We start from the raw sequence: 904,748 nt of genomic DNA on the forward strand, positions 1-904,748 counted from the left end.
CCTCCACCACGTCGAACCCCTCGTACGGGTACAGGAACGTGCCCGAGTCGTACGGCGCGTGTGGATGAGCCGCCACGCACAACCCGCCGCCGCGATGGACTTCGTCGAGATGCCGGCCGACCGCCCCGTCCCGCACGCCGTACCGCCAGTCGACGACCTGCCCGGGCCGAACGCCCAGCGCGAGCCAGTGGCCGGTACGGGTGGTGACCTCCTGCCCCAGGATCACCAGCAGATCGTCACCGGCGTGCTGGCCCCAAGTGCCGTGCGTGTCCGCGTTGTTGTGCTCGGTCGCCGCCAGGAAGTCCAACCCCGCCGCACGGGCCTCGCCGGCAAGACGTTCCGGCATCAGCTCACCGCCGTGCGAGCACACCGAGTGCACGTGACAGTCGCCGCGGTACCAGCCGCTTTCACTACCGGACACTCGCTCCCGGTTCCTCACCGCCGCCCGGTCCGCCGTTGCCACGCTCTCCCCTCACAAACGCAAGCAGCCGCACCCGGGAGTAGCGGAACCAACGGAAGCCGATCCAGACGGCCAACACCGGACCCCCGATGGCGAAATCGAGACGCGCCCTTGGCGACCAGTCCGTCTGGAACCACCACATGTCCGCCGCCAGCGCCAGGTTGAGGAGGACGAAGAGCGGGCCGTAGACGAAGCAGGTCCAGTCCTCCCAGAAGGCCCAACTGTCCCGGCGCTTGCTGGAGAACGCGATGGTCCAGTCCGTCAGGACAAGAGCCATCAGCATGCCCGCGAGTATGTAGAAGGCCATGCGTGGAGTATGTCCGCCGGAGTGCCCGAAGATCCGTAAAGGTTCAGAACCGGCCGACGTAAACCCGCACCCTCCGGAAGCTGGGACCTTTTCTAACCAGTCACAGCCCATCGCAGTGGTTAGATTTAGCCCCGGCTTCCAGCAACCGCTCGTGTTCCCCGTCGCCACACCTCAGTCACCAACGGCACTCCCGGCCGATAGGCCAGGTGCACATGGCTGGGTGCGTCCAGCAGGATCAGGTCCGCGCGCGCGCCCACCGCAACCCGCCCTACGTCGTCCCGTCGCAACGCCGCCGCACCGCCTGCCGTGGCCGCCCACACCGCCTCGTCCGGCGTCATCCCCATGTCCCGTACCGCGAGCGCGATGCAGAAGGGGACGGAGGATGTGAAGGACGAACCCGGGTTGCAGTCGGTCGACAACGCGACCGTGACGCCCGCGTCCAACAGACGGCGCGCGTCCGGCCATTCCGCGCGTGTCGAGAACTCGGCGCCGGGGAGCAGAGTAGCGACCGTCGCGCCGCTCGCCAGGGCGTCCACGTCCGCGTCCGTGAGGTGCGTGCAGTGGTCGGCGCTCGCCGCGTCCAGTTCTACGGCGAGTTGGACGCCCGGGCCGTAGGAGAGCTGGTTGGCGTGGATGCGCGGGTGCAGGCCCTTCGCCCGCCCCGCCGTCAGGATCGCCCGCGCCTGGTCGCCGTCGAACGCACCCTTCTCGCAGAACACGTCGATCCAACGGGCGTGCGGGGCACAGGCGTTGAGCATCTCGCCGGTGACCAGGGACACGTACGCGGCGGGGTCGTCGGCGTAGTCCGGGGAGACGATGTGTGCGCCGAGGTACGTCACCTCGTCCGTGTGCGCGGCGGCGATACGGAGGGCGCGGGACTCGTCGGCGACCGTCAGGCCGTAGCCCGACTTCGTCTCGAAGGTGGTGGTGCCCTGGCGGAGGGCCTCGGTCAGGTAACGGGTGAGGTTCGCCTCCAGTTCCGCGTCGCTCGCCGCGCGCGTCGCCGCGACCGTCGTACGGATGCCGCCCGCGCTGTACGCCCGCCCGGACATGCGGGCGTTGAACTCCTGCGTGCGGTCACCCGCGAAGACGAGGTGCGAGTGGGAGTCCACGAAGCCGGGCAAGACCGCCCGCCCACCGGCGTCGACCCGATTGTCAGTGGCGGGTGCTTTGCTTGATTCACCGGTCCACGCGATGCGGTCGCCGTCGATGACGACGGCCGCGTCCTGGATCAGACCGAGGGGAGATCCGTCACCGAGGGAGGGGTCGTTGGTGACCAGCGTGGCGATGTTGGTGATGACAGTGGTGCTGGTGCTGCTCATCATGTCCTCGTGGGTGCGGGGAGTCGTGGCCTCGTGGGTGCGTGGGGTGGCGATCGGCTCTACGCGCGCAGGGCTTCGACAGCTGCGGCGAGCGCCTGCGGTACGTCCGGTACGAGCGCGTGCGCCCCGTCGCGTACGACGTGCCGGCCGCCCACGACGGTGTGCCGTACGTCCGCTGCCGTCGCCGCGAATACGGCCGTCTCGGCGCCGAGCCTGGGCACCGGCCCCGCTGTTCTGACCGAGTCGAGCGCGATCGTCGTGAAGTCGGCGAGCGCGCCCGGTTCGAGGGTGCCCGCTTCGTCCCAGCCCAGCGCCGCGTGGCCGTCGGCCGAGGCCGCGCGGAGCAGTGCCGCTGCCGTCCAGTGGCCTCGCGTGCGGGTGCGCAGGCGTTCGTTCAGCTCCATCGCGCGGGCCTCTTCGAGGAGGTCGATTACTGCGTGACTGTCCGAGCCCAGGGAGAGAGGGGAGCCCGCTCGTTGGAGGGCGACCGCCGGGCCGATGCCGTCGGCCAGGTCCCGTTCCGTCGTCGGGCACATGCAGGTGCCGGTGCCCGAGCGCCCCAGCAGCGCGATGTCCTCGTCGGTGAGGTGGGTGTTGTGGACGCCCGTAGTGCGCGGGCCCAACACCCCGTGGTCGGCGAGGAGCTGGGTCGGGGTGCAGTCGTGGGCCGTGCGGCAGGCGTCGTTCTCCGCCGTCTGCTCGGACAGGTGGACGTGGAGCGGGGCCCGGCGCTCCTCGGCCCAGCCGGCCACCGTCGCCAACTCCCGTGCGGGCACGGCCCGTACGGAGTGGATGGCGGCACCGATCCTCGCGTGATCCCGTTCCTTGAGAAGTGAACAGCGTTCGGCCCAGGCGTCCGCGCTTCCGTCGGAGAAGCGGAGCTGGTGACGGTTGGGGGGCTGTCCGAAGCCGGAGGAGAGGTAGGCGGTGTCGAGGAGGGTGATGCGGATGCCGGCTTCGGAGGCGGCGGCAATGAGGGCCTCGCCCATGGCGTTGGGGTCGGCGTACGGGGTGCCGCCGTGGGCGTGGTGCACGTAGTGGAACTCGCCGACCGCCGTGATCCCGGCCAGCGCCATCTCGGCGTACACCGCCCGGGCCAGTGCGTGGTAGGTGTCCGGGGTCAGCTGGTCGGCGAAGGAGTACATGAGCTCCCGCCAGGTCCAGAAGGTGCCCGAGCCCACCTGGACGGTGCCGCGCAGGGCGCGGTGGAAGGCGTGGCTGTGGGCGTTGGCGAGGCCGGGGAGGGTGAGGCCTCGGAGGATCTCGGCGCCCGGGGGTGGGGTGTCGACTCCCGTGCGGACGGCGGCGATCCGGCCGTCCCTCACCTCCAGGGCGACGCCCGGCTCGACGTTGGTGTCGAGCCAGGCGTGCTCCAGCCAGTACGTCCGCGTGGTGGGGTGCGTCACCTGCAGGCCAGCCCTTCCAGTACGTCGGCGAGTGCGGTCACCCCGGCCACGCAGTCGTCCTCGGCCGCGAACTCGGCCGGGGAGTGCGAGACGCCCGTGGGGTTGCGCACGAACAGCATGGCGGTCGGGATGCTCCCGGAGAGGATTCCGGCGTCGTGTCCGGCACCGGTGCCGAGGACGGGGACGGTCAGGTGCGTGCCCTCGCCGGTCTTCCCCAGGACCCGGGCGAGTTCGTCGCGCAGGGCGTGGTCGAACTCGACGACCGGGGTGAAGGACTCCCGGACGATGTCGAGGTCGATGCCGTGCGCCTCCGCGTACTCGCGGGCCGCCTTCTCCACGCCGGTGACCACGGTGTCGAGGGTCTGCTGGTCGGCGGCGCGGGAGTCGAGCCAGCCGCGTACCAGGGAGGGGATGGCGTTGACGCCGTTCGGTTCTACGGCGATCTTCCCGAACGTGGCCACCGCGCCCGCGAGTTGGGCCTCGCGGCGGGCGGCGAGCACGGTCTCGGCGTACGACAGCATCGGGTCGCGGCGGTCCACCAGGCGGGTGGTGCCGGCGTGGTTGGCCTCGCCCCGGAAGTCGAACCGCCACCGCCCGTGCGGCCAGATGGCGCTGGCGATGCCGACCCGGTCGCCGGAGAGGTCGAGGGCGCGGCCCTGCTCGACGTGGAGTTCCACGAAGGCGCCGATGCGGGCGAGCCGTTCGGGGTCGGGGCCGATGGCGTCGGCGTCGTAACCGGCCGCCGCCATGGCCTGCGGCAGCGTGACCCCGTCGCCGTCGGTCAGCCGGTGTGCCTGCTCGACGGTGAGCTGTCCGGCGGTCAGCCGTGAGCCGACACAGGCGAGCCCGAAGCGTGCGCCCTCCTCGTCGCCGAAGTTCACGATGGCGAGCGGCCTGGTGAACTCCGCTCCCCTGTCCCGCAGTTCGTCGAGCGCGGCGAAGGACGACACGACGCCGAGGGGCCCGTCGAAGGCCCCGCCATCGGGTACCGAGTCGAGATGCGACCCGGTGACGACGGCGTCCCCGGCGGCGGGGTCACCGAGCCAGGCCCACTGGTTGCCGTTGCGGTCGAGCTCGTAGGCCAGCCCGCGCGACTTGGCCTGCGCCTCGAACCAGGCCCGGCACTCGGTGTCGGCGCCGGTCCAGGCGTAGCGGCGGTAGCCGCCGGAGGCGGAGTTGCGGCCGATCGGCAGCAGCTCCGCCCACATGCTGTGGAAGGTCACGCGTCTCCACCCTCGCGCATCGGTACCCGCACGCCCCGCTCGTCCGCGACCCGCTCCGCGATGTCGTAGCCGGCGTCCACGTGCCGGATGACGCCCATGCCGGGGTCGTTGGTGAGGACGCGGCGGATCTTCTCGCCGGCGAGGGCCGTGCCGTCGGCGACCGTCACCTGGCCCGCGTGGATGGAGCGGCCCATGCCGACGCCGCCGCCGTGGTGGATGGAGACCCAGGATGCGCCGGAGGCGACGTTCACCATGGCGTTCAGCAGTGGCCAGTCCGCGATCGCGTCGGAGCCGTCGAGCATGGCCTCGGTCTCGCGGTACGGGGAGGCGACGGAACCGGAGTCCAGGTGGTCTCGGCCGATGACCAGCGGGGCGGCCAGCTCGCCGGAGGCCACCATGTCGTTGAAGCGCTCGCCGGCCTTGTCGCGCTCGCCGTAGCCGAGCCAGCAGATGCGGGCGGGCAGGCCCTGGAAGTGGACGCGTTCGCCCGCCATCTTGATCCAGCGGTGCAGGGACTCGTTCTCCGGGAAGAGGTCGAGGATCGCCTTGTCCGTCTTGTGGATGTCGGAGGCCTCGCCGGACAGGGCGGCCCAGCGGAAGGGGCCCTTGCCCTCGGAGAACAGGGGGCGGATGTAGGCGGGGACGAAGCCGGGGAAGGCGAACGCCCGCTCGTACCCGGCGAGTTGGGCCTCGCCGCGGATCGAGTTGCCGTAGTCGAAGACCTCGGCGCCGGCGTCCATGAAGCCGACCATCGCCTCGACGTGCTTGGCCATGGACTCGCGGGCGCGGGCGGTGAAGCCCGCCGGGTCCTTGGCGGCGGCGTCGGCCATGTCCTCGAAGGCGATGCCGATCGGCAGGTAGGCCAGCGGGTCGTGGGCCGAGGTCTGGTCGGTCACGATGTCGACGGGGGCGCCCTCGGCGAGCATCTGCGGGAACAGTTCGGCGGCGTTGCCGAGGAGGCCGATGGAGAGCGGGCGGCGGGCGTCGCGGGCCTCGACGGCGAGCTCCAACGCATGGCGCAGGTTGTCGGCCTTGACGTCGAGGTAGCGGTGCTCGATGCGGCGTTCGATGGCGCGCGGGTCGACGTCGATACAGATCGCGACGCCGTCGTTCATCGTGACCGCGAGGGGCTGGGCGCCGCCCATGCCGCCGAGGCCGGCGGTGAGGGTGATGGTTCCGGCGAGGGTGCCGTCGAACTTCTTCGCGGCGACGGCGGAGAAGGTCTCGTAGGTGCCCTGGAGGATGCCCTGGGTGCCGATGTAGATCCAGGAACCGGCGGTCATCTGGCCGTACATGGTCAGGCCGAGGGCCTCCAGGCGGCGGAACTCCTCCCAGTTCGCCCAGTCGCCGACGAGGTTGGAGTTGGCGATGAGGACGCGCGGTGCCCACTCGTGGGTCTGCATCACGCCGACCGGGCGGCCCGACTGGACGAGCATCGTCTCGTCCTGCTTCAGGGTGCGCAGCGTGCGGACCATGGCGTCGAAGGAGCGCCAGTCGCGGGCGGCCTTGCCGGTGCCGCCGTAGACGACGAGCTTGTCGGGGTGTTCGGCGACCTCGGGGTCCAGGTTGTTCTGCAGCATCCGCAGAGCGGCTTCCTGCTGCCATCCCAGGGCGCTCAGTTCCGTACCGCGGGGTGCTCGTACGGGGCGGGGTCCTGACATGGTCTGCCTCCTAGCGGACTGCTCTCAGCGGATTTCCTACTACAGCTATTCACATCCTGGCTTCGTGAATAGAACTAGTCAATACATCAGGGCGTCTCTGTGGGCAGGCTCTGAGTGTTTGGCCGGATGTACCGACCATGGGCGACGACATGACGGGGGCTCCAGTGAACGACGGAAACCAGGGTCACACGGACGGCACCGATCCCGGCATGGATCCCGGCACCGATCCCGGCGCCGAACGCACCGCCCGCCGGGACGACGCCGTCCGGGCCGCCGTCGAGCAGGGGCTGCTGGGGCCCGGCGCCCCCATCGCCGCCCTGCTGGACGTCACCGGTATCCGGGAGTCCGCGGCGGCGCTGCGGGCCGCGTTCGACGCGGTGACGGCGCCCGGGACTCCCGTGCTGCACGCGTTCGCCGTGAAGGCGGGTCCGCTCGTGCCGGTGCTGCGGCTGCTGCACGACGAGGGCATCGGCGCGGAGGTGGCGAGCCCGGGCGAGCTGGCCCTCGCACGGGCGGCGGGCGTACGGCCGGAGCGGACGGTGCTGGACGCGCCCGCGAAGACGCCGGCGGAGTTGCGGGAGGCGCTGGCGCTGGGGATCGCGGTGAACGCCGACAATCCGCAGGAGCTGGAGCGGATCGACGCGCTGATGCGGTCGGCGAGCAGCCGCTCCCCGCTCGGGATCCGGGTCAATCCGCAGATCGGCGGCGGGTCGATCGCCGCGCTGTCCACGGCTACGGCGACCTCGAAGTTCGGGGTGGCGCTGCGGGACGAGGGGGCGCGGGAGTGGGTGGTGCGGGCGTTCGCGGAGCGGCCGTGGCTGACCCGGCTGCACGCGCACACCGGGTCCCAGGGCATCCCGCTGTCGCTGCTGGCGCGGGGCGTGGCGGAGACGTACGAGCTGGCGGAGGAGATCAACGCGCGGCTCGGGCGGCCGCAGATCGACACCCTCGACATCGGCGGCGGCCTGGGGGTGAACTTCGGTTCGGACGCGACGACCCCGACGTACGCGCAGTACGCGCGGCTGCTGCGGGAGGCGGTGCCGGGGCTGTTCGACGGGCGGTACGGGCTGGTGACCGAGTTCGGGCGGTCGATGCTGGCCAAGCAGGGCACGGTGGTGGCCCGGGTCGAGTACGCGAAGAGCGCCGGCGGACGGCCGATCGCGATCACGCACGCGGGCGTGCAGGTGGCGACGCGGACGGTGTACGCGCCGCAGTCGTGGCCGCTGCGGATCGCCGCCTACGACGGGAAGGGGCGGCCCAAGTCGGGGGCGGACGTGGTGCAGGACGTCGCCGGGCCCGCGTGCTTCGCGGGGGATCTGCTCGCCGAGGGGCAGGCGCTGCCACTGCTGGAGCAGGGCGACTACGCGGCCGCGCTGGACACCGGGGCGTACTACTTCGCGGCGCACTACGCCTACAACTCCCTTGCCCGGCCGGGGATTTACGGCTTCGTGCGGGACGGTTCCGGGGGCGTGTCGTTCGCGACGGTGCGCAAGCCGCAGACGGTCGCGGAGATCGTGGCCGAATCCGGCGGGGCGCACGCCGCCGCGCTCACCACCCTGCGGGCGCCCGGGAGCCGTTGACGCACGCCCGTGCGAGCAGGGTTCAACTGACCCATGCAACTCGTGTGAAAACGGGGTCAGTTGACCCACCTTAGTCACTCGGGGGCATGTTCCACCGGAAAATGCCAGATCCCTCACCCCTCGGCCACACGGTGCGTAGCTTCGTCGTCACTCAGCCGAACCGCAGGCGGGAGGGGAGCCACGGTGCCCGGAATCGACGAGTGCTTACTTGAGGCCATGCGACTGCCCGGTGCCCGGGGCGCCGCGCTGGTCGACTGGACGAGCGGGCTGGCCCTGGGCGTCGTGGGGGAGTCCCCCGGCGGCGACCAGGAGGCCAGTGCCGCCGAGGCCGCCGAGCTGGCGCGGCTCGCGGCGGAACACCGGGCGTTCGCGTCCCTCGGGGAGGACGGTGAGACGGCCGACGATCCTCCGCTGGAGGATCTGATCGTCAGCAACCGGGACAGCTATCACGTGCTGCGGTTCGTGCGGACGTCGTTCGACAGCAGTGTGTTCCTGCACCTGTGGCTGGCCCGCGCGGAGGGCAACCTCGCGCTGGCCCGGATCCGGCTCGGCGAGATGGCCGGACGGCTGGTGCTGGGATGACCGCGGTCAAGGCCACGCCCACCACCCCGCCGCCGCGGCTGCCCGTACGGGCCAAGGCCGCGGCCGGCGACCGGGGTTGGGGCGGTGTCTCGCCGATGCTGACGCGGCTCGCCGCCGAGGAGGCCACCGGTGTCCTCGTCCGCGAGCGCGGCAGCCTGCACCTCGTCGACGGCCGGGTCGTGCACGCCGAGAGCCCGTCCGCCCCCGGCCTCGACCTCCTCCTCACCGCGCACGGCACCCTGCGCACCGAGGCCTGGGAGGCAGCGGCCGGAGCGGCCGACGACCGGCACGCCACGACCCGACTCCTGCTGGACGGCGGCCTGTTGAGCACCGGCGCGCTCGAACTGTGCCATCTCGGGGCGCTGTACGACGCCGCGTACTTCGTGCTCGCGCCGAGCAGCACCCCGGGCCGGTTCCGCTACGGCGTCACGCATCCGCTCGGTTCCGTGCGGCCAGTTCCGGTGGCCGCACTGGAGCGCGAGACGCTGCGCCGCCGCGATCTGCTGCACCGCGTGTGGCCGGACGCGGCGACGGACGGCGCGCCGCTGGTGCGGGCCGACCCCGTCGCGCCCCCGCCGGTCACCGCCCGGCAGGCGGCGGTACTGGCACGGGTGGACGGCGTCCGCACGGCGCCGGACATCGCGCGGGCGCTGGGGCGGCGGGCGTACCCCACGCTGCTGGACGTCCGGCGGCTGGTGTCGGCGGGGCTCGTGTCGCCCCGGCCGCCCGCGCCCGCCGCCGCTCCCCTGCCCGACGTCACCGATCCCGACATCACCTTGCTGAAGAGGCTCAGAGATGCGCTGGAGGCCCTTTGAGTGGCAGCGAGCACGCGCCGAGAGGAGAGAGCCGATGGCCTCCGAGGCAGAGATCCTCGACGAGCTGCGCCGGTTGAGAGCCCGCGTGCCCCAGCTGACCGGGGCGCTGGCGACGGGCGTCGACGGTCTCGTCCTGGCGCAGGACACCCCGGGCGTCGAGCCGGAACGGGTGGCCGCGCTCACCGTGACGGCGCTCGGCGTGGCCGTACGGATGGCGGACGCGACCGGGCAGGGCGACTTCCGCGAGCTGATCGTGCGCGGGGTCTACGGCTATGTCGCGACCTACGCGGCGGGCCGCGGCGCCGTGCTGACCGTGCTCGCCCAGGACCGCGTCCACGTCGGCCGGCTGCTGCTGGAGGGCCGCCGCGCGGGGGCCCGGATCGGCGAGCTGATCGACGCCGAGGCGGCGGCCGAGGCGGAGAAGGCAGAGGCCGAAGCCGCCGTGGCCAAGGAGCGGACCGACACGGCGCCGCCCGCCAAGGCGCCCCCGAAGACCACCACCGCACGAACGAGAACACCGCGCGCACCACGCACCACCACGAGCACCAACGCGCGGACCACCACGGAAAGCTGAACGGAACCAAAGGAGCACTGTCATGGCCAACACCGAAACCTCCCTCAAAGAGGCGCTGACCTCCATCGAGGGCGCGACCGGGGTCGCGCTCGTCGACTACACCAGCGGAATGGCGCTCGGCACGATGGGCGGCAGCAAGACCTTCGACCTCGGCGTCGCCGCCGCCGGGAACACCGACGTCGTGCGCTCCAAGCTGCGCACGATGGAACACCTCGGCCTGAAGGGCGAGATCGAGGACATCCTGATCACCCTGTCCAGCCAGTACCACCTGATCCGCCTGATCAAGGGACGCGGCGGCAACGGCCTGTTCCTCTACCTGGTCCTGGACTCCAGCCGCGCCAACCTGGCGATGGCCCGGCACCAGCTGAAGAAGATCGAGGCGGACCTGGAGGTCTAGGACCCGGCTCAGGCGAAGACGTCGCTACGGCGGCGCGCCCCGCCCGGGGTCGCGTCGCCCGCGGCGATGCCGGTGGAGCGGTAGCCCTTGACCGGCTTGCCGGCGGGGGCGCCGTCGCGTTTGTCCAGCCAGTCGACGCGGATCCACAGCAGGACGTCGTCGGCGCGCTCGCGGCGGCCCAGCCAGGCGGCTTTCAGGCGCAGCCCGGTACCGGCACCGGCGAGCAGCATCCCGCCCGCCGCGGGCACGGCGAACCCACTGGCCAGCGCGAGCGCGAAGGCGAGGACGAGCCACCAGCGGTGGGCGCGGCGCCAGTTCCGCGTGCTCACCGCGCGGTCCTGGAGCACGTCGTGCTTCCCGGCCCGGGCGGCACCGCGGGCCAGCGCGGTGTACCGCCTGCGGCGCGCGTACGACACCACGACCGCCGCGACGATGAACAGCGCGGCCCCGGCCATCACCCCGATCCGGCGCCCGGTGATACCGGGCAGCAACACCCCGACACCCGCCGCCAGCACCCCGAACCACCACATCGGGGCGGCTCCGGCCCGTACGACGACTGCCACTCGGGCCAGCCCCTGGACTCTGCGATCTCCGCGTGCCACGTCCCGCCTCCTGGTCGTGCCGGCACAGTTCTGTCCGGCCGGGAGACTAGTGAGCGAACGTGAGACGAGTCTGAGAACGGGCTTTTCCGCCCTGGCCCCGGTTCAGGAGAGACGGGTCAGGAGAGACGGGTCAGGAGGGACGAGTCAGGAAGGGCTGTCCAGGCGCTCGGTGAGCTCTTCGGCGGCCCAGCGGGCCCACTGCTCGGCGGTTTCGGAACCTCGCAGGCCGTATTCGAGCATGAGCCAGCCGCAGACCTGGACGGGGTCGCCCACCCACTCCGCGTTGTCGCGGATGGCCTCCATCGCCGTGAGCCGCGCGTGGTTGTGGTCGGCGAACTTCTCCAGGTACGCGGCGCCCTCGCCACGCTTCAGGGTCCACAGGAAGAAGACGCGGAGCAGTGCGGCACTGCGGAAGGCGAGGTCGAGGTCGGGTTCGGTGAGCCAGCGGCGCAGTTCGGCGCGTCCGGCGTCGGTGATGCCGTACTCGCGGCGCTGGCGGGCGCCGGTGCCGGTGATCTCGATCAGACCGTTCTCGTCGAGCTTGGCCAGCTCGCTGTAGACCTGGCTCTTCTGGGCGGGCCACACCGCCGACAGCCCCTCGTCGAACCGCTTGAGCAGGTCGTATCCGCTGGCGGGCTGCTCGGACAGGAGCCCGAGGAGGGCGTGGGGCAGGCTCATGGCCTCAGCCTACCGTCCGGACTTTCACTAATCATGGTTGGACGGTCGAGAGTTAGACAGTCATAATTCGACCGTCCAATATTGGACTCCCCGGTTTGGCTCTTTGACTCGTGGAGGAAAACACCGGTGAACTACGTCCGCGGTTTCGCACCCTGGCTGTGTTACGCGGCCCTGAGCCCGGTCGACTGGCGACTGGGCACAGGCGCCGCCGCACTGGCCGCGCTCTGGCTGCTCGCCGGACAGCTCCGCGCCCGCAGCGTCGACCTGTTAGGCGCTGCCACCTGCTCCTTCTTCGTGGTCATGGCCGTCGTCGCGCTCGCGGACCCGACGTCGGGGCTGCGGGACTGGATCTGCGCGCTGGCGAACGCCACCCTGGCGGCCACGGCCCTCGCCTCCCTCGCCGTGCGCCGCCCCTTCACCCTGGCCTTCGCCCGGGCCGAGGTGCCGCCGGAGTTCTGGCACGCACCCCGGTTCATCCGGGTCAACATGGTCCTGACGGCGATATGGGCAGCCGCGTTCACCCTCGGCGCGCTCGCCTGCGCCTTCGTAGTCCGCTTCGAGGACTCCGCGACCGCGCCACTGGTCACCGTCCAAGTCCTGGCGTTCGTCGTCCCGTTCACCCTCTCCGGCCGCTACGCCGCCCGAGCGAAGGCCTCGGCCGGACAGGCGATGGCATGAGCACGCACGACGGAACGACGGAGTCGGCCGAGCCGGCCGAGCCGGCCGAGAGGATCGAACCGGCGAGTCCGGAGCGGCTGATCTACTTCTCGGACGCGGTGGTGGCCATCGCCATCACACTGCTGGCCCTCGAACTGCCCGTCCCGGGCGCGGACGCGCACGGCGACGCGGGCGTGCAGCACTTCCTGCGCGAGCATCTGACGGAGTACTTCGCGTTCCTCGTCAGCTTCGCGGCCATCGCCATGCAGTGGATGCTCCACCAGCGCCTCTTCCGGTACGTGACCGGTCTGTCCGGCGGAGCCATCCGCTGGAACCTGCTCTGGCTGCTGCTGATCGTCGTCACGCCGTTCACGACGAAACTGCTGACCAGCGAGGCGGACGCGTTCCGGATCCAGTTCATCGTGTACGCGGCCGGCCAGGCCCTGACCAGCCTGTCCTTCAGGCTGGCCTTCGCCGACCTGCGCAGGTCGGGGATGCTGCGCCCGGACGCCCCGCGCGGGGTGATCACGGAGACCCTGGCATGGCTGGACGCGACGATCGTGACCTTCGCCGTCTCGATCCCCGTCGCCCTGGTCACGCACTGGGCGTCCCTGTGCTGGGCACTGCTGCCGTTGACGCAGAAGGTGACCCGGAAGGTCCTGCGCCGCGTCACCTGACGGGAAGGGGCCGCCCGGCAACCACCACAACCCGGGCGGCCCCTGCACGGAACCACCCGCGAACCGGCGGACCGGACGTCCCGTCACTCCACGAACAGCCCCCGCGCCGCCGCCCGCGCGTCGAACTGCTCCAGCCTGGCCTGCGCGTCCGGCAGGTCGTCGCACATCGCCTCCAGCAGCACCCGCCCGAGCAGCATCGGCGCGCACGCCGTGTCGAAGGCGAGCCCGGTGCCCACGGCGGCCGGGATCAGCAGGTCGGACACCTTGGCGACGGGCGCGAACGCCGAGTCCGCGACGGTGACGACGGTCAGGCCCGCCTCCCTCGCGTAGGCCAGCGTGTCCACGACCTCGCGCGGGTGCCGGGGCAGCGCGAAGCACAGGAGGGTGGTGGCGCCGGCCCGGACGGCCGCGTCGATCCGGTCGTGGATCATCGTGCCGCCCTCGTTGAGCAGCCGTACGTCCGGATGGACCTTGGCGGCGAAGTACGCGAAGCCGTAGGCCTGGGAGGCCGCCGCGCGCAGGCCGAGGACGGGCAGCGGGCGCGAGGCGGCGAGCAGGCGCCCCGCCTTGGCGACCGGGCGGGGGTCGGCCAGTATCTCGGCGAGGTGCTTGAGGTTCTCGATCTCGGCCTCTACGGCCTGCTGGTACTCGTTGTACGACGCCGTGTCCGGGGCCGACTCCGAGGGCGCGACCTCGCGGAGGTGTTTGCGCAGCGCCGGGTAGCCGTCGAAGCCGAGGGCGACCGCGAAGCGGGTCACGGAGGGCTGGCTGACGCCGGCGAGTTCGGCGAGTTCGACGCTGGAGAGGAACGGCACGTCGGCGGCGCGGCGCACCATGCTGTGCGCGATGCGCCGCTGGGTCGGCGTGAGCCGGTGCCCCTCGAAGAGCGCCTGCAGCCGGGCGGCCGGGCTGTCGGTCACCCCCACACTCCTGTCCACGGCCGAGTCCACGCTCGCATCCGCGCTCCCCTCCACGATCCCGTCCACACTCCTGTCCACGCTCATGACGTGCTCCCCCTCCAGATCTCCGTGAACCGGTCCAGCAGGCCCGCCGCCGCCGTCACATCGTCCGTGAGCGGCCGGTCCGCCGTCTCGTCGTCGAGCACCGATTCGGCCAGCTCCAGCGCGCGGCCGACCGGGAGTTCCGGGTCGGGCCGCAGACCGCGCTGGCGCAACGCCCGTACGGCGGCGACGAGTTCGCAGCCGACGACGAGACGGTACGCGCGGCAGGCGCGCAGTGTCTGACGTGCGGCGAGCGAGGCGAAGCTGGCCTGTTCCTCGACGCCCCGGGAGAGTACAGCGTGCCCGAGCGAGGCGGGAGCCGAGAACGCGCGCAGGTCGCCGAGGGCGGCCGCGGCGGCGTACTCCAGGATCATCACCCCGGAGGACGCGGCCTCGTTGTCGGCGAGGAACGGCTTGAGGCGGGTGAACGCGGGCTCGTTCAGCGAGGAGAGCCGGGACGTCGACAGCCGGGCGACCTGGGTGAGCGCGAGCCTGAAGTGGTCCAGGGCGAGGACGAGTTGGGCCTGGTAGAAGCCGCCGTGGTGGTAGGCGGTCATGTCCTCGGCGGAGATGAAGGGGTTCTCGGCGGCGGCATTGATCTCGATCGCCAGCACCGCCTCCAACGCGTCCGCCGCGTCGTGCGCGGGCCCATGGATCTGCGGCAGACACCGGAACCCGTACGGGTCCTGAATCCGCCCGAGCGGAGGAGTGGGCCGGTCCGCGGCCCCGATCAACTCCCGCATCCGCCGGGCGACTTCGGTCGACCCCCGGTGCGGCCGAGCGGCATGCACAGGCGCGGCATACGGCTCGTGCGACCCGTCGACAGCGAGCAACGAGAGCGCCCCGACGACCTGCGTGGCCCCGATCAGCCCCCGCAACTCGTGCAGGGCGAGGGCGGATTGGCCGAGGGTGAGCGCGTTGCTGCTGATCATCGCCAACGCGTCGTTGTTGTCGAGGGGTTGGGGCTCGGGGACGCCCACAAGACCGGGACCACCGAAGACGCTCCGCCAGGGATGCTCCCCCACCAACGCCAACCCCACCTGAGCCAGCGCCGCGATGTCCCCCGTCCCCACCGACCCGAACTCGTTGACGACCGGATACACCCCGTTCTCCAGCGCCTCGCACAGCGCCGTGACGACCGTGGGCCGTAGCCCCGCACCCCCCGCCAGCAACTGGTTCGCGCGGACCGCGAGCATCGCCCGCACCTCCCGGGCCGGAAGCTCGTCGCCGATCGCGCCCGCGTGGCTGCGCAACAACCTCAGCCCGTGCTCGGCGGCCGCCTCCGTGGGCACGTCCTCGTTCCGGTTGGCGCCGACGCCCGTCGAGCGGCCGTAGACGCGGCCCGTCGCGGCGATCTGGCGGGCCGCGTCCCAGGACTCGGTCGCGCGCTTCATCGCGTCGGTGCCGGGGACCGGGCGGGCGTCCCCGTCGGCGAGGCGTACGACGTCGGTGACCCCGAAGCCGACCCCGTCGAGGACGACCAGATCGGTGCCTCCGGACAGCGCCACATCAGAGGCGTCCACGATCTGAGACGACATAAGGCGACGAACTCCCCTCAATCAGGACACTCGATCTTGCCTGCCGGTCATCCGTTACCTCGGATTAACGCGGAGACATTGACAAACTATTCAGACACCGAGAACTCTGCATGACGTTATACAGCCGGGCAAGGGACAACTCATGATCCAGTTCGACGCGGTCCACAAACGCTTCCCCAACGGCACGACAGCAGTTCACGACCTCTCCCTGGAGATGCCGGAAGGCGGGGTCACCGTACTGGTCGGGTCCTCCGGTTGCGGCAAGACGACCACCCTTCGGATGATCAACCGGATGATCGACCCGACCTCGGGCGTCATCAAGGTCGGCGGCAAGGACGTCACCCAGCAGGACGCGGCCGAACTGCGCCGCTCCATCGGGTACGTCATCCAGCAGTCGGGCCTCTTCCCGCACCGCACGGTGCTGGACAACATCGCCACCGTGCCGCTGCTGCTGGGCCACGGCCGGAAGAAGGCCAGGGCCCGCGCGGCCGAGCTGCTGGAGACCGTCGGCCTCGCCGCCGACGCCGGCAAGCGCTACCCGCACCAGCTCTCCGGCGGCCAGCAGCAGCGCGTCGGCGTGGCCCGCGCGCTCGCCGCCGACCCGCCGGTGCTCCTGATGGACGAGCCGTTCGGCGCCGTGGACCCGGTGGTCCGCACCCAGCTCCAGGACGAACTGCTGCGCCTGCAGAAGGAGTTGAACAAGACCATCGTCTTCGTCACGCACGACATCGACGAGGCCGTACGGCTCGGCGACCGCATCGCGATCTTCCGCACCGGCGGTCACCTCGTCCAGTGCGCGGCCCCCGCCGAACTCCTCGCCCGCCCGGCCGACGACTTCGTCGCCGACTTCCTCGGCGCCGAGCGCGGCCTCAAGCTGCTCTCCCTGAAGACCCTCGCCGAGGTCCCGCAGGGCCCGGCCCCCGAGGGCGGCACCTGGACCCTGGTCGTGGACGAGGCCCGCAAGCCCCTCCACTGGGCGGCCAAAGCCACGGACGGCGCCGAGATCCCCGTACGACCGCTCCAGGACGGCGACTCCCTGCTCGCGGCCCTCAACGAGTCCGTCGCCTCCCCGAACGGCCTGATCGCCCGCGTCGACGCTAACGGCGTCCTCACCGGCGTCTCCTCCCGCGACGACATCCACACCCACGCGGGCCAGGCCCACGCGGAAGCGCGGGTAGCGGCGTGACCATCGACTGGTCGTGGATAGGCGACCACACCGACGACCTCACCAGCCTCACGCTCTCGCACCTCCAGGCCGCGATGAGCGCCGTCTTCTTCGGCCTGCTGATCTCGCTCCCGCTGGCGGTCGTGGCCCACCGGATCCGCCCGCTCCGAGGCTTCCTGCTCGGCCTGTCGAACGTCCTCTTCACGATCCCGTCGATCGCGATCTTCGTGCTCCTGCTCCCGATCAGCGGCCTGACCCGCACCACGACCGTGATCGGTCTGACGGTCTACACGCTGGTCGTGCTGCTGCGGAACACGGTCGAGGGTCTGGACTCCGTCCCCGCGAAGACGAAGGAGGCCGCGAAGGCGATGGGCACGCGCCCCCTGCGCACGCTCCTCACCGTCGAACTCCCCCTCGCGCTCCCGGTGATCATGGCCGGTGTCCGCATCGCCACGGTCATGTCGATCTCGCTCGTCTCGGTCGCGACCTACATCGGCGACGGCGGCCTCGGCCAGCTCTTCACCGACGGCTTCCAGCGCGACTTCCCCACGCCGGTGATCGTGGGCGTGGTCCTGACCCTGCTGCTGGCCGTGGTCGCGGACGCGGCCCTGGTCGCCCTCCAGTACGTACTCACCCCGTGGACGAGGCGGCGAGCCTGATGTTCGAACTCTTCAAGAACCTCGGCAAGTGGCTGACCAGCGGCTCCCAGTGGGCCGGTACGGACGGCATCGCGCACCGCCTCGCCGAGCACCTCCAGTACTCCCTGCTGGCGACCCTCATCGCGGCCGTGATCGGCCTCCCGCTCGGCCTGCTGATCGGCCACACCGGCAAGGGCGCGTTCCTCGCGATCAACCTCGCCTCCTTCGGCCGCGCGCTGCCGACCGTCGGCCTGGTCGTCCTCGTCTTCCTGGCCAGCGGCCTGTCGATGTGGCCGGTGTACATCGCGCTGGTCGCCCTCGCGGTCCCGTCGATCGTGACGAACACCTACGCCGGCATGACGGCCGTGGATCCGGACGTGAAGGACGCGGCGCGCGGGCAGGGCATGCGCGGCCACCAGGTGCTGTTCCAGGTCGAGTTGCCCCTCGCGCTCCCCCTGATCATGACCGGCCTGCGGCTCGCCCTCATCCAGGTGGTCTCCACGGCCACCGTCGCCGCGTACGTCTCCTTCGGCGGCCTGGGCCGCTTCGTCTTCGACGGACTCGCCCAGCGCGACCTCGTGCAGGTGCTCGGCGGGGCGGTGCTCGTCGCCGTCGTAGCCATCGTCCTGGACCTGGGTCTGTCCGCCCTCCAGCGCTTCCTCTTCCGCCACCGCACCGCCTAGGGAAACCGGGAACTCCGAAATGAACCGTCGCACCCTCCTCGGCGCCCTCGCCGGAACGGCCGTCGCCGTCCCCGTCCTGTCCTCCTGCGCGAGCGGCGTCACCTCGCTCGACGGCGGGGGCTCAAGCGGCGGCGGCAGCGCCTCCAGCAAGAACGGCGTCACCATCGGCACCGCCAACTTCACCGAGAACCAGGTCCTCGGCTACCTCTACGCCGCCGCCCTCGAAGCGGCCGGAGTGAAGGTCAAGGTCCGCCCCAACCTCGGCACCCGCGAGATCGTCTTCCCCGCCCTCAAGAGCGGCGACATCGACCTCCTCCCCGAGTACCAGGGCTCCCTGCTCACCTACCTCCAGCCCAAGCCCAAGGTCGCGGAGGCGGGCGAGATGCAGAACGCCCTCACCCTCGCCCTCCCCTCCGGCCTCCAGGTCCTGCCCTACGGCATCGCCGAGGACGCGGACTGCTTCGTCGTCACGCGGGCGACCGCCAAGAAGTACGGCCTGACCACGCTGGCCGACCTGGCGAAGCACAACGGCAAGCTGACCCTCGGCGCCTCCGCCGAGGTGAAGACCCGTCAGGTGGGCGTCGTAGGACTGAAGGACGTGTACGGCGTGGAGTTCAAGGAGTTCAAGTCCCTTGATTCCGACGGGCCGTTGGTGAAGGGCGCGCTGAAGAAGGGCGATGTGGACGTGGCGAACCTGTTCACCACCGACACCGACATCAAGGCCAACGGCTGGGTCGTCCTGACCGACCCCAAGACCCTGATCCCCAGCCAGCACATCGTCCCGCTGATCGCCGACCGCGTGGCCGACCCCACGGTCCGCAAGGCCCTCGCGCGCCTCGGCAACCTCCTCACCACGGCCCAGCTCACCGAGCTGAACCGCCAGGTGGACAAGGACAAGAAGGACCCGGAGGACGTGGCGAACACGTATGCCAAACAGCACGGCATCACGAAGTAATGACGTGTCGATGATCTGACGAGGAATCAGCCAAGTGTCACTAAACGGACACTTAGGGTGACTGATCGCATGCGTAGGGTGATTGAGCGCTACAAGCACCACGTGCTGGACAAGCACACCACCTGAGGAAACGCATGGCCTCGAACCGCAGGGCCTTTCTGACGGCCACCGCCGTCGGCGCGCTGGCCGCCGCCCCTACGACCGCCACCGCCGCCGCCGGCCCACCGCCCCACCCGACCACCGCCCCCGCCGCGCTCGCCGAACTCCTGGACGGCAACCGCCGCTACGCCACCGACCACTCCCGCCACCCGGACGAGAGCCGCCGACTCCGTCACCAACTGGCCACCGCACAGCACCCGTTCGCGGTGATCGTCGGCTGCATCGACTCCCGGGTCCCGCCGGAGCTGGTCTTCGACCAGGGCCTCGGCGACCTGTTGTGCATAAGGACGGCCGGCGAGGTCCTGGACGAGGCGGTGCTCGCGTCCATCCAGTACGGGGTGGAGGAACTGCGCATCCCCCTGGTGCTGGTGCTCGGCCACGAGCGCTGCGGCGCGGTGGCGGCGACCCTCGCGCATCTGGAGACCGGCGCCCCCGTCCCCGGCCATCTCGCCCTCCTGGTCGACGAGATCAGCCCGGCCGCGCGCCGCACCCGCGCCCTGCCCGGCGACTGGGCCGAGCACACGATGAGGGCCCACACGGCCTGGGTCAGGGACGCGATCCGCGCCGACCCCGCCTTCACCTCCGCGCACGTCGTCGCGGCCCGCTTCGACCTCGACACGGGGCTCGTGTCGCTGCTGCCGTAGCCCCGACTCCCCACGCCAATAAGCCTGTTAAGCACCCTCACTCCCCCACGCTCCTGACGCGAAGAAGCTCATGAACATGAACGGCGTGCTCTCCGTCCTGCCCTCCCCCGCCGACTTCCGCACCATGACCCGCGCCCCGCGCCGCGACCTCCTGTGCGGCCTCACGGTCGCCGTGGTCGCCCTCCCCCTGGCCCTCGGTTTCGGGGTCACGTCCGGTCTCGGCGCCGCCTCCGGCCTGATCACCGCGATCGTCGCGGGCTCGCTCGCCGCGCTGTTCGGCGGCTCCGCGCGCCAGGTCAGCGGGCCGACCGGCGCGATGACCGTGGTCCTCGTCCCGATCGTCCACGAGTACGGCGCGAACGGCGTCCTGACAGTCGGTCTGATCTCCGGCTTCATGCTCCTCGTGCTCGCCTTCGCCCGCGCGGGGGCGGCGATGGCGTACGTCCCCGCACCCGTGATCGCCGGTTTCACCATCGGTATCGCGTGTGTGATCGGGCTCCAGCAGGTGCCGTCGGCGCTGGGCGTGCCCACCCCGAGCGGTGACCAGGTCGCGGTGGTCGCGGCCCGGGCGGCGGAGGAGTTCGACGCGACCCCGCACTGGGCCGCGCTGCTGCTGGCCCTGGGCTCGGCGGCGCTGATGCTGGCCGGGGCACGCTGGAAGCCCACAGTTCCCTTCTCCCTGGCGGCAGTTGCCGTGGCGACGATCGTCTCGGAGGCACTGCACCTGCACGTCACCCGCCTCGGCACACTCCCGGCCTCGATCCCGGCCCCGTCCCTCGCCTTCCTGGACGTCTCCCGGGTCCCGTCCCTCCTCCTCCCCGCGGCGGCGGTAGCGGCGTTGGCCGCCCTGGAATCCCTCCTGTCGGCCTCCGTCGCGGACGCCATGCGCCCCGGCGAGCGCCACGACCCCGGCAAGGAGCTCTTCGGCCAGGGCATCGCCAACCTCGCGGCCCCCCTCTTCGGCGGCGTCCCGGCGACCGGCGCCATCGCCCGCACCGCGGTCAACGTCCGCACCGGCGCCACCTCCCGCCTGGCCGCCCTCGCGCACGCCGTGATCCTCGCCGGGATCGTCGCGGTCGCGGCGCCGCTGGTGGGCCGTATCCCGCTGGCCGCGCTGGCCGGAGTGCTGCTGGCGACGGCGATCCGCATGGTGGAGACGGACGCGGTCCGCGCGATGGCCCGCTCGACGCACGGCGACGCCCTCGTCCTGGTCCTCACGGCGGCCGGCACCCTCGCCCTCGACCTGGTGCGCGCGGTCCTCATCGGCCTCGGCGTCTCGGTCCTGCTCGCCCTGCGCGCGGCGATGCGCGGCACCCGCCTCACCCCCGCCACGACCGACGAACTCCCGGGCGCAGCAGGCACGGTGACCTACCGCTTCGACGGCCCGCTCCTCTTCGCCGCCGCCCACCGCTTCCGCCGCAGCCTCGCCGACGTCCAGGACGTGACGGCCGTGGACCTGCGGCTGTCGGGGCTGACGGCGGTCGACGCGACGGGTGCGCTCGCGCTGAAGGACGCGGTGGGCGAGCTGCGGGACCGGGGTATCGAGGTCAGCATCACGGGCGTCGAGCACGGTCATCGCCGGGTGCTGGAGTCGCTCGGGGTGCTCCCGGTGAACCCGACTTCCAACAGGGGGGCTATCCCCAGTGCGGCGGGCGCGGCGGCTCCCTAATCTGAGTCGCATGACGGGAATGGATGCGAACGACGTCGAACTCAAGAAGGAACTCAACGCCACCCTGCAGGCGCGCAGGGAACTCGGCGACGAGTACGAGTCGGCGCTGGTCGACTCGTTCCTGGAGAAGGTCGACCAGCGGATCGACGGCGCGGTGGAGCGCCGGGTGCGCCGGCAGATGGCCGAGCAGCAGATGGTGGTCGCCCGCGGCTCACGCGGACCGAAGCCCACCGACTCCTGGGGCGAACGCTTCGGCTTCGGCATCGTCTCGATGGTCCTGGCGATCCCGCTGTCCGCGATCGGCGGCGGCATCGCCCACCTCCCCGGCCTGCTGGTGGCCTGGGCCGGCATCGTCGGCGTCAACGCCGTCCAGGCCGCCCGCACCAACCCGGGACTCTTCGGCGGCCGACGCGCGAAGTCCTCCCAGGACAGCGAGTGGGAGGACTGACCGTCCCGGTCACGCCTGACGGGTCGGCAGCACCACGATCTGCCGCAGGTTGACGTGCCGGGCGCGGCTCGCCGCGTAGGCCACGACATCGGCGACCTCCTCGGGGGCCAGTCCGCCCAACGCCCCGAACAGCTGGTCCAGTTGGGCGGTCATCTCAGCGCTGTCGACGTGCGTCCCCAGCTCGGTGTCCGTCAGCCCCGGCTCGATGTTGGTGACCCGCACGTCACGCGGCCCGAACTCGGAGCGCAGCGACTGGGAGACGTAGGTGACGGCGGCCTTGGTGGCGCCGTAGACGGCGTAGCCGGGGAACGTGACGTGCGCGCCGATGGACGAGATGTTCACCAGGTCCGCGGTACGGCCCTCCCCGGCCGCGGCCACCAGGTCCCCGGTGAAGGCGCGGATGACGCGCAGGACGCCGGTGACGTTGGTGTCGAGCATCCGCCGCCACTCGTCGATCCGCCCGTCGTCGACGGGGTGCGGCAACATGACACCGGCGGCGTTGACGACCAGGTCGACGCTTCCGAACGTCTCGTGGACGCGCGCGGCGGCCGCCTCCACGGACGCGTCGTCGGTGACATCGGCGACGACGGCGAGGGCCTGTCCCCCGTCGGCCCGGATCTTCCCGGCGACCGCCTCCAGCCGCTCCCCGCGCCGGGCCAGCAGCGCCACCCGCGCCCCGTGCGCGGCGAGTTGAACGGCGACGGCCTGCCCGATCCCGCTGGCGGCCCCGGTGACGACGGCGGTACGTCCGGCCAGATTCTCGTACGACATGAGGTGCTCCTGTGGTGGGTGCCACCGGGGCGGTTCCCCGGCGGCAACCACCACACTGGTCCAGTGCGTCGGGGCTACCCAGGGATGCGTTTTTCCTGGGTCTGGCAGTACCAGGTTGGGAAGCGGGCGAGGGTGTGGTGGGGTGACCGCTCCTGGTTCACCACCGCTGTCCCTCCGTACCCCCGCTGCCCCCAGCCAGACCGCCATACGGCGACCAAAGCTCCAGGGCGGCCGATGAACAGTCCCTACACTTCCGCCATGGATCGGACAGACCGGCGGATCGTTCAATGCCTGCTGCGCGACGGGCGGGCGTCCTTCCGGCGTATCGCCGAGGTGGCCGAGGTCTCCGAGCAGACCGTGGCCCGCCGCTACCGCGCCCTGGTCGCCGACGGTGCCGTCCGCGTGCGCGCCCTGCCCCGCCACGCGCTGCTCGGCGACCGGACCTGGTTCGTCCGGGTCCGGTGCCGCCCCGACGCCACCGACGCCCTGGCGGACGCGCTGGCCGCCCGCGAGGACACCGCCTACGTCAGCGTCACCTCCGGCGGCTCCGAGATCGTGTGCCAGACCCACACCGGCCTCCGCGACCAGGGCGGATCGGTGCTGCAACGCCTGCCGCGCACCGCCCGGGTCCTGGGCTTCGACGCGTGTGCGGTCATGCACATGTACCTGGGCAGCGGTGCCAAATGGCTAGCTTTCGACGACCCTCTCACCGACGACCAGGCGGCTCTGCTCCACGCCTCCGACCCGCAGCAGCACGCCACCACCGGCGGAAACGGAGACGAAGGCGGAGGGGTCCAGGACGTCCGGAACGCGGGAGCACCGCGCGAGCAGGACGGTCCGCTGCTGGCCGAACTCGCCCGCGACGGACGCGCCGGAGTCGTCGAACTCGCCCGCGCCTGCGGCTGGTCGAAGTCCCGGGTCTCCGCACGGTTGGAGGAACTGCTCGCCGCGGGCGCCTTGCGCGTCGCCGTGGACCTGGCCTACCCGCGCTTCGGCTTCCACGCCCCCGCCTACCTGTGGCTCACCGTCGCCCCCGGCCGGCTGAACGCCACCGGCGAGGCCCTCTCCGCCCACCCCGAGACCACCTTCGCCGCGGCCGTCACCGGGTCCGCGAACCTCCTGGTGACGGTCACCTGCCGCACCATGGACGACCTCTACTCCTACGTCACCACCAAGGTCGGCGCCCTAGAAGCGGTCCACCAGGTCGACGTCGTCCCGGTCCTGCACCGCCTCAAACAGGCAGGCACCCGACTCCACGACGGCCGCCTGATCCCGACCTGATCCCGACCTGATGGGCATCGAGGCGTTGCACGATGCGCCGGTCCGGCCGATCCGTGACGGAAGTACAGGGCGCTGCGATCTACCCCATTGGAGGTTTGGTACGCCCTGGCCGTGATCGGCTGTCGGTTCCGTCATCGCGGCGGCAGTGTTGAGACCCACCCCCGAGTGAGTTCTCAGCAAGGAGTTCGCGATGAGCGACGTACTTCCCGGCGGCACCCTGCGCCTGTCCGAGACCCTGACCGTGACCCGCGTCGGCTACGGCGCCCTCCAACTCGCCGGGCCCATGGCCTACGGCCCGCCCCGCGACCGCGACGAGGCCCTGGCCGTCCTGCGCGCCGCGGTCGAGGCGGGCATCACCCACCTCGACACCAGCGACTACTACGGCCCGCACCTGGTGAACGGGCTGGTCCGCGAGGCCCTGCACCCCTATCGCGAGGGCCTGCGCATCGCCACCAAGGTCGGCGCGCGCCGCACGGCCGAGCGAGGGTGGCCCCCGGCGCTGTCGCGGCCGGAGCTGGTTCAGGCCGTCCACGACAACCTGGACCACCTGGGTCTGGAGGTGCTGGACCTGGTGAACCTGCGGATGACGGACACCCTGGCGGCGGACGACATCGTCGAGCCGTTCACGGTCCTGGCCGAACTGCGCGACCAGGGCCTGATCCGCGACCTCGGCGTCAGCAACGTCAGCGCGGAACAGGTCGAGGCCGCGCGGCGGATCGCACCGGTGGTCGCGGTGCAGAACCACTACAACGTCGCCTTCCGCCAGGACGACGCCCTGGTGGACCGGTGCGCCGAGCAGGGCATCGCGTTCGTACCGTTCTGGCCGCTGGGCGGGTTCCGCCCGCTGCAGGCCGAGGCACTGGAACAGGTCGCGGCCGAACTCGGCGTCACAGCACGGCAGATCGCCCTCGCGTGGCTGCTGCACCGCTCCCCCACGATGCTGCTGATCCCCGGCACCTCCACCCGCGCCCACCTCGCCGAGAACATCGCCGCCGCGACGATCGGCCTGTCCGCGGAGACGCTGCGCACCCTGGACGCCATCGCCGGCCCCGCCACCGCCTGAGCCCCCTCCCCTGGAGTTCGCTGTCATGCCGCAATCGCAGCCATCCGCCGCCCGTCACCGCACGCTGGTCCTGTCCGGAAGCCTGCGCGCCGGGGCCGTCACCACCCAGGTCGCCCACGCGGCCGTGGCGCAGGACCATCCCGGACACGAAGTCGTCCTGGCCACCAGCCTGGACCAACTCCCGCTGTTCAACGAAGACTTGGACACCGAACCCGCCCCGCCCGGCGTGGCCGCCCTGCGCGCCCAGGTCAGCTCGGCCGGCAGCCTGCTGGTCCTGAGCCCGGTCAACAACGCCAGCATCTCGGCGGCCCTGAAGAACGCCCTGGACTGGCTCTCCCGCCCCCGCGACGACTCGCCCCTCGCCGGAAAGCCCGCCACCGGCCTGGTCATCGGCTACCACTCCCACGGCGCGGAAGCCCACCTGGAGACGATCCTCCGCGCCACCGGCGCCCGCACCACCCCGGCCCCGACCCCCGTACTGAGCCCGCGCACCCTCAACGGGAACCAGGCCGCCCACGACCCGAAGGTCACCACCGCCGTGACCCAGGCCCTCGCCGCCCTCTCCCCGCCTCGAACGCGGCACTAGCATCGAACCCATGGACGGGGACATCGGAGACTTCCTGCGCTCACGCCGTGCTCGTATCCAGCCCGAGGAGGTGGGGCTGCCCTCGCACGGTCGCCGCCGCGTGCCCGGGCTGCGCCGCGAGGAGGTGGCGCAGCTGGCCGGGGTGAGCGTCGACTACTACATCCGCCTGGAACAGGGACGCGGGCCCAGCGTCTCGGACGCGGTGCTCGACGCCGTCGCCCGCGTCCTGCGCCTGGACGACACGGAACACGACTACTTGCGCACGGTGGCCCGCCCTCGGCGCGAGAAGAACAGGACGCCCGCGCCCCGGGTCCGCTCCGGTGTCCAGGTCCTGCTCGACGGCATGGAGCGGATGCCTGCGTTCGTGCTGGGACGCCGGATGGACGTGCTCGCGTGGAACGCGCTCGCCGACGCGCTGAGCGGCTTCAGCGCCATGCCCGCCGACGTCCGCAACATCCCGCGCCATGTGTTCCTCGACCCGGCCTCGCGCGACCTCTACCCCGACTGGGCCGCCGTCGCCGCCCAGGCCGTGGCGAACCTGCGGGTGGACTCGGGCCGGCACCAGGGAGACACCGAACTGTGCGCCCTGGTCGGCGAACTCTCCGTCAGGAGCGAGGACTTCCGCCGTCTGTGGGCCGACCACGAGGTCAAGGAGTGCGCCTACGGCGTGAAGCGCGTCCGGCACCCGGTCGCGGGCCTGCTGACCCTGCCGTACGAAACACTCGCGGTACCGGGGGAGTTGGACCAGACGATCGTGGTCTACACACCGGAGCCGGGTTCGGAGACGGCGGAGCGCCTTGCGCTGCTGGGGAGTTGGGCCACTACAGGGCCGTAGAAAAGCTATGCGCGGGGACCGCCGCACCCCCCGTTGCCGGGAGGGCGGGACGACGGCGGTCCCCGCGAGGGACGCGTGCCGGGTCAGGGCCGGGCGTGCGCGTCCTAGGCGTCGGTGGAGGTCCGGGAGCCGCTCCGGAGGTCCGTGACGCCGTTTTTGTGTCGGCGAGGCGGGGAGCCGCTCCCGCCCTGCCGACATCCACTAATGTGCCCGACGCTTGTTAAGCGGGTGCTGCGTGGACGTGACGCGCTCGTACCACTTCCGCGAAGTCCACCGTTTCGGTGGGCAACCGCAAAGTCGCCGTCGGCACGGCCCGTTCACCGGACGTTTCCTACTGCTTCCCGCCCTTGGCGAGGAAGGACAGCAGGTCCTGCCGGCTGATGACACCGGTCGGCTTGCCCTCGACCAGGACGATCGCCGCGTCGGCGCCGCCCAGCACGGTCATCAGGTCGCCCACCGGCTCACCGGAGCCGACCTGCGGCAGCGGGGCCGACATGTGCTTCTCCAGCGGGTCGGTCAGCGAGGCGCGCTGGGTGAACAGGGCGTCCAGCAGCTCCCGTTCGACGACCGAGCCGACGACCTCCGCCGCCATGACGTCGGGGTGACCGGCGCCCGGCTTCACGATCGGCATCTGCGAGACGCCGTACTCGCGCAGCACCTCGATGGCCTCGCCGACCGACTCCTCCGGGTGCATGTGCACGAGGGACGGGATGGCGCCGTGCACCTTGTCGTTGAGGACGTCGGCGACGCGGGCGCTGGGGCCCTCGTCCTCCAGGAAGCCGTAGTCGGCCATCCACTCGTCGTTGAAGATCTTCGAGAGGTACCCGCGCCCGCTGTCGGGCAGCAGTACGACCACGACGTCGTCGGGCCCGAGCCGCTCGGCGACCCGCAGCGCCGCCACGACGGCCATCCCGCAGGAGCCACCGACGAGCAGCCCCTCCTCCTTGGCCAGCCGGCGGGTCATCTGGAAGGAGTCCTTGTCGGACACGGCGACGATCTCGTCCGCGACGGTCCGGTCGTAGGCGGTCGGCCAGAAGTCCTCACCGACACCCTCGACGAGATACGGCCGCCCGGACCCGCCGGAGTACACGGACCCCTCGGGGTCGGCGCCGACGACCTGGACAGCCCCGTCACTGGCGTCCTTGAGGTAGCGCCCGGTGCCGGAGATGGTCCCACCGGTCCCCACACCGGCGACGAAGTGGGTGATCTTCCCCTCGGTCTGCTGCCAGAGCTCGGGGCCGGTCGAGTGGTAGTGGGAGAGCGGGTTGTTCGGGTTGGAGTACTGGTCCGGCTTCCAGGCGCCCGGCGTCTCGCGGACCAGGCGGTCGGAGACGTTGTAGTACGAGTCCGGGTGCTCGGGGTCCACCGCGGTCGGGCACACGACCACCTCGGCGCCGTACGCGCGCAGCACGTTGATCTTGTCGGTGGACACCTTGTCGGGGCACACGAAGATGCAGTGGTACCCCTTCTGCTGGGCGACGATGGCCAGGCCGACGCCGGTGTTGCCGCTGGTCGGCTCGACGATGGTGCCGCCGGGCTGAAGCTCCCCGCTCTTCTCGGCCGCCTCGATCATGCGCAGCGCGATGCGGTCCTTCACGGATCCGCCGGGGTTGAAGTACTCCACCTTGGCCAGAACGGTCGCCTGGATGCCCGCGGTCACGCTGTTGAGCCTCAGCAGCGGGGTGTTGCCGACGAGGCTGATCATCGAGTCGTGGAATTGCACCGTTGTCTCCGGTTGCTGCAAAGAAGTGTCGTGAATGGTCCTGTCAGCGTAAGGCCCGGAAATGACGTTCACCGCCCGTTGAGATTGGACGACGTGCTGTTCGGGGCAAGGAGTGGATGACGGCTTAGAGGAGGTGGCGGCGACGTATGACGAGGATGTCGAGGGCGCGGGTGGCCCGGCGGATCGCGGCCGGTGCGGCGTACGGCGGTGGCGGGGTCGGACTGGTGGGCGCGGCGGCGGTCGGGCTGGTGCTGGCCGAGGTCCGCTTCGTGAAGCGCCATGTGGGCAACGGCCATGGTCCGGGCAGCAACCATGTGCCGAGCGCGGACGGCCGGTACGGACATGTCTACGACACCCCGGGTGAACCCCCGATCCGGCTGACCATGCTCGGCGACTCCACGGCGGCGGGCCAGGGCGTCCACCGGGCGGCCCAGACCCCGGGCGCGCTGCTGGCGTCCGGGCTCGCGGCGGTCTCGGAACGCCCGGTCGAGCTGCACAACGTGGCCCTCCCCGGCGCCCAGTCCGACGACCTGGACCGCCAGGTGGCGCTCGCCCTCGCGGACACCACCCGGGTGCCCGACGTCTGCGTGATCATGATCGGCGCGAACGACGTCACCCACCGCATGCACCCGACCCGCTCGGTCCGCCACCTCTCGGCGACGGTACGACGGCTGCGCACGGCCGGCGCCGAGGTGGTCGTCGGCACCTGTCCCGACCTCGGGACGGTCGAACAGGTCCAGCAGCCGCTGCGCTGGCTGGCCCGCCGGGCGTCCAGACAGCTGGCGGCGGCCCAGACGATCGGCACGGTCGAGCAGGGCGGGCGCACGGTGTCGCTGGGCGACCTGCTGGGCCCCGAGTTCGCGGCGAACCCCCGCGAGCTGTTCGGCCCGGACAACTTCCACCCCTCGGCGGAGGGCTACGCGACGGCGGCGATGGCCATCCTCCCGACCGTCTGCGCCGCCCTGGGCCTCTGGCCGGCGGAAGAAGACCGCCCGGACGCGTCCCGCCGCGAGGGCTTCCTGCCGGTGGCCCGCGCCGCCGCGGAGGCGGCTTCGGAGGCGGGCACGGAGGTCACGGCGGCGATGCCTACGGGGCCGCGGGGGCCGTGGGCTCTGCTGAAGCGGCGGAAGCGGCGCCGGGTCCCGGAACCGGAGGCGGCACCCTCCAGCCCGTCCGGCGTTTGAGGACGAGGCCGTTCAGGCCGATGGGGGGTCTGGGGGCGCAGCCCCCAGGGACGCCCGCCCCCACCGCCCCGCCCGCTCGTCCGCCGGGGGCCCAAGCAAGCGCTTAGAAACTGCGGCCAGAGTCACACAGCGATCCCCGTGACCTGTGCCATACGTACGGGTAACTTCCCAAGAAGCCCCGCACATCACCGTACGTACGCCAATGGAGCCGTGATGCCCGAAGCCGTCATCGTGTCGACCGCCCGCTCACCCATCGGCCGCGCCTTCAAGGGCTCCCTCAAGGACCTGCGCCCCGACGACCTCACCGCCACGATCATCGAGGCCGCCCTGGCGAAGGTCCCCGAGCTGGACCCGAAGCTCATCGAGGACCTGATGCTCGGCTGCGGCCTCCCCGGCGGCGAGCAGGGCAGCAACCTCGGCCGGATCGTCGCCGTGCAGATGGGCATGGACCACCTGCCGGGCTGCACGATCACCCGTTACTGTTCCTCGTCCCTCCAGACCAGCCGCATGGCCCTGCACGCCATCAAGGCCGGCGAGGGCGACGTCTTCATCTCGGCCGGTGTCGAGATGGTGTCCCGGTTCGTCAAGGGCAACTCCGACAGCCTCCCGGACACGCGCAACCCGATCTTCGCCGAGGCCGAGGCCCGTACCGCCGAGGTCGCCGCGAGCGAGGGCGCGAGCTGGCACGACCCGCGCGAGGACGGCCTGCTCCCCGACCCGTACATCGCGATGGGCCAGACCGCGGAGAACCTCGCCCGGATCAAGGGCGTCACCCGCCAGGACATGGACGAGTTCGGCGTCCGCTCGCAGAACCTCGCCGAGGAAGCCATCAAGAACGGCTTCTGGGAGCGCGAGATCACCCCGGTCACGCTGCCCGACGGCACGGTCGTGTCGAAGGACGACGGCCCGCGCGCCGGCGTCACCCTGGAGGGCGTCTCCGGCCTGAAGCCGGTGTTCCGCCCCGACGGCCTGGTCACGGCCGGCAACTGCTGCCCGCTGAACGACGGCGCCGCGGCGGTCGTCATCATGAGCGACACGAAGGCCCGCGAGCTCGGCCTCACGCCCCTGGCCCGGATCGTGTCGACCGGCGTCTCCGGCCTCTCCCCCGAGATCATGGGCCTCGGCCCGGTCGAGGCGTCGAAGCAGGCGCTGGGCCGCGCCGGTCTCACCGTCGACGACATCGACCTGTTCGAGATCAACGAGGCGTTCGCCGCCCAGGTGATCCCGTCCTACCGCGACCTGAACATCCCGCTGGAGAAGCTGAACGTGAACGGCGGCGCGATCGCCGTCGGCCACCCCTTCGGCATGACCGGCGCCCGCATCACCGGCACGTTGATCAACTCCCTCCAGTTCCACGACAAGCAGTTCGGTCTGGAGACGATGTGCGTGGGCGGCGGCCAGGGCATGGCGATGGTCATCGAGCGCCTCAGCTGACCAACTCCCCGTAGCCGTACGGGAACTTTGCGTCACCTTTTGGCCCGGAACCCAGTAACCACCTGGGTTCTGGGCCGATTTGTGATCCAATCTCCCCCAGGATGTGACCTATCTCCCTTCGAAGAGGGATTTTCCCAGGTCAGGACCGTTTCACCGCCAAACACCGGGCCCAAAGTCCTGCCCGTTTCGTGACGTTACGCACTGACAGCTGGTTAGTCCGCCCTTCAAGCTGATGTAGGAAGTCGGGGGTCGACTTTGAACCGGGAGTACGTCAGTGAGCGCCATGCCGATCGCTTTGCTGCTCACCACGGCCGCCACAGGCGCCGTGGGCGTCGCCGTCCTGCGCACCCTCTTGGTGCTCCGTCGCCAGGTAGCGGCCCTGCACACCGAACTGGCCGAGGGCCGGGCCGCCGCCGTACGGGCGCTCGTGCCCGCCGCCCGCAGCCACACCGACGCGGATGAGATACGCGCCGCCGTGGCCGAGGCGCTGGCCGAGGAGCGGGAGCGGGAACTGGCCGAGGCACGGGCCTTCTGGGCCGCCCAGGAAGCCCGCGACACCGAGGTGCCGACCCTGCTGGGTCTGCCCGACAGCGAGCTGTTCCTGCCCCGCCAGAGCGACTTCGTGGGCCTCGAACCGCTGGAGCCGGTCACCGAGTTCTCCGCGGACGCCGACGAGTTCGCCGGCGAGTCCCCCGAACTGGCCGCGGCCCGCCGCCGCCACCCCTCCCACCCGGACTTCGTCCCGGCCCAGTCACCGGTCGCGAACGACCACGAACGCACGGTGGCGACACTGGAGGAGCTGGCCGAGTCCGCCGTGGAACTGGCCGACGTCCGCCCCGGCCCCCTCGGCACCCTCGACGTCTACGTCTTCGCCGACGGCACCACCCTCTGCATGACCCCGGGCCACCGCGAAACCGCCGAACGCCTCGCCGCAGCCCTCCACGCCGGCGAAACCCCGTTCCTGCTGGGCGGCTCGGGAGTATCGGGCGCCTACACGTTGACGTTCGCGTGCGGCGAGGAGAACGTGTACATCCTGGCGGACAGGGTCATAGCGTCGCTTTGAATCCGGGGCGTCACGGTGCTTCGTCGGGTGGGGGCGCGTGGGGGTTGCTCGCGCAGTTCCCCGCACCCCTAAAGGAACACGGCGAGCGTACGTTTTTAGGGGCGCGACCAGCCACGACGGACCGCAAGCCGCAAACGGCGGGCCAGCGGTTTTTTAGGGGCTCGGGGCCGTGTCAATGTGCGGCTCCGCCGCGCGGGCGCGACCAGCCACGACGCACCCGCAGCCGCCAACGAACCTCAGACGCCCGCCCTCTTCTGCGCCTCCGCGACCAACCCCACCGCCTGCTCGACCTCGGCGTCGTTCACCAGCACAACCGCCAAGTCATGGACAGCAACGGTGATTTGATCCGCCGCGGCGAACATCCCCGCGTCCGGCATCTCCCGAGGTACCCCCGAGGGATCCTCAACCCGCTGCGCCCACAGGGCAAACTCCCTGGCCAGCCCCAGAGCCTCGCCGGCGGCACCCCTCTGCAAACGACTCTGCGGCGCAGCCCTGAGCCGGTCCGCAAAGTGATCCACCGCTTGAGTCAACCGCGTCGTATCCACCACGCCGCGAGACTACGCGCCGTACCGGGACTGTTGCCAACGGGCGAACGCTCAGGCACGGTGACCTGAAGGACCGGCTTACACCCCATGCGTCCGGAGGCGCCGATGTCCCAAGTGTTCTCCCAGGAGACCCATCGCAACATGCTCGCCCGCATCCCCCATTGCACCGGTCGTGAAGTATCCGACTGGCTGCGCACCGTCGACGAAGGCCCCGCCCTCTTCCGCTTCGAGGAGAAGGTCAGCTGGCTCCGCGCCGAGCACGACCTCGCGTACGGCCACGCCAAGGCGATCATTCACGAGTACGACCTGAGGAGGGCCGCGCGCAAACTGCTCTAGGCGCGCACCACGGACATGACGAAGGGCCCCGGGAACGAACCCGGGGCCCTTCCGCGATCGTGAGGACCGCTAGTTGTTGCTGTTGAGGATCGAGATGAGCCGCAGGAACTCCATGTAGATCCACACCAGCGTCAGCGTGAGCCCGAAGGCCGCGAGCCAGGCCTCTTCCTTGGGCGCGCCGTAGGCGATCCCGTCCTCGACCTGCTTGAAGTCGAGGGCGAGGAAGCACGCGCCGAGGATGATGCCGACGACACCGAAGAAGATGCCGAGCGGGCCGCTGCGGAAGCCGAGGCCGTCACCGCCGCCGAACACCGCGAACAGCAGGTTCACGACCATCAGCAGCACGAAGCCGAGCGCGGCCGCCATCACGAAGCCGTAGAACCGGCGGTTCACGCGGATCCAGCCCGCGCGGTACGCGATGAGCACGCCGGCGAAGACCGCCATCGTGCCGATCACGGCCTGCATGGCCGCGCCGCTCGCGATGCGGTTGTCGACGACGCTGGAGACGACGCCGAGGAAGACGCCTTCCAGGGCGGCGTACGACAGGATCAGCGCCGGGACGGGCTTGCGCTTGAAGGACTGGACGAACGCCAGCACCATCGCGATCAGCGCGGCGCCGATCCCGATGCCGTACGAACGGCTGATGTTGGCGTCGTCGACCGGGAGCAGCGCCCAGGCGAGCGCGGCCGTCACGATCAGCGTGCCGAGGGTGGTGCCGGTGCGCAGGACCACGTCGTCCATGGTCATCCGGCCGGTGGTGGCCGGGGCCTGCGGTGGTGCACCCTGCTGAAGGTCCTGCTGGGCGTACGGGTTCTGCGCGTACGGGTTACCGCCCGCGTAGGGGTTGCCCTGCGTCCCTACGGCGGGGCCCCCGGCCTGCGGCGCGGTGTTGAAGCCCGCGTAGCCGTTGTCGCGGCTGAACCCCCGTCGCGAGAAGACCGGGTTTCTGCTCCTCATTTCACTCCTCCATGGCCGCCTCGCGCGGCCTTGGGCTCAAGAGTAATAGGTAGGCAAAGGATTGACCCTACCTCTTGGGGAGGATCTTCCCCTCGTCCTGCCAAGGTACGCGGTGGATCGCACGCCGTGCGAACACTGGTACCAAGCCGTGACGCCCCTCTTAGAGCCCCCTTATCCCTGTTCATCGAGAGGGAACCCGGTGTACGCCTCGGCAAGATCCGTCTCGGCCGCCCGCGAGGTCGCGATCCGCTCCAGCCGGGCCAGCTGGAGCCGCCCCTCGAAGGCCGTCGCGTCGGGCGCGCGGTGCAGGAGGCTCGTCATGTCGTAGGAGAACCGCTCGGCCTGCCACACCCGCCGCAGACAGGTGGCGGAGTACTCGTCGAGCCGCTCCTCGCTCCCCGTCTCCTTCTTGTACGTCAGCGCCCTCGCGAAGGTGACGACGTCGCCGACGGCGAGGTTGAGCCCCTTGGCCCCGGTCGGCGGCACGATGTGCGCGGCGTCACCGGCAAGGAAGAGCCGCCCGTACCGCATGGGCTCGTGGACGTACGACCGCATCGGGGTGACGGACTTCTGGGTGATGGGACCGCGCTCCAGCCGCCACCCGTCCTCGGTCTCGAACCGTCGCTCCAGTTCGCCCCAGATGTCGTCGTCGCTCCACTTCTCGGCGTCCGCACCCTCCTCCACCTGGAGGTAGAGACGGGAGACGGACGGGGAGCGCATGGAGAGGAGGGCGAAGCCGCGCTCGTGGCGGGCGTAGACGAGCTCGTCGTGGGAGGGCGCGACGTCGGCGAGGATGCCGAGCCAGGCGTAGGGGTACGACCGTTCGAAGACGCGGGTGAGCTCGGCGGGGATCGCGTTGCGGGCGACGCCCCAGAACCCGTCGCAGCCGACGACGTAGTCGCAGTCGAGGACGTCCTCGCGGCCCTGGTGCCGGAAGCGGACGCGGGGGTGGTCGGTGTCGGCCCCCTCCACCGCCAATGCCTCCGCCTCGAACAACAGCGGCCCGCCGTCCGCGAGTTGAAGGGCGATCAGGTCCTTGCACACCTCGGTCTGCGCGTAGACCGTGACGCTCCGGCCGCCGGTGAGGGCCGGGAAGTCCACCCGGTGTCGCTTCCGGTCGAACCGCAGCTCGATCCCGTCGTGCCGCAGCCCCTCCCGGTCCATCCGCTCACCGGCGCCCGCCGCGCGCAGCACGTCGACCGTGCCCTGCTCCAGGATCCCGGCCCGCTGCCGGTGCTCGACGTACTCCCGGTCCCGGCTCTCCAGCACGACCGAGTCGATCCCGGCGTTGTGCAGCAACCGGGCGAGGAGGAGCCCGGCGGGGCCGGCTCCGATGATGCCGACGGTGGTACGCATCGGGGGTTCCCTTCGAGCGTGGGCCGTTCTGATGTTCGCCTGGTGAAATTCTTTTCACCTTATTGGTACGCCTTAAGTCTCCGACCGCATGGGTCACCTGTCAACGGTCCGGGAGGGGGTGACGAGGGGTGTCGAGGGGGGCTACGGCAACTCACCGTTCCCGCCAGTCACGCCCAGTAACTGCGATGGTGCCCGGAGCCGGACTTGAACCGGCACGCCCGCGAAGGGGCAGCGAGGTTTAAGCTCGCCGTGTCTGCATTCCACCATCCGGGCAGGCCGTGGGCTCCGCATCGAGGTCACGAGCCTATCGGGACGCGCGTCCCCAACAGCGGGCAGGCGGACCGATGTTGTCTTATTTTATTGATGTCTGAGGGTGCATCAGACCACGGAATGCGCCATCAGCACTTGCCAACAGCCTTGCGTGCGTTCTGGGGCCTCGTATGCGGAATGACGGAATTTCACCGCCCGAACGAGGGTGCTCCACCGGTTCTTGACGGGATCGTTCACAGAGGCGGGCCCAGGGGCCGTCTCGGGGGCTGTCTCGGGACTTGTCTCAGGGGTGGTCCTCATCCCCAGGTATGACACCGCTGAGCGCAGTCCGACTGAAGGCTGCCCCCGGAACCGGAACAGCGGCTGACTACACGGCGCGATGGGGCCGAGAGGATGGGTGGCGTATCCAGCAATACCGTCGTCCCGACAGGAGCGCCCTCCGTGACCACCACCCCCATCGCCGACCGGACCACCTCCGTGGCCGCGCGTGCCACGGATCTTTCCAAGATCTACGGACAGGGCGAGACCCAGGTGGTCGCCCTCGACCGGGTCTCCATCGCCTTCCGGCAGGCCGAGTTCACCGCGATCATGGGCCCCTCGGGGTCCGGCAAGTCCACGCTGATGCACTGCGTGGCCGGCCTGGACACCTTCTCGTCCGGTTCCGTGACCATCGGTGACACCGAGCTGGGTTCCCTGAAGGACAAGCAGCTCACGAAGTTGCGCCGGGACAAGATCGGTTTCATCTTCCAGGCGTTCAACCTGCTGCCGACGCTGACGGCCCTGGAGAACATCACGCTCCCGATGGACATCGCGGGCCGCAAGCCGGACAAGCAGTGGCTGGACTCGGTGATCACGATGATCGGTCTCGCCGACCGCCTGAAGCACCGGCCGTCCGAACTCTCCGGCGGCCAGCAGCAACGCGTCGCCGTGGCACGGGCGTTGGCCTCCCGCCCCGACATCATCTTCGGCGACGAGCCGACCGGAAACCTGGACTCGCGCTCCGGCGCCGAGGTGCTGGGCTTCCTCCGCAACTCCGTACGGGAGCTGGGGCAGACGGTGGTCATGGTGACCCACGACCCGGTGGCGGCGGCGTACGCGGACCGGGTGGTGTTCCTCGCGGACGGCCGCATCGTCGACGAGGTCTACGAGCCGACCGCGGACTCGGTGCTCGACCGCATGAAGCAGTTCGACGCGAAGGGCCGCACCAGCTGACGTTCCGCCGACCGGGTGCCCAACTGACCCGGTGATCCTGCTGACGGTCCATCAACTCGCGGTGCGGGCAAACAACTTAGCCACTCGGACACCTGCCTTCACCACCCGGGCACCCGCCTTCGCCATCCCGGCCCCCGGCTCACCGCCGGGGTTTCGACTCCGCTGCCCGGAACCTCGACTTCGTCGCCCCGGTCCTCAACTCAGCCGCCCCATACCCGACTTCGCCGCCCCGGCACCCGGCTTCACCGCCGGCGCACCCAGCCTCACCGCCCGGGCAACTGACTTCGCAACCCCAGCACCCAACTCCACCGCCCTGGCCGCGATGTCAGAGCCCCGGCCGCCGACCTCACTGCCGAGGCCATCAACTCCGCCGCCCCGGCGCCGGCTTCACCGCCCCGGCCAGCCCCTCGTAGACCTGGACTGAGACAACCCATGTTCCGTACCGCCTTGCGCAACGTACTCGCGCACAAGGCCCGGCTCCTCATGACCGTGCTCGCCGTGATGCTCGGCGTCGCGTTCGTGTCGGGGACCCTGGTCTTCACCAACACCATCTCGAACGCCTTCCAGAACAGCTCGGCCAAGGGCTTCGACCAGGTCGACGTCGCCGTGAAGGCCAAGTACCAGGACGACAAGGGCGACACGGTCGGCAAGACGCCCGAGCTGACCCAGGCCATGCTCGACACCAGCGCCAAGGTGCCGGGGGCCGCGTCCGCGACCGGTGTCGTCAACGGCTTCACCGCCATCGCCGACAAGAAGGGCAAGCTCATCGGCGGCGGCTTCCAGTCGGAGGGCGGCAACTACTGGGGGGACAAGGACGCCCGCTACCCCCTCAAGTCCGGTGCCGCACCGCATGGTTCGGGTGAGGTCGCGATCGACTCGGAGACCGCGAAGCGCGCCGGGTACAAGGTCGGCGACACCGTGCGCATCTCGGTCGACGGCCCCGTCCTGACCCCGAAGATCACCGGCATCTTCACCACCGACGACGGCAACGTCGCCGCCGGCGGCAGCCTCGCCCTCTTCGACACCGCGACCGCGCAGAAGCTGTTCGGCAAGGCGGGCACGTACGACGAGATCGACGTGAAGGCCGCGGCCGGGACCAGTCAGGCCGCGCTGAAGACGCAACTGGACAGTGCCCTGCCGAAGGGCCTCACCGAGACCACCACCGCCAAGAAGCTCGCCGACGACCAGGCCGAGACGATCGCCTCCTCGATGAGCGGGCTGAAGTCGGGGCTGCTGGTCTTCGCGGGCATCGCGCTGTTCGTCGGCACGTTCATCATCGCCAACACCTTCACCATGCTGGTCGCCCAACGCACCAAGGAACTGGCCCTGTTGCGCGCCGTCGGCGCCTCGCGTCGGCAGGTCACGCGGTCGGTGCTGCTTGAGGCGTTCGTGGTCGGCGCGGTCGCCGCGGTGGCCGGTCTGCTCGCCGGCATCGGCATCGGCGCCGGGCTGCGCGCCCTGATGGGCACGATCGGCGCGACCGTCCCGGACGGCCCGCTCATCATCACCTCGGGCACGGTCCTCAGCGCCCTCGCGGTCGGCATCCTCATCACGATGCTCGCCGCCTGGCTGCCCGGCCGCCGCGCCGCGAAGATCCCGCCGGTCGCCGCGATGAGCAGCCTGTACGCGACGGCCACCACCAAGTCCCTGGTGCTGCGCAACACGCTCGGCGCGCTGTTCTCCGGCGCGGGCATCGCCGTCGTCATCGCGGCCACGACGATGAGCGGTTCGGACGGCCAGGCACCCATGGGCCTCGGCGCCGTACTCCTCATCATCGGTGTGTTCATCCTGACCCCTCTGCTGTCCCGCCCGCTGATCGCGGCCTCGGCACCGGTCCTGCGGATCTTCGGGATCTCCGGCAAGCTGGCCCGCCAGAACTCGGTGCGCAACCCGCGCCGTACGGCCGCCACCGCCTCCGCGCTGATGATCGGCCTCACCCTCATCACCGGCATGACGGTGATGGCGGGCAGCCTCCAGCAGGCGATCGACAAGATGGCCTCGTCCGCGATCAGCGCCGACTACATCGTCTCGATGGCGAACGGCAACTCGCTCTCCCCGGACGTCGACAAGACCCTCACCACCACCTCCGGCATCACCGCCTCCAGCCCGCTGCGCAACGCCCCCTCGCGCATCGACGGCAAGTCCGAGTTCCTGACGGGCGTCAACGGCTCCGCCATCGCCAAGCTCACCGACCTCAAGGTCGACAGCGGCACCTTCAAGGTCGCCGGCACGCAGGTCGTCGTGGACGACGACACGGCCAAGTCCTATGGCTGGAAGGCCGGTTCGACGTTCACCACGCACTACGAGGACGGCAAGGCGCAGCAGCTCACCGTCTCCGCGGTCTACGAGGGCAACGCACTCATCCGCGGCATCATGCTCGACAACGCGACGCTCGCCCCGCACCAGACCGACCCGGCCGACATGCAGATCCTCGTCAAGACCGCCGACGGCGCGTCGAGTTCGACGAAGGACAGGCTGGAGAAGGCCCTCGGCTCCAACCCGGCCGTCAAGGTCCAGGACAAGAAGGACCTCTCCGACAGCATCGCGCAGGTCTTCACCCTGATCCTCAACATGGTCTACGGCCTGCTCGCCATGGCGGTGATCGTCGCGGTCCTCGGGGTCATCAACACCCTGGCCATGTCGGTCTTCGAGCGCTCGCAGGAGATCGGGATGCTGCGCGCGATCGGCCTCGACCGCAAGGGCATCAAGCGGATGGTCCGCCTGGAGTCCCTGGTCATCTCGCTCTTCGGCGGGGTGCTCGGCATCGGGTTGGGCGTGTTCTTCGGCTGGGCGGCCGGTGAGCTGATCGGCTCGAAGATGGCGACGTACGAACTGGTCATCCCCTGGGCCCGGATGGCGCTCTTCCTGCTCCTCGCGGGCACGGTCGGCGTCCTGGCGGCACTGTGGCCGGCCCGGCGCGCGGCCAAGCTGAACATGCTGTCGGCCATCAAGTCCGAGTAGCGGTACATGAGTTGGGGCCCCGTTCCGGTAAGGATCGGGGCCCCTTTCTGCTCTCTGCCGAGCGTGCTCAGTTCCAGGTGCGGGCGCGCAACGGCATCCCGGAATCACCCTGTTCGGGAGTCCGGACCGCCAACACCTGGTTGACCCCTATGCGGTTGCGCTCGAACCCGAGCACGGAGGCCGCCATGTAGAGGCGCCACACGCGGGCCCGCCCGGCGCCGACGATCCCGACCGCGCGCCGCCACTCGGACTCCAGGTTGGCGACCCAGCGGCGCAGGGTGAGCGCGTAGTGCTCGCGGATCGCCTCGACGTCCCGCACCTCGAACCCGGCACTCTCCAGCTGGGTCACGGTGGTGCCGATCGGGGCGAGTTCACCGTCGGGGAAGACGTACGCGTCGATGAACTCGTCGATGTCGTACGCCGATTCGTCCTGCCACGGGCGGCGGGCGATCTGGTGGTTCAGCAGCCGCCCGCCCGGCTTGAGCAATGCGAAGAGGTCCCTGGCGTACTCCAAGTACCGCTCGGTACCCACGTGTTCGGCCATCCCGACGGAGGAGATGGCGTCGTAGGGCCCGTCGGTGACGTCACGGTAGTCCTGGACGCGGATCTCGACCTTGTCGGTGAGACCCTCCTCGGCGACGCGCTTACGGGCGTAGGCCGCCTGTTCCTGCGAGAGGGTCACGCCGACCACGCTCACGCCGTACTCGCGGGCCGCGTGGATCGCCATCGAACCCCAGCCGCAGCCGACGTCGAGGAGTCGCTGCCCCGGCGTCAGCTCCAGCTTGCGGCAGATGAGTTCGAGCTTGTCGCGCTGGGCGTCCTCCAACGTGCCGTCCGGGGAGTCCCAGTAGGCGCACGAGTAGACCATCGAGGGGCCGAGGACGATCTCGTAGAACTCGTTGCCGACGTCGTAGTGGTGGCTGATGGCGCGTTTGTCGGTGCGTTTGGTGTGGAGGTGGGCGCGGCTGCGGCGGACCTCCTCCGGGGGCGGGGCGGGCGGCAGCGGGAGCCCGCCGAGCTTCACCAGCCCGCGTACGGCGGACCGTACCTCGGGGTCGCGCAGGGCCTGGGCGAGGGTGCGGGCGTCCTCGCCGCGCTCCCACACGAGGGCGGACATCCGGTCGAGCCCGGCGTACAGGTCGCCCTCGATGTCCAGGTCGCCGGCGACCCAGGCGCGTGCCATGCCCAGTTCGCCGGGCTTCCACAGGAGTCGGCGCAGGGCACGGCGATTACGTACGACCAAGGTCGGCGCATCGGGCGGTCCTGCCTCGGAACCGTCCCAGGCGCGGATGCGCACCGGGATGGGGGTTCCCAGTAGCTGTTCGAAGAGGGATTTGAGCCGCAGCGCGGCATCAGCCATGGCGCACACCTCCGTGACGCGGATCCCGGAATTGTCCATCACTACGTAAACACCGGCCAGGCCCGACCGCAGTCCTGCTTGAGCGTTACGAGTAGGCAAAATAGGTGTAGCAGCCATGAAGGTGACACGTGCAGCACGCCGAAGGGGCCGCCCGCACCACGGATGGCGGACGGCCCCTTCGGGCGTAACAGGTACTACGGGTACTACGGGTCAGCGGTGACCGGAGGGGGTCAGGAGGCCTTGGCCTTCTCCTCGGTCTTCGCGGCGGCGGCCGGAGCCGGCGCCGGCTTGGCGGCCTCGTAGAACTCCTCGCGGGGGTTCTCCATGGCGCCGAGCGAGACGACCTCGCGCTTGAGGAACATCGCGAGCGTCCAGTCGGCGAAGACGCGGATCTTGCGGTTCCAGGTCGGCATGGCCAGACCGTGGTAGCCGCGGTGCATGTACCAGGCGAGACGGCCCTTGACCTTGATCTTCACCTTGCCCATGACGATCATCGCGACGCCCTTGTGCAGGCCGAGACCGGCGACCGCACCCTTGTTGGCGTGCGAGTACTCCTTCTGCGGGAAGCCCCGCATACCGGAGATCACGTTGTCGCCGAGGACCTTCGCCTGGCGCAGCGCGTGCTGGGCGTTCGGCGGGCACCAGGCGTTCTCGACGCCGGCCTTGCGGGAGGCGATGTCGGGCACCTGGGCGTTGTCGCCGGCGGCCCAGACGTAGTCGGTGCCCGTGACCTGGAGGGTCGGCTGGGCGTCGACGTGACCGCGCGGGCCGAGCGGGAGGCCGAAGCGGGAGAGAACGGGGTTCGGCTTGACGCCGGCCGTCCACACGATCGTGTTGGAGTCGACCTCAAGGCCGTTCTTCAGCACGACGTGACCGTCGACGCAGGAGTCCATCGAGGTCGAGAGGTAGATCTCGATCCCGCGGCTCTCCAGGTGCTCCTTGCCGTAGAGGCCGAGCTTGGGGCCGACCTCCGGGAGGATCTTGTCGGCGGCGTCGACGAGGACGAAGCGCATGTCCTCGCGGGAGACGTTGTTGTAGTACTTGGCCGCGTCCCGGGCCATGTCCTCGACCTCACCGATGGTCTCCGCACCGGCGAAACCGCCGCCGACGAAGACGAAGGTGAGCGCCTTGCGGCGGATCTCCTCGTCGGTGGTGGAGTCGGCCTTGTCGAGCTGCTCAAGGACGTGGTTGCGCAGGCCGATGGACTCCTCGATGCCCTTCATGCCGATGCCCTGCTCGGCGAGGCCGGGGATCGGGAAGGTGCGGGAGACCGCGCCCATCGCGATGACGAGGTAGTCGAAAGGCAGCTCGTACGCCTCGCCCACGAGGGGGGCGATCGTGGCGACCTTGCGGTCCTGGTCGATGGTGGTGACCCGGCCGGTGAGGACCTCCGCCTTCGGCAGCACGCGTCGCAACGGGACGACGACGTGCCGAGGGGAGATGCTGCCGGCGGCGGCTTCGGGGAGGAAGGGCTGGTAGGTCATGTACGACCGGGGGTCGACGACCGTGACGGTCGCCTCGCCGTAGCGCATCTTCTTGAGAATGCGCCGAGCTGCGTACAGGCCTACGTACCCACCGCCTACTACGAGGATCCTGGGACGCTCCGTGGTGCTCATGGCATCGAGTATCCACCTGCCCCAGGGGGGTCGCTCGTGCGCCCCTTCACAAGCTTGGGTGGGGGGTGTGTTATCCTCCGCGACTCGCATGATCCAAGTCACTCCGCGGGCGGGGAACCACCGGTCGGTTCGCCCCGTTGTCAAGGCCGCGTGAGCTGCCGCTCTACCCCTTCGGCCCTCCTGGACCACACCTCCACGACACCCTCCCGAAACTCCCCCGAATCACTCCCGCACCACCCCGCCGAGCATGCTCCCAGCCCTGCCGGGACCCCGTAAGGGCCAACCGGGGCAGTCTCGTCGTCCAACAGGACAGAATTCCTTGTGAAGAACTTCACGAACTTTCTTACGGACGTGTTCCGGAGGGGGTCCGCGAGCGCCCCTGCAACCGCTCATACGTTATATGGGCTGCTCAGGAGTTTAATACCGGCCGGTAATAATTCGGGGTTCCGAGGGTCCGGCCCACCCGCTTCTCCCCATACTGAGAAGCATGGCGGTCTACGACACGCTCGGCACGACGTATGCCAGGACCCGGCGCCCGGACACCCGCGTCGCCGCGCGGATCCACACCGCGCTCGGGGACGCCACGGACGTGATCAACGTGGGCGCGGGCACCGGCTCCTACGAACCACCGCACACGCTTCTCGCCGTAGAACCCAGCCGGACCATGCTCGCCCAGCGCCCGCCCGGTTCCGCGCCCGCCGTGTGCGCGGTCGCCGAGCGCCTCCCCCTCCGCGACAACGCGGCCGACGCCGTCATGGCACTGCTGACCGTCCACCACTGGACCGACCTCGCGGCAGGCCTCGCGGAACTCCGCCGGGTCGCCCGCCGCCGCGTCGTCGTCCTTACCTGGGACCAGCGGGTCTTCCGCGACCGGTTCTGGCTCGTGCGCGACTACCTCCCCCCGGCCGCCGCCTACGACGACACCCGCGCCGTCCCCACCGAACGGCTGGCCGCGCTGCTCGGCGGGGCGCGGGTGGAGACCGTCCCGGTCCCGCACGACTGCACGGACGGGTTCGGCGCGGCGTACTGGCGCCGCCCGCACGCCTACCTCGACCCCCAGGTGCGCGCCGGCATCTCGATGCTCGCCCAGACCGGGGAGGGCGCCCTCGCCCCCGGCCTGGCGATGCTCCGGGACGACCTCACGACCGGCCGCTGGCACGACCAGTACGCCGACCTGCTCGCCCGCGACACCGTCGACGTCGGCTACCGGCTCCTGGTGGCGGACTTCTGACCCCCGCGTACATCAACTGACCTACATGTGCGCCAACGGCCGTGGATCCGGGGCGAGTCGGGAATGAAGCCGCCGCGGCCGCACGTTGGCAGCCCCATGACGTCCTCGCCGAGCACCATGCGCGCCGTCCAGCTCTCCGGCCCCGGCCCCGTGGAGAACCTCCGGCTGACCACGCTCCCGCTGCCGCCCGAGCGGGACGGCTGGGTGCGTATCCGCGTCGAGGCGTTCGGCCTCAACCGGTCGGAGTTGAAGCTGCGGTTGGGGGTGAGCGAGGGTGTCAGCTTCCCCCGGGTGCCGGGCATCGAGGCCACCGGTACCGTCGACGCGGCCCCGGCCGGCAGTGGACTGACTCCCGGGCAGAAGGTCGTCGCGATGATGGGTGACATGGGGCGCACCTACGACGGCGGGTACGCCGAGTACACGTCGGTGCCGCTGTCCCAAGTCATCCCCGTCGACACCGAGTTGCCCTGGGAAGTGCTGGGAGCCCTGCCGGAGATGGTGCAGACCGCCTACGGCTCGCTCACCGTCGGCCTGGACCTGCGACCCGGCCAGACCCTGCTGATCCGCGGCGGCACGTCGTCGGTGGGCCTGGCGGCAGCCGCGCTGGCGACGTGGCGCGGAGCCACGGTGCTGTCCACCACCCGCCGCCCCGACCGCCTCGCCTCGCTGAAGGAGCGCGGTGTCGACCATCCCCTGCTCGACACCGGCGAAGTGGCGCCCGCCGTACGCGAGTTGTACCCGGCGGGCGTCGACGCCGCCCTCGACCTCGTCGGCACCCCGACCCTCCCCGACACCCTGCGCGCGGTACGCGTCCACGGCACGGCCTGCTTCGGCGGCAGCCTCTCCAACCAGTGGACGGTGCGGGACTTCTCCCCGAACGAGTACCTCCCGAGGGGAGTTCGCCTGGCGGGCTACTTCGGCGACGCCTCCGACCTGCCCCCGGCGGTCTTCCAGGAGATCCTCGACGCGGTCGCCGCCGACCAACTCGCCTTCCCTGTCGACCGGGTGTACGACGGCCTGGAGCAAGTACCGCGGGCCCACGAGGACATGGAGCACGACCGGGCGACCGGGAAGCTGGTGGTGCGCGTCCGGCACCAGCACGGCGGCCCCGAACGCGATGCCGAGGGTGCGCCCGCGTCCACCCTTGCCTAGCGAGTGGAGATGAGGGCGATCAGGGCGATGAACAGCCCGAGGATTCCGGCTGTCTCGGCAGCCACCGTCAGCATGGGACGTCGCCCCGCGTCACCGGCACGATGTCGAACGGCACCACTGCCATCATCCGCACCCCCCGTCGCACACGTGCTGCTCACCGACCACAGGTCCGTGAGTTCCCTGCACCGACTATGCCCGACGGGCGACGCGGGCAAGGGCCGAATCTCATCCAGCTTCGGCCCTCGGCATGAAGAGACCCCGACCCTTGGCCTGAGCCTGTTGCCTCAGCCGCCCTGCTTGCCCGCCTCGGCCTCTTCCGCCGCCTTGAACGCGATGCCGTCCAGGATGTCGTGTTCGCTCACCACGACCTCGCTCGCCCCGACCCGCTCCATGATCGAGAGGAGTACGAGGGCGCCCGCGCCGATGACGTCGACGCGGCCCGGGTGCATGGAGGGGATGGCGGCGCGTTCCGCGTGCGTGGAGCGGAGGAGGGACTCCGTGATCTCGCGGACGCGGTCGTAGGGGACGCGAGAGTGGTGGATGGCCTCCGGGTCGTAGTCCGGGAGGTTCTGGGCGATCGCCGAGACCGTGGTGACCGAGCCGGCCAGGCCGACCAGGGTGCGGGCCTCGCGGAGCGGGACCGTCTGTTCGGCGAGGTCGAGGGCGGCCTCGATGTCGGCACGCATCGCCGTGATCTGGTCCGGGGTGGGCGGGTCGGTGACCTTGCCGTCGCGGACCAGGTGACGCTCGGTCATGCGGACGCAGCCGATGTTCACGGAGCGCGCGGCGCGGACGGCGTCGTCGCCGACCACGAACTCCGTCGAGCCGCCGCCGATGTCCACCACCAGGTAGGGCTTGGCGAGGTCGTCGCGGCCGGTGAGTTCCTTCGTCGCGCCGGTGAAGGAGAGTTCCGCCTCCTCGTCGCCGGTGATGACCTCCGGTTCGACGCCGAGGATGTCCAGGACCCCGCGGACGAAGTCGTCGCGGTTCGAGGCGTCGCGCGAGGCCGACGTGGCCACGAAGCGGAGGCGTTCGGCGCCGAGTTCCTTGATGATCGCCGCGTAGTCGCGGCAGGCCGCGAACGTGCGCTCCAGCGCCTCGGGGGCCAGGCGGCCGGTCTTGTCCACGCCCTGGCCGAGCCGGACGATCGTCATCCGCCGGTCCAGGTCGACGAGTTGACCCGTCGCGGGGTCCACGTCGGCGACCAGGAGGCGGATCGAGTTCGTACCGCAGTCGACGGCGGCGACACGGGTCACTTCTCGTCCTCCTTCGGCACCGTCACGCACGGCCCCTTGGCCCACCACTCCGGCAGCATCGCGATCGCCTCGTCGCCGAGCGGGTTGACGCCCGGGCCCGCGGCCAGGGAGTGGCCCACCAGGACGTGCAGGCACTTCACGCGGTCCGGCATGCCGCCCGCGCTCGGGAAGCCCTCCAGGACCTCGATGGCGTCGCGACGCGCGATGTAGTCCTCGTGCGCCGCGCGGTACGCGGCGGCGAGTTCGGGATCGGACTCCAGCCTCGCCGTCATCTCCTTCATCACGCCGTTCGCCTCAAGGGTGCCGATCGCCGAGGCGGCGCGCGGGCACGTGAGGTAGTACGTCGTCGGGAAGGGAGTGCCGTCGGGGAGGCGGGGGGCCGTCTCCACCACGTCGGGCTGTCCGCACGGGCAACGGTGTGCGATCGCGCGCAGCCCGCGCGGCGGACGCCCGAGCTGCTGCTTGAAGGCCTCGACGTCCGCGTCGGTGGGCTCGGTGCGCGGAGTGGACGGCGGGGGCTTTTCCATGCCGGTACGAAAGTCTCTCTGTCAGTTCAATTCGGTTCAGCCACTGGGCAGTTCAGTCACTGGTCGGAGGCGTCGGACTTGTCCACGCCGTCCCAGACGTTCGAGTACCACGGGCGGTCGGCCGCCCCCAGTTCCGCGCGCGACTGCTTGGCCGCGTCCGGGTCGATCACGATGTAGCCCGTCTCCCCGGGCATCACGTAGTGCAGCCGCTGCCGGATCTGCTGCTCCGCGTACGAGTCGTCCTGCCAGCGTGCCTTGAGGTCGCGGAGCTGCTCGACGCGCTGCCGCGCCTGCTCCTGCTGCCGCTGGAGATCGGAGATCTCGGCGCGCTGGGAGACGTACTGCCTTATCGGGTACGCCAGCGCCACGATCAGCGAGCACAGCACCAGGGCGAGGAGGGCCGCCCGGCCGGTGAGCCGGGAACGGCGGGCCTGCCGCTTGGTCTGGGAGCGGTAGACACGGGCCGCCGTCTGCTCGCCGAGCAGCTTGAGCCTGGTCGCGGTGGAGAACCGGTCCCGGTCCTTCACGGCCATGTCCCGCCTCCCCTTCACACGTGCGTACGTCCCCGCACACGGTACGGGACCGGGTGCGGGGACGTACGTACGACTGGCTAAGGATTGACCCGGTGGAACCCCGGGGGACCTGGTGGGGTCAGCCCTTGAAACGCGGGAAGGCGCTGCGGCCCGCGTACTCGGCCGCGTCGTCGAGGATCTCCTCGATGCGGAGCAGCTGGTTGTACTTGGCGACGCGGTCCGAGCGGGCCGGGGCGCCGGTCTTGATCTGGCCGCAGTTCACCGCGACGGCGAGGTCGGCGATGGTGGTGTCCTCGGTCTCGCCGGAGCGGTGGGACATCATGCACTTGAAGCCGTTGCGCTGGGCCATCTCGACGGCGTCCAGGGTCTCGGTCAGCGAGCCGATCTGGTTCACCTTGACGAGCAGGGCGTTGGCCGTGCCCTCCTCGATGCCGCGGGCGAGGCGCTCCGGGTTGGTGACGAACAGGTCGTCGCCGACGATCTGGACCTTGTCGCCGATGCGGTCGGTGATGACCTTCCAGCCGGCCCAGTCGTCCTCGTACAGCGGGTCCTCGATGGAGACGAGCGGGTAGGCCGCCACGAGCTCCTCGTAGTACTCGGTCATCTCGGCGGCCGAGCGGGACTTGCCCTCGAACTCGTACTTGCCGTCCTTGTAGAACTCGGACGCGGCGACGTCGAGCGCGAGCCCGATCTGCTCGCCGGGGATGTAACCGGCCTGCTTGATGGCCTCGATGATGAGGTCGAGGGCGGCGCGGTTGGACTCCAGGTTCGGGGCGAAGCCGCCCTCGTCGCCGAGACCGGTGGACAGGCCCTTGGTCTTCAGCACCTTCTTGAGGGTGTGGTAGACCTCGGCGCCCCAGCGCAGCGCCTCGGAGAAGGACTCCGCGCCGATCGGGGCGATCATGAACTCCTGGATGTCCACGTTCGAGTCGGCGTGCGAGCCGCCGTTCAGGATGTTCATCATCGGAACGGGCAGCAGGTGCGCGTTCGGGCCGCCGAGGTAGCGGAAGAGGGGGAGGTCGCTGGCCTCGGACGCGGCGTGCGCGACGGCGAGGGAGACGCCGAGGATGGCGTTGGCGCCGAGCGAGCCCTTGTTGTCGGTGGCGTCCAGGTCGAACATCGCCTGGTCGATCAGGCGCTGCTCGGTGGCGTCGTAGCCGACGAGCTCCGGGCCGATCTGCTCGATGACGGCGAGGACGGCCTTCTCGACACCCTTGCCGCCGTAGCGGTTGGGGTCACCGTCACGCAGCTCGATGGCCTCGAAGGCACCCGTGGAGGCGCCGGACGGAACGGCGGCACGACCCGTGCTGCCGTCGTCGAGGCCGACCTCGACCTCGACCGTGGGGTTGCCTCGGGAGTCCAGGATTTCCCGGGCTACGACGACGTCGATGGACGGCACGAGCATCTCCTTCTTGGGATCTGACGCGGCTACGGCAACACCGCAGCGGCTCTGCGAGACGAGCCTAACCGGCCCGGGGCGATTGGCCATCCGGTCGGCCGCCTGATGGACAGAACCGAGAGTAAATTGTTTCCGAACGGAACAAAAAGTCCCGGCAAGCGGCAGGCGTGGGGACGGGGGCGGCAGGCCGGGGACACAAAAAAGCCCCGCCCCGGTGCGTACGGGGGAACACGCACCGGAGCGGGGAGCCCGTGGGGGACGGGGGTGACCCTCACGAGGTCTCCATGATGGACACCACGGATGTGAGGGCGCTGTGGTTCAGCTGAGAGACCTGTATGTCACTTCAGGTGGAGCTGCTGGCCCGGGAAGATGAAGTCGGCGTCGTCGACGATGTCCTTGTTCAGCTTGAACAGCTGCTGCCAGCCGCCCTTCACCTTGTGCTTCTCGGCGATGGAGCTGAGGGTGTCGCCCTTGACGACCTTGTACTCGCCGTCACCCTTCTTGACCTTCTTGCCGGTCGGGGTGGAGACGGTCTTCTTGGCGGCCGGGCGCTCGGCGGAGCGGGAGGCGGTGGTGTCGCTCGTGGAGCGGTCGGTGGTGCTCTTGGAGGAGCTGGAGCTGTTCGAGCTGCTCGACGAGCTGGAGCTGCCGCCGGAGTAGGAGGCGCTCGACAGGCCGGTGCCGCAGGTGGGCCAGGCGCCCTTGCCCTGGGCCGCGAGAACCTTCTCGGCCACGGCGATCTGCTGGGACTTGGAGGCCTGGTTCGCGGTGGAGGCGTAGGCGGTGCCGCCGTACGCGGCCCACGTCGAGGCGGAGAACTGCAGGCCGCCGTAGTAGCCGTTACCGGTGTTGATGGACCAGTTGCCGCCGGACTCGCAGCTGGCGACCGTGTCCCACTCGGACGCGGTGGCGGCGGAGGCGCTGCCGGTCGCCATGAGCGGGGCGGCTATCGCGACACCGGTGACGCCGGCGAGCGTGGCGACGCGGGTGGCCTTGGACGGACGGCGGTGCTTGCCCTTGCTGGAAAACAGCATGGAAAATCCCAATCCCCTCACCGACGCCTGCGAGGTGAGCTGTCGGGTTCGGGCCGTGTGAGTTGCCCGGCCGTGCTCGTACGTCTCGTACGAGCACGACTTAACCCCAAGCCGGTTCCGGTCGTCTCTCGACTCCCGGGCCCGGCGCTTACCTTGGGTCCCCCGCTCCTGCCTACGGCGCTTGACGCGACGAATGTTCCCGGAGGCCACTGGCAGGACTCGGCGTGTGCGGCAGCCGGGGCTCGTGGTGACGAGCGGCCTTGACCGTAGACACGGAATCGGCGGAATTCCAAAGACGATCAGGGCTTCTGAGACTCATCCCACACTTTGATCAAACCGGACATTCCAGAGCGAAGCGTGACGTGAACTCCCGCTGTTCTCTTGCTACTTTTCGTCCGCTTCCGTACCGACGTCCAAGGTCTGACCGGCGGCGATCTGGGTCGGATCGGCGCCTATCACCTTTTTGTTCTCGGCGTAGAGCGCACGCCATCCGCCGTCATAGCCAAGGGAGTCGGCGATGGACGCGAGGGAGTCGCCGGCGCGGACGGTGTAGGTCTGCGGCGACACGCTTTCCTCGGCGCTGGCCCCGCGATGCTTGCCGGCACTCTGCTGAGTGCTCTGCTGGTCGCCCTGCTGGTCGTCGGAAGCGCTGAGCGCGCCGGTGTCGACGAGGCTCCACTTGCCCACCGCCTGGGCCGAGTTGTCCGATTCGTCGATTTTCGGGGAGGCGGCGACCGAGCCGTTGCCGGTCGAAGGAGTGGTGGACTTGTCGGACTTGGCGGAGTTGTCCGTCGCGGTGGGCGAGGGGCTGACCGAGGAGTCGCTGCCGGAGTCGCCGGACGAAGTCGAGTCCGTGGTGCCGGAGTCGGACAACCCGGAGGAAGCGGACGAACCGGAGTCGGAGTCGGAACCGGAGTCGGAGGAGTCGGTCGGGGTGGCCGACGGGGAGTCACTCGCGAGGCCGGTGTCGACGTCCGTCGAACCCGAGGTGGTGGTGAGACCGGAGAGCAGCGCGCAGGTGGTCCACGCGGAGGTGCCCTTGTCGTCGAGGACCTTCTCGGCGACGGCTATCTGCTGGGAGCGGCTGGCCAGGTCGGCGCTCGGGGCGTAGGCGAGACCGCCGTACTTCTCCCATTCGTCCTGGGTCATCTGCAGGCCACCGTAGTAGCCGTTGCCGTCGTTCTCGCTCCAGGAGCCGCCGCTCTCGCAGTTGGCCACCTTGTCCCAGGTGGTGCCGTCGGCGGCGTTCGCGGAGGCGGCCCCGAGGAGCGGGATGGCGATGGCGGAGCCGGTCACCCCGGCCGCGATGAGGAGAGCCGGAGCCTGACGGGGGCGACGGTGACGACCGTTCCCGGAGAGCATGCGGAGGCCTTTCGCGTGACAGCGGGGGGACCGCGCGGCGGGTGGGGCGAGGGTGGTGCGGGGCGCCGCGCTGGTAGGTGAACGTATCCACAGTCGATCACTTGTCACAAGTTAATGCCACGGAGATCACGTGAAGATCACAGAGTTGAAGAACTGTCACTTTCGGGTTTAGGGGGCCGGATTGCCAGTTCAGCGGTGCTCCGGGGTGAACTCCACCGGGAGGGTGCGCAGTCCGCGCATGATGAGGCCGCCGCGCCAGCGCAAGTCGGCCGGATCTCCGGCGAGTTGCAGGTCGGGGAGGCGGGTGAGGAGGGTGGCGAGCGCGGTCTGGCCCTCCAGGCGGGCGAGCGGGGCGCCGAGGCAGTAGTGGATGCCGTGGCCGTAGCCGAGGTGTTGATTGTCACGGCGTCCGAGATCGAGGACGTCGGGATCGGCGAATCGTTCCGGGTCACGGTCTGCGGCCGCCAACACCACCAGTACGGGGTCGCCGGCCGCGATGTCCTGCCCGCCGAGGGTGAGGGGGCGGGTGGCGAAGCGCCAGGTGGCGAGCTCCACCGGACCGTCGTAGCGCAGGAGTTCCTCTACGCCGGTTTCGAGGAGGTCGTGCTCCCCCGCGGCCAGGGACTTCTCCAGGCGGGCGCGCTGCTCGGGGTGGGTGAGGAGGGCGTACATGCCGTTGCCGATGAGGTTGACGGTCGTCTCGAACCCGGCGAACAGCAGGATGAAGGCCATCGCCGCGGCCTCGTTCTCGGTGAGGTGCTCACCGTGGTCGGAGGCGCGGATGAGGCCGGAGAGGAGGTCTTCGCCGGGGCTGGGCGTGGGGGCGGGGGTTCCGGGGAGGTTCCCGCCGGGGTGCGGGGTGGGGGTGTCGGAGAGGGCCTCGCGCTTGCGGTGGATGAGGTCGGCGAGATAGGCGCGCATCTTCTTGACGGACCGTGCGACTCCGCCCCGCGGTCCTCCCCCGTGCCGGATCATCATGCCCGCCCAGTCCCGGAAGTCGTCCTGGTCCTCGCGGGGGACGCCGAGCAGGTCGCAGATGGCGTAGATGGGGAGCGGGAAGGCGAAGTCGTGGATGAGGTCGGCGGAGCCGTCGGCTGCGAACCGGTCGATCAGATCGTTCGTCAACTCCTGCACCCGGGGCGCGAATTCAGCCACCCGCCGGGGTGTGAACGCCTTGCTGACCAGTCGTCGCAGGCGGGTGTGGTCCGGCGGGTCGATGTTCAGCAGATGCGTCATCAACTCGGCCTTGCGCTCACCCGGGATCCCCGTCTTGCCCTTGGCGTGCGCCGGTTCGTCATGATGCGCGGGGTTCTTGGAGAGGCGGGGGTCGGCGAGGGCGTGCTTGGCATCGACGTAACGGGTGACCAGCCATGCCTCCACCCCGCTGGGGAGGCGGGTCTTGTGCACGGGGGCATGCTCGCGGAGCCAGGCGTAGGTGGGGTAGGGGTTGGTGGCGAATTCCCAGGTGAAGAGTTCGGGGGCCCGGTCCGGAGTGGGGGTCGCGGGGTTCGGCGGGGTGGGGTGGCTGGGCTGGTTGGTCACTCCTTGACGGTATCCGTCTGTTCGGGCGACGCCACGCGGTCCCAGTGGTCGGCACGGTTTCGGAGCAGACTGGCGAGGGCGAGAGCCGCAGCGTGAGAACCGTCCTGCGCGGCCATCTCCAGGTAGCGGACGGCTTCGGGGAGGAAGCCGTGCAGTCCCAGGTAGGTGCAGTAGAAGATGGAGCCCGCCGGATCGGCCTGCGCCAGCCGCTTGGCCCAGAGACAGGCTTCCTCTTGATCGTCGGCCTGGTTGGCCAAGTCCCACAAGGCCTCCATGACGATGGAGTCACCAGCCTCGCCACGCTCGCGCAGGTCTGCACGAGCGGCTGTGGCCAAGGCCGACCCAACGTCTTTCGAGGGCGCCGATCCAATGGCCACAGCCCACGCGGGCAGCGATATCGGTTCGGCATGGGGTGAGCGGGTGGTGTCCGCGACCAGCGTTCCGGCCGCCTGCCATATCCCTTCGCCCTCGTCGGGGGTCAGGAATCCGGTGACACCGAATCGACGATCACTCGCCCACTCCAAGGCGTCGTCGAGCGTTTCGCCCGAGTCCGCCGGACCAAATTCCTCGGCAAGGTAGTCCAAGACGTCATTGGGCAACCCTTCAGCGCCCCCGCAACGCACCACATCCACGGCCACCCGGACCAGCCAGTGCCCCAGCGGATGTGCCCCCGCCCGGCGTGCCCGCCGCCACTCGTCCCACAACTCCGGCCCCACGGCCAGGAACTGGGTCACTCCCAGCTCGCCTCGCCACTTCAACGCGTCGTCCAGTCGGGGGTCGTCGGGCCCTTCGGCGATCCGGGTGAACTCCGCCTCGCTCCACACGCACGTCAGCTCGATGACCACGGCCTGGCCCAGCGCTCGGGAGACGGGGCCTCCCCCGAAGCGTCTGGCGTCGTACGTCTCGTCGTTCATCGTCGCGACCACCAGCACCCGCAGGGCGGCGAGTTGGGCCAGCAGTCCCTGATCCAGTCCGCCGGGTGTGCCGAGATGGCCTTCCAGTTCGTCCAGCCACAGGACGTACGTGCCGTCACGACCGTGCAGAAGGGCGGGCAGGCCGCGCAGGTCCGTGCCCGGTGCGGGCGCGTAGACCCGGGCCGACGGCGGCGTCTGCGCGCACACCAGCTCCCACGCCGTACGGCTCTTGCCGGAGAGCGGTTCGCCGGTCACCACCGTGAAGTCGGCCAACGGGCGCTCGCTGTCCCGCCTTGCGTACGGCGGGAGTTGAGATTCTCCGGGGAAACGTCTCGTGCGATGCACGCCCAGGGCGATCGCGTCGGCGTTCCGCCGCTGGAGCCAGCTTTCCGGGTCCGGGATGCCCCCTCCGGCGGCTGCGGACGCGTGCTGCACGCCGATGACCGGGCCGTGAAAGGCGCTGTACCTGAAGTCGAAGCGGTCCGACGAGCCGGACGGGGGCCCCGCGCTCTCCTCCACGATCGCGCGCAGTTCGTCCGTCGCCGACTGCGGCGCGTCCACCAGGACGTCACGCAGTCGATCGCGCCAGTGCGCCTCGGCCGTGGCGCCATCGGCGTACTGCTTCGTGTCCTCGGTGAGGTCGGCGAGGTCGGTGAGGTTGTCGGCATCGGTCTTGCGGCCACGCTTCCCGAACCACTCCGCGAGACGAGGCCTCAGCTGCGCCCAAGCCTCCGTGCCTACCGTCCGCACCAGTACCTGAGCCGCCATGAACGCCAGCTCGTCCGCCATCCGTGCCCCCGTCACACCTTGCAGCGAAATCCGCTCCAACGGTACCGATGCGAAGGTGACCTGACGCCCCATTACGTCCTATCCGCTACACCGGGCCCTCGCTCTCCCGGCCCTCGGCCGCGCGGATCGCATCCCGATAAGCCCGCCCCGCGGCCCGCAACGCAGCCTCCGGATCCACCCCGTCCGCCTCCGCCCGCACAGCCAGCGCCAGCAACTCGTACCCGATGCCGTCGTCCCCCGTCGGCAACGGCACCTCAAGTCCCGCCGTCCGTACGCGTGATGCCAGCTTCGAGGCGAGGGCGAGGCCGGGCTGGCCCATGGGGATGCCCTCGGTGATGGAGGTGCGGCGCTTCTCCTCGGCCTTGGTGCGGAGCCAGTGCGCCTTGACCTCCTCGGGAGTCGACGCCGTCTCGTCGCCGAAGACATGGGGGTGCCGGTGGATCAGCTTGGTGATGATGCCCGCGGCCACGTCGTCGATGGAGAAGGGGGTGTCGGGGTCCTCCTCGGCGATGCGGGCGTGGAAGACGACCTGGAGGAGGACGTCGCCGAGTTCCTCGCGGAGTTCGTCGCGGTCGCCCTCCTCGATCGCCTCGACGAGTTCGTACGCCTCCTCGATGCCGTACTTCGCCAGGCCCTTGTGGGTCTGCTGGGAGGACCACGGGCACTCGGCGCGGATGCGGTCCATGACCTGGACGAGGTCGAGGAGGCGGGCGCCGGGTAGGTCGTAGGAGGCGGGGAGCAGTTCCAGGTCCGGCATCTGGACGCGGCCGGAGCCTGCCAAGCGGGCCAGGCCGTCGGTGAGGGTGGGGTCGCCCTCGCCCGTGGCCACGATCACCACCGTGGAGCCGTCCGCGCAGGCCGCGACCAGTTCCTCGCCGGTCGGGGAGGCCTCGTCCACCCGTATCCCCGCCTCGCGGAGATACGGCAGCTGCGGATGCGCGCCGTCCGCGCACAGCACCCGGTCGGCGTCGCGCAGCGCCTGCCAGGCGGGCCAGGACAGCAGGCCGGGGGCGACACGGTGGCTGGTGGTGAGCAGGACGACGCGGCCGGGGGTGGGGGCGGGGCTGCCCTCGGGGGCGGGGCTGGTTGCGTTCACCCACCGAACGTAACCCACGCCGCCGACAGCCCCGGAGTTATCCACAGGCCGACGAACACCGGGCTCCGCTGTTGTCCACAGGCGGACGAGCACCCTCGCTGTCCACAGGCCCGTCGGCACCCCTGCGGATGCCGTGCCCGCCGTACCGTTACGCCGACTGCTGAGTCTGCGTCGCGGTGACCTCCCGCACCCACGGCGTCTTCGCGTCCACCCGGCTGCTCTTGGCCACGTCCCACGTGCCGTAGCGCGGATTGAGGTCGACGTGGAGTTCCTTGGAGGCGGTGGAGAGGGCCTTCCAGAAGGCGGGCTGCGTGGTGTCGGTGCCGAGTTTCGCGGCCAGTTTGCGGCCCTCTACCTGGAGGCGGAGGTTCTCGTCGAGGCGCTGCGGGGGGACGCCGTACTGGGCGAGCCAGGTCGCCTCCAGGGCCTTGGCGCCGCCCGCCTGCTGGGCGAGGGCGGCCCGCATGTCCTGGATGTCCTTGCGGGTGACGGTGACCCCGGCGTCCTGCGCGGCGCGGTGGACGACCTGGTCGAAGACCATGCCGTAGAGCGTCTCGCGGGTGAGGCCGCCGGTGGTGGCGATGGCGCGCTCGTACTGTGCCTGGTTCTGGACGGCCGACCGCTGGGCCGTGCGCACCTCGTTGACCCGGCTCTGCAGCTGCGCGACGGTGATGCGCTGGCCGCCCACGACGGCCGCGGCGCCCGGATGCGCCTCGTTTCCGCAGGCGGTCAGGGCGGGGGCCGCGGCGGCGATCACGGCGGTGAGGACGAGCGCGGTGCGACGGCGGCGGTGCAAGGGAGCCTCCCGTTGGAGATTGTGCGACGGTGCACAAAGTCTTGCGGTGATCGATGTTAGGCAGTGGGTCGCCCGGGGCCAACCCATTCGACCAACGATTCACCAGGACTTCGGGCACCGGCACGCACGCGTGGGGCTCGGGCGTGGGGTTCAGCCGGTGATGGCGACCGGCGCGTCCCACGTGTCGCGGTCCACGGTGATCGTGTAACCGCCGCGGGTCTCCTTGCTGTTGACCAGGTACTGATGGGCGCGGCTGTGGTTGGTGTACTGGGTGGAGCCCCAGGGCCAGTCCGAGGTCGTGGTGTACGTCTTGTCCCACAGCGCGTACCAGAGGTTGCCCGGCAGGTCCGTCTTGTTGGTCGCGGTCGCGATCGCCTTGGCGCTGGAGCTGGAGAAGCCGTAGAGGCCGCTGCGGTAGATCTTGGCGTGCAGTTCCTTGTCGAAGGCGCGGACGTACGTCAACACGGCGTTGTTGCAGGCCGTGTTGGTGATGTCGTACGACTCCATGTCCAGGTAGACGGGGCTGCCGGCCTTGAAGCCGAGCGCGGCGGACTTGGCGACCGCGTCGTCCGCCTCGGACTTGCCGACGGCCGCGGCCGTGGAGGCGCTGATCTTCACCGAGCCGCCGGAGCCGCAGGACGGCTGCGAGCCGACGTAGAGCGGGATGAACTTCCAGCCGACCGTGCTGAGGGACTTGACCCAGGACGCGGTGAGGTTGGGCTGGCTGCAGCCGCGGTTCTTGCCGCCGATGTAGACGGCGGCGGCACCGTAGGCGCCGTCGGTGTGCCAGGCCTTCATCGCGGCGAGGGAGGGTGCGGCGCAGGTGTCGAAGGCGCGGCCTGTGTAGGTCTTCTGTGCGGGCCAGGTGGTGGCGGCCATCGAGTTCGTCGCGGCGATACCGCCGCCGGCGACGACGGCGGCACCGGCGACGCCCCAGGCAATGTATCTGCGCTTCTTCGACTGCCGGTGCTCGGACATGAAAGACCCCACCCCTGGTTGGTACGTGACCGGTGTTGCGTGTGGCTTGAATGTGCTCGGCAAAATGTAGCTGCCGGTCTCGCTAGCCGCGCACCTGCCCCAGCCACTGCAGCGTCCGCCGGATGTCCGCCGCGAGCGGGTGGCCGGGGCCGTGGCGGCGTTCGACGTCGACCAGGAGGCGGGCGAGGGTCTCGTGGGCCGCGCCCCGGTCGCCGAGGGCGAGCAGCAGGTGGCCCATGCGGCGGCGGACCTCGTGGGCGAGTTCGGGGTCGCCGGCCATGTACTGGTTCTCGTAGTACGGCAGCAGCGCGCGGTACTCCGCGAGGGCCGCCGCCGGGTCGCCGAGCGACTCCAGGCACTGGGCGGCCTCGTAGCGGTAGCGCAGGGACTGCGGGTCGGACGGGCCGGCCTCGGCGGCGCGTTCGTCTGCGAGGCGGCGCAGTTCGGGCAGCGCGCGCCGGTACTGGCCGTCATCCATGAGCGTGGCCGCGTACTGCTTGCGCAGGGTGCGGACGACCGGGGAGTGCACGCCGTGCTGCTCGGCGGCGGTGGGCAGGATCGCGCCGAGGATGTCGACGGCCTGCGTGATCCGGCCCTCGCCGAGCAGCCGCTTGACCTCGTCGACGGCCGCGGCGACATCGCGTTTCTCGGCGGCGGGCGGCGCGAGCGGGGCGGGCTGCGACGCGGGGGTGCGGGCGCGGTCCGGCCAGGGGGCGTGCGGGCGCAGGAACGGGCGCGTGGGGTCGAGCGGCGCCCCGGTGGGCATCCCGCGCGCGGGCAGGAGCAGCGCGAGGCGCTCGTAGACCTCCTGCGCGGAGCCGGGGCGGTGCTGCGGGTCCTTGGCGAGCAGGTGCAGGACGAGCGCTTCGAGCGGCTCGGGGACCTCGGGGCGGATGTGGCGGACGGGCACCGGCGGCTCGTACAGGTGCCGGTGCAGTACGCCGAGGGCTGTGGAGCCCGCGAACGGGACGTCGCCGCTGAGGAGTTCGTGCAGGACCACGCCGAGCGCGTACAGGTCGGTGTACGGGCCGACCGCGCCGCCCATCGCCTGCTCGGGCGCCATGTAGGCGGGCGATCCGATGGGTGTGCCGGTGTGCGTGAGGCGGGTCGTGTCGGCGTCCATGACGGAGGCGACGCCCAGGTCGAGGACGGTGACCGTGCCGTCCTGCTTCACCATCACGTTGCGCGGCTTCAGGTCGCGGTGGACGATCGGCACGGCGTGCACGGCGCTCAGCACGGCGCACAGCTGGGCCGCGACCGAGACAGCCCACTGCCACGGGTACGGGTCGTGCTCGGCGAGGTGGTCGGAGAGGTCGGCGCCGTCGATGTACTGCATGACGAGGAACAGCTCCTCGCCCTCGCTGCCCGCGTCGTGCACCGTGACAAGCCCGGGGTGGTCGACCTGCGCGGTCACCCGGCACTCGCGCACGAAGCGGCGGCGCAGTTCGTCGGCCTCCTGGCCCGCCACCTTGTCGGGGCGCAGCAGCTTCACCGCCACGCGCCGGTCGAGGCGCCGGTCGTACGCCGTCCAGACCTGGCCCATGCCGCCCTGCCCGATCAGCGTGGACAGTTCATAGCGGTCCGCGACGACCCGTCCTGCCGCCACGGTCACCTTCCGCCCTCGTCGTGCTTGCGCAGATAGTCACTCAACTCGTCCAGTTCGGCCCGCACCTGGTCGATACGGGCGGGCGCGGGGCGCTGTCCCGGAGGCGGGGTGGACGTCGGCGGCTGCGGCACGGGCGTGTGCGGCATGGGCGGCGGGGTGTGCTGCTGCGGTACGGGCGTGTGGGGTATCGGCGGTGGGGTGTGCTGCTGCGCGGTCGTCGCGGTGTACGGCGACGGGGTCGGCGTCGGCTGCGAGGACTGCGGATAGCCGTACGCCGGGGCCGAGGGCTGCTGCCCGCCGTAGCCGCCGCCGTAACGGAGTTGCTGGAAGTGGCGTATGTCCGCCGCCAGGTAGTACGCGATCGACGCCACCAGGGTGCCCAGGAGCAGGGTGATGCCCAGATAGCCGCCGGCGGTGTGGACATCCTCGCCGGGCTCGGAGCCGAGCAGCACGATGCTGAGGACGTCCGCCGCCAGCGCGGCCACGAACAGGCCCCAGTCCAGGGACTTGCGGGTCACGATGGCCAGCCGCAGCAGCATCGTCCAGGCCAGGAACCCGATGCAGAACACCGAGATCCCCACGAACAGCACGCGCACGAGGACCAGCGCCCCGGTGGGCGGCGGTGGCTTCGCCGGCTGCGGGTAGCCGTGGCCTTGCATGGCTGCTCCTGGTGCCTTCAGAGGGCGTACGGGTTCGCGGCCGGTGTGCTGCGGGATACGGGCAACACCGGTCGTCCGATTGTCGCTTCGAGCGTATAGGCCGACACCGACAAGCGGTCCCGGGTTGTACCGAACCGTTGTCGTGCCGATCACACAGTGCTCGCTCCCGTACGACGTCGCAGGTGCCGACGGGTGCGCACTCCTACGCAGACCCGCACACACTCCTACTCAAGTGGGTACGAACTCCTACTCAGGAGTGACCGTGCCGTCCGTCAGGCCGTCGTACATGCCGCGCACGAGCTGCTCGCCGAGCCGGCCCGCCTGCCGCAGCGCCCGCTCGAAGTCCTCCAGTGCGCGGAACCGGGCTCCGTAGCGCCGCTGTTCGTCCAGGGGGAGGCGCGGCAACTGGAGCCTGCGGACGTCGAGTCGGGTCGCCGTGGACGCATAGCTGCTGGCCTGGCGGTTGTTGGCGGTGCCGCGCAGGAAGCCGGCGAGGAACCACGGGTCCAGCGCGCCGGGATCGGGCCGCAGCAGGACGAGGCTGCGCCCCAGGGCGGCGCCCGCGGTCGTGTCGTCGATCACGCGCGCCATCGAACCGCCGCCGAGCACCGGGACGACGACATCGCCGGGCTCCGTGAGGACGGCGTCCTCGTCACTCTCGGGGAGGATCCCGGACGGGGCCGTTCCGGCGAGGACGTCGTGGTCGGTGAGAACGGGCACACGCGCGTGGCCGCCGTTTCCGCCGGTACGCATCACCAGGGCGCCCCCGCGCGCGAGTTCACCGATCGTGGTGAGCGGCCAGCGCGTGGGCCGCTCGGGGTCGGTGGAGTGCTCTACGGGTGGCGGAGTGAGGTCGGCGGTCAGCCGGAGCGTCTCGCCGAGCCGCTCGCGGACGGCCGTGAGCTCGTCGGCGCCGTCGGCCGCGGTCGCGGGCGGGAGATGGCGGGCGGGGGCCAGGTCGACGTCGTCGTCGAGGAGTTCGATGACCGGCACGGAACGCGCCAGCCCCGGCTCGTCGTCCAGCCGCCCCGCGCGGTCGAACGCCTTCCAGGCGTCGAGCACCGCGCCCCGCACGGCCTGCCAGTCCGGCCCGCCCCGCCCCTCGGTCGCGAACCGCCCGGTGTCCACCAGCAGCACCTCCGGCTGCGCGGCCGCCCGCTCCGGCCGCCGCAACACCCACAGGTGCAACGGGATGTTGTACGGCGGCGCCGCCCCGATCGGCAGCGCTACGACCGCCTTCAGCGCCCCGCGCCGCAGCAGGTCGGCGCGGATCCGGCGACCGGAACGCCGGGAGGCCGCGGCCGGCGGCATCAGCAGCACGGCCGTGCCGCCGTCCTTGAGCCGGGCCAGCGCGTGCTGGACCCAGGCCAGCTCGGACTCGTTGCGCGCCGGGAAGCCGTACTCCCAGCGGGGGTCGTAGGCGAGTTCGTCGTGGCCCCAGTTCCGCTCGTTGAACGGCGGATGGCACAGGACGACGTCGGCCCGCAGCGCCGGGTACGCGTCGGCGCGCAGCGTGTCGCCGGCCGTGCCGCGCACGGTGACCTGCGCGTGCAGGGCGAGCCGGAGCGCCGTGAGCGCGGCGAGGTCGGGGGCGTCGTCCTGGGCGTACAGCTCCTGACCGGGGCGCGGGGTGACGGCGCGCAGCAGGGCGCCGGTGCCGCAGGCCGGGTCGAGCGCGATGCCGGCCGGGCCCGCCACCTCGGCCAACTCGGCCATCAGGCGGGCGAGTTCGGTCGGGGTGAGCGTGTACTGGCGCGGGTTGGCGTCGAGATGCCGCCCGAGCAGGAACTCGAACGTCTGGCGTGCGCCCAGTTCGGCGGCGAGTTCGGCGGTGCCGCGGAGGAGGGGGGCGGAGGGGAGCAGTTGGGGGCCGGTGGGGGTGTGAACGGCCGGCCGCGTGTGAACGGCAGAGGCGCTGTTCGCGGCCGGGGCCGTGTTCACAGGAGGTGCGGTGTTCACAGGGGTCGGGGGTGTTGTTGGGTCGGCCGGGGTGTTCACAGCGTTGTGAGTGTTCGGGGCGTTTCGGGCGGCGTGGGTGTTCGGCGTGTTCACAGCCGCCGCAGCGCCCCCCTCTCGCCCCCTGTGAACTCCGCCGCCGCGCACCGCGCCGAAGCGCGGCACGATCACCTGCTCCAGCACGCCGGGCAGCATCGCGGCCATCCGCTCGTCCGAACCGGAGCTCACGTCCAGCCAGACGGTGGGGCGTTCATGGATGAGCAGGAGGGCGCAGCCCGCGTACACCAGGGCGGTGACCGGGCCCTCGGGGTGACCGACGAGTTGCTGCCAGACCCGTTCGCGCAGCGGGACTTCGGCGAGTTTCCCCTGCTTGCGCAGCCAGGACTCGATCTCGGCGAGGGCGAAGGCGGGGCTGGTCTCGGTACCGCCGACCGGCTTGGGGAAGTCCGCGTGACGGCGGCGCCAGTTGCTGACAGCGGCACGGCCGACACCGGCGAGCCGTGCGATACCGGCGGCGGTCACCTCTGTCGCGTTGTCCTGCACTCGCCCCACTCCCCTCGTCGCACCGGCCTCGTCACGTCCGCGCTGCCTCTGCACTGCGTCCGCGTTACGCCTGCCGCCTGCCTGTGACGCCGAGCATACCGACGCAGACAAGATCTACCCCTTCACGGCCGTGTACACACCGCATCACGTGAATCGTGTTGACTCGGTTCACAGCCTCTGCTCTTATTGACCCAGCGAACGAACGACCGCCCGAGGGAGGCGGTCGCCGCATCGGGGAGGGGACAGCCATGGGGATGAAGGGCAGGCTCACGCTGAGCGCTGTCGTGGGGGTCGTCGTCATCGGGGTCGTGTCGGCGAACGCCAACACCCGTGGCGGGGGTGGCGGTTCGGGCCGTGGTTCCGGCAGCGGCGCCAAGGGCTCCTCGGCGTCCGCGGAACACAGGACCGCCACCAAGAAGGACTCGGGCCCGACCGAGGCCGCCGCGAAGAAGAAGGCCGCGTTCGCCGGGGACGGCGACTTCCGGGTCGGCACGGACATCAGGCCCGGTACGTATCGCACCAGCGGCAACACCGACGGCATGTGCTACTGGGAGCGGACCAAGGACACCTCCGGCGACACGGACTCGCTGCTGGCCAACGACAATGTGAGCGGCGCCGGTTACGTCACCGTCAAGGCCACCGACAAGATCTTCCAGTCCAGCGGCTGCAAGGACTGGGAGGCCGTCGACGCGAAGGCGCAGGGCTCCCCCGCCACGAAGATGGCCGGCGACGGCGGCATGTTCAAGATCGGCACCGACATCACCCCCGGCACCTACAGGTCCACCGGCAACACGGACGACCTGTGCTACTGGGAGCGCGCGAAGGACGCCGAGCACGGACTGGACTCGATCCTCGCGAACGACAACGTGACCGGCACGGCCGTCGTCACGATCAGCACCAAGGACGCGTACTTCAAGACGACCGGCTGCAAGAACTGGACGAAGACGGCCTGACGTTCTGATCAGGTGGTCAGGCCGACGCTCGTCCGACTGCCACCCGCGTGCCCATCCCGCCGTAGGCCCATCTCTGCGCATCGGTCTGCCCGGCACCTCTCCGGACCTCGCTTCGGAGCACCCCTTTCATCTCGTCACCGCTCACCACTCCATCAAGGAACTGCCATGCGTCGTACCGCACTTGCCGCTCTCTGCCTCACCACCGTGGCCGCCGCGGGACTCACCGGGTGTCTGCCCGGTGAGGACAAGGCGGACAGCAAGCCGAAGGGGCCGTTCGCCGGGCTGACCGGTGGCGAGATCGCCGACCGGTCCATGACCGCCACCACCGGCGCCTCGTCGCTACGGCTGAAGGGCGACATACCCGACGACGAGAGCGGCGGCACGATCGTGATCGACATGGCGCTGAACAAGAAGGGCGAGTGCGCCGGCACGCTGAGCCTGCAGGGCAAGGGCAAGGCCGACATGATCAAGGTCGGCGACACCATCTACATGAAGTACGACGAGGCGTTCCTGCGCGGCCAGAGCGACGGCGAGTCCAAGGCGGACACCGATGCGGTCGTGGACATGATGGCCGGGAAGTGGACCAAGATGTCCGCGAAGGGCGCGGACGCCAAGGACATCGCGAGCTTCTGCGACCTGAACTCGATGCTCGGCGACGCCGCCGACGGCAACTCCGACGCGACGCGCGGCAAGACGACCACCCTCGACGGCACCCCGGCCATCACCCTGCACGAGAAGGACGGCAAGGACAGCTACACGCTGTACGTGGCGACCGAGGGCAAGCCGTATGTACTGCGCATCGACAGCGTCTCCGCGAAGGACCCGGGGACGCTCACGTTCGGCGAGTACGAGAAGCCCGTACCGGCGAAGAAGCCCACCGGCAAGATCCTGGACCTGGACAAGCTGGGCAGCTGAGCCACCGAGCCACCAAGTCTCCTGTGGCTACGGCACGTTCACGGGGCGTGCCGTAGCCACAGGTCGGGGTCGTCAAGTCGAGGCTGTGTCACCTCAGTTCGCGTGGAACCTCGCCGGCGCGTTCGTCGGGTTGCCCCCGGTCGGCAGGGCCTGCTTCGAGCAGGTGGAGAGGACCTTGACCATCGCGGCCTTCTCCGCCGAGGTGACCCACAGCCCGTACTTCTTCTTCACGGCGACCTGCGCGGCGACATACGTGCACCGGTACGCCTTGGGCGGCACCCAGGTCGCCGTGTCGCCATCGCCCTTGCTGCGGTTGGGGCTGGCGCCGACGGTGAGGAGGTTGAGCGGGTCGTTGGCGAGAGCTATGCGCTTGCTGGCGTCCCAGTACTTGGCGCCCTTCTGCCAGGCGTCGGAGAGGGCGACCAGGTGGTCGATGTCGACGAGGCTGGCGCCGCGCTTGTAGACGACTTCCTTGCCGGAGTACGGATCGGATTCGAGGACGCCGTACGACACCTTGCAGTCGCCGTCGGTGAACTTCACCTGCTTCAGGTCCCGTTTGAGGATGTCGTCCCTGGTGTCGCAGCTGTTGGAGTCCGTGTCGGCCCAGGCCGTGCCGAACCGTTCGCGGGAGTAACCGGTCTTCGGCGCACGCCCCTTCACGGTCAGGGACTCGGCGGCGGTCAGGGCCGCGCCCCCGCCGGAACCCGCGCCGGAACCTCCGCCGGCGGTCGCCTCGGGCCCGGAGTCGCCCGTTCCCGTGGTGTCCGTCTTGCATCCGGCGACCGACAACATGACCAAGGCGGCGATTGCCGCCCCACCCCTCAGACGCATCACGTGCGCCCCTCCCCTTGCTCACCCGGCCCCGCCCCTGAGAGGGCGGATATTGCCTGGTCCCACGGTAGCGGCGGACGCGTCACGGGCATACGGGACCTAAGCCCGTATGGCACGCAACTCGCCTGTATCGCAGCGGTGGAACAGGCCGAAGTACCGGCTTCCCTCACCCCCTCTCCTTACTCCCCTTACTCCGCCCCGGATTTCACGCGCCCTCAGACCCGCAGCCCATCAGCCCCCCGTCTCTCAGACCTTGCCGATGCCCAACGTCGACTCCGAGGGCAGCAGCCCGGACCCGAGCACGGCGACCCAGAACTCCCCCAGCAGGTCGGCGAGTCGGTCGGTGTCGGTCCGGCCGAGGAACTGCCAGGGTGCGGCGGCCAGTTGGTCGGTGCGGCGCTCGACCTCCTGGCGCAGATCGCGGCCCGCCCGCGTCGCCGTACCCATGTCGTCTATGACTCCTCGGCCGACCAGCCGTTCGCGGGCCGCCGTCCACTCCTCCCGGCTCCAGCCCCGGCTCTCGAAACGCTGGACGGAGGCGGCGCCGATCGCGGCGAAGGAGACCAGGGACTCGACCGGGTCGAGGTCGGCGACGAGGAGGGCGGCGAGGTGGCCGTCGCCCCGGTGTTCGCGCAGGATCGTCGCCGCCTGCCACAACTGGAGGTGGGGTTCCGAGGGCCACGCCAACTCGGCGTTGGCCGCGGCGAGGGGGCGGCCGGCGGTGTTCGCCGCCTCGGCGGCGCGGCGGGCGAGGGCGGCGGCCTCCGCCAGCTCGGGGCTGTCGACGCGGTCGCCGAATATCGCGCGGTAGGCCTGGTCCATGCCGCGCAGCCTCGCCTTCAGTACGGCGTCCGGGCTCGCGGTGCTCCACGCCGATTCCATGTGCTCGGCGACCATGCGGGGGCCGAAGCTGTAGAAGGCGGAGGTCACCCGCTCACTGCCGACCGGGCCCAACGGCGCGGCGCGCAGCGGGAAGTAGCCCGGCCAGCGCTCCTCGGTGCCGTATCCGAGCGCGGCCGCCTCCTCGAAGACCTCCGGCGCGTAGTACAGCACCGCGTGCAGGGGTTCGAGCAGATGCCAGAGCTGGCGCACGCGGCTCAGCTCCACGGTGGGGAGGCTTTTCGTGGTCTCCACTCCACGCACGCTTTCCGACATGGCGTAACTCCTCGTCGCGTCCCGGTCGTTCCACAACTTGACACTGACAAGATTGCCCCAGCCGCCCGAACTTGTCAATGCCTAGATTCGGCGTACGCTGCTGACCATGAGCACAGCCAAGCCCGCGAAGACGGACGAGACCGCCGAGAGCGCCAAGACATCCGAGGGCAACCGCCGCCCCTACCACCACGGCGATCTGCGCCGCGCCATCCTCACCGCCGCGCTCGACGTCATCGCCGCCGACGGCCCGTCCGCGCTGAGCCTGCGGGATCTCGCCCGCCGCGCCGGTGTCTCGCACGCGGCGCCGGCGCATCACTTCAAGGACCGCACGGGGCTGTTGACGGCGATCGCGGCGGAGGGGTTCGGGCTGCTGGCGGGCGCGATCGGGGAGGCGGCGGACCTGAAGGACGCGGGCGTCCGCTACGTGCGCTTCGCGCGCGAGCATCCGGCGCACTTCCAAGTGATGTTCGCGCCCGAGCTGTTGCGCGACGGCGACCTCGAACTCACCACGGCCCGCGCCCTCGCCACCGACGCCCTGCGCCACGCCGTCTCCGCCGTACCCCCCGAGGGCCGCGGCCCCGACGACCGCCTCGCCGGTGTCGCCGCGTGGTCCCTGGCACACGGCTTCGCGACGCTGCTCCTGGGTCACAACCTGGACGGGGCGGTGGGCGAGCGGGACCCGGAGGAGGTGTTCCGGGTGCTGGCGGGCATGCTGTTCCGCCCGGCCTCCGGCCTGACCCCGCCCCCCGTCTGACGCGACCGACCGGCAGGCGCCTCTACGCCCCCGGCCGACCGGTCCCCCTACAGCTCCTGGTAACTCTCCCTACGACTCCCTACGACCCCAGGATCGTCGCCAGGAACTCCCCCACCCACCCCAGCAACTGCCGCCCGACCAGCGGCTTCCCGCCCACCTTGGCCGTCTTCGGGCGGGGTACCAGCACCTGGTGGGCGGCCGGCTTGATGACGGTGCCCGGGTAGAGGCGCTTGAGGCGCAGCTCCTGGGACTCCCTCAACTCCACCGGTGCGAAGCGGATGTTGGTGCCCTGGAGGACGATGTCGCCGACGCCGCACGCGCGGGCGAGCATGCGCAGGCCTGCCACCAGCAGCAGGTTCTCCACCGGTTCGGGCAACTTGCCGTAGCGGTCGACGAGTTCCTCGCGTACGGCCTTGATGTCCTCCTCCGTGTTGGCGGAGGCGATGGACCGGTAGGCGGAGAGGCGCAGGCGCTCGCCGGGGGCGTAGTCGTGCGGGACGTGCGCGTCGACCGGGAGCTCGATCTTGACCTCCAGGGGCGGCTCCTCCTCGACACCGCCCTCCAGGGAGGCGCGGTAGTCCGCGACGGCCTCGCCGACCATGCGGACGTACAGGTCGAAGCCGACACCCGCGATGTGTCCGGACTGTTCGCCGCCCAACAGGTTTCCGGCGCCTCGGATTTCGAGGTCCTTCATCGCCACGTACATGCCCGCGCCCATCTCCGTGTGCTGGGCGATGGTCGCGAGGCGCTCGTGGGCCGTCTCCGTGAGGGGCTTCTCCGGGGGGTACAGGAAGTAGGCGTAACCCCGCTCGCGGCCACGGCCCACCCGGCCCCGGAGCTGGTGGAGTTGGGACAGACCGAAGTTGTCACCGCGCTCCACGATCAGCGTGTTCGCGTTGGAGATGTCGATGCCCGACTCGACGATCGTCGTCGACACCAGGACGTCGAACTTCTTCTCCCAGAAGTCGACGACCACCTGCTCCAGCGACTGCTCCGACATCTGGCCGTGGGCGGTCGCGATGCGCGCCTCCGGGACGATCTCGCGCAACCTCGCCGCCGCGCGGTCGATCGACTCGACGCGGTTGTGGATGTAGAAGACCTGGCCCTCGCGCAGGAGTTCGCGACGGATCGCGGCGCCGATCTGCTTCTCCTCGTAGGGGCCGACGAACGTCAACACCGGGTGACGCTCCTCCGGGGGCGTCGTGATCGTCGACATCTCGCGGATGCCGGTCACCGCCATCTCCAGGGTTCTGGGGATCGGGGTGGCGGACATCGTCAGGACGTCGACGTTCGCGCGCAGCTTCTTCAGCTGCTCCTTGTGCTCGACGCCGAAGCGCTGCTCCTCGTCGACGATGACCAGGCCGAGGTCCTTGAACTTGGTCTCGGAGGAGAACAGACGGTGGGTGCCGATGACGAGGTCCACGGAGCCCTCGCGCAGGCCCTCCAGGGTCGCCTTCGCCTCCGTGTCGCTCTGGAAGCGGCTCAACGCCCGCACGTTGACCGGGAATTGCGAGTACCGCTCGGTGAACGTCCCGAAGTGCTGCTGCACGAGCAGCGTCGTCGGGACGAGGACGGCGACCTGCTTGCCGTCCTGTACGGCCTTGAAGGCGGCCCGCACCGCGATCTCGGTCTTGCCGTAGCCGACGTCGCCGCAGACCAGCCGGTCCATCGGGATCGACTTCTCCATGTCGTCCTTGACCTCGGCGATGGTCGTCAACTGGTCGGGCGTCTCCGCGTACGGGAAGGCGTCCTCCAGCTCGCGCTGCCAGGGCGTGTCCGCGCCGAACGCGTACCCCGGGGCGGCCATCCGGGCCGAGTACAGCTTGATGAGGTCGGCCGCGATCTCCTTGACGGCCTTCTTGGCGCGCGCCTTGGTCTTCGTCCAGTCGGCGCCGCCCAGGCGGTGCATGGTCGGGGACTCGCCACCGACGTACTTGGTGATCTGCTCCAGCTGGTCGGTGGGGATGTAGAGCCGGTCGCCGGGCTGGCCGCGCTTGGCGGGGGCGTACTCGACGACCAGGTACTCGCGCGTGGCGGTCTGCACCGTGCGCTGCACCATCTCGATGTAGCGGCCCACACCGTGCTGCTCGTGGACGATGTAGTCGCCCGCCTCCAGGGTGAGCGGGTCGATGGTCTTGCGGCGGCGGGCCGGCATCCGCACGCCGTCCTTGCCGGCGGCCTTCTGCCCGGAGAGGTCGGTCTCGGTGAGGACGGCGAGCTTGAGCGCCGTATCGACGAAGCCGTAGTCGATCGAACCGGTCGCCACGTGCACTACGGAGGGGGCGATCTCCCCCAGCTCCGTCTCCAGGCGGGCCGCCACGCCCTCGCTGCCGAGGACCTCGACCGTGCGGGCCGCGGGACCGTGGGCCTCGGTCACGAAGACCGTGCGCCAGCCGTCGGCGAGCCAGCCCTTGGTGTCGGCGAGGGCCTTCGCGGTGTCGCCGCGGTAGGTCTCGGGGGCGTGCATCCCGAGCTTCAGGGTGTCCGCGTCGAGCTCTTCGTCGGCCGCGAAGGGCGACACCGACCACCACATCATGTCCAGCTCGCGCGCCCGGTCCCGTACGTCCGCGATGGCCCACAGGGAGGCCGCGCCGACGTCGATGGGCGCCTCGCCACCACCGGCGGTGGCCGCCCAGGAGGCCTGGAGGAACTCGTTCGAGGTGGCGACGAGATCGGCGGCACGCGTGCGTACCCGCTCCGGATCGCATACGACGGTCATCGCGCCCTTGGGCAGCACGTCGAGCAGCAGCTCCATGTCGTCGACGAGCACCGGGGCAAGGGACTCCATACCCTCTACGGCGATGCCCTCGGCGATCTTGTTGAGCAGCTCGCCCAGTTCGGGGTGCTGTTCGGCCAGGGCACGCGCACGCGTGCGGACGTCTTCCGTCAACAGGAGTTCACGGCACGGGGGTGCCCACAGGCCGTGTTCGGCGACCTCCAGGGAGCGCTGGTCGGCGACCTTGAAGTAGCGGATCTCCTCGACGTCGTCGCCCCAGAACTCGATGCGCAGAGGGTGTTCCTCGGTGGGCGGGAACACGTCCAGGATGCCGCCGCGCACCGCGAACTCGCCGCGCTTCTCGACGAGCTCCACGCGCGCGTACGCGGCGGCGCCGAGCGCGTCCACGATCGCGTTCAGGTCGGCGCTCTGGCCCGTCCTCAGGGCGACCGGCTCCAGGTCTCCGAGCCCCTTGACCTGCGGTTGCAGCACGGACCGCACGGGCGCCACGACGACGGAGACCGGGCCCGTCTCCGGGTCGTCCTCCCTCGGGTGGGCCAGGCGGCGCAGGACGGCGAGGCGGCGGCCCACGGTGTCGCTGCGCGGGCTGAGCCGCTCGTGCGGGAGGGTCTCCCAGGACGGGTAGTCCACGACGCCGTCCGGCGGGAGCAGCGAGCGCAGGGCTGCCGCCAGGTCCTCGGCCTCCCTGCCCGTCGCGGTCACCGCGAGGACGGTACGGCCGGTCTCCCTGGCCAGCGCTGCCACGGCGAAGGGGCGGGTCGCCGGAGGGCCCACCAGGTCGACGTGCATGCGGTTGCCGTCGGTCGCGGCGCGGGTGGCTTCCGCGAGGGCGGGGTCCTTGACTACGGCGTCGAGCAGACCGTGCAGGCTCATGGAGGGCTTTCCGTCTGGGGGTGGGCAACACGAAGGGCCCGACGCGAAGGGTGGGCCGGGGGTCTCCAGCGTACGTCGGTGCGGTGGCTGACGCCGGGGGCTGTGGATAACCCCTGCTTTCTCGGCACCCTGCACCACCGAAAAGGCCTTTCCCACCCACCCACCCGTTTACTGGCAACAGAGAAGTGGACCTCAAAGACGACAGACAAACGACAAGAAGAAACAAACCCGGCGCCAAGAAGTCCCCCGTGACTTCTCGGCGCCGGGCCTGCCCCCGTTGGACAGTGGCTCGGTTGGCTACTCCGTGGCGATCGCGTTGAGGACGTTCATCCGCCCCGCCCGGAACGCCGGGATCAAGGCCGCGAACAGTCCCACGAACGCCGACCCGATGAAGACCGCGATGATCGTGCCCCAGGGAATCTCCAGGACCTTCAGCCCCTCCAGGGCGAGCAGCTGCTGGGCCGTGGCCCCCCAGCCCATGCCCAGCCCCAGGCCGAGCAGCGCTCCGAAGAGGGCGATCACGACCGACTCCATGCGGATCATCCGGCGGAGCTGGCGGCGGGACATGCCGATCGCTCGCATGAGGCCGATCTCCCGGGTCCGCTCGACGACCGACAGGGCGAGGGTGTTCACGACACCCAGGACCGCCACGATGATCGCCAGAGCGAGCAGACCGTAGACCATGTTCAGGAGCTGGCCGATCTGGTCCTTGAGTTCCTGCTTGTAGTCGGTCTGGTCGCGCACCTGGTACTGCGGGTACGGAGCCATGGCCTTCTTCAGGGCCGCGTACGCCTGCTTCTCCTGGCCGTCCTTGGCCTTGGCGAACATGATCTCGTTCGGCGGGACCTTGTTCGCGGGGAGGTACTTCTGCATCGTGGCGATGCTGGTGTACCGCGCGCCCTGGTCGATGGCGACGTCGTCGTCCGTGATCGCCGCGACCTTCAGCTTCGCCGTCTCGCCGCCCTTGAAGGCGACGTTGATCGTGTCGCCGACGTGGACGCCGTGCTTCTTGGCGTACTTGGAGCCGACCGACATCGCGTTGGTGCCGTAGGCGGCGGACAGGTCGCCGGCCGTGGTGGCGCGGCGCAGGTCCTGGGCGTAGGACGGGTCGGCGGCGGTGATGCCGTCGGTGTCCTTCTGGCCGTCGGGCGAGGTGAGGGTGGCGTCGATGTCCTTGTAGCGGGTGACGTGGACGAGGTCCGGGGACTTCTCCATCGCCTTCTCCGCCTGCGGCACGATGCGCTGGTTGCCCTGGACGATGAAGTCGGCGCCGACGGACTTGTCCAGCTCGCTCGTCGCAGAGGCGACCATCGAGGAGCCGACCACCGAGAGGCAGGCGACCAGCGCGAGGCCGATCATCAGGGCCGCACCCGTAGCACCCGTACGCCTGGGGTTGCGGAGCGCGTTGCGTTCGGCCAGGCGCCCCACCGGTCCGAAGGCCCGCAGGAGTACGACGCTGATGACCCGTACGACCCCGTTGGCGAGCAGCGGGCCGATGATCACGAAGCCGATCAACGACAACACGACACCCGCGCCCAGGACGAGCGAACCGTCCGTCGCCTTCTTCGCCGTCGCCGCCGCGAACAGGGCCGCGACACCCGCGCCCGTCAGGACCAGGCCGATCAGACCCCGCACCCAGCCGGCCTTGCCGTCGGCTGGTGTACCGGCGTCGCGCAGCGCTGCCATCGGGGAGACCTTGCCGGCCCGGCGGGCCGGGAGGTAGGCGGCGAGGATGGTGACGATCACGCCGAGGAGCAGGCCGAGCACCGGGGTGGTCCACTTGACCGTCAGGTCCCGGGTCGACAGGTCCATGCCCGCCGCGCTCATCAGCTTCATCAGGCCTACGGCGATGCCGACACCGGCGCCGACCCCGAGGATCGAGCCGACGATCCCGAGCAGGGTCGCCTCGACCAGCACCGAGCGGTTGACCTGCCCGCGGGACGAGCCGACCGCCCTCATCAGGCCTATTTCGCGGGTCCGTTGGGCGACCAGCATCGAGAAGGTGTTGATGATGAGGAAGATGCCCACCAGGAACGCGATCCCGGCGAAGCCGAGCATGGCGTACTTGATGACGTTCATGAACTGGCCGACGCCCTTGCGGTTCTCGTCGGCGTTCTCCTTGGCCGTCTGGATCTTGAACGTCCCCGACGACGCGAGAGTTTGTCCCACGTTCTGCTTGAGCTCGGTGTCCGTCACACCGCTCGTGGCGGTGACGCCGAGCTGGGTGAACCGGCCGGTGGCGCCCAGGAGTTCGCGCTGTGCGGTGGCGGTGTCGAAGTAGACGACGGCCGCACCGGGGTTGGTCACCTTGAAGGTGGCGATGCCGACGATCCGCGCGGTGAAGTCACCGGTCTGCGAGATCGTGCGCAGCGATTCGCCCATCTTCAGGTGGTGCTTGTCGGCGGTGTCGGCGTCGACCATGACCTCGGTCGGGCCGCGCGGGGCGTGGCCGGAGGTGATCTCCATCGAACGCAGGTCGTTCTTCGTCCAGTTGCCCGCGATGGTGGGCGCGCCGGTCGAGGACCCCATGTTCTTGTTGGCGCTGTTCACGACGGTCACGTTCATCGAACTGACGCCGCCCTCGACGGACTTGACGCCCTGGGCCTTCGCCACCTGCGCGACCGTGGAGGCCGGCAGCGACTCGGGCAGTCCGTTCTGCGGGGTGCTGCCGTCGGCCTTGGCCGCCTTCGGCAGGACCGTCACGTCGGACGCGGTGGCCGCGAAGAGCTTGTCGAAGGTCGTGTTCATCGTGTCGGTGAACACCAGCGTGCCGCAGACGAACGCCACCGACAGCAGCACGGCTATCGCGGAGAGCGCCATCCGGCCTTTGTGCGCGAAGAAGTTGCGCATCGAGGTCTTCATGACGGTCATGACGTACGCCCCCGCGCGTCGAAGTCCTTCATGCGGTCGAGGACGGCGTCCGCGGTCGGCTTGAACATCTCGTCGACGATCCGGCCGTCCGCGAGGTACAGGACGCGGTCCGCGTACGAGGCGGCCACCGGGTCGTGGGTGACGATCACGATGGTCTGGCCCAGGTCGTCCACGGACCGGCGCAGGAAGCCCAACACCTCTGCTCCCGCACGGGAGTCGAGGTTTCCGGTCGGCTCGTCGCCGAAGATGATCTCGGGGCGGGCCGCCAACGCCCGTGCCACGGCGACGCGTTGCTGCTGTCCGCCGGAGAGCTGGTTGGGCCGGTGCTTGAGCCGGCTGGACAGGCCGACCGTGTCCACGACCTGCGCCAGCCAGCCCTTGTCGGGCTTGCGGCCGGCTATGTCCATGGGCAGCGTGATGTTCTCGATCGCGTTCAGCGTCGGCAGCAGGTTGTACGCCTGGAAGATGAACCCGATCCGGTCCCGGCGCAGTTGGGTGAGCTTCTTGTCCTTGAGGCCGGTGATCTCGGTCTCGTCCAGGTAGATCTGCCCGGACGTCACGGTGTCGAGCCCGGCGAGGCAGTGCATGAGCGTGGACTTGCCGGACCCCGAGGGGCCCATGATCGCGGTGAACTGGCCGCGGGCGATGTCCACGTCGACATGGTCGAGGGCGACGACGCGGGTCTCCCCGGCCCCGTACGCCTTGACGACCTGCCGCGCTCGCGCGGCAACGGCCGTACGCCCTCCAGTACCCCCGTGCCTGGGAATGGTCACAGCCGATGTCACGGTATGTCTCCTAAGTCGGTCGGCAGCAGAGCGTGCCGGTGCCCGGTCGATGCGGTTCAACTGGTTACGACGACGATTCTGGCGGCGGGAGGGGGTCCGGCGCGCTGGTGCTCAGCGCAGTCTTTCCCGGGGGAAAACCCCACCCTCCTGGGTTCGGCCTGCCGCCCCCCAGCGGCATAAAGCCAGGTTAAGGACGGCCCCTCCCCCTTCTCCTCCTCCGCCGGTACGAACCCTCCCCGGGTCGTAGTGGGGAGGGACCCCTAGGGGCTCTCCACCGCCGGGTGGAGTCGATCTCGGGGTCCGGTCCACCCACCGGCCCGCTCAGGTTCCGCCCTGCCGCTACGTGAGGGTCAAGTGGGAAGCTGGTGCGCGGCAGATAGATGCAAGGGGAAAGGAATCCTGTGGACCAGGGGGACCGGGACAGCGACACCGACGCCGACACCGATACCGAGATACGAACCGAGGCGGCCGGGCAGCCCGCGCCGGCCCCTCCCGACCGCCGCAAGCGCGCGGTCGTCGCGGCCCTCATGCTGGCGATGGCCCTGGCCGCCCTCGACTCCACCATCGTCTCGACCGCCGTCCCGCAGATCGTCGGCGACCTCGGCGGCTTCTCCGTCTTCTCCTGGCTGTTCTCCGGCTATCTGCTGGCCGTGACGGTCACCCTGCCCGTCTACGGCAAGCTCTCCGACACCTTCGGCCGCAAGCCGGTGCTGATCGTCGGGGCGGCGGTCTTCCTCGCCGGTTCGCTGCTGTGCGCGGTGTCCTGGAACATGGGCGCGCTGATCGCGTTCCGGGTCGTACAGGGCCTGGGCGGCGGGGCGTTGCAGGGCACGGTCCAGACGCTCGCCGCCGACCTGTACCCGCTGAAGGAACGCCCCAAGATCCAGTCGAAGCTGTCCACGGTGTGGGCGGTGTCGGCGGTCGCGGGCCCGGGGGTGGGCGGACTGCTCGCCGCGTACGCCGGCTGGCGGTGGATCTTCCTCGTCAACCTCCCTGTCGGAGCAGTGGCGTTGTGGCTGATCGTCCGCCACCTCCACGAACCGGAACGCGCCCGCACCTCCCGCCCCCGCATCGACTGGGCGGGCGCACTGGCCGTGTTCGCCTGCGGAGGCGTACTGATCACGGCGCTGGTGCAGGGCGGGGTCGCGTGGGACTGGCTCTCGGCACCCTCAATGGCCTTGTTCGGTACGGGACTTGCCCTGGCCGGACTGGTGGTCGCGATCGAACGGCGGGCGGCCGAGCCCATCATCCCGGGGTGGGTGTGGCGGCGCCGTACGATCGCGGCCGTCAACTTGGCCCTGGGCGCACTGGGGTTGCTGATGGTGGCGCCGAGCGTGTTCCTGCCGACGTACGCGCAGTCGGTGCTCGGGCTTGCACCCGTGGCGGCCGGATTCGTGCTGTCCGTCTGGACGTTGAGCTGGCCGGTGTCGGCCGCGCTGAGCCAGCACGTGTACCGGCGGATCGGTTTCCGCAACACGGCGATGCTCGGGATCGGGACGGCGACGCTGATCCTGTTCGCGTTCCCGTTCCTGCCGTATCCGGGCGCGGCCTGGCAGCCGATGGTGCTGATGCTGCTGCTCGGCGCGGCCCTCGGACTCTTCCAACTCCCGCTGATCGTCGGGGTGCAGTCGACCGTCGGATGGGAGGAGCGGGGTGTGACGACCGCGTCCGTCCTGTTCTGCCGCCAGACCGGCCAGACGATCGGCGCGTCCGTCTTCGGGGCGGTCGCCAACGGGGTGCTGGCGTCCCGGCTGGGCGGCGCGAGCGACCTGGACTCGGTGACGCGCGGCCTCGACGGGGGTGCGGTCCCCGAGGCCACCCGGCGGGCGATCGCGGACGCGGTGCACGCGGTGTACATCGGCGCGGGGTGCGCGGCGGCGGTGGCCTTCCTGGTGCTGCTGTTCCTGGCGCCCCGACGGTTCCCGGTCCTCAAGGAGCAGTGAGCGGGCCCGAGTTGGGCGATCCCGGCAACACCCGAGGTCAGTGGGTGTTGACGCGGCGGCGCCTACCGGCCGCCCAGTTCGGCGAAAACCACCCACATCCCCCAACCGGCGAGTAACGTGCGTGACCCCCGCCGCCCACTCCCTGCGGTCCGCCGCCACGGACCCGAGCCACGCAAGGAGCACGGGATGTCCTACGACCCGTACCCTCCGCATGATTCGTACCACCCGGATGATGTGCATTCGTCACCCGACCCGTACACCCCGTACGACCCGGACTCCGTCCCCTACACCCCGTACGACCACGCACCGCCCCCGTCTCCACCCCCGCCCACCGTCACCTACCCCTGGCAGCCACCCCCGCCTCCACCCGAGCGCCGCCGTCTCCCCCGTCGCCCCGCGCTCGGCAACCACAGCGATCTGCGCATCCTGCGCGGCGCGTACCGGCGTCAGCGGCGGGTGGCGACCCTCGCCGCGCTCGGCTACTTCTGCCTCTTCCTCGGGCTCTCCGCGTTCGCGCCCTCGTTGATGTCGAGCACCGGCACCGGCGGTGTGCCCACCGGACTGCTGCTCGCGCTGGTCCAACTGCCCGTCACCTGGCTCGCGACAGCGCTCTACGAACGCACGGCCCGGCGTCGCGTCGACCCCCTCGCGGACCGCTTCCGCAAGCAGGCCGAACTGGACGCCAGACGGGAGGCGGCACGATGACCGCAACGACCGCGATGACCGGTCTCAGGGACTCCTCGCAGACCATGTCGCTGGTGGCCTTCACCTCCGTCGCCACGATCACGCTGCTGCTGTGCGTGATGACGGGCCCCGACCGCGACGACCTCGACGAGTTCTACACGGGGTACGGCTCCCTCTCCCCGCTGCGCAACGGCCTTGCCATAGCGGGTGATTACATCTCCGCGGCGAGCGTGCTGGGCACGGGCGGGGTGATCGCCCTGTACGGCTACGACGGGGTGGTGCTGGCGCTGAGCACGGCTCTGTCGCTGATGCTGCTGATGTTCCTGCTGGCCGAACCGCTGCGCAACGCGGGCCGGTTCACGATGGGCGACGCCCTCGCCCGCCGGATGCCGGGACGTTCCGTACGGATCGTCGCGTGCACGGTGACGATCATCGCGCTGCTGCCCCTGATGCTGGTCCAACTCGCGGGCGCAGGGCAGCTGTTGGCGTTCATCCTCGGTTTCTCCAGCGACTTCCTGCAGACCGGCTGCATCATCGGCCTGGGCGCGCTGATGATCAGCTACGCGGCGATCGGCGGCATGAAGGGCACCGCGCTCATCCAGATCCTGAAGATCGTGATGCTGCTCGGGTCGGGAGCCGTGATCGCCGTACTCCTGCTGAACCGGTTCCACTGGGACCTGGGTTCGTTCTTCGACACGGCGGCGGGGCGCAGCGGCGCCGGACCGGCCTTCCTGCACTCGGGACTTCAGTTCGCGGGCGGGCCAAGTCCCCGGCTGGACATGATCAGTTCAGAGCTGACGGTCGTGATCGGCGGCGCCTGTCTGCCGCACATAACAATGCGCATGTACACCGCGTCGAGCGCGCGGCAGGTGCGGCGGTCGATGTCGTGGGCGGTGTCGAGCGTGGCGCTGTTCGTGGTGATCGTGACGGTCGTCGGGTTCGGCGCGACGGCGCTGCTCGGCCGGGCGGCGATCGCGCGGGCCGACCCGCAGGGCAACACGGCGTATCTCCTGGGCTCGCGGGCGGTGTTCGGGGCCACCATGTCGACGACGGAGACGCTCCTCTTCACCACCGTCACCACGGCCGTCTTCCTCACCCTGCTTGCCTCCGTCGCCGGGATGATCCTCGCCTGCGCCAACTCCCTCGCCCACGACGTCTTCGCGACCCGGGTCCAGGAGATGCCGGTCCGCCGCGAGATGACGCTGGCCCGCTACTCGGCGCTGGCGGTGGGCGTTCCGGCGATCGTGCTGGCGACGCTGATCCAGCACCGGGGCCTGCAACCTCTCGTCACCCTGTCCTTCTGTCTGGGTGCCTCGGCGATAGCGCCCGCCCTCGTCTACAGCCTCTTCTGGCGCCGCTACACCCGAACAGGCCTGCTCAGTACGCTTATCGGCGGCACCCTCTCCGTCCTGCTGCTGATGCCGGGCACCAACCTGGTCTCCGGCTCGCCCACCGCCGCCTTCCCGAACGCCGACTTCAACTGGTTCCCGTTCACCACGACGGGCCTGGTCACGATCCCGCTCGGCTTCGCCTGCGGCTGGCTGGGCACGGTCGCCTCGGGCCGCCGCGAGGAGGAGGAACAGCGCCGCCGGTACGACGCGATGGAGGGCTGGATCCTGGCGGGCGCGGTACGGAGAGACAGCGGCGGGACACACGGAGAGACACCGTATGACCGACGCAAAAGCACCGCATGACCGGTGTTGTAGCCGTGCATGACTCGTTCTTTGCCACACCACCACCCCGACTCCCGCTGTTCACCGCTCCTTTCCAGACTCTGCACGTCCGAGCGTGAAGGTCCCTGCATCAGCGGGAGTTGAACATGAGCCACGGCCACAGTCACGGCGATCACGGTCACCACCATCACCACCACGGGGACGGCGACACCTCGTCGCTGCCGCCCGCCCTCGACACGTCCGTACCGGACGCGGAGTTGACGCCCAGTCAGCTGTCCCGAAGAGGCATGCTGCGCCGAACGGGCCTGCTGGGAGCGGGACTTGCGGCGGGCGGCGTGCTCGCCGGCGCAGGGGAGGCAGCCGCGTCGGTGCAGGAGCAGACGGCCAAGTCGTCGAAGGGCAACGGCGGTTACCTGTGGCTGGCCGGCGACCACCACATCCACACGCAGTACAGCAGCGACGCGAAGTACCGGGTCATCGACCACGTACGCCAGGCGAACGCGCACGGCCTGGACTGGATGGTCATCACCGACCACGGCAGCGTCGCGCACGCCAAGATCGGTGTGGAGAAGGTCAATCCGGACATCGTCGACGCCCGTGAGAAGACCGACGACACCCTCGTCTTCCAGGGCCTGGAGTGGAACATCCCGGGCGCCGAGCACGGCACGGTCTTCGTGCACCCCGGCTCCAACGAGGTAGCTGTACTCAAGGAGTTCGAGAACTCCTTCGACGGCAGCGTGAAGAACGCGAGCGGCAACTCGCCCGCCAACGAGGCCCTCGCCATCGCGGGCGTCAACTTCCTCGCCGACCAGGTCCGCCGCCGCAAGGTCAAGGACGCGCTGTTCCTCGCCAACCACCCCGCCCGCAAGGGCATCGACTCCCCGCACGAGATCCGCGGCTGGCGCGACGCGCAGCCCTCGATCGCCGTCGGCATGGAGGGCGCCCCCGGCCACCAGGCGGGCGGCATCCCCAAGCCGAACGGCCCGGGCGGCGGGCGCGGCATCTACGACGGCAGCCCGAGCGCCGACTCCTTCGCCGGTTACCCGCTGGAGAGTTACCGCACCTGGGGCGGCTTCGACTGGATGACGGCCACGGTCGGCGGCTTGTGGGACAGCCTCCTCGCCGAGGGCAAGCCCTGGTGGATCACCGCCAACTCCGACTCCCACAACGTCTACGCGGACACCGCCGTACGCGGCCCGGGCGGCGACTTCAACGCCAACGGCCGCTACGAGGACCCCGTCTACGGCACCGGCATCAGCCTCACCGACACCGACTTCTGGCCCGGCCAGTACTCCCGCACCCACGTCGGCGCGACCTCCTTCGCCTACAAGGCGGTCATGGACGGCATCCGCGCGGGCCGCGTCTGGGTCGACCACGGCGGCCTGATCAGCGGCCTCGACGCCCGCCTGTCCTACGGCGGCCGCGAGGTCACCCTCGGCGGCGCACTCCACGTCCGCCGCGGCGCGCAGGTGGACCTGACCATCAGGATCAGCCTGGCGAACGGCCCCAACTGGGCCCAGTTCCAGCCCAAGTTGGCCCGTGTCGACGTCATCCAGGGCGATGTCACCGGCCCGGTCGCGGACAAGGACACGTTCGCCACCCCGAAGACGAAGGTCGTCAAGTCCTTCGAGGTCGACAGGTCCACCGGCACCGTCCGCCTCACGTACTCCCTCGGCCGCCTCGACAAGCCGGTCTACGTCCGCCTCCGCGGCACCGACGGCAACCGCTCCGCCGTAGGCGTCAACGGCCCGTCCGTAGACCCCGCAGGCCCCGCGATGGACGTCCTCGGCGACGCCGACCCGTGGAAGGACCTCTGGTTCTACTCCAACCCGATGTGGGTCCTCCCCGCATGACCACCCCCTACGACCCGTCCGGCGTCCACCCCGTCATCGGGGTGGACGCCGGCACGACCACGCTCCGCGAGGCGGACCACCTGATCCGCGACCTGACGACCACGCTCGGGCTTCCACCGGGGACGGTCGCGTGCACGCACCTGATCCGGACGGACACGCGCAGGGGGACGGCGGTGTCGCTCGCTCTGCCGGAGGCGGGTTCAGCGGAGGAGGTCTGGCAACGGCTCACGGCGACGGAGATGAGCGCGGCCCTGGACGACCGTAGACACGGCCCTTCCGGAGCCGCCGCCCTGGCCGCGGCCGAACACGCGGCGCGACGATCGGGCCGGGCGGTGCTCTACGCCGGCGTAGAACGCCTCACCGGAACAGTCACCGTGGCCGACCTGCTGGAGTCGACGGCGATCGACCAACTGACGGTGGTCGGCGCCCCGCTGAGCACCCCGGACCCCGCCACCCCGATCCTGACCCAGGACCACGTACGCCCCGAGTGGCGCGAGGGCCACCTGGTCCTGGCGCTGGTCCCGGCGGTGGGCAACACCCTGGCCCCGTTCGAGGTCCCCAAGCCGACCCCCTGCTGCGCGGATCACCCGTGACGGGGCCCACCCAGGGGCGCGGGGCTGTGTTCCATTTGCGGCCACCGCCGCGTGGGCGCGACCAGCCCCCACCGGCCCGCACATGACCAGAACAGAACCGCGCCCCCGTCACATCACTCCGCCGCGGCCCGCCCCGTAAGCGCGGTCAAACTGCTCCGCACATGATCCATGTGCGCCTGCACGTCATCCCAGGTCTCCCCATGCTCGCGCAGCACCCGCTCCGTGTCCCGGGCAACCCGCTCCGCCCGCACCCGAGCCTCCGCCACCACCTGAGCCGCGCGCGAGGCCGCCTCCTCCTGCCGCCGCCGATCCGACAACTCGGCCTCGGCAAAGGCCTGTTGCGCCTCCCCCAACGCAGTCTCCGCAAGAGCCACCCGCTCGGCATACTCCGTATCCAGAGCAGCCGCCCGCGACGACGCCTCCCGCTCAGCCAACGCCCACCGCTCGTCGTGCTCCTTGGCCTGCTCACCAAGCATCGCCGCGGTCCGCTGCCGTACCTCACGCAACGCGGACAGCGCCTCCGTGCGCCCTTCCTTCACCTCGCGCCGGGCGCCGATCCGGATGTCGTCGGCTTCGGCGCGGGCCGCGAGGAGCCGCTGCCGGGCCCGTTCCTCGACCTCCGCACGGAGCGCGTCGGCGTGTTCCCGCGCGGCTTGAAGCACACCCGCGGCGCGCGCCTCGGCCTCCGCGACCCGCTCCTCCGCCGCACGCCGCGCGGACTCCCGTAGCGCCGCGGCTTCCTCCACCCCCAACTGGAACAACCGCTGAGCCCGCTCACCCAGCGTCTCGTACGTCTGCGGAGCCAGCCGGGACACGGCGACCCGCATCCGCTCGGCCTCCGCCTCCATGTCCTTGGCGAGTACGGTCAGCCGCGCGGCCCGCTCCCACGCCACGTCCCGGTACCGCGAGATCGCCGCCGCGTACGCGTCGACCTGGTCGGGGCGGTAGCCGCGCCCCCGTACGGCCACGAAGCCACGTGGTGACACCGATGCGCTGCTCATCCTGGAACCCCTCTCCATCCGACGGACACGACATGATGATTTGCCGCATATCTTGATGGATCGGGCGTAAGTGTTCATAACGCGACACTCCGCAGACAGGTCACGGGCATCAGGCAACACAAAAGGGCCGGACCCGATCACACGACCGGGTCCGGCCCTTAAATACAGCTCAATACAGCCTGTTCAGCGGATCGGCGTCACAACAACCCGTCCCACATCTGCTCCAGCAACACCGACCACCAGCTCTCCGGCGAACCGAGCGCCGCCGGATCCAGCGAAGCGAGCTGCGCCTGGAAGTCGACGGTCCACCGGCCCGCCTGCTCCTGGTTCAGCCCGTACCGCAGTCGCCACATCCGGCCGAGCAGCGCCAGACAGCGCGCGAACTCGGGCAGCCCCGTGTTCACGAACTGCGGCGGTACGGGCGCGCCGCCCGGCCCCGCCTCCACGGGCACCGCGACGATGTTCGCCGTGCCGTACTGGACGCAGATCGCGCGGCCGAAGTCGCTGCCCATGACGAGGTACGAGCCCGCGTCGGCGGACGGCCGCACCCCGCGCTCCTGCGCGAGTTCGGCCAACGTCGGTACGGGGCGCCCCGGTTGGGCCTGCGCCCAGAAGAACGGGCCCATGTCCATCGGCAGCCCCGCCGCGACCAGCGTGTGCGCGACGACCGGCGGTACGCCCTGCCGGGACACCGCCGCCTGCTCGAACCGGAACACGCCCGGCCCGAACGCGCCCGCCAGTTCCTGCGCGATCGCCTCCGGCGGGATCGGCGGCGTCGGCTGCACCGGCGGCAACAGCGCCCGCACCGGGGCGAGTCGGGCCGGCCCGTCGGCGACCTGGTGCAACTCGCCCTGGTGGGCGAGGAGTTCGCGCATCCCCTGCTGCCGGCTCGCGTGATCCGTGCCGTACGGCGCGATGCTCGCGATGCGGGCCTGTGGCCACTGTTCGCGGATCATCCGCGCGCAGTACGCGCCCGGCAGTTCGCAGGACTCCAACTCCGTGTGCAGTTCGAGGACTTGGTCCGGCGGGATGTTCATGCCGCGCAGCTCGTGGAAGATCTGCCACTCCGGGTGCGGCGTCCCCGGCGCGGACCGCCGGATCAGCTGCTGCTCGGACCCGTCCGGCGCGCGGTACCGCAACACGGCCTGATAACCCGGTCCTACGGTCGGCTGCCCCTGCTGCGGATAGCCGTAGGCGGGCTGCTGCTGCCCGGGGAACGGCTGCCCCGGCGCGGGAGGCATGGGCTGACCGGGCAGCTGCTGCCCAGGGGGCGGCATCGGCTGCTGCTGCGGCGGAGCGCCCGGCGGCATACCGTGGGCGCCCAACGCACCGGGCGCGCCCGGGTATTGCGGCGGCGGGGGCACACCGGGCCCACCCATCGGCGGCCCGGCGAGCATGGTCTCCGCGTGATGCACAGCACCTTGGGCACCGCCCTGGGAACCGGGGTTGCCGGGAGCGCCGGGGGCGTTCGGCGGCTGGGGCGCGCCGGGAGAGCCGGGGGCACCATGGCCACCGGGAACTCCAGGAACTCCGGGCGGCTTTGGCGCACCAGGGGCACCCGGCGACTGCGGAGGCCTCGGCCCCGCGGCCCCAGGGCCACCCTGCCCCGGATCGGCAAGCATCGTCGCGGCATGGTGCGCCCCACCCGGAGGCGTACCACCGGGAGTGTTCGGAGCACCGGGCCCGCCAGGCGCACCCGGCGGCTGCGGAGCACCAGGCCCCTCCGGACCGAGCCCCGAAACCATCTGCGTCGCCACATACCCACCGCCCGGCGCCTGCGGAGGCGGCGGAGGCGATGCGGGCGCACCGCCCGGCCGCGCACCCGGCGTCCCCGGAGCACCCGGCGGAGGAGGCGTCTTGGAACCACCGCCCCGGCGCGGCGGAGGCGCCGCCTTGCTGGTCGCGGCGTCGGCGATGTCCCCGGCGTTGGGCGCGAGCGCCCGCCCCGGCACCCCGGGCCCACCAGGAGGCTGAGGCACGTTACCGGCCCCTTGGGGATACCCGTACGACGACGGAGCCGGCTGAGGCGCACCCTGCGGATACCCGTACGACGGCGGCGTGTTGCCCTGCGGCGCACCACCAGGTCCACCAGGCTCCTGCGAACCCCCGCCCCCACCACCGGAGTTGGAGTTGGAGCGGGACTCATCCAGCGCCGGAGACGTTGCCGTACGCGGGAGTTGGCTCCCCCCGGAGATCAGCGCGGTCTCGGCGTCGGGCGGGGTGTTGTCCTCGGGCTCCCTCAGCGGCGGTGCGAAAACGGTCGCGGGCAGCGGTACCGAACGGTCCTCGCCGGGATCCGCGTTGGTGTCGGTCCCCGCCCAGGGAGTCGCCCCGGCAGGCACGGCGGGCGCGTCGTCCGGCACCCCGGACCCCCCGGCGTCCGGCCACGCCGAAGCGGCGGGCACCCCGGCCTGCGTCTCCGGAAGCGCACGCCCCGCCGGACTCTGCGCCCCAACACCCGCCCCCGCAGCGGGAGTCGAGGCCGAGGCCGACTCCCCCCGGCGGTCCGGAATCCCCAGCTTGTCCGCCGCCTCCTGCAGCCACTCCGGCGGACTCAGCAGGAACGAGGTCTGATTGAGGTCCACCCGGGCGGGAGCCGCCGGTACCGCGTCGGCGATCTCGTCGGGGCGGCCGTACTCCTCCTCGTAGCGGCGGACGACCTCACCCACCGGGAGCGAGGGCCACAGCGTGGCCTCGCCACTGTCGCGGGCGAGCACCATCCGCTGTGCGCCGCCGTCCGAACGCGGTCCGTCGGCGCGGTCCTCGGCCCAGATCACGAAGCCGAGGTCGAACTCCCGCACCCGCACCTCGCGATGCTGGTACGACGGCACATCGCCGTTGATCCACTCCTCGGCGCGCTCCTGCGCCTGCGCGAAGGTCACCATCGGTCAGCTCACTCCCCCACCGCGGACGCCGAGGCCGCGGACGACACCGGAACCGACTGGGCGAACCCGCCGTCCACCATCAGATTGGCCACCGTCTCCAACTCCGGGGGATTTCCCGCGAGTCGGGCCAGGAACTGGTCGAAGTCGTCCCCGGCGCGCAGCAGCAGCCGCTCCACGCGGTCGGCCGGCGCCTGGGACGGGTCGACGTCGCGGGCGTCGTCGTAGGCGCAGAACCAGACCGAACCGATCGCCTGGCCCTTGACCTTGACCGCGAGCAGGCCGCCCTGGACGAAGCCGACGGCCAGGTAGTCCTTGGTGAGGTGGTCGCGCAGGCATTTGTTGATGTAGACGAGGTCGTTGACGGCCGCCTCGTCGCGGACCGTGAAGAAGGGCTGGTCGATCAGCAGCCCCAGATCGGCGTCCAGCGCGGTGCCGATGGGGGCGCAGCCGCCGGCCGCCTTGAGGAACGACCGGTAGGCGCCCGGGAGTCGGTAGCCGAGGTCCTCCTCGACGCCCTGCACCTGCGCCTCGGTCACCGCGACCGTCGACTTCGGCAGTCCGAAGTGCGCGGGGCGGGTCTCCTGGAGCGGGCGGGTGCCGCGCTTGTCGTGGGCGACGGCGGCCGTGGCGATCCCGCCGTGGTGGCGCAGCAGCGCCTTCACGTCGACGGGGACGAGTTCGAGGCGCCGGGTGCCGACCACGTGGTGCCAGGTCCAGCCGTGCGGGGTGGCCACCGCGGGCACGGTGTCCCACAGCTCGTGCCGGGTCGCGGCGAGCGCCGCGTTCGCCGACACGTAGTCCGTGAGGCGCAGTTCGTCGACGCCGAAGCCCTCCGGGGGCTCGGCGATCTCCGCGGCCGCGCGCGCGTACGGCGAGAAGTCGGGGTAGCCGTGCTCGTCCATCCGCACCCCTCTGGGGTGGCGGGCCGCCCGGACCGGGTCCGGGAAGTGCACGACCTGCCCGGCGTAGGCCGCGTTCGGTGGCGCGGCTCGCTGCCCGAGCCGACCTGTCGTCATGGCGGTTGCCCCCTGCGGCATTCAGTACGATTCACAGCGGCCGAATGTCCAACTCGCCCTACTGTGCCCCGTATCGACTGTCTCGTCTTCTTGACGTCTTCGTTCGCCTGTCTCCACGCGTCGACCGCGTGGAACGCGGTGCGGACAGCCTATGCGGTACGGCGACACCGGTCACCGGCAGCGGTCGGCCGCACCCCCTCGCCGCACCCCTCACGGAACGCACCGCACCCGTCACCGGATCTCCACTTCCGTGACCTGCCGTCACCCCGTCGTGACAGCCCGCCGAAGCCCTGGCGTGTCGCACCGCCCCAGCTACCGCACCAGCCACGGCATTTGGCACTCTGTGACGCGCCGGGGGATGCTCGGGAGGGGATGACGATCATGAACGCGACGCAGACGGGACCGCACACCGGGGCGCACACCGGGCCTTCAGGCGACCCCCGGGTCGGCTGGAGCGCCACCGAGGGACCGCACGTACCCGCCCTCAGCCACCGCCGTGACGGCATACTTCCGACCGTCGCCGCCGCCCTCTCCGTGCGCGGCGCCACCACCCTCACCGGGACCGCCGCCCGCGGCGACCAGGCACCCGCGCTGCACCCGCTCGTGCAGGACTTCCTCGACACCCTCGGCAGCGCGCAGCGCGACCGGTTCACCGGCCGCTGCGCCGAGGCGATCCTGATCTCCCGCCACATCGCCGCCGCCGACGCCGACCGCAGCAAACGCGCCGCGCGCAAGCCGATGACCAACGGCGAGGCCCGCAAGACCCTCAAGCAGGCCAAGCTCACCGCCCGCCGCATCCGCGAGGACGGCGACCCCCTGCACGGCAGCTTCGCGGCCCCCTGCCGGGCCTGCGCAGCCCTGAGCGCCCACTTCGGCGTCCGAGTCGTCGACCCCGCGACGGAAACCGGCTGACACCCACCCCCGTACCACCACAGGACCTCAGCACCTCAGCACGACCGCACCACCGTCCCTGACGCCGACGATCGAAGGGCAGATGCACGCCGACCGCCACTCCACCACGCGCTTCTCCGTACCCGTGGACGCCGCCCTGCGCGCCGCGGGCTGGCAGCCCGGCCGCTGGGACATAAAACAGGCCGAGATCTGGGCGGACACCCTGCGCGACCACACCTCGCCCGCGGGACACCAGCACGCCGTCTTCCCGGCGGCGGTGGAGGCCTGGGCCGAGTTCGGCGGCCTGCACATCACGCCCTCGGGCCCCGGCCGCCAGATCTCCCCGGTGGCGCTCCACCTGGACCCGCTGCACGGCCTCCACATGGCCCGCACCCTCGGCGACCTCGGCCGGGCCCTGGACACCGACGTCAGCCCGCTGGGCGAGGAACCGGACACCCAGTCCCTCCTGGCCATCGACTCCGAGGGCCGCGTCTACGCCCTCGACCACACCGGCGACTGGTACCTGGGCGGTGACATCGACCAGGCCCTCGCCACCCTGGTCTCGGGCATAGAGCCGGTACGGCTGACGGCGGGCTGACCCGGATCCACCCCGGTCACGTCGCCGGAATGACCGCCGACACCCGGAAACCGCCGGCATCCGTGGGCCCGGACACGAACACCCCGCCCAGCGCGAGCACCCGCTCCCGCATCCCCACCAGCCCGTTGCCCCCGGAGGGCAGCCGCGCCGCCGACGCGGAGGCGAGCTCGGGCGGCGGCTCGTTCTCGACCTGCATCGCGATCTCCGACACCCGGTGCGCGAGCCGTACGTGGGTCTTCGCGCCCGCCGCGTGCTTGTGGACGTTCGTCAACGCCTCCTGCACCACCCGGTACGCGGTCTGCTCGATCTCCGCCGCGTAGGACCGGGTCTCCCCCTCCACCGACAGGTCCACGGCCATCCCGGCCGCCGCGGACTGGCCGAGCAGCTCGTCCACGTCGGACAGACAGGGGCCGTCGCCCGCGCCCTCGTCGTCGACCGCCCGGGAAGCCGCTGCCGCCGCGGCCACGCCCACCGCGACCAGCGGTACGGCCGTCCGCTCGCGGGCGTCCCGGCTGTCGCCGCTCCTCAACACCCCGAGCATCTCCCGCAGTTCGGTGAGTGCCTGGCGTCCCATGTCCCCGACGAGCGCGGCGTTCTTGACGGCCTTCTCGGGGTCCTTGCGGGCCACCGCCTGGAGCGCGGCCGCGTGCACGACCATCAGGCTGACCCGGTGTGCGACGACGTCGTGCATCTCCCGTGCGATCCGGGTCCGTTCCTCGCCCCGGGCCCACTCGGCGCGCTCCTCGGCGCGCTCCGCGAGGAGCTGGAGTTCCCGCTCCAGGCTGTCCGCGCGCTCCCGGAGGCTCTCCATCAGCCGGCGCCGGGCGCCGACGTAGAGGCCGAGCAGGACGGGCGGCGCGGTCATCCCGACCGCGGTGGTGATGGAGGCGAACGGGACGAACCAGTCGCCGAGTTCCCAGGTCCCGCGCTGCATGTCCTGCCGTACCCGGACGAACATGACGATGAGCATGCCGAGGAACGACATCCCGGCCAGCGATCCGATGATCCGGCGCGGCAGTTCGGAAGCGGCCAGGGTGTACAGGCCGACGATGCCCATCAGGTAGCCCATCTGGGCCGGGGTGATGGCGATGGAGACGAGGACGACGGCGATCGGCCACTTCCGGCGGACGATCAGCGCCGAACCGGCCAGCACCCCGAAGACGACACCGACGGCGGCCGGGATCCCCGCGTCGTGCGCGAACCGGACCCCCTCCGCCCCGCACTCCGCGGCGGACCCCGCCGCGAGCCCCGTGTCCAGCACCGCACTGCGCCACCTGGTCCACCACCCCGGCCCTCCCCGGGCCGTGGCATGGTCTTCCCCCGTCGTGGTCATGCCTCCAGCCTACGGGCGTTCAGGCCCGCTTTTCCGGCGAGTTTCCGTGCACCGGCCTACACCACGGCCCGTAATCGAACAGCCACGAAACCGATCACCCGGGACAAGTCCCGTCGCACGGAGGGCATCACGTACGGCATAGTGTTCTGTGCCCACTCGGCGACCAGGCTAAATGTCCGGTTCTCACGAGTTTGATCCCCCGTGGTGTAATTGGCAGCACCGTGGCTTTTGGTGCCATTTGTCCGGGTTCGAGTCCTGGCGGGGGAGCAACAACCTCTTCCAGCAACCCTGTTCGGGCCCTGACAGCACTGTCAGGGCCCACTCTCATGTCCCCCATGAAACGCCCCGGTATCCTGCGAATGTCCACCCCCCAGCATTCCGAAGCCGAAGGGCAAACCCGTGAGCGCCATTCGCCCGGCAGCCGTCGTCGTCCTCGCAGCGGGTGAGGGCACCCGTATGAAGTCGGCCACACCGAAGGTCCTGCACGAGCTCTGCGGCCGGACCCTCGTCGGTCATGTGCTGGCCGCCGCCCGCGAGTTGGAGCCGGAGAACCTGGTCGTCGTCGTGGGCCACGCCCGCGAGCAGGTGACCGCGCACCTCGGTGAGACCGACCCCGGCGTACGGACCGCGGTCCAGGCCGAGCAGAACGGCACCGGGCACGCCGTACGCATGGCGCTCGAAGAGCTAGGCACCGTCGACGGGACCGTGGTCGTCGTCTGCGGCGACACCCCCCTCCTGCGCGGCGGGACCCTGCGCGCCCTCACCGCCAACCACTCCGCCGACGGCAACGCGGTGACCGTGCTGACCGCCGAGGTCCCGGACGCCACCGGCTACGGCCGGATCGTCCGCGACGGCGCCTCCGGCGCGGTGACCGCGATCGTCGAGCACAAGGACGCCTCCGACTCGCAGCGCGCGATCCGCGAGATCAACTCCGGAGTCTTCGCGTTCGACGGGCAGTTGCTCGCCGACGCCCTCGGCAAGGTGCGGACCGACAACAGCCAGGGCGAGGAGTACCTCACCGACGTCCTCGGCATCCTGCGCGAGGCCGGACACCGGGTCGGCGCCTCCGTCGCGGGCGACCACCGCGAGATCGCCGGCATCAACAACCGCGTCCAGCTGTCCGAGGCGCGCCGCATCCTCAACGACCGGCTGCTCACCGAGGCCATGCTCGGCGGGGTCACCGTCATCGACCCGGCGACGACCTGGATCGACGTCGCCGTCACCTTCGGCCAGGACGCGATCGTCCACCCCGGCACCCAGCTGCACGGCACCACCCACATCGGCGAGGGCGCCGAGGTCGGCCCCAACACCCGCCTGACGGACACCACCGTCGAGGCCGGCGCCCGCGTCGACAACACCGTCGCCGTCAGCTCGCACATCGGCCCGCAGGCGTCCGTCGGGCCGTACGCCTATCTCCGTCCCGGCACCCGCCTGGGCACCAAGGGCAAGATCGGCACGTACGTCGAGACGAAGAACGCGACGATCGGCGAGGGCACGAAGATCCCGCACCTCTCCTACGTCGGGGACGCGACGATCGGCGAGTACACCAACATCGGTGCCGCCAGCGTCTTCGTGAACTACGACGGCAAGGACAAACACCACACCACCGTGGGATCGCATTGCCGGACGGGTTCGGACAATATGTTTGTGGCACCCGTCACGGTCGGGGACGGCTCGTACACCGCCGCCGGCTCCGTGATCACGAAGGACGTACCGCCCGGTTCGCTGGCCGTGGCCCGTGGCCAGCAGCGGAATATCGAGGGCTGGGTGGCCCGCAAGCGTCCGGGCAGCGCGGCGGCGAAGGCCGCTGAAACGGCTTCCCGCCAGGGCGAGAGCGAGAACTGACCGGAAACGGGCGCGTCGAACACGGCGTACCGTGATAAACGCACACCCAGTTGAATGACCTCTGAGGAGACAGTGCTGTGACCGGGATCAAGACGACCGGCGAGAAGAAGATGATGTTCTTCTCCGGCCGCGCCCACCCCGAGCTTGCCAAGGAGGTCGCCCAGCAGCTGGGTGTCGGGGTAGTCCCGACGAAGGCCTTCGACTTCGCGAACGGCGAGATCTACGTCCGCTTCGAGGAGTCGGTGCGCGGTGCGGACTGTTTCGTGATCCAGAGCCACACGGCTCCCATCAACCAGTGGGTCATGGAGCAGCTCATCATGATCGACGCGCTCAAGCGCGCGTCGGCCCGCTCCATCACCGTCATCGTGCCGTTCTACGGCTACGCCCGGCAGGACAAGAAGCACCGCGGCCGTGAGCCGATCTCGGCCCGGCTCATCGCGGACCTGATGAAGACGGCGGGCGCTCACCGCATCCTCACCGTCGACCTGCACACCGACCAGATCCAGGGCTTCTTCGACGGCCCCGTGGATCATCTCTTCGCCCTCCCGCTCCTCGCGGACTACGTGGGCTCCAAGGTCGACCGCAGCAAGCTGACCGTCGTCTCCCCGGACGCCGGCCGCGTGCGCGTCGCCGACCGCTGGTGCGACCGCCTCGGCGCGCCCCTCGCGATCGTGCACAAGCGGCGCGACAAGGACGTGGCGAACCAGGTGACCGTCCACGAGGTCGTCGGCGAGGTCAAGGGCCGCGTCTGCGTCCTGGTCGACGACATGATCGACACCGGCGGCACGATCTGCGCCGCCGCCGACGCCCTGTTCGCGCACGGCGCGGAGGACGTCATCGTGACGGCCACCCACGGCGTGCTCTCCGGCCCCGCCGCGGACCGCCTGAAGAACTCCCGCGTCAGCGAGTTCGTCCTCACCGACACCCTCCCCACCCCGGGCGAGGTCGGCGCCGACCTCGACAAGATCACGGTCCTGTCGATCGCCCCGACCATCGCGAGCGCGGTCCGCGAGGTATTCGAGGACGGCTCGGTGACAAGCCTCTTCGACGAGCACTGAGACAGCCCGTCATAGATCGATTTCTGTTACGGCCTCCCCGCCGAGTAAGCTGTCACAGTTGCTCGGCGAGGGAGGCCGTACCGGTTTTCGGGTACGGCGGTCCGTTATCGACGCGCTCTTCGTAGCAGGCCGATGTTCGGCCGGGTGACCGCCTTCCCCGACTGTTCTACGAGGAGTGACCATGGCCGACGTCAAGCTCGCCGCCGAGACCCGCACCGAGTTCGGCAAGGGTGCCGCCCGCCGTATCCGCCGTGACAAGAAGGTCCCCGCCGTGGTCTACGGCCACGGTGTCGACCCGCTGCACATCACTCTGCCGGGCCACGAGCTGCAGCTCGCCCTGCGTACCCCGAACGTCCTGCTCACCCTGGACATCGAGGGCACGACCCAGCTCGCCATCCCGAAGGCCGTCCAGCGTGACGCCATCAAGGGCAACCTGGAGCACGTCGACCTGCTCACCGTGAAGAGCGGCGAGAAGGTCACCGTCGAGGTCTACGTGCACACCGAGGGCGAGCTGGCCCCGGGCTCGTTCCTGCTGGAGCACGTGCTGAGCACGATCACCGTCGAGGCCGAGGCCACGCACATCCCCGAGTCGGTCACCGTGTCCATCGCGGGCCTGGAGGCCGGTGCCTCCATCGCCGCCAAGGACATCCCGCTGCCCAAGGGCACCACGCTGGCGATCGACGAGGACGCGGTCGTCCTCCAGGTCCTGGCCGCTCAGGCGGAGGAGGCCTCCGCGGACGCCGACGCCGAGGCCACCGAGGCCTGATCCGCACCGCTCACCGTTTCGTCAGCCGCTGTTCCCACCGGGAGCAGCGGCTGGCTGCCAGAGGTCCGGGGGTGTCCCCCGAAAAGCACAGCAAGGAGACATGGACGTGACGACCGACGCCAATGCCCCCTGGCTGATCGTGGGACTCGGCAACCCCGGCCCCGAGTACGCGAACAACCGGCACAACGTGGGCTTCATGGTGGCCGACCTCCTCGCCGAGCGGATCGGCGGCAAGTTCAAGCGGGCCGGGAAGGCACAGGCGCAGGTCCTGGAGGGCCGGATCGGGGCGCCGGGTCCGGCGAGCCGCCGGGTCGTGCTGGTGAAGCCGACGTCGTTCATGAACCTGTCGGGCGGCCCGGTCAACGCGCTGCGTGACTTCTACAAGGTGCCGCTCGCGAACGTCCTCGCCGTGCACGACGAACTCGACATCGACTACGGCACCCTCCGCCTCAAGCTCGGCGGCGGCGACAACGGCCACAACGGCCTGAAGTCGATGACGAAGGCGATGGGCCCGGACTACCACCGGGTGCGGTTCGGCATCGGGCGTCCGCCGGGCCGTATGCAGGTCGCCGACTTCGTCCTGAAGGACTTCTCCTCCACGGAGCGCAAGGAGCTGGACTTCCTGGTGGACCGGGCGACCGACTCCGTGGAGTGTCTGGTGAGCGAGGGCCTGGAGCGGGCGCAGAGCGCGTACAACTCCTGAGCCGTCCGACTCGCCCGACTTGCCTGCCTTGACCGACTTAACCGGCTTAACCGGCTTGTCCCCTGCGGGAGTTGACCGCGCGTGCGGATATGGCCAATGATCCCCGCCATGTCACCCGCAGCCTCCGCTTCCCCCGGCGCCTTCGCCGCCCTGAACTTCGGACGGCTCGCGGCGATGGGCACGGTCACCGTGCTGATCCTGATCGCCGGGGTGTGGGGCTCGTGGCCGACCGCCCACAACGTGATGCTGACCAAGGGCCGCGAGACCGGCACGATCCAGGTCACCGCGTGCGGCGACGCCACCTGCACCGGCCCGTACACACCGGTCTCGACGGGGTCGAAGGCCCGCGCCGAGGTCGTCATCGACCACACGGTCGCGGTGAAGAAGGGCCAGACGTACACCGTCGTCGTGAAGCCCGGCACCGACGAGGTCATGCGCTCCGGCCCCGCCGGCATCCTCTACGCCTGGGTGCCCCTCGGCGGCGCCCTGTTGCTCGCCTCGGTGGTGGTCGCGGGCGGGCTGCGGCTGACCCGGGCCGCGTGGGTGCTGGCGGGGACGGGGATGGCCTTGCTGACGGCGGCGTTCCTGGCACTCTGACCAACGAAAAGGGTGCCCCCGAGCTTCTACGACAGCTCGGGGGCACCCTTCGTCCGTATCCGGTCAGCCGGTGTTGCGCAGGCCCGCCGCCACACCGTTGACGGTGAGGAGCAGGGCCCTGCTCAGCAGCGGGTCGGGGTCGGCGCCGGCCGCGGCCTCGTCGCGCTGGCGCTTCAGCAGTGTCACCTGGAGGTACGAGATCGGGTCGAGGTAGGCATCCCGGATGGTGAAGGTCTGCTTCAACACCGGGGTGGCGTCGAGGAGTTCGGCCTCGCCGGTGACGCGGAGCACCTCGGTGACGGTCAGTTCGTGCTCGGCCCGGATGGTGTCGAACACGTGCTTGAGGTTGTCGGGGACGAGGGTGTCGACGTAGTGCTGGGCGATCCGCAGGTCCGTCTTCGCGAGGGTCATCTCGACGTTGGAGATGAAGTTGCGGAAGAAGTGCCACTGCCCGTGCATCTCGTCGAGCACGGTGTCGAGGCCGGCCTCGCGCAGTGCCTTCAGGCCGGAGCCGACGCCGAACCAGCCGGGCACGATCTGCCGGGACTGGGTCCAGCCGAACACCCACGGGATGGCGCGCAGTCCGTCGAGCGAGACGCCCGAGCCGGGGCGGCGGGAGGGCCGCGAGCCCAGGTGCAGATCGGCGAGCTGGTCCACCGGCGTGGAGGCGAGGAAGTACGTCGGCAGGTCCGGGTCCTCGACCAGCCTGCGGTAGGCGTCGTGGGCCGCGTCCGAGACCAGGTCCATGGCCGCGTCCCAGCGGGCCAGCGCCTCGTCGGACTGGCGGGGCGAGGTGTGCAGGGCGGAGGCCTGGAGGGTTGCCGCGACGGTCAGTTCGAGGTTCTCGCGGGCCAGTGACGGCACCAGGTACTTGTCGGAGATGACCTCGCCCTGCTCGGTCACCTTGATCTCGCCCTCCAGGGTGCCCCAGGGCTGGGCGAGGATCGCGTCGTGGGACGGGCCGCCACCGCGGCCGACGGTTCCGCCGCGGCCGTGGAAGAGCCGGAGGCGGACGCCGTAGCGGTGGGCCACGTCACGTAGGCGGCGCTGCGCCCGGTGGATCTCCCACTGCGAGGTCGTGATGCCACCGAACTTCGACGAGTCGGAGTACCCGAGCATGACCTCCTGGACGTCCCCGCGCAGCGCCACGAGCCGCCGGTAGGACGGGTCGGAGAGCATGTCCTCAAGGATGGTGTCGGCGGCCTTCAGCTCGTCCGTGGTCTCCAGCAGCGGCACGATGCCGACCTTCGCCCACCCGGCGTGCAGGTCGATCAGGCCGGCCTCGCGGGCCAGGACGGCGGCGGCGAACACGTCGTCGGCGCCCTGGCACATCGAGATGATGTACGACTCGATGACCTCGGGCCCGAAGACGGCGAGCGCCTTCTTGACGGTCTCGAAGACACCGAGGGTCTTCTCACCGGCCGCGTCGACGGGCGCGGGGGTGGGAGCCAAAGGCCTCCGGGACCTGAGCTCCTTCGCGAGCAGCTTCGCGCGGTACTCGCGGGGCATGTCCGAGTAGCGCCAGGACTCCTCGCCGAGCCGGTCGAAGAGCTGGCCGAGCGCGTGGTGGTGGGCGTCCGCGTGCTCGCGTACGTCCATGGTCGCGAGCTGGAGGCCGAACGCGCCGAGCGTGCGGATCGTACGGTCCATGCGGCCGTCGGCGAAGAGGCCGCCGCGGTGGGCACGCAGGGAGGTCTGGATCAGGGTGAGGTCGTGCAGCAGCTCGGCGGTGCCGAGGTAGTCGCGGCCGTCCTCGTGCGGGGTGCCCTTGGCCAGGCGGGTCTTGGTGTTCTCCAGCTTCTGCCGGATGCAGGTGGCCTTGAGGCGGTACGGCTCCTCGGCGTTGAGGCGCTTGTAGCGGGGGCTGATCTCGGGCAGCCGCTCCAGGTCGGTCCGGAGGGAGGTGAGCAGCTCCTCCGTCGCGCCCGTGTAGCGGATGGAGTTGGAGAGGAAGCCGCGCAGCTCGTCGATCGTCTCCAGGGCGTCGTTGATGCCGTGCTCGTGCTGGAGGATCAGGACGTCCCAGGTGACCTGCGGGGTCACGTTCGGGTTGCCGTCGCGGTCGCCGCCGATCCAGGTGCCGAAGGTGAGCGGGCGGGTGTCGTCGGGCAGCTTGACGCCGACGCGCTCCAGCTCGGCGGTCAGGTCCTCCAGGACGTCACCTACGGCACCGGCGTGCAGCTCGTCCAGGTAGTAGATGGCGTTACGGGCCTCGTCGGCCGGTTCCGGGCGTACGACGCGCAGCTCGTCGGTCTGCCACACCAGGTCGATGTTCTCGGCCAGACGGGTGTCGTAGCGACGGCGGTCGGACGCGATGACCGGGGTCTCCAGAAGCGTGGCGATGCGCCGGAGCTTGTTGAGGACCGACCGGCGCGCGGCCTCGGTGGGGTGCGCGGTGAAGACCGGGCGGACGTTCAGGTTCTTGACCGTCTCGCGCAGGTGGTCGGGGTCGGCGTCCTTGAGGCGGTCGGCCGTACGGGCGAGGAGTCCGCCCTCGGCGGCACGGCGGGCGCGCAGCTCGCGGCCGCGGTGCACCTGCTCGGTGACGTTGGCGAGGTGGAAGTAGGTGGAGAAGGCGCGGACCAGCTTCGCGGCGGTCTCCAGCTCTATGCCGCGCAGCAGCTCGGCGGCGGCCTCGCCGTCCTCCCGGGTGAGGCGGCGGACCTTCTCGACCAGTTCGAGCAGCTCGGGGCCCTCCTGGCGGACGAGGGTCTCGCCCAGAAGATCGCCCAGGCGCCTGATGTCGGCGCGCAGCGCACTGCCGGTCGAGGTGGTGCTCGTGGTCAGGTCGTCGGCACTGCTCACAGGTGCGGCTCCTTGCAGTGTTTGAAGCTCGTCCGGAGGGAACCCGGACGGCGGTCCCGCTGCGGCTGCCGCATACGGGACGGATCTTCCGGGAAGAAAACAGAGCGGACCGCGCTGTCCGACCGACACCCAGGATAGGTGTCCACTCTGACGCGCGGTCTCACGGGCTTCGTCCGCCGGTCGACGCGCTGCCATACTTACGTCGCCGTAGGTTACGGAACCGTAGGGAAGTCCATGCTGAACTGTTGCTGCCCGGCTTCCGCCGTCCGACGCTCCGCCTCCACCTCCGAACCCCACAGGGGACGCCCATGACCACGAGCTCCGATGTGATCGACGACGCCCCGCGGGCGAACGACGACGGCACTCCGCTCCCCGCCGCCACGCGGGGCGGCGAGAAGAAGGGGTCGCTGGAACAACTCACTCTTCTCCTCTTCATCACCGTCCCGTTCCTGGCCCTGCTCGCGGCGGTGCCGCTGGCGTGGAGCTGGGGCGGGGTGAGCTGGCTGGACCTCGGCCTGCTGGTGTTCTTCTACTACCTCGGCTGCCACGGCGTGACGATCGGCTACCACCGGTACTTCACGCACGGCTCCTTCAAGGCCAAGCGCCCGCTGCGGATCGCCATCGCGATCGCCGGGTCGATGGCCGTCGAGGGGCCGCTGGTCCGCTGGGTCGCCGACCACCGCAAGCACCACAAGTTCTCCGACGCCGAGGGCGACCCGCATTCGCCGTGGCGCTACGGCGAGACCGTGCCCGCGCTGATCAAGGGCCTGTGGTGGGCGCACATCGCCTGGATGTTCGACGAGGAGCGCACCCCGCAGGAGAAGTACGCCCCGGACCTGATCAAGGACAAGGCGATCCGGGCGATCTCCCGCCAGTTCATCTTCTGGACGATGCTGTCGCTCGCGCTGCCGCCGCTGATCGGCGGACTGGCCACGATGTCCTGGTGGGGCGCGTTCACCGGCTTCTTCTGGGGCTCGCTCGTGCGGGTCGCGCTGCTGCACCACGTCACCTGGTCGATCAACTCGATCTGCCACGCGGTCGGCAAGCGCCCCTTCAAGTCCCGTGACCGTTCCGGCAACGTGTGGTGGCTGGCGATCCTGTCCTGCGGCGAGTCCTGGCACAACCTGCACCACGCCGACCCGACCTCCGCGCGGCACGGTGTGGAGCGCGGCCAGCTGGACTCCTCGGCGCGGATCATCCGCTGGTGCGAGCAGCTCGGCTGGGCCTATGACGTGCGCTGGCCGTCACGCTCGCGTATCGATTCGCGCCGTATCTCCGGTACGGACGGCTCTCAGCCCCGGAAGGAGTCGGCAGAGGCGGCATGATTGACGCCGTGGCGACCGATCCCAGCAGCACCCCGAGCAACGAGAAGCCCCGACGCGCGCGCCGCACCCGGATGACGGGAGCCGAGCGACGGGCCCAGCTGCTGGAAGTCGGCCGCACGCTCTTCGCGACGAAGGGCTTCGAGGCCACGTCGGTGGAGGAGATCGCGGCGAAGGCCGGGGTCTCCAAGCCGGTGGTCTACGAGCACTTCGGCGGCAAGGAGGGCCTGTACGCGGTGGTCGTGGACCGCGAGATGCGCCGCCTGCTGGACATGGTGACCAGCTCGCTCACGGCCGGCCACCCCCGCGAACTCTGCGAACAGGCGGCCTTCGCCCTCCTCGACTACATCGAGGAGTACACGGACGGCTTCCGCATCCTGGTCCGCGACTCCCCCATCCCCCAGTCGACGGGTTCCTTCGCGTCCCTGATCTCGGACATCGCGACGCAGGTCGAGGACATCCTGGGCCGCGAGTTCAAGAGCCGGGGCTTCGACGCCAAGCTCGCCCCCCTCTACGCCCAGGCCCTCGTCGGCATGGTCGCCCTCACCGGCCAGTGGTGGCTGGACGTCCGCCGCCCGAAGAAGGCCGAGGTCGCCGCCCATCTGGTGAACCTGGCGTGGCACGGGCTGGACGGGCTGGAGTCGAAGCCACATTTGATAGGGCGCCGAAAAAGCTGAACCCGTAGGTACGGAGAAAGTGGCGGGGCCCCTGCCTCTCAGCAGGGGCCCCGCCACAGCCGTCCACCGCCGGCGCGTCAGCGCTTGAAGGCGTCCTTGGCCTTCCCGTCCTTCACCACGGTTCATCACTCCCGGTCGGATCGGAACTCGGTGTACTCGGCGCCACGACCCGGGTAGCCGCGACAGCGAGGGACAAACACCGATCAGGCGTCCGGCTCCAGGAACTCCAGCCGGTTCCCCACCGGATCCTCCGAGTAGAAGCGCCGGTACCCCGGCAGGTCCTCGTCCCAAGTGACGGGCGCCCCAAGGGACTTCAGCCGGGCCGCGTACGCCTCGATGCCGGTCACGCGGAGCCCGGGGTGGGCCTTCTTCGCGGGTCGGAAGTCGACCTCCACACCCAGGTGGAGTTGCACAGCCCCCGCCCCGAACCAGCACCCGCCCCGCGCCGCCAGCACCGGCGGCTTGGGGATCTCGGTCATCCCGAGGACGTCGACGTAATACCGCCGCAGCGCGTCCTCCGAGCCCGCCGGGGCCGCCAACTGCACGTGATCCACGGCCGCGAGCACCCCTCACACCTCCTTGCGGGCCACCGCGAACAGGCGGCGGAACGGGAGCACCGTGCCGTAGTCGGCCGTCGGGTACGCCTCGCGGAGCAGGTCGCGGTACTCCGTCACGAACGCGTCCCGTGCCTCCGGGTCGTCCGCCAGGGCCGTCAGGGCTGGGCGCAGGCCCGTGCCCTTGACCCAGTCGAGGACGGGGTCCTCGCCGGGGAGGACGTGCTGGTACGTCGTCTGCCAGACGTCGGGGGCGCAGCCCAGGCGGGCCAGGTGGTCGAGGTAGACGCCCGGGGCGTGGACCGAGTCCTCGCGGCGCAGGACCTCGCCGAGGCGGCTCTTCCAGCGGGCGGTGGCGGCCAGTTCACGCATCAGGGCGTGCAGGGGCGCGTCGATGTTGTCCGGCACCTGGAAGGCGAAGGTGCCGCCGGGGGCCAGCGCGGCCACCCAGTCGCCGAACCGGTCCAGGTGACCCGGCACCCACTGCAGCGCCGCGTTCGACACGATCAGGTCGTACGTCTGGGTCGGCGTCCACTCCGTCGCGTCCGCGTGGGCGAAGTCGAGCCGGCCGCCGCCGGGGGTGGGACCGGCGTAGGGCTCGGTCTTGGCGAGCATCTCGGGCGAGTTGTCGTAGCCGGTGATGTGCGCGGTGGGCCAGCGGTCGGCGAGGACGGTGGTCACGTTGCCGGGGCCGCAGCCGAGGTCGGCGATCCGGGGCGCGGTACCGGGGAGGTCGGTGACGCGGGCGAGGAGGTCGGCGAACGGGCGGGCGCGGTGGCCGGCGTGGCGCAGGTACTGAGCGGGGTCCCAAGTCGTCATGGCTTCTACCTTCCCCGCCCACATATCTTGATGTCAAGAGACTCTGGGTCAAGAGGCTTGATATCAAGAGACTTCATGTCGACACAACCACTACACTGATCGTCATGGAGGACGAGGTCGATCGGCTTGTCGCAGCGTGGCGCCGGGAGCGCCCCGACCTCGACGTGGAGCCACTTGAGGTGCTCAGCCGGGTGAGCAGGCTGGCCCGGCATCTGGACCGGGCCCGTCGGCTGGCGTTCGCCGAGCACAGCCTGGAGCCCTGGGAGTTCGACGTGCTGACGGCGCTCAGGCGCGCGGGCAGCCCCTACCAGCTCTCCCCCGGCCAGCTGCTGACACAGACCCTGGTCACGTCCGGCACGATGACGAACCGTATCGACCGCCTGGCACAGAAGGGTCTGGTCGAGCGGCTCCCCGACCCCAGCGACCGCCGGGGCGTGCTGGTCCGCCTCACCGAGGAGGGCCAGGACCGCGCGGACCAGGCCCTGGCCGGCCTGCTGGCACAGGAGCGCGCGATCCTCGCGGAACTCTCCCGCGCCCAGCGGGGCGAACTGGCAGGCCTGCTACGCCAGTTGACCGCCCCGTTCGACAACATCCCCGGCTAGATCCACCGGCCCCACCCCCGCACGCCGGGCGAGAGCCACCGCCGCGAGGGTGGATCGGACGCCCAACCTGCCCGACACCTGCGGAACCCTCCCGCGCCCAGCGGGGCGAACCGGCAGACCTCCTACGCCAGTTGACCGCCCCGTTCGACAACATCCCCGGCCAGGTCGACGGGACCCACACCCGCGCGCCGGGCGAGTGCGACCGCGGCGAGGGTGGAGTGGACTCCCAACTTGCCGAGCACGTTTTGCATATGCGTCCGGACCGTGTGCGGGGAGAGGAAGAGCCGCTCGGCGACCGCTTTCCTCCCCAAGCCGGCCACCATGCAGCGCAGCACTTCCCGCTCCCTCGGAGTCAGCGACTCCACCAGGCGCTCGCTCTCGGTGCGGTGCTTGCGCGCGGCCGTCAACTCCCGCAGGACGCCGGTCAGCAGGGCGGGTGGCAGGTGCGTCTCATCGCGAAGCACCCCTCGGATGACGGTTAAAAGCCTGGACAGCGAGCAGTCCTTGGCGACCCAGCCGGAGGCCCCGGCCTGCAGGGCCAGCGCGGCCCGGCGCGGATCGTCCTTCTCGGCCAGCACGACCATCCGTACGCTCGGCTGCGCCGAACGGACCCCGGCGACCAGAGAGATCCCGTCCACCAGCCCGTCCTCGTTGCCCGCCTGTACGGGTACGGCGGGCCGGACGCCCGGCACGTTGCCGCCCAGATCGGCGTCCACGAGCAGGACGTCGAATCTGCGCCCCTCGGCGTTCGCGCGCTCCATGCAGCGCAGCGCGGCGGGACCACTGCCGGCCGCGGACACGTCGACATCGGGCTCGGCGGCCAGTGCCGCGGCGAGCGACTCGGCGAAGATGCGATGGTCGTCGACGACCAGGACTCGGATGCGAACCACGAAACCCCCTTCCCCAGGCTCCTCAGGGAGCAGGGGATACCTCATCGTCGGGAGACGAAGCGATGGTTGCGGGTACGACGCCCGGGAGCGGCCTGAGCCGCACGGCCGCCGCCGTGCAGACACTGCTACCCCCACATCGGGCGTCGTACCCGACTTGTCTCGCCCCCTGAACAGCACCGGCCCCCACCGGTGCTGCTCACAGCGTACGGCCGGGGCGCAGCAGCGGAACCCAATTTGCAGAACTGACTGTCCGGCGCGTTTATGGTGAGCCGCATGTTTCGTATTGAGACGGAAGTCGACAAGGAGCGACGCGATCTGCTCCGCGCCCGGTTGCTCGAAACCAACACGGCCGCCTCCCCGGTGCTGCGCGCCCTGCGCGGAACGCCTCGCGAACGTGAAGTTCCGCTCCAGGTGTGGGCGTTGGACGGGACGGGCGGGCTGGCCGGCGGGCTGGTCGGGCACAGCTGGGCGGACTGGCTGCATGTGACGTACCTGTGGGTGGACGGCCGGCATCGCGGTACGGGCCTCGGTTCCCGCCTCCTCGGCGAGGCGGAGCGCATCGCCCGCGACGAGCGCGGCTGCGGGGCGGCCCGCCTGGAGACGTGGGACTTCCAGGCGCCGGAGTTCTACAAGAAGCAGGGGTACGAGGTGGTGTGCGTGATCCCGGACTACCCGCCGGGGCTCACCGAGTACACCCTGACGAAGCGGCTGGGCCGGACGAACCTCGGGTGAACACATCTGGGGCGAACGAGACGCTCAGGCCAGTCTCATACTCTCCTCTTACCGTGCCGCCATGAGCATGCTGCGGAAGCTGAACTCCAAGCTCGCCGAGACCACCGGTTACCAGATACGCCGGGTGCCCCCGCCGCCCGGCGCGACGACCGCGGGCTCCCTCGGGGCGATCCCCGCGCCGCGCGGTTCCCGTCCCGCACGCCCCGACCCCGTACTGCCGCAGCCGCCGACGGTGGATCCGGCGGTCGACCGGTTGCTGGAGCGACCGGTGTTCATCCTGACCTCGGTGCGCTCCGGGTCGACGCTGCTGCGCATGATGCTGGGGGCGCACTCCCGGCTGCACTCCGCGCACGAACTCCATCTCACCGGTATCGAGGTCTACTTCAAGTCGGGCACCCCCACGGAACGTTCCCTGCGCACCCTGGGCCTGGGCCACGAGCAGTTGGAGGGCCTGCTCTGGGACCGCGCCCTGCACCGTGAACTGGTCAAGTCCGGCAAGCAGTTCATCGTGGAGAAGACCCCCGGCAACGCCTTCCAGTGGCAGCGCATCGCCGAGACCTGGCCCGACGCCCGCTTCGTCTTCCTGCGCAGACACCCGGGCGCGGTGGCCCGCTCCTGGCACGAGGCGGTCCCGGACCGCACCCGCGAGGAAGCGGCCGAACGCGTCCTGAAATACATGGAGTCCATGCAGGAGGCCCAGGCCGAACTGGGCGGCCACACCCTTCGCTACGAGGACCTCACCACCGACCCGACCACCGAACTCCGGTCCGTCTGCGCCTACTTGGGCCTCCCCTACGAACCCGGCATGACGAACTACGGCAGCAGCCTGGAGAACGCCGTCCTGGGCGCCGGCTTCGGCGACTGGACCGACAAGATCCGCACCGGCCAGGTCCAACCGGACCGCCCGGCACCGGAGTTGGAGGAGATCCCGGAGGTGCTGCGGCCGATGTGCCGGGCGTGGGGGTATCTCTAGGTGAAGTGGCCGGTTGTGGACCTACATTGACTCGGGTCCCTTAAAGTCCCTGGCCGTGACATCCACTTCAGCCACCACCGCCGAGAGTCCCGGAACATCATCACTGTGGCGTGAGCCGGCCTTCGTGCTGCTCGCGAGCGCGCGAACCGTGTCCGTGCTGGGCAACGGCTTCGCCGCCGTGGCCCTCGCCTTCGCGGTGCTCGCCCTGCCCGGAGCCGGTCCGGGCCGGCTGTCGCTCGTGCTGGCCTGTCAGGCGTTGCCTCAACTGATGTTCATCCTGGTGGGCGGGGTCATCGCGGACCGCATGTCACGCGCCCGCCTGATGGCGCTCGCGGAACTGATGGGTGCCGTGGCGTACACGGGTCTGGCCACGCTGGTGCTGACCGGGCACGCACCGCTGCCCGCGATGTGCGTGCTGGCGGTGGCGGCCGGTACGGCCTCGGCCCTGTTCATGCCGGCGATGGACGGCATCGTGCCGCTGATCGTCTCCACCGAACACCTCCAACGGGCCAACGGCACGCTGCGGGTGGGCACCAACAGCGCCCGGCTGCTGGGCCTGGCGCTGTCGGGTGTGACGGTGGCCCTGGTGGGTGCGGGCTGGGCACTGGCGTTGAACGCCGCGTCCTTCGTCGTCAGCGCGGTCCTCACGGCCCGCCTCCCGGTCGCCGTACGCCCGCCCAGGAAATCCTCCGGCTGGGCCGATCTCCGGGAAGGCTGGCGGGAGTTCGCGTCCCGCCAGTGGCTGTGGGCCGTGGTGGCCCAGTGGTCGATCGTGATCGCAGCGCTCAACGCGAACGTGGGAGTCCTCGGCCCGCTGACCGCCGACCGCTACCTCGGCGGTGCCCGCGCCTGGTCGGTCATCGTCGCCGCACAGGCCCTGGGCACGATCGCCGGCGCCGGCCTGGCCTCCCGCGTCCGGGTCCACCGCCCGATCCTGGTGGCCGTACTCGCCACCTTCCCGGCGGCCGTCCCGATCGCCCTCCTCGCCGTCCGGGCCCCTGTCTGGCTGATCGCCACCGCGATGTTCACCGCCGGGATCTCCAATGACGTCTTCGGCGTCCTGTGGGCCACGACGATCCACCGCGAGATCCCCGAGGAGTCCCTCTCCCGGGTCAGCTCCTACGACGGCTTCGGCTCCCTGGCCTTCGCCCCGCTGGGGTTGCTCATCGCGGGCCCGCTGGCAGCGACGGTGGGCCTGGGGCACACGCTCGCGGGGTGCGCGGGGCTGGTGGTCGTGGCCACGGCGGCGGCACTGTTGGCTCCTGGGGTACGGGGGCTGCGCAGCACCCCGTGACGGAGGAGGCCGGCGCCGTGGACATCTGGTCGGACTGCTCCGCGTGGAGCCGCCGCATCCTGACCGCCGCCGACCGGCTCTCCGGCTACCGTCACGTCCGGCAGCGGCGGTTCGAGGACTGGTGGGTGCACCCGGATTCGGCCGACGCGGTGGTGCGGACGCTGCTCGCGCTGGGCATCCATTCCCTCGTGCTGGACGCGATGGCCCAGGGGCGGCCGTACACACCGGCCAGGAGCTCACCCGATGAACGAGGCACCAAGCGCCGCCCAGCTCGCGCAGCAGGCTGGTTCAAGAGCAGCGGCTGACGCCTTTTCGGTGTTCGTCGACCGGATAACCAAGATGTGACACTCCATTCACTCCCCTCCCAAGGAGCTTCATGCCCTACCCGCCCATGACACCGGCCAAGTACCTACGGCGGTCGCTGCCGACCCTGGTGCTCCTGCTCGTGGCGCTGGTGACGGGCTGCGGCTCGGCGGATCAACAGGGTTCCGCGGGCGGGCCGTTGAACGGACCCGACTATGCCGACGCCGGATCGGGCAAGGAGTGCATTCCGGAAAAGGAGGGCGGCAGCGTCACGTTCGGCGAGGACGAGCTGCACAACTACGGCAGCAAGGCAGTCGTCATCGACAAGGTCACGCTGAAGAAGGCGAGCGGTCTGCACCTGGTCGAGGCGGTCATCGTGCCCACCTCGACAGCTTTCATCGGTTTGAGCACCGGGTATCCACCCGTCCCGGAGGCACGCAGCGGGCCCGGCATCCACTGGGCCCACCGCCGCGAGGCCCTGGGAGCGACGGTTGCCCCTCAACCGGACAACACGAAAGTCGCGAACAACCTGGTCCTGCATCTCCAGGTCACCGCCGCCTCCGGGGTGCACATGGCCGGAGTCCTGGTCCACTACCACGTCGGCGACTCCGACTACGTGTGGCACAACGTGCTGGGACTGACCGTGGAGACGAAGAAGAAGTCGTGCTGAACCGCCCATGCCCGTCGGGAAAACCGTCCGTCACAGCTCCTTGAGCGCGTCCAGGCTGATGTCGACGTCGATGTCGTACGGCACACCGAGCTTGAGTTGCTCACGGTGGGTGCCGGTCAGGGCGTAGGGCCTCGACAGCGGGTCAAGTTCGTAGGTGCGGACGACCGGGTGGTGGTTGGCACCGGTCAGAGCGAGATATCGGGCTCAGGGCCGTTGCGGCGGTCGAGCACGACGGTCATCTCGCGACGGACCTTGAACTCCCTGGGAACCGTCCGGCGCGGGCCGGTCACCAAGAAGTCGATCACTGTGCTGTGGAAATCCCGCCGCGGGCTCACGAAGACCAAGCTCCCGTCGATCAGCTCGGTGTGCGGCGGCAGGTCGGGCAACGTGAACAGATCGTCCACGGTGTGACCGTCCCGAGGCGGCACCGGCCGACGACCGCGGGGCTCGGCGGTCATGATTCCTCCCGTGGGCGGGATTCTCGGCCTGCCCGTCCGCGGTAACCGCCGGAATCCGCGAACGTCATCACAAAGGCCGACCGGCTCTGCCCGGCGTCCCTCGGTGTTGTCTCCCCGCCCTCCGACGAGCGGGGAGACAACGAGCCCGGGATCAGCTCACCCGCCGCGCCCCCGCCGAAGGCACCGCAGGGAACACGCGCGGAGCGGTGTAACCCGCCGCCGCGAACGCCTCCTCCACCGCCTTGGTCACCGTGTCCGCGTCCGAGGCTTCCACCAGGACGACCGCCGAGCCGCCGAAGCCGCCGCCCGTCATCCGGGCGCCGAGCGCACCCGCGCCGACCGCCGTGTCGACCACGAGGTCCAACTCCGGGCAGGAGATGCGGAGATCGTCGCGGAGGGAGGCGTGGCCCTCGGTCAGGACCGGGCCGATCGCGCGTACGTCTCCCGCGTCCAGCAGGTTGATGACCTGGTCGACGCGGTGGTCGTCCGACACCACGTGGCGGACGTAGCGCTGGATCCGTTCGTCCGACAGGCGGGCCAGGGACGATGACAGATCCTCGTACGCCACGTCCCGCAGGAACGGGACGCCCAACTGGCGCGCGCCCTCCTCGCAGCCCTCCCGGCGTTCCGCGTACGCGCCGTCGCCCAGCGCGTGCTTCACGCGGGAGTCGACGACCAGGAGCGAGAGGCCCTCGGACGCGAGGTCGAAGGGGATCTGGCGGATCGACAGGTCCCGGCAGTCGAGGTGGAGCGCGTGGCCCTCCTCGCAGCAGGCCGAGGCCGTCTGGTCCATGATGCCGCAGGGGACGCCGACGAAGTCGTTCTCCGCGCGCTGCGAGAAGCGGGCCAACTCCGGGGCGGACAGGCCGAGTTCGAAGAGGTCGTTCAGGGCCAGCGCCGTGACCACCTCAAGCGCCGCCGACGACGACAGGCCCGCGCCCGTCGGGACCGTGGACGACAGGTGGATGTCCGCGCCCGTCACCTCGTGACCCGCCTCGCGCAGCACCCACACCACGCCCGCCGGATACGCGGCCCAGCTCGTGTTCGTGCGCGGGGCCAGCTCGTCGACGTGCAGCTCTACGACCGGGCCCTCGATGTCCGCCGAGTGGAGGCGCAGGACGCCGTCCGTGCGGCGGGACACCGCCGCCACCGCCGTGTGCGGCAGGGCGAGCGGCATCACGAAGCCCTCGTTGAAGTCGGTGTACTCGCCGATCAGGTTGACCCGGCCCGGCGCGGCCCAGACGCCCTCGGGAGCGGTGCCGTACAGCTCCTCGAAGCCCTCAAGTACACCCACGTGTTGTCTCCTAACCCTTCGATACGTTCTGCGCGAACGCCCACGCGTCCGCGACGATGCCCGCGAGATCCGCGCGGGACGGGTTCCAGCCGAGGCGCTCCTTGGCCCGGGCCGCCGAGGCCACCAGGGTCGCCGGGTCGCCGCCGCGGCGCGGGGCCACGACCTCGGGGATCGGGTGCCCGGTGACCTGGCGCACGGTCTCGATGACCTGGCGGACGGAGAAGCCCTCGCCGTTGCCGAGGTTGCAGATCAGGTGCTCGCCCGGGGTCGCCGCCTTCAGCGCGAGCAGGTGCGCGTCGGCCAGGTCCGCCACGTGGATGTAGTCACGGACACACGTGCCGTCCGGCGTCGGGTAGTCGTCGCCGAAGACCGAGATCGCGTCGCGCTTGCCCTGGGCGACCTGGAGCACGAGCGGGATGAGGTGCGACTCGGGGGCGTGCCGCTCGCCGCAACTGCCGTACGCGCCCGCCACGTTGAAGTAGCGGAGGGAGACCGCGCCCAACCCATGGGCTGCCGCCTCGCTCGTGATCATGAAGTCGACCGACAGCTTCGACGCGCCGTAGGGGTTCGTCGGGGAGGTGCGGGTGGTCTCGACGATCGGGACCTCGTCCGGCTCGCCGTACGTGGCGGCCGTGGAGGAGAAGACGAGCTTGCGGACGCCGGCCTCGCGCATCGCGGCGAGGAGGGCCATCGAGCCGCCGACGTTGTTCTCCCAGTACTTCTCCGGCTTGACGACGGACTCGCCGACCTGGGAGAACGCGGCGAAGTGGAGGACGGCGTCGTACGAGGAGTCGAGCCACTTGGCCGCGTCCCGGATGTCGCCCTCCACGAACGTGGCACCCGCGGGCACGCCCTCGCGGAAACCCGTCGAGAGGTTGTCCAGGACGGTGACCTCGTGGCCCGCCTCCAGCAGGTGCTGGGCGACCACGCTGCCGACGTATCCCGCGCCGCCCGTGACCAGGTACTTACCGCTCATCAACTCGCTACCTCTCGCAGTCGCTCGGCCGCGAACTCCGGCGGCACGTCGTTGATGAACACGCTCATGCCGGACTCGGAACCCGCGAGGAACTTCAGCTTGCCGGACGTACGGCGAATGGTGAAAAGCTCAAGGTGGAGAGCGAAGTCGTCCCTGCTCACCCCGTCGAACTCCTCCAGCGTGCCGAACGGCGCCTGGTGCCAGGCGGAGATGTACGGCGTCGGAGGCTCGCCCTCACCGAAGATCCGGTCGAAGCGCCTCAAGAGTTCCAGATAGACCTTGGGGAACTCTGTGCGGGCCGCCTCGTCGAGGCCGAGCAGATCGGGCACCCGGCGCTTGGGATACAGGTGGACCTCGTAGGGCCAGTGCGCGGCGTACGGCACGAAGGCCGCCCAGTGTTCACCCTCAAGGACGACCCGCTCACCGGCGAGTTCGCGCTCCAGGACCGAGTCGAAGAGGTTCTCCCCGCCGGTCGCCTCCTTGTGCGCCGCGAGTGAACGCAGCATCAGGGCGGTGCGCGGGGTGGTGAAGGGGTAGGCGTAGATCTGGCCGTGGGGATGACCGAGGGTCACACCGATCTCTTCACCGCGGTTCTCGAAACAGAAGACCTGCTCGACGGAGGGAAGATGCGACAGCTCCGACGTCCGGTCCGTCCACGCGTCGAGGACGAGGGCCACCTGCTCCTCCGTCAGCGAGGCGAAGGACGCGTCGTGGTCGGAGGTGAAGCAGACCACCTCGCAGCGGCCGGAGTCCCCGGCCAGCGAGGGGAAACGGTTCTCGAACACGACGACGTCGTACGACGAGTCCGGGATCTCGCTGAGCCGGTCGCCCGTGGTCGGGCAGAGCGGGCACTGGTCGGCCGGCGGGTGGTAGGTGCGGCCCTGGCGGTGCGAGGCGATCGCCACCGAGTCGCCGAGCAGCACGTCCCGCCGTACCTCCGAAGTGGTGACCGTGCGCTCCAGCGGGCGTCGGTCCACCGCGTCGCGCACGGTGTCGTCCCGCAGGTCGTAGTAGATGAGCTCACGACCGTCGGCCAACCGGGTCGAGGTCTTCTTCACGCCGGGCTCTCCATCCGTACGTACATCCACGCCGCATCCGGGCTTCACACAGAACTAAACACATCAAACCACCAATCCCCCCAGTCGTCACCATCAAAATCAAACAAAGAACACCAACCAAAGACATCAACCAGACATCAACCAAGGTGAGCGCTTGATGCAGACTCTGCAGCCCCCCACCTCTCTCGCCGCCGAGCTCCGGCTCCCCACCAACGGGCTCGACTACACGATCCTGGCGATCTACTTCGTGGTCGTCCTCGGCATCGGGCTGGCCGCCCGCAGATCGGTGAAGACGAGCCTCGACTTCTTCCTCTCCGGGCGTTCGCTGCCCGCCTGGATCACCGGTCTCGCCTTCATCTCGGCCAACCTGGCCGCCACCGAGATCCTCGGCATGGCCGCCAACAGCGCGCAGTACGGCGCGTACACCGTGCACTGGTACTGGATCGGCGCCATCCCGGCCATGGTCTTCCTCGGCCTGGTGATGATGCCCTTCTACTACGGCTCGAAGGTCCGGTCGGTCCCCGAGTTCCTGCTGCTGCGCTTCGACAAGGCCGCACACCTGCTGAGTTCGATCCTGTTCGCCTTCGCCGCGATCCTGATCGCGGGCGTGAACCTGTACGCCCTCGCGATCGTCGTCGAGGCGCTGCTGGGCTGGCCGCAGTGGGTGGCGATCGTGGTCGCCGGCGCGTTCGTCCTCGCGTACATCACGCTCGGCGGGCTGTCGTCGGCGATCTACAACGAAGTGCTCCAGTTCTTCGTGATCCTCGCGGCCCTCATCCCGATCTCCTACCTCGGCCTGAAGAAGGTCGGCGGCTGGGACGGGCTGACCCACAAGCTGGACGCGGCCCACGGCCACAACTTCACCACCGCGTGGGGCGGCACCGGCATCGGCAGTGTGAACCCGCTCGGGGCGAACTGGCTGACCATCGTCCTCGGCCTCGGCTTCGTCCTCTCCTTCGGCTACTGGACGACCAACTTCGCGGAAGTCCAGCGCGCCCTCTCCGCGAAGAACCTGTCCGCGGCCCAGCGCACCCCGCTGATCGCCGCGTATCCGAAGGTCTTCATCGTGTTCCTGGTGATGATCCCGGGCCTGGTCGCCGCGGCGCTCGTCCCGAAGATCGGCACCAGCGGCTCGGACCTGCAGTACAACGACGCGATCCCGTACCTGATGCAGGAGTTGCTGCCCAACGGCGTCCTCGGCATCGCGGTGACGGGTCTGCTCGCCGCCTTCATGGCAGGCATGGCGGCCAACGTGTCGTCCTTCAACACGGTGTTCACCAACGACATCTGGGCCAAGTACGTGGTGACAGACCGCGAGGACGCGTACTACGTGCGCTTCGGCCGCCTGATCACGGTGATCGGCGTGGCGGCTTCCGTGGGCACAGCCTTCCTGGCCTCGTCCTTCTCCAACATCATGAGCTACCTCCAGACGCTCTTCTCCTTCTTCAACGTGCCGATGTTCGTCGTCTTCATCGTCGGCATGTTCTGGAAGAAGGCCACCCCGAAGTCCGGCTTCTGGGGCCTGCTCGCGGGCACGGTGACGGCGATGGTGAACTACTTCTGGATCTACAAGCAGGGGATCATCTCCATCCCCACCGACCAGGGCGCCAACTTCGTCTCCGCGATCGCCGGGTTCGTCGCGGGTGCGGTGGTCATGTTCGCGGTCTCCCTGTTCACCCAGCCCAAGTCCGCGGAACAGCTCCAGGGCCTGGTCTACGGCACGACGTCCCCCGGCATGACCGAGGCGCCGGCCGCGGGCGACGACGCGTGGTACCGCCGGCCGGCGCTGCTCGGCTGGGGCGCGGTGATCCTGGCCGCCCTCTGCTACATCCCGTTCTCGTTCTAGTCGCGGGAGGATTGAGAAACCATGTCTGAGAACTCAGGTCACTCCGAACACTCGGGGCACGACGTCCAGCGCGAGGTCAGCGAGCTGGAGACCAAGTCCACGACCGCGTCCCGCCTGTTCGATCTGCGGCTGATCATCGGGGGCTTGTTCGTCGTCTACGGCGTCATCGTCACGATCGCCGGCATCAGTCCGTCCCAGGCGACACTCGACAAGGCCGAGGGCGTCAACATCAACCTGTGGACCGGGATCGCGATGCTGCTGCTCGGAATCTTCTTCCTGGGCTGGCTGAAGCTGCGCCCGACGCCTCCGGTGGAAGTCGCGGAGGTACCGGAGAAGGAAGAGGGGGCTTAGGTCGTCTTAGGTCGTCTGCCGGGCGCGGGTGAGCTGTGGCTGGTCGCGCCCGCGCAGCGGAGCCGCCGAGGATTTCTCCTGCGCCCAGAAACTGACCGCGCGAGCCCGCACGGCTTGGCCCCAGCTGGCCGCTGGCGAAAGCATCAAGCTCATGCACCTGCACTACGGCGGCTCCGTTACCACCTGGGGCTTCGCCCTCTGCCTCCCCACACTGGGCATCTGACCAAAGCCACACGGCACCGGCTCCGGAGTCAACCCTCGAAGGACTTCCGAAGCCGACCGGTTAATTTTCCAGGCGGACAGGCATCAGCATCGAAAAGGTGCCCTCGCCGTCGGTCCGGCGGATCGCCAGGGGCGCCGTAGGGGCGCCGAACTCCAGAATCAGTTGGTCCCGGGCTCCGGCGGCGAGGGCATGCAGCAGGAACTCGCGATTGACGGCGATGTCGCCCTGGCCGTCGTCACCGTCTTCACAGACGCACACCGTGCCGTCGCCCGCCACCTTGAGCACGCTGAGGTCACAGGACACGCCGTCCTGCTCGCGCACCTCGCTGACGCGGACGGAGCCGGTTTCCACCGCCGCCCGGAAAGCCGGGACATCGACGAGGGCACGGTGCCCTGCCGGCAGGCGGACGAGGCGACGGTAATCAGGAAAGTCGTGATGGAGACGCTGCCCAGCGGCCTGACGGTCCCCTGCCTCCAAGGCCACGCGGTCACCGTCCACAGTGAGCTGGACGGATGCGTCGTCGCTCAGCAGCGCTCGCATCGCGTCGGCGAGTGGGGATGGCACGATGACCTGCACACGCGGCCCGCCATGCCCGGTGGTACCGGCTTGTGCAACTGCCATCCGGTACCGGTCGGTAGCCACGACATGGAGCGTCTCACCCTCGATGTCGAACAGGACACCGCCGAGCATCGGCAGCTCCGGGTCGGTACTGGCGGCGAAGCGGACCGCGTCCAACGCCGCGGCCAACTCAGGCGCGGAGACAGCCAACCGGACGGTGGCGGTGCGGAGCAAAGCCATGGGATTCTCCCTGCGTTCGAGTAGCGCTCGGACCGCGGAGAACTCAATGCGGGCATCGGACAGCCCCAGTTCAAGACGACACAGATGCGCCTGAAGCAGCTTCCGCACGAGGTCGGTGTTCTCACTGGACCAGCCGGCCAGCACCAGCCGAATGTCCGCCAAGGGCATACCAGCCCGGCGCAGCCGGGCCAGCAACCGGGCCTCTTCAAGCTGCTCGGGGCCGTACCAGCGGTAGCCGCTCACCGGATCCACCCAGGCCGGGACCAGCACGCCGGCACCGTCGTAGAACCGCAGGGCGCTCACGCTCAGTCCACTGTCCCGAGCCATCTCACCAATACTGCGCATCTCGCTCTCCACACCCGGAACTCTGAGCCCTCCACCAAGTCGAGGGTCAACCGACCAGCCAAGGGAGCTGCTCCTGCGGCCTCTGCGTCGCCACCCCAGCCATCTGACGAACGTCAGACACGGCACCGGCTCCGGCGTCAACCCCCGAAGGACTTCCGGAGCCGACCACTTAGTTGGTCAGGGACGAACTGGTCGCTACGCCACCCCCAGTTCGCACCACACGTACTTGCCGCGCTGCCCGTTCCTCGACAGCGGCTGCCAGCCCCAGAGGTCGGCGCAGGCCCGCACCAGCGCGAGCCCTCTGCCCGCCTCGGCATCCAACAGATCCGCCAACTGGCCTGGGGGCTCGGGAGGTTCGGGGTCCGCGTCCCACGCCCCGACGCGCAGCACCCCCGCCGACCACCGCACGCGGAGCATCACCGGCCCCTTGGTATGCAGTACGGCGTTGGCCACCAGCTCCGTCGCGAGGAGTTCGGCGGTGTCCACGACCCGGATGAGGCCGTGCGCGGTGAGGACGAGGCGGAGGGTGCGGCGGCAGACGGTGACGGCACGGCGATCGTGCGGCACGGAGAGGGAGTACTCCCAGGGTTCGGGCTCGTTTTCGGGCATGCGTGAACTCCGTTGATGGTGTGGGGAGTTGATGCGGTTCACGGGCGGTGGCTTGTCACGCCGTCATGGCAGGACGGGGTGGTGCGCTTCCGGGGGCCCGGGGTTCCGCACGGTGTGCGTCGCATCACTGACGGTAGGACCTTAATTTAGGACTCCGCAAGTCGTTGCCGTAATCTGCCTCCGAACGAGTCGCCGCCTCCCGGCAGTTGGGGGGGCAAGGAGGAAGCCATGCCACGCCGTAAACAACCCACCGCACGCCAGGTACGACTAGGCGTGGAGCTGCGGAAACTACGCGAAGCCGCAGGACTCAAGGCGCGTGAGGCCGCCACCTTGCTCGGAGCGGATTCTGTCCAGATGAGCCAGATCGAGTTCGGTATCGCAGGCGTGAGCGAGGCACGAGTACGGCGGCTCGCCGCACACTACGACTGCACAGACGACGAGTTGATCCAGGCGCTGGTGACGATGGCGACCGACCGGACCCGTGGCTGGTGGGAGGAATACCGAGGTTTGCTGCCCACGTCGTTCCTGGATCTTGCCGAGTTGGAGTACCACTCCACCTACCGACTCGACGTGGAGTTCCTGCACATCCCCGGGCTTTTCCAGACAGAGGACTACGCCCGCGCCGTCTTCTCGTACCGAGTCCCCGAACTCCCGGCCGACGACCTCGAACTGCGCGTGCGCCATCGTATGGATCGCAAGGCGATCATCGAGGGCACGACTCCAGCCCCGTACGAGGCAGTCATCCACGAGGCGGCGCTCCGCATCAAGGTCGGCGGTCGAACCTGCTCACGGGCTCAGCTCACCCGCGTTCTCGAATTTTCCGAAGCGGAACACATCACTGTGCGCGTCATCCCCTTCGCCCTGGACGACTTCGCCGGTGCCACGAACGCCATGATGTACGCGGGAGGCGCCGTACCGAAGCTCGATACCGCGGTACGCGACGCACCCCACGGCGCGGCCTTCATCGACTCCGAAGCCCAACTCGGCGCCTTTCGAACGCTCTTCCGTAAAGTGGAGGCGGTGTCACTCGACCCCGAGCAGTCGCGTGACGTCATCCATAGGCTGGCGAAGGAACTGTGAGGCGCGCCATGACCATCCCCGACAACTGGCAGAAGTCGTCCTTCTCCGGCAGCGGCGACGGCAACAACTGTATCGAACTCGCCAGCACCTGGCAGAAGTCGTCCTTCTCCGGCGGCGGCGACGGCAACAACTGCATCGAACTCGCCACCACCCCCACCACCCTCCACCTCCGCGAGAGCGAAACCCCCACCACGCACCTCACCACCACCCCCACAGCCCTCGCCGCCCTCCTCCACGGCATACGGTCCCGAACACTGACCGCCAGCCGTGTCGACCATCACGGCTGACCCGTTTCCGCGCCAAGGGACTCCAGGAACGGCAGATACCCCGCCTCGACCCGCCGGGCGTCGCGGCGAACGTACGTGCGGACATCGTTCCGCGGAGTGCCGTCGTAGATGTCGGTGAGGAAAGCCGTCGGCCGGACATCGAGGAAGGCGTCCTTCCAGGGGTAGCGCCTGCGGGCGCCGGGCGGCCCGATGACGGTCCAGGCCCAGTGCAGCGCCAGTAGTGCGGTGGCAGGGTCGCGTGGCAATTCGCCCTTGCGGACGGCCCGCACGACAGCCGCGTGTTCGTGCCTGCTCATGGCCTCCCACGCGACGCGGAATTCCTCCCGCACCCACCGCTGATCCACTACGCGTCCGGCCCCGCCGAATGGTTCACCGGCCCCGCCCTGTCGAGCAGCCCCGTCCGCGCCGCCAGTGCCGCCGCCTCCAGCCGCGACCCCACCCCCAGCTTCATCAGCACCCTCTGCACATGCGTGCGGGCCGTAGACGGGGCGATGCCCATGCCTGCTGCGATCAGGCGGGTGTCCTCGCCGTCCGCCACCCGGACCAGGACCTCGACCTCCCTCGGCGTCAGCATCTGCAACAACCGCTGGCCCTCGTCATCGGGTTGGGCTGCCGGGTTGAGCAGTTCGCTGAAGGCTCCCTGGAGCAGCTGCGGTGCTACCGCCGCCTCCCCCGCCCTCGCCTTCATGATCGCGCGCTCCACGCCCTCGATGCGCTCGTCGTGGCGGACGTAGCCGGACGCGCCTGCGGCGAAGGCCGCTGCTATGCCGCGTGGGCTCGGGACCGGGCCCAGGACCAGGACCGCCACCTGGGGGCGTTCGCGTTTGATTTTTATCACCGGGTCGAAGATGCCCGGTTCTGCCGGTGTCGCTGTGCCCAGTAGGCATACCTCGGGGGCGCGGGTGATCACCAGCTCGGCCGCGCCCGCCGCGGGTGCGGCCGCTGCCAGCACCCGGTGTCCCCGCAGCTTCAGTGCCGAGGCCAGTGCCTCGGCGAGCAATCGGTGGTCGTCGACCACCATCAGCCGCACTCCCATCGAGCAACCCCCCAGTCCCCCCAATGGATGCCCACTATGGATGCCCACCGGTCCCCAAGAACAGAGGGCCCCCAGCACCCCCGCTCTTCATGCCCCCGGAAGCTACACGCTTGTTCGACGTTGCGCTGCCCCTACTGGAGAGAAGTGCCCCAGATCGACGGACTTTTTCGCATTCCTGGCATTCGGGAGTGATGGGGGTGGTGGGGGTCCTGGGGGTCGTGGTGAGTCAGCTGGTTGTGCCGAAGGCGATCGCCAGGTCCTTGTCGCCCGTTGACGATGACGACGGCTTGTCCGCGTAGACCGCCGACATGTAGAGGTGGCCCTCCGCGTAGAGGATCTCCGCGTAGTCTGGGAGGAAGGTCGTCTCCGTCCCCCGTACCGTCTCCGTGCTCGGGTTCTCCAGCAGCTTGGTCTCCTTGAAGGAGGTGCCGTCGATGCTGACGATCTGGCCGCCCTTGTCGTACGGCGGGGACTTGTAGGCGATGACGTTGCTGCCGTCCATGCGCAGCGGGGTGATCGTGAAACCGTCGCCCGCGTCGGCGCGCTGGCCGGTCTGCTTGCCGGTGGCGAGGTCGAAGGCGACGATCTCGTTGGTCTGGCTGTAGGAGTCGCCGGAACCGTCGTGTTCTTCGGTGGGCACGTACAACCGGTCGTTGCCCACGGCCAGTTCGGTGCAGTACTCGACGCGCGTGATGCCGTCGCAGCGGGCCGCGTACTGCTTGCCCGGCGCCGGGATGTGCGCGCGCAGCGCACCCGTCTTGTTGTCGATGGAGAAGAAGTCCGAGATGCCGCTGCCGTCGCCCGCGCTGTCGCCGACGTCGGCCGCGACGACCAGCGGGTCGGTCGACACGATGCTCGCGTACTCGATGCCCTCGGCCATCTTGTAGTCCGAGAGCACCTTCCCGGAGACCGGGTCGATGGTCTGGATGTGGAGGGTGGGCGAGTCGTACGTTCCGCACCTGCGCACCGCGACCAGCTTGGTGCCGCCGCCGTAGCCGGCGTCGTAGCAGTCGGCGACCTTCGGGCTCCACAGGACCTTGCCGGTGGAGATGTCGAAGGCGGCGCCGCCGTCGGTGCTGCCGACGGCGACCGTGTTCGCGCTGACGGTGACGTTCTCGAAACTGATCGCCTGGTCACCGGAGTTGGCGGTCTTCGTCCACAGCTTGGTGCCCGAGTTGAGGTCGATCGCCGCGATCTGGCTGCAGCCGTGCGAGGGCTTGTCCTTGGTCGGCATGGCGGGCTCGTAGAGGATGGCCGTCTTGCCGTCGGTGGTGGTGTGCTTCGTGGCCTGGCAGACCGGGCCGGGGAGCTTGATCGTCCACTGCTTGGCGCCCGTGTCGCGGTTGTAGCCGACGACCTCGGCGCTGCCGCTCTTGGCGTACACCTTGTCGGTGAGCCAGGAGCCGGAGGTCACCATGGTGTCGCTGACCTTGGGCATCGGGACCTCGAAGAGGACCTTGGAGGCCGGGTCGGCCGGGACCTTCTCCTTGCCGCCCGAAGTCGTGCCGCCGGTGCCGCCCTTGCCGTTCGTGCCGCCCGTGGAGCCGCCGGCGGTCGCGGTCTTCTTCGTGTCGTCGTCCTTCTTGCCGGACGAGGACGCGTACCAGATCCCGCCGCCGACGATCAGCGCGATCGCCACGACCGCGGCGGTGATGATCACCGCCGGTGCCCCGAACTTCCGCCCGCCACCACCCGGTTGGCCCGGCTGCGGGTGCAGCGGCATGGTCGGCTGCCCCGGGTAGCCGTAACCCGGCTGCTGGCCATAGGGGTTGGGCTGCTGACCGTACGGCTGCTGCGGTTGCTGCTGCGGCTGGGCGTACGGGTTCGGCTGCTGGCCCGGGTAGCCGTAGCCGGGCGGCGGGGCCTGCGGGGGTCCCTGGGGCGGTTGGGGGGCTTGGGGCTGCTGGGGTGCCTGGGGGTAGCCGTAGACCGGCTGCTGGGCCGGAGGCGCCTGCGGGTGGCCGTAGCCCGGCGGGGGCTGTGGGGGCTGCTGCGGGGGCTGGTCCTGGGGTGGGCCGAAGCCGCCCTGCGGGGGCTGGTTCGGCGGGGGCGGTGGGGGCTGGGTCATGACGAGTACCTCGGGGAGGACGGCGGGACGGGAAGAAGTCGGGGTCTCACTTGCCGTACGCGAGCATCAACTTCTCCTTCGTGTCGTCATTGCCGTTCAGCCGGGTCGACGAGATGTAGAAGCGCCCGTCGACGTAGTCGATGTCCCGGGAGAAGAAGCTGGACTCGATCTGCGCGGTGCCGGCCGGCATCCGCAGCAGCTTCGTCGTCGTGTGCGAGGAGCCGGCCGTCGGGATGGACACGACCTGGCCGCCCGCGCCGTAGGACGCGTCGACGTAGGCGATGAGCTTGCCGCTCTCGACCTTGATCGGGACCATCGACTCGGACGCGGGTGACTTGACGCGCCACTTCTCCTTGCCGGTGGCCAGGTCGATCGCGACGATCTGGTTGGCGCCGGTCGTCGCGTCCGTCGGGAGGTACAGGGTGCTCGCGTCGACGGCGACGCCCTGGCAGCCCTGGAGGTCGCTGTCGACGAACGACGAACCGCAGGTGGGCGCGAACGTGGCCTTGGAGTCGACCTGTGAGCGGACCGAACCGTCGTTCTTCAACGTCGAGATGTTCCAGTGCTTGTCGTCCGAGTCGGTCATGTAGAGGACGACCGGGTCCACGGAGTAGACATGGCCGACCGTCCAGCCCTTGGGGATCGACTTGGTCCACTTGACCTTGCCGGTCGCCGGGTCCAGCTCCTGCACCTCGTCGTGCTCGGTGGAGGAGCCCGCCCCGCAGGACGCGACCGAGATCAGCTTGGCGCCGCCCGCGAACCCGCCCGGGAAGCAGGCCGCACCGTACTTCTTCTTCTCGAAGAGCTTCTTGCCGGTGTCGACGTCGTACGCGATCCCGGACTGCGAGCGGCCCACCATCAGGGTCCTGCCGGTGACGGACAGCCCGATGCTGAGCACGCTGTCGAAGAGGTCGCCGTCCGGGACGGTCGCGGTCCAGCCCTTCGCCCCGGTGTTCAGGTCGAGCTGCTGGAGCTGGTTGCACTTGGCGTTGTCGCTGACACCGCTCTCGTACGCCACGACGATCTTGCCGTCGGACGACTGCTGCGAGGTGACCGCGCAGATCTTCTGCGGGAAGGTGACCGTGGGCCAGGTCGGGTTGCCGTTGCCCACGTTGTAGGCGACGAGTTCCTTGTACGCCGCCTTCACCGCCGTCTTGCCGGTGATCCACATGCCGGGGGCGTCGGCGCCGGAACCGGGCGCGTCCGGCGCCTCCTTGTACCAGAGCACCTTCGCCTCACCGGACTTGCGGCCCTCGTTGAGGTCCTCGGCGTCCTTGCCGCCGTCGCCGCTGCCGTCACCGGGGTTGGCGGGGTCGTCGGCCGCGCTGCTGCCGGAGGGCGAGGGGCTGTCACTCCGCTCCGCCACCGGCTTCTTGTCGTCACCGCCGCTGGTGACCGCCCACACCGTGCCGCCGACGACCAACAGCCCCGCCACCGCGGCCGCGACCACCAGCGCGGGCCGCCCCTTGAAGGGGTTGCGGGAACCACCACCGGGGGGCGGCGGGGTGTACTGCGGCGAGGGCGGCGGGTATCCGTACCCGCCGTAGGGCGGCTGCTGGCCGTACGGCCCCGGCTGCTGCGGCTGACCGTAGGGGCCGGGCTGCTGCTGCGGCTGTTGCGGATAGCCGTAGGGGCCGGACTGTTGTGGTTGCTGCTGCGGATAGCCGTAGCCGGGCTGCGGCGGAACAGGAGCCCCGAAGCCGCCGGACGGTGGCTGTGGCGGTTGGTTCGGCGGCACTCCGTAACCGCCGGACGGCGGCTGTTCGGGCGGCTGAGTCATCAGCGGCTCCCCCTCGTTCACTGATTTTTAGCCACGCCCCGAGGTTCGCGAAGGATCCGGAGGCGCGTTCAAGCAGGTCTCAGACGGCTCTTTCTATCACTGAGCTGTCCATGAAGAACGGGCCGGTTCACCCCTGTTCCCAAGGGAGGACCGGCCCGTGATGACCCCGTTATGCGCCTTCACGCACCCTTCACGCGTCCTCGGCTAGTTCCAGCCACCGCATCTCCAGCTCGTCCCGCTCGCCGCTCAAGTCCCTTAGCTGGGCGTCCAGTTCGGCCACTTTCGCGAAGTCCGTGGCGTTGTCGGCGATCTGCGCGTGCAGCTTGGTCTCCTTCTCGGAGACCTTGTCCAACTGCCGCTCGATCTTCTGGAGTTCCTTCTTCGCGGCCCGCTGGTCGGCGGCGCTCACGGCGGGTGCGGACTTCTCCACGACGGGGACGGCGGCAGCGGCCACCTCCTCCATACGGTGGCGCCGCTCCAGGTACTCGTCGATGCCACGCGGCAGCATCCGCAGGGTCGCGTCGCCGAGGAGGGCGTACACCTTGTCGGTGGTGCGCTCGACGAAGAACCGGTCGTGGGAGATCACGATCATCGACCCGGGCCAGCCGTCGAGGACGTCCTCCAGCTGCGTCAGGGTCTCGATGTCGAGGTCGTTCGTGGGCTCGTCGAGGAAGAGGACGTTGGGCTCGTCCATGAGGAGCCGGAGGAGCTGGAGCCTGCGCCGCTCACCACCGGACAGGTCCCCGACCGGCGTCCACTGCTTCTCCTTGTTGAAGCCGAACGTCTCGCACAGCTGCCCGGCGGTCATCTCCCGCCCCTTGCCGAGATCGACCCGCTCCCGCACCTGCTGCACGGCCTCCAACACCCGCAGCGTGGGCTTGAGTTCGGCCACCTCCTGCGAGAGGTAGGCGAGCTTCACCGTCTTCCCCACGACGACCTTGCCGGCCGCGGGCTGCGTGTCGCCGTCACTGCGGGCGGCCTCGGCCATGGCGCGCAGCAGGGAGGTCTTGCCGGCGCCGTTGACCCCGACCAGGCCGACGCGGTCGCCGGGGCCGAGGTGCCAAGTGATGTGCTTCAGAAGGACTTTGGGCCCGGCCTGGACGGTCACGTCCTCCAGGTCGAAGACCGTACGGCCCAGGCGCGAGGAGGCGAACTTCATCAGCTCGCTGGTGTCGCGCGGCGGCGGCACGTCCGCGATCAGTTCGTTGGCGGCCTCGACGCGGAAGCGCGGCTTCGACGTACGGGCGGGGGCGCCCCGGCGCAGCCAGGCCAGCTCCTTGCGGACCAGGTTCTGCCGCTTGGTCTCCTCGGTGGCGGCGATGCGCTCACGCTCGGCGCGGGCGAAGACGTAGTCGGTGTAGCCGCCCTCGTACTCGAAGACGTCGCCCTTCTGCACGTCCCACATCTGCGTGCAGACCTGGTCCAGGAACCACCGGTCGTGGGTCACGCAGACGAGCGCGGAACGCCGCTCGCGCAGGTGCTGGGCGAGCCAGGCGATGCCCTCGACGTCGAGGTGGTTCGTCGGCTCGTCGAGGACGACCAGGTCCTGGTCCTCGATGAGCAGCTTGGCGAGCGCGATACGGCGGCGCTCGCCACCGGAGAGCGGGCCGATGACGGTGTCCAGGCCCTGCGGGAAGCCCGGCATGTCCAGTCCGCCGAACAGTCCGGTGAGTACGTCGCGGATCTTGGCGTTGCCCGCCCACTCGTGGTCGGCCATGTCCCGGATGACCTCGTGGCGGACGGTCGCCTCCGGGTCGAGGGAGTCGTGCTGTGTGAGGACACCGAGGCGGAGTCCGCCGGAGTGGGTGACACGTCCGGTGTCGGACTCCTCCAGCTTGGCGAGCATCCGGATCAGCGTGGTCTTGCCGTCACCGTTGCGGCCCACGACCCCGATCCGGTCCCCTTCGGAGACACCGAGCGAGACACCGTCGAGCAGGGCACGGGTGCCGTACACCTTGCTGACGTTCTCGACATTGACCAGGTTGACGGCCATTTCTCTCCTGACAGGGGGGACGGTCAGCCTCCCAGAGTAATGCGCGGCGGGAGGCTGACGATCCGTGCAGGTCAGTGAGCTGCCGCCGTCCTGACCTCGGCCAGGAGGTCGTACATCGTCTGGCCCGGGCAGTCCGTCTGGAGCCAGTCGCGGTGGCCGCTGATGGTCTCGTTGTCCTTCTTCACGCCGTTCACCGGGTTGGTGTAGGTGATCTTCGCCTGGGGGTCGAGGCCCTTGAAGCGGGTGATGACCTTGATGAGGCGGATCAGGGAGGCCTTCGCCGCGTCCGTCGGAGGCTGGGCCACGAGGTTGCCGATGAGGGCGATGCCGAGGTTGCCGGAGTTGAAGCCGGCGGTGTGGAAGGCGGTGACGAGGTTGCCGTCCTTGTCGAAGGCCGGGACGAGGTCGTCGCCGGAGTAGCGGCCCTCGTAGACGACGCCCGCCTCGTCGATGAGGAAGTGGTAGCCGATGTCGCCCCAGTCGAGGGTGACCGCGTGGTACTCGTAGATCCCGCGGACGGTCGCGGCCGGGTCCGGGTCGGCGTTCGGGGTGTCCGTGTGGTGGACCGTGATCGACTGCAACGGGTAGTACGCCTCAGGCGTGTTGACCTTGCCGTCCTTGTACCGCTTCGACTCGTCGGCGCCCCAGGCCGGGCGCGAGAGGTAGCGGACACCCCGGACACGGGTCGCCTCGGACGGCACGTGGAAGGTGCGGTCGGGGCCGCGGGTGCAGTCGATGGCGACCGTGCGTACGTCGGTCGCGCCTGCCGGTGCCTTCACCTCGTAGCGGGTGGCCTCGTCGGCGGCGACCAGGGCCGTACCGCCGCCGTCGACGGTCGCGCAACCGGTGCCGGTCCGCTGCCAGTCGCCGTCGGCGAGGCGGATGCCGGCGCCGTCCTGGGCGCCGGTCCAGCGCAGGCCGACGTAGGACGCGGCGAAGGCGGTGGTGGCCGGGGCGGTACCGGTGGCGGCGGCGGAACGGGTGGCCGGGAAGGTCTCCGGCCTGGTGCCGGCGGGGGCGGCATCGGTGCTCGTGGAGTCGGAGGCGGAGTCCGAGCCCGAGTCGGTGGCCGCGAAGACGACCGGGGTCAGGGCGGCCCCGGCGGCCACGGCTCCGGCGGCACCGATCGCGCCGCGACGCGAGAGGGAGCGCTTTCGGCGGTGGGACGGGGTGGGGGACGACGGTGTGGGGGCGTCGGACACGGAACGGACCTTTCCAGCAGTGCACTTGAAGTATCAAACGAACCTATCCGTCCCATCCGCCCCACCTGTACAGCGATTGCGGTACATCTGTGTGGAGATGGTGCGAAGAGAAGGGGACGGCGGGAAGAGTCCGGCCTCAGGCTCCGGCCCCGCGCAGCCGCTGCTGCGGGATCAGGGCCGACGCGGGCGCCAACCCCCGTCCGCCCACGGCCTGTTGCTCTCCCACCGGCATGTCGTCGCGCATCAGGGTCTCGGGGATGAGCACCGCGGCCGTGACCCCGCCGCTCGACGAGTGCCGTACCTCCACGCGCAGGCCCTGCCGCTCGCGCAGCCGGTTGACCACGAACAGGCCGATCTGCTTGGCGTCGAGGAGGTCGACCTTCTCGGACTGGATCTTGCGGTTGGCGTCCGCCATCGCGTCGTCCTTCATGCCGAAGCCGCTGTCCTCGACCTCGATGAGGACGCCCTCCCGCATCCGGGCCGCGCGCAGCTGCACCTGGGTGCTGGGCGGGGAGAACGCGGTCGCGTTCTCGACGAGTTCGGCGAGCAGATGGATCACGTCGGCGACGGAACCGCCGGTCAGCGACACCCTCGGTACGGCCCAGATCTGCACGCGGGCCGAGTTCTCGATCTCGGCGACGGCCGCGCGCAGGATGTCGGGCAGCGGGATCGGGTCCCGCCAGCCGCGGCCGGGCGCGATCCCGGACAGGATCAGCAGGCTCTCGGAGTGCCGGCGCATGCGCGTGGCCAGGTAGTCGACGCGGTACAGCTCCTGGAGTTCGGCCGGGTCGCGCTGTCTGCGCACCAACGCGTCGAGGAGGTCCAGCTGGCGGTGGAGCAGGACCTGGCTCCGGCGGGCCAGGCTGACGTAGACCCCGGAGATCCCGCTGAGGAGTTCGGCGCGTTCGGAGGCGGCCTTGAGGGCGGCGCGCTGGACGGCGGTGAGGGCGGTGCCGACCTGGGCCAGTTCGTCACCGGCGAGGCGGCGCATGGGGGCCTCGGCGTCGATGTCGACGCCCTGGCCCGCGTGCAGTCGGCGCATGGCCTGCGGGAGGCGGCGGCCGGCGACTTCGAGGGCGGAGTTGCGCAGGTCGAGGAGTTCGACGATGAGGCCGCGGCCGACGAGCACGGAGACGAGCAGCGACAGCAGTACGCCGACCAGTCCGAGCACGACGGCGACCCCGGAGGCGCCGAGCGTGTCCCAGCCGAACGGGTCGGCGGCGGCCGTGGCTCCCGTACCGGCCTTCGTCTCGGCCGTCCCGAGCCCCTTGAGGACTCCGCTCACGGTGGCGTCCCAGCCCTTGAGGAAGCCGGCGGACGCGGCCGAGGAGCCGGGGCCCGCGCTGCTCACCCGGTTCTCGATCGCCTGGAGTTGGCCGTAGCCGGTGCCGTCGAGGACCGTGCGGTACGCCGTCCGGTGCTCGGCCCTGAGGTCGGCGACCGCGGGGGCCAGCAGCTCGCGCCGGGTGGCGACGGCGCCGACGAACAGCGCGTACTGCTCCTTCGTCAGCGCGCCCCCGGTGCGGGCGGCGCCGAGCAGCGCCTGCTCGCGGGCGACGGCCTCGCGGGCCCGGGACAGTTCGAGCACCACGCGCGCCTCGGAGGCGTCGGCGGCGGTCTTGTCGCCGGTGAGCGCACCGGTGACGGAGAAACCGTGCTCGACGATCGCCGAGTAACCGCTGTACGTGGCCGTCGACTTGGCGCCCTTGGCGGTGGCCTGTACCCGCAGCGCCGCCAGGCCGTCGGCATCCGCCTCCAGCTTGTCGATACGGCCCGGCAGCGTGGAGTCGATGAGCGCCGCGTCGGAGCTGGACGCGTTGACACCGTCGAGCAGCGCGGCGGCGGCCCTGTCGGTCGCCTTCGTGGTGCTCGTGAAGGCGCCCGGTGCGTCCGCGTGCCGCAGGGCGGCGGTCCGTTCGGCCTGCACCGCGGTGACGAACTCGGCTACGGGGGTGAGGAGTTCGGAGTTGACGTCCTTGGCGGTCTCGGTGGCCGCGATGCTCGACGCGGTGGTGACCGCGGCGAAGCCCCACAGTGCCATCAGGGACACGACGGGCAGCATCAGCAGGGCGACGATCTTCGCGCGGACCGATCTGGGGCGCAGCCGGGCGGGCGTGCGGAGGACACGCATGGGGACCTCGTTCGGGGGAGTGCGGGGGTGCGGGGTGGGTGCGGAGGCGGTTCGTACGGCGGTCGCGGCCCGGGGTGCCGGGGGTCGCGGCCGTGTGGGAGTGCCGAAGTCGGCTCGGGTCGTGAGGAGTTCGGCATCGCGCGGCGGTTCGGCGCCTGGGTCCCGGGGAGTCGGGAGCCGGTGCCGCGGGGCGAGCGGAGACCCGAAGCCGGCCCGGACCGTGGTGAGTTCGGTGAGTTCGGCGCCCTGCCTCGACTCGGCTGTCTGGGCGCGCTGTTGCGGCAGAGGTCGTCGAAGTCGGTTCGGGCGGTAGCCGGTTCGGGCTCGCGGGGTGTGCGGCGCCGAACTCTCCCGTTGCGGCGGGTGTGTTCGCCGTAGGGCGGCCGAAGTCGGTTCAGACCGTGGCGAGTTCGACCTCGCGCAGCAGCTCCGCCGCGAAGGCCGACTCGTGGCGCTTGCCGGTCGGGGACAGGGCGACGTACGCGGAGGCCAGGAAGAGGAACGAGCCGAGCACGACCGCGAGCGGGAAGATGAACTCCGTGGCGGTGGCGCCGGACAGGGCCGCGCCGCTGGGCGCGAGGGCGACGCTCACGGCGTACATGCCGGTGTAGTGCATGCTGCTGACCGCGAGCCCCATGACGAGGGCGGCGAGGGTGGCCAGGACCGGGCCGCGGACGATCAGGGTGAGGGTGAGCGCGGCGGTCGCGGCGACGACGGCGATCGCGACGGAGGCGATGACGAGCCGGGGGTCGTAGTCGATCGTGCCGTGCAGGTCGAGCGCGGCCATGCCGGTGTAGTGCATGGCGGCGACGCCGAGGCCGGTGCCGATGCCGCCGAAGGCGACCGAGGTGACGCGGGAGCGGCCGTAGCCGGCGGTGAAGACGCCGGCGGCGACCACGCCGATGGACATCAGCAGGCTGAGGACGGTGAGCGGGACGTCGTAGCGGATGGGGGTGCCTTCGACGCTGAAGCCGAGCATCGCCACGAAGTGCATGGTCCAGATGCCGGAGCCGATGGCGACGGAGGCGAGGGTCAGCCAGTTCCGTTTGGAGGCGCCGTCCGCCTCAAGTGCCCTTACGGTGCAGCGTAGTCCGAGGGCGGCGCCGACGCAGGCCATCGCGTAGGAGAGGACCGGGGTGACCCAGCCCGCGCTGAAGTGATCCATGTGGCCCATGGGGAGGTTCCTCTCGGGCGTGGCGCGGCGAGACCGCGCGCGCAGGGAGTACCGCCGGTAACGAGGACCGGGGTTGGCTGATCATGCCAGCCGTACCTGCGGGACATACGCCACGAAAGGGATCTCGGGGTCGATTGGTGAACATTAAATCAATGTGGTTTGGATTACACCGAACACGCGTATTTTTGCAGGTCAGGCGGGTGTTCCGTGGACCTCGCGTGAAGATCGGTCGATCACGGTCGCCCCCGCCACCGGACCCGTCGCCGTACGGACCGTCCGGCAGGTCCCGGAGGCCGTCAGCGCCTCCGCCACCTTCGCCGCCGAACCGGAGTCACGGACGAGGAACGCCGTCGTCGGCCCCGAACCGGAGACGAGCGCGGCGAGGGCGCCCGCGGCGCGGCCCGCGGCGAGGGTGTCGGCGAGCTCCGGGAAGAGCGAAAGGGCGGCGGGCTGAAGGTCGTTGGAGACGGCGGCGGCGAGCGCGTCCGGGTCGCCCTTCGCGAGCGCGTCGAGGAGTGGCTGGGAGGCGACCGGCTCGGGGATGTCCGTCCCCTCCCCCAAGCGGTCGAACTCCCGGAAGACAGCGGGGGTGGACAGCCCGCGCCCGGCCATCGCGAACACCCAGTGGAAGGTGCCGCCGGTCTCCAGGACGGTCAGCTTCTCGCCGCGCCCGACACCGAGCGCCGCCCCGCCCACCAGACTGAACGGCACATCGCTGCCCAACTCCGCGCAGATGTCCAGCAGTTCGGCCCGCGAGGCACCGGTACCCCACAACGCGTCGCACGCCACCAGCGCGCCCGCACCGTCCGCACTGCCGCCCGCCATGCCACCGGCGACGGGGATGTCCTTGGCGATGTGGATGTGCACGGCGGGGCTACGGCCGTACCGCTCCGCGAGTGCTACGGCCGCCCGCGCCGCCAAGTTCGTACGGTCCAGGGGGACTTGGGCCGCGTCCGGGCCCGCGCAGGTGACCCGAAGTTCGTCGGCCGGAGTCACGGTGACCTCGTCGTGGAGGCCGACCGCGAGAAAGACGTTGGCCAGGTCATGGAACCCGTCGGCCCGCGCGGCACCCACCGCGAGCTGGACGTTGACCTTGGCGGGAACGCGGACGGTGACGCTCACTTGCCGGACTCCTTGTGCTGGACCTCTTCGGAGCCTGCCTTGTCCTCGCACGCCTTGTCCTCGCCCACCTTGTTCTCCGCGATGCGCGTGAACTCCTCCACGGTGAGCGACTCGCCGCGCGCCTGCGGGGACACCCCGGCGGCCACCAGTGCCACCTCCGCCGCCGCCGCCGACCCCGCCCACCCCGCGAGCGCCGCCCGCAGGGTCTTGCGGCGTTGCGCGAAGGCCGCGTCGACCACGGCGAAGACCTCGCGCCTGGAGGCTGTCGTCTTCAGCGGCTCGGGGCGGCGGGTCAGCGCAACCAGGCCGCTGTCCACGTTCGGGGCGGGCCAGAAGACCGTGCGGCCGATGGAGCCGGCGCGCTTGACCTCGGCGTACCAGTTCGCCTTTACCGACGGGACGCCGTACACCTTCGAACCGGGCGGGGCTGCCAGCCGGTCGGCGACCTCCGCCTGGACCATCACCAGGGTGCGTTCGATGGTCGGGAAGTGTTCCAGCATGTGGAGCAGGACCGGTACGGCCACGTTGTAAGGCAGATTGGCGACCAGCGCGGTCGGGGCCGGACCCGGCAGCTCGGTCACCTGCATGGCGTCCGAGTGCACCAGCGCGAAACGGTCCGCCCGGTCCGGCATCCTCGCCGCGATCGTCGCCGGGAGCGCGCTCGCCAGGGTGTCGTCGATCTCCACGGCGGTGACCCGGTCGGCCACCTCCAGCAGCGCCAGCGTGAGCGAGCCGAGTCCCGGGCCGACCTCCACCACCACGTCGTCGGGGCGGACGCCTGCGGTGCGGACGATACGGCGGACCGTGTTCGCGTCGATCACGAAGTTCTGGCCGCGTTGTTTTGTGGGGCGGACGTTCAGGGCGGCTGCCAGTTCGCGGATTTCGGCGGGGCCGAGGAGGGCGTCGGGGGCGGGGTTGCTGCTCACGTCACCTAGGTTACGGGGCCGATTTTGTCTGCCGCGCCGTCGTGGCTGGTCGCGCAGTTCCCCGCGCCCCTGGGGGGGCTGGCGCCCCCAAGCCCCCCAGCCCTCATCCCTCATCCCTCATCCCTCATCCCTCATCCCTCATCCCTCATCCCTCAGCCGTGCAGCCTCGTCCCGCAATGCGGCCACGGGCTCGAACCCCTGCGCACGTACAGCCTCTTCGCGCGAAACGTCTGTTCCTCCGCGCTCGCGTCCTGCGGGCGTCCGCTCCCGCCCAGGCTGTGCCAGGTGTGGGTGTCGAACTGATAGAGGCCGCCGTACGTCCCCGAAGGGTCCACCGCGCCGGGGCGGCCACCGGACTCGCAGGTCGCCAGGCCGTGCCAGTTGAGCTGGTCGGCGCCCTGGACCGAGGTGGGCATGGGCTTCGTGCCGACCTTCACCAGCTGCGAGCGAGGCTCCCGCACCAGCTCGTCGTCCACCCGCCGCGGCTTCTCCTTGACGCCGTTGACCGTGCGGAGGGTGTAGGTGACCCGGCGGAGGCCCGGCTGGCCGGCGCGTTCGACCACCTCTGTGCCCTTGAACAGGGTGGGGTCGTCGGTGCGTTCCACCTTGAAGGGGATCGCCTCCTCGCGGACCTCGCGCGTCCCCGTCACCCGCAGGACCGTGATCGTCTGGCCGTCGCGCGGGAAGCTGGCGGGCGGGACCGAGGTGGTGTCCTCGCCGTGGAGGCCGATGCCGGCCTCCTGGACCGCGTCGCCGACCGTCGCCGCGTTGGTGCGGATCGTACGGGCGCGGCCGTCGGCCATGATCGTGACGGTGCGTTCGGTGCGGACGTCGAGGGCGAGTCCGGCGCGGCCGATGGGCTGGGAGCGCGAGGTGGAGACGTACGCGCCCTCGGCCCGTACGCCGAGCTGTTCGAGGGCTCCGTCGACCGTGCGCGCCGTGGTCCACACCTCGCGCCGGTGGCCGTCGATGGTGAGCCGCACGGGGCGGCCGTAGCGCACCGCGACCTCGTCACCGCTGGCGAGGGGCGCGTCGCGGCCGGGGGCCACCACGTCGTGCGCGCCGACGTCGACGCCCTGCTGGGCGAGGAGTTCGGTGACGTCGTCGGCGAAGGTGTGCAGCGTGCGCGGCTTTCCGTCGACGTTCAGCTCGATCGCCTTGTCCTTGGCGACGAAGGCGGTGGTGCCGCCGGCGAGGAACGCGACGACCAGCGCCTGCGGCACCAGCCGGCGCATCGCGGAACCGGAGTCGGAGCGCTCGGCTCTTCGCCGCCGCCCGTGCCGTGCCGCCGGCTCGCTCTCCGGCTCCGCGGTGCCCGCCTGACGCGGGAACACCGGCTCGTACGTCTCGTAGGCGGGTCGGTACGTGTCCTCGTACACCTCGGTGGGTCCGTCGGTGTACGCGTCGGCGCGCACACCGCGGTCGTACGTCTCGTAGGTCTCGTAGTTGCTCACGCCGACACGCTCCAGAAGGCCACGGGGGTCCGGATCGGGCCAACAGAACCTAGCGGAGTGACCGTCACTCTCCAAAGCGACGCGACTACCCAGAGTTGTGTTCGATGAAGCCTTGAAGCGTCGTGAAGACTCTCAATAGCCGAACGCCCGCGCCGTGTTGGCCGCCAGCGCCGTCGCCAGCGCGTCCTCCTCGATGCCCCGCACGGCCGCCATCGCGCGCACTGTGACCGGAATGAGATAAGGCGCGTTGGGCCGTCCGCGGTACGGGGCCGGGGTCAGGAAGGGCGCGTCGGTCTCCACGAGGACCAGTTCGAGGGGGGCCACGGCGAGCGCGTCCCGGAGGTCCTGGGCGTTCTTGAAGGTGACGGTGCCGGCGAAGGACATGAAGTACCCGGCGCGGGCGCAGAGTTCGGCCATCTCGGCGTCGCCGGAGTAGCAGTGGAAGACCGTGCGCTCGGGGGCGCCTTCCTCCTTGAGGACGCGGAGAACGTCGGCGTGGGCGTCGCGGTCGTGGATGACGAGGGCCTTGCCGTGCCGCTTGGCGATCTCGATGTGGGCGCGGAAGGACTTCTCCTGGGCCGCCTTGCCCTCGGGGCCGGTGCGGAAGTAGTCGAGGCCGGTCTCGCCGACGCCCTTGACCTGCGGGAGTCCGGCCAGCTTGTCGATCTCCGCGAGGGCCTCGTCCAGGGCGGTCTCGCCGCCGGGGACCCGCGCGCCCTGCCGGGACCATCCGTCGGGGTCTCCGTGGACTATGCGCGGGGCCTCGTTCGGGTGCAGGGCGACCGTCGCGTGGACGGCGTCGTACCGGGCGGCCGTCTCGGCGGCCCAGCGGGAGCCCTTCAGGTCGCAGCCGACCTGCACGAGCGTCGTCACGCCGACCGACGCGGCCTTGGCGAGCGCCTCGTCCACCGTGCCGGACTGCATGTCGAGGTGGGTGTGGGAGTCGGCGACGGCCACCCGGAGGGGTTCCGGGAGCGGCGGCGCCGCGTTCTTCTCGCCGCCGCGTCCGCTGTCGCTGTCTCTGGAGGAAGGCATGCCCCGATCCTACGAAAGGGGCATGCCCGCCCGGTCGTCGGAGCCGGTCAGCTCGCCTTGCGGTGGAACGGGTGCAGGAGGTCGGACAGGTGCCAGTGGTGGTCCCTGTGCTCCGGCAGCGGGGTCACGGCGGCGTCATCGCCGTCCGCACTCTCCGCCGCTGCGGTGGCCGACCGGGGCCGCGGCGCCTGGTACTGCCGCTGCGCGGCCTCCCGTACCGACGACACCTGGCCCGCGCGCATGATGCGCACGACATGCCCGTCGCAGTTGAGGCAGGCGGGCCGGCTGAGCGGTGACGGCACGACCTGACCCTCCGCCACGTACATCACGAACTGGTGGCCGTCGGTGTCGACGTGGTGCTCTATCTCGTACGACTGCTCCCAGCCGTGCCCGCACCGCATGCAGGCGAAGGAGTACGACTCGTTGACCACGGCTGTGGCAGCGCCACGGACACCGGTCTGCCCTGCGATCTCACTCATGCCAGCTCCTGCTTGCTTTCCGCTGGACCAGGTCCTGTCGTTACATTCCCGTCGTCCGCCCGGAGGGCGGGCCCGGGGGCGTCAGGTGCGTGCATGGCGTCTCCGGGCAGACGGGAATGTGACGGCAGGGCCTAGGCGCCCCCGGCGAGGGGATTCCCCCCGGAATCCCGTTGGAGGCGAGGGACGGGTGCGTCCCTTCATCCAGTGGACGCCTCCAGCAGGGCGAACGCATCAGTCCTGTCGACTGTTGGAGGCGATTTGGACTTTCCTTGTCGAATCACCCCGTCAAGGCGGTCCGGGCTTTGCATTTCGTGACCGCGCTTTGCCCCACCATGGGGCGCGCGCTCAGGGGAGACGCGCCTCGCTCAGAGGAACGTTCGCCGCAGGTCAGACGGGTTTTCCGCGCGACCCCGGCGGGGTTCTCGCGCGAGGCTCGGCGAGACGGGGGTTCTCACACGAGGCCCTGCGAGGCGGGGGTTCTTGCGCGAAGCCCGGCGGGACAGCGGTTCCCGCACAAAGCCCGACAGAAGTTCGCGTGTACCGCCCCGCAGGAATCCCGCGTGCGCCCCGCGGGAATCTCCCGTACGCCCGCCGGGAGCCCGTGTGCCCTCACACGGGTTTTTGCGCGCTCTTCGCCGCCACCACCGCATCGAACACCTCGCGCTTGGGAACGCCTGCCTCGACGGCCACGGCGGCGATCGCCTCTTTACGCCGCTCGCCCGCCTCCTCGCGCACCCGGACCCGCCGTACCAGCTCGTCGGCACCGAGTTCCTCGGCCTTCTCGGGGGCGCCCTCGACGACGACGGTGATCTCCCCTCGCACACCCTCCGCGGCCCACTCGGCCAGCTCGCCGACCGGGCCGCGCTTGATCTCCTCGTACGTCTTCGTCAGCTCGCGGCAGACGGCGGCCCGCCGCTCGGCGCCGAAGACCTCGGCCATCGCGGCGAGGGTGTCGTCGAGCCGGTGCGGTGCCTCGAAGTAGACGAGGGTCCGCCGCTCACCGGCGACCTCCCGCAGCCGGGACAGCCGTTCGCCGGCCTTCCGCGGCAGGAACCCCTCGAAGCAGAACCGGTCCACCGGCAGCCCGGACAGCGCGAGCGCGGTGAGCACCGCGGACGGTCCCGGTACGGCGGTGACCTTGATGTCCTTCTCCACGGCGGCGGCGACCAGCCGGTACCCCGGGTCGGACACGGACGGCATCCCGGCATCGGTCACCAGCAGCACGCGCGAGCCGCCGAGCAACGCCTCGACCAACTCCGGTGTCCGCGCCGCCTCGTTGCCCTCGAAGTACGACACGACCCGCCCCTTGGGCTGCACCCCGAGCGCCTGGGTCAGCCGCCGCAGCCGCCGGGTGTCCTCGGCGGCGACCAAATCGGCACCCGCCAACTCCTCGGCGAGCCGCGGCGGGGCGTCCGCGATGTCGCCGATGGGGGTGCCGGCAAGGACCAGAGTTCCGGGAGCAACTGTCACGTTTCCATCCTCTCAGGGGAGAGAGGCGGGACTCACACAGACCTGTTCCCTACGATGGCGCGGTGACCAGTACCGCGTCCTCCACGGACACCCGGCAAGGGCAGGCCCCGCAAGACCAGCGGCCGTCGTGGCAGCAGCGGCTGCGCCGATTCGGCTACACGGCGGGGCCCAGAAACGACGTACGCGACCGGCTGGTGCCGCCGTACGCGGAGCCCAGCCCGCGGCTGTGGGCGGCGCTCGGCTTCTCGCCGGCGCTCGTCGACCGCATCAACCGCTGGTCGGGCTGGGGCGGTCCGCTGCTGGTCACGCTCATGGCGGGCGTGATGCGCTTCTACCACCTGGGCAGCCCGAAGGCGGTGATATTCGACGAGACGTACTACGCGAAGGACGCGTGGGCGCTGGTCCACCGCGGCTTCGAGGTCAACTGGGACAAGAACGCCAACGACCTGATCCTCCAGCACAACGGTCACATCCCCATCCCGACGGACGCGGCCTACGTCGTGCACCCGCCGGTCGGCAAGTACGTCATCGGCCTCGGCGAGCTGATCTTCGGCTTCAACCCCTTCGGCTGGCGCTTCATGACGGCGCTGCTCGGCACGCTCGCCATCCTGATGCTGTGCCGCATCGGCCGCCGCCTGTTCCGCTCCACGTTCCTGGGCTGCGTCGCGGGCGTCATGATGTCGCTCGACGGCCTGGCCTTCGTGATGGCCCGCACCTCGCTGCTCGACGGCATCCTGATGTTCTTCGTGGTGGCCGCGTTCGGCTGCCTGCTACTGGACCGTGACAGGGTCCGGGCGAAACTCGCGGCAGCGCTACCGGTCGACGCGGACGGCCGGGCCCGCCCCGACGCCCACATCGCGAACACCCTGTTCCTCGGCCTGCGCCCCTGGCGCTGGATGGCGTGCCTCCTGCTCGGACTCGCCATCGGCACCAAGTGGAACGGCCTCTACATCGCGGCGGCCTTCATGCTGCTGACGCTGCTGTGGGACGTCGGCTCCCGCAATGTCGCGGGCGCCAGCCGCCCGTACGTCGCGGCCCTGAGGTACGACCTGTTCCTCGTCGTGATCATGATCCCGGTCACGATCTCGGTGTACCTCCTCTCCTGGCTCGGCTGGATCCTCTCCCCGGCCAACGGCACCGGCGGCTACTTCCGCAACTGGGCCGCGACCGCCGGCAAGGGCGGCTTCTGGAGCCACTTCATGCCCGACTGGGCGCGCAGCCTGTGGCACTACGAGCACGAGGTCTACGAGTTCAACGTCGGCCTGCACTCCCCGCACACGTACATGTCCAACCCCTGGAGCTGGCTGGTCGACGGCCGCCCGGTCTCGTACTTCTACGAGTCCCCGTCCCCGGGCTCGGACGGCTGCCCGGCGAGCGCGGGCGAGAAGTGCGCCCGCGAGGTCCTCGCCATCGGCACCCCGCTCCTCTGGTGGGCGGCCTGCTTCGCGCTCCTGTACGTCCTGTGGCGCTGGGCGTTCCGCCGCGACTGGCGCGCGGGCGCGATCGCCTGCGGCGTAGCGGCCGGCTACCTCCCCTGGTTCCTGTACCAGGACCGCACGATCTTCTTCTTCTACTCCATCGTCTTCCTCCCGTTCCTCTGCCTCGCGGTCGCCATGCTGATCGGCGCGGTCATCGGCCCACCGGGTTCCAGCGACACCCGCCGGGTCGCGGGCGCCGTGGGGGCGGGCGTGCTGGTCCTCCTGGTCACGTGGAACTTCATCTACTTCTGGCCCCTGTACACGGGCACGGCGATCCCCATCGACCAGTGGCGGTCGCGGATGTGGCTGGACACCTGGGTGTAGAGCCCGCCCCTCACCCCCGCTGGACGGCGTTCGCGCCGGGCCCGTAGACCGTGTCGTCCCCGGGCCCGCCGTCGGCGTTGCGCGCGGAGCCGTTCACATGGATCGTGTCGTTGCCGTTGCCGCCGTAGCCGCTCCCGCCCGCGCCCACGGTGAGGGTGTCGTCGCCGTTGTCGCCGTAGGCGTCCCCTTCCGCGCTCGCCTTGAGGGTGAGGGTGTCGTCGCCGTTCCCGCCGTGGACGCGCCGGGCCTCGCGTCCGGTGCCGGTCCAGGTGTCGTCGCCGGAGCCCAGGTAGATCTCGTTGTAGCCGAGGGGGTTGCCGGAGGTGCGGTTGTGGATGACGGCGGTGTCGTCGCCGTCGCCGAGCCGCAGCGAGAGCGTGACGAGCGGGTCCGTCTCCATGTCGTTGATCCGGACCGTGCAGTAGACCCTGGTGCGGTCCTTGACCCTGGGGTGGCGGCAGCCGGTCCCCGCCTCGATCGGGACCACGTCGTCGATGTCGTAGTGAAGGGTGGTCCAGTCGGCCTCCGACGTCTCGGTGACGGTCACGTCGTTGGCCTGACCCGGGGCCGCCGCGTAGACGAGCTCGTAGCCGGACACGGCGATGGCCGGTGGCCCCTTGTAAGACGCGGGTCCCGAGGTCATCGCGACCCGCACCGCAACTCCCAGGGCCAGCACCAGAGTTGCCACCACCGCGACCCGCACCACCCGGTGCCCGCCAAGTCGGGAGAACATCGCACAGCCTCCATGGGCCGGTTGTCGGACCCGGCACCACGACCGACCCCCCACCCCCACCCCCGGTTGCCCGATATCCCCCACCGTTCGCCGTACGTTCACATACGTGGCTCGCCACGGGGTGTGATTCAGTCAGCTGATCTCTGTTAGGACAACAAAAGGCAACACCCCTCACAGCATTCCCCCACGCCACCTACAGTTCGAAGGACTGATAACGGGGAGGGACAGGGGCATGCGCAAGGGGGTAAAGGCCACCGTCATCGGCAGTGTGTTCGCCGTGATGGTGGGCGGGGCGGGGTACGGGGCGTTCAACGTGGTGTCCGCGTTGGGGGGTTCGGATGCGGTGGACGGGATCGGTGGGGGGTCGCCCAAGAAGACCGGGCCGCCCAGCAGCAGCGAGGTCACGGAGACGACGAAGAAGTTCTTCGCGGCCTGGGAGAGCGGGAACGCGGTGTCCGCCTCGTCGTACACGAACAACGACGCGGCCGCCGACCTCGTCCTGGAGTCGTACAGCGGGGCCGGTCACATCACGAAGGTGAAGATCACGCCCGGTGCCGCGAGCGGGGCCACCGTGCCGTTCAGTGTCAAGGCGACGGTGTCGTACAAGGGCATCTCCCAGCCGCTCAGTTACAAGAGTCGGCTGACCGTCGTACGCGGGAAGACGACCGGGCGGGCGCTCGTGGACTGGCAACCGACCGTCGTGCACCCGGAGTTGAAGACCGGCGACACGTTCGTCACCGGGGAGTCCGCGAGTCCGGCGATCGAGGCCGTGGACCGGGACGGGGTCGTGGTGACGAAGGAGAAGTACCCCTCGCTCGGGCCGATCCTGGACGAGCTGCGGGCCAAGTACGGTGACAAGGCGGGCGGTACGCCCGGTATCGAGCTGTCGATCAAGCACGACGTCGCGGACTCGGCCGACACCACGCTGCTGACCCTGGAGAAGGGCAAGCCCGGCAAGGTGCGCACGACGCTCAGCGCGAGCGTGCAGGCCGCCGCCGAGAAGGCCGTGACGAAGTACTCGGAGTCGTCCGTCGTGGCCCTGCAGCCGAGCACCGGGCAGGTGCTGGCGATCGCCAACAACCGCGACGACGGCTTCAACGCCGCGTTCCTGGGGAAGCTGGCGCCCGGCTCGACGATGAAGATCATCAGCGCCGCCACGTTCATCGACAACGACATCACGACGATGAACGGCCCGGCGCCCTGCACGCCCGACGCGGTGTGGCAGAGCCAGACCTTCCACAACCTGACCGGTCTCAAGCCGGACTTGAACGCCACGCTCGCCGACAGCTTCGCCCGTTCCTGCAACACGGCCTTCGTGAAGTACGCCGACTCGGTCAAGGTGGACTCGCTGACCAAGGAGGCCGAGGACCGCTTCGGGCTCGGCCGGGACAACTGGAAGACCGGCATCCCGTCCTTCGACGGCTCGGTCCCCGCGTCCGGCGGCCCCGACACCGCGGCCAACCTGATCGGCCAGGGCCAGGTGCAGATGAGCCCGCTGAACATGGCGTCGGTGACGGCGACCGCGAAGACGGGCACCTTCCGCCAGCCGATCCTCGTCGCGCAGAGCCTCGACGACCGCCAACTGGCCACCGCCCAGGGCCTGTCGGCGAGTACGACGGCCCAGCTGCGGGCGATGATGAACCGCACCGCGACCAGCGGCACCGCGGCCGGCATCATGTCCGGGCTCGGCGGCAGCATCGGCGCGAAGACGGGGTCCGCCGAGGTGGACGGGCAGTCCAAGTCCAACAGCTGGTTCACCGGCTACCGCGACGACGTGTCGGCGGCGGCCATGACCCAGGACGGCGGCCACGGCATCGACGCCGCGGGCCCGATCGTCCGGGCGGTACTGGCGGCGGGTGGCTGAACTCACCCCCGTGAGACGGGAACTCACCCGCACAGGACGGGACTCTAAGGTGTGCCCCGTCGTTGGGGCGTGTGAGGGCTGAGGGCCGATATCGACCGGGGCCCCAAGGGATTCGCGGAGGATCGGGAACTGTGGGCACGAGGGGCAAGAAGAAGGTCGTCGCCGAGCGGCGCAAGGCGAGACCCGCCATGGTCGGCGGGGTGATCGCCGTGGCCGTCGTCGGCGCGGGCGTCGGCGCCTACGCGCTCTACGACGGCGGGGCGTCGGCCGAGGCGCGCACGTCGACGACCGCCGACCACAAGGCGATCAAGACGGGCCCGTTGTCGGCGACCGAGGTGCAGACGACCGCGAAGCGGTTCCTGGCCGACTGGCAGCAGGGCAAGGTCGCCCAGGCCGCCGCCGCGACGGACAAGTCGACGGCGGCCGCCGCCCTGCTCACCGGGTACACGAAGAACGCCCACATGAAGGGCATCACCGTCACCGAGGGCGCCCGCACCGGCACCAAGGTCCCCTTCTCCGTGAAGTGCACGGTGTCGTACAAGGGCATCAACAAGCCGATGACGTACGCGAGTTCACTGAGCGTGGTGCGCAGCGCGAAGGACGGCAAGCCGTACGTCCAGTGGCACGCCTCCGTCGTCCACCCGGACCTCGCGGACGGCGACACCCTGGTGACGGGCGAGTCGGGCACCCCGCCGATCAAGGCCTACGACCGTGACGGCGGCGAGCTGACGGTGGCCAAGTACCCGTCGCTGGGGCCGGTGTTGGACGGGCTGCGGGAGAAGTTCGGCAAGAAGGCCGGCGGCAAGGCGGGCATCGAACTCCAGGTGATCCGGGGCAAGAAGTCCAAGCAGTCCGACAAGACGCTCGTCGAGCTGAGCAAGGGCACGCCCGGCAAGGTGAAGACGACGCTCAGCCCGACGCTCCAGGCGGCGGCCGAGACGCAGGTCAGCAAGCAGAAGAACTCCTCGGTCGTGATGATGCGCCCGTCGACCGGCGAGATCCTGGCCGTCGCGAACGCCTCGCACGGCTTCAACGTGGCCTTCCAGGGCTCCCTCGCCCCCGGTTCCACGATGAAGATCGTGACGTCGACGATGCTCTTCGAGAAGAACCTCATCACCCCGGACGCGTCCCACCCCTGCCCCAAGACGTACAAGCTGGCGGGCTGGACCTTCCACAACGACGACGACTCGGAGATCAAGAAGGGCACGTTCAAGATGGCCTTCGGGGCCTCCTGCAACAACGCCTTCATCAACTTCGCGCCCAAGCTGTCGAACAGCGACCTGACGACGGAGGCCCAGCAGGTCTACGGCCTCGGCATGAACAACTGGGCCATCGGCGTCCCCACCTTCGACGGCTCCGTCCCGGTGCAGAGCGGCGCGCAGATGGGCGCCTCGCTGATCGGCCAGGGCGGGGTCCGCATGAACCCGCTGAACATGGCGTCGGTCGCCGCGACCGTCGACACGGGCACCTTCCACCAGCCGTACCTGGTCTCCCCGACGGTCGACAACCGCACGATCGCGAAGGCCTCGCGCGCGATGTCGTCGACGACGCAGTCGGAGCTGAAGGAGGTCATGAAGTACACGGCGGACTACGGCACGGCGGCGCAGGCGATGTCCGGGCTCGGTCCGGACTACGGCGCGAAGACCGGCTCGGCGGAGGTCGACGGCCAGAAGAAGCCCAACGGCTGGTTCACCGCGTACAAGGGCGACCTCGTCGCCGCGGGCGTCGTCCAGGCGGGCGGCCACGGCGGCGACACGGCGGGCCCGATCGTGGCGGCCCTGCTCAAGCTGGGCAGCAGCCTCGGCGGCTGAATCCCGGCTTGAGCCCGCTGAGCCCCTGAACGTCTCCGGGGCTCAGCTGATCCTCTGTGCGGGTCAGCTCGCGACCGGCGTGGTGGCCGTATAGGTCCGCCGCAGGAACCGCATGATCGTCTTCGTCTCGAACTGGACGACGGAGACGCCCTGTTCGGAGTGGAACTCGACCACGGCCTGCACCCGCCCGCACGGCCACACGCGCACCTCGCCGCTGCCGGCCGGGGCGCGCAGCCCCTGCTCCAGCAGTTCGCGGTCGAAGGTCCATTCATGCGGTCCGGGCAGGCCGATACGGACGGCTCGGGGATCGGACTCGGGGTCGTACCGCAGGACGACGGGGACCGCGTCAGCATCCAGCCGGTCCACGTCCTCGTCGGTGACGATATGGGCTCGCGCGTACTGTTCGACTACGGACATCGGGCGGCCCCTTACGCTGAGTGACCTGTGTGAAAGCTATGCATCCGCTTCCACTACCCAAATGTCGCACATTTTCTCGGGAGCGCCCTCCGGGGCGACAGATCTCACATGTCGGCGCGAGACTGTCTGGCTCTTGCAAAGGACTCGCAACAAGCATCTAAAATCATCCCGTGCATGTGCCTGACGGATTCATAGACGCCCCCGTATCCGCCGCGACCGGAGTGGTCGCCGCGGCCGCCATCGCCGTGAGCCTGCGCGGTGCCCGCCGCGAACTCGACGAACGCACGGCGCCGCTGGCGGGCCTGGTCGCCGCGTTCATCTTCGCCGTGCAGATGCTCAACTTCCCGGTCGCGGCGGGCACCAGCGGCCACCTCCTGGGCGGTGCGCTGGCCGCGATCCTGGTCGGCCCCTACACGGGCGTGCTCTGCGTCTCGGTCGTCCTCCTCATGCAGGGCATCCTGTTCGCGGACGGCGGCCTGACCGCACTCGGCGTGAACATCACCGACATGGCGATCACGACGACGGTCGTGGCCTACGCCGTCTTCCGCGGCCTGGTGAAGGTGCTGCCCCGCACCCGCCGCTCGATCACCGCCGCGTCCTTCACCGCGGCCCTGCTCTCCGTCCCCGCAGCCGCCCTCGTCTTCACCCTCCTCTACTCGCTCGGCGGCACCACCGACGTCTCCCTCGGCAAGGTCGCCACCGCGATGATCGGCGTCCACGTCCTCATCGGCGTCGGCGAGGCCGCGATCACCGCGCTGACCGTCGGCGCCGTGATCGCCGTACGCCCGGATCTGGTCCACGGCGCACGCGGCCTGGAGCAGCGCCTCAAGCTGCGCGTGAACGGCGAACTGGTGGACGCGCCAAGGCAGTTGGAGCCGGTCGCAGCCCGTGGGACCTCGCGCCGCAGACTGTGGATCGGCGGCCTGGTCACGTCCCTCCTCCTCGCCGGTTTCGTGAGCTTCTATGCCTCCTCGAACCCCGACGGCCTGGAGAAGGTGGCCGCCGACCACGGCATCGACCAGCAGACCAAGGAGCACGCCTCGGCGGACTCACCGCTCGCCGACTACGGCGTGCGTGATGTCGACGACGCCCGGCTCTCCGGGGGCCTCGCGGGCGTGATCGGCGTGGGCGTGACGGTCGTGGCGGGCACGGGCGTCTTCTGGGCGGTCCGCAAGCGCCGTAGCACCTCGCAGGCGGCCTGACATGGGCGCGGGCCACGCCCACCGCCTCTACCGGCACGGCCACTCCCCCGTCCACGCACTGCCGCCGCACACCAAACTGGCCGCCGTCTTCGCCTTCGTGGTGGTCGTGGTGTCGACCCCGCGCGAGGCGATGTGGGCGTTCGGCGTCTACGCCGTGCTGCTGGGCCTGGTCGCGTACACGGCCCGCGTCCCCGCGGCCTTCCTCCTCCGCCGCCTGCTGATCGAGATCCCGTTCGTGGCGTTCGCCGTGCTGATGCCCTTCGTGGCGGAGGGCGATCAAGTCACCATCCTGGGCGTGCAGTTGAGCGTGAACGGCCTCTGGGGCGCGTGGAACGTCCTGGCGAAGGGCACGTTGGGCGTAGCCGCCTCGGTCCTCCTGGCCTCGACCACCGAACTCCGCGAACTCCTCCTGGGCCTCCAGCGGTTGAAGCTCCCGCCCCTCCTCGTCCAGATCGCGTCCTTCATGATCCGCTACGGCGATGTCATCACGGACGAGATGCGCCGGATGCGGATCGCCCGCGAGTCACGGGGTTTCGAGGCCCGGGGCATCCGCCACTGGGGCGTGCTCGCGAAGTCGGCGGGCGCGTTGTTCATCCGCTCCTACGAACGCGGGGAGCGGGTCCATCTCGCCATGGTGAGCCGGGGTTACGCGGGTTCGATGCCGGTGATCGACGAGGTGACCGCGGACCGGGCGCAGTGGTCGTACGCCCTCACCCTCCCCTGTGCCGCCCTTGTCGTATGCCTGTTGGGATGGACGCTGTGATGGACGACGCTGTGATCGATGACGCTGTGCCCCCTTCGCTCGAAGTGGCCGGGCTGGCCTTCGCCTACCCCGACGGCCAACAGGCCCTGTTCGGCGTCGACTTCACCGTCGCACGCGGCGAACGGGTCGCTCTGCTCGGCCCGAACGGCGCCGGCAAGACCACCCTCGTGCTGCACCTCAACGGCACCCTCACGGCCGGCGCCGGGACGGTGACGGTGGCCGGACTCCCGGTCGGCAAGCGGCACATGGCGGAGATCAGACGCCGGGTCGGGATCGTGTTCCAGGACCCCGACGACCAGCTCTTCATGCCGACGGTCCGCGAGGACGTGGCGTTCGGCCCGGCAGCGGCCGGGATGAAGGGTGCCGAGCTGGAGCAACGGGTGCGTACGGCACTGGAGTTGGTGGGAATGGCGGAGTTCGCGGACCGGCCCCCGCACCACCTGTCGTTCGGGCAGCGGCGGCGAGTCGCTGTGGCAACCGTCCTGGCGATGGAGCCGGAGATCCTCGTCCTGGACGAGCCCTCCTCCAACCTCGACCCGGCCTCGCGCCGCGAACTGGCCGACATCCTGAGGTCGTTGGACGTGACGGTGCTCATGGTCACGCACGACCTGCCGTACGCACTGGAGCTGTGCCCGCGCGCACTGATCCTCAGCGAGGGCGTGATCGCGGCGGACGGCAAGACCGGCGAACTCCTCTCCGACGACGCGTTGATGCGGGCGCATCGCCTGGAGTTGCCCTTCGGGTTCGACCCGCGGTCCGTGACAATGGGCGCGTGACGAACGAGGAGCACGAGGATCACACCGCCGCCGGGTCACTGCTCCTCGACGAGCAGTTGTGCTTCGCGCTGTACGCCGCCCAGCGGGCGCTGACGGCCGCGTACCGCCCCCTCCTGGAGGAGCTGGAGCTGACCTACCCGCAGTACCTCGTCCTCCTCGTCCTGTGGGAGCGCGGCGAGACCCCGATCAAGGACCTCGCGACGGCCCTGCGGCTCGACTACGGCACGGTGTCGCCGCTCCTGAAGCGCCTGGAGACGGCGGGCCTGGTCCGCCGGGAGCGATCGGCACACGACGAGCGCTCGGTGCTGGTCGCGTGCACGGAGCGCGGTACGGCCCTCAGGGAGCACGCGACCCGCGTACCTGGCGCCCTGCTCGCGGCGACGGAGCTGGAGATGCCGGAGGTCGTACGCCTGCGGGCGGAACTGTGGCGACTGGCGGAGCGCGCGGAGGCGGCGGCGGAACGGGCCCGCTGACCCGCTGACCTCGGGTTACCGAGGGTTCCCACCCCCTGGTAAGCGCGAGCGGGCTACCGGTCAGTATCTTGTGCACGATGTAGTTGCGCACTCTCGCGTTTCCGTCCCCGGGGGAGGTCCCGCCATGACCGACGACACCGTTGCCACCACCGCTACCGCTGCCACCACTGACACCGCTGTCGACACCCGCCCGACGAAGATCATGTACGTCGCCGAGGCCACCGCCCACGGCGGCCGGGACGGCTTCGTCAGCAGCCAGGACGGCCAGCTCGCCCTCCAGGTCGCGATGCCCCCGGCGCTGGGCGGCGACGGCAACGGCACCAACCCCGAGCAGCTCTTCGCGGCCGGCTACAGCTCCTGCTTCCACAACGCGCTGGTCCTGGTCGGCCGTAGGGCGGGCTTCGACCTGACCGGTTCCACGGTCGCCGCGAAGGTCGGCATCGGCCCCAACAAACAGCGCGGCTACGGCCTCGCGGTCGCCCTGAGCGTGTCCCTGCCGATCCTCGACCAGGACATCGCGGCGAAGCTGGTGGACGCGGCGCACGAGGTCTGCCCGTACTCGAACGCGACGCGCGGGAACATCGACGTGACGATCCTGCTTGGTTGAAAGAGGAGAGCGGTACGGCGGAACATCGGGACGAGGAGCGCGGGCGTGGACGTGAACGGCGTGGTGGCCGAGGGCTTCGAGCCGGTCAGGGACGCGTTCGAGGCGAACTTCGAAGCACGCGGGGACCGGGGCGCGGCAGTGACGGTGTACCGGCACGGGCACCGGGTCGTAGACCTCTGGGCGGGCACGAAGGACGTCGACGGCACCGCGCCCTGGGAACAGGGCACGGCCCAGATCGTCCGCTCGGCGACGAAGGGCGTGGCAGCCGCCGTACTCCTGCTGCTGGCGCAGCGCGGGGAGCTGGACCTGGACGCACCGGTGGGCGAGTACTGGCCGGAGTACAAGGCGGCGGGCAAGGAACGCACCCTGGTCTGGCACCTGCTGGCGCACCGCGCGGGCGTGCCGGTGCTGGACCGCCCGCTGACCCCGGAGCAGGCCGCCGACCCGGTGCTCAGTGCGACGGCGGTGGCGGCGCAGGCACCGGCGTGGGAACCGGGCACGGACCACGGGTATCACGCGCAGACGTACAGCTGGCTGACCGGTGAACTCGTCCGCCGGGTGACGGGCCGGTCGATCGGCGAGTGGATCGCGGACGAGATCGCGGGCCCGGTCGGGGCGGACCTGTGGGTGGGCCTGCCGGCGGACGAGGAGAGCCGGGTGGGCCGGGTGGCGCAGGCCGAGGCCGCCCCGGCGGACGCGAGCGCGCTCCGTGTGCGCCCCAAGCGCTCGGTCTCCGAGGCGTACGCGAACCCCGACTCCCTCACCCGGCGCGCGTTCGGGGCGATCACGCCGATGCCGGACGAGAACGACCCGGCGTACCGGGCGGCCGTACTCCCCGCGTCGAACGGCATCGCGACGGCGGACGGACTGGCCCGTGTCTACGCGTCGCTGATCGGTGAAGTGGACGGCGGGGTACGGCTGTTCACCCCCGAGACGGCCGAGCTGGCCCGCACGGAACGCTCCTCGGGCCCCGACCGCGTCCTCGTGATCAACACCCGTTTCGGCCTGGGCTACATGCTGCACGGCGGCGCGTCCCCGCTCCTCTCGGAGGGCTCCTTCGGCCACCCGGGCCGAGGCGGCGCGCTGGGGTTCGCCGACCCGGAATCGGGCATCGCGCTCGGGTATGTGACGAATTCGTTCCGCAAGAGCGTGACGGCTGATCCACGGGCGCAGGCGCTGGTCAGAGCGGTGCGCACCGCCCTGTCGTAGCGCACTGGTACGGCTACGGCCGTCGCCGCCACGGCCGGCGTTCACGACCCTGGGGCAACAATGGGGTATGCGCTGCTGCATCTCGGCTCCCCTCGCGGCCCTCGCCGCGCTCCCCACTCCGTACGACGTGCTGCGCTCCGGCGCTCTCCTCGCCCCGGCGCTGCTGCGTGCCGCCCACGGCGGTTCCCCGCGCGGCAAGTACCGCCAACTGGCCGCCGTACACCTGGAGTTGGTCACCCTCACCGAGGACAGCGCCATCATCACCTGGCACACCCGGATACCCGGCACCGACGACGGCTTCGGCCACCCGCTCCCGGCGCCCACCGAGGGCGAGGTCGTCTACGGCACCCACCCGGCCCACCTCAACCGCACCGCGGCCGAGGACCGGCCCACCGCGCACCACCAGGTGGAGCTGACCGGCCTGGAACCCGGGCAGACGTACTACTACCGGGCGCGCTCCCGGGGCGTGACCGCCGTACCGACGCCGTTGCAGCACGTGCGCGGGAACGCCGTCGGCACCTCGCGGCACGGCCTCGCCTCCCTGACCGGCACGTACTCCTTCACCACACCCCAGCCCCCGCCCGGCAGGCACCTGTTGTCCATCGCCCTCTGCAACGACCTGCACCTCGGCGAGACCACCGCGGGCCGCATGGCGGGCTTCCCCCTGCTGCGCGGGGTGTCGCAGGCGGCGGGCCTCGCCGCCTATCCGGAGATCATGACCCGGGCCCTGGTCGAGGAGGCCAAGCGGCGCGGGGCGGACGTCCTGCTCGCCGCCGGGGACATCTCGGCGGGCGGGTCGCCGCGGGACCTGGCCGAGGCCAGACGCATCCTGGACGGCTTCGGCACGCTCGGCCGGGACTACCTCGTCGTACGGGGCAACCACGACCGTGCGGGGAGCTCCGCGGACACGTTCCACGAGGGTTTCCGGGAGGGCTTCGGCGACGGGCCCGGCTACTTCGCCCACGATCTCGGCGGGCTGCGGATCATCGGCCTCGACACGTACGCCAAGGCCGGGAACGGTGGTGACGCGGGCGGGGTCGGCGAGGAGCAGTTGTCCTGGTTCCGGGGCCTGCTCAGGGCCGAACCGGACCGGCCGACCGTCGTCTTCGGTCACCATCCGCTGACGGTACGGGACTCCGTGTTCCCGGTGACCCGGGGGCAGCAGCTCGACCGCCGGCAGGCGCGGGCGATCGTCGACGCGTACGCCTCCGCGCCGGGGGTCTTTCTGCACCATGCGGGGCATACCCATCGCAACAAGCGGACCCTCCTGGTCCGCGCCCCGCACGTGGTCCAGCAGGAGGTCACCGCCGCGAAGGACTATCCCGGTGGTTTCCTGCTCCTGCGCGTGCACTCCGGGGGGTACGCCCTCAACCACTACAAGGCCGGTGGGATCGAGGCGCGTGAGTGGGGGGAGCGGTCTCGGCGGGTGGCTGGGGGGCTGTGGCCGCATCATGCGCTGGGGCGGGCGGCGACGGACCGGAACAGCGTCAGGGTGCATGACCTGTCCGGGGTGGGCTCGTTGCCGCATGTCGGTACAGCCCCGCGCCCCTAAAAGGAGGCCCTGCGGGCTCCTTTTAGGGGCGGCGTCTGTCAGCCGTCGTTCTCCGGGGACGGGAGGTACGCGCCCGGGACGTCATCCGGCGTGTAGATCTTCTTGTCGCCGGGGTAGGGCTTGGTCCAGTTGTGGGTCTGGTACCAGGTGTAGCGGTTCATCTGGGTGGGGTTGGCGTAGTCGGGCACGGCGTTCGGGCCGGTGAGGCGCTGGTGGGACGCCCAGGTCTTCCACTGGGCCGCGAGCGTCTTCTCGGCCGCAGGGACCGACACGGACGTCGGCGCGGGTGCCGCGGCGGTGTCCTGGGCCGCCGGGGTGTCCGAGCCGCAGGACGGCTGGGGGCTCACGCCGAGGGTCAGCGAGGTGCGGTTGGGGACCGCCGTGAACGGGGTGTCGTCGGCCTTCTTCGTGAACGCCCCGTACATCGGGGTGGCCGCGCTGTCGAGCTGGTTCATCGGGTGGATGCCGAGGATCTGCTCGACGGTGCGGACCATGGTGATCTGCGAGTAGTAGTGGTCGTCGACCGTGCCGTGGTTGGCGTAGGGGCTGATGACCTGGACCGGGGCGCGGTGGCCGTCGACGTGGTCGAGGCCGGCCTGGGAGTCGTCCTCGACGACGAAGATCGCCGAGTCCTTCCAGTACTTGCTGTGGGTGATCTTGTCGACCATCTTGCCGACCGCGAGGTCGTTGTCGGCGACCTCGGCGGCGGCGTTGGCCGGACCGCCGGTGTGGTCGTTGGAGAACCAGAACATGTTCAGGTTCGCCGGGCCGTTCTTCTCGAAGTCCTGCTGCCAGATCTGCTCTTTGTAGATGTCCGGGACGTCGAGGTCGAACAGCGGGAAGCCCTGCACCGACACGTCGTTGAGGGAGGGGATCGCCGAGCCCGTCTTGATGGGGTAGGCGGTCTGGGCCCCCGTCGCGGCCATGTTCTTGCTGTCGCAGTACAGGTTCTGCCAGGTCGCGGCGGCCGGCTTGGTCTCCAGCGACTGGAACTCGCCGAAGTCCTTGACGGACTTGCCGGCCGCCTGCGCGCCGGTCCAGATGAACCCGGTCTTCTGGTGGCCGAGGACGTCGTTCTCGGTGTCATAGCTGCGCGTGTACTCGCCGGCCGAGGACTCGGTGTACTCCGGGTTGTCCGACTGCATCAGCCAGTTGTGGCCCTCGGCGGAGTTGGTGCCGATGTCGTAGAAGTTGTCGTAGAGCCCGAACTGCTCCGCCAGCGCGTGCTGGTTGGGCGTCACGTTCTCGCCGAACTGGGTGAGCGAGGCGTTGCCGTTGCCCTGCGGGAGGTCGCCGAGGACCTGGTCGTAGGTGCGGTTCTCCTTGACGAGCAGGAAGACGTGCTTGATCGTCGAGGGGTCGCCGAGCCGCGCCGGGACCGGGACGGCCTTCGCGTGGCTCTTGCCCTTGGCCGTGGTGACCGAGCCGGGCGTCCAGCCGTTCTGCTTGAAGACCTTGGCCGTCTGTGACCTGATGGTGAGGTCGCTCGGCAGCGTGAACTGGGTCAGGCTCGATGTCGTGTCGTGCGTGTTGTGGCCGGCGGCGTCGGGGCGGAGCGCGTCGATGCCACGGGTGTTGGAGACGACGACCTGTTTGCCGACGGTGGTGATCTCCGAGGGGAAGTAGTCCGTGGGGAGCAGGCCTACGTAGCGGGCGGGCTGCTGCGGGGAGCTGTAGCGGTAGACGGCGACCGCGTTGGCGCGGCCGAGCGTCACCAGCAGCCGGCCGTCGTCGGTGAGCGTCACCGCGTTCGGCTCGTAGCCGACGGACGCCTCGGGCCACGGCTGGGTGGCGATCGTCTGGACGACCTTGCCCTTGCGGGTGTCGATGACCGAGACGCTGTTGTCGGCGGTGTTGGTGACGAACACCGCGCCCTTGCTCGCGTACACGGCGGTCGGGTGCAGTCCTACGGCGATGGTGCCGACGGCGGCGGACGGGTCCGCGGTGTCGATGACACTGACCGTGCCGGTGGTGCTGGCGCCCGTCTTCGGGTTGGCCAGCACGTCGGTGCCGTAGGAGTTGATGGTGGTGTCGCCGGCCTTCGCCGGGCGCCCGCCCTCGTTGCTGACGTACAACGTGCCGCCGACCAGGGCGATTCCGCGCGGGGCGGTGCCGACCACCCAGGTCTGCTTGATGGTTCCGGTCGCCGCGTCGATGGCGACCACCTTGTTCTGGCCGTTGACCGCCGAGTACACGGTGGAGCCGTCGGCGGAGAACACGGCCGCGCCCACCAGCGCCTGCTTGGCGCCGTCGGCCGGGATCGGGACGGCTGTGGGGCTCGCGAGGGTGCCGTCGGCGTTGACGGTGAACTTGGTGTAGCCGTTGGCCTGCCCCAGCCACAGCTGCTTGCCGTCGGGCGAGTAGGTCGGGCCCTCCTGGCCGACGGCGCCGCTGCTGATGCGCAGGTCGTCCGCCGTGCTGGTGCCGATCTTCTGCTTGATCTGACCGGTAGTCAGGTCCATGACCACCAGAGAGGCGTCGCCGTCCGCGATCGAGGCCGCGACACGGGTGCCGTCCGGGCTGACCGTCGACGACATGATCTTGCCGTCGTTGATGACGGTACGGGTGCCGTACGGCTTGATGTACTGGTCGCTGGAGATGACCTGGCCGTCGGCGGTGGTCTGGCCGACCTGCTGGGTGCCGAACCGGTAGGTCGAGGCGACCGCCGTGCCCGTGACGCCGAGGGCGACCGCGATACCGGCCGTCACGAGCAGTGCCCGGCGGCCGACATGTCTGCCGAAGAGGTTGACCTGCTTCTTCTCATGGATCCGACGCTGGCGGGTTACCTGCACGGAACTGTTCCCTTCAGTGGGTGTCGAGCAGCTCGACGTTGCCGTCGAACTGCCACAGCGGATTCGGGGCGTCACCGGTCGAAGTCCGCACCAGGAAGTAGCCGTTGACTTCCTTGGGACCGTCACCGTCCGCCACGAACCGCCCGTCCGAGGTGATGTCGAGCTGGTAGATCGCCGTCCCCGTGACCGCGACCCCGGGGAGATGCCAGCTCACGACGCAACGCCAGTCGTTGCCCGCCCCCTCCTGGGCGGCCTGGCCGTCGCTCTTGGTGCACGCCGCCGAGGTCCGCAACTGGGCCTCGGTGACGGCGGGCCGGTGCAACTGCCCGGTCTGCAGGCGGTACAGATGCGCGAACACGGTCGCGAGGGACTTCTGCACCTTGTCCTGCTCGATCCCGGAGCCCGTCGACGGCGTCGCCACGGCGACCGCCCCCACGGTGACGGCGGTCAGCGCGGCCAGCGGCAGCAGCCCGACGGTGATCGCGCGGCGCCCGGAACCGTCGTAGGCCGGGTTGGTGAAGTCGCGCCGTACGAACAGCACATAGGCCAGGGCGGTCGCGAGGACGGCCCACGCCAGGCTGACCGCGACACCGATCAGGAGCGGGGCGAGCTGCGCCGGATCGGTGAACAGGCCGTTCCAGGCGATGAAGGCGTAGCCGGGCAGCGCGAGGCGCACCGCGACGGGCAGCGGCAGCATCTGGGCGACCTGCATCGCGAGCGCGACCAGCACGGGCAGCAGCAGCCCCATCGAGGACCGCCCCAGCGCGACCGACCCGAGGAGTCCGATCGCGGCGAGAGCCAGGGTCGGGGCGAGGGCACAGAGCCAGGCGAGCAGGACCCGGCCGGCCGCGTCCCCCGGCGCCAGCAGATGGCCGTCGAGACCGACCAACGGCTGGTTGCCGACCGCCACGAGCCCACCGGCCGCACTGGACCCGGCCAGCCCGGCCACCAGAACCACCATGACGGTGAGGCTGGCCAGCGACTTAGCCACGAAGATCCGCGCGGGTGAGCGGACCGCCACCAGCAGATGCCGCCAGGTGCCGAGCCGGTCCTCGGCGGCGAACACGTCACCGGCGACGAGCGAGGTCAGCAGCGGCAGCGCCCAACTGCCCGCGAACCCCAGCATGACCAACGGCCCGGCCCACCCCGTGGCGTGCATCCAGCGGCCGAAGAGAGTGTCGGAGGGCAGCGTGCTCTGTCCGCTCACCCCGGCGACGAAGAGCGCCGGGGCGACCCAACAGGCGAGCACCAGCAGGCGGATCCGCCACTGCGAGACCAGCTTGACGAGCTCGAAACGGTAGCCACGCGCAACGGAGACGCGACGGGCAGGGACGACATGTTCGGCAACGACGGAAGCGCTCACCGCCCGACCTCCTGCTGTTGCTCCTGCTGCTCCTGCTGTTCTTTCTGCTCCTGCTGTTCCTTCTGCTCCTGCTCCTGCTCCTGCTCCGGCTCGGTGAGCGCGAGGAACGCGGCCTCCAACGGCGATACCACGGGGGCGAGTTCGCGCACCGCGATGCCCGACCGCACGAGCCCGGCCACGAGTTCGTCGAGGGCGGGTATCAGCGCGCGCACGACGAACACCTCGGCGTCCTGCCGTATCCCGGCGTCGTCGACGACCCGGACCCCACCTGTCTCGGCGGCAAGCACACGCGCGGCCCGCGCATCGGAAGTCCGCAACCGGTAGTCGAGTTCACGGCTCTCGGCGGCCAGCTTGCTCAACGGGCCGGAGAAGACGACCCGTCCGGTGGCGAGGATGGTGACCTCGGAGCACAGCGCCTCCAGATCGTCCATACGATGACTGGAGAGCACCACACTGGTTCCGTCGGCGGCGAGCCGGGTGAGGACTCGGTGCACATGTCTCTTGCCCGCCGGATCAAGTCCGTTGGACGGTTCGTCGAGTACGAGCAGCCGGGGTCTGGTGAGCAGCGCGGCGGCGAGCCCGAGCCGCTGGCGCATACCGAGCGAGAACCCACGGGCCCGGTCGTCGGCGACATCGGTGAGCCCGACCTGGTCCAGCACGTCGTCGATCCCCGCCGTCCGCGCGTCATGGCCGCGCAACGCGGCCAGCGCGGCGAGGTTCTGCCGGGCGGTGAGCGAGGGGTAGAGACCGGGCCCGTCCACGAACCCGGCGACACCGTCCGGGGCGGCGAACGCCCGCCCGACCCGCGTACCCAGGATCTCCAGGCGCCCGCCGTCGGCGACGGCAAGGCCCAGCAGCAGACCGAGCAGGGTGGTCTTGCCGGCCCCGTTCGGCCCGACCAGACCGTGGATCTGCCCCTGCGTCACATCCAGATCGACGCCGTCGAGCGCGACGACATCGCCGAAGCACTTACTGATCCCACTGGCCCGGACCGCGTGGCGTCTCTCCATGAGCCCCTTCTTCCGAATCCTCAGGGACCCTAGGGACACCACACATCCCACGCACAGACAGCCGTCTGAACGCGCGGAGAACGGATCGTCAAGTCGTCGGCAAGCCGGGTGAAAGAACGGTCAACCCGCCCGCAACATCAGCCCGATCCCGGCCACGAGCAGCACGGCGGCGGCGATACGCGGCGCCCCGAACCGCTCCTTGAAGAAGACTGCTCCGATGGCCGCGCCGACGATGATCGACGACTCGCGCAGGGCGGCGATGGGGGCGAGGGCCGCGCGGGTCTGGGCCCACAGGACGAGTCCGTACGCCAACACGGACAGGGCCGCGCCGAGGAACCCGACTCCGGCGAACGGCCGTAGGGCGGGGGCGAGTTGACGGCCACCCCGCAGATACACGGCGTACGCGGGGATCATCCATCCCTGGACGGCCATCAGCCAGGCGATGTAGCCGAGCGACGAGCCCGAGGCGCGTACGCCGAGGCCGTCGACCACGGTGTACGCGGCGATGGACAGGCCCGTCGCCAACGCGGCGCCGATCGCAGCCCAGTTGGGCCGGTGGCCGCGCATGCCCCACAGGGCGACGCCGGTGAGCCCCGCGCAGGACAGTGCGATACCGGCGGCGGCCCAGCCGTCGGGGACCTCGTGTGCGAAGACGGCGGCGAGGACGGTGACGACGAGGGGTGCGGTGCCACGCGCGATCGGATAGGCCTGCCCGAAGTCCCCGAGCCGGAAGGACTTCATCAGCAGGAGGTAGTACGCGAGATGGATGAGCGCGGAGGTCCCGAGATACGGCCACGCCCCGGCCGCCGGAAACGCCGTGAACGGCACGAGCGCCAGCCCGATGACCATCCCGCCGCCCGCGATGAGCGTGAACCCGACGAGCTTGTCCGTGATGCGGTGCGCGAGGGCGTTCCAGCAGGCGTGGGTAACAGCGGCGAGCAGAACAGCGGCGGCGACCTCCGGAGTCACGAGGACTGCTCGCGCACATCCACCAGAGTGGCACCGGCGTACGCGACAAGCTCCTTGGGCTCCATGGGGAACACGGCATGCGGATTACCGGCGGCGGCCCATACGACGTCATGCGCGAGCAGCGACCGATCGGCCAACACCCGTGTCTTCGTACGGTGTCCAAAGGGCGGCACGCCCCCGATGGCATACCCGGTCGTCTCCCGTACGACGTCCACCTTGGCCCGCGTGACCTTCTCGACCCCGAGCTCCCGCCGAACAAGCTCCACGTCCACCCGGGACGCCCCGTCCATGAGCACCAGTACCGGAACCCCGTCCGCCGCGAAGATCAACGACTTGCAGATCTCACTCAACTCGCACCCGATCGCGGCGGCGGCCTCGGCTGCGGTACGGGTGGCGTCCGGGAAGCGCCGAATACGACCGAGGAGATCCGCGAGCCCCAACTCCCGTAGCGCGTCGGCGAATCGGGGGTTGGCGCCGGTGTTGTCGTCTTCGGTGTTGTTCATGCTCATGGGGGCACGGTAGCGGTGGGTGTACTGGGCCTGCGACTGAGTTCCGACCGTTGGGCCGCCCGCTTCTTGGTCAGTGTCGGGATTGCGTGAGTCGAGTAAAGGGCGCTCCCTGCGGTCGCGTCGGCTGCGCCGATTGCGCTGCGCTCCACCCTTGACTCAACTCACGCAATCCCGTTTGAGAAGCGAGCGGGCGGCCCCGAGGGATGGGTGGCCCAGGTACGGATCCCCTTGCCTGTACTGCGTTCCGGTCCGGTGTGTGGGGGTGCGCTCGCGTTTCGCCTGTATGCCGGGTGGGCTTGGCGGCTACCGGTCGGTGGGGGGCGCGCTGCCGTCCCGCCTGCACGCCGCCTCGGCTCAGCGGCCGACGGTGGGTGGGTGGTTGCGGGAAGCCGGGGGTAAATCTAACCACCGTCGCAGGCTTTTACCGGTTAGAGATGACCCCGGCTTCCGGAGAGGGCCGGGTCGGGGGCGAGGGCAGCGCGTTGGCGTCTCGCCTTCGTGCTGGGCTGGCTTGGCTGCTACCGGCCGGTGGTGTGTGCGGGGGCCCACCTCGACCCCACAAGCAACGGGTCATGGGCAACAGGCAGTCAGGTAGTAGTGGGTGATAGGCAGTTCTGGGCCACAGGCATAGGGGAAGGCTCCGGGCCGGTACTGGGTGGCGGCCGGGGTGGTGGCCCCTATCTGCCGATTACGCCTCTCCAGGGTACCCGGTTCGCAGCGCTGTGACAGTCGAAGCGGAAGTGTCACACTTCTCCGGCCCACCCGCCCCGGCCCCCCGTCGTGGCCCTGACGCCTCTGGAGGCTGGGGTCATTTCTAACCGGTAAAAGGTTGTGACGGTGGTTAGTTTTACCCCCGGCTTCTGGCGACCACCCACCCACCGTTGGCCGCTGAGCCGAGGCGGCATGCAGGCGAGACGGCAGCGCGCCCCTCGCACCCTCGCACCCCACCGACCGGTAGCCGCTAAGACCATCTGGTGTGCAGGCAAGACGGCAGCGCACCCCTCCACACCGGTCGGCAGCACGGTTCAGGCAAGGGGGTCCCTACCTGGCCACCCGTCTTTTCGGGCCGCTCGCTCGCTTCTGAAACGGGCTGGAGCGGCCCTAGTCAAGGGTGGAGCGCAGCGGAATCGCCGAAGGCGACGCGACCGCAGGGAGCGCCCTTTACTCGGGCCGCGGAAGCCCGACACTGGCCAAGAAGCGAGTGGCCCTACGACCAGGTGACTTCTTTTGCCTGGGCTACAGCAGCCGTACGACCTGGCGCCTCGTGGTACTTCCAGTACAGGTTCGTGTGCGCGATGACCTGCTCCGGCGGCGGCGCACCCCAGCGGCTCAAGTCCGACGTGGTGTGGGCGTCGGCGACGAGCGTCACGTCGTAGCCGCGTACGAAGGCGCCGTGGATCGTGGAGCGGATGCAGGCGTCGGTGGATGCGCCGGCCACCACGAGGCGTCCGACTCCGGCCTCGGCCAGTACCTGTTCCAAGGACGTGCCCTCGAAGGAGTCGGGGTAGCTCTTGGGGACGAGAGGTTCCGGGTCGTGGCGGGTGAGTTCGGGGACGTACTGCCAGGCCTCGCTGCCCTGGGGCACGTTCTCGTCGAAGTGCTGGATCCAGACGACCGGCACGGATTCCTCGCGGGCCCTGTCGACGAGTCCGGCGATGTTGGCGACGACCGCGTCACGCGCGTACGCATCGGCAACGACGCCGACCTGTACGTCGATCACCAGCAGCGCGGTGTTGGGACGTTCGGACAGGGTGGTCATACCCCGGGAGGTTATCGAAGCCTCGCCGGAATCGACGTACGGGAGACGCAACATCATGAGTACGCCACCGCCCAGCGCTTCACGACCGGCCGTTCGGATCGGCGTGCTCGTTCCGCTGACTCGGCCCGGGTGGGCGGAGGCGGGGCAACACCTGCTCGCGGGGCTGGAGTTGGGGGCTCGGGAGGTCAATGAGGGGGGTGGGATCGCCGGGGCCCCTCTTGAGTTGGTGGTTCGGGACACGGCCGCTGATCCGAAGAGGGCCGTGGCGGCCGTAGACGAATTGGCCGGTCTGGGGGTGGTCGCGCTGGTCGGGGAGTATCACAGCGTTGTCGCTCGTGCTGTTGCCGCCAGGGCGGATGCGCTCGGGCTGCCGTTTCTGTGTTCGTCGGCTGTTCTTGACGCGTTGACCGATGAGCCTTCGGAGTGGGTCGCGCGGATTGCTCCTGCTCAGTCACATGGGTGGCGGGTCTACGCGGAGTTCCTGCTCGGTGCGGGGCATCGTCGGGTCGCCGTCGCCGCCGATCCGAGCGTGTACTGGGCGTCCGGGGCGCGGATTCTGCGCAACTGCCTTGTCCCGCACGGTGGTTCCGTCGTCGAGTTCGACATGCGTGCGCTCGGCACGGAGGCCGTGTGCGACGCACTCGTCGACAGTCGCGCGACCGCCCTGCTTCTCCTCGTCGGGTATCCGGAGCCGGCCGTCTCGATCGTGAAGTGCGTTCGGCGGGATCCGCGGCTCGGGGAGGTGTTGGTCGGCGCTCCGGCCGGGCAGCCCGAATTCGCCGAGTGGGGTGGGTTGTTGGGGGACGACGGCGCCTCGGTTCCGTTCCTGCGCTATCTGCCCGAACGGCTCGGGGCACTTGGTGTGCGTGTCGAGGCCGCGCTGCGGGGGCGGTTGGGCGGCGCGCCCTCGTTCGTTGCCTTTGAGGGGTACGACGCCGTTGTCGTTCTTGCCGATGTGCTGCGTTCCGCCGCGTCCTGGCCGCATGTCGCGGTCGAGGGTACGCGCGGGGCGATCTCGTTCTCCCGTGTGCCGGGGATCGGTGTGTGGCAGTGGGCCTGGGCGCCGGTCCAAGTTGTTGACCGGGATCCGGCGGAACCTGGTCGCTTTCGGGTGCTGCACACCGGGTGAACGGAAGACCCCGGCGCCGAATGAACGGGCCGGGGTCCACTGATGCCGTACCTGGAGGTCAGGCGCGTACCAGTTCGCGGTCCTCGTCGGGGTCGGAGTCCTTGGAGTCCAGCTCGCGCAGACCCTCGCCCTCGACGTCCACGTTCGGCAGTATCCGGTCCAGCCACTTCGGCAGCCACCACGCCCGCTTGCCGAGCAGCGCGAGCACCGCCGGGACGATCGCCATGCGGACCACGAACGCGTCGAAGAAGACGGCGACCGCCAGGCCGAAGCCGATCATCTTGACCATGGACTCGCTGGAGGTGATGAAGCCGGCGAAGACGGCCATCATGATGACCGCCGCGGCCGTGACGACCCGGGCACCGTGCCTGAACCCGGTGACGACGGCCTGGCTGGGCTTCTCGCCATGGACGTACGCCTCGCGCATCCGGGTCACGAGGAACACCTCGTAGTCCATCGCCAGGCCGAAGACCACGCCCACCAGGAAGATCGGCATCATCGACATGATCGGACCGGTCTCCTCCACGCCGATCAGGCCCGACAGCCAGCCCCACTGGAAGACGGCGACGACCGCGCCGAGCGAGGCGAGCACGCTGAGCAGGAAGCCGAGGGCCGCCTTCAGCGGGACCAGGATCGAGCGGAAGACGACGATCAGCAGCAGGAAGGCCAGGCCGACGACCAGGGCCAGGTACGGGATCAGGGCGTCGTTGAGCTTCTGCGAGAAGTCGATGTTCATCGCCGTGGTACCGGTGACCAGTACCTGTGCGTCCGTGTCGGCCTTGATGCCGGTGCCCTCGTCACGGATGGAGTGCACCAGGTCCTCGGTGGTGACCGACGACGGTTTGGAGTCGGGCACGACGGTGATCGTCGCGGTGTCGCCGGCCTTGTTGAACATGGCCGGGCTGACCGAGACCACGTCGTCGAGGGTCTTGATCTTGTCGGTCACCGTGGTGACGGCGGCCTTGGGCGCGTCGCTGTTCTTGGCGTCCACGACGATCATCAGCGGGCCGTTGAAGCCGGGGCCGAAGCCCTCCGCGAGGAGGTCGTAGGCCCGTCGCTGGGTGGTGGACGTCGGCTGTGAGCTGTCGTCGGGCAGACCCAGCTGCAGCTGGCTGGCCGGCAGCGCGATCGCACCGAGGCCGAGCACGCTGAGGATCAGGACGGCGGCGGGGCGCCGTACGACGAAGCTCGCCCAGCGGGTGCCCATGTTCGGCCTGGCCGCCTTGGCCGCTTCCTTGGCGCTGCCGCCGCCCAGCCACTTGGCCCTCTCGCCGGTGGGTTTGATCCTGCGGCCCGCGAAACCGAGCAGCGCCGGGATCATGGTCAGTGCGATGAACACCGCGACCACGACCGTGCCCGCCGCCGCGACACCCATCTTGGTCAGCATCGGCACGTTGACGACGGCGAGACCGGCCAGCGCGATGACGACCGTGAGACCGGCGAAGACCACCGCCGAACCCGCGGTGCCGACGGCCCGGCCGGCCGCGTCCTCGCGTTCGCGGCCCTCGGCCAGCTCGGCCCGGTAGCGGGACACGATGAACAGCGCGTAGTCGATGCCGACGGCGAGGCCGATCATCATCGCCAGCGTCGAGGTCGTCGATCCCAGGTCCAGCGTCTTCGCCAGGACCGTGATCGTCGAGACGCCGATCCCCACCCCGATGATCGCCGTCAGCAGCGGCAGGCCGGCCGAGACCAGCGAACCCAGGGTGATGAGGAGGACGACGGCGGCCAGGGCGATACCGATGATCTCGCCGACGCCCATCTCCGCGGCGGCCTGGAGCGCGTCACCGCCGACGTCGACGGTCAGCCCGGTGGCCCGGGCCTGGGCCGCGGTGTCCTCCAGGGCGTCCTTGCTGGAGTCCTTGAGTTCCATGCCGGCGACGTCGTACTTCACCGAGGTGTAGGCGACCGTCCCGTCCTTGCTCACGGCGTTCGTGGTGAACGGGTCGGAGACGGAGACGACTTCGGAGCCGTCGGCCAGCTCCTTCACCGTCTTCTCGACGGTCGCCTTGTTGCCTGCGTCGGTCATCTTCTCGCCGCTCGGCGCCTTGAAGACGACGCGCGCGGTGCCGCCGTCCGAACTGGAGCCGGGGAAGCGCTGGTCCAGCAGGTCGAAGGCCTTCTGGGCCTCGGTCCCGGGTATGGAGAAGGAGGTGGAGCCCGCTGCGGGCGCGCCGGCCGCACCGACTCCCGCGAGCGTCAGCAGCGCGATCCATAGAAGGGCGACGTAGTGCCGTCGCCTGAAGGCGAGCCGGCCGACTTTGTAGAGGAACGTGGCCACGAGGGCGTACTCCCGGTCAGGTCGTGGGGTTCTTCGGGGCAGGGGTGATCAACCGGTTGGGGACACGGGTGATCGGCCCGACGACGTGAGCGGTTACGTCAGGTGGGCGTGCTGTATCGGGTGGTGTGGGTCGGTCAGGTGGTGGGTGCGCCCAGTGCGGGGAGCACCACGGCGTCGATGTACGACAGCAGGAAGGCCTGGGTGGGCGGCTGCTCGTCGATCATGGTGCGGGCTGCGAACCCGCCGATCATCATGTGCACGATGTACTCGATCGCCGGGTTGTCGGCACGGATCTCACCCCGGTCGACGGCCCGCTGGAGCACGGTCTTGAACTCCGTCATCTCGGGTTCGACGAGGTGTTCCCGGAACGCCTTGAGGAGGTCCGGGCTGCCGTGCATCGCCATGGCCAGGCCCCGCATGAGCGCGGAGTTCTGCTCCATCTCGCAGTCGTCCGACCGCATCGTGAGGGCGTGGAAGTCGCCCCTGAGCGAGCCGGTGTTGACCTCGGCGGCCGATGCGCCGGGCTTGTTGTGCCGCACCGCTTTGGCCACCAGCTCGGCCTTGCCGCCCCACTGGCGGTAGAGCGTCGCCTTGCTGGACCGGGTGCGGGCGGCCACGGCGTCCATGGTGAGGGCGTCGTAGCCGACTTCCCGGAGCAGGTCGAGCACGGCCGCGTACAACTCGGCCTCTCGCTCGGGTGTGATGCGACTGCGACGCGCCGTTGCGACCTCAGTCATGCGACTCACCTTCCCAGCTCCGAACGACACGGTTTCGTACATGACGAATGTAGCGCACCTCTCTACGAAACGAAACCGTTTCGTACGTGTGTTGAGTCACGATACGGCCCGGGCCGCCGCCACGCCGGTGATTTTTCATAAGTTGCTCCGGTCCGTCCCGCGGAAAAGCATAGGGAGGTGAGCTATCTGCGCCTGCCGCACCTCAGTGGCGACCTCCTGAGCTTCGTGGCCGAGGACGACCTCTGGCTAGCCCCTCTCGACGGCAGGGGCCGCGCCTGGCGGCTCACCGTCGACCGCACGAAGGTCGGCCACCCCCGCTTCTCGCCCGACGGCCGCCACATCGCGTACACGACCTGGCGCAGCCTGGTCCCGGAGATCCATCTCGCGCCGGTCGAGGGCGGACCCGGCCGCCGGCTGACGTACTGGGGCAGCGCCGACACCCAGGTCTGCGGCTGGACCCCGGACGGCGACATCCTCGCGGTCGCCTCGCACGGCGAGCCGTTCTCGTACTTCACCTGGGCCCACAAGGTCCCCACCGACGGCGACCCCGGCGGCCGCCTCCCCTGGGGCCCGGTCTCCGACATCCAGCTCGCCGACGTCGACGGCGAACGCCAGACCCTGCTCCTCACCGGCACCCCGCCGCACGAACCGGCCGCCTGGAAGCGCTACCGCGGCGGCGCGATGGGCCGCCTCTGGCTGCACGGCCGCCGCCTGCTCGCGGACCTCGAAGGCCACCTGCACTCCCCCATGTTCGTCGACGGCCGCATCGCCTTCCTCTCCGACCACGAGGGCATCGGCAACCTCTACTCCTGTTCCTACGACGGCTCCGACCTGCGGCGCCACACCGATCACGACGCCTTCTACGCCCGGCACGCGGCGAGCGACGGCACCCGGGTCGTGTACCAGTGCGCCGGCGACCTGTGGATCGTCGACGACCTGTCGGCGGCCTCGGTCCCGCGCAAGCTGGACGTGCGGTTGAGCGGGCCGCGCGCGGGCCGCCGTACGTACCAAGTCCCCGCCGCCCAGCACGTCGACGGCATCTCGGTCGACGAGACGGGCCGCGCGAGCGCCGTCGTCGTACGCGGCAGCCTGTACTGGCTCACGCACCGCGACGGCCCCGCCCGCACCATCACCGACACCCCGGGCGTACGGGTCCGCCTCCCCGAGATGCTCGGCTCCGGCGGGCAGGTCGCCTACGTCACGGACGCGGACGGCGAGGACGCGATCGAGATCGCCTACCTCCCCCGCGCCTCCGGCGAACGCGAGCCCCGCCGACTCGCCTCCGGCGAGGTGGGCCGCGTACTGGAGCTGGTGTCGGACACGGCCGGCGAGCGATTGGCGATCGCGGCCCACGACGGTCGGCTGCTCCTGCTGGACGCCACCGAAGACTCCAACGGCGAGGTGACGGAGCTCATTTGCTCGATCAACGGGCCGGTACGGGACCTCGCCTTCTCCCCCGACGGCACCTGGCTGACCTGGTCCCACCCCGGCATCGGCCGCTCGCTCCGCCAGATCAAGATGGCACGGATAAAGGACCGTTTGATCGTCGACGTCACCAACGGCCGCTTCGAGGACGAGAATCCGGTCTTCACGCGGGACGGCCGCTACCTCGCCTTCCTCTCCTGGCGCGGCTTCGACCCGGTCTACGACGTCCACACCGGCGACCTGTCCTTCCCGCTCGGCTGCCGTCCGTACCTGGTACCGCTGTCCTCGGCGACCCCGTCCCCCTTCGCGCTGACCCCGGAGGGCCGGCCGGCCGCCGGGGGCCTGGACGCGGCGGAGGACGACGAGGGCGCGGACGGCGCGGTGACCGTGGAGGTGGAAGGACTGGAGAGCAGAGTCACCCCCTTCCCCGTCTCGGCCTCCAAGTACTCGGCGCTGTACCCGGTTTCGGGCGGCGGACTGGTCTGGCTGCGCTGGCCGATCTCGGGCGCGCTGGGCGAGACCTTCGCCAACCCGGACGACACGAGCGGCCGGCCGACCCTCGAATACTTCAACATCAGCAAGGCGAAGAAGTCCGAACTGGTCGACCACCTCGACTGGTTCGCGGTGAGCGGAGACGGCTCACGCCTGGTCGTCGTGGACGAGGACGAACTACGAGCGGTCCCCTCCACCGAGTCCGGCGACAGCGACTCGACGGTCTGGATCGACCTCCGCCGCATCCTCCACGAGGTGGACCCGCCCGCCGAGTGGCGCCAGTCGTACGAGGAGGCGGGCCGCCTGATCCGCGCGTACTACTGGGACCCGCAGATGTGCGGCATCGACTGGACCGGGGTGCTGGAGCAGTACCGCCCGCTGGTCGAACGGGTGGCTTCCCCGGACGACTTCGCGGACCTACTGCGGGAAGTCCTGGGCGAGTTGGGCACCTCGCACGCCTACGTCACCGCGTCCCGCCGCAACGAGGGCCCGCCCCACTACCAGCGCCGACAAGGCCTGCTGGGCGCCAACTTCGTACGCAGGGAGGGCGGTTGGACGGTCGCCCGCATCCTCCCCGGCGAGTCCTCGGACTCCAAGGCCCGCTCCCCCCTGGCCGGCACCGGCATCCGGGAGGGCGCGATCCTGACCCACGTGGACGGCCGCCCGGTGGACGAACTGACGGGCCCCTACCCCCTGTTGGCCGGCGCGGGCGGTACGACGGTCGAGCTGACCTTCACCCCGGCGGAGGGCGAGGGCAGGGCCCGCCGCGTAGCAGTGGTCCCCTTGATCGACGAGCGTCCCCTCCGCTACCAGGACTGGGTGGCCAAACGCCGGGCGGTGGTACGGGAGTTGAGCGGCGGCCACTGCGGCTACCTCCACATCCCCGACATGGGCGGCTCCGGCTGGGCCCAGTTCAACCGCGACCTGCGCCTTGAGGTGTCCCGCCCGGCCCTCATCGTCGACGTACGCGGCAACGCGGGCGGCCACATCAGCGAGCTGGTGGTCGAGAAACTGACCCGCACGATCCTGGGCTGGGACCTGACCCGCAACGCCCAGCCGGTGTCGTACGCCTCAAATGCCCCCAGGGGACCGGTAGTTGCCCTCGCCGACGAAGCGACATCCTCGGACGGCGACATGATCACGGCCGCCTTCAAACTCCTCAAACTCGGCCCGGTGGTGGGTCAACGAACCTGGGGCGGAGTGGTGGGCATGACCGGCCGCCACCAACTCGGCGACGGCACGGTGATCACGGTCCCCATGAACGCGGCCTGGTTCGACGCGTACGGCTGGTCGGTGGAGAACAGGGGCGTGACCCCGGACTTGGAGATCCTCCGCACGCCATTGGACTGGGCAGAGGGGCGCCATGCGCAGCTGGACGACGCGATCAAGCTGGCCCTGGACCTACTGGCCCTCCACCCGGCGGCGACCCCGCCCGACTACTCAGCCGTCCCGGACCGAAGCAGGCCGAAGTTGCCGCCACGTTCTTGAGAGGGGGCCGCCAAGTCCCTTCTTCAGGGGCCGCGGGCCTGTGTCATTTTGCGACACCGCCGCGTGGGCGTGCCTACGTGCGACTCCGCCACGCTCTTGAGACAGGCAAGGCCAACTCCCTTAGGGGCGCGGCACTGTGTCTCTTTGCGGCTCCGCCGCGCGGGCGCGCCCAGCCCCCACCGCCCCGCACCCAACAACGCAGCCGAAAACGCACCGGAAAACGCAAACGCGGGGCGCCCCAAAACACAGGGCACCCCACGCAAACCGGCTAAAGCCGAGCGCAGCGGCTACGCGTCGTAGTCCTGGTCCATCTCCTGGTCCATACGCTCCCGCGCACCCTGCCCCGTACGCTCAACGTCCTCGTCCCGCTGCTGACCGCGGTCCCGCGCCTGGTCCTTGCCCTGGTCCATACGGTCCTTGGCCTTGTCGGCGAGGTCCTTGGCCTTGTCCTGGAACTGGTCCTTCATACCCATGTGGGTTCACTCCCGTAGTGGGGGGATTGGCCCTTGGCCGGGCCTCGACCAGATTCACACGCCAGGACAAACCCCGCATTTCGATCAGTCACCCTCCGTGACACGCGCCGTAGCCCGGGCCGCTTCGTCCGCCGCCCCACCCGCCCCCACAAGCCCCGACCGCATCCCGTCCAACCGAGCCCCGAACCGCCGCATCTCCCGCTGCCCCACCGACCCGATGACCCCCGGCAGATACCCCCGCACCCCCTGCATCCCCCGCAACCACCACTGCCCGTACACATGACTCGACCGCCGCTCGATCCCGGCGACGATCCGATCGACCGCCGGCCCGAGCGGATACGTCTTGTTCGACGGCCAGGGCAACCGCTCCCTCAACTCCCGCATGACCGCGTCCTGATCAGCCCCCCGCACCATGTCCGTGTCGGTCCACGACAGATACCCGACCCCGACCCGTACGCCCTTGTAACCGACCTCGGCCCGCAGACTGTGCGCGTACGCCTCGACCCCCGACTTGGACGCGCAGTACGCGGTCATCATCGGCGCCGGCGTGATCGCGGCCAGCGAGGCGATCTGCAGCAGATACCCCCGGCTCTCCATCAGCACGGGCAGAAACGCCCGTGCGGTCACGGCGGACCCGATCAGATTCACCTCGATCACCCGCCGCCACGCGACCGGATCGGAGTCGAGGAAAGGCCCACCGTTCGCGACGCCCGCGTTGGCGACGACGATGTCGACCTTCCCGAACCGCTCCTTCACCTCGGCCGCGACCCGGGCCATCGCCTCGTGGTCCGTCACGTCGGCGTACCAGTGGTCGCTGTCGGTGTGCAGCCGCTCGGAGACCTGCTTCAGCGCATCGGGTTCCAGCCCGACCAGCGCCAACTTGGCTCCGCGCGCGGAGAGTTTGCGGGCGAGCAACTCACCGACACCCCGCGCGGCCCCGGTCACGACCGCGACCTGCCCTTCCAGGCTGACCCTGCTGCTCATGCGCCCTCCTTAACCTGATCGAACTCCACGTATATAGCGACCAGTTCACGAATCTTCGCGCTGACCAGCTCCGGCGCCTCGACGGGCGCCATATGACCGAGCCCGGGAAGTTCGGTGATCCCGATGCAGTTGGGCAGCGCGGCGACCAACGCCCGCGCATGCACCGGCGGCGTCAACCGGTCCGCCGTCCCGACGACGACAGCCGTCGGCACCGCCAACTCCCGTACGCCGTCGTCGAGATCGAGCGAATCAAGCACCCGCGACCACGCGTACCGCACCGCCCTCGGGCACGCGTGCACGATGCGCGCGCACGCCTCGACCATGTGCGGGGCCGAACCAGGGCCCATCGTCCCGTACTTGAGGATCCGCCGCGCGGTCGGCGTGACCGGCCCGAGCGGTGCCCGCGTCCCCAGTATCTTCCGGGTCAGCCGGGTCCGCATCCGCCCGGCCCGCATCGGCACCACCAGCGACTCGTCGACCAGCCGTGAACTCCCCGTACTGCACAGCAGAACGGCCACCGCGTGCTCCCGGAACCCCGCCCGCCCGGCCGCCGCCAGCACGGCCATCCCGCCCATGGAGTGCCCCGCGACCACGGCTTTCTCCCCGGGCGCGAGCGTCTCCTCCAGTACGGCTTCCAGGTCGTCGGCGAGCGCGTCGGTACTGTGCGCGACGGCCACCGGACTGCGCCCGTGACCCCGCTGGTCGTAGGCGATGACCCGGTGGTCGACCGCCAAGTCCCGTACCTGCGCGGCCCAGAAGGCCGTGGAACAGGTCCAGCCGTGCGCGAGGACGACGGCGGGCGCGTCCTCGGGACCGTGCACCTCGACATGCAGCCGGGAGCCGTCGGCCGAGGTGACGGCGAGTTCGCGGGCGGGGACGGGCGGGGCGTACGGCCCGGAGGCAACGTGCATGAGACGGCTCACGCGCTCGCCACCTCCGCCTGCTCGGTCTTTTTGTTGACCTGCGCTCGCGCGACCTCGTACTCCGTGAGGTCGACTCGCCTGGTGGCCTTGCGGAACTCGGCCGTGGTCCCGGGCCAGATGGTGGTGTTGCGGCCGGACGCGTCCATGTACCAGCTCGTGCAGCCGCCCGTGTTCCACACCGTGCGCTTCATACGGTCCTGCACGCGCCGGTTCCACGCGCTCACGGCGCTCGGCCGGGCGTCGAGGGCGACGCGGCCGCCCAGGACGTCCAACTGCCGTACGTAGTCGGCGAGATAGTTCAGCTGGGACTCGATCATCAGGATCATGGAGGACGTCCCGAGGCCGGTGTTGGGCCCGATGACGGTCATCCAGTTCGGGAACCCTGCCGCGGAGGCCCCTCGTAGCGCCTGCATTCCGCCCTGCCACGCCTCGGCGAGCGTGCGCCCGTCCGCGCCGACGACCCGGTCGGCGATCGGCATGTCCGTGACGTGGAAGCCCGTGCCGAAGACGATCGCGTCGACCTCGGCCGTGGTGCCGTCGGCCGCGACGACCGTCGAACCGCGGACCTCGCTCAACCCGCTTGCCACGACGTCCACATTGGGCTGGGCGAGGGCCGGGTAGTAGGCGCGGGAGAGCAGGATCCGCTTGCAGCCGATGCGGTAGTCGGGGGTGAGCTTGGCGCGCAGCGCCGGGTCCTTGATGGCGCGGGCCATGTTCTTCTTGGCCAACTGCTCCACCAGGACAAGCTCGTTGGGCCGCTTGGTGAAGGCCTGGGTCTGCAACTCCCGTATGCCCCACAGGAGTCCGCGCCGTAGCTGGGTGGTGAAGGGCAGTGCGCGGTGTACGGCGCGTTCGGCGGCGCTGATGGGGCGGTCGACGCGGGGCATCACCCAGGGCGGGGTGCGCTGGAAGAGGGTGAGGCGCTCCACGTCGGGCTGGATCGCCGGCACGATCTGGATCGCGGAGGCGCCGGTGCCGACCATCGCGACGCGCTTGCCGCGCAGGTCGTAGTCGTGGTCCCAGCGCGCGGAGTGGAAGACCTTGCCGGGGAAGGAGTCGAGCCCCGGGACGTCCGGGACCTTGGGGTCGGACAGCGGGCCGGTGGCGGAGACGACGAGGTCGGCGGAGTAGGAACCGCCGGTGGTCTCGATGTCCCACCGCAGCCGCTCCGCGTCCCAAGTCATCATCTTGACCTCGGAGTTGAAGCGGATGTGGGGCCGGAGCCGGAAGACGTCCGCGACGTTCTCCAGGTACGCACGGATGTGTTCCTGCCCGGAGAAGGTGCGCGGCCAGTCGGCGTTCGGCGCGAAGGAGAACGAGTACAGATGGGACGGTACGTCGCAGGCGCAGCCGGGATAGCTGTTGTCCCGCCAGGTGCCGCCCACGCTGTCGGCGCGCTCCAGGACGACGAAGTCGGTGACACCCTCGCGCCGCAACCGCACCGCGGCCCCCAGCCCGCCGAACCCTGACCCGATCACCGCCACCCGCACATGCTCGCGTTCGTACTCGTGCTCGTGTTCGGTCATCCCGCGCCCTCCATACGACCCACGCGACCGCGCCAGTGAACACTGGCGCAATCGGAGCGTAGGGCAGCTTCTTACTCATGGGTAGGGGTCGGGACAAGGAAAGTTACCGGGGGTACGACGTAGGGTGCGGGCGTGGCGGAGAAGGCGGAACGGGCGGAACAGGCGGAGAAGCGCGAGTACCGCATGGAGGAACTGGCCGAGGAGGCCGGCATCACGGTGCGCACCCTGCGCTTCTACCGCGAGCGCAAACTCATCCACCCGCCGCGCCGGGAGGGCCGTATCGCCTGGTACGACGAGACGCACCTGGCCCGCCTGCGCACGATCTCGGCGCTCCTGGAGCGCGGCCACACCCTCAACGGCATCGCGGAACTCGCCGAGGCCTTCGACCACGGCCGCAACGTGGGCGAGTTGCTCGGCCTCGGCGCTCCCACCGAGGAGACGCCGGTCCGGCTCACCCCGGAGGCCCTCGCCGACTACTTCGGCGACCAGGCGACCCCGGAGAACTTCGCCGCCTCGCTGGAACTGGGCTACCTCGGCACCGACGGCGGCGAGATCGTCCACATCAGCCGCCGCCTCCTCGACGTCACGGCCGCGCTGGTCCGCGAGGGCATCCCCCTCGCCGACGTCCTCAGCGCGGGCCGCCGCGTCCGCGCGCACACGGACGCCCTCGCCGAGCTCTTCACCGACCTGGTCATCTCCGAGGACCGCACGGCGGAGGACCTGCAACGCCTACGACCGCTGGCGAAGAGCGTCGTAGAGGCGGAACTCTCGATGGCGATGGACCGCCGACTCCAGGCCGGCGGCGACCAGGGACCTCAGAGGTCGTAGACCACCGTCACGGGCGCGTGGTCCGACCAGCGCTCGTCATGCGTGGCCGCGCGCTCGACATACCCCTTGACCGCCTTGGCGGCGAGCCCGGCCGTCGAGACGTGATAGTCGATCCGCCATCCGCTGTCGTTGTCGAACGCCCGCCCCCGGTAGGACCACCAGGAGTACGGCCCCTCCACGTCCGGATGCAGGGCGCGCACGACATCGACATACGCCCCGTCCTCCGCGTCGAAGACGCTGCTCAGCCACTCCCGCTCCTCCGGCAGGAAGCCGGAGCTCTTCTGGTTGGCGCGCCAGTTCTTGAGGTCGGCGGGCTGGTGGGCGATGTTCCAGTCGCCGCAGACGACGACCTCGCGCCCGTCGGCGGCGGCCCGCTCACGCAGCCCCTTCAGATAGGTGAGGAACTCACCCATGAAGCGCACCTTCTCGTCCTGCCGCTCGGTGCCGACCTCGCCGGAGGGCAGGTAGAGGCTGGCGACCGTGACACCGGGGAGGTCGGCCTCGACGTAACGACCGCTCCCGTCGAACTCGGCCGATCCGAAGCCGACCTGGACGCGGTCCGGCTCGCGGCGGGTGTAGAGGGAGACACCGGCGCGGCCCTTGGCGGCGGCCGGGGCGTGCACGACGTGCCAGCCCTCGGGGGTGCGGACGTGCTCCGGCAACTGCTCCGGCTCGGCCCGCACCTCCTGCAGACAGAGCACATCGGCGGAGGTCTCCGCGAGCCACTCCACGAAGCCCTTCTTCGCGGCGGCCCGCAGTCCGTTCACATTGGCAGAGGTCACAGTGAGCACTCGGGCACAATACCGGCACACTGGACGGAGTCCAGATCCGCCCCGAGCAGACCCTCACGGGCCCGCACAGAACTCCGCAGACCCTCCCTTCGCATAGAAGTACGATACTCGGCATGAATATACGCCCCGTCCCGTTCGACCACCCCGACGCCGTCAAGCTGAACGACCAGGTCCAGGCGGAGTACCACGACCGCTACGGCGACGGCGGCGACGCCACGGTCCTGGACCCGTCGGACTTCACCCCGCCGAACGGCGTGTACCTCATCGCGTACGACGAGCACGACGACCCCGTGGCCACCGGCGGCTGGCGCTCCCAGGACGCCAACGGCGAGGGCAACGAGGACGGCGACGCCGAGCTCAAGCGCATGTACGTGATCGAGCAGGCCCGCGGCCTGGGCCTCGCCCGCCGCATGCTGGCCGCCCTGGAGGAGGACGCCCGCACGGCCGGCCGCACCCGCATGGTCCTGGAGACCGGCACCAAGCAGCCGGAGGCCATCGCCCTCTACACGTCCAGCGACTACGAGCCCTGCGTGAAGTTCGGCCATTACCGCTTCCACGACGACAGCCGGTGCTTCGCGAAGGCGCTGTGAGCCCTTGCGACTCCCTCGGCGGTGTCGTTCAGGTCCCGTGATCCGCGGGGCGACTCATCGGGTTCGCCGATGGCCCGCTACGGGCTCGAGAGGGCTTCTCGGGGAGCGAGGCGGGCGGCGCGGACGGCGGGCCAGAGGCCGGCGAAGGCACCGATGGCGATCGTGGCGCCGACACCGACTGCCAAGGCCCACGGGGGTATGACGACCTGCCAGCCCTGATAGACGGCGTAGCCCGCCGAGGCTACGGCGCCCAGTGCGGCGCCGCTCGCTCCGCCGAGGGTGGACAGCAGTACGGACTCGGTCAGGAACTGGGTGCGGATCTGGGCGCGGGTGGCACCCAGGGAACGGCGCAGGCCGATCTCGCCGCGTCGTTCCAGGACGGCGATGACCATGGTGTTGGCCACGCCGACGCCGCCCACGAGCAGGGCGATGCCGCCGATGCCGACCAGCAGGCTGGTGAAGGCGTTGTTGGCGGCCTGTTTGGCGGTGAGCGCGTCGGAGGGTCGGGAGACGGTGACCTCGCTGGGGTTCTCGGGGTTGACGGTGGCCGCGAGGACGTCGCGGACCTGGCCGACCTTGCTGTCCGCGCTGCGGAGGTAGATCTGGGTGGGCCTGCCGTCGAAGCCGAGCAGGCGCTTCGCGGCGTCCCAGCCGACCAGGGCCGAGGTGTCCAGCTCCGGCGCGAGCGGCGCCTTGTGCAGGATGCCGGTGACGGTGAACCACTGGCCGCCGAGCCAGATCCGGTTGCCGGGGTGGGTGATGCCGAGGAGCTCGGCCGTGGTGGCGCCCAGCACGACGGTCGGGTAGCGGGCCTGCGCGGCGTTGAGCCAGGTGCCGGCCGCCAGGTGCAGACCGACTGTCGTGGGGAGGTCGAGCCCGGTGGCGAGGACGCCGATGCCGCCGCTGGCGTCCTGGGGGATGTGGTCGTTGCGGTAGACATGGGCGTCGTCGACGCTGCCGGTGGCCGAGGCGGAGTCGACGGGAGCGATGCGTTCGACCATGCCCACGGAGCTCTCGGGCAGCGGGGCCGGTTTCCCGAGGAAGTCCTTTCCGGGGGTCACGGTGAGCAGATTGGTGCCCACGGAGGCGAGCCGGGCGTTGAAGGCAGCCTGGCTGGAGGAGGAGATGGCGATCACCGCGACCATGGCGGCGATCCCGATCGCGATGCCGAGGGCGGAGAGCACCACTCGGGCCGGGCGGACCCGCAGGCCCGCGCTGCCGACGCGCACGGTGTCGGCGGGACCGAGGCGGTGGGGGACGAGTTGCCCGGAGCTCACGACCTCACCTCCTCGTCGACCCGGCCGTCGAGGACGCGGACCCGGCGCGGGAGCGAGGCGGCCAGCTCCTGGTCGTGGGTGATCAGGACGACGGTGGTGCCGGACGTGTTGAGCTCCCGCAGGAGTTCCAGCACCGATGCCCCCGAGGTGGTGTCCAGGGCGCCGGTCGGCTCGTCGGCGAGCAGCAGCGGTGGGTCTCCGACGACCGCGCGGGCGATGGCGACGCGCTGCTTCTCGCCCCCGGACAGTTCGTGCGGGCGGTGGTCCAGGCGGTGGCCGAGGCCGACCCTGCGCAGCGTCCGCTCGGCGCGTGCGCGGCGCTGCCCGCGGGCCACGCCGGCGTACAGGAGGCCGTCGGCGACGTTGTCCAGGGCGCTGATCGAAGGAGCGAGGAAGAACTGCTGGAAGACGAAACCGATGGCGCGGGCCCGCAGCGCGGAGACCTGGCGCTCCTTGAGAGTGGCGATGTCGTGGCCGGCGATGGTCACGGTGCCCGAAGTGGCCGTGTCCAGGGTGCCGATGAGGTTGAGCAGGGTGGATTTCCCGGAGCCGGACGGGCCGACGATCGCGAGGAGTTCCCCGTGCCGGACGCGCAGGGACACGTCGTGCAGCACTCTGGTTCCGCCGGGGTAGACGTGACCGACCTCGCGAAGTTCCACCAGGGGGCCGGTCATTGGGCGACCCCGATCTCGGTGCCGGCCGCCAGGCCCTGGCCGCTGACCTCCACCCTGCCGTCGGCGAACATGCCGAGGGTGACGGGGACGATGGTGGACCGTCCGCCCGAGCCGATGGCTTCGACGCCGTAGCCGCCCTCGCTGAGTGCCAGCAGCGCGGTGACCGGCACCGTGAGCACGTTCTTCTTCTCGGCGGTCCGCAGGCCGACGGTGACCGGCGCCTGGGTGTAGGCCCCGGCGTCAGCGCTGTCGAGCGCGATGTCGACGCCGATGGTGGACCTGTCCGAGCTGCCGTTGGTGCCCGGGGTCACCGTGACGACCGTACCGACCGAGGTGATCGTGCCCTGGACGGTCCTGCCGCCCGGGTGGGAGACGGTCACCTTTTCGTTCTTCCTCGCGAGCGACTGGTTCCCGACGTCGAGGTCGACGTGCACCTGCCTCTTGTCCGAGGTGGCGTCCAGTACCGGCGTTCCGGGTGCGGGACCGGAGCCGACCGGGGTCTTGTGTGCGCTGATCCGCAGTGCTCCGGACGCGAAGAAGATCCGGCCCAGCGCGACGGTTCCGGTCCGCTCGCCCGTCGGCAGCCCGAGGTCCTTCTGCCAGCGTTCGACGGCCCTCGCGGTGGCGGCGGTATAGGTGTCGTCGGCGGTGAAGCCGTCGTAGCCCAGCGCTTGGAGGTTGGCCTCCAACTGCCGTACGTCCTGGCCCTCGTCGCCGGGTCTCATCTCGCGGTAGGCCGGGCCGGAGCCGTACATCAGGACGACCGGGGTCTCGTCGACGCTGTACAGCGTGTGGCCTCGGGTGACGGTGCGGCCGAGGCCGGGCAGGCCGGTGACGATGCCCGGCAACTGGGCGCTGACGGTGGTGGAACCGGAGTAGCCGAGGGTCCCGTCGACCTGCTGGGAGTTGACCAGGGTCTGCCGGGTCACCGTGGTGGTGCTCTCCTTCGGCCTGTCGGTGGTGGCCGCGATCGTCCGGCCGGGGGCGGCCACCGCGTAGAGCGCGCCACTGCCGATCACCGCGATCGCGACCGCCGCGACGGCCCAGGTGGTCAGGCGCCTTCGGCGGCCGGGACGGCGGGTGGCGTCGTCCTGCGGCGGCGCCGCGGCCCTGTCGAGGGCGGTCACTGGCCGGCCCTTCCGGAAACCCCGCCCCCGCACGCCTTCATGGCGTCCTGAGTCTTCTGCGACTCGGCGTCGGGGATGTTCAACGGCTTGTCCGCGGAGGGGTCCGGCACGTCGATTCCCTTGCCGCGCAGGCACCGTGCCAGCTTCAGCGCCTGGGCGTCCGCCGAAGCGCTGTCGACGGGGCCCTTCCCATCGGCGCTGGGCATGTACTGCTTGCACTTCTCGACGGCGCTGCTGAACTTCGCGGGGTCGCTGGGCATGGTCAGCTTCGTCCCGTCGGCGCCGGGGTCCGCCATGTCGACGCCGTTGCTGCGCATGCAGGCCGCGAACTTCAGCCGGGCCTTCTGCGCGTCCTTGCTCTTCGCGGAGGCGCTGGAAGTGGGCGTCTTGCTGCCCTTGGCACTGGCGACGTCGTCGCCGGAGTCGTGCGCGCCGCACGCCGACAGGACCAGGACCAGCGACGCGGCGCCGGCCGCGAGGACGGCGCGGGTCCACGGAACAGTGGACAGGGTGGGCATCGGGAACCTCACAGGGATGGGTGGGAAGGCAATGTCCCCGTAGGACAACAGGGCGCCGTTTACAGGGAGATAAGGACCACGCAGGGTCGGGCCGGCTTCGTGCCGACGCTTATCCCCCTGCAATCGCGCTCCTGGTTGGATGACCGGGCAACCGCCTGATCCGCCTGCTTCCCTTACGTCGGTCACCGTTGCGCGCCCCCGCGAGAGAGCAAGGAACCAACGCGCCATGAGAGTTCTGATCGCCGAGGACCACCACGTCCTGGCCCGTACGATCGCCACCGGCCTGCGCCGTGAAGCCATGGCCGTCGACGTTGCCTCGTCGGGGGACATGGCCGAGCGGCAGTGCCTGCTCAACGACTACGACGTGATCATCCTCGACCGCGATCTGCCGGTGCTGAGCGGTGACGAGGTCTGCCGCCGGCTGGGCGAGCTCAGGGATCCTCCGCGCATCCTGATGCTGACAGCGGCCGGCTTACCGGAGGACAAGGTCTACGGCCTTGATCACCTCGGTGCGGACGACTACCTCACGAAGCCCTTCGAATTCTCCGAACTCGTGGCCCGGGTAAGGGCGTTGAGCCGACGGGTGACCGCTCTTCCGGTGGCGCCGCTGCGACACAAAGGGATCGAAATGGATCGAAGTTGCCACGAGGTGCTCGTTCACGGCCGCGCCGTCGAACTGACCGCCAAAGAATTCGCGGTGCTGGAGTTCCTGCTGGAGACCCGGGGCGAACCGGTCACCCACCGCGAACTCCTGGACCGGGTCTGGGACGAGAACCTCGACTCGCGTACCAGCGCGGTGCGAGCCACCGTCAGCCGACTGCGCACCAAGATCGGAGGAAGTGGCGTGATCTCCACCGACACGGGAACGGGTTACCGGCTGTGCTGACTCGCCCGCGGCCGCGCACCGTCCCGCGCGGCCGGCTGACCTTCCGCGCCAAGCTGGCCACCGCCTTCGCCTCGATCTGCTTCCTGGTGGGCGCCGCGGTGCTGGTCCTGGTCGCGCTGCTCGCGCGGCACGGAACCATGGCGGAGGCATCGGGGCTCAAGATAACGGATGGTGGGACCGGCGGCGACCACCTCGCCACCGACGGACACCTCGCAGCCGGCATCGGGGCGCACCTCATCGACCGGAGCGCATACCGGAGCAAACCCGGATATAGACCTCATGCACATGGAGGTCACCAAGAAACTCCAGGACGCGGCGCTGCGGCAGTTGATCCTGTGGCCTGCCGTCGGGCTGGTCCTCATGGCAGTCCTGTCCTGGACCACGGCCTGGTGGCTGGCGGGCCGTGCCCTGCGTCCTGTGCGCCAGGTGACCCGGGCCGCCCGCAGGATGAGCGGGGAGAACCTCCATGAGCGGCTGCGGCTCTCAGGACCTGACGACGAGTTGCGGGAACTCGCCGACACCTACGACGCCATGCTCGACCGGCTGGAGAAGTCCTTCGCCGGCCAGCGCCGTTTCGTCGCGAACGCCTCCCACGAACTACTCACCCCCCTGACCGTCCAGCGCACCAGCATCGAGGTGGGCCTCGCGGATCCGCTTCCGTACGGCCTCGCCGAGGTCCGCGAGGAACTGCTCACCGCCAACCGCTCCGCGGAGAGACTCGTCGCCGCGCTGCTGGTTCTCGCGCGCAGCGACCGCGGACTCGATCAGGTCCAGGACACCGACGTCTCCGTGCTGGTCGCCCAGGCCGTATCCGAACTGCGTTCACTCACGGACGAGAACGCCGTCAACGTCTCCACGCACATCGAGCCCCTGACCGTCAGCGGTGACCCGGCGCTGCTCAAGCAACTGGTCTCCAACCTCGTACGCAACGCCATCCAGTACAACCACCCCCAGGGCGACGTCACCGTCCACGCCGGAGAAGACCGGCTGACCGTGACCAACACCGGCCCACTCGTCGACCCCGACCGGGTCGATGCCCTCTTCGAGCCGTTCCGCAGGCTCGCCCCGGACCGCACCAGCATCGACGGACACGGCCTCGGCCTGTCCATCGTCCAGTCGATCGCCGACGCCCACGCAGCCACGGTTACGGCGACGCCCCGCGCAGTCGGTGGACTCACGATCGAAGTCCACTTCGCGCATGAACCTGCCCATCCGGGGCCGCCACTCCATGAATCGCCTCGCGTTCCGTCACCCGGCGCTCGGCGGACAGGCCGCCTGGCCAGAGGTGTGCGGGACCGGCGCCGTACAGGGGAGGCCACCACAAGGTCTCGGTGATCGGCACGGCCTCGAAGGGTGCGTACAACCCCCGGAAAACCAAAGATCCCGCCCGATCAACAGATCGGACGGGATCTCGTCAACTACCCCTGAGCCAGCTCAAGAACAGTCATTGCGGTGGACCTGTGGGGATTTGAACCCCAGACCCCCTCGATGCGAACGAGGTGCGCTACCAGACTGCGCCACAGGCCCTTGCAACGAGTGAAACTCTAGCATCCCCGTCAGGGTGCTTGGAAATCCGTTCCTTGCCTGGTCACTCGTTGGCTGCGCGGGGCCGTTCGCCGTCCTCGTACTGATCGAACAGGGGCGTGCGGCCCCGCTCGCGGGCGCGGCGGGCGGAGGCGGCGCGACGGGCGTCGGTGCGGCCGTCCGCCGTCGTTTTGTCCTCCGACAGGTCCTCCGCGTCCTCGTCCCGAGCGTCCCGGTCGTCCCGGGCATCGCGGTCGTCCCGCGCGGCGGACTGCGCCTCCTGCTCGGGCGCTACGGAACTGGAGCGGGCCGAGCTCCACGCGTCGGGCGCCCCGAGGTCCACGTCGGACGTGGCGCGCGGTGCGACCGGCGCGGTGACGTACGTCGGCAGCGGTACCGGTACCGGGTCCCAACTGTCGCCCTGGCCCGGCCGACGCTGCCGCTCGCGCTGCTGGTCGACCCACTCGGCGTGGTCGGTCTGCTCGACGAGGGCGCGACGGTCGGCGGCGAGCGCGGACAGCCCGGGGTCCGTCTCCGGTTCCGGGCCCTCCTCGGCGTCGTCGATCCCGGCGTCCACGGACGCGCGCCGACGCGGCTGACGTTCCCTCAGTCGCTGCGCGGCGACCTCGGCCCGGCGCCGGTCCATCTGGTAGGCGAAGCGGCGGCGTTCCTGGGCGCGCAGGTAGGCGATGTACCCGCTGAGCAGGATCGCCGGTACACCGGGCGCCCAGAGCAGGGCGAGCCCGCCGACCGCCGCGACGATCGCGCCGAGCGTGAAGGCGAGGAAGAGCATCACGGTGGTACGTCGACGGCGCGCGAGCACCTTCACCCGCCGGGCGCGCGCCGCCGCGGCCTCCTCGGCGGGGCTGCGCCGCGCGACCGGGACCCGCTTGCGCGCAGGCGCGGGTGCGGACTTGGGCGCCTGGGCCGGCGCGGAGGCTTGCTGGGGTACCGGCTTGGACGCCTGCTCACGCGCCGGTTCGCGGACCGGCTCACGCTCGGGTTCGCGCGCCGCTTCCGACCGCTCCTGGCTCTGCTGGCGGACGGGCGCGTGCACCTGGGGACGGGCCGGGGGCATGGCGAAGGCCCGGACGTCCACCGAGTCGGTGACGGCGTCCGGCACGACGGCGCCGGGCTCCTCCTCCTCGGTGGAGCGCGCCCGCAGGTCCTTGGCGTACCGGCGCTCCATTCCCGCCCGTCCGGACAGCAGCCGGATGGCGGTGCTGAAGCGTTCCGTCGGACGGGCCTCGTTCAGCTCGTCCTGCCTACGGAGCCACATCGGCACCAAGTAGGCGGCCCAGGCCCCGACAATGACTGCGTAGATGAGGCCGCTGCTGCTCACGCCTCACACGGTAGAGGGGTTTGCGTGAGGCCATCTGCCAATTGAGCCGGTGTGTCGCACGATCTGGCTGATATTTCGAGCTTTTTTTGTGACCGATGCGATCAACAGGCCGCGGAGTTGGCGAATTCGTTGCCCCAAGACGGTCATCCGTCGATCACTTTCGAACACTTATTCCATTTCCGGGCTTCCGGACTTCGCCGTCTCCACGCCTCCGGGTTATGCGGGGTTGTCGTGCGGGGTGCTCCGGGAGCGTGCCCGCTGCCAGCGGGCCAGCAACCCCTCGGGCACCTCTTCCGCGGTGAGCGCGAAGACGAGGTGGTCGCGCCAGGCGCCGTCGATGTGGAGATAGCGGGGCCTGAGGCCCTCCTCACGGAATCCGAGTTTCTCGACGACCCGGCGGCTGGGGCCGTTCTCCGGGCGAATGCAGACCTCGATGCGGTGCAGTCCCACGGCACGGAAACAGTGGTCGACGACGAGTGCCACGGACGTCGGCATCACTCCGCGCCCTGCCACCGATTCGTCCACCCAGTAGCCGATGTGACCCGAGCACATCGAGCCCCAGGTGATCCCGGCGACCGTCAACTGCCCGACCAGGCGCCCCTGGTATTCGATGACGAACGGCAGCATCCGGCCCGAGTTCGCCTCGGAGCGGAGATGCCGGACCATCTGCCGGTAGGTCGGCCGGTGCGCGATCGGCCCGCTGGGGGTGGGCGGCGGAATCGTCGCCTCCCAGGGGCGCAGCCAGTCCCGGTTGCGCCGGTTGACGTCGCGCCAGACGCGCTGGTCGCGGACTTTTATCGGCCTCAGGACGATGTCGCCGTCCACCAGCACGGCGGGCCAGGATGGGCTGTTCAGCTCGCACCCCCACTGGTGTCGGCGGGTCTGGTGTGATCGCCGCCTCGGATCTGGTCGACGGCGTGCGCCAGCAGGGGCTCCAGGACGGCGAGGCCGTCCTTCACCCCGCCGGTGGACCCCGGCAGGTTGACGATCAGTGTGCGCCCGGCGACTCCGGCCAGGCCACGGGAGAGGGCCGCGGTCGGCACCTTCTCCCGTCCGTACGCCCGGATGGCCTCGGCGATGCCCGGCACCTCGTAGTCGATCACCGCGCGGGTCGCCTCGGGGGTGCGGTCGGTGGGCGAGACGCCGGTGCCGCCGGTGGTGACGACGGCGTCGTAACCGGCGTCTACGGCGGCGCGCAGGGCGGCCTCTACCGGGCGGCCGTCGGAGACCACCTGCGGTCCCTCGACCGCGAACCCGAACTCCTTGAGTCCGGCGGCGATCAAGGGGCCGCCCTTGTCCTCGTAGACCCCGGCGGCGGCCCGGTTGGAAGCGGTGACCACCAGTGCCCGGTACCGCGCGGGCAGGGTGTCGTCGGGCGTCATGTCCGGCTCCAGTCGCCCGACTTGCCGCCCGTCTTCTCCTCCACGCGCACGTCCGTGATGACCGCTCCCTTGTCGACCGCCTTGACCATGTCGATCACGGTGAGCGCGGCGACGGAGACCGCGGTGAGGGCCTCCATCTCGACGCCCGTGCGGTCCGTCGTCTTCACGGTGGCCCGGATCCGTACGGCGTCGTCCGCGACCGACAGATCCAGTTTCACACCCGACACCGACAACGGGTGGCAGAGCGGGATGAGGTCCGGGGTGCGTTTGGCACCCATGATCCCCGCGATGCGGGCGGTGGCCAGGGCGTCGCCCTTGGGGACGCCCTCGCCGCGCAGCAGTTCGACCACGCGGGGCGAGACGAGGACGCGTCCGCTGGCAGTGGCGGTGCGCGCGGTCACGTCCTTCGCGGACACGTCGACCATCCGGGCGGCGCCCGCGTCGTCGATGTGCGTCAGTCGGTCGTGCGCAAGGGGTCCAGGGGTGTCCCCCTGGAAAGGCTCAGTCATGCTGTGTGGCGCTCCCGGTCCGGGCGTGTTGTGCGCGACACGGTACCGCCAACCAGGAGTACTCAGCCGAGCAGGACCACTTCGACCTCGGTGCCGGGTTCCACGGACTCGACGTCCTCGGGGACGACGATCAGCGCGTCGGCGAGCGCGAGGGCCGCGACCAGGTGCGATCCGGCGCCCCCTACGGGGGTGACTTCGCCGTCGGCGTACGTCCCGCGCAGGAACTGTCTGCGGCCCTTCGGGGAGGTCAGCGCCTTGTCCGTGGTGAGGGTGGCCCGGGTCGTCGGGCGGTGGACGTCGTCCAGGCCCATCAGGGCGCGGATCGCGGGGCGCACGAACAGCTCGAAGGAGACGTACGACGACACCGGGTTGCCGGGGAGCGCCAGCAGCGGGATGTGGTCGGGGCCGATGGAGCCGAAGCCCTGGGGTTTGCCGGGCTGCATGGCGAGCTTGCGGAAGTCGATCCCGGCGCCCTCCTCGTCCTCGTCGCCTACGGAGGACAGCGCTTCCTTGACGACGTCGTACGCCCCGACGCTGACGCCGCCGGTGGTGACCATGAGGTCGGCGCGGACGAGCTGGTCCTCGATGGTGTCGCGGAGGGTCTCGGCGTCGTCGGCGACGGCGCCGACCCGGTAGGCGATGGCTCCGGCGTCGCGGGCGGCGGCGGTGAGGGCGAAGCTGTTGGAGTCGTAGATCTGGCCGTCGCCCAACTGCTCGTCGGGCTGGACGAGTTCGCTGCCGGTGGACATGACGACCACGCGCGGGCGTGGACGTACGCGGACCGTGCCGCGGCCGATCGCGGCGAGCAGGGCGATCTGCGGCGGGCCGAGGACGGCGCCGGCGTCCAGGGCGCGGTCGCCCGCCTTCACGTCGCTGCCCTTCGCGCGTACGTGTGCGCGTGCCTCGGCCGAGCGGTACACGTGCACGTGCCCGCCGGCGCCCTCGGGGGACTGGCTGCGGGCCCGCATGCCGGTGACCGGACCGCCGCCCAGGCCTCCGTCGGTCCACTCCACGGGGACGACGGCCTCGGCGCCGGGCGGGAGCGGGGCACCGGTCATGATGCGGGCGGTCTCCCCCGGACCCACGTGCAGCGGCTCGGCCTGACCCGCCGCGACGTCGCCGATCACCGTCAGGACGGCCGGGAACTCCTCGCTCGCGCCCGCGACGTCCGTGACCCGCACCGCGTACCCGTCCATCGAGCTGTTGTCGAAGGGCGGGAGCGAGACCGGCACCGTGATGTCCTCGACCAGGACGCAGCCCTGGGCGTCGAGCAGTTGCAGCTCGATGGGTTCCAGGGGGCGGACGGTCGCGAGGATGTCCTCCAGGTGCTCGTCCACCGTCCAGAGGCGGTCGGGCCCTGCGGTGCGGGTCGCGGCGGTGCTCAACGTTGCTACATCTCCTCGGCTACGTAACTGCGAAGCCAGGCCCGGAAGTCCGGTCCCAGGTCTTCACGTTCGCACGCGAGTCTGACAATGGCACGCAGATAGTCGCCCCGGTCTCCGGTGTCATAGCGGCGGCCCTTGAAGACGACGCCGTGCACGGGGCCGCCGACCTTCTCGTCGGTGGCGAGCTGCTGGAGGGCGTCGGTGAGTTGGATCTCGCCGCCGCGGCCGGGCTCGGTCTTGCGCAGTATGTCGAAGATGTGGGGGTCGAGGACGTAGCGGCCGATGATCGCGTAGTTCGACGGGGCGTCGGCCGCGTCCGGCTTCTCGACCAGGCCGGTCACCTTGACGACGTCGTCGTCCGCGGTGGCCTCGACGGCCGCGCAGCCGTAGAGGTGGATCTGCTCGGGTGCGACCTCCATGAGGGCGACGACGCTGCCGCCGTGCTGCTCCTGGACCTGGACCATGCGTGCGAGCAGGGGGTCGCGGGGGTCGATGAGGTCATCCCCGAGGAGGACGGCGAAGGGCTCGTGGCCGACGTGCGGGGCGGCGCACAGGACGGCGTGGCCGAGGCCCTTGGGGTCGCCCTGGCGGACGTAGTGCATGGTCGCGAGGTCGCTGGACTCCTGGACCTTGGCGAGACGGCTCGCGTCACCCTTCTTCTGGAGGGCGGATTCGAGCTCGTAGTTGCGGTCGAAGTGGTCCTCAAGGGGGCGCTTGTTGCGTCCGGTGATCATGAGGACGTCGTCGAGCCCAGCCGACGCGGCCTCTTCGACCACGTACTGGATCGCGGGCTTGTCCACGACCGGCAGCATCTCCTTGGGAGTTGCCTTCGTGGCCGGCAGGAACCTGGTGCCGAGACCGGCTGCGGGGATGACAGCCTTGCTGATCCTGGGGTGCGACTGAGTCATGCCCGAACCTTATCCGGTGCCTTTGTGCAGAATCTGTGGCTCCGGTTAAAACGCTCTCATATGAGCACATTAGGAAGGATACGGGTGGGACCTGTGCGTCACCTAGGTCGTGAAACCGAGCCTGACAAGCGAATGTTGCGACGAGAGTTCCTCACGGTGAGGAACAGGTTGACGGCCGATGACGTGCGGGAGGCCGGCGTCGCGCTCGCCGATCGCGCCCTGGAACTGCCCGAGTTGGCGCACGCGCGCACGGTGGCGGCGTACGTCTCCGTCGGGAGCGAACCCGGAACGCTCGCACTCCTGGCCGCACTCCGCGCGCGGAACGTCGACGTCCTCCTCCCCGCGCTCCTCCCGGACAACGACCTGGACTGGGGCTCCTACGACGGCGAGGACTCGCTCGCGCGGGTCCGACACGGCGGAAAGATGGCCCTGTTGGAGCCGTCCGGCGAGCGGCTCGGCCCGGACGCCGTGACCGGCGCCGACGTCGTCCTGCTGCCTGGTCTGGCGGTCGACGGGCGCGGGATGCGCCTGGGGCGCGGCGGGGGGTCGTACGACCGCGTGCTGGCGCGGCTGGAGCGGGCGGGCGTACACCCCGCGCTGGTGGTGCTGCTGTACGACTCCGAGGTCGTCGAGCACGTACCCACGGAGGCGCACGACCGGCCGGTACGGGCGGTCGTGACGCCCTCGGGTGCGCGGCGGTTCGCGGGGAACTGAAATGGCCCTCCACGCGTGCGTGGAGGGCCATTTCGGGTTGTCCGGTTGTTCAACGAGTCACGGTTTCAGCACCAGAGTGTCGCTCGTGCTGCCGTCGACCGCCTTGGACGAGAACGACCAGGGCAGCAGCTCACCGTTGACCCACTTGCTGGTCTGGTCGGTGTAGTGCGCGCTGAAGGCGTGCCCGGAGGCTCCGGTGAGGTTGATCCACTTGGACTTGTCGAAGTCGTCGAGGTTGACCACCATGCGCATCGACGGCACCCAGACGACTCCGTAGCCGCCGGCCGCGTTCCAGCCGGTCGCGTTGACCGTGGCCTCGCCGCCGCTGAGCTTCCAGGGGCCGCGGTTGAGGACGTACTGGACGATGGATGGGCCCTCGACGCCCAGGGTCTGGTTCTTCAGGAACAGGCGGTGCAGCCGGCCCCAGCTCCAGGTGTCGATGTCCTTGCCGAGCTTGGCGGTCAGCTCCCAGCGGGCGTCGATCATGGCGCGCTTGAACAGCTGGTTCATGTTGCTCGCACCCGGGCGGTTGAACGACTTGGGGGTCTTCCACCAGTCGCTGGTGGGGTCGTCCATGAGCTTGCGGACGACCTCGAACCAGCGGTCGCCGCCGTCCGGTTGGGCCTCGTCGGCGTCACGCTCGCCGCACTCGCGCACCTTCTGGTTGTCCTCGTCGGCGGGACCGGTGGTGTCGACCGGCGAGACGAACAGGCACTGGCCCTCGACCCGCAGCTCCTTGGGCAGCTTGTTGCCGAACGCGAGCTTGAGGATGTTGCGCCACACCGAGTTGAAGTAGGCGGCCGCCGCCGAATCGGCGTCCTGGGTGTAGTCCCAGCCCTCCAGGAGCTTCTGCGCCTCGCGCACGTCCGGGTCGGGCTCGTCGATCTTCAGCAGCTTGGGCACGAGCAGCTTGGCGATCTCGCTGCTGTCGTCGAGCTGCATCTGCCGCATGTCGTCGGTGGAGATCTTGCCGCCGCCGTCGATCTTCGACTGGATCAGATCGGTGATGCGCTGGCTGCGGGTGCCGTAGCCCCAGTCCGTGGTGAGCGTGTACGGGTACTTGTCCTTGTCGACCACGGCCTGGTTGGCGGTGACGATGTAGCCGCGCTTCGGGTTGTACTCGTACGGCAGGGCGGCCTGCGGGATGTAGCCCGTCCAGTCGTACTTGGAGTCCCAGCCGGGCACCGGCAGCGAGCCGTCGCCCTTCCCGCGCGTGGGGATCTTGCCGGGCAGCGTGTAGCCGATGTTGTTCTTGGTGTCGGCGTAGACGAGGTTCTGCGAGGGCACGTCGAACTTCGCGGACGCGGAGCGGAACTCGCTCCAGTCGGACGCCTTGTCGATGGCGAAGACGGCGTCCATGGTGGTGCCTGGGTCCTCGGCGGTCCAGCGCAGGGCGATGCCGTAGCCGTCGCCTCTGTCGGGTGCCGCGGTGTCGACGGTGGCCTTCTTGCCGACCTTCACGAGTTCGTCGTCGCGGTCGGAGAGCAGCGGTCCGTTGGTGGTCTCCCGGACGACGATCTTCTTGGACGCGCCGCCGGCGACCTTGATGGTCTCCGTGCGGGTCGTGAAGGGCTTCGTGGTGCCGTCGTACAGGTAGCCGTCGCCGGAGAGCTTCTCCAGGTAGAGGTCGGTGACGTCGACCCCGGAATTGGTCATGCCCCACGCGATGTCCTGGTTGTGGCCGATGACGACGCCGGGCATGCCCGCGAAGGTGTAGCCGCTGACGTCGTACTGGCACTTGCTGGAGATCGCGCGGCAGTGCAGGCCCATCTGGTACCAGACGGACGGCAGGGAGGCTTCCAGGTGCGGGTCGTTGGCCAGGAGGGGCTTGCCGGTGATGGTGTTCTTCCCGGCGACGACCCAGGAGTTGGAGCCGATGCCCTGGCCGTTCACGCCGACGGCCGTCGGGAGGTCGTCCAGCACGTCCGAGAGGCCCGCCAGCTGGCTCGTGAGGGCCGAACCGGACGAGGACGACGTCGAGCCCGTCGTGCCGCTCGTGGACGTGCTGGAGGAGCTGTCACCGCCGTCGAAGGTCTTGGTGTACTCGTCGTACTCGCCCTCGGTGACGATCGGCTGGTTGCGGCTGTACGGATACTCCGGGTACAGGTCCGCGATCTGCTGGGGGCCGAGGCGGGTGGTCATCAGGGCGCGGTCGATCTCGTCCTTCATGTTGCCGCGCAGGTCCCAGGCCATCGCCTTGAGCCACGCGACCGAGTCGACCGGGGTCCACTTCTCGGGCTTGTAGTCGTTCTCGAAACCGAGTGCCGCGTACTCCAGGGAGATGTCCTTGCCGTCCTTGCCCTGGAGATAGGCGTTGACTCCCTTGGCGTACGCCTGGAGGTACTTCTTCGTGGAGGCCGACAGCGTGGTGTCGTACTCCTTCTGAGCCACCCGGTCCCAGCCCAGGGTGCGCAGGAACTCGTCGTCCTTGACCTGGCTCTTGCCGAACATCTCGGACAGCCGCCCGGCGGTCATGTGCCGCCGCACGTCCATCTCGTAGAACCGGTCCTGCGCCTGGACGTAGCCCTGCGCCATGAACAGGTCCGCGTCGGAGGACGCGTAGATCTGCGGGATGCCGTAGCTGTCGCGCTTGACGTCGACGGGCCCCGACAGGCCGTCGAGCGTGATCGAGCCCGTGGTCTGCGGAAGGGAGGCACGGACCGTGCTGATCGACCAGTACGCGCCGTAGGCGATGCCCCCGATGATGGCCATTACCAGAACAAGCACCAGTAGACGGGCTTTGCGCCCCTTTTTCCTGCCGGACTTGCCGGGCTTATGACCCGATGAGGCGGTGGTGTTGGGGGGCATCGCTGTCCTTGCTGTCCTAACGCGAGCGGCAGGGCGGGCTGTGCTTTTGACTGAGCGCTGGAGCAACCATAGGCGCAGGGTCCCGAGCGACTTGACGCGGAGTCGGGTACCGACGCGGACGGGCGTTCGATCTTGCCTCGCGAAGTGTCAAGAAAGCGTCAAGAGTTAGGTAAGGTAACGAAGTACTTGGATGCATGGCGCCGCAGCCTCGCGTCCCCTGTACATGCGCTGCCGCCCTGTACGCGCGTCAGCCGAGGAAGGGAAGGCCACTGACTGTCCACCACCTCGACCAGCTGCTGCTCGTCTGCTCGCTCGTCCTGCTCGTCGCCGTCGCGGCGGTCCGGATCTCCTCGCGCAGCGGGCTCCCCAGCCTGCTCGTGTACCTGGGGATCGGCGTCGCCATGGGCCAGGACGGCGTCGGCGACATCCACTTCGACAACGCCGAGCTGACCCAGGTCATCGGGTACGCGGCCCTGGTCGTGATCCTGGCCGAGGGCGGCCTCGGCACGAAGTGGAAGGAGGTCGGGCCCGTCCTGTCCTCCGCGGCCACACTGGCGCTGGCGGGGGTGGCGGTGAGCGTCGGCGTCACGGCGGCGGGCGCGCACTATCTGGTCGGCCTGGACTGGCGGCAGGCGTTCATCATCGGGGCGGTGGTGTCCTCGACGGACGCGGCGGCGGTCTTCTCCGTGCTGCGCCGGATCCCCCTCCCCGCGCGCGTGACGGGCACGTTGGAGGCCGAGTCGGGCTTCAACGACGCCCCGGTGGTCATCCTGGTCGTCGCCTTCTCCACGGCCGGCCCGGTCGAGCACTGGTACATGCTGGTGGCCGAGATAGCCCTGGAGCTGGCCATCGGCGCGGCCATGGGCATCGCGGTGGGCTGGCTCGGCTCCTGGGGCATGCGGCACGTGGCGCTGCCCGCCTCCGGCCTCTACCCGATCGCCGTCATGGCGATCGCGGTGACCGCGTACGCGGCGGGCGCCCTGGCGCACGGCAGCGGCTTCCTGGCGGTCTATCTCGCCTCGATGATGCTCGGCAACGCCAAGCTGCCCCACTGGCCCGCCACGCGCGGTTTCGCCGAGGGGCTCGGCTGGATCGCGCAGATCGGCATGTTCGTCCTGCTCGGCCTGCTCGTCACCCCGCACGAGCTGGGTGACGACGTCTGGCCCGCGCTCCTCATCGGCCTGGTGCTGACGATGGTCGCCCGGCCGCTCAGCGTGGTGGTGAGCCTCACGCCGTTCCGGGTGCCCTGGCAGGAGCAGACCCTCATGTCCTGGGCCGGGCTGCGCGGCGCCGTGCCCATCATCCTGGCGACGATCCCCATGGTGAACGGCGTCGAAGGCAGCCGCCGGATCTTCAACATCGTCTTCGTTCTGGTCGTCGTCTACACCCTCGTCCAGGGGCCGACACTGCCCTGGCTGGCCCGCAAGCTGAAGCTGGGCGAGGGGGCGGAGGCCGCCGACCTCGGCATCGAATCGGCGCCCCTGGAGCGGCTGCGCGGGCATCTGCTGTCCGTGGCGATCCCCGGGGAGTCGAAGATGCACGGCGTCGAGGTCAACGAACTGAGGCTGCCGGCCGGGGCCGCGGTCACCCTCGTCGTACGCGACGGAAAATCGTTTGTCCCGCTGCCCTCGACGGTCCTGCGGCGCGGCGACGAACTCCTCGTGGTCGCCACGGACCCCGTCCGCGACGCGGCGGAACAGCGGCTGCGCGCGGTGGGCCACGGCGGCAAGCTGGCGGGGTGGCTGGGCACGGACACCACCGGCGCCGGTCGTTAAGGGCATGTTTCATACGGTTCACATGTTCACCAATCATAGGTGAACGCGCGCGTGGTGCCCGTTTTCACAGGCTCACCAGCCTTCATCACCTGTACGATGAAGGCACATTCTGATCGAACCAACTCTGCCTGACGCAGTGCTGGCGCGACCGTATGGCGGCCGAATCCCTCCTCCGCAGTGGGCACCGGTATCTACCGCAGTTCCGCGCAAGAGGACAGTGCTCGGCTCCCCCCGCACGGGGCGCGCTACCAGGTGGCAGAAAGGCACGGGCCGTGGCATCCACGGTCACCTCCGGGACGGGATCCCGTCCCGGATACGGGCAGCTGCTGCGCACGCGCGGCGCTTGGACGTTCCTGCTCCCCGGCTTCGCGGCACGCCAGCCGTTCGCGATGCTCACCATCTCCATCGTGCTGCTCGTGCAGCACACCACCGGCTCCTACGGCGCGGCGGGCGCCGCCGCGGCCGTCACCGGCGTCTCCATGGCCCTGTTCGCGCCCTACAGCGGACGGCTGGCCGACCGCCACGGACAGCGGGCCGTCCTGCTCCCCGGCGTCCTGGTGCACACCCTGTCGGGCCTGACGTTCACGGCGCTCGCGCTCGGCCACGCGCCTCTGTGGGCGCTGTTCGTGGCGGCCGTGCCGACCGGCGCCTCGGTGCCGCAGATCGGCCCCATGGTGCGCGCCCGCTGGGGCGTGAAGCTCCAGGACTCCCCGCTGCAGAGCACCGCCGCGGCCTTCGAGTCCGTCACGGACGAGCTGACCTTCGTCTTCGGCCCCCTCCTGGCGACCGCCCTGTGCACCACCGTGAACCCGGCCGCGGGCCTGATCACGGAGGCAGGGCTCACCCTGATCGGCGGCCTGCTGTTCGCCGCCCGGAAGAGCACCCAGCCCAAGGTGGCGCTCGTCGGGCACGCACGCGTGGAGCACGTTTCCGCACTGGGCATCCCCGGGGTGCGCGTGCTGATCGTGACCTTCCTGGGCATCGGTTCCGTCTTCGGCGGCATGCAGGTCTCCCTGGCCGCCTACACCGAGTCGATCGGCGAACCCGGCCTGAACGGCGTCCTGTACGGCACGTTCGCCGCCGGCAACATGCTCTCCGGGATCGTCTGCGGTGCCGTCGCCTGGAAGGTCGCCCCGCAGCGCCGCCTCCTGGTCGGCTACGCGGCGCTCGCGCTGACCGCGTCAGCCCTGTGGACCGCCCACTCCGTACTGCTGCTGGCCGGCCTCGGTCTCCTGGTCGGCATGTGCATCGCGCCCGCCCTGATCACCGGCTACACGCTGGTCGAGGGGCTCGTCCCGGCCGGCGCCCGCACCGAGGCCTTCACCTGGCTGACCGGCGCGGTCGCCCTCGGCCAGGCCGCCGCCGTCACGGTCGCCGGACAGCTGGAGGACCGCCTGTGGGGCGGCGCCGGTTTCCTGGTCCCGATGGCCGGTACGGTGCTCGCCCTGGGGACCCTGGTGGCCCTCCGGTCGCACCTCGCGACCCGGCCCCGCAGCCGCACCGTGGCACGTGGCGTCGGTCACCGCGTACCGGTGGCAGTGGACTGATCCCCGGGAATACGTCAGTATGGACGCTCGTTAGCACTCATTGAGTGAGAGTGCCAGGAGGAAGACAACAGTGCCGACCTACCAGTATCAGTGCACCGAGTGCGGCGAGGGCCTTGAGGCGGTGCAGAAGTTCACCGACGACGCCCTGACCGAGTGCCCCAATTGCGGTGGCCGCCTGAAGAAGGTGTACTCCGCGGTCGGCATTGTCTTCAAGGGCTCCGGTTTCTACCGGAACGACAGCCGCGGCTCCTCGTCGAGCAGCTCGCCGGCCACCCCGAAGCCGTCGACGTCCTCGGACTCGAAGCCGTCCACCCCGTCGACCACTTCGTCGTCCTCGGACTCGAAGTCGAAGTCGTCGAGCTCGGGCTCCTCGTCCAGCAACAGCTCCGCCGCGTAAGCCTTTTCGTCGCGGGACCCTGTCGTCGTACGGCGACAGGGTTTTCGGCGTTTCCGGAGCCGGTTCCCGCGTTCGTCCCCGCGCCCGTTCCTGAGGCTTTTCGGCGGCTAGGGTGCTGGCCATGGCGAACGCAGAGATCGGCGTAATCGGTGGCTCCGGGTTCTACTCGTTCCTCGACGACGTGACCGAGATCCAGGTGGACACCCCCTACGGACCGCCCAGCGACTCCCTCTTCCTCGGCGAGATCGCCGGCCGGCGGGTCGCGTTCCTGCCCCGGCACGGGCGCGGCCACCATCTGCCGCCGCACCGCATCAACTACCGGGCCAACCTCTGGGCGTTGCGCTCCGTCGGCGTGCGCCAGGTCCTCGGCCCGTGCGCGGTGGGCGGGCTGCGCCCCGAGTACGGGCCGGGCACGCTGCTGGTGCCGGACCAGCTGGTGGACCGTACGAAGTCCCGGACGGGCACGTACTTCGACGGACTCCCGCTGCCCGGCGGCGCGGTGCCGAACGTGGTGCACGTGTCCCTGGCCGACCCCTACTGCCCCACCGGCCGGGCGGCCGCGCTGAAGGCGGCGCGCGGGCGGGACTGGGAACCGGTCGACGGCGGCACGCTCGTGGTGATCGAAGGCCCGCGCTTCTCGACCCGCGCCGAGTCGTTGTGGCACCAGGCGCAGGGCTGGTCGGTGGTCGGCATGACGGGCCACCCCGAGGCGGCGCTCGCGCGTGAACTGGAGCTCTGCTACTCGTCGTTGACCCTGGTCACCGATCTCGACGCGGGCGCCGAGACCGGCGAGGGCGTCTCCCACGACGAGGTGCTGCGGGTGTTCGCGGCCAACGTGGACCGGCTGCGGGGCGTGCTGTTCGACACGGTGGCCGCGCTGCCGGAGACCGGGGCGCGGGACTGCCTGTGCGCGAACGCGCTGGGCGGGATGGACCCGGGCTTCGAACTGCCCTAGCCGCCGCAGCCGCTGCGGCTGGGGATTCGGAGAGGGCCGGGGATGCGGAACTTCCCGTTCGGGTGAGGGAGTTGTCCACAACCGGCGGGTAGCACACGGGCTCCGGCAGGCCTCGGCGGATTGCCGCATCGTGGGGACCGCAAGCCGATCCCTCGTCGCAGGTGGTGGTCCCCATGTCCCTCGCCCCTCCCTCCCCGCTCTCCTTCACGGACCCGTCGGGTACGGATTCCTTTCCGCGCCCGTTGGGCACCGACGCTCCGCCCACGTGCGAGGTGCCGCATTTCGCACCGGTGCGGGTGCGCGGCGGTCGCTGTCAACTGCGCCGGTTGCTACGGCACCGGAGGCGGGCCGTGGCCGCCGGGCTGGCGCTGACCGCGGCCGCGCTCGTGGCGGCGGGCCCGCGTGATACGGCGGAGGCGCGGCACAGCGAACGACCTCGTGGGCATCCGGTGGTCGATCCGGTACGCAAGCGACCTGCGGTGGAGTGGGTGTCGGCGCCGGTGCGGATCGCCGACGCCGGTACGGTCCGGCTGCTGCGGGCCGGTGACCGGGTCGATGTGATCGCCGCAGAGGAGTCGGCGGCGGGCGGTGAGGCCCACGTGGTCGCGCGCGGGGCGCGGGTGACGAAGGTGCCCGAGCCGCTCGAAGTGGCGGACGGCGGCGGGGCGTTGGTGGTGTTGTCGGTGCCGCGCTCCACTGCGGCGCGGCTGGCCGGCGCGAGCGCCACGGCACGGTTGGCGGTGACGCTGTGGTGAACCGTGCGCTCCGTACCGTGATCCGGGCCTTCAGCCGCCTGTGCGAATTCGTGTCAAGTCCCTCGTTCGAGTTACTGAATTGGACAGGGCGGCCGGGCCTTGACGTAGGTTGCGGAGCTGTTGGTTCCACCCCCCGCGCGTGCGAGAAGAGGCTCCGAGTTGAGCGAGAAGAAGAAGGAATCGGGCGTCTGGCAGGGCTTCAAGGCCTTCCTGACGCGCGGGAACGTCGTCGATCTGGCAGTCGCGGTCGTCATCGGCGCCGCCTTCACGAACATCGTCAACTCGGTGGTGAAGGGCATCATCAACCCGCTCGTCGGGGCGATCGGCACACAGAACCTGGACACCTACAGCTCGTGCCTGAGCAGCAGTTGCTCGGGCGACAAGGGCATCCAGCTGATGTGGGGCTCCGTGCTGGGAGCCGCCCTCAGCTTCGTGATCACCGCGGCCGTCGTCTACTTCCTGATGGTCCTGCCGATGTCGAAGTACCTGGCCCGGGCGGAGGCCCAGCGCAAGGCCAAGGAGGGCACGCAGGAGGTCATCGAGATCACCGAGCTGGAGGTGCTCAAGGAGATCCGCGACGCGCTGGTCGCGCAGCGCGGCGAGGGGCACCGGGAGCCGTAGCCGACGGCGCCGAGGCGACCGGCGGCTCAAGCGCGGCCGACTGCTCAGATGTGGTGGGGCGGCTTCTCGTCGAGGAAGCGCTTCAGGTCGGCCGCGCTGTCGCCCTCGGGCCGCTCGCCCCACCCGCCATCCGTGTCGTCCGAGGACGGCCGGCTCAGCGGGTCGTCGAAGACCAGCGCGGGCTTGGGATCGCGCGGCTCGGGTGCGGGGGCGGTACTCATGCCTCCAGGGTACGGCCCCCGGCGGACGTTATCTGCTGTGCTTGGCCCCATGACGTCCGAGACCCACAGTCCCCAGCGCCCCCTACGACCCCTGCGCCCGCTCACCGCCCGCGGCCGGGACGAGCCGCACCGGGTCGCCTCGCCGCTGGAGCTCTTCTTCGACCTGTGTTTCGTCGTGGCCATCGCGCAGGCGGGCCTCCAACTGGCGCACGCCGTCGCGGAGGGGCATGCGGGCGAAGGCGTCCTGAACTACGCGATGCAGTTCTTCTCGATCTGGTGGGCCTGGATGAACTTCTCCTGGTTCGCCTCGGCCTACGACAACGACGACGTGCTGTACCGGGTCGTCACCCTGGTCCAGATCGCCGGCGTCCTGGTCCTCGCGGCCGGGGTCTCGCGGGCCTTCGACCAGCACGACTACGTGGTCGTCTGGCTCGGCTACCTGATCATGCGGCTGGCGATGGCCACGCAGTGGCTGCGGGCGGCACGGGCAGCCCGGGGCCCCGAGCGGACGATGGCGTTGCGGTACGCGGGTGGCGTACTCCTCTGCCTGGTCGGCTGGCTGGGGCTGGTGGTCCTGCCGGAACACGCGCGGGTGTGGGTGTTCCTGGTAATGGTGATCGCGGAGTTGTCCGTGCCGCTCTACGCGGAGAAGGACTACACGACGCACTGGCATCCACACCACATCTCCGAGCGGTACGGGCTGTTCACGATCATCGTGCTGGGCGAGACGATCGCGGCGGCGACGGTGGCCGTGAAGTCGGGGGTGGACGAGAACGACGCGCTGGGCGAGTTGCTGCCCATCGCGGCCGGCGGCCTGTTGATCGTGTTCGCCGCCTGGTGGATCTACTTCGTGGTGCCGATCCACGGACACCTCCGCTCCAACCAGCAGGCGTTCCTGTGGGGTTACGGCCACTACCTGATCTTCGCCTCGGCGGCCACGATCGGCTCGGGCCTGGAGGTGGCGGTCACACAGGCGGTCGGCAAGGCACACATCTCCACACTGGCGGCGTCCGCCGCGGTGACCCTGCCGACGGCGCTGTACCTGCTCACCGTCTGGGCGCTCCACGCCCGCCACTACAAGGTGGGCATCACCCAGCAACTGGTGCTTCCCGTAGCCGCGTTGCTGGTGATCTGCTGCACGTTCCTGGGGCAGTGGGCGGTGCTCGCGGCGGGACTGGTGTCGGCGCTGACAGTGGCGGTCGGGGTGACGCTCACGGCACGTATGGCTGCCGCCGGGGAGAGCGGGGCCGAGCCGACGGCGCCGGTGGACTGACGGCCACTGCATCGGCCGAGCACGCTGGACGGACCGGCACGGCAACGCGCACACCCGCTGGGCCGGCCGCCGCCCAAACCGCCGCGCGTGCTGAATCGGCCGCCACAGCAACAGCCACAGGCACTGAACGGACCGACACGGCAACAGCCGCACGCACTGGACCGCCCTCCCCCGCAATGCCCACACGCACTCGGCCGCCCGCCGTCGGATCAGCCAAGCGCACCGGCCCAACTGCCCCTGGACCAGCGGCGCGTCCTGAACCGGCCGTCCCCGGATCATCCGCGCCCGCTGGACCGACCAGCACGGCAATGCCCACACCCGCTGGGCCGACCGTCCCCCGACGCACCGTGTCCGGCGCGTCCGCCGGGCCGGCCGCCGCCGGAACAGTCGCCGAAGTTCAGCCGACCCGCACGGGAACAGTGGCCCAAGCCGGGCTGACGATCCGCGGATCACCAGGGCGCACCATGCCGACCGTCCCCGGATCGGCTGGGTGCTGGGCGAGACTGACCCGCATGACAGTTGACGCGTTGACGGATGTGGCCGGGGTGCGGGTGGGGCATGCGACGCGGTCGGGGGACGGTTGGCTCACCGGGACCACCGTCGTGCTCGCGCCGGAGGGCGGGGCGGTGGCCGCCGTGGATGTGCGGGGCGGCGGGCCCGGCACCAAGGAGACCGACGCGCTCGATCCGCGGAACCTGGTGCAGCGGGTCGACGCGATCGTGCTGACGGGCGGCAGCGCGTACGGGCTCGATGCCGCGTCCGGGGTGATGGCCTGGCTGGAGGAGCAGGGGCGCGGGGTGCGGGTCGGCGTGGATCCGGCGCACGTCGTGCCGGTGGTGCCCGCGGCCTGTGTCTTCGACCTGGGGCGGGGTGGTGCCTTCCGGGCCAGGCCGGACGCGGCCACCGGGCGGGCCGCCGTAGAGGCTGCCGCGATCAGCGGGCCCGGGGTGCGGGTGCGTGAGGGGTGTGTGGGCGCCGGTACGGGGGCGGCGGTCGGGCAGTTGAAGGGCGGGGTCGGGACCGCGAGCGTCGTGCTGGAGTCGGGGATCACGGTGGCGGCCCTCGTGGTGGCCAACGCGGCGGGGTCGGCGACGGACCCCGAAACGGGCGTGCTGTACGGGGAGTTGTTCCAGGGCCGGGTCGAGTATCCCGAGCCGCACGTCCACGAGGCCGCACGGCTGCGCCTCGCCGAGGTAGCCGCCAAGAACGCGCCTCCCCCACTGAACACCACGCTCGCGGTGGTAGCCACGGACGCCGAACTCACCAAGGCGCAGGCCCAGAAGCTGGCCGGCACGGCACACGACGGCATCGCGCGCGCCGTACGTCCCGTGCACCTGCTGAACGACGGAGACACGGTCTTCACACTCGCCACCGGCTCCCGCCCCCTGGACACCGAGAACCCCCTAGCCCTCAACGCCGTCCTGGCGGCCGGCGCAGACGTCGTGACCCGCGCAATCGTGCGCGCGCTACGCGCCGCCGAGCCGGTGGACGGACCGGGCGGGACATGGCCGTCGTACGAGGAGCTGTACGGAAGACGCTAAACACCCTGCAGCAGCAGGCATACCCCGCGCTCGTCCCCGCAGCTGCGGACGCAGGCACCCCGCACTCGCCCCGACCCTGCTCCGACCCCGCCACCTCTGGAAGCTGGGTTCTTTTCTAACCAGTCAAAGCCTGCGACGGTGGTTAGTTTTACCCCCGGCTTCCAGCAACCACCCACCCGCCGTTGGCCGCTGAGCCGAGGCGGTGTGGAGGCGAGACGCGAGCGCACCCCTCAGCACCGGCCCGCGACGCAGTACAGGTACGGGCCTCCCCACCTTGGCCACCCGTTCCTCCGGGCCGCTCGCTCGCTTCTGAAACGGGCTGGAGCGGCCCTAGTCAAGGGTGGCCCGCAGGGCCATCGCCGCAGGCGACGCGACCGCAGGGAGCGCCCTTTACTCGGGCCGCGGAAGCCCGACACTGGCCAAGAAGCGAGTGGCCCGCCCCAGCCCCCCGCCCCGTATATGTCCCGGTTCTGTCACCGGACGGCGTTCATGGAGAACGCAGGGAACCCGTGCAGGCGCGTGAACCCTCTTTGTCCACGCATCGCAGCGGATCACGCATCACGCATCACGTACATCACCACGAACCTGGAGCAGCCCGTGACAACGCCGGACATAGCAGCGCGGCGCGTACTGGGGGCCATCGCCGCCCTGGTGGTCGGCACCCTCACCCTCAGCGCGTGTGGTGGCAACGCCAGCGCGGACGCCAACACCGACAGCAAGGGCGGCAGCAACACGACCGCCAAGACGTCCACCGCGAAGATCGCCATCTCCGCCAAGGACGGCTCGACGAACGCGTCCATCAACTCCACCGGCGTGCAGGTCAGCGACGGCACGTTGACCGAGGTGAAGATGACGGTCGCCGGGTCGGGGCAGGCCGTGGACGGTGCGATATCCGCGAACGGGAGCACCTGGAAGCCCAAGGAGCAGTTGGAGCGCGGGACCAAGTACCAGATATCGGCCACCGCCAAGGACTCCAGCGGTAAGACCGCCGCCGCCAACTCCATCTTCACCACCGTCACTTCGAGCAACAGCTTCATCGGGACGTACACCCCGGACAACGGGACGACGGTCGGTGTCGGGATGCCCGTGTCGTTCACCTTCGACAAGGTGATCGGCGACAAGAAGGCCGTGCAGTCGCACATCACGGTGACGTCCAGCAGCGGGCAGCAGGTCGTGGGGCACTGGTTCGGCGCGCAGCGGCTCGACTTCCGGCCGCAGGACTACTGGAAGGCCGGTTCCAAGGTCACGATGAAGATCGACCTGGACGGCGTGCAGGGCGCGAACGGCGTCTACGGCGTGCAGAAGAAGACCGTGACGTTCAACGTCGGGCGGTCGCAGGTGTCCACGGTCGACGTCAACACGCAGACCATGACGGTCGTACGGGACGGCCAGACCCTCAAGTCGCTGCCGATCTCCTCCGGGAGCCCCGAACACACCACGTACAACGGGCAGATGGTGATCTCCGAGAAGTTCACCCAGACCCGGATGAACAGCCAGACGGTCGGCCTGGGCGGGGAGTACGACATCCCGGACGTGCCGCACGCGATGCGCCTGACCTCGTCGGGGACGTTCATCCACGGCAACTACTGGTACAATAAGTCCAATCCGCCCTTCGGCCAGACGGGCACCAGCCACGGCTGTGTCGGGCTCGCGGACGTACAGGGCGCGCAGGGTGCGACGAACGCAGCCTGGTTCTACGACAACTCGCTCATCGGGGACGTCGTGATCGTGAAGAACTCCCCCGACAAGACGGTCGCCCCGGACAACGGGCTCAACGGCTGGAACATGGCGTGGAGCGAGTGGACCGCCGGAAGTGCCGCCTGACCGGCGGGTTTTGACGGAACTTCGGGCCGCGCGGGAACATCTCGCGCGGCCCGCGCGTTTTCCCGGCATACGTTTTCTCGGTTCACAGGAATGATGTCCGACCGAGGGGCTACGGTATGCACCCACAAGGTGACATGCAGCAACGCCGGGAGAAGCCTTGAGCGTTCCGTACGACACGGCAGCGTACGAACAACCCGAGTCGCCCGAGTCTCCGGAGGAGCACCTCGCGCGGCTCCTCGCCCGTGCCCTGAACTCCTTCGAGTTGCCGGACGAGACCATACGGCGTCTCGACTGCGCGCTGGCGCACGACAGTTCGCTGTACTCCGCGCACCACAGCGCCGGCCTGCACCGGGAGACGTACCGGCACACCTGGCTGCTCGCCGACGGCTCCGCGCTCACCCTGTGGGAGCTCGTCCACAACACCGTGCTGGGCAGGGACACGCAGCACGAGGTGTACGTCGACGAGGAGGAGCTGCGTATCGCGACCGCGCGGCTGCCGCTGCCGCCGGACACACCGGAGACCTCGGACTTCGAACTGCCGGTGATGGTGCAGCTGGCGCCGTTCCCGGAGCCCCGGCACACGTATCTGGCGGACGACTCCGCGGACCACGCGCGCCGTTTACTGCGCCGGGCGGAGAACGTGGACCGGCCCGACGAGGAGACGGCCGCGCTGCTGGAGACGGCGTTCGCGCACCAGATCACGCAGGCCTTCGGCCGCCCGTTCCGAGCGGGCCGTGCGGCGCTGTGCTTCTCGCTCTACGAGCACGCGTTCCTGCTGCAGGACGGCGCGGAGATCTCCCTGTGGGAGGTCGAGCACACGGCGACGCCGGACGGCCGTCACATGTGCGAGGTGTACGCCAGCGAGGACGCGGCCCGCGACGCGATGGAGCGCCGGGCGGCGCAGGTCTCCTGACCGAGGTGAGCGGCGAAGGCTTCAACGCCCGTCGCTGAGCTGTCGTACCAGACCCGCGAAAGCGTCCCGCTCCGCCGGGGTCAGTTCGACGGACTCCACGTGCGGAGCGGTGCGGCGCTGGTTCGGGAGGCTGTGGAGCGGGTGGGCCGCGTGCCACGTGGTGGGCTCGACGAGGGAGCGGCGCAGGACGCGCGTCAGGCCGAACACCCAGGCGACGGTCGCCAGGGCGAGAACGGCCACACCGGTCAGCTGGAGGATCGAGACGTGCTCAGGCATGCGTTCCAGTAGACACCACGGTCCGGGACCGTGGTCCCGGACCGTGACGTATCTCGCAGTTGCCGTGAACACCTCACAGCGGCCCAAAAGAGGATCAACAGAGGCTGGATAGCCGCTAGACGGCGACCGGCTGCTTCGTGTCCGCCGTAGGGGCGGATATGTCCTCCGGTGCTCCGGGGACCGCGCTGCCGGCGGCCGGCTTGCGCATGCCCTTCAGTACGACAACCAGGGCCGCCGTGACGCACATGCCGACCGCGATGGCGATCAGGTAGAGGAACGCGTGGCCGATCAGCGGGACCACGAAGATGCCGCCGTGCGGGGCCCGCAGGGTCGCGCCGAACGCCATCGACAGGGAGCCGGTGATCGCGCCGCCCACCATCGCGGACGGGATGACCCGCAGCGGGTCGGCCGCCGCGAACGGGATCGCGCCCTCGGAGATGAAGGAGGCACCCAGGACCCAGGCGGCCTTGCCGTTCTCGCGCTCGGTCTCGGTGAAGAGCTTGCCGCGCACGGTCGTGGCCAGGGCCATCGCCAGCGGCGGGACCATGCCGGCCGCCATGACCGCGGCCATGATCTTCATCGCCGAGTCGCTCGGGCTGGAGACCGCGATGCCCGCCGTGGCGAAGGTGTACGCGACCTTGTTGACCGGGCCGCCGAGGTCGAAGCACATCATCAGGCCGAGCAGGGCGCCCAGCAGGATCGCGTTCGAGCCGCTGAGGCCGTTCAGCCAGTCGGTCATGCCCTTCTGCGCCGAGGCGATCGGTTTCCCGATGACCACGAACATCAGGAACCCGACGATCGCCGTGGAGATCAGCGGGATCACCACCACCGGCATGATCCCGCGCACCGCCTTCGGGATCTTCACCTTCTGGATCGCCAGCACCACACCACCGGCGATCAGACCGGCGGCGAGACCGCCGAGGAAGCCCGCGTTGATGGTGGAGGCGATCATGCCGCCGACGAAGCCGGGCACCAGACCGGGCCGGTCCGCCATGCCGTAGGCGATGTAACCGGCCAGCACCGGGACCAGGAAGCCGAAGGCGACGGCGCCGATCTGGAACATCAGCGCGGCCCAGCTGTCGGTCTGCGTCCACACGAAGTGCTGCATGACCGAGGGCGCCGACTTGATCTCGTAGCCGCCGATCGCGAAGCCGAGGGCGATCAGCAGGCCGCCCGCCGCGACGAACGGGACCATGTAACTGACGCCGGACATCAGCCACTTGCGCAGCATCGAGCCGTAGCCCTCGCCCGCCTCGCCGCCGCGCTCGACCGGCGTCGGCGCGGATCCACCGGTGACCTCGCCGCGCTCCGCCTTGCCGCGGACCTCGCTGATCAGCTCGGTGGGACGGTTGATGCCCGCCTTCACGCCGACGTCCACGGTCGGCTTGCCGGCGAAGCGCTCCTTCTCCCGTACGGGCACGTCGTGCGCGAAGATCACGGCGTCCGCCGCCGCGATCACCGCCGGGTCGAGCCGGGTGAAACCGGCCGAGCCCTGCGGCTCCACGACGAGGTCGACGCCCGCCGCGCGCCCGGCGTTCTCCAGCGCCTCGGCCGCCATGTAGGTGTGCGCGATACCGGTCGGGCAGGAGGTGACGGCGACGATACGGAACGGCTGCTCGACGGCGCCGGTGTCCGCAGCCGCCGTAGCAGCCGTGGAACCGTCGGTCGCTGAACTGCCCGCCGCGGCGCCGGCGGAGGCCGCCACCGGCGTCGCGGCGGAGTTTTCGGGGGTGCCCGGTGCGGGGGTGCTCGACGCCGGGGTCTCGTCGCCGCGGATCAGGGCCGCCGCGCTCTCCGCGTCGCCCACCGCGCGCAGGGCGGAGGTGAACTCGGCGTTCATGAGCTGGCGGGCCAGGGCGGAGAGGATCGTCAGGTGGGCGTCGTCGGCCCCGGCGGGCGCGGCGATCAGGAAGATCAGGTCGGCGGGGCCGTCCGGGGCGCCGAAGTCGACGCCCTCGGCGCTGCGGCCGAAGGCGAGCGACGGTTCGGTGACGTACTCGCTGCGGCAGTGCGGGATGCCGATGCCGCCGTCCAGGCCGGTCGGCATCTGTGCCTCGCGGGCGGCGACGTCGGCGAGGAAGCCGTCGAGGTCGGTGACCCGGCCCTGGGCGACCATGCGCTCGGCGAGGGCACGTGCCGCCGCCTCTTTGGTATCGGCGGACAGGTCGAGGTCGACCAGGTCCGCGGTGATCATCTCGCTCATCGCGGGCTCCTTCGCACGCGTATCGCCCGGGGACTGCCGTGGGCGGGGGTGGGGACGGGGGTACAGCGGGGTGTCGGGGTGGTGGTGGCCGCTAACGGGGAGCGGGGGCGGGCGGTCGTAGGAACCACGGGGACGGTCATGTCACCGGCTCCGTCAGTACGCGGTCCACCGGGACGTCCGCCGTGACCGTCACCGCGGCCGGGTCGAGGTCCGCCGGGGTGGGCATCACGCTGCCGGGGAGCTGGACGGCGGCGGCGCCGTGGGCGACCGCCGAGGCCAGGGCTTCGGGGCCGTGGCCGCCGGCGATGAGGAAGCCGGCCAGCGAGGAGTCCCCCGCACCGACGTTGCTGCGTACGACGTCGACGCGCGCGCTGCCGAACCAGGCACCGGAGCCGTCCACCAGCAGCTGCCCGTCCGCGCCGAGGCTGGCGAGGACCGCGCCGGCGCCCAACTCCCGTAGTTCTTCCGCCGCTTTGACCGCGTCGCCGACGGTGGCGAGCGGGCGGGAGACGGCCTCCGCGAGTTCCTCGGCGTTGGGCTTCACCACGTCCGGGCGTTCGCGCAGGGCCTCGATGAGCGCGGGGCCGGAGGTGTCGAGGGCGATACGGACGCCGACGGCGTGGGCGCGGGCGACCAACTCGGCGTACCAGGACGGCGCGAGGCCGCGCGGGAGGCTGCCGCAGCAGGCGATCCAGTCGGCGTCACGGGACTGCCGGCGGACCGTCTCCAGGAGCAACTCCTGTTCGGCTGCGGTCAGTTCGGGGCCGGGCGCGTTGATCTTCGTGAGGACGCCGTCCGCCTCGGCGAGGGCGATGTTCGAGCGGGTGGCCCCGGCGACCGGGACCGGCGCGACCTCGATGCCCTGCGCGTCGAGCAGGTCCGCGACCAGCGCGCCCGGCGCTCCGCCCAGCGGCAGGACGGCTACCGTACGGCGGCCCGCGGCGGCGACCGCGCGGGAGACGTTGACGCCCTTGCCGCCCGGGTCCATGCGCTCGCCGGTGGCCCGTATGACCTCGCCGCGGTCCAGCGAGGGGACCTCGTAGGTGCGGTCGAGGGACGGGTTCGGGGTGACGGTGAGGATCATGCGCGCACTACTTCCATGCCGCCGCGCTCCATGGCGGTGGCGTCTTCTGGGCTCAGCCCGCTGTCGGTGATCAGCAGGTCCACGTCGCTCAGGGCGCCGAAGCGGGCGAAGTGCTCCTGGCCGTGCTTGGCGGAGTCGGCGAGCAGCACCACGCGGCGGGCGGCGGACATCGCCGCGCGCTTGACGGCGGCCTCGGCGAGGTCGGGGGTGGTCAGCCCGTGCCCGGCGGAGAAGCCGTTGGCCGCGACGAACACGACGTCCGCGCGGATCTCGCCGTACGCCCGCAGCGCCCAGGCGTCGACAGCGGCGCGTGTACGGTGCCGCACGCGCCCTCCGACGAGGTGGAGCTGCATGCCCGGGTGGTCCGCGAGGCGGGCCGCGATGGGCAGCGAGTGGGTGACGACGGTGAGCTCGGCCTCCAGCGGGATGATGCCCGCGAGGCGGGCGATCGTCGTACCGGCGTCGAGGATCACCGTGCCCTGCGTCGGCAGCTCGGCGAGGGCCGCCTTGGCGATCCGGTCCTTCTCGTCGGCCGCCGTCGACTCGCGCTCGGCGAGGTCCGGCTCGAAGTCCAGCCGCCCGGCGGGTATGGCACCGCCGTGCACCCGGCGGACGAGTCCCGCGCGGTCGAGGGCCTTCAGATCCCGGCGGATCGTCTCCGCCGTGACCTGGAACTCCTCGGCCAGCGACACCACGTCCACCCGGCCGCCGTCACGGGCCAGCCGGAGGATCTCCTGCTGCCGCTCCGGTGCGTACATGTCCGTTCGCCTCCGACCTTTGCCCGAACTTGTGGTTTCGCTCGGAGGCTACGCCCGGATTTCCGGAAAGTAAACAGGTTCGGGCATTAGGTGGACATGAACGGGCAGAGGGATCTTTTTTGGGGGTGCCTGCGGTGTCTTTGCGGAGTGGCTGCGGTGTGCGGCCAGCCGTGCCGGTCAGCTGTGGCGCAGGTCCTTGATCTTCTTCTCGGCGGCGAGGATGGCGCGCACCAGTTCGCCCCGGGCGGCCTCTTGGCGCATGGCGAGGGTGAGCTGGGCACGGTGGTACGGGACGGTGATGCGCGTGACGGGGCCGGGCTCGGGCAGGGCGGTGGCGACATAGCCCTGCACGCACTCGACCACCTTCGCCAGTTCGAGGCGGACGGCCTCGGTGTGGTCGGTGATGCCCTCGATCATGTTGCCGATCGAGGAGATCTCCGCGAAGTCGTCGGCGACGCAGGGCTTCCGGGTGAGGCCGCACTGGGCCTTGTAGAGGTCGCCGAGCCATTCGGCCGGCTTGTCGAGGTCGGTGTTCGTCTCGTCCTTGCGGCGGATCTTCCGCATCCAGGCGAAGAGTTGTCTCTGGTGCCGGTGGGACAACCCGGCGAAGAGACCCATGACGAGGGCAGAGGTGGCGGTCAGGAGGAGGGTGCCGGCACTGGTGCCGATCGCCAGCGTGGTGGTGCTGGTCATCATGCGGTGGTCCGTTCGGGGGCGGAGCGTGAGCGGCGGAGGGGCCGGTGCGCCGGGGCGGGGGTCCGGCACGCCGGGCGGTGTCAGTTCCCGGTGGCGAGGTGACGCAGCGCGTCGACGTCGTGCACGACGAACCGGCGGTACCGGGCTTCGATGATGCCGTGGTAGCGCAGGGTCCGGATCGCGTTCTCCGTGGTGGAGACGGCGAGTTGGAGGGCCGCGGCGAGGTCCTTCTGGCCCGGACCGATGATGTTGACGGAGCTTGCCCTCGGGCCGGGGGAACCCACGGTGTCGGCGAGGTGCGCCAGAAGCCTGCTGACCCGCTCCAGGGGTGGCCGGGTAGCCATGGTGTAGACGAGTTCGTCGCTGCGGTTGCGGTCTTCGAGGCTGCGCAGAAGGGCGAGCCGGATGTCGGGCCACTTGCCCAGCAGGGCGTTGAAGTAGTGGGCGCGGCAGGGGATGGCCACGGTCTCGGCCAGGCACTTGGTGCGGACGGCGGAACGGGAGGTGACGAGCTTGGCCTCGCCGACCAGCTGTCCGCGGCCCCGGAACCGCGTGACGGTGGGGACATGCTCCCCCTCGCCGAGCGGGAAGCGGTCCTGGCGTACGACACCGTCCCAGATGATGTAGACGTTCCGGTCGTCCGGTCCGATCGGCAGGTGCTCGTCCCGCGCGAAGCTACGGCTGCACAGGCCGGCCTCCAGCAGGGCGCGCCAGTCCTCCCTGTCCAGACACCGCAGGAAGCTTCCCCGGGGCTTGTTCTCGTGTCCCTGGAGAAAGTCGATCGGCGGTGCGGTGTCGTCGGTCGCGAGTGTCCTCACTCCCCGGCTCCGAAGGCCGCGGCGGCGCGTGTCCCGGCGTACGCGCCGCGAGGCGCGTGATGGTGACGATGTGTCACGGTACGCATGGGGGTCTGGGTCCCTTTCTCTGTTCTGTTGAAGCTCTGCGACCCCGCCGGTCAGCGGGGTCACGGATGACGGGTCCGGCCTCCCTCTCCGGGAGGTACGGCAACGCCCGGGTGGTGAGGCCGGGGGAAACAGTTGAGCGAGACAGAACGGTACCGCTCGTTGCGAGAGAAGAGCCAGTCGCGATTCCAAAGGTACCGTGACGAATAATGATCATGGCTCGAAACCCCTCACAGCGGGGATTCACCGCAGAAGATCACGCGTAATCCGGACGGAAAAGTGACCACTAATTTCGCAATTACCAAACCGGTTACCATCGCAGTCCGCGCCCTCTCCGAGGTACGTCGGGACACTTCTCCGGTGAGCGACATATGACGCCCACACAAACCGGCGGCAAAGACGAGAGGCCCTGGGGCACCACCCCCAGGACCTCCCGGAAAGGCCCGGACCCGTCAGGGATCAGACCACTGCCCAGTAAACACCACGACCGGCCTTTGGGTCACTCCCCATCAGGCGACAAGGCTGCTCCACCACCGGATGGCCAGCGCCGACCGCCGCCCCGGGGCTGTCACCGACAGCACATCCTCCCGCACACGGCGTCGGGACATCCCACCCGACTGCACTCTTTATCCCTTTTGCAGACATGAAGGCGGGACCGCTCCCATCCCTTCAGCCGTGTGACAGCACCCTCAAATGACAGCCATCGATCAAGAACAAACAGATTCCGCCAACACGCCCCCACCGGACCGACGATCCGATCGACCGGCGGCGCACCACAAGAACTAATCCACCGACGCCTCGGCAATTCCCTTCCGCAAGGCAGTCCGATTCGAAAAGAAATACCGCGAATCAACACGGGGAACGGATTACCGCCGGGGAATCCAGGGTTCACCGCAGCACACAGCAAAATATCGACTAATGGATACAGGCATCACCGCTCGGGTCTGCCCCGCCCCACCCGTCCCATCACCATCTCTCACTCTGTCAATTTCCTTACGGGCCGGACGGGTTGGGCGCACGCGCCGCTGCCAAGCCGGAGCGTTCCCCCCGTAAGCGACCCCTTCACTACGCGGCGTGACATCTGACGCCGCCCACGCCGTCGGATCTGCCCGGCGTACGCCTCCCCCCGCGCACCGGCGTACGCCAACATCCGACCGGTTGCACCGAGCGCCCCGCCCCGGGTACGACCTCGGGGCGGGGCGCTCTCCTGCGTTGCCGAACCGGGTCAACTCCCGCCCGACTCAACATCCTTGGCCGCCTGCCCGGTCACCTGCTCCGCCGACCGCCCCGCAGCCCGCCCCGGCAGCGCGAACATCAGCAGGAAGATCACGCCCATCACCGCGGCCACCCAACCCAGCGCGTTCTGGAAGGCGTTGACGAACGCCGGGCCCACCTCGGCCGGGGTCAGCCGGTCGCCGATCGAGCCGAAGAAGACCACCGACACCAACCCCAGCCCCAGCGCATTGCCCATCTGCTGAACGGTGTTGATGAGTCCGGATGCCGAACCCGCGTGCTCGCGCGGCACCTCGGAGAGGATCGTGTCGGTCAGCGGGGCGAAGATCAGGCCCATGCCGGCGCCCATCACGACGAGCGGCAGCGCCATCTGCCAGGAGGCGATGGCCAGTTGGTACCGGTCCGCCTCCCAGAGGTAGAGCAGCACGCCCACGACCATCACCAGCGCGCCGGCCTGGAGGACGTTGCGTGCGCCGACGCGCGGCACCAGTTTCTGTACGGACATCCCGGCCGCCACCGAGACCGCGATCGAGAACGGTACGCCGGTAAGCCCCGCCCGCAGCGGGCTCCAGCCCAGCCCGATCTGCATGTACAGCGTCCAGACCAGGAAGAAGATACCGAGCCCGATACCGAAGACCATCTGTACGGCGATGCCCGCCGCGAAGCTCTTCACCTCGAACAGCGACAGCTCGACGAGCGGCGAACCGTCCCGCGCCGCCTTCCGCCGCTCGTACGCCACCAGCGCGGAGAAGACACCGATCGAGCCGGACATCGACACGAACCCCCAGGCGGGCCAGCCCAGTTCGTCGCCCCGGGTGAGCGGATAGAGCAGCATCAGCAGGCCGAGGGTGACCAGGGCGACGCCGACGAGGTCCAGCTTCAGGGCGCGTGGCGCCTTGGACTCGGTGATGAAGCGGCTGCCGAGGATCAGGCCGGCGATGCCGACCGGCAGGTTGATGAGGAAGATCGGGCGCCATTCGAGACCGAAGAGGTTCCACTCCGTCAACAGCGCGCCGAGCAGCGGGCCCGAGACCGCGCCCAGGCCGACGATCGCGCCGAACAGCCCGAACACCTTGCCCCGTTCGTGCGCCGGGAAGGTCGCGTGCACGATCGACAGCACCTGCGGCACCATCATCGCCGCCATCCCGCCCTGCAGGATCCGCGAGGCGACCAGCATCTCCGGGTTCGCGGCGAAGCCGCACAACGCCGACGCGAGCGTGAAGCCGCCGATCCCGACGAGGAACAGCCGCTTGCGGCCGTGGATGTCACCGAGCCGCCCGCCGGTGATCAGCCCGGCGGCGAAGGCGAGCGCGTAACCGGCCGTAATCCACTGGATCTGGCTGAACGAGGCGCCCGCGTCCCGCTGGATCGACGGGATCGCGACATTGACGATCGTGACGTCGACGAGGTCCATGAAGGCCGCGGTCATCACGATCGCGAGGGCGAACCAGCGACGCCGGTCACCGGTGCGTACCGGGTCCGCCAAGTCTGTCGGGCTGTCGACAAGGGTTTCGGTGGAGGTCATGGCTTGAAGCTATGACCCCACTAGGTCAGATCGTGTCCTAGTTCTACGGCATCCTCGAACTCATGACGACGACGGAGAGCTCATGACGACCGACACCCCGGCCCGGCTCCTCCAGCTCCTCTCCCTCCTCCAGACGCCCCGCGAGTGGCCCGGCGGCGAACTGGCCGACCGGCTCGGGGTCTCCCGGCGCACGGTCCGGCGGGACATCGACCGGCTCCGGGAACTCGGCTACCCCGTGCAGGCGACGCTCGGCTCCGACGGCGGTTACCGGCTCGTCGCGGGCAAGGCGATGCCCCCGCTGGTGCTGGACGACGACGAGGCGGTGGCGATCGCGGTCGGCCTGCGCGCGGGCGCCGGGCACGCGCTGGAAGGCGTGGACGAGGCCTCCGTACGGGCACTGGCGAAGCTGGAACAGGTACTGCCCTCGCGACTGCGGCACCGGGTCGCCACCCTCCAGGCCGCCACGACCCCGCTGACCAGTGGCGACGGCGCGAGTATCGCCCCCGAGACGCTGACCGTCATGGCCTCGACGGTGGCCGGCCGGGAGCGGCTGCGCTTCGCCTACCGCGCCAAGGACGGCACCGAGTCCCGCCGCGTGACGGAGCCGTACCGGCTCGTCTCGACCGGGCAGCGCTGGTATCTCGTCGCCTACGACCTCGACCGCGAGGACTGGCGGACGTTCCGGGTCGACCGGGTGAGCCAACCCTTCGCCACCGGGGCCCGGTTCACGCCGCGCGAGCTGCCGACCGGAAGCGCGGCGGAGTACCTACGGCAGTCGATGCACCGGCGTCAGGAGACGTACGAGTACGCCGTCACCTTCGCCGCCCCCGCCGACATCGTCGCGGCCCGCATCCCCGCGTGGCTCGGCACCCCGGAACCGCTCGACGACCACAGCTGCCGTGTGCGCGCCACGACCGGCGACGCGGTGGACTGGCTGGCCGTACGGCTGGCCATGCTGGGGTGCGAGTTCACGGTGCACGAGCCGGAGGAACTGGTGCGGCGTGTACGGGAGTTGGGGGAGCGGTTGAGCCGGGCGGGCAGTGGGGGCGAGCCGCCGGCGTGAGCCTCGACGGATACGGGAGCGGGGCTCACACCGTGCCCCGTTCCGTCCCCAACTCCCCCCAGGGAAAGTCCCGCAGCGCCCGCAGATTCCGCAGCGCCAGTTCCACCGGCCCCGCCACCGCACTCGCGCCCGCGCTCGCACCCCCTTGCGCCTCCCCGGACGCCCACCCCTCAACAGCCGTCCGTACGGCGGCACTTGCCACGGCCGCGGCGAAGCGCACCTCGGGGGACAGCACGGACGGAACCGGGTCGGCGTTGGTGAGGCGTTCCGCGAAGATCTCGCCCAGGCTGCGTTCCGAGGCCTGGTAGACCTCCGCCCACACCCGGCGCAGGGCGGGGCTGGATTCGGCCATGCCGATCAACGTGCGCACCCAGGTCCAGGAGTTGATGGAAACGCCCACCCCGGGGGTCAAGGTGTAACGGACCCCGTGTTCCAGGGCCTCCGGCACCGACAGTGCGGCCGGGGCCGCGCGGACCGCCTCCACCCAGCGCTGGGCGCCGGCCGCGTAGAGCGGGGCGACGGCCTCTTCCTTGGTGGCGAAGTAGCGGTAGAAGGTGCGGGGGGCGATGCCCGCGCTCTGGGCGATGTCCTCGGCCCGGGTGGCCCGCAGTCCGTGCCGTACGAAGAGTCCGGCAGCGGCCCGGGCGATCTCCATCCGGGTCTCGGCCTTGCGCCGCTCGGTCAGCGAGAGCGGTGCGGAGGGGCCAGAGGGGCCGAAGGGGGAAGTAGGGCCGGAATCCGGTGCTGGGGTGGGGCTGCTCACACCGGCAGGCTATGCCGCTGTGGCACAATCTGCCATTCGGCGGGCCACCCCGGGGTTCAGGTACGGGGTGCCCCGCCGTCCCAGCATGCCGACGCCCCGCCGACCCCGCATGCCCCCATAAAAGAACCGGGCCCCGACGCCTGGGGGGACAGGCGCCGAAGCCCGGTTCGGGAGAGTCCCGGCGCCGGGGGGGTGTTGCGTCGGGACTTGGCTCAGGGGTCTCGGGGCATGGCCCCGGACCCGAACTCCTGGGCCCTGAAGTCTTGTTCCCAGGGTCCAGCAGCTTGAAGCGGCGTTACACAGCCATGTTCGCGCGGCCTCCCGCCACCGGGCGTACGCGGTCCGGCGCGTACCTCGTTCGTACGCGCCCCCGCGTCCACCGGGCCGGAGGCCGGGGACTCACGCCCCCGGCACGCTCACGACCGCTCCCGCCACGCTCACGGCCGCTTACGCCGCCGCGTCGAAGCCGGTCTGGCTGGCCAGCTTCTTCAGTTCCAGCAGTGCGTGCTTCTCGATCTGGCGAATGCGCTCGCGCGTCAGGCCGTGCTCCTTGCCGACCTCGGTGAGCGTGCGCTCCCGGCCGTCCTCCATGCCGTACCGCATCTTGATGATGGAGGCCGTGCGCTGGTCGAGGCGGCCGATCAGGTCGTCCAGTTCCTCGCTGCGCAGCAGGGTCATGACGGACTGCTCGGGCGAGACCGCGGAGGTGTCCTCCAGGAGGTCACCGAACTGCGTGTCTCCGTCGTCGTCCACCGACATGTTCAGCGAGACCGGGTCACGGGCCCAGTCCAGGACGTTGGTCACGCGCTCCGGGGTCGACTCCAGCTCGGCGGCGATCTCCGCGTGCTCGGGCTCCCGCCCGTTCTTGCGGTTGAACTCGCGCTGCACCCGGCGGATCCGGCCCAGCTCCTCCACGAGGTGGACGGGCAGGCGGATGGTCCGGGACTGGTCGGCGATGGAGCGGGTGATGGCCTGACGGATCCACCAGGTCGCGTACGTCGAGAACTTGAAGCCCTTGCGGTAGTCGAACTTCTCGACCGCGCGCACCAGGCCCGCGTTGCCCTCCTGGATCAGGTCGAGGAGGGGCAGGCCGCTACGGGGGTAACGGCGGGCCACGGCCACGACCAGTCGGAGGTTGGAACGGATGAAGACGTCCTTGGCACGCTCCCCTTCGGCGACCAGGGCCTCCAGCTCGGCGCGGGAGGCGTCCGCCTGGGACTTCTCCTCGCCGTCGAGGACCTGGCGCGCGAACACGCCCGCTTCGATGGTCTGCGAAAGCTCGACTTCCTTGGCGGCGTCGAGCAGCGGTGTGCGCGCGATTTCGTCGAGATACATGCCGACCAGGTCGCGGTCGGCGATCTCGCCGCCATGGGCGCGAACACTGCGCGCCACGCCGGAGGTCTCGCCGGAGGCGGACTTACGACGGGCGACGGCACGGGTTGCCATGCGTGCTCCCTTGCGATGGTGGGTCAGCAGGTGTTCGTCCGATGCTGTGGCACTCGTCCGGTGACTCTTCTCGTGTGCCCTGCATCTGATGGAAACAACGACTGGAATCCGGACAGAATTCCCAACCCGCTCCCCTATTTTTCTGATCTTGCAGTACCCTGTCCGGCCACAAGGGGGTAACGATGTCGTCGGAACGTACAGAGGTGCAGGTCAGGCCAGGAGTCGAGAGTGACCTCGACGCCCTCACGGACATCTACAACCACTACGTACGCGAGACCCCGATCACCTTCGACACCGTCCCCTTCACACCGGAGGAGCGTCGCCCTTGGCTGCTCTCCCACCCTGAAGACGGGCCATACCGGCTGAAGGTTGCCATGGACGGGATCTTCCAAGGAAACTCACAGCGAATCCTCGGCTACGCCACATCCAGCCCTTACCGGGCGAAGCCCGCCTACTCGACCTCGGTAGAGGTCACGGTCTACCTCGCCCCCGACGCGGCCGGCCGGGGCATCGGCACACTGCTCTACAAGGCCCTGTTCGAGGCCCTGGCGGACGAGGACGTGCACCGGGCGTACGCGGGCATCGCACAGCCCAACGAAGCGTCCACGCGGCTGCATGAACGCTTCGGGTTCCGGTACATCGGCGTCCACCGGGAGGTGGGCCGCAAGTTCGGCCGCTACTGGGATGTCGCCTGGCACGAGAAGGAGTTGTAGACCCCGCTGCCCCAGCCCTCAGCCCTCAGCCTCCGTCCTCAGCCGAACTGCACCGACCGCTTCGCCATCCCCATCCAGAACCCGTCGATCACGGAGGGGTTGAAGGACTCCCGCGCGTCCAGGTCACCGCCGGCCTCCGCCGCGCCCATCGCCACGAACAGCGGGGCGAAGTGCTCGGTGCGCGGATGGGCGTAGCGCCCGGCCGGGGCCTTGTGGAGGAAGTCCAGCAGGCCGTCCCAGTCGCGGGACTCCAGTGCCCGCCTGCCCCAGTCGTCGAACTCGGAGGACCAGGTGGGCACTCCCCCGCCGGTGTGACGCAGCGCGGCGAGGTTGTGGGTGAAGAAGCCGGAGCCGACGATCAGGACGCCCTCGTCGCGCAGCGGGGCGAGCTTGCGGCCGATGTCCATCAGCTTCGCCGGGTCGAGGGTCGGCATGGAGACCTGGAGGACCGGGATGTCGGCGGCCGGGAACATCTCGACGAGCGGGACGTACGCCCCGTGGTCGAGGCCGCGGTCCGGGACGTCCTGCACGGGGATGCCCGGGGCGCGCAGCAACTTCCGTACGGACTCGGCGAGTTCGGGGGCGCCCGGGGCGTCGTAGCGGACCTGGTAGTAGTGCTCGGGGAAGCCCCAGAAGTCGTAGACGAGGGGGACCGGGTCGACCGCGCCGAGGGCGAGGGGTGCCTCCTCCCAGTGGGCGGAGACCATGAGGATCGCCTTGGGGCGGGGGAGGTCGGCGGACCAGGCGGCGAGTTCGCCGGGCCAGATCGGGTCGTCCGCGAGGGGCGGGGCGCCGTGGCTGAGATAGAGGGCGGGCATGCGCTCCGGTGCGGCGGTGGACATGACGGTCACTCCCCTGGGTCGAACCTTGATCGAACTCGATGCTTGAACTCTCAAACTTCCTGCGGCAGAGCTTACGCCCCATTTGTTTAACCTTCAAGGAGAGCTCTCGTACAGTGGAGTACATGAACACGGCACCCGCTTCCGCAGAACCCCACTGGCTCACCGCCGAGGAGCAGCGCGTCTGGCGTTTCTACATGCACGCCAGCACCCTCCTGGAGGACCACCTGGACCGCCAGCTCCAGCGCGACGCGGGCATGCCGCACATCTACTACGGCCTTCTCGTCCAGCTCGCCGAGGCCCCGCGCCGCCGGCTGCGGATGACCGAGCTGGCCATGAACGCGAAGATCACCCGCTCCCGTCTCTCGCACGCGATCGCGCGCCTGGAGAAGAACGGGTGGGTGCGCCGCGAGGACTGCCCCTCCGACAAGCGCGGCCAGTTCGCGGTGCTGACCGACGAGGGCTACGGCGTGCTCAGCCGGACCGCGCCGGGCCATGTGACCGCCGTACGGCAGGCGTTGTTCGAGCGGCTGACGCCGGAACAGCAGAAGTCCCTCGGCGAGATCATGGAGATCGTCGCCGAGGGACTTCAGCCGAACGAAGCGGGTGCGGACCTGCCCTGGCTCCGCTGAGCCGCTCAACTCAACGGAGAACCAGGGCAGTTCCTGGGAGTCGTACGCACGGGGCGTCCCCTTCCCCGTACGTACGGATGGTGCGAAGGGGGTACGACCGGGCCGGGCGTCGTCAGTGGGCGACGACCGGGATCTTGAACTCGTCCTCGACGTCGTCACCGGAGGCGACCGGGTCGGAACCCTGCTTGCCCGCGTTGACGAGGACCGAGACGATGACCGCAGCCGTCACCAGCATGCCGACGGCGAACCAGATGGCGTTGGTGTAGCCGTGCACCTGACCCTGCAGCGCGACGAGCTGCTGCTGGGTCTTGGAGGTGCCCGCACCGGCGATGTGGTCCTTGATGTACGCGGTCGTCGCGGACGCGGCGATCGTGTTCAGCAGGGCCGTACCGATGGCGCCGCCCACCTGCTGCGAGGTGTTGACCATCGCGGAGGCGACACCCGCGTCCCGGGGCTCGACGCCCAGGGTGGCCAGGGACATGGCCGGCATGAACGCCGTACCCATGCCGAGACCGAGCAGCAGCATCGCGGGCAGGATGATCGAGGCGTACGACGAGCCGATCTCCAGCTGCGTCATCAGGAGCATGCCGACCGCGGCGACCAGGAAGCCGGGGCCCATCAGCAGACGGGCCGGCAGGCGGGTCATCAGCCGGGTGCCGATCTGGGTCGAGCCGACCATCATGCCGACGATCATCGGCATGAAGGCGAAGCCGGTCTTGATGGGCGAGAAGCCCTTCACGACCTGCAGGTAGTAGGTGAGGAAGAGGAACGTGCCGAACATCGCGATGATGGCGATGCCGAGCGAGAGGTAGATACCGCCGCGGTTGCGGTCGGTGATCACGCGCAGCGGCAGCAGCGGGGCCTTGACCCTGGACTCGACGATCACGAACGAGACCAGCAGGACCGCGGAAGCGACGAAGAGCGCGATGGTGGAGGAGTCGCCCCAGCCGTCGGTCTCGGCGCGGGTGAAGCCGTAGACGAGCGAGACCAGGCCGAGGGTCGACAGGAGGACACCCGGGATGTCGAGCGGGTTGCGGTTGCGGCCGCCCTCCGGCTCGCGGATGACGAAGTACGCGCCGAGCGCGGCGACGATCGCGAACGGGATGTTCACGAAGAACGTCCAGCGCCAGTCCAGGTACTCGGTCAGCACACCGCCGAGGATGAAGCCGACGGCGCCGCCGCCACCGGCGATCGCGCCGTAGATGCCGAACGCCTTGGCGCGTTCCTTGGCGTCCGTGAACATCACGGCGAGCAGGGAGAGCGCGGCGGGCGCGAGCAGTGCGCCGAACGCGCCCTGGAGGGCACGGGCGCCGAACATCATGGCGCCGGTGGTGGCGACACCGCCGAGCGCGGACGCGGCGGCGAAGCCGGTCAGACCGACGACGAAGGCGCGCTTGCGGCCCCACAGGTCGGCTATGCGGCCGCCGAAGAGGAGGAGTCCGCCGAAGGCGAGGGCGTAGGCCGTCACGACCCACTGCCGGTTGCCGTCGGAGATGCCCAGGTCGGTCTGGGCGGACGGGAGGGCGATGTTCACGATGGTCGCGTCGAGCACGACCATCAGCTGGGCGAGCGCGATGAACGCGAGCGCCTTCCAGCGGTTGGAGTGAGCTTCGTGCTCGGCGGCCTCGGAGGCCTTGTCGAGAGCGCCTGGGGCGCTTCGAGCTGTTTCAGACATGGTGGTACCCACTTCGGGACTTCGTGACGGAAAAATACGGAAGAAGGACGTGGAAAAACGTTGGAAGGACGTGGTCGGGGACGGCTCGTCCACATCGACGAGAGCCGGAAGCTTGTTGTTGAGACTGGCGTGACGCTCTGAACTGATCGGTCAGGGCTGCCGGAGATCCTCCATCGTCGCGGCGGTGCCGGGCAGGACCGAGCGGGCCGGGGCCCGCAGTCCGTCCAGGAACAGCTGCAGGTGTCGGTGTACGAAGCGGTCGGCGCTGAGGCAACCGGTGCCGGCCGGCGGCCGGCTGAGCTGGGCCACGGCGACCATCAGATCGCCGACTCCCACGTCGGACCGGAGCTGCCCGGCCCTCCTGGCCCGTTCCATGACCTCGTCGATGAGCTCCTCGACCCGCTTGCGCGCGGCTTCCAGGTCCGGGTGGAACTGGTCGAAGGTGGTGGAGATCATCGGGCACAGTGCGCTGATCCGCTCGTCCGCGGAGACGTGCACGAAGCGCTCCAGAGCGGCGAAGGCGTCGCCGGTCTCGTTGAGCGCCTGCTCGGCGGCCTCCGCCGTACGGTCCATGACCGAGACCACGACCTCGCGAACGAGGGCGTCACGGTCCGGGAAGTTGCGGTAAAGCGTTGCGTTGCCGACGCCGGCCCGGCGGGCGATCTCGTCGAGCGGCACATCGGGGCCGAACTCGACGAACATCTCGCGGGCGGCGGTGACGATCCGCTCCCGGTTGCGCAAAGCGTCGGCGCGCGGCCGGGTCACCTTTCGCTGTACGGGGGTCGCGGTCGTCACGGCGTGCTCCTGAAGGTCTTGGACTGCTGGGGCGATCCGGGGAAGCACTCCCCGTTTCGCTCGGACACATGGCTAAACGGGGAAACGGTCCCCGGTTATTTCCCACTCACCGAGACATTTGATGTGACCTGGGTCACATCCCGTTTGGACCCTTCTCCGGCCCCCGCCGACCAGAACCACACGGTCGGTCTCCTCCAGCGCGCGCCCTCGCGGCACACGACACAGGGTGATCGAAAGGGTGCAGCCGGAGACCGGCGGCTGCCGTTGGCGCGAAGGGTCCCTGCATGCAGCCCAGCCGTCGGATACGCCCGCGCCGCGTGGCCGCCCTCGCGTCCGTGACCGTCCTGACCCTCGCGGTCAGCACCTCGGCCGGTACCGGACACCTCACCCCGGGCGCCACGACGGCGGCGGGCCCGGTCGCGCTCGCCCGCACCTCCACACTCGGCTCCTGCATGATCAACGGCCCCCTCGACATCCAGATGTCCGAGGGCATCCCCACCCCGGGCGGCTATTCCCGCTCCACCGGCACGGTCCACGCCCTGACCCTGATGGTCGACTTCTCCGACGCCCCCGGCGAGGGCACCGCGATGGACCGGTACCGCGAGTTCTTCCCCAAGACCCAGGAGTGGTTCGCCACCAGCTCCTACGGCCGCCTCGACTACCGCCCCGAGACCCCGGTCACCCACTGGCTCCGCATGCCCAAGTCCTTCAGGTCCTACGGCATAGAGCGCGGCGCGCCCTTCGACCCCGGGTACCGGCAGCTCGTCCAGGACATCGTGGCCGCCGCCGACCCGGCCGTGGACTTCCGCCAGTACGACCTCCTGAACGTCCTGGTCACCCCGAACGCGGGCCCCTCGGCCCTGGACACGGTCCTGTCGGTGACGTTCGCGGGTAACACGGAGGCCCCGGTCGCGGACGGCGTCCCGGTCTCCAACGCGTCCTTCGTCTACTCCCGGCAGGACGACGGCTCCGGCTCGTACTCCCAGACCGGCTACCGCGTCCTCCCCCACGAGAACGGCCACGTCTTCGGCCTGCCCGACCTCTACACCCAGGAGGGCGGGGGCGCGGTCGGCCACTGGGACATCATGAGCGAGGACTGGGGCGCCAACAACGACTTCCTCGGCTGGCACAAGTGGAAACTCGGCTGGCTGGACCCGTCCCAGGTCAACTGCGCGATGAGCAGAGGGACATCGGAGTACACCCTGACCCCGCTGGAACGCCCGGGCACCGACGGCACCCGGCTGGTCTTCGTCCCGCTCACCCGGCGGACGGGCTACGCCCTGGAACTGCGCACCCACGAGGGCAACGACGAGGCGGTGTGCCGGCCGGGCGTCCTCATCTACAAGGTGGAGGCGGACGTGGACACGGGCATGGGCCCGGTGAAGGTGTACGACGCGCACCGGGACAGCGGGGGCTGCACCCGGAGCCCCAACGTGCAGGCCGAGCTGTCGGACGCGCCGTTCACGGCGGGCGAGAGCTTCAACGACCCGGGGCGGGGGATCCGGGTGGCGGTCATGGGGGCGGATGCGGCGGGGGACTATCGGGTGACGGTCACCCGGACGCGGTAGGGGGCGCCTGCCGGAGCGGACGCCCCCCTGGCGGCTCACTCAGGACGAGCTGACCGGTGCCTCACCCGTCTTGTCCGCGACGCCGACTCCCAGCAGGGCGGCGTCGGTCGTCCCGAGGTAGACGAGGCTCGACGAGTCGAAGACCCAGGCATAGCCCTTCGGGGCGCCCTTGAACGTGAGGCCGACGCCCTCCCGCCCCGCGGCGTCCTTGACGTGGTCGACGACGCTCACACCCGGGAGCTCGGCGGTGGCACGGTAGATGGCGGCACTGAGGTCGGGGAGCAGGGTGGCCTCGTCGATGACGGCGCCGAGGTTCTCGACCACAACTTCCGTGCGGCGGGCCGCCGTTACGTTCCCGGCGTCGGCGGAGAACTTCTTCAGCAGCGCGTCGGGGTCGGTGGGCAGGGACTGGAGCTGCCGGAAGGTCAGGTATCCGGTTCCCTTCATGTCCATGGTCATCTTCTGGGAGGGGTCGGCGAGCGCCACACCCTTCCGCAGACCGTCCCGCCTGCCGTCCACGGAATTCCACTGCTCCTGCCGGACGGCACTCTTGTACGCCTTCGCCGTGAAGGTCCCCTTGTGCTTGGCGAGTTCCTCGGGACTGCTGAAGTCGACGCCCAACTCGGCGGCCGATCCCTGGGACTTGGTGTAGATGAACTGGTCGTCGCGGGCCGTGACCGCCGGGCGGTCGGCCGCCGCCAGGGCGATCCGGTCCAGCAGTCGCGTGGCCTTCTGACGGTCGGCGGCGGTGACGCCTGCGGCGGTCGTACCGTGCCTGCCGCCCTGCGCGCTGTCGACCGCCACCACGCCCAGACCCACGACGGCGGCCAGGGCCAGCGGCGCGGCGACGAGAACGAGGCGCCGGCGGGCCGGGGACGGAGGCGGGGTGGCGGTCGTAACGGACTGCTCGTGGATGGTCTCGTGCTCGCGGGTGATGTGCTCCATCAGGTGTTCCCTCAGTACGCGGTGGCGGTCCTGAGCGAGCACCGGACGGCCCGGCGCGGGCAGCGACTCGGCCAGCTCGTGGTGGTCGACCGGCTGATCGCGTCGTAGCGGGTTGGTGTTCATCGCTTCGTCTCCTGCGTGGACCGAGCCGCCTGGTGGCGGCTATCCGGTGACTGTCCGGCCGCGGCCGGGCGTTGCACTCCGCTGCTCAACGTGCCGCTCTCGCGCCGGAGTTCGAGTTCGGTGAGCTTGCGCAGACGTTTTCTCGCACGCGAGAGCCGGGCCCGTACGGTGCCGACGGCAACGCCCAGGGCCGCGGCGGCCGTGGCGGCGTCCAGGCCCTCCCACACGCAGAGCGTGAACACCTCGCGCTCCCCGCGCCGCATCGTGCTCAACGCCCGCTGCGCGGCGGCCAGTTCCTCGCTGTCGGCCAGGCGCCGGGTCACCTCGTCGGCGAAGTCCGGCACGGGATCGGGCGGCGGAATCCTGCTGAGCACGGCCTGGTGTCTGCGCGCCGCCCGCGCGGTGTTGCGCGTGACGTTCGTCGCGATCCCCAGCAGCCACGGGCGCAGGCTGTCGTCACCGGGAAGCACCCGCTCGCGCAGCCGCCACGCCTCCAGGAAGGTCAGCGACACGATGTCGTCGGCCGTGCCCCAGTTGCCGGTCATCCGGACGGCGTGCCGGTGGACCACCGAGGCGTGCTCGTCGAAGAGGTGCCTGAACGCGTCCGGATCCCCGGCTCGCACACGGGCACGCAGTGAGTTCTCCACACCCTTCCCTGTCCGCCGCCGGGACCACGCTGCGGTGACCCGCGTCACACCATGACCACACCTAGGATCGGGAGAGGTATGGCGCGGGTCACTCGAACTCCCCCTGTCCTGCGGACAGTTCCAGGCATGACGCACACTCCCACGACCGCCGGTCCACCGCGCCACGCGGCGCCGGACCGGTCCCCCGGCGGATCACCGCCGTACGGACCCGGCCGCCCCGGCCCTCCGCCGAAGCCGCCGCTCCGGCCCGACATCCAGGGGCTGCGCGGCCTGGCCGTCACGCTCGTCGTGCTGGCGCACGCCGGGGTCCCGTACGTCGCGGGCGGTTATGTCGGGGTCGACGTCTTCTTCGTGATCTCCGGGTTCCTCATCACCTCGGGCCTGCTCCGCGCCGCGGACCACGTGGCCGTCCTGCTCGACACCCCCTGGCCGGACGGTGACCCCGTCGAGTGCGCCGCGACCCACCCCCTCCGCCTGGCGAAATGCGAGCCGGACCAGCGCGACGCGATCAAGGACCCCACCCTCCGGGAGGCCAGCCGGCAGGGCGCCCGCCGCGCCGGTGCCACCGTGATCGACCCCGAGCCCTGGCTGTGCCCCCGCTCGGGCCGCTGCCCCGTGGTCGTCGACGACACGTTCGTCTACCGCGACGAGAGCCACATGGCGGAGACCTATGCCGGGGCGCTGGCTCCGGTGCTGGGCCAGGAGCTGGAGAAGCTGGGGTTCGTCGGACGGTGACCCATGGCCCGGCAGGCTCAGCTCCGTGGATGGAGCACGGCTCTCCTAAAGCCGGTGTCGCAGGTTCGACGGCGGCAAGGGCCACGGCCTCGGGCTTACCGTAGGGCTGCCGAGATTGCCGTACCGGAGAATCGATGCCCACTGACGCCGCTGACCTCACGCTGGTCGATCCTGCCGCCGCCGTGCCCGCCGAGGCGGTCGCGCCGTTGATCCGCGGGGTCGCGGTGGTGCGTCAACTCACCGAGGCGGGTGGGGTGTTGAGCCTCAGCGGACTCGAACGGGCCACCGGGCTTGCCCGTTCCACGGTCGACCGGATCACCGCGACGCTCGCCCGCATGGGATACGTCCGTCTCGACGGCCGGGACGCGGTTCTCACCCCTCGGGTCATGGAACTGGGCAACGCCTATCTCGCCGCCCTGCGTCTGCCCTCCGTGCTGGACGCCCGCGCGGACGCCCTCGCCGACGAGCTGGACGAGTCGGTGTCGCTCGCGGTCGCCGACCGGGACGGCATCCGTTTCATCCACCAGGCCACCCGCCGCCGCGCGATGTCCCTCAGCTTCCGCATCGGCGACCTGCTCCCGGCCGAACGCACCGCGCCAGGACCGCTGTTCGCGACGGAGTGGACGGAACTGGAGTGGCGGCGCTGGCGGGAGCGGCGGGCGGCGGACCCGAGGGACGAGGGCTTCCCGGCCGTTCCCGAACGGCCGTCGCCCGGACCGGACTTCGAGCGGTGGGCCGTACAAGTGCGCCAGGACGGCTGGGCGTTGGACGACCAGTTGATCGAACCGGGGCTGGTGGCGGTGTCCGTTCCGGTGCGGGATCCCCGTACCGGCACGATCGCGTGCGTGGCGAGCGTCGTGAGCCACACGAGCCGGCACACGGCGGAGGATCTGCGGAACTCCCTTCTGCCCAGGCTGCGTTCGACGGTGCGGACGATGGAGGAGGACCTGGCGGCGGACCTGCGCGAGGCTCCGCGGGGCGAGTCCGCCGCCGCCCCCTCCGGGCTCGCGACCTGGACGGGGGCGTCCAAGCAGGAGCTCGGCCGGGAGTTCGTCGAGTCCCTCGCCCGCGGGCTGACGGTCCTGACGGCGTTCGGCGAGGGCCGCGCCGAACTGACCCTCACGGAGGTCGCCCAGGCGACGGGCTTGGCACGGGCGACGGCTCGCAGGGCCCTGATCACGTACGAGCACCTGGGCCTGGTGACCCCGTCGGGGGACCGCCGTTTCGCCCTCACACCCCGGGTGCTGTCCCTCGGCTTCCCGCCCCTGTCCCGTACGACCCTCCCCGAGCTGGCGCTCCCCCACCTCACCGCCCTCGCCTCCCGCATCCACGAGTCGGCGTCCCTGGCGATCCTCGTCGGCGACGACATCCAGTACACGGCCCGGGTCGCCACGAGCCGGGTGATGAGCGTGAACATCGCGGTCGGGACGCGGCTGCCGGCGTACGCGACGGCGCTGGGCCGGGTGCTGCTGGCGGACAGGCCTCCGGAGGAACGCCCGGACCCGGGTGAGCTGCGCGCGCTGACCCCTCGCACGCTGACGGACCCGGTGGCGCTGGCGGCGGCGCTGGAGACGGTCCGTTCGCAGGGGTACGCCCTCGTCGACGAGGAGCTGGAGGCCGGGCTGCGCTCGATCGCCGTACCGATCCGCGACCGTACGGGCAGGGTGGTCGCGGCGCTGAACACACCGACCCACGTGGCCCGCCGTACGGTCGAGGAGTACGTCCGCGACCTCCTCCCCGAGCTGACCGCGACAGCGACCGCGATCGAGGCGGACGTGCGGGTGGCGGGCCGCTTCACCCGGGTGTCGGCGTCCTGAGCCCGGTGCCCGTCCCCGCCCCGCCCTCCCCCACCGAACCGTCTCCCCAAATCCGCTACCCTGTCCTGGACCGCCTTCCGGGGCGATCCGTCCCGCCTTCGTAGCTCAGGGGATAGAGCACGGCTCTCCTAAAGCCGGTGTCGCAGGTTCGAATCCTGCCGAGGGCACGACTGTGATGTACCAGGACATCGGATGGCCCCGAACCCAGGACAGGGTTCGGGGCCATCGTCGTCTGCTTGCCGGCACCCGGCCTGCCGCTAGGGAACCCTCGCCGTGTCCACGGCCTCCGCCGCCCCCTCGTCCTCCGCCAGCGCCCGGTTCCGGCGTACCGAGGACCAGAAGGACCAGCCGATCAGGATGACGCCGACCAGGCCGGTGATGACCTCGTTGATCTGGTACTGGATGGTGACCATCAGGATCACGGCCAGGGCGCCGATCGCGTAGTGCGCGCCGTGCTCCAGGTAGACGTAGTCGTCGAGCGTGCCCTGGCGGACCAGGTAGACCGTCAGGGAGCGGACGTACATCGCGCCGATGCCCAGGCCGAGGGCCATGAGGACGATGTCGTTGGTGATGGCGAACGCGCCGATCACGCCGTCGAAGGAGAAGGACGCGTCCAGGACTTCCAGGTACAGGAACATGAAGAACGCCGCCTGGCCTGCCAGGACGACCGCCGAGCGGTCGTTCTCGCGCTCCCGTTCCTCCTCCGCCTCCAACCGGTCCTCGAAGAAGCCCGAGAGGCCGCCGACGATCATGTAGGTGATCAGGCCGGCGATGCCGGAGATCAGGACCGTCTGGGCCTTGTCCGCGTGGGCGCCGCCGTGCTGGTGGGCGTGGGTCGCGAAGGTCATCGAGGTGATCAGGAGGACGATCAGGGCGATGCAGACCGACAGCATGTCGACCTTGCCGAGCTTGGCCAGGGGGCGTTCCAGCCAGCCCAGCCACTTGATGTCGCGGTCCTCGAAGATGAAGTCGAGGAAGATCATCAGCAGGAACATGCCGCCGAAGGCCGCGATCGCCGGGTGGGCGTCGGTGACCAGCTGTTCGTAGCGGTCCTTGTCGGTCAGGGCCAGGTTGACCGCCTCGAAGGGATTCTTCTTCGCCGTGACCGCGACGATCACGACCGGGAACGCCAGCCGCATGCCGAAGACCGCGATCAGGACGCCGACCGTGAGGAAGATCTTCTGCCAGAAGGCCGACATCTTCTTCAGGATCCCGGCGTTGACCACCGCGTTGTCGAAGGACAGCGAGATCTCCAGGACGGCCAGGATCGCGATGACGCCGAACGCCGTCCACCCGCCGTACCAGACTCCCAGGGCCAGGCCGAGCGCGGTGACCGCGAACGACCAGCGGAAGGTCTTCAGAAGCACGGGTTGCCCCTTCCTGTTGTCGCGCGGTCGCCCGCGGGCCGGGCATCAACAGCCCCGACCATCATCGGCGTTGTCTACCACGACCGCCTGTCGTACAGGTGACGGGGGCGGATCTCCTACGACCCGACCGGCCCGGAGCGCGAAAGGGGCCCCGACCTCTCGGTCCAGGGCCCCTCGCCGGTGGATCGTGCCGCATCGTCACTTCTCGGCGTTTCCGCAGGGTCACTTCTTCGGCGGCACCTTGCCCGTCGTGCGCAGCGTGCCCACCGTTTTGAGGAGGCGGTCGGCCGGGTCGCGCAGGGACTGGTGGGCCAGGACCGTGTTGCGCAGGCCGCGGACCGGGCGGCGCCACAGGCGATGGGCCGCCGCCACCGGGTGGGGGCGGGTGGCGAAGCCCTCGCCGACCCGCAGCTCGCGGGTCTTGAGCCAGTCCTTCCACTCCTTGTCGCCGCGCCCCAGGTCCATGAGGCGTACGCCGTGCCTACCCGCCTCCTCGGCCATCCTGAGGTGCATGATCAACCCCGGGGAGTAGTACCGGAGTTCGGGGTCGTACGCCGTGAACCAGGCCGCGAACAGCGTGCGGGAGGTCGGGCCGAAGTGGGCCGCCACGGGGCGGTCACCGGCGTAGAGGACCGACAGGATGCCGGTGAAGTGTTCCTCGCGGACGTGGAAGAGGTGGTCCACCAGGTCCACGATCCACGGGCGCGCGAAACGGTCCATGCGGCCGGTCCTGCGGTACTGGGCCGACTTCCAGCGCATCAGCGTGTGCAGCACCTCGGGGTCGCGTTCGTCGTAGACGAAGCGCATCTCGCCGAGGTCGCGGCCGAGGCGGCGTTCCTTCTTCAGGGTCGTCTTGGCGATGCCCGGGTACGCGCCGCGCAGCCACTCGGGGTAGGGGATCTCGCCGTCGCCGTCCTTCAGGTCGATCACCGGGGACGCGAAGGTGCCGGTGACGTGGCGGCCGAACGGCTGTTGTTCCTCGACGAGATGGTCGAACTCGAAGACCGACAGGCCGCAGGCCCGCAGGAGTTGCTGGACGTCCCAGGTGACACCGGGCCGGTGCACCAGGGCCTGGCAGTCGGAGAGGCCCAGGCCGATGGCCCGGCCGACACCGACGGGGTTGCGCTCGTACGGGAAGAAGCCGACCGGCTCCCCGCCCTCGTGCAGAACCGCCACCTGCGCGCCGCCGCGGTGGCGGCCGACGCCGTCCGCGAACTCCGGTGCCAGGAAAGGGTTCGCGTAGTCCGGCGACTCGTCCATCGCCTTGTGCCAGGCCTGGCGGAGCGTGGTGGTGAGCTCCTCCGGTCTGTGGATCGTGATGTCCGCCTTGCCGGCGGATCGCATGGATCGCATGGGCGACCGTCCCCCCACATTTCCCCCACGACGCGTCGTCCGCGCCCTGCCTACGTATCCCAAGGTACGACGAGACACGAACAGTTCGGCAGGGCTCAAACGTCGCGAAACAGTACGGACGCTGTCAAGGATGCCTGTGGTCACGGAAAAGCACGGATCACCCTCCCCCGGTACAGCCGCCCCGGGATGTCGGTGAACCGCAGGTCCAGGCCGACCCCGTCACGCTCCGCGTGCAGGTGGAGGTGCGGCTCGGTGGTGTTGCCGGAATTGCCTGTCTCTCCTATGAGTTGCCCCACGCGCACCGTGTCCCCCAGGCTCACCGTCAGTGAACCGGCCCGCAGATGGGCCAGTTTGACGATCTCCCGCCCGGTGTCGATGAACACGTGGTTCCCGTAGGCGGGTTGGTAGCGAGCGTGCCCGCCCGGCCGCGTGTCCTGGTCCTCGAACGCGTCCTGGGCGGAGACCACCAGCCCGTCGCACGGGGCCCGTACGGCCCGCCCGTAGGCGGCGAACGCGGTCAGCTCATGGTCCCGGCGCGTACGGGTCCCGTACCGACCCAGCCCCGCCAGGTCGACCGCGCCCCGCTGTTCGGGCACCCGGGTGTGGTGGTTGAGCGGCCGGCCACCGCCCTGCACGACGTACCACTCCCCCTCCAGCGGAAACCGCAGCGGCCGCGAGAGGGGCGCGCGCCAGGTGTGCGTCCGCGCGACGGCGACCAGCACGACGAGCGCCACCAGCAGTACGACCCCGCCCGCGAGCCCCAACACCCCGTCCCCCGACGGCAGTCCGGCCATCCGGGACGCGGAGACGAGGGCGGCTACGGCGACTCCCGCCTCGACCGTACGGCGCGGGAGGCGCGGCTGCTGGGCGGGGGCGCCGAGGCCTTCGGCGAGGACGTAGCAGGCGGCGAGGAACGCCAGGTCGGCGAGCCAGGCGGTGCGGTCCGGGGCCGTCCAGAGGGCGACGACGTTCCAGAGGCCGAGGAGGAGGATCAACAGGCCGTACGGCAGGCGGAGTCGGCGGCCGCGGGACGGGGTGTGGCGGGCGCCTTCGAGGTACAGGGCGGTCAGTTCACCGTCCGGTGCCGCACGGGCCCAGGCACGCACCTGGCCCTCCTCACCGGCCACCAGCAGGCCGACGGGGCTGTCCGTCACGGTGACGGGGCGGCCGGTGCGGGCCAGGGTCGCCCGGACGATGCGTTCCAGGGACTCGGCACCGACCGCGTCCGCCACGCGCGGGGCGAGGCGGGGCCGCTCCTCCGGGGCAGCCGTGAGGAACCTCAACAGGGCGTCGACTTCTGGGGGTTGTGGCGTCAACGGGGGCTCCCCTCGACAGGCGCGGCGATGCGCCGGCCGGCGCGGGGAAGCGGGGCGCCGCTCCGAGGCCGCCATGGCGACCCCGACAACGCGTCGGACTCGGGTTGCCGGGGCGACCACAGCTCGGGAATCAACGGGGCTCCCTCGGTAGACCTGGCGGCGCAACGGCCCACGCGGGGAGACCGAGGGCCACTCCCGGGCCGTCGCGGCGTCCCCAACGACGCGCGGGAAACGGGTGGTTGAGGCGACGACGAATCGGCCGTCAACGGGGCCACCTCGGTATGCCTGGCAGTGCGGCGGCCCGTGCAGGGAAACGAGGCCGCTTCTCCGGGACAGCAACAGGGCCCGTCAACACCGGCTCAGTTCCAGGCCGTTGAGGTGACAGCGGCTCGGGCATCAACGGGCGCTCCCTCGACATGCGTGACGATGCGATGACCAGGGGCGCGCCCCCGGGGCAGCCGCAGGGCCCAACAACGTGTCACACCCCGGCGATTGAGGTGGCGAAGGCTGTGGCGGCAACAGGTGCTCCCTCGGCGTGCGCGGCCCTGCGACCGGCGGTCGGCGTAGGGGAAGGGAAGACGACGGGGCGCCCGGCACGGTTCTTACCCCTCCCGCCCGGCGCTCCAACACCCTTGCGCCTTACGCCGTTTGTACCTCCGGGACCTCGCCCCGCACCTGCCGGCCGAGCACCGCCAGAGCCAGGGTCACCGCTACCGATGCCAGTGCCATCAGGGTCATCGCCGTTGCCGGTGTGGTGAGTTGGGCGACCGTGCCCGCGAGGGCCGCGCCCACGCCCTGCATGGTGAGCATGCCCGCGGAGCGCAAACCCAGGGCGTGGCCCGCGAGTTCGTCGGGGGTGAGTTCCATCAGACGTTCCTGGAGGACGAGGCTCGCGCCGTAGCCGATGGAGGACACGCAGACCGCCATGGCGGCCCAGGGCATGCCCGGGCGGAGGGCGAAGAACAGGTACGGGGTGGCGAGGAGGAGGCGGAGGGGGATGTCCAGGCGGGTGCGCAGGGTGCGCGGGACGAAGCGGCCCAGGGTCAGGTCGCCGACGAACATGCCCAGTGCCGCGCTCGCGAACAGCGCGCCCGCGGACCCGGAGTCGTAGGAGACGTAGAGGGATTCGCAGCCGACGATCAGGCCGTTGGGGATCCACATGCCGAGGTAAGTGAGGCGGCGGGGGCGGGAGGACCACAGGAGGGCGTTCGTGCGCCAGGTCGCGGCGACGGAAGGGCGGCCCGCCGCGCGGGGTGGGCGGGCGGTCAGGCCGAGGCGGATGGCCAGGGCCGTCGTCGCGTACAGCGCCGCCGCCAGGAGGAGACAGGCCCTTGGGGAGAGCAGGGCCAGGAGGGCTCCGCCCGCCGCGAAGCCCGTCACCTGCATCAGGCCCGACGCCATGTTGAAGACCGAACGGCCCAGCAGGTAGCCGTCCTTGGGCAGGATCTCGTTCAGCAGGCCGCCGCTCACCCCGCCGCCCAGGGAGGCGATCAGGCCCTGGAGGAACACGATGCCGAAGATCGCGCCGATCGGCAGACCGGGGAGTGCCAGCAGGGCCGTACAGACGGCGAAGGCGGTGTTGATGCCGGTCAGGGTGACCCTCGGGGGCAGGCGGTCGGCGCCCGAGAGGAAGAAGGTCGCGCCGAGCATCTGGGCGAGCTGCGGGCCGAACATGCTCACGGCCGACAGTAAGGGGGACTCCGTCGCCCTGTAGACGAGGGTGGCGAGCGCAAGGCCGCTGATCGTGAGGGCCGCGTTCTGGGCGGCGAAGGAGAAGAAGAACGGGGTGTACTCGGGGGTGCGGAAGAGCTCGCGGTAGCTGCGCATCCGGGGAGTCTGCGGGTGGTGCGGGTGGGGGTCCTATTCTTTCGCGCGGACGCGAAACACGGGGGTGGGCGGATGGGGTTGTGGCAGCTCAACGCGGACACCCTCGCGCGGAGCCGGTTCGTGCTGTCGTCGTTCGCCGAGACCTTCGCCGCGCTGAGACTGCTGCACGCCGGGGTGGGCGCGCACCCCGGTGAACAGGTGTGGCTGCGGGATCATCTGCCGGGCTACCAAGGGCTGTTGACGGCCGAACCGGTCACCGGAGCGCTGGTGCGGGCCGCGCTCGGGCGGGCCTGGATCGCCGACTTCTTCTGTCCGACGCAGACGGACCGGGAGTCGTTCGCCGAGACCGTCGCCCGGGTGCGGGAGACCCGGCCGCAGGACGCCCGGGACAACCTCCGCGTCTCGCTCGCCGGACCCCTCCCCGCCGCCCTGGAACGCGACGACCTGCCCGAGCGGGCGGCCCGGCTCCTGGAGTACGTCTGGGAGGAGACCGTACGGCCGCACTGGGCGCGGCGACGGCGGGTCCTGGAGGCCGATGTGGTCGCCCGGACCGCGCGGGTGAGCCAGGGCGGCTGGGCGGCCGTGCTGGACACGTTGTCGCCGGGGCGGACGCGGTGGCTCGGGGAGAGCCGGCTGCAGATCAACCTGCACGCGAATCCGCCGCGGGAGATCTCCGGCGCCGAGCTGCTCCTCATGCCCGTCACGCCGAAGGGCGGGTGGGTGTCGTGGGAGGCGCCGGACCGGTACGCCATCGTGTACCCGTGCGCGGGCGTCCTCGCCGACCACGGCGGGCGGCCCGTGCCCGAGAGCCTGGGGGCGCTGCTGGGCCCCGCACGGGCGGGCGTGCTGACGCTGCTCGGGTCACCGATGAGCACCAGCCAGCTGACCGCCGTGACCGGGCAGGCGCTCGGCTCGGTGGGGCGGCATCTGCGGGTGCTGCTGGACGCGGGGCTGGTGGAGCGGCGGCGGGCGGGGCGGTCGGTGCTGTACTCGCGGACGGCGGCGGGGGAGGTCGTGGTGAAGGCCGCCGGACTGTGAGCGGCTGCCGGACTGTAGACACAGAGGCTCATGACCCCGTGGGGAGAACGACATTTACCGGAGTTAGCATCCGGTTATGACGACTACAGAGAACACGGGTCCCCTCGGTGTCGAGATCGGGTCGCTCAAGGGCGGCTCGGCGGACCTCTCGCAGTACGCGGGCAAGGCCGTCCTCGTGGTGAACGTGGCCTCGAAGTGCGGGCTGACCCCCCAGTACACGGGCCTTGAGCGGCTCCAGGAGCGGTACGCGGCGCAGGGCTTCACCGTGCTGGGCGTGCCCTGCAACCAGTTCCTCGGGCAGGAGCCCGGCAGCGCCGAGGAGATCGCCGAGTTCTGCTCGGCGACGTACGGCGTGACCTTCCCGCTGACCGAGAAGGTCGAGGTCAACGGGGACGGCCGGCACGAGCTGTACGACCGCCTCGTCGGCTTCGCGGACGGCGAGGGTCACACCGGTGACATCCGCTGGAACTTCGAGAAGTTCCTGATCGGCCGCGACGGCACGGTCGTCGCCCGCTTCTCCCCGCAGACCGAGCCGGAGTCGGCGGAGGTCGTGGCGGCGGTGGAGACGGCCGTCGCCTAGGACGGTCGCAGGCAGCTGTTGACCTTGCCCCTGGGGCAGGGCTGAGCGTCCTTGTCGCCGGGCGGACAGAAACCGCCCGGTGACGGAGGATGGCTGAGGTGGACGACGAACTGCTGACCATCGGCGCGTTCGCGGCGCGGGCGCGGCTTTCGGCCAAGGCGCTGCGGCTGTACGACCGGCTGGGGCTGCTGGCCCCGGCTCACGTCGACGAGGTGAGCGGTTACCGCTACTACCGCGCCGACCAGGTCGAGCGGGCCCGACTCGTGGCGCTGCTACGGCAGTTGGACATGCCGTTGGCCCGGATCGCCTCGGTGGTGGAGGCCGACGGGACGGACGCCGCCGATCTCCTCGCCGCGTACTGGACTGACGTGGAGACCCGGTTCGCCGGGCAGCGCACGCTCGCCGAGTACCTCCGTGCACGCCTTTCGGGGAGGAGCTCCGAGATGTACGGAACGTTCGTGGTCGAGACGGTCGAGGTACCGGAACAGGTGCTGATCACCGAGACCCGGCACACCCTCGCGGACGAGTTGCCGGCCTGGATCGGCGCGTCCCTGGGGCGACTTGAGGTCGCGGCGAAGGAGTGCGGGGGCGTAAGCGCGGCGCCGTTCGTCGTCTACCACGCCGAAGTATCCATGGAGAGCGACGGCCCGGCCGAGGCCTGCGTACCGGTCGCGGACGAGGCGGCTGCGCGGGCGTGGGCGGCGCGGCAGGGGCGGGCCCGGCAGACGGCGGTCCGGGTGGAGCCCGCGCGGACGCTGGCGTACGCCCGGATCACCAAGGCACAGGTGGCGCATCCGCAGATCCTGGCCGCGTTCGAGGCGGTGGAGCAGTGGGTCGCCGGGCGGGGGCTGCGGTACGCCGGGCCGTGCCGCGAGGTGTACTTCGCGGACTGGGATGCGGCGGGGCCCGGGGATCCGGTGTGCGATGTGGCGTTCCCGGTGGAGTGAGGCACCGGCCGGCGTACGGCGCCGGGCACAAGCCGAGCCCCCTCGGCCAGGACGGCGGGCCAGTCGAGAGGGCTCTTCTTGAAATGCTTGTGCTGCTTATGGAGTTGTGAAAGGTGAACCAGCCGCATCAGTGAAGGTCGTGCGCCCCCCGCGCGACATCTGCCACGAAGGCGTTCCACGAGTCGGCGGGGAAGGCCAGCGTCGGACCCCCGTCGACCTTGGAGTCCCGTACGGCCATGGCCGCGAGAACCGGTGACTTGATCTCGACGCATGCGCCGTTCCCGGTGGAGTACGAGGACTTGGTCCACATGTCCGCGGCGCCCTGACGAATTGCCATTTTTGCTCCGGTTTTGCCAGTTGATGAGTTGCTGTCACCGCGCGTCACGTCCGACCACGAACACATCGGACGTACAACACGGTTTGCGCCAAAGCCTGTTGCTCGATGGCGTGATCGACGCTACTCGCCAACATCGGCGGGCGAAGCGGCCATTCACTCGACCGGGTGGCATATACCCCTGGTGTCTTCCATCCCGACCGGCGGAAGGTGTACTCTGCGGCACCTTCCGCCAACAGGGCCCCTCAGCGCGCGTATTCCTTCGCGATGTCCGCGATGAACTGACGGGACTGGTCCACGTTCAGGGCCTGCGCCCTCAAGTGCTCGTACATCACGCTGTACTTCTGGACGTCGTTCGCCTTCTCCAGGTACAGGTCGCTGGTGACGCCCTCGATGTAGACGACGCTGGAGTCCGCCGCGTCGGGGAACTCCAGGATCGCGTACTGCCCGTTGAGCCCCGGATGGGCGCCCATGTCGAACGGGATCACCTGCACGGTCACGTGCGGCAGCTGGGACTGCTCGACGAGATGCTCCAACTGGTCCCGCATCAAGGAGCGGTTGCCGACCACGCGGCGCACCGCGGACTCGTCCATCACGGTCCACAGCCGCAGCGGGTTCTCCGGCGCGGAGATCCGCTCCTGCCGGCGCAGCCGCACCTGGACCCGCTTCTCGACATCGGCCAGCGCGGTCTCGGGCAACGCCCCGGTGATGAGCGCCTCGGCGTACTGCCGGGTCTGCAACAGGCCGGGGACGACCTGCGGATCGTAGACGCGCAGGCTCGCCGCGTCCGTCTCCAGTCCGATGTAGACGCTGTACGGGATGTCGCCGAAGGAGTGCCACCAGCCTTGCTGGCGCGAGTCCTTGGCCATCTGCATGAGTGAGTCGACGATGCGGACGTCCTCGACCTCGTAGACCCCGCACAGGTCGCGGACGTCGCGCTGGCTGATGCTGCGCCGCCCGTTCTCCAGGCGGCTGATCTTCGACTGCGACACCAGCAACCGCTCGGCGACCTCTTCGGCCGTCATGCCCTTGAGCTCTCGGAGTCGACGCAACTCCTGGCCCAACCGGCGTCTCCTGACGGTGGGATTGACACTTGACGCCACGGGAACGTGCACCTCCGGCTGCATGCCTCTACTTGCCACTGCTTACTGCTGTGCTTACCGCTGCTTGCTGCTCACTGCTTGCCACTTGCTTGCCACTTTGCGTATCTGCTGTTGAGCAGACTGCCACCAAGGTGGTTTCTACCGCTGGGAAACGGTGGATATGCGGCAGGTACGAGCCAGGTTCGGATTGCCCGAGGCGTCCGCGAAGGCGTCCGTAGATGCGGCCGAGCGGGGTGGAGAGACGTTACGTCTACTCCACCCCGCTCGGACCAGCGGCTCCCGAACCGGGTCTTGGGGACTGCGGTGCGGCGTGTACTGCGGTCATGCGGTGGTGCGTCGGTGCCGGTCGTGCGGTGTGCCTCCGCGGTGCGGGCGTGTGCCGTGGGACTGCGGCTCAGTGAGCCACGGCGCGCGCCATGGTGCCGCGGTGCGGCTGCATCGGAACACCACGAGCCGGTTCCGGTGGCCTTGATCCGGGCGCGGCCTGACGGCCGGCCGGGGCCGGGCTACGGCGTGGCTGTGCCGCCACTCCGTTCTGGACGTCCATCACGGCGTGCGCCACGAGTCCGCCCATGGGGTCGTGCCTGATCAGGTCCCGCAGCCGGGAGCGGGACGAACGTCCCTCGTTACCCGGATACAGGTGTTTGCCGAGACCTACCGCGTGCGCCAGTGCGGCGAGCGCGGCTGTCCGCGGGTCCGGTGGCACACCGGTGCGGATCGCGGAATCGAGTCGGCCCCTGATCTCGCGGCTGATCTCGTTGTCCGTCGCTTGGTAGCGAGTCGTCGGCAGCACCCCGCACATCTGTCCCGCCACGGCATGCACCATGCCGCACCGCTCCAGATGCGAGAGGTAGGTCTGGCGAAGTCCCAGTCGGGGCCCGCCAATCCAGTTCACTGCACGTACCGGAGCGCCACGCCTTCGCAGCAACTCCAACGCGCAGTCCAAAGTCGGATCTCCGGTCGGCCGTGGTACCACCACGGCGATACGATCCCCGTCTGGGGCTATCCGTCCGGCCAGCGCCAGCTCCACTAGCTGTGCTCCGGCCAGACCGAGGTCGAGCGACTGCGGCTGTGCAGTGGTACCCGTGGCCGGGTCCAATGCCAGCAACAGAAGCTCTTCCGGAAGAGTTCTGCGGCTCCTGCCCATCCATGCCTCCCCGCGTGGATGAATGACAGGGTGACCCCTCTCACATTGGTCTGTCGAGGGTGCGTGACCGCTTCGTGATGGAACCGGCAGGTATGTCGTTCTCGTCTACCGCAGGGGTTAAGCCCGCACACAGGACACTGGTACATGGTTCGGACAACGGTGTTGATGCGTCGTCCGGACTGCGGGTAAGAGGTTTTCCAGCTGACATCCAGCTGGCTTCCAGCTGATTTTGTGGCTGTTTTTGTAGCTAACTCGGTTATCTCGGTCGGTTCGGTTGACGCACGCGGCGCGTGCGGCGCATGGAGGAGGCATCGGTGGCGGGCGAGTCCCCCGACAGGTCGAAGAAGCGCGAGTCGTCGGCAGAACCGACGCCGGGGAGCGCGAGTCCGGTTCCTGAGGCCAGGGGCGAGCGCGATCCCCGGTTGGCGGTGGCCCGCGAGGACGCGGCACCGTCCGCGTCCGCGGCTCAGCGCGGGGGTGTGGACACGGCGACGAAGATCTTCTCGATCCGGGAGTTGCGGGAGGAGACGGAGGCGCCTGAGGCGGAGCCGGGTGGGTCCGGCGACGCCGAGACCTCCGAGGACGCCGATACGCAGAACCCTTCCGCCAAGCGCGGGTCGGGCGGCTCGGGCAGCTCCGAGGGCGATGCGCGGTTGCGTGCGGCTGTGGCGGCCTGGGTGTCGTCGGGGTCGGACGGGGAGCGGCCGACCGGCACCGATGACCCCGAGGACGCGGAGAAGCCGGCCGGGGGCGAGACGGCTGACGTGACCGAGGGCTCGGAGGACGTGGACGTCGCTACGGCCGAGGGCCCCGAGGACGCGGAGACGCGCGCTGGAGGCCCGCAGACCCGGGACGCCGAGGACGCGGGGGAAACTTCCGTGGCCGACGCTTCCAGGGGCGCTGAGAGCGCCCAGGAGACCGACGCGGGCGAGCGGGGCGCGGATGCGGATGCCGGGGTGACTGGTGACCCCGGCAGCGCTGAGCCCGCCGGGGACGCCGAGGCGCGCGATTCGGCTGACGCCGACGAGAGCGAGTCCGACGGCGACGACGTGACGAAGGGCGAGCGGGTCGCTGACGCTGCCGCTGCGGGCGACGCCGGCGCGGACACCGCCTCGGAGGACGACTCCGAGACGGGCGGGGCTCCTGCGACCGCGGAAGCCGACGAGGTCGACGCGGATACGAGCGCACATCCGGAAACCACCGACAACGAGCCTGCCTCCACGACGGACAAGGCCCCCGCGTCCACGACGACCGGCAAGGCCGATACGGATACCGACGCACACCCGGAAACCGCCGACAGCGAGCCTGTCTCCACGACGGACAAGGCCCCCGTGGCCGCGGCGACCGGCGAGGCCGGTACGGATGCCGACGCACACCCGGAAACCACCGACAACGAGCCGGGCTCCAAGCCGGACAAGGCCCCCGCGTCCACGGCGACCCGCGAGGCCAGTACGGATGGCGACGCACACCCGGAAACCACCGACAACGAGCCTGTCTCCACGACGGACAAGGCCCCCGTGGCCGCGACCACCGGCGATTCCCACGCCGGTGCCGACGCGCACCCAGAGGCCACCGACACCGGCTTGGGCGATGCCCCCAAGGCGGGCAAGACCGCTGATGCCGGGTCCGCGGAAGCCGAGGTGGACGAGGCCGCGGCCGACACCGCCCCGGAACCCGCCGAAGGCAAGACGTCCGCCCAAGCGACCGGCGCGAAGCCTGACGGCCGGCCGGAGTCCGCCGAGGGCGACACGTCCTCCGACGCGAGCGGGCAGAAGGCCGATGAGAGCCCGGAGTCGGCCGAAGGCAAGGCGTCCACCGACGTGACCGGGCCGGAGACCGACAACCGTCCGGAGTCAGCCGACGGCAAGACACCCGCCGAGGCGACGGCCCCGAAGACCGACAGCCACCCGGAAGCCGCCGAAGGCGAACCCACCCCCACCGCAGACGCGGCCCCCGGTGCGGCAGCCGCCGAAGGCGACACGGCCGCGGACCCCCGGAGCACCGGCCCCGGCCCCGGCCCCGAAGACGCCATCCCCGCCACTGCCGACGCCGACGCCCCCTCCGACGCACGACCGAAGGCCGCCGCCGACGAGAAGGCCCCCCAGGGCCCACCCGCACGCGGCAACAAGACCCGTACGGGCGGTGCGGGTGGGAACACCAAGACGGCCGATGGCGGAGCCGAGGCCGTCGATCACCCGACCACCGTCTTCAAGGCCGTACGCCCGCCCAAGCCCGCGGTGGACCAGCCGACCACCATGCTCAAGGCCCCCACGGTCCCCACCTCTCCGAAGACCCCCGAGACCCCCGCCGAACGCACCAGCAGGTTCGTCGCCCTCAAGCCCCTCGACGAGCCCCGCAGGGAAACGCCCCCGAGGGACGCCACCCGCCCCGTCCCCCACGTCGGCCCCGAGCACACCACCCAGCAGCCGCTCCCCCCGAAGCCCCCGCTGGACCTCCTCGCCGAGCTGACCAACACCCCGCCGCCCCCGGAGACCCCGGTCCGCACGGCGATCCGCAGGGTCAAGATCTGGACCCCGCTGGTCATCCTCCTGGCGATCGTGTTTGCAGTAGTACAGGCCGTACGCCCGCTGCCGACCCCGTCCCTCACTCTCACCGCCGACGACTCGTACACCTTCGACGGCAGCAAGGTGAACCTCCCGTGGCCCAGCGAGGGCCAGGGCTGGATGGACGTCAACGGCATCGGCACGATGGGCAACTTCGGCAAGCAGACGCCGGTCGCGATCGGCTCCGTGGCGAAGGCGATGACCGCGTACATCGTCCTCAAGGACCACCCGCTGAAGGCCGGCGCGGAGGGCGAGAAGATCACCGTCGACGCGACCGCCGAGAAGGAGGGCGGCTACGACAAGGACGGCGAGTCCACGCTCAACACCGTGAAGGCCGGCGACGTCCTCACCGAGAAGCAGGCGCTCTCGGCGATCATGATCCCGTCGGCGAACAACATCGCGCGCCTGCTGGCCCGTTGGGACGCGGGCTCCGAGGCGGCGTTCATCAAGAAGATGAACGACACCGCGAAGTCACTGGGGATGACGAACACGACGTACACCGACGCGTCCGGCCTCAAGGAGACGACCGTCTCCTCCGCCGAGGACCAGGTGAAGCTGGGCAACCAACTGGTCAAGATCCAGGCGCTGATGGACATCACCAAGCTGCCGAGCTGGGTCGACCCGTCCGGCAAGAAGTGGACCAACTACAACCGCCTGGTGCCGTACAACAACTCGCTCGGCATCAAGACCGGCACCACCACCGCGGCCGGCGGCAACCTGCTCTTCGCCGCCACCAAGGAGGTCGGCGGTGAGACGGCCGTCGTCGTCGGCGCGATCCTCGGCCAGCACACCGCGCCGATCATCGACACGGTCAACGCGGTCAGCAAGACGGCGATGCTCGCAGCGCAGGACGCGATGACCTCGGCGAAGATCCTGAAGAAGGGGACCGTGGTCGGGTACGTCGACGACCAGCTCGGCGGTCACACGCCGGTCGTCGTCACCAAGGACGTCGCGGCCGTCGGCTGGGCGGGCCTGAAGGTGAAGCTGTCCTTCGCCCCCGACGCCGTACCGCACACCGCGAAGGCCGGCACCAAGGTGGGCACGCTCACCGTGGGCGACGGTTCGAGCGGTGCCGTCAAGGTGCCGGTCGCCCTCCAGAAGGACCTCGCGGAACCGGCCTTGACGTCCAAGCTGACCCGCCTCGGCTGACCCACGGGGCGACGCACGTCACCACGCACGTCACCGCGTCCCGTCGGCGGGCCCCCACCCGGGAGCCCGTCGGCGGGGTGCGTGCTAGCGTCGCGAATCGGGGCACGTCGCCGGTCGAGCGGGACGCGGCGTCGAACAGGCCGGGAACGGGACGGAACGCGGCCGGGAACAGAAGACGGGACACGGGGAGTGCCTTCAGGTGGCCACAGCGGAGCCGACACGCGCCGACGATGCCGATCCGGGCCCGGTGACCGGCCCGCGAATACGCGTGCCCGCGCACACCGCGCCAGACAAGGCGGATGACGCGGCCGCCGGCGCCCAGCACACGGACGACGCCGGAACCCGTGAGGTCGAAACCCGTGCGGGCGGCACACGCCTGACGCGGTTCGTCGACCGTCTCCGCGCCCCCTTCCTCCGCCACCCGGTGATCGGCTTCACGCTCCTCTCCGGCGTCCTTCACGTCGTCTGGTTCTTCACGTTCGCGAACAGTGGCGGCGACCTCGCCGCGCAGGACGCGTGGGCGGAGTTCGTCGGCCGCCACCCGGACTCGGCGTACAACCTCGCCTGGTACGGCGGCATGCACCCGGTGTCGTACAGCGTGGTCTCGCCGTATCTGATGTCGGTCCTCGGTGTCCGTACGACGATGATGATCGCCGGGACGATCTCGGCGGGCCTGCTCACCATGATCCTGATCCGCAGCCGCTCGGTGAAGAACCCGCTGTGGGCCTCGCTCGCGGGGGTCTTCGCGCTGCTGTGCAACGCGGCGTCGGGCCGAGTGACGTACGGCCTGGGCCTGGTGTTCGGGCTCGGCGCGGTGGCCGTGGTCTTCTGCTGGCCCTACCGCTGGCGCTACAAACGCTGGGCGAAGGCCCTGTGCGCCGCCCCGCTGGCCGCGCTCGCGACCATGTCGTCGCCGGTGGCCGGGCTGTTCGTGGGCCTGGTGGCTGTGGCCCTGTTCCTGCAGAAGCGACGTCCCGGCGCGTGGGCCCTCGGCCTCGCGCCCGCGGCCGTGGTGGCCGTATCCGCCTGGCTGTTCCCGTTCTCCGGTACGCAGCCGATGCTGTTCGGCTCGATGATCCTGCCGCTGGCGTCCGGGGTGATCGTCTACTTCCTGGTGCCGCGCGAGTGGACGACCGTACGGATCACGGCGGCCGTGTACAGCATCGGCGTCATCCTGGTCTGGCTGGTCAGCTCGCAGATCGGCTCGAACATCAGCCGCCTCGCGATGCTGTTCGCCGGGGTGGCCCTGATCGCCGCGCTGCCCTTCGCGGTGCCGCGCTCGCGCAAGTGGTACGCGATCGCGCTGGCCTTCGTCGGCTTCAACGGGTGGATCGGCTTCAAGTCGGTCGACGACGTCATCAACACCGCCCCGGCCGCGTCCTGGTCGCACGAACTCGCGCCGCTCGTCAACGAACTCCAGACCGTCGGCGCCGAGCGCGGCCGCGTCGAGGTCGTCCCGGCCGCGTCCCACATCGAGGCCTCCGCACTCGCGCCCTACGTCAACCTGGCCCGCGGCTGGAACCGCCAGGCCGACATGGAGCGCAACCCCCTCTTCTACGACGACACCCTCAACTCGGCGAACTACCACGAGTGGCTCCAGCGCTGGGCCGTCCACTACGTCGTGCTGCCGAAGGACAAGCTGGACGGCGACGGGGGCGAGCGCGAACGGGCCCTGGTCCAGCGCGGGATGCCGTATCTGAAGCAGGTCTGGGGCGACACGAACTGGCAGCTGTTCCAGGTCACCGACCCGACGCCGCTCGCCGAGCCGAACTCGGTCGTCGACCGGGCGGAGCAGGGCGAGTTGACCATCGAGGTGAAGAAGAAGGGGCGGATCCTGATCCGTATCCCGTACTCGCCGTGGCTGAGCATCGTCGACGCGAAGGGCAAGAGCCTCAAGGCCCCGCAGGAGACCGACGCGTCCAAGCACCGCGCCGAGGGCACGCCGAAGACCTTCGACAACCTCAACGGGTGTCTGATGGAGACGGAGGAGGACTCCAAGGGCGACAAGTGGACGATGTTGCTGGCGCCGAAGACGGGGACGTATCGGCTGGCGGCGCCCTACCAGTTGCCCCGCGGCACGCCCTGCCCCGATGAGCTGAAGTAGTCAGCGGAGCCGGTCCACGTACCTGTCCGTGCCCGGCACCGTGGGGATGAACGGTGCCACCAACTCCACCCGCCCCAGGCCCGATTCGGCCACCGGTGTCTCCAGGTCCGCGAAGTACTCCTCCCAGCAGTCCCGGGGATCCGCCTCCAGGAACCACAGCAACGTGAGCCGGGTGTCGACCCCCTCGACCTGCTTGACGTAGGTCATGCGGTCGCCCGGCAGCGGTGTCGGCCGGAAGACGGTCACCATCGCGGCCGGTGACCCGGCGAGCCGCTTGGGCAGCTGCCGGGAGCGGAGCCACTCCAGCAACTCGGCGCGCTGGTCCGCCGATTCACTGTCGACGACCTCCAACACCAGCCCGGCGTAAGGGTGGTCGAGGGCGTGGAAGTCCCGCGGGCCCGCCGCGCCGTCGCGGTAGACGGTCGCCTCGTGGTCCTGGAACGCGGTGAAGACGTGCGTACGGTCCTGGTACACCCGCCCATCCCGATTGAGCCGTTTGTTGATGCCGACGGTCCACTTCATGTGGTCGTCGTAGCGGCCCTCGGTGACCCAGTACGTGGAGAGGTAGCAGCCGGCGGTGACGGGCTCGGCGATGGCCGACTTCTCGGGCCGGCGCAGGAGTTGGAGGTCACGGGTGGCGACCCAGCGGCGGCCTGAGTACATCCAGGGCATGGCCATCGCGCCGGCGTAGTAGTGGTCGTCCTCGTACCAGCGGTTGTAGGCGTACTCGTGGCCGGGATGCGGTTCGACCATGGTGATCAGCGCATGCCCCGGCCGGACTCCGTACGGTCCTACGGCGGCCAGTTCGGCGTACACGTCGCTCCGGGTTTCCTCGCTCACGTCGCTCCCCTTCCGTCCTCCGCCGGTCGCCCATACTCTGACGCCCCGTCAGATAAACCGCCAGACCCCGGGAGGGATCGGATGTCGCTGCTCGCGGGCAAGACCGTCGTCGTCTCGGGGGTCGGGGCCGGACTCGGCCACCAGGTCGCCGCCGCCGTCGTACGGGACGGAGGGAACGCCGTGCTCGGTGCGCGCACGGAGGCGAACCTCGCCAAGTCGGCCGCCGAGATCGATCCGGACGGCGCGCACACGGCGTACCGGGCGACGGACATCACGGACGAGGGGCAGTGCGAGGCGCTGGTGGCGCTGGCGCGGGAGCGGTTCGGTCGGGTCGACGCGGTGGTCCAAGTGGCCGCGTGGGACAGCTACTTCGGCGGGGTCGAGGACGCGGACTTCGCGACCTGGCAGTCGGTGATCGACGTGAACCTGCTGGGGACGCTGAAGATGACACGGGCCTGCCTGCCTTCGCTGAAGGAGGCGGGCGGCGGTTCGGTCGTCTTCATCGGGACGCAGTCGGCCGTGGCCGCGCCCTCGCAGGTGCGGCAGGCGGCGTACGCGGCGTCGAAGGGGGCGCTGACGAGCGCGATGTACTCGCTGGCAAGGGAGTTGGGGCCGTACCGGATCCGGGTGAACACCGTGCTGCCGGGGTGGATGTGGGGGCCGCCGGTGGAGGCGTACGTGCAGTTCACCGCGCACACGGAGAAGGTGCCGGAGGCGGAGGTGCTGAAGCGGCTGGCCGACCGGATGGCGCTGCCCGAGCTGGCGACGGACGGGGATGTGGCGGACGCGGCGGTGTTCCTGGCGTCGGAACGGGCGCGGGCGATCACGGGTCAGTCGTTGCTGGTCAACGCCGGGGAGCTGATGCGGTGAGTTCATGTAGGTGAACGCGGAACATCAATCCGAACGATTTTACTCCCCCTTGACCGCACGCTTACTTGTCGTGCTCACGCGCGAACGCCCACGATGAGCCCCGGGCTGAACCGGCTCAATCGTGGGAGGGCGCATATGAACGGGCTCGACTGGGCCGTGCTCATCGGCTATTTCGGCGTGATGGTGGCGATCGGTGTGTGGTCGCACAAACGCGTCGACAACGTGAGCGACTTCTTCACGGCCGGCGGAAAGATGCCGTGGTGGCTGTCCGGCATCTCGCACCACATGTCGGGCTACAGCGCGGTGATGTTCACCGGCTACGCGGGCATCGCCTACACCTACGGCGTCACGTCCTTCATCACCTGGTCGTTCCCGATCGCGCTGGGCATCGCCATCGGCTCCAAGCTGTTCGCGCCCCGCATCAACCGGCTGCGCTCACGGCTCCACGTGGCGTCGCCTCTCGAATACCTGAAGAACCGCTACAACCTGAAGACCCAACAGGCGCTCGCCTGGTCCGGGATGCTGCTGAAGATCGTGGACGTGGCGGCCAAGTGGGCCGCGATCGCGACCCTGTTGTCGGTGTTCACAGGTGTGTCCCTGAACCAGGGCATCCTCATCACCGGCGCGATCACGGCGGTCTACTGCACGATCGGCGGCCTGTGGGCGGACGCGCTGACCGAACTCGGCCAGTTCATCATCCAGTTGCTCGCCGGCGTCTCCATGTTCGTGGCCGTCGTACTGAAGTTGCACGACAAGGGCATCGGCTTCCTCGGCGCCTGGGACGAACCGGCGCTCCAGGGCCACGGCAAACCGCTCGTCGGCCCCTACGGCACGGTGTTCCTCCTCGCGTTCCTCTTCATCAAGCTCTTCGAGTACAACGGCGGCATGCTCAACCAGGCCCAGCGCTACATGGCCACCAAGAGCCCCCACGAGGCCGAGCGTTCGGCCCGGCTGTCGGCGGCGCTGTGGCTGATCTGGCCGACGGTCCTGTTCTTCCCCATGTGGATGTCGCCGCTCCTGGTCCACGCGCAGAAGCCCGACGGCTCCGACTCCTACGGCCTGATGACCGAACAGCTCCTGCCACACGGCCTGTTGGGCCTGGTGGTCGTCGGCTTCTTCTCCCACACGATGGCGATGTGCTCCTCCGACGCCAACGCGATCGCGGCGGTCTTCACGCGGGACGTGGCGCCGGTCGTGTCCGCCAAGGCCCGGGCGTGGGACGACCGTTCGGGGCTCATCGCGGCCCGGGTGACGACGGTCGTCTTCCTCGGCCTGTCGATGTCGGTGGCGACACAGATCAACTCGCCCACGTTCAAGGACATCATCACGGTCGTCATCAAGTGGGTCGCCGGCCTGATGGGCCCGATCGCGATCCCGATGATGCTGGGCCTGCTGCGACCGTTCCGCAAGTCCGGTCCCACGGCGGCGCTGACGAGCTGGGCAGCCGGCCTGTTCGCCTTCTGGCTGGTCAACTACCCGATCAACTGGGAGGTGGACGGCGGGGTCCCGCTCCAGTACCAGGTGTCGATCCCGCTCGCGGTCTCCCTGGTCCTCTACATCCTCATCGGCTACGTGAAGCCCGAGGACACCCCGGAACGGGACGCGCTGATCGAGAAGATCAACGGGGGCGGGGACGACGACGGGGACGCGGCGGCTGTGGCGGTACCGGCGCAGGCGGGTACGCAGGCGGGTGCGGGGGACGACGTGGTGGGCAGCCAGTCGTAGCTACGGCTACGCGCCTCTGGGGTATCTGGCGATCCAGCCGGGAGCGGATCCGGCGGGCCCGTGCAACGCGGGCCCCTGGGTCATCTCCACCGCGAAGTCATCGGCAAGCACAAGCAACGTGGGACGGCCCTCCAGCTCGGCCAGCCAGGCCGGCGGGAGGGCCGTCTCGCCATGCAGGGCCCCGAGCAGCCCACCGGTGAGCGCCCCGGCAGTCCCGGAGGGCCCACCCTGGTTCACGGCCAGACACAGCCCGTGCCGTACGTCCTCGCCGACGAGCGCGCAGTAGACAGCCCCCGCGAGTGCCCCGTCCGCGTTCCCCTCCCCCACGAGTTCCTCGACCCGTGCGGAGGTGGGCATGCCCTGCCGTACGGCGCCGAGGGCGCGCTGGAGCCCGACGGAGACGGGCTGGTGCCCGGGTCTGACGGCCAGCAGGCCGAGCGCCCGTTGCACGGCGGCGTCGAGGCTCTCCCCGCGGGCGAGCCCGTGCACGATGACGGCGTAAGCACCGGCGGAGAGATACCCGATGGGATGCCCATGGGTCTGAGCGGCACACTCCACGGCGAGCTGCATCACCAGCTGAGGCTCCCACCCCACGAGCAACCCGAAAGGCGCGGAACGAGCGGCGGCCTCCCCGCCCACCTCGCCAGGATTCTTGGGCGCGTCAAGCGTCCCCATCCGCTCATCGCCAAACCCCAGCAAACAAGCCCGAGTTGGATCGCGCCGCGCATAAAGCCACTCCTCGCGCGCAAGCCATCCATCGTCCTTACGCCGCTCATCGGGCCCCCAGTCATGCTGGGTCGCGGCCCACCGCAAATAGGCCCGATGCAGATCGGTAGGCGGATGCCAGGCCCCGGTATCGCGCCGCACCTGCGCCCGAATCAACCCATCGACAGTGAAGAGACTGAGCTGAGTGAGATGAGTGACGGCCCCCCGCCGCCCGTACCCGAAGGCGAGATCTACGACGCCCTCCGCACCGTAGGCCTCCCGGATCTCGTCGATCGCCAGCAGGTCCACGGGTGCGCCGAGCGCGTCCCCCACGGCGGCCCCGAGCAGCGTTCCCCGCACCCGACTCCGAAAATCCTGCTGCTCGACCCGACCCCAGACGGCCGCGGTTGCCGTACTCACCAAGGCCTCCTCGGGCTCCGTCCGTACGTACGAGTCAGTTCAGCACTGTAATCGAACGGGGACGGTGGGTTGAGGGGGTGGATCGGTATACGCGGAGTCGGACCTACCGGTGTTGGAGACGTGACCGTTGGGCCACTCGCTTCTCGGCCAGTGTCGGGCTTCCACGGCCCGAGTAAAGGGCGCTCCCTACGGTCGCGTCGCCTTCGGCGATTCCGCTGCGCTCCACCCTTGACTAGGGCCGCTCCAGCCCGTTTCAGAAGCGAGCGAGCGGCCCGAAAAGACGGGTGGCCAGGTAGGGACCCCCTTGCCTGAACCGTGCTGCCGACCGGTGTGGAGGGGTGCGCTGCCGTCTTGCCTGCACACCAGATGGTCTTAGCGGCTACCGGTCGGTGGGGCGCGCGCTGCCGTCCCGCCTGCATGCCGCCTCGGCTCAGCGGCCAACAGTGGGTGGGTGGGTGGTTGCGGAAAGCCGGGGGTAAATCTAACCACCGTCACAACCTTTTACCGGTTAGGAAAGATCCCGGCTTTCAGAGATGCCGGGGCCAGGGCGGGAGGTCGGGGGTGGGTGGGTCGGAGAAGTGTGACACTTCTGCTTCGGCTGTCACATTGCTGCGAACCGGGTACCCCGGGGAGACGTAATCGGCAGATGGGGGCCACCACCCGGGCCGCCACCCGGCACCGGCCCGGAGTTCTTCCCCGCGCCTGTGGCCCAGAACTGCCTATCACCCACTACTACCTGACTACCTGTTGCCCATGACCCGTTGCTTGTGGGGTCGAGGTCGGTCCCCGCACACACCACCGGCCGGTAGCCGCCAAACCTGCCCGGCACGCAGGCGAGACGTGAGCGCGTTCCCCTCACACCCCCGGCCACGCCCCCGGCGCCCCTCCTTGCCCCTTGGCCCCTTGCCCCTCGGCCTGGTGGCGTCTTGCGCAGCAAGTCCCCACCGGCCGACAGCCGCTGAGCCGAGGTGGCGCGCGGGCGAGACGGCAACACGCCGCCCTCGCCCCGAGCCGGCCCTCTCCGGAAGCCGGGGTCATCTCTAACCGGTCAAAGCCTGCGACGGTGGTTAGATTTACCCCCGGCTTCCCGCAACCACCCACCCACCGTCGGCCGCTGAGCCCACCGGCATACAGGCGGGATGGCAGCGCCCCCACACCCGCCGTTGGCCGCTGAGCCCACCCGGCGTGCTGGCGAGACGTGAGCGCCCCCACGCACCGGCCCGGAACCCAGTACAGGCAAGGGGATTCCTGCCTGGCCACCCATCCCTCGGGGCCGCCCGCTCGCTTCTGAAACGGGATTGCGTGAGACGAGTCAAGGGTGAAGCGCAGCGCAATCGGCGCAGCCGACGCGACCGCAGGGAGCGCCCTTTACTCGACTCACGCAATCCCGACACTGACCAAGAAGCGGGCGGCCCAACGGTCACATCACAACCCAGGCCCACAGCAACTCCGGCGGTGCGCATGTCTCGTACCCGGGGAAGGAAACACTCATGACCACCCCCACCTCGCGCACCGCAACCACCCTCGCCGCCACCCTCCTCACCGCCACCGTCGCCCTCTACATCGCCCTCGTCGCCTTCGGGAACATCACCGACTTCGGGACCAACCAGCAGTTCGTGCGGCATGTGTTGGCCATGGACACGACGTTCAAGGACGACGATCTGATGTGGCGGGCGGTCAGCAGTAGAGGGCTGCAGGATGCCGTCTATGTCGTGATCATCGTGTGGGAGACGGTTGCCGCGCTCGTGCTCGGTTATGGGACCTGGCTGTGGGTTCGGCGTGATGACGAGCGGGCGCGGCGGTTCTCCACGTACGGGCTGCTCATGCTCATGGTGTTGTTCGGGGCCGGGTTCATCGCGGTCGGCGGTGAGTGGTTCTCGATGTGGCAGTCGAAGGACTGGAACGGGCTGGAGGCGGCGACGCGGGTGTTCCTGCTGAGCGGGGTCGTGCTGCTCGTCGTGCAACTCCCGACCAGGAGTTCCGCTACTTGACCACGACCACCTTCGTGCTCGTCGTCCCGAACGTCCACAGCGCCGCCCCGTCCGCCTTGCCCATGCGGACGCCGCCCGTCTCCTTGCCCGCCGCCGGCGGGGGCGAGGAGCCGTCCACCGCGTTGGAGAAGGCGATGTTGAGGCCGGACTTGGTGGCGAAGTAGACGATGTTCTCGATCTGGACGCCGTCGGAGCCCGTCGTGGCGTCCTTGCGGACCGACACGGTGTACTTGCCGGGGTCGGGGCTCACGGTGCCCGGCCAGACCGCGAACGTGCGGGCCGCCTTGTCGCTCGCGTCGACCAGCCAGACCCGTTTCTGGCCCACGGCGTAGACGATGCGCCGCCCGGTACCGGAGGAGGCCGGTACCGCGGCGGCCGTCACGTGCGGCTTCGGGGACGTGGACGCGTGCGCGGACGCCGAGGCGCTCGGGCGGGCGGCGGACGCCTTCGGGTGCGGGCCCTTGTTGGCCTGGACGGCCAGGACCGTGACCGCGGCGATCGCTCCCACCGTCAGACCGGTCACCCAGACCTTGGAGGCAGGCACGGGCACGCATCTCCTCAGCTACTCACAGCCCCCACATCCCGATCGAACAGGGGTCGGATCATCGTACCGGCCCCCCATCCCGACGCCTGACCTCTCCGCCCGCGTCCCCGCCCCTTGCCCGCCCTTGCCCGCCCTTGCCCGCCCCTCAGTCCAGCACCGGCAACAGCTCCGGCAGGTGTCCGTCCGACACCGCCGCCGTCCGCTGCCGTTCCTCCGGCACCTCGCCGTAGAGGGTGGTGCGCGGCCTCGCCGGGCGGCCCGCCAGCTCCGCCACGGCGACCAGGTCCCGTACCGACTTGTACGAGCCGTACGACGAACCCGCCATCCGCGAGATCGTCTCCTCCATCAGCGTGCCGCCGAGGTCGTTCGCCCCGGAGCGCAGCATCTCCGCCGCGCCCTCCGAGCCCAACTTCACCCAGCTCGTCTGGATGTTGGGGATGTGCGGGTGGAGCAACAACCTCGCCATCGCCACCACCGCCCTGTTGTCCCTCATCGTCGGGCCCGGCCTCGCGATCCCCGCCAAGTACACCGGTGCGTTGGTGTGGATGAACGGCAGTGTCACGAACTCCGTGAAGCCGCCCGTGCGTTGCTGGATGGAGGCCAGGGTCCGGAGGTGGCCCAGCCAGTGGCGCGGCTGGTCCACGTGGCCGTACATCATCGTCGAGCTCGACCTGATGCCCAACTCGTGGGCCGTGGTGACTACTTCGATCCAGGTCGCCGTCGGCAGCTTGCCCTTCGTCAGGACCCAGCGGACCTCGTCGTCGAGGATCTCCGCCGCCGTGCCGGGGATGGTGTCGAGGCCCGCCTCCTTCGCCGCCGTCAGCCACTCGCGGATGGAGAGGCCGGTGCGTGTCGCGCCGTTCACCACCTCCATGGGGGAGAACGCGTGGACGTGCATGCCGGGGACGCGTTCCTTGACCGCCTTCGCGATGTCGAAGTACGCCGTCCCGGGCAGGTCGGGGTGGATACCGCCCTGCATGCAGACCTCGACTGCCCCGACTTCCCAGGCCTGTTGGGCGCGGTCCGCCACCTGGTCGAGGGAGAGTGTGTACGCGTCCGCGTCCGTACGGCGTTGCGCGAAGGCGCAGAAACGGCAGCCCGTGTAGCAGACGTTGGTGAAGTTGATGTTGCGCGTGACGATGTACGTCACCTCGTCGCCGACCACCGACTTCCGCACGTCGTCCGCGATCCGCGTCAGCGCGTCCAGCGCCGGGCCGTCCGCGTGCAGCAGCGCGAGGGCCTCCGCGTCGGTGAGCTTCGTCGGGTCGTCGGCCGCCGTCGCCAGCGCCTGCCGTACGTCCGTGTCGATGCGCTCGGGAACCATGCCGGGCGCCGCAGCCTCGCGCAGGGCGCCCCAGTCGCCGTAGACCTCGTCGAAGTCGTCACGGCGGTCGGACGTACGGCCCTCCGTGTCGATCGTCGTGTGGAGGTCCGTGCGGCCGGACGACACGAAGGCCTCCTCCGGTTCCTGCCACGCGTGGCCCTCGACCACCGCGTCCTCACGGGCGAGTCCCGTCTCCGGGTCCGCCAGTGCCCGTACGTGCGGCAGCAGGCGCGGGTCCAGCCAGGGTTCGCCGCGGCCCACGAACTCCGGGTAGACACAGAGGCGTTCGCGCAGTTCGAAGCCCGCCTCCGCCGACTGTTCCCGCAGCAACTCGATCTGGGGCCACGGGCGTTCGGGGTTCACGTGGTCGATGGTGAGCGGGGAGACCCCGCCCCAGTCGTCGATGCCCGCGCCGATCAGGCGCTTGTACTCGGAGTCGACGAGGTTGGGCGGGGCCTGGATGCAGGCCGACGGGCCCATGATGTGCCGGGCCACCGCGACCGTCGCCACCAGCTCGTCCAGTTCCGCGTCCGGCATGCCGCGCATCGCCGTGTCCGGCTTGGCGCGGAAGTTCTGGATGATCAGTTCCTGGATGCCGTGGTAGGAGCGGGAGATCTTGCGGAGGGCGAACAGGGAGTCCGCGCGCTCCTCGTAGGTCTCGCCGATGCCGATCAGGATGCCGCTCGTGAAGGGGACCGAGGACCGGCCCGCGTCCTCCAGGACGCGCAGGCGTACGGCGGGCTCCTTGTCCGGGGAGCCGTAGTGCGGGCCGCCGGGCTCGGACCACAGGCGGGTCGCCGTCGTCTCCAGCATCATGCCCATGGACGGGGCCACCGGCTTGAGGCGCTGGAAGTCCGTCCAGGTCATCACCCCGGGGTTGAGGTGCGGGAGCAGGCCCGTCTCCTCCAGGATGCGGATGGAGATGGCGCGGACGTACGCGATCGTGTCGTCGTACCCGTGCGCGTCGAGCCACTCGCGCGCCTCCGGCCAACGGTCCTCGGGCTTGTCGCCGAGGGTGATCAGGGCTTCCTTGCAGCCGAGTTCGGCGCCACGGCGGGCGATGTCGAGGACCTCGTCGGGGGACATGAACATCCCGTGGCCGGCGCGGCGGAGCTTGCCGGGGACGGTGACGAAGGTGCAGTAGTGGCACTTGTCGCGGCAGAGGCGGGTGAGGGGGATGAAGACGCTCTTCGAGTACGTGATCACGCCCGGGCGGCCGGCCGTCGCCAGGCCCGCGTCGCGCACCCGGGCGGCGGACGCGGTGAGGTCGTCGAGGGCCTCGCCGCGCGCCTGGAGCAGCACCGCCGCCTCCGTGACGTCGAGGGCCACGCCGTCACGGGCGCGTTTGAGGGCGCGACGCATGGAGTTCTCGGTCGGGCCGGTTCCGGAGCTCGCGGGAGTCGTCATCCTTCGAGCATACGATCGGTGTGATCAGGCCAAAGGGGGCGCCCGATTCATCCCGCCGCGTAGATCGTTACAGGGTGTAACGGGCCGCGGCGACGCGTTCTCCTCCCGTATCCGCCGTCGTTCTCCGGACAGGTGTCGATTTCCTTCCCTTGCACGGGAGTTCACAGCCGACTACCAGAGTCGTAGCAGTCCTGCGAGTCACTCCTGCACGATCCCTGTCACTCACGACACCCCGGGAGCAGCGGCATGTGCGACGACGATCACGGAAACGGCGATCACGATTTCGGGATGAACAGACGCGCGCTGATCGTGACGGGCGCCACCGCCGCGCTTACGTTGGGAAGCGTGACCTTCGCGAGCGGTGCGACGACCCCGGCGAGCGGCGCCCAGGAGACGCGGACGGTACGGGGCACGATCCCGACCGGTTCGCCCGACTACGTGTACGTGCCCGTCGAGGTCCCCACGGGGGTCGCCGAGATCAAGGTGGCCTACACGTACGACAGGCCGTCCGTCCCGGCCGGCACCCAGGGCAACGCCCTCGACATCGGCATCTTCGACCAGCACGGCACGGACCTGGGCGGCAAGGGTTTCCGGGGCTGGTCGGGCGGGGCCCGCACGGAGTTCTTCATCCGCACGGACGACGCGACGCCCGGCTACCTCCCCGGCCCGGTGCGCGCCGGCACCTGGTACGTCGCCCTGGGCCCGTACACCGTCTCCCCGCAGGGCCTGTCGTACGAGCTCACGATCACGCTCACCTACGGCGACCCGGGCGTCGCCCCGCGGCCGGTGTACCCACCGGAGCGGGCGAAGGGGCGCGGGCGGGCCTGGTACCGGGGTGACTGCCACCTGCACTCCTGGTACTCCGACGGGCGCCGCACCCCCGCCGAGATCGCGGCGCTGGCGCGGGCGGCGGGCCTGGACTTCATCAACACGTCGGAGCACAACACCCCGTCCTCGCACCCCCATTGGGCCTCGGAGGCGGGCGACGACCTGCTGATCATGCTCGGTGAAGAAGTCACCACGCGTAACGGTCACGTCGTCGCCCTCGGCACCGAGCCCACCACCTTCATCGACTGGCGCTACCGGGCGCGCGACAACCGCTTCGGCAAGTACGCCCGCGAGATCCGGCGGGCCGGCGGCCTGGTCGTCCCCGCCCACCCGCACGCCACCTGCATCGGCTGCGCCTGGAAGTTCGGCTTCGGCGAGGCGGACGCCGTCGAGGTGTGGAACGGCCCCTACACGCCGGATGACGAGATCGCCCTGGCCTCCTGGGACGCGACGCTGGTGGCATCCGTACGGGCGAACCGGGAGTGGCTCCCGGCGATGGGCAACAGCGACGCCCACCGCGACCCCGACGCGATCGGTCTGCCCCAAACCGTCGTCCTGGCCGACGACTTGACGCGGGAAGCGATCCAGGACGGCCTCCGCGCGGGCCGTTCCTACGTCTCCGAGTCCAAGAACCTCTCCCTCACCTTCACCGCGACCGGCGGCCGCGCCCAACACGCGGGAATCGGCGAGCGGTTGAGGGTCGACGCGGACACCCCGGTCACGCTACGGCTGGAAGCCACCGGCGCCCCACGCTGCACCGTCCGCTTCGTGACCGACCAGGGGGTCCTGTTCACCAGCGATCCGCTGCCGGTGAGCGGGGCGGGGACCGTGGAGTGGCACACTACGGCGGCCTACGCGGCTTACGTACGGGCCGAGTTGAGGCACGAGACGGCGGCGGGAACGGTACCGGGGGCGCTGGCGGCGTTCACGAACCCGATCTTCCTGGGCGAAGCCAAGCGGTGAACCGATGAACTGCTGAACTAGGCGCTCAGGTCCACGACGACGGCCGCGTGGTCGGTCGGCCACACCCCGTCGACCGGCCCGTCCCCGGCCCGCCGTACGCCCCGCACATGCCCGAGCCCGCCCTTCCCGGTCGGTTCGACGAAGACGTAGTCGACGCGCACGCTCGGCCCGAACGTGCCCGCGATGTACGGATTGTTGAGGTCCCAGGTGGCCGAGGGCGCCCCCGGCTCGGCGAAGTCCCAGGCGTCCATGAGGACTTGACCGGGTACGGCCGGCGCCGTCCGGTACCCGCCGAACAGCCGGACCTCGTCCGAGTCGGGCCAGGCGTTGAAGTCGCCGGTGACGACGGCCGGGAAGGGCCCGTCGCCACGGCGGGCGGCGACGAACTCCGCGAGCGCGCTGACCTGTTGGCACCGTACGGCCGAGGCCTCGGTGGCGGAGGAGAGGTGGACGGTGAAGAAGGGGACGCGGTGCCCCGGCGCGTCCAGCCCCGCGTACAGCGCGAGCCGGCCGCCGTCACCGTCCCCGGGCGGCAGCGGCAGCACGGCCCGCTCGGCGACGGGCCAGCGGCTGAGGACGGCGTTGCCGATCCCGACGGTGGGATCGCCGAGTCGGCGCTGCCAGAACCCGGGGTCGTGGGAGGCTCCCCAGGTCCAGTGCATTCCGAGTTCCGAGGCGAGCCACCCGGCGAGGTTCACACCTTCGGCATCCCACACCTCCTGCAACCCGACGACATCGGGCTCAAGCTCCCGCAACACGGCCAGAATCGCCTTCTGCCGGGCCTCCCAGGGCCCGTACCGCCACCACAGGTTCCATGTCACCACGCGCACGGGATCATTGAAGTCCACGCCCCGTCCGAGCAACAGGAGATCCGAGAAAGATGCCGACACCGAACCCCGAGGCCAAGTACCGCACCATCAGCCGGATCCAACGCGTGCTGAACTCGGTCACCCGCCACCTCCCCACCCAGACCGTCCTGGAGACCACAGGCCGCGTCTCCGGCCGGCCGCGCCGCACCCCGCTCGGCGGCCGCCGCGTCGGCGACACGTTCTGGCTGGTGTCGGAGTTCGGCGAGCTCTCCCAGTACGTCCGCAACATCAAGGCGGACCCGAAGGTCCGGGTCCGCGTCATGGGCCGCTGGCACACCGGCACGGCCCACCTCCTCCCCGACGACGACCCCCAGGCCCGCCTGCGCACCCTGCCCCGCTTCAACAGCGCGGCGGTGAAGGCGATGGGGTCGAGCCTGCTGACGGTGCGGGTGGATCTGGACAAGTGACGGTGGGCGGGGGACGCGGCCCGGCGGGCGGGGGGCTCGGCGTCACCCCGGCCACACGATCGCCTGTACCTCGCTGTACGCATGCAGCGCGTACGAGCCGACGTCCCGGCCGACCCCGCTCTTCTTGAACCCCCCGAACGGCGCCTCCATGTTGCGCCCCACGGTGTTGACCCCGACCCCACCGGCCCGCAGCAGCCGGGCCACGCGGAACGCCCGGGCCACGTCCCCCGACCAGACGTAGTCGATGAGGCCGTAGTCGCTGTCGTTGGCGAGGGTGATTCCTTCCTCCTCGTCGTCGAAGGGGACGACCACGACGACCGGCCCGAAGATCTCCTCGCGGACGACCCTCATCTCGGCACCGCAGTCGGCGAGGACGGTGGGTGCGACGAGGAACCCCGGCCCGTCGGAGGGCCGTTCACCGCCCGCGACGACCACCGCGCCCTCCTTCCGGCCCAGTTCGACGTACGACTCGACGCGCTCCCGGTGTGCCGCCGAGATCACCGGACCGACCACCGTGTCCGGCGAGCGCGGATCGCCGACCTTCAACGCCCGCGCATATCCCGCCAGTTGCTCGACCAGCCGGTCGTACACCCCGCGCTGTGCCAGCACCCGTGTAGGCGCCGTACAGATCTGCCCGCTGTAGAAGGAGAACGTCGTACCGATCCCGGACACGGCAGCCGCCACATCCGCGTCGTCGAAGACGACCGCCGCGCCCTTCCCGCCCAGCTCCATCAACTGCCGCTTCATGCCCCGCCCGCACACCTCGGCGATCCGCTGCCCGACGGCCGTGGAACCGGTGAAGCTGACCATGTCGACGTCACCGGACTCGACCGCGGCCTCCCCCACCTCCACCGACTGCCCGTTGACGACGTTCACGACCCCGTGCGGCACCCCGGCCGCCTCCAGCGCCTCGGCCATCCGGTAGACGGACAGCGGGTCCTGCGGCGCCGGTTTCACGACGACCGTGTTGCCCATGGCGAGGGCGGGGGCGATCTTGCCGGCGGGGTTCGCCCAGGGGTTGTTGTACGACGTGATGCAGGTGACGACACCCACCGGCTGCCGCACGGCGAGCGCGCCCATGACAGCCGCCCGCCCGAACGGCCCCGCCTCGTTGACCTGCGGCGCGATCGCCCACTCGGCCGGCTCCACGGTCGCGTACCGCCGGAACCGGGCCGCGGCGACGCCCACTTGCATGCCCCGCGCGGTCCCGGTCGTGGCGCCGGTCTCCGCCTGGGCGAGTTCGGCGTACGGCACGAGCCCGCCACGGATGATGTCCGCGGCCCGCCCGAGAATCGCCGCACGCTCCTCGGCCGGCGTACGCGACCACGGCCCAAAGGCTTCCCGCGCCGCGGCGGCAGCGGCGAACACCTGCCCCCGAGAGGCCTCCGGCGCCCACCCCACGGTCTCCTCGGTGGCCGGATCGACCACGGCGTAGTACCCACCGTCAGGCTCGACCCACTCCCCACCGACGAACAACCGCTGCCCATCAGCCACTTGAGAAGCGACTGGTGAACCGCCCGGGGAACCGACTTGGGAACTCACTTCGTGCTCACCGTCCTGGTGTCCCGCCCCGACCGCAGCACCCGCCCCGGCACGTTCCCGCTCACCACGTCGTCCCGGATGGCCTCGACTCCGTTGACCCACACGGCCCGTATCCCGATCGCCTTGGAGTCGAGGCGCGGACTGTCGCCCGGCAGGTCGTGCACCAGGGTGGCCTTGCCGGCGTCGATCCGCTCCGGGTCGAAGAGCACCAGATCCGCATGCCACCCCTCCCGCAACTGCCCCCGCTCCCGCAGCCCGAACAACCGGGCCGGGTCATCGGTGAGCATCTTCACGGCCTGCTCCAGCCCCACCAGCTTCCGCCCCCGCACACAGTCCCCGATGAACCGGGTCGTGTACGGCGCCCCGCACATCCGGTCCAGATGCGCCCCGGCATCGGACCCGCCGAGCAGCACGTCCTCGTGCTGCCAGGTCTCGGCACGCAGCGCCCAGGAAGCGGGGTCGTTGTCGGAGGGCATCGGCCAGAGAACCGTACGGAGTTGATCAGCCGCACAGATCTCGACGAGACACTCAAAGGCCTCCTGACCACGCTCGGCGGCGATGTCCTTGACCACCCGCCCGGTGAGCCCCTCGTTGGCGTCGCTGTACGTATCCCCGATCACATACCGCCCGAAGTTGGCGAGCCGCCGGAAGACCCCCGCCTCCTTGCTGTTGGCGCTCCTCAGCATCTCTGCCCGTACGTCCGGCTCCCGCAGCTTGGCGATCCGCTCGGGCACGGGCAGGCTCAGGATCGGCCCCCACCCGGGTATCAGGTTCAGCGCGCAGAAGGTGCCGAGGGACATGTTCATCGGCGTGAGGATCGGCATGGTCAGGGCGACGACCCGCCCCCCGGCCTTCCGAGCCCGCTCACTGGCGAACAGCTGCCGGGGCACACGCTCAGGCACAGCGGCATCGATGGTCAGCACGTTCCAGTTCAACGGCCGCCCCGCCACCGCGCTCATCTCGACGAACAGATCGATCTCGGCATCACTGAACTGATCGAGACACCCGGCGACGATGGCTTCGATCTGCGTACCCTCGTGCTCCCCAACTGCCCTGGAAAGGGCGATCAGTTCAGCGGGCAGCGCGTGCCGGGAGGCGACCGGCTTCCCGTCACCGTCCGAGTGCGTGGAGGACTGGGTGGTGGAGAAACCCCAGGCACCCGCGTCCATCGCCTCGTGCAACAGCCCTACGATCTCGGCGAGTTGCTCCTCACTCGGCTGCCCGCCCACCGCATCCGGCCCCATCACATACCGGCGCAGCGCACAATGCCCCACCATGAAACCGGCGTTGACGGCGATCCGCCCTTCGAGCGCGTCCAGATACTCCCCGAACCCACGCCAGCTCCAGGGCGCCCCCTCCTCCAGCGCGACCAGCGACATCCCCTCGACCTTGGACATCATCCGGCGCGTGTAGTCGGCGTCCTCCGGCATCAGGGGCGCGAGCGTGAACCCACAGTTCCCGGCGGCGACGGTCGTCACCCCGTGGTTGAGGGAGGGCGTGGCATACGGATCCCAGAAGAGCTGGGCGTCGTAGTGGGTGTGGGGGTCGACGAACCCGGGCGCGAGGACGAGGCCGGCGGCGTCCTCCGACGTCCGGGACTCCTCAACCACCGTCCCGATGACGGCGATCCGCCCGTCCCGTATACCGACGTCGGCGACAAACCGGGCCGCCCCCGTCCCATCAACGACGGTGACACCTTTGATGACGTGATCAAGCACGAGGGCTACCTCCTCAGACTCCGGCCAGGGCTACCTGCTTAGGGGCGCGGGGCTGTGTCGATCGGCGGCTACCGCCGCGTGGGCGCGACCAGCCCCCACGCACCCGCACCCCGCAAGGAACCCTCAAGCCGATTGACGGAACCGCGTAGTCCGATGCACAGGATCCGTGTCGATCTTCGGAACGACGTGCTCCCCGATCAACCGGATCGTCTGCAACGTCTCCTCCTTCGGCACCCCCACCGGCAGCCCGAAGCTCAACTGATCCGCCCCGGCCTGCTCCCACCGCTTGCACTGCGTGAGCACCTCATCCGGATCGCCGCAGATCAACAGCTCCTCCTCCACGAGGAGTTCGACGAACTCCGGCGTGTACTCCGGCAGGGTCTCCGGCCACACCGGGAACCCCTCAGGCCGCGGGAACGTGTCGTGGTACCGGAACACCAGCGAGGGCAGGTAGTGCAGCCCCCCACTCGTGGCGATGCGGATCGCCTCGTCATGGGTCGGCGCGCAGATGGCCGTCGTGGTCACCATGACGTTGTCGTTGACGAACGCCCCGACCGGCTCGGCGTTCACGATCGCCGTCTTGTACTGCTCCAGCACCCACTCCATGTCGGACACCTTCTGGATGCTGAACCCGAGGACGCCAAGGCCCTTCCTCGCGGCCATGGCGTACGACGGAGGTGACCCGGCGGCGTACCACATCGCGGGGTGCGCCTTCCCGTACGGCTTGGGGAGGATCTTGCGCGGCGGCAGCTGCCAGTGCTTGCCCTGGAAGCCGACGTACTCGTCCTGGAGCCACATCTTGGGGAACTCGGCGATGGTCTCTTCCCAGATCTCCTTGGTGTAGTTCATGTCGGTCACCCCCGGTATGAACCCGAGGATCTCGTGCGACCCGGCCCCGCGCCCGCTGCCGAACTCGAAGCGGTTGTTGGAGAGATGGTCGAGCATGGCGACCTTCTCGGCGACCTTCACGGGGTGGTTGACCTGGGCGAGGGGGTTGAAGATGCCCGACCCGAGGTGGATGCGTTCGGTGGCGTGGGCGAGGTAGCCGAGGTAGACGTCGTTGGCCGAGAGGTGCGAGTACTCCTCCAGGAAGTGGTGCTCGGACGCCCAGGCGTACTTGAAGCCGGACTTGTCCGCCTGGATGACGTACTCGGTCTCCTCCATCAGCGCCTTGTGCTCGGCCAGCGGGTCCGTCTCGGCGCGCTTGCCCACGTATCCCTGTACAAAGAGCCCGAATTCCAAGGAGGTTCACCGTCCCAGTCCAGATGGTCCCTATGAGTGCTACGACTTTCTGACGTAGCGTCAGATTCGTCAATAGATGACGCCCCGTCAGATGACGTCAGTGCCGTCAGATGACACTGACCCCGGCCAGCCAGCCCCCGTCGATCACGAACGGCTGCCCGGTGATGTACGACGAGTCGTCCGACGTCAGGAACAGCGCCAGCCGCGCCACCTCGTCGGCCCGCCCGATCCGGCCCAGCGGCACGAGCTTGCGGTACAGCTCGTCCAGCGCCCGGGTCATCTCCTCCGGGTCCGCGTCCGGGTCGAGCCGCGCCGGGTTGGACATCGCGGTGTCCACGGCCCCGGGGCAGACGGCGTTGACCCGGATCCGCCGGCTCGCCAGCTCCAGCGCGGCCACCCGGGTGAGCCCGAGGATCGCGTGCTTGGTGGCGGTGTAGGTCCCGACGGCCGCCATCCCGGTGACCGCCGTGTACGAGGCCGTGTTGACGATCGTGCCGCCGTCCTCCATCGCCGACGCCACGGTCTTGATCCCCAGGAAGCAACCCACCTGGTTGACCCGCACGACCTGCATGAACTCCTCAAGCGGCGTGTCCACAAGGGAGTTGAACCGCAGGATCCCGGCATTGTTGACCAGCCCGTCGATCCGCCCGTACGCCTCCTTGGCGGCCCCGACGGCGGCACTCCAGTCCGCCTCCTCACCGACGTCGAGATGGACGTAGGACGCGGACGCGCCCAACTCCTTCGCCAGCGCCTCCCCTTGCTCGTCCAGCACATCCGCTACGACGACTTTCGCGCCCTCGGCCGCGAACAGCCGTGCCTCCTGCTCCCCCTGCCCGCGCGCCGCCCCGGTGACGATGACGACGCGCCCGTCCAGCTTGCCCATGCGGGCCTCCTCGGGATCGGTGGATGCGGGGCATCGTAGCGCCGTATCTGACGAAGCGTCAGATGGAGCGGGCGGACTCCTCGCACAAAAGAGAGGCCTTGCACAAGCACACTGCAAGTGCGCAAGCACACGTCAAGTGACCGTGGAGTAGGGACATTTGACCCTGTCCATACCTCGGCTTGACTCCAAGAATGCCGGGTATGGCAAAGCGGAGATTGCGCAACAGGAAAGTCAGGTATGTGGCGATCGGCGCGGCACTCGCCACCGCCGGGGCGGTCGTCGCCCTGCTGCCGTCGGCGAACGCGGCCGAGGCGAAGACGCCGGACCAGATCATGACCATGTGCGAGAGGTCCGCGGTGGTCAACGGCGAACAGCGGTCCGTGGAGGATTTCGGCGGCGCCTTCGCGGACGGTTTCCAGGCCGACAACTGCGATTTCGTCGAGACGAATTTCGAGACCTTCGACGGACCCACCGAAAAGGCGTCCATCGACTTCCCGAACTGCGAGCCGAACGCGACCGATCCGGCCAAGGTCTCCATCACCTGGTCGGCGACGGCCGCCCAGGGTCAGGGAAAGTACGTCTCCACCCAACAGGGCGGCGGCGGTGGCCTGTTCGGATTCCTGAGCGGGTCCTGGGTCAAGCACAAGGGCACCCTCGACATGACCGTGAAGTCGGCGACGGCCGGTGACACGGAGGCGCGGGACGTGCCGGTCGGCAAGGTGCTCCACATGGAGTTCACGCCCAAGTTGCAGCGTATGACCGGCGAATGGCGGGTGCGCATCGACGCCGATCCCGGCAGCTTCGCCGTGAACCCCTCCCCCGAACAGAACTTCGTGGCACCGGACGTCGTCGAAGGGCCCGTGATCCTGCCGGGCGCGGCCGGTGCTCCCGGTGTCGTGGACGGCACCTCCAAGGCGGTCCTGGAGGACTGCTGAGAAACCCGACGGTCGTCAAGCAACCCCAGTTCACAGCTACTTCAGCGCACCTCACCCCCACAGGAGACACCCATGACCCGGACCGGCCGCACCAGAAGCCACCGGAGCAAGAAGAAGCGCATCACCCTGGCCCTGGCCCCCGTCGCGGCGCTCGCGGTGATCGTCCCGCTGATGAACCAGGCGAACGCCGCCACCCCGTCCGAAGTGAGCGCCGACTGCTCCGCGGACTCCGACAAGTTGGCCAACTGCGAGTTCGTGGATGTGCAGTTCAAGGCGAACAGCCTCGGGCCCAATGAACGCGTCTCCCCGGTGTCCGACAACTGCGGTTCCACGAGCACCGCGACGAAGACCTTCAATGTGAGCACCTCGGTGACGAGGACTCTTCAGGTGGAGGAGGGATCCACCACCGACGCCGGCACGAAACTCGGCAGCTCGCTCTTCGAAGTCGGCCTGGAATTCAGCACGTCGACCATCAACATCACGCGCGACGACAAGACGACCACCCTCGCGTTCAGCCGGACGGACACCGTGCAGCCGGACAGCACCGCCTTCTACATGTGGTCCGCCAAGCGCACCGACGTGAGCGGATTCCTGAAGGCCACGTACAAAGAGGCACAGGACGGTCAGACGGTGTTCTTCGCGCCGAGCGAGGGAGCGGCGACCGTGCACGTCTTCTATCCGCAGATCCTGAACAACGGAACGCCCGACGGGCGCCTTTGGCTGCGGAATGTGACATGCGAGACGACCGCGGCCGACGCCGTCCCGAACTCCACGAAGGCCCTCCAGTCCGAAGAGGCAGGATTCGGCCAGGGCGGCGCCAATGTCACCGACGTGGAAATACCGCTGTCGGAGGTCCCGGCGCCCTGATCCCCGGAAAGGGAATCCGGCCGGTGTTCCCGGACGGTTCTCAGGTGCGAAGCACGGGCGTGGCTCCCAGCCACCGCAGGACCGCGTCCGTGCCGCTCCTGGCGTCCAACTTGGCATAGATGTTGCTGAGGTTGTTGCGCACGGTCTTCTCGCTCAGCCCTAAGCGCACCCCGATCTGCTGCGCGCCCAGCCCGGTCGACAGCAGCTCCATGATCTGCTGCTCACGCGGCGAGAGCAGCGCCCGCAGCCGCTCCATCGCGTCGTCGGTCGCGGCCATCCGCCGGGCCCCCTCGCGCAGGGCGTCGCACGCCGACGGAGAGAGGTAGGTGTGCCCGACGGTGGCCGCCACCATCGCCGAGGACATCATCTCGGGGCAGTGGTCGCCCTCGACCAGATAGCCCGCCCCGGCCCGGAACACCTCGACCACCGCTTCGGTGTCCCGGCGCGGACTGACCACGACCGCCGGGACACTCCGGGCGCGCAGAACCTCCAGCAGCCCCGGAAAGGACACGGCCGGATCCTCGCAGTGCAGCACCACGACGTCCGCCGTGGTCTCCGCCAACCCCTGGTAGGGCGGGGGGACATGCACCACACGGTCCACGTACGGATCGTCCGGGGGCGGCCAGTCCTCGTGCGGCCAGGTGACCCCCACGGAGGCCACGGCAACTACGAGTCGCTCGGAGGATCGCACTTCGGGGGTCCTTCCGCCGGAGCCATGACGTCCGTACGTCCGTACATACGCGGCGCGGCGTGACCGTGTTCAAACAGGTAGTGATCAGAGGCGTGTTCAGAGCAGCGGCCCCACCTCGGTCCCGAACTCGCTGATCTGGTCGGTGAGTTCGGTCCGGTCACGGCAGCGGAACCGCACCTGGATCTGGTCCACGCCCATCGCCCCGTAGGCGCGAAGGGACTCGGCGAGGGCCTCGGGCGCCCCGGTGAGCGTGCGGCGCCCGACCTCCCACCCGGGGGCGCCGACGTACAGCGGCTCGGTGATGGCCCCGAACACGAACGGACCTTCCACGGCGGCCTCTTCGCGCAGCCGCCGGATCCGCTCGATCTGCGCGGGCAGCTTGTCCCGCGGGTCGCCCTGCGGCAGCCAGCCGTCCGCCTTGAGCGCGGCCCGGCGTACGGCGGCGGGGGACGATCCGCCGACCCAGAGGGGGACGTGTTCCTGCGCGGGCCGGGGCCGCTGCCCGAGCCCCTCGAAGTCGTACAACTTGCCGTGGTGCTCGGGGAATTCGTCCGGCCCGAGCGCGGCACGCAACGCGTCGATCGACTCGTCGAGAACGGGTCCCCGGCGGTCGAAGTCGACCCCCAGCGCCTCGAACTCCTCCTGTACGTGCCCGGCGCCGACCCCGAGGATCAGCCGGCCCCCGCTCAAGTGGTCGAGGGTGGCGTACTGCTTGGCGGTGAGCAGCGGGTGCCGTAGGCCTACGACCGCGACATGGCTGAGGAGCCGGACGCGCTCCGTGACGCCCGCGAGGTAGGAGAGGGTGGCGACGGGGTCGTACCAGATCGTGCTCATGGCGGCGGCGAGGCGGCGCGGGACGCCGACGTGGTCGCAGCCCGCGATGTAGTCGAAGCCGGAACGGTCGGCGGCCCGGGCGATCTCGACGAGGTCGGCGGGCCCGGCGTCGGCCTCCCAGGGCTCGGCGTAGATGGTGCTCTGCGACTGGACGGGCAGCTGAATGCCGTAGGCGAGGCCGGTCACTTGGGGCCCTCCCACAGGCCGTCCGGGGTCAGGCCCAGCAGTTCGATCGCGTTGCCTCGGACGATCCGTTCGACCACGTCCGGTGCCAGGTGTCCCATCTGTGCCTCGCCGACCTCGCGGGACTTGGGCCAAGTGGAGTCGGAGTGGGGGTAGTCGGTCTCGTAGAGGACGTTCCCGACGCCGATCGAGTCGAGGTTCTTGAGGCCGAACGCGTCGTCGAAGAAGCAGCCGTAGACGTGCTCGGTGAAGAGTTCGGACGGCGGGCGGTGGACCTTGTCGGCGACGCCGCCCCAGGCGCGGTTCTCCTCCCAGACGACGTCGGCGCGCTCCAGGATGTAGGGGATCCAGCCGATCTGGCCCTCGGCGTACATGACCTTGAGGTCCGGGAAGCGTTCGAACTTGCCGCTCATCAGCCAATCCACCATGGAATAGCAGCAGTTGGCGAACGTGATCGTCGACCCGACGGCGGGCGGTGCGTCCGCCGAGGTGGAGGGCATCCGGCTGCTGGAGCCGATGTGCATGGCGATGACCGTGCCGGTCTCGGCGCAGGCGGCGAGGAACGGGTCCCAGTCGTCGGTGTGGATGGAGGGCAGGCCGAGGTGCGGGGGTATCTCGGAGAAGGCGACGGCGCGGGTGCCGCGGGCCGCGTTGCGGCGGACCTCCGCGGCGGCCAACTCCGGGTCCCACAACGGGATGAGAGGGAGTGGTATCAGGCGGCCGTTCGCGTCCGGGCCGCACCACTCCTCCACCATCCAGTCGTTGTAGGCGCGGACGCAGAGCAGGCCGAGTTCGCGGTCCGCGGCCTCGGTGAACGTCTGGCCGCAGAAACGGGGGAAGGTGGGGAAACACAGGGCGGACTGGACGTGGTTGACGTCCATGTCGGCGAGCCTGGACGGGACGTCGTACGACCCGGGACGCATCTGCTCGTAAGTGATGACTTCGAGCTTGATCTCGTCCCTGCTGTAGCCGACGGCGGTGTCGAGGCGGGTGAGGGGGCGGTGCAGATCCTCGTAGACCCACCAGTCGCCGATGGGTCCGTCGTCGCCGGGCTCGCCCATGACGGGCTTGAACCGGCCGCCGAGGAACGTCATTTCCTTCAGTGGCGCGCGGACTACGCGAGGGCCGGTGTCCAGGTACTTCTTGGGCAGCCGGTGCTGCCAGACGTCGGCGGGCTCCACGGTGTGGTCGTCGACGGAGATGATCAGAGGGAGGGTCGCCTGGTCGGTCTGCTGGGGGTTCTGGGTGTCCATGGCGCTCACGGTAGCGCCGATCTGACGACCCGTCAGCTAGCTGGATCCGGGTTCGGGGTGCTCGGTTCTGTGCGGACTTGTGCGCAGGCCGTGTGAGGGCCTTGTGATATCCCGCGTGGCCAGGTGTGAGCGGTGTCTCCGAGAGCTGACGCATCCGCCGCGGACAAGGCAAACTGTCGTAGTTAACAGGCTTGCCTAGGGGGAACGGCGATGGACGGTGGACCGCGAGTACCGGAGCAGCGGCGCCCCGGGTCCGGCTCGGAGGAGTCGACCGCGCTGCGCTTCAGCGTGCTCGGTCCGGTACGTGCCTGGCGGGGCCCCGTGTCGCTGCCCACGGGGTCGCCGCAGCAACGCGCCCTGCTGGCCGCGCTGTTGCTGCGCGAGGGCCGGACGGCGACCGCCGGTGAGCTGATCGACGCCCTGTGGGGTGACGACCCTCCGTCGCAGGCGCTGGCCGCGGTGCGGACGTACGCGTCCCGGCTGCGCAAGGCGCTGGACGCCGGGGTCCTGGTCAGCGAGTCGGGCGGGTACGCCGTACGGGGGCTGCCCGAGGGCGCGTTGGACGTGGCCGAGGTCCAGGACCTCGCGACCGAGGCGGAGAAGGCGAAGTCGACGGGTGACCTGTGCCGTGCGCGGGACCTGCTGGGCCGGGCGCTCGCGCTGTGGGACGGCGAGCCACTGGCCGGACTCCCGGGGCCCTACGCGGAGGCGCAGCGCGTCCGCCTGGAGGAGTGGCGGCTCCAACTCCTCGAATCCCGCCTCGACATGGACCTGGAGCAGGGCTGCCACGCGGAGGCGGTCAGCGAGCTGACGGCCCTCACCGCGGCCCACCCGCTCCGCGAACGCCTCCGCGAGCTGCTGATGCTCGCCCTGTACCGCTCCGGCCGCCAGGCGGAGGCCCTGGCCGTGTACGCGGACACCCGGCGCCTGCTCGCCGACGAGCTGGGCGTGGACCCGCGCCCCGGCCTGCGCGAACTCCAGAACCGCATCCTCCAGGCGGACCCGGGCCTCGCGGAACCCTCCGCACCGGCGGCGGAGACGGTGGCAGCCCCGGTCCGCCCCCACCAACTCCCGGCGACCGTCCCGGACTTCACCGGCCGCGTGTCCTTCGTGTCCGAACTGAGCGACGTCCTGGCCTCGGCCGAGGGCCGCGTGATGGCGGTGTCGGCACTGGCGGGAATCGGCGGCGTGGGGAAGACGACCCTCGCCGTCCACGTGGCCCACCAGGCCCGATCCGCCTTCCCCGACGGCCAGTTGTACGTCGACCTCCAGGGCGCGGGCTCCCGCTCCGCCGAACCGGAGACCGTACTGGGCGCGTTCCTGCGGGCGTTGGGCACCCCGGACTCCGCGATACCGGACTCCCTGGAGGAACGGTCCGCGCTGTACCGGTCGGTGCTGGACGGCCGCCGGGTGCTGGTCCTGCTGGACAACGCGCGGGACGCGGCCCAGGTACGCCCCCTCCTCCCCGGCATGGAGGGCTGCGCGGCCCTGGTGACGTCCCGCGTACGGATGGTGGACCTGGCCGGGGCTCATCTCATCGACCTGGATGTGATGTCCCCCGAGGAGGCGCTGCAACTCTTCACGAAGATCGTCGGCTCCGAACGCGTCGCCGCCGAACGGGAATCGGCCCTGGACGTGGTAGCCGCGTGCGGCTTCCTGCCACTCGCGATCCGCATCGCGGCATCCCGCCTCGCGGCCCGCCGCACGTGGACGGTCTCCGTCCTCGCCGCCAAACTCGCCGACGAACGCCGGAGGCTGGACGAACTCCAGGCCGGCGACCTCGCCGTGAAGGCCACCTTCGAGCTGGGCTACGGCCAGTTGGAGCGGGCGCAGGCACGAGCCTTCCGCCTCCTGGGCCTCGCGGACGGCCCGGACATCTCCCTCGCGGCGGCCGCGGCGATGCTGGACCTCCCGGTCGAGGACACGGAAGACGTGCTGGAATCCCTCGTAGACACGTCACTTGTCGAATCAGCGGCTCCCGGGCGCTACCGGTACCACGATCTGGTGCGGCTCTACGCGCGTGCGTGCGCGGAACGGGACGAGTCGTCGCCGACCGAGCGGGGGACGGCGCTCTCGCGGTTGCTGGACTTCTATCTGGCGACGGCGGCGGGGGTCTACGCGATCGAACGCCCCGGGGACCGGCTGGTGGACCACCTGGAGCCGACCGCCGTCGAGGGCCTGACCTTCGCGAACCGCCAAGCGGCGTGGGACTGGCTCTACTTGGAGGCCGTACCGCTGCTCGCCTGCGTACGGCAGTCCACCGAGAAGGGCACCCTGCGCCGCGCGATCGACCTCCTGTGGGCGTCGGTCGACCTCGCAGAGTCGGGCGCCAACACGAAGGAGTACGAGACGGCCGCGGCGGCCCTGCGCGATGCCGCGCGGGCCGAGAGCGACGTCCGCGCGGAGGGACGCGCGTCGGTCGTCCTGAGCAACGCGCGGCTCTTCTCCGGGCTCTTCGACATGGCGTACCGGGAGGCGCAGGAGGCGTTCCGGCTCGCGGAGACCACCGACGACCTGCTGCCGTCCTGCTGGGCGGCGAACATCCTCGGCGGCATCGCCTTCTACCAGAACCGGCACAAGGACGCCGAGGACCACTTCGGGCGGGCCATCACGAAGTTCCGGCACTGCGGCGACATGGCGGGAGCGGCGGCCGCGCTCTGCAACCTGTCCCGGCTCCACCTCGCGACGGGCCGCGCCGAATCGGCGGTCGAGCTCGCCCGGCAGGGAGTCGACATCTACGAGAACCTGGGCCACTCCCTGCGGGGGGCGAACGGGCACTACGCGCTCGGGATGGCCCTCGGCAAGACGGGCCAACACGCCAACGCGGCCGAGCAGTTGGAGGAGGCCCTGCGGGTCTTCCGCTCCAGCCGCCAGCGCCTGTGGGAGGGCATGACGCTCTGCCGGCTCGCGGAGGTCGACCTCGACGCCCGCAGGCAGGCCAGCGCCGCGAGCAATGCCGAGATGGCGCTCACCGTCCTCAGGGGAATCGGCGGCGAATGGCGTCGCGCCCATGTGCTCACCGTGCTGGGCAGGGCCCTGAACGGCATCGGGCACTCCGGGCGGGCCCAGGTCTGCTGGCGTGAGGCCCTGGAGATCTACGAGGGGCTGGACTCGCCGGAGGCCGCACAGGTGCGCTCGCTGCTCACCCCGGTCCCGGCTTCCTAGGGCTCTTCCTCAGGGGCTCCCCCGGCCCGGCCGGGGCCCCGGCGGCGTTCATCGTTCGTTTATCGCCGCCCGGCAGTCTCTTCCTAGTCGATCCGTCGCGTCGGGGGGCAGACGGACCGCCGGTGAAGTCGCCTTTTCCTGCATCTAGGGTGGGCGACCGAGTACCCGTCCGGTCATTCTCGGGGGAGTGACCGGACGGGTGTCTCACAGTTCCGACTTGCGCCAACAGGGGAGGCACCACCATGAGCGACACCGAGAACGACACGGTCACGCCGGACAACACGCACGTCACCGACGAACCCGCCGGTGAGGAGATCACGCCACTCAACACCCACGTGACCAGCAGCCCGATCAAGCCGCTGAACACCCACGTCACCGTCCTCGCGGACGACGTGACCGACACCCCGGACAACACCCACGTGACGTCCGAACCCAGCTAGACCATCTCCCCAGCACGGGGGATCGGCCGCGACGGCCCCGGGGGGAGCCGTCGCGGCCGAGGCATGTCCGGGGACGGGAGCGGGCGGGGCTGGCCGGGGCGGGCCGGGGTTGGGCCGGGGTTGGGCCGGGGCGGCAATTGGCAGAATTGGGCCAATCCGCCTCCCCCCAAACCCCTTCAGCGGGCACCCTCGCCGGCCCAAATCTGCCAATTGCTCCACCCTTTCGCCCTGGTGAGGGGCTTGCCCGAGGGTTGTCCACAGGGCTCGGCGGGATTTCCCTGGGCTTGGGATCTTTAAGGGGTGAACCGGGGGGAATTGCGGGAGCTGAGCTACGGGGGTGTGCTGCTCGCCTCCCGTGCCCTCGAATCCGGGTGGCCCCGGCGGAGCCTCGCCCGGGCTCTTCAGGCGGAGGGGTGGACCCGGCTCCGGGCCGGTGCCTGGGCCGAGCCCGGGCGGGAGTCGGAACTCCTCGTCCGGCTCCGGGCGGTGCAGCTCCTCACGCCGCGACTCGTCGTAAGTCACCGTTCCGCCGCCGCGCTCTGGCGGATCGAGACCCTCACCCGGGCCACGGAGACGCCCCTGGAGTTCACCGACCCCGAACTCACCCTCCGCCGGGAAGGCCAGGGCCTGCGCGTGCATCGCATGCCGCTCACCCCGGACGAGGTGGTGGAGCGGCAGGGCCTGCGGTTCACCGGGGCCGTCCGCACCCTCGCCGACCTGCTCCGGGCCGGGCCTCGGGACGACGCGCTGGTCGCCGTCGAGTCGGCCCTCACCCATCGCCGGATCGGCCACGTCCGCCGCGCACCGCTGACCGCCCTCACCGCTATCGGTACCGTTCTCGAAGCCCCGCTCCAGGGCGCGGCGAGGGCGCGCGACCGGCTGCGGCTGTGCGACCCGCGCGCCGGATCCCCGGCCGAGACCATCGCACGCCTGCGGATGTCCGACGCCGGTCTACGGCCGGACAGCCAGGCCGAGTTGATCACCCCGGAAGGTCGCCGCGTCGTTCTCGACTTCCTCTTCCGGAGGGAGAGACTCGCGGTCGAGATCGAGGGCTACGCCTATCACGGCACCCGTGAATCCCATCGCCGGGACGTCGCCCGCTTCAATCAGGTGATGCAGTGCCCGGAGGTGAACATCCTGCTCCGTTACACCGCCGAGGACGTCTTCCACCACCCCGACCGGATGGTCCAGGGCATCCGCGCAGGCCTGGTCGCCGCCGGGGCCTGAGCACCCCTCCCCGATCTCCTGAAAGGGCCCCTCACCTCCCCCGTAGCTCCCCCTTGACCACCTTCCCGCTCGCGTTCCGAGGCAGCTCCCCCACGAACTCCACCACCCGCGGCACCTTGTAGTTCGCCATCTCCCGTCGCGCCCAGGCGATCAGGTCGTCGCCGGTCAGCGTCACGTCCGGACGCCGTACGACATACGCCTTGCCGACCTCGCCGAGCCGTGCGTCCGGTACGCCGATCACCGCGACGTCCGCCACATCGGGATGGACGCCGAGGAGTTGCTCTATCTCCGCCGGGTACGCGTTGAAGCCGCCGACGATGAACATGTCCTTGATGCGGTCGGTGATCCGGAGGTTGCCCTCGTCGTCCAGGACACCGACGTCGCCGGTGCACAGCCAGCCGTCCTCCCCCAGCACCTCCGCCGTGGCCGCCGCGTCCTCGTAGTAGCCGCGCATGACGTTGAAGCCCCGGACCAGCACCTCGCCCGGGGTGCCGGGAGGCGCCTCCACCCGGACCTCCGTCCCCGGAATCGCCCGGCCCGACGTCGACGCGATGACCGACGGATCGTCCCCCCGCCGGCACATCGTCACGATGCCGCTGGCCTCCGAGAGGCCGTACGCCGTGAGGACGGTCCCCACGCCCAGCTCGCCCCGCAACCGTTCCACCAGGCGCAACGGCACCACCGCCGCGCCCGTGACCACGAGCCGCAGCGCCGAGAGGTCGTGCGTGTCGCGGGCGGGGTGGTCGAGGAGGGACTGGTGGAGGGTGGGCGGGCCGGGGAGGACCGACACCCGTTCCGCGGCGATGTTCGCGAGCACCGTGTCGACGTTGAACACCGGCTGCGGGATCATCGTCGCGCCCCGCATGAGGCAGGCGATGACGCCCGCCTTGTAGCCGAAGGTGTGGAAGAAGGGGTTCACGATCAGGTAGCGGTCGCCCTGGCGCAACCCCGCGAGGTCGCTCCAGATCTCGTATCCCCGCAGCGTCTGCGCGTGCGTGATCACCGCGCCCTTGGGGCGACCCGTAGTGCCGGACGTGAAGATGATGTCCGAGACCGAGGAACCGTCCAAGTCCCCTTCCCGTGACCGGACTTCCGCCGCGCCCACCCCCTCCCCGCCCGCGAGGAAGTCCTTCCAGGTACGGAAGTCGGCGGGCGCGTCGTCGGCCAGCACCACCACCTGCTCCAGCGCCGGGAGTCCGGGCAGCGGACCGTCCCCTGGCCCCTCTCCCGCCGCGCGCCGCAGCGACGCCACGTACGACGTCCCCAGGAACGTCCCGGTCACGAACAGCAGCCGCGCCCCGCTGCTGCGCAGCACATACGCGGCCTCGCTCCCCTTGAAGCGCGTGTTCAGCGGCACGAGCACCGCGCCCGCCGACACCGCGCCCAGGGCCGAGACGATCCAGTCCGTCGAGTTGGGCGCCCAGATGCCCACCCGGTCGCCGACTTCCACGCCACTCGCGATACAGGCGGCCGCCGCCCGCTCCACCCGGGCGCCCAGTTCGGCGTACGAGATCCGCGTCCGGCCCTCCACCACCGCCTCGGCGTCCGCGTACCGTTCCGCGGCCGAGCGCACCAGGCCCGGGACGGTGTCCCACTCCACGTTTCCGCGCATGAACGGCCTCCCCACACCCACTAGCTGACTACCCGTCAGATTAGCTGTAGCCTGACGCCCTGTCAGCAGCCCCGGTGTCACGCGGAGGTGCACAGAACATGGCCGGACAGCGCATGGCCGGACTGAAGGACGCGACCGCGATCGTCGGCATCGGACAGACCTCCTTCGCCAGGCAACTCTCCGAGGACGAGCGGACCTTGGCGTGTCGTGCCGTACTCGCCGCCCTCGACGACGCGGGCATCGCCCCGAGCGAGGTCGACGCCCTCGCCTCCTACACGATGGAGGAGACCGACGAGGTCGAGCTGGCGAAGGCGGTCGGCTTCGGGGACCTGACCTTCTTCAGCAAGGTGGGGTACGGGGGTGGTGGTTCATGTGCGACCGTCGCCCACCTCGCCACCGCCATCGCCGCCGGACAGGCGACGGTGGGTGTGGCCTGGCGGTCACGGAAGCGGGGCAGCGGGGCGAGACCGTGGACCGACACGACCCGCCAACTCCCCACCCCCGCCCAGTGGACCCGCCCCTTCGGGCTCCTCCGGCCGGCGGACGAGATAGCCATGCTCACGCGCCGCTACATGTACGAGTTCGGCGCCACCCGGGATCACCTGTTCAACGTCGCCCTCGCCTGCCGGAACAGGGCCAATCAGAATCCGGCGGCCATCATGTACGACCGTCCCCTCACCCGCGAGATGTACATGACCTCCCGCTGGATCAGCGAACCCCTCTGCCTCTTCGACAACTGCCTTGAGACGGACGGGGCGTTGGCCTGCGTGGTCGTCTCCCGCGAGCGCGCCCGCGACTGCCGGCGCACCCCCGTGTACGTCCACTCCGCCGCCCAGGGCCTCCCCGCCCAGCACCACGGCATGGTCAACTACTGGAACGACGACCCCCTCACCGGACCCGCCTGGACCGCCGCCCGACACCTGTGGAAACACGCCGACTTCACCCCGCAGGACGTCGATGTCGCCCAGATCTACGACGCGTTCACCGCCCTCGTCCCGCTCTCCCTGGAGGGCTACGGCTTCTGCGGACGGGGGGAAGGGGGTGCCTTCACCGAGGGGGGCGCTCTGGAGATCGGCGGCCAACTCCCCCTGAACACCGGCGGCGGCGGCCTCTCCGAGGCGTACGTCCACGGCTTCAACCTGATCAACGAGGGCGTACGGCAGTTGCGCGGCACCAGCACCGCCCAGGTCCCGGACGCCGCCACCTGCCTGGTGACGGCGGGCGAGGGCGTCCCCACCTCCGCCCTGCTGCTCACGAAGTGAAATGAGGAGTCGACCGCCATGCTCACTCCGCTCACCGACGCCGACGGCGCCCCCTTCTGGCAGTACGCCCGCGCCGGCGAACTCCGCGTCCAGACCTGCGCCGACTGCGACGAACCCCGCTTCCCGCCCCGCCCCTGCTGCCCCCACTGCCAGTCCTTCGCGAGCGAGTGGCGGCAGGTCAGCGGGCGGGGGCGGGTGTGGTCGTACGTCTTCCCGCATCCGCCGCTCCTCCCCGACTACGCCGCCGTCGCGCCCTACAACGTGATCGTCGTCGAGCTGGTCGACGCGCCGCGGATCCGGCTGGTCGGCAACCTCGTCAGCGAGGCCGGGGCTGCCCTCAACTCCCTTGCCCCCGGGCGGATTCGGATCGGGGCGCGCGTGCAGGTCGTGTTCGACGAGGGCGGGCTTCCGCAGTGGGTTCTGGAGCGGGCATGACTCTCAACGTCTCCGTCGACAAGGACACCGGCGTCGCCGTCGTCACCCTCGACCGGCCGCGCAAGCTCAACGCCATCGACCTCGCCACGGCCGCCGAACTCAGCGCCGTATGGAGGGAGTTGCGGTTCGACGACTCCGTGCGGGCCGTCGTCCTCACCGGGGCCGGGGAGCGTGCCTTCTGTACCGGGCTCGACCGGGACGCGGTGGTCCCGCAGCCCAACTCGCCCTACATGCAGGACGATCCGCTGCTCGGCATCGGCCCGAAGGCCAACGACCTCTGGAAGCCGGTGATCTCCGCCGTGCGCGGGATGGCCTGCGGCGGGGCGTTCTATCTGCTGGGCGAGAGCGAGTTCGTGGTCGCCGACCCGACCGCCGTGTTCTTCGACCCGCACACCACGTACGGCATGGTCAGCGCGTACGAGTCGGTGCTGATGGCGCACCGGATGCCGTACGGCGAGGTCGCGCGGATGATGCTCATGGGGACGGCCGAGCGGATCTCCGCGCGGCGGGCGTACGAGCTCGGGCTGGTCTCCGAACTCACCGAACCCGGGCGGGCGTTGGAGGCCGCCGTGGCCTGCGCGACCGTCATCGCCGGGTATCCGACCGAGGGTGTCCAGGGGACCGTGCGGGCGTTGTGGGCGGCGAAGGAGGCGGCGCGGGCGCAGGCGTATGCGCAGGCGCCGCCCCTCATCGCGCTCGGGAACCTGCCGACCGAGCGGCAGGCGGAGTTGTTCGCCGACCGGAAGAACGGCGGCTTCCGGACCCGGTGAGGGTCAACTCAGCGCGGTGGCAAGGCGGTCGACCTCGCAGTGATCGAGCCGGTCCAGGGCCCCCGTACTGGCGGCGGCCATCCGGAGGGTCGCCTTGCCGTTTGCCGGCACCGACACCTGGCTGCTGGCGTCGGCCATGGTGAACCCGGTCCTGTCCTTGTACGCGACCTTCACGGTGAAGAGCGCCTCGCGCCCGTTCGGGTTCCTGACCTCGACAGTCGTGTACGGGTCGGCAACGCTCGCGCACCGCTTGAGCACCGCGGTGCCGTCCTTCAGAGGCCGGGCGGTGGCGGACGAGGTCGCCGTGGGAGTAGAGCGGTAGTTGGGCCGGTGAGTGTACGAACTGCCCCCGGACGAACCGCCCGTCGAACCGCCCGATGATGTCGACGTGTCGTGGTCCTGGCTGGAGCTGCTGCACCCGCCCCCTCCCCCGCCGCTCCCGTGACCGTGACGGCTGCTGCTGTGGTGCCGTCCGGTGGAGAAGCCGGTGAGGGTGAGAACCGTCAGTGCCAGTACTGCCGTGAGTTTGAGCCTGCGCCCCCGCGTATGCATCCGATCATGGTACCCACCTGGGCCAACGGGCTCCGCTCACGCGGTTCTTGCGGTGCCCGTGCCCTTCTCCGCGTCGAGGGCGTACACGCAGCGGTCCTTGCTGCACGCGTACACGACGCCGTCCCTGACCACCGGTGCGCCGGTGATCTCGCCGCCAGTGGCGAGCTTCCAGCGGAGGCGGCCGTCGTCGGCCTTGAGGGTGTAGAGGAGGTGGTCGGTGGAGCCGAAGTGGATGCGGCCCTCGGCGACCGCGGGGGTGCCCACGATGTCGCCGCCGGCCTGGAAGCGCCACTTGGGTGTGCCGGTGACCGCGTCGAGCGTGTAGAGCCCTTTGCCGCTGCCGACGTGGACGTGGCCGGCGGCGACGAGGACCGGTTCGATCGACGCCCGGGACTCGGTCGCGATGCGCCAGCGGTCGCGGCCGTCGGCGGCGTCGAGGGCGTAGACCGTGCCGAGGTAGTCGGCGAGGTAGATGCCGCCGCCCGTGACCGCCGGGCCGGGGGCGAAGGTGGGCGGGCAGAGGAAGACGGCCGGGGCCTCGAAGTGCCACCGGACGCGGCCGCTCGCCGCCTCGACGGAGAGGACGCGGGTGCCGGCGGCGACGTAGACCTGACCGTCGGGTGCGGCGCTGATCCGTACGGGGACGCCTCCGCAGGAGGCCGCGTCGCCGATCGGGTAGGCCCAGCGCTCGTCGCCCGTCCGGGCGTCCAGGGCGCGGAGGCGGGCGTCCTGCCAGACGTAGACGGTGCCGTCGTGCAGCGCCGGGCCCGCCTCCGGGGACTCGAAGTCGGTCTGCGCGCCGGTCAGCTGCCACAGCTTCTGGCCGGTGGACGCCTCCCAGGCCTGCACTCCGCCGCCGCGCGTGCCGGTGACGACGGTGCCGCGCTCGGCCTTGAGCGAGTACACCCAGGCATCGGTGGACAGCCGCCACAGGTCGCCGCCCTCGCGGGCGTCCAGGGCGAAGAGGGTGGGGCCGTCCGAGGCGTGGATACGGCCGTCCGCGACCGCCATCGACCAGGCGACGTCCCGGGTCTTGAAGGAGCGGCGGCCGGTCTGCACGTCCAGAGCGTGCACCTCGAAGGAGGTGACGTAGACGAGGTCGCCGGCGACGGTCGGGGTGCCCCAGACGTCGTTCGACATGCGGAACCGCCAGGGGCGCCAGCCGGCGGCCGTTTCCGGGGGCAGCGCGGGGGGCGGGGGTACGGCGGCGGGGTCGGCGCCGTTGACGCCGGGGCGGGGCCGGGACCAGGAGGCGACCAGGCCGGCCTCCGGAGGGGGTGCCTTCACGGCGGCGGCGCGGGCGTCGGCGACACGGGGACCGGGGCCGATGGGGACCGGGGCGCCGGCCAGTCGTACGGGTCCGGTGTCGGGGGCGCCGACCGGGACGGGCACGACGGGGTCGTGGGAGGGCGGCGGCGGTACGGGAACGCGCCCGCCACCACCGCTGCGGCCGGCGGTGGGCGTCGGTTTCACGGGCGGGCGGCCGCCGCGGCGGGTCTCGATCAGGGTGACCGCGCGCTCGGGCAGCCAGGCCGAGGCCGTACCGCTGTCGTCGGAGCCGGAGCCGAAGAGGTGGGGGGCCAGCTGGGCCTGGAGGTCGGCCGGGTTGGGCCGGCCGGTGGCCTCCATCTGCATGCAGGACTCGATGAGGGGGCGCAGTTCGTCCGGGAGACCCTGGAGGTCGGGGCCCTCGCGCAGCAGCATGAAGACGGTCTCGACCGGGTTGGCGCCGTGGAACGGGGGGTGTCCGGTGGCGGCGAAGACGAGCATCGAGCCGAGCGAGAACACGTCGCTCGCGCCGGTGACGCTGCGGGAGTCCTTGGCCTGCTCGGGAGACATGTAGGCGGGCGTACCCACCGCCACATTGGTCATCGTCAAACGGGTGTTCGACACACCGGAGGCGATACCGAAGTCGATGACCCGGGGCCCGTCCTCGACGACGAGCACGTTGGACGGTTTGAGGTCACGGTGGACGAGACCCGCCCCGTGGATGGACTGCAGCGCCTCCGCGACCCCCGCCGCGAGCCAGCGCACCGCCTGGGCCGGCATCGGCCCGCACTCGTTCACTATCTCTTCGAGCGAGGGCGCGGGAACGTACGCGGTGGCCAGCCACGGCACGGCGGCACGCGGATCGGCGTCGACCACGGCGGCCGTGTAGAAACCGGAAACGGCCCGCGCGGCCTCGACCTCACGCGTGAAGCGGACCCGGAAGAGCTGGTCCTCGGCGAGTTCCGTCCGCACGGTCTTGATCGCCACGCGCCGGCCGGACGCCGAGCGCGCGAGATAGACCAGCCCCATGCCGCCCGCGCCCAGCCGTCCCAGCACCTCGAACGGCCCGATCCGCCGCGGATCGTGCTGCGTCAGCTGATCCACCACTTGCCTGCCACCTCCCCGTACGGGCCACGCCACCCACATATGTACGCGACCCCGTGCAGCGTCTCACCACCGCACCGCCATGGCGGCACGCACCCTGATTCTTCCTGGCCGGGCCACAGGTTGCGAACCCGGCGACTAATCGGGGTGTCTCGCCATATCTCCGGACAAACGTCCAGGTGTCAGCGTTGCAGCAGTGCGAACGACGCCCCTTGATTGTCCGTGACGACCGCCACTTTCCCGTACGACGTCTCGAAGAGCGGAACCTGCACCCGCCCCCCGAGCCGGTGCACGGCCCCCAGGACAGGCTCGATGTCCTCGACCCGGAAGTGAACGAGGAAATGCGGCGGCATCTCCACCGGGAAGACGTCGGAGACGGGAGCGCGCCCGAAATCGGGGGCGGCATCCGGTCCGAAGAGGGCGTCTGTGAAAAGTCCGCCGTAGAAATTGTTGGCCGCCTCCGTGTCGCGGGCGTACAGCTCGGCCCAGCCGAAGGTGCCGGGCTTGTGCCGGGTGCCGAAACCGGGGTGCCGGGCCGCCTGCCACAAGCCGAAGACGGCACCCTCCGGATCGGCGGCGAGGACGGCGGTGCCCAGCTCCCCCAAGGAAACCGGCGCCATCACGACCTGCCCACCGGCCTCCCGGATCCGCCCGCTCAGCCGCACCACGTCCGGCGTCGCGAAGTACACCGTCCACACGGTCGGCATCCGCCCGTCCGCCTTGTGGGCGAGCGCCGCGACGGCCTCCCCGTCCTTGCGGGCCCATACGGAGCCGCCGTACGCCTCCTCGAAGGTCCACCCGAAGAGCTCACCGTAGAACCGCCTGCCCGCGGCCAGGTCCGGCAGCTGCGCGTCCAGCCAGCAGGGGACGCCCTCTCCGTAGGTCTTTTCCTTCGCGGATGCCCTGTTTTCGGCCATACCGTCAAAGTAACGGCGACGCACGCACCCCGCAGACCAGGCACACCACCCTCTCGACCCCCGTGCACCCCATTTGCAGTCGGCCGAATCGCGCTCCGATCACCCCTCGGTAAGCTGACGGCATGACAGGACAAGTGCGTACCGTCGACGGCCGCGTGGCCGGCCGGCGTGGGCAGGCGACCCGGCAGAAGCTGCTCGACTGCCTAAGCGAGATGCTCAGCTCCTCCCCTTACCGGGACGTCAAAGTCATCGATGTCGCCCGGAAGGCGGGGACTTCACCCGCGACCTTCTACCAGTACTTCCCGGACGTCGAAGGCGCCGTCCTGGAGATCGCCGAGCAAATGGCCACGGAGGGCGGTCAGTTGACCGAACTGCTGGCCGGCCGGTCATGGGTCGGCAAGGCGGGTTGGCAGACCTCCCAGGAACTCGTGGACGGTTTCCTGGAGTTCTGGCGCAGGAACGACGCGATCCTCAGGGTCGTCGACCTCGGAGCCGCCGAGGGAGACAAACGGTTCTACAAGATCCGGATGAAGATCCTGAACTCCGTGAACAACTCCCTCTCGGACGCGGTCGCCGAGTTGCAGTCCAAGGGCAAGGTCGACAAGGACGTGAACCCGGCGGCGATCGCCGGTTCACTGGTCGCGATGCTCGCGGCCGTCGCCTCGCACCAGAAGGGTTTCCAGACGTGGGGCGTCAAGCAGGCTGAACTCAAGCCGAACCTGGCGCTGTTGGTCCACCTGGGCGTGACCGGCAAGAAGCCGACGAAGTAGGAGCAGTTCCTGCTTCCAGGTCCCAAGTCCTGTCTCGCGGGCGGTGGTTCACTCCGGTGGACCACCGCCTGCCCTGCATCCACGACGAGTTCACCGCCGCACGACCCGGAACAGCCGGATCTCCCGCTCCACCCGCTTCTGGTACGTGGCGTACGGCGGCCAGAAGGCGAGCGCGGTCTTCCACACCTCGGCCCGCTCCTCGCCCTCCAACAGCCGTGCGGTGACCGGGATCTCGGCACCCTTCCAGCTGATCTCGGCGTCGGGATGGGCGATGAGGTTGTGCGTCCAGGCGGGATGACCGGGACGTCCGAAGTTGGACCCGACGAGCACCCAGCCGCCCTCCTCCGGCATGCAGGCGAGGGGACTGTGCCGCGCCTGCCCGCTCCTCGCCCCGATCGAGGTCAGGATCACGCCCGGCAGCATCTGCGCGCTGAGCAGCACCTTCCCGCGCGTGAGCCGGTGCACGGCCCGGTCCATGGCGGGGATGACATGCGGGGCGATACGCGCGAACGCCCGGGTCGACGAAACCTTCTGCACCGCACGCACACCGATCACACCGTCACCTCGCGGTTCTCGAAAAGGTGCGCCCCTTCGGCGGCGTGTGCCCGCAGCCGGTGCACCGGCCCGAACAGCAACTCGTCCCCGGCGGCACGCTTGAAGTAGAGATGGGCGTCGTGCTCCCAGGTGAACCCGATCCCGCCGTGCAGCTGGATCCCCTCGGCGGCGGCGGTCCGCAAGGCCTCCAGCCCCTGCGCCAGGGCGAGCCCACCGGCCCGCTCCCCCTGACCGGTCGCCCAAGCGGCGTAATAGGCAGCCGACTTGGCGCCCTGCACCTGCACATACACATCGGCCAGCCGGTGCTTCACCGCCTGGAACGACCCGATGGCCCGCCCGAACTGCTCACGCTGCTTGACGTATTGGACGGTCCGCTCCAAGGCCCGGTCGGCGGCCCCGACGGCTTCGGCGGCGAGGACGGCGGCGACGGTGTCGCCGGCGGCGGAGAGTTCCCGCAGAGTCTGCTGACTGTCATCGGCGCCGAGCAACTCCCCTTCCACGTCCCGCAGTTCGAGCCGAGCCTGCGACCGGGTCGCGTCGAGGGAGGTCTGCCGTACGCGCACGAGCCCGGCGGCATCCCCCGCCACCAGGAACAGCAGCGTCCGCGACCGGGCGAAGCCCCCGGCATGGGCGGCGACGAGCAACAACTCGGCGCTGTGCCCGTCGAGAACCTGCGCGACCTGCCCGTACAACCGCCACCCGGAGTCTCCGACCTGCCGGGCCTGCACCCCGCCCGCGCGCCCGCCTCCCGCCCACTCGCCGCCGTTGGGGCCGGTGAGGGTGAGGGCGGTGGTGAGGGCGGTGCCGGGTACGGCGAGGGCGGCGGTCAGGGAACCGGCGGCGATGCGGGGCAGCAGCCGGGCGCGCTGGGTCTCGGTGCCGAGGGCGAGGACGAGGGGCGCGGCGAGCACGGCGGTGGCGAGGAGCGGGGAGGGGGCCAGGAAACGGCCCGTCTCCTCTGCCGCGAGGGCGAGTTCGGTCACCGAGCAGCCGACACCGCCGTAGGCCTCGGGGAGGGCGAGTCCGGGCAGGCCGAGTTGCCGGGCGAGAGCGGTCCAGAGGGCGGGGTCGTGTCCGGCGGGGGTGTCGACGGCGGCACGCAACTCGGCGGAACCGCACCGCTTTTGGAGCAGTTCGCGGAGGGTACGGCGGATCTCGTCCTGCTCGGCGGTGAAGCTGGCGTCCATGGCACTTCCCTCCAGATCTGACGGTCCGTCATATTAGGAGTCCGGGCACGATATGCACAGAGGGAGGAGGCCCCTCATGCCAGTGAGGAGCCGCAAGGTCGCCGTGGTGGGCGTCGCCCTGTCCGACTGCGGACGGGTCGACGACACGACCCCCTACGCCCTGCACGCCCAGGCGGCCCGCCGCGCACTGGCGGACGCGGGCCTGAACAGGGAGGTGGTGGACGGCTTCGCCTCGGCGGGCCTGGGCACGCTGGCCCCGGTCGAGGTGGCCGAATACCTGGGCCTGCGCCCGACGTGGGTCGACTCCACCTCCGTGGGCGGATCGACCTGGGAGGTCATGGCGGCCCACGCGGCGGACGCGATCGCCGCGGGCCACGCGAACGCAGTCCTCCTGGTCTACGGCTCGACGGCCCGAGCCGACATCAAGGCGGGCCGCCGCACCGGCAACCTCTCCTTCGGCGCGCGGGGCCCCCTCCAGTTCGAAGTCCCCTACGGCCACACGCTGATCGCGAAGTACGCGATGGCCGCGCGCCGCCACATGCTCGAATACGGCACGACGATCGAGCAGTTGGCGGAGGTGGCGGTACAGGCCCGCGCGAACGCCGCCCTCAACCCCGAGGCGATGTTCCGCGACCCGATCACCGTGGACGACGTGCTCGCCGGCCCGATGATCGCCGACCCGTTCACCAAGCTGCACTGCTGCATACGGTCGGACGGCGGGGCGGCGGTGCTGCTGGCCGCCGAGGAATACGTACGGGACTGCCGTACGGCACCGGTGTGGGTGCTCGGCACCGGGGAGCACGTCTCGCACGCCGCGATGTCCGAGTGGCCGGACTTCACGGTGTCACCGGCGGCGGTGAGCGGGCGACTGGCCTTCGAGCGGGCGGGAGTCGAGGCGTCGGAGATCGACTTCGCGGAGATCTACGACGCGTTCACCTACATGACGCTGGTGACGCTGGAGGATCTGGGTTTCTGCGCGAAGGGTGAGGGGGGTGCCTTCGTGGAGAAGGGGCGGTTGCGGGTGGCCGGTGGGGAGTTGCCGGTGAACACGGACGGGGGCGGGCTGTCGGCCCAACATCCCGGGATGCGGGGGCTGTTCCTGCTGGTGGAGGCGGTGCGGCAGCTGCGGGGGGAGGGTGGGGCTCGTCAAGTGACGGGCGCGGACGGCGACTTGCCGCGACTCGGAGTCGCCTCCGGGACGGGCGGCTGGTTCTGCTCTTCGGGGACGGTGGTGCTGGGGCGGGACTGAGCCATCAGGGACTTCCAGGACCGGTTCCGCTTGAAGGGCAGTTCGAAGATCCGGGAGAACAGCCAGGCCGCCAGCACCGAGACGGGCAGTCCCAGGAGAAGCGTGAAGCAGAACGTGGGCATCCCGGGCGCGACGAAATGCGGGGCCACTCGGCGGATGACGACCAGGACGATCGGAAGGTGGATCAGGTAGAGGCTGTAGGAGGCATCGCCGAGGCGCTGAAGGGGTCGCGTGGTCAACAGTCGTACGAGAAAAGCGGGTTGGCCGGTGGCGACCGCGGCGATCAGCATCGTCATGGCGGGGGCGATGGCGAGATCGATCCAGAAGTAGTGGCGCACCGTCCAGACGGAACCCTGGATGAAGCCGAGAGCCAGCACAGGCAGGGCGGCCAGGACGGCGAACCACCCCCACGGCAGGCGCCGGACCCGCTCCGACGCGACGACGATTCCCGCGCCCACCACTCCCGCGGCGAACACGGGGGCGAGATGCGGGGCGAGCCAGTTGTCGCCCTCGACCGGGTTCGCGTCGGCGGCCATGAGCCCGCGGACGATCACCGGGAGCGTCACGCAGGCGACCACGGCGGCCGCGCTGAACCGCCGCCGGACAAGAAGGATGAGGGGGAAGAGGAGATACAACTCCGCCTCCACTCCGATCGACCAGAACGCGCCGTTCGGGGTCGGGGCGAAGAACACGTCCTGAAGGACAAGGCCGTAGACGAGAATTGATGACCCATCAGGCGGCCCGTAGTGCGAAGCCGGGACCACGAACAGCGAGATGACGAGGCTCATGGCCAGCGCCGCCCAGTACGGCGGCAGGATGCGCCAGGCGCGTCGGCGCAGGAACTGGGCGACACCGCCGGACCGCCAGCCGTGCCGGGCCGGGGAGATGGCGAGGGAGAAGCCGGACAGGACCAGGAAGAAGACGACGGCGAGGCGGCCGAACATCAGCATGTCCAGCACTCGGGGCGCCGAACTGTTGGGGTACCCCGGGAAGGTGTACAGCCAGCAGTGGAACAGCACCACGTACAGCGCCGCCAGCCCGCGGAGGCCGTCCAGCCCCAGCACCTGCCGACGCACGGGTGCTGCGCTCGCTCTCACATCCACTGAGACTGAAATCGCTCGGCCCTTCCTTCGACGCCGCCCTCAGCGAGTGGTACGCGGCGTCCGGCCGAGCGGTTCAACGGTCGGGGTGGACCGTGATGACGGCCTTGTCGTTGCCCGGGTCCGGGTCGCGGTCGCCGACGTACCAGTCCTGGGCCGGTTTCTTGTCCTGGAGGGTCAGGGTGCCTTCGCCCGGGTCGCCGAGGCGCATCGTGAACGTGAAGGTCTGGGTCTTGCCGGGCTCCAGGGCCTTGATGCCACAGGTGTAGGCGTAGGCGCCGCGCTCGCAGTAAGGCTCGTAGGCGTCTTCGTCGTACTCCTCCATCGGCTGCTTCACCATCTCCATGCCGAGCGGCGGGCTGAACACGAGCTGCTCCGTGGCGCCGGCGTCGGCGGGGCCGTTGTTGCGGACGGCGAGTTTGAAGGTCCGCTTGGTGCCGGGGGCGCCGTACAGGTTCACGTCGGAGACCGAGTAGTCGGCGTGGGTGTCGAGCACCACGTTCGTCCAGCCGCCGCCCTTGGCGTAGGTGCCCTTCTTGGCGGCGGTGGCTTCAGGACGGAGGACCGGACCGTCACCGTGGTCCCCGTCGGCCATGACACCTCCGTACGCCGGCCCCATGTCCAGCGCCCGGGCCTCGCTGTTGAAGGAGGCGTACATCTTCGTCTTGGGCGCGCGGAGCCGGAGCGCGGGCTGGACGGTCACGGTCTGCCCGGGCGCGATGCGGAGATCCGGGAACTCGCAGACCGCGATGTGGCCCTTGTAGAAGCCCGGATAACGGCAGTTGGCGTACCGCTCCTCGAACTCGATCTGTTCAAGGCCGATTTGAAGCCCCAGTCCCCTGACCGGCACCTCACCGGTGTTCCGGACGACGATCGGCCGGCTCAGCTCGGCCCCGGGACGAACTCCGCCGAGTGACTTCGTTGTCAGCACCTCGACCACCGGTTCGCCTACGACGGCCTTCGTCCGCGCCGTGACCTTCTTGCCGCTCCGGTCCGTGTACGTGTACCGGACTTCCCCCGCGTCCCCCGGCTCGCTGCCCTTGGCCGCGACCAGGGAGACACCTCCGTCCGACCTGCTGTCGTACTCGGAACGCACCGCACACGTCATATGCGTGGGGCTGCCCGTACAGTTCCCGCCTTTGCGCAGCGCGACCGCGTTCTTCGCACCGGGCAACACGTCCACGGTGAGGGTGTGATCGGCGGATCCCCTGCCACCTGCGTGCGCCTTGCCGTCGTCCACGGAGAAGTGGAACGGGTCCTTGCCATGAGGGCCGGACTTGTCGCCGACGGGACGCAGGTAGAACATCTCGGGCGCGGTGATCGAGGGCGCCTTGTCGGTTGCCCCGCTGCCGCAGGATGTGACCGCCGCGAACAGGAGGGTTACGGCTGCTCCGACGCCGGCCGCGCGCTTCAACGGACGACGCCCGTTCACAGTCTCCCCGCCTCCCCTTCGATGAGCTGGAGATCAACGTACTCCCTGCCTGCGATTCGACGGAGTTGAGATCAAGGCGCTTTCCAGTGGACGTTGGGCCACTCGCTTCTTGGCCAGTGTCGGGCTTCCGCGGCCCGAGTAAAGGGCGCTCCCTGCGGTCGCGTCGCCTTCGGCGATTCCGCTGCGCTCCACCCTTGACTAGGGCCGCTCCAGCCCGTTTCAGAAGCGAGCGAGCGGCCCGAAAAGACGGGTGGCCAGGTAGGGACCCCCTTGCCTGAACCGTGCTGCCGACCGGTGTGGAGGGGTGCGCTGCCGTCTTGCCTGCACACCAGATGGTCTTAGCGGCTACCGGTCGGTGGGGTGCGAGGGTGCGAGGGGCGCGCTGCCGTCTCGCCTGCATGCCGCCTCGGCTCAGCGGCCAACGGTGGGTGGGTGGTCGCCAGAAGCCGGGGGTAAAACTAACCACCGTCACAACCTTTTACCGGTTAGAAATGACCCCAGCCTCCAGAGGCGTCAGGGCCACGACGGGGGGCCGGGGCGGGTGGGCCGGAGAAGTGTGACACTTCCGCTTCGACTGTCACAGCGCTGCGAACCGGGTACCCTGGAGAGGCGTAATCGGCAGATAGGGGCCACCACCCCGGCCGCCACCCAGTACCGGCCCGGAGCCTTCCCCTATGCCTGTGGCCCAGAACTGCCTATCACCCACTACTACCTGACTGCCTGTTGCCCATGACCCGTTGCTTGTGGGGTCGAGGTGGGCCCCCGCACACACCACCGGCCGGTAGCAGCCAAGCCAGCCCAGCACGAAGGCGAGACGCCAACGCGCTGCCCTCGCCCCCGACCCGGCCCTCTCCGGAAGCCGGGGTCATCTCTAACCGGTAAAAGCCTGCGACGGTGGTTAGATTTACCCCCGGCTTCCCGCAACCACCCACCCACCGTCGGCCGCTGAGCCGAGGCGGCGTGCAGGCGGGACGGCAGCGCGCCCCCCACCGACCGGTAGCCGCCAAGCCCACCCGGCATACAGGCGAAACGCGAGCGCACCCCCACACACCGGACCGGAACGCAGTACAGGCAAGGGGATCCGTACCTGGGCCACCCATCCCTCGGGGCCGCCCGCTCGCTTCTCAAACGGGATTGCGTGAGTTGAGTCAAGGGTGGAGCGCAGCGCAATCGGCGCAGCCGACGCGACCGCAGGGAGCGCCCTTTACTCGACTCACGCAATCCCGACACTGACCAAGAAGCGGGCGGCCCAACGGTCAGTACACAGCTCAGGGCCACAGCAACCCCTTCGTCCAGCCCCGCTCCGCCCGGACATAGCTCAGGCGCACGTGTCGTCGTAGTGCATCGCCCTGGAAGAACTCGACCTCGTCCGGGAACACGCGGTACAGGGTCCAGGACGGGGCAGGGGTTTCCGGTTCTCGTTGTGCCAGTTCCCAGGCCGCTTCCGATGCCTGTGCCAACTCGCCCAAGGACAACAAGGCTTCGCTCTGGTGGCCTGTCAGCGCTGCCGCCAACGCACCCGTCGAGTGCGCGTGCAGGTCGGCCTGGGATTCGGTCGGGGGCGCCGGGGTGACGGGGCCTCGTAGGCGGACCTGGCGGCCGAGGCGGGGCCAGTAGAAGGCTAGAGCCGCGTAGGCGAAGCCCTTCAGTTGGTGGCCTTTGCGGCTTGTGGCGTGGGTCGCGAAGGACCAGCCCTCCTCGTCCGCGCCGTGCAGCATCACCATCCGTACGTCGGGGAGGCCGCCGCCCTCTGTCGCCGGATCCCCGTCCCTCGTCGCCAGCGACATCACGTGCGGTTCGAGCTCGCCCGCCGCCACCGCCTCCGCGAACCAGGTGGTGAAGAGGGGGACAGGGGTGTCCGGGGTCGCGGACGGGTCCAGGGGTGGGAGCCTGGTCACCTCCGGGGCCCATACCCGTAGTGACTTCAGCAGTTCGTGGAGATCCGTTCCCGGTGCCGTTCCCATGGGGTGAGTATCACCTCGGGGCCGGGGCGGGGTGGAAGTCGTAGCCCGCGAAGTCCTCCACCGGGCGGTAGCCGATGCGCTGGTACAGGGCGTTGCTCGTGGGGTTGGCCAGGTCCGTGAACAGGAGTACCTCGTCCGCGCCCGCCGCCCTTGCCATTCTGCTGACCTCCGCTGTCACCGCGCCCGCGTAGCCCCGGCCCCTGAGGTCCGCCGGGGTGTAGACGGGGGCCACTCGGACCTGGCCGGCCACCTTCGGCGTGAGCCCGGCCATGGACACCGGCGTACCGTCCGGGGTTTCCCAGAGCGTGATCCCGCCGTACGCGATCCGGGAGTCGGCCCACTCGCCGGGGTTCTGCGAGGTGCCGCTCTCGCCGATCGCCTCGGCGAACTCGACGTACCAGCGCATGAGTTGTTCGCGGTCCTTTGCCGTCGCGACTCTCGGGCGGCCCGGTGGAGGGGGTTGCGGGATCGTCAAGTCGCCCAGGCGGTAGAGGCGTTGGCGTGCGTGGAGTTCACAGAGGGCGCCCGTTCGGCTTGCCCAGGCCTCCGCGAACGTCGATGCCGTGTCCAGTTCACCCATGACTCCCGGCAACTCGTCGCCACGCAAGGCCAATTGGGATACCAGCTCGATGGCCTCCTCCGCGGCGAGGGGCGTCAGCATCAGGCGGCCGGGAGGTGTGCGGAAGAAGGCGGCCCGCACTTCGCCGTCTCGTTCCAGTGCGCCGAACACCGGCTCGCCCTCGCCGTACATGCGCAGCCCTCGGCTGCGCAGCGCCGCCGTCACCGTCAGGTGAACCGTGTGCAGGGCGGGGCGCGAACGCAGGAACTCCCCTGCCCGGGTGAGGAATTGGTCCAGGTCCCCGGTGATGTCCCAGTCGCGGTCCATCACACCTTCACCTCCGGTTCCGGGTCCGTCGCCAGCCGGCCGTGCAGGTGGACGTCACGGAACGCGTCCCGTTGGCCCGCCTCGAACATCGCCCCGCGCAGCGTCCCCTCCGCCGGGAACCCGCAGTGCTCGGCGATACGGCAGGACGCGTCGTGGCCGAGGGCGTGGCCCAGTTCGAGCCGGTGCAGTCCCAGGTCGGTCAGGGCCCAGCGGGCGGCGAGGGTGAGGGCGCGGGTGGCGACGTTGCGGCCGCGGGCCTCGGGGAGGGTCCAGTAGCCGACGCGGGCGACGCGGATGACGTGGTCGATGTCGTTGACGCCGATGTGCCCCAGCGTCGTACCGCCGGCCGCGTCCGTGACGCAGAACGACGCGCTGACACCGTCCTCCGCGTTCTCGGCGCGGGAGCGCAGCGAGTTGCGGGCGCTGGTGAGGTCAGTGATCGGCCGCAGTGGGGTGTTCCAGCGCTGGAACTCGGGGTCGGACACCCCGCGCAGCCAGTCCGTCACATCGGTGTCGTCGTCGGCATCCCAGGGGCGCAGCCGCAGTCCGTGACCGTAGAGCTCGGGGAGGGGCTGCTGCAGAGACCGCTCGCGTATGTGGGCCATCGCGCCATTGAATCAAGCGTCGCGCGCACCGGATACGTCATTTTTCCCCGGGCTGAACACCGGCACCCCGTCCCGGAACGCCACCTCGACCGCCATCCCCGCGTGCAGTTCGGCGGGCCCGGCCTGCACCATTTCCGTCATCATCCGCGGGCCCTCCGCGAGATCGACGACGGCTGCGACGTACGGCACCCGTTCCCCGAAGGGCGGCAGGTCGTTCCGGTGGACGACGGACCAGGTGTAGAGGGTGGCGTGGCCGCTCGCGGGCTCCCAGGTGACGTTGTCGCTCCAGCAGTGGGGGCAGAACTCGCGGGGGTAGTGGTGGGCCCGGCCGCAGTCCGCGCAGCGGCGGAGGAGCAGGCGGCCCTGCGCCGCGGCCTCCCAGTAGGTGCGGGTGAACGCGTCCGCCTCGGGGAGGTCGTAGCGCGGGGAGGCACCCGTCGCACCCGTAGCACCCGTCGCACCCATCAGAACCACCCCAGTGCCGCGTCCACCGACCACACCTGCCAGGACATCGCGAACAGGGCCACCACCGAGATGAGCGCCATCATCGCGTTCTGCCCCTGCTCCGCCCAGTCGTGGATCATGAGCGTGAAGTAGAGGACGTTGAGGAGCAGGCCCCCGACGAGCGCGGCCGGGGTGAGGAAGCCCACGACCAGGCCGAGGCCGACCGCCAACTCGGCGTAGACGACGACGTACGCCATCGTGCGCGGGCGCGGCGCGACCATCACGTCGAAGCCCGAACGGACCGCCGTCCAGCGGTGTTTGGCGGCGACGTCGGCCGCCCAGGCGATGCCGGTGCCGCGCTCGAACCAGGCCTTCTTGTCCTTGTGCCGCCAGCACTCCAGCCACCAGAGCCCGAGTCCTATGCGGAGGACCGCGAGCCAGTCCGCTCCGCTGAGCCAGATCGCATCCATGAATCTGACGGTACGTCAGAAGCTGAGGAAAGCCGAGAGGCAGCCATGAAAATCCTGTGGTCCGGCCGCGCCGCTGTGGGTCCGCCATGAATCCCCGCAGATTGTTGACGATTTTGTTCAACGCCGATTACGTTCGCAAGCGCAAGGCCAAGGAGCGGTCAGGAAGACGCGGTCGGGAAGACGAGAGGCAGCACGGTGAAGCACAGGGCAGTGAAGCGCAGGACGGTAGTCATGGGCATCGGCGCGACCGCCGGTGTCGCGGCGGTCGGCGGCATCGCGCTCAGCGCGAACGCGTCGAGCGGCTCGAAGTCGTCCTCGTCCTCCTCGGACACCCTGGTCTTCGACCCGGACGCCTACACGAAGCTGACGAAGACCGTCACGGACACCGAAGGCACGGAGCACACGGTCGTCTACCACTTCTGGAAGGCGATCACGTACGTCGCCGACCCGGTGGACGCCACCTACCAGTCCCTGATCGTCAGCTCCCCGGTGTCGGTCGACGGCAAGGCGGTCGACGCGAGCAACGCCCCGATCCTGCTCGCCAACTCCATCGGCGGCTACCTTCCCGCCTCCGTGGCGACCGCCACCGAGGTCGGCGGCGGCGGTTCGGCGATGGGCGGCGGCGCGGCCCCGAGCGGTGCCCCCAGCTCTTCAGCCTCGGCCTCCACTTCCACTTCCGCAAGCGCCTCCGCCCCCGGCGCCAACGGCAACACCAACGCCACCGGCGGCGCCACCTCCAGCAACCAGCTCCTCGCGCTGGCCGCCGGCTACGTCGTCATCGAGCCCGGCGCCCGCGGCCGTACCCTCAAGAACTCCGGCGGCGCGTACTACGGCACCGCCCCGGCCGCGATCGTCGACCTCAAGGCGGCCGTCCGGTACGTGCGGTCCAACAAGGGGCGCATCCCCGGCGACGTCGAGCGCATCGTCTCCGCGGGGACCAGCGCGGGCGGCGCGCTGTCGTCCCTGCTGGGCGCGTCCGGCGACAGCCCGATCTACGACAAGTACCTGAAGGAGCTGGGCGCGGCCGACGCCTCCGACGCGATCTTCGCGACCGGCGCCTGGTGCCCGATCACCGACCTGGAGCACGCCGACGGCGCCTACGAGTGGAACTGGGGCGCCAACGACCTGAGCACCGGCAAGACGCTCGACCAGACGGTCTCCAAGGCGCTGCAGGCGCAGTTCGCCGAGTACCAGGCCGGCCTGAAGCTGCGCGGCCTCGGCGGCTTCGGTCCGCTGAACGCCCGCAACCTCGACGCGTACATGGTCGAGCAGTACCTGGAGCCCTCGGCGACCACGTACCTCGCAGCGCTCTCGGACTCCGCCCGCGCGACCTACCTGAAGGCCAACACCTTCATCACCTGGTCCGGCGGCAAGGCCACCTTCACCTGGGCCGACTTCCTCACCCACGTCGGCGCCCGCAAGAAGGACGCCCCCGCCTTCGACGCCTTCGACCTGTCGGCCGGCGAGAACAACGAGTTCGGCACGGGCACGACCCTGGCCCGCCACTTCACGGCGTACGGCGCGAAGAACGACTCAACAGGCCTGAGCAGCAAGCGGGTTCCGAGCGACGTCCCCGCGAAGCTCGACCTGATGAACCCGATGTACCACCTGGTCGAGAAGGTCAACCCGAACCGTTCGAAGCACTGGTGGATCCGCCTCGGCACCAAGGACTCGGACACCGCGCTGACGGTCGCCGCCAACCTCGCCGCCCGTCTCGACAACCTGGGCGACGACGTGAACCACATCTACTACTGGGACGAGGGCCACGGCGCCAACACCGACCCGGGCGACTTCATCACGTGGATCGCCCAGGTGACGGGCCACAAGGCCAAGCGCGGCAAGTAGACACCAAGGACGCGGTACCGGTTTCCCGTCATACATTCCGGTCGCCGCCAGCACGACGCCGAGCCCCTCCGCGCACGATGCGGGCTCGGCGTCGTGTGTTCTCCCGGCCGCGGCGCCTTCATCCGCACTCCACAACCAACGGCTCCACATCCCACAACCAGAGGCCCTACGCCACCGACCTCACCCACTCCTCCACACCCGTGATCGATCCGCAACCAATTCCGGGCTTGACCGAGACCCATCAACGTGGGATGTGATTACGCTCGCGCTCATGGCCGACTCCACAGCGTCCCCGAACCCCGCGGCGCAGAACCACGCAGACCGCCCCGTGTACGTCATCGGCGGCGGCCCCGGCGGTCTCGCCGCCGCGTACGCGCTGCGCGCGCAGGGCATCCGTGCCGTCGTACTGGAGAAGTCGGACCGGGTCGGAGCGTCCTGGCGGAGGCACTACGACCGCCTCCACCTGCACACCACCCGGCGGCTGTCGAGCCTGCCCGGGCTCACCATCCCGCGCCGGTTCGGCCGCTGGGTCTCGCGGGACGACGTGGTGCGCTATCTGGAGAAGTACGCCGAGGTCCACGAGCTGGAGATCGTCACCGGCGTCGAGGTCTCCCGCGTCGAGCGCTCGGCCGACGGCACCGGCTGGCTGCTGCACGCCACCGGCGGCCGCGAACTGACCGGCAGCGCGGTCGTCATCGCCACCGGCACCAACCACACCCCCCGCATCCCCGACTGGCCCGGCCGCGACGCCTACACCGGCCGGCTCCTGCACGCCGCCGACTACCGCGCCGCCCAGCCCTACGCCGGCCAGGACGTCCTGGTCGTCGGCATCGGCAACACGGGCGCGGAGATCGCCGTCGACCTGGTGGACGGCGGAGCATCCCGCGTCCGCCTCTCCGTCCGCACCGCCCCGCACATCCTGCGCCGCTCGACCGCGGGCTGGGCGGCCCAGTACACAGGCGTTCTCGTACGACGGCTGCCGGTCGGTCTGGTCGACCGGCTCGCGGGGCCGGTGTCCAAGGTCAGCGTGCCGGACCTGTCGGCGCAGGGGCTGCCGCGTCCCGAGACCGGGCTGTACAGCCGGGTCAAGGAGGGGTCGATCCCGGTGCAGGACGTCGGGCTGATCGACGCCGTGCGCAAGGGGCGGGTCGAGATCGTGCCGGCCGTGGAGAGCTTCGAGGACGGCAAGGTGGTCCTCGCCGGCGGCGACCGCATCGGGCCGGACGTCGTGATCGCGGCCACGGGTTACGTCCGCTCCCTGGAGCAACTCGTCGGCCACCTCGGTGTGTTGGACGCCCGCGGCAAGCCGGTCGTGAACGGCGCCCGCACCCCGAAGGACGCGCCCGGCCTGTACTTCACCGGCTTCACCAACCCCATCAGCGGCATGCTCCGCGAACTGGCCATCGACGCGGAGAAGATCGCGAAGGCGGTCGCCAAGGAGACCAGGAAGCTCTCGAAGAAGGGCTCGAAGGCAGCCTCGAAGGGGGTCCCGGCCGCGTCCTGACCCGGGGTCCGTCCGTGTCCGTCCGTTCTTTGCGTGCACGACAGTTCCTGACGGACTGTCAGTTCGTTAATCTGACACTGCGTCAGTTAATTGCGCTGGCATGACTGTCACGACTGTCACACAGGAGCGGGGCGGACCGATGCTTGGATCAACCCACGGCACCCTCACCACCGACTCCCGCCGGGCCCGGGTCATCGCCTGCGGTGAGCAACCCGGCCCCGCCGTCCACGGCAGGCCCGCGGACGTCGACGATCTCGACGTCAGCGGGCGGCCGTTGTACGCGGGCGTTCCCGACCTGGACCGTTTCTTCCGCCCCGAGTCGGTCGCCGTGATCGGCGCCTCGGACGCGGAGGGCCGCCCGAACACGGGCATCACCCGCCAACTCATGGCCTGGGCCGGCCGAGTTGGGGCCCGCCTGCACCCGGTGCACCCCACCCGTGCCACGGTCTTCGACGTCCCCTGCTTCCCCTCCATCGCCGACCTCCCCGAACAGGTCGACCTGGCCGTGGTGCTGGTGGCCGACCCGCTCCCCGTGATCGAGCAACTCGCCGAGGCGAAGGTGAAGTTCGCGGTCGCCTTCGCGTCGGGCTTCGCGGAGACCGGCGAGGAGGGGGCGCTGGCGCAGGCCCAACTAGCCGCCGCCGTAGGCCGATCCGGCCTCCGCCTCCTCGGCCCGAACACCAACCTCAACGCCTTCGAGAACTTCCGCGAGGACCTGGACGGCCCCGCGATAGCCCTCATCACTCAGTCCGGCCACCAGGGCCGCCCGGTCTTCGCCCTCCAGGAACTCGGCATCCGCCTCTCCCACTGGGCCCCCACCGGCAACGAAGCCGACCTGGAGACGGCCGACTTCATCTCCTACTTCGCCGAACGCCCCGAAGTGGGCGCCATCGCCTGCTACGTCGAGGGCCTCAAGGACGGCCGTTCCTTCCTCCTGGCCGCCGACCGCGCCGCCCGCCGCAAGGTCCCGGTGGTCGCGGTGAAGGTCGGCCGCACGGAGACTGGCGCCCGTACGGCCGCCTCCCACACCGGCAAACTCACCGGCGCGGACACGGTGGTGGACGCGGCGATGCGCCAGTACGGCGTGATCCGCGTCGACGGCCTGGACGAACTCCAGGACACGGCGGCCCTGTTGGCGCGGGCGAAGGCCCCGGTGGCCGAGGGGGTGGTCGTGTACTCGATCTCCGGCGGCACGGGCGCCCACTTCGCCGACCTGGCGAGCGAGGCGGGACTGCGGCTGCCGCAGCTGTCGGACGCGAAACAGTCCGAACTCCACGAGTGGATACCGCCGTACCTGAGTGTGGCGAACCCGGTGGACAACGGCGGTCACCCGGTGGGCGACTGGCGCGGCCGGAAGATCATCGACGCGATCCTGGACGACCCGGAGGTAGGGGTGCTGGTCTGCCCCATCACGGGCCCGTTCCCGCCGCTGAGCGACAAGCTCGTGGAGGACCTGGTGGCCGCGGCGGAGGAGACGGACAAGCTGGTGTGTGTGGTGTGGGGCTCACCGGTGGGCACCGAACCGGCGTACCGCGAGCGGCTGTTGGGCTCATCCCGGGTGGCGACCTTCCGCACGGTGGGCAACTGCATCACAGCCCTCCACGCCTACTTCTCCCACCACCGCTTCGTCCACGCCTACCGCTCCCCCTTCGACGAGGCCCCCCGCGCCGTCTCCCCCTCCTTCCGCAAGGCCGAGGCCCTGATGCGCCCGGGCCAGCAGCTGAGCGAACACGCGGCGAAACAACTCCTGCGGGCCTACGGGATCCGGGTCCCCCGCGAGCAGTTGGTGACCAGCGCGGCAGCGGCCGTACGGGCGGCGGGACTGGTGGGCTACCCGGTGGTGATGAAGGCGTCCGGCGCGCAGATAGCGCACAAGACGGAACTGGGCCTGGTGAAGGTGGGCCTGACCTCGGCGAGCCAAGTCCGGGACGCGTACCGCGAGTTGACGGACATCGCCCGCTACGAGGACGTGACCCTCGACGGTGTCCTCGTCTGCCAGATGGTCGAACGGGGCGTCGAGATGGTCGTGGGCGTCACCCAGGACGAGTTGTTCGGCCCGACGGTGACGGTGGGGCTGGGCGGGGTGCTGGTGGAGGTCCTGCGGGACGTGGCGGTACGGGTGCCGCCGTTCGGCGAGGAGGCGGCGCGCGACATGCTCGGCGAGTTGCGCGGGAGGCCGTTGCTGGACGGGGTACGGGGACGCCCCCCGGCGGACCTCGACGCCCTGGTCGAGGTGATCCTCCGGGTACAGCGCATGGCCCTCGAACTGGGCGATGTGCTCTCGGAGTTGGACATCAACCCGCTGATGGTGCTGCCCAGGGGGCAGGGCGCGGTGGCGTTGGACGCGTTGGCGGTGTGCCGATGACCGAGATCGTGTACACAGTCTCCGGCCAGGTCGCGTACGTCACGCTCAACCGCCCCGAGGCCCTGAACGCGATCACCCCGCCCCAACGGGACCGCCTGATAACCCTGTTGGGAGAGGCCTCGGCGGACCCCTCCGTACGGGCAGTGGTCCTCACCGGCACCGGCCGGGGCTTCTGCGCGGGCGCGGACCTGCGGGGCGGTGGAGCTTCAGCTGGTGACGAACGGGTGGCCGGTGACGTCGCCCGGGTGATCCGCCAGGGCGCGCAACGCCTGATCGCCGCCGTCCTGGACTGCGAGAAACCGGTGATCGCGGCGGTGAACGGCACGGCGGCCGGCCTCGGCGCCCACCTGGCCCTGGCCTGCGACCTCGTACTGGCCGCGGAATCGGCGAGGTTCATCGAGGTCTTCGTACGCCGCGGCCTGGTCCCGGACGGCGGCGGCGCGTATCTGCTCCCCCGCTTGATCGGCCCACAGCGCGCGAAGGAGCTGATGTTCTTCGGCGACGCGGTGAGCGCGACGGACGCGGAACGGCTCGGCCTGGTCAACAGGGTCGTACCGGATGAGGAGTTGGAGAAGACAGCCCGGGAATGGGCGGAACGCCTCGCCGCCGGCCCGACCCGCGCCCTCGCCCTCACCAAGCAGCTCGTCAACGCGTCCCTGGACAGCGACCGTACGACCGCCTTCGCGGCGGAGGCGGCGGCACAGGAGATCAACATGACGACGGAGGATGCGCGGGAGGGGGTGGCGAGCTTCGTGGAGCGGCGGAGTCCGGAGTACCGGGGGCGGTGACCCTCTGGCTTTACCTCGCTAAACGGTTCGCGTGTCCGGGGCGGTCACTTCTAACGTGCCTCAAGTGATGAGTGCCGACGAGGTGTTGTTCGTCCTGGAGCTGCTGCGCCGCGCGGAGGCCGACGTCTGGATCGGTGGCGGCTGGGGCGTCGACGCCCTGGTCGGCGAGCAGACCCGGGACCATCGCGACCTGGACCTGATGCACCGCCGGGAGCAGGAGGACGCGGTGCTGGCGGTGCTCTCCGTCGAGGGCTTCGTGGAGAGCCTGGACCGGCGGCCGGTCCGCTTCGTCGTGACGGCTCCGGACGGGCGCGAGATCGACCTGCACCCCCTGGTCTTCGCCGCCGACGGCTCAGCGACACAGGCGTCACCCGAACCGGAACACCCCTTCGCCTACCCGTCCTCGTGCTTCGTGACGGGCACGGTCAAGGGGACGCCGGTCCCGTGCCTGTCCGCGGAGCAGCAGGTCCACTTCCACCAGGGATACGAGCCGTCGGGACGCGACCGGCACGACATGGCACAACTCCGCCGTGTCTTCGGAATCGGCACGCACTTCTGACGCACGCTCGCCGTCCCGGTCGCGTCGCTAATCTGTTCGCGTGATGCCGAACGACGACCGCGAGTTCCCCGCGCCGCTTGCCGCCGCCATGGCGGTTCGGCTCGATCTCGTCGGTGAGGACGGTGTCGACTTCGAGCCCTTCGAAGCGTTCTTGCCCGCCGGTGAGACGACCGACTGGTTCCGGGCGTGGACCGGCAACGGTGAGGTGGACGGGGACGGCTTCCGGGTGTTCGGGCAGGACGGCACCGGTGGGTACGCCGCGTTCTGGCTGGTCCGCGCAGGTCGCGCGCTGGTTGAGCAACCCGTCGTCTTCCTCGGCTCCGAGGGGGAGACCGGTATCGTCGCCCGCGACCTGGGCGCCTTCCTGTGGGTGTTGGCCGATGGTTTCGGCCCATGGGAAGCAGCCGTCTCGTACGAGCCCGAACCCGACTGGATCCCCCGTCCCCACCGTGAACTGACCGCCGTCGCGGAACAGTTCGCACCGCACCGTCGCGCGACCGCGGCCGTCGTGATCGAGCAGGCCACGCGGGAGTTCCCCGACTTCGACGACATCATCATGAAGCTGGTTCGCTGAACTCCGCGCGGGCCCCCGGCAGTTGTGCGGGTCAGTCCAACAGGCCGTCGTAGTCCGGGAGTTTGTACGTCGTGTCGGCGTAGCCGCCCGAGAGGTCGGTCGTGTTGTTGCCGATGTCGGCGATGATGTCGTAGCCGTTCGCCTCGATCGCCTTGCGCTGGGAGGTCTTGAAGTCGGCGATGGACTCGGTCAGGAGCTGGGCGACCGTGCGGGCGTAGAGGCCGTCGACCGTGTAACCGACCGTCGTCAGGTTGGACTTGGTGACCGCGTTGAAGAGATTGCTGCGGGCGCTGACGAAGAACACGCTGATGCCCTTGGCGTGCGCGTCCTGGGCGAGGGCGAGGACCGGCGGGGTGGCGGGGACGGTGATGCCACCCTCGAAGTAGGTCTCCAGCGAGGTGTTGTCGACGTCGAGGACGATCGCCTGCTTGGCGCCCGAGGTGTTCGCGGCGGCACGGGAGTCGATGTAGGTCTGCGCGGGGCCGGTGACGGCGGCGACGTCGGTCAGCCACTGGGACTCGGTCACGGTCGAGTCGGCGGCCTGCGCGGGCAGGGCGGCGGCGAGCGTCAGGGCGAGGCCGGCGACGGCGGCCACGGCTCCGCCGCGTGCGGTGAGACGGTTCATCGTGTGGGTGCTCCTCAGGTCACGGCTGCCACCGGTGATGTGGTGGTGGCGGTCGTTCCGCAACACTGCTGGGGGTCGGCGTGCGGGAGGTGACCCGGGGAGGTCCATGGGGCGACGTAACACCCATGATCTGACCGGCAGTCTGTGAATTGGCCCAGCACAGAGCCGATTCGGGCCGGTCCGCGATACCGGATGCCAACAGGCCCGTACCCCTTCCTATCTGATGATCCGTCAGCTTCAATGGGTGATGTGATGGGACACGCAGGGGCGGCCGCGGCCGCCGTCCGGTACCTCAGGTCGGCCGCAAGCGCTCCGGCCGCGCAGCCTGTCGAGGCGCTGCCGCGGCCGGAGCTTCGGTGTGTCACGGACGACGAGCGGGCACCGGTCGACCAGGGTCAATTCCGGCGCGTACTGGGCACGTTCGCGACCGGCGTCACCGTGATCACCGCCCCCGCGGCCGAGGGCGAACCGGGTCCCGCCGGCTTCGCCTGCCAGTCCTTCTCCGCCCTCTCCCTCGACCCGCCCCTCGTCGTCTTCATGGTCGGCCGTACGTCGACGACCTGGCCGCGCATCGCCCGCGCCGGCGTCTTCTGCGTCAACGTACTCGCCGCCCACCAGGGCGAGTTGTGCCGCGGCTTCGCGGTACCCGGCACGGACAAGTTCGCGGACGTCCCCTACGACGCCTCCCCCGTCTCCGGTTCCCCCCGCCTCGCCGACGCCGCGGCCTGGATCGACTGCACGATCCACGCGGTGCACACCGGGGGCGACCACCTGATCGTGGTGGGACGGGTGGACGGGCTGGGGGCCGACGAGGGTGAGGGAACACCCCTGTTGTTCCACAAGGGCCGCTTCCTCTGACCATCACCAGGACATCCGGCCGTCACTAGGACAGGACCTGTCCTATCCCGCCCCTATCGTCACGCCCGAAACCCGGCAGCGACGAAGGGAACCCGACGATGCCCCAGCACACCACCTCCGCCCCGGAGGGCTACACCACCGTCTCCCCCTGGGTCGTCACCGACGACACGGGAGCCTTCCTCGACTTCGTCGCCGCGGCGTTCGGCGGGGCGGAACTCGGGCGGGTGGTGACCGAGGGCGGAGCGATCGGGCACGGTGAGATCCGGGTCGGCGACACGGTCGTGCTGGCCTTCGACCGGGCCCCGGACTGGCCCGTCATGCCGAGCCTGCTCCGCGTGTTCGTGCCCGACGCGGACGAGGCGTTCACCCGGGCCGTCGACGCCGGCGGCCGCGTCGTCACACACCTGGCGAACGACGCCTTCGGACAGCGCGGCGGGCGGATCAAGGACCCCTTCGGCAACATCTGGTGGGTGGTCGCCCACGTGGAGGACGTCCCCGAGGACGAGATGTGGGAGCGGCTACGGCAACCCGAGTACGCCGAGGTCATGCGCGTCGCCCAGGAGACGTTCGACGCCGAACTCAGCGGCCGGGGTCGCGGGCGCAGCAGCGCGCCCGTGCGGACGAGTGCTCCTGAGTAACCCGCACGCCGATCTGAGCCCACGTACTCATGAAGGTCCACCCCGCCTCCGGCAGCCTTGCTCCCAGACCGATTCGAGCATCTGACCGGGGGACCCCAACCATGAGCAAGCGCACGCGAGTCGCCGTTCTCACGTCCGTCCTGATATCCACCGCCGGGCTGCTGTCGGCCTGCTCGTTCTCCACGGCGGACGCCATGTGCGGCGGGGGCGAGTACCCGGTCCTGGCCGTGGGCAGCACCGCGGGCGGCGCCTGCGTGAAGAACGGCGACACCCCGCCGAGCGGCTATGCGCGGTACCCGAAGGGGAAGCTGCCGCAGCACGTCGACGACAAGTGGGACACGTACTGGCAGACCCACACCGTGGACGAGAAGGGGAACATCACCTCCGCCCCGTAGCCGTCACGCCACCGCGACCGCGACCGTCCCCACGACCGGCCGCCGCCGGATCACCAGCGCCATCAGTGCCGCCACCGCGCACAACGCCCCCGACACGTACCAGACCATGTCGTACGTCCCGAACGCGTCCCGGGCGACCCCGCCCAGGAAGGCGACGAGCGCCGCGCCGATCTGGTGGGAGGCGAGGACCCAGCCGAAGACGATCGCGCTGTCCTCGCCGTACTGCTCGCGGCACAGGGCGAGGGTCGGGGGGACCGTGGCGACCCAGTCGAGGCCGTAGAAGACGATGAAGAAGAGCATCGGCGGGTGGACCGTGGGGGCCAGGAGCATGGGGAGGAAGAGGAGGGAGATGCCGCGCAGGGCGTAGTAGACGGCGAGCAGGCGGCGGGGTTCGAAGCGGTCGGTGAACCAGCCGGAGGCGATCGTGCCGACCACGTCGAAGACGCCGATCACCGCGAGCAGCGAGGCCGCCGCCGTGATGGGCATGCCGTGGTCGTGGGCGGCGGGCACGAAGTGGGTCTGGATCAGGCCGTTCGTGGACGCGCCGCAGATCGCGAAGGTGCCGGCCAGCAGCCAGAACGGGCCCGTGCGGACCGCCTTGAACAGGACCGTGACCGTCCGGCGGGCCGCCCCCGTCACCGGTTCCGGCTTCGGCACGAACTCGGTCGCCCCGTACGGCTTCACGCCCACGTCCGCCGGATGGTCCCGCAGCAGCAGCCACACGAAGGGCACCACCGCGAGGGCCGCGAGGGACACCGTGACAGCGGCCGGGCGCCAGCTGTGCTCCTCGACTATCCAGGACAGCAGCGGCAGGAAGATCAGCTGGCCGGACGCCGAGGCCGCCGTCAGGATGCCGGTGACCAGGCCCTTGCGTGCGGTGAACCAGCGGTTGGTGACCGTCGCCGCGAACGCGAGCGCCATCGAACCGCTGCCAAGACCCACCAACAGGCCCCAGCACAGCAGCAGTTGCCACGGCGCCGTCATCCACACCGTCAGCCCGGACCCGAGTGCGATCACGGTCAGCGCGACCGCGACCACGCGCCGGATACCGAAGCGGTCCATCAGCGCCGCCGCGAAGGGGGCTGTCAGCCCGTACAACGCGAGGTTGATGGACGCCGCCGCCCCGATCGTGCCGCGCGACCACCCGAACTCCTGGTGCAGCGGATCGATCAGCAGCCCGGGCAGCGAACGGAACGCCGCCGCACCGATGATCGTCACGAACGTGACGGCGGCGACGAACCAGGCGCGGTTGACGCGGGTACGACGGCTACCGCTACGGCTGCGGCTACTGGGCTCGTGGCCGGGCTCCCCGGCGGTGCCGGGACCGGGCGTGGCATCGGTTGTCTGCGTCACGTCAATGAGCTTCCGGCATCCCACCCCTCCCGAGCCACTGGCCCGAAGGACAGCATTCGCTAGAATCGGGCCATGACCCCAGCCTCAGAAGCCTCAGACCCCGCCACCACCGCCTTCCGCCCGCACCGCGTCGTCGTCCTCGCCCTCGACGGCCTCCTCCCCTTCGAGCTGGGCATCCCGCACCGCATCTTCGGCCGGCCCCGGGACACCGAGGGGCGGCTGCTGTACGAGGTCGTCACCTGCTCGGTCCGCCCGCCCGGCCCGGTCGACACCGACGCCGACTTCGCCATCCACGTCGCGAACGGCCCGGAGGCCCTCGCCACCGCCGACACCGTGATCGTCCCGGCGTCGTACGAACTCGGCCCGGTCTTCGAGAAGGGAGTCCTCACCCCCGAACTCGCCGCCGCCCTCGCCCACATCCGCCCCGGCACCCGCCTCGCCTCCATCTGCACCGGCGTCTACGTCCTCGCCGCCGCCGGTCTCCTCGACGGCCGCCCCGCCACCACGCACTGGGCCGACGCCGAACGCTTCCAGGAACTGTTCCCGCAGATCGAGGTCGACGCGGACGTCCTGTTCATCGACGACGGCGACGTCCTCACCTCCGCCGGTGTCGCCGCCGGTATCGACCTGTGCCTGCACATGGTCCGCCGCGACCACGGCACCGCGGTCGCCAACGACGTCGCCCGCCGCACCGTCGTACCGCCCCACCGCGACGGCGGCCAGGCCCAGTACATCCACCGCCCGGTCCCGGACCCGCAGGTGGCGACCACGACCGCCGCCCGCACCTGGGCCCTGGCCCGCCTCCACGAACCCATTCAGCTCCGGGACATGGCCGAGCAGGAGGCGATGTCCGTCCGCACCTTCACCCGCCGCTTCCGCGAGGAGGTCGGCATCAGCCCCGGCCAGTGGCTCACCCAGCAACGCGTCGAACGAGCCCGCCACCTCCTGGAATCCACCGACCTCTCCATGGACCAGGTCGCCACGGACGCCGGCTTCGGCACGGCCCAGTCCATGCGCCAGCACCTCCAAACGGCCCTCGGAGTCACCCCCACCGGCTACCGCCGCACCTTCCGAACGGGAGCAACGGAATCAACGGCAGCGACGGCAGCGACAGGGTCCAACGGCGGCTCCGAGCCCGACCGCACCACCGCCGACTCCGATCGCCACGGCACGATCGGCGCCCTCAACTGACCTGGCACCACGGCTCACTTGGCCCCGCGAACCGGCCAAGCACTACGGCTCACTTGGCACCCTCAGCACCCGCCCCAGCCCCAACACCCCCTAGTTCTACGACACCCCCACCACTCCCCTCCGCACACTCGACCCGTCTCGCCCGCCGTACCTCTCCCCACCACCCCACGCCAGTCATCGCCACGGTCAGGCACACCCCCGCCAGAATCGCCGTCGACGGCGCAGCCACCTTCAACAACGCACCGGCCAACGACCCCGTAGCCGCATACCCCACCCCCGACGCCGCGTACATCACGGAGTACCCCGCAGCCAACGCACCCGGCGGCAACACCTCACGCAGCGAGAGATTCCGGGTGAGCATCGCCCCCGACTGAAGCATGCCGCCCATGACCAACGCGACCGCGATCCCCACCGTGGCCGGTATCACCGCGGCCAGCGCCACACACACCGAGGTGCCTGCCATCAGCACCACGCTCCGGGTGCGCAACAGCCCCGGCCAGCCGCGCAAGCCGTAGACGAAGGCGCCCAGCCCGCCCCCCACCGCCATCCCGGTCAGCAGCGGACCCGACCAGCCGACGCCGATGCCGCGCTGTTCGAGGAGAGCCGGGAGGACAAGCTCCGACAGCCCGAGCAGGGCAAGGCTGGCCGCGCCCACGACATACACCGGCCAGGCCCCGACCAGCACCCGAAGCAGCGGAGCACCAGCCCCACCCTCACCGCCGCTCTCCCCGTCCGCGTCACCCGCACCCCACCGGGCCGGCAGCAGCCACAACCCCGCGACCGACCACGCCATCAACCCGGCCGCGAGCAACAAAGGAACTCTCGGCGCGACACCGAGCGCCAGCCCGGCCACCGCCGCCGGAGACGCGGCCCACACGCCCGCCGTGAGTATCGACTCGACGGACAAGGCCTGCGCCACGGACCGCGCCGGCACCAACTCGCTGAGCAGCGTGCGCAGTCCACCGGTGGCGGCGGCCGGCGCGCCCCCGGCGACGAACGCGAACCCGGCGAGCACGACAGGATGCGCCCCCGGAAACACCCCGAGCCCCAGAAACCCCACCGTCCCGACCGCGAGCCCGACGGCCAGCTGAACCCGGGCCCGCTCCGGCCGCAACCGCATCCCGAGCACCGGCGCCCCGCCGATCTCCCCCAGGACATAGGCCGCCGCGAGTATCGCGCCCAGCGAGTAACCCCCCGGCCGCTCGCGCACCAGGAAGACCAGGGCCAGCGGCGCCATGGCCACCGGCATCCGGGCGCCCATGGCGGTGCAGGCCCAGGTCAGGACCTGGCGGGAGACCACATCGCGGTAAGTCATGCCAAAACGCTACGGGCCGGGACCGACAACGCCCCACGGATTTTCCCCGCCTGTGGATAACTCCAGCCATGCAACCGTCAAGCACGCCCGGCGCCGCCGTCAGAACGTGAGAACCCCGCGCGCCACCCGCCCCGCCTCCGCGTCCTCCGCCGCCTTCTCGAAGTCCTCGACGGGATACGTCTCGGTCACCAACTCGTCGAGCAGCAACCGCCCTTCGCGATACAGCTGGGCGTACAGGGCGATGTCCCGCTGCGGCCGGGACGACCCGTACCGGCACCCGAGAATCGACTTGTCCAAATACATGGACGAGACGAGGAAGGACGCCTCGGCGGTAGCCGGCGGCACCCCGAGCAACACCGCCTGCCCATGCCGATCCAGCAGATCCACGGCCTGCCGTATCAACTCCACCCGCCCCACGCACTCAAAGGCGTGATCGGCCCCGTTCGGCAGAATCTCCCGCACACCCTCGGTCGACGTGAGGAAGTGCGTGGCTCCGAACTGCCGCGCCACCCCCTCTTTCCCGGGGTTCGCGTCGACGGCGACGATCGTCAACGCCCCCGCGATCCGCGCCCCTTGAAGAACATTGAGCCCAATGCCACCCGTCCCGATGACGACGACACTGTCCCCGAGACCGACCCGCGCCCGATTGAGCACAGCACCGACCCCGGTCAACACCCCGCACCCGATGAGCGCGGCGGACGGCATGGGGATGTCCTCCGGAATCCGCACGGCCTGCACGGCCTTCACCACGGTCCGTTCGGCGAAGGCGGAGTTGGAAGCGAACTGGTACACCGGCTGCCCGCCCCGCGTGAACGGCTTCCCCGGCCGCCCGATGGCCTGCCGGCACATGGTCGGCCGCCCCCGGTCGCACTCGGCGCACGTACCGCAGTTGGCGAGCGTGGACAGGGCGACATGGTCCCCGGGCGCGACATGGGTGACGCCCACACCCACGGCCTCGACCACCCCGGCACCCTCATGCCCCAGCACCACAGGTACGGGGAAAGGTATGGTCCCGTCCACCACAGACAGATCGCTGTGGCACAACCCGGCCGCCGAGATGGCGACCAGCACCTCACCGGGCCCCGGTTCCCGGACCTCCAGATCGTCCACGACCTGGATCTGCTTGCCGTCGAAGACCACACCGCGCATCAGACGACCCCCTTGGGTTCCCTGGGCAGACCGAGCACCCGCTCGGCGATGATCGTGCGCTGAACCTGGTCCGAGCCGCCGTAGATCGTGTCGGCCCGCGAAAAGAGGAACAGGTGCTGGAGCAGGTCGAGTTCGTACGTCAGGGACGGCGTCCAGTCCACCGGCCCGACCGTCGCCGCGGCCCCCCGCACCTGCATCGCCAACTCCCCGAGCCGCTGATGCCACCCGCCCCACAACAGCTTGGCCACGCTGGGAGCCCCCGCGTCGCCGGCCCGCCCCAGGGTCCGCAGGGCGTTCCACCGCATGGCCTTCAACTCGGCCCACTGCCGCACGAGTCGATCGCGCAGGACGGGATCGCCAACGGCCCCCGAGGCAACGGCGGCCTCCACCACCCGCCCCAACTCACTTGCGAACCCGATCTGTTGGGCCAGGGTCGACACCCCCCGCTCGAACCCGAGCAGGCTCATGGCAACGGCCCACCCCTGGCCCTCCCCGCCCACAAGATGCTCGGCACGCACGCGTGCCCCGTCAAAAAACACCTCGTTGAACTCACTGGTCCCGGTCAACTGCCGTATGGGCCGCACCTCGACGCACCCCGGCTGGTCCATCGGCACCAGCAGAAAACTCAATCCCCGATGCCGCCGCGACCCCACCTCGGTCCGAGCCAACACAAAACACCAGTCGGCCTCATGGGCGAGTGAGGTCCAGATCTTCTGCCCGGTGACCCGGTATTCCCCACCGTCCCGCACAGCAACAGTCCGCACCCCGGCAAGATCAGACCCAGCCCCCGGCTCGCTGTACCCCTGACACCAGAGTTCGTCCCCCGCAGCGACAGCAGGCAGGAAACGGGACTTCTGCTCATCGGTCCCATGCGCGATGAGCGTAGGAGCCAGCAGATTCTCCCCAATATGCCCAGACCGAGGCGGCGCATCCGACCGCGCATACTCCTCGGCCCAGGCGACTTGTTGAGTAAGACTGACGCTGCGATTCCCGTACCCGGACTCGGGCCAACCCAGCCCTATCCACCCATTCTTACCGAGCGTCCGCTCCCACACCCGCCGATCCTGACCGGCCTCAGCATGCGCAAGAAGCCAAGCCCGAGCCTCAGCCCGAAACACTTCATCTTCGGCAGCGAATCCAAATTCCACAGGGGGCTCCCTAAGAACACCGTTCAGGTCAGTCACTTAAGGGGCGCGGGGAACTGCGCGACCAGCCACAAACAACCCGCACTCGCCCCACAACCGAACCGCCCACCCCACTAGGCGTTAGGCCGACTCCCCTCCCGCGCAGCCCTCTCCATCTCCTGCAACCGAGACAGCATCGGCATCGGATCCACCCCCACAGACCCCGGCAAAAACTCCGCGATCTTCTCAGCCGTCCACCCGCCGGAGGCATACGCAGCCCGCAGTTCCCGAGGCTGCGCCCACACCGCAATCTTCTCCCCGGCGACGGTATAAACCTGCCCGGTAATCCCAGCCTCCCGAGCCCGCTCGGACAACAAATAGACAACGAGCGCCGCCACATCCTCCGGCGACCCGATCTCCGCCAACTCCATAGGAACGTTGGCAGACATCCGCGTACGAGCAACAGGCGCCACCGCATTTGCGGTGACCCCATACTTGTTCAACCCCAGCGCGGCACTCCGCACCAGCGAGATAATCCCGCCCTTGGCCGCACTGTAATTGGCCTGAGAAACCGACCCTTGATGATTCCCGCTGGTGAACCCGATCAACGTCCCCGCCCGCTGCTTCCGCATGACAGCGGAAGCCGCCCGGAAAACGGTGAACGTCCCCTTCAGATGAGTGGCGAGAACGGGATCCCACTCCTCCTCGGACATATTGAAAAGCATCCGCTCCCGAAGAATCCCCGCAACGCACACCACCCCGTCGATCCGCCCGAACGAAGACACCGCGACATCAACAACCCGCTGCCCACCGGCCATCGTTGAGATGTCATCGGCAACGGCAACCGCCTCCCCACCCGCAGCCAAGATCTCCTTGACGACCCCCTCCGCGATCTCACTCGTGGGCGACGCCCCGTCCATAGAGACCCCGTAGTCGTTGACGACAACCCGTGCCCCCTCCGCCGCCGCCCCGAGCGCGACGGCTCGCCCGATCCCCCGCCCCGCGCCCGTCACGGCGATGACCTTGCCAGCCAAGAAGTTCCCCATGTCCGGCCCCTCCCGCGGTTTCTGACGGTCCGTTAGATTCGACTCAGATTCTACGACCCGTCAGATACCTGAGGACAAGCCCCGGGGAGGCCCCGATGTCACCGCAGACGTCACCGCCGTCACTTGGTCCGGAGTTCCACGACATCGCCAAGCGCGTGAACAACTGGGGCCGTTGGGGGTCGGACGACGAGATCGGCACGCTGAACCTGATCACCGACGAGGTGGTCCGAGCGGCCGCCGCCGAGATCCGGACCGGCCGCCGTATCCCGCTCGCCCTGCCCCTCCAACAGGACGGCGTCCAGACGGGGTTGATCCCCGGCCGGATCAACCCGCTGCACGCGATGGTGCAGATCAACCAGGAACTCTTCGGCCCGGGAACGGTCGCGTGCAGCGACGACGCCGTGACGATGGGGCTCCAGGCCGGCACCCACTGGGACGCGCTGACCCATGTCTCGCACTCCGGGAAGCTCTACAACGGCCGCCCGGCCGGCACCGTGACCCCGCACGGCGGCGCCGAGTTCAGCGGGATCGACAAGGCGCGGCACATCGTCTCGCGCGGGGTCCTGCTCGACGTGGCACGCGCGCGTGGCGTCGATCGGCTGGAGGGCGGGCACGCCGTCACCCCGGAAGACCTCGAAGCCGCCGAGGAGTTCGCCGGCACGCAGGTCCGCGCGGGCGACATCGTGCTCGTACGGACCGGGCAGGTGCAGGTGTATCTGGCCGGTGACAAGCACGGGTACGGCTATCCGTCACCCGGGCTGTCGGTCCGTACGCCGGAGTGGTTCCACGCGCGCGATGTCGCGGCGGTCGCCAACGACACCCTCACCTTTGAGATATTTCCGCCGGAAATAGACAACTTGTGGCTGCCGGTGCACGCACTCGACCTGGTCGAGATGGGGATGCTGCAGGGCCAGAACTGGAATCTCGAAGAGTTGTCCACAGCCTGTGGACAAGAGAACCGCCACACGTTCTTCCTGTCGGCGATGCCCGAACCTTTCGTGGGCGCGACGGGAACCCCGGTGGCCCCGATCGCCATCCTCTAGGACAGTCCGGTTTTGACGAGGGCCGGACTTACGGTCGGATGGCGGCGCGCTGCTGCCCGCCCCGAGCACGGCACCGCGTGCCGCCATCCGACTCCGGCGCCCCGTCCTGACCCCCGGCCCCGAGGGGGCCCACGCCGAACACGACCCACACTCGCCGAGGGCTCCCGTCACCGAAGCCCTCGCCGTCCCCTCGCGGCGAATCGCTGCCCACAAGCGTGACCACATGGTCACGTCGCGTCAACGCCCATCCGGGGATTTGTTCCGTAAGCCCCATTTATCGCAGGGCGCGCACGGAAGCACAGCCCGGCGCATCTCCGCCCGGCACTTGCAGGCAGCACCTACACGGCCTCGTACGCGAAGCCCTCGAACTCGAAGCCCTCGTACGCCGCGACACCGCCCCCGCACGCGGCCTCCCGGGGTTCACTGTCCCGGTCGATCTCGCACCAGATGCGCTTGCCGGTGCCCTCGGCGCTCCAGCCCCAGCGGTCGGCGAGGCCGTCCACGAGGGCCAGGCCGCGGCCGCCGGTCTCATCGCCGTCCGCGCAGCGCGGCACGGGCGCCTTGCAGCTGGTGTCGGCGACCTCCAGGCGCACGGTGGCCGACTCGGTCGCCACGTCCGGCAGGGAGAGCCGCAGCACGGCCGGACAGCCGGTGTGCACCACGGCGTTGGTGACCAGCTCGGAGACGAGCAGGATCAGCGTCTCCGCGAGCGGTTCGTCGGCCTCTATCCCGGACCCCGCGAGCCGGGAGCGCGCCCACCGTCGGGCCCGCCCCACCTCAGCGGGGTCGGGCCGGATCTCCAGCTGCACTTGAAGCACCTGCACCGCTCACACCATCCGAACCGGCGGACACTTAGCCTCGCGCCTCACGAGGGCCACGATCGTAGCCATTTCCTGCATGACCAGAACAACGGCCAGAACAAGGGTCACGGAACGTGAATCCCTTGCGAGACAGCATGATTGACGTTCAGTCACCCCAACAAGCGCTTCGGGCATATTCCAGCGCGAAGGAGTACGAGTGCGGGATACTGTGCGACGCTCGCCGCGGGGAGTCGAACAGGCAGGGGTGAAAGCCCGTTCTGCCGTGCGAGCGGCGGCGCGCACCGTCCGCTCCGGGGCCGCCTCGCAGGCAACTCCGGCATGGCTCGTACCTTGAACCACTCGCATCCCACACAAGGTACCGGAGCCCACAGACGACTCCAGGCCGTGACGAGTCACGCATAGGACACAACCCGATATCAACGCTCCGTGATTCCGCCGTGCCACGATCCGCGACACCGTTGTCGGGCCCGTCCCGGTCCCCGCAGGCAGGCGCCCCGCTAGGCCGCGCGGGCCAGCAGATCCGCCGCGAGCAGCTCCTCACTCTCCGTGTTACCACCACCACGCCGAGCGCGCACCCACGCCCGTTTCAGGTGCAGATGAACCTCGGACTCCCAGGTGAAGCCCATCCCGCCATGCACCTGCAGACAGTCCCGGGCCCCGCGCACAGCCGCTTCATCGGCGAGCAGCCGAGCCGCCGCGATGTCCACCGCATCCCCGGTCACAGCCGCCGCGTAAACGGCGGCCCGCGCCACCTCCACCCGCACCAACGACTGCGCACACAAATGCTTGACCGCCTGAAACGCCCCGATCGGCTGCCCGAACTGCTCACGCGTCCGGGCGTGTTGCACAGCAAGCCCGCACACACGCGCGGCGGTACCGAGCTGCTCGGCCGCAGTGAGAAGAACAGCAGCAGGGTCGGTACGCCCCGGAGCCGGCACCCGATGCAACGGCGTCAACGGATCCACCGACCGCAGCGCTACGGCCCCCTCGGCCCCCGGCAACACGACATCGGCCTCGTCCAGCCACTCCACGAGGCTCCCGTCGGCAGCGGCGACAACGGTCTCCCCACTGGCGGCCCCCGGCACCACCCCGGCAGCGAGATGCGTAGCCACCAAGGGCCCGGGCACCAACGCCCACCCAAGTTCCTCGAACGCCAACACAGCCTCGGGAAGCCCGAGTCCAGCCCCTCCATCAGCTTCGGCCAACCGCAGAGAGAACACCCCAAGGTCACCGAGGGCCCGCCACAAACCCCGGTCTATAAGGGGCGCGGGGCTGTGTTCATCAGCGGCTCCGCCGCGGGGCGCGACCAGCCACGACGAGCCGGCACCCGACCGACTACCGATCACGGCTCGCACCGCATCCCGCAACGCCCTTTGATCATCGGTGAGTTGAAACCGCACGTCAGCGCCCCTTCGGCAACCCAAGAATCCGCTCGGCCACGATGTTCTGCTGAATCTGCGAGGTGCCGGCCGCGATCGTGTACGACAGCGAGGACAGCCGATCCAGCACCCAAGCCCGTTCTAGATCAAGGGAGTCGGGCCCAAGGACATCCGCCGCCGCGTCGTAAAGCTCCTGCCGCGCGTGTGAGTACCTCAGTTTGAAAACCGAACCCCCGACACCAGGAACGCCCCCACTTGCCTCCGCCTCACTCACATTCCACTGCGTCAGCCGCCACAACGCCCGGAACTCCGCGTTCAGCCGCCCCAGTTGACGCCTGAGCCCCGGATCATCCCAACGCCCGTTCCGCCGCGCCTCCACCGCCAGCTCCCCCAACACTCGCCGACAGGCGACGACCTCCCCCACAAAAGCCGTACCGCGCTCGAACGACAGCGTCACCATCGTCACGCGCCAACCGTCGTTCTCGTCCCCCACCCGATTACCGACAGGCACCCGAACCTCGTCGAGAAACACCTCGGCGAACTCCGCGGACCCGGCCAGCGTCCGCAACGGCCGTACGGTGATCCCCGCCGCGTCCATGGGCATCGCGAGCCAGCTGATACCCCGGTGCTTCGGCGCCGCAGGATCCGTCCGGACCAACAGCTCGCACCAGTCGGCGACTTCGGCGTGCGAGGTCCAGATCTTGGAACCACTCACTACGTAGTCGTCGCCGTCCCGCCACGCGCGCGTGCGCAACGCCGCGAGGTCGGACCCGGCGTCCGGTTCGCTGAACCCCTGGCACCACACCTCGTCGCCGCGCAGCACCGGCGGCAGCCACCGCTCCCGCTGCTCGGGCGTACCCTCCGCCGCGATCGTCGGCCCGGCATGCAACAGCCCGACGAAATTGGCCCCTACGTAGGGCGCGCCCGCCTTTTCCGTCTCCTCCAGGAAGATCAGCCGGGTCGTCGGGGACGCGTCCCAGTGCACATGGCCGTACCCGGCGTCGTACAACATCCGCTGCCAGTCGAGGTCGTAGGCGCGACGGCCGGGCCAGTCGTCCGGCGACGGTTTCGGAGGCAGCGTCGGGAGCACCTTGCCCAGCCACTCCCTCAGCCGCGCCCGGAACTCGTCCTCCTCGGCCGTGTACGAGAGGTCCATTACCGGTCGAGGTCCAGGCCCAGCATGCGGATCGCGTTGCCCCGCATCAGCTTGTAGACCGTCTCGTCGTCGAGGCCCTTCACGTGGTCGAGGGCGACCTCCTTGGTGTGGGGGAAGGTCGAGTCGACGTGCGGGTAGTCGGTCTCGAACGTGGCGTTGTCCCGGCCCACCACGTCCAGCGAAGCGACCCCGTGCTTGTCGCGGAAGAAGCAGCAGAACATCTGCCGGTAGTAGTACGTCGACGGCGGCTCGGGGATCAGGTCGCGCACCCCGCCCCACGCGCGGTGCTCCTCCCACACGTCGTCGGCGCGTTCCAGGGCGTACGGGATCCAGCCCATCTGCCCTTCGGAATACGCGAGTTTGAGGGTCGGGAACTTCACCAGGACGCCGCTGAAGAGGAAGTCCATCATCGAGGCCATGGCGTTGTTGAAGGAGAGCGAGGCCTGTACGGCGGGGGGCGCGTCCGGGGAGGCGGCGGGCATCTGGGAGCTGCTGCCGATGTGCATGTTGACGACCGTCCCCGTCTCCTGGCAGACCGCGAAGAACGGGTCCCAGTAACCGGAGTGGATGGACGGCAGCCCGAGGTAGGTCGGGATCTCGGAGAACGTCATCGCCCGCACCCCGCGAGCCGCGTTGCGCCGGATCTCCGCGACCGCCAACTCCACGTCCCACAAAGGGATCAGGCACAGCGGGATGAGCCGGCCGCCGCTGTCGCCGCACCACTCCTCGACCATCCAGTCGTTGTAGGCGCGGACACAGGCGAGCGCGACCTCCTTGTCGTGCGCCTCGGCGAAGGTCTGGCCGCAGAAGCGCGGGAAGGTCGGGAAGCAGAGCGAGCCCTCGACGTGGTTGAGGTCCATGTCCTTGAGCCGCTCGGCCGGGTCCCAGCAGCCGGGGCGCATCTGCTCGCGGGTGATGCCCTCCAGGGTCATCTCGTCGCGGTCGAAGCCGACGGCGGCGATGTTGCGCTTGTACGGGAACTTGAGGTCCTCGTAGATCCACCAGTCGGTGGGCGGGCCGTCCGGGTCCATCGTGATCTGGTATTTGCCCGCCACGTAGGCGAGTTCGCCGATGCCGGCGGTGAGCGGCTGGGGGCCGCGGTCGCGGTACTTCTTCGGCAGCCAGGTCTCGAAGAGGTGCGCGGGTTCGATCACGTGGTCGTCGACGCTGATGATGCGGGGCAGTTCGGTGGTCATGGGTTCCCCTCCGCAGGGACGGCACTTATCTGATGACCCGTCAGATAGCATGTCACCTGACGAGTCGTCAGCCAAGGAGGGGACCATGAACGAGACGGCGTACTCCCTGAGTTCCTCCAGCACCCTGTGGGAACTGGTCGCCCGCCGCGCCGACTTGACCCCCGACCGCCCGGTCCTCCTCCAGGACGACCGGGCCCTGAGCTTCGGCGAGTTGCGCGACCGGTCGGAGCGCGTGGCGGCGGGCCTGTACGGCATGGGCGTGCGCCCCGGCACGGTCGTCGCCTGGCAGCTGCCCACCCGCATCGAGACGGCCCTGCTCTCCTTCGCGCTGGCCCGCCTGGGCGCCGTACAGACACCGGTGATCCCCTTCTACCGCGACCGCGAAGTCGGCTTCGCGCTACGGGAGTCGAAGGCCGAGTACTTCGCCGTGCCGGGCGTCTGGCGCGGCTTCGACTACGGGGAGATGGCCCGGCGGCTCGGCGCGAAGGGGATCTTCGAGGCGTACGACAGCACTCAACTCCCCGACGGGGACCCGGCCTTGCTGCCGCCCCCGCCCGCCGACGGCACCTCGGTCCGCTGGATCTACTGGACCTCCGGCACCACCTCCGACCCCAAGGGCGTGCTGCACACGGACCGTTCACTGATCGCGGGCGGCTCGTGCCTCGCGCACGCGCTGCGTCTGACGGCGGACGACGTGGGCTCGATGGCCTTCCCGTACGCGCACATCGCCGGGCCCGACTACACGGTGATGCTGCTGCTGTACGGCTTCCCGGCGGTGATGTTCGAGCAGTTCGCGCTGCCGGACGCGCTGGAGGGGTACCGCAAGCACGGCGTGACGGTGGCCGGCGGGTCAACTGCCTTCTATTCCATGTTCCTTGCCGAGCAGCGCAAGCAGCCAGGCCAGAAGGTGATTCCCTCGCTACGGCTGCTCGCGGGCGGCGGCGCTCCCAAGCCTCCGGAGGTCTACCACTCCGTCGTACGCGAGATGGGGGTCCAGCTCACCCACGGATACGGCATGACCGAGGTGCCGATGATCACGATGGGAGCGCCCGACGACACCGTAGAGAATCTGGCGACTACCGAGGGGCGGCCGCCGGACGGGATGGAGATACGGATCGCGGCGGGCGGGGAGGTGCGGTTGCGCGGGGAGGCCGTGTGTCAGGGGTACTTGGACCCGGCGCAGACGGCGGAGGCGTTCGACGCGGACGGGTTCCTGCGCACCGGGGACCTTGGGCTCCTGACAGACACCGGGCATCTGATTCTCACCGGGCGGCTGAAGGACGTGATCATCCGCAAGGGGGAGAACATCTCGGCGAAGGAGATCGAGGATCTGCTGGCCGCGCATCCGGGCGTCGGGGACGTGGCCGTCGTAGGGCTGCCGGACGCGGAGCGTGGGGAGCGGGTGTGTGCGGTGGTCGAACAGCCGCCGGGGGCCGGGGAGTTGACCCTTGCCGCCGTCACGGACTATCTGCGCGCGGAAGGGCTGTCCGTGCACAAGCTGCCGGAGCAGCTGGAGATCGTGGACGCCCTTCCGCGCAACGACGCCTTGCGGAAGGTGCTCAAGTACAAGCTGCGGGAGCGTTACTCGGGGACGGTGAAGTAGCGGGCGAAGGAGGAGATGATCTCCGCCTCGCCGACCTTGCCGTCGCTGTCCGTGTCGAGGGCGTCCGCGGCCATCGCGGCGATGTCGTCCGGTACGCCGAGGGCCTTGAGGACGCGCACGGTGTCCGCGATGGTGGCCGAGCCGTCGCCGTCCGGGTCCGCGACGTCGAGGGCCGCGTGCAGGAAGGGGCGGCCGATCTCGGCGAAGCGCTCCGGGTTGTCGCGCAGGCGCTTGACCGCGCCGTTCACGAACTCCTCGCGGCTGACGCGCTGGTCGCCGTCCCGGTCCGCGATGCCGGCCATGCCCTGCCAGAACGCCTCCGCGCCGATGTACAGGGCCTGGCCCTTGTCGGAGCGGGCCGCCGTACCGAACTCCGCGAGCAGCGCCTTGGCCGCCGAGTTGAAGTCCTCCCGGTCGATGAACCCGTTGCCGTCCTGGTCGAAGGTGGCGAAACGGGCCGCGATCCGTCGCTCGTACTCGGTGCTGACCATGTCTTTCGGGCCGCCTTACTCATGTGGGGAGCGCTTGGCACGGAGCGTACGACGCCCGGGGCGGGTCCGGGAGCCGAAAACGTCGCTTGTACCAAGATCGGGGAAATTCCGAAACAACGACGTCACGCCGGAAACCGACGCGTCACGCGGAGAGGGGTCCGTCTCATCTCACGCCGAGAGGGGGTCCGCTTCGTCCTCGGGCTCGTCCTCTGTGGCGGTCATCACATCGGGATAGACGTCGAAGAGGCGGCGCACCCCGAGGGCGCCGAGGACCCGGTTGACGTGCGAGCCGTCGACCGCGCCCTGCGCCGGCAGGACCACGCGCAGGTGGCCCTGGCAGGAGCGGATGAGGCGGCGGGCGGCGATCAGCACGCCGACGCCGCTGGAGTCGCAGAAGAGCACCTCGGAGAGGTCGAGGACCAGGCTGTGCTGCCCCTCGGCCACCACGTCGTGCACCCGCTGGCGCAGGACCGGCGAGGTCACCAGGTCCAGTTCGCCGGACACGAGGAGTACGGACCAGACGCCGCGCTCGCCGTCGTTCACTTTGAAGGCCACCATCGCGCCTCTCGCTAGCCGGAACTCCCGGAGACCGTCCGGAAACGGAAGCCGTACCTACGCTTCCTTGCAGCGCGGCTGCCCAGCCGCCGTTCCCTGAAACCCGGGGGCAGAAACGGAAACCGTCCGGAAGAGGCTTGTTTTAGTCGCCTTCGATCCTGTTCGATCAGATGTGGGTGGGGTAGGCGCAGATCCGTTACCACCCGCGCCGCTTCGGGGGCGTGCAATTGCAGAATGGGGGGTGCGCTGTCAGACGTGCCCACTACATTCGAAGAGACGGTGAGCGCACGCTTGACTCGGGCACAGGCACGGTGAGGGGGCCGCATGGCGACGAAGGACGCACCGCCCCGTTGGGACCGCAAGATGCAGCAGCGGCTGGCCCGCGGCGAGGCGGCGGCCCTCGGTGAGCTGTACGACCGCTTCGCCTCCCTCGTGCACTCCCTCGCCCACCGTGTCCTGGGCGACGAGCGCGCCGCCGACGGCATCACCCGCGAGGTCTTCGCCCACGTGTGGGAACACCCCGACGCCTACGACCCCAAGCAGGGCCCGCTGCGCTCCTGGGTGGCCGCGCTGACCCACCGCCTCGCCGTGCAGCGCCTGCGCGCCACCGAGACCGTCGCCCTCGCCCACGGCGGCGAGGGCTCCACGGAGGAGCTGGAGCGCAAGGTCCGCCGCGCCTCCGTCGCCGCCCGCGCGGACTACATCGTCACGTCCATGCCCGCCCCGCTGCGGGCCGCCCTGGAGCTGGCCTACTTCCAGCGCCGTGACTACCGCCAGACCGCCGTCGACCTCGGCGTCACCGAGGACGAGGCCCGCCGCCGCCTCCGCCTCGGCCTCCAGCTCCTCTCCACCGCCCACGACGCCGGCGCACCGCCGGGAGCGGGGGGTGGGGCGTGAGCGACGCGTGGCAGGAGGGTTTCGAGAGGTACGAGGGGTACGGCGAAGGGGCCGGGAAAGGTGAGGAGGTCGTGCCGGCGCAGGGTGGGGCGGGTGGGCCTGAGGACGGGCACCCTGTGAACGACGGCTCCGGGAACGGCGGTTCGGTGAACGACGACGGTGACGGCGACGGCATGCGGGGTGGGCCGGGCGGTCCTGGTGACGGTGCTTCCGGGAGCGGTGACGGCTCGTACGGTGGGCCGGGCAATCCCGATGGTGGCTCCGTGAGCGGTGCGGGGGAGCCGCCGCGGATTCCGATGCCGCGTGCCTCCGTGGAGGACACCGGTCGCCCGCTGCCCGAGCTCGGCGCCGCCGAGTCCCGGGCCGTGCCGCTGGTGCTGGAGCACCGGGTGCTGAAGGCGCTGCTCGGCGCGTGGGCGCTGGCCGCGTGCTCGGCGGCGGAGACGGCGGCCGTGGAGGAGCACCTCGGCGAGTGCGGGGCCTGCGCGGACGAGGCGCTGCGGCTGCGCGGCGCGGTCGGGCTGCTGCACCCCGTCGAACCCCTCGACCTCGACCCCGGCCTGCGCACCCGCGTCCTGACCAACTCCTTCGACCGCCGGCCGCCGCGTATCCCGGTGCCGGAGTGGGCGACGCCGTACGACGCCGAGACCGCCCGTCTGGACGCCCTGTTGCAGGACATAGGTGACGCCGAGTGGCACGCGCCCGTGCGGCTGCGGTGGTTCGAGGGCGACGAGCCGACGAGCCGTCGTACGACTGTCGCCGGGGTCATCGCGCATCTGCTGACCGTCGACGGCCTGGTCGCGGCGGCGCTCGGCCTCGACGACCCGCTGACCGGGGAGACCGCGAAGCCGTCGACGCCGGCCTCACGCACCGAGGCGTACTGGAAGTCGTCGCACTTCCCGCCTACCCGGTCCATCCGCTCGCCGTGGCGCGAGCAGAGCCACAACATCGTCCGCACGGTGTCGTTCACCGGCGGCACCACCGGCAAACTGGCCGTCTCCTACGGCGACTTCGAGCTTCCCCTGCACGATGCGATGCTCGACCGGGCCTTCGAGTGCTGGGTGCACGCGGGGGACATCGCCGAGGCGGTGGACTATCCGTACGATCCGCCGTCCCCGCGCTACCTGAACCGGATGATCGATCTCGCGGCGCGGATGTTGCCCGTTGTGCTCGCTGAACGGCGGCGGCACGGGTTGGCTTCGCCGGGGAGTGGGCGGCACCTCGTCGGTGTCGGGGAGCCCGGTCGTAGCCTGCGGCTGGAGATCGAGGGACACGGTGGGGGCGAGTGGCTGATCGCCCTTGACTCGCCCGGCGCGGTGGGGTCCGCGGAGCGGGAGGTCGCCCATATCGCCCTGGACGGCGTGGAGTTCTGCCACCTGGCCGCAGGGCATGTGTCACCGGAGGAAGCTGCCGCGGGGCAGCTCGGCGACCGGGAGGCGATCAGGGATGTGCTGTTCGCCACGGCGTCGTTGAGCCGGATGTAGGGGTGGGTTTCGGGATCGTCGGGGAGTGCGGGTGGGTGGGCAGCCGCCCCCGAACCAGCAACCCCCGCGCTGCTCCTAGGCGAACACGACCGTCCGGCGCCCGTTCAGCAGGATCCGGCGCTCCGCGTGCCACTTGACGGCCCGCGCCAGCGCCTGGCACTCCACGTCGCGCCCGATCGCCACGAGTTGGTCCGGCGTCACGTCATGCCCCACCCGCTCGACCTCCTGCTCGATGATCGGGCCCTCGTCGAGGTCGGCGGTGACGTAGTGCGCCGTCGCTCCGATCAGCTTCACGCCCCGCAGGTGAGCCTGGTGATACGGCTTCGCGCCCTTGAAGCTCGGCAGGAACGAGTGGTGGATGTTGATGATCCGCCCGCTGAGCGCCTTGCAGAGGTCGTCGGAGAGGACCTGCATGTACCGGGCCAGGACGACGAGTTCGACGTTCTCCTCGCGGACCAGGTCGAGGATCTGCGCCTCGGCCTCGGCCTTGTTGTCCTTCGTCACCGGGATGTGGTGGAAGGGGATGTGGTACGACTCCACCAGCTCCGCGAAGTCCGTGTGGTTGGACACCACCGCCGCGATCTCCACCGGCAGCGCCCCGATCCGGGCCCGGAAGAGCAGGTCGTTCAGGCAGTGCCCGAACTTGCTGACCATCAGCACGACCCGCATCCGGTCCGCGGCCCGGTTGACCTGCCAGTCCATGTGGAAGGCGTCACCGATCGCCGCGAAGCTCGCCCGCAGCTTCTCCACCGTCACCGGCGACTCCGCCGAGAAGTGGACGCGCATGAAGAACAGTCCCGTGTCGTGGTCGCCGAACTGCTGGCTGTCCTCGATGTTGCAGCCGGTCATGAAGAGGTAGCTCGACACGGCGTGCACGATGCCCTGCTTGTCGGGGCACGACAGGGTGAGGACGTACTGGTCGGCGAGTGCCGCGGCTCGGGTGGACTGCGCGTTCATGCAGGACAGGATCCCATATCCCCCTGAGCGGAGGCACCGCCGTCCGCCACCCGGACCGGTCCCACGCGGACCGGGGCCCGCACCCCTGCCGGCCCGCCTGGACCAGGCCCAACACCCCGGCCGGCCCCACGCGGACCGACCCCGCACGCGAGCCCGCCCTACCCGGACCAGCCCCGCCCGCGAACCCGCCCTACGCGGACCGCGTGATGATCTGCAGCACCTCAAGCGTCCGCGGCGCCGCGTCCGGGTCGTCCCCGTCGCTCACCGCCATCCGGACGTGCGCGTCCCGCGCCGCCCGTACCGCGTCCGGCCACGCCTCGTGGTCGACGTACACGGAGACGTGGGCGTCCGGGCCGACCTGGTGCATGATCCGCAGGACGCGCAGGACCGCGGTGTCCACGAGGGCCGCCTCCTGGGAGTCGCGGAAGATCGTGCCGACGTACTTCTCGGCGGACCAGTTGTCGAGCCAGGTGTCCTCGACGAGGCGGTAGACGGCGTCGGTGACGTCCCCGTACCCGTCGACACCGGCCAGCCAGACGTTCTGCTGGAACGCCGGATCGGAGAGCATGTGCAGCGCGGAACGCACGTTGCTGCGCCAGCGCCACCAGGGCATGTCGTTCAGTGGCATGCCGCCCATGGTGGAGGAGCGACGGGGGCGACGGGAAGAGTTCTCCGAACCTTGCACGGTCATCGATCGTACGTTCCTCGTCACACACACAGGAACGCCCCCCGTAATTCACCTCCGCGTCACCACTTGTTGACCACGAGTCACTCCCGGGTTAGTGGTGTGGCGGAAGCGTGTCTGTCCATGACAGGCAGGCGACGCAACCGCAGCACCTTCCTCCCCACCTTCACCCGGCCCGTCAGAGCGACCGTCCTCTCGGCGGCGGCTCTGGGGGCGTGTGCTTCGCTCGTGGCCGGCTGCGGGGTCATCCCCGGTACCGCCGCGGGCTCCGGCGACAGCTCGATCACCGTCATGACCTGGGCGCCCTGGGACACCAGCGCGACCAACAAGCCGGGCATGCCCGCCATGGCGACGGCGTACGCGAAGTGGATCAACAAGCACGGCGGTATCAACGGCCGCAAGCTCAAGGTCCTGACCTGCAACGACCACAACACGAACGTGGCCGCCGCGAAGTGCGCCCGGCTGGCCGTGCAGAAGGACGTCGTCGCGGTCGTCGGTTCCTACAGCGAGTTCAGCGACTCGTACTTCGCCCCGCTGGAGGGCGCCGGCATCCCGTACATAGGCGGCTACGGCGTCACGACCGAGGAGTTCACCCGCGCCCTGTCCTACCCCGTCAACGGCGGCCAGCCCGCGCTCCTGGCGGGCCTCGGCAAGGAACTCGCCTCGACCTGTGGCCCGGTCACCCTCGTACGGCCCGACTCCATCGCCGGCGACGACCTGCCCCCGCTCCTGAACGCCGGGCTCGCGGCAGGCGGCCACGCGGCGGCGACCGACCAGCTCGCGGCCGACGACGCCACCGAGTACTCCAGCCAGTCGACGCGCGCCCTGGAGAGCGCGAGCGGCGACTCGGACAAGGAGGGCTGTGTGGTGCCCTCGCTCGGGGACCGTACCGACACCTTCATGGACTCCTTCCGGCGCGACCGCCAGGACTATCCCGCGGTGCACGCCGCGACCGTGCTCGGCAGTGTCGACCAGACCGAGATCAACTCGACGGGCGGCCAGTCCGGACCGTACGAGGGGTCGTACATCACGGGCTGGTACCCGGTCGCGAGCGACGCGCGCTGGGACCCGATGAAGAACGCCGTCAACGAGGTGGCCTTCGGCGACAACCGCATCGACCCCGCGGACGCGGGGGTGCAGACCACCTGGATCGCGTACACCGCGTTCAAGACCGTCGTGAACTCGCTCGGCAACGGTGACATCACCGCCGACACCGTGCGCCGCGCCCTCGACGACGGCGTGAAGGTCAACACGGGCGGGCTCACGCCGACGCTGCAGTGGAGCCCCCGCGACGACAACCTCGCCTCGGTCGGCCTGGCCCGGCTGGTCAACGCGAACGTGACCCTTCAGGTCGTACGGAAGGGCGTTCTGGTGTCCGCGAAGAAGGGCTTCTTCGACATGACCAAGACGTTGAACAGCGCGAACCTCGACTGAGATCCGCGCTGTCGGGAGTGCCTGCCGGGAGTGCTCAGAGCTGGGTCGGCTGGCGCTGGGTCAGGCCGTAGGTCTTCGCGATCGTGTTCCAGAGGGCGGCGGCCTTCAGCTTCTGGTTGCTGGCGACGCCGCTCGCCGCGTTGCCCGCCGCGGTCTGGCCGGTGGTGCGGGCCTGGCCCTTCTTGCAGCCCTTCTTGCCGGCGGCCTGGTCGGCCCAGGTCGCGTAGTGGTTGTCGGCCGACGCGGACGCCTTCCACGCGTTGGTGAGGGCGGTCGTCAGCGCCGCGTTGTCCGGCAGCTTGTCCACCGTCAACTGCGAGAGCTTGGTGACCAGTTCGGCGCGCTGCTTGGCCGCGTTCCGCAGGTCGGAGGCGGAGTCGCCGAGCTTGTTGCAGGCCTTCACATTGCCCACGGCGTTGATCACCGAGGCACGGCTGCTGCCGCTGTCGGCGAGCAACTTGTCCAGGGCTACGGCCTGTTCCTTCGCGGCATCGGTGCCCGCCGACGAGGAACCGTCCGTCGCGGCCGACGTGGCGGCGACCGTCTTGTTGGCGTCGTCACCCTTGCTGCCGCCGCCGCTGAGCAGCGCACCGGCACCGACCCCGAGGATCGCGATACCGACCCCGACCCCGGCGATCAGCGGCACCCGCGAACGGCGCCCGCCCCGGCCACCGTCGTCGCCCTGCGCCCCGCGCCGGCCGCCGCCGTCCCCGGGCGGGGCGTACGAGGGCTGCGCGTACGACGGCTGCGCGTACGGCGGTTGGGCCTGGCCGTAACCCTGCTGCCCCTGCTGCTCGGCGCGCGGCGGCTGCTGGAAGCGGGGCATCTGCTGGGTGGACGCGGCGGGCTGCTCGCCCCCGGCGTCGCTGCGGAAGAGGTTGTCGAACTCGGCGGGCGGCTGCCGGTCGTCCGGCCCGCCCGGCCGCGCCCCGTACCCGGGAGCGGCACCCTGCGCGGGCACCGGCGGGAGGAACTGCGTGGGCTGCGCGTCGGGGTGCGCGGCCTGCGGCATCGGGCCCGCGGCCGCGGGCATCTCGGGCGGCAGCGCGCCGGGCCCGACGGGCGGGATGTACTGGGTCGCGCCCTCGTCCATGGGGGCGGCGGGCACCGGCGGCAGGAACTGGGTGGCACCCTCGTCGCCTGGCATGTTGACCACCGGCGGGATGTACTGCGTCGCGCCCTCGTCGGCGGGCGGCAGCGGGGCGCTCGGGAACGCGGGGGCCGCGGCCGGGAGGGGGGCGGCTCCGGACGGCTGCTGGTGCGCGTCGGAACCGGAAGTGCCGTATCCGTAGCCGTAGTTCTGCGCGGCGGCTTGGGGTATCGCGGGCGACTGGTCGGAGGCGTAGCCCGCGCCGACGTACCCGGCGGCGGGCTCCTGGGCGTAACCCGACGGGTACTCCTGGGCGTACGACTGCTGCTGTAGGCCGTAGGCCGCGTGCTGGGCGCTCTCCTGGGGCAGGGCGCCCGGCTGGCCGGGGATGCCGTCCTGGGTGCCCCACGGGGCCGGAGCGGGCTGCTCGGGCCCGGCGCCCCACTGCTGCGCCGGTTGCTGCTGTTGCTGGTCTCCCCAGCCCTGGCCCGGCGGCGGGGCCGGGCTCTGGTGCTGGTGGTGATGCTGCTGGTCGTGCTGCTGGTCGGGACCCCACGGCTGGCCCCAGGACTGGCCAGTGGTCGGGGGTGCTATCGACGGCTGTCCGCCCGGCTGCTGGTCACCGCGTCCGCCCGTCATACCCGGCAGGAGGGGTGCGCCTCCGTCGGAGGGCAGCACGATGCCTTCGCGCGCGGGCCGCGCCGAGGGCTCCTCGCCCTGTCCACTCTGCGTCACCGGGACTCCTACGAATGGGGGACCTTCGGGATCGTCGGCTCACGCTACCGGGTACCCCGAGCCCGGTGCCACGCAGCACCGGACTGGACCTGCCCTCTTGTGACGGCGGTAACAGTCCCGGGCCCGCGTCCGCTCCAAGTGCCGCTGTCCGCACTCCTTTCCGCACCGGAGCGGTGTTCACCTGCTGGTCCCCCCGCCGTTCACGCGGCGGCCTGCAACTCCATCCGTGCCCCGAACTCCCGCACCACCGGCTCGTCCCGGTACGGCTCCAGGCGCTGCTGGAAGTCGTCCAGGTACTCGGCGCCCCGGTTGGACCGCAGCGAACCGAGCAACTCCACTGCTTTCAGGCCCGTGTTGCAGGCCTGCTCGATCTCGCGCTGCTGCACCTGCGCGCTCGCGAGAAGGACGTATCCGATGGCCCGGCGGCGCGCCCGCGACTCCGGGTGCCCGTCCAGGGACTCCTGCGCGGACCGGGCCGCCGCCTCGGCCTGGCCCAGGTCGCGGTGGCAGTGCGCCAACTCGTCGGCGAGATACGCCTCGTCGAAGTGCGCGATCCACGCCGGGTCGTCCCCGGTCGACGGATCCGCCGCGTCCAGCGCGCTCACCGCGCGCCCCGACGCGAGCTGCGCGGACCGCGCGTCCCCCATCAGGGCGTGCCCGCGCGCCTCCGCCGCGTAGAACATCGCCTCGGCCCGCGGGGTCACGCGCCCACGCGCCCCCTCCTGCGCCGCCCGCGCCAACTGCGCGATCTCACGCGGGTTTCCGAGCTGCGCGGCGAGGTGACTCATGGACGCGGCCAGCACATAGCCGCCGTATCCCCGGTCCCCCGCCGCCTGGGCGAGGCGCAGGGCCTGGATGTAGTACCGCTGCGCCAGGCCGGGTTGACCGGTGTCGACGGCCATGTAGCCGGCGAGTTCCGTCAACCGGGCGACGGCGGCGAACAGTTCACGCCCCACGGCCTCCCGGTACGACCCCGCGAGCAGCCCGGAGACGACGCTGTTGAGGTAGTGCACGACGACCGGGCGCACATGCCCGCTGCCGTACTGGTGGTCCAGCTCGCTCAGCGCCTGGGTCATCGCGCGTACGGCCGCCACGTCGGACTGGCCCACCCTCGGCCCCGCCGCCCGGGCGACCTGTGAGTCCGGCGAGGAGATCAGCCAGTCACGGCTCGGCTCGACCAGCGCGGACGCGGCGACCGACGAACCCGACAGGAAGTCCCGGCGCCCCACGTCACTGCGCCACAGCTCACACACCTGCTCGATGGCCCCGAGGACGGTCGGCGAGAACTGCAGGCCCACACCCGACGCGAGGTTCTTGCCGTTGGCCATGCCGATCTCGTCGATCGTGACCGTACGGCCCAGCTTGCGGCCCAGCGCCTCGGCGATGATCGCCGGAGCCCGCCCGCGCGGCTGCTGCCCCCGCAGCCAACGGGCCACGGACGTCTTGTCGTAGCGCAGGTCGAGACCGTGCTCGGCGCCGCACATGTTGACCCGGCGGGCCAGCCCGGCGTTCGAGCACCCCGCCTCCTGGATGAGCGCCTGCAGCCGTTCGTTCGGCTGCCGCGCGACAAGTGGCCTTGCGGCCATGGCGTACCCCCTGGGAACAACCCCTGAAGCGAAAAGATCCGGCCGTGAAGATCAATGCCCAGCGAACATGGCGAAAATGCGAAGCATGCGAGGAATGCCGGGGTAAAAGCTGGTGCTCGCCCCTCCCCTGGCTACCCAACTCCCGCTGTCGTTCCTCCCGCGCGCCCCCGCACATGCATCCATGCGCCCCAGTTGCGGAATCGATGCCCCTCCCCCGCGCGCGCTACGCCCGTAACTCCAGGTGGGTGCGGGAGTTGTGTTGGGCGTGGAAGAGACGATCGCGGGCACCGAAGCCGCTCAGATTCCGAAGCAGCGCGGGGAATCGCTGCTGGAGACAGCCGTACGCTACGCCGAGGAGCGCCACTGGGACGTCTTCCCCGGCACCTGGCTGGAAGCCGTCGACGGGGTGCAGCACTGCTCCTGCGGCGACCCCGCGTGCGCCGCACCCGGCGCACACCCGGCGCGTGAGGACTGGGCGACGCAGGCGACGGGCAGTGCGACGGTCGCGCGGCGGATGTGGCAGAAGCAGCCGGCGTCTTCGATCCTGTTGCCCACGGGGCGGACGTTCGACGCGATCTCCGTCCCGGAGACCGCGGGGTTCCTCGCGCTGGCCCGGATGGAGCGCATGGAGTTGACGCTGGGGCCTGTGACGTTGACGCCTGCGCGGCGGATGGAGTTCTTCGTTCTGCCGGGGGCTTCGGTGAAGGTGCCGGATCTCGTGCGGAAGATCGGGTGGGCGCCTGCTTCCCTTGATCTTGTGGTGCTGGGTGAGGGTGGGTATGTGGCCGCGCCGCCCACTCGGTTCGGGTCCCGGGGGGCTGTGCAGTGGGCTTGTCGGCCTACCGCGGCCAACCGCTGGCTGCCGGACGCGGAGGAGTTGATCTCGCCGCTCGCCTACGCGTGTGGGCGGGATCGGTAGTTTCGCGGGTGCGGGTGGGGGGCGGCTGATCGCGCTCACGCGGCGGAGCCGCATATCGAATACAGCCCCGCGCCCCTAGGTTGGGGTGCATGACGTCGGCTGTGAGTGTGCGTGGGCTCTGGAAGCGGTTCGGGCAACAGGTTGCCGTTGCCGGGATCGATCTGGAGTTGCCCGCCGGGAAGTTCATCGGGCTGGTCGGGCCCAACGGGGCCGGGAAGACCACGACCCTCTCCATGGTGACCGGGTTGCTGCGCCCCGATCAGGGGAGCGTCTCGGTCGTCGGGCACGACGTGTGGGCGGACCCCGTGGCCGTGAAGGCGCGGATCGGGGTGTTGCCGGAAGGGCTGCGGCTCTTCGAGCGGCTCTCGGGGCGTGAACTCCTCGGGTACAGCGGGCGGTTGCGGGGGCTGCCCGGTGCCGAGGTCGACAAGCGGGCCACGCAGCTCCTCGACGTGCTCGACCTGGCCGGGGCGCAGCACAAGCTCGTCGTCGACTACTCGACCGGTATGCGCAAGAAGATCGGGCTCGCCGCCGCTCTCCTCCACAACCCCGAAGTCCTGTTCCTGGACGAGCCGTTCGAGGGCGTCGACCCGGTCTCCGCGCAGACCATCCGGGGCGTCCTGGAGCGCTACACCGCCTCCGGCGCCACCGTCGTCTTCTCCTCCCACGTCATGGAACTCGTCGAGTCGCTCTGCGACTGGGTGGCCGTGATGGCCGCCGGCCGCATCCGCGCCCAGGGCACCCTCGCCGAGGTCCGCGGCGAATCCCCCACCCTCCAGCAGGCGTTCCTGGAACTCGTCGGCGCGGGCGCCCGCGACCACAGTTCCGACCTCGACTGGCTGGGCGGCGGCACCCGATGAGCGACACCACGGCACCCGCCTCGATCACCCCTGTCGTCGTACGTCTGAAGCTGTCCCTGCTCCGCAACGGTCTACGGCAGTCCGGTGGCCGCCGGGCCGCGTACGTCGCGTCGGCGGTCGTGGCGCTCCTCATCGCCGCGCTCCAGCTGCTCGGGCTGATCACGCTGCGCGGGGACACGCACGCGGTCTCCGTGGTCGTCCTCCTGGTCGCGGTACTGGGGCTGGGCTGGGCGGTGATGCCGCTGTTCTTCCCGTCCGGCGACGAGACCCTCGACCCGACTCGCCTGGTGATGCTGCCACTTCGGCCCCAGCCCCTGGTACGGGCGCTGCTGGCGGCCTCGCTGGTCGGCATCGGCCCGCTGTTCACGCTGGTGCTGCTGCTGGGGTCCGTGATCGCCGTGGCGCACGGACCCGCCGCGTACGTCACGGCCGTTCTCGCCGTCGCCCTCGGGCTGCTGATCTGCGTGGCCCTCGCGCGGGCGGTCGCCGCGGCCAACATCCGCCTGCTGACCAGCCGTAGGGGCCGGGACCTGGCGGTGCTGAGCGGGCTGGTGATCGCGGTCGGCGCGCAGTTGGTCAACTTCGGTGTGCAGCGCCTGGGTTCGTCCGGGCTGTCCCAACTCGACCCGGCGGCGGAGGTGTTGCGGTGGGTGCCGCCCGCGTCGGCGGTCGGCGCGGTGGACTCGGTGAGCAAGGGCTCGTACGGCCTGGCGACCGCCCAACTGGCCCTGTCCGCAGGCGCTTTGGCAGCCTGCCTGGTCCTCTGGTCACGCAGCCTGACCAAGCTGATGACGGCACCGGACGGCTCGACGCTCCAGTCCGCGGAACCGGCGGCGAAGGACAGGGCATCCACCGGCGGCCCGGCCCGCTTCCTCCCGTCCGGGCGCACGGGGACGGTCATGGAACGCAGCCTGCGGTACATCTGGCGCGACCCCAAGACCAAGGCCGCGTGGGTGACTTCGCTGGCGATCGGTCTGATCGTGCCGGTGTTCAACGCGTTGCAGGGCACGGGCTCGGTGTACTTCGCGTGCTTCGCGGCCGGGATGCTCGGCATCCAGATGTACAACCAGTTCGGCCAGGACACGTCCGCGTTCTGGATGGTCGCGATGACGATCTCCACGACGAGGGACGCCTACGCCGAACTCCGGGCCCGCGCCCTGGCGTTGCTGGTGATCACCCTGCCGTACGCGGCCCTGGTGACCGTCCTGACGACAGCGCTGCTCGGCGACTGGTCCCGGCTCCCGGAGGTCCTCGGCCTCTCCTTCGCCCTCCTCGGCGCGATGCTCGCGACCGGCGCCTGGACCTCGGCCCGCTTCCCCTACTCGATCCCCCAGGGCACCCACAAGAACGTGGCCCCCGGCCAGGCCGGCCTCGCCTGGATCTCCATCTTCGGCGGCATGATCTCCGCGGCCCTCCTGTGCGCCCCCGTCATCGCCCTCACCATCTGGGCGAACGTCAGCGCGGACGGCGACCAGTGGAGCTGGGTGCTGCTGCCGGCGGGGGCGGGGTACGGGGCGGCGCTGACGTACGCGGGCCTACGGCTGGCGGCACCGGGGACGGCGAGGCGCCTGCCGGAGATCCTGGCGGCGGTCAGCAAGGGGTGAGGAAGGCTTTTGCTTAGGGCGCGGGGCCGTATCGATGTGCGGCTCCGCCGCGTGGGCGCGACCAGCCACAACGCACCCGCACCCGCCACACAACCGAACCCCCCACCCCCTAGGCGCCCAACTCACACCAGCACCCCGTCAAGAAACGGCTCGATAGCCGCCCGCCAGGCCTCGGGCTGGTCGTAGTGCACCAGATGCCCGGCGTCGGCGACTTCCGCGTACTCCCCCCGCGGCAGCACCCGCACCATCTCCTGCGCCTCGGCCCGCCCCAGCTCCCCGTCGAGCCCACGCACCACAAGAGAAGGACACTGCACCTGGGCCAACTCCTCCCAGTGCGCGTCGTACACCCACGTCTCCCGCGACTTCAGCATCTGCTCGGGCTCGAACACCGGCCGCCACCCGTCGGCGGACTCGTGCATGACCTCGGCGTAGAACTCTCCCCGGGAGGGATTCGGCCGCTCGACCCACGGGTCGTCCTCGCCGAACCACTTGCGGACATCCGCGAGCGTGGCGAAGGGAACGGGCCAGGACTTGAACCAGTCGGCCCACTCCCGCTGCGAGGCCGCGCCCAGCGCGGACGCGCGCATGTCGCAGATGATCAACCCCCGCACCAGATCGGGCCGTTTCGCCGCGAGCTGCCACGCGGTGAGCGCGCCCATCGCGTGCCCGATGAGGACGACCGGAGCGAGCCCCAGCTGCTCCAGCGCGGCCTCCGCGTCCTCGACGTAGGCCTCGCGGGTGAAGGCCGCCTGGGGCGGCTTGTCGCTCTGGCCGTGGCCGCGCTGGTCGAGGGCGACGGCGCGGTGCCGTTCGGAGAGCCAGCGGGCGGTGGACGCCCAGTGCGAGGCACGGCCCATCAGGCCGTGCAGTAACAGAACTCCGGGTGCCCGCTCGATCTCCCCCGACTTGGGCGGGTCCGCGAACTCCCATGCGGCCAGGCGTACGCCGCCTGCTCCAGTCACGTCGATGCGCCGCGCCATTGGTCCTGGCACCCCCCTAGCTCCGCACGGACCGCTCGCTCCCGCTTCGAGCCCATCGGTCCTGTGAACCACGCTCTGCCGCCTGTGCCGTTTCCTCTTGCTTCCGTCTCTTCTCTCGCTCGTCTCTTCCTACAGCTCATGCCCCGCGGGTTTCATCACCCGCAGGTTATCGAATACAGATTCGAAAATACCGTCTACGGCCGCAACACCCCTCGTTCGAGTGACCCGGCTCAGGGAATGATCGCCGCTGCCGAGGGGAGACCTTCAGCGGGAGGCGGACCGCTCGGGGAAACCGGTCCGAAGGGGATGACCTTGAGAGCTCGGGGCTCCGGGTCAGCACAGGGGAGGACAGGCCCCGGCGCCGTGCGGCGCCGGGGCCCTCTCCACGTCTACGGCACATCCTCCCGTCCCCCTCACGGTCATATGCCTTACGCGACAGCCTGGCACGCGCAGCGCCCGAGCGCTGCGATTCAGCGCACTGAATCTCGGATTCGCCGAGTTCGCCGACGGCTCCGCCGGGACGCCACAACTACCCCTCGCGCCCCGCGAGTTGGACGACCCGCAGCTCAGCGCGCGGCCCGCCCCCCGACCCCCGGCTCAGCGCTTGGCCACGAACACGTGCGAGGCGATCTCCGACTCCAGCTCGGCCGCCTCGCCGCCGCTGCCCACCAGCACCCCGCCCGCCGACTCCGTCACGCTCACCACCGAGCCGGGCTGCACGCCCGCGCGGCGCAGCGTGTACATCAGCTGCGCGTCCGTCTGGATGGGCTCGCCGATCCGCCGTACGACGACGGTCTTGCCGTCGACACCCGGGTCGAGGTCGGCCAGCGACACCATGCCCTCGTCCAGGAACGGGTCGGCCCCGTCCTTCTCGCCCAGCTCTTCGAGCCCGGGGATCGGATTGCCGTACGGCGACTCCGTGGGGTGGCGCAGCAGCTCAAGGACGCGGCGCTCCACGGCCTCGCTCATCACGTGCTCCCAGCGGCAGGCCTCGGCGTGCACCTGCTCCCACTCCAGGCCGATCACGTCGACGAGCAGACACTCGGCGAGCCGGTGCTTGCGCATCACGCGTGTGGCGAGCCGGCGGCCCTCGTCGGTCAGCTCCAGGTGGCGGTCGCTGGCCACGGCCACCAGGCCGTCGCGCTCCATGCGCGCCACCGTCTGGCTCACCGTGGGCCCGCTCTGGTCGAGCCGCTCGGCGATGCGGGCGCGCATGGGGACCACACCTTCCTCCTCAAGCTCAAGGATGGTGCGGAGATACATCTCCGTGGTGTCGATCAGTCCGGACATACGTGCCCCTCGATTACCTCTGCCCGAAGCTCGACGGCTCCGCGGCGCGTGCGCTGGCCCTGGACTCAATTCTGACGCATACCACTGACAACCGTGCCGCGCCGTTGAAACCAGCCGGTTACGGCGACCTGTGGGCCCCTGCGCGGCGGCCCGCCACCCGGGTTCCCCGGCCTTGCCCGCCGTATTGACAGCGCACTGGTCCAGACCGCACGGTGATCCGCGACACAGCCGCATGGCAACCGTACCGAAGGGGCTTACGCATGAGCGACCGTACGCCGGCCGGCCAGTTCTTCGACGCCGCGATCACCCTCCTCCAGCGGGTCCGCGACGAAGAGGCCGACTCCGTCCAGGCGGCCGGCACGCTCCTCGCGGACACCGTCGCCGACGGCGGGCGCCTCTTCGCCTTCGGTGCCGGGCACTCCTCCCTCGCGGCCCAGGACGTCGTCTACCGCGCGGGCGGGCTCGCCCTGATGAACCTGCTCACCGTCCCCGGAGTCGTCGGCGTCGACGTCATGCCGGCGACGCTGGGCTCCGCCCTGGAGCGCGTCGACGGCCTCGCGAGCGTCGTCCTGGAGACGTCACCGCTGCGCTCCGGAGACGCCCTGGTGATCATCTCGCTGTCCGGGCGCAACGCGCTCCCCGTGGAGATGGCCATGAAGGCCCGCTCCCTCGGCGTACGGGTCATCGGCGTGACGTCGGTGGCATACGCCTCGGAGACGACGTCACGGCACTCCTCGGGGACGTACCTGAAGGACCACTGCGACGTCGTCCTCGACTCGAAGATCGCGATCGGCGACGCGGAACTCACCCTCGACACCATCCCGGCCCCCTTCGCCCCCGCCTCCACGGCCGTCACCACGGCCCTCCTCCAGGCGGTCATGGCGACGGCGGCGGCGACCCTGGCCGACCGCGGCATCGAGCCGCCACTGCTGCGCTCCGGGAACGTGGACGGCGGCCACGAGTGGAACGGCCGGGTGTTCGAGGAGTACCGGGACCGGATCTTCTACCAGTACTGAGCGGCGGCCTAGTAGGGGCTCACGACTGGGCAGGGGCTCATTTCTCGCCCGCCGCCTCCGCCAGGTCCAGCGCCGCCGCGATCCGTACGGCCACGTCCTCGGCGTAGACCGAGTCGGACCGTTCGAACTGGCTGCGCCCTGCGCCACGTAGGAACGTCACGACGCCCAGGGTCCGCCCCCGGCTGCGCAGCACCGCGCACAGGGCATGCACGGCGTCCGTGGGCCACTGCCTGACCCGGGCCCACTCACGGGCCTGTTCGGGCGGGGCGGTGCCGATGCTGGCCCGCACGGAGCCGACGCGTTCGACGCACTGCAGGGCGGGATGCCCCTCTCCGTAGCGCACGGGCAGCCCGGCAGCGCCGGTGAGCAGGCTGGGGCCGGGTGCGCCCGTGGGCGTAGCGGCGACCCGGATGAGTCGTACGGCCGTAGCACGTACCCCGTCACCATCGTTCAACGATCCGCCCGCGACCCGGTCGATGAGGGCGTGGTCGGCGAAGCCTGCGAGGGCGAAGTCGAGGTGGACGGTCGCCGCGTCGCGCGGGTCCTCGCACTCGGCGGCGGCGCGGGCGGCGCGGTGCAGTTGCTGGGCGCGGAAGCGCAGCAGCGAGGCCTCCTGCTCCAGCTGCTTGGCCTCGGTGACGTCCTGGAAGAGCCAGCCGACGCCGAGCGGCACCGGTTCCTCGGTGAGTGGCGAGGCGAGCCGCAGGAAGCCACTCCGCCAGCAGCGCCGCAGGTTGCCCTCGGGCGTCCGTACGCTCACCCAGATCTCCGCGGGCGCCGGCGGCGCACCCTCGGCGAGCACGTGTGTGAGCGCGGCCTCCAACTCCTCGACCCCCTGGGCGAGCAACTCCCCAAGGGGCCGCCCGAGCACGGAGGTACGCCCGGTACCGAGCGCGCGAGCGGCATGGGAATTGACGACGGCGGGCCGCAGATCGGCATCAACAAGCACAACCCCCCAGGAGGCGTCCTCGAACAACGCCTCACTCAGGGCGATCGACCGCTCAAGGTCGATCTGGGCATGCACTTCACTGAAGGCGCAGTAGACCCCGGCGGGCTTCCCGTCGGGCCCGCGCACGGCGGCGGACTGGGTCCGCACAAGCACCCGCCCACCGTCCTTGGTCAGCAGGGCGAACTCATTCACCTGCCGCCCGGGCGCCTGCATGGCGGACATGAGCCGCCCCTCGACCTCCTCGGCGTCCGCACTCCGCACGGCCCACCCGGCGAGCCCCTGCCGCCCCACGGCCTCGGCCGCGGTCCAGCCCAGGATGCGCTCCGCCTCGCGGTTCCAGTGCGTCAGCACCCCGTCCGCGTCGAAGGCACACAGCGCCGCGTCCATCCCGTCCAGCAACGCGGCCAACAGGTCGGATCCGCCGACCCCTTCAGGCCCACCGTCCCGCTCGGGCTCGTCGGGACCCAACTCATCGGTGGTCCCACTACGCCGGGAAGCACTCACCTGGACCCCCTGCAGGCTGCGTCCGCGGACACGACGCGTCGATTCACTCACTCCCCCTCATTCAACTCGAACGTGACGCAGCACACACCGGGTTCCCGCAAGATTGAGAGAATCGTTGTACGACGCCGGTTCGCCCCCGGCACACTCGACCGATGCCCGCCCGCCTCCCGCTCGACGAACAACTCACCGCTCTACGGACGACGCCGGCTGGAACCTGACCACGGGGTGCCTCAACCGCAATGTGATCCACAAGTCGGTCTCACCGTCCAGCACATAGCGCTCGGTCTCGACGAAACCCTGGGCCTCGGCGAACCGGACCCCGTCCGTGTTGGCGGCCAGGACGACGGTCTCGATCGCGCCGGCGCCGAGCGCACGCGCGCGTGTGAGGCCGTTTTCGTAGAGGGCGACTCCGTAGCCGCGTCGGCGGAACTCGGGCAGCACGCGCGCGATGACGGTCGCCACCGCGTCCTCGCCCTGCGGCGGCCGCACGGTGGAGCAGCCCACGAGCACGTCCCCCAGGTACGCGTTCTCCAGCCGGTTCCGCCCGCTCCGCTCCCGCACCTCGTCGAGGGACATCGCGGCGGGCGGCACGATCAGGTTGTGGACGTGTTGCCAGTCCTGGAGTGCGTCCTCAGCCTCCGGATCCACCGGTTCCATACGCAGGTCGGTCATGGGGCGGAACCTAGGTGACCAGCGCATTCGCGTCCAGTGAGTTCAGGGTTCGTAAAAAGCGGTTGATCCGTCGGCGAGGGGTTCTTAGGGTGGCGAGTACTTCGGAAAGGAGGTGGTTCGGCAGATGTATGAATACCGGACGGAAGAGGTGACTGCGGGCTAGTGGCCCGCCGTCGTACTCGGTTCGGCGCCGGACCAGCGTGTGTGAGTTGCGCGCAACCGGCCTAACCCAACGCAGTCACCCGACCCGCGAGCTCGCCGGTACGTCCGGCCGGCTCCCCCGCTGTGAGGCGGAGGGACCTGAGCTCGCGGGTCGTCTGTGTTTCGGGTGCCCCGTGAGGTCAGGGGCTCAGGCGGTCCACTCGCCAGGTGCCTGCCGGTTCCGCGGTGTAGCGGAGGCGGTCGTGGAGGCGGTTTTCCCGGCCCTGCCAGAACTCGACCGACTGGGGGGCGATGCGGAAGCCGCCCCAGTGCGGGGGGACCGGGACCTGTTCGCCCTCGGGGTAGCGGGCGAGCAGGTCGGCGTACGACGACTCCAGTTCGGCTCGGGAGTGGATCACCGCGGACTGGGTGCTGGCCCACGCGCCGAGTTGGGAGCCGTGCGGGCGGGTGCGGAAGTACGCGGCGGTCTCGTCGCGGCCGGTGCGGCGGGCGGTGCCGGTGACCAGGACCTGGCGGGCCATCGGGTGCCAGGGGAAGAGCAGCGAGACGTACGGGTTGGCGCCGAGTTCGCGGGCCTTGCGCGAGTCGTAGTTCGTGTAGAAGACGAAGCCCTGGGCGTCGTAGTGCTTCAGGAGGACCGTGCGGGAGCTGGGGCGGCCGTCGGCGTCGGCGGTGGAGACGACCATGGCGTTCGGCTCGTAGACCAGGTCCTGGAGCGCCGCCTCCTCGAACCAGCGGCCGAACTGTGTCATGGGGTCGGCTGCGAGGTCCTTCTCGTCGAGGCCCTCCACGCGGTACTGCTTGCGCATCGCGGCGGGGTCGAGGCGGGGATCACGGTCTATGGGATCGCGGTCGGTCACACGATCATCCTGCCGTACGGCGCCGGGCGGGCGGGGGCGGATGCCTGCGGCGGCGTGCGGTCGCGAGTTCGGGTGGCACTCAGTGCCGTAGACCCTCCCCTTGTGTGGCACTCGGCGTTATGGTGCTGATGTCTCTATCTTCGGCCCGCGAGTCCTCCGTGACCGTGGAGCCACAGCATGAGGAGCCGCCTGATGTCCGACCTCGATCCCTCCTTTGTACCTGGACTCGAAGGAGTCGTCGCTTTCGAGACGGAGATCGCCGAACCGGACAAGGAAGGCGGCGCCCTGCGGTACAGGGGCGTCGACATCGAGGATCTGGTCGGTCACGTCTCGTTCGGCAACGTCTGGGGGCTGCTCGTCGACGGCGCCTTCAACCCCGGACTGCCGGCCGCCGAGCCGTTCCCGATCCCGGTGCACTCCGGGGACATCCGCGTCGACGTACAGTCCGCGCTGGCCATGCTCGCGCCCGTGTGGGGCCTCAAGCCGCTCCTCGACATCGACGAGGAGCAGGCCCGCGACGACCTCGCCCGGGCCGCCGTGATGGCCCTGTCGTACGTCGCCCAGTCCGCGCGGGGGCAGGGGCACGCGATGGTGCCGCAGAGCGAGATCGACAAGGCGCACTCGGTCGTCGAGCGGTTCATGATCCGGTGGCGGGGTGAGCCGGATCCCAAGCATGTCGCGGCCGTGGACGCGTATTGGACCTCTGCTGCCGAGCACGGCATGAACGCGTCTACCTTCACCGCTCGGGTTATCGCGTCCACCGGTGCCGATGTCGCCGCCGCGCTGTCCGGGGCCGTGGGCGCGATGTCCGGGCCTCTGCATGGGGGTGCGCCGTCCCGTGTGCTCGGGATGATCGAGGAGATCGAGCGGACCGGGGATGCCGAGGCGTACGTCCGGCAGGCGCTCGACAAGGGTGAACGCTTGATGGGGTTCGGGCACCGGGTGTACCGGGCCGAGGATCCTCGGGCTCGTGTACTGCGGCGTACCGCGCGGGAGTTGGGGGCGCCGCGGTTCGAGATCGCGGAGGCGTTGGAGAAGGCGGCGCTCGCGGAGTTGCATGCGCGGCGGCCTGATCGGGTGCTCGCGACCAACGTCGAGTTCTGGGCGGCGATCGTGCTGGACTTCGCCGAGGTGCCGGCGCACATGTTCACGTCGATGTTCACGTGTGCGCGTACGGCGGGATGGTCGGCGCACATTCTTGAGCAGAAGCGGACGGGGCGGCTTGTGCGGCCGTCCGCTCGGTATGTGGGGCCGGAGTCTCGTGGGCCTCAGTCGATCGAGGGGTTCTCGGACATCGCCCACTGACGAGGGGCCTGAGGAGCGGGTGCGGGTGCGGGTGCGGGTGCGTGGAGGCTGGTGTGTGTGGGCTGGTCGCGCCCACGTGGCGGAGCCGCACATCGGCACAGCCCCGCGCCACTAAGAACCTCACCCCAAGGCGTGCTCCAGTAGAGCCGCCCATTGGGCCACCACTCGCTCCCGGCGGCCCCTGTCGTCGGTGAGCAGGTTGGCCAGGCCCAGGCCTCTTGCCATGTCCAGGAGGCCCTGGACCGTTTCTCGTACCCCCGGCCGGGACTCGTCCGCGTCCAGCAACTCCACCGCTATGCGGTGGGTCTCGCGGCCCACCTTCGCCTCCAACTCGGTTACCCGTGGGCGGAGTTGGTCCTCGTTCGACGCGGCCACCCAGAGGTGGAGGGCCGCGCGGAACAAGGGGCCCGTGTAGAGGTCGACCAGTGCCTCGATCACGACTCGGCGGTCTGCGGCGCCCTGCGGGAAGAGGGAACGCAGCGCCGTGGAGCGTTCCTCGGCGACGTACTCGACCGCCGCCGTGAAAAGGTCCTCGCGGGTCGGGAAGTGGTGTTGGGCGGCGCCTCGGGAGACACCGGCTCGTTCGGCCACGACGGCGACCGTGGAGCCTGCCCAGCCGTGTTCGGCGAGGCAGGACACGGCGGCTTCCAGGAGGCGTTGCCGGGTGGCCCGGCTGCGGTCCTGCTTGGGTCTGCGGTCGACCGCGCCCGGCGCCGTCGTCGCGCTCACACCACCCATGCGGGATCCCGTCGTTCGAGGAATGCTGTCATCCCCTCGCGGGCCTGCGCGGAGCCGAACAGCCGTGCCGAGAGCGCGGTCAGGTCGGCCGCGTCCCGGTCGAAGGTTTCCAGCACCCTAGCCGTGAGCAGCCGTTTCGTCTCGGCCAGGGCCTCGGGAGCGGCTCGGCGCAGACCGTCGAGGATCGGTGCGAGGGCTTCGTCCACGTCCTCTCCCGTCAGCGTCAGCAGTCCTGCGCGGGTCGCCTCCGCCGCGTCGAAACGCTCGCCGGTGAGGTAGTAGCGGGCCAGTGCTCGCGGGTCCGTCCGGGGCAGGAGGGGGAGGGAGATGACCGCCGGGGCCACTCCGATCCGTACCTCTGTGAAGGCGAAGGTGGCGGACTCGGTCGCCGCTGCCGCTATGTCGCAGGCCGCGAGCAGGCCCAGGCCGCCTGCCCTTACGTGGCCCGTCACTCGCGCGACGACCGGCTTGGGGAGTTCGATGATCTGCCGGAGCAGGGCCACCAGCGACTCCGGGGGCGGGGGATCCCGTAGGTCCGCGCCCGCGCAGAACGTGTTGCCGGTGTGGGTGAGGACGACCGCCCGTACGTCGGCGTCCTTCGCGCACTCCGTCAGCGCGTCCGCCAACTCGCTTACCAGGGAGGCCGACAGCGCGTTCCGGGTGTCCGGTGAGTCCAGGCTCAGGGTCTCGATGCCACGCGCGCGTGCACGGCCGATCAGCGTCATGCGCGGCCTCGCAGTTCCCGGCGCAGGATCTTGCCGGAGGCGGCTCGGGGGACGGTGTCGATGAAGGTGACGATGCGGACGCGTTTGTACGGGGCGACGCGTTCGGCGACGTACATCAGGACCTCGCTCTGGGAGAGGTCCACGGCCGTCTGTTGGCGGACCACGTAGGCGTGCGGGACCTCGTTGTTGTCGTCGTTGTACTCGCCCACGACGGCCGCGTCGGCGATGCCGGGGTGGGTGAGCAGGAGGGCCTCCAGTTCGGCGGGGGCCACCTGGAAGCCCTTGTACTTGATGAGTTCCTTCACGCGGTCCACGACGAACGTCCAGCCGCCGTCGTCCACATAGCCGACGTCCCCGGTGCGCAGCCAGCCGTCCTCGTCGATCATCGCGGCGGTCTCGTCGGGGCGGCCCAGGTAGCCCTTCATCACCTGGGGGCCTCGGATGAGGAGTTCGCCCGCCTCGCCGATGCCGAGGTCCTTGTCGGGGTCGTCGAGGGAGACGATCCGCATCTCGGTGCCGGCGATGAGTTTGCCGACGGTTCCCGGGGGTGCGGTCGGCATGTCCCGTACGGGGACCACGTGGGTGCCCGGGGACAGTTCCGTCATGCCGTACGCCTGGCCTACGGGCGGGAGGCCCAGGCGCTGTGAGCAGGCGGCGGCGAGGTTCGCGTCGAGGGGGGCGGCGGCGCTGATGATGTATTTGAGGGACGAGAGGTCGTACTGCGCGACCGCGGGGTGCTTGGCGAGGGCCAGGACTATGGGCGGGGCCACGTAGAGGCCGGTGATGCGGTGGTTCTCGATGGCCGCGAGGAAGGTCTCCAGCTCGAAGCGCGGGAGGACCACGACCGCGGCGCCCTTCCTCAGGGGGGCGTTCATCAGGGCCGTCAGACCGTAGATGTGGAAGAAGGGCAGGACGGCGAGGATGCGGTCGCCGGGGCCGGTGGGGACCGCGGGCTCCAACTGGGCCAGGTTTGTTGCTATTTGGCGGTGGGTGAGCATCACGCCCTTGGGGCTGCCGGTCGTGCCCGAGGAGTACGGGAGGGCCGCCACGTCTGTCACGGGGTCGATGTCGACCGTCGGCTCAGGGGCCGTGGAGCCGAGCATGTCGGCGAGGGAGCGGTGGCCGGGCGCGCTGTCGCAGACGAATATCTCCTCGACGCCGCCCGCGAGTTCGGCGGCACGGCGTGCCGCGTCCAGCAGGGGTGACAGGGTGACGATCCAGCGGGCCTCGGAGTCGCGCAGCTGCTTGGCGAACTCCTCCGGGGTGGCGAGCGGGTGCACCGTCGTGACGGAGGCACCCGCGCGCGTGGCGGCGTAGAACGCCAGCGGAAAAGCGACCGTGTTGGGGCTGTGCAGGGCGAGCACGTCCCCCTTGCGCACGCCCGCGTCCGCGAGGCCGGCCGCGATCCGCCGGTGGAACGCGTCGAGTTGGGTGTACGTGAGGGTGGTGCCGTCCGTGCCGTCCACCAGCGCGGGTTCGTCGCCGAACTCGGCGGCCCGGGCCAACACCGCGTCGTGGATGGGGAGTTCGACGGCCGGTACGTCTGCGTACTCGCTGCGGAACATGGTTCCTCCTGGCGCGGACTGGCGCGGGGCCCCTCGGGCGGGCCTCGGGTCGCGGGCTTCGGGTGGGCTTCGAGCCTCGGGCCTCGGGTCAGTACGACTTGGGGAGGCCCAGGGTCTGGTGGGAGACGTAGTTGAGAATCATCTCCCGGCTCACCGGAGCAATACGAGCCACGCGCGCGGCGGTTATCAACGAAGCGAGCCCGAATTCCCGCGTGAGGCCGTTGCCGCCGAGGGTGTGCACGGACTGGTCCACGGCCCGCACGCACGCCTCGCCGGCCGCGTACTTGGCCATGTTGGCGGCCTCGCCCGCGCCCACGTCGTCACCGGCGTCGTACAGATACGCCGCCTTCTGCATCATCAGGCGGGCGAGTTCGAGGTCGATGTGCGCCTGGGCGAGGGGGTGTGCGATGGCCTGGTGGGCGCCGATGGGGGCGTCCCATACGGTGCGGTCGCGCGCGTACTCGACGGCTCGGGCCAGCGCGTAGCGGCCCATGCCGATCGCGAAGGCGGCGGTCATGATGCGCTCGGGGTTGAGACCGGCGAAGAGTTGGAGCAGACCGGCGTCCTCGTCTCCGACCAGTGCGTCGGCGGGGAGCCTCACGTCGTCCAGCGTCAGCTCGAACTGCTTCTCCACCGCCTGGAGTTCCATGTCTATCTGGCGGCGCGTGAAGCCCTCTGCGTCTCGCGGGACGATGAACAGGCAGGGCTTCAGGCGGCCTGTGCGGGAGTCCTCCGTGCGGCCGACTATGAGGGTCGCGTCGGCCAGGTCCACGCCGGAGATGAAGACCTTGCGGCCGGTGAGGAGCCAGTCCGTGCCGTCTCTGCGGGCCGTGGTGGTGATGCGGTGGCTGTTGGAACCGGCGTCCGGTTCCGTGATGCCGAAGGCCATGGTGCGGGTGCCGTCCGCCAGCGCGGGGAGCCAGGTTTGTTTTTGGGCTTCTGTGCCGAAGCGGGCGATCACTGTTCCGCAGATTGCCGGTGACACGACCATCATCAGGAGGGGGCAGCCCGCGGCTCCCAACTCCTCCAGGACGATGGAGAGTTCGGAGATGCCACCTCCGCCGCCGCCGTATTCCTCGGGGAGGTTGACGCCCAGGTAGCCGAGTTTTGCTGCCTCCGACCAGAGTTGCTCCCGGTCGTAGGTGCGGCCGTGGCGTTTGCCCAGGGCGGAGACGGCTGAACGTAGGGCCTTGTGTTCTTCGGTTTCGGTGGTGGGCATGTGGCTCCCTCGTCGTGGCTGGTCGCGCTCGCGCGGCGGTAGCCGCATATGGATACAGCCCCGCGCCTCTAAGTCGGCTTCACTACCGCCAGCAGAGAAGCGACCTGTATTTGCTGGCCCAGCTCGGCGTGCAGGGCCGTCAGCGTGCCGGTGGTGGGGGCTGTGATCTTGTGTTCCATCTTCATCGCCTCCAGCCACAACAGGGGCTCGCCTGCGGTTACTTGGGCTCCTACGACCAGGCCCTCCGCCATCCTCACCACCGTGCCCGGCATGGGAGCGAGCAGTGAGCCGGGGGCGAGTTGGGCGGCGGGGTCGGGGAAACGGGGCAGGGCCGTCAGGGTCGACGCGTTCACGTACACCTGGTCGCTGTCGCCGTAGCGCGCTACCTCGAACTTCCGTCGTACGCCGTCCACTTCGAGTACGACGAGGCCGGCGTCCGCGTGGATGACGCGCACCCCGTCCGCCGTCAGGCCCTCCCTCGTGTGGCGGTAGTGAACCTCGTGTTCCTCGCCGGCCATGGTGTAGCGCTTGGTCTGGGGCTGGGAGGGGAGATTGCGCCAGCCGCCGCCTCCGAAGCGGGAGCGGCCGTGGGTGTCGGCCAGGGCCGCCGCGAGGGGGGCGTGCGGGTCGGGGGCGGCCTCCGTGAGTTCCGGGAGGTGGCGGTCGTAGAAGCCCGTGTCCATGTGGGCCGTCGTGAACTCCTTGTGGCGCAGGGAGTTGACGAGGAGGGCGCGGTTGGTGATCGGGCCGTGGATCGTTGCCTGTTCGAGGGCTCCGGCGAGTTTGCGGAGGGCCTCGGCGCGGGTGGGGGCGTGGGCTACGACCTTGGCGAGCATCGGGTCGTAGTGGATGCCTATGTCGTCGCCGTCGGTGTAGCCGGTGTCGAGGCGGACGCCGGTCGGGACGGCTATGCGGTGCAGGGTTCCGGTCTGGGGGGTCCAGTCGTGGGACGGGTCCTCGGCGTAGAGGCGGGCCTCTATCGCGTGGCCACGCGCGCTCGGGGGGTCGCTTTCGAGGGGTTCGCCCTCCGCGATGCGCAGTTGCAGGGCTACCAGGTCGATGCCGAACACGGCCTCCGTGACGGGGTGTTCGACCTGGAGGCGGGTGTTCATCTCCAGGAAGTGCGCCTTGCCGTCGGGGGAGATCAGGAACTCGACCGTTCCGGCACCCTCGTAGGCGACCGCGCGGGCGGCACGTACAGCCAACTCGCTCAGTTCCTGCGCCAGTTGATCGGAGAGGCCGGGTGCCGGGGACTCCTCCATCACCTTCTGGTGGCGGCGTTGGAGAGAGCAGTCGCGGGTGCCGAGGGACCAGACCGTGCCGTGGGTGTCGGCGAGGATCTGTACCTCGACGTGTCGGCCGCCTTCCACGTAGGGCTCGACGAAGACCTCGCCGTCGCCGAAGGCGCTCAGCGCCTCGGCCCGTGCCGCCGTCAACTCGGATGGCAGGTCTGCGAGTTGGCGCACGACCCGCATGCCACGCCCGCCGCCGCCCGCCGCCGCCTTCACCAGGACCGGCAGGTCGGCCTCGGTGACGTGCTCCAAGGAGGCGATGCCCATCAGTTGCTTGGCGTGGGTCTTGGAGGCCATGGCCTCGATCGCCTCGGGCGGGGGGCCGATCCAGAGCAGGCCGGCGGCCTGGACGGCGCGGGCGAAGTCGGCGTTCTCGGAGAGGAAGCCGTAGCCGGGGTGGACGGCGTCCGCGCCCGCCGCGACGGCCGCCTTCACGATCGACTCCCCGCGCAGATAGGTCTCCGTGGGCGTCGAGCCGGGCAGTCGTACCGTCGCGTCGGCCACGCGTGCGTGGAGCGCGTTCTCGTCGGCGTCCGAGTGCACGGCGACCGTGCGGATGCCGAGCTCGCGGCAGGTGCGGAAGATCCGGCAGGCGATCTCGCCCCGGTTGGCGACAAGGACGGTCGAAATCACGTGGCCCCTCACATCGGTCATGGCCGTCACATCCGGAAGACGCCGAAGCCACCGCGCGCGCCCTCGTAGGGCGCGGTGTGGATGGCGGACAGGCACAGGCCGAGGACGGTGCGGGTGTCGCGCGGGTCGATGACACCGTCGTCGTACAGCCGCCCCGACAGGAACATCGGCAGGGACTCGGACTCGATCTGCTGCTCCACCATGGCGCGCAGCGCCGCGTCCGCGTCCTCGTCGTAGGGCTGCCCCTTCGCTACGGCCGACTGCCGGGCGACGATCGAGAGCACGCCGGCGAGCTGCTGGGGGCCCATGACGGCGGACTTGGCGCTGGGCCAGGCGAAGAGGAAGCGGGGGTCGTAGGCGCGGCCGCACATGCCGTAGTGGCCGGCGCCGTACGAGGCGCCCATGAGCACGGACAGATGCGGTACGCGGCTGTTGCTGACGGCGTTGATCATCATCGCGCCGTGCTTGATGATGCCGCCCTGTTCGTACTCCTTGCCGACCATGTAACCGGTGGTGTTGTGCAGGAAGAGGAGCGGGATGTCGCGCTGGTTGGCCAACTGGATGAACTGGGCGGCCTTTTGGGACTCCTGGCTGAAGAGGACCCCTTGGGCGTTCGCCAGGATGCCGACCGGATAGCCGTGCAGGGTGGCCCAACCCGTCACCAGGCTCGTGCCGTAGAGGGGCTTGAACTCGTCGAAGTCGGAGCCGTCGACGAGGCGGGCGACGACCTCGCGCGGGTCGAAGGGGGTCTTGAGGTCCCCCGGGACGATGCCGAGGAGTTCCTCCTCGTCGCACTTGGGAGGTGCCGCCGGGGCCGGATCGCCGTACGCCTTGCGGTGGTTGAGGCGGGCGACGACGCGGCGCGCCTGCCGCAGCGCGTCCTGCTCGTCGACGGCGAAGTGGTCCGCGAGGCCCGAGACGCGCGCGTGCATCTCGGCGCCGCCGAGCGACTCGTCGTCGCTCTCCTCGCCGGTCGCCATCTTCACGAGGGGCGGCCCGCCGAGGAACACCTTCGCGCGCTCCTTGACCATGATCACGTGGTCGGACATGCCGGGGATGTACGCGCCGCCGGCGGTCGAGTTGCCGAAGACGACGGCGATCGTCGGGATGCCGGCGGCGGAAAGCCGGGTCAGATCACGGAAGATGGCGCCGCCGGGGATGAAGATCTCCTTCTGGGAGGGGAGATCGGCGCCTCCGGACTCGACGAGGCTGATGCAGGGGAGGCGGTTGGCGAGGGCGATGTCGTTGGCGCGCAAGGCCTTCTTCAGCGACCAGGGATTACTGGCTCCGCCGCGCACGGTCGGGTCGTTGGCGGTGATCAGGCACTCCACGCCTTCCACCACCCCGATGCCGGTGACGAGCGAGGCGCCGACCGCGTAGTCGCTGCCCCAGGCGGCGAGCGGGGACAGTTCGAGGAAGGGGGTGTCGGGGTCGAGGAGCAGTTCGATGCGTTCGCGGGCGAGCAACTTGCCGCGTTTACGGTGCCGTTCGACGTATTTCGGCCCGCCACCGGCGAGAGCCTTCGCGTGCTCGGTGTCGAGTTCGCCGAGTCTGGCGAGCATGGCCTGGCGGTTGGCCGTGTAGTCGGGACCGTTGGTGTCCAGGGCGGTCGGGAGGACGGTCACAGGAGGACCTCCGGTATGTCCAGACGACGGGAACGCAGCCATTCACCCAGGGCCTTGGCCTGCGGATCGAAACGGTGCTGGGCGGCGACGCCCTCGCCGAGAATCCCCTCGACGACGAAGTTGAGGGCGCGCAGGTTGGGCAGGACGTGCCGCGTAACGCCCAACTCGGCGGTCTCCGGCAGGAGTTGCTTGAACTGCTCGACGGTCAGCGCATGGGCGAGCCAGCGCCACGCCTCATCCGTACGCGCCCACACCCCCACGTTGGCGTTCCCTCCCTTGTCACCGCTACGGGCCCCGGCGACCAGACCAAGGGGCGCCCGCGTCGTGGGCCCGTCCCCCAGAGGCTCGGGGAGGGCCGGCTGCGGAAGGTCTTCCAGTACGCGGGTGTGGTGGGCCGGGGCCACAGCAATCCGGCGCCCGTCGTGGAGGACGGCCACATGGTTGACGGCCCCATGGGGGACATACACATCATCGAAGACGCCATAGGGCGCTCCCTTTCCAGGTGGGGTCAGCACATGGAAGCCGGGGTAACTGGCCAGTGCGAGCTCGACGGCGGCGGCGCTCAACGCCCGCCCGACGACCTCCTGATCGGGATCCCGCACGACGAGCCGCAGCAGTGCGCTGGCGGTCTCCTCGGTGGAGGCGTCCGCATGGTCGGTACGGGCGAGATCCCAACGGAGTTCACCGGGGCGGGACTTGGCGTTCCCCTCGTCGAACGCGGCGTCCATCTGCTCCCGGACGAGCGTGGCCTTGCGCTCGATGTCGAGCCCGGTCAGCACGAAGGTGACCTCGTTGCGGAAGCCGCCCAGCCGGTTGAGCCCGACCTTGAGAGTCGGCGGCGGAGCTTCCCCTCGCACGCCCTCGATCCGCACCCGATCGCCCCCGTCCCCGTCCCCGTCCCCGTCCCCGGTCCCGGTCCCGTCCTCCCCGATCCGGATGGTGTCGAGGCGGGCGGTGACATCGGGTCCGGCATACCGGGCGCCGTGCGTCTCGTAGAGGAGCTGCGCGGTGACGGTACCGACGTCCACGACTCCGCCCGTGCCGGGGTGCTTGGTGATGACGCAGGACCCGTCGTCGTGAATCTCGGCGAGTGGAAAGCCGGGACGGCGGAGCTTCTCCGGCGCGTGCTCGGTGAAGAAGGCGTAGTTCCCGCCGGTCGCCTGGGTCCCGCACTCCAGCACATGCCCGGCGACCACGGCCCCCGCGAGCCGGTCGTGGTCGCCGGCCCCCCATCCGAAGTGAGCGACGGCAGGCCCGGTGACCAGGGCGGCATCGGTGACCCGCCCGGTGACCACGACATCGGCCCCCGCATCAAGACAGGCGGCGATCCCGAAGCCACCGAGATAGGCGTGCGCGGCAAGGGCATCCGGATACCGCCCGGCGAGATCGTCCCCCTCGACATGCGCGACCCGTACGGCAATCCCGAGCCGGTCGGCCAACTTCCGTACGGCGTCGGCGAGTCCGGCGGGATTGAGCCCCCCGGCGTTGGTGACGATCCGCACCCCCCGCTCCTGGGCGAGCCCGAGACTCTCCTCCAACTGCTTGAGGAAGGTACGGGCGTACCCGGCGCCGGGGTCCTTCAGCCGGTCCCGACCCAGGATGAGCATGGTCAACTCGGCGAGGTAGTCACCGGTGAGGACGTCCAGTTGGCCGCCGGTGAGCATCTCGCGCAGGGCGTCGAACCGGTCGCCGTAGAAGCCGGAGGCGTTGCCTATGCGGAGGGGGGCGACGGCGGACGTCACTGTCCGGCCCCCTTCGACTTCGGCGGGCGCCCGGCGCCGGGGGGTCCCGCGAAGGCCTGGGCGATGTCGAGCCACCGATCGGCATCTGCGCCGACCGCCTCCACCGCGAGGTCGGAGCGGTGGGCGCGCTGGGTGACGAGGAGGCAGAAGTCGAGGGCGGGGCCGGTGACGCGCTGCGGAGCGTCTTCGGGGCCGTAGACCCACAACTCACCCTCGCCGGAGGGAGCGTGGAGTTCCACCCGGAACTCCTCGCTCGGCGGGGTGAGCCCATGCGCACCAAAGGCGAAGTCACGTGCACGCACACCGATGCGCACCACATGCCGGAGCCGATCTGTAGGTGGCCGGACCACACCGACCGCGTCGGCGACGTCCTGCCCATGGGCCCAGGTCTCCATAAGCCGACCGGTGGCCATGGAGGCGGCCGACATGGGTGGCCCGTACCAGGGGAAGCGGGTTCCTGTGGGTGCGGCGTACAGGGCCGCCAGGAGTGCGGCCCGCCCGGCCCGCCAGTCGGCGAGAAGCTGGGCGGGCGTCTTCGCGGCCCCCTCCTGCGCCCCCTCGTCCACGAACGTCTCGGGAGTGGCGAGGGCCTTCTCGACCAGCGCCCGGAACGCTTCCTCGTCCGTCACGGCGAGCAGGGCGGAGTGGTCGGTCCAGGCCAGGTGGGCGATCTGGTGGGCGACGGTCCAGCGGGCAGCGGGCGTCTCGAAGGCCCAGCCCTCCGGCCTCAACTCGGCCACAAGCCGGTCGAGTTCCGCGCTCTCCTCACGCAGGTCGTCGAACACGCGCGTCGGATCGGACATGGGGGGAGCATGGCAGGGGGATCAGAAACAATCAAGCGTGCTTGCATTATTGGGTGAGCGGGGATGAGTGGGTGGAATGGGGAGTTGCTCTGGGCCTGGGTTGTGATGTGACCGTTGGGCCGCCCGCTTCTTGGTCAGTGTCGGGATTGCGTGAGTCGAGTAAAGGGCGCTCCCTGCGGTCGCGTCGGCTGCGCCGATTGCGCTGCGCTCCACCCTTGACTCAACTCACGCAATCCCGTTTGAGAAGCGAGCGGGCGGCCCCGAGGGATGGGTGGCCAGGGAGGGATCCCCTTGTCTGTACTGGGTTCCGGGCCGGTGCGTGGGGGCGCTCACGTCTCGCCAACACGCCGGTGGGCTCGGCGGCCGACGGTGGGTGGGTGGTTGCGGGAAGCCGGGGGTAAATCTAACCACTGTCGCAGGCTTTGACCGGTTAGAGATGACCCCGGCTTCCGGCAAGGGCGGGGTCGGGGGCGAGGGCGGCTCGTTGCCGTCTCGCCCGCACGCCACCTCGACTCAGCGGCTGTCGGCCGGTGGGGACTTGCTGCGCAAGACGCCACCAGGCCAAGGGACAAGGGGCAAGGAGGGGCGCCGGGGGCGTGGCCGGGGGTGAGGGGAACGCGCTCGCGTCTCGTCTGCGTGCCGGGCGGGTTTGGCGGCTACCGGCCGGTGGTGTGTGCGGGGACCGACCTCGACCCCACAAGCAACGGGTCATGGGCAACAGGTAGTCAGGTAGTAGTGGGTGATAGGCAGTTCTGGGCCACAGACACGGAGGAGAACTCCGGGCCGGTACTGGGCGGCAGCCCGGGTGGTGGCCCCCATCTGCCGATTACGCCTCTCCGGGGTACCCGGTTCGCAGCAATGTGACAGCCGAAGCAGAAGTGTCACACTTCTCCGACCCACCCACCCCGGCCTCCCGTCGTGGCCCCGGCATCTCTGGAGGCCGGGATCTTCTCTAACCGGTAAAAGGTCATGACGATGGTTAGATTTACCCCCGGCTTTCCGCAACCACCCACCCACCGTTGGCCGCTGAGCCGAGGCGGTGTGCGGGCGGGACGGCAGCGCGCGCCCCACCGACCGGTAGCCGCTGAGACCACCCGGTGTGCAGGCGAGACGCGAGCGCACCCCTCCACACCGGCCCGCCACGCAGTACAGGTACGGGCCTCCCCACCTTGGCCACCCGTTCCTCCGGGCCGCTCGCTCGCTTCTGAAACGGGCTGGAGCGGCCCTAGTCAAGGGTGGCCCGCAGGGCCATCGCCGCAGGCGACGCGACCGCAGGGAGCGCCCTTTACTCGGGCCGCGGAAGCCCGACACTGGCCAAGAAGCGAGTGGCCCAACGGCGACCTACGCCTCTACTTTCGCCTTCCCCCGGCCCACCTGTGTCCGCACCGCCCCCATACTCGCCGCGATGACCAGCGCGATGGCCATGGCCTCGGGAACGGACAGCGCCTGGTGGAGGATCAGGAAGCCCGCCGTAGCCGCCACGGCTGGTTCCAGGCTCATCAGGATGGCGAAGGTGGAGGAGGGGAGGCGGCGCAGGGCCAGGAGTTCGAGTGTGTAGGGGAGGACCGAGGACAGGACCGCCACCGCGGAACCCAGGGCGATCGTCGTCGGGTTCAGCAACCTTGTGCCTGACTCCGCGACGCCAAGCGGCAGAAACACCACCGCCGCCACGACCATCGCCAGCGCCAATCCATCAGCTTGTGGAAAGCGACGCCCTGTACGAGCGCTGAAGACTATGTACGTTGCCCACATGGCGCCGGCCCCCAGGGCGAAGGCCACACCTACAGGGTCCAAGCTGCTGAAGCCTCCGCCGCCGAGGAGGAAGACGCCTGCCAGGGCGAGTCCGGCCCATACCGCGTTCAGCGCGCGCCGGGATGTCAGGACGGAGAGGGCGAGTGGGCCCAGTACCTCAAGCGTCACCGCCGGGCCCAGGGGGATGCGGGCCAGCGACTGGTAGAAGAGGCCGTTCATCGCGGCCATGGTGATGCCGAAGACGACGACCGTGCTCCAGTCCGCCCGTGAGTGACCCCGCAGGCTCGGGCGACAGATGACGAGGAGAACCACCGCGGCCACCATCAGCCGCAGCGTCACCACACCCAGCGCCCCCACCCTGGGCATCAGCGTCACCGCCAGCGCGCCACCGAACTGCACCGAGATCCCCCCGGCCAGCACCAGCCCCACCGGCCCGAGCGAACCCATGCGGGACGGCGCCGCGGCCGAGTCGGCGGTCAGGTTGGCAGTCGGGTTGGCCACGGGGGTGGTGGTCGACGTACTGGGGATGCTCACGGGGGCTTCCAGGGCTCGGTTCAGCGCGCATTCGTCCATCACGATGCACTGCTCGGTCCATGGTAATGGACTTCGACAGGTGTGAGAACCCTTTATGCAGCTGTCACTGGGCCTAGTCCCGGAACAGGGGGCGGCCGTCGGGGAGGGTGGTGGGCATGGGCCCGAAGAGGGGATCGGAGTACAGGGGATCGGAGTACTCCGGGTACTCGGTCTGCGGGTAGGCCGGTTGATACGTCGGCTCGTACGTCTGCGGCGCCCAGCTCTCGACGAAGACCGGTGCCGAGGAGTACTCGTAACCCACGCCCGCCGCCGACACTCCCACCGGAACCCCCGCCTCGGCGAACGACGGCAGCCGCAGCTCCCCGGTGTCCATCACCGCGTTGTTCTGCGAGCGGTGCAGCCGCGAGTACGCCCCGCCCCGGGCCATCAGCTCCTCGTGCCGGCCCGTCTCCACGATCCGGCCCCGGTCCACGACCAGGATGCGATCGGCGTCGGGGGCGAGGTTGAGGTCGTGGGTGATCATGATGGTCGTACGGCCCGCCATCAGTCGGCGCAGAGGCTTCACGACCCGGCGGGCCGCCATCGAGTCCAGGCCGGTCGTCGGTTCGTCGAGGACCAGGACCGGGGCGTCGCGCAGGATCGCGCGGGCGATCGCCAGGCGCTGGAGCTGACCGCCGGACAGGCGGGCCGAGTTGGGGTCGACCTTCGTGTCGTAGCCGTCGGGGAGGCGGAGGATGAACTCGTGGGCGTCGGCCGCCATCGCCGCGTCCACGATCGCCTGCTCGCTCGCGCCGGGGCGGCCGCAGGCGATGTTCGCGCGGACGGTGTCGTGCAGGACCAGGGTCTCCTGGGGGAGCAGGGTCACGTACTCGCGCAGGCGGGCGAGGGGGAGGTCCCGCAGGGGGACGCCGTCGAGGAGGACGTCGCCGGCGTCGGGGTCGTAGAAGCGGAGCAGCATTTTGGAGACGGTGGACTTGCCGGCGCCGCTGGGGCCGGTGACGATCACCAGCTCGCCGGGGTTGACGGTGAAGGAGAGGCCCTCCAGCGCGATCCTGTCCGCGCCCGGGTAGCTGAAGGTGACGTCGCGGAGTTCGACCGTGCCGTCGGGGCGGCCTGTCTCGGAGTCGCGGGCGGGGTCGGCGACGGACGGGCGTACGTCGAGGATCTCGATGAGGCGTTCGGCGCCCGCGGTGGCGGCCGTGACGGTCAGGCCGAGTTGGGCCAGGCCGCGGACGGGCGGGTAGAGGTAGCCCAAGAAGGCGGAGAACGCGAGGAGTTGGCCCAGGGTCATGCGGCCGGTGGAGATCTCCCAGGCGCCGATGCCGATGACGGCGAGCACGCACACGGTCTCGATGACGGCGACGAGTTGCTCGTACGCCTCGTTCAGCCGCGTCGAGCGGACGGAGGCCCGGAACCAGGCTCCGGCCTCCTCGTTCAGGCGGCGGCGTTCGGCGTCGCGGCGGCCGTAGGCCTGGGTGAGGACGATGTTGCCGAGGGACTCCTCGACGACGGAGGTGATCGCGCCGTCGGCGACCCGGCCCTCGCGTGAGACGTCCTTGATGGAGCCGGAGAAGCGGCGGGCCGCGAGCCAGAAGAGGGGGGCGAGGACGAAGGTGGCGGCGGCCAGGTCCCAGCGCAGCCAGAACGCGGCGGCGGCGTAGAAGAGGGCGGAGAAGAGCGCGGACGCGGTGCCGATGACGCCGGACACGACGAGGGTCTCGATCGCCTCGACGTCGCCGGTCAGGCGGGACAACAGGTCGCCCTGGCGGTGCCGTTGGAAGAAGTGCGGCGGCAACTGCTGTACGTGGTCGAAGACATGCTCGCGCAGTCTCATCACGAAGCGTTCGGTGGCCCAGGCGGCAAGGGAGTTGCCGGCGTACGAGACGAACGCGCCGACGATCGCGACGCCCAGCCACTTCGCGGCGGGGCTCCAGAACGCGCTCAGTGAGCCCTTCGCGAGGGCTCGGTCGGTGAGGTCGGCGAAGAGGAGGATGGCCTCGGTCTCGGCGAGCGCGCCGATCACCGTGCACACCCAGACGAGGACCAGCCAGCGTCTGAGACCGCGGGTCAGCGGCCAGAAACGACGGAAAGCGGTGCGGGCGGGAATGGTGGGAGTTCCGTAGTCCTCGTCGTATTCGAGGTCTTCACCATCCGTATTCAGATCGGCATCCACGCCCATGATCCCCTTCGCTTTCCGTCATCAGAATTCTTTGGATTTTCGAATTCGGGAAAGAAAAGAGGGCCGACTGCGTGGGTCGGCCCTCTTCTACTGCCGGTTCAGCTGTCCTGGCCGGGCAGCGGCTTCGGCAGCGGCTTGGGCTGGTGCTTCTTGCGCGGCTTCGGGGGCGGCGTCGGGAGCTGCTTCGACTGGGGCTTCGGCGAAAGCGGGGCGAGCTTCTTGAGGCTCATTCCGTACTCCTTGGGTTGTGCAGTGGATTGTGCGTCAAAGTCGGGCGTTTTACCGCCCGGGGAATTCCCGACACGGATGAACTTACACGCGCCCGACGCCAAGGCGCGGCAAATTAGGCAAGCGAACGGCAAGCAGGTGCTGTGAATACCTTTGTGAATCCTGAGTTACGGCGGTGAACCTGAGAGTTCTCTGATAAAGCTGAGAGCAGCCTTAATGAACCTGTGCTTCCGCCCTCAGGCGAGGGCCTGTCTGAGGCCCTCCGCCCCTCAGCGGCGCGCCATGTAGAGGTCCAGCGCCTTGTGCAGCAACCGGTTGAGGGGGAAGTCCCACTCCCCCAGGTACTCGACGGCCTCTCCACCCGCGCCGGCCTTGAAACGCAGCAGCCCCAGCAGGTGGTTGGACTCCTCCAGGGTGTCGGTGATGCCCCTGAAGTCGTATACGGCCGCGCCGAGTTGGTGGGCGTCGGTCATCATGCGCCACTGCATCGCGTTGTTGGGCTGCACCTCGCGGCGGCGGCTGGTGGAGGCGCCGTAGGAGTACCAGACGTGCCGGCCGACCGTCAGCATCGTGGCCGCGGCGAGGATCTCGCCGTCGTGGTGGGCGAGGTAGAGGCGCATGCGGTCGGGGTGTTCGGCGGTGAGGGCGGTCCACATGCGCTGGAAGTAGGGCAGCGGGCGCGGGATGAAACGGTCGCGCTCGGCGGTCTCGGCGTACAGCTCGTAGAAGGCGGGGAGTTCGTCGTAACCGCCCTGGACCACCTTCACGCCGGCCTTCTCGGCCTTCTTGATGTTGCGCCGCCACTGCTGGTTGAGGCCGCGGTGGATCTCGTCCAACGGCCGCCCCGCGAACGGCACTTGGAACACGTACCGGGGCTGCCCGGCCGCGAAGCCGTCCTCTCCCCCGGGTTCCGTCTGCTGCCAGCCCGCGCGGCGCAGGCGGTCGGCGACCTCGTAGGCACGGGGTTCGTACGACGTGGGCGCGGCGTCCTTCAGCCGCCGCGCGTCCGGGTCGGCGATCGCGGCCTTCACCGCGTCCGCGCTCCAGCGGCGTACGACGACGGGCGGGCCCATCTTCACCGTGAACGCGCCCTGCGACTTGAGGTGCGCGAGCATCGGGTCGAGCCAGCGGTCGAGATCGGCGTCGTGCCAGTCGATCACCGGCCCCTCGGGCAGGTACGCGAGATACTTCTTGAGTTTGGGCACGGGCCGGTACAACACCAGCCCCACCCCGACCAGTTGCCCACTCGCCTCCTCGAACCACCCCAGACTCTCCGCCCGCCAGTCGGGCTTCACCGCACCCCACGACGGCACCTGCATATGGCTGGCGGAGGGGCGGGCGGCGATGAACGCGAGGTGTTCGGCGGAGGTGATGGGGCGGAGACGGAGGTTGGTCATACGCGGGCTCCCTGACGGATCGAAACCGTGATCGAACGGCCAGCCTAGGCAGTCACCCGCGTCCGTCCCGGGGTCCGAAGGTCTCCAGCGCCTCCGTGTCCGACGCCCGCGCGTTGAGGAAGTAGTCCGCCCACTCCGCGATCTCCGGGTAGCCGGACTCGCGGGTGAGGCGGGTGATCGCCGCCGGAATGTCGTACGGCGTCACACGGAGGTCCGTGCCGGGGCCGAGCAGGCACCAGTGGGCGCCGGTGCGGCCGTACGGCATGCCGACGCTGCCGGGGTTGACGATCAGGCGGCCGTGGGCGAGGCGGATGTACGGCATGTGGGTGTGGCCGCAGACGATCGTGCGGATGTCGTCGTCGAGGCCGGTGAGGACCTCCGTCCAGCGGGCGGGGCGGGAGTCGACCAGGACGACTTCCTCGTCGTCCCGGGGAGTCGCGTGGCAGAAGAGGACCCTGCCCAGGCCGCGGATCGGGAGGGTGAGTGTCTTGGGGAGGGTGGCCAGGAAGTCGACCTGGTCGGGGCGGAGGGCGGTCGCCGCGTACGGGGCGATCGGGTCGGGGATGTCGTCGCGTTCGCCCCTGCGGTACTCGACCAGTTCGCGGTCCGCGTTGCCCGAGATCCACAGCACTCGGTCGGCCTGCGCACGCAACAGGTCTACTACTTCCGCCGGTTGGGGGCCCGCCGTGATGTCTCCGGTGAGGACGATGCGGTCGGCGGCGGCCACCTCCGGTTCGGCGAGGACCGCTTCCAGGGCGGGGAGCACGCCGTGGATGTCGGAGAGGACGGCGACTCGGCCCAGTTCGTCGGTCACTTCCCTTCTCCGTCCAGCGCGTCCGCCAGTACCTCCGCGAGATGCCGGCCCCGTACCCCCGCCAGCTGCTCCAACTGTGTACGGCACGAGAAGCCGTCCGCCAGGATCACCGCGTCCTGCGGTGCCTGGCGTACCGCCGGGAGGAGTTGTTCCTCCGCGCATGTCGTCGACACCTCGTAGTGGCCCTTCTCGAAGCCGAAGTTGCCTGCCAACCCGCAGCAGCCGCCCGCCAGTTCGCCCGCCAGGCCGGCCGCCTCGCGCAGGCGGCGGTCGGGGGCGTCGCCCAGGACCGCGTGCTGGTGGCAGTGGGTCTGGCCGACCGTGGGGCGGTCGATGCGGGGTGGGGTCCAGCCGGGGGCGAGGCGTTCCAGGGCCTCGGCGAAGGTGAGGACCCTGGCGGCGAGGCGGGCCGCGCGGGGATCGTCGGGCAGCAGTTCGGGGAGGTCCGCGCGGAGGGCCGCCGCGCAGCTCGGCTCCAGGACGACGAAGTACGCCGGAACCTCGTCCATGTCGGGCAGGTCAGGGCTCAGGAACACATCCAGCAGGTCCAGCGTGTCGCGCAACACCGCGCGGGCGCGGTCGAGTTGGCCGGTCGACACGTAGGTCAGGCCGCAGCAGACGCGGACTCGGCGGGCCTTCCAGGGGCTGAAGGTGTACGCAGCGCCGTCGCCGTCCTCGTCCGGCAACTCCCTCGCGCCGAAGGTCTTCGTCGGCATGGGCACCACGAAGAGCCCGGCCGCCTCCAGTACGCGCACGGCCGCCATTCCCACCGACGGTGAGAGGTGCTCGGTGAAGGTGTCCGGCCAGACCATGACGGCGCCGCCCCGGGGACGCTCGGGTTCCCGGCCCGCCCGCCAGTCGGCACGCATCCCCCGCGTCTTCGCCCTGAACCATCGCTTCGACCACCGGGTGAACGTCACCCTCGCCACCCTCGGAATCCTCCGCTCCCCCGCGATCCCGCCCAACCTCTTCGCCAGCGCCGCCAACGGCCGTACAGAAGCAAGGGAGTTGACTAGCCACGCCGTACGCGTCCGCTCCACCAGCCGCAGCCAGCGCGGCAGCCACCCCATCGCGTAGTGGGCCGCGGGCCGTCGTCGCCCCTCGTAGTGGTGGTGCAGGAACTCCGCCTTGTACGTGGCCATGTCGACCCCGACCGGGCAGTCCGTGCGGCAGCCCTTGCAGGACAGGCACAGGTCCAGCGCGTCCCGGACCTCCGTCGACCGCCAGCCGTCGGTGACGAGTTCGCCCGCGAGCATCTCGTGGAGGAGTCGGGCACGCCCGCGCGTGGAGTGCGCCTCCTCGCCCGTCGCGCGGAACGACGGGCACATCACCGACGGTCCCGACACCTCTGTCGTACGGCACTTGGCCACCCCCACGCACCGCCGTACCGCCGCCGAGAAGTCCCCGCCGTCGGACGGGTAGCCGAACACCACGTCCACCGGCTCACGCGGGAGCACCGAGAAGCGGAGGTTCGTGTCGAGCGGGGCCGGCCTCACCAGCATCCCGGGGTTGAGGAGGTCGTCCGGGTCCCACACCCCCTTCGCGCGCTCGAACAGGGTCACCATCTCGGCGCCGTACATCTTCGGGAGGAGTTCCGCGCGCGCCTGTCCGTCCCCGTGTTCTCCGGAGAGCGAGCCACCGTGGGCCGCCACCAACTCCGCCAGCTCCTCCGAGAAGCCGCGGAAGCGGGCCACCCCCGCCTCCGTCAGCAGGTCGAAGTCGATGCGGACGTGGATGCAGCCGTCCCCGAAGTGGCCGTACGGCGTTCCCCGTAGGCCGTGTTCGACCAGCAACCCTCTGAAGTCCCGTAGGTACGCGCCCAGTCGGGCCGGCGGCACCGCGCAGTCCTCCCAGCCCGGCCACGCCTCCGAGCCGTCCGGCATCCTCGTCGCCGTACCGCTCGCGTCCTCGCGGATGCGCCACAACGCGCGCTGGCTCGACGGGTCGGTCACCACCAGGGAGTCGAGGACGTCGGCCGCGCGGACGATGGTCTCCGCACGCGCGCGTGCCTCCGCCTCCGTGTCGCCGCCGGTCTCGACGAACAGCCAGGCGCCGCCTCGGGGGAGGTCGGCCGTGGAGCGGACCAGGTCGGCCGCCATGCCCTCGACGGTGAGCGGCGCACAAGGCAGGAGCCCCGCCGCCGCCTCCGCCGCCGCGCTCTCGTCGGCGTAACCGAGTACCGCCAACGCACGCGCGCGGGGTGCCTCGACGAGTCGTACGACCGCCTCCGTGAGGATGCCCAGCGTGCCCTCGCTGCCGCAGAAGGAGCGGGCCACGTCCGCGCCGTTCTCGGGGAGGAGGGCGTCCAGGGCGTAGCCCGAGATGCGGCGGGGGAGGTCCGGGAAGCCGGTGCGCAGGCGGGCCAACTCGGCGTCCACGAGCGGCCGTAGGCCCTCCGGGGCGCCCGCCCAGTCGCGGCCGGGGTGCAGGAGATCCCCCCGCGCGGTGATCACGGACAGCTCGCTCACGCTGTCCGCCGTCGTGCCCCAGGCGACCGAGTGGGAGCCGCAGGAGTTGTTGCCGATCATGCCGCCGAGGGTGCAGCGGCTGTGGGTCGAGGGGTCGGGGCCGAAGCGCAAACCGTGCGGGGCGGCGGCCTGTTGGAGGCGGTCGAGGACCAGGCCGGGCTGGACGACCGCCGTACGGGAGGCGGGGTCCAGGGACACCAGTCCGTTCATGTGGCGGGTGAAGTCCAGGACCACGCCCGTGCCCGTCGCCTGGCCGGCGATGGACGTGCCGCCGCCGCGTGCCACCACCGGCAGGCCGCGAGCGTCGCCGCCACGTCGTCGGCGTCACGGGGCGCTACGACACCCAGGGGCACGCGTCGGTAGTTGGACGCGTCCATGGTCGTCAGCGCCCTGGACGTGACGTCGAAACCGACCTCGCCCCGGACGGTCCCGCGCAGCTGTGCCTGGACGGCCGCCAGTTCCGCCGCTCCCGCCGCTCCCGCCCGAAGGTCCACCTGAAGATCAGCCATGCCCCCAGCATGCACCCGACCACTGACAGTGACCGTCCGGCATCTGGCGAAACGTTCCGGGAAACTTCGCACCCACAGGGCACCGATTCTGTAAACGCATCCAGAACCTCCCCAGTTCGATCACTAACTCTCATATAGTGACAGCCAGTTGAGCACCCGGAGTCGCTTCTCGCCCAGGAACCCGACGAGCACCCCCCGAGGACACGACCGAGGACGACTGAGGACCACGACCAAAGACGCCCGAGGACCCGACCGAGGACCCCCTTCATGACCGCCCCCATACTTCCCGGCGAACGACCCACCTTCCGCACCGTCGCCCCCGTCCCCCTGTTCACCGCCGTACTGGCCGGGCTCGCGGTCGCCGGCGCGGTCTATGTGACCCCCGGCTCGAAGCGCCTCGCGGTCGCCTGCGGTGCCGGTGCCGGCGCGCTGCTGCTGTGCGCGGCCGTCGCGCTCGCCACGCACGCGTACCAGACGGCCCGGATCACCCGCCGCCGTCTTGAGGCCGTCACCCTGGACGCGGGGCGGCTGCTGCAGGAACGGGCCCGGCTGAGCACGGACTTCGACCGGGAGCGCGTGCAGCTGACCGAGGAGCTGACCCACGAGCGGGCCCGGCTGACCGCGGAACTCTCGCAGGAACGCTCCCGGTTGACCTCCGACTTCTCCCAGGAGCGCATGCGGCTCACCACCTCCTTCGCGGAGGAACGCAGCCGCCTCACGGACGAGAGCGAGCTGGAGCGCGCCCGGCTGAGCGCCGAGAACAAGCAGCTGGCCGAGCGGGCCCGCCGCGACTCCCACGAGCGTGCCGCCGCGCTCTCCGCGACCGCCAACGCGGCGGGCCGGATGCAGGCGCTGGCCACCGGCATGCTCGCCGACCTGCGCTCCATGGAGGAGCGGCACTCGGACGAGGACGTCCTCGCCGACCTGCTCCACCTCGACCACCGCACCGCGCAGGCGGGCCGTCTCGCCGACTCCGTCGCCGTCCTCACGGGCGCGCGCTCCGGCCGCCGTTGGGCCCGTCCCATCGCCATGGAGTCGATCCTGCGGGGCGCGATGGGCCGTATCAGCGGCTATCAACGCGTGCGCGTGCACTCCGCGAGCGACACCGCCGTCGCCGGGCACGCGGCCGAGGGCGTGATGCACGCGCTCGCCGAACTCCTCGACAACGCCGCGAACTTCTCGCCGCCGAGCGCCGAAGTGCATGTCTACGTAGAAGAAGTGCCCGCCGGGGTCATCCTCTCGGTGGAGGACAGCGGCCTGGTCATGGGCGACATCCAGCTGCGCCGCGCCGAGCGGGCCGTCTCCGGCGACTCCACCGAGCTGGGCGGTCTCACCGGCACCCGGCTGGGCCTCGCGGTCGTCGGGCGGCTGGCCCGCAAGTACGGCCTGAAGGTGTCGTACCGGCCTTCCGCGCGGGGTGGCACCGGCGTCCTGATGCTCGTACCGCAGGACATCCTGGTGCCCCAGGACGCGCCGACGCCGCAGGTGTCCCTCGACCTTCCCGAGCCGTCGTCGTCGACATCGACACCGGTGGATCCGGAGGCAGTTCCCGAGCCCGCGGCCTCCGTCCGGGACCATCCGTGGATGTCCTACGCCGCCGGGCGCACCGTCGCCGACCTGGACCCGGACCCGGTGCCCACGCACGAGTCGCCGGACCGCGGTGCCCCGGCCGATGCCGTGATGGACGTAGCGAACGCGTTGCCCGAAGGCCTGCCCAAGCGGCGCCGGGGTCAGGCACTCGCGGAGGCCGAGCGTGCACGCGCGCGTGCGGAGTCCCCGGTGCCCGAGACGACGCACCCCGCCCCCTCGGCCGACGACACCCTCGCCCGCACCGCCCGCTTCAACAGCTTCCGCCAGGCCGTACGCGAGGCGGCGACCGACCAGGGCACGCGCTCGTCCGGCACCGACGCGGACAGCCCCGTATCAGCAGAGCCCACCCCCTCCCTCTCCCACTCGGAAGGCAACCCCACCTCATGACCGGCACGACGACCGCCGACGAGAAGCTCACCTGGCTCATCGAGGGCCTCCTGGAGCGCACCCCGGGCGCGCGGCACGCGCTCGTGCTGTCCCGCGACGGCCTGAAGCTGTGCCGGACGCCCGAACTCTCCGTCGACCAGGCCGACCAGCTCGCGGCGATCGCCGCCGGGATCCAGTCGCTGTCGCACGGCGCGTCGGTGGAGTTCGGGGACGGCAGCGGGGGTGTGCGCTCCGCGATGACCGAGTTCTACGGCGGGGTGCTGTTCATCGTCGAGGCGGGCGAGGGCGCGCACCTGGCCCTCGTCACCACCGAGGACGCGGACGCGGGGCTGATCGGGCACAACATGAGCGAGCTGGTCGAACAGCTCGGCGAGCACCTCCGCGCGGAACCCCGTACGTGATGAGCCGCCCCGGCAGGGACGACTCACCCGACCGCCTCTACACGCTCACCGGAGGCCGCGCCCGTTCCGGCCCGGACAGCCCGTTCGACCTGGTGACCCTCGTGGTCGCCGAGTGCGATCCGGTGACCGGGATGCAGTCGGAGCACGCGGCGATCCTGCGGATCACCGAACACCCCACGGCCGTCGTCGAGTTGGCGGCCGAGCTGAGACTCCCGGTGAGCATCACCAAGATCCTCCTCTCCGACCTTCTCGCGGCCGGCCGGGTCAGCGCCCGCCATCCGCGCAAGGCCGATCTCGATCCCGACGTCCTGGAACAGGTGCTCGTTGGACTCCGCAACCTCTGACGCGCGCACCCCCTTGGGTGCCTCCGCCGACAACGGCCTGAAGATCGTGGTCGTCGGCGGCTTCGGCGTCGGCAAGACCACGCTGGTCCGCTCGGTCAGCGAGATACGTCCCCTCAACACCGAGGAGACGATGACGAAGGCCGGCGAGGCCGTCGACGACATCAGCGAGGTGCGCGGCAAGTCCGCGACCACCGTCGCCTTCGACTTCGGCCGCATCACGCTCGACGCCCGCAATGTGCTGTACCTGTTCGGCGCCCCCGGGCAGGAACGGTTCTGGTTCCTCTGGGACCGGCTGTTCTCCGGGACGCTCGGCGCGGTCGTCCTCGTCGACACCCGCCGGATCGGCGACTCCTGGTACGCGATCGACCGCCTCGAACACCACGGCACCCCCTTCATCGTGGCCTGCAACGACTTCGGCGGCCCGACCTACGCCCCGCAGCAGATCCGCGAGGCCCTCGACCTCGACCCGCACGTCCCCCTCCTGGACTGCGACGCCCGCTCCCGCGCGTCCGCGAAACAGGTGCTGATCACCCTGGTCGAGCACGTCAAGAACGAACACACCAGGGGCCGTTACGACGGCCAGGGCGCCGCCCGCCGCCAAGTCCCCTCCCCCCACCAGGAGTTGACCCTGTGACCGCGCCCGTACCGCTGAGTGGACCCAGGTTCCAGACCGAACCGGCGCAGCTGTACCGGGAGATGCGGCGTGAGCACGGCGCCGTGACCCCCGTGGTGCTCGACGGCGACATCCCGGCCTGGCTGGTGCTCGGCTACCGCGAGCTGCACCAAGTCACCGGCGATCCGGTCCTGTTCAGCCGTGACTCCGACCTGTGGAACCAGTGGGACGGCATCCCCGACGACTGGCCGCTGCTGCCGATGATCGGCCGTAAGCAGCCGTCGATCCTCTACACGGTCGGCGAGCGGCACCGCGAGCGCGTCGGCATGATCAGCGACGCGCTGGAGGCCGTGGACCCGTCCGAACTCCGGTCGTACACAGAGAAGTTCGCGGACGAGCTGATCGACGGGATCTGCGCCAAGGGCGAGACGGACATCGTCGGCGACTACGCGATGCTGCTGCCGGTACGGGTCCTGGCCCGGCTCTACGGCTTCCGGGACGAGCAGGGTCCCGGTCTGGTGACCGCGCTCAACGACATGATCGACGGACGCGAGCGGGCGATCGCCGGGCAGACCCATCTGGCCACGTCCATGGGGCAGTTGCTGGCCGACCGGAAGGAGAAGCCGGCGGACGACGTCGTGTCGCGGATGCTGACGCACGAGTCCGGCTTCAACGACGTCGAGATCGCCCAGGACTTGATGGTGATGATGGCGGCCGGTCACCAGCCGACCGCCGACTGGATCGGCAACTCGCTGCGGCTGATGCTGACCGACGACCGTTTCGCGGCCTCCCTCTTCGGCGGCCGCAACAGTGTCGCCGAGGCGATGAACGAGGTCCTGTGGGAGGACACCCCGACGCAGAACGTGGCCGGGCGCTGGGCCTCCCGCGACACCCAGCTCGGCGGTCGCCGCATCCGCGCCGGCGACCTGCTCCTCCTCGGCCTCCAGGGCGCCAACTCCGACCCCCAGGTCCGCACCGACGGCTCCGCCCTCACCGGCGGCAACAACGCGCACTTCTCCTTCGGGCACGGGGAGCACCGGTGTCCGTTCCCGGCGCAGGAGGTGGCCGAGGTGATCGCGCGGACGGGGATCGAGGTGGTGCTGGACCGGCTGCCGGACATCGACCTGGCGGTACCGGCCGAGTCCCTGACGCGGAGACCGTCGCCGTGGCTGCGGGGGCTGACGGAACTGCCGGTGCGGTTCACGCCCGTCGCCGCGCTCTGAGTTCCGCCCTTCGAGCCCCCCCTTTGATCCCAGCTCCCCCTTCGAGACCTGTCCCCCTTTGACCCCTGCTCTTTGAGCCCTGCCCTGGAGGCACTCCCGCATGAGCACCGGTACCGAAGAGACCCGTATCGTCCTCGACCCGTTCGTCGGCGACCTGGACGGCGAGAGCGCGAGGCTTCGCGAGGCCGGTCCGCTGGCCGCCGTAGAACTGCCCGGTGGCGTGCCCGTGTGGGCGGTGACGCGGCACGCCGAGGCGAAACAGCTGCTCACGGATCCGCGGCTGGTGAAGGACATCAACGTCTGGGGTGCCTGGCAGCGCGGCGAGATCCCCGCGGACTGGCCGCTGATCGGGCTCGCGAACCCGGGCCGTTCGATGCTGACCGTGGACGGCGCGGACCACCGCCGGATGCGCACGCTGGTCGCGCAGGCGCTCACCCCGCGCCGGGTGGAGCAGATGCGGGAGCGGATCGCCAAGCGGACGCAAGGCCTGCTCGACGGCCTGGACGGGGACGAGGTCGACCTGAAGGCGGCGTTCGCGTACCCGCTCCCCATGTACGTCATCGCCGACCTCATGGGCATAGCGGAGGACCAACTCCCGCGCCTGAAGGAGCTGTTCGAGAAGTTCTTCTCGACGCAGACGCCGCCGGCCGAGGTGATCGCCACCCTCACGGAACTCGCGGGCATCATGGCCGCGACGGTCGCGGCCAAGCGCGCCGAACCCGGCGACGACCTGACCTCCGCCCTGATCGCGGCGTCCGAGAACGGCGACCACCTCACCGACGAGGAGATCGTCTCCACGCTCCAGTTGATGGTCGCGGCCGGCCATGAGACGACGATCTCGCTGATCGTCAACACGGTCGTCAACCTGTCGAAGCACCCGGTCCAGCGCGCCCTGGTGCTGGCCGGCGAGGCCGACTGGTCCTCGGTGATCGAGGAGACCCTGCGCCACTCGACGCCCACCTCGCACGTCTTGATCCGCTTCGCCACGGAGGACGTCCAGGTCGGCGACAAGGTCCTCCCGGCCGGGGACGCGCTGATCGTGTCGTACGCCGCGATCGGCCGCGACGAGGAGGCCCACGGGCCGACGGCGGGCGAGTTCGACATCACCCGCACCAGCGAGAACCGCCACATCTCCTTCGGCCACGGCCCGCACGTCTGCCCCGGCGCGGCACTGTCCCGCCTGGAGGCGGACGTGGCGCTCCCGGCCCTCTACGAGCGCTTCCCGCACCTGGACGTGGCGGTCCCGGCGGCCGAGCTCCGCAACAAGCCGGTGGTGACGCAGAACGACATCTTCGAGCTGCCGGTAAAGCTGACACCGGGCGACTGATCCACTTGTCCACGGGCCGGACGGGTCGTCTCACCGGTGATCTCCTCGGTCGTCTCATCGAACGGACGCGTTTCCGTCCGGTTTCACCGAGGAGATACGCTCCGGCTCGTGGCTGATATCGAGATTCCCGCTGACATCAAGCCCGCCGACGGACGTTTCGGCGCTGGCCCCTCCAAGGTGCGGACGGAGGCGCTGGACGCGCTGGCCGCCACCGGTACGTCTCTGCTGGGTACGTCCCACCGCCAGGCCCCGGTCAAGAACCTGGTCGGCAAGGTGCGTGAGGGCGTCTCCGCGCTGTTCTCGCTGCCCGAGGGCTACGAGGTCGTCCTCGGCAACGGCGGTTCGACGGCCTTCTGGGACGTCGCGACCCACGGCCTGATCGACAGCAAGTCCCAGCACCTGACCTTCGGCGAGTTCAGCTCGAAGTTCGCGAAGGCGGCCAAGCTGGCGCCGTGGCTGGCCGAGCCGACGGTCATCTCCTCCGACCCGGGCACGCACCCGGAGCCGGCCGCCGAGGCGGGCGTGGACGTGTACGCGTACACGCACAACGAGACGTCGACGGGCGTCGCGGCCCCGATCAAGCGCGTCGCGGGCGCCGACGAAGGCGCCCTCGTCCTCGTCGACGCCACGTCGGGCGCGGGCGGCCTCCCGGTCGACATCGCCGAGACGGACGTCTACTACTTCGCCCCGCAGAAGTCCTTCGCCTCCGACGGCGGCCTGTGGATCGGCGTCTTCTCCCCCGCCGCGATCGAGCGCGCCGAGCGCATCCACGCGTCCGGCCGCCACGTACCCGAGTTCTTCTCGCTCCCGACGGCGATCGACAACTCCCGCAAGAACCAGACGTACAACACCCCTGCGCTGTCCACCCTGTTCCTCCTCAACGAGCAGCTGGAGTGGATCAACGGCCAGGGCGGCCTGGCCTGGTCGACGGCCCGCACGAAGGACTCGTCGAGCCGTCTGTACAGCTGGGCGGAGGAGTCGAAGTACGCGACCCCGTTCGTGTCCGACCCCACCAAGCGCTCGCAGGTCATCGGCACGATCGACTTCGCCGACGAGATCGACGCGGCGGCCGTGGCGAAGGTGCTCCGCGCGAACGGCATCGTCGACACCGAGCCGTACCGCAAGCTCGGCCGCAACCAGCTCCGCGTGGCGATGTTCCCGGCGATCGACCCGGCGGACGTCGAGGCGCTGACGAAGTGCGTCGACTACGTCATCGAGAAGCTGTAGTCGCCGTCCAGTAGCACTGTTCTACGACGCCGAAGGGCGCCCTGCGGATCGACCGCGGGGCGCCCTTCGGCGTCGTAGGGCAATGCGGGGCAGCCCGCGGCCGAAGTCCAGGTGAACCAGCAACCCGGACAAAACACCCCCACGCCACAGCCGAGTAACAGCGAACACACAGGAGACAACTCCCACCGCACCCCGCCGGTCGAACCCGTTGCGTCGCACACCTGCGGCGCAACTCCTCGATTCCCGACCGAAGTTGGAGTTGCCCCATGCCCAGGAAGTCCCTGCCGACGCGGCTCGCCGCCACCACCGCGCTGCTCCTCGCCGCGGGCGCCCTGTCCGCGCCGGCCGCCTCAGCGGACGCCGCGCCCGGCGACGCGTACGTGCTGACCGTGACGACGAACCCGGCCAGCACGAACTACGCCGAGCGCTACGTCGACGTCACCGGCACCGTCACCAAGGCCGACGGCACCCCGGCGCCGAACATCCCCGTCACCCTCCAGGAAGTCGTCCAGTTCACGACCTGGAACCCGTGGGGCGACCCGATCGACCCCAACTACTACGAGCCCCGCGACCTGGGCAAGCCGGTCACCGACGCCAACGGGAAGTTCACGATCCCGGACGTCGACATCGACCGCTCGGGCGGCAGCAGCCTGCTCAACGTCCAGCACGACGTGCACATCACCGCCCTCTACGACGAGGACGGCGACCTCAACACCCCGCAGGACGGCTACTTCGCGGAGACCACGGTCGCCGCCAAGACCAGGTCCAGCTCGGTGAGTTACTCGGTCAACAAGAAGAAGGTGAAGGCTGGCGACATCCTCACCGTCCAGGGCAAGGTCACCCTCCCCAAGGGCGTCGAGCCCCAGGGCACGGAGGTCTTCCTGCAGACGTACTGGGAGCAGGAGTCCCACGTGAAGGTGACCGCGGAGGACGACGGCTTCTTCGTCCTGTCGGTGCGTGTCTCGTCCTACGACGACACGTTCACGCTGCGCACGGCTCCGACGGACCTGTACGTGGCGGGGGCGGTCCAGAAGCTGCCGATCACGAACACGTCTTTGCCCCGCAAGTAGCCTCCCGACGTAGGCGTAGGCGTAGGCGCAGGGGGGTGGGGCGGGGGGGACCGGCATGTGCGTAGCAGAACTGCAGGAGAAAGCCCTGCCGGAACTCCCTTGCCCGACACGGACCTTGGGGAGGAAGTCCGGACGCCGGGCCCGTACGCATGGCGGCTCCCGCCGAAGCCCCAACAACCGCCCCCGCAAGCCGAGTACGACGTGGTGCGTCCCCACGTCCGTACGTCACACTCGCGTAAGGCAGCCATCGCCCACATCCCCGAACGTGTCTGTTAGCGTCCGCGCGACCCCTCGAAGATCCGCAACAGGAGACGCAGATGGATATCGCCCTCATCCTCGCGAGCGGCATCGCCTGGACGATCGTGTACATCGAGGCGATCCGGGTCGGGTTCCGCGAACGCACCTACGCCATGCCTGCCGTGGCGCTGGGCCTGAACTTCGCGTGGGAGTGGACGTACGCGGTGCACAACCTGGTCTTCGACCCGTCGGTGCAGGGCGGCATCAACCTGGTGTGGGGCATCGCCGACGCGGTCATCGTGTACACGTTCTTCCGGTACGGCCGCGCCGAGTTCCCGTCGTTCGTCACGCCACGGATGTTCGCCGGGCTGAGCGTGCTGCTGTTCGGGACGTCGTTCGCCGTGCAGTGGCTGTTCCTGGCGAAGTTCGGCGCGGAGGACGGGGCCGGCTACTCGGCGTTTCTCCAGAACCTGCTGATGTCCGCCCTGTTCGTCGCGATGTTCGTCGCACGGCGCGGACTGCGCGGACAGTCGGTGACGATCGCGGTGGCCAAGTGGCTCGGCACGCTCGCGCCCACGATCCTCTTCGGCGCCCTCCAGCACGACGGGTTCCTGCTCGGCCTCGGCATCATGTGCAGCGTGCTCGACCTGGTCTATGTGTGGTTGTGCGTGGGGGCGAAGCGGGACGGTGCGGTGTTCGGCTCGGCTGACTCGACCCTGGAGCGGCGCACCAGCATGGACGTGGGTACCGCCGGCGCACAAGGCGATGCGGACGCCGACGTTGCACTATGAGGTACCGCTTGCGGACAAGATGACGAAGTCCGCCCCGCACACCCAGCCCCCTGAGCCCTGAACTCATCGTCCTACGCCGGGACTTCTAGCCCTCCCCAGCGATATTGGTCAGCGCGTCCACGATCATGCGGGTGGCGAATTCGGGGTTGCCGGCGATGCGGTTGATGTGTTCCGCGAGCAGGAACGCCGTGGCCTCCAGCGGAATCATCTCCTCCTTGGTCCAGTCGCCGTACTGCTGACGCCCCAGGTGGGGGCTCAGTTCGGTACCCGCGGCGATCACCAGGCCGGCCATCATGGGGATGACCTCGGGGGGACAACTCCTGGGCATCATCCGCATCGTGGCCACGAGGGTGGGCACCACGTACTCGATGACGTCCTTGCCCTCGCTCTCGTGGGCCTTCCTCAGCCACGTCATGAACATATAGATGAGCGCGCACAGGCTTCCTCCTCCGCCGGCCGCACTGGGTAACTCGGCGCGTCCGCCGCGTAGTTGCCCGTCTGGACGCGGATCGGCGGCTTTGCCCCCTTTCGTGGCAACAGGACGAGGAGTTGCATCAACGGGCGTGCGGGCCACGGTTGTTCGAACCGCTTGGGCTGTTCCGCTGGTTGGATCTGTGCATGGACGACATGGCGTGGAACAGGCTGTCGGCGGAGGCGCAGGCAGAGGTGGACGGGCTCATCGCCGCCGGCCGCAGCATCCAGGCCATCATGGTGATGCTGGAACGCGCTGACCCGCCGCGGCCTGACCTGCGTGAGTGTGTTGATCTGCTGGCGTGGCGGCACAGGGCGCAGCGCGAATAGGCGGACGCCCGCCGGCGCCGTTGGCCCAAACGCTTCCACGCGGCCGACCACTATCCGCCCTTCCCACCCGGAGAAGCCATACGCGCTGTGCTCAGACATCAGATCCCCACGAACCCGGGTGATGATCCGCCTGGTCTCAGCGCCGCATCCTTCATGCTTTTTGTGGATCAAGTGCTCGGCGGTCGGATAGCGTGCGCAGGTCCATGGCCGACTGCTCAGGTCCATGGTCGACAGCTTTGGAGAGGTTGCCGTATGACGCCTTCAAGCTCCCACCCAGTACGGCCGGTTCAGCAGGGCGAGCCGGTTCAGAAGGAGACGTTCTCCTTCACCGGGGATGCCGTTCCCCCGCCGGCGGGCGCGTACTCGCATGCGACGAGGTGGGGCTCCACCGTGTTCCTCTCCGGGCAGTTGGCCACCGATCCCGTGACCGGTGAGCTGGTCGGCGGCGGCGACCTGGTGGTCGAGGCGGAGCAGGTGCGGCGCAACCTCGAAGGGGTACTGGGTCAGTTCGGGCTGACCCTCGACGACGTGCTGATGCTGCGCGTCTATCTCACCTCTTTCGACGAGTTCGACGGCTTCAACAAGGCGTACCGGACATGGTTCCGTGGACCACTGCCGAGCCGGACCACGGTTGGTGTCACCCAACTGGCCCTGGGCGCCGCGGTGGAGATCGACGTCATCGCCGGGATCCCTGAAGTCGCCCCCTGAACGAAGCCCAACCTCCCCTGCCCCCTGGACAGCTGAGCAACAGCCAGGAGGTCATGGGCGTCACCAGGAGACCATCGGCCTGGCCCCGACCCCGTCGACGTCGAGGACCGCGCTGTTGACGTAACCGGCCGCCGGTGACGCCAGGAAGGCGACCGTCTCGGCGATGTCCTGCGGTTCGCAGACGCGGCCCAGGGCCAGCATGTCCGCGAACCGCTGCCGCTGTTCCTCGTCGAAGATCTCCCGGACGCCTTCGGTGAGCACGAACCCGGGCCGTACGACGTTGCTGCGGATGCCGTCCGCGCCGTGCTGGGCGCCGATGTACAGGGAGAACGTCTCCAGCGCGGATTTGCAGGCGCCGTAGGCCGCCTTCGTCGCGGTGGGGTGACGCACGGCGCCGGACGAGATGTTGATGATCGAGCCGCCGCCGTCACTGGCCAACATCGCCGGGATCGCGTGCCGCGCGCCCCAGACCGCGGCCATGACGTTGAGGTCGAAGGTGCGCCGCCACGCCTCGTCGCCGGAGGTGGACGTGCCGGTGTCCTCGGGCACCTCGGCGGCGGCGTTGTTGTGGGTACGGAAGGAGGGCCGCCTCCCGCTGCCCACCCTCCTCGACGAGGCGATGAACGCCGTCCACCCACTGACGACACCCGCCGGACGGGCCGAGCCGTCGACCTGAGCGACAACCCGGCCCGGCCTCCTCAGCCCCTCACGTCGCCGTACAGCTCAGGCTCGGCGCGCTCCCACCCCCCGGAGCTCCCCCGAACCCGAAACTCGCCGAACCCCCCACCCCCACACTCCCGTTGTGATCCGCGTTCACCGCGGTCACACTCGCCCCGCTCTGGGTGTACGACGCGTTCCACATGCTCGTGACCTGCTGGGCGCCGGACCAAGTCCACTTCACCTGCCAGGACTTGAGGGCCGAGGTCCCGGAGTTCGTCACCGTCACGGCGGCGTTGAAGCCGCTCCCCCAGTCGCTGGTGACGGCGTAGGACGCCGTGCAAGCCGCGGTGCTCCCGCCGCCGTCACCGCCTCCACCCGTCCCCGTCCCCGTGCTCGGAAACCCCGCCGCCTTGACGCTCGCCAGATACCCGTCCTTCACCGTGTCCACGGTCACCCAGTCGTCCTTCAGGATTCCGCCCGTGTCACCGGAGTTGGGGTTCCACGACCAGAAGGTCCAGGAGAAGGTGTCGGCGCCGTACGTCGAGGTCGGGCGGAGGTAACTCACCAGTGCCGCAAGCCACTTCTGGTCCACCGTCGACGCCAGCGTCGTGCCGAACTCGCCCACCCACACCGGCGCGATGTTCTGCCGGAAGAGGTAACCCCAGTACTTGTCCCACACCCCGGGCATGTTCGCCGGGAAGGACGGGTCGCTGAACCACGGCTGCTGGGCCACGCTCGTCGCGTAGTCGTGGGCCGAGTACACGACCCGGTCGGGCACGGTCAGTTGGACCGGGTACTGGCCCGCGCCCATCAAGTTGCCGCCCCACCAGCCCGATACGCCGGCGTACGTCTGCACGCCCTCCACGAAGATCAGCAGGTCGGGGTTGACCGCCAGCACCGCGTTGCCCGCGCGCTCCGCCGCGAGGCGCCAGTCCGTCGCCACGTCGCCGCAGCCCCAACACGCCGGATCGTGCGGCTCGTTGTGGAGGTCGATGCCGATGACTGTCGACTGGCCCGCGTAACGGGCCGCCAGCGAGCGGAGGTTGGCGATCCAGGTCGACTCCGGTACCGCCGCCGTGTACCAGAGCGCCGACTGCGCCGACGCGTCCGGGCGGTGCCGGTCGAGGATGACCTTCAGGCCGTCCTGGCCGGCGTAGGCGACCAGTTTGTCCATGATCTGCAACGAACTCAGGCCCTGGAGGTCGGCGTTCTTGCCGCTGGAGAAGTCGATGCTGTTGGGGACCGTGCCGGGCTTGAGGATGTCGTCGCTGTAGGGGAGGCGGATGGTGTTGTAGCCCAGCGACTTCATCTGGTCGATCATGCTCTTGTAGTCGCGTGACCAGAGGCCGTGCACAACGTAGTTGGCGGTCTCGAAGCCGAACCAGTTGATCCCGGCGATACGGACCGGCTGCCCGGACGCGTCGAGGATCTGGCGGCCACTGGTGTGCCAGTATCCGGCCCCGGGTGCGTCGGCTGCCACGCCCTTCAGACCCGCCGTATCGGCCGCCTGTGCCGTGTGGACGCCGGCCAGCGGTAACAGGATCGCCGCGGCGGCAACCCCCAGCGCTCTTCTCACGTTGCGGAACATGTCGCTGCTTCCTCTCGGAGGCGCGGGTCCGGAACCGGTGGGAGCGCTCCCACCACCCTGCGCCTCCCATGGAAGCCACGTCACGTGAACACGTCAAGGCAACGGACGCCGACAATCGTCCACGGCTATCGGCTGAGCCTGCGGAACCTCCGTACCGCCAGCGGAAGGAACAGCAGCGTCAGCGCCGCCGGCCACGCCCCCGCGAGCAGCAGCGCATGCTGTTCCGGCCAGGACGTGCCCTGGCCCGTCGGGGCGCCGAAGAGCGCGCGGGTGGCGCCCGCCGTCGACGAGAGCGGGTTCCAGAGGGCGGCCTGGCCGAGCCAGTGGGGCATCTGGGTCGGGGAGACGTAGATGCTGGAGATCATCGTCAGGGGGAAGACGATGGCGAAGAGGCCGCCCACCTGCTCGGGGCCCGGGAGCAGCAACCCCAGCCACACGCCCACCCAGATCAGCGCGAAGCGGAGTGCCAGGAGCAGCGCCACCGCCTTCACGAAGTCCAGGCCGAGGCCGATGTCGACGCCGAGGCCCGCGCCGAGGTCGGGGCCCGCGCCGAACGCCGGGCGCCAGCCCATGCCGTACGCCGTGGCCATCATGATGCCCAACTCCGCGCAGGCGACGATGAGATCGGTCGCGCCGCGCCCCGCGACCACCGCCGACGGCGCCATCGGCATGGAGCGGAACCGGTCGATGACGCCCTTCTTCGCGTCGTTCACGAAGATCGTGGCCGTGGAGACAAACCCCATGGCCACCGTCATCACGAACATGCCCGGCATCAGGAACGCCTTGTAGTCGCCGCCGCCCGGCACCCGCATCGCCTTGCCGAAGACGTACCCGTACAGCAGCACGGACAGGATCGGGAAGCCCAACTGCCAGAGGATGCTGACCGGTTGGCGGCGGTAGTGGGTCAGGCCTCGGCGGACGACGTTCCAGCAGTCGGCGATCGTCCAGAAGACGCGGCCGTGCTGGGGGCGTCTGCGGTACGTGCGGCCGGTCCCCTCGGATGCGGACGCCGACGCCGGCGCTGTCGACGTGCCACCGCTCATGCCGCCGCTCCCTCGGTCTCCGGAGCCTCGAACTCCGGCTCCTGGGCGGTCGGTTCTTCTTCCGTACGGCGGCCCGTCAGGCGTAGGAACACGTCGTCCAGGCTCGGGCGGCGCAGGCCGATGTCCTCGACCGGGATGCCGTAGTGGTGGAGGTAGCGGGCGACCTCGGTCAGCGAGCCCACCCGGTCGGCCACCGGTGCGTGCACCCGCAACTCACCCATGTCGGCCTCCGGTTGGCCGCCGTGGGCGACCCTCGCGACCGCCTGCAACGCGTAGGGGATGTGGGCCGGTTCGCGCAGCACGACCTCGATACGGTCGCCGCCGACGCGGTTCTTGAGGCCGTCGAGGGTGTCGTCGGCGATGGCCCGGCCCTGGTCGATGACGGTGATGCGGGAGGCCAGCCGGTCGGCCTCCTCCAGGTACTGGGTGGTCAGGAGGACGGTGGTGCCCTCCGCCACCAACTGCCGTACCGCTTCCCAGACTTCGCCCCTGCTGCGCGGGTCCAGGCCGGTGGTCGGTTCGTCCAGGAAGAGGACGGCCGGGGCCAGGATCATCGACGCGGCCAGGTCCAGACGGCGGCGCATGCCGCCGCTGTAGCCGCCCGCGCCCTTGTCCGCCGCGGCCTCCAGGTCGAACTGGCGCAGGAGTTGGGCCGCCCTCAACTTGGCCCGCCTGCGGCCGAGATGGAAGAGGCGGCCGAACATCTCCAGGTTCTGCCGGCCGGTGAGGATCTCGTCGATCGCCGCGTACTGGCCGGTGAGTCCGATCCGGGTGCGCACCTGGCGCGGCTGGCGGGCCACGTCGAGACCGGCGACCGTCGCCCGGCCGCCGTCGAGCCGGACGAGTGTGGAGAGGATGCGGACGGCGGTGGTCTTGCCGGCGCCGTTCGGGCCGAGCAGACCGTGCACGGTGCCCTCGCGGACGGCCAGGTCGAAGCCGTCGAGGGCGTGTTTGTCGCCGTAGCGCTTCTCCAGCGCCTCGGCCTCCACCACGTACGTGTCACCACCCATGGGTCCTCTTCCCTCCCTCCTGCACCGGGCGTTCCGAACTGCGTGCACCGTATCCGATTGCGCGTACGGTGTACTCGGTTTTCGCCCGGCGACCTAGACTCCCCCACATGACGAGCAGGCCCCCCAACTCGATCTCGAACTCGACGGAGTCCAGCGGCAGCGGTGACATCGGCCGCACCCTCGAACTGCTGTGGGACACCGGCCCCCGCCCCACCCGCGGACCGAAGCCGGGCCTGTCCGTCGACCGGATCGTGGACGCGGCCATCCGCATCGCGGACGAGGAGGGACTGGACTCCGTGTCCATGCGGCGGGTCGCCACCGACCTCGGCACCGGCGCGATGTCCCTGTACCGCTACGTCCCCGGCAAGGCCGAACTCCTCGACCTGATGCTGGACCGCGTCCGCTTCCCGGACCGCCCCAACGACGGTGCGGGCAGCGGCAGTTGGCGGGCCGCGCTGGAGACCGCTGCCCGCGACGCCCTCGCCGTCCACCGCCGGCACCCGTGGCTGCTGCGCGTCAACCAGTCCCGCCCGCTGCTGGGCCCCCGCGCCCTCGCCACGCTGGAACACCTGCTCGGCCGTATCCGCCCGATGGGCCTGACCGACCCGGAACTCGTCTCGACCGTCGTCATGATCGACGGTTACGTCGTCGGCGCCGCCCGCACCCAGGTCCACCAGGAGGAGGCGGCCCGCAGCACCGGCCTGACCGACGCGGAGTTCTACGGCGCCCAGGTCCCGGCGCTGGAGAAGGCGATGGCGACCGGCGCGTACCCGACGCTCGCGTCCCTCTCCCCCGACACCTTCACCGCCGGCTTCGACCACTTCGAGTTCGGGCTCGGGCGCATCCTCGACGGGCTGGAGGTCGTGGTCCACCAGCGCGGCGAGGGCCAACAGCCCGGTGAGAGGGGCGAGTTCAGCTCCTACGACGCGTGAGGCGCCGTAGTCCGAACAGCGCCCCGCCGACGACCACGACGGCCACGGCACCGATCTTCACGTTGCTCCCCGAGCCGCCGTCGCTGTCACCGCTCGCGGAACTCCCGCCCCCGGAGGGCGACTTGGAGGAGTCCGAACTCCCGCCGGGAGCGTCCTCCGCCTGCACCGGACTGTCGGTGCCCTCGCTCCCGTACATCAGCTTGGTCCCGTCGGCGGAGTAGCTGACGGACTCCCCCTGTCCTTGCAACGGCACGTCGAGGCGGCCCTCGCGCTTGATCTTCCCACCGTTCCAGTCGTAGTAGATACCGCCCAAGTAGCCGCGTACGGCGAGCTGTTGGCCGTTGGGCGAGAAGGCGGCGTCGGTGGCCCAGAGGTCCACGGCGGCGATGGGCTTGAAGTAGTTGGTGCCGGAGGAGGAGAGCGTGGCCGGGCCCTCGAAGAGGTGGCCGCCGTCCTCCTTCTTGTCGATGATGTACACGCGCCCGGTCTTGGGGTGGACGATCAGCGACTCGGCGTTGCGGGCGCCGTCCGAGTACTTCACGACGTACTGCGTCGCCCGGATCGTCTGGTCCTTGAGCACCTTCGGCTCGGGCAGCTTGTAGATCCAGACGTACGGCCAGGTCCCGTCTAGGTTGTCGCCGATGTCGCCGACGTAGATCTCGTTGTGCGGGCCGATGGAGATCGCCTCGACGTCGCGCGGCTTGCCGACGCCGCTGAACGTGACCGTGGCGACCGTCTTGCCGGTGCTGCTGTCGACGGCGTAGATGTACGGGCCGTCGTTGCTGTCGTTGTGCGTCCAGTAGATGCCGGGGTGGAGGTGCGAGGCGGCGAGCCCGCTGGACTCGGTGATCCGGGAGTCGGTGATCGTGAACCCCTTGTCGCCCTTGCCGTCACCGTCGTCGGAGGGTGCTGCGGCTGCGGGCAGGGCGAGCGCGCCGACGAGGAAGCCGGCGCCGAGGAACGCGAGGAAGCGACGCATGCCCCAAGCCTGCCATCCCGCGCGGTGGGGCAGCGGTCGGGACAGTCGGGCGGCGGGCGTGGTGGGCCTCACACCCCGCCCGTTCCATCCCCCGCCGGTTGATCGTCCATCATGAGCGGATGCTCAGGTTCATGCCCGTAGGCGACTCCATGACGATCGGGAGCGCGGGCGAACACACATGGCGCTACCGGATGTGGCAGCACCTGCGCGCGACCTACGGCGGCCCGTTCGCCGTGGTCGGCCCGCGCGAGACGCTGTACGACAAGGCGACGGACACGCCCACGTCGTACGAGTACGCCGACCCCGACTTCCCGCACTTCCACCTCGCCGGCTGGGGTGAGGGCTGGCTGCACATGGCCCCGCTGATCGGCGAGGCGGTCCGCGCGCACCGGGCGGACGTGCTCCTCGTCTCCCTCGGCCTGATCGACCTGGGCTTCTACACGAACGCGGCGCAGACGGCCGACAACATGCGCGCCTTCGTGGCGCAGGCCCGCACCGCGAAGCCGTCCGTACGGATGGTGTTCCTGCCGGTGATCCCGAACGTCCGCGCCCGCACGGACGTCCCTTTCGCCACCGAGGTCGCCCTCTTCAACGAACTCCAGGCGAAGGCGGTCGCCGACCTGGACGACCCGCGCTCCCCGCTCCTCCTGGCCTCCCTCCCCGAGTCGTACGACGTCGACCACGACACGTACGACGGCACGCATCCGAACGCGGCCGGCGAGCACAAGATCACGGGGGCGTTCGCGGGGGCGATGCACCAGGCGTGGGGGGTGGGTGGGGAGTACGGCGACCTGGCCCCGATGCCCGGGACGAGCGGCAGCCCGGCGCAGTCCCACACCTCCGGCAGAAGGTCCTCCCACAGGTCCTCACGCCGCCCGAGGTGACCACGTCAGCCGAACCGGCTGAACCGGGCGATCCACTCCTCGTTGAGGCGGTCGGCCTGGCGGTGGTGACTGGGGGTGAGTTGCTGTCCGGCGGGGAGGGCGAGACCCAGGTCGTCGAGAACGCTGAGGGTGACGGCGGACGGATCGGCGGAGAGGTCCTCGTAGCGGACGCGGTACGGCTGGATGCCGTAGGCCTCGAACCAGCGCTCCCACCCGGCGTTGTGCTCCTCGACGGTCCGCATGATGCGGGTGATGGCGGCACGGTCGAAGTGAGGCCGCTCACCGGCGACTTGGCCTCCGCCTCCGCTGATCTCACCCCGCCCGCCGACGAACCAGACCCCGGTCTGCTCGGCGCGCAGCCAGGACACGGCTTGGGCGAGGATGTCGTCCCGCCGCAGATGCACGAACCGGACGGGCTGCCCGAACTCCCGCTCCAGCAGCCGTAGTTCATCCCCGGCGAGTTCAGGATGCAGGCCCGCCAACCTGCCGGTCAGCTCAGCATGCGTGCCCCACATGAGCTTGGCCCCGAAGACCCCGTTGCCTGTCCGCCCCTCCCGCAGCGCGGCCCGCACGAACTCGCCGTAGTCCAGGGCCCCTTGAGGTGTACGGCGGATCCCCCACCGCTCGGCCCACGCCCCCTCGTCCGGCGACCGGAAGTAGGCCTGCGGGTGCCCGGCGACCCCGGTGGAGCCGAGCAGACCGAGGAGGAGGGAGCTGCCGGTCCGGGGAGTGGCGCAGATGAAGTACGTGGCCGTGTCCGTCGGCTGGGTCACGGGAAACAGGGTCGGAGGTGAGGGGCGGGGCGGCAACCGAATAACGACGGTGACGATGGCGTGATCACTACGCATCCCGGTCACCGTGCGTATCGTTGTACCGCGTGGCTGCACTCGCATGGAGGTCGGCCGGGAGCGCCACGATGACCGTCCTTGAAGACAGGATCGCGATGGCCGAGAGCGACAACACGAGCACGCTGGACGAGATGTTCGAGCGGCTTGAGACGATGCCCGTCCCCGAGGGATACAAGGTCGAGATCGTCGAGGGGACCGTCTTCATGTCGCCGCAGAGGGACACCCACTGGGAGATCATCCTGGACATCGTCGAACAGCTGCGGACCAAGTACCCCCGGAAGCGCGTGAAGTCCGACGTCCGTATCGACTACCCGGGTCACCTCAACGGATTCGCGACCGACGTGACGGCGATGGCCGAGGGCGCCGAGAAGACGGAGAGCGGGCGCTGGCGCCACCAGGACGTCGAGTTCGTCGCCGAGGTCATCTCCAAGGGCACCGCCGCCAACGACTACGGCCCGAAGAAGGCCGCGTACGCCCTCGCCGAGGTCCCCGTCTACGTCATCGCCGACCCGTACCAGGGGCGTTGCCACGTCTACACCCACCCCAAGGGCGACGACTACGCGACGGAGACGAAGGTGACGTTCGGGGACGACATGGATCTCACCGGCACCGTGGTCGGTCTCACCCTCACCACCGCCGGCTTCCCCCGCGACTGACCCCCCTTGCATAGAGCGCACTCAAAGTCGTTGGCTAGGTACTCATGAAGTACACGCAGCTCGGACGCACAGGCCTCAAGGTCAGCCGACTGGTCCTCGGCACGATGAATTTCGGACCGCAGACGAATGAGCCGGACAGCCACGCGATCATGGACGCGGCGCTGGCCGCGGGCATCAACTACTTCGACACCGCCAATGTGTACGGGTGGGGCGAGAACAAGGGCCGCACCGAGGAGATCATCGGCAACTGGTTCGCGAAGAGCCCCGACCACCGCGACAAGACGGTCCTCGCCACCAAGGTCTACGGCAACATGGCCGCCGAGGGCGACGCCTGGCCCAACCACGACAAGCTCTCCGCGGTCAACATCCGGCGGGCCGTGGACGCCAGCCTCAAGCGGCTGCAGACCGACTACATCGACATCTACCAGTTCCACCACGTCGACCGTGCCACCCCCTTCGAGGAGATCTGGCAGGCGATCGACACCCTCATCCAGCAGGGCAAGATCCTCTACGTCGGTTCCTCGAACTTCCCCGGTTACAAGATCGCCCAGGCGAACGAGATCGCCGCCCGCCGCGGCGGCACCATCGGGCTCGTCAGCGAGCAGTGCCTCTACAACCTCGCCGAGCGCCGCGCCGAGATGGAGGTCATCCCGGCCGCGCAGGAGTACGGCCTCGGGGTCATCCCCTGGTCCCCGCTCCAGGGCGGACTCCTCGGCGGGGTCATCAAGAAGGAGGTCTCGGGCGGGCGCCGGGCGAGCGGCCGGGCCGCCGACACCCTCGCCAACCCGACCTCACGCGCCCAGATCCAGGCCTACGAGGACCTCCTCGACAAGCACGGCATCGAGCCCGGCGAGGCCGCCCTGGCCTGGCTCCTGACCCGCCCCGGCGTCACCGGCCCGATCGTGGGCCCGCGCACCGCCGAGCAACTGGAGTCCGCGCTGCGCGCCGTGGAGCTGGAACTGAGCGAGGAACTCCTCACCTCGCTGGACGAGATCTTCCCGGGCCCGGGCCCCTCTCCGGAGGCCTTCGCCTGGTAACACGCTGAGGGCAAGCGCCCCTTCGGGGGCGCGCCCTCACTTACCGAGCGCAGCCGCAAGCCCCACGACAACGAACAGCAGCACAAGCACACCGGCCATGATCCGGTTCCGGGTTTTCGGGTCCACGTACCCGAGCCTAACCGGCCGCTCCCAGACCCCAGCGGCCGACCGCCTCGTACCGCGGCTGTTCCCCCGCCGCCCCGGACCTCGGCAGGTTGCTGCGGACGAGGACCAGCTCGTCCACCGTCCACTCGCGGCCCGCAAAGTCGTCGAGCCGGTCGAGATACGGCCGTACGTCCATGGCCTCCCGGCTGCGCGCCACGGTGAGGTGGGCGCGGTACCGCCGGTGTTCCCGCGTCGCCGTGGCCTCCTCGCAGCGCTCCGCGAGGTGTCGTAGGGCCGTCACATCCCCCTCCACCCCCGCCCACAGCGCGCGCCCGTCCCCGAACTGCCCGCCTCCGCGCACCGCCAGCCCGAACGGTTCGGTCCGGCGCGCGGCCCGCGCCAGGCCGGCCGACAGTTCGGATACGACGTCCTCGTCGACCTCGCCGTAGAAGGCGAGCGTGAGGTGCCAACCCGGGCGGGCCGTCCAGCGGAGGCCGTCCGCACCCGGGAGGCCGCGCAACTCGTCGACGGCCGTGCCGAGTTGGGACAGTACGTCCTCGGGCGGCAGCAGCGCCGCGAAGAGTCTCATGGGGGCAGCCTTCCACTACCGCTCAACGTGTGTGCCCTGGACTAACCGGTCTGCTGGACTCAGACGGTTAGTCCAGCGCACAGCCTTTTCGGACCCCTAGCCTGCTGCCATGGAGACCGACACCAGCATCAGCATCAGAGACGGTGGGCCCGACGACATCCCCGCGATACTCGGCATGTTCGACAGTGCCGTGGCGTGGCTCGTCGCGCAGGAGCGCACCGGGCAGTGGGGCAGCACGCCGTGGTCGGAGAATCCGAGGGCCGTGGCGATGGTGGAGCGGTATGTGGCGACCGGTTCCCCCTTCATCGCCGAGGTCGACGGCGTCCCCGCCGGCACACTCACCCTCACCGACTCCCCCGGGTCGTACATCGACGCCGTGGACGAGCCGGAGCGGTACGTCCATCTCCTCGCCTCCGACCGCCGGTTCAAGGGCCACGGCGTCGGCAGCGCGCTGCTCGCGCACGCGGCGGAGGTGACGCGGCGGGCCGGGGTCTCCCTGCTGCGGGTGGACTGCTACGCGGGGGACGACCGCAAGCTCGTCGCCTACTACGAGAGCAACGGGTTCACGGCCACCGAGGCGTTCGTCGTCGGGGAGGACCAGTGGCCGGGACAGGTGCTGGCCCGGAGGGTGTGACACGCACGCCCTCCGGGCCAGTCACGCCGCACAACTCTCAGGCCGCCGTTGCCAGTTGCTCCCGCTCGCGCGGGACGAAGGCCACGCTCGGATGACCGTGGTTCCAGTCGAACGACAGGCGCAGGTCGCCGATGCGGGCCAGGATCACGCCGATCGTGGCCGCGGCGACGGCCGCGATGACGCCGCCCAGGGCGAAGCTCACCCGGGGGCCGTAGGCGTCGGTGATCCAGCCGACGATCGGTGCGCCCACCGGCGTACCGCCCATGAAGACCATCATGAACAGGGCCATGACGCGGCCGCGCATGGCCGGGTCGGTGCCCATCTGGACGGCGGTGTTGGCCGTGACGTTGACCGTCAGGCCGGCGATGCCGATCGGGATCATGAGGAGGGCGAACAGCCAGTAGGAGGGGGCGACCGCGGCCACCACCTCAAGGAGGCCGAAGGCCGCCGCCGCCGCGATCAGGACGCGGAGGCGGGTGGTGCCGCGGCGGGCGGCGAGCAGGGCGCCGATCAGGGAGCCGACCGCCATGAGGGTGTTGAAGAGGCTGTACGCGCCGGCGCCCGCGTGGAAGATGTCGTCCGCGTAGGCCGACAGCCACACCGGGAAGTTGAAGCCGAACGTGCCGATGAAGCCGACGAGGACGATCGGCCAGATCAGGTCGGGGCGGCCGGCGACATAGTGCAGGCCCTCGCGGAGCTGGCCCTTGCCGCGCGGGGCGCGCGTGACGGAGTGCAGGTCGCGGTTGCGCATGAGGAGCAGGCTCGCCAGCGGGGCCACGAACGACAGGCCGTTGAAGAGGAACGCCCAGCCCGTGCCGACGCCGGTGATCATGACGCCCGCGACGGCGGGGCCGACCAGGCGGGCGGACTGGAAGTTCGCCGAATTCAGGCTGACCGCGTTCTGCAGTTGCTCGGGGCCGACCATCTCGGAGACGAAGGACTGGCGGGCCGGGTTGTCGACGACCGTCGCGAGGCCCACGGCGAAGGCGGCGACGTAGACGTGCCAGACCTGGACGTGGCCGGAGAGCGTGAGGAAGGCGAGGGCGAGGCCGGTGAGGGCCATCGCGGACTGCGTGACGAGCAACGCGGGGCGCTTGGGCAGCCGGTCGACGAGGACACCGCCGTAGAGCCCGAAAAGCAGCATCGGCAGGAACTGGAGGGCGGTCGTGATGCCCACGGCGGCTGAGGAGCCGGTGAGGCTGAGGACCAGCCAGTCCTGGGCGATGCGCTGCATCCAGGTGCCGGTGTTGGAGACGACCTGGCCGATGAAGAACAGGCGGTAGTTCCGGATCTTCAGCGAGCTGAACATCGAGGACTTACCGGATGGGGTGGGCGGGGAGTCGGGGGTGGCTGGCGCGGGGGCGGAGTCTGCTCCGGGTCCCGAACTCAAAAGGTCGCCTCCTCTTTCTTTTGCTCGTTCGCCTACGGGGCGCTTTCTGCCGGTGTCGAGAGCCCGACCGTGCTCGACCTCTCGACACCGGCGCGCCCCTACGGCTCACTCGCGCATAGACAGCTTTACAGGTGTGCGAGTTTCTCCAGCACGGGGGCGGCGGCGACGATCTTCGCCCACTCGTCCTCGTCGAGGCCGTCGACCAGGCCGGCCAGGAACGCGTTGCGCTTGCGGCGGCTCTCTTCGAGCATCGCCTCGGCCTGGGGGGTCTTGGTGACGACCTTCTGGCGCCGGTCCTCGGGGTGCGGCTCCAGCTGGACCAGACCCTTCGCTTCGAGCAGCGCCACGATGCGGGTCATCGAGGGCGGCTGCACATGCTCCTTGCGAGCGAGCTCGCCAGGAGTCGCGCTGCCGCAGTTGGACAGGGTGCCGAGCACCGACATCTCGGTGGGGCTCAGTGACTCGTCGACCCGCTGGTGCTTGAGTCGACGGGACAACCGCATCACGGCTGATCGCAAGGAGTTCACAGCGGCAGCGTCGTCGCCATGGGTTAGGTCCGGCATGTTCTTTAGCGTAACTCATTACTCTCGCTAAAGACCAATGGCGACACGCCGAGATGCCCGTGACCCTGGCCACTGAACCCTTCCGTCACCCATATGAGTGATCCCGGCGCGGAACGTCACCCGCCGCCGGGAACCGCCCCGGACCCTCGTCTACATGGGGACCAGCGTGCTCAGCCTGCGGATAGACGGGGAGCTGCTCGAACGGCTCCGACACCATGCCTCGAAAAGGGGAATGAGCGTCCAGGACTATGTGGTCCAGACGCTCATCCGGGACGACTTCGACGAGCGGTTCCAGACCGCGGTCGAGGAGACGGAGAAGTTCTACGGGGTCACGTGACAGCCCGTGGAAACGCGGGTCACGTGAGACCCAGCGCCGGCATCAGGTAGTAGGACCCGAACACCGCCGCGACGACGTACATCGGCACCGGGACCTCCCGGCCCCGGCCCGCCACCAGCCGTAGCACCACGAAGGTGATGAAGCCCATGCCGATGCCGTTGGTGATCGAGTAGGTGAACGGCATCATCACCATCGTGATGAAGGCCGGGATGGCGATCGTGTAGTCGGCCCAGTCGATCTCCTTGACGGAGCCCGCCAGGATCAGGAAGCCCACCGCGAGCAGCGCGGGGGTGGCCGCCTGGGACGGGACCATCGTGGCGATCGGCGTGAGGAACAGCGCTACGGCGAAGAGCGCGCCCGTGACGACGTTCGCGAAGCCCGTACGGGCGCCCTCGCCGACACCCGCCGTGGACTCCACGAAGCAGGTGGTGGCGGACGAGGAGCTGACACCGCCCGCGGCGACCGCGATGCCGTCGACGAAGAGGACCTTGTTGATGCCGGGCATGTTGCCCTCGCCGTCGGTCAGCTTCGCCTCGTCGCTGATGCCCATGATCGTGCCCATCGCGTCGAAGAAGCACGACAGCAGGACCGTGAAGACGAAGAGGACGCCGGTCAGCACGCCGACCTTGGAGAAGCCGCCGAACAGGCTGAACTTGCCGATCAGGCCGAAGTCCGGGGTGGCGACCGGGTTTCCGGGCCACTTCGGGGTGGTCAGGCCCCAGGAGGGGATCGTCGCGACCGCGTTCACGATCACCGCGAGGACGGTCATCGTGACGATCGAGATCAGGATCGCGCCGGACACCTTGCGGACGATCAGCGCGAGGGTGAGCAGGACGCCCAGGATGAAGATCAGGACCGGCCAGCCGTTGAGGTGGCCGTCGGCGCCGAGCTGGAGCGGGACGGTGGTCTGGGCGGCGTCCGGGATGCGGGAGATGAACCCGGAGTCCACGAGCCCGATCAGCATGATGAACAGGCCGATACCGATCGAGATGGCCTTGCGCAGTCCGTACGGCACCGCGTTCATCACACGCTCGCGCAGCCCGGTGGCGACCAGCAGCATCACGATCAGACCGGCCAGCACGACCATGCCCATCGCGTCCGGCCACGTCATGCGCGGCGCGAGCTGGAGGGCGACGACGGAGTTCACGCCGAGTCCGGCGGCCAGCGCGATCGGTACGTTGCCGATGACACCCATGAGGAGGGTGGTGAACGCGGCCGTCACGGCCGTCGCGGTGACCAGCTGGCCGTTGTCCAGGTGGTGCCCGTACATGTCCTTCGCGCTGCCCAGGATGATCGGGTTCAGCACGATGATGTACGCCATCGCGAAGAAGGTGGCGAAGCCTCCCCGGATCTCGCGGGGTAGCGAGCTGCCACGCTCGGAGATCTTGAAGTAACGGTCGAGCGTGGTCGGCATTGGATGTTCCTACGAGCAGAAGTGGACAGACGGAAACCGTTTCAGTATGAACATATGAAGACGTCAGGCGCTATCTCCGCGCGTAGACACACGGAGATCTCTTTGTGTCGCGGTCGCCTCGTAAGCTGGGGGCATGGCGAAGTGGACACCGACACACGAGGCACCGGAGCCCCTTGAGGGCCCGATCGTCCCGACGATCATCGGCCTCACGATCCTCTGGTTCGTCCTCTTCCTGGTACAGCTCCCCTTCTACGGCTGGTTCGACGACCACGGCCATCTGTGGTGGGTGTGGACGTGCCTGGCCGGGGCCGGACTCGGGCTGATCGGTATCTGGTACGTCCGGGGGCGCGACGCGGCGCTCAAGCGGCTGGCGGCTGCTGCCTCCGATTCGGCCACTTCGGCCACGGAGACCCCCTCCTCTGCTGCGGAGTGATGAGGCTCCTCTCCACCCGGGGCATCAGCCCGCCCCGCCCGCCGTCCTCCCCTGGTCGGATCTTCCGGGCACTCGGCGGGTGAAGCCGTAAATCCGCACGTACCGTCGAATGCATGACGCACACCGACGCGGGCGCCGAACTCGATCCTGTGCACCCCGTGCCCATCCCTCCTGCGCGGGCACGCGGACTCACCGCCGCCGGGGTCGCCGAACGGGTGGCGCGCGGGGAGGTCAACGACGTCCCGGTGCGCAGCAGCCGTTCGCTCGGCGAGATCGTCCGCGCCAACGTCTTCACCCGGTTCAACGCGATCATCGGCGTGCTCTGGCTGGTCATGCTGTTCGTGGCGCCGGTCCAGGACAGCCTGTTCGGGTACGTGATCATCGCCAACACCGGGATCGGGGTCTTCCAGGAGTGGCGGGCGAAGAAGACCCTCGACTCCCTCGCGGTGATCGGCGAGTCGAAGCCGACGGTGCGGCGCGACGGGGCGGCCGTGGCGGTGAGCACCTCCGAGATCGTCCTCGGTGACCTCATCGAGATCGGGCCCGGTGACAAGGTCGTGGTCGACGGGGAGTGCGTCGAGGCGGACGGCCTTGAGATCGACGAGTCGTTGCTCACCGGTGAGGCGGACCCGGTCGTCAAGCGGCCGGGGGACGCGGTCATGTCCGGGAGTTTCGTGGTCGCCGGCGGTGGCGCGTTCGACGCGACGAAGGTGGGGCGGGAGGCGTACGCGGCCCAACTCGCCGAGGAGGCCTCCCGGTTCACGCTCGTCCACTCCGAGCTGCGGACCGGTATCTCCACGATCCTCAAGTACGTGACGTGGATGATGATCCCGACCGCGATCGGCCTGGTCATCAGCCAACTGGTCGTCAAACAGCACGGGTTCAAGGACTCGATCGCCCGGACGGTGGGCGGGATCGTCCCGATGGTCCCCGAAGGGCTCGTGCTCCTCACCTCGGTGGCCTTCGCGATCGGTGTCATCCGGCTTGGCCGGAAACAGTGCCTCGTCCAGGAGCTTCCGGCCATCGAGGGCCTGGCCCGCGTCGACACGGTCTGCCTCGACAAGACGGGCACGCTCACCGAGGGCGGCATGGACGTCACCGAGCTGCGGCCGCTCGGCGGGGCCGACGAAACGTACGTACGCAAAGTCCTGGGCGCGCTCGGGGAGTCGGACCCGCGGCCGAACGCGTCGCTCCAGGCGATCATCACCGCCTATCCGGACAGCGCGGGGTGGCGGTGTGTGGAGTCGCTGCCGTTCTCGTCCGCGCGGAAGTACAGCGGGGCGTCGTTCAGCGAGGGGAACGGGGAGTCGAGCACGTGGCTGCTCGGGGCGCCCGATGTGCTTCTGGGTGCGGATGACCCCGCGTTGGAGGAGACCGGGCGGCTCAACGAGCAAGGGCTACGGGTGCTGTTGCTGGCCCGGGTCGCTGGTGAGCTGGACGATCCCGGGGTCGCGCGGGAGGCCTCGGCGACGGCGCTGGTGGTGTTGGAGCAGCGGTTGCGGCCCGACGCGGCCGAGACGCTGGCCTATTTCGCCGAGCAGGATGTGCACGCGAAGGTCATCTCCGGGGACAACGCGGTGTCGGTCGGGGCGGTGGCCGGGAAGCTGGGGCTCAGCGGGCAGGTCGTGGACGCCCGTCAACTGCCGTCGGATCAGGGGGAGATGGCGAAGTCCCTGGACGAGGGCACGGTGTTCGGGCGGGTCACCCCGCAGCAGAAGCGGGACATGGTGGGGGCGTTGCAGTCCCGCGGGCACACCGTCGCGATGACCGGGGACGGGGTGAACGACGTCCTCGCCCTGAAGGATGCCGACATCGGGGTCTCGATGGGTTCGGGGTCCGAGGCGACCCGGGCGGTCGCGCAGATCGTGTTGCTCAACAACAGCTTCGCGACGTTGCCTTCGGTGGTCGCGGAGGGGCGTCGGGTCATCGGGAACATCACGCGGGTGGCGACGCTGTTCCTGGTGAAGACCGTGTACTCGGTGCTGTTGGCGGTGCTGGTGGTGTGCTGGCGGGTCGAATATCCCTTCCTGCCGCGGCACTTGACGCTGTTGTCCACGTTGACGATCGGGATTCCGGCGTTCTTTCTTGCGCTGGCGCCCAACAAGGAGCGGGCGAAACCGCACTTTGTGCGGCGGGTGATGCGGTACTCGATTCCGGGTGGGGTGATTGCCGGGGCGGCGACCTTCGTCACGTATCTGATCGCCCGTCACCACTACACGGGGAAGGGGTCGTTGGCGGCCGAGACGAGCGCGGCGACCTTGACCCTGTTCCTGATCTCGATGTGGGTGCTGGCGATCATCGCGCGGCCGTACACGTGGTGGCGGATCACCCTGGTCGCCTCGATGGGGGCGGCGTTCGTCGTCGTGCTGATCGTGCCGTGGCTTCAGCACTTCTTCGCGTTGAAGCTGGTGGGGGTGACGATGCCGTGGATCGCTGTGGGGATTGCGGGGGTGGCGGGGGTGGCGTTGGAGCTGGCGTGGAGGTTGGTCGATCGGCGGGGGGCGGCTTGAGCGGTCGTCCGGGTGCGCAGTTCGTCGGGTGCGGGCCGGGGGGGGCTGGTCGAGCCCGCGCGGCGGAGCCGCATATCGACCACAGCCCCGCTCCCCTAAAAGCAGCCCACCGCGCCCCTGTTCTTAGGCCCGCGCCCCTAAAAGCAGCTCGCCGCGCCCCTGTTTTCAGGGGCGCGGCGAGCTGGCTGTCTGTCTGTACTGCTACTTCACGTCGACGTAGTCGCCCGTCGCGTTGATCGGGGCCGTGGTGGGCGTGCCCGCGAAGCTGTAGCGGAAGTAGCCGTCGACCGTGGCCTTGACCGTGGTCTTCAGGGCTCCCGTGGAGCTGGTCTTGATGGTCTTGACCGTGGTGTAGGTGCTGGAGCTCTTCTTGCGGAACTGGAGCTTGACCGGCTGGGTGGAGTAGCCGGTGTAGTTGTTGGCGTCCCAGTTGGCGCGGGTCAGCTTGCCGGTGACCGTGATGGTCTTGCCCTTCTTGACGGGCTCCGGGGCGGCGTTGACCGTGAGCTTCGACAGGCGGGTCACGTTCGGGGAAGCGAAGCCGTCCTTGTCGGCGTATCCGACCTTGGTGATGTCGATGCTGGTGCTGGTCGGGTCCTGGCCGTTCCACGCGATGGCCTCGGCGCCGGCCTTCCAGGCACCGGCGTCGGTGTTCGACAGGTCGCCCTCGCCCGGGTAGATGTCGAGGGAGCCCTTGCAGGAGGCGACGGTCGTCGAGGTGGCCGTGCACTTGGCCAGGTCGTCGTCGAAGATCATGTTGGTCGGCTCGGTCGACGAGCCCTTGTACAGGTACAGGTCGGTCCAGAAGTCCGACGCGGTGATGTCGACCTCGGTGCCGTGCGTCAGCGTGTACGTCACCGGGACGGAGACGTGGGCGGAGGCACCGGCCACGATCGGCTTGCCGCTGTTCACCTTGATGTTGGAGAAGGTGACGTTCAGGGCGTACGGCTGGTCGTCGGCCGGGGTGGCGACGGTGGAGCCGGAGAGGGTGGCCTTGCCGGAGGCGGCGGCGTGGGCGGCCGCACGGATCTTCGCGACGTCCGAGCGGTACGAGCCGGCGTCGGAGCCCGCGGCCTGCGCGGCCGGTACGGCGAAGGCGGAGAGAACCAGGGCGCCGGAGACGGCGGCCACAGTGGCGCGTATGCGCATGCGTGTTCCCCAAGTGGAGAAAGGGGGCCCCGACGCGCTGGTCGTTCCGAACGGCTCGTCGTCGGCGCCGGGGCCCAAGTGATGGCGGAGCCTGTTGGCTCACGTGTTCTGATTCGCGACCAGTGGTGAGGGTTGTACTGCGAATCGAGACTTTGTGCGGGTATTGCGAACTGTTGGTGAAGCGCGGAGACTCCGCCGGTCGGCGGGGCCGCGTCAGGTCCTACTTCACGTCGATGAAGTCACCCGCGGCGTTGACGGCCGGGGTGGTCGAGGTGCCCGCGAAGCTGTAGCGGAAGTAGCCGTCGACGGTCGCCTTGACGGTGGTCGTCAGGTTGCCCGCCGAGTTCGTCTTGACGGTCTTCACCGTGGTGTAGGTGCTGGCGCTCTTCTTGCGGAACTGCAGCTTCACCGGCTGGGTCGAGTAACCGGAGTAGGTGGCGGCGTCCCAGTTCGCGCGGGTCAGCTTGCCGGTGACCGTGATGGTCTTGCCCTTCTTCACGGGCTCCGGGGCGGCGTTGACCGTGAGCTTCGACAGGCGCTGGACCTGGAAGGTCTTCACGTTGTCCTTCTGGACGTAGTCGCCGTCCTTGCCCCTGGCGACCGCCCAGACCTTCCAGCCGCCGGCCACGGAGTTGATCAGGTTGGTGCGCGGCTTCAGGTCGAAGGCCGACTTGCAGGTCGACGTCGTGGCGTTGACCTTGGTGCAGGTGGCGCGGCCGTCGCTGCTGTTGGCGACGGCGCCGCTGTCGGACGACTCGATGTCGGCGCCGTGGTACAGGATCGCCTCCGCCCAGTCGACGCCCGAGGCGTCCTTGACCGTGAAGCTGACGGTGATGGTCTTCTTCGCGGTCGCGCCCACGACGGCCGGCTTGCCGCCGTTCACCACGACGGTCGAGATCGTGGTGTCCCCCCGGCCCTCGTCGGCCTGCGCGGCAGGCACGGCGAGAGCGGAGAGGGCCAGGGCGCCGGTCAGGACGCCGAGGGTGGCACGCATGCGCATGGGTTCCCCAGATAGAGAAGTGATCGTGGAGCCTGTTGGCTCAGGTGATCAGATTCGCGACGAAAGGGAATGGTTGTACGACTCGTGAACTTTTTTCGGAACGGCTGTGAAGATCGCCGGCCCGCTCAGTCGAACCACCGGTCCCGGGCCAGTTCCGCCGTCCGGGACGGGTCTTCCAGCAGCGCCGCCACCTCGAAGCGGCGTGGCCACTGGCCGGCCGCCCAGGCCAGGCCGGCCGCTACGCCTTCCAGGGTCGAGGCGTGCAGCGCCCCGTCCCGCGTGCGGCGCCAGTCGATCTCTACGCCGTCCACGACGAGTTCGTCGTGTTCGACGTAGGTCGCGGGGGTGAGCGGGCCGAGGAGGGTCCGGACGGATTCCGGCACGTCGTGCTCGGTGCCCTCGGAGGTGACCTCGCCGGTGATCGACTCGCTCAGGCGCCGGACCTGGAAGAGTTCGGCCAACTCGGCGGCCCTGGAGGGGCGTACGGGGAGCAGGGGGACGCCGGCAGTGAAGGGCAGCAGGTCGGGTGAGTCGACGACCACGGCGTCCGCCGCGTCCACGACCGTCACCTCGCCGTCGACCACGGCGCGCAGGTCGTCCGGGAGGGTCACCTGTTCCGGGTCGAGGTCGGCCAACGCGCTGTACAGGGCGTGCAGTTGGGTGCCGGTGACCTCGCGGTCGGCGTCGGCGAGGCGGTCGAGGAGTTCGGCGGCGCCGCCGGGCTCGTCGAGGAGGGCGGCGACCGAGGTACGGACGCCGAGTGCCCGGAGTACCTGTTCGTCGTCGAAGCCGGTCGCGTCGGCCTCGTCGTAGAGGCCGCGGAGCAACGGGTCGCCGCCGGCGGCGAGCAGGCCGGCCGGGCGGCGGCCGTCGAGTACCGGGTGGCCGCGCAACCACCAGGCCGTGTAGGACCGTACGACCTCGTGGGTGCCGTCCGGCATGAGGACGCGGACCTGTTGGGTGATCGCGTCGCGGAGCGGGGGCCGGGCGAGGAGGGCGAGGGCCTGGGGCCAGCGGTCCTCGTCGACGAGGTCCAGGTCGCGTACGGCGACGAGTTCGGTGGCGACGGGGGGTACAGGGGTGTCGGGGAAGCGGTCGAGGACGTCCTCCGACCACACGTCCACGGAGTCCAGCAGGCCGGGGTCGTCGGGTTCCGCGAAGTCGCTGTCGCGGGGCTCCAGTTCGTCCGGGTCGAGGACGACGTCGGTGGCGCGGACGAGGGCGAAGGTGGCGAGGACTCCGCAGGCGGCGAGGGGCTGCTCACCCCAGCGGTCGGCCAAGTCAGCTTCTACGAAGGCCAGTTCGTCGTCCCGCATCACCTGGGCGAACAGGCTGCCGGGCAGGACCAGTTCGCCGGCGGGGGCGAGTTCGCCGTCCTCGTCGGGCAGGGCGAGGGCGCCGAGCCAGGGTTCGTCACCGGGTTCCAGGCCCGCGTCCCGCACGAGGGCGAGGACGGTCTCCGCCAACTCGTCGCTGTCGGGGGCGACTTCGTCCCACATGGCCCCGCCCTCCTCGTCGAGGGAGGCGGCTACGGCGGCCCGTACCTGGGGTGTCGTGAGGACCGCGCGGGGCGTCGCGGGCAGCGCGCCGAGCTTCTCCAGGAGGGGGTGCGCGGCGTCCGGGTGGGCGACCTTGAGGCCGAGGCGGGCGAGGACTTCGGGCTCGACCTGGGCGGAGTCGGGGATGGGGAGGAGGACTTGGCGTGGCCCGATCGTCGTCCTGCCGTCGGCGAGCGGTACGGGCAGCCCGGTGAGCCGGTCGGGGTCCACGCCCGCGAGGCTGTCGTAGAGGCGCCGCCACCAGTCGGGGTCCTTCTCCAGGCCGGCCAGGCGGTCGACGGCGTCGGTGAGGGGGACGCGGGCCACGCCCAACGTCCGTAGTTCCACGCGGCGTTCGAGGCCGGCGGGCAGGAGGGTGGGGAGTACTTCGGCGAGGACGCGCACGGTGTCGGCGCCGGCGCCCTCGACGACCTCGGCGTCCCGGGGCCGTAGCGACTCGGGCAGGTCGGAGTCGTCGTCGCCCTGGCCGTCGGGCTCGATGGCGGGCGGGAGGAAGGAGGTGCGCGGGAGGCGCTCCAGGATCGCCTGCCGCAGGGTGCCGTCCAACTCCCCCTTGCCCAGCGGGCCGGGGACGAGGTCGATGATGCCGGTGGTCACCGGGCGCCAGGCGGCGAGGAGTTCGACATACGCGTCCGCCGCGCGCTCCACGACGAAGTCGGTCAGCGGGCCGGGGGCCGCGTGCCGGCGGGTGGTGTCGAGGGGGAGGGAAGCGATCAACAGGGCGGGTACGCCCAGGGGTTCGTCACTGGGGGTGGGTGCGTGCACGACGGGGCTGGTGCGGGGCCGGGCCGGAGTGCCGTCCTCGTCGACGGGCACGGCCCAGGTGATGGACCAGTAGGGCCGCAGCCGCTCCTCGACGGGCCGGTCGGCGAGCAGCTCCTTGGCCAGCTCCCCGTGCGCGGCGACGGTACGCCAGCGGGTGGTTCCGTCCCTGCTGTCGTCCACGACGGTGTCGGCGCGGTCGGTGCGGCGGGTGAGGGTGCGGGGTGCCTGGTCCCCCACCTCGACCACGACTTCGGTCAGCCCCGGGAGGGCGAGGAGGAGCGCGTCGTCCACGGCGCCGAGGAGACGCTCGGCGAGGTCCTCGGCGGCGGTGTCGCGCAGCGGGAGGATGACGACCGTGTCGTAGGAGTCGGGGGCGGTGCCCTCGGCGGCGAACGGGAGGCGCAGCAGCGGGATGTGGCCGTCGCGGCGGCGGATCTCGGTGCCGAGGCCGGGGCTGTGGCGGGCGGTGTCGTCGGCGAGGGCGCGGGCCTCGGCGAGGGACCAGCGGACGCCGCCGTGCCGCCCGACGACGGCGGGTTCGTCGGTGACGGCGACGACGGCGGCGAAGCCCACACCGAACCGTCCGACGGCACTGTCACCGGCGTCGCGTTTCGCGGAGGCGCGGAGGGTGGAGAGGGACTCGACACCGGTCGCGTCGAGGGGGGCGCCGGTGTTGGCGGCGCAGAGGACGCCGTCGCGGAGGGTGAGCCGGAGCCGTCCGGCCACACCGGCGCGGGCGGCGGCGTCGGCGGCGTTCTGAGCGAGCTCGACGACGAGCCGGTCCCGGTACCCGCCGAGGACGAGGTCCTCCTCGGCGTTGGCGTCCTCCCGGAACCGGGCCGGGCTGGTCGCCCAGGCGTCGAGCACCCCACGCCGCAGACGGGCAGTCCCGAACGGGTCGGCACCCTCGGCAGCGGGCCGCACGAACTTACTCACGTACGTTCACTCTCCTCATCGACGTCGCGATGAAGGTACCGCGCGGAGAGGGGTCGGGTTGCCGGGGAGGGGGTCGCTGGAGGCTGGGGGTGGATCTAACCGGTGTGGGTCCCGGTGACGGGTTAGAAAAGACCCCAGCCTGCGGAAGGGTGTGGGGGCGGGGGGATGCGGTCGTGTACCTAAGCTCGGTTCATGGACATTCGCGGCATCGATCCCCGTGACACCGCGTGGGAGCAGGACCATGCCCGTTACCGCGTCTACTTCTGGGACCTGGCGGCGGTGACGGCGTACGAGTACGAGGTCCTGGGCGAGGTCGACGTCGACGAAGTCCTGCCCTGGGCGTCCCGGTACGCGGCCGAGCGGGACTGGACCTACACGGTCTACGCGGCGGTGACGCCCGACGGAGACGGCCCGGGACTCATCCGACTGGCCGGCGTCCTGGGCGACCCGTTCGCGGGTGCGTGACGAATTCCGTCCAGGTGGTGGGGGTGAGGGTGAGGCGGGGGCCGTCGGTGTGCTTGGAGTCGCGGACGTGGACCGTGCGGGGCGCTACCGCGATCTCGACGCACGACTCACCGTTGGTGCCGCCGCTGTAACTGCTTTTGAACCAGGTCAGTTCAGGTGACGTCATGCTTCTCCCAACCGGTCCACGAACCCCGTCCACGCGGCCGGAGTGACGGTGAACCGGGGGCCCTCCACGTTCTTGGAATCGCGAACGTGGACCGTGCGGGGCGCTACCGCGATTTCGACGCACGAATCGCCGTCGGGGCCGTCCTGCGCATCGAGGTCACCGACACCCGGGGTGACTGTCCGCCCCGCACCCAACACCCCACGCAGGACGAGGAGTCGGGCCGGGGCCTGTTGATCGTCGAGGCGCTCGCCGACCGCTGGGGCTGGGACCCGGGACCTCGCCCCCGAAAGACGGTCTGGGCGGAACTGGTACTGGCCCACGCACCGAAGCCCGGAAACCCGGACTCCGGTGCAAGGGGCGCCTTTTCCCAAGAACCACGACGGTGAAAGAACCCCCACCAAGCCCCACCCCACCCTCCCGGCAGCCGAGCCCGCCATTCACCCATCCGGGTGAACATCGCCAACTGGGCTGGATTCCGAGCGGGTTGCGTGATCTACGCTCAGCGCAACACCAACGCAGCACGTCAGAAACAACTTCAGACATACGACGGCCCTCGCCGGGACGGCAATCCCAAGGCGAGGGCCTGACCACCAAGGAAGAGAAGAGCTTCCCCGATGGATACGCACGACATTAGCGCGCCCTCGCGCGCCCAGTCCCGGCACACCGCCGACAAACATCCGGACCGGCGGCACCGCGCACCCGGCGGCGGCCTCACGCACGACAACGCCCGCCACACCGCCCGCTTCACGGTGATCGGCAACCATCTCGCCCAGCACCCGGAGTTGTCGGGGCTCGCGATCGGACTCGGCGTTCACATCCAGTCGCTCCCGGCGGGCGCCCGCGTCGACATCAAGACCCTCGCGGCCCGTTTCCCGGAGGGCACGACCCGAATCGCCGCCGCGCTACGGGAGTTGGAGACCCACGGCTACCTGCGTCGCGAACGGCACCGGGTTCCCGACGGCCGCATCGTCACCCGCACGATCTCGTGCAACCAGCCCGGCAGCGGCCGTAGGGACAGCCATGCCCCGCAGACCCCGAGTACGCCGAAGAACCACCCACCCCGCAAGGCGCTCCCGCCCGTACCGCGCCCGGCCCACCCCTCCCCCGCGCTCATCCAGCAGGCCACGGACCTCCTCACGGGCCTCCGCCGCCACGATCCCCGCCTGCTCCTGTCGGCCTGCGACACGACCCACCTCGCGCCGGGAGTAGCGGCCTGGCTGGAACGAGACGTGACCCCCACAGCCGTACGCCACGCACTGACCACGGACCTGCCGCCCGACCCCCTACGCCGCCCCGCAGCCCTCCTGGCCCACCGCCTGACGGCCCAACTCCCGCCCCCACCACCGTTCCGCGCCCCGGCCCCGCCACCAGCCGTACGGCACCCCCTCCAGAATCGACCCGGAGGGCAGCGACATCGTCGTCCCCGGCGGAATGTTCACGTACCAGGTTGTCGTGCGCAGCGAGCGGGTCTACGTCGTCCAGATCACGTATCTGGGCTTCTGAGCCACCCGCTCCGGCGAATCCCATGCGACGCCGGGGATGGGGAGCTTGCCGGTGCCGTACTTGTGGGTGTGGGCAGCGATGTAGCCCGTGCCGGTCGGCTGGGTGTGGAGGACCACTTCCCGCGCGTAGGGGTCCACGACCAGTTAGACGGGGATGCCGTAGCGGCCGTACTTCGCGGTGCAGTCGTCGTAGTCCTTGCGGGCCGACGACGTCGAGACGACCTCGGAGATCAGCAGGACTTCTTCGAAGCTGTAGCGCTTGCCCTTCCGGTGGGCGTCCTCGCGGAGGATGGCCAAGTCGGGGGCGGAGTTCTCGTCGGCGGGAACGTCGATGTACACGTCGGTGAGAGTCTTCGCCTGCCGCCCAAGGGACACGGCCGTGGCGTAGTGCATCACCTTGATGGTGCTGGAGTGCTCATAGCTCCGCGGGGTCAGGATGATCTTCCCGTCGATCCCGAAGAGAATTGCATGCCCCTCAGGGAACTCGGTCCGCACCACCAAGACCCCGCCTCCTCGACCCTACGAGTGCCCCAGCTCCGCCGATTCCTCGTCCGCCCCCACCGGCACCGACCCCGAGTCCGCGGCAGGTCGTAGCGGGAACGGGTCCACCATCGTCTCGTCGATCACCGGGGCCGGGGGCTGGGGCGGTTTGGGCATGACGGCTGCTTCCGAGTGGCCGCCGCAGCCGTAGGACAGGGACACGACGTGGCCGTCCGCCGGGGAGAACTCGTTCGCGCAGACTCCGAACGCCTGGCCCAGGGAGCCGCCGACCGCGACCAGGAAGCCGCAGCTGACGCAGGCCGCCGGGGCCGCCTGGGCCATCGGGGTCTTCGGGCCGAAGCCGTCCTCCCAGCGGTCGGCGGCGACGTGGAGGCCGTAGCGGGAGAGGACCCGGGCGCGGCGGATGCCCAGTTCCTCCGCCACCGCCGCGATCGAGCCTCGGGTGGGGGCGACAGGCAGAGCGGACGGCGCCCCGGCCGTCACCTCCGCGTCCTCCGACTCCACCAGCTCCGCCATCTCCTCGGAGACCGCGGAGTTCGGCGGGGGCTCGTCCTCGCCCGTGTAGCCGGGCTCCAGGCGGAGGTCCTCCGCGTCGGTGGGGAGCAGGTCGCCGGGGCCCATGTCGCCGGGGCGGAGGCGTTCGCTCCACGGGACCCATTCGGGGGCCAGGAGCGAGTCGGGGCCGGGGAGGAGGACGACCTCGTCCAGAGTCACCAGCTTCGCGCGGGACGCCCTCGCGACCGTCACCGCCCAGCGCCAGCCCCGGTAGCCGAACTCCTTGCATTCGAAGAAGTGCGTGACCACACGGTCGCCGTCGGATTCGAAGCCGGCGTGCTCGCCGACCACGCCGGGTGCGGCGGCCTCCTCGGCTGCGGCACGGGCGAGGTCGACGGCCTCGGCGCACAGGCGGTCGGGGGTGCGGCTTCGCGTGGTCGCTGCGCTCACAGGTATCGCTTCTCTCCTACGCCGTCTCACGGGTGCGCCTGGTGTGACGAAGGGAGCGGACGGAGCGGCTGAAAGACATGTACCAGGCCCTTGGGGGCACTGGTGGAGGGCCGCGTCGACGTCCGCGCCCGATCGCGCTCGGGCACGCCTACGCCATCCATTCTGCGGGATGGCCGAGAGGCGCGCGGCCGAGAACAATCGCCACGGCGCGCTACGCACGCTACCTTCTCCCGCGCCATGCGCCCACACCGACGGCCCCTCGGGCGCTGCGCGGCGGTCACCCGGAGACCCGCACGACGGTCGGCCGGAGACCTGTGGAACGGCCCAGAATCCACTTCCGTACGCCTCCATACGTGCGGTAACCGCACTACTCGCGCCGTTCTCGGGGCACTATGACGGGGTGGCAGCCGCGAGGTCGCCCCAAGGTGCCACCGGGATCGGTGGCACGAAGGGGAACATCCGAGGTGGCGGTTCGGGCCGGGTGAGCGGTTCCGTCCGCGCGATGGGTCGTGCCCTGCACTTCCCCGTCACCGGTACCGCCCGCGGCATCCGCAAGGCCACCCACGCCCACGGCGCGGGCGAGTCGGGCCTCGGCCGGCTCATCGAACTGCACGCGGTGAACGGCGCCGGCGACGTGATGATCACGGTCGCCCTCGCGTCGACCGTCTTCTTCTCCGTCCCGACCGACGAGGCCCGGGGGCGGGTCGCCCTGTATCTCGCGATCACTATGGCGCCTTTCACCGTTCTCGCGCCGGTGATCGGGCCCCTCCTCGACAAGCTCCCGCACGGGCGCCGCGCCGCCATGGCCGCCGCGATGCTGGCCCGCGCCCTCCTCGCGCTGATCATCTCCGGCGCGGTCGCCAGCGGCAGCCTGGAGCTGTATCCGGCGGCCCTGGGCGCCCTGGTCGCCTCGAAGGCGTACGGCGTCGTCAGAAGCGCCGTGGTGCCCCGGCTGCTGCCACCCCGCATCTCGCTGGTGAAGGCGAACTCCAGAGTCACCCTCGCCGGGCTCCTCGCCACCGGCGTCGCCGCCCCGATCGCGGGCGGCCTGCACGCCATCGGCGACCCCTGGCCGCTCTACGGCGCCTTCGTGATCTTCGTCGCGGGCACGGTCCTGTGTTTCTTCCTTGACCCCAAGGTCGACTCGGCCAAGGGCGAGGACACGGCGCTGCTCGCGGCGGACGAGGACCATCTGCACGGCCCGCATCCCAAGGAGGTCAAGCGTCCGGGGCTGCGCACGGTCGGCATCGCCGTCACCCACGCGCTGGGCGCCAACGCGGCCCTGCGCTGGCTCTCCGGCTTCCTGACCTTCTTCCTCGCGTTCCTGCTGCGCGAGCATCCGATGACCGGGCAGAGCGCGGCCGTGTCGCTGGGCATAGTCGCCGTCGCGGCGGGCGTCGGCAACGCGCTCGGTACGGCGGTCGGTTCCTGGCTGCGGCAGCGGGCGCCGGAACTCATCATCGTGACGGTGATGGCGGTCGTGCTGGGCGCGGCGATCACGGCGGCGATCTTCTTCGGCGCGGCCCTGGTGGCCTGTCTCGCCGCCGCGGCCGGGTTCTGCCAGGCGCTGGCCAAGCTGTCCCTGGACGCGCTGATCCAGCGGGACGTGCCCGAGCTGGTGCGCACCTCGGCGTTCGCGCGGTCCGAGACGATGCTCCAGATGGCCTGGGTGCTCGGCGGCGCGATCGGCATCGTCATGCCGCTGAACGGCGCCCTCGGCTTCACCCTCGCCGCCGGAGTCATCGCCCTGGGCTGGCTGACCACCCTGCGCGGGCTGCTCGCCTCGGCACGTCACGGGGCCGGCGGACGCCCGCGAGTGGCCTAACCCGCACCACCCGGCCCGGCACGCCGCACCCCACGTGGGGGGAGTACTGGACGGGCCCGATAACCTTCGCCCCATGACCATGCAATCCGCTGTGCGACGCCGCCGCGCCGTCGCCGCCGCCGGCGCCGTTTCCGCCGGACTGCTCGTCCTGTCGGCGTGCGACAAGCCGACGCCGATCTCGACGATCACCGTCGGGAGGAACTCGGTCCACACCGAGGCCACCTGCTACAACGACGGCGACGCGGTGAAGACCGCGGACCTGCCGAAGTGCCTGAAGGCCTCCACGTCGATCTCGGTGGACCCGGACGACACCGTGCGCTTCGGTGTCGACCCGAAGATCGCCGACAACGGCTGGACGATCCTGATGAACGGTCAGCCGCTGACCGACTCCAGCAAGAAGACGTACCGCACGATCCCCGGCAGCGTGTTCTTCAACACCCAGTACGGCGCGACCGGCAACTCGACCGTCGTCTCCATCAAGGAGGGCGACAAGACGGTCAAGGGCCTGTGGTCCTTCAAGTTCAAGAAGGACTCCTGACCACGTCCACGACCTCCGCGTCTTCTCTACGTGTCCTCGTCGCCACCGCCGTCCCCGCCGAACGGGACGCGGTGGCACGGGCGTTCACGAACGACAGCTGGGTTGATGTCATCGCCGCCGGGGTGGGTCCCGCCGCTGCCGCCGCCGTTACGGCCACCGCCCTCGCCGGCACCCCGTACGCCCTCGTCGTCTCCGCCGGGATCGCCGGCGGCTTCCAGCCCGAGGCGCCCGTCGGCTCCCTCGTGATCGCCGACGAGATCACCGCCGCCGACCTGGGCGCGGAAACCCCGGACGGCTTCGTCCCGGTCACCGAGCTCGGCTTCGGCACCGTCACCCACCGTCCGCCGAGTGCACTCGTACGAGATCTCGCGGCCGCGTCCGGCGCCCGCACCGGGGCCGTACTCACCGTCTCCACGGTGACCGGAACGGCCGCCCGCGCCGCGGAACTCCGCGCCCGCCACCCCCGGGCCCTCGCGGAGGCGATGGAGGGCTTCGGGGTCGCCGAGGCCGCCGCCGCCCACGGCATCCCCGTCCTGGAACTGCGCGCGGTCTCCAACCCCGTCGGCCCGCGCGACCGCGCCGCCTGGCGCATCGGCGACGCGCTCGCGGCCCTGACGGAGGGATTCGGGAAGTGCGCGCCCGTACTGGAGAGTTGGAACAGGCATGACCGCATCCACTGAATCCACTGCATCCACCGAGCCTCTGCAGATCGCCTACTCCCCCTGCCCGAACGACACGTTCGTCTTCGACGCGTGGGCGCACGGCCGGGTGCCGGGCGCGCCCGCGCTCGACGTGACCTTCGCGGACATCGACATCACCAACGGCATGGCCGAACGCGGTGAGTCGGATGTGCTGAAGGTGTCGTACGCCGTGCTGCCGTACGTGCTCGACGAGTACGCGCTGCTGCCGTGCGGGGGTGCGCTGGGGAGGGGCTGCGGGCCGCTCGTGCTCACCCGTGGGCCCGGGGACCTGACGGGGCGTACGGTCGCCGTGCCGAGTGAGCGGTCTACGGCGTATCTGCTCTTCCGGCTCTGGGCCGCTGACACGATTCCGGGCGGGGTCGGCGAGATCGTCGTCATGCCGTTCCACGAGATCATGCCGGCCGTGCGGGACGGGAAGGTCGACGCTGGGCTCGTCATCCACGAGGCGCGCTTCACGTACCAGAACTACGGCCTGCACAAGCTCGCGGACATGGGCGAGCACTGGGAGGCCACGACGGGGCTGCCGATCCCGCTGGGCGCGATCATCGCGAAGCGGTCGCTCGGCGCCGAGCGGCTGAACCTGCTCGCCGACTCCGTCCGCACCTCGGTCCGGGCCGCCTGGGACGACCCCGAGGCCTCCCGGCCGTACGTCATGGAACACGCGCAGGAGATGGACCCGGCCGTCGCCGACCAGCACATCGGGCTGTACGTCAACGAGTTCACGGCGGAGCTGGGGGACGACGGGTACGCGGCGATCCGGGGGCTGCTGACGCGGGCGGCGGCCGAGGGGCTGGTGCCGCCCCTCGGCCCGGACTCGCTCGAATTCCCCTAGATCTCCCGGACTTCTACACGTCCAACTGGTCGGCGACCGCTCGCAACAGGCCCGCGATCTTCGCGCCCGCGGGCTTGTCGGGATAGCGGCCGCGTTCCAGCATCGGCGTGATGTTTTCGAGGAGGGTCGTCAAGTCCTGGACGATGGAGGCCAGTTCGTCCGGCTTCTTGCGCTGGGCCGCCGCGACCGACGGGGTCGGGTCGAGCAGGGTCACCGAGAGGGCCTGGTCGCCGCGCTGACCGGCGACGACCCCGAACTCCACGCGCTGTCCGGGCTTCAGGGCATCAACTCCGGCGGGCAGAACCGAGGAATGGACGAAGACGTCACCGCCGTCGTCACGGGAGAGAAAGCCGAAGCCCTTCTCGCTGTTGAACCACTTGACCTTGCCGGTAGGCACGTCTGTCCTCGTCCTCGTACTCGTCGGAAAACTGCACTGGATAACACACCGGCGGGTCGTCGGGACCCGCCGGTACCAAGGCTAATGGTCTTCAGGCCGGTGACAAGACGTCGCCCGCTTGTTCCTTCGCGCTGGGAACTACCCTGGTCCGGTGCGTGACAAAACCCAAACGAATTCCGCCGCGGCCGGTGACCGACTGATCCGTGCCGGTGCCATCGTCTTTTTCATCGGCGCGGTGGCCACACTCGTCACCGTGGTACCGCTGTTGCTCCACACGACGCCTTTTCCGACGTACATGTACCTCTTGAGCATGCTCATGGGCGTCGGATTCCTGCTGGCCGCCGGAGGTGTGCTCCAGTCGGTCGCCGCGGGCCGCCGTCAGGCGCGCGCCGAAAGGTAGTCCGAAAGCCATCGCGGGAACTCGGTGAGGTCGCCGAGGACCACGTCCGCCCCGGCGGCGCGCAGTTCGTCCGCGTCGCACGGTCCGGTCGCCACCGCGACCGACAGGGCCTCGGCGGTACGGGCGCCGCGCACGTCGCCGACATGGTCGCCGACGTAGACGCTCGCGCCCTCCTCGCGCAGTGCCTCCGCCTTCTGCTCGGCCCACAGGTTGCCGATCACGGCGTCGGCGTCGATGCCGAGGTGGGCGAGGTGCAGCTTCGCGTTGGGCTCGTACTTCGCGGTGACGACGATGGCCCGTCCACCGGCCGCCCGCACGGCCGCGATCGCCTCGGGGGCGCCGGGCATCGCGGGGGTCGCGGCGACGGCGAACGACGGGTACATCTCGCGGTACAGGTCCGCCACGGCGGGCACCTCGTCCGCCGGGAACCAGTTGATCAACTCGTCCCCGAGCGGCGGCCCGAGCCGGGTGATGGCCAGATCGGCGTCGATGTACGTCCCCGTCCGCTCCGCCAGCGCCAGCATGGCGGCGTGGATCCCGGGCCGGGAGTCGATGAGGGTCATGTCGAGATCGAAGCCGACGGTCAGGGCGGGCGGGGTGGGCGGGGTGGTGGGCTGGTCACTGCTCTGAGCGTGCGAGGTCATATGGGCCATTGTGCCCAGTCGCTACGACAATCCCACCGGGCGCTCTGATCCCCTACTGCCCTACCTCTGCCGCTGCGACCGCCACACCAGGTACAGCGCCGACGCCACCGCCGCCCCCCGCACCACCCACGGCCAGGTCTCCGCGATCGCGTCGCTCATGTGACCCTGGGCGATGGGGGTGCCCCAACGGCCCTCGTTCCTGCCCCACAGCCAGACGATGCCGGCCGCGACGGCCGCCGTCGGCAGGCCGATCACCGCCGCCTTCGTCTCGGCGTCGGACAGCCGCCGGGACGCGTACGCGATGAGCCAACCGAGCAGCAGGGCGAACCAGTTGCCCAGTACGGCGCCTACGACAAGCAGCGCGGCGGCGATCAGCAGGAGGGGGTTGGACCAGCGCCCGGTCGGAAGGCGCGGGATCATGCGGCGCCGGCGGGCCGGGGTTTCCGCCGCCTGCTCGATCACCGGTGCGGCCACCGGATCCGGTGCCTTCGGCGTCTCCTTCGCGAGCTCCTTCGGGGGCTCCTTCGGCGGCGGGGGCTTGAGGAGTTCGGGGATCTCGACCCCGCCGGTGAACCCGGGCACGCTGTCGCCGAGCGCGAACCCGTTGCCGTTCTCCGGCCGCCACCAGTCGGGCTGCAGGACGCTCGCGCCGAGGTCGGACGCGCTCGCGAGGTGCGGTGCGGAGGCGGAGTTGTCGGGCTCGGGCTCAGGTGCGGGTGCGGCTTTGGTGAGGCGGGTGCGCGGCAGCGGTACGACCCGGCGCAGGCCCTTCGGCCGTAGATCGTCCTCGTGGTCGCGCTGTACGGGGACGGAGGTGGCGGGTGCCCGGGGGACGCCGGCGCCGGTGCCTGCCGCGGAGACGATCTCGTCCGGGGTGCCGAGGCCCTTGAGGATGCGCTGGACGGCGGCCGGTGTGTCGACGGTGGACCCGGCACGCCGCCGGTCGATCTCGTTGCGCAGCTCGGACACGAGCCGCATGCGCGTGACCGAGGGCAGCTGCCGTTGCTGCGCCACGTCACCGACGCGGCTCAGATACTCGTAGACGACCTGGTCGCTCTCGATACCCACGAAGTCCCCTCCGGGGCGGGTGCGTTGGATACCCCGCCGGAACGACCGTAGCGCAGGTCGGGACTCGTGTCGGCCCGCGCATCGGGGGTGCACGGTGGGGCCGGGGGAGGGCGGGCGCTGTACGGGGGCGGGGTGTCCGCGGGCCGGGCGGGATGCGATCGCGGTACGCGCACGGGCCCCGACCGGGGAGGGGGTGGCCGCCGTGGGCGAGCGGGACGGTCTCGGCGGGCGGGGAGGAGACGATCGCCGCCCCCGCGCAGGTGCCCTCGGACGCGGGTGTGGGGCGTTGTCGGGCGGGGGCTGTCGGGTGGGCGGCGGCGGTCCGGTCGCCGTACCCGCTACCGTGGGTCGGATGAGCACCCCGGCCACGCCGCCCCGTTCGCTCGCGGAGGCACTCCGAACCAGGGACGACGCGTCCCTGGCCGCGCTGCTGCGCAGCCGCCCCGACCTCATCACACCCGTGCCCACCGACCTCACCCAGCTCGCGACCCGGGCCGGTACGCGCGGGTCGGTCGTCCGGGCGCTGGAGCGGCTGGACCGTTTCGCGCTGCAGACGGCGGAGGCGCTGGCCGTGGCGGCGGACCCGGCGTCGTACGACGAGTTGCTCGGGCTGATGGCGGGCGACGCGCGCGACGCCGCCGTCGTGCACGCGCTGCCGCGCGCCCTCGGGACCCTGCGCGAGCAGGCGCTGGTGTGGGGTGCGGACGACCGGCTGCGGCTGGTGCGGACGGCGCGTAAGCTGCTGGCGCCGTCGCCGCAGCATCCGTCGCCGACCGGCCTCGGGCCTACGGTCGCGGAGGCCACGGCGGGGATGTCGCCGGGGCGTATTCAGGAGATCGTGACGGCCGCCGGGCTGCCCTCCACGCATGACTCCGTGTCTGCGGTGGCGGCACTGACCAAGCTGTTCACTGGTCGGCGGCGGATGAAGGCGCTGCTCGGGCGCGCTCCCGCGGAGTCCCTGGAGGTGCTGAACAGGTTGGTCTGGGGGCCGCCCTACGGGCAGGTGACCGCCGAGCCCGCAGCCCGGTTGCGCTGGCTCATCGACCGGGGGCTGTTGCTGCCTACCGCGCCCGGAACTGTCGTACTGCCGCGTGAAGTTGCCCTGCATCTGCGGGCCGGGCGCGCGCACCGCGAGACGGAGCCGGTGGCGCCGGCGGTCGAGGCCAAGGCGACGCACCGTCCACAGGTTGTGGACACGACGGCGGCCGGGCAGGCGTACACCGCGCTCGCGACGGTCGAGGAGCTGCTGAAGGACTGGGACGAGGGCGGGCCGACCGTCATGCGGGCGGGCGGGCTCAGCGTCCGTGATCTGAAGCGGACGGCGGTTGCGCTGGACGTGGCGGAGCCGGTCGCCGCGTTCTGGGTCGAACTCGCTTATGCGGCGGGCCTGTTGGCCTCCGACGGTGACGCCGACGAACGGTACGCGGCGACCCCGGCCCACGACGAGTGGCTGGAGCTGCCCGCCGCGCAGCGCTGGGCCCGGCTCGCGGAGGCGTGGCTCACGGCGACCCGGACGTCGGGACTGGTCGGGGGGCGGGACGCGAAGGAACGGACGTTGTCCGCGCTGGGGCCTGGGCTGGATCGGTCGGCGGCTCCGGAGGTACGGCACCGGGTACTGGGCCTGCTCGCCGGGTTGCCCGAGGGCGCCTCGCCGTCCGCCGAGTCCGTGCTGGCCCGGTTGCGGTGGGAGCGGCCGGTTCGGGGGGCGGGGGGTGCGCAACGGAGTACGGGGAGTGCAGGGAGCGCAGGGAGTACAGAGGGTGCGGGTGCCCAGGCGGGTGCGCAGGGGGGTGCTCAGGGGGATGACGATCTGCGCAGTCGCCTTGCTCGGTGGACGTTGAGCGAGGCGGAGATGTTGGGGGTGACGGGGCGGGGGGCCTTGTCGGCACAGGGGCGCGCGTTGTTGGGGCCTCGGGGTGCGGTGGCAGGTGGCAGTGGCAGAGGCGCGGAGGGCGAGGGCGGCGGGGTTGCAGCGGGCAGAGGCGGCAGGGGTGCAGCGGGCGGGGGCAGCAGGCTTGTGGCGGCAGGCTCCTCCGGTGCCTCCAGCCCCTCTGATCTCTCAACCCCCTCCGATCCCTACGCCCCCTCCAGCCCTTCCGGCCCTTCCGCCCTCTCCGGCCCTTCCGCACCCTCCAGCTCTTCCGGCTCTTCCGGCCCTGGTGACAAGCTCCCCGTCCATCACCACCACCGCCCGCCCGCTCCCCCGGAACCCCTCTCCCCCGCCGAGCAGGCCGCCGCAAGTGCCGCCGCCGCTCGGCTCCTCGCCCCGCTCCTCCCCGAGCCGTTGGACCACGTCCTCCTCCAGGCGGACCTGACGGCGGTGGCGCCGGGCCCGTTGGAACGGCCGTTGGCGGACATGCTGGACGTGCTCGCGGACGTGGAGTCGAAGGGCGGGGCGACGGTCTACCGCTTCACGCCGGGGTCGGTGCGCCGCGCGCTGGACGCGGGGCGGTCCGCCTCCGACCTGCACGACTTCCTCACCGCGCACTCCCGTACGCCGGTCCCGCAGCCCCTCGCCTACCTGATCGACGACGTGGCCCGCAGGCACGGGCACCTCCGGATCGGCGCGGCCTCGGCGTACGTACGCTGCGACGACGACGCGGTGCTCAGCGAGATCCTGGCCGACAAACGGTCGGCGGGCCTGCGTCTGCGCCGCCTCGCGCCGACCGTGCTGGCGGCCCAGGCCGACCCGGCCGCTCTCCTCGACGGGCTGCGCGCGATGGGCTTCGCGCCGGCCGCCGAGTCCGCGGAGGGCGATGTCGTCATCACCCGGGCCCACGCCCGCCGCACCCCGCCCCGCACAGCCCCGGAACCGGTACCGGACGGCCCGCCGACCCCGGACACGACCCTCCTGTCGGCGGCGATCCGCGCGATCAGGGCGGGCGACCGCGCCTCCACGACGCCCCTGAAGACGACCCCTTCGCCCACCGGTGACCTCCCCCGCACCAGTTCCGCCGAGACCCTCGCCACCGTGCAGGCCGCCGTCCTCACCGGCGACACCCTCTGGATCGGCTACGTCAACGCCGAGGGCGCCGCGAGCCAGCGCGTCATCGCCCCCATCCGCGTGGAGGGCGGCTTCGTCACGGCGTACGACCACACGGCGGACGAGGTACGGACGTATCCGCTGCACCGGGTGACGGGGGTGGCGGAGCTGGCCGAGGACTGAGGTCCCGGGTCAGGCAGCGGGTCGGGCGTCCCGGTTCAGGTAGCGGTCCAGCGCCTCGACCGCGTCCGCCACGAACGTCGGGCGCCGCGCCATCTCCCGCAGCTCGTCCTCCGTGACCCACGCGTGCCAGGCGATCTCGTCCGGGTCGGGGGTGATGTCCTCATCGACCACTGCTTCATGAATGCCTAGCCAGTACGGGCTGATCGCGCCCCGGCACAGGAACTTGAAGGCGAACAGGACCGGCACCCGCACCCCGAGTTCCTCGGTGAGTTCGCGGGCCGCCGCCTCCTCGTAGGACTCCCCGGCCTCCGCCGCGCCGCCGACCATGAAGTTGTACTGCCCCGGGAACCGGGACATGTCCGCCGCCCGCCGGTGCACCAGGACGCGGCCCTCCCCGTCCCGGCAGACGATCGTCGCGACGCGGTGCAGCCAGTGGTGCTTGATGGCCTCGCCCCGGTCCACCGGACCGAGTATCCGGTCCTGTTCGTCCACCCTGTCCACCAGTTCGCCCACGGCCCCCACCCTCAGCTCTCCGCCGGCCCCACCCTCACAGAGACCAGCCGTGATCATCGGACGGTAGTGCACACTGGACGTTTGGCCGTCCCGAGTCCTCCAGGCCCGGCGAGCCCCGCAGAAAGGCAGTCGCGCGTGAATGGCCCCCTCATCGTCCAGTCCGACAAGACCCTTCTCCTTGAGGTCGATCACGAGCGCGCAGACGAGTGCCGGCGCGCCATCGCGCCGTTCGCCGAGCTGGAGCGGGCACCCGAGCACATCCACACGTACCGGGTGACGCCGCTGGGGCTGTGGAACGCGCGGGCCGCCGGGCACGACGCCGAGCAGGTCGTGGACGCGCTCGTGGAGTACAGCCGGTATCCCGTGCCGCACGCGCTGCTCGTGGACATCGCCGAGACCATGGACCGCTACGGCCGGCTGACGCTGAGCAAGCACCCCGCTCACGGGCTCGTGCTCACCACCACCGACCGGCCCGTGCTGGAGGAGATCCTGCGGTCGAAGCGGGTCGCCCCGCTCGTCGGCAACCGGCTCGACCCCGACACGGTCGCCGTGCACCCCTCCGAGCGCGGGCAGATCAAGCAGGTGCTGCTGAAGCTGGGCTGGCCGGCCGAGGACCTCGCCGGGTACGTCGACGGCGAGGCGCACCCGATCGAGCTGGACGAGGACGGGTGGGCGCTGCGGCCGTATCAGAAGCAGGCCGTGGAGAACTTCTGGCACGGTGGCAGTGGTGTCGTCGTGCTGCCCTGTGGGGCGGGGAAGACTCTCGTCGGCGCGGGGGCCATGGCGCAGGCCAAGTCGACCACGCTGATCCTCGTCACCAACACCGTCTCCGCCCGGCAGTGGAAGCACGAGCTGATCAAGCGGACCTCGCTGACCGAGGAGGAGATCGGCGAGTACAGCGGGACGCGGAAGGAGATCCGGCCCGTCACCATCGCCACCTACCAGGTGCTGACCACGCGGCGGAAGGGGATCTACCCCCACCTGGAGCTCTTCGACTCCCGGGACTGGGGGCTCATCCTCTACGACGAGGTGCATCTGCTGCCCGCGCCCGTCTTCAAGTTCACGGCGGATCTGCAGGCGCGGCGGCGGCTCGGGCTCACCGCGACCCTCGTGCGGGAGGACGGCCGGGAGTCGGACGTGTTCTCCCTCATCGGGCCGAAGCGGTTCGACGCGCCGTGGAAGGAGATCGAGGCGCAGGGCTACATCGCGCCCGCCGACTGTGTCGAGGTGCGGGTCAATCTCACGGAGTCCGAGCGGCTCGCGTACGCCACCGCCGAGGCCGAGGAGAAGTACCGCTTCTGTGCGACCACCGCGACGAAGCGGAAGGTCACGGAGGCGATCGTGCGGCGCTTCGCGGGTCAGCAGATCCTCGTCATCGGGCAGTACATCGACCAACTCGACGAGCTGGGCGAGCACTTGAACGCGCCCGTGATCAAGGGCGAGACCTCCAACGCGCAGCGCGAGAAGCTCTTCGGGGCCTTCCGCGAGGGTGAGATCAGCGTCCTCGTCGTGTCCAAGGTCGCGAACTTCTCCATCGACCTGCCGGAGGCGACCGTCGCCATCCAGGTGTCCGGAACGTTCGGCTCCCGCCAGGAGGAAGCTCAGCGTCTGGGCCGCGTACTGCGGCCGAAGGCCGACGGGCACCAGGCCCACTTCTACTCCGTCGTCGCGCGCGACACGATCGACCAGGACTTCGCCGCCCACCGCCAGCGCTTCCTCGCCGAACAGGGGTACGCCTACCGGATCATGGACGCGGACGAGATCCTCGCGGAGAACTGAGCATCACGGTGAAGCGCGGGTGAAGCGGATGAAGCGGGCGGAGCCGATGGTCACTTACGGCGAACGCCCGCTTCCTCGCCGTACTCGCCGAGGACGACCACGCTGAACGCGGCGCCCGCGAACACTTTTATCGCGCGCAGGGCATTGCCGAGGCGATGGGGGTGGCTGCCGCCGGCGACCGGTGTGGCACCGGACGGGCGGACGGGGACCGGGGTGATGGTTGCTGCGCTCATGTCTCCATGGTGCGTCTTGGGACATAAGGTCGGCATCGGTCCAGAGAGCCAACCTGCGGGCCGCCCGTGTACGCCTCCGGGCGGACCCGTTCCCCTCCTGGGTGGAGGGGGTGTCCCCTAGGGGATGAAAAACGATTGGCCCTCGCCAGGCCCGCCTCACTAGAATCTCCGCTCTTGCCCGCCTCCCCGCAGGGAGTGCCGCCGCCCGGACGGAAACCGGTCGGTATCCCACCCAGCAGCCGCATCAGCAGGCCATCCGGAGGCACCCCCTTGTCCACGCCCACCGACGATCCGCTCGCCCGCGAACGCTCGCACCTGGCCTCCTCCCGTTCCGCGCTGCGCGCCATGCGCGAGGACGTCGAGTCGCTCGACATCAAGGACGTCACGGCGAACTGGGTCAACGCCGAGGTCCTCGCCCGCCAGATCGACGACCGCATCAAGGCGCTGGCCGACCTGAGCGACACCCCGTTGTTCTTCGGCCGGCTGAACTACCTGCACTCCCCCGGCGCCGAGCAGGCCGAGGGCGCGGAGGGCGAGCAGTTCTACATCGGGCGCCGGCATGTGCACGACGCCGGCGGCGACCCGATGGTCATCGACTGGCGTGCGCCGGTCTCGCAGCCGTTCTACCGGGCGTCCAAGAAGGACCCGTTGGACATCTCGCTGCGCCGCCGCTTCGGTTACACGGGCGGCGACCTCACGGCGTACGAGGACGAGCACCTCATGGACCCGGCCGAGGCGGCGGCCACCAGCAAGCTGCTCCAGCAGGAGATCGAGCGCCCGCGCGTGGGCCCGATGCGCGACATCGTCGCGACCATCCAGCCCGAGCAGGACGAGATCGTACGGTCCGGACTCGGCGGGACGGTGTGCGTGCAGGGCGGGCCCGGGACCGGGAAGACCGCCGTCGGGCTGCACCGGGTCGCCTATCTCCTCTACGCCCACCGCGAGCGGCTCGCCCGGACCGGCACCCTCGTCATCGGGCCGAACAAGTCCTTCCTGCACTACATCGAGCAAGTCCTGCCCGCGCTCGGCGAGTTGACGGTCCGCCAGGGCACGGTCGACGACCTGGTCGCGCACGTCGAGGTACGCGGCACGGACGAGGCACCGGCCGCCGTCATCAAGGGCGACGCCCGCATGGCCGAGGTCCTGCGGAGGGCGATCTACGCGCACGTCACCCTGCCCACCGAGCCGGTGATGGTGGTGCGCGGCTCACGCCGCTGGCGGGTCCCGGCGTACGAACTCGAAGCCATCACGCGGGAGTTGCTCGACCGCGACATCCGCTACGGCGCCGCCCGCGAGGCCCTTCCGCAGCGCATCGCGCATGCCGTGCTGGTGCAGATGGAGCGGTCCGGGGAGGCGCCGGACGACCGGGTGCAGGACGCCGTGGCCCGCAACACGGCGGTGAAGGCGGCCGTCAAGGCGGTGTGGCCGCCGGTCGAGCCCGCGAAACTCGTGCTGCGGCTGCTCAGCGACGCGGACTTCCTCGCCGAGCACGCGGACGGGATCCTCGACGAGGACGAGCAGAAGACGATCCTCTGGGCGAAGGCGGTGCGGAGCGTGAAGGCCGCCAAGTGGTCAGCCTCGGATGCCGTGTTGATCGACGAGGCGACCGACCTCGTGCAGCGGACGCACTCGCTCGGGCATGTCGTGCTCGACGAGGCGCAGGACCTCTCCCCGATGCAGTACCGGGCCGTGGGCCGCCGCTGCACCACCGGTTCCGCGACCGTCCTCGGCGATCTGGCGCAGGGCACCACGCCCTGGGCGACGCGGAGTTGGGACGAGGCGCTGGCCCACCTCGGAAAATCCGACGGCGTGATCGAGGAGTTGACGGCCGGTTTCCGTGTGCCGACGGACGTCATCACGTACGCCTCCCGGCTCCTCCCCCACATCGCCCCGGGGCTCACACCCGTCGCCTCCGTCCGTGAGAACCCGGGCTTCTTCGACCTCCGCTCCATCGCCGACACCGCCGAAGTGGTCGCGGCCTGCGAGGAGTTGCTGCGCAACGAGGGGTCGACGGGACTGATCGCGGCCGACGCCCGCATCCCCGAGTTGGCGGAGGCCCTGACGACGGCGGGCATCGGCTACATCGACCCGGGTGAGGAGACGACCGTGGACACCCGTCTGACTCTCGTCCCGGCGTCACTCGCGAAGGGGCTGGAGTACGACTACGTGGTGCTCGACGAGCCGCAGGCCGTGGTCGACGGTGAACCGGACGAACGCACCGGCCTGCGGCGGCTGTACGTGGCTCTGACCCGAGCGGTGTCGGGTCTGATCGTCACGCACGCGGCTCCGCTGCCGTCCCAACTCGCCTGAGTCGAGAGGGTGGTTCAGGCTCGGTCGAGCACCGCCCGCCACTCGCCCACCGCCGTCGCCGACACCGGCCGCTCCCAGCCCTCCGGACGGGCGGCCCCGCCGATGTGGAAGGCGTCGACCCCGGCGGCGAGCAGGGTCGGTACGTGGTCGAGGCGCAGGCCGCCGCCGACCAGGATGCGCTGTTCGTAGCCGGGTTCCCCGCGCAGTGCCGCCTCGCGGAGCAGTGTGGGGAGGCCGTCGTCGACGCCGTCCGCCGAGCCGGCGGTGAGGTAGGCGTCCAGGCCCGGCAGGTCGGCGAGTTGTTTGCGCAGGGCGTCGCGGTCGGCGGCGCGGTCGATCGCGCGGTGGAACGTCCAGGCGCAGCCGTCCAGTTCGGCGACGACCCGCTCCACCGCGTCCAGGTCGACGCAGCCGTCCGGGTCGAGGAACCCGAGCACGAACTGGTCGGCACCGGCGGTCCGCAGCTCCCCCGCGACCCGGACGAGCCGGTCCACGTCGCCCGCGGCGAACCCGTCCGCGAGGCGCAGCATCACGCGCAGGTCGATGTCGACGGCGGCGCGGATCGCGGCGAAGGTCTCCACCGGCGGGGTGAGTCCGTCGGCCGCCATGTCGGTGACCAGTTCGAGACGGTCCGCGCCTCCGGCCTGGGCGGCGATCGCGTCCTCGGCGCCGAGGGCGATCACCTCCAGGACTGCACGCGTGCTCATAGGACCCCTTCCGTCGTGTTCCCTGGAGCGGCTACAGGTCTAGTCCAATCTCAGGGTACGCGGGAGGTCAGGGGGCCGCGAGATCACCCCCTCGGCGAGTCCCCGGCACACCGTCACACCGACCGTCATCCGAAGATGTTCAGCTCCTCCGCCTTCGCGCCCGCCAGCTCGTACGCCACCCCGTCCGGCACCGGACGGCCCGAGTACAGGCGCACGAGCGTGGGCGCGTCGCCGATGTAGCGCGCCGGGGTCAGCTCGCCCGACAGGTCGCCCAGCCGCAGCGGATCGTCCAGGTCGTCGAGGTCGGCGTGCAGAGGCCGGTGGTTTTTCTGACGGGTCACGAGGCCGAGAAGGGTTAGAGCGGACCCCAGCCCCTGGCCCCCATAGGCGCCGGGCACGCCGAGAACGTCCCGTACGTCCCCGGCGTGCACCCACTCGCCGAGCGCGACCATGTCCAGCACGCCGCCCGCGCGGGCGATCGCCGCGCCGGCCTCGGTCATGCCCCGCTCCAGTTCGTCGACGACCCGCGCGTTCGTCCAGTCGGCCCGCTCCGCGATGTCCCGGTCGTTGGCCTCCGGCGAGAACACGCCCTTCTCGAACCGGCGCTCCACCACCCGCGTCAGCGCGGCCGAACAGTGCGCGAGCACATCCCGCACGGTCCACCCCGGACACGCGAGGGTCGCCAGTGCGAAGTCCTCGTCGGGGCGGGAGCGGAGCAGCGGGATCAGGGCGTCGCGCTCGGTGGCCAGGAGGCGGCCCGGCAGTTCGGGGTCACGTACGTCGTGTGCTGTGTCGGCGTAAGTCATGCGTTCCACGCTAGGGGCGCGGCCGCGGGAGGAAAATAAGGGGCATGGCCGATCTCGACGCCCTCCGCGCCCGCTGGACCCGCGCCCTCGAAGGCGCCCGCACGCCCGCCCACGCACCCGACGGCGGTCCCGACAGCGGTCCCGACGCCTGTCCGGACCCTTCGCCGTACGCCGAGAATCTCCTCGCCCGCTGGCAGGAGCCGCAGCGGCACTACCACACGCTCACGCACCTCACCTCGGTCCTCGACCACATCGACGTGCTGGAGAAGCACGCCGCCGACCCGGACGTCGTACGGCTCGCGGCCTGGTTCCACGACGCGGTCTACCTCCCGGACCGTTCCGAGAACGAGGAACGGTCCGCGCGGCTCGCCGAGCGGGCGCTGGCGGAGGCGGGCGTGCCGGAGGACCGGGTCGTGGAAGTCGCCCGGTTGGTACGGCTCACCGTCACGCACGACCCCGCCGACGACGACCGCGACGGCCAGGTCCTGTGCGACGCCGACCTCGCGATCCTGGCCGCGCCGCCGTCGGCGTACGCCGCCTACACCGCGGCCGTCCGCGAGGAGTACCACTTCGTCCCCAACGACGCCTTCCGGGACGGCCGTTCGGCGATCCTGCGCCAACTCCTGGCCCTGCCACGGCTGTTCAGGACGCCGTACGGGGCCGCGGAATGGGAGGCCACGGCGCGCTACAACCTGGCGGCGGAGCTGGAGCTGCTGGCACCTTGATCACGGCGGGCGCCGGGCGCCGCCCGTATGCTCCCCGCATGGGGAACACGGGCGGAAATATGGCCGGACATACAGCCGCACACCAGGTGGAAGAGGCCGTAGCGAGCTGCCTCGCACTGCTGGGGACGGCGACGGACCGGGACTGGGACGGGGCGAAGGCGGGCCGGCTGGAGTGGAGTTGCCGGTCCACCGCCGAGCACATCGCCGGTGATCTCATCTCGTACGCGGGGCAGTTGGCGGGGCGTGCGCAGCACGCGTACGTCCCCTTCGACATCACCTTCGACGACGGCACCGACAACTCCGGTGTCCTGGAGGTGATCCGGACGACCGGCGCCCTGCTCGCCGCCGCGATCCGCACCACACCCCGCGAGGTGCGCGCCTTCCACCCGTTGCCGTTCCGCAGCGCGAACCGTGAGGGCTTCGCCGCGATGGGCATCGCCGAGGTGCTGCTGCACACGCACGACATCGCCGAGGGCCTGGGCCTGACCTACCAACCCGCCCCGGAACTCAGCGAGTTCGTCCTCGGCCGGATCTTCCCGCACGTCCGCCCCGCCGCCGACCTCTGGCGCACCCTGCTGTGGGCGACCGGCCGCGCCGAACTCCCCGGCCGTGCCCCCGTCACCGGCTGGAAGTGGAACAACAACCTCGTCCACACCACCGACCGCCTCACCCTCCAGGGCATCACCCCCGCGACCGCCGGTGACCTGGTCGCGGGCGGCGACGGCGGGTTCGAGTGGATCGAGGGCGGCCCGTACGAGGGCACCCGCGAGGCCGCGACCTTCCTGCTGAAGGCCTACGTATCGGGCGTCCACCGCCCGGAGTTCGGCGTGTTCGTCCTCGTCCGGCACGAGGACGGCCGCGCGGTCGGCGGCCTGGGTTTCCACGGTGTCCCCGACGAGGAGGGCCGCGCGGAGATCGGCTACGACCTGGCGGAGGGCGCCCGCGGCCGGGGCTACGCGACGGAGGCGCTCCGTGCGCTCTCGGAGTGGGCGCTGGCCCGGGACGACGTACGCACGGTCTTCGCGACGATCGAGCGGGACAACCTCGCTTCGCAGGCCGTGGTCACCCGGGCGGGGTTCAAGAAGGTGAGCGAGGAGGACGAGGAGTTCGCCTACGAACTCGGGCGCAAGGGGTAACTCCCTTACCGCTCCCGTCCCTTGGGCCTCCGCAGCCCCGCCGCCGTCAGCAGCCGCACCACCTCCCGGCTCCTGACCTCCACCGCCCCGGCGGCCACCGCGTCCGCGTAACGATGCGACGGGATGTCGTAGTGATCGCGCTCGAAGGCCCGGCGCGGTACGCCCAACTCCTCGGCGAACAGGTGGAGTTCGTCGTACGAGACGTCACTGACGAGGTGGGACCAGAGGCGGCCGTGGCCCGGCCAGGTCGGTGGGTCGATGTACACGGTCACTGGGAGCCCAGGTTTCCCACGGCCGCGACCTTCACGCCCGCCTGGTGGCAGACCCAGTGCGGGTCGGGTCCCAGCTCCGGTTCGACCTCCAGGGCGTGCGGGTCGCCGGACGCGCAGACCGGGCAGAGCGGCCAGCGTCCGTACGCCTCCAGCAGCGCGTCCTGCACGTCCTGCGCGACCAGCCCGGCGACGTACTCGACACCCTCCGGCCACTGCTCCACCCACCATCGCCGCTCCACGATGGACTCCTCCACCATGGACACCACGTCCGCCGCGACGACCTCGCGCGCGGCCAGATCGGCCAGCACGAGGGCACGGGCGGCGTGCAGTGCCTGCTCCAGGGGGCTTATGGGGACGGGCTCGTCACGGGGGTCGTCGATGGGGTCGCTGTCGGATGCCATGCACCTATTGTGCGCACCCTTGACCCGACCACCGCCCCGAAAATATCTTTCAGAGGTGACCCAGGACGTGAAGGAAATTTTCGGAAGCGCCTCCGGGAGTACGCCACCCGCCGCACTGGCCGCCAAGGTGCGCACCCTCGCCCCCTCCATGACCCGCTCCATGCAGCGCGTCGCCGAGACCGTCGCCGCCGACCCGGCCGGCTGCGCGGCCCTCACGGTCACCGGCCTCGCCGAACTCACCGGCACCAGCGAGGCCACGGTCGTCCGCACCGCCCGCATCCTCGGCTACCCCGGCTACCGCGACCTGCGCCTCGCCCTCGCCGGGCTCGCCGCGCAGCAGCAGTCCGGGCGGGCGCCCGCCCTCACCACCGACATCGCCGTCGACGACCCGATCGCCGACGTCGTCGCGAAACTCGCCTACGACGAGCAGCAGACCCTCGCCGACACGGCCGCCGCACTCGACACCGTCCAGCTCGGCGCCGCCGTCACCGCGCTCGCCTCCGCCCGCCGTACCGACGTCTACGGCGTCGGTGCGTCCGGGCTCGTCGCCCAGGACCTCACCCAGAAGCTGCTCCGCATAGGCCTCATAGCCCACGCCCACAGCGACCCGCACCTCGCCGTGACCAACGCCGTGCAGCTGAAGGCCGGTGACGTGGCCATCGCGATCACCCACTCCGGGTCCACCGGGGATGTGATCGAGCCGTTGCGGGTGGCCTTCGAGCACGGGGCTACGACCGTTGCGATCACCGGGCGGCCGGACGGGGCGGTCACGCAGTACGCCGATCACATACTCACGACGTCCACCGCTCGGGAGAGTGAGCTTCGGCCGGCGGCCATGTCGTCCCGGACGAGTCAGCTGCTGGTGGTGGACTGTCTGTTCATCGGGGTGGCGCAGCGGACGTACGAGCAGGCGGCACCGGCGCTGTCGGCGTCGTACGAGGCGCTGGCACATCGGCACAGGCGTTAAAGGCGCGTTGTCTTCTGCGGGTGCATCGTGGCCGGTCGGCAGACAAGAACGAACGGAAAGAGCCGCTTCTCCATGACCTCAACGTCCAACCCCCGTGATCTCCGCGCCGAGTTGGAGTCACTCACCACCGAAGCCTTCCGGCCGGAGCTCGCCGGGATCGACCAACTCCCCACCCTCGACATCGCCCGCCTGATGAACGCCGAGGACGCGACCGTGGCCGCCGCAGTCGCCCACCGCCTCCCGGAAATCTCCGCCGCGATCGACGCCGTAGCCGACCGCATGGGCAGAGGCGGCCGACTGATCTACATGGGCGCGGGAACCGCCGGACGGCTGGGCGTACTCGACGCGTCCGAGTGTCCGCCGACCTTCAACACCGACCCGAGCCAGGTCGTCGGACTGATCGCCGGTGGCCCAGCGGCCCTCGTCACGTCCATCGAAGGCGCCGAGGACTCAAGGGAGTTGGCCCAGGCGGACCTCGTCGCGCTCGCGCTCACCGCCGACGACACGGTGGTCGGGATCTCCGCCTCGGGACGCACCCCGTACGCGATCGCCGCCGTAGAACACGCGCGCAACGAGGGCGCGCTGACCATCGGCCTGTCCTGCAACGAGCACAGCGCGCTCGCAGCGGCAGCCGAACACGGCATCGAGGTCGTCGTGGGCCCCGAACTCCTCACTGGATCAACGAGGTTGAAGGCGGGCACGGCCCAGAAGCTGGTCCTCAACATGCTGTCGACGATCACGATGATCCGGCTGGGCAAGACCTACGGGAACCTGATGGTCGACGTACGGGCATCGAACGAGAAGCTGCGCGCCCGCTCGCGCCGCATCGTCGCGCTCGCGACCGGCGCGGACGACGAGGAGATCGAGCGGGCCCTCGCCGCCACCGACGGCGAGGTGAAGAACGCGATCCTCGTGGTCCTCGCCGGGGTCGACGGCCCGACGGCAGCCCGCCTTCTGGAGGAGTCCGGCGGCCGACTGCGCGCGGCGCTGACCGCGGCGGCCGACTGACCAGCACGCTCGGAGGGTGAACACCTCGCCCTCGCCCACCGCCACCGCCGCCGCCCTCCTCCCCCTCGTCGGCGGCCCCGCGAACGTCACCTCCGTGGCCCACTGCATGACCCGCCTCCGGCTCGGCCTGGCGGACCGTTCGCTGGTGGACGAGGAGGCGCTGCGGGCGCTGCCCGGCGTGCTCGGGGTCGTGGACGACGACACGTACCAGATCGTGCTGGGGCCGGGGGTGGTGGCAAGGGTGACCCCGGAGTTCGAGAAGTTGCTGAGTGGCGCCGCCGGTGAACTGGCCGCGCGGGGCGCCGAGTTGAAGGAGGCACAGCGGGCCCGCAACGCCACCCCCGGCAAACTCCTCCTCCGCCGGATCGCCAACATCTTCGTCCCGCTCATCCCCGCCCTCATCGGCTGCGGAGTCCTCGCCGGCCTCAACGGGCTGCTGATCAACATGGGTTGGCTCCCGGGAGTCACGGGCGCCCTCGCCGTCATCCCCTCCGCGTTCCTCACCCTCATCGCGGTATTTGTCGGTTACAACACGGCGAAGGAGTTCGGCGGGACACCGGTGCTGGGCGGGGCGGTGGCCGCGGTCGTGGTGTACCCCGGGGTCGCAAAGGTCACGGCCTTCGGGGTCGCCCTCTCCCCCGGCCAGGGCGGTGTACTGGGCGCACTGGCAGCCGCGTTCCTCGGCACGTACGTCGAGAAGTGGTGCCGCACCTGGGTCCCCGCGACCCTCGACGTCCTCGTCACCCCCACCCTGACGGTCCTGATCGCGGGCCTCGCGACGCTCTACGGCCTCATGTACGCGGCCGGTGAGATCTCCACGGCGATCGGCACGGCCGCGAACTGGCTCCTGTCCACCACCGGCCCCTTCGCGGGCCTGATCCTCGGCGGCCTCTTCCTCCCCCTGGTGATGCTGGGCCTCCACCAGGCCCTCATCCCCATCCACACCACCCTCATCGAACAGCAGGGCTACACCGTCCTGTTGCCCATCCTGGCGATGGCGGGCGCGGGCCAGGTGGGTGCGGCGGTGGCGGTGTACTTCCGTATGCACCACGACACTTCACTCCGCACGACCATCAAGTCGGCGCTCCCCGCAGGGTTGTTGGGCGTCGGCGAACCCCTCATCTACGGCGTCTCGCTCCCCCTCGGCCGACCGTTCCTGACCGCCTGCGCGGGCGGGGCGGCGGGCGGGGCGTTCGTCGGGTTCTTCGCGTTGCTGGGCGACAAGGTGGGGGCGACGGCGATCGGGCCGTCGGGGTGGGCGCTGTTCCCGCTGCTGGCGGGGAACAGGGGGCTGGGGATGACGGTGGCGATCTACGGGGGCGGGCTGCTGACGGGGTACGGGGTGGGGTTCGTGGCGACGTATTTCCTGGGATTGGGTGGGGTGAGCGGGGTGAGTGGGGCGACTGGGGTAAGTGGGGTAAGGCCGGGTGACGCTTCCCGGGCATGATCGTTTCCCCGTCATGAAGAAGATCCTCATGGCCGCGGCCTGCGCCGCCGCCGCTCTCACCCTGGCCACACCCGCGCACGCGGACAACGACTCCAACTTCGGCGGAGGAACGAACGCGGCGAACAACTGGAACTTCACCGCTGCGGCTGTATGCCTCCAGGAAGTGGCCGTGGTTCCCGTCCTCGGCGACTGGGTCGGCGACCACGCCAACAACTGCTCCAACGGCAACGTCATCGACCACTCCGGCCGCTGACCGACCCGCCCCGCCCCGGCGCCGTAGCGCTACTTGGCCCCGCGCCGGGCCCGGCGTCCCAGGTGATGAAGGTGTTCACTGCGCGACACGTCCCAGAGGTGCCCGCCACACCAGCGTGTACCGCCAGAACAGCCACCGCCGCGACCGGACGCGCGGCAGGACGCGGATCGCCTCGCGGCGGACCTCGGCGAAGGTCATCTCCGGCGGCCGGGTGACGGCGGTCATGGCCACCGGGCGGGACACGGCTCTACGACCCCGGTTCTTCACCCAGCCCACGACGAGGTTCAGGGCGACGGAGACGAGGCCGAGGGCGTCGTCGACGGCATCCGCCTCGCGGGCGCAGCCGACCACCACCAGGGTTCCGCCCGGGGCGAGTTGGTCGCGGAAGCGGGTCAGCGTCTCGGCGAAGGGGAGGTGGTGGAGGGCGGCGACGCAGGTGATGACGTCGTAGGGGCCGACGGGGATTCCGGCCCGGGCGTCGACGACGGTGAAGACCGCGGGGACGCCGGACGGGGTCAACTCCTTTGCTAGGGCGATGATTTGAGGGTCGGAGTCGATGCCCTCGACACCACCCGTGCTCCTCGCGGCAAGCAGCCGCACCAGGTCACCGCTCCCACAACCCACGTCGAGGGCTCGCCCGAACCTGCGGGGCAACTGCCGTAGCAGCCAAGGGTGGTAGTGGGCGTTGTGGCTCCAGGGGTGTTCGGAGTTGAAGGATTCGAGGGCCCGGAGGAGGCGGGGCGGGATCACGGCCATGGGACCAGTCGATCACGCGGCCCGCTCAGGGCAGGCGGGCTTCACGGTTCCGCTCCCGGACCCTCGCCCGCAGTACCTCCTCCTGCCCGGCGGGCCCCGTCGACTCCGGCGGACAGTCCCACTCCCGGCCGCCGGCCACGGGCCGCAACTGCACGTTCCCGCCCACGTGTCCCATCACCTCGCCGACCCGCCCGTCCCGTACGTCCACGGCATACGCCCCGACCGGGGGCCGTTCACCACGCAGCACGGACGCCAGCTTCTCGGCGGTACGGACGTTGCAGCGCCCCAGCATCACCAGCGCGAACTTCTCGTCGCTCGCACCCGTCACCGGGTCCACGCACAGGGACGGCAGGACGACACCGACACCGGTGAGCGCGTCCCGGAGCGAAGCGACGATTTCTTCCGTCGACCGGAGCATTCCTTGCACCTCCACACAGAGTTTGCTGTTCGCAACACAGCGTGGCGGCAACGTGTCTAACCTGGCCATACGGGGAGTCCCAACAAATTCCGGTGTTAGGACAGGGAGTTGCTGTGGCAGGACCGAAGGATCTCGACCCGTCGTCGTCACCGCGAGCCCTGCTCGGCGCAGAACTCCGGCACGCCCGCGAGAAGGCGGGCCTCAGCCAGGACGAGTTGGGGCAGCGGCTGTTCGTGAGCGGGTCGTTCATCGGGCAGTTGGAGGCGGGGGACGCGGCGGATGTTGCCGGAGTATGCGCGGATGCTGGACAAGGAGTTGGGGACGGGGGACTTCTTCGCGCGGAACTGTGGGGCGGCGGCGAAGTCCCAATACCCCGAGCACTTCGCTGAGGCGGCGGATGCGGAGCTCCGCGCTACGGCGATCAGGCAGTACGCGTCGATGCTGATCCCAGGGCTGCTCCAAACACCCGCGTACGCAAGGGCCGTCTGCCGGGCTTATCAGCCGACGGCAACCGACGAAGAGATCGACACGTTGGTAGCACAGCGGATGACGCGGGCGCACATCCTCGACGACCCAACAAAACCCTTGATGTGGGCGGTGATTGACGAATCCGCGCTACGGCGGATGACGGGTGGGCCCGGGGTCATGGCGGAGAACCTGCGCCACATCGCCGAACTGGGCCGCCGGAGCCGGGTGATCGTGCAAGTACTGCCGTTCGACGCGGGGGCGCATCCCGCGATGCAGGGCTGCATCAAGCTGATGGACTTCGCCGACGCCCCTCCGCTGATCTACCTCGAAGGCGTCGGCACCGGCCAGTTGGACGACGACCCCAGCATCGTCGCGGAGTACAGGCTCTACTACGAGTTCCTCTCGGCGTGCGCGCTCGCACCCGAGAAGTCTCTGGCCTTGATCGAGAGAATGGCGCAGGATTACGCCCATGAGGAACAGCCCTGATCTCGACCTGAGCACGGCCACTTGGCACAAGTCCAGCTACAGCGGTGGCGACGGCGGAGACTGCCTCGAAGTAGCCCGCTGGCGCAAGTCGACGTACAGCGGTGGCAGCGGCGATGACTGTGTGGAAGTCGCCGACGGCCACCCCGCCCTCGTCCCCGTCCGGGACTCCAAGAACCCCCTCGGCCCGAAACTGGTGTTCCGGGCCGCCGCATGGTCCACGTTCGTCGACGACCTCAAGTAAGCCCAACAACTCACCCGTTGGGATACGCCTCCGCGATCACCTTCGCACGGAGGACCGTCCACTGGGCCAGCATGTCGTGGACCAGGTACAGGTCACGGCGCCGGGTCCACGCCTGGCCCGACTCCAGGTCGTACGTGTGCGGCATGGCGAACCCCGTCGGGGCGTACGCCGGCATCGCGCGGTCGCGGGTCGTCTGCACGCACCGCTTGTGGTGGTCGCGGAAGCCGACGACGCAGGCGGTGCCGACGCCGCCCGGCGCCTGCTTGCGGTACTCGACGACCTGGGCCGCGACCCCGTCCGTGCTGAGATACGTGATCGTGCCGTCCGCCGCGATCTCGGGCTCGATCGACGTGACGTCGGTCATGCCGTACTTGGACTCCAGCCGGCGCGCGATCTCCCACTGGGCGTAGACGGGGAGGTCACGGCGGCCGGCGCGGATACGGGCGATGGTGTCGGCGAGTTCCTCGTTGACGGGGCCCGGCTCGGCGAGGACCTTCGTGGGGTCGCCGCCGCCGGCCGGGAGCCGGTTGCCGAAGGCGTAGGCCACGATGAAGTCGAACTTCTTCAGCGGCGCCGTCTCCGGGTGCCAGTCGAAACCGACGTCCTCGATGAGCGGGACGAGCGTCTTGGCGGTCGCCTTGTCGTCGAGCTCGGCGGCGAGGGCCGCGACCATCCGACGGCTCAGGCCGACCGGCCCGCCGTGCTGCGGGGATGCCTGGGGGGACGTCTGCGGGGATGCCTGCGCGGCCGTGGCACCGAGGACGGCGGGTGCGGCTACGGCGGCGGTGAGGGCGGCGGCGAATGCGCGTCGTTGCATGGTGATGTGACCTCTTCGTGGGGATGCCGGAGTGGATCAGCCGACCAGCGGATCCTTCTCGACGCCCCGGAATTCCATCGCGCCGAACCCGAGCCCCCGCACAAATAGGAGTTGAACGCCCCGTACGCCACCCCCCAACCCCACCACCCGCACCCCGCACCCCACGCCGAACCCGACTATCGTCGACAGGACCATGAACCACGCCCAGCAGACCGCCCTAGGCCGCGCCCTCCGCCTCCTCGGCGAGCACGGCGAGGCGCTCACGTCCGACACCCCCGACGCCCGGCTGCACGAGGTCAAGGCGGACCTCAAGCGCGCCCTCGACCTGCTGGACGACAGCGTCAGCGGCGCCGCGCCGACCACGCGCTGCCTGGAGCACCCGAACGGGCCGGTCGACGCCGACGCCCCCGACCTCTGCCTGCTCTGCGAGACCCGCCGCCGCTCGGCCCGCCGCTCCGAGTTCAACGGCCCCGCCGCGCCCCGGCCCACCGACACCACGCCGTCCCGCTACGGCGTCCGCGAGGACCGCCCGCAGGCCCAGCAGCGCTGGCTCCCCGAACTGTGGAACGGCCAGGCCTGGCAGCTCTGCGGCACCCCGCGCCGCGACCGCCACGAGGCCGAGCTGTACATCAACGCCGCGCGCCGCGGCTCCCGCCCGGCGATGGCATACCGCCTCGTGCACGAGTTCACGGACTACGAGGTGCTCCGCGTCTGGGGCACACCGGTGCACGTGGACATCGAGCCCCTGGGGAACCTCTGACGTGAGCCCGTTGGCGTGGAGCACGGATGTGGTGAGCGGACTCAAGTGGTGGCAGCGGGTGGTGCTGGTCGGGTGCCTGTGCGCGCTCGCGCTGCCGTTGTGGTTCGCCGCGAGGAACGTCCACCGGTTCGTCGACGGTGACTGGACGATCACGGAAGGGTACGTCCACTGCGAGTCGAACGACCGGTGCGAGGGCACCTGGGGCCTGCCCGGCGGACAGCAGGGGCGCGGGAAGATGGCGGGGTTGGCCTTCGAGTACGACGAGGAACAGGTCACGGGCATACGGCTCTACGCCGGCCAGGACTGGGCCGTGACCGACCGCTCCGACCTGGCCTTCCACGCGGCCTATGAGCTCGCCGGCGCCGCGATCGGCGCGGCCCTGATCGTCTCGGTCGCCTGGTTCAAGTCCCGCTAGCCGTCCTGCTGTTCCTGTTCCCGTTCCCGTTCGATGACCAACCGGGTCTGCTCCGCGTCCAGTTGGTACACCGTCTCGTGTGCCCGCGGGTCCCGTGCGTGGAAGGTGTGGAACAACGGCCCGGTCTCCCCGCCCAGTTCGACCCGTGAGGCCGAGGCACCGCGCACCGCCCGCTCCGTGCCGGGCGCGGTCGTCAGGTCGATCCGGTTGACGACACCCGGCGTGACCCACACCGGCGTCGCCTCCAGGAAGCCGAAGAGCTGGAGGTGGAAGTGCCCGGTGAGGACGACCCGTACGTCACTCCCCCGGATCGCGTCCGCCAGCTCCCCGGGATTCCGCAGCCCGAAGGCCTGCTGGGTCGGCACGTCGAGGGCGATCGGCGGATGGTGGAAGGCGAGGACGGTCCCGTTCCCGAACGGCGTGCTCAACTCCTCCTTCAGCCAGTCCAGTTGGGCCCCGCTCAGCCGCCCGTACACCTTCCCCGGCACCAACGAGTCGAGCGTGATGAACCGATACTCGCCCACGTCACTCACGGCCGCGCACGCGAACTCCACCGGAAACACGGCGGACACGACCCGATCCGTGCCGTCGGCGGCCAGGTGCCCGCTCCCCAACACCTTCCCGAACGCCTCGCGTTCGTCATGGTTCCCGGTCGTGTAGAAGACCGGCACCCCGCCCATCCTCCGCGCGAAGCCTCCGACCAGCTCCCGTACGGCCGTATACGCCTCCACCGCCCCGTCGTTGGCGAGGTCCCCGGTGACGACGATCGCGTCCACCCCGCGCTGATGCCGCAACTCGGCAAGCATCAGCCGCAGCGAGTCCGTCGCGTTGATGCCATGGCGGTTGGGAGCGTCGGTGCGCTCCAAGTGGGTGTCGGACAGGTGCAGGATCCTCATGTGCGGGCACGCTAGCCCGAGTTGGGGGCAGCCGACAGGGGCCGGAACCGCAGCCCGGGCGCGGCGGGCGGCCGTCCGGTACATCGCCGTGACCCCCGGCACACCTCCACGAGTCCGTCACAGGGCAATAACAATCTTCACTACAGCAACCACACAGGCTGCCGGGCGGTTAGTGCCCATACACCCGACCCGCCACCTCTTGTCCGACAGATGATCCTTGGCCGTCACACAGAAAACACAGCCGAGGGAATCCGGGAGCCCGTCCGAGTCAAGAGCAGGTACGTCTACCACCTGCATCTTTGACTACCCCGTGACTTCGCTTCAGCTCCGCTTCACAGTTTCTTGACCTTTGATCAGGCACCTCGTAGCGCACTGGGCGTCACGAGGTAATCGCAGGAGTTGTGTTGGGACTCAAGGGGAGAAGGGTCTTCTCTGCCGCAAGGGGGCGGGGAAGATCGTCGCGCGCTGTGCTGAGACGTACAGCGTTGACTGTGGCCGTCGTGCTGGCAGTGGAGACGGCACTGGTGTCGTTGGAGACGGGAACGGCGTTCGCGGCCGACTCGACCACCACGGCCGTGACCGCCGTGTCGGACACCAAGTCGGTCGCGTCGTCGGCGGATTCGGTGGCGGCCGCGCTATTGATGGCACGGTTGCAGAACCGGAAGATCGAGGTGCTGTCGGAGCGGACGGCGGACTCGACGACGTACGCACTGCCGAGCGGTGAGCTGCAGACGTCGACGTACGCGGGGCCGATCCGGCAGCAGGTGGCCGGCGGGACGTGGCGGGACATCAACACGTCGTTGTCGGACACGGGCGCGTCGCTGGAACCGGAGGTCGCCGCGGCCGACATCGCGGTCTCCGACGGCGGTGACACCGCGCTGGTGTCGGTCGACAAGGGCAGTACGTCGTTCGGCCTGGGCTGGGAGTCCAAGCTGCCGACGCCGACGGTGAAGGACGACACCGCCTCCTACGACCTGGGCGGCGACCAGACCCTGACGGTGACCGCGCTGGCCCAGGGTTTCAGCCAGGACATCGTCCTGGACTCCGCGCCCGACAGCGCCCCGGTGTACCGGATTCCCTTGCAGCTCAAGGGACTTGTACTGTCAGTGGCCGACTCCGGCCATCTGCTGCTGAAGGACGGTGACGGCAAGCTGGTGGCCGAGGCACCGGCGCCGATGATGTGGGACTCCTCCAAGGACGACGCCTCCGGTGAGTCGAAGCACCAGGCGAAGGTCGCCACGAAGGTGGAGACCGCCGACGACGGCAGCCAGACCCTGGTGCTGAGTCCGGACGCGGACTACTTCACCCAGGACCTGGCCTACCCGGTCACCGTGGACCCGACCTCCACCCTCGCCGTCACCACGGACACCTGGGTGCAGACCCCGGACTACACCGACTCCCAGGTCTCCTCGACGGAGTTGAAGTCGGGCACGTACGACGCGGGCAGCGACGTGGCGCGCTCGTATCTGAAGTTCGACGTGTCGAAGTTCGTCGGCAAGCACATCACCGACACGAACCTCGCCCTGTACTCGTACTACGCCTCGACCTGCTCGACGTCCGGCGCGGGTACGCAGGTGCGGCGGATCACCTCCACGTGGTCGTCGTCCACCGTCACCTGGGCCGCCCAGCCGTCGACCACCACGACGGGCGCGGTGACCAACACCGCCGCGCTGGGCTACAGCACCTCCTGCCCCGCGGGCACGATGAACTTCGACATCGACGCCATCGTGCAGGCGTGGGCGGCCGGTTCGACCAACTACGGCCTGCAACTGCGCGGCGCGAGCGAGACCGACTCCCTGACCTGGCGGCGCTTCCGCTCGGCCAACTACGTCTCCGGGGACGGCTCGACCGAGCCGCACCTGACGGTGACGTACAACTCGTATCCCTCGACGCCGAGTTCGCTCACTATCTCCCCGTCACAGGTCAACGCGTACAACGGCAAGCGGTACGTCACCTCGCTCACACCGACCCTCTCCGCGAAGGTCACCGACCCCGACGGGTCCAGCACCAAGGGCCAGTTCGAGATCACGGCGGACCCGACGTACGCGGACACCACGTACTCCTACACCGGCACGTCGTCCGCGGTGTCCTCCGGCTCGACCGCGAAACTCGCGATCCCGTCCGCCTCCGCCTTCCCGGCCGGCGTGCATCTGCGGTACCGCGTGCGGGCCTACGACGGTACGGACTACGGCAGTTGGACCGGCTACACCACGTTCGTGCTGAACACCGGGCTGCCGGTCGCGCCGACCGTCACCTGTGACACGTACGAGCAGAACGGCTGGACGGCCAAGGCCGACGACGCCGACACCTGCACCATCGACACCTCTTCCACGGATGGCGCCGGCTACTACTGGGGCCTGGACAACAGCAGCCTGCCGAACAAGGCGCTCGACACCGCCAACGGCAACGGTGGCGACGCGCTCACCGTCTCCATCGACCCGGCGGACGGCTGGCACACGCTGTACGCCAAGACCGTCGACTCCGGAGGAAACCTTTCTTCAACCACGACGGCCTACTCCTTCGGCGTGGGTGAGGACGGCGCGGCGATCCTGTCACCTCAGGACGGCGACACCACTGCCCGCCGGCTCACCCTCGCTGCCAAGGGACTGACGACCTACACCGGAGTCACCTGGCAGTACCGGCGCGGCGAGACCGACGACTGGCACACCGTCCCGGTGGGTGACGTCACCGCCTCCGGCACGGCAGTATCCGCCTGGCCGGTCGCCGTCACGAGCGGCACCGCCACCAAACTGGTCTGGAACACGGTCGGTTCCCTCTCTGAAGACGGCGCGATCGACCTGCGCGCCGCCTTCACCGACGGCACGACCACCGGCCACTCGCAGACGGTCGAGGTCACCCTGGACCGGGACGCCGGCACCGCCGCCACCGCGTCGGTCGGCCCCGGCACAGTGAACGAACTCACCGGTGACTACACCCTGTCGGCCACCGACGCCGCCGCCTTCGACTCAAGCGTCTCGCGCACCTACTCCTCGCGCTCCAACGACACCGACACCGAGGGCCAGGCACAGATCTTCGGCCCCGGCTGGACCTCCTCCGTCACCGGCGAGGCAAGCGGCTACACCCTGATCCGCAAGACCTCCGCCACCTCGGTGGAACTGCTCAGCGCGGATGGCACAGCGACCGCCTTCACGGCCACCTCGGGTGGTGGTTGGCAGCCGGAGACCGGCGCCGACTACCTGACCCTGACGGGCTCGCTGTCCGGTTCGGCGTTCACCCTCACGGACACGGCCGCCGACACCACGGTGTTCACCAAGGCAGCCAACGCCGTGACCACCTGGACGCTGTCGTCCTCGGCTTCCGCCGTCGACGACTCCACCGTCACCACCGTCTCGGAGACCGTCACCTCCGGCAGCCAGACCCTGGCCCGCCCGAAGTACGTCATCTCCCCGGCGACCGGAATCAAGGCCGCGACCTGCCAGGCCACCCCCTCCACCCAGGGCTGCCGGGTTCTGGAGTTCGTCTACGCGGACACCACCACCGCCACCGACTCGGTGCTCGGCGACTACGCGGGCCAGGTCAAGGCGATCAAGCTGTGGGCCACCAGCCCTGGTGACTCCACCGCCACCGCCGAGACCCTCGCCGCCTACGCGTACGGCGCCTCAGGCAAGCTCCGTCAGGTCTGGGACCCACGCATCAGTCCCTCCCTCAAGACCGAGTACACCTACGACTCCGACGGCCACGTCGTCACCCTCACCGAACCGGGTCAGCTGCCGTGGACGTTCACCTACGGCAAGGCCGGTTCGACGGCGACCGCCGGTGCGGGCATGCTGCTGACGGCATCCCGGGCAACCCTCACCTCGGGTACGGACACGGTCGACGGCTCCAGCACCATCTGGAGCGTCGTGTACGACGTACCGCTCTCCGGCGACAGCGCGCCGCATCAGATGGACGCGGACACCGTGGCCGCCTGGGCACAGAGCGACGCACCGACCGACGCCACGGCGGTACTCGCCCAGGACAAGGCCGCCGCGTCCCACGCGGGCGGTGACCTGACCGCGGACGCCTATGGTTCGGCCACGGTCAGCTACCTGGACGCGAGCGGCAGCGTGGTCGACACCGTCTCCCCGTCCGGTGCGACCACCACCACGGCGTACGACCTGTACGGCAACGACGTATTCTCCCTGTCCGCTGCCAACCGAGAACTCGCCCTCGGCACCGGCGACAACGCCGACGCGCAGTTGGAGGAGCTGGGGCTGACCGCACTGTCGACGGCCGAGCGGGCACAGCGGCTCGCGGATGTCACCGCGTACTCGGCGGACGGTCAGCAGGTCACCGACACCTACGGCCCGCTGCATGTGATCACGCTCGCCGCGGCCGCCGGATCCTACGCTGCCGGTGACACGGTTCCGGCGCGTGCGCACACCGCCTACAGGTACGACGAGGATCGGCCCTCCGACGCGGTCGTCTCCGACCTGGAGACCTCGGCCACCACCGGTGCTTCGATACCGGGCGTGGACGCGGACGCCGACACCGTGACCACCACGACCGGTTACGACTGGGCAACTGGCGCGGTGAAAGACTCGACCACCGGCTCGAAGACCACCGACCACGTCTACACCTACGACGCCTCCGGCCGGATCGCCACCTCGCGCACCGCGGGCTCGTCCGGTTCGGACGCGGCGACCCTCGGCTACGAGTACTACACCGCCTCCGGCTCCGGCTCCTGCGTGAACGCGGCATGGGTGGGACTGCTCTGCCGTACCACCCCGGCGGCGGCGATCACCGGCGGCGGCAGCAACCCGACCGCGGCCACCACCACCACGTACGAGTACAACCGGTGGGGCAAGGTCGCCGAAGCGACGGAGACCGCGGGGAGTTCGACCCGCACCACGGTCAGCGCCTTCGACACGGCGGGCCGGCTGAAGTCCGTCACGGTCACCAGTGGCCTCGGGACGGCCGTGACCGCCTCGGCGTACACCTACGACCCGGACTCGGGCGTGATGCTCACGCAGAAGGCGAACGGGCAGACGACGGCCTCGGACTACGACCGTCTGGGCCGGCTGCTCTCGTACGACGACGGTGACGGCGACATCACCACCTACGCGTACAACTCGCTCGGACAGCTGGCCTCCTCGACCGACTCCACGGGCGCGAGCACCGCGTACACCTATGACGCGGACGGCAACACCCTTACCGCCAAGGACTCCGAGGCGGGTACCTTCTCCGGCGCTTACGACGCCGACGGGCACCTGACGGGCCAGACCCTGCCCGGCGGCTACACGGAGGCGGTCGGCGTGGACCCGGCCGGCAACTCCATCTCCCGGGTGTACACGGACAGTTCCGGCACCACTGTGCTGTCCGACTCGGCCGACTACCTGATCACGGACCAGCAGGCCGGGCACACGCAGACGGACGGTTCCTCGGTGCAGACGGCGTACACCTACGATGCCCAGAGCCGCATCACCCAGGCCACGGACACCACGGCCACCGGCTGCACCACCCGCGCGTACGCCTTCGACGCGTCCGGCAACCGCACGACGCTGGCCACCACCAGCAGCACGGTCGCCGACTGCACCACCACGACGACCGCGACCACCGGCCACACCTACGACTCGGCCGACCGCCTCGTCGACAGCGGCTACACCTACGACGCCCTCGGCCGCACCCTGACCGACGGCTCCAGCACGTACGCGTACTACACCAACGACCTGGCGGCATCCGTCACCACGGGCACCAGCCGTACCGGCTACGGTCTCGACGGGGCGGGCCGGCTCGCCGTGACCACATCCTCCAGCAGTTCGGACAGCGGGACCACGTGGACCACGGACAGTGTGACGACCAGTCACTACGCCAACGACAGCGACTCCGCGACCTGGAGCGAGACCGGCACAGGCAGTGTCACCCGGAACGTCCTGGACCTCTCGGGTGCGCTCGCGGCGAGGGTGACGGACTCGGGTTCGGCGGTGCTCCAGCTGGAGAACCTCCACGGTGACATCGCGGTGACCCTGAACCTGGACGGCTCGGGCACGGCGACGGTCAGTCACTACGACGAGTACGGCAATGTCCAGGACGGTTCGACCGCGCTCGCCTTCGGCTGGCTCGGCTCGTACCAGCTCGCGACGGACACGGCCGGCGCCGTCAGTGTCATGGGTGCCCGCCTGTACAGCGCCTCGACCGGTCGCTTCCTTCAGGTCGACCCGGTATACAGCGGAAGTGCGAACACGTACGACTACTGCGACGCGGACGGCGCCAACTGCACCGACCTCGACGGCACCTGCCCGAGTGGGTGGCGCCACTTCACTGCCAAGACTCTGTGCAAGGCAGCGGTCTGGGCCGCTACCTCGCTGATCACGGCGGTGGGGGAGTCGCTCTGCCTGGCCTACGCTGCTGTCCTGCTCTGGGCCTGCAGCGCGGTTGTGGGAGGCCTCGCGGACGCGGTGAGCTACTTCATCGAGACCCGGTGGGACGGCGGGTTCACCTGGAGCAACTTCTTCCTGGAGTTCGCCGTCGGAGCGGCCATCGGTCTCGGCGCGGGTGGCATCGGGCAGGTGATGGCCAAGAAGGCCGGGGGTCGCAAAGCCGTCCGAAGGATTGCCCGGTACATCATCAAGATCGGAAAGAGGCTCAAGGTGCGTCGCGTTACCAGCGTCCTCGCTCGCAGAATGACGTCGGCCCTGTGATGCGCGGCCTGATCAAGCAGTTGCGTGTGTCGCTCCTGGTCACCCTCGGGCTCTCGGTCTTCGACCTGTCGCACGAGGTCCTGCGAGCGACCCGGTCGGGGAACTACCTGGCGGCCGTGGGTGACTGGGCCGTCTGGACCGCCGTCATCTGTCTGTGCGTCGCCGTGGTGCACGCCGTGATCTACGGCGCGGTGCACACCGGACGACCGGGGTCCGGAGAGGCAAGGGGGGTCTGGGTCGGCCTGCTGGTTCTGCAGGTGTTCGGCCTCCTGCTCGCATGGCCGTTGTGGACCAGGGTCACCGACGGGTCCCACACCACAGGTTCGGAGACGTTCCTTGCGGCCGTATCCGTTCTGGTGATTCTTCTGCCCCTGCTGACGAGCGCCGCAGCATGGGGATGGACAAGGCTGCAGGGAACGGCGTCCGACATCGCCCGGAACAGGGCCCTGTTCTTCGGGATCCTTGCCCTGCTTCCTCAGATGCTGGCAGCCGGGATTCTCTGGGCGTCGGTGTAACGACAAGAACGGCTGGGGCTGTTGCCCCAGCCGTTCTCCATGTGCGTATCGGCGTCAGCTCAGCGACTTCAACGCCGCCGCGTCATAAGGCGCCAGCTCCTCCACCCGCCCCGCAAGGACCTTCGCCGCCCACTCCGGGTCCTGAAGCAGCGCCCGTCCCACCGCCACCATGTCGAACTCGTCCCGCTCCAGGCTGTCGAGGAGGTCATCGATGCCCTTGACCGGCGCGCCCTCGCCCCGGAACCCCTTGAGGAAGTCCCCGTCGAGGCCGACCGACCCGACCGTGATGGTCTGCTTGCCGGTGAGCTTCTTGGTCCAGCCCGCGAGGTTGAGGTCGGAGCCGGTCTCCTCGAACTCGGGGAGCCAGTAACGGCGGGTGGACGCGTGGAAGACATCCACACCGGCCGCCGCGAGCGGGGTCAGGATCGCCTCCAGCTCCTCCGGCGTCTCCGCCAGACGGGCCCGGTAGACCTCCTGCTTCCACTGCGAGTAACGGAAGATGATCGGGAACTCCGGGGACACGGTCTCCCGGACCGCCGCCACGATCTCCGCCGCGAACTTCGTACGGGCGACCGCGTCACCGCCGTAGGCGTCCGTACGACGGTTCGTGCCCGCCCACAGGAACTGGTCGAGGAGATACCCGTGCGCCCCGTGCAGCTCGACCCCGTCGAACCCGATCCGCTCCGCCGCGGCCGCCGCCTCGGCGAACGCGCCGATGACGTCGTCCAGGTCCCGCTGCGTCATGGCCGTACCGGTGACCTCGTCGCTGCCGATCCGCAGCCCGGAGGGGCCGACGGCGGGCGCGTCCGCGTACGGCGGCTGGCCCTGCTCGCGGACCATGCCGATGTGCCACAGCTGCGGCACGATCGTGCCGCCCGCCGCGTGCACGCCGTCGGCGACCTTCGCCCAGCCCGCGAGCTGCTCCTCGCCGTGGAAGCGCGGGATGTCGTCAGTCTGCCCGGCCGAGTCGTGACCGACGTAGGTGCCCTCGGTGACGATGAGACCGACACCCGCGGCGGCCCGGCGCGCGTAGTACGACACCACGTCCTCACCGGGAATGCCGCCCGGCGAGAACTGCCGGGTCATCGGCGCCATCACGATCCGGTTGGGGACGGTCAGGCCGTTGAGGGTGATCGGACGGCCGAGGATTTCGGCCGCTCGGGAGGCGGGGGCGGTCGTAGACACGTGTGGGGGCTCCTCGGGACACCAGGCACCGGATATCAGGTACCAGTCGGTATGTGCGTATGCATTGATCATGCGTCAACGACAACCTTCCGGCCAAGACCTTCATTCCGGCCGTCCCACACCGTGGCCTGTGATCCCGGACACCTGTGACTCCGAACACCGTGACCCCGGACACGCCCGAGGGCGGCACCCCCTGTCGGAACAGGAAGTACCGCCCTCGGTAAGACCGTTGATCAACCAGAGGTCGATCAGAAGTCCATGTCACCGCCCGGCATGCCGCCACCGGCGCCCGCGCCGGCACCGGCCTTCTCGGGCTTGTCGGCGATGACGGCCTCGGTGGTGAGGAAGAGCGCGGCGATGGACGCGGCGTTCTGCAGGGCAGAGCGCGTGACCTTCGCCGGGTCGATGATGCCCTCGGCGATCATGTCCACGTACTCACCGGTGGCGGCGTTGAGGCCGTGACCGATGGGCAGGTTGCGGACCTTCTCGACGACGACTCCGCCTTCGAGGCCACCGTTGACGGCGATCTGCTTCAGCGGGGCCTCCAGGGCCAGCTTCACGATCGCGGCACCCGTGGCCTCGTCACCTTCGAGCTCAAGCTTCTCGAAGACGTGGCCCGCCTGGATGAGCGCGACGCCGCCACCGGCGACGATGCCCTCCTCGACGGCCGCCTTCGCGTTGCGAACGGCGTCCTCGATGCGGTGCTTGCGCTCCTTGAGCTCGACCTCGGTGGCCGCGCCCGCCTTGATGACGGCGACGCCGCCGGCGAGCTTGGCGAGGCGCTCCTGGAGCTTCTCGCGGTCGTAGTCCGAGTCGCTGTTCTCGATCTCGGCGCGGATCTGGTTGACGCGACCGGCAACCTGGTCCGCCGAGCCCGAGCCGTCGACGATCGTCGTCTCGTCCTTGGTGATGACGACCTTGCGGGCGCGGCCGAGGAGATCCACGGTCGCGTTCTCCAGCTTGAGGCCGACCTCCTCGGAGATGACCTCGCCGCCCGTGAGGATGGCGATGTCGCCGAGCATGGCCTTGCGACGGTCACCGAAGCCCGGAGCCTTGACGGCGACGGACTTGAAGGTGCCGCGGATCTTGTTGACGACCAGCGTGGACAGGGCCTCGCCCTCGACGTCCTCGGCGATGATCAGCAGCGGCTTGCCCGACTGCATGACCTTCTCCAGGAGCGGGAGCAGGTCCTTGACGTTGGCGATCTTCGAGTTGGCGATCAGGATGTACGGGTCGTCGAGCGACGCCTCCATACGCTCCATGTCGGTGGCGAAGTACGCCGAGATGTAGCCCTTGTCGAAGCGCATACCCTCGGTGAGCTCCAGCTCCAGACCGAAGGTCTGGGACTCCTCGACGGTGATGACGCCTTCCTTGCCGACCTTGTCCATCGCCTCGGCGATGAGCTCGCCGATCTGGCTGTCGGCGGCGGAGATGGAGGCCGTAGAAGCGATCTGCTCCTTGGTCTCCACGTCCTTGGCCTGCTCCAGCAGGGCACCGGAGACGGCCTCGACGGCCTTCTCGATACCGCGCTTGAGGGCCATCGGGTTGGCGCCCGCGGCTACGTTGCGCAGGCCTTCCTTGACGAGAGCCTGGGCGAGCACGGTCGCGGTGGTCGTACCGTCGCCGGCGACGTCGTCCGTCTTCTTGGCGACTTCCTTGACCAGCTCGGCGCCGATCTTCTCGTACGGGTCCTCCAGCTCGATCTCCTTGGCGATGGAGACACCATCGTTGGTGATCGTGGGGGCGCCCCACTTCTTCTCAAGGACGACGTTGCGGCCCTTGGGGCCGAGGGTGACCTTGACGGCGTCGGCGAGCTGGTTCATACCGCGCTCAAGGCCTCGCCGCGCCTCCTCGTCGAACGCGATGATCTTGGCCATGTGAAGTGGTCCTCCCGGACTGGGGTGGATTGCTCCGGACCGCGCTGGCGCCCGCGACGGACGGCTCGCCTGCCCCGTGGCTCCTTGCGCCACCTGGCCTGCGGGCCTCACCGACCCGATCCTTCGTTATCACTCTCACCTTCAGAGTGCTAACGCCAATGATTAGCACTCGGCATGGTCGAGTGCAAGCGGCTCCCAGGTTCTGGGCCCCATCCTTCGCGGGGCGCGCGAGGTGCGCACGGGGCATGCCGAAGGGCCCGTACCCCAGGAGGTGACCCCCCAGGAGTACGAGCCCTTCGGTGAGGAACGAAGAACGTCGCTGCTGTTCGTCGGCGCGTGCTTCAGCCGGTCGCGAGCCGGACCATGTCCGCCTGCGGCCCCTTCTGACCCTGCGAGATCTCGAAATCGACCCGCTGACCCTCTTCCAGGGTGCGGTAGCCGTCCATCTGAATCGCGCTGTAGTGGACGAAAACATCCGCACCACCGTCGACCGCGATGAAGCCGTACCCCTTCTCCGCGTTGAACCATTTGACGGTGCCCTGAGCCATGCCTAACTCCCCTATTACTGGCCCTTGCACGGACCCGCACTTCGCGGATCCGGGTCAGACCTCACCCCCCACAGGATTGGGGGCGTGCGCCGGAACGCGTCGACCGCGGCCGAATGTATCCGTCCAACTGCCGTCTGCAACAGGTCAATCCGACGAGAATTCCGGGCAGGACCGGTCGGGAATATACGGAGAATTCGTCCGACGTCAGGGCAAGTCGGGCCCGATAAAGGGAACATAAGGCGCAAAAAGACTGCACACTTTGGCTACTTCTCATCGCACGCGGAGCGGGTACTCATATGCGTCCGGCATGCGGAGTGGAGCGGGTTCCCCAACTGTACCCCGCTCAACCCTACAGAATTGCCCCCTCCGCTTCTCTCACGGAGGGGGCAATTCGATGAACTCTTGGTAATCGGCGTTACCGAGGGTAATTATCAGCCGCCGGCGACGGCCGGAATGATCGACACCCCGGCCCCGTCCGGAGTGGCCGTCTCCAGCCCCTGCTCGAACCGCACGTCGTCGTCGTTCACGTACACGTTGACGAACCGCCGCAGCTTGCCCTGATCGTCGAGCACGCGGGCGGAGATCCCGGTGTGGTTCTTCTCCAGGTCGCTGATGACCTCGGCGAGGGTGGCACCTTCGGCGGTCACTTCGGCCTGACCGCCGGTGTAGGTGCGCAGGATGGTGGGGATGCGGACGGAAACGCTCATGCTGATGACCTCCCGGTCAGGTGTGGCTTGTGGCTTTTGGGGGCGCCGAGGAACGACGCTAGGACGCGAGTCCAGCTTCCCTGAAGGACTCAAGGCTGGGCCGGATCGTCGCGGTGAGCCCCGTACCGGCCACCGCGTCCAGCGTCTTGAGACCGTCACCCGTGTTGAGGACCACCGTCGTCAGGGTCGGGTCCAGCAACCCGTTCTCGATCAGCTTCTTCGCCACACCGACGGTCACCCCGCCCGCGGTCTCCGCGAAGATCCCCTCGGTCCGGGCAAGCAACTTGATCGCGTCGACGACCTGCTCATCGTTGACGTCCTCGACAGCCCCGCCCGTACGCCGAGCGATGTCGAGGACATACGGCCCGTCCGCCGGGTTCCCGATCGCCAGCGACTTCGCGATCGTGTTCGGCTTCTGCGGCCGTACGACGTCATGCCCGGCCTTGTAGGCGACGGAAACCGGCGAACACCCTTCCGCCTGCGCCCCGAAGATCTTGTACGGCTTGTCCTCGACGAGCCCGAGCTTGATCAGCTCCTGGAGCCCCTTGTCGATCTTCGTGAGCTGCGACCCGGAGGCGATGGGAACCACGAGCTGGTCCGGAAGCCGCCACCCCAGCTGCTCGCAGATCTCGTAGGCGAGGGTCTTGGAGCCCTCCGCGTAGTACGGCCGGAGGTTGACGTTGACGAAGCCCCAGCCCTCGCCCGCCGGGTCACCGATCAGCTCGGAGCAGAAACGGTTCACGTCGTCGTAGTTGCCCTCGATGCCGACGAGCTCGCCGCCGTAGATCGCGGCCATGACGACCTTGCCCTGCTCCAGGTCGTGCGGGATGAACACGCAGGAGCGGAAGCCGGCCCGGGCCGCGGCGGCACCGACGGCGCCCGCGAGGTTGCCGGTGGAGGAGCAGGAGAGGGTGGTGAAGTTGAACGCGCGGGCGGCCTCGATGGCCTGCGCCACGACGCGGTCCTTGAAGGAGTGCGTCGGGTTGCCGGAGTCGTCCTTGACGAACAGCTTGCCCGCGTCGACGCCCAGTTCGCGGGCGAGGTTGTCGGCCTGGACGAGCTTGGTCCAGCCGGGGTTGATGTTCGGCTTGTCGGCCACGTCGGCGGGGACGGGCAGCAGGGGCGCGTACCGCCAGATGTTCGCGGGGCCCGCTTCGATCTGCTTGCGGAGCTCTTCGGTGTCGTAGGCCGAGAAGTCGTAGGCGATCTCCAGCGGGCCGAAACACTCCTCGCAGGCGAAGACCGGACCGAGCGGGACGCGGTGGCCGCACTCGCGGCAGGACAGCGCGGCGGCGGGGCCGAGATCAACGGCGTCTACGGAGTTCGTGGTGCTTGCAACAGTCTGCGCAGCCATGGAGGCGAGGCCCTTTCCTCATCTTCCTCACGACGCATTTCGCCATGAGACGGATTTGGCACCTTCCCGAGCCGGGAGCCTCGCCACAACAACGTGACAAGACCGGCTGGAGGGTTGCCGGGGCTTCAACGGGCCGTATCCCTCTGCCCCTCTGGATGAGCGGTGTTCAGTTGTGTATGCGGTTGTGTCACTTGCGTGAGCGTTGACGACCCCCGACATGCGATGGTCATCAGCGTTGTTCAAGACTGTAACCGAAGGCCAGGACAGTTGAGTGAGCCGTCCGAACCGCGAGACGGATCACCTACACAGGGTGATCGCCTCTCGCCGAGAGAACGCAGAGGAGCCGCGCAACGTGCTGAAGGAAGTCGAGCACTGGCTGAGCACCCGCTCCTGGTCCATGACCGACCGGCCGCTCCACAAGATTCTGGCCGCGAAGCACCGCACGGGCCAGTCGGTCTCCGTCGTGCTGCCCGCGCTCAACGAGGAAGCGACGGTCGGCGAGATCGTCGCGATCATCCGTCACGACCTCATGCAGCAGGTCCCGCTCGTCGACGAGATCGTCGTCGTCGACTCCGGGTCCACCGACCGCACCTCCGAGGTGGCCGCCGCGGCGGGCGCCCGGGTCGTGCACCGTGACGACATCCTGCCCCGCATCCCCGCCGTGCCCGGCAAGGGCGAGGTGCTGTGGCGCTCGCTGCTGGTGACGAGCGGCGACATCGTCGCGTTCATCGACGCGGACCTGAAGGAGTTCTCCTCGGACTTCGTCACCGGGATCGTGGGCCCGCTGCTCACCGACCCCGGCGTCGACCTCGTCAAGGCGATGTACGACCGCCCGCTCGGCGGCGCGGCCGGCCAGGGCGGACGCGTCACCGAGCTGATGGCCCGCCCGCTGCTGAACATGCACTGGCCGCAGCTGGCCGGTTTCGTGCAGCCGCTCGGCGGCGAGTACGCGGCCCGCCGCTCGCTGCTGGAGCAGCTGCCGTTCCCGGTCGGCTACGGCGTCGAGCTGGGCATGCTCGTGGACGCGCTGCACCTGGTGGGGCTGGACGCCCTCGCCCAGGTCGACGTCGGCGTGCGCAAGCACCGCCACCAGGACGGGCAGGCCCTGGGCCGGATGGCCGCGCAGATCTACCGCACGGCTCAGCTGCGACTGGCCCGCGGTCACCTCATCCGGCCGTCCCTCACGCAGTTCGAACGGGGCCCGGACGGCTTCGAGCCGCGCACGTACTCCGTGGACACGGAGGAACGCCCGCCGATGGCCGACATCACCGAGTACCAGTCACGCAAGGTCGCATAACCGCACAGTTACAGACGCTCACGGACGGTCGTATACGGACTCCTACGGTCCGCCGACGGCCGTCCGTACGTTTGAGCGTTTCCGGCCCGGGCTAGGTTGTGCCGTATGGCTTCTACGTCGTCCCCCTCGCCCGCGTCCGGTGCCGCTCAGGTGCTCGTCGCGTCCAATCGCGGCCCGGTCTCGTACGAGGTGGGCGACGACGGTTCGCTGCGCGCCAGGCGCGGTGGCGGCGGGCTGGTGTCCGGGCTGTCGGCGATCGGCCCGGACGCGGGCGCCCTGTGGGTGTGCTCGGCGCTGTCCGACGGCGACCGCGAGGCCGTACGGCGCGGGGTCGGCGAGGACGGCGTGCGGATGCTGGACATCCCGGCGGACGTACACGCCGACGCGTACAACGGCATCGCCAACTCCGTGCTGTGGTTCGTCCACCACATGCTGTACCAGACCCCGCTGGAGCCGGTCTTCGACGCGGAGTTCCGCCGCCAGTGGGCGTCGTACGAGACGTACAACCGGGCGTTCGCGGAGGCGTTGGCGGATGAGGCGGCGGAGGGTGCCGTCGCGATCGTGCAGGACTACCACCTGTGCCTGGTGCCGGGAATGCTGCGGGAGTTGAGGCCGGACCTGCGGATCGGCCACTTCTCGCACACGCCGTGGGCGCCGGCGGACTACTTCCGGATGCTGCCGGACGACATCCGTGAGCAACTGCTGACGGGCATGCTCGGCGCGGACCGCCTCGGCTTCCTCACCCACCGCTGGGCGGACGCGTTCACGGCCTGCTGTACGGAGTTCACCGGCGGCCTGGGCGACACCCGGATCGGTGTCCACGGCCTGGGCGCCGACGCCGACTTCCTGCGCGCCCGCTCGCACGAGCCGGACGTGGAGGAGCGGATCGTGGCTCTCCGGGAGGAAATCGGCGCGAACCGCAGGACCATCGTCCGTGTCGACCGCACCGAACTGTCCAAGAACATCGTGCGCGGGCTGCTGGCGTACCGCCAACTCCTCGACGACCACCCGGAGTTGCTGGAACAGGTCGTCCACGTGGCGTTCGCCTACCCGTCCCGGCAGGACCTCGCCGTCTACCGCGACTACACGGCCGAGGTGCAGCGGGTCGCGGACGAGATCAACTCGCGGTACGGGACGGCGGGTTGGACCCCGGTCGTGCTGCACGTCAAGGACGACTTCGCCCGCTCCCTGGCCGCGTACCGCCTCGCCGACGTGGCGCTCGTCAACCCGATCCGCGACGGCATGAACCTCGTCGCCAAGGAGGTCCCGGTCGTCTCCGACGAGGGCTGCGTGCTGGTCCTCTCCCGGGAGGCGGGCGCGTACGAGGAGTTGGGCGAGGACGCGATCCCGGTCAACCCGTACGACGTGATCGGCACGGCAGCGGCCCTGCACGAGGCTCTGACAATGCCACCCGAGGAACGGGCCGAGCGTACGAAAAGGTTGACGGCGGCGGCTACGGCCCTGCCCCCGGCCCAGTGGTTCCTGGAGCAGCTGAACGCGCTGCGGGATCAGGCGAGTTGAGCGGGGCCGGGACGGAGAGCGGCAGGGCGCGGGCGGCGGTGGGGGGTCTCTGGAAGCTGGGGTCTTTTCTAACCACCGTAGTCTTCATGACTGGTTAGAAATTACCCCAGCCGCGAGTCACCCCAGGTGAGCCGCGAGCGCCGACAGCAGTCCTACGACCCCCGCCGCACCGTCCACCACCAGGTCCGCCCGTTCCCGCAGCTCCGTGACCTCGTCGCTGCCGCTGCACACCAGCAGCCCCGGGACGCCGTCCGAGCGGAGTTTCTCGACGGCTGCGAAGGCTGGGAGGTCGCCCAGGTCGTCGCCGGCGTAGAGGACCGACTCGGCGCCGGTCTCGCGGAGGTACTCGGTGAGCGCCACGCCCTTGTCCATGCCGGGCGGCCTCAACTCCAGGACCATGCGGCCCGGTTCGACGATCAGGCCGTGACGGGTGGCCAGGTCGGTGAGGGGGGCGCGGAGGGCTTCGAAGGCCGCCTGGGGGTCGGCCGCCCGGCGGGTGTGGACCGCGAGGGCGCGGCCCTTCTCCTCGATCCAGGTGCCCTGCCAGGCGCCGATCCCGTCCAGGAAGCCCGGGAGTTCGGCGCGGACCGCCGCGACCCCGGGGTGCGGGGCGGGGGCGCTGACCGTGCTGCTCACCGCGTCCCAGCGCTCCGTGCCGTAGTGGCCCAGCACGACCAGGTGCTCCAGGCCCGGGACGCCCGCGAAGCCGCCGTTGCGGACCGCCACGCCCGCCGGGCGGCCGGTGATCACGGCCACCGATGCGACCTTCGGGGCGAGTGCGGCCAGCGCCGGTACCGCCCCCGGGTGGGCCCGGGCCTGCTCGGGATCCGGCACGATCGGGGCGAGCGTGCCGTCGAAGTCGAGGCCGATCACCGCGGAGGCCGGTTCGGCGAGGATCGCCTCCAGCGCCTCGCGCCCGGCGCGGGTGACGGGGGTCGGCAGTGCGTGCAGGGGATCGGTGGAGTCCTGAGGGCTGCCCATGTCGACGACCCTATCCGGGCGGGGCCGGGACCCACACCTGCTGCTACCTCTCCGCCCGCCTCGTCTCACGGACCCGTCTCAGCCTGTTCACCGTCACCGGGTCGTGGGCCAGGGCCCGCTCGTCGTCCAGCAGGGCGTTGAGCAGCTGGTAGTAGCGCACGGGGGCCAGGCCCAGCTCCTCGCGGATCGCGCGTTCCTTCACGCCGGGGCCCGGGAAGCCGCGGCGCTCCAGCGCGAGGATGTCCTGTTCCCTCCGGTTCAGCGAGGGAAGCCGCGAGGGCCGGTCGTCGTCCATGCCCTGAACCGTAACCCCCGCCACTGACAACGCCCCCGGACGCTGCTCGGCTCCTACTTCCCGCTCTCCGCCAGCGACGCCGACGCCTGCAACTGCCCCAGCACCGCACCCGGGCTGCCGTTCGCGGCCACCGCCTGCCCTATCCGCTTCTTGATGTCGGCGCTGACCGTGGCCCAGGACGTGTTGCCGACCGGGTAGAGCGTGGACAGCGGGAGTTCGTCGAGGAAGGGCCGTAGATCCTGGTCCTGCTTCGACGTCTCCATCGCCTCGGACGCGGAGTTGGTCACGGGCAGGAGGTCGTACTCGCGGGAGAAGGCGAGGACGTTCTTCTCGCTGTAGACGAAGTCGAGGAAGTCGCCGATCTGCTCGCGGTGGCCGTTCTGCTTGAACGCGGCCATCCAGTCGGCGACGCCCATCGTGGTCTTGGCCTTGCCGGTGCGCCCCGGCATCGCGACCGTGCCGAACTTGACGCCCTTCTTGGCGGCCTGCTGCATGAGGGTCGGGTGCCCGTTGAGCATGCCGACGTCACCGTTGGCGAAGGCGGCGAACGCGTCCGCGCGGTTGAGCTTGGCGGGCGCGACGGGCCCGGCCAGGCCCTTGGCGACAAGGTTGTCGCGCAGCCAGGTGAAGGTGGAGATGTTCGCCGTGGAGTCGAGGGTGTACGTGCCGATGTCGTCGGTGTAACCGCCGCCCCCGCCGAGCAGCCACTGCATCGTCTCGGCCTGCGCCTCCTCGGACCCGAGCGGCAGCGCGAACGGGTACTTCACGCCCTTCGCCTTCAACGCCTCCGCGTCGGCGGCCAGTTCGCTCCAGTCCTTCGGCGGGGTGAGCCCGGCCTCGGTGAAGAGGGTCTTGTTGTAGAAGAGGACGCGCGTAGACGCGGCGAACGGCATGCCGTACTGGATGTGGTTCACCTGCCCCGCGTCCAGCAGCGGCTCCAGGAAATCGGCCTCTACGGGGATGGAGAGCAGGTCGGCCGTGGAGTACAGCCTGCCCGCGTCGGCGTAGTCCGCGTACGCGCCGATCTGCGCCATGTCGGGCGCCTTGCCGGCCGCGACCATCTCCTTGACCTTGCGGTCCACGTCGTTCCAGGAGTAGACGCTGACCTCGACCTTGACGTTCGTGTGCTTCGCCTCGTACGCCTTGACGAGCCCGTCCCAGTATTTCCGCGAACTGTTGGACGCGGAGTCGCCGTAGTCCGCGGCGACGAGTCTCAGGGTGACGTCACCCGAGTCCCCGCCGAGGCCACAGCCACCGAGGACCGCCGTCATGCCCAGTGCGGACACCACCGCGATCATTCCTGTCCTACGCCGCTGCACCGCTGAATCCCCAACCTTTGCTGTCGTGACGTTCGCTCCGCGAACCCATAAGGTCTACACCACGTGAGTGGACTAGACCTCTCGCGGGTGTACGGGCCACACTGTCCCCCGTGAGACATGTCATCGCCCTCGACGTGGGCGGCACCGGGATGAAGGCCGCCCTAGTGGGGGCCGACACACCTCCTTCTGGGGGGACACCCCCCGGACCCCCCGTGCTGCTGCACCGGGCCCGCCGGGCGACCGGCCGCGAGCGTGGCCCGGACGCGGTCGTCGAGCACATCCTCGGCTTCGCCGCCGAGCTGCGCGCGTACGGCGAGGAGCACTACGGCGAGCCCGCGGCGGCGGCCGGCGTCGCCGTCCCCGGCATCGTCGACGCCGAGCGCGGCATCGCCGCGTACTCGGCCAACCTCGGCTGGCGTGACGTACCCCTGCGCGACCTGCTGGCCGCCCGCCTCGGGGGTGTCCCGGTCGCCCTCGGCCACGACGTCCGCACCGGCGGCCTCGCCGAGGGCCGCATCGGCGCGGGCAAGGGAGCCGACCGCTTCCTGTTCGTCCCGCTCGGCACCGGTATAGCGGGCGCGATCGGCATCGACGGCCGGGTGGAGGCGGGCGCGCACGGCTTCGCGGGCGAGATCGGCCACATCGTCGTACGCCCGGGCGGTACGCCGTGTCCCTGCGGCCAGACCGGCTGCCTGGAGCGGTACGCGTCCGCGGCGGCGGTGACCGAGGCGTGGGCGGCCGTCTCCGGCGACCCCGGGGCGGACGCGGCGGACTGCGCGAAGGCGGTCGCCTCCGGGGACCCCCGCGCCGAAAAGGTCTGGCAGGAGGCCGTCGACGCCCTCGCCGACGGCCTCGTCACCGCCCTCACCCTCCTGGACCCCCGCACGATCATCATCGGTGGCGGCCTGGCGGAAGCGGGGGAAACGTTGTTCACACCATTGCGGGAGGCGGTCCGGGGCCGGATCACCTTCCAGAAGCTGCCGTCGATCGTCCCCGCGGCCCTCGGGGACACCGCCGGATGTCTAGGTGCAGGCCTGCTGGCCTGGGATCTCCTCAATCTCACCGACCGTACGGAGGTAACCACCTGATGGCAGCCGAACCAGGGGCGCGGGACAGCGTCGATATGCGGCTCCGCCGCGGGGCGCGACCAGCCACGACGCACCCGCAGCCCGCAACCGGTACAAGGCCCCTCATCCTGTCCGGCGCCACAGTGGTCCTCCCCACCGGAACCGTGAAAGACGGCCGGGTGATCGTCGACGGCACCCGCATCACCGGCGCCGCCCCCGAGAACGCCCAGGTCATCGATGTCACCGGCCACTGGCTGGTACCAGGATTCGTGGACATCCACAACCACGGCGGCGGCGGAGCCTCCTTCACCTCCGGCACCATCGACGACGTCCTCAAGGGCATCCACACCCACCGCCTCCACGGCACCACGACCGTCGTCGCCTCGACGGTCACCGGCGACATGGACTTCCTCGCCCAGCGCGCCGGCCTCCTCTCCGAGCTGGCCGAGCAGGGCGACCTCGCCGGTATCCACTTCGAGGGCCCGTTCATCTCCCCGTGCCGCAAGGGCGCCCACTCCGAGGAGTTGCTCCGCGACCCCGACCCGGCGGCCGTCCGCAAGCTGGTCGACGCGGCCCGCGGCCAGGCGAAGATGGTCACCCTCGCGACCGAACTCCCCGGCGGCCTCGACTCCGTACGCCTGCTCGCCGAACACGGCGTCATCGCGGCGATCGGGCACACCGACGCGACGTACGAGCAGACGGTGGAGGCGATCGACGCGGGCGCGACCGTCGCCACGCACCTGTTCAACGCGATGCCGCCGCTCGGTCACCGCGACCCCGGTCCGATCGCGGCGCTGCTCGAAGACGAGCGGATCACGGTCGAGTTGATCAACGACGGTACGCATCTGCACCCGGCGGCACTGGAGTTGGCGTTCCACCACGCCGGTGCGGAGCGGGTGGCGTTCATCACGGACGCGATGGACGCGGCGGGCTTCGGTGACGGCCGTTACATGCTCGGCCCGCTGGAGGTCGAGGTGAGCGAGGGCGTGGCGCGATTGGTGGAGGGCGGTTCGATCGCGGGCTCGACCCTCACCCTGGACCGGGCCTTCAAGCGCGCGGTGACGGTCGACCGGCTGCCGGTCGAGGACGTGGTCGCGGCGATCTCGGCCAACCCGGCGCGACTGCTGGGGAGTTACGACGAGATCGGCTCGCTGGAGCCCGGCAAGTACGCGGACCTGGTGCTGCTGGACTCCGCGTTCGACCTCAAGGGCGTGATGCGGCACGGTACTTGGGTGGTCGATCCCCAACTGGGCTGAAATGTACTGCTGTTGAGGCGGCGGTCGTCCCGGGACACTGGGAGGACCGCCGCCTCTTTGGCATGATCGGGCCGGAACTGGACGGCGAATGCACACACTTCGGGGGAGGTCGGCCGGTGATCCTCACGGTCACGCTGAACACCGCTCTCGATATCACTTACCGGGTACGGGAGTTGCGACCGCACGCTTCGCACCGCGTGTCCGGGGTGACGGAACGCCCCGGCGGCAAAGGCCTGAACGTGGCCCGGGTCCTGGCCGCCCTGGGCCACGAGGTGACGGTCACCGGCTTCACGGGCGGCGCCACGGGACGGGTGGTCCAGGACCAACTCACCGGCATCCCAGGCGTGTTGGACGCGCTCGTCCCGGTCTCCGGCGCGACCCGCCGCACGATAGCGGTAGTGGACGAGTTGACAGGTGACACGACTCAACTCAACGAGCCCGGCCCGACGGTCACGTCGGCGGAGTGGACGGCCTTCCAGGAGGCGTACGGGTCCCTGCTGACCGGCGGGATCTCGGCGGTGGCCCTGTGCGGAAGCCTCCCGCCCGGACTACCGGTAGGCGCATACGCCGGCCTGATCCGCACCGCACGAACAGCGGGCGTCCCCGTCCTCCTCGACACCAGCGGCGAACCCCTCCGCCGAGGAGTCGCCGCCCGCCCCGACATCGTCAAGCCCAACACCGACGAACTGGCCGAACTCACCGGCTCCCACGACCCGTTGCGCGCCACCCAGGACGCACGTCGCCGGGGCGCCCGCACGGTGGTCGCCTCACTCGGCGCGAAGGGCCTCCTGGCAGCAACCCCGGAAGGCACCTGGCACGCGACGCCCCCGTCCCGCATCCACGGCAACCCGACCGGCGCCGGCGACTCAGCGGTCGCGGGCCTGCTGTCGGGCCTGGTGGAACACCTACCGTGGCCGGACCGACTGGCACGGGCCGCAGCACTGTCGGCGGCGACCGTACTGGCGCCGGTGGCGGGCGAGTTCGACCGGGCGGCGTACGAGGAACTGCTGGGGCGGGTGGCGGTGACGGGGGAGGTCAGCGCGGCGTGACATCGAGGTTGGCCGAGAAAAACCCTTTCCCTTCCGCCCTGTCGGATGATCAGATGATCACCCGTTCGCTGTGCTGACCAGCAGCGAAAGACACAAGGGGGAACCTCATATGAGCATGCTCAAGAAGAGCCTGACGACGGCCGCTGTGGCCGGCGTGTTGGTGGGCGGCATCTTCGCCACACCGGCTTCGGCGGCCGATCCCAACACCTGCCCGAAGGGGAAGGTCTGTGGATGGACGGGGAAGAACAGGACCGGAACCAGGCACGTCATGACGGTGACGCCCGGTTGCTATCCCTTCGACACCGCCAAGTCCGTCTCGAACCAGACGTCCTACAAAATCGAGTTCTGGCACATCACCCCCGGCACCGGCTGCGACGTCGGCACCCGGCTGATCACTCTGAAGCCGGGCACCTACTCGGACAATCCTGGCACCGTCACGGGGATCGCCGTCTACGGGCCGTGATACCTGCGGCCGCGCCGGATCCGCACTGACGATGCTCCGCCCGTGACGGGCGGAGCATCGCGCTTATGGCTCTCAGCAGCGGCGTCAAGCGCCTCACGATCCGTCGGTCAGCCACAGTTGGTCGAAGAGTGCGTCGCACTGATTGCCCTGATTGCACGCGATCTCGATGACGTTGGTGCCCTTGGTCAGGCTGACCGGAGCCCAGGTGCTCTGCCAGCCCTTTTCATAGTCCCCCTTCGGGGAGCCGATGAAGTTCTTCAGGCCTATGGGCTGGGTGTTCGCTTTACCGTTCACCGACAGCGTCGCATTGGCATCGGCACCGGGGACGCTGTACCGCGCGTACAACCGGAAGTTCCCTGACTTCTGAATGCCGTTGACCGTCCAAGTGACCTTGGCACCAACCTGGTTGAAGCCGGTCACGTAAATGCCACCGTCAGCCTTCGCACCTTTTATCTCCGAGGTCAGAGAGGTGCCACCTTCCAGGCGCAGGGCTTTCGCGTCGGTCTTCGGCAGTTCACCCGTGGTCGAGGCCGAGCTGCTGCTGGACGGGCTGGACGAGGCGCTCTGGGACGCCGAAGGCGTGGAGCCCGCCTGGTTGCCGTTCTTGTTGTCGTCGTTGCCGTTCATCATCGCCACGCTGATGCCGATGACCACCGCGGCGACGACCGCGATCGCGCCGATCAGCAGGCCCTTGGTGTTGGGGCCGCGGCCTCGGCCGTTGCCGCCGCCGTTGTTGTACGACGGGGGCTGCTGGCCGGACGGGGGGCCGCCGGGGAAGGTCTCCGGGGCCTGGTAGTGGGCGTTCGGCTGGGCGCCGTAGGGCTGCTGCTGCGGGACCGTCTGGCCGTAGGGCTGCTGGTACTGGGCGGTGGGGGCCGCGGCGGCCTGCTGGCCGCCGTACTGGCGCTCGCCCACCGGGCGCACTCGGTTGACCGAACCCGGGTAGCCGTAGCCACCGCCGGACGGCGGCTGGGCGCCGGCGGCCTGACCGTCCTCGTACAGGTAGCCGAACGGGTCGTCGTCCTCGGGCGTGCTCGCGCCGTTGTTGCCGGGCGTCATCCCTAGGTACTCCTCAACAGGTGCGGGTTCAGATACGTCAGCTTCAGACACGTCGTCGATACGTCTGGAGAACTGCGAGCCTACCCGCTCCGCGTCGTCCAAACGGGTGACTCGGACCGCATCAAACCGCTGACCTGGAGATCATCCCGCGCGTCTGTGCTGTTTGGGACGAGATCGTTTCTCGATGTACATCCGTTCGTCAGCGGACTTCAACACCTCGTCCGCGGTCATGCCGCAGTGGGCCCACCCGATACCGAAACTGGCCCCGACCCGCATGCCCCGGCCGTCGACCCGGATGGGCTGGATGATCTCGTTCCGCAGACGTACGGCGAGGTCGGCGGCGTCGGCCTTGCCGAGTCCGTCGGCCAGGACGACGAACTCGTCGCCGCCGAGCCGGGCCACCGTGTCGCCGTCGCGCACCGCCCGGCCGAGCCGCCGCGCGACCTCGATGAGCACCGCGTCGCCCGCGTTGTGCCCGAACCGGTCGTTGATCGACTTGAAGCCGTCGAGGTCGCAGAAGAGCACCGCGAGCCCCTTGGTGCCGTCGTCCCGCTCGCCCTCGGGGGCGATGGTGTGGACGTGGTGGTCGTAGGCGTCGAGGAGGTCGGCGCCGGGGCGGAAGTCGAAGCCGTGGCCGTTCGCGTCGTAGGCCGGATGTCCGTACGCGGCGTCGATGGACTCGATCTCGCCGGGGAACGCGGACTGCGGGCGCTGGCAGAGGCGGGCGGAGAGGCGGGTGCGCAGCTCCGCCGAGTTCGGCAGGCCGGTCAGCGCGTCGTGCGCGGCGCGGTGGGCGAGCTGCAGCTCGCGGCGCTTGCGGTCCTCTATGTCCTCGACGTGCGAGAGGAGGAAGCGCGGTCCGTCGGCGGCGTCGGCGACGACGGAGTTGCGGAGCGAGACCCAGACGTACGTGCCGTCCCGGCGGCCCAGACGGAGCTCCGCGCGTCCGCCCTCCGCCGACGTTCTCAGCAGGGTGCCTATGTCCTCGGGGTGGACGAGGTCCGAGAAGGAGTAGCGGCGCATCGCGGAGGCCGGGCGGCCAAGGAGGCGGCACAGGGCGTCGTTGCTCCGCAGTATTCGGCCGTGCTGGTCGCCGCCCATCTCGGCTATCGCCATGCCGGAGGGGGCGTACTCGAAGGCCTGCCGGAAGCTCTCCTCGCTTGCGCGCAGGGCCTGTTGCTCGCGCTCAAGGCGGACCAGGGCGCGCTGCATGTTGGCGCGCAGCCGGGCGTTGCTGATCGCTATGGCCGCCTGGAACGCGTACATCTGGAGCGCCTCGCGCCCCCACGCGCCCGGCCGCCGGCCGTTGCGCGGGCGGTCCACGGACAGGACGCCGATCAGCTCGCCGCACGAGCCGCCGGAGACGCCGGGGGTGTACATGGGCGCGAAGAGCCGGTCGGACGGGTGCCACTCGTCCTCGAAGCGGGGTGCGGGGCCGTCGGTGTACCACTGCGGTACGTCGTCCTCGTCGAGGACCCAGCCCTCGGTGTGCGGGATGAACCGCAGGTCGCCCCAGGACTCGCCCATGCCGAGGCGGCGCTCCCAGGAGCTGCGTGAGCCGACGCGGCCGGTGATGAGCGACTCGGCGGCGGAGTTGCCCGCGAAGGCGGCGACCACGAGGTCGCCGTCGGGGCGGACGAGGTTGACGCATGCCAGCTCGTACCCGAGACCGTTGACGACGCCGTCGGCGACGGTCTGCAGGGTGTCCGCCAGGCTGCGGGCGGTGTTCATGTCCGCCATGACCGTGTGCAGTTGTCGCAGGGTCGCAAGACGGACGTAGGGTTCCGACTCGGTCTCCATACTCGCCCTCCCCCCGAGACCTCGCAGTGAATCAAGGGTCATCTTCCCCGCCACTGAATCACAGCGCGCTGCCCACTCGGTACACAGGGTCAACAATTACTACCCCTTGTGACTCAAGTCACAGCGGAAGATGAACAATTGAGTGGAGTTTCTGCATTTTCCCTGTGCGTTAACTGAACGCAAACTGTGCGGGTGTGTGGACATGATGCACGACGATGTTCCGCCGTGCGGGCCATTGGTCCTAGGACCCGAGTGGGTCGCAGGTCCGATGTGGTGCGCGGAGTTACGAGGCTAGCGTTTCTGGCGTGCTGAACACCGCGTCGATCACCGAGACCCTTCCCTCCGGGCATGCTGTGGGGGTGAGCAACGACGAGTTCCGCGCCGCCCTCGCGCGACTGGCCGCGGGCGTGGTCCTGGTGACCGCGCACGAGGAGCCCTACGACCCGGACGACCCCCAGGCCCCGGTCGGCGAGGACGTGGGCATGACGGCCACCGCCTTCATGTCGGTCTCCCTGGACCCGCCCCTGGTCCTGGTCAGCCTCCGCAACGGCTCCCGCATGGACGACCTCCTCGACGAACAGCCCCTGTGGGCCGTCTCCGTCCTCTCCGAGAGCCAGCGCCACATCGCGGGCCGCTTCGCGATGAAGGGCCGCATCAGCGACCGGTTGCTGTTCGACGACATCCCGTACGTCCACGGAGAGGCGTCCGGCGCACCCTTGGTCCGCGGCGCCCTGGCCACGCTGGAGTGCCGGACAGAACAGCGGGTTCCGGCCGGGGACCACACGCTGGTCATCGGCCGGGTACTGACGGCGGAGGTGGGGAGCGCGGAGGGGGGCCCGCTGTCGTACTTCCGGGGGCGGTACCGGCAGTTGGGGTAGCTGGCGGGAGCCCGGGGAACGGCTTTCGGGGCCGGCCGGTGACGGCAGTTGGGGTGAGATTGCTCATCCCGGGAGAAGGAGTCCGGCGAGAGGACTGCCGGCCCATCTCGGGGGCGGTTGGCGGCAGTCGGCGTGCGCGGGCCACGACCAGGCAGGGAGCACGAAGGGCGGGGCGGCAGGCCAACTGCGGGGCAGACGGCGGCAGTCAGTGCCATGCCGACACCACCTGGGTGAGGAACACCACGGGAAGGCCGCAGGAGACCGGCTCCGGAACAGTTACCGGCGGTCGGCGTCACGCAAGTCACCCCGGGCGAGGAACACCGCAGGCGGCCCGGCGAACCAACTCCGAGACAGCCACCAGCAGTTGGCGTGCGCCGGTCGCCTCCCGGGCAACTCCGGGGCAGATGACAGCAGTCGACGTCACGCAGGTCACCCCCGGGAGTGGAGCACAAGGGCAGGCTGCCGGCCCGTCTCCGGAGCCGTTACCGGCAGTTGGCGCGCCCCGGCCACCACCCGGCAAGGAGCACGAAGAGCGGCCGACAGGCCAACTGTGCGGCAGATGGCGGCAGTCGGTGCCACGGCGACAGCCCCCGGGCGAGGAACACCACAGGCAGGCCGCAGGAGACCGGCTCCGGAACGGGTGCCGGCAGTCGGCATCATGCAGGCCACCCCCGGCTAGGAACACCACGGGCGACCCGGCGAACCAACTCCGAGACAGTCACCAGCAGTTGGCGTACGCCAGCCACCTCCCGGACAACTCCGGGGCGGACGAAGGCAGTCGGCGTCACGCAGCTCCACCCCCGGGAGTGGAGCACAAGGGCGGGCCACCGGACCGTCTCCGGGGCAGCCGCCCGGCACGGTTGACCTGCGTCAGTCGCCCACGAGGACCACGTCCTGCAGGGCCACCTTTTCCGGGGCCGTGACGATGTCGATCGCGGCGATGCGGTCGCGGACGAAGGTGAAGGTCAGGGTGCGTTCGGGGCGGCCGTCGACGATCAGGGCGATGGCGGTGGCGCCGCTCACCAGGGCGTGCCGTGCGAAGGCAGCGAAGTGGGCGAAACTGGTCGCGCCGGACGCCACGGCCGCCGCACCCGCGGTCACCGCGCCCTCGGAGCGGGCGACGACGTCCGGGTCGAGCACCTTCACCAGCGCGTCGAAGTCGCCCTCGCGCACGGCGGCGAGGAACGCGTCGGCGACCGCCCGTTGCCGTACGAGATCCGTGTCCGGCGCGGGAGCGCCCTGGACCCGGCGCCGGGCCCGGCTCGCCAACTGCCGTGCCGCCGTGGGCGTACGGCCGACGATGGACGCGATCTCCCCGAAGGGGACGGCGAACAAGTCGTGCAGCACGAAGGCGAGGCGTTCGGCGGGGGTGAGGGTCTCCAGGACGACCAGCAGGGCGACGCCGACCGAGTCGGCCAGGAGGGCGTCCTGTTCGGGATCGGGGCCGGGTGCCGGGGCGGGCGTAGCGGCTTCGAGGGGTTCCTCCGCGCGGGACCTGCGGGAGCGGAGCATGTCGAGGCAGACCCGGCCGACGACCGTGGTGAGCCAGCCGCCCAGGTTCTCCACCCGCCCGCTGTCCGTACGGCTCAGCCGGAACCAGGCCTCCTGCACGGCGTCGTCGGCCTCGGCGGAGGAACCCAGCATGCGGTAGGCGACGGCACGGAGGCGGGGGCGGTGGGACTCGAATCGGGCGGCGAGGAATTCACCGTCGTTCTCCGCGCCGTTCCCGTTCCCCTCGGGCTCGTTCTTTTCGGGCTCGTTCTTTTCGGGGAATTCGAAGTAGCCCATGGGTAAACACTCCTCGCCGCGATCCGCCGTCACCGGTACGACGAAGCACGGGCCGAGGATGTGACAACCGGGCGCCGGAACTACCCCCAGTCCCGCCCGTTCCGCCCCCGCTTCGTGTCGGACCGCTGCTTCTTCTCCCGCAACCGGCGCTCATTGATACCGCGCGGAATACGGGTCGCCCGGCGCGGCTTCGGCGGCGGCGCGGTGGCCTCCGCGAGCAGCGCCGCGAGGCGTACGGCGGCGGTCTCGCGGTTGCGCCACTGGGACCGGTGCTCGGAGGACCGTACGGTGACGACGCCGTCGACGAGCCGCGACGCGAGCCGTTCCAGCGCGCGCTGCTTCCACACCGGGGGCAGCGCCTCGGTCCTGGCCAGGTCGAACCGCAGCTCCACCTGGGAGTCGCTGGTGTTGACGTGCTGCCCACCCGGCCCTGACGACCGCGAGAAACGCCACATGAGCTCGGCCTCGGGCAGGGAGACGGAGCCGCGGACGGGATAGGGACCGGACATGTCCCCATGGTCGCGTGTCTGTCCCGTCCACGTCACGCCATTTACTCCGGAGGTTCCGGGTAAAGAAAGTAAAGTCACCTGGAACCTTCGGTACCCCTCTTGGCGTTCATACAGGTACCGGTAGCTTCGTCCTCAGTACGAAGCCCGCACCGCAACGAGGGAAGGACTCCCAACAATGGCTGTAAGCCTGTCCAAGGGTGGCAACGTCTCGCTCACCAAGGAGGCCCCGGGCCTGACCGCCGTCACCGTAGGCCTCGGCTGGGACGTCCGCAGCACCACCGGCACGGACTTCGACCTCGACGCCTCGGCGATCGCGGTCAACCCCGAGGGCAAGGTCTACTCGGACGGTCACTTCATCTTCTTCAACAACAAGTCGACCCCGGACCAGACGATCGTCCACACCGGCGACAACCGCACGGGCGAGGGCGCGGGCGACGACGAGGCGATCAACGTCAACCTGGCCGGCCTCCCGGCCGACGTCGAGAAGATCGTCTTCCCGGTCTCGATCTACGACGCGGAGACCCGCTCGCAGAACTTCGGCCAGGTCCGCAACGCGTACATCCGCATCGTGAACCAGGCCGGCGGCGCCGAGATCGCCCGCTACGACCTCTCCGAGGACGCGGCGACGGAGACGGCGATGGTCTTCGGTGAGCTGTACCGCAACGGCGCGGAGTGGAAGTTCCGCGCGGTCGGCCAGGGCTACGCCTCGGGCCTGGTCGGCATCGCGCAGGACTTCGGCGTCAACGTCTGACGTTCACCGCGCCTGTAGTGCCGTGTGTTCTTCAGTGCCGTGTGTGAGGCCCCTGGCTGCGGTTGCGGCCGGGGGCTTCGGCGTGTGCGGGACGCGGCGCGGCGGACCGGGAGTCGGGGAACGCGGCACCGGGGGACGGGAGTTGAGGGAACGCGGCCCGCGGGCCGGGAGTTGAGAGAACACGGCGCGGGGGCCGCACAGGGGTGTCTCAGCCGCGTATGGCAATGTGCCGGGATCAACAGTCGTTGGCCCCTGGAAGGACAGCGAGCCCTATGTCGTTCGGACCGTCCCCCGCCGGTTTCGGGCCTCCCCCACCTCCCGCCTGGACCCCGCCGACCGAGACGGAACGCGCGCTGGCCGAGGCGAGGGCGCGCGGCGACTGGCCCGCGTACTACGACGTACTGGCCCGGGTCCGCCTCTACTACGTGATGTCGCGCGAGGCCTACGACGCCCAACCGGACCGTACGCACCGCACGTTCGCCCGCGACCCCCGCACCGGCGCGGAACGCTGGGAACTCCTCACGGACGGCATGCTGCCCGCGCCCCGCCCCGACCTGGTGTACTCCCGCGCCTCACTGCGCGGGGTGGCGGACGCCTGGAACCCGCAGTGCCCGCCCACCCTCCTCATCAACCCCGGCTCCCCGTGCGAACTGGCCCTCCCCTACGGCCCCCCGGGCGCGACGGACTGGTCACGCGCGGCGGAGCGAACCGGCACCCCCGACACCTCCATGCGCCTGCGCGCGCTCCACGTCGGCGGCGTGCTCCACGGCCCCGTGGCCCACGGCCTGGCCTGCGGAGCCCTCCTCTGCGTGAGCAACGGCTCCCTGTGGAACGCGTTGGCCTGGCACGGCAGCGGCTACGACGGTGAGCGCCGGCGGCTTCGCGAGTGGTGGGGCATCACCACCCGCGCCGAGTGGCAGCACCACCTGCGCAACCTGCTCGCCTGCGAAGCGTCCAGCTCCGTATGGGAGTTCGCGCTGAGCCTGCGCCGCACGATCGCCCGCGACTTCGGCGGCCACGTGGACACCGGCTACTGGCGCCAGGCGGTGGCCACGGTGATCCGCGCCAACTCCGAAGGCTCCACGGTGATCACGGAGGACGGCGTCACAAAGACCGACCCCCGCCCCGCGTCGGAGACCGAGGCCCGCATCGAGGGCGTACAGCGCCTGATCGGCCGTATCACCCGTTACGAGGCCCGTATGCGGGCCGACGGCATCCTCGCCGAGAACCGCCACGTCACCTCGGTGGAGGCCTGGGACCTCGGCCGAGCCTCGAAAATGGCCCGCTGGGGCCTGGGTGCCCGCTTCGCCACCCTCCCGGAGACAGAGTCCGCCGTCATCCGCACCGGCCGCGCCGCCGCCCTCGCCTACCGCTCCTGGCCCGACTTCTCCGCCGGCTACATCCTCGGCCGCTGCCTCCACTTCGACGAGGAGGAGTTCGGCGACTGGTACCAGGACATGGTCTCGGCCCACCGGATTCTGACGTCGGAGGCGGGGAGTCCTTGGCTGAACATTCCTTTTCGGTAGCTGGACATTCCTTTTCGTCAGCGGAGCGGGGTGAACGGAGCCCGGCGGAGCCCCCGGCCGCTAGCGTGCCCCCATGTTCCTCGAACCGCTCACGCCGACCGAGGCCGGCGCGCTCCCCGGCGAGTTGCTCACCGAGCTGACCGCCCTCTACGCCTCGAACCACGCGTTCCACGCCCTGAGCGGTGACTTCCCGGACCCGGAGGACATCCGGCCCGAGCAGGTGGCGACCGCACTGGCCGACGAACTGGCCGACCCGGACGTGGAGGTGCTGCTCGCCCGTAGCGCCGGGCGGCTCGTCGGGATCGCGATCACCCTCGGAACGCATCCCGACCCGGACGACGAGGACCCCTGGATCGGGCTGCTGATGATCGACGCCACGCAGCAACAACAGGGACACGGACGGCAGTTGGCGTCCCTCGTCGAGGACCGCTTCCGCGAGGCCGGCCGAACCGCCGTACGCCTGGCCGTCCTCGACAACAATCCCGACGGCCTCGCCTTCTGGACCGCCCTCGGCTACGGCGTCATCGACCACCGCCAGGACCGCCAACTCGGCCGCTCCTGCGCGGTGTTGCGCAAGCAGCTCCGCAAACTCCGCCGTGCCGCGCGCGTCGCCGTACTCGACCCCTCCGGCTCTGTCCTCCTCTTCCTGCACGACGACTCCGCGAACGGCACCCTCTGGGCCCTGCCCGGCGGTGGCATCGAAGGAGACGAGACCCCGCACGAGGGTGCCCTGCGAGAGTTGCGGGAGGAGACCGGCTGGACCGACCTGACCATCGGCCCCCTCCTCTGCACCCGGGAACGCGACTTCACCCGCGTCGGCATCCACATCCGGCAGCACGAGCACATCTACGTCGCCCACGGCCCCCACCGCGAACCCAGCGGCCCCGACCTCGCCACCGCCCACGCCGAGGACGGCATCCTCGCCTGGCAGTGGTGGACGCGGGAGGAGTTGCGTGGGGCGACCGAGTTCGGTTGGCTGCCCGAACTCGCGGGGCTGCTCGACGAGTTGGAGCAGCGGGGCTGACGGGTCGGGAACGACGAAGGGGATGAGTGGACGGATGGGGCAGGTCAGGGGCGGGCCGGTTTCCCGTCCCCGTACAGCCAGTTCTTCCAGATTCCGCTGAAGTCCTTACCCGGTGCCATCTTCTCCACGTACGCCGTGAAGTCCGCCGTGTTCGCGTTGCCGTAGCGGTGGGTGGCTGCCCAGCCCTGGATGATGTCGTAGAAACGCGCGTCGCCGACCGTCCGGCGGATCTTGTGGAGGACCATCGCGCCGCGTTCGTAGACGGGGCTGTCGGAGATGTGGGCGGCGGAGGTGGGGCGGGCCGGCGGGAAGGCCCAGATCGCCTCGCTGTCGGACGGGTCGTCGTAGTAGGTGCCGTCGTAGAGCGCGTCGAAGGTCTGCTGGGCGGTGTCGCCGTCGTGGTCCTCGCTCCAGAGCCATTCCGCGTACGTCGCGAAGCCCTCGTTGAGCCACATGTCGCGCCAGGTCTTCGGGGTGACGGAGTCGCCGTACCACTGGTGGGCGAGTTCGTGGACGAGGGTGGCGGTGTCGGGAGCGCCGGGGAAGAACGGGCGGGTCTGGGTCTCCAGGGCGTAGCCCGCGTCGCCGCGGCGGTCGACGATCGCGCCGGTGGAGGAGAAGGGGTACGGGCCGAAGTTGTACTCCTCCCACTCCATGATCTCGGGGAGCTTCGCCAGCACCTTGCGGCTCGCTGCCGCCTCCTGCGGGTCCACCGCGACGTAGACGGGGAGGCCGTTCTTCGTGGTGGTGCGGGTGATGTCGTAGTGACCGATCGCGAGCGTGGCGAGGTAGGTCGCCATGGGCTGTGCGGTGTGCCAGGCGTACGTCGTCGTGCGGGCGGCGCCCGTCCCCGTCGTCGTCTCGCTTCTCAACTCGCCGTTGGAGACCGCCTGGAGGCTCTTCGGGACGGTGACCGTGATGTCGTACGACGCCTTGTCGGAGGGGTGGTCGTTCGCGGGGAACCACGCCATCGAGCCGGTCGGTTCGCCGAGCGCGAGCGCGCCGTCCGCCGTGGGCAGCCAGCCCTCCTCCGAGCCGTCGGGGTCGGTGATCGTCCCGGGGGTGCCGGAGTAGTGGACGGTCGTCCTGAACGTCCTGCCCTTGGGGAGGGTGGCGGGTGGGCGGACCGTCAGCTCCTGGCCAGTGCGGGTCCAGCACGCGCTCTTGCCCTGCACCGTCACTGACTTGACCTTCATGCCCTTGAGGTCCAGGTCGTAGGCGGAGAGGTTCTGGGTGGCCCGGGCCGTGATCGTCGCCGTACCGGTCAAGGGAGTTGAGGTGTCCGGGGTGTACGCCAGGGTCAGCGCGTAGTGGGTCACGTCGTAGCCGCCGTTGCCCGCCTCGGGGAAGTACGGGTCGGCTGCGCCCGCGCTGCCGGGGGTGCCCTGTACGCCTCCTGTTCCACCGCACGCCGTCAGGACGAGGGCCAGCGCGCACGCGGTGACCGCGGGAACAAGCCGTGTGGGAACAAGCCGTACGGATCGGGACACGTGCGCGATCCTACGAGTTCGGGACTCATCGCCCCGGGCGTCCGCCCGGAGTCCGAAGCCGGACCTCGGATATCCCTCGCCCTCCGCCCCTCGCCCCTCATACGCTCGGCTCCGTGCCCCGCTCATCCAAGAAGCCCCGCCGACTCGTCGCCGACGGACGCACGTACATGTGGAACCTGCGCCACAGTCACAGTCACAGCGGCTCCGTGGGCTGTGTCCACACCCTCACCCTGAATCCCCAGCCGGCCGGCACCAGCGGGGCGCTGCGGATCGTCTTCGTCGCGGGGCCGGGGCGGTTCGTCCCGGGCGGGGCCCCCTTCGGTTCCGGGGACGTGGGCCACGTCCGCGGCGCCTCCCTCAACCTCCACGAACCCGGCGCCGTCCGCGCCCTCCTCGACGCCGCGTCGGCCCGCGGGTGGCTGCCGGGGCCGGGAGAAACGCGGGCGGTGGAGGTCGACGGCTGGGCCCTGCTGGAGGCTGCCGCCGCCGTACGGGAAGGGGGCGGTGAGCGTCCCGCGGAGCCTGGTGAGGGGCGTGACGAGGGGCACCGGGAGGGGGCCTCCTGAGGGGGGACTCCGGCTGACCCTGGACCTCGCTGACCGTGACACCATCTCCTACGTGCTCGACATCGGCTACGCCCTCTCCAACCGCTTCCCCGACCCCCCGCAGACCGACTACCGGCGCGCGGACGTCCACGCGCTGCGGCACGACCTGTTCTGCGGTGACGTCTATCTCGCCGACACCAAGGCGGACCGGGAAGTGTCCACGGCGTGGGGGTGGGTACCGGTGCTCGACTTCGCGTGGGCGCTGTGCGACATCGTGGAGCGGATCGACCAGGACCCGGCGGGGTCGCGGGCGTCCCGGCCGCAGCGGGCGGAACTGGACTTCACCGAGTCGACCGACCGGATGCTGTTCGAGCGGCGGTTCGGGTGGGTGGATGTCGAGGCGGACTGGATGCGGCGGGACGAGGAGGCGTTGACCTTCTCGCACGCCGAACTCCGGCGTGAGGTGCGGGACTTCCTGCACGATCTGATCGCCGACCTGGTTGATCTGCACGAGGACCTGGGCGAGAACCCGGCGATCTGGACGTTGCAGGCGAGGTTTCCCCGGGTGCCCTGAGCTTCCTAGCTGCCCTGAACTCGTGGCGCCGTCCCTGGGGGCTGCGCCCCCAGACCCCCATCGGCCCTGAACGGGCCTCGTCCTCAAACGCCGGACGGGCTGAATAATGTCGGCCAGCGCTGAAAAGTGACGGACGGGCTGGGTATGGCGGCCTGCGTGGAGAAGGCGCCGGACGGGCTTGGGGGGCGCCCCCTGCACTGAAAAGTGCGCCCGTCAGGAACCCCCACTCACCCCGCTCACCCCTCCACCCGAATCCCCATCTGCACAGCCAACACCGGCGCCAGATCCAGCAGTTGCCCCATGCTGATCACCGCCCCGGACAACCGCTCAACCCCCCGCGCGATCTCCAACTGCACCGCCCCCCGCAGATCCACATCCGTGAACGTCACCCCCGTGAAGTCCGCCCCCTTCAACGCACAGTCCACGAACTCGACGCGCTCCAGCCGTGCATCCAGAAAATCCGGCTCGACAAGGACGCAACCCTCAAAAACGACATCCCGGAGCTTCGCCTTACGCAGGTTCAGGTAGTCGATCTTGCCGCCCCGGATCACCACCCGCTCCAGCACCGCACCGTGCAACTGCACCCCGCCCATCCGCGCGTCGATCACCTCGACGTCACGCAGGGTCGACTCCGCGAGGTCGGTACCGACACCCCGTATCCCGGTGAGGACGGAGTCCAGCACACGCGCGTGATGCAGCCGCGTCTCGTCCAGCGCGCAGTCCGTCAGCGCGCAGTCCATGAACCGGGCGCCCCCGCCGTCCTGCCCGACGAAGTCCTCGTCCCGGAACTGCAGCCCGTCGTAGTCCCCGTCCGGCTCCAACTCCCCGCCCCCGTAAGCCTCCAGAGCCGGCAACCGCACCTCCGGCCGCCGCGCCCCCTTCACTCCACCCGCACCACTCGCCGCTCTCCTCGCCATGCCCCCCATCCTGCACCCCACCACTGACATCGAGGCCGGCTGACACTTGACCTCAAGCACGCTTGAGGTCGAAGAGTGACCCCATGCACGCCATACGACTCCACGCCTTCGGCCCCGCCGAAAACCTCACCTACGAACCCGTCGACGCCCCCTCCCCCGCCCCCGGCCAGATCCGTATCGCCGTCGCCGCGGCCGGAGTCCACCTCCTCGACACCGTTCTGCGCGCGGGCGAACAGGGCCCGCTCCCCGAACTCCCCGCCCTCCCCACCATCCCCGGCCGCGAAGTCGCCGGTGTCGTCGAGTCGCTCGGGGACGCGGTCGCCGGGCTGTGGCTCGGGAAGCGGGTGGTCGCGCATCTGGGGTTCGCGCCGGGCGGGTACGCGGAGTCGGCCGTGGTCGATGTCGACCGGGTGCACGAGATCCCGGCGAACCTGGACTTCGCACAGGCCGTCGCGATGATCGGGACGGGGCGTACGGCGATGGGGATCGTGCAGTTCAGCGAGCTGGACGCCGACTCCGTGGTCGTCATTCCGGCGGCAGCGGGCGGGCTCGGGACGCTGCTCGTGCAGTACGCCAAGCAGGCCGGTGCCACGGTCGTCGGTCTCGCGGGCGGCCCGGAGAAGGTCGCCCTCGTGCGGGCGAACGGCGCCGATCTCGCCGTCGACTACACGGACCCGGAGTGGCCGGGGAAGGTACGGGCCCGGCTGGGCGGGCGGCACGCGACGGTCGTGTTCGACGGGGTGGGAGGGGCCGTCGCCAGGGACGCCGTCGGGCTGCTCGACGGCACCGGCGGGCAGCACCTCGTCTTCGGCTGGTCGAGCGGGCAGCCGTACGCCCTCGAAGGGGTGTCGGAACGGGTGCTCGGCCCCGTGATGATGCGGAAGGCCGGCGGACCCAGCCCCCTCCGGACGCTGGAGCTGCGGGCCCTCACCGAGGCCGCCGCGGGCCGACTCGTACCGGCCGTAGAACGATTCCCACTGGCCGGGGCGGCGGACGCGCACCGCGCGCTGGAGAACCGTAAGACAACCGGAAAGGTGGTCCTGGAGCCATGACCACACCGAACACATCGCCCGACGCATCACCCAACACATCGCCCGGCACATCACCCGGCACATCATTGAACATACGAGCGAATACGACTGGGGATGCGATACCTGCCGATTCATGGTCTTCTGACCAGATGAGCGTCACCCAATCAGGTGAATCAAGCGCAGCTACCGGCCCCGATCCCCGCCGCTGGTGGGGCCTGGTGATCATCGCTCTCGCGCAGCTCATGGTCGTCCTCGACGCGACGATCGTGAACATCGCGCTCCCCTCCGCACAGCGCGACCTGGGCATGTCCGACGGCAACCGGCAGTGGGTCATCACCGCGTACACGCTCGCCTTCGGCGGGCTGCTCCTGCTCGGCGGGCGGATCGCCGACCTGGTGGGCCGCAAGCGGACCTTCATCATCGGCCTCATCGGCTTCGCGGGCGCGTCCGCGCTCGGCGGCGCGGCCACCACCTCGGGCATGCTCTTCGGCGCCCGCGCCCTCCAGGGCGTCTTCGCCGCCGTACTGGCCCCCTCCGCGCTCTCCCTCCTCACCACGACCTTCACCGACCCGAAGGAACGCGGAAAGGCCTTCGGGATCTACGGCGCGCTCGCGGGCAGCGGTTCGGCGATCGGGTTCATCGCGGGCGGGCTGCTGACCGAGTACCTGAACTGGCGCTGGTGCCTGTACGTCAACATCCCCATCGCGATCATCGCCGTCTTCGGCGCCTTCGCCCTGCTCCACGACCGCCCCGGCCACTCCGGCGCCCGCCTCGACGTACCCGGCGTACTGCTCGGCTGCGGCGGACTCGTCGCGATCGTCTACGGCTTCAGCGAGGCGGAGCCGCGCGGCTGGACGGACTCACTGGTACTCGGCCTGTTCGCGGCCGGTGTCGTACTCCTCACGACGTTCGTGTGGTGGCAGACGAGGGCGCCCAGCCCCCTCCTCCCCCTGCACATCGTCAAGGACCGCAACCGCGCCGGCTGCTTCCTGACCATGGGCCTCGCGGTCATCGGCATGTTCGGCATGTTCCTGTTCATGACCTACTACCTCCAGGTCATCCTCGACTACTCCCCCGTGAAGACCGGCATGGCGTTCCTGCCCCTCACGGTCGCGATCATCATCGGCTCGACCCAGATCTCGGCCCGCCTGATGCACCACGTCCCGCCGCGCACCCTGATGGTGCCGGGCGCGGTCCTGGCGGCAGCCGGCATGTCCTTCTTCACCCGCCTCACCGTCCACTCGGACTACACGACCGAACTCCTCCCCGGCCTCCTCCTGATGGGCCTCGGCATGGGCCTGATCTTCATGCCGGTCTTCGCCACCGCCACGGCCGGAGTCGCCCCGCAGGACTCGGGCGTGACCTCCGCGACCGTCAACACCGCCCAGCAGGTGGGCGGTTCGATCGGTACGGCCCTCCTCAACACGATCGCCACCACCAGCAGCGCGGCCTACATCGCCGCCCACCTCCACACCCCGGCCCAGAAGGCCCTCATCACCAGCAAGGGCATCGTCCACGGCTACACGGTCGCCATCTGGTGGGCCGTAGCCGTCATGCTCCTCGCGGGCCTGGTAGCGGGCCTGATGGTGACGGCCCGAGCCCCCAAACACGGGGCGACGGCACAGTCACCGGCGCCGGAGTCGGCGTCCGAGTCGCTGACCTGACCCGAGCGGACCGCAGGCCGCGTACGGCGGCAAGGCGACGTGTCGGGGGGTGTCCGCCCGCAGCGGTTGGCGCGTCAACACGGGTGACTCGGTGAGCGACGGTCCCCGCGCCAATCCGAGGACGGATACCCCCCGGGCGCGGCGCCGACCCACGACGAACCGCAGGCGAACCACCCACTCACCGACACCCAGACACAGCCCCGCACCCGAAAACGACAGCCCGCCCCCCGGGGGCTTCAGTGCCGCCCCGCCACCCGATCCGCGAACTGCGCCAGCCGCGACGACTCCGCGCTGTGCCCGCCGAGTTCACGCCGGTCGGCCGCGCGGTAGGTGGCGTACATCCCCTGCACCCCCAGCCAACGCAGCGGCTCCGGCTCCCACTTGCGCACCTTGTGCCCGACCCACGGCAGCCCGGTCAGGTCGGTCGCCCCCGCCTGCCCCGAGTCCAGCTGGACCAGATCCCGCAACGTCCGCCCGGCGAGATTCGTCGTGGCCACCCCCGACCCGACGTAACCCCCGGCCCACCCCAGCCCCGTGGACCGATCCAACGTCACCGTCGCGCACCAGTCCCGCGGCACCCCCAGCACCCCCGACCAGGCGTGCTCGACGCGCACCCCCGCGAGCGAGGGAAAGAACCGGACAAGGATCTCGCGCAACGCCTCGACCGTCGCCGCCTGCGTCCGCCCGTCGTTGTCCGTCCTCGACCCGAAGCGATACGGCACCCCGCGCCCGCCCAACGCGATCCGCCCGTCGGCGGTGCGCTGCGCGTACATATACGCGTGCGCCATGTCACCGAGCGTCTCCAGACCGCTCCACCCCACCGACTCCCACTGCGCATCGGTGAGCGGCTCGGTCGCGATCATCGAGGAGTTCATCGGCAGCCAGGTCCGCCGCTGCCCCTTCAGGCTCGCGGTGAACCCCTCGGTGCAGCGCAGGACGTAGGGCGCGCGGACGGTCCCGTACGGCGTGACCGCGTGCTTGGGCCGGATCTCCGTCACCGGCGTCGACTCATGGATGACGACGCCCAGCGCCTCCACCACCGCCGCGAGCCCCTTCACCAGCTTCACCGGATGCAGCCGCGCCCCGTGCGGCGTCCACGTCGACCCGACCGCGTCCACGACCCGGATCCGCTCCGCGGTCTCGCGCGCGCCGTACAGCTCACGGTCGGTCTCGCCGTACGACAACTCATGCTCGTGAAAAGCCTTCAACCGCGCCAACTGCGCGGGCGTACAAGCGACTTCGAGCACCCCACCCCGATGGATGTCGGCCTCGATCCGCTCCTCCTCCGCGACCCTGACGACCTCGGCGACGGTGTCGTTCATGGCCTTCTGCAGACGTACGGCGGCGTCCCGGCCCTGGAGTGTGGCGTACCGGTCGCGCCCCGCGATGCCGTTGTACAGCCAGCCGCCGTTGCGCCCCGAGGCGCCGTAGCCGCAGAACTTCTGCTCCAGGACGGTGACCCGGAGGAAGGGGGCCGCCTTCTTCAGGTAGTACGCGGTCCACAGGCCCGTGTATCCGCCGCCGACGATCACGACGTCGGCGGACGCGTCACCGGCGAGGGGCTCCCGTCGCGCCGGGAGGCCGTCGTCCGCGTACCAGAAGGAGATGCCGCCGTTCACGACACCGCTCACCGAGCTGCTCATGTCCGGACGCTAACCCCTCAGGGCGGCCACTGTCTCCTTCGGATTCCATGCTTTTCCGCAGCCCCTGACCAGCGGATAACACGCCAGCCCGATCATCACGGAGGTGAAATGCCCGAGATCGGTGAAGGTACGGCCGGTCGCCAACGGCACCCCGTAGACGGCCAGTACGACCAGCAGATACGGGTACCGCCACGGCACCGCGATCCGGTACACGAGCACCCCCACCACACCCGCCAGCGCGTAACTCACCCCGATATCAAGGGTGTCGACGGCCGACTGCGGCGCCATGTCGTTCTTGATCGCCCACAGCAGCGCGCCCTCGCTGATCAACGAGGCCAGCACATGCGCGGCCACACACACCATCAGCCACCGCGCCGTACCGAGCCACCGCTCGGCCTGCGCGTGGAACACCGTGTACAGCACGGCGTACGGCAGCCAGCGCCCCCCGTCTATCCACATCGCGCTCGCGAACAGCACCCGCACCGGGTTGTTCGACAACTCGTGGATGTTGGTGGACCGCTGCCGCAGGAACTCCTGCTCGAACTCCGGCGACATGTGGTGCATGGCGACCGTGGTGACGAAGAGGATCCCCAGCCAGACGTAGGTGCCGGGGGCGCTGCGGACGTACGCCCACACCCTGTGGAGGCCCCGGGTAATTCGCATGAGCCGATTCACGCACGCAAGTATCGTCGGAGGCGTGATCGACATCCCGGCCGGACTGGTCGCCAGTTACGAGAGTTTCGGCGGGAAGGCGGGAGAGGCCTTCGCCGCCGCCCTCCGGGAGCGGGCCGAGCGGTTCCTCGGCCAATGGGAGCTGCGCCTCGACGGACCATCGATGAACGGCCGGTGCGCGCTGGTCCTGCCCGTGCTGCGGGCGGACGGGACGCCGGCCGTGCTCAAGCTCCAGGACGTGGACGAGGAGACGGCCGGGGAACCGGTCGCCCTGCGGGTCTGGGACGGCGACGGGGCCGTACGACTGCTGGAGGCCGACGCCGACACGGGCACGCTGCTGCTCGAACGGCTCGACGCGGGGCGGGTGTTGGCGGATCTGCCGGACTCCCGCGAGGCCACGCTGGTCGTCGCCCGGCTGCTGGCCCGCCTGACGGCCGTAGAGGCACCGGCGGGGATGCGGCGGCTCGGTGACATCGCGGCACAGTGGCCGCACCGGACCTCGGCAGCACTGCCCCGCGTCTGTGACCCGGCCGAGCGGCGGCTGATCGCGGACTGCGCGGCGGCGGTGCGGGAAGTCGCCGGCGAACCCGGCGACCGGCTGCTCCACTGGGACCTGCACTTCGAGAACGTCCTGGCCGCGGACCGCGCTCCCTGGATCGCCATCGACCCCAAGCCGCTCGCGGGCGACCCCGGCTTCGACCTCCTCCCGGCCCTGTGGAACCGCTTCGACGCGGACGAGGTCGGATGGCGGTTCGACGCCATGACGGAGGTACTCGGGCTGGACCGGGACCGGGCACGCGCCTGGACGCTGGGCCGGGTGCTGCAGAACGCGCTGTGGGCGGTGGAGGAGGGGCGTCCACCGTCGCCGGATCACCTGGAGATCGGCCGGCGGCTGCGCGGGTAGGTCTGTTTCTCACGCCCAGGCCGGTGTCCAGGTCTCCGTGTCGTCGGAGTGACCGGGCCCGCCGCCGTCGTGGAGGTGGTCGCGGAGGGCGGCCAGCCCGGGGTGCCGGTTGTCGCGGTGCCGGACCAGCGAGTGCGGGTAGGCCGGGGTCGGATTCCGTACGGCGATACGGCGCAGGTCGTGGCCGGCGGGCCAGACCAGGCGGGTCTGCTCGCCGACGAGGGTCGCCAGCGAACGCGAACCGGCGATGGTGTCCAGCAGCGGCTCCACCCCGAAGTCGGGCCCGGTGCTCTCGATGCTGAGCCCGAACGCGGCGGCGAGCGCGTCGTAGTAGGCGGCCCACTCGGTACCGGGCACGAGGCCGGGCATCCAGATCCGGTGCCCGACGAGGTCGGCCGGGGTGACGGTCCGGGCGGCGGCGAGCGGGTGGGCGGGGCCGGTGAGGAGCTGGACGGGCTCGTCGAAGGCCCGGCTGACCTCGATGTCGTCGGGGAGCCGGCGGCCGGTCATCGTGACGGCGCGGAAGGACGCGTCGACCGTGCCGGAGCGGATGGCGTCCACGGCCGCGTCGGCGTCGAAGAGGGTCACGACGTCCAGCTCGACCTCGGGGCGGGCGCGATGGAAGTCCCGTAGCAGGGCGGCCGGGGCGAGCCCCCGCCCGATCACGTCGACGCGCAGCGCGCGGTGACCGGGCCGGACGGAGGCGAACGCCCGCGCCTCCGCGCGCAGCAGTTCGCGGGCGTGCGGCAGGAACGCCCGCCCGTCGACGGTCAGTTCGGCCCCGCGCGGGGTCCGCGCGAAGAGCCGTACGCCTACGGCCCGCTCCAGCGCGGCGACCCGCTTGGAGACGGCCTGCTGGGTGATCGACAACTCCGTGGCCGCATGCTGGAAACGGCCCGCGTCCACGATGGCCACGAAGGTGCGCACAGCGTCGAGATCCACGTCGGCGACGATAGTGGAGGCCACTGACAATCAACGCCCACCTGCTGACACAACCAGGGGTTGTAGCTTTCCGGCGAGTCGGTTGTTTGATCTCGGCGTCCGGCACTCGCTTTGATGCCGGTGGCCGAAGTCAGGTCGGGGTCAGGGTCGGCGGGTGCGGGCGAGACGTAGGACGGGTGGGGCGGGGATGGCGGGGAGACGGGCGCTGGGGCGCCGGTTCGGGTGGCTGTGGGCGTCGTTCGCGGTCAGCTCGTACGGCACCGGGCTCGGGTTCGGCGCGTTCTCCTTCATGGCGATCCTCGTGCTGCACTCCGGGCCGACCCAGGTGGCGGTGCTGGCCGCCTCGGGGCGGGCGGTGGGCGCCCTGGTCGCCGTACCGCTGGGGCCGTGGGTGGAGTTCCGCCGCAAGCGGCCGGTGATGATCGCGATGGACCTGACCCGGTTCGCGGCGCTGCTGACGGTCCCGGTCGCGTTCGCGTTCGGCCTGCTCACGTTCGCCCAGCTCCTCGCGGTCTCCGTCATCGTCGCCGCGGCGAACATCGCCTTCAACGCGGCCAGCGGCTCGTACCTGAAGGCGCTGGTACCGCCGGAGGACCTGCTGACCGCGAACTCCCGCTTCGAGTCCACGACTTGGACCTCGACCATGCTCGGGCCGCCGCTCGGCGGGCTCGCGATCGGACTGTTCGGCCCGGTGACGACGGTGGTGGCCGACGCGGTCAGCTATCTGCTCTCGGCGCTGGGCATCCGTGCCATCGGCGGGACGGAACCGCGCCCCGAGCGGAGCGGAGCGCCGCGGCTGCGCGCGGGCGATCTGCTCGACGGCTGGCGCTACATCCTCGCCCACCCCACCCTGCGCCCGCTGCTCTTCAACGCGATGACGGTCAACGGCCTGATCATGGCCGCGGAACCGCTGCTCGCCGTACTCCTGCTGGGTCACCTCGGCTTCTCTCCCTGGCAGTACGCGCTCGTGCTCGCGGCCTCCTCCGGGGCCGGCGGCTTCGTCGGCTCCCGCCTCGCGCGCCCGCTCGCGGCCCGCTTCGGGCAGCACAGGGTGATGCTGGTCTCCGGGGTACTGCGCGCGTGCTGGCCGGTCGGCCTGGCGTTCGTCCGCCCCGGACTCCCCGGGATGCTCCTCGTCACCGCCGTCCAACTCGGCCTGGTGACCTGCATCGGCGTCTTCAACCCCCTCCTGGCCACCGCCCGGCTCACCCACACCGCCCCCGACCGCGTGGCCCGCACCCTGACCGCCTGGTCCATCAGCACCAGCGCGGCGATCGCGACACTGACGGCCACGTGGGGGCTCCTGGCGGCGACCACCACCCCGCGCACGGCGATCGCGCTCGCGGGCGTCCTGCTGCTGGCGAGCCCGCTGCTCCTCCCGCGCCGCGAGCACGCAACCCACGACCCCGGCAAGGACCCGAGCGCGTCTACCCTCTCGGCATGATCCGCACCGCGACCCCCACCGACATCCCCGTCATCCACGCCCTGATCCGCGAACTCGCCGCCTACGAAAAGGAACCCCAGGAGGCGAGGGCGACCCCGGAGCAGCTCCACGAGGCGCTCTTCGGCCGACACCCGGGCGCCTACGCCCACATCGCGACCGACGACACCACCGGCGAGCCGGTCGGCTTCGCCCTCTGGTTCCTCAACTTCTCGACCTGGCGCGGCGTCCACGGCATCTACCTGGAGGACCTGTACGTCCGCCCCACCGCCCGCGGCACCGGCCACGGCAAGGCCCTCCTCACCGAACTCGCCCGCATCTGCGTCGACCGCGGCTACGAACGCCTGGAGTGGTCCGTCCTCAACTGGAACCGCCCCGCGATCGACTTCTACGAAGCGCTGGGCGCCCGGCCCCAGGACGAGTGGACGGTGTACCGGCTGACGGACGGGGCGTTGAGGCAGCTGGGAGGCGGAGGGAGCACGGGCCGGTGAGCGCCCTCGGGTGGTGGCCCTGCCGATGATGGTCCTGTCGGCCCGACTGGGCGCCTGTGGCGGGGAGTTGGGGGTCGACGGCGAAAATTCGCGCGCACGATCATGCCGAGACTGGGCAGGGTCGGGGCATGAGCTTCACGAATATGCCAACTTTTTTACCGGGCCTCGAACTCTCCCGCCGTTTCTACACAGAGGCCGTCCGCCCCCTCCTCGAAGACGCCGCCCCCGACATCCCGCACTCCGCCGCCCGCATCGGCAGCGGCTCCGAGGTCCTCGGCTACGACACCCCGCGCTCGACGGACCACGAATGGGGCCCGCGTCTCCAGCTCTTCCTCCGTCCCCGGGACGTCCCCCGCCACGCGGGCCGCATCAGACACCACCTGGCCGAGCACCTCCCGAAAACCTTCCACGGCTACCCGACGAACTTCGCCCCGACGCCCGACGGCGAAGTCCGAGTCATGAAGAGCACAACCGGCCCGGTCCACCACAGGGTCGAAGTAACCCACACCACGGCCTGGTTCAGGGCAACGCTCGGCTTCGACCCCACCCACGACATCACCACGACCGACTGGCTGACGACCCCCACCCAGCTCCTGGCCGAGGTCACGGGCGGCGCGGTCTTCCACGACGGCCTCCACGAACTCGGCCCTCTGCGCCACACCCTCCGCTGGTACCCCCGAGACGTGTGGCTCCACGTCCTGGCCGACCAGTGGAACCGCATCTCCCAGGAGGAAGCCTTCGTAGGCCGCTGCGGCGAGGTGGGCGACGAACTCGGCTCGGCGATGGTCGCCGCCCATCTCACCCGCCACCTGATGCGCCTGTGCCTCCTGATGGACCGCCGCTACCCCCCGTACAACAAATGGCTGGGCACGGCCTTCGCCCGTACGACGGCCGGCCACCGTCTGATCCCGGTCCTGACGGCGGCCCTCTCGGCAACGGACTGGCACACGAGGGAGAAACACCTCACCTACGCCTACGAAGCGGCAGCCGGCATCCACAACGAACTCGACCTGACCGACCGCGTGGACCCCACCACCCGCCCGTACCACTCCAGACCCTTCCGAGTCCTCCACGCCGAACGCTTCACCAAAGCCCTCACGTCCCGCATCACGGACCCGACGCTGAAGGACCTGCCCAACGACATGCGAAAGCCCAGGCCGGATGAAATCTGACCTGGGCGTTTCTGGCTGAGCCCCCTGCCGGATTCGCCCAGTGCTCCGTCCACACCAGGACGGTCCCTGCCGCGCCGTCCGCTCACGTCACCTGCCTGTCAGTCGCCTCAGGGCCGCTCCTGCGCGGGAAGGCCCGCCGGGCCGGCTCGGCGCATGGCTCGGTAGAGGGCGTCGTCGTGGGGTGGGTCGGGCAGGGGGCCGCGGGCGGGGGCCTGGAAGGACTGGATCAGCAGGGCGACGAAGCGACGCCAGGTATCGGGCGCGAACTCACCGGCGAAGTTGACGACGCCGGCGTTGGCGATGAGCAGGAGGATGAGGTCCTGGCTGGCGAAGTCGTCGCGCAGGTGTCCGCTGTCCTTGGCACGGGTGATGAGTTCGAGGAAGCCGTGGTACGCCTCGGCACGCCGGGCCTCGAAGGCTTCGGCGGCGGGGAAGGTCATGGTCAGTACGTCGGCGAAGCCGCGGTCTGCGGCCTGCATGGCGCAGATGGCCTCGATGAAGCCGGTGAAGCCGCCCCAGGGATCAGGGTCGTCGAGGGCTTCGTCGACGGCGGTGACGTAGGCGTCCATGCGGTCGGCGAAGACGGCGGCGACCAGCTCCTCCTTCCCGGGGAAGTGGCGGAAGAGCGTGGCGACCCCCACTCCCGCCTCCCGGGCCACGGAGGCCATCGAGGCACCCAGCCCGTCGCGCCCGAACACCGTGCGCGCGGCGGCGGTGATCCGTCCTCGGTTGCGCTCGGCGTCGCTGCGCAGGGGCTGTCCGTCGGGGTGGTGGGCGGTGGGGGTCATGATGACCACACTACCAATCGGAACGCCCTATCCATTTTTGGTGTTACGCTGCCGGAGACAAACGGACAGGGCTTTCCGTTTCGAAAACGGAACGGCCTATCCGGATACCGGGTGGTGCCGACGCCGCAGGTGCTCGCGCCGCAGGCAAGGACCGCCCCCACCGCATCCAACGCTTTACGGAAGGATCGTTGTGACCAGCATCGCCATCGTCGGAGCCGGCCCCCAACTGGGCCTGGCCATCGCCCGCACCTTCGGCTCACAGGGCTTCGATGTCGCCCTGATCTCCCGCAACCGCGAGAAGCTCGACGGCCTCGCGGGCAAGCTCAGCGCGGAGGGCATCACCGCCGCCGCGTTCACCGCGGACGTGCTCGACCGCGACGCACTCAGCCAGGCACTCAAGGACGCCGCGGCGAAGTTCGGCGGGATCGATGTCCTGGAGTTCTCCCCGGTGGGGACGTTCGGCTCCACCGTTCTGACCACCCCCGCCGAGACCGAACCGGCGAATGTTCAGCACGAGATCGAATTCCAGCTCTACGGTGCGATCGCCGCCACCAAGGCGGTGCTGCCGGCGATGCGGGAGGCCGGGGCGGGCACGTTGCTCTACACCACCGGAGCGGGCTCCATCGACCCCGTGCCGCAGGTCGGCAACGTGAACGCCGCCGCCGCGGCGCTGCGCAACTGGGCGATCAACCTGCACAAGGAACTGGACGGCACCGGCATCCAGGCCGCCCATGTCGGCATCGACGTATCGATCGGCACACCGGCCGTCCCCGGCTTCCCGACCGCCCAGCCCGAGGAGATCTCCCCCGTCTACTGGGAGCTGCACACCACCAGGCGCGACCAGGCCGAACTCGTCTTCAGTCTCTGAGAACCGTGGCCGGCCAGTGGCCAAGGGGGCGCGGCCAACGTTCACCCGGCGGCCGCGTCCGGGCCAGGGGCTCGCGGCGGGCGCTCGCTCCGCGGCGGACCGTCGACGACCAGGTCGTAGGAGTGCTCGACCGCATCGTTGATCAGCCGCTTCGTGATGCCCCGCCCGGGCCGCAGCGAGATCCAGTGCCTCTTGTCGAGGCAGCGTCCTGGAGGCGGTCACCGGCCGCGCTCACCGGGCCGCCCGCGTGCTGGTGCCGTAGGTGTGCGGGTCGACGGGCTGCTCGGCCTTGGGCAGGTGGGAGACGACGAGCAGGTAGGAGTCGGTGACGAGTTCCCTGACGAGCTCGTTGTCGACGCCGGTCCCGCCCTCCAGCGTGATCCAGTGTTTCTTGTTCATGTGGTAGCCGGGGGTGATGTGGCTGTTGTGTTCCCGGAGAGCCTGGGCCTCGCCGGGGTCCGCCTTGAGGATCACGACGGGGCGCCCGGGGACCTCGGTCATCAGCATGAACACCTTGCCGCGCACCTTGAAGACCTCCCAGTCCTGGCCGAAGGGATGCTCCAGCTGGGCTGCGGGAAGTTCCTGCGCGCACTCGGCGGCGAACGTCTGCAGGGGCGATCCGTTCATGAGTGTTTCCTTCCTCGGGGCCCGGCGAGGGACGGGACGCGGGCCTGTCACCGGTGCTGTGCGGTGCGCAGCTCGTCGGTGTACCGGGCGAGGGCCTCCTCGGCCGTGGGGACGGGGCCGAACAGCTGCTCCTGGCGCCTGGAGTCGGCGACGTAGCGTCCGGTGTCGAACCAGCCGAACATCGCGGCCATGTCCTTGACCACCGGGTTGAAGCGGCCGACGACGGCTCCTCCGGCACGGACGACGACGGAGGGGACGGCCCACACCTTGATCTTCCTTCCGGCCCGGTGGCCCATCGCGTCGGCCACCTCGCGCATGCTGACCGGACGGTCCCAGCCGATGTCGATGCGCTCACCGTCGGCGGCCTGGGCGTCGACGGCGGCCGCCAGGTAGGCCGCGAGATCGGAGGTGCGGACGAAGGTCAGCGGGACGGTGGCCTTGGACATCCAGATCAGGCGGCCCTTGTCGAGCGGGTTGCCCGCCATGGTCGCGACCTGGTCGAGGAACGCCCCCGGGCGCAGGGCGATGAACGGGACGCCGAGCTGTTCGAGCTTGTCCTCGGCGAGCTTCTTGTGCCAGAAGTGCGGGACTTGGGGTGTCTGGTCGCTGGTGAGGATGCTGGTCAGGACGAACCGCCGGATGCCGGTGCGGTGGGCGGCCTCGGCGAGGTTGGCGTTGCCGACGGTGTCGATGTCATTGGCGTTCTTGCCGCCGCGGGTGTAGCCGGCGGCGGTGGTGATGACGGCGTCGGCGCCGTTCATGGCGGCGACGAGCGAGCCGAGGTCGAGCATGTCGCCGCGGGCGATCTCGACACCCCGCTTTTCGAGTCCGCTCGCGTCGGTGGTCGGCCGGACCAGGGCGCGGACGTTCTTGCCGCGCTTGAGCAGTTCGTCGACGACCTTGCCCCCGAGGGAGCCGGTCGCGCCGACGACGAGGACGGGGAGGGTGGTGGTCATGGGTGTCTCGCTCTCCATCAGGTCAGTGGTGGGGGGGAGGAAATGGGTGGGCGGGGCCGTGGCCTGTAGGAGCTTGCGGAGGTCGACGTGAACGGGACACGGGTGATGCGGTCGTCTCGATATGCACCCTGGCCGGCGACGGGAAAGGGCTCGCCATCCCCGTGGGAGGGGTGTTGCCGTCTCCCACGGACGGGTTCCGCCTGCCCGCACCGGGACAGCTCGTGCTTGCCCCTGACGCTGAGGCCCCGCTCAGCCCGTTCTCCCTGACGTACCGGGGTGAGCGGGGGTCGCGCCACATCCGCCGGCTCGGCACACCGGGCTTTCCGGCAGTCGGGAGCCTGGCTCCGTCCAGCACGTGCCTTCGTGCGGCTGAGTGCGCTGCAGCACGGTCCACTTCGCAGGAACGCCGGAAGCGATGTGCGCTCCAGGCCGGAACCGGCGTGCAGGCCGAGGGGAGTTACTCGGACTCTTCCCGCGGCAGCGTGCGGCTGTTGAGCGCGTCGGCGATGGCGTAGGCGGTGCGGACGAAGGACTCCGCCTGCTGCGCCGAGAGGTCCCGTGCGGAGGTCTCCTCCAGGGTCCGCCACATGGCTGCCAGGGGCTCGCGCATCGCCCGGCCCTTGTCGGTGAGGTGGACGACCAGGACGCGTCGGTCATGTGCGGCCGGCTCACGGATGAGCAGGCCGGCGTCCTGCATGCGGCGCAGGGACTTGGAGACGGTGGAGTGGTCCAGGCCGACGCTGTCGAGCAGCTCGGACTGGGTCTGGCCGTCCCGGTCGAGGAGCTGCATCAGCAGCAGTTCCTGTCCGAGATGCAGGTCCATCTCGCGGAGCATGGCGGCGGCGGAGGCGCGGTGTGCGCGGGCGAGCTGGAAGATCGCGTAGCTCATCGGTCCTGTGCCGGCCGTCGTGGGGATGCGAGGTTCGGGGGTGGGCATGGTTCGGTTCCTCAGCCAGTGTGAGTGGGGTAGTCGGTGCGGCCGGCCGCTCTGCCGCCTGGGGAAGCGAAGGGCGGGCGTGCTCAGCCGACGGTCAGGACGCGCTTGCCCTGCACGTACCCGGCGTCGCTGGCCTGCTGGTCGAACGGGTAGGTACTGACGGTGGTGACGAGCTTGCCGGCTCTGGGAGCTTACGACTGGGGCCGCTCACTGTGCGGGCAGCCAGACGGTCGCCCACCCACCGGCACGTCCGACACCCAGCTCCGTGAGACGCCTTTGTCAGGACTTCTTGAGCCAGCGTTGCAGCGCCTCGGGCACGTTCGTCGGATGTGAGCTGAAGCTCAACCGGATGTCGGGCTGGAGGTCGATGAGCACGTTGACGATCCGTTCGAACAGGACGGTGTACTCCGGGACGTTCTTGATGCCGCCGCCGATGAGCACCACCCCGAACGAGCGCCCGTCGAACAGTCGGCGCAGCTCGGCCTCGGCCTCGTCGGGGTCCAGGCTGACATAGCCCTCCTCACCGTCGATGCCTGTCGCTCGGAGCGCAGCCCAGTTGCGCTTCCTCATGGCGACCAGCTCTTCGAGCGTCGCAACCCCCGGCGGGAAATCGTCCGGCGAAAGCGCATCAGGGGTGATGCCGAGGGTCAGCACGCGTTGATTGATCGGGGGCTTCACTTGAGAGTTCTCGTGGGACATGGGGTCGCTCCTCCAAGGCAATATGGCCCCCTCTGACGGCACACCCATGGGGTCTCCTCAGGTCTGTGGGGGAAGTTCAAGAGAAAGTGTGGCTAGCCACACGACTACCGTACCAGCGATCGTGTGGCTAGCCAAGTATTTGCGGACGCGGGGCCGAGGTGGCTACCTCGGCCCGCTTCGGGGTGTACCGATCGCCTGCACGCCGCCCACGTGAACGAACACGGCGACCGCCAGGGCGTGAGCAAGGAGCAGCACCCCTCGGTGCCACGGTCTACCGCGTCCCCGCCGGTCGCCGAGATGCGCGGCGGCGGCCTGCTCCGGCTGATGGTCGTTGAACGCCTGCTCGCAGAACGCGATGACGAGCGCCTTGTTGTCGGCAGCGGACACGAGCTCTCCGGCCACCTGGGTGCCGGGTCGTGCGTCAGACGGTCATGGCGTCGCGGACGAGCGCCGTGTCGACGAACTGCTCGAAGCGGACGATGCGTCCCGCGCGTACGACGAAGTGGTGGGCGACGCGGACGTCGATCGACTTCCCGGTCGCCTTGTTGGTCGCGGTGTAGCGGGCGAGGACGACGACGTTCTCCCCGTCGACGACGTAGGTGTCGTCGTGAGCGGTCCAGCCGTCCCAGTCCTGGCCCAACTTCTCCATCACGCCCGCGGTGACGCCCTCGGGGGTCCGGTACGTGCCGGCGAGGGGGAAGCCCGCCATCTCCGTCCACTCCACGTCGGGAGCGAGGGTGGCCCGAAGCGCCTCAAGGTCACCTGCCGCGGAGGCGAGGTACTGGCGGCGTACGACATCGGCGGGGGCGGTGGAGGTCGCGAACTCGGCCATGGTCAGCCCCACTTCATCTCGCCCTTGGCGACCTTCGCGCCGATCTGGGCGGCGATCAGCATGCCGTTGTCGGGGTAGCGCTTGACCAGTGCCTCGGTCAGGGCCGCACCGTCGGCCGCCGTGGCGAGCTCCTCCTCGAAGGCGAGGAGGTACTCGCGGGTGGCGGTGATGGCGGACGCGTCCGCCGCCGTACCGGGCAGACGATGACCAGGGACGACCAACTCCGGCTGCAGCGCGGCCATTTCGTCCAGCAGGCCGATCCACGCGGCACGGTCGCCCGGGGTGGGGGTGTCGGCGACCCAGACGTGCTCCTGCTGGAAGAGCAGGACGCCGCCGAGGAGGGCACGCTGCTCGGCCTGCCACAGGTAGTGGCGGTCGGGCAGCGCGGCCGGGCCTCCCTTGAGCTCGAAGCGGTGGCCCTCCAGGGTGAGGTCACCGGTCAGCGCGGTCAGCTCGACCAGGCGGGTGGGCAGGTTCGGGCCGAGCGTGGCCCACGCCTTGAGCTTGCCTTCGTAGGAGTGCTGGATGTGCTCGATGACGATCGGGGTGGCGACGAAGGCCGCGTCGGGGAAGGCGTCGGCGATCACCTCGGCACCGAAGTAGAAGTCGGGGTCGGCGTGGCTGACGAAGACGGTGGTCAGCTTCTTGCCGGAGTCGAGGATCTCGGCGGCGAGGCGGTGGCCGTCGGCGCGGGTGAAGCCGGCGTCGACCAGGAGAGCGTCGTTCTCGCCGGTGACGAGGGTGGCGGTCTTGTTCTTGCTGCCGGCCGGGAAGTCGAGGTCGAGGACCTTGAAGGAGAGGCTGCTCATACGGGGGCTCCTTTGTGCGGGGGGGTGGGGTGGGGGCAGGGGAAGATCAGTGGGCGGCGAAGCGTGCGTCGACCTCGTCGGCGGTGGCTTGGCCGTAGGCCAGCGGGGTGACGGAGTCGCCGTCGACGGCCAGCAGCGTGGGGAACCCGGTGACGCCGAGCTGGACCGCGCGGCGGAAGTCGGCGTGGGCCGCGGTCTGTGCGTCGGGCGCTTCGAAGGCGGCTACGACGGCATCCGCGTCGAGCCCGGCGGCCTGGGCGACCGTCCGGTAGGTGGCCGCCTCGGACAGGCTGCGTCCGTCGACGTAGAAGGCGGCCTGCAGAGCCGCGGCCAGCTCCGCCGCGCGGGCCGGTGCGACCTGGCGCAGGGCTGCGACGCCGCGGGCGGCGGCCTCGGAGTCCATCACGAACGAGCCGTCGGCGATCAACTGCTCGTAGGCCGCGCCGAACTCGGCGCCGGTCAGCTCGGTGATCTTGGCGTTCGCGCCCTGGACGTAGCCGAACTGGCGGATGGGCACCTGCCGCGATCCGGTGAACAGGCCACCGGAGACGACCTCGACCGGCAGTTCGGGGTGACGGGCGGCGACCTCGCTCAGTGTTCCGGAGAACCCGTGCGACCAGCCGCAGTAGGCGTCGAAGACGTAGACGAGCTTCATCGAAGACCTCGGCAGGGATGTGCGCCCGCGGGTTGCGAGCGATTCACCTGACAGAACAGTAACTGACGCGTCAGATATTTCAAGGTTCGTGTGAGGTGAGGCACATAGGTGTGGCTGACCACGTCATTACACCAGCGTGGCCGCTGGTCCGCAGGTCAGGGCAGGCGGGGCAGCAGGTCCCGCGCCGTGTGGCTGAGGATGCGAAGGTCCTCCGCGAACCGCTTCCAGTCCGCCGTGGGCAGCGGGTCCACGAGGTACTGCTTGATGTTCTCCAGGTGCACCCGGGACGCGCGTACGACCGTCTCCTCCCCCAACGGCGTCAGCCGCACCAGCTTTCCGCGCCGGTCGTCGGGGGAATCCGCGCGCGTCACGAAACCCGCGGCCTGCATGCGATCCACCAGCCGGGTGGCACCACCGGTGGTCAGCACCTGCTCCTGGGCGATGGCACGCATGGAAAGCCCCGGCTCACCCGCGCGCCCGAGGATCAGCAGCACCTCGAAGACCAGATGGCTGATGCCGCACTCCACCTCCAGCGCCCGGCCGAGGATGTACTCCAGCCGGTTCGCCGCCCCCTGCAGACGCCCGAACGCCAAGATGAGCTCGTGATCCGCGGCCTCCTTCGCCGTCCTGATCTCCGCTTCCTCACCCACGGCAGCGCCGCCCCTCTCGTCGTCCCGACACCACCGTACCGATCACGTAGGGACGTCCAGGACAGCCGAGTCCGCTGGGCCCGTCGCACGACGGCAGCCCCACCCATTCTCACGGCGCCATACCGCTCCTGGGCGAAGCTTCGGCGTTTCTATCGCCAGCCGTCGAGGGAGACTTACGGACCTCCGCTCCAGCGCAAGTCCGAGACGGAGAAGGCGAAAGCCCAGGCCAAGGCGAAAAAGAACAGGGCGCGGAAGAAGCCCAAGAAGTAGGGCACCGAGCCGCTCCGCTCACGCATCGCTCACGCAAGCCGTCCCACGGCACCCCAGCCGTGTGACCCGCAATGCCCCGAGCAACACAAAAGGCCAGGTCACGGGCAATGTGACCTGGCCTTCGAAGGAGCCCCCTGTCGGATTCGAACCGACGACCTACGCATTACAAGTGCGTTGCTCTGGCCAACTGAGCTAAGGAGGCCTGCGCGATACGTGCGTACCCGACAGGACGTACCCGACGGGACGTATCCCGTACCCGCGTGCCCGGGACGTGCGCGATCACGTGCCCGTGCAGTGTACCCAGGTCCCCCACCGCCCCCTGTCGAAAATTTCCTCGAAGTTCACATGGGTCCAGGTACTGACAGACCAGGCAAACGCCAGGTACCGTCCTGACCCAGTTCACTCGCGTGGACTACACCACCACCTTCCTACAACGGATCGTCCGGCACGTTCCTGCCGGTAGAAGGGGGCCCTTCATCATGGCCACTGTTTCGTTCGACAAGGCGACCCGGATCTACCCGGGCACCGAGAAGCCCGCCGTCGATGGTCTGGAGATCGAGGTCGGGGACGGCGAGTTCCTCGTCCTCGTCGGTCCGTCCGGCTGTGGCAAGTCCACCTCGCTCCGGATGCTCGCGGGGCTTGAGGACGTCAACGCCGGCGCCATCCGCATCGGTGACCGCGACGTCACGCACCTGCCGCCGAAGGACCGGGACATCGCCATGGTGTTCCAGAACTACGCGCTGTACCCGCACATGACGGTCGCCGACAACATGGGCTTCGCGCTCAAGATCGCCGGCGTCAACAAGGCCGAGATCCGCCAGAAGGTGGAGGACGCGGCGAAGATCCTCGACCTCACGGACTACCTCGGCCGCAAGCCGAAGGCCCTCTCCGGCGGTCAGCGCCAGCGCGTCGCGATGGGCCGCGCCATCGTGCGTGAGCCCCAGGTCTTCCTCATGGACGAGCCGCTGTCGAACCTCGACGCCAAGCTCCGCGTCTCCACCCGTACGCAGATCGCCTCGCTGCAGCGCCGCCTCGGCATCACCACCGTCTACGTCACCCACGACCAGGTCGAGGCCATGACGATGGGCGACCGGGTGGCCGTACTGAAGGACGGTCTGCTCCAGCAGGTCGACAGCCCCCGCAACATGTACGACCGCCCCAAGAACCTCTTCGTGGCCGGCTTCATCGGCTCCCCCGCCATGAACCTGATCGAGGTCCCGATCACCGACGGCGGCGTGAAGTTCGGCAACTCGGTCGTCCCGGTCAACCGCGAGGCGCTCAAGGCCGCCACCGACAAGGGTGACCGCACGGTCACCGTCGGCGTCCGCCCCGAGCACTTCGACATCGACGAGCACAACGGCGAGGCCGCGAAGTCCCTCACGAAGGACTCCGAGGACGCCCCGGCGGGTCTCGCCGTCTCCGTGAACGTCGTCGAGGAGCTGGGCGCCGACGGTTACGTCTACGGCAGCGCCAAGGTCGACGACAACCTCAAGGACCTGGTCGTCCGCGTCAGCGGCCGCTCGGTGCCGGAGAAGGGCTCCACGCTCCACGTGGTCCCCCGTCCGGGCGAGATCCACGTGTTCTCGACCTCCACGGGCGAGCGACTCACCGACTGATCGGTTCTCACCGACTGACCGGTTCTCATTGACCGATCGGTTCTCACCGACTGGTCAAACGTTCCCAGGAAGGGCCCCGCGGTTCGCCGCGGGGCCCTTCCCGTTGCCCGCGGACACCCGAACGTGTCGACAAATACCCCGGCAGAGCGGTCATTTCGAGCAGCGTTCGTCAACCCCCTACCCAATCCGAGGCACCGATCCATCCCCCGAATTGGTGACTAAATGTCGCCAAATCATTACCGGACGCTACCCTCACACGCGTGAAGCACTCCAATAACCAACAGCCGCGACGCGGCCGGGGCCCCGCCCGCCGGGTCGGCCGCACGCTCGCCCTCGTCCTGCCCGTCGTCATGGTGCTCTCCGGGACCCTCGCGGTCACCCGGGTCAACTGGTCGGGGAGCCCCTCCAGCTCGATGCTCACCGCGACGGACGTCACGGCGGCCGGAGCCTCCTCCAGGGCCGCCGCACGCGCCCCGCAGGACATCCTGCGCGACCAGCTCATGACCGAGCTCCAGGACAAGAACCCCGGCGTCGTCCTGACGCACCTCCAGGAGGCGGTGAACGGCCACCCGTCGCTCGCCACGCACTGCACCTCCATCGCCCGCGCACTGGGCCGCGCAGCGGTCCGTATCTACGGCGCCGCACGCGCCCAGTCCTACGCCCGCCCCGTGTGCGACACCTCGTTCGCCTCCGGGGTCATGGCCGCGCACAGCTGACCGGAGCCGGTGCCCGCAGGAGCAGGTCGGAGTAGGAGGTCGGTAACGGCTGATTAAGGAACGGTTGCAGCCGAAAGATGCGGTGGGGCCGCCACGTACAGTTCGGGTCATGACCGATCCGAACGCCACGTCGCGCCCCACCCAAGCCGTGATCCTGGCCGGTGGCCAGGGATCCCGGCTGCGCCCGTACACCGACGACCGGCCCAAGCCGATGGTCGAGATCCCCGGCACGGGGACGCCGATCATCGGCCACCAGCTCGTCTGGCTCGCCGAGGAGGGCGTGACCGACGTGGTGGTCAGCTGCGGGCATCTCGCCGAGGTGCTGCAGGACTGGCTGAAGACGGCCGACCTGCCGGTCGACGTGACCACGGTCGTCGAGACGGAGCCCCTGGGCCGCGGCGGCGGCCTCAAGTACGCCGCCGCGCACCTGCCCCGCCCGGACAGCGCCTGGTACGCCACCAACGGCGACATCTGGACCCGCTTCTCGCTGCGCGACATGGCCGACTTCCACACCGAGCGCGATGCCGTCGCCACGATCGCGCTGGCGCGGCCGCGGATCCCGTGGGGCGCCGTGCAGACGGACGGCTTCGGGCGCGTCACGGACTTCATCGAGTCGCCGCCGACGCAGTACGCGATCAATGCGGGGGTGTACGTCTTCTCGCCCGAGTTCGCGGGGTTGCTGCCGGAGCGGGGGGATCACGAGCGGACGACTTTCCCCCACCTTGCGCGTGAGCGGCGGTTGGCCGGGTTCCCTATTCCGCAGGGGGCTTACTGGCGGGCCATCGACACCGCGAAGGACCTCAGGGAAGCCGCCAAGGAGCTTGCCGCGCTTGGCCGTTGAGTGATGGCCGTACAAAGGCAAACCGCAGAGGGCCTGCACTGAAAAGTGCAGGCCCTCTCTCTGTGGGTCAGCCGGTGGGCGACTGCTTCAACAAGCCACCCACCGGCCCAGTTACCCCAACAGGCCGCCCACCAGGCCCGGCTGGCCGGAGGAGGACGAACCCCCGGTGCTGGAGCCGCCGTTGGAGCCGGTGCCGCCGCTGGTACCGCCGCCGGACGTGGGTCCTGAGGTGGTGCTGGGGGCCTGGCCGGCCGGGGAGGACTGCTGGGGCTGGGTGCGGCCCGCGGTGCCCTGGGTCTGGCTGGGGGCGCCGCTGGTGGCCGTACCGGAGGAGGAGTGGGTCGCGCCCGGAGTCGTCGCGGCACCCGACGGCTTGGCCGAAGTCGCGTGCTGGGACGGCGACTTGGACGCCCTGGGGCTGCTGCTGTGGCTCTTGGTCGGTTCGCCCGGGAGCGGGGCGCCCGGCAGTTCGTTGCGCGGGGCCTCGCCGGGACCGGGGACGACCACGCGGCTGGAGTCGCGGACCGCGCCGCCGAGCAACGAGCCGACGAGCAGGGTGAGTCCGATGACCACGGCCGTGACGAGGGCGCCGCGGCGCAGGACGTAGCGGCGCAGCTCCCAGATGTCGGCGGGGGGTCCGAGGCGGCGCCAGGCGCTGCCCGCGAGGCGGCCGTCGACGGAGTAGACGGGGGCGCCCGCGATGATCAGCGGCGACCAGGCGGCGAGATAGATGATGTCGGGGGCGTCGTAGGCCGGGACGGTCTTCCAGCTGACCGTGACGATCAGTGCCGCGGAGAGCAGCGCGCCGAAGACCGCGGCGACCCGCTGCCACAGGCCCAGGATCGTGAGGACGCCCACGATGACCTGCGCGAAGGCGATGACGAGGCCGGAGCCGACCGGGTGCTGGAGCGCGAACTGCCGTAGTGGCTCGGCGACTTCCCACGGGTGCAGGGTGTTGAGCCACTTCACCATGGAGCCGCGTTTGCCGCCGTCGAAGTAGACGGGGTCGCACAGCTTGCCCATGCCGGCGTAGATGGAGATGAAGCCGAGGAAGATGCGGAGCGGGAGGAGGACGACCCCGAGGTTCATGCGGCGGCCGGGGTAATAGGCGTGCCGTACGGGCTCGTTGGGGTTGCGCCGGGTGCGGCGCTCCTGCTCCGCGCCCTCGAAGTCCTCGAACTCCGGGTCCTCGTAGGCGGGTTCGTCGTAGGCGCTGCCCACCGTCCGCATGGGCGGCAGGAGTCGGGTCTCGCCGGTGTCGTGGTCGCCGCCGCGCTGGGCGCCGACGACCGGGGTCTCGATGGTCTGCGCGGTCAGGTCGTCGTCGTAACCGCCGCTGCCGACACGGGGGATGACCTGCGTGGCTCCGGCGTCGCCGGCCGGTTCGTCGCCGTGACGGACGCCCGTGCCGCGCACGGCCTGGAGCAGCCGGTGGGCGCCGGTGTCGTCCGGTGCGGACTTGCCGCTCCAGACGACGGGCCGGCGGCGCGCGCCGGCGGCGGGGATCCGGCCGGGGGCCTCGGTGGCGCTCAGGTGCCGTGCGATCCGCGGCGACGGGGGACGCGACGAGGCGCCCAACTGCACGCGGAAGCTCGCATGATTGACGATGATCTGCGCCGGATCGCTCGGCACCTTCACCATGCTCAGCGCGGGAGCGTCGTCGAAGCCCGACGGGCCGTCCCCCGTGGGTGTGCGGGGTGTTCTGGTGTCCACACTCATCTAACCGAGTGACGTGTGTTTAGGACACTGCTTTGACTCGCCGGAAGTGTCCGGACCGCGTCAAGCGTGTGCCCGGCGCCCAGATTGCCCCGAGTGGGGGACGGTGCCGAACGCCCGTTCAGGAACGCTTGCGTGCCGCCTCGTACAGCACAACTCCGGCCGCCACACCGGCGTTGAGGGACTCCGCGCCACCGGGCATCGGGATCCGGACCCGGAAGTCGCAGGTCTCGCCCACGAGTCGGGACAGGCCCTTGCCCTCGCTGCCGACGACGATGACCACCGGGCCTTCCAGCGCGGCGAGTTCACCGACCTCGTGCTCACCGTCGGCCGCGAGACCGACGATCGAGAGACCCGCCTTCTTGTACGCCTCCAGCGCGCGCGTCAGGTTCGTGGCGCGGGCGACGGGCGTACGGGCCGCCGTACCGGCCGACGACTTCCACGCACCGGCGGTCATGCCGGCCGCGCGCCGCTCGGGGACGAGCACGCCGTGGCCGCCGAACGCGGCGACGGAGCGGACGATCGCGCCGAGGTTGCGCGGGTCGGTCACCCCGTCAAGGGCGACGATCAGCGGGTCCTCGCCCTTGTCGTAGGCCGCGTTGGCGAGGTCCTCGGCGTGCGCGTACTCGTACGGCGGGACCTGGAGGACCATGCCCTGGTGGTTGAGGCCGTTCGTCATGCGGTCCAGCTCGGGGCGGGGGGCCTCCATGAGGTGGACGCCGCCGCGCTCGGCGACGAGCTGGAGCGCCTCGCGCACCCGCTCGTCGTTGTCGATGAACTGCTGGACGTAGAGCGTGACCGCCGGGACGCCCTCGCGCAGCGCCTCCACGACCGGGTTGCGGCCGACGACCATCTCGGACGTGCCCTTGCCGCCGCGGCCTCGCTGCGCGGGACGGCGCTGGACCTGCTTGGCCTTGGAGTTGGCGACGCGGTTCTTCTTGTGGCCCTTGCGCGCCTCGGCGGGCGGGGTGGGGCCCTTGCCTTCGAGGCCCCGGCGCCGCTGGCCGCCACTGCCGACCTGCGCGCCCTTCTTGCCGGACATGCGGCGGTTGTTGGCTGCCATGACCTACCTGTCTGTGTGACCCGTCTGGGGGTGCGGTGAATACGTACGTCTATGCAGTGTGCCGCCCGGGAGGCCGGGCGGCACAGTCGATCTTCGTTGACCGGGTGTGATCGGAGTGGGTTCAGCGGGGGCCGAGGGTCCAGCGCGGGCCCTGCGGGCCGTCCTCGATGTTGAGTCCGGACTGGTTGAGCTGGTCGCGGATGCCGTCCGCGGTCGCCCAGTCCTTGCGGCCCCGGGCGGCCTCGCGCTGGTCGAGCACCATCCGGACCAGGGTGTCCACGACCCCGTGCAGGTCTTCGCCCCGGTCGCCGCCCTCGCCGACCCAGTGCGGGTCCAGCGGGTCGAGTCCGAGCACCCCGAGCATGGCGCGCACCTCGGCGAGACGCGCCACGGCGGCTTCCTTGTCGTCGGCGGCGAGGGCGGAATTCCCCTGCCGGACAGTCGTGTGTACGACGGCCAAGGCCTGCGGGACGCCCAGGTCGTCGTCCATCGCCTCGGCGAAGGCCGGCGGCACCTCGGCGGCGGGCTCGACGCCTCCCCCGGCCTTCTCGACGACCCGCTGCACGAAGCCCTCGATCCGCGCGAACGCGGACTCCGCCTCGCGCAGGGCCTCCTCGCTGTACTCGATCATCGAGCGGTAGTGCGGGGTGCCGAGGTAGTAGCGCAGGACGATGGGTCGCCACCGCTTGACCATCTCGGACACGAGGACGGAGTTCCCGAGCGACTTCGACATCTTCTCGCCGCTCATGGTGACCCAGGCGTTGTGCACCCAGTACTGCGCGAAGTCGTCGCCGTAGGCCTTCGCCTGGGCGATCTCGTTCTCGTGGTGCGGGAAGATCAGGTCGAGGCCGCCGCCGTGGATGTCGAAGGCGGGGCCCAGGTACTTGTGCGCCATCGCCGAGCACTCCAGGTGCCAGCCGGGGCGGCCGCGGCCCCACGGGGTCTCCCAGTCGGGCTCGCCCGGCTTGGTCGCCTTCCACATCGCGAAGTCGCGCGGGTCGCGTTTCCCGGTGATGCCTTCCTCGGTGGGCTGGCGCAGGTCGTCGATGTCCTGGTTCGACAGCTCCAGATAGTCCGGGTACGACCGCACGTCGAAGTAGACGCTGCCGTCGGCCTCGTACGCGTGACCGCGCTCGATCAGCCCGCGCATCATCTCGATCATCTCGGGGACGTGGCCGGTCGCCCGCGGTTCGTACGTCGGCGGGAGGCAGCCGAGTGCGGTGTAGCCGTCGTTGAACGCGCGCTCGTTCTCGTAGCCGATGGCCCACCAAGGGCGGCCCTGGTCACGGGACTTGGCGATGATCTTGTCGTCGATGTCCGTGACATTGCGGATGAACGTGACGTCGTAGCCGCGGTGTTCGAACCAGCGGCGGAGGATGTCGAAGTTGAGGCCCGAGCGGATGTGACCGATGTGGGGGGCGGCCTGCACGGTGGCGCCACAGAGGTAGATCGAGACACAGCCCGCTGTGAGCGGGATGAAGTCGCGAATCTGCCGGGCGCTGGTGTCGTACAGGCGAATGGTCACGGTACAAGGGTAGTGGGCGTATGGCCGTGCCTCAGACGGTTGGGGCGATTGTTGTCCGCGGGCCGGTGGGGCTGGTCGCGGCCACGCGGCGGAGCCGCACATCGATACAGCCCCGCGCCCCTGAAACGCCGGACCAGTCAGCCGTGTTTGACCACCAGCGCCGTTGCCACCGCCATCAGACCCTCGTCCCGTCCCGGGAAGCCGAGACCGTCCGTCGTTGCTCCCGATACCGAGACCGGAGCCCCCGCCGCCTCCGACAGCAGCTTCTGTGCCTCGTCCCGCCGCTTGCCGATCTTCGGTCGTGGTCCTACGACCTGGACCGCCACGTTGCCGATGGTGAAGCCCGCCTCGCGGACGATCCTCGCGGCCTCTGTCAGGAGGGTGACCCCGGACGCGCCCGACCACTCAGGGCGGCCCGTGCCGAAGTGCTGGCCCAGGTCACCGAGCCCGGCGGCGGAGAACAGGGCGTTGCAGGCCGCGTGGGCGACGACGTCCGCGTCGGAGTGGCCGGCCAGGCCGGGGCCCTCGCCTTCCCACTTCAGGCCGGCGCACCAGAGGTCGCGGCCCTCCTCGAAGGCGTGGATGTCGGTGCCGATGCCGACCTGCGGAAGGGGGTACGTCTCAGAAGCCATCGTTCAGCCTCCTGCGGGTCAGGACCGCCTCCGCGAGGACCAGGTCCAGGGGGCGGGTGACCTTGAAGGCCTCCTCGTGGCCGGGGACGACCACGACCGTGAGGCCGAGCTGTTCGACCATGCTCGCGTCGTCGGTGACGTTGTCGGTGACCGTCTCGTGGGCGTGGACCAGGGTGGCGCGGTCGAAGCCCTGGGGAGTCTGTACGGCGCGGAGGCGGGCGCGTTCCGGGGTCGCCACGACCGGCTCGGGTGCGCCCGGTGTCTCGGCGGGCTCGACCTCCTTGACCGTGTCGGCGAGGGGCAGGGCCGGTACGACGGCGGGGGCTCCGTCCCGTACGGCCTCGATGACCGCGTCGACCGTGTCGACCGGGACGAGCGGGCGGGCCGCGTCGTGGACGAGGACGATGTCGTAGCCGGGCGGCAGGGCGTCCAGGCCGAGCTTCACGGACTCCTGGCGGGAGTCGCCGCCGGGGACGACCAGGAAGTCGGTGCGGTCCGGCAGCGCGTGGGCGTCGAGGAGGGTCTTGACCTCGGCTGCGCCGTCGGGCGGGGCCACGACGACGACCAGGGAGACCGCTCGGGACGCGGCCAGTGCGCGGATCGCGTGGATCAGCATGGGGGTGCCGTTCAGCGCGCGGAGCGCTTTGGGGGCGCCCGGGCCGAGGCGTACGCCCCGTCCGGCGGCCGGGATCACGGCGGCGACGGAGGACTGCGCCTGCGAAGAGCGCGAATCGTCAGACATCGGTTCCTGTCAGGTTTGTGTGCTCGACCTACGTGGGTATGGCCTCAGGAGTGCCGGGCGCGACGCCTTGACCGGACCCTTCCGTGACACCGGTCGAGACAGCTGCCCGGGCCCGGCACACCATTATCGGGGGATGTTTCTCCGACGTTCGACGGAGTCGGAGTCTCAGGTCTCGGAGTCTTCGACGGAGTCGCGGTCGGGGGCTCGGAAAAATCCCCTGAACATGCCGAAGCGCCCGGCGACAAGGGAGCTGTCATCGGGCACCACGGCATTTCAGTGTGCTGAGCAGGGCGTACCAGTCGCCTGCGTCAGGACGCGAGAACCTCGTCGAGCAGGGCCTCGGCCTTGTCCTCGTTCGTGTTCTCCGCGAGCGCGAGCTCGCTCACCAGGATCTGGCGAGCCTTGGCGAGCATGCGCTTCTCACCTGCGGAGAGTCCGCGCTCGCGCTCACGACGCCACAGGTCACGGACGACTTCCGCGACCTTGATGACATCGCCGGAGGCGAGCTTCTCCAGATTTGCCTTGTAACGACGCGACCAGTTCGTGGGCTCCTCGGCATACGGAGCGCGCAGCACCTCGAAGACCCGGTCCAGCCCGTCCTGACCGACCACATCACGTACGCCGACGAACTCCGCATTGTCCGCTGGCACACGCACCGTCAGGTCACCCTGAGCGACCTTCAGCACCAAATAGGTCTTGTCCACGCCTTTGATCTGGCGAGTTTCGATAGCCTCGATCAGCGCGGCCCCGTGATGGGGATAGACCACGGTGTCGCCAACCTTGAACGTCATGTGACAGGTACCCCTTCCGTGGCTATCCAGGGTAACACGGAAACTGCGGGTTCTGAATGGCGTTTTCGCAGGTCAGAGCGCATCTCGGGGCTTGACAACAGCAACAGGAACGTGCTGCGGAGGCCGAGCGGAAGAGGGTATTCGCAGGTCGGAGCGGCTCTCCGGGCGAGGTGAAACGCGTACGTTACACACATCCGGAGGCGCCTCCAAGCGGACGAACGTCCCTAAATGTCTGGTTCCAAGTGCTCGACTTCCGCTACTCCGTTCGGTGGCCGGAGCCCGGTACGAGACGAATCCGGAATTGATCACCGAAGCCCGTCGAGATGCCGGTGATCAATTATCCGAGGTGCCGTGCATTCTTCACCGAAAATCCGCCGGCAGACGTCTGAGCTGGTTATGTGAATGCCGGACGAGTGCCGGTCGCAAGTGACCCGCGAGTCACTTGAGGCACACGGGTACCCGGTTGAGGGAGGGTCGGGTGCGATGGTGCGGGAACGGCTCGGTAACCTAAGGCCGCTGACAGACACTTAGGGCGGCTTTATTCGGGAGTCGCCCTGCTCCGCCCACGTTCAAGGAGTAGCCGCCGCCGTGAGCAGCAGCCTTCGACGCGGCGCCCTCGCCGCCGCCACCATCGCGTTCTCGATCGCCTCCCTCGCCGCGTGCGCTGCCGGCAACGACGCACAGACGCTGGAGGTCAAGCCGGACAACGCGGCCGTCTCCGTCGGCGCCATCAAGGTGCAGAACGCGCTCGTCATCACCCAGCCCCTCACCGAGTCCGGCTCCGAGGGCGCGGGCCCGGCGGTGATCTCCGCGACCCTCTTCAACACCGGCAAGGACCCCCAGACCCTGGACTCCGTCAGCGTCGACGGCGCCGGCACGGCCACGCTGACCCCCGCCAAGGGCAAGGGCAAGCTGGTCGTCCCGGCCTTCGGCTCGCTCGTCCTGGGCGGCAAGGGCAACGCCTCCGCCGCGCTGACCGATCCCGCCGGCATCACGGACGGCAACGCCCAGAAGGTCACCTTCACCCTCAGCACGACCGGCGGCGTGAGCCTGAGCGCCTTCGTCGTCCCGGCCGACAGCTACTTCACCAAGTGGGGCCCCAGCTCGATCCCCTCGACGCCGGCCGCGGGCGCCACCGCGACCACCTCCGGCTCGCCGAAGCCGGGCAAGAGCACGTCGGCCACCCCGACCGACGCGGCCTCCGCGAGCGCGACGGCCACGGAGACGGGCACCACCACCGGCTGAGCGACAGTCGTACGTCCACGACGATGGGCGGGACCTCACGGAGAGGTCCCGCCCATCGTCGTAGCGCAGGTGAGAACGCGCTCGCGGTTTACGGCTCGAACTTGTAGCCCAGGCCACGCACCGTCACCAGGTACCTGGGCGCGCCCGGGTCCGGCTCGATCTTGGCGCGAAGGCGCTTGACGTGGACGTCGAGGGTCTTGGTGTCGCCGACGTAGTCGGCGCCCCAGACGCGGTCGATGAGCTGCATGCGGGTCAGTACGCGGCCCGCGTTGCGCAGGAGCATCTCCAGCAGGTCGAACTCCTTGAGGGGCAGGTCGACCTTGGAGCCGGAGACCGTGACCACGTGGCGATCCACGTCCATGCGGACCGGACCTGCCTCAAGGGCGGCCGGGGTGACCTCCTCGGGCTCGCCGCGGCGGCGCAGGACGGCCCGGATACGGGCGACCAGTTCGCGGGACGAGAAGGGCTTGGTGACGTAGTCATCGGCTCCTATTTCCAGGCCTACGACCTTGTCGATCTCGCTGTCCTTGGCCGTCACCATGATGACGGGGACGTTGGAACGGCCGCGCAGCTGGCGGCAGACCTCCGTGCCGGGCAGCCCCGGCAGCATCAGGTCGAGCAGGACGAGGTCGGCGCCGTTGCGCTCGAACTCGTCGAGTCCGTCGGGCCCGGTGGTCGCGATGGCGACCTCGAAGCCCTCCTTGCGGAGCATGTACGACAGGGCGTCGGAGAAGGACTCCTCGTCCTCGACGACGAGCACTCGGGTCACGGAAGGACCTCCGGGGCGGGAAGCGGTTCGTACGGGGATGGTTCAGGGGACGCCTCGACCTCGTCGTCGAGGTCGGGGTGCTGGTGGGCACGGTCGCGGGCCGCACCCGCCTCCGGCAGCCTCAGGGTGAACGTGGAGCCCTGTCCCTCGGAGCTCCACACCGTGACCTCCCCGCCGTGCGAGGCGGCCACGTGCTTGACGATCGCCAGTCCGAGACCCGTACCGCCGGTGGCCCGCGAGCGGGCCGGGTCGACACGGTAGAAGCGCTCGAACACGCGCTCCTTGTCCTTCTCGGAGATGCCGATGCCCTGGTCGGTCACGGCGACCTCGATGTGGTCGCCGCCGCCCGCGGAGACCCGGCGTGCGGCTATGCCGACGCGGGTGCGGGCGGGCGAGTAGTTGACGGCGTTCTCGACCAGGTTTCCGAGGGCCGCGGCCAGCTGGCCCCGGTTCCCGTAGACATGCAGGTCGGCGGTGCCGCCGGCGGCCATGGTGATCTGCTTGGTGCCGGCCTGGTGCCGGCAGCGGTCGATGGCCTCGGCGACGAGTTCGTCGACGCGGACGGGTTCGGCGTCTTCGAGGGGGTCGTCGTTCTGGACCCGTGACAGGTCGATGAGCTCCTGCACGAGATTGGTCAGGCGCGTGGCCTCGATCTGCATCCGGCCGGCGAAACGCTCCACCGCCTCAGGATCGTCGGAGGCGTCCATGACCGCCTCCGAGAGGAGGGAGAGCGCGCCGACCGGGGTCTTCAGTTCGTGGCTGACATTCGCCACGAAGTCACGTCGTACGGCCTCGATACGGCGGGCCTCGGTGAGGTCCTCCACGAGGAGCAGGACGAGCCGGGAGCCGAGCGGCGCCACCCGGGCGGAGACCGCGAGGGCCTCCCCGCGGCCGGTGCCGCGCCGGGGCAGATCCAGCTCGACCTGGCGTATCTCGCCGTCGCGCCGGGTGTCCCGGGCCATCTGGAGCATCGGGTCGACGGAGAGTTTCCCGCCGCGGACCAGTCCGAGGGCGTACGCCGCCGAGCTGGCCTTGACCACGGCGTCCGCCTCGTCGAGGACGACGGCCGAGGAGCGGAGCACCGAGAGCACGGTGTCCACACCCGGCGGAAGCACCGGGTCCGTATGCAGGGAGGTCCTGGTCGGTCGCTTCTGGTCGCGTTCGCTCCAGCGGAACGCCAGCATGGCGATGACACCGGTGAGTACCCCGGCGATCGCTGCCGCTGCGGCGACCGCCGCGTTCACGTCCATGCCCCCAGGTTAGGCATGGGATACCTCCTGGCCACAGCCATCGGAGTGCGACCTCGAACACTCGTCGCCCAGAGTTCACCTTGGAGCCAGTATTGATTCATTTGGGGTGGCGTAAACCGTCGCGTAGGAGCGGGAACGTGGGAGCGTGGGGTGGAAGGGCCGGTTTTTCGTCACAACGACAGGCCCGGGGCCCCTTGAGCCCCCGAAGCGAACGTAGGAGAGGGAACCCTGATGCGGGACGCGTACCACGAGGAACTTGACTCGATCGGTGACGGTCTGGTGGAGATGGCCCGGCTGACCGGGTCGGCGATCGGGCGCGCCACGACGGCGATCCTGGACTCCGACCTGAAGCTGGCCGAGAGCGTCATCGAGGCCGACAAGAAGGTCGACGATCTCCAGCACGACCTCGAAGCCCGGGCCATAGCCCTGCTGGCCCGCCAGCAGCCGGTGGCGACGGATCTGCGGATCGTCGTCACGTCGCTGCGCATGTCGGCCGACCTGGAGCGCTCCGGCGACCTCGCCCAGCACGTGGCGAAGCTCGCCCGGCTCCGTTTCCCGGAGCGGGCCGTGCCGCACGACCTGCACGCGACCATCCTGGAGATGGGCCAGCTCGCCCAGCGCCTGATGGCCAAGGCGGCCGAGGTCATCATCACGAAGGACGTCGACCTCGCGCTCCAGCTGGAGCAGGACGACGACGCGATGGACCTCCTCCACCGCACGCTCTTCCAGCACCTGCTGGACGACAAGTGGAAGCACGGCATCGAGACCGCGGTCGACGTGACCCTGCTCGGCCGCTACTACGAGCGCTTCGCCGACCACGCGGTCTCGGTCGCCAAGCGCGTGGTGTTCCTGGTGACGGGCGAGCACGCGGACGAGCTGCAGCCGGACATCCAGCCGGTGACGGGGGCGGAGGGCGCGTAGCTCTCCGCTCGGCCGGGGGGGGTCGCTGGAAACCGGGGTCATTTCTAACCACTGTCACGACCGGTGACTGGTTAGAAATGACCCCGGCCTGCGGAGAGGGCCGGGGGCTTGCGGGGGAAGCCTCAATGCGCCGTTGATGCGCCCGGCGAAGCGGGCATCCAATGGGCACAGGCACCAGCCTCTAGGAGGACCCATGGCCGAATCCCCCGCCACGACGCCGGACCCGACGCAGGAGCGCGAGACGCAGCAGCCCGCCGAGATCAAGAGCCTCCCGCTCTTCGGCGCCTGCGGCTGCGGCTCGGGCTGCGGCTGCGGGTGCCAGTCCGGCAATCCGTGCCAGTGCGGCTGACCGCCGCCCACTCCCTGAGGGGCCTCGGTGCTACGGCGCCGGGGCCCCTCCCGCGTGTTCGGCCGCCGGTGGCCCCGGACGCCGTAGAAGCGCAGCATTGAAGGGGGGAAAGCACGAGGAGGTGTGAGGCCATGGCTCAGTACATGGATGTACATCACGGGATGACGGGCATCACGGCCGACCAGTTGATGGAGGCCCACAAGGCGGATCTCGCCGTGGAGAAGGACGAGGGTGTCCACTTCGAGCGGGCCTGGGCGGATCCGGAGAGCGGGACCGTCTACTGCCTGTCGGAGGCCCCGTCGCCCGAGGCGGTCCAGCGCGTCCACGAACGCGCGGGGCACCGGGCGGACGAGGTGCACGCGGTGCCGTACTCGATCTGACGACCGGCGGCCGACCGTGATCTGAGTCAACAGGTCGGATCGGCAGGGGTGTTCGAGTCTTTGGTGCTGTTTGGGCAAAGGGTTCGGCATCGACAGTTCAACAGTCTTGTCCTGTGCATGTCTCACTCGATGAGATGCGCGGAGACCACTTCGTCCGGCTGACGGCCGGGCGGACTCCGCAGCACTCAGGGGGGATTCATGCGCATAGCCCGCACGAGACTGAACATCGCCGCCGCCACGGCCGCCTCCGCCACGCTCGCCGTCGCGGCGCTGGCGACCGCGCCGCTGGCCGGTGTCGCCGGCGCCGCGCCCGCCGCCGTACCGCGGACGAAGGTGATCCCGGCCATCACCGGACACACCCTCGCGCGCGATGTACCGACCCCGCTCAGCAGCGCGGAGTGCGAGGCCAAGTGGCAGATCGCCTGCTACAACCCGCTGCAGTACCGCACCGCGTACAACCTCAACTCCCTGTACCGGAAGGGCATTACGGGCAAGGGGCGGACGATCGTCATCGTGGACTCGTTCGGTTCGCCGACGATCCAGCACGATCTCGACACGTACAGCAAGCAGTTCGGCATGCACAGCGCCAAGGTGAACGTCGTCAAGTGGGGCAAGGTCCCGGTCTTCGACCCGACGAACGCGGACATGACCGGCTGGGCCGGCGAGACGACCCTGGACGTCGAGATGGCGCACGCGGTCGCGCCCGACGCGAAGATCGTGCTGGTGGAGACGGCCGTGGCCGAGACCGAGGGCGTCACCGGGCTGCCGGAGATGATGGACGCCGAGAAGTACCTGATCGACCACGGCGTCGGCGACGTCATCACCCAGAGCTTCGGCGCGACCGAGAACACCTTCCCCGGCTTCGACCAGGGCGACTTCTCCAGCATCAAGAAGCTGCGCTACGCCTTCGAGGCAGCCAACCGCAAGCACGTCACCGTCCTCGCCTCCTCCGGCGACGGCGGCGCCACCGACTACAACGCGGACGGCTCGGCCTTCTACGACAAGCCCGTCAACTCGTGGCCTTCTTCCGACCCGTTGGTCACGTCGATCGGCGGCACGCAGCTGCACCTGAACGACAAGGGCGACCGCGTCACGCCGGACAGCGTCTACAACGACTACGGCGCGGGCGGCGGCGGCCAGTCCCACGTGTTCGCCCGCCCGTCCTTCCAGAACGGCGTGAAGAGCATCGTCGGCACCCAGCGCGCCACCCCCGACGTCTCGATGGCCGCCGCGGTCAACGGCGGCGCGTGGACGTACTCCAGCTTCGACCCGACGGCCGTCGGCTGGGACGTCTACGGCGGCACGAGCGAGGCCAGCCCGCTCTTCTCGGGCATCATCACCCTCGCGGACCAGGCGGCGGGGCACCGGGTCGGCAACATCAACTCGGCGCTGTACGCGCTGGCCAAGCACGGCGCCAAGGGCAACGGCATCGTCGACGTGAACGACGGCACGAACAACTCGTACGCGGGCGTGACCGGTTACACCGCGGTCAACGGCTACGACATGGCGACGGGCGTGGGCACGGTGGACGCGCTGCGGTTCGTGCCGGCGCTGGCACGGGCCAGCCGACGCTGACCCGTCCCTTCCCATCCCATCGTGAGACGGCCCAGGTGCAACACACCTGGGCCGTCCGCCTGTTGACACGGCTCACACGGTTCACACGCTGACGGACTGGGCGTGGCCGACCTGGTCGAGGACGTACACGACCTGGTTGCGCGACTGCACCGGGATCATCGTGGCGTGGTCCGACCGCCACTGTCCGTTTCCGATACCGGACGAGCCGGCGCCCGAGCGGGTACAGGGTGACTTTCGAGAGGTCGTCCACGGCTTGATCGTGGCAGGGGGGGCGGCTCCTGCCAAGGATCTGTTTGCCGCCCTGCCACGGCGGTTGCTCAGTGCAGCCGCTCCGCCTCGTCGTACTCCGCCGCCCTGAATGTGGGCCAGTAAGTCATCTGCGGCTGGGAGCGCTTGATCATCGCCAGGAGGATCTCGCCGTGCAGCACGCGGACACCGATCTCGGCCCCGTCCGGGCCGGCGAGGTTGTCCACCACGTAGAGGTGGAAGCGCTCGGGATTCGCCTGGGCGGCCACGACCTGCCGGTGTTCCAGCGGCAGCGGCTCGCTGCGCGCCGAGCGGCTGAACGCCTTCACCTCGATCATGCGGGGTGCGCTGTCGACGTCGTACGGCAGGCCCGACGCGCGGACGTCCCTGGGCTCGCGGCCAGCGGCCCGTTCCAAGGCCAACACGTGTGTGATCGCGGCCTGTTCGGTCTCTTTGTTCCCCATGGCACCCCCTGAGTTCCTGCGAGGCCATGGTGTCGTGGGGGCCTGGGAGTTGGGAAGCACCGGTCGGCCACAGGGCCGGGGTCACTTCACGTCGACGTAGTCGGCCGCGCCGGTCGTCGGCTGGGTGAGGCTCGTGGCCGCGAAGTCGTAGCGGTACGCGCCGTCCGCCGTCGCCTTCACGGTGGACGTGGCCCAGCCGTTCCGGTCGGTCTTGAGCTTCTTCAGGGTGACGAAGGGGCCGCTCGTACCCTTGCGGTACTGGAGCAGCACCTGGTGCCCGATGAGGGGCACGTTCTTCTTCTGCTCCCAACTGGCCACCGTCATCCGGGCCTTGACCGTGATGTTCGTGCCCTTCTTCACCGGGTCCGGGGTGACGACGGTCTGGGACAGATAGGTCTGGCGCTTGACGCGTGCGAAGTAGGCGCCCTCCCCGCGGGTGACGTTGCCGGCGCCGTCGACGGCCACGGGGGCCATGTACCAGAGGCCGGCGAGGGCGTTGCTGCGGAGGTTGACGCTCGGGTCGGCGGTCACGAGGGCCTCGCAGTAGGAGGTGAGCTCGTTGATCTTGTGGCACTGGGCGGACCCGGACATGACCCCGTCGGCCTTCGCCCGGTCCTCTGCGCCGTGCCACAGCTCGAACGACACGCTCTTGACGCCGGAGGGGTCGCTGACCGTCGCGGAGACCGAGAACACCCTCTTCTTCGCGGCCTCGACGCCGACGGTGTAGTCGAGGTTGTGGTTGACGTCGATGTTCACGAACGTCGTGGCCGAGTCGCTCTGGTCGGCCACGGCGGCCGGAACGGTGAGAGCGGTGACGGCCAGGGCGGCGCTGAGAGCGGCGGCGGTCGCGGCGGCGACAGTGGTGCGTCTGCGCATGGTGTGGTTCCCCCCACGTGTGATGCGTCGAGTGGTGACTTCACCCGCATCAGACAGAGGGGGCGGGTGGGAGGTTGTGCATGATCGCCGCCCCACCCCATCTCTTAACTTCGGCTTCTCCAGGGGTTGTTGGGATCACCGGGTGCCGGTCACCGGACTGCCCGCCCGTCCGTCGGCCTACGAACCGATGGGCAACTCGCGGGCTCGCCGGCGTGCTTCGGCCCGCAGCCCCTTCAGCCGGCCGTGGAAGGCGTTGCGGCGGTTCTGGTCGAGGTTCAGCGGGAGGTCGAGTCGGGAGATGAACTGTGACTCCAGGTCCCATGGTTCGCTCCGCTCGATCCAGCACACCCGCGCGTTGTTGCCTCGGCAGTGACAGCGCACCCGCTCGCGCAAGTTCTGCGTGCTGGTCCGGTTCGCCATGTACCGCGGGGCCATGCCGACGTAGAGCAGGCGTCCGGCGTCCAGGTCCGGGTGGGACGACTGTTCGAAGTGCCATCCGTAGACCCCTGCCACCGCTGGGACAGGACTCGGGCGCGCCACGGCTGATCGTCGCAGGCTACTGGGCGACGCTGACGCGGCTGGTCGCGGACTGAAGCCAGGGCCTCTTGGCAGCTCGGGATTGCGAAGCCGACCGAGATCCAGGAGACCCTGTTGCCGCAGTTGTGCACGCTCGCGCCGATGAAATTCAACTCGGCTGCTCCGTCGTGCGATTAACGCGCCATCTTCTTGAGAGTCCAGTCAAGCGTCATTGCTGACTTGCTCGTGGTGGAAGCAGTGAACATGGTGCCGCCGGAATCGGTCCGCATCTCGGAAGTGCCGCCGCACTGTACGTCCGTGGCCTTTCCCCCGGTGGGCTGGACATGCACCAGTCCCTTACCCCGGCAGGTCAGAACGAGCTCCCCGGCCACCCCCGGTGTGCTGTCGGCACCGAAGTGGACAGGCGTCCCGGCGACAAGGCGCAGCCCTGTCCCAGAGGCGGTCACATGCAGAGCCGATGCCGTATGGGACGGGCCGGCCGTCGCGGAAGGGTGAGCGCCGGCGGTAGCTCGATCTGTCGGGTGACCGCCGCATCCCGCCAATGCCACACCGGCAGCCAGAGCCGCCCAAGCGGCAGGCGCACGCTTCATGAACTGGTCTCCCAGTACTTGATACGGATGGAGTAGGAAGGCGCCGTCAGAGTACCCGAGCCAATGGTTTTGACATTGCAAGGGGCGACGATCTCGGTCTTCTTCCAGGGTATTTTGTATCCGTCCGATCCCGGCTTGGCATTCCCGATCTTGTGGGGGCTGACCGAGTAAGTTCCGGTCAAGGTCGTCGAAGCCGTGATGGAGCCGTGGAGCGTGACGGACAGACTTGCCTCGGCTTTGGCGATCAGCCCGTTGATCTCGCTTTTCGCCGTACCGGTCACGGACGCGCCGACGGTGGCACCCGCTTGGAATGCGACGCTCATCGTGCCGCCCTTGGGGCCGTACGGGCCGGAGCGGAAGACAGGGACTGGCGCGCCGATGAAGTAGCCCTTCTTGGCCCCGAAGCTGGTGGCGACCTCGCCCACTTCGGGGCAGGCCTGCGGGCGGGCAGTCACCGCGTCAGCCGCTTGGGCGGCCGGCGCGGTAACCAGACTTGCCGATGCGATTGTCACGAGCGCGGCTATTGAGGCCCTGAGCATGAATCCCCCTGGTCAGGCATGGTGCATGGTGATCTTGGTCGACCAGGAACGTAGCGCACCCACAGATAATCGATCAACAGTTTTGAGACGAACTTGAGGCGCCTCACTTTTTGACGTTCCATCAGAGGGCATTCCATCAGAGGGCATTCAATTCAGGCAGAGATCGTCGCCCTGCATGCCCTTAGCAGCTGTTGTCAGAGTTCAACTCGGCTGCTCCGTCGCGCAATTGGGTCGCTCACCGGTTCCGGAATGCGGCCGATCACCCGGAGCGAGTTCGGCGGTATCCGTCGGACATGACGGACGCGGAGGGGGAGGCGGTTCGGCCGCTGAACAATCGGGGATCCCGAGGGCCCACAGTGGACCCCGATCGTGAAAACGCCCCCGATCCGCGCCGTGTGCGCAGGTCGGGGGCGTGATCGCGGGAGCTACTTCTTCTTGCCCTGGTTCTTGACCGCCTCGATCGCCGCCGCGGCCGCGTCCGGGTCGAGATACGTCCCGCCCGGCTTGACCGGCTTGAAGGACGCGTCCAGTTCGTAGGCCAGGGGGATGCCCGTCGGGATGTTCAGGCCCGCGATGTCGGCGTCGGAGATGCCGTCGAGGTGCTTGACCAGGGCGCGGAGGGAGTTGCCGTGGGCGGCGACCAGGACCGTGCGGCCGGCCAGGAGGTCGGGGACGATGCCGTCGTACCAGTACGGGAGCATGCGGACGACGACGTCCTTCAGGCACTCCGTGCGGGGGCGCAGCTCCGGGGGGATCGTCGCGTAGCGCGGGTCGTCCGACTGGGAGAACTCCGTGCCGTCCTGAAGGGGCGGGGGCGGGGTGTCGTAGGAACGGCGCCAGAGCATGAACTGCTCCTCGCCGAACTCCGCGAGGGTCTGGGCCTTGTCCTTGCCCTGGAGGGCGCCGTAGTGGCGCTCGTTCAGGCGCCAGCTGCGGTGGACCGGGATCCAGTGGCGGTCCGCGGCCTCCAGCGACAGCTGCGCCGTGCGGATCGCGCGCTTCTGGAGGGACGTGTGGACCACGTCGGGGAGCAGGCCGGCGTCCTTGAGCAGCTCACCGCCGCGGACCGCCTCCTTCTCGCCCTTCTCGTTCAGGTTGACGTCCACCCAGCCGGTGAACAGGTTCTTCGCGTTCCACTCGCTCTCGCCGTGGCGGAGGAGGATCAGCTTGTACGGTGCGTCGGCCATGCCTCAGAGCGTAATCCACGCATTCGGGCCACCGCCTGGCGCCCGCCTCCCAGCCCCACAGTTGACGGCTTCTGTTAATTGAGTGGTCCCCCGGGCCGGCCCGTTCGTAAGTTGTGCTCAGCGCATGAGCCACTTACGCGCCACGTACACACCTGTCCGACCGTGGGGGATCGATCCATGTCACTCGCCGCCCTGAGACGCGCCGCCCGGGAAACCGTCTCCGGCCTCCCCCGCGAGTTCTGGTGGCTGTGGACCAGCACCCTCGTGAACCGGCTCGGGGCGTTCGTCTCGACGTTCATGGCCCTCTACCTGACCCTCGACCGCGGCTACTCCGCCACCTACGCCGGCCTCGTCGCCTCCCTCTACGGCCTCGGCGGGGTCGTCTCCTCCATCGGCTCGGGCGTCCTGACCGACCGGATCGGCCGCCGCCCCACCCTCCTCATCGCGCAGTCGTCGACCGCCGCGTCCGTGGCGCTCCTCGGCTTCATGCACGACCCCGTCGCCATCGCCGCCGTAGCGTGCCTCGTCGGGGCGGCGAGCAACGCGTCCCGCCCGGCGGTGCAGGCGATGATGGCCGACATCGTGCGCCCCGAGGACCGCGTCCGCGCGTTCTCGCTCAACTACTGGGCCATCAACCTCGGCTTCGCCATCTCGTCCATGGCCGCCGGGTTCATCGCCGAGGTCAGCTACCGCGCCGGGTTCCTGCTGGAGGCGGGGATGACGGCGGTCTGCGCGGTCGTCGTGTTCCTACGGCTGCCCGAGTCCCGGCCCACCGTCGCGACGGACAACGGCAAGGGGGCCGCTGCCGCCCCGGTCGGCCTCGGGACGGTCCTGCGCGACGGGCGGTTCATGAGCGTCGTAGGACTGTCCTTCCTCGTCGCGCTCGTCTTCCAGCAGGGTTCGGTCGGCCTGCCGGTCGCGATGGGCGAGGCCGGCTTCACGCCCGCCGACTACGGCACGGCGATCGCCGTCAACGGCTTCCTCATCGTCGCCCTCCAGATCCCGGTCACCCGACTCATCGAACACCGCGATGCCAAGCGCCTGTTGGTCGTCTCCTCGATCCTCGCGGGCTACGGCTTCGGGCTCACCGCGTTCGCCGGCTCGGTCGGCGTCTTCGCCCTCACGGTGTGCGTGTGGACCCTCGGCGAGATGATCAACGCCCCGACCCAGACGGGCCTGGTCGTCCGTCTCTCCCCGCTCCAGGGCCGCGGCCGCTACCAGGGCATGTACACCCTCTCCTGGGCGGTCGCCGCGCTCGTCGCCCCGCTGATGTCCGGCTTCGTCATCGACCGGTTCGGCGCGGAGTGGCTGTGGGGGATGTGCGCGGTCGTGGGGACGGGGGCGGCGGCGGGGTACGGGGCGCTGATGCGGGGGCTTCCGGCGAGCGGACCGGCGACCGCGGAAACACCGGCCGCGGTGGAGCCCGAGGTCAGCGCGGCCTGAAGCCGCCGAGAAACACAGGCCTACGGGTGCCCGAGGGCGGCCTGAAAAGCAGCGGGCCTACGGATGCATCCGCGCCCCCTTCACCACCTTGTCCACCCCGTTCCGCGGCCCGTACACAGCCAGCCCCACCACGTCCAGCTCAGCCGTGGCGACGGCCCGTACCGCCGCCCGGTTGTCCCGGTCGTTGCCGGTGGTGAAGAGGTCCGACGTGAAGACCGCACGCGGCAGGGCGCGGGACAGCGCCCGCCCGTGCGCCGCCACCAGGACCTCCTTCGTGGCCTCGAAGACCATCACCGGCTGCCGGAACATCGGCAGATATCCCACCCCGTCGGCGTCCTCGTACGGCTCCCCGATCACCTCGGGAACCTGTGATCCCAGGCCGCTGACCAGGAACGACGTGACGTTCAGCCGCTGCCAGGGCTCAAGGTCGTCCCGCAGCAGTACGGCGATCTTGGTGTCGAAGCGGATCGGTTCGGCGAAGGTGTCGGGGGCCGTGTCGGCGGGTGTGTCGGTGCTCATGCATCGAGACTGCCGACCGCCCCGCGCCCCCGTCTTGTACGTTCTTTGCATGGCCCCGAAACAGGGCCCGGGCCAGCCCGGCCCAGGCCGCCCCGAACAGGAAGTCTCCGCCTGGCGCCCCCGCATCCCCGGTGTCGTCGAGGTCTTCCACGCCCACTTCACCGAGTACGCGTACCCGATGCACGTGCACGAGGCGTGGACGCTGCTGATCGTGGACGACGGAGCCGTACGGTACGACCTCGACCGGCACGAGCACGGCACCCCGCACGACACGGTGTCGCTGTTGCCGCCACATGTCCCGCACAACGGCTCCCCCGCCACCCCGCACGGCTTCCGCAAGCGTGTCCTCTATCTCGACGGCACGCATCTCGCGGACGATCTGATCGGTTCCGCCGTCGACCAGCCGGACCTCCGTGATCCCGAACTCCGGCTGCGCGTGGGCCAGTTGCACACCGCGCTCGACCACCCCGGCGACGAACTGGAGGCGGAGAGCCGCCTGTCGCTCATCGCCGAACGGCTGCACGCCCACCTACGGCCGTCCAGCACCCCCACCACCCTGGCCCCCACGCTCGCCCGCGACCTCCGCGAACTCCTCGACGAGAACGTCACCGAAGGCATCACTCTCGACGAGGCCGCCCGGCTCGTGCACGCCCATCCCGCCCATCTGGTACGGGCGTTCAGCGGCGCGTACGGCATCGCACCGCACCAGTACCTGATGTCCCGCCGTGTCGACCGCGCCCGCCGGCTCCTCCTCGACGGCCGTCCGCCGGGCGAGGTGGCGACGGTGACCGGGTTCTACGACCAGTCCCATCTCACCCGCCATTTCCGGAAGTTGGTGGGGGTCACACCGGGGCGTTATTCACGCGACAGGCGTCAACCCCCCAGCTAGATTCCGCGCATGGACTGGCACGAGTGGCACGACGCCTACGACTCCCCCGACTCCTACCTCAGCCGTCGCCTGGCCCTCATCCAGGAACGCCTCCGCCTCGCCCTCGACACCGCCCCGCCGGGCCCGCTCACCGCGATCAGTCTCTGCGCCGGACAGGGCCGCGACTTGATCGGCGTTCTGGCCGACCACCCCCGCGGGCCCGAAGTCCGCGCCCGGCTGGTCGAGTTGGACGAGCGGAACGTCGACGTCGCGGAACACGCGGCCCGCGCCGCCGGTCTCCCGAACGTCGAAGTCGTCGCCGGAGACGCCTCGTTGACGGATCACTACGCCGAACTCGCCCCCGCCGACCTCGTCCTCGTGTGCGGCCTCCTCGGCAACATCTCCGACGCCGACGTGGAACGAGTCCTCGACCACTGCACCGCCCTGTGCCGGACGGGCGGCACGCTGGTGTGGACGCGCAGCCGCGACCTCGCCCCCGACCTCGTCCCCCAGGTCTGCGCCTGGCTGGAGGAGCGCGGCTTCGAGCGCCTGTGGGTGTCGGACCCCTCGATCCCCCAGTCCGTCGGCGCCCACCGTTTCACCGGCGAACCCCGCCAACTCCCCACCGGCACCCGCATGTTCGACTTCATCGGCTACGACGTCCTGCGCCAGACCTGAGTCACAACTCCCGCTGCGCCTCGTACAGGTTCCGCGGCCGTACGACGCCCGTCGTGCCGTAGAGCTCCAGCCGCGCGTGCAGGTCGCCGGTGAAGTCGGGGACGTCGATCTGGTCGAACTCGGTGACCGTGTTGAGGCCCACCGTCGCGCTGTACGGGGCGAGTTGGTCGATCTTCATCAGGCCCGCGCGGCCGTTCGTGACGCGGATGTTCCAGTGGGTGAAGCGGGCACCGAAGAGCGGACCGGCGTTCGCGTCGCCGCCGTGGCGGCCGTCGTTGTTCACCGTGATGTCGGTGCGGACGTTGGCGAAGGGCAGGCCGCGGTGGCTGTCGAAGGTGCCCATGCGCATGTCGCCGCGCGACCAGACGTTGTACGACGACAGGCCCTCGACGTTGATGCCGTGGAGCTGGGTGTTGGCCGGGGCCGGAACCGTGCGCTCCTCGATCGTGAAGTCCTCGATGAGGTTGTCGTGCGAACCCTCGCGGCAGAAGTAGGGGTGGTGGGAGCCGCGTCCCGCCACCGTCGTACCGCGCAGCGTGCACGCCGAGGCCGCCACCAGGCCGAAGCCGTTGTCCACATGACGGACCGTCACGTCGTCCACCCAGCAGTCGTAGGCGCATTGGAGGACGACGCCGTTGTAGCCCTTGTCGAGGAGGTGGGGTTGCTGCGGGGTCTCGACGGCCTCCAGGGTGAGGCCCTCCACTCCCGCACCCGTCAACTCCTCCACGTGGGTGGTGAATTGGGGGTTCCACTCGGGGCGGATGTCGAGGGGCAGCGGGCGTTCGAGCGTCACCTTGCGGCCGTGGACGCGCGCGATACGGACGGGCCATTCGTAGGGGATGTACGACAGCAGCTTCGTCTTGTCGTCCCAGTAGTACGCCTCGGGGCCGGGGCCGCCGCCCGCCATGTGCTCCAGGAGGGTGTGGCCGGTGTCGTCGGCCAGGCGGAGCAACACCAGTTCGCCCGGCCTCAGTTGTGAGGCGTCCGCCACCGTCACCGTCCACGCGCCCTGCCGCGCGGGCTCGATCGTCGTCAACTGCCGCCATTCGTCACGCCTGTTGCCGGTCCAGCCCTCGAAGGGCCAGGCCTTCGCCCTGATCGCGGCGACCAGGGAGTCCCAACGGGCCGTCGGGGCAAGCCAGATGAGGCCTCCCGCCCAGGACCAGGACGACTTGTCGCCGCCGTAACGGGAGCCGTAGACGCCGATCAGCTCCGTCAGGTTCTTCGTCGCGTAGAGCTTCGTACGGTCGCTGCCGGCGCCCCTGACCACCACGTTCGAGTGGCCGACGCGGATCACGTCGTCGATGCGGAAGGTGCCGGGCGGGATGAGGACCGTGCCACCGCCGGCCCTACCGGCAGCGGCGATGGCACGGTTGATCGCGGGGGCGGAGTCGGTCGTGCCGTCCGCTACGGCGCCGTACGCGCGGACGTCCAGCACGCGCGAGTGCCGGGGGTGTCGCTGCGCGCCCGCCTTGGCGACGTACGGGATCTGTGGGTGGGTGTAGGGGGTGCGGGTGAACTCCCGCCAGAGAGAAGGGACTTGACCTCGCGATCCCTGCTTCGGCAGGGGGACCGCCAAGGCCAGCATGCTTCCGAGCAGGGTTCGTCTGGTGAGACGGGTGTGGCTCATGTACGTACGTCCTCCCACGCGGCTCTTCATGGATGTGAACGACGTTCAGAAATGTGCTGGCGGTGAGCATGCCACGACGCCCAGGCACAACGAAAGGGGTCGGGACGAGATCAGTCGGTCGGCCGCTGGGTCAGATTCGTGAACGCGTCCAGATTCCGCGTCGACTCGCCGCGCGACACCCGCCACGCGTACTCCTTGCGGATCGCGGAGGCGAAGCCCAGTTCCAGGAGGGTGTTGAAGCTGCCGTCGGCGGCCTCCAGGACCTGGCCGAGGAGGCGGTCGATCTCGGCCTCGGTGACGGCGGACAGCGGCAGCCGCCCGGTGACGTACACGTCGCCGAGCTGGTCGACGGCGTAACTCACGCCGTACAGCTTGAGGTTGCGCTCCAGGAGCCAGCGGTGGACGCCGGTCTCGTTCTCGTCGGGGTGGCGGATGACGAAGGCGTTGAGCGAGAGGGAGTGGCGGCCGACGAGGAGGGAGAGGGTCGTCGACAGCTTGCGGGTGCCGGGGAGTTTGACGACGAACGTGCCGAACTCCGGGCTCTCCCAGTCCAGTTCGGCATCCTTGAGGAAACCCTCGATGACCTGCGCCGCCCGCTCCTGGTCCGCTGCCGCCTCACCCATGGTGCGAGCGTACGTGACGGCGGTGGGCCTGCGCCGCCGCCGTGTAGACGTCCGCCGTGGCGGCGGCCGCGGTGTCCCAGCCGAAGGACTGGGCGTGCCGGGCGGCGGCCTCGCCCATGCGGGGCGCGAGGCGCGGGTCGTCCGCGAGATGGCGCAGGACGTGCGCGTAGGCGACGGGATCGTGGCCCTGGACCAGGAAGCCGGTCTCACCGTCGCGCACGGCGACCGGGAGGCCGCCGACCGAGGCCGCGAGCACCGGCGTACCGGCCGCCTGTGCCTCTATGGCGACCAGCCCGAAGGACTCGCTGTACGACGGCATGACCAGCACGGACGCGGCCCGGAACCAGTCCGCGAGCTGCTCCTGCCCGACCGGCGGGCGGAACCGTACGACGTCCGCGATGCCGAGCCGCGCGGCCAGTTTCTGCAGGCCCTCGGGCTTGGCGAGGCCGCTGCCGCTGGGGCCGCCGACGACGGGCACGACGATGTTCGAGCGCAGCTCGGGTCGCTCGTCGAGCAGCACGGCCACGGCCCGAAGCAGCACATCCGGGGCCTTCAAGGGCTGGATACGGCCCGCGAAGAGCGGGATCAGGGCGTCCTGCGGGAGGCCGAGGCGGGCGCGGGCGGCGGCGCGGCCGTCCGCCGGGCGGAAGCGGTCGAGGTTGACACCCGGGTGCACCACGGCGACCTTGGCGGGGTCGGCCGCGTAGTGCCGTACGAGTTCGTCGGCCTCCTCCGCCGTGTTGGCGATGAGGCGGTCGGCGGCGGCGACGATCTGGGTCTCGCCGATGACGCGGGCGGCGGGTTCGGGGGTGTCGCCGTCGGCCAGGCTGGCGTTCTTGACCTTGGCCATGGTGTGCATGGCGTGCACGAGGGGGACGCCCCAGCGCTGGGCGGCGAGCCAGCCGACGTGGCCGGAGAGCCAGTAGTGCGAGTGGACGAGGTCGTAGTACCCGGGGCGGTGGCCGGCCCACGCCTGCATCACTCCGTGCGTGAACGCGCAGAGCTGGGCGGGGAGTTCCTCCTTGGCGAGACCTTCGTACGGGCCCGCGTCGACGTGCCGGACGAGCACGCCGGGTGCCAGCTCGACGGTCGGAGGGAGGGCGGCGGTGGTGGCGCGCGTGAAGATCTCGACCTCGATGTTGATCGCCGCGAGGCGCTGCGCGAGCTCCACGATGTAGACGTTCATGCCGCCGGCGTCGCCCGTGCCGGGCTGGTGCAGCGGTGACGTGTGCACGGAGAGCATGGCGACACGGCGAGGCTTGCGGTGCAGCCGCAGCCGCGCGGACGAGGCCGCGGAACGCCGCCCGAGCCTGCTGCCGTACTGGCTCACGTGGCGTTCCTCCTAGCTGCGGGCATGCCTGAGGGAGGGTGTGCGGTTCCCTCCAAGGACGCCAACATCGGGAGGCCGGATTCTCATTCCGGCGCATGAGGATTTTACCCAGCCATTGCCGGGGGTCGCTCAACCGTTCGAGGGGACGGTGCGTTGGCCTCCTTCCATGCGTGGCCTCCTTCCGTGCGTTGACTCCCGTCTGCCGGTCAGCCCACCGGCGACGTCGCGAAGGCGTGCCAGTACGCGGCCGCGCCGCCGGTCCGCTTGAGCAGCCGGGCCGGTTCGGGCGCGGCAGGCCATATCTGCAGGAGATACCGCTCCCCGGTCGGCGGCTCGTCGTCCTCCCGGACGTTCTTGCCGCGGCCGGCGTCCATGCCGACGGCGGAGTACCGCACGCGGTAGTCACGCTCCGCCAGGCCCAGCTCCCACCGGTTCTTCCCGTTCCACTGCCGCAGCACCGTCTCCTCCGACACCGGCCGGAACGGGACCTCGACGATCTCCTCCCACGTCTCGTCCAGCTCGGGCCGGCTGTCGTGCAGCTCGGCGGTGAAGTCGACGCCGCCGATGCGCAGACCGGTCAGAAGCAACAGCGCCCCGTCCGTCCCGCCCCCGCAGAGCCCGACGCCCTCCTGCCCGGCGAAGGAATCGTGCAGGTCGCAGTCGTCCTCGCCGCTCTCCACGAATATCTGGCCGTAGTCGACATGCACTTCGTCGCTCACAAGCACCTTCATCGGTCCCGCCCCGCCCTCGGTCAACGTGATCTCCGATCCTGCCAGGCGGCACTGACAACGGGACGGGACAAGGACGGAACAGGGACGGAACAGGGACGGGACAGGCACCGACAACGTCGGCCGGTGCCCGTGCGGCGCCCCTCGTCCCGCGCCGCCTACCCTCGTACGTATGACAGCCCGCGCGACGACCCCCCGCCCCGTGGGAACGGTCACCCGCGGCACGACCAACCCCAATCGGCTGCGCCGTATGGACCGCTGGATCGCGGCGACGCACGGCGCCGAGCTGCGGCGGGCCGTCGATCCCGTCGCCGTGGACCTGGGCTACGGCGCCGCGCCCTGGACGGCCGTAGAACTGCTGGCGCGCCTCCGTACCGTCGCTCCGCACGCGCGCGTGGTCGGTGTCGAGATCGAACCGGCGCGGGTCGCGGCGGCGAAACCGTACGAGCGGGAGGGGCTCGCCTTCCGGCACGGCGGGTTCGAGATCCCGGTGCCGCAGCGGCCGTCGCTGATCCGCGCGGCGAACGTCCTGCGGCAGTACGACGAGGCGCAGGTCGCCGAGGTCTGGGCGCGGCTGTGCGGGCGGCTCGCGCCGGCGGGCGAGGGCTCCCGGGGCGGGCTGCTCGTCGAGGGGACCTGTGACGAGATCGGGCGGCGGCACGTGTGGGTCGCGCTCGGGCCCGAGGGGCCGCGCACGGTCACCTTCGCGACGCGGCTCGGTTCCCTGGAGCGGCCGTCCGACCTCGCCGAGCGCCTCCCGAAGGCCCTCATCCACCGCAACGTCCCCGGCGAACCGGTGCACGCCTTCCTCCGCGACTTCGACCGCGCGTGGGCCGCCGCCGCGCCCTACGCCTCCTACGGTGCCCGCCAGCGCTGGATGCGCGCGGTGCGGGACCTCACGGCCGACTGGCCGGTGACGGACGGTCCGGTGCGCTGGCGGCAGGGCGAAGTGACCGTGACCTGGGGGGCGTTGGCCCCACGCGGGTGAATCCGGTTGCGGGCGCGGTGCGTAGGGAACGATCTCCGGCCGCCGTTCGTCACAGCCCATGACCTGGAAGGAAAGGAGAGAAGTACAGGAAGTCCTGCCTCTGTCGTTTTCTGTGGGGACATGGCACGATCCCCCAGGCATCCGTAAGTTACTGACGGTCAATCAGATGTGGGGGCAGGGGTATGGGAGCGGGCAGGCGGGTTCTGATCACGACGGCCATCACGGTCGTCTGCGCGGTCACCGTACTCGCGGCACCCGGCATCGCGTTCGCGAGCCCGGCTCCGACGCCGACAACAACGCCCTCTGCGACCGCGTCCCCAACCCCCGTGACCAACAAGGACCTTGAGGCCGTACGCGAGAAGCTCGACGCGCTCTACCACGACGCCGCCGTCGCCACGGACGCCTACAACGCGGCCGAGGAGAAGTCCCAGAAGCAGTCCGCGGAGATCGTGGAGCTGGCCAAGAAGATCGTCAAGGGCCAGGAGAAGCTGGACGAGTTGAAGGACCGCGCCGGTGCCGCGGCCCGCTCCCAGTACCGCACGGGCGGGCTCCCGGACGAGGCGCAGCTGCTGCTGAGCGACAACCCGCAGGCGTTCCTGGACGGTACCGGCCGGGTGCTCCAGGGCCAGCGCGCCACCAAGGGCCTGATCGCCGAACTGACCCGCACCCAGCAGGACTTGAAGCAGTACACCGCCGACGCCTCCGCCCAGTGGCAGCAGTTGGAGAAGAACCGCCAGGCCAAGGCCACCGCCAAGAAGAAGGTCACGACCCAGATCGCGGCGGCCGAGAAGCTTGAGTCCCAGCTGGAGAAGCAGGAGAAGGAGCGGCTCGCGAAGCTGGAGCAGCAGGCCGCACTGAAGGCGCAGACCGCGTGGCTCGACTCCGGCGCCCTCAAGGACGTCAGCGGCAAGGCGTCCGCGGCGGGCAAGGCGGCGGTGGCCTACGCGACGGCCCAGCTCGGCAAGGCGTACGAGTGGGGCGCCGAGGGCCCGTCGACGTACGACTGCTCGGGGCTGACCTCACAGGCCTGGGCGAGCGCCGGCGACCCGATCCCGCGCACCTCGCAGGAGCAGTGGAAGCAGCTCCCGCACGTCGCCGTGAAGGACATGCGCCCCGGCGACCTCATCATCTACTTCGACGACGCCAGCCATGTCGCCATGTACATCGGCGACGGCGCGATCATCCACGCCCCGCGACCGGGGCGGACGGTGACGGTCGCGGGCGCGGGTTCGATGCCGATATTGGGCGTTGTGCGACCGGATGCGTGATACGTCCGGTTGATGCGCGAGGTTCGGCCGGTGAGCCGGGCCACGTGACCTGGCGCACGCACCCTCCGCGCCAAACACCCGCCCGGCGTGACCTTCGTCATCTCCGGGTAAGAGCCACCCTGCCCAACTGCCGTACGGATCACGGCATATGACAGTGGCCGCCTGCCGGGCGACGTGTCTCACACCATTCCTTTACGGCGCCCACTACCGCTATGGTCCCCGTCGGTGGGTCGAGGTCCCTCGCGCCACCGTGCCCTCGGGGGGAGGGAAGGAACCAGGACGATGCCCGCACCCATACCGCGGCAGAGAGCTGTCCCGGCCGCGGAAAGTGGTCAGGCGCAGACCGGGCCCGCGATCGGCGGCCCCTCCGGAGACAGTTCCGGAGGCCTCACCGGAGACAGCTCCGCAGCCGCCTCCACGGCCGTGCCCGGAGCCATGGAGGCTCCGCGCCCGCAGGACACGGCCGACGCCGGCAAGGCGGACGACCGCCCGGCCGACGCCGCGCCCCGCGCTGCCCACGCCCAGGTCCCTGCCCCTGCCCCTGCCCCTGCCCCTGCCCCTGCCCCTGCCTACGGCACCCCGACCGGTCACCTCACCCTGCTGATGATCGAGGACGACCCCGGCGGTTCGCCGGTCGTGCCTGAGCTGCTCGACCCGACCGGCAAGCCGATCCGGGTCCGCACCGCCCGCAACCTCACCGAGGCCGAGCGGCTGCTCACGGACGACGTCCACTGCATCCTGCTGGACCTCGCGCTGCCCGCTCCCGCCCGGGCCGGGGACGGCACCGACGACGAGCTGGCCGTACTCAAGCACGTACTGCGGCTCGCGCCGCACCACGCCGTCCTCGCCCTCACCGCGTCCGGCGACACCGAGCGCGGCGCCGAGGCGGTCCGCGTGGGCGCCCAGGACTATCTCTTCCGCGACGAGCTGGACGGCCGGCTGCTGAGCCGCGCGATCCGCTACGCGGTGGAGCGGAAACGTTCCGACCGCGCGGAGCGCAAGCTCACCGAGTCCAAGCTGCGCGCCCAGGAGAACGCCCGCCTCGAACGCGGCCTGCTGCCCACGCCCCTCCTGGAGGGCTCCCCGCTGCGCTTCGCCGCCCGCTACCGCCCCGGCCGCTCCCGCGCGCTGCTCGGCGGCGACTTCTACGACACCGTGCGCACCCCCGACGGCACCGTGCACGCGATGATCGGCGACGTCTGCGGCCACGGCCCCGACGAGGCCGCGCTCGGCGTGGAACTCCGGATCGCCTGGCGCGCGCTCACCCTGGCGGGCCTCTGCGGCGACCAGCTGCTCGGCACGCTGCAACAGGTCCTGGAGCACGAGCGCTCCGACGACGAGATCTTCGCGACGCTCTGCACGGTCGACATCGCCCCCGACGGCCGCCGCGCGGGCCTCTGCCTGGCCGGCCACCCGTCCCCGCTGCTGGCCTGCCCCGGCCGCCCGGCCGAACTCCTCCCCTACGACAACAACGGCCCCGCCCTCGGCCTGCTCCCCGGCGCCCGCTGGCCCCGGATGCAGGTCGAACTGGGCGCCGAGTGGAGCCTGATGCTCTACACCGACGGCCTGATCGAGGGCCGGATCGGCGAGGGCCGCCGCGAACGGCTCGGCCAGGACGGCATGGTGGCCATGGTCCGCCGCCAACTCGCCGAGGGCCTGCGGGGCGAGGAACTGCTCCGCGCGGCGGTGAACGAGGTCCGCGACCTCAACGGCGGCGAGCTGACGGACGACGTGGCGGTACTCATGCTGGACCGGGCGCCGTAACTCCGTAGCGAGCGGGGCGACCGGTCGGTGCGGTGGTCGCCGTACGGCTGCTTCAGCGGCCGCCGTTGTACGGGCCGTAGGGGCCGTCGCTGCTGGAGCCGCCTCTGCGGCTGCGGCCGCCGCCGGGGAGGCCGCGGAGGGCCGGGCGCACGTCGACCATGTACACGATGGTCGCGACGAGGCCGATGATCGGCAGGAACGACAGGATGTTGAAGATGAGGTTCACCACGAAGGCGAGCCCCAGGACGATCAGCCAGAACGGCTTGGTCTTCTTGTCCGCCGCGCGATAGGCGTCCTCGCGACGCGTGGCCGCGTCGACCAGCGCGAAGCCACTGAAAACGATCAGGGCGGTACTCAACAGCCACATGAACCCTGTGAAGCCCTGCATCAGCACTACGTCCACCACCCGACTCGACTCGTCCGTACGCGGTCACCGTACCCGCAACCGGATTCCCGCTACCCGAAGAACGGGCCGGGCACTCGTGGAGTGCCCGACCCGTTACTGATCACCCGTACGTGTTACTTGGCGGGCGGAGTCGTCTTCTTGGCGGTGGTCTTGCGGGCCGGGGCCTTCTTCGCGGCCGCGGCGGGCTTCTTCGCCGGAGCGGCCGGGGCCGGGGTCTCGGCCTTCACCACGACGGGCTCGGCCACCGGCGTGGGGTCGGGCTCGACCGCGACGGCGAGCTCCTCGATCTCGTCGGCGGCCTCGCCGCGCCAGGTCTTCACGGCCTGCTCGCCGTGCTCGGCGACCTTCTCGTACGCCTCGCGGGCCTTGACGGCGTACTCGGCGGCGACGCCGACACCGCGCAGCGCGAAGTCCTGGGCGGACTCACCGAACTTCTTCAGGTCGGCGTCGAGGGTGCTGCTGAGCTTCTTGAAGTCACCGTCGAGGCTGGTGATGAACTCGTTGACCTTGGTCTGGAAGGTCTCCTGCGCCTCCTTGGCCTTGGCGCTGGCCTCCTTGGCACGGGCGGCGGCCTTCTCCTGCACGGCCTTCGGGTCGGTGCCGCGCACGGCGTCGATCCGGGCCGGCGCCTCGGCACGCAGCTGCTCGACCAGGCCGGGAACCTTCTTGGCCTGCTGGAGCGCGAGGTCGGCGGTGCCGGCGGCGAAGTAGAGGGGGGTGGGGTCGCTCAGGGTCTTGCGCAGGTCATCGGTGATGGCCATGGTGATGGTCCTCCCGGTTGCTATCAGCTGAGGGTTTTGTGTTGTACGTCCGCGGGTCAGCCGGCGGTCTCGTGCGGCGCGGCACCGTCGCCGCCGTCGGCAGCACCGGGGCCGATGCTCTCGTCCCCGTCGGCGATCTCGAACCCGTTCTCCTTGCGGAAGGACTCGTAGATCTGAAGCAGCACCTGCTTCTGCCGCTCGGTGAGCGTGGGATCGGCGAGGATGACGGCACGCGTCTCGACCTCGTCCCGGTCCCGCTCGGCGTCGAGGATGCCGGCCCGCACGTACAGCGTCTCGGCGGAGATCCGCAGCGCCTTGGCGACCTGCTGCAACACCTCCGCGCTCGGCTTGCGCAGCCCGCGCTCGATCTGGCTCAGATACGGATTCGACACCCCGGCGGCATCGGCGAGCTGCCGCAGAGACAGCTGCGCGTTGCGCCGCTGCTCACGCAGATACTCCCCGAGATTGCCGACGTTGAGCGTTGCCATGCCTCCACCTTGCATCACCGGCGCTAACTATTGCAAGCACCTGCTTGCAAAAGTGTGCTGTGCCACTTGTGACCGAGCGCCTCACTTGGCCACTGTGCAGTCCGCTCTGCTGCTGCATCCTGCGGTGATCGAGGCGGTGGAACGTCTGATGACTGCCGCCTACCCGATGTACTGGACTCGCGCGTCTGGGAGCGATCCGAGTCATCGCCGTGAGTTCTTCGAAGCCGACCGAGCCGCGACGGGGGCCATCGCGGCTCGGCTTCGCGAGCTCCACGGCTTCGCGACGGGCGGTTGACCGGCGGTCTTCGAAGATGGCGCTCTGCTATGGGAGGACCTGACGGGGCGTCGGCCGGTGCTCAGTGCGGTGGAGGCTTCAGCGCGCCGAGTTGTAGCAGCATCGCCAAGTCGTCACGTACCGCCCAGCGTTCGGCAATCCGTCCATCGACCAGTCGATAGGCGAAGGCGACTTCTCTCCGGTACGTCCCGCTCGGCACGTCGAAGCCTCGGAACGTTCCTCCGGGCCACTCGTGCTCCCGCACGCCGAACTGGACGACCATGTCGCCGTCCGCGACGATGTGCGACTCCACCCAACGGGCCGGATGCTGGTCACGGCGGGCCCGCAGGAGGAACTGCCGCGTGCCCTCGATCCCGGTCGGCATGCCGGGTGCCAGTGCGTGGTTGACCATGTCGGGCGTGCACAACGCATCCAGCCGACCAAGATCGCCGCCACCGTTGCCCAGCTCGTCCAACTCGCGAACGACCGCCTTGTTGTGCTCCGTATCCACCCTGCCGAGTGTTCAGCAGTCTCCCGTCGAGCACAACGAGACCTCGCAGGTGGCGCGCTCAGGGGGTGTGGCCAACCGTGATGCGCGGAATGGCCAAGTGGGGTGCTCAGTCACACCACTCGTTCTCCACGGGTCGCAGGGAAGCCGCGTTGTCAGTGGGCACTGCCAGGGTGTGCGTCGTGGACGAACTGGTGGAGCGTGTCGACGATCAGGATCGTGAGCTGGGAGTGGTGGTCAGCCGCCGGCAGGCTGTCCAGGAGGGTTGGCTGCACCGGGTGGCCGTGACGGTGTGCCGTGATGGGCGTGGCCGGATCCTCGTTCACCGGCGGTCGGAGGAGCTGTCGCGCTTCCCCGGGCTCTACGAGGTCGTGGTCGGTGGCGCGGTGGATGTCGGCGAGTCCTATGAACAGGCCGCCGCGCGGGAGCTGGCCGAAGAGCTGGGCATTCGTGTGCTGCCGCGCTCGCTGTTCACGTTCCTCAACCGCGGCGGACTGAGCCCTCACTGGCTCGGCGTGCACGAAGCCGTGGTGCCGGATGCCGTGGTCCCCGATCCCGACGAGGTCGCCTGGCACGGCTGGCTGACGGAGCCGGAGCTGCGGTCGGCCCTGCTGGAGTGGCACTTCACCCCCGACAGCCACGAAGCCTTCAGCCGTTATCTCGCGTTCCGGACCGCGCGGTCCTGACCTTGCCCGCCCTTGCCCGCCCTTGCCCGCCCTTGCCCGCCATCGTCTGCGACAAGCGCGGCAGCGGCCTCGCGGGACATCACACTCAGCCGACGGGAAACAACACGCTCAGTCTCGGCAGCGTGCGCGCCACCTCACCCTCGTCGATCACGGCCCGACGTCCGCCGAGCGGCCCTGAACCGCCCATCCCGTTCCCATCGCGCCGTTCCGTCTCGACGGCGTCGTCGAACGCGTCGCCGTCGTCGTCGACGCCGGTCGCGATCTCGTACGCCTCCATGGCGACGTAGTCGAGCGACTCCCAGTCGGGCCAGTCGTCGTGCCACAACTCCCGTGGGCGGCCCGCCAGTTCCTGGATCTCCGGCGCGTCGGCCAGGGCATCGGGATCGGCATCGGGACCGGTCACCGCCCGGGAGAACACCTCCCGGCCGAGCCCCACCATCCACAACCCGAAGTAACAGAACCCGTCGTCCGAACACCGGCCACCGAGGATCCGCTCCGCCGCCGACCACAGGTCCCGGGTGGACGCCTCGTACGTCACCTCGTCCAGACACACCTGGAACCCCACGATCTCGGTCAACGGCCTGCGCGACAGCTCGTCGCGCAACCACGTGAGCCGTCCGTCCCGGCCCCGTGCCTGCCGTCGGCACGCCTCGACGATGTCCCAGAAGGTATCGATGTCCACGCCGGCACTGTGCCAGACCCCTCTGACAAGGCCTGATCGACAAACCAGGGACGAACCAGGGACGAACCAGGTTCGAGCGGTGGAAGCGTCAGGGAGTCCCGCCGTCGCCGTACCCGTTCCAGGCCCGCAGCTTGTCCGGATTGACCACCAACCACACATCGGTGATCAGCCCACCCCCGAGCCCCAGCGACAGCACGGCGAACGTGGTCCCGCCGATCCGTACCGCCACCCCCGGCATCCCATTGACGTCGTCCTCGACAAGCTCCATCTCCGGTTCTCGCCGCATGAGCCCGAGAAAGAGGCGGGCCACCTTGTCCCGGCCGATGACCGGACGCAGAGCCGCCCGCACCTTGCCGCCCCCGTCGCTGCGCGACTCGACCGCCGGGTCGAGCAGCGCGACCAGCGCGTCGAGGTCCCCGGTCTCGCAGGCCTCGCGGAACGCGGTGACGACGCGCCCGTGTTCCTCCGCCGTGGCGCTGCCGGGCGGGCGCCGGGCCAGGCGGCGGCGGGCGGAGGAGGCGAGTTGTCGGCAGGCGGCCGACGTACGGCCGACCGTCTCGGCGATCTCGGTGAACGGCAGGCCGAACACGTCGTGGAGGACGAAGGCGACACGTTCCGCGGGCGTCATCGAGTCGAGCAGCACCAGCATCCCCATGCTGACCGACTCGTCGAGGGTGATCCGGTCGGCGGGATCCTCGGCACCCGCACCGCCACCCGTGCTGGCCCACCCGGCCCCGTGCCGCACCGGCTCCGGCAGCCACTCACCGGTGTACCGCTCCCGCCGGACCCGCGCCGACCCCAACTGGTCCAGGCAGATCCGCGACGCGACCCGGGTCAGCCACGCCATCGGCACGTCGATCGCCCGCTGCCCCTCCTCGGACAGCGCGTACCAACGGGCGTACGTCTCCTGTACGACGTCCTCGGCATCCTGCACCGAACCGAGCATCCGGTACCCGAGGTTGAGCAGCCGACGACGCTCGGCCATGAGCGAACCGAGGGTCGGGACGGGCGGGTTGGCCGGGGGCGGCGGGACGGTCGGGAGGGCCGGGTCCTGGCCCGATCCGGACGGCGAGTCGGGCCGCGAGTCAGACGGCGGGTTGGACGGCACGGCGGCGCTCATCCCCCCTGCGAGTCTTGCGAGTTCGGGATGGCCAGGGTGGCCGGGACAGTCGGGTCCTGGCCCGATCCGGACAACGACCCGGACCGCGAGTTGCACAGCACGGCGGCGCTCATCCCCCCTGAGAATCCTGCGAGTGCTGCGAATCCTGCGATTCCCGCGCGACCCGCGATTCCCCCTCGCCCCGCACGCCCTCCTTCACGCCCCGCCCGCTCCCCTCCACGTCCCGCGCCGCGAGCCATTCGTCGAACGTCTGCGTCCCCCGCGCCCCACCCCCCACCGGCAACTGCCCGTCCCCCGTCATGGCCGCCCCCACCCCACCCGGCATCCGCACCGGCACCACCGACCGCCGTTCGCCCCTGGCCCGCAGCAACCGCCGCACCATGTCCACGAGTTGCTCGACGCGTGGCCCGGCGAGATCCGGGGCCATGCCTTGGGCAGGGCCCGCCGCCAGCTTCACCAAATGCTGGGCGACCTCCCGCGCGGCGATCGGCTGGGTCCGCATCCGCGGTACCACCGCGAGCGGCCTCGGCACCCGTTCGAGGGTCTGCTCCGCGAACTCGTGGAACTGGGTCGCGCGCAGTACCGACCACGGCACCGACCCGGCCCGCACCACGTCCTCCTGGCGGAGTTTGCCCTGGTAGTAGCCGAGCCCGACCCGGTCGATGCCGACGATCGACAGCGCCACGTGATGCCGTACGCCGGCCCGCTCCCCCGCGTCGAGCAGATTGCGCGCGACGGCGTCGAAGAACGCGACCGACTTCCGCGCGCTCGTGGTCGTCACGTTGCTCACGTCGACGACGGCGTCCGCACCGTCGAGGGCAGCGTCGAGCCCCGCGCCGCCCGAGACCAGGTCCACGCCCCGCGACCGGCTCAGCACCACCGGTTCGTGCCCGGCGGCGACCAGTTCCTCGACCACGTACCGCCCGACCAGCCCGGTACCGCCCGCCACCGCCACCCGCATGCCGGTCCTCGCCTTCATCGGTTGTCACCCTGCCGCCCGGAACGCTCCCGCACCGGCACCAGCAGCACCGCCGCCAGCAGCATGAGCGCGGCCAGGGACACGACGTTCAGCACCTGGTCACGCGTCCCGTACATGTCGAGGTGCTGCACGTGATAGCTGAAGTGCAGCACGTTGAAGACCAGCCACACCGCACCCGTCGTCTGCACCAGCCGGGTGTTCCGCACCTGGCGCAGCGCGATGACCGTCAGGCAGGCCAGCGCGAGGAACATGGACCCCGCGTCCTTGACGAGGTGTTCGTTGTAGGGGCCCAGCTGGGGCAGCCAGCTCAGCCCGAGCCCGGGGAAGTGCGCGTACCACCCCGTGGGCGAGAAGTAGGCCCACAGCCCTGTGTACAGGCTGACCACGGCCAGCAGACCGAGGCTGACGTACCGGATTCCTGTGTTCATACCCGTACGACGACACAGCCCCCGCGAATGTCACGGCGGAGGCCGAAGCCGCAGGTCAGGTAGGCAGCCGCCGCACCATGAAGACGTCCACCGCGTCCTCGACCTCGACGACGAACCCGTGCCGCTCGTACAACCGCCGGGCCGGACTCCCCCGCAGCACGTTCAGCCGTACGACGCGGACACCGTCACGGTCACACCGCTCCAGCAGCTCCCCCAGCACCCCGGAACCGATCCCGCGCCCCTGGTGTTGCGCGCCCACATAGAAATGCTCCAGCCAGTGGCAACGGGCGCCCGCGTCCGGCCGTAGCGCCACACACCCGGCGAACTCCCCGTCCACCTCGATCACCCAGGTGCACCCCGGTTCGAACCCGTCCCGGAACCGCTGCCGCACCCGCCGCGCGTCGTACCGGCCGAGCCGCTCCAGATCACCGCGCAGTACGACGGCACGCAGCTCGGCGATCGCCTCGACATCGGCGGCCGACGCGGGCCGTAGCTCCCAGTCCGCCATGATCAGCACGTTACCGCGCGGAAATCGATGGAACCCGGGCGGCCCCGCTGCTGGAATGACCCGATGCACGACAACGACGGCGCCGACACATCGGCGATCATGGACCGAGGCCGGTACGAGGACGCCAAAACGCCCTGGGACCAGGCGACTTGGCGGAACGAGGCGCTCGGCTGGGCCGCCCGCGAACTCACGGCGAGGGGACTGCGCGAGAGCGGGACAGCCCGCCGGGGCGTACGTCTCCGCCCGTGGTCCGTCCTGGTCCGCATCCCCGTCGAAGGCGCCGCCACCACCTCCACCTCGGTATGGCTGAAGGCCAATCCCCCCGCCGGCGCCTTCGAGGCACCGCTCACCGCCGCACTCGCCCGCTGGGTCCCGGAGTACGTCCTGGAACCCCTCGCCGTCGACGCCGACCGCGGCTGGTCCCTGCTCCCCGACGGCGGCGAACTCTTCCGCCAGGTCCTCGCCCGCACCCCCACCGACCCCCGCGCCTGGGAGGAACCGCTGCGCCAGTACGCGACGATGCAGCGCGCCCTCGTCCCGTACACCAAGGACCTGGAACAACTCGGCGTCCCCAGCGCAAGGACGACAGCCCTCCCCCAAGTCTTCGACGAGACGGTGGAGTTCATCCGCTCGGTCATGGAACAGACAGCGGTGCTACGGCAACCCGCCCCCGACCTCGATCCCACCAGCCTGCATGCCCTACGGCCGCGCCTTCTCAACTGGTCCGAAGAACTGGCCGACTTGGGCATCCCCGACTCGCTCGACCACTCCGACCTGCACGACGGCCAGCTGTTCAACCCGGAGCCCGGCCGCTACACCTTCTTCGACTGGGGCGACGCGGCCGTCTCCCACCCGTTCTGCAGCTTTCTGGTCCCCGCCGGGCGCGTCACCGAACGCTACAGCCCCGACGCACTGCCCCGCCTGCGCGACGCCTACTTGGAACCCTGGACGGCAAATGGCCGTACCAGCAAGGAACTTCGCCGCGCACTCACCCTGGCGGGACGGCTCGGTGTCGTCGGCCGCGCGGTCTCATGGGGCCGGCACTTCCCGGGCGCGTCCGACGAGACGCGGGCGGCGGGCGCGACGGAGAGTGCGAGGTGGCTGCGTCAACTGTCGTACGAGGAGCCCCCGTTCTGACGGTCGACTGCCCCCCTGAACCCCAACTGCCCACCCCCCGCTACCGGTTGACCGCCAACCACGCCTCCATGGCATCGAAGTCCGCGCCCGTGATCCCGTAGCGATGGTCGACGCGTTGCAGCAGGGCCCGTTCGGGATGGTGGGCGGTGACCCAGTCGCGGTCGGCGTCCCGGATCTCGTCGTCGACCCACACGAAAGGCCGGCCGGCGGCCCAGGCAACGAGCGACCGGGTCTTCCAGTGCAGGCGACCGCCGGCCGCGCTCTCGCTCTCCTCTGCCGGGTCGAGCCAGTCCACCAGGGGGAGTTGGGGCAGTCCGAGCCAGGGCGCGACGCAGACGTTCGCGTCGTCCATCCAGGTCGTCGCCCACACCAGTTCGCACCGCAGCGCGGCGAGCCGCGGCCCGAGCGAGGGGTCGATCCGGGTCAGGAGCGGAGGGGCGGCGGCGGCCGGCGGCGCGAAGCCCGGTTCGTACACCGGGTAGGGCCGCGACGCACCGAAGGGCAGCAGCGTCCCGTCGACATCGAGGAAGAGGAGCATCGCCAACAGGATCGGACACTTTCCTCTCCTCCGCCACGCCCGTCAGCCATTCCATTCCTCCCCTACGGCACGCACGTCACCCCTCGAAGCCGCCCGCGCGCAGCAGCTCGTCGACCCGGGCCCGGTGCGCGGCCTCCCAGTCGTCAAGACTCTCGTCGCCCTCCTGAACCAACCGCGCCAACGCCCCCGCGAGCACCTCGGCCCGCCGCGCACCCGGCACGACCACGACCCCGTCCTCGTCGGCCACCACGACATCCCCGGCGTCGACGGCGACGCCCCCGCACCGCACCCGCTCGTTCAACGGCAGTACGGCCTTCTTGACCCCCGGGATCGGCACGACCCCCCGCCCGAACACCGGGAACCCGGCCGCCCGCACCTCCCCCACGTCACGGATCACCCCGTCGACGACGAACCCGGCGATCCCGCGCCCCTGCGCGACGGCACAGACATTCCCCCCAGCGAGCGCGTACTCCACATCCCCCGACTCCACGACGACGACCGAACCGGGCTCGGCACGGTAGATGGCCGCGTGCAGCATGAGGTTGTCGCCGGGCGGACACCGCACGGTGAAGGCCGGCCCGGCGAGCCGCGGCATCGGTCCCCACAACGCCCGTACGCCGAGGTCCAGCACCTGCTCGTGGCCGAGCAGGTCGGCGAGGGTGGTCGTAGGGATGTCCTCGAATTCGGTGGCGTCAGTCATACGACGGACGCTACCGTCCCCCTCATGACTGCCGGGTCGGCCTTGTGCCGTGAGCGAGTCGGGTACCCGGCCTCCGAGTGAGGCCGAGGCGGGCGAGAGCCCCGCCATCTGTCACTGCGTCCAAGTCGAAGTCGAGTCGAATCAATTCGAGTCGAGTCGAGTCGAGTCATCACATCAGCCGCAGCGACAGAGAGAAGAGATCACCACCGCATGCCCAACGACTTCAATCAACCGGTCATCGACGAGTTCCGCGCCAACCGGGGCCGTATGAGCGGCTACTTCGAGGGTGCCCGTCTGCTCCTCCTCACCACCACCGGCGCCCGCACCGGCACCCCGCACACCACCCCCGTCGGCTACCTCCCCGACGGCGACCGGGTCCTCGTCATCGCCTCGGCGGCCGGCTCCAACCGGCACCCGGACTGGTTCCGCAACCTCGTCGCCCACCCCCAAGTCACCGTAGAGAGCGGCGTGTTCACCTACGAGGCACGGGCCGAGGTCCTCACCGGCGAGGAACGCGACCGGCTCTTCGCCCGAGCGGTGGAGGCGGACGCGGGCTGGGCGACGTACCAGGAGAAGACCGACCGGGTCATCCCGGTCGTCGCCCTCCACAGCCTGGCGCAGGGCGGCCCGGGCAACATCAACGCGACGTCCTTCGGCGAGGCCATCAAGGTGGTCCACGACGCGTTCCGCCGCGAACTGTCCCTGATCCGAGACGAGTTGACCTCCGGTACAGCCACAACAACTCTCGGTGCCCAACTCCGCGTCAACTGCCTCACGTTCTGCCAGGGCCTCCACAACCACCACACCGGCGAGGACACCGTCCTCTTCCCCCTCATCGCCGAACGCCACCCCGGCTCCACCCCAGCCGTGACCCGCCTCCGCGAGGAACACGAACGGATCGCGGCGCTGGTGGAGGAGTTGCGCGGGACGCTCGCGACGACCGGGGAACCGGCCGTGGTCCGCGCGGAGGTGGAGCGGCTGACGGCGGCGCTTGAGGCGCATCTGACGTACGAGGAGGAGGAGTTGATCCCGCTCTTCGACGCCACCGCTTGACCTCAAGCCTGCTTGAGGTCGAAGACTGCACGCATATCCCGACGCGGCGGAGGTTGGTCATGCGTGCAGCACAGGTACAGGAGTTCGGCGGGCCGGAGGTCCTGGTCCCGGTGGTACTGCCGGACCCGGTCCCCGGTCCGGGCGAGGTGCTGATCGACGTCGCGTACGTCGACACGATCTTCGTCGAGACCCAGGTGCGGACCGGCTGGGGCCAGGAGTTCTTCCCGACGACACCGCCGTACGTCCCGGGCGGCGGCGTCTCCGGGGTGGTCAGCGCGCTCGGCCCGGAGGTCCCGGAGGAGTGGCTGGGCCGCAGGGTGACGTCGTACGTCCAGGGCGGCTACGCCTCGCGAGCGGTGGCGGCGACCACGGCCCTGACGGTCGTACCGGACGGCCTGGACCTGCTGCCGGCGGCTGCCCTGGTCCACGACGGCGTCACCGCGTCCGGCCTCGTCGAACTGACCGCCGTGTCTCCCGGCGACCGCGTCCTGATCCTGGGCGCCTCGGGCGGCATGGGCACGCTCCTGGTCCAACTGGCCCGTTCACGTGGCGCGTTGGTCGTGGGGCTGGCTCGGGGTGAGGAAAAGCTGGCACTGGTGAAGGAGTTGGGCGCCGACGCGGCGGTGGACGTCTCGGCTTCCGACTGGCCGGCGCGGGCCCGTGCGGCACTGGGCGGCGCGGCCGACGTGATCCTGGACGGCGTGGGCGGCCAACTCGGCGCCACGGCCCTTCCGTTGACCACGGACGGCGGCCGCTTCTCGGCCCACGGGGCCCCGTCCGGCACCTTCGCCCCCGTCGACACGAAGGAGGCCGCCGACCGGGGCATCAAGCTGTTCGGCATCGCGGACATCCAGTTCCCTCCGGCGGAGTTGCGCCGGTTGACCTCGTACGCCTTCGAGGAGGTGGTGGCGGGGCGGTTGCGGGTGGTGATCGGGGAGGTGTTCCCGCTGGGGCGTGCGGGAGAGGCGCATGCGGTTGTCGAGGGCCGAGTACTGGTGGGGAAAGTGGTGCTCAAGAGCTGAGCGCCTTCAGCCAGGCACGCCCCTGTGCCAGGGCGGCCGTGCGGCCAGTTCCCACAGGGCGTCGAAGTGCCTGTTCCACGTCACGATGGCGGCCTTGGCGTCGTCGGTGTCCTCCCGCGACCAGATGTTGAGGTCGGTGCGGTATCCCTGGGGATCGTAGTAGTCGGGTTCCGGGCTGAATCCCATGGTGCGGGCGGACACGTCGTAGAGGCCGTGCAGGACCAGTTCCCGGTTGAAGATGCAGATCTTGTCACGTGGTATGCCCGGGTAGAAGCGGTACTCGCAGGCGGCCGTCACCCGCCCCACCGACGTCAACCGCTGCGCGATGGCCGACAGTCGCTGGTCGAACTCCCTGCACTTGACCTCTATCCGCCTGCGGAACTCCTCGTCATCGACGGGTAACCCGTCCGTGCCCACCCGGGAGGGCACCGTCATGGGAGCGCGGAAGTCCGGGACGAGGAATCTGACCACCACGTGCCGCGTCGGACCAGGATCTTCGTGGAGGCCCTCCAGACGGTGGTAGAGCTCGTTGTAGAGCGTCTCGCCGGTGTAGCCGAGAAAGCTGATCTCCACAGTCCGCGCACGGAAGGCCTCGGTGACGAAGGTGCCCAACTCGCGTGACTTCACCTGGGCGCGGGACGGCAGCCGAAGTGATGCATCGAGGTCGTTGACCTTGTCGTACAGGACATAGGCCACCACGCTGAGGAGCGCGCTGCCGAGGAACACCTTGCCTTGAAGAGCGTCGCCCACCGGCTTCACGAACTGCGCGATCAGCCCGATGACGAAGACGACGAGAAGCAGAAGCCGTGTGACCGTCGACTGGTACCGGGCCTGGAACCGCTTGAGCCGTTCGCCCACGGTGCTTTCGGGCAACCCGCCGCTGCCGCCGCGCATCACGAGCCCCCTCCCCCATCGCGCAGTGCACAGCCGCACGTCACATGTGTGCGGGGTGCTCGTTCGTCCACGCCTGTCCATGGTCGGCCCGAGGCAGGTCGAAGGCAAGATAGGGGTTGGCTGTCGATCTGGCCCTGAGCCCGAGTGACGCGGTCGCCGTCTTCAAGGTCATGGCGTATGTGTCCACCGCCCGGCGGACGTTGGGAGCTTCGAGGCTGTCTCCGGTCACGAGCCGGTCGAGGTCCACATAGGCGGACCGCACGGTCTCGGTCCAGCGGTACACGTTCCAGTCCTCGCGCCAGCCCTTGGTGCACTCCTCCGGCATCCTCTTCGCCCAGCGGGTGAACAGGCGGTCGCGAATGTCCGGGCTCGTCGGGGTCAGGTGCATGTGGCGGACCAGGTCGTAGAGGGGATCGCCGACCATCGCCATCTCCCAGTCGATGAGGGTCAGCCCCGTACCGTCCTCGCGACGCACCAGGTTCCAGGGGTTGAGATCGCCGTGCAGCAGTACGGAACGGCGCGGGGTCAGCATGTACCGGTCGAGGATCTCCCCCAGCCGGACAATGTCTCCAGGCAGGCCCAGCTGCCGGGCCAACCTCAGTGTCTCCTTGGACAGTTCGGACACCATGCGGAGCAGTTCGCCGCGCAGGCCATAGAAGAAGTCGTGCCCCAGGGTGTCCGAACCCAGCTCCTCGCACTCGATTGCCGTCAACTCGCAGAGCTGGTCGACGAGATCGTCCGCCTCGTGCGGCAGCAGACCCTCGGCGGGATGGTCCGGATGCCGGATCTCGCCCTTCGGCCCCTCGTACGAGTGAATGGTGAACTGGTCCTTCCAATGGGGACCGCTGGTTCCCAGTGCCAGCACCCGCGGGGCACGGACCCGCACACCCGATGCCTCGATCAGCCCCAGAACGGCGTGCTCGTTGAGGAACCGCCGTTCCCGTGGGTTCGCCGATCCCACCTTCCGCCGCACCATGACGGGGAGGGGGATGTCCCGTACCCGAACCGCCGTGCTGAGATGAGCCGTTCCCTTGAACACGTGGTCCGCGGGAGCCGCGCCCTCCGCGAACAGGGCGTCCCGCACCGCCCACGCCGGGAACTCGGGGTGCTCGGGAACCCTGGGGTCCCGCCGCCAGGGGATGTGCAACTTGATCTGGTGCTTGCTGTGCTTCTTTCCGTTGGACACGTTCCACCGGAAGAGAATCCCCTCGATGGACTTCTCGTCCGGCACGCTCTTGAGCCGCAGGGGAGCCTCGGCCAGCAACAGGGCCCTGCGCACCGCGTACGTCGCGGCATCCAGCTCCCGTTGGTCGAACTTGTCGCCGAGCGACGTCACCGCGCGCATCACATCCGGGTAGACGGACTGGGCGCGTTCGAAGTCGACATAGTGCTTCAGGTCCCGCTCGGCGCCCTTGCCCGCCTCGCCGCACCGCAGGTCCATGGCAGCCCGCCAGGCATCCATCACCTCGGACCACTGCTCAGCGGGGTAGTCCATCCGTACGAGATGGGTGGCGAGGTCGTGCACCGGGTCACCGAAGGTGGCCAGCTCCCAGTCGACGCAGATCAGAGGCGGGGCGCCGTGGTACGAGAAGATCACGTTGTCGCGGTGCAGGTCGGTGTGGAGCAGGCTGAAAGGGCGGCTGATCATCGCGGGTACCCGTTCGGCGAACCGCACCATGGCGTCCCCGGGAATACCCAGCGTGGCGAACAGACCTCCGAACTTCGGCCAGTTGCGCTTCCTGATCTGTTCCTCCGTCGCCATGGCCAGAGCCCGGAGGAACGCCCGGCTGTCCCTGCTGTGCCGGGGCCAGGACTGCGGCAGCGGAGGCAGATCCTTTCTGCGTACCTGCGTCATGTCCGCGAGCAGGCCGGCGAGGGCGGAGATGAGCTCGGAATCCACCTGCGTGCCGTTGGGGCGGACGGTCGACAACGGCACGCCCTGGACATAGCTCAGGACGGTCATGTCCTCGCGTCTGACGAGACACTGCGGCACATGGGGCAGCACGCCACGGAGCGCGTCGAGGATCCTCGCCTCGTCCTGCCACGTCCTGATGACGACCGGCAGCACATCGCGGATCCGCTCCCGGACGGTGACGCGGTCGTGCCCCCTCAGCTCCGGCAGCCTGAAACAGGCGTCCTGCGGCGGTCGGACGACATAGTTCAGGTTGTGGTGACCCCGGCTGAACTTCCCCTCGTTCTTGGCGCAGGCCACGAGCCCGTCGAAGGCGTCGCCCGTATCCCTCGCCCTGGAGGGAGTTCCGGGCATTGGTGGACCACCCAAGGTCGCTCCTGAATAGCTGTACGTCGCCGCCCATGTGCATGCGCTGCGAGCAGGGTGGGCACACTGTAATGCCCAAGGCGGTAGCGCATGGCGCAACCTCGCTAAACCGAAACCCACTTGATGACTTCGCTCGAACGACCGGCGGATGTCAGGAGGTCAGGGCCAGGCGCTCCCAGCAGGCGTCGAACCACGCCTGCATGCTCTCCATGAACACCGATCCGGTGGAGTTGGGGTCACCCTCGTCGTTGACATGCCGTATCAGCGTCGACCCCAGCCCGAGAACGTCGAGAGCGTCGATCTCCGTGTCTTCGTCGAGGCGGATGGAGCGCTCCACGACTTCGTACGGGCCGAACAGGGCTTCGGCGCCTCGACGCAGGTACAACTTGAAGGCAGGGACCAGGGGGACACTCCTGACCTCCACGTTCACCGACGGCACCACTCCCTCTGTCTGCAGGTTCCGCAGGGCCGCGCGCAGCGACGTCGTGTGCAGCCGGGTGATGTCCCTCAACCGCTGTTGCGTCCGCTCCTGCAACCCGCCCAATTGGTCGGCCCCATCAGCTCCGTCTGCCACACCCTTCAGCTTCAGGGCACGCGGATACGGAAGTTCCAGCGACTCGGAGGGCAGCAACATCCGCAACTCGATGCGCTCAGGGGTGGCGATCTCCCCCGTGCGGATGTGTTCGGCCTGTAGGCGGACGTGAGTGTCCAGGCTCTCGGACGTGAGGGTGAAAACGTCCAACTGCACGACCCGTTGGGTGAAGGCCCGGGCGACGAACGGCCCCAGTGCCGCCCGCAGCCGGGGTGCCGCCTGCGGAACCCGGCCCGAGTGCATGGGGCTCTTCACCACGCGCGAACCACTTCCCTGACGGGACTCGATCCACCCTTCGTCCTTCAGCTCACGCAGAACACGCTGGACCGTGTCACGGGAGACTCCGAACTCCTCGGCGAGTTCGCGCTGCGTGGGCAGGAGCTGTCCCACCGCGTATGTGCCGTCGGCGATGCGGACACGGAGCTCCTCCAACAAGGCACTGGACTCCCTGCCGCCGCCTTCGCCACGTCCTGAGCTCACACGACGACCGTACCTCCTCACCGGACCAGGCAAACCACTTCCAGTCATACCGCGGCCGAATTTGACGGTCAGCCATACACATTTCGCGGCAGCGTTAAGGGATCAAGCAGCCGGGGCACACCAAATTCAACAACCAGTCCAATTGGACGGGTTGCCGATCAGGCGTCAGACAAAAACACTCTCCGACAGGCAAGGGGTGGGGTCCCATGGTCGTCATCGAGTTGCTGGGAGCCGTCATGGCACTCGGCATCGAACAGCTACTGCAGTCGCGTTACGGGGCCCTCGGCCTCCTCTGCCTCTTCCTGATAGGCGTGGGTCTCAAGGCCCGCAACACCGCCTGCCTGTCCGTCGGAGCCGTGATCTTCGTGCTCCTGATGACTCAGGCCTGATCCAGCACCACCCGCAACACCGTCTCCATCGAGCCGACGACATACTCGGCCCCCGCGTCCCGCAGCACCTTCTCCTTGCGGTCGTTACGCGCGTAGCCGAGGAACGGCACTCCGGCCGCTTGCGCGGCTTCGAGGTCCGTCGGGGTGTCGCCGATCATCAAGGTGGCCGACGGTGCGGCGCCCAGGCCGTTCAGTGCGCGGATGAGGCAGTGCGGGTCGGGCTTGAGGAGGTGGAGGTCCTGGGTGCGGCCGTAGATGTGCGGGGCGAAGCAGGGGACGAGCCCGCGGCCGGCCAGGTAAGTGCGCACCACTCGCGGGGAGTTGTTGGTGGCGATGGCCAGCCGGGAGCCCACCGCCGACCAGGTGCGGATCAGCGGGTCGGCGTACGCCGTGGGCATCGCCGAGGACGTGGCCCGGAGTTCCTCCTGGGTGAGACGTTCCTCCAGCTCCGCGACCAGGTCGCTGCCCGGGTGCCGGCGGTCGACGGCGCGCAGCACCATGTGCGGGTCCAGGGAGTCCCTTTCCGACTCCGTCAACAGCCCGTGCAGTCCCCGCCCTTCGAGCCACTCGACCAGTTCGCCCGCCACCCGCTCAGCTGTGTGCCCCGCGAACAGACGGCAGACCGGACCGTCGAAGTCGAACAGGACGTTGCGGGCCTTGGTGATCAGTTCTCGCAGGTTCTCTGTCTCTACTGTCACCGGTTCAGTCTGCGCCGTATCAGGAGTCACTAGGAGAGTGTCAGGTCCGTCGTGATGGTTTCCCAGAGGGCGTTGAACCACAGCTGCGATTGATCCACGAAGGCCGCGTCCCGCTCGCCGGCCTGTCGGAGGAAGGAAAAGAGGAGAGACTTGGCGCCGAGGGCGTCGTACATGTCCAGGGTCTGGCTGCCGTACTCCTCCTCCCGCCGCGTCAGCAAGTAGTAACCGAGCAGCGCCTCCTGGCCGTTGAGGAGGTACAGCTTCACGGGCGGGGTGAAGGGGAGGGCGCGGAAGGTCACGCGGACGTCCATGCCGTGCGTGGCCCGCAGAGCCAGCAAATTGTGCTGAAGCACCTGACCCTGGGCGTTGCGCATCGACAGCCAGCGCTGGTGGACCGAGTTGTCCTCGTCGCTGCCGTCGGCCGGGACGGGGAACGCGAGGGTGATCTCCTTGGAGGGGACCAGGATGCGGACCTCGATCGACTGGGGGCTGAGGCGGCCCTCGTGGATCTGGCGGAGGGGTTCGCCCAGGGCCAGCATCAGTGTCTCCGCCGTGTGGCACACGACGTCTACGCGTACGTTCGATGCCGCGAACGCGTCCGACAGGCGCGGGGCCAGGCCGACCATGGTCGGCTGAGGCTCGCCCCCTGTCGGCGTCGGCGGCTCCGCGATCCGTGGTGGGCTTCCCTTGCTCACGTTGGTCAGGAGGCCTGCCTCCTGGAGGAGGCGGAGTGCCTGGCGTACGGCGCCGCGTTCGACCCCGAACTCCTCCGCCAGGTCGGCCTGGGTGGGCAGGCGGTCTCCTGCCTTGAGGTCGCCGGTGCGGATGCGGTCACGCAGGGCGTCGGCGATCTCCTGGGGCGAGAAGCTTCTGCTGCCGTTCACTGCCACGTTCTCCTGGGTCACGACCAAACGGTATAACTCTGCCCCATCTAAGGGGAGTTGTTTGGAACCTGATTGTAAGTAGGTGTGAGTAGGTGCCAATCGGGAACAACTTAAGCAGAGTTGGCTGCCAACTTCTCCAAGTTGGTGGAAGTTTTGCTTCCACAGCCCGAAGGGGGAACCACCGTGCCTGCCATCGCCCTCCTCTCCGCCGTCTTCGTCGTCGGCTTCGAGCAGATCGTCCAGTGGAAGTACGGCGCCACCGGGATCATCGGCCTGCTGTTGCTCTCCATCGGCATCAAGGCCAAGAGCCCGGCCATCAGCTCCATCGGGGCCGTCGTCCTGGCCCTGCTGGTCACCGGACCGGCTCTGTGACCGTACGACCCGAAGGCCGCCCCCAAGGTCACGTCAGGTCAGCCACTGCGGGAGGCGATCAGCTCGTGGGTGTCAGCGTGAGCTCCGAACTGATCGTCTCCCACAGTGCGTTGAACCACAGGTGCGACTGTTCCACGAACGTCGTGTCCCGCAGCCCCGCGCCCTGGTCGAAGGCGAACAGCATCGACTGGGTACCCTCCGCGTCGTACATCTCCACCTGCTCGTGGCCGATCTCCGCCTCGCGCTGGGTCAGCGTGTAGTAGGCGAAGAGCGCCTCCGAGCCGTTGAGCAGGTACAGCTTCACGGGCGGGGTGAAGGGCAGCGCGCGGAACGTGATGTGCACGTCGATGCCGTGCGTCGCGCGTAACGCGAGCAGGTTGTGCTTCAACACCTGGCCCTGGGCGTTGCGTTGGGCCAGCCAGCGGCGTTGCAGCCGGCCGTCGGCCGGGGCATCCACCTGGGAGGGGAAGGCGAGTTCGATGTCGCTGCTCGGCAGCAGCACCCGGACGTCGACCTTGGCCGGTTTCAGACGTCCGGCATGGATCTGCCGCAGCGGTTCGCCGATGGCCAGCGTGAGCGAGACCGCCGTCAGACACAGCGCCTCTATCTCGACGTGCGGCTGTGCGAAGGCCTCCGATATGCGCGGTCCCAGGCCCACCATCGTGGGCTGCGGCGGGGCTCCCGGGCCGGTCAGCGCCAGGTTGAGGTCGGGGGCCACGGTCGCCGGGCTGCCCTTGGACACGTTGGTGAGCAGTTGCTCGGACTGCAGGATGCGCAGGGCCTGTCGTACGGCCCCGCGCTCGACGCCGAACTCGTCCGCCAGCTTGGCCTGGGTGGGCATGCGCTGGCCGGGCCGCAGTACACCGGACCTGATCCGGGTGCGCAGCTCGTCGGCCAGCTCGCGGTGTGACCACTGTGGCCGTGGTGACCTCGTCCGTCCATTGACGGTGGCGTGTTCCGGGTCCACGACCAAACACTACAACTTCCCGCCATCTTTGGGCAGTTCAAGGAAAGGTGGTTATGAGACGTACCCAAGAGGAGATAACTAGAAGAGAGTTGGTCACCAACTTGACCGACTTGGCCGCCTGGGTCTCTCTCCTGGAGGGGAGCCGAGAGCCCGGCGGCCGGCACCACACCACAACTGAACAGCTACGGATGAACCCAGTCCATCAACCGGCACCAGCGGAAAGGTCGTTCAGGATCAGAAGATGTCCGGGCACCACGGCCGCCTGGACGTACGCAGCAGGGCGTCGGCCACACGGGCGGCGCCCGCTCGTTCTTCCCGCACCCGCCCCAGCGCGGCAAGCCGCACGGCCGACTCGTCCCCCAGCCACAGCGTCCCCAACTCCCCCACATCGAGGGTGAGTTCGGCACTCTCCGTGGTCGGCGTGCAGGACGCACCCTGCGCAGACGCCTCCAACCGGTAACGCCCACCGGCGAGCCCGGCGCCGTCGACGACCTCGAATACCAACGTGCCCTCCCCCTCGTACGACCGCGCCTCCATGGCCCGTACGACGTCCAGGACCCGCACCCACAACCAGTCCGCCTGTGTCGTGATCGTCGCCGCGCGCGGGTCCGGCAGGAGGAGGGGCAGCAGGTCGTCGGGGGCACGCCAGCCCGACTTCACCTTCGTCACCCAGTCGATCGAGCAGATGTGGTGCCACAGGGCGCGCTCGGCGGCCGGGGTAGTCGCGATCAGCTTCTTCACGGTGGCTGTGTCCTGCGGCTGCTTGGCGTCGGTCCACGTGTCGTCGCAGACGTACGCGGCCAGGCCCTGCACCTCGCCGTCCGCCGCGCGGTAGACGGCGTAGAAGGGCTCGGTCCACGGCTCGCGCTCCAGGCGTACGGCGCCCGTGGTGACCTGCCACCAGCGGTCGTCGCGGGTGATCGCGCCGGGCTGGTTGCGGCGCAGGCGCTCGTGCAGTTCGGGGCCGAGCTTGCGTACGTCCTCGCCGTCCACCAGGTCGATGCGGCCGCCGTCCTCCGGGGCGGACCAGCGGGGGTCCAGGCCCGCCCTCATCACGTCGATCTCCCACTGGGTCGCCGACGTGGCGGGGCCGAAGCCGTAGCGGCCGTAGATCCGGTACTCGGCGGCGATGAGGGTGGCCACGACGTCGCCGCGTTCCTTCGCCGCCGCCAGGTCCTGGGCCATCATGCGGTTCAGTAGGCCTCGGCGGCGGTGGGTGACCGTGACGGTGACGTTCGAGATGGCGTCTGCGGGGACCGGGTTGCCGCCCACCGCCGTGAGCTCCTGGGGGAAGGAACGGAAGGTCGCTACGCAGCGGGGGCCGTCGAAGGCGCCGAGGGTGCGGGACCTGTCGATGTAACTGCTGCGGTCGGCGATCTCTTCGTCGGAGACGTGCGGGGTGCGGAGGAAACCGGTGTTCAGGGCGCGGATCCAGTCGGGGATCTCGGGCTCTGTGACGGGGCGGACGGCGAGATCCTGGGGGTGACTGGTCATGGGATCACGCTAGGTGTACGAGCGGCGGGGTGTCTCGGGGATTTTCCTCGCCCCCGCCGCCCCTACCCGTCCCATCACTGGGGGCTGCGCCCCCAGACCCCCCTTCGGCCTGAACGGCCTCGTCCTCAAACGCCGGACGGGCTGAATGATGCCGGCCGGGGTGAAAAGCAGAAGCGCGCTCCCCCCACTAAGACACCACCCGAGTCTCTCCACCCCTGCCCCCTGAAGGCTGGGGTCATCTCTAACCAGTCAAAGCCCGTTACGGTGGTTAGATTTACCCCCGGCTTCTGGCGACCACCCACCCGCCGTTGGCCGCTGAGCCGAGGGGGCGTGCGGGCGAGACGCGAGCGCGCTCCTCCGCACCGGTCGGCAGCACGGTTCAGGCAAGGGGGTTCCTCCCTGGCCACCCGTTCCTCCGGGCCGCTCGCTCGCTTCTGAAACGGGCTGGAGCGGCCCTAGTCAAGGGTGGAGCGCAGCGGAATCGGCGCAGCCGACGCGACCGCAGGGAGCGCCCTTTACTCGGGCCGCGGAAGCCCGACACTGGCCAAGAAGCGAGCGGCCCGACCTCGCCTCTAGAACACCGCCCGGATCTCCCCCACCTCACGCCCCCCACCCAGCACAGCCACCTTCCCGAGCCCCCCGGTCGGTACGCCCATCAGGTCCAGCACCCGCCCCAACACCGGCCCCAACGCCCGCCCCGCCCCGTCCTCCACCTTGAACGCCAGCGCCCGCCCATCCGGAAGGGCAACCGCCTGAACCGCCTCCGCGCCCATCTTCGACAGCAGGCCCGGTACCGCGCGCATCAGCCACGTGTCCGGCCGCCGCGTACCGGCGACGTACTCGGGATGAGCCCGCATCGCATCGGCGACTCGGCGTTCCGCCGTACCCGGGGCTGCCAGGACGAAGGTACGGAAGGCGCGGGCCAGGCCCGTCAGGCTGATCGCCATCAACGGGGCGCCGCAGCCGTCCGTGCCCACCGCCGCCACCCGCTCACCCGCCGCTTCCTCCACAACCCTGTGGATAAGTTTTTGGAGCGGGTGGTCGGGGTCCAGGTATGAATCCAACGGCCAGCCCCGCAGCGCGCTCGCCGCCAGCATCGCCGTGTGCTTGCCGGAACAGTTCATGGCGATGCGGTCGCGTACGGCGCCCGAGGCCAGGTACGTCTCCTGTTCGACCGGGTCCAACGGAAGGTCCGGCGGGCACTGCAACTGGCCTGCGTCCAGGCCGTGTTCGGAGAGGAGTCGGCGTACCAGATCGCGGTGGAAGAGTTCGCCGGAATGGCTCGCCGCGGCGATCGCGAGGCGTTCGCCGGTGAGGTCGAGGCCCGCGCGCAGGACGCCCGCCGCCTGCATCGGCTTGTTGGAGGAGCGGGGGAAGACGGGGGTCGTCACGTCACCCAGGGCCAGTTCCGCCGAACCGTCCGCCGCCAGGACCACCAGGCTCCCCCGGTGCCGGCTCTCGACGAAGCCGGAGCGAACCACCTCCGCCAGCACCGGAGGGGCCCCGTCGACAATCTCCGCACCCTCAGCCGTCACATCGGGCCCCTCACGTCACTCACGTCAGCAGGTCGTCCACCTGTGCCTCTCCCTCACGGTACCGGCGGGCGATCTCCGCGCTACAGCCGTCGGCCGTGTGCTGGAGCAGCTGACGGCGCCGGGACACCTGCTGTTCGTACCGTACGAGGCGGCCCATCGCGGTGGTCAGTTCCAGGTCGGTGCGGGCCTCCAGGTCGGAGAGTTCGACCTCGGCGAGCATCTCGGCGGCCAGCAGCCGGTACTCCTCGCTGTGCGGCGTACCCAGCGTGACGTGCCGGGCCGACGAACGGTGCCGGGCGGGGGCGTCGGTGAGGATCTCCGACAGCCGGTCGACCACCGACGCCGCGCCCGCCGGGGAACGCCGGGCCAGTTCGGCGCGCAGGATGTCGATCCGGCCCTGGAGGAGCCGTCGTACGTAACTCAGGTCGGCCTCGTCGCGCTGCGCGTCGCGGCGCAGCGCGCGCAGCTCCGGGAGCCGTAGCGCGGTCAGGTCGGGTGTGGGCGGTTCGGCGGGCAGCAGCGGGCTGTCGACGCGCTGCGCGGGCGGGCGGCGCGTGGCCGGTCCTCCCGCGCGGATCAGCGAGACAGGCCCGTGGGGCTGCCCGGTACTCGGTGTGCTCATGTGCCTGAACCGTCCCCTCGACCGGCGTGTGGACAGCATCGTGCCACCCCCAGTGGCCGCTATGTGACCGAGTGCCCCCGAACGGCCCCAGATGGGGGGTTAAGGATCAAAAATCGGCCCCCTGCGGCCGCCCGACAACCGCTTCCGCCCGCACGGCATCATGGAACCCATGCGAGCAGTGGTGCAGCGGGTGGACAGTGCGAACGTCGTGGTCGACGGCGAGACGGTCGGGGCGATCGAGGGCGAGGGCCTGTGCGTCCTCGTCGGCGTCACCCACGAGGACACCAAGGAGAAGGCGGCCCAACTGGCCCGCAAACTCTGGTCGATCCGCATGCTCCACGACGAGAAGTCGTGCAGCGACATCGACGCCCCGCTCCTCGTCATCAGCCAGTTCACGCTCTACGGCGACGCCCGCAAGGGCCGCCGCCCCACCTGGAACGCGGCCGCCCCCGGCGACATCGCTGAGCCGCTCGTCGACGAGGTGGTGGCCCAACTCCGTTCGCTGGGCGCCACGGTGGCGACGGGCCGCTTCGGCGCCCAGATGCGCGTCTCCCTCACGAACGACGGCCCGTTCACCGTGGTGATCGACCTCTGAGACCCCACCACCAAAACCCCACAACTACGGCTCTACGACTACTTCCTGAGCGGCCGCCGTGTTGTCGGCCAGCAGCGGCGCGTCCAACGGCACGTTCCGCTTCACCAGTGCGAGGGCGATCGGGCCCAGTTCGTGGTGACGTACGGACGTCGTGATGAAGCCGATCTTCCGGCCCTCCGCGCCCTCCTCCGCGAGCCTCAACTCCGTGCCGTGGCCCGGGAGATGGACCTCGCTGCCGTCGAGGTGGAGGAAGACGAGGCGGCGCGGCGGCTTGCCCAGATTCTGCACCCGAGCCACCGTCTCCTGGCCGCGGTAGCAGCCCTTCTGGAGATGGACCGCCGTACCGATCCAGCCCAGCTCGTGCGGGATGGTGCGATGGTCGGTCTCGAAGCCGAGGCGGGGGCGGTGGTGCTCGACGCGCAGCGCCTCGTAGGCGAGGATCCCGGCCGGCGGACCCGACTTCTCGGCGTACGACTCCAGGTCCTCACGCGGGAGGAACAGATCGCGGCCGTACGGCGTCTCGCGTACGACGGCACCGGCCGGGACCTCGGCGATGGAGCCGGCGGGGACGTACACGACCGCGAACTCAGCTGTGCGGTCGGTGACTTCGACGCGGTAGAAGAACTTCATCGACTCCAGGTAGGCGATCAGCGCCTCCTGGGTGTCGGGTTCGGTGTGCATCCACACTGTGGTGCCGTCGTCGACGAGGTACAGGGCGTGCTCGATGTGGCCGTGCGCGGAGAGGATCAGCGCCTCGGTGGCGACGCCGGTGGGGAGGTCGCTGACGTGCTGGGTGAGCAGGAGGTGCAGCCAGCTCAGCCGGTCGTCACCGGTGACGGCGACGACCCCTCGGTGCGAGAGGTCCACGAAACCGGTGCCGTCGGCGAGGGTGCGCTGCTCACGGAACAGGTCGCCGTAGTGGGCGGCGACGCCTTCGTCCACTCCTTCGGCGGGGACGGCGCCGGGCAGGGACAACAGGGAGCTCTTCATACGGGTAAGCCTACGACTCGGTAGTTGAAGTCTTAGCGGTCGCGCTCTTGCCCGTGCAGTCCTTGCAGCGGCCGAAGATCGCGAAGTGCTTCATGTCCGTCTCGAAGCCGAACGTGTCCCGCAGCTTGGCCCGGAACTCGGCGGCCACCTCGACATCGGCCTCGATGACGTTCGTGCAGTCACGGCAGACCAGGTGGATGTGATGGTGCCGGTCGGCGAGGTGGTACGTCGGCGCCCCGTGCCCCAGGTGCGCGTGACTGACCAGCTGGAGCTCTTCGAGGAGCTCCAGGGTTCTGTACACGGTGGAGATGTTGACCCCCGACGCCGTCTTCCTCACCTCGATGAGGATGTCGTCGGGGGTCGCGTGCTCCAGGGTGTCCACGGCTTCGAGCACGAGCTGCCGCTGCGGGGTCAGCCGGTAACCGCGCTGCCGCAGATCGGTCTTCCAGTCGGTGCCTGGGTCCGTGCCTGGGTCCATGCCTTGGGTGCTCACCACACCTCAGAGTCTAGGACTACTTGAAGAAAGCGATCCCGTCGTCCGGCATGTCGTCCGGGAGGGCCTTCGCCCAGCGCTCGACGTCGTCCGGGGTGACGATCTTCTTCAGGTGGGCGGACATGTAGGGGCGGAGTTCGACCTCGGGGGTCTGCTTCTCGCCGACCCACATGAGGTCGCTCTTGACGTAGCCGTAGAGGCGCTTGCCGCCGGTGTAGGGGCCGGAGGCGGCGGTGCGGGCGACGGCGTCCGTGACCAGGTCGATCTGGGGCTTCTGCTTGGCGAGTTCGCCGTACCAGATCTCGACGACTCCGTCGTCGCGGGTCATCGTGACCTCGACCTTGCGGTCGGCGTCGATGCGCCAGAAGCCGGACTCGGTCTCCAGGGGGCGGACCTTGTTGCCGTCGTTGTCCAGGACCCAGGTGTGGGAGCGGTACTCCAGGAAGTCGCGGCCGTCGTGCGTGAAGGAGACCTCCTGGCCGAAGTTGCACTTCTCGGAGCCGGGGAAGTCGTGGACACCCGCGCCGGCCCACTCGCCGAGCAGGAAGACGAGGGGGACCAGGTCCTTGTGGAGGTCGGACGGGATCTCGATCATGACGTCAGCAGTTCCTCGGTGGGGGTCAGCGCTGGCCCTGGTACAGCTTCTTCACGCTCAGTCCGGCGAAGGCGAGGACGCCGACGCAGACCAGGACCAGCAGGGTTTCGAAGAAGATCTCCAACACGGGTGCTCCTCGGATGAGCGTGGTGCGATGCGTGTACATGTGCATAAGGCCGGGCCCCAGCTTACGCGGCCGGGGCCCGGCCCTCTCTGCGAGGTACGGCTAGCCGAGCAGCTGGCTCTGGAGCGTCACCGTCTGCTGGAACGGGACGCCGTTCGCCTCGCCCTTCCTCGACTGCACGATCATCGCGACGGTGTCGCCGGCCGTGAGGAACGCCAGCCGGATCTGTTCGGGGCCGTACGGTTTCGCCTCGGTGTACGGGACGAGCGAGACGTCCGTGATCTTGGCCGCGTCCGGGAAGTCGTCGTCCGGCTCGTAGCTGTCGGCGCCGTGTACCGGGTAGGTGGGGGCCGCGTATCCGCCCAGGTTCCCCCCGACCAGGCCGTCGGCGACCGTCGCCGTGTCGAACTGGAGCAGGTAGATCCGGGTGTGCGTGCCGTCCGGGGTGGTCCAGCCGCGCGCCGCGATGTGCCGGAGGCCGTCGTCGGTCAGCTTCTGCGCGAGCTCGGTCCGGTCGTCGCCGGACGAGAACTCGGCGAGGAACACCTTCGTGGCCAGCCAGCCGTCACTGCCGTCGAGTGCCTTGTCCCCGGTTGCCCCCTTCGGTGCCGGCAGCACCAGCGCCCGCAGATCCGCGAAATGGGCCTCCGCGGTGTTGGCCTCGGCGAACGGCCCCGGGCTGCCCGCCGGCAGCGGCGGCTTGCTGAGCACGGGATAGTCCCACCGCCCGTCCGAAGCCGTCCCGAGCCCGGGCACGTCCGTCCGCTTCATGTCGGTGATCCCGTACGCCGTCCCGGCCCCGACCACCGCGAAGACGACCACGGCGGCGGTCCAGCGGAGGACCGCACGCAGGACGCGACGGTCTTTCTTGGCGGGGGTGAGCGGGGTAAACGGTTCCGTGGCGGGCGGAAGAGCCGGAAGGGGCGGGGCTTCGGGAGCGTCCGGGCTGAGCGGGGGTTGTACGACCCCCGGGCCAACGGGAACCTCGGCGGAGGCCGCCGGAACAGCCAGAGGCTCCGTTACTGCCGGTACAGCCGAGGCCTCGAAGGCCGCCGGTGTCGCAGAGAACTCCGAAGCCGGCGGAACCACCGAAGACTCGGCGGCTGCCCGTGCGGCTGAGGGCTCCATGCCCGCCGGTGTCGCCAAGGGCTCTGAAGCAGCCGCTGTGGCCACGGGCTCCGAGGCGGGCACGGCGGCCGAAAGCTCCTCAGCCACCGGGACCACCGAGGACTCGGAGGCGGCCGGAGCCACCGAACTCTCAGAGCCCGCCGGTATCACCGAGGGCTCTGTGGCAGCCGGTGCCGCCAAGGACTCCGCGGCGGGCGGAGCGGCCAAAGGCTCCTCCATCACCGAAGCAACCGAGGACTCGGAGGCGGCCGGGACGGCCAGAGGCTCCGTGGGCTCCGTGGGCTCCAGGGCAGCCGGGACCGCCGAGGGCTCAGAGGCCGCCGGTGTCGCCGAAGACTCCGGAGCAGCCGGAACCACCGAAGACTCCGGAGCCGCCGGGACGGCCGTGCGCTCCGTCGTCGTCGGAGCGGCCGAGGAGTCGGTGGAGGGCGGGGTCAGGGCGGGCTCCCTGGGTGTTGTGTTCTGCTGCTGGTCGGTCATACCGCCTCCCCCGGGTCCTTGATGCGGTCGAGTTGGTCCTTGAGCAGGTGGGCGATGGCGGAAGTCTGCATGGGCTTGGAGGATTCCGCCGTGAGGGTGACCAGGACCTCGCCCTGGTAGGCGGAGCAGAAGATCGAGTCGATCTTTTCCTCGGTGTCCTTCGGGGAGAGGAAGCACTCGGCGTTCTTGTAGCCCTTGATCGTCGGACCGGGGCGGAAGACGCCCAGGGCGTCGAGGAACTCGTTCTGGAAGCGGGACGCGCTCCGTACCGCCGACGTGTCCCCGATCTGGGCCAGCACGATGTTCACCGTCGCCGCCTTGTTCGTGTAGCCGGTCGACTGCTGGTTGGTGCTGACGTAACTGCGCATCGCCAGGCCCTTGGTGTGCTGCTTGTCGATCTCCTTCTCCAACGGCTTGCGCTGCTTGAGCGGCAGTTCCTTCAGCGCCTCCTTGCGCAGCGCCGTCGCCTGCGCCCCGGTGAACGAGGTGTCATAGCCGTACTGCGCGATGTCCGGCCCCTCGCTCCAGCCGTCGTCCAGGCCGTACGGCACGAGCGCCGCGGCGAGCCCGGTCGCCTTCGCCGTGCCCGTCGCCTTCTCCTCGGACACCTTCGGGAACGTCCATACGACGTCGCCCGCGTCCCGGTCCGCGCCGTTCACGGTCACGACGGTGTACCCGACCCCGCCGGCCACGGCGAGGCTCAGCAGCACCACCCCGGCGACCGCGGCGATACGGCCCTTGCGCACCGGCTTCTTGACGACATCAGGTGTCAACTCCTCGGAGCTGCCGACCAGTTCGGGGTTCTCGATGGTCACAGCCGCTCCATCTGCCGCTTGGCCAGATCCATGATCTTCTTCTTGGGGACGGGGCTCCCGGAGGAGACCCAGATCTCCATCTCGATGTCACCGCGCCAGGCGTGCGCGTCGGCGTTGTAGACATCCGTGTAACCGGCCTCGCGGTCCGGCGAGTTGTGGACGTACGCCATCCCGTCACCGGTGCCCGGGATGGGCCAGCTGTCGGTGTGGGGCTTGTTCTCGGCGTAGGTGTAGGCGCTGCTCGCCGAGTCGGGGACGACAAGCTGGTCCTGCTGGCGGTACTGCACGAGCCGGATCTCGACGAAGAGCGAGCTGCCCTCCCGCCAGTTCGCGACAGCCGCGCGGCGGAACTCGTTGGCGACGAGCTCGGGGAAGGCGTTGGCCGGCCTGTCGTACATCTCCGCGTATCCGGCCAGGTCCAGCCACCCGTCCTCCCCGGTGGTGTAGTCCGCGTCCCGCGCCCCGCTCGGCCTCTTCAGCAGCAGCTTGCGCAGGTCGCCGTCGACCTTGACCTCACGGTCCTGGGCGGCGGACAACGGCTCCGGAGCCGGCCCCTTCGCCTGGGTGAGCGTGGCCTGCGAGAGGGAGGGCAGCGCGTCGGGTGCGCGGTTCGCCTGCACGAGGAAACCCGTACAGGTACCGGCTACGACACCGAGCACGGCGGCGACGGCGATGAGGAGGGTGGTACGGCCCCGGCGACGCGGGCGGGGCGCGGGCCCCGACTCCGGCTCTGTCTCCGGGCCCAACTCCGGCTCCGGATCCGGTACTTCTTCGATGGATTCTTCCGGTACTTCCAAAACGTCCCCCACGGAACATGACGTGCGCATTCCATATGCGCGCACAGGAGACCCATGGCCAACGCAGGGAGTTGTAAGGGAGTTGATTACGATTCGGTCATGTCGAAGAAGCTCGTGATCAAGGTGACGGCAGGAACCGACGCCCCCGAACGCTGCTCACAGGCGTTCACGGTGGCCGCGGTCGCCGTGGCCAGCGGAGTGGACGTCTCCCTGTGGCTGACCGGCGAGTCCGCGTGGTTCGCCCTGCCGGGCCGCGCCGCCGAGTTCGAACTCCCGCACGCCGCCCCGCTGCCCGACCTGATCGACTCGATCCTGGCCGCGGGCCGCGTCACCCTGTGCACGCAGTGCGCGGCCCGCCGGGACATCTCCGAGAAGGATGTCATCGAGGGGGTTCGGATCGCCGGGGCGCAGGTGTTCGTGCAGGAGGTTATGGCCGACGGCACGCAGGCGCTCGTCTACTGAGCCTTAGCCGAGCTTACGAACTCCGACCAGGCGTCCACGCCGAAGATCAGGGTGCCGTGGTCGGGGTTCTTGCTGTCGCGAACGGGGACGAGGGGGAGGTTGGAGGCGACCTCGACGCAGTTGCCGCCGTCCGAGTTGCTGTAACTGCTCTTGCGCCACGTCACGTTGCTCAAGTCGATGGCTCGCACGGCACTTCCTCCAACATCCGCAGGACGAACGATCGCGACTCGGCCAGGGACAACGCCAGGTCGCGTACCGCATCATATGTCCGCTGAAGCTGGTCGACCTTGCTTGTTTCCTCGATCAGTTCACCGCTCACGTCGTTCTCGGCGTAGGCCACGGTTCGGCCGTCCAGCAGTCGCAGGAACATCACGTCCGTGCTGTCCAACCCGTGCAGCCCCGTGCCGAACGGCAGAACGTGAAGGGCGATGTTCGGCCGATCCGCCGCCTCCACCAAGAACTCCAACTGCCCCCGCCACGCCTGGGTGTTGCGCAGGGAGTTCCGCAGCACCAGCTCGGAGAGGATCACGCGGAACGGGGGCGGATCCTCCCCCTCCAGCACCCGGCGCCGTCCGTTTCGCGCGTCGACCTGCTGCTCCAGCTCCTCGCCTCGAAGCCCGCCCGCCATCAGCGCTTCCCTCGCGTACTCCGCTGTCTGAAGCACACCCGGCGGCCTGCTCACGGAGTACTGCCACAACCCCAGGGCCTCGGCCTCCAACACCATGTACCGCCGGTACTGCTCCTTGAACTGCCTCGGGTCACCAACTGCCAACTCCCACAGGGTGAGTAGCAGCGGCACCGTGCCGTAGTACTGGTCCAGCGCCTGTACGACCTCGGGCCCACCCAGCGTGCCCCCACGCTCCATCTTCCCGAACTGCGACGCGTCCCACCCCAACGCCTTCCCCAACTCCCGCAGGCTCAGGCCCCGTTCACGCCTCAGCCTCCGCAACTCCTCGGCAAACCGCTTCCTGGGCTCATGGCTGCGTTCCGTGACCACCAGCCGTTGCGGCATCGCGACCTCCTGTGGAATTTGTGGAATTTGGCGCGCCCGGCGCGGAAGTTGAGCCCGTTGGCGCCGCATTCGCCTCCGCCCTGGGTCATCCTCGTAACACACCCAGGGCTGCACAGAGTAGTGCAACTGTCGCATTCTGTATGGAAGTTGCACAAAGAGGAAGAGGAGGATGCGCCGATGGAACCCGGAACGCTGCTCTACGACCCGGCGACCGACACGGTCGGCGAGTACCAGGACAAGGCAGGGCCCTACACCCTGTTGAGGCCCGTCGGCGGCGGACGCGAATGGCAGGCCGACCCCGGGTCACTCCGCCCGGCCACGGACGCGGAGCGCATGAGCGCCGGGGTCCGTGCCGCAAACTACCGCGCCCGCACCGACGCCCCGTTCCTGGTCGCCGTACCGCCGCAGCCGGCCCCCGGTTGCGCCGGGTGCGCGGAACTGGCCGAGGTCCGGGCGGCGGCACGCACCGCGCGTGACTACAGCGCCGAGACCGACGCGAACGTCCTGCTCCGCAAACACCGCAGCGAGGTCCACCCCGTATGAACCGCCCCCGCCCTCACCAGCTGATCCAGGTCCCCCCGGCCCAGGCGGTACCGCCACCCCTCATGCCGATGGCGCCCTTACCCGTCGTACGACAGCAGGAGCCCCCGGCACCACCACCCGCCGCACCCGTACCCACGCCCCCACCCGCCCGACGCCGACGCCGGTTCCGCGCACCCCGGGCCCTGCGCGAGGACGCCTTCTGGACCGGCGCGCTCACCGCGATGTGCATCGGGGGCCTGCTGATGGCGATCATCGCGACGACGTGAGCGCGTAGGCGTCCCCATCAACACCCGGAACGCCTCAGGACAGCTTCGCTCCAGGGGCGAACGCGGGCAGCTTCTCAAGACTGCTGCGCACGGCCTCCGCGCCGTACTCGAACATCTGCCGCTCGTAGTCGCCGACCGCGCCGAGCAGATCCCGGCGGCCTTCGTCGGCATCGATCAGGCGGCGGCGCAGCAGGTCGGCATCGCGCAGCGCGGTGTTCGCGCCGTTGCCGCCGGTCGGGGAGGTGGCGTGGATCGCGTCGCCGAGCAGCGTGACCGGGCCGGACGCCCAGCGCTCACCGGGCTTGACCACCCGGATGGACAGCAGCGTGCTGTTGTCCGGGTCGGCCTGCTCGATCAGCGCGCGCAGCTCCGGGTGCCAGCCTTCCATCCTGGACAGCACGGCGTCCTGCGCGGTCAGATCCTCCAGCGAGCCGTTCGACGGCAGGATCATGGCCCAGCGCACGTAGTCGCCGATGTCGGGCAGCGTGACGTCGGGGGCCAGCTGCTCGGCGGCCTGCTGCGGCGGGGTACGGAAGCGCATCGCGCCGAGCAGCAGGCTGACGCCGTCGCCCGCGATCTTCGAGCCGTACGCCTTGGACAGGCCGGCGAACTCGTCGGTCAGCGGGGTGCGGCCGATGACGAACCGGACGCCGGTGTCGGTCGGGGTGGTCCGCGGCGACAGCACCCCGCGAACCGCAGAGGTGACGCCGTCCGCGCCCACGAGCAGGTCGGCGGTGGCCGGGTCGCGGTGGGCGAACCGGGCTTGGACAGTGCCGTCGGCCAGCACGTCGTAGCCGGTCAGCGCGGCATCGGTGTGCACGGTGAGGCCGGTCAGCAACAGGTGTCGCAGCACCTGCCGGTCGACCACGATGCCGGTCCGGCCCGCGCCGAGCCTGCCGATCTCATTCAACTGCGGGTCCAGGATCAGCTGCTCGGCGGAGGCGTCCATGACGATCTCGTCCAGCAGCGGGTGCCAGCGCGTCGGCAGGCAGTCGCGCACCGCCCGGAACCCGGTCGGGTCCAGCACGAGCCGGTAGCCCTGGAACCGGGCGACGATCCCCGGGTCCCGCTCGAACACGTCGGCCTCGATGCCGGCACCGCGCAGACCCTGCGCGAGAGCCAGACCTCCCAGACCGGCTCCGACTACGGAAACTCTCATCACACACCTCCGGAAAATCGACCCGCCACGAACCAGGTTCGCCTGACTGGCGAACTTAGTTCGTTCTGACGATCTAAGTTCTACTGAACGAACTAAGTTCGTGTCAAGGTAAGGTGGTCGGCATGTCAGCCGATCCCCGCGATCCCCGCCAACGCCGCGCGGCCCGCAAGAAGCCGATCACCGTCGAGCGGATCACCGACGCCGCCCTGGAAGTCGTCGCCACCGAGGGGTACGACGCGCTGACCATCCGCCGGGTCGCCGCCGTGCTCGGCACCGGTCCGTCGTCGCTGTACGCGCACATCGTCAACAAGGACGACCTCGACGACCTGCTGATCGGCAGGCTCTACGCCGAGGTCGTGCTCCCCGAACCGGACCCGGCCGCCTGGCGCGAGCAACTGCTCGCGGTGTACACGCAGATCCGCGACCTGTACCTGAAATACCCCGGAGTCTCGCGCGCCGCGCTGGCCATGGTGCCGACCAGCCTGGAAACGCTGCGGGTCGGCGAGGGAATCCTGGCGATCCTGCTCGCGGGCGGCATCGAACCGAGGACGGCCGGATGGGCCCGCGACGCGCTGTCCCTCTACGTCAGCGCCTACGCACTGGAACAGTCGCTGGTCCGGCAGCGGCGCCGGCACCAGGACCCGGAATGGGTGCTCAGCCACGAGGAGTTGCTGGAGCGCTTCACGGCACTGCCGGCCGAGAAGTTCCCGCAGACCCGACGCCATGCCGCCGAGCTGATCTCCGGCACCGGCCACGACCGCTTCGAGTTCACCCTCGGCCTGCTCATGAACAACCTGCGGCCCGCCTCCGGTTGAGCCCCGTGACGCCCCTCGATCACACCCCCTGCTCCTGTCGCCACAGGCAGAAGGGGTGGCCGGACGGATCCAGCAGGACCCGTACGTCGTCCTGCGGCTGGTGCGCGTGGAGCGTGGCCCCCTCGCGTACGGCCCGCTCGACCTCGCCCGCCAGGTCGTCGACCTCGATGTCCAAGTGCAGCATCATCTGTTGCTCGCCGGGGTTCCGGGTGGGCCACACCGGCGGGACGTACTCCGGCTCGGTCTGGAAGGAGAGGCCGGTGCCGCCCTCGGGCGGGCCGATCAGGACCCAGTCCGGTTCCTCGGCCCGGATCACGTAACCGAGCAGGCGGGCGTAGAAGCCGGCCAGCTCGTGCGCGTCCCGCGCGTCCAGCACCACGGTGGACAGTCTCGTAGGCGACATGCCCGCCCTCTACCCGCTCACCGCGCGCCTTACGGGCGGCGCTTCTTCCCGTCCAGCTCGTCCCACCACTCGTCGGACTTGGGGTCACCGGACGGGTCGTCCCACCAGCGGTCGTCGGGGCCGCGCCGGTTGGCGACCATCGCGGCGACCGGCGGGATCAGCATCGCGACCACACACATCCCCACGGCCGCGGGCACCGACCAGATCCGCACGACTCCCCAGGCCAGGACGAAGAGCCCGATGCAGATGCCCATCATGACGAAGTACACGCGACGGCGACGTGCCAGCATGCTTCCAGCGTAGGCCCGCATCAGAGCCGACTCCACAGGTGCGGGCCCGCCGGCGTCGGCGGCCGGAGGCCGACGCAGCGCTCCGCAGCCTGCGAAGCAGTGCAAGGAGCACATCAAGGAGGGGTCACGCGACGGCGACGTGCCAGCATGTTTCCAGGGTAGGCCCGCGCATGCGAAAGGGCCGCACCTCAGGAGGTGCGGCCCTTCGACAGTGAGACGGCGATCAGACTGCGATCGCGACCTCCGCCAGGCCGCCCGTCTGGGCGACCACCGTGCGGTCGGCGGTGGCGCCCGGAACGAGGGCGCGGACGGTCCAGGTGCCTTCAGCCGCGTAGAAGCGGAACTGGCCCGTGGCGGAGGTCGGGACCTCCGCGGTGAACTCGCCGGTCGAGTCCAGGAGACGGACGTAGCCCGTCACCGGCTCGCCGTTACGGGTCACCTGGCCCTGGATGGTGGTCTCACCGGGCTTGATCGTCGAGGCGTCGGGGCCGCCGGCCTTCGCTCCACACATGTCTTGGTTTCCTTCAGGTCGCAGCGGTTGTGCGGTTGCTTACTTGTTGGCGCCGAGCTCGATCGGAACGCCGACCAGGGAGCCGTACTCGGTCCAGGAACCGTCGTAGTTCTTGACGTTCTCGACACCGAGCAGCTCGTGCAGCACGAACCAGGTCAGGGCCGAGCGCTCGCCGATACGGCAGTACGCGATGGTGTCCGTGGCGAGGTCGACCTGCTCCTCGGCGTAGAGCTCCTTGAGCTCGTCGTCCGACTTGAAGGTGCCGTCGTCGTTGGCGTTCTTCGACCACGGGATGTTGCGCGCGGACGGGACGTGGCCCGGACGCTGCGACTGCTCCTGCGGAAGGTGCGCCGGCGCGAGCAGCTTGCCGCTGAACTCGTCGGGCGAACGGACGTCGACCAGGTTCTGCGAACCGATGGCCGCCACGACGTCGTCGCGGAAGGCGCGGATCGCCTTGTTCTGCGGCTTGGCCTTGTAGGAGGTCTCGGCGCGCGCGGGGACCTCCTCGACCAGCTCGCGGGCGTCCAGCTCCCACTTCTTGCGGCCACCGTCGAGCAGCTTGACGTTGTCGTGGCCGTAGAGCTTGAAGTACCAGTAGGCGTACGACGCGAACCAGTTGTTGTTGCCGCCGTAGAGGATCACCAGCGTGTCGTTGCCGATGCCCTTGCCGGACAGGAGCTTCTCGAAGCCCTCCTGGTCGACGAAGTCACGGCGTACCGGGTCCTGGAGGTCCTTCGTCCAGTCGATCCGGATCGCGTTCTTGATGTGGTTCTTCTCGTACGCGGACGTGTCCTCGTCGACCTCGACGATCGCCACGCTCGGGTTGTCGAGGTTGGCCTCGACCCAGTCGGCGTCGACCAGGACGTCACTGCGGCTCATGCTTTTCTCCTCCGGGGCAGTTACGGCGGTGCGGTGCGTGAGAGAAAGGGTGCGCGCTCGCGCGGGTGTCCCTGATCAGGGACACGGGGGGGGAAGACGGAGGCCTGCGCCTCCGCTCAGAAAGTGCGACAGAGCATGGCGGCGACGCGGCACAGGTCTACTGCCCGCCGCTTCGTGAGGTCGTCCGCCTGGCGCTTCATAACGACGATCGTAGGGACGGATCGCCGGGCATGTCACCGGTGTGTCGTATTTTGAGACGCGATCGTCCGTGATGTGAGACGAGCGAGCCGCCAGCGGCCCTACGGCAGGGATCCCGGGCCCCCTCGGCCGTTAATTCCCCTGCCGCACGGACACCGCCGTCTCGCCCCTCGGACGGGCACCGCCCGCCCGGACCTCGTCCTACCCGGCCAGCCTGACGTTCGAACCCTTCACCTTGATGTCCACACCGCTCTTCGCGGCCTGCACACTGTCCAGCTTCACACCGCCCGGCAGCTGGTCGAGCGTCTGCTGGAAGTCGGTGATCGAGCGGACCCGGGAGTCGGCGAGGTCGACGACCAGCTTGGGCAGGTTGTCCGCGTGCACCTTCACCGTGTTGCCCACGACGGTGACCGTGCTGAGCACCGGATACGTCGTCGTCCCGACCCCCGTGACCGTGACCTTCATGTCGGCCTTGATCTTGCCGTCGCCGCCGTCGGAGAGGCTGACGATCTGGGCCGTGACGCCGGTGAAGACGGGCGTCGGCGCGGACTTGGCGGCCTTGAGCAGCTGGTCGTAGGAGATGCTCGCGGTGCCCGTCGCGGTGGCCGCCGTGGCGGAGCTGTAGCCGCTGGAGAACTTGACGTCCTTCATGTCGGCCTTGAGGTCGTCGATCCGGATCGTGGTGGCGCCGCCGGAGGCGCTCGTGTTGCCGGTCGGGGCCTCGTACTGGCCGACGCCGAGTTCCACGTCGTCGAGCTCACCGGAGGCGACCTGGGTGAGGAAGGGGAAACCCTTGATGGAGACGTCGGGGGTGCTGGCCAGGTTCTCGCTGGTCTTCACCTTGGACGCGGCCTCCTCCTCCGCGAAGTGGAGCGCGACCCGGTCCACGACCACGAACAGGACCCCCAGAATCACCACGACGATCAGAAGTATTCGTAGCCCGCGCATGTACGGAGATCCCCACCTGACAGTCGTCGACGAAAGCGGTACGACGACCTAGTGGCCGCCCAGCGCGAGAGTAGTCCTGCGGGACACGTGTATCGCGAAATTGTCGATCACCTGTGACAGGGCTCTTAACTACCGCCTACGACACGGAACTTGGCCGCCCGCGCTATACGAGCGCCCGCCCCAGCAGGTACACCGCCGGGGCCGCCGCCGCGAGCGGGAGGGCCACACCGGCCGTGAAGTGGACGAAGCGGGACGGGTAGTCGTAGCTCGCCACCCGGTGGCCGATGAGCGCGCAGACCGCCGCGCCCGCGCCGAGCAGCGCGCCCTTCGCGCCCATGCCCGTCATCCCGCCTACGGCGATGCCCGCACCGGCGGCCGCCAGCAGCGAGACGACGACCGACGCCACGGTCGGCAGCGGCAGCGCGCGGGCCAGGATCGCCACCGCGACCGCCGCCGCGCCGACCGTCACCGCGTCCGGGTCGGCCGCGAGGTGACCGGCCGCGACGATGGCCAGGGCCGCCGAGGCGACCGTGGCCATCAGGCTGGTGATCCGGGTGTCCGGGTCGGCGTGCGAGCGCAACTGCATGACGAGGGATAGCAGGACCCAGACGCCAAGGGTGCCGAGGATCGCGGCGGGACCGTTCTCCCGACCGGCCGCGAGCAGCGCCACGTCCGCGACGAGCGCGCCCGCGAAGGCCAGCGCGATGCCCTGCCGCGCGGGCCACATCCCGTTCAGCCGGAACCAGCCCGCGGCCGTCACCGCCTGAAGGACGACGAGCGGTACGACGAGGGCGTACGACCCGACCTGCGCGGTGACGGAGAGCAGGAGCGCCAGTACGGCGGTGAGGCCGGCCGGCTGCATCCCGGGCTCGATGATCGGCGAACGGCCCTCAAGGCGGGCCCGCTGGGCGTCCGTGATGCGGGCGTTGCCGGCGAGGGAGGGCGGGCCGTAGCCCTCCGCGGCGGGTGCCTGCGCCTCGGGGGCCTCAGGTCTGGGGGGCTGCGCGTAGGGGTCGTGACTCTGCGGTGCCGCCTGGTAGTTCTGCGGCGGGAAGTACGCCAGGTCGGACGCGGCGGGCCTGGTCTGCTGGACCTGGGTGTCCCAGGTCTGGCCCTGCCACTGCTGGGTGTACTGCTGGTCGGCCTGCGCGTCGTCGTACGCCTGCTGCTGATGCCCGGGCCACGCCTGCGCCTGTGCCTGCTGCGCCTGTGTCTGCTGGGGTTGCTGTTGCTGGGCGTAGGGGTCGTAGCCCTCGCCATAGCCCTCGTACGGCTGGTTGCTCATCGCTTCGCTCATCCTCCTGCGAACGGCGGGAGCACCTCGACCGTGCCGCCCTCGGCCAGCCGTACCGTCTCATGTCCGCGGGTGCCCACGGGGTCACCGTCGACGAGGAACGAGCATCGCAGCAGTACGCGGGCGAGTTCCCCGGGGTGTCGCTCGCGGACGGCGGCGAGGGCGTCGGCGAGGGTGACCGCGTCGTACGGCTCCTCGGCGATGCCGGCCGCGGCCTTCGCGGCGGCCCAGTAGCGCACCGTGACCTTTGGCATGTGCTCGCTTCCTCGGTAGACCGGTGTCGACGGACTCGGCGTCAACACCCGTCAGGCTAACTGTCCTGTGAACCGCCCCAGCGCCCGATGCGGGCCAGCAGGTCGTCCGCGGCCGCGTGTTCGGCGTGGCCCATGCCCGGCTCAAGCCAGAGTTCGGCCTGGTCACCGGCGGCGTCGGCCAGCATGCGGGGGTGGTCCACGGGGAAGTAGCCGTCGCGGTCGCCGTGCACGATGAGGAGCGGGGTCGGCGCGATGCGCGGGACCGCCTCGACCGGGGAGAGCGGGACCGGGTCCCAACCCCTGTGCTCGATACGGGTGTTGAGGCCGTAGCGGCCGACCATGCGGCCCTCGGGGCGGGTCACCAGCCAGTGCAGTTTGCGCATGGGGGCCGTCCCTCTGTAGTACCAGCGGGCCGGCGCACTCACGGAAACCACAGCGTCCGTGTGCGCTTCTGTGCGCCCCTCGCGCCTCTGGCCGTCGGCGTGCGCCTGAGAGCCGTAGAGCGCCGCGTGCCGCAGCACCACCGAACCGCCCATCGAGAAGCCGACGGTGACCACGCGCGCGTGCCCCTGCTCGCGCGCCCAGGCGACCGCCGCCGCCAGATCGAGCACCTCGCGGTCGCCGACGGTGGACCGTCCGCCGGAGGCGCCGTGGCCCCGGAAGGAGAAGGTGACCACGGCCCCGTACTGGAGGAACGCCTCGGCCACGCGCCGTACATGGGGCTTGTCCACATCGCCCGTGAAACCGTGCGCCACGACGAACACCGGATCACCGGAAGGTGACCGGGAGGCGTCGTATACGGGCGCCCCCGGTTCGTATACGGAATCGATCGTCACCCCGTCGTCGGTGTGCAGAAACGTCCGCAAAGGTGTACGTCTGATCGTCTCAGAGTTCGGACGAACGGTGGATCGTGCCACATGACCTGCCGTACCAGCGCTCATGTGGGCTATTCTGCTCGACAGAGGACTCGGGCAGCGAAGCCCCCGGGTCCTTTTGTGCTTCCGGGAGCGTTGTATACGAAGTGGTACACCACGGGAAACCACAGGTGGCCGCCGGTGATACACGGCCCCCGGGATCGCAAACGCTGTGCCGCACGACACACGTCCTCGCAGGGACCGAGGAGGAACCAGACTTATGAGTTCTCTGCTGCTCCTGACCAATGCCCTCCAGCCGTCTACGGAGGTGCTTCCGGCCCTTGGCCTGCTGCTGCACAACGTGCGCGTGGCACCGGCGGAAGGCCCCGCTCTCGTCGACACCCCAGGTGCCGACGTCATCCTGATCGACGGCCGCCGTGACCTGCCTCAGGTGCGCAGCCTGTGTCAGCTCCTCCGGTCCACCGGCCCGGGGTGCCCGCTCATCCTCGTCGTCACCGAGGGCGGCCTCGCGGCCGTCACCGCCGACTGGGGCATCGACGACGTCCTGCTCGACACGGCCGGACCGGCCGAGGTCGAGGCGCGACTGCGCCTGGCCATGGGCCGCCAGCAGATCGTCAACGACGACTCCCCCATGGAGATCCGCAACGGCGATCTCTCCGTGGACGAGGCGACGTACTCCGCCAAGCTCAAGGGCCGGGTCCTCGACCTGACCTTCAAGGAGTTCGAGCTCCTCAAGTACCTCGCGCAGCACCCGGGCCGCGTCTTCACGCGCGCCCAGCTGCTGCAGGAGGTCTGGGGCTACGACTACTTCGGCGGCACGCGCACGGTCGACGTCCACGTACGACGGCTGCGCGCGAAGCTCGGAGTCGAGCACGAGTCGCTGATCGGGACCGTCCGGAACGTCGGTTATCGATTCGTTACCCCGGAGAAGGGTGACCGGGGCGGCGAGGAGGCCAAGCTCAAGGCAAGCGCTGCCATCGCCGGTGCAAAGCCGGAGGATGCGGACGAGACGGCCGAGTCCGCCGCCCTGGACGCGGCCGAGATCGCGGCCGAGGCGTAACCGTATCCGGGCAGGGCGTCGCTTTTCGGTGTCGGCTCCGCGCGAAGATGGTGCGCGGAAGCTGAGAGAAGCTTCGAAACGCCCTGCCCAGAGCGGGTCCATCCGCGTAGACTCCGCGCGTGGCCAAGGTGACTCGGGATGATGTAGCGCGGCTGGCAGGGACGTCGACTGCCGTCGTCAGTTATGTCATCAACAACGGACCCCGGCCGGTTGCCCCGGCCACGCGCGAGCGTGTCCTCGCCGCGATCAAGGAACTGGGGTACCGACCCGACCGGGTGGCCCAGGCCATGGCGTCGCGGCGTACGGACCTCATAGGCCTGATCGTGCCGGACGCGCGCCAGCCCTTCTTCGGGGAGATGGCGCACGCGGTGGAACAGGCCGCGTCCGAGCGCGGGAAAATGGTGCTGGTCGGGAACTCCGACTACATCGCCGAGCGCGAGGTCCACTATCTGCGGGCCTTCCTCGGGATGCGGGTCTCCGGACTGATCCTGGTCAGCCACGCGCTGAACGACAACGCCGCGGCCGAGATCGAGGCCTGGGACGCCCGGGTCGTCCTCCTCCACGAGCGCCCCGAGGCCATCGACGACGTCGCCGTCGTCACGGACGACCTGGGCGGCGCCCAGCTCGCCGTACGGCACCTCCTGGAGCACGGCTACGACTACGTCGCCTGTATGGGCGGTACGGCGGCGACGCCGGCCGTCGGTGACCCGGTCTCCGACCACGTCGAGGGCTGGCGGCGCGCGATGACCGAGGCCGGCCTGCCGACCGAGGGCCGCCTCTTCGAAGCCCCGTACAACCGCTACGACGCCTACCAGGTCGCCCTGGGCATCCTCTCCGGCCCCCGCCGTCCGCCCGCGATCTTCTGCTCCACCGACGACCAGGCGATCGGCCTGCTGCGGGCCGCGCGCGAGCTGCGCATCGACGTACCGCGCGAGCTGGGTGTCATCGGCTTCGACGACATCAAGGAAGCGGCCCTGGCCGACCCGAAGCTGACAACGATCGCATCGGACCGCCCGGCGATGGCCCGCGCGGCCGTGGACCTCGTCCTCGACGACGGCCTGCGGGTGGCGGGTTCGCGCCGCGAGCGGCTGAAGGTGTTCCCGTCGCGACTGGTGATACGGCAGTCCTGCGGCTGCGAGGGCTGAGGCCACCCCGTAGGGGAGGTCGCCGGGTTCGCCGCGACCGTCACAGGGTTCGCCGCAGCCGTCACAGAGTTCTCTCCGGCGGTCACAGGGTTCTCTGGGATCCCCGAGTTTCCGGGGCTCCGGCGTCTTTATATCGGGCATACGAGGTTCTGTCGGGCTTCTCAGCGGGGACTCAGGTACCTCTCATGATCGCGCGACAGGCTCTGTTCCATGACCGAGAGCTTCCGCCGCAGCGGCGAGTACGAGACCCCCCAGGGCGACCAGCCGCAGGCGTACCCCCAGCAGCAGCACGCCTCTTCTCCCGTGAACCCGGAGTGGCCGCCCCCGCCGGCCTACCAGCCTCCGGTGCAGCAGCCTCAGCCCGTGCAGCAGACGCAGCAGCCGGCCGCACCCGCGTGGCCGGCCCAGACGCCCGCCCCCTCGCCCGCCCCGCAGGCCGCCTTCGGCGCCGACGGCGGAGCGTACGGCGGCGGTGACGGCTACGGCGCCGGTGACGGCGGGGCTCTCGCCGCCGACGGCAGCGGCGGTCACGGCGGCGGCGACACCGCTCTCCTCACCCACGTCCAGGGCGAGGCGCCCAAGCCGAAGAAGCGCACCCGGGGTCCGCTCGCGCTGCTCGCCGCCGTGGCGATCGTCGCCGCGGCCGTCGGCGGCGGCACGGCGTACGCCTTCCAGGAGCTGACCGGCAAGGACACCGTCGCCACCTCCAGCACCACCACGGCCGTCGTGCCCTCCAGCAAGAGGGGCGACGTCGCCACGATCGCCGCGACCGTCAGCCCGAGCGTGGTCGAGGTCAACGCCACCCTCAGCAACGGCACCTCGACCGGTGCGGGCGTGATCATCACCGCGGGCGGCGAGGTCGTCACCAACAACCACGTGATCTCCGGCGCCACCTCGGTCAAGGTCAAGACGAGCGACGGCAAGTCGTACACCGCGACGGTCGTCGGCACCGACAGCAAGAAGGACCTCGCGCTCCTCAAGCTGTCGAACGCCTCCGGCCTGAAGGCGGCCACCCTCGGCAACTCCGCCGGCGTCCAGATCGGCGACACGGTCGTCGCGATCGGCTCCCCCGAGGGGCTGACCGGCACGGTCACCAGCGGCATCGTCTCCGCCCTGAACCGTGACGTGACCGTCTCGACCGACGAGAGCCAGAGCCAGGGGTCCGGCGGCAGCAACGGCGAGTGGCCGTTCCAGTTCGGCGGCCAGCAGTTCAACGGCGACACGGGCTCCTCTACCACGACGTACAAGGCCATCCAGACCGACGCGTCCCTCAACCCCGGCAACTCCGGCGGCGCCCTGATCGACGCGAACGGCAACATCATCGGCATCAACTCCGCGATGTACTCGTCCAGTTCGGACTCCTCGTCCTCGTCGTCCGAGGCCGGAAGCATCGGCATCGGCTTCGCCATCCCGATCAACACCGTCAAGGCGGACCTGGCTTCGCTGCGGGCGGGCGGTTCCGACAGCTAGATCCACCCGGCGCGGTCGATCCATCACAGTAGGGAGTACGTCATGATCAAGCAGGTTTCGCACACGGTGACCGACACCGGAGCGGCCGGTCTCGGCCTGGCCCTCGGGGTGGCGTACGAACTGCACGCGCCGGCCGCGCGGGCACCGGAAGTGGCGCCCGTCCCGGAGCTGATGGGCCTGCGCACCAGCGCGGCCCGCCCGCACCACCGCAAGGTGCCGCTGAACCGCCTCCAGACGATGCGAGGCTGAGTCGAAGACCCGGGGAGCCGAGTCGGAGACCCGGTGGAAGCCGAGCTCACCACGAGGCGAGCCGATCTCACCCTTTTTCTCACTTCCTCCCCTCTTCACGCACCGGCCGGGAAACATGCGAGGCTGATTGCGACCAGCCGATCGTTGTCTCCCCGTCCCACCGCACCCGAGGAATCCAGCCCATGAGCCCCGCCGAAGGCGACCGTGACACCCAGCGCATCCTGATCGTCGACGACGAGCCGGCGGTACGCGAAGCACTCCAGCGCAGCCTCGCGTTCGAGGGGTACGACACCGAAGTCGCCGTCGACGGCGCGGACGCGCTGGAGAAGGCGACCGCGTACCAGCCCGACCTGGTCGTCCTCGACATCCAGATGCCGCGCATGGACGGCTTGACGGCGGCCCGCCGGATGCGGGGCGCCGGCACGACGACCCCGATCCTGATGCTCACGGCCCGCGACACGGTCGGCGACCGGGTGACGGGACTGGATGCCGGGGCGGACGACTACCTGGTCAAGCCCTTCGAACTCGACGAACTCTTCGCGCGGGTACGGGCGTTGCTCCGCCGCAGCTCGTACGCGGCGGCCGCGGCAGCCGGTACCGCCCCCGAGGACGACTCCCTCACCTTCGCCGACCTCCGCATGGACCTCGCGACGCGTGAGGTCACCCGCAACGGCCGCCAAGTCGAGCTGACCCGCACGGAGTTCACGCTGTTGGAGATGTTCCTGGCGCACCCCCGCCAGGTCCTCACCCGCGAGCAGATCCTCAAGGCGGTGTGGGGCTTCGACTTCGAGCCGTCCTCCAACTCCCTTGATGTGTACGTGATGTACCTGCGCCGGAAGACCGAAGCCGGGGGCGAGCCCCGGCTTGTGCACACGGTTCGGGGCGTGGGGTACGTGCTGCGACAGGGTGGGGCCGAGTGAAGAACGTCCTCGACCGGTTCCTGCACCGGTTCCGGACCCTGCCGATCCGGTCACGGCTGGCGATGCTGGTCGCGGCGGCGGTGGCTTTCGCGGTGGCGGCGGTGTCGGTGACCTGTTGGTTCCTCGTGCAGAGCAAGTTGTACGACCAGGTCGACAGCGACCTCAGGAAGATGTCGCAGCAGCCGCAGCGGGAGGACCTGGCCACGGGGCTCCTCAAGGACTGCCCCCAGGCCCCCCAGGCCGCACCGACCGGCGTCGACGACTTCAACCGCCTTGGGACCCAGACCACTTACCTCCAGCTGATCCAGCCGAACGGCAAGCCCTGCGTCTCCTCCAACTCGGCGGGGACGGTCAAGGTCACCAGCGCCGACAAGAACGTGGTCAAGCAGACGAACAGCCTCACGGGCATGCCGACCAGCATCAAGGGCATCTTCCGCAACGGCGTCGACACGGACGGCAATGCCGTACGCGTGCTGACCACACCGCTGATCGTCAGGCAGGGCGGCCTGGGTCCGAGCCAGTTGTACTCCGGCACCGCGCTCACGATCGCCGTCCCCCTCAAGAGCACCCAGAACACGCTCAACGACCTCGCGCTCATCCTCCTCCTCGTCTCCGGCATCGGAGTCATCGGCGCGGGTGCGGCCGGTCTCGCGGTCGCCCGTGCCGGTCTGCGCCCGGTGGACAAGCTCACCGAGGCCGTGGAGCACGTGGCCCGGACCGAGGACCTCACCATCCGCATCCCCGTGGACGAGGACAGCGACGACGAGATCGCCCGCCTCTCCCGCTCGTTCAACTCGATGACGACCTCCCTCGCCAACTCCCGCGAGCTGCAGCAACAACTCATCGCGGACGCCGGTCACGAACTCCGTACCCCCCTCACCTCCCTCCGTACGAACGTCGAACTCCTCACCCGCAGCGAGGAGACCGGCCGCCCGATCCCCCCGGCGGACCGCAAGGCGCTGCTCGCCTCGGTGAAGGCGCAGATGACCGAACTGGCGTCCTTGATCGGCGACTTGCAGGAGTTGTCCCGCTCGGAGGGCCAGCGGGGTGAGCGCGTCCAGGTGGTCTCGCTCCAGGACACGGTCGAGGCCGCGCTCCGCCGAGCCCGGCTCCGTGGCCCGGAGTTGACGATCACGGCGGACGTACAGCCGTGGTTCGTGCAGTCGGAACCGTCCGCGCTGGAACGCGCCATCGTCAACATCCTCGACAACGCGGTGAAGTTCAGCCCCGAGGGCGGCACGATCGAGGTCCAGCTCACCCGCGGCGTCCTCACCGTCCGCGACCACGGCCCCGGCATCCCCGCCGACGAACTCCCGCACGTCTTCGACCGGTTCTGGCGCTCACCGTCGGCGCGCGCACTCCCCGGTTCGGGCCTCGGCCTGTCCATCGTCGCCCGCACGGTCGAACAGGCCGGCGGCGAGGTGACCCTGGCGCACGCGCCGGGCGGCGGGACGGTGGCGACGGTACGGATTCCGGGGACGCCGACTGCACCGCCCGAAAGCTCCGCCCCTCAGTAAGCGAGTTGAAGAAGTGTGACACTTCGGCAGTAAGTGTCACACTTCGCGAGGGAAGGGTCGGCGGGTGTCGGCATCCGCCCGTCGCATTCGCCCTCAGTGGAAGCCGAGTATTCCGGCGGGTAAGCCTCTTCCCGGGTTGTCAGGAGAATCGACATGCCCGTGAACTCGGCTCGCGGCAGGGCACAATACAGGGCGTGACAGGTGTCCGGTCCGCCGTACCCCTGGATCTGTTCCGACGGCGGACGGCACGCCGGGGCGGCCGTCGGCGACCTCGACGCAGTCGTTGGCTCCCCCCTCGCTGTAGCTCGACTTACGCCAGCCGGCTCTCCCTCCTCGCCGATGACGCCGAGGCGCACGCATCCCGGAGTGCGAACGGTGACACCCCCTCCTAACGTGCACAGGTTGCTGCCATACGATCCCCCTCTGCTGCTGACCGGGGGAGGGTCCATGAGCGGGATCGAGCGGGCGTACGGACGGCGAAGAACGTTGGCCATCGCGTGGTGGCAGGCCGGCATCAACGTACTCATCGGCGTCTACTTCGTCCTGGATGCGTCGACGAACCCCTATGTCTCCCGGCGCGGGGCCGAGATCGTGATCCTGGCGCTCCTCCTGGGCAAGATCGCGCTGGTCCTGCTCTACCGGCAGCGGGGCCGCACGATCGTAGGCACTCAGGGGATCAGCGCCCGCAACGCCGTACGGACAGCCACCCGGACCTGGCACGACGTCTACGACATCCGGGCCGAACTGAACCCGGGCGGGCGCACCGAGAACGCCCAGTGGACGACCTATGCCTACGGCAACGACGGCCGCAGGATGCTCCTCCCCTACTTCGACGACTGGCAACTCCCCGACTTCCACGCCGAACTCGCCGACCTGCGTGCCGAGTCCGCCCAACACCGGGGCATGGCCTGGGAGTTGCGCCCCGAGGTGGAGGACCGGATACGGCGCCGCGCGCGACACCGCACGGTCTCGGCCGCGGTGTGCGTCACAGCCGTCATCGCCGCGGCTGCCGCGTTCGTGCTCATGGCGTAGTCCAGCGAACAACACCGGTTCTGGGGAGGGTCGATGAGCGGGGACGACGAGGACGAGCGCGACGACGGACGGGGGATCGAGCGGGAGTACAGCAGGCGGAGAAAGATGTCCCGGGGAAGGTTCGTCGTCCTGTGCGTCGTCGAAGGGAACTTCGTTCTTCAGATGGCGCGGCCCGACAACACCATCCCCGCCCGGTACAAGCTGCTCGCGGTGGCGCTCATGGCGCTGCTGAGTGTCTGGGCGATTCTCACCGCGCGACGGGGACGCACCACCGTGGGGGCCGACGGTGTCTCCACCCGCGGAGCCTTCCGCGTGCGCAGGTGGGCCTGGCACGACATCTACGATCTCCGCGTAGAGACCAATCCGGGCCAACGCAGCGCCGACGTCAAGTCGTTCACCTACCTCTACGAAAACGACGGCCGCAGGGCACGCCTCCCCCACCTCGACGACTGGCAGCTCCCGGACCTCTGGGCCGAGGTCGCCGACCTGCACACCGCGTCCGCCCGGCACCGGGGCATGACCTGGGAGCGGCGCCCGGCGGTCGAGGTGCGCATCCACGAGCGGGCCGCGTACCGCAAGGCCCAGCAGCGAGCGATCACCGGGGCCCTGATCGTCTTCCTCGCCGCCCTCCCATATCTGCTGTGGGAGATATCCGTCGACGGCGATCCCCACCCCTTCCTCACCCTCCTGCTCTTCTGCGCCCCCCTCGCCGTCTACGCCCTCCTCGTCCTTCTCTTCCGTCGGCGCTACATGCGAGCCCTGGCCCCCGCATAACCCCCTGCCAGCCCCAGCACAGCCGCCCGTCACACCGTGTTGAGATGGCGCGGAAGATTCAAATGGAGTTGACCGGCGGGGCTGTTCCAACGATGGTCGGTGCCAAGCCCGTTCGGTGTCGCGTCAGCTGGAACTGGTCCGCCGATCACGGCCGTGGCAGGGCGTCCGGTCCGTTCGCGAGGTGCTCGTCGCCGAGCGGGCGGTGGCCGCCCATGCGTTCCCGCAACTCCCTGTGCGCGGCGGGCATCCGCTCCACCGCCTGCTCCAACATCAGCTGCTCGGCGGCCAGTTGCTCGACGAGTTGACCCGGATGGCCGTGATCTCTGCCAGGGCTACTCCTCCGCCGGAGGCAGAGCAACAGGCTCAGGTTCTTGCCAGAAGACCTCTTCGACCACGATCTGGGGATCCTCGGTTCGGCGGACGAAGGTGTACTTCAACCAGCCGTTGCCACGGTCGAAGAAGCAGAGGTGGCGGCCCTTCGGTTCGGTGGACCGGCCCGGCATGACGCTCATGCCCTCGGGTAACCGCGAGGACGATCTCACGAGCGTGGTCGGGCAGTGCCTCGAAGGTGGCGAGGGCATCGGTTCGCCAGTCCGTCTGCCAAGGCGGTCCCATGAACCCATCGGTCACTCGCCGGGCTCCAGGTCTCGGACCCGGTAGTGAATCTTCGCCGCCTCTTCGAGGAGGGCCTTGGCCTCGGCGATGTCGGTGCACTCGTACGCCGCACGGTGTTCGAGGTCGCGGACATGCGCGTCCAGCCTGGGATCACGGGCGAGGGCGTACTCACCCCACCAGCGGGCCATGAACGCGGGCACGGGACCCACGTCGTACGCGTCGGCGATCGCCCACTTCCAGTGCGCGTCGAAGTCCGGGAGGAGTTCGGGGGTGTGCTGCGCGATGGCCCTGCGCAGCACCTTCGGCGACCGCTCGGGCATCGGCGGGACGGACGGCTCGGGTTCAGCGGCGTGAGCAGTCATGGCCGGTGCCCCCCTTCGACGCGTCGTGTCTACGACCATAACCGGCTCGTCCGTTCCCTCTCAGTGGTTGGTCTCCCGGCCGTCCATTCGACCGGAAGATCAACGATGAGGGAGCCGCGGCGGCGGATGTCAGGCCTTCCGACCCGCGTCACCCGAACGTGTGCACGGCCGCCCCGGCTTTGACCCCGTCCACGAACACGGCCCATGACACGGCCGCGAGGATCAACGGCGGGGCGGCAGGGGTTTTGCTGTCCCGGACGGGGACGAGGTTGGGGTGGCCGTCTGCGACCTCGACGCAGTCGTTGGCTCCACCTTGGCTGTAGCTCGACTTACGCCAGGCCGCGATGCTGAGGTCAGGGGTGGACTTCATGCGCTCTCCTAGTCTCGGACCGACTCCAAGAACGTGAACCAGGACCCGGCCGAGAAAACCAGCGGGCGGCTCGCCGGGATCTTGCTGTCCCGGACGGGGACCAGGCCGGTGTAGCCGTCGGCGACCTCGACGCAGTTGTTGGCTCCCCCGTCGCTGTAGCTCGACTTGCGCCAAGCGGCGGTGCTGAGGTCAGGGGTGTGCGTCATGACGTCGGTGCTCCTTCAGAACAGTCCGGATGAACGCCAGCGAGTCCGGTGGGGACAGCGCCAGGTCGCGAAGACGATCGTAGGACAGTCGGAGACGTAGAACCTCGTCCGGATCCTCGTCGAGCCGACTGGAACGGTTGCCTTCCTCGTAGGCAACAGCGCTGCCGTCCTTCTGCCAGAGCAGTGTCAGTGATCCGACCATGTGGTGGTGAACACCCGCCGCGAACGGGAGCACTTGGAGGGTCACGTTGGGCAGCATCGCGACCGTCTCCAGTTGAACCAGCTGGTCGAGCCAGGTCTTGGCAAGGGCCGCGGGCCGCCGGAACGCCACCTCGTCCATGACGATCCGGACGTCGGGCGCGGGCCTCTGCCGGAGCACGTACTGCCGACCCAGCCTCGCGGCCACCTGTTCCTCGATCATCTCGTCGGCGTCCGCTGTTGTCTGGCCCCCAGACAACACCTCCCGAGCGAAATCTTCTGTCTGCAGGAGGCCAGGCAGAGCAGGGGTGAACACCCTCATCACCCGCGCCGTCGCCTCCAACTCCATGAACTGTTTGTACTCGTCCTTGAACGCGTCCAGCCGAGCCGCCTTCCAATGGCTGACCAGCAGCTCACCGGCCTCGTAGTAGACGTCCAGGTCCTCCATCACCGTCACCTTGGACAGCCGCTCCCCCGACTCCAGTCGGCTCAGGTAGCTCTTGTCGTAGCCGGTGTCCTCCGCCAGCTGCCCGAGCGACTTCCCCGCCTTCTCGCGCAGATACCGGAGTGTCCGTCCCAGTACCGCGCGCCCCGACTCGCTCTCGGCGTCAACCTGTTCGGTCACTTCACCCCTCCCCGTTGCCTGGGCCCGCAGACAACGCCAACCCTCTTCCGCAGCGTACGCCGCACCGGTGACCATCGAGGCACGAACGGTAATCACCGCTCGTCAGGACACCCGGCAGGACAGAGGAGCGCCACGGAATGAGTGAACGCGTCGTAGGAATCTGGGAGTTACTGCTGATGGCACTCGTGCACACCCTGCTCCCCTCGCAGCGTCGCGCTCGGCGTAAACGGCGACTTCAACGGCAGCGGCGACGCGCCCTCTGGCTCGCCGTACACGGCATCGACGTCGGGCCCCGCCGTATCCACGGTGTGGTGGTGCGGGCATGAGCATCCCCGGCAACATCCCCAACTCGGCGCGCGGGGAACTGCGGTTGCTGCCCTGGACCACCCCCGACGGCAAGCCCTGTTACCTCAGCGCGGACAGCCACGACAGCCGGCTCTCCCTCCTCGCCGACGACATCGAGGCGGCCCAACTCGACTCCGGGGAACAGGTGTTGGCCGGAGCCAAGGCCGTACTCGCCGACCCGAAGGCCGGCGAACGGGCCGTACGTTTCGCGCTCACCAGGGCGTCGGAATCCCTCGGTGACGTCCTCCGCATCGCCGTCAGCCGAGGCGAACGCATCCCGGAGTGCGGACGGTGATCCCGGACCGGTCTCGTCCGCTGGCCTCGGGGCCCTTCATCGTGCCTGCGCACCGACCCCCTTCGCCTCCTGACAAGCACAGCTTGCCGATCTACCATCTACCCGTCCTACACGGGGGAGTCGGCATGGGCCAGGACGTGCACGAGCGCGGCATCGAGCGGGAGTACGGGCGACGGAGACGGATCCGCCTCGGGCGGTTCGCCTTCTTGGCGGTTGCCGTCGCCAACTCCGTCTACCAGATGAATCGGGACCCCAATATCTTCAGCCACCGGGCCCGGCTGGTCGCCGACGTCCTGCTGGTGTGGCTGTTCGTCTGGGCCCTGCTCACCAGTTGGCGCCAGCGCACCTTCGTCACAGCCGACGGGATCGCCGTACGCGGAGCCGTGCGGATCCGGCGCCGGAGCTGGCACGACATCTACGACATCCGGGTCGAGCCCCGCCGCAACCAGCGCAGCGGCGACTCCCAGTGGCTCACCTTCCTCTACGACAACGACGGCCGGCGCCTGCTTCTCCCGCACGTCGACGACGGTCAGCTACCGGAATTCGGCGCCGAGATCGACGACCTGCGCGAGACGGCCGCCCGGCACCGCGGCATGGCCTGGGAGCGGCGGCCCGAGGTCGAGGAGCGGATCCGGCGGCAATCCGGTCACCGTAAGGCCTGGGAACGGGCCACCAGCGGCGCCCTGTTCGTCCTGCTGGCCATGTTCCTGGTCACGCTGTGGCGGATAGCGACCGCCCGGGACACCGAGCCGCTGCTGTTGCTTGTCTGCGTTCCTCTCGGCGCCTTCGCCCTGCTCGCCGCCCTCCTGCACTGGCGCTGGGAGTCCCAAGTCCCGCCCCCCGGCTCCGACTTCCGGGCGCGGCCCCGGCTCTAGCCGTACGACCTCCAGCCGTACGACATCGACTCAACTCACCGACCTGAAGAACTCGGTGATGTCCTCGGCCAGCAACTCCGGTTCCTCGTGGGCCGGGAAGTGACCGCCTCGCGGCATCGTCGTGTACCGGGTGAGGTGGTACTTGCGTTCCACGAAGCCGCGAGGGGCGGGGGTGCCGGCGCCGAGGTTGGCGGGGAACAGGGCCAGGGCGGTTGGCACCTCCACCCGGTCCAGCTTCGGGATGAGGCCCTGGCCGGACGCGTAGTAGGGGATGAACGACGTCCCGATCGTGTTCGTGAACCAGTACAGCGACGCCTGGGTGAGAAGGAAGTCGTCTGTGAAACGGGTCGAGAGGTTCCCTTCGCAGTCGCTCCAGGAGCGGTACTTCTCCACCATCCAACCCAGCAGGCCCGACGGGGAATCGCTCAGGCCCTGGGCCAAGGTCAGTGGGCGGGTGCGTTGTTGGTGGGCGTACGCGCCCTCTTCCTGGGACCGGGCGCCGAAGGCGGTCAGGTACTCCCGTTCCTCGTCGGTCAGTTGGGCGGCGGTGGGGTCCGGGGGTGTGCTCAGGATGTCCAGCAAGTGGATGCCGACCACGCTCTCGGGGTGGGCATGACCGAGGCGCGCCGTGATCCCCGAACCCAGGTCGCCACCGTGCGCGCCGTAGTGCTCGAAGCCCAACTCGTCGTGCATCAGGCGGTGCCACAGTTCGTGGGTGAGCGGTGACTTGTCCGTCAGGCCCGTGGGCGGGGACGAGAACGTGAAGCCCGGGAGGGACGGCACGATCACCGTGAACGCGTTCCTCGGATCACCGCCGTAGCGCGACGGTGTCGAGAGCCTTTGTGCCAGTTCGACCAGCTCGTAGAACGTGCTCGGCCAGCCGTTGGTCAGGACCAGCGGCAGGGCACCCGTACGTTCGGCGTCGAAGCGCAGGTAGTGGACGGTCATGCCGTCGATCGCGGCGAAGCGGGACGGGAGCTCGTTGATCGCGGTCTCGTGTGCACGCCAGTCGTAGCCGTCGGCCCAGTACTCGGTCAGGCGCCTCAGCTCTTTGGCGTCGGTGCCCGCCTGCCACTCGGCCACGGGCCATGGTTCCGCCCACCTCGTCCCGCGCAGGCGGGCCCGCAGGTCGTCGAGGTCCGCGTCCGGCACCTCCAGCAAGGGGCCGGGGGTGGTGTCCGTCGTTGGGGTCCGCCATGAGGTCGTCCATGTTTTCGACACCTTCAAAACGTATAGCCGGTGTCGAGCGCCGTCAACACCGACTTCGCGGTACGGTGGTGTCGTGAGTGATGGTGATGGCGTCGTAGATCTCGTCCTGGTCGAGCAGTTCCTCAACACGCTCGACGAAAGATCCTTCAGCTGGCACGGGGAGCGGCACACCGGCAACGATGAACTGACCTGCGTCCAGGGCCTGTTGGCGTGGCTGGAGGCGCATGGGCTGGTCGGCTCGGGGCAGGAACTGGGGCCGTCCGATCTGGCCGCCGCCCTCGCACTCCGTGCCGGTCTGCGGGATGCCCTCACCAGCGGAACCGACGGTGCCGACCGCGCCACGACCGCTCGGACCCTCGCCCCTTTTCCCCTGGTGCTGGCTCCGGACGCGGGCGGCGGCGGGCTTCGGCTCGTCGCCGACAGCGGTACGCCCGGCCTGGACGCCATCGTGGAGACGGTCGCCGCGAGCGTCGCCGGTGGCGGCTGGAGTCGTCTGAAACTGTGCGCCTCGCCGGACTGCCGCTGGGCCTTCTACGACACCTCGCGCAACGGCGGCGGCCGCTGGTGCTCGATGGACGCCTGCGGGAACCGGAACAAGACCCGTGCCTACCGTCGCCGCCGCGCGGACTGAGGAGACACCCCTCGCCCGTCAGCCCTCAGCCCTCGCATAACCAACTGCCAGCCCCGCCACAGGCGTTCGTCCCACCGTGTCGGCATGGCGCCGAAGATTCTCCTGGCCGACGACGACGAAGACGTGCGGGAAGGGATCGGCAGGCTGCTCCGGTACGAGGGGTACGAGACCGTCCTCGCCGGGGACGGGCGTACCGCGCTCGATCTCCTCGGCGTATCTCTCGGCGTATCCCTCGGGCTGTCCTTCGGCGTGCCGGATGATGCCTCCGCGCCCGACCTCGTGCTGATGGACGTCACCATGCCCGAGTTGGACGGGCTCGCCGCCACGCGGCGCATCCGGGCCTCCGGGTCCACCGTGCCGATCCTGATGATCACCGGGCGGGACGCGGTCGGGGACCGGATCGTCGCCCTCGACAACGGTGCCGATGACTACCTCAGCAAGCCGTTCGCCATCGAGGAACTCCTCGCTCGGGTACGGGCGTTGCTGCGGCGCGGTGCCCAGCGGACCGCCGCCGACGAGGCTCCGTCCGAGCTCGAACAACTCGTCTTCCAGGATCTCGTCATGGACCTGCGTACCCGTACCGTCGCCCGTGACGGACGACCGCTCGATCTCACCAGGACCGAATTCCTGTTGCTGGAGCACCTGTTGAGGCATCCGGGCGCCGCGCTCACCCGGTCCCAGATCCACCGGCATGTCTGGGGCTTCGACTTCGAGCCCGCGTCCAACACGCTCGACGTGTACGTCATGTACCTGCGCCGCAAACTGGAGAGCCGCGGCGAACCGCGGCTCGTCCACACCGTGCGGGGGCTCGGGTACAGCCTCCGGGCCGCTCCGCCTACTTGATCTATCTCTTCTATCTCTTCTATCTCTTCTATCTCTTCGGCAGCCGCAGGATCATCGTCTCGTCCGGTGCCTGGGACGGGACCTGGCGCAGGGTCATCGTGTCCTCCGAACGATGCCGTCCCGTTCCCGTGATCGCCATTTCGGGGAGCGGACCCGCAAGTCGCGCGTACGCGCCGCCCCTTGCCACCAGCTCCGCGTGCGTGCCCGTCTCCACCAGGCGTCCGCCCTCGACGACCAGGATGCGGTCCGCGTCCGGGGCGAGGCTCAGGTCGTGGGTGATCATGATGGTCGTGCGGCCGGACATGAGGCGGCGCAGGGGCTGGATCACCTGGCGGGCGGCCACCGAGTCGAGGCCGGCGGTCGGTTCGTCCAGGACCAGGACCGGGGCCTCGCGGAGCATCGCCCGGGCGATCGCGATCCGTTGGAGCTGGCCGCCGGAGAGTGCCGCCGTGCCGGGGGCGATCTGGGTGTCGTAGCCCTCGGGGAGGGAGGCGATGAAGTCGTGCGCCGCCGCCGAACGTGCGGCCCGTTCGATGTCCTCGTCCGTCGCGCCGGGGCGGCCGCACTCGATGTTCTCGCGGACCGTGCCGTTGAGGATGAGGGTCTGCTGGGGGAGCAACGCGACGTTCTCCCGCAGGAATTCGAGGGGTACGTCGCGGAGGGGGACGCCGTCCAGGCAGATCACGCCCGCTGAGGGGTCGTAGAAGCGGGTGAGGAGTTTGGACAGGGTCGACTTGCCCGCGCCGCTCTCGCCCGTGATGATCACCAGCTCGCCCGGGTTCGCCCTGAAGGTGACGTCGTTGACCGAGTCGCGGGTCGCGCCGGGGTAGCCGAAGGTCACGCCGTGGAAGCTGACCCAGCCGTGGACCGGCCAGGCGGGGACGGGTTCGCGGGGGTCGCCGACGGACGGGGTGGCGTCCAGGATCTCGTTGATGCGGGCGGCGCCGGCCGTGGCGGCGGTGAGGGTGAGGCCGAGCTGGCCGAGGTTGCGGACGGGTGGGTACAGGTAGCCGATGAAGGCCGCGAAGGCGAGGAGTGCGCCGAGGGTCATGCGGTCGGCGGAGATCTCCCAGACGCCGAGGCCGATCACCGACAGGACGCAGAGCGTTTCTACGACCTCCACGAACTGCTCGTACATCTCGCTGAGCCGGGCACCGCGGACCGACGCCTTCATCCACGCGCGGGCTTCGACGTCGAGGCGCTTCTCCTCGTCGCGGCGGCGGTTGTACGCCTGGGTGAGGACCACGTTGCCGAGGGACTCCTCGACGACCGAGGTGATCGCGCCGTCGGCGACCCGTTCGTCCTGCGAGGCCTGCTTGATGCGGCCCGAGAAACGGCGGGCCGCGAAGAGGAAGAGGGGGGCGAGGACGAAGGTGGCCAGGGCCAGGTCCCAGCGGAGGTACAGCGCCGCGCAGGCGTAGAACACGGCTGAGAAAGCTGCCGAGATGGTGCCGACCACCCCGGACACGACCATCTGCTCGATGGCCTCGACGTCTCCGGTGAGGCGTTCGACCAGGTCGCCCTGGCGGTGCTTCTGGAAGAAGTGGGGTGGGAGGTCCTGGACATGGCTGAAGACGTTCGCGCGCAGGCGCAGGACGAAGCGTTCGGCGGTCCACGTGGCGAGGGAGTTGCCGAAGTAGCCGACCAGCGCGCCCAGTGCGGCGACGCCGAGCCAGGCCGCGGCCGGGCCCCAGAAGGCGGACAGCGAACCGGACTTGAGGGCGTTGTCGGTGAGGTCAGCGAACAGCAGGATCGCGGCGGTCTCGGAGAGCGCCGACACCACGACACACGTGATGATCACCGCGAGCCACTTGCGGTCACCGCGGGTCAGCGGCCAGAAACGGCGGAAGGCCTCACGGGCTTCCCTCATGGTCAACAACTCCCTTCAGAGCAGGTCGAGTTCAGTAGCCGGCCGATGTGAGTCCACGGCCTGGACGTGGCCTGGACGTGGCCGAGGCGGGGCCACCGAAGCGAGTTCGCTCGCTAACCGGTGGCCCCGCCTCAAGGTGTGCCGCGTCAGCCCTTGTGGCCGACGGGGCGCTTCGGAGCGGGCTTCTTCGGCGCGGGCTTCTTGGGCGCCGGGGCCGGCTTGCGGTGCTTCTTGACGGGGACGATCTTGTGGAAGCTCATGACGGGGTCCCTCCCGGTAAGTGCCGCGCTGATGCGGCGAGTTGTGGGGTACTGCAGGTGGTTCTGGGGGTGCTGCGGGTGCTGCGGGTCTTCTACGGCCGACCTGGCGGCTTACTTGTGGCCGACCGGACGACGCTTCGGGGCCGGAGCAGCCTTCTTCGGGGCCTTCTTGGGCGCCGGAGCGGGCTTGTGGGCCTTCTTGACCGGGGCGATCTTGTGGAAGCTCATGGTGGGGTCCCTCCCTGTAAGTGCCGCTCAACCGCGGCGAGTTGTGGAGTGGTGCGAGTACTGCGGGTGGTGCTGCGGGTGCTGCGGGTCTTCTACGGCCGGACCGGGGGCTTACTTGTGGCCCACGGGGCGGCGCTTCGGGGCCGCCGCCGGCTTCTTCGAAGGCTTCTTCTTCGGGGCCGGGGCGGGCTTGGGGGCCTTCTTCACCGGGGCGATCTTGTGGAAGCTCATGTCTGTGTCCCTCTCCGTCGCGGCTGCTGCCGGCTCTGCTGCGGTTCTGCAACAGTTCCTCTACCGATCTGCTGCAATTGCCTTTGAACTACTTCTGAATTACGTCTGTAAATCCTCTGTCAGCCCTTGTGGGCGACCGGGCGACGCTTCGGGGCGGGCTTCTTCGGCGCCGGCTTCTTGGGGGCCGGGGCGGGCTTGCGGGTCTGCTTGATGGGGTGAATCTTGTTGAAGCTCATGATTTATTTCCCTCCCTGGGAATTCTTATCTGCGGTTTACCGTGGTTTATCGCTGCTGGTCAGGCGGCTTACTTGTGGCCGACCGGGCGGCGCTTCGGGGCCGGAGCAGCCTTCTTCGGGGCCCTCTTGGGCGCCGGGGCGGGCTTGCGGGTCTTCTTCACCGGGGCGATCTTGTGGAAGCTCATCGTGCTCTCCTTCGTCTCTGCTCTGTCTCTGCTCTGCCTATGTCGTTTGCGCTGTTCGCTTTCGACATGGAAAACACTACTGGACTCCTGACGCAGGAAAAGCCTTTTTCGCTTAGACCTTCCTGAGCAATCCCTGTGGAAGACTCTTATGGAATTTGCGGAACTGAACCCGGCCTTACACAGAATTTAGAACGGGAAAACAGAAGGGCCCGGCGCCGACCTGCGGCTCCGGGCCCCTCGTCAGAGATGGGTTACTGAGAGACGGGTTACTGCACGATGTTGATCCGGTTCGCTGCCGGGGGCGTGAGCGGACCGGTGGCCGACGAGTTCGCCGTCAGGTAGTCCGCCAGCGCGGTCAGGTCGTCCGTGCCGACCACGTCACCGGTGCCCTGCCCCAGCGTCGTGAAGCCGTCACCGCCGCCCGCGAGGAAGCTGTTCGTCGCGACGCGGTACGTGGCGGCCGGGTCGATCGCCGAGCCGTTCAGGCGGATCGAGTCCGTCACCACCCGGTCCGCGCCCGTCTTCGTCAGGTCCAGCGTGTACGTCAGCCCGGACGACACCTGGAGCACCTTCGGCGCCGCCGCGTTCGTGCCGCTCACCTGCTCCTTGAGGGCCTGGATCACCTGGGCCCCCGTGAAGTCCTGGAGGTTCACCGTGTTCGCGAACGGCTGCACCGTGAAGCCCTCGGCGTACGTCACCACGCCGTCGCCCTCGGCACCGGTGGCCTTGTAGGTGAGGCCCGCCCGCACCCCGCCCGGGTTCATCAGCGCGAGGTCGGTCTCCGGGTCCAGCTTCTTGCCGTACGCGAGTTGGGCGTCGGCGATGAGGTCGCCCATCGGGGACTCGGTGCCGGTGTTGCCCACGTCGGCGGAGATGTAGCCGATCGCGCGGTTGCCGATGGGGGCCGCGAGGGTGTTCCACTTGCTGATCAGGCTGGTCATGTCGGCGGCCTTGGGGACGGTCCGAGTGACCACGTGGTTCGCCGACTTGACCGCCGTACGCGCGATGTCGCCCGTCTTACGGTCGTACGTCAGCGTCGTGTCCGTGTAGAGGCGGCCGAAGGACGATGCCGAAGTGACCATACGGGGCTTGCCACTTGGGTCGTTGATCGTGCAGACGTACGCGTTGTGGGTGTGGCCGGTGACGAGCGCGTCGACCGCCGGGGTGACGTTCTTCGCGATGTCGACGATCGGGCCGGAGATGCCGGAGCCCGAACCGGACGCGTCGCAGTCGTAGTTGTACGACGCGGAGGCCGGGAAGCCGCCCTCGTGGATCAGTGCGACGATCGACTGGACGCCCTGCTTCTGGAGCTCCTTGGCGTACTTGTTGATCGTCTCGACCTCGTCCTTGAACTGGAGGCCCTTGACGCCGTCCGCGGAGACGATGCCCGGGGTGCCCTCCAGCGTGACGCCGATGAAGCCGACCTTGACGCCGTTCTTCTTCCACACCCAATAGGGCTTCAGGATCGGCTTCTTGGTCTTCTCGTCGAGGACGTTGGCCGCGAGGTAGGGGAAGTCGGCGCCCTTGAACTTCTTGTCCGTGTAGCAGCCCTCGGTGGGGTGGCAGCCGCCGTTCTGGAGGCGGGCCAGCTCCTTGGCGCCCTCGTCGAACTCGTGGTTGCCGACCGAAGTGACGTCCAGGTCGAGCTTGTTGAGCGCCTCGATGGTCGGCTCGTCGTGGAACAGGCCCGAGATCAGCGGGGACGCGCCGACCATGTCGCCGCCGGCCGCGGTGATCGAGTACGGGTTGCCCTTGCGGGCGTCGCGCAGGTGCGTCGCGAGGTACTCGACGCCGCCCGCGTCGATCGTCTTCGTCGTGCCGTCCGCCTGGAGTTCGGTGACCCGGCCGGAGGAACCGGACGGCGGCTCCAGGTTGCCGTGCAGGTCGTTGAAGGAGAGGAGTTGTACGTCCTGGTAGCGGCTGGGCTTGTGCCCGTGGCCGCCGGGGTTGCCGTGGGCGTCGGCGGGCAGAGCGGCGGCCAGCGCACCCGCCGTGGCGAGGCTCACCGTGGCGGCGAGGAGTGCGGCGGTACGGCGTCTGCGCGGGCGGTGCGGCTGGGTTGTGGCTGGCATGAGCCCCCCTGTGTGTCGGCTGAGAAGGTCACCACGTTCCGGCGCAGCCTAGGGTCAACGCGCGTAGCGTGACAGGGGGTTCTTGGTTACATCCTGGTTTCTTCTTTGCCGCCACTTTGCGGGGGGATCGGCTTACCCTCATACCCATGACCAGCGACGACACCGTACGGCCCGCGCCCGGCTCCCGTTCCATCGAGACCTACTCCGCGCTCTCCCCGGACCAGGGCGAGGCCGTCCTCGCGCTGATCGGCGAGGCCGCCGGGACCGACGGGCAGCCGGCGGTGTCCGAGCAGGGGCGGTTGCGGATCCGCGGGGGTGAGCGGGCCGGAGTCTCGCATCTGCTGCTGACCCTGGGCGACGAACTCGTCGGCTACGCGCAGTTGGAGGACACGGACCCGGTGGAGGCGCCGGCCGCGGAACTCGTCGTCCATCCCTCGCACCGGGGGCACGGGCACGGGCGGGCGCTGGGCGCCGCGCTGCTGGCCGCGTCCGGGAAGCGGCTCCGGGTGTGGGCGCATGGTGGGCATGCCGCGGCGCGTCATCTCGCGCAGGTTCTCGGGCTCACGATGTTCCGTGAACTCCGGCAGCTGCGGCGGGCGTTGACCGGGCTTGAGCTGCCGGAGCCGGTGCTCGCGGAGGGGGTTACCGTACGGACCTTCGTGCCCGGCGTTGACGACACGGCGTGGCTTGCCGTCAACGCCGCGGCCTTCGCCCACCACCCCGAGCAGGGTTCCCTCACCCAGCGGGACCTCGACGACCGTAAGTCCGAGGCGTGGTTCGACCCCGCGGGGTTCTTCCTGGCCGAACGGGGTGGCGAGCTGGTGGGCTTCCACTGGACCAAGGTCCACGCGGAGGAGCGGTTGGGTGAGGTGTACGTGGTGGGGGTGTTGCCCGGGGTTCAGGGTGGCGGGCTCGGCAAGGCGCTGACGACGATCGGGCTACGGCACCTTGCGGCACAGGGGTTGCCCACGGCGATGTTGTACGTCGACGCGGACAACAAGGCGGCGGTGTCCGTGTATGAGCGGCTGGGGTTCACGACGTATGAGACGGACCTGATGTACCGCTCGGAGTCGTAGAGCCCGCTGCGCCTGCGTGACCGTCCCGGGTTAAGAAACAGCCCTCGACCTCGGCCTCAGCAACCTCCTCCGCACCGGTTCCGGTCCGCACGCCGCCCACACCAGCGCCGCCCCCACCAGCACCATCGCCCAGTGGTCATGCCCCACCCCCCACGGCTTCTCCGTCGGGGAGACGTACATCCCCCAGTCGTTGGGCAGGGCGAGGGGCGACACCAGGGCGATGACCAGGAACCCGGCGGCCACGCGCTGGCCCGGTTCCGGTTCGGCCGTGAAGCGGAGGGCCGCCGCCGCTGCGGCGAGGGAGAGGACCGCCGCCGCTGCCGCCTCCAGGGTCACGTCGCCGACCGGGGGGCGGATCTTCGACGGGATCAGCAGGACCGCCGCAGTCCACCAGACCACCGCGAACGGGGCCACCAGTGCCACCCGCAGGGTCGTGCGGAGGATGCGGCGGGTCGGTACCGAGGACGTGAGGTCGCGGGCCGGGTCGTCCAGGACGAAGGCCAGGCCCAGGGCGAAGGTGAGGGCGGCCGCGCGCAGCGCGATGAGCGCGGACCACGGGTCCGGTTCGTCCGAGAGGAGGCGGGGCAGGGCCGCGATCAGCAGGGCCACCGCGGCGGTCGCGGCCAGCGCCCGTACCGGCAGGGCGCGCAGGACCGGTCGGATCAGCTGCGCCAACACCCTTGTCGTGGAAGGGGGTTGGACGCCCGTCCGCTCGGCCTCCCCGCTCTCCCTCTCCCTCGTCATCACTCGCACTTGTCCGCCCCAGCCGGACCCTTGACGCCCAGCAGCTGAGCGACCTTTGCCGTCGTCACCTTCGGGGAAGTCAGTTCCGCCCAGTGCGCCTTCACCTTCGGGGTGACCGTGGACGGGCCCGCGGCGAGCAACTCCCTTACGACGCTGGTCTGTCCGGCCGTCATGGTCATTCCGTTGGTCGGCGACAGGACGATGGAGGAGCCGGTCACGGTGTCGCTCAGGCGGACCGCGCGGAGCTCGGAGACCGGGTCGGACGTCCAGCCCAGGGCCAGCCACATGATGGTGACCATGCGGCCGTCGCACACGTCACCGCCGGCCTTCTCGTTCCCGAGGACCAGTACGGAGGCGACCGCGGCGGAGAACTCCGGTGTCCGGGGGCCGCCCCACATCGTGCGGACGGTGACCTGGTTCGGTGTGGTGGACGGGTCGATCGCGCCGTCGGCCTCCATGCCGTAGCGGGCCTCGACGCGTTGCTGCACGAGCAGCTTGCGGGTCTGGGCGGTGCCGCCCGCGAGGGACTGGACGTGGTCCGTGACGTCGGCCCATGTCGACGTCCTGGGGACCCACTCGGGGAACGCGCAGTACGTCGAGCGGCCGTGCCGGACGCAGTTCTGGACCTTCTGCGGGTTGAGCGTGGCCACTGTGCGCGCCGCGACCGTCTCCGACGGGACGCCTGCCGCCTGGCCGACTCCGCCGGCCACTCCAAGGGCGACCGCTCCGGCCAGGGAGCCCGCCAGTACCGCCGTCGCCGTCTTCGTGCGGCCCTTGCTGATCAGTACCGCGAGGAGGGCCAGCGCCAGGGCCAGGCCCGTCAGGTACAGGGCGTGCGAGGCGGCCGGGCGGCCGATCAGGTCGGAGGGGATCGTCTTGGTGCTCCCCTCGCCGACGATCGGGGGCAGCCAGGCCGTGGCACCGCCGCCGCCGATCGATACCGGCGCGAGGACGGAGAACACGAGAAGCAGCACCGCGGCCACCGGGATCGCGAACGGCTTCGGCACCAGCCTCGCCATCAGCAGGCCGATCGCCCCGCAGAGCAGCACGCACAGAGGGCCTACCAGCAGCTCGCCCACCGAACCGTTGCCCACCGCCGTCGACTTGACCGCCTGCCAGCCGAACTGGGCCGCCACGCCCAGCGCGACGAGTCCGGTCACCGGCAGGACCGACAGCGCGTGCGCTGCCGTACGGCGCCACGGTTCGAGGACCAGGACCCCGAACAGCCGCTCCGTGTCGTGCCGTTGGGAACGCAGCACGGCCTGGTTGACGCAGAGCAGGACCGCGAAGCCGACCAGCAGCGGGCCCGTCTGGGTGGCGCGGTCGACGTCCTGGAGGGCCGGATAGCCGTTCCAGTCACTCTTGGTGCGCCACACGATCCAGGCGACGTAGGCCGCCAGCATGAACAGCACCGGGATGCGCAGGAGGAGTCTGCGCGACTCGAAGCGGGCCAGGGCGAAGATCGCCGACCAGGACTGGCGGGCGGGTGCCGTGAGCGTCTCGGCGGGGGTCAGGGTCAGTACGGTGCTCATGCCGTCGCCTCCGCGTGCATACCGTCGAGGGTGAGCAAGTAGCCGTCCTCCAGGGTGGGTTCGACGAGTTCGGCGCCGGGCGGCGGGTCGCCCACGTTGCGGAAGACGCCGAGGCCGGTGCGCCAGCCCGCCTTCGCGTCGGGGTCGCGTTCCGAGCTGCTCCACACGCGGCCCGCGGCCCGTGCGGTGAGTTCGGCCGGGGTGCCGTCGAAGCGGACGCGGCCGACGGCCATGACGACGACGCGGTGGCAGAGCATCGCCACGTCCTCGGTCTGGTGGGTGGAGAGGAGCACTGTTCGCCCCTCCCCCGCGCGGGCGATCAACTCCCTGAAGCGCATGCGCTGTTCGGGGTCCAGGCCGACCGTCGGCTCGTCCAGGACCAGGAAGCCGGGGTCGCCCACCAGCGCCGCCGCGAGCGCGACCCGCTGGCGCATACCGCCGGACAGCTTCTTGATGCGCTTGCCGCGTACGTCCGACAGGTCGACCTCGGCGAGCACGCGCCGTACCTCGTTGTGGCGGGCGGTGCGGTCGGTCAGCTCCTTGAGGATCGCTACGTAGTCGACGAAGTCGAAGGCCGTGAAGTCGGGGTGGAAGCCCGGCGTCTGCGGGAGGTAGCCGAGCACACGCCGGGTCTCCTGGCGGCCGGCGGGCGTGCGGGGGTCGTGGCCGAGGACGGTGAAGGCGCCCTCGTCGGCGGGGACCGCGGTGGCCAGCACCCTCAACAGGGTCGTCTTTCCTGCCCCGTTGGGGCCGAGCAGGCCGGTGACGCCTTCGGTGAGCCGCAGCGACACGTCGTCGAGGGCGGTCGTCAGGCCGTAGCGCAGGCTGAGCCCGGCCGCGGAGACGGTGGTGGTCATGACGTACTCCAGTCGTGAAGTCGCTTGAAATGGCTGAAGTGGCTGAGTGGCTGAAGTGGCTTGAGAAATCAGGCTGTCGGGCGGAAACCCGGGGTCTTCGTGTCGAAGCGGTCGCGGGCCAGGTAGAGGAGGCCCGCGGCCAGGACCGCCACCGCCGCGGCCACCGTCTGGCCGGTCGCGGTGAACGGGGCGAGCGTGCCGCCGTGCGTCGCCCGCCCGTGGGCCGCCACCAGCAGGGCGGTCCAGGCCGCGCCGACTGCGCCGGGGGCGAGGACCGGGCCCAGGCGCGGGGTCAGCGCGAGGCTCGTCGAGGTGAGCGCGAGCGCGGGCAGCAGCCAGGCCAGGGCGGCGAGGCCGTATCCGGGCAGGGCCAGGGTCGCGAGGCCGTTGAGGCCAAGTCCCGCCACCAGTACGGCGGTTGTGCGGACCATCAGGAGTTTGAAGCCGTGCATCGGTGCTACGACGGTCATCTCGTAGGTCGGGTCGAGCACCGGGCCGTACGCCATCGCCACGCCCGCGAGCGGCAGCAGCGGGGCGAGGGCGAGGAAGACGTTGGGCGCCGCGACGTTCGACACGTCGGTCATCAGGACCGTCATCACGAGCAGCAGGGCCACCGCGCCCAGCCACGAGCGGCGCAGTACCGGTGTCGCCGCCAGCAGCCGTGCCGTGTGGTCGGCCACGCCGATCCGCACGAGCAGGGATTCCATCAACCCCCTTCTGGGGGCGTCGAGTTCGGCGTCGAGGCGTTCCCAGCCCGCGTCGAGGGCCACCGGGTCGGTGACCGACGCGAGCAGGGCCCGGCACTCGGCGCACTGGGCGAGGTGGGTGTCGGCGGACCAGAGCATGGGCGGTGCCAACTCGCCCCGCGCATAGGCGCGTACGTCGTCTTCGGCCACATGCCAGGTCATGCCAGCTCCTCCCGCAGTTGCTTACGGGCCCGCATGGCCCGTGTCTTGACCGTCCCGGCCGGGATGCCCAGCAGCACGGCGGCCTCCCGGGTGGTCAGCCCGTCGATCACGGTGGCCTGGAGGACCGCCCGCAGCTCCGGCGAGAGCCGGACCAGCGCACCGGCGAGGTCCCCGTGCTCCACCCCCGCGAGCACGCGTTCCTCCGCCGACGCCTCGTCCCGGTGCCGCAGCCGCCCCAGCGCCTGCCGCAGCCGGCCGCGCGCCCCGTCGCCGCGCAGCACGTCGATCAGCCGCCGCGACCCGATCCGCCACAGCCACCCGGCCACATCGCCGTCCTCGCGGTAGCGCGCACTGCCCCGCCACACCGCGAGAAACGTCTCCTGTACGACGTCGTCGACCATCCCGGCGTCGGCGCACCGGCCGCGCAGCCGCGCGGTCAGCCAGGGCGCGTACCGCCGGTACAGCTCCTCGAACGCGCGTCGGTCGCCGTCCGCCGCGATGGCCCGCAGCAGCTCCCCGTCGCTTCCCGTATCCCTCACGTCTCCTCATCGCACGAGCCCCGCCGATCGGTTCACGGACCGGCACATCGATCTCACTTGACTTTCTCAGCCCCCTTGCACCACCCTTTCACTACTCAATTAGTGAAAGGGTGGTGGAACCCAGTGGTCGAGTACCGCATCGACCGGCACAGCGGCGTGGCCACCTATGTACAGATCGTCCAGCAGACCAAGCAGGCGCTGCGCGTGGGAATGCTGGAGCCCGGCGACAAGCTGCCGACGGCCCGCGAGGTCGTCGAGGCCACCGCCATCAACCCGAACACCGTCCTCAAGGCCTACCGCGAGCTGGAACGCGAGGGACTGGTCGAGGCCCGCCGCGGCCTCGGCACGTTCATCCGCAAGGCGCTGAGCATCACGCCCGCCGACTCGCCGCTGCGGTTAGAACTCGACGACTGGACCGCGCGGGCCCGGGAGGCCGGCCTCGGCCGGGACGACGTCGCCGCTCTCTTCACCGCCGTACTCGAAAAGCACTTTCAAGGAGAAGACTGATGACAGGCACCGCCGCGATAGAGGCCGCCGCTCTCGGCAAGCGGTTCGGCCGGCGGGGAGGGTGGGCCCTGCGGGACTGCGCCTTCCGGCTGCCCGCCGGACGCGTCTGCGCGGTCGTGGGACCGAACGGCGCGGGCAAGTCCACGCTCCTCGCCCTGGCCGCCGGGCTGCTCGCCCCGACCGAGGGCGCGATATCCGTCCTGGGCGCGGCGGCGGGCGCGGCCCGCGAGCGGGTGGCCTACGTCGCGCAGGACAAGCCCCTCTACCCGCAGCTCACCGTCGCCGAGACGCTGCGCATGGGCGCCGACCTGAACACCGACCGCTGGGACGCCTCCGTCGCCCAACGCATCGTGTCCGACGGGGACTTGAACCCGAAGTCGCGCATCCGCACCCTCTCCGGCGGCCAGTGCACCCGTGTCGCGCTCGCCCTCGCGCTGGCCAAGCGGCCCGAACTGCTGCTCCTGGACGAGCCGATGGCCGACCTGGACCCGCTGGCCCGGCACGAGATGATGGGCATCCTCATGGCGCAGGCCGCCGAGTCCGGCACCACGATCGTGATGTCCTCGCACGTCGTGGCCGAACTGGAGGACTCCTGCGACCACTTGCTGCTGATCGGCGGCGGCCGGGTCCGCCTCGCCGGGGAGATCGACGAGCTGCTCGCCGCGCACGTCCATGTGTCCGCGCCCGCGCACGCGGTCCTCGACCCGCACACGGTCGTCGAGTCGCGCACCACCGGCCGCCAACTCAGCGCCCTGGTCCGCCCCTTGAGCCCGCTCGACACCGACTGGCGTACCAGCACCCCCTCGCTGGAGGAGCTGGTCCTCTCCTATCTGCGCAACCCCGAGGCCGGCACCGCCCCCGCCGCCAAGACCGAGGAGACCGTCGCGTGACCGCCCTCGCGACGCGCCCGGCGACCCCGCACCCTCGGGAGGCTGGGGTCATTTCTAACCATTCACATGCCAGGACAGTGGTTAGTTCTACCCCCAGCCTCCAGCACCCACCCACCACCGACACCCCGGAGACCGCCGTATGACCGCCCTCGCCACACCGCCGGTCACCGGGCGCCGGAACGGGGCGCCGCCGCACCTGCTCCGCTGGATGCTGCGGCTGCACCGGACCGCCCTGGTGGTCTGGGTCGTGTTCGTGCTCGTCCTCGCAGGCCTCCTGCTGTGGCTGGGCGGGCCGCTCACCGACGCCGCGGCCGAGGGCTGGAAGCAGTACCACGCCTGCGCGTCGGGCGGCTGCGTGTACGACCCGAGCGCGGTCGGCCGCTACAAGGACTGGTACGCCTACACGACCGCCGCCGTCATCGCCGCCCCGCTCCTGGTCGCCGCCTGGTCCGGCGCCGCGCTCATCAGCCGCGAACTGGAACAGGGCACCGCGCAGTTGGCCTGGACCCAGTCGGTCTCCCCGGCCCGCTGGCTCGCCGCCAAGCTCACCCTCCCGGCCGTCCTGGTCACCGTCGGCTCCGGACTGCTGGTGGGCCTGCACCACTGGGCCTGGTCGACGGGCCAGGACCGCCGTCTCGACTCGGCCAAGGACTGGCACGACATAGGGACCTACGCCGCCAACGGCACGGCCACCGCCGCCATGGCCCTGGCGGCCCTGGTGATCGGCGCCTACTTCGGCCTGCTCAAGCGCAACTCCCCCGGCTCACTGGTCGGTTCACTGTGCGGCACGGGGCTCCTGTGGAGCGTCATGGCCATCGCGACGCCCCACCTCTGGCCCACTGTCACCAAGCTCAGCAGCCTCAAGCACAACGTCCCGCAGGGCTCCGGCATCATCGTCGACCAGGGCCTGGTCACCTCGACCGGCGCCCACATCGCCAGCCCGCAGTGCGGCTCCATCACCGACGGGAACTGCCGGGCCGTCTACGCCAAGCTCGACGCCGTCGGCTACTACAACGACTACCACCCCCAATCCCACTACTGGCCCCTCCAGTTGACGGCGACCGCGATCATCCTCGCCGTCACCGCCGCCCTGACCCTGGCCACGTTCCGCCTCCTCCAGCGCCAGACCGGTCCGACGGCGCCCGCACGCAAGGCAGCCGCCATATGACCACCCTGGCCCTGAGCCCCACCGCCCGACCCCAGCGCGCCGTACTGCGGCTGCACCGCCCGGCACTGATCGTCTGGGGCGCGTTCCAACTGCTCGCCGTGGGCGCCCTGTTGTGGGTGCACCTGTTCCGGGCGCCCGCCGAACGACACCCCGTCGACCAGTACTTCGTCCTCACCGACGTCAACAACGTCATGAACTTCCTCGGCGAGGTGCTCAGTTACGTCTCCATAGCCGTGGCCGCCTGGGCGGGTGCCGCGCTGATCGGCCGTGAGCTGGAGTCCGGTACGGCACGGCTCGCCTGGACCCAGTCCGTCACCCCGGCCCGCTGGCTGACCGCCAAACTCACCGCGGCCGCACTGCCGTTGACCGCCGGCACCACCCTGCTCGGCCTGCTCTTCGCCTGGATCTGGACCACCGACCAGGACGTCCTGGTCACCAACTGGTCCTGGGACCGCGTCCTCGTCCCGGCCGGCCCGCTCTCCGTGGCTCTCGTCCTCTTCGCCCTGGCCGCCGGCACCCTCGCCGGAGTCGCCCTCGGCCGCGCGCTGCCCGCGCTCGCGGTGGCCGCCGCCGTCACCTACGCGGCCCGCTACTTCTTCGGCCGCACGTGGGACGACATCTGGCCCGACCGCCACTTCTGGCCCGTCCAGCTCACGGCGACCGCCGTACTCCTCACCCTCACCGCACTCGCCCTCGCGGCCGCCTTCGCCCGGCTCGGCCGCCGTACGGACATCAAGGGAGCCGCCGTATGACCGCCCAGGCCCTGACCCGGACGGCCCCGCCGAGGCCGGCCCGCCCGCGCCGCGCGCTGCTGCGGCTGCACCGCCCCGCGCTGATCGTCTGGAGTGTCTTCGTCGCCGTGATCTCGGCGGTGCTGCTGTGGGCGTACGGCCCGCTGGGGAACGCGGCCCGTACCGCGTGGCAGCAGCAGTGCACCAAGGACCTCTGCGACTGGAACGACTCGATCGAGGGCTACCACCTCGCCTACACGGTCGCCGAAGTCGCGATCCACTTCATCCCGATCGTCGTCGCCGTCTGGGCGGGCGGTGTGCTGATCGGCCGCGAACTGGAGCACGGCACCGCACAGTTGGCCTGGACCCAGTCGGTCTCCCCGGCCCGCTGGCTCGCCGCCAAGCTCACCCTCCCGGCCGTCCTGCTCACCGCGGGCACCACCCTGCTCGTCCTGCTGCACCGCCTGCTGTTCGACGCGCACAAGATCCCCGACGGCTGGAGCTGGAACGACAACGACACCTTCTACGCCAACGGCACGATCGCGATCGCGTACCCCCTGCTGGGCCTCGCCCTCGGCGCCCTCGCGGGCCTGGTCGCACGCCGAGCCATGGCCGGCCTCACCCTCGCCGTCCTGGCCACGGCGACCGCGACGAGCCTCATCACCCTCGCGGCCCCGCACCTCGTGCCGTGGAAGACCAGCGTCGGCGACCTGAAGGAGGGCTACGCGGCACCCGCGAACGTCATCTACGGCGGCGAAGGCGCCGTCACCTCCACCGGCGCCCACATCCCCGACCCGTGCATCGGCGGCGGAAAGGCCTGCCCGGCCGCCCATGACATCGTCGGCTACTACAGCGAGTACCACCCCTCCTCCCAGTTCTGGCCCCTCCAGCTCACCGAAACCGCCCTCGTCCTCGCCGTCGCCGCCCTGGTGACCGCCGCCGCCTTCACCCTGCTGCGCCGCCGCACAGCCTGACCGGATCCCCCCTCCCCGCGGCTCCCCCGCATCCGTTACGTTCGTTTCCGTACCGTAGACGTCCGGGAGCCGCCCCCCGATATCCCGCACGCCATGTCGCCGTAACCAACGGTTCAGACGGGCTTGCGACGCTCGGCGAATGAAGCCCGTCGTGCCAGAGCCTTCGCCACCTCCCGAGGTGAACGGGAGCAACGGGGCCGTCCTCCCGCTCCTTCCGGCGCTGTCCGACGCGCCCGTATCGCCGGTGGCGCGGAACAATGGGCACATGAGCAGCCAGCCCAACGCCCAGGCACAGGTCCAGCACGCGCAGCCCTCCGTGGGCTCCATAGCCGCCCACCGCCCGCACACCGTGTCGGCGGCGGTCTCCGATCTGGAACCCGACATCGACGCCGACCTCGACGAGTACGAGGAGTCGCCGTACGACGGGCCCCAGCTGCCGCAGGGCCGCTTCCTGGACCGGGAGCGCAGCTGGCTCGCGTTCAACGAGCGGGTCCTGGAGCTCGCCGAGGACCCGAACACGCCCCTGCTGGAGCGGGCGAACTTCCTCGCGATCTTCGCCAGCAACCTGGACGAGTTCTTCATGGTCCGGGTGGCCGGCCTGAAGCGCCGTATCGCCACCGGTGTCGCCACCCGCTCCGCGTCCGGCCTGCAGCCGCGCGAGGTGCTGGAGATGATCTGGGCCCGCTCGCGCGAGCTCATGGCCCGGCACGCCGCCTGCTACCACGAGGACATCGCCCCGGCGCTCGCGGAGGAGGGCATCCACCTGGTCCGCTGGAACGAGCTGACGGAGAAGGAGCAGGCGCGCCTCTTCACCCTGTTCCGGCACCAGATCTTCCCCGTGCTGACCCCGCTGGCCGTCGACCCCGCGCACCCCTTCCCGTACATCTCGGGCCTCTCGCTGAACCTCGCGGTCGTCGTACGGAACCCGGTCACCGGACACCGCCACTTCGCGCGCGTGAAGGTGCCGCCGCTGCTCTCCCGCTTCCTGGAGTCCTCCCCGGGCCGGTACGTCCCCCTTGAGGACGTCATCGCCGCCCATCTGGAGGAACTCTTCCCGGGCATGGAGATCCTGGAGCACCACGCGTTCCGGCTGACCCGCAACGAGGACCTCGAAGTCGAGGAGGACGACGCCGAGAACCTGCTCCAGGCCCTGGAGAAGGAGCTCATGCGGCGCCGCTTCGGGCCGCCGGTGCGCCTGGAGGTCGAGGAGTCCATCGACCGCGAGGTGCTCGACCTGCTGGTGCGCGAGCTGAAGATCAGCGAGGCCGAGGTGTACCCGCTGCCGGGTCCCCTCGACCTGACCGGGCTGTTCCGGATCGGCGGCCTGGACCGGCCCGAGCTGAAGTACGCCAAGTTCATCGCCGGCACCCACCGCGACCTCGCCGAGGTCGAGTCGGCGTCCGCGCCCGACATCTTCGCCGCCCTGCGCAACCGGGACGTGCTGCTGCACCACCCGTACGACTCGTTCTCCACGTCCGTGCAGCGGTTCCTGGAGCAGGCGGCGAACGACGACGACGTCCTCGCGATCAAGCAGACCCTGTACCGCACCTCGGGCGACTCCCCGATCGTCGACGCGCTGATAGAGGCGGCCGAGGCCGGCAAGCAGGTCCTCGTCCTGGTCGAGATCAAGGCCCGCTTCGACGAGCACGCCAACATCAAGTGGGCGCGCAAGCTGGAGGAGGCGGGCTGCCATGTCGTCTACGGCCTGGTCGGTCTCAAGACCCACTGCAAGCTGTCGCTCGTCGTCCGCCAGGAGGGCGACCTGCTGCGCCGCTACAGCCATGTCGGCACCGGCAACTACCACCCGAAGACGGCCCGCCTCTACGAGGACCTCGGCCTGCTGACCGCGGACCCGCAGGTCGGCGCCGACCTCTCGGACCTCTTCAACCGGCTGTCCGGCTACTCGCGCCGCGAGACCTACCGCCGGCTGCTGGTCGCCCCCAAGTCCCTGCGCGACGGCCTGATCGCCCGGATCAACAAGGAGGTCCAGCACCACCGTGCCGGACGCCCCGCGTTCATCCGCATCAAGGTCAACTCGATGGTGGACGAGGCGATCATCGACTCGCTCTACCGCGCCTCCCAGGCGGGCGTCCCGGTCGACGTGTGGGTCCGCGGCATCTGCGCCGTGCGGCCCGGCGTCCCCGGCCTGTCCGAGAACATCCGCGTACGGTCCATCCTCGGCCGCTTCCTCGAACACTCCCGTGTCTTCGGCTTCGGCAACGGAGGCGAGCCCGAGGTGTGGATCGGCAGCGCCGACATGATGCACCGCAACCTCGACCGTCGGATCGAGGCCCTCGTGAGGGTCACCGACCCGGCCCACCGCGCCGCGCTCAACCGGATGCTGGAAACCGGTATGTCGGACACCACCTCCTCCTGGCACCTGGGCCCGGACGGCGAGTGGACCCGGCACGCGACCGACGCGGAGGGCCAACCACTGCGCAACGTCCAGGAGATGCTCATAGACGCCCGGAGGCGCCGGCGTGGCACAGCAACACCTTGACCCGACGGATCCGGCCACGGCCAGGCCCTCCCCCGCACTCGACCCCGGTCGGGCGGGAGGGACCCCCGGGCCCCGGCCCCCCACAGGTGACGCCCTCGCGGGCTACCTGAGGGCCCAGGCCACCGAGTTCCTCCGCGCCCTGCGGCTGCACCGGGAGACCGGCAACGGGCAGAACGGCACGGAGGACTCCGTCGACGCGGCGCGCGCCCTGCGCCACTCGGCCCGCCGCATCAGCGGCAGCCTGCACACCTTCCGTCCGCTGCTGGACGCCGACTGGTCCGAGGAGATGCGCCCCGAACTGGCGTGGCTGTCGGGCACGTTGGCGCTGGAGCACGCGTGCGCGGCCCGGCTTGAACGGCTGCTGCTGGCCCTGCACCGGCTGTCGGGCTCGGCGGCGTTCCCCGCCCAGTCGGCGGCCTCGGCGGTGGGCGGCCGGGTCACCGGCGCCGGCCGCAGCGTCCCGGCACCCGCCACCGCGGCCGGCCGCGGACCGGCCGTACCCGCGACCGCCACCGCCGACCGCGGCAACCTCACCGTGGGCGCGGCCAAGGCGGGCGCCCTGCTGGAGCGCCAGCTCACCCTGGCCCGGACCCGGGCCCACTCCACCGCGCTGCAGGCCCTCGGCTCCTCCCGCTTCCACGCGGTCGCCGACAAGGTCGCCGTGCTGGCCAGCGAGGTCCCGCTGACCCCGGCCGCGTCCGGCGCCGACCTGCGCCCGCTGGCCGCCGCCGCCGGGGAGCGCCTCACCGACGCGGTCACCGCGCTGCCCCTGGTCACCGCCGGACACCCGTACAACGCGGAGGCCCTCATCCACGGCCTCTCCCCCGACCCCGCCCCGCACCCCCAGGACGGCCCCTGGCACCAGGTCCGCCTGCTGCTGCGCCTGCACCGCTACGCCGGTGAGGTCCTGCACGGGGACGGCGCACCACTGGACGTACGCCTGCTGACGGCCGGCCAGGCCCTCAATCTGCACCGGGACGCCTCGGAGGCGGCGGCGGCGGCCGCGTCGGCGGCCCGCACCCCGCGCATCGCCCCGGCGACCGCGTACGCGCTCGGCGTGCTCCACGCCGACCAGCGCCACGAGGTCGAGGCGGCCCGCTTCGCCTTCCAGCAGTCGTGGCAGAAACAGGCGGTGGGCACCCCCTGACGCCCTGAACGAACCCGCACGGAGGAGACGGTGAACGACCAGTGACTTCCACGCACGACACCACCGTCCAGGCGGCCGGCTGCGTCCTGTGGCGCCGCCCGTCCGCCGGAGCCCTCGAACTGGCGCTGGTCCACCGGCCCAAATGGGGCGACTGGTCGTGGCCCAAGGGCAAGCTCAAGCGGGGCGAGACGTTCGAGGACGCGGCCCACCGCGAGGTGCTGGAGGAGACCGGCTGCACGTGCCGGCTGGGGACACGACTCCCGTCGGCCCAGTACCTCGACCATCACGGGCGGCCCAAAGAGGTCCGCTACTGGGCGGCGGAGGCGACCGGCGGAGCCTTCGCACCCAACGACGAGGTCGATGTGCTGCTCTGGCTCACCCCGGACGAGGCCCACCAGCGGCTCTCCTACGAGCGGGACCGCGACCTGATCTCCCTCGCACTCATGGCCATCGGCACCGACGAGGACGGGCGGGAGCCGCGATGAGCCCGCTACCGCCGGTGCCGTCCCACCCACCGTGCGTTACGTTGCGAACGGGCGGACCGGGCCGCTCCACCCGCCCGAAACCGTCTCACCCGGCCGGGGGACCGCACCCTCGTGGGCGCGCTGTCTACCGGTCCACGCCTGACATAGTCCGGAATCAGCTCGTGTCCTCGACGTGAGCCTTCCGTGACCTAACCGCACCGCCCACAGGGGTTCACCCTCCGTTCACTTATGCCCATAGGCGCCTTCACCTGTTCTGCCTAATTTCGGCCTTACGCGATGCGAGCCGCGACCTGGGGGTCGCCACCCGCGTCACCCCGTCTTCGCACGCCGCCGTAATTCAGGACGGCGGCTCTCGGAAGGAACTCTTTCAAGTGAAGCTTCAGCGCATGAACCGGCGGGCCCTCACCCTCGGTGCTCTCGCCGTCTCCGGCGCCCTGGCCCTCACGGCGTGCGGCTCGGACGACAACGGCGGCTCTTCGAGCAGCAGCAGCTCCTCGTCGGCCAACGCCAGCTCCGCCAACTGCGGCACGGCGAAGAAGGGCCAGCAGCTGCTCGCCGACGGCTCGTCCGCGCAGAAGAACGCGATCGACGCGTGGGTCAAGGCCTTCAGCCAGGCCTGTGGCGTCCAGATCAACTACAAGGGCGGCGGCTCCGGCGCCGGTGTCACCTCCTTCAACCAGGGTCAGCTGGCCTTCGCCGGTTCCGACTCGGCGCTGAAGCCCGAAGAGGTCACCGCCTCCAAGCAGGTCTGCACCGGCGGCCAGGGCATCGACCTCCCGATGGTCGGCGGCCCGATCGCGCTCGGCTACAACGTCCCGGGTGTCGACAACCTGGTCCTGGACGCCCCGACGCTCGCCAAGATCTTCGACAGCAAGATCACCAAGTGGAACGACGCGGCGATCAAGAAGCTGAACCCGTCCGCCACGCTGCCCGACCTCAAGATCCAGGCGTTCCACCGCTCGGACGAGTCCGGCACCACGGACAACTTCACCAAGTACCTGATCGCCACCACCGCGGCCAACTGGAAGTACTCCGGCGGCAAGGCCTGGCAGGCCAAGGGCGGCCAGTCGGCAGCCGGCTCCGCGGGCGTGGCCGCGGGGGTCAAGCAGACCTCCGGCGCCATCGGCTACTTCGAGCTCTCCTACGTCGGTGACGGCGTCAAGGCCGTCAGCATCGACACCGGTGCCGCCGCCCCGGTCGCGCCCAGCACCGACAGCGCCACCAAGGACATCGCCGACGCCAAGGTCATCGGCACCGGCTCCGACCTGTCGCTCAAGCTGAACTACAACACCAAGGCCGAGGGCGCGTACCCGATCACCCTGGTGACGTACGAGATCGTCTGCGACAAGGGCAACAAGGCCGAGACGCTGCCCGCGACGAAGGCGTTCCTCACCTACATCGCCAGCGAGGAGGGCCAGAAGGTCCTCAGCACCATCGACTACGCGCCGATCCCCGACGCGATCATCACCAAGGTTCGCAGCACCATCGCGAGCATCAGCTAGTCCGAGTGTGCGGCCGGGTCCCGGACCAGGGACCCGGCCGCACCGTCCGGTGCACCGCCGCCACGGACCGCACACAGCACGTGTGGACCCGCAGACCGGAGAAACCCGATGGATATATCGACAAAGAACCCCGCAGAGGCACCGCCTCCCACCCCCCAGCCCACCGCCGCGAACCAGAAGCGCGCGGCCCGTGGCGCCACCCGACCCGGTGACCGGATCTTCCTCGGTCTCTCCCGCGGGTCGGGCATCCTGCTGTTGGTGATCATGGCCGCGATCGCGGTCTTCCTCACCTATCGCGCCTCGCTCGCGATCAGCAAGGACCACGCGAACTTCCTCACCACCTTCGAGTGGAACACCAACCTGCTGCCGCCGAAGTTCGGCATCGCCGTCCTGGCGTTCGGCACGGTGGTGTCCTCGATCATCGCCATGGTCATCGCGGTCCCGATCGCGGTCGCCATCGCCCTCTTCACCACGCACTACGCCCCGCGCAAGCTCCGCGGCCCGGTCTCGTACGTCATCGACCTGCTGGCCGCCGTACCGTCCATCGTGTACGGCCTGTGGGGCGCCCTGATCCTCGTACCGCACATGGTCGGGCTCTTCGGGTGGCTGAACGACTACTTCGGCTGGACCGGGATCTTCTCCTGGGACGAAGGCGCCCCCCGCTCGATGCTCACCGTCGGCATCCTGCTGGCGATCATGATCCTGCCGATCATCACCAACGTGAGCCGCGAGGTCTTCCGCCAGGCCCCGCAGATGATCGAGGAGGCGGCCCTCGCCCTCGGCGCCACGCGCTGGGAGGTCATCCGCATGTCGGTGATCCCCTTCGGCCGCTCCGGCGTGATCTCCGCCTCGATGCTCGGTCTCGGCCGTGCGCTCGGCGAGACGATGGCCGTCGCCACCGTGCTCTCCCCGGACTTCATCATCCACGCCAGCCTGCTCAACCCGGGCGGCGGAACCTTCGCCCAGAACATCGCCAGCAAGTTCAGCGAGGCGTCGGCGGACGGCCGGGACGCGCTCATCGCGTCCGGTCTCGTCCTGTTCGTCATCACCCTGCTGGTCAACGGTGCGGCCCGGCTCATCATCGCCCGCCGCGCGGAGTACTCGGGGGCCAACGCATGAGCAACGCAGCCGTAGCGGAAAAGCCCGCGAGCACCCTGCAGGGCGCCACCCTCCCGAAGTGGTCGCCGTACGCGATCGCCGGCGGGTCGATCGTCCTGGCCGTCCTCATCGGACTGGTCGGCAGCCTCGACAGCAAGATCCAGTGGGGCCTGATCGCGGCGATCCTCTTCGTCGTCGGTACGTACGTCATCGCCTCCCGCATCGAGGGCAGCCGCCAGGCCAAGGACCGGATCGCGACCAGCCTGGTCTGGGTCGCGTTCATCCTCGCCGTGATCCCGCTCGTCTCCCTCCTGTGGACGACGATCTCGCGCGGCGTGAAGGTCCTGAACATCTACTTCCTGACCCACTCGATGGGCGTGGTCGCCGACTCCGAGCCCGGCGGCGGTATCTACCACGCCATCATCGGCAGCCTGGAGCAGGTCGGCCTCGCCACCCTGATCGGCGCCCCGATCGGTGTGCTCACCGCGATCTACCTGGTCGAGTACGGACGCGGCGCCCTCTCCAAGTGGGTCACCTTCTTCGTCGACGTCATGACGGGCATCCCGTCGATCGTCGCGGGTCTGTTCATCCTGTCCCTGATGCTCATGTGGGACATGGAGCCCTTCGGCTTCGCCGGTTCCTGCGCCCTGGCCATCCTGATGATGCCGGTCGTGGTCCGCTCCACCGAGGAGATGCTGAAGCTCGTCCCGAACGAGCTGCGCGAGGCATCGCTCGCCCTCGGCATCCCGAAGTGGCGCACGATCCTCAAGGTCGTCCTCCCCACCGCGATCGGCGGCATCACCACCGGCATCATGCTGTCGGTGGCCCGTATCGCCGGTGAGACCGCGCCCGTCCTGCTGCTGGTGTTCGGCAACCCGTTCATCAACAACGACCCGTTCCACGGGGCGCAGGCGTCGCTGCCGCTGTACATCTACCAGCAGTTCGCGCAGAGCGCGGGCGCCGGAGCGGCCTACGACCGCGCCTGGGCGGCCTCGCTCACCCTCATCGCCTTCGTGATGATCCTCAACCTGGTGGCCCGCGGCATCGCCCGCTGGAAGGCCCCCAAGACCGGTCGCTAAGGCGACAACATCCGGCCACGGCCGGACGGAACCCCCTCAGCGACCGTTCTGAAGTCTGGAAGTGAAGTAGACATGTCCAAGCGAATCGACGTCAGTGGGCTCACCGCCTACTACGGCTCCCACAAGGCAATCGAAGACATCTCGATGACGGTCGAGCCCCGCTCGGTGACGGCCTTCATCGGCCCCTCCGGCTGCGGCAAGTCGACGTTCCTGCGCACGCTCAACCGCATGCACGAGGTCACGTCCGGCGGCCGCGTCGAGGGCAAGGTCCTCCTGGACGACGAGGACCTCTACGGCCACGGCATCGACCCGGTCTCGGTCCGCCGCGAGATCGGCATGGTCTTCCAGCGCCCGAACCCGTTCCCCACGATGTCGATCTTCGACAACGTGGCGGCGGGCCTGCGCCTGAACGGCTCGTACAAGAAGAGCGAGCTGAGCGACGTCGTAGAGAAGTCGTTGAAGGGCGCGAACCTCTGGAACGAGGTCAAGGACCGCCTGAACAAGCCGGGTTCGGGCCTGTCGGGCGGCCAGCAGCAGCGCCTGTGCATCGCGCGGGCGATCGCGGTGGAGCCGAAGGTCCTCCTCATGGACGAACCGTGCTCGGCCCTGGACCCCATCTCGACCCTGGCCATCGAGGACCTGATCGGCGAGCTGAAGGAACGCTTCACGATCGTCATCGTGACGCACAACATGCAGCAGGCCGCCCGCGTCTCGGACCGTACGGCCTTCTTCAACCTCGCGGCGGTCGGCCAGCCCGGCCGCCTGATCGAGATCGACGACACGGAACGCATCTTCTCCAACCCGTCGGTCCAGGCCACGGAGGACTACATCTCGGGCCGCTTCGGCTAAACACCGGCCTCAAGAACCCCTCGCGGTGCTGCATGGCGGTGCCACCGCGAGGCCGAAAAGGGCCCGCCCCCGGCTCCCGGGGGCGGGCCCGTTCGTTTGCTTTCCCACCTGCCCACCCGTTTACGGTCGGCCGAGAGGTGACCGATTCAAGACACCCGGGTCACGCGACGGCCCAGCTTCTTGGCACGGGTCAGTGGGAGTGCACGCCCGTACTTTCCCGCCCCCCCACCCGTCCACGGCCGGTCGACAGGTGAAGCCCTCAGGAGACCCGGGCCCGTCCGCTCTGCTTCTACGGCACCTTCTCAGCCAACCGCAAACGGGTGGGTGGGTGGGAAACAGGGGGCCAGGGGGCGCAGCCCCCGGCATACAGGGGCTACAGGAACGCCAGATCCACAACCCAGAACGAGCACGCAGCCACCACCGCAGCCGCCGGCATCGTGATGAACCACCCCATCACGATGTTCTTGGCAACACCCCACCGAACCGCGTTGACCCGCTTCGTCGCCCCGACACCCATGATCGCCGAGGTGATGACATGGGTCGTGGAAACCGGCGCCTTGAAGAGATACGCGGTGGTGAACATGATCGCCGCACCCGTGGTCTCCGCCGCGAACCCCTGCGGCGGATCCAGCTCGATGATCTTCCGCCCCAGCGTCCGCATGATCCGCCACCCGCCCGCGTACGTCCCCAGCGACAGCATCAACGCGCAGACGATCTTCACCCAGACCGGAATCGGATCGCCGTAGGTCGAGTGGCCGGAAATCACCAGGGCCATCACCACGACACCCATGGTCTTCTGCGCGTCCTGGAGACCATGACCGAGGGCCATGCCGGCCGCGGACACGGTCTGCGCGATACGGAACCCCCGCTTCGCCTTGTGCGGGTTCGCCTTCCGGAAGATCCACATGATCGCCGTCATCACCAGATAACCGCCGACCAGACCGACGACCGGCGACACGAACATCGGCACGATGACCTTGTCGACGACCCCGTGCCAGATGACATCCGTACCGCCCGCGAGCGCGGCCCCCACCATGCCGCCGAACAACGCGTGCGAGGACGAGGACGGCAGCCCGAAGTACCAGGTGACCAGGTTCCAGGTGATCGCGCCGACCAGCGCCGCGAAGAGGATCCCCATCCCCTTCGACCCCTCGGGCGTCTCGATCAGCCCCTCACTCACCGTCTTGGCGACCCCGGAACCGAGAAAAGCACCGGCGAGATTCATGACGGCGGCCATCGCGAGCGCCGCGCGCGGAGTCAGCGCCCGTGTGGAAACCGACGTGGCAATCGCGTTCGCGGAGTCGTGGAAACCGTTCGTGTACGTGAAAAAGAGCGCGACCAGAATGGTCACGACCAGAGCGAAGGTGTCCATGGAGAGGTCAGGACTCCTTGACGGCGATGGTCTCCACCGTGTTCGCCACGTGCTCGAACGCGTCCGCCGCTTCCTCCAGCACATCCACGATCTGCTTGAGCTTCAGCACCTCGATGGCCTCGTACTTGCCGTTGAAGAGCATGGCCAGCAGCTTGCGGTGGATCTGGTCGGCCTGGTTCTCCAGGCGGTTGACCTCGATCCAGTACTCGGTGAGGTTCTCCATCGTGCGCAGGTTCGGCATGGCCTCGGCGGTGAGCTCCGCCGCCCGCGCCAGCACCTCGATCTGCTGCTCGACGCCCTTGGGCAGTTCCTCCACGTTGTAGAGGACGACCAGGTCGACGGCCTCCTCCATGAAGTCCATGATGTCGTCGAGGCAGGAAGCGAGGTTGTAGATGTCCTCGCGGTCGAAGGGCGTGATGAAGGAGGAGTTCAGCTGATGGAAGATCGCGTGCGTGGCATCGTCACCGGCGTGTTCCGCGGCCCGCATACGCTCTGCGATCTCGGCCCGGCCGGCGGTGTCCGCCCCGAGCAGTTCCATGAGGAGTTTCGAGCCCGTGACGATGTTGTCCGCGGACGCGGCGAACATGTCGTAGAAGCTCGTCTCCCTGGGGGTCAGACGAAAGCGCACAAGGGGTCCTCGGGATGCATGGGTTTCGGTCAGGCTGATGCTAAGTGCATCATCCGGCCACGGCTAATGGGCCGTCCCCCAGTGTCGCCCATCAGGCACAGTGATCCGCACGGGGGCGTACCAAGGGCCCTATACCCAGCAAAGTTCGTTACGATATACCCACTAGGGGTATATGTCTGGAGGACGTGATGGACGCGATGACGACCACCGAGGCCGGCGCGGCGGCAGCGCCCTCCGAACCGACGCACGAACCGGTCGACGAGGTGACCCAGGAACCGGTCACGCACGGTTACCACCACCAGAAGGACGAGCACCTCAAACGCCTGCGCCGGATCGAGGGTCAGGTCCGCGGGCTGCAGCGGATGGTCGACGAGGACGTCTACTGCATCGACATACTCACCCAGGTGTCCGCCTCCACGAAGGCCCTGCAGTCGTTCGCGCTGCAGCTCCTGGAGGAGCACCTCCGGCACTGCGTCGCCGACGCGGCGGTCAAGGGCGGCGAGGAGATCGACGCGAAGGTCGACGAGGCGACGAAGGCGATCGCCCGGCTCCTCCGCACGTGACCAACCCGCGCTCCTCCGCACGTGACTAACCAGTGCGAGGGACCCGACCGGTTAGTCGGGCGTACAGGACGACGCGTCCCGCTCCTCGGCGACCTTCAGCACCTCGTCGATGCTCTCCAGGCTGAGCCGGTCCTCGGCGGCCGAGGCCGCGATGATCAGGTCTCCGCACAGCTCGATCTCGGCGAGGGCCACGTGGTCCTGAACTGCCGTACCGCCGACCGGAGCCACGTGCATCACCTCTTCTCTGCCGACACCGACTTCCTAGAGTAGGGAGCGGTCTACACAACGCGCATGGCACGGACGGGCTAGTCCTCACCCTGACCCACACCGACCGGTTCAGGTCACTTCTCGGCGATCTGCCCGGCGTAGATGTCCTTCGACGCCGGAAGTCGTACGTCCACGGGGGCCCCGAAGTCGTACAGCAACGTCGTCGAGGTGACCGCCACCGGGTTGTGGCGCTGCCCGTTGACGAAGCTGAACCGCTGCCCCAGCTTGCGGACGCGCCCCTGGTCGTCGAGGTAGACGTCGAAGGGCACGCGGGCGGTGGCGAACCCTTTCGCCGCCGACCTCAGGGCCGCCTCGTTCCCCGCCGACGCGCTCCGTGCGGCGACGGCGAGATCGGCGACCCCCCGATAGTGACGCACGGAGGCCCCGGCCACCTCCGTCTTCCCCAGATACGTCGCCGTAGTCGTCCCGCGCAGCAACTCGGCGGCGGCGTACGGGTCGGTGGCGCCGCCGGTCACGAGGTTGCCGTCGGACAGCGTCCCGGTGTCGACCCGTACCCATTTGTCGGCGGGCACCCCGGCGCCCCGGTTCTTCATGAACAGGGCGCCCGGCGCGAGGAGTTCGGTGATCGGCCGGTGCTCGCTGGCGCCGGCCGGGTCCTGCGGCAACTGCACCTTCAGCCGGCCGAGCTGCCGCCGGAAGTCGTAGACGCCCTCGCCGCGGATGGTCACGCGGGTGCCGCCGGTGGCCATCTCCATGGACGTACGGGCCTGTGAACTCCCCGCCGCCACAAGGGAGTCGGCCGCGCGCCGCACCACCGCGACCACGTCCCCACCGCCGCGCGCGTCCGCGCTCGCCACCCCGTCACCGGCACTGCATCCACCGGTACCGACACAGACCCCGACCATGAGTCCCGCCGCGACGACCGCCCCGCCGGCCGTCCACCGGTCCCGGCTCCGCTCGACCGGGGGGATCCCCGTCTGCTGCCGCTCCATAGCCTGCCGTACCCCCGTACGTCGTCACGGGCCCTGTCGTTCCGCTTAACGACGGGTAGATGGGCCCGTCACGCGTTGTCGCGGCCGTACAACCGCCCTATGGGCGTCGCGCGACCGCCATACGAGCGCTTTACCCGGGCTCGGTACCTTGGTCGATGTGGCGCAGCAGGACGAACGGCAGGCTCCCCCCGCACATCCCGAACACAGCACGACGACGGTCGAGCAGGGCCCCTTCTGCTTCGCCCGCTGCGTCTGCGGCTGGCGGGGTCCGGCGAGACGGGCGAGAAGCCAGGCCAGGACGGATGCCACGGGGCATCTGCCTGTTCCGAACCTGTGACATGCGCACGAGAACTTGTGGGGTCCGGCCCGTATCTCACTTGACGGAACCCCACAGGAGGCGAAATGGAACGGCGTTCGTTCATAGGCGGCGGCGTGGCCGCGATAGCGGCGGTCGCGACCACCGCGTGCAACGGCAAGAACACCGGCGGCGGTGACGCGACCGCCACGGCGACCAACGCCTCCAGCTCGACGGGCACGACCGGCCTGCGCACGACCACCGCCGCGGCCGCCGCCAACTGGGCCGCCCTGGCCCGTGAGCTGGACGGCACCCTGGTCCGCCCCGGTGACGCCTCCTGGAAGACGGCCCACCAGCTCTACAACACCCGCTTCGACTCCCTGAAGCCGGCCGCGGTGGCGTACGTCGCGAACCCCGACGACATCCGCTCGGTCCTCTCCTACGCCCGTGCCCACAACATCCGCGTCGCGATCCGCAACGGCGGCCACTCCTACGCCGGCTACTCCTCCGGCGACGGCCGCCTCATCGTCGACGTGTCGAAGCTGAACAAGATCCGGGCGAGCGGCTCCTCCGCGGTCGTCGGCGCCGGCGCCAAGCTGATCGACGTGTACCGGGGTCTCGCCGCGAAGGGCGTCACGATCCCCGCGGGTTCCTGCCCGACGGTCGGCGTCTCCGGCCTCACCCTGGGCGGCGGCCACGGCGTGGTCTCCCGGGCGTACGGCCTGACCTGCGACAGCCTCACCCAGGCCACGCTGATCACGGCGGACGGCAAGCAGCTGGTCGCCAACTCCACTGAGAACAAAGACCTGTTCTGGGCGCTGCGCGGCGCGGGCAACGGCAACTTCGGCGTCGTGACGGAGCTGCAGTTCAAGACGCACCCCGCACCCCAGGCCGTATCGGGCTATCTGACCTGGCCGTCGTCGATGGCGGCGGCCGTGGTGAAGGCCTGGCAGGAGTGGGGCCCGGACCAGCCCGACGAGATCTGGTCGTCCTGCCACCTGACGAACACGCCCGGTGGCACCCCCAGGGTCTCGGTCGCGTGCTTCTCGCTGGGCACCTACAACGAACTCCAGAACGCGGTCGACAAGCTGGCCCACCTGGTCGGCGGCAACGCGTCGAGCGTCTCGCTGAAGCGGCACACGTACGAGGAGTCGATGGACGCGTACGCGGGCTGCACGTCCTTCTCTACGGACGCGCAGTGCCACCTCCCCGGCTCGACCCCGGGCCGCTCCCCGCAGGGCGCGCTGGCGCGGGAGACCTACGTGGGCCGCTCCGACTTCTTCGACCGCTCGATCTCAGCCACGGGCATCCAGACGATGCTCAACCAGATGAAGGCGGTCCGCGGCAACTCCGGCGACATCGCCCTGACGGCCCTCGGCGGCGCGGTCAACCGCGTCTCCCCCACGGCGACGGCCTTCGTCCACCGCCGCTCGCGCATCCTGGCCCAGTACATAGTCTCCTGGCCCTCCGGCACGGCCGGCACATCGGCCCAGTCCTGGCTGACGTCCTTCCACAACGCCATGAAGCCCTACGCCTCCGGCGCGGCCTACCAGAACTACACGGACCCGACTCTCACCAACTGGCGCAAGGCGTACTACGGCGACGCGGCAACCCGCCTGGCGACCCTGAAGAAGCAGTACGACCCGACCCACTTCTTCACGTATCCCCAGGGGCTCTAGTCAGCTCCGGTTGCGCAATACCCTAAGGGGCGCGGGGAACTGCGCGCCCAGCCACAACGGACCTGCAGACGACACACCGGCCTCCCAGTACCCCGGTCTCCCTGTCTCCCGGTCTCCCGGCGGAGCCCTACGCCGCGAGGTCCCGCTCCTCGGTACCGGACGACTCGGTGCGGGCCCCCGGAATCAAGGCGTCGCTCCCCACCCCGCGGGCGCCGGCCGACCGAACCAGCCACCCACCCCACGCCGAACCCTCGACCGCCTTGAGCACCGGCGTGAGCAGAGCCATGGCAACCGGCGACAGAAGCAGAGCGACAGCCGTACCCAGCGCGAACCCACCGATCACGTCGGTCGGATAGTGCACGCCCATGTAGACCCGGCAGAACCCTTCCAACAGCGCGATCCCGATCCCCGCCACCCCGAACCGCCGGTCCGCGACGAACAACGCGACCCCCATCGCCATGGTGATGGTCGCGTGATCGCTCACGAACGAGTAGTCGGTCTTCCCGGAGATCAGCACATCCAGCCCGGTGTGGTCGAGGAACGGCCGGGGCCGCTCCACGAACCCGCGGATGGGCACGTTCACGAGGACGGCAAGCGAGGCGGCCAACGGCGCCCACACAAGCCCGGCAACGGAGCCCGCGGCGTCCTCGCCGCCACGCCGCCGCACGGACCACCAGCACCACACCACGAGCAGCACCATCGCGACGAGCAACCCGTACTCACCGACGAACTCCATGCCGCGGTCGAACCAGTGCGGTGCGTCCTTGGCGAGCCCATTGATGTCGTAGAGCAGATCGACGTCGGGATTCGACCCGGATTCGGCGAGTACAGCCATGGTGCTGCGGCTCCTTCGTCGTAGTTCCGGGCGCACCTCTCGTGCGCATTACTGAACAGGAACGCACGGTCCCGCTTAATACGTTCCACCCTCCACCGAATGATCACTCAGACGTTATCGAAGAGAGACTCATCGCCGCAGCTCAGGGGGTGGGTTCACGCTCGGTTCACACCGTCGTGGGGAGCGCTTTCGCGCCATCTTCGGTGACCCGGGTGGCGCCGAAGTAATCGGGGGTGTCAATGGGGTCGAACCGGATCACAGCACCCGTCCGGGGTGCGTCGATCATGTACCCGCCGCCGACATAAATCCCCACATGCCGGATGGCCCGGGAATTGGTCAGGTCGTCCGAGAAGAACACCAGATCTCCCGGCAGCAATTCGGCCCGCTGCGGATGCGGTCCCGCGTTGTACTGATCGTTCGCGACGCGCGGCAGCGTGATCCCCGCCTGGGCGAACGCGGCCTTGGTCAGCCCCGAGCAGTCGAAGCGCCCGCCCTGGTCGGCGGTACCGTTCCCGCCCCACAGATACGGCGTGCCGAGCTTGCCCTGGGCGTAGTTGATGGCGGTGGCGGCCTGCTCGGAGGGATCGACCCGGGTAACGGGCGCGGCGAAGCTCTGCGACAGCGTCGTGATCGTCTTCACGTAGTTCTTGGTCTCGGAGTACGGCGGCACGCCCCCGTACTTGATGACCGCGTACGCCCCCGCGTTGTACGAGGCGAGCATGTTCGCGGTCTGGTTCCCCGGCACGTCCTTCACGTACGAGGCGAGCTCGCAGTCGTAGGTCGCGGCCGACGGAATCGCGTCATTCGGATCCCATACGTTGCGTACGCCGTCGCCGTTGCCGTCGATCCCGTGCGTGGCCCAGGTGCCGGGGATGAACTGCGCTATCCCCTCGGCCTTCGCCGGGCTCTTCGCGTTCGGGTTGAACCCGCTCTCCTGGTACAGCTGGGCGGCGAGCAGTGCGGGGTTGAGGGCGGGGCAGAGGTTGCCCCACTTCTGCACGAGCGCCGAATACGCCGTCGGCACCGCGCCCTTGGCGAGCGCGACGCTCCCGCCGCCGGCCCCGTTCACGAGGTTCCCGGCGACGAGGTAGACCCCGACGACGAGCAGCATCACAAAGCTGAGCCCCAGCCCAGCCGCGACCCCACCGGCCACCCATACTTTTCGCACGGCTCAACCCTCCCCCATGTCAGCCCTGTTCAAGGCCATTTCGGGGCAGGGTGGCGGCATTTCGCCGTGCTTCCACCACATCTGACGCGTATTCAGCGAGTCGACGGAGCCTAGTGCGGCTCCTTATTACGGGTCAGTCGTCGCATCCTTGTACAACTCGGCCGCCTCTTTCCCGAGCACGACGCTGTACGAGATGTCCGGCGTCAGCCCGCCCTGCTCATGCCCGCCGATGACGCCCACGACCTGCTGGTCCCCGTTGATCCAGGGACTGCCACTGGTGCCGCCGGTGAAGCCCGGGCAGTCGATGCGCTGCTGGGTGCCGCTGTGCTGGGTGGGCTTGTTGGTGCAGCTGATGGGCTGGTCGGTGGCGGAGGGATACCCGGTGATCGTCACCGCCGTGGCCCCGGTCGCCGTCCCGGTCGTGAACCGGTCGGCCCCGACCACGTCCTCGACGTTCTTACCGCCGACCTCGACGAGCGTGGCGAAGCCGATGTCACTGTCCTCGGCCTGCCCCTTGGACCACCCGTCCGGCAGGAACCGCTGCTCGACCTTCCACACCCCGTACGGCGCCCTGCCGTCCCGGTAGCCCGGCACGAACACGTCGCCGGGGTCCCCGTCCAGGCAGTGCGCGGCGCTGACGATGAGGTTGTGCCCCGCGCTGTGCACCACGGACGCGGTGCAGTGGTGCCCGCCGGCGAGGCTGGTCGCATGGGCCGCCCCGAACAGGGCGCCCACCCGCACGCTCTGCTTGCTCACCTCGGTCACGGTGGTCACGCCGAAGGGCCCGGGGCCGTCGTCGGCGGTCGCCACGGACGCCGAGGTGAGCGCCAGCGTCACCACGGCGACGAACAGCGCGTACCTGCGGTTGCCCGCGAGGCGAGCGGAACGGGAGATGCGTGAGCTGCGCTTCATCGGGCCCCACTCTGTCCCACGAAGGTGAGAAAGGACGTCGACGTTTACTGAAATTTCGCTGTGAACAGCGCGTTCGCGCTCAGGTCGACGCTTGGTCCGGCGGTCTGTCCACCGTACTGTCCGTCCGCCCCTCCCGCCTCTCCTGCGCGATACTCGTCGTCTCCCCGGCACCCGACGAAGGAAACCCCGTGTCTGACATCCCCCCCGACCTCACCTGGGAACGAGCCGCCCCGCCGGATGCCACGGGCCCCGGCCCCTGGATCGAGCTCGCCTTCGGTCCGGGCGACGACGGCGAGGCCCCGGTCTACATCCGCGAGACCAGCGACCCGGAGAACGTCGTCACCACCAATCGCCGCAAGTGGGACGCCTTCGTACTCGGCGTACAGGCAGGCGAGTTCGACCACTTCGTGGAGGGAGTGGAGGGCGTGGAGGACGTGGAGGACGCGACGGACCCAACACCCCCGGAAACCACGGGAATCGGGCCGGATTCGCCGAACGCGCCAGATGCATAGAAGCCGCGTCTACGCCCTCCTGATCGACACCCCCGGCCCGGAGGCCGCCGCTGCCGCGGCCTTCTGGTCGGCGGCACTCGGCACCCCGGCGGAACCGGTCCCCGGCGAGGAGCAGTTCACCACGCTCCACGAGGCGATCCCCGGCCTGGTCACGGCGATTCAGTCCATCGACGACCCCAACCCCCGCTTCCACATCGACATCGAGACCGACGACGTGGAGGCGGAAACGGCCCGCCTGCTCACCCTCGGCGCTACCGAGACCGCCCGCTGGCTGGAGTGCCGGGTCCTGCGCGCCCCCGGTGGCCACCTGCTCTGCGTCCTGCCGGTGCACAGCGACCCCGAGGTCTTCAACGCCCGTGCCCGCACCTGGAGTTAGCGCGCGGCACTCACCAGCGGGAACACCACTCCCGTAAGCCCCTCCGACGCCTCCCACAACCGCTCCGCCGCCTCCACGTCGCTCGCCGCCGTGCTCCGCCCCACCAGCGTCGGCGCGCCCCGCATCTCGCCCATCCCGCTCGGGCCGGCGAAACTCGCGCCCGGAAGGTCCTGGGTCGCCGCGAAGAGCGTCGGCAGGGCGCCGCCCTTGTCGTCCTGGGCGAGGACCTTGTTGCCGACGGCCATGAGCACGCGCGCGACCGGGTTCGCCGTATGGCTCTGGAGGTTGGTCGCCGCCCAGCCCGGGTGGGCCGCGAGGGAGCGGACGCGTGAGCCCGACTCCGTGAGCCTGCGCTGGAGTTCGAGCGTGAAGAGCAGGTTGGCGAGCTTGGACTGGGAGTACGCGCGCTGCGGGCTGTAGATCCCGTCCAGGTTCAGGTTCTCGAAGTGGATGATGCCGTCGCCCATCCGGTGCGCGCCGGAGGAGACGGTCACCACCCGGTCGGTGATGTACGGCAGCAGCAGGTTCGTGAGGGCGAAGTGGCCCAGGTGGTTCGTGCCGAACTGCATCTCGAAGCCGTCGCGCGTCCGCTGCTCGGGGAGCATCATCACGCCGGCGTTGTTGACGAGCAGGTCCAGCGGCCCGTCCCAGCCCTCGGCGAACTCCCGCACGGACGCCAGATCCGCGAGATCCAGCCGCCGCACCTCGATACTCCCGCCCACCTTGGCCGCCGCGGCCCGCCCCCGCTCCAGGTCCCGTACGGCGAACACGACATGCGCGCCCGCGCGGGCCAGCTCGGCGGCGGCCGCGAACCCGATCCCGCTGTTGGCACCGGTGACGGCGGCGGTACGCCCGGAGAGGCCGGGAATCCGCCCGACGTCCCACTTGACCTTGCTCTTGCTGGTGCCCTTGCTGCTGATGGTCCTGTCCGTGTTGTCCATGCCTCTCAATGTAGGCAACGCCAACAATGCTGTCAATGACAACAATGGTGACGGTGACAACAATGTCGGCATCGACAACATCGGGATACGATGGCTCGCATGTCTGTACGCCCCTATCACCACGGAGACCTGCGCTCCGCCCTGCTCGCGAGCGCGGAGCGCACCCTGCTGGAGAAGGGGGTCGCGGCGCTGTCCCTGCGCGAACTGGCCCGGGACGTGGGCGTCAGCCACGCGGCCCCCGGCCGCCACTTCAAGGACAAGCAGGCCCTGGTGGACGCCCTCGCCCTGACCGGCTTCGAGCGCATGGCCAAGGAACTGACCACCGCGGACAGCCCCGACCTGCCCCTCGAAACCCGCCTCACCGAACTGGCCAGGACCTACGTCCACTTCGCGGTCACGAACGCCGAGCTGCTGGAGGTCATGTACTCCCGCAAGCACGACGCGGACATCTCCGAGCAGCTCCGGGCGGCCGTCGACGGCACGACGACCCAGTTCGTACAGATCGTCACCGACGCCCAGGAGCGCGGCGAGATGATCCCCGGCCCCCCCTGGACCATCGCCCTGGTCCTCGGCGCCGCCCTCCACGGCACGGCCTCCTTCGCAGCCCAGGGCACCCTCACCCCCGAGGCCGCGGTAGCCGACATCCCCGCCTTGATCCACCACTTGCTGAACGGCCTGACACCCCGCGAACCCTGATGCCCTTAGGGGCGCGGGGCTGTATCGATATGCGGCTCCGCCGCGCGGGCGCAACCAGCACGCACACCCCCCGCACCCGCAAACACCAGCTCCCCCAACCCCCTCCCCCGGTCGACAGTCAACGCGCGTCCCGCTGTGAAGTTCCCGTGGAGAGAGTCAAGCCCGAGCCATCCCCACCCCATCCCGCCGCCACTGATCAGCAATCCCCCAACCCCCTTGAGTAACGCGGAAGTCAGAATTCCGGAACCCTCCTTGTTGTCACGTACTCAACAAGAGATGGTCGTCGCGGGCCGCCGCCCCCACCGGGAACCTCACCGGTGGACCCCCCACCCGCAGGCCTCTGCCCACCTCTCTCTGGAGGCTGTACGTTGCGTACGTCACCCCCCAATTCCCCCCACATACGCGGCAACTGGCGCAGAATCGGCTCCGCCGCCGCCGCGACCGCCGCGCTCCTGCTCGCCGGACTCGGCACCGCGGCCCACGCGAGCGCCGCCACCACCCCCCACAAGGCGACCGCCAAGACGATCGCCGCACAGGTCGCCAAGGCCCACGTGCAGTACGCGAAGATCGGCTGCGCCGCGACCCCGAAGAAGGGCTTCGCCGCCTGTAACGCCCTCCGTGTCACCGGCGGCACCACCGCCTTCATGGAGAAGCAGGCCGCGCTGAAGGGCGTCACGCCCAAGACCATCTCCCCGAAGGCCGCCTCGGACGACCCCACCGGCTACGGCCCCTCGGACATCCAGTCCGCCTACGGCCTCGCCGACGCGGCCGCCGACAACGGCTCCGGCGAGACCGTCGCGATCGTCGACGCCTACGACGACCCGAACGCCGCCGCCGACCTCGCCACCTACCGCTCGTACTACGGGCTCTCGGCCTGCACGGTCGCCAACGGCTGCTTCACCAAGGTCAGTCAGACCGGCTCGACGACCTCCCTCCCCACCGCCGACAGCGGCTGGGCCGGTGAGGAGTCCCTCGACCTCGACATGGTCAGCGCGACCTGCCCGAACTGCAACATCCTCCTGGTCGAGGCCAAGTCGGCGAGCGACGCCAACCTCGGCACCGCGGTGAACGAGGCCGTGAAGCTGGGCGCGAAGTTCGTCTCCAACTCCTATGGCGGCTCGGAGTCCTCCTCCGACACGACGTACGACACCTCGTACTACAAGCACGCGGGCGTCGCCATCACCGCGAGCGCGGGCGACGAGGCCTACGGCGCCGAGTACCCGGCCGGCTCCCGTTACGTCACCTCGGTCGGCGGCACCAAGCTCTCCACGTCCTCCAACTCCCGCGGCTGGACCGAGTCCGTCTGGAAGACCAGCAGCACCGAGGGCACCGGCTCCGGCTGCTCCGCGTACGACGCGAAGCCCACCTGGCAGACCGACACGGGCTGCACCAAGCGCATGATCTCCGACGTCTCCGCGGTCGCCGACCCCGCCACGGGCGTCTCGGTCTACGACACCTACGGCGACGACGGCACCGGCTGGGGCACCTACGGCGGCACCAGCGCCTCGTCCCCGATCATCGCCTCGGTCTACGCGCTGGCCGGCACCCCGGGCACCAGCGACTACCCGGCCTCGTACCCCTACGCCGCGGCCGGCACCTCCGCCCTGAACGACGTGACGAGCGGCAACAACGGCTCCTGCTCGACGAGTTACTTCTGCACCGCCGGCTCGGGCTACGACGGCCCGACCGGCTGGGGCACCCCGGAGGGCGTGTCCGCCTTCACCGGCTGACCGCGCTCCACTCCGCGAGAACCTCCCCGTCGGGTCACGGGGAGCCGCCGGCAAGAGGGGGACGTGGGGTCCCCTCGGCGGAGCACATGGCAACGGGCCGCGGCAACCAGCCGCGGCCCGTTCGCCATGCCCCACACCCCATGCGCCCGTGTGCTAAGCGACTGCGTGACCAGTGGAAACACCATGGAAATACTGTGAGTTGGGTCAAGCGGGCGCCACTCGATGGCCATCGGACAGCCATCGGAAAGTAAGGCCCACACCCCGTTCGGCAATACGGAGGTCAGGATTCCAGCAGCCTCTTGTTGTCGCGTACTCAACAAGGGATCGTCATCGCGGGCCGCCCCCCACCGCCGGGGAAACCGCACCGGCGACACGCACCCGCACCGCCCCTGTTCCACCGACTCAGGAGGCTGCACCTTGCGTACCACGACCCCCAACTCCCCCCACACGCACGGTAGATGGCGCCGCACAGGGTCCGTCGTCATAGCCACAGCCGCACTCGTCTTCACCGGCCTCGGCACCGCCGTACAGGCCGACGCCGCGGCGAGCGCCACCACCTCCACGAAGGTGACGTACGCCGCCACCCCCTGTGCGACCCCCAAGCACACGGGCGACCTCACCTGCAAGTCCTACCGCGTCACCGGCGGCCTCACCGCCTTCCAGAGGATGCAGGCCGCGAAGACCGGCATCACCCCCAAGGCGGCCGACGCGTCGACCCCCTCCGGCTACAGCCCGACCAACCTCCGGTCCGCCTACGGCCTGACCTCCGCCGCCGCCTCCAACGGCTCCGGCGAGACGATCGCGATCGTCGACGCGTACAACGACCCGAACGCCGAGGCCGACCTCGCCACCTACCGTTCGTACTACGGCCTTTCGGCCTGCACGACGGCCAACGGCTGCTTCAAGAAGGTCAGTCAGACCGGCTCCACGACGTCCCTCCCCACCAGCGACGCCGGCTGGTCCGAGGAGATCTCCCTCGACCTCGACATGGCGAGCGCGATCTGCCCGCTCTGCAACATCACCCTCGTCGAGGCCACCAGCGCCAGCTACGCCAACCTCGGCACCGCCGAGAACGAGGCCGTGACCCTGGGCGCCAAGTTCGTCTCGAACTCCTACGGCGGCTCCGAGTCCTCCTCCCAGACGACGTACGACACCTCGTACTACAAGCACGCGGGCGTGGCCATCACCGTCTCCTCCGGTGACAGCGCCTACGGCGCCGAGTACCCGGCAACGTCCCAGTACGTGACGGCGGTCGGCGGCACCAAGCTCTCCACCTCCTCCACCACCCGCGGCTGGACCGAGGCCGTCTGGCGCACCTCCAGCACCGAGGGCACCGGCTCCGGCTGCTCCTCCTACGACGCCAAGCCCACCTGGCAGACCGACACCGGCTGCACCAAGCGCATGGAGTCCGACGTCTCCGCCGTGGCGGACCCCGCCACCGGCGTCTCCGTCTACGACTCCTACGGCGTCACCGCCGGCTGGTACACCTTCGGCGGCACCAGCGTCTCCGCGCCGATCATCGCGGGCGTCTACGCCCTGGCCGGCACCCCGGCCAGCGGCACCTACCCGGCGCAGTACCCCTACGACTACGCGGGCACCTCGTCCCTCAACGACGTCACCAGCGGCTACAACGGCTCCTGCTCGACGGCGTACTTCTGCACCGCCGAGACCGGCTACGACGGCCCGACCGGCTGGGGCACCCCGGAAGGTGTGTCCGCCTTCGCCAACTGACGGACGGTGACCTGCCCCCCACCCTGAACTGATCCTCAGTCACATGTCGTGCCACAGTGGGTCGTGGGGGCCACACCTGGCACGGGAGAACGGGCCGCGGCATCCAGCCGCGGCCCGTTCATCATGAGAACATCAACGCGAACCACATCGAGTAATCAGGGGCTAACGACCGAACCACGGACAGGTTCCGCACCGGAATCGTTGCCCGGCGTTACCTGCCGTGATACACAGAGTGACCGTACGGGGTATTCGTACGAAACCCGCCAATCAATGACGCCAAGTCGACATCGGACGGCGCCTTTGTCGGCGACAATGATGCCTGACCTCTGCGCACCTGCAGGGGATGCGGAACTACCCACCAGGGGCGGTGACTTACATGCTCTTCGCGGCCGACAAGGGAGACATCAACACCATCATCGGCGGGATCGCTCCGGACTGGGGCCCCTTCGGCAGCCTGGGTAACGAGGCGAAGGTGATGATCGAGGTCGTGATGGCGGTCGCCATCCTGCTCTGCCTCGGTATCGCCGTATGGGGTGCGGCCAAACAGCGCATCGGCGCGACGGCGCTCCGCGACACGTTCAGCGCGGAACAGGGCAAGGGGCTCATCGTCGCCGGCCTGACCGGCGTCTTCATCATCGGCTCCCTCGGCACCCTCTTCACGATCGTGTACGGCATGGCTGTCTAGCCGTCCCGACCGGAGTCCCCCTCTCCCCACCCCACCCGCCCGTCGTGCCCACCGGCTGAGGTTGCGTTTCCCTGATGTCGAGTCACCACTCCGCGCCCGCGCGGGAACCAGCACGGCTACCGTCGTACTTCCAGGTGTTTCTGGACGACGGCGAAGGGGCGTACCCGGCATGAGTCCCGGAGACGAGCACGAGACCTCCGGCGGTTACGGCGGCACCGGCCAGACCCGCACCCGCCTGCCCCAGGGAACCGGCGGGGACATCTACGGAGGCGCCCGCCGCGGCGGCCGGTCGTCCTCCTCCAAAAGCCTCGTGACGGTGGTCGGGGTCGTCGTACTCCTCATCGCCGCGATCGCCTTCGCCAACCGCGGAGACGGCACTTCCTCCTCGAACAACGGCAGCACGTCAAGCGGTTCGAAGCCGGACGCCGCGTCCACGGCGGCGAGCGGGACGAAGCCGGTGGAGACGAACGCGAGCGGGATCCCGGCCGGGTTCGCGCACGACCAGCAGGGCGCGGAGAGCGCGGGGACCAACTACGCGACGGTGCTCGTCTCGGCCGACATCCTCAAGCCGGCCCGGCGCAGCGAGATCGTGCAGCAGGTCTTCGCCGCCGACAAGCAGACCGCGCTGCAGAACAGCCTCGACCGGGCCTACTCCAAGGACTTCCTGAGCAAGCTCGGCCTGGACGAGAACGGCAACGCGACCTCGGGCAACACCTACGTCTCCCGCACCGTGCCCATCGGCACCAAGGTCACGAGCTACTCGGACACCGCGGCCACGGTGGAGGTCTGGTGCACCGGGCTGTACGGCACGGCCGGCACGGCCTCGACCAACCCGGTGACCAGCGACTGGTTCACCCTGACGCTCCACCTGCGCTGGGCCGACACCGACTGGAAAGCCGACAGCTTCTCCCAGAAGGACGGCCCCGCCCCTGTCCCCGGTGACAACAAGGCATCGACCGCCGACGCCATGGCCAAGGCCGTTCAGGAGTACGGAGGGTTCACCTATGCCCGGTAAATCGGGTCGCGTACTCAAGGTCGCGGCCGCCCTCACCGCCGTACAGACCACCGCCGTGCTGTTGGCCACCCGCGCCGTCGCAGCCCCCACGCCGTCCCCCACGCCCTCCGGGAAGGCGGATTGCAGGCTCCTCGTCGGCGACGCCAAGGACATCTGCGAGACCGGCAAGGCCGGCACCGGCTCCGGGACCACCACCCCCAGCACCACCGACACCCTCGACCCCCTCTCCTCCCTGGGAAAGGGCTGCGCCGAAGCCGCCTCCTGGACCATCGACAAGCTCAGCGACGCGGTCAAAGAGACGGCGAACGTCGACTTCACGAACCCCAGGTTCCTTCAGCAGTACGCCGTCGTCTTCGCCGCGTCCACGATCCTCACCCTCCTCCTGTGGCTCCTCGCGGTAGCGAAGCGCGCGGTACGGGGCGTCCCCCTCACCACCGCGATCTCCGAGGCCATCGGCTTCCTCTGGCTCACGGTCATCGCCTCCGCGTTCACCCCCCTGATCCTGTACACGGTCGTCTCCGCCACGGACGGCATCACCGAGGTCCTCGCGAAAACCACCGGCAACCAGACGGACACCTTCTTCGGCAACTTCTCCGGCGCCCTCGCCAAGGGAAACAACATCGGCGGCGGCCCGATCATGCTGATCGTGGTCTCCCTGGTGTCGATCCTCGCCGCCGGCGTCCTCTGGCTGGAGCTCGTCATCCGCGCCGCCCTCCTCTACGTCGGCGCCCTCCTCGGCACCGTCGTCTACGCGGGCCTCGTCGACAAGAACCTGTGGGGCCACGTCCGCCGCTGGGCCGGCATCATGATCGCGGTGATCCTGGTCAAACCGGTCATCGTGATCGTGCTGGGCCTGGCCGGCGCGCTGTCCACCGCCGACGGCCCGGACTCGTTCTCCGCCGTCGTCTCCGGCCTCGCCATCATCCTGCTCGCCATCTTCGCCAGCGCGATGATCTACCGCTTCGTCCCCGGCTTCGGCGACGAGATCGCCGGCGGCCGCAACAACCGCATCATGCAGGGCGCCGAGGGCAAGGCCGCCGCGGTCATCAGCTCCCCGGCCACCATGGTCGCCCAGGGCATCAAGACCCACAGCGCCCGCACGAACGACGGCGGGGGCGGCCAGTCCTCGTCCGGCGGCGGCGCCCGCCCGTCCAACCCGGTCTCCGGCGGCGTCGCGGCCCACAGCAGCCGCCCGTCGAACGGCGGCGGCGGAGCCGTCCCCTCCGCCGCGCCCGCACCCCGCCAGAGCCCGGCGAACACCCCGCACGCCAGCAACGCCCGCAACAACCGCACGGGAGGTGAAGGGCGTTGACGACAGAGTCCCACCTGTCCCATCCGATCACGCCCCGCCGGACATATCTCATCGGCCGGGCCCGGCCGAACGCGATCGTCGGCAAGAATCGCGAGACCGGCGAGATCGCGCTCATCATCGTGGGCGCGTTCCTCGGCATGATGAGCGGACTCCTCGTCCCCGTCCTGTCCCTGCGCATCGTGCTGCTGACGGGCTTCCCGATGCTGGCGCTGATGGCGGTCTACGTGCCGTACAAGCGCCGTACGTTCTACAAGTGGTTCGAGATCAACCGCAGTTACAAGCGGACCCTGCGCAACGGCACGACGTACCGCTCCTCCGTCGTGGAGGCCGGCGTCCACCTCGACGGACGCGAGGTCGAGGTCGGCCCGCCGCCCGGGATCGGCCGGATCAACTGGCTGGCCGCCCCCTTCGGACCCGACGAGATCGCCGTACTGCTGCACGCCGACCGCCGTACGGTCACCGCGGCGATCGAGATCGAGGGACCGGGCGTCGGCCTGCGCGACAGCGAGGACCAGGAGGCCCTCGTCGACCGCTTCGGCACCCTCCTCAAGCACGTGGCGAACGGCGACGGCTTCGTCACCCGCATCCAGATGCTCGCCCGCACCCTGCCCGCGGACCCGGACGCGCACGCCAAGGACGTCGCCCAGCGCGGCGACGAGAAGTCACTGACCTGGCTGCAGCAGTCGTACGACCAACTGCAGTCGATGGTGTCCACCAGCAGCGAGCAGCACCGCGCCTACCTCGTCGCCTGCATGCACTTCACCCGCGAACTCTCCGCCGAGGCCCACGCGATGGCCCGCGCCTCCCGCCCCCACGCGGGCCGCAAGCTCGACCGCGACGCCGGCCTCGCGGTCGTCATGGCGCGTGAACTCACCGACATCTGCTCGCGGTTGCAGGAGGCGGACATCCGCGTACGGCAGCCGCTCGGCCAGGGCCGGCTCGCCTCGCTGATCCACTCCATGTACGACCCGGACCACCCCATCGACCACCTCCAGGCGATGACGAAGCGCAACGCCTGGCCTGCCGAACTCGACGCCATGGAACCGACGTTCCTCCAGGCGAAGACCCGTGAGTCGTCGACCCGCGAGCCGTGGTGCCACGCCACGGCCTGGGTGAAGGAGTGGCCGATGACCCCGGTGGGCGTCAACTTCCTTGCCCCGCTGCTGGTTCACACCCCGGACGTCATCCGCACGGTCGCCGTCACGATGGACCTCGAACCCACCGAGATCGCCATCGAGCGCATGCTGACCGAGAAGACGAACGACGAGGCCGACGCCTCCCGCGCCGCCAAGATGAACCGCACCGTCGACCCCCGTGACGTGGCCGCCCACGGCCGCATGGACCAGCGCGGCGAGGACCTGGCGAGCGGCGCGGCCGGCGTGAACCTGGTCGGCTACATCACCGTCTCCTCCCGCAACCCCGAGGCCCTCGCGCGCGACAAACGCACGATAAGGGCGTCCGCCGGCAAGTCGTATCTGAAGCTGGAGTGGTGCGACCGCGAGCACCACCGCGCGTTTGTGAACACACTGCCGTTCGCCACCGGCATCCGGAGGTAGGGCTCAGATGCGGGATCCGCTGTCCATCCTCACGGACGCCTTCACGTCCTTCCTCTTCGGAAAGATCGAGTCCACCCGCCTCCCGGTCCGCACCTCGACAGGCCAGGCCCAGGCGGTCTACCTGCCGACGGCCGCCCCCGGCCTGGGCGACTCGGGCGTCATCATCGGCCGCGAGGTCTACTCCGGCAAGGGCTACATCTACGACCCCTTCCAGCTCTACGGCCAGCAACTCCCCGCCCCCCACTGGCTGGTGCTGGGCGAGTCCGGCAACGGCAAGTCGGCCCTGGAGAAGACGTACGTCCTACGCCAACTGCGCTTCCGCGACCGCCAGGTGGTCGTCCTGGACGCCCAGGGCGAGGACGGCGTCGGCGAATGGAACCTGATCGCGGAGGAGTTGGGGATAACCCCCATCCGCCTGGACCCAACCGCCGCCCTGGACATGGGAATCCGCCTCAACCCCCTCGACCCGGCGATCACGACGACAGGCCAACTCGCCCTGCTCCGAACGATCATCGAGGTGGCGATGGGCCACGGACTCGACGAACGCTCGGGCTTCGCGCTGAAGGTGGCGCACGCCTACGTCAACGAGACGATCGTCGAACGCCAGCCGGTCCTCATGGACATCGTCGAGCAACTGCGCCACCCCGAACCGGAGTCGGCCGAGGCGATGAACGTCGCCATAGACGACGTACGGGCGTGGGGCCTGGACGTGGCCCTCGTCATCGACCGCCTGGTCGACGGCGACCTCCGCGGCATGTTCGACGGCCCGACGACGGTGGGCATCGACCTCGACGCCCCGCTCATCGTCTTCGACCTGTCCCACATCGACCGCAACTCCATCGCCATGCCCATCCTGATGGCGATCGTCGGCGTCTGGCTGGAACACACCTGGATCCGCCCCGACCGGAAGAAGCGCATCTTCCTGGTCGAGGAGGCCTGGCACATCATCAACAGCCCCTTCGTGGCCCAACTCTTCCAGCGCCTGCTGAAGTTCGGCCGCCGCCTGGGCCTGTCGTTCGTGGCGGTGGTCCACCACTTGTCGGACGTCGTCGACGGAGCGGCGGCGAAGGAGGCCGCGGCGATCCTGAAGATGGCGTCGACGCGAACGATCTACGCCCAGAAGGCGGACGAAGCACGCGCCACAGGACGGGTGTTGGGCCTGCCACGCTGGGCGGTGGAGATCATCCCCACCCTCACCCCCGGCATCGCGGTCTGGGACGTCAACGGCAACGTCCAGGTGGTCAAACACCTGATCACCGAGACGGAACGCCCCCTCGTCTTCACCGACCGCGCGATGACCCAGTCCTCCCGCGACCACGACCAGGAACTGACCGACGACGCCCTGCGCGCCGCCGAGTTGGAGGCCGAGGAACGCGCGGCGGCCTTCATGGAACAGCAGTTGAGCGATCTCGACGGCTCCTCCGAGTCCACGGTGGCGTGAACGGCGGTGGCATGACATGAGACCGGACGACGGTGGACGCGAGCGCCAAGGGGGCATCCCCGACGGCCTGTTGGTGAGCCTGCTCGCGTTCCTCATCGGCATGACGCTGCTGGTGTGGTCGGCGACGGGCCTGGCCGCCCTGTTCTCCAAGGGCGCCTGGCCGACCGGCGTGACCTTCGCCCGCACCCCGATGGCCATGCGCCACCTGATCGCCCAGCCGCACGACATCACCGGCGCCTGGCCCCAGTCCCCACCCGCCGAGTTCTCCGGCTACGGCCTCTTCTGGGGCCTGTTCATCGGCCAGTTGATGATCCTGGTCGTCCTGACGGTGTTCGTGATGGGCACACTGGCGAGATGGCGCGCGGTACGGGCCCGGAACCGGACAGAGCAGCCAGCACCGGAGGTCCACGAGGTACCGGCTCAGAGACCGGAGCCGCAACCTCAACCTCAACCTCAGCCAACGGCGCTCCTCGAACAGCCGCCGATTGCGGCGCCCCTCTCCTCAGCCTCTCCAGTCGGCGGTGATCGGGCGGGCGGGTGGGAAAGAATCTTCGTGGCACCGCCGGAAAGCCGCCACGCGACCGCAACCCAGGCCGTACGGGACGCGGAAGGCCCAACCCTCGTAGTCACCTCCAACTCCGCCGTCTGGCAGGACACCAAAGACGCCAGAGCCAAACTGGGCCCAGTCCTCCTCTACGACCCCGCCCACCTCTGCGACACCCCGGCCCGCCTCCACTGGTCCCCCACAACGGGCTGCGAGGACAAACAAACAGCGGTGAAGAGAGCCACGGCCCTCCTCACCCCGGTAAGACCCACGGCAAAGATCGACCAGGCAGTAGCGGACACGGCCGAGACACTCCTCCGCAGCTACCTGCACGCCGCCGCGATCGACGGCCGCACCATCCGCCACGTCCACCGCTGGTCCCAGGGCACCCAGATCCAGGACGCGGTAAGAATCCTCCGCACCAACCCCAAGGCAGCCCCCGGCGCGGCAGGCGAACTGGAGGCGGCACTCACGTCCCACCCCGAACGCCGGGACATCGCCCAGGAGTTGACGAGCCGCGCGCTCTCCTCCCTCTCCACGGTCAACATCCGCGAAGCCTGCACACCCAACAGAACTGACGCCCTCTCCTTGGATTCCTTCGCGAACGAAGGGGGCACGCTTTATCTGGTCGGTGAATCCATCGAGGACCCCCGTACGAACCCGGGCGCGATGCCTCTCCTCACCGCCCTCGCATCAAGCGTGGTCGAGCGCGGCCGGCACATGGCCGAACGGTCATCGGCCGGTCGCCTCGACCCACCAATGACGCTTGTCCTGGACGACGTCGCCGCCGTGGCCCCGCTCCCCCAACTCCCGGAACTCCTCGCCACAGGAGCGGACCGAGGCCTGCCGACCCTGGCCCTCCTCCGCTCCAGAGAACAGGCCAGGGCCCGCTGGCCCCACCACGAACTACCGGCCTAGCAAGGGGACTTACGACCCCTACAGCTACAGCCACGGCTACGGCCGCTCGACCACCATCTCCAGCTCACGCTCGTCCGAGTTCCCGCCCAACGGAACGACGACACCCGTGGGTATGAAACCGACCTTGCCGTAGAACCGCCGAGCCCGCTCGTTGTCCTCATGCACGATGAGCCGCACCCGCTCGACCCCACGCCCCCAGGCCCACTCAAGGGCAGCATCGAAGAGCACCTCGGTCAGCCCGATGCCCCGCACCTCCGGCCGCACGAACACCCCGACGATGTGCCCCTGCTTCCGCTCGACCGCGAAGCCGGCCCAGTCAACGGTCCCGGCCTCCTCAAGCAGCACGGTCACCGTCCCGACCCACTCCCCGTCGGGCCCCTCAGCAATGACCTGCTGAGCCTTTTCAGCACCTTCGGCTGCCCCTACGGCCCGCTCCTGATAGAAGGAGTCCGGCTGGGCCAGCGCCGTGTCGTAGGTCTCCAGGAAGGCAAGATGCGCGACGGGATCCCGCAGGGCGACGAGCCGCAGTTCCTTCGCCGCGGCCCACTCGTCGGCGCGTATCGAACGGATCTTGTAGTTCATGCCAGCCACGGTAGCCGAAACGCAGAAAACCCCCGTACCGAATTAACGGTACGGGGGTTTTCGCAATACTTGTTCGGCGGCGTCCTACTCTCCCACAGGGTCCCCCCTGCAGTACCATCGGCGCTGTAAGGCTTAGCTTCCGGGTTCGGAATGTAACCGGGCGTTTCCCTCACGCTATGACCACCGAAACACTATGAAACAGACAACCGCACCACACCCCGCATAACCCAGGGATGTGGGGTTGTTCGTGGTTTCAGAACCAACACAGTGGACGCGAGCAACTGAGGACAAGCCCTCGGCCTATTAGTACCGGTCACCTCCAGCGGTTACCCGCCTTCCAGATCCGGCCTATCAACCCAGTCGTCTACTGGGAGCCTTAACCCCTCAAGGGGGTGGGAACACTCATCTCGAAGCAGGCTTCCCGCTTAGATGCTTTCAGCGGTTATCCCTCCCGAACGTAGCCAACCAGCCATGCCCTTGGCAGAACAACTGGCACACCAGAGGTTCGTCCGTCCCGGTCCTCTCGTACTAGGGACAGCCCTTCTCAATGTTCCTGCGCGCGCAGCGGATAGGGACCGAACTGTCTCACGACGTTCTAAACCCAGCTCGCGTACCGCTTTAATGGGCGAACAGCCCAACCCTTGGGACCGACTCCAGCCCCAGGATGCGACGAGCCGACATCGAGGTGCCAAACCATCCCGTCGATATGGACTCTTGGGGAAGATCAGCCTGTTATCCCCGGGGTACCTTTTATCCGTTGAGCGACGGCGCTTCCACAAGCCACCGCCGGATCACTAGTCCCGACTTTCGTCCCTGCTCGACCCGTCGGTCTCACAGTCAAGCTCCCTTGTGCACTTACACTCAACACCTGATTGCCAACCAGGCTGAGGGAACCTTTGGGCGCCTCCGTTACTCTTTAGGAGGCAACCGCCCCAGTTAAACTACCCATCAGACACTGTCCCTGATCCGGATCACGGACCCAGGTTAGACATCCAGCACGACCAGACTGGTATTTCAACGACGACTCCCCCTGAACTGGCGTCCAGAGTTCACAGTCTCCCAGCTATCCTACACAAGCCGAACCGAACACCAATATCAAACTGTAGTAAAGGTCCCGGGGTCTTTCCGTCCTGCTGCGCGAAACGAGCATCTTTACTCGTAGTGCAATTTCACCGGGCCTATGGTTGAGACAGTCGAGAAGTCGTTACGCCATTCGTGCAGGTCGGAACTTACCCGACAAGGAATTTCGCTACCTTAGGATGGTTATAGTTACCACCGCCGTTTACTGGCGCTTAAGTTCTCAGCTTCGCCACCCCGAAGAGTGACTAACCGGTCCCCTTAACGTTCCAGCACCGGGCAGGCGTCAGTCCGTATACATCGCCTTACGGCTTCGCACGGACCTGTGTTTTTAGTAAACAGTCGCTTCTCGCTGGTCTCTGCGGCCACCCCCAGCTCAAGGAGTAAATCCTCTCACCGGTGATGGCCCCCCTTCTCCCGAAGTTACGGGGGCATTTTGCCGAGTTCCTTAACCATAGTTCACCCGAACGCCTCGGTATTCTCTACCTGACCACCTGAGTCGGTTTAGGGTACGGGCCGCCATGAAACTCGCTAGAGGCTTTTCTCGACAGCATAGGATCATCCACTTCACCACAATCGGCTCGGCATCAGGTCTCAGACTATGTGAGTGGCGGATTTGCCTACCACTCGTCCTACACCCTTACCCCGGGACAACCACCGCCCGGGATGGACTACCTTCCTGCGTCACCCCATCACTCACCTACTACCATCTTGGGCCGGCGGCTCCACCACTTTCCATTCCCCGAAGGGTCCGGAACGGCTTCACGGCCTTAGCATTAATGGGCTCGATGTTTGACGCTTCACAGCGGGTACCGGAATATCAACCGGTTATCCATCGACTACGCCTGTCGGCCTCGCCTTAGGTCCCGACTTACCCTGGGCAGATCAGCTTGACCCAGGAACCCTTAGTCAATCGGCGCACACGTTTCTCACGTGTGTATCGCTACTCATGCCTGCATTCTCACTCGTGAACCGTCCACCACTAGCTTCCGCTGCGGCTTCACCCGGCACACGACGCTCCCCTACCCATCCCAGCAGGCGTTGGCCCTATTGCTGGAATGACACGACTTCGGCGGTACGCTTGAGCCCCGCTACATTGTCGGCGCGGAATCACTAGACCAGTGAGCTATTACGCACTCTTTCAAGGGTGGCTGCTTCTAAGCCAACCTCCTGGTTGTCTCTGCGACTCCACATCCTTTCCCACTTAGCGTACGCTTAGGGGCCTTAGTCGATGCTCTGGGCTGTTTCCCTCTCGACCATGGAGCTTATCCCCCACAGTCTCACTGCCGTGCTCTCACTTACCGGCATTCGGAGTTTGGCTAAGGTCAGTAACCCGGTAGGGCCCATCGCCTATCCAGTGCTCTACCTCCGGCAAGAAACACACGACGCTGCACCTAAATGCATTTCGGGGAGAACCAGCTATCACGGAGTTTGATTGGCCTTTCACCCCTAACCACAGGTCATCCCCCAGGTTTTCAACCCTGGTGGGTTCGGTCCTCCACGAAGTCTTACCTCCGCTTCAACCTGCCCATGGCTAGATCACTCCGCTTCGGGTCTTGAGCGCGCTACTAAATCGCCCTATTCGGACTCGCTTTCGCTACGGCTTCCCCACACGGGTTAACCTCGCAACACACCGCAAACTCGCAGGCTCATTCTTCAAAAGGCACGCAGTCACGACGCACCAAGTAAACTTGATGCGCGACGCTCCCACGGCTTGTAGGCACACGGTTTCAGGTACTATTTCACTCCGCTCCCGCGGTACTTTTCACCATTCCCTCACGGTACTATCCGCTATCGGTCACCAGGGAATATTTAGGCTTAGCGGGTGGTCCCGCCAGATTCACACGGGATTTCTCGGGCCCCGTGCTACTTGGGTGTCTCTCAAACGAGCCGTTGACGTTTCGACTACGGGGGTCTTACCCTCTACGCCGGACCTTTCGCATGTCCTTCGCCTACATCAACGGTTTCTGACTCGTCTCACAGCCGGCAGACTGTGAAAGAGAGATCCCACAACCCCGTACACGCAACCCCTGCCGGGTCTCACACGTATACGGTTTGGCCTCATCCGGTTTCGCTCGCCACTACTCCCGGAATCACGGTTGTTTTCTCTTCCTGCGGGTACTGAGATGTTTCACTTCCCCGCGTTCCCTCCACTTGCCCTATGTGTTCAGGCAAGGGTGACAGCCCATGACGACTGCCGGGTTTCCCCATTCGGAAACCCCCGGATCAAAGCCTGGTTGACGACTCCCCGGGGACTATCGTGGCCTCCCACGTCCTTCATCGGTTCCTGGTGCCAAGGCATCCACCGTGCGCCCTTAAAAACTTGGCCACAGATGCTCGCGTCCACTGTGCAGTTCTCAAACAACGACCAACCACCCATCACCCTGCCCTACTGGGCAAGTTCACTGGGGTCGGCACTGAAGGCAGCCTCTCGGCCGTGCCCTCAGACACCCAACAGCGTGCCCGGCACCATCGCCACTCATGATCAGCTTTCCACGCCCCGAAGAGCAGTACTCGCAGCCAAGAGATGACCGACAGTGCCGAATAATCAACGTTCCACCCTTGAGCAACCACCGTCGGACATCTGCCGACGTAATGGCCCTGGACCACCAAGCGAACTTGGCGGCCTAGATGCTCCTTAGAAAGGAGGTGATCCAGCCGCACCTTCCGGTACGGCTACCTTGTTACGACTTCGTCCCAATCGCCAGTCCCACCTTCGACAGCTCCCTCCCCACAAGGGGGTTGGGCCACCGGCTTCGGGTGTTACCGACTTTCGTGACGTGACGGGCGGTGTGTACAAGGCCCGGGAACGTATTCACCGCAGCAATGCTGATCTGCGATTACTAGCAACTCCGACTTCATGGGGTCGAGTTGCAGACCCCAATCCGAACTGAGACCGGCTTTTTGAGATTCGCTCCACCTCACGGTATCGCAGCTCATTGTACCGGCCATTGTAGCACGTGTGCAGCCCAAGACATAAGGGGCATGATGACTTGACGTCGTCCCCACCTTCCTCCGAGTTGACCCCGGCGGTCTCCTGTGAGTCCCCGTCACCCCGAAGGGCACGCTGGCAACACAGGACAAGGGTTGCGCTCGTTGCGGGACTTAACCCAACATCTCACGACACGAGCTGACGACAGCCATGCACCACCTGTACACCGACCACAAGGGGGGCACTATCTCTAATGCTTTCCGGTGTATGTCAAGCCTTGGTAAGGTTCTTCGCGTTGCGTCGAATTAAGCCACATGCTCCGCTGCTTGTGCGGGCCCCCGTCAATTCCTTTGAGTTTTAGCCTTGCGGCCGTACTCCCCAGGCGGGGAACTTAATGCGTTAGCTGCGGCACCGACGACGTGGAATGTCGCCAACACCTAGTTCCCACCGTTTACGGCGTGGACTACCAGGGTATCTAATCCTGTTCGCTCCCCACGCTTTCGCTCCTCAGCGTCAGTAATGGCCCAGAGATCCGCCTTCGCCACCGGTGTTCCTCCTGATATCTGCGCATTTCACCGCTACACCAGGAATTCCGATCTCCCCTACCACACTCTAGCTAGCCCGTATCGAATGCAGACCCGGGGTTAAGCCCCGGGCTTTCACACCCGACGTGACAAGCCGCCTACGAGCTCTTTACGCCCAATAATTCCGGACAACGCTTGCGCCCTACGTATTACCGCGGCTGCTGGCACGTAGTTAGCCGGCGCTTCTTCTGCAGGTACCGTCACTTGCGCTTCTTCCCTGCTGAAAGAGGTTTACAACCCGAAGGCCGTCATCCCTCACGCGGCGTCGCTGCATCAGGCTTTCGCCCATTGTGCAATATTCCCCACTGCTGCCTCCCGTAGGAGTCTGGGCCGTGTCTCAGTCCCAGTGTGGCCGGTCGCCCTCTCAGGCCGGCTACCCGTCGTCGCCTTGGTGAGCCATTACCTCACCAACAAGCTGATAGGCCGCGGGCTCATCCTGCACCGCCGGAGCTTTTAACCCCCACACATGAGTGCAGGAGTATTATCCGGTATTAGACCCCGTTTCCAGGGCTTGTCCCAGAGTGCAGGGCAGATTGCCCACGTGTTACTCACCCGTTCGCCACTAATCCCCACCGAAGTGGTTCATCGTTCGACTTGCATGTGTTAAGCACGCCGCCAGCGTTCGTCCTGAGCCAGGATCAAACTCTCCGTGAATGTCTTCCCGTAATCGGGAACGACACACACGAGAGCGGAACAGTCAGGCGGAATAAGCCCGACCGTTCACAGCGTCCTCGCTGTATGTTTTCTTCAAAGGAACCACGCCCCAGACATCAGACGATGACTGGAGACGGGGTATCAACATATCTGGCGTTGATTTTTGGCACGCTGTTGAGTTCTCAAGGAACGGACGCTTCCTTTGTACTCACCCTCTCGGGCTTTCCTCCGGGCTTTTCCCTTCGGTCTTGCGTTTCCGACTCTATCAGACCGTTTCCGGTCCCGATTTCCTCGGTGCTTTCCAGGTTTCCGCTTCCGCGTTTCCCTTTCCGGCGGTTCCGACTCTATCAGATCCTTTCGGGCCTGACTCCCAGTCAGAGTGGGCTGCCATCCCGGCCCTTGGGCCGTTCCGACGTCTCAAACCTTAGCCGATTCCCCCGGCGGAGTTCCAATCGAGGCCCAGTGACCTGATCGAACAACAGCCGAGCCCAAATCGAATTGAATTCGGGCACGCCGAAATCAATCCCGTTGGGAGATCGTGCGGTTGGTTTGGGTTGCCGCTGTCGCGGCGGAGGTACTGCCGGAGAACCGTTACGGCTCGGCGGCAACCCGAAGAACTTTACGGATCGAGCAGGGGGCTGTCAAGCACCCTCTGTCAAGATCTTTTATTCGAGGTCGCTGAGCCGTCCGCCAGCGTCCGGCTGGGCGTGCTCCACCCTACGCAGCAGGCGGGTCAGGACCTCCCCGAGGACTGTGCGCTCCACCGGGGAGAGGTCCTGGAGGAGGTCCTCCTCGAAGACCGTCGCCATGCGCATCGCCTCCAACCACTTGCCGCGGCCCTCGGGCGTCAGCTCGACGATCACACGGACGCGGTTGGACTCGTCCCGCTCCCTGGTGACCAGCCCCTCGGTGACCATGCGGTCGATCCGGTGGGTCATCGCGGCCGGCGTGAGGCCGAGGCGCTTGGCGAGGTCGCTCGGGCCCATCCGATAGGGGGCGCCGGCGAGGACCAGGGCCTTGAGGACCTCCCACTCGGCGCTGCTCATGCCGAGGTTCGCGGTCTGGCGGCCGTAGGCGACGTTCATGCGGCGGTTCAGGCGGCCCAGGGCCGAGACGATTTTCTCGACCTGGGGGTCGAGGTCCTTGAACTCGCGCTGGTAGGCGGCGATCTGCTCGTCGAGTGTCGGTTCGCCCATGGGCATGAGTATCGCACGGGTTCGCTTGGCGTTGAAGTCCTTCTAGATGTACTGTTTAGCTTCGAAGTCTTCGGCACTAAGAAGTACCGATGGCGACCAACTACCTGATTGAGGTGACCGTGACCAGGGCGATGGGCGCAGCGATGCGCCGGATCCACGTGGGAAACGCACTCAGCGCGTTCGGGCTCGGCTTCACCGTCCCCTACCTGTACGTCTATGTGGCGCAGGTGCGGGGTCTGGGAGCCATGACGGCGGGTCTCGTGCTCGCCGTCTTCGCCGTGGCCGCGTTGATCGTGCTGCCGTTCGCCGGGCGGGCCATCGTCCGGCGCGGTCCCCGACCGGTTCTCCTCGTCGCCCTGGTTCTGGCCGCCGTAGGGTCGATGAGTCTGGGGCTGGCGGGGAGTGCGACCGCTGTGTTGCTGTCGGCTGCCGCGCTCGGGGCCGGGCAGGCCGTGATGCAGCCGGCGCTCGCCACGATGATCGTGGACTGTTCTACGGCGGACACGCGCTCGCGTGCCTTTGCCATGCAGTTCTTTCTGCAGAACCTCGGGCTCGGTGTCGGCGGGCTCATCGGCGGTCATCTGGTCGACACGACCAGCGCGTCCTCGTTCACGCTGCTCTTCGGGATCGAGTCGGCGATGTTCCTGGTGCTCGCCGGTGTGATGGCGACCGTGCGGATGCCGCATTCGCCGGTCATCGGTGACGCGCCCGCGCGGTCGTCCGCCAAGGGTGCCTGGAAGCAACTGCTGGGCAACCGGGCCATGGTGCAGCTGAGCGTGCTCGGCTTCGTGCTGTTCTTCGCCTGCTACGGGCAGTTCGAGTCGGGGCTCAGTGCGTACGGGGTCGAGGCCGCCGGTATCTCGACGTCCGCGCTCGGTACGGCGCTGGCCGCTAACACCGCGATGATCGTCGTCGCGCAGTTCGCGGTGCTGAAGTTCGTCGAGCGGCGTCGGCGCTCGCGCGTGATCGCGGCCGTAGGAATGATCTGGGCCTTGGCGTGGGTCACGGCCGGGTTCGCGGGGCTCGGGCACGGGAGTCAGGAGATGGCTACGGCGGCCTTCGTGTCGACGTACGCGCTGTTCGGGCTCGGGGAGGCGATGTTGTCGCCGACCGTCGCTCCGCTGGTGGCCGATCTGGCGCCGGAGGGGATGGCCGGGCAGTACAACTCGGCCTTCGCCCTCGTCAAGCAGCTCGCGCTGGCTGTCGGGCCCGCGGTGGGCGGGCCGCTCGGGGCCTCGCTGCCCGGCCCGTACGTCGTGACGTTCTTCTTGTTCTCGCTGGGGATCAGTCTGCTCGCCGTGAAGTTGGGGCGGCAGTTGACCGCCGTACAGGATCAGCCGTGGCGGGCGAAGGGGAGTCTGGTCGGCGCTCGCGGGAGTGTGGAGCCCGTAGGGGTCGAGGCGTAGGTCACGCCGGGGGCGTCTTGGGGAGTACGAACTCGCACCAGACGGCCTTGCCTCCGCCGGGGGTGCGGCGGGAGCCCCAGGTGGAGGCGATCGTGGCGACGATCGCGATGCCCCGGCCGGACTCGTCGGCCGGTTCCGCGCGGCGGCGGCGCGGGAGGTGGTCGTCGCCGTCCGTGACCTCGACGATGAGGCGGCGGTCCGTGCGGCGCAGGCGTAGGCGCATGGGCGGGGTGCCGTGCTGGAGGCTGTTGGCGACCAGCTCGCTTGCCGCCAGGACGCCCAGGTCGTGGAGTTCGGTGGGGAAGCGCCAGCTGGTGAGGACTCCGGAGGCGAACGCACGCGCGCGTGGGGCCGCTTCCACTCCGCCGAGCAGCTCCAGGGCCGCGTTGCGGAAGAGGTCGCCGGCCGGGCCGGTGCGGGCCGGGTGGCGGACGACCAGGACGGCGACGTCGTCGTCGTGGTCCGCGGTGACGCCGAGCGAGCGGACCAGGCGGTCGCAGACGACCTGGGGGGTGCCGGTGGCGCCGGCCAGGGCGCGCTCCAGGGAGGCGATTCCCTCGTCGAGGTCCTCGTCCCGGCGTTCCACCAGGCCGTCCGTGTAGAGGACCGCCGTAGAGCCGGGGCTGAGGGGGATCGAGCCCGAGGAGTGGATCCAGCCGCCGGTGCCGAGCGGGGGGCCGGTGGGTTCGTCGGCGCGCTGGACCGCGCCCGTCTCGTCGCGGACGAGGATCGGGAGGTGGCCGGCCGAGGCGTAGACCAGGCGGCCCTCGTTCGGGTCGAAGATGGCGTACACGCAGGTGGCGATCTGGTTCGCGTCGATCTCCGTGGCGAGGCCGTCCAGGAGCTGGAGGATCTCGTGCGGGGGCAGGTCGAGGCGGGCGTACGCGCGGACGGCGGTGCGGAGTTGGCCCATGACGGCCGCCGCGCGGACGCCTCGGCCCATGACGTCGCCGATGACCAGGGCGGTGCGGCCGCCGCCGAGGGTGATCACGTCGTACCAGTCGCCGCCGACCGCCGCCTCGGTGCCGCCGGGCTGGTAGGTGGCGGCGATGCGCAGGTCGTCGGGCTCCTCCAGCTCCTGGGGGAGCAGGGAGCGCTGCAGGGTTACCGCTGTCTCGCGCTGGCGGCGTTCGCTGGCGCGCAGGCGTTCGGCGGCCTCGGCGTGGTCGGTGACGTCGGTGGCGAAGATCAGGACGCCGCCCTCGGCGCTGTCGGCGCTCACGGCGACCGGGGTGCACGTGAACGTGTACGAGCGGCCGCCGGGTGCCTTGCGGGACTTGAGGGTGCGGGGCTTGCCGCTGCGCAGGACCTGGTCCAGGAGCGGGAGCAGGCCGAGCTCGTCCAGCTCGGGGAGCGCCTCGCGGGCCGGTGCGCCCAGGGGGCGGGTGCCGAAGGCGGCCACGTAGGCGTCGTTGACGTACGCGATGCGCTGGTCGGGGCCGTGCACGAGGGCGACGAGGGCCGGGACGCGGTCGAGGACCTCGCGGACGGGCAGGTCGTCGACGGCGGGGACCGGCGGCGGCTCGTCGGTGAGCTGCTCGGCGCGGGCCGCGGGCACGGAGCCTTCTCCCCGCCGGTCCGGGGTGACCGTGTGGTCGGTCCGCGCTGCGGCGCGGCGCTGCGTTCCGGGGAGCCGGGCGCTCCAGCGCGTGAAGTTCACGAATCCTTGCCTCGTGTAGGTGTTGTCGGCCCGCTCCGGACCCTGCCGGGGGTCCGGGGGTTGGCCCCCCGGGGGATGCAGCACAGTGGGGAAAGCCTCTTGGGTGAGAAGGGCGGGCGTGGGCCCGCCCGAAGTCGTGGACCAGTCTGGCAGTGTGACCGACCGGGCCGACATTCGTCAGACGCCTCGGCGGCCGGTGGAGTTCCTCGGTCCGGTCAGTTCGACCCCTTCGGGTCGTGTGGAGGCTTTCCACCGGCCGCGAGTTCGAACTCGGCCCGGGGATGTTCGAGTGATCCGAGAGAGACGATCTCCCGTTTGAAGAGCCCCGCCAGGGTCCATTCGGCGAGCACACGGGCCTTGCGGTTGAAGGTGGGGACCCTGCTCAGGTGGTAGACGCGGTGCATGAACCAGGCAGGGTAGCCCTTCAGCTTCCGTCCGTAGACCTGCGCGACGCCTTTGTGCAGTCCCAGGGAGGCGACCGAGCCGACGTACTTGTGGGCGTACGTCTGAAGGGGCTCGTCGCGCAGGGAGTGCGCGATGTTGTCGCCGAGGATCTTGGCCTGGCGTACGGCGTGTTGGGCGTTGGGGGCGGTCTCGGTGCCGGGTTCGGAGGCGGTGACGTCGGGGACTGCTGCCGCGTCTCCCGCTGCCCACGCGTGCGTGGCGCCCTCGATCGTCAGCTGGGCGGTGCATTTGAGGCGGCCGTGGTTGTTGAGCGGGAGGTCGGTGGCGGCGAGGACGGGGTGGGGTTTCACACCGGCCGTCCACACGAGCGTGCGGGTCGGGAAGCGCTGGCCGTCGCTGAGGACGGCGACGCGGTCCACGCAGGATTCGAGGCGGGTCTCCAGGAGGACCTGGATGTTGCGGCGGCGCAGCTGGGTGATCGTGTAGGTGCCCATCTCCTCGCCGACCTCCGGGAGGATGCGGTTCGAGGCCTCTACGAGGATCCACTTCAGGTCGTCGGCGTCGACGTTGTGGTAGTAGCGCACGGCGTAGCGGGCCATGTCCTCCAGCTCGCCGAGCGCCTCGACGCCGGCGTAACCGCCTCCTACGAAGACGAAGGTCAGGGCCGCGTCGCGGATCGCGGGGTCGCGGGTGGAGGAGGCGATGTCCATCTGCTCGATGACGTGGTTGCGCAGGCCGATGGCCTCCTCGACGGTCTTGAAGCCGACGCCGTGCTCGGCGAGACCGGGGATGGGCAGGGTGCGCGAGATCGAGCCGGGGGCCAGGACGAGTTCGTCGTACGCCAACTCCTCGGTGCCCGTGCCCTCTTCCTCGGTGGCGAGGGTGCTGAGGGTCGCGGTGCGCTTGCCGTGGTCGATGGCGGTGGCCTCGCCGATGACGATCCGGCATTGGCCGAGGACGCGGCGCAGCGGGACGACGACATGGCGGGGGGAGATCGAACCGGCGGCGGCCTCGGGGAGAAACGGCTGATACGTCATGTAAGGGTCGGGACTGACGACGGTGATCTCGACCTGCCCGCGCTTGATTTCACGTTTCAACTTCTTCTGAAGGCGCAGGGCTGTGTACATCCCGACGTAGCCGCCACCGACAACGAGAATGCGCGCGCGTTCCTTCACCACCCCATGACGCACCCGGCGCTGGAGTTTGTCCACAGCCTCGACAAATTGTGTGACCGGCGACGGAGGCCGCGCGGGGCCGCCGGAATCGCCGGAGTACGGCGCAGGTTCGCAGGTCAGCGGTGGTGATCGGGGTGGTGTTCGGGGGCGCAATCAGGACGTATGTGACCCGTACTCCGATCGGGGGGCGCTCCGTGCGGAACCTGCCCCTTCTGAATTGACCCCCTCTCAACTATGTTCGTGTGTCGACGGGGTGAAGGGGGATGTGCTCAGCGAGTCCGCGAAGAACGGGGCTCGCGGACCGGGCTTGTCTCACGATGCTCCGGCTGCCGATGGCGGGGAGTCTCCGGGGGGAGACGTCATTAACCGGGGGAACGTGTATGCATATTCAGGATTCTCATTGGACATCCGCGTCAGCCGTCGCATCCGGCGGCGCGGTCGGAGCGGCGGGGAACGGACGCGGGGACAGTTCGCGGACGACGCCGTTGCGGGTGGACGCACAGCGCAATCTGGAGCACGTGCTGCGGGCGGCGCGTGAGGTCTTCGGCGAGCTGGGCTACGGCGCGCCGATGGAGGACGTGGCGCGACGCGCGCGGGTCGGTGTCGGCACGGTGTACCGGCGCTTCCCGAGCAAGGACGTCCTGGTGCGCCGGATAGCCGAGGAGGAGACCTCCCGGCTGACCGACCAGGCGCGTTCGGCGCTCGGCCAGGAGGACGAGCCGTGGTCGGCGCTGTCGCGCTTCCTGCGGACGTCGGTGGCCTCGGGCGCTGGGCGGCTGCTGCCGCCGCAGGTGCTGCGGGTGGGCGTCGCCGACGAGGGCGAGGGCGCTCTCCTCGACGAGGCGCGGGTGCCGCAGCAGCGGACGCAGCCGGGTGCGGGTGAACTGCGGCTGGTTCCGGAGGAGTCGGCGGGGTCTCTGGGTTCCGCGGAGTACGACGCCGGAGCGACCGCGCTGCTGGAGGTCGTGGGGCAGCTGGTGGACCGGGCGCGGGCTGCGGGGCAGTTGCGGGCGGACGTTTCGGTGTCGGACGTGCTGCTGGTGATTGCTACGGCGGCGCCCTCGTTGCCGGATGCGGCGCAGCAGGCGGCGGCGTCTGCGCGGTTGCTGGACATCCTGTTGGAGGGGTTGCGGTCGCGGCCGTTGTGAGGGCGGCGGGGTGACTCTTCGGTAGGGGCGGTAGGGCGGGGTGACGTGGCCGTCGGTGGTTTGGCGCTAGGTGCTGGTGCGGGCGTCTTCTGGGGGCTGCGCCCCCAGACCCCCATCGGCCCTGAAGGGGCCTCGTCCTCAAACGCCGGACGGGCTGAGTAATGGCGGCCTGCGTTGAGAGGTAGCCGGAGGGCTGATTTTGCCGGCCTGCGCCGAAAAGGTGCCGGACGGGCTGGATATGCCCGCCGTGTCGGCAGAGTGGCCAGTTCCCCGGTGACTCGAATAGGTGACTGTGGGGCGAGGGTGCCGCGCTGCTCGCGCCCCTCGTGATGCCCGGGAACGTTCCGGGCATTTCAGTCATCGGTGTCAACTCCCGTTCCGGGGGCGACAGTTGAGCCTTCCCCGGAGGGGTGAACGCTAGTACTGCGTTGCGGGAAGTCCCCACGGATGAGTGGAAGGTCTGTCCGACGGGGTCCTGAACAAAAGCCAATATGGCACGCTGACCCGGTGTTCGGGACTGGTTGGACTGGCTTGGCAGGCGGCGGGGGCTTTCCGCGATGAGCGTTGACGGGCGTGACGAGTCACTGGGTGACGGTGACCCGGAGGCCGGTGGGCTGACCTCACCACAGGTGCCGAGTCAGGGCGGGCCGAGTGGTGTCCCGCAGGGTGGCGATCCCGGGGAGGGCAGCGTCCCGCCGCAGCGCGAGGGCAGTGTGCTGCCACCACCGCTGCTGCCGCCGTCGGAGATGCCGGCGGCCGACGCCTCGCTGATCGAGCGGATGCGCGCCGGTGACGACACGGCGTACGAGGAGCTGTACCGGCGCCACGCGGACGCCGTGCGCCGGTATGCGCGGACCTGTTGCCGGGACGGGCACACCGCCGACGATCTCACCGCCGAGGTCTTCGCCCGCATGTTGCAGGCGGTGCGCGGCGGTTCGGGGCCCGAGCACGCCGTACGCGCCTATCTGCTGACCTCCGTCCGGCGCGTCGCCGCGAACTGGACGAAGTCGGCGAAGCGGGAGCAACTCGTCGACGACTTCGCGGTGTTCGCCGCGCAGTCCGCGCGGGTGTCCGAGGTGTCCGACGACGACACGATCGACCTGGGCGCCGACGTGCGGGCCATGCACGTGGCCGAGCAGTCGATGGCGATGCAGGCCTTCCGGTCGCTGCCCGAGCGGTGGCAGGCCGTGCTGTGGCACACCGAGGTCGAGGACGAGTCGCCGAGCGAGGTCGCCACGCTCTTCGGGCTCGACGCCAACGGCACGCGAGTGCTGGCCAGTCGGGCCCGCGAGGGCCTCAAGCAGGCCTATCTCCAAGCCCATGTCAGCGCCACCCTCACCGACGACGAGGAGTGCGCGCGCTACGCCGACCAGCTCGGCACCTACGCCCGCCGCCGGCTGCGCACGCGTGCCGAACGGGGGCTGCGCAAGCACCTGGAGGAGTGTGCCAAGTGCCGGCTGGCCGCGCTGCAGATCGAGGAGGTCGCCAGCGGTATCCCGGCGGTCGTCCCGGTCGCGGTCATCGGCTGGTTCGGCGTCGCCGGGTACGCGAAGGCGGTCGCGCTCATCGCGGGCGGTGCGGGAGCGGGTGCGGCCGGTGCCGCGGGCGCCGCAGCCGCTGCGGGCGGGAGTTCGTCCGGCAGTGCGGGTGCCGGGGGCGCGGCTGCCTCCGAGGGCCTGGGCGCCCCGGTGAAGGCGGGCATCGCGGCCGGTGTGGTCGCCACGGCGGCAGCGGCGGCGATCGCCCTCGCGCTGGCCGGCAGCACCCACACCCCCGCGAAGAAGCCCGAGGCGAAACCGGCGCCCTCGTCCTCGCCCATCGCCAAGCCCGAGTCGACACCTCCGGCGCCCCCGAAGAAGCAACCGGCCCCGGAACCGGCGGTGTTGAAGCCCCAGCCGACACCCACTCCGACCCCGACACCCAAGCCCACACCCCGGGCGAAGCCGACACCGACCCCGAAGTCCACCCCGACTCCGAAGCCGACCCCCAAGCCCACGCCGACCCCCACTCCCACCCCGGCCCCGACGCCCCCACCCGCGCCGACGATCTTCCAGGTCAGCGAACTCTCGTACAACGTCAACGGCGACGGCACCGCGCCGGAGATCCAGCTCGGCGAGAGCAGCTGGGTGTGGCAGCGCTACGGCGTCTCGATCGGCGGCACTCGGTACGCGCACGGGGCCACTGTGCACGGCCGCTCCTCCGTCACGATCGACCTCAACCGCCAGTGCGTCTCCTACGACGCGACGGTCGGCGTCGACGACATGATGCTGGGCATCGGCAAGGTGTACTTCTCGGTGTACGCCGACGGGGTGCGGCTGTGGCAGTCCGGGGAGATCGACGGCGGGGATCCCGCGGTGCCGGTGCATGTGAACATCGCCGGGCGCAAGACCGTACGGCTCGTGGTCGAACCGCGCAGTTCCTTCGACAACCTGGCGCTGGCGGACTGGGCGGAGTCCAAGTTCACCTGCCAGTAGGAGGTCACGGCGGGGCGGGCAGCTCCGCCAGGACCTCGTCCATGGTGAGAGTCTCGCCGCGGGCGCGTTCGGCGGCGTAGTGCTCGGCGCGCAGGTCGGTGCGGGCGACGGCCTCGGTGTGCTCGACGCGGGCGCGCTCCGGCATGAGGCGCGGGTGGCCGCCGCGCCAGTGGTCGCCCGCACCCAACAGCCGTACCGCGCGCGGGAGTTCGCCGAGGTCGGCGGAGAGCAGGGCCGTCTGGTCCACCAGCATCGCGATCACCGCGTCGGCGCAGCGCTGTTCGACGGCCTCGCGCAGGGTGGCGGTCATCAGCTGAAGACCGCGCTCCGGGCCGGACTCGGCGGCGGTGACCAGGGCGGCGACCGCGTTCAGGCCGGCCTTGAACTGCGGTGGGGGCGTGCCCTTCTGGCTCTCCGTCGTGGCCAGGTCGCTCAACTCCCGTGCGCGGGCGACGTCTCCGTCCTCCAGGGCGATGTGCGCGCGCAGCATCAGGACGAAGGTGCGGGCGTCCGCCACGCCGTGCCGGTCGGACTCCGCGGTCGCCCGGTCCAGGCCCGCCAGCGCGCTGTCGCGGTCTCCCGCGCGGAAGGCGAGTTCGGCGAGGCGGGCGATGAGGAACGGGGTCTCGGTGTTGGCGCCGACCTCGTAGGCGAGCGCCAGCGCCTCCTCGTACTCCGTCCTCGCCTCCTCGAAGCGGCCTCGGACCATGGCGGCCTCGCCGACCGCGCTGGACACCTGGGCGCGCACCCAGCGGTCGCCGACGCGTCGGCAGAGCACCTTCAGCGCCTTCAGGTCCTCGTCGATGCCCGCCATGCCGCCCGGTGAGTCGACGAGGAGGTGGGTGCGGAACATCAGCATCACGGCGTTCTCCCAGTCGCCGCCGTGGGCACGGGCGTTGACGACCGCCGCCTCCATGGCGGGCCGGATGTCCATCGACTCGGTGAGGAAGTAGGCGGTGAGCGGCCAGATGAGCCCCGGCATACGGGCCGACTGCGGGCCGCCGGCGGAGAAGTACCCCTGGATCAGCCGCATGTACTCCCACATGCACTCGTCCCGCAGGCCGTCCTCCGTCCGGCCCAGGAGCTCGGACTCGGCCCTGAGGAAGAGGTTCAGCAGCCGGAGGTCCATCCGTTGCGTGTGCAGGGGGTGCCGGGCGTCCGCCTCCGGGTCGGCGACGTAGGCCTCGTACGGGTCCTGCGCGGAACCCTCCGGTGTGGTCAGGGCGAGGACGCGGATGACCCATTCGGCGCCCTCGGTGCGGTAGTTGCGCAGCCACCAGAACCAGCCGACGGCGAGGACCAGGGCGCCCGCCTCCGCCTCGTCGCGTGCGGCGACGGAGCGGACGAGGGCCGCCCTGATGTTGTCGAGCTCGGTCTCCAGGCGGGCGATCCACGGGAGTTGGTCGCCGGAGCGGAGGAGCGGCTCGGCCTCCTCTACGAGGGCGCGGACCCACGCGCGGTGCCTGCGCTCGGCGGCGGTGCGCAGGTCGGGGGTCTCGGCGGCGCGCTCCACGGCGTACTCGTGGATGGTCTCCAGCATGCGGTAGCGCATGCCGCCGTCCGTGTCCCCCGGGGTGGCCACGATCAGGGACTTGTCGACCAGGGAGCCGATGAGGTGGGCCGCGGGGCCGGTGCACACGGCCTCGGCCGCCGCGAGGTCCCAGCCGCCGGCGAACACGGAGACCTCGCGCAGCACCGTCCGCTCGGGCTCGTCGAGCAGGTCCCAGGACCAGTCGACGACGGCCCTCAGGGTCTGCTGGCGGGGCAGGACCGTGCGGCTGCCGGAGGTGAGGAGGCGGAAGCGGTCGTCGAGGCGGTCGGCGATCTGGCGCGGGGTGAGCAACCGGAGCCGGGCGGCGGCCAGTTCGATGGCCAGGGGCAGGCCGTCGAGGCGGCGGCAGATCTCCGCGACCGCCTCGGTGTCCTGGAGCACGGCCCTCGCGTCGGGGCGGACGGCGGCGGCGCGCTCGGTGAAGAGGCGGTGCGCCTGGTCGGGGACGAGGGGTTCGACCGGGCGCACGGACTCGCCGGGGACGCCCAGGGGTTCACGGCTGGTGGCGAGGATCGTGAGCCCCGGGCAGCGGGTCAGGAGCGTTTCGGCGAGGTCGGCCACCGCGCCGATGACATGTTCGCAGTTGTCAAGGATCAGGAGTCGGCCGCGCGAGGCGCAGTACTCCACCAGCAGGGCGACCGGGTCGTCCTGCGTGGTCATCGACTCGGTGGTCAGCAGGGCGGTCTCGCGCAGACCGAGGGCACTGACCACCGCGCCCGGCACCGCCTCCGGCCGGTCGAGCCGGGCCAGCTCGACGAGCCACGCCTGCGGGAGCCCGGCGGCGGCTTCCTCGGCGAGACGGGTCTTTCCGGAGCCGCCCGGTCCGGTGAGCGTGACCAGGCGGGCCCTGTGCACTTCGGAACGGATGGCGGCGATCTCGGGTTCCCGGCCCACGAAAGAGGTAAGCCGCGGACGCAGGTTGCCGTTGCGTTCGGGCGGCCCCGGTGCCGGGGGCGTCGTACTCGCGGGCGCCGCAGACGTGAGCAACTCCCCGTGCAGCGCGCGGAGTTCGGGCCCCGGGTCGGTGCCGAGCCCCTCGGCGAGCGCACGCCGGGCCGCCTCGTACGCGGCGAGCGCGTCGGCCCCGCGGCCACAGGCGCGCAGGGCCCGGATGAGGAGGGCGTGCAGCGGTTCGTCGTAGGGATGCGCCGCCGTCAGTTCCCTCAGTTCCGGTACGACGTCGGCGGCGCGGCCGAGCAGCAGGTCGGCCTCGGCCCGTGCGCGGGTGGCCTCCTGGCGCAGCGCGTCGGGGCGGGCGGCGGCGGACCGGTCCGGGAGGTCGGCGAGCGCGGGCCCGCGCCACAGGGCGAGCGCCTCGGCGAGGTCGCGGGCGGCGGTGGTCGCGTCGCCCCGGTCGAGGGCGGCCGTACCCCTGCGGGTGAGGTGTTCGAAGACGAACAGGTCCACGTCGTCCCGGGTCGCCGCGAGGCGGTAGCCGCCGGGGTCGGAGGCGATCGCGTCCTTGCCGAGGGTGCGGCGGAGGCGGCCGACCAGGGCCTGGAGGGCGGCCGGGGCGTCCTGGGGAGGCTCGTCCGCCCACACCTCGTCGATCAGGGTGCCGACGGGGATGATCCGGCCCGGGTGCAGGGCGAGAGCGGCGAGCAGGGCGCGCAGCCGCGCACCGCCGAGGGATACGCCGGTGCCCTGTTCGTCCTCCGCCCGGGTGCTGCCCAGGATTCTGTACCGCACCGGGCCATTGTCGCCGGGCGGGCGGGGCGGGGGCACGGGGTTTCGCGGCGGGGCGTGCGGTTGGGGTGGTTTGGGGTGGTGTGCTGGTCGGGGCGGTTCGGGGTGCGGGGATCCTTAACCGGCGGACTGGTTGTGGGTCGTCCGCGGCTGCGTCCGGCTGGTCGCGTCCACGCGGCGGAGCCGCATGTCGGTACAGCCCCGTGTCCCTTCGGGGCGCTCTCGCTGCCCGGAGTGCGTGCGCCTGCGGACGACTGAAGCCCTCGGAACCCCGGACTCAACGGGCCCCGCTCACACCACCGCCGCTCACCCGCCGGAGGCCAGCGCCCCCCGCTGCGGTCGAATCCCCTCCGGCACGGCACGCGCGCGTGCGGGCGTTCCCGTCCAGCAGGTGCCCCGGCGGGCCAGCAGCCGCCCCAGCCACAGTTCCAGCGAGACCAGGTCCGCGAGGCCGTCCAGCGGCAGCGGTTCGCCCTGGGCCGCCGCGCGCAGCGCCTTGCGGACGACGCGCGCTTCCACCAGACCCGCCTGCGCGAGCAGCGGCGTGGCGAAGAGGTCCATCAGGGGGTCCGCGGCGATCCGGAGGCCCTTGCGGGCGGCGGCCGCCGCCGAGGCGTGGGAGGGGGCGCCCCAGCCGGGCGGGAGGTCGCCGACGCCGGCGCCCTCCAGGACCGTGCGCAGGATCGCCGCGCGGGCGCCCGGCTGGACCCGTAGCGCCTCGGGGAGGGAACGGCAGGCGCGGACCACCTGGTTGTCGAGGAAGGGGGTGTGCAGGCGCTGGGAGCGGATCTCGGCGGCCTGTTCCAGGACGCGGAGGTCGGAGGCGTGCCGGGCAAGAGCCGCACGCGCGCGGAAGTCGCCGGGGCGCTGGCCCGGGCCGCTGCCCTGACGGCTGGGCGCGCTCTGCAGGCGAACCGATACTTCAGCCAGGGCCTCACCGGTCAGCCAGCGTGCGGCGGGCCCCGGTCTGGCCCAGGTGAGCGCGGCGAGGGAGGCACCGACGGCGCCCCCGGGCTCGTCGAAGCGCTGGTTCATCAACCGGTCGGCGAGGACTTCGAGTCCCGCGCCGTAGGGCGTGCGAGCGAGGCGGCGGGCCGCGCCGTAGACGCGCCCCGGGACCATCACCGAACCGTCCGCCTTCGCCAACGCGGCCACCGGGCGCACCAGATGACGGCGTTTGCGGTCCATCAGGAGGTCGGCGAGGCGGGCCGGGTGCGCGTCCAGGACCTGGCGGGCGCCGTAGCCGGTGAAGTGGTCGGCGCTGCCCGCGGCGAGCCGGGCGCGGTGGCGGGCGGCGACGATCAGGGAGGGGCCGGGTTCGTCGGTGAGGGGGCCGTCGAGTTCGGCGTACGGCAGGACGTCCTCGGCGCCGGTCACCACCACGTGGTGCAGGCGGGGGTTGGCCGCGAGGGTGCCCGCGCGCTCCACCTCGGACTCGCGGCCGGGGACGGCGAGATCGTTGAACGTGACGGCGAGGAGCCGCTCGCCCGCGCCGGTGCCGTGCCCGAGGACCGTGCCCGGCGCCCCCGGCAGCCCGGCGGCGAGCAGGGCCAGCGTCCCGGAGGCGGGCCCCCCGGAGAGGTCGGCCCCGATCCCGGGGACGGGCATCCCGCGCGCGGCACGCCGTTCGGCGGGACCCATGCCGGGGACGGGCCCCGGGTCTATGTCGGGGACGTGCCGGGGTGCGGAGAGCCGGGCGCGCACGGCGTCGACGAGCGCGTCCCGTACGGCGTCCACCGCGCTGTCCGGGTCGACGGCCGCCGCGGCGACGGCGAGGGAGGCGACCGGCTCGTACCCGGCGATCTCGCGCGCCCCGGCGCGCAGCACCAGCGCATGCCCCGGCGGAATGCGCCGCACCCCGTCGTACGGCGTCGAGTCGTGCAGCGCGGCGGGGACGTCCGGGGCGGCGAGCAGCGCGGCGAGGTGACCGAAGTCGAGGTTGGCCTCGATGAGGTCGGCGAGCGGGAGCGCGGCCGTGGAGTACGCCGTACCGCCGGCCCAGGGGGTGTAGAACACCGGCTTGGCGCCCGCGAGATCACCGCAGACCATGGTGCGGCGGTTGACCTTGACGACCGCCGTGTAGCTGCCGGACCAGGCCGTCAGATGCCGAAGTGCCCCTCCGCGCGCGGAGAACAGGCTGAGGCGCAGCTCCTCGTCGGTGGCGCCGCACGTACCGAGGACCGCGATACGGGTCTCCGCGTCGACCTTCACGACCCGTACTTCGTCGGGCCGCCAGTCGCCGACCGCCCACAGCGGATCCGGGTCGCCCCACAGGAGTTGGGACCCGACCGGGTGCACCGTCTCACCGTCGAGCCCGGTGGCCCCCGCGGAACCGATCGCGGCGGCTCCAGCGGCGGTACTGCTCCATCCCACCAACCACCGCATCGACGCCTCCACAGGCTGTGGACAACCAGTGCACCGCACGAACTGGGCACCATGCTGCCATGAAGGACGCCTTCCGGAGGGCCGGAGAAGCCGCTTGAGATCGCGTGAAGACGCCCTGGACGAGGGACAACCGGACAAGGGAGACCCTACGTCCACGACGCGAATGCGCCCCCGATACGCTCCCCCAAAACACCTAACGCGCCCTCAACTCCCATGGTAGGAGCGGTATTCGGCACCGGGAGGCAGGGGCGGTTTTCGGCCAAATCGGCGTTACAGGGACAGGCTCGCGCACGCTCCGTACATGCCGTGCGCACCGCTTCGCACCGCGCACAGTCCGGGAGGCGGAGTACGCCTCCCGGACCGGTCCGCCGCCCGCGGGGATGTAGGCGGCGGTGTCCCCCAGCCCACTGGATCCAGTACAGCGGGCCGACCCACGCACGATCCATGGAACCGCTCCCGTGATGGCCGGAGAAGAGCGCACACACGGGCGCACGGCCACACGACGGGGGCACGTCGCAACCCTGCGTGCAAACCCCGCACTCGCGTACGGACCACAATCCCGCCAACCGGAACAATGCCCCTTAACGCTTGGGATGCGGCGAACTACGCTGGGTTTACGAATGCCGGGTGGTTATGCCAGCGCGGCAGCCGTCTGTGTCGAGGGGTGGCGCATGTCCAGGGAGCAACGCGGGCCGAACGAAAAACTCGGCACCGTTCTCGCCCTCGCGGGAATCAGCAACGCAGGACTCGCGCGTCGCGTCAACGATCTTGGCGCTCAACGCGGGTTGACACTTCGCTACGACAAGACGTCGGTGGCGCGCTGGGTGTCGAAGGGAATGGTGCCCCAGGGCGCCGCCCCGCACCTCATCGCGGCCGCCATCGGCCAGAAGCTCGGCCGCCCGGTGCCGCTCCACGAGATCGGCCTGGCGGACGCGGATCCCGCACCGGAAGTGGGCCTCGCCTTTCCCCGGGACGTCGGCCAAGCCGTGCGTTCCGCAACGGAGTTGTACCGGCTCGACCTCGCCGGCCGCCGGGCCGGCTCCGGCGGCATCTGGCAGTCCCTCGCCGGGTCGTTCGCAGTCAGCGCATACGCAACGCCCGCCTCACGGTGGCTGATAACCCCGGCCGACAGTTCGGTGGCGCGCGAGGCGAACTCCGCGGAGAGCTCCGGGACACCGCTCAAAGTCGGCCACAGCGATGTGCAGAAACTGCGGGAGGCCGCGGAGGACGCCAGGCGCTGGGACTCCAAGTACGGGGGCGGCGACTGGCGTTCGTCGATGGTGCCGGAGTGTCTGCGGGTGGAGGCGGCACCGCTGCTGCTCGGCTCGTACTCCGACGAGGTCGGCAGAGCCCTGTTCGGCGCGAGTGCCGAACTCACCCGCCTCGCCGGGTGGATGGCCTTCGACACCGGCCAACAGGAGGCGGCGCAGCGGTACTACATCCAGGCGCTGCGTCTTGCCCGCGCGGCGGCGGACGTCCCCCTGGGGGGCTATGTGCTGGCGTCGATGTCGTTGCAGGCGACCTATCGCGGCTTCGGCGACGAGGGCGTCGATCTCGCGCAGGCCGCGCTGGAGCGCAACCGGGGCCTCGCGACCGCCCGCACCATGAGCTTCTTCCGGCTCGTCGAGGCACGCTCCCACGCGAAGGCGGGGGACGCCCAGGCGGCCGGCGCTGCCCTGAAGGCGGCGGAGGGGTGGCTTGAGCGGTCCCGGGAGGGCGACAACGATCCGTCCTGGCTCGGCTTCTACGGCTACGACCGCTTCGCCGCCGACGCGGCCGAGTGCTACCGGGACTTGAAGGCGCCGCGTCAGGTCCGTCGGTTCACGGAGCAGGCGTTGTCGAAGCCGACGGAGGAGTTCGTGCGGTCGCACGGTCTCCGGCTCGTTGTCTCGGCGGTCGCCGAGCTGGAGTCGGGGAACCTTGACGCGGCGTGTGAGCAAGGGGTTCGGGCGGTGGAGGTCGCCGGGCGTATCTCGTCGGCGCGTACGACGGAGTACGTGAAGGATCTTCTGCACCGGCTGGAGCCGTACGGGGACGAGCCGCGGGTTGTCGAGCTGCGGGAGCGGGCCCGGCCGTTGTTGATGGCGCCCGCCTGAGCGTCTGCGGGGTGTGGCCGGTGCGCGAGTGCCGGTTCGTCATGGCTTGTCGCGCCCACACGGCGGAGCCGCATGTCGACACAGCCCCGCGCCCCTTGGGCGCGGGTATCCCTCCCGGGGTTTGAAGGCATTGTCAGTGGTGCAGTGCACTATCGAAGCCGGGAGGTGGTGCACGTGCGGGCTGGGGTCGGGTACGACTGTGACGTGCTCGTGGTCGGTGGCGGGATTGTCGGGCTGTCCACGGCGTATGCGATCAGCCGTGCCGCGCCGGGCACCCGCGTCACCGTTCTGGAGAAGGAAGCCGGGCCCGCCCGGCACCAGACAGGCCGCAACAGCGGAGTCATCCACAGCGGGATCTACTACCGGCCCGGGTCGCTGAAGGCGCGGTACGCCGTGCGCGGGGCTGCCGAGATGGTCAAGTTCTGTGCGGAGTACGGGGTTTCGCATGCCGTCACCGGGAAGCTGATCGTCGCCACGGAGCGCGCCGAGCTGCCCCGCCTGCACGCGCTCGTGCAGCGCGGCCGGGAGAACGGCATCGCGGTCCGGGAGTTGGGCGCCGCCCAGATCGCCGAGTACGAACCGGAGGTGCGCGGCCTCGCGGCCATACACGTCGGGACGACCGGCATCTGCGACTACACCGAGGTCGCCGACCACCTCGCCGAGGCCTCCGGCGCGGAGATCCGCTACGGCGCGCGGGTCGCCCACATCGACCGGCGCCCGGAGCGCGGGGTCGCCGTCCGCACGGTGACCGCGGCCGGCGGTGACGTGGTCCGCGCGCGCGTGCTGGTGAACTGCGCCGGCCTGCACTGCGACGAGGTGGCCCGCCTCACCGGCGACGACCCGGAGATGCGCATCGTCCCGTTCCGCGGCGAGTACTACACCCTCACCCGCCCCGAACTGGTCCGGGGCCTGGTCTACCCGGTCCCCGACCCGGCGTTCCCGTTCCTCGGCGTCCACCTCACACGCGGGATCGACGGCAGCGTGCACCTCGGCCCGAACGCGGTACCGGCCCTGGCCCGCGAGGGCTACGACTGGGGCGTCGTCAGCCCCCGGGAGATCGCGACGACGGCGACCTGGCCCGGCACCTGGCACATGGCCCGACAGCACTGGCGCTACGGGGCGGGGGAGCTACGCCGGTCCATCTCCAAGACCGCGTTCACCGGGGCCGTACAACGCCTCCTCCCGGCGGTGACCCCGGACGACCTGGTCCCGTCACCGGCCGGGGTCCGCGCCCAGGCAGTCCTCCGCGACGGCACCCTCGTGGACGACTTCCTGATCAAGGAGGGGCCGCGGACGGTCCACGTCCTCAACGCCCCGAGCCCAGCGGCAACAGCCTCCCTACCGATCGGCAGAGAGGTAGCCCGACGCGCGCTGGCTGTCCTGCGCCGGGAACTACAACCCCGCTGAGGGGCGCGGGGCCGTGACATGTGCGGCTCCGCCGCGGGCGCGACCAGCCACAACGCACCCGCACTCGCAGGACCACGCAAGCCAGGCAGACCCCTGGGCGCACGCCCCGTAAAATCACCGCATTGTGTCTGACTCCCCCAACACCCCCGCCGCCCCCAACGAGCCCGCACACCGCACCCGGGCCAAGGGCGAACCCCGTTTCCCCGACGGGCCGACGCCCGACCCCGCCGGCTCCCACTTCGAGCGGCGCATCCGGAGTTTCCAGCCCCGCAGGAGCCGGGTGACGGCCGGGCAGGCCGACGCGCTGGAACGCCTGTGGCCCAAGTGGGGCCTGGACATCGACGGCCAACGGACCCTCGATCTCGCCGAGCTGTTCGGGAACGACAACCCGGTCGTGCTGGAGATCGGCTTCGGCATGGGTGAGGCCACCGCGCAGATGGCCGCCGAAGCCCCCGCGACGAACATCCTCGCCGCCGACGTGCACACCCCGGGCCAGGGCAACCTCCTGGGCCTCGCCGACCACCACGGCCTGTCCAACATCCGGGTCGCCAACGGGGACGCGATCATCCTGCTGCGCGAGATGCTCGCCCCCGACTCGCTCGACGGGCTGCGCGTCTACTTCCCGGACCCCTGGCCGAAGACGCGGCACCACAAACGGCGCCTGATCCAGCCGGAGTTCCTCACCTTCGCCGCGACCCGGCTCAAGCCCGGGGCGACCGTGCACTGCGCGACCGACTGGGAGCCGTACGCGGAGCAGATGCTCGAAGTGCTCGACGCGCACCCGAACTTCGAGAACAGCCAACCTGACGGCGGTTTTGCGCCCCGTCCGGAGTTCCGGCCGCTGACCCGTTTCGAGGGCCAGGGACTGGACAAGGGACATGTCGTGAACGATCTGCTCTTCCGTCGCGTACCCCACGAGGACCAGCGCTGACGCCAGGCTCCATCGCGGGCCGTGCCCTTACCTCGTTAGGGTCGATGCCGTGGCCACGTTTCCGCCGTACCCCCCGCACCCCGGCCACCCCGCCGGTGGTGTGCCCGGGCACGGGCCGCGGGTGCGCTGGTGGCAGCGGAACTGGGTCCGTCACGGCGCGCTGATCGCCCTGCTGACGCTCTCCGGGCTGGTCATCCTCGCGCTGGTCCGCCAACAGACCGGTACGGAAGGCTTCTTGGTCGGCCTCGGGCTCGCCGTACTGCCCGTACCCCTCCTCCTCGCCGCCTTCCGCTGGCTGGACCGCGTCGACCCCGGGCCCTGGCGGAACCTGCTCTTCTCCTTCGCGTGGGGCGCCTGCGCCGCGGCCCTCATAGCGATCGTCGCCAACAGCTTCGCGACGAGATGGATAGCGACCACGACCGCCGACCCGACCAGCGCGGACACCCTCGGCGCCACCGTCATAGCCCCGATCGTCGAGGAGTCGGCGAAGGCGGCGGCCGTACTCCTCGTCTTCCTCTTCCGCAGACGGGACTTCACCGGGATCGTCGACGGGGTGGTGATAGCCGGGGTCACCGCCACCGGCTTCGCGTTCACCGAGAACATCCTCTACCTCGGCACCGCCTTCGGCACCGACCAGCTCACCGGCGACCGCGGCTTCACCTCCGTCACCGCGGCGACCTTCTTCGTGCGCATCGTCATGTCCCCCTTCGCGCACCCCCTGTTCACCGTCCTCACCGGCATCGGCTTCGGCATCGCCGCGCTCTCCCCCGACCGCCACCACATCCGCCGCGTCCTGGTCCCCCTGACCGGCCTGCTCCTCGCGATGGGCATGCACGCGATCTGGAACGGCTCCTCCACCTTCGGCCAGTACGGCTTCTTCGAGGTCTACGGCGTCTTCATGGTCCCCATGTTCGGCCTGCTGACCTGGCTCGCGGTCTGGACCCGGCAACGCGAACTGCGCACCGTGCGCGAGGAGTTGCCCGCCTACGTCTACGCGGGCTGGCTGACCCCGGCCGAACCGTTCGTGCTCGGCTCGATGAAGGCCCGCCGCCTGGCCCGCGAGTACGCCCGCCACCGCCTCGGCAGGCAGGCGGCCCGCTCGGTCGCCCGGTACGAGGCCCACGCGACCTCCCTGGCGTTCCTGCGGCACCGGGCCGCGCGGGGCCGCGCCGGCGCCGACTTCGTCGTACGGGAAAGGGAGTTGTTGCACGAGCTGTGGCTGCGCCGGGAGGTGGCGCGGCCCGCGCTGGACTACGCGGCGCGGCGGACGGCGCCGCCGGTGCCGGTGGTGGTGCCGCCGTGGCCGCCGGTGTACGGGTCGTACGGGACTCCCCTGTACAACCCGTACCGGTCCTGACGGCCGCCTTGGTGACCCGTACGACCCGTACGACCCGTAAGCCGACCCCTACGACCCTTAGGCCGACGCCTGGGTGAGGCGGGCGATCTCCGTGTCCGTCAGCTCCAGTTCGGCCACGCCGAGCAGTGCGGGGAGTTGCTCGACCGTGCGGGCGGAGGCGATCGGGGCCGCGACCGTGGGCTGGGCGGCGAGCCAGGCGAGGGCCACCGTGGCGACCGGGGCGTCGTGGGCCTGGGCGACCTCGTCGAGGGCGGTGAGGACGCTCTGGCCGCGCTCCGATTCGAGGTACTGGACCGCGCGCCCGGCCCGCGGGCTGTCGACGGTCGTACCGGGCCGGTACTTGCCGGTGAGGAAGCCGGCCGCCAGCGAGAAGTACGGGAGGGCCGACAGTCCGCCGCGTTCGGCGACGTCCCGCAGCCCGCCCTCGTAGGTGTCGCGGGAGACGAGGTTGTAGTGGGGCTGGATCGCGACATAGCGCGCCAGGCCCTCGCGGTCGGAGAAGTCCAGGGACGCCTGGAGGCGCTCGGGCGAGATGTTGGAGGCGGCGATCTGCCGCACCTTGCCCGCCTTCACCAGTTCGTCGAGCGCGCCGACGATCTCCTCGACCGGCACCTCCTCCTTGTCGAAGTGCGGGTAGTACAGGTCGATGTAGTCGGTGCCCAGGCGGCGCAGCGAGGCGTCGGCGGCGGCCTTGATGTTGGCGGCGGACAGGCCGGGGTAGTCGGGGTGCTGGCTGACCTTGGTGGCGATGACGACGTCGGCACGGTTGCCGCGGACCTTGAGCCACTTGCCGATGACGGTCTCGGACTCGCCGCCCTTGTTGCCCTCGATCCACGCCGTGTAGGAGTCGGCGGTGTCCACGAAGTTGCCGCCCGCGGCGGTGTAGGCGTCGAGCACGGCGAAGGAGGCCGCCTCGTCGGCGGTCCAGCCGAACACGTTGCCGCCGAGGTTCAGCGGGAAGATCTCAAGGTCGGACCGGCCCAGCTTGCGAAGAGAAGTCATGCTTCACCTCAACCGCCGGACCGGAACCGGATATTCCAGACCTTGAGGCCCTTCGATCCCTTAGGGGTTGAGGCCCTTGCTGCGCAGCCAGGGCGCCGGGTCGCTCGCGGTGGCGGCGCCGTTGATGTGCACCTCCAGGTGGAGGTGCGGCCCGGTCACGTTGCCGGTCGCGCCCACGCGGCCGATGACCTCACCGGTGGAGACCTTCTGGCCGACACTGACGTTGATCGAGGACTGGTGGCAGAACCACAGCTCGGTGCCGTCGTCGAGGGTGAGGATCGTGCGGTACCCGTACGACCCGGCCCAGCCCGCCTCGGTGACCGTGCCGCTGTGGATGGCCTTGATCAGCGTGCCGGTGGGCGCGGCGAAGTCGAGGCCCGTGTGGTACCCGGAGGACCACATCGAGCCGGCCTGGCCGAAGGTGCCGGTGATCGTGTACGAGCCGACCGGCAGCGTGTACTGCTTGGCCAGCGCGGCGAGCTTCGCGGCCTCGGCCTTCTTCTTGGCGGCGGCCTCCGCGGCCTTCTTCGCGTCGGCGGCCTTCTTCGCGGCGTCCTTCTCGGCCTTGGCGGCGGCGTCGTCGACCTGCTTGGCGACGGCGGCCTCGACGGCGGCCTTCGACTTGCCGTCGACCTGCACCTGCTGCGACTCGGCCTGCGCCATGATCCGGTTGCGCAGCAGCTCACCCGCGTCCGAGGCGCCCTTGGCGGTCTCGGTGGTGGTCACGCCGACGCTGCTGAGCGCGGTAGCGGAACCCTTGGGGGTACTACTGGACGAGTCGTCCAGCAGGTGGCCCACGGAGGGCAGGTCGGGCATCGAGATGGAGACCGGCGGCTTGCCGGTGTTGGCGCTGGCCATGCCACCCGCGCTGACGGCGGCTATGACACCGACGCCCAGGACGGTGGAGCTGCGGGCGAATCCTCCGCCACCACGCTGCTTTGCGACACGGTGCTTGCCGCGGTTGGGAGCAACGGACTCCGCGCTGGGATTCCACTCCTCCCAGGGGCCCTCGTCGGGGCGGTAACCGCCGAAGACGACAGGGGCTTCTGGGGCAGCCTGGTTTGACGCCACGTGGGCGTGCTCCTTTCCTTCCTTCTCGCCTACCGGGTTAGCTGACGGGTTCGGAGCAGGAAGGTCTCCTACGCGCGTAAACCGGCCGTGTTCCCACGGCGGTCGACGAGCGATTCACCCCAAGTGGTGGTTCCCCGGTTCCCTTGCGGGATTCGGCGCGTGCGCACGGAGCCATCTCTTGTGACGGCTGGGACGACCGCGCTGCGTTATCGAACGTTAATAGACACGGGCGCCCGTTTCCAAGCTGTTCGGCTTGATCATTAACCTTTCCTTGCTGGACGAACGGCCCACCACCGGCGAAAAACGGGCGAGTTGGCCAAGTCTCAGAATTCCCACAGCTATTGACGGCATGTCAGTTGTTATGCGGAGGGCTCCCACCCGGTCACCCGCCGTGATGACGGTCATGGATGCCGTACGGCGATCATCGCCATGTCGTCCGTCATCCAGCCCCCGGAGTACCGGCGCACCTCCTTGGCGAGGATGCCGAGCAGCGCCTCGGGGGTGCGGAAGGTCCGGCCGGCCAGCCGTGCCCCGGGGTCGTAGAAGACGCCGTGGGAGTCGCGCGCCTCGGACAGCCCGTCGGTGTGCACGAGGAGGGTGGCCCCGCCCGGGAACGCGAACTCCTCGGCGCGGTCGGGCCAGACCCCCAACTCGCCCATTCCCAGGGGCAGTGCGGGCTCCTGGACCTGCAACGTGCGTACGGTGCCGTCCTCGTGCAGGAGCAGCGGCGGCGGGTGTCCCCGGTCGACGATCCGTACGACGCCGTCGCCGTGCGGGAGTTCGGCGAGGACGGCCGTGGTGAACCCCTCGAACGCGTCGAGCCCGTCGCGCCGGGTGCCCTCGCGCGCCAGCGCCCGCTCCAGCCGCTGGGCGACCGCCTCCAGGGTGGCCTCCTGCTCGGCGGCCTCCCGGAACGCCCCGATGACCACGGCGACGGCGGCGACCGCGCCCATGCCCTTGCCGCGCACGTCGCCGACGACCAGCCGTACGCCGTGCGGGGTGTCCTGCACCGCGTACAGGTCGCCGCCGATGAACGCGCCCTCCTGCGCCGCCTCGTACCGCGCCGCGATCTCGAACCCGCCGATCCGCTCGGCCGGTTCGGGCAGGACGGCCCGCTGCGCCGCCTCGGCGATCTCGCGCGCGGAGGCGAGCTGTTCGCTGCTGCGGCGGACCAGGAGGTTGATGAGGACGGCCAGCACGGCGACCGTCACCACGGTGGCCACCTCGGTGACCGCGTCGGTGTCGAGGACGATGCCGAGCCTGATGTGGATCACCAGCACGACGGCGACGGCCGCCAGACCGGTGAGGACCGTGCCGCGCCGGGAGTAGAGCGGGGCGGCGACCAGCGGGGCGGCCGTGAAGAGCGGGGCCGCCGTGAAATCCGACGGGGTGAGGTAGTCGTAGAGCGCGGCGGCGATCAGCAGCAGGACCGGGAGGCGGCGGACGACGGCGCGGGCGTACGAGATCCGCCGGCCCTCGCCCTCGGGGTGGGGGGCCGGGCTGTCGCCGAGGCCGGGGTCGGGCACGGGATCGCCGGGCAGGCGCCCGCCGGCTCGCACATACGGACCCTCCTCCACGCGTCCAGTTTTTCGTGGCGGGGAGCGGGCGGCGAGCGGGGTGGGCCGACTGGGGGCGAGAAACGGGGAAACACCAAGGGCCGGAATCCATTTCTGGATTCCGGCCCTTGGCCTTAGTAGCGGGGACAGGATTTGAACCTGCGACCTCTGGGTTATGAGCCCAGCGAGCTACCGAGCTGCTCCACCCCGCGCCGTTGTGATTGCAACTATACGCCATCCGCGGGGTCCGATGTCACACAGGTTTCAGTCGGCGGTGTTCCCGGCGTGCGTGAGGGTCTCCCAGGAGACGAAGAGGTCGTCGCTGCCGGCCGGCCGGGTGGACTCGGCGAGCTTGTGCGCGGCGGGCACCTTCACGCCGAGCCGGCCCTCCAGGTGGTTGACGGCGACCTCCAGGTCGGGGCCCATGTTCCGGTCGACCTTGCCGCCGCACAGCCAGGCGGGCGCGGGCTCGCCGAGCTGGTAGCGGGCGTGGAATTCGAGCGCGGCCCTGAGCCGGTCCTTGACCCCGTCGTAGAGATCGACGCCCTGGTGCCAGGCGGTCTCGGCGATGTGCGCGGTGGCCGCCAGCGAGTACCCGACGTGCTTGAAGTTGCGGCACGTCTCCTGGGCTACGCCGTCCTTGAACGTCGTCTGCTTGAACCAGTACGTCGTCAGCTTCTGCGGGGTGGTGACCTTCGAGCCCACCGGGGTGAGCGGCACCTTGCCGTCCTTGGCGAGGTAGAAGTAGGCGGGCACGCGGTCCTGGAAGCGTTTGACGGCCGCGTCGAACGCCTTGTGGTCGTCGAGGAAGACGGCGATACCGATCGCCGCGTCCGTCATCGCGAGGTCCCAGTTGCCGTTGTAGTCCGGCAGGTTCTTGGTGACCTCCGGCTCGTAGGCGGTACGCAGCATCGTCCCGAAGCGCTCGACCCGGTCCGCCGGCCAGCCGGCGCCGGGCGCGTACCGCACGATCTCCGCCGCCCGCGCCCAGGTCGAACCGGCCCACGCGGTCTGCAGCCCGGCGTCGTCGGAGGTGTGCTCCTTCATCTTCGCCGACCAGTCGTCCATGATCTCCCGCGCCTTCAGCGCGTGATGCTGCTTCCCCGTGATGCTGAACAGCAGGGCCTGCGTGTACGCCGCGATCGCGTCCTCGCGCTCCTCGACACAGCCGTGCGCGGCCTTGCCGTTCCAGGGGCAGTCGACGTCCGCGTACGGCTTCGCCGTGTACTTGTACGACCCGTACTTGCTGTCCCGCATCCCGAAGTACGCCTTCAGCCAGGGCTGCTTGCCGGCGGCCACGTTCTTGCGTACGGCGTCCAGCTGGCCCTTGCTGACGAGCACCCCGGGGTGCGTGAACGCGGCGCTTGCGGGCAGCGCCCGTGCCATGGTCCGCGTACCGGTGTCCGCCGATCCGCACGAGGCGAGCAGCCCTACGGCTACGGACGCGCCCAGCACCGCGACTGCCCTCATGTGTCCTACCTCCGCGTTGTCCTCCACACCGGCTTCTTTGTGAGCGTGACCTGGTGGGCGGTGGGGCGCAGGATCTGTTGGGCCGATTGGTCGTGGTGGGCGGGCGTCCCTGGGGGCTGCGCCCCCAGACCCCCATCGGCCCTGAAGGGGCCTCGTCCTCAAACGCCGGACGGGCTAAGTAATGCCGGCCCAAGTTGAGAGGTGGCCGGAGGGCTGAGTAATGCCGGGCCGAGTTGAATGGCTCAGCTCGTTAGGTGGCTGTTCGGTGCCTTCGCCCGCTCTTCGTACTCCGGGAGTACGACCACGGTCACCCCCCGCGCGGCCAGCGCCCCGCTTCCGTCCGCCCCCTCGACGAACGTGTCCGGCTCGCGCCAAGCCGTCACCACTCTCCGCACACCCTCGTCGAGGATCAGCTGGGCGCAGGGCTTGGGGCGGGAAGCTCGGTGGGTGCAGGGTTCCAAGCTCGTGTAGACCGTGGCCGTGGGGAGGCGCGGGTCCTGCGGGTCGATCTTCGCCAGCGCCGCTTCCTCCGCGTGGACCACCGGGTCGCCCGCCTCGCGGGAGTGGCCGCGGGAGAGTTCCGTGCCGTCGTCCGCCACCACCACCGCGCCGACGCTGAACGCCGTCTCCGAGGGCGGGCAGTCGGCGGCCAGGTCGCAGGCGAGGGCGAGCCAGTGGTGGTCGGCGGCGGAGGGGAGGTCGCCGGTGCCGGGGGCGGTGGGTTCGTAGCGCATGAGGACCACGTCCTCGATGGGGCGGGTCTCGACGAGGCGGAGGCGGCCTCGCTGGTACCTGCCCGGGCCGAAGAGGCGGGGGGCCTTGTCGTCGCCCACGAACAGGGGGGACAGGACCAGGTGGAGTTCGTCGGCCAGGCCCTGCTGGAGGAGTTGGGTGTGGATCGTGCCGCCGCCCTCGACCATCAGGCGGTCAACTCCCCTTACCGCGTGCAGGTGTTCAAGGAGGGCGCGCCAGTCGAGGTCCGGGCCGAGGGCCACGACGTCCGCCGCCAGGCCCCGCTCGCGTGCTCGCTCCGCGCCCTTGGTCGTCGTAAAGACGAGCTTTTCGCCGCCCGTGTGCCAGAAGTTGGCCGCCGGGTCCAGGTCTCCGGAGGCGGTGACCGTGACCTTGAGGGGGTATTCCGGCTTGCCTGCGGCGACTCGACTCGCCCTGCGCTCAGGGGAGTTGACCAGGAGGCGGGGGTTGTCCGCGCGGATCGTGCCGGCGCCGATGAGGATCGCGTCGACCGATGCCCGGACCTCGTCGACGCGGTCGAAGTCGGCCGGGCTGGAGAGGAGCAGCCGGTCGGGGCCGGTGTCGTCGAGGTAGCCGTCGAGGGAGACGGCGGCGGACAGCAGGACGTAGGGGAAAGGCATCGACGCGCTCTCTGTCGGAGGCGGGCGGGGCTCGGTGGAACGGCGGGGCTTGGTTCAAGTTTGAAACAAACCTACACTGGGGGCATGACGACTCGCTGGCTCACCGCCGAGGAGCAGCGCGCCTGGCGCGCGTACATCGCCGCGACGCACCTCCTGGAGGACGCGATCGACCGGCAGCTCCAGCAGGAGGCCGGCATGCCGCACCTGTACTACTCCATCCTCGCCAACCTCTCCGACGTGCCGGACCGGCGGCTGCGGATGACCGACCTCGCCGAGAAGTCGAAGATCACCCGGAGCCGGCTGACGTACGCCGTGACCCGGCTGGAGAAGGACGGTCTGGTGCGGCGGGAAGGGTGTCCGTCGGACAAGCGGGGCAGTACCGCGGTCCTGACCGACGAGGGGATGGCCGTCCTGGAGCGTACGGCGCCGGGGCATGTCGAGACCGTACGGGCCGCCATCTTCGATCACCTCACCCCGGAGCAGGTGCGGCAGATGGAGGAGATCAGCGCCGGGATCGCGCGGGCGCTGGAAGGCGACGGGGGCGAGGTCACCCGGGAGGACGTTCCCTGGCGCCGGCGTTCGTCCTCGCCGTGCACGTGACCCGTGAACTGTGACCCGTGACCCGTCCCACAATTCTGTTGCTTCAAATTTCAAGCATGAGGTAGTGTCCGTCATCGTGGATGTGCTTCAAAACTGAAGCACCTCATCGACGCACATCCGCGTACCTGCCGCCGGACCACGGAGACCCGCATGCCCGACTTCCCCGCCGCCACCCCGCGTGCCCGCGTCCGGGTACCGCTGCGCTTCCAGGACGGCTACGGCGTCGACGCCGAACTCGTCACCTTCCACGGCCTGACCGACGGCCAGGAACACGTGGCGGTCGTCCTCGGCGACCCCGCCCCCGGCACCACCCCGCTGGTCCGGCTGCACTCCGAGTGCCTGACCGGCGACGTCTTCGGCTCCGCCCGCTGCGACTGCGGGCCCCAGTTGCGCGAGGCCGTCGAGCGCATCGCCGAGCGCGGCGGTGTCCTGCTCTACCTGCGCCAGGAGGGCCGCGGCATCGGCCTCTACAACAAGCTCGACGCGTACGCCCTCCAGGACCAGGGCCTCGACACGTACGCCGCGAACACCGCGCTGGGCCTGCCCGAGGACGCCCGTGACTACACGGCCGCCGCGCAGATGCTCACCGCCCTCGGGATCACGTCCCTGGACCTGCTGTCCAACAACCCCGACAAGGCCGACCAGTTGCGCGGTCTCGGCATCGACGTGCACGACCGCGTGCCGACCGGCGTGTTCACCACCCCGCACAACGTCCGCTATCTACGCGCGAAGGTCCTGCAGACCCAACACACGCTGCCGCTGGGCCAGTTGACGGAGCTGAACGCGGGCTGACGGGCCTGTGCAGGAGCCGAACAGGGGCTGAGCCGCGCGGCGATGGTGTAGCGGGCTACACCATCCATTCGGGAGGGCACTCCCTCGTGCCGCAGGGCCGCCGCCGGAAGGCTTGAGACCACGATCACGGACTCGATCCGGATCCGTATCTCGACCGACCGCCGACGTGGAGGCCTTCCCCAGCCATGGCAACTCTCCTTTATCGCTTGGGCCGTGTGGCCTTCCGGTGGCGCTGGTTCGTCACCCTGTTGTGGGTGGCGGTCCTCGGCGCCGTCGGATTCGCCGCCGCCAAGGCCCCCGCCACTCCGGACGACGGCTTCACGATGCCCGGCATCGAGTCGCAGCGCGCCTTCGACCTGCTGGAGCAGCGCTTCCCCGGCACCGCGGCGGACGGCGCGAACGCCCGGATCGTCTTCGTCGCCCCGAGCGGCGAGAAGGTCACCGCGACCGAGAACAAGGCGGCGATCGAGAAACTGGTCACGGAGGCGGCCGACGGTTCCCAAGTCGCCTCCGCCGTCGACCCGTTCGCCGCGAAGGCGGTGAGCAAGGACGCGTCCACCGCGTACTCCACCGTCACCTTCAAGGTGAAGGCCGACGACCTCACCGACGCCGCCAAGACCCACCTGGAACGGGCGATCGACACGGCCCAGAAGGCGGGCCTGACCGTCGAGGTCGGCGGCGACGCCCTCGCCACCCAGCCCGCGGCGGGCGGCAGCGCGGAGGCGATCGGCATCGCGATAGCGGCCGTGGTCCTGCTCATCACCTTCGGATCGCTGGCCGCGGCCGGCCTGCCCCTCCTCACCGCGATCCTGGGCGTCGGCATCAGCATGTCCGCGGTCCTCGCCCTGGGCAGCGCCTTCGGCCTCTCCGAGACCACCGGCACACTGGCCACGATGCTCGGCCTCGCCTGCGGTATCGACTACGCGCTGTTCGTCGTCTCCCGCTACCGGGAGGAACGCGAGAAGGGCCACGCCCCGCGCGAAGCGGCGGGACTCGCGGCCGGTACGGCGGGTTCGGCAGTGGTGTTCGCCGGCCTGACCGTTGTCATCGCCCTGGCCGGTCTGTCGGTGGTCGGCATCCCGATGCTGACGAAGATGGGCCTGGCGGCGGCGGGCGCGGTCCTCCTGTCGGTCCTGATCTCCCTCACCCTGGTTCCGGCCGTCCTCGGCTTCTGGCCGAACGCCGTCCTCTCCCGCCGCGACCGGAAGGGCAAGGCCAAGGCCGGGCGGGGCAACACCAACGGCGAGAACAGGGGCAGCCGTTGGGCCCGGCTCGTCGTCCGCCGCCCGATCCCCGTCCTGCTGCTCGGCGTCATAGGCCTCGGCGCGATGGCCCTGCCCGCCCTCAACCTCCAGCTCGGCATGCCCGGTGACGAGGCCAAGTCCACGGCCACCACCGAACGCCGTGCCTACGACGACCTCGCCCAGGGCTTCGGCCCCGGCTTCAACGGCCCCCTGACCATCGTCGTGGACGCCAAGAAGGCGGACGACGCGAAGAGCTCCGTAGCGACGATCTCGAAGGAGATCGCGGCCACGGACGGGGTGGTCTCGGTCTCACCGGCGCGCTTCAACTCGGCCGGCGACACAGCGGTGTTCAGCGCGACTCCCGCCACCAGCCCCACCGACGAGAAGACGAAGCAGCTCGTCCAGACGATCCGTGACGAACGGGCCGGTATCGAGTCCGGCACATCCGGCGCGAGCTTCGAGGTCACCGGCACCACCGCGCTGAACATCGACGTGGCGCAGAAGGTGCAGGACGCGCTGATCCCGTACCTGGCACTGGTGGTCGGCCTGGCGATCGTCCTCCTGCTCCTGGTCTTCCGCTCGCTGCTCGTGCCCCTGAAGGCGGCGCTCGGCTTCCTGCTCTCCGTGCTCGCGGCGCTCGGCGCAGTTGTGGCGGTCTTCCAACAGGGCCACGGGGCCTCGCTGTTGGGCGTCGACCAGACCGGCCCGATCATGAGCCTGATGCCGATCTTCCTGGTGGGCATCGTCTTCGGCCTCGCCATGGACTACGAGGTGTTCCTGGTCTCCCGGATGCGTGAGGCGTACGTCCACGGGGACGGGCCCGGGCAGGCGATCGTCTCCGGGTTCCGGCACAGCGCACGGGTGGTCGTGGCCGCCGCGCTGATCATGATGGCGGTGTTCTCGGGCTTCATCGGCGCGGGCGCCTCGATGATCAAGATGATCGGTTTCGGGCTGGCCATCGCGGTGCTGTTCGACGCGTTCGTGGTCCGGATGGCGATCGTGCCCGCCGTCCTCTCCCTGATGGGCAACAAGGCCTGGTACCTGCCCCGTTGGCTCGACCGGATCCTCCCCCGCATGGACGTCGAGGGCGAGGCCCTGAGCCGCAAGGTCCCGGCGCCGACCGCAGAGACGCCCACTACTCGCCTCACTCCCGTCCCCTAACTCCCCCCAGACCGGGGCCGCCGAGAGCGGTGGCGGCCTCGCGGTGCCGGATCCCGTGGGGACGGGGACCGGCGCAAGTCCCGGGCCCGGCGACAGGGCACTCCCCCCGCCTGTCGCCGGGCCCGCGGACGTCCACACCTCACCGAGTCACCAACTCGCCCACCAGAGAGGGCACTTCGATGAAGACCTCAGTGCAGGCCGGCGTGGCCGGGCTCCTCGCCTGCGGCACGCTGCTCACCGTCGTCCTGGTCACCCGCGACGGCGACGGCAACGACGACGGCCACAGCGGCATCGCCTACTCGGCCCCGTCCAAGGGCCCGTACGTGGCCCTCGGCGACTCCTACACGGCAGGCCCCGGCATCACCGACCCCACCGGCACCCCCGCGGGCTGCGACCGCTCCGCCGGCAACTACCCGGCCCTCGTCGCCGCCGAACTCGGCCTGAAGGGCGGGGACTTCCGCGACGTGAGCTGCAGCGGCGCCACGACCGCCGACCTCGCGGGGTCGCAGCACACGAACGACGGCACCAACTCCCCGCAACTCAGGGCGCTTTCGTCGACCACCCGGCTGGTCACCGTCGGCATCGCCGGCAACGACATCGACTTCAGCTCGATGATCAAACGGTGCGTGGCGATGGGCGCGCTGTACGAGATGACGGGCAGCGGCAAGTACATCCACGAGGACGCGCCCTGCGAACGGAACTACGTCAGGGGCGACTCGGACGCCGTACAGAAGAAGATCGCCACGGCGGGCGCCCGGCTCACCCGGGTCCTGACCGAGGTCAGGCGCCGCGCCCCCGAGGCCCGGGTCTACGTCGTCTCCTACCCGGCGATCCTGCCGACCGACAGCGCCGACTGCGGCCGGGAGATGTCCCTCGCACCGGGCGACGTGACCTTCCTCCGCGAGAAGGAGCGACAGCTCAACTCCATGCTGCGGCAACAGGCTTCGGAGGCGGGGGCCGGCTACGTCGACACGTACACGCCCTCCGCGGACCACAACGCCTGCGCGGCGAAGGACACCCGCTGGATCGAGCCGCTCGTACCGGAGAGCCCGGCGGCGCCGGTGCACCCGAACGCGCGGGGTGAGCGGGGCATGGCGGACGCGGTGCTGCACACGATCAAGTCGGCGCTGTAGGACGGTCGTTCACGATCGGAGGTGTATCAACCCGTGAGTCCGCAACCTGAGTTGCACCCGTAGAGACCGTGAGTCACGCCGAGGCCGGTGGCGATGGAGTCGGGCGATCACTGGCCGTCGCTCACTCCCACCCGTACAGACGCATCTGCGGTTCGACACCGTCGAGGTACTGCCGAAGGGCCAGCCCATTGCCTCTCACGAACTCCTCGGGCAGGGAGTCGACTTGGGCCCAGCCGACCTGCGCGTGCTTGAGGGGTTCGCGGTTCTCGGCTTCGCCGGTCCACTTGTCGGCGGCGAAGACGACGGTGAGGAACCCGCTGGGCGCCTCGACCCCGAGGGCGGCGTGGATGACATGGACGACCTTCAGCGACTCCGCCTCCACGACGATGCCGGTCTCCTCGTACAGCTCGCGCACGGCGGTCTCGGTGACGGGTTCGCCGGGTTCGTTCTTGCCTACGGGGAGATCCCACATCCCTCGCCCGAACTTGGCGTACTCACCGCGCTGGAGGAGAAGGACCCGGCCCGCGGCCTTGTCGTGGACGATGACGGCGGCAACGAGCAGAGTCATGGAGAAGAGGAAAGCACGTCCTCCCGGACGATCCTCACCGGAGGACGACGACTCCCCGCCGCTCCAACTCCGTCAGCAGCGCCGAGGGCGGGTCGCAGTCGTTCCACCGCAGGTCCAGGTTCTCCAGCGACGGCATGCCCAGCACCCAGTCCGGCAGCAGGGTGAGGCGGTTGCTCCGCAGGTCGAGTTGACGGAGGAGGGGCAAGTCGGCCAGTTCCTGCGGGAGTTCGGCGAGGGCGTTCTCCCGTAGATCCAGGTGACGCAGTTCGTGGAGGTCGGCCACGGACGACGGCAGGCGGGCGATCTCGTTGCCCCGGAGCCAGAGTTCGCGCAGCTTGCCGAGGGCTCCGATGCTGTCGGGCAGCGTCGTCAACCGGTTGTGCTGTGCCCGGAGTTCGATGAGACCGGCCATGCGGCCGACGGCCTCGGGCAGGGCGGTGAGGGTGTTCTCGCCGACGTTGAGATAGCGCAGACGGGTCAAGTTCCCGAGGGTGTACGGGAGTTCGGCCAGGTCGTTGTCGTGCAGGTAGAGGCAGCCGTCGAGGCCGGCCAGTTCGCCGAGTTCGTCGGGCACCGAGGTGAGGTGGTTGTGACCGAGGTCCAGGGTGGTCAGCCGGTGCAGTCGTCCGATCCCGGGCGGGAGGTCGGTGAGTGCGTTGTCCGCCAGGATGAGGACCTGGAGTTCGGTGCGTCGCCAGACCGACTCGGGTACTTTTCCCAGCTGTTGACGCCACAGGTTCAGTACGTGGGGCACGACCTGCCCGCCTTTCTCGACAGCGCGACGGACGAAGGGAACACGCGACCGTGACGACCCTCGCGGTGACCGGCCACATCGACCTGACCGAGGACAGCATCCCGCTGATCCGCACCGCACTGGCCAACCTGCTCACGCGGTACGCCACCGACGGCCGCCTCATCGGCGTCTCCTGCCTCGCCGGGGGCGCCGACTCCCTCTTCGCCGAGGCTATCCTCGGCGCCGGCGGCCACCTGATCGCCGTGATCCCCTCCCAGGACTATCGCCGGCACAAGGTCGAGCCCGAACAGGCCCCCCTCTTCGACCACTTCGTCGCATCCGCCGAGGAAGTACTCGTACTCCCCCCCGCAACGGCCGACCGCCAGGCATACGAAGCCGCCAACACCGTCCTCCTCCAACGCGCCGACCGCCTCGTCGCCGTATGGAACGGCGAACCCCCCACCGGCAAGGGCGGCGGCACCGCCGACACCGTCCTCGAAGCACGAGCGGCCGGCCTCCCCGTGGACGTCGTATGGCCGGACGGCGCCGCTCGCCGAGGCTGAGGGCGTTGCCTGCGTGACGCGGAGGTTCGAGGACGGCCTCGGCGTCGGTCGGGCCCCCGCACACGACACCGGCCGTGCATACGCGGAATCCCCGGTAGCTCAGCGGCTCAGCCCCCCGAACCCCCGTCGGCCGGGACGCCGGTGACGGCCTGCATCTCCTGCCCGATCATCTCCTGCAGCGGCACGCCGTCGCGGTTGCTGAGGATGACACCGACCCAGCCGGTGTCCGGGTAGATGTCCCAGTTGGCGCCGACACCGGGGTTGCCGCCGGCGCGCTGGTACGTCCACTGGCCGCCGACGACGGAGACCGGAATCCCGTACGCCCCGAACGACGCCGGTCCATGGGGGATCTTGGCGGCGGTGAGCACGTCGGCCCAGGGCCGGTCCAGTACCGTGCCGTCGCCCAGCGCGTGCGCGAACCGGACCAGGTCCGGCGCGGTGGCGAAACCGCCGTCCCCTGGCGCGTCGATGAAGGAGCGGCCCGGATTCTTGCCGCGGACGTTCGGGTCCGGGCTGCTCCTGTCCAGGTTGCGGACGGCGTCCACCACGCTGCCGTCGGCCAGCTCCATGTACGGGTGCGCGATGTGCTCGTCGGTGAGCCACTGCGGTCTGGTGCGGAACCCCGAGCCGGTCATGCCGCAGCGCGCGAAGATGTTCTCCTGCGCGTAGTCCCAGTACGTCCTGCCGGTCACGGCCTCCACGACCAGCGCGGAGAGGGTGACCTCCGCCTCCTCGTGGTCGGTGTCGGGAACGCCCGGGACACCCACGAGTCTCGCCTGCCGGGCCCGCTGCTCGTAGTACGCGTGCACCTCGTCCCGGCTCCGGAAGACCCGTCGCACGTCCTCGTCCGGGACGTCCAGCCCGGAGGTGCCGGACAACAGGTGGTGGATGGTCACCCGCTCGGCGATCTCCTCGGCGAGGCCCTTCAGATGGGTGCCCACCGCGTCCGACAGCTTCACCCTGCCCTGCTGCGCCAACTGCAGGACGGCCACCGCCCCGAACGGCTTGCCCGCCGAACTGAGGCTGAACGCGACACCCTCGTGGTTGGCGATCCCCTTCTCCTCGTCGGCCATGCCGTAGCTGCGGGACAGCACCGTCCGGCCCTGGTGCGACAGCAGCACCACGCCGGAGAACCGGCCCTCGGCGGCCAGCTTCGCCACGTACCGGTCGTAGGCCCCGCCGGGGCGGGTGTCGGGCGGGATCGGGTCGGTCGGAACGTGGTCGGCCTGGCCGGTCGGGGCCTGGCCGGCGTAACTGGGCTGGGCGCCCGCCGACGACGCGCCCGCCACCCCGCCGACGGCCGCCAGCCCGCTCCACCCGAGCAGCCGCCGCCGGCCGACACCGCGTACGGAATCCGAGTCCATGCTCACAGTCCCTTCCCGTTCCCGATGGACGAACTGACCGTTGACGCACGGTGGTTCGTGCCTCCACTGAAGGCGGGGGACCGTTGCGGGGGCGTATGCGGTTTTCGATACGTCCGCGATACGCGTGCCGGGACGTGCGCCGACTCAATGTCCGCTCACGCATCGCTCACTCGGAACAGACGTACGCAGAAGACACGCACACCCGGTCACGTCATCCCGGCCCGTCCTCCTCGGCGGGGTCGGTGCCGGCCGGCAGTACACCGGTCAGCGACGCCAGGGACGGACGCCGGCCGCGCTCCACGTGTACGAAGGCGAGCGACGCGGCGAGTTCGGTGTCGCCGGCGCAGATCGCCTCGTACAGCTCGCGGTGTTCGGTGCACAGCACGCCGGGGTCGCGGTCGGAGGTCAGCCGGAACAGCCAGCGCACGCGGGCGCTGATGGGCGCCATCATCGAGTTCAGCAGGCGGCTTCCCGACAGCCGCACGATCGCCTCGTGGAAGGCCGCGTTGGCGGCGGCGATCTCGGGCTGCCGGCCTTCGTCCGTGGCGAGTTCGGCGCGGGCGAAGGCGGGTGAGAGCAGCGCGGAGGCGCGCTCGGCCGCCTGCCCGCTGGCGAGCCGGGCGGCGAGCACTTCGAGGCTCGTGCGCACGCTGAACAGCTCGTCGATGTCGCGCAGGGTCAGCTGCGTGACCATCGATCCGCGCCGGGGCAGCGTCGTGATCAGCCCCTCGGCTTCGAGCTGGGGCAGGGCCTCGCGGATCGGGATCCGGGAGACGTCGAGGCGCTCCGACAGCTCGCGCTCCAACAGCCGTGTGCCCGGTGGCAGTTCGCCTTCGATGATGCCGTCGCGCAGGTACTCGTAGACCTTGTGGACCAGTGAGCGGCCGTCGGAGCCGGAGGAGTCCGTGAATGACATGGCATACAAGATAGCCGAGGCTCCACTTGAGCCATCGAGGTCCGCAGTCGATCTCCACGCAGTGCGGCCTCACCAAAGAGCCACTTTCACCTGGGGTTTTTACAGGCATGGAACCTGAACGGCCCATCCCTTACGTCGAGTTAACATCGCAGCCCTGTGGCCGCCGAGCCGCCGTTGGTATACCAATAGCACTCACTGGTTGACGGAGGCACTCATGGATCGCACCGCACCAAGTCCCCTGAAGAGCACGACCACGACCACGACCCAGGCATCCAAGTCATCCCCGGCAGGTGTCGCATGAGTGCGTCCCAGGTCACCGCGCCGTCCCCGGCGCGCCCCGCCACCAACACCCTCGCGCGGGCCCTCGACGAAGCCGGTTTCACCCGGGCCCAGTTCTGGGTGCTCATGATCATCCTGGCCGGGATGTTCTTCGACACCCTGGAGCAGAACTCCGTGGGCGCGATGGGCAGCCTCATCAAGTCGTCCCTGCACATCGGCAACAACGAGCTGACGGCGATCAACAGCTTCACCGTGATCGGCGGCCTGATCGGCCGGTTCGCGGGCGGCTGGATCGCCGACCGGCACGGCCGCCGCACCTCGCTCAGCGTCAATCTCCTCGTCTACACCCTGGGCGGACTGCTCAGCGCCGTCGCGATGAACTACCCGACCCTGCTGGCGAGTCGGCTGATCGTGGGGATCGGCCTGGGCGGCGAGTTCACCATCGGCATCGCGATGCTGTGCGAGATGGTGGCCACCCGCCACCGCGGAACGCTCGTCGCCATCCTCAACGTCGGCTCCGGCGGGGTCGGCAACTTCCTCTCCTACGGCCTGTTCCTCCTGCTCCTGGGACCGCTCGCCCCCGCACTCGGCGGCGACCACCTGGTGTGGCGCTGGACGTTCGTGCTCCTCGCCCTGCCCGCCCTGATCGTGGTGGTATACCGACGGCGACTGCCGGAGACCCCACGCTTCCTCCTCTCCCAGGGCCGCGTCGACGACGCCAACCGCTCCCTGGCCCAACTGACCGGCTACCGGCTCGACCCGAAGCACGTACCGGCGTCCGTCCCGCCCGTCCTGACCGAGGCGGACATCCCCGCCCGGCAGGTCAAGGCGTCACCGGCGGCGGTCTTCGGCCCCTCGGTCCTGTCCCGTACGGTCACCATCGGCGCGGCCTCGTGGATGGCGTTCGGCGCGCAGGTCACCCTCAACTTCCTGATGCCGACGCTGCTGACCGAGCGCGGCTACACCCTGTCCGACAGCCTGCTCTACACGATGATCATGAACGTCGGCTCGCTGCTGGGCGCCTGCGCCTCGGCACTGCTCGCGGGCCGCTACGGCAGGCGGTCGGTCATCGGCGTGGCCGGCAGCCTGGGCTGTCTCACCGCCGTCGCCTTCGCGGTGTTCGCCCACCAGACCGCGGCGATCCTCCTCCTCGGCGCGCTCTTCCAGTTCTTCACCATGCTCACCAACACCACCCTCGCCGTCTGGTCCCCGGAGCTGTACCCGACCCCGATCCGGGCCAGCGGCACCTCCATCGTCAACGGCATCGGCAACATCGCCGGAGCCGTCATGCCCTTCGCCGCCGTCGCGCTGTGGGACCGGTTCTCCTTCGCGGGCGTCTTCGGGATGGTCGCGGTGATGTACGCGGCACTCGTGATCGCCTCCCGGTTCGCCCCCGAGACCCGCAGCCGCACGCTCGAAGAGGTCAACGAGACGACGGCCCCCACCCCGACCCACGCCTGACCAGCACCAACGGCACCCGCAACGCCGTACCCCATCCCCCTAGAGAGGACGAACAACATGGACAAGCTCACGATCTCCGCCACCGCCAACGGCCTGAACTACCTGCCCGAATACCTCGCCGACCACGAAGGCCTCTTCCACGACGCGGGACTTGAGGTCACCGCCGTCGCCCGCGACCCCTGGACCGGCGTCCTCGACGACCTCGAAACCGGCCGGGCGGACATCGCGCTCGGCGGCCTGTGGGTACCGGCCATGTACGCCGGCAGCGAGCGCGAACTGAGCGTCGTGTGCCAGCTCAACCACCAGTTCCCCATGGCCATCGCGGTCCGGGAGGGCAGCAGCGGCGACTTCGCCCTGGAGGACCTGCTCGGCAAGGTCGTCCTGGCCCCCGGCGCGGGTGGCAGCGCCCCCTACGAGTTCACCGCCGGGCTGCTGCGCGAGGCGGGCGTGGACCCGGCCGGCATCCGCTTCGTCCGCGACCTCTCTACGGCGATGCTCGTGGAACTCTTCACGGCCGGACTCGGCGACGCCATCATCGCCGACCTGGTCACCGCCACCGAACTGGAGGCGTCGGGCACCGCCCGGATCGTCTTCCGGCACCTCGACGACGGCGGCATCATGCCCAACAGCGTCTACTACTGCCGCACCGACCGCGTGGCCGAACTCCGCGACCACATCACCCGGTTCACCGCCGCCATCGACACCGCGATGCGCCTCGTACCGACCGTCGACCCGCACACCGTCGACGACATCCTCAAGCGCCGCTGGCCCGAGAAGGACCAGGGAATCCTGCGCGAGGCCCAGCGCCAGATGGCGGAGAGCGCCGTATGGGACACCGTGGCGATCGACGAGACGGCCAGCGACCGGTGGATGCGCATCCTGGCGGAGGGCGGCCTGGTGCGCTCCGCCCCTTCCTACGCCGCCCTCGCCGACGACAGCTTCATGGCGGAGTACCGGTGACGCTGCTGCTCGGCTCCGCCGACCTCACCGGGCTGGTCAGCCGCGCCGAGGTCATCGGGGCCGTACGCACCGCCTTCATCGACCTCGCCGAGGGCCGGGCCGAACAACCCGCTCCTGTGGCCTTCCCCGGAACCGGCACCACCCAGTTCCTGCCTATGGCCGCGACCTCCCACCGGCTGGGCCTGTCGGCGGTCAAGGTCATGTCGGACGCCCCCGACAACCGCTCGGCCGGTCTGCCCACCCAGCGCTCCACGGTCCTGCTGCTGGACGCGCGCACGGGAGAATGCCTCGCCGTACTGGACGGCGAGGTCGTTACCCGGACGCGTACGGCGGCGGCGAGCGCGGTGGCCACCGACGCACTCGCCCGCTCCGACGCCCGCGTGCTGGGCTTGGTCGGCGCGGGACGGCTGGCGATCGAGCACGTGCACGCGCTGCGGGAGATCCGCGCCCTAGACACCGTCCTCGTCTGGTCCCGTTCCCCCGCCACCCTGCGCGCCTTCCACCACGCGGTGAGCGACCTCGTCGAGGTCGTCGAGGCACCCGACCCGCGACACGTGGTCGAGGCGGCGGACATCGTCTGCACGCTCACCCCCGCCCGACTCCCCGTCGTCCTCGGGGAGTGGTTCCGTCCCGGCCAGCACATCAACGCGGTCGGCGCGCCACCCCGCCCCGACCACCGCGAGATCGACTCGGCGGGCATAGCCCGCGCGACCGTCGTCGTGGACAGCACCCCCACCCAGCTCCTCAAGTCCGGCGAAGCCGTCCTCTCGATCGCGGAAGGCGCCACGACGGCCGAGACCTTCAGCCGCGAACTCGGCGCGGTCCTGGCCGGATCGGCCCCCGGCCGCACCGATCCGCAGGAGGTCACCCTGTTCAACTCGGTCGGCATCGCCCTCCAGGACCTGGCCTACGCGGCACTGGCCGTGGACCGCGCCCGCGCCACCGGAATAGGCATCAACACCCTTACTGCGTACGACACTTCGGGCCTGTGCGTCACAGCGGGAGCGGGGGCGGCACGATGACGGTGATCGCCGTGGTCAACTGCAACACCAGCACCACCATGACCGACACCATCGCGGCCGGCGCCCGCGCCGTCGCCCTGCCCGGCACCCGCATCCTGCCCCTCACCCCCAGCTGGGGCGTCGCCTCCGCCGAGGGATGGTTCGACAGCTTCCTCAGCGCGGCCTCGGTCCTGGACCTCCTCCAGAACCTCGACCAGCCGGTCGACGGAGTGGTCATGGCGGGCTTCGGCGAACACGGCCGCGAAGGGGCACGCGAACTCCTCGACGTCCCCGTAGTCGACATCACGGAGGCCGCCGCCCTCTACGCCCTCGTCCTGGGCCGCCGCTTCGCCGTCGTCACCACACTCGCCCGGGCCGCGGGCCAGATCGAGGACAGCCTGCGCACCGCCGGACTCCTCGACCGCTGCGCCGGAGTCTTCGCCACCGGCCTGGGCGTACTCGACCTCGAACTCGACCCGGCCACCACCGAGGAGGCGTTCATCGACGCGTCCCGCCAGGCGATGGCCGCCGGCGCGGAGGTCGTCTGCCTCGGCTGCGCAGGCATGACGGGACTGGACACCCGCATGACCGACCGGCTCGGCATCCCCGTGGTCGACGGCGTCAGCTGCGCGGTCGCCCTCGTCGAATCACTGGCCCACCGCCGCCTCACCACCAGCAAGGCCGGGACGTACGCGGCTCCCCTGCCCAAACTCCGCACGCTCAGGTAGAAATCCCCGAAGCAGAAGCGGCACCCGAGCCGGACGAAGGCGGGCCGGTAGAAGGTGGCGGCCATGGATACGCCGGCCAGCAGCCAGGCGGCGGTGAAGGCGACAGGGCGGGCAGCACGGCGCGAGGCCGTGACCGGTCTCCCGTTCCGGTCACGGCCTCGCTGGCGCGAAGGTGGGTCATCGGCGGGTCAGCAGCAGCCGCTCGCGATGGCCGGTTGCTTGGAGCCGGTGTCGGCCTCGGTCGGGTCGGTGCAGCAGGTGCTGCCCTGTTGCTTGGTCAGGGAGTCGGCGTCGGCCTTGACGACGTACACCTCCCAGGGTTCCTGGCCGGGGCCGTGGACCCAGACCTTGTCCTGGAGGGCGTAGCAACAGGTGGTGTCGTTCTCCTCGGCCGTGGTCAGGCCGGCCTCGCTCAGCCGGGTGGTGGCGGCGCGCACGGCTTCTGTGCTCTCGACCTCGACGCCGAGGTGGTCCATGCGGGTCGCCTCGCCCGCCGCGCCCTCGATCAGGACGAGCTTGAGCGGGGGCTCGGCGATGGCGAAGTTGGCGTAGCCGTCGCGGAGTTTGGCGGGCTCGGTGCCGAAGAGCTTCGTGTAGAAGGCGACGGACGCGGCGAGGTCAGGGACGCGGAGGGCGAGCTGTACGCGGGACGTCATGGCGAACCTCCTTGGTTGGGTGGGGAGTTCAGCAGCCGCCGGCGGTGGTGGCAGGGGCACCGATGCCGATCTGGAGGGTGGACGGGGCGGTGCAACATCCGCCGCCGGACTGCTCGGTGCTCTCCGGCTCGTCGAACAGGCCCGCGCCGCCGCACACACCCGTGTCCGGGAGGGTCAACTCGACGCGCTCGGCGGCCTCTTGGTCCCCGGCGAGGGCGGCGGTGATGGAGCGAACCTGCTCGTAGCCGGTCATCGCGAGGAAGGTCGGGGCGCGGCCGTAGGACTTCATGCCGACCAGGTAGACGCCCTGTTCCGGGTGGGAAAGCTCGTTCACGCCGTGCGGGTAGACCGTGCCGCAGGAGTGGACGTTCGGGTCGATGAGCGGGGCGAGCGCCGTCGGGGCCTGGAGGCGTTCGTCGAGGCCGAGGCGGAGTTCGGAGAGGAAGGACAGGTCGGGGCGGAAGCCGGTCAGGACGATGACCTCGTCGACCGGGTCGAGGCGGCGGCCGTCCTCGGCGACGAGGACGAGCTGGTCGCCGTCGTGTTCCACAGCCTGTGTACGGAATCCCGTGACCGCGCTCGCGTGACCGGCCTCGACGGCGGCCTTGGCCCGCAGGCCCAGCGCGCCGCGCGCGGGGAGTTGGTCGGCCTCGCCGCCGCCGTACGTGTTCGAGCCGATGCCGCGCCGCAGGATCCACACCGCGTGCGTACCGTCCTCCTCCTTCGCCAGGTCGGCGAGGAGGGCCAAGGCGGTGAAGGCGGAGGCGCCGGAGCCGACGACGGCGGTGCGCTTGCCCGCGTAACGGGCGCGTACGGCCGGGTCCTTGAGGTCGGGGACGCGGTAGGAGATGCGGCTGACGGCCGCCTTCTCGCCGAGGGCGGGGAGGCCGTCCGCGCCCAGCGGGCTGGGGGTGGACCATGTGCCGGAGGCGTCGATGACGGCTCGGGCGGTGATCCGCTCCTCGTGGCCGTCGGCGGACTGGATGTGCACGGTGAAGGGCTGCTCGTCGCGGCCCGCGTCGACGATGCGGTCGCGGCCGACCCGGGCGACTCCGGTCACCGCCGTGCCGTAGCGGACCTTGTCACCGAGGACATCCGCCAGGGGCTGGAGGTAGCGCTCGGCCCAGTCGCCGCCGGCCGGGTAGGTGGACGCGTCGGGGCGGACCCAGCCGGTCGGTGCGAGGAGCTTCTCGGCGGCCGGGTCGGTGACCTCTCCCCAGGTGGAGAACAGGCGGACGTGCGACCACTCACGTACGGCGCTCCCGGCGGCCGGGCCGGTTTCCAGGACCAGGGGTTCGATGCCGCGCTCGACAAGGTGGGCGGCGGCGGCCAGGCCGATGGGGCCGGCGCCGATGACCACTACGGGCAGATGGTCGGTGGTGAGCGCGCTCACTGGACTCCCCTTTACTTCGACGTTTGTCGATGCCTTGGACGGTCAGCATGACACCTGATTCGACAAGGGTCAACATAGACGCTTATCGAATTTAGGAGGTCTGACCGTTGACGGGGGTGGGCACTCCGGCGACGCCGTGACGGACACCGCCGCGCACATCAGCCACATCAACGCCACATCAGCCACATCGACGCGATGCTCGACGCCCCCTCCTGGACGGAGTCGACCTCGGCCCCCATCGACTGGTTCGACATGTGTCAACATAGATGCATGTCGAATATCCAGGTGCTGCCGCTGTTGGACCCCTCCGCCGGCAAGACGGCGGCGGCGTGCTGCCCGCCGCTCACCGAGCGCCCCTTCACCGCGGAGGAAGCCGAAACGGCCGCGCGGATGTTCAAGGCGCTCGGTGATCCGGTGCGGCTGCGGCTGTTCTCCCTGGTTGCCTCGCACGAGGGCGGCGAGGCGTGCGTGTGCGACATCTCCGACGTCGGCGTGTCCCAGCCGACCGTCTCCCACCACCTGAAGAAGCTCAAGGAGGCCGGCCTGCTCACTTCCGAGCGGCGCGGCACCTGGGTCTACTACCGGGTCGAACCGTCGGTACTGGCCGCGATGGGCAAGCTGCTGACCGTCGCCCCGGCAGCGGCCTGACCCCCGAGGCGCGCTCCACGCCGGGGAGGCGTAACTCCCGGGACCACGCACGGCCCTCAGACATGTCAAGCAGTGCAGTGGCGGGCGGCGTGCCCGGTTGGCATCCCGGTCGGGTGGACGAGGCAGAGGACCGGCTGAGCCTGCCCCGGCCCCGGTGGTCGCATCATGCCGGAGCAGTCCGGACAGTGCATCAGCTCTCCTGCGTCACGGCCGTCAGTTGCCGGTCGGCGCCGAACTTCCGCCGCCAGGCCAGGGAGACGTAGACGAGCGCGACCAGGACCGGTACCTCGATGAGCGGGCCGACGACACCCGACAGGGCCTGGCCGGAGGTGACGCCGAAGGTGGCGATGGCGACCGCGATGGCCAGCTCGAAGTTGTTGCCCGCCGCGGTGAAGGCGAGGGTCGCCGTGCGGTCGTAGGCCAGGCCGATGGCCTTGCCGAGGGCGAAGGTGCCGAACCACATGACCGCGAAGTACACGAGCAGCGGCAGCGCGATGCGGGCGACGTCCAGCGGCTGCGAGGTGATCGTCCTGCCCTGAAGGGCGAAGAGGATGACGATCGTGAAGAGCAGGCCGTACAGGGCCCAAGGGCCGATCCCGGGAAGGAAGTTGGACTCGTACCGCTCCTGCCCCAGCTTCCTCTCGCCGATACGGCGGGTGAGGAACCCGGCCAGCAGTGGGACGCCGAGGAAGATGACGACGTTCAGGGCGATCTTCCACATGGAGATGTCGAGGTGCTGGCCGTCGCCCAGGCCGAGCCAGCCGGGCAGCAGGTCGAGGTAGAACCAGCCGAGCAGGCCGAACGCCAGGACCTGGAAGACGGAGTTGAGGGCGACCAGGACGGCGGCGGCTTCGCGGTCGCCACAGGCCAGGTCGTTCCAGATGATGACCATGGCGATGCAGCGGGCCAGGCCGACGATGATCAAGCCGGTGCGGTACTCGGGCAGGTCCGACAGGAAGATCCAGGCCAGGGCGAACATCACCGCCGGACCGACGATCCAGTTGATGACCAGCGACGAGACCATGAGCTTGCGGTCGCCGGTGACGGCGTCGAGCTTGTCGTAGCGGACCTTCGCCAGGACCGGGTACATCATGACCAGCAGGCCGATGGCGATGGGCAGGGAGATGCCGCCGATCTCGACCTTGGCCAGGGCGTCGTTGAGGCCGGGGATCGCGCGCCCGAGCCCCAGGCCGACGGCCATGGCGGCAAGGATCCAGAGGGCGAGGAAACGGTCGAGCGTCGACAGCTTCGCGACGACCGAGGACTCCCCGGCGGTGGTCACGGGCGCTTCGGCGGCGGTCATGGACAGGCCCTCTTGTTCTCGGCGGCGGCGCGCGCGGACTCGGCCAGCTCGGCGAACTGGCCGGCGAGTGCGGCGAGGACGTCGGGCTTGAGCCGGTAGTAGGTGTAGCGGCCGCACGGCTCGGTCTCGACGACCCCGGCCTCGCGCAGCACCTTCATGTGGTTGGAGAGGTTGGTCTGCTTGGCACCGGTCTCCTCCACGAGGTGAGTGGTGCACAGCGTCTCTTTGGCGAGCAAGGTCACGATCTGGAGCCTGAGCGGGTCGGCCAGAACCCGGATCAGATCAGTGTCGACTGACATCATCATGGACTGATACTTTCATATCAGTGGTGGCTGACACCACCGGGTGCTGATGTCATTCGCACCTGATGTCGTCGTGAGACAAGAGAGACCTCTGATGTCCGACAAGCCCTCCGTGCTGTTCGTCTGCGTCCACAACGCCGGCCGTTCCCAGATGGCCGCCGCGTGGCTGACCCATCTGGCCGGAGACCGGGTCGAGGTCCGCTCCGCCGGCTCCGACCCCGGCGCCAACGTCAACCCGGCCGCTGTCGAGGCCATGGCCGAGGTGGGCATCGACATCTCCGCCGAAGTCCCGAAGATGCTCACCGTCGACGCGGTGAAGGAGTCGGACGTCTGCATCACCATGGGCTGCGGCGACGCCTGCCCCGTCTTCCCGGGCAAGCGCTACCTGGACTGGACGTTGGAGGACCCGGCGGGCCAGGGCGTCGAAGCCGTCCGCCCGATCCGCGACGACATCGAGCGCCGCATCCGCGGGCTTCTCCACGACCTCGACGTCCCGGCACAGCACTGACCTCGCGCAGGGAGTACGGACCGGGGTCAACTGGGCACGGGGGAAGCGAGCGGAACTTGAGGCGGCCTTAGGACTCCTGACAAAAGTGCTGGGCCTGGCCTGGCCTGGCCTGGCCTGGTCTGGCCTGGTCTGGTCTGGTCAGCGGTCGGTGTCGTGCGCGAGGCCGCTGGGCAGCGGGATGCGGTCAGCCGCGCCATCGCACGCGACAGACCCGGGGACGTCAACGGTCGTGCGGAATACGACGTCGACGTTCGTGCGGGATATGGGTCGCCATGGATGAGGTCAAGGTCGTCGTCGCCCATTCCGAGCGCGCGACCCCGCGCCGTGGCGACGCGTTCCTGAAGGTGGACGCCGATCAGGCACGCATCGAGGTCGACGTCGAGGTCGAGACGATGACCCTGGCGCCGGTCCCGACCCCGGAAGCCCTTCGGCGCAAGCCGCCCGTACTCGCGATCGCCGCAGCCCCGGGGTGTGATTTGAGCGAGGCGGTTGGCACTTGGGCGCGACATCTGTCACTCCTGCGGCGCCCACAACGTGCGCAGTGAGCTGTGAGCTGTGAGCTGTGACACGGCAGTTGGCGCTCTGTCACGAGGACCGGAACCGCCGCGGGTGACAGAAAGCTCGACAAGCCGGCGTATTCGAGGCCGGTCGTCACGGCAGCGAGCGGGACCAGATCAACCGAGACGACGCCGACCATCCACACTCCTGGGACGAGAGCAGGTGAGATTGTCGGCGCCCCGGCGCCGCTCAATCACAGCCCCCTATGGCCGAGTTGGGTCCGGCTGACGGGACGCGTCGTCGGCGCAGGAGCAGCCCCGCGGGCCGCCACAGGGCGAAGGCCAGGCCGAGGCCGAGGGGGATCTGCAGGAACTGCTGGATCACCGGAGGTCCGGGCTTGTCCCCCCGCCTGAGCAGGGCACTGCCCTGCGGATCGACGGTCACCGTGTAAGTACCGCCCACCACCCAGTTCCAGCCCATGAGCCCGTTCTCCTCGAACGGAGCCAGCGGTGGGCCGTCGAGGACGGTGACCGAGTAGCGGTGGACGCCCGGATCCATGCCGTCACCGGCGGACCACCGAATCTGTCGGACCCTGACGTGTTCGGTACGCCCGTGCTGGTGCAGTGCCTGCTGATCCAGCTCCAGGTTCTGCAGGAACAGCACCCCGAAAAGGCACACCGCACACAGCAGCCACCGGAGGTCCAAGTACCAGCACGTGCACAGGAACACGCAGCCGAGGAGGATCGCCAGCGCGCACAACGCGTCGATCCACTGGGCATGCGCGACGAAGGCCGTACGCACGATCAGACGCACGATCGCCCACAGCGCCAACGCCGCGCCGGTGCTTGCGGCGCCCACCAGCACCCGCCGCCCCACACCTGTCCGCCCTGTGCCTGCTTCCTCCGCGCTCACCCTCACCCCTGCTCTCGACGAAACCGTCGGCCTGGTGGTGCACGCGTTCCAATGTATGGATTGTTGAACGATCCTTCAATAGGATGGTTCAACATTAGCCGTCTGCTTCGCGGACGCGGAACGTCAACCAACCGGAGGGCTGCAGGAGATGAGCCAGTATCAGTTCGAACAGGTCGACGACCTCGGGCGGATCCTGTTCTGCGACGACCCCGCGCTGCAGCTTGAGTGCGTGCTGGGGGGCCTGGAGACCGCGGAAGGCACAGTCACCCTCCACCCCGCACAGACACCCCGCCTGCCCACGGCCCTCTTCGAGTTCAGGCATGCCCTGGGCGTGGGCTACTTCGGGTACGTCGTGCCGAAGGGAGCCTCGCTCGACGAGATACCCGAGGAACCGCAGATCGAAGGCGCCATCCTGTTCGGCATGAGGCGCCTACCGCCCGACGTCTACTGCGAGCTGCCCTCTCTCCCCGGATGGGAGCTGCACGAGATACCCGATGAACAGCCAAAACTGGCGCAGTCCTACGGATACGCCTACTCCCGGCTGGAACTGCGGACGCCCGACGGTGAGATCTACTCCCGGACCTGGGTCCCGCACGACCCCGAGTGGGCAGCCGCCGCCCTGCGTCACGGCTACGTCGTGTGCCTGTGCGGCGTGGAACTGGGGATCCGCGGCCTGTACGCGATGACCGACGCCCAGCACACCCCGGGCATGCGCCACGAGTCCTTCCGCCGCGGATGCGCGCTGGGCCTGACCATCGGCGGACTCGTCACCTACGTCGACCACCGCTGACGAGCAACACCGAGCCGGCCCGCATCGAGTACGAGCCGGCCCACGACGCAGCGTCCGGGCGGGCCCTGCGGACGATGTGAGGTCGACGCGCTGAAATCCAGGCTGTGAGGCTGTACGGGCTCGACTGCCACGAGTGCGTTCTGACGCAGCGAGCAGGCCATCTCCTCAAGCACGTCGCCTGCCCTCACTCCCGGCAAAGTGCGGTGCGCAGTCGTCGCCGGCAGCTGGCGGCACAGCCGAGGGTGCCGAACGCGTGGCGGATGTCATCGCGGATCTCCCAGCGGCTGCGCAGGCGGCGGAACCGGTGCAGTAGCGCGATCGCTCCTTCCACGACCCAGCGGTGGACGCCCAGGCCGAAGCCGTGCCCGGAGCCGTGCCGGGCGATGTGCGGGGTGATCCGGAACCGGCGAACCGTGTCCCGGCAGACCTCGTGGTCATAACCGCGGTCGGCGTACAGGTACTTGGGGCGGCGCAGTGGCCGACCACGCTTGCCGTGCATCGGCGGGACGGCCTGGATCAGCGGGACCGGTCGGGTGACGTCGTCGCGGTTGCCGCCGGTGGTGGTCGTCGCGAGCGGGATCCCGGGCGCCTCGACGATCAGGTGGTGCTTGCTGCCGGTCCTGCCCCGGTCCACCGGGGGCGGACCGGTAACCGGCCCGCTCTTCATCGCGCGGATGTGGCTGGAGTCGACCGCAGCCCGGGAGAAGTCCAGCAGGTCTGCGACCCGCGACTCGCAGAGCAGCAGCTCGTGCAGGCGCTGCCAGACCCCGGCCTCATTCCAGTCCCGCAGCCGTCACCAGCGGGTCATCCCCGAGCCGAAGCCCGGCTCCTGGGGCAGAAACTCCCAGCGGATCCCGGCGTACAGCACGAACAGGATCCCGCACAGCACCTTGCGACTATCCAGACGCTTACGACCCGGCACAGGAACGGCACTGAGACGTCGGCATCGTCGCCACCCCCCAGGGACTCGGCTTCCTCGACGTCGAAGCAGTCGAGGCGCAGACCGGCCACCCCATCCGCTCGGCCTGGCGAACACCGGACCAACCCCGCTCGACTCGCCCCGCGCACCCGCTCACCCAAACCCCCGAAAACGAAGCAGCGCCCAACCCGACCAAAGTCGAATCAGACGCTGCACAGCAGGTCAGAGGCCATAACCCCCGCCCACCACCGGTAGACCCTGTGGGACTCGAACCCACAACCAATGGATTAAAAGTCCTGGCGGGATCTTGCTGGGTGGTTCCGGGCGCTGACTCGGTGTCCGGAAACACCTGGTCAGGACAGGTTCGTTGTGGGGCGCGGTCCACGTCAGGACGGCTCCTGCCGCGCCGTCCGCTCACGCATCGCTCACGCAGAAGGGACTGCTGACCAGTACGTTCGCCCCATCTGACGCTCTTTCGCTTTCCGATCAGTCTGAAGGCGGCGCCAGGTTCGTACCCTCACCTGCCCGGCAGGTACACGCGCGTTTGTGCGTATTTGAACGTGTCACCGTTGGTTCGCACCTGCCGCCGCAAGCCCCACTCGAAGGACTTGTCCCACCACCACCGCGCAAGCCCCTGTCGGATTCGCTTCGTCACAGGCTGCCGCGCAAACGTTCCAACCTCATCGACCTCACTTCGACGTTTGCGCCACGCACTGACCGCCCAAGCCGCAAGCAGAGGGGACTTCCCCGGCACCACCTCTGGATACTCACTGAGCTGGTCCAGGGCAGGCGGGATCGGCCATGATGCGTCGCCAGCCCGCGGCATAGGTGTTGGCCATGAGGTGCTGGGTCTCAGACAGCGGCCGAGGCGTTGTCCACGGCTGTGGTGGTGGGGAATGCGGACGGTACGGGTTCGAACACGGTGCTGATCTTCCTGGGAAGGCGAGGGAAATAGGGGGTAGGGGTGAGGCCCAGCCGAATTCGGTGTGGAGGCGTCCCTGCCGGATACCGTCGATGGCGGCCCGGGTGTAGGCGACGGCGCCAGAACACCGCCCCCGGGGACGACCTGGTTCCCGCACCGGGACTGGACCAGCTGCCCGACCTGGTCGACGCCTGCGCGACGGGTCGGCCTGCAGGTGACCGTCACCGTCGCGGAACGGCGACATCCGCTCCCGCCCGTGCTCGACCTGACCGCCTATCCGATCGGAAGCGCTCGCCAACGTCGCCAAGCGCGCCGCGATCCACAGCGCACAGGGCCGACTCGCCTACGCACCGCACTACTTGACCCTGGCCGTCACCAACGACACCACCGCCGACTGCCCCACGGCCCCGCCCACTTCCGGCGACGGCTTCGGCCTGCTCTACATGCGCGAGCGCGCCGCGAACGCGCGTTCACGGCCCTGACCGCGTAAGGCAAGTCCAACACGGAGATCGCCGAACAGCTCGCCCTGCGCCCTCTGACCGTATGCAGCCACATCCAACGAGCATGACCAAGCCGAACGCCCGCGGTCTCGCCCAGCTCGTCGTCATCGCCTACCGGAGCGGCCTGGCGAAACCGTCCCCGCAGCACAACGGCTGACCAGTGAGGGCTTGCCCAAGTGAGTACTCTGGAATGGGCGTTGATCGGCATTCTGACCTGACGCGGGGGCGTTCGCATGGCTACGAAGATCGTGGTGTCCGTCAAAGGGCTGATCGGGCTGGACGATCCGGCCCGTATGCGCGGCGAACTGGAGGCGGAGACCGGCCTGCTCTGGCGTCCGCAGGAGGTCGCGATCGCGGACGGGGAGGATGTCCTCTCCGGTGGCATCGTCGAGATCATCCTGGTCGCCGTGGTCTCCAAGACCGCCGAGCTGACCGTGACGGCGGCGGTGGACGCCGTGAAGCAGGTCGTCGAGCGATGGCGCGGCGAGCGGCTGGACGGGTTGGACACGTCCGTCGACACGGAACCCGGACCCGGCTCGACGGACCAGGACGACTGACATGGCGTCCAGGGCGGTGGTGATCGGACCGGCGGCGTACGCCGACGGCTCGGGGATCGAAAGTCACCCCTCGATCGGCCGGAGCGCGCGTATGTACGGCGAGGTCCTGGCCGGCGACGCGATGTGGGGTGCCGACAACTGCCGGGTCCTCGGGGATGACGAGGTCCAGACGGCGGACGGCGTCATGCGGGCCTTGCAGAAGGCCGCGGACGAGACGGAGCCCAAGGACATCTTCCTGGTGGTCTACGTCGGCCACGGCCAGTACTGGAGCGATCTGCCCGGCGCCCAGGTGCATTTCTCGGTGAGCTCCTCGCGCGAGAACAACCCCTGGACCTGGCTGTCCAGTTGGTACGTCTACCGCGTCATGCGCCAGGCCAGGGCGAAGCTCAAGGTCCTCATCGCCGACTGCTGCTACTCCAATCTGCTGCCGCAGTTGGGGGAGGAGCCGGTCCTGCCCGGAGTGCTGGGCAACCTGGACGAGGGCACCTGCGTCTTCACGGCCGTCAAGAACGCGAACAACGCCTCCGCCGAAGGCTGTTCGGCCCTGCCTGGGGATCTCGCCGGTTGCACGCCGTTCAGCGGGCATCTGCTGCGCATACTGCGGGACGGCACCACGGACCACGCGCCCCAGTTGACCATCGGGCTGCTGCGTGAAGCCGTCAAGCGGGAGATGGAGAGCTGCGCCGGCGCCCAGCACCAGGTGCCGAGGATGTCGCTGAACGACGCCCGCGACGGTACGCGCCTGTTCACCAACCAGATGGATGCCACCTCCCGCGATCCCGCCCCGTACCGCCCGGTCGCCCCGGAGGACTGGGTCAGGGCCCTGATGCTGGACCGCGACTCCCGCTTCGACGACCTGCTTGAGGACGAGCGCACGACCGGTGACGTCGTCGCCATCCTCAGTTCCCGGACGGACGACGCCAGCAGGCACCTCGCCCGGCGCATAGACGCCCAGGCCAACGACAGGTTCAGCGAACCCCACGCCTTCGCCCGCTACTGGAACCAGGTGGAGAAGGCACTGCGCGTATGACAGACGGCCGGACGGCCGCGAACTCCGAAACGACCGGCGCTCCGGAGAGCGAGGACGGCGACGCGTGGAGTTTCGGCTACGAATGGGTGACCACCTGCAGCGTCGAGGTGTTCGAGAAGCGCATGCAGGCCATGCGGGTGGGGCAGCGGGACACCGAGGGCGGTGAGATGCCGAGCCCGGCCACCGCGATCCGTGCCCTGCACGCCTTCGCCCTCAAGCGCCCCATCGACCAACTCATCGAGTCCGCGCGGTACTTCGACTACCGGGACGCCGTCAACGTGCTGGCCACGGCGGCACTGTGCCGGAACATCGGGCAGGCGGCGGACCTCGCGATCAGGCAGTGGGACGCCGAGCGGGCGAGCGGGGACGACGACCGTCCCCGGCTGACCGACGGCGTCGTCCACGACATCGCGTGCCAGCGGACGGTCACGGATGTCGCCGTGTTCGTCCGGGTGTGCCGTCGCGCGGGCAAGCGCGACCTGGTGGAACGGACGCTGAACGTGTTCACCGAGCGGGGCTCGGGCCGCACCAACCTCGACAAGGCCCTGCTCTACATCGCGCTGCGCGACGAGAAGTGCGCCGAGGAGGCGGCCGAGTTCCTCCGCCAGGCGCTCGTCGCGATCGCCGGCGAAGGTCTGCCGCGGATGTCGGAGACAGTGCCGAAGGAGTTCCACGACCTCGCCGGGGCGCTGAACCACCTCAGCCCCGCCGAGCGGATCCTGGAGGAGTGGGTCGACGCGCAGTTGCAGCTCGACGACCGCGTACACGAGACCAGGCGGATCATCGCCCAGTTGATCGCCACCCGCACGGACAGCCGCGACACCCTCGTGGAACACGTCGGTAAGTGGCGGACCCGGCACGACATCGCGGAGATCTGCGGCCAGTTGGCCAAACCGCCGTACTCCGAGAAGTGCGCGGAGATCCGCAAGCACGCCGCCGCGCGCGACACGATGGAGGACCTCGCCGAGATCGTCCGGATCTGGTACGAGTCCGCCGCCCTGACCAGGACGACCAGGGACCTGCTCGCCGACATCGTGGCCCGGGGGACGGCAGGGCGCGCCGGACCGCGCTCCCCCCAGGAACTCGACCGCCTGGACACGGCACTGAGCAACGTCAACGCTCCGCCGGAGTGCCGGCGCCTGCTGCGCATCGCCGCCGCGGTGCACACCGACGGCCGCTCCGGGGCCGATCTGGTGGCCCTGTTGAACAGGATCGAACGGCCGCGGGACCGCAACCGCGCCGCCCAGACCATCGCCCGGCGCGTCGCGGCCCATGTCCTCGAACACAGCGACGAGGCCGACCTGTTCGTCGCGTACGTCCAGGGGCTGCGGACAGCCGGCCGCGCCGACGCCGTCTACCTGGCCTGCAAGGAGCTGGCGGACCCGGCCGACCCGGTGCGGCCGCCCGCGGGCTCGGGTGCGGTCATCGCCGAGATCGCGGTCGGGCTGTACGACGCGGGGGTCGACCTCGATGGCTGGAACCTGCTCGAACGCTGCCTGGAGAACGAGCAGCGGGTCACCCCCGAGGAAGTGGCCCTGATCGTCGAGCGGTTGCGCGGCGCTCCCGGGCTGAAGACGGAAGACCGGCTCTTCCTGCTGCGGGCCACGGTGGGCCGCTGGTCCGACGCGCGCCGCCGGGAGGAGGCGGTCATGGTGCTGACCGGAAAGGGTTACGAGGACGAGGCCCGGGAGGTCATTCGCTCACTGCGCTGACGGCCTGGGTCTGAGGAGCGGAAGAGGTGGCGGGCGCCGGAGTCGGCAGCATCGGCGGCACTCCGGTCATATGGCGCCTGGACGCCCTGACCATCCCCTCGAAGGAGACGAGCGCCGTGGCGACGGCCAGGAAGCCGCCCAGGAGCTTGTGATGGAAGCCGATCGGGGAATCACCGAGCAGCAGCGTCAGCGACAACAGCACCGCGAGATGGCCGAGCAGCCAGAGCGCCGCCTGGGCCGCGGGGCTCTCACGCACGTCCCGGAACAGCGTCACATGGACCTTGGCGTCGTATATCCGCCCGAAGGCGGGCAGCCACCGGGCCAGACTCGGCAGGAACAGCAGCAGCACGCACCCCACCGCGAGGGTCACCATGCCCTCCCACAGGGACGTCCAGCCGGCCCCGTAGAGGATCAGCGCGATCAGGGCGAAACTCGCGCGCGCCAGAACCTCGTGGGCATCGCGCCGCCGATCGGAATAGCCCTCCAGGTGCGCGCGCAACGCGACGAGGGTGACGCCCGGGACGGCGTAGACGACCAGGGTGAGGACTCCGGTGACAGCGACGAGAGTCTTCCAACTGCCGCCCATCGCCCACAGGACGACCGCCGCGACGAAGAAGTCGACCACCAGCACCAGCCAGTAGACGTCGTACCGCCGGTTCAGGGACGCCTTGCGGGCTGTCTGGAGCCCCCGGTGTGTGAGATGGGCCCGGCTGAAGGCCGCGACCTCGCGGGTGAGCGCGTGGGTGAACACGAGTCCCGCGCCCATGGGCGAGATCACGGCATTCATGTTGAGCAGCACGCCCAGCCACAACAGCCCGACGGCGTTGGCGAAGTGGGCGTAGGGCGACGACGCCATGTGGGCCGTGCTCCACCCGGAGTCGTGGAACCTGGTGAAGACGATCTGGAGCGCTATGTACAGGACCATCGAGCCGACGATGGTCCCGAAGACCGCCCGGCGCAGCCTCGCCGCCTCACCGGGCGACCGCTGCTTGACGTTCCCGGCGAAGTCCAACGGCCCCTGGAAACCGACATAGGCGTAGATCACACCGCTGGTCACGACCGCGGACATCGCCGCGGAGGGGCCCATGCCCGGCGTGTGCTCACCTGTCCCGGGGCCGTGCCGGTCGAACCCGGCCACGATCAGCAGCACCACGGTCAGGACGGGAACGACGATCTTCAGCACCGTCAGCCAGGAGTTGATCCGGAAGAAGATCCGCGGAGCGATCAGATTGACCAGGGAGATCGCCGCCATGAACCCCAGCGACCACCACCAGCCCTTGGCGGTCAGTGCGTCGGAGTCGGAGGAGGCCAGCAGCCCCTCGACCTTCCAGGACAGACCTCTCGTCATCGCGACGGCCTCACTGGCCAGGTTGATCGTGTACATCAGCCACAGCCCCGCCGCGGCCACCGTCGCCACCAGCGCACCGCTGCTCTGCAGCGGCAGGAAGATCAGCCCTCCGGTCTTGGGAGCGGCCGTCCCCAGCTCGACCATGACTCCCGCGATCAGCAGCATGAGCAGACCGCCGAACAGCCAGGCGAGCCAGGCATCCGAACCGGCCTTGGCGAACGCCTCGTTCGCTCCCAGCATCCAGCCCGAACCGATCACACCACCCGCGGCGAGACCGACGAGATGGAACACCGACAGCCGCCGCTGCTCGTCCTCGGCCTCGAACCGCGATCTCTGGAGACTCATCCGCCTATCCCCCGCGTAGCGTCGGCAGCTCCTCACGCACAGTGGCGACAGGGTACAGCGGGGGCTTTCTGCCGCGCTCGGGTTGATCGGATTGCCAGGGCGGTATCTCGGGCGCCGGCCGAGATGGGGCCGTGGCCCGCGTGCCGTACCGCGTTGGCGAGCTGCTGGCGCGCGGAGCTGGCGGCGGCGGACGGGTCGGATGTGGAGTGGTGCCGTCATCTCGGCTGCCTCCTCCGGGAGTTGGCATCGGCGCCGAGGGCGTTCAGCAACTCGGCCCTGGGTGCGGAGGTCGGTTCCGCTGATTCCGTGACCGGGTTGCACTGGGTGAATTACCCTGCGTAGTGCAGTTGTTACGGGGATGCGGTCGGAAGCGGGCCGTCGGGTTGTGGCTGGGGTGATGGTTTCCCGTCGCGCTGAGGTGGTTCCACACGTCCCCCGTCGCTCACGTGCATGTCCCGGAGGGAGTGGTATGCCGCAACGGCGCGTCATCACCGACCGCAGTCAGGAACCCCGCCAGCGGTTCGCCGAGGAGTTGCGGAGGCTACGGGATGCGAGCGGGCTGAGTCTGCGGGCGCTCGGTGAACGGCTCGGCTGGGACTGGTCGTTGTTCGGCAAGATGGAGAACGGCGAGACGCTCGGCAGCCCGGAGGTCGTCCAGGCGTTGGACACGCACTACGGGACGCCGGGGCTGTTGCTGGCGTTGTGGGAGCTGGCCGCAGGGGACCATACGCAGTTCCGCGAGCGGTACCGGCGGTACATGGCGCTGGAGGCGGAGGCCGTGAGTTTGTGGCACTTCGCGGTGAGCGTGCTGCCGGGGTTGTTGCAGACAACGGGGTATGCGCGGGAGATGCTGGCGGCGGGCGGGCTTGAGGGGAAGGAACTTGAGCAGCAGGTCGATGCCCGGATGGGGCGGCGGGAGTTGTTGGTGGGGAAGGATGCGCCGCCGTTCCGGACGATCCTGTCGGAGGCGGTGCTGCGGACGCCGTTGCAGGACGGGGCAGAGTGGCGGGGGCAGTTGGAGTACGTGGCCGAAGTGGCCGAGCGGCCGAACGTGACGGTCCATGTGCTTCTGCAGAGCGCGGGTTTGCACGGTCTCGTGAGTGCCGACATGTGGTACCTCCTCCTTCCGGAGGGCAGGACCGTCGCGTATACCGAGAATGGATACAGGGGCGAACTCATCGAGGAGTCCGGCCCTGTTGTGAGTTTGCAGAAGGCGTACGATGCGGTGCGCGACCTGGCGCTTTCCCCGGCGGAGTCGCGGAAGTTCATCCTGCAGATGTTGGAGGAAGTCACGTGCGATCCATCGACCTGACTGCCGCGTCCTGGCGTAAGAGCAGCTACAGCAACCAGGACGGTGGCGCTTGCGTCGAGGTCTCTGACGACTTCGCCGCTGTCGTCCCGGTACGGGACAGCAAGGTTCCCCACGGGCCGGTGCTTGTGTTCCCTGCCGGCGGGTGGACCTCCTTCGTTTCGGCAATCGGGAACGGGCAGCTGAGCGACTGATCAGGCAAGGCGACGGCCCCGCGATCTGTTCCGATCGCGGGGCCGTCGGCGTAACTGGCGGACTACTTCTTGGTGGTACGGCGTCCTCCGGTGGCGTCGGCCGGGCGCCAGGCGCGCAGGTCGTCATCGGTGAGGGGCTGGAGTGCCGGCAACCCGGCGAGGAGCGGGGTGACCTCTTGAGTGGTGAGGCCCTCGTGGGTGGCGATGTATGTGCGGCGACCGGGGGATCCGTACGGCTGTCAACCGTCAACTCCTTTGCAGGGGAAGGCATCGTGAGGGCTGGTCCGGGCCGCTGACCTTGAACTCGGCCCAGCACCGCTTGCCGGACGGCAGCGGGTCGATCCCGTGGCGGTCCGCGAGGGCGGCGACGATGAACAGGCCCCGTCCGCCCTCCTCGTCCACATCCGGCAGTCCGACCCGCGGGGCCTCGAAGCTGGCATCGGTCACCTCGATCAGCAGGCGTTCGTCGTTCAGGCGGGCGCCGGCCGAGATAGGGCCGTGGCCCGCGTGCCGTACCGCGTTGGCGAGCAATTCGGCGGCGACCAACTCCGCTGTCTCCAGGAGTTCCTGATCGAGAGAGGCGTCCCAGGCCCGTATCCCGATGGCGAGCTGCTGGCGCGCTGAGCTGGCGGCAGCAGGTGTGCCGTGAACGGGGAAATGGATCTGATGCGCTTCCATGAGTGGCCTCCTGGATCGGTGTGGCAGCTCCACGCAACCGCTTCGGAGGCAAGCTGGGCCACGCCGTGTGCCGTCGCTGCATCACTTATGCAGGAGCTGCATCGCGGTCAATTGCCGCTCGGTTACGCTCGGTTGAGCAGGCAGGATCGGCGACGGCGGAAGGGGCCGTGGCAGATGGCCGAAGCACACAGCGAAGCAAGACGGATCGGTGAAGCGATCCGTCAGGCACGGGTGTTACAGCGGCGCTCGCAGAAGGACGTTGCCGCCGCTCTCGGCTACCACCAGTCCAAGGTGAGCCGTCTGGAGAGCGGGCGCGGCACGGAGGACATCCGCGTCCTGCGTGCCGTAGCCCAGGAACTCGGCATCGCGCCCCACCAGTTGAGTCTCGCCGCTTTCCCCGATGCCTCCGCCGCCGATTCCGAGACAGAAGACATGCACCGCCGTACCTTCCTCGCCGCAAGCATCGCCGCGCTCGCAACCCCGGCTGCCTCGGCCGCCGCCCACAACGACCTGGTCCAGGCCCTCCTGCCTGGCTTGAGCCCGGCGAGTACCGGCGCCGTCATGGACACGACGGTTCTCCGTGACCGGGTGGGAGCGGCCCGTGGGCTCTTCTACACCTGCGACTACACGGAGCTGGAACGCATCCTGCCCGGCCTGGTCGCCGATCTTCGGCTGGCCTCCGCCGGCACTCTGGACAGCGACGTGCTGTCCGCACTCCTGGCCACGGCCTATCAGACGTCAACCAGCCTGCTGCTCAAGCAGCACGACCAGGGCAGCGCCTGGCTCGCGGTCGGTCGTGCCATGGCTGAGGCCGAACGCTCCGGTGACCCGGTGGTCCTCGCCTCGAGCGTCCGCGTGCAGACCCATGTCCTGGCCCGCGAGAAGCACACCACCCAGGCCGTCACCCTCGTCCGGCATACGGCCGACCAGCTCACCGGCTCCTACGACCGCCGCTCCCCGAAGTACCTTGCAGCCGTAGGGCTGTTGCTGCTGCGGGGTGTGACCGCGGCCAGCGGCGGTGGCGACCGCGCGGCCACCGAGGAGTTCCTCGCCGAAGCCAAAGAGGTTGCCCGGTACGTCTCCCTCGACCGTCCCGACGCCTGGGCCAACTTCAGCCCCACCAACGTCGCCCTCCACGAGCTCAGCGCTCTGGTGGCCTTCGGCGACGAGGGCCTCGCCCTGCAAGCGGCCCGCCCGCTCATGCGCCGGCACATCCCCGTGCCCGAACGGCGGGCGGCCCTGTGGGTGGAGACGGCCCGCGCCTACAGCCAGCAGGGCCGCCTCTCCGACGGCTACCAAGCCCTGCGGATCGCCGAGACCTGCACCGCCCAGGACGTTCGCCGCCCCGCCGTGCGCGACCTGGTTGCCGACATGGCCGCCCGCGACCGCCGTCGTACCCTGCCCGAACTGCACCACTTCAGCCGCCAACTGGGAGTCCCTGCGTGACCGAGCCGAACGCTCCGGAGACGAAGCCCTTCCTGTATGTCGTCGTGTGCGCGTGCGGTATCGCCGGCGACGTCGGCAAGCTGATCACCGCAGCGCAGGAACGGCACTGGGACGTCGGTGTCGTCGCCACCCCACAGGGGCTGGGCTTCCTCGACGTCGAGGCGGTCGAGACCCAGACCGGCTACCCGATCCGCTCGGCCTGGCGAACGCCTGGCGAGGCCCGACCGCTCCCGCCTGCGGATGCCATCGCCGTTGTCCCGGCGACCTTCAACACGGTCAACAAGTGGGCTGCCGGCATCTCTGACACCCTCGCCCTGGGCATCCTCTGCGAGGCGTACGGCATGGATATCCCCGCAGCCGTACTGCCGTACTTGAACATGGCCCAGGCCGCCCACCCCGCGTACCAGCAGAGCCTGGCTCGGCTGCAGGAGATGGGCGTCCTGATCGGCAGCTACGAGCCCCACCGGCCCAAGGCCGGCGGCGGAGCAGACCGCTTCCGCTGGGAGGAAGCCTTGGATCTGCTGGAGCCCCGGCTCTCCCGGTAACCGCAGCCAGGGGTGGTCAGGATCCAGGCAGTAGTGCCATGACGGTGGACTGGACGAGTTGGGCTGCGGCCAGGAGGTTGGGGAATCCGCCGCAGCGCTCGACGAGGTTCTGGAGCATGTAGCGCAGGGTGCCGGGGTCTCGTTCGGGTTCGTCCAGGCGCGGGGTGATCATGGCTAGGTCGCGCAGGGCGGCGTCCACCTCGGGGTACTGGCCGCGTAGTTCTTCCAGGCGCCGTCGAAGGTCGTCGATGCTCTCGCGAGCCTTGTCCACGGCTTCGTTGGTGATGTTGTTGGTCTGGCTGACGTTCTGGGAGAACGCCGCGGCTTGGGCGGGTCCCGTCATGTTGCCGGTGTTGATGATGCCGAAGTTGGGTCCGTTGGGAACTGGGTCGGGCTGGCGGCGGATGGCCATGCGAGGCTCCTGGTGGGGGTGCGCGTCAGTTGGTCATGGAGGGGTTGTTGGAGAACGGCGTGGCCTGTACGGGGCCGGCCATGGTGCCGCCGTTCATGACGCCGAAGTTGTAGATCGCGGTGGCCTGTTGCTGGTAGGCGGCGATGTCGACGTTGTGGTCACGCAGGAAGATCTCGGTGGAGTCGAAGACGCGGCGCTGCATCATCTGCACGTAGTAACGGGCGTCGTCATTGGTGTGCATGTCCTCGATCCAGCTCACGCTGTACACCTCGCGGAGGCTTACCGGTCCGCTGCCCGAGTCGAGTTCGGGGAGCTTGCGGGCCGTGCGGCGTATGAGCCGGTCGAGGCCGATGTAGATGTCGCCGAGAGCGTTGAACGCGGCGCGGCCTAGCCATCTCAGGCTCCGTGGGTCGGCGGGCTTGAGACCGGCGACCTTCGGGTTGAGCGGGGCCATGATGTGCGGCCGGACGGTGACGCGCAGAAAGCCGCCCTGGTAAGCGAGGTGAACCAGGACGGCGGCGATGAGTTCGCCGTTCCAGGCGGTGACCCGGGCCCAGATATAGCGGCGGGCGATCTCCTCAACGGGCTTGTCGCCAATGTTGTCTTCGGCGAGGGCGTGCAGGGTGCGCCAGGCGTCGTCGTCGATCTGATCCCAGCGCTTGTAGTGGATGCCGGCGATGCCGATGACCTCCATGCGCGGGATGGGGTGATCGCGGTGATGGGCGGGTGCCGGGTCGTCCAGTCGGCGCGCGACATGCGTGTGCAATTGGGCCACGGTGAAGTGCTTCAGCGGCTTGCGGGCCACCGGCTTGTTGTGCTGAGACAGGGCATCCAGAACGGCCTTTGCCACCTCGGCCATGTCGGGTTGACCCGGGCGTTGTGCTGGCGAAGCGAGTCCCGAAGGCAGTCCGGTGTCGTCGTCTCCCGCATCCTGGTTCTCGGGGGCCGGTTCGACGTCGATGCCGATAACCGCGGGCGGCCATGCCTGAAGACCCGCTCCGAGAAAGCGGTCCCGGTCGCCGCTGTCGCGGCGCTCGCGGAGATACGGCAGAGCGTGCGCCTGAACGGCTGTCGGAGCCGCGTGCAGCTCACCGGCCAACAGGGCGTTGAGGCGCGTCTGTGCCAGGTAGCGCTCGACCAGGTACACGCCCCACACCCCGACGATCAGGGTGAGGGCGGCCCATCCCACCGTCAGACTGCCGGCGATGGCCTGCCAGACGACAACCGCGACCACCGCAGCGACGGCCCATCGCCGTTTCCGCATATGTCGTATGGCGCGGTCCGAGGCTTCCACCACGGGTTCCTGGTGGAAGCCATACACCGGCACCGGCCGCTTCGACTTCTTGATCCTCCGCCGAACCCAGACCGCGTAATCCTCACCCACCACGACCGACGGCGGTACCGGCTCGGAGGAACCGGCGGCCTTCTCCGCCTCCTTGGGAGGAAAGAGCCACCGCAGCCGCTTCTTTACGGCTGCTTTCAACTTCTTCCAGAGTCGGGCCAGTTCGGCGCGTAACACGGCCAGCCAGTCCGTACGGGCGAAGGCCGCAGCGCTCAACCGGCGGGTGACCCCCTCGGTATAGACCCCATGCTTGATCACTTCCCGCGCATCAGCCGCAGGCCCCAACGGCACCGCTGGTGCCGAAAAGACAGACTGATGCTCCCCGTAGGACAAGTCCCCCACCCCCGTGTCTCCGATGCCCCACCGCGACACCTGAATACGGCGGACGCAGAGGGGCATCGTCCTCGCGCATGGCAAGCGCTGCCATACCGCAAACCCGCACAAGCCGCGCACTGGGGCATTCGGATCGAACAATGACCGAAAGGCGCCTCCGTGTTGTGGGGCTACCGACGGCGTAGGTGGCATTCCGCCGAAACTCCGGCGTTGGGCGTCACCGGGAGCGCGGCCGTGCTTGGGTCGGCTGTTGCGGGACTGGAGCGACTGCTGTCATCGGAGCCGAAGCGCCGGTGTGCTGTGCGGCAGTGCTGCGGGCCTGTGCCGCTCGGGCTCGTGGGCTGGGTGCCGACCGTGCGCTGAGGCGTTGGATGCGCCACGTCAGGACCCGTGCAAGGGAGTCGGCGTCGTCCAGGGCGCGTTGGTCGGCGGCCTGTTGGAGGAGCTGCTGCGGATCGTGGCCGGCTGCCTCGGCCTCGGCGAGGACGGCGGTGAGCGCGCCGAAGGCGGGGTCTTCGACGACCTGCTCGGCATGGTCGGGGACAGCTTGGTGCAGGTGGTAGATGTGCCGGTCCACAGTCTGCTGCGGTGGTCGGCGTTGGGCGAGGGCAGCCAGCGGTACGGCGGCTGCTTGGTCGTAGGCGGCCTGGAGGTGGACCAGGGTCTGGTGGGCGGCGGCGACCTGCTGGTCGTGGTGGCGGAGTTGGTGCCAGCGGGCGGCGGCGATGACGACGAGGATCGCGGCGTCGAGGAACATCGCCAGGGCGGCGCCGTCCTTTGGGGCGGGCTCTCGGAGCATCGCGCGTACGGCGCCACGCAGGGCGCGGGCGTGGTGGTGATCGGCGCGGATGCGGGAGCGTGTGGCGCGTTCGAACGCGGTGGCCGCTTCTCGGAGTTGGTGGCGCACAGTTTGGGGTGTGACGAGGGGAAGGGCGTCGAGAGCTTCACCGAAGGCGGCGAGGTGACCTTGGGAGGCTTGGTCGTCGGGTTGGTCGAAGTGGTGGGGGATGCGTTCGGCTGCGGCGGTGGCCTGATGCCAGGGGTTGGGCCTGCGCCCGCCCGACTGGCCGGTGGGCTGCCCCATACTCGCCAGGCGTTCTTGGATCTTTGGGAGGGACAGGTCCGGGGCGAGTTTGGAGCCGGAGTACCAGATGGGACCCTGGGCGTCGTCCGCGACGGCGACCTTGTATCCCCGTACGTCGCCTGAGGGGAAGTGCACGACCTCGACGAGCACGCCGTCGATGTGGCTGAGCAGGTCGACGAACTCCTCGATGGTGGAGGCGGCGGCCACGGCGGTGCGGACGGTGGCGCGCAGGCGTTCGCGGGCGGTCGTGTCGTGGCCGACGCGGCGGGCCTTCTCCTGTTCGGCGCGGGTGGGGCGTTTGGCGGCGGTGCGATCTCCGCGGACGACCTGGAAGAGACCGTATTCCTTCTCGATGGCGGCGAGTTCGTAGTCGGCGGTGAGGTAGTCGTTCCAGTGGCGTGCGGTGCGCAGGTCGGCGCGCACCTTGGTGGCGGCGATGTGGATGTGGTCCGGCGCGTGGCGGACGGCGACCCAGCGGCATCCGTCCGGATCGCCCTCGGGTGCGATGCCAGTGGCCGCGACGACGCGGTGGGCGATGTCGGCCCACTCCTCGTCGCTGAGGTGGCGGTCGGTCTCGGCTGCCCGGATCGAGCAGTGCCACGTGTGCTTCTCGGGGGCGTGGCCCAGTCGCCGGGCCTGTTTGACGTGCAGGTCGAGGTCGGCCACGAGGAGCTTTCGAGTGGCGTCGAAGTCGTCGGCGCGGCCGGGGTCGGGGGCGAAGCCGTCCCAGGAGGCGACCAGGTGGGGGTCGGTGTGGTCCTTGGCCTTTTTCGTGTCGAACAGGTACCGGATCAGACCGGCTGTGTCCTTGCCGCCGCTGATCTTCGCGATCATCGGGCGGGCTTCTTGGCGACGGCCTGGTTCGCGGCGGACGCGATGTGGCGGACGGAGGCGCTTACTGCGTCCAAGGTGGGTTCGACCTGGGCCAGCATGGCGTTGTCCCCAGGGTGTGGATGGCCGCCGGAGTGGAGCTTCTTGGTGATCTGGTTGATGTTGTGGCCGATCTTGGCGACCTCGCGGCGCAGGGCGGTCAGTTCGTCGATGTAGTCGTCGAGGGGTGTGCGCTGGCCGGGCAGGGCGAGGTCGCCGTGGAGGTGGGCCATGACGACGGCGCCGACGTAGTGGGCGCCGGCGATGTTCAGGGAGCGGGCCTTGGCGAGGATCGCGGTCTTCTCGTCGGTGCTGTAGCGCACGTCGACGCGTTCTTTGCGCTGGACGGGTTCACGCTGACGGCGGCGGGCGACGCGATGCAGCGCGGCGGCATCAGCTGCTCGCGTCAGCGGAACGGCGGCGGTCTCGACGAGTTTGTCCTGCTCGGGCACCCCCTGGTGCCCGAGCCCCTCCGCCACCCCTGGGGCGGAGGCACCCTCGTTGGACCGGCCCTTGGACGGTCCAACGGGATACCTTGCTGGCTGGGTTGCGGTGGTGGTCATCTCCCGCTGAGTAGTGGGGAGTTCGTAGCCCGGGTCATGCATGAGGGGGTTCTCCGTGGCGCGTTCGTGGGGCGGGAAACTGTGGACTCAGAAGGCGCGGGCAGATGCCCTGTCGCGTTCGGCCTGCCGCTGAGGGGCGGACTCGTCGAGTTCGGTCTGCAAGGCGTCCTTGACCTTTTCCGCGTCGGCCCTGCCGACGGACAGGCCCGCGCCCCGTATCGCTGCTTCGATGTGGCGGCGCGAAGCACGGCCTCCCCGTCCGAGTGGCGCGGTGCGGGCGATGGCGAGGAACTCCTCGGAGACCGTGCTGGACTCTTGGTCTTCCGGCCCGTCCGAAGGATGCGGGAGCTCCGGTGGATTGGTGGCAGCCTGCGCCACGTCGGTGTGCCGGTCCGCCACTTCAAGAGCGGCTGGCTGCGGCGGACCGGAGCCGTCATCCGCAAGGCGGACAATCTGGGTGCCGTTGTGGCTGCGGTCGGCAGCGTTGTGGCGTTGAGCGGTGTCAGAGGGCTCGGCAACGAGCTGGTGGATCTGTCGCATCAGGACACCGAAGGCCAGCAGCGCGGCGGTCGGGGGCACCGCGGCAACCACGTAGTCGAGCATGGGCACGGCGCCGGTGCTACCCGTGCCGCTGACGCCCGCCACGTTGAGCGCGATGGAGCCGAGGGATCCGGTCGCGGTAAGGGCGATGGCCCACCCGTCGGTCGCTTGGCGCAAACCAGCGCGGAGCATGAGCAGTTCACCCGCGATGATGAACGCGTCCAGCGTCGCCGGCCAGGCCCACTGGCGGACCGGAGAGTTCCTGAGCCCATGTTGTCCTGCGACCTCGGCGAGATGCGCGTACGAGAGCCAGAACCCGCCGGCCGTGAGGGCCACGATCACTACGCCTGCAGCGATGAGCGTGAACCGCTCGGCGGCCTGCTTGGTCGTGGTTGGTAGTCCCTCGTCGAGGAGGTCGTCTCGGTTGCTGGCGGTGGAGAGGTTCGTCAAGCCGGGTGCTCCTGGGCGTTGGCGTGTGGTCCGTCTTTGCCGTCTTGGCCGTTGCAAGCGCAGGTCAGGGCAGGTACGGCACGGGGTTTGGTCTGCCGTCTCGGCCGATGCCGGAGGCGTTCTCCGACCTGTTCGGCCGGGACGGCGTGGTGGTGGTGTGCCGTCCCGGCGGCTGACACCCTGACCTGCGGCGATACGGCGGGGACGCGCGGGACGGCACAAGACGGATCGGGACGTGGTTCTGGCCCCGCAACGCGGCCCTCATGATCGCGTTGCCGTCTTGCCCCCGGTTGCCGTCTTGTCTTCATGCCATTTGACCTGCGGGATCACGGCAGGGACGGCAGGGACGGCCACCCGGGGGATGCGGGGCTCAGCCCGAGGCGGGGGCGGTAGGCCCGGCGTCCACCGGGTGGACGGTGGGGCAGTAGCGCCGCCAGGCGTCGAGGAACTTGCTGCGCATGTAGCCCTTGCGCTGGGTTCCGTCGGCGAGGCGGACGTTGCCGGGCTTGATGACGTACGGGCTGAGCATCCGTGCCAGTTCGCGGGAGTCCAGCCCGTTGCGCCCCCACTCTGCCCACGGGGCCTCTGCGTCCTGGCGCAGGTGGTAGAGCAGCTCATCCGTGGAGAGGCTGTCCGGCTCGCGCTGGGCGGCGAAGACCCGGCGGATGTCGGCGAGGATCCGGGCACCGCCGGGCCGCTCTTCCTCTGCCTCAACCTCAGTGGCCACCATCCGCGCACACGCCTCGCGAGCGCGACGGGGCCAGGACGCGGCGGCCAGGTCGGCGACTATGACCAAGGGCTCCCAGGTGTCAGCCGCCCGGTCCTCCACCGGCATGACCGGCTCCAGTTCCGCCGCCTCGTCCAGCAACGGCCTGGCCCAGGCAGCGATGCAGTCGCGCAGTTCATGCAGGGCCGGGATGTCGCGGCGGGAGCGGAAGGGCTTGACCTTCTCGCCCTCGGCCCGGCGCCGCATCCGGATCACGATGGCCCGGTCCATGATCGTGTCGGGCAGGTCGCCGATCCCCGCGATGGCCGCCATGGCGAAGGTCGCGAAGCGGTGCGGGGTGTGGTCGTTGCCGACGACCCGGGTGACGTATCGGTTGCGCTGGTGGCCGGCGTTGAGCAGGCCGCGCATCTCCTCGTTCTTCTCGGCCACCTTCGGGGTGCCGAAGATGGTGTCGGCCTCGTCCACCAGGAGCGTGGGCGGGTTCTCCTCGGTGATCGACCGGAAGATGGCCGCCGGTGTGGTGTTGATGGTGAGCATCGGCTCGTGGACCGTCTCGGTCAGCACGTCCAGCAGCCGCGACTTGCCGCACCGCTTCGCCGGTCCCACGACCGCCAGACGCGGCGCGTGCTGCCACGCTGCCTGGAGATGCGTCGCCGCCACCCACAGCGTGACCGCGTCCAGCGCCTCCGGCGAGGGCAGGATCACGAACTTCGCTATCTGCGCACGCAGTTCGTCCAGAAGCGCCGAGCCAGGCGTCGGCTCCGGATCCGCCACCGTGTCCTCGGCAGGCTGTTCCACCGAAGTGGCGTCAGGCGCACCGTCGTCGGCGGTCGGCGGGGCTTCGCCGGAGTGGTGGCCGAGCTGGCCGGGCACGGTGACGGGCGGCCACGAGGGCTTGTCGGAGTCGGAATAGGGCTCGGCTCCCGCATGTTCCACGGGGCAGCTCCTTTTCTGGCGGTGGCGGGCGTGTGTGCCCTGGCCGCCGGGTTGGTTCTTCACGGGCCGGTTGGGGTTGCTCGGGCCTCCGGCGTTGCACCGCCGGGGGCCCATCCCCGTCTCGCGGGCACCAGGCCACCGCGAGGGAACACGGACCGTACGTCCACACCCGGCAACAGTCCAGCATTTCTGTGTCAGCTCAGCGCAGAACCGTTTGCTACGGTGCCGCGCCATCACGCCGCCAGACCCAGCAGATCGAGCAGATCCGCAGTCACGACCCGGTAGGCGTTGCCCAGCCGCAGCACCTTGCACGGGTACTCGCCCCGCTTCGCCAGCTCGTACCCCTTGCTCCGCCCGAGCCCGAGAGAACGGTTGCCTGTGTCCAGGTCAACGGACACGGGGAGGGCGAGAAGCTCCTCCCGGCTCATCCCCTTCGAGTCCTTCATCCGTCCGGCCGTCGCGTCTTCGCGCATGCAGTGCGCCCCTTTTCGGTACAGCCCTCGGCGAACGTGGCCTTCACGTCCGGCTCCAGGCGTCTATAACCATCATCGGGAAGCTAATGTGTCTCCATGACACAACGCGGTGGGGATGCTGATGAGGACGAGGTTCCCGAGTGGGAGGACCGGGTCAAGGCCAACGTGGCCGGCGAGGTCCGGCGCAGAAGGAAGGAAATGGGATGGAGCGCACAGGACTTGGCCGACCGGTGCGAGCAGCTCGGGCATCCCATCCCGCGCAACGTGATCGCCAACATGGAGTCCGGCCGCCGGGCCACCCTGCCCCTGGTGGACGTCATCGTCCTGGCCGCCGCCCTGGAGACGTATCCGGTCTGCCTGATCTTCCCGGTCGGCTACGTCGACCGAACCCAGGAACTCCCTTTCCAGGACCTCGTGCCCACCTGGGACGCACTGCGTCGCTTCACCGGCGACGAGGCCACGTTCTTGTACGACGCGGGCCTCATCCCCGACTTCGAAGCGCACGACAACCTCGTACGCACCGCTCTGGCCGCCCTCGAAGAAGCGGAACAGGCACGGTTCGCGGCCAAGACGGCAAGCAACCGCGCCCAGCAGGAGGAAGCCGAACGCAGGCGGACCAAGTACTCCGACGAGGCCATCTCCGCCAAGTACAAACTCCGCTACCTCCGCCGCGACCTCCGCGACGAAGGCGCCACCCCGCCCGATCTCCCACCCGCCCTGGGCGACGTCGACCTGCCCGAACCCGACCCCAACACCACCCCGGAGGAACGCCTTTGAAGGGCTCCACCCACCGCCGCTGCTACTGCCGTGACCCGAAGTCCGGTAAGCCGCTCGGCAAGAACTGCCCCAAGCTCTCCAGCCGCAAGCACGGCTCGTACTCCATACGCCAGGAACTCCCGTCGCACGAAGACGGCACCCGCCGCTCCTTCAGCCGCGCCGGCTACGAGTCCCTCAAGGACGCCCAGGCAGACCTCGACCACGTCCGCTCCCTGCTCGCCCTGGCGGAGAAGGACGACCCGGACAGCCTCCAGCGTCTCGTCGACATGCTGGAGGAGGTCGCGGTCGAGAAGGCACCGCTCCCCGCCATCGAGGAGACCCGGCGCCGACTGAGGGCGGGACTGGCTCTCCGTGGCAGCCTCACCGTCGGCGAGTGGCTCGACCAGTGGTTCGCCGCGAAGAAACGCCGCAAGACGACGCTCAACGGCTACGCCTCCCACATCCGCGTCCACTTGAAGCCGCGCATCGGGCACGTGCGCCTCGACCGGCTCAACGTCGGTCACTTGGTGGAGATGTTCGACGCGATAGCCGACGAGAACGAGGTGATCGCGGCCGAGAACGAAGCCCGTCGCGAGCAGATCGCGCGCTGCAAGCCGAGCAAGCCCGGCCGCCCCGTGGGAGCCGAGCGGAAGCTGCTCGCGGCCGAGCGGGCCAAGCTCGACGAGATGAAGCCGTTCCGGAAGATCACCGGTCCGGCCAGCCGTCAGGCGATCCGCCGCACCCTGCGCGCGGCCCTGAACTCCGCGATCGCCCAGCAGCTCATCACCTTCAACCCGGCGTCCCACGTCGAGTTGGAGTCCGGCAGGCGCCCGAAACCCCTCCTGTGGACCGATGAGCGCGTCCGGCGGTGGCGAGTGACAGGTCAGGTCCCCGGCCCGGTCATGGTGTGGACGCCACAGCAGTTCGGCGCCTTCCTCGACGCGGCCGAGGGCGACCGCCTGTACGCGATCCTCCACCTCATGGGTACCCGTGGCCTCCGACGCGGTGAGGCTGTCGGCCAGGACTGGCACGAGATCGACCTCGCCGCCGGCCTCATCACGCCCGCCAAGGAGATCGTGGTGGACGGCTGGGACCCCTACGAGTCGGAGCCCAAGACGGACGGCAGCGCGAACACGATCGCGCTCGACAGCACGACCATCTCCGAACTGCGCGACCACAAAGCCCGCCAGGAGAAGGAGCGCGCGCAGTGGGGCGACGCCTGGCAGGACACAGGCAAGGTCTTCACGAAGGAAGACGGCTCGTGGCTCCACCCCGGCACGGTCTCCGAGACCTTCCGCCGCATCCTCGCCACGACCGACCTGCCGCCCATCACCCTGCGGGACCTACGCCACGTCACCGCGACGCTCACGCACGGAGGCGGCGGCGACATCCACACGGTGAAGGAGACGCTGCGGCACTCCACCATCACGCTGACCTCGGACACGTACACGAGCCTGCTGCCTGAGCTGGACCGTGAGATCGCCGAGAAGGCGGCGAAGTTGATCCCCCGGTCTCGTCCGGCAGCCACCGATTCGTCCGCCTCAGAGTGACCAAGGACGTGGGATCGTCGACCTGTTCTGTGGTCAGCTGTCGATCAGCCAGTTCGTGAATGTCGAAGGACTTCGGAAACCGGGGACCGCCGTGCCCGGAGGCATCGACCAGGATGTGGCTCGGCCTGAGTTCGCCGTGGATCAATCCGTATACGGTGCGCGGATACCCATACGGCCTGGACATCACATAAAATGTGGCAACATATTCATGTTTGATCCACCGCCGCGGGACGGGGAATTGATGTTGTCGTTTGAGCGGTTCGACTTCGACAGGGTTGAATTCATGACGGGCATCTCTGAGAGTGTGGCGCAACTTCACGACCCACCTTTCGGCGGCCCGTATATCTATACCAGAGACATTGGGCTGAATCTAACGACTCGGGTGATCGGCGGTGTGGCTGCGAGTGCCTGGTTTCCCACGACGATAGAGCGTTGGCGTAGCTCGGATGGATCGGGCCGCCTCGTGCGTAGAGAATACCCTCCCGAGTTTTCCTCAACTGGCGCAGCCGGGATGTGGGGGGAAGCGGATGCGGCGCTCCACGATGTGCAGGTAATTGATCGCCCGGTTCGGGCCGGAGAGTACAGCACGCTCAGGGACGTATGGGAAGGCGTCATGCCTTTATCTCACAATCCTGAGAGCCTCTCACGGCAGCTAATGTCTGTGAGCGGCGGAAGCGCGCAGGCCCTGCTTGGGGCTGTGAGGGACATCTATTATGACCTGGGGGTTGTGGAGGCGTCACTGCGTGCCGCGATTCTGCGTGTGCTGGCAGGAGTGGAGGGCCTGAGCCTTGCAGGAATAGCCTCAGATAAATCCGGCCGTGAGGTTTTCGGTGTTTCCGCACAGACAGATGGCCAGGGGGTACAGTTCACTCTTATTTTGGATCCGGCGACGGGGGAATTGAACGCGCACCAAGAAGTTCTGGTGAAGCGTGCCGAGAAACTTGACCTGGAGCCCCCCGGGCTTCTCTCCTACGGTGAGCGGCAGGCATGGGGAAGAACGTGGGACACTGGATCGCGTCCTTGAGCAACGACCGATGGGCCCCTGAGTGAATTGGTGCCCAGATCGAGAGAACACTGCTCCAGGACCGCAGCTAACAGTCCTGGAGCAGCGGTTCCTCGATGGCGTCGAACCGTGGAAGCACTTACGGCCGGGGCTCCTTGGCGATAGCGCGGATGCCGTGTGGCCAGGGCCGCGGTTTCTCCGGCGTTGAGACGCCTACTGATCGCTCCTGAGCTTGGTCAGGCGCATGCCTCGAAGAAGCGGGCCTGATCGTTGTTGGAGGAGCCGACGTACGCGGACAGCGAGTTCGGGGCCTCCGTCCAGAGCCGGTGGACGGAGTCGTCCCAGACGGTGACCTCCAGGAATCCGGTGTTGACCCAGGACGAAGTCTGGCCGGCGAAGCTGTACACCTCGAAGTCCATGACTTCGTCGCAGTGCGGGTCGCTCCACTGCAGACGGCGGCCTGCGACGTTCTCGTTCCAGTCCCGGTTTTGGTAGAAGCAGTACCAGCGCACGCTGGTGCCCCGCGGGCACTGGTGGTAATCGGCCGCTGGCAGCCGCGGGGCAACGGCCGCACCACCGGAGCGTGCGCCCTCCAGCTTGGCGTAGAGGGCCTGGAGTTGCGGACTATCGGGGGGCGTCTGCTTGACGCCGGGCAGAGGGAGAACCAGGACGACCTTGCCTCCGCGCCAGGCGATCTCGTTCGAACTGATCTGCATCCCGCCAGGCGCGGTATGAGAGAGGGTGTCGTCGATCTCCCGCTGGAGTAAGCCGCGATCAGCGGTGCTGAGTGCCTCGACCTGGGGTCTGCCATCCGCCCGGGCTGCAGCCGGCAAGTTCGTCGGGGCTGTGGCGATTCCACTGGCCGTCGAGGCTCCGGCGGCCCAACTGGTCGCCGAGGTCAGGGTGAACACCGCGGCTATACCCAGGAACGCCGCGATCACGACTTTGGTCGCTGAGCGCAACAACGTCTCCTCCTTCGAGGGTTGGAATGTCCTTTTGTGAGACCGGTTGCATGTCAGCTGGTACGGAACCAGTTGGCGCGGTCGTTGTTCGTGTCGCCGACGTAGGTGGAGTGAGAGTGGTCATTCTCCGTCCACAGTCTGGGACCGGTACCTTGCGGCTTTCCCGCAGTCTGGTCGTAGACCCAGATTGTCTTCCCGCCACCGTTGACCCAGGACGAGGTTTCGTCCTCGAATCCGTAATCCGAGAAGTAGACGTTCGACAGGTGCTCCGCATTCCACTGCAGGCGCCTGTTGCCGTAGTTGTCGTCCTGGTAGAAGCAGTACCAGTCGTTACCGAGAGTTTCGGTGGGGCATCCGCCGACCGTCGCTGCTGTCGGTTGCGCGGCAGGGCTGATCGTGATGCCTTGCCTGGCCGCTTCCTTCTTGGCTGCCGTGCGCTGCAGTTCCTGCGCGGCGGCGCTTGACGGCGGAGCCTTGTCGTCTCCGGGAAGCGGGAAGGCCATGATGACGTCTCCGTCGTGCCAGGAGATCTCGTAGGCGCTTATTTGCGTGCCACCGTATTGGGCGATGGTCGAATCTATCTGCTGCTGAAGTGATTCCGGCGCAGCAGAAGCCGTATTCGTCAGCCCCAGCGCAGCAGCACTGGAAAAGACGAGGATCGCGAGATTCCGGAGTGGTCTGCTCACATGCTTCCTTCGTTGTATTGGCGAGTGGACCCTGTGCCCACTGGCCCGAAGAGAAGCTATGAAGTCCCTGTGTGCACGTCAACGGTGTTCTGTCTTCCAGCCGTCACGCAGCGTCAGAGAAAAATCTTGATCGATTGGAATGCGGCTCGATAGGAGCTCGCCCTAAGACACCCTGTCCTGCGGGTTTAGTTGAGTATGAAACGGATCAGGAGACTCACCTTCCGCTCAAAATGATACAGAGCGCACCCTTACATTTTTGGAGAAATGTCCAAAAGAGTCGCCTCGTGGCTGGAAACCGTGGCGGATAGCCGTCCACCGCGTGGGGCTTCGTCCTGCAAGGCGGCTTCGGCTGACCGCCCCCTGGAGGGCGAGGGGACGGCTGTCCGACGAGGCCCAGTCGGCAGCCGACGACCCGTCAGGGCCGTCGGCTTGTGCAGCACACCGGCATTTACCGCCCGCGCGCAGTGAGTGGCCGGGTCATCCGGTAAGCGTTGCGCTGAGGTAGGTGCGGTAGTTGATCACCGCGGGGATATGGACATTCAGCTTGCCTGCTGTCTTGGTCAACGTCTCCTCCACTCCCAGCACTTGCCCTGAAACGGGATCTACGATGAAGGTGTAGCGGGTGGGCAGGCCGCTACCCGCAGAAGTCGCGGAGAACGCTTCTCCGTGACGGCCGGCGCGGTCCACAGCGTCGCCTTCGAAGGTGAGGCTCGGCAACTGTCCAATGACGTGAAGCAACGCAGCGCGCTGCTGCGGCCCCAGTACCTGCCTCTGCAGCAGGTCGCCTGCGGCCTGAGCGGCACCCATCGGGTCAGACAACGAAACGTTGGACCGGGATTGCAGCCATGCCCTGAATTCACCGGGATCTCCCGGGACTGTGCCACCCAGCCTGGATCGGCCCAGCGGGTGAGTCTCCGACTGACCCCGGGTGGTCTGCTGCTCAGTGCCTGTGCCGTCCGCATGAACCGTCACCACATAGTCCTGGGGCACCAGGGTCGACTCGGCATCGCCGCCGGTGTCCTCGCGGGTGAACAGCGACCAGCTCTTCCAATGAATCCGCCCGCCTGCGGGCGAAGGGCTTGAGGGCTGGCTATCAGTTGTTCGCCGCTCGATCTGCTGTAGGAGTACTGCGGCTGGCGCGGCGTCTGCGGTCTGCGAGTAGAGCAGAGGTGGTGGGGTAGCGGCGTAGGCAGAAGTCGAGGAGTTGCCGGTGCCGAAGCCAAGGACCACCGTGACGATCATCGCGGCAGTGATGGCGACGCCGGCCATTGCGACTCTGAGCGGTCGGCGACGTAAGACCACGCGATAGACCGACTCTTGTGACGAGGCCGGAGAGGTGGAGAGGATCTGCTGAAGATCCGCATCGGCCCGCTGTCGGTCAACGACGCAGCTTTCTGCAGGATCAGCCGGTGACATCGTCCTTCGAATCTGTGTAGTCAGTCTCATGTTCTGACCTCCGGTTTCATCTCGCCATGAAGGCCCCGATCCGTGACCTCTTCTCGTGACAACTCGCTCTGAAGACGACGCCGCGCCCGGTACAGCCGGACAGAGCACACAGCAGCGCTGCAGCCAAGGACACGTGCCGCTTCGCCCACGCCTAACCGCTCCCAGCCGATCAGAGCCAGAAGTTCACGATCGTCCGTGCTCAGTCGAGCCCACGCCCGCTGGACCGCGTTCGCCTCAGCCACCTGGTCACCAACGTCTCGGACCATCAGCGCCCGAGACTCCTCGCCGGCCTGTCGAGTCATGAGACGATCCGCTCGCTCCGAGGACCGCAGATGGTTGGCCACGATTCTGCGAGCCACGCCATACAGCCAGGGCAGCGCCTTGGGTGGGATGTCGTCCATCCGCCGCCACGCGACAGCGAAGACCTCCGCCGCGATATCCGGTGCGTCATCCGCGCCTACGCGCCGATACGCGTACCGCAGTACAGAGCCATAGTGCTTCGCGTACAGCACGCTGAACGCCTGCGAGTTCTGCACGGGCACTCCTCTAAATGGGCCATGTCCTCTTCTTGTCCGGTCGGCCCCTGCTTCTTACAAAGCAACTCGCGTGAAGTTCGTTGCTGACTGCCGGATCCGGTCGCGTCGTCGGATCATCGCTCGGTCGACGGACTCGCCGATGGTGTCGGTGTTGGTCTGGGAGCGCTTCGGGCAGTTGTGGTACTTCGCCTTCAGAGGGCGATATGCAAGTTGCTGGGTGAGAGGTCAGCGAGGACGAGCTGTGTACGACGATGCTCGCCATGCCCCCGCCGTGCGCGAGGAGTTCTGCCAAGGCGGAGTACGCCCATCTGATCCTGAGGACGATCGCCGATGAGGTGCTATCCAGTCTGCAACGCGATCACCTCTGCCCGTCAGACCAACGCCGCGAAGGTCCACGGCCTGTGCGTCGACTACACCGACGACGGCGCCCTGTTGCAGCTCAAGGGCATTGGCAAGAACGAAGCCCGTCACCGCCGCACTCGCCGCCTCTGGCCCTGCCGAGGCCGCCGTCGCCGAGCCGGACACCGTCCTGGACTTCGATGCCCGCGGCACGTATGCCGAAGCGGCCCAGGACCAATTCATCGCCCGTGTGAGGGCCTACACCCGGGATGACGTCCACCCGCCGTCCCTGTTGCTCCGCGTCACCCTTGCAGAGCAGACCACCCCCACGGGCACATCCGCTCACGCATCGCTCACGCACAAGCCCGAAAACGAAGCAGCGCCCGACCCGACCGAAGCCGACTCAGGCGCTGCACAGCAGGTCAGAGGGGGTATCCCCGTCACCCGCACCGTAGACCCTGTGGGACTCGAACCCACAACCAATGGATTAAAAGTCCACTGCTCTGCCAATTGAGCTAAGGGTCCTCGCGATGTTGCCTCCCCGAGCATAGCGGGAGGTGGCCGTGTCTCCGATCGGGTATCGGGGACACGGCCGCGCCGGACGGCGAAACAGGGGGCGAGCAGGGCCGGGACGAGGGACCGACTGATCCGGAGTGTTACGGATCTACCGGTTCGGGCACACCGTGCTAGGGATCCACCGGTTCGGGCGCCCCCGCCCGCGCCGCCTCCCGCGCCTTCGTGCGGGCGTGTTCCGGGTTCAGGAACCACTCCCGGGCCGAGGCGAACCACCAGGCCGCCGCGAAGCCGAGGACGACCAGCACCGCCACCGGCGCGTAGTTGAAGGACTCCCACGTGACCGGCGACACCTGCGGCAGCATGAACAGCACGGTGATCACGATCACCCACACCACCGACACCGTGCCGATCAGCCGCGACCACCGGCCCAGATGCCAGGGCCCGCGCTGGAAGTCGTCCCCCTTGCCCAGCCGCAGCAGGGTCGGGATGACGTACGCGATGTACAGGCCGATCACCGCGATCGACGTCACCGCCGCGTACGCCGTGACATTGATCAGGTAGGGCAGGCCGAGCACCAGCGCGCCCGCCGCCGCCAGCCACACCGCCGCCACGGGCGTCCGCGAGCGCGGGCTCACCGTGTGCCAGATGCGGGAGAACGGGAGCGCGCCGTCGCGTGAGAAGGCGTAGATCATGCGGCTGTTGGCCGTCACCGACGCCATCCCGCAGAAGAGCTGCGCACCGATCACCACCAGGAGCAGGAGCTTGCCCGCCGTCGCTCCCAGGGCGTCGAGGAGGATCTGCGCCGGGGGTGCGCCCGTCGCCGAGTTCAGCTCCCCGTTGTACGACTGGATCGCGTACGTGAAGCCCAGGAGCAGGACGAAGCCCGCTATCCACGACGTCCAGATCGAGCGGACGATGCCCTTCGGGCCCGCCGTCGACGCGTCGTGGGTCTCCTCCGTCATGTGGGCGGAGGCGTCGTAGCCGGTGAAGGTGTACTGCGCCATCAGCAGGCCCAGCAACACGACATAGACACCGCTGCCCCAGCCCGTGTTGTTCACGAACTTCGTGAAGACGAAGGTCGTCGACTGGTGGTGGTCGGGGACGAAGGTGAGGGCCCCTACGATCACGCCCACCCCCACCACGTGCCACCACACGCTGACGTTGTTGAGGAGGGCGACGATCTTCACGCCGAAGGTGTTCAGCAGGCCGTGCAGGACGAGGATGCCGGCGAAGAGGAGGACCGTGCGGCCCGGCGTCACCTTGAAGTCGAACTGGAGGTTCAGGTACGCGCCCAGGAAGGACGCGGCGCCGAAGTCGATGCCCGCGGTCACCGCGACCTGGCCGAGGACGTTGAACCAGCCCGTGAACCACGCCCAGGCCGCCGCCGTGCGCGGGGGCGCCAGGCGGTGGGCCCAGAAGTACAGGCCCGCCGAGGTCGGGTAGGCGGAGCAGATCTCGGCCATCGACAGGCCGACGAAGAGGGTCATCAGGCCTACGGCCACCCAGCCCCACATGATCACGGCCGGGCCGCCCGTGTTCATGCCGAACAGATACAGCGTCAGGCAGCCCGACAGGACCGAGATGATCGTGAAGGAGACCGCGTAGTTGGAGAACGCCGACATGCGGCGGGCGAGAACCTGCGTGTAGCCGAGTTGGGCAAGCCGTTCTTCGTCGGAGAGACCGGGGGGATCTCCCTTTGACAGCCCACTCGCTATGGCGTCATCTGTCATGCCCCCAGCGATTCCCTCACCGGGGGCGTGACATGCGCCACTTAAGGAATCGATAAGGACTCGATGTGGCCAAAAAACGCCCTAGGAGTCACATCAGAAGACGCCCTTGTAGCCCTGCCACCCGCCCGAGATCTTCACCCGCGCCCCGAACGACCCCTTCCCGTCACCGCTGTTGCGGAACAGGTTGCCCGCCGAGTCCCGCTCGACCAGGTCCGCCTTCCCGTCCCCGGTGATGTCCCCGACCCCGACCACCACGTTGTACGACCCGCCCCACGCGCCGAACAGCTTCACGCGCGCCCCGAACGTGCCGTGGCCGGTGCCGTAGTAGCGGTACACGGTGTTCGACCTGTCCTGGGCGATCAGGTCGCCGATGCCGTCGCCGTTGATGTCACCGACGCCGACGACCTTCTTGTACGTCTTCCAGTCGGCGTACAGCTTCACGCGGGCGGAGAGCTTGCCGGTGCTGGTGCCCTTGTAGAGGTACACGGTCCCGGTCGACGTGTTGCGCGCGATCAGGTCCGGACGGCCGTCACCGCTGATGTCGCCGGGCGCGGTCAGCACGTCGTACTGGTTCCAGCCGCTGGTGCCGAGTGACGTGTACGCCGTCGACGGCTTCAACACCCCATCGCAGCCCGGCTTGTACGCCCGCAGCGCCCCGGTCTTCAGCCGGACCAGGACGTCGTTGCAGCGGTCCCCGCTCAGGTCGCCGACCGACACCACCTTGTCGGCCGTCGTCCAGCCGGTACTGCCGCCGACCGACGAGGAGAACGTGCCCTTGCCCGAGCCCTGCCGGAAGGCCAGCGTGCCCGAGGAGCTGAGGGTGACCAGGTCACCGACGGAGTCGCCGCCGCCGATGTGGTCGTGGCGAGCCGGCGCGGCGTCGAACAGCCGGACCGTGCCGCTCGCCGTCACCGGGGCGCCGACCCCGTCGGCCGGCGTCACGGACAGCGTCCAGTCGTACGACCCGTTCGTCAGGAACGCCCCCTTGGCGTCCGTCCCGAACCAGCCCACCTTCACCTCGCCGCGCGTCTCACCGCCGTCGCGCGTGTCCACGACCTTGCCGGTGGCCCGGCTGCGCACGGTCAGCTGCCAGCCCGCGGCCGGCTTCGACAGCAGCAGGGTGGTGAGGGTGGACGGTGTCGTGTCGATCTCCCGCGCGCCGAGCGTGGCCGCCGAGTCGACCGGGGCGAGCAGCCGCAGCGGCTGCTGTGTCACGCCGGTCGGTACGAGGTGCACGCGCTCCTGGTCGTCGACGTAGGCCACGTTCCCGGTCGACTCGTCGACCGTCCAGCGCACCTCGCGCTGGGAGACCCCGGTGTCGGGCAGCGCGCCGATCACCCGGCTCACGGGTGTGCCGTCCGCGACCGTCGTGAGGACCAGCTGCCCGGCCTGTCTGTCGTGCGTGACGACGAATCCGTCGCCCAACTCCGCGTCACCGGAAGGGACTTGCACGGACCTCTTCGCCGTACGGTCGTAGACGCCCGCCGTGCCGTCGGCGCAACTCCAGTACAGCCAACGGCCGTCGGCCCGCAGTTCGGTGGGCGCGCAGCCGGCGTCCGTGGTGAGGGTCTCGGTGGTCTTCTTCGTGGTGAGGTCGTACGCCGTGAGGGTGCCGGGGGTGGTGCCCGGCGTCCACAGGGTGTCGCCGGAGAGGGCTGCGGCGCCGGGGGTGCGGGTGAGCGCCGGGGTGCCGCTGCCGATCCGGTGGACGGTCTGCGCGGTCGCCGTGGTGTGGATCAGGTACCGGCCGGAGACGTCGGTGATCCGGCCGCCGGCGGGCACCGACTGCTCCCAGTAGTCGTACGGGCCGGACCCGCTGACGGTGAGACGGTCGTAGTCGGCCGATTTCTTCGACAGCCAGACCGCACGGTCGTCGTCCGTGCCGTACAGCTGCGAGCAGCCGACCTCCGTGTCCGGGCAGTCGCCGACGAGCAGATCGGTCCCGTCGTACGAGGACCGCGCCCCGAACGTGGGCGTACCGGTCGCGGCGACGGTCCGCACGTAGTCGTCGCGAACCCCGCCCCAACTGGCGTCCGCGACGGTCAGCCGCCCCTGCTCCAAGGCGATTCCCTGGATCTTGTACGGCGGTTTCGGCAGCGGCTTGACGAGGGTGACGGCCGGCCTGCCGTCGGGGCCGGCCTGGATGCGCTGGACGCCCCAGTCGTCGGCGCCGGTGCGGCCGATCACCACGGCGGTGCCGTCCGGTACGGCGGAGACGCCGGAGTTCGAGGAGGCGATCAGGGTGACCGGGGCGCCGCCGGCGATCGGTACCGCCGTCACCTGGCCCAGGCTGCCGGGGCGGTGCACGAGCCAGTCGCCGACCACGGAGAGGTCGTCCGCCGTGGCTGTGCCGCTGCTGCTGGTGTCCAAAGTGACCTCGACCGGCGCCGCTGACAGGTCCGAGCGGGAGAAGACGAGCGCCTTCGGGCTCTGGGCGCCGCTGTACACGACAAGGTGCTCGGGCGAGATCTTGGCGGACAGGTAACCCGAGGGCAACGGAGGCGTCCAACCACGGACCCGGCCGGTCGCCGGGTCGACGTCGACCATGCGGACGGAGTCGTCCAGTCGGGCGAGGAAGATCATCCCTGAGGCATCGCCCCGCAGCGGCCCCGCGATCGTCATGCCCTCGGGCGCGCCGTCCCCGACGATCACATCGCGCGTGGTGCCGTCGGGGCCCGCGGACAGCAGGTGCTTGACCCTGGTGGTGGTCCCGTCCGCGGCGGTGACGTTCTCGAGAGTGGCGACGATGCCGCCGAACACACCGGCGTACACGGACTGTCCCGTGGGCACCTGAACGGTGGTCGACGTGCCGTCGACGGCGTTCCACAGGACGTAGCGGCCGTCGCTGTAGCGGTTCGCGAGGACGTCGCTGCCCGTGCTCAGGGTAGCCACCGTGCCGGCGCCCACCGGCGCGTCGAACGACGTGCCGTCCGAGTAGCGCGTCCACACCACTCCGCGGCCCTCCAGCCGGTGGAACACGCCTTGGCTGCCCGCTCCGTCCCCGCCCGAGGTGGTGTCGGGGTAGTAGAGCGACGCCGTCGTGTACGTACTGCGCAGCGCGGCCGGTACGACCGTCTCCTGCGCCGTGCCCACGGCCGACGCGGGTGTCGGCAGCAGTGGGCTCAACCCCGCCGCGAGCACGGCCGAGACAGCTATACCTGTGAAGGCATGACGAGCCAAGGAATCCTCCCCCAGAGAAGAGAGGGATGCATGGCGTTCTCGCTGCCCCCGGCCCCCAGCCGTCACATCCCCCACAGAAGTCGGCTGATCATACAGTCGGCACACAGCCGCAAGCGCGCAAAAAAATGGCCCCCACCCGAACCCGGGCGGGGGCCATCTCACTGCTCTGCTATGTCACCGGACGTCAGCCGTTGCGCTTCCAGCGGGGCTTGTCGTCGCGGCGGCCGAAGGAACCGGTGCCGGTACCCGTGCCGGTGGTGCCGCGGTGGCCGGCCGGGCGGTCGTGGCCGCCGGCGCGGAAGCCGGGGCGGTCGCCCTGGCGGTCACGGTTGAACGGGCGGTCGCTGCCCCGGTGACCGGTCGCGGGACGGTCGTCGCGACGGAAACCGCCGGTCGCGGGACGGTCGTTGCCACCGCGGTCGTCGCGGCGGAAGCCACCGGACGGACGGTCGTCACGACGGTCACGGTCGAAAGAACGGCCGCCACGGTCGCCGTCACGGCGGTCGTTGCTGAAGCCGCCCGAGGGACGGTCGTCGCGGCGGAAGCCGCCACGGTCGCCACCGCGGTCGTTGGCACCGCGGTCGTCACGACGGAAGCCGCCCGAGGGGCGCTCGTCACGACGGTCGAAAGAACGGCCGCCACGGTCGCCGCCGCGGTCGTTGCCACCGCGGTCGTCGCGGCGGAAGCCACCGGACGGACGGTCGTCACGACGGTCACGGTCGAAAGAACGGCCACCGCGGTCGCTGCCGCCGCGGTCGTCACGACGGAAACCACCCGAGGGACGGTCGTCGCGACGGAAGCCACCACGGTCGCCACCGCGGTCACGGCGCTCGTAGTTGCCGCGGTCGTCACGCTGCTGGCGCGGACGGTCGTAGGAAGAGGACTCCTCGCGCACCGGCGCCTCGACGACGGCCGACTGCTCGGCGGCCGCGGCCTCGACCACGGCGGCGGCCTCGGCCACCGCCGTCTCCGGGTCGTCGCCCCGCTCGCGCGCGGCACGGGCGATCAGGCGGTCGGACTCCTCGCGGAGCTCGGCGGCACGGCGCGTGGCCCGCTCCAGCTCCTTGGTGAGCTGGGTGACCTCGCGCTCGGCCTGCTGCGCGGCGTCGCCCGCGGACTGGGCCTGGACCTCGGTCATCGAACGGGCGCCGGTGATCTCGGCGACCTCGGGCTCGAAGGCCGTACCGGTGTTGATGATGTGACGCCCGGCGTCGACGCCCGCGTCCTCCATCAGCCGGAAGATTTGACGGCGCTGGTGCGGCAGCGAGAGGGAGACGACGGTGCCCGTACGACCGGCACGCGCCGTGCGGCCCGCGCGGTGCAGGTAGTCCTTGTGGTCGCCGGCCGGGTCCACGTTCAGGACCAGGTCGATGCCGTCGACGTGGATACCGCGGGCGGCGACGTCGGTCGCGACGAGCGCGTTGACGTAGCCCTCCTTGAAGTCCGCCAGCGTCCGCGTGCGGGCGCCCTGCGTCATGCCGCCGTGCAGCGCGTCGGCCTTCACGCCGGACTCGCGCAGCTGCTCGGCGATGCGGTCGGCGCCCAGCTGGGTGCGGACGAAGATGATCGTGCGGCCCTTGCGGGAGGCGATCGCGGCGGTGACCGGCGCCTTGTCCTTGGGCTTCACGATGAGGATGTGGTGGGACATCGTCGTGACGTTGCCCTGCGCGCTGTCGACCTCGTGCGTGACCTGGTCCTTGAGGTAGCGCTTGACCAGGGTGGAGATCTCGTTCTCCATGGTCGCGGAGAACAGCATGCGCTGGCCGCCGGCCGGGATCTGGTCGAGCAGCTCGGTGACCTCGGGCAGGAAGCCCAGGTCGGACATCTGGTCGGCCTCGTCGAGGACGGCGATCCGCACGTCTTCGAGGGAGCAGGCGCCGCGGTTGATGATGTCGCGCAGGCGGCCGGGAGTGGCGACCAGCACATCCACGCCGCGCTCCAGGGCGTAGATCTGGTTGCCCATGGACGTACCGCCGCAGACGACCTTCATCTTCAGGCCGAGGACGTCGCCGTAGGGCTGCAGGGCGTCCGCCACCTGCATCGCGAGCTCGCGGGTCGGGGTGAGGATGATGCCGCGCGGGTGCTTCTTCTCGGTGCGGCCGCCGGACAGCGTCGCGAGCAGCGGCAGACCGAACGAGAGGGTCTTGCCGGAGCCGGTGCGGCCACGGCCGAGGATGTCCTTGCCGGCCAGGGCGTCCGGGATGGTCGCCGCCTGGATCGGGAAGGGGGCTGTCACACCGTTCTGCGCGAGCTTGCGCACGATGCCCTCGGGGAGACCGAGGGACGCGAAGGTGACCTCGGGGGCCGCCTCGGTGGTGGCCTCTACGGCCGTCTCGTCACCCTCGTTCTCGTTCTCGGGCATGACGATGTGATCAGTACTGGAAATGGACATGCGAATGCGAAACCTTCCGGAGTATCCGTCGGCACGCGCCCGTCAACTCCGTGATTCGCTATCGACCGCCTCAATGCGGTCCGCCACGGCAAGGGAGAGTACGCGCCACACGGCGCGCTCTACAGTGGCGCCGGGCAATGGGATCAAACGATCTACCACCTTACGCACCTACCACCCCCCAACGCAAACCACCCTTCATTGACGTGCGTCACACCGCAGCACACACCCGTTCCTACGCCGGCGACCCGGCCGCCGGCGCCGGTTCACGGTCCACCAGTTGCGGTACGGGGTCCTCGTGGGCCGAGGACGAGGGCTCCGCGACGGTCGGCTCGACGGACGGCGGCGGAGGACTCGGCGACGGATCGGCGGGCGGAGGAGTCCGCGTCGGGGTCGGCTGCGGCGCGGCCGTGGTCGGCGCCCCCGGCCTGGGACTCGCACCCGGTCCGGGCGCCCTGGAGGCGGACGGACTCGCCGCGCCCCCCGAAGCGGACGGTGAGGCCGAACCCGAGGCGGACTCCCCCGGCTTCGGCTTCCCGTGCCCGTGCTTCCCGTCCCCCGCCGACCCGCCGAACCCGATCCCGCCCCCCGGCCCCCCCGAACCACCGTCCGGCGCCACACCGCCATGCTGCCCGGCGGAGTGGGACGGCTTGGCACCGCCGCCCGCGTCGTCGCCCACGCTCATACAGCCGGCGGCAGCGGCGACGACAGCGACCGCGGCGGCCAGACGGACGGGTACGTACATGGGGCGCACGGGGCCACCTCCGAGGGCGGAAAAAGGGAGTCCCCCTCTCAACTCCCACCGCCCACCGGAAGACACGCGCCGCAGCGCCGACCCCTGTTTCCTGGCCGGAGAAGACCGGTTCCCGACCCGTTCCAGCCCCTCACCGACCGGGAATCGCCGTTACGGCACCCACCGCGCCACCCCCAACTCCCCTCCCCCGGAATCGACTTCGAACACATACCGGACAAGCTCGGCCCGCCGCACCGCGCCCACAGCCCCGAACCCGCGTTCGTCCCGGACAATGGACCTGTGCTGGAAATGACACGCGAGGCGTTCGAAGAGCTGGTGAGTGAGGCCCTGGACCGGATCCCGCCGGAGCTGACGCGGGTCATGGACAACGTGGCCGTGTTCGTCGAGGACGAACCCGACCCGTCCGACCCCGAGCTGCTCGGCCTCTACGAGGGGACGCCGCTCACCGAACGCGGCGAGTGGTACGCCGGTGTCCTGCCCGACCGGATCTCGATCTACATGGGCCCGACCCTGCGCTACTGCGCGACCACGGAGGACGTCGTCCACGAGGTCGCCGTCACCGTCGTCCACGAAGTCGCCCACCACTTCGGCATCGACGACGAGCGCCTCCACGAACTGGGCTGGGGCTGACCCACTCCCGTGCCCCGCCCCGCCTACGTACGCCTTACTCCCGTGACCCGCCCCGCATACCTGCCCCCACCCCTGGGCATACGGGACCAATGGCCAGCGTCCCCGTCGCAGCCCTGAACCGCCTCCGCCGAGCCCAGCACGCCCTGATCCGCCAGTACCGCGCCCGCCGTCCCCGGCCCACCGTCGAACTCGTCCCGCAGCCCCACCCCTGGCCCCGCGCCCTCGGCCTCGTCATGGTCGTCGTCATCGGGGCCTGGCTCGGGCTGCTGATCGTGGGCAACGTACGGGCCCAGGTCGGTCCGATGAACACGACCATGACCCTGCGCCCGTCCCTCACCGGCGGCACGAAGATCAACGTCTCCCCGCTCGGCGCCCTGTCCCTCGACAGCCACCACGCCCCGGTCCGCCTGGACGTCAACGTCGACCAGCTCGACCCGGAACGCTCCCAGGCCCTCGTCGACCACCCCGAGCGCCTCTCCGGCCTCCAGGACGAGGTCGCCCGTGACGTCGAACACGGCACCCTCGACCTGGCCGTACGGTCCTGCACGGCCGTGGTCCTCGGCGCCACGACCCTGGGCCTCGCGGTCTACCGCCGCCCCCGCCGAGCCCTCGCGGCCGGCGGCCTGGCTCTCACACTCCTCGCCGCATGCGGAGCGACGGCGTACGCGACCTGGAACCCCAAGTCGATCCTGGAGCCGAAGTTCTCGGGCCTGCTCTCCTCCGCCCCGTCCCTGGTCGGCAACGCGCGCAACATCGTCACCGAATTCGACGTCTACCAGAAGGAGTTGGCCCGACTGGTGACGAACGTGACGAAGCTCTACGACGTCACGTCCACGCTCCCCGCCTACCAGCCGGACCCGACCACGATCCGCGTCCTGCACGTCTCGGACATCCACCTCAACCCCGCGAGCTGGAAGATCATCGCGTCGCTGGTGGAGCAGTACAAGGTGAACGTGATCGTCGACACCGGCGACACCATGGACCACGGCACGACGGCCGAGAACGGCTTCCTCGACCCGATCGCCGACCTGGGCGCGCCCTACGTCTGGGTCAGGGGCAACCACGACTCCCTCGCCACCCAGCGCTACCTCGAACACATCAAGAACGTGCACGTCCTGGACGGGGGGCGGGCGGAGACGGTCGCGGGCGTGCGCTTCGCGGGCATCGGCGACCCCCAGTTCACCCCGGACCGCTCGACCGCCCCCGGCGCCGACAACGCGGAGGAACTCGCCGGCGACCAACTCGCCTCCGCCCTCCGCGACCAGCAGGCCGCCGGCACCCCGGTCGACATCGCCCTGGTCCACGAACCGTCGGCGGCACGCCAGACCGACGGCGAGGTCCCCCTGGTCCTGGCCGGCCACCTCCACCACGAGGGCACCGAGGTCATGAAGCACGGCACGCGCCTGCGCATCGAGGGCTCGACGGGCGGCAGCGGACTACGCGCCGTAGAAGGCAAGTACCCCGACCCGATCGAGGCGTCGATCCTCTACATCGACCGCGACACCCACCGCCTCCAGGCCTGGGACGAGATCAAACTCGGCGGCCTGGGCCTGACGACGGCCGAGGTCAGCCGCCACCTCCCGAAGGAGAACCTGCCGGGCGCACCGCAGTCACCGAGTCCGTCCCCGAGCACCTCCCCAAGTCGGTCCCCCGGCGAGTCCTCAAGCCGGTCCCGGACCCCCTCCCCAAGCCCCTCCCCGTCGGCCTCGTAAACCGTTTTGGCGATACCTCCCGCCATCCCATATGCTTCTCACGTCCCCGACGCGCTGAGAAGCGCCCAGGCGGGCCGATAGCCCTCATCGTCTAGCGGCCTAGGACGCCGCCCTTTCAAGGCGGTAGCACGGGTTCGAATCCCGTTGGGGGCACGCAACACCGTGTGCGACACTGGCTCCGCCAGTTCGCGCGCAACAGCAAGGTCCTGTGGAGCAGCTTGGAGTGCTCGCCACCCTGTCAAGGTGGAGGCCGCGGGTTCAAATCCCGTCAGGACCGCTGAGGTTCCGCGAGGAATCTCGTGGCTGGGTAGCTCAGTTGGTACGAGCGATCGCCTGAAAAGCGATAGGTCGCCGGTTCGACCCCGGCCCCAGCCACCGGATCGAAAGCCCTGTCCCACCGGGACGGGGCTTTCGTCGTAACCCGGACTACACAGGGTGGGGCGCGATGGGCCAGGACATCGACCTGGAGAAGATACGGGCGCGGTACGGACTGCTCGCGGTGGTCGGCAGCAACATCGCGATCACGGCGGTGGCGGTCTTCGGCGTATGGCAGCTGAACGGCGACCGCGCGGTGATCGTGGGCGTCCTGACCTCGGCGTTCACCGCGATGGCGGGCCTGACGACGGCGTACCTGGGCATCAAGGCCGTATCCAATACGGCCCAGTCGATGTCCAAGGAGGCGGGCCGCCAACAAGACGCCGAGCGGCAACAATCAGCCCGTCCGGCGCTTGAGGACGAGGCCGTTCAGGCCGACGGGGGTCCGGGGGCGGAGCCCCCGGGAACGGCCACCGTCCCCTCGCCCAGCACTCCGACAACGGCACCCTGACCCACCCGCACGACTCCCGCCGAGCCGCCGCAGGTCACCCCGGACAATTCATTCGCCAGGAATTTCGCCGAGGTGAGATCCTGGACGGCGTATGTCTACGCACCCCGCCTCCGCGCCCGGCCCTTCCGCCCCCGCCCTCGGCGACCTCGCCCCCCGCCTGACCGAGCTGACCCTGCGCGACGCGCACCGGCTCGGGCGCAGGCTCGAAGGCGCGCGCAGCATCCGTAAGCCGGAGGCCCGCGCCGCCGTCCTCGCCGAGATCGAGGCCGAGGTGGCCCGCGGCGAGGAGCGGATGGCCGAGCGGCGCCGCCGTATCCCCGCGATCTCGTATCCGGAGCAGCTGCCGGTCAGCCAGAAGAAGGCCGACATCGCGGCCGCGATCCGCGATCACCAGGTCGTGATCGTGGCCGGTGAGACCGGCTCCGGCAAGACGACCCAGATCCCGAAGATCTGCCTCGAACTCGGCCGCGGCGTCCGCGGCATGATCGGGCACACCCAGCCCCGTCGTATCGCCGCGCGCACCGTCGCCGAGCGCATCGCGGAGGAGATGGACACCCCGCTGGGCGAGGCCGTCGGCTGGAAGGTCCGTTTCACGGACCAGGTGAACCAGGAGTCGACCTTCATCAAGCTGATGACGGACGGCATCCTGCTCGCCGAGATCCAGACCGACCGCGAACTGCGCGCCTACGACACGATCATCATCGACGAGGCCCACGAGCGGTCCCTCAACATCGACTTCCTGCTCGGCTATCTCGCCCAACTGCTGCCCAAGCGCCCGGACTTGAAGGTCGTCATCACCTCGGCGACCATCGACCCGGAGCGTTTCTCCCGGCACTTCGGCGAGGCCCCGATCATCGAGGTCAGCGGCCGGACGTATCCGGTGGAGGTGCGCTACCGCCCGCTGCTGGAGGACGAGTCCGAGGACTCCGACCGCGACCAGATCACCGCGATCTGTGACGCCGTGGAAGAGCTTCAGGGCGAGGGCAAGGGCGACATCCTCGTCTTCCTCTCCGGGGAGAGGGAGATCCGCGACACGGCGGACGCGCTGACGAAGAAGAACTACCGGTTCACCGAGGTCCTGCCCCTCTACGCGCGGCTGTCGCACGCCGAGCAGCATCGCGTGTTCCAGCAGCACACCGGCCGCAGGATCGTTCTGGCCACGAACGTCGCCGAGACCTCCCTCACCGTCCCGGGCATCAAGTACGTCATCGACCCCGGCTTCGCCCGGATCAGCCGCTACAGCCACCGAACGAAGGTGCAGCGGCTGCCCATCAAGGCGGTCAGCCAGGCAAGTGCCAATCAGCGCAAGGGCCGTTGCGGCCGTACGTCGGACGGCATCTGCATCCGCCTCTACTCCGAGGACGACTTCCTCGCCCGCCCGGAGTTCACGGATGCCGAGATCCTGCGGACGAACCTCGCCTCCGTCATCCTGCAGATGACCGCGGCCGGGCTCGGTGAGATCGAGAAGTTCCCGTTCATCGACCCGCCGGACCACCGCAACATCCGCGACGGCGTCCAACTCCTCCAGGAACTGGGCGCGTTGGACCCGGACGAGAAGGACCATCGCAAGCGCCTCACGCAGACCGGCCGCAAGCTCGCCCAACTGCCCGTGGACCCGCGGCTTGCCCGCATGGTGCTGGAGGCCGACAAGAACGGCTGTGTCCGCGAGGTCATGGTGATCGCCGCCGCGCTCTCCATCCAGGACCCACGCGAACGCCCCGCCGAGAAGCAGACCCAGGCCGACCAGCAACACGCCCGTTTCCGCGACGAGTCGAGCGACTTCCTCGCGTTCCTGAACATGTGGCGGTACATCCGCGAGCAGCAGAAGGAGCGCGGCTCCTCCGCGTTCCGTCGCATGTGCAAGCAGGAGTACCTGAACTTCCTCCGCATCCGCGAGTGGCAGGACATCTACAGCCAACTCCGCACGGTGGCCAAGCAGATGGGCATCCAGTTCAACGAGGAGGACGCGGCCGAGCAGAGCGTCCACGTCTCCCTCCTCGCGGGCCTGCTCTCCCACATCGGCACGAAGGACGTGAAGGACGGCGCGAAGAACGAGTATCTCGGCGCCCGCAGCGCCAAGTTCGCGATCTTCCCCGGCTCGGCCCTCTTCAAGAAGACCCCGCGTTTCGTCATGTCGGCGGAACTGGTGGAGACTTCACGCCTCTGGGCCCGCGTCAACGCCAAGATCGAGCCCGAGTGGGTCGAACCCCTCGCCGGCCACCTCCTCAAGCGGACGTACAGCGAACCGCACTGGGAGAAGGACCAGGCGGCCGTGATGGCCTTCGAGAAGGTCACGCTCTACGGCGTCCCGATCATCGCCCAGCGCAAGGTGAACTACGGCCGCATCGACCCGGAGGCGTCCCGCGAGCTGTTCATCCGCAACGCGCTGGTCGAGGGCGACTGGCGCACACACCACAAGTTCTTCGCCGACAACCGCAGACTCCTCACCGAGGTCGAGGAGTTGGAGCATCGTGCCCGCCGCCGGGACATCCTGGTCGACGACGAGACGCTCTACGACTTCTACGACCAGCGGGTGCCCGAACACGTCGTGTCCGGCGCCCACTTCGACTCCTGGTGGAAGCACAAGCACCATGAGGAGCCCGAACTCCTCGACTTCGAGCGCTCGATGCTCATCAACGAGCGCGCGGGAGACATCAGCAAGGCCGACTATCCGGACTCCTGGCATCAGGGGCGGCTGAAGTTCCGGGTGACGTACCAGTTCGAGCCGGGCGCGGACGCGGACGGTGTCACGGTCCACATCCCGCTCCAGGTCCTGAACCAGGTCACGGACGAGGGCTTCGACTGGCAGATCCCCGGGTTGCGGGAGGAGGTCGTCACCGAACTCATCCGCTCCCTCCCGAAGCCGATCCGCCGCAACTACGTCCCGGCCCCGAACTTCGCGCAGCGTTTCCTGGCGACAGCGGTCCCCCTCCAGGAGCCCCTCCCCACCACCATGGCCCGCGAGTTGAAGCGCATGGTCGGAGTCCCCTTCACGGCCGACGACTTCGACTGGTCGAAGGTCCCGGACCACCTGCTCATCACCTTCCGGATCGTGGACGAGCGGCGCCGCAAGATCGCCGAGGACAAGGACCTGGAAGCGCTGAAGGTCCGCCTCAAGCCGAAGGCGCGCCAGGCCATCTCGCAGGCGGCCGCGGCGACGGCCGAGCGCGAGGGCGGCGAGTCCCTGGAGCGCAAGGGCCTCACCGACTGGACGATCGGCTCCCTCACCCGCGTCTTCGAGACCCGCCGGGCCGGCCAGCCGGTGAAGGCGTACCCGGCGCTGGTCGACGACGGCGACACCGTCTCCGTACGGCTCTTCGACACGGAGGAGGAGCAGGCGGAGGCGATGTGGAAGGGCACGCGCCGGCTCATCGTGCGCAACATCCCGGTGAATCCGGCGAAGTTCGCGTCCGAGAAGCTCACGAACGCACAGAAGCTGGCCCTGTCCGCGAACCCGCACGGTTCGATCCAGGCGCTGTTCGACGACTGCGCGCTGGCGGCCGCCGACAAGCTCATCGGCGACTTCGGCGGCCCGGCATGGGACGAGGAGTCGTACCGGAAGCTCTACGAGAAGGTGCGCGCCGAGATCGTCGACACGACGGTCCGCGCGGTGAGCCAGGTCCAACAGGTGCTGGCCGCCTGGCAGGCCTGTGAGCGCCGTCTGAAGGGCGCGAGCAGCCCCGCGTTGCTGGCGAACCTCTCCGACGTACGCGCCCAGCTGGACGCCCTCGTGAAGCCGGGCTTCGTCACGGCGACAGGCATACGACGCCTGCCCGACCTGATGCGCTACATGGTGGCCGCCGACCGCCGCCTCCAGCAGATGCCGACCGGGGTCCAACGGGACACCACCCGCATGGAGAAGGTCCACGAGATGCAGGACGAGTACGCCTGGCTCCTGGAGCAACTCCCGCAGGGCCGCCCGGTTCCGTCCTCGGTCCGGGACATCCGCTGGATGATCGAGGAGCTCCGGGTCAGCTATTTCGCCCACGCGCTCGGCACGGCGTACCCCGTCTCCGACAAGCGGATCGTGAAGGCGATCGACGCGGCCGCACCGTAACAACGCCTGCACACCGAGTGAGTTCGACCAGGCGGGCCCCCTCCTGTACAGTCTCATCTCGCGGCACAACGCACCATCAAGTGCCGCGAATCAAGGTCCTGTGGAGCAGCTTGGAGTGCTCGCCACCCTGTCAAGGTGGAGGCCGCGGGTTCAAATCCCGTCAGGACCGCACGCGATCGACAAAGGCCCGCATCTCTTCGGAGGAGCGGGCCTTACTCGTGCCCCTGCCGCCCGCGACAACCGTGCTCGCCACCCTGTCAAGGTGGAGGCCGCGCCCGCGGCGCAGCCGCAATCGGATACAGCAAATCCCGTCAGGACCGCAGTAGATCAAACAAGAGCCCGGGTCTTCGGACCCGGGCTTTCGTGCGTACCGATGCCCTCATGGCCGCCACGGCTCCCTTGACGCCGCCCCACCCGCCAGGTACCCAGAAACCAGGCCCCCGTTCCACGCAGGGTCTCGGAGGTGGCGCATGGCGGCTTCGGTCAGGCACGAGACGCGGGCCCTGCTCCGTGCGCACCTGTCGGCCGCCAGCTCCTACCGCCATGTGACCCGGCACTGCCCGATCTGCCACCGCCTGCTGCGGCTGGCCCTGGACGCCCCTCCGCCGCAGGAACCGGAGGACGACCCGGAGAGCGGAATCTCTTAGCGCACATAGGTCAGAGGCAACAAGCCATCTGGCATGTGACGGGTGTCACCGCATAAGTTTTTGAAACGGCGGAACTTACGACTCACCTACAACTGGTCAATTTAATATGTGCAATTGCACCCCTACGAGGGATGGTCCACAGGAGATCCGACACCCCTCCCCAGACTCCGACAAGGTCCCTCACAGGACCCCGCGATCAGCGCGCACGGACCCACGACCAGGCACAAAAAAGATCGCGCTGGACCCGGCGGAGTCCAGCGCGATCTACGACGCACCCTGTTCAAGTTGCTTCAAAAGCGTTGGGCGTGGGCCCTGTTGGGGCAGAACCCGCGTCGCTTGGAGCTGTGATGTCGGGCACCACGGCCGGCTGGGGGGCCAGCCTTGTGCCCTTATTCAGTTGGTCAGGCTTCCGTGCGCTGCTGCGGGATGCCCGCGAGCAGGGCACGGACCTCCGCCTCGCGGTAACGGCGGTGTCCGCCGAGCGTGCGAATCGAAGTGAGCTTGCCGGCCTTCGCCCACCGCGTGACCGTCTTGGGGTCCACACGGAACATCGTGGCGACCTCAGCCGGGGTCAGCAGCGGCTCGGCATCAGGGGTGCGAGCGGTCATGAGCGGCCTCCTCGGGAGAACCGAACCTTCTCGGTTCTTTCCTCTAAATTCTGCACCTTGACCCGCGTTGCCCGAAATGGCGTGTGCGGGTCGAGTCGGTTATAGGACGAACGGCTTGTCCTCGGCACTACAACTACACCATCTGTCCAACCGCGTAGGCCAAACCGATGGAATTGCCCTCCCAGGTGTCCATCAGCGACGGAAGCCGATGGACCATGCCATAGCGGACAGTCACACCACTGTGACGATCAGTCACAGGGGCGATCAGGAGTCATCCAGACCCCCCAAAGCGCGCAATGCCGAGATTCCGCCCAAAGCATGACGGATGGAGTCCTCCCCGGACTCCTTGTCCTATTTTGGCATGAGGAGGGGCAAGCGGCGCAAGGCATCTGCACGTGCGGTCCGTCACGCTTGGCATCAAACGTCCGGATCAGGACCTACGTCCCGTGTTGACGAACCGTAAGAATCCTATGCGCATCTGTTCGAAGATGTCAGCCACGTTCGAAGGCGAGCCGGCCCCGCCCGGCTCCGCGTCAGTTCGCCGAGCGCCGGTCCCTGACCGACCGCCAGCGCTCCACGAGCCGCCCGTACGCCTCGCCCGCCGCCGCCCCGTCCCCGGTCCGCAGCGCCTCGATGCCGGCGGCCACGTCCGCCGCCGAGTGGTCGTCCTCCAGCTCGCCGGCCGGCACGACGTGCACGAGCCCGCCGTAGTCCAGCTCGACCAGGGACCGTGGATGGAACTCCTCCAGCCAGCGCCCCACGTCCACCAGACCCTCGATCAGCGGCCCGTCGTCCATCGCGTCCTTCAGGGCCCGCAGCGCCCGCGCCACCCGCCGCCGCGCCTGCACCATCGGCGTCCGGTACCGCAGCATCGGCGGCACGTCCCCGGAGGCCTGGTCGTAACGCCGCTCCTCGTCGCCGACGAGCACGAACCAGTTCAGCGGCACCTGCCAGGTCGCCGTCCGGATCCACGGCCGGGCGTCCGGGTTCCGGGCCAGCCAGCGCTCGTAGTCCTGGGTGGCCTGGTGCCGTACGAGCGGCGGCAGTACGGCGTCCAGGACCGGCGGTGGCAGCTCCTCCGCGAGGTCTCCCAGGGCCTGCCAGCCGCGCAGCCGGGTGCGCCAGGGGCAGACGCAGACCACGCCGTCGACCTCCACCACGAAGGCGTCGGCGCTCTCCTGCACCGGCACCGGGATCGGCGGGGTGGGCAGCAAGTCGGCCAGCGCACGGCGCAGTTCGTCCTGGTACGACGGACGGTCGGAGCGGCGGGCGTAGCGCGCCCAGTGGCCGCGTTCCGGCTCGGGGAAGGCGGCCAGCGGCTCGTAGACGCGCAGATAGGTCGCGTACGGGACGATCACCGAGGACACCTTCTTGGGCACGCCTGCTCCCTCCCCCGCCGGCCGTCGGGAAAACCTTCGGAACCCGCTCACAAACGCGCGGGAAAACTATGCAAATCGTCGCACGGACACCCCCCTTCGGTAGGTGATCCTGAACACTGCACCGATGGCGGTCTGACACAGGCTCTACGCTCGTGCCACGGCACCCGCCACCCCTACGGGAGCCCGTCTCCAACCGCCGCCACTCACCCAGGAGTCACCACAGTGACCGACGTAGACAACGGCGTCCTGCACACCCTGTTCCACTCGGACCAGGGCGGTCATGAGCAAGTCGTGCTCTGCCAGGACCGGGCCAGCGGCCTCAAGGCCGTCATCGCCATCCACAACACCGCCCTGGGCCCCGCCCTGGGCGGTACGCGCTTCTACCCGTACGCGAGCGAGGAGGAGGCCGTCGCCGACGCGCTCAACCTCGCCCGCGGGATGTCGTACAAGAACGCCATGGCCGGTCTGGACCACGGCGGCGGCAAGGCCGTGATCATCGGTGACCCGGAGCGCGACAAGACCGAGGAACTGCTGCTCGCCTACGGCCGGTTCGTGGCCTCGCTCGGCGGGCGGTACGTCACCGCGTGCGACGTCGGCACGTATGTCGCCGACATGGACGTCGTGGCGCGCGAGTGCCGCTGGACGACCGGACGCTCCCCCGAGAACGGCGGCGCGGGCGACTCCTCCGTGCTGACCGCCTTCGGCGTCTTCCAGGGGATGCGGGCCAGCGCCCAGCACCTGTGGGGCGACCCGTCGCTGCGCGGCCGTACGGTCGGCATCGCGGGCGTCGGCAAGGTCGGGCACCACCTGGTGGAGCACCTGCGGGACGAGGGCGCCGAGGTCGTGATCACGGACGTGCGCGAGGAGTCCGTACGGCGGATCCTCGACAAGCACCCGACGGGCGTGACGGCCGTCACGGACACGGAGGCGCTGATCCGGGTCGAGGGGCTCGACATCTACGCCCCCTGCGCGCTGGGCGGCGCCCTGAACGACGCGACCGTGCCGGTGCTCACCGCCACGGTGGTGTGCGGCGCGGCCAACAACCAGCTGGAGCACCCGGGCGTCGAGAAGGACCTCGCCGACCGCGGGATCCTCTACGCGCCGGACTACGTGGTGAACGCCGGTGGCGTGATCCAGGTCGCCGACGAGCTGCACGGGTTCGACTTCGACCGGTGCAAGGCGAAGGCCGCGAAGATCTTCGACACGACGCTGGCCATATTCGCACGTGCGAAGGAGGACGGTATTCCGCCGGCCGCCGCGGCCGACCGGATCGCCGAACAGCGGATGCACGAGGCGGCCGGCGCACGCGGACGCTGAGGTTCCGGTAGGCCGCTCGGCAGGCGTCTTCGGTACCCGTCGGCGACGACTTAGAGAGAACTCTCACGTTCGTCGGCGGGTCGCCTGCCAAGAAGTGGTTAAAATCGCGGTTGACCAGCGAGTACAGGGCACCTCGCGGGTCCTGGAGCCCGGCACGTGCTGCGGGCGACGTACCGTATGGGCGCGGGCTCAGGTACCGTGGAAGCCCTACGGACCGGTCTCTCCACGGAGAGTCCGTTCCAGATCATGAACGCGTGTCAAGACTCTGAGGCCACCGAGCCTCGTATCCGAGGGGGTCGAGCCATGGGGCGCGGCCGGGCAAAGGCCAAGCAGACGAAGGTCGCCCGCCAGCTGAAGTACAGCAGCGGCGGGACTGACCTCTCGCGTCTGGCCAATGAGCTGGGCGCTTCGACTTCGAGCCAGCCGCCGAATGGCGAGCCGTTCGAGGACGACGACGAGGAAGAAGACGACCCGTACGCTCAGTACGCGGATCTCTATAACGACGACGATGAGGACGAGGACGACGAGTCCGGTCCCCAGTCGCAACGTCGCGGCGCGTAACGCTTGCAGCGCGCTCAGCGGTTAGATCTTCCCGTCAGCTGACTGCACCTCGCCCGGTCCGGGGCATCAAGCACCGGACCGGGTTTTGTGCTGCCGTTCTACGGCGACTGTTTCGATCAGGCTGAGTAGTCGCCGACCATCTCTGCGCCCGTCGCGTAGTCGCCACGCTCGGTGATCTCGCCGGCGACCCACGCCTCGACCCCGCGGTCGGCCAGGGTCTCCAGGGCCACGTCCGCGGACTCCTCGGGGACGATCGCGATCATGCCGACGCCCATGTTCAGGGTCTTCTCCAGCTCCAGGCGTTCGACCTGCCCCGTCCTGCCGACGAGGTCGAAGATCGGGGCCGGGGTCCAGGTGGAGCGGTCCACGATCGCGTGGAGGCCGTCCGGGACGACCCGGGCGAGGTTGGCGGCGAGTCCGCCGCCGGTGACGTGCGAGTAGGCGTGCACATCGGTCGTACGGGTCAGCGCCAGGCAGTCCAGCGAGTAGATCTTCGTGGGCACGAGGAGTTCCTCACCGAGCGTGCGGCCGAGCTCCTCGATGCGCGCGTCCAGGTCGAGACCGGCCTGGTTCAGGAGCACATGCCGGACGAGCGAGTACCCGTTCGAGTGAAGTCCGGAGGACGCCATCGCGATGACCGCGTCACCCGTCCGGATGCGATCCGCGCCGAGCAGCCGGTCGGCCTCCACGACGCCCGTACCGGCGCCGGCGACGTCGAAGTCGTCCGGGCCCAGCAGACCGGGGTGTTCGGCGGTCTCGCCGCCGACCAGGGCGCACCCGGCCAGCACACAGCCCTCGGCGATGCCCTTCACGATCGCCGCGACACGCTCGGGGTGCACCTTGCCGACGCAGATGTAGTCGGTCATGAAGAGCGGCTCGGCACCGCACACCACGATGTCGTCCATGACCATGGCGACCAGGTCGTGGCCGATCGTGTCGTAGACGCCGAGTTGGCGCGCGATGTCGACCTTCGTGCCGACGCCGTCCGTGGCGGAGGCGAGCAGGGGGCGCTCGAACCGCTTGAGGGCGGAGGCGTCGAAGAGCCCGGCGAAGCCGCCGAGGCCACCGAGGACCTCGGGGCGCTGGGTCTTCTTCACCCACTCCTTCATGAGTTCTACGGCGCGGTCGCCCGCGTCGATGTCGACGCCGGCGGACGCATAGCTGGCACCAGTGGTCTCAGACATTGCCTGGGATCTTTCGGGTTGGTGAAACGGGGCTTCTACGGGCGACGGATCGCGTCGGCCGCGGCCGTGGCGGCGGGACCCGCCGCCAGCTCGGTCTCCAGGAGCTGCTTGCCGAGCAGCTCGGGGTCCGGGAGGTCCATCGGGTACTCGCCGTCGAAGCAGGCGCGGCACAGGTTCGGCTTGGCGATGGTGGTCGCCTCGATCATGCCGTCCAGGGAGATGTACGACAGGGAGTCGGCGCCCAGCGAGGTGCCGATCTCGTCGATGGTCATGCCGTTGGCGATGAGTTCCGCGCGGGTGGCGAAGTCGATGCCGAAGAAGCAGGGCCACTTCACGGGCGGCGAGGAGATCCGGATGTGGACCTCGGCGGCGCCGGCCTCGCGGAGCATGCGCACCAGCGCGCGCTGGGTGTTGCCGCGCACGATCGAGTCGTCGACGACGACCAGACGCTTGCCCTTGATGACTTCCTTCAGCGGATTCAGCTTCAGGCGGATGCCGAGCTGCCGGATGGTCTGCGAAGGCTGGATGAACGTACGGCCGACGTAGGCGTTCTTCACCAGACCCGCGCCGAACGGGATGCCCGAGGCCTCCGCGTAGCCGATCGCGGCCGGGGTGCCGGACTCCGGAGTCGCTATGACCAGATCGGCGTCGACCGGAGCTTCTTTGGCGAGCTTCCGGCCCATCTCGACACGGGAGAGGTAGACGTTCCGCCCGGCGATGTCGGTGTCGGGGCGGGCGAGATAGACGTACTCGAAGACGCAGCCCTTGGGCTTCGCATCCGCGAATCGGGAGGTGCGCAGGCCGTTCTCGTCGATGGCGACGAACTCGCCCGGCTCGATCTCGCGGACGTAGGCCGCACCGCAGATGTCGAGGGCGGCGGACTCGGAGGCGACGACCCAGCCGCGCTCCAGGCGGCCGAGGACCAGCGGGCGGATGCCCTGGGGGTCGCGGGCCGCGTAGAGGGTGTGCTCGTCCATGAAGACGAGCGAGAAGGCGCCCTGGACCTGCGGGAGGACCGCGTGGGCGGCCTCCTCGATGGTCAGCGGCTTGCCGTCGGTGTCGACCTGGGCCGCGAGGAGCGCGGTGAGGAGGTCGGTGTCGTTGGTGGCCGCGACGCGGGGCGTACGGCCTTCCTGCTTGGGGAGGTCGGCGACCATCTCCGCGAGCTGCGCGGTGTTGACCAGGTTGCCGTTGTGGCCGAGCGCGATGGAACCGTGCGCGGTGGCGCGGAACGTCGGCTGGGCGTTCTCCCACACGGAGGCGCCGGTGGTCGAGTAGCGGGCGTGACCGACCGCGATATGACCCTGGAGCGAACCGAGCGAGGTCTCGTCGAAGACCTGGGAGACCAGGCCCATGTCCTTGAAGACGAGGATCTGCGAGCCGTTGCTGACCGCGATTCCCGCGGATTCCTGGCCTCGATGCTGGAGGGCGTAGAGCCCGAAGTAAGTGAGCTTGGCGACCTCTTCACCGGGAGCCCAGACTCCGAAGACGCCGCAAGCGTCCTGGGGTCCTTTCTCGCCGGGGAGCAGATCATGACTGAGTCGACCGTCACCACGTGGCACGGCACCGAGTGTAGGCGAGATCGACCACTGGTCCGAATTCGGGTTACTCGCCAGTAGTGGATCACTTGGCGGCGACGGCGCGCACAATCGTGCCGTTTCCGCTGGTCAGCGTGAGGGTGTCGTGATCGACTCGGTAGCCGACCGAGCCGTTGAAGAGGCCGAGGAGCGCGCGTTCGGTGCTCATGAGTGAGGCGTCGCACATCATTCGGGTGGTGGACGGGCGGCCGAGGGTGATGTGGGCGGTGCGTACGGTGGCCGTCGCGTTGACGGCGTTGCAGCCGAGGCGGCCGCCGACCTTGCCGTTCTTGGCGTCGAAGGTGAGCCGCGGTGTGCCGTGCACCCGTTGTGCCGCGCCGTCCGTGGTGATGCCCTGCACCTGCCAGTCGACACCGGTGACGGGGCGCTGCTCCTCGACCGATCCGCTGCCGCTGTTCGCCTTCTCGCTGCCGCACGCCACGACGAGCGGGAGGATGGTCAGGACGGCGAGGATGAATCGCTGTTTGTCCATGGGGATGGGACGGGAGGGACGGAGGACGGGTTCCCTCACCCCATGATCGGCAGCAGCCCGCCCAGGTCCGCCCGCTCCCCGCTCGCGCTGACCTTCGCCTCTTCTACGGCGTCCTTCCACCGCGTCCGGCCGGTCGCGAGCCGGAGCCAGGTCAGGGGGTCGGTCTCCACGACGTTGGGCGGAGTGCCGCGGGTGTGCCGGGGCCCTTCGACGCACTGCACGACCGCGTACGGCGGGATGCGCACCTCGGTGGAACCTCCGGGGGCCTTCGTGGCGAGGGCGTCGGCGAGGAGGCGGGTGCAGGCGGCGAGGGCCAGGCGGTCGTGGGGGATGTCCAGGCCGGGGACGGCCGCGTTGAGGTCGTCGGTGTGGACGCAGAGTTCGACGGTGCGGGTGACCAGATAGTCGGCGAGGGGCATCGCGCCGGCGTTGGTTTCGAGCAGCCGGGTGCCGGGGTGGGTGTCGAGGTGCGCGGTGAGGGTCTGCTCGACGTCCGCCAGGTAGGTGTCGAGGTCGGGGTGCTGTTCGGCGAGCGTGCGCGTGAAGTCGGCGATCGCGGAGGAGTTGGCCGCGGTGGCGAAGGGCCAGTCGAGGATCACGGCGTTCTGCGCGGGCGGGGCCGGCAGGTCCAGGGCGCGGTGGACTGCGGTGATCGCCATGCCGATGTGCGCGATCAGCTCTCGTACCGTCCAGTCGCCCAGGCGGGTGGGGAGCGCGAGTTGGTCGGGGGTGAGTGTCCCTACGGCTTTTCGCACGTTGCCGAACTGGGCCAGGACCGCGGTGCGGGTCTTGGCGGGGTCGTATGTACGGGCGCGCTTCTTGGCCGGGGGCATGGCGGGGAGCCTAATGCCCGCGGTTGGTGGGTGGGGTCGTGGCGGTACGGCGGTGACGCTCGGCCTGTTTCTGTGGCATCAACTCCGGGCGCCTGAGCCGGTGTTGCCGCTGTCGTTGTTCAAGGTTCGCGAACTGCGGCTGGGCCCGGGGCTGTTCTTGGTGCCGCTGACGGGGGTGGGGGTGGCGGGTCTGCTCACCGGGCAGTTGGGGGCGCGGGGGTGGTCAGCACGGGCGTTCACCCTGAGCGGCACGGCTACGGCGGCCCTCGCGTTTGCCCAGCTGGCCACGACGGTCGGACCGGACACAGTTGGGGCTTGCCACGACTTCGATCCGCTTCTTGCAGACCCTGGGCAACGCGCTGGGCACGGCTGTGTTCGGTGCGGTGCTCGCCCGTTTCTACGGCGGCCACGGGCCCGGTGGTGACAGCACGGGGCTCGCCCGTCTGACGGGGGCGGCTCACGTGGCCGGTGTCCAGGCCTTCGTGGATGTGACGCGGGTGGTGTTCCGGGGGTGGGGACGGGTTGATGGCGGTGGCCGCGGTGCCGGCCTGGCGGTTGCCCACGTCCGGGGAGGGGGTGGGGCGTTCGGTTGTCGGTGACCGTCGCGCCGACTATGTGCGTACTTGAGGCGCGGACGGTTCTTAGATGCGGCGGAGCCTTCCTCTCTGCAAGCCGGGGGCATTTCTAACCATTCGCGACCCGCCACAGTGGTTAGTTTTGCCTACAGCTTCCGCCGTGTCGGGGGTCTGTCGGAGCTGTCGGTGGCGCGTCGGGGAGTTGTCGGGGCGGCGTTGAAGCCTTGGTCGTGATCCCGCCGGGGGAGCGTCCGGCGGGCCCGTGACACGGAAGGAAACGTCATGACCACGCACGTCACGATCATCGGCGCCGGACTCGGCGGACTGACCCTTGCCCGCGTCCTGCACGTCCACGGCATCCCGGCCACGGTCTACGAGGCCGAGGCCTCACCGATGGCCCGCCTGCAGGGCGGGTTGCTCGACATCCACGACTACAACGGCCAACTTGCCTTGAAAGAGGCTGAGTTGATGGACGAGTTCCGCGCCATCATCCTGGAGGGCCGGCAGGCCACCCGTGTCCTCGACCGGGACGGCACCGTCCTGCTCGACGAGCCCGACGACGGTACCGGCGGGCGGCCCGAAGTGCAGCGCGGCGAGCTTCGGCAGCTTCTCCTCGACTCGCTGCCGGCCGGCACCGTGCGGTGGGGGCACAAGGTCAGCGGTGTCCGTGCCCTGGGCGACGGACTGCATGAAGTCGGATTCGTGGACGGTGGCGCCCTCGTCACCGGCCTGCTCGTCGGGGCCGACGGGGCCTGGTCGCGTGTGCGGCCGTTGCTGTCCGATGCCGTTCCCGAGTATTTCGGCCGGTCGTTCGTCGAGACCTACTTGTACGACAGTGAGACCCGGCACCCGGTCGCCGCGCGGACGGTCGGCGGCGGCTCGCTGTTCGTGATCCCGCCGGGCTCGGGAGCGAACGGGAAGTGGATCGGGGCGCACCGCGAGAGCGGCGAGACGCTGCACGCCTATGTGACGCTGGCCAAGCCACAGGAGTGGTTCGACGGCATCGACTTCACCGACGCCGCTGCGGCCACCGCGCGGATCGCCGCGGAGTTCGAGGGATGGGCGCCCGAGATCACCGCCCTGATCACCGACAGCGATACGGCGCCGGTCGTACGGCCCCTCAACTCGCTGCCGATCGGGCACCGTTGGGACCGGGTCCCGGGAGCCACCCTCCTCGGCGACGCCGCCCACCTCTCGCCGCCGGACGGCGAAGGCGCCAACCTGGCCATGCAGGATGCCGCCGAACTCGGCAAGGCCATCGCCGCCCACCCCGATGACATCGAGGCCGCGCTCACCTCGTACGAGACGACGCTGTTCCCCCGTAGCGCCACGGCCGCAGCCGATGCCGTGGCCACCAACGAGGCCATCGGACAGGACCTGATCGGCTTCTTCGCCCGGGACGGGCAGACCGCGTAGCCCACATAGCCCGCGTAACAAGAAAGCGTTCGTGGGACGGTCGGCGTGACCGTTCCACGAACGCCCTCTCCGTACTTGGGTGTTACGCCAGCAACGCCGGGATCGTGCCCTCGTGCGCCTCGCGCAACTCCTCCAGGGAGAACGCGAACTCGCCCTGGACGTCCACCGAGTCGCCGTCGACGACGCCGATGCGCGTAACCGGGAGGCCCCGGGCGCCGCACATGTCGTTGAAGCGGAGTTCCTCCGAGCGGGGGATCGCCACGACCGCGCGGCCCGCCGACTCCGAGAAGAGGAAGGTGAACGCGCCGAGGCCGTCGGGGACGATCAGGCGCGCGCCCTTCTCGCCCAACAGGGCCGATTCCACTACCGCTTGGATCAGACCGCCGTCGGACAGGTCGTGCGCCGAGTCGATCATGCCGTCGCGGGACGCGGAGATCAGGATCTCGGCCAGCAGCCGTTCCCGCTCCAGGTCGACCTTCGGGGGCAGGCCGCCGAGGTGGTCGTGGACGACCTGCGACCAGGCCGAACCCCCGAACTCCTCACGTGTGTCGCCGAGCAGGTAGAGGAGCTGGCCCTCTTCCTGGAAGGCGACCGGCGTGCGGCGTGCCACGTCGTCGATGACGCCCAGCACCGCGACCACCGGGGTCGGGTGGATCGCCACGTCGCCCGTCTGGTTGTAGAGGGAGACGTTGCCGCCCGTCACCGGCGTGCCCAACTGCTGGCAGGCGTCCGCGAGTCCACGGATCGCCTCCGCGAACTGCCACATCACCGCCGGGTCCTCGGGCGAACCGAAGTTCAGGCAGTCGGAGACCGCGAGGGGCTTCGCGCCCGTCGTCGCCACGTTGCGGTAGGCCTCCGAGAGCGCCAACTGCGCGCCCGCGTACGGGTCCAGCTTCGCGTACCGGCCGTTGCCGTCCGTCGCGATGGCGACCCCGAGGCCGGTCTCCTCGTCGATGCGGATCATGCCCGAGTCCTCGGGCTGCGCCAGCACCGTGTTGCCCTGCACGAAGTGGTCGTACTGCGACGTGATCCACTTCTTGGACGCCTGGTTCGGGGACGACACCAGCGCCAGGACCTGGTCCCGGAGTTCCTCCGAAGTCCCGGGCCGGGCAAGCTTGTTGGCGTCGTCCGCCTGGAGCGCGTCCTGCCAGGACGGGCGGGCGTACGGACGCTCGTAGACCGGGCCGTCGTGCGCGACCGTGCGCGGGTCGACGTCCACGATCTTGCCGCCGTGCCAGAAGATTTCGAGGCGGTCGCCGTCGGTCACCTCACCGATGACCGTGGCGATGACGTCCCACTTCTCGCAGATCTCCAGGAAGCGGTCGACCTTCGACGGCTCCACGACCGCGCACATCCGCTCCTGCGACTCGCTCATGAGGATTTCCTCGGGCGAGAGGGTCGAGTCGCGGAGGGGGACGTCGTCGAGGGTCACCGTCATGCCGCCGGAACCGTTCGACGCCAACTCGCTTGTGGCGCAGGAGAGTCCGGCCGCGCCCAGGTCCTGGATGCCGACGACCAGCTTCTCCTTGAAGGCCTCCAGGGTGCACTCGATGAGGAGCTTCTCCTGGAAGGGGTCGCCGACCTGGACGGCGGGGCGCTTCGACGGCTTCGCGTCGTCGAAGGTCTCGCTCGCCAGGATCGACGCGCCGCCGATGCCGTCGCCGCCCGTGCGGGCGCCGTAGAGGATGACCTTGTTGCCCGTGCCGGAGGCCTTCGCGAGGTGGATGTCCTCGTGCCGCATGACGCCGATGGCGCCCGCGTTGACCAGCGGGTTGCCCTGGTAGCAGGCGTCGAAGACGACCTCGCCGCCGATGTTGGGCAGGCCCAGGCAGTTGCCGTAGCCGCCGATGCCCGCGACGACGCCCGGGAGGACGCGCTTGGTGTCCGGGTGGTCCGCCGCGCCGAAGCGCAGGGGGTCCACCACGGCTACCGGACGGGCGCCCATCGCGATGATGTCGCGCACGATGCCGCCGACGCCCGTGGCCGCGCCCTGGTAGGGCTCGACGTAGGACGGGTGGTTGTGCGACTCGACCTTGAAGGTGACCGCGTAGCCCTGGCCGACGTCCACGACGCCCGCGTTCTCGCCGATGCCCACGAGCAGGGCGTCGGACTGCGGGGCCTTCTCGCCGAACTGGCGGAGGTGGACCTTGGAGGACTTGTAGCTGCAGTGCTCGGACCACATGACGGAGTACATGGCGAGCTCGGCGCCGGTGGGCCGGCGGCCGAGGATCTCCACGACCCGCTCGTACTCGTCCTTCTTCAGGCCGAGTTCGGCCCAGGGCAGCTCGACGTCGGGGGTCTCGGCCGCGTGCTCGACCGTGTCCAGAGGCGTCCGGCTCATGCGTTGACCAGCTTCTTGAGGATCGAGGTGAAGAAGGGGAGGCCGTCGGTGCGGCCGGACCCGACGAGCGCCTCGACGGCGTGCTCAGGGTGCGGCATGAGGCCTACGACGTTCCCGGCGGCGTTCGTGATGCCCGCGATGTCGCGCAGCGAGCCGTTCGGGTTCACGTCCAGGTAGCGGAAGACGACGCGGCCTTCCGCCTCCAGCTCGTCGAGCGTGTGCTCGTCGGCGACGTATCGGCCGTCCATGTTCTTCAGCGGGATGTGGATCTCCTGGCCGGACACGTAGTCGCTGGTCCAGGCGGTGTCCGCGTTCTCCACCCGCAGTTTCTGGTCACGGCAGATGAAGTGCAGGTGGTTGTTGCCGAGCATCGCGCCGGGGAGGAGGTGCGCCTCGGTGAGGATCTGGAAGCCGTTGCAGATACCCAGGACGGGGAGTCCCGACTTCGCCTGCTCGATGACCGTCTCCATCACCGGCGAGAAACGGGAGATGGCACCCGCGCGCAGATAGTCGCCGTAGGAAAAACCGCCCGGGAGGACGACGGCGTCGACCTGGTGGAGGTTCTTGTCCTTGTGCCAGAGGGCTACCGGTTCGGCGCCGGCGAGACGGATCGCGCGCTGGGTGTCGCGGTCGTCGAGGCTGCCGGGGAAAGTGACGACGCCAATACGAGCGGTCACTTGGCGGCCTCCGCCACTTCTTCCACCTTGACGGTGAAGTCCTCGATCACCGTGTTGGCGAGGAAGGATTCCGCAAGATCGTGGATGCGGGCGAGCGCGGCCTCGTCGACCGGGCCGTCAACTTCCAGTTCGAATCGCTTTCCCTGACGTACGTCGGAGATGCCTTCGAAACCCAGGCGTGGCAGCGCACGCTGGACCGCCTGGCCCTGGGGGTCGAGGATCTCCGGCTTGAGCATGACGTCGACTACGACGCGTGCCACTGGCACTCCCGGTGTTGTGGTGCTGAGCGTGTTCCTGCGGGTCTTCGACAGGTGACTTCAGACTACCTGCACAAAATTTCTACGCGAGTAGAGTTGTAGGAATCTACGTGAGGACCATCACGATCCGGTGTCGGGCGGGGGTCTTCACGAAAAGTTCAGGGAAAGATCCCGGATCGATCCCGGTTCCCTATTGCGCGGAGACACGCGGGAAGATTTAGTCGGGCTTCACATTGCATTGCCGGGCACTGTACAAATGAATTGGCAATAGCCGATACTTTGCCCAATAACAGGCGGACAGTCGACATCTCCGCACCTCCGTGACGTCTCCGTGCGTCCCCGCGGATAGTGCGGTTTCAGGTGTCGCACGAAGGGACCGATATTCGTGGCGCAGAAGGTCGTGGTCACTCTCTTTGACGACATCGACGGCTCGGAAGCGGCGGAAACGATCGCCTTCGGGCTCGACGGCAAGTCGTACGAGATCGACCTGAATCAAGCCAATGCCAAGAAACTGCGTAAGGCACTCGCGCCCTACGTGGACGCAGGCCGCAAGCGGTCGAGGTCGGGCAAGGCCTACCGCCAGACCGAGGTCGCCCCCGACCCGGCGGCCGTCCGGGCCTGGGCCCAGGCGAACAAGATGGACGTGCCGGCGCGCGGACGCATCCCCAAGAAGGTCTACGAGGCGTTCGCCGCCGCGCAGTGACCGACGCCGTGTGAAAGCTGGGCCGACGGCCGGTCATCGGCCCCTCGGGGCAACCGACTTGCGCTGCACCCCTCCTGGTCAGCTAGAGTTCGGAGCACGCCGAGGGGCGAGGCCGAAAGGCCCAGCTCACGGAGTACATGCGGGTGTAGTTCAGTAGCAGAACATCCCCCTTCCAGGGGGAAGGCGCAGTGTGCAATTCCTGTCACCCGCTCTGCAGCATCACCGTTCGGACCACTCTTGTGGATCGGGTAGGCTGGTGCTCGCGCCGATCAGTGAGAGCTGGTCGGAGGCAATGCGGACGTAGCTCAGTTGGTAGAGCGCAACCTTGCCAAGGTTGAGGTCGCCAGTTCGAACCTGGTCGTCCGCTCCAGCGAAAGACCCCGGTCCAGTGGACCGGGGTCTTTGCTATGCCCGATCCATCGCCCGATGCGCGTCAGCAGATCGTCCCCGTCTGACATTTGTCATGCCGAGTGATGACACCGCGCACTGCTGTCGGACCCCCGCCGCGGCGACGCTGAAGTCATGGACACCAACGAACACGAACACGTGATTGAGGTCACTGACCTACGCCGTGTGTACGGGGGCGGGTTCGAGGCTGTGCGGGGGATCACGTTCTCCGTGCGGCGCGGGGAGGTCTTCGCGCTCCTGGGCACCAATGGCGCGGGCAAGACCTCCACGGTCGAACTTCTTGAGGGGCTCGCGCCGGCGTCCGGCGGGCGGGTGCGCGTCCTCGGCCACGATCCCTACAGCGAGCGGGCCGCCGTACGGCCGCGGACCGGGGTGATGTTGCAGGAGGGCGGGTTTCCGTCCGAGCTGACCGTCGCCGAGACCGCGCGGATGTGGGCCGGCTGTACGAGCGGGGCGCGGCCCGAGTCGGAGGCGCTCGCGCTGGTCGGGCTCGCGCGGCGGGCGGACGTACGGGTGAAGCAGTTGTCCGGGGGTGAACGGCGGCGGCTCGATCTCGCGCTCGCGCTGCTCGGGGAGCCCGAGGTGCTGTTCCTCGACGAGCCGACGACCGGGCTCGACGCCGAAGGGCGCCGGGACACCTGGGAGTTGGTGCGGGCGCTGCGCGACGGCGGGACGACCGTGCTGCTGACCACGCACTACCTGGAGGAGGCGGAGGGGCTCGCCGACCGGCTCGCGATCCTCAGCGAGGGGCGGATCGCGGTCACCGGGACGCCCGCCGAGGTGACGGCGGGGCGACCGTCGCGGATCTCGTTCGAGTTGCCCTCGGGCTATTTCGTGGGGGACCTGCCACCGCTCGGCGAACTGGGGGTCGTCGGGCACGAGGTGGCCGGGAGGGTCGTACGGCTGGAGACGCAGGAGTTGCAGCGGGCGACTACCGGGTTGTTGGTGTGGGCCGAGGGGGCGGGGATCGAATTGCGGCGGCTTGAGGTGCGGTCGGCTTCGCTGGAAGAGGCGTTTCTGGGGATCGCTCGGGAGCAGGAGGTGACGGTATGAGTGCCGTGACGACTACGACGACGGCTGCTACGACTACGCCGGTCGGGCGGCTACGGGCGCTCGGGCGGGCCGAGTTGGCGTTGCTGGGGCGGAACCGGAGTGCGGTCGTCACGGCGCTGCTCGTGCCGTTGGCGCTGCCGTTCAGCGTGCGGCCGGCCGTCGACCAGATGAATCTCAAGGGCGAGGGGCTGACGGTCGGAGCGGTGATGCTCACGGCCGCGATCGGGTTCTCGCTGCTCTTCGCCGTGTACTCGTCGCTGGTGAGTGCCTTCGTCTCGCGGCGGGAGGAACTGGTCCTCAAGCGGTTGCGCACCGGGGAGCTGGGCGACTCCGAGATCCTCGCGGGGACCGCGCTGCCGGCGGTGTGTGTCGGGTTCGTGCAGTCCGTGCTGCTGGCGGTGGCGTGCGTGCTGCTGCTGGACGCGGGGGCGCCCGCGATGCCCCAACTCGTCGTCCTGGGGCTGCTGTTCGGGCTGTTCCTGTCCGCCGCGCTGGCCGCCCTCACGGCGACGGTGACCAGGACGGCGGAGAGCGCGCAGGTGACCGCGCTGCCGGTGCTGTTCGCGTCCATGCTCGGGTCCGGGATCATCATCCCGCTGCAGCTCCTGCCCGACCGGGTCGCGGACGCCTGCCAATTCCTTCCGCTGTCCCCCGCGATCCGGCTGATCAGCGGCGGCTGGAACGGCGGCCTGTCCGGCTACGACGCGCTCGGCGCCGTCCTGACCGCGCTGGCCTGGACCGTCCTCGCGGTGTTTGCTGTACGGCGGTGGTTCCGGTGGGAGCCGCGGCGCTGAGGTACCGGGAGCACGGGGAGCACCAGGAGATGCGGGCACCTGGAGGATCGGGCGCGGCAGGTAGGGACACGGTCGGATCCGGCGGCTGGTGGGGGCGGAAGAGCACGCCCGGGAAGGTCGAGACGTACACCCGCTGGTCCTTCCACTTCTTCGCCGTGATCGAGGTCGCCGCGATCGGTCTGCCGCTGTTCGCGCAGGTCGGGGTGGGTACCGCGACCTGGATGGCGGCGGTCGTCACCGTGCACGCGCTGATCTGCTCGGCGACCGCCTCCCGGGCGCTCGACTGGACGCGTGACCGGCGCGCGCAGCCCCTCCGGCTGCTGTGGTTCCTCGGGTCGGTGACCGTGCTGATCGCCGTCGCCGCGCTCGTCCTGCGGGAACGGGGTCCCGGTGACGACCAGGTGCGGGCCGCCGCGAGCACGCTCTTCGTGGGGGTGCTGAGCTTCGGCGCCGGGACGTTGACGCTCGGGGTGCGCGGCCGGCGGCAGGTGCTCGCGGTGGTGACGGGTGCGGTCGGCGGGGCGATGGTCGCGCAACTCCCGCTGGGGGTGGCCGCGCCGGCCGCGCTCGGCACCGGGCTGGCCGTCCTGTTCGCCGGCGGCGGCCTCGCCTTCACCGCCGCGTTCTCCGTCTGGCTCCTCGACGCCGTCTACGAACTCGACGAGGCCCGCGAGACCCGGGCCCGCCTCGCCGTCGCCGAGGAACGACTCCGGTTCGGGCGCGACCTGCACGACGTCATGGGCCGCAACCTGTCGGTGATCGCGCTGAAGAGCGAGCTGGCTGTGCAGCTCGCCCGGCGCGGGCGCGCCGAGGCCGTGGAGCAGATGATCGAGGTCCAGCGGATCGCCCGGGAGTCCCAGCGGGAGGTACGCGATGTCGTACGGGGCTACCGCGAGGCCGACCTCAGACTCGAACTGGCGGGCGCCCAGGGCGTGTTGGCCGCCGCCGGCATCGAGTGCGAGGTGACCGGCGACGCGGCGGGACTGCCGGTCGAGGTGCAGTCGGCGCTCGGGTGGGTGGTCCGCGAGGCGACGACCAATGTGCTGCGGCACGGGGATGCGGGGCGGTGCGTGGTGGGGGTGCGGGTGGCGGAGGGGCGGGTTGTGCTCACCGTTGAGAACGACGGGGTGAAGATGGGCGACGGGGGTGAGAGGCCCGGGCCGGTGGGGCTCACCGGGGAGAACGGCGGGTCAGGACTGGTGGGACTGCGGGAGCGGCTCACCGCCGTGGGTGGAGAACTGGAGGCGGGGACCGTGGGCGAGGACCGGTTCAGGGTGGTGGCGACGGTGCCGTTGCCGGACGTGACCGGGGCCGTCGCGTGACCGCCCCCGTCGTAAGACTCCTGCTCGCCGATGACGAGCACCTCATCCGGGGTGCGCTCGCCGCGTTGCTCGGGCTGGAGGACGACCTCGTGGTGGTGGCCGAGGCCGCGACCGGGCCCGAGGCGCTTGCCATGGCTCGGGCTCATGTGCCGGATGTGGCTGTGCTGGATCTTCAGATGCCGGGGGCGGACGGTGTGAAGGTGGCCACATCGTTGCGGGCCGAGCTGCCGGGGTGCCGAGTGCTGATCGTGACCGGGCACGGGCGGCCCGGGCATCTCAAGCGAGCGCTTGCGGCCGGGGTGCGGGGGTTCGTGCCGAAGACCGTCAGCGCGCAGCGGCTTGCCGAGATCATTCGTACCGTGCATGCCGGAAACCGCTATGTCGACCCCGAGTTGGCCGCCGACGCGATCTCCGCCGGGGACTCACCGCTGACCGCCCGCGAGGCCGAGGTGCTGGAGCTGGCCGCCGACGGAGCTCCGGTCGCGGAGATCGCCGAACGGGCCGCGCTCTCGCAGGGGACCGTACGGAACTATCTCTCCTCCGCCGTCTCGAAACTCGGGGCCGAGAACCGTCATGCGGCAGTGCGTCTCGCACGCGAGCGAGGTTGGGTATAGTTGCTCTCGCGCCACGGCGCAGCGCGGACGTAGCTCAGTTGGTAGAGCGCAACCTTGCCAAGGTTGAGGTCGCCAGTTCGAACCTGGTCGTCCGCTCGGGAACAAGACCCCGGTCCACTGGACCGGGGTCTTTTCGTGCAACTAGCTCCAGCTCAGGCCGGTCAGGCGCTCGTACGCCTCGATGTACTTCCCGCGCGTCGCGTCCACCACCTGCTGCGGAAGCGCCGGCGGCGGCTGCTCGCTCTTGCGGTCCCAGCCGGACTCCGGGCCGGTCAGCCAGTCGCGCACGAACTGCTTGTCGTACGACGGCTGCGCGCGGCCCGGCTCCCAGGTCTCGGCCGGCCAGAAACGGGACGAGTCCGGGGTGAGGACCTCGTCGGCCGCGATCAGCGTCTCGCCGTCGAAGCCGAACTCGAACTTCGTGTCCGCGAGGATGATGCCCCGGTCGCGCGCGACGTCCCGGGCGCGGCCGTAGACCGCGAGGGTCGCCTGGCGCAGCTGCGCGGCGGTGTCGGCGCCGACCTGACGCGCGACCTCCTCGTACGACACGTTCTCGTCGTGCTCCCCTACGGCGGCCTTCGTCGCCGGGGTGAAGATCGGGGCCGGGAGTTCGCTGCCGTCGACCAGGCCCTCGGGGAGGGCGAGGCCGCAGACCGTGCGGGAGGCGTCGTACTCCAGCAGGCCGGAGCCGGTGAGGTAGCCGCGGGCCACGCACTCCACCGGGACCATCTGGAGGGACTTGCAGATGAGGGTGCGGCCCGCCCAGTCGGCGGGGGCGCCGGGCGGGAGGTCGGTGCCGAGGACGTGGTTGGGGATCAGGTCGGCGAGCTGGTCGAACCACCAGAGGGAGAGCTGGGTGAGGACGCGGCCCTTGTCGGGGATCTCCGTCGGCAGTACCCAGTCGTACGCGGAGATGCGGTCGCTGGCGACCATCACGAGGTCGCCCGCCTCGTTCTGGTAGAGCTCGCGCACCTTGCCGGTGTGGAGGTGCGTCAGGCCCGGAACCTGGAGCGGCTCGGGCTTTTCTACGAATCCGGACACGGTTCCTCCAGTGGGTCTCTCCAACTGGCTCGATTGTCCCGTATGCGCGGCCGCCTCCGGACAGGGGGTGAGGAGGCCTTGTACGTGAGGTCAGTCGTGCTTGCAGATGCGGTCCAGGAGGTTGGCCGTGGCGCGCTGGACACGGGCGTCCACATGGCCGGGGCGGTCCAGGGCCGGTGACCAGGCGAAGGTGCCGGAGGCGAAGACGAGGGAGCCGGACGGCGCCCGGTACAGGGACGTCTCCTGGTGGCGGAGGGCGCCCTCGCCGTCCGCGTACGGGGAGTGGGCGAGCAGGATGCGCTCCTCGTGCTGCGGAAGCTGGGTGCGCGGGAAGTACCGGTCGGCCTCGCCCGCGACCAGGCCCTCGACCGGGTCGCCCTCGCCGGCGCCGGTCGCCTCCCACAGCCAGTGGTCGGCGTTGCGGACGATCAGGGGGTACGGCTCGGGCACCCGGCCCGCGTACTGAATGCCGACCAACTGCTGCTCGGGGCGGTCGACTTCACGCCACAGCACCGGTTTGCCCGGGCCCCGGCGCTTGCGGCAGGTGAGCAGCCGGTCGGGGACCCCGGACGGGGACGGCCCCAACTCCACTTGCCAGTACATGGTGTTGGCGGAGAGGAAGACGAGGGACGTGCCGTGGTCGCGGGCGCGTTCGACGGTACGGCGCATCTGTGTCGACCAGTACTCGTCGTGGCCCGGGAAGACCAACCCCCGGTAGCGGGTGGGGTCTACGCGTCCGGAGTGCAGGTCGCGGGCGTCGGCGTAGGCGAGGTCGTAGCCGTAGCGCTCGGCCCAGCGGATGAAGTCGTAGGCGTGGCCCACGTGCAGGGGCAGGCCGGCGCCCGCGTACGGGCGGTCGAAGGAGACCGTCGTCGCGGCCTCGGACTCGCCGAGGAGGCGGCCGTCGCCGTCCCACGCGTGGTAGAGGCTCGCGCCGGTGTGGCCGTCCTCCGGGTAGAGGTTGTAGGCCTGCCACGTGATGTCCGGCAGGAGGAGAAGCAGGTCGGCGGGGTGGCTGTCGCGGACCGTGAACGGGATGTGCGAGCGGTAGCCGTCGGCGGTGGTGAGGACCGCCACGTACGCGCCGATGCTCCAGTAGCTCGGGATCTGCAGCCGCCAGGACAGCCACCAGTGGTGGCAGGAGACCGTGCGGTCGGCGGTGAGCGGCGGGGGCTGCACGATGCCCGAGAGGCGGGGGCTGGTGGTGATCTTGGCGGCGCCGTCACCGCCGTAGTGGCCGATGCGGTACACGTCCACGGCGAACTCCTGGGGCGGGTCGACCGTGACGTGGAAGTCGAGCGCCTCGCCGGGCGCGACCGCGCTCGCGGAGGTGAACCCCTTGATCTGACGGCGGACGTCGTCGGCGGAGCGCGGGCCGCCGCCTCCGGACGCGCGGGGGGCGGGGAGCTTGGGGGCGTTTCCGCCGGAGGCGCGGGGGGCGTGGGCCGGGGTCGGGTCCACGTACCAGGGGACGACGTGGCCGGTGTCGTCGAAGTAGGTCTCGCTGCCCCGGAGCCAGGGGACGGGGCCCTGCCCGAAGGGGTCCGTGACGGCGTGCGCCAGCGCTCCGGACTCCCAGCGGCGGATCTGCTCCGACCCCATGGTCGCTCCCCTCCCTCGTGCCCCCGTGGTGTTCCTTCGTTCAACTGTCGTATGCCGTAAGCCTTTGCCAGGTACGGGACGGCGTACGGGATCGGCCCCAGCACATCACATTAAGCACGCACTCTGTCACTGGTCGTTGCCAATTGACCAAAAGTGGAGCACGGGGTTCCGATACCGGTGGGTGGTGGCTGTGCGGCCGGGGGCCTCGGCGTCAGACGAGCCGTACCCGGCGTCAGACGAGCCGTACCGGCTTCTCGGGGCGTATGCCGAGGTCGATCAGCCATGCGCGCAGGGGTGCCGGGTCGCCGTCCTCGACGAGGCTGAGCACCCTCGGGGCGAGATCGGCCGCCCTTTCGCCGTTGACGAGCAGCGTCGGACCGTCGAGCCAGTCCAGGCCAGGTAGCGCGCCGGCGGTGTCCATCGCGGCGCAGCACACCATCGCCGTGACGTGATCGGCGAGCAACTCCCGTCCCGTGCGCGGGGGTTGGAGCGGGAAGAGAGGGAGCGCGGTGTCGTCCCAGAGCCCGGTGTCGGGCCCCTGCCCGGGTGGGGCCGAACTCGTCGGCGGGGTCGCGGCCTCCTCGCGCGCCAGCTCCGCGGTGAGGCCTGCGGCGAGGGCCGCGCTGTGCGGCGAGCAGCCTTCACCGAGCTCTTCGTCGTCGTCGGCGGCCATCGCCTTGTAGGGCTCGGGCTCCGGGTGGGGGTGCGGGTGGAGGTCCGGCTCCGACTCCGGGTGCGGCTCCAACTCCGGGTGCGGGGCTTCCAGTTGTGCGGGGGTGGACGGGTCGTCGAGGGTGGCGTCCGTCCCGTACGGATCGGGGGCGCCGTCGGCCTCCCCGTACCGGTCGTCGCCCGCTGCCGTCGCCGTCGGGTCCGTCAGGTGGTCCACCACTCGGGCCAGGGTCGGGGCGTCGTGGTGGGGCGGGGTGGGGTCGGGGGCGCGGCGGACGCCGAGGGTGTCCAGGACGCGGTGGAGGCGGGCCGCGTCGGTGCGCCATTTGCGGTCGACGACCTCCTCCGGGTACTCCTGCCAGCTCACCGGCGCCCAGTCGGGACCGGTCTCGGCGGGGCCGCCGTGGAAGAGGCGGGCGGCGAGGAGCGAGGTCGCCTCGTCGATCGTGCCGGGCTCTTCGAGCAGGTCACAGGCAGGGCGCTCGCCGAGACGGGAGGCGAAGCCCTCGGCCAGGCGGTCGCGCCGGGACAGCTCCGTGAGCGCCGCGACAACGCCCGCGTCCAGCCGGGACGGCCAGCGGCCCATCCGCCACGCGGGCAGCGCGACCCGGGTCAGCAGCCGGTCCCAGCCCGCGTACGCCAGGCCCACCTGTTCCTGCGCGACGATCCGCAGGCCGTAGTCCACAGCCTGTGCGCGCTCGGCGGCAGCGGCGGCCACGCCCCGCTCCATCTCGGCCGCGTGCCCCCGGCAACTGCGCAGCAGCAGCCGGGCGACCCAGCCGACACCGGCGAGCACCGAACGGAACACGGGACCGCGCGGTGCCGAGGTCACGGCCACCGCCGCGTCCAGACCCCGTACGAAACGGCGGGCCGCGGCTATGTCCGGGTGCGCCGAGGGTCCCGTACCGGCGACGACCGGCGCGAGCACCGCGCGCAGCTCGCCCACCCGCATCCACCACAGGAACGGCGACCCGATGACGAGGACGGGCGAGGCGGCCGTACGACGGGAACGCGCCGGGGTGAGGCCGCGTACGCCGGTGATCTCGTCGCGGTTCTCCTGCGGGGGCGGGCCGTGGGACGGGTGGGTGCGGTCCTCCAGCCAGCTGTCGCAGTCCGGGGTGAGCGCTATCGCGGACGGTGCGGGGACGTCGAGGCGGTCGGCGAGGTCGCGCACCAGGCGGTACAGGTCGGGGGCCGACTCCTCGGCGATCGCGACCGTAGGACTCACGGCCGGGCGGGCCCGCGCGACGACCAGCGCGATGGCGCTGGCCGCGAGCAGCACGACGACCGCGGCCACGCCCATGATCCAGCGGGAGAGGTCCCAGCCCCGGCCCACGAGATGGCCGGTGGAACCGCCCGCCAGCAGGATCACCGCGACGGCGGCGGGCAACAGGGCGACGGCCAGCGCCCGGCTGCGGATCCGCAGCACGGCCAAGGCCCGGGAACGCGCCGCCTGCGCGCCCGCCTCCACACCCACACCCATACCGGTCACGACCGGACCTCGCCCCCTCCGTGCTGTCCCGTTCTGCTGGCGTTGCTCACTCCCCCACTGTGGCACCCGCCACTGACATCGCAATGCCGGTGGGCCAAGTGCCGGAACGCTTGCGCCGCACCATAGTTGGGGCCCCGGCCCCCGTCAGCCGGTTGGGGCATCGGTCACTCGATGGAATGGCTCAGGGGAAAGGTGGATGACAGAGGGCAAGGATCAGGCCCCGAATCGTGAGACGGATTCGGGGCCTGTGGGGTTTATCGGTGCGGTCCACCGGTGTGGTGCATCGGTGTGGTTCACCGGCGCGCGGAGGCGCTTGAGGGCTTGGGGCTACTCGCCCGCCGCCGCCTTCGCCGCGATGTCCGTGCGGTGCTGGGAGCCGTCGAGGCGGACGCGGGCCACGGCCGCGTACGCGCGCTCGCGGGCCTGGGTGAGGTCGGTGCCGGTCGCCGTGACGGAGAGGACGCGGCCGCCGGCGCTGACGACGTCGTCGCCGTCGTACCTGGTACCGGCGTGCAGCACGTACGCGTGCGGGGCGTCCTGCGCCGCGACCTCGTCGAGGCCGGTGATCGGGTCGCCGGTGCGCGGGGTGCCGGGGTAGTTGCGCGAGGCGATGACGACGGTGACCGCCGCGTCCTCGCTCCAGCGCAGGGGGGCCAGGTCGTCGAGGGTGCCGTCGGCGGCGGCGAGCAGGACGCCGGCCAGCGGGGTCTTCAGGCGGGCCAGGACCACCTGGGTCTCCGGGTCGCCGAAGCGGGCGTTGAACTCGATGACCCGCACTCCGCGACTGGTGATCGCGAGGCCGGCGTAGAGGAGGCCGGAGAAGGGGGTGCCGCGGCGGCGCATCTCGTCGACGGTCGGCTGGAGGACGGTCTGCATGACCTCGTCCACCAGCTTCGGGTCGGCCCACGGCAGCGGGGAGTACGCGCCCATGCCGCCGGTGTTCGGGCCCTCGTCGCCGTCCAGCGCGCGCTTGAAGTCCTGCGCGGGCTGCAGCGGGACGACGGTGACGCCGTCGGTGATCGCGAAGAGCGACACCTCGGGGCCGTCGAGGAACTCCTCGATGACGACCCGCTCGCAGGCGTTGGCGTGCGCCTTCGCGGCTTCGAGGTCGTCGGTGACGACGACGCCCTTGCCTGCGGCGAGTCCGTCGTCCTTCACGACGTACGGCGCACCGAAGGCGTCGAGAGCCTCGTCGACCTCTTCCGGGGTCGTGCAGACATAGGAGCGGGCGGTCGGCACACCGGCCGCCGCCATCACTTCCTTGGCGAAGGCCTTGGAGCCCTCCAGCTGCGCGGCCTCCCCGGAGGGGCCGAAGACCGGGATGCCCGCCTCGCGCACGGCGTCGGCGACCCCGGCGACGAGGGGTGCCTCCGGGCCGACCACGACGAGCTCGGCACCGAGTTCGGTGGCCAGCGCGGCTACGGCTGCGCCGTCGAGGGCGTCGACCTGGTGCAGCTCGGCCACCTCTGCGATGCCGGCGTTGCCGGGGGCGCAGTGCAGAGCGGTGACGTCGGGGTCGTTGGACAGGGAATGGCACAGGGCGTGTTCGCGGGCACCGGTACCGATGACGAGGACCTTCACGGGGTCAGCCTAGGTCACGGTGGGAGTGGGGTTGGTCGGGGTGGGGGTTGGTGGGTGGCGGGGCGGGGTTGTGGACGGGTTGGGGGTGGATGGCTTGGGTTGGTTGCGGGGTGCGGGTTCGTGGGGGCTGGGCGCGCAGTTCCCCGCGCCCCTAGGGGTATTGGTGTGGGGCGGGGTTAGGGGGCTGGGCTGGGCCGTCGCCGCTGTCGGGGGTGGGGCGGGGCTGGGTGAACGGGCGGGGCTGGGCGCGCCCGCGCGGCGGAGCCGCATGTCGACGCAGCCCCGCGACCCTGAGGGCATCGGGGTGGGGCGGAGTGCAGGGAGCCGGGGCGGCTACTCGTTGGTGAACTCTTCGATCACCGTGGCTCCCAGTTCCCGGACGATCAGTTCGTGGCCGGAGAGGGCTGACTCGTCGAGGTCGGGGTCGTCGTCCTCGGGGGTGTCGTCCTCGGCGGAGACCGTGCGGGGGGCGGGGGCCGGGGGTGCGGGGGGTTGGGCGGGCGCCGGGGCCTGTGCCGAGGGTGAGTTGGGCGTGTTCGTGGGGGCGGGTGCGGGCGTGGGCTGGGGGGACGCCGGGCGGGGGGCGGGCGTGGCGGGGGCCGGGGCGCCGTAGCCACCGGACGGCGCACCGCCGTAACCACCCGTCGCGCCGCCACCGCCACCGTAGGAACCGCCCGGTTGCGGGGGCGGGGTGCCGCCGCCCGACGGGTCCACGATCGCGTCGATCTTCCACTGGACGTTGAACTGCTCGGACAGCGCCTGCTTCAGTACGTCCTCGCTGCCGCTGCTGTTGAAGTTGTCCCGCGCACCGGCGTTGACGAAGCCGATCTGGAGGGTCGTGCCGTCGAAGCCGGTGACCTGCGCGTTCTGGCTCAGCAGGATCCAGGTGAAACGGCGGCGGTTCTTCACCACTTCCAGGATGTTCGGCCAGAGCATGCGGGGGTCGAGGCCGCCGGCCGGGGGCGGGACAGCGGCCTGGGTGGGAGCCGCGGTCTGGGGTGCGGAAGCCTGTACGGGGGTGGGGGCTGGGCTGTTGTGGGCGGGGGCCGGGGGTTGTCCGCCGCCCGCCGGTGCCGTCGTGGGCCAGCCGCCGGGGCGGCGACCGCTGCCCGCGGCTGTGGCGGTGGGCCAGGCTCCGGGGGCGGGGGCCTGGGGTTGTGCTTGGGGCTGCGGCTGTTGGGGTTCCGGGGTGGGCGGCGCGGGCTGGACGTAGGCAGGTGCGGGGGCGGGGGGCTGCTCCGCCGGCATCGCGGGCGGGGTCGCGACGGGAGCCGGGGAGGTGCCGGGCGCCCCTGGACCTCGTACGGCTGCGCGCGCGGCGGCGGCACCACCGCCCGGGGGGACGGGAGCCGGGGCGTGAGCCTGCTGGGCGGGGGGCTGCGCGTGGGCTTGGGGGTGGGCGTCGGGGCCGGGGACGTAGGCCATGGCGGGCGCGGCACCGCCGCCCGCGAAGTTGACGCCGCGCTCCAGCCGGTCGAGGCGGGCCATGACCGACTGCTCGTCGCCGTAGGCGGCGGGGAGCATGACGCGGGCGCAGATGAGTTCGAGCTGGAGGCGGGGGGAGGTGGCGCCGCGCATCTCGGTCAGGCCGGTGTTGACGAGGTCGGCGGCGCGGCTGAGTTCGGCGGCGCCGAAGGTGCCTGCCTGGGCCTGCATGCGTTCGAGTACGTCGGTGGGGGCGTCGATGAGGCCCTTGTCGAGGGCGTCGGGGACGGCCGCGAGGATCACCAGGTCGCGGAGGCGCTCCAGCAGGTCGGCGACGAAACGGCGCGGGTCGTTGCCACCGTCGATGATGCGGTCGACGACCTCGAAGGCGGCGGCGCCGTCACCGGTGGCGAAGGCCTCGACGACGGAGTCGAGCAGCGAGGCGTCGGTGTAGCCGAGCAGCGAGGTCGCCATGGCGTATGTCACACCGTCGGTGCTGGCGCCGGCGAGCAACTGGTCCATGACGGACATGGAGTCACGCACGGAACCGGCGCCGGCGCGCACGACGAGGGGCAGGACGCCCTCCTCGACCGGGATGTTCTCCTGCCCGCAGACCTGGCCCAGGTACTCGCGCAGGGTGCTGGGCGGCACGAGCCGGAAGGGGTAGTGATGGGTGCGCGACCGGATCGTCCCGATGACCTTCTCGGGTTCGGTGGTCGCGAAGATGAACTTGAGGTGCTCCGGCGGCTCTTCGACGACCTTGAGCAGCGCGTTGAAACCGGCCGACGTGACCATGTGGGCCTCGTCGATGATGTAGATCTTGTAGCGGCTGCTCGCGGGCCCGAAGAACGCCTTCTCGCGCAGCTCACGGGCGTCGTCCACACCACCGTGCGACGCGGCGTCGATCTCGATGACGTCGATCGAACCGGGTCCGTTGCGCGCGAGGTCCGTGCAGGACAGGCACTCGCCGCAGGGGGTCGGGGTGGGGCCCTTCTCGCAGTTCAGACAGCGGGCCAGGATGCGCGCGCTCGTGGTCTTGCCGCAGCCTCGCGGCCCGCTGAACAGGTACGCGTGATTGACCCGGTTGTTCCGCAGCGCCTGCTGCAACGGGTCGGTGACATGTTCCTGCCCGATGACCTCGGCGAACGACTCCGGGCGATAACGGCGGTACAGCGCGAGAGACGACACGCGTACGAGGTTATAGGCGCCCACTGACAACCGGGCCCGCCTGTGAGTCCGGCGACCGTCCCGACCCCTGGGCGACTGCCCCGACCCCTGGGCGCCTGTCCCAACCCCTGGGCAACTGCCTCGGCCCCCGGCAGACTGTCCCGCCCTGGAAACCCGACCCCGGAAACGCAAGCGCCCCCCACGCACCCGCCAGAGCCAACCTACCCTTGCTGCCTTCCGGCCCTGGGGGAGTTCAGTCAGATAGCGCCGCGTGAGGGGCTCCGCACAGGCTACAGGATCTGAGCGGGGGGAACGAGTTCGCGAGCACTCCTCAACGTCTTGTATTGTTTGCCGCGGAGGATTCGCCTAGTGGCCTAGGGCGCACGCTTGGAAAGCGTGTTGGGGGCAACCCCTCACGAGTTCGAATCTCGTATCCTCCGCCAGTGCCTCACCGGGCACGATGTCGATGGGCCCCGCTGCTTGCAGCGGGGCCCATCGTCGTGCGTGGTTGCAGTTTTGGTTGCAGTTGTAGCCCGACGGTGGCTGGGGCGAGTGCCAGCGGGCTCTGGCAGCGATGACGGGAACAGTCTTGGACAGCTACTGAAGCAGGATCATCTTGCGGAGTAGTTCGAATTCGGCATGCCCGTATAGCCGCCTTTTGATCTTTTTGATGCTGTTCACGGCATCCTCGGTGCTGCCCGAACTCCAGCGGAGGGTGAGTCGGGCGGTGACGGCGTCGAGATCGCTTTGTAAACATCGTGGTACCCGTCTTCGGGGCCGACCGTGGGATGGGCCCCAGGACTATGCTTCATACGGACGTCCCAGACCCCGGCGGGCCACCGTTGCTTGGCCCGTATGTCTGCGGAGAGCGGATCACTCGTCCCCTCGCCCAGCGCATCCCCGAGGGAACCGACTGGGTCCCACGCCCCGGAACATCGGCTGCTGGACCGGTCGTTCACCTGCCCGCACGACAGTACGACCGTCCCGGCTTCCCGGCACGGTCTCGTGAACCGAGGCACCCCGCCCATGCGTGTCCCACCCGTCCTGAACGTCCACCGGCACGACACCGGCAACCGGGCACTGATCACCCTGACCGGCGAGATCGACCTCGACTCCGCGCCCCTGGTGCACGCGTCCCTGGAGCGCTGTCTCCACGACGGCATCCGCGCCATCGACGTCGATGTCACCGCCGTGACCTTCTGCGGCCACAACAGCCTCAACGCCTTCCTCTGCGCCTTGCTGCACACCGCCGCGGCCGGAGGATCCCTGCAACTGCGCCATCCCAGCCCGGCGTTGGAACGCCTCGTCACACTCACCGGCTCCGGTTCCCTCTTCGTCACCCTCCCGGATGCCCACGCCGGGAACTGGACGCCTCCGCAGCCCTTTCCCCTGCCCCAGGCCGCACACTGGCCCGCTCCGACCCTGCCCGCTCTCCCGAGCGGTGTGCTGTGACGGCCTTACCAGGGCCGGGCCGACCGCGAACGGGCCCAGGTCGTCTGCCGCTCGCCACGCGCACGTCGCCCCTGGGTCTGCGCCGGCTCAACCGCTGGCAGGCCGAGGGACTGCGCGAGGACCTGGCAGACCTGTACGCGGAGTCCTGCGCCACAACACCCGGGTGGGAGCACAGCGGCCGGAAGGACTTCCTGCGCCGTCTCACACACGACACGTGGCGACCGGGGTTCACCATGGTGACCGCCCAGGCACCCCGCCTGGTGGGATACGCGTTCGGATTCCCCGTAGCGCGCGACGGCTCCTGGTGGACGGGATTCCGTGGACCACTCCCACAGCACATCGCTCAACTCACCACGTCCGGACAGGTCTTCGCCATCAGCGGGACGGTGGTCCGTCCCTCCGAGCGGTACCACGGCCTGGCCGACCGCCTGCAGGAGCGGCTGCTCGCCGACCGCCGGGCTCTGCTCGGCGCAACCCTGGTGGACCGGACCCATCGTGCGGCCTGTGCCGGATTCCGGTCGCGAGGATGGCACGACATCGGCCTGCTCTACAGGCCACCGGGCCCAACCGTGTTGCGGGCCCTGGTCCTTCCCCTCGCAGAGCGGACGACCGCGGAGCCGGGTGACCTCGCGCACCCAGCACGAATCCAGTAGCCGCAGCAGGGCCAGGGTTGAGGCACGCGCGTGAGGGGATGAACGGTGGGACGGCAAGCGCGACTTGTGACAACTGACGGCCGGTCGACCCGGGTCCAGGGGCTGGCGGCCGGGCAGGCGGCGGACCCATGCCGACGAGCGGCACGACGGAGGCTTGGTCATCCGCGACGTGATCGCCCGCCGCCTCCGATCACCTGCGGACACGAACCCCGGTCTGCGCGACGATGACGCCTGACAGCCGGTCCCGCCGTTCCCCGGCCGGAACCACTCCCAGGACAAGGGTGCATGCGACGGATCAGCAGCTCCTGTCCAGGACGTTCGTCGAGCTGGCCGACAACATGGTCGCCGACTTCGACCTGATGGACTTTCTGAGCCTGCTGACCGACCGCTGCGTCGGCCTGCTCGGTGTGAGTGCGGCAGGGGTACTGCTCGCCGACCGCAACGGCGAACTCCGGGTCGTGGCCGCCTCCAGCGAACGGGTGCGCGTGCTGGAACTCTTCCAGCTCCAGAACGACGAAGGCCCCTGCCTGGAGACCTTCCGCACCGGCGCACCGGTCTCCATCCCCGACGTGACCACAGAGATCCACCGCTGGCCGCGCTTCGCCGCGCAGGCCCACCACAGTGGGTTCGCGGCGGTCCAGGCCCTGCCGATGCGCCTGCGGGACGAGGTCGTCGGCGCCCTGAGCCTCTTCCGCTCCGACGCCGGCCCCTTCGATCCGGCGGGCACACTCATCGCCCAGGCCCTGGCCGATGTAGCCACCATCAGCCTGCTGCAGCAACGCTCCACTGACCGCGGCGCCGTCCTCAGCGAACAGTTACAGACCGCGCTGAGCAGCCGCGTCCTGATCGAACAGGCCAAGGGCAAACTGGCCGAACGCCTCGACATCGACATGGAACAGGCTTTCTCCGCGCTGCGCGCCTACGCCCGCGCCCACAACCGCCGACTGTCCGACCTGGCCCGCACCTTCATCGACGGCACCGAACCCCTCAACGGCCTGATCGTCTGACCACTCGCGAGCAAGCCCCGGCGCATCGCGACCAGCCGCCACCAGCAGCATGTGGTGCGGGCCGGAGGCACTATCACTTGGACTTCACCGGCGCGCGGACTGGTAGAACGCGGTGAACGGCAGCTTCATCGGTCGCCGCGACCACACGGCTGGGAACGCCAATCGCGAGCCGACGGCAATCGCACCAGAGGTCTTCGTTGCGTGCGGTGGGTGGGGACGTGCTCATGCCGATCGGGTCAGGGCGCTCCGCACCCTTCGACAGGCCCTTGTGATCGAGTGACCTCGTGCCCCGTCGGAGTGCTCGCGATGGAGAACCGTGGGATCGGAGCGCCGGGTGAGTTGCCGCAGCTTGGTACGGCTGCCGTGCTCGACGAGGATCGGCACGTAGGTGGGGATACGAGCGTTGCTGAGCGGCTGGTAGCAGTCCTGCACCACATCCCGCACGATCACAGGCGTCAGCAGGTCGCCGTAGGAGGTCGTCAGTCGGTCCGTCAGTGCCTGAATGGCGTCAGGTACCGCGGCTTCGGCCGTGTTCGCGCCCATGGGGCGCTCCTCACTGTCGCGGACGGCCGACCGCGGCATCCGATCCGTGGCCAGGTGCTCGGTGTCGGCCTGTCCGCTTCCCACACTCGCACGGATCGCGTCCGCGAAACGGCCCACCGGATGTGTTCACCGACTCGCCATCTCAAGTCGGTCGGCCTGCGAGCCGGGCGGTCGACGGCCCGTGGTACCAGCCGTCCCGGTTGCCTCGTCCACGGCCTCAGCAGGTCGGGCGACGAGGCGTCGCCACCGGCTTCGGCACGGGATCCACGCGACTGATCGGCGCCGTCCGGGGAACCCGGCAGGCAGCGGCGCAGCCACCGGGATCACGTGTGACTCGTCGTCCACCGGTAGGGGTAGACAGATGCTCGCATTCGTGGCCGCCGCATTCTTCGCCATCGCCTTCATCATCCGTGTCACCGAGACGTCGACCGACGTGATCTTCAGCCCGACGAGCCTCATGCTCGTCGGGCTTGCCTTCCTCGCAGCGCACTCGGCCGGCGTGGGGTCGGGCTGGTCCACCCGGCGAAGCTCCAGCCGGGGAAGCTCCAGCCGGGGAAGCTCCACCCGGGGCAACTCCAGCCGGAGGAGCGCGAGTCGACGCTGAGCGAGCGATGTGTCCCGTCCTCCCGCCGACGGATCCGAACGCGGAGCCACCTCGGACTACCCGTCAGTGGGGCCGAGTTGAGCCCGGATCAGGCGATCACCGCCTGCAGTCGGCGGCTGCCCCTCCGCCGCGAGGAGCGATGGGGCAGAGGCCCTGCCACTGCCCGCCTCGCGACTAGAGCACGCGCTCCTCGCTGGTCCGCGGCGCGCCCTCGTCCGGCAGGTGCACGTCGTTGACGGCGATGTTCACCTCGACGACCTCCAGGCCCGTCATCCGTTCCACCGCCGCGATCACGTTCTCGCGGACCTCCGCGGCGACCTCACGGATGCTCACCCCGTATGCGACGACGACCTGGAGGTCGATGGCGGTCTGCTTCTCGCCGACCTCGACCGTGACGCCGCGTCCCGCGCTCGCGTGCCCGCCGGGGACCCGGTCGCGTACGGCGCCCATGGTGCGGGTGAATCCACCGCCCAACGCGTTGATCCCGGGGACCTCCCGTGCGGCGATTCCGGCGATCTTCTCCACCACCCCGTCCGCGATGGTCGTCCGGCCTCGGGTCTCGGGCGGTTCCTGAGGCCCGGGCCGTGCGGGCTGAAGCGTCGTGCCCATGCCGGTGCGGGGCTCATCGGGATCGGAGTTCCGCAGGATCGAACCGTTCGGCTCCGTCATGCGAAGCCACCTCCTCGGGCAGTCGACGGACTGCCATCCCTGAGCGGCTGTCGGCCGCCACCCCTCGTGCCGCTCTCTCAACTACCGTGCAGGGCACCGGACATGTACGTGCCACCGGCATTTTGAAGCCGTCCATGTCCTGAGATGGGGGTGGCTTCGGGCCGTCTGCCGCGCCGGGTCGAGGACTATGCTGTTGTCCGGGCGTCCCAGACCCCGGCGGCCTGTCGTTGCTCGACACAGATGGCTGCGGGGAGCGGATTCTTCGTCCGTCACCGGCGCATCCCTGGAGGGAACCGGGTGGGTCCGCTGTCCTGTCGCACAGGCCCTCGGACCGGCCCTCGCTTCGCCTCCGCCGAACGTACGCCCCTGCGGACAGCGCGCCAAGAGGGGCCGGGAAACCCGGCATCCCCACCTCGCTGCCGGATGGTCTTCGAACCGAGGCGTCATGCCCTTGTCCCAGCTCACTGTCTACTGTCATGACCGACGCAACCGGGCACTGATCACCCTGGCCGGTGAGATCGACCTGGAATCGGCGCCGCTGGTGCGCGCAGCACTGGCGCGGTGCCTGAGCGACGGCATCCGCATCCTCGATGTCGACCTCACCCCCGTGACCTTCTGCGACTGCAGCGGCCTCAACGCCTTCCTCTACGCCACGCAGAAGACCACCGAGGCCGGCGGAATCCTTCAACTGCACCACCCGCCACCGACACTGGAGCGGATCCTCGACCTCACCGGCTGCGAGCTCCTGCTCCTCGGCCCTCCGGTCGGGCAACTGTCACCTCCTTCCGGGGCTGTCCCGGCCCCGGCCGTCCAGCCCCCGCCGCACCGGAGTACTCCACTGGTGGCTGCCGGCTCGGGCGATGCGCGATGACGGCCCAGCCGGAGCAGAGGCAGCAACACAAGCCCCGCGCGGGCGAGTCGTCGACCATGGACGCGGTGCGGTTGCGCCGCGTGAACCACTGGCTGGCACAGGGCCTGGGCGGGGAGCTGGCGGATCTGTACGTCGAATCCCGCGAGACGTCCACCGCCGAGGCGCACCGCAGCCGCAGCCGCCAGGACTTCCTGAACCGCCTCACCGGCGACATCCGCAGGCCGGGGTTCGCCATGGTGATCGCGGAGACGGACCACCTGGTCGGATGCGCCTTCGGGTTCCCGGTGTGCAGCGACGGCTTCTGGTGGCTCGGGTTCGACGGACCACTGCCGCAGGGCCTTGAGCAACTCACCGCGTCCGGCGGCGTCTTCGCGATCACCGACATCCTGGTCCGCCCTCATCCGCAGGACCAGGACGTGGCCTGCCGATTGCAGGAACGGCTGCTGAGCGACCATCAGGCGTCTCTCGGCGCCACCTTGGTGGATCCCGACGATCATCCGACCCGCACCTCGCTCCGCTCCTGGGGATGGCTGGACGTCGGAGAAGTGTGGCGGCCGGCGGGCCCGACCATGTTCCGTGCGCTGGTGCTCCCGGTCGGGGAACGGACCACGGCGCGGCTGGAGGGCCTGGCCCACGACGCCTGGAGCCGGTGGCCCACGTGAAGTCCGACGGCCGCTCGGTCCGCATCCAGGTGCTGGTCGCCGAGCAGGCCGCCCGACGCGGTGCCCGCGTCGGCGTGGTCGACGTGTGCACCGCTGCCGTGGCCGCACTGCCGGTCGGCGGGGCCGGCATATCAGCGATGTCCAGGACCACCGCGAGCCATCCGCTGTGCAGCACCGACACCATCAGCGAACAACTGGAAGAACTCCAGCTCACCCTCGGTGAGGGACCCTGCGTGGACGCCTTCGCCCACGGCTACGCCGTCCTCACACCCGACCTGCTGACCGGTCAACTGCAGGACCACTGGACCGTGTTCGCGGACGCGGCCCTGGAAGCCGGGGCACGCGCGGTGTTCGCACTCCCTCTGCAGATGGGGGCGATCAGCCCGGGAGTCCTCGACCTGTACGCCGACGTACCCACCGTGCTGGACGCGGAGCAGCTGGCCGATGCGCTGGCGTTCGCCGATCTCGCCACGCTGCTCCTGCTCGACGCACGGATCGAGGAGACGAGCGCCCCGGTCGACGGAGCCCTGCTCGACCGGGGCTTCGAAGACCTGGGCGGCTACCGGGCGGAGATCGACCAGGCCACCGGCATCCTCACCGTCCAGCTCGGTGTCGGCATCGACGAAGCCTTCGTACGGCTCCGTGCCTACTCCTATACGCAGGGGCGCCGGCTCGCCGACGTGGCCGCCGACGTGGTGGCCCACCGGCTCCTCTTCTCTCCGGACAACGAACCGAAACGTACCGACGACGGCACCTGACCCATCGGCTCCGGCGACGAACGTGCTGTGCTTCCCGCCCCCTCCCGGCGGGACTAGTCTCAACCGAGGGTGACTCCGTTGAATCAGCAACTCCTGGCCAAGACCTTCGTCGAGCTGGCCGACAACCTGGTCGCCGACTTCGACCTCATCGACTTCCTGCGCCTGCTCACCGACCGCTGCGTGAGCATGCTCGACGCGAGCGCCGCCGGCGTACTGCTCGCCGACCACGACGGCAAACTGCGCGTCATGGCCGCCTCCGACGAACAGGTACGCCTGCTGGAACTCTTCCAGCTCCAGAGCGACGAAGGCCCCTGCCTGGAGGCCTTCCGGACCGGCACACAGGTGATCGTCCCCGACCTGACCCGGGAGGTCGACCGCTGGCCGCGTTTCGTCACCGCGGCCCACCGCGGCGGATTCGGAGCGGTCCAGGCCCTGCCGATGCGTCTGCGGGAGGAGACCGTCGGAGCCCTGAACCTCTTCCGCGCCACTCCCGGCTCCTTCGACCCGGTCGGCACGCCCATCGCCCAGGCCCTGGCCGACGTGGCCACCATCAGCCTGCTGCAACAACGCTCCAGCCATCGCAGCACCGTCCTCAACGAGCAGCTGCAGAACGCGCTGAACAGCCGCATCCTGATCGAACAGGCCAAGGGAAAACTCGCCGAACGTCAGAACGTCGACATGGAACGGGCCTTCACCACACTGCGCGGCTACGCCCGCGCCCACAACCGGCGCCTGTCCGACGTGGCCCGCGCCTTCATCGACGGCTCCGAACCGCTCCCCGGCCTGGCGGCCTGACCGCCCCACGCCCAGAGCGGTGACGCCGCCCGTGGACTCTGGACGTCGTCACGATGCCTTCCTCGGATCGTGGGTGTCGGCCATCATCTGGTGGCGCAGGCGTGCGCAGGTGCGGATGATCAGGCGGGAGACGTACATCTGGGAGATGCCGAGTTGCAGGGCGATGCGGCTCTGTGTCATCTCGCAGAAGAACCTCATGTAGAGGATGTGCCGTTCGCGTTCGGGCAGGGCCCGCAGCAAGGGACGGAGTGCCGCGCGGTTGACGATCCGGTCGAAGCCGGGCTCCATGTCGCCGAGGGTCTCGGTCAGCGGGTTGCTCTGCTCGCCGCGGCCGGGCACGGCGTCCAGGGACAGGGCGGCGAAGCTCGTCGGCGCGCCCCGGCCCAGCCGTACCTCCGCCTCGGTCAGACCGGTGTGCGCGGCGATCTCCGGGACGGAGGGTTCGCGGCCGCCCGGCGCACCGCACTCCTGAGCGGCGAAGCGGGCCTGGATGCGTAAGTCCTGTACGTGTCGCGGCACGTGCACGATCCAGAGGCTGTCGCGGAAGTGCCGTTTCACCTCGCCGAGGATCGTCGGTATGGCATAGCTCGGGAAGGCGGTGCCGAGACTCGGGTCGAACCGGAACACGGCTTTGACCAGGCCGAGTTGGGCGACCTGTTTGAGGTCGTCGAAGGTCTCGCCGCGATGCCGGAAGCGCCGGGCCAGCCGCACGGCCATCGGCATCCAGGCGCACACCACCTCCTGGCGCAGCGCGGACCTCTCCGGACCCTCCGGGAGGGTGGCGATACGGCGGAACGTGGCGTCGGTGTCCGGGGCGTCGTCGTAGGTGCGGGTGCTGCGGCGGCTCTGCGTGCGGGGGTACGGCATGGGCGCGTGTCTCCCTGATCGGTGGAGTCGCTCACCGTGGGAGTCGGCAGACCTCAGCACACGGGGAAGCAGCGAGAACCGCTCCCACGGGCGTGCCTCCGGTCCGAAGCACACCGGACGGCTTCCCGCACAGTCCGCTCTCAAACAGGCGGCAGCGGACGCCCGGTGGAGCCCGCGTGGCTTCTGGTGGAAGGCCCGCGCTGCCGGGTACCGCGGGGACCCCGATCGTCAACGGGCAATGTGGAATGGGTCGTTGGGCGATTCCTGTGGGCGGGCAATCGCGTGGTCGGTACCTCTGCGGGTACGCAGTCGGCATGAGACACCTCCGCGGTATCGACGCACGGCTCCTCGCGCGCGTCGCCTCGGGCCACCATGGTCACCCGGCTGCGGATCGACGGAATGGGCGACGACGAGGACTACACCCATGACGGCGAGGTGAGCCCGGCCGTCGACACACTCCACCTCGACAAAGCGACCCGTGCGCTCACGGTCTACCTGCCACCACCGCGGTGACTTGGGGGAGGGGCCGGGCCGGTGTTTGAGGTCCACGAGGTGGGCTACCCAACAGAGGCGTCCAACGGCCGTGCCGGACGAAGGCACCGGTGAGTTGAGTTCACAGCTCCCGGTGCCGCTGGCCTGCTGGGGATACAGACCCTTCACCGCCGGTCTTCCGTATGAAGGCGCCGAAGCGCCCGGCGCAGTTCCTGTCGTACGGGTGCCGGAAGCGTCTCGTCGTTCGCCGTGGCGACCAGTGCCGCGGCAACGTCCCGGAGTTTGACGTTGCAGTGCTGCGACACCTCCACCAGCAGGCCCCAGGCCCTGTGACTGGAACACGGTGCCAGGGCCATCACCATGCCGCGTGCCTGGTCGATCACCGCACGACTTATCAGCGCCCGCTCCAACTGTTCATTCCTGGCTCGTAGTTGGAGGATCTCGATGGCCGGCGCCTCGTCCTCCGTCGACGTCGCAGCCGTCGGCAGAGGCTGTTCTTCGCGGGGCGTGGTCAGTTGGTGCATGGTGCGTACCTCACAACGCAGTCCTCACAACGCAGTCGTCGTGCCCATGAGTCGTGCCCATGAGTCGTGCCCACGAACGGTCAGCGGCGGGCCAGTTGCCGTTCGCCGGCCGCACCGGGCCGGCAGGGCAGGCCGTAGTGCTTGAAGATCGCGTCCTGGACGGGGACGAAGAACGAGCGGTGCGGCGTGGGCAGTCCGGTCCATACCGTCGCCACGGCCGGCTCATCCGACGGTTGGTGCATCGCACCCTCGGTCTTCCGCATAGAGCCGCCGCAACGCGTGCCGCAGCGCGCGCCGCATCAGCCGCGAGAGCGGCTCACCCTCCCAGGCAGCGACCACGGCGGCTGCCACGTCCGGAAGTTGGGCATTGCACTGCCGCGCGACGTCCACCAGCAGGCTCCTGGCCGGCCCGCGGCGACAGGGAGCCAGGACCATCACCATGCCGCACGCCTGGTCAACGACCGTCCGGCCGGACAGCACGCGACGGAGCTGATCGTTCTCGGCGCGCAGCGCCACGACATCCTGGCCCGCCGGGTCCTGCTCCGCTGAGGCTTCGGCCCTCGGACTCCACCAGTCCTTCGGAAGGAAGGCTGTGCGGCGCATGGCATCTGCCTCTCCACGGTTTCCGCGCGTCCGGTGTGGCGAAAGCCGTCCCGGAACCTCTGGATGTCAGGCCGGTTCATCGCTCACCCACGGCGTTCACGGTCCCTGCGGTCCTCGCGCCTCCAGCGGGCCCGGTGCCGACGGCTGTAGCGGCGGTCCCAGCGGTCCTGCCGATCCCGGCGGTTCTCGTAGTCCCGGTACTCCCCGAGATCGGAACCGTCACCACGGATCCAGCCGCCACCACCGCGGCCGTGCCGGGTGGCAGCGAAGACCAACACGGCCGCGGCCACCCACCAAAGGGGATTGAGGAAGCCGAGGCCGAACAGGACCACGATCGGGATGAGAAGCAGAACGAACACGGCGGGCCTCCCCGGGTCGGAACAACGCGACACTGCCGGGGGCCGGGGCCTGTTCCAACAGCGTAGCTCTGCCCAGAGGGTGTGGACAGCGACCCGTGTAACGGTCTGCCACCTGGGAACGAATGGCCACTTGACGCCTGTCGCGGGAGTGCGGCGAGGGGCTACCGTGCGTGCTACGGCCCGAGCCCCCGGCAGCGTCGATCACTTCTCGCGCCCCTTCAGGGGCGCATCTCGCGCATCAGTGCCGGAACCCGTCCCGCCCCCACGGGCCGCTCCCACACCCGCCGTCGCCACCGGATCCCGGCGCGGCATCGATGCGCCCCGGGCGGGCACCTTTCCGTTGTCCGCCGCCTCGCACGCATACCACCGCAGGCGGCACCCATGTACGCCCTGATCCTTCCGGCCTCAACCCCCTTCGTCCTCCTCGCCACCGTGCTGGGCCTGTCCTGGTGGGAGGACCGCATCCTGCCGACACCAGAGCCGGTCGAAGCCCTCATCGAGGATCTGTTGGCCCCAGCGGCCCCTGCCCAGCTCTCTGAACTCCCCCGTATCGAGACCGCGTTGACACGGGAAGTCGCCGGGCGTTGACTGACAGCACGGTGTAGGACCGTGCCGCTCCGGATCGTTCGGGCGGCATTCCACCTCCCCGCTTCGCCCGGCCCCCGCGGAACTCAGGAACTTCCCGCGATCCGGAGGCCCGGCAATGATCCTGTGGATCCTTCTCTTTCTGCTGATCCTGGTGGTGTTCGGGCTCGGCTTCACCACGCAGGCCCTGTGGTGGGTCGCCGCCGTACTCCTGGTCGTCTGGATCTTCAGCTTCGCGAGGCGCGGGCGCGGCGGAGGCAGGCGTCGCGGAGGCAGGCGGTACGGCCGCGGTCGCGGGTAGTCCACACCAGCGCGCTCTCCCGCCCGCAGGAGCCCATCCAGCACCAGAGCAGAGGACAGCCATGAGCATCGGACAGACCATCAAGTACCGGACCCAGGCGTTCAAGGGCCGGGTCACGGAACGCATCGGCCGCACCACCCGCAACAGGCGACTGCAGCGGCACGGCAGGACCGACCGGATCTCCGGAAACCTGAAGCAAGTCGGCGACAAGGCCAAGAACGCCTTCAAGCGCTGACCGGCAGTGCCCCGGGCGGCGCCGTCATCGACCACGAGAGCTCAGTGGGCCGACCGTCGCCGCGCGGACCACAAGACCTTCATCGGCTCGGCGGTGTCGGCTGCGGCGGCACGAGTGCCGCCCCTCCACGGGCCGTAGCCTCCGCCTCCGCGACATGTGCCCATCGGCCGACGGGACGCAACAGTTGTCCCAGTGCGCGGTAGAAGCGGTCCGGCAGGAACGCGGCGTCCGCGATGATCATCGCGCCGGAGAAGAGCGGCAGCCCCATGAGGACGGCGATGCCCAGATGCATCCCCAACAGCATGGTCAGGACAGGGTATTTGAGCCGTCCGAACAGGACGAACGGGAAGGCGACCTGCACCAGCACGGTCACGTAGCAGGCGACGGCGATCAGCACGTCGTGCTCGTCCGCCAGGAGCGAGAGCTCGGGCCAGGGCCGGAACAGGTCGAGGTTCAGGACGTAGTGGAGGGCGGTGCCGTTGCCCCAGGAGCCGCCCTGCACCTTGTAGAGGCCCGCGGATCCGTAGAGGAAGCAGACCTGGGCCGCGATGACGAACATGCCGCAGTTGTGGAGTACTGCCGTCAAGGTCCGGCGGGACATGGCCAGTTGATGCCGGAGGCCGTCTGCTCCTGAGTCTGTCGAGCCGCTCTCCCCCTTCCCCGCGGAGGCCCGGCGACGGGTTCTGCGCGCGTCCAGGGACCAGCGTCGGCCGCACGCGGTGAGGGTGAGGTAGATCGCCATCAGGAGGATGAGGTTGTCTCCTCCGTCGGTCATGAAGATCGCCCTGGCGTGGAACGACGCCACCATGACCGCGAACACCACGGACACCACCCGGGTCCGCCAGCCCAGCAGGAACAGCGCGGACGTGACGAGGGCCAGGGCGTAGCAGGTCTCGAAGTAGGGCCGGCTGTCGGACAGGGTGAGGATGCTGGCCCACCCGGTCTGGTCGAACAGCTGCCTGGCCAGCTCGGGTGTCCACGGTGACCCGGGCCCCCAGATCTCGTCGCGGTGCGGGAACTCGCGCAGCAGGAAGACGAGGTAGAGGAATCCGTAGCCGATGCGCAGAACGGCCGCGGCGTAGAGGGAGAGGGGCCGCTCGGTCAGGACGGTGAGGAACGCACCGACCCGCTCCGGTCCGCGGCGCGGCGAGCCCGCGTCCGCCCCGTCGGGGATACGTGGGATACCTCGGTGCGGAGCGAGTGCCTGCTCAGTTTCCATGGGAGGTCACCTTCCACCAGGGCAGATACCGCGTTTCGACGGACTTCGGCGCGGCAGCGGACGAACCGGGGCCGGGCCCCTCGGCCGGCGCGGCGATGGGCACGGTGATCACTCGCAGCTGAACGGACTCGAAGGTGCCGCCGCGGTGGTCGGTGATGCGGTCCGCCGCGATGTCGGTCAGGTACTTCTGCATCATCAGCGCCCGCTCCGAGCGGGGCCGGTCGTCACCGCCATGGGTTTCGAGGTACGAACTCCAGGCCCGCCGCAGCATGTTCTGCGCGGTGTGGCTCGGGAAGACGTCGTGCCTCACCGCCGAGTTGTCGACGCCGCTCAGATCGAACCAGCCGCTCACGCGCACCCTGCCGTCCGGGGCGGTGTGCATGGTCCGTGCCGAGATCTGCCGGTTGACCGACTCCGGATCCGGCGCGAAGAGCCGCCAGTTCTGCTCGAACAGGGGGAAGACCCACGCGTCGACCTGGCGGCTGTACTGCCGGGAGAGGGGGTTCGGGGGCGCCACGTGCAGAAACACGAGGAGTACGTGGACCAGGGCGGTCGCCAGACACAGGGCCACAGCCGCGCTCGTTCCCGCCTTCAGGAGGAGAAGCGGAGGCTTCGAAGGCCCTTGGCGGGAAACGGTTGTCCCGCCCCGATCCCGGCTCCGGTCCGGTTCGTCGACGTCCACCGTTTCGATGCCGCTCGGCACGTCCCCACCCGGGCTTTCCGTCCTGGCTTCTCTCACTGTCTCTCCTGAGATTTCGCCAACGGCGCGCGACGGAATCGACTGCGATCCGTCGCGCGCCGCTCGTCCTGCTCGCTCATGGGGAGCTGGAGCTAGGCAGACTTCTTGTGGTGACCTTCGTGATCGTTGCCATAGCCCTCGGGCTTGGCGGGCTTGCCGTGATCCTGGCCATAGCCGCCGTGCTCTTCGGGCTTGCCGCCGTGGTCGTGGCCGTTGGGCTTCCCACCGTGGTCATGGCCGCCGGGCTTGTGACCGTGATCGTGACCGTGATCGTGATGGCCGTTTCCACCGGTCGAGCCGCCCGTCGAGCCGCCTGTCGCACCACCGTTCGTACCTGCCGTGGTAGCGCCCGTCGTACCGCTCGTAGTAGCGCCCGCGATGACACCACCCAGCACGCCGCCGGTGGTTCCACCCGACGTCAGGACACCGCCGAGAAGACCGCCGGTTCCGCCACCCGTCGGCACGCCGCCGATGACGCCGACCGTGGTGCTTCCCGTCGTGCCCGCTGTGGCGCCGCCCGACGTGGCACCGGCCACCACACCACCCGTGATCAGACCACCGGTGGTTCCGCCCGCGGCACACGTACCGCGGTTGATCGTGTTGTTGTCCAGCGTCACGGCACCGGTGCGGGCCAGCGCCCGGCCGGCGATGGTCGTTCCCGTCGTGACGGTGATCGACTCCTGGGCCATGATGGTGCCCACGAACGTGGAGTTGGTGCCGAGGGTGGCCGAACTGCCGATCTGCCAGTACACGTTGCACGGCGAGGCACCGTTGACGAGCGACACGTTGCTGCCGGACGCCGTTGTCAGGGTCGAACCGATCTGGAAGACCCACACGGCATTGGGGTCACCGTGTGCGTCGAGCGTGAGCGTGCCGGTGATGCCCGCGGAGATGGGTGCCTTGTAGACGCCCGGGTCCAGCGTCCTGCCACCGAGCTCCACGGGGTCGGGAGCGGTGGGGTAGGTGACGTCCGGCGCCTGTCCGGCGGCGTTGTTGTACCCCGTGACCAGGTCGCTCTTGGCCTGGAGCGCCACCGCGTCGGCGGAGTGCTGGGCCCCGATCACGGTGCCGGGCGGGAATCCGGTGATGGCCGTTCCCGGTGACACTCCGAGATCACCGGTGATCGACGAGGGCCCGGTGTTGGTGACTTGTGAACCGGCCAGTACGGCGAAGCTGGTCGCCGTACCGAGAGGTACGGGTGTGGCAACGGCACTTGCGCTTGTCGGTGTCATCGCGAGCACGACAGCGGCGATCACCACGGCCGTCAGCGCCGCGAGCCAGACCGACATGGTGCGCCGCAGCGGGGCGTCAGGGATATTCAGCGTCATCGAGGGGCCAACTCCTGTCAGGGGATGGTGCCTGTTTGGTGGTTCTCGGGCGCGGGGAATCTCCTGTTATCTGTCGCTGGCATATTACGCAGGAATAGAATCGAGTCACGATCCATTCGAGTGAATTCACTGGAATCGGCGATCAATTCGCGAAATGCATAGAAATACTTAATGGGCCGAACGGCCTCGATCCCTTGTCCGGGCAGACAAGGGAAAACGGGCATCCGTACGAGATCACGGCTCTCGCATGTCCGAGCCGCGCGGACCGCAGTAATATTGACTGCGGGTTGGTTCACTCTCACGTGCAACCACCCGGAAGGGCGACTCCGGCGTGTATACGCCGGAGTCGTTGGAGCACCGTCGGCGCGGGAGACTTAGTACTCGCCTCGCAAATAGAGTTCGCGGATGAGGAAGATGTCGCCGCTGCCGATGATTACGCCCGGCAGGGTTCCACACGACTACTCGCACCGACCCCCGCTCGGCTCAGGAGGGAGAGGACGTGACCCAGGCAGCCGACGTCCGTGAGTGGCGCAACCACGATGTCGTCGACCCGAAAGGGCGCAAGACCGGCATCCTCGAAGCGATTTATGTGGACACCGTCACCGACGAACCGGCCGTGGCCACCGTCCGGACCGGTCTGCCCACCCGTCGGCGCCTGGTTTTCGTCCCCCTCGACGAAGCGATCCTCGGGCCGGGCCACCTCAAGGTCTCGTACGCGAAGAGCCTGGTGCGGAAGGCTCCTTCGATCGGCACGGACGACATCCTGCCCGCCGAACAGGAAGAGGCGATTTTCCAGCACTACGGCATGACCTACGAGCCGGGCGCCGGAGGCGAACGGCAACTCGCCCGCCGCTGAGCGACCGAGTCGGGCCCAAGGGAGGTGTTCGAGTCGTGGTGCTCTTCCTGCTACTGGTCCTCGTGGCCGTCGTCCTGGGAATCATCGGCACGGCAGCCGAGGGCCTGGGCTATCTGCTGGCCATCGGCATCGTGGTCCTGGTGGCCGACGTGGCCTTCGCCGCCGTACGGCTGTCCCGGCGCAGTCGGCGTCCCCTCCGCTGACGAACACGCACCGCAACCCCAGAACGGGGCACCGGATCCCGCGATGCAGCGCGCACCGCAGGCGCCCGCACCGAACCCGGTCGAACGCCGCGTGAGCCTGGCGCCGGCGGCCCCGATCGCCGGCACGGCCCGGAACTGGTTCCCCAGGACAATCGGGACAAGCTCGCCCTCCGCCTCCAACAGACCCTGACCACCCCATCGCTCCCACGCCTCTTCCGTCGGCGATGAACAGCGTGCTGACGACGGGCTACCTCGCCGACAGCCACCTGGGCGACCGAACGCATCGAGCCGGGCTCCGGCTCGGCCAGGCCGTACCCGTGTCCTGGCCGCCGCCTTGCCCGGCGGCGCCGCCGGGGGAGGCGAGCAGTGATCCTCACCGGCCCCGCGATCAGCGCTGCCCTCCAGACCGGCGAGAGCACGATCGATCCCTACGATCCCGACCGCCTCTCCCCGAATGCCTACGACTGGAGGCTCGGCGACAGGCTCCGCGTCTGCGCCGGTGACCTGGACACCGCCGCCCTCACCGCGTTCGTCGAACAGCCCATCCCGGTAACGGGCTTGGTGCTGAAGCCGGGGGTTCTCTCCCTCGGCGTAACGCTGGAGAAGACCGGTTCCGAGACGTACGCGCAGATACTCAACGGCGACCGCACCATCGGCGCACTCGGCCTCTGGGTCCACGTCTCCGCCCCGCTCGGACACCAAGGCCACGCCATCCGCCGGACGTTGGAGATCCGCGCCGCCAAGCCCGTCCGGGTCTATCCGGGCATGACCTTCGGCAAGCTCGTCTTCCTCACCGCCTACGGCACGCCGGCCGGCTACCAACAGCAGCTCTCCAAGTACGCGGCGACCGACGGCATCGACATCTCCCGACGGCGGCTCGCCGAATCCTTCGGTCGACTGGTGACTCGGCCGCTGAACGACCCCGGTACGGTGCGGAAGTTGGCGGCCTACACGCCACGTACGCCCGTGTTGCCGCCGGCGTCCGCCTATTTCCTTCACCGGCTTCTGCATACCGCGGCTGCTGAGCATGATGGTTCGGCGCCGGTTCGGTATCCGACCGGTGGGCAGGGCGATGAGCACGAGGGCGAGGGGGAGAGACATGACTGAAGAGACCGGTGGTGGTGTCGTCGTCTACTGGCGGCCCATGTGTCCGTACTGCATGAGACTGCTCGCCCAACTCCGGTTCACCAAGCTGGAGTTCAGCAAGGTGAACATCTGGCGGGACCCCGACGCGGCTACGTTCGTCCGCTCCGTCGCGGACGGGAACGAGACTGTGCCGACGGTGACCGTGGCGGGGCGGGCGATGGTGAATCCGTCGAAGGGGGAGTTGCTGGAGGCGGTGGCGGCTTATGCGCCGCATCTGTTGGCGGGGAGGGAGAGCGGCTGACCGTCCGGCTCCTACGGCGTCCTCGGTTCGTCCGGCGTCGAGGAAACCCGGGTCGCGAGTTGGGCGTCGGACACTCGTTTCACGTCGGCGAACCGGTCGTCCTGGCGAGTTCCGGCTGCCAAGTCGCTCAGGGCGTACGCCGTGTACGTGAACCCGTCCGTCGTGTGGAACCGCGCTCCCCAATTGCCGAGGGTCACCGCGCTCACACGCGACCAGGGCAGGCGTTGGGTGCCCCAGGGGTTCACCATGACGATCATGTCCGTCGTGAGTTCCAGACGTACGCGCAGCAGCAGCCACCAGGCGAAGAGGGCGAAGACCAGGGCGACGGCGGTCGCTATGCCGGCGGCGTCCACGTTCTCCCTGTCCGGGTGGGAGAGAACACCCCACCAGGTGGACAGCGCCCCGCACGCCGGGCCGACGGCCAGCAGGTAGCCCCCGAGCCGGCCGGACCGGCCGACCCGCCAGACGCCTATGACGCCGTCTCGTACATCGTCCACGGTACGAATGATGCCCGCCCGGGGGCAGGGTCGTCGCCCTGCCTTCGGCCAGGCAACCGTTCCGCGGAGCTGGACGCGACGCCTCGTGTCGCCGGCTCAACCCCATTTGCGGCTGGGCTACTTGGGTGGGGCGAGCGGGTTCCGGTCCGGGGTCGGTGGGGTGTTCCACCAGGCCGGTGGGGGTGGGATCGGGGTCCAGTCGGGGCCTCGGTGGGTCTGCCACCAGGTTTCCATCGTGCGGAGCTTCTTCTCGAAGTGGCGGTCCCAGGACAGGAATCCGGTGGTGGGAGCCCGGAGTTCGGTGCTTCGGCCGTTCGCCTCGTGGAGGACGATCGACTTGACGCCCGCGGTGGACTGGACCTGGATGGCCTGGATGTCGGCCCAGGGGATGGTTCGGCGGCGCACGTTGTGGACCACTGCCGCGGACGGGGTGAGGGTGATCCCGAGGCGGGAGGGGAGGAGGTTGCCCAGCACCAGCAGGACGGCCCAGAACGCCACCACACCAGGGACTCCGCCCGGTGGTGGCATCTCCGTCCCGGCCGTGGTGAAAAGGACCACGGTCATAACGGCCATGGGCAGGAGGGGAGTTATCCGTTGCCACACCGCCATGCGGATGCGCACCTCGGCCGGCGATGGTCTCCCACTCGGCGAACTGTCCACCACTGCCACCCCGTTGTCCGGTCGATCCGTTGTCCGGTCGATCCGTTGCACTGTTGTCCCGCTGTCCGGTGCGGTGATCCATTGTCGCCGTTGTCGCTGTGTTTGTCGTTGAAGAAGTTTCCCGGGACGTGACAACCTCCGTGGCCCGTAACCCCGTTCCTCTGGCATGAAGTACTTCTCACCGCGCGCCGCGCCGGTGCCGGGTGGAGGTGGCCTGTGATCCGGACGCCGGTCTGGCAGGACGTCTCCGATGCCGGTGATGCCGGTGATGCCCGTGGTGATGGGCTCGACTTCGACGACTTCGCTCGTAGTCGGCAGGCGCATCTGCGGCGTACGGCCCATCTGCTGTGCGGGGACTGGCACTTGGCCGAGGACCTGACGCAGACGGCGTTGGCGAAGCTGTACGCGGTGTGGCGTCGGGTGCGGCAGTTGGAGTCGCCGGACGGGTACGCGCGGCGGGTGCTGTACCGGACGTTCATCGACGAGACCCGGCGGCGGCGCTGGTGGGAGCGGACGGGGGCGGGAGCGGACCAGGCGGAAGTAGTGGCGCCGGCTTCCGATCCGGATCTGCGGCTGACCCTGCTCGACGCTCTACGGCAACTGCCGCCGCGTGGGCGGGCGGTGCTGGTGCTGCGGTTCTGGGAGGACCAGAGCGTGGAGGCCACGGCGGCGGCGCTGGGGTGCAGCGTCGGCACGGTGAAGAGCCAGACCTCCCGGGGTCTTGGCACCCTGCGCACCATCCTGGCCGACTCCGGCAAGGACTTCGGCAAGGACCTCGGACATGGCGGCACGGGAACGGGAACCGGCTATCTGCGGGCGGAGTGGTGAGCATGAGCGGGAAGGCCGGTGACGACTTCACGGATCAGACGGACCAGACGGACGGGACGGGCCAGACAGACCGGACGGGTCAGTACGCGTACGAGTCCGCGCTGGCCGATGCCCTGGGCGGGCTCGGTTCCGGAGTCGAACCGCCCATGCCCGACCTGGTGCCGGGCGCCGTCGTACGCGGTGCGCGGATCCGTCGGCGGCGGCGGGTCGGGGCGACGGTAAGTGCCGCCGTCATGGCCGGAGTTGTCGCCCTCGGCGGGCACGCGTTGCTCGCGCCCCGGCCGGAGAGCACGCCCAGGCTTCCCGCCGGGCAGCCGTCGGTCTGGTCCCCGTCACTGGAGCTGGTGCGGTCGATCCTCTCCGCCGGGAACGGCGCCGGCACGACCGTCTCGGCCGAGCAACCGCGCCAACCCCTGCGGCCCGGACGGTACTTCAGGATGACCGCCGCCGACGGCAGTGTGAACGACCTTTATGTGAGCGTCAGTCGGACCGCCACGGACCCGTCGTACGCCCACCCGACCCGGGCCTGCCTGGACAGCAACGGCCGGGTGCTCGCCTCCCCGTGGAACGGCCTGATCACCCGGTGCTCCCTGACCGAGCGCGGGTCGGGCAGCCTGTTGTTCTACTACGTGGCCGACAGATCTCTGGCCACCGGTGTCACCTATCTGACCCCGGGCGGATGGACGGTGCAGGTCATCGCGGGCACGCTCGACGAGACCGCCACCGGCCGGAGCGGCAGTGGTCCGCGCACGGGTCCGCTCACCCAACTCGCCACCGACCCCCGCATCTTCGACGCCGTGAAGGGGAGCGGCGGCGGCTGAACCGGGACGTCGCCGGCTGATTGAAACACCCCTCACCCACATCTTGATCAACTCACCCACACCTTGATCAACCCTGAAGGAGCACATGGCATGAGCATGCCTAAATTCGGCACGCCCAGAATACGTACGTCCGCCTTGGCCCTGACCCTCGGCCTACTGCCCCTCCTCGCCGCCTGCGGCGGCGGCTCGGACAGCAAGTCGGCTTCCAGCAACGGGAGTTCGGATTCGAGCGCGGCCACCACGACCGTCAACGGCGCCACCCAACTCACCGTCCCCGACGGCGTGGACGACGCGACGAAGAAGGAGTACATCCAGGAGAACGCCGTCGCGGTCTGCATGAAGAAACAGGGCTTCACCTACACCCCGCACGTGCAGACCTCGCCCGCGGCCGACCCGTTCGCCGCGGTCGACGGGGAGGACTACGCGCGGGCGAAGCAGTTCCGGCAGAAGTACGGCTTCGGGTACTACGCCGGCGCCGTCTACCCGAACGACCCCGACGTCCCTTTCAGCAAAGCCGCGTCGGCCAAGCGGTCCACGCCCCAGGACCAGGACGAGGACGGTCTGACCGACGCCCAGAAGAAGGCGTACGACATCGCGCTGTCCGGTCCCCCGGCCAAGACCAAGGCCGAGGAGAAGCCCGGCGGGTGCTCGGAGACGGGGCGGGTCGCGGCGCACGGGCCGGCGCTCAGCGCGGCGGCCGAGAAGAACGCGGAGAAGGCCCGCGACGACCAGAACCACGCCAACGGCCTCGCGCTCAACGGTGATTCGCAACTCGTCCAGCTCGCCCAGAAGTTCGCGGCCTGCCTGACCGGTCAGGGCATCTCGGTCAGCACCACCCAGCCGACCGACATGGTCTCCATGGTCCGCCTCGACATCTCCCGCCAACTGCCGGAGAACTTCATGTCGTTGAGCAAGGACGACGCGCTGCCGCTCCTCAACAAGGACATCGGCATCGCCCTCAAGGACCTGGAGTGCGGCAAGAAGTTCCGCGCCGCCTACTTCCCCAAGGAGAAGGCCAAGCCCTACTACGGGGAGAACGGATGAGCCGCCCGCAGGATCACGCGACCAGCCGAATCGGCAGCGGTCGTAGGCGACTTGGGGTCGTTGTCTCGGCGGTCGTGCTGGTCGGGGCGGGTGGGTGGTTCGCCGGTACGCAGGTGCAGTCGCCCGCGGACGCCGCCGCCTCGCACCAGGCGCCGAAGGCCGGGCCGGTGACCGTCGCGGTCGTACGGCAGTCGCTCACCGCGAGTGTGGTGGCGACCGGGTCGGTCGAGTTCGCGTCACCGCGGCCGTTGTCGCTGGCCGGGCCGGTCGGCAGCGGGGCGTCCGCCGGTACGGAGGGCATCGAGCAGCGGGTCACCAAGGCGCCAGTAGCCGGTACGAAGATCAAGGAGGGCGACGTCCTGATGACGGTCAACGGCCGTCCGGTGTTCGCGCTCGGCGGTTCCGTACCGATGTACCGCGCGTTGGGGCCCGGCACTTCGGGCGACGATGTGACACAGCTTCAGAAGGCTTTGAAGCGGCTCGGGTTCGACCCGGGCGGCACCAGCGGGACGTACGGGCAGGGGACCGCCACCGCCGTCGCCGACTGGTACAAGAGCGAGGGGTACGACGCCCAGGAGCCGAGCCCCACCGATCAGCAGCAGCTCGGCTCGCTCGAACAGGCCGTCTCCGCCGCGCAGGAGACGCTCCTCACCACCAACAGCGGTGCCGGAGACGTCAGTTCAAGTGAGACCGGGTCGTCCAGCACCCCCAGCCCTCAGTCCAGCACGGACAAGCAGGTCCACGAGATCCAGGTCAAGTCCGCCCAGAAAGCACTGGACTTGGCGAACGACGCGCTCAGCGGCTTCAAGGCCACCTACGGTACGAAGGTCCCGGCCGGCGAGGTCGTCTTCCTGCCGAAGCTGCCCGCGCGGCTGGACAAGGTGAGCGTCAAGACGGGCGACACCCCGTCCGCCCAGATCGGCACGGTGACCAGCTCCGACGTGGTGGTGCAGGCGGCCGTCCCCGGTACCGACGCCCAGCTCCTGCGCCACGGCATGACCGCCCGACTGACCACGGCGGACGGCAGGTCGGCGCAGGGCACGGTGGACGTCGTAGCGGACGGTTCCGATTCCTCAGCGGCCACGGACTCCGCCGCTACGGCCCCCTCCACCACCGACGACACGAACTCCGCCTCCGACTCCACCGCCGCCGTCCAGGTACGGATCACCGTCCCGGACCCCGGTCCGCTCGCCGGTGAGGCCGAGGCCGCCGTGAAGGTGACCATCAAGGTCGGCGCCTCGGACGGCAAGGTGCTGACCGTGCCGATGGCCGCGATCCACACCTCGTCCGACGGACGGGCCCGGGTCAAGGTCGAGCGCGGCGCCACCGTGACCGACGTCCACGTGACCGTCGGGCTCTCCGCCGCCGGGATCGTCGAAGTCAAGCCGGTCGGGGGCGCGTTGAAGGCCGGCGAGAGGGTGGTGGTGGGCGAGTGACCGACACCGTGGTCGATGCCGTGGTCGATACCGTCATTCAACTCACCGGCGTGGCGCGGACTTTCCCCTCCGATCCGCCCGTGCACGCCCTGCGCGACGTCCACTTGACCGTACGGCGTGGCGAACACCTGGCCGTCGTCGGACCGTCCGGTTCGGGGAAGTCGACGCTGCTCAACACGCTCGGGCTGCTGGACCGGCCCACGGCGGGGTCGTATCTGCTGGACGGGGTGGAGACCACCGGGCTCGGCGATCTCGAACGAACTTCCCTGCGGGGAAGCCGCATCGGGTTCGTGTTCCAGTCCTTCCACCTGTTGCCGTACCGGACCGTCGACGAGAACGTGATGCTGGCCGAGGCGTACCGCAGACCGCGGCCCGAACGCGGGCGCGGCGGGCGGCTCGCGCGGGCCCATCAGGCGCTGGAGCAGGTGGGGTTGGGGCACCGGGTGGGTTTCCGGCCCGACCGGTTGTCCGGCGGTGAACGTCAACGGGTCGCCATCGCGCGGGCGTTGCTCAGCGACCCGGCGCTGCTGCTCTGCGACGAGCCGACCGGCAACCTGGACACCGAGAACACCCTGTCCGTGCTGGAGCTCTTCGACGACCTGTGTGCCCAGGGCATGACCCTGGTCGTGATCACCCACGACGAGGCGGTCAGCCGTCGGGCGGGGCGGTGCGTCCGCATCACCGACGGGCGCCTGGCCGAGGAGGCCAAGTGAGCCTCGTAGAGAGGGAGTTGGAGGGTGCGGCGCGGGTCGAGCGGCCCTGGATGGATCCCCGGGACCTGTGGACGGAGGCCCTCGCGGGGGTTCTCGCGCGGCCGGTGCGGTCCGCGCTGACCACGCTCGGCACGGTCCTCGGGATCACCACGCTCGTCATCACCATCGGGGTCGCGTCCACCGCGGGCAACCAGATCGTCGGCCGTTTCGACGCGCTCACCGCGACCTCGGTGACCGTGACCGTGCCGGAACCGCTGCCCGGTGCGGAGGACGCCGGGCCGTTGGTGCCGTGGTCGGGGACCGATGCCGTGGCGCGGCTGGCGGGGGTGGAGTCGGTGGCGGCGCTCGCCGACTCCGACGCGACCGACAGCGTGCTGGTGCGGGCCGACGACGTGACCGCGCCCGGCGATCTGTCCGGCCAGACCCTCGCCGTCGTCGCCGCCTCGGCGGGCCTGCCCGCGGCCGTGCACGGGCGGATGACCGCGGGACGGTTCTACGACGCCGGGGACATCGCCCGGCGCGACCACGTCGTCGTGCTCGGCGACCAGGCGGCCCAACTCCTCGGTGTCAAAAGGGTGGAGGACGCGCCGGCGGTCTTCTTCCGCGGGCAGTCGTACACCGTCATCGGCATCCTCGGCGGGATCCGGCGCGAGGCGCGGCTGTCCACCGCGGTGATGGTGCCGCCCACCACCGCGGCCGACCGGATCGGGCTGCGGAACATCACCCGCGTGCTGGTCAACACGGCGCTGGGCGCGGCCAAGCAGGTCGCGCGGCAGGCACCGATCGCGCTCGCGCCCGGGCACCAGGACTCGCTCGCCGTCGTGGCACCACCCGACCTCTCCAAGGCCCGCGCCGGCGTCCAGAACGACGCCAACAGCCTCTTCCTCGTCCTCGGCCTCGTCTCCCTCGTGGTCGGCGCGATCGGCATCGCCAACGTGACCCTGGTGACGGTGATGGAACGGGTCGGCGAGATCGGGCTACGGCGCTCCCTGGGCGCGTCACGACGGCAGGTGGCCGGACAGTTCCTGCTGGAGTCGACAACCATCGGGCTGCTGGGGGGAGTTGTGGGCGCGGCCCTGGGCATCGCGGTCGTGGTGTGCGTCGCCGTGTTCAAGGAGTGGACGCCGGTGCTCGATCTCCGGCTCGCGCTGGGTGCGCCGCTCGCCGGTGCCCTCGTCGGACTCCTCGCGGGGCTGTATCCGTCACTGCGTGCCGCCCGCATGGAGCCGGTGGACGCGCTGCGCGCGCCGTCGTAGCAACACAGCGGATGTGGTCGAGGAAGTCGGGTTCGGCGTTGTCGTTCATCACGGTCTCGGAACCGATCACCGTACCGCCGCCGTTGTCGCGCACGGCGGCGGCGAAGTAGATCGTGGACACGCCGACGGACGTGGCGAACTCGACGACCCTCGTCGCGGCGATCGCCCGGCAGAGCAGATGGATGAGGTCGCCCTGATCGGCGTGGACCGAGAATCCGATGCCGCCAGGCGGACCAGTCCCTCTGAGTTCGCTCTGAATTCGGCTCGTTCTCGCCGTCGAATTTCCGCCGGTGGCAAAGCGGGGGAATGAAGGTCACCAATTAAGACCCAATGCGTCGCGTTATCTAAGATTGCACGACGCGAATAACCCACACCACCAGGAAACTTCTGCGTGACCTGTGAAAAGGGGTCTCCTTTCTCCTTTCGCTTCACAGATCGGGGCAGGACAGTGGCGCCCGGCAGCCCTGACAGACCTCGATCGAAGGAGCTCACTTTCATGGACAGGCGTAGGTTCATGGCCGGTACCGCGACCGCGACGGCCGGAGCCCTGGCGGTGTTCGGCAGCGCGACCCCCAGCTCGGCGAACGAGGCGAACGGGACGGGTTCGACGGATTCCACCGGGGACCATGTGAAGGGCCTCACCGCCATCACCCAGGTCTTCGGCGCCGGGCAGAAGCTCGTCGCGGTGGCCGTCGAGTACGACCGGGACATCGACGGCCGGACGCTGTCGACCTCGACGTTCACCGTCACCGACCGCACGGTCACGAAGGTCTACACGAACCGCACCGCCGACCTCACGGAGCGGGCACGGGACGGCCGTTACGTCATCGTCGAGCTGTCGCCGGACGACACGGCGGCGGCCCTGTGGGTGACGGGGCAGGGCTCCGGCACCCCGCCCGCCGGCGGCGGGACCGGCGGGACCGGTGACTCCGGCGGCGGGGTCGGCGCGGGCGGCCCGCAGGTCGGCGACACCACCCCCGGCGGCACGATCGTCGCCGCGAAGGCCACGCTCACCCAGGCCGGCACGGTCACCACCACGCGCGGCAGGCAGTACGCCGCGAGTACTACGGGGCTGACGACCGACGCGGTGAAGAACCTGATCGTCGACGACTTCCAGCAGTTCACCTTCGACGACCCGGCGACCGGTCAGACCCTGAAGTACAACCTGTTCGTCCCCCAGCACTACGACCCGCGCAAGAGCTACCCGCTGGTGCTGTTCATGCACGACGCGAGCGTGGTCAACGTCGCGACCGAGGGCCCGCTCGTGCAGGGCCTGGGCGCGGTGTGCTGGGCGAGCCCGGAGGACCAGGCCCGGCACGAGGCCTTCGTGCTCGCGCCCGAGTACGGCGCGGTGGTGATCGACGACAACTACGAGCCGTCGACCCTCTTCGACGCCACCGCCAACCTCGTCGAGTCCGTCACGCGGCAGTACAGCATCGACCGGAACCGCCGTTATACGACCGGGCAGTCGATGGGCGCGATGATGTCCCTCGGTCTGAACATCAGGTACCCCGACCTGTTCGCGGCGGCGTTCATCGTGGCCGGGCAGTGGCCGGAGGCGCAGGCGGTACCGCTCGCGAAGAAGAACCTGTGGATCCTCGTCTCGGCCGACGACACCAAGGCGTACCCGGGCGAGCAGGCCATCACCGAGGTCATCCAGGAACAGGGCACGAAGGTCAGCACCGCGCTCTGGGACGGGCAGTCCACCGCCGCCGAGTTCGGGGCGGACGTCCGCGGCATGAAGGCCCGGCGGACGCCGGTGAACTTCGCCGCGTTCGAGACCGGCACGACCGTACCGTCCGGCTCGACCACCAGCGCGCACATGGGTACCTGGCAGATCGCGTACACGATCCCCGGCATCCGGGACTGGATCATGCGGCAGTCGCTGTAGGCACCCGGGCACGGGTCCGGGTCACGGGGGCGGGTCTTCGGCGTGGCGCTCCGCGGCATAGAGTGCTGCGGCAGATCCGACAGAACCGGCGGAACCGGCCGCCCGCCCGTGGAGGTAGATCGCGATGGAGACCCCGCCGCAGCTCACCATGGGACGGCTGTTCTCCTCGTGGCAGGCGGACGTCCCCGCGCTGCTGGTCGTCGTACTCCTCGGCGGCCTGTACGGCTGGGGCGTCCTGCGCCTGCGGCGGCGCGGCGAGGCGTGGCCGGTGGCGCGGACCGCCGCGTTCGCACTGCTCGGCCTCGGCACGATCGTGGTCGCCACGATGTCGGCGCTCGCCGTGTACGACCGCGTGCTGTTCTGGCCGGCCGCCGTCCAGAACGTCCTCCTCGACCTGATCGCCCCGCTCGGCCTGGCCCTCGGCGATCCGCTGCGGCTGGCCCTGCGCGCCCTGCCCGAACGCGCGGCGGCTCGCGCGCAGGGGGCGATGACCGGCCGACTGTTCCGGCTGCTCACGTTCCCCCTGGTCAGTACGGCCCTCGTGCTCGCGACCGAGCTGACGATCTACTTCACGCCGTACTTCGAGACGGCCCTCGCCGACAACTGGCTGCACCAGCTGATGTATCTCCATCTGCTGCTCGCCGGGAGCCTGTTCGTGCTGCCGGTGCTCACCCGGGAGGAGGCGCTGCCCGCCTGGTGCACGCATCCGGTGCGGGCGGGGCTGGTCTTCGTCGACGGGATCATCGACGCGGTACCGGGGATCGTGGTGATGACCCACGGCACGCTGATCGCCGGGTCCTGGTACCTGAGCCACTCCCCGTCCTGGGCCCCCGACGTCCAGCACGACCAGCAGCTCGGCGGCGGCGCGATGGTCAGCATCGCGGAACTGGTCGCCCTCCCCTTCCTCCTCGCGATCCTGGTCCAGTGGGCCCGAACCGAACGCGCCGAGACGGTCGCACTGGACCGGCGCCTGGACACGGAACTGGAAGTGGTCCGGGCGACGCCCGCGAAGACGTCGACAGGAACGGCGACAGGGGCTGAAACGGTGACTTCTACTGAAGGGCCCGATCTCGTACGCCCCTGGTGGGAGACCGAGAACAGCGAGGTCGCGCAGCGCATCCGGGGTCAGCGGTAGCGACTCTCAGACCCGGCTGTCCAGACCGTCCAGGCTGTCCAACTCCCTTATGAGGCGGGCCCCTTCACGGGTCATGATCTCCGGGTCGCGCAGGGCGTTGGAGAGCAACGACATGCCCTGATAGGCGCCGACCAGGGTCAGGGCGAGGCCCTCGGGGTCGGCCGCCCCGAGCTGCCGGTACTGCTCCGCCACCCAGTCCACCAACCGCCGTATGACCTGGCCCGCGGCGAGATCGAGGCCGTCCTCGTAGCGCTTGTCCAGCTCTACGGCGAGCGTGCCCATGGGGCAGCCGTGGCGGGCCGCGGTGTCCTTCTGGTCGACCCAGCCGCCGATGAGGGCCTTGAGGCGTTCGCGCGGGTCGGGGAGCCGGTCGAGCTGTGCGGTCAGGGTCTCCAGGTTGCCGGTGTGCTCGGAGAGGGCCGCCTCGATCAGCTCGTCCTTGGTCTTGAAGTAGTAGTAGACGTTGCCCGTCGGGACGTCGGCAGCACGGGCGATGTCGGCGATGGTCGTGCGCTCCACGCCCTGCTCGTGCAGGACCCGGGCAGTGGCGGTCGTCAGACGCTGCCGTTTGCCCGCGGCGGCCGGCCGGGCGGGCTGGGCGGACCGGGAATCTTTTGAGTCAGTCACCTGACTAACTATAGACAACCGAGGGGGCGGTCGTGCTAGCTTCTTCTCGACGGAGTTAGTCAGCCAACTAACTCACACACGACGGGGGTAACGACATGATCGTGGTGACGGGTGCGACCGGGAACGTGGGCCGGACGCTGGTGCGGACACTCAGGACACTCACGGAGGACCAGGTCCCGGTGACGGCCGTGGCCCGGCACATCGGCGAGGCCCAAGTACCGCCCGGGGTCCGCGCGGTGGCCGCCGACCTGGCCGAACCCGACGGCCTGCGGGGCGCGTTCGAGGGGGCCGAGGCGCTGTTCCTGCTGGTGGCGGGCGAGCGGCCGTACGACATTCTGGACGTGGCCAAGTCCGCCGGTGTCCGCAAGGTGGTGCTGCTGTCCTCGCAGGGGGCCGGGACTCGTCCGGAGGCGTACGCCCATCCGCGCCAATTCGAGGCGGCCGTACGGGAGTCGGGGCTCGACTGGACGATCCTGCGGTCGGGCGGGCTGGACAGCAACGCGTTCGCCTGGGCCGAGTCGATCCGCGTGGGGCGTACGGCAGCGGCGCCCTTCGGGGACGTGGGCCTGCCGTTCGTGGACCCCGACGACGTGGCCGCGGTCGCTGCCGCCGTACTGCTCACCGACGCGAGCACGCACACCGGCGCGACCTACACCCTCACCGGCCCCGCGCCGACGACACCCCGCGCGCGGGCGGCGGCGATAGGGACCGCGCTCGGTGAGCCGGTGACGTTCGCGGAGCAAACCCGCGCGGAGGCCCATGAGTTGATGGCACGGTTCATGCCGCTGCCCGTGGTCGAGGGCACGTTGGCGCTGCTCGGCGAACCGACCGGGGAGGAGCAGCGCGTGAGTCCCGACGTCGAGCGGGTGCTGGGGCGAGCGCCGGGCGCGTTCGCGGGATGGGCCGAGCGGAACGTGGTGGCGTTCCGGTGACCGCCGCCGTCCGCTCGACCCGTGTCCTCGACTCGACCATGTCCTACCGGGAGGTGGGCACCGGGACGCCGATCGTGTTCCTGCACGGCAACCCGACCTCGTCGCACCTGTGGCGGAACGTCATGCCGGGCGTCGGTACCGGGCGGCTCCTGGCGCCCGACCTCATCGGCATGGGCGACTCGGGCAAGCCGGAGATCGCGTACTCCTTCGCCGACCATGCCCGGTACCTGGACGCCTGGTTCGAGGCGCTCGGGCTGCGGGACGTGGTGCTGGTCGGGCACGACTGGGGCGGTGCCCTGGCCTTCGACTGGGCCGCACGCCATCCGGACCGGGTGCGGGGCATCGCGTTCACCGAGACCATCGTCAGGCCGATGAGCTGGGCGGAATTCCCCGAAGGGGGGCGGGAGTTGTTCCGCGCGATCAAGACAGAGGGGGTCGGCGAGGCCATGATCCTCGACGAGAACGCCTTCATCGAGCAGGCACTCCCCGCCGCCTCCGCGACCCCGCTCGCCCCGGCCGATCTCGCCGTCTACCGCGAGCCGTACCCGACCCGGGAGAGCCGACGGCCCCTCCTGCGCTGGGCGCGCTCGATGCCGCTGGGCGGCGAACCCGCCGACGTCGTGACCAGGATCGAGGCCTACGACCGGTGGCTGACGGCCAGCCCGGAGGTACCCAAGCTGCTGCTCACGTTCGCGCCCGGGGCGGGGTCGATGATGGACGAGGACGCCATCGCCTGGTGCGCGGCGAACATCGCCGCCCTGGAGATCGAGCACTCGGACGCCGTCGCCGGCCATCACACGCCGGAGGACCAGCCCGAGTTGATCGCGGCCGCGCTATCGGGCTGGGTGGAGCGGCTCGGCCTCACGCACGGTCACAGAATGATCACGAGGTGAAACTCCCGGGTGAGCGCGTCGCGGAACAGCGACAGAATGTGACTCTCCGTATGTGCCGGGATCGCCCGACGACGTGGGACAGGGCTCCGTCGTCCGGGCCAGGGGGTGGGGTCAATGAGTGCTTACCGGTTCAATCCGCCGCCCGGCTGGCCCGTGCCGCCTCCGGGCTGGGCACCGCCGCCGGAGTGGGTGCCCGACCCGACGTGGCCGACGCCTCCGGAGGGCTGGCAGTTGTGGGTGCCCGAGGGGGCTGCTCCCGGGACCGTCACGGCGGCCGCACCGGAGCCGGGCGCACCCGTCTCCCCCAACTCCCCCGTCTCCCCCACCGCTCCCGCCGTACCGGCGCCCCGTAAGAGCGGCCTCTTCGGCCGTCGCCGTGCCGACGCCCTGTCCGAGGCCGACGAGTTGCGGGCCTGGATCACCAGGACGCAGGGGCTGGACGCCGTGCAGGTGGCCGACCTGGTGCGGCGGACCGAGCTGGAGGCGGTCGAGCTGCGGGAGCGGCTCGGTGCCGAGGCCGCGGCGGAGGCACAGGGGGTGTTGAAGGACGCCCGGGACACGGCGAAGGAGATCCTCGACGACGCCCGCCGGACCGCGAAGGAGACCGAGCGGACGCGCAAGGACGCCGACCGGCAGCGCCAGGAGGTGTTCGACGGGGAGCGGCGGCTCGCCGAGCTGCAGGCCCGGATCGTCGTCACCGACGAGACCGCGATGCTGCAGGAGGCCGGGGTCTACGCCTACCGGCACGCCCTGCACGACGCCATCGCCTACCGCAGCCGGCTCGACACCCTGCAGACCGAGATCAAGAACCTCGCCCGCACCGACCGGGCCGTGCTCGCCATCACGGGCTGGACGGTCAACGGCTCCACCCGCGAGGGCCAGAAGATGGTCCGCGACTTCTCCAAGCTGATGCTGCGCGCCTACAACGCCGAGGCCGACTACGCGGTGCGGACCATGCGCCCGCACCGGCTGCGCTCGCTCGTCGACCGCCTCTACAAGAGCCGCGAGACGATCGCCAAGCTCGGCGCCACCATGCACATCCGGATCAGCGACGAGTACCACAAGGCGCGGGTACGGGAGTTGGAGCTCACCGCCGACTTCATGCAGAAGAAGGACGAGGAGAAGGAGGCCCAGCGCGAGGCCCGCGCCAAGGAGCGCGAGGAGGTGGCCGTCCAGCGCGAACTCGACCGCCAGCGCGAGAAGTTGAACAAGGAGCTCGGCCACTACCAGGCGGCCCTCGACCGGCTGCGCGAGCGCGGCGACGAGGCGGCCGTCGCGGAGATGGAGGCCAAACTCGCCGAGATCGAGGGCGCGTTGCAGGACGTCGAGACCCGCGCGGCCAACATCCGCACCGGCTACGTCTACGTCATCTCGAACGTCGGCGCGTTCGGCGACCGGGTCGTGAAGATCGGCATGACCCGCAGGCTCGAACCCCTCGACCGGATCTACGAGTTGAGCGGGGCCGCGGTGCCGTTCCGCTTCGACGTCCACGCCCTGATCTTCAGCAAGGACGCGGTCGGCCTGGAGTCGGAACTCCACCGGCAGTTCGCCCCGCGCCGGGTGAACCAGGTGAACAGCCGCAAGGAGTTCTTCTACGCCACCCCGACCGAAGTACGGGACGCGCTCAAGCCGTTCACCGGCCAGCACCTGATCGAGTTCACGGAGGAACCCCAGGCGCTGGAGTGGCGGGCCAGCAAACAGCAGGCGTGACCGCGCATCCCGCCCGCCTCGCGATCCGCGTCTACCGCACGATCCGCACCGGCCGGGACACGCTCACCTGGTCCACGTCGGACGTCCTGACCGTGACCTTCATCGTCCAGGTCCCGGCGATCGGCAGGTTGAGGGTGTTGGTCCCCCAATAGCCGCCCTCGTCCTTGACCTTGGCGTCCAGGGGGCCGATCTTCTGGGCCGGGAGCGTGAAGGAGAGCCGGAGTTCGGGGACCGTGGCGAAGCCGCCGTCGGGGCCGTAGACCACCGCTTCGACGGAGTTCTCGCCGACGCGTCCGGGGTCGAGGGTGATCTGTACCTTGCCGCCGGCGTTGCCGACGCGGAAGGGGACGGTGGTGACGGAGGCCGCCGGTACGCCGGCCGGTGTCGCCGTCTGCTGCGCGTCCGCCGCGGCCCGGCCCGGGAGGGTGTTGGTCAGCAGGGTGGTGATCACCAACACCACGACACCGACACCGACTTCGAACAGCACCGAGCGGCGCAGTCCGCGCCGGTACCGGTCCTGGGAGCCGTCGCCCCGGTCCTGCTCCGGAGATCCGTCACCGGGATTCGAGCCGCCTTCGCCCGCGCCCGTGGAAGTTCCCTCGCCCGTGCCCATGGAAGTTCCCGAGCCCGTGGAAGTCGTCGCCCCGTCCGCCCCCGCCCGCACCAACTCCGGTACCCGGAGCCGCACGTCCGCCCCCACCATCCGCCCCGTCCACTGCCGCGACCACCCCGCCACCGCGAGCAGCAGGGTCACCGCGCCGAGCTTCACGAGCAGGATGCGGCCGTACGACGTGCCGGTGAGGGCGTTCCAGGAGCCGAGGCCGCGCCAGGACTGGTAGACGCCGGTGACGACGAGGACGGTCACCGAGGCGAAGGCGAGGCGGGAGAAACGGGCCACCGGGGCCGCGTCGAGGTCCGACGAGCGGTAGAGGACGGTGAGCAGGGCCGTCAGGCCGCCCAGCCACACCGACATCGCGAGCAGATGCAGGACCGCCGACGTCATCGCCACCGGCACCTGGATCCCGGCGGACGCGTGTTCCGCCGACGCCCAGGTCAGCGCCAGCCCGACCGCGAGGGCGGCACCCGTCCCCAGGGCCACCCGTCCGAACCGCTCCCGCCCCCGAAGTCGTAGGAGAAACGCGGCTGTTGTGGCGAGGAGGAGCAGGCGGGCGGCAAGTGCCAGGCCCGGGCGGGAAGTCAGTGTCTTCGGGATCGCGGAGGGTTCGAAGGCCGTGGCCAGGCTGGTGCCCGCCTCGTAGGGGGCACGGAGGATCAGGAGGGCGACGGTGGCCGCCAGCAGGGTCCACCAGCCCATCCGGACCGGCTTGTTGAGGATCGACGGGTTCGGGGGGCGGCACAGGGCAACGAAGGTGGCCGTGCCGATGAGGAGGGCCGCGGCTATGTACGCGAAGTAGCGGGCTATGTCGTAGAGGCTGCCGGTCAGCGGGTCCTCGGTCGGGGCCGTGGTGACCGGGGTGGTCGTGGCGGAGGGTTTGCCGATGGAGAAGGTGAAGGCGCCCGAGACCGGGTGGCTGTCGGCCGAGACCACGCGCCAGGCGACCGTGAAGGTGCCGGTGCCGAGCTTGGCCGGGAGGGTGACGCTCGCCGTGTCCCCGGCGTCCTTCGCGTGGTGCGCGGAACTCGTCTTCACCCGCCGGTTGTCGGGGTCGTAGACGCGGAAGGAGTCGTCGAGCAGGGCGACGGACTCGGAGAAGGTGAGGGTGACGGTGCGGGGGGCGGACTTGAGGACGCTGCCGTCGGCGGGGTCGGTGGATTCGAGGGCGGCGTGCGCGGACGCGGTGCCCGCGGTGCCGAGGAGGAGCAGGACCAGCAGGGAGCCCAGCAGCACCAGCCCTTGAACTCCTCGCCGGCCGGCGCCTCCGTTGCCCCCGCCGACTCCGGTAACTCCGATGCGCCGTCCCTCGCCGTATCCAACGCGCTGTCCCTCATTCCGTCGTCGGCTCACGCCATTTCTCCGTCTTCGGAACTTCTCCGCTTCCGGAACTTCTCCGTCTTCGGACTTGCAGACCTCCGGTTATGTACGGAGGAACCACATCTCTCGCTCACCATGTGGGCCGCGCCATCACTCCGCCGTCGACGACGAGGTCGTGCCCGGTGATCCAGGAGGCGAGGCGCGAGGCCAGGAACACACACGCGTCCCCGACGTCCTCCGGCCGCCCCAGCCTCCCCGTCGGCGCCGCCTCCCGCCACCTCCGCACCCCGTCCGGCCAGGCCTCCGCCAGCCCCTCCCGGTCGATCAGACCGGGCGAGACCGTGTTGACGCGGATGCCGTACGGGCCGTACTCCAGGGCCGCCGACCGCGCGTGCATGACGACGGCGGCCTTGGACGCGGAGTAGTGCGCGTGGAGGGCGGCGGGGGCGCTCGCCTCGATGGACGCGATGTGCGTCACCGTGCCGCCGGCACCGTGTTCCCTCATCACCTCGGCCGCCGCCTGCGTGCACGCGAAGACGCTGGTCAGGTTGGTGTCGACGACCGTCCGCCAGTCCACCGCCGTCATCCCGGGCAGGGGTTGCGTCGGCTGTACGCCCGCGTTGTTGACCAGTGCCGTGAGCCGCCCGCCGGCCCATTCGGCCGCCTCGCGGACCAGTCCGCGGCAGGCGTCCTCGTCGGTCAGATCGGCTTGCAGTACGACAGCTCGGGCGCCCGACTCCCGTACGCGGGCGGCGACTTCACCGACCGCCTCCGTCCCTGTACGACAGTGGACCGCGACCCCGGCCGCGCCCTCCTCCGCGAACCGCAGCGCGATCCCCCGGCCGATGCCGCCGCTCGCGCCCGTGACCAGGGCGAACCGGCCCTCCAGCAGGCGGCTCACGGGCGGCACAGCCCGGTGATGCGGGCGGCCTCGGACGGGGTGCGGGCGTAGCGGGCGGTCAACTCGGCCGCGTCGCCGTGCTCGTAGCCGTCGTAGGTGAAGCCGGGTGCCATCGTGCAGCCGAAGAAAGTCCACGCGCCGCCCGCCACCACCCGCGCCCCCATCCACGTGCCGCCGGGCACGGTGAACTGGAGGTGCCGGCCGTGCAGCGGGGCCGGGCCGAGGACCGCCGTGCTCGACGTGGCGTCCGGGGCGAGGAGCAGGAGTTCCAGCGGGTCGCCGAGGTAGAAGTGCCAGACCTCGGCGGCGGGGAGGCGGTGGAGCGCGGAGAAGTCGTCCGCCGTGAGCAGGGCGACGATCGCGGTGCCCTCCGGGCGGCCGTCGGACCGCGCCGGACCCGCCCACGTCTGGCGGAACAGGCCGCCCTCGCGGGGGATCGGCTCCAGGCCGTAGTGGGCGACGAGGTCTTCTGGGGTCACTCCGGTCACTTCGGCAGGCTACGGGAAGGCCACCTCACGAGGGAGAAACGCCAGTTGAGCGCGCTTTTCGGGGATGAACACGTCCGGGATGTCCACCTCCGGGAGGACGACCGTCGGGCCCGCCACGAACCCCTGCCGCAGGAAGCGCGCGATCGCCTTCTCGTTCCGTACGTCCGGATCGACCACGACCCGGCGCCGGTCCAGCCCGAGCAGGACGTAGGAGGCGAGGACGCCCATCACCGCCGCCGACCAGCCGGGCCGGTCGCCGTCCGGGCCCGCGGGTGCGAGGAGGAGGTGGATGCCGATGTCTCCGGGTTCTACGGCGTAGCAGTCGCCGACGCGGTCGGCGGCGGGGTCGTAGGTCTGGAGGAGCGCGACAGGTTCGTCGTCCCTGACGACGAGGTAGGCGTGGTGGGTGTCGAGGGTGTCCATGTGGGCGTAGATCTCGGTGACTTGGGCCTGCGTTAGGCCGTTCATGCCCCAGAACGCGGCCCGTTCCTCGCTGACCCAGCGGTGGATCGTCCCGGCGTCGGCGGCCGGGTCGAGGGGGAGGATACGGACGGTGCCGAAGCCGGGGACGTGTTGTGAGTGGACGGGCTCGCGAACGGGGGCGGTCTCCTCGTGGAGTTCGAGGCGCGTGAAGTCGGTGATCACCGGGACCAGATCTCCCTTGAGCCACAAGGGCAGTTGATCGCGGTGGTGCGGTGAACCGGCGACCCCCGACGCCCCCAACGGCACCACCCACAGGCTGTCCTCCCGCCGGGCCAGGTCCCACACGAAGCGGGCCGCCGGACCCCGCGCGCTCAGATCGGTGAGCCCGGGTACGGCGGAGGTGCAGAGCACGCAGTCGTGGTCACCGGACAGACCGGGGCCGGGAGTCGGGGTCGTCCCGCCGAACGCCCGCCAGGGAACGAGGCGATGAGTATCACCCCACAGGCCGACCGACTTCGCCGCCGCCTCCTCGACCGCCGCCCGCACGGTCTCCGGCCGGTCGATGCCGTACAACTCCCGTGCGCTCAGCAGGTGTTCGAGGGCGAAGGCAACGCGCGGGAGCAGCGCGAGCCACGGCGCGAACACCTCCGGGTACGCGGGCGGTTCGGCCAGCGCGGCGAACGCGGGGTGCGCCGCGAGCCGTCGTACGACCGCGCCGCGCACGGCCGCGTAGGCGGCGGCGTCGGTGCTGTCGGCGTCCATGCGGCGGTCCCAGGCGAGCAGCCGGTCGCGGAGCGCGGAGGCCTCGGGGCTGAGGTCGGTCAAGGCGGCCAGGTGGTCCAACAGGGGTGTGGCGGAGCCGAGATGGGTGTCCATGTGGATCGCGGGCATGTCGGCGGCGGACCACTTCTCGCGCCCGGCGAGCAGTGCGGCGATGCGGTCGGCTCGGTGGCCCGGGGCGAACTCGACGCCGAGCGGGGTGGCGGGGCCGCGTTGGTTGGCCATGACGGCGATGCCGTCGTCGGTGACCTGTCCGCGAGGCGGTTGGTGCCAGCCGTTCCACTCATGACCGGGTTCCCAGGCGGGGACGAGCCGGGTGCGGTTGGCCTCGGCGCGCAACGGGACCTTGCCCGCGACCCGGTGCAGTAGTCCGCCCTCGGTGTCGGCGGCCTGGACGACGTTGACGGGTTCGGCCCAGTCGTCGAACGCCCGGTCCACGTCGGCGACTTGACGGGCGCGGAGGAGGCGCAGCAGGGAGGTGAAGCCGAGGTCCTCGGTGACGCGGGGCGGGTAACGGAGACTGACGGCGAGGGCCGGGACACCGGCCGGCGCGCTGATGCCTCCGTCGAGCCCTTCCGGCCCACCGATGACGACGGGCCCGCGCTCGGTCTCGATGACCTCGACCTCGACGGGTTCCTCACCGGCCACGTCGATCGTCTCCGTGTGCCGGACCGCGCGCCGCCAAGTGCCGTCCGGGCCAAGGGCTTCCACCCCGGCGCCGGTGCGGCGCAACCGTTCCCGGTAGAGGTCCTGGTAGTCGGCCATCGCGTTGGTGATGGCCCACGCGACCGTGCCGGTGTGCCCGAAGTGGGCGATGCCGGGGACGCCGGGCACGGTGAGGCCGACGACGTCGAACTCCGGGCAGGAGAGGTGGACTTGCTGATAGACGCCAGGGTCCTCGATGAAGCGGTGCGGATCCCCTGCGAGCACGGCTCGCCCGGTCACGGTCCGTTCCCCGCCGACGAGCCACCCGTTGCTGCCGGAGGTACCGGGGCCGTCCGTGGCGAACAGCCCGACCGCGTCCGGCCCGAGGTGCCGTATCCCCTCCTCGCGCCAGAGCTTGGCGGGGAACCCGGCGAAGAGGATGTGGGTGGCCAGCCAGATGCCGAGGGGGGTCCAGGGTTCCCAACGGCCGGGGGTGAGGCCGGACTTGGCGAACTCCGGGGGCGGGGCGGCTGCCGTGCCCGACTCGGGGGCGGGGTTGCCCGTCCTGCCCGACCCGGAGGTGGGGGTGCCTGCCCTGCCCGGCCCGGAGGGCGAGGTGTCTCCCGTCCCGGCCACGGAGGCGGCCTCATCGCGAACCCCTGAGCCCGAAATACCCACCGCCAGCCCCTCGTTGACCCCGTCGACATACGCCCGGACCCAGCGCGCGGTCTCCGGATCCCGCCGCTCCAGGGCCTCGAAACAGCGCCGAGCCGTGTCGTCGAGCCGAACGCGCCGCGCGAAGAGATCCCAGGGCAGGGCGCGGACGCCGAGGAAAGAGGCCGACGTGCCCTGCGCGCGATGCCGCTCGACCTCGACCTGCCAGCCGCGGTCGAGGGCGGTGACGCGGCCCTGGGCGCGGGCGAGTTCGTCGGCGCTGTCGGCGCGCAGGTGGGGGATTCCCCAGGTGTCGCGGTAGATCTGGGTCGTCACCCGGTGACCCCTCTGTTTCACGGCTTCTTTTTAGGTTAGCCTTGCCTAAGTTACTGATGGGGAAAGCGTACGCGAAGGGTGAAGAGGCGATGGTGCAGGGGCGCGGTTGGGAGGGCGCGGTTCTCCGGCTGCTGCGCGCGAAGGACTTCGAGTTCACGGTGACACGGGCCGAGGACGTCACCCCGCGCTACCGCCGCCTCCGCCTCACCGACGGCGGCATGCTCGCGGCGACCGACGTCCACCCGACGATGTGGGTCCGCCTCTGGTTCGACAACGCGGGCAAGCCCCACCAGCGGGCGTACACCCTGGTCGACCCCGACCCGGCGGCCGGCACGTTCGGCCTCGAATTCGCCCTGCACGAGGGGTGCGCGAGCGACTGGGCACGGACCGCGAAGCCCGGCGACACCATCGAGGCGACGGTCCAGGGCACGGGCTTCGAGACCCCCGACCCCGCCCCCTCCCACCTCTTCGCGATCGGCGACCCCGCGTCCCTCCCCGCCATCAACTCCCTTCTGAGCACGGTCGGTTCAAAGGTCCCGGCGACGATCTGGTTCGAGGGCGACTCCGACAGCCTCCCCTTCCGCACCGACCCGTCCCTCCACGAGGTCCGCCACCACCCCCGAGGCCAACTGACCGACCGGGTACGCGCGGAACTCCCCGACCTCCTGAAGGACAGCGCCGATCCGTACGTCTGGATCACCTGCGACACGGCTACGACCCGGGGGCTGTCGTCGTACGTCCGCAAGGAGCTGGGGGTGCGGCGGGAGCGGGTGCACGCGTTGGGGTACTGGCGGGCGAGCTGAACCCGTACGCGCCATCATCGACCCATGGACGCAACCCTTCACCTCGCCCAGGACCCCGCCGCCGACGAACTCCTCGGCCGTTCCCCGCTCGCCGCGCTGGTGGGGATGCTGCTCGATCAGCAGGTGCCGATGGAGTGGGCGTTCAAGGGGCCGCGGACGATCGCCGACCGGCTCGGGGCCGCTGATCTGGACGCGCAGGAGATCGCGGCACAGGACCCCGAGGTCTTCGCGGCGCTGCTCTCCGAGAAGCCTGCCGTGCATCGTTACCCGGGCTCCATGGCCAAGCGGATCCAGCAACTCTGCCAGTACCTCGTCGAGCACTACGACGGGGACGCGAGCGGTGTCTGGGAGGGCGTCGGCACAGGAGCCGAGCTGCTCAAGCGGCTTGAGGAGCTGCCCGGGTTCGGGAAGCAGAAGGCGCAGATCTTCCTCGCCCTGCTCGGCAAGCAGCTCGGGGTCACGCCGAAGGGGTGGAGGGAGGCTGCCGGGGCGTACGGCGAGGCGAAGTCCTACCGTTCCGTCGCCGACATCACCGGGCCCGAGTCGCTGGCCAAGGTCCGCGCCCACAAGCAGGAGATGAAGGCCGCGGCCAAGGCGGCGAAGGCGACCAAGGCCTCCGGCGGCAAGTAACCGCGCCGGCATCCACCCGGCAACCGCCCACCAACCCGCACTCGGCACGCCCCCCACCACCCAACCAACGCCTGGTAACCGTGCCGGCATCCGCCGGCCGGCCCGCCGCCCCCGTCAGCCAGGTGGCCCGCCCCGGTGGCGGCCCGTCCACGCCCGGTCAAAACATGGACCATGACCGAGGCACCGAGCGGCCCCTCCTGGGGCCCGGAGTTCGACGACCGCCGCGCCCACGACACCCGTGTCCCGGGCGCGCCGCGGCCCCCGCATGACGAGCCGGAATTCGAAGGGCCCCTCTTCGCCCTCTCCAAAGCCGCCTGGCAGGTCGTCCTGCTCACCGGCGTCGCTTCCCTCATCCTCGGCGTGCTGGTCCTCGTGTGGCCCGGCGCGTCCCTCTTCGCGGCCGGGATCCTCTTCGGCGTCTACCTGGTGATCAGCGGTGTCTTCCAGCTGGTCGCCGCCTTCGGCACGCACCGGGCGACCTCGCTGCGCGTACTGGCGTTCATCAGCGGCGCGCTGTCGCTCGTGCTGGGCCTGTTCTGCTTCCGCGGGCCGATGCAGTCGATCCTGCTGCTCGCCCTGTGGATCGGCATCGGCTGGCTGATCCGGGGCATCACGCAGACCCTGGCCGCCATCCACGACCAGACGATGCCCGCGCGCGGCTGGCAGATCTTCCTCGGGATCGTCACCTTCATCGCGGGCATCGTGCTGATCGACTCCCCCTTCCGCTCGGTCGCCGTCCTCACCCTCGTCTGCGGCATCTGGCTGGTCGCGGTCGGCGTCGTCGAGATCGTCACCGCCGTCCGGATGAGGAGCCACGCCAAGCAGGTGCCCCAGGCCCTGTGAGCGTCGTTGGTAGGCCGTGCGGGCGGTTTACGCGCCCGCCGCGATGAACGCCGTACGGCCGCTGGGAGATGACCTTCCATGAGCACGAGGGTGCGCCCCGCACGAAGCCTCCCCCGCAGCCGCGCCTGGCTGCGGGCGCTCGTGCTGCTGCTCGCCCTGCTGGTGCCCGGCACGCACGCCGAGGTGCGCGCGACATCCGTCGCCTCGTCCGCCGAGACGACCGTCGAGTACGACGTCCTCGACACGGCCGCTGCCCTACGGCCCGTCCCGCTCACCGTCCGCCGGCCCACCATGCCCCTGCGGCCCGCGCCCGGCCCGGCGTCCCAGGCGCCCCGGGTGCGCTCCTTCCCCGCGCCGCCCTGGTCGCCGTACACCCTCCGCGCTCTGCGCACCGTGGTCCTGCGCTGCTGACGGACCGACCGTCCCCCGAGGTCAACCCGTCACCGCGACGCTAGGAACACAGCCATGCCCATCGACCCGTACGCGGTCCTGCGCGCCCTGTTGCGCGCGGAGGCTGCCCGCAACGCGCCCAAGCCGGAAGTCCGCCGACCCGAGCCGCAGCGGCCCCCGGAGGAACGGGCGCGCTGACCTGCCGTAGGCAGAACTGCCCGGCGGGGGCTAGCGCTTCCGCCGGGCCGTGCCGAAGAGGGAGCGGGTGATCTCGCGGCCGATCTGGGTGCCGACGGAACGCGCCAGGGACTTGAACATGCCGCTGCCGACGACCTGTTGGACCATCGACTCGTCCTCCTTGGGTGGAGACTTCTTCGCTGCCGCCTTCGGTGTCTCCTGCGGCTGCGGCTCCGCCGTCGTCAGCTTCTCGTACGCCGACTCCCGGTCCACAGCCTGTGCGTAACGGCCGTAGAGGGACGAGGACTTGACCGCCGCGTCGAGGGTCGCCGCGTCGATCGGGCCCATCAGGGACTCGGGGGCGCGGAGGCGGGTCACGGCTACCGGCGTCGGGGCGCCGTTCTCGCTCAGGACGGTGACGACCGCTTCGCCGGTGCCGAGGCCCGTGAGGATCTCCTCCAGGTCGTAGGAGGAGTTCGGGAAGGTCTTCACCGTCGCTTTCAGGGCCTTCTGGTCGTCGGGGGTGAAGGCGCGCAGCGCGTGCTGGACGCGGTTGCCCAGCTGGGCGAGGACGTCGCCGGGTACGTCCTTCGGGGTCTGGGTCACGAAGAAGACGCCGACCCCTTTCGAGCGAATGAGGCGGACGGTCTGCGTGATGGAGTCCAGGAACGCCTTCGAGGCGTCGTTGAAGAGCAGATGCGCCTCGTCGAAGAAGAAGACGAGCTTCGGCTTTTCGGCGTCTCCGACCTCCGGGAGGTCGTGGAAGAGGTCGGCCAGCATCCACATCAGGAAGGTCGAGAAGAGCTGTGGTTTGTCCTGTACGGCGGGGAGTTCGAGGACGGAGACCATGCCGCGGCCGTCCGACGCCGTACGCAGCAGCTCGCTCGTGTCGAAGTCGGGCTCACCGAAGAAGTCGGCCATGCCCTGCGCCTCGAAGGCGGTGAGGGAGCGCAGGATCACGCCGGCCGTGGCGGTGGACAGGCCGCCGATGTTCTTCAGTTCCGTCCTGCCCTCGTCCGAGGTCAGGAAGGTGACGACGGCCCGCAGGTCCTTGAGGTCGATCAGCTCCAGGCCCTTGGTGTCGGCGTAGTGGAAGATCAGGCCGAGGGACTGCTCCTGGGTCTGGTTGAGCTGGAGGACCTTGGAGAGCAGCACCGGGCCGAAGCCGGTGATCGTGGCCCGCACCGGGATGCCGTGGCCGATGCCTCCGAGGGCGTAGAACTCCGCCGGGAAGCCGGTCGCCGTCCACTGCTGCTTCACCTCGGCCGCCCGCCCCGCGACCTTGTCGTTCGTGACGCCGGGCGCCGAGATGCCCGACACATCGCCCTTCACATCCGCCAGGAACACAGGCACGCCCTGCGCCGAGAGCTGCTCGGCGATGAGCTGGAGGGTCTTGGTCTTGCCGGTGCCGGTGGCGCCCGCGACCAGGCCGTGGCGGTTGAGCATCGGGAGGGGGATGCGGATCTGTGCGTCGGGCAGACAGGCCCCGTCCCACAGCAGGGCCCCCAGGTCGAGTGCAGGTCCTGTGAAGGCGTACCCGGCGGCGATCGTCTCGCTGTCACTCATATCAGGCCTCTGTTCCCGTTTTGCCCGGCTTTACGGCATCTTTTCCAGCGTCGCACTCCGTCTCCATGGCTGCGCCCGGAACGTCATGACCGGTAGGCTTTCCGTGTGATCTTCAAGCGCATCGGAAACGGCCGGCCGTACCCCGACCACGGCCGGGAGAGCACCCGGCAGTGGGCGGATGTCGCGCCGCGCCCGGTCCGCCTCGATCAACTCGTGACGACCAAGGGCCAGCTCGACCTGGAAACGCTCCTCGCCGAGGACTCGACCTTCTACGGCGACCTCTTCGCGCACGTCGTGAAGTGGCAGGGCGACCTGTACCTGGAGGACGGCCTGCACCGCGCGGTCCGCGCCGCGCTGCAACAGCGCCAGGTGCTCCACGCGCGCGTGCTTGAGCTGGACTAGGGCCTGTCCGGCGGATCGCCCCAGCACCGGACCCGTTCGGCGTTGACCCTTTCGGGTTGGTCTCGGCGCTGTCGAATGATCATCTAGTAGGCATCGCCGCCCGGGCGCACTACGCTGCGCTCATGAGCATGCTGACTCCCCCAGGCATGGGCGGCCAGTACCGGATCACGGGGGACAAATACCCGCGTATGCGCCGTCCGCGGCGCCGCGGGAGGCTCGTCCTCATGGTGGTCGCGTCCGTCGCCGTACTGGGTGTGGGCGGGTGGGGCACGTTGCAGCTCATCGACGTCTTCACCGGTGGCGGCAAGCAGGCCGCGGCGGCCGGTCCCAAGGCCGACTGCGCGACCAAGGCGAGCCCCTCGGCGAGCACGGGCACGAGCACCGGCTCAGCCGTACCGAAGCCCGCCCAGATCACCGTGAACGTCTACAACGCCACGCCCCGCAGCGGCCTCGCCAAGTCGACCGCCGACGAACTCAAGAAGCGCGGCTTCAAGATCGGTGACGTGGGCAACGCGTCCGCGCAGTGGGACAAGAAGGTCAAGGGCACCGGCGTCCTGCTCGGTCCCGCGTCCGCCCTCGACACCTCGCTGCCCGTCCTCGCCACCCAGCTCACCGGCGCCGAGCGCCGCACCGAGGCCACCCGCAAGGGCACCGCGGTCGACCTCGTCATCGGCACGGCCTTCAAGAACCTCACGGCGAAGGCGGCCGCCGACAAGGCCCTGGCCGCCCTGTCCGGACCCGAGCCGACGGCCAGTGCGTCACCGAAGGCGTGCTCGTAGCCGTACGAGAACAGAGCCGTACGAGAGCAGCCGTACGAGGGCTGCGTACGACAACACCCGATTCCCGTACGGCAGGTAAGAGCCGTACGGGAATCGGGTGTTGACGGAGTCCTACTCGGCCGCGCCGTACAGGCGGTCGCCCGCGTCGCCGAGGCCCGGGACGATGTAGCCGTGCTCGTTCAGGCGCTCGTCGACCGAGGCCGTCACGACGGTCACCGGGGTGCCCGCGAGCTCGCGTTCCATGACCTCGACGCCCTCGGGGGCGGCGAGCAGCACCACGGCGGTCACGTCGTCGGCGCCGCGCTTGATCAGCTCGCGGATCGCGGCGACCAGGGTGCCGCCGGTGGCCAGCATCGGGTCCAGGACGTACACCTGGCGGCCCGAGAGGTCCTCCGGCATGCGCGTGGCGTACGTGGAGGCCTGGAGGGTCTCCTCGTCGCGCACCATGCCCATGAAGCCCACCTCGGCGGAGGGCAGCAGCCGGACCATGCCGTCCAGCATGCCGAGGCCGGCCCGCAGGATCGGCACGACCAGCGGGCGCGGGTAGGACAGCTTGACGCCGGTGGTCGAGGCGACCGGGGTCGTGATGTCGACCTGTTCGGTGCGCACGTCGCGCGTGGCCTCGTAGGCGAGCAGGGTGACCAGCTCGTCGGCGAGGCGGCGGAAGGTCGCGGAATCGGTGCGCCGGTCGCGCAGCGTGGTGAGCTTGTGGGCGACCAGGGGGTGGTCGACGACGTGGAGACGCATGTCCACAACAGTAGCCGCCGCTCCGTGCCTGCTCGCGCTGGCGTCAAACCGCCCGTCCGGGGGAAAGTGGGAGGGACGGACCGGGGTGGTGAGCCGATGCCTGAGCGTGAGTCCCACGAGGACCCGTCACAGCACGACAGCCGGGAGAGCGAGGCCGAGCGCAGGCGGCGCCGGGCCCGGTTCCTGCGCGAGCTGACCGAGGCGCGCGAGCTGCGCGACCGGGTCCAGCCGCGGCGCGCCAAGGCCGCCCGGCTGCGCCACGCCATGCGTATGCGCACGTTCCGCTGGTAGTTGAGGCCTGTCTCACAGCACTTTGTAAGGCCAACCGGGTGCGTGCGTAAGGCGATCGCCGCGTACGATCCCGCTGGTGGTCGATCAAAACGGGCGGACACAGGGAGCCGAAGACGTCCCCTGAACGCCTGGTTTCTGCCACGATTCCGAGTGGGTGGGGCTCGGAGCACGAGCTCTCCCCGCCCGCAACCTCCGCCGGGGGGACCCCCAACCGGCACACCTATGACCAGTGGGAGAGTCACGGTGTACTTCGCCGCACTGCTCGCGCGCACCGAAGACGGGTGGGAAGCGAGCGACACAGAGCTCGACGATGTCGAGAGCCTGTCGGATCTGGCCGAACTGGCCCGTGAAGCCTCGCCCGAGGACGACACGGTGCTGGTGCTCATCGAGCAGGAGGACGCCTGGTTCGGCGTCGTCCGCATCGACGGCGAGGACGACCCTCGGATCTACGTCTCGGACGCAGCTGCCGCCGCACGCAGCTCGTACGGCGAGATCCTGCTCACCGACGAGCTGCTCGGACGGGATCCGGACGACGACGATGTCGTCGACCTGGACTCCCTCGACCTCGACGGCACCGAGGACGGTGACACCGAGGAGGAGGACGACGACGAGGACGGCACCTCCTCGGCCGAGGCCGTTCCGCACAGCCCGGTCGGTGACCGCCAGATCCTGGACGACCTGGGCGTCGGCGAGAAGGAGCTGCTGCTCCTCGACGCGGACGACGCGCTGAACTCCATCGCCGAGGCCCTGGGGGCCTCGGAGGTCCTGGAGACCGTCCGCTGACCACAGCACGCACAGAAGGGACTCCGGACCCGGTACGCGACCGCTGGCGGCCCGCGATGCGGCTCGCCCTCGACGAGGCCGGACAGGCCGACCGGGGCGGCGACGTCCCGGTCGGCGCGGTCGTGCTGTCCCCGGACGGTACGACCGTGCTCGCCACCGGGCACAACGAACGCGAGGCCACCGGCGATCCGACGGCGCACGCCGAGGTCCTCGCGATCCGGCGAGCCGCCGCCCACCTCGGTGAGTGGCGGCTGTCCGGCTGCACACTCGTCGTCACCCTCGAACCCTGCACGATGTGCGCGGGCGCGCTGGTGCAGTCCCGGGTGGACCGGGTCGTCTATGGCGCCCGCGACGAGAAGGCGGGCGCGGCCGGCTCGCTCTTCGACGTCGTACGCGACCGGCGGCTCAACCACCGCCCCGAGGTGATCGGAGGCGTCCTCGCGGACGAGTGCGCGCACCTGCTCACGGAGTTCTTCCGGGACCGGTAGCCGGACCGGTGGCAGCCCCCGTCTCGGGCCTCCGATTACCGATTTCAAACCACGCCCCACCTTGTTGTAAGGTCTCTCTCGGTAGCGTGTCCGAGCGGCCGAAGGAGCTCGCCTCGAAAGCGAGTGTGGCGCAAGTCACCGAGGGTTCAAATCCCTCCGCTACCGCTTCTGAAGGGCCCCGTCGAGAGACGGGGCCCTTCGTGCTGCTCCTTCTCACTTCCCGTCTCAGCGAACCACCGGGTTCACCAAAATCGAGTGGCACACTCGCCTCCCCCTCTACGCTCCATACGTGGATCGCGACGAGGGCCGGGCGTCGTTACGGACATGGATGAGTGGGCCAGACGCTTGGTGCCCGACTCATCGTCTCTGCCGGCAGACCGGTTCCACCCGTGGGTCGGGGATGCTGCTCGCAACTTCTGGGAATCCCAGCACTGTCGAGCTGCCGTCCTCGCAACTGCGACGTCAGTCAACGCCCGCCTTCAGACCAAGCTCGGCAGACGAGACCTGTCGGACGCCGGCGACCTGACCAACGTCCGTTCCGGACGGCATCCACCATGCTGGTCCGGCCTGTCTCATCGCCCGGCTCGCCTCCGGTGCTCCCGTCAGGGCACGAGGCCGGTGAGGCCGATGTCGAGGTCGAACGGGGCGGAGATCTTCAGGCGGTTTCGGTGGATGCCGGTGGGTACGTAGGTACTGGTCATGAGGTCGAGTTCGTAGGTGTGGACGGCGGGCGTTCCAACCTCGTCCTCGATGCGCCAGAAGTGGGCGATCTTGGCCTGGGCGTACTTGAAGGGCTTCAGGGATCGGTCCCGGTCGGCTGATTCCTCCGAGACGACTTCGATGACGAGAGTGACGTCGTCGGGTGCGTACCAGGTGCGGTCGGGTTCATACGCGGCGGTGGTGACCAGGATGTCGGGCTCGGGACGACTCTTGTTGTCAAGACGGACGGTCATCTCCCGCTCGACCTCGAACCCCGCAGGAGCCGCCTGACGTAGAGCGAACGTCATGTTCTCCACGAGCCGGGAGTGCCAGGACCGCTGTGGCGACATCATGAAGATCAGGGCTCCGTCGATCAGTTCGGTGTGCCGCGGCGCTTGGGGGAGGTGATCGAGGTCATCGGCTTCCCAGCCGCTGGGCCTGGGCGGGATCATCCAGTCGGGGAGTTCGGCGGTCACGGCTTCCTCCAAGCGCTGCGTAAGGAGCGATCAGGGGCCTTGATCCCGGATCACGGACACGGGCCATGTACCTGGCCTCAGCGTAGTTGACGCCCCTCCTCGGCGAACGGCATGTAGTGCCTCGTCATGGGCGGAGCCTCCGGACACGCAGCGTGTCAAAGCTTCTCCGGCCTCGACCAGTGATGTCCGTCAGCACTGATCCAGGCTCGCCCTGTATGTCCGATCTCCAGTTCGTGCGTGCCGGTGTCAACACCCCTTCACCTGCGGGCCGTTGGTCCCTGGTTGATCCCTGATTGATCCAAAAAAGGGCCGTGAAGGTTACACTCACCGCCGGCAACAGGGGGCCCACGGGCACGGAGTCACAGGGGAGGCCGCGATGGCGGTGAACGCCAAGAAGATCGTCGTCTACTTGCTCGTGGTCTTCGCGCTGTACGTGATCATCACGGACCCGTCCAAGGCGGCCGACTACGTCCAGATAGGCTTCGAGGGCATATCGGACGCCGCGAAGGCCATCGGCGACTTCATGACCTGGCTGGCCGACGGGGCGCAGTAGCCGACCACCACCCGGGAGCCGCAGATGATCCGCCACCTCGTCCTCTTCAAGCTCAACGAGGGTGTCGAGCGCGACGACCCGCGCGTCGCGGCCGGCGTCGAGGCCTTCCGCCGGCTCGGCGACCTGATCGAGGAACTGCGCTTCTGGGAGCTGGGCTGGAACATCAGCGACCGCCCCATCGCCTACGACTTCGCGATCAACTCGGCGGTCGACGACCCCGACGCCCTGAAGCGGTACGTCGAGCACCCCGCGCACCAGGCGGGTGTCGTGCTGTGGCGCGAGTTCGCCACGTGGATCGTCGCCGACTACGAGTTCTGAGCGCACCCCCGAACAGCCTTCCGCAGAGCCCCTTGCCCTCACGGCAAGGGGCTTTTGTTGCTCAACACGGCATAACACGGTATTAGGCGGTGCTTGCACACAGTGCACATGTCTTGTGATGCTATGACCGCTTTTGACGGATGAGTTGACCTATTGAAGAGGTGTGGCGTTGACCGTGTCGGCCAGTACAGCGCCGCCCCAGGACGAGGCGCCCGCACAGCCCCCCGTGGCAGCCGCTCCGCCGCGCAGCCGCGGCGCGGACACCCGGGCCCTCACCCAGGTGCTCTTCGGCCAGCTCAAGGGGCTCCAGCCGGGTACGCCGGAGCACAACCGGGTGCGTGGGGCGCTCATCGAGGCGAACATCCCGCTCGTGCGCTACGCCGCCGCCCGCTTCCGCTCCCGCAACGAGCCGATGGAGGACGTCGTCCAGGTCGGCACGATCGGTCTGATCAACGCCATCGACCGCTTCGACCCGGACCGGGGCGTGCAGTTCCCGACGTTCGCGATGCCGACCGTCATCGGCGAGATCAAGCGGTACTTCCGTGACAACGTCCGCACGGTCCATGTCCCGCGCCGGCTGCACGAGTTGTGGGTGCAGGTCAACGCGGCGACCGAGGACCTGACGACCGCCTTCGGGCGCACCCCCACCACCGGCGAGATCGCCGAGCGGCTGCGCATCGGCGAGGACGAGGTGCTGTCCTGCATCGAGGCCGGCCGCTCGTACCACGCGACCTCCCTGGAGGCCGCCCAGGAGGGCGACGGGCTGCCCGGCCTGCTCGACCGGCTCGGCTACGAGGACCCGGCCCTGGACGGCGTGGAACACCGCGACCTCGTCCGCCACCTCCTCGTCCAACTCCCCGAGCGGGAACAGCGGATCCTGCTGCTGCGCTACTACAGCAACCTCACCCAGTCGCAGATCAGCGCGGAGCTCGGCGTCTCCCAGATGCACGTCTCCCGGCTCCTCGCGCGCAGCTTCCAGCGGCTGCGCTCCGCGAACCGCATCGAGGCGTAGAAGCCCCAGCGGGAGCCATTGCGGCAGCCGTACCCGGACATAACCGAAAGCCCGAGCGAGCTGTCACCGGTACGAACGAATCGCTCATGCGACCCTTTCCCGACAGTTCTGCGCTGAAAAGCCGTCAGACCCCCTGTTTCCAGGGCTGATTCGTCACAGACATGTCGACATGTCACTACAGCGTGTTGCCGACATGTGACATTCTGCGGGAAGCGCGTTTGCCGTGGCTCCGGCTCCGGTATTCAGGTGAAGGCACCGCTCCCCAGACGGGGGCGATCGCCGCGACCGTCCCGCGACCCAAAGGGGGTGGCATGTCCGCAGACCAGGGCAGCTCGAAGGTGCTCACGCTCACCAAGAGCGACGCTGAGCCCGCACTCGACGCCGTTACGGTCCTTGAGGCCGTACCCGCCGTACCGGCCCCGGCCCTCCCGACCACGGGAGCCATCGACACCCGCACCCTGTCCCGCTCCCTCTTCCTGCGGCTCGCCGCACTCGACGAGAACAGCCCCGAGCGTGGTTACGTCAGGGACACCCTCATCGAGCTCAACCTCCCGCTCGTGCGGTACGCCTCGGCGCGTTTCCGCTCCCGCAACGAGCCGATGGAGGACATCGTCCAGGTCGGCACGATCGGCCTGATCAAGGCGATCGACCGCTTCGACTGCGAACGCGGGGTGGAGTTCCCGACGTTCGCGATGCCGACCGTCGTGGGCGAGATCAAGCGCTTCTTCCGCGACACGTCGTGGTCGGTGCGCGTCCCGCGGCGCCTGCAGGAGCTGCGGCTGGCCCTGACGAAGGCCAGCGACGAGCTCTCCCAGAAGCTGGACCGGTCGCCGACCGTCCCCGAACTCGCCGCGGTGCTGGGCGTGTCCGAGGAGGACGTCGTCGACGGCCTCGCGGTCGGCAACGCGTACACGGCCTCCTCGCTCGACTCCCCGGCCCCCGAGGACGACGGCGGCGAGGGCTCGCTGGCGGACCGTCTCGGCTACGAGGACACGGCCCTGGAAGGCGTGGAGTACCGCGAGTCGCTCAAGCCGCTGCTCGCCAAACTGCCGCCCCGCGAGCGCCGGATCATCATGCTGCGCTTCTTCGCCAACATGACCCAGTCGCAGATCGGCGAGGAGGTCGGCATCTCCCAGATGCACGTCTCCCGGCTGCTGACCCGCACCCTCTCGACCCTCCGCGAGGGCCTGATCTCGGACTGACCCCCAACAGGGTCACGAGGGTTCCTATTTGACGGAGTGTCAGCCACCATGGCGCGATGCCCCGTTCGACATGGACAGCTGGCCGCCGAGGCGCCCTGTTGGGCGCGTCGGCGGCCGTCGTCTGCGCGACACTGACCGCGTGCGGAGACACCGGCGACGGCTACGTGGCGGTCGGCCCGCCCCGCCCGTCGGCTACGGCGGTACGCCCGACCGGAAGCGTCACCCTGGTGCCGCTCGACAGCCCGAAGTCACCTGCGGCGAGAGGGACTTCGGGCACAGGGACCACACCGGCACCGGGGTCCACCACGCCCAACCCGGCGGCCTCCTCACCCACGGGCGCCAAGTCCGGCCGTAGCAGCACGCATTCACCGTCACCGACCCCAACTGCCGTTCCTACGACGGCCCCCGGCACCCCCGCCGCCCTCGCCTGGGGCGACCCCGTGCGCAAGGCCACGGACGAGCGCTGGTGCGAGGACGTGACCCTGAGCTTCCGCAACTCCGGCGGTACGGGGGTGCGTTCGGGCACGGTGACGTTCGGGACGCACATCATCGGGGCCCTCGGGATCGACTGGGCGACGATCGAGTCGGCCGAGCCGCTTCCCGTGCCGATCGCGGCCCACGCGCGCGAGGACCACACCTGGACCGTGTGCGTCGACGCGTGGCGCGTGCCGTTGGGGATGCACATCGAGACGCGGGATGTCTCGGTCACCTGGCGGTAGCGCGGTGGATAGGCTCCGCGGCATGGACGTTCAGGTGGAGATCGCGCGCGAGGCGACCGGTGAACTCGTGGACGCGTTCGGGCGGTTGCTGCCGCAGCTGTCCTCCACGGCCGAGCCACTGGACCGGGCCGCCGTCGAGCGGATGGTCTCGTGCGCGACGAACACCGTGCTGGTCGCACGAGCCGAAGGCACCGTCGTCGGCACTCTCACGCTGGTGATGTCTCCCGTGCCGTCGGGGCTGCGAGGGCGCGTCGAAGACGTCGTCGTCGACAGCGCCGCCCGCGGGCGGGGGATCGCCGCGCTGCTGATCGACGAAGCGCTGCGCATCGCCCGGGAGGCCGGGGCTCGGACCGTCGATCTGACCTCGCGGCCGGACCGCGCCGCGGCGAACCGGCTGTACGAGCGGCTCGGCTTCCGGGTCCGGGAGTCGACGGTCTACCGGTTCCCCTTGGAGCCGGAGCGGTAGACCACCGCGTCCAGGTAAAGCGGTCGGTATTGCGTGAAGGGTTACATGAAGGCCAGGTAGGCCACCGCCGCCACGACCAGCACGGCGACGACGACGCCGACGATCAGGCCGACGCGGGGTCCGGCCGAGGCCGTGGGCGCGGCCTGGGGCCGGCCGCCCTGTGGGGTCTCGTCGACGAAGGCACGGAACATCTGGGTGCTGCCGGCGGGGTCGTAGTTGCCCTCGGGGCCCTGGGTGTTTGCCATGGGCCGAGACACTAGCGAATCCCCGGGTGACACCCAAGTGCGGGGCCTCGGACAGGGTTTCCCACCTGCGGGTTTACGTTCAGAAATGCTTGCCTTTGCCAACTTTTTATGCCGCACCTACCCGTTTTATTTGCCTGTAGCAACCAACCTCTCTTAGTCTCTTATGGTTGCCCTAAGCAACGAACACGGCACGAGCATGGGAGGTGTGATGGCCGAGCGGACGCAGTACGAGGAGCTGATGCGTCAGTTCAGTGCCTTCGGCGCCGTACGCAGGGAGCTGGGGCGGATCATGCCGTCCGACTGTCCCGGCGGCTCCGCGGCCGTACTGACCCTGCTCGACCGGTACGGCGACATGCGCATGAGCAAACTCGCCGAGCTGCTCTCCGTCGACATGTCCGTGACCAGCCGCCATGTCGCGCACGTCGTCGACCGGGGCTGGATCGAACGGTCCCCCGACCCCGCCGACAAGCGCTCCCGCATCCTGCGCCTCACCCCCGGCGGCCGGACCCAGGTGGACGAACTGTCCCGGCGGACCGCCCAGTTGTTCGCCGACCGGCTGAGCGACTGGAGCGACGAGGAGGTCGGCCAGCTGATCGAGCTGATGGCCCGGCTGCGGGCGAGCTTCGGCGACTGCCGTACCGCACCGCCGCCGCCCACACGCCCTCCCACGCACCCTCCCGTCGTGGCCGAGACCCCCCACACCAGCGACTCCCCCCACCACGAACTCGAACACACCACCCGTACACCCGCATAAGCACGGAAGAAAAGGAAGCCCATGGCAACGACCACACCAGCCGGTGTGCGGGCTCACGCCAAGCACGGAGGACCGTCCCCCGACGGCGCTCCGATGACGCACCGGCAGATCATGGAGGCGCTCTCCGGGCTGCTGCTCGGAATGTTCGTCGCGATCCTGTCGTCGACGATCGTCACCAACGCACTCCCCAAGATCATCGGCGACCTGGGCGGCGGCCAGTCCGCCTACACCTGGGTCGTCACGGCCTCACTGCTGGCCATGACCGCGACCACGCCTCTGTGGGGCAAGCTCTCCGACCTGTACAGCAAGAAGGCGCTCGTACAGATAGCCCTCGTCATCTACGTGCTGGGATCCGCCGCCGCCGGTCTGTCCCAGAACCCCAGCATGCTCATCGCCTGCCGGGTCGTCCAGGGCGTCGGTGTCGGCGGTCTGTCCGCCCTCGCGCAGATCGTGATGGCCGCGATGATCTCCCCGCGTGAGCGCGGGCGCTACTCCGGCTACCTCGGTGCGACCTTCGCCGTCGCCACCGTCGGCGGCCCGCTGCTCGGCGGCGTCATCACCGACACCTCGTGGCTCGGCTGGCGCTGGTGCTTCTACGTCGGTGTGCCGTTCGCGATCATCGCGCTGATCGTGCTGCAGAAGACCCTGCACCTGCCCGTCGTCAAGCGCGAGGTGAAGGTCGACTGGGGCGGTGCGTTCTTCATCTCCGCCGCCGTCTCCCTGCTGCTGGTCTGGGTCACCTTCGCCGGTGACAAGTACGACTGGATCTCGTGGCAGACGTACGCGATGGTCGGCGGCTCGATCGTGCTCGGCCTGCTGTTCCTCCTCGTGGAGACCAAGGCGAGCGAACCGATCATCCCGCTGCGGCTGTTCCGCAACCGCACCATCACCCTGTCCTCGCTCGCCTCGTTGTTCGTGGGCGTCGCGATGTTCACCGGCACCGTCTTCTTCAGCCAGTACTTCCAGCTGGCCCGGGACAAGTCCCCGACCATGTCGGGCGTCATGACGATCCCGATGATCAGCGGGCTCTTCATCTCCTCGACCGTCTCCGGCCAGTTCATCACCCGGACGGGTAAGTGGAAGATCTGGCTGGTCAGCGGCGGTGTGCTGCTGACCGCGGGGCTGGGTCTGCTGGGCACCATCCGGTACGACACGGACTATTGGAAGACTGCCATCTTCATGGCTCTGCTGGGTCTCGGCATCGGCATGATGATGCAGAACCTGGTGCTGTCCACGCAGAACCAGGTGGCCCCGGCCGACCTCGGTTCGGCCAGCTCCACGGTCACCTTCTTCCGTTCCCTCGGCGGTGCGGTCGGCGTCTCCGCGCTGGGCGCCGTCATGGCCCACCGAATCACCGACTACGCCAAGGATGGCATCGCCGGCCTCGACCCCAAGTACGCCGCCCTGGCCTCCGGTTCGAGTTCCAGTGACTCGATCCCCGACATGAACAAGCTGCCCGCGCCGCTGCGCACGGTCATGGAGAGCGCGTACGGCCACGGCATCGCGGACGTCTTCCTGATCGCCTCGGCCCTGGCACTGCTCGCCTTCCTCGTCACGCTGTTCATCAAGGAGGTCCCGTTGCGGACCAAGGGCGCGCTGGCGCAGGCGGCGGACGACACCGCGGAGGCTCCGGCGACCGAGGTCCCCGCCGCCGCACAGGCTTCCGCGCCGGTCGAGGAGCGGACCCCGAGCTGGGCCGCCGCCGAGACGAATACCGAGTCCGGTCCCGAAGGCACCCGGCAACTCGCCGCCGTAGCCACGGTGGCCAGGGAGGAGACCGCCCCCGTGTCCAGTGGAACTCCCCTCAGCGGCTTCGTCCGCGGCGCCGAGAGCGCGCCCGTCCCGCAGGCCGCCGTCACCCTGATCTCCCTCGGGGGACGCCAGCTGGGCCGCTCGGTCACGCAGGCGGACGGCTCCTACGCGCTGGCCGCGCCGAGCGTCGGCTCGTACGTCCTGATCGCCTCCGCCGACGGCTTCCAGCCGCAGGCGTCCACGGTCGTCGTCAACGGCCACGAGCCGGTCTCCTACGACGTCCTCCTCAGCGGCACCAGCGGTCTGAACGGGCTCGTCCGGGCGGCCGAGACGGGGCTGCCCGTCAAGGACGCGATGGTCATCGTGACGGACGTGCGCGGCGACCTCCTCTCCACCGGAATCACCGGTGAGCAGGGCGAGTTCGCGTTCGCCGAGCTGGTGCCGGGAGCCGTGACCGTCGCGGTGAACGCCGCCGGGTACCGGCCGCGCGCGCTGCCCGTCGAGGTCGGCGGCACGGGCGTCACCCGGGTCGAGATAGACCTCGACTCCGGCGCCCAGGTCCAGGGCGTCGTCCGCGCCCCGCACGGCCCGCTGGCCGACGCCCGCGTCACCCTCGTGGACGCGGCGGGCAACGTGGTCGGCACCGCCACCACCGGTTCGGACGGGGCGTACGCCTTCACCGACCTGAGCGGCGGCGAGTACACGGTGATCGCGACGGGCTACCCGCCGGTCGCGACCGCCCTCACGGTGAACGGCCGCGGAGCCGACGGCCACGACATCGAACTCGCCCACCCCGGCGAGTAGTTGATACCCCGGTCCGCGCAACGCGTCCCGAGCGGAGGCGTGTTGCGCGGACCGGTCTCATTTGTACGGCTGTACGGCAAGGAGTTAGAGGGACATGGGACTGACCGCGAAGATCCGTACCCGCGACGGATGGGCCGTGTCGCACGCGGTCGTCACGGTGACCGACATGACCGGGGCGCAGGTGCTGCGGGCCGAGGCGGACGCGGAGGGGGCCGTACGGGATCCGAATCCGATGACCCCCGGGCCGTACACGGTGATCGTGACGGCCGTCGGGTACGCGCCCGCCGCCGCCACCGCGATCGTCACCGCGAGCGGGCGGGCCGAGGTCGGCACGGTGACGCTGGCGCGGCAGGGCGGTACGGAGCTGCCGCCGCCCGGGCCGTGGACGGTCGACCCCGCCCACTCCACGGTCGGCGCGGTCGCCCAGCACCTGGGCATCTCCAGCGTGCGCGGCCGGTTCACCGACTTCACCGCGTCGGTCGAGATCGCGCCCGACGACATCGCCAAGTCCCGTGTGGAGGCGGTCATCGGGGCCCAGTCCATCGACACCGGCAACGGCATGCGCGACGAGCACCTGCGTTCCCCGGACTTCCTGGACGTGGCCCGCTACCCGGAGATCACCTACCGCTCCTCGGGCCTCACCCCGGCCGGTTCCGACCGCTGGACGGTCTCCGGCGAGCTGACCCTCCACGGTGTCGTACGGCCGGTCGCCCTCGACCTCGCCTACCTCGGCACCGGAGCCGACCCCTGGGGCGGCACGCGCGCCGCGTTCCGGGCGACCACGGAACTGCACCGCGAGGACTTCGCGATGAACTACAACCAGGTCGTCCAGGCGGGCATCGCCGCGATCGGTACGACGCTCAGGGTCGAGCTGGACATCCAGGCGGTGCAGGGGGAGTCGCTGCCGCAGGCGTGAGCGGGCGGGGTACGCCTAGGCTGGCCGTATGGCTTCGAACATCGCGAGCAACACCTCTGTGTCCCTGGACGAGCTGCTGGACTTCGTACGGCCCCGGCACCGGGCCATCCTGCTGACCCGGCGGGCGGACGGCAGCCCGCAGGGTTCGCCGCTGACCTGCGGGGTCGACGACTCGGGGCGGATCGTCGTCTCGACCTACCCCGAGCGCGCCAAGACCCGCAACGCCAAGCGTGATCCGCGGGTCAGCCTGATCATCCTGAGCGACGAGTGGAACGGGCCGTGGGTCCAGATCGACGGCACCGCCGAGGTCATCGACTCGCCGGAGTCCGTGGAGCCGCTCGTCGAGTACTTCCGGAACATCTCCGGGGAACACCCGGACTGGGACGAGTACCGGGCGGCGATGGTGAAGCAGGGGAAGTCGATCGTGCGGGTCACGCCTGAGAAGTGGGGCCCGGTCGCCACCGGCGGTTTTCCGGCGCGGCTCGCCTAGGGCCGAGGTGGTGCTGGGGGCACAGCCCCCAGAGGGGGTACCCCCGGACGGGCTATTTCTCCCGCTCGACCATCGCCTCGATCCCCGCCACCAGCAGGTCAAGGGCGAAGGTGAAGTCCCGGTCCATCATCTCCTCGACCGTGTCGCCGCCCCGGGCCGCCATGAGTTGCCTGGACTCCTCCAGGACCTCGGCGGCCGTCGGGGCCTCGGTCACCGTGGTCATGGCGTGGCGGAAGTAGTCGTCGGCGGTCATGCCCGTGTCGGCGACCCGGGCGAAGAAATGGCCCTCGATCGTGCCGTAGCCGTACACGAACTGGAAGACCGACACGATCGCCCCCGTCAGCCCGTGGTCCGGCAGACCCGTGCGCCGGATGACGCGCTGGACCACGCGGGAGAACGCGAGCGAGTTCGGCCCGATGTTCAGGTAGGAGCCGACGAGCGGCGACAGCCAGGGGTGTCGGACCAGCAGGGCCCTGTACTCCGTTGCCAGGGCGCGGAGTTGGTCCCGCCAGTCCTCGCCCTCGGCCTCCGGGTCGGGCAGGCCCAACTCCCCGAAGGCGGCGTCCAGGGCGAGTTCGAGGAGGTCGTCCTTGGAGTCCACGTACCAGTAGACGGACATCGCGGTCACGTTCAGCTCGGCGGCGAGCCTCCGCATGGAGAACTTGGCCAGCCCTTCGGCATCCAGCAGTCGTACGGTGACTTCGGTGATGCGGGTGCGGTCGAGGCCGGGTTGGCCTCCGCCGCCGCGCCCGCTCCGGCGCGTCTTCGTCGCAAGCCAGACACTGGTGCGCGCGGAACGCCCCGACGGCGACGATGTCTTGGCCATGACGCACCTTCCTCAAGATCCAAATTCCGGATCACTGTAATCAGGGGCGCGAGGAACTGCGCGACCAGCCGCAACGCACACCCCGCCACCCGAGCTACTGGGCGACCACCACCCCCGAGTCTGCCCGCTCCGCCCGCCACAACAACGCCGCAGCGAGCAACCCCCCGGCCAAAACAGCGACCGCCCCCACCAACTGACTGACCTCCAGCCCCGCAGCGAAGGAATCGGTCACCTTCTGCCTCTCCTCAGCGGAAGACGCCGCCGCCAAGCCCACCGGCAGGGACACCGCAGCGAACCGGGAACTCAACACCGCCCCCAGCACCGCGACCCCCAACCCGTTCCCGAACTCCCCCAACGTGCCGTTGATCCCGGCACCAACCCCTGCCTTCTCCGGAGGAATCGCACTCATGATCGCGTGAGCCATCGCCGGATTGGCGATCGCCGCCCCCGCCCCGATCAGCACCAGCCCCACCAACGTCCCCGCATACCCGCCGGTGGCAAACGAGGCGATCGACACCAGCCCCGCCGACATCAACACCATCCCCAGCCCGATGGAAACCGGCGCCCCAAGCCGCTTCGTCCACTTCGCCGCCAACCCCGAGAAGTTGAGCGCGACGATCACCAGGGCGAGCGGCGCCGTACGGACACCGGCCTCCAACGGGCCGTAGCCCAGGACGAATTGGAGGTGCTGGGTGAGCAGGAAGAGGGAGCCGGCCATGCCGAAGGTGATGAGGACGACCCCGGTGACCGCGCCCGTGAAGCGGCGGTCGCGGAAGAAGTCCAGGTCGAGCATCGGGTACGGGACACGGTTCTCCCAGTACGCGAAGGCGGTCAGCACCGCGATCGCCACCGCGCCGGTGAGCAGCACCCGCCCGGACGTCCAGCCGTGCGCCGGGCCGGAGATGATCGCGTAGACCAGCGCGGCCATGCCGACGGTCGAGAGCAGGGCGCCGAGGAGGTCGGGGCGGTCGCCGCGCGGGTTCTTCGACTCGGGGACCAGGACCACCGCAGCCACCAGCGCGAGTGCCGCGACCGGGATGTTGATCAGGAAGATCGCGCCCCACCAGAAGTGGTTCAGCATGAAGCCGCCGAGGAGCGGGCCCGTCGCGAAGCCGAGCGCGTTGACCGCGGCCCAGATGCCGATGGCCCGCGGCTGTTCCTCGGGGCTGAAGATCTGCATCACGACGGCGAGCGTGGTCGTGATGAGCAGCGCGCCGCCGACCCCCATCCCGGCCCTCGCGGCGATCAACTGCCCCGTGGACTGGGCGAGTCCGGCGACCAGCGAACCCACGCCGAACAGCACGAGACCCGCGATCAGCATCTTCTTACGGCCGTACCGGTCGGCCGCGCTGCCCGCGGTGAGGAGGAGTCCGGACTGCACCAGCGAGTACGCGTTGATCATCCACTGGATGTCGGCGGTGCCGGCGCCCAGTTCGCGGGTGAGCGAGGGGATCGCGACGTTCAGGACGGTGTTGTCGAGCAGCACGGTGAGCTGGGCCAGGCAGATGACTCCGAGGACGATCCAGCGCTGGGGGTGGCCCTGGAGGGTTTGGGGGCCTGGGGAGGTCGGCATGCTGTACACCGTAGAACAGTTCCTATACGGCGTACAACAGAGATACGGCGGACACGAAGAGGGGCGGTGACCGTGTGGTCACCGCCCCTGCTCAGTGGAGAAGTGTCAGCTGCTCGTCTTCTGCGTCAGGTCGTAGAAGGTGGCCGAACCGACCGTCACCTTCTTGTAGTTCTTCTCGACCCACGAGGAGATCTGCGAGGAGCTGCCCGTGCTGCTGCTGCCCATTCCGGTGCCGCCCGAGATGAAGTAGTGGATCTTTCCGTCCGCCACGTACTTCTGGAACTGGGCCAGCGTCGGCGACGGGTCGGTGCCGTTGAAGCCGCCGATCGCCATCACCGGGTCTCCGGTGGCGAGTTGGTAGCTCGCGGCGTTCTGGGAGCCGATGGACGCGGCGACCCAGGTGTACTTGCTCGCGTCCGTCTGGAGGAGCTTCTTGGCCGCCGAGGTGACCGTCGCGCCGTTGAGCAGGCCGCCGACGCCACCGCCGCCGCCCATGCCGCCGTCGCCGCCGGTCTGACCGCCGAAGCCGCCACCCTGGTTCTGGGTGGTGCCGCCGCCACCGGGCGTGGTGCCCGTACCTCCGCCGGGCATCGTGCCCGTGCCGCCGCCGGGGAAGCCGCCGCCCTGGTTCTGGGTGGTGCCGCCGCCCTGCTGGCCGGGCATGGTGCCCGTGCCGCCGGTGCGGTTGCCGCCGCCGAAGCCGCCTCGGCCGCCACCGCCGCCCGGACCGCCGCCGCCACCCATCATGCTGGCGCCGGCCGGACCGGCCGTCGGGATGGAGCCGGTGTGCGCCGAGTTGACCGTCGACAGCGTGTACGCCGCCGGGCCCGCCAGGCCTGCCACGATGCTCAAGCCGACTGCCGCGAGGGCGAGTTGGCGGCCGATCTTCGCCACGAAGATCAGGCCGAGCGCACCGGCCAGGGAGCCGAGGAGGACCAGCCACTTCAGCCAGGGCAGGTAGTCGGAGGTGCGGTTGAGGAGGACGTAGCCCCAGACGCCGGCCGCAACTACCGCTGCGGCAAGGGTGATTGACGCCCAGATCTCGCCGCGCCTCTCCCACAGGGAGCCGGCGCCGATGCCGATGACGGCGGCCATGTAGGGGGCGAGCGCGATCGTGTAGTACTGGTGGAAGATGCCGGCCATGTAGCTGAAGACGACCAGGGTCGTCACCAGCGAGCCGCCCCACACGAGCATCGAACTGCGCCTGACCGACGTGCGGCCCAGCTTGCGCGTGGCCACCAGGCCCGCGACGAGGAGGATCAGCGCGGTGGGCAGCAGCCAGGAGATCTGGCTGCCGATCTCGTCGTTGAACATGCGGTTCCAGCCGGTGGCGCCCCACATGCCCGTGCCGGTGCCGCCGCCTCCGCCGCCGACGCTGCCGGTCTCGTCGCCGCTGAGGCGGCCGAACCCGTTGTAGCCGAAGGTCAGTTCAAGGAAGCTGTTGTTCTGCGAGCCGCCGATGTAGGGGCGCGAGGACGCCGGCCACAGCTCGACGAGCGCGACCCACCAGCCGGCCGCGACGACCAACGCGCCGGTGGCCAGGCCCAGTTGGGCGAACCTCTTCTTCACGCTCACCGGTGCGCAGACCGCGTAGACGATGGCCAGCGGCGGCAGGATCAGGAAGGCCTGCAGGGTCTTCGACAGGAACGCGAAGCCGATCGCGACTCCGGCCCACACCAGCCACTTCGTGCGGCCGTCCTCCAGGGCCCGGACGACGAGGTAGCAGGCGGCCGCCATGAGCAACGCCAGTGCGGCGTCAGGGTTGTTGAAGCGGAACATCAGCGCGGCGACCGGGGTGAGCGCCAGCACGGCGCCCGCGATCAGACCGGCCTGGGGGCTGTGCCGACGCCGTACCGCCGCGTAGACGACCGCGACCGTGCCGACGCCCATGAGGACCTCGGGGACCAGGATCGCCCACGAGTTGAGGCCGAAGATGCGGACCGAGATCTCCATCGGCCACAGGAACGCCGAGGGCTTGTCGACGGTGATCGCGTTGCCCGCGTCGAGCGAGCCGAACAGGAACGCCTTCCAGCTCTTGCTGCCGGCCTGAACCGCCGCCGAGTAGAAGGAGTTGGAGTAGCCGGACGCGCTCAGGTTGTAGAGGTAGAGCAGCGCCGTCGCCAGCAGCATGCCCCAGAACGCGGGGCGCGCCCAGCGCGGGTCCTCGGGCCGGCCGCGCCACAGCCGCCGTCCGAGCGGCTGCTTCGGCTCACCGGCGCCGGGGGCCGGCGTGTGCGACTCCACGACGACCGGCTCACCCGCTGCCGTATCTCTGCCGGTGTCGCTGTCACCGGTAGGCGGCCCCCAGGACGAGGGGCTGCCTCCTCCCGGGTAGGTCGTCTGATCGGTGTCGGTGGTCATCGGGGGTCCCTCGGATCGGTGTCGTGGGGACGCACCGGCTGCAACTGCATCGTCGCGTCCCTCCAGGTGCCGTCCGCGGCTTCACCGGCGCGGAACTGGGTGGTGTTCGGGGCGGTGTCGTACGCACTCTGCTGCGGCTGCGGCTGACGCTGGGGCAGCGGGGCGGCGTACGAACCGGGGTACTGCGGGTTCTGCGGGTGCTGCGTCGCCGCCGAATAGGTAGGCGACGAAGGGGAGTTGAGGGCTACGACCGTCGAGTCCTCGGCGCTGTCGCCGCGGTCCGGGAACACCCAGGCGCGGAAGAGCAGAAAGCGGAGCACGGTCGCGGCGAGGTTGGCGGCCACCAGGACCGCGAGTTCGGTGGAGTGCGCCGGGTCGCTGCTGGCCGCGTTCAGCGCGGCGAGCGAACCACTGGTCAGCGCGAGGCCGATGGCGAAGACGACGAGGCCCTGCGCCTGGTGGCGGACGGCTCCGCCCTTGCCCCGGACCCCGAAGGTCAGCCGGCGGTTCGCGGCGGTGTTGGCGACCGCCGAGACCAGCAGGGCGAGCGCGTTGGCGACCTGTGAGCCGCCGAACTGCCGGAAGAGGCTGTAGAGGACGAGGTAGAAGAGGGTGGAGAGACCGCCGACCACGCAGAACCCGACGAGCTGGCGGGCCAGCCCCTTGGGCACGTCCTGGATGTCGCGGTCGCGGGGGTCGTCGCCGAAGGGCCGCGTGACGCGGTCGAGCGGCAGCGAACCGGAGGCCAGGGCCTTGCCCACGCGCCACACTCCCTTCAGGTCCTCGGTCGCCGTCCTGACGATGTGGACGGTCGAGTTCGGGTCGTCGACCCAGTCGACCGGCACCTCGTGGATACGGAGTCCGGCACGCTCGGCCAGCACCAGCATCTCGGTGTCGAAGAACCAACCGGTGTCCTCGACGAGCGGCAGCAGCGCCTGGGCCACATCACGCCGGATCGCCTTGAATCCGCACTGGGCGTCGGAGAAGCGGGCCTGCAGCGAGCCGCGCAGGATCAGGTTGTAGGTCCGGCTGATGAACTCGCGCTTGGCGCCACGCACGACACGCGACGAGCGGGCCAGCCGGGAACCGATCGCCAGGTCGGAGTGACCCGAGATCAGCGGCGCCACCAGGGGGAGCAGCGCGTTGAGGTCGGTGGAGAGATCCACATCCATGTAGGCGAGGATCGGGGCGTCCGAGGCGGACCAGACGGTGCGCAGTGCTCGACCGCGCCCCTTCTGCTCCAGCCGGAACGATTTGACCTCGGGGATCTCCGACTCCAGCCGCGCGGCCACCTGAGGGGTGGTGTCGATCGACGCGTTGTCCGCGATGGTGATGCGGAACGCGTACGGGAACGTGCGCTTGAGGTGCTCGTGCAGTCTGAGCACACATGGCTGGAGGTCCTTCTCCTCGTTGTAGACGGGGATCACTACGTCCAGGACAGGCGTACCGGCGTCTCCGGCCGGGAGGTGCTCCCGCGCCGGCAGGGTGCCGGGAGAAGAGTCGGTTCGCATGCACCGACTCTCCTCAAGCGCCCTGTTGCACCCATGTGGTGGCACTGTGCTGTGCCTGTGAGTGCGATTGCCAATTCGTTTCGGGGGACGGCGCGGGCACAGCGGGTGCGAGCGCGGGCAGATGCACGGTGAACACAGTGCGTCCGGGAACACTGTCCACGGTGACGGCTCCGCCGTGCGCGGTCGCGACCGCCTGCACGATGGCGAGGCCCAGACCCGTCGAACCTGTGGAGCGGGAACGCGCCGAGTCGCCGCGCGCGAACCGCTCGAAGACATGCGGCAGCAAATCGGGCGGGATGCCCTGGCCGTTGTCCTCGACGTCCACACACATCCACGGCCCGCGCCGCTGCACGCGTGCGGTGATCGTCGTACCGGGCGGGGTGTGCTTGCGGGCGTTGCCCAGCAGGTTGATGAGCACCTGCTGGATACGGGCCGCGTCCGCCGACACGAGGGCCGGTTCGTCGGGCAGGTCGAGCCGCCAGTTGTGGTCCATGCCGGCCGCCCGCGAGTCGCTGATGGTGTCCACGACGAGCGGGATGAGGTCGGTCTGGTCGAACTGCAGCGGTCTGCCCGCGTCGAGCCGGGCGAGGAGCAGCAGATCCTCCACGAGGAGGGTCATGCGCCCGGCCTCGGACTCGATCCGGCCGAGGGCGTGCTTGGTGTCCGGGCCCGTCTGCTCACGCCCGCGCCGGGTCAGCTCCGCGTAACCGCGGATGGAGGCGAGGGGCGTCCGCAGCTCATGACTGGCGTCGGCCACGAACTGCCGTACCCGCATCTCGCTCTGCTGTCTTGCGTGCAGGGCGCCGTGGACGTGGTCGAGCATCCGGTTGAGCGCGGCTCCGACCTGGCCGACCTCGGTGTGCGGGTCGGTCTCGGACTCGGGGACACGTTCGTTGAGGGTGACCTCGCCGGTGTGGAGCGGGAGTTCGGAGACGCGGGTGGCGGTGGAGGCCACGCGGCGCAGGGGGCGGGTGGCGACGCCGACGAGGACGTAGCCGGCGATGGCGGCGGCCACCAGGCCGGCGCCGGTGACGCTGAGCTCGACGAGGATCAGGGTGTTGATGGTGTTGTCGACCGTGGAGGTCGGAACGGCGACGTAGTAGCTGCCGCTGTCCCCGCTCTTGTACTCGACGCGGAAGTCGCCCACACCGGGGATCTCCACGGTGTGCTGCTTGTTGTCCTGGGGGACGGAGCCGAGAGCGGCGAGCTGAGCCTTGGTGAGCTTCTGCGAGGTCATCTGCAAGTCGCTCGCCTGCTTCACACCGCGGCGGGCGTCGCTGATGGAGCCGTTCACGACCTTGGCGATGATCGTGCCCTGGGGCTGCGGACCCTTGACGAACTCGTCGAGCTTGGTCTGCTGCGCCTGCCCCTTCTGTCCGCCGGGCACGCCGAGACCGCCCTTGGGCTGCTGGGCGCCACCGGGCGGCCCGAACGAACCGGACGCACGCGAGGCGGACTCGTTCAGCTGGCCGCCCAACTGGTCGTACAGATGCGAGCGCAGCGCCAGCGTCGTCACCGTCCCGATCACCGCACACACCACCGCGATCAGCGTCACGGACGCGACGACGAGCCGGGTCCGCAGGGTGCGCGGCTTACCCGCTCGTTTCTTCTGCGCACGCGGCCGTCGTCGCCCGCTCATGACGCCGCGGGCTTGATCAGGTAACCGGCCCCACGCCGGGTGTGGATCATCGGCTCACGACCGGCGTCGATCTTGCGCCGCAGATACGAGATGTAGAGCTCGACCACATTGGCCTGCCCACCGAAGTCGTACGACCACACACGGTCGAGGATCTGCGCCTTGCTGAGTACACGCCGGGGATTACGCATGAGGAAGCGCAACAGCTCGAACTCGGTCGCGGTGAGGTGGATGCCCTCCCCGGCGCGCGACACCTCGTGACTGTCCTCGTCGAGGGTGAGGTCACCCACGACGAGCACGGAGTCCGAGCGGCGGTCGGCGGCACCGGATCGGCGGATCAGTCCGCGCAGCCGGGCGACGACCTCTTCGAGGCTGAAGGGCTTGGTGACGTAGTCGTCGCCGCCGGCGGTGAGCCCGGCGATACGGTCCTCGACGGCGTCCTTCGCCGTCAGGAACAGCACCGGCACGTCCGGCAGCTCTCTGCGCATCCGCCCGAGAACGGTCAGGCCGTCCATGTCCGGCAGCATCATGTCGAGGACGACTGCGTCGGGCCGGAACTCGCGCGCGGTCTGGATCGCGCCGGTCCCGTCACCCGCACTACGGATCTGCCAGCCCTCGTATCGGAGGGCCATGGACAGCAGCTCGGTGATCGACAGCTCGTCGTCCACCACAAGCACTCGGACGGGGCTCCCGTCCGGCCTCAGCAGTTCGGTGCGCCCCTGGGGCGAGGTCGTGGTCATAGTGGACACCTTGTCGGGGTCCCCTAAGAACACGCTTTCCGGAGTCTGTGATTTCCCTGAGAAACTCACAGCCACCACTCAGGGAACGCCTTGGAACCGCTTGCCCAACGCTCATCCAGCGGTCATGGAGCCGTGCATCCCTCCCGGATCCGACCCTGTCTCCCCCGCATCTCCACGTTCTCCACGCATCACCCGTACCGGCCGGACTCTCAGCTCATCCTCACCGTGCGAACAGCCGCGCCCCGTTGTCGTGGCAGACCGCGCGCAGCCAGTCGTCGCCGAGGTCCAGCCGCTCCAGGGCGTGCAGTTGGTGCAGGTAGGGATAGGGGATGTTCGGGAAGTCGCTGCCCAGCAGCACGCGGTCGCCGAGGGCGGCGAGCCGGGGGAGCGCGCCGGGCGGGAAGGGCGCGAGGCGTTCGCTGAAGTCCGTGAACGCCATCGTCGTGTCCAGCCGCACCTCCCCGTACCGCTCGGCCAGGTCCAGGAAGTCCTCGTACTCCGGCATCCCCATGTGCGCGATCACCAGCCGCAACCGCGGATGCCGGGCCAGCACCCGCCCGATCGGCTCGGGCCCGGTGTGTTTGCCGGGCGCGGGCCCCGACCCGCAGTGGATCACGACGGGCGTCCCCGCCTCGGCGAGCAACCCCCAGGCGGGATCGAGGAGTTCGTCGGCCGGGTCGTACGCCCCGACCTGCACATGCGCCTTGAACACCCGCGCGCCGGCATCGAGAGCTTGCTGGACGTAGTCCCCAACTCCCGGCTCCGGGAAGAGAGTCGAGGTGTGCAGACAGTCCGGCGTCCGCGCGGCGAAGTCGACGGCCCACCCGTTCAGCCACTCGGCCATCCCGGGCTTGTGCGGGTAGAGCATGGCGGTGAAAGCGCGTACTCCGAACTCCCTTATCAGCGCGACCCGTTCCACCTCCTCCTTCCGGTACGTGATCGGCCACTCCAGCGCCCCGCCGGTCGCCGGCCCGAGCGCGTCGAAGTAGTCCCAGACCTTGCGCAGCACCCGCTCGGGCATGAAGTGGGTGTGCACGTCGATCAGCCCGGGGAGCCCTAGCCGCCGCCAGAAGGCCCGCACTTCGAGCACTTCGGCCGCTTGAGTTGCTTCAGTTGCTCCAACCGCTTCGGCATCCACGTCTTGATCCTCCCTGTCGACCAGTACGACCAGTACGACCAGTCCTGCATGCCGGCCGCGCTGCTGAAGCGGTAGTCGAGCTGCCACCGGACCCACTGCCCCGGCACGAGCCGCACCGCCCGTGGTCTGCGGGGCCTGGGCGGCAGCCCGAACAGCGGCTCCACGCGGGGGAGCACCCGCAACCGCCCGTCCACCCGGCGGAGTTGGACGTCGACGTTCTTCAACTCCGCCCGGCCCTCGACCAGCATGAAGTCCTCCCACTCGCGCACCCTGACGGTGCGGGCAAGCGGCGGCCGCCTTTCCGGCAGCACCACCCCGTCCGGCACCGCGAACCCGACCGGCACCGCGTTCCTCCGGGCAGCGGCCGCACCGCCACGCGACCGTTTCGTCCAGGACGTATGGACCCACTGGACGATGACGGGGACTTCCATGACGACTCCCTCCCTGCCCGGTTTCCGCTCTCCCCGACGACTACTACGGCTGCCTGCTTCCCCCGCCGCCCGATGACTACGGCGGCCGCCCGTTTCCCCAGCGCCCGATGACTACGGCGGCTGCTCGATTCCCCCACCGATGACCACCGTCACTTCGGCCACGCCATCAGAACAACCCCTCCTGCACCCCCGGCACCTCCCGCCTGAACTCCCGTACCGGCACGGTGAGTCCACCCGTCTCACCCCCGCCTCCCCCGGCAGGGACCAGCTCCCACCCCGTCATCAGCCGTGTATCCAGCACGACCACCCCCCGCCCGGTCGCGAGGTGGAGGTCAGGTCCCGCGGCCGCGACGACCTCACCGCTCACCACCCCGCCCGCGACCAGCCCGCTCACCTCACCGACGGCGGCCGGGAGTCCCGTGAGGCCGAAGACGTCGACGTGGTCCACGGGTCGGTACGGCTCGCGGTGGAGCGACTCCGGCCATTCGGGCAGCGCGAGGGCGCGGGCGTGCAGGTCGGCGATCTCGGCGGCCCGCTCCGCAGCCGACGTCGGCAACGCGGAACGGACGGCGCGCTTCTCGGCGTAGGGAATCCGGTCCGGGACCCGTAGCGCGGCGCGGAGCAACTCCTCCGAGCGGCGGGCCGCCATCAACGGGCCGAGGCCCAGCCAGCTGAAGCAGACGGCACCCTGTTCAAGCAGGCGTGCGGAGCCGCGTTCTTCGGCGGTGATGCCGACCTTGAGCAGGCCGGGGCCGAACCAGGCCAGGTATACGTGGTAGGGCCGCGGGTCGTCCGCGATGGTGTCGGCGGCCACCGAGTGCGCCCGGTCCAGCCGCGCGCACTCCTCGCACCGCGCCCCCGTGCTCCGCTCCGGGACGGCAGCCCGCACCGGACAGGCGTTCCCCCGCGCCCCCACACATGTCCGCCCGCCCCCTTCCGCGACCTCGAAGGCCACCCGCTTCCCCCGGGGCAACGGGCTCCCGCGCCCGCCGTCCCACCTCAGCTCGGGACCGTCCGCCGCCCACCGCAGTCCCGAGCACTTCCACGTCTGTGATGCCCGTGATGTCTGTGCCATCGCTCACGAGACTAGACGGCGGCACTGACAACGGCGTCAGCCCGCGGTCTCACCGGCCGGAGCGGACTCGCGAAGCCCGACCGCGTACTCCTCGACCACCCGCCCCCGCGCCGGTCCCCGCCCCGCCAGCCGGCACCCGACACACCCCGCATGCCCCGCCCGCGCCGAGGGGTCCCGCACCCGCATCCCCCACTGCGCCCGGTCCCGCCGCCCGGGCGGCTTCCCCCAGCCGGCGAGGTGGAGCGCCCACGTCACCAGGACGCTCACCGCGACGATCCCCAGCCCGCCCCCGATCAGCAGGGCCGAGACCGTGCACACCCCCACCCCCGCGACGGTCGACCCGACGGTCGCGATACCGAATCCGGTCCAGCCCGCGACCGTATGCCCCTCGTCATACTGATGTGCGCTCATGTGCGGCCTCCCTCGAAGTCAGTTCGAAGCCCGGACAGACCCGAATCCGGACGGACAACAGGTCTCTCACCACCTAAGAAGTTTAGAGTAGAAACCTCTTACGAACTAAGGCAATAACGATGCAAGCCAAGCCTCGCCCCACCGCCACCCCGGCCCAGGCGCTGGACGCGATGGACTCCCTCATCGCCACCGCCCAGCTCGGCCAGCAGGAAATGGCCGAGCGGCTGGGCCTGAACGTCACCGATCTCCTGTGCTTCGCCTGCGTCCTGAAGGCCGGCGAGAACCTCCTCACGGCGGGCGACCTCGCCGAACACGCCCACGTCACGACCGGTGCGGTGACCGGCATCCTCAACCGCCTGGAGCGCGCCGGTTTCATCACCCGCGTCCCCGACCCCACCGACCGCCGCCGCGTCCGCGTCGCCTCGGTACCGGCCGCGGTGACCAGAGTCGTCGCCCTCTACGGCCCCTACTACGACCGCCTCAACGCCCAGTTCGCCGACTACTCCCCCGCCGAGATCGCCGTACTGAACGACTGGTTCACGCGGACGTCGACGCTGGCGCAGGACTACATCGAGGAACTCCGGGCGCGGGACAGGGGGGTAAACCCGACCCCGTAGGTACAGCCCGCTACACCAAGGGTCCGGGAGACCGCTTCATCGTGCCCGGAACCGTACGACGGCATCGTTGACCTCAGCCGGTCAAGAGGGTCGGCGCAGGCCCAACAGCCGCCGTACGGAGGGAAATCCCATGAAGCCCGGCCCGTTCGCGTCCTTCGTCAGGTTCGTGGTGTGCGGCGGCGGTGTCGGGGTCCTGTCCAGCTTCGCGGTACCGCTGCTCGCCGCGCTGATGCCCTGGGCGGCGGCGAACGCCCTGATCACGGTCGCCTCGACCGTCCTCTGCACGGAGCTCCACGCCCTGTTCACCTTCAGCACCGGCCACCGCCCCGGCTGGCGCGAGCACTGGCAGTCGGCGGGCTCGGCCACGGCGGCCTACGCGGCGACGTCCGCCGCGATCCTCGTCCTCCACACCGTCCAGCCCTCGCCGGGCATGCTCACCGAGCAGATCGTCTACCTCAGCGCCTCCGGCCTCGCCGGCATCGGCCGCTTCCTGGTCCTTCGCCTGTTCGTCTTCGCCGACCGCGGCGCCTCGGCTCCGGTCGCGATCGCGGTACGGCCGACGGTGGCGTCCCCCGCGTTCAGCGCGGCCGCGTAAGGACCCCGACGCACCAACGGAAATGCCCGTCGCCACCGTCCGTCGAGAACAGGTCGTAGGTCGCCAGCGCATACGCCCGCTGGTAGAGGACGAGCGTGTCGGGCGAGTACCGGAACTCCTCGGCGAACAACCGGGTGAGGGTGGCGGTGTGCCGTTCCGCGTACGGCCCGTACATGTCCCACACGGCGGCTGCCACGGCGGCCTCGAAGGCCGGGTCCCCGGCGGTCGTGAAGAACCCGAAGTCGAGTACGGCCGTAGGGGCGCCGGTGTCGTCGACGTGGATGTTGGGCGGCACGAGGTCACCGTGCACGACGCCGACCGGCCCGCCGTCCGGCAGCGCCCGCAGGGAGTCCACCGTCCCGCGCACGACGCCCGCGACGCCGGGCACCCGAGCGGCGAGCAGACCACCGTGCCGACGAACGGCACGCCGGACGAGGCCGGCGAGCGCGTCGGGAAAACGGGCGTGCCCCTCCCAGAGAGGCCGGTCGTCACCCTGCACGACGAGCCGCCGCATGGCCTCGCTGCCGGGCACGGCGGCCAGCCCCCGCAACACCGTCAACAACGCGTCGGTCTCCCGCCCGGCCAACTCCCGCCCCGGTGCCACGACCGCCGAGTCACCGCGCAACGGGACGCCTCCCAACTCCCGTTCATAGGTGACGAGTACGCCTTCGTGCTCCTCGACTCGAAGGATCTCCGGCGTGGCGAAGGGCAACAGCGCCGCGTGCCCGGCGATGTCCTCGTACACCCGCCGCATGAGTTCCACTCCGACCGGCCGCCGACCGCTCCACACCTTCCCGACGGTCCCGTCCCCGAGCCGGTAGACGGCACCCTCGACACCTGCGGCGAGCGGCCGGACGTCTGCGTGCCCGCGGTCGGCGAAGTACCGCATCCAGTGGGCGGTGTGATCCTGGCGGTGGGTGACCATGGCTGGACCGGACCCCCTGGGAGTGTCAATGGGCTTGCGGGTGCGGGTCGTTCGGGGAGTGCGACTCCCGCTGCCGCCAACTCCCCGGCGGTTCCCCATGGTTGCGGGTGAAGGCGGCCGCGAAGGCATACGGCGAGGTGTAACCGACGGCGTGGGCGATGGCCGTGAGGGTGAGTTCGCCGGTGCGCAGGTGGTCGCGGGCCAGGGCCATCCGCCAGTCGGTCAGGTACTGCATCGGCGTCTGGCCGAGGGCGTCGCGGAAGGTGCGGGCGAAGGCCGCCCTCGACAGGCCGCTGATGGCGGCGAGTTCGGGGACCGTCCAGGGGTGGCCGGCGTTCTCGTGGACGGCCTGGAGCGCGGCGTTGAGGCGGGGATCCGCGCAAGCCCGGTACCAGCGGGGCGCGTTGGGGCTGCGCCGGAAGTCGTTGCGGATGGCGAACACCAGGAGGACGTCGAGGAGCCGGTCCAGCACGGTGGTGCCGCCCGGTTCGCCCGGCGCCGGCGTCGCCAACTCGTGGGACAGCAGCCCGATCACGTCCCGCAGCGGATCACCCACCGCCGCCGCCAGCGTCAGCACCTGCGGCAGCGCCTCCAGCAGCCCGGCACCGATGTCCCCCGAGAACCGGTACGCGCCGCAGAGGAACACCGTCGCCCGCGGATCCTCCGAACTCCCGTCCTGGGCATGCCTGTCGCGGAACTCCTCCGGTTCGAGGCAGTCCGCGCCCGGCTCGTGCCCGATGTGGTGATCGGGACCGCCCCGCACGAGCGTCACCTCGCCCGGCACCAGTTCCACCGCGCCGCCGGGGTCGTCCAGCCACAGCCAGCCCCGGCCCCGTACGACGGTGTGCACAGCCAGCTGGATCGACCCGGCCAGCCGCAGTCCCCACGGCGGTTCGGCCACCGTCCGCGCGAAGACGGCACCGGAGGCGCGGGCCCGCGCGAGACGGTCATGCAGTATGTCCACCCGATCAGTATCAGTCAGACGGCCCCGGCAAGGGCACATTCAAGCGTCTGACACAACGAATCGAGCGATTCACACATTGATCCGCTCCCTCTGCACTCCCACGATGGAGCCATGACTGGATCACCGCCCACCTCACCACCCACCGCCCTCGTCCTCGGCGGCACCGGCCGTACCGGCTCCCTCGTGGCACGCCAGCTCTCCGAACGAGGCCTGCCCGCCCGGACCGCCGCCCGCCACGGCGCCGACGTGCCCTTCGACTGGGACGACCCGAGCACCCACCCCGCCGCCCTCGCCGGCGTCGACCGCCTCTACCTCGTCACCCCCGTCCTGCGGATCTCCTACGCCGACCAGGTGGCCGCGTTCCTCGACCTCGCCGTGGCCGCGGGGGTACGTCACGTCACCTACCTGAGCACCTACGGCGGCCAACTGGCGCCCCCGGACGTCGACATCAGGGCCGTGGAGGACGATCTCGCCGCCCGCGACACCCTCACGCACGCGATCCTGCGTCCCGCGTGGGTGATGCAGAACTTCAGCGACGCGCACCTGCCGGTCGTCGACGGTGTGATCACGGTGCCGACCGGCGGCCGTACGGAAGCGTTCGTCGACGCGGGTGACATCGCCGACGTCGCGGTCGAGACACTGCTCGACCCCGAGGGCCACGCCGGGGCGCGGTACGCGCCCACCGGACCGCAGGCCCTCACCGTCGCCGAGGTCGCCGACACCATCACCGCCGTGACCGGCCGGCCCGTCCGGCACCAGGACATCGACCCGGAGGCGTGGATCGGCGGTGCGGTCGCGGCCGGGCTCGTCCCCGCCGACTACGCGGTGATGCTCCGCTGGCTGACCGGCGCCATCGTCTCCGGGAACGGTTCCACGCCCAACGACGACATCGAGAAGGTCACCGGCCGGGCACCGGCCACCTTCCAGGACTTCGCGCGGCGCAACGCCGGTGCCTGGGCATCTCCGGCGGGGGTGGAGTGACCATGTCCGAGCCCGAACCCATGGAAGACATGGGCGAGTTCGCGGCGCTCGATCCGTTCTTCCGGATCGTGCGGGAGGGGCTCGCGGGGCTCGTCGACGGTGATCACTTCTTCGATCTCCTGGCCGAGGACGTGGTCGTCGAGTACGTCGTGTCCGTGCCCGGCTACCCGCGCCGGGTTGAGGGACGCGGGGCGGTGGCGGACCTGTATCGCGGCTACGGCGACGTCATGCTGCTGCACAGCGCGGACGAACTGGCCGTCCACCGGGACCCCGGGACGTCCGTGGTCGTCCTTGAGTACGCGGTGCACGGACGGGCTGTCCGCACCGGGCGGGCCTACGACAACCACTTCGTCTCCGTGCTCACCGTCAAGGAGCGGAAGGTGACGCACTGGCGCGACTATCTGGACCCCGTCGCCGTGTTCCGGGCCACGGGGTGGCCGGCGCAGGATCGCTGAGAGTACGAGGGGTCGCTGAAGGACCGCTGGAGAAACGGCTCGTCGTCGACTGACGGGCTTCGCCGGACCTGACCGTGGAAGCCCTGCCCGCCTTGAACTAGCCCGCCCTGCGGAAAGCCTCGTCCATGTCCGAGAAGGGTGCTTGCCCGTCGTCGAGCAGCAGCGTCTCGTCCTCCCCGAAGTCCGGGGCCTGGAAGGGGTTCGTCGCCGGAGGGGGCGATCCCGCGCTGGATTGCCGGGACGCCCCTTCCGGGGCGGAGAACAGCGAGGTCGGTTCGATGAGAGGTCTCCCGTTCGTTACAGGCCACTAGGACCTGGTGTGCCGTGAACCGGGCACAGCGGTCCTACAGCTTGCTCATCTTGGAGTACGGACTCAGGATGCGCTCCTGGACCGACCCGAAGTCGACGAGCACCGCGATTCCGTCCTCGATGCCGATGACCCGGCCGAGGCCGTACATGTCGTGTGTGACCTGGTCGCCCACGGCGAACTGCTTGGGTGCCGCCGCGGCCGGGGCCTTGAAGGGACTGGTGGGCAAATAGCGCTTCGGTGCAGCTGGCTTTGTCATTGACTCCAGTATGGGCCTAGACACGCCACTCGCTGAGGCCGTCCACATCGCTTGTTCATCACAGATCGGGCAACCGGGAACCACCGAGCCGCCCCGGACGTACCCCTCACGCCCCTGACCTGGCCCTTCCCGGACCCGCCCGGGAACCACCAGAAACCGCCACCGGCCTTCGAAACAACGGACGCCGGGGCATACGCGCCAGGGACACACGCGAGGGGCCCCGGATCGCTCCGGGGCCCCTCGTCAGATGTGCACTCGGCAGGATTCGAACCTGCAACCTTCTGATCCGTAGTCAGATGCTCTATCCGTTAAGCTACGAGTGCTTGTTTTCTCTTGTTTTTCTTCGCTGTTCCCGGCCCTTCCGGCCCGCTCGCGGCGACAGGAAGAACATTACATGACTGCCGCCGCCATGTGAAATCCGTTAGCCATACCCGTTGTGAGCTGCGAAAACACCCTTACGGAGGGGCCCTGGGAACGACCGAAGCCCCGGTCGCTCGGACCAGGGCTTCGGCGAGGTGCGGAGGCGGAGGGATTTGAACCCTCGATGGGATTTGCGTCCCAAACCGCATTAGCAGTGCGGCGCCATAGACCGGACTAGGCGACGCCTCCAGCACAACCACCCGCGCGAGCGCGGAAGGTGCGTGCAGATGATGACACAGATGAGCGCGGTGTCACCAATCGCCTCCCACGGTACTAGGCAGGCGGCCCGCAGGGCAAAGCCGTTGATGCCGGCCGCCGTGTCCGCAACGTCCGGGGGCGGCGGGCGTTAGTCAGGTCATGTCGCAGGTCAACCGTCTCCTCGTGATCGCCGCCGCGTCCGCCGCCACCGTCGGCTCGCTGGCCGCGGTGCCCGCCGTCGCCCTCGCGCAGGCCGCCCCCGGCGCGCCCCGCACCCTCGCGCCACCGCCCGTCCGCGACGAGGACCGGTCCGGCGGCGACCACCTCACCGTCACCGTCCGGCACACGGGCACCGCGGCCGACGGCACGCACGACCTCTACTGCCACCCCGGCGGCGGCACCCACCCGGACGTGACCGGCGCCTGCGAGGCCGTCGGCCGCAACACCCGGTGGGGAAAGGACCCCTTCGCCCCGGTGCCCCCGGACAGCATGTGCACGATGATCTACGGCGGCCCCGCCACCGCCCACGTCACCGGCACCTGGGCCGGACGCCCCGTCGACACGACGTACGACCGGAGCAACGGCTGCGAGATCTCCCGCTGGAACGGGATGATCCCGCTGCTGCCCGACCTCGGCGCCCCTCGCTGAAGACGCCGGGGATGGGTGGTCGGTCACACGTTCTACGTCACTTCACCGTGCGACCTCCCTCTCATCTCACTCCGCGAGCACAAGGACTGCCCTTAGACTCCCTCGCGTGACACGTCGCGGGCAGGTTGGCAAGATGGCCTCCGCGGTCGGCAAGGTGCGGTAACAGGGAGGAAGCGTCTCGTGAGCAGCAGGCCATCCCGAGGCGCTGCTCGCCTCGCAGCCATACTCGACGCGCTCCCGGACGCGTTGGTACTGGTCAACGCCAACGGGACCGTCGTCAACGCGAACACCATCGCGCTCGAAGCCTTCGAGGCCCCGGGCACCGCGCTCGTCGGGCGCGGACTGCTGGACCTGCTGCCGGAGTTCGACTCCCGGCTCATCCCGGGTTCCATGCGCCGCCCCGACTCGATGGACCCGCGCGGCCGGACCAAGCCCACCCGCATGACCGCCCGCCGCACCGACGGCTCCGAGTTCCCCGTCGAGGTCACCAGCGCCAACCTCGAAGACGGCCAGCAGGCCTACGACGGCTACGGCTACACCTCCGACGAACTCCTGATGCTCGTCGTGCGCGACCTCTCCGGGACCGTGGACACCGAGGCCGAGCTGGCCCGTTCGCAGCGGCAGACCGAGATGATCCTGCGCGCGGCGGCCGAGGGCGTCGTAGGGACGGACACGGACGGACGGGTCGTGCTCGTCAACCCGGCCGCCGCGCAGATCCTCGGGTACCGCGCCAGCGACCTGGGCGGCAAGGAACTGCACAACCTCGTCCTGCACTCGCGCGCGGACGGCTCCCCCTTCCCGTACGCGGAGTCGCCGCTCGCCGACACCCTGCGGTCCGGGCGCAAGCACCGGGTGCGCGGGCAGGTGCTGTTCGCGAAGAACGGGGACCGGGTCTCCGTCGACCTCACCACCGCACCCGTGCGCGACGGCGACCAGCTCGTCGGCGCCGTGATGACGTTCACCGACCGGCGGCCGTACGACTCGCTCGCCGAGGAGAAGGACGCGGCCGACAAGCTGCACCGGGACGAGCTGGAGCGGATCGACGAGGAACACGCCTCCGAGCTGACCTCGCTGCGCCAGAAGCACATCACCGAGGTCGAGGAACTCCAGGAGCGGCACGAGGAGGAACTCTCCGCGAACGAGGAGCGGTACGCCGCGCTCGGGGAGCGGGAGAAGGACCGGTTCGAGGAGCTGGCCGGACGGCACGAGCAACTCCTCACGCTGCTCGGGCGTTCGCTGCGCGGTCCCCTCGACGAACTGCGCCGTGAACTGGCCGCGTTGGCCGCCGACGACGCGGGCCAGCTGTGGCCCGAGGCCAACCAGGTGCTCCATCACCTCTCGGCGGGGTACTCGCGCATCACGCAGCTCATCGACAACGTGCTCGGTTACCAGCGGCTGGAGACCGGCGACGGCGAGATCACCCGTACGAAGGTGATGCTGGACGCCGTGGTCGCCGCCGGTGTCGACGGGGCCGTGGAACTGATCGGGCCCGGGCGGGTGCAGTTCGCCGTGCACGCGCCGCCCATCGAGGCCGAGGTCGACCCCGGGCTCCTCGCGACCGCGCTCGCGCATCTCGTCGCGGATGTCGCGGGCGTCGACGCGACCGGCAACTCGCCGGTGTCGGCGGGCGGTTACATGGACAACACGGTCGTCGTGGCGGCGGCGCAGCGCGGTGAGGTCGTACGGATCGAGGTGCGCGGGCCGTACGCCGGGGGAGACCCGGTGCACGAGCCGATCGTGCGCGGGATCGTGCGGGCGCACGGCGGTGTGCTGCAGACGCACGACGTGCCGGGGATGAGCGGCAGCGCGTATGTGCTGGAGGTGCCCATCGGGGGCGGGGCGGGGGCCGTCGCGGCTCCGGCCGCGACCGGTGGCGGCGCCGAACTCGCCCTGCCCGAGCAGGCTTCGGCCAGCAACGGCCGTCGGCGGGCCCGGCGGTCCTCCGTGGACGCGTTCCTGGAGAGCGAGGTGCCGGGCGGTACCTCCGAGGACACAGGTGGCGGCGGCGAGGCTGCCGTGCCCACCGGGCGGCGCAGGAGGCGTGCGGGCGAGGAGTCCGCGGCGGTCGCGGTGGCCGGTGAAGCGGGCGGCGACGGCGCGTCCAGCGGTACCGGGCGACGGCGCGGGCGGGCGGCCGAGGGCGCGGCGGCCGGTGAGGTGTCCGACGGTGACCCCGAAGGTGTGTCCGGGGGTGTCTCCGAGGGCGCTGTGATGACGGCGGCGGAGCATGCCGCTGGAACTGCCGCTTCCGGTACGGGACTTGGTGGCACCGTGTCGCCGCGAGGTGTGCCCGTGGGCGGTGAACGGCAGGCGTTGCCGGCCGCGTTGCCCGCGAGTGGCTCCGCCGATGCCGCCGATGACCCCGACTCCGCTGGCGAGGACGGGCAGCCGACCGGGCGTCGGCGACGGGCCTTGGCTGCCGCAGCCGAGCGAGCCGCGGCTCAGGAGGCGGGGGCGCGGACCGTGTTCGCGTTGCCGCCGGCCGAGGCCGATCGGACGCCGGACATGTCTGGGGCTACGGCTGCGCAGGCGCCGGGAGTTCCGGGGGCTCCGGGGGTTCCCGTCGCGCCTGGGCAGGTTCCCGGTGGGCATCCCGGTGACGACGGGCGGCACGACGCCGTTCCGGTTGATCAGTCCGACGACCACACTCCGCCTCAGCCGCATCCCGCCAGCGCGCCAACCGGGCGGCGGCGTCGGGCTGTTGCCCAGCCGCAGCCTCAACAGCAGGCGCAGGGTGCGGAATCGGTGCCTGTGCAGGCCGGGGCCCCGGTTCAGGCCGGCGTCGAGGTGCAGGGGCAGGGGCAGGGGCAACCTGGTGCGGTGGTTCCGGCGCAGGGTGCGGCCGGGCAGGGGCAGCAGGGGGTTCCGGCGCAGGTCGGTGCGGGGCAGCAACAGGGCGTAGGGCAGGCGGGAGTTGGGCAGGCGGGAGTTGGGCAGGCGGTTGCCGGGCAGCCCGGTACCGCCATGCAGCTTGCTCCCGCGCAGCGTCTTCCCGCTCCGGGGCAGGCTCCGGCGGGGCAGCCGTTGCCGGCCGAGGCGGTTCCCGGGCAGGGGATTCCGGCGCAGGGGAACCCCGGGCAGCCGGTCTCGCCGCAGGGAATCCAGGGGCAGCCCGTCTCGCCGCAAGGGATTCCGGGACAGGGGATTCCGGGGCAAGCAGCCCCCGGTGTTCCCGGTCAGCCGATTCCGCCCCAGGGCATTCCCGGTCAGGCCGTACCCGCGCAAGGGCTCCCGGCTCAGGGGCAACCCGTCTCCCCGCACGGCATCCCCGGTCAAGTCGCCCCGGTTCAGGGGCAGTCCGGTGGGCCGGTGCCGCCGCAGGCTCTGCCCGCCGCGCAGCCGACGCCGGCCGCGGCTCCGGCACCCGTACCGGCCAACGGCGCCGGCACCGCCGTAGCACCGAACGCATCGAACGAGACGCCGAACCCGAATGCGGCCGCGCCCGGCACCCCCGTCGCCGCGCAGGCGCGCGCCGCTCAGCCGCTTCCCGCCGAAGCCGCCGGCGCTCCCGTTGATCCCAACTCCACTCAGGGGCGGGCGATCAGTGTGCGGACGTTGGGGCAGGGGGTGCCGTTCACGCGGCAGGCCGCTCAGGTGCAGGTGCCTGTCGCCACACCTACGCCTCCGCCGCATCAGTCGGGTGCGGGTGGCCGGAGAAGGAAGTTGGGGACGCGGCCCGAACCCGCCGCCGGCGTGGCGGAGCAGAGTGAGCGGGCTCAGCCCTCCATGGCCGGGCAGTCCCGGCTCGCGCAGATGACCGAGGGGGCCGGACGGTCGTACGCCATAGGGGCACCGGACGAGAACGCGGCCGAAGGGCCGGAGCCGTTGGACGGGCCGGGCGGGGCCGTCGAGATCGCGGACACGCCGAGGCCGCAGCCGCTCGACGACGAGTTGCCGCCCGAGCCGCTCGACAATCCGCGTCGGCTGCTCGTGTGGCCCGCGCCGGACGTGACGACCACGCAGGCGCTGAGCGACCGCGGGTACCGGCCCGTCATCGTGCACTCGCGCGAGGAGGTCGACGCGCAGATCGCCGCGTTCCCGGCGGCGCTGTTCGTGGACCCGTTGACCGGGCCGATCACGCGGACCGCACTCCAGTCGTTGCGGCAGGCGGCGGTGGCCGCCGAGGTGCCGGTGCTGGTCACGGCCGGGCTGGGGCAGGCCACGCGGGAGGCGGCCTACGGTGCCGATCCCGCCGTTCTGCTGAAGGCGCTCGCGCCGCGGGACAGTGAGCAGCATCCGCCGCGGGTGCTGCTGATCGAGGAGCACGCGGAGATCGCGCTGGCGCTGACGGCGACGCTGGAGCGGCGCGGGATGCAGGTGGCGCGGGCCGCGAGTGACGCCGACGCGGTGACTCTGGCCGGGCAGTTGAGGCCGAACCTGGTCGTCATGGATCTGCTCCAGGTGCACAAGCGGCGGGCCGGGATCGTCGACTGGCTGCGGGCGAACGGGCAGCTCAACCGCACCCCGCTCGTCGTGTACACGGCCGCGGTGGACCAGGCCGACCTGCCGCGGCTCGCCTCCGGGGAGACCGTGCTCTTCCTCGCCGAGCGGTCGACGAGTACCGAGGTCCAGTCACGGATCGTGGACCTGTTGGCGAGGATCGGTACCAACTAGCCCCAGAAATGGCCCACTTCGCCCACTTCGCCAAGTGGTCCCAAAACAGGGCTACTTGGCGACCAGTCGCCGTGCCGCCTCCTTGATCGACTCGCGGAGCCGGTCCCGGTCCGGGTCGTCCGCGCCCACCAGGACGCGGCGCATCTGCGGTACGACGACACCCCAGTTGGCCATCGCGACCAGCAGGAAGAGGAGGTCGCGGGCCGGGATCGCGTCGCTCACGACACCCCGGTCCTGGCCGTCCTGGAGCGCGGCGACCTTGAACGCGTAGTGCTGCTGGCGCTCGGCCTCGTCGGGCAGTTCGGCGGTGCCGTACTCCAGGCCCTCCCAGAAGAGGAGGCGGAGCAGCTCGGGGTGGGCCTCGTGGTAGTCCATGAGGCGGTCGATCCAGCCCTCGATGTCGTCGGGGTCGACGGGGAGTGCGACGGCGAGGTCGAGCATGGACTTGCCGAGGACCTGCGTGAACAGCTCCGCCTTGTTGCCGAAGTAGGCGTAGATCAGCTGCTTGTTGGCCTTCGCCTCGGACGCGATGCGGTCGATGCGGGCGCCCGCGATGCCGTGCCGGGCGAACTCGGCGACCGCCGCCTCGAAGATCCGGGCCTTGGTGGCCTCGGGGTCTCTGACTCCCATGGGGCCAGCGTACTCGGCGGGCGACGGTAACCAACTATTTGGTTGACAGGGAATTCCGGGGCGCCGCATGCTGTTCCAGCTTCCAACCAACCAGTTAGTTGCTAGAGCTGGCTCGAAGGAGTCCTACCGCTCATGTCCTCCGCAACCGTCACCCAGACATCGGTCCAGAAGCCGGGCGTCCCCACCGCCGCCGGCCGCTTCTTCCTCGTCCTCATCGCCGTCTGTACCGCCGTGACGGCCGCCAACATCTATCTCGCGGGCCCGCTGCTCCCCCTCATCGCGCACGACTTCGGCTCGACCCCGTCCGCCGTGGCGTGGATCGCGTCGGTCGCGCAGTTCGGCTACGCCACCGGCCTCCTCTTCTTCGCCCCGCTCGGCGACCGCGTGAACCGGCGCCCCCTGGTCGCCGCCCTCTCCGTGGCCACCACGGTGGCGCTGCTCGTCGGCGCCGCGGCCCCCGGCACCGCCGCCCTCGCGGTCGCCGTCTTCGTCGCCGCCGCCGCGACCGTCGTCCCGCAGCTCCTCGTCCCGCTGGTCGCCGAACGCGCCCCCGCCCACCACCGCGCCCGCCATGTCGCGGCCGTCATAGCGGGCCTGTTCACCGGCATCGTGGCGGCGCGCGTCGTGGGCAGCCTGGTCGGCCAGGCCTACGGCTGGCGGGTCGTGTTCATCGGCTCGGCCGCCCTGACCCTCGTCCTCGGCCTCGCCACCGCGTACGCCCTCCCGTCCGAGAAGCGCCGCGGCTCCGGCCCGCTCTTCGCCGGCCTCGCCGCCCTGCCGGGCCTGGTCCGCACCTCGCCCGACCTGTGGCGCGCGTGCCTGCGCCAGGCGGGGATGTTCGGCGCGTGGAGCGCCCTGTGGACGACCCTGGCCCTGCTCCTGACAGGCACGACCGGCGGTTCCTACGGCTTCTCGACCGCGACCGCCGGGCTGTTCGGGCTGTTCGGGCTGGCGGCCAGCGCGGTGGCTCCGCTCGCGGGCGGGTTCGTCGACCGGTTCGGCGCGGGGAAGGTCGTACGGTCCGCGTATGTGCTCGCGGCCGTGTCCGTGCCGCTGTTCTGGCTGGGCGGGCACGTGCTGTGGGCGCTGTTCGTCGCCGCGATCGCCGTCCACGCGGCCCTGGTCGCCTCCCACGTCGCCAACCAGACCCTCGCCCTCACCACCACCTCCACCCCGGCGACCGCCAACACGGCCTACGTCGTCGCGGGCTTCACGGGCGGCGCGCTCGCCTCGGCGTTGGCGGGGCCGGCGTTCAGCCACTGGGGCTGGGGCGGGGTGTGCGTGGTGGCGGGGGTGTGGCTGGTGATCGGGTGGGGGTCGACGGCTGTACGGCGGTGACGCCCTGCGCGTCGTCGGGGGTGTGTTGTCGGGGGTGCGCGTCATCGTCGTACGGCTGCTTCGAGGCCGTACGACGATGACGGGACCGTACGCGGTCAGAGCTGGGTGACGTCCAGGTCACCCTCGGCGTACCGCCTGCGCAGCACCTTCTTGTCGAACTTGCCGACGCTCGTCTTCGGGACCGACTCGATGATCGTCCAGCGTTCGGGGAGCTGCCACTTGGCGATCTTGCCCTCGTCGGCGAGGAAGGCGCGCAAGGAGGTGAAGTCCGCGGTGGAACCCTCCCGCAGGACGACGGTCGCCAGCGGACGCTCGCCCCACTTCTCGTCCGGTACGGCGACCACGGCGGCCTCGGTGATGTCCGGGTGGGACATCAGGGCGTTCTCCAGGTCGACGGAGGAGATCCACTCGCCGCCGGACTTGATGACGTCCTTGGCGCGGTCGGTGAGGGTGAGGAAACCGTCGGCGGAGATCGTGCCGACGTCACCCGTCTTGAGCCAGCCGTCCTCGCTGAACTTGTCGGCGGGGCGCAGGGGTTCGGCGTCCTGGCCGTTGTAATAGGCGCCGGCGATCCACGGGCCGCGCACCTCCAGCTCGCCCGCCGACTCGCCGTCCCAGGGCAGCCGTTCGCCGCCGGGGCCGGTGAGGCGGGCCTCGACGCTCGTCGGGAAACGGCCCTGCGTCAGCCGGTACTCGAACTCCCGATCCGTGCCGACCGCTTCGGCCGGCGGGCGCGAGACCGTGCCCAGCGGGGAGGTCTCCGTCATGCCCCAGGCGTGGCAGACCCGCATGCCCAGCTTGTCGAAGGCCGCCATGAGGGCGGGCGGGCAGGCCGAACCGCCGATGGTGACCTGGGTGAGCGAGGAGACATCGCGCGGCTTCGCGGTCAGTTCGGCGAGCAGGCCCTGCCAGATGGTGGGGACGGCTGCCGCGTGCGTGGGGCGCTGGCTCTCGATCATCTCCGCGAGCGGGGCGGGCTGCAGGAAGCGGTCCGGCATCAGCATGTTCACGCCGGTCATGAAGGTGGCGTGCGGCAAACCCCAGGCGTTGACGTGGAATTGGGGCACGACGACCAGTGACGTGTCCTGGTCCGTGAGCCCCATCGACTGGGTCATGTTGACCTGCATGGAGTGCAGGTAGATCGAACGGTGGCTGAACACCACGCCCTTGGGGTCGCCCGTGGTGCCGGAGGTGTAACACATCGCGGCGGCCTGGCGTTCGTCCAGCTCGGGCCAGTCGTACGTGGTCGGCTTGCCGGCGATGAGGTCCTCGTACTCGTGCACGCGCGCGTGGGCGCCGTCGAGGGGGGTGCGGTCGCCGGGTCCGGAGACGACGATGTGCTCGACCGTCGGCAGCTTGGGCAGCAGGGGTGCGAGCAGCGGGATCAGCGATCCGTTGACGATCACCACCCGGTCCGCCGCGTGGTTGACGATCCAGGCCAACTGCTCCGCCGGAAGACGGAGGTTGAGCGTGTGCAGCACCGCGCCCATGGCGGGGATCGCGAAGTAGGCCTCGACGTGTTCGGCGTTGTTCCACATGAGCGTGGCCGTGCGCTCGCCGTCCGCCACCCCGAGGTCCTCCCGGAGCGCGTGCGCCAGTTGGGCCGAGCGGGCACCGACCTCCGCGAAGGAACGGCGCTGCGGCTCTCCCTCACCGGTCCAGCTGATCACCTGCGATGTTCCATGGACCGTCGACCCGTGGGTCAGGATCCTGGAGATCAGCAGCGGTACGTCCTGCATGGTGCTCAGCACGGCGTCCTCCCGGGGCGACATTGCCTACGCGGTAGTAAGGGATGCGCTGATTCTGCGCACATACCGCACGGTATGTCACTAGGGACGGGTGATCGATCACGTCACGTCGGCCGAGGGGTGTGTTTTTGGCGGGTGGGGCTGGGGCACCGCTGGCGCTGCGGATACGCATACGGCTGCGGTGTCATGGCTTCGCCGACAGCCGGGTGACTTGAAACTGACGCCCAACTGCCCTCTAGCGGGCTGACCTCAGCGGGCGAGAACCAGCTCGGGGTCCTCGCGCAGCTTGCCGAGCGCCCGCGACACCGCCGACTTCACCGTGCCCACGGACACCCCGAGCACCTCGGCCGTCTGGACCTCACTGAGGTCCTCGTAGTACCTGAGGACGACCATCGCCCGCTGCCGCTCCGGCAGCTTCGCGATCGCCCGCCACATCGCGTCGTGCAACGCCTGCTGCTCGGCCGGGTCCTCCGCGCCGCCGGCCGTCTCCGGCTCGGGCAGTTCGTCGCACGCGAACTCGTCGACCTTCCGCTTGCGCCACTGCGAGGTCCGCGTGTTCAGCAGCGCGCGGCGGACATAGCCGTCCAGCGCCCGGTGGTCCTCGATCCGCTCCCAGGCGACATACGTCTTGGTCAGCGCGGTCTGCAACAGGTCCTCCGCGTCACACGCATTCGCCGTCAGCGACCGCGCGGTGCGCAACAGCACGGGTTGCCTGGCCCTCATGTACGACGAGAACGAGGGGTACGTGAGCGTCTGGGCCTGGGTCCCGCTCTGGGGCTGGGCCTGAGACGGGGCCTGAGACTGAGGTTGGGATTGGGGTTGAGCCTGGGTCTGCGTGGCCCGTGCGGCAGGCCGGGTGGCGGTCCGCGTGGCAGGCCGTGCGGCCGGCCTGGGTGCGGGCCGGGTGGCAGGCCTGGTGGCGGCTCCGGCGGCGGCCCGTGCGGCGGCGTTCGGCGCGCTGGTGCAGACTGCTGTGGTCATGGCTCCACGCTATGAGTGACCCCCACGCCTCCGGATCGGCCGCAGGTCCCGAAGCAGACTCCGCCTCAGGTTGTAGGGGTGGGGCTGGCTCCACCTCCTGAAGGTGGACGAGCGCCTGACACATACTGCGGGTTTACCCCTGGGGGCTCACCCGTCCGAGGTAGGGGCGGTGGGGGCGATGGGGGCGGTAGAGAGGTAAGCGCGGTAGGGGCTGTTGGGGTGGCGGGGGTTGGGTTGTCAGGGCGGCCGGGGGCATGAGCTCGGTGGAGGTGGGCTGCCGCGAAGGCTGCGGGAGTCGTGAGAACGACCGGGGCCATGAGGGTGGACGGGGCTGTGAGGGCGGCCGGGGCTGTGAGGGCGGTGGAGGTCGCCGGGGCTGCTGCGAAGGCGGCGGGGGGCGTGAGGTTGTCCGGGGTCGTGAGGGCAGCCGGAGCCGCGAGGACGGTGAAGGTCGCCTGGACTCCAAGGGCAGCAGGAGCTGCTGCGAAGGCGGCCGGGATCGCTGACGCCGTCGGCACGGCAGGAGGTGCTGCGGAGACGGCGACGCCGGGGTCACAGGGGCGGCGAAGGCGGCAGGAGGTGCTGCCGAGACGGCCGCGGCCGGGGTCACAGGCGCCGCAAGCGCGGCCGGAACCGCCGCCGGGACGGCCTAGATCGCAGGCGTCGCAAGCCCCGTGAGTACCAGCCCCGATGTCGGCACCCCCGTCCCGGCGGTCACCAGAACCCGTTCGGCTCCCGGTATCTGGTTCACGGCGGTGCCCCGCACCTGGCGGACCCCTTCCGCGATCCCGTTCATCCCGTGCAGGTACGCCTCCCCGAGCTGTCCCCCGTGCGTGTTGATCGGCAGCCCTTCCTCGGCCACGAACTCCGCCGCCTCCCCCTTCCCGCAGAACCCGAACTCCTCCAGCTGCATCAGCACGAACGGCGTGAAGTGGTCGTACAGGATCGCCACGTCCATGTCCTCAGGACCCAGCCCCGCCGTGCGCCACAACTGCCGCGCGACCACGCCCATCTCCGGCAGGCCGGTCAGATCGTCACGGTAGAAACTGGTCATCTGCTCCTGCGCCCGCCCGGCCCCCTGCGCCGCCGCCGCTATGACCGCGGGCGGACGCGGCAGGTCGCGGGCCCGCTCCACCGACGTGACGACGATCGCCTGGGCCCCGTCCGTCTCCTGGCAGCAGTCCAGCAACCGCAACGGCTCCACGATCCACCGCGACGCCGCGTGCTCGGCGAGCGTGATCGGTCTGCCGTGGAAGTACGCCGCCGGGTTCGTCGCCGCGTACTTGCGGTCCACCACCGCCACCTGCCCGAACACCTCCGGCGTCAGCCCGTACGTGTGCAGATACCGCTGCGCCGCCATCGCCACCCACGACGCCGGCGTGAGCAGCCCGAACGGCAGCGACCAGCCGAGCGCCGCGCCCTCCGCCGACGGCTCCCGGTGCGTCACCCCCGAGCCGAATCTGCGCCCCGACCGCTCGTTGAAGGCGCGGTAGCAGACCACGACCTCCGCGATCCCCGCCGCCACGGCCAGCGCCGCCTGCTGGACGGTCGCGCAGGCCGCGCCGCCGCCGTAGTGGACCCGGGAGAAGAAGGACAGCTCACCGATCCCGCAGGCCTGGGCCACGGTGATCTCCGGGTTGGTGTCCATCGTGAACGTGACCATCCCGTCCACGTCCGCCGGCGTCAGCCCCGCGTCGTCCAACGCGGCCCGCACCGCCTCCACGGCCAGCCGCAGCTCACTGCGCCCCGAGTCCTTGGAGAACTCCGTCGCCCCGATCCCGACGATCGCCGCCTGCCCACCGAGGGTGTCACGGGTACGGGTGCTCATTTCCCGGCCTCCCTCGTCCTCGGCACGGTGACCGTGACCGTGCCGGTCACATGCCTGCCGATGCCGTTCGCCCCGAGCACCCGCACCGTCGCGGTGTCGCCGTCCGTCTCCTCGACCCTGCCGGTCAACACCATCGTGTCGCCCGGGTAGTTGGGCGCACCGAGCCGTATGGCCACCTTGCGGAGGATCGCCCCCGGTCCGAAGTGGTCCGTGATGTAACGGCCGACCAGACCGTTCGTCGTCAGGATGTTCATGAAGATGTCGGGGGAACCCTTCTGCCGCGCCGCCTCCGCGTCGTGGTGCACGTCCTGGTAGTCCCGGGAGGCGACGGCTCCGGCGACGATCAGGGTGCGGGTGATCTCGATTTCGAGTGGGGGCAACTCCTCACCTGCCCTCATGGCTGCACCTCCTCGCTCACGATCAACTCCCCCAGTTCCTGCAGCACTTCGCCCCCGCCACCCAGATACGCGTCCAACTGCCGGCCCCAGAGGAAGTGCCGGTGCACCGGGTGGTCCAGGTCCGCTCCCGCCCCGCCGTGCAGATGCTGACCCGTGTGGACGACACGCTGGCCCGCCTCGGACGCCCACCAGGCGGCGGTCAGCGCGTGCGTGGCGTACGGCAGCCCCGCATCCCGCCGCCAGGCGGCCTCGTACGCCGTCACCCGTATCGCCTCGATGTCCATGTGCGCGTCGGCCGCCCGGAGTTGGACCGCCTGCCGCGTCGCCAACGGACGCCCGAACTGCTCCCGGGCATTCACGTGCGCCACAGCCCGAGCGAGCGAACCGGCACACACCCCTGCCTGCAACCCGGCGAAGGCGGTGCGTGCGGTGGCCAGAACGTCGGTGTAGGGAGAGGGAGTTGGGGGCGAGGCCGAGGAGCGGGCGTAGGACCCCAGCCGTTCCGCCGATGCCCCGTCGAGTGTCAGTCGCCCCGCCAACCAGGGTGCCGTCAGCTCGACCGCCTCGACACGCACGGCCTCCGTGACCGGGGTCAGCCACAACTCGCGCCGGTCGTCGGCGACCAGGACATGCGTGGCGTCACGCAACCAGGGGACGACGGGAACCGTCCCGCTCAACTCGCCCTGCGCAGAGGCCCGTACACCCCCCTGCGCCGGAAACGCCCCGCACACCACCACCGACCCGTCCCCGATCCCCGGCAACAACCGCTCCCGCTGCTCGGGGGAGCCATGCGCCGCCACTGCCAGCAGCCCGTACACGCAGGTCGACGCGAAGGGCACCTGGGCCGTCGTCCGACCCTGCTCCTCCAGGAGCAGCACGAGGCCGAGCAGGCCCAACTCCTCGACGGCGCCCACCAGTCCGGCCGCGCACAGGGCCTTCCAGAGTTCGGGGTCACTATCCGTCCCGGCCGCCGTGAGCCGCTCGGGGGTCGCGAGGTCGCCGAAGATCCGGGCGGCCAGGTCACGGGCCGCCGCCTGCTCCTCCGTGGGCGTGAAGTCCATGTCAGCCCACCCCGCCCTCTCGGCCTTCCTGGACCCGGAAGACGGGGAGCACCAGCGGGCCGTCCTCGTCGCCAAGGCCCTGAGGTTCGTCGTAGCGCCGGAATTCCAGCCGTACCGGCAGCCCGATACGCACCTTGTCGTACGGCACCCCCACCACGTTGCTCACGATCCGCACGCCCTCGGCGAGTTCGATCAGCCCGACCGCGTAAGGACCCGCCGCGTCAGCGGCATGATCGGATTGCGTGAAGGCGGGGAAAGACGGGTGGTGCATCACCACGTACGAATAGACCGTCCCCTCCCCACTCGCCTCCGCCGTGTCCCAGTCCAGGCCCCCGCAGGCATTGCAGCCCGGCAGCCAGGGGTGGCGCAGTGTCCGGCAACTCGTGCAGCGCTGGATGAGGAGTTGGTGCCGCCGCACGCCCTCCCAGAAGCCGGCGTTGTCCCGGTTGACGACGGGCCTGGGCCTCCGCGCACGGGCCCCCTTCTGTTCCTGTTTCTGTTCCTGCTTCTGGCGTGCGGGGGCGTACTTGAGGATGCGGAAGCGGTGGGTGCCGACGAGGTCCGGTCCCACCCGGACGTCCATGCGCGTCGTGACGAAGTACCCCGTGCCCAGCTTCGTCGTCTTGCGGTCCGACACCGACTCGATCACCGCGTCGAAGGTGACCTCGTCGCCCGGCCGCAGGGGCCGTGGATACTCCTGCTCGCAGTCGGTGGCGACCACCGAGGTGCAGCCCGCCGCGTCGAGGAGGTCGAACAGCTCGTCGTAGGCCCCCGTGCGTCCCGTGTGGCCGGAGAGGCCGCCCATGGTCCATGCCTGGAGCATGGTGGGCGGGGCGACGGCGTCCGGGCCCGTGTACGCGGGATCGGTGTCGCCCATCGCCTCGCACCAGTGCCTGATCATCGGCTCGTTGACGGGGTCCTTGCCCCTGCCCGCGACGGCGGCCGCACGCCCCTCGTACGTCTTGAGCCGCGCCCCCAGCTCGTCGACCACTGTGCTCACCTCCGCCCCCTCGTCATCCCGAGCCGCATCGTCGCGACGATCTCCCGCTGCACCTCGCTCACCCCGCCCCCGAACGTGTTGATCTGTGCCGACCTGTTCAACCGCTCCAGCTCGCCGTCCCCGAACGCACCCGGCGAGCCCGAACGCACCAGTCCTGCCAGTCCCGCCGGTCCGTCCGCCCCGGCGATGTGCTGACATATTCGGTACACCGCCACCGTCGATTCGGTTCCCACGACTTTCACGCCGCTCGCGTCGCCGGGGGCCAGCCGGCCCGCCCCGACGTCGCCCACCAAACGCCAGTTGAGCAGGCGCGTTGCCGCCAGCCGGGCATGTGCCTCGGCCAGCTGGGACCGCACCCACGGCTCGTCAACCCGGCGCCGCCCCGTCACCGGATCGGGCGTGCGGGCGGCGGTCAGCACGGCGGCGTAGAACTCCTCGGCCTGCATTCCGGTCGCGGCGAGGGCGACCCGCTCGTGGTTGAGCTGGTTGGTGATGAGGGACCAGCCCTCGTTCTCCGCGCCGACGAGGTTGCCGGCCGGGACGCGGACCCCGTCGTAGTACGTGGCCGTCGTCCGCTGCCCGCCGACCGTCTCGATCGGGGTCCACGAGAAGCCGGGCGCGTCGGTCGGGACGAGGACGATCGAGATGCCGCGGTGCTTGGGTGCCTCGGGGTCGGTGCGGCAGGCGAGCCAGATCCAGTCGGCGTTGTGGGCGTTGGAGGTGAAGATCTTCTGCCCGTCGATCAGCCAGTCCCGCCCGTCACGTACCGCGCGCGTCCGCAGGGACGCGAGATCCGTGCCGGCCGACGGTTCGCTGTAGCCGATCGCGAAGACGAGTTCCCCGCGCAGGATGCCCGGCAGGAGGTCGGCCTTCTGCTCCTCGCTGCCGTACTTCATGAGGGTCGGTCCGACGGTGTTCAGGGTGACCATCGAGACGGGCGCGCCCGCGCGGTAGGCCTCGTCGAAGAACACGAACTGCTCGTCCGCGCCCCGCCCTTGACCGCCGTACTCGACCGGCCAGCCGAGCCCGAGCCAGCCGTCGCCGCCGATCCTGCGCAACAGGGCCCGCTGGCCCTGGGGGTCGTCCGTGCCGGGTGGTCCGTCCGGCATCAGGGCGGCGAAGTACGTACGGAGCTCGGCGCGCAACCGCCGCTGGCGTTCGGTGGGGGCGAGGTGCACGACGGCGGACCTCCGGGGCGTCGTAGGCAACGTAGGTGTCGTAGATGTCGTACGGACGGGGGTTTCTGACTGTCCGTCAGATACCGTGCACTGTCAAGGTCGTTACGGCACAGCCGTCCATCCGCCCGGGCACGCGCGCGTGGTGCACGAAAAACGCCTGCGCGGCGGTGCCGAAGCACCACCGCGCAGACGCGTCACAACCCCAGAGAACACACCTCACACACCCCCGCGCATCCCCGCGCGGAAGTCGGGCGCGGCTACCAGAAGTTGGCGAAGTTGACGGCGACGTTCTCGTTCCCCTGGTTGATGGCGGTGAACGCGGACCCGTTGACCTGGGCGGTGTTGCTCTGGTTCGAGGCCCCCGAGCCGACCGCCTGCTGCTGTGTGGTGGACGAGTTGCCCTTGTTGTCGTGCCCGACCCCGCTTCCGCTGACGGTCGCCACACCCGCGTTCGATCCGTTGCCCGCGATGGCGCCGTTGTCCGCCGCCGCGACGCCGGTGAAGAGGGCGGCTGCCAGCGGGAGGGCGGAGACGGCGGCGATGACGCGGGCGGTACGGATGCTTGCCATGTTGTTCCTCCAGAACAGGGTGCGTACCGGCTTCGTAGCCGAACGCACATGAACTACGGCTTCAAGTACTGCTTCCGCCAAGGCAGTTGGCCGACCACCTCGGTGTTGTGCACGACGTCGCGGAACCAGAGTTGCCCACCGAATCCCCGGCGAACCAGAGCGGAAGCGGTTATTCCCCCTGAAGCGTGATGACAAGTCGATAAACCCCTTCACCTACCTGGAAGCCGCAGTTCAGGGCAGTACGGACAGGTCGCCCCAGGCGCCCCAAGGGGCGAAGCGTTCCGCCAGATTTCCGGCCAATCCGCCCGCCTCGGCGAGTCGCCGCCTCCCCCTCTTCCCTTTTTCGAACACTCGTACGAACATGGAGGCATGGCCACCACCGACCGGCAGGCCACGACGCTGGCCCTCGCACACGCCCTGTCAGCCGCCGAACGCGGACTGGCCGTGATCCCCCTGTCCCGCACAAAACTCCCGGCGCTGCGCTCACCGCACCGCGACGACCCGTCGCCCCCGGCGGGCGAGGCAGGCACGGTGGACCCGGCAGGCCCGCCCTGCCACGGTGAATGCGGCCGCCTCGGCCACGGGGTGTACGACGCCTCGACCGACCCGGCGCGCATCCGCGAACTGTTCGCCGCCGCGCCCTGGGCCACCGGCTACGGCATCGCGTGCGGACTGCCGCCGCACCACCTGATCGGCATCGACCTCGACACCAAGTCCGGCACGGACTCCTCGTCCGCCCTGCGCGAACTCGCCCTCCGCCACCTGTTCACGATCCCCGAGACCGTCGTCGTCCTGACCCCCAGCGGCGGCCGCCACCTCTGGCTCGGCGGCCCGCCCGACGTGGTCGTCCCCAACTCCGCGAGCCGGCTCGCCCCCGGCATCGACATCCGCGGCGCCGGCGGCTACCTGGTGGGCCCCGGCTCCCGCACGGACCACGGCCTCTACGGCGCCGCCCCGGCCACCGCCCACCTGGCCCCCGCGCCCTGCCCACCCTCGCTCCTACGCCTCCTCCTCCCCCCACCCCGCACGAACCACCCCACCCCCACCTCGACCGGCCAACACGGCCAGGGCCTGGTCCAGTTCGTCCTCGCCGCCCACGAGGGCCAACGCAACACCCGCCTCTTCTGGGCAGCCTGCCGCGCCTACGAGAACGACATCGGCCCCGCACTGATCGACCCCCTGGTGGAGGCGGCCCTGGGCACGGGGCTGTCGGAACGGGAAGCCCGGGCGACGATCGCTTCGGCGGCTCGGATGACGGGGCATCGGCCGTAGCCCCGGTCCCGAGCACGCGCGCGTGCGGACACGCGTAAGGGGTGTCCTCCATGGAGGACACCCCTTACCAACACCGCGGTGGGTGTGGGATTTGAACCCACGGTGACATCGCTGCCACGACGGTTTTCAAGACCGTTCCCTTAGGCCGCTCGGGCAACCCACCTGCGCACACGCCCACCAGGGGCGGAGCGGGTACAGCGTACCGGGCCCGGGGCGCGGGTGGGGTGCGTGGTCCACACGGGGTCCACTGGCCCTGCTTCTTCCTTGAGTCTGTCAGCCTTGACGACGTCTACGAGCTACTGATCGAGCGGTTGTCGGTCGACTCAAACACCCGAGCCCATGATGCGCCACTCTTTGCCTTAGGGACGGGCCCATCGTCTAGTTAGGGAAACGGCCCCACAATCACGCCGCGATGCCTGAAAATGTGTCACATGGATGCTGGAGTCGCGGCAGTGGCAGGCGCAGGCGTAGCGGCAGCAGGAGGGGCGGCAGCAGCCTTGGTCACAGGGTGGTTGGGTCGCCAGCAGATGAGAGAGCAATCCTCGTTGCAACTCCGGCTTGCTCAGCAGCAGATAGAAGCCGACCGACGAGGCCAGCGCAGGCAACCACAAAGCGCAGCCTACGCTGACCTCGTCGGCATCGTGCAAGATTTGACTGGCCGCTTCATGGAATTGACAGAAGCGCATGGCAGACAGGACGTTGACGGTGTACGTGAAGCCTTTGAAGCGATCCGCGCACTTCGCACTCCCCTTCAAAGAAGCGGAGCCCTAGTCACAATAGAGGGCCCAGAACCAGTGGCAGAGCCAGCTATGGGCCTTGTATCTGCAGGAATGAAGCTAATACATCGCTCCCGTAGGGCGTTAAGAGCAGCGGAACGCGGGGACTTTGACTCACTGACTGCACCCGAAACCATTCCCCTTATAGCAGCATATTCGTCTCACATGGAGAATTTCTGTCAGCTAGCTAGATCCGCTCTAAATGAAGCCGACGAACCCCGAACGAGGGCAGATTCGTAACGTCACATAACTGAGCGGGCTTGGTTTGATGAATGCATAACACTTCCCATATACAGGTCAGCATTGCCGTGCGGCAGAGACTCTGCCCACCCACCAAGCAACCATAGTGCTCTAATTTTGAATCCAAATCCAAGTTGCTCTTCACCGGAAGAACAACACACCACACGATAACTTGGGGGGAAAATGCGCGTTCGTCGACTGACAGTACAAGGCTTCAGGGGTATCTCCCAGCCCGTCACCTTGCATTTTTCTAACTCACACTCCGGAAGCCCCGCTTCCTGCCTACTCATAGGAGAAAATGGGGCGGGTAAGTCCTCTTTCGTCGACGCACTGGAGTTTTGCCTATCGGGAAAATTCCCCACCAACCCTAACAGGCCTAAGTGGCCTTACTTGCAAAGACTTGCGAATGTCAACGATATCGCAAGGGATTCACGTGTCGAGGTCGAGTTTGCCGATGGATCAACCTTCTCACGCAGTGTCGTTGAGCGGGACGGCGTGTGGGCCCAGGACCCAATCCCTCCGCACCCAATGTTCCAAGGTTCTGGATTTGCGCTTCGCCGAGAAGAGATTATTAACTTCCTGAGGACCCCACCAGATAAAAGGTACGGGGTGTTCGCGACATTTATGCGCAACACGGTCGCCACCACAGAGGTTCCACAGGAAAACAAGGATGCAGTCGCAAAATCCGAAGCAGATAGAGAAGCCCAGGGTGAGAGTCGAAATAGGGTAGCTAGATCGCTTTCTCGCAAAATGGGTGTTTCATATCATAGGATCGAACCCGCCGTACAATCACTTGCTGCTTTCAATGGATGGTTTGCATCCAATGGGTACGTAAGGAAGCAGGATGAACGCGGCGGACGCAAGGTCCCGCGCGAGAGAGAGGAGGTATACCGGCTGGCAGCGGCCGTACGTAGAGAAATCGAGCAATTTGTCATTGCCACGGATCGGATGAACCGCCTAAAGAATTTGGCATCGAAGGCCCCCCTAATCATCCTCCTTGCCGAGGTGGGCGGAAATCTCACCGAGAGCTTTAAGCGAATTTCCCCTTCGGCGCAAACCGTGGACGCGGTAGAACTTATGCTGTCACCGGACAAAGCGGAGATCGACCTGAACGTACTGCTATCGAACGGACTGCGCCTTCAGGCGGAACACTACTTTAGTGAGGCGAATCTAGACCTTCTCGCCCTCTTGCTGTTCCTGTCTCTAATGAAGTTCGCAGCAAAGAACGGTCAGCCTAAGGTCTTGGCCCTCGATGACGTACTACAAAGTGTCGATGCCTCAATCCGCCTTAGAGTGGCACAATACCTGCTCTCAGAGTTTGGAGACTGGCAACTTCTTGTAACTTTCCACGACCGCCTATGGCGGGAACAGTTCGGCGCGGTGTTCGCCACAAGGCATCAGTTCGTTGAACGGGAGCTGATCGATTGGGGACTAGAGTCCGGCCCCAGATTGATCGAGACCAAAAGAGATCCCTCTAGTGCACTCCGCGACTCCCTGAATTCGAATGATTCACGACTCATTTGCGGGAATGCTGGATTTCTTCTGGAGGTTATGTCCGACTGGCTGAGCAAGAGTCTACAGACGTCAGTTACGAGAAGGTACGGGGACAAGTACACACTGGGCGATACATGGCCTGGAGTCTTGAAACGTCTGCGTAAAACCGCTCTGTATCAAACAGGGTTGCACGTCGACTCATACATGTGGCTCAGAAACATTCATGGGGCGCATTACAATGAGTGGGCTACAGATCTATCAATGACTGATGCCGAAGGTTTCGCTGCTAGCGTGCTCGTTCTCTGGGGTAAGATTTGGTGTGCCTTGTGCAGGGAACCAGTCGGCAAAAATGGAGACTTGCTGCATTGTCGCTGCGGCGCGCGCTCAATTTTACCCTTGTGAAGGCTCAAATGCCGCTCCAATCCTCCATCCTGGGTCGCCCTATAGCGCATGTTCGGCCAAGCCTTTCTGCTGCAGTACCTCATACGCGCGGATCACAACGCCGCGTGAGGGCGGCCTCGATGGACTCATCGCCAGAGCACAGGCCAGTCGGGCACCCCTTCCTGTTGGACGTAGAGCCATCTATTCAGAGGTAGCGGGGTGCCATATCTGGCACAATTGACACATGCAAGAATATCCAAGACAAGTCCGCGTAGTCGGCAGCATGCCTAATTTTGCTGGCACACAGGCGGCTCAGGGCGCACAGGTGCTCCAGTTTTTCATCCGACTCCCGTATCATCTCCCAATTCCCAGCGGTCGAATGTTCCGCATGATTCAATCGGCAGACCCAAGTCAACCAGCCTGGGTAATCCTCAATTTGCGACAGTTTGACATCTCGCTAGCCGATTCAGCCCTCCACCCCTATGAGGCAGGATTCAAGGTCATCCAAAACGGAGCCTCTCCTGAGGAACTTCCGGATAGATCTACTCAGTCTTGGATTGTGGCAGATACCCTTGATGTTCAATTCAGCGGTGAGCCGACCGCAAAGCGTCGACCTGAAGTCCTAACTCGCGCATTCGAGAGATGTCTATCTGCGATCAATCTACTAAGCGAGAGCTCACGTCTCGTCACCAAAGAGATTTGGTCATATCCTCTTTCGAAGGATTCACTAGACCCTGAGGTTACATACAGAGTTCTCCACCATCAGAGTCGAACCCTCCTGGTGGAAAATTCATTTCGAGTAAATCATCGCAAGATTAATCCAGTTTCCCTCCCAAAAGGAGAGAGCGATCTCACTAAACTCGTAAGCGAATCTGTAGCTCGTCGATTGGAGTCGAATGCCGCAGATTCACCTCACCCGTTCATAACTGCATGGTCGCTTTCCCTAGAGGCGGAGAATCAGCGACTCCATGGCACGTCATCAGCTAGCATTGTGTCACTGCAAGCTTCGACGGAAAGCCTACTTCGCGGACTATGCATGATGCTTCATCGCGACCTGAAAACACCTGAAATAGAAATTTCCCAAAAGGGATCCCTCCCGTTCGACTCTATCGTCAAGCGTGAGCTTCCAAGCTTGCTCGGCGGCCGGTGGAGCGGACCGCAGTCGATTCCTGAAGAGTACGAAAAAAGACTCTACGCACTGCGCAATAGAATTGTTCATGCAGGTTACGCTCCATCATACCTTGAGGTGAATCCAGCATTTGACAGCTGGAAGAATTTGGTTGACTTCCTTGAATCTAGACTGAAGGAGCGATGGAGAAAATACCCCAAGACTACCCTGGCTTGGCACGACGGCGTCGCTGGAGGCCCAGAAAGAATTCCGAAATCAGCAAAATATGTTCTCGATGAGTTGCGTAACAGCTCTCGCTTTTACTGGACGTGAACCGCAGGCTTTCGAACTCCCTCCGGAGCACGCCCACCGATGGCGGCATGTATGCTTCACGGCTTCCACAGCCTGCGTGACATCACAGGCTGTCATACGCTAAGCACTCGCCCGACGCTGTCCCCTCAACTGCAGGTCAGATGGCTGCTCAAAAACTATAAGGAATCCCGGATACATCACACGTAACCTGGCACGGTGAACAGAAACCACACAGCCAGCACTGCCGTGGGGAAGATCCCGTCGTGGTTGTATGGCGGCGACATCCTGGGCTATGCGCGCGAGGCCCAGCTCAAGGTGCGTCCCGTGGACATTGGCCAGTTCAGCTGGCGGATCCAAGCGCTTGAACGCTACGAGCGCCGGACGGCACGCCTGGTAGATCGCATCGAAATTGCCGGGCCAGGCGCACCAGGTCGTTGGGACGTCCTGAACCAGCTGCCAGCATCACGAGTAGGAAACACTGTCCCACCTCAACTAGTGGAAAGACTCCGCCGCCAACTCGTTGAGGATACGGCCGAAGACGATTTCCTCGCGAAGTTCAACTGGCTACGCGCGAGCATGACGCTTGCAAAAGACAATGAATTCATCGAAGCTGCCCGCAGTGCTTTCGAATCCCTCCGTTCAGTGAGAACAGTCGAGGGAGAACCGTTCTTCCCTGATCTGGCCGCCTCCTTCATCCGCTTCGATCAGGCGCTTTCTTGGCGAACGGGGCTCGCCCGCGTAATGGTGCGTACGGAGGAGGAACCAGCTCTACTGAATACCCGTCCGCAACAGAGAGCTGATCAGCTAGTTTTTGGCTCAGCTACAGGTATCCTCACGGACCTTCCTTTGACCCGTGACGCGTACCTTGTACCGTTGTTCCTGTGCCGCAGTCCATTCATATGGGCGATCACTGGACCGCGAGAACAGGGCGTCATGGTCTACAGCCTTGGTCGACCGATGCGAGGTCAAGAAACCAACCCGGCCGAACTCATCCAGCAGTTCATGCCTGGTGGGCCCGCAATATTTCCAGAATGTCCGCCATTCACAGCTACTCAGACCTCTACGGCACTCGCTTGGTGGGTCAAACAGCTTAACGAGTTGCTGTCTGTGGTCACCGACCCTTCGACATACGTGAATCAAGCCGGAGAATATAATCCGCGACGCCAATTCGAGGCGCAACTCAGCTTTGAACAGGCGGGACGTCGTATCCAAGCTGTCCTAGCTCACCAGCGCGACCAGGCCACTCGTCAGGTGCTCGCCTTCGCAGCCCTCGACACCTTTGAAGGGCTGGGGCTCGTGAATTTCGACCAGGCGGTTCAGCTAACCAAAGCTCAAAAGGTACTAGAGCGACTCGGCACCCTGCTCCCCTTCAACGTCGCAGAAATCCTGCTGCCTTCAGCCCGCAGAGCCGTGAACGCGCTGCGTGATTGTCAGGATGGCTTCCTCGAAAATGCCTACGTCTCCGGCGACCAAGTGACCGTGCCGCACAAGAGCGGGCAGTCCCGCATCATGACCGTAGAGCAAGCGATGGGTCAGTACCTGCGAGTCCTGCGTAACGCCCATCATGGCTACGGCGGACAGAATGATGCCGGCCGCCGACGCGATGAGGTGCTATTGATGTCGCACACCGGAGACCTACCGAGCGACTTCGTGCTGCTGCCGTATCTCTACTGGCTAGATGCCCTCGCAGACCCACAGCGTCTACGTCGCACCCTCGCTCCACGCCACTGAGTCAATAGCCGGTGAGTGTTACAGCCCAGCCACACAGTCGTCCGGAGGGGTACCGTAGGCCCATCTCGTCAGGCTGACGTGAAAAGACCCTCAACCTGTGTCCGTCGCTCCGTCGGTCTGAGATCCTGGAGACCGATCGCGAGAGGGGCCGCAGGTATGGAGTGGAAGACCCACGGTGAGCGTCAGATCTATACCAACAAGTGGGTGAACCTGTGTCTGGTTGATGTCCAGCAACCTGACGGGCGCAGGTGGGAGTACCACGTCGTTCGCCTGCGGCACCTGGCCGTGGCCGCCGTGGTGAACGACCGTCAAGAAGTCCTGATGATGTGGCGGCACCGCTTCATCACGGACTCGTGGGCCTGGGAGTTGCCCATGGGCCTGGTCGAGGAGAACGAGACTCCGGAGGAAGCGGCGGCCCGCGAAGTCCTGGAAGAGACGGGCTGGCGCCCTGGCCCCATCAAGCCCCTGATCTACGCCGAGCCGGCCAACGGCATCACCGACTCACAGCACCACGTCTTCCGTGCGGACGGCGCGACTTACGCCGGGCCGCCCACGGAGAAGAACGAGTCCGACCGCATCGAGTGGATCCCCCTCTCTGAAGTGCGGGGCATGATCGACCGCCGCGAGGTCGTGAGCAGTGGCTCGCTCGTCGGCCTGCTCTACCTGCTCATGGACGAAGCGATCCGCTGACCGGCGGGAGGAGTTCCCGTAGCCGTGCCTCGAAGGCCAGGGCTACGGGCTCCTGCCTGTGTGGGGCCAACTGGTCGTAGAACTCCCTGAGATGGCCCGAGACTCGCTCGGAACCGACTGCCGAAGCTGGCTCCAGTGCTTGTGTGGCGGTGTGGCACGCCTGCTCAAGCTTGCCCTGGTCCAGCTGCGTACGAGCCAGCCAGAACGAGTGGAACGCCCGACCGCGCTGGTTGGTGTGGGCCTCGCGCCGCAATGCGTCCGCGATCAGAGGTTCCGCGGTCGCGGCTTCGCCCAGCCGGCCGTGAGCAATGCCCGTATCCACGATCAGCTTCGTCTCGTCGAAGTACGTCACCCATGACGGGTCGGGGTTGCTCGCCTGGATCTGCTCGAAATGCCGGTGCGCTTCCCCGATCGCCCGGTGAGTGGAGTCGCGGTTGCCGAGCGTGGCGTGAGCGAAGGCTTCGCGCATGGACAACATGGACTGGACCCGTGGGGTGGTGTCGAGCGCTGATCGGGCCTGGTCCTGGGCGGCAGTCACGAGGGCCAGAGAGTCTGCAGGCTTGTCCTGATACGTGCCCTGCAAGCTCATGCAGGCAAGCACGTTGGCCATGAACTGGCGGTCGTCGATCTCCTTGGCCAGTTGTAGCGCCTCGGTGAAGTACGCGCGGGCCTGGTTGTACTGGCGGGCGTCGAAGTAGGTCCAGCCAGTGAGGCGAGCCAACTCCGCCGCGATTCCGTACAGGCCCTGCTGGATGGACGGCGGGCGGTTCTCCTTCAAGAGTCCGACCACATGGCGGAGTTGGCCGACGATGGCCGGCCTTAGAGCCTCGCCTCCGTGCTGGTCGTCCCGTCGCCAGTAGTCCTCGATGGACGAGCGAAAAGCTTCAAGTGTTGCCGCACTCAAGCTCGTTCGCGTAGCCAGCGCCAAGATGCTGTCCACATCAGGGCCGGGCAGAGACACGGGGGTCTGCTGCTCGGGCTCCGGTGCCTGGGGAGGCTCTCGCTCCGTGACCACGAGAGCTTGAGGCGTCTCCCACTCGCGACGCGCAAGCCCCAGCATGTGTCCTGGGATGCGTAAGCCGTCCGCGATGCGCTCGACAACGTCCATGTGCTGCAACTGGCGTTGCCCTGCGATGACTTCGCCAACGCGACTGGGTGTCAGCTCACAGCGCCTGGCGATCATCGACGGGTAGATGCCCGCCTTGGTCTTCACCAGCCGGAATACCCTGGCGAAGTCCCGCACCCGGCAGGCATTGATCATCTCGGGATCGGTGAGCAGCCTGGCGGGCAGTTCCTGCGGCCGGTCTGCGTCGGGCATTGGCAAGCTCCCACACTGCGAGGGCTACGCAACGTCGCTGATTCTCTACTTCCCACGATATTACCCAAGTTGGGTAATCAGCCTGACCTTTTGGCGCGGGCCCCCTGATCGCGATGCTCCTTCACATGGCGAGCAACCAGCAGACCAGACCAGGCATCGGTGAACTGGCGAAGGACAGCGCCCGCGACCGGATCGGCGTCGTCATGGGTGAGGTCGGCGGTCGGATGCAGATAAGGCCGATCGGCGGAGGCACGGAATGGGACGCCATGCCGGACAACGTGGTGGCGCCGAGTCCACGAGAGGAACTCAGCGCGCGTCTGGCCATCAAGAACGGCAACAGTCGGGATGGGCTGTGACGCGCGCTATCAGCCGATACGCAGGAGTCCTGTTCGTGATCATGATCAGCGGCTCGTGCGGCCTGGTGATCGGCATGGCTCTCGCCATGGGCCAGTAGACCGGCCGCCCCGGACGGGCGCCAACTCCCCGTTCCCCCTTGCCTGTTCGGGGCCGGCCATCCAACCCACGCACCGCCACACACAAGGAGTACTCGCATGACGACAACGGCGAACGATCGGAAGACCGGTCGCGCGGTGGCTGGTGAGGAGCTGTTCGAGAGCCTCGCCCACTTCGTGGTCGTCCACAACGGCCAGCCGCCCCAGCGCGCCGAACGGATCGCGGACCAGGCGGTCGCCTTCCTGGTCACCGCGGCCACGGCCACCGTTCCCATGGTTCCGTCGGACGACGTCGACCTCGGCCTGCACGCGCTCATCCTGCACACGAGGGAGTACGCGAAGCTGTGCGACCGGTACGCGGGCCGCTTCCTGCACCACAACCCGAAGCCGGGTGGCGGGGGCCGCGACCCGGAGAAGGTAGTCACCTCGGCACGTGCCATGAAGGCGGCCGGGTTCATGGTCTTCGACGACCTGTGGACCGTAGGCGGCAGGAACCTCGCGCAGTGCGACTCGGACTGTGGCCGACCGTACGGTCAGGCGTAGCACCCACCACATCAGCGTCGCGGCCGGCCTCACTCATAGTCGGCCGCGTTCGCCTGGAAGGAGAACAGACGTTGTCCGCGTCACCCCCTGAACTGCCGATCGTGGTGCTCGACGCGCTTATGCCCACGACCCAGCGCCTGGTACTCAACCGCCGAGGCTCCATGGTCTGGGAGGTGCAGAGCCATCGGGGCCACTACGCCGTGAAGGTCGGCTATCCGATCGAGGCCACTGCCGACTGGTCCGCCCAGCCCTGGACCGCCCTCGCACCCGCCCGCGAGGGGGCCGTGCTGCATCGCCTCGGCTTCGTCGACTTCGCGTACGGCGAGTGGGAGCAAGGGACTTGGAACTTCCAGCCGTGGCACGAGGGGCCGGATCTGTACCAACTGTGGGAGCCGTGCCGTCGGCCTGGCTCGTCCATCGCTCCGCATATCCGCGTGGCGGCGAGTTGCGTCCAGGCGTTGGCCGAACTCCACGCCAAGGGCTGGGCGCACGGTGATGTGCAGCCCGCCCACTTCATCATCGGGCCGGAGCAAACCCACCTCATCGACCTCGCCCTTGCCCAAGGCGGCAACGTGCCTGAGGGCTACGACTTCCCGTTCCGCGGCTGCCTCGTCCACTACGAGGCACCGGAGATCGCCCGAAGCGTGCTCGCCACTGGAGAAGCCGAGCCGACCGAGGAAGCCGACATCTACGCGCTCGGCGCCTCCCTGCTCATCTCTGCCACCGGCTGGCGGGCGATGGAGTACCCGGACGACGCTCCCCGCTCGGTGCAGAGAGAGGCCGTGGCGAATGGTCGGCGTCGGCCGGTGAAGGTACGCGGTGAACTGGGTGAACTGGTCGACGCGATGCTCAGCCATGCGCCAGAGGACCGACCCACCATCTACGAGGTGGGCAAAACCCTGAACTGAGTCCGAAGCGCCAGGTCATCGGCGCCACACGCACGGCTACGGCCTACAACACAAAGACCGGACCACCCCTCAGCCTGGACAGCATTCCGGGTGGTCCGGTCGCGGAAGCCCTGATCAGGACCCCGGTGCCGATGGTACCGGGGTGGTTGGCGTGCTCGAACGCGGGTGTGCGGCGTCAACTCCGGCTTCATGTTGTCGAGTTAGAGAGGGTTCTGACCTGAGCCAGCGAAAGTCAGCCACGACGGCGGGACCGCCGAACGAGCACCCGTCACGTGTGTTTCCAGCAACCCCGTGCCGGTCTCAGCCACGCTTCCTCCATGCGCTACGGGCCGCGATTCCATCCGGCCCTGGCGTCGTCCGATGTGGCATTCCAACTGGACGCGGGAGCCGACGCCGTGGGTCACGCGACGTTGCAGTGATGGGCGGTTGTGACGCGTTCGCGTTTGGTGGGCGTCGGCCTGGTCCTGGTGCTCGGAGTGGTCGGGGTGCTTCCTGGTCCGGTTGTCCGCCTTGGTCGGGTTGCGCGCTGAGTGGGCGGGGGCCGCCGGAGCGGTGGCGGAGACATGGAGCGGCGGCGGCCCCAGGCCGCCAGCGCGCGCGGGCCGCCGCAGGCGGGCCGCCTTGATCCAGTAAAGAAACTCTGAACAGCACCGCAGCGCAGTAGTCGATCGACCCGAGAGGCACGGATGCGGTGGGGCAGGCCCCGGCAGTCGGAGCAAGTGCGGCACGCAACGACGGCACGGTGGCGAGCGGGAAACGATGACCGAGCACATACCGGACAACGAAATGGGGTCGACCAGCATTCACGTCGGGGACACGGATCAGGTAGTCGCACTGATCGAGGAGATGCGGGCCACGGTCGCTCGCCTCAGCAGAGAGACAAGGGAGTTGCGAGAGGAAGTGGCCCAGTTCAGGACTACGGCTTCGGCTGCTGAGCTGCCTTCAGTTCCTCGACCTCACGACGCAGTTCCTGATGATCGGCACTGAGAACGCGGATCTCGTCACGTAGTGCGGTGAGTACCTCGGCAAGGGTGGTCCCGACGGCTTCGACTGCTTCGGCGTCGTCGGGCTCTCCCCCCGCCTGCCGTGGCTGGTCAACGCTCGCGTCCTTGTTCGCCAAGTACCAGGCGGGAGCAGTGTAGTTCGCCGAGAGTTCCCCGCCGGCGTTGTGGTCAGCGACGAAGCTGCCCCGCCCATGGATCGTGTAGATCAGGCCTTCGTCGCGCAGCACGTTGAGCGCGGACCTGGCGGTCATGTTCGCCACGCCAAAGCGTTCCTGTAGCTCGCGGATGGACGGCATCTGCTCGCCCGGCTTGATCCGCCCCTGCAAGATGTCGCGCCGAATCTCGTCGGCAGCGTGCTGATACGGCGGCCGGCGGTCCTGCTTGTTCTCTGGCGCGGGGCTCATGGCCCAAGAGTAGCGATTCCTAGCACCCCTAGCACACCCCACTGACATAGGTGGCCTATGTCAGCCGACTTCTAGCTCACCCGATTCACTTGACACTGCTAGGTCTGCTATGTTCAATGGAGAGCACGCCCCACCACTCCGGTGGAGCGCATCGAAAGGACTCAACTCCCATGGCGCGCATCCGCGTTGGTCTGCTCCCCACCTCTTCGTTCATGGTCGGCACCTTGCCGGTGCCCAAGTACGCGGACCAGGAGAAGACCCAGTTCGCCACCGACCGTGAGACCGGCGCGAAGCTCTACACGATCACCCTCTTCTTCATGGAGGAGGACCGCGCCGAGGCTCTGAAGATCACCGTTCCGGAAACCGGTCTTCCCAATGGGCTCCGGCCGGGTGTCCCGGTCATGCCGGTGGAACTGTTCGCCACCCCGTGGGCGCGCATCTTCAACGGCTCGCTCTCCGACGGCATCGCCTACCGCGCGGGTCGGCTGGACCTGGTGGCTCCGGCCTCTGAGGCGGCGTGAGCTACACCGATCTCCGGTCCGGCGCTGAGCGCAACTGCCAGTTGCCTCACGCCGGGCCGGGTGCCCGGTTCACCGAATCACTCGTGAACTCGATGGCTGCCGTCCTCATCGGCTACGGCTACCCCCGCCTCAAAGCGTCGGCGGATCGGGCGGTCCTCGCATCGGCCCTTGTGGCCTCCCTCTACAACCCGTTGGAGAACCGCACATGAAGGATTCGAACGCACCAGCGCAAGGGATCTTCGGTCATGTCCCACTCGGCTTCGCCCTGATCCTCGCCGTCTTCCTCGGATGGGCGGTCTGGTGGGTGGTCCGCTACGTTCGCGCCGATGTCATGACCCGGCAGTCCATACGGCAGGCCATACGCGTGCGGTGGGGCTGGAAGCGGCTCGCGCCGATGCTCAAGTTGTCGGCCACGGACAAGACCCCGACCGCGTTGGCGTCGCTGGCGAACACGAACGGCAAGCCCATCAAGCCGCGTGTCCTCATCCCCTCCCTGAAGGTGAAACACGACGCGTACGGAGTGATCGCGCGGGCGCAGTGCCTGCCTGGCGTCGGGCTGCATCAGTTCCAAAAGGCGGGCCCGCACCTGGCCGACGCCTGGCGGTGCACACGCGTGGCGGTCACTCAGGACAGTCCTGGGCAGGTCCTCATCCGGGGTGTGCGACTGGATCCGCTGAAGTTCCCCACCGAGCACCACCCCACAGGTGAGCCACCGGAGGAGACAGCCCGGTGGGATCTGGGTCTGGACGAGTACGCGCAGCCCGTGTCCGTGAACCTCACTCAGGTGCCCGGCGTGACCGTGGCCGGCCTCCCCGGCTTCGGCAAGACCAGCCTGATCAACCGGCTTCTCTCCGACTGGGCGCCCTCGCCTTCAGTGCAGTTCGCCTGCGCGGACGGCAAGGTGTCGGCTGCGTACGAAGGTGACTACGCGGACTGGGTGCAGCGCATGTTCGCGTTCGTCGGCGATGACCTGGAAGAGGCCAACAAGCTGTTCCGGCACCTGGTGGAGCTACGCCGCGCCCGGTCGGCCTCGGTGCGCCAGGTGCTCGGGGTGAAGTCCATGTGGGACGTCGGCCCATCCGAGCACTGGCCCCTGGTCGTACTGATCATCGACGAGGCCCACACCTACTTCCGCGACCACAAGGGCAGCGACCAGCAGACGAAGAAGCTGGCCGCGCTCGCCGCCGAGAACGCCCGGCTCGTGGAAGACCTGGTGAAGAAGGGCCGGTCCGTGGGACTGCTCGTCATCCTCACCACTCAGAAGTCCACTGGCGACGCGATCCCCACCTTCATCCGCGACGTGTGCCCTGTGGGCCTGAGCTTCGCCCAGAAGACCGCCGAAGCCGCCGTGGCCGCGCTGGGTGACGAGATCCGGGAATGGCCGGACGCCAACCCCATCAACCTCCAGGACCCCACTTACGTCGGCGTCGCGTCGATGAACCACCAGTCGCAACCCGGCTTCACCCGCATTCGTACGCCCTACGTACCCGACGCGGAAGCGGCTCGGATCGCCGAAGAGACGGCCGACCTGACCGCCGATCCGTATGCCCTCCTGGAAGCCGTCCTCGGCCCTCGCATGGCGGATGTGGATCTTACGAAGCTCGACGCCTGAGCAGCCCGCCCTACGCCCTCGCACGTTCCCGATACCTCAGGAGAGGAGGTGAACACTCATGACAGAAGACCGCATCACTCAGCGCACCATCACCGCCGTCATGATCGTCATTGCCGTGCTGGCATTCGTCTTCTCCTTCGGCAACGTCTGGTCCCTCGCCCTGCGGCTCGGCGTGCCCGGCCCGATCGCGCCGCTCATCGCACCGATGGTGGACCTGTCCGTGGTCGGCCTCCTGGTCGCACTTCGCTACCTCTCTCTGCGCGGCCTCCCCGCCGACCAAATGACGGCCGCCACCCGCCTCATGCACTTCTCCGGGCTGCTGACCCTCGCCCTAAACGTCGCCGAGCCGATCGTCGCCGGACACTACGGACGCGCCGCCGTCGACGCGGTGGCCCCGCTGCTCCTCCTCGGTTGGGGCTCCGTCGGCCCGCAGCTCCTGCGCGCCTTCCACACCGCTGCGCGCCCCGCCGTACTGGCGCCCCTGGCACACGGGATCGAAACAGAGCCCGAGACAGCTTCGGATGTCTCCCGACCTGCGGTGCCGCTCGCCGTTCCGGCCCCGGCCCCGGTTGCTCCTCAGATCGCCTCGGCTCCCGCTTCACCTGCGGTCAAGGTTCCTGAGCCGCTGCTGACCGAAGCGCGTTCCATCGCAACGTCCCACCACACCGAGCACGGCGAACCGATCACAGCGGCCCAGCTCAAAACTCGACTCGGAATCGGCCTGCCCATGGCCACCGCGCTGCACGCCGCTCTCTAGAGCAACGCCTTCCGCCGGCCGCTCCAGCACTCCCCGCCACTGCCCGCCCCTGGGTCGACCCGCCATTCCTGCGGGCAGCAGCCCGAGCCCCCTGAACCGCTGCTGCCCGTAGGCCGCTCCCTCGCGCCAGAAAGGACACCTCGCCACCCATGCGCCGCCCCCTCGACCTGCGCCACCTCATCAGCCCCGGCCTGCGGGACCTGGTCGAACTGGCCAACACCGACGACTTCGACCGCGTCACCGAACAGGTGCGCGGCCTCGGCGGCTGCACCAGCCCCGTCAACCTGCACGGCTGGACGGTCACCATCGACCAGACCACCAGGCAAGTGGTCCGTTCCTATCGCTCCGAGGACGAACCCACCGGACGCCTCCTCACTACCTGTGGCAACCGCCGCGCCTCCCGCTGCCCCGCCTGCTCCCGCCTCTACGCCGCCGACACCTACCACCTGATCAAGGCCGGACTGTCTGGCGGCAAGAACGTCGCCGAATCCGTTCGCGACCACCCGCGCGCCTTCGTCACCCTCACCGCCCCGTCCTTCGGCCCCGTCCACAACCGCCCGACGACCGACACGAGCAAGCCCCGCCCCTGTGCGTGTGGCGAGAGCCACCCCCAGGACGCTCCCGAACTCGGCACTCCACTCCGCCCGGCAAGCTACGACTACACCGGCGCCGTTCTGTGGAACGCCCATGCCGGGGCTCTGTGGGCGCGCTTCACCACCTACCTGCGCCGGGCCCTCGCCGAGCACCTCGGCATGACCCAGAAGGCACTCAACACGGCTCTCCGGGTCTCCTTCGCCAAAGTCGCCGAATACCAGCAACGCGGCCTGGTCCACTTCCACGCGGTGGTCCGCTTCGACGGTCCCGACGGCCACACCACCTCGCCCCCGGCCTGGGCCACCTTCGACGCCCTCCGCGTCGCCGTCGGCCTAGCCGTCGAGCGTGCCCGGCTCATGGTCGAGTCGGATGCGGTCGGCGATCGAGTCATCCGCTGGGGCGACCGCTTCAAGGTGGATCAGATTTCAGCCCTGGGGGACGGCGAACTCACAGACGCCAAGGTCGCTGGATACGTGGCCAAGTACGCGACCAAGAACGCCGAAGGCGCGGGCACCGTGGACCGCACCCTCATATGCCGCCCCTGCGCAGGACGCGGCCACGTACGCGGCCCCGACGGCTTCCGCGACCTCTGCGCCGACTGCGACGGAACCGGCCAGGCCGAACTCCTCACAGACCTCCCCGTGCAGCAGCACGCCAGGCAGATGATCCGTACCGCCTGGGCCCTCGGTCACCTCCCCGAGTTCGCCGACCTCAAGCTCTGGAAGTGGGCCCACATGCTCGGATTTCGAGGCCACTTCTCCAGCAAGTCGCGCGCCTACTCGACCACCCTCGGCGCACTCCGCGACGTACGCCGAGCCTGGCGCCTCGCCCAGGCCGAAGCCATCCGCATCCGGGCCGGCCTCCCTGTCGACGACGAGAACACCACCCTCGTCACCTCCGCCTCGTGGACCTACCTCAGCAGCGGCTACCGCCCCGGTGAAGAACTCCTCGCCGCCCAGGTCCGCCACGACAGAACCCACTCCGAGCGCCTCAAGTCCGAAGGAGCACCCTGGCTGTGACCACTCCGACCACCGCCGACAAGCGAACGCTGACGCTGGTCGAAGCCCTCGCCGAGATCCGGGTCTCTCGCGCAGCCTTCTACCGAATGCGTGCTCGCGGCCAGGCACCCAAACACCTGAAGCTCCCCAACGGCCAGATACGCATCCGCCGGGCCGACCTCGACGCCTGGTTCGACGGCTGCGAGGTGCAGGAAGCGTGCTGACCTACGACGTTCAGATCTGGGGCATCCGCAAGCGCCCCAACCGTGCGGCGGCCTATCAGCTCCGTTGGCGCGTTGGTCCGCGCCCCTTCTCCAAGAGCTACAAGATCAAGGCCCAGGCTGACGGTCGACGTTCCGAGTTGCTAGCCGCCCTCCGCAACCGCGAACAGTTCGACACGGACACCGGCCTGCCCGCTTCCGAAGTCCAGGCGCTCAACTCCTCGACCTGGTACGCCCACACCCGCGCATACGCCGAGATGAAGTGGCCTGGCGCCTCGGCCAAACACCGCGCGAGCATCGCTGACACGCTCGCCACCATCACACCGAAGCTGGTCAAGGACAAGCGCGGGGCTCCGGCTTCGAAGGTGCTCCGGATCGCGCTCTACTCGTGGGTCTACCGGTTCGTCCTCGGCGACGACGGAACGCTGAGGCCGCGTCTCGACGTCGAAGAGCCGACGGCCGACATCGTGGCCGCGTTGGACTGGATCGACCGGAAGACCGTGGACATCACCGACCTCAACACGCCCTCCATGGTGCGCACGGCGCTCGACGCGCTGAAGCTGAAGCAGGACGGCACAGCCGCTGCCGAGAACACGGTGAACCGCAAGCGGACGGTCTTCAGCAACTGTCTCCGGTACGCGGTGGAGCGGGAGTTGCTGACGACTCTGCCCCTCGACAAGGTCGACTGGACCCCGCCCGAGACCGACGACGAGATCGACTTCCGGTTTGTCCCCGGCCCCAAGCTGGCAAAGGCGTTGATCGACGCTGTCGGTGAACAGGGCGAACGCGGACGGCACTTGATGGCGTTCTTCGGCTGCCTCTACTACGCGGCCAACCGACCTGGTGAGGCGGCCGGTCTCCGTGAGAACGACTTCACCCTTCCGGAAGAGGGTTGGGGTGAAGTCCTGCTCTCCACGAGCATGCCCCGAGTCGGCTCCGGATGGACGGACACGGGCGAGTCGTTCGATACGCGCGGCCTGAAGAAGCGGGCCCGAAAGGCGACGCGGCCGGTGCCGATTCCGCCGGTTCTCGTGCGCCTGGTACGCGAGCACATCAAGGAGTTCGGTACCACCGAGGACGGCCGGCTCTTTCGCGCGGCCCAGGGTGGCCACCTCTTGTCCAAGGAGTACGGGGAAGCGTGGAAGGCCGCCCGACTCGCAGCGCTGACGGACTCCGAGGCGGCCTCGCCGCTGGCTGACGTGCCGTACTCCCTGCGCCACGCGGGCGTCTCGCTCTGGCTTGAGTCCGGTGTTTCGCCTGCCGAGGTCGCGCGGCGGGCGGGCCACAGCATCGCGGTGTTGTTCCGCTTCTACGCCAAGGCCATTCACCGCAACCAGGAGCGCTCGAACGAACAGATCGAGCGTGCCTTGGAGGCCGCCAAAGGGGAGTAGACGGCGCGGCTGTCCACGCAAGAGGCGCCATCCTCACCCCACGTCGGGGAGAGGGGGCGCGCCGCGTCCGGCTCTACCTCTCTATGCGAACCCTTTCGCCGTCCATGGAATAGACGACCTCAGCACGTCCTGGAATCCGTTCCAGGTTCGTGCCCGCGGTCATGATGGAGCCACCGTTGTCCATGAGAACCGTGTGGAGGTCACCGTCTCGGCACATGCGGATATGTGCCGGACTCGTGTCTGGGACGAGCACTGTGCCCTCACGTCCGATGCCGTACTGGGTCGTTTCGCCGTCGTCGAAGGCATTCACCAGCCTGACTCGTTGCTCTTCGCGCCAGCCATTGATGTCAGGCTTCTCAGCGCTGCTCATCGGCACGGAGGTGAGCTCGGCTTCAAGTGCGGCATCCTCTGCGGACTTGGGTGGCTCCACCGGATGTGCTGCGTCAACTCCGACCAGGGGGACTGCGTGCGCCACCTTCAACTCACTCTTGAGGGCTGGCTTCCAAGCATCGCTGCTGACGCCGTCGATGGTTCGATTCTCGCCATCGAGGGTTGCTGCCAGGTCTCTCACGTACTGGCTCACTTGCAGCCATCCCTGTCTCCTATCGGAGTCCACCGACAGGAGACAGACGATGACAAGCCTGTGCGGCTGCTTCCTCCACCGCCGCGAGAGGTTCCAGGGACCCGCATTCTTCAAGGGCGGCACCTCCAGCACCTGAAGACGGAAATGTGCGGTGCCTGCTCGCCAGTCGGCCGTGTAGGGCGAAGCACCCTCAAGCTTGATGTCCGACCGATGGGCGAGCCACTGGAGGGTCTTCTCAGCGGTGGCGGCGATCCGGACGGTCTCTGTCCACGGGCTCTGCTCAACGCACCTCAGCAGCAGGGATGCTCGCGGATCCGCGTAGCTGGCATGGATGTGATGATCAGGTCGGTTCTGCGCTCGATTTTTTCCCCACATTGGTACTCCCGGGGCAGCACTCAGTCAATGCGAGCCGTTACCCTCCCCGCAGGTTGCCGCGGCTATTTCCAGTCGCCGTCATGGTTCGGGCAGCGATAGCCAGTACCTTTGCAGTCCGGACAATCGATCATGAAGCCTGGAAAGCCCGCGACCCGGCCGTCTCCTGTGCATTTCGGGCAGGTCAGCGTGCCCTCATGGCACCGACGACACTCGGCGCCTGTCTGTTGCCAGCCCATGGCCTGGCCTCCAATTCCACCCCTTCAGCCAAAGTAGCATTATTGTGCAAAAGGGAACAAATTGGGCTAAGCAAAAAAAGCACATTTACTGCATAGTGTGGAATGGAGCGCCTCCGCTGCGCTTGAAAGCGGCGCCAGGGAGCACGACTGCCTGGTGGGGTGGTGCCGAGCGTGGCGTGGTGGACGTCATATCTCAGGCGCTCACAGCCCACCTACCGCTCCACTCCGCCGGACCTTGGTCCACGCCTGGTCCACACGCACTGATCAACACCGCGACAGAGCCGCGTCAAGGTGAGACAGGGCCATGCAAAAGGGGCGCCCCTCAGCGAGAGGCACCCCTTCTGACCAGCACGTCTATGACCTGCGGAGGCGGTGCGATCCGGCCCCACGGAAACGCCGTCACGCTCTCGCGTTTTTCAAGACCGTTCCCTTAGGCCGCTCGGGCAACCCACCTGCGCACACGCCCACCAGGGACGGAGCGGGTACAGCGTACCGGCACCGGGCGGTTCGCGGGTGGCGTGGCCTCGCTTGGGGCTGTCCGCCGCGGCTACTCCCGCGCCGCCCCCAAGAAGTCGTACCCGACAAAGTCCCCCACCGGAACGAACCCGATGCGCTGATAGAGGGCGGTGCTGGTGGTGTTGGCCGGGTCGGCGAACAGGACGACGTCTGTCGCGCCGGCCGCCAGTGCGGCTCTGCTCACCTCGACCGTCACGGCGCCCGCGTAGCCGCGGGCCCTGAGGTGGGCCGGGGTGTAGACGGGGTCGATCCGGACCATGTCGGCGGTCATCGAGGTCACGGCCGCCATGGAGGCAGGGATGCCGTCAGGGGTCTCCCAGAACGTGAAGTGCCTGTCGCCGAAGCGCGAGGTTGCCCAGTCTCCGGCGTCGATGGCGTCTATGGAGACGGTCTCTCCGACGTCGACGCAGAACTCACGGCACCAGCGCACGACTTGGTCACGGTCCTGCTCGCCCGCGACTCGGCCCCGGCCCTCCGGGACCGGTTCCGGTGGGGTGAGCGTGCCGAGACGGTGGAGACGGGCACCCCAACTGCGTACCGACGTCGCACCCGTGTGCCGCTGCCAGGCCTCGGCGAACGTGGTGGCGGTGTCGTGGTCCGAGAGGACACCGGGGAGGGAGTGACCGAGACCGGTCAGGTGGGCGGCGAGAGTGTCGGCCTGCTCGGGGGAGAGGGAGGTGGGATTCAGGTTGCGGCGGGAGTTGACGCGGTAGAAGGCGGCCTGGACCTCGCCCCCTCGCTCCAGTCGGCCGAACACGGGGGCCTCTGTGCCGTGGGCCTTTGACCCCCGCTCTCGTATTTTCTCGATCACCGTCAGCGTCTGGGTGTGTGGGGTGGGGCGTGACCTCAGGAACTCTCCGGCCTGGGCCAGGAACTCGTCGACGTCATCCGTGAGGTGCCAGTCATCCGGTCGCATGGTTCATGATTTCCCGTGCCGTCGGCGTGCGCCTGAGTTTTTGCTCGGCCGTCCTCGCCGAGTACTCGGGCGCCCCGCCGACCGGCACGTCCCGTCCCTACGGCCGCTGCATCACCCGGTCCACCACAGCGCTCGCGGCGAGGTACGACCACTGCTCGTACGTCGTCGCGCCCGCCGGGCGCCGATCGTGCATGCCCAGGTAGCGGTACGTCTTCGCGTCGAAGACCAGGACCCGGCCGCCCTTCGCCCAGGGGGTTCCGGGGGGTCCCACGTACTGGATGCCGATGCCCACGCGGCCGTCCCCGTCCTTCTGGTGGGGCAGGACCTTGATGCCGGGGACGGTGGCCAGCGCCTCGTAGGCCGCGGAGCGGAGCCCCTTCGGCAGGACGGCGGTGCGGAGCAGGCTGGCGACGAAGAACTGGGTGATCGGCCAGTCGGCGGCCCTCATCGGCCTGTTGTAGTCCGCCTTTCCAGGGCCGCCGCGGAGCGCGATCAGCAACTTGGCCGGATCGGTGGGCAGTTGCTTGAGCAGGGTCCACCTGGTCGGCGGCCAGTTGGTCTGGTTCGGCGGGTACACCGGGACCCACTGCTTCTGGCCCAGCTCGCTGACGTAGGACCTCTTGGAGCCGTCGACCGAGTCCCAGCTCTCGTCGACGTACGTCCGGGTCCGGCCGCCCCCGGTCGGGGTCTCCTTGATGACCTCCTTGGTGTAGATGAACTGGTCGTCGCGCGGGGCGATCGGCTTCTCCAGGCGGCGTTCCTCGGCCGCCGCGCCGTTCAGCACGGTGCTCGCGCTCACCGGCTGAGTGCGGGGTGAGGACTCGTTGGCGACCAGCACGGTCGTCGTGATCGCCGCGGCCGCGACGCCCGCCACCGCCATCCGGAGCACGGGACGGCGCCGTACGGCCGCGGGAGCGGGGGCGAGGGCGTTGGGCGTGAGCATCGCCTGGTGGAGGCGGAGAAGGGCACGCGCGCGTGCGGGGTCCGTGAGCGGGGGCGTGTCCGCTTCCCACTCCCTCAGGAGCTGGAGTTCGTTCCTCGGTTCACTCATCGTCGGATTCCTCTCGGAAGGCTGTCGGATCGGATCCGCCCAATGCGTCGCGAAGTTTTCTGCGAGCCCTGTGCAGCCGTGACCGGACCGTCCCCACCGGTACCTCCAGGGCGCGGGCGACCTCCTCGTAGCCGAGGTCGGCCCAGGCGACCAGCAGCAGCACGTCCCGGTGCCTGGCGGGCAACCGGGCCATCGCCAGGGCCAGTTCGCCCCGTACGGCCTGTGCGCTGACCCGCGCGGCCACCCGGTCGGCGACCGGGTCCTCGGAACCGTCGGCGCGGGCGGCCGACGGCAGCCGGCCGATCGCCTTCAGCCGTCGGGCCTCGGCACGCCGGTGCCGGCCTATGAGGTTGGTCGCGATGCCGAACAACCACGGGCGTGCGTCGGCCAGTTCCGTGTTGTACCGGAAGCGCTGCTGGAACGCGGTGGTGAACGTCTCCGCCATCAGGTCCTCGGCGACCTCCGTACCGAGCCGGCGCGCCGCGTAACGGTGCACCGAGTCGGCGTGGCGGTCGAAGAGCACGGCGAATGCCTCGGGCTCGTCCCACGACCGTTCGATCACCGAGGCGTCACTGTCCTGCCCCACCCTGACGCCTGGTCCGACGGTCATCGGGGCTCCTCTCGTCCATACGGACACGCTGATGAAGATTGGGCTTTCACCCGTACTTCGCCGCAGGGAGGAATCCAGTTCCCGAATCGGGGTCCGCGAGTCGCGTTCAGCCGCATGCACACGCGCGTGGAGGACGAAAACGATCGGGCCGGGCAAGGAATCCCTTGCCCGGCCCGCCGGTTGAGCGACTTCGTCTGGCGCTACGTCAGCTGTCGCCGACCCTCGACCCCAGGGTCAGGTCGGTCGTGTGCTCCGTACCGCCGCGCTTGTACGTGATCTTGACCTTGTCGCCCGGCTTGTGGGTCCAGATCTCGCCGATGAGGGTCGGTCCGCTGTCGATCACCGAGTCGTCGAGCTTGGTGATGACGTCGCCGGCCTTGAGGCCCGCCTTGGCCGCGGGCCCGCCGGCCTCCACCGAGGAGGAGCCGCTGACGCCCTCGGCGGTGATCGTCGCTCCGGAGGTGCTGTCCTCCAGGGAGACGGAGGCGCCGATCTTGGCGTACACCGGCTTGCCGGTCTTGATCAGCTGCTGGGCGACGTACTTCGCCTGGTTGATCGGGATGGCGAAGCCCAGGCCGATCGAACCGGACTGGCTGGTGGAGCCGAGGCCGCCGCTGCTGGTCGACTGGATCGCCGAGTTGATGCCGATGACCGAGCCCTGCGCGTCGAGCAGCGGGCCGCCCGAGTTGCCGGGGTTGATCGAGGCGTCGGTCTGCAGGGCGCTCATGTACGACGCCTTGCTGGTGGAGCTGCCGTCGCTGGAGGCCACCGGGCGGTTCTTGGCGCTGATGATGCCCGTGGTCACCGTGTTCGACAGGCCGAAGGGGGCGCCGATGGCGATCGTCTCGTCGCCGACGGCGATCTTGTCCGAGTCGCCGAGGGCGAGCGGCTTGAGGTTGCTGGGGGCGCCCTTGAGCTTGATCACCGCGACGTCGTAGCCCTGGGCGTGGCCGACGATCTCGGCGTCGTACTTCTTGCCGTCCGGGAAGGTCGCCGTGAGCTTGCCGCCGTCGACCGCGTCGGCGACGACGTGGTTGTTGGTGACGATGTGGCCCTGGGTGTCGAACACGAAGCCCGTGCCCGTGCCGCCCTCGCCGCTGGTGCTCTCGGCCTCGATGGTGACCGTGCTGGGCAGCGACTTGGCGGCGACGCCCGCGATGGTGCCCGGGTCGCGCTTCACGGAGGCGCTGCTGCCGGTGTCGGCGGAGACGGTGGTGGAGTTGCTGTTGTCGTCGTTGTCCTTGGCCAGCGTGTAGCCGAGGCCACCGCCCAGGCCGCCGGCGACCAGCGCGGCGATCAGCACGGCGGCGATCAGGCCACCGCGCCCGCCACCGGGCTTCTTGGGCGCGGGCTGCTGCTGGTACGGCGTGCCCCAGCCGCCACCTGCACCGGCACCGTCACCTCCGTAGCCGTCGCCCCCGTAGCCACCGACGCCCTCGCCGCCGTACGCGCCCGCGCCCGTGCCGCTGTCGGCGTACGACGGGGTGGCGGGCGGCGGAGGCGGCCAAGCGGCGTCGGGAGCGGATCCCGTGCCCTGCGGGGGCGCTCCGGCGTACGCCGGAGCGGGGCCCGCGTGCAGCGTGTCCTGCGGGGCGCCCGGAGGCACCGGCGGGAGCTGCGTGGTGGGCGCGCCCCCCTCGGCCGCGGCCGCCTGCGGGGAAGCTGCGGGAGATTCCACCGGCACAGGAGGTGCAGACGGGGCCGGGGGTACCTCAGTGCCCTCGTTCTCGGTGCTCACAGCTCTTCTCCTCGGTCCACGGCTGTTGTTCTCGGAAGCATGCGGTCACACTCTTCACGCTTGTCGATCGGTCCGGCGCGAAACAGCTGTGCATGTGCTTTTGTATGCCGTCAGCTTTTCCCACCGGCCGTCAGGGCACCATAAGCGGTGCCTGTGGGTTCATGGCGATCCTTTATAAGGTGTCATTCACGCCAAAAAGCCCTATACCTACACGTTCTTGGTTCCACGTGTACCCCTTCGCGGTGGCACCATGACGCGGTGACCCTCGCACGGCAGCACCGGATCCAAGTCGTCGCCCACCGCGGAGCCTCCGAAGAGGCCCCCGAGCACACCCTGGCCGCCTACAAGAAGGCGATCGAGGACGGTGCGGACGCTCTCGAATGCGATGTACGGCTGACCGCCGACGGCCATCTCGTCTGTGTCCACGACCGCCGCGTCAACCGTACGTCGAACGGGCGCGGGGCGGTCTCGGCACTGGAGCTCGCCGATCTGGCCGCCCTGGACTTCGGTTCCTGGAAGGGCCGCGACTCCCGGACGACACGGGACGAGGAGCCCGACTGGGAGCACCTTCCGGAGGACCGCGAGGACACCTCCGTGCTCACCCTGGAGCGGCTGCTCGAACTCGTCGCGGACGCGGGCCGGCGCGTGGAACTGGCCATCGAGACGAAGCATCCGACGCGCTGGGCGGGCCAGGTCGAGGAACGGCTGCTGGTGCTCCTGAAGCGCTTCGGCCTGGACGCCCCGGCCTCCGCCGCCGAGTCCCCGGTACGGGTCATGAGCTTCTCGGCGCGCTCGCTGCACCGGGTGCGGGCGGCCTCCCCGGCACTGCCGACGGTGTACCTGCTGCAGTTCCTCTCGCCCCGCCTGAGGGACGGTCGACTTCCGGCCGGTGTCCGGATCGCAGGCCCCTCGATCCGGATCGTGCGCAATCACCCTGCGTACATCGAGCGGCTGAAAAACGCCGGTCACCAGGTGCACGTGTGGACGGTCAACGAGCCCGAGGACGTCGATCTCTGCGTTGACCTGGGCATTGACGCCATCATCACCAACCGGCCGGGGGCCGTTCTGAGCCAGCTCGGTCGCGGTCAGCAAACAACCTCATAAAGACCGCCAAACACCCCTTGACCCGGCCACCTCACCTGCACCATCCTCCGAACCCGGCCACACCGTCGAAAACAAGCCACTCGATTACAGGGAGTGCACCGGCGCGTTCGGTCCGTGTTCGATCGTTGCGAATGCGTCACTGAACGTGGATTGGCCGGTTTCCGGTACAGGCCAATGGGGCATCCACACCGTGGCGTGGGGCGAAGGAGGTCTCGGGGGTGGCGTTGGTGGTGGCACAGGAGGTGCCCACGTCGTCGAGCATGGCCGTGTCCCATGGCCCTGCGGGCGTGGGACAAGCAAGACATCGCATGCGCGACCAGCTGCGCACGGGCGGTGTGTCGGAAGCGGTCATCGACGATGCCGTACTGATCCTCTCCGAACTGCTGAGCAACGCGTGCAAGCACGGCCGGCCCCTGGGCGACGCCCTGGCCGGTGACGGCGACGTCCGGTGCGCCTGGCGCGTGGACACGGGCGGACGGCTCACGGTCGAGGTGACGGACGGCGGCGGCCCGACCCGCCCGGCTCCGGCCACCCCCTCGGTGACGGCGCACGGCGGACGCGGACTGAACATCATCACCGCGCTGGCCGACGACTGGGGTGTCCGGGACGACACCCGGGGCGAGGTCACGGTGTGGGTCGTCGTGCAGGACGACGTCCATGATCCGGATGCCGGGCACCGACGCGACGACTTCGCTACGCGCGTCACGGCTCCTACGGTGTCGGCGGTCCCCCGGCTGGAGTTCGCGGACGCGTTCGACGACCTCGACTGACCCCGCCGGCCCGCACCTGTCCACGTCACCCGCGTCGGCCGCGTTGCCCACAGGCCGCCGTCCACACCCGCCGGGTTGTCCACAGGCTCCCGTCGGTCATGGCGTGAACGGCTAGGCTCCCGCCCGTACGAGACGAGCCGTAACCGGGAGACACCCACGATGGCCAAGAAGCGCCCCCAGACCACGGCCAGGCGGCCGCAGCTCAGCGACGGAGAGGTCGCGGTCGTCGGTGCCCGCGAGCCCTGCCCCTGCGGCAGCGGCCGCCGCTACAAGGCCTGCCACGGCCGGGCCGCCGCGCACGCGGTGACCGAGCTGGTTCAGCGCCCCTTCGAAGGGCTGCCCGGCGAGGGCGACTGGGTGGCGCTGCGCGAGCTGGTGCCCGCTGCCACGGTCGCCCTGCCACTGAAGGGCGGTCTCCCCGAAGGGGTCCCGTCGGTCACGCTCGCCACGGTGCTGCCGATGGCCTGGCCCGCCCTGCGCCGGGACGACGGCTCGGTGCTGCTCGGCCTGCAGAACGACACGGCCTCCGGCGACATCAGCCGCGACCTCGCGGACACCCTCCAGCGCGCGCTGGTCGCCGATCCGGGCACTCCGGTGCAGGCCCGCCGCGCCCCGGCCGAGGGTCCGCGACTGCAGGATCTCCTCGACCCGGAAGGCACGTTCGAGCCAGTTGTGCACCCGGGCTTCGAATTCTGGGTCCCGGAGGCTTCGAGCGCGGCGCCGGAGGTGACCGCCTCCCTGGAGCGCGCCAACGCCGCCGCCATCCCGACCGTCAAGCTCCAGGGCGTGGACGCCGCGTACTGGTGCGAGACCCCGGACAAGAACCATCTGCGCTGGGTCATGCCGTACCCCGAGGAGCAACTTCTGGACGGTCTCGCGCGGTTGCACGCCGCGGGCCGCTCCGGTCTCGGCGAGGGCACCCGTCTCGTGGGGTCCTTCCGTGCTCACGGTCTCACCGTCCCCGTCTGGGACCTGCCGAGCGGGCTCGGCGCGGACGACATCGAGAAGCCGGCCGCCGAGTTCGCCGAGCGCCTCGCCGCCGCTCTGGCCACGGAGGCACCGCTCACCGCGGACGAGCGCCGCGCGCGGGGCGGCCTCACCAACCGGCAGGTCACGCTGAGCTGACACCCGGAATGGGCCAAGGGTTCGACCGACCGACGGTTCAGCCGCAACAGGCCTGTTCACTCGGGTGACTCCTGTCACAACTCCCCGTTGTGAAAGGGAAGTCGGTGTCCGAATAGCCGAGATCGAATTTGCGAACCGCCGATCTCTTGTTACCGTTCGAGTAGCCCGGTTGCTGGTGCATCCCCCGTCGCCAGCAACCGGGTCTTCTCATGCCCGGGCCGCATGTACGGAACGATGTCGTCCGTCAACTCGCCGTAGGCGCCGAGGAGTTGCTCCCCGAGCGCAGCAACAGCGGCCCGCTCCCGCTCCGCCTCGCGAACTCCGCCACGGCCGTGTAGGCCGCCAGATCGCCCTGTGTCCGCTCCCGGGGTGTCTCGCACAGCGCGGGCTCGTCCTCGGCCGCCACGACGCAGTGCATCTGCATGGTGCGGTCCGCCGGACCCATGAGGCTCAGCACCGAATCCAGGTCGTCGCCGGTCGCGTTCCGGTAGTAGGTGCGCGCCCAGGTGTCCTCACCCTGTGTCATGACACAGGTCTGCGCCTCGATGCCGTCGGGGGAGGAGAGCTCGGGTCCGCAGCGCGCCGCCGTCGCCAGTCCCAGGCCGAGCGTCAGCGGGGACCGGACGGGCGAGGGCGCGGCGGACGGCGCCTTGGCGTCACCCTCGGAGGAGCCGGAGGAATCCGAGGAGTGGACCAGGGACCGTACGACCGCGTGACCCTCGTCGCGTACGGGTCCCGCGGACGCCACGGCCAGCGGCAGCGCGACCGCGCACACCGCGACGCCCGCGAGGGCGAGCAGACGAAGGTTCATAGGTCGGAAGATAACGACCAACTACGGGCGCCATGTCCCGCGCACGCCCGACACCCCTACAACTCGGGCGCGCTCACACCCGTACGAGTGAGGGCCTCGACCACGGCGTCCACCACGGCCTCGACGTCGGGTACCCAGGGCGAGGACGAGCCGGGCAGTGGTGCGCGCTCCCAGCGGATCTGGCCCTGGCCGGTCTCGGAGGGGGGCAGGGCGAGATAGCCGCCCTCGCCGTGGAAGCGGAGCGAACCGGGGACGTGGTCCTTGGCGTAGAGCAGCTCGCCCAACTGCTCCAGGGAGTACGGCTTGACGAGCAGCGACCAGCGGGTCGGCGCGGCGACGACCGGGCCGAGGCGCATGCCCTGGCGGTCGAGCGCGGCGAGGGCCCGGGCGGCCGCGGGAGCGGGCAGACTGACCGCACAGGGAGCCTTGTCGCCGGTGGCGAGGACGATCGGCGCGGCTGGTCGGTTGCCCCACCACCAGCGCACCATGCGGGCGTCAGTGGTGGCCGCGAGGAGACCGGGGTCGAAGGGGTGTGCGCCGGGCACCGTGCACTCCGGATCCGGACAGCCGCAGCGGGCCCGTCCCTGGGGATCCGGTGCCACGCCCGGGAGTACGGGCCATTGCCATTCTGTCGCGAAGGTCAGGGCCGCGCTGAGCATCTCAGACCTCCTGTTGTCTCGCCTGGACAGGAGCCTGCGTCGCTTTCCGGGGATCTCGCGCATGAGCGCTCGTTCCTTTCCGTTGCACCGCTGGCAACACCGAGGACCACATCACACCATGTGTCGATCACTTCACTGTGCGTACCTGTTGGCGCATCACACCCCTGCCTTCGGCAAGGGGAACCCGTGCGTGCTTGAAAAGCATGGGCGTGGCGATTGGGGGTGGCGAAGTCTGGCGTTTTGCCGTCCCGCGTAGTTCTCTCCGCCTCCGCCACGGGAGGATGGGGCACGATCGTCGGTGGTTAAGACGCCCGGGTCCTTCACCAGGTTCCGGGTGGCCCCCAGCCACCCCTGGCCTTCTCCGAGTACGTACCCATCACGACCGCTGTGACGCTCCGTCGAGCAAACCCAGTCGACCGCAATGGACCGTCCCCTGATGCAGTTTTAAGCCAACTTTGCCAATCCGCAAGGGGAGAGCGAAATAGCACCCGTAGACCCATGGACACCAGGAATCCCGGCAGGACAATGCTGGACATCCCCTCACGAGTGCGTGTACATGTGGAGACACTGCCAGCGGCGCAGAATGACATGGGGGTTTGCGATGCTTTTGAGCAATACGCACCGGTCGGAAAGCCGGACGCCATGAACGCCCCGCACCCTCCGAAAGTGGCTGGAATCGATTCAACGGTTCCCTCGCCCGCACACACTGTCGCGCCCGCGCCTGCCGCCACCGATACCCCTCCGAGCCCCTCCTCGAACACGCAGAACAGGCCTGATACCGCTCCGAACGCGCCAGGTGCCCTGCTCCAGGACCGGCTCGCCGGCTGGGTGTCCGATCTCACGACCCTCCATGAACTCACGGAGCGGCTGGCACGCACGGACGCACTCGACGAAGCACTCCAGGAGCTGCTGCGCGCCGGAGCCGCCCTGGTGGGCGCCCGCCGCGGCCTCGTCGTCCTGGAACCCGGCGACGGCCTGGGCCCCGACACCACCATCGGCCTGGGCCTCGCCCGCTCCGACCTCGGCCACATGGAGACCGTCCCGCGCGGGGCGATGTCGTACGGCCAGCTCCTCGACGGTCCTGTCGGCGTCCCCGGGGGCGAGGGCGGCGAGATCGTCCACCCCGACCTGTTCGCCGAGGACGCCCTCGACCCGCGCCACCGCGAGGTCGCCGTACGCCTGGGCTACGCGGCCAGTTACGCGCTCCCCCTGGCGACCGACGCGGCCGGGCGCCTGGGTGCCGCCGTGTGGCTCTACGACGAGCCCGCCGAGCCGGTCGAGCGGCAGCGCCACCTCGTCGGCCTGTACGCCCGGTACGCCACCGAGCACCTGGCCCGCGTCCTCGAAGTCGAGCGCACGCGCGCGTGCATGACGACCATCGCCGAGGAGCTGCTGCCGTCCCGGCTCCCCCGCGTGGCCGGTGTGCAGCTCGCCGCGCTGCACCGCACGGGTCCGCGCGGCGGCGGCGACTGGTACGACGCGCTGCCGCTGCCCGATGCCGCGCTCGGCCTCGCGGTCGGTTCGGTGACCGGCTCCGGGCCCAGCGCGATCGCCGCGATGGGCCGGCTCCGCGCCTCCCTGCGGGCGTACGCGGTGATGGAGGGCGAGGACCCGGTCGCGGTCCTGTCCGACCTCGAACTGCTCCTCAGGCTCACCGAACCCGCCCGCTCGGCCACCGCCCTGTTCGCCTACTGCGAGCCCGCGCTGCGCAAGATCACCCTGGCCGGCGCCGGACACAGCCCGCCCCTCCTGGTCGGGGAGCGGCGCACGGAGTTCGTGGAGACCTCCGTGTCCGCGCCCCTGGGCATGCTGGCCTGCTGGGAGGCGCCGAGCGTGGAGCTGGAGGCGGAGGCCGGCGAGACGGTGCTGCTCTACACGGACGGGCTGCTGCACCGCACCGGCGACCCCATGGACCGCGCCTTCGCCCGCCTCCACGCGGCGGCCGCCAGTGTCCCCAAGGCGCTGCGCGAGGACCCGGCCGCGATCGCCGACCACGTCCTGCGGACCGTGCTGCCGGACGGCCTCGACACGGCCGACAGCGACGAGGACGTCGTCCTCCTGGCAGCTCGCTTCGAGTAGTCGCCGGACAGCCATGTGTAACAGGCCATACGGCCCTGGGCCCCCTTCCGTACGACCGTACGATGGACGGGGTCCAGTGCCGTATCTAGGAGGATGACCGTGGCCGACGAGCTCAACCCGGAGACCCCGGAAGCGGAGCCTGAAGAGCCCATCAAGAAGCGGAAGAACGGCTTGTACCCCGGCGTGTCCGACGAACTCGCAGACAGCATGAAGTCCGGCTGGGCCGACACCGAGCTGCACGACCTGCGGCCCGTCGAGCAGGCCGAGCACACCGCCCGCCGCCGTGCCGTGCTCTCCGCGCGCTTCCCGGGCGAGCGCCTGGTGATCCCCGCGGGCAACCTGAAGACCCGCTCGAACGACACCGAGTACCCCTTCCGGGCGTCGGTCGAGTACGCGTACCTGACGGGCAACCTCACCGAGGACGGCGTCCTCGTCCTGGAGCCCACCACCGAGGGCCACAAGGCGACGATCTACCTCCTGCCGCGCTCCGACCGCGAGAACGGCGAGTTCTGGCTCTCCGGCCAGGGCGAGCTGTGGGTCGGCCGCCGCCACTCCCTCACCGAATCCGAGCAGCTCTACGGCATCCCCGCCTCCGACGTCCGCGAACTGCCCGCCGCCCTGCGCGAGGCCACCGGCCCCGTCCGCGTGGTCCGCAGCTACGACGCCGGCATCGAGGCCGCGCTGACCGACAAGGTCACCGCCGAGCGCGACGAGGAACTGCGGGTCTTCCTCTCCGAAGCACGCCTGGTCAAGGACGAGTTCGAGGTCGGCGAGCTGCAGAAGGCCGTCGACTCGACGGTCCGCGGCTTCGAGGACGTCGTGCGCGTGCTCGACAAGGCCGAGGCGACGAGCGAGCGCTACATCGAGGGCACCTTCTTCCTCCGCGCGCGCGTGGAGGGCAACGACGTCGGCTACGGCTCGATCTGCGCCGCGGGCCCGCACGCCACCACCCTGCACTGGGTGCGCAACGACGGCCCGGTCCGCTCCGGCGACCTGCTCCTCCTGGACGCCGGCGTCGAGACGCACACCCTGTACACCGCCGACGTCACCCGCACGCTGCCGATCAACGGCCGCTTCACCGAGGTCCAGAAGAAGGTCTACGACGCCGTGTACGAGGCCCAGGAGGCCGGTATCGCGGCGGTGCAGCCGGGCGGCAAGTACCGCGACTTCCACGACGCGGCGCAGCGCGTGCTGGCCGAGAAGATCGTCGAGTGGGGTCTTGTCGAGGGTCCCGTGGAGCGCGTCCTGGAGCTGGGCCTCCAGCGCCGGTGGACGCTGCACGGCACGGGTCACATGCTCGGCATGGACGTCCACGACTGCGCCGCCGCACGGACCGAGACGTACGTCGAGGGCACCCTGGAGCCCGGCATGGTCCTCACGGTGGAGCCCGGCCTGTACTTCCAGGCGGACGACCTCACCGTCCCCGAGGAGTACCGCGGCATCGGCGTCCGCATCGAGGACGACATCCTCGTCACCGAGGACGGCAACCGGAACCTGTCCGACGGCCTGCCCCGCACCTCGGCCGAGGTCGAGGGCTGGATGGCGTCCCTCAAGGGCTGACAGCTGACGACTGCCAACTGATACAAGACTGATGGCCGGGCACACGTGCGGTGCCCGGCCGTTCGTGTGCCGATCGTGTGCCTAGGGGGAGGCTTTTTTCATGAACGCGCCTAGGGGGAGGGCTTTTTCGTGAACGACTTCTGGTCCGGCGTCGGGGTCGACCTGCACCTGGAACCCGACCCCGAGGGAGGCCGCCGGGTCGGTCTCGAACGCGCCCTCCGGGACGCCGTACGGGACGGCCGGCTCGCCCCGGGGACCCGCCTCCCCGCGACCCGCCGGCTCGCGACCGAACTCGGCGTCTCCCGGGGCACCGCGAAGGCCGCCTACGACCAGCTCGTCGCCGAGGGGTACCTCACCGCGCGCCAGGGCTCGGGCACCGAGGTCGCACGACTGCCCTCCGTCGACGCGGAGGCACCGGGCGCGGCGGCACGCGCGCGTGTACCCCGATTCGACCTGCGGCCCGGCAGCCCCGACGTCGGCATGTTCCCGGCGGCGGCCTGGCTGCGCTCACTGCGCCGCGCCATCGCGACGGCACCCTCCTTGGCGTACGACTACGGAGATCCGCGCGGCCGCATCGAACTGCGTACCGCGCTGTCCGGGTACTTGGGGCGGGCGCGCGGGGTGATCGCCCCGCCGGAACGGATCGTGATCACGTCCGGGTACGTGCAGGGGCTCGCGCTCCTCACGCGCGTGCTGGACGCGGCGGCCGGGCGCGGTGTCGCCGAGGTCGCCATGGAGGACCCGGGGCTGCCGTTCCACCGGGAGGTGGTGCGGCACAACGGCGGGCGCGTGGTGCCCGTACGGGTCGACGAACGGGGCGCCTGCGCCGAGGACTTGGGGAACGCGGCGGCCGTGGTGGTGACACCGGCCCACCAGTACCCGACCGGCGTGACCCTGCACCCCGAGCGCAGACGGGCGCTGACCGACTGGGCACGCGCGCGTGGCGGGCTGATCGTCGAGGACGACTACGACGGGGAGTTCCGCTACGACCGGCAGCCCGTGGGCGCGCTCCAGGGGATGGCGCCGGGCCAGGTCGTGTACCTGGGGACCGCGTCCAAGACCCTCGGGCCCGCCCTGCGGCTCGGCTGGATGGTGCTGCCGCCGCACCTGGTCGACGCGGTCGCCGACGCCAAGCTGCACAGCGACCACCACACCGAGACCATCGGCCAGTTGGCGCTCGCCGAACTGATCGACAGCCATGCCTACGACCGTCACGTGCGCGCGTGCCGGCTGCGGTACCGGCGCCGCCGCGACCAGCTCCTCGGCCGACTGGGGATGCACGCAAACGTTTACGGCATCGCGGCCGGGCTACACGCGCTGGTGGAGGTCGCCGACGAGGAGACCGTGCTCGCGCGGGCCGAGAAAGAGGGGCTCGCGGTCGGGCGGCTAGGGGAGCACTGGCATGCGGCGGGAGGGGACGAGGGGCGGCCTCAGGGGCTGGTCGTGGGATACGGGACGCCCAGGGAGCGGGTCTATCCGGAGGCGCTGGAAGCGTTGGGGCGGGTGCTGGAGGGGGCGTAACGGGGTCTGAAAGAAGCGGGCGGGTTCCGGATTGGGCCAATGACAGGGCGATCAATTGGGCCTTCTGACCGGTCCAACCGAGCCCTACCGTCGTAGACATGCCGAACACACTCGTCCCGCCCGCGGGCCCGCAACGCACCCTCGCACTCGCCCAGTTGACCAACTCGGTCGGCGACGGCGCCTACTACGTGACCTCGGCGCTGTACTTCACCCACGTCGTCGGGCTCGCCCCCGCGCGCGTGGGCCTCGGGCTCACCCTCGCGTGGGCCGTCGGTTCGCTGGTCGGGGTGCCGCTGGGGCGGCTGGCGGACCGGCGTGGGCCGCGCGGTACGGCGGTGCTGCTGGCGCTGGCGACGGGGCTGGCTGTGGCGTCCTTCCTCGTCGTACGGGGATTCGTGCCGTTCGTGATCGCCGCGTGTGCGTACGCCTCCGCGCAGTCGGGGCTCGCGGCGGCCCGGCAGGCGCTGCTGGCGGGGCTGGTGTCCGCCGGGGAGCGGACCGGGCTGCTGGCGCATCTGCAGTCGACGCTGAACGCCGGTCTCGCGGTGGGCGCGGGTCTCGGCGGGCTCGCGCTGCGGGCGGGGACGCGGTCGGCGTACCTCGGGGTGTTCGCGCTGGACGCGGTGAGCTTCCTGGTGTGCGCGGGGTTGCTGGTGCGGCTGCCGTCGGTTCGGGGCGTCCAGGTGCGGAAGGCCGGCGGTCTCGGAGTGCTGCGGGACCGGCCCTACGTCGTCGTCACGCTGCTCAACACCGTGCTGCTGCTGCGGATGCCGTTGCTCAGCCTCGGGCTGCCGCTGTGGATCGCGGAGCGGACGGACGCGCCGACCTGGCTGGTGTCCGCGCTGTTCGTGCTCAACACCGGGGCGGTGATGGTCTTCCAGGTGCGGACGGCCCGCGGGATCACGGGGCTCGCGTCGGCCACGCGCGCGGTGCGGCGGTCCGGCTGGATCATGCTGGCGGCCTGCGCGGTGTTCGCGCTGTCGGCGGGCGCGTCGCCGTGGGTGGCCGTGGGGGCGCTGGTGGTCGGGGCGGTGCTCCAAGTGGCCGCCGAGATGGGGCAGTCGGCGGGTTCCTGGCAGCTGTCCTTCGACCTGGCTCCGGCCGACCGGGTGGGCGAGTACCAGGGCTTCTTCGGGACCGGCGTCACCGTGGCCAGGACGATGGGCCCCCTGGTGCTGACGTCCCTCCTCCTGGAGTGGGGCACGCCGGGCTGGCTGCTGCTGGGCGGGGCGACGGTCGTGGCGTCGTACGCGATGGGGCCGGCGGCGCGGCGGGCGGCCGGTACCGGGCGGGAGACGGACGAGGACGAGGACGAGGCGGGCGCGGTGAACAGGCAGCCCGCACTGGCGAGTTGACCGGTACCGGTCCGATCACGCCGCCCGCGCCAGTGAGTGACCGGTGTCGGTCCTCTTCAGGTTCAGGCGGCCCACGCCAGTGAGTTGACCGGTAAAGAGTCCAGGAACAGCGCGCCCGCCAGGAGCCCCGCACTTCCGCGAGGGCTCCACACGCGTGCGTGCAGGTCGGTGTCGAAGGCGGTCAGTGCCTCCGCGCCCGCCGCCGTCGCCGTGCCGCCCGCCTCCAGGACACCGCGGGCCCCCGCCTGGACGTGGCGCAGGCCCAACGGGCCCACGGCGTGCAGGAGTTCGGTGTCCTGGAGGGTGGACATCACCGTGAGCAGGGCGTCGAGGCGGGCCTGTGTCTCCGTCGCCCCGGCCGCGCGGGTCGTGGCGAGGGTGTCCAACGCCCGCCGTACGTGCGGGAATCCGGCTTTGGCCTCACCCCGCGCACCGGCCGCACCGTACTTCGCCGAGATCGACGAGCCGCGCGAGGGCCTGCGCGGGGCGCGGCGGTCGGGGTGGGCGGCGATGCGCTTCGCGGTCGCGGCGACGTCCTTGGCCCCCGCGTGGGGGTCCAGGGCGGCCGCCGCGACCAGCAGGCCCAGCGCCCACAGGGCGCCGCGGTGGCCGCCGCCGGCGAGCGCCACGGAGTGCTCCGTGCAGCGGCCGATCGCGCCGAGTTCCGCGCGGAGCACGGGAGTCGGCTCACCGGTGCGGCGGGCCGCGGCCGCCATCGCCGCGAGGCCGGGGGTCAGCGCCTTGGCGGACCAGCGCAGGGCGCTGTGGTCCACGCGGGTCGTGCGGGCGGCCAGGTCGCGCGGGTCGGGCAGGCCCGGCTTGGGAGCCAGCGCCAGTTGCCCGGTGAGCGCGTCCACGGCGGCCCGCGCCAGTGCCTCGTCCTCGCGGCTCTGCATCGTCGTACCTTACGAGGAGGCGGAGGCCGAAGGGGAGGGGCTGTCGCTGGGCGGCGCACCCGTCGGGGCGCCGCTCGGGGGCGTACCGCCTCCGCCGCTGCCCGCGCCCGTGCTCTCGGCGTCCGGGTCGACGCCGAGGGTCAGTGAGCCCTTGTACCCCTTGGACGGGTCCTTCTTGTGCACGGCCTTGAGGGTGAGCAGGCCGCTGGCGGCGCCACCGCCGTCGTAGACCATGTCGTCGGCGAGGACGGTGTACGAGCCCGTGTGCTTGGCGTACGGGTCGAGGGTGAAGATGTCCTCGGCGATGTCGTCGGCGAAGAACAGCTGGCCGGTGTAGTTGACCTTGCCGCCCTCGTAGGTGCCGTCCTCCTTCTCGCCGCCGGTGTGCACCTTCACGTGGATGTGGCAGGTGCGGGGCGTGTACCAGCCCGGGAAGATCGTCTCAAACTTGACGACCCCGTTGGCGTTGGCGACCTGGTAACCCCGCAGGTACGTCTGGTCGTTGGCGGAGTCGCCCTCCTCGCTCTCCGCGGGGGCCGAGCCGCCCGGGTTGGCGGTGGTGTAGCCGGAGTAGTAGCCCCAGGCGTCGCAGTGCCAGATCTCCACGGCCGCGCCCTTGACCGGCGTGCAGCCGTCCGTGGCGTCGACGACGGTCAACCGCAGGGTGAGCGGGACGCCGGCCTTGCCCTCGGTGATGTCCTTGCGCACCAAGGCACCGTCGAGGTAGTAGGGGCCCTCCGTGACGCTCGTCATCAGCGTCATGCATTCACTGCTGGTCGAACTGGCCGACGCCGAGGCCGTCGCGTCCGCGTCGGTCGTCGTGTCGGCGGTGTCGGCGAACGCCGACTGGAACCCGGCGGCGACCAGTCCGCCGGCCGCGACCGTCCCGCCGGTCACCGCGAGGGCGCGGCGCCGGCTGATGGTTTTGTCTTTGTGGTTTCCCGTCATGATCACGAAGCTATGGACGGCAGCCGTCAGGGGCATGGGCCTGAGCTGTGCGCAAGGTAAGAATCCTCAGAAACCTGAAGTCGGCCGGAACCATGCGTCCCCGACGTGCTATACCGCCATCAGCGGCGCGTCCTTCCGCCACTTCAGGATCTTGTCGAAGCTCACCACCGCGCCGCCCACGCCCGGCTTGTTGCCGATGTGGACGTGGTCGGCGAGTTCCTGGATGAGACACAGTCCACGGCCGTTCTCGGCCTCGCTCGGGGCCGGGCGGACGGACTGCGTGCGGGCGAAACCGGGGCCCGAGTCCGCGACTTCGATACGACACTTCTCGCCGTCGAGGTACGCCGTGACCCGGTACGCCTCCGTGGGCGCGCCGTGCGCGGTGTCGCCGCCGTGCTCGACGGCGTTGGCGCACGCCTCGCTCAGGGCGACGGAGAGGTCGTAGGAGATGTCGGGGTCGACGCCCGCGGTCTCCATCGTGCCGAGAAACAGTCGCCGGGCGAGTGGCACGCTCGCGGCCTCGCGCCTCAGATGGAGTGACCACCAGATGCTCATGCTCCAGCCTCCCGGCCGCGGCTCGACATAGTGATACCTATTGCCGCCAGTGCCCCTGTGTAAGCACGGAGTTGACGTGATGCCGCCCATATGGGCGATGCGTCCCAAACGTAATTGGTGTATCCGGAGGTAGCTCACGCCGGAGAGTGATCTTTGTGAGCTACGACACACTATGGACTGGATGTTGCGGACCTGCCGTATGGCGGCGATACGGCCGGTGCGATGATGAGCCCGCCATGACTGCCCCCCACCCATGTACGGCGCGCTCCGGAGGTGAACTCCGGGTCCTGCGGGCCGCGGTGTTCGCCGCGGTCTGTGTCGTGCTGGCCGCGGCCGGTCATGCGATCGCCTCCTGCGCCACCGTTCCGCTGTGGACACTGGGCGCGGGCTTCCTCGCGACCTTCCTCGTCGTGACGCCGCTCGCCGGGCGGGCGCGCTCGCTGCCGGGGATCGTGGTGCCGCTCGCGGTCGGACAGACCGTGCTGCACACGCTGTTCGGGCTCGGGCAGAGCGCCGGTACGTCGACCACGGGCACCTTGTCCGCGTCCGACGCCACGCTCGTCGCGCGCGCCGCGCATCTCCTGTGCGGGACCACCGCCGCGGCGATCAGCCCGGCGCAGGCCCACCAGATCCTCACCGACGCGCGGCTGTTGCCGACTTCGGGCTCGATGGGCTCGACGGGCCCGATGAGCTCCATGGGGTCGATGCATCACCCGGCGGACGCCATGTCCACCTCCGCCGCCTCCTCCATGTCGCTGTTCCCGTCCCTGTCCATGCTGCTCGGTCACGTCCTCGCGGCGCTCGCCGCGGGCTGGCTGCTGCGGCGCGGGGACCTGGCGCTGCTGCGCCTGATGGAACTCTCGGCGCACGGAGTCGCGGAAGGGGCGCTCGTACGGTCCCTGCGCGGTGCGCTCGCCCTGGTGCGCGCTCTGCGGGCCGGGCTGCCGGGGGCGCCCGAGGCGGGCCCGCGTCCGCTCCGTAGCGCCCTGTTCGCGCCGCCCGCGCCGCACACCACCGCGCTCCAGCACTCGGTGATCCGCCGCGGTCCGCCGGCCGCCGCCGCACACACCCTCGCCGCCTGACGCGACGCGACCACCGATCCCGCACTCCCTTCTGTGCGTGAAGAGGCCGCCGTCGTGCGGCACACGCGCGTGCCCGTCTTCTTCAGCCGGGAAACCACTGATGAACCCGGGACACCACGCGCCCCTCTTCACCACCGGAACTCACTCGAACTCGAAGTGGAGTGCTCCTTTCCATGAAGACCTCTCGTATCGCCGCCGCCGCTGCCGTCGCCGGTTCGGCCGTGCTCGTGCTGTCCTCCCCCGCCTTCGCGCACGTCTCCGTGCAGCCGGAGGGCGCGGCCGTCAAGGGCGGCTACGCGGTCGTCGACTTCAAGGTCCCGAACGAGCGTGACGACGCCTCGACCACCAAGCTGGAAGTGAACTTCCCGACCGACCACCCGCTGGCCTCCGTGATGCCGGAGCCGATCAGCGGCTGGACCGTGAAGGTCACCAAGTCGAAGCTGGCCAAGCCCGCCGAGATGCACGGCGAGACGATCACCGAGGCCGTCACCAAGGTCACCTGGACCGCGACCGGCAAGGGCGTCGAGCCCGGCTACTTCCAGAAGTTCCCGGTCTCCGTCGGCATGCTGCCCACGGACGCCGACCAGCTCGTCTTCAAGGCGCTGCAGACGTACTCCGACAAGCAGGTCGTGCGCTGGATCGAGGTGCAGAAGGACGGCGAGGAGGAGCCCGAGAACCCGGCTCCGACGCTCACGCTGACCTCCGCCTCCGCCTCCGGCGCGACCGCCGAGGACGCCTCCGACAAGGCCGCGAAGACCGAGACCACCGCCGCCGACTCCACCTCGTCGTCCGCCGACTCCTCCGACACCACCGCCCGCGTCCTCGGCGTGGTCGGCATCGCCGTCGGCGCGGCGGGCGTGGCGTACGGCGTTCTCGCCGGCCGACGGCGTACGACCGTCTGAAGCCCGTCCGCTCATGGTGCGCACAGGGGTCCGTGCGACTCTTGCGTACGACCCCGGTGCGCGCCGGAGCTCTCACAACTGGGACATTTCTCTATGCGCAAGAAGACGTTCGCGGCGGCCGTTCTGCTCGCCGCCGCCACCCTGACGCTCTCCGCCTGCGGCAGCGGCGACGACGGCAAGAGCCCCGTCTCCGTGGTCTCCGAGGACACCGCGACCCAGGCCGCCACCGTGCTCGACACCCCGTTCGAGAAGCCGGACCTGGTCCTCACGGACACGCACGGCAAGAAGTACGACTTCCGGGCGGAGACCAAGGGCCGGCCGACGCTGATCTACTTCGGCTACACCCACTGCCCCGACATCTGCCCGCTGACGATGAACAACATCGCCGTGGCCAAGAAGTCGCTGTCCAAGGCCGAGCAGGACAAGCTGCTGGTCGTGTTCGTGACCACCGACCCGGCGCGGGACACCCCCTCCGAGCTCGGCAAGTGGCTCAAGGGCATCGACACCCAGTTCGTCGGCCTCACCGGCGACTTCGCCACCATCCAGGCCGGCGCCCGCTCGGTCGGCATCTCCATCGAGCCGACCTCGAAGGACAAGAACGGCAAGCTGGTCTCCGTCCACGGCACCCAGGTCGTCGCGTTCTCCCCGAAGACCGACGGCGGTTACCTGCTCTACGGCCAGGACACGACCGTCGACGACTACACCAAGGACCTCCCCAAGATCGTCAAGGGGGAGACGCCGTGAGGCAGTTCGCCGTACCCGTCGCGGTGCTGACCGGCGCCCTGGTCCTCACCGGCTGCGGCGGCTCGGACGACGCGAAGGCCCAGCTGTCCGTCAGCTCCGCCTACATGCCCCAGCCGGTCTCGGACATGGCGGCGGGCTTCCTGGACATCGCCAACAAGGGCGGCGCGAAGGACGAGTTGACGTCCGTCACCAGCGACCTCGGCCCGGTCTCCGTGCACGAGACGGTCGGCCAGGCGATGGAGGAGGTGCAGTCCCTCGATGTGCCCGCACACGGTCAACTCGTGTTCAAGAGCGGGGGCAACCACCTGATGTTCGACAAGCTGAAGCACACGCTCAAGCAGGGCGACCACGTGACCGTGAAGCTGCACTTTGCCAAGTCCGGCCCTCTCACGGTTGAGATGCCCGTGAAGTCGGCCACGTACAACCCCACGACCGGGCACTGAGGGAGGGACCCCCACCTTGAAGACGATCATCACCCCCCGCGTCCGCAATCTGGTGCTGCTGCTCCTGGCCGTCACCGGCATGCTCTTCGCCGGGGCGGGTACCGCCTCCGCGCACGCCGCGCTGACCGGCAGCGACCCCAGTTCGGGGGTGGTGGTCGACAAGGCTCCGACGCAGATCTCGCTCACCTTCTCCGAGAAGGTGGCGACGAACGACGACTCGCTGCGCGTGCTCAACCCGGAGGGCAAACGCGTCGACGTCGGCAAACCGTCCAACATCAGCGGTACGACGTACGCCACCCAGGTCCGCAGCGGCCTGCCCGACGGCACCTACACGGTGGCCTGGCAGGTCGTGTCGGCCGACAGCCACCCCGTGGGCGGCGCCTTCACCTTCTCCATCGGCTCCCCCTCGAAGACCACCGTCTCCGTGTCGGCCGAACAGGACGTCGGCGGCGGACTCGTCGGCGGGCTGTACGGCTTCGGGCGCTACATGTCGTACGCCGGCTTCATCGTCATGGTGGGCGGCGCCGCCTTCATCCTGGCCTGCTGGCAACGGGGCGCCGGAGTGCGCGCCCTGCAGCGGCTGGTGGTCTCCGGCTGGGTCTCGCTCACCGCGGCCACGCTCTGGCTGCTGCTGGTGCGCGGCTCCTACACGACGACCGGGAAGCTCGGCGACATCTTCGACCTGAACCTCCTCGGCCAGGTCCTCCAGACCAAGACCGGCGCGGCCCTCGTCTCCCGGCTGCTGCTGCTCGCCGCCGCCGCGCTGTTCATCGCCGTGCTGTTCGGGGCTTACGACAAGCGGGAGGACGAGGAGAAGCGGGACCTGACCTTCGGTCTCGCGATCGGCGGCGGTGTGGTGGCCGCCGGGCTCGCGGCGAGCTGGGCGCTGGCCGAGCACGCCTCGACCGGGCTCCAGCCCGGCATCGCGATGCCCGTCGACGTCGTCCACCTGCTGGCCGTGGCGACCTGGCTCGGCGGCCTCTCCGCCCTCCTCGTCGCGCTCTACCGGGCCCCCTCCGGCAACCAGGTCGGGCGGACGGCCGTACAGAACTTCTCGCGCATCGCGTTCGGCAGCGTCCTCGCGCTCGTCGCGACCGGCATCTACCAGTCCTGGCGCCAGCTCGGCTCCTGGTCGGCGTTCACCGACACCGGCTACGGCCAGCTGCTGCTCGTGAAGATCGGCCTCGTGGCCCTGCTCGTCGGCATCGCGTCGATCTCCCGGCGCTGGACCGCCAAGCTGGCGGAGACCACCGCGACGGCCGGGACGGTCGTCGAGGAGCGTGCGCCGGAGAAGGAGAAGGCACACGCCAGCGCGTCCACCAAGACCGCCGACTCCAGCGCCACGGCGTCCGCCGAGGCCAGTGCCTCCAGCGCTACGGCCCCCGCCAAGGCCGGTGTCTCCAGCGCCACCGCGTCCGCCGAGGCCGACTCCGATGTGGCCGCGTCCACCAAGGGCGCCGGTTCCGAGCCGGCCGACGACTCCAAGCGCGCCGCCCAACTCGCCCGCCAGCGGAGCGCCGTGGACACCGCGCGGAAGAAGCGGCTGCGGGACGCCGACCCGGTCCGCTTCGGGCTGCGCCGCTCGGTGCTCGCCGAGGCCGCCGTCGCCGTCGTCGTCCTCGCCGTCACCACGGCCCTGACGGCCACCGAACCGGGCCGCACGGAGGAGGACGCCAAGGCGGCCAAGTCCTCGTCGTCGTCCTCTTCTTCGTCCGCCGGCGCCCTGACCCTGGACATGTCGTTCGACACCGGAGGCACGGACGGCAAGGGCGTCATACGCCTCGACCTCGACCCCGCGCGCGTGGGCGGCAACGAGATGCACGTCTATGTGCAGCGCCCCAACGGCCGCGCCTTCGACGTCCCCGAGGTGAAGGTCGCCTTCACCCTCGCCGCGAAGAAGATCGGCCCGCTGCCCGTGACGCCCGACCGCATCGCCACCGGGCACTGGGCCGCGAACGGAATCCAGATCCCCATGGCGGGCGACTGGAAGATCTCGGTGACCGTGCGGACCTCCGACATCGACCAGACGACCGTCGACAAGAACGCGCAGATCGGCTGAACCACGCCATGCCTGACCAGTCCATTCCCCAGGCCCGGACCGTAGAGGCACCTCCCGGGGAGGCCGTTTCCGAAAACGCCTCCCCAGGGGAGGGCATTTCCCGCCGACGGCTCCTCGGTACGGCCGGTGCCACCGGGCTCGTGCTCGGTGCGGCGGGCGGAGCCGTGGGCTACGCGTCCGCGCCCGCCGGGGCCACACCGCTGACCTCGCTGGGCGAGGACATGGCAATGTTTCACGGGAAACATCAGCCCGGCATCACGGAGGGCCTCCAGGCGCGCGGCCATCTCGTCGCCTTCGACCTGGCGGCGGGCGCGAGCCGCAAGGAGGCGGCGGCCCTGCTGCGCCGCTGGTCGACGACCGCCCAGCGGCTGATGGCGGGCGAGGCGGCGGCGCAGGACGACACGGAGGTCGCCCGGGACGCGGGGCCGTCGTCGCTGACGATCACCTTCGGCTTCGGCAACTCCTTCTTCTCCCGTACGGGACTGGAGAAGCAGCGCCCGGCCTCCCTCGATCCGCTGCCCGACTTCTCCTCCGACCACCTCGACAAGGCGCGCAGCAACGGCGACCTGTGGGTGCAGATCGGCGCCAATGACGCGCTCGTGGCCTTCCACGCCCTGCGCACGATCCAGAAGGACGCGGGCAGCGCGGCCAAGGTCCGCTGGCAGATGAACGGCTTCAACCGGACGCCGGGCGCGACGGCCCACAAGATGACGGCCCGCAATCTGATGGGCCAGCTCGACGGCACCCGCAACCCCAAGCCGACGGAGTCCGACTTCGACAAGCGGATCTTCGTGCCGACGTCCGGTTCGACCGACCCGGCGTGGATGGCCAACGGCTCCTACGCCGTCGTACGCCGTATTCGCATGCTCCTCGACGACTGGGAGAAGCTCTCGACGGGCGCCCAGGAGAACGTCGTCGGGCGCCGCAAGTCCACCGGGGCACCCCTGTCCGGGGGCGGCGAGACGACCGCCATGGACCTGGAGAAGACCGACGCGAAGGGCGCCCTGCTCGTCCCCATCAACGCGCACGCCCGGATCGCCCGGCCCGACCAGAACGGCGGCGCGGCGATGCTGCGGCGCCCGTTCTCGTACCACGACGGCATCGCCGCGGACGGCACCCCGGACGCCGGGCTCCTCTTCGTGTGCTGGCAGGCCGACCCGTTGCGCGGCTTCGTCACCGTGCAGCGGAAACTCGACCGCGGGGACGCCCTGTCGACGTACATCCGGCACGAGGCGAGCGGTCTGTTCGCGGTGCCGGGCGGGGCGGCGGAGGGCGAGTACGTGGGGCAGCGGTTGCTGGAGGGGTGAGGCCGTCGCCCTATGGGGTGGCCGGGTGAGGAAGCGTGCGCTCGGTTCCGCAAGGCCCATTAGGGTGAGGTCATGCCAGCCAGCTACGCGTATCTCGGCCCTGAGGGCACCTTCACCGAAGTCGCCCTGCGGACGCTTCCCGAGGCGGCCACCCGGGAGCTGATCCCGTACGTGTCGGTGCAGTCCGCGCTGGACGCGGTGCGCACCGGCGAGGCCGAGGCCGCGTTCGTGCCGATCGAGAACTCCGTCGAGGGCGGCATCACCACCACCCTGGACGAGCTGGTCGCGGGCGCGCCGCTGATGATCTACCGCGAGGTGCTGCTGTCGATCACCTTCGCGCTGCTGGTCAGGCCGGGCACGAAGATCTCCGACATCAAGACGGTCTCCGCGCACCCCGCCGCCCAGCCGCAGGTCCGCAACTGGATGAAGGCGAACCTCCCGGACGCCCTGTGGGAGTCGGCGGCCTCGAACGCGGACGCCGCCCGGCTGGTCCAGGAGGGCCGCTACGACGCCGCCTTCGCCGGTGAGTTCGCGGCCGCCCGGTACGGTCTCGAAGCGCTGGAGACCGAGATCCACGACGCGGAGAACGCGCAGACCCGGTTCGTGCTGGTGGGCAGGCCCGCCCGCCCGGCCGCCCCGACCGGCGCGGACAAGACGTCGGTCGTGATCTGGCAGCGCGACGACCACCCCGGCGGGCTGCGCGACCTGCTGGGCGAGTTCGCCACCCGGGGCATCAACCTCATGCTGCTGCAGTCCCGCCCGACCGGCGCCGGCATCGGCAACTACTGCTTCTGCGTCGACGCCGAGGGACACATCTCCGACCGCCGGGTCGCCGAGGCGCTGGCGGGGCTCAAGCGGATCTGTCTCCAGGTGCGCTTCCTGGGTTCGTACCCGCGCGCGGACGTCGGCGTGGACGGCGTGAGGCCGCTCTTCCCGGCCACCTCGGACGAGGATTTCCTGGCCGCGGCCGACTGGGTCGCGCACTGCCAGGACGGCCGTTTCTGACCAGCGGTACCTGTGTGGCGCCCCGGTACTACCTGCGTATCTTCGTTATCCACAGAAGTTATCCACAGGTCCGCTTCTCGACCTGGGGACAAGTCGACAACGACGTACGATCCAGTCGACAAATCTCCCTACAGGTCGTCGACTCGTCCACCGGGGCGTAGGTCACTCTTCGTCCACCTGTTTCCTTCGGGCAATCCTTTGGAGCGACGCATTTCCACCCGAAAGTGGGTGGGAGGTGCGTTTGGGACAGGAATTACCCGTCGCGCGAAACCTTTTGGAAATGATCGTTTTCGATGTCCACAGATCTTTCGCACACCCTGTGGATAACTCTTCCGGGATGTGGATTCCTGTGGACAACCGCGACCTCAAGTCCCGTTTCCCACAAGGGATTCGGGTCAACAGGCCGCCTCGCGCCTGCCCCGTTCCAGGGAGCGGGACGCCTTTTCATTGACACGCATCGACATGCCGGAACACTCTGCGTAATTACCCCATAACTGGATGTAAGCCTCAGTTCGGAATGCTGAGTCGTGAGCCGGAACCCGGCACCGGTAGCCTGTTCCGCGTGATTGACCTTCGCCTGCTCCGTGAGGACCCCGACCGTGTGCGCGCGTCCCAGCGCGCCCGTGGAGAGGACGTCGCGCTCGTCGACGCTCTCCTGTCCGCCGACGAGCGGCGCAGGTCGTCCGGCGTCCGCTTCGACGAGCTGCGCTCCGAGCAGAAGGCGCTCGGCAAGCTCATCCCCAAGGCCTCCGGCGACGAGAAGGCCGAGCTGCTCAAGAAGACGGGCCAGCTCGCCGCCGACGTCAAGGCGGCCGACGCCGAGCAGCACGAGGCGGACGAGGAGACCAAGCGCCTCGCGCTCCAGCTCGGCAACCTCGTGCACCCCGACGTGCCCGTCGGCGGCGAGGAGGACTTCGTCGTCCTGGAGACGCACGGCACGATCCGCGACTTCGCCGCCGAGGGCTTCGAGCCCAAGGACCACCTGGAACTCGGCGAGTCGCTCGGCGCCATCGACGTCGAGCGCGGCGCCAAGGTCTCCGGCTCGCGCTTCTACTACCTCACCGGCGTCGGCGCCCTCCTGGAGCTGGCGCTCGTCAACGCGGCGATCGCGCAGGCCACGGAGGCCGGCTTCATCCCGATGCTGACCCCGGCGCTGGTCCGCCCGCGCGCCATGGAGGGCACCGGCTTCCTCGGCCAGGCCGCCGAGAACGTGTACCACCTGGAGAAGGACGACTTCTATCTCGTCGGCACCTCCGAGGTACCCCTCGCCGCGTACCACATGGACGAGATCCTCGACGCGGACAAGCTGCCGCTGCGCTACGCGGGCTTCTCCCCGTGCTTCCGCCGCGAGGCCGGCACGTACGGCAAGGACACGCGTGGCATCTTCCGCGTGCACCAGTTCGACAAGGTCGAGATGTTCTCGTACGTCCTCCCCGAGGACGCGGAGAACGAGCACCAGCGACTCCTGGACTGGGAGAAGCAGTGGCTCACCGCCCTCGAACTGCCCTTCCAGGTCATCGACGTGGCCTCGGGCGACCTGGGTTCGTCGGCGTCCCGCAAGTTCGACTGCGAGGCGTGGATCCCCACCCAGGGCAAGTACCGCGAGCTGACCTCGGCCTCCAACTGCGACAGCTTCCAGGCCCGCCGGCTGTCCGTGCGGCTGCGCGACGGCAAGAAGGTCCAGCCGCTGGCCACGCTCAACGGCACGCTGTGCGCCGTACCGCGCACGATCGTGGCGATCCTGGAGAACCACCAGCTGCCCGACGGTTCCGTGCGCGTGCCCGAGGTGCTGCGTCCGTACCTGGGCGGCCGTGAGTTCCTGACGCCGGTCGCCAAGTGACCACTGCGTCTCCCTCCGGGGGGTTCCCCTACCGGCTGGTCGCGACCGACCTCGACGGAACGCTCCTGCGCTCCGACGAGTCGATCTCGACGCGCACCCGTGACGCCCTCACGGCAGCCGGGGAGGCCGGTGCCGCGCACATCGTGGTGACCGGCCGCGGGGTCCCCTGGACCCGGCACATCCTCGACGACCTCGGCTACGAGGGCCTCGCGGTCTGCGGCCAGGGCGCCCAGGTCTACGACGCCGGGGAGCACCGCCTGCTGACGTCGGTCACTCTGGACCGCCAACTGGCAGGTGTGGCGCTCGCCAAGATCGAGGCGGAGGTCGGCCCGCTGTACCTCGCGGCGAGCCGGGACGGCCTGGACGGCGAGGTGCTGGTCGGCGACGGGTACGCGCTGACGGGCACGCTGCCGTCGACGCCCCTCTCGGACGTGTCCGAGCTGTGGGCGGCGCCGCTGAACAAGATCTACATCCAGCACCCGACCCTCACGGACGACCAGCTCGCCGAGGCGGCGCAGCTGGCCGCGGGCGGTTTCGTCTCGGTCGCGATGGCCGGCGCGGGCATCGTCGAACTCCTCCCGCTCGGCCTCTCCAAGGCCACGGGCCTCTCCCTCGCGGCCCGCCGCCTGGGCCTGAAGTCCGCCGACACGATCGCCTTCGGCGACATGCCCAACGACATCGCGATGTTCGCCTGGGCGTCCCACGGCGTGGCGATGGCCAACGCGCATGAGGAACTCAAGGCGGTGGCGGACGAGGTGACGGCGTCGAACGAGGACGACGGCATCGCGGTGGTGCTGGAGCGACTGCTGGGCTGAAGGGTGGGCCCGGCCTGCGACGCGCCGGGCGCCGCTTCGGCGAACCCCGGCCCCAGAAGTCGGCCCAGTCCCAGTGACAGCGTCTTGCGGAGGATGCACGGATCGAACGTGCGCGGGCTTTCCAGGCCCGACCAGGGCTTAGCAAGCCCGTGCCTTACCACTCGGCCAATCCTCCGGGAGGGCGGCCCACGCGATAATGAGTCGCGTGCTCGAAGCGGCCGCCCCGGGCAGCTCCCCGTGGTGGGCGACTCGACAGAGGGTAACTACTCCGGAGACCGCCGCGGGCTGCCCTGAAGGGAGTTGGACGTCCTGTCGTGCATCGACATCGTCCAGCTCCTCTCCCAGTCAGTGGCGCCGGCTGATCCGGCGTCGACACAACAACTGTGCCTGTACGCCGAGTTGGACGCCACCGAATAAAGGGGCAGCCGCGTGACGGCTAACGCAGGCGCCACCTGCGCCTGCGTGCCTTGCTGAAGAACCACCCCGCGGGCGGCTCGTCCGAGCGCCAGGGCTGGGGCTCGGGGGACTCGGCGCGCCAGCGCGCCGCGAGCATCCGCGCGCGGGCGGACGGCTCTGCCGTCCCGGCGGACCGTATGAAGTCGTCGTCCAGGACCAGCTTGTCCCAGCCGTCCCCGGACTCCGCCTGACCGCCGCCGTACGTCGCCTCTCCGGCCATCCCCGTTCCTCCTAGCCGTGCGTCCTGTTTGCCCAGTGTGCCCGGACAGAGATGAAGCCCCCGTCAAGATCAGAACCTGTCATTTCCGCATCGGGCCCGGTCACTCCTCACCGGCCAGCTTCAGCGTGCGCAGCTTCTGTCCGGCGAACCAGGTGGCTCCCGCGGTGACCGCGACGAGGAACACCGTGGCCGTGGTCAGTCCGACGTCCGAGGTGACCAGGTCTCCGCCGGCGACCTTGTGGGCGACGGCCAGGGACCACTGCTGGACGCTGAGCGTGCGGGCGCCGGCGACCAGGGAGCCGAACAGGGCTTCCCAGACGAGGGCGTAGACGAGTCCGAAGACCACCGCGTGCCGGGAGACCGTGCCGAGCAGCAGGAAGAGTGCCGCGTAGGCGATGGACGCGACCAGGGCGGCCACCGTGTAGGCGACGGCGATCTGCTGTCCGTTGCCGTTGAGGATGAGGCCGGCGATCAGCATGGGGACCGCCGAGAACACCATGGTGACGGCGACCGCCACGATCAGCTTCGTGAAGATGATCGTGGGCCGCTTCAGCGGCTTGGACAGCAGGTACACCACGGAGCCGTCGTCGATCTCCGGTCCGATCGCGCCGGTACCGGCGATGACGCCGATGATCGGCACCATCGTGGCGAGCCCGAGCCCGCCCAGGACGTCGACCGCGGTCTGGTCGTCGGCGCCGGTGAGGCCCCGCACCACCACGGAGATCATGATCAGCAGGAAGGGCAGGGCGCCCAGGATGAGGGCCCGGCGCCGGCCGAGCAGGGCCCGGTAGGTGAGTCGGGCGACTGTGGGGTCGTACATCTCTTGGCCTCCTACGCCGCGACGAGATACGAGAAGACTGATTCGAGCGACTCGTCCGACGGCGAGACCGTGAGCAGCCGGATGCCGTGGTCCCTGGCCACCCGGGGCAGCAGGGCCGTGAACCGGCCGAAGTCGACGGCCTGGACGCGCAGCGCGCCCTCGGCCAGGTCGACCTCGATGCCGGATGTCGACGGGTCGGCGATCAGCGCGGCCGCGAGGGCGCGGTCGTCGCTGGAGCGGACCAGGTAGCGGTGCGGACGGTCGGTCATCAGGCGGCGGATCTTGCGGAAGTCACCGCTGGCCGCGTGCCGTCCGGCCACAACTACCTCGATGTGCCAGGCGAGTTGTTCGACCTCTTCGAGGATGTGGGACGAGAACAGCACGGTGCGGCCCTCGTCGCCCATCCGCCGCAGCAGGTCCATGAGCTGCATGCGCTGGCGCGGGTCCATGCCGTTGAAGGGCTCGTCGAGGAGCAGGAGCGAGGGGTCGTGGACCAGGGCGGACGCCATCTTCACGCGCTGCCGCATGCCCTTGGAGTACGTGGAGATCTTGCGGTCCTGCGCGTACTCCATCTCGACCGTGGCCAGCGCCTTCTGGGCCGCCTTGGCGCCGAGGCCGTGCAACTCGGCGTTGGCGACGACGAATTCGCGTCCGGTGAGGAAGTCGTACATCGCCTCGCGCTCGGGGACGATGCCGATGTGCTTGTAGATCTGTTCGTTGCGCCAGACCTGCTGGCCGTCGAGGGTGACGGTGCCGGTGGAGGGGGCGAGGAAGCCGCCCATCATGTTGATGAGGGTGGACTTTCCGGCGCCGTTGGGGCCGAGGAGTCCGGTGACGCCGGGGCCGACGTTCATGGTGATGTCGTTGACGGCGACCACGTTGCCGAACCAGCGGGAGACGTGGTCGATGGAGAGCGTGGTCACAGGCCCACCTTCCGGTAGCGGCGGATCAGGAGGCCGTAGGTCGCGGCGATGAGGCCCAGGACGGCGAGGAGGTAGACGACGCCTTCCGCGTGGCTGGGGCCGACGCCTCCGGGGAACGCCGAACTCGCGCCCAGGAACGCCGACTGCAGGCCGTCGATGAGGGTGACGGGCGAGAAGAGGCCGATCCAGGGGATGGCGCTCGTGGAGTTCTGCGCGTCGGCGATCGCCTGGAGGGTGGAGACGGCGCCGGAGGAGATGGTCAGTACGGCGATGACGGCCGCGATGCCGAAGCCGCGGCGCGGGGTGACCGCGGCGATGACCAGGCCGATGCCGGCGAAGAGCAGCGAGAGGAGGGTCACCGAGACGAGTCCCTGGGCGAAGCCCTTGGTCTGGTCGGCGAAGTCCAGCTTGGCCAACAGGGCGCCTACGTAGAGCACGATCAGCGGGGCCCCGGTCAGGATGAGCATGGCCGAGGCCAGGGCCGCGAACTTGGCCCTCACGTAGTCGGCGGTCTCGATCGGCCGCGAGAAGTACAGGGGTACGGTCTTGAAGCGCAGGTCGCGCGAGACCGACTGGGGTGCCTGCGAGGCGACGTACAGGCCGATGACGGCCTGCATGATGATCGCGTAGCGCGTGTAGTCGACGGGCAGGTCCTTGGCCTTCGTGGCGACCGCGACGGCCACCATGATGGCCGCGGGCACGCACATGACCACGAACAGCAGCATCGGCAGCACCTTGGACTTCACCGAGCGGCCGAGGCCGTACGAGCCGCGCAGGGACTGCGAGTAGAGGGAGCGGCGGGCGTAGGCGCGGCCCAGGCGGGGGCCGTCGTAGTGGCGGTAGCCGATGTTGTGGATACGGGTCTGGTCGCCCGGCTGGGGGACCAGGGGCTGGTCAATTGCCATGGCCTACGGCCTCCTTCCGCTCTGCGTCGTGGCCGGCGCCCGTGTCGGTGCCGGTGTCGGTGAAGACCTCGGAGATGTGGTGCCTGCGCTGCTCCATGCGCACCAGTCCGAGGCCGAGGTCCGCGATCACGTCCCGGACCACGTCGTACGTCTCCTCGCCCGTGGCCGTCAGGAGGAGGACGTGGCCCGCGCCCGGCAGGCCGCTGCCGTCGTGGGTGTCCACCCCGCGCGCGTGGAGCGCGTCGCGCACCGCGCGGGTGCCGTCCGGGTGGTCGTCGGTGTCGGTGACCTCGATCGCCAGGGTCGTCGTGATCTGGGTGAAGTCCGTGGTGGAGCTGGAGCGCAGGAGCTTGCCGCCGTCGACCACGATCACGTGGTCGCAGGTGCGCTCCAGCTCGCCCAGCAGGTGCGAGGTCACCAGCACCGAGATGCCGAAGTCCGTGTGGATGCGGCGGATGAGGCCGAGCATCTCGTCGCGGCCGACCGGGTCCAGGCCGTTGGTCGGCTCGTCCAGGAAGACCAGCTGCGGGTCGTGGACGAGTGCCTGCGCGAGCTTGACGCGCTGCTTCATGCCCGTCGAGTAGCCGCCGATGGGGCGGTAGCGCTCCTCGTACAGCCCGACATGGCGCAGGGTGTCCGCGGTGCGCTCGCGGGCCGCGGTGGGCGGCAGGCCGGACATGCGCGCCATGTGGACGACGAACTCGGTGGCCGAGACGTCGGGCGGCAGACAGTCGTGCTCCGGCATGTACCCGACGCGCTCGCGGATGTCGGCACCCTTGGTGGCGACATCGAGGCCGAGCACTTCGGCTCGGCCCTCGGAGGCGGGGGACAGACCCAGCAGGATCTTGATCAAGGTGGACTTGCCGGCTCCGTTGGCACCGACGAGCCCCGTAACACCGGGTCCGACGTCCACGGAGAGCCGGTCAAGCGCGGTCACCCGTGGGAACCGCTTGCTCAGGCTTTCGGTCGCGATCACAGTCACGTCTACGAAGGTAGTGACGCGGACCACTGCGGTCGTCACCCCGCAGAGCTGTCCTCACGTCAGACTCCAGACGTACGGGTCCGTAGGGGATGCCCTGCTTGAGAGCTACGCGGAGGCCCCGCCGGGTTATCCACAGATGGAGATCGGGCCTATTGACGCAGCCTCTAACAACTGTCACATTCACGAGTGTCAAGTTACGGGCACGTACCGCAGTCAATGTGGACAGGTGGGGCGGTGGCATGACTACGGCGGTGACACGCGAACTCTCCGCGGAACTGCGGGGGTTCAGGGAGGTACAGCGGCTGGCGTACGAGTGCGCCGAGGCCGTGGCGGCCCGGTTGGAGCCCGGGGTGACCGAGCGCGACGCGGCGCGGATGCAGCGGTCGTGGCTGCGCGCGCGGGGTGTGCGGGACTGGTTCCATCTGCCCTTCGCCTGGTTCGGCGACCGCACGGCGTTCACGAACTTCCGGGTGCCGCTGCAGTTCTTCCCCACGGGCCGCCGTCTTGAGCCCGGGATGCCGTTCATCCTGGACATGGCCCCCGTGTACAAGGGCTTCACGGCCGACATCGGCTATTCGGGCTCCCTGGGCGCCAACCCCGTGCAGGACCGGCTGATGGCCGACCTGGAGGCACACCGCGCGCTGCTCCTGCGCGAGGTGCGCGAGCGGCGCCCGCTGCGCGAGATCTACGAGGACGTGGACCGCCTCATGGTCCGCCAGGGCTACGCCAACCGGCACCGCGCGTACCCCTTCGGCGTGATCGCGCACAAGGTCGACCGGGTCACCGAACGCCCTTGGTCCCCAAGGCTGTTCGGGTTCGGCACGCAGTCCCTGAAGGGCCTCGCGAGCGACGCGCTGCACGGCCACCGCGACGGCTGGTCCCCGCTCTGGTCGCCGTACCGCTTCTCCGACCATCCCCCGCACCCGGGCCTGTGGGCCGTCGAACCGCATCTCGGATTCCGGGGCACGGGCGCCAAGTTCGAGGAGATCCTCGTCGTCACCGACTCCAAGGACCCCGAACAGAGCGCCTTCTGGCTCGACGACGATCTGCCGCACGTGCGGCGCTGGGCGGAGGACAAATGACGCTTGAGGGTGCGCGCGAGCGCTGGGTGCGGACGGGTGGAGTCGAGCTGTGCGTGGCCGAGTTGGGGGACCCCTCGCGCCCCACGGTCGTCCTGGTGCACGGCTACCCCGACAGCAAGGAGGTGTGGTCCGAGGTCGCGTCCCGGCTCGCGGACCGCTTCCACGTCGTCCTCTACGACGTCCGGGGCCACGGCCGGTCCACGGCACCGGAGCCGCTGCGGGGCGGGTTCACCCTGGAGAAGCTCACGGACGACTTCCTGGCGGTCGCCGACGCGGTCAGCCCGGACCGGCCCGTGCACCTGGTGGGGCACGACTGGGGCTCGGTGCAGTCCTGGGAGTTCGTCACCGTCGAACGCACGGTGGGCCGGATCGCCTCCTTCACGTCGATGTCCGGGCCGTCCCTCGACCACTTCGGGCACTGGATCAACAAGCGCCTGACCCGGCCCACCCCGCGCCGCGTCGGCCAACTCCTCGGCCAGGGCGCCAAGTCCTGGTACGTGTACCTGCTGCACACGCCCGTGCTGCCCGAACTAGCCTGGCGCGGCCCCCTGGGCAGGCGCTGGCCGAAGATCCTGGAGCGCGTCGAGAAGGTCCCCCGCGGCGACTACCCGACCTCGTCACTGCCCCAGGACGCGGCCCACGGCGCCTGGCTGTACCGGGACAACGTCCGGGCCAGGCTGCGCAGGCCACGCCCCGACGCGTACGCGCACGCGCCCGTGCAGCTCGTCACGCCTCTGGGGGACGCGTTTCTCTCCGAGAAGCTCTACGACGAACTGGAGCTGTGGGCGCCGGGGGCGGTGCGCCACACGCTGCCCGCCAAGCACTGGATCCCGCGCACCCGCCCCGATCAACTGGCGTCCTGGATCACGGAGTTCGTGACCACCCATGAGGGCGAGCGCCCCAGGTCGACGCCGGCGACCGGCAAGTACGTCGAGCGGTTCGGCGGGCAGCTCGTGCTGGTCACGGGCGCGGGCAGCGGCATCGGGCGGGCCACGGCGTTCGCCTTCGCCGAGTCCGGCGCGCGCGTGGTGGCCGTCGACCGGGACACGGAGAGCGCGGCCCGCACCGCCGAACTGGCCCGGCTGATCGGCGCCCCCGAGGCCTGGGCGGAGACGGTCGACGTCGCCGACGAGCAGGCCATGGAGAAGCTCGCCGCGAAGGTCGCCGCCGAGTACGGCGTGGTGGACGTCCTGGTGAACAACGCCGGAATCGGACTCTCCGGTTCCTTCTTCGACACCACCCCGGAGGACTGGAAGAAGGTCCTGGACGTCAACCTGTGGGGCGTGATCCACGGCTGCCGCCTCTTCGGGAAGCAGATGGCCGACCGCGGCCAGGGCGGACACATCGTCAACACGGCCTCGGCGGCGGCGTTCCAGCCGTCGAAGGCACTGCCCGCCTACAGCACCTCCAAGGCGGCCGTCCTGATGCTCAGCGAGTGCCTGCGCGCGGAACTCTCCGGCCAGGGGATCGGTGTCTCGGCGATATGCCCGGGTCTCGTCAACACCAACATCACCTCGACCGCGCACTTCGCCGGGGTCGACGCCGCCGAGGAGAAACGGCGCCAGAAGAAGTCGGCGCGGCTCTACGGGCTGCGGAACTACCCGCCGGAGAAGGTCGCCGACGCGATCCTGCGGGCCGTCGTACGCAACCAGGCCGTCGTACCCGTCACCCCGGAGGCGCGCGGCGCCCATCTGATGTCCCGGTTCGCCCCGCGCGCGTTGCGGGCGATGGCCCGCCTGGAGCCGCCGCTGTGACCTCCGAGAACGAGCAGCACGCGATCGCCCCGCGCCGGGTCTCCTTCGACTGGTCGCGCACACCCCTGCACTGGATCCCGGACGAGCCGACCGCCACCCATGTCATCAACGTGCTGCATCTGCTGCTGCCTGCGGGGGAGCGGTGGTTCGTGAAGGTCTTCAAGGAGGGCCTGCCGCTGGTCAGGGACCCCGAACTCCTCGCGGACGTCAAGGGGTTCATGGGCCAGGAGGCCACCCACAGCGTCCAGCACGCGCACGTGCTGGACCATCTCGCCACCCAACGGCTCGACACCACGGACTTCACCCGGCACGTCGACTTCCTCTTCGAACGGCTCCTCGGCGAACGCCCGCCGCTCGGCGCACCGGTGCCGGAGCGGGAGTGGCTGCGCTTCCGGCTGGCGGTCGTCGCCGCGATCGAGCAGTTCACGGCGGTGCTGGGCGACTGGATCCTGGCCGCCGAGGCCCTCGACCGGTCCGGCGCCGACGCGATCATGCTCGACCTGCTGCGCTGGCACGGCGCGGAGGAGGTCGAACACCGCGCGGTCGCCTACGACATGTTCCAGCACTGCGGAGGCCACGGCCTCCCCCGCTACGCCCGCCGCGTCGCCGGCATGGCGGTCACGGCCCCCGTGATGCTCTCCCTGTGGGCCTGGGGCACGGCCTACTTGATACGCCACGACCCCCAACTCGCGGGCCGCGTCCGCTACTCGCTCACCGAACACAACAGGGCCGCACGCAAAGGCCTGTTGCCCACCTGGCGCTCACTCGGCGCGGCCGTCCCCCGCTACCTGCGCCGCTCCTACCACCCGTCCCGGGAGGGGTCGTTGAACCGGGCGGTGGAGTACCTGAAGCGCTCACCGGCGGCGCGGGCGGGGGTTGCGTGAACGCCGGGTCGGGTTCGGGCTCCGGCCCCCGCGACGCCGCCTACCGCATCGAGGACCTCGCGCACCTCAGCGGCGCCACCGTCCGCACGATCCGCGCCTACCAGGACCGCGGCCTGCTCCCCCGCCCCGAGCGGCGCGGCCGGGCCAACGTGTACGCCGATGTCCATCTCGCCCGGCTCCGGCAGATCGCGGACCTGCTCGACCGCGGCTACGGCCTGGCCTCCATCAAGGAGTTGCTGGACGCCTGGGACGCGGGCCGGGGGCTGGGCGGGGTGCTCGGGCTGGCCGCCGAGGTGGACGGGCCGTGGACGGACGAGGAGGCGGTCCGGATCTCGCGCGCCGAGCTGGAACAGCGCTTCGGCGGCAGCCCGGACGACGCGGCCGTCGCCGAGGCCGTCGAACTCGGCGTACTGGAACCGGTCCCCGGAGACACCGACTCCTTCCTCGTCCCGAGCCCCCAAGAGCTGGCGGTGGCCGTCGAGTTGTACGCATCCGGAGTCCCGCTCCCCGCGATCTCCTCCCACCTAAGGGAGTTGAGGGTCCAGGTCGAGCACATCGCCGCCCGTTTCCTGGAGTTCACCACCGAGCACGTCTTCGCCCGCTACCTCGACGGCGCACACCGACCGACGGACGCGGATGCCACGGAAGCGGCTTCTCTCGTACGACGGCTGCGGCCCCTCGCCCGGCAGACCGTGGACGCCGAACTCGCCCGCGCGATGCGCCTGTTCGCCAACCGGTCGCTGCGCCGGCACCTCGGGGCGGCGGAACCTTCGCACTCCGTGCCCTCGTCACGTTCCGTGGCCGTGCCCGAAACGACAATGCGGGCCGTGGAGAGGTTGGTTGGCCCGGCGAAGGCGGCGGAGTTCATCGCGCTGGCGGCCGAACGGGAGCTGCGAGCAAGGGCGTTGGATGCGCTCATGCCAAGTAGTGCGCCCCCAGCCGATCTTGACGAACAGGGTTGACATGACAGGGAGTTGTCCACAGAAACGCCAATTCCCCTGTGGATAACTACAGTTGGTTGTGGATCAAACATCGGTCGGAAAATAAAATGCGTGATCCACGTCTCTCGCGTCATGCTGATCGGATGGATGAAAGACGCACCGTGAAGGTGTCGAAGTACCTCTCCAAGCATCTGCGCCACCAACCCGAGCGGATCGGGCTCACCCTCGACGAGGCCGGCTGGGTCGAGATCGACACGCTGATCGCCGCCTGTGCCGCACACGGGTTCCGGTTCGACCGCGAGGAACTCGACCACGTGGTGGCCACGAACGACAAGCGCCGGTTCGCGATCGAGGGCACCCGTATCCGCGCCAGCCAGGGTCACAGCATCGAGGTCGACCTCGGGCTGCCCCCGGCCACCCCACCGCCGTACCTCTTCCACGGCACGGTCGCCCGCAACCTGGACGCGATCCGGGCCGAGGGGCTCCGGCCCATGAACCGCCACGCCGTCCACCTCTCCGCCGACCGCGAGACCGCGACCCGCGTGGGCGCCCGCCGCGGCCGGCCCGTCGTGCTCTCCGTGGACGCGGGCGCGATGCACAAGGACGGCCACGTGTTCCGGGTCAGCGAGAACGGGGTCTGGCTCACGGAGGCCGTACCCGTGCGGTATCTGCGGTTCCCCGCGCCCCACTGACCCCGCACGGCCCGAGGAGTACCGCCCCCGGTATGGCCTCGGCCGCACCACCCCCGGCATGATCAGTGGTATGGACCACTTCCACAGCACCGAGGCCGCCGTCACCGCCCTCCGCGCGATCGCGTCCGAGTACGCGCGGGAGATCGAGGTCACCCATGACATCGGCGCCGACCAGACCTCCCGCCGCACCTCCGCGGGCTTCGGCGTCACCACGGACCCGGACGGCTCGCTCCCGCACGAGGCCTTCGCCGAGTTCGGCGGACTGCCGCGGGTGAGCGTGCGGCTCTATCCCGAGGACGACGCGCTGATCACGGTCGAGGGAATCGACTGCCCCGACATCGCCCGCAACGACGTCCCCGCCTTCCTCCGCTCCGTCTTCGACGGCCACGCCTACGTCAAGGCCCGCCGTTTCCCGCCCAGTTGCAACCTGGTCGTCCCACTGCCCGGCGACCGGACGCACAAGGAGTGGATCTCGATGATCGTCCTCACGCCGTGGCTGAACAGCCGCATACGGTGACGGTTTCACGTGAAACACGGACAGCCGCATAGCCTGGGAATCATGAGCCTGCGCCTGAGCACCGTGATCCTCCCGTACCGCCGCTGGAACGAGGGGAGCCGCGAATCCTGGCAACGCGCGGAGCAGCTCGGCTTCCACACCGGTTTCACCTACGACCACCTGTCCTGGCGCACCTTCCGGGACGGCCCGTGGTTCGGTGCCGTACCGACGCTGACCGCCGCCGCGGCCGTCACCGAGCGGATGCGTCTGGGCACCCTCGTCACCTCGCCGAACTTCCGGCACCCGGTGACCCTCGCCAAGGAGCTCATCTCGCTCGACGACGTCTCCGACGGGCGGGTCACCCTCGGCATCGGCGCGGGCGGCACCGGCTTCGACGCCACCGCGCTCGGGCAGGAACCGTGGACCCCGCGTGAGCGTGCCGACCGGTTCGGGGAGTTCGTTCCGCTGCTGGACCGACTGCTCACCGAGGACTCGGTGTCGTACGTGGGGGACTTCTACTCGGCGCACGAGGCACGGAACATCCCGGGCTGTGTACAGCGGCCCCGGCTGCCCTTCGCGGTGGCCGCCACCGGTCCTCGTGGGCTGAAGCTCGCCGCCCGGTACGGACAGGCGTGGGTGACCACCGGCGACCCCAAGCTGTTCGAAAACGGCACCCCTGAGCAGTCGGTTCACGCCATTCGCGGGCAGGTCGACAAGCTGGCCGACGCCTGCGCGGCGATCGGCCGGGACGCGGCCGGGATCGACAAGATCCTGCTCACCGGTTTCACCCCGGACCGCGGCCGTCCGCTGGAGTCCCTCGGCGCCTTCGTCGACTTCGCGGGCCGGCACCAGGAACTGGGCTTCACCGACATCGTGATCCACTGGCCCATCCCGGACTCCGACTTCGCCGCGGACGAGAAGATCTTCGAGCAGATCGCCATGGAGGCTCCGACCCAGCTCCGCTGAGTCGCCACCCCGGCCCAGCCCGGCAGCGAGGAGTACAACGGCCCTGGTGGGGGCGGTAGCCACTCACCTGTGCACTCTCCCGCACAGTCGTGCGGGCATATGCGGGAGAATGGCCCGGTGACCTCAGCGACTCGACAGCCCGAGACCCCGGCCGCCGCCGTCCCGCCACGGCTGATCGCCACCGACCTGGACGGCACCCTGCTGCGCGACGACAAGTCGGTGTCCCCCCGCACGGTGGCCGCCCTGGCGGCAGCCGAGGAGGCGGGTGTCGAGGTCTTCTTCGTCACCGGCCGCCCGGCCCGCTGGATGGACGTCGTCAGCGACCACGTCCACGGCCACGGCCTGGCGATCTGCGGCAACGGCGCCGCCGTGGTCGACCTGCACGGCGGCCCCGGCACCCACCGCTTCGTGAAGGTCCGCGAACTGGCCCGGGAGAACGCCCTCGACGCCGTACGCCTGGTGCGCGAGGCGGCGCCCGGGACGGTGTACGCGATCGAGCTGACGTACGGCTTCTACCAGGAGCCGGCGTATCCGAAGCTGCATATGGAGATACCGGACACCCTCGCCACCGCCGAGAAACTCCTGGCGCCGGACGCCCCGGGGGCCGACGAGCCCGTGCTGAAGATCCTCGCGTTCCACCCCGAGCTGGACCCGGACGTCTTCCTGAACCTCGCCCGCCTCGCCCTCGGCGACCGCGCGAACGTCACCCGCTCCAGTCCCAGCGCCCTGCTGGAGATCAGCGGGCCCGGCGTCTCCAAGGCCAGCACCCTCGCGCTGTGCTGTGCGGAGCGCGGTATCGCGCCCGAGGAGGTCGTCGCCTTCGGGGACATGCCGAACGACGTCGAGATGCTCACCTGGGCGGGACAGTCGTACGCGATGGGCAACGCGCACCCCGACGTGCTCGCCGCGGCCTCCGGGCGGACCGTCGACAACAACGAGGACGGCGTGGCGGTCGTGATCGAGCGGATGCTGGCCGAGCGGCGGTAACGGCGGTTGCAGCGGTGACGGCGGCCGGTGGTAACGGGCGTCGTCCTGAAGCACGCCCCTTACGCGAGCGACGAGTGCCCTAGCCGAGCGGGACTCCTCGCTGTGCCAGCCAGGGCAGAGGGTCGACCGCCGATCCCATGTCCGGGGTGACCCGTACCTCGAAGTGCAGGTGTGGGCCGGTGGAGTTGCCGGTCGTGCCGGACTGGGCGATCCACTGGCCGGTGGTGACGCGGTCCCCCTGGTCGACGGTGACGGCGGCGAGGTGGGCGTACTGCGTGTAGTAGCCGCCCGGGTGCTCGATGACGATCTCGATGCCGAAGGCGCCCCCGCAGGACACCCGCACCACCCGGCCCGCCCCGGCAGCCCGGACCGGCGTGCCGATGGGCACCGCGAAGTCCTGGCCGGTGTGCCGGTTCGCCCAGCGGGAGCCGCCGCTGCCGAAGCCCGCGGACAGTTCGACGGTCTCCACCGGCGCGACCCACGGGTCGGTGACCCGGTTCGGCGGCTGATCTAGGCGGACGGCGCCCCGGCAGCTGCCCGCCGCGACCGAGGCGTCCGCCTGCCCCTGCAACTGGCCGCGCGCCTCTTCGAGTTTCCGCTGGATGCCCTGCTTCAGGTCGGCGAGTTCGGCGTTCCGTTTCTCCAGCGTCCGCCACGCCGACGCGGCCTTCGCCTCGTCACCGGCGAGCCGCACCTCGGCCCGGTGGCTCCTGCCGATCGCGTTGCCGACGGCGAGATCCGCCTGGGAGAAGACGTGCTGATCGCGCATCAGGTCCTCGGGGCTGTCCGCGAGGATGATCCGGGCCACCATCGGGACACCGCCGCCGCTGCGGTACTGGGCGCGGGCGATCCGGCCCAGGTCCTCGTGCAGCCGTGCGGTCTCCCGCCGTTCGCGGTCCAGTTGGCCCTCGACCTGCTGAGCACGGGCCCGTTGCGCGTCGGCCTCCTGCCGCCCCGCCTCGTACCGCTGCGCCGCGACGGCCGCGTCCTGGTAGAGCCGCGCCACCTCCGCGCTGGCACCGGCGGCGCCCTGAGTGTCGTCGTCGCCGGGGCGGGCCGCCAGGACGGCGAGCGCGCACAGCAGCACCGGAACGAGCAGCGGATGACGGCGAGATGAGCGCATGTCAGTGATCGTGCCCCGCGCGGCGGACGAAGGCCCTGTTCAAGTCGTACGCATGGGGGACGCCTTGCTGCGAACGGCTCAGCGGGAGCCATGGCGGGCAGGTGTCCGACAGGGCTCGCCGGAAGCCGCACCGGACGGGCGTCCGACAGGGCTCAGTTGGGAGTCACGGCGGACAGGGTCCCGGCCGGGCTCAGTGGGAGCCGTACCCGACAAGGTCCCGCCGGGCTCGGCGGAAGCCACACCGGACAGGATCCCGGCAGGGCTCAGTGGGGCGCCTGCCACACCACCGTCGTACCGCCGCCGTCCTCGCCGATGCCCGGCCCGTACCAGCTGTCGCCGCCCATGGATTCGGCCCGGCGCTTGAGGTTCTTCAGGCCGCTGCGCCGACCGCCCTCCGGGATGCCGACCCCGTCGTCCGCGACGGTGAGCCGTACGCCGGGCCGACCGTCCGGCAGGGTCGCGGTCGCGTCGACGACGACCTCGATGCGCGTCGCCTCCGCGTGCCGGAACGCGTTGGAGAGTGCCTCGCGCAGGGCAGCGATGAGGTTCTTGCCGGTGAGGTCGCCGACCGTCGTGTCGACCACGCCGACGAAACGGTGCCCGGGCTTGAACCCGAGCGGCACCGCAGCCATGTTGATCTCCCGCAGCACTCGCGTACGCAGCCCGGAGGGCGCCTCGGCGGGACCCTGCTGGAGCGCGAAGATCGCGGTGCGGATCTCCTGGATGGTGACGTCGAGTTCGTCGACGGCATTGGCCACACCGTGCCGCACCTCGGGGACGAGCGACCCGCGCTGGGCGCTCTCCAGCATCATCCCGGTGGCGAACAGCCGTTGGATGACCAGGTCGTGCAGGTCACGGGCGATCCGGTCGCGGTCCTCATACACCGCGAGCCGCTCCCGGTCACGCTGAGCCTCGGCCATCATCAGCGCGAGCGCGGCCTGCGAGGCGAACTGGATCGCGAGGGTGCGCTCGGTCTCCGTGAACGGCCGCTCGCCCTGCGCGCGGGGCGTGACCAGGGCCCCCAGGACGCGCCCTCCGCTCTGCAGGGGCAGCGCCATGATCGGCCCGTACGCGCGCGCGAGGGCGCTGAGCATCCGGGGATCGGTGGCCGCGTCCGCCACGAACACCGGCCGTCCGTCGAGGAGTTGCGCGACGATCTCGCTGTCCGGCGCGACGACCCTGCCGAGCTGGTCCGACGGCTGTTCCGAGGACACGGCGACGATCTCCATGCCACCCTCGGCAGCGGGCAGCAGCACGATCCCGGCCGCCGAACCGGACAGCCGGCGGGCCCGTTCCGCGACGACCTGCAGCGCCTCCTCGGCGTCCCCGCCGGACAGCAGAGCGGTCGTGACGGCCACCGACCCGTCGATCCACCGCTCGCGCTGCTTGGCGGCCTCGTACAGCCGGGCGTTGCCGATGGCGATACCGGCCTCGGTCGCCAGCACCCGGACCATGCTGACGTCGTAGTCGTTGAAGGGGTCGCCGCCACGCTTCTCGCCGAGATAAAGGTTCCCGAAGACCTCACCCGAGACGCGAACGGGAACTCCGAGAAAGCCGCGCATCCGCGGATGGTGCTCGGGAAAACCCCAGGACCGCGGGTCCTCGCTCACATCCACCAGCCGTACCGGCTCCGACTCCCGGATGAGCGCGCCGAGCAGCCCCTTGTGTCCGTCGGGGAACCGCCCGATGCGCCGCGCGGTCCCCGCGTCGACCCCGTGGAAGACGAAGTCGGCGAGCGCGTCGCCGTCCTCGTCGACGACACCGATCCCCGCGTAGCGGGCCTCCGTCAGCGTGGCCGCCGCCTCACAGATCCGCTCCAACGTGGAGTGGAGTTCGAGCCCGCTCCCCACGGACCGCATGGCCTCCAGCAACTGCGGGACGCGGGCAGCCAGTTCGGCCGACAGTCCCGGGGCGGGCGACGGGGAACCGGGGCGCGGGGCGGCTGACATACACCGAGCCTAATTAGTCCCCTTTGTAACGGAAAGTCGAGCGGCTCGGCCACCGGACCCCTAACCGGCCGCCACCAGCAGCTCCGACTCCGCCTCCCGCTCCGCCATCCCCCGCAACGGCCCCTCCACGGAGGCCAGTCCGGCGTACGGACCCCGCTGCACCACCCGTCCCTCGTCCAGCACGATCACCTCGTCCACGTCCTCCAGGCCCGCGAGCCGGTGCGTGATGAGCAGTGTCGTACGGCCTTCCGTGGCGGCCAGCAGATCGGCGGTGAGCGCGTCGGCGGTCGCCAGGTCCAGGTGTTCGGCGGGCTCGTCGAGCACGAGCACCGGGAAGTCGGCGAGCAGGGCACGGGCGAGCGCCAGCCGCTGCCGCTGCCCGCCGGAGAGCCGTGCCCCGTGTTCACCGACGAGGGTGTCGAGGCCGTCGGGCAGCCCGTCGGCCCAGTCGAGCAGCCGGGCACGCTCCAGCGCGGCCCGCAGTTCGTCCTCGGTCGCGTCCTTCCTCGCGAGGAGCAGGTTCTCGCGCACCGAGCTGTCGAAGAGGTGAGCGTCCTGCGCACACAGCCCGACGAGCCGTCGTACGTCGTCGCCGTCCAGGGCGTACGCGTCCACACCGGCCAGCGTGTACGTGCCGGCGTCCGCGTCGAGGAAGCGCAGCAGCACCTGCGCAAGCGTCGTCTTGCCGGACCCGGAGGACCCGACGACCGCGACCCGGCGCCCCTTCTCCAACGTCAGGTCGAGCCCGGTGAGCGCGTCCCGGTCCTGCCCGGTGTGCCGGGCGGCCAGTCCCTGTACGACGAGCGGGAAGGGCGTCGCGGGTGCCTGGCGGGGCCGTTCCGGTTCCCGTACGGGTTCGGGGGCGTCCAGTACCTCGTACACGCGCTCGGCGCTCTTGCGGACCCGCTGCCGGTACTGCACGGCGAGCGGGAGTCCGAGGACGGCCTCGAAGGCGGCGAGCGGGGTGAGGACGACGACGGCCGTCAGGACACCGCTGAGCCGTCCCGCTGCGACGGCCTGGGCGGCCACGAGTGCGGTGACTGCGACGGTCAGGCCCGAGATCAGTGCGGTGAGGCCGTCGCCGAGCGCGGTGGCGGTGGCGGCGCGGGAGGCGATCCGGGTGAGGGTGCTGTCGGCCCGCTTGGCCTCGGCGGTACGGGCGGGCAGTGCGCCGGCGACCGTCAACTCGGCGGTGCCGGTGAGCAGTTCGGTCACGCGGGTGGCGAGCACACCGCGAGCGGGGGCCAGTCGCCGTTCGGCACGGCGGGCCACGGCGCCGGTCACGAGGGGGACGCCGACGCCGGCCGCGAGGAGGCCGACCGCGAGGGCGGCACCGGCCTCCGGGAGCAGCCAGGCCGTGAAGCCGACCGTCGTGGCGGAGACGGCGACCGCGACCCCGGCGGGCAGCAGCCAGCGCAGCCAGTAGTCCTGGAGCGCGTCCACGTCGGCGACGAGCCGGGACAGCAGATCGCCGCGACGGGTGTCGCGCAGCCCGGCGGGCGCCAGCCGCTCAAGGCGCCGGTAGACGGCGACCCGGGTGTCGGCCAGCATCCGCAGCACCGCGTCGTGCGACACGAGCCGCTCCGCGTACCGGAAGACGGCCCGCCCGATGCCGAAGGTCCGCGTCGCCGTCACCGCCACCATCAGGTACAGCACGGGCGGCTGCTGCGAGGCCCGCGAGATCAGCCACCCCGAGGTGGCCATGAGCCCAACGGCACTGCCCAGCGCAAGACTTCCGAGCAGCAGCGCCAGGGCGAGGCGACCGCGCCGCGCACCGGACATGGCACGGACCCGGGAGAGGACACCACCCGCATGTGCGGCAAGCCGCGTCTCGGGCTCGTGGGCGACAGCTGAACTCACCGGCGCCTCCGACGAGACCGGACTCGGATCGGCGAGCGTCGGCGCGGCCTCCGCGTGCATCACGGCCGCGCCCTCCGTCACCCGCACCACCCGGTCCGCGACCGCCAGCAGGGCCGGCCGGTGCACCACGAGCAGAACCGTCCGCCCGACCGCCAACCGCCGTACCGCCTCGACCACTTCGGCCTCGGTCGCCCCGTCCAGCGCGGCCGTCGGTTCGTCGAGGAGCAGGACGGGACGGTCGGCGAGGAAGGCCCGGGCGAGGGCGAGCCGTTGCCGCTGCCCGGCGGACAGCCCGGCCCCGTCCTCGCCGAGCACGCTCCCGATGCCCTCGGGCAACGCGTCCACGAAGTCCAGGGCACCGGCATCGGCCAACGCCCGCCGTACCGTGGTGTCGTCGGCGTCGGGGCGGGCGAGCCGTACGTTCTCGGCGATCGTCCCGGCGTAGAGCTGCGGGCGTTGCGGCACCCAGGCGATTCGCGAGCGCCACCGTTCCAGGTCGACGTCGGTGAGATCGACTCCCCCGACGCGTACCCGGCCCTCGGCGGGCCGGACGAACCCCAACAGGGCGTTCAGCAAAGTGGACTTGCCCGCGCCGCTCGGGCCGACGAGGGCGACCGTCTCTCCGGGTGCCACGACGAAGGACGCGTCCGACACGGCATCCGTGGACCGTCCGGGATAGCGGACCGTCACGCCCTCGAAGGCCACGGCGTCCGACGGCACTTCGGTGGCGCCCGAGGCCGGTACCGGTGTCTCCAGTACCGAGAAGATCTCCTCGGCCGCGGCGAGGCCCTCCGCAGCCGCGTGGTACTGCGCGCCCACCTGGCGCAGCGGCAGATACGCCTCGGGTGCCAGGACGAGGACGACGAGACCGACGTAGAGGTCCATGTCGCCGTGGACGAGGCGCATGCCGATCGTCACGGCGACCAGGGCCACGGAGAGGGTGGCGAGGAGTTCCAGGGCGAAGGAGGAGACGAAGGCGATCCGGAGCGTGCGCATGGTCGCCTGGCGGTACTCGCCGGTGATGCGCCGGATCGAGTCGGCCTGCGCCTTGGCCCGGCCGAACACCTTCAGGGTCGGCAGCCCCGCGACCACGTCCAGGAAGTGTCCGGAGAGCCGGGAGAGCAGCTGCCACTGACGGTCCATCCGGGACTGCGTGGCCCAGCCGATCATCACCATGAAGAGGGGGATGAGCGGCAGGGTGCCGACGATGATCGCCGCCGAGACCCAGTCCTCGGTGACGATCCGCGCCAGCACCGCCACGGGGACGACGATCGCGAGCCCCAACTGCGGGAGATAGCGCGAGAAGTAGTCGTCGAGGGCGTCGACACCCCGGGTGGCGAGGGCGACCAGCGATCCGGTCCGCTGCCCGCTCAGCCAGCCGGGGCCCAGCTCCACGGAACGCTCCAGCAGCCGCCCCCGCAGCTCCGACTTCACGGCGGCGCTGGCGCGGTGGGCGGCGAGTTCGGTGAGCCAGGAGACCAAGGCACGGCCGACGGCGACTGCCGCCAACAACAGCAGGGGAGTGCCGAGTTCACCGACGGACATCCGATGCTGGAAGGCACCGACCACGACCTCCGCGATGAGCATCGCCTGCGCGATGACCAGCAGCGCCCCAACGGCACCCAGGGCGACGACCGCCATCAGGAAGGGGCGGGTGGCGCGGGCGTAGCGGAGCAGACGTGGGTCGATCGGTTTCACGTGAAACACACCCTCTTCTCAGGAGGTCCGAACTTCTCGGCCGGTCCCGACTTCTCGGTAGGTCCCACCGGGGCATGTTTCACGTGAAACATGCCCCAAGTCGGACTCAACGCTCGAACTAAGAGCGCGGACTCAGTGCGCGGCTTCGGCGATGTGCTGCGTGCCGATCCGCTTGCGGAACACCCAGTACGTCCAGCTCTGGTAGAGCAGCACGATCGGCGTGGCGATCCCCGCGCACCAGGTCATGATCTTCAGGGTGTACGGGCTCGACGAGGCGTTGGTGACCGTGAGGTTCCAGTCCGGGTTGAGCGAGGACGGCATGACGTTCGGGAAGAGCGACAGGAAGAGCATCGCGACGGCCGCCACGATGGTGAGGCCTGAGAACGCGAACGACCAGCCCTCACGGCCGAGTTGAATCGCCCCCAGCGCCGCGACGAGTGCGACGACGGCCACGATCAGCGCGACCAGGCTCTTGCCGTCACCGCTGTCGACCTGGGTCCAGATCAGGAAGGCCAGCGCCAACAGGGCGGCGACGAGACCGACTTGGAGGGCCAGTTTCCGCGCCCGCACCCGAATGTCCCCGACGGTCTTGAGTGCCGTGAACACCGCGCCGTGGAAGGTGAAGAGCGTCAGCGTGACCAGGCCGCCGAGGATCGCGTACGGGTTGAGCAGATCCCAGAAAGTGCCGGCGTACTCGAAGTTCTTGTCGATCTTCACGCCGTGCACGATGTTGCCGAAGGCCACACCCCACAGGAACGCGGGGAGCAGCGAGGTCCAGAAGATCGCCGTCTCCCAGTTGCGCTGCCAGTTCTCCTCGGGCCGCTTCGCCCGGTACTCGAAGGCGACGCCCCGGACGATCAGGCAGACCAGGATGATCAGCAGGGCAAGGTAGAAGCCGGAGAAGAGGGTGGCGTACCACTCGGGGAAGGCGGCGAAGGTCGCGCCGCCGGCGGTGAGCAGCCAGACCTCGTTGCCGTCCCAGACCGGGCCGATCGTGTTGATCAGCACCCGCTTCTCGGTGCGGTCCCGGGCGAGCAGCTTGGTGAGGATGCCGACCCCGAAGTCGAAGCCCTCCAGGAAGAAGTAGCCGGTCCACAGGACGGCGATGAGGACGAACCAGACGTCGTGCAGTTCCATGACTGTGCAGCTCCCTCGGCCTAGTAGGAGAAGGCCATCGGCTTGTCGGCGTCCTGGGAGTCGCCGCCGATCTTCGTGGGCGGGTTGAGGTCGGCCTCGGTGAGTTCGGGCGGGCCGGCCTTGACGTACTTCGCGAGCAGCTTGACCTCGATGACGGCGAGGACGGCGTAGAGCGAGGTGAAGACGATCATCGAGGTGAGGACCTCGCCCTGGGAGACGCTGGGGGAGACGGCGTCACGGGTCTGGAAGAGGCCGTAGACGACCCAGGGCTGGCGGCCCATCTCGGTGAAGATCCAGCCCCAGGAGTTGGCGATCAGGGGGAAGCCGAGGGTCCAGATGGACACCAGCCAGTAGAGCTTGGTGAGTTTCGGGCCGAGGGCCTTCTTCTTGAAGAGGACGACGTTCGGCACTTCGTCCTCGGCGACCCGCAGATGCTGGGGCAGCATGAACTTCTTGCGGGTCAGCCAGAGTCCGGCCAGGCCGATGGCGAAGGACGCCATGCCGAAGCCGATCATCCAGCGGAACGCCCAGAAGGTGACGGGGATGATGGGCCGGTAGTCGCCGGGACCGTACTTGGCCTGCTCGGCCTTGTTGGTGTCGTTGATGCCGGGAACGTACGAGCTGAAGTCGTCGTCGGCGAGGAAGGACAGTATCCCGGGGATCGACAGCTCGACGGAGTTGTGGCCCTTGCTGACGTCGCCGTAGGCGAAGATCGAGAACGGCGCGGAGTTCTGGCCGTCCCACAGGGCCTCGGCGGAGGCCATCTTCATGGGCTGCTGCTTGAACATGACCTTGCCGAGGGTGTCGCCGCTGACGGCGGTGAGCAGGCCGGCGATGGCGACGGTGATCAGGCCCAGTCGCAGCGAGCTCTTCATCACGGCGATGTGCTTCTTGCGGAACAGGTGGAAGGCCGCGATGCCGACCATGAACGCGCCGCCGGTCAGGAACGACGCGGAGAGCGTGTGGAAGGCCTGCGCGAGCGCGGTGTTCTGGGTCAGCACGTGCCAGAAGTCGGTGAGTTCGGCACGGCCCTTCGCCTTGTTGATCCGGTAGCCGACGGGGTGCTGCATCCACGAGTTGGCCGCGAGGATGAAGTACGCCGACAGGATCGTGCCGATCGAGACCATCCAGATGCAGGCCAGGTGGATCCGCTTGGGCAGCTTGTCCCAGCCGAAGATCCACAGCCCGATGAAGGTGGACTCGAAGAAGAACGCGATCAGCGCCTCGAAGGCGAGCGGGGCACCGAAGATGTCACCGACGAACCGCGAGTAGGCGGACCAGTTCATGCCGAACTGGAACTCCTGCACGATGCCCGTCACGACACCCATGGCGATGTTGATCAGGAAGAGCTTGCCCCAGAACTTGGTGGCCCTGAGGTACTTCTCCTTCTCCGTGCGCACCCACGCGGTCTGCAGCCCGGCCGTGAGAGCGGCGAGCGAGATCGTCAGGGGGACGAACAGGAAGTGGTAGACGGTGGTGATGCCGAACTGCCATCGCGCCAGTGTCTCTGGCGCCAGAGCCATTTCCACGTCGTCGGTCTCCTTATGTCGCCGCGGTACAGCGGCAGTTTGCCCCTTTTATCGCACACATCATGGGACGAACTGGGACACGCTTGTGAACGCGTTCACATTCACAAGCTATTATGACGTACAGATTTTCGGCAGCGGAAGGGGGGTCCCCTTCGGGGGCCCATTACGGAGGGGGGTTCCCATATGGCAACCCCCCTGACGTCACTCGTTACGAACCCTCACATCCGCGACGGCTAGAGCTCCTTGCGGAACCCCTCCGCCACCTTCAGGAAGATGTCGTTGCCCTCGGTCTCCCCGATCGTGATCCGCACGCCCTCGCCCGCGAACGGCCGTACCACCACGCCCGCCTGGTCGCAGGCCGCCGCGAAGTCGAGCGTGCGCTCACCCAGCCGCAGCCACACGAAGTTGGCCTGGGTCTCGGGGACCGTCCAGCCCTGGGCGCGCAGCGTGTCGGCCACGCGGGTGCGCTCGCCGACCAACGAGCCGACGCGGCCGAGCAGTTCGTCCTCGGCACGCAGCGAGGCGATCGCCGCGTCCTGCGCGAGCTGGCTCACCCCGAAGGGCACCGCCGTCTTGCGCAGCGCCGCCGCCACCGGCTCGTGGGCGATCGCGAAACCGACCCGCAGGCCGGCGAGGCCGTACGCCTTGGAGAAGGTCCGCAGGACGCAGACGTTCGGCCGGTCGCGGTAGAGCTGGACGCCGTCCGGCACGTCCATGTCGCGGATGAACTCGCGGTAGGCCTCGTCCAGGACGACCAGCACGTCGCCGGGCACCCGGTCCAGGAAGCGCTCCAGCTCGACTCGCCGTACGACCGTGCCCGTCGGGTTGTTGGGGTTGCAGACGAAGATCAGCCGGGTCCGGTCGGTGATGGCGTCGGCCATCGCGTCCAGGTCGTGCACGTCGCCCGGGGTCAGCGGGACCTGCACGGCCGTGGCGCCGCTGACCCGCGTGATGATCGGGTACGCCTCGAAGGAGCGCCAGGCGTACATGACCTCGTCGCCGGGTCCGGAGGTCGCCTGGATCAGCTGCTGGGCGACGCCGACCGAGCCGGTGCCGGTGGCCAGGTGGGAGACGGGGACGCCGAACCGTTCCGCCAGCTCGTTCATCAGACCGGTGCACGCCATGTCGGGGTACCGGTTGAAGTTCTGGGCGGCCGCGGTGACGCTCTCCATCACGCCGGGGAGCGGGGGGTACGGGTTCTCGTTGGAGGACAGCTTGTAGGCCACCGGACCGTCCGCCGAGGCGGGCTTGCCCGGCTTGTAGGTGGGGATACCCTCCAGCTCGGCGCGCAGCTTCGGGCTCGTCTCGCTCACCGCAGTCCTCCTTGTGACCACCACCGGCACCACCGGCTATCAATACTGCTCACCTTATGAGGATTCGACGCCGGGGCGTACAGGTCCGGTGCGGGTGAGCAACCCCGGGTGTCCGCGTGAGAAGCCTCCGGGCCTCTGTCGGGAGTCTGCCGGGATCGCCCCACGTGTCACATCCGCATCAGGGGCAACACCATACGAAGGCGCACGAACCGGGGGCGCGCTGTACATATATCTATGCGCCGGTAGCTCACGCCGTGGCGCGCATCCCTCGTGCAGGTGAGTTGAGACCTCTTCGAAACATGGGGGGCTTGGCAGGCCCATGCGCGCCGACAAGTCACGTAATGCCATCGCATCGTTTAACTGACTTTGTTTCTAAGGCAGTTGACCCCTTCTGACCTTGCAGAAACGTGCCTGTCAACGCGTGCATATGCGTCCGCACTACCCCACCGCATGAGCCCTACTATCGGCTCGCCATGACAGCAGCAGGGAAGCACCAGGTGAGCCGCGCGGAAACCTCTCGTCGAGGAAGCCGGCCGGGCCGGGCGGGAATCAGAGACGTGGCCGCCGCGGCCGGAGTCTCCATCACGACCGTCTCCGACGCCCTCAACGGCAAGGGCCGGCTCCCGGACGCCACCCGACGCCATGTCCGCGAAGTCGCCGACCGGCTGGGCTATCGGCCCTCAGCGGCGGCTCGCACGCTCCGTACCGGCAAGTCCGGCCTCATCGGCCTGACCGTGACGACGTACGGGGATGAACCTTTCACCTTCACCGAGTTCGCGTACTTCGCCGAGATGGCGCGGGCCGCCACCTCGGCCGCGCTCGCCCGCGGCTACGCCCTCGTGATCCTCCCCGCGACCTCGCGCCACGACGTGTGGTCGAACGTCGCCCTGGACGGCACGGTCGTCATCGACCCGTCCGACCAGGACCCGGTGGTCAGCGAGCTCGTCCGGCAGGGTTTACCGGTCGTCTCCGACGGCCGCCCGGCCGGCTCGCTCCCGGTGACCGCCTGGGTCGACAACGATCACGAGGCCGCGGTCCTGGGCATCCTGGACCACCTGGCCGACGCCGGCGCCCGCCGGATCGGCCTGCTCACGGGCACGAGCACGGACACGTACACGCATCTCTCGACGACCGCATACCTGCGTTGGTGTGAGCGGGTGGGCCAGGATCCGGTGTACGAGTCGTACCCGGCGCACGATCCGTGCGCGGGGGCCGTCGCCGCCGACCGGTTGCTCGCCCGGCCCGACCGGCCCGACGCGGTCTACGGCCTGTTCGACCCCAACGGCACGGATCTGCTGGCGGCGGCGCGGCGCTACGGCATGCGGGTGCCGGAGGACCTGCTGCTCGTGTGCTGCAGCGAGTCCACGGTGTACGCCAACACCGAGCCACCGGTCACGACGCTGTCCCTGAAGCCGCGGCGGATCGGTACGGCGGTGGTGCAACTCCTCATCGACGCGATCGAGGGGGTCGAATCCGACCTGCCGATCGAGCAGGTGATACCGACGGAGCTGATCATCCGGACGTCGTCCCAGCGGCGCCCGCCTCGAACGACGGTCAGTCCACCTCGGTCGCCTGAGGGGAAGTAGGGGGCGGGGGTCCCTCGGGGGGGCAGGGTCGGTGCTTGTGCCGGCGCCGTCCCGGTGGGTCTGGGCTTGGGCGGGGTGAGGGATGCGGGGTGAGGGATGCGGGGTGTCCGGAGTTCCGTCGGGTGCCATGGGGGCAGGGGTGGGGTCGGTGCCGTCCGGGTGGGTGCCGTCCGGGTGGGTGTGGGCTCGGGCGGGGTAAGCGGTGGGAGTGTCCGGGGTTTCATCGGTGGCCGTGGTCAGCCGGAAGCGGAAGCGGACTTGCTCCAGGTGTCCGTGAGACCAGGAACCGAGGCTCCCATCGCGTGCCGCCAGCGCCCGGCGTCGAGACCCACACGGGTGCCGTCACGAGCGGAACGGGGCCGGGACTCCCACCCGCCACCCCGGTCCGGCCGAAACAGGACCCGGAGTACTTGCGCAGGTTGCCCCCGAGCGCGGCCAGGGCGCGGCACTCAGGCGCCATAGGGATGGCCGGACCGGTACCGGGAACTCCCCTCGGCCCACGGCGCACAGGACCCCCTTCAAGTGCCCGTGGCGGGCCGAACGGCGCCGGGACTCCCACCCGGCGCCGGGGTCAGCATGGCGGGCGGTGAGGCCTGTGCTCTGGCGGGCAAGGCCGGCGGTGGGGACCGGCGCCGGACAAGCGGTCAGTACCGGGGCGGGACTGACGGTCGTACCGAGGCTGGCAGGGCGGACTGCGGAACCGGCACCCTGGCGGGCAGGGCGCTATGGGGACCGGCGACGAAGCGGGCGACCAGCACCAGCGCCGGACACGCGGTCAACACCGGCGCCAGGACCGACTGGACCGGCGACAGGACCGGCACCCCGCCGGACAGGCCGCGCACCGAGAACCGCCAAGGCGCAGGCACCCCGCACCGCACGCCCCGCACCCCGCACCAGAGCAGGAACCCGATATCCGCACCGAGTCGGGCAACCGGTACCGCCGCCAAACAGCCGCCCGACACCTACGCCAGACAGGCAGCCCCCACCACCCCCGATCAGCCGGTCCACACCAGCCCCACAGAAGCGGCCCACACCCCGCCCCCGAACAAGCCCCGCCCGACCAGCCCCGCGCAAGCGGCCCGCAAGGCCCAGTGACCCACAGAGCCCCCCTCGCCCCACGAGCCCGCAGCCGCCGACGAAACGGGAGTGGGTCGTGGCGGTGCGGCGCAGCCCGCCGCGTACCCGGCACCAACCCGTTCACCTCTGACAACACCAGAGGGGCCCCACCAGCGGCGGGCTCGCCGTACCGCCACGACCCCGACCCCACCCACCAACCGCGGGCGAAACCACCCCGAACCGACCCCACCACTCACCCGCGGGCACACCCACCTCGAACCGACGCCCCCACCACCCCGCGCAAGCGATCCCCACCGCCCGACCACGCACCGCCCCACCGCCCCCACCCAAGCAACCCCCACCACCCCCGACCACGCACCCCCACCCACCCCACCCCAAGCAACCACCACCGACGATTTCCAGCCGCCCAACGGCGCGAACCAACCCCCGCCCACCCCACGTCAAGCAGACGGCCACCAGCCGAACCCCTGCCCAATCGGGGCGAAAGCCGCGGTGGACCGGAGTCCTGGTCCGATTCAGCACCCCTGGGTCATCACATGGCGCGATCCGCATTCCTATGATGGGCCCACGACACCGCGGGCCGCTGCGACCAGGCAGTCCGACGCGGTGCAGCTGCGGCGCGATGGTGGAGGGGTCGATGACTCAGGGGGCCGGTCAGGGACCCGAGACGGAGCGGACGGCGACGTTGCGCGACTTCCGGGTACCGGCGTACGTCCACGAGACCGGTCCGTACGCCGACAGCGCGCAGCCCGGCGAGGCCGTACGACCCGACGAGGAGGCCTTTGACGAGGCCTTCGACGAGGTCTATCCGGAGGGCTACACGCCCACTCAGCGCGATCTGCCCGTCATCCGTCGGGGTGACACGGTTCAGGTCGCGGTGGACCCGGCGTCGGCGGCCGTCCCGCAGCAGACGGAGGGCCCCGGTCCGCTGTTCGTCGTAGGGGATGTACACGGCTACCTGGACGAACTGGTGGCCGCCCTGCGGGAGAAGGGCCTGATCGACGCCGCGGGCAGCTGGTGCGCGGGCACCGCGCGGCTCTGGTTCCTCGGCGACTTCACCGACCGCGGCCCCGACGGCATCGGCGTCATCGACCTGGTGATGCGACTGTCCGCCGAGGCGGCCGCGGCCGGCGGCTACTGCAAGGCGCTCATGGGTAACCACGAGCTGCTCCTGCTCGGCGCCAAGCGCTTCGGCGACACCCCCGTCAACTCCGGCGCGGGCACCGCCACCTTCCAGGCGGCCTGGCTGCTCAACGGCGGCCAGAAGACCGACATGGACCGCCTCCAGGACGTCCACCTGCAGTGGATGGCCCGGCTGGACGCCATGGAGGAGGTCGACGGCCACCTGCTCGTCCACTCCGACACCACCGCCTACCTCGACTACGGCGACTCGATCGAGGCGGTCAACGACAACGTCCGCGAGACCCTCACGCGCAACGACGCGGACGAGGTCTGGGACGTGTTCCGCAAGTTGACCAAGCGGTTCTCCTTCCGCGACGAGGGCGGCGCCGACCATGTCCGCTCCCTGCTCGACATGTACGGCGGGACCCGGATCGTGCACGGCCACAGCCCGATTCCGTATCTCCTGGGAGACGTGGGCTCCGAGGACGGCGAGGACAGCGCCGGTCCCGTGGTCGAGGGACCGCACGTCTACGCCGAGGGACTCGCCATCGCGATGGACGGCGGCGTGACCATGGCCGGAAAACTGCTGGTCCAGCAACTGCCGTTGGATATCTGAGCGTTATCCGGGCAGACGTCCCCCCTCGGAGGACCGGCGGACGACAGCGCTGGCCAGGGCCAATTTCTGGAAACCCCCTGTCACCGTGTGCCGTCGCCGCTCTACCATCGGCTTATCCGTAGCAGGCTCCCCTCCGTTTCTGCCCGACGGCTCGTTGGCATGCGAGCCCCAAGCCCTACGGAGCATCGGGGGATGCACATGAACAGCGTTCCGCAGCACCTGCACAGCGAGGACCGCCAGGAGTACGAGCGGATCCTCGACGAGGCGCTGCGCTCCGCCCCTACCCGCCCGGAACTGGCCGCTGTCGGCAAGCGGCTCAACCCCGAACAGCTGCGCACCATGGCGCTGAACGCCACCGCGCTCATCACGGCGGCCGCGGCGACCGAGTACCAGCACTACGTGAAGGTCCGCGAGGAACTGCGCCGGCCGGCGTCGTCCACCCCGTCGGCCGTCCACGAGCCCGGTTCCGCGGAGCCGGGCGGCGTGGGCGCGATGGGGCTCGCCACCACCCTGGGGGAGGCGGCCGAGGGTGCGGGCGCCATCGCCGTCGCCGCCGTCCTCACCCCCGTCCTCGCCGGCACGGCCGCGGCGATATTCCTGCTCGTGGGCTACATCCTCAAGATGCTCAGCCCCGAACCGGCGTTCGCCAAGACCATGCTCACCGCCGGCTGGGTGTTCGGTGCCATGACCGCGGCGGCGATCCTCGTCGCCATCGTCGGCCTGCTGCTCACCGCCCTGCGCAACAGGCCCTCGCTCGACACCGGCCCCTACGGCGAGTCGGGCGGCGAAGTGGCCCGCGCCAGGGAGGCCTGGCACGACGCCCTCCTGGAACGCGGCATCCTGCCGTTCCTCCAGGAGGCGCTCGCGGCTCCGAGCACGGCGCCACTCCGCCGTACGACACCCAAGGCCCCGAGTCGCATGCCGAACCTCGGCTACGACCGCCCGGGCTTCTCCAGCCCCGACGAAGGCCCGGAGCCGGGCCACCGTCCGAGCTTCAGCAGCCCGGACTTCTCCAGCCCGGACTTCGGGGGGCCAGAACACCAGCCGGAGTAGCCCCTCGGCTTGCGCCCCCAACCAGGGGAGCGCAAGCCGAACGCCCGGTCACGGGGACGCCTTCTCAAGACGCCCTCTCCGGACGCCCTCTCAGGACGCCTTCTCAGGAAGGGCGATGATCGCGATGCTCTCCGGCTGGGCGACAGCCAGTCGGTTGCCGTCCGGGTGCAGGGCCGCGACCGGCGTCGGGATGTGGGTGACCCCGTAACTCCCCTCCCTGCTCGGCACCTCCACGGCCGGCCATTCCGCCGTCGACGCCCCCGTCGTGACATCAATCAGCCGCGGATGCCCGTACAACGAGACGATCGTGTCACCCCGCGGGATCAGCGTGCCGATGTGGAAGTCGACCCTGTTGCGATGCACCCACCGCTCCTCGGCGAGCGACCAGACGCCCAACTGCCGTTTGCCCAGGCCTGCGCTCGCCGCGGTCTCCTCCTCGTCGACGAACTCCTCCCCGGTCGCCACCGCCACACGGTCACCGTCGAGCCAGCAGCCCGCGATCACCTCGGAACTGTTGCCCGGGTAGAAGGACGGCACGCCACGGCCGTCGAGCACAGTGGGATCCGTCAACGCCCGTTCCAGGTCGAATACTTCGACGATCCCGTACGGATGCCACACCCAGCCCGCCGACAACAGATGGGTCCCACCCGGAGACACCGCCAGCCGCGAGTGGAGGACGTCGTTCTGCGTACGGTCGCCGACCGTGAGCCGTTCTCCGGATTCCGCGTCCTCGATCTCAAGGAGGTCGTACTGGTCCGGGCAGTGCACCAGTACCTCACGGCCGTCCCGCAGCACCCCGAGGGCGACCGGATAGTCGAAGTCCTCGGCGTAGTCGTCATTGCGCTCCAGCTCACGGACCGGCCGGTCGCCCTCCAGCAGCAGTGCCTCGGTGCCCCGCTCGTCGTAGACCACGGTGAAGCGGCCGGACGGAGAGCTGACGCTCCGGTCGAAGGAATACCCATGATCGACCGAAACCCGGCGCTCCACCCCATCAGGCCCCCACCGCCGACCACCCACGACATCGACCAGATCATCGCCGTCCCACGCCAGCGACTGCGCCTCGTCCGTCACCTGAAGAAGAATCACGGTCCCCATCCCCCAGTCCCCCACCCCACGACAACACACCCCCGGAGCAACTCAACTCCACAGACAAATCTACGGCCGGGGGCGAACCCGTAGGCCGTACGGGGGCCAGGTGCACCCTGGATCCGGAGGACAGTCCCATCCCCTCACGCCGACAGGTCCGGTTGGCTGGTGATCGTCACCGACCAAGAACCAGAACACCGGGGGATACGACCATGCAGATGCCGTCGTCGAAGAAGACCGGCGCAACCGTGCTGGCAGCAGCGCTCCTCGCCCTGGGCTCACCCCTGGCCGCGACCGCCACCACCAGGCACACCGCGCCGAAGCCGTCGTCCTACACCGAGCACACGCTCCGCCAGGACCTCGCAGCCGTACGAAAGGCCGGCGGCGGCGACGTGAACGTACTGGCCAGGGTCGACGGACCGAACGGCGCCCCCCTCATGGCCCGCATCGGCACCCGCACGGCCGGCTCCACGGCCCCGATCCCCTGGAACGCGCACTTCCGCGTGGCCAGCACGACGAAGACCTTCGTGGCGACCGTCGTCCTCCAACTCGTCGCGGAGAAGCGCCTGTCGCTCGACGACACAGTCGAGCACTGGCTTCCGTCGGTCGTCTCGGGCAACGGCAACGACGGCAGCCGCATCACCGTCCGCGACCTGCTCCGCCAGACCAGCGGCCTGTACGACTACATCGACGACCCGGAGATCCAGGACGCGCTGATCAACCACTTCGACGAGAACCGCTACGACACCACCCCCACGGCCGACCTGGTCGCGGTGGCGATGAAGCACCGGCCGGTGTTCGTACCCCGGCCGGGCGGGCCCACTCGCTGGGCATACTCCAACACCAACTACCTGCTGGCCGGGATGATCGCCGAGAAGGCCGGCGGTGCGAGCTGGCAGGACCTGGTCGCGCACCGGATCATCGCGAAGCTCGGACTGCGGAACACCTCCGTCCCCGGACTCAACCCCTTCCTGCCCGACCCGCACGTGAACGCGTACCTGACGACCGCCGACGGCAAGCGCCTCGACGTCACCGAACACAGCTACCAGCACACCGCGGACTCCGGTGTGGTCAGCGCCACCGCCGACCTGAACACCTTCTTCCGTGCCCTGGCCGACGGCCGGTTGCTCCCCGCCGCGCAGTGGCGCGAGATGCGGCAGACCGTCCAGCGCACCGACGACCCGGAGGACGTGGCCGAGATGCCCGAGGGCACCTACGGCCTCGGCCTCCGCAAGATCCCGCTCTCCTGCGGCGGTTTCTACTACACCCACGAGGGCGACGGCGCGGGCGTCAACACCCGCCCCGCGGTGAGCGCGGACGGCAGGCGCGCGGTGACGATCTCCATCACGACCACCACCGCACCCCCAGACCTGACCGCCCTCAACCGCGCGACAGGCACCCTCGTCGACCACACCTTGTGCGAGAAGCCCGCCGAGAGCTGAACTTCCGAGCCATGCCCTCTTCGTCCTCGGCCTTGGTATCGCCGCGCTCAAGGCGGATGTCCTGGGAGGGCCATCACGAAGTTGCGGGCCTACCCTGGGAGGAACGTGGGGCGCGCCCGGCGCTTCCGGGGCTCATCAACTGGGGGCCCGTATGGAACAGCTCCAAGCAGTACAGCAAGTAGACCGCTACGTGCACGAGCGGCGTACGACGGACCAGAGGTTCGTCGGGTGGGGCATCTACTTCTTCCTCCTCTCATGGGTCACGCTGGGCATCTACGTGATCGTGATGTTCTATCGTCGGCTCAACCGCGCAGACCTGTTCAGAAACCGCCGCATGCACTACTACAACGCGGTCATCGATGCCTCGAAGCAGTACGCCGAGGAACATGGTCAATACGATGCCGCCCATGACGACCTGAACGACCTGCGGCGCTTCGTCAAAGAACGCTTCGAGGACGATCACAAACCGATCAAGGCAGGGCTGTCGCTCTTCCTGTCCTTCATCACGCTCGGGATCTACGGCTGCATCGCGACCTATCGGCTCATGCGCTTCTGGTGGCAGATCCAGCTCACCGAGCAGGACTTCTACGACAAGCTCAGCGTCACGTGGACGAAGCTGGGCATCATCCGGTACCCCGTGACCTTCGAACCCGTCCCGGCCTTGAATCGCAGCTTCGGCATGCACTTCCTGCTCTCGTTCGTCACGCTCGGGATCTACGGCATTGTGTGGGACTACCAGCTCCACACCGACCCGGAGAAGCTCTACCCCGAAGTGCACTCCACCGAGGACACCATCCTCAACGCGCTGCGGAACATTGGTCCGGCACTACCTCAGTAGCCCCGCCCGAGGGCAGTCCGTGCGCCGAGGCGCCGACAGACGAAACAGCCGAACTTCCGGAACGGCGCTCGCCTCTACTCAGTCCGCCATACGTCGGACGATCTGCGCTTCTGCTCTTTCGACTGGCGCGCGACTGTAGGCATGCACCAGCGCGAGATGAAAGAGTGCCGGCGCGAGAGGGGCCCACCGATGAATGCGATCGGCACGCAGCATGTACTTGATCACTGCTGCGGGACGGAAAGGCACGAAATCGATGGTCTGGTGTTCCCATCGATCTGCCACTCCTCTGCTCATGCGGGCTTGCAGACCCTCGCAGGTCAAATCCTTGAGTCTGGCGTAAAAGTGAGCGCTCCAATGACGCTTCTCGACGTCCAGCGCAAAGGCAAGCAGGTCGAGTGCGTACTCATGCGGTTCTATGGACAGTTCCTCCCGCATGCCGCGCCGGGCGACCGCATAGAGGTCGGGGGCGCTCCTGCCGGAGGAGTCGATGTGCCGTGACATGCCCTCGTTGACGGACGAGTTCCAGACGCCGGGTGCCATTCGGACGCGGTTACTGCGCTGGCTGACGACCAGCATGTCGTCGGCTGTCACCACCGCGATATTCACGGCGAAACTGCACTGCAGAAACGCGGGAGCTCGCAAAGGGTCGCCGGGATCGAGATAGCGCGAACGAGGGGTGGTCCCGTCGGGCAGTCGACGGTCCAGTTGTTGCGCCGCGAGAAAGGTGTAGTAGTCCGTCGGGCGCAATCGCAGATGGACTACCGGCTGTTCCTCAAGAGCAGTCCGGGAGACATCGAGCGTCTCGACCGCGTATCGAGGTCCGTTCCACAACAGTGTCTGGCCCTCTGCCCTCAAACGCTCGCTTTCTTCCTCGATCTCGGCCCACCAGTCAGCCATATCGGAAGGCAATTCGATTCCCTGGTCCAGCACCTGGATGTAGACAGCCTGCGCCGGTATGGGTGACTCCCCGTCCCCTTCGACGATCAGTGCGGAGGTATGAAGAGGACCGAGGGAGAAGGTTCTCCACGCGGGACTGGACTCCTCCTGGCGTCGCAGGTTGCGTACCGCGCTCCTTGAGCGAGTGCGCAGTCTGTACCAGCTGTTCTGAATCGGGTCCTGGAACAGCACGGCAACCAGCATCCCGAGCACAGCGCCGACGACCCCGTTGGCCAGATCGATCCCACCCATGCCAGGCAGAGTAGAGACCTTGATCGCACCCTGCGCGATCTTCTCTCTTCTGTTACGACGCCCAGCAGAGCCATCCCGTCCAAGAGGCCCCCGGCATCGACGACCGGGAGCCTCGATGGAGGCGCCAGTTCATGGACAGGTTCAGTCCGCCAGCGGCAGATACACGCGGTTCCCGCTCGCCGCGAACTCCTTCGACTTCTGGAGCATCCCCTCAGCGACCTCGTCAGCCGTCGCCCCAGCGGCAGCCGTACCGCCGAACTGCGCAGTGATGCTTTGACTGATCTTCATCGAGCAGAACTTCGGCCCGCACATCGAGCAGAAGTGCGCCGTCTTGGCCGGCTCCGCCGGAAGCGTCTCGTCGTGGAACTCCCGTGCCGTGTCCGGGTCGAGGGCCAGGTTGAACTGGTCCTCCCAGCGGAACTCGAAGCGGGCGTCGGACAGCGCGTCGTCCCATTCCTGCGCACCGGGGTGCCCCTTGGCGAGGTCGGCTGCGTGGGCGGCGATCTTGTAGGTGATGACGCCGGTCTTGACGTCGTCACGATTGGGCAGGCCCAAGTGCTCCTTGGGCGTGACATAGCAGAGCATGGCCGTGCCCCACCAGGCGATCATCGCAGCACCGATGCCGGAGGTGATGTGGTCGTACGCCGGCGCGACGTCCGTCGTCAGCGGGCCGAGCGTATAGAACGGAGCTTCATCACAGATCTCCTGCTGAAGGTCGATGTTCTCCTTGATCTTGTGCATCGGGACATGTCCCGGGCCCTCGATCATGGTCTGTACGTTGAAACGCTTCGCGATCGTGTTGAGTTCCCCGAGCGTCCGCAACTCCGCGAATTGGGCCTCGTCGTTGGCGTCCGCGATCGACCCCGGCCTCAGACCGTCGCCCAGCGAGTACGTGACGTCGTAGGCGGCGAGGATCTCGCACAGCTCCTCGAAGTTCTCGTAGAGGAACGATTCCTTGTGGTGGGCCAGGCACCAGGCCGCCATGATCGAGCCGCCGCGCGAGACGATGCCCGTCTTGCGGTTCGCCGTCAGCGGTACGAACGGCAGCCGCACGCCCGCGTGGACGGTCATGTAGTCCACGCCCTGTTCGGCCTGTTCTACGACCGTGTCCTTGTAGATCTCCCAGGTCAGCTCCTCGGCGCGGCCGTCGACCTTTTCGAGCGCCTGGTAGAGCGGCACCGTGCCGATGGGGACGGGGGAGTTGCGCAGCACCCACTCACGGGTGGTGTGGATGTTGCGGCCGGTGGACAGGTCCATGACCGTGTCGGCGCCCCAATGGGTCGCCCAGGTCATCTTCTCGACCTCCTCCTCGATGGAGGAAGTGACCGCGGAATTACCGATGTTGGCGTTGACCTTCACCAGGAACCGCTTGCCGATGATCATCGGCTCGATCTCCGGATGGTTCACGTTGGCCGGCAGCACCGCCCGCCCGGCCGCGATCTCCTCCCGGACCACCTCGGGCGAAACCTTCTCCCGTACGGCCACGAACTCCATCTCGGGCGTGATCTCGCCACGTCGCGCGTAGGCGAGCTGCGTGACCGGCGTACCGTCACGGCCTCGGCGCGGCTGACGCGGCCGGCCGGGGAACACCGCGTCGAGGTTGCGGAGTCCACCGCGCGGTGAGGTGTGCTTGATGCCGTCGTCCTCGGGGCGGACGGGACGGCCCGCGTACTCCTCGGTGTCGCCGCGCGCGATGATCCAGTTCTCCCGCAGCGGCGCCAGCCCCCTGCGGACGTCGGTGTCGACGAGCGGATCGGTGTACGGGCCGGAGGTGTCGTACAGCGTCACGGACTGCCCGTTGGTGAGGTGCACCTGACGGACCGGCACCCGCAGATCGGGGCGCGAGCCCGCGACGTACCCCTTGTGCCAGCCGATGGACCGCTCGGCCTCCGTCGGCTTTCCAGCCTCCGTGGACTGCTCGGCCCGCGCGAACTCTTCGCCCGGAATGGGCTGTTCGTCCTGGCTGACGGCAGACGTGCGTACGTCTTTGTTGGTCATGAGACCTACTCCCTACGCCGGCATTACCCGGTAACAGGTTCGGCGGTCGACGCAGCGGCTTCCGTCAGCCGATGTTTCATGTGAAACATCACTCGATTCAGGTGACGTTTCCCGTGAAACATCGCAGAGACGAAGGTCAGCGCCCTCTCAGCCCGGTGCTCCGAGCTCCCGCGTGTGCAAAGGTGCCTCCACGCTAGCGTCATAAGTGGCGCGGTGAACAGTGGGCCTCCGGCGTTCTTGCGATGATCGGGCGGTGACCACGACACAGCAGCCCCCGTACCCGCCGACCGGGCCGCCGCATGGCCACGACCAGGGATCTGGCGACGACCACGGTTCTGGTTCCGGGCACGACCACGGATCGGGCGGGGACGGCGGACACGGACCGGGTGGAGACGGCGGGCACAGTTCCGGGGCAGGCGGTGGGCACGGTCACTCGCACAGCCACGGCCCCGCCGCCCCCGTCTCCCGGCATCTGCGGAAGGTCATCGCGGCGATCCTGATCCCGTTCACGGTGGCGGTCGTGGTCGGCATGGTGGTGCTCTGGCCCGGCGGCGCCCCGTCGCACAAGCGCACCGGGGTCGGCTTCGACCGGCAGACACAGCAGGCGACGGTCACCAAGGTCGTCAGCGTGAGCTGCGCGTCGGTGAACGCCTCGGGCGGGGGCTCGACCGGGGACACCTCCACCGCCGAGGGCTCCTCCGCGGCGCAGGAGGCGGCCGGCACCTGCAAGAAGGCCACGGTCACGGTCTCCACCGGCAAGGACAAGGGCCGTACGTTCACGGAGATCGTGCAGCCCGACCAGTCACGGCAGTTGCATCAGGGCGAGAAGGTCGTGGTCGCGTACGAACCCTCCGCGCCCAGGGATCTGCAGTACTCCGTCACCGATGTGAACCGTAAGTTCCCGATGGCACTGCTCGCCGGGATCTTCGCGCTGGTCGTCGTGGTGGTGGGCCGGCTGCGCGGTGTCATGGCGCTGGTCGCACTGGCCATCAGCTTCATGATCCTGAACTTCTTCATCCTGCCCGCGATCCTGCACGGCTCGAACCCGCTGATCGTGGCGGTGGTCGGATCGAGCGCCATCATGCTCATCGCCCTGTACATGTGCCACGGCCTGTCGGCGCGTACGTCGGTGGCGGTGCTCGGCACCCTGATGTCTCTGGTGCTGATCGGCGTCCTGGGCTCGGTGTTCATCGGCTGGGCCGCGCTGACCGGGAACACGGACGACAACACGGGCCTGATCCACGGGCTGTACCCATCGATCGACATGAGCGGCCTGCTGCTCGCCGGCGTCATCATCGGTTCGCTCGGCGTGCTCGACGATGTGACGGTCACCCAGACGTCGGCGGTCTGGGAACTCCACGAGGCCAACCCCTCGATGGGCTGGCGCGGGCTGTACCGCGCGGGCATCCGCATCGGCCGCGACCACATCGCGTCGGTCGTCAACACGCTCGTCCTCGCCTACGCGGGCGCCGCCCTGCCCCTGCTGCTGCTCTTCTCCATCGCGCAGAGCAGCGTGGGAGCGGTCGCCAACAGCGAGTTGGTCGCCGAGGAGATCGTGCGCACGCTGGTGGGTTCCATCGGCCTGGTCGCGTCGGTACCGGTCACCACGGCCCTCGCGGCCCTGGTGGTCTCGGCGGACCGACCGGGACCCGAGGCGGTTCCGGCGGGTGCGGTTGCGGCTACGGCAGGTGCGGCCACGGCGGCACCGAGCGCCAAGCCCGCTGCGGCGCGCGGCGGGAAGGGCCGGCGCCGCAAGCACTGAGATGCCGCGGGCGGTGAGACGCCACAGGCACTGCGGTGGGCGGCGAGAACGGCCCCAGGGAGCCGCGCAGAAGCGTTACTGCGAATCCCCGGGCCCCCCAGGACTTCAACCTCACCCGAGGCCTTCAGAACTCCACAGGGCCCTTCAGGACTCACAGCGCCTCCAGCGGCTTCAGCTCAGGGCTCCTGGCGAAGCGTTACGCCAACTCCCGACCCCGCCGCCGGCACAACACCTCACCCCGCGCTCTGCTCCTCCGCCAGGATGCGGTCCAGCGCCTCGTCGAGGTGGGTGTCGAAGTCCGCGAGGGCACCTTCCTGACCGAGCGGAACCAGCCGGTCGGTGCGGTCGAGGAACGCCACGAGCGGGGCCGCGCCGGTGCGGAACAGTGCCTGGTCGCTGCCCACCTGAAGCCGGATCAGCACCTCGCCCAGCGTCTCGGGGTCGACGGGCTCGATCCGCACATCGCCCTCCCCGCACGCCATGCCCAGCCCGTCGATCAGCAGCTCGCGACCGAAGGCCCAGGTCACCGGGGCGTCGCCCGGCAAATGGAAGGTCAGCCGCACGGCGTACGGATCGGACGTCTCGTAGCCCAGCTCGACCGGGATACGGAAGGAGAGCTCCTCGGAAACGAGGAAGCTCATCATGACCTCTGCCTGTACGGACTCGCGCATCGCCTATCCCGTCAACTGCCGTCGCCTGGCCGGGAATGATCCCCGTGACACTGAAGGAATATTGCTGAACGTACACGTTAGATCACAAGGAGTAAGTTTTCAGATACTGATAGAGAGCGCGAGCGACCCCAGAAGCCTGCCTACCTCGGCCTGCAACTGCCGCGCCGCGACCGGCAGTCGATCGGCCTGATGCGAGGGCAGGGAGATGGCCATCGTGGCGGCCGTGGCGCCGAGGGTGATCGGAATCGCCGCGCAGACCGTCCCCAGCGCGTACTCCTGGCGCTCCACCACCAGCTCCGTCCGCCGCATCCGGTCCAGGCGCCGCACCAGGGCCTGACCGTCGCGCACGGTGTAGGGCGTGAGGGACCGCACGGGGTAGCGGTCGAGGTGGTCGCGGCGGACGTCCTCGCCCAACTGGGCCAGCAGACACTGGCCGATCGCATGCGCGTGCCCCGTCTCACGAAAGTCCGCCCACTCCTCGACCGCCGGACTGCCGGGGGTGTCGGAGACGCACAGCACCTCGATCTCGCCGTCGCGGTACATCGCGTAGTACACCGGTGCACCGATCAAATCCCGCCACTGCGCCAACGCGTCGACGATCGTGCTGCGACGTTTCTCCTGCGCCCCGCTGCTGCCCAGCCGCTCGGCCGCCTCCCCGAGGAAGAACAGCCCCTTGTCGCGGCGGAGATATCCCTCGTGCACGAGGGTGCGCAGCAGGTGGTACGCCGTGGGGAGGGCGAGGCCGGTCTCGCGGGCCAGTTGCTTGGCGGGTGCTCCGTGTTCGTGTCCGGCGACGGACTCCAGCAGGCGCATGGCCCGTTGGACGGAACCGATGAGGGTGGTGGCGGACTGCTGCGGGCCGTCGGCCGTCGCTGAGCGCTGCCGGTCAGGGGCTGCGGTGAAGGGCTGCTGGTCGGTGGCCCTCGCGGAGCGCTGCCGCGGCGGAGTCGGCACCGGGCGCTGCTGTACCACCGGCTTCGGCTGTGACACCGGCCGCAACTGTGCCACCGGACCCGACCGTTCCACCAAACCTGGCTGTGCCGCAGGACCTGACTGTGACACCGGCCGCAGTTGTGCGGGGACCGCCATCGAGCGCGGCCACGTGGGCGGGACGGGCAGGGTGGGGCGTGCGTGTGGTTCTACGGGTGCGGTGTCAACCGTGGCCAAGGGTCACTCCCGGAGCGCGAGGGGGCAGCCCGTGCGGGGAACACGGGGAGGGGGTGCGCCGCCCGCGGGGTTCGTCCCCGCGTCGAATTCCGGACTTTAACCGCCCGCCACCGCCGGCAGACGGCCTGTCCGGGAAACTTCCCCCGCCCGAGGGAACCGGTGATTCCTGTTACCGATCACCGGTCGGCCGGCAGGGCCTCACCAGTCGCCGCGTGAGGAGGAGCTCGACGTGAACTTCCGGACGACGTAGATCACTCCGCCGACCAGCGCCACGAAGACCAGCAGCTTGAAGAGCAGTCCGATGACGATGCTCACGACGGTCGCTATCAGCCCGCCGAACACGACCAGGGCGATGACCGGCACCGCGACCCACTTCACCCACCACGGCAGTCCCGCGAAGATCTCTCGCATTGTCCTCGTCCTGTACCTCTCCGCCCGTCGCTCGTACCGGGTCCGGTCCGTGTCCGGCACTCCGGTGCCGGATCTCTGATGTCCTGCACTCGATGCTAGGGCGCGCGAAGGCCCAACGGGGGCCTCGCATCCCTTGTCCTCCCCTGACCGTTCCCCTAGGGAACCCTGAGACGCGGGTCAGGCTTCGGGTGGAGAGAACACCACGAGCACCCGCAGGTCCTCGCTGATGTGGTGGAACTTGTGGGCCACCCCGGCCGGCACGTAGACGACGCTGCCGCGCGCCACCTGGGTGGTCTCCATGCCGACGGTGATCGCGGCCCGGCCGCTCACGACGAAGTACACCTCGTCCTGGTTGTGCGGCTGCTGCCGGTCGTGCTCACCGGAATCGAGCGCGTACAGGCCGACCGACATGTTCTTCTCGCGCAGGAACTGCAGGTACGCACCATCGTTGGCGGCACGCTCCGCCTCCAGTTCATCCAACCGGAATGCCTTCATCGCCCTCGTCCACACTCGGAGTCGATCTCTTCTGTCACGATCAGACACATGAAGAATTTCCTAGTCAAGACGATCGCCAACGCGGGTGCCCTGGCGGTCGCCGTATGGCTCCTCGACAAGATCACCCTGACCGGTGACAGCACCTTCAAGAAGGTCTGGACGCTGCTCCTCGTCGCCCTGGTCTTCGGCGTGGTGAACTTCCTGGTCAAACCGATCGTCAAGGTGCTGACCTTCCCGCTGTTCATCCTGACGCTCGGTCTGATCACCCTGGTGGTCAACGCGCTGATGCTGATGCTCACTTCATGGCTGGCCGACAAGCTCGACCTGAGTTTCCATGTCGAGGGCTTCTGGACCGCCGTCCTGGGCGGCCTCATCATCTCGGTCGTCTCCTGGGCACTCAACGTCGTCCTGCCCGAAGGGGACTGAGCGCGCGATGACGTACCGCGTCAGCTTCGTCTGCACCGGCAACATCTGCCGTTCGCCGATGGCCGAAGCGGTCTTCCGCGCGCGGGTGGCGGAGGCCGGGCTCGACGGTCTGGTCGAGGTCGACAGCGCGGGCACGGACGGCTGGCACGAGGGCGACGGCGCCGACCCGCGCGCCGTCGCCGTCCTGGAGGAGCACGGCTACGGCACCGACCACGTCGCCCGCCGGTTCCAGGCCTCCTGGTTCTCCCGCCTGGACCTCGTCATCGCCCTCGACTCCGGCCACCGCAAGATCCTGCGCCGCCTCGCCCCGACCGAGCGGGACGCCGAGAAGGTCCACCTGCTCCGCTCCTACGACCCCGACGCCACTGGCGACCTCGACGTACCGGATCCGTACTACGGGGGCCTGGACGGCTTCGAGGAGTGTCTTGAGATGGTGGAGGCGGCGAGCGAGAGTCTGCTCGCCGCGGTGCGCGACGAAGTGGAGGGACGAGCGGTATGAGTGATTCCGCTGCAGACAACGGTGCAGGGGACGGCACGCGCGCGGTGCGGGCCGGTCTGCCCGAGCCGGTCAAGTACGAACCGACGCTCCCCGGGCCGGTGTTCGCCGCGCACTTCCATCTCCCGGGCGAGGCGACGGGCCCGTACAAGTACGGCCGCGACGAGAACCCCACCTGGACCCATCTGGAGCGCGCCATCGGCGAGCTGGAGGCGCCCGGGCGGGACGACGTCGAGACGCTCGTGTTCGCCTCCGGCATGGCCGCCATCTCGTCGGTGCTCTTCTCCCAGCTGCGCGCCGGCGACGCGGTCGTCCTGCCCGACGACGGCTACCAGGTACTGCCCCTGGTGCGCGAGCAGTTGGAGGCGTACGGCATCGAGGTGCGCACCGCGCCGACCGGCGGGGACGCCCAGCTCGCCCTCCTCGACGGCGCCAAGCTGCTGTGGATCGAGACCCCGTCGAACCCCGGGCTCGACGTGTGCGACGTACGACGGCTCGCCGAGGCGGCACACGCGCGTGGCGCCCTCGTGGCCGTCGACAACACCCTCGCCTCACCCCTGGGACAGCGCCCGCTGGAACTCGGCGCCGACTTCGCCGTGGCAAGCGGCACCAAGCAGCTCACCGGACACGGGGACGTCCTCCTCGGGTACGTCGCCGGGACCGACGCCACCGCGATGGCCGCCGTACGCCGCTGGCGCAAGGTCGTCGGCGCGATTCCCGGGCCCATGGAGGCCTGGCTCGCGCACCGCTCGATCGCCACGCTCCAGCTGCGGGTCGACCGGCAGAACGCCACGGCGCTGATCCTCGCCCAGGCCCTGCGCGAACGGGCCGACGTGACGGGCCTGCGCTACCCGGGGCTGCCCGACGACCCCTCGTACAAGATCGCCTCGCAGCAGATGCGGCGCTACGGGTGTGTGGTTTCCTTCACGCTGCCCACGCGCGCGCGTGCCGAGCGTTTTCTCGACGCGCTGCGGCTCGTGGACGACGCGACGAGCTTCGGCGGAGTGCGGTCCACCGCCGAGCGGCGGGGGCGCTGGGGAGGGGACGCGGTACCGGAGGGCTTCGTTCGTCTCTCGGTCGGTGCCGAGGACCCCGAGGACCTGGTGGCCGATGTGCTGCGTGCGCTGGACGAGTCGGCGCGGTGACCGCTTTACGCACCGCCGGTCGGTGTCCGGCTACGCACAACGGACGGTCCGAGCCTCCCCCCTCGTGGCTCGGACCGTCCTCGGTTCTGCGCGCGAAGAACCGCGCGCACAAGGCTAGTTGACTCTGTGTCAGTGTCCAATCACAGTAGCGACAGAGACCTATCGACTTATTTATAGTTGGGCCCTGCCCGGGGCCGGAGGAAGGGTGGGGAGAGGAGAGTGCGTGCCATGGATCTGGCCTTGCTGCGCACCTTCGTGACCGTGCACCGGGCCGGCTCCTTCACCCGCGCCGCAGCCCTGCTCGGCCTCTCGCAGCCGGCGGTGACGTCCCAGATCCGCACCCTGGAACGGCAGTTGGGCCGCCCCCTGTTCCTGCGCCAGGCCCGTGGAGTCACCCCCACGACCATGGGCGACGAACTCGCGCACAAGGCCGCGCCCCATCTCGACGCCCTCGTGGAGATAGCCGAGACGGGGCCTGACAACGACGCCTCGCTGCGCACCCTGCATCTCGCCGGTCCCCCCGAGTTCACCGCCGAACGGGCCCTGCCCGCGCTCACAGAGCTGACCGGGGACGACGGCCAGGGCTTCGCGCTGCGCGCGTCCTTCGGGAACGCCGAGGAAACCCTGGAGGGACTGGCCGCGGGACATCATGATCTGGCCATCAGCACGGCCCGTCCGCGAGGTGCTCTGCTCACCGCGACAACGCTCTGCGACGAGGAGCACATCCTGGTCGCCGCCCCACACCGGGCCGAGCAGCTCGGCTCCGCGAAACTCGGCTCCGAGGACGCGCCCGCCCCGGACGACCTCCCCGTGATCGAGGTCCACGAGTCGCTGCCCTTCGTCTCCCGGTACTGGGCCTCCGTCTTCGACTCCCGCCCGGCCGCCCCGGGCACCGTGATCGTGCCGGACCTCCGCGCGGTCCTCGCGTGCGCGATCGCGGGCGCCGGGCTCGCGGTACTGCCCCGCTATCTGTGCGCCCTGGCGCTGAAGCGCGGCGAGGTCGTCCCGCTCCACGAACCCGCGATTCCACCACTGCGGACGTATTTCCTGGTGGTGCGCACCGGCACTCTCGCGATGCCGCACATCGCCCGGGCCCACGAGTGGCTGCAGCGGGCCGCGACCGACTGGGGCTGACCAGGCACTTTGCCGCCGTTCCGCGACGAACCCACTGGTTCCACGTGAAACATCACGCTCCGAACCGTCAAGGTCACGTCGTGCGATGTTTCACGTGGAACCAGTCGGGCCACATTTCTCCCATGACCGTCCGACCCGTGGTCAAGCGCACCGCACGTGCCGTTCTCCTCGACGGTGACGCCCTGATCCTGATCAAGCGCACCAAGCCAGGTGTCGATCCCTACTGGGTCACGCCCGGTGGCGGGGTCGAACCCGAGGACACCACCGTCGTCGACGCCCTGCACCGGGAGGTGTACGAGGAGCTCGGCGCCAAGATCACCGACGTGGTGCCCTGCTTCGTGGACACCGTCGAGCACATCGGCGCGGACGCGGCCTCGACCGGCGTGAAGGTGCAGCACTTCTTCGTCTGCCACCTGGAGTCCATGGACCCGGCGCTACGCCACGGCCCCGAAGTGGACGAGCCCCTCGGCGAGTACGAGATCGTCAGAGTGCCCTTCACCCGCGTAGGCATCGCGTCCGTCCACCTCGTACCCCTGTCTCTACGGCACTACCTGGACGGCAACATCGAAGGGGTCCTCGCGATGCACGCTTCCGACCTGGGCTGACGCCTCCGGCACCGGGTCAGTCCCCGGTGGCCACCAGCTCCTCGACCGAGTCGTGCCGTATGCGCTCCTGCGGGATGCCTGCGTCCCGCAGGGCGTGGACACCGCTGCGGATCATTCCGGGCGGGCCCGAGACGTAGGCGTCGTACTCGTTCCACGGTCCGTACGTGCGTATGGCGTCCGGGAGTTGAAGGCTTCCCGGCCGGTCGACGATCGGCCGGACCGCGAGCCACGGATGGGACTGCTGGAGCCGGAGCATCGTGTCGATGTCATAGAGGTCGTGGTCGGTACGGGCGCCGTAGAAGACCTCCACCGGGCGCCGCTCACCGCGTTCGGCGACGTCCTCGACCAGTGCCTTGATCGGCGCTATGCCGGTGCCGCCACCGACGCAGAGCAGTCCGCTGTCGGTGGTGTGGTCCACGGTCATCGAGCCGGTCGGCGGGCCGAGCCGGATGACGTCGCCGGGCCGGGCGCGGTGCACCAACGCGTTCGAGACCCAGCCCGCGGGGACGGCCTTCACATGGAAGGTCAGCAGCCCGTCCGAGCGGGGGGCGGAGGCGAAGGAGTAGTGCCGCCAGATCCGCGGCCACCAGGGCGTCTCCAGGCTCGTGTACTGCCCGGCGAGGAACGGATAGGGCTGGTCCGGGCGGAGGGTGACGACGGCGACGTCCCGGGTCCTGAGGTCATGGGTGACGACCTCCGCGTGCCACCAGGCCGGAGCCCGCAGTTCGTCCGCTGCGGCCGCGTCGATCATGACCTGCGAGATCGTCGTGTACGCCCGCACCCAGGCCGCCTCCATCTCGGCGTCCCAGACGGCGGAGGCGTACTTGTTCAGCGCACCGATGAGGCACTCGCCGACGGCCGGGTAGTGCTCGGGCCGAGTGCCGTACTTGCGGTGTCCGCGGCCGAGGTTCTGCAGATACGCGACGAGGACCTCGGTGTTGTCGATGTGCTCGGCGGCGGTCAGCAGCGCCTTGAGCAACCGGTCCCGCTGGGTGTCCATCGCCGCCGGGAACAGCGACCGCAGCTCGGGGTGGCGCACGAAGAGCAGCGCGTAGAAGTACGAGGTGACCTTGTCGGCCACGGGACCGGCTTCGGCCATCGTCCGACGGATGAGTACGGCGTCCGGGGAGGCCTTCTCTGTGGCGGTGGCGGGGCCGGAAGAACGCTGGGCGGGCACGCGCACGGGGGCGGCCAGGGCAGCTTCAGCGACGGCCGGAGCGAGTGCGGCGGCGGGCTGCGGTGCGGGAGGCGGGGGTGCTGCCAGCGCGGGGGCGGGCGCCATGCGCAGGGCGGGAGTTGAGGGCTGGACGGGAGTTGAGCGCTGCGGGGCGGTCACGGCCGACGGTATTCGCTGCTGTCCCGGCGCCACGCCCCTCTGAGCGGTGTGCCCGTCCGGATAGGGCGCGGCACTGCCGCCGCTCGGAGCCAGCGAGGCGGGCGGAGCCGCTGAGGCCGGTGGAGTCGATGGGGCCGGTGGAGTCGATGAGGTCGGAGGGGCCGGTGGAGTCGATGGGTCCGAACTCTCCGTGGGCGGAAGCCCTTTGTTCCCCGCCGCCGCGCCCCTGCGGACCGGACGCAGTACGGCCGGACGCCGTCCCTCCGTCGTCCCACGCTCTTCGCCCGGAGACACCTCCGGCTGCTTGCGCGGAGTGAACCAGCCGCCTCCGCCGCTGCCGCCGGACGTGCCGTTGTCGACCGACGGGGTGGTCGGAGCGTCCATGGTGTGCCTCGCCTCGAACATCTTTCGGTCGGTCTGCGCGCTTCCTCAGCCGGAAGCTGACTGCTTCCGCGCGGACGGCTTGCTTCTCCCCGTTCGGTCAAGCTGCCGATACAGCCATATCCAACCCACATTCCCACTGCGTACGGACAAGTAAGGCGAGAGTGTGACATTGCCCGCAGTACTCTCACGCGGCGTCCGGCTCCGGACAAGAACCGGAGTCGACCCTACCGGCCCGTGGTCCGCACACAAATGCCGCCTCGCTCCCCCTCGGCCAAGGGGAGGGGCGAACCATCGATTCCCTCAATTACCGGGCGGCGCGCACCAATTCGTAGGCATCCCATAGATCCCGCCCCTCATAGGAGTGGGTCGCGAGGCCCGACAGATGCTGATCCGCGTTGACCGCGACGGAGACGGGCACAGCACCGAACAGGTCCTTGTCCGACATCGAGTCGCCGTACGCGACGCAGTCCGCTCGGGTCACCCCGAACTCCTCACACAGCCGGTCCGCGATCACCACCTTGGCAGCGGAGTTGAGGACTCCGGCCAGGTCCATGGACGGCGCGGTGAACGGCACGGCGGGGAAAAGCGATCCGTGTGCCGCGTGGGCGCCCCAGCCCGTGAGCCGTTCCACAAAGAAAGAAGGCGAGAGCGATACGACGGCGCAGTATTCGCCGGCGCTCCTGATCTCGGCCCAGACCTCACGGATCCGCGCCAGCCATGGGGCCCCTTCGAAGGCCGCCGCCACATGCGCCTCGGTGAGATCCGCCCACAGCGTGTACACGCGGGTCGCATACTCCGGCGGCCCGATCAGCCCGGTCGAGATCGCCTGTTCGAGTTCCACCGTCTCGGCCTCCAGGCCGAGTTGACGGGAGATCTCCAGGGGTGCGCTGGTTCCGTGCAGCAAAGTGCCGTCGAGGTCGAAAAGATGAAGTCTCGCCATGAGTCACGAGATTAGTTGGCGCAACTGTGGCACCTTCCCCGAGGCTGCCGGATGCTCGCCGTTCGCCGGTGTTTCACGTGAAACATCCGGCTTCTGTGGGTGCGTTGTGCCGCTGATCACGACATGGCTAAAAGCACGTACGTCTCACCGGAAACAGGTGGACGCCGACAACGCACGTCAGACAGCCTGACCTGCGTGCCAACTCCTTCCCTAGCCGCTCTGCCCATCCGCCGGCTGACGCTCCGCGATCGCCTTGCCTGCGCCGACTTGTCCGAGGACCGGGGGTGGCCACGCGAGGAACACAAGTGGGGCTTTCTCCTCAGCGCCGGGAAGGGCTACGGCATCGACGCCCCCGAGGGCGGTCTCCTCGCGGCATGCGTCGTCACGGAGTACGGCCCGCAGGACCGCCCGGATCTGGTTGCCATCGGCATGGTCCTGGTCGCCGAGCGGTACGCCCGTCAGGGCGTGGGACGCCGCCTGATGCGCCACCTGGTCTCAGCGATGGGCACCACACCACTGACCCTGTACGCGACCCCGAACGGCCGCCCGCTCTACGAAGAACTCGGCTTCAAGGCGACCGGCCGGGCCGAGACCCTGCGCGGCCACTTCACATCTGCCGGACCCGAGTCCCCGATCGCCACCCGTGCGGCCACGGCCGAGGACCTCACCGGCATCCTGCGCCTCGACGAGGCGGTGTTCGGCACCGACCGCACGCCCCTCATCACGCGACTGCCCGCCTTCTCCGACCAGTTGAGGGTCGCGGAGGAGAACGGCCGGATCATCGGCTACGCAGCCGCCTGGCCCAACATGGACACCCAGGTCGTGGGCCCACTGATCGCACAGGACACGGAGGCGGCGAAGGCCCTCCTCGCCTCACTCGCCGCCCGCACCGACCGTCCCCTGCGCACCGACATCGACGTACGCCACAAGGACCTGCTGTCCTGGGCGAAGGAACACGGCCTCGCCTCCTCCGCCTTCAACTCCGTGATGACGTATGGCATCGCCGAACTGCCCGGCGACTGGACACGACGCTTCGCCCCACTGACGGTCGCAGCCGGCTGACGGTCCCCGAACACCCAGAACGCCGGTTCCCGACCAACCTCGTCGAGAACCGGCGTTTCCGTCACCCACAGACGTCAGACAAGCGCCTCTACAGCGGCCTGAGCGAAGCCGTGGTCCTGCGCGGGCGCGCCGCCACCGACCCCGACCGCTCCGATCAGCCGGCCGTCACGGTGCACCGGGATACCGCCCCCGATGAACAGCAGCGGCCGGTCGAGCGCGGTGGGCAGGGTGTGGAAGATGCCTCCGGGCTGCACAGCGTCGACGAGGTCGGCGGTGGGCGCGTTCAGCTGGAGCGCGGTGTACGCCTTGCGGGTGCTGGTCTCACCGGAGATCAGCACAGCCCGGTCGTCCCGCCGGAAGGCCAGCAGATGACCGCCCGCGTCCAGCACGGTGATGCTCACGGTGACCCCGGCGGCCTCCGCGGCTCGGCGGGCCTCGGCGACGAGCGCTTCGGCGTCCTGGATGGTCAGCGGGGCTACGGCGGTGGTGGTGCTCATCAGGGTTTCTCCTTGCGGGTGTTGCTGTTTCTGGTGGGGGTCGGACAGCCGAGGTCGGCTGTTGGTCGGGTGACCGAGGCCGGTGGGAATGCACGGGGACGGCCCTGACCCCGCGTCTCCCCGGTCCGGCCGGGCGGGGTCAGTGGTGGACGGCGGTCCGCTGCCCGCTCGTCGTGCCGGCCGCCACGACCGCGCCGTGGGCACTGGTGCGGCGCTCCAGGGCGGCCGAGAGGATCGCGAGGACCAGGGCGGCCGCGGCGAGGACGGCGCCGACCCAGTTCGGGGCGGTGTAGCCGAAGCCGGCCGCGATGACGATGCCGCCGAGCCAGGCGGACAGCGCGTTGCCGAGGTTGAACGCGCCGATGTTCACGGCCGAGGCCAGCGTCGGGGCACCGTGTGCCTGGTCGAGAACCCGCTTCTGCAGCGGCGGCACGGTGGCGAAGCCCAGGGCGCCGATGAGGGCGATGGTGACGGCTGCCGCGATCTTGTTGTGCGCGGTGACCGTGAAGAGCGCGAGCACGACGGCCAGGGAGCCCAGCGAGACGTACAGCATGGGCATCAGGGCGCGGTCGGCGAACTTGCCGCCGACGAGGTTGCCGCCGACCATGCCGAGGCCGAAGAGGACGAGCAGCCAGGTGACGGAGCCGTCGGCGAAGCCGGCGACGTGGGTCATCATCGGCGCGATGTAGGTGATGGCCGCGAAGACGCCACCGAAGCCGAGCACGGTCATCGCCATGGCGAGCAGGACCTG

The 904,748-nt window shown here is 69.8% G+C and carries 839 protein-coding genes, 21 tRNA genes, 3 rRNA genes, 1 other RNA gene, 7 pseudogenes and 4 riboswitches (2 of these 875 running past the window's edge); of the genes and pseudogenes, 418 read left to right on the forward strand and 453 right to left on the reverse strand.

Features of this window, described 5'->3' with window-relative positions:
• The 6 genes from OG496_RS24480 to hutU form a co-directional block, all read right to left on the reverse strand.
• On the reverse strand, positions 1–463 hold the start of the coding sequence (locus tag OG496_RS24480; RefSeq protein ID WP_405972402.1) for a CehA/McbA family metallohydrolase. 557 nt of this gene lie to the left of the window's left edge; 463 of the gene's 1,020 nt are visible here — the first part of the coding sequence; it begins with the start codon at positions 461–463; its stop codon lies beyond the left edge, outside the window.
• Positions 411–767 carry a hypothetical protein gene (locus OG496_RS24485; RefSeq protein ID WP_405972403.1) on the reverse strand — a complete coding sequence of 119 codons (357 nt, stop codon included), beginning with the start codon at positions 765–767 and terminating at the stop codon, positions 411–413. Before OG496_RS24485 ends, OG496_RS24480 begins: the two co-directional genes overlap by 53 nt.
• 125 nt (positions 768–892) lie before the next feature.
• Positions 893–2,089, reverse strand: a complete 1,197-nt coding sequence (gene hutI / locus OG496_RS24490) for an imidazolonepropionase (protein ID WP_366497086.1) — start codon at positions 2,087–2,089, stop codon at positions 893–895.
• Positions 2,090–2,148: 59 nt separating this feature from the next.
• Positions 2,149–3,495 (reverse strand): formimidoylglutamate deiminase, encoded by a 1,347-nt coding sequence (locus tag OG496_RS24495; RefSeq protein ID WP_405972404.1) that lies wholly within the window; start codon positions 3,493–3,495, stop codon positions 2,149–2,151.
• A complete protein-coding gene (locus tag OG496_RS24500) occupies positions 3,492–4,718 on the reverse strand; it encodes an allantoate amidohydrolase (RefSeq protein WP_405972405.1) in 1,227 nt (408 codons plus the stop codon). The genes OG496_RS24495 and OG496_RS24500 overlap by 4 nt, the downstream gene beginning before the upstream one ends.
• On the reverse strand, positions 4,715–6,379 hold the full coding sequence (gene hutU, locus OG496_RS24505) for a urocanate hydratase (RefSeq protein ID WP_405972406.1): 1,665 nt from the start codon (positions 6,377–6,379) through the stop codon (positions 4,715–4,717). Before hutU ends, OG496_RS24500 begins: the two co-directional genes overlap by 4 nt.
• Before the next feature lie 209 nt (positions 6,380–6,588).
• Between hutU and OG496_RS24510 the strand changes: the two genes are divergently transcribed.
• The 5 genes from OG496_RS24510 to OG496_RS24530 all read left to right on the forward strand — a co-directional run bounded on the left by OG496_RS24510 (position 6,589) and on the right by OG496_RS24530 (position 10,327).
• Positions 6,589–7,959, forward strand: coding sequence for a diaminopimelate decarboxylase (locus tag OG496_RS24510; protein WP_405976700.1), 1,371 nt, complete (start codon positions 6,589–6,591; stop codon positions 7,957–7,959).
• Between the two features lie 183 nt (positions 7,960–8,142).
• Entirely contained in the window at positions 8,143–8,541 is a 399-nt protein-coding gene (locus OG496_RS24515; RefSeq protein ID WP_366497049.1) for a hypothetical protein, read from the forward strand.
• Entirely contained in the window at positions 8,538–9,356 is an 819-nt protein-coding gene (locus tag OG496_RS24520; protein WP_366497048.1) for a transcriptional regulator, read from the forward strand. The genes OG496_RS24515 and OG496_RS24520 overlap by 4 nt, the downstream gene beginning before the upstream one ends.
• Positions 9,357–9,390: 34 nt before the next feature.
• Entirely contained in the window at positions 9,391–9,930 is a 540-nt protein-coding gene (locus tag OG496_RS24525; RefSeq protein ID WP_405972407.1) for a roadblock/LC7 domain-containing protein, read from the forward strand.
• 22 nt (positions 9,931–9,952) lie between these two features.
• Positions 9,953–10,327, forward strand: coding sequence for a hypothetical protein (locus tag OG496_RS24530; RefSeq protein ID WP_366497046.1), 375 nt, complete (start codon positions 9,953–9,955; stop codon positions 10,325–10,327).
• A gap of 8 nt (positions 10,328–10,335) precedes the next feature.
• On the opposite strand, the gene OG496_RS24535 is transcribed toward OG496_RS24530, so the two are convergent.
• Positions 10,336–10,929 carry a hypothetical protein gene (locus OG496_RS24535; RefSeq protein ID WP_366497045.1) on the reverse strand — a complete coding sequence of 198 codons (594 nt, stop codon included), beginning with the start codon at positions 10,927–10,929 and terminating at the stop codon, positions 10,336–10,338.
• A gap of 144 nt (positions 10,930–11,073) precedes the next feature.
• Complete coding sequence (locus OG496_RS24540; RefSeq protein ID WP_405972408.1) at positions 11,074–11,607, reverse strand: PadR family transcriptional regulator; 534 nt, start codon at positions 11,605–11,607, stop codon at positions 11,074–11,076.
• Between the two features lie 126 nt (positions 11,608–11,733).
• Between OG496_RS24540 and OG496_RS24545 the strand changes: the two genes are divergently transcribed.
• A complete protein-coding gene (locus OG496_RS24545; protein WP_405972409.1) occupies positions 11,734–12,285 on the forward strand; it encodes a hypothetical protein in 552 nt (183 codons plus the stop codon).
• Entirely contained in the window at positions 12,282–12,941 is a 660-nt protein-coding gene (locus OG496_RS24550) for a TMEM175 family protein (RefSeq protein WP_405972410.1), read from the forward strand. The genes OG496_RS24545 and OG496_RS24550 overlap by 4 nt, the downstream gene beginning before the upstream one ends.
• 83 nt (positions 12,942–13,024) lie before the next feature.
• Here OG496_RS24550 and OG496_RS24555 read toward each other — a convergent pair whose 3' ends face one another.
• Together OG496_RS24555 and OG496_RS24560 are read right to left on the reverse strand one after the other, a co-directional pair.
• A complete protein-coding gene (locus OG496_RS24555) occupies positions 13,025–13,945 on the reverse strand; it encodes a MurR/RpiR family transcriptional regulator (protein WP_366497041.1) in 921 nt (306 codons plus the stop codon).
• Positions 13,942–15,480, reverse strand: coding sequence for an aromatic amino acid ammonia-lyase (locus OG496_RS24560; protein WP_366497040.1), 1,539 nt, complete (start codon positions 15,478–15,480; stop codon positions 13,942–13,944). The genes OG496_RS24555 and OG496_RS24560 overlap by 4 nt, the downstream gene beginning before the upstream one ends.
• A 142-nt stretch (positions 15,481–15,622) precedes the next feature.
• On the opposite strand from OG496_RS24560, the gene OG496_RS24565 reads away from it, so the two are divergent.
• The 7 genes from OG496_RS24565 (at position 15,623) to OG496_RS24595 (ending at position 21,841) form a co-directional block, all read left to right on the forward strand.
• A complete protein-coding gene (locus OG496_RS24565) occupies positions 15,623–16,666 on the forward strand; it encodes an ATP-binding cassette domain-containing protein (protein ID WP_366497039.1) in 1,044 nt (347 codons plus the stop codon).
• Entirely contained in the window at positions 16,663–17,304 is a 642-nt protein-coding gene (locus OG496_RS24570; RefSeq protein ID WP_366497038.1) for an ABC transporter permease, read from the forward strand. Before OG496_RS24565 ends, OG496_RS24570 begins: the two co-directional genes overlap by 4 nt.
• Positions 17,304–17,966 (forward strand): ABC transporter permease, encoded by a 663-nt coding sequence (locus tag OG496_RS24575; RefSeq protein WP_366497084.1) that lies wholly within the window; start codon positions 17,304–17,306, stop codon positions 17,964–17,966. The genes OG496_RS24570 and OG496_RS24575 overlap by 1 nt, the downstream gene beginning before the upstream one ends.
• A 19-nt stretch (positions 17,967–17,985) precedes the next feature.
• Positions 17,986–18,921: an ABC transporter substrate-binding protein gene (locus OG496_RS24580; protein WP_405972411.1), complete on the forward strand. Its 936-nt coding sequence runs from the start codon at positions 17,986–17,988 to the stop codon at positions 18,919–18,921.
• A 134-nt stretch (positions 18,922–19,055) separates the two neighbouring features.
• Positions 19,056–19,724 carry a carbonic anhydrase gene (locus OG496_RS24585; RefSeq protein WP_405972412.1) on the forward strand — a complete coding sequence of 223 codons (669 nt, stop codon included), beginning with the start codon at positions 19,056–19,058 and terminating at the stop codon, positions 19,722–19,724.
• A 70-nt stretch (positions 19,725–19,794) separates the two neighbouring features.
• Positions 19,795–21,393, forward strand: a complete 1,599-nt coding sequence (locus OG496_RS24590) for a SulP family inorganic anion transporter (RefSeq protein ID WP_405972413.1) — start codon at positions 19,795–19,797, stop codon at positions 21,391–21,393.
• A 19-nt stretch (positions 21,394–21,412) separates the two neighbouring features.
• On the forward strand, positions 21,413–21,841 hold the full coding sequence (locus OG496_RS24595) for a hypothetical protein (RefSeq protein ID WP_399395841.1): 429 nt from the start codon (positions 21,413–21,415) through the stop codon (positions 21,839–21,841).
• 9 nt (positions 21,842–21,850) lie between these two features.
• Here OG496_RS24595 and OG496_RS24600 read toward each other — a convergent pair whose 3' ends face one another.
• Positions 21,851–22,612: an SDR family oxidoreductase gene (locus OG496_RS24600; RefSeq protein ID WP_405972414.1), complete on the reverse strand. Its 762-nt coding sequence runs from the start codon at positions 22,610–22,612 to the stop codon at positions 21,851–21,853.
• Positions 22,613–22,870: 258 nt separating this feature from the next.
• On the opposite strand from OG496_RS24600, the gene OG496_RS24605 reads away from it, so the two are divergent.
• The 4 genes from OG496_RS24605 (at position 22,871) to OG496_RS24620 (ending at position 26,377) form a co-directional block, all read left to right on the forward strand.
• The gene (locus tag OG496_RS24605; protein WP_405972415.1) at positions 22,871–23,893 is read left to right on the forward strand and encodes an Lrp/AsnC family transcriptional regulator; all 1,023 of its coding nucleotides are present in this window, start codon (positions 22,871–22,873) and stop codon (positions 23,891–23,893) included.
• Between the two features lie 190 nt (positions 23,894–24,083).
• Complete coding sequence (locus tag OG496_RS24610) at positions 24,084–24,956, forward strand: oxidoreductase (protein ID WP_405972416.1); 873 nt, start codon at positions 24,084–24,086, stop codon at positions 24,954–24,956.
• A 25-nt stretch (positions 24,957–24,981) separates the two neighbouring features.
• Positions 24,982–25,542 carry an NADPH-dependent FMN reductase gene (locus OG496_RS24615; RefSeq protein WP_405972417.1) on the forward strand — a complete coding sequence of 187 codons (561 nt, stop codon included), beginning with the start codon at positions 24,982–24,984 and terminating at the stop codon, positions 25,540–25,542.
• Positions 25,543–25,552: 10 nt separating this feature from the next.
• A complete protein-coding gene (locus OG496_RS24620; RefSeq protein WP_366497030.1) occupies positions 25,553–26,377 on the forward strand; it encodes a helix-turn-helix transcriptional regulator in 825 nt (274 codons plus the stop codon).
• Between the two features lie 331 nt (positions 26,378–26,708).
• Here OG496_RS24620 and OG496_RS24625 read toward each other — a convergent pair whose 3' ends face one another.
• Positions 26,709–28,100: a cystathionine beta-synthase gene (locus tag OG496_RS24625; RefSeq protein ID WP_366497029.1), complete on the reverse strand. Its 1,392-nt coding sequence runs from the start codon at positions 28,098–28,100 to the stop codon at positions 26,709–26,711.
• Between the two features lie 146 nt (positions 28,101–28,246).
• Between OG496_RS24625 and OG496_RS24630 the strand changes: the two genes are divergently transcribed.
• The 3 genes from OG496_RS24630 to OG496_RS24640 all read left to right on the forward strand — a co-directional run bounded on the left by OG496_RS24630 (position 28,247) and on the right by OG496_RS24640 (position 31,781).
• Positions 28,247–29,284 (forward strand): SGNH/GDSL hydrolase family protein, encoded by a 1,038-nt coding sequence (locus tag OG496_RS24630; RefSeq protein WP_366497028.1) that lies wholly within the window; start codon positions 28,247–28,249, stop codon positions 29,282–29,284.
• A gap of 213 nt (positions 29,285–29,497) precedes the next feature.
• Positions 29,498–30,718, forward strand: coding sequence for an acetyl-CoA C-acetyltransferase (locus OG496_RS24635; protein WP_405972418.1), 1,221 nt, complete (start codon positions 29,498–29,500; stop codon positions 30,716–30,718).
• Positions 30,719–30,992: 274 nt separating this feature from the next.
• Positions 30,993–31,781: a hypothetical protein gene (locus tag OG496_RS24640; protein ID WP_366497026.1), complete on the forward strand. Its 789-nt coding sequence runs from the start codon at positions 30,993–30,995 to the stop codon at positions 31,779–31,781.
• Between the two features lie 236 nt (positions 31,782–32,017).
• On the opposite strand, the gene OG496_RS24645 is transcribed toward OG496_RS24640, so the two are convergent.
• Positions 32,018–32,329, reverse strand: coding sequence for a hypothetical protein (locus tag OG496_RS24645; protein WP_405972419.1), 312 nt, complete (start codon positions 32,327–32,329; stop codon positions 32,018–32,020).
• A 102-nt stretch (positions 32,330–32,431) separates the two neighbouring features.
• Between OG496_RS24645 and OG496_RS24650 the strand changes: the two genes are divergently transcribed.
• Positions 32,432–32,662, forward strand: a complete 231-nt coding sequence (locus OG496_RS24650; RefSeq protein WP_026151524.1) for a DUF4287 domain-containing protein — start codon at positions 32,432–32,434, stop codon at positions 32,660–32,662.
• 69 nt (positions 32,663–32,731) lie between these two features.
• Here the strand turns inward: OG496_RS24650 and OG496_RS24655 are convergent, their stop codons facing one another.
• From OG496_RS24655 to OG496_RS24665, 3 genes are all read right to left on the reverse strand, one after another.
• Entirely contained in the window at positions 32,732–33,619 is an 888-nt protein-coding gene (locus OG496_RS24655; RefSeq protein WP_366497024.1) for a Bax inhibitor-1/YccA family protein, read from the reverse strand.
• Between the two features lie 171 nt (positions 33,620–33,790).
• Complete coding sequence (locus tag OG496_RS24660; protein ID WP_405972420.1) at positions 33,791–34,975, reverse strand: 4-hydroxybenzoate 3-monooxygenase; 1,185 nt, start codon at positions 34,973–34,975, stop codon at positions 33,791–33,793.
• A gap of 186 nt (positions 34,976–35,161) precedes the next feature.
• A tRNA-Leu gene (locus OG496_RS24665) sits at positions 35,162–35,248 on the reverse strand.
• 438 nt (positions 35,249–35,686) lie between these two features.
• Between OG496_RS24665 and OG496_RS24670 the strand changes: the two genes are divergently transcribed.
• Both OG496_RS24670 and OG496_RS24675 read left to right on the forward strand, forming a co-directional pair.
• The gene (locus OG496_RS24670) at positions 35,687–36,457 is read left to right on the forward strand and encodes an ABC transporter ATP-binding protein (protein WP_366497022.1); all 771 of its coding nucleotides are present in this window, start codon (positions 35,687–35,689) and stop codon (positions 36,455–36,457) included.
• A gap of 432 nt (positions 36,458–36,889) precedes the next feature.
• Positions 36,890–39,418: an ABC transporter permease gene (locus OG496_RS24675; protein WP_405972421.1), complete on the forward strand. Its 2,529-nt coding sequence runs from the start codon at positions 36,890–36,892 to the stop codon at positions 39,416–39,418.
• A 67-nt stretch (positions 39,419–39,485) separates the two neighbouring features.
• Here OG496_RS24675 and OG496_RS24680 read toward each other — a convergent pair whose 3' ends face one another.
• Both OG496_RS24680 and OG496_RS24685 read right to left on the reverse strand, forming a co-directional pair.
• The gene (locus OG496_RS24680; RefSeq protein WP_405972422.1) at positions 39,486–40,778 is read right to left on the reverse strand and encodes a class I SAM-dependent methyltransferase; all 1,293 of its coding nucleotides are present in this window, start codon (positions 40,776–40,778) and stop codon (positions 39,486–39,488) included.
• A gap of 230 nt (positions 40,779–41,008) precedes the next feature.
• Positions 41,009–42,394 carry an NAD(P)/FAD-dependent oxidoreductase gene (locus tag OG496_RS24685; protein ID WP_019064029.1) on the reverse strand — a complete coding sequence of 462 codons (1,386 nt, stop codon included), beginning with the start codon at positions 42,392–42,394 and terminating at the stop codon, positions 41,009–41,011.
• A gap of 487 nt (positions 42,395–42,881) precedes the next feature.
• Here OG496_RS24685 and OG496_RS24690 point away from each other — a divergent pair, with 487 nt between their 5' ends.
• Together OG496_RS24690 and OG496_RS24695 are read left to right on the forward strand one after the other, a co-directional pair.
• Entirely contained in the window at positions 42,882–43,625 is a 744-nt protein-coding gene (locus OG496_RS24690; RefSeq protein WP_405972423.1) for a methyltransferase domain-containing protein, read from the forward strand.
• Between the two features lie 96 nt (positions 43,626–43,721).
• A complete protein-coding gene (locus OG496_RS24695; protein WP_405972424.1) occupies positions 43,722–44,777 on the forward strand; it encodes a zinc-binding dehydrogenase in 1,056 nt (351 codons plus the stop codon).
• Between the two features lie 284 nt (positions 44,778–45,061).
• Here OG496_RS24695 and OG496_RS24700 read toward each other — a convergent pair whose 3' ends face one another.
• From OG496_RS24700 to OG496_RS24765, 14 genes are all read right to left on the reverse strand, one after another.
• A complete protein-coding gene (locus tag OG496_RS24700; RefSeq protein WP_405972425.1) occupies positions 45,062–46,033 on the reverse strand; it encodes an exopolyphosphatase in 972 nt (323 codons plus the stop codon).
• Positions 46,030–46,560, reverse strand: coding sequence for a DUF501 domain-containing protein (locus OG496_RS24705; RefSeq protein WP_405972426.1), 531 nt, complete (start codon positions 46,558–46,560; stop codon positions 46,030–46,032). Before OG496_RS24705 ends, OG496_RS24700 begins: the two co-directional genes overlap by 4 nt.
• Before the next feature lie 56 nt (positions 46,561–46,616).
• On the reverse strand, positions 46,617–47,093 hold the full coding sequence (locus OG496_RS24710; protein WP_019064035.1) for a septum formation initiator family protein: 477 nt from the start codon (positions 47,091–47,093) through the stop codon (positions 46,617–46,619).
• 118 nt (positions 47,094–47,211) lie between these two features.
• Positions 47,212–48,498 (reverse strand): phosphopyruvate hydratase, encoded by a 1,287-nt coding sequence (gene eno / locus OG496_RS24715; protein ID WP_317881007.1) that lies wholly within the window; start codon positions 48,496–48,498, stop codon positions 47,212–47,214.
• A 332-nt stretch (positions 48,499–48,830) separates the two neighbouring features.
• Complete coding sequence (locus OG496_RS24720) at positions 48,831–49,526, reverse strand: transglycosylase family protein (protein WP_405972427.1); 696 nt, start codon at positions 49,524–49,526, stop codon at positions 48,831–48,833.
• A gap of 9 nt (positions 49,527–49,535) precedes the next feature.
• Positions 49,536–49,716: riboswitch (cyclic di-AMP (ydaO/yuaA leader) on the reverse strand.
• 194 nt (positions 49,717–49,910) lie between these two features.
• Complete coding sequence (locus tag OG496_RS24725) at positions 49,911–50,888, reverse strand: transglycosylase family protein (protein ID WP_405972428.1); 978 nt, start codon at positions 50,886–50,888, stop codon at positions 49,911–49,913.
• 189 nt (positions 50,889–51,077) lie between these two features.
• Positions 51,078–52,430: a cytochrome P450 gene (locus tag OG496_RS24730; RefSeq protein WP_405972429.1), complete on the reverse strand. Its 1,353-nt coding sequence runs from the start codon at positions 52,428–52,430 to the stop codon at positions 51,078–51,080.
• Complete coding sequence (locus tag OG496_RS24735; RefSeq protein ID WP_405972430.1) at positions 52,427–54,133, reverse strand: hypothetical protein; 1,707 nt, start codon at positions 54,131–54,133, stop codon at positions 52,427–52,429. Before OG496_RS24735 ends, OG496_RS24730 begins: the two co-directional genes overlap by 4 nt.
• Before the next feature lie 85 nt (positions 54,134–54,218).
• Positions 54,219–55,229, reverse strand: a complete 1,011-nt coding sequence (locus OG496_RS24740) for a nucleoside triphosphate pyrophosphohydrolase (protein ID WP_405972431.1) — start codon at positions 55,227–55,229, stop codon at positions 54,219–54,221.
• Positions 55,230–55,377: 148 nt separating this feature from the next.
• Complete coding sequence (locus OG496_RS24745; RefSeq protein WP_399395650.1) at positions 55,378–56,025, reverse strand: SurA N-terminal domain-containing protein; 648 nt, start codon at positions 56,023–56,025, stop codon at positions 55,378–55,380.
• Positions 56,026–56,175: 150 nt separating this feature from the next.
• Positions 56,176–57,003, reverse strand: a complete 828-nt coding sequence (locus OG496_RS24750; RefSeq protein ID WP_405972432.1) for a glycoside hydrolase domain-containing protein — start codon at positions 57,001–57,003, stop codon at positions 56,176–56,178.
• Between the two features lie 82 nt (positions 57,004–57,085).
• Entirely contained in the window at positions 57,086–58,573 is a 1,488-nt protein-coding gene (locus tag OG496_RS24755) for a protein kinase domain-containing protein (RefSeq protein WP_405976701.1), read from the reverse strand.
• A 38-nt stretch (positions 58,574–58,611) separates the two neighbouring features.
• On the reverse strand, positions 58,612–59,268 hold the full coding sequence (locus tag OG496_RS24760; protein ID WP_399395652.1) for a hypothetical protein: 657 nt from the start codon (positions 59,266–59,268) through the stop codon (positions 58,612–58,614).
• 246 nt (positions 59,269–59,514) lie between these two features.
• On the reverse strand, positions 59,515–61,767 hold the full coding sequence (locus OG496_RS24765; protein WP_405972433.1) for an N-6 DNA methylase: 2,253 nt from the start codon (positions 61,765–61,767) through the stop codon (positions 59,515–59,517).
• 248 nt (positions 61,768–62,015) lie between these two features.
• Between OG496_RS24765 and OG496_RS24770 the strand changes: the two genes are divergently transcribed.
• Together OG496_RS24770 and OG496_RS24775 are read left to right on the forward strand one after the other, a co-directional pair.
• Positions 62,016–62,720, forward strand: a complete 705-nt coding sequence (locus OG496_RS24770; RefSeq protein WP_405972434.1) for a hypothetical protein — start codon at positions 62,016–62,018, stop codon at positions 62,718–62,720.
• A gap of 165 nt (positions 62,721–62,885) precedes the next feature.
• Positions 62,886–63,635, forward strand: a complete 750-nt coding sequence (locus OG496_RS24775) for a hypothetical protein (RefSeq protein ID WP_405972435.1) — start codon at positions 62,886–62,888, stop codon at positions 63,633–63,635.
• Between the two features lie 93 nt (positions 63,636–63,728).
• Here OG496_RS24775 and OG496_RS24780 read toward each other — a convergent pair whose 3' ends face one another.
• Both OG496_RS24780 and OG496_RS24785 read right to left on the reverse strand, forming a co-directional pair.
• The gene (locus OG496_RS24780) at positions 63,729–64,466 is read right to left on the reverse strand and encodes an HNH endonuclease family protein (RefSeq protein ID WP_327407224.1); all 738 of its coding nucleotides are present in this window, start codon (positions 64,464–64,466) and stop codon (positions 63,729–63,731) included.
• A 246-nt stretch (positions 64,467–64,712) separates the two neighbouring features.
• Complete coding sequence (locus OG496_RS24785; protein ID WP_405972436.1) at positions 64,713–65,621, reverse strand: SCO6745 family protein; 909 nt, start codon at positions 65,619–65,621, stop codon at positions 64,713–64,715.
• 106 nt (positions 65,622–65,727) lie between these two features.
• Between OG496_RS24785 and OG496_RS24790 the strand changes: the two genes are divergently transcribed.
• A complete protein-coding gene (locus OG496_RS24790) occupies positions 65,728–66,375 on the forward strand; it encodes a TetR/AcrR family transcriptional regulator (protein ID WP_405972437.1) in 648 nt (215 codons plus the stop codon).
• Positions 66,376–66,454: 79 nt separating this feature from the next.
• Here the strand turns inward: OG496_RS24790 and mfd are convergent, their stop codons facing one another.
• The 3 genes from mfd to OG496_RS24805 all read right to left on the reverse strand — a co-directional run bounded on the left by mfd (position 66,455) and on the right by OG496_RS24805 (position 73,641).
• Entirely contained in the window at positions 66,455–69,985 is a 3,531-nt protein-coding gene (gene mfd, locus OG496_RS24795) for a transcription-repair coupling factor (RefSeq protein WP_405972438.1), read from the reverse strand.
• Between the two features lie 297 nt (positions 69,986–70,282).
• Entirely contained in the window at positions 70,283–72,856 is a 2,574-nt protein-coding gene (locus OG496_RS24800) for an ABC transporter permease (RefSeq protein WP_405972439.1), read from the reverse strand.
• Positions 72,853–73,641 (reverse strand): ABC transporter ATP-binding protein, encoded by a 789-nt coding sequence (locus OG496_RS24805; protein ID WP_366496999.1) that lies wholly within the window; start codon positions 73,639–73,641, stop codon positions 72,853–72,855. Before OG496_RS24805 ends, OG496_RS24800 begins: the two co-directional genes overlap by 4 nt.
• 380 nt (positions 73,642–74,021) lie before the next feature.
• On the opposite strand from OG496_RS24805, the gene OG496_RS24810 reads away from it, so the two are divergent.
• From OG496_RS24810 to OG496_RS24830, 5 genes are all read left to right on the forward strand, one after another.
• Positions 74,022–75,584 (forward strand): MFS transporter, encoded by a 1,563-nt coding sequence (locus tag OG496_RS24810; RefSeq protein WP_405972440.1) that lies wholly within the window; start codon positions 74,022–74,024, stop codon positions 75,582–75,584.
• Positions 75,585–75,770: 186 nt separating this feature from the next.
• Complete coding sequence (locus OG496_RS24815; RefSeq protein ID WP_405972441.1) at positions 75,771–76,289, forward strand: DUF485 domain-containing protein; 519 nt, start codon at positions 75,771–75,773, stop codon at positions 76,287–76,289.
• The gene (locus tag OG496_RS24820) at positions 76,286–77,962 is read left to right on the forward strand and encodes a cation acetate symporter (protein ID WP_405972442.1); all 1,677 of its coding nucleotides are present in this window, start codon (positions 76,286–76,288) and stop codon (positions 77,960–77,962) included. The genes OG496_RS24815 and OG496_RS24820 overlap by 4 nt, the downstream gene beginning before the upstream one ends.
• 125 nt (positions 77,963–78,087) lie before the next feature.
• Entirely contained in the window at positions 78,088–79,794 is a 1,707-nt protein-coding gene (locus OG496_RS24825; RefSeq protein WP_405972443.1) for a PHP domain-containing protein, read from the forward strand.
• Entirely contained in the window at positions 79,791–80,387 is a 597-nt protein-coding gene (locus OG496_RS24830) for a hypothetical protein (protein ID WP_405972444.1), read from the forward strand. The genes OG496_RS24825 and OG496_RS24830 overlap by 4 nt, the downstream gene beginning before the upstream one ends.
• A 113-nt stretch (positions 80,388–80,500) precedes the next feature.
• On the opposite strand, the gene OG496_RS24835 is transcribed toward OG496_RS24830, so the two are convergent.
• The 3 genes from OG496_RS24835 to OG496_RS24845 all read right to left on the reverse strand — a co-directional run bounded on the left by OG496_RS24835 (position 80,501) and on the right by OG496_RS24845 (position 85,289).
• A complete protein-coding gene (locus tag OG496_RS24835) occupies positions 80,501–81,388 on the reverse strand; it encodes a cellulose-binding protein (RefSeq protein ID WP_405972445.1) in 888 nt (295 codons plus the stop codon).
• A gap of 197 nt (positions 81,389–81,585) precedes the next feature.
• Entirely contained in the window at positions 81,586–84,273 is a 2,688-nt protein-coding gene (locus OG496_RS24840) for an SUKH-4 family immunity protein (protein ID WP_405972446.1), read from the reverse strand.
• An 8-nt stretch (positions 84,274–84,281) separates the two neighbouring features.
• Positions 84,282–85,289: an SMI1/KNR4 family protein gene (locus tag OG496_RS24845; protein ID WP_366496992.1), complete on the reverse strand. Its 1,008-nt coding sequence runs from the start codon at positions 85,287–85,289 to the stop codon at positions 84,282–84,284.
• A gap of 372 nt (positions 85,290–85,661) precedes the next feature.
• On the opposite strand from OG496_RS24845, the gene OG496_RS24850 reads away from it, so the two are divergent.
• On the forward strand, positions 85,662–86,201 hold the full coding sequence (locus OG496_RS24850; RefSeq protein ID WP_405972447.1) for a YwqJ-related putative deaminase: 540 nt from the start codon (positions 85,662–85,664) through the stop codon (positions 86,199–86,201).
• A gap of 82 nt (positions 86,202–86,283) precedes the next feature.
• Complete coding sequence (locus OG496_RS24855) at positions 86,284–86,778, forward strand: SUKH-3 domain-containing protein (protein ID WP_366497081.1); 495 nt, start codon at positions 86,284–86,286, stop codon at positions 86,776–86,778.
• 16 nt (positions 86,779–86,794) lie between these two features.
• Here OG496_RS24855 and OG496_RS24860 read toward each other — a convergent pair whose 3' ends face one another.
• Positions 86,795–88,111 (reverse strand): histidine kinase, encoded by a 1,317-nt coding sequence (locus tag OG496_RS24860; RefSeq protein ID WP_366496990.1) that lies wholly within the window; start codon positions 88,109–88,111, stop codon positions 86,795–86,797.
• Positions 88,112–88,306: 195 nt separating this feature from the next.
• Between OG496_RS24860 and OG496_RS24865 the strand changes: the two genes are divergently transcribed.
• The 6 genes from OG496_RS24865 (at position 88,307) to OG496_RS24890 (ending at position 93,080) form a co-directional block, all read left to right on the forward strand.
• Positions 88,307–88,378: transfer RNA gene (locus OG496_RS24865), tRNA-Gln, on the forward strand.
• Positions 88,379–88,510: 132 nt separating this feature from the next.
• The gene (gene glmU, locus OG496_RS24870) at positions 88,511–89,956 is read left to right on the forward strand and encodes a bifunctional UDP-N-acetylglucosamine diphosphorylase/glucosamine-1-phosphate N-acetyltransferase GlmU (protein WP_366496989.1); all 1,446 of its coding nucleotides are present in this window, start codon (positions 88,511–88,513) and stop codon (positions 89,954–89,956) included.
• A 77-nt stretch (positions 89,957–90,033) separates the two neighbouring features.
• Positions 90,034–91,014 carry a ribose-phosphate diphosphokinase gene (locus tag OG496_RS24875; RefSeq protein WP_019064636.1) on the forward strand — a complete coding sequence of 327 codons (981 nt, stop codon included), beginning with the start codon at positions 90,034–90,036 and terminating at the stop codon, positions 91,012–91,014.
• 181 nt (positions 91,015–91,195) lie between these two features.
• A complete protein-coding gene (locus tag OG496_RS24880; protein WP_405972448.1) occupies positions 91,196–91,780 on the forward strand; it encodes a 50S ribosomal protein L25/general stress protein Ctc in 585 nt (194 codons plus the stop codon).
• 100 nt (positions 91,781–91,880) lie between these two features.
• Positions 91,881–92,483 (forward strand): aminoacyl-tRNA hydrolase, encoded by a 603-nt coding sequence (gene pth / locus OG496_RS24885; RefSeq protein ID WP_366496988.1) that lies wholly within the window; start codon positions 91,881–91,883, stop codon positions 92,481–92,483.
• A gap of 96 nt (positions 92,484–92,579) precedes the next feature.
• A complete protein-coding gene (locus tag OG496_RS24890) occupies positions 92,580–93,080 on the forward strand; it encodes a hypothetical protein (protein WP_405972449.1) in 501 nt (166 codons plus the stop codon).
• Positions 93,081–93,143: 63 nt separating this feature from the next.
• Here the strand turns inward: OG496_RS24890 and ppc are convergent, their stop codons facing one another.
• The gene (ppc, locus tag OG496_RS24895) at positions 93,144–95,885 is read right to left on the reverse strand and encodes a phosphoenolpyruvate carboxylase (RefSeq protein WP_405972450.1); all 2,742 of its coding nucleotides are present in this window, start codon (positions 95,883–95,885) and stop codon (positions 93,144–93,146) included.
• A gap of 308 nt (positions 95,886–96,193) precedes the next feature.
• Here ppc and OG496_RS24900 point away from each other — a divergent pair, with 308 nt between their 5' ends.
• On the forward strand, positions 96,194–97,210 hold the full coding sequence (locus tag OG496_RS24900) for an acyl-CoA desaturase (RefSeq protein WP_405972451.1): 1,017 nt from the start codon (positions 96,194–96,196) through the stop codon (positions 97,208–97,210).
• Positions 97,207–97,884: a TetR/AcrR family transcriptional regulator gene (locus OG496_RS24905; RefSeq protein WP_019064642.1), complete on the forward strand. Its 678-nt coding sequence runs from the start codon at positions 97,207–97,209 to the stop codon at positions 97,882–97,884. The genes OG496_RS24900 and OG496_RS24905 overlap by 4 nt, the downstream gene beginning before the upstream one ends.
• Positions 97,885–98,087: 203 nt before the next feature.
• Here OG496_RS24905 and OG496_RS24910 read toward each other — a convergent pair whose 3' ends face one another.
• Both OG496_RS24910 and OG496_RS24915 read right to left on the reverse strand, forming a co-directional pair.
• Positions 98,088–98,450, reverse strand: a complete 363-nt coding sequence (locus tag OG496_RS24910; RefSeq protein ID WP_405972452.1) for a VOC family protein — start codon at positions 98,448–98,450, stop codon at positions 98,088–98,090.
• Positions 98,451–98,453: 3 nt separating this feature from the next.
• Complete coding sequence (locus tag OG496_RS24915) at positions 98,454–99,257, reverse strand: trans-aconitate 2-methyltransferase (RefSeq protein WP_405972453.1); 804 nt, start codon at positions 99,255–99,257, stop codon at positions 98,454–98,456.
• Positions 99,258–99,361: 104 nt separating this feature from the next.
• On the opposite strand from OG496_RS24915, the gene OG496_RS24920 reads away from it, so the two are divergent.
• Positions 99,362–99,859 carry a MarR family winged helix-turn-helix transcriptional regulator gene (locus tag OG496_RS24920; RefSeq protein WP_019064646.1) on the forward strand — a complete coding sequence of 166 codons (498 nt, stop codon included), beginning with the start codon at positions 99,362–99,364 and terminating at the stop codon, positions 99,857–99,859.
• 122 nt (positions 99,860–99,981) lie between these two features.
• Here OG496_RS24920 and OG496_RS24925 read toward each other — a convergent pair whose 3' ends face one another.
• Complete coding sequence (locus OG496_RS24925) at positions 99,982–100,749, reverse strand: response regulator transcription factor (RefSeq protein WP_033284298.1); 768 nt, start codon at positions 100,747–100,749, stop codon at positions 99,982–99,984.
• Between the two features lie 261 nt (positions 100,750–101,010).
• Between OG496_RS24925 and OG496_RS24930 the strand changes: the two genes are divergently transcribed.
• The 5 genes from OG496_RS24930 (at position 101,011) to OG496_RS24950 (ending at position 104,721) form a co-directional block, all read left to right on the forward strand.
• The gene (locus OG496_RS24930) at positions 101,011–101,481 is read left to right on the forward strand and encodes an N-acetyltransferase (RefSeq protein WP_366496980.1); all 471 of its coding nucleotides are present in this window, start codon (positions 101,011–101,013) and stop codon (positions 101,479–101,481) included.
• Between the two features lie 61 nt (positions 101,482–101,542).
• Complete coding sequence (locus OG496_RS24935; RefSeq protein WP_405972454.1) at positions 101,543–102,454, forward strand: sulfotransferase family protein; 912 nt, start codon at positions 101,543–101,545, stop codon at positions 102,452–102,454.
• A 55-nt stretch (positions 102,455–102,509) separates the two neighbouring features.
• On the forward strand, positions 102,510–103,748 hold the full coding sequence (locus OG496_RS24940; RefSeq protein ID WP_405972455.1) for an MFS transporter: 1,239 nt from the start codon (positions 102,510–102,512) through the stop codon (positions 103,746–103,748).
• Entirely contained in the window at positions 103,745–104,053 is a 309-nt protein-coding gene (locus OG496_RS24945; protein WP_405972456.1) for a hypothetical protein, read from the forward strand. Before OG496_RS24940 ends, OG496_RS24945 begins: the two co-directional genes overlap by 4 nt.
• 71 nt (positions 104,054–104,124) lie before the next feature.
• Positions 104,125–104,721 (forward strand): hypothetical protein, encoded by a 597-nt coding sequence (locus tag OG496_RS24950; protein WP_405972457.1) that lies wholly within the window; start codon positions 104,125–104,127, stop codon positions 104,719–104,721.
• A 30-nt stretch (positions 104,722–104,751) separates the two neighbouring features.
• On the opposite strand, the pseudogene OG496_RS24955 reads toward OG496_RS24950, so the two are convergent.
• From OG496_RS24955 to galT, 4 genes and pseudogenes are all read right to left on the reverse strand, one after another.
• Positions 104,752–105,179: pseudogene (locus OG496_RS24955) on the reverse strand (Uma2 family endonuclease).
• A gap of 151 nt (positions 105,180–105,330) precedes the next feature.
• Complete coding sequence (gene galK, locus OG496_RS24960; RefSeq protein WP_366496976.1) at positions 105,331–106,473, reverse strand: galactokinase; 1,143 nt, start codon at positions 106,471–106,473, stop codon at positions 105,331–105,333.
• A 10-nt stretch (positions 106,474–106,483) separates the two neighbouring features.
• Positions 106,484–107,449 carry a UDP-glucose 4-epimerase GalE gene (galE, locus tag OG496_RS24965; protein ID WP_405972458.1) on the reverse strand — a complete coding sequence of 322 codons (966 nt, stop codon included), beginning with the start codon at positions 107,447–107,449 and terminating at the stop codon, positions 106,484–106,486.
• On the reverse strand, positions 107,449–108,507 hold the full coding sequence (galT, locus tag OG496_RS24970; protein ID WP_366496974.1) for a galactose-1-phosphate uridylyltransferase: 1,059 nt from the start codon (positions 108,505–108,507) through the stop codon (positions 107,449–107,451). The genes galE and galT overlap by 1 nt, the downstream gene beginning before the upstream one ends.
• Positions 108,508–108,664: 157 nt before the next feature.
• Here galT and OG496_RS24975 point away from each other — a divergent pair, with 157 nt between their 5' ends.
• A complete protein-coding gene (locus tag OG496_RS24975) occupies positions 108,665–110,353 on the forward strand; it encodes a sodium:solute symporter family protein (RefSeq protein WP_405972459.1) in 1,689 nt (562 codons plus the stop codon).
• Positions 110,354–110,374: 21 nt separating this feature from the next.
• Entirely contained in the window at positions 110,375–110,704 is a 330-nt protein-coding gene (locus OG496_RS24980) for a hypothetical protein (RefSeq protein ID WP_399395704.1), read from the forward strand.
• Between the two features lie 283 nt (positions 110,705–110,987).
• On the opposite strand, the gene OG496_RS24985 is transcribed toward OG496_RS24980, so the two are convergent.
• Together OG496_RS24985 and OG496_RS24990 are read right to left on the reverse strand one after the other, a co-directional pair.
• A complete protein-coding gene (locus tag OG496_RS24985) occupies positions 110,988–112,082 on the reverse strand; it encodes a MerR family transcriptional regulator (protein ID WP_405972460.1) in 1,095 nt (364 codons plus the stop codon).
• 183 nt (positions 112,083–112,265) lie between these two features.
• Positions 112,266–112,679, reverse strand: coding sequence for an ATP-binding protein (locus OG496_RS24990; protein ID WP_405972461.1), 414 nt, complete (start codon positions 112,677–112,679; stop codon positions 112,266–112,268).
• 228 nt (positions 112,680–112,907) lie between these two features.
• On the opposite strand from OG496_RS24990, the gene OG496_RS24995 reads away from it, so the two are divergent.
• Both OG496_RS24995 and OG496_RS25000 read left to right on the forward strand, forming a co-directional pair.
• Complete coding sequence (locus tag OG496_RS24995) at positions 112,908–113,759, forward strand: helix-turn-helix domain-containing protein (RefSeq protein WP_405972462.1); 852 nt, start codon at positions 112,908–112,910, stop codon at positions 113,757–113,759.
• A gap of 8 nt (positions 113,760–113,767) precedes the next feature.
• Positions 113,768–114,046 carry a DUF397 domain-containing protein gene (locus tag OG496_RS25000; protein WP_405972463.1) on the forward strand — a complete coding sequence of 93 codons (279 nt, stop codon included), beginning with the start codon at positions 113,768–113,770 and terminating at the stop codon, positions 114,044–114,046.
• On the opposite strand, the gene OG496_RS25005 is transcribed toward OG496_RS25000, so the two are convergent.
• From OG496_RS25005 to rsmI, 14 genes are all read right to left on the reverse strand, one after another.
• Complete coding sequence (locus OG496_RS25005; RefSeq protein ID WP_405972464.1) at positions 114,037–114,342, reverse strand: hypothetical protein; 306 nt, start codon at positions 114,340–114,342, stop codon at positions 114,037–114,039. The two genes, OG496_RS25000 and OG496_RS25005, sit on opposite strands and share 10 nt — an antisense overlap.
• Positions 114,343–114,389: 47 nt before the next feature.
• The gene (locus tag OG496_RS25010; protein WP_405972465.1) at positions 114,390–115,082 is read right to left on the reverse strand and encodes a LuxR C-terminal-related transcriptional regulator; all 693 of its coding nucleotides are present in this window, start codon (positions 115,080–115,082) and stop codon (positions 114,390–114,392) included.
• A 226-nt stretch (positions 115,083–115,308) separates the two neighbouring features.
• Positions 115,309–117,150, reverse strand: a complete 1,842-nt coding sequence (locus OG496_RS25015; protein ID WP_405972466.1) for a PQQ-binding-like beta-propeller repeat protein — start codon at positions 117,148–117,150, stop codon at positions 115,309–115,311.
• Positions 117,151–117,196: 46 nt separating this feature from the next.
• Positions 117,197–118,930, reverse strand: coding sequence for a PQQ-binding-like beta-propeller repeat protein (locus OG496_RS25020; RefSeq protein WP_405972467.1), 1,734 nt, complete (start codon positions 118,928–118,930; stop codon positions 117,197–117,199).
• Between the two features lie 190 nt (positions 118,931–119,120).
• Positions 119,121–120,923, reverse strand: a complete 1,803-nt coding sequence (locus OG496_RS25025; protein ID WP_405972468.1) for an ABC-F family ATP-binding cassette domain-containing protein — start codon at positions 120,921–120,923, stop codon at positions 119,121–119,123.
• A 71-nt stretch (positions 120,924–120,994) separates the two neighbouring features.
• Entirely contained in the window at positions 120,995–122,032 is a 1,038-nt protein-coding gene (locus OG496_RS25030; RefSeq protein ID WP_405976702.1) for an N-acetylmuramoyl-L-alanine amidase, read from the reverse strand.
• A 229-nt stretch (positions 122,033–122,261) separates the two neighbouring features.
• The gene (locus OG496_RS25035; RefSeq protein ID WP_405972469.1) at positions 122,262–124,256 is read right to left on the reverse strand and encodes a nitrate- and nitrite sensing domain-containing protein; all 1,995 of its coding nucleotides are present in this window, start codon (positions 124,254–124,256) and stop codon (positions 122,262–122,264) included.
• Positions 124,257–124,650: 394 nt separating this feature from the next.
• Positions 124,651–125,430 (reverse strand): MHYT domain-containing protein, encoded by a 780-nt coding sequence (locus tag OG496_RS25040; RefSeq protein WP_390166033.1) that lies wholly within the window; start codon positions 125,428–125,430, stop codon positions 124,651–124,653.
• 192 nt (positions 125,431–125,622) lie between these two features.
• Positions 125,623–126,552: a 4-(cytidine 5'-diphospho)-2-C-methyl-D-erythritol kinase gene (locus tag OG496_RS25045; RefSeq protein ID WP_405972470.1), complete on the reverse strand. Its 930-nt coding sequence runs from the start codon at positions 126,550–126,552 to the stop codon at positions 125,623–125,625.
• A complete protein-coding gene (rsmA, locus tag OG496_RS25050) occupies positions 126,549–127,478 on the reverse strand; it encodes a 16S rRNA (adenine(1518)-N(6)/adenine(1519)-N(6))-dimethyltransferase RsmA (protein ID WP_405972471.1) in 930 nt (309 codons plus the stop codon). Before rsmA ends, OG496_RS25045 begins: the two co-directional genes overlap by 4 nt.
• Before the next feature lie 152 nt (positions 127,479–127,630).
• Positions 127,631–128,932: a ubiquitin-like domain-containing protein gene (locus tag OG496_RS25055; RefSeq protein ID WP_405972472.1), complete on the reverse strand. Its 1,302-nt coding sequence runs from the start codon at positions 128,930–128,932 to the stop codon at positions 127,631–127,633.
• A gap of 132 nt (positions 128,933–129,064) precedes the next feature.
• Positions 129,065–129,967: a TatD family hydrolase gene (locus OG496_RS25060; protein ID WP_366496956.1), complete on the reverse strand. Its 903-nt coding sequence runs from the start codon at positions 129,965–129,967 to the stop codon at positions 129,065–129,067.
• A gap of 47 nt (positions 129,968–130,014) precedes the next feature.
• On the reverse strand, positions 130,015–130,446 hold the full coding sequence (locus OG496_RS25065) for a hypothetical protein (RefSeq protein ID WP_405972473.1): 432 nt from the start codon (positions 130,444–130,446) through the stop codon (positions 130,015–130,017).
• 609 nt (positions 130,447–131,055) lie between these two features.
• The gene (gene rsmI, locus OG496_RS25070) at positions 131,056–131,916 is read right to left on the reverse strand and encodes a 16S rRNA (cytidine(1402)-2'-O)-methyltransferase (protein ID WP_405972474.1); all 861 of its coding nucleotides are present in this window, start codon (positions 131,914–131,916) and stop codon (positions 131,056–131,058) included.
• Between the two features lie 62 nt (positions 131,917–131,978).
• On the opposite strand from rsmI, the gene OG496_RS25075 reads away from it, so the two are divergent.
• Positions 131,979–133,718, forward strand: a complete 1,740-nt coding sequence (locus OG496_RS25075; protein WP_366496954.1) for a phospholipid carrier-dependent glycosyltransferase — start codon at positions 131,979–131,981, stop codon at positions 133,716–133,718.
• Positions 133,719–133,728: 10 nt separating this feature from the next.
• On the opposite strand, the gene OG496_RS25080 is transcribed toward OG496_RS25075, so the two are convergent.
• Positions 133,729–134,451 carry a calcium-binding protein gene (locus OG496_RS25080; RefSeq protein WP_405972475.1) on the reverse strand — a complete coding sequence of 241 codons (723 nt, stop codon included), beginning with the start codon at positions 134,449–134,451 and terminating at the stop codon, positions 133,729–133,731.
• Positions 134,452–134,683: 232 nt separating this feature from the next.
• On the opposite strand from OG496_RS25080, the gene OG496_RS25085 reads away from it, so the two are divergent.
• Both OG496_RS25085 and OG496_RS25090 read left to right on the forward strand, forming a co-directional pair.
• Positions 134,684–136,315, forward strand: coding sequence for a penicillin-binding transpeptidase domain-containing protein (locus OG496_RS25085; protein WP_405972476.1), 1,632 nt, complete (start codon positions 134,684–134,686; stop codon positions 136,313–136,315).
• A gap of 188 nt (positions 136,316–136,503) precedes the next feature.
• On the forward strand, positions 136,504–138,126 hold the full coding sequence (locus OG496_RS25090; protein WP_405976703.1) for a penicillin-binding transpeptidase domain-containing protein: 1,623 nt from the start codon (positions 136,504–136,506) through the stop codon (positions 138,124–138,126).
• Positions 138,127–138,189: 63 nt separating this feature from the next.
• On the opposite strand, the gene OG496_RS25095 is transcribed toward OG496_RS25090, so the two are convergent.
• A complete protein-coding gene (locus OG496_RS25095) occupies positions 138,190–138,543 on the reverse strand; it encodes an SsgA family sporulation/cell division regulator (protein ID WP_366496951.1) in 354 nt (117 codons plus the stop codon).
• A gap of 170 nt (positions 138,544–138,713) precedes the next feature.
• Here OG496_RS25095 and OG496_RS25100 point away from each other — a divergent pair, with 170 nt between their 5' ends.
• The 7 genes from OG496_RS25100 to OG496_RS25130 all read left to right on the forward strand — a co-directional run bounded on the left by OG496_RS25100 (position 138,714) and on the right by OG496_RS25130 (position 145,125).
• On the forward strand, positions 138,714–139,745 hold the full coding sequence (locus OG496_RS25100; protein ID WP_405972477.1) for an energy-coupling factor ABC transporter permease: 1,032 nt from the start codon (positions 138,714–138,716) through the stop codon (positions 139,743–139,745).
• 1 nt (position 139,746) lies between these two features.
• Entirely contained in the window at positions 139,747–140,508 is a 762-nt protein-coding gene (gene cbiQ, locus OG496_RS25105; protein WP_405972478.1) for a cobalt ECF transporter T component CbiQ, read from the forward strand.
• On the forward strand, positions 140,508–141,284 hold the full coding sequence (locus tag OG496_RS25110; RefSeq protein ID WP_405972479.1) for an energy-coupling factor ABC transporter ATP-binding protein: 777 nt from the start codon (positions 140,508–140,510) through the stop codon (positions 141,282–141,284). The genes cbiQ and OG496_RS25110 overlap by 1 nt, the downstream gene beginning before the upstream one ends.
• Entirely contained in the window at positions 141,281–141,757 is a 477-nt protein-coding gene (locus OG496_RS25115; protein ID WP_405972480.1) for a MarR family winged helix-turn-helix transcriptional regulator, read from the forward strand. The genes OG496_RS25110 and OG496_RS25115 overlap by 4 nt, the downstream gene beginning before the upstream one ends.
• Before the next feature lie 124 nt (positions 141,758–141,881).
• Positions 141,882–142,364, forward strand: coding sequence for an organic hydroperoxide resistance protein (locus OG496_RS25120; RefSeq protein ID WP_366496946.1), 483 nt, complete (start codon positions 141,882–141,884; stop codon positions 142,362–142,364).
• Between the two features lie 45 nt (positions 142,365–142,409).
• Positions 142,410–143,573, forward strand: a complete 1,164-nt coding sequence (locus tag OG496_RS25125; RefSeq protein ID WP_405972481.1) for a serine hydrolase domain-containing protein — start codon at positions 142,410–142,412, stop codon at positions 143,571–143,573.
• 67 nt (positions 143,574–143,640) lie between these two features.
• Positions 143,641–145,125, forward strand: coding sequence for a metallophosphoesterase (locus OG496_RS25130; protein ID WP_405972482.1), 1,485 nt, complete (start codon positions 143,641–143,643; stop codon positions 145,123–145,125).
• Between the two features lie 38 nt (positions 145,126–145,163).
• Here the strand turns inward: OG496_RS25130 and OG496_RS25135 are convergent, their stop codons facing one another.
• From OG496_RS25135 to OG496_RS25160, 6 genes are all read right to left on the reverse strand, one after another.
• A complete protein-coding gene (locus OG496_RS25135; RefSeq protein ID WP_405972483.1) occupies positions 145,164–147,917 on the reverse strand; it encodes an alkaline phosphatase family protein in 2,754 nt (917 codons plus the stop codon).
• 13 nt (positions 147,918–147,930) lie between these two features.
• Complete coding sequence (locus tag OG496_RS25140; RefSeq protein WP_405972484.1) at positions 147,931–149,280, reverse strand: ABC transporter permease; 1,350 nt, start codon at positions 149,278–149,280, stop codon at positions 147,931–147,933.
• Positions 149,277–150,290 carry an ABC transporter ATP-binding protein gene (locus tag OG496_RS25145; protein WP_405972485.1) on the reverse strand — a complete coding sequence of 338 codons (1,014 nt, stop codon included), beginning with the start codon at positions 150,288–150,290 and terminating at the stop codon, positions 149,277–149,279. Before OG496_RS25145 ends, OG496_RS25140 begins: the two co-directional genes overlap by 4 nt.
• A gap of 120 nt (positions 150,291–150,410) precedes the next feature.
• A complete protein-coding gene (locus OG496_RS25150; RefSeq protein WP_405972486.1) occupies positions 150,411–151,259 on the reverse strand; it encodes an EamA family transporter in 849 nt (282 codons plus the stop codon).
• Positions 151,256–151,768 carry a YbaK/EbsC family protein gene (locus OG496_RS25155; protein ID WP_405972487.1) on the reverse strand — a complete coding sequence of 171 codons (513 nt, stop codon included), beginning with the start codon at positions 151,766–151,768 and terminating at the stop codon, positions 151,256–151,258. Before OG496_RS25155 ends, OG496_RS25150 begins: the two co-directional genes overlap by 4 nt.
• Positions 151,769–152,975: 1,207 nt before the next feature.
• On the reverse strand, positions 152,976–153,527 hold the full coding sequence (locus OG496_RS25160) for a cysteine hydrolase family protein (protein ID WP_405972488.1): 552 nt from the start codon (positions 153,525–153,527) through the stop codon (positions 152,976–152,978).
• Between the two features lie 55 nt (positions 153,528–153,582).
• Here OG496_RS25160 and OG496_RS25165 point away from each other — a divergent pair, with 55 nt between their 5' ends.
• A complete protein-coding gene (locus OG496_RS25165; RefSeq protein ID WP_405972489.1) occupies positions 153,583–154,656 on the forward strand; it encodes an ABC transporter substrate-binding protein in 1,074 nt (357 codons plus the stop codon).
• A gap of 58 nt (positions 154,657–154,714) precedes the next feature.
• Here the strand turns inward: OG496_RS25165 and OG496_RS25170 are convergent, their stop codons facing one another.
• Positions 154,715–156,937, reverse strand: coding sequence for an MMPL family transporter (locus tag OG496_RS25170; RefSeq protein ID WP_405972490.1), 2,223 nt, complete (start codon positions 156,935–156,937; stop codon positions 154,715–154,717).
• A 134-nt stretch (positions 156,938–157,071) separates the two neighbouring features.
• Positions 157,072–157,674, reverse strand: coding sequence for a TetR/AcrR family transcriptional regulator (locus OG496_RS25175; RefSeq protein WP_366496934.1), 603 nt, complete (start codon positions 157,672–157,674; stop codon positions 157,072–157,074).
• Positions 157,675–157,851: 177 nt separating this feature from the next.
• Between OG496_RS25175 and OG496_RS25180 the strand changes: the two genes are divergently transcribed.
• Positions 157,852–161,079, forward strand: coding sequence for a S41 family peptidase (locus tag OG496_RS25180; protein ID WP_366496933.1), 3,228 nt, complete (start codon positions 157,852–157,854; stop codon positions 161,077–161,079).
• A gap of 287 nt (positions 161,080–161,366) precedes the next feature.
• Here OG496_RS25180 and OG496_RS25185 read toward each other — a convergent pair whose 3' ends face one another.
• From OG496_RS25185 to OG496_RS25200, 4 genes are all read right to left on the reverse strand, one after another.
• Complete coding sequence (locus OG496_RS25185) at positions 161,367–161,552, reverse strand: hypothetical protein (protein ID WP_328682605.1); 186 nt, start codon at positions 161,550–161,552, stop codon at positions 161,367–161,369.
• An 84-nt stretch (positions 161,553–161,636) separates the two neighbouring features.
• On the reverse strand, positions 161,637–162,536 hold the full coding sequence (locus OG496_RS25190) for an SDR family oxidoreductase (RefSeq protein ID WP_399395774.1): 900 nt from the start codon (positions 162,534–162,536) through the stop codon (positions 161,637–161,639).
• Positions 162,533–163,459: an alpha/beta fold hydrolase gene (locus OG496_RS25195; protein WP_405972491.1), complete on the reverse strand. Its 927-nt coding sequence runs from the start codon at positions 163,457–163,459 to the stop codon at positions 162,533–162,535. The genes OG496_RS25190 and OG496_RS25195 overlap by 4 nt, the downstream gene beginning before the upstream one ends.
• Positions 163,456–164,985, reverse strand: a complete 1,530-nt coding sequence (locus OG496_RS25200; RefSeq protein WP_405972492.1) for a flavin-containing monooxygenase — start codon at positions 164,983–164,985, stop codon at positions 163,456–163,458. Before OG496_RS25200 ends, OG496_RS25195 begins: the two co-directional genes overlap by 4 nt.
• Positions 164,986–165,168: 183 nt before the next feature.
• Between OG496_RS25200 and OG496_RS25205 the strand changes: the two genes are divergently transcribed.
• A complete protein-coding gene (locus tag OG496_RS25205) occupies positions 165,169–165,813 on the forward strand; it encodes a MerR family transcriptional regulator (RefSeq protein WP_366497077.1) in 645 nt (214 codons plus the stop codon).
• Here the strand turns inward: OG496_RS25205 and OG496_RS25210 are convergent.
• A complete protein-coding gene (locus tag OG496_RS25210) occupies positions 165,801–166,604 on the reverse strand; it encodes an exodeoxyribonuclease III (RefSeq protein WP_366496929.1) in 804 nt (267 codons plus the stop codon). The genes OG496_RS25205 and OG496_RS25210 overlap by 13 nt on opposite strands.
• Positions 166,605–166,717: 113 nt before the next feature.
• On the opposite strand from OG496_RS25210, the gene OG496_RS25215 reads away from it, so the two are divergent.
• Positions 166,718–167,194 (forward strand): GNAT family N-acetyltransferase, encoded by a 477-nt coding sequence (locus OG496_RS25215; RefSeq protein ID WP_405972493.1) that lies wholly within the window; start codon positions 166,718–166,720, stop codon positions 167,192–167,194.
• 77 nt (positions 167,195–167,271) lie between these two features.
• On the opposite strand, the gene OG496_RS25220 is transcribed toward OG496_RS25215, so the two are convergent.
• From OG496_RS25220 to OG496_RS25235, 4 genes are read right to left on the reverse strand one after another with little or no spacing between them, the layout of a single operon-like run.
• Entirely contained in the window at positions 167,272–168,471 is a 1,200-nt protein-coding gene (locus OG496_RS25220) for an ABC transporter permease (RefSeq protein WP_405972494.1), read from the reverse strand.
• A complete protein-coding gene (locus OG496_RS25225; protein ID WP_405972495.1) occupies positions 168,468–169,145 on the reverse strand; it encodes an ABC transporter ATP-binding protein in 678 nt (225 codons plus the stop codon). The genes OG496_RS25220 and OG496_RS25225 overlap by 4 nt, the downstream gene beginning before the upstream one ends.
• A complete protein-coding gene (locus tag OG496_RS25230; RefSeq protein ID WP_405972496.1) occupies positions 169,142–170,272 on the reverse strand; it encodes a peptidoglycan-binding protein in 1,131 nt (376 codons plus the stop codon). Before OG496_RS25230 ends, OG496_RS25225 begins: the two co-directional genes overlap by 4 nt.
• Entirely contained in the window at positions 170,269–170,790 is a 522-nt protein-coding gene (locus tag OG496_RS25235; protein WP_405972497.1) for a hypothetical protein, read from the reverse strand. The genes OG496_RS25230 and OG496_RS25235 overlap by 4 nt, the downstream gene beginning before the upstream one ends.
• Positions 170,791–171,016: 226 nt before the next feature.
• Between OG496_RS25235 and OG496_RS25240 the strand changes: the two genes are divergently transcribed.
• Both OG496_RS25240 and OG496_RS25245 read left to right on the forward strand, forming a co-directional pair.
• A complete protein-coding gene (locus OG496_RS25240; protein ID WP_405972498.1) occupies positions 171,017–171,676 on the forward strand; it encodes a response regulator transcription factor in 660 nt (219 codons plus the stop codon).
• 285 nt (positions 171,677–171,961) lie between these two features.
• The gene (locus OG496_RS25245; RefSeq protein ID WP_405972499.1) at positions 171,962–173,011 is read left to right on the forward strand and encodes a sensor histidine kinase; all 1,050 of its coding nucleotides are present in this window, start codon (positions 171,962–171,964) and stop codon (positions 173,009–173,011) included.
• 118 nt (positions 173,012–173,129) lie between these two features.
• Here OG496_RS25245 and OG496_RS25250 read toward each other — a convergent pair.
• The 7 genes from OG496_RS25250 to galU all read right to left on the reverse strand — a co-directional run bounded on the left by OG496_RS25250 (position 173,130) and on the right by galU (position 178,726).
• Positions 173,130–173,203, reverse strand: a tRNA-Ala gene (locus OG496_RS25250).
• A gap of 61 nt (positions 173,204–173,264) precedes the next feature.
• Positions 173,265–174,542, reverse strand: coding sequence for a gephyrin-like molybdotransferase receptor GlpR (gene glpR, locus OG496_RS25255; RefSeq protein WP_405972500.1), 1,278 nt, complete (start codon positions 174,540–174,542; stop codon positions 173,265–173,267).
• Positions 174,543–174,758: 216 nt separating this feature from the next.
• Positions 174,759–175,373 (reverse strand): GNAT family protein, encoded by a 615-nt coding sequence (locus tag OG496_RS25260; protein ID WP_366496920.1) that lies wholly within the window; start codon positions 175,371–175,373, stop codon positions 174,759–174,761.
• A gap of 20 nt (positions 175,374–175,393) precedes the next feature.
• Positions 175,394–175,924, reverse strand: coding sequence for a molybdenum cofactor biosynthesis protein B (locus OG496_RS25265; RefSeq protein WP_405972501.1), 531 nt, complete (start codon positions 175,922–175,924; stop codon positions 175,394–175,396).
• Positions 175,921–176,433 carry a cyclic pyranopterin monophosphate synthase MoaC gene (gene moaC / locus OG496_RS25270; protein WP_405972502.1) on the reverse strand — a complete coding sequence of 171 codons (513 nt, stop codon included), beginning with the start codon at positions 176,431–176,433 and terminating at the stop codon, positions 175,921–175,923. The genes OG496_RS25265 and moaC overlap by 4 nt, the downstream gene beginning before the upstream one ends.
• Before the next feature lie 62 nt (positions 176,434–176,495).
• Complete coding sequence (gene glp, locus OG496_RS25275) at positions 176,496–177,818, reverse strand: gephyrin-like molybdotransferase Glp (RefSeq protein WP_405972503.1); 1,323 nt, start codon at positions 177,816–177,818, stop codon at positions 176,496–176,498.
• A 5-nt stretch (positions 177,819–177,823) separates the two neighbouring features.
• Complete coding sequence (gene galU / locus OG496_RS25280; protein WP_366496916.1) at positions 177,824–178,726, reverse strand: UTP--glucose-1-phosphate uridylyltransferase GalU; 903 nt, start codon at positions 178,724–178,726, stop codon at positions 177,824–177,826.
• A 132-nt stretch (positions 178,727–178,858) separates the two neighbouring features.
• Here galU and OG496_RS25285 point away from each other — a divergent pair, with 132 nt between their 5' ends.
• Entirely contained in the window at positions 178,859–179,440 is a 582-nt protein-coding gene (locus OG496_RS25285) for a 5-formyltetrahydrofolate cyclo-ligase (RefSeq protein WP_405972504.1), read from the forward strand.
• Positions 179,441–179,497: 57 nt separating this feature from the next.
• On the opposite strand, the gene OG496_RS25290 is transcribed toward OG496_RS25285, so the two are convergent.
• Positions 179,498–182,248, reverse strand: coding sequence for a penicillin acylase family protein (locus OG496_RS25290; RefSeq protein WP_405972505.1), 2,751 nt, complete (start codon positions 182,246–182,248; stop codon positions 179,498–179,500).
• Positions 182,249–182,442: 194 nt separating this feature from the next.
• Here OG496_RS25290 and OG496_RS25295 point away from each other — a divergent pair, with 194 nt between their 5' ends.
• From OG496_RS25295 to mscL, 6 genes are all read left to right on the forward strand, one after another.
• Entirely contained in the window at positions 182,443–184,023 is a 1,581-nt protein-coding gene (locus OG496_RS25295; protein WP_366496914.1) for a potassium/proton antiporter, read from the forward strand.
• A gap of 272 nt (positions 184,024–184,295) precedes the next feature.
• Positions 184,296–185,570, forward strand: coding sequence for an MFS transporter (locus OG496_RS25300; RefSeq protein ID WP_405972506.1), 1,275 nt, complete (start codon positions 184,296–184,298; stop codon positions 185,568–185,570).
• Positions 185,571–185,640: 70 nt separating this feature from the next.
• The gene (locus OG496_RS25305) at positions 185,641–185,967 is read left to right on the forward strand and encodes an FmdB family zinc ribbon protein (protein ID WP_366496912.1); all 327 of its coding nucleotides are present in this window, start codon (positions 185,641–185,643) and stop codon (positions 185,965–185,967) included.
• 121 nt (positions 185,968–186,088) lie between these two features.
• Complete coding sequence (locus tag OG496_RS25310; protein WP_327403378.1) at positions 186,089–186,922, forward strand: S-methyl-5'-thioadenosine phosphorylase; 834 nt, start codon at positions 186,089–186,091, stop codon at positions 186,920–186,922.
• A gap of 173 nt (positions 186,923–187,095) precedes the next feature.
• On the forward strand, positions 187,096–187,677 hold the full coding sequence (locus OG496_RS25315; protein ID WP_366496911.1) for a hypothetical protein: 582 nt from the start codon (positions 187,096–187,098) through the stop codon (positions 187,675–187,677).
• A 159-nt stretch (positions 187,678–187,836) separates the two neighbouring features.
• Positions 187,837–188,298 carry a large conductance mechanosensitive channel protein MscL gene (gene mscL, locus OG496_RS25320; RefSeq protein ID WP_366496910.1) on the forward strand — a complete coding sequence of 154 codons (462 nt, stop codon included), beginning with the start codon at positions 187,837–187,839 and terminating at the stop codon, positions 188,296–188,298.
• A gap of 44 nt (positions 188,299–188,342) precedes the next feature.
• On the opposite strand, the gene OG496_RS25325 is transcribed toward mscL, so the two are convergent.
• Positions 188,343–188,519, reverse strand: coding sequence for a hypothetical protein (locus tag OG496_RS25325; protein WP_399395804.1), 177 nt, complete (start codon positions 188,517–188,519; stop codon positions 188,343–188,345).
• A gap of 49 nt (positions 188,520–188,568) precedes the next feature.
• On the opposite strand from OG496_RS25325, the gene OG496_RS25330 reads away from it, so the two are divergent.
• The 4 genes from OG496_RS25330 to OG496_RS25345 all read left to right on the forward strand — a co-directional run bounded on the left by OG496_RS25330 (position 188,569) and on the right by OG496_RS25345 (position 194,070).
• Positions 188,569–189,792 (forward strand): low temperature requirement protein A, encoded by a 1,224-nt coding sequence (locus OG496_RS25330; RefSeq protein ID WP_405972507.1) that lies wholly within the window; start codon positions 188,569–188,571, stop codon positions 189,790–189,792.
• A gap of 512 nt (positions 189,793–190,304) precedes the next feature.
• Positions 190,305–191,333, forward strand: coding sequence for a P1 family peptidase (locus OG496_RS25335; protein ID WP_405972508.1), 1,029 nt, complete (start codon positions 190,305–190,307; stop codon positions 191,331–191,333).
• Between the two features lie 597 nt (positions 191,334–191,930).
• Positions 191,931–193,157, forward strand: a complete 1,227-nt coding sequence (locus OG496_RS25340) for an Ig-like domain-containing protein (protein ID WP_399395810.1) — start codon at positions 191,931–191,933, stop codon at positions 193,155–193,157.
• Positions 193,158–193,314: 157 nt separating this feature from the next.
• A complete protein-coding gene (locus OG496_RS25345) occupies positions 193,315–194,070 on the forward strand; it encodes a DUF6227 family protein (RefSeq protein ID WP_366496905.1) in 756 nt (251 codons plus the stop codon).
• Positions 194,071–194,091: 21 nt separating this feature from the next.
• Here the strand turns inward: OG496_RS25345 and OG496_RS25350 are convergent, their stop codons facing one another.
• The 7 genes from OG496_RS25350 to OG496_RS25380 form a co-directional block, all read right to left on the reverse strand.
• Positions 194,092–194,346, reverse strand: coding sequence for a hypothetical protein (locus tag OG496_RS25350; protein WP_366496904.1), 255 nt, complete (start codon positions 194,344–194,346; stop codon positions 194,092–194,094).
• A 115-nt stretch (positions 194,347–194,461) separates the two neighbouring features.
• Positions 194,462–196,549, reverse strand: coding sequence for a fructose-specific PTS transporter subunit EIIC (locus OG496_RS25355; protein WP_405972509.1), 2,088 nt, complete (start codon positions 196,547–196,549; stop codon positions 194,462–194,464).
• A gap of 136 nt (positions 196,550–196,685) precedes the next feature.
• Positions 196,686–197,633: a 1-phosphofructokinase gene (gene pfkB / locus OG496_RS25360; RefSeq protein ID WP_405972510.1), complete on the reverse strand. Its 948-nt coding sequence runs from the start codon at positions 197,631–197,633 to the stop codon at positions 196,686–196,688.
• Positions 197,630–198,391, reverse strand: a complete 762-nt coding sequence (locus OG496_RS25365; protein WP_366496902.1) for a DeoR/GlpR family DNA-binding transcription regulator — start codon at positions 198,389–198,391, stop codon at positions 197,630–197,632. The genes pfkB and OG496_RS25365 overlap by 4 nt, the downstream gene beginning before the upstream one ends.
• 177 nt (positions 198,392–198,568) lie before the next feature.
• The gene (locus OG496_RS25370) at positions 198,569–199,087 is read right to left on the reverse strand and encodes a hypothetical protein (RefSeq protein ID WP_405972511.1); all 519 of its coding nucleotides are present in this window, start codon (positions 199,085–199,087) and stop codon (positions 198,569–198,571) included.
• 80 nt (positions 199,088–199,167) lie between these two features.
• The gene (locus OG496_RS25375) at positions 199,168–199,905 is read right to left on the reverse strand and encodes a Crp/Fnr family transcriptional regulator (protein WP_405972512.1); all 738 of its coding nucleotides are present in this window, start codon (positions 199,903–199,905) and stop codon (positions 199,168–199,170) included.
• Between the two features lie 1,309 nt (positions 199,906–201,214).
• Positions 201,215–202,747, reverse strand: coding sequence for an MFS transporter (locus OG496_RS25380; protein WP_405972513.1), 1,533 nt, complete (start codon positions 202,745–202,747; stop codon positions 201,215–201,217).
• An 82-nt stretch (positions 202,748–202,829) separates the two neighbouring features.
• On the opposite strand from OG496_RS25380, the gene OG496_RS25385 reads away from it, so the two are divergent.
• The gene (locus tag OG496_RS25385; protein ID WP_405972514.1) at positions 202,830–203,810 is read left to right on the forward strand and encodes a helix-turn-helix transcriptional regulator; all 981 of its coding nucleotides are present in this window, start codon (positions 202,830–202,832) and stop codon (positions 203,808–203,810) included.
• Positions 203,811–203,835: 25 nt separating this feature from the next.
• Here the strand turns inward: OG496_RS25385 and OG496_RS25390 are convergent, their stop codons facing one another.
• Both OG496_RS25390 and OG496_RS25395 read right to left on the reverse strand, forming a co-directional pair.
• Positions 203,836–204,573 (reverse strand): TetR/AcrR family transcriptional regulator, encoded by a 738-nt coding sequence (locus OG496_RS25390; RefSeq protein WP_399395819.1) that lies wholly within the window; start codon positions 204,571–204,573, stop codon positions 203,836–203,838.
• A 447-nt stretch (positions 204,574–205,020) separates the two neighbouring features.
• A complete protein-coding gene (locus tag OG496_RS25395) occupies positions 205,021–206,019 on the reverse strand; it encodes a sigma-70 family RNA polymerase sigma factor (RefSeq protein WP_366496897.1) in 999 nt (332 codons plus the stop codon).
• Positions 206,020–206,201: 182 nt separating this feature from the next.
• On the opposite strand from OG496_RS25395, the gene OG496_RS25400 reads away from it, so the two are divergent.
• Positions 206,202–206,732: a GNAT family N-acetyltransferase gene (locus OG496_RS25400; protein ID WP_405972515.1), complete on the forward strand. Its 531-nt coding sequence runs from the start codon at positions 206,202–206,204 to the stop codon at positions 206,730–206,732.
• A gap of 38 nt (positions 206,733–206,770) precedes the next feature.
• On the opposite strand, the gene OG496_RS25405 is transcribed toward OG496_RS25400, so the two are convergent.
• The gene (locus OG496_RS25405; RefSeq protein WP_366496895.1) at positions 206,771–207,574 is read right to left on the reverse strand and encodes a class III extradiol ring-cleavage dioxygenase; all 804 of its coding nucleotides are present in this window, start codon (positions 207,572–207,574) and stop codon (positions 206,771–206,773) included.
• Positions 207,575–207,696: 122 nt separating this feature from the next.
• On the opposite strand from OG496_RS25405, the gene OG496_RS25410 reads away from it, so the two are divergent.
• The gene (locus tag OG496_RS25410) at positions 207,697–208,203 is read left to right on the forward strand and encodes a MarR family transcriptional regulator (protein WP_366496894.1); all 507 of its coding nucleotides are present in this window, start codon (positions 207,697–207,699) and stop codon (positions 208,201–208,203) included.
• A gap of 112 nt (positions 208,204–208,315) precedes the next feature.
• On the opposite strand, the gene OG496_RS25415 is transcribed toward OG496_RS25410, so the two are convergent.
• Positions 208,316–209,878: an MFS transporter gene (locus tag OG496_RS25415; RefSeq protein WP_405972516.1), complete on the reverse strand. Its 1,563-nt coding sequence runs from the start codon at positions 209,876–209,878 to the stop codon at positions 208,316–208,318.
• Between the two features lie 150 nt (positions 209,879–210,028).
• On the reverse strand, positions 210,029–210,673 hold the full coding sequence (locus tag OG496_RS25420; RefSeq protein ID WP_405972517.1) for a TetR/AcrR family transcriptional regulator: 645 nt from the start codon (positions 210,671–210,673) through the stop codon (positions 210,029–210,031).
• Between the two features lie 284 nt (positions 210,674–210,957).
• Between OG496_RS25420 and OG496_RS25425 the strand changes: the two genes are divergently transcribed.
• Positions 210,958–212,241 carry a M6 family metalloprotease domain-containing protein gene (locus OG496_RS25425; RefSeq protein ID WP_405972518.1) on the forward strand — a complete coding sequence of 428 codons (1,284 nt, stop codon included), beginning with the start codon at positions 210,958–210,960 and terminating at the stop codon, positions 212,239–212,241.
• A gap of 39 nt (positions 212,242–212,280) precedes the next feature.
• Here OG496_RS25425 and OG496_RS25430 read toward each other — a convergent pair whose 3' ends face one another.
• The gene (locus OG496_RS25430; RefSeq protein WP_405972519.1) at positions 212,281–213,309 is read right to left on the reverse strand and encodes a CU044_5270 family protein; all 1,029 of its coding nucleotides are present in this window, start codon (positions 213,307–213,309) and stop codon (positions 212,281–212,283) included.
• Positions 213,306–213,956: an RNA polymerase sigma factor gene (locus OG496_RS25435; protein WP_405972520.1), complete on the reverse strand. Its 651-nt coding sequence runs from the start codon at positions 213,954–213,956 to the stop codon at positions 213,306–213,308. The genes OG496_RS25430 and OG496_RS25435 overlap by 4 nt, the downstream gene beginning before the upstream one ends.
• A gap of 126 nt (positions 213,957–214,082) precedes the next feature.
• Here OG496_RS25435 and OG496_RS25440 point away from each other — a divergent pair, with 126 nt between their 5' ends.
• The 4 genes from OG496_RS25440 to OG496_RS25455 all read left to right on the forward strand — a co-directional run bounded on the left by OG496_RS25440 (position 214,083) and on the right by OG496_RS25455 (position 216,675).
• Complete coding sequence (locus OG496_RS25440; protein WP_405972521.1) at positions 214,083–214,691, forward strand: acyltransferase family protein; 609 nt, start codon at positions 214,083–214,085, stop codon at positions 214,689–214,691.
• A gap of 14 nt (positions 214,692–214,705) precedes the next feature.
• Positions 214,706–214,775: transfer RNA gene (locus OG496_RS25445), tRNA-Arg, on the forward strand.
• 50 nt (positions 214,776–214,825) lie between these two features.
• The gene (locus OG496_RS25450) at positions 214,826–216,508 is read left to right on the forward strand and encodes an IclR family transcriptional regulator C-terminal domain-containing protein (RefSeq protein ID WP_405972522.1); all 1,683 of its coding nucleotides are present in this window, start codon (positions 214,826–214,828) and stop codon (positions 216,506–216,508) included.
• Between the two features lie 94 nt (positions 216,509–216,602).
• Positions 216,603–216,675, forward strand: a tRNA-Arg gene (locus OG496_RS25455).
• Between the two features lie 90 nt (positions 216,676–216,765).
• On the opposite strand, the gene OG496_RS25460 is transcribed toward OG496_RS25455, so the two are convergent.
• The 4 genes from OG496_RS25460 to OG496_RS25475 form a co-directional block, all read right to left on the reverse strand.
• Positions 216,766–217,875 carry a DUF475 domain-containing protein gene (locus OG496_RS25460; RefSeq protein ID WP_405972523.1) on the reverse strand — a complete coding sequence of 370 codons (1,110 nt, stop codon included), beginning with the start codon at positions 217,873–217,875 and terminating at the stop codon, positions 216,766–216,768.
• Positions 217,876–218,097: 222 nt separating this feature from the next.
• Entirely contained in the window at positions 218,098–219,219 is a 1,122-nt protein-coding gene (locus OG496_RS25465) for a GNAT family N-acetyltransferase (protein WP_405976704.1), read from the reverse strand.
• Positions 219,220–219,368: 149 nt separating this feature from the next.
• Positions 219,369–220,544, reverse strand: coding sequence for a M23 family metallopeptidase (locus OG496_RS25470; RefSeq protein ID WP_405972524.1), 1,176 nt, complete (start codon positions 220,542–220,544; stop codon positions 219,369–219,371).
• Between the two features lie 639 nt (positions 220,545–221,183).
• Positions 221,184–222,371: an MFS transporter gene (locus OG496_RS25475; protein WP_405972525.1), complete on the reverse strand. Its 1,188-nt coding sequence runs from the start codon at positions 222,369–222,371 to the stop codon at positions 221,184–221,186.
• A 72-nt stretch (positions 222,372–222,443) separates the two neighbouring features.
• Between OG496_RS25475 and OG496_RS25480 the strand changes: the two genes are divergently transcribed.
• From OG496_RS25480 to OG496_RS25490, 3 genes are all read left to right on the forward strand, one after another.
• On the forward strand, positions 222,444–223,409 hold the full coding sequence (locus tag OG496_RS25480) for an ArsR/SmtB family transcription factor (protein ID WP_405972526.1): 966 nt from the start codon (positions 222,444–222,446) through the stop codon (positions 223,407–223,409).
• 76 nt (positions 223,410–223,485) lie between these two features.
• Positions 223,486–223,989 (forward strand): glutathione peroxidase, encoded by a 504-nt coding sequence (locus OG496_RS25485; protein WP_399398470.1) that lies wholly within the window; start codon positions 223,486–223,488, stop codon positions 223,987–223,989.
• Between the two features lie 89 nt (positions 223,990–224,078).
• A complete protein-coding gene (locus OG496_RS25490; RefSeq protein WP_405972527.1) occupies positions 224,079–224,936 on the forward strand; it encodes a MerR family transcriptional regulator in 858 nt (285 codons plus the stop codon).
• A 127-nt stretch (positions 224,937–225,063) separates the two neighbouring features.
• Here OG496_RS25490 and OG496_RS25495 read toward each other — a convergent pair whose 3' ends face one another.
• From OG496_RS25495 to OG496_RS25505, 3 genes are all read right to left on the reverse strand, one after another.
• Positions 225,064–225,273 carry a DUF397 domain-containing protein gene (locus tag OG496_RS25495; protein WP_327403331.1) on the reverse strand — a complete coding sequence of 70 codons (210 nt, stop codon included), beginning with the start codon at positions 225,271–225,273 and terminating at the stop codon, positions 225,064–225,066.
• 242 nt (positions 225,274–225,515) lie between these two features.
• The gene (locus tag OG496_RS25500; protein ID WP_033287311.1) at positions 225,516–226,373 is read right to left on the reverse strand and encodes a helix-turn-helix transcriptional regulator; all 858 of its coding nucleotides are present in this window, start codon (positions 226,371–226,373) and stop codon (positions 225,516–225,518) included.
• Positions 226,374–226,767: 394 nt separating this feature from the next.
• On the reverse strand, positions 226,768–227,520 hold the full coding sequence (locus OG496_RS25505; protein ID WP_026150485.1) for a GPP34 family phosphoprotein: 753 nt from the start codon (positions 227,518–227,520) through the stop codon (positions 226,768–226,770).
• Between the two features lie 299 nt (positions 227,521–227,819).
• On the opposite strand from OG496_RS25505, the gene OG496_RS25510 reads away from it, so the two are divergent.
• Both OG496_RS25510 and OG496_RS25515 read left to right on the forward strand, forming a co-directional pair.
• Positions 227,820–231,233, forward strand: a complete 3,414-nt coding sequence (locus OG496_RS25510) for a D-alanyl-D-alanine carboxypeptidase (protein WP_405972528.1) — start codon at positions 227,820–227,822, stop codon at positions 231,231–231,233.
• Between the two features lie 199 nt (positions 231,234–231,432).
• Positions 231,433–233,337 (forward strand): MFS transporter, encoded by a 1,905-nt coding sequence (locus tag OG496_RS25515; RefSeq protein WP_405972529.1) that lies wholly within the window; start codon positions 231,433–231,435, stop codon positions 233,335–233,337.
• Here the strand turns inward: OG496_RS25515 and OG496_RS25520 are convergent, their stop codons facing one another.
• The gene (locus tag OG496_RS25520) at positions 233,338–234,177 is read right to left on the reverse strand and encodes a hypothetical protein (RefSeq protein ID WP_366496878.1); all 840 of its coding nucleotides are present in this window, start codon (positions 234,175–234,177) and stop codon (positions 233,338–233,340) included. It lies immediately after the preceding gene.
• 81 nt (positions 234,178–234,258) lie between these two features.
• Here OG496_RS25520 and OG496_RS25525 point away from each other — a divergent pair, with 81 nt between their 5' ends.
• Both OG496_RS25525 and OG496_RS25530 read left to right on the forward strand, forming a co-directional pair.
• Complete coding sequence (locus OG496_RS25525) at positions 234,259–235,047, forward strand: SDR family oxidoreductase (protein WP_405972530.1); 789 nt, start codon at positions 234,259–234,261, stop codon at positions 235,045–235,047.
• 135 nt (positions 235,048–235,182) lie between these two features.
• The gene (locus tag OG496_RS25530; RefSeq protein WP_399398472.1) at positions 235,183–236,772 is read left to right on the forward strand and encodes a sodium:solute symporter family protein; all 1,590 of its coding nucleotides are present in this window, start codon (positions 235,183–235,185) and stop codon (positions 236,770–236,772) included.
• Positions 236,773–236,778: 6 nt separating this feature from the next.
• Here the strand turns inward: OG496_RS25530 and OG496_RS25535 are convergent, their stop codons facing one another.
• On the reverse strand, positions 236,779–237,900 hold the full coding sequence (locus OG496_RS25535; RefSeq protein WP_405972531.1) for an ADP-ribosylglycohydrolase family protein: 1,122 nt from the start codon (positions 237,898–237,900) through the stop codon (positions 236,779–236,781).
• 1,487 nt (positions 237,901–239,387) lie between these two features.
• Between OG496_RS25535 and OG496_RS25540 the strand changes: the two genes are divergently transcribed.
• Positions 239,388–239,888 carry a DUF2165 domain-containing protein gene (locus OG496_RS25540; RefSeq protein WP_405972532.1) on the forward strand — a complete coding sequence of 167 codons (501 nt, stop codon included), beginning with the start codon at positions 239,388–239,390 and terminating at the stop codon, positions 239,886–239,888.
• Here OG496_RS25540 and OG496_RS25545 read toward each other — a convergent pair.
• Together OG496_RS25545 and OG496_RS25550 are read right to left on the reverse strand one after the other, a co-directional pair.
• Positions 239,881–240,432, reverse strand: a complete 552-nt coding sequence (locus tag OG496_RS25545) for a hypothetical protein (protein ID WP_405972533.1) — start codon at positions 240,430–240,432, stop codon at positions 239,881–239,883. The two genes, OG496_RS25540 and OG496_RS25545, sit on opposite strands and share 8 nt — an antisense overlap.
• Before the next feature lie 145 nt (positions 240,433–240,577).
• A complete protein-coding gene (locus OG496_RS25550) occupies positions 240,578–243,163 on the reverse strand; it encodes a bifunctional FO biosynthesis protein CofGH (RefSeq protein WP_405972534.1) in 2,586 nt (861 codons plus the stop codon).
• A gap of 246 nt (positions 243,164–243,409) precedes the next feature.
• Between OG496_RS25550 and OG496_RS25555 the strand changes: the two genes are divergently transcribed.
• The gene (locus OG496_RS25555) at positions 243,410–244,954 is read left to right on the forward strand and encodes a CehA/McbA family metallohydrolase (protein ID WP_405972535.1); all 1,545 of its coding nucleotides are present in this window, start codon (positions 243,410–243,412) and stop codon (positions 244,952–244,954) included.
• A 17-nt stretch (positions 244,955–244,971) separates the two neighbouring features.
• Here OG496_RS25555 and OG496_RS25560 read toward each other — a convergent pair whose 3' ends face one another.
• The gene (locus OG496_RS25560; protein ID WP_405972536.1) at positions 244,972–245,784 is read right to left on the reverse strand and encodes an endonuclease/exonuclease/phosphatase family protein; all 813 of its coding nucleotides are present in this window, start codon (positions 245,782–245,784) and stop codon (positions 244,972–244,974) included.
• 50 nt (positions 245,785–245,834) lie between these two features.
• Here OG496_RS25560 and OG496_RS25565 point away from each other — a divergent pair, with 50 nt between their 5' ends.
• Positions 245,835–246,230: a nitroreductase/quinone reductase family protein gene (locus OG496_RS25565; protein WP_405972537.1), complete on the forward strand. Its 396-nt coding sequence runs from the start codon at positions 245,835–245,837 to the stop codon at positions 246,228–246,230.
• 42 nt (positions 246,231–246,272) lie between these two features.
• Here the strand turns inward: OG496_RS25565 and OG496_RS25570 are convergent, their stop codons facing one another.
• The 4 genes from OG496_RS25570 to OG496_RS25585 all read right to left on the reverse strand — a co-directional run bounded on the left by OG496_RS25570 (position 246,273) and on the right by OG496_RS25585 (position 251,615).
• Entirely contained in the window at positions 246,273–247,724 is a 1,452-nt protein-coding gene (locus tag OG496_RS25570; RefSeq protein ID WP_405972538.1) for an aldehyde dehydrogenase family protein, read from the reverse strand.
• A gap of 44 nt (positions 247,725–247,768) precedes the next feature.
• Positions 247,769–249,490, reverse strand: coding sequence for an amidohydrolase family protein (locus OG496_RS25575; protein WP_405972539.1), 1,722 nt, complete (start codon positions 249,488–249,490; stop codon positions 247,769–247,771).
• Between the two features lie 123 nt (positions 249,491–249,613).
• Entirely contained in the window at positions 249,614–250,732 is a 1,119-nt protein-coding gene (locus OG496_RS25580) for an LLM class flavin-dependent oxidoreductase (protein WP_405972540.1), read from the reverse strand.
• A 106-nt stretch (positions 250,733–250,838) separates the two neighbouring features.
• Positions 250,839–251,615 (reverse strand): glucose 1-dehydrogenase, encoded by a 777-nt coding sequence (locus OG496_RS25585; protein ID WP_365606767.1) that lies wholly within the window; start codon positions 251,613–251,615, stop codon positions 250,839–250,841.
• A 200-nt stretch (positions 251,616–251,815) separates the two neighbouring features.
• Here OG496_RS25585 and OG496_RS25590 point away from each other — a divergent pair, with 200 nt between their 5' ends.
• Together OG496_RS25590 and OG496_RS25595 are read left to right on the forward strand one after the other, a co-directional pair.
• Positions 251,816–252,550 carry a hypothetical protein gene (locus OG496_RS25590; RefSeq protein ID WP_405972541.1) on the forward strand — a complete coding sequence of 245 codons (735 nt, stop codon included), beginning with the start codon at positions 251,816–251,818 and terminating at the stop codon, positions 252,548–252,550.
• Between the two features lie 72 nt (positions 252,551–252,622).
• Positions 252,623–253,417 (forward strand): hypothetical protein, encoded by a 795-nt coding sequence (locus tag OG496_RS25595; RefSeq protein WP_366496863.1) that lies wholly within the window; start codon positions 252,623–252,625, stop codon positions 253,415–253,417.
• A 40-nt stretch (positions 253,418–253,457) separates the two neighbouring features.
• On the opposite strand, the gene OG496_RS25600 is transcribed toward OG496_RS25595, so the two are convergent.
• From OG496_RS25600 to OG496_RS25610, 3 genes are all read right to left on the reverse strand, one after another.
• On the reverse strand, positions 253,458–254,108 hold the full coding sequence (locus OG496_RS25600; protein WP_405972542.1) for a response regulator transcription factor: 651 nt from the start codon (positions 254,106–254,108) through the stop codon (positions 253,458–253,460).
• 96 nt (positions 254,109–254,204) lie between these two features.
• Positions 254,205–255,128 (reverse strand): LLM class F420-dependent oxidoreductase, encoded by a 924-nt coding sequence (locus OG496_RS25605; protein WP_405972543.1) that lies wholly within the window; start codon positions 255,126–255,128, stop codon positions 254,205–254,207.
• The gene (locus OG496_RS25610) at positions 255,125–256,378 is read right to left on the reverse strand and encodes an amidohydrolase family protein (protein WP_405972544.1); all 1,254 of its coding nucleotides are present in this window, start codon (positions 256,376–256,378) and stop codon (positions 255,125–255,127) included. The genes OG496_RS25605 and OG496_RS25610 overlap by 4 nt, the downstream gene beginning before the upstream one ends.
• A 210-nt stretch (positions 256,379–256,588) precedes the next feature.
• Between OG496_RS25610 and OG496_RS25615 the strand changes: the two genes are divergently transcribed.
• The 3 genes from OG496_RS25615 (at position 256,589) to OG496_RS25625 (ending at position 261,210) form a co-directional block, all read left to right on the forward strand.
• The gene (locus tag OG496_RS25615) at positions 256,589–259,543 is read left to right on the forward strand and encodes a BTAD domain-containing putative transcriptional regulator (protein WP_405972545.1); all 2,955 of its coding nucleotides are present in this window, start codon (positions 256,589–256,591) and stop codon (positions 259,541–259,543) included.
• Positions 259,544–259,785: 242 nt separating this feature from the next.
• Positions 259,786–259,983, forward strand: coding sequence for a hypothetical protein (locus tag OG496_RS25620; RefSeq protein WP_318016951.1), 198 nt, complete (start codon positions 259,786–259,788; stop codon positions 259,981–259,983).
• A 300-nt stretch (positions 259,984–260,283) separates the two neighbouring features.
• On the forward strand, positions 260,284–261,210 hold the full coding sequence (locus OG496_RS25625; RefSeq protein WP_405972546.1) for a hypothetical protein: 927 nt from the start codon (positions 260,284–260,286) through the stop codon (positions 261,208–261,210).
• A 31-nt stretch (positions 261,211–261,241) separates the two neighbouring features.
• Here OG496_RS25625 and OG496_RS25630 read toward each other — a convergent pair whose 3' ends face one another.
• Entirely contained in the window at positions 261,242–262,822 is a 1,581-nt protein-coding gene (locus OG496_RS25630; protein WP_405972547.1) for a FadD3 family acyl-CoA ligase, read from the reverse strand.
• Positions 262,823–262,935: 113 nt separating this feature from the next.
• Between OG496_RS25630 and OG496_RS25635 the strand changes: the two genes are divergently transcribed.
• The 3 genes from OG496_RS25635 to OG496_RS25645 are packed head-to-tail and all read left to right on the forward strand — an operon-like array spanning position 262,936 to position 265,289.
• Positions 262,936–264,084, forward strand: coding sequence for a lipid-transfer protein (locus OG496_RS25635; RefSeq protein ID WP_405976705.1), 1,149 nt, complete (start codon positions 262,936–262,938; stop codon positions 264,082–264,084).
• Between the two features lie 18 nt (positions 264,085–264,102).
• Entirely contained in the window at positions 264,103–264,519 is a 417-nt protein-coding gene (locus tag OG496_RS25640) for an OB-fold domain-containing protein (protein ID WP_366496855.1), read from the forward strand.
• On the forward strand, positions 264,516–265,289 hold the full coding sequence (locus tag OG496_RS25645) for an enoyl-CoA hydratase/isomerase family protein (protein WP_366496854.1): 774 nt from the start codon (positions 264,516–264,518) through the stop codon (positions 265,287–265,289). The genes OG496_RS25640 and OG496_RS25645 overlap by 4 nt, the downstream gene beginning before the upstream one ends.
• A 3-nt stretch (positions 265,290–265,292) precedes the next feature.
• Here the strand turns inward: OG496_RS25645 and OG496_RS25650 are convergent, their stop codons facing one another.
• The 3 genes from OG496_RS25650 to OG496_RS25660 form a co-directional block, all read right to left on the reverse strand.
• The gene (locus OG496_RS25650; RefSeq protein ID WP_405972548.1) at positions 265,293–265,841 is read right to left on the reverse strand and encodes a hypothetical protein; all 549 of its coding nucleotides are present in this window, start codon (positions 265,839–265,841) and stop codon (positions 265,293–265,295) included.
• A 36-nt stretch (positions 265,842–265,877) separates the two neighbouring features.
• Entirely contained in the window at positions 265,878–268,217 is a 2,340-nt protein-coding gene (locus tag OG496_RS25655) for a serine/threonine-protein kinase (protein WP_366496852.1), read from the reverse strand.
• 179 nt (positions 268,218–268,396) lie between these two features.
• Positions 268,397–269,131, reverse strand: coding sequence for a VOC family protein (locus tag OG496_RS25660; RefSeq protein ID WP_405972549.1), 735 nt, complete (start codon positions 269,129–269,131; stop codon positions 268,397–268,399).
• Between the two features lie 134 nt (positions 269,132–269,265).
• On the opposite strand from OG496_RS25660, the gene OG496_RS25665 reads away from it, so the two are divergent.
• The gene (locus OG496_RS25665; RefSeq protein ID WP_280879449.1) at positions 269,266–269,901 is read left to right on the forward strand and encodes a TetR family transcriptional regulator; all 636 of its coding nucleotides are present in this window, start codon (positions 269,266–269,268) and stop codon (positions 269,899–269,901) included.
• 90 nt (positions 269,902–269,991) lie between these two features.
• Here the strand turns inward: OG496_RS25665 and OG496_RS25670 are convergent, their stop codons facing one another.
• Positions 269,992–270,456 carry a nitroreductase/quinone reductase family protein gene (locus tag OG496_RS25670; protein WP_405972550.1) on the reverse strand — a complete coding sequence of 155 codons (465 nt, stop codon included), beginning with the start codon at positions 270,454–270,456 and terminating at the stop codon, positions 269,992–269,994.
• On the reverse strand, positions 270,453–271,643 hold the full coding sequence (locus OG496_RS25675; protein ID WP_405972551.1) for an acyl-CoA dehydrogenase family protein: 1,191 nt from the start codon (positions 271,641–271,643) through the stop codon (positions 270,453–270,455). The genes OG496_RS25670 and OG496_RS25675 overlap by 4 nt, the downstream gene beginning before the upstream one ends.
• A 76-nt stretch (positions 271,644–271,719) precedes the next feature.
• Here OG496_RS25675 and OG496_RS25680 point away from each other — a divergent pair, with 76 nt between their 5' ends.
• Entirely contained in the window at positions 271,720–272,892 is a 1,173-nt protein-coding gene (locus OG496_RS25680; RefSeq protein WP_405972552.1) for a thiolase C-terminal domain-containing protein, read from the forward strand.
• On the opposite strand, the gene OG496_RS25685 is transcribed toward OG496_RS25680, so the two are convergent.
• From OG496_RS25685 to OG496_RS25715, 7 genes are all read right to left on the reverse strand, one after another.
• Positions 272,790–273,968, reverse strand: a complete 1,179-nt coding sequence (locus OG496_RS25685) for an acyltransferase family protein (protein WP_405972553.1) — start codon at positions 273,966–273,968, stop codon at positions 272,790–272,792. The genes OG496_RS25680 and OG496_RS25685 overlap by 103 nt on opposite strands.
• 100 nt (positions 273,969–274,068) lie before the next feature.
• Positions 274,069–275,424, reverse strand: a complete 1,356-nt coding sequence (locus tag OG496_RS25690) for a hypothetical protein (RefSeq protein WP_405972554.1) — start codon at positions 275,422–275,424, stop codon at positions 274,069–274,071.
• Between the two features lie 1,268 nt (positions 275,425–276,692).
• A complete protein-coding gene (locus tag OG496_RS25695; RefSeq protein WP_405972555.1) occupies positions 276,693–277,388 on the reverse strand; it encodes a pyridoxal 5'-phosphate synthase in 696 nt (231 codons plus the stop codon).
• Between the two features lie 10 nt (positions 277,389–277,398).
• Positions 277,399–278,274 carry a GNAT family N-acetyltransferase gene (locus OG496_RS25700; protein ID WP_405972556.1) on the reverse strand — a complete coding sequence of 292 codons (876 nt, stop codon included), beginning with the start codon at positions 278,272–278,274 and terminating at the stop codon, positions 277,399–277,401.
• Positions 278,274–278,879, reverse strand: a complete 606-nt coding sequence (locus OG496_RS25705) for a GNAT family N-acetyltransferase (protein WP_405972557.1) — start codon at positions 278,877–278,879, stop codon at positions 278,274–278,276. The genes OG496_RS25700 and OG496_RS25705 overlap by 1 nt, the downstream gene beginning before the upstream one ends.
• A 12-nt stretch (positions 278,880–278,891) precedes the next feature.
• Positions 278,892–279,344, reverse strand: coding sequence for a Zn-ribbon domain-containing OB-fold protein (locus OG496_RS25710; protein WP_405972558.1), 453 nt, complete (start codon positions 279,342–279,344; stop codon positions 278,892–278,894).
• Positions 279,344–279,793, reverse strand: a complete 450-nt coding sequence (locus tag OG496_RS25715; RefSeq protein WP_405972559.1) for a DoxX family protein — start codon at positions 279,791–279,793, stop codon at positions 279,344–279,346. Before OG496_RS25715 ends, OG496_RS25710 begins: the two co-directional genes overlap by 1 nt.
• Before the next feature lie 231 nt (positions 279,794–280,024).
• On the opposite strand from OG496_RS25715, the gene OG496_RS25720 reads away from it, so the two are divergent.
• The 6 genes from OG496_RS25720 to OG496_RS25745 all read left to right on the forward strand — a co-directional run bounded on the left by OG496_RS25720 (position 280,025) and on the right by OG496_RS25745 (position 287,428).
• A complete protein-coding gene (locus tag OG496_RS25720; protein ID WP_405972560.1) occupies positions 280,025–281,638 on the forward strand; it encodes a subtype B tannase in 1,614 nt (537 codons plus the stop codon).
• 271 nt (positions 281,639–281,909) lie between these two features.
• Positions 281,910–283,142, forward strand: a complete 1,233-nt coding sequence (locus OG496_RS25725) for a flavin-containing monooxygenase (protein WP_405972561.1) — start codon at positions 281,910–281,912, stop codon at positions 283,140–283,142.
• 139 nt (positions 283,143–283,281) lie between these two features.
• On the forward strand, positions 283,282–285,507 hold the full coding sequence (locus tag OG496_RS25730) for an acetate--CoA ligase family protein (protein ID WP_405972562.1): 2,226 nt from the start codon (positions 283,282–283,284) through the stop codon (positions 285,505–285,507).
• On the forward strand, positions 285,504–286,295 hold the full coding sequence (locus OG496_RS25735; RefSeq protein ID WP_405972563.1) for an enoyl-CoA hydratase/isomerase family protein: 792 nt from the start codon (positions 285,504–285,506) through the stop codon (positions 286,293–286,295). Before OG496_RS25730 ends, OG496_RS25735 begins: the two co-directional genes overlap by 4 nt.
• A 67-nt stretch (positions 286,296–286,362) precedes the next feature.
• On the forward strand, positions 286,363–286,854 hold the full coding sequence (locus OG496_RS25740; protein ID WP_405976706.1) for a nucleotidyltransferase domain-containing protein: 492 nt from the start codon (positions 286,363–286,365) through the stop codon (positions 286,852–286,854).
• A 40-nt stretch (positions 286,855–286,894) separates the two neighbouring features.
• Positions 286,895–287,428 carry an SMI1/KNR4 family protein gene (locus OG496_RS25745; protein ID WP_405972564.1) on the forward strand — a complete coding sequence of 178 codons (534 nt, stop codon included), beginning with the start codon at positions 286,895–286,897 and terminating at the stop codon, positions 287,426–287,428.
• Positions 287,429–287,459: 31 nt separating this feature from the next.
• Here OG496_RS25745 and OG496_RS25750 read toward each other — a convergent pair whose 3' ends face one another.
• On the reverse strand, positions 287,460–288,053 hold the full coding sequence (locus OG496_RS25750) for an HAD family acid phosphatase (protein ID WP_405972565.1): 594 nt from the start codon (positions 288,051–288,053) through the stop codon (positions 287,460–287,462).
• Between the two features lie 252 nt (positions 288,054–288,305).
• On the opposite strand from OG496_RS25750, the gene OG496_RS25755 reads away from it, so the two are divergent.
• The 3 genes from OG496_RS25755 (at position 288,306) to OG496_RS25765 (ending at position 289,944) form a co-directional block, all read left to right on the forward strand.
• Positions 288,306–288,911: a flavin reductase family protein gene (locus tag OG496_RS25755; RefSeq protein WP_366498871.1), complete on the forward strand. Its 606-nt coding sequence runs from the start codon at positions 288,306–288,308 to the stop codon at positions 288,909–288,911.
• 98 nt (positions 288,912–289,009) lie between these two features.
• Positions 289,010–289,549 carry a VOC family protein gene (locus tag OG496_RS25760; RefSeq protein ID WP_405972566.1) on the forward strand — a complete coding sequence of 180 codons (540 nt, stop codon included), beginning with the start codon at positions 289,010–289,012 and terminating at the stop codon, positions 289,547–289,549.
• 101 nt (positions 289,550–289,650) lie between these two features.
• Positions 289,651–289,944: an SCO0607 family lipoprotein gene (locus OG496_RS25765; protein ID WP_405972567.1), complete on the forward strand. Its 294-nt coding sequence runs from the start codon at positions 289,651–289,653 to the stop codon at positions 289,942–289,944.
• A gap of 3 nt (positions 289,945–289,947) precedes the next feature.
• Here the strand turns inward: OG496_RS25765 and OG496_RS25770 are convergent, their stop codons facing one another.
• Positions 289,948–291,297: an MFS transporter gene (locus tag OG496_RS25770; protein WP_366498874.1), complete on the reverse strand. Its 1,350-nt coding sequence runs from the start codon at positions 291,295–291,297 to the stop codon at positions 289,948–289,950.
• A 72-nt stretch (positions 291,298–291,369) separates the two neighbouring features.
• On the opposite strand from OG496_RS25770, the gene OG496_RS25775 reads away from it, so the two are divergent.
• A complete protein-coding gene (locus OG496_RS25775; RefSeq protein ID WP_405972568.1) occupies positions 291,370–292,488 on the forward strand; it encodes a GlxA family transcriptional regulator in 1,119 nt (372 codons plus the stop codon).
• A gap of 49 nt (positions 292,489–292,537) precedes the next feature.
• On the opposite strand, the gene OG496_RS25780 is transcribed toward OG496_RS25775, so the two are convergent.
• From OG496_RS25780 to OG496_RS25795, 4 genes are all read right to left on the reverse strand, one after another.
• Positions 292,538–293,803: an MFS transporter gene (locus OG496_RS25780; RefSeq protein WP_405972569.1), complete on the reverse strand. Its 1,266-nt coding sequence runs from the start codon at positions 293,801–293,803 to the stop codon at positions 292,538–292,540.
• A 99-nt stretch (positions 293,804–293,902) separates the two neighbouring features.
• The gene (locus OG496_RS25785; RefSeq protein WP_366498877.1) at positions 293,903–294,952 is read right to left on the reverse strand and encodes a Zn-dependent alcohol dehydrogenase; all 1,050 of its coding nucleotides are present in this window, start codon (positions 294,950–294,952) and stop codon (positions 293,903–293,905) included.
• Positions 294,952–296,100 carry an acyl-CoA dehydrogenase family protein gene (locus OG496_RS25790; RefSeq protein ID WP_405972570.1) on the reverse strand — a complete coding sequence of 383 codons (1,149 nt, stop codon included), beginning with the start codon at positions 296,098–296,100 and terminating at the stop codon, positions 294,952–294,954. Before OG496_RS25790 ends, OG496_RS25785 begins: the two co-directional genes overlap by 1 nt.
• 110 nt (positions 296,101–296,210) lie before the next feature.
• Positions 296,211–297,122 (reverse strand): SDR family oxidoreductase, encoded by a 912-nt coding sequence (locus OG496_RS25795; protein WP_366498879.1) that lies wholly within the window; start codon positions 297,120–297,122, stop codon positions 296,211–296,213.
• A 95-nt stretch (positions 297,123–297,217) separates the two neighbouring features.
• Here OG496_RS25795 and OG496_RS25800 point away from each other — a divergent pair, with 95 nt between their 5' ends.
• Positions 297,218–298,165, forward strand: coding sequence for a cyclase family protein (locus tag OG496_RS25800; protein WP_405972571.1), 948 nt, complete (start codon positions 297,218–297,220; stop codon positions 298,163–298,165).
• A 338-nt stretch (positions 298,166–298,503) separates the two neighbouring features.
• Here the strand turns inward: OG496_RS25800 and OG496_RS25805 are convergent, their stop codons facing one another.
• The 4 genes from OG496_RS25805 to OG496_RS25820 all read right to left on the reverse strand — a co-directional run bounded on the left by OG496_RS25805 (position 298,504) and on the right by OG496_RS25820 (position 302,717).
• Entirely contained in the window at positions 298,504–298,974 is a 471-nt protein-coding gene (locus tag OG496_RS25805) for an ATP-binding protein (protein ID WP_366498908.1), read from the reverse strand.
• Between the two features lie 509 nt (positions 298,975–299,483).
• The gene (locus OG496_RS25810; protein ID WP_405972572.1) at positions 299,484–300,386 is read right to left on the reverse strand and encodes an acyl-CoA dehydrogenase family protein; all 903 of its coding nucleotides are present in this window, start codon (positions 300,384–300,386) and stop codon (positions 299,484–299,486) included.
• 1 nt (position 300,387) lies between these two features.
• Complete coding sequence (locus tag OG496_RS25815; protein WP_405972573.1) at positions 300,388–301,521, reverse strand: acyl-CoA dehydrogenase family protein; 1,134 nt, start codon at positions 301,519–301,521, stop codon at positions 300,388–300,390.
• Positions 301,521–302,717 carry an amidohydrolase family protein gene (locus tag OG496_RS25820; RefSeq protein WP_328682398.1) on the reverse strand — a complete coding sequence of 399 codons (1,197 nt, stop codon included), beginning with the start codon at positions 302,715–302,717 and terminating at the stop codon, positions 301,521–301,523. Before OG496_RS25820 ends, OG496_RS25815 begins: the two co-directional genes overlap by 1 nt.
• An 85-nt stretch (positions 302,718–302,802) precedes the next feature.
• On the opposite strand from OG496_RS25820, the gene OG496_RS25825 reads away from it, so the two are divergent.
• On the forward strand, positions 302,803–304,320 hold the full coding sequence (locus tag OG496_RS25825) for a class I adenylate-forming enzyme family protein (RefSeq protein WP_405972574.1): 1,518 nt from the start codon (positions 302,803–302,805) through the stop codon (positions 304,318–304,320).
• Here OG496_RS25825 and OG496_RS25830 read toward each other — a convergent pair.
• Positions 304,299–304,811: an EF-hand domain-containing protein gene (locus OG496_RS25830; RefSeq protein WP_393047144.1), complete on the reverse strand. Its 513-nt coding sequence runs from the start codon at positions 304,809–304,811 to the stop codon at positions 304,299–304,301. The two genes, OG496_RS25825 and OG496_RS25830, sit on opposite strands and share 22 nt — an antisense overlap.
• Before the next feature lie 168 nt (positions 304,812–304,979).
• Positions 304,980–305,369 (reverse strand): STAS domain-containing protein, encoded by a 390-nt coding sequence (locus tag OG496_RS25835; protein ID WP_366498884.1) that lies wholly within the window; start codon positions 305,367–305,369, stop codon positions 304,980–304,982.
• Between the two features lie 321 nt (positions 305,370–305,690).
• On the opposite strand from OG496_RS25835, the gene OG496_RS25840 reads away from it, so the two are divergent.
• Both OG496_RS25840 and OG496_RS25845 read left to right on the forward strand, forming a co-directional pair.
• Entirely contained in the window at positions 305,691–306,263 is a 573-nt protein-coding gene (locus OG496_RS25840) for a sigma-70 family RNA polymerase sigma factor (RefSeq protein WP_366498885.1), read from the forward strand.
• Between the two features lie 173 nt (positions 306,264–306,436).
• Entirely contained in the window at positions 306,437–307,747 is a 1,311-nt protein-coding gene (locus OG496_RS25845; RefSeq protein ID WP_405976707.1) for a zf-HC2 domain-containing protein, read from the forward strand.
• Between the two features lie 75 nt (positions 307,748–307,822).
• Here OG496_RS25845 and purU read toward each other — a convergent pair whose 3' ends face one another.
• Positions 307,823–308,704 (reverse strand): formyltetrahydrofolate deformylase, encoded by an 882-nt coding sequence (gene purU, locus OG496_RS25850; protein WP_366498886.1) that lies wholly within the window; start codon positions 308,702–308,704, stop codon positions 307,823–307,825.
• Between the two features lie 190 nt (positions 308,705–308,894).
• A complete protein-coding gene (locus tag OG496_RS25855) occupies positions 308,895–309,395 on the reverse strand; it encodes an SCO4402 family protein (RefSeq protein WP_366498887.1) in 501 nt (166 codons plus the stop codon).
• Between the two features lie 117 nt (positions 309,396–309,512).
• Between OG496_RS25855 and OG496_RS25860 the strand changes: the two genes are divergently transcribed.
• On the forward strand, positions 309,513–310,823 hold the full coding sequence (locus OG496_RS25860) for an ABC transporter substrate-binding protein (protein WP_405972575.1): 1,311 nt from the start codon (positions 309,513–309,515) through the stop codon (positions 310,821–310,823).
• A 34-nt stretch (positions 310,824–310,857) separates the two neighbouring features.
• Here OG496_RS25860 and OG496_RS25865 read toward each other — a convergent pair whose 3' ends face one another.
• Both OG496_RS25865 and OG496_RS25870 read right to left on the reverse strand, forming a co-directional pair.
• Positions 310,858–312,648, reverse strand: a complete 1,791-nt coding sequence (locus tag OG496_RS25865) for a hypothetical protein (RefSeq protein ID WP_405972576.1) — start codon at positions 312,646–312,648, stop codon at positions 310,858–310,860.
• Positions 312,649–312,848: 200 nt separating this feature from the next.
• Positions 312,849–314,234 carry a transcriptional regulator gene (locus OG496_RS25870; protein WP_366498890.1) on the reverse strand — a complete coding sequence of 462 codons (1,386 nt, stop codon included), beginning with the start codon at positions 314,232–314,234 and terminating at the stop codon, positions 312,849–312,851.
• A 256-nt stretch (positions 314,235–314,490) separates the two neighbouring features.
• Here OG496_RS25870 and OG496_RS25875 point away from each other — a divergent pair, with 256 nt between their 5' ends.
• The 3 genes from OG496_RS25875 (at position 314,491) to OG496_RS25885 (ending at position 317,617) form a co-directional block, all read left to right on the forward strand.
• On the forward strand, positions 314,491–315,153 hold the full coding sequence (locus OG496_RS25875) for a bifunctional DNA primase/polymerase (protein WP_405972577.1): 663 nt from the start codon (positions 314,491–314,493) through the stop codon (positions 315,151–315,153).
• Positions 315,154–315,242: 89 nt separating this feature from the next.
• Positions 315,243–316,013 carry an ABC transporter ATP-binding protein gene (locus OG496_RS25880; protein WP_078652842.1) on the forward strand — a complete coding sequence of 257 codons (771 nt, stop codon included), beginning with the start codon at positions 315,243–315,245 and terminating at the stop codon, positions 316,011–316,013.
• Entirely contained in the window at positions 316,010–317,617 is a 1,608-nt protein-coding gene (locus tag OG496_RS25885; RefSeq protein ID WP_405972578.1) for a transporter, read from the forward strand. The genes OG496_RS25880 and OG496_RS25885 overlap by 4 nt, the downstream gene beginning before the upstream one ends.
• 122 nt (positions 317,618–317,739) lie before the next feature.
• Here OG496_RS25885 and OG496_RS25890 read toward each other — a convergent pair whose 3' ends face one another.
• Together OG496_RS25890 and OG496_RS25895 are read right to left on the reverse strand one after the other, a co-directional pair.
• Positions 317,740–318,597 carry an alpha/beta fold hydrolase gene (locus tag OG496_RS25890; protein WP_405972579.1) on the reverse strand — a complete coding sequence of 286 codons (858 nt, stop codon included), beginning with the start codon at positions 318,595–318,597 and terminating at the stop codon, positions 317,740–317,742.
• A gap of 597 nt (positions 318,598–319,194) precedes the next feature.
• Positions 319,195–319,887, reverse strand: coding sequence for a metal-dependent transcriptional regulator (locus OG496_RS25895; RefSeq protein WP_019057324.1), 693 nt, complete (start codon positions 319,885–319,887; stop codon positions 319,195–319,197).
• Positions 319,888–320,147: 260 nt separating this feature from the next.
• On the opposite strand from OG496_RS25895, the gene OG496_RS25900 reads away from it, so the two are divergent.
• Positions 320,148–320,903 (forward strand): SIS domain-containing protein, encoded by a 756-nt coding sequence (locus OG496_RS25900; protein WP_366498896.1) that lies wholly within the window; start codon positions 320,148–320,150, stop codon positions 320,901–320,903.
• 37 nt (positions 320,904–320,940) lie between these two features.
• On the opposite strand, the gene OG496_RS25905 is transcribed toward OG496_RS25900, so the two are convergent.
• From OG496_RS25905 to pdxH, 3 genes are all read right to left on the reverse strand, one after another.
• Complete coding sequence (locus OG496_RS25905; protein ID WP_366498897.1) at positions 320,941–322,356, reverse strand: PAS domain-containing protein; 1,416 nt, start codon at positions 322,354–322,356, stop codon at positions 320,941–320,943.
• Between the two features lie 183 nt (positions 322,357–322,539).
• On the reverse strand, positions 322,540–323,028 hold the full coding sequence (locus OG496_RS25910; protein ID WP_405972580.1) for a GNAT family N-acetyltransferase: 489 nt from the start codon (positions 323,026–323,028) through the stop codon (positions 322,540–322,542).
• A 341-nt stretch (positions 323,029–323,369) separates the two neighbouring features.
• Positions 323,370–324,050 carry a pyridoxamine 5'-phosphate oxidase gene (pdxH, locus tag OG496_RS25915; protein WP_405972581.1) on the reverse strand — a complete coding sequence of 227 codons (681 nt, stop codon included), beginning with the start codon at positions 324,048–324,050 and terminating at the stop codon, positions 323,370–323,372.
• Between the two features lie 192 nt (positions 324,051–324,242).
• On the opposite strand from pdxH, the gene OG496_RS25920 reads away from it, so the two are divergent.
• Positions 324,243–325,355 (forward strand): citrate synthase 2, encoded by a 1,113-nt coding sequence (locus tag OG496_RS25920; protein ID WP_366498899.1) that lies wholly within the window; start codon positions 324,243–324,245, stop codon positions 325,353–325,355.
• A 120-nt stretch (positions 325,356–325,475) separates the two neighbouring features.
• Here OG496_RS25920 and OG496_RS25925 read toward each other — a convergent pair whose 3' ends face one another.
• The 15 genes from OG496_RS25925 to OG496_RS25995 form a co-directional block, all read right to left on the reverse strand.
• Positions 325,476–326,093: a TetR/AcrR family transcriptional regulator gene (locus OG496_RS25925; RefSeq protein WP_366498900.1), complete on the reverse strand. Its 618-nt coding sequence runs from the start codon at positions 326,091–326,093 to the stop codon at positions 325,476–325,478.
• Positions 326,081–326,818, reverse strand: coding sequence for an enoyl-CoA hydratase family protein (locus tag OG496_RS25930; protein WP_405972582.1), 738 nt, complete (start codon positions 326,816–326,818; stop codon positions 326,081–326,083). The genes OG496_RS25925 and OG496_RS25930 overlap by 13 nt, the downstream gene beginning before the upstream one ends.
• Positions 326,815–328,383, reverse strand: coding sequence for a 4-coumarate--CoA ligase family protein (locus OG496_RS25935; RefSeq protein WP_405972583.1), 1,569 nt, complete (start codon positions 328,381–328,383; stop codon positions 326,815–326,817). Before OG496_RS25935 ends, OG496_RS25930 begins: the two co-directional genes overlap by 4 nt.
• An 88-nt stretch (positions 328,384–328,471) precedes the next feature.
• Positions 328,472–329,602, reverse strand: coding sequence for an acyl-CoA dehydrogenase family protein (locus OG496_RS25940; RefSeq protein ID WP_366498903.1), 1,131 nt, complete (start codon positions 329,600–329,602; stop codon positions 328,472–328,474).
• A gap of 68 nt (positions 329,603–329,670) precedes the next feature.
• The gene (locus tag OG496_RS25945) at positions 329,671–331,548 is read right to left on the reverse strand and encodes a biotin carboxylase N-terminal domain-containing protein (RefSeq protein WP_405972584.1); all 1,878 of its coding nucleotides are present in this window, start codon (positions 331,546–331,548) and stop codon (positions 329,671–329,673) included.
• A gap of 5 nt (positions 331,549–331,553) precedes the next feature.
• Positions 331,554–333,152, reverse strand: a complete 1,599-nt coding sequence (locus OG496_RS25950; protein ID WP_405972585.1) for an acyl-CoA carboxylase subunit beta — start codon at positions 333,150–333,152, stop codon at positions 331,554–331,556.
• Positions 333,149–334,894, reverse strand: a complete 1,746-nt coding sequence (locus OG496_RS25955; RefSeq protein WP_405972586.1) for an acyclic terpene utilization AtuA family protein — start codon at positions 334,892–334,894, stop codon at positions 333,149–333,151. Before OG496_RS25955 ends, OG496_RS25950 begins: the two co-directional genes overlap by 4 nt.
• Positions 334,891–335,697: a TIGR03084 family metal-binding protein gene (locus tag OG496_RS25960; protein WP_405972587.1), complete on the reverse strand. Its 807-nt coding sequence runs from the start codon at positions 335,695–335,697 to the stop codon at positions 334,891–334,893. The genes OG496_RS25955 and OG496_RS25960 overlap by 4 nt, the downstream gene beginning before the upstream one ends.
• Positions 335,698–337,038: 1,341 nt before the next feature.
• The gene (locus OG496_RS25965) at positions 337,039–337,896 is read right to left on the reverse strand and encodes an EamA family transporter (protein WP_405976708.1); all 858 of its coding nucleotides are present in this window, start codon (positions 337,894–337,896) and stop codon (positions 337,039–337,041) included.
• Between the two features lie 199 nt (positions 337,897–338,095).
• Complete coding sequence (locus OG496_RS25970; protein ID WP_405972588.1) at positions 338,096–340,156, reverse strand: ABC transporter ATP-binding protein; 2,061 nt, start codon at positions 340,154–340,156, stop codon at positions 338,096–338,098.
• A 104-nt stretch (positions 340,157–340,260) separates the two neighbouring features.
• A complete protein-coding gene (locus OG496_RS25975; RefSeq protein WP_405972589.1) occupies positions 340,261–340,392 on the reverse strand; it encodes a hypothetical protein in 132 nt (43 codons plus the stop codon).
• A 267-nt stretch (positions 340,393–340,659) separates the two neighbouring features.
• Entirely contained in the window at positions 340,660–341,787 is a 1,128-nt protein-coding gene (locus OG496_RS25980) for a lipid II:glycine glycyltransferase FemX (protein ID WP_405972590.1), read from the reverse strand.
• Between the two features lie 52 nt (positions 341,788–341,839).
• Positions 341,840–342,601, reverse strand: a complete 762-nt coding sequence (locus tag OG496_RS25985; protein WP_405972591.1) for a metallophosphoesterase family protein — start codon at positions 342,599–342,601, stop codon at positions 341,840–341,842.
• The gene (locus OG496_RS25990) at positions 342,598–345,357 is read right to left on the reverse strand and encodes an FAD-binding and (Fe-S)-binding domain-containing protein (RefSeq protein WP_405972592.1); all 2,760 of its coding nucleotides are present in this window, start codon (positions 345,355–345,357) and stop codon (positions 342,598–342,600) included. Before OG496_RS25990 ends, OG496_RS25985 begins: the two co-directional genes overlap by 4 nt.
• Complete coding sequence (locus OG496_RS25995) at positions 345,276–345,578, reverse strand: hypothetical protein (protein ID WP_405972593.1); 303 nt, start codon at positions 345,576–345,578, stop codon at positions 345,276–345,278. The genes OG496_RS25990 and OG496_RS25995 overlap by 82 nt, the downstream gene beginning before the upstream one ends.
• Before the next feature lie 267 nt (positions 345,579–345,845).
• On the opposite strand from OG496_RS25995, the gene OG496_RS26000 reads away from it, so the two are divergent.
• The 9 genes from OG496_RS26000 (at position 345,846) to OG496_RS26040 (ending at position 354,788) form a co-directional block, all read left to right on the forward strand.
• Entirely contained in the window at positions 345,846–347,555 is a 1,710-nt protein-coding gene (locus OG496_RS26000; protein WP_405972594.1) for an ATP-binding protein, read from the forward strand.
• Entirely contained in the window at positions 347,552–347,956 is a 405-nt protein-coding gene (locus tag OG496_RS26005; RefSeq protein ID WP_329251992.1) for a roadblock/LC7 domain-containing protein, read from the forward strand. Before OG496_RS26000 ends, OG496_RS26005 begins: the two co-directional genes overlap by 4 nt.
• Positions 347,956–348,300 (forward strand): DUF742 domain-containing protein, encoded by a 345-nt coding sequence (locus OG496_RS26010; protein WP_366496823.1) that lies wholly within the window; start codon positions 347,956–347,958, stop codon positions 348,298–348,300. The genes OG496_RS26005 and OG496_RS26010 overlap by 1 nt, the downstream gene beginning before the upstream one ends.
• A complete protein-coding gene (locus tag OG496_RS26015) occupies positions 348,281–348,934 on the forward strand; it encodes an ATP/GTP-binding protein (protein ID WP_366496822.1) in 654 nt (217 codons plus the stop codon). The genes OG496_RS26010 and OG496_RS26015 overlap by 20 nt, the downstream gene beginning before the upstream one ends.
• A complete protein-coding gene (locus OG496_RS26020; protein WP_405972595.1) occupies positions 348,931–350,136 on the forward strand; it encodes a cytochrome P450 in 1,206 nt (401 codons plus the stop codon). The genes OG496_RS26015 and OG496_RS26020 overlap by 4 nt, the downstream gene beginning before the upstream one ends.
• Positions 350,137–350,236: 100 nt before the next feature.
• Positions 350,237–351,463: a cytochrome P450 gene (locus OG496_RS26025; protein ID WP_405972596.1), complete on the forward strand. Its 1,227-nt coding sequence runs from the start codon at positions 350,237–350,239 to the stop codon at positions 351,461–351,463.
• A gap of 108 nt (positions 351,464–351,571) precedes the next feature.
• Complete coding sequence (gene serC / locus OG496_RS26030) at positions 351,572–352,690, forward strand: phosphoserine transaminase (protein WP_399396117.1); 1,119 nt, start codon at positions 351,572–351,574, stop codon at positions 352,688–352,690.
• Between the two features lie 266 nt (positions 352,691–352,956).
• Positions 352,957–353,760, forward strand: a complete 804-nt coding sequence (locus OG496_RS26035; RefSeq protein ID WP_405972597.1) for an acyl carrier protein — start codon at positions 352,957–352,959, stop codon at positions 353,758–353,760.
• 317 nt (positions 353,761–354,077) lie between these two features.
• Positions 354,078–354,788, forward strand: a complete 711-nt coding sequence (locus tag OG496_RS26040) for a hypothetical protein (RefSeq protein WP_405972598.1) — start codon at positions 354,078–354,080, stop codon at positions 354,786–354,788.
• A gap of 85 nt (positions 354,789–354,873) precedes the next feature.
• On the opposite strand, the gene OG496_RS26045 is transcribed toward OG496_RS26040, so the two are convergent.
• On the reverse strand, positions 354,874–355,362 hold the full coding sequence (locus tag OG496_RS26045) for a hypothetical protein (RefSeq protein WP_405972599.1): 489 nt from the start codon (positions 355,360–355,362) through the stop codon (positions 354,874–354,876).
• Between the two features lie 44 nt (positions 355,363–355,406).
• Between OG496_RS26045 and OG496_RS26050 the strand changes: the two genes are divergently transcribed.
• Positions 355,407–355,589: a hypothetical protein gene (locus OG496_RS26050; protein WP_366496816.1), complete on the forward strand. Its 183-nt coding sequence runs from the start codon at positions 355,407–355,409 to the stop codon at positions 355,587–355,589.
• A gap of 252 nt (positions 355,590–355,841) precedes the next feature.
• A complete protein-coding gene (locus tag OG496_RS26055) occupies positions 355,842–356,297 on the forward strand; it encodes a RidA family protein (RefSeq protein ID WP_405972600.1) in 456 nt (151 codons plus the stop codon).
• Between the two features lie 60 nt (positions 356,298–356,357).
• Here the strand turns inward: OG496_RS26055 and OG496_RS26060 are convergent, their stop codons facing one another.
• A complete protein-coding gene (locus tag OG496_RS26060; protein ID WP_405972601.1) occupies positions 356,358–356,846 on the reverse strand; it encodes an SDR family NAD(P)-dependent oxidoreductase in 489 nt (162 codons plus the stop codon).
• On the opposite strand from OG496_RS26060, the gene OG496_RS26065 reads away from it, so the two are divergent.
• Positions 356,833–356,973 carry a hypothetical protein gene (locus OG496_RS26065; RefSeq protein ID WP_405972602.1) on the forward strand — a complete coding sequence of 47 codons (141 nt, stop codon included), beginning with the start codon at positions 356,833–356,835 and terminating at the stop codon, positions 356,971–356,973. The genes OG496_RS26060 and OG496_RS26065 overlap by 14 nt on opposite strands.
• A gap of 30 nt (positions 356,974–357,003) precedes the next feature.
• Here OG496_RS26065 and OG496_RS26070 read toward each other — a convergent pair whose 3' ends face one another.
• The 3 genes from OG496_RS26070 to OG496_RS26080 all read right to left on the reverse strand — a co-directional run bounded on the left by OG496_RS26070 (position 357,004) and on the right by OG496_RS26080 (position 360,598).
• On the reverse strand, positions 357,004–358,545 hold the full coding sequence (locus tag OG496_RS26070; protein WP_405972603.1) for a cellulase family glycosylhydrolase: 1,542 nt from the start codon (positions 358,543–358,545) through the stop codon (positions 357,004–357,006).
• Positions 358,546–358,670: 125 nt separating this feature from the next.
• Positions 358,671–359,588, reverse strand: coding sequence for an ABC transporter permease (locus OG496_RS26075; protein WP_405972604.1), 918 nt, complete (start codon positions 359,586–359,588; stop codon positions 358,671–358,673).
• Positions 359,585–360,598 carry an ATP-binding cassette domain-containing protein gene (locus OG496_RS26080; protein ID WP_366496811.1) on the reverse strand — a complete coding sequence of 338 codons (1,014 nt, stop codon included), beginning with the start codon at positions 360,596–360,598 and terminating at the stop codon, positions 359,585–359,587. Before OG496_RS26080 ends, OG496_RS26075 begins: the two co-directional genes overlap by 4 nt.
• A gap of 107 nt (positions 360,599–360,705) precedes the next feature.
• Here OG496_RS26080 and OG496_RS26085 point away from each other — a divergent pair, with 107 nt between their 5' ends.
• The gene (locus tag OG496_RS26085) at positions 360,706–361,530 is read left to right on the forward strand and encodes a TetR/AcrR family transcriptional regulator (RefSeq protein WP_405972605.1); all 825 of its coding nucleotides are present in this window, start codon (positions 360,706–360,708) and stop codon (positions 361,528–361,530) included.
• Here OG496_RS26085 and OG496_RS26090 read toward each other — a convergent pair.
• Entirely contained in the window at positions 361,511–362,509 is a 999-nt protein-coding gene (locus OG496_RS26090) for a WD40 repeat domain-containing protein (RefSeq protein WP_405972606.1), read from the reverse strand. The two genes, OG496_RS26085 and OG496_RS26090, sit on opposite strands and share 20 nt — an antisense overlap.
• 119 nt (positions 362,510–362,628) lie before the next feature.
• On the opposite strand from OG496_RS26090, the gene OG496_RS26095 reads away from it, so the two are divergent.
• Positions 362,629–363,393 (forward strand): SGNH/GDSL hydrolase family protein, encoded by a 765-nt coding sequence (locus OG496_RS26095; protein WP_399396103.1) that lies wholly within the window; start codon positions 362,629–362,631, stop codon positions 363,391–363,393.
• Between the two features lie 5 nt (positions 363,394–363,398).
• On the opposite strand, the gene OG496_RS26100 is transcribed toward OG496_RS26095, so the two are convergent.
• Positions 363,399–364,166: a Stf0 family sulfotransferase gene (locus OG496_RS26100; RefSeq protein ID WP_405972607.1), complete on the reverse strand. Its 768-nt coding sequence runs from the start codon at positions 364,164–364,166 to the stop codon at positions 363,399–363,401.
• A gap of 143 nt (positions 364,167–364,309) precedes the next feature.
• On the opposite strand from OG496_RS26100, the gene OG496_RS26105 reads away from it, so the two are divergent.
• Both OG496_RS26105 and OG496_RS26110 read left to right on the forward strand, forming a co-directional pair.
• A complete protein-coding gene (locus OG496_RS26105; RefSeq protein ID WP_405972608.1) occupies positions 364,310–364,897 on the forward strand; it encodes a Uma2 family endonuclease in 588 nt (195 codons plus the stop codon).
• A 44-nt stretch (positions 364,898–364,941) separates the two neighbouring features.
• Positions 364,942–365,934, forward strand: a complete 993-nt coding sequence (locus OG496_RS26110; RefSeq protein ID WP_405972609.1) for an aldo/keto reductase — start codon at positions 364,942–364,944, stop codon at positions 365,932–365,934.
• Positions 365,935–366,070: 136 nt separating this feature from the next.
• Here OG496_RS26110 and thpR read toward each other — a convergent pair whose 3' ends face one another.
• A complete protein-coding gene (thpR, locus tag OG496_RS26115) occupies positions 366,071–366,628 on the reverse strand; it encodes an RNA 2',3'-cyclic phosphodiesterase (protein WP_405972610.1) in 558 nt (185 codons plus the stop codon).
• 109 nt (positions 366,629–366,737) lie between these two features.
• Here thpR and OG496_RS26120 point away from each other — a divergent pair, with 109 nt between their 5' ends.
• Complete coding sequence (locus tag OG496_RS26120) at positions 366,738–367,262, forward strand: GNAT family N-acetyltransferase (RefSeq protein ID WP_405972611.1); 525 nt, start codon at positions 366,738–366,740, stop codon at positions 367,260–367,262.
• A 37-nt stretch (positions 367,263–367,299) separates the two neighbouring features.
• Here the strand turns inward: OG496_RS26120 and OG496_RS26125 are convergent, their stop codons facing one another.
• Positions 367,300–368,571 carry an MFS transporter gene (locus OG496_RS26125; protein WP_405972612.1) on the reverse strand — a complete coding sequence of 424 codons (1,272 nt, stop codon included), beginning with the start codon at positions 368,569–368,571 and terminating at the stop codon, positions 367,300–367,302.
• A gap of 206 nt (positions 368,572–368,777) precedes the next feature.
• Positions 368,778–369,215: a MarR family winged helix-turn-helix transcriptional regulator gene (locus OG496_RS26130; RefSeq protein WP_019072529.1), complete on the reverse strand. Its 438-nt coding sequence runs from the start codon at positions 369,213–369,215 to the stop codon at positions 368,778–368,780.
• Positions 369,216–369,369: 154 nt separating this feature from the next.
• Here OG496_RS26130 and OG496_RS26135 point away from each other — a divergent pair, with 154 nt between their 5' ends.
• Positions 369,370–369,552 carry a hypothetical protein gene (locus tag OG496_RS26135; RefSeq protein WP_026150456.1) on the forward strand — a complete coding sequence of 61 codons (183 nt, stop codon included), beginning with the start codon at positions 369,370–369,372 and terminating at the stop codon, positions 369,550–369,552.
• Positions 369,553–369,571: 19 nt separating this feature from the next.
• On the opposite strand, the gene OG496_RS26140 is transcribed toward OG496_RS26135, so the two are convergent.
• The gene (locus OG496_RS26140) at positions 369,572–370,966 is read right to left on the reverse strand and encodes an NCS2 family permease (protein ID WP_405972613.1); all 1,395 of its coding nucleotides are present in this window, start codon (positions 370,964–370,966) and stop codon (positions 369,572–369,574) included.
• Positions 370,967–371,099: 133 nt separating this feature from the next.
• Here OG496_RS26140 and OG496_RS26145 point away from each other — a divergent pair, with 133 nt between their 5' ends.
• Together OG496_RS26145 and OG496_RS26150 are read left to right on the forward strand one after the other, a co-directional pair.
• Entirely contained in the window at positions 371,100–371,399 is a 300-nt protein-coding gene (locus OG496_RS26145) for a DUF2530 domain-containing protein (protein ID WP_366496800.1), read from the forward strand.
• A 113-nt stretch (positions 371,400–371,512) separates the two neighbouring features.
• Positions 371,513–373,909, forward strand: coding sequence for an HAD-IC family P-type ATPase (locus OG496_RS26150; protein WP_405972614.1), 2,397 nt, complete (start codon positions 371,513–371,515; stop codon positions 373,907–373,909).
• Positions 373,910–374,110: 201 nt separating this feature from the next.
• On the opposite strand, the gene OG496_RS26155 is transcribed toward OG496_RS26150, so the two are convergent.
• From OG496_RS26155 to OG496_RS26165, 3 genes are all read right to left on the reverse strand, one after another.
• The gene (locus OG496_RS26155; RefSeq protein ID WP_366496798.1) at positions 374,111–375,058 is read right to left on the reverse strand and encodes a hypothetical protein; all 948 of its coding nucleotides are present in this window, start codon (positions 375,056–375,058) and stop codon (positions 374,111–374,113) included.
• A 220-nt stretch (positions 375,059–375,278) separates the two neighbouring features.
• The gene (locus OG496_RS26160) at positions 375,279–376,058 is read right to left on the reverse strand and encodes a calcium-binding protein (RefSeq protein WP_405972615.1); all 780 of its coding nucleotides are present in this window, start codon (positions 376,056–376,058) and stop codon (positions 375,279–375,281) included.
• Positions 376,059–376,183: 125 nt separating this feature from the next.
• Positions 376,184–379,318 (reverse strand): sacsin N-terminal ATP-binding-like domain-containing protein, encoded by a 3,135-nt coding sequence (locus tag OG496_RS26165; RefSeq protein ID WP_405972616.1) that lies wholly within the window; start codon positions 379,316–379,318, stop codon positions 376,184–376,186.
• Positions 379,319–379,510: 192 nt separating this feature from the next.
• Here OG496_RS26165 and OG496_RS26170 point away from each other — a divergent pair, with 192 nt between their 5' ends.
• Positions 379,511–379,783, forward strand: a complete 273-nt coding sequence (locus tag OG496_RS26170) for a hypothetical protein (RefSeq protein WP_405972617.1) — start codon at positions 379,511–379,513, stop codon at positions 379,781–379,783.
• Here OG496_RS26170 and OG496_RS26175 read toward each other — a convergent pair.
• On the reverse strand, positions 379,737–379,949 hold the full coding sequence (locus OG496_RS26175) for a DUF397 domain-containing protein (RefSeq protein ID WP_405972618.1): 213 nt from the start codon (positions 379,947–379,949) through the stop codon (positions 379,737–379,739). The two genes, OG496_RS26170 and OG496_RS26175, sit on opposite strands and share 47 nt — an antisense overlap.
• A complete protein-coding gene (locus OG496_RS26180; RefSeq protein ID WP_405976709.1) occupies positions 379,946–380,062 on the reverse strand; it encodes a DUF397 domain-containing protein in 117 nt (38 codons plus the stop codon). Before OG496_RS26180 ends, OG496_RS26175 begins: the two co-directional genes overlap by 4 nt.
• On the opposite strand from OG496_RS26180, the gene OG496_RS26185 reads away from it, so the two are divergent.
• Together OG496_RS26185 and OG496_RS26190 are read left to right on the forward strand one after the other, a co-directional pair.
• Positions 380,036–380,335: an ATP-binding protein gene (locus OG496_RS26185; protein ID WP_405976894.1), complete on the forward strand. Its 300-nt coding sequence runs from the start codon at positions 380,036–380,038 to the stop codon at positions 380,333–380,335. The genes OG496_RS26180 and OG496_RS26185 overlap by 27 nt on opposite strands.
• A gap of 228 nt (positions 380,336–380,563) precedes the next feature.
• Positions 380,564–381,406 (forward strand): annotated as a pseudogene (locus tag OG496_RS26190) (helix-turn-helix domain-containing protein); the annotation flags it as partial.
• A gap of 12 nt (positions 381,407–381,418) precedes the next feature.
• On the opposite strand, the gene OG496_RS26195 reads toward OG496_RS26190, so the two are convergent.
• Genes OG496_RS26195 through OG496_RS26205 form a run of 3 tightly spaced genes read right to left on the reverse strand, consistent with a single transcriptional unit; the run spans position 381,419 to position 382,897 of the window.
• Complete coding sequence (locus OG496_RS26195; protein ID WP_405972619.1) at positions 381,419–381,568, reverse strand: hypothetical protein; 150 nt, start codon at positions 381,566–381,568, stop codon at positions 381,419–381,421.
• 27 nt (positions 381,569–381,595) lie between these two features.
• Complete coding sequence (locus OG496_RS26200) at positions 381,596–381,949, reverse strand: Uma2 family endonuclease (protein WP_405976710.1); 354 nt, start codon at positions 381,947–381,949, stop codon at positions 381,596–381,598.
• Positions 381,950–381,970: 21 nt separating this feature from the next.
• Positions 381,971–382,897, reverse strand: coding sequence for a DUF3027 domain-containing protein (locus OG496_RS26205; RefSeq protein WP_405972620.1), 927 nt, complete (start codon positions 382,895–382,897; stop codon positions 381,971–381,973).
• A 400-nt stretch (positions 382,898–383,297) separates the two neighbouring features.
• On the opposite strand from OG496_RS26205, the gene OG496_RS26210 reads away from it, so the two are divergent.
• The 4 genes from OG496_RS26210 (at position 383,298) to OG496_RS26225 (ending at position 386,793) form a co-directional block, all read left to right on the forward strand.
• Complete coding sequence (locus OG496_RS26210) at positions 383,298–384,722, forward strand: MFS transporter (RefSeq protein WP_366496790.1); 1,425 nt, start codon at positions 383,298–383,300, stop codon at positions 384,720–384,722.
• Between the two features lie 73 nt (positions 384,723–384,795).
• Positions 384,796–385,260 (forward strand): DUF2771 domain-containing protein, encoded by a 465-nt coding sequence (locus OG496_RS26215; RefSeq protein WP_266771202.1) that lies wholly within the window; start codon positions 384,796–384,798, stop codon positions 385,258–385,260.
• Positions 385,230–385,940: a futalosine hydrolase gene (locus OG496_RS26220; protein WP_405972621.1), complete on the forward strand. Its 711-nt coding sequence runs from the start codon at positions 385,230–385,232 to the stop codon at positions 385,938–385,940. Before OG496_RS26215 ends, OG496_RS26220 begins: the two co-directional genes overlap by 31 nt.
• Entirely contained in the window at positions 385,924–386,793 is an 870-nt protein-coding gene (locus OG496_RS26225) for a 1,4-dihydroxy-6-naphthoate synthase (RefSeq protein WP_366496788.1), read from the forward strand. Before OG496_RS26220 ends, OG496_RS26225 begins: the two co-directional genes overlap by 17 nt.
• 13 nt (positions 386,794–386,806) lie before the next feature.
• Here the strand turns inward: OG496_RS26225 and OG496_RS26230 are convergent, their stop codons facing one another.
• Complete coding sequence (locus tag OG496_RS26230) at positions 386,807–387,190, reverse strand: cold-shock protein (protein ID WP_019057239.1); 384 nt, start codon at positions 387,188–387,190, stop codon at positions 386,807–386,809.
• A 151-nt stretch (positions 387,191–387,341) separates the two neighbouring features.
• Between OG496_RS26230 and OG496_RS26235 the strand changes: the two genes are divergently transcribed.
• On the forward strand, positions 387,342–387,590 hold the full coding sequence (locus OG496_RS26235) for a hypothetical protein (protein WP_327403192.1): 249 nt from the start codon (positions 387,342–387,344) through the stop codon (positions 387,588–387,590).
• Here the strand turns inward: OG496_RS26235 and OG496_RS26240 are convergent.
• Both OG496_RS26240 and OG496_RS26245 read right to left on the reverse strand, forming a co-directional pair.
• A complete protein-coding gene (locus OG496_RS26240; protein WP_366496787.1) occupies positions 387,569–388,234 on the reverse strand; it encodes a haloacid dehalogenase-like hydrolase in 666 nt (221 codons plus the stop codon). The two genes, OG496_RS26235 and OG496_RS26240, sit on opposite strands and share 22 nt — an antisense overlap.
• Before the next feature lie 60 nt (positions 388,235–388,294).
• Positions 388,295–389,302 (reverse strand): hypothetical protein, encoded by a 1,008-nt coding sequence (locus tag OG496_RS26245; protein WP_405972622.1) that lies wholly within the window; start codon positions 389,300–389,302, stop codon positions 388,295–388,297.
• Positions 389,303–389,654: 352 nt separating this feature from the next.
• Here OG496_RS26245 and OG496_RS26250 point away from each other — a divergent pair, with 352 nt between their 5' ends.
• Positions 389,655–392,468, forward strand: coding sequence for a helicase-associated domain-containing protein (locus tag OG496_RS26250; RefSeq protein ID WP_405972623.1), 2,814 nt, complete (start codon positions 389,655–389,657; stop codon positions 392,466–392,468).
• Between the two features lie 9 nt (positions 392,469–392,477).
• On the opposite strand, the gene OG496_RS26255 is transcribed toward OG496_RS26250, so the two are convergent.
• A complete protein-coding gene (locus tag OG496_RS26255) occupies positions 392,478–392,981 on the reverse strand; it encodes an NUDIX hydrolase (RefSeq protein WP_405972624.1) in 504 nt (167 codons plus the stop codon).
• Between the two features lie 135 nt (positions 392,982–393,116).
• On the opposite strand from OG496_RS26255, the gene OG496_RS26260 reads away from it, so the two are divergent.
• Positions 393,117–394,760 (forward strand): DNA repair helicase XPB, encoded by a 1,644-nt coding sequence (locus OG496_RS26260; protein WP_366496783.1) that lies wholly within the window; start codon positions 393,117–393,119, stop codon positions 394,758–394,760.
• A gap of 50 nt (positions 394,761–394,810) precedes the next feature.
• Here the strand turns inward: OG496_RS26260 and OG496_RS26265 are convergent, their stop codons facing one another.
• Positions 394,811–394,993: a hypothetical protein gene (locus OG496_RS26265; protein WP_318017052.1), complete on the reverse strand. Its 183-nt coding sequence runs from the start codon at positions 394,991–394,993 to the stop codon at positions 394,811–394,813.
• Positions 394,994–395,263: 270 nt separating this feature from the next.
• Between OG496_RS26265 and OG496_RS26270 the strand changes: the two genes are divergently transcribed.
• Positions 395,264–397,303: a HelD family protein gene (locus OG496_RS26270; RefSeq protein ID WP_405972625.1), complete on the forward strand. Its 2,040-nt coding sequence runs from the start codon at positions 395,264–395,266 to the stop codon at positions 397,301–397,303.
• 14 nt (positions 397,304–397,317) lie between these two features.
• Here OG496_RS26270 and OG496_RS26275 read toward each other — a convergent pair whose 3' ends face one another.
• Together OG496_RS26275 and OG496_RS26280 are read right to left on the reverse strand one after the other, a co-directional pair.
• A complete protein-coding gene (locus tag OG496_RS26275; RefSeq protein ID WP_405972626.1) occupies positions 397,318–398,010 on the reverse strand; it encodes a copper homeostasis protein CutC in 693 nt (230 codons plus the stop codon).
• 125 nt (positions 398,011–398,135) lie between these two features.
• Positions 398,136–398,816, reverse strand: coding sequence for a maleylpyruvate isomerase family mycothiol-dependent enzyme (locus tag OG496_RS26280; protein WP_405972627.1), 681 nt, complete (start codon positions 398,814–398,816; stop codon positions 398,136–398,138).
• Positions 398,817–398,860: 44 nt separating this feature from the next.
• Between OG496_RS26280 and OG496_RS26285 the strand changes: the two genes are divergently transcribed.
• Positions 398,861–399,541, forward strand: a complete 681-nt coding sequence (locus OG496_RS26285) for a hypothetical protein (RefSeq protein ID WP_405972628.1) — start codon at positions 398,861–398,863, stop codon at positions 399,539–399,541.
• A gap of 86 nt (positions 399,542–399,627) precedes the next feature.
• Complete coding sequence (locus tag OG496_RS26290) at positions 399,628–400,677, forward strand: GNAT family N-acetyltransferase (RefSeq protein WP_366496842.1); 1,050 nt, start codon at positions 399,628–399,630, stop codon at positions 400,675–400,677.
• A 5-nt stretch (positions 400,678–400,682) separates the two neighbouring features.
• Here the strand turns inward: OG496_RS26290 and OG496_RS26295 are convergent, their stop codons facing one another.
• Both OG496_RS26295 and OG496_RS26300 read right to left on the reverse strand, forming a co-directional pair.
• Positions 400,683–400,949, reverse strand: a complete 267-nt coding sequence (locus OG496_RS26295; protein WP_318017061.1) for a DUF4031 domain-containing protein — start codon at positions 400,947–400,949, stop codon at positions 400,683–400,685.
• Positions 400,946–401,350, reverse strand: a complete 405-nt coding sequence (locus OG496_RS26300; RefSeq protein ID WP_366496778.1) for a hypothetical protein — start codon at positions 401,348–401,350, stop codon at positions 400,946–400,948. The genes OG496_RS26295 and OG496_RS26300 overlap by 4 nt, the downstream gene beginning before the upstream one ends.
• Positions 401,351–401,405: 55 nt before the next feature.
• On the opposite strand from OG496_RS26300, the gene OG496_RS26305 reads away from it, so the two are divergent.
• The 4 genes from OG496_RS26305 (at position 401,406) to OG496_RS26320 (ending at position 405,025) form a co-directional block, all read left to right on the forward strand.
• Positions 401,406–402,317 carry a MurR/RpiR family transcriptional regulator gene (locus OG496_RS26305; RefSeq protein ID WP_366496777.1) on the forward strand — a complete coding sequence of 304 codons (912 nt, stop codon included), beginning with the start codon at positions 401,406–401,408 and terminating at the stop codon, positions 402,315–402,317.
• Positions 402,318–402,389: 72 nt separating this feature from the next.
• Positions 402,390–403,325 carry an N-acetylmuramic acid 6-phosphate etherase gene (gene murQ / locus OG496_RS26310; protein ID WP_366496775.1) on the forward strand — a complete coding sequence of 312 codons (936 nt, stop codon included), beginning with the start codon at positions 402,390–402,392 and terminating at the stop codon, positions 403,323–403,325.
• 16 nt (positions 403,326–403,341) lie between these two features.
• Entirely contained in the window at positions 403,342–404,772 is a 1,431-nt protein-coding gene (locus OG496_RS26315) for a PTS transporter subunit EIIC (protein ID WP_405972629.1), read from the forward strand.
• Between the two features lie 13 nt (positions 404,773–404,785).
• Positions 404,786–405,025: a hypothetical protein gene (locus OG496_RS26320; RefSeq protein WP_405972630.1), complete on the forward strand. Its 240-nt coding sequence runs from the start codon at positions 404,786–404,788 to the stop codon at positions 405,023–405,025.
• A gap of 75 nt (positions 405,026–405,100) precedes the next feature.
• Here the strand turns inward: OG496_RS26320 and OG496_RS26325 are convergent, their stop codons facing one another.
• Both OG496_RS26325 and OG496_RS26330 read right to left on the reverse strand, forming a co-directional pair.
• On the reverse strand, positions 405,101–405,781 hold the full coding sequence (locus tag OG496_RS26325) for a class I SAM-dependent methyltransferase (protein ID WP_405972631.1): 681 nt from the start codon (positions 405,779–405,781) through the stop codon (positions 405,101–405,103).
• A gap of 25 nt (positions 405,782–405,806) precedes the next feature.
• Complete coding sequence (locus OG496_RS26330; RefSeq protein ID WP_033281220.1) at positions 405,807–406,199, reverse strand: hypothetical protein; 393 nt, start codon at positions 406,197–406,199, stop codon at positions 405,807–405,809.
• A 113-nt stretch (positions 406,200–406,312) separates the two neighbouring features.
• Here OG496_RS26330 and OG496_RS26335 point away from each other — a divergent pair.
• Positions 406,313–407,153, forward strand: a pseudogene (locus OG496_RS26335) (Scr1 family TA system antitoxin-like transcriptional regulator).
• Positions 407,137–407,394, forward strand: coding sequence for a DUF397 domain-containing protein (locus OG496_RS26340; RefSeq protein ID WP_405972632.1), 258 nt, complete (start codon positions 407,137–407,139; stop codon positions 407,392–407,394). Before OG496_RS26335 ends, OG496_RS26340 begins: the two are co-directional and overlap by 17 nt.
• Positions 407,395–407,404: 10 nt before the next feature.
• On the opposite strand, the gene OG496_RS26345 is transcribed toward OG496_RS26340, so the two are convergent.
• Positions 407,405–408,211, reverse strand: coding sequence for a hypothetical protein (locus tag OG496_RS26345; protein ID WP_405972633.1), 807 nt, complete (start codon positions 408,209–408,211; stop codon positions 407,405–407,407).
• A 193-nt stretch (positions 408,212–408,404) separates the two neighbouring features.
• Here OG496_RS26345 and OG496_RS26350 point away from each other — a divergent pair, with 193 nt between their 5' ends.
• On the forward strand, positions 408,405–408,971 hold the full coding sequence (locus tag OG496_RS26350) for a hypothetical protein (RefSeq protein WP_366496764.1): 567 nt from the start codon (positions 408,405–408,407) through the stop codon (positions 408,969–408,971).
• A gap of 1 nt (position 408,972) precedes the next feature.
• Positions 408,973–409,386 carry a hypothetical protein gene (locus OG496_RS26355; RefSeq protein WP_405972634.1) on the forward strand — a complete coding sequence of 138 codons (414 nt, stop codon included), beginning with the start codon at positions 408,973–408,975 and terminating at the stop codon, positions 409,384–409,386.
• Here the strand turns inward: OG496_RS26355 and OG496_RS26360 are convergent.
• Positions 409,383–410,282 (reverse strand): metallophosphoesterase family protein, encoded by a 900-nt coding sequence (locus tag OG496_RS26360; protein ID WP_399396050.1) that lies wholly within the window; start codon positions 410,280–410,282, stop codon positions 409,383–409,385. The genes OG496_RS26355 and OG496_RS26360 overlap by 4 nt on opposite strands.
• 500 nt (positions 410,283–410,782) lie before the next feature.
• On the opposite strand from OG496_RS26360, the gene OG496_RS26365 reads away from it, so the two are divergent.
• On the forward strand, positions 410,783–416,923 hold the full coding sequence (locus tag OG496_RS26365; protein WP_405972635.1) for a DNRLRE domain-containing protein: 6,141 nt from the start codon (positions 410,783–410,785) through the stop codon (positions 416,921–416,923).
• On the forward strand, positions 416,923–417,438 hold the full coding sequence (locus OG496_RS26370) for a hypothetical protein (RefSeq protein ID WP_405972636.1): 516 nt from the start codon (positions 416,923–416,925) through the stop codon (positions 417,436–417,438). The genes OG496_RS26365 and OG496_RS26370 overlap by 1 nt, the downstream gene beginning before the upstream one ends.
• Positions 417,439–417,492: 54 nt before the next feature.
• Here OG496_RS26370 and OG496_RS26375 read toward each other — a convergent pair whose 3' ends face one another.
• From OG496_RS26375 to thrC, 5 genes are all read right to left on the reverse strand, one after another.
• A complete protein-coding gene (locus tag OG496_RS26375) occupies positions 417,493–418,623 on the reverse strand; it encodes an NADH:flavin oxidoreductase (RefSeq protein WP_405972637.1) in 1,131 nt (376 codons plus the stop codon).
• A 248-nt stretch (positions 418,624–418,871) separates the two neighbouring features.
• Positions 418,872–420,500, reverse strand: a complete 1,629-nt coding sequence (gene groL / locus OG496_RS26380) for a chaperonin GroEL (RefSeq protein ID WP_366496759.1) — start codon at positions 420,498–420,500, stop codon at positions 418,872–418,874.
• Positions 420,501–420,841: 341 nt separating this feature from the next.
• Complete coding sequence (locus OG496_RS26385; protein ID WP_007493268.1) at positions 420,842–421,048, reverse strand: cold-shock protein; 207 nt, start codon at positions 421,046–421,048, stop codon at positions 420,842–420,844.
• 431 nt (positions 421,049–421,479) lie between these two features.
• The gene (locus tag OG496_RS26390; protein WP_328682262.1) at positions 421,480–421,755 is read right to left on the reverse strand and encodes a MoaD/ThiS family protein; all 276 of its coding nucleotides are present in this window, start codon (positions 421,753–421,755) and stop codon (positions 421,480–421,482) included.
• 58 nt (positions 421,756–421,813) lie between these two features.
• Positions 421,814–423,109 carry a threonine synthase gene (gene thrC, locus OG496_RS26395; protein ID WP_366496757.1) on the reverse strand — a complete coding sequence of 432 codons (1,296 nt, stop codon included), beginning with the start codon at positions 423,107–423,109 and terminating at the stop codon, positions 421,814–421,816.
• A 15-nt stretch (positions 423,110–423,124) separates the two neighbouring features.
• A riboswitch (SAM riboswitch) is annotated at positions 423,125–423,271 on the reverse strand.
• A gap of 190 nt (positions 423,272–423,461) precedes the next feature.
• Between thrC and OG496_RS26400 the strand changes: the two genes are divergently transcribed.
• Both OG496_RS26400 and OG496_RS26405 read left to right on the forward strand, forming a co-directional pair.
• Complete coding sequence (locus OG496_RS26400) at positions 423,462–424,406, forward strand: glucosyl-3-phosphoglycerate synthase (protein ID WP_033281231.1); 945 nt, start codon at positions 423,462–423,464, stop codon at positions 424,404–424,406.
• Between the two features lie 105 nt (positions 424,407–424,511).
• Complete coding sequence (locus OG496_RS26405; RefSeq protein ID WP_405972638.1) at positions 424,512–425,927, forward strand: trehalose-6-phosphate synthase; 1,416 nt, start codon at positions 424,512–424,514, stop codon at positions 425,925–425,927.
• A gap of 117 nt (positions 425,928–426,044) precedes the next feature.
• On the opposite strand, the gene otsB is transcribed toward OG496_RS26405, so the two are convergent.
• The 3 genes from otsB to OG496_RS26420 are packed head-to-tail and all read right to left on the reverse strand — an operon-like array spanning position 426,045 to position 428,501.
• A complete protein-coding gene (gene otsB, locus OG496_RS26410; protein WP_366496755.1) occupies positions 426,045–426,908 on the reverse strand; it encodes a trehalose-phosphatase in 864 nt (287 codons plus the stop codon).
• 43 nt (positions 426,909–426,951) lie between these two features.
• Positions 426,952–427,203, reverse strand: a complete 252-nt coding sequence (locus OG496_RS26415; RefSeq protein WP_366496753.1) for a DUF3263 domain-containing protein — start codon at positions 427,201–427,203, stop codon at positions 426,952–426,954.
• A 53-nt stretch (positions 427,204–427,256) separates the two neighbouring features.
• Positions 427,257–428,501, reverse strand: coding sequence for an extracellular solute-binding protein (locus OG496_RS26420; RefSeq protein WP_405972639.1), 1,245 nt, complete (start codon positions 428,499–428,501; stop codon positions 427,257–427,259).
• Between the two features lie 131 nt (positions 428,502–428,632).
• Between OG496_RS26420 and OG496_RS26425 the strand changes: the two genes are divergently transcribed.
• The 4 genes from OG496_RS26425 to OG496_RS26440 all read left to right on the forward strand — a co-directional run bounded on the left by OG496_RS26425 (position 428,633) and on the right by OG496_RS26440 (position 432,357).
• Positions 428,633–429,610: an ROK family protein gene (locus OG496_RS26425; protein WP_405972640.1), complete on the forward strand. Its 978-nt coding sequence runs from the start codon at positions 428,633–428,635 to the stop codon at positions 429,608–429,610.
• Positions 429,610–430,845: an N-acetylglucosamine-6-phosphate deacetylase gene (nagA, locus tag OG496_RS26430; protein WP_399396039.1), complete on the forward strand. Its 1,236-nt coding sequence runs from the start codon at positions 429,610–429,612 to the stop codon at positions 430,843–430,845. Before OG496_RS26425 ends, nagA begins: the two co-directional genes overlap by 1 nt.
• A gap of 116 nt (positions 430,846–430,961) precedes the next feature.
• Positions 430,962–431,894: a 1-phosphofructokinase family hexose kinase gene (locus tag OG496_RS26435; RefSeq protein WP_405972641.1), complete on the forward strand. Its 933-nt coding sequence runs from the start codon at positions 430,962–430,964 to the stop codon at positions 431,892–431,894.
• A gap of 109 nt (positions 431,895–432,003) precedes the next feature.
• Positions 432,004–432,357: a peptidase inhibitor family I36 protein gene (locus OG496_RS26440; protein ID WP_405972642.1), complete on the forward strand. Its 354-nt coding sequence runs from the start codon at positions 432,004–432,006 to the stop codon at positions 432,355–432,357.
• Between the two features lie 93 nt (positions 432,358–432,450).
• Here OG496_RS26440 and OG496_RS26445 read toward each other — a convergent pair whose 3' ends face one another.
• Positions 432,451–433,416, reverse strand: coding sequence for a carbohydrate-binding protein (locus OG496_RS26445; protein WP_405972643.1), 966 nt, complete (start codon positions 433,414–433,416; stop codon positions 432,451–432,453).
• Positions 433,417–433,557: 141 nt separating this feature from the next.
• Positions 433,558–435,216: a diguanylate cyclase CdgB gene (cdgB, locus tag OG496_RS26450; RefSeq protein ID WP_366496748.1), complete on the reverse strand. Its 1,659-nt coding sequence runs from the start codon at positions 435,214–435,216 to the stop codon at positions 433,558–433,560.
• Between the two features lie 305 nt (positions 435,217–435,521).
• On the opposite strand from cdgB, the gene OG496_RS26455 reads away from it, so the two are divergent.
• A complete protein-coding gene (locus tag OG496_RS26455; protein ID WP_366496747.1) occupies positions 435,522–436,094 on the forward strand; it encodes a flavin reductase family protein in 573 nt (190 codons plus the stop codon).
• A gap of 870 nt (positions 436,095–436,964) precedes the next feature.
• Here OG496_RS26455 and OG496_RS26460 read toward each other — a convergent pair.
• Together OG496_RS26460 and arfB are read right to left on the reverse strand one after the other, a co-directional pair.
• On the reverse strand, positions 436,965–437,882 hold the full coding sequence (locus OG496_RS26460) for a sigma-70 family RNA polymerase sigma factor (RefSeq protein ID WP_405972644.1): 918 nt from the start codon (positions 437,880–437,882) through the stop codon (positions 436,965–436,967).
• An 80-nt stretch (positions 437,883–437,962) separates the two neighbouring features.
• Positions 437,963–438,391 (reverse strand): alternative ribosome rescue aminoacyl-tRNA hydrolase ArfB, encoded by a 429-nt coding sequence (arfB, locus tag OG496_RS26465; RefSeq protein WP_328682247.1) that lies wholly within the window; start codon positions 438,389–438,391, stop codon positions 437,963–437,965.
• A 175-nt stretch (positions 438,392–438,566) separates the two neighbouring features.
• Here arfB and OG496_RS26470 point away from each other — a divergent pair, with 175 nt between their 5' ends.
• From OG496_RS26470 to OG496_RS26480, 3 genes are all read left to right on the forward strand, one after another.
• The gene (locus OG496_RS26470; protein WP_366496745.1) at positions 438,567–439,142 is read left to right on the forward strand and encodes a TerD family protein; all 576 of its coding nucleotides are present in this window, start codon (positions 438,567–438,569) and stop codon (positions 439,140–439,142) included.
• 272 nt (positions 439,143–439,414) lie between these two features.
• A complete protein-coding gene (locus OG496_RS26475; RefSeq protein WP_405972645.1) occupies positions 439,415–440,668 on the forward strand; it encodes a DUF1266 domain-containing protein in 1,254 nt (417 codons plus the stop codon).
• Between the two features lie 73 nt (positions 440,669–440,741).
• On the forward strand, positions 440,742–441,692 hold the full coding sequence (locus OG496_RS26480) for a GNAT family N-acetyltransferase (RefSeq protein ID WP_405972646.1): 951 nt from the start codon (positions 440,742–440,744) through the stop codon (positions 441,690–441,692).
• Between the two features lie 44 nt (positions 441,693–441,736).
• Here OG496_RS26480 and OG496_RS26485 read toward each other — a convergent pair whose 3' ends face one another.
• Positions 441,737–443,182, reverse strand: a complete 1,446-nt coding sequence (locus OG496_RS26485; RefSeq protein WP_405972647.1) for a M1 family metallopeptidase — start codon at positions 443,180–443,182, stop codon at positions 441,737–441,739.
• A gap of 167 nt (positions 443,183–443,349) precedes the next feature.
• Here OG496_RS26485 and OG496_RS26490 point away from each other — a divergent pair, with 167 nt between their 5' ends.
• Positions 443,350–443,748, forward strand: a complete 399-nt coding sequence (locus OG496_RS26490; RefSeq protein ID WP_405976711.1) for a hypothetical protein — start codon at positions 443,350–443,352, stop codon at positions 443,746–443,748.
• A gap of 52 nt (positions 443,749–443,800) precedes the next feature.
• Positions 443,801–444,301: a hypothetical protein gene (locus tag OG496_RS26495; protein ID WP_405972648.1), complete on the forward strand. Its 501-nt coding sequence runs from the start codon at positions 443,801–443,803 to the stop codon at positions 444,299–444,301.
• A 236-nt stretch (positions 444,302–444,537) separates the two neighbouring features.
• Here OG496_RS26495 and OG496_RS26500 read toward each other — a convergent pair whose 3' ends face one another.
• Positions 444,538–445,218, reverse strand: coding sequence for a pentapeptide repeat-containing protein (locus tag OG496_RS26500; RefSeq protein WP_399396027.1), 681 nt, complete (start codon positions 445,216–445,218; stop codon positions 444,538–444,540).
• A gap of 83 nt (positions 445,219–445,301) precedes the next feature.
• Here OG496_RS26500 and OG496_RS26505 point away from each other — a divergent pair, with 83 nt between their 5' ends.
• Both OG496_RS26505 and OG496_RS26510 read left to right on the forward strand, forming a co-directional pair.
• Positions 445,302–446,270 carry a zinc-binding dehydrogenase gene (locus OG496_RS26505; protein ID WP_405972649.1) on the forward strand — a complete coding sequence of 323 codons (969 nt, stop codon included), beginning with the start codon at positions 445,302–445,304 and terminating at the stop codon, positions 446,268–446,270.
• A 128-nt stretch (positions 446,271–446,398) separates the two neighbouring features.
• Positions 446,399–447,913 (forward strand): MFS transporter, encoded by a 1,515-nt coding sequence (locus OG496_RS26510; protein WP_405972650.1) that lies wholly within the window; start codon positions 446,399–446,401, stop codon positions 447,911–447,913.
• Positions 447,914–448,149: 236 nt separating this feature from the next.
• Here the strand turns inward: OG496_RS26510 and OG496_RS26515 are convergent, their stop codons facing one another.
• Positions 448,150–449,556 (reverse strand): NAD(P)/FAD-dependent oxidoreductase, encoded by a 1,407-nt coding sequence (locus OG496_RS26515; RefSeq protein ID WP_405972651.1) that lies wholly within the window; start codon positions 449,554–449,556, stop codon positions 448,150–448,152.
• Positions 449,557–449,565: 9 nt separating this feature from the next.
• Positions 449,566–450,219: a rhomboid-like protein gene (locus tag OG496_RS26520; RefSeq protein ID WP_405972652.1), complete on the reverse strand. Its 654-nt coding sequence runs from the start codon at positions 450,217–450,219 to the stop codon at positions 449,566–449,568.
• Here OG496_RS26520 and OG496_RS26525 point away from each other — a divergent pair.
• Positions 450,218–451,132, forward strand: coding sequence for an aminoglycoside phosphotransferase family protein (locus OG496_RS26525; protein WP_405972653.1), 915 nt, complete (start codon positions 450,218–450,220; stop codon positions 451,130–451,132). The two genes, OG496_RS26520 and OG496_RS26525, sit on opposite strands and share 2 nt — an antisense overlap.
• 9 nt (positions 451,133–451,141) lie before the next feature.
• Here the strand turns inward: OG496_RS26525 and OG496_RS26530 are convergent, their stop codons facing one another.
• Positions 451,142–452,074 (reverse strand): LysR family transcriptional regulator, encoded by a 933-nt coding sequence (locus OG496_RS26530; RefSeq protein WP_405972654.1) that lies wholly within the window; start codon positions 452,072–452,074, stop codon positions 451,142–451,144.
• Positions 452,075–452,261: 187 nt separating this feature from the next.
• Between OG496_RS26530 and OG496_RS26535 the strand changes: the two genes are divergently transcribed.
• From OG496_RS26535 to OG496_RS26545, 3 genes are all read left to right on the forward strand, one after another.
• Positions 452,262–453,518 (forward strand): MFS transporter, encoded by a 1,257-nt coding sequence (locus OG496_RS26535; protein WP_405972655.1) that lies wholly within the window; start codon positions 452,262–452,264, stop codon positions 453,516–453,518.
• Positions 453,515–454,006: a GNAT family N-acetyltransferase gene (locus tag OG496_RS26540; RefSeq protein WP_399396018.1), complete on the forward strand. Its 492-nt coding sequence runs from the start codon at positions 453,515–453,517 to the stop codon at positions 454,004–454,006. Before OG496_RS26535 ends, OG496_RS26540 begins: the two co-directional genes overlap by 4 nt.
• A gap of 128 nt (positions 454,007–454,134) precedes the next feature.
• Positions 454,135–455,178, forward strand: coding sequence for a DUF4037 domain-containing protein (locus tag OG496_RS26545; protein WP_405972656.1), 1,044 nt, complete (start codon positions 454,135–454,137; stop codon positions 455,176–455,178).
• 107 nt (positions 455,179–455,285) lie between these two features.
• Here OG496_RS26545 and OG496_RS26550 read toward each other — a convergent pair whose 3' ends face one another.
• Positions 455,286–455,966, reverse strand: coding sequence for a TetR/AcrR family transcriptional regulator (locus OG496_RS26550; protein ID WP_405972657.1), 681 nt, complete (start codon positions 455,964–455,966; stop codon positions 455,286–455,288).
• 190 nt (positions 455,967–456,156) lie between these two features.
• On the opposite strand from OG496_RS26550, the gene OG496_RS26555 reads away from it, so the two are divergent.
• Positions 456,157–456,834, forward strand: a complete 678-nt coding sequence (locus OG496_RS26555) for an SDR family NAD(P)-dependent oxidoreductase (protein ID WP_405972658.1) — start codon at positions 456,157–456,159, stop codon at positions 456,832–456,834.
• 231 nt (positions 456,835–457,065) lie between these two features.
• On the opposite strand, the gene OG496_RS26560 is transcribed toward OG496_RS26555, so the two are convergent.
• The 10 genes from OG496_RS26560 to OG496_RS26605 all read right to left on the reverse strand — a co-directional run bounded on the left by OG496_RS26560 (position 457,066) and on the right by OG496_RS26605 (position 463,471).
• A complete protein-coding gene (locus OG496_RS26560) occupies positions 457,066–457,461 on the reverse strand; it encodes an MmcQ/YjbR family DNA-binding protein (RefSeq protein WP_405972659.1) in 396 nt (131 codons plus the stop codon).
• Between the two features lie 47 nt (positions 457,462–457,508).
• A complete protein-coding gene (locus tag OG496_RS26565; RefSeq protein WP_405972660.1) occupies positions 457,509–458,417 on the reverse strand; it encodes an SDR family oxidoreductase in 909 nt (302 codons plus the stop codon).
• Positions 458,418–458,874: 457 nt separating this feature from the next.
• A complete protein-coding gene (locus tag OG496_RS26570) occupies positions 458,875–459,354 on the reverse strand; it encodes a MarR family winged helix-turn-helix transcriptional regulator (protein WP_405972661.1) in 480 nt (159 codons plus the stop codon).
• Between the two features lie 279 nt (positions 459,355–459,633).
• Positions 459,634–460,053 carry a hypothetical protein gene (locus OG496_RS26575; RefSeq protein ID WP_329252382.1) on the reverse strand — a complete coding sequence of 140 codons (420 nt, stop codon included), beginning with the start codon at positions 460,051–460,053 and terminating at the stop codon, positions 459,634–459,636.
• Between the two features lie 162 nt (positions 460,054–460,215).
• Positions 460,216–460,440, reverse strand: a complete 225-nt coding sequence (locus tag OG496_RS26580) for a hypothetical protein (RefSeq protein WP_405972662.1) — start codon at positions 460,438–460,440, stop codon at positions 460,216–460,218.
• A gap of 34 nt (positions 460,441–460,474) precedes the next feature.
• Positions 460,475–460,885 (reverse strand): nuclear transport factor 2 family protein, encoded by a 411-nt coding sequence (locus OG496_RS26585; protein ID WP_405972663.1) that lies wholly within the window; start codon positions 460,883–460,885, stop codon positions 460,475–460,477.
• Between the two features lie 2 nt (positions 460,886–460,887).
• Complete coding sequence (locus OG496_RS26590; RefSeq protein ID WP_405972664.1) at positions 460,888–461,694, reverse strand: MBL fold metallo-hydrolase; 807 nt, start codon at positions 461,692–461,694, stop codon at positions 460,888–460,890.
• Between the two features lie 46 nt (positions 461,695–461,740).
• Positions 461,741–462,349, reverse strand: coding sequence for a DsbA family protein (locus OG496_RS26595; RefSeq protein ID WP_405972665.1), 609 nt, complete (start codon positions 462,347–462,349; stop codon positions 461,741–461,743).
• Positions 462,350–462,504: 155 nt separating this feature from the next.
• On the reverse strand, positions 462,505–462,999 hold the full coding sequence (locus tag OG496_RS26600; RefSeq protein WP_329347800.1) for a MarR family transcriptional regulator: 495 nt from the start codon (positions 462,997–462,999) through the stop codon (positions 462,505–462,507).
• Between the two features lie 398 nt (positions 463,000–463,397).
• Positions 463,398–463,471, reverse strand: a tRNA-Thr gene (locus tag OG496_RS26605).
• Between the two features lie 277 nt (positions 463,472–463,748).
• Between OG496_RS26605 and OG496_RS26610 the strand changes: the two genes are divergently transcribed.
• The 3 genes from OG496_RS26610 to OG496_RS26620 all read left to right on the forward strand — a co-directional run bounded on the left by OG496_RS26610 (position 463,749) and on the right by OG496_RS26620 (position 466,442).
• Complete coding sequence (locus OG496_RS26610) at positions 463,749–464,885, forward strand: sn-glycerol-3-phosphate ABC transporter ATP-binding protein UgpC (protein WP_366496670.1); 1,137 nt, start codon at positions 463,749–463,751, stop codon at positions 464,883–464,885.
• Positions 464,886–465,145: 260 nt separating this feature from the next.
• Positions 465,146–465,601: a hypothetical protein gene (locus tag OG496_RS26615; protein WP_033281255.1), complete on the forward strand. Its 456-nt coding sequence runs from the start codon at positions 465,146–465,148 to the stop codon at positions 465,599–465,601.
• Positions 465,602–465,710: 109 nt separating this feature from the next.
• Entirely contained in the window at positions 465,711–466,442 is a 732-nt protein-coding gene (locus OG496_RS26620; protein ID WP_366496668.1) for a nucleotidyltransferase family protein, read from the forward strand.
• A 111-nt stretch (positions 466,443–466,553) separates the two neighbouring features.
• Here the strand turns inward: OG496_RS26620 and OG496_RS26625 are convergent, their stop codons facing one another.
• The 6 genes from OG496_RS26625 to OG496_RS26650 form a co-directional block, all read right to left on the reverse strand.
• Positions 466,554–468,161: a DoxX family membrane protein gene (locus tag OG496_RS26625; protein ID WP_405972666.1), complete on the reverse strand. Its 1,608-nt coding sequence runs from the start codon at positions 468,159–468,161 to the stop codon at positions 466,554–466,556.
• 118 nt (positions 468,162–468,279) lie between these two features.
• Entirely contained in the window at positions 468,280–469,221 is a 942-nt protein-coding gene (gene rlmB / locus OG496_RS26630; protein ID WP_328682210.1) for a 23S rRNA (guanosine(2251)-2'-O)-methyltransferase RlmB, read from the reverse strand.
• Between the two features lie 121 nt (positions 469,222–469,342).
• Positions 469,343–470,746 (reverse strand): cysteine--tRNA ligase, encoded by a 1,404-nt coding sequence (cysS, locus tag OG496_RS26635; protein ID WP_405972667.1) that lies wholly within the window; start codon positions 470,744–470,746, stop codon positions 469,343–469,345.
• Positions 470,747–470,883: 137 nt separating this feature from the next.
• Positions 470,884–471,378: a 2-C-methyl-D-erythritol 2,4-cyclodiphosphate synthase gene (gene ispF, locus OG496_RS26640; protein ID WP_405972668.1), complete on the reverse strand. Its 495-nt coding sequence runs from the start codon at positions 471,376–471,378 to the stop codon at positions 470,884–470,886.
• On the reverse strand, positions 471,368–472,120 hold the full coding sequence (gene ispD / locus OG496_RS26645; protein ID WP_366496664.1) for a 2-C-methyl-D-erythritol 4-phosphate cytidylyltransferase: 753 nt from the start codon (positions 472,118–472,120) through the stop codon (positions 471,368–471,370). The genes ispF and ispD overlap by 11 nt, the downstream gene beginning before the upstream one ends.
• Before the next feature lie 308 nt (positions 472,121–472,428).
• The gene (locus OG496_RS26650; RefSeq protein WP_003953493.1) at positions 472,429–472,911 is read right to left on the reverse strand and encodes a CarD family transcriptional regulator; all 483 of its coding nucleotides are present in this window, start codon (positions 472,909–472,911) and stop codon (positions 472,429–472,431) included.
• Between the two features lie 588 nt (positions 472,912–473,499).
• Between OG496_RS26650 and OG496_RS26655 the strand changes: the two genes are divergently transcribed.
• Complete coding sequence (locus OG496_RS26655) at positions 473,500–474,156, forward strand: DUF461 domain-containing protein (protein WP_405972669.1); 657 nt, start codon at positions 473,500–473,502, stop codon at positions 474,154–474,156.
• Between the two features lie 88 nt (positions 474,157–474,244).
• Here OG496_RS26655 and OG496_RS26660 read toward each other — a convergent pair whose 3' ends face one another.
• Both OG496_RS26660 and OG496_RS26665 read right to left on the reverse strand, forming a co-directional pair.
• Complete coding sequence (locus tag OG496_RS26660; protein WP_009340348.1) at positions 474,245–474,925, reverse strand: response regulator transcription factor; 681 nt, start codon at positions 474,923–474,925, stop codon at positions 474,245–474,247.
• Positions 474,922–476,175, reverse strand: a complete 1,254-nt coding sequence (locus OG496_RS26665; RefSeq protein ID WP_318017122.1) for an ATP-binding protein — start codon at positions 476,173–476,175, stop codon at positions 474,922–474,924. The genes OG496_RS26660 and OG496_RS26665 overlap by 4 nt, the downstream gene beginning before the upstream one ends.
• A 231-nt stretch (positions 476,176–476,406) precedes the next feature.
• Between OG496_RS26665 and phoU the strand changes: the two genes are divergently transcribed.
• The 4 genes from phoU to OG496_RS26685 all read left to right on the forward strand — a co-directional run bounded on the left by phoU (position 476,407) and on the right by OG496_RS26685 (position 479,400).
• Entirely contained in the window at positions 476,407–477,096 is a 690-nt protein-coding gene (gene phoU, locus OG496_RS26670) for a phosphate signaling complex protein PhoU (RefSeq protein ID WP_266858549.1), read from the forward strand.
• A gap of 193 nt (positions 477,097–477,289) precedes the next feature.
• A complete protein-coding gene (locus OG496_RS26675) occupies positions 477,290–477,445 on the forward strand; it encodes a hypothetical protein (protein ID WP_019062518.1) in 156 nt (51 codons plus the stop codon).
• Positions 477,446–477,576: 131 nt separating this feature from the next.
• On the forward strand, positions 477,577–477,825 hold the full coding sequence (locus OG496_RS26680) for an SCO4226 family nickel-binding protein (RefSeq protein ID WP_366496662.1): 249 nt from the start codon (positions 477,577–477,579) through the stop codon (positions 477,823–477,825).
• A gap of 198 nt (positions 477,826–478,023) precedes the next feature.
• Positions 478,024–479,400 (forward strand): protease, encoded by a 1,377-nt coding sequence (locus OG496_RS26685; protein WP_405972670.1) that lies wholly within the window; start codon positions 478,024–478,026, stop codon positions 479,398–479,400.
• A 317-nt stretch (positions 479,401–479,717) separates the two neighbouring features.
• On the opposite strand, the gene OG496_RS26690 is transcribed toward OG496_RS26685, so the two are convergent.
• The 5 genes from OG496_RS26690 to OG496_RS26710 form a co-directional block, all read right to left on the reverse strand.
• Positions 479,718–480,110, reverse strand: coding sequence for a DUF3883 domain-containing protein (locus OG496_RS26690; RefSeq protein WP_405972671.1), 393 nt, complete (start codon positions 480,108–480,110; stop codon positions 479,718–479,720).
• Between the two features lie 81 nt (positions 480,111–480,191).
• Complete coding sequence (locus OG496_RS26695; RefSeq protein WP_405972672.1) at positions 480,192–480,986, reverse strand: calcium-binding protein; 795 nt, start codon at positions 480,984–480,986, stop codon at positions 480,192–480,194.
• Positions 480,987–481,163: 177 nt separating this feature from the next.
• Positions 481,164–481,499 carry a GIY-YIG nuclease family protein gene (locus OG496_RS26700; RefSeq protein ID WP_405972673.1) on the reverse strand — a complete coding sequence of 112 codons (336 nt, stop codon included), beginning with the start codon at positions 481,497–481,499 and terminating at the stop codon, positions 481,164–481,166.
• A 610-nt stretch (positions 481,500–482,109) separates the two neighbouring features.
• Positions 482,110–482,625 carry a hypothetical protein gene (locus OG496_RS26705; RefSeq protein WP_366496657.1) on the reverse strand — a complete coding sequence of 172 codons (516 nt, stop codon included), beginning with the start codon at positions 482,623–482,625 and terminating at the stop codon, positions 482,110–482,112.
• A gap of 452 nt (positions 482,626–483,077) precedes the next feature.
• Complete coding sequence (locus OG496_RS26710) at positions 483,078–483,839, reverse strand: phosphoglyceromutase (RefSeq protein WP_405972674.1); 762 nt, start codon at positions 483,837–483,839, stop codon at positions 483,078–483,080.
• Between the two features lie 177 nt (positions 483,840–484,016).
• Between OG496_RS26710 and OG496_RS26715 the strand changes: the two genes are divergently transcribed.
• Positions 484,017–485,282, forward strand: a complete 1,266-nt coding sequence (locus OG496_RS26715) for an MDR family MFS transporter (RefSeq protein WP_405972675.1) — start codon at positions 484,017–484,019, stop codon at positions 485,280–485,282.
• A gap of 57 nt (positions 485,283–485,339) precedes the next feature.
• Here the strand turns inward: OG496_RS26715 and OG496_RS26720 are convergent, their stop codons facing one another.
• Positions 485,340–485,801: a DUF2000 family protein gene (locus OG496_RS26720; RefSeq protein WP_405972676.1), complete on the reverse strand. Its 462-nt coding sequence runs from the start codon at positions 485,799–485,801 to the stop codon at positions 485,340–485,342.
• Between the two features lie 49 nt (positions 485,802–485,850).
• Between OG496_RS26720 and OG496_RS26725 the strand changes: the two genes are divergently transcribed.
• Both OG496_RS26725 and OG496_RS26730 read left to right on the forward strand, forming a co-directional pair.
• A complete protein-coding gene (locus OG496_RS26725) occupies positions 485,851–486,690 on the forward strand; it encodes an AraC family transcriptional regulator (RefSeq protein ID WP_405972677.1) in 840 nt (279 codons plus the stop codon).
• 9 nt (positions 486,691–486,699) lie between these two features.
• Complete coding sequence (locus OG496_RS26730) at positions 486,700–487,347, forward strand: class I SAM-dependent methyltransferase (RefSeq protein ID WP_405972678.1); 648 nt, start codon at positions 486,700–486,702, stop codon at positions 487,345–487,347.
• A gap of 1 nt (position 487,348) precedes the next feature.
• Here OG496_RS26730 and OG496_RS26735 read toward each other — a convergent pair whose 3' ends face one another.
• The 4 genes from OG496_RS26735 to OG496_RS26750 form a co-directional block, all read right to left on the reverse strand.
• Positions 487,349–488,977 carry a glycosyl hydrolase family 28-related protein gene (locus OG496_RS26735; protein ID WP_405972679.1) on the reverse strand — a complete coding sequence of 543 codons (1,629 nt, stop codon included), beginning with the start codon at positions 488,975–488,977 and terminating at the stop codon, positions 487,349–487,351.
• Between the two features lie 110 nt (positions 488,978–489,087).
• Positions 489,088–489,600, reverse strand: coding sequence for a YbjN domain-containing protein (locus tag OG496_RS26740; RefSeq protein ID WP_405972680.1), 513 nt, complete (start codon positions 489,598–489,600; stop codon positions 489,088–489,090).
• Complete coding sequence (gene mshA / locus OG496_RS26745; protein WP_405972681.1) at positions 489,593–490,930, reverse strand: D-inositol-3-phosphate glycosyltransferase; 1,338 nt, start codon at positions 490,928–490,930, stop codon at positions 489,593–489,595. The genes OG496_RS26740 and mshA overlap by 8 nt, the downstream gene beginning before the upstream one ends.
• Before the next feature lie 206 nt (positions 490,931–491,136).
• On the reverse strand, positions 491,137–491,649 hold the full coding sequence (locus tag OG496_RS26750; RefSeq protein ID WP_405972682.1) for a hypothetical protein: 513 nt from the start codon (positions 491,647–491,649) through the stop codon (positions 491,137–491,139).
• Positions 491,650–491,830: 181 nt separating this feature from the next.
• On the opposite strand from OG496_RS26750, the gene OG496_RS26755 reads away from it, so the two are divergent.
• From OG496_RS26755 to OG496_RS26765, 3 genes are all read left to right on the forward strand, one after another.
• Positions 491,831–492,646: a class I SAM-dependent methyltransferase gene (locus OG496_RS26755; protein ID WP_405972683.1), complete on the forward strand. Its 816-nt coding sequence runs from the start codon at positions 491,831–491,833 to the stop codon at positions 492,644–492,646.
• A gap of 182 nt (positions 492,647–492,828) precedes the next feature.
• Positions 492,829–493,914, forward strand: coding sequence for an NlpC/P60 family protein (locus OG496_RS26760; protein ID WP_405972684.1), 1,086 nt, complete (start codon positions 492,829–492,831; stop codon positions 493,912–493,914).
• Positions 493,915–494,196: 282 nt separating this feature from the next.
• The gene (locus OG496_RS26765; RefSeq protein WP_405972685.1) at positions 494,197–495,678 is read left to right on the forward strand and encodes a PP2C family protein-serine/threonine phosphatase; all 1,482 of its coding nucleotides are present in this window, start codon (positions 494,197–494,199) and stop codon (positions 495,676–495,678) included.
• 52 nt (positions 495,679–495,730) lie between these two features.
• On the opposite strand, the gene OG496_RS26770 is transcribed toward OG496_RS26765, so the two are convergent.
• The 4 genes from OG496_RS26770 to OG496_RS26785 form a co-directional block, all read right to left on the reverse strand.
• Positions 495,731–496,066, reverse strand: a complete 336-nt coding sequence (locus OG496_RS26770; protein ID WP_078651503.1) for a DUF2516 family protein — start codon at positions 496,064–496,066, stop codon at positions 495,731–495,733.
• A gap of 131 nt (positions 496,067–496,197) precedes the next feature.
• The gene (locus tag OG496_RS26775) at positions 496,198–496,845 is read right to left on the reverse strand and encodes a hypothetical protein (RefSeq protein WP_366496645.1); all 648 of its coding nucleotides are present in this window, start codon (positions 496,843–496,845) and stop codon (positions 496,198–496,200) included.
• Between the two features lie 56 nt (positions 496,846–496,901).
• On the reverse strand, positions 496,902–497,333 hold the full coding sequence (locus OG496_RS26780; RefSeq protein ID WP_366496644.1) for a helix-turn-helix transcriptional regulator: 432 nt from the start codon (positions 497,331–497,333) through the stop codon (positions 496,902–496,904).
• A 356-nt stretch (positions 497,334–497,689) separates the two neighbouring features.
• The gene (locus tag OG496_RS26785) at positions 497,690–498,118 is read right to left on the reverse strand and encodes an ester cyclase (RefSeq protein WP_405972686.1); all 429 of its coding nucleotides are present in this window, start codon (positions 498,116–498,118) and stop codon (positions 497,690–497,692) included.
• A 179-nt stretch (positions 498,119–498,297) separates the two neighbouring features.
• Between OG496_RS26785 and OG496_RS26790 the strand changes: the two genes are divergently transcribed.
• On the forward strand, positions 498,298–498,801 hold the full coding sequence (locus OG496_RS26790; RefSeq protein ID WP_405972687.1) for an NUDIX domain-containing protein: 504 nt from the start codon (positions 498,298–498,300) through the stop codon (positions 498,799–498,801).
• An 85-nt stretch (positions 498,802–498,886) separates the two neighbouring features.
• Here the strand turns inward: OG496_RS26790 and OG496_RS26795 are convergent, their stop codons facing one another.
• The 5 genes from OG496_RS26795 to OG496_RS26815 form a co-directional block, all read right to left on the reverse strand.
• A complete protein-coding gene (locus OG496_RS26795) occupies positions 498,887–499,483 on the reverse strand; it encodes a DUF4240 domain-containing protein (RefSeq protein ID WP_405972688.1) in 597 nt (198 codons plus the stop codon).
• An 88-nt stretch (positions 499,484–499,571) separates the two neighbouring features.
• A complete protein-coding gene (gene sigJ / locus OG496_RS26800) occupies positions 499,572–500,468 on the reverse strand; it encodes an RNA polymerase sigma factor SigJ (RefSeq protein WP_405976712.1) in 897 nt (298 codons plus the stop codon).
• Positions 500,469–500,712: 244 nt separating this feature from the next.
• Entirely contained in the window at positions 500,713–501,582 is an 870-nt protein-coding gene (locus OG496_RS26805; RefSeq protein ID WP_405972689.1) for an SDR family oxidoreductase, read from the reverse strand.
• Positions 501,579–502,010: a hypothetical protein gene (locus OG496_RS26810; RefSeq protein WP_405972690.1), complete on the reverse strand. Its 432-nt coding sequence runs from the start codon at positions 502,008–502,010 to the stop codon at positions 501,579–501,581. Before OG496_RS26810 ends, OG496_RS26805 begins: the two co-directional genes overlap by 4 nt.
• Before the next feature lie 55 nt (positions 502,011–502,065).
• Positions 502,066–502,518 carry a GNAT family N-acetyltransferase gene (locus tag OG496_RS26815; protein WP_405972691.1) on the reverse strand — a complete coding sequence of 151 codons (453 nt, stop codon included), beginning with the start codon at positions 502,516–502,518 and terminating at the stop codon, positions 502,066–502,068.
• A 63-nt stretch (positions 502,519–502,581) separates the two neighbouring features.
• Between OG496_RS26815 and OG496_RS26820 the strand changes: the two genes are divergently transcribed.
• Complete coding sequence (locus OG496_RS26820; RefSeq protein ID WP_405972692.1) at positions 502,582–503,655, forward strand: aminoglycoside phosphotransferase family protein; 1,074 nt, start codon at positions 502,582–502,584, stop codon at positions 503,653–503,655.
• Between the two features lie 40 nt (positions 503,656–503,695).
• On the opposite strand, the gene OG496_RS26825 is transcribed toward OG496_RS26820, so the two are convergent.
• Positions 503,696–504,193 carry an HAD domain-containing protein gene (locus OG496_RS26825; protein WP_405972693.1) on the reverse strand — a complete coding sequence of 166 codons (498 nt, stop codon included), beginning with the start codon at positions 504,191–504,193 and terminating at the stop codon, positions 503,696–503,698.
• A 76-nt stretch (positions 504,194–504,269) separates the two neighbouring features.
• Positions 504,270–504,893 (reverse strand): RraA family protein, encoded by a 624-nt coding sequence (locus OG496_RS26830; protein WP_405972694.1) that lies wholly within the window; start codon positions 504,891–504,893, stop codon positions 504,270–504,272.
• A 210-nt stretch (positions 504,894–505,103) separates the two neighbouring features.
• Here OG496_RS26830 and OG496_RS26835 point away from each other — a divergent pair, with 210 nt between their 5' ends.
• A complete protein-coding gene (locus tag OG496_RS26835) occupies positions 505,104–505,946 on the forward strand; it encodes a nitroreductase/quinone reductase family protein (protein ID WP_405972695.1) in 843 nt (280 codons plus the stop codon).
• A gap of 59 nt (positions 505,947–506,005) precedes the next feature.
• Positions 506,006–506,968: a zinc-binding dehydrogenase gene (locus OG496_RS26840; RefSeq protein ID WP_405972696.1), complete on the forward strand. Its 963-nt coding sequence runs from the start codon at positions 506,006–506,008 to the stop codon at positions 506,966–506,968.
• 6 nt (positions 506,969–506,974) lie between these two features.
• Here OG496_RS26840 and OG496_RS26845 read toward each other — a convergent pair whose 3' ends face one another.
• From OG496_RS26845 to OG496_RS26855, 3 genes are all read right to left on the reverse strand, one after another.
• Positions 506,975–507,862, reverse strand: a complete 888-nt coding sequence (locus tag OG496_RS26845) for a hypothetical protein (protein ID WP_405972697.1) — start codon at positions 507,860–507,862, stop codon at positions 506,975–506,977.
• A gap of 40 nt (positions 507,863–507,902) precedes the next feature.
• Complete coding sequence (locus OG496_RS26850; RefSeq protein WP_405972698.1) at positions 507,903–510,128, reverse strand: phosphotransferase; 2,226 nt, start codon at positions 510,126–510,128, stop codon at positions 507,903–507,905.
• Positions 510,129–510,291: 163 nt separating this feature from the next.
• Positions 510,292–511,212, reverse strand: coding sequence for a GntR family transcriptional regulator (locus OG496_RS26855; RefSeq protein ID WP_405972699.1), 921 nt, complete (start codon positions 511,210–511,212; stop codon positions 510,292–510,294).
• Positions 511,213–511,418: 206 nt separating this feature from the next.
• Between OG496_RS26855 and OG496_RS26860 the strand changes: the two genes are divergently transcribed.
• The gene (locus OG496_RS26860) at positions 511,419–511,601 is read left to right on the forward strand and encodes a hypothetical protein (protein ID WP_399395949.1); all 183 of its coding nucleotides are present in this window, start codon (positions 511,419–511,421) and stop codon (positions 511,599–511,601) included.
• On the opposite strand, the gene OG496_RS26865 is transcribed toward OG496_RS26860, so the two are convergent.
• Both OG496_RS26865 and OG496_RS26870 read right to left on the reverse strand, forming a co-directional pair.
• Positions 511,592–512,299, reverse strand: a complete 708-nt coding sequence (locus OG496_RS26865; protein ID WP_405972700.1) for an HAD family hydrolase — start codon at positions 512,297–512,299, stop codon at positions 511,592–511,594. The genes OG496_RS26860 and OG496_RS26865 overlap by 10 nt on opposite strands.
• 29 nt (positions 512,300–512,328) lie before the next feature.
• Positions 512,329–513,210, reverse strand: coding sequence for a winged helix-turn-helix domain-containing protein (locus OG496_RS26870; protein WP_405972701.1), 882 nt, complete (start codon positions 513,208–513,210; stop codon positions 512,329–512,331).
• A 156-nt stretch (positions 513,211–513,366) separates the two neighbouring features.
• Here OG496_RS26870 and OG496_RS26875 point away from each other — a divergent pair, with 156 nt between their 5' ends.
• Positions 513,367–513,555: a hypothetical protein gene (locus OG496_RS26875; RefSeq protein WP_019062567.1), complete on the forward strand. Its 189-nt coding sequence runs from the start codon at positions 513,367–513,369 to the stop codon at positions 513,553–513,555.
• A 58-nt stretch (positions 513,556–513,613) separates the two neighbouring features.
• On the opposite strand, the gene OG496_RS26880 is transcribed toward OG496_RS26875, so the two are convergent.
• The 4 genes from OG496_RS26880 to OG496_RS26895 form a co-directional block, all read right to left on the reverse strand.
• Complete coding sequence (locus OG496_RS26880; RefSeq protein WP_405972702.1) at positions 513,614–514,528, reverse strand: winged helix-turn-helix domain-containing protein; 915 nt, start codon at positions 514,526–514,528, stop codon at positions 513,614–513,616.
• A 228-nt stretch (positions 514,529–514,756) separates the two neighbouring features.
• Positions 514,757–516,016 carry a GNAT family N-acetyltransferase gene (locus OG496_RS26885; protein WP_405972703.1) on the reverse strand — a complete coding sequence of 420 codons (1,260 nt, stop codon included), beginning with the start codon at positions 516,014–516,016 and terminating at the stop codon, positions 514,757–514,759.
• Positions 516,017–516,588: 572 nt separating this feature from the next.
• Complete coding sequence (locus tag OG496_RS26890; RefSeq protein WP_405972704.1) at positions 516,589–517,551, reverse strand: asparaginase; 963 nt, start codon at positions 517,549–517,551, stop codon at positions 516,589–516,591.
• A gap of 19 nt (positions 517,552–517,570) precedes the next feature.
• Entirely contained in the window at positions 517,571–518,173 is a 603-nt protein-coding gene (locus OG496_RS26895) for an aerial mycelium formation protein (RefSeq protein WP_405972705.1), read from the reverse strand.
• Between the two features lie 169 nt (positions 518,174–518,342).
• Between OG496_RS26895 and dtd the strand changes: the two genes are divergently transcribed.
• Positions 518,343–518,768 (forward strand): D-aminoacyl-tRNA deacylase, encoded by a 426-nt coding sequence (gene dtd / locus OG496_RS26900; RefSeq protein WP_405972706.1) that lies wholly within the window; start codon positions 518,343–518,345, stop codon positions 518,766–518,768.
• 24 nt (positions 518,769–518,792) lie between these two features.
• Here the strand turns inward: dtd and OG496_RS26905 are convergent, their stop codons facing one another.
• The 4 genes from OG496_RS26905 to OG496_RS26920 all read right to left on the reverse strand — a co-directional run bounded on the left by OG496_RS26905 (position 518,793) and on the right by OG496_RS26920 (position 522,098).
• The gene (locus OG496_RS26905; RefSeq protein WP_405972707.1) at positions 518,793–519,758 is read right to left on the reverse strand and encodes a YgfZ/GcvT domain-containing protein; all 966 of its coding nucleotides are present in this window, start codon (positions 519,756–519,758) and stop codon (positions 518,793–518,795) included.
• A gap of 10 nt (positions 519,759–519,768) precedes the next feature.
• On the reverse strand, positions 519,769–520,236 hold the full coding sequence (locus OG496_RS26910; RefSeq protein WP_365309337.1) for a transcriptional repressor: 468 nt from the start codon (positions 520,234–520,236) through the stop codon (positions 519,769–519,771).
• A gap of 34 nt (positions 520,237–520,270) precedes the next feature.
• Complete coding sequence (locus tag OG496_RS26915) at positions 520,271–520,846, reverse strand: FABP family protein (RefSeq protein WP_019062576.1); 576 nt, start codon at positions 520,844–520,846, stop codon at positions 520,271–520,273.
• Between the two features lie 226 nt (positions 520,847–521,072).
• Complete coding sequence (locus OG496_RS26920) at positions 521,073–522,098, reverse strand: hypothetical protein (protein WP_405972708.1); 1,026 nt, start codon at positions 522,096–522,098, stop codon at positions 521,073–521,075.
• Here OG496_RS26920 and OG496_RS26925 point away from each other — a divergent pair.
• Entirely contained in the window at positions 522,097–522,600 is a 504-nt protein-coding gene (locus OG496_RS26925; RefSeq protein WP_405972709.1) for a hypothetical protein, read from the forward strand. The genes OG496_RS26920 and OG496_RS26925 overlap by 2 nt on opposite strands.
• Here OG496_RS26925 and OG496_RS26930 read toward each other — a convergent pair.
• Positions 522,575–523,393 (reverse strand): hypothetical protein, encoded by an 819-nt coding sequence (locus tag OG496_RS26930; RefSeq protein ID WP_405972710.1) that lies wholly within the window; start codon positions 523,391–523,393, stop codon positions 522,575–522,577. The two genes, OG496_RS26925 and OG496_RS26930, sit on opposite strands and share 26 nt — an antisense overlap.
• Positions 523,390–524,202, reverse strand: a complete 813-nt coding sequence (locus OG496_RS26935) for a hypothetical protein (RefSeq protein WP_405972711.1) — start codon at positions 524,200–524,202, stop codon at positions 523,390–523,392. The genes OG496_RS26930 and OG496_RS26935 overlap by 4 nt, the downstream gene beginning before the upstream one ends.
• Positions 524,203–524,289: 87 nt before the next feature.
• Here OG496_RS26935 and OG496_RS26940 point away from each other — a divergent pair, with 87 nt between their 5' ends.
• Positions 524,290–524,652, forward strand: a complete 363-nt coding sequence (locus OG496_RS26940) for a DsrE family protein (protein ID WP_366496619.1) — start codon at positions 524,290–524,292, stop codon at positions 524,650–524,652.
• On the opposite strand, the gene OG496_RS26945 is transcribed toward OG496_RS26940, so the two are convergent.
• Together OG496_RS26945 and OG496_RS26950 are read right to left on the reverse strand one after the other, a co-directional pair.
• Positions 524,646–524,840, reverse strand: coding sequence for a DUF397 domain-containing protein (locus OG496_RS26945; protein WP_366496618.1), 195 nt, complete (start codon positions 524,838–524,840; stop codon positions 524,646–524,648). The two genes, OG496_RS26940 and OG496_RS26945, sit on opposite strands and share 7 nt — an antisense overlap.
• The gene (locus OG496_RS26950; RefSeq protein WP_405972712.1) at positions 524,822–525,664 is read right to left on the reverse strand and encodes a DUF5753 domain-containing protein; all 843 of its coding nucleotides are present in this window, start codon (positions 525,662–525,664) and stop codon (positions 524,822–524,824) included. Before OG496_RS26950 ends, OG496_RS26945 begins: the two co-directional genes overlap by 19 nt.
• 177 nt (positions 525,665–525,841) lie before the next feature.
• Between OG496_RS26950 and OG496_RS26955 the strand changes: the two genes are divergently transcribed.
• Positions 525,842–526,207 (forward strand): hypothetical protein, encoded by a 366-nt coding sequence (locus tag OG496_RS26955; protein ID WP_405972713.1) that lies wholly within the window; start codon positions 525,842–525,844, stop codon positions 526,205–526,207.
• Positions 526,204–526,473, forward strand: a complete 270-nt coding sequence (locus OG496_RS26960; RefSeq protein WP_405972714.1) for a hypothetical protein — start codon at positions 526,204–526,206, stop codon at positions 526,471–526,473. Before OG496_RS26955 ends, OG496_RS26960 begins: the two co-directional genes overlap by 4 nt.
• Positions 526,474–526,507: 34 nt before the next feature.
• Here OG496_RS26960 and OG496_RS26965 read toward each other — a convergent pair whose 3' ends face one another.
• On the reverse strand, positions 526,508–527,632 hold the full coding sequence (locus tag OG496_RS26965; RefSeq protein WP_405972715.1) for an FAD-dependent oxidoreductase: 1,125 nt from the start codon (positions 527,630–527,632) through the stop codon (positions 526,508–526,510).
• A 122-nt stretch (positions 527,633–527,754) separates the two neighbouring features.
• Between OG496_RS26965 and OG496_RS26970 the strand changes: the two genes are divergently transcribed.
• Positions 527,755–528,447, forward strand: coding sequence for a TetR/AcrR family transcriptional regulator (locus tag OG496_RS26970; protein WP_405972716.1), 693 nt, complete (start codon positions 527,755–527,757; stop codon positions 528,445–528,447).
• Positions 528,448–528,466: 19 nt separating this feature from the next.
• Here OG496_RS26970 and OG496_RS26975 read toward each other — a convergent pair whose 3' ends face one another.
• From OG496_RS26975 to OG496_RS27015, 9 genes are all read right to left on the reverse strand, one after another.
• Positions 528,467–528,850, reverse strand: a complete 384-nt coding sequence (locus tag OG496_RS26975; protein WP_405972717.1) for a VOC family protein — start codon at positions 528,848–528,850, stop codon at positions 528,467–528,469.
• 29 nt (positions 528,851–528,879) lie between these two features.
• A complete protein-coding gene (locus OG496_RS26980; RefSeq protein ID WP_366323801.1) occupies positions 528,880–529,140 on the reverse strand; it encodes a DUF3099 domain-containing protein in 261 nt (86 codons plus the stop codon).
• 223 nt (positions 529,141–529,363) lie between these two features.
• Positions 529,364–529,651, reverse strand: a complete 288-nt coding sequence (locus OG496_RS26985; protein ID WP_019064558.1) for a DUF1416 domain-containing protein — start codon at positions 529,649–529,651, stop codon at positions 529,364–529,366.
• 39 nt (positions 529,652–529,690) lie between these two features.
• Positions 529,691–530,530 (reverse strand): sulfurtransferase, encoded by an 840-nt coding sequence (locus OG496_RS26990; RefSeq protein WP_366496611.1) that lies wholly within the window; start codon positions 530,528–530,530, stop codon positions 529,691–529,693.
• Between the two features lie 116 nt (positions 530,531–530,646).
• Positions 530,647–530,730: a putative leader peptide gene (locus OG496_RS26995; RefSeq protein WP_366433785.1), complete on the reverse strand. Its 84-nt coding sequence runs from the start codon at positions 530,728–530,730 to the stop codon at positions 530,647–530,649.
• Positions 530,731–530,929: 199 nt separating this feature from the next.
• Complete coding sequence (locus OG496_RS27000) at positions 530,930–531,676, reverse strand: DUF2993 domain-containing protein (protein ID WP_405972718.1); 747 nt, start codon at positions 531,674–531,676, stop codon at positions 530,930–530,932.
• A 163-nt stretch (positions 531,677–531,839) separates the two neighbouring features.
• Complete coding sequence (locus OG496_RS27005; protein ID WP_405972719.1) at positions 531,840–532,961, reverse strand: hypothetical protein; 1,122 nt, start codon at positions 532,959–532,961, stop codon at positions 531,840–531,842.
• Between the two features lie 8 nt (positions 532,962–532,969).
• Positions 532,970–533,224: a MoaD/ThiS family protein gene (locus OG496_RS27010; RefSeq protein WP_033281322.1), complete on the reverse strand. Its 255-nt coding sequence runs from the start codon at positions 533,222–533,224 to the stop codon at positions 532,970–532,972.
• A gap of 56 nt (positions 533,225–533,280) precedes the next feature.
• Positions 533,281–534,165, reverse strand: coding sequence for an alpha/beta hydrolase (locus tag OG496_RS27015; protein ID WP_405972720.1), 885 nt, complete (start codon positions 534,163–534,165; stop codon positions 533,281–533,283).
• 193 nt (positions 534,166–534,358) lie between these two features.
• Between OG496_RS27015 and OG496_RS27020 the strand changes: the two genes are divergently transcribed.
• The 6 genes from OG496_RS27020 (at position 534,359) to OG496_RS27045 (ending at position 540,460) form a co-directional block, all read left to right on the forward strand.
• Positions 534,359–535,159 carry a response regulator transcription factor gene (locus OG496_RS27020; protein WP_366496607.1) on the forward strand — a complete coding sequence of 267 codons (801 nt, stop codon included), beginning with the start codon at positions 534,359–534,361 and terminating at the stop codon, positions 535,157–535,159.
• A gap of 119 nt (positions 535,160–535,278) precedes the next feature.
• A complete protein-coding gene (locus OG496_RS27025; RefSeq protein WP_366496606.1) occupies positions 535,279–536,304 on the forward strand; it encodes a LacI family DNA-binding transcriptional regulator in 1,026 nt (341 codons plus the stop codon).
• Between the two features lie 210 nt (positions 536,305–536,514).
• The gene (locus tag OG496_RS27030; RefSeq protein WP_399395910.1) at positions 536,515–537,774 is read left to right on the forward strand and encodes a S1C family serine protease; all 1,260 of its coding nucleotides are present in this window, start codon (positions 536,515–536,517) and stop codon (positions 537,772–537,774) included.
• Positions 537,775–537,816: 42 nt separating this feature from the next.
• Positions 537,817–538,023 (forward strand): hypothetical protein, encoded by a 207-nt coding sequence (locus OG496_RS27035; RefSeq protein WP_033281327.1) that lies wholly within the window; start codon positions 537,817–537,819, stop codon positions 538,021–538,023.
• Positions 538,024–538,205: 182 nt separating this feature from the next.
• Positions 538,206–538,943: a response regulator transcription factor gene (locus OG496_RS27040; protein WP_019073726.1), complete on the forward strand. Its 738-nt coding sequence runs from the start codon at positions 538,206–538,208 to the stop codon at positions 538,941–538,943.
• A 62-nt stretch (positions 538,944–539,005) separates the two neighbouring features.
• Positions 539,006–540,460, forward strand: a complete 1,455-nt coding sequence (locus OG496_RS27045; protein WP_405976713.1) for a sensor histidine kinase — start codon at positions 539,006–539,008, stop codon at positions 540,458–540,460.
• Between the two features lie 93 nt (positions 540,461–540,553).
• Here OG496_RS27045 and OG496_RS27050 read toward each other — a convergent pair whose 3' ends face one another.
• Positions 540,554–540,820, reverse strand: coding sequence for a DUF397 domain-containing protein (locus tag OG496_RS27050; RefSeq protein ID WP_405972721.1), 267 nt, complete (start codon positions 540,818–540,820; stop codon positions 540,554–540,556).
• A gap of 87 nt (positions 540,821–540,907) precedes the next feature.
• Between OG496_RS27050 and OG496_RS27055 the strand changes: the two genes are divergently transcribed.
• Entirely contained in the window at positions 540,908–541,492 is a 585-nt protein-coding gene (locus OG496_RS27055) for a PH domain-containing protein (protein WP_405972722.1), read from the forward strand.
• Positions 541,493–541,525: 33 nt separating this feature from the next.
• Positions 541,526–542,266 (forward strand): PH domain-containing protein, encoded by a 741-nt coding sequence (locus tag OG496_RS27060; RefSeq protein ID WP_405972723.1) that lies wholly within the window; start codon positions 541,526–541,528, stop codon positions 542,264–542,266.
• Positions 542,267–542,411: 145 nt separating this feature from the next.
• Here the strand turns inward: OG496_RS27060 and OG496_RS27065 are convergent, their stop codons facing one another.
• From OG496_RS27065 to OG496_RS27090, 6 genes are all read right to left on the reverse strand, one after another.
• The gene (locus OG496_RS27065) at positions 542,412–542,537 is read right to left on the reverse strand and encodes a hypothetical protein (RefSeq protein ID WP_405972724.1); all 126 of its coding nucleotides are present in this window, start codon (positions 542,535–542,537) and stop codon (positions 542,412–542,414) included.
• A gap of 61 nt (positions 542,538–542,598) precedes the next feature.
• Complete coding sequence (locus OG496_RS27070; protein WP_366496601.1) at positions 542,599–542,778, reverse strand: hypothetical protein; 180 nt, start codon at positions 542,776–542,778, stop codon at positions 542,599–542,601.
• A gap of 114 nt (positions 542,779–542,892) precedes the next feature.
• Positions 542,893–543,243 carry a hypothetical protein gene (locus OG496_RS27075; protein ID WP_405972725.1) on the reverse strand — a complete coding sequence of 117 codons (351 nt, stop codon included), beginning with the start codon at positions 543,241–543,243 and terminating at the stop codon, positions 542,893–542,895.
• 148 nt (positions 543,244–543,391) lie between these two features.
• The gene (locus tag OG496_RS27080) at positions 543,392–543,613 is read right to left on the reverse strand and encodes a DUF397 domain-containing protein (protein WP_405972726.1); all 222 of its coding nucleotides are present in this window, start codon (positions 543,611–543,613) and stop codon (positions 543,392–543,394) included.
• Positions 543,614–543,621: 8 nt separating this feature from the next.
• The gene (locus OG496_RS27085) at positions 543,622–543,819 is read right to left on the reverse strand and encodes a DUF397 domain-containing protein (RefSeq protein ID WP_405972727.1); all 198 of its coding nucleotides are present in this window, start codon (positions 543,817–543,819) and stop codon (positions 543,622–543,624) included.
• A complete protein-coding gene (locus OG496_RS27090) occupies positions 543,803–544,642 on the reverse strand; it encodes a helix-turn-helix domain-containing protein (protein WP_405972728.1) in 840 nt (279 codons plus the stop codon). The genes OG496_RS27085 and OG496_RS27090 overlap by 17 nt, the downstream gene beginning before the upstream one ends.
• A 137-nt stretch (positions 544,643–544,779) precedes the next feature.
• On the opposite strand from OG496_RS27090, the gene OG496_RS27095 reads away from it, so the two are divergent.
• The 3 genes from OG496_RS27095 to OG496_RS27105 all read left to right on the forward strand — a co-directional run bounded on the left by OG496_RS27095 (position 544,780) and on the right by OG496_RS27105 (position 546,157).
• Entirely contained in the window at positions 544,780–544,968 is a 189-nt protein-coding gene (locus tag OG496_RS27095) for a hypothetical protein (protein ID WP_405972729.1), read from the forward strand.
• Positions 544,965–545,282, forward strand: a complete 318-nt coding sequence (locus OG496_RS27100) for a hypothetical protein (RefSeq protein WP_405972730.1) — start codon at positions 544,965–544,967, stop codon at positions 545,280–545,282. Before OG496_RS27095 ends, OG496_RS27100 begins: the two co-directional genes overlap by 4 nt.
• A 125-nt stretch (positions 545,283–545,407) precedes the next feature.
• Positions 545,408–546,157 (forward strand): PH domain-containing protein, encoded by a 750-nt coding sequence (locus tag OG496_RS27105; RefSeq protein WP_405972731.1) that lies wholly within the window; start codon positions 545,408–545,410, stop codon positions 546,155–546,157.
• Between the two features lie 30 nt (positions 546,158–546,187).
• Here OG496_RS27105 and OG496_RS27110 read toward each other — a convergent pair whose 3' ends face one another.
• Complete coding sequence (locus OG496_RS27110) at positions 546,188–547,378, reverse strand: epoxide hydrolase family protein (protein WP_405972732.1); 1,191 nt, start codon at positions 547,376–547,378, stop codon at positions 546,188–546,190.
• Positions 547,379–547,439: 61 nt separating this feature from the next.
• On the opposite strand from OG496_RS27110, the gene OG496_RS27115 reads away from it, so the two are divergent.
• A complete protein-coding gene (locus OG496_RS27115) occupies positions 547,440–547,997 on the forward strand; it encodes a CGNR zinc finger domain-containing protein (protein WP_405972733.1) in 558 nt (185 codons plus the stop codon).
• Positions 547,998–548,081: 84 nt separating this feature from the next.
• Complete coding sequence (locus OG496_RS27120; RefSeq protein ID WP_405972734.1) at positions 548,082–548,840, forward strand: response regulator transcription factor; 759 nt, start codon at positions 548,082–548,084, stop codon at positions 548,838–548,840.
• 28 nt (positions 548,841–548,868) lie between these two features.
• Here the strand turns inward: OG496_RS27120 and OG496_RS27125 are convergent, their stop codons facing one another.
• Together OG496_RS27125 and OG496_RS27130 are read right to left on the reverse strand one after the other, a co-directional pair.
• Positions 548,869–550,710: an ABC transporter ATP-binding protein gene (locus OG496_RS27125; RefSeq protein ID WP_405972735.1), complete on the reverse strand. Its 1,842-nt coding sequence runs from the start codon at positions 550,708–550,710 to the stop codon at positions 548,869–548,871.
• A gap of 1,406 nt (positions 550,711–552,116) precedes the next feature.
• Positions 552,117–553,922, reverse strand: a complete 1,806-nt coding sequence (locus OG496_RS27130) for a bifunctional metallophosphatase/5'-nucleotidase (protein ID WP_405972736.1) — start codon at positions 553,920–553,922, stop codon at positions 552,117–552,119.
• Positions 553,923–554,068: 146 nt separating this feature from the next.
• Here OG496_RS27130 and mshD point away from each other — a divergent pair, with 146 nt between their 5' ends.
• Positions 554,069–554,998 (forward strand): mycothiol synthase, encoded by a 930-nt coding sequence (gene mshD / locus OG496_RS27135; RefSeq protein WP_399395892.1) that lies wholly within the window; start codon positions 554,069–554,071, stop codon positions 554,996–554,998.
• 30 nt (positions 554,999–555,028) lie between these two features.
• Here mshD and OG496_RS27140 read toward each other — a convergent pair whose 3' ends face one another.
• The 5 genes from OG496_RS27140 to OG496_RS27160 all read right to left on the reverse strand — a co-directional run bounded on the left by OG496_RS27140 (position 555,029) and on the right by OG496_RS27160 (position 559,578).
• Positions 555,029–555,676 carry an ABC transporter gene (locus OG496_RS27140; protein ID WP_405976714.1) on the reverse strand — a complete coding sequence of 216 codons (648 nt, stop codon included), beginning with the start codon at positions 555,674–555,676 and terminating at the stop codon, positions 555,029–555,031.
• A 65-nt stretch (positions 555,677–555,741) separates the two neighbouring features.
• A complete protein-coding gene (locus OG496_RS27145) occupies positions 555,742–557,274 on the reverse strand; it encodes an ABC transporter permease (protein WP_405972737.1) in 1,533 nt (510 codons plus the stop codon).
• Entirely contained in the window at positions 557,271–558,131 is an 861-nt protein-coding gene (locus tag OG496_RS27150) for an ABC transporter ATP-binding protein (RefSeq protein ID WP_327403023.1), read from the reverse strand. Before OG496_RS27150 ends, OG496_RS27145 begins: the two co-directional genes overlap by 4 nt.
• A 68-nt stretch (positions 558,132–558,199) precedes the next feature.
• Positions 558,200–559,039: a zf-HC2 domain-containing protein gene (locus OG496_RS27155; protein ID WP_405972738.1), complete on the reverse strand. Its 840-nt coding sequence runs from the start codon at positions 559,037–559,039 to the stop codon at positions 558,200–558,202.
• The gene (locus OG496_RS27160) at positions 559,036–559,578 is read right to left on the reverse strand and encodes an RNA polymerase sigma factor (protein WP_328682025.1); all 543 of its coding nucleotides are present in this window, start codon (positions 559,576–559,578) and stop codon (positions 559,036–559,038) included. The genes OG496_RS27155 and OG496_RS27160 overlap by 4 nt, the downstream gene beginning before the upstream one ends.
• Positions 559,579–559,701: 123 nt before the next feature.
• Between OG496_RS27160 and OG496_RS27165 the strand changes: the two genes are divergently transcribed.
• From OG496_RS27165 to pstB, 12 genes are all read left to right on the forward strand, one after another.
• A complete protein-coding gene (locus OG496_RS27165) occupies positions 559,702–560,085 on the forward strand; it encodes a GntR family transcriptional regulator (RefSeq protein ID WP_366496582.1) in 384 nt (127 codons plus the stop codon).
• On the forward strand, positions 560,085–560,975 hold the full coding sequence (locus OG496_RS27170; RefSeq protein ID WP_366496581.1) for an ABC transporter ATP-binding protein: 891 nt from the start codon (positions 560,085–560,087) through the stop codon (positions 560,973–560,975). Before OG496_RS27165 ends, OG496_RS27170 begins: the two co-directional genes overlap by 1 nt.
• A gap of 139 nt (positions 560,976–561,114) precedes the next feature.
• Positions 561,115–562,143 (forward strand): ABC transporter permease, encoded by a 1,029-nt coding sequence (locus OG496_RS27175; RefSeq protein ID WP_405972739.1) that lies wholly within the window; start codon positions 561,115–561,117, stop codon positions 562,141–562,143.
• Positions 562,140–562,895 (forward strand): hypothetical protein, encoded by a 756-nt coding sequence (locus tag OG496_RS27180; protein ID WP_405972740.1) that lies wholly within the window; start codon positions 562,140–562,142, stop codon positions 562,893–562,895. The genes OG496_RS27175 and OG496_RS27180 overlap by 4 nt, the downstream gene beginning before the upstream one ends.
• A complete protein-coding gene (locus OG496_RS27185) occupies positions 562,892–563,848 on the forward strand; it encodes a hypothetical protein (protein ID WP_405972741.1) in 957 nt (318 codons plus the stop codon). Before OG496_RS27180 ends, OG496_RS27185 begins: the two co-directional genes overlap by 4 nt.
• Before the next feature lie 265 nt (positions 563,849–564,113).
• Positions 564,114–566,348 carry an RNA degradosome polyphosphate kinase gene (locus OG496_RS27190; protein ID WP_399395879.1) on the forward strand — a complete coding sequence of 745 codons (2,235 nt, stop codon included), beginning with the start codon at positions 564,114–564,116 and terminating at the stop codon, positions 566,346–566,348.
• Positions 566,329–567,495, forward strand: coding sequence for a CHAD domain-containing protein (locus tag OG496_RS27195; RefSeq protein WP_405972742.1), 1,167 nt, complete (start codon positions 566,329–566,331; stop codon positions 567,493–567,495). Before OG496_RS27190 ends, OG496_RS27195 begins: the two co-directional genes overlap by 20 nt.
• A 41-nt stretch (positions 567,496–567,536) precedes the next feature.
• Positions 567,537–567,980, forward strand: a complete 444-nt coding sequence (locus OG496_RS27200; RefSeq protein WP_405972743.1) for an NUDIX hydrolase — start codon at positions 567,537–567,539, stop codon at positions 567,978–567,980.
• Between the two features lie 371 nt (positions 567,981–568,351).
• Positions 568,352–569,482, forward strand: coding sequence for a phosphate ABC transporter substrate-binding protein PstS (pstS, locus tag OG496_RS27205; protein WP_405972744.1), 1,131 nt, complete (start codon positions 568,352–568,354; stop codon positions 569,480–569,482).
• Positions 569,483–569,590: 108 nt separating this feature from the next.
• Positions 569,591–570,601: a phosphate ABC transporter permease subunit PstC gene (pstC, locus tag OG496_RS27210; RefSeq protein ID WP_405972745.1), complete on the forward strand. Its 1,011-nt coding sequence runs from the start codon at positions 569,591–569,593 to the stop codon at positions 570,599–570,601.
• On the forward strand, positions 570,598–571,659 hold the full coding sequence (gene pstA / locus OG496_RS27215) for a phosphate ABC transporter permease PstA (protein ID WP_366496573.1): 1,062 nt from the start codon (positions 570,598–570,600) through the stop codon (positions 571,657–571,659). The genes pstC and pstA overlap by 4 nt, the downstream gene beginning before the upstream one ends.
• 72 nt (positions 571,660–571,731) lie before the next feature.
• Positions 571,732–572,508, forward strand: coding sequence for a phosphate ABC transporter ATP-binding protein PstB (pstB, locus tag OG496_RS27220; protein ID WP_318017226.1), 777 nt, complete (start codon positions 571,732–571,734; stop codon positions 572,506–572,508).
• A gap of 373 nt (positions 572,509–572,881) precedes the next feature.
• Here pstB and OG496_RS27225 read toward each other — a convergent pair whose 3' ends face one another.
• Positions 572,882–573,880, reverse strand: coding sequence for an inorganic phosphate transporter (locus OG496_RS27225; protein ID WP_366496572.1), 999 nt, complete (start codon positions 573,878–573,880; stop codon positions 572,882–572,884).
• A 7-nt stretch (positions 573,881–573,887) separates the two neighbouring features.
• Entirely contained in the window at positions 573,888–574,508 is a 621-nt protein-coding gene (locus tag OG496_RS27230) for a DUF47 domain-containing protein (protein ID WP_043672967.1), read from the reverse strand.
• A gap of 197 nt (positions 574,509–574,705) precedes the next feature.
• Between OG496_RS27230 and OG496_RS27235 the strand changes: the two genes are divergently transcribed.
• Positions 574,706–575,071, forward strand: coding sequence for a metal-sensitive transcriptional regulator (locus tag OG496_RS27235; protein WP_366496831.1), 366 nt, complete (start codon positions 574,706–574,708; stop codon positions 575,069–575,071).
• 51 nt (positions 575,072–575,122) lie between these two features.
• Here OG496_RS27235 and OG496_RS27240 read toward each other — a convergent pair whose 3' ends face one another.
• Complete coding sequence (locus OG496_RS27240) at positions 575,123–575,305, reverse strand: hypothetical protein (protein WP_033281353.1); 183 nt, start codon at positions 575,303–575,305, stop codon at positions 575,123–575,125.
• Positions 575,306–575,412: 107 nt separating this feature from the next.
• Positions 575,413–576,291, reverse strand: a complete 879-nt coding sequence (locus OG496_RS27245) for a hypothetical protein (RefSeq protein ID WP_405972746.1) — start codon at positions 576,289–576,291, stop codon at positions 575,413–575,415.
• 402 nt (positions 576,292–576,693) lie between these two features.
• Between OG496_RS27245 and OG496_RS27250 the strand changes: the two genes are divergently transcribed.
• Positions 576,694–578,265: an FAD-binding oxidoreductase gene (locus OG496_RS27250; RefSeq protein ID WP_405972747.1), complete on the forward strand. Its 1,572-nt coding sequence runs from the start codon at positions 576,694–576,696 to the stop codon at positions 578,263–578,265.
• Positions 578,266–578,392: 127 nt separating this feature from the next.
• Here the strand turns inward: OG496_RS27250 and OG496_RS27255 are convergent, their stop codons facing one another.
• The 3 genes from OG496_RS27255 to OG496_RS27265 form a co-directional block, all read right to left on the reverse strand.
• Entirely contained in the window at positions 578,393–579,100 is a 708-nt protein-coding gene (locus OG496_RS27255; RefSeq protein WP_405972748.1) for a phosphatase PAP2 family protein, read from the reverse strand.
• A 166-nt stretch (positions 579,101–579,266) separates the two neighbouring features.
• Positions 579,267–580,211, reverse strand: a complete 945-nt coding sequence (locus tag OG496_RS27260) for an NlpC/P60 family protein (protein WP_405976715.1) — start codon at positions 580,209–580,211, stop codon at positions 579,267–579,269.
• Between the two features lie 183 nt (positions 580,212–580,394).
• Positions 580,395–581,180: a trypsin-like peptidase domain-containing protein gene (locus OG496_RS27265; RefSeq protein WP_366496568.1), complete on the reverse strand. Its 786-nt coding sequence runs from the start codon at positions 581,178–581,180 to the stop codon at positions 580,395–580,397.
• Positions 581,181–581,368: 188 nt separating this feature from the next.
• Between OG496_RS27265 and OG496_RS27270 the strand changes: the two genes are divergently transcribed.
• Complete coding sequence (locus tag OG496_RS27270; protein ID WP_405972749.1) at positions 581,369–581,692, forward strand: DUF397 domain-containing protein; 324 nt, start codon at positions 581,369–581,371, stop codon at positions 581,690–581,692.
• Positions 581,685–582,068 (forward strand): VOC family protein, encoded by a 384-nt coding sequence (locus tag OG496_RS27275; protein WP_405972750.1) that lies wholly within the window; start codon positions 581,685–581,687, stop codon positions 582,066–582,068. The genes OG496_RS27270 and OG496_RS27275 overlap by 8 nt, the downstream gene beginning before the upstream one ends.
• Here OG496_RS27275 and OG496_RS27280 read toward each other — a convergent pair.
• Positions 582,065–583,009, reverse strand: a complete 945-nt coding sequence (locus OG496_RS27280) for an oxidoreductase (RefSeq protein WP_405972751.1) — start codon at positions 583,007–583,009, stop codon at positions 582,065–582,067. The genes OG496_RS27275 and OG496_RS27280 overlap by 4 nt on opposite strands.
• 99 nt (positions 583,010–583,108) lie before the next feature.
• Between OG496_RS27280 and OG496_RS27285 the strand changes: the two genes are divergently transcribed.
• The 9 genes from OG496_RS27285 to OG496_RS27325 all read left to right on the forward strand — a co-directional run bounded on the left by OG496_RS27285 (position 583,109) and on the right by OG496_RS27325 (position 594,637).
• Complete coding sequence (locus OG496_RS27285) at positions 583,109–583,705, forward strand: TetR/AcrR family transcriptional regulator (RefSeq protein ID WP_405972752.1); 597 nt, start codon at positions 583,109–583,111, stop codon at positions 583,703–583,705.
• Between the two features lie 368 nt (positions 583,706–584,073).
• Positions 584,074–585,435, forward strand: a complete 1,362-nt coding sequence (locus OG496_RS27290) for a peptidase S8 (protein WP_405972753.1) — start codon at positions 584,074–584,076, stop codon at positions 585,433–585,435.
• 417 nt (positions 585,436–585,852) lie between these two features.
• On the forward strand, positions 585,853–587,166 hold the full coding sequence (locus OG496_RS27295; RefSeq protein WP_405972754.1) for a peptidase S8: 1,314 nt from the start codon (positions 585,853–585,855) through the stop codon (positions 587,164–587,166).
• 376 nt (positions 587,167–587,542) lie between these two features.
• Complete coding sequence (locus OG496_RS27300) at positions 587,543–587,851, forward strand: hypothetical protein (protein ID WP_019065418.1); 309 nt, start codon at positions 587,543–587,545, stop codon at positions 587,849–587,851.
• A 169-nt stretch (positions 587,852–588,020) separates the two neighbouring features.
• Positions 588,021–588,866: a hypothetical protein gene (locus OG496_RS27305; RefSeq protein WP_405972755.1), complete on the forward strand. Its 846-nt coding sequence runs from the start codon at positions 588,021–588,023 to the stop codon at positions 588,864–588,866.
• Entirely contained in the window at positions 588,856–590,178 is a 1,323-nt protein-coding gene (locus tag OG496_RS27310; protein ID WP_405972756.1) for a hypothetical protein, read from the forward strand. The genes OG496_RS27305 and OG496_RS27310 overlap by 11 nt, the downstream gene beginning before the upstream one ends.
• Complete coding sequence (locus OG496_RS27315; RefSeq protein WP_366496559.1) at positions 590,175–591,734, forward strand: SCO6880 family protein; 1,560 nt, start codon at positions 590,175–590,177, stop codon at positions 591,732–591,734. The genes OG496_RS27310 and OG496_RS27315 overlap by 4 nt, the downstream gene beginning before the upstream one ends.
• 7 nt (positions 591,735–591,741) lie before the next feature.
• On the forward strand, positions 591,742–593,175 hold the full coding sequence (locus OG496_RS27320) for an ATP-binding protein (protein ID WP_366496558.1): 1,434 nt from the start codon (positions 591,742–591,744) through the stop codon (positions 593,173–593,175).
• A gap of 16 nt (positions 593,176–593,191) precedes the next feature.
• Positions 593,192–594,637: a type IV secretory system conjugative DNA transfer family protein gene (locus OG496_RS27325; protein WP_405972757.1), complete on the forward strand. Its 1,446-nt coding sequence runs from the start codon at positions 593,192–593,194 to the stop codon at positions 594,635–594,637.
• A gap of 36 nt (positions 594,638–594,673) precedes the next feature.
• On the opposite strand, the gene OG496_RS27330 is transcribed toward OG496_RS27325, so the two are convergent.
• From OG496_RS27330 to OG496_RS27350, 5 genes are all read right to left on the reverse strand, one after another.
• Positions 594,674–595,219: a GNAT family N-acetyltransferase gene (locus tag OG496_RS27330; protein ID WP_366496556.1), complete on the reverse strand. Its 546-nt coding sequence runs from the start codon at positions 595,217–595,219 to the stop codon at positions 594,674–594,676.
• Positions 595,220–595,290: 71 nt separating this feature from the next.
• Positions 595,291–595,407 (reverse strand): 5S ribosomal RNA (gene rrf / locus OG496_RS27335).
• A 95-nt stretch (positions 595,408–595,502) separates the two neighbouring features.
• Positions 595,503–598,625, reverse strand: a 23S ribosomal RNA gene (locus OG496_RS27340).
• 313 nt (positions 598,626–598,938) lie between these two features.
• Positions 598,939–600,466: ribosomal RNA gene (locus tag OG496_RS27345) — 16S ribosomal RNA — on the reverse strand.
• Together the 16S, 23S and 5S rRNA genes form the textbook arrangement of a ribosomal RNA operon.
• 665 nt (positions 600,467–601,131) lie before the next feature.
• Positions 601,132–601,662, reverse strand: coding sequence for a MarR family transcriptional regulator (locus OG496_RS27350; protein ID WP_366499175.1), 531 nt, complete (start codon positions 601,660–601,662; stop codon positions 601,132–601,134).
• Positions 601,663–601,751: 89 nt separating this feature from the next.
• Here OG496_RS27350 and OG496_RS27355 point away from each other — a divergent pair, with 89 nt between their 5' ends.
• The gene (locus OG496_RS27355; RefSeq protein ID WP_405972758.1) at positions 601,752–603,068 is read left to right on the forward strand and encodes an MFS transporter; all 1,317 of its coding nucleotides are present in this window, start codon (positions 601,752–601,754) and stop codon (positions 603,066–603,068) included.
• A gap of 1 nt (position 603,069) precedes the next feature.
• On the opposite strand, the gene OG496_RS27360 is transcribed toward OG496_RS27355, so the two are convergent.
• Together OG496_RS27360 and OG496_RS27365 are read right to left on the reverse strand one after the other, a co-directional pair.
• Positions 603,070–604,728, reverse strand: a complete 1,659-nt coding sequence (locus tag OG496_RS27360) for a SpoIIE family protein phosphatase (protein ID WP_399398326.1) — start codon at positions 604,726–604,728, stop codon at positions 603,070–603,072.
• Between the two features lie 215 nt (positions 604,729–604,943).
• The gene (locus OG496_RS27365; protein ID WP_405976716.1) at positions 604,944–606,311 is read right to left on the reverse strand and encodes an NAD(P)/FAD-dependent oxidoreductase; all 1,368 of its coding nucleotides are present in this window, start codon (positions 606,309–606,311) and stop codon (positions 604,944–604,946) included.
• A 377-nt stretch (positions 606,312–606,688) separates the two neighbouring features.
• Between OG496_RS27365 and OG496_RS27370 the strand changes: the two genes are divergently transcribed.
• Together OG496_RS27370 and OG496_RS27375 are read left to right on the forward strand one after the other, a co-directional pair.
• Positions 606,689–607,456, forward strand: coding sequence for a helix-turn-helix domain-containing protein (locus OG496_RS27370; RefSeq protein ID WP_366499178.1), 768 nt, complete (start codon positions 606,689–606,691; stop codon positions 607,454–607,456).
• 557 nt (positions 607,457–608,013) lie between these two features.
• Positions 608,014–609,930: a sigma-70 family RNA polymerase sigma factor gene (locus OG496_RS27375; protein WP_405972759.1), complete on the forward strand. Its 1,917-nt coding sequence runs from the start codon at positions 608,014–608,016 to the stop codon at positions 609,928–609,930.
• A gap of 4 nt (positions 609,931–609,934) precedes the next feature.
• On the opposite strand, the gene OG496_RS27380 is transcribed toward OG496_RS27375, so the two are convergent.
• Both OG496_RS27380 and OG496_RS27385 read right to left on the reverse strand, forming a co-directional pair.
• Positions 609,935–613,171: a BTAD domain-containing putative transcriptional regulator gene (locus tag OG496_RS27380; RefSeq protein WP_405972760.1), complete on the reverse strand. Its 3,237-nt coding sequence runs from the start codon at positions 613,169–613,171 to the stop codon at positions 609,935–609,937.
• Between the two features lie 303 nt (positions 613,172–613,474).
• Positions 613,475–615,553 (reverse strand): asparagine synthase-related protein, encoded by a 2,079-nt coding sequence (locus tag OG496_RS27385; RefSeq protein ID WP_366499181.1) that lies wholly within the window; start codon positions 615,551–615,553, stop codon positions 613,475–613,477.
• A 671-nt stretch (positions 615,554–616,224) separates the two neighbouring features.
• On the opposite strand from OG496_RS27385, the gene OG496_RS27390 reads away from it, so the two are divergent.
• The 4 genes from OG496_RS27390 (at position 616,225) to OG496_RS27405 (ending at position 621,344) form a co-directional block, all read left to right on the forward strand.
• On the forward strand, positions 616,225–617,649 hold the full coding sequence (locus tag OG496_RS27390; protein ID WP_026151123.1) for a hypothetical protein: 1,425 nt from the start codon (positions 616,225–616,227) through the stop codon (positions 617,647–617,649).
• Between the two features lie 144 nt (positions 617,650–617,793).
• The gene (lhgO, locus tag OG496_RS27395; RefSeq protein WP_405972761.1) at positions 617,794–619,056 is read left to right on the forward strand and encodes an L-2-hydroxyglutarate oxidase; all 1,263 of its coding nucleotides are present in this window, start codon (positions 617,794–617,796) and stop codon (positions 619,054–619,056) included.
• Positions 619,057–619,180: 124 nt separating this feature from the next.
• Positions 619,181–619,987 (forward strand): tRNA (guanosine(46)-N7)-methyltransferase TrmB, encoded by an 807-nt coding sequence (trmB, locus tag OG496_RS27400; protein ID WP_405972762.1) that lies wholly within the window; start codon positions 619,181–619,183, stop codon positions 619,985–619,987.
• Positions 619,988–620,036: 49 nt separating this feature from the next.
• Positions 620,037–621,344 (forward strand): PrsW family glutamic-type intramembrane protease, encoded by a 1,308-nt coding sequence (locus tag OG496_RS27405; RefSeq protein WP_405972763.1) that lies wholly within the window; start codon positions 620,037–620,039, stop codon positions 621,342–621,344.
• A 57-nt stretch (positions 621,345–621,401) separates the two neighbouring features.
• Here the strand turns inward: OG496_RS27405 and OG496_RS27410 are convergent, their stop codons facing one another.
• From OG496_RS27410 to OG496_RS27435, 6 genes are all read right to left on the reverse strand, one after another.
• The gene (locus OG496_RS27410; RefSeq protein WP_405972764.1) at positions 621,402–622,346 is read right to left on the reverse strand and encodes an aldo/keto reductase; all 945 of its coding nucleotides are present in this window, start codon (positions 622,344–622,346) and stop codon (positions 621,402–621,404) included.
• 60 nt (positions 622,347–622,406) lie between these two features.
• Complete coding sequence (locus tag OG496_RS27415; protein ID WP_405972765.1) at positions 622,407–623,417, reverse strand: M23 family metallopeptidase; 1,011 nt, start codon at positions 623,415–623,417, stop codon at positions 622,407–622,409.
• Between the two features lie 11 nt (positions 623,418–623,428).
• A riboswitch (cyclic di-AMP (ydaO/yuaA leader) is annotated at positions 623,429–623,585 on the reverse strand.
• 233 nt (positions 623,586–623,818) lie between these two features.
• Positions 623,819–624,976 (reverse strand): PP2C family protein-serine/threonine phosphatase, encoded by a 1,158-nt coding sequence (locus OG496_RS27420; protein ID WP_405972766.1) that lies wholly within the window; start codon positions 624,974–624,976, stop codon positions 623,819–623,821.
• A 135-nt stretch (positions 624,977–625,111) separates the two neighbouring features.
• Positions 625,112–625,185, reverse strand: a tRNA-Met gene (locus OG496_RS27425).
• A gap of 52 nt (positions 625,186–625,237) precedes the next feature.
• The gene (locus OG496_RS27430) at positions 625,238–626,443 is read right to left on the reverse strand and encodes an alginate lyase family protein (RefSeq protein ID WP_405972767.1); all 1,206 of its coding nucleotides are present in this window, start codon (positions 626,441–626,443) and stop codon (positions 625,238–625,240) included.
• Between the two features lie 242 nt (positions 626,444–626,685).
• Positions 626,686–627,816: a dihydrofolate reductase family protein gene (locus OG496_RS27435; protein WP_405972768.1), complete on the reverse strand. Its 1,131-nt coding sequence runs from the start codon at positions 627,814–627,816 to the stop codon at positions 626,686–626,688.
• An 84-nt stretch (positions 627,817–627,900) separates the two neighbouring features.
• Here OG496_RS27435 and OG496_RS27440 point away from each other — a divergent pair, with 84 nt between their 5' ends.
• From OG496_RS27440 to OG496_RS27455, 4 genes are all read left to right on the forward strand, one after another.
• Complete coding sequence (locus OG496_RS27440) at positions 627,901–628,416, forward strand: MarR family transcriptional regulator (RefSeq protein ID WP_366499189.1); 516 nt, start codon at positions 627,901–627,903, stop codon at positions 628,414–628,416.
• A 150-nt stretch (positions 628,417–628,566) separates the two neighbouring features.
• Entirely contained in the window at positions 628,567–629,208 is a 642-nt protein-coding gene (gene ribA / locus OG496_RS27445; protein WP_318017270.1) for a GTP cyclohydrolase II, read from the forward strand.
• A gap of 185 nt (positions 629,209–629,393) precedes the next feature.
• Positions 629,394–631,613, forward strand: coding sequence for an MMPL family transporter (locus tag OG496_RS27450; RefSeq protein WP_405972769.1), 2,220 nt, complete (start codon positions 629,394–629,396; stop codon positions 631,611–631,613).
• Between the two features lie 179 nt (positions 631,614–631,792).
• A complete protein-coding gene (locus OG496_RS27455) occupies positions 631,793–632,746 on the forward strand; it encodes an SGNH/GDSL hydrolase family protein (RefSeq protein WP_405972770.1) in 954 nt (317 codons plus the stop codon).
• Positions 632,747–632,867: 121 nt separating this feature from the next.
• Here OG496_RS27455 and OG496_RS27460 read toward each other — a convergent pair whose 3' ends face one another.
• Together OG496_RS27460 and OG496_RS27465 are read right to left on the reverse strand one after the other, a co-directional pair.
• Positions 632,868–633,314, reverse strand: a complete 447-nt coding sequence (locus OG496_RS27460; RefSeq protein ID WP_399398334.1) for an NUDIX domain-containing protein — start codon at positions 633,312–633,314, stop codon at positions 632,868–632,870.
• 34 nt (positions 633,315–633,348) lie between these two features.
• Complete coding sequence (locus OG496_RS27465) at positions 633,349–634,068, reverse strand: leucine-rich repeat domain-containing protein (protein WP_405972771.1); 720 nt, start codon at positions 634,066–634,068, stop codon at positions 633,349–633,351.
• 50 nt (positions 634,069–634,118) lie between these two features.
• On the opposite strand from OG496_RS27465, the gene OG496_RS27470 reads away from it, so the two are divergent.
• Positions 634,119–634,610: a hypothetical protein gene (locus OG496_RS27470; RefSeq protein WP_405972772.1), complete on the forward strand. Its 492-nt coding sequence runs from the start codon at positions 634,119–634,121 to the stop codon at positions 634,608–634,610.
• 107 nt (positions 634,611–634,717) lie between these two features.
• Here OG496_RS27470 and OG496_RS27475 read toward each other — a convergent pair whose 3' ends face one another.
• The gene (locus tag OG496_RS27475; RefSeq protein WP_405972773.1) at positions 634,718–635,974 is read right to left on the reverse strand and encodes a serine hydrolase; all 1,257 of its coding nucleotides are present in this window, start codon (positions 635,972–635,974) and stop codon (positions 634,718–634,720) included.
• 211 nt (positions 635,975–636,185) lie between these two features.
• On the reverse strand, positions 636,186–636,890 hold the full coding sequence (locus OG496_RS27480) for a GntR family transcriptional regulator (RefSeq protein ID WP_405972774.1): 705 nt from the start codon (positions 636,888–636,890) through the stop codon (positions 636,186–636,188).
• Positions 636,891–637,187: 297 nt separating this feature from the next.
• Between OG496_RS27480 and OG496_RS27485 the strand changes: the two genes are divergently transcribed.
• From OG496_RS27485 to OG496_RS27500, 4 genes are read left to right on the forward strand one after another with little or no spacing between them, the layout of a single operon-like run.
• The gene (locus OG496_RS27485) at positions 637,188–638,630 is read left to right on the forward strand and encodes an MFS transporter (protein ID WP_405972775.1); all 1,443 of its coding nucleotides are present in this window, start codon (positions 637,188–637,190) and stop codon (positions 638,628–638,630) included.
• A 57-nt stretch (positions 638,631–638,687) separates the two neighbouring features.
• The gene (locus tag OG496_RS27490) at positions 638,688–639,590 is read left to right on the forward strand and encodes an ABC transporter substrate-binding protein (RefSeq protein WP_405972776.1); all 903 of its coding nucleotides are present in this window, start codon (positions 638,688–638,690) and stop codon (positions 639,588–639,590) included.
• Positions 639,587–640,612, forward strand: coding sequence for an ornithine cyclodeaminase family protein (locus OG496_RS27495; protein ID WP_405972777.1), 1,026 nt, complete (start codon positions 639,587–639,589; stop codon positions 640,610–640,612). The genes OG496_RS27490 and OG496_RS27495 overlap by 4 nt, the downstream gene beginning before the upstream one ends.
• Positions 640,609–641,319, forward strand: coding sequence for an aspartate/glutamate racemase family protein (locus OG496_RS27500; RefSeq protein ID WP_405972778.1), 711 nt, complete (start codon positions 640,609–640,611; stop codon positions 641,317–641,319). The genes OG496_RS27495 and OG496_RS27500 overlap by 4 nt, the downstream gene beginning before the upstream one ends.
• Before the next feature lie 188 nt (positions 641,320–641,507).
• Here OG496_RS27500 and OG496_RS27505 read toward each other — a convergent pair whose 3' ends face one another.
• Entirely contained in the window at positions 641,508–641,975 is a 468-nt protein-coding gene (locus tag OG496_RS27505) for an ArsI/CadI family heavy metal resistance metalloenzyme (protein WP_405972779.1), read from the reverse strand.
• Between the two features lie 28 nt (positions 641,976–642,003).
• Positions 642,004–643,368: an NAD(P)-binding domain-containing protein gene (locus OG496_RS27510; RefSeq protein ID WP_405972780.1), complete on the reverse strand. Its 1,365-nt coding sequence runs from the start codon at positions 643,366–643,368 to the stop codon at positions 642,004–642,006.
• A gap of 270 nt (positions 643,369–643,638) precedes the next feature.
• Here OG496_RS27510 and OG496_RS27515 point away from each other — a divergent pair, with 270 nt between their 5' ends.
• Positions 643,639–644,016 (forward strand): ArsR/SmtB family transcription factor, encoded by a 378-nt coding sequence (locus tag OG496_RS27515; RefSeq protein WP_405972781.1) that lies wholly within the window; start codon positions 643,639–643,641, stop codon positions 644,014–644,016.
• 190 nt (positions 644,017–644,206) lie between these two features.
• Here the strand turns inward: OG496_RS27515 and arsB are convergent, their stop codons facing one another.
• Positions 644,207–645,319, reverse strand: coding sequence for an ACR3 family arsenite efflux transporter (gene arsB / locus OG496_RS27520; RefSeq protein WP_405972782.1), 1,113 nt, complete (start codon positions 645,317–645,319; stop codon positions 644,207–644,209).
• A complete protein-coding gene (locus OG496_RS27525) occupies positions 645,316–645,624 on the reverse strand; it encodes a metalloregulator ArsR/SmtB family transcription factor (RefSeq protein WP_366499200.1) in 309 nt (102 codons plus the stop codon). The genes arsB and OG496_RS27525 overlap by 4 nt, the downstream gene beginning before the upstream one ends.
• Positions 645,625–645,715: 91 nt before the next feature.
• On the opposite strand from OG496_RS27525, the gene OG496_RS27530 reads away from it, so the two are divergent.
• Both OG496_RS27530 and OG496_RS27535 read left to right on the forward strand, forming a co-directional pair.
• The gene (locus OG496_RS27530; RefSeq protein ID WP_399398340.1) at positions 645,716–646,129 is read left to right on the forward strand and encodes an arsenate reductase ArsC; all 414 of its coding nucleotides are present in this window, start codon (positions 645,716–645,718) and stop codon (positions 646,127–646,129) included.
• 272 nt (positions 646,130–646,401) lie between these two features.
• Positions 646,402–646,623 (forward strand): annotated as a pseudogene (locus OG496_RS27535) (aminoglycoside phosphotransferase family protein); the annotation flags it as partial.
• 253 nt (positions 646,624–646,876) lie between these two features.
• Here the strand turns inward: OG496_RS27535 and OG496_RS27540 are convergent.
• Positions 646,877–647,539, reverse strand: a complete 663-nt coding sequence (locus tag OG496_RS27540; RefSeq protein ID WP_405972783.1) for a hypothetical protein — start codon at positions 647,537–647,539, stop codon at positions 646,877–646,879.
• Positions 647,540–647,687: 148 nt separating this feature from the next.
• On the opposite strand from OG496_RS27540, the gene OG496_RS27545 reads away from it, so the two are divergent.
• Positions 647,688–648,329: a hypothetical protein gene (locus tag OG496_RS27545; protein ID WP_405972784.1), complete on the forward strand. Its 642-nt coding sequence runs from the start codon at positions 647,688–647,690 to the stop codon at positions 648,327–648,329.
• Positions 648,330–648,513: 184 nt separating this feature from the next.
• On the opposite strand, the pseudogene OG496_RS27550 reads toward OG496_RS27545, so the two are convergent.
• Positions 648,514–649,320: pseudogene (locus OG496_RS27550) on the reverse strand (IS5 family transposase).
• Between OG496_RS27550 and OG496_RS27555 the strand changes: the two are divergent.
• The 5 genes and pseudogenes from OG496_RS27555 to OG496_RS27575 all read left to right on the forward strand — a co-directional run.
• Positions 649,266–649,415 (forward strand): annotated as a pseudogene (locus OG496_RS27555) (flavoprotein); the annotation flags it as partial. The pseudogenes OG496_RS27550 and OG496_RS27555 sit on opposite strands and share 55 nt — an antisense overlap.
• Positions 649,416–650,529: 1,114 nt before the next feature.
• Complete coding sequence (locus OG496_RS27560) at positions 650,530–650,652, forward strand: hypothetical protein (protein ID WP_405972785.1); 123 nt, start codon at positions 650,530–650,532, stop codon at positions 650,650–650,652.
• A 251-nt stretch (positions 650,653–650,903) separates the two neighbouring features.
• On the forward strand, positions 650,904–651,227 hold the full coding sequence (locus OG496_RS27565) for a hypothetical protein (protein WP_405972786.1): 324 nt from the start codon (positions 650,904–650,906) through the stop codon (positions 651,225–651,227).
• A 1-nt stretch (position 651,228) separates the two neighbouring features.
• Positions 651,229–652,257: a hypothetical protein gene (locus tag OG496_RS27570; RefSeq protein WP_405972787.1), complete on the forward strand. Its 1,029-nt coding sequence runs from the start codon at positions 651,229–651,231 to the stop codon at positions 652,255–652,257.
• Positions 652,254–653,969 carry a hypothetical protein gene (locus OG496_RS27575; RefSeq protein ID WP_405972788.1) on the forward strand — a complete coding sequence of 572 codons (1,716 nt, stop codon included), beginning with the start codon at positions 652,254–652,256 and terminating at the stop codon, positions 653,967–653,969. The genes OG496_RS27570 and OG496_RS27575 overlap by 4 nt, the downstream gene beginning before the upstream one ends.
• On the opposite strand, the gene OG496_RS27580 is transcribed toward OG496_RS27575, so the two are convergent.
• Positions 653,950–655,662, reverse strand: a complete 1,713-nt coding sequence (locus tag OG496_RS27580; RefSeq protein ID WP_405972789.1) for an APC family permease — start codon at positions 655,660–655,662, stop codon at positions 653,950–653,952. The two genes, OG496_RS27575 and OG496_RS27580, sit on opposite strands and share 20 nt — an antisense overlap.
• Before the next feature lie 469 nt (positions 655,663–656,131).
• On the opposite strand from OG496_RS27580, the gene OG496_RS27585 reads away from it, so the two are divergent.
• Together OG496_RS27585 and OG496_RS27590 are read left to right on the forward strand one after the other, a co-directional pair.
• Positions 656,132–656,974, forward strand: a complete 843-nt coding sequence (locus OG496_RS27585) for a helix-turn-helix domain-containing protein (RefSeq protein ID WP_405972790.1) — start codon at positions 656,132–656,134, stop codon at positions 656,972–656,974.
• Positions 656,956–657,165: a DUF397 domain-containing protein gene (locus tag OG496_RS27590; RefSeq protein ID WP_405972791.1), complete on the forward strand. Its 210-nt coding sequence runs from the start codon at positions 656,956–656,958 to the stop codon at positions 657,163–657,165. The genes OG496_RS27585 and OG496_RS27590 overlap by 19 nt, the downstream gene beginning before the upstream one ends.
• A 246-nt stretch (positions 657,166–657,411) precedes the next feature.
• Here OG496_RS27590 and OG496_RS27595 read toward each other — a convergent pair whose 3' ends face one another.
• A complete protein-coding gene (locus OG496_RS27595; protein ID WP_405972792.1) occupies positions 657,412–657,843 on the reverse strand; it encodes an ATP-binding protein in 432 nt (143 codons plus the stop codon).
• A 174-nt stretch (positions 657,844–658,017) separates the two neighbouring features.
• Here OG496_RS27595 and OG496_RS27600 point away from each other — a divergent pair, with 174 nt between their 5' ends.
• Complete coding sequence (locus OG496_RS27600; RefSeq protein ID WP_405972793.1) at positions 658,018–659,289, forward strand: helix-turn-helix domain-containing protein; 1,272 nt, start codon at positions 658,018–658,020, stop codon at positions 659,287–659,289.
• Entirely contained in the window at positions 659,286–659,834 is a 549-nt protein-coding gene (locus OG496_RS27605; protein WP_405972794.1) for a flavoprotein, read from the forward strand. The genes OG496_RS27600 and OG496_RS27605 overlap by 4 nt, the downstream gene beginning before the upstream one ends.
• Positions 659,835–659,850: 16 nt before the next feature.
• On the opposite strand, the gene OG496_RS27610 is transcribed toward OG496_RS27605, so the two are convergent.
• The 7 genes from OG496_RS27610 to OG496_RS27640 all read right to left on the reverse strand — a co-directional run bounded on the left by OG496_RS27610 (position 659,851) and on the right by OG496_RS27640 (position 667,564).
• The gene (locus OG496_RS27610; protein ID WP_405972795.1) at positions 659,851–660,246 is read right to left on the reverse strand and encodes a hypothetical protein; all 396 of its coding nucleotides are present in this window, start codon (positions 660,244–660,246) and stop codon (positions 659,851–659,853) included.
• Between the two features lie 25 nt (positions 660,247–660,271).
• Complete coding sequence (locus tag OG496_RS27615; protein WP_405972796.1) at positions 660,272–661,846, reverse strand: hypothetical protein; 1,575 nt, start codon at positions 661,844–661,846, stop codon at positions 660,272–660,274.
• A gap of 292 nt (positions 661,847–662,138) precedes the next feature.
• Positions 662,139–663,839: a relaxase/mobilization nuclease domain-containing protein gene (locus tag OG496_RS27620; protein ID WP_405972797.1), complete on the reverse strand. Its 1,701-nt coding sequence runs from the start codon at positions 663,837–663,839 to the stop codon at positions 662,139–662,141.
• A complete protein-coding gene (locus OG496_RS27625; protein WP_405972798.1) occupies positions 663,836–664,480 on the reverse strand; it encodes a MobC family plasmid mobilization relaxosome protein in 645 nt (214 codons plus the stop codon). Before OG496_RS27625 ends, OG496_RS27620 begins: the two co-directional genes overlap by 4 nt.
• A 45-nt stretch (positions 664,481–664,525) precedes the next feature.
• Complete coding sequence (locus OG496_RS27630; protein WP_405972799.1) at positions 664,526–665,428, reverse strand: DUF2637 domain-containing protein; 903 nt, start codon at positions 665,426–665,428, stop codon at positions 664,526–664,528.
• A gap of 370 nt (positions 665,429–665,798) precedes the next feature.
• Positions 665,799–666,953 carry a DUF3631 domain-containing protein gene (locus OG496_RS27635; protein ID WP_405976717.1) on the reverse strand — a complete coding sequence of 385 codons (1,155 nt, stop codon included), beginning with the start codon at positions 666,951–666,953 and terminating at the stop codon, positions 665,799–665,801.
• Positions 666,954–667,324: 371 nt separating this feature from the next.
• Complete coding sequence (locus OG496_RS27640; protein ID WP_405972800.1) at positions 667,325–667,564, reverse strand: hypothetical protein; 240 nt, start codon at positions 667,562–667,564, stop codon at positions 667,325–667,327.
• A gap of 96 nt (positions 667,565–667,660) precedes the next feature.
• Here OG496_RS27640 and OG496_RS27645 point away from each other — a divergent pair, with 96 nt between their 5' ends.
• From OG496_RS27645 to OG496_RS27655, 3 genes are all read left to right on the forward strand, one after another.
• Entirely contained in the window at positions 667,661–668,341 is a 681-nt protein-coding gene (locus OG496_RS27645) for a helix-turn-helix domain-containing protein (RefSeq protein ID WP_405972801.1), read from the forward strand.
• Positions 668,338–669,870, forward strand: coding sequence for a tyrosine recombinase XerC (xerC, locus tag OG496_RS27650; protein ID WP_405972802.1), 1,533 nt, complete (start codon positions 668,338–668,340; stop codon positions 669,868–669,870). The genes OG496_RS27645 and xerC overlap by 4 nt, the downstream gene beginning before the upstream one ends.
• 208 nt (positions 669,871–670,078) lie before the next feature.
• A complete protein-coding gene (locus OG496_RS27655) occupies positions 670,079–670,894 on the forward strand; it encodes a hypothetical protein (RefSeq protein WP_405972803.1) in 816 nt (271 codons plus the stop codon).
• Between the two features lie 215 nt (positions 670,895–671,109).
• Here OG496_RS27655 and OG496_RS27660 read toward each other — a convergent pair whose 3' ends face one another.
• From OG496_RS27660 to OG496_RS27700, 9 genes are all read right to left on the reverse strand, one after another.
• Positions 671,110–671,589: a hypothetical protein gene (locus OG496_RS27660; RefSeq protein WP_405972804.1), complete on the reverse strand. Its 480-nt coding sequence runs from the start codon at positions 671,587–671,589 to the stop codon at positions 671,110–671,112.
• 299 nt (positions 671,590–671,888) lie between these two features.
• Positions 671,889–672,521, reverse strand: coding sequence for a peptidase inhibitor family I36 protein (locus tag OG496_RS27665; RefSeq protein ID WP_405972805.1), 633 nt, complete (start codon positions 672,519–672,521; stop codon positions 671,889–671,891).
• A 477-nt stretch (positions 672,522–672,998) separates the two neighbouring features.
• Positions 672,999–673,790: a hypothetical protein gene (locus OG496_RS27670; protein WP_405972806.1), complete on the reverse strand. Its 792-nt coding sequence runs from the start codon at positions 673,788–673,790 to the stop codon at positions 672,999–673,001.
• A 173-nt stretch (positions 673,791–673,963) separates the two neighbouring features.
• Positions 673,964–674,503 (reverse strand): RNA polymerase sigma factor, encoded by a 540-nt coding sequence (locus OG496_RS27675; RefSeq protein ID WP_405972807.1) that lies wholly within the window; start codon positions 674,501–674,503, stop codon positions 673,964–673,966.
• 791 nt (positions 674,504–675,294) lie between these two features.
• Positions 675,295–675,367: transfer RNA gene (locus tag OG496_RS27680), tRNA-Lys, on the reverse strand.
• 161 nt (positions 675,368–675,528) lie between these two features.
• On the reverse strand, positions 675,529–677,088 hold the full coding sequence (locus tag OG496_RS27685; RefSeq protein ID WP_405972808.1) for an amino acid permease: 1,560 nt from the start codon (positions 677,086–677,088) through the stop codon (positions 675,529–675,531).
• A 93-nt stretch (positions 677,089–677,181) separates the two neighbouring features.
• A complete protein-coding gene (locus OG496_RS27690; RefSeq protein ID WP_405972809.1) occupies positions 677,182–680,268 on the reverse strand; it encodes an FG-GAP repeat domain-containing protein in 3,087 nt (1,028 codons plus the stop codon).
• Positions 680,269–680,452: 184 nt separating this feature from the next.
• Positions 680,453–682,660: a DEAD/DEAH box helicase gene (locus OG496_RS27695; protein ID WP_405972810.1), complete on the reverse strand. Its 2,208-nt coding sequence runs from the start codon at positions 682,658–682,660 to the stop codon at positions 680,453–680,455.
• A 232-nt stretch (positions 682,661–682,892) separates the two neighbouring features.
• Positions 682,893–683,402 carry a hypothetical protein gene (locus tag OG496_RS27700; protein WP_366497751.1) on the reverse strand — a complete coding sequence of 170 codons (510 nt, stop codon included), beginning with the start codon at positions 683,400–683,402 and terminating at the stop codon, positions 682,893–682,895.
• Positions 683,403–683,690: 288 nt separating this feature from the next.
• On the opposite strand from OG496_RS27700, the gene OG496_RS27705 reads away from it, so the two are divergent.
• The 9 genes from OG496_RS27705 to OG496_RS27745 all read left to right on the forward strand — a co-directional run bounded on the left by OG496_RS27705 (position 683,691) and on the right by OG496_RS27745 (position 691,283).
• Positions 683,691–684,041 (forward strand): metallopeptidase family protein, encoded by a 351-nt coding sequence (locus OG496_RS27705; protein WP_026179323.1) that lies wholly within the window; start codon positions 683,691–683,693, stop codon positions 684,039–684,041.
• A gap of 89 nt (positions 684,042–684,130) precedes the next feature.
• Positions 684,131–685,753 (forward strand): metallophosphoesterase, encoded by a 1,623-nt coding sequence (locus OG496_RS27710; protein WP_405972811.1) that lies wholly within the window; start codon positions 684,131–684,133, stop codon positions 685,751–685,753.
• A gap of 80 nt (positions 685,754–685,833) precedes the next feature.
• Positions 685,834–685,906, forward strand: a tRNA-Glu gene (locus tag OG496_RS27715).
• 49 nt (positions 685,907–685,955) lie between these two features.
• Positions 685,956–686,030: transfer RNA gene (locus OG496_RS27720), tRNA-Asp, on the forward strand.
• Between the two features lie 24 nt (positions 686,031–686,054).
• Positions 686,055–686,128, forward strand: a tRNA-Phe gene (locus OG496_RS27725).
• Positions 686,129–686,198: 70 nt separating this feature from the next.
• Positions 686,199–686,579 (forward strand): hypothetical protein, encoded by a 381-nt coding sequence (locus OG496_RS27730; RefSeq protein ID WP_405972812.1) that lies wholly within the window; start codon positions 686,199–686,201, stop codon positions 686,577–686,579.
• A gap of 91 nt (positions 686,580–686,670) precedes the next feature.
• A complete protein-coding gene (gene hrpA / locus OG496_RS27735) occupies positions 686,671–690,636 on the forward strand; it encodes an ATP-dependent RNA helicase HrpA (protein ID WP_405972813.1) in 3,966 nt (1,321 codons plus the stop codon).
• A 94-nt stretch (positions 690,637–690,730) separates the two neighbouring features.
• A tRNA-Asp gene (locus OG496_RS27740) sits at positions 690,731–690,805 on the forward strand.
• A gap of 301 nt (positions 690,806–691,106) precedes the next feature.
• Positions 691,107–691,283 carry a DUF6274 family protein gene (locus OG496_RS27745; RefSeq protein WP_366497748.1) on the forward strand — a complete coding sequence of 59 codons (177 nt, stop codon included), beginning with the start codon at positions 691,107–691,109 and terminating at the stop codon, positions 691,281–691,283.
• Between the two features lie 401 nt (positions 691,284–691,684).
• Here the strand turns inward: OG496_RS27745 and bldC are convergent, their stop codons facing one another.
• A complete protein-coding gene (gene bldC, locus OG496_RS27750) occupies positions 691,685–691,891 on the reverse strand; it encodes a developmental transcriptional regulator BldC (protein ID WP_033321412.1) in 207 nt (68 codons plus the stop codon).
• Positions 691,892–692,424: 533 nt separating this feature from the next.
• A complete protein-coding gene (locus OG496_RS27755; protein ID WP_366497747.1) occupies positions 692,425–693,270 on the reverse strand; it encodes a hypothetical protein in 846 nt (281 codons plus the stop codon).
• Between the two features lie 222 nt (positions 693,271–693,492).
• Between OG496_RS27755 and OG496_RS27760 the strand changes: the two genes are divergently transcribed.
• Both OG496_RS27760 and OG496_RS27765 read left to right on the forward strand, forming a co-directional pair.
• Positions 693,493–694,587 (forward strand): Leu/Phe/Val dehydrogenase, encoded by a 1,095-nt coding sequence (locus OG496_RS27760; RefSeq protein ID WP_405972814.1) that lies wholly within the window; start codon positions 693,493–693,495, stop codon positions 694,585–694,587.
• Between the two features lie 303 nt (positions 694,588–694,890).
• The gene (locus tag OG496_RS27765; RefSeq protein WP_019061825.1) at positions 694,891–695,148 is read left to right on the forward strand and encodes a DUF3073 domain-containing protein; all 258 of its coding nucleotides are present in this window, start codon (positions 694,891–694,893) and stop codon (positions 695,146–695,148) included.
• 116 nt (positions 695,149–695,264) lie between these two features.
• On the opposite strand, the gene purM is transcribed toward OG496_RS27765, so the two are convergent.
• The 4 genes from purM to OG496_RS27785 form a co-directional block, all read right to left on the reverse strand.
• Positions 695,265–696,332: a phosphoribosylformylglycinamidine cyclo-ligase gene (purM, locus tag OG496_RS27770; protein WP_366497745.1), complete on the reverse strand. Its 1,068-nt coding sequence runs from the start codon at positions 696,330–696,332 to the stop codon at positions 695,265–695,267.
• 35 nt (positions 696,333–696,367) lie between these two features.
• Positions 696,368–697,894, reverse strand: coding sequence for an amidophosphoribosyltransferase (gene purF, locus OG496_RS27775; RefSeq protein WP_366497744.1), 1,527 nt, complete (start codon positions 697,892–697,894; stop codon positions 696,368–696,370).
• A gap of 61 nt (positions 697,895–697,955) precedes the next feature.
• A complete protein-coding gene (locus OG496_RS27780) occupies positions 697,956–698,402 on the reverse strand; it encodes an META domain-containing protein (protein ID WP_405972815.1) in 447 nt (148 codons plus the stop codon).
• A gap of 35 nt (positions 698,403–698,437) precedes the next feature.
• Positions 698,438–699,235, reverse strand: coding sequence for a sterol carrier family protein (locus OG496_RS27785; RefSeq protein WP_405972816.1), 798 nt, complete (start codon positions 699,233–699,235; stop codon positions 698,438–698,440).
• 857 nt (positions 699,236–700,092) lie between these two features.
• On the opposite strand from OG496_RS27785, the gene OG496_RS27790 reads away from it, so the two are divergent.
• Positions 700,093–701,226 carry an FAD-dependent oxidoreductase gene (locus tag OG496_RS27790; RefSeq protein WP_405972817.1) on the forward strand — a complete coding sequence of 378 codons (1,134 nt, stop codon included), beginning with the start codon at positions 700,093–700,095 and terminating at the stop codon, positions 701,224–701,226.
• An 82-nt stretch (positions 701,227–701,308) separates the two neighbouring features.
• Here OG496_RS27790 and purL read toward each other — a convergent pair whose 3' ends face one another.
• The 3 genes from purL to purS are packed head-to-tail and all read right to left on the reverse strand — an operon-like array spanning position 701,309 to position 704,504.
• Positions 701,309–703,567 carry a phosphoribosylformylglycinamidine synthase subunit PurL gene (gene purL / locus OG496_RS27795; RefSeq protein WP_405972818.1) on the reverse strand — a complete coding sequence of 753 codons (2,259 nt, stop codon included), beginning with the start codon at positions 703,565–703,567 and terminating at the stop codon, positions 701,309–701,311.
• Complete coding sequence (purQ, locus tag OG496_RS27800) at positions 703,564–704,244, reverse strand: phosphoribosylformylglycinamidine synthase subunit PurQ (RefSeq protein ID WP_327402949.1); 681 nt, start codon at positions 704,242–704,244, stop codon at positions 703,564–703,566. The genes purL and purQ overlap by 4 nt, the downstream gene beginning before the upstream one ends.
• The gene (purS, locus tag OG496_RS27805; protein WP_015659417.1) at positions 704,241–704,504 is read right to left on the reverse strand and encodes a phosphoribosylformylglycinamidine synthase subunit PurS; all 264 of its coding nucleotides are present in this window, start codon (positions 704,502–704,504) and stop codon (positions 704,241–704,243) included. Before purS ends, purQ begins: the two co-directional genes overlap by 4 nt.
• Positions 704,505–704,886: 382 nt before the next feature.
• Here purS and OG496_RS27810 point away from each other — a divergent pair, with 382 nt between their 5' ends.
• The 8 genes from OG496_RS27810 to OG496_RS27845 all read left to right on the forward strand — a co-directional run bounded on the left by OG496_RS27810 (position 704,887) and on the right by OG496_RS27845 (position 709,491).
• Positions 704,887–705,204 (forward strand): Lsr2 family protein, encoded by a 318-nt coding sequence (locus OG496_RS27810; RefSeq protein WP_019073805.1) that lies wholly within the window; start codon positions 704,887–704,889, stop codon positions 705,202–705,204.
• Positions 705,205–705,343: 139 nt separating this feature from the next.
• A tRNA-Gly gene (locus tag OG496_RS27815) sits at positions 705,344–705,415 on the forward strand.
• Between the two features lie 83 nt (positions 705,416–705,498).
• Positions 705,499–705,574, forward strand: a tRNA-Gly gene (locus tag OG496_RS27820).
• Positions 705,575–705,726: 152 nt separating this feature from the next.
• Positions 705,727–706,665 (forward strand): ABC transporter ATP-binding protein, encoded by a 939-nt coding sequence (locus OG496_RS27825; RefSeq protein WP_405972819.1) that lies wholly within the window; start codon positions 705,727–705,729, stop codon positions 706,663–706,665.
• A complete protein-coding gene (locus OG496_RS27830; protein WP_405972820.1) occupies positions 706,662–707,459 on the forward strand; it encodes an ABC transporter permease in 798 nt (265 codons plus the stop codon). Before OG496_RS27825 ends, OG496_RS27830 begins: the two co-directional genes overlap by 4 nt.
• 29 nt (positions 707,460–707,488) lie before the next feature.
• A complete protein-coding gene (locus OG496_RS27835) occupies positions 707,489–708,781 on the forward strand; it encodes a sensor histidine kinase (RefSeq protein WP_405972821.1) in 1,293 nt (430 codons plus the stop codon).
• Entirely contained in the window at positions 708,778–709,395 is a 618-nt protein-coding gene (locus OG496_RS27840) for a response regulator transcription factor (RefSeq protein WP_366497736.1), read from the forward strand. Before OG496_RS27835 ends, OG496_RS27840 begins: the two co-directional genes overlap by 4 nt.
• Before the next feature lie 23 nt (positions 709,396–709,418).
• Positions 709,419–709,491 (forward strand) — tRNA-Gly (locus OG496_RS27845).
• Between the two features lie 45 nt (positions 709,492–709,536).
• Here the strand turns inward: OG496_RS27845 and OG496_RS27850 are convergent.
• From OG496_RS27850 to ffs, 6 genes are all read right to left on the reverse strand, one after another.
• Positions 709,537–710,436, reverse strand: coding sequence for a phosphoribosylaminoimidazolesuccinocarboxamide synthase (locus tag OG496_RS27850; RefSeq protein ID WP_405972822.1), 900 nt, complete (start codon positions 710,434–710,436; stop codon positions 709,537–709,539).
• A gap of 90 nt (positions 710,437–710,526) precedes the next feature.
• The gene (locus OG496_RS27855) at positions 710,527–712,038 is read right to left on the reverse strand and encodes a N,N-dimethylformamidase beta subunit family domain-containing protein (RefSeq protein ID WP_405972823.1); all 1,512 of its coding nucleotides are present in this window, start codon (positions 712,036–712,038) and stop codon (positions 710,527–710,529) included.
• Positions 712,039–712,270: 232 nt separating this feature from the next.
• A complete protein-coding gene (locus OG496_RS27860) occupies positions 712,271–714,193 on the reverse strand; it encodes a hypothetical protein (protein WP_405976718.1) in 1,923 nt (640 codons plus the stop codon).
• A 336-nt stretch (positions 714,194–714,529) separates the two neighbouring features.
• Positions 714,530–715,783 carry a phosphoribosylamine--glycine ligase gene (purD, locus tag OG496_RS27865; RefSeq protein WP_405972824.1) on the reverse strand — a complete coding sequence of 418 codons (1,254 nt, stop codon included), beginning with the start codon at positions 715,781–715,783 and terminating at the stop codon, positions 714,530–714,532.
• A 333-nt stretch (positions 715,784–716,116) separates the two neighbouring features.
• The gene (locus tag OG496_RS27870; protein WP_405972825.1) at positions 716,117–718,396 is read right to left on the reverse strand and encodes a DNA polymerase III subunit gamma and tau; all 2,280 of its coding nucleotides are present in this window, start codon (positions 718,394–718,396) and stop codon (positions 716,117–716,119) included.
• A gap of 164 nt (positions 718,397–718,560) precedes the next feature.
• An RNA gene (gene ffs / locus OG496_RS27875) (signal recognition particle sRNA small type) lies at positions 718,561–718,659 on the reverse strand.
• Positions 718,660–718,730: 71 nt separating this feature from the next.
• Between ffs and OG496_RS27880 the strand changes: the two genes are divergently transcribed.
• The 4 genes from OG496_RS27880 to OG496_RS27895 all read left to right on the forward strand — a co-directional run bounded on the left by OG496_RS27880 (position 718,731) and on the right by OG496_RS27895 (position 721,487).
• Positions 718,731–718,818, forward strand: a tRNA-Ser gene (locus OG496_RS27880).
• 583 nt (positions 718,819–719,401) lie between these two features.
• Positions 719,402–719,827: an STAS domain-containing protein gene (locus tag OG496_RS27885; RefSeq protein ID WP_405972826.1), complete on the forward strand. Its 426-nt coding sequence runs from the start codon at positions 719,402–719,404 to the stop codon at positions 719,825–719,827.
• The gene (locus tag OG496_RS27890) at positions 719,824–720,480 is read left to right on the forward strand and encodes a hypothetical protein (RefSeq protein WP_405972827.1); all 657 of its coding nucleotides are present in this window, start codon (positions 719,824–719,826) and stop codon (positions 720,478–720,480) included. Before OG496_RS27885 ends, OG496_RS27890 begins: the two co-directional genes overlap by 4 nt.
• 338 nt (positions 720,481–720,818) lie before the next feature.
• Positions 720,819–721,487: an ANTAR domain-containing protein gene (locus tag OG496_RS27895; protein WP_405976719.1), complete on the forward strand. Its 669-nt coding sequence runs from the start codon at positions 720,819–720,821 to the stop codon at positions 721,485–721,487.
• A 222-nt stretch (positions 721,488–721,709) separates the two neighbouring features.
• Here OG496_RS27895 and OG496_RS27900 read toward each other — a convergent pair whose 3' ends face one another.
• On the reverse strand, positions 721,710–722,030 hold the full coding sequence (locus OG496_RS27900; protein WP_405972828.1) for a three-helix bundle dimerization domain-containing protein: 321 nt from the start codon (positions 722,028–722,030) through the stop codon (positions 721,710–721,712).
• 373 nt (positions 722,031–722,403) lie between these two features.
• Between OG496_RS27900 and OG496_RS27905 the strand changes: the two genes are divergently transcribed.
• Entirely contained in the window at positions 722,404–722,634 is a 231-nt protein-coding gene (locus OG496_RS27905; protein ID WP_405972829.1) for a hypothetical protein, read from the forward strand.
• 174 nt (positions 722,635–722,808) lie between these two features.
• On the opposite strand, the gene OG496_RS27910 is transcribed toward OG496_RS27905, so the two are convergent.
• The gene (locus OG496_RS27910; protein ID WP_405972830.1) at positions 722,809–723,303 is read right to left on the reverse strand and encodes an Asp23/Gls24 family envelope stress response protein; all 495 of its coding nucleotides are present in this window, start codon (positions 723,301–723,303) and stop codon (positions 722,809–722,811) included.
• 445 nt (positions 723,304–723,748) lie between these two features.
• On the opposite strand from OG496_RS27910, the gene OG496_RS27915 reads away from it, so the two are divergent.
• From OG496_RS27915 to OG496_RS27930, 4 genes are all read left to right on the forward strand, one after another.
• Positions 723,749–724,174, forward strand: coding sequence for an STAS domain-containing protein (locus tag OG496_RS27915; RefSeq protein ID WP_405972831.1), 426 nt, complete (start codon positions 723,749–723,751; stop codon positions 724,172–724,174).
• Positions 724,171–724,836 carry a hypothetical protein gene (locus OG496_RS27920; RefSeq protein ID WP_405972832.1) on the forward strand — a complete coding sequence of 222 codons (666 nt, stop codon included), beginning with the start codon at positions 724,171–724,173 and terminating at the stop codon, positions 724,834–724,836. The genes OG496_RS27915 and OG496_RS27920 overlap by 4 nt, the downstream gene beginning before the upstream one ends.
• On the forward strand, positions 724,833–725,594 hold the full coding sequence (locus OG496_RS27925) for an ANTAR domain-containing protein (protein ID WP_405972833.1): 762 nt from the start codon (positions 724,833–724,835) through the stop codon (positions 725,592–725,594). Before OG496_RS27920 ends, OG496_RS27925 begins: the two co-directional genes overlap by 4 nt.
• Positions 725,595–725,672: 78 nt before the next feature.
• A complete protein-coding gene (locus OG496_RS27930; RefSeq protein WP_405972834.1) occupies positions 725,673–726,389 on the forward strand; it encodes a GAF and ANTAR domain-containing protein in 717 nt (238 codons plus the stop codon).
• Positions 726,390–726,437: 48 nt separating this feature from the next.
• Here the strand turns inward: OG496_RS27930 and OG496_RS27935 are convergent, their stop codons facing one another.
• Positions 726,438–727,256 (reverse strand): SigB/SigF/SigG family RNA polymerase sigma factor, encoded by an 819-nt coding sequence (locus OG496_RS27935; protein ID WP_405972835.1) that lies wholly within the window; start codon positions 727,254–727,256, stop codon positions 726,438–726,440.
• A gap of 372 nt (positions 727,257–727,628) precedes the next feature.
• Here OG496_RS27935 and OG496_RS27940 point away from each other — a divergent pair, with 372 nt between their 5' ends.
• Positions 727,629–727,769 (forward strand): hypothetical protein, encoded by a 141-nt coding sequence (locus OG496_RS27940; RefSeq protein ID WP_405972836.1) that lies wholly within the window; start codon positions 727,629–727,631, stop codon positions 727,767–727,769.
• Between the two features lie 143 nt (positions 727,770–727,912).
• Here OG496_RS27940 and OG496_RS27945 read toward each other — a convergent pair whose 3' ends face one another.
• The 4 genes from OG496_RS27945 to OG496_RS27960 form a co-directional block, all read right to left on the reverse strand.
• Positions 727,913–728,272: an ANTAR domain-containing protein gene (locus OG496_RS27945; RefSeq protein ID WP_405972837.1), complete on the reverse strand. Its 360-nt coding sequence runs from the start codon at positions 728,270–728,272 to the stop codon at positions 727,913–727,915.
• 80 nt (positions 728,273–728,352) lie between these two features.
• The gene (locus tag OG496_RS27950) at positions 728,353–728,487 is read right to left on the reverse strand and encodes a hypothetical protein (RefSeq protein ID WP_405972838.1); all 135 of its coding nucleotides are present in this window, start codon (positions 728,485–728,487) and stop codon (positions 728,353–728,355) included.
• Positions 728,488–728,494: 7 nt separating this feature from the next.
• On the reverse strand, positions 728,495–728,875 hold the full coding sequence (locus OG496_RS27955) for an ANTAR domain-containing protein (protein ID WP_405972839.1): 381 nt from the start codon (positions 728,873–728,875) through the stop codon (positions 728,495–728,497).
• 83 nt (positions 728,876–728,958) lie between these two features.
• A complete protein-coding gene (locus OG496_RS27960) occupies positions 728,959–729,234 on the reverse strand; it encodes a hypothetical protein (protein ID WP_405972840.1) in 276 nt (91 codons plus the stop codon).
• Between the two features lie 381 nt (positions 729,235–729,615).
• Here OG496_RS27960 and OG496_RS27965 point away from each other — a divergent pair, with 381 nt between their 5' ends.
• The 3 genes from OG496_RS27965 to OG496_RS27975 all read left to right on the forward strand — a co-directional run bounded on the left by OG496_RS27965 (position 729,616) and on the right by OG496_RS27975 (position 730,355).
• Positions 729,616–729,822, forward strand: coding sequence for a hypothetical protein (locus OG496_RS27965; protein WP_405972841.1), 207 nt, complete (start codon positions 729,616–729,618; stop codon positions 729,820–729,822).
• Positions 729,823–729,937: 115 nt separating this feature from the next.
• On the forward strand, positions 729,938–730,120 hold the full coding sequence (locus OG496_RS27970; RefSeq protein ID WP_405972842.1) for a hydrophobic protein: 183 nt from the start codon (positions 729,938–729,940) through the stop codon (positions 730,118–730,120).
• Between the two features lie 61 nt (positions 730,121–730,181).
• Positions 730,182–730,355 carry a CsbD family protein gene (locus OG496_RS27975; RefSeq protein WP_405972843.1) on the forward strand — a complete coding sequence of 58 codons (174 nt, stop codon included), beginning with the start codon at positions 730,182–730,184 and terminating at the stop codon, positions 730,353–730,355.
• A 79-nt stretch (positions 730,356–730,434) separates the two neighbouring features.
• Here OG496_RS27975 and OG496_RS27980 read toward each other — a convergent pair whose 3' ends face one another.
• From OG496_RS27980 to OG496_RS27990, 3 genes are all read right to left on the reverse strand, one after another.
• On the reverse strand, positions 730,435–731,574 hold the full coding sequence (locus OG496_RS27980) for an HTTM domain-containing protein (RefSeq protein ID WP_405972844.1): 1,140 nt from the start codon (positions 731,572–731,574) through the stop codon (positions 730,435–730,437).
• On the reverse strand, positions 731,564–732,145 hold the full coding sequence (locus OG496_RS27985; protein WP_405972845.1) for a DUF5819 family protein: 582 nt from the start codon (positions 732,143–732,145) through the stop codon (positions 731,564–731,566). Before OG496_RS27985 ends, OG496_RS27980 begins: the two co-directional genes overlap by 11 nt.
• A gap of 260 nt (positions 732,146–732,405) precedes the next feature.
• Positions 732,406–733,641: an ice-binding family protein gene (locus tag OG496_RS27990; RefSeq protein WP_405972846.1), complete on the reverse strand. Its 1,236-nt coding sequence runs from the start codon at positions 733,639–733,641 to the stop codon at positions 732,406–732,408.
• Positions 733,642–734,140: 499 nt separating this feature from the next.
• Here OG496_RS27990 and OG496_RS27995 point away from each other — a divergent pair, with 499 nt between their 5' ends.
• The 4 genes and pseudogenes from OG496_RS27995 (at position 734,141) to OG496_RS28010 (ending at position 736,087) form a co-directional block, all read left to right on the forward strand.
• Complete coding sequence (locus OG496_RS27995) at positions 734,141–734,497, forward strand: PRC-barrel domain-containing protein (protein ID WP_405972847.1); 357 nt, start codon at positions 734,141–734,143, stop codon at positions 734,495–734,497.
• Between the two features lie 35 nt (positions 734,498–734,532).
• Positions 734,533–734,700, forward strand: coding sequence for a hypothetical protein (locus tag OG496_RS28000; RefSeq protein WP_405972848.1), 168 nt, complete (start codon positions 734,533–734,535; stop codon positions 734,698–734,700).
• A 366-nt stretch (positions 734,701–735,066) separates the two neighbouring features.
• A pseudogene (locus OG496_RS28005) lies at positions 735,067–735,570 on the forward strand (dCTP deaminase domain-containing protein); the annotation flags it as partial.
• 229 nt (positions 735,571–735,799) lie between these two features.
• Entirely contained in the window at positions 735,800–736,087 is a 288-nt protein-coding gene (locus OG496_RS28010) for a glutaredoxin domain-containing protein (protein ID WP_366497730.1), read from the forward strand.
• A gap of 11 nt (positions 736,088–736,098) precedes the next feature.
• Here the strand turns inward: OG496_RS28010 and OG496_RS28015 are convergent, their stop codons facing one another.
• A complete protein-coding gene (locus OG496_RS28015) occupies positions 736,099–736,584 on the reverse strand; it encodes a hypothetical protein (protein ID WP_405972849.1) in 486 nt (161 codons plus the stop codon).
• 117 nt (positions 736,585–736,701) lie between these two features.
• On the reverse strand, positions 736,702–737,157 hold the full coding sequence (locus OG496_RS28020; RefSeq protein ID WP_405972850.1) for a hypothetical protein: 456 nt from the start codon (positions 737,155–737,157) through the stop codon (positions 736,702–736,704).
• 303 nt (positions 737,158–737,460) lie between these two features.
• Between OG496_RS28020 and OG496_RS28025 the strand changes: the two genes are divergently transcribed.
• The 9 genes from OG496_RS28025 to OG496_RS28065 all read left to right on the forward strand — a co-directional run bounded on the left by OG496_RS28025 (position 737,461) and on the right by OG496_RS28065 (position 746,368).
• Positions 737,461–738,072, forward strand: a complete 612-nt coding sequence (locus OG496_RS28025) for a SigE family RNA polymerase sigma factor (RefSeq protein WP_405972851.1) — start codon at positions 737,461–737,463, stop codon at positions 738,070–738,072.
• A gap of 2 nt (positions 738,073–738,074) precedes the next feature.
• Complete coding sequence (locus OG496_RS28030) at positions 738,075–738,893, forward strand: hypothetical protein (protein ID WP_405972852.1); 819 nt, start codon at positions 738,075–738,077, stop codon at positions 738,891–738,893.
• Positions 738,894–739,028: 135 nt separating this feature from the next.
• A complete protein-coding gene (locus OG496_RS28035) occupies positions 739,029–739,937 on the forward strand; it encodes a hypothetical protein (RefSeq protein WP_405972853.1) in 909 nt (302 codons plus the stop codon).
• On the forward strand, positions 739,934–741,373 hold the full coding sequence (locus tag OG496_RS28040; protein ID WP_405972854.1) for a peptidoglycan-binding protein: 1,440 nt from the start codon (positions 739,934–739,936) through the stop codon (positions 741,371–741,373). The genes OG496_RS28035 and OG496_RS28040 overlap by 4 nt, the downstream gene beginning before the upstream one ends.
• Positions 741,370–742,086 carry an ABC transporter ATP-binding protein gene (locus OG496_RS28045; protein ID WP_405972855.1) on the forward strand — a complete coding sequence of 239 codons (717 nt, stop codon included), beginning with the start codon at positions 741,370–741,372 and terminating at the stop codon, positions 742,084–742,086. Before OG496_RS28040 ends, OG496_RS28045 begins: the two co-directional genes overlap by 4 nt.
• Positions 742,083–743,342, forward strand: a complete 1,260-nt coding sequence (locus OG496_RS28050; RefSeq protein ID WP_405972856.1) for an ABC transporter permease — start codon at positions 742,083–742,085, stop codon at positions 743,340–743,342. Before OG496_RS28045 ends, OG496_RS28050 begins: the two co-directional genes overlap by 4 nt.
• A gap of 13 nt (positions 743,343–743,355) precedes the next feature.
• Positions 743,356–743,652 carry a hypothetical protein gene (locus tag OG496_RS28055; RefSeq protein WP_405972857.1) on the forward strand — a complete coding sequence of 99 codons (297 nt, stop codon included), beginning with the start codon at positions 743,356–743,358 and terminating at the stop codon, positions 743,650–743,652.
• A 186-nt stretch (positions 743,653–743,838) separates the two neighbouring features.
• Complete coding sequence (locus OG496_RS28060; RefSeq protein ID WP_405972858.1) at positions 743,839–745,233, forward strand: alpha/beta hydrolase-fold protein; 1,395 nt, start codon at positions 743,839–743,841, stop codon at positions 745,231–745,233.
• 124 nt (positions 745,234–745,357) lie between these two features.
• A complete protein-coding gene (locus tag OG496_RS28065) occupies positions 745,358–746,368 on the forward strand; it encodes a cytochrome c oxidase assembly protein (RefSeq protein ID WP_405972859.1) in 1,011 nt (336 codons plus the stop codon).
• Between the two features lie 6 nt (positions 746,369–746,374).
• Here OG496_RS28065 and OG496_RS28070 read toward each other — a convergent pair whose 3' ends face one another.
• Complete coding sequence (locus OG496_RS28070) at positions 746,375–746,995, reverse strand: TetR/AcrR family transcriptional regulator (protein ID WP_405972860.1); 621 nt, start codon at positions 746,993–746,995, stop codon at positions 746,375–746,377.
• Between the two features lie 95 nt (positions 746,996–747,090).
• On the opposite strand from OG496_RS28070, the gene OG496_RS28075 reads away from it, so the two are divergent.
• The 3 genes from OG496_RS28075 to OG496_RS28085 all read left to right on the forward strand — a co-directional run bounded on the left by OG496_RS28075 (position 747,091) and on the right by OG496_RS28085 (position 750,530).
• Entirely contained in the window at positions 747,091–747,927 is an 837-nt protein-coding gene (locus tag OG496_RS28075) for an NAD(P)H-binding protein (protein ID WP_405972861.1), read from the forward strand.
• Positions 747,924–748,820, forward strand: a complete 897-nt coding sequence (locus OG496_RS28080; protein WP_405972862.1) for a haloalkane dehalogenase — start codon at positions 747,924–747,926, stop codon at positions 748,818–748,820. Before OG496_RS28075 ends, OG496_RS28080 begins: the two co-directional genes overlap by 4 nt.
• A 114-nt stretch (positions 748,821–748,934) precedes the next feature.
• Complete coding sequence (locus OG496_RS28085; RefSeq protein ID WP_405972863.1) at positions 748,935–750,530, forward strand: DUF4041 domain-containing protein; 1,596 nt, start codon at positions 748,935–748,937, stop codon at positions 750,528–750,530.
• Positions 750,531–750,561: 31 nt separating this feature from the next.
• Here the strand turns inward: OG496_RS28085 and OG496_RS28090 are convergent, their stop codons facing one another.
• The 4 genes from OG496_RS28090 to OG496_RS28105 all read right to left on the reverse strand — a co-directional run bounded on the left by OG496_RS28090 (position 750,562) and on the right by OG496_RS28105 (position 756,690).
• Positions 750,562–752,379: a copper resistance CopC/CopD family protein gene (locus OG496_RS28090; protein WP_405972864.1), complete on the reverse strand. Its 1,818-nt coding sequence runs from the start codon at positions 752,377–752,379 to the stop codon at positions 750,562–750,564.
• A 214-nt stretch (positions 752,380–752,593) separates the two neighbouring features.
• On the reverse strand, positions 752,594–753,373 hold the full coding sequence (locus OG496_RS28095; protein ID WP_405972865.1) for an SDR family NAD(P)-dependent oxidoreductase: 780 nt from the start codon (positions 753,371–753,373) through the stop codon (positions 752,594–752,596).
• Positions 753,361–753,843, reverse strand: coding sequence for a cupin domain-containing protein (locus OG496_RS28100; RefSeq protein ID WP_405976720.1), 483 nt, complete (start codon positions 753,841–753,843; stop codon positions 753,361–753,363). The genes OG496_RS28095 and OG496_RS28100 overlap by 13 nt, the downstream gene beginning before the upstream one ends.
• Positions 753,844–753,861: 18 nt before the next feature.
• Complete coding sequence (locus OG496_RS28105) at positions 753,862–756,690, reverse strand: GNAT family N-acetyltransferase (protein ID WP_405972866.1); 2,829 nt, start codon at positions 756,688–756,690, stop codon at positions 753,862–753,864.
• Positions 756,691–756,779: 89 nt separating this feature from the next.
• On the opposite strand from OG496_RS28105, the gene OG496_RS28110 reads away from it, so the two are divergent.
• From OG496_RS28110 to OG496_RS28130, 5 genes are all read left to right on the forward strand, one after another.
• Positions 756,780–757,493, forward strand: a complete 714-nt coding sequence (locus tag OG496_RS28110) for a siderophore-interacting protein (RefSeq protein ID WP_405976721.1) — start codon at positions 756,780–756,782, stop codon at positions 757,491–757,493.
• A 24-nt stretch (positions 757,494–757,517) separates the two neighbouring features.
• On the forward strand, positions 757,518–758,123 hold the full coding sequence (locus tag OG496_RS28115; RefSeq protein WP_405972867.1) for an HhH-GPD-type base excision DNA repair protein: 606 nt from the start codon (positions 757,518–757,520) through the stop codon (positions 758,121–758,123).
• Positions 758,124–758,294: 171 nt separating this feature from the next.
• A complete protein-coding gene (locus tag OG496_RS28120) occupies positions 758,295–758,966 on the forward strand; it encodes an HdeD family acid-resistance protein (RefSeq protein ID WP_366497712.1) in 672 nt (223 codons plus the stop codon).
• Positions 758,967–759,044: 78 nt separating this feature from the next.
• Positions 759,045–759,377 carry a hypothetical protein gene (locus OG496_RS28125; protein ID WP_405972868.1) on the forward strand — a complete coding sequence of 111 codons (333 nt, stop codon included), beginning with the start codon at positions 759,045–759,047 and terminating at the stop codon, positions 759,375–759,377.
• Between the two features lie 54 nt (positions 759,378–759,431).
• Complete coding sequence (locus tag OG496_RS28130; protein WP_405972869.1) at positions 759,432–759,554, forward strand: hypothetical protein; 123 nt, start codon at positions 759,432–759,434, stop codon at positions 759,552–759,554.
• 30 nt (positions 759,555–759,584) lie between these two features.
• On the opposite strand, the gene OG496_RS28135 is transcribed toward OG496_RS28130, so the two are convergent.
• The gene (locus OG496_RS28135; protein ID WP_405972870.1) at positions 759,585–761,099 is read right to left on the reverse strand and encodes a helicase HerA-like domain-containing protein; all 1,515 of its coding nucleotides are present in this window, start codon (positions 761,097–761,099) and stop codon (positions 759,585–759,587) included.
• Positions 761,100–761,204: 105 nt separating this feature from the next.
• Between OG496_RS28135 and OG496_RS28140 the strand changes: the two genes are divergently transcribed.
• Together OG496_RS28140 and OG496_RS28145 are read left to right on the forward strand one after the other, a co-directional pair.
• Complete coding sequence (locus OG496_RS28140; protein WP_003999914.1) at positions 761,205–761,501, forward strand: type II toxin-antitoxin system VapB family antitoxin; 297 nt, start codon at positions 761,205–761,207, stop codon at positions 761,499–761,501.
• A gap of 146 nt (positions 761,502–761,647) precedes the next feature.
• Positions 761,648–762,280 carry a LytR C-terminal domain-containing protein gene (locus OG496_RS28145; protein WP_366497802.1) on the forward strand — a complete coding sequence of 211 codons (633 nt, stop codon included), beginning with the start codon at positions 761,648–761,650 and terminating at the stop codon, positions 762,278–762,280.
• A gap of 111 nt (positions 762,281–762,391) precedes the next feature.
• Here the strand turns inward: OG496_RS28145 and upp are convergent, their stop codons facing one another.
• Positions 762,392–763,027 carry a uracil phosphoribosyltransferase gene (gene upp, locus OG496_RS28150; protein ID WP_366497708.1) on the reverse strand — a complete coding sequence of 212 codons (636 nt, stop codon included), beginning with the start codon at positions 763,025–763,027 and terminating at the stop codon, positions 762,392–762,394.
• Between the two features lie 96 nt (positions 763,028–763,123).
• Between upp and OG496_RS28155 the strand changes: the two genes are divergently transcribed.
• From OG496_RS28155 to OG496_RS28175, 5 genes are all read left to right on the forward strand, one after another.
• The gene (locus OG496_RS28155; RefSeq protein ID WP_366497707.1) at positions 763,124–763,318 is read left to right on the forward strand and encodes a hypothetical protein; all 195 of its coding nucleotides are present in this window, start codon (positions 763,124–763,126) and stop codon (positions 763,316–763,318) included.
• Between the two features lie 243 nt (positions 763,319–763,561).
• Positions 763,562–764,101 (forward strand): hypothetical protein, encoded by a 540-nt coding sequence (locus tag OG496_RS28160; RefSeq protein ID WP_405976722.1) that lies wholly within the window; start codon positions 763,562–763,564, stop codon positions 764,099–764,101.
• A gap of 56 nt (positions 764,102–764,157) precedes the next feature.
• The gene (tadA, locus tag OG496_RS28165) at positions 764,158–764,589 is read left to right on the forward strand and encodes a tRNA adenosine(34) deaminase TadA (RefSeq protein ID WP_405972871.1); all 432 of its coding nucleotides are present in this window, start codon (positions 764,158–764,160) and stop codon (positions 764,587–764,589) included.
• 80 nt (positions 764,590–764,669) lie between these two features.
• A tRNA-Ser gene (locus OG496_RS28170) sits at positions 764,670–764,754 on the forward strand.
• A gap of 159 nt (positions 764,755–764,913) precedes the next feature.
• Positions 764,914–765,279: a TIGR02391 family protein gene (locus tag OG496_RS28175; RefSeq protein ID WP_405972872.1), complete on the forward strand. Its 366-nt coding sequence runs from the start codon at positions 764,914–764,916 to the stop codon at positions 765,277–765,279.
• Here OG496_RS28175 and OG496_RS28180 read toward each other — a convergent pair.
• Positions 765,192–765,764: a Uma2 family endonuclease gene (locus tag OG496_RS28180; RefSeq protein ID WP_405972873.1), complete on the reverse strand. Its 573-nt coding sequence runs from the start codon at positions 765,762–765,764 to the stop codon at positions 765,192–765,194. The two genes, OG496_RS28175 and OG496_RS28180, sit on opposite strands and share 88 nt — an antisense overlap.
• Before the next feature lie 376 nt (positions 765,765–766,140).
• On the opposite strand from OG496_RS28180, the gene OG496_RS28185 reads away from it, so the two are divergent.
• From OG496_RS28185 to OG496_RS28210, 6 genes are all read left to right on the forward strand, one after another.
• Positions 766,141–766,317: a hypothetical protein gene (locus OG496_RS28185; protein WP_328681707.1), complete on the forward strand. Its 177-nt coding sequence runs from the start codon at positions 766,141–766,143 to the stop codon at positions 766,315–766,317.
• A gap of 24 nt (positions 766,318–766,341) precedes the next feature.
• On the forward strand, positions 766,342–766,635 hold the full coding sequence (locus tag OG496_RS28190) for a Dabb family protein (RefSeq protein ID WP_405972874.1): 294 nt from the start codon (positions 766,342–766,344) through the stop codon (positions 766,633–766,635).
• A gap of 163 nt (positions 766,636–766,798) precedes the next feature.
• Complete coding sequence (locus tag OG496_RS28195; RefSeq protein WP_366497685.1) at positions 766,799–767,647, forward strand: RNA polymerase sigma factor SigF; 849 nt, start codon at positions 766,799–766,801, stop codon at positions 767,645–767,647.
• 311 nt (positions 767,648–767,958) lie between these two features.
• The gene (locus OG496_RS28200) at positions 767,959–768,849 is read left to right on the forward strand and encodes an RNA polymerase sigma factor SigF (protein ID WP_266859067.1); all 891 of its coding nucleotides are present in this window, start codon (positions 767,959–767,961) and stop codon (positions 768,847–768,849) included.
• Between the two features lie 56 nt (positions 768,850–768,905).
• The gene (locus OG496_RS28205; protein ID WP_405972875.1) at positions 768,906–769,568 is read left to right on the forward strand and encodes a hypothetical protein; all 663 of its coding nucleotides are present in this window, start codon (positions 768,906–768,908) and stop codon (positions 769,566–769,568) included.
• 22 nt (positions 769,569–769,590) lie between these two features.
• Positions 769,591–770,034 carry a GNAT family N-acetyltransferase gene (locus tag OG496_RS28210; RefSeq protein WP_405972876.1) on the forward strand — a complete coding sequence of 148 codons (444 nt, stop codon included), beginning with the start codon at positions 769,591–769,593 and terminating at the stop codon, positions 770,032–770,034.
• A 41-nt stretch (positions 770,035–770,075) separates the two neighbouring features.
• Here the strand turns inward: OG496_RS28210 and OG496_RS28215 are convergent, their stop codons facing one another.
• Entirely contained in the window at positions 770,076–770,279 is a 204-nt protein-coding gene (locus tag OG496_RS28215) for a hypothetical protein (RefSeq protein WP_033285555.1), read from the reverse strand.
• A 208-nt stretch (positions 770,280–770,487) separates the two neighbouring features.
• On the opposite strand from OG496_RS28215, the gene OG496_RS28220 reads away from it, so the two are divergent.
• The 4 genes from OG496_RS28220 to OG496_RS28235 all read left to right on the forward strand — a co-directional run bounded on the left by OG496_RS28220 (position 770,488) and on the right by OG496_RS28235 (position 774,995).
• A complete protein-coding gene (locus OG496_RS28220) occupies positions 770,488–771,033 on the forward strand; it encodes a MarR family transcriptional regulator (protein ID WP_366497800.1) in 546 nt (181 codons plus the stop codon).
• Positions 771,034–771,054: 21 nt separating this feature from the next.
• Positions 771,055–773,589, forward strand: coding sequence for an MFS transporter (locus OG496_RS28225; RefSeq protein WP_405972877.1), 2,535 nt, complete (start codon positions 771,055–771,057; stop codon positions 773,587–773,589).
• A gap of 94 nt (positions 773,590–773,683) precedes the next feature.
• On the forward strand, positions 773,684–774,505 hold the full coding sequence (locus OG496_RS28230; RefSeq protein ID WP_405972878.1) for a YceI family protein: 822 nt from the start codon (positions 773,684–773,686) through the stop codon (positions 774,503–774,505).
• 28 nt (positions 774,506–774,533) lie between these two features.
• Positions 774,534–774,995: a PPOX class F420-dependent oxidoreductase gene (locus tag OG496_RS28235; RefSeq protein ID WP_399394176.1), complete on the forward strand. Its 462-nt coding sequence runs from the start codon at positions 774,534–774,536 to the stop codon at positions 774,993–774,995.
• A gap of 52 nt (positions 774,996–775,047) precedes the next feature.
• Here the strand turns inward: OG496_RS28235 and OG496_RS28240 are convergent, their stop codons facing one another.
• The 10 genes from OG496_RS28240 to OG496_RS28285 all read right to left on the reverse strand — a co-directional run bounded on the left by OG496_RS28240 (position 775,048) and on the right by OG496_RS28285 (position 786,697).
• Positions 775,048–775,821 carry a TetR/AcrR family transcriptional regulator gene (locus OG496_RS28240; RefSeq protein ID WP_399394177.1) on the reverse strand — a complete coding sequence of 258 codons (774 nt, stop codon included), beginning with the start codon at positions 775,819–775,821 and terminating at the stop codon, positions 775,048–775,050.
• 94 nt (positions 775,822–775,915) lie between these two features.
• Positions 775,916–777,394, reverse strand: coding sequence for an MFS transporter (locus OG496_RS28245; RefSeq protein ID WP_405972879.1), 1,479 nt, complete (start codon positions 777,392–777,394; stop codon positions 775,916–775,918).
• 105 nt (positions 777,395–777,499) lie between these two features.
• The gene (locus tag OG496_RS28250; RefSeq protein WP_405972880.1) at positions 777,500–779,755 is read right to left on the reverse strand and encodes a glycosyltransferase family 39 protein; all 2,256 of its coding nucleotides are present in this window, start codon (positions 779,753–779,755) and stop codon (positions 777,500–777,502) included.
• Positions 779,752–781,266, reverse strand: coding sequence for a glycosyltransferase (locus OG496_RS28255; RefSeq protein ID WP_405972881.1), 1,515 nt, complete (start codon positions 781,264–781,266; stop codon positions 779,752–779,754). Before OG496_RS28255 ends, OG496_RS28250 begins: the two co-directional genes overlap by 4 nt.
• 13 nt (positions 781,267–781,279) lie before the next feature.
• Entirely contained in the window at positions 781,280–782,905 is a 1,626-nt protein-coding gene (locus tag OG496_RS28260) for a HAMP domain-containing sensor histidine kinase (RefSeq protein ID WP_366497674.1), read from the reverse strand.
• Complete coding sequence (locus OG496_RS28265; protein ID WP_019054929.1) at positions 782,902–783,642, reverse strand: response regulator transcription factor; 741 nt, start codon at positions 783,640–783,642, stop codon at positions 782,902–782,904. Before OG496_RS28265 ends, OG496_RS28260 begins: the two co-directional genes overlap by 4 nt.
• Positions 783,643–783,862: 220 nt before the next feature.
• Positions 783,863–784,780: an amidohydrolase family protein gene (locus OG496_RS28270; RefSeq protein ID WP_405972882.1), complete on the reverse strand. Its 918-nt coding sequence runs from the start codon at positions 784,778–784,780 to the stop codon at positions 783,863–783,865.
• The gene (locus OG496_RS28275; RefSeq protein WP_405972883.1) at positions 784,699–785,211 is read right to left on the reverse strand and encodes a hypothetical protein; all 513 of its coding nucleotides are present in this window, start codon (positions 785,209–785,211) and stop codon (positions 784,699–784,701) included. The genes OG496_RS28270 and OG496_RS28275 overlap by 82 nt, the downstream gene beginning before the upstream one ends.
• Before the next feature lie 166 nt (positions 785,212–785,377).
• Positions 785,378–786,286, reverse strand: a complete 909-nt coding sequence (locus OG496_RS28280) for a DUF2797 domain-containing protein (RefSeq protein ID WP_405972884.1) — start codon at positions 786,284–786,286, stop codon at positions 785,378–785,380.
• A 36-nt stretch (positions 786,287–786,322) separates the two neighbouring features.
• Positions 786,323–786,697, reverse strand: coding sequence for an HGxxPAAW family protein (locus OG496_RS28285; protein WP_366497670.1), 375 nt, complete (start codon positions 786,695–786,697; stop codon positions 786,323–786,325).
• A 119-nt stretch (positions 786,698–786,816) separates the two neighbouring features.
• Here OG496_RS28285 and OG496_RS28290 point away from each other — a divergent pair, with 119 nt between their 5' ends.
• Together OG496_RS28290 and OG496_RS28295 are read left to right on the forward strand one after the other, a co-directional pair.
• A complete protein-coding gene (locus tag OG496_RS28290; protein ID WP_399394188.1) occupies positions 786,817–787,314 on the forward strand; it encodes a MarR family winged helix-turn-helix transcriptional regulator in 498 nt (165 codons plus the stop codon).
• Positions 787,315–787,444: 130 nt separating this feature from the next.
• Positions 787,445–787,909, forward strand: coding sequence for a hypothetical protein (locus OG496_RS28295; RefSeq protein WP_405972885.1), 465 nt, complete (start codon positions 787,445–787,447; stop codon positions 787,907–787,909).
• Here OG496_RS28295 and OG496_RS28300 read toward each other — a convergent pair.
• Both OG496_RS28300 and OG496_RS28305 read right to left on the reverse strand, forming a co-directional pair.
• Complete coding sequence (locus OG496_RS28300) at positions 787,893–788,834, reverse strand: phosphotransferase family protein (RefSeq protein WP_405972886.1); 942 nt, start codon at positions 788,832–788,834, stop codon at positions 787,893–787,895. The genes OG496_RS28295 and OG496_RS28300 overlap by 17 nt on opposite strands.
• A gap of 25 nt (positions 788,835–788,859) precedes the next feature.
• On the reverse strand, positions 788,860–789,798 hold the full coding sequence (locus OG496_RS28305) for an AraC family transcriptional regulator (protein ID WP_405972887.1): 939 nt from the start codon (positions 789,796–789,798) through the stop codon (positions 788,860–788,862).
• 111 nt (positions 789,799–789,909) lie between these two features.
• Between OG496_RS28305 and OG496_RS28310 the strand changes: the two genes are divergently transcribed.
• The gene (locus OG496_RS28310) at positions 789,910–790,779 is read left to right on the forward strand and encodes an NmrA family NAD(P)-binding protein (protein WP_405972888.1); all 870 of its coding nucleotides are present in this window, start codon (positions 789,910–789,912) and stop codon (positions 790,777–790,779) included.
• Between the two features lie 2 nt (positions 790,780–790,781).
• Complete coding sequence (locus tag OG496_RS28315; RefSeq protein WP_405972889.1) at positions 790,782–791,234, forward strand: nuclear transport factor 2 family protein; 453 nt, start codon at positions 790,782–790,784, stop codon at positions 791,232–791,234.
• 344 nt (positions 791,235–791,578) lie between these two features.
• On the opposite strand, the gene OG496_RS28320 is transcribed toward OG496_RS28315, so the two are convergent.
• The 3 genes from OG496_RS28320 to OG496_RS28330 all read right to left on the reverse strand — a co-directional run bounded on the left by OG496_RS28320 (position 791,579) and on the right by OG496_RS28330 (position 792,409).
• Positions 791,579–791,800, reverse strand: a complete 222-nt coding sequence (locus OG496_RS28320; protein WP_033285538.1) for a hypothetical protein — start codon at positions 791,798–791,800, stop codon at positions 791,579–791,581.
• A gap of 250 nt (positions 791,801–792,050) precedes the next feature.
• Positions 792,051–792,123 (reverse strand) — tRNA-Arg (locus OG496_RS28325).
• A 195-nt stretch (positions 792,124–792,318) separates the two neighbouring features.
• Positions 792,319–792,409 (reverse strand) — tRNA-Ser (locus tag OG496_RS28330).
• 168 nt (positions 792,410–792,577) lie between these two features.
• On the opposite strand from OG496_RS28330, the gene OG496_RS28335 reads away from it, so the two are divergent.
• Together OG496_RS28335 and OG496_RS28340 are read left to right on the forward strand one after the other, a co-directional pair.
• Complete coding sequence (locus OG496_RS28335) at positions 792,578–793,066, forward strand: SSI family serine proteinase inhibitor (protein ID WP_405972890.1); 489 nt, start codon at positions 792,578–792,580, stop codon at positions 793,064–793,066.
• A 180-nt stretch (positions 793,067–793,246) separates the two neighbouring features.
• The gene (locus OG496_RS28340; RefSeq protein WP_405972891.1) at positions 793,247–797,680 is read left to right on the forward strand and encodes a PAS domain-containing protein; all 4,434 of its coding nucleotides are present in this window, start codon (positions 793,247–793,249) and stop codon (positions 797,678–797,680) included.
• A 51-nt stretch (positions 797,681–797,731) separates the two neighbouring features.
• Here the strand turns inward: OG496_RS28340 and OG496_RS28345 are convergent, their stop codons facing one another.
• Positions 797,732–798,310: a TetR family transcriptional regulator gene (locus OG496_RS28345; RefSeq protein WP_405972892.1), complete on the reverse strand. Its 579-nt coding sequence runs from the start codon at positions 798,308–798,310 to the stop codon at positions 797,732–797,734.
• Positions 798,311–798,442: 132 nt separating this feature from the next.
• Between OG496_RS28345 and OG496_RS28350 the strand changes: the two genes are divergently transcribed.
• A complete protein-coding gene (locus OG496_RS28350) occupies positions 798,443–799,648 on the forward strand; it encodes an MFS transporter (protein WP_405972893.1) in 1,206 nt (401 codons plus the stop codon).
• Between the two features lie 95 nt (positions 799,649–799,743).
• Here the strand turns inward: OG496_RS28350 and OG496_RS28355 are convergent, their stop codons facing one another.
• The 8 genes from OG496_RS28355 to OG496_RS28390 form a co-directional block, all read right to left on the reverse strand.
• Positions 799,744–801,420 (reverse strand): long-chain fatty acid--CoA ligase, encoded by a 1,677-nt coding sequence (locus OG496_RS28355; RefSeq protein WP_366497657.1) that lies wholly within the window; start codon positions 801,418–801,420, stop codon positions 799,744–799,746.
• A gap of 225 nt (positions 801,421–801,645) precedes the next feature.
• A complete protein-coding gene (locus OG496_RS28360; RefSeq protein ID WP_405972894.1) occupies positions 801,646–802,377 on the reverse strand; it encodes a SigE family RNA polymerase sigma factor in 732 nt (243 codons plus the stop codon).
• 649 nt (positions 802,378–803,026) lie between these two features.
• Positions 803,027–804,205 (reverse strand): lipid-transfer protein, encoded by a 1,179-nt coding sequence (locus tag OG496_RS28365; protein WP_405972895.1) that lies wholly within the window; start codon positions 804,203–804,205, stop codon positions 803,027–803,029.
• The gene (locus tag OG496_RS28370) at positions 804,202–804,603 is read right to left on the reverse strand and encodes a MaoC family dehydratase (protein WP_366497654.1); all 402 of its coding nucleotides are present in this window, start codon (positions 804,601–804,603) and stop codon (positions 804,202–804,204) included. Before OG496_RS28370 ends, OG496_RS28365 begins: the two co-directional genes overlap by 4 nt.
• On the reverse strand, positions 804,600–805,664 hold the full coding sequence (locus OG496_RS28375) for an acyl-CoA dehydrogenase family protein (RefSeq protein ID WP_405972896.1): 1,065 nt from the start codon (positions 805,662–805,664) through the stop codon (positions 804,600–804,602). Before OG496_RS28375 ends, OG496_RS28370 begins: the two co-directional genes overlap by 4 nt.
• A 1-nt stretch (position 805,665) precedes the next feature.
• Positions 805,666–806,664, reverse strand: coding sequence for a bifunctional MaoC family dehydratase N-terminal/OB-fold nucleic acid binding domain-containing protein (locus tag OG496_RS28380; RefSeq protein WP_405972897.1), 999 nt, complete (start codon positions 806,662–806,664; stop codon positions 805,666–805,668).
• Positions 806,661–807,842 (reverse strand): acyl-CoA dehydrogenase family protein, encoded by a 1,182-nt coding sequence (locus OG496_RS28385; RefSeq protein ID WP_405976723.1) that lies wholly within the window; start codon positions 807,840–807,842, stop codon positions 806,661–806,663. The genes OG496_RS28380 and OG496_RS28385 overlap by 4 nt, the downstream gene beginning before the upstream one ends.
• Positions 807,843–808,099: 257 nt before the next feature.
• Positions 808,100–808,411 carry a hypothetical protein gene (locus OG496_RS28390; RefSeq protein WP_019055045.1) on the reverse strand — a complete coding sequence of 104 codons (312 nt, stop codon included), beginning with the start codon at positions 808,409–808,411 and terminating at the stop codon, positions 808,100–808,102.
• A gap of 369 nt (positions 808,412–808,780) precedes the next feature.
• Here OG496_RS28390 and OG496_RS28395 point away from each other — a divergent pair, with 369 nt between their 5' ends.
• A complete protein-coding gene (locus OG496_RS28395; protein ID WP_405972898.1) occupies positions 808,781–809,683 on the forward strand; it encodes a bifunctional DNA primase/polymerase in 903 nt (300 codons plus the stop codon).
• Between the two features lie 76 nt (positions 809,684–809,759).
• Here OG496_RS28395 and OG496_RS28400 read toward each other — a convergent pair.
• Positions 809,760–809,846 (reverse strand) — tRNA-Ser (locus OG496_RS28400).
• Positions 809,847–810,882: 1,036 nt separating this feature from the next.
• On the opposite strand from OG496_RS28400, the gene OG496_RS28405 reads away from it, so the two are divergent.
• The 4 genes from OG496_RS28405 (at position 810,883) to OG496_RS28420 (ending at position 816,415) form a co-directional block, all read left to right on the forward strand.
• Positions 810,883–812,595 carry an AAA family ATPase gene (locus OG496_RS28405; RefSeq protein ID WP_405972899.1) on the forward strand — a complete coding sequence of 571 codons (1,713 nt, stop codon included), beginning with the start codon at positions 810,883–810,885 and terminating at the stop codon, positions 812,593–812,595.
• Positions 812,596–812,818: 223 nt separating this feature from the next.
• On the forward strand, positions 812,819–814,015 hold the full coding sequence (locus OG496_RS28410) for a hypothetical protein (protein ID WP_405972900.1): 1,197 nt from the start codon (positions 812,819–812,821) through the stop codon (positions 814,013–814,015).
• A 195-nt stretch (positions 814,016–814,210) separates the two neighbouring features.
• The gene (locus OG496_RS28415; protein WP_405972901.1) at positions 814,211–815,725 is read left to right on the forward strand and encodes a hypothetical protein; all 1,515 of its coding nucleotides are present in this window, start codon (positions 814,211–814,213) and stop codon (positions 815,723–815,725) included.
• A 156-nt stretch (positions 815,726–815,881) separates the two neighbouring features.
• Entirely contained in the window at positions 815,882–816,415 is a 534-nt protein-coding gene (locus tag OG496_RS28420) for an NUDIX hydrolase (protein WP_266859130.1), read from the forward strand.
• Here the strand turns inward: OG496_RS28420 and OG496_RS28425 are convergent.
• Complete coding sequence (locus OG496_RS28425; protein ID WP_405972902.1) at positions 816,393–817,733, reverse strand: hypothetical protein; 1,341 nt, start codon at positions 817,731–817,733, stop codon at positions 816,393–816,395. The genes OG496_RS28420 and OG496_RS28425 overlap by 23 nt on opposite strands.
• 113 nt (positions 817,734–817,846) lie before the next feature.
• Here OG496_RS28425 and OG496_RS28430 point away from each other — a divergent pair, with 113 nt between their 5' ends.
• The 3 genes from OG496_RS28430 (at position 817,847) to OG496_RS28440 (ending at position 819,636) form a co-directional block, all read left to right on the forward strand.
• On the forward strand, positions 817,847–818,089 hold the full coding sequence (locus tag OG496_RS28430) for a hypothetical protein (RefSeq protein ID WP_405972903.1): 243 nt from the start codon (positions 817,847–817,849) through the stop codon (positions 818,087–818,089).
• Between the two features lie 195 nt (positions 818,090–818,284).
• Positions 818,285–818,728 carry a hypothetical protein gene (locus OG496_RS28435; protein WP_366497646.1) on the forward strand — a complete coding sequence of 148 codons (444 nt, stop codon included), beginning with the start codon at positions 818,285–818,287 and terminating at the stop codon, positions 818,726–818,728.
• Positions 818,729–818,799: 71 nt separating this feature from the next.
• A complete protein-coding gene (locus tag OG496_RS28440; RefSeq protein WP_405972904.1) occupies positions 818,800–819,636 on the forward strand; it encodes a protein kinase domain-containing protein in 837 nt (278 codons plus the stop codon).
• 916 nt (positions 819,637–820,552) lie between these two features.
• On the opposite strand, the gene OG496_RS28445 is transcribed toward OG496_RS28440, so the two are convergent.
• Positions 820,553–821,044 (reverse strand): GntR family transcriptional regulator, encoded by a 492-nt coding sequence (locus OG496_RS28445; RefSeq protein WP_405972905.1) that lies wholly within the window; start codon positions 821,042–821,044, stop codon positions 820,553–820,555.
• A 170-nt stretch (positions 821,045–821,214) separates the two neighbouring features.
• Here OG496_RS28445 and OG496_RS28450 point away from each other — a divergent pair, with 170 nt between their 5' ends.
• The 7 genes from OG496_RS28450 (at position 821,215) to OG496_RS28480 (ending at position 827,138) form a co-directional block, all read left to right on the forward strand.
• A complete protein-coding gene (locus tag OG496_RS28450) occupies positions 821,215–821,565 on the forward strand; it encodes a hypothetical protein (protein ID WP_405972906.1) in 351 nt (116 codons plus the stop codon).
• An 83-nt stretch (positions 821,566–821,648) separates the two neighbouring features.
• Positions 821,649–821,774: a hypothetical protein gene (locus tag OG496_RS28455; protein WP_405972907.1), complete on the forward strand. Its 126-nt coding sequence runs from the start codon at positions 821,649–821,651 to the stop codon at positions 821,772–821,774.
• Positions 821,771–823,177, forward strand: a complete 1,407-nt coding sequence (locus OG496_RS28460; protein WP_405972908.1) for a cell division protein FtsK — start codon at positions 821,771–821,773, stop codon at positions 823,175–823,177. The genes OG496_RS28455 and OG496_RS28460 overlap by 4 nt, the downstream gene beginning before the upstream one ends.
• A gap of 58 nt (positions 823,178–823,235) precedes the next feature.
• Complete coding sequence (locus tag OG496_RS28465; RefSeq protein WP_405972909.1) at positions 823,236–823,934, forward strand: DUF2637 domain-containing protein; 699 nt, start codon at positions 823,236–823,238, stop codon at positions 823,932–823,934.
• Positions 823,935–824,083: 149 nt separating this feature from the next.
• On the forward strand, positions 824,084–825,547 hold the full coding sequence (locus OG496_RS28470; RefSeq protein WP_405972910.1) for a replication initiator: 1,464 nt from the start codon (positions 824,084–824,086) through the stop codon (positions 825,545–825,547).
• Positions 825,544–825,750, forward strand: a complete 207-nt coding sequence (locus OG496_RS28475; protein WP_059083826.1) for an AlpA family transcriptional regulator — start codon at positions 825,544–825,546, stop codon at positions 825,748–825,750. Before OG496_RS28470 ends, OG496_RS28475 begins: the two co-directional genes overlap by 4 nt.
• A complete protein-coding gene (locus tag OG496_RS28480; RefSeq protein ID WP_405972911.1) occupies positions 825,744–827,138 on the forward strand; it encodes a tyrosine-type recombinase/integrase in 1,395 nt (464 codons plus the stop codon). Before OG496_RS28475 ends, OG496_RS28480 begins: the two co-directional genes overlap by 7 nt.
• 73 nt (positions 827,139–827,211) lie before the next feature.
• On the opposite strand, the gene OG496_RS28485 is transcribed toward OG496_RS28480, so the two are convergent.
• From OG496_RS28485 to OG496_RS28505, 5 genes are all read right to left on the reverse strand, one after another.
• The gene (locus tag OG496_RS28485; protein ID WP_405972912.1) at positions 827,212–828,096 is read right to left on the reverse strand and encodes a hypothetical protein; all 885 of its coding nucleotides are present in this window, start codon (positions 828,094–828,096) and stop codon (positions 827,212–827,214) included.
• Between the two features lie 783 nt (positions 828,097–828,879).
• Positions 828,880–829,764: a GNAT family N-acetyltransferase gene (locus OG496_RS28490; RefSeq protein ID WP_405972913.1), complete on the reverse strand. Its 885-nt coding sequence runs from the start codon at positions 829,762–829,764 to the stop codon at positions 828,880–828,882.
• A 97-nt stretch (positions 829,765–829,861) separates the two neighbouring features.
• A complete protein-coding gene (locus OG496_RS28495) occupies positions 829,862–830,815 on the reverse strand; it encodes a CU044_5270 family protein (protein WP_405972914.1) in 954 nt (317 codons plus the stop codon).
• Positions 830,808–831,425 (reverse strand): RNA polymerase sigma factor, encoded by a 618-nt coding sequence (locus tag OG496_RS28500; protein ID WP_405972915.1) that lies wholly within the window; start codon positions 831,423–831,425, stop codon positions 830,808–830,810. Before OG496_RS28500 ends, OG496_RS28495 begins: the two co-directional genes overlap by 8 nt.
• A 205-nt stretch (positions 831,426–831,630) precedes the next feature.
• Complete coding sequence (locus tag OG496_RS28505) at positions 831,631–833,163, reverse strand: S1C family serine protease (RefSeq protein ID WP_405972916.1); 1,533 nt, start codon at positions 833,161–833,163, stop codon at positions 831,631–831,633.
• 258 nt (positions 833,164–833,421) lie between these two features.
• Here OG496_RS28505 and OG496_RS28510 point away from each other — a divergent pair, with 258 nt between their 5' ends.
• The 3 genes from OG496_RS28510 (at position 833,422) to OG496_RS28520 (ending at position 836,162) form a co-directional block, all read left to right on the forward strand.
• Positions 833,422–834,267, forward strand: coding sequence for a glycerophosphodiester phosphodiesterase (locus OG496_RS28510; protein ID WP_366494871.1), 846 nt, complete (start codon positions 833,422–833,424; stop codon positions 834,265–834,267).
• A 218-nt stretch (positions 834,268–834,485) separates the two neighbouring features.
• Positions 834,486–835,037: an ATP-binding protein gene (locus OG496_RS28515; protein WP_405972917.1), complete on the forward strand. Its 552-nt coding sequence runs from the start codon at positions 834,486–834,488 to the stop codon at positions 835,035–835,037.
• A gap of 159 nt (positions 835,038–835,196) precedes the next feature.
• Positions 835,197–836,162, forward strand: a complete 966-nt coding sequence (locus tag OG496_RS28520) for a DUF5926 family protein (RefSeq protein ID WP_366494870.1) — start codon at positions 835,197–835,199, stop codon at positions 836,160–836,162.
• A 244-nt stretch (positions 836,163–836,406) separates the two neighbouring features.
• On the opposite strand, the gene OG496_RS28525 is transcribed toward OG496_RS28520, so the two are convergent.
• Together OG496_RS28525 and OG496_RS28530 are read right to left on the reverse strand one after the other, a co-directional pair.
• Complete coding sequence (locus OG496_RS28525; RefSeq protein WP_405972918.1) at positions 836,407–836,973, reverse strand: hypothetical protein; 567 nt, start codon at positions 836,971–836,973, stop codon at positions 836,407–836,409.
• Between the two features lie 56 nt (positions 836,974–837,029).
• On the reverse strand, positions 837,030–837,695 hold the full coding sequence (locus OG496_RS28530; protein ID WP_366494868.1) for a bifunctional DNA primase/polymerase: 666 nt from the start codon (positions 837,693–837,695) through the stop codon (positions 837,030–837,032).
• Between the two features lie 462 nt (positions 837,696–838,157).
• Between OG496_RS28530 and OG496_RS28535 the strand changes: the two genes are divergently transcribed.
• The 4 genes from OG496_RS28535 to OG496_RS28550 all read left to right on the forward strand — a co-directional run bounded on the left by OG496_RS28535 (position 838,158) and on the right by OG496_RS28550 (position 844,147).
• A complete protein-coding gene (locus tag OG496_RS28535; protein WP_405976724.1) occupies positions 838,158–839,711 on the forward strand; it encodes a PP2C family protein-serine/threonine phosphatase in 1,554 nt (517 codons plus the stop codon).
• 93 nt (positions 839,712–839,804) lie between these two features.
• Positions 839,805–841,271 (forward strand): aminopeptidase P family protein, encoded by a 1,467-nt coding sequence (locus tag OG496_RS28540; RefSeq protein WP_405972919.1) that lies wholly within the window; start codon positions 839,805–839,807, stop codon positions 841,269–841,271.
• Positions 841,272–841,400: 129 nt separating this feature from the next.
• A complete protein-coding gene (locus OG496_RS28545) occupies positions 841,401–842,792 on the forward strand; it encodes a PLP-dependent aminotransferase family protein (protein WP_405972920.1) in 1,392 nt (463 codons plus the stop codon).
• A gap of 98 nt (positions 842,793–842,890) precedes the next feature.
• A complete protein-coding gene (locus tag OG496_RS28550) occupies positions 842,891–844,147 on the forward strand; it encodes an MFS transporter (protein WP_405972921.1) in 1,257 nt (418 codons plus the stop codon).
• A gap of 62 nt (positions 844,148–844,209) precedes the next feature.
• On the opposite strand, the gene OG496_RS28555 is transcribed toward OG496_RS28550, so the two are convergent.
• The 3 genes from OG496_RS28555 to OG496_RS28565 all read right to left on the reverse strand — a co-directional run bounded on the left by OG496_RS28555 (position 844,210) and on the right by OG496_RS28565 (position 846,546).
• A complete protein-coding gene (locus tag OG496_RS28555; protein WP_405972922.1) occupies positions 844,210–845,043 on the reverse strand; it encodes a triphosphoribosyl-dephospho-CoA synthase in 834 nt (277 codons plus the stop codon).
• A gap of 9 nt (positions 845,044–845,052) precedes the next feature.
• On the reverse strand, positions 845,053–845,991 hold the full coding sequence (locus OG496_RS28560) for an intradiol ring-cleavage dioxygenase (protein WP_405972923.1): 939 nt from the start codon (positions 845,989–845,991) through the stop codon (positions 845,053–845,055).
• A 108-nt stretch (positions 845,992–846,099) separates the two neighbouring features.
• The gene (locus tag OG496_RS28565; protein WP_019055063.1) at positions 846,100–846,546 is read right to left on the reverse strand and encodes an ATP-binding protein; all 447 of its coding nucleotides are present in this window, start codon (positions 846,544–846,546) and stop codon (positions 846,100–846,102) included.
• 236 nt (positions 846,547–846,782) lie between these two features.
• On the opposite strand from OG496_RS28565, the gene OG496_RS28570 reads away from it, so the two are divergent.
• The 9 genes from OG496_RS28570 (at position 846,783) to OG496_RS28610 (ending at position 856,743) form a co-directional block, all read left to right on the forward strand.
• Positions 846,783–847,628, forward strand: a complete 846-nt coding sequence (locus OG496_RS28570) for a hypothetical protein (RefSeq protein WP_405972924.1) — start codon at positions 846,783–846,785, stop codon at positions 847,626–847,628.
• A 173-nt stretch (positions 847,629–847,801) separates the two neighbouring features.
• Positions 847,802–848,530, forward strand: a complete 729-nt coding sequence (locus tag OG496_RS28575; RefSeq protein WP_405861879.1) for a YcnI family protein — start codon at positions 847,802–847,804, stop codon at positions 848,528–848,530.
• Positions 848,531–848,623: 93 nt separating this feature from the next.
• Entirely contained in the window at positions 848,624–849,274 is a 651-nt protein-coding gene (locus OG496_RS28580) for an SCO family protein (RefSeq protein WP_405972925.1), read from the forward strand.
• Positions 849,271–849,717 (forward strand): copper chaperone PCu(A)C, encoded by a 447-nt coding sequence (locus tag OG496_RS28585; protein WP_405972926.1) that lies wholly within the window; start codon positions 849,271–849,273, stop codon positions 849,715–849,717. The genes OG496_RS28580 and OG496_RS28585 overlap by 4 nt, the downstream gene beginning before the upstream one ends.
• 16 nt (positions 849,718–849,733) lie before the next feature.
• Positions 849,734–851,776, forward strand: a complete 2,043-nt coding sequence (locus OG496_RS28590; protein ID WP_405972927.1) for a copper resistance CopC/CopD family protein — start codon at positions 849,734–849,736, stop codon at positions 851,774–851,776.
• 8 nt (positions 851,777–851,784) lie between these two features.
• Positions 851,785–853,083 carry an iron uptake transporter deferrochelatase/peroxidase subunit gene (efeB, locus tag OG496_RS28595; RefSeq protein WP_405972928.1) on the forward strand — a complete coding sequence of 433 codons (1,299 nt, stop codon included), beginning with the start codon at positions 851,785–851,787 and terminating at the stop codon, positions 853,081–853,083.
• A 72-nt stretch (positions 853,084–853,155) separates the two neighbouring features.
• Entirely contained in the window at positions 853,156–854,088 is a 933-nt protein-coding gene (gene pheA, locus OG496_RS28600; protein WP_366494855.1) for a prephenate dehydratase, read from the forward strand.
• A 562-nt stretch (positions 854,089–854,650) separates the two neighbouring features.
• Complete coding sequence (gene serS, locus OG496_RS28605) at positions 854,651–855,928, forward strand: serine--tRNA ligase (protein ID WP_366494854.1); 1,278 nt, start codon at positions 854,651–854,653, stop codon at positions 855,926–855,928.
• Positions 855,925–856,743, forward strand: a complete 819-nt coding sequence (locus tag OG496_RS28610; RefSeq protein WP_405972929.1) for an HAD family hydrolase — start codon at positions 855,925–855,927, stop codon at positions 856,741–856,743. The genes serS and OG496_RS28610 overlap by 4 nt, the downstream gene beginning before the upstream one ends.
• A gap of 87 nt (positions 856,744–856,830) precedes the next feature.
• Here the strand turns inward: OG496_RS28610 and OG496_RS28615 are convergent.
• The 6 genes from OG496_RS28615 to OG496_RS28640 form a co-directional block, all read right to left on the reverse strand.
• Positions 856,831–856,918 (reverse strand) — tRNA-Ser (locus tag OG496_RS28615).
• A gap of 261 nt (positions 856,919–857,179) precedes the next feature.
• Complete coding sequence (locus tag OG496_RS28620; RefSeq protein WP_366494852.1) at positions 857,180–857,419, reverse strand: hypothetical protein; 240 nt, start codon at positions 857,417–857,419, stop codon at positions 857,180–857,182.
• Between the two features lie 100 nt (positions 857,420–857,519).
• Positions 857,520–858,239 carry an ABC transporter permease gene (locus tag OG496_RS28625; RefSeq protein ID WP_366494851.1) on the reverse strand — a complete coding sequence of 240 codons (720 nt, stop codon included), beginning with the start codon at positions 858,237–858,239 and terminating at the stop codon, positions 857,520–857,522.
• 11 nt (positions 858,240–858,250) lie between these two features.
• Positions 858,251–859,162 carry an ABC transporter ATP-binding protein gene (locus OG496_RS28630; RefSeq protein ID WP_403944839.1) on the reverse strand — a complete coding sequence of 304 codons (912 nt, stop codon included), beginning with the start codon at positions 859,160–859,162 and terminating at the stop codon, positions 858,251–858,253.
• Entirely contained in the window at positions 859,159–860,067 is a 909-nt protein-coding gene (locus OG496_RS28635; RefSeq protein WP_366494850.1) for an ABC transporter permease subunit, read from the reverse strand. Before OG496_RS28635 ends, OG496_RS28630 begins: the two co-directional genes overlap by 4 nt.
• Positions 860,057–861,043 (reverse strand): ABC transporter ATP-binding protein, encoded by a 987-nt coding sequence (locus OG496_RS28640; RefSeq protein ID WP_365609007.1) that lies wholly within the window; start codon positions 861,041–861,043, stop codon positions 860,057–860,059. Before OG496_RS28640 ends, OG496_RS28635 begins: the two co-directional genes overlap by 11 nt.
• Before the next feature lie 245 nt (positions 861,044–861,288).
• On the opposite strand from OG496_RS28640, the gene OG496_RS28645 reads away from it, so the two are divergent.
• The 8 genes from OG496_RS28645 (at position 861,289) to OG496_RS28680 (ending at position 868,851) form a co-directional block, all read left to right on the forward strand.
• On the forward strand, positions 861,289–862,131 hold the full coding sequence (locus OG496_RS28645; protein WP_405972930.1) for a M24 family metallopeptidase: 843 nt from the start codon (positions 861,289–861,291) through the stop codon (positions 862,129–862,131).
• Complete coding sequence (locus OG496_RS28650) at positions 862,128–863,885, forward strand: SDR family oxidoreductase (RefSeq protein WP_366494848.1); 1,758 nt, start codon at positions 862,128–862,130, stop codon at positions 863,883–863,885. The genes OG496_RS28645 and OG496_RS28650 overlap by 4 nt, the downstream gene beginning before the upstream one ends.
• Positions 863,882–864,769: a metal-dependent hydrolase gene (locus OG496_RS28655; RefSeq protein WP_405972931.1), complete on the forward strand. Its 888-nt coding sequence runs from the start codon at positions 863,882–863,884 to the stop codon at positions 864,767–864,769. Before OG496_RS28650 ends, OG496_RS28655 begins: the two co-directional genes overlap by 4 nt.
• Complete coding sequence (locus OG496_RS28660; RefSeq protein WP_405972932.1) at positions 864,766–865,731, forward strand: MerR family transcriptional regulator; 966 nt, start codon at positions 864,766–864,768, stop codon at positions 865,729–865,731. Before OG496_RS28655 ends, OG496_RS28660 begins: the two co-directional genes overlap by 4 nt.
• 122 nt (positions 865,732–865,853) lie before the next feature.
• Entirely contained in the window at positions 865,854–866,402 is a 549-nt protein-coding gene (locus OG496_RS28665; protein WP_366494844.1) for an RNA 2'-phosphotransferase, read from the forward strand.
• Between the two features lie 58 nt (positions 866,403–866,460).
• Positions 866,461–866,919, forward strand: coding sequence for a hypothetical protein (locus OG496_RS28670; RefSeq protein ID WP_405972933.1), 459 nt, complete (start codon positions 866,461–866,463; stop codon positions 866,917–866,919).
• Positions 866,920–866,961: 42 nt separating this feature from the next.
• Positions 866,962–867,864 (forward strand): LLM class flavin-dependent oxidoreductase, encoded by a 903-nt coding sequence (locus tag OG496_RS28675; protein ID WP_405972934.1) that lies wholly within the window; start codon positions 866,962–866,964, stop codon positions 867,862–867,864.
• A gap of 99 nt (positions 867,865–867,963) precedes the next feature.
• The gene (locus OG496_RS28680; protein ID WP_405972935.1) at positions 867,964–868,851 is read left to right on the forward strand and encodes a Cof-type HAD-IIB family hydrolase; all 888 of its coding nucleotides are present in this window, start codon (positions 867,964–867,966) and stop codon (positions 868,849–868,851) included.
• Between the two features lie 79 nt (positions 868,852–868,930).
• On the opposite strand, the gene OG496_RS28685 is transcribed toward OG496_RS28680, so the two are convergent.
• The 6 genes from OG496_RS28685 to hisC form a co-directional block, all read right to left on the reverse strand.
• Complete coding sequence (locus OG496_RS28685; protein ID WP_405972936.1) at positions 868,931–869,974, reverse strand: peptidoglycan DD-metalloendopeptidase family protein; 1,044 nt, start codon at positions 869,972–869,974, stop codon at positions 868,931–868,933.
• A gap of 263 nt (positions 869,975–870,237) precedes the next feature.
• On the reverse strand, positions 870,238–871,923 hold the full coding sequence (locus tag OG496_RS28690; protein WP_405972937.1) for a GAF domain-containing sensor histidine kinase: 1,686 nt from the start codon (positions 871,921–871,923) through the stop codon (positions 870,238–870,240).
• Between the two features lie 60 nt (positions 871,924–871,983).
• On the reverse strand, positions 871,984–875,481 hold the full coding sequence (gene cydD / locus OG496_RS28695) for a thiol reductant ABC exporter subunit CydD (RefSeq protein ID WP_405972938.1): 3,498 nt from the start codon (positions 875,479–875,481) through the stop codon (positions 871,984–871,986).
• Positions 875,482–875,613: 132 nt separating this feature from the next.
• Entirely contained in the window at positions 875,614–876,618 is a 1,005-nt protein-coding gene (cydB, locus tag OG496_RS28700) for a cytochrome d ubiquinol oxidase subunit II (RefSeq protein ID WP_405972939.1), read from the reverse strand.
• 20 nt (positions 876,619–876,638) lie between these two features.
• Positions 876,639–878,147 carry a cytochrome ubiquinol oxidase subunit I gene (locus OG496_RS28705; protein WP_366494836.1) on the reverse strand — a complete coding sequence of 503 codons (1,509 nt, stop codon included), beginning with the start codon at positions 878,145–878,147 and terminating at the stop codon, positions 876,639–876,641.
• A 233-nt stretch (positions 878,148–878,380) separates the two neighbouring features.
• Positions 878,381–879,460, reverse strand: coding sequence for a histidinol-phosphate transaminase (hisC, locus tag OG496_RS28710; protein WP_405972940.1), 1,080 nt, complete (start codon positions 879,458–879,460; stop codon positions 878,381–878,383).
• A 473-nt stretch (positions 879,461–879,933) separates the two neighbouring features.
• Here hisC and OG496_RS28715 point away from each other — a divergent pair, with 473 nt between their 5' ends.
• The 4 genes from OG496_RS28715 to OG496_RS28730 all read left to right on the forward strand — a co-directional run bounded on the left by OG496_RS28715 (position 879,934) and on the right by OG496_RS28730 (position 884,914).
• On the forward strand, positions 879,934–881,046 hold the full coding sequence (locus tag OG496_RS28715) for a LacI family DNA-binding transcriptional regulator (RefSeq protein WP_366494834.1): 1,113 nt from the start codon (positions 879,934–879,936) through the stop codon (positions 881,044–881,046).
• A gap of 576 nt (positions 881,047–881,622) precedes the next feature.
• On the forward strand, positions 881,623–882,141 hold the full coding sequence (locus OG496_RS28720) for a hypothetical protein (RefSeq protein WP_405972941.1): 519 nt from the start codon (positions 881,623–881,625) through the stop codon (positions 882,139–882,141).
• A gap of 604 nt (positions 882,142–882,745) precedes the next feature.
• The gene (locus tag OG496_RS28725; RefSeq protein WP_405972942.1) at positions 882,746–883,861 is read left to right on the forward strand and encodes a metallophosphoesterase; all 1,116 of its coding nucleotides are present in this window, start codon (positions 882,746–882,748) and stop codon (positions 883,859–883,861) included.
• Positions 883,862–884,053: 192 nt separating this feature from the next.
• Positions 884,054–884,914 carry a hypothetical protein gene (locus tag OG496_RS28730; protein WP_405972943.1) on the forward strand — a complete coding sequence of 287 codons (861 nt, stop codon included), beginning with the start codon at positions 884,054–884,056 and terminating at the stop codon, positions 884,912–884,914.
• A gap of 90 nt (positions 884,915–885,004) precedes the next feature.
• Here OG496_RS28730 and OG496_RS28735 read toward each other — a convergent pair whose 3' ends face one another.
• The gene (locus OG496_RS28735) at positions 885,005–886,009 is read right to left on the reverse strand and encodes a hypothetical protein (RefSeq protein WP_405972944.1); all 1,005 of its coding nucleotides are present in this window, start codon (positions 886,007–886,009) and stop codon (positions 885,005–885,007) included.
• Positions 886,010–886,212: 203 nt separating this feature from the next.
• On the opposite strand from OG496_RS28735, the gene OG496_RS28740 reads away from it, so the two are divergent.
• The gene (locus tag OG496_RS28740; protein ID WP_405972945.1) at positions 886,213–887,442 is read left to right on the forward strand and encodes a serine hydrolase domain-containing protein; all 1,230 of its coding nucleotides are present in this window, start codon (positions 886,213–886,215) and stop codon (positions 887,440–887,442) included.
• Between the two features lie 151 nt (positions 887,443–887,593).
• Positions 887,594–888,280: a DUF4234 domain-containing protein gene (locus OG496_RS28745; protein WP_405972946.1), complete on the forward strand. Its 687-nt coding sequence runs from the start codon at positions 887,594–887,596 to the stop codon at positions 888,278–888,280.
• Between the two features lie 78 nt (positions 888,281–888,358).
• On the opposite strand, the gene OG496_RS28750 is transcribed toward OG496_RS28745, so the two are convergent.
• Together OG496_RS28750 and thiC are read right to left on the reverse strand one after the other, a co-directional pair.
• Complete coding sequence (locus tag OG496_RS28750; protein ID WP_405972947.1) at positions 888,359–889,468, reverse strand: hypothetical protein; 1,110 nt, start codon at positions 889,466–889,468, stop codon at positions 888,359–888,361.
• Positions 889,469–889,609: 141 nt separating this feature from the next.
• Positions 889,610–891,466 carry a phosphomethylpyrimidine synthase ThiC gene (gene thiC / locus OG496_RS28755; protein WP_405972948.1) on the reverse strand — a complete coding sequence of 619 codons (1,857 nt, stop codon included), beginning with the start codon at positions 891,464–891,466 and terminating at the stop codon, positions 889,610–889,612.
• Positions 891,459–891,648, reverse strand: a riboswitch (TPP riboswitch). Its footprint overlaps the gene before it by 8 nt.
• Positions 891,649–891,719: 71 nt before the next feature.
• Between thiC and OG496_RS28760 the strand changes: the two genes are divergently transcribed.
• A complete protein-coding gene (locus tag OG496_RS28760) occupies positions 891,720–893,228 on the forward strand; it encodes a YibE/F family protein (protein ID WP_399394251.1) in 1,509 nt (502 codons plus the stop codon).
• Positions 893,229–893,461: 233 nt separating this feature from the next.
• Here OG496_RS28760 and OG496_RS28765 read toward each other — a convergent pair whose 3' ends face one another.
• From OG496_RS28765 to OG496_RS28780, 4 genes are all read right to left on the reverse strand, one after another.
• A complete protein-coding gene (locus OG496_RS28765; RefSeq protein ID WP_366494827.1) occupies positions 893,462–893,899 on the reverse strand; it encodes an SsgA family sporulation/cell division regulator in 438 nt (145 codons plus the stop codon).
• Positions 893,900–893,998: 99 nt separating this feature from the next.
• Positions 893,999–894,733, reverse strand: a complete 735-nt coding sequence (locus OG496_RS28770) for an IclR family transcriptional regulator C-terminal domain-containing protein (protein WP_366494926.1) — start codon at positions 894,731–894,733, stop codon at positions 893,999–894,001.
• A 531-nt stretch (positions 894,734–895,264) separates the two neighbouring features.
• Positions 895,265–895,477: a DUF5326 family protein gene (locus tag OG496_RS28775; protein ID WP_019055111.1), complete on the reverse strand. Its 213-nt coding sequence runs from the start codon at positions 895,475–895,477 to the stop codon at positions 895,265–895,267.
• 177 nt (positions 895,478–895,654) lie between these two features.
• Positions 895,655–895,972, reverse strand: coding sequence for a cupin domain-containing protein (locus OG496_RS28780; RefSeq protein WP_262060822.1), 318 nt, complete (start codon positions 895,970–895,972; stop codon positions 895,655–895,657).
• A 48-nt stretch (positions 895,973–896,020) separates the two neighbouring features.
• On the opposite strand from OG496_RS28780, the gene OG496_RS28785 reads away from it, so the two are divergent.
• The 5 genes from OG496_RS28785 (at position 896,021) to OG496_RS28805 (ending at position 899,778) form a co-directional block, all read left to right on the forward strand.
• Positions 896,021–896,398 (forward strand): phage holin family protein, encoded by a 378-nt coding sequence (locus OG496_RS28785; protein ID WP_366494825.1) that lies wholly within the window; start codon positions 896,021–896,023, stop codon positions 896,396–896,398.
• 7 nt (positions 896,399–896,405) lie between these two features.
• The gene (locus OG496_RS28790) at positions 896,406–896,897 is read left to right on the forward strand and encodes a low molecular weight protein-tyrosine-phosphatase (protein ID WP_405972949.1); all 492 of its coding nucleotides are present in this window, start codon (positions 896,406–896,408) and stop codon (positions 896,895–896,897) included.
• Positions 896,894–898,039, forward strand: coding sequence for a cystathionine gamma-lyase (locus OG496_RS28795; RefSeq protein ID WP_405972950.1), 1,146 nt, complete (start codon positions 896,894–896,896; stop codon positions 898,037–898,039). Before OG496_RS28790 ends, OG496_RS28795 begins: the two co-directional genes overlap by 4 nt.
• 228 nt (positions 898,040–898,267) lie before the next feature.
• Positions 898,268–899,173, forward strand: coding sequence for a LysR family transcriptional regulator (locus OG496_RS28800; protein WP_405972951.1), 906 nt, complete (start codon positions 898,268–898,270; stop codon positions 899,171–899,173).
• A gap of 122 nt (positions 899,174–899,295) precedes the next feature.
• Positions 899,296–899,778: an NUDIX domain-containing protein gene (locus OG496_RS28805; RefSeq protein ID WP_405972952.1), complete on the forward strand. Its 483-nt coding sequence runs from the start codon at positions 899,296–899,298 to the stop codon at positions 899,776–899,778.
• 16 nt (positions 899,779–899,794) lie between these two features.
• Here the strand turns inward: OG496_RS28805 and OG496_RS28810 are convergent, their stop codons facing one another.
• Together OG496_RS28810 and OG496_RS28815 are read right to left on the reverse strand one after the other, a co-directional pair.
• Positions 899,795–901,519, reverse strand: a complete 1,725-nt coding sequence (locus OG496_RS28810) for a globin domain-containing protein (RefSeq protein WP_405972953.1) — start codon at positions 901,517–901,519, stop codon at positions 899,795–899,797.
• 283 nt (positions 901,520–901,802) lie between these two features.
• A complete protein-coding gene (locus OG496_RS28815) occupies positions 901,803–902,438 on the reverse strand; it encodes an HAD family hydrolase (protein ID WP_405972954.1) in 636 nt (211 codons plus the stop codon).
• A 195-nt stretch (positions 902,439–902,633) separates the two neighbouring features.
• Here OG496_RS28815 and OG496_RS28820 point away from each other — a divergent pair, with 195 nt between their 5' ends.
• Entirely contained in the window at positions 902,634–903,500 is an 867-nt protein-coding gene (locus tag OG496_RS28820; protein ID WP_405972955.1) for a GNAT family N-acetyltransferase, read from the forward strand.
• Positions 903,501–903,574: 74 nt separating this feature from the next.
• Here the strand turns inward: OG496_RS28820 and OG496_RS28825 are convergent, their stop codons facing one another.
• Together OG496_RS28825 and OG496_RS28830 are read right to left on the reverse strand one after the other, a co-directional pair.
• Positions 903,575–903,997, reverse strand: a complete 423-nt coding sequence (locus OG496_RS28825) for a heme-binding protein (RefSeq protein ID WP_366494817.1) — start codon at positions 903,995–903,997, stop codon at positions 903,575–903,577.
• A gap of 139 nt (positions 903,998–904,136) precedes the next feature.
• Positions 904,137–904,748, reverse strand: the 3' portion of a protein-coding gene (locus OG496_RS28830) for an MFS transporter (RefSeq protein WP_405972956.1). Its footprint extends 597 nt past the window's final position; only the last 612 of its 1,209 coding nucleotides appear in the window; its start codon lies beyond the right edge, outside the window; its stop codon occupies positions 904,137–904,139.

It is taken from the genome of Streptomyces sp. NBC_00988, assembly GCF_045162645.1.
In the GTDB taxonomy this organism is placed as follows: domain Bacteria; phylum Actinomycetota; class Actinomycetes; order Streptomycetales; family Streptomycetaceae; genus Streptomyces.

Excerpts from the sequence above, each read along its gene's own strand:
- OG496_RS24485 (WP_405972403.1), bottom strand. The coding sequence starts at position 767 with ATGGCCTTCTACATACTCGCGGGCATGCTGATGGCTCTTGTCCTGACG.
- hutI (WP_366497086.1), bottom strand. The coding sequence starts at position 2,089 with ATGAGCAGCACCAGCACCACTGTCATCACCAACATCGCCACGCTGGTC.
- hutU (WP_405972406.1), bottom strand. The coding sequence starts at position 6,379 with ATGTCAGGACCCCGCCCCGTACGAGCACCCCGCGGTACGGAACTGAGC.
- OG496_RS24510 (WP_405976700.1), top strand. The coding sequence starts at position 6,589 with ATGGATCCCGGCACCGATCCCGGCGCCGAACGCACCGCCCGCCGGGAC.
- OG496_RS24520 (WP_366497048.1), top strand. The coding sequence starts at position 8,538 with ATGACCGCGGTCAAGGCCACGCCCACCACCCCGCCGCCGCGGCTGCCC.
- OG496_RS24525 (WP_405972407.1), top strand. The coding sequence starts at position 9,391 with ATGGCCTCCGAGGCAGAGATCCTCGACGAGCTGCGCCGGTTGAGAGCC.
- OG496_RS24530 (WP_366497046.1), top strand. The coding sequence starts at position 9,953 with ATGGCCAACACCGAAACCTCCCTCAAAGAGGCGCTGACCTCCATCGAG.
- OG496_RS24540 (WP_405972408.1), bottom strand. The coding sequence starts at position 11,607 with ATGAGCCTGCCCCACGCCCTCCTCGGGCTCCTGTCCGAGCAGCCCGCC.
- OG496_RS24550 (WP_405972410.1), top strand. The coding sequence starts at position 12,282 with ATGAGCACGCACGACGGAACGACGGAGTCGGCCGAGCCGGCCGAGCCG.
- OG496_RS24555 (WP_366497041.1), bottom strand. The coding sequence starts at position 13,945 with ATGAGCGTGGACAGGAGTGTGGACGGGATCGTGGAGGGGAGCGCGGAT.
- OG496_RS24560 (WP_366497040.1), bottom strand. The coding sequence starts at position 15,480 with ATGTCGTCTCAGATCGTGGACGCCTCTGATGTGGCGCTGTCCGGAGGC.
- OG496_RS24565 (WP_366497039.1), top strand. The coding sequence starts at position 15,623 with ATGATCCAGTTCGACGCGGTCCACAAACGCTTCCCCAACGGCACGACA.
- OG496_RS24575 (WP_366497084.1), top strand. The coding sequence starts at position 17,304 with ATGTTCGAACTCTTCAAGAACCTCGGCAAGTGGCTGACCAGCGGCTCC.
- OG496_RS24580 (WP_405972411.1), top strand. The coding sequence starts at position 17,986 with ATGAACCGTCGCACCCTCCTCGGCGCCCTCGCCGGAACGGCCGTCGCC.
- OG496_RS24585 (WP_405972412.1), top strand. The coding sequence starts at position 19,056 with ATGGCCTCGAACCGCAGGGCCTTTCTGACGGCCACCGCCGTCGGCGCG.
- OG496_RS24590 (WP_405972413.1), top strand. The coding sequence starts at position 19,795 with ATGAACATGAACGGCGTGCTCTCCGTCCTGCCCTCCCCCGCCGACTTC.
- OG496_RS24595 (WP_399395841.1), top strand. The coding sequence starts at position 21,413 with ATGGATGCGAACGACGTCGAACTCAAGAAGGAACTCAACGCCACCCTG.
- OG496_RS24600 (WP_405972414.1), bottom strand. The coding sequence starts at position 22,612 with ATGTCGTACGAGAATCTGGCCGGACGTACCGCCGTCGTCACCGGGGCC.
- OG496_RS24605 (WP_405972415.1), top strand. The coding sequence starts at position 22,871 with ATGGATCGGACAGACCGGCGGATCGTTCAATGCCTGCTGCGCGACGGG.
- OG496_RS24610 (WP_405972416.1), top strand. The coding sequence starts at position 24,084 with ATGAGCGACGTACTTCCCGGCGGCACCCTGCGCCTGTCCGAGACCCTG.
- OG496_RS24615 (WP_405972417.1), top strand. The coding sequence starts at position 24,982 with ATGCCGCAATCGCAGCCATCCGCCGCCCGTCACCGCACGCTGGTCCTG.
- OG496_RS24620 (WP_366497030.1), top strand. The coding sequence starts at position 25,553 with ATGGACGGGGACATCGGAGACTTCCTGCGCTCACGCCGTGCTCGTATC.
- OG496_RS24630 (WP_366497028.1), top strand. The coding sequence starts at position 28,247 with ATGACGAGGATGTCGAGGGCGCGGGTGGCCCGGCGGATCGCGGCCGGT.
- OG496_RS24635 (WP_405972418.1), top strand. The coding sequence starts at position 29,498 with ATGCCCGAAGCCGTCATCGTGTCGACCGCCCGCTCACCCATCGGCCGC.
- OG496_RS24650 (WP_026151524.1), top strand. The coding sequence starts at position 32,432 with ATGTCCCAAGTGTTCTCCCAGGAGACCCATCGCAACATGCTCGCCCGC.
- OG496_RS24655 (WP_366497024.1), bottom strand. The coding sequence starts at position 33,619 with ATGAGGAGCAGAAACCCGGTCTTCTCGCGACGGGGGTTCAGCCGCGAC.
- OG496_RS24660 (WP_405972420.1), bottom strand. The coding sequence starts at position 34,975 with ATGCGTACCACCGTCGGCATCATCGGAGCCGGCCCCGCCGGGCTCCTC.
- OG496_RS24675 (WP_405972421.1), top strand. The coding sequence starts at position 36,890 with ATGTTCCGTACCGCCTTGCGCAACGTACTCGCGCACAAGGCCCGGCTC.
- OG496_RS24680 (WP_405972422.1), bottom strand. The coding sequence starts at position 40,778 with ATGGCTGATGCCGCGCTGCGGCTCAAATCCCTCTTCGAACAGCTACTG.
- OG496_RS24685 (WP_019064029.1), bottom strand. The coding sequence starts at position 42,394 with ATGAGCACCACGGAGCGTCCCAGGATCCTCGTAGTAGGCGGTGGGTAC.
- OG496_RS24690 (WP_405972423.1), top strand. The coding sequence starts at position 42,882 with ATGGCGGTCTACGACACGCTCGGCACGACGTATGCCAGGACCCGGCGC.
- OG496_RS24695 (WP_405972424.1), top strand. The coding sequence starts at position 43,722 with ATGACGTCCTCGCCGAGCACCATGCGCGCCGTCCAGCTCTCCGGCCCC.
- OG496_RS24705 (WP_405972426.1), bottom strand. The coding sequence starts at position 46,560 with ATGGAAAAGCCCCCGCCGTCCACTCCGCGCACCGAGCCCACCGACGCG.
- OG496_RS24710 (WP_019064035.1), bottom strand. The coding sequence starts at position 47,093 with ATGGCCGTGAAGGACCGGGACCGGTTCTCCACCGCGACCAGGCTCAAG.
- eno (WP_317881007.1), bottom strand. The coding sequence starts at position 48,498 with ATGCTCGTGCCGTCCATCGACGTCGTCGTAGCCCGGGAAATCCTGGAC.
- OG496_RS24720 (WP_405972427.1), bottom strand. The coding sequence starts at position 49,526 with ATGCTGTTTTCCAGCAAGGGCAAGCACCGCCGTCCGTCCAAGGCCACC.
- OG496_RS24725 (WP_405972428.1), bottom strand. The coding sequence starts at position 50,888 with ATGCTCTCCGGGAACGGTCGTCACCGTCGCCCCCGTCAGGCTCCGGCT.
- OG496_RS24735 (WP_405972430.1), bottom strand. The coding sequence starts at position 54,133 with ATGGCGGACGAGCTGGCGTTCATGGCGGCTCAGGTACTGGTGCGGACG.
- OG496_RS24750 (WP_405972432.1), bottom strand. The coding sequence starts at position 57,003 with ATGTCCGAGCACCGGCAGTCGAAGAAGCGCAGATACATTGCCTGGGGC.
- OG496_RS24760 (WP_399395652.1), bottom strand. The coding sequence starts at position 59,268 with ATGCAAGGCCACGGCTACCCGCAGCCGGCGAAGCCACCGCCGCCCACC.
- OG496_RS24770 (WP_405972434.1), top strand. The coding sequence starts at position 62,016 with ATGGGGATGAAGGGCAGGCTCACGCTGAGCGCTGTCGTGGGGGTCGTC.
- OG496_RS24775 (WP_405972435.1), top strand. The coding sequence starts at position 62,886 with ATGCGTCGTACCGCACTTGCCGCTCTCTGCCTCACCACCGTGGCCGCC.
- OG496_RS24780 (WP_327407224.1), bottom strand. The coding sequence starts at position 64,466 with ATGCGTCTGAGGGGTGGGGCGGCAATCGCCGCCTTGGTCATGTTGTCG.
- OG496_RS24785 (WP_405972436.1), bottom strand. The coding sequence starts at position 65,621 with ATGTCGGAAAGCGTGCGTGGAGTGGAGACCACGAAAAGCCTCCCCACC.
- OG496_RS24790 (WP_405972437.1), top strand. The coding sequence starts at position 65,728 with ATGAGCACAGCCAAGCCCGCGAAGACGGACGAGACCGCCGAGAGCGCC.
- mfd (WP_405972438.1), bottom strand. The coding sequence starts at position 69,985 with ATGAGCCTGCACGGTCTGCTCGACGCCGTAGTCAAGGACCCCGCCCTC.
- OG496_RS24800 (WP_405972439.1), bottom strand. The coding sequence starts at position 72,856 with ATGACCGTCATGAAGACCTCGATGCGCAACTTCTTCGCGCACAAAGGC.
- OG496_RS24810 (WP_405972440.1), top strand. The coding sequence starts at position 74,022 with ATGCAAGGGGAAAGGAATCCTGTGGACCAGGGGGACCGGGACAGCGAC.
- OG496_RS24815 (WP_405972441.1), top strand. The coding sequence starts at position 75,771 with ATGTCCTACGACCCGTACCCTCCGCATGATTCGTACCACCCGGATGAT.
- OG496_RS24820 (WP_405972442.1), top strand. The coding sequence starts at position 76,286 with ATGACCGCAACGACCGCGATGACCGGTCTCAGGGACTCCTCGCAGACC.
- OG496_RS24825 (WP_405972443.1), top strand. The coding sequence starts at position 78,088 with ATGAGCCACGGCCACAGTCACGGCGATCACGGTCACCACCATCACCAC.
- OG496_RS24830 (WP_405972444.1), top strand. The coding sequence starts at position 79,791 with ATGACCACCCCCTACGACCCGTCCGGCGTCCACCCCGTCATCGGGGTG.
- OG496_RS24835 (WP_405972445.1), bottom strand. The coding sequence starts at position 81,388 with ATGAGCAGCGCATCGGTGTCACCACGTGGCTTCGTGGCCGTACGGGGG.
- OG496_RS24840 (WP_405972446.1), bottom strand. The coding sequence starts at position 84,273 with ATGGTGACCTTCGCGCAGGCGCAGGAGCGCGCCGAGGAGTGGATCAAC.
- OG496_RS24845 (WP_366496992.1), bottom strand. The coding sequence starts at position 85,289 with ATGACGACAGGTCGGCTCGGGCAGCGAGCCGCGCCACCGAACGCGGCC.
- OG496_RS24850 (WP_405972447.1), top strand. The coding sequence starts at position 85,662 with ATGACGATCATGAACGCGACGCAGACGGGACCGCACACCGGGGCGCAC.
- OG496_RS24855 (WP_366497081.1), top strand. The coding sequence starts at position 86,284 with ATGCACGCCGACCGCCACTCCACCACGCGCTTCTCCGTACCCGTGGAC.
- OG496_RS24860 (WP_366496990.1), bottom strand. The coding sequence starts at position 88,111 with ATGACCACGACGGGGGAAGACCATGCCACGGCCCGGGGAGGGCCGGGG.
- OG496_RS24880 (WP_405972448.1), top strand. The coding sequence starts at position 91,196 with ATGGCCGACGTCAAGCTCGCCGCCGAGACCCGCACCGAGTTCGGCAAG.
- pth (WP_366496988.1), top strand. The coding sequence starts at position 91,881 with ATGGACGTGACGACCGACGCCAATGCCCCCTGGCTGATCGTGGGACTC.
- OG496_RS24890 (WP_405972449.1), top strand. The coding sequence starts at position 92,580 with ATGATCCCCGCCATGTCACCCGCAGCCTCCGCTTCCCCCGGCGCCTTC.
- OG496_RS24900 (WP_405972451.1), top strand. The coding sequence starts at position 96,194 with ATGACCACGAGCTCCGATGTGATCGACGACGCCCCGCGGGCGAACGAC.
- OG496_RS24905 (WP_019064642.1), top strand. The coding sequence starts at position 97,207 with ATGATTGACGCCGTGGCGACCGATCCCAGCAGCACCCCGAGCAACGAG.
- OG496_RS24915 (WP_405972453.1), bottom strand. The coding sequence starts at position 99,257 with ATGACGACTTGGGACCCCGCTCAGTACCTGCGCCACGCCGGCCACCGC.
- OG496_RS24920 (WP_019064646.1), top strand. The coding sequence starts at position 99,362 with ATGGAGGACGAGGTCGATCGGCTTGTCGCAGCGTGGCGCCGGGAGCGC.
- OG496_RS24930 (WP_366496980.1), top strand. The coding sequence starts at position 101,011 with ATGGTGAGCCGCATGTTTCGTATTGAGACGGAAGTCGACAAGGAGCGA.
- OG496_RS24935 (WP_405972454.1), top strand. The coding sequence starts at position 101,543 with ATGAGCATGCTGCGGAAGCTGAACTCCAAGCTCGCCGAGACCACCGGT.
- OG496_RS24950 (WP_405972457.1), top strand. The coding sequence starts at position 104,125 with ATGCCCTACCCGCCCATGACACCGGCCAAGTACCTACGGCGGTCGCTG.
- galE (WP_405972458.1), bottom strand. The coding sequence starts at position 107,449 with ATGAGCGGTAAGTACCTGGTCACGGGCGGCGCGGGATACGTCGGCAGC.
- OG496_RS24975 (WP_405972459.1), top strand. The coding sequence starts at position 108,665 with ATGCAGACTCTGCAGCCCCCCACCTCTCTCGCCGCCGAGCTCCGGCTC.
- OG496_RS24980 (WP_399395704.1), top strand. The coding sequence starts at position 110,375 with ATGTCTGAGAACTCAGGTCACTCCGAACACTCGGGGCACGACGTCCAG.
- OG496_RS24990 (WP_405972461.1), bottom strand. The coding sequence starts at position 112,679 with ATGCCCGAAAACGAGCCCGAACCCTGGGAGTACTCCCTCTCCGTGCCG.
- OG496_RS24995 (WP_405972462.1), top strand. The coding sequence starts at position 112,908 with ATGCCACGCCGTAAACAACCCACCGCACGCCAGGTACGACTAGGCGTG.
- OG496_RS25000 (WP_405972463.1), top strand. The coding sequence starts at position 113,768 with ATGACCATCCCCGACAACTGGCAGAAGTCGTCCTTCTCCGGCAGCGGC.
- OG496_RS25005 (WP_405972464.1), bottom strand. The coding sequence starts at position 114,342 with ATGAGCAGGCACGAACACGCGGCTGTCGTGCGGGCCGTCCGCAAGGGC.
- OG496_RS25010 (WP_405972465.1), bottom strand. The coding sequence starts at position 115,082 with ATGGGAGTGCGGCTGATGGTGGTCGACGACCACCGATTGCTCGCCGAG.
- OG496_RS25015 (WP_405972466.1), bottom strand. The coding sequence starts at position 117,150 with ATGACCCAGCCCCCACCGCCCCCGCCGAACCAGCCCCCGCAGGGCGGC.
- OG496_RS25020 (WP_405972467.1), bottom strand. The coding sequence starts at position 118,930 with ATGACTCAGCCGCCCGAACAGCCGCCGTCCGGCGGTTACGGAGTGCCG.
- OG496_RS25025 (WP_405972468.1), bottom strand. The coding sequence starts at position 120,923 with ATGGCCGTCAACCTGGTCAATGTCGAGAACGTCAGCAAGGTGTACGGC.
- OG496_RS25035 (WP_405972469.1), bottom strand. The coding sequence starts at position 124,256 with ATGCGTGTCCTCCGCACGCCCGCCCGGCTGCGCCCCAGATCGGTCCGC.
- OG496_RS25040 (WP_390166033.1), bottom strand. The coding sequence starts at position 125,430 with ATGGGCCACATGGATCACTTCAGCGCGGGCTGGGTCACCCCGGTCCTC.
- OG496_RS25060 (WP_366496956.1), bottom strand. The coding sequence starts at position 129,967 with ATGCCTTCCTCCAGAGACAGCGACAGCGGACGCGGCGGCGAGAAGAAC.
- OG496_RS25065 (WP_405972473.1), bottom strand. The coding sequence starts at position 130,446 with ATGAGTGAGATCGCAGGGCAGACCGGTGTCCGTGGCGCTGCCACAGCC.
- OG496_RS25080 (WP_405972475.1), bottom strand. The coding sequence starts at position 134,451 with ATGTTCTCCCGACTTGGCGGGCACCGGGTGGTGCGGGTCGCGGTGGTG.
- OG496_RS25085 (WP_405972476.1), top strand. The coding sequence starts at position 134,684 with ATGCGCAAGGGGGTAAAGGCCACCGTCATCGGCAGTGTGTTCGCCGTG.
- OG496_RS25090 (WP_405976703.1), top strand. The coding sequence starts at position 136,504 with ATGGTCGGCGGGGTGATCGCCGTGGCCGTCGTCGGCGCGGGCGTCGGC.
- OG496_RS25095 (WP_366496951.1), bottom strand. The coding sequence starts at position 138,543 with ATGTCCGTAGTCGAACAGTACGCGCGAGCCCATATCGTCACCGACGAG.
- cbiQ (WP_405972478.1), top strand. The coding sequence starts at position 139,747 with ATGGGCGCGGGCCACGCCCACCGCCTCTACCGGCACGGCCACTCCCCC.
- OG496_RS25110 (WP_405972479.1), top strand. The coding sequence starts at position 140,508 with ATGGACGACGCTGTGATCGATGACGCTGTGCCCCCTTCGCTCGAAGTG.
- OG496_RS25120 (WP_366496946.1), top strand. The coding sequence starts at position 141,882 with ATGACCGACGACACCGTTGCCACCACCGCTACCGCTGCCACCACTGAC.
- OG496_RS25130 (WP_405972482.1), top strand. The coding sequence starts at position 143,641 with ATGCGCTGCTGCATCTCGGCTCCCCTCGCGGCCCTCGCCGCGCTCCCC.
- OG496_RS25145 (WP_405972485.1), bottom strand. The coding sequence starts at position 150,290 with ATGGAGAGACGCCACGCGGTCCGGGCCAGTGGGATCAGTAAGTGCTTC.
- OG496_RS25155 (WP_405972487.1), bottom strand. The coding sequence starts at position 151,768 with ATGAGCATGAACAACACCGAAGACGACAACACCGGCGCCAACCCCCGA.
- OG496_RS25160 (WP_405972488.1), bottom strand. The coding sequence starts at position 153,527 with ATGACCACCCTGTCCGAACGTCCCAACACCGCGCTGCTGGTGATCGAC.
- OG496_RS25165 (WP_405972489.1), top strand. The coding sequence starts at position 153,583 with ATGAGTACGCCACCGCCCAGCGCTTCACGACCGGCCGTTCGGATCGGC.
- OG496_RS25175 (WP_366496934.1), bottom strand. The coding sequence starts at position 157,674 with ATGACTGAGGTCGCAACGGCGCGTCGCAGTCGCATCACACCCGAGCGA.
- OG496_RS25185 (WP_328682605.1), bottom strand. The coding sequence starts at position 161,552 with ATGGGTATGAAGGACCAGTTCCAGGACAAGGCCAAGGACCTCGCCGAC.
- OG496_RS25190 (WP_399395774.1), bottom strand. The coding sequence starts at position 162,536 with ATGAGCAGCAGGGTCAGCCTGGAAGGGCAGGTCGCGGTCGTGACCGGG.
- OG496_RS25200 (WP_405972492.1), bottom strand. The coding sequence starts at position 164,985 with ATGACCGAACACGAGCACGAGTACGAACGCGAGCATGTGCGGGTGGCG.
- OG496_RS25205 (WP_366497077.1), top strand. The coding sequence starts at position 165,169 with ATGGAGGAACTGGCCGAGGAGGCCGGCATCACGGTGCGCACCCTGCGC.
- OG496_RS25215 (WP_405972493.1), top strand. The coding sequence starts at position 166,718 with ATGAATATACGCCCCGTCCCGTTCGACCACCCCGACGCCGTCAAGCTG.
- OG496_RS25225 (WP_405972495.1), bottom strand. The coding sequence starts at position 169,145 with ATGACCGGCCCCCTGGTGGAACTTCGCGAGGTCGGTCACGTCTACCCC.
- OG496_RS25235 (WP_405972497.1), bottom strand. The coding sequence starts at position 170,790 with ATGCCCACCCTGTCCACTGTTCCGTGGACCCGCGCCGTCCTCGCGGCC.
- OG496_RS25240 (WP_405972498.1), top strand. The coding sequence starts at position 171,017 with ATGAGAGTTCTGATCGCCGAGGACCACCACGTCCTGGCCCGTACGATC.
- OG496_RS25245 (WP_405972499.1), top strand. The coding sequence starts at position 171,962 with ATGGAGGTCACCAAGAAACTCCAGGACGCGGCGCTGCGGCAGTTGATC.
- OG496_RS25265 (WP_405972501.1), bottom strand. The coding sequence starts at position 175,924 with ATGACGCCCGACGACACCCTGCCCGCGCGGTACCGGGCACTGGTGGTC.
- moaC (WP_405972502.1), bottom strand. The coding sequence starts at position 176,433 with ATGACTGAGCCTTTCCAGGGGGACACCCCTGGACCCCTTGCGCACGAC.
- galU (WP_366496916.1), bottom strand. The coding sequence starts at position 178,726 with ATGACTCAGTCGCACCCCAGGATCAGCAAGGCTGTCATCCCCGCAGCC.
- OG496_RS25285 (WP_405972504.1), top strand. The coding sequence starts at position 178,859 with ATGTTGCGACGAGAGTTCCTCACGGTGAGGAACAGGTTGACGGCCGAT.
- OG496_RS25290 (WP_405972505.1), bottom strand. The coding sequence starts at position 182,248 with ATGCCCCCCAACACCACCGCCTCATCGGGTCATAAGCCCGGCAAGTCC.
- OG496_RS25295 (WP_366496914.1), top strand. The coding sequence starts at position 182,443 with ATGGCGCCGCAGCCTCGCGTCCCCTGTACATGCGCTGCCGCCCTGTAC.
- OG496_RS25310 (WP_327403378.1), top strand. The coding sequence starts at position 186,089 with ATGGCGAACGCAGAGATCGGCGTAATCGGTGGCTCCGGGTTCTACTCG.
- OG496_RS25315 (WP_366496911.1), top strand. The coding sequence starts at position 187,096 with ATGTCCCTCGCCCCTCCCTCCCCGCTCTCCTTCACGGACCCGTCGGGT.
- OG496_RS25325 (WP_399395804.1), bottom strand. The coding sequence starts at position 188,519 with ATGAGTACCGCCCCCGCACCCGAGCCGCGCGATCCCAAGCCCGCGCTG.
- OG496_RS25330 (WP_405972507.1), top strand. The coding sequence starts at position 188,569 with ATGACGTCCGAGACCCACAGTCCCCAGCGCCCCCTACGACCCCTGCGC.
- OG496_RS25335 (WP_405972508.1), top strand. The coding sequence starts at position 190,305 with ATGACAGTTGACGCGTTGACGGATGTGGCCGGGGTGCGGGTGGGGCAT.
- OG496_RS25350 (WP_366496904.1), bottom strand. The coding sequence starts at position 194,346 with ATGCCTGAGCACGTCTCGATCCTCCAGCTGACCGGTGTGGCCGTTCTC.
- OG496_RS25355 (WP_405972509.1), bottom strand. The coding sequence starts at position 196,549 with ATGAGCGAGATGATCACCGCGGACCTGGTCGACCTCGACCTGTCCGCC.
- pfkB (WP_405972510.1), bottom strand. The coding sequence starts at position 197,633 with ATGATCCTCACCGTCACCCCGAACCCGTCCCTCGACCGCACCTACGAG.
- OG496_RS25365 (WP_366496902.1), bottom strand. The coding sequence starts at position 198,391 with ATGTACGCACCGGAGCGGCAGCAGGAGATCCTCCGGCTGGCCCGTGAC.
- OG496_RS25370 (WP_405972511.1), bottom strand. The coding sequence starts at position 199,087 with ATGATGACCAGCACCACCACGCTGGCGATCGGCACCAGTGCCGGCACC.
- OG496_RS25380 (WP_405972513.1), bottom strand. The coding sequence starts at position 202,747 with ATGACCTCCACCGAAACCCTTGTCGACAGCCCGACAGACTTGGCGGAC.
- OG496_RS25385 (WP_405972514.1), top strand. The coding sequence starts at position 202,830 with ATGACGACCGACACCCCGGCCCGGCTCCTCCAGCTCCTCTCCCTCCTC.
- OG496_RS25395 (WP_366496897.1), bottom strand. The coding sequence starts at position 206,019 with ATGGCAACCCGTGCCGTCGCCCGTCGTAAGTCCGCCTCCGGCGAGACC.
- OG496_RS25400 (WP_405972515.1), top strand. The coding sequence starts at position 206,202 with ATGTCGTCGGAACGTACAGAGGTGCAGGTCAGGCCAGGAGTCGAGAGT.
- OG496_RS25405 (WP_366496895.1), bottom strand. The coding sequence starts at position 207,574 with ATGTCCACCGCCGCACCGGAGCGCATGCCCGCCCTCTATCTCAGCCAC.
- OG496_RS25410 (WP_366496894.1), top strand. The coding sequence starts at position 207,697 with ATGAACACGGCACCCGCTTCCGCAGAACCCCACTGGCTCACCGCCGAG.
- OG496_RS25415 (WP_405972516.1), bottom strand. The coding sequence starts at position 209,878 with ATGTCTGAAACAGCTCGAAGCGCCCCAGGCGCTCTCGACAAGGCCTCC.
- OG496_RS25425 (WP_405972518.1), top strand. The coding sequence starts at position 210,958 with ATGCAGCCCAGCCGTCGGATACGCCCGCGCCGCGTGGCCGCCCTCGCG.
- OG496_RS25430 (WP_405972519.1), bottom strand. The coding sequence starts at position 213,309 with ATGAACACCAACCCGCTACGACGCGATCAGCCGGTCGACCACCACGAG.
- OG496_RS25440 (WP_405972521.1), top strand. The coding sequence starts at position 214,083 with ATGACGCACACTCCCACGACCGCCGGTCCACCGCGCCACGCGGCGCCG.
- OG496_RS25450 (WP_405972522.1), top strand. The coding sequence starts at position 214,826 with ATGCCCACTGACGCCGCTGACCTCACGCTGGTCGATCCTGCCGCCGCC.
- OG496_RS25465 (WP_405976704.1), bottom strand. The coding sequence starts at position 219,219 with ATGCGATCCGCCGGCAAGGCGGACATCACGATCCACAGACCGGAGGAG.
- OG496_RS25475 (WP_405972525.1), bottom strand. The coding sequence starts at position 222,371 with ATGCGCAGCTACCGCGAGCTCTTCCGCACCCCCGAGTACACCCCGTTC.
- OG496_RS25480 (WP_405972526.1), top strand. The coding sequence starts at position 222,444 with ATGGGGTTGTGGCAGCTCAACGCGGACACCCTCGCGCGGAGCCGGTTC.
- OG496_RS25485 (WP_399398470.1), top strand. The coding sequence starts at position 223,486 with ATGACGACTACAGAGAACACGGGTCCCCTCGGTGTCGAGATCGGGTCG.
- OG496_RS25490 (WP_405972527.1), top strand. The coding sequence starts at position 224,079 with ATGGCTGAGGTGGACGACGAACTGCTGACCATCGGCGCGTTCGCGGCG.
- OG496_RS25495 (WP_327403331.1), bottom strand. The coding sequence starts at position 225,273 with ATGGCAATTCGTCAGGGCGCCGCGGACATGTGGACCAAGTCCTCGTAC.
- OG496_RS25505 (WP_026150485.1), bottom strand. The coding sequence starts at position 227,520 with ATGGGCAGGAGCCGCAGAACTCTTCCGGAAGAGCTTCTGTTGCTGGCA.
- OG496_RS25510 (WP_405972528.1), top strand. The coding sequence starts at position 227,820 with ATGGAGGAGGCATCGGTGGCGGGCGAGTCCCCCGACAGGTCGAAGAAG.
- OG496_RS25525 (WP_405972530.1), top strand. The coding sequence starts at position 234,259 with ATGTCGCTGCTCGCGGGCAAGACCGTCGTCGTCTCGGGGGTCGGGGCC.
- OG496_RS25530 (WP_399398472.1), top strand. The coding sequence starts at position 235,183 with ATGAACGGGCTCGACTGGGCCGTGCTCATCGGCTATTTCGGCGTGATG.
- OG496_RS25540 (WP_405972532.1), top strand. The coding sequence starts at position 239,388 with ATGACCACCCCCACCTCGCGCACCGCAACCACCCTCGCCGCCACCCTC.
- OG496_RS25550 (WP_405972534.1), bottom strand. The coding sequence starts at position 243,163 with ATGACGACTCCCGCGAGCTCCGGAACCGGCCCGACCGAGAACTCCATG.
- OG496_RS25555 (WP_405972535.1), top strand. The coding sequence starts at position 243,410 with ATGTGCGACGACGATCACGGAAACGGCGATCACGATTTCGGGATGAAC.
- OG496_RS25565 (WP_405972537.1), top strand. The coding sequence starts at position 245,835 with ATGCCGACACCGAACCCCGAGGCCAAGTACCGCACCATCAGCCGGATC.
- OG496_RS25585 (WP_365606767.1), bottom strand. The coding sequence starts at position 251,615 with ATGGGCAAGCTGGACGGGCGCGTCGTCATCGTCACCGGGGCGGCGCGC.
- OG496_RS25590 (WP_405972541.1), top strand. The coding sequence starts at position 251,816 with ATGGCAAAGCGGAGATTGCGCAACAGGAAAGTCAGGTATGTGGCGATC.
- OG496_RS25595 (WP_366496863.1), top strand. The coding sequence starts at position 252,623 with ATGACCCGGACCGGCCGCACCAGAAGCCACCGGAGCAAGAAGAAGCGC.
- OG496_RS25610 (WP_405972544.1), bottom strand. The coding sequence starts at position 256,378 with ATGGACACCCAGAACCCCCAGCAGACCGACCAGGCGACCCTCCCTCTG.
- OG496_RS25615 (WP_405972545.1), top strand. The coding sequence starts at position 256,589 with ATGGACGGTGGACCGCGAGTACCGGAGCAGCGGCGCCCCGGGTCCGGC.
- OG496_RS25620 (WP_318016951.1), top strand. The coding sequence starts at position 259,786 with ATGAGCGACACCGAGAACGACACGGTCACGCCGGACAACACGCACGTC.
- OG496_RS25630 (WP_405972547.1), bottom strand. The coding sequence starts at position 262,822 with ATGCGCGGAAACGTGGAGTGGGACACCGTCCCGGGCCTGGTGCGCTCG.
- OG496_RS25635 (WP_405976705.1), top strand. The coding sequence starts at position 262,936 with ATGGCCGGACTGAAGGACGCGACCGCGATCGTCGGCATCGGACAGACC.
- OG496_RS25640 (WP_366496855.1), top strand. The coding sequence starts at position 264,103 with ATGCTCACTCCGCTCACCGACGCCGACGGCGCCCCCTTCTGGCAGTAC.
- OG496_RS25645 (WP_366496854.1), top strand. The coding sequence starts at position 264,516 with ATGACTCTCAACGTCTCCGTCGACAAGGACACCGGCGTCGCCGTCGTC.
- OG496_RS25650 (WP_405972548.1), bottom strand. The coding sequence starts at position 265,841 with ATGCATACGCGGGGGCGCAGGCTCAAACTCACGGCAGTACTGGCACTG.
- OG496_RS25660 (WP_405972549.1), bottom strand. The coding sequence starts at position 269,131 with ATGGCCGAAAACAGGGCATCCGCGAAGGAAAAGACCTACGGAGAGGGC.
- OG496_RS25675 (WP_405972551.1), bottom strand. The coding sequence starts at position 271,643 with ATGGACGCCAGCTTCACCGCCGAGCAGGACGAGATCCGCCGTACCCTC.
- OG496_RS25680 (WP_405972552.1), top strand. The coding sequence starts at position 271,720 with ATGCCAGTGAGGAGCCGCAAGGTCGCCGTGGTGGGCGTCGCCCTGTCC.
- OG496_RS25695 (WP_405972555.1), bottom strand. The coding sequence starts at position 277,388 with ATGGGAACGGCACCGGGAACGGATCTCCACGAACTGCTGAAGTCACTA.
- OG496_RS25700 (WP_405972556.1), bottom strand. The coding sequence starts at position 278,274 with ATGGACCGCGACTGGGACATCACCGGGGACCTGGACCAATTCCTCACC.
- OG496_RS25705 (WP_405972557.1), bottom strand. The coding sequence starts at position 278,879 with ATGGCCCACATACGCGAGCGGTCTCTGCAGCAGCCCCTCCCCGAGCTC.
- OG496_RS25710 (WP_405972558.1), bottom strand. The coding sequence starts at position 279,344 with ATGGGTGCGACGGGTGCTACGGGTGCGACGGGTGCCTCCCCGCGCTAC.
- OG496_RS25715 (WP_405972559.1), bottom strand. The coding sequence starts at position 279,793 with ATGGATGCGATCTGGCTCAGCGGAGCGGACTGGCTCGCGGTCCTCCGC.
- OG496_RS25720 (WP_405972560.1), top strand. The coding sequence starts at position 280,025 with ATGGGCATCGGCGCGACCGCCGGTGTCGCGGCGGTCGGCGGCATCGCG.
- OG496_RS25725 (WP_405972561.1), top strand. The coding sequence starts at position 281,910 with ATGGCCGACTCCACAGCGTCCCCGAACCCCGCGGCGCAGAACCACGCA.
- OG496_RS25730 (WP_405972562.1), top strand. The coding sequence starts at position 283,282 with ATGCTTGGATCAACCCACGGCACCCTCACCACCGACTCCCGCCGGGCC.
- OG496_RS25735 (WP_405972563.1), top strand. The coding sequence starts at position 285,504 with ATGACCGAGATCGTGTACACAGTCTCCGGCCAGGTCGCGTACGTCACG.
- OG496_RS25740 (WP_405976706.1), top strand. The coding sequence starts at position 286,363 with ATGAGTGCCGACGAGGTGTTGTTCGTCCTGGAGCTGCTGCGCCGCGCG.
- OG496_RS25750 (WP_405972565.1), bottom strand. The coding sequence starts at position 288,053 with ATGAACCGTCTCACCGCACGCGGCGGAGCCGTGGCCGCCGTCGCCGGC.
- OG496_RS25755 (WP_366498871.1), top strand. The coding sequence starts at position 288,306 with ATGGGACACGCAGGGGCGGCCGCGGCCGCCGTCCGGTACCTCAGGTCG.
- OG496_RS25760 (WP_405972566.1), top strand. The coding sequence starts at position 289,010 with ATGCCCCAGCACACCACCTCCGCCCCGGAGGGCTACACCACCGTCTCC.
- OG496_RS25765 (WP_405972567.1), top strand. The coding sequence starts at position 289,651 with ATGAGCAAGCGCACGCGAGTCGCCGTTCTCACGTCCGTCCTGATATCC.
- OG496_RS25775 (WP_405972568.1), top strand. The coding sequence starts at position 291,370 with ATGACCCCAGCCTCAGAAGCCTCAGACCCCGCCACCACCGCCTTCCGC.
- OG496_RS25780 (WP_405972569.1), bottom strand. The coding sequence starts at position 293,803 with ATGACTTACCGCGATGTGGTCTCCCGCCAGGTCCTGACCTGGGCCTGC.
- OG496_RS25785 (WP_366498877.1), bottom strand. The coding sequence starts at position 294,952 with ATGCGCGGTGTGGTCTTCGACGGCAAGCAGATCCAGGTCGTGGACGAT.
- OG496_RS25795 (WP_366498879.1), bottom strand. The coding sequence starts at position 297,122 with ATGGGGAACTTCTTGGCTGGCAAGGTCATCGCCGTGACGGGCGCGGGG.
- OG496_RS25800 (WP_405972571.1), top strand. The coding sequence starts at position 297,218 with ATGTCACCGCAGACGTCACCGCCGTCACTTGGTCCGGAGTTCCACGAC.
- OG496_RS25815 (WP_405972573.1), bottom strand. The coding sequence starts at position 301,521 with ATGGACCTCTCGTACACGGCCGAGGAGGACGAGTTCCGGGCGCGGCTG.
- OG496_RS25820 (WP_328682398.1), bottom strand. The coding sequence starts at position 302,717 with ATGACCACCGAACTGCCCCGCATCATCAGCGTCGACGACCACGTGATC.
- OG496_RS25825 (WP_405972574.1), top strand. The coding sequence starts at position 302,803 with ATGAACGAGACGGCGTACTCCCTGAGTTCCTCCAGCACCCTGTGGGAA.
- OG496_RS25830 (WP_393047144.1), bottom strand. The coding sequence starts at position 304,811 with ATGGTCAGCACCGAGTACGAGCGACGGATCGCGGCCCGTTTCGCCACC.
- OG496_RS25835 (WP_366498884.1), bottom strand. The coding sequence starts at position 305,369 with ATGGTGGCCTTCAAAGTGAACGACGGCGAGCGCGGCGTCTGGTCCGTA.
- OG496_RS25840 (WP_366498885.1), top strand. The coding sequence starts at position 305,691 with ATGGCGACGAAGGACGCACCGCCCCGTTGGGACCGCAAGATGCAGCAG.
- OG496_RS25845 (WP_405976707.1), top strand. The coding sequence starts at position 306,437 with ATGCGGGGTGGGCCGGGCGGTCCTGGTGACGGTGCTTCCGGGAGCGGT.
- purU (WP_366498886.1), bottom strand. The coding sequence starts at position 308,704 with ATGAACGCGCAGTCCACCCGAGCCGCGGCACTCGCCGACCAGTACGTC.
- OG496_RS25855 (WP_366498887.1), bottom strand. The coding sequence starts at position 309,395 with ATGACCGTGCAAGGTTCGGAGAACTCTTCCCGTCGCCCCCGTCGCTCC.
- OG496_RS25860 (WP_405972575.1), top strand. The coding sequence starts at position 309,513 with ATGACAGGCAGGCGACGCAACCGCAGCACCTTCCTCCCCACCTTCACC.
- OG496_RS25870 (WP_366498890.1), bottom strand. The coding sequence starts at position 314,234 with ATGGCCGCAAGGCCACTTGTCGCGCGGCAGCCGAACGAACGGCTGCAG.
- OG496_RS25880 (WP_078652842.1), top strand. The coding sequence starts at position 315,243 with ATGACGTCGGCTGTGAGTGTGCGTGGGCTCTGGAAGCGGTTCGGGCAA.
- OG496_RS25885 (WP_405972578.1), top strand. The coding sequence starts at position 316,010 with ATGAGCGACACCACGGCACCCGCCTCGATCACCCCTGTCGTCGTACGT.
- OG496_RS25890 (WP_405972579.1), bottom strand. The coding sequence starts at position 318,597 with ATGGCGCGGCGCATCGACGTGACTGGAGCAGGCGGCGTACGCCTGGCC.
- OG496_RS25895 (WP_019057324.1), bottom strand. The coding sequence starts at position 319,887 with ATGTCCGGACTGATCGACACCACGGAGATGTATCTCCGCACCATCCTT.
- OG496_RS25900 (WP_366498896.1), top strand. The coding sequence starts at position 320,148 with ATGAGCGACCGTACGCCGGCCGGCCAGTTCTTCGACGCCGCGATCACC.
- OG496_RS25910 (WP_405972580.1), bottom strand. The coding sequence starts at position 323,028 with ATGACCGACCTGCGTATGGAACCGGTGGATCCGGAGGCTGAGGACGCA.
- OG496_RS25920 (WP_366498899.1), top strand. The coding sequence starts at position 324,243 with ATGTCCGACCTCGATCCCTCCTTTGTACCTGGACTCGAAGGAGTCGTC.
- OG496_RS25925 (WP_366498900.1), bottom strand. The coding sequence starts at position 326,093 with ATGGGTGGTGTGAGCGCGACGACGGCGCCGGGCGCGGTCGACCGCAGA.
- OG496_RS25930 (WP_405972582.1), bottom strand. The coding sequence starts at position 326,818 with ATGACGCTGATCGGCCGTGCACGCGCGCGTGGCATCGAGACCCTGAGC.
- OG496_RS25935 (WP_405972583.1), bottom strand. The coding sequence starts at position 328,383 with ATGTTCCGCAGCGAGTACGCAGACGTACCGGCCGTCGAACTCCCCATC.
- OG496_RS25940 (WP_366498903.1), bottom strand. The coding sequence starts at position 329,602 with ATGCCCACCACCGAAACCGAAGAACACAAGGCCCTACGTTCAGCCGTC.
- OG496_RS25945 (WP_405972584.1), bottom strand. The coding sequence starts at position 331,548 with ATGACCGATGTGAGGGGCCACGTGATTTCGACCGTCCTTGTCGCCAAC.
- OG496_RS25960 (WP_405972587.1), bottom strand. The coding sequence starts at position 335,697 with ATGTCCGATCCGACGCGCGTGTTCGACGACCTGCGTGAGGAGAGCGCG.
- OG496_RS25965 (WP_405976708.1), bottom strand. The coding sequence starts at position 337,896 with ATGGGTTCGCTCGGGCCGGTGGGGCTGGTGCTGGCCGGGGGGATCTCG.
- OG496_RS25975 (WP_405972589.1), bottom strand. The coding sequence starts at position 340,392 with ATGAGCCTCAAGAAGCTCGCCCCGCTTTCGCCGAAGCCCCAGTCGAAG.
- OG496_RS25980 (WP_405972590.1), bottom strand. The coding sequence starts at position 341,787 with ATGACCAACCTCCGTCTCCGCCCCATCACCTCCGCCGAACACCTCGCG.
- OG496_RS25995 (WP_405972593.1), bottom strand. The coding sequence starts at position 345,578 with ATGGCTGATCTTCAGGTGGACCTTCGGGCGGGAGCGGCGGGAGCGGCG.
- OG496_RS26000 (WP_405972594.1), top strand. The coding sequence starts at position 345,846 with ATGACCGCCCCCATACTTCCCGGCGAACGACCCACCTTCCGCACCGTC.
- OG496_RS26005 (WP_329251992.1), top strand. The coding sequence starts at position 347,552 with ATGACCGGCACGACGACCGCCGACGAGAAGCTCACCTGGCTCATCGAG.
- OG496_RS26010 (WP_366496823.1), top strand. The coding sequence starts at position 347,956 with ATGAGCCGCCCCGGCAGGGACGACTCACCCGACCGCCTCTACACGCTC.
- OG496_RS26025 (WP_405972596.1), top strand. The coding sequence starts at position 350,237 with ATGAGCACCGGTACCGAAGAGACCCGTATCGTCCTCGACCCGTTCGTC.
- OG496_RS26035 (WP_405972597.1), top strand. The coding sequence starts at position 352,957 with ATGCCCAGGAAGTCCCTGCCGACGCGGCTCGCCGCCACCACCGCGCTG.
- OG496_RS26040 (WP_405972598.1), top strand. The coding sequence starts at position 354,078 with ATGGATATCGCCCTCATCCTCGCGAGCGGCATCGCCTGGACGATCGTG.
- OG496_RS26050 (WP_366496816.1), top strand. The coding sequence starts at position 355,407 with ATGGACGACATGGCGTGGAACAGGCTGTCGGCGGAGGCGCAGGCAGAG.
- OG496_RS26055 (WP_405972600.1), top strand. The coding sequence starts at position 355,842 with ATGACGCCTTCAAGCTCCCACCCAGTACGGCCGGTTCAGCAGGGCGAG.
- OG496_RS26070 (WP_405972603.1), bottom strand. The coding sequence starts at position 358,545 with ATGTTCCGCAACGTGAGAAGAGCGCTGGGGGTTGCCGCCGCGGCGATC.
- OG496_RS26075 (WP_405972604.1), bottom strand. The coding sequence starts at position 359,588 with ATGAGCGGTGGCACGTCGACAGCGCCGGCGTCGGCGTCCGCATCCGAG.
- OG496_RS26080 (WP_366496811.1), bottom strand. The coding sequence starts at position 360,598 with ATGGGTGGTGACACGTACGTGGTGGAGGCCGAGGCGCTGGAGAAGCGC.
- OG496_RS26085 (WP_405972605.1), top strand. The coding sequence starts at position 360,706 with ATGACGAGCAGGCCCCCCAACTCGATCTCGAACTCGACGGAGTCCAGC.
- OG496_RS26090 (WP_405972606.1), bottom strand. The coding sequence starts at position 362,509 with ATGCGTCGCTTCCTCGCGTTCCTCGGCGCCGGCTTCCTCGTCGGCGCG.
- OG496_RS26095 (WP_399396103.1), top strand. The coding sequence starts at position 362,629 with ATGCTCAGGTTCATGCCCGTAGGCGACTCCATGACGATCGGGAGCGCG.
- OG496_RS26105 (WP_405972608.1), top strand. The coding sequence starts at position 364,310 with ATGACCGTCCTTGAAGACAGGATCGCGATGGCCGAGAGCGACAACACG.
- OG496_RS26110 (WP_405972609.1), top strand. The coding sequence starts at position 364,942 with ATGAAGTACACGCAGCTCGGACGCACAGGCCTCAAGGTCAGCCGACTG.
- thpR (WP_405972610.1), bottom strand. The coding sequence starts at position 366,628 with ATGAGACTCTTCGCGGCGCTGCTGCCGCCCGAGGACGTACTGTCCCAA.
- OG496_RS26120 (WP_405972611.1), top strand. The coding sequence starts at position 366,738 with ATGGAGACCGACACCAGCATCAGCATCAGAGACGGTGGGCCCGACGAC.
- OG496_RS26125 (WP_405972612.1), bottom strand. The coding sequence starts at position 368,571 with ATGTTCAGCTCGCTGAAGATCCGGAACTACCGCCTGTTCTTCATCGGC.
- OG496_RS26130 (WP_019072529.1), bottom strand. The coding sequence starts at position 369,215 with ATGCCGGACCTAACCCATGGCGACGACGCTGCCGCTGTGAACTCCTTG.
- OG496_RS26135 (WP_026150456.1), top strand. The coding sequence starts at position 369,370 with ATGGGGACCAGCGTGCTCAGCCTGCGGATAGACGGGGAGCTGCTCGAA.
- OG496_RS26140 (WP_405972613.1), bottom strand. The coding sequence starts at position 370,966 with ATGCCGACCACGCTCGACCGTTACTTCAAGATCTCCGAGCGTGGCAGC.
- OG496_RS26145 (WP_366496800.1), top strand. The coding sequence starts at position 371,100 with ATGGCGAAGTGGACACCGACACACGAGGCACCGGAGCCCCTTGAGGGC.
- OG496_RS26150 (WP_405972614.1), top strand. The coding sequence starts at position 371,513 with ATGACGCACACCGACGCGGGCGCCGAACTCGATCCTGTGCACCCCGTG.
- OG496_RS26155 (WP_366496798.1), bottom strand. The coding sequence starts at position 375,058 with ATGCGCATACGCGCCACTGTGGCCGCCGTCTCCGGCGCCCTGGTTCTC.
- OG496_RS26160 (WP_405972615.1), bottom strand. The coding sequence starts at position 376,058 with ATGCGCATGCGTGCCACCCTCGGCGTCCTGACCGGCGCCCTGGCCCTC.
- OG496_RS26170 (WP_405972617.1), top strand. The coding sequence starts at position 379,511 with ATGGACATTCGCGGCATCGATCCCCGTGACACCGCGTGGGAGCAGGAC.
- OG496_RS26175 (WP_405972618.1), bottom strand. The coding sequence starts at position 379,949 with ATGACGTCACCTGAACTGACCTGGTTCAAAAGCAGTTACAGCGGCGGC.
- OG496_RS26215 (WP_266771202.1), top strand. The coding sequence starts at position 384,796 with ATGACCATGCAATCCGCTGTGCGACGCCGCCGCGCCGTCGCCGCCGCC.
- OG496_RS26225 (WP_366496788.1), top strand. The coding sequence starts at position 385,924 with ATGACCGCATCCACTGAATCCACTGCATCCACCGAGCCTCTGCAGATC.
- OG496_RS26240 (WP_366496787.1), bottom strand. The coding sequence starts at position 388,234 with ATGACCTCGCACGCTCAGAGCAGTGACCAGCCCACCACCCCGCCCACC.
- OG496_RS26250 (WP_405972623.1), top strand. The coding sequence starts at position 389,655 with ATGAGCACCCCGGCCACGCCGCCCCGTTCGCTCGCGGAGGCACTCCGA.
- OG496_RS26265 (WP_318017052.1), bottom strand. The coding sequence starts at position 394,993 with ATGAGCGCAGCAACCATCACCCCGGTCCCCGTCCGCCCGTCCGGTGCC.
- OG496_RS26275 (WP_405972626.1), bottom strand. The coding sequence starts at position 398,010 with ATGAGCACGCGTGCAGTCCTGGAGGTGATCGCCCTCGGCGCCGAGGAC.
- OG496_RS26280 (WP_405972627.1), bottom strand. The coding sequence starts at position 398,816 with ATGACTTACGCCGACACAGCACACGACGTACGTGACCCCGAACTGCCG.
- OG496_RS26285 (WP_405972628.1), top strand. The coding sequence starts at position 398,861 with ATGGCCGATCTCGACGCCCTCCGCGCCCGCTGGACCCGCGCCCTCGAA.
- OG496_RS26300 (WP_366496778.1), bottom strand. The coding sequence starts at position 401,350 with ATGGCATCCGACAGCGACCCCATCGACGACCCCCGTGACGAGCCCGTC.
- murQ (WP_366496775.1), top strand. The coding sequence starts at position 402,390 with ATGACCTCAACGTCCAACCCCCGTGATCTCCGCGCCGAGTTGGAGTCA.
- OG496_RS26320 (WP_405972630.1), top strand. The coding sequence starts at position 404,786 with ATGAAGAAGATCCTCATGGCCGCGGCCTGCGCCGCCGCCGCTCTCACC.
- OG496_RS26325 (WP_405972631.1), bottom strand. The coding sequence starts at position 405,781 with ATGGCCGTGATCCCGCCCCGCCTCCTCCGGGCCCTCGAATCCTTCAAC.
- OG496_RS26330 (WP_033281220.1), bottom strand. The coding sequence starts at position 406,199 with ATGCTCCGGTCGACGGAAGAAATCGTCGCTTCGCTCCGGGACGCGCTC.
- OG496_RS26340 (WP_405972632.1), top strand. The coding sequence starts at position 407,137 with ATGAGGAACAGCCCTGATCTCGACCTGAGCACGGCCACTTGGCACAAG.
- OG496_RS26345 (WP_405972633.1), bottom strand. The coding sequence starts at position 408,211 with ATGCAACGACGCGCATTCGCCGCCGCCCTCACCGCCGCCGTAGCCGCA.
- OG496_RS26350 (WP_366496764.1), top strand. The coding sequence starts at position 408,405 with ATGAACCACGCCCAGCAGACCGCCCTAGGCCGCGCCCTCCGCCTCCTC.
- OG496_RS26360 (WP_399396050.1), bottom strand. The coding sequence starts at position 410,282 with ATGAGGATCCTGCACCTGTCCGACACCCACTTGGAGCGCACCGACGCT.
- OG496_RS26370 (WP_405972636.1), top strand. The coding sequence starts at position 416,923 with ATGCGCGGCCTGATCAAGCAGTTGCGTGTGTCGCTCCTGGTCACCCTC.
- groL (WP_366496759.1), bottom strand. The coding sequence starts at position 420,500 with ATGGCCAAGATCATCGCGTTCGACGAGGAGGCGCGGCGAGGCCTTGAG.
- OG496_RS26385 (WP_007493268.1), bottom strand. The coding sequence starts at position 421,048 with ATGGCTCAGGGCACCGTCAAATGGTTCAACGCGGAGAAGGGGTACGGC.
- OG496_RS26390 (WP_328682262.1), bottom strand. The coding sequence starts at position 421,755 with ATGAGCGTTTCCGTCCGCATCCCCACCATCCTGCGCACCTACACCGGC.
- thrC (WP_366496757.1), bottom strand. The coding sequence starts at position 423,109 with ATGGCTGCGCAGACTGTTGCAAGCACCACGAACTCCGTAGACGCCGTT.
- OG496_RS26405 (WP_405972638.1), top strand. The coding sequence starts at position 424,512 with ATGGCTTCTACGTCGTCCCCCTCGCCCGCGTCCGGTGCCGCTCAGGTG.
- otsB (WP_366496755.1), bottom strand. The coding sequence starts at position 426,908 with ATGGGCAGCCCTCAGGACTCCACCGATCCCCTGCACGCACTGCCGACC.
- OG496_RS26415 (WP_366496753.1), bottom strand. The coding sequence starts at position 427,203 with ATGGACGACGACCGGCCCTCGCGGCTTCCCTCGCTGAACCGGAGGGAA.
- OG496_RS26420 (WP_405972639.1), bottom strand. The coding sequence starts at position 428,501 with ATGATCGCGGTGGTGTCCGCACTGGGCATGACGGCGGTCCTCGGTGGC.
- nagA (WP_399396039.1), top strand. The coding sequence starts at position 429,610 with ATGGCAGCCGAACCAGGGGCGCGGGACAGCGTCGATATGCGGCTCCGC.
- OG496_RS26440 (WP_405972642.1), top strand. The coding sequence starts at position 432,004 with ATGAGCATGCTCAAGAAGAGCCTGACGACGGCCGCTGTGGCCGGCGTG.
- OG496_RS26445 (WP_405972643.1), bottom strand. The coding sequence starts at position 433,416 with ATGACGCCCGGCAACAACGGCGCGAGCACGCCCGAGGACGACGACCCG.
- cdgB (WP_366496748.1), bottom strand. The coding sequence starts at position 435,216 with ATGGAGACCGAGTCGGAACCCTACGTCCGTCTTGCGACCCTGCGACAA.
- OG496_RS26460 (WP_405972644.1), bottom strand. The coding sequence starts at position 437,882 with ATGGGCTACTTCGAATTCCCCGAAAAGAACGAGCCCGAAAAGAACGAG.
- arfB (WP_328682247.1), bottom strand. The coding sequence starts at position 438,391 with ATGTCCGGTCCCTATCCCGTCCGCGGCTCCGTCTCCCTGCCCGAGGCC.
- OG496_RS26470 (WP_366496745.1), top strand. The coding sequence starts at position 438,567 with ATGGCTGTAAGCCTGTCCAAGGGTGGCAACGTCTCGCTCACCAAGGAG.
- OG496_RS26475 (WP_405972645.1), top strand. The coding sequence starts at position 439,415 with ATGTCGTTCGGACCGTCCCCCGCCGGTTTCGGGCCTCCCCCACCTCCC.
- OG496_RS26480 (WP_405972646.1), top strand. The coding sequence starts at position 440,742 with ATGTTCCTCGAACCGCTCACGCCGACCGAGGCCGGCGCGCTCCCCGGC.
- OG496_RS26490 (WP_405976711.1), top strand. The coding sequence starts at position 443,350 with ATGTGGAACCTGCGCCACAGTCACAGTCACAGCGGCTCCGTGGGCTGT.
- OG496_RS26500 (WP_399396027.1), bottom strand. The coding sequence starts at position 445,218 with ATGGCGAGGAGAGCGGCGAGTGGTGCGGGTGGAGTGAAGGGGGCGCGG.
- OG496_RS26505 (WP_405972649.1), top strand. The coding sequence starts at position 445,302 with ATGCACGCCATACGACTCCACGCCTTCGGCCCCGCCGAAAACCTCACC.
- OG496_RS26510 (WP_405972650.1), top strand. The coding sequence starts at position 446,399 with ATGAGCGTCACCCAATCAGGTGAATCAAGCGCAGCTACCGGCCCCGAT.
- OG496_RS26515 (WP_405972651.1), bottom strand. The coding sequence starts at position 449,556 with ATGAGCAGCTCGGTGAGCGGTGTCGTGAACGGCGGCATCTCCTTCTGG.
- OG496_RS26525 (WP_405972653.1), top strand. The coding sequence starts at position 450,218 with ATGAGCCGATTCACGCACGCAAGTATCGTCGGAGGCGTGATCGACATC.
- OG496_RS26520 (WP_405972652.1), bottom strand. The coding sequence starts at position 450,219 with ATGCGAATTACCCGGGGCCTCCACAGGGTGTGGGCGTACGTCCGCAGC.
- OG496_RS26535 (WP_405972655.1), top strand. The coding sequence starts at position 452,262 with ATGGCGGGGAGACGGGCGCTGGGGCGCCGGTTCGGGTGGCTGTGGGCG.
- OG496_RS26540 (WP_399396018.1), top strand. The coding sequence starts at position 453,515 with ATGATCCGCACCGCGACCCCCACCGACATCCCCGTCATCCACGCCCTG.
- OG496_RS26545 (WP_405972656.1), top strand. The coding sequence starts at position 454,135 with ATGAGCTTCACGAATATGCCAACTTTTTTACCGGGCCTCGAACTCTCC.
- OG496_RS26550 (WP_405972657.1), bottom strand. The coding sequence starts at position 455,966 with ATGACCCCCACCGCCCACCACCCCGACGGACAGCCCCTGCGCAGCGAC.
- OG496_RS26560 (WP_405972659.1), bottom strand. The coding sequence starts at position 457,461 with ATGAACGGATCGCCCCTGCAGACGTTCGCCGCCGAGTGCGCGCAGGAA.
- OG496_RS26565 (WP_405972660.1), bottom strand. The coding sequence starts at position 458,417 with ATGACCACCACCCTCCCCGTCCTCGTCGTCGGCGCGACCGGCTCCCTC.
- OG496_RS26570 (WP_405972661.1), bottom strand. The coding sequence starts at position 459,354 with ATGCCCACCCCCGAACCTCGCATCCCCACGACGGCCGGCACAGGACCG.
- OG496_RS26575 (WP_329252382.1), bottom strand. The coding sequence starts at position 460,053 with ATGTCCCACGAGAACTCTCAAGTGAAGCCCCCGATCAATCAACGCGTG.
- OG496_RS26585 (WP_405972663.1), bottom strand. The coding sequence starts at position 460,885 with ATGGCCGAGTTCGCGACCTCCACCGCCCCCGCCGATGTCGTACGCCGC.
- OG496_RS26590 (WP_405972664.1), bottom strand. The coding sequence starts at position 461,694 with ATGAGCAGCCTCTCCTTCAAGGTCCTCGACCTCGACTTCCCGGCCGGC.
- OG496_RS26595 (WP_405972665.1), bottom strand. The coding sequence starts at position 462,349 with ATGAAGCTCGTCTACGTCTTCGACGCCTACTGCGGCTGGTCGCACGGG.
- OG496_RS26610 (WP_366496670.1), top strand. The coding sequence starts at position 463,749 with ATGGCCACTGTTTCGTTCGACAAGGCGACCCGGATCTACCCGGGCACC.
- OG496_RS26620 (WP_366496668.1), top strand. The coding sequence starts at position 465,711 with ATGACCGATCCGAACGCCACGTCGCGCCCCACCCAAGCCGTGATCCTG.
- OG496_RS26625 (WP_405972666.1), bottom strand. The coding sequence starts at position 468,161 with ATGAGTGTGGACACCAGAACACCCCGCACACCCACGGGGGACGGCCCG.
- rlmB (WP_328682210.1), bottom strand. The coding sequence starts at position 469,221 with ATGGCAGCCAACAACCGCCGCATGTCCGGCAAGAAGGGCGCGCAGGTC.
- ispF (WP_405972668.1), bottom strand. The coding sequence starts at position 471,378 with ATGGCTTCTGAGACGTACCCCCTTCCGCAGGTCGGCATCGGCACCGAC.
- ispD (WP_366496664.1), bottom strand. The coding sequence starts at position 472,120 with ATGTCTGACGATTCGCGCTCTTCGCAGGCGCAGTCCTCCGTCGCCGCC.
- OG496_RS26650 (WP_003953493.1), bottom strand. The coding sequence starts at position 472,911 with ATGACGTTCAAGGTTGGCGACACCGTGGTCTATCCCCATCACGGGGCC.
- OG496_RS26665 (WP_318017122.1), bottom strand. The coding sequence starts at position 476,175 with ATGGACGTGAACGCGGCGGTCGCCGCAGCGGCAGCGATCGCCGGGGTA.
- phoU (WP_266858549.1), top strand. The coding sequence starts at position 476,407 with ATGCGGGACGCGTACCACGAGGAACTTGACTCGATCGGTGACGGTCTG.
- OG496_RS26675 (WP_019062518.1), top strand. The coding sequence starts at position 477,290 with ATGGCCGAATCCCCCGCCACGACGCCGGACCCGACGCAGGAGCGCGAG.
- OG496_RS26680 (WP_366496662.1), top strand. The coding sequence starts at position 477,577 with ATGGCTCAGTACATGGATGTACATCACGGGATGACGGGCATCACGGCC.
- OG496_RS26685 (WP_405972670.1), top strand. The coding sequence starts at position 478,024 with ATGCGCATAGCCCGCACGAGACTGAACATCGCCGCCGCCACGGCCGCC.
- OG496_RS26690 (WP_405972671.1), bottom strand. The coding sequence starts at position 480,110 with ATGGGGAACAAAGAGACCGAACAGGCCGCGATCACACACGTGTTGGCC.
- OG496_RS26695 (WP_405972672.1), bottom strand. The coding sequence starts at position 480,986 with ATGCGCAGACGCACCACTGTCGCCGCCGCGACCGCCGCCGCTCTCAGC.
- OG496_RS26710 (WP_405972674.1), bottom strand. The coding sequence starts at position 483,839 with ATGGCCGACGCACCGTACAAGCTGATCCTCCTCCGCCACGGCGAGAGC.
- OG496_RS26715 (WP_405972675.1), top strand. The coding sequence starts at position 484,017 with ATGTCACTCGCCGCCCTGAGACGCGCCGCCCGGGAAACCGTCTCCGGC.
- OG496_RS26720 (WP_405972676.1), bottom strand. The coding sequence starts at position 485,801 with ATGAGCACCGACACACCCGCCGACACGGCCCCCGACACCTTCGCCGAA.
- OG496_RS26725 (WP_405972677.1), top strand. The coding sequence starts at position 485,851 with ATGGCCCCGAAACAGGGCCCGGGCCAGCCCGGCCCAGGCCGCCCCGAA.
- OG496_RS26730 (WP_405972678.1), top strand. The coding sequence starts at position 486,700 with ATGGACTGGCACGAGTGGCACGACGCCTACGACTCCCCCGACTCCTAC.
- OG496_RS26735 (WP_405972679.1), bottom strand. The coding sequence starts at position 488,977 with ATGAGCCACACCCGTCTCACCAGACGAACCCTGCTCGGAAGCATGCTG.
- OG496_RS26740 (WP_405972680.1), bottom strand. The coding sequence starts at position 489,600 with ATGGGTGAGGCGGCAGCGGACCAGGAGCGGGCGGCGCAGGTCATCGAG.
- OG496_RS26755 (WP_405972683.1), top strand. The coding sequence starts at position 491,831 with ATGACAGCCCGCGCGACGACCCCCCGCCCCGTGGGAACGGTCACCCGC.
- OG496_RS26760 (WP_405972684.1), top strand. The coding sequence starts at position 492,829 with ATGGGAGCGGGCAGGCGGGTTCTGATCACGACGGCCATCACGGTCGTC.
- OG496_RS26765 (WP_405972685.1), top strand. The coding sequence starts at position 494,197 with ATGCCCGCACCCATACCGCGGCAGAGAGCTGTCCCGGCCGCGGAAAGT.
- OG496_RS26770 (WP_078651503.1), bottom strand. The coding sequence starts at position 496,066 with ATGCAGGGCTTCACAGGGTTCATGTGGCTGTTGAGTACCGCCCTGATC.
- OG496_RS26775 (WP_366496645.1), bottom strand. The coding sequence starts at position 496,845 with ATGGCCATCACCGATGACCTGCGCAAGACCCTGAGCGACCCCACCCCC.
- OG496_RS26780 (WP_366496644.1), bottom strand. The coding sequence starts at position 497,333 with ATGGCAACGCTCAACGTCGGCAATCTCGGGGAGTATCTGCGTGAGCAG.
- sigJ (WP_405976712.1), bottom strand. The coding sequence starts at position 500,468 with ATGGCCGAGCGTCGTCGGCTGCTCAACCTCGGGTACCGGATGCTCGGT.
- OG496_RS26805 (WP_405972689.1), bottom strand. The coding sequence starts at position 501,582 with ATGAAGGCGAGGACCGGCATGCGGGTGGCGGTGGCGGGCGGTACCGGG.
- OG496_RS26810 (WP_405972690.1), bottom strand. The coding sequence starts at position 502,010 with ATGAACACAGGAATCCGGTACGTCAGCCTCGGTCTGCTGGCCGTGGTC.
- OG496_RS26815 (WP_405972691.1), bottom strand. The coding sequence starts at position 502,518 with ATGGCGGACTGGGAGCTACGGCCCGCGTCGGCCGCCGATGTCGAGGCG.
- OG496_RS26820 (WP_405972692.1), top strand. The coding sequence starts at position 502,582 with ATGCACGACAACGACGGCGCCGACACATCGGCGATCATGGACCGAGGC.
- OG496_RS26825 (WP_405972693.1), bottom strand. The coding sequence starts at position 504,193 with ATGCTCCTCTTCCTCGATGTCGACGGGACGCTGCTGCCCTTCGGTGCG.
- OG496_RS26830 (WP_405972694.1), bottom strand. The coding sequence starts at position 504,893 with ATGACTGACGCCACCGAATTCGAGGACATCCCTACGACCACCCTCGCC.
- OG496_RS26835 (WP_405972695.1), top strand. The coding sequence starts at position 505,104 with ATGCCCAACGACTTCAATCAACCGGTCATCGACGAGTTCCGCGCCAAC.
- OG496_RS26840 (WP_405972696.1), top strand. The coding sequence starts at position 506,006 with ATGCGTGCAGCACAGGTACAGGAGTTCGGCGGGCCGGAGGTCCTGGTC.
- OG496_RS26845 (WP_405972697.1), bottom strand. The coding sequence starts at position 507,862 with ATGCGCGGCGGCAGCGGCGGGTTGCCCGAAAGCACCGTGGGCGAACGG.
- OG496_RS26850 (WP_405972698.1), bottom strand. The coding sequence starts at position 510,128 with ATGCCCGGAACTCCCTCCAGGGCGAGGGATACGGGCGACGCCTTCGAC.
- OG496_RS26860 (WP_399395949.1), top strand. The coding sequence starts at position 511,419 with ATGGTCGTCATCGAGTTGCTGGGAGCCGTCATGGCACTCGGCATCGAA.
- OG496_RS26885 (WP_405972703.1), bottom strand. The coding sequence starts at position 516,016 with ATGACCAGTCACCCCCAGGATCTCGCCGTCCGCCCCGTCACAGAGCCC.
- OG496_RS26895 (WP_405972705.1), bottom strand. The coding sequence starts at position 518,173 with ATGAGCACACCGAGTACCGGGCAGCCCCACGGGCCTGTCTCGCTGATC.
- dtd (WP_405972706.1), top strand. The coding sequence starts at position 518,343 with ATGCGAGCAGTGGTGCAGCGGGTGGACAGTGCGAACGTCGTGGTCGAC.
- OG496_RS26905 (WP_405972707.1), bottom strand. The coding sequence starts at position 519,758 with ATGAAGAGCTCCCTGTTGTCCCTGCCCGGCGCCGTCCCCGCCGAAGGA.
- OG496_RS26910 (WP_365309337.1), bottom strand. The coding sequence starts at position 520,236 with ATGGACCCAGGCACGGACCCAGGCACCGACTGGAAGACCGATCTGCGG.
- OG496_RS26915 (WP_019062576.1), bottom strand. The coding sequence starts at position 520,846 with ATGATCGAGATCCCGTCCGACCTCCACAAGGACCTGGTCCCCCTCGTC.
- OG496_RS26925 (WP_405972709.1), top strand. The coding sequence starts at position 522,097 with ATGCCCGCCGGTGTCGCCAAGGGCTCTGAAGCAGCCGCTGTGGCCACG.
- OG496_RS26920 (WP_405972708.1), bottom strand. The coding sequence starts at position 522,098 with ATGGAGCCCTCAGCCGCACGGGCAGCCGCCGAGTCTTCGGTGGTTCCG.
- OG496_RS26940 (WP_366496619.1), top strand. The coding sequence starts at position 524,290 with ATGTCGAAGAAGCTCGTGATCAAGGTGACGGCAGGAACCGACGCCCCC.
- OG496_RS26950 (WP_405972712.1), bottom strand. The coding sequence starts at position 525,664 with ATGCCGCAACGGCTGGTGGTCACGGAACGCAGCCATGAGCCCAGGAAG.
- OG496_RS26955 (WP_405972713.1), top strand. The coding sequence starts at position 525,842 with ATGGAACCCGGAACGCTGCTCTACGACCCGGCGACCGACACGGTCGGC.
- OG496_RS26960 (WP_405972714.1), top strand. The coding sequence starts at position 526,204 with ATGAACCGCCCCCGCCCTCACCAGCTGATCCAGGTCCCCCCGGCCCAG.
- OG496_RS26965 (WP_405972715.1), bottom strand. The coding sequence starts at position 527,632 with ATGAGAGTTTCCGTAGTCGGAGCCGGTCTGGGAGGTCTGGCTCTCGCG.
- OG496_RS26970 (WP_405972716.1), top strand. The coding sequence starts at position 527,755 with ATGTCAGCCGATCCCCGCGATCCCCGCCAACGCCGCGCGGCCCGCAAG.
- OG496_RS26975 (WP_405972717.1), bottom strand. The coding sequence starts at position 528,850 with ATGTCGCCTACGAGACTGTCCACCGTGGTGCTGGACGCGCGGGACGCG.
- OG496_RS26980 (WP_366323801.1), bottom strand. The coding sequence starts at position 529,140 with ATGCTGGCACGTCGCCGTCGCGTGTACTTCGTCATGATGGGCATCTGC.
- OG496_RS26985 (WP_019064558.1), bottom strand. The coding sequence starts at position 529,651 with ATGTGTGGAGCGAAGGCCGGCGGCCCCGACGCCTCGACGATCAAGCCC.
- OG496_RS26990 (WP_366496611.1), bottom strand. The coding sequence starts at position 530,530 with ATGAGCCGCAGTGACGTCCTGGTCGACGCCGACTGGGTCGAGGCCAAC.
- OG496_RS26995 (WP_366433785.1), bottom strand. The coding sequence starts at position 530,730 with ATGAAGCGCCAGGCGGACGACCTCACGAAGCGGCGGGCAGTAGACCTG.
- OG496_RS27000 (WP_405972718.1), bottom strand. The coding sequence starts at position 531,676 with ATGCGCGGGCTACGAATACTTCTGATCGTCGTGGTGATTCTGGGGGTC.
- OG496_RS27005 (WP_405972719.1), bottom strand. The coding sequence starts at position 532,961 with ATGAGCAACCAGCCGTACGAGGGCTATGGCGAGGGCTACGACCCCTAC.
- OG496_RS27010 (WP_033281322.1), bottom strand. The coding sequence starts at position 533,224 with ATGCCAAAGGTCACGGTGCGCTACTGGGCCGCCGCGAAGGCCGCGGCC.
- OG496_RS27015 (WP_405972720.1), bottom strand. The coding sequence starts at position 534,165 with ATGAGCGCTGGTACGGCAGGTCATGTGGCACGATCCACCGTTCGTCCG.
- OG496_RS27020 (WP_366496607.1), top strand. The coding sequence starts at position 534,359 with ATGAGTTCTCTGCTGCTCCTGACCAATGCCCTCCAGCCGTCTACGGAG.
- OG496_RS27030 (WP_399395910.1), top strand. The coding sequence starts at position 536,515 with ATGACCGAGAGCTTCCGCCGCAGCGGCGAGTACGAGACCCCCCAGGGC.
- OG496_RS27035 (WP_033281327.1), top strand. The coding sequence starts at position 537,817 with ATGATCAAGCAGGTTTCGCACACGGTGACCGACACCGGAGCGGCCGGT.
- OG496_RS27040 (WP_019073726.1), top strand. The coding sequence starts at position 538,206 with ATGAGCCCCGCCGAAGGCGACCGTGACACCCAGCGCATCCTGATCGTC.
- OG496_RS27045 (WP_405976713.1), top strand. The coding sequence starts at position 539,006 with ATGCTGGTCGCGGCGGCGGTGGCTTTCGCGGTGGCGGCGGTGTCGGTG.
- OG496_RS27050 (WP_405972721.1), bottom strand. The coding sequence starts at position 540,820 with ATGCGTGCGCCTCGGCGTCATCGGCGAGGAGGGAGAGCCGGCTGGCGT.
- OG496_RS27055 (WP_405972722.1), top strand. The coding sequence starts at position 540,908 with ATGAGCGGGATCGAGCGGGCGTACGGACGGCGAAGAACGTTGGCCATC.
- OG496_RS27060 (WP_405972723.1), top strand. The coding sequence starts at position 541,526 with ATGAGCGGGGACGACGAGGACGAGCGCGACGACGGACGGGGGATCGAG.
- OG496_RS27065 (WP_405972724.1), bottom strand. The coding sequence starts at position 542,537 with ATGTTGGAGCAGGCGGTGGAGCGGATGCCCGCCGCGCACAGGGAGTTG.
- OG496_RS27070 (WP_366496601.1), bottom strand. The coding sequence starts at position 542,778 with ATGAGCGTCATGCCGGGCCGGTCCACCGAACCGAAGGGCCGCCACCTC.
- OG496_RS27075 (WP_405972725.1), bottom strand. The coding sequence starts at position 543,243 with ATGACTGCTCACGCCGCTGAACCCGAGCCGTCCGTCCCGCCGATGCCC.
- OG496_RS27080 (WP_405972726.1), bottom strand. The coding sequence starts at position 543,613 with ATGAAGTCCACCCCTGACCTCAGCATCGCGGCCTGGCGTAAGTCGAGC.
- OG496_RS27085 (WP_405972727.1), bottom strand. The coding sequence starts at position 543,819 with ATGACGCACACCCCTGACCTCAGCACCGCCGCTTGGCGCAAGTCGAGC.
- OG496_RS27095 (WP_405972729.1), top strand. The coding sequence starts at position 544,780 with ATGAGTGAACGCGTCGTAGGAATCTGGGAGTTACTGCTGATGGCACTC.
- OG496_RS27100 (WP_405972730.1), top strand. The coding sequence starts at position 544,965 with ATGAGCATCCCCGGCAACATCCCCAACTCGGCGCGCGGGGAACTGCGG.
- OG496_RS27105 (WP_405972731.1), top strand. The coding sequence starts at position 545,408 with ATGGGCCAGGACGTGCACGAGCGCGGCATCGAGCGGGAGTACGGGCGA.
- OG496_RS27120 (WP_405972734.1), top strand. The coding sequence starts at position 548,082 with ATGGCGCCGAAGATTCTCCTGGCCGACGACGACGAAGACGTGCGGGAA.
- OG496_RS27125 (WP_405972735.1), bottom strand. The coding sequence starts at position 550,710 with ATGAGGGAAGCCCGTGAGGCCTTCCGCCGTTTCTGGCCGCTGACCCGC.
- OG496_RS27130 (WP_405972736.1), bottom strand. The coding sequence starts at position 553,922 with ATGCCAGCCACAACCCAGCCGCACCGCCCGCGCAGACGCCGTACCGCC.
- mshD (WP_399395892.1), top strand. The coding sequence starts at position 554,069 with ATGACCAGCGACGACACCGTACGGCCCGCGCCCGGCTCCCGTTCCATC.
- OG496_RS27145 (WP_405972737.1), bottom strand. The coding sequence starts at position 557,274 with ATGAGCACCGTACTGACCCTGACCCCCGCCGAGACGCTCACGGCACCC.
- OG496_RS27150 (WP_327403023.1), bottom strand. The coding sequence starts at position 558,131 with ATGACCACCACCGTCTCCGCGGCCGGGCTCAGCCTGCGCTACGGCCTG.
- OG496_RS27155 (WP_405972738.1), bottom strand. The coding sequence starts at position 559,039 with ATGACCTGGCATGTGGCCGAAGACGACGTACGCGCCTATGCGCGGGGC.
- OG496_RS27170 (WP_366496581.1), top strand. The coding sequence starts at position 560,085 with ATGACAGGCACCGCCGCGATAGAGGCCGCCGCTCTCGGCAAGCGGTTC.
- OG496_RS27175 (WP_405972739.1), top strand. The coding sequence starts at position 561,115 with ATGACCGCCCTCGCCACACCGCCGGTCACCGGGCGCCGGAACGGGGCG.
- OG496_RS27180 (WP_405972740.1), top strand. The coding sequence starts at position 562,140 with ATGACCACCCTGGCCCTGAGCCCCACCGCCCGACCCCAGCGCGCCGTA.
- OG496_RS27185 (WP_405972741.1), top strand. The coding sequence starts at position 562,892 with ATGACCGCCCAGGCCCTGACCCGGACGGCCCCGCCGAGGCCGGCCCGC.
- OG496_RS27190 (WP_399395879.1), top strand. The coding sequence starts at position 564,114 with ATGAGCAGCCAGCCCAACGCCCAGGCACAGGTCCAGCACGCGCAGCCC.
- pstC (WP_405972745.1), top strand. The coding sequence starts at position 569,591 with ATGGATATATCGACAAAGAACCCCGCAGAGGCACCGCCTCCCACCCCC.
- pstA (WP_366496573.1), top strand. The coding sequence starts at position 570,598 with ATGAGCAACGCAGCCGTAGCGGAAAAGCCCGCGAGCACCCTGCAGGGC.
- pstB (WP_318017226.1), top strand. The coding sequence starts at position 571,732 with ATGTCCAAGCGAATCGACGTCAGTGGGCTCACCGCCTACTACGGCTCC.
- OG496_RS27225 (WP_366496572.1), bottom strand. The coding sequence starts at position 573,880 with ATGGACACCTTCGCTCTGGTCGTGACCATTCTGGTCGCGCTCTTTTTC.
- OG496_RS27235 (WP_366496831.1), top strand. The coding sequence starts at position 574,706 with ATGACGACCACCGAGGCCGGCGCGGCGGCAGCGCCCTCCGAACCGACG.
- OG496_RS27240 (WP_033281353.1), bottom strand. The coding sequence starts at position 575,305 with ATGCACGTGGCTCCGGTCGGCGGTACGGCAGTTCAGGACCACGTGGCC.
- OG496_RS27245 (WP_405972746.1), bottom strand. The coding sequence starts at position 576,291 with ATGGAGCGGCAGCAGACGGGGATCCCCCCGGTCGAGCGGAGCCGGGAC.
- OG496_RS27250 (WP_405972747.1), top strand. The coding sequence starts at position 576,694 with ATGGAACGGCGTTCGTTCATAGGCGGCGGCGTGGCCGCGATAGCGGCG.
- OG496_RS27255 (WP_405972748.1), bottom strand. The coding sequence starts at position 579,100 with ATGGCTGTACTCGCCGAATCCGGGTCGAATCCCGACGTCGATCTGCTC.
- OG496_RS27260 (WP_405976715.1), bottom strand. The coding sequence starts at position 580,211 with ATGCTGCTCGTCGTCGGGGTCTACCTCGTCGCCGGGAACCTCGTGAAC.
- OG496_RS27265 (WP_366496568.1), bottom strand. The coding sequence starts at position 581,180 with ATGAAGCGCAGCTCACGCATCTCCCGTTCCGCTCGCCTCGCGGGCAAC.
- OG496_RS27275 (WP_405972750.1), top strand. The coding sequence starts at position 581,685 with ATGCATAGAAGCCGCGTCTACGCCCTCCTGATCGACACCCCCGGCCCG.
- OG496_RS27280 (WP_405972751.1), bottom strand. The coding sequence starts at position 583,009 with ATGGACAACACGGACAGGACCATCAGCAGCAAGGGCACCAGCAAGAGC.
- OG496_RS27285 (WP_405972752.1), top strand. The coding sequence starts at position 583,109 with ATGTCTGTACGCCCCTATCACCACGGAGACCTGCGCTCCGCCCTGCTC.
- OG496_RS27300 (WP_019065418.1), top strand. The coding sequence starts at position 587,543 with ATGCTCTTCGCGGCCGACAAGGGAGACATCAACACCATCATCGGCGGG.
- OG496_RS27305 (WP_405972755.1), top strand. The coding sequence starts at position 588,021 with ATGAGTCCCGGAGACGAGCACGAGACCTCCGGCGGTTACGGCGGCACC.
- OG496_RS27310 (WP_405972756.1), top strand. The coding sequence starts at position 588,856 with ATGCCCGGTAAATCGGGTCGCGTACTCAAGGTCGCGGCCGCCCTCACC.
- OG496_RS27320 (WP_366496558.1), top strand. The coding sequence starts at position 591,742 with ATGCGGGATCCGCTGTCCATCCTCACGGACGCCTTCACGTCCTTCCTC.
- OG496_RS27325 (WP_405972757.1), top strand. The coding sequence starts at position 593,192 with ATGAGACCGGACGACGGTGGACGCGAGCGCCAAGGGGGCATCCCCGAC.
- OG496_RS27330 (WP_366496556.1), bottom strand. The coding sequence starts at position 595,219 with ATGAACTACAAGATCCGTTCGATACGCGCCGACGAGTGGGCCGCGGCG.
- OG496_RS27350 (WP_366499175.1), bottom strand. The coding sequence starts at position 601,662 with ATGGGCGAACCGACACTCGACGAGCAGATCGCCGCCTACCAGCGCGAG.
- OG496_RS27355 (WP_405972758.1), top strand. The coding sequence starts at position 601,752 with ATGGCGACCAACTACCTGATTGAGGTGACCGTGACCAGGGCGATGGGC.
- OG496_RS27370 (WP_366499178.1), top strand. The coding sequence starts at position 606,689 with ATGCATATTCAGGATTCTCATTGGACATCCGCGTCAGCCGTCGCATCC.
- OG496_RS27375 (WP_405972759.1), top strand. The coding sequence starts at position 608,014 with ATGAGCGTTGACGGGCGTGACGAGTCACTGGGTGACGGTGACCCGGAG.
- OG496_RS27385 (WP_366499181.1), bottom strand. The coding sequence starts at position 615,553 with ATGCGGTGGTTGGTGGGATGGAGCAGTACCGCCGCTGGAGCCGCCGCG.
- OG496_RS27390 (WP_026151123.1), top strand. The coding sequence starts at position 616,225 with ATGTCCAGGGAGCAACGCGGGCCGAACGAAAAACTCGGCACCGTTCTC.
- OG496_RS27410 (WP_405972764.1), bottom strand. The coding sequence starts at position 622,346 with ATGACTTCTCTTCGCAAGCTGGGCCGGTCCGACCTTGAGATCTTCCCG.
- OG496_RS27430 (WP_405972767.1), bottom strand. The coding sequence starts at position 626,443 with ATGAGGGCAGTCGCGGTGCTGGGCGCGTCCGTAGCCGTAGGGCTGCTC.
- OG496_RS27435 (WP_405972768.1), bottom strand. The coding sequence starts at position 627,816 with ATGCCTTTCCCCTACGTCCTGCTGTCCGCCGCCGTCTCCCTCGACGGC.
- OG496_RS27440 (WP_366499189.1), top strand. The coding sequence starts at position 627,901 with ATGACGACTCGCTGGCTCACCGCCGAGGAGCAGCGCGCCTGGCGCGCG.
- ribA (WP_318017270.1), top strand. The coding sequence starts at position 628,567 with ATGCCCGACTTCCCCGCCGCCACCCCGCGTGCCCGCGTCCGGGTACCG.
- OG496_RS27450 (WP_405972769.1), top strand. The coding sequence starts at position 629,394 with ATGGCAACTCTCCTTTATCGCTTGGGCCGTGTGGCCTTCCGGTGGCGC.
- OG496_RS27455 (WP_405972770.1), top strand. The coding sequence starts at position 631,793 with ATGAAGACCTCAGTGCAGGCCGGCGTGGCCGGGCTCCTCGCCTGCGGC.
- OG496_RS27460 (WP_399398334.1), bottom strand. The coding sequence starts at position 633,314 with ATGACTCTGCTCGTTGCCGCCGTCATCGTCCACGACAAGGCCGCGGGC.
- OG496_RS27475 (WP_405972773.1), bottom strand. The coding sequence starts at position 635,974 with ATGGACTCGGATTCCGTACGCGGTGTCGGCCGGCGGCGGCTGCTCGGG.
- OG496_RS27480 (WP_405972774.1), bottom strand. The coding sequence starts at position 636,890 with ATGTCATTCACGGACTCCTCCGGCTCCGACGGCCGCTCACTGGTCCAC.
- OG496_RS27485 (WP_405972775.1), top strand. The coding sequence starts at position 637,188 with ATGAGTGCGTCCCAGGTCACCGCGCCGTCCCCGGCGCGCCCCGCCACC.
- OG496_RS27490 (WP_405972776.1), top strand. The coding sequence starts at position 638,688 with ATGGACAAGCTCACGATCTCCGCCACCGCCAACGGCCTGAACTACCTG.
- OG496_RS27500 (WP_405972778.1), top strand. The coding sequence starts at position 640,609 with ATGACGGTGATCGCCGTGGTCAACTGCAACACCAGCACCACCATGACC.
- OG496_RS27505 (WP_405972779.1), bottom strand. The coding sequence starts at position 641,975 with ATGACGTCCCGCGTACAGCTCGCCCTCCGCGTCCCTGACCTCGCCGCG.
- OG496_RS27515 (WP_405972781.1), top strand. The coding sequence starts at position 643,639 with ATGTCGAATATCCAGGTGCTGCCGCTGTTGGACCCCTCCGCCGGCAAG.
- arsB (WP_405972782.1), bottom strand. The coding sequence starts at position 645,319 with ATGACCGCCGCCGAAGCGCCCGTGACCACCGCCGGGGAGTCCTCGGTC.
- OG496_RS27525 (WP_366499200.1), bottom strand. The coding sequence starts at position 645,624 with ATGATGATGTCAGTCGACACTGATCTGATCCGGGTTCTGGCCGACCCG.
- OG496_RS27530 (WP_399398340.1), top strand. The coding sequence starts at position 645,716 with ATGTCCGACAAGCCCTCCGTGCTGTTCGTCTGCGTCCACAACGCCGGC.
- OG496_RS27545 (WP_405972784.1), top strand. The coding sequence starts at position 647,688 with ATGAGCCAGTATCAGTTCGAACAGGTCGACGACCTCGGGCGGATCCTG.
- OG496_RS27565 (WP_405972786.1), top strand. The coding sequence starts at position 650,904 with ATGGCTACGAAGATCGTGGTGTCCGTCAAAGGGCTGATCGGGCTGGAC.
- OG496_RS27570 (WP_405972787.1), top strand. The coding sequence starts at position 651,229 with ATGGCGTCCAGGGCGGTGGTGATCGGACCGGCGGCGTACGCCGACGGC.
- OG496_RS27575 (WP_405972788.1), top strand. The coding sequence starts at position 652,254 with ATGACAGACGGCCGGACGGCCGCGAACTCCGAAACGACCGGCGCTCCG.
- OG496_RS27580 (WP_405972789.1), bottom strand. The coding sequence starts at position 655,662 with ATGAGTCTCCAGAGATCGCGGTTCGAGGCCGAGGACGAGCAGCGGCGG.
- OG496_RS27585 (WP_405972790.1), top strand. The coding sequence starts at position 656,132 with ATGCCGCAACGGCGCGTCATCACCGACCGCAGTCAGGAACCCCGCCAG.
- OG496_RS27595 (WP_405972792.1), bottom strand. The coding sequence starts at position 657,843 with ATGGAAGCGCATCAGATCCATTTCCCCGTTCACGGCACACCTGCTGCC.
- OG496_RS27600 (WP_405972793.1), top strand. The coding sequence starts at position 658,018 with ATGGCCGAAGCACACAGCGAAGCAAGACGGATCGGTGAAGCGATCCGT.
- OG496_RS27610 (WP_405972795.1), bottom strand. The coding sequence starts at position 660,246 with ATGGCCATCCGCCGCCAGCCCGACCCAGTTCCCAACGGACCCAACTTC.
- OG496_RS27620 (WP_405972797.1), bottom strand. The coding sequence starts at position 663,839 with ATGATCGCGAAGATCAGCGGCGGCAAGGACACAGCCGGTCTGATCCGG.
- OG496_RS27625 (WP_405972798.1), bottom strand. The coding sequence starts at position 664,480 with ATGCATGACCCGGGCTACGAACTCCCCACTACTCAGCGGGAGATGACC.
- OG496_RS27640 (WP_405972800.1), bottom strand. The coding sequence starts at position 667,564 with ATGCGCGAAGACGCGACGGCCGGACGGATGAAGGACTCGAAGGGGATG.
- OG496_RS27645 (WP_405972801.1), top strand. The coding sequence starts at position 667,661 with ATGACACAACGCGGTGGGGATGCTGATGAGGACGAGGTTCCCGAGTGG.
- OG496_RS27655 (WP_405972803.1), top strand. The coding sequence starts at position 670,079 with ATGTTTGATCCACCGCCGCGGGACGGGGAATTGATGTTGTCGTTTGAG.
- OG496_RS27660 (WP_405972804.1), bottom strand. The coding sequence starts at position 671,589 with ATGCAGATCAGTTCGAACGAGATCGCCTGGCGCGGAGGCAAGGTCGTC.
- OG496_RS27670 (WP_405972806.1), bottom strand. The coding sequence starts at position 673,790 with ATGGCCGGCGTCGCCATCACTGCCGCGATGATCGTCACGGTGGTCCTT.
- OG496_RS27685 (WP_405972808.1), bottom strand. The coding sequence starts at position 677,088 with ATGACAGATGACGCCATAGCGAGTGGGCTGTCAAAGGGAGATCCCCCC.
- OG496_RS27695 (WP_405972810.1), bottom strand. The coding sequence starts at position 682,660 with ATGTCCATTTCCAGTACTGATCACATCGTCATGCCCGAGAACGAGAAC.
- OG496_RS27700 (WP_366497751.1), bottom strand. The coding sequence starts at position 683,402 with ATGTACGTACCCGTCCGTCTGGCCGCCGCGGTCGCTGTCGTCGCCGCT.
- OG496_RS27710 (WP_405972811.1), top strand. The coding sequence starts at position 684,131 with ATGGCCAGCGTCCCCGTCGCAGCCCTGAACCGCCTCCGCCGAGCCCAG.
- OG496_RS27730 (WP_405972812.1), top strand. The coding sequence starts at position 686,199 with ATGGGCCAGGACATCGACCTGGAGAAGATACGGGCGCGGTACGGACTG.
- hrpA (WP_405972813.1), top strand. The coding sequence starts at position 686,671 with ATGTCTACGCACCCCGCCTCCGCGCCCGGCCCTTCCGCCCCCGCCCTC.
- OG496_RS27745 (WP_366497748.1), top strand. The coding sequence starts at position 691,107 with ATGGCGGCTTCGGTCAGGCACGAGACGCGGGCCCTGCTCCGTGCGCAC.
- bldC (WP_033321412.1), bottom strand. The coding sequence starts at position 691,891 with ATGACCGCTCGCACCCCTGATGCCGAGCCGCTGCTGACCCCGGCTGAG.
- OG496_RS27765 (WP_019061825.1), top strand. The coding sequence starts at position 694,891 with ATGGGGCGCGGCCGGGCAAAGGCCAAGCAGACGAAGGTCGCCCGCCAG.
- purM (WP_366497745.1), bottom strand. The coding sequence starts at position 696,332 with ATGTCTGAGACCACTGGTGCCAGCTATGCGTCCGCCGGCGTCGACATC.
- OG496_RS27780 (WP_405972815.1), bottom strand. The coding sequence starts at position 698,402 with ATGGACAAACAGCGATTCATCCTCGCCGTCCTGACCATCCTCCCGCTC.
- OG496_RS27785 (WP_405972816.1), bottom strand. The coding sequence starts at position 699,235 with ATGCCCCCGGCCAAGAAGCGCGCCCGTACATACGACCCCGCCAAGACC.
- OG496_RS27790 (WP_405972817.1), top strand. The coding sequence starts at position 700,093 with ATGACCACGCACGTCACGATCATCGGCGCCGGACTCGGCGGACTGACC.
- purL (WP_405972818.1), bottom strand. The coding sequence starts at position 703,567 with ATGAGCCGGACGCCTCTGGACACGGTCGAGCACGCGGCCGAGACCCCC.
- OG496_RS27825 (WP_405972819.1), top strand. The coding sequence starts at position 705,727 with ATGGACACCAACGAACACGAACACGTGATTGAGGTCACTGACCTACGC.
- OG496_RS27830 (WP_405972820.1), top strand. The coding sequence starts at position 706,662 with ATGAGTGCCGTGACGACTACGACGACGGCTGCTACGACTACGCCGGTC.
- OG496_RS27835 (WP_405972821.1), top strand. The coding sequence starts at position 707,489 with ATGCGGGCACCTGGAGGATCGGGCGCGGCAGGTAGGGACACGGTCGGA.
- OG496_RS27855 (WP_405972823.1), bottom strand. The coding sequence starts at position 712,038 with ATGGGGTCGGAGCAGATCCGCCGCTGGGAGTCCGGAGCGCTGGCGCAC.
- OG496_RS27860 (WP_405976718.1), bottom strand. The coding sequence starts at position 714,193 with ATGGGTGTGGGTGTGGAGGCGGGCGCGCAGGCGGCGCGTTCCCGGGCC.
- OG496_RS27885 (WP_405972826.1), top strand. The coding sequence starts at position 719,402 with ATGCGTGTCCCACCCGTCCTGAACGTCCACCGGCACGACACCGGCAAC.
- OG496_RS27895 (WP_405976719.1), top strand. The coding sequence starts at position 720,819 with ATGGTCGCCGACTTCGACCTGATGGACTTTCTGAGCCTGCTGACCGAC.
- OG496_RS27900 (WP_405972828.1), bottom strand. The coding sequence starts at position 722,030 with ATGGGCGCGAACACGGCCGAAGCCGCGGTACCTGACGCCATTCAGGCA.
- OG496_RS27910 (WP_405972830.1), bottom strand. The coding sequence starts at position 723,303 with ATGACGGAGCCGAACGGTTCGATCCTGCGGAACTCCGATCCCGATGAG.
- OG496_RS27915 (WP_405972831.1), top strand. The coding sequence starts at position 723,749 with ATGCCCTTGTCCCAGCTCACTGTCTACTGTCATGACCGACGCAACCGG.
- OG496_RS27920 (WP_405972832.1), top strand. The coding sequence starts at position 724,171 with ATGACGGCCCAGCCGGAGCAGAGGCAGCAACACAAGCCCCGCGCGGGC.
- OG496_RS27935 (WP_405972835.1), bottom strand. The coding sequence starts at position 727,256 with ATGCCGTACCCCCGCACGCAGAGCCGCCGCAGCACCCGCACCTACGAC.
- OG496_RS27940 (WP_405972836.1), top strand. The coding sequence starts at position 727,629 with ATGGTCACCCGGCTGCGGATCGACGGAATGGGCGACGACGAGGACTAC.
- OG496_RS27945 (WP_405972837.1), bottom strand. The coding sequence starts at position 728,272 with ATGCACCAACTGACCACGCCCCGCGAAGAACAGCCTCTGCCGACGGCT.
- OG496_RS27955 (WP_405972839.1), bottom strand. The coding sequence starts at position 728,875 with ATGCGCCGCACAGCCTTCCTTCCGAAGGACTGGTGGAGTCCGAGGGCC.
- OG496_RS27965 (WP_405972841.1), top strand. The coding sequence starts at position 729,616 with ATGTACGCCCTGATCCTTCCGGCCTCAACCCCCTTCGTCCTCCTCGCC.
- OG496_RS27970 (WP_405972842.1), top strand. The coding sequence starts at position 729,938 with ATGATCCTGTGGATCCTTCTCTTTCTGCTGATCCTGGTGGTGTTCGGG.
- OG496_RS27975 (WP_405972843.1), top strand. The coding sequence starts at position 730,182 with ATGAGCATCGGACAGACCATCAAGTACCGGACCCAGGCGTTCAAGGGC.
- OG496_RS27980 (WP_405972844.1), bottom strand. The coding sequence starts at position 731,574 with ATGGAAACTGAGCAGGCACTCGCTCCGCACCGAGGTATCCCACGTATC.
- OG496_RS27990 (WP_405972846.1), bottom strand. The coding sequence starts at position 733,641 with ATGACGCTGAATATCCCTGACGCCCCGCTGCGGCGCACCATGTCGGTC.
- OG496_RS28010 (WP_366497730.1), top strand. The coding sequence starts at position 735,800 with ATGACTGAAGAGACCGGTGGTGGTGTCGTCGTCTACTGGCGGCCCATG.
- OG496_RS28020 (WP_405972850.1), bottom strand. The coding sequence starts at position 737,157 with ATGGCCGTTATGACCGTGGTCCTTTTCACCACGGCCGGGACGGAGATG.
- OG496_RS28030 (WP_405972852.1), top strand. The coding sequence starts at position 738,075 with ATGAGCGGGAAGGCCGGTGACGACTTCACGGATCAGACGGACCAGACG.
- OG496_RS28040 (WP_405972854.1), top strand. The coding sequence starts at position 739,934 with ATGAGCCGCCCGCAGGATCACGCGACCAGCCGAATCGGCAGCGGTCGT.
- OG496_RS28060 (WP_405972858.1), top strand. The coding sequence starts at position 743,839 with ATGGACAGGCGTAGGTTCATGGCCGGTACCGCGACCGCGACGGCCGGA.
- OG496_RS28065 (WP_405972859.1), top strand. The coding sequence starts at position 745,358 with ATGGAGACCCCGCCGCAGCTCACCATGGGACGGCTGTTCTCCTCGTGG.
- OG496_RS28075 (WP_405972861.1), top strand. The coding sequence starts at position 747,091 with ATGATCGTGGTGACGGGTGCGACCGGGAACGTGGGCCGGACGCTGGTG.
- OG496_RS28085 (WP_405972863.1), top strand. The coding sequence starts at position 748,935 with ATGAGTGCTTACCGGTTCAATCCGCCGCCCGGCTGGCCCGTGCCGCCT.
- OG496_RS28110 (WP_405976721.1), top strand. The coding sequence starts at position 756,780 with ATGGTGCAGGGGCGCGGTTGGGAGGGCGCGGTTCTCCGGCTGCTGCGC.
- OG496_RS28115 (WP_405972867.1), top strand. The coding sequence starts at position 757,518 with ATGGACGCAACCCTTCACCTCGCCCAGGACCCCGCCGCCGACGAACTC.
- OG496_RS28120 (WP_366497712.1), top strand. The coding sequence starts at position 758,295 with ATGACCGAGGCACCGAGCGGCCCCTCCTGGGGCCCGGAGTTCGACGAC.
- OG496_RS28125 (WP_405972868.1), top strand. The coding sequence starts at position 759,045 with ATGAGCACGAGGGTGCGCCCCGCACGAAGCCTCCCCCGCAGCCGCGCC.
- OG496_RS28130 (WP_405972869.1), top strand. The coding sequence starts at position 759,432 with ATGCCCATCGACCCGTACGCGGTCCTGCGCGCCCTGTTGCGCGCGGAG.
- OG496_RS28135 (WP_405972870.1), bottom strand. The coding sequence starts at position 761,099 with ATGAGTGACAGCGAGACGATCGCCGCCGGGTACGCCTTCACAGGACCT.
- OG496_RS28145 (WP_366497802.1), top strand. The coding sequence starts at position 761,648 with ATGGGCGGCCAGTACCGGATCACGGGGGACAAATACCCGCGTATGCGC.
- upp (WP_366497708.1), bottom strand. The coding sequence starts at position 763,027 with ATGCGTCTCCACGTCGTCGACCACCCCCTGGTCGCCCACAAGCTCACC.
- OG496_RS28155 (WP_366497707.1), top strand. The coding sequence starts at position 763,124 with ATGCCTGAGCGTGAGTCCCACGAGGACCCGTCACAGCACGACAGCCGG.
- tadA (WP_405972871.1), top strand. The coding sequence starts at position 764,158 with ATGCGGCTCGCCCTCGACGAGGCCGGACAGGCCGACCGGGGCGGCGAC.
- OG496_RS28175 (WP_405972872.1), top strand. The coding sequence starts at position 764,914 with ATGGATGAGTGGGCCAGACGCTTGGTGCCCGACTCATCGTCTCTGCCG.
- OG496_RS28185 (WP_328681707.1), top strand. The coding sequence starts at position 766,141 with ATGGCGGTGAACGCCAAGAAGATCGTCGTCTACTTGCTCGTGGTCTTC.
- OG496_RS28190 (WP_405972874.1), top strand. The coding sequence starts at position 766,342 with ATGATCCGCCACCTCGTCCTCTTCAAGCTCAACGAGGGTGTCGAGCGC.
- OG496_RS28200 (WP_266859067.1), top strand. The coding sequence starts at position 767,959 with ATGTCCGCAGACCAGGGCAGCTCGAAGGTGCTCACGCTCACCAAGAGC.
- OG496_RS28205 (WP_405972875.1), top strand. The coding sequence starts at position 768,906 with ATGCCCCGTTCGACATGGACAGCTGGCCGCCGAGGCGCCCTGTTGGGC.
- OG496_RS28210 (WP_405972876.1), top strand. The coding sequence starts at position 769,591 with ATGGACGTTCAGGTGGAGATCGCGCGCGAGGCGACCGGTGAACTCGTG.
- OG496_RS28215 (WP_033285555.1), bottom strand. The coding sequence starts at position 770,279 with ATGGCAAACACCCAGGGCCCCGAGGGCAACTACGACCCCGCCGGCAGC.
- OG496_RS28220 (WP_366497800.1), top strand. The coding sequence starts at position 770,488 with ATGGCCGAGCGGACGCAGTACGAGGAGCTGATGCGTCAGTTCAGTGCC.
- OG496_RS28225 (WP_405972877.1), top strand. The coding sequence starts at position 771,055 with ATGGCAACGACCACACCAGCCGGTGTGCGGGCTCACGCCAAGCACGGA.
- OG496_RS28230 (WP_405972878.1), top strand. The coding sequence starts at position 773,684 with ATGGGACTGACCGCGAAGATCCGTACCCGCGACGGATGGGCCGTGTCG.
- OG496_RS28235 (WP_399394176.1), top strand. The coding sequence starts at position 774,534 with ATGGCTTCGAACATCGCGAGCAACACCTCTGTGTCCCTGGACGAGCTG.
- OG496_RS28240 (WP_399394177.1), bottom strand. The coding sequence starts at position 775,821 with ATGGCCAAGACATCGTCGCCGTCGGGGCGTTCCGCGCGCACCAGTGTC.
- OG496_RS28245 (WP_405972879.1), bottom strand. The coding sequence starts at position 777,394 with ATGCCGACCTCCCCAGGCCCCCAAACCCTCCAGGGCCACCCCCAGCGC.
- OG496_RS28250 (WP_405972880.1), bottom strand. The coding sequence starts at position 779,755 with ATGACCACCGACACCGATCAGACGACCTACCCGGGAGGAGGCAGCCCC.
- OG496_RS28255 (WP_405972881.1), bottom strand. The coding sequence starts at position 781,266 with ATGCGAACCGACTCTTCTCCCGGCACCCTGCCGGCGCGGGAGCACCTC.
- OG496_RS28260 (WP_366497674.1), bottom strand. The coding sequence starts at position 782,905 with ATGAGCGGGCGACGACGGCCGCGTGCGCAGAAGAAACGAGCGGGTAAG.
- OG496_RS28265 (WP_019054929.1), bottom strand. The coding sequence starts at position 783,642 with ATGACCACGACCTCGCCCCAGGGGCGCACCGAACTGCTGAGGCCGGAC.
- OG496_RS28275 (WP_405972883.1), bottom strand. The coding sequence starts at position 785,211 with ATGGAAGTCCCCGTCATCGTCCAGTGGGTCCATACGTCCTGGACGAAA.
- OG496_RS28280 (WP_405972884.1), bottom strand. The coding sequence starts at position 786,286 with ATGGCACAGACATCACGGGCATCACAGACGTGGAAGTGCTCGGGACTG.
- OG496_RS28285 (WP_366497670.1), bottom strand. The coding sequence starts at position 786,697 with ATGAGCGCACATCAGTATGACGAGGGGCATACGGTCGCGGGCTGGACC.
- OG496_RS28290 (WP_399394188.1), top strand. The coding sequence starts at position 786,817 with ATGCAAGCCAAGCCTCGCCCCACCGCCACCCCGGCCCAGGCGCTGGAC.
- OG496_RS28295 (WP_405972885.1), top strand. The coding sequence starts at position 787,445 with ATGAAGCCCGGCCCGTTCGCGTCCTTCGTCAGGTTCGTGGTGTGCGGC.
- OG496_RS28300 (WP_405972886.1), bottom strand. The coding sequence starts at position 788,834 with ATGGTCACCCACCGCCAGGATCACACCGCCCACTGGATGCGGTACTTC.
- OG496_RS28310 (WP_405972888.1), top strand. The coding sequence starts at position 789,910 with ATGACTGGATCACCGCCCACCTCACCACCCACCGCCCTCGTCCTCGGC.
- OG496_RS28315 (WP_405972889.1), top strand. The coding sequence starts at position 790,782 with ATGTCCGAGCCCGAACCCATGGAAGACATGGGCGAGTTCGCGGCGCTC.
- OG496_RS28320 (WP_033285538.1), bottom strand. The coding sequence starts at position 791,800 with ATGACAAAGCCAGCTGCACCGAAGCGCTATTTGCCCACCAGTCCCTTC.
- OG496_RS28335 (WP_405972890.1), top strand. The coding sequence starts at position 792,578 with ATGTCGCAGGTCAACCGTCTCCTCGTGATCGCCGCCGCGTCCGCCGCC.
- OG496_RS28345 (WP_405972892.1), bottom strand. The coding sequence starts at position 798,310 with ATGGGAGTCAGAGACCCCGAGGCCACCAAGGCCCGGATCTTCGAGGCG.
- OG496_RS28350 (WP_405972893.1), top strand. The coding sequence starts at position 798,443 with ATGTCCTCCGCAACCGTCACCCAGACATCGGTCCAGAAGCCGGGCGTC.
- OG496_RS28355 (WP_366497657.1), bottom strand. The coding sequence starts at position 801,420 with ATGTCGCCCCGGGAGGACGCCGTGCTGAGCACCATGCAGGACGTACCG.
- OG496_RS28360 (WP_405972894.1), bottom strand. The coding sequence starts at position 802,377 with ATGACCACAGCAGTCTGCACCAGCGCGCCGAACGCCGCCGCACGGGCC.
- OG496_RS28365 (WP_405972895.1), bottom strand. The coding sequence starts at position 804,205 with ATGAGCACCCGTACCCGTGACACCCTCGGTGGGCAGGCGGCGATCGTC.
- OG496_RS28370 (WP_366497654.1), bottom strand. The coding sequence starts at position 804,603 with ATGAGGGCAGGTGAGGAGTTGCCCCCACTCGAAATCGAGATCACCCGC.
- OG496_RS28375 (WP_405972896.1), bottom strand. The coding sequence starts at position 805,664 with ATGGACTTCACGCCCACGGAGGAGCAGGCGGCGGCCCGTGACCTGGCC.
- OG496_RS28390 (WP_019055045.1), bottom strand. The coding sequence starts at position 808,411 with ATGGCAAGCATCCGTACCGCCCGCGTCATCGCCGCCGTCTCCGCCCTC.
- OG496_RS28395 (WP_405972898.1), top strand. The coding sequence starts at position 808,781 with ATGGCCACCACCGACCGGCAGGCCACGACGCTGGCCCTCGCACACGCC.
- OG496_RS28405 (WP_405972899.1), top strand. The coding sequence starts at position 810,883 with ATGCGCGTTCGTCGACTGACAGTACAAGGCTTCAGGGGTATCTCCCAG.
- OG496_RS28410 (WP_405972900.1), top strand. The coding sequence starts at position 812,819 with ATGCAAGAATATCCAAGACAAGTCCGCGTAGTCGGCAGCATGCCTAAT.
- OG496_RS28420 (WP_266859130.1), top strand. The coding sequence starts at position 815,882 with ATGGAGTGGAAGACCCACGGTGAGCGTCAGATCTATACCAACAAGTGG.
- OG496_RS28425 (WP_405972902.1), bottom strand. The coding sequence starts at position 817,733 with ATGCCCGACGCAGACCGGCCGCAGGAACTGCCCGCCAGGCTGCTCACC.
- OG496_RS28430 (WP_405972903.1), top strand. The coding sequence starts at position 817,847 with ATGCTCCTTCACATGGCGAGCAACCAGCAGACCAGACCAGGCATCGGT.
- OG496_RS28435 (WP_366497646.1), top strand. The coding sequence starts at position 818,285 with ATGACGACAACGGCGAACGATCGGAAGACCGGTCGCGCGGTGGCTGGT.
- OG496_RS28445 (WP_405972905.1), bottom strand. The coding sequence starts at position 821,044 with ATGAGCCCCGCGCCAGAGAACAAGCAGGACCGCCGGCCGCCGTATCAG.
- OG496_RS28450 (WP_405972906.1), top strand. The coding sequence starts at position 821,215 with ATGGCGCGCATCCGCGTTGGTCTGCTCCCCACCTCTTCGTTCATGGTC.
- OG496_RS28460 (WP_405972908.1), top strand. The coding sequence starts at position 821,771 with ATGAAGGATTCGAACGCACCAGCGCAAGGGATCTTCGGTCATGTCCCA.
- OG496_RS28465 (WP_405972909.1), top strand. The coding sequence starts at position 823,236 with ATGACAGAAGACCGCATCACTCAGCGCACCATCACCGCCGTCATGATC.
- OG496_RS28470 (WP_405972910.1), top strand. The coding sequence starts at position 824,084 with ATGCGCCGCCCCCTCGACCTGCGCCACCTCATCAGCCCCGGCCTGCGG.
- OG496_RS28485 (WP_405972912.1), bottom strand. The coding sequence starts at position 828,096 with ATGTGGGGAAAAAATCGAGCGCAGAACCGACCTGATCATCACATCCAT.
- OG496_RS28490 (WP_405972913.1), bottom strand. The coding sequence starts at position 829,764 with ATGCGACCGGATGACTGGCACCTCACGGATGACGTCGACGAGTTCCTG.
- OG496_RS28495 (WP_405972914.1), bottom strand. The coding sequence starts at position 830,815 with ATGAGTGAACCGAGGAACGAACTCCAGCTCCTGAGGGAGTGGGAAGCG.
- OG496_RS28500 (WP_405972915.1), bottom strand. The coding sequence starts at position 831,425 with ATGACCGTCGGACCAGGCGTCAGGGTGGGGCAGGACAGTGACGCCTCG.
- OG496_RS28520 (WP_366494870.1), top strand. The coding sequence starts at position 835,197 with ATGGCCAAGAAGCGCCCCCAGACCACGGCCAGGCGGCCGCAGCTCAGC.
- OG496_RS28525 (WP_405972918.1), bottom strand. The coding sequence starts at position 836,973 with ATGAACCTTCGTCTGCTCGCCCTCGCGGGCGTCGCGGTGTGCGCGGTC.
- OG496_RS28530 (WP_366494868.1), bottom strand. The coding sequence starts at position 837,695 with ATGCGCGAGATCCCCGGAAAGCGACGCAGGCTCCTGTCCAGGCGAGAC.
- OG496_RS28535 (WP_405976724.1), top strand. The coding sequence starts at position 838,158 with ATGCTGGACATCCCCTCACGAGTGCGTGTACATGTGGAGACACTGCCA.
- OG496_RS28540 (WP_405972919.1), top strand. The coding sequence starts at position 839,805 with ATGACCGTGGCCGACGAGCTCAACCCGGAGACCCCGGAAGCGGAGCCT.
- OG496_RS28550 (WP_405972921.1), top strand. The coding sequence starts at position 842,891 with ATGCCGAACACACTCGTCCCGCCCGCGGGCCCGCAACGCACCCTCGCA.
- OG496_RS28555 (WP_405972922.1), bottom strand. The coding sequence starts at position 845,043 with ATGCAGAGCCGCGAGGACGAGGCACTGGCGCGGGCCGCCGTGGACGCG.
- OG496_RS28560 (WP_405972923.1), bottom strand. The coding sequence starts at position 845,991 with ATGACGGGAAACCACAAAGACAAAACCATCAGCCGGCGCCGCGCCCTC.
- OG496_RS28565 (WP_019055063.1), bottom strand. The coding sequence starts at position 846,546 with ATGAGCATCTGGTGGTCACTCCATCTGAGGCGCGAGGCCGCGAGCGTG.
- OG496_RS28570 (WP_405972924.1), top strand. The coding sequence starts at position 846,783 with ATGACTGCCCCCCACCCATGTACGGCGCGCTCCGGAGGTGAACTCCGG.
- OG496_RS28575 (WP_405861879.1), top strand. The coding sequence starts at position 847,802 with ATGAAGACCTCTCGTATCGCCGCCGCCGCTGCCGTCGCCGGTTCGGCC.
- OG496_RS28580 (WP_405972925.1), top strand. The coding sequence starts at position 848,624 with ATGCGCAAGAAGACGTTCGCGGCGGCCGTTCTGCTCGCCGCCGCCACC.
- efeB (WP_405972928.1), top strand. The coding sequence starts at position 851,785 with ATGCCTGACCAGTCCATTCCCCAGGCCCGGACCGTAGAGGCACCTCCC.
- pheA (WP_366494855.1), top strand. The coding sequence starts at position 853,156 with ATGCCAGCCAGCTACGCGTATCTCGGCCCTGAGGGCACCTTCACCGAA.
- OG496_RS28620 (WP_366494852.1), bottom strand. The coding sequence starts at position 857,419 with ATGGCCGGAGAGGCGACGTACGGCGGCGGTCAGGCGGAGTCCGGGGAC.
- OG496_RS28625 (WP_366494851.1), bottom strand. The coding sequence starts at position 858,239 with ATGTACGACCCCACAGTCGCCCGACTCACCTACCGGGCCCTGCTCGGC.
- OG496_RS28635 (WP_366494850.1), bottom strand. The coding sequence starts at position 860,067 with ATGGCAATTGACCAGCCCCTGGTCCCCCAGCCGGGCGACCAGACCCGT.
- OG496_RS28645 (WP_405972930.1), top strand. The coding sequence starts at position 861,289 with ATGACTACGGCGGTGACACGCGAACTCTCCGCGGAACTGCGGGGGTTC.
- OG496_RS28650 (WP_366494848.1), top strand. The coding sequence starts at position 862,128 with ATGACGCTTGAGGGTGCGCGCGAGCGCTGGGTGCGGACGGGTGGAGTC.
- OG496_RS28665 (WP_366494844.1), top strand. The coding sequence starts at position 865,854 with ATGGATGAAAGACGCACCGTGAAGGTGTCGAAGTACCTCTCCAAGCAT.
- OG496_RS28670 (WP_405972933.1), top strand. The coding sequence starts at position 866,461 with ATGATCAGTGGTATGGACCACTTCCACAGCACCGAGGCCGCCGTCACC.
- OG496_RS28675 (WP_405972934.1), top strand. The coding sequence starts at position 866,962 with ATGAGCCTGCGCCTGAGCACCGTGATCCTCCCGTACCGCCGCTGGAAC.
- OG496_RS28680 (WP_405972935.1), top strand. The coding sequence starts at position 867,964 with ATGCGGGAGAATGGCCCGGTGACCTCAGCGACTCGACAGCCCGAGACC.
- OG496_RS28685 (WP_405972936.1), bottom strand. The coding sequence starts at position 869,974 with ATGCGCTCATCTCGCCGTCATCCGCTGCTCGTTCCGGTGCTGCTGTGC.
- OG496_RS28690 (WP_405972937.1), bottom strand. The coding sequence starts at position 871,923 with ATGTCAGCCGCCCCGCGCCCCGGTTCCCCGTCGCCCGCCCCGGGACTG.
- cydB (WP_405972939.1), bottom strand. The coding sequence starts at position 876,618 with ATGGAACTGCACGACGTCTGGTTCGTCCTCATCGCCGTCCTGTGGACC.
- OG496_RS28715 (WP_366494834.1), top strand. The coding sequence starts at position 879,934 with ATGACAGCAGCAGGGAAGCACCAGGTGAGCCGCGCGGAAACCTCTCGT.
- OG496_RS28720 (WP_405972941.1), top strand. The coding sequence starts at position 881,623 with ATGGCGGGCGGTGAGGCCTGTGCTCTGGCGGGCAAGGCCGGCGGTGGG.
- OG496_RS28725 (WP_405972942.1), top strand. The coding sequence starts at position 882,746 with ATGGTGGAGGGGTCGATGACTCAGGGGGCCGGTCAGGGACCCGAGACG.
- OG496_RS28730 (WP_405972943.1), top strand. The coding sequence starts at position 884,054 with ATGCACATGAACAGCGTTCCGCAGCACCTGCACAGCGAGGACCGCCAG.
- OG496_RS28735 (WP_405972944.1), bottom strand. The coding sequence starts at position 886,009 with ATGGGGACCGTGATTCTTCTTCAGGTGACGGACGAGGCGCAGTCGCTG.
- OG496_RS28740 (WP_405972945.1), top strand. The coding sequence starts at position 886,213 with ATGCAGATGCCGTCGTCGAAGAAGACCGGCGCAACCGTGCTGGCAGCA.
- OG496_RS28745 (WP_405972946.1), top strand. The coding sequence starts at position 887,594 with ATGGAACAGCTCCAAGCAGTACAGCAAGTAGACCGCTACGTGCACGAG.
- OG496_RS28750 (WP_405972947.1), bottom strand. The coding sequence starts at position 889,468 with ATGGGTGGGATCGATCTGGCCAACGGGGTCGTCGGCGCTGTGCTCGGG.
- thiC (WP_405972948.1), bottom strand. The coding sequence starts at position 891,466 with ATGACCAACAAAGACGTACGCACGTCTGCCGTCAGCCAGGACGAACAG.
- OG496_RS28765 (WP_366494827.1), bottom strand. The coding sequence starts at position 893,899 with ATGCGCGAGTCCGTACAGGCAGAGGTCATGATGAGCTTCCTCGTTTCC.
- OG496_RS28775 (WP_019055111.1), bottom strand. The coding sequence starts at position 895,477 with ATGCGAGAGATCTTCGCGGGACTGCCGTGGTGGGTGAAGTGGGTCGCG.
- OG496_RS28780 (WP_262060822.1), bottom strand. The coding sequence starts at position 895,972 with ATGAAGGCATTCCGGTTGGATGAACTGGAGGCGGAGCGTGCCGCCAAC.
- OG496_RS28785 (WP_366494825.1), top strand. The coding sequence starts at position 896,021 with ATGAAGAATTTCCTAGTCAAGACGATCGCCAACGCGGGTGCCCTGGCG.
- OG496_RS28790 (WP_405972949.1), top strand. The coding sequence starts at position 896,406 with ATGACGTACCGCGTCAGCTTCGTCTGCACCGGCAACATCTGCCGTTCG.
- OG496_RS28795 (WP_405972950.1), top strand. The coding sequence starts at position 896,894 with ATGAGTGATTCCGCTGCAGACAACGGTGCAGGGGACGGCACGCGCGCG.
- OG496_RS28800 (WP_405972951.1), top strand. The coding sequence starts at position 898,268 with ATGGATCTGGCCTTGCTGCGCACCTTCGTGACCGTGCACCGGGCCGGC.
- OG496_RS28805 (WP_405972952.1), top strand. The coding sequence starts at position 899,296 with ATGACCGTCCGACCCGTGGTCAAGCGCACCGCACGTGCCGTTCTCCTC.
- OG496_RS28810 (WP_405972953.1), bottom strand. The coding sequence starts at position 901,519 with ATGTTCGAGGCGAGGCACACCATGGACGCTCCGACCACCCCGTCGGTC.
- OG496_RS28815 (WP_405972954.1), bottom strand. The coding sequence starts at position 902,438 with ATGGCGAGACTTCATCTTTTCGACCTCGACGGCACTTTGCTGCACGGA.
- OG496_RS28825 (WP_366494817.1), bottom strand. The coding sequence starts at position 903,997 with ATGAGCACCACCACCGCCGTAGCCCCGCTGACCATCCAGGACGCCGAA.